The sequence below is a fragment of the Planomonospora sp. ID82291 genome, from assembly GCF_015711645.1.
Classification (GTDB): Bacteria; Actinomycetota; Actinomycetes; order Streptosporangiales; family Streptosporangiaceae; genus Planomonospora.
Genome location: NZ_JABTEX010000001.1, coordinates 113,838 through 1,036,583 on the forward strand (window position 1 = coordinate 113,838; position 922,746 = coordinate 1,036,583).

Consider the following 922,746-nt stretch of genomic DNA (forward strand, 5'->3'; position numbering starts at 1 on the left):
ATCGCGGTCCTCACCGCCGGCGGTCTCGCGGCGGCCGCGCAGCTGCGCCCGGGTGACCGGGTCCGCTTCCGCCTCTGACGGCTCCGCCGTTCCTCTCCCCCGGTTCCGTTATGTCCGGAAACCCTTTATCGTCATAGTGACGATTAAGGAGACGGCATGACGCTCGCAGAATTCCTCGACCCCCTCCTCCAACCGGTGTTCACCATCGCCGGAGCCCCGACCAGCGGGGCCGAACTCCTGGGCTTCGCCACCGGGATCCTCACGGTCTGGCTGGTGGCCCGCCAGAACATCTGGAACTGGCCGATCGGCGTCGTCAACGTGATCCTGCTCGGGCTGGTCTTCCTCGCCGTCGGCCTGTACGCCGACGCCGCCCTGCAGGTCGTCTACGTCGCGCTCGGCCTGTACGGCTGGTGGCAGTGGCGGTACGGCGGGGTGGGTCGGACCGCACTGGCGGTCCGCACGACCGGGCGCGCCGAATGGGCGGCGCTGACCGGCTGCGGCGTCGCCCTCGCCGCGGCGCTCACCTTCGTCCTCACCGCCTGGACCGACTCGACGGTGCCCTTCTGGGACGCCCTGACCACCGCGCTGTCCCTGATGGCCACCTACGGGCAGACCCGCAAGCTGGTGGAGTCGTGGTGGCTGTGGATCGCGGCCGATCTGGTCTACATCCCGCTCTACGCCTACAAGGGCCTCTACCTCACCAGCGCCCTCTACGTGGTCTTCCTCGCCCTCTGCGTCTCGGGCCTGCTGGCCTGGCGCAGGGCCCTGCCGGTCCGGCCCGTCCCGGTGACGGCATGACCGCGGACCTCCCCCGTTTCGCCCACGGCCTGGTGATCGGCAAGTTCTACCCTCCCCACGCGGGCCACCACCACCTGATCGACACCGCGGCTGAGCGGTGCGCCCGGCTGAGCGTGGTGGTCGCCGCCTCGACCGCGGAAAGCGTCCCGCTGGCGCTGCGCGTGGCCTGGCTGCGCGAGGCGCACCCGCAGCCCGGGGTGACGATCGCCCCCGTGGTCGACGACATCGAGATCGACTACGACGATCCGGAGGTCTGGTCGGCGCACGTCGAGGTGTTCCGGCACGCGCTCGCCCTGGCGCACGGAGAGGTTCCGGCCGTCGACGCGGTCTTCTCTTCCGAGGAGTACGGCCCGGAGCTGGCCCGCCGGCTCGGCGCCGTCCACGTCGGCGTCGACCCCGGCCGGGAGCGCTTCCCGGTGAGCGGGACGGCGGTCCGCTCCGACCCCGTCCCGTACTGGCGGTGGCTCTCCCCCGCGGTCCGCGGCCACCTGGCCCGCCGCGTGGTGGTCGTCGGCGCGGAGTCCAGCGGGACCACCACCCTCGCCAGGGAGCTGGCCGCCCACTACGCCGCCCGGGGAGGCCCGTGGGCGGGGACCCGGTGGGTGCCCGAGTACGGCAGGACGTACTGCGAGGAGAAGCTCGCCCTGGCACGGCGCCGGGCCAAGGCCGCCGGGCTGCCCGAGCCGTGGCTCGACGACCTGGAGTGGGAGTCCGCGGAGTTCGCGCTGATCGCCGAGCGGCAGTTGCTCTGGGAGGACGCCGCCGCCCGCGCCGGGTCCCCGCTGCTGGTGTGCGACACCGACGCGTTCGCCACCGCGTTGTGGCACGAGCGCTACCTGGGGTCCCCCGGCGCCGTGTCCCCGCGCGCCCGGCACGACCTGTGGATCCACACCTCGGTGGAGGGCGTGCCGTTCGAGCAGGACGGGTGGCGGGACGGCGAGGCGGTCCGGTACCGGATGGACGCGCGTTTCCGCGAGGAGCTGGCCGCGCGCGGACTGCCGCACCTGGTGATCTCCGGACCGCCGCGCACGCGGCTGGAGCAGGCCGTCGAGGCGGTCGACGGGCTGCTCGCACAGGGATGGGCCTTCGCTCCGCCGCTGTGAGAGCCGCTGTGAGAGCCGCTGAGAGAGCCGCGGTGAGGGACCCCTGCGAGGAGCCGCGGTGAGGGACCGGTCCCGGCCGGTCGGACCGGGTACCGGCGGAACCGGACGCCCGCGGGGCGGATGCGTCGGACGCTATCGGTTCAGCAGGGTCTTCACCCGCTCGATCTCGGCGGCCAGTGCGGCCGCCGGGACGTCCGCGAACAGCTCCGCGGCGATCTCGCCGTGCTTCGCCTCCCAGACGCCGGCCACCCGGCCCCGGTGGACCACCACCGGGGAGATCCAGCCGGCCGCGCGGCTGACTCTGGCCCTGATCTCCCGGGGCAGGAGCGGTTCGAGATCGCGGGGGGCGCCGAGGATGTACTGGTCGAAGCCGGGAAGCAGGTGCACGCCGCCGGCGGGCGGCGTCGCGGCCAGCTCGTCGAGGTGCTCGGCGAGCAGGACCATGGGGCGGCCTTCGACCTCCACCTCGGCCAGCTCCGGGGCGAGGTCGCGGAACCAGCCGCGCAGGGCCGCCTTGCGGGCTCCGCCCCGGTAGAGCCAGGTGTCGAAGGTCTCCGGAGTGCCCGGGCCGTGGGCGCCGAGGAAGGAGCGGACCAGGACCGCGCCGCCCTCCTCCGGGGAGGGGAGCGCGGCGGGCCAGCCGGGCACGTGGTCGCGGGGGGAGGCGAAGGTCACCCTGCCCTCCCGGGGCGGCCCGTAGCAGAGCTCGCCGAGGAAGCTGAGCGGCTTGAGCAGCGCGCCCCACCCCGAGGTGAGCGCCTCCGCCAGGTGGCCGTCCCCGGTGAGCCCGATGACGGCCTCGACCAGTTCCTCCCGGGTGAGGGTCCGGCCGTCGAGTGCTCTGGGGACCGCGTCGAGGATCGCGGCCGTCTCCGCCGCGGTGACCCCATGGCCGCGCTGCCAGGATCCCTTGTCCCAGTGGCGGAACGAGCCGAGGACCGCGGCGTGGGCGGGCAGTTCGTCGGCGGCGACCAGGTGGAGCGTGCCGCGCGCCGTCCAGGTCTTGACCAGCGTGCGGTCGCGCCACAGGGCCTCGTCGATCTCGCCGCGCCGCGGGTCCGCCCGCCGTACGGCGACGGCGAGCTCCGCCGAGGAGGCCACCTGGGCCTGCACCCCGCTCAGCCGCCGGACCACCGACACCGCGTCCGGCGCGTCCGCCGGGTCGACGAACTGCCGTCTCAACCGCCACGCGAGCACCTGGGGCCAGGTCACCTGGAGAGTCATAGATCATTTCTACACCCGGGCACCGGCGGCGCCGGAGCGCCCGGGTCACCCGGTGAAGCCGATGTCCTGGTAGCGCAGGTCGTAGAAGCCGCGGGCGCCGAGGTTGGCGATGGTCTCCTTGGCCGCGACGTTCTGCGGGCGCTGGTAGAGCGGGAGCACGTTGACCGCCTGCCAGATCAGTTTGTCGGCGGCGTTGGCCTTGGCGACGGCCTGGGCCGGGTCCAGCTCGGCGGTGGCGGCGTTCATCGCGGCGTCGATCTCCTTGGAGCCGATGCGGCCGAGGTTGGCGTTCCACTGCAGCTCGCCCTTGGAGTCCTTGGTGGCGTCGGCGTACTGGCCGTAGCCGCTGGAGACCGGGAAGGGCGTGCCGACGTAGGAGAACGCGGTGATGTCGTAGTTGCCGGGGATGATGTACTTGGTGAAGTAGTCGTCGCTGGGCACCGACTGGAGGGTGACCTTGACGCCGATCTGGGCCAGCATGTTCTGCGTCAGCTCGGCCTCGGACTTGGTGAGCTGCAGGCCGGACGGAGCGACGAAGCGCAGGTTCAGCTCCTTGCCGTCCTTCTTGCGGACCTGACCGGAGAGCTTCCAGCCGGCCGCGTCGAGCAGCTGCTTGGCCTTCTCGGGGTTGTAGACCCCGATCTGCCCGGCGTTGTCCTGGTAGCCGCCCTGGGTGTTCATGAAGAAGTGGTTGTTGAGCAGGACGATCGGCCAGTCCAGGCCCTGCAGGTCGGACTGGGCGATGACCTGGCGGTTGACGCCCATCGCCACGGCCTGGCGGACCTTCACGTCGGAGAGCGCCGCGCTCTCGCCGTTCATCGTCAGGTGCCGGAAGTCGGGACCGGCCGCCTGCCGGACGACCGCGTTCGCGGTGCCCTTGGCCCGCGCGTAGTCCGGCGCGGAGGGCCCGACGTCGAAGGTGTCCAGCTCGCCGTTGCTGAAGGCGCCGACCAGCGCGTCGCTCTCCAGCGCCCGGAAGACGATCTGGTCCAGCTTGGCCCTGTCCCCCCACCAGGCGTCGTCCCGCTTGATCGTGATGGTCTTGGCCGTCTGGTCGAACGCCTCGAACGTGAACGGGCCCGCGGTCACCGGCATCTTGTTCACCCAGGCGTTGTTGAAGGCCTCAGGGCTGCCGTTGGTGCTCCTGGGGTAGAGCGGGATGAACAGCGACTGCCAGTCGCCGAAGGGCTTGGCGAAGGTGATGACGGCCTCCTGGTCGTTCCGGCCCTTCTTCACGCTCTCGATGTCCTGGTAGCCGGTGGTGGTGGCGACGCGGTAGTCGGCGTTCCCGCCGTTCATCGCCTTCCACTGGGCCTCGTAGTCCTGCCAGGTGACGGCCTTGCCGTCGGACCACTTGGCCTTCGGGTTGAGCGTCAGCGTGACGACCTGCTTGGGGGCGGTCGCCGTGACCTTCGCGGCGGTGACGTAGTCGGGATTGACCGAGATCTGGCCCTTCTCGTTCGAGCGGAAGGCCGAGGGCATGAGCGCGTCGGTGACCTTCTTGACCATCGCGAGGTTGCCGTCGACGTGGTTGAGGTTCCAGTTGGTCGGATACTCGTTGAGCCCCCAGCGGAGCAATCCGCCGTCCTTGACCTGGTCGCGCGCGACCGGGTTGATGTCGTATGCCTTGACCGAGGACGCCGGGGCGCCCGGTGACCCCCCGCTCTGCCCTCCCCCGCCGGGCCCGGTCTGCCCGCAGCCGGCCAGAGCCGGTGAGCACGCCACGGTCAGGACGGCGGCGAGCACGCCCATGCGCCGGACAATCATCACGGTTCCTCCTGGTTCATACGACTTTGATCTTCTCGGCGTAGTGGCACGCGGCGCCCTGGTCCTCGTCCAGCACCCGGACCGCGGGCTCCTCGTCCACGCACCGCTCCCGCTCTCCGTCGGACAGGACGTCGCGGAACTTCGGGCAGCGGGTGCGGAACCGGCAGCCCGAGGGCGGGGCGGCCGGGCTGGGCAGGTCGCCTTCGAGCAGGATCCGGACCCTGGAACGTTCCTTCTCGGGGTCGGGCAGCGGGATCGCCGAGAGCAGCGCCTGGGTGTAGGGGTGCATGGGGGTGTCGTAGACCCGGTCCACCTGGCCGATCTCGGCGATCCTGCCGAGGTACATGACCGCGATCCGGTCGGCGATGTGCCGGACCACCGACAGGTCGTGCGCGACGAACAGGTAGGACAGGCCGAGCCGGTCCTTGAGGTCCTCCAGCAGGTTGATCACGCCCGCCTGGATGGAGACGTCCAGCGCCGAGACCGGCTCGTCCAGCACGATCAGCCTCGGCTCCAGCGCCAGCGCGCGGGCGATGCCGATGCGCTGGCGCTGACCGCCGGAGAAGTCCTGCGGGTAGCGGGCCGCGTGCTGCCGGTCCAGTCCGACCAGCGTCAGCAGTTCCCGCACGCGCGGACCCGGATCCCTGACCCCGTGCGTGCGCAGCGGCTCGGCGAGGATGTCGTGGACGGTCATCCTGGGGTCCAGCGAGGCCAGCGGGTCCTGGAAGACCACCTGCATGTCCCGGCGGACGGCCAGCCGCTCGCGGGAGGTCATCGCGGCGGTGTCGCGCCCCAGCACCGTGACGGTGCCGCGCTGCGGCCTGGCCAGCTCCAGGATCTCCATCAGCGTCGTCGTCTTGCCGCAGCCCGACTCGCCCACCAGCCCGAGCGTCTCGCCCTCGCGGATGTCGAAGCCGATGCCGTCCACGGCGTACACCGTGCCGACCCGGCGCTTGAAGACCGCCCCCTTCATCAGGGGGTAGTGCCGGATGAGGCCGTCCACCTCCAGCACCACCCCGCGCTCGCCGCGCGGCACCGGCGGGCGCCGCTCACCGGCGCCGGCCCCCGGCGCGGCGGGACGGCCCGCCCGCCCGGCCCCGCTCCGGGCGTAGACCTCGCCGGGCGGTATCCGCCCCTCCTCGATCTCCCCGGCGCGGATGCACGCGGCCCGCCGGTCGCCGGGGCCCACCGGCTCCAGCGGCGGCTCGGCCGCGTCGCACGCGGGGACCACCAGCGGGCAGCGCGGCGCGAACGGGCAGCCCGGGGGGAGCGCGTCCGGCGACGGCGGGTTGCCCTCGATCGGGACCAGGCGCCGCCGTCCCCCCAGGTCCAGCCGCGGGACCGAGCCGAGCAGGCCGATGGTGTACGGCATGCGCGGGCGGTAGTAGACGTCGTCGACCGACCCGGTCTCGACGGGCCGTCCGGCGTACATGACCAGGACCCGGTCGACGAACCCGGCCACCACGCCCAGGTCGTGCGTGATCATCACGATCGCCGCGCCGGTCTCCCGCTGCGCGGTCTTGAGCACCTCCAGCACCTGCGCCTGGATGGTGACGTCGAGCGCGGTGGTCGGCTCGTCGCAGATGATCACGTCGGGATCGTTGGCGATCGCCATCGCGATCACCGCCCGCTGGCGCATGCCGCCGGAGAACTCGTGCGGGAACGCCCTGGCCCGCTGGGCCGGGTTGGGGATGCCGACCAGGTCGAGGAGTTCGACGGCCCGCCGGTCCGCGGCCTGCCCGCTGACGTCCTGGTGGATCCGGACGGCCTCGGCGATCTGGTCGCCGACCCGGTAGACCGGGGTGAGCGCGGAGAGCGGGTCCTGGAAGACCATCGAGATCGTCTTCCCGCGGAAGGCGGTGAGCCGCTTCTCGCTCGCGCCCAGGATCTCCTGGCCCTTCAGCCGCACCGAACCGGTGACCCGGGCATGCGGGGGCAGCAGCCCCATCACGGCCAGCGAGGTCACCGACTTGCCCGAGCCGGACTCGCCCACGATGCCGAGCACCTCGCCGGGGCGGAGCGCGTAGCCGACCCCCCGCACCGCGTGCACCGCGCCGGGACCGGAGCCGAAGGTGACGTCGAGGCCGGTGACCTCCAGGACGGGATCGCTCATCGGTTCCTCCTCGCGGTGGGGTCGAAGGCGTCGCGCAGGGAGTCTCCGACCAGGTTCACCGCGAGCACGGTGACGATCAGGAGCCCGGCGCAGAACCAGAACGTCCAGGGAGCGTAGACCGCCGTCTTGGCGCCGTCGGCGATGAGGCTGCCCATGGAGACGTCCGGCGGCTGGATGCCGAAGCCGAAGTAGGACAGGGAGGTCTCGGTCAGGATGGCCGCGCTCACGTTCAGCGTGGCGTCCACGATCAGCAGGGACGACAGGTTGGGGATGACGTGCCGGAAGATGATCTTCATCGGGTGCACGCCCATGAACCGGGCGGCGTGGATGAACTCGCGCTCCTTGAGCGAGATGGTCATGCTCCGCACGATCTTCGAGGTGACCATCCACAGGAACAGCGCCAGCATCAGCACGAACAGCAGCCACTGGCCCTCGGCGAAGAGCGGCGACATGATCGCCAGGATGAGGAAGGCCGGGAGCACGAGCAGCAGGTCGGTGACCCACATCAGCGTGCGGTCGGTCCAGCCGAGGAAGTATCCCGCGAAGGCGCCCACCACCGCCGCCAGCCCGGTGCCGACCACCGCGGCGAGCAGTCCGACGATCAGCGACTTCTGCATGCCGCGCAGCGTGACCGCGTACACGTCGGCGCCGGTCTGCAGGGTGCCCCACCAGTGCTCGGCCGAGGGCGGCGCCAGGAACGCCGAGAAGTCCTTGTCGGTGTAGGACCACTTGTTCAGGTGCGGCCCCGCGAACGCGAGCAGGAACATCGCCACCAGCAGCGCGAACCCGATCCGCCCCTGCCCCGAGCGGAAGAACCGCCCCGCGACCACCTTCAGGCGCGACGGGGTCCCGATCTTCTCGACGCCCGCCAGTTCTTCGGCGTGCTCCTCGTCGGCGATGCTCATCTACCCCACCCGGACCCGCGGGTCGAGGACGGCGTGCAGCACGTCGGAGGCGAGCGAGGCCACCAGCACCGCGAAGGCCGCGAAGCAGCTGATCGCCGCGACGCTGTTCACGTCGTTGGTGTAGATCGAGTTGACCAGCTGCTCCCCCATGCCGTGCCAACCGAAGATCTTCTCGGTGAAGGTCGTGCCGACCAGCAGCGCGCCGAAGGTGAACGCGAAGTAGGTGACCGCCGGGATCAGCGCGGTGCGCAGCGCGTGCTTGATCAGCGCGGTACGGCGGCGCAGGCCCTTGGCCATCGCGGTGCGGATGAAGTCCGCGCCGAGCACGTCCAGCATCATGTTGCGCTGGTAGCGGCTGTAGACGGCGATCAGGCCCAGCGACAGCGAGATCGTCGGCAGGATCAGGTGCTGGACCCGGTCGACCGCCTGGGCCCAGAACCCGCCCGTCGACCCGGCGGAGAACTCGCCGCTGACGTACACGATCGGCTGGGGCAGCAGTCCGTTGACCCAGACCGCGGCGATGATCAGCATGTTGGCGAGCACGACCGTGGGGATCGCGAGCACGAAGAAGGAGGCCCCGGTCGACACCCGGTCGAACGCGCCGTACTGCCTGACCGCGGCGTAGGCGCCGACCAGCACCCCGGTGACGCTGCCGAGGACCAGCCCGATCGTGATCAGGCGGAGGGTGACGCCGAGGCGGCGGGCCAGGTCCTCGTTGACCGGGCCGCCGGTCACCATCGTGCCGAAGTCGCCGTGGGCGACGCCCCCCGCCCAGGTCAGGTAGCGCTCGAAGAGCGGGGTCTTGTCGTTGAGGTTGAGCTCGGTGAGCCGGGCGTCGACGACCGCCGGGGGGATCGGCGGGTTGCGCCCCTCGTAGTTGGCCCGCGGGTTGAGCGCTCCGGCCGCCAGCATGTAGGCGAGGCTGGTGGCCACGACGATCAGCACGACATAGTTGAGCAACCTGCGGAAAAGGAATCCCGCCATCGCCCTCCCTCCGGAGCACTCTGCTGTCTGTGGCCATACTGCTACATGATGTAACCACCAGAACGCATAGAGTCCCCAATCGGGGTCCGATCCCGGCCGGATGCCGTATTGATGGCGACGCTGCGCGCCGCGGCTCAGGGGCCGGTAACCGCCGTCTTCCCTCGTCACGTGCTCGCTCCGCTGCGCGCGCTCCTCAGTCCAGACGACGGAGCCCCCTCGCGGGTTTCACGGCGACGCTGCGCGCCGCGGCGCAGGGGTGGCGGGGCAGACCCGGGTCAGCGACCGGCGAGTTCGTCGACGGCGGCGCGCACGTCGACGCTGGTGATCGTGGTGAGGTCCGCGGCGCTGGTGGTCCCGCCGAGGGCGGCCAGGCGCACGTCGCGACGGAGCGCGGCGCGCTCGTACAGCGAGCGGGCGAAACGGCCGTTGCCCAGGCCGTCGATCAGCCCGTCCTCGCAGACCCAGGTGAAGACGTCGACCAGGTCGTGGCGGGCGGGGGCGTCGAACCGGTCGCCCGACCGCTCGGCGAGCAGCTCGGCGATCCCGGTGAGCTCGACCGGCGTGTAGGAGGGGAACCGCACCCGCTGGTTGAACCGGCTGGACAGGCCCGGGTTGGTCGCCAGGAAGGCGTCCATCTCCCGTTCGTATCCGGCCAGGATGACCACCAACCGGTCGCGGTCGTCCTCGGCCCGTTTGAGCAGCGTCTGCACCGCCTCCGCGCCGAAGGCGTCGCCGCCGGCGTAACCGCCGTTCACCAGGCTGTAGGCCTCGTCGACGAAGAGCACCCCGCCGAGCGCCCGGTCCACCAGCTCGTTGGTCTTGATCGCGGTGGCGCCCAGGTGCTGGCCGACCAGGTCGGCCCGCTGCGCCTCCACCACGTCCGGGCGCACCAGCAGGCCCAGCGCGGCGAAGACCCGGCCGAGGACGCGGGCCACGGTGGTCTTGCCGGTGCCCGGCGGCCCGGTGAAGACGAAATGCCGCATCTGCGGCGGAGTGGGCAGGCCGCGCTCCTGGCGCATCCTCGCCATCCGGAGCTGGGCGGCGATCGCGTGCACCTGCCGCTTGACCGGTTCCAGACCGGCCATGCCGTCCAGCTCGCCGAGGGCCTCCTCCAGGGTCGGAACGGCCTGGTAGTCCTGGTAGCGGGCGGTGAGCCCGTCGAAGGCCTTGGCGATGTCCGGCCCGGTGACGGTCACCAGGTCCTCGGGGGTGGGCGAGCCGCCGGCGCCGACCACCCGTACGTCGCGCGCCTGCGCCGCCGCCTCCACCAGGCTCCGCACGAACCGGGCGTTGCCCAGCTCGTCGACGATGCCCCGGCGGTGGAGGTCCTCGAACCTGGCCAGCAGGACGGGCCGCGCCTCCTCGGCCATCCGGTCGCCCCGGCGCGCCTGCAGCAGCCCGGTGATCTCGGCCAGTTCCCCCGCCGAGTAGCCGGGGAAGCGGACCCGGGTCGCGAACCTGCTGGACAGACCGGGGTTGGAGGACAGGAAGGCGCCCATCTCCTTCTCGTAGCCGGCCAGGATGACGATCAGCCGGTCGCGGTCGTCCTCGGCCCGTTTGAGCAGCGTCTGCACCGCCTCGGAGCCGAACCGGTCGGGCTGGCCGTCACCCGAGTTGATCAGGCTGTAGGCCTCGTCGACGAAGAGCACCCCGCCGAGCGCCCGGTCGATCAGCTCATTCGTCTTGATCGCCGTCGCCCCGAGGAACTCCCCCACCAGGTCGGCCCGCTGGGCCTCCACCACATAGGGCGTCTCCAGCAGGCCGAAGGCGTAGAAGATCTTCGCGACGGTCCTGGCCACGCTGGTCTTCCCGGTGCCGGGCGGGCCGACGAAGACGAAGTGGCGCATCGGCGGGTCGGTCGCGTAGCCGACCTCCCTGCGCAGGCGGGAGGCCTCGATCGAGGCGGCGATGGAGCGGACCTGCTCCTTCACCGGAGCCAGGCCGACCATGCCGTCCAGCTCGCCGAGCGCCTCCTCCACCGAGACGGGCGGCGGCTCGGCCCGCTCGGCGGACCGCTGCGGCGGCGGTCCGCCGTCCCTGAGCCTGACCCGGACCGGCTGCTCCGCGGCCGTCGCCCTGGCCCTGGCCTGGCGGGCCTGGACCAGGCGGTAGACCAGCACGGCGGCGGCCGTGCCGTACGCGGCCCACAGGACGACGGTGGACGGGAACCCGGCGAGGACGAGGACGAGGGCGATCACTCCCGCGCCGGTCAGCGCCGCCAGCGTGGTCAGCCACGGCGGGACCCAGCTGATCAGGTGCGCGGCCCCCGCCGCCGGCAGGGCCAGGAGCATCAGCCCCAGCGGGATCCACGACTGCGGGAAGCGGCTGTCGAGCAGGCTCGTCATCGTCAGCCAGGGCGCCGCCACCGCCACCGTGGCGGCGGCCCGCGGGAAGCGCAGGGCGAGCGTGACGAAGCCGAGCAGGGCGAGCGTGAGGAGGAAGGCGGCGACCGGCTGCCAGCCCAGGCCCAGTGCCGTCCCGACCGCCCCGGTCAGCACGGCGAGGTGGATCAGCCTGCGCTTCCCCGGTGAAAGCTGGAAATAGCGCAGTCGCACCTGTTCGAACAGGTCCCGCGCCGCAGCCCGCCCCGCCGGCCTGGCCCTGTCGGAGTCCCGCATCACGCCTCCCCGGTCTGCCCCCGGTTATACCGCACCGGGACGGGATTTGGGCGTGTCCGAGCACCGCGCGCCGGACGGGCCCGCGCCGCCCCGGTCCCGGCCCCGGTCCCGGCCCCGGCCCCGCCACCGGTCGCCGCCGCCGGTCGCCGCCGCCGGTCGCCGTGCGGATTCCCATGCGGATTCCGCCGGGCCGTTCACCCGTCGCGGAGGCGGTCCGGGTGGCGACCGGGGTACCGCCCGACCACGACGTGCTCGGGCGTGACCCGGAGCGTCTCGGCCTCGGCGTCACCGGTCGCGATGCCGCGCACCTCGGCCCAGAATCCGCGTTCCGACGGGTCGGTGACGAACACCGCCACCCTCGGATCGCGTTCGGCCGCGTCCCACGCGTCACCGGCGGCGACCAGGCGCAGCTCCCCGGCCGGGCCGACCGAGCCGACCGCGCCGACGGCCAGCGCGCGCGACCCCGTCCGGCCCGCGAAGGCGAGGATCACCCCGCGCGCGGAGGTGAAGGCGTGCCGCACCTCCCCGCTCAGGCGCACCGGAGGCCGCGCGTCGCCGGCCGGGTGGCGGCCGCGGCCGTCGCTCATGACCAGCGAGGCCCGCCGTGGTCCGGGCGTGCCCCTCCACCATGCCCGGACCGACCTGACGGCGTAGGCGGCCACCGCCGCCGCCAGCGCCCCGGCCGCCGCCTGCCACATCAGGCGGACCGGCCGGTCGGGGAACCCGAGGAGCGCCGCGGCGGCCGCTCCGCCGAGCGCGAGCGAGGCCGCCGCGAGGAGCGCCAGCGCCCCGGCGAGGCAGCGGTCCGCGGCCAGGATCCCGCGCAGGTGCGGGGCCAGGCCGCCGTCCCGGCGGGCCAGGGCCAGAGCGAGCGGTACGGCCGGCGCCCCGAGGCCCCAGCGGGGATCGTCCAGGACCTCGGCGGCCGCGGCGACTCCGGCCAGGACCGACCACGCGCGCCCCGCCACGAGCCAGAGCGTCACCCCGGTGTCGCGCCCGGCCGCGCGGTCCCCGCCCGCCGCGGAGAACTCGGCGAGCGCCCGCACCGGCCGGCCCCGCCACGCCTCGGCCAGCGTCCGGGCGACGAGCAGCGCGACGCCGTTGAGGAGCACCACGCCCGCCGGAGCCGTCCACGGGCCCGCCGCGGACCCGGACGCCACCGCGGCGCCCGCCGGGACGCCCACCGGGATGCCCGCCGGCAGGCCCGGCAGCGTGCCCGGGAGGGTGGCGACCGCCGCGACGTAGGCGGCGACCGCCACCGGCGCGGCCGCGACGGTCAGACCGAGCCACACGTCGCGGGCGAGCATCGCGGGGACGTAGGCCCAGAGCCCGATCCTGCGGGCCTGCCGGAGGGTGATCGCCAGGACCGCGGCGGGCGCCGCCGCGGCGGCGCAGATCCTCGCCCCGGAGGTGAGGCCGGGACCGAGGGCGACCGCGACGGCCGCGAGGAGGGCCGCGGCGAGCAGGATCCGGGTCTGCCGCGACCACGTCTCCAGGGCCCGCCGGGTCCGGCCGGTCTCCCGGGGGTCGACCGGCCAGGCGGGGTCGTGGTGGTTGCGGTGCCGCTCCCAGCGCAGGAACGCCAGACCGAGGTTGACCCTCGCGGCGGGGTGGTCGCCCGCCCTGCGCAGCGCGGCCCGGTAGGCGGCCCGGGCCCGGCGGTGCTCACCGCGCAGGAGCGCGAGGTCGCCCGCGAGCACGTGCGGGTCGGGCTCGTCGGGGGCGTAGCGCACCGCCCGGGCGGCCTGCGCCCACGCCTGCGCCCACCGCCCCGGGATCCGGCGGAGGGCCGAGCCGAGGCGCAGCCGCGCCGCCCAGGATCCCGGAGCCAGCCGTACGGCCTCCTCGGCGGCGGCCACGGCCTCCGCATCGCGGCCGAGCCGTTCGAAGGCGAGACTGGCCAGACGGTAGCCCCAGCCGGCGGCGGGCCCGTCCGGGGTGTCGTGCTCCACCGCCCGGCGCGCGGCCTCCAGCGCCGCCTCCGGCCGGCCCCGCTCCAGCCGCTCCAGGGCGGCGGCGCACCACCGGTGCGGATCGTCCGGGTCCGGCGGGGCCGGGGCCTCGACGAGGTCCCGGCCACCGGAACCGCTCACCACGACGGCTCTCGCACCTGGCGCTGACTCCCCACGACCGCCATGGTGCGGGGAGGACCACCGTTTGCCTAGACGCCGGATAGAGGGGTCTATCTCTCTAGAGAGGTCGCGGCTTCCCCAGGAGGAGTGGCCTATTTCATCCTGAATCAATCATTCAACGCGACCCGTCCACGCCGGCCGATGGCCTAAGCTGCCACGCATGTTCGCCCGGGCAGGCACCCCCGCCAGCCGCGCATGAGCGCCATGGGGGTCGCCGCCGTCACCAGGCGCGCCGGGACCGGCACGCGCTCATCCGGGACCGGCCGCTGGTCGGTCCTCGCCCTGCTCTGCCTGAGTCTGCTGCTCATCGCGGTGGACGCCACCGTGCTGCACGTCGCGGGCCCGGCCCTGACCGCGGCGCTCGACCCGGACTCCGTGCAGATGCTGTGGATCGTCGACGGCTACTCCCTGGTGGTCGCACCGCTGCTGCTCACCTTCGGCACGCTCGGCGACCGCCACGGGCGCAGACGCCTGGTGCTGGCCGGCTACGTGGTGTTCGGGGTGGCCTCGGCCGCCGCCGCGTTCGCCCCCACGGCCTCCGCGCTCATCGCCGCGCGGATGCTCCTCGGCGTCGGCGGAGCCATGATCATGCCGGCCACGCTCTCCATCATCCGGCAGGTCTTCACCGACCGCCGCGAGCGGGCGATCGCCCTGGGGGTGTGGAGCGCGGTCGCGGCGGCCGGAGCGGCGACCGGGCCGCTGCTCGGCGGGCTGCTCGTCGAGCACTTCTGGTGGGGCGCCGTCTTCCTGATCAACGTGCCGATCCTGCTGGCCCTGCTGCCCGCCGCGGCGCGCATCCTGCCGGACTGCCGGACCCGCGCCGGGCAGCCGTGGGACGCGCCGAGCGCGCTGCTGTCGGTCCTGGGCATCCTCGCGTTCGCGTTCGGCCTGAAGGAGGCGGGCGCCGGCCACCCGGAGGGGGCGGCGGTCTTCCTGGGCGGCGTCGCGCTGCTGACCTGGTTCGTGCGCCGGCAGCGGCGGCTGGCCGTCCCCCTGGTGGACCTGAGCCTGTTTGCGCGGCGGTCCTTCTCCGTCGGGGTGGCCGCGGTGCTGCTGACCGTCTTCTCCCTGGTCGGCCTCCAGCTGATGCTCGCCCAGTACCTCCAGCTCGTGCTCGGCGACAGCCCGCCCGGAGCCGCGGTCCGGATGCTGCCGCTGATGGCCGCCTCGGTGGCCGGCGGCCTCGCCGGCGCGCACCTGCTGCGGCGGCTCGGACTGCGCCTCACGATGGGCGGCGGCCTGGCGCTGACCGCGCTGTCGCTGGCCCCCACCCTGGCGTGGGGGACCGAGGAGCACCCGCTGGCGCTCGCGCTCTGCTTCGTCGGCATCGGCTTCGGCATCCAGGTGGCGCTGCTGGCCGCCTCCGACACGATCATGTCCTCGGTCCCCGAGTCCCAGGCGGGCGGTGCCGCCGCGATCGAGGAGACCGCCTACGAACTCGGCGCCGGACTGGGCGTCGCGGTGCTCGGCACGGTCACCACCGCCGTCTACGCCCCTTCGCTGCCCCCCGTCGAGGGCGTCTCCGCCGGGCTGATGGAGCGGGCCCGCCAGTCCCTGGCCGCCGCCGGAGCCGTGGCCCAGGAACTCGGCGGTCCGCACGGGGCCGCCCTGCTGGCCCGGGCCCGGGTCGCCTTCGTCGCCGGGCTGCACTCCACGATCGTCGTCAGCGTGCTGCTGCTCGGCGTCACCGCCGCCGCGGTGGCGTTCCTGGTGCGTGGGTCCGACGACCCCGGCCCGGACTGACCGGGTCCGGATGATTGCCGGTCGCGGCTATGGGCAAGAGCCGCGGACCGGACCAGAATGAGGAGCCGTGCGACAAACCCTCCATGACATCGCCGCTCTGGCCGCCAGGCTGGGCGTCGGCGGGATCTTCTTCGCCAACGGCTGGGACAAGCTGGAGGCGGGCCTGACCGCGACCGGCCTGCAGTTCGCCACGCTGGGCGCCCCGGCCCCGGGGGTCTGGGCCGCGACGACCATGCTGACGGAGCTCATCGGCGGGGCCCTGCTGGTGGCCGGCCTGGCCGTACCCGTCTGCGGGCTGCTGCTGTTCGCCGAGGCCGTCGCGGTGTTCGTGATCGCCAACGGCGACCAGGGGCTCCCGCTGACCGGCGGCGAGGTGAACCTGATCGTCGCGCTCGGCGCGGCCTCGGTGCTGCTGGCCGTCAACGGGGCCGGGCGTCTGTCGGTCGACCACATGGTGGTGATCAAGAGGCGTGAGGCCGAGGCCGCGGAGGACTTCGCCGCCGACTCCGAGGCCGACGACGTGCTCGCCTCGCTGCGCGAGCCGGAGGCGTCCGCCCCGGGCGCGGCTCCCGCTCCGGCTCCGGGCGCGGCCCCGGGTGCGGCGGTACGGCGGCCCGGCCCGGGCAGATCCCGCGCCTCGGAGGCGCCGGACGTCCGGGGGACCGCGGGCGACGGCGCCGGCGAGACCGCCGGGCCCGCCCGGCCGCGGGGCCGCCGCCGGGACGGCGGCGACGGCAGGAGCAGAGGCGGCGGAAGCGGCGACGGCGGCGAGGACGCAGGCACCACCGAGCGGCCCGCGCCCGGCAAGCGGGGGGACGTCCTGGTGGCCAAGGAGGAGGACGCCTCGGCGGACGGTTGACCCGGCACCGGCCCGGCGGGGAGGCGGCGCCGGACCTCTCGCCCGTCCTCCGCCCGGCCGCGGGGCGGCGGTCCGTCATCTCACATCATGATCCGTCCGGTGCGCGATCGCTGATCTTGCCGCCACAATGTCCGACATGCGACTACCCGGCTGGTTCGCCGAGCGGGCGGAGCCCGCTCCCTCCGAGGGCGAACTGCGCGTCTCCACGATCGAACTCTTCTTCGACCTGGTCTTCGTCTTCACCGTCACCCAGCTCACCGGGCTCGTGGCCGACGGCATCCAGGAGGGCCGGCCTTTCGAGGGCGCCCTCCGGGTGCTGCTGGTCTTCGGCGTCCTGTGGTGGATGTACGCGGGCTACGCCTGGCTCACCAACGCGGTCCCCCCGGTCCGGCCGGCCCGACGGGTGCTGATCCTGCTCGGCATGGCCGGCTTCCTGATCACGGCACTGGCGATCCCGTCTGCCTTCGACGGCGACGGCCCGGCGTTCGCGGTCGGCTACCTGCTGCTGATCCTCGTGCACGCGGGGCTGTACCTCCAGTCGACCGCGGCCATCTCCCGGGTGATCCCGTTCAACCTCGGCGGGGTCGCGCTGATCGGCCTGGCCGGCCTGGTCGGCAGGCCGTACGACCACCTGCTCTGGGGCGCGGCGGTGCTGCTGCTGTGGGCAAGCCCCTACTTCATCGGGCAGAAGGGCTTCGAGCTGCGGGCCGGGCACATCGTCGAGCGGCACGGGCTGCTGGTGATCGTGGTGCTCGGCGAGTCGATCGTGGCGCTGGGCATCGGCGCCGAGGGGCTCCACGTCGGTCCCGCCCTCGGCGTGACCGCGGCGCTCGGCCTCGCGCTGGCCGCCTGCCTGTGGTGGGTCTACTTCGGCGGAGACGACGAGACGCGCGCCGAGCACGTCCTCGCCGAGGCCGAGCCGGTACGGCGCACCCGCCTGGTCCTCGGCGCCTACTTCTACGCGCACATCCCGATGCTGCTGGGCGTCGTCGCGGTCGCGGCCGGGGTCAAGAAGGCGATCGGCCATCCGATCGACCCGCTCAAACCCGCGGCCGCCGCCACCCTGGCCGTCGGCGTCACGCTCTTCCTGGCGGGCAGCGCCTGGTTCCGCCGGGTGCTGGGAATCGGCGGCAACCACCTGCGGATCGCCGGGGCGCTGGCCGCCCCGGTGAGCGTGGTCCTCGGTCTCTGGTCGGCCGTGGCCCAGCTGATCGGCCTGGTCGCCCTGGTGGCTGCGGCGGTCGTCCGCGAAAGGCGCCCGGCCGCGGTCTCCCCGCCCGTCCGCTGACGCCGGGACTCCCGCGTCCCGGAACCCACCACGACCGCGCCTTCACAACCGCGCCCGGAGGCGGCGCCGCCGACGTCCCCGAGACGGCGTCGCCGGCGGGCCTACCGCCGGGCGGTCTTCGCCACCCCCTGCCGCAGGCCCTGCTGCACCGGGATGTCGGCCCGGTCGACGATCGTGCTCTCCCCCTCGCTGCGGGCGCAGTGCGCGCAGCAGTACCAGCGCCGGTCGGCCTCGACCCCGTGTCCGACGATCCGGACCCCGCAGTGCTCGCAGATCGGCGCCATCATCTGGATCGCGCACTCGAAGCAGTCGAAGGTGTGCACCGCCCCCTGGGCGTGCACCTCGAAACTCATGTCGTAGTCGTTCCCGCAGACTTCGCACTGTGCCATGTTTCCCCCCGAAAACTCGTGGCGTTTCCCGGAGGGGTCTACCCAGAACCGCACATCCGACGCGCCGGTCCGCCGTCACGGGGAGTGAGAACGGAAAGTCCCGGAGTCACGAAACCCATTGAACCCGGACGCGTCACACCTATAGGTTTGCCGCCGTGGACGCCACGGAAGCCGCCAGGCAAGCGGTTGCCAATCGCACGTCAAGCGGGAGCGGCCATAGTCGAGGGCGAGGAAAGGGGCCGATCATGCGACGCATCAGGATCACCCGGCCGCGCGGCCGCCGCCGCCCCACCCGGACGTCCGACCTGGACCTCAGGTCGCCGTCGGGGCGACGGCTCCCCTACTGACAAGATCTTTACGGTCGTCTTATACGATTAAGTGCATAGTGCGCATAACGGAACAATCACGCCGGGGGGCTCAATGAAGAGGCTTGTGGCCGTGCCGCCGTACGTCACGCGACTCAAGATCCGGGACATCCGTTCCGGAACGCGCCGCAGGACGAGCGGTGATGCCAAGGTCGTCGATCTGCGCGCCTACACGGGCCGGAACGTCGTCCGTCTCCCTCTCGCGAGCGGGCCCACTCCCGCGGCCTGAAGCGGATCGCGCCACGACCCGAGCAATCCGGAAAAGACCCGCCTCGTGCGGGTCTTTCCGCATTTCCAGGGCTTTCGGAGATCACCGGTCCCGGCCGGACGCCCCCTGGCCGCCGCCGTGCCGGTCGTCCATCGCCTCCCGCAGCAGCGCCACGGCCCGGTCGAGCGTCCCGGCCGGGACCGTGTACGGCAGCCGCACCCGGTCGACCGGCGTCCCATCGACCGAGAAGGCCGAACCGGCGAGGAGGCCGAGCCCGAGGGACGCGGCCCGGCGGACGAGCGCGTCGCCCGACGTCCCGGTCAGCCGGAGCCAGAGGGCCAGACCGCCCTGAGGAACCGTGAAGGTCCACGCGTCGTCGCCGTCCAGCAGCCGCACCAGGTGGTCGCGCTGCTCCCGGAGCTCGGCCCTGCGGCGCGCGAGCACCGGCTCGATCCGCGGCAGCAGCTCGCAGGCCACCAGCTGCTCCATGGGCGCGGGCGTGCACGGGCCGCACAGGGGGTCGAGCAGCAGTTCCCGGACGAGCCCGGCGGAACCGCGGATCCACCCGATCCGCAGCCCGCCCCACACGGTCTTGCTCAGCGAGCCGACGCAGACGGCTCGCCGGATGCGCGGCTCCGGCCGCGGGTCGTCGCGCAGGTCCATGTCCCGCATGGTCTCGTCCGCGATCACGGTCACCCGGTGCCGGGCCGCGAGCTCGGCGACCTCCCGGCGGGTCCCGGCGTCCATCAGGGCTCCGGTCGGGTTCTGGAAGTCGGGGACCAGCAGCGCGAGCCCGCCCGCGGCCTCGCGGAAGGCCGCCGCCAGCTGGCCGGGGTCCCAGCCCTCGGTGGTGACCCGCAACGGGGCGATCCGTACTCCGGACCTGCGCAGGACGGCGAGCGTGTCGGCGTACGCCGGGTTCTCCACCGCGGCGACCCGGCCGCGGCCGAGGCTCCCGGCCAGCAGCGCCAGCGCGGCTCGGGCCCCGGAGGTGACCAGGATCTGGTCGGGCAGCGTCGCCAGTCCCTGCCCGGTGTACCGCCGGGCGATCGCCTCCCGCAGCTCGGGCAGTCCCTGCCCCGGCTCCCCGCCCTCCAGGAAGATCCGTGCCGACCGGTCCAGCGCACGCCGCACCGCGTCGGCGTAGACCTCGCCCGGTGCGGCGGGAACCGCCCGGCGCAGGTCGAGGGGCGCCCCCGGCCGGTCCGCCGAGAGCGGCGCGAAGCGCTCCCCCACGTCCGGGGGCAACCGCATCGTGCTCGCGCTGCCGTGCCGGGTGGCCAGCCAGCCCGCCGCGCGCAGACGGGCCAGCGCCGCGGTGACGGTCCCCCGGCTGACTCCCAGCTCGGCGGCCATCCGCCGCTCGGCCGGGAGCCGGTCGCCGACCCGGATCCGCCCGTCGAGCACCGCCTCGCGCAGGGCCTCGGCCAGGGAGTCGGCCAGGGAGGACCCGGGTCGGCGCCACCCGGCCGGCAGGATGCTGGACACCGGTCCAGTCTGTCGTGATTGGACCAGGACCGGGCGCGTGCGCCTCCCCTACGGTTCTGCCATGCACCCACGACTCGGCGACGATCTCGCCCGCCTGCCCGCCCTGCTCGACGAGACGCGGGCCCGCGCCGTACGACTCCTCACGGGACTGGACGACCGCCCGGTCGCCGTGGCCGCCGCGCCTCCCGCGCCCGAGCCCTTGCCGGCGGCCGGGACCGGCGCGGCGGGGGCGATGGAGGCCTTCGCCCGGCGCTGGGAGCCGGGTTTCGCCGCCAGCGCCGGCCCCCGCTACCTGGGCTTCGTCACCGGCGGCGCCACCCCCGCCTCGCTGGCCGGCGACTGGCTCACCGGCGCGCTGGACCAGAACCCCACCTCCGGCATCGACTCCAGCGCCCCGGACCTGGAGCGGGAGACCGTGGCCTGGCTGCGCGAGTTGTTCGGCCTGCCCCCACAGCACGCCGGGGCCTTCGTCAGCGGCGCCACGATGTCCAACTTCACCGGCCTGGCCATCGCCCGGGAGTGGGTGGGCGAACGGCGCGGCGTCCGCGTGTCCGAGCAGGGGGCGGCGGCCCTCGGTCCCGTCCCCGTGCTCTCGGCGAGCCCGCACTCCAGCGTCGGCAAGGCCCTGTCCATGCTCGGGCTGGGGCGCTCCGCGCTGCGGAGGGTCGACGCGCTGCCCGGACGGGAGGCCGTCGACCCGGCCCGGCTGGAGGAGGCGCTGGAGTCCCTCGGCGGCGCGCCCGCGATCGTGGTCGCCAACGCGGGGACGGTCGACACCGTCGACTTCGACGACCTGCGGGCGATCGTCGCCCTGCGCGAGCGGTACCCCTTCTGGCTGCACGTGGACGCGGCCTTCGGCGCCTTCGCCGCGCTCTCGCCGGACCACGCCGGCCTGGTCGACGGGCTCGGCGAGGCCGACTCGGTCTGCGTGGACCTGCACAAGTGGCTGAACGTCCCCTACGACAGCGCGGTCCAGTTCACCCGCCGCCGCGACCTGCAGGCCCGGGTCTTCGCCAACTCCGCCGCCTACCTCGGGCCGCTCGGCGACGACCTGGACCGGGTGGACCTGGTCCACCTGACCCCGGAGAACTCCCGGCGGCTGCGCGCCCTGCCCGCCTGGTTCACGCTCGCCGCCTACGGCCGCGAGGGCCACGCCGAGATCGTCCGGCGCGACATCGCGCTGGCCGGACTGCTCGGCGAGCGCGTCGCCGCGCTGCCCGGTTACCGCCTGCTGGCCCCCGTCCGGCTCAACGTGGTCTGCTTCACACCGGCCCACTCCCCGGAGCGCGCCGGGGAGCTGGTGTCGGCGATCATCGAGTCCGGCGAGGCCTTCCTCACGCCCACGGTCTACGGCGGGGTGCCGGCACTGCGCGCCGCGTTCAGCAACTGGCGCACCACCGAGGCCGACGTCGAGCGCGTCGCGAAGGTCCTGGAACGGCTCGCGCCGTGACCGCCCGGCCGGCCGCCGGGCCCGGCGCCTCGTGAACGGGGGCGGCGATCGGCTCGCCGCCTCCCGCGTCGACCGCCGTCACCGGTGCACGGGGCCGCCACGACCGCCCCCGTGCGGCCGCACATCGCAGGAGGCGATCGGCAACCCGTCTCCGGCCCCGTGAAGTCCCCCGGCTCACTACTCTGTGGTACCGTTTAGTAGTACTCGGTATCACATAGTACCGAGAGGCCGAAGAGGACCCACGATGGACGACCTGACGGAGATGCTGAAGGGCACGCTCGAAGGCTGCGTGCTTGAGATCATCGGCAGTGAGGAGACCTACGGATACGCGATCACGCGCCGGTTGAACGAGCTCGGCTTCGCCGACGTCGTCGAGGGGACGGTTTACACCATCCTGCTGCGACTGGAGAAGAACGGGCTCGTCCAGGTGACGAAACGACCGTCCGGGCTGGGCCCGCCGCGCAAGTTCTACGCGCTCAACGACGCGGGGCGCGACAGACTCGCGACGTTCTGGGCGAAATGGGAGTACATCACCTCGCGGATCGACAGGCTCAAGGAGGGCGGGAGATGAGCTTCGGGGAGACCGTCACCGGCAGCGATCTCACCGGGGAGTGGAAGGCGCTCGAAGAGTCCGCCGGGGGAAGGCCCGACGCTCCATGACCGCCGCCCCTCCGGGCCGCCTGCGTGGCGGCCCGGAGGGGCGGCGGTCGGCGGGGCCGTCCGCGGTCCGTCCCGTGGGGCGGTGCGCCTGGCGCGGCCCCGCCGGTTCTCAGCTGCAGCCGCTGGTGGAGCCGCAGCCCTCGCAGACGTAGCAGCTGCCCGCGGGGCGCATCTTCGTGCCGCAGGTCATGCAGAGCGGCGCGTCGGCGGTGCGGCCCTGGTGGGACTCCAGGGAACCGCCCTCGCCGGACTCCCGCCGGGCCACGGCCGGGGTCGCGGTCACCGCCTCGGCGCGCTGCTGGGGCTGCTCGATCGGGGCCGAGGTGGCCAGCTCGGCGATGACCTGCTCGGACTGGACGGCGGCCGGGTCCTCACCGCGCTGCTGGGCGGCCCGCTCGGCGGCGGAGAAGACGCCGAGGGCGGCGCGCTCCTCGTAGGGCAGGTGGTCCAGGGCCAGCCGGCGGAAGATGTAGTCCACCACCGAGGCGGCCATGCGGATGTCGGGGTCGTCGGTCATGCCCGCCGGGTCGAACCGCATGTTGACGAACTTGCTGACGTAGGTCTCCAGCGGCACGCCGTACTGCAGGCCGATCGAGATGGCCACGGAGAAGGCGTCCATGACGCCCGCCAGGGTCGAGCCCTGCTTGGACATCTTCAGGAAGACCTCGCCGAGGCCGTCGTCGGGGTAGCACGAGGCGGTCATGTAGCCCTTGGCCCCGGCCACGGTGAAGCGGGTCGTGGTGCTGGGCCGCTGGTTGGGCAGCCGGCGGCGGGTCGGGCGGCTGATCTCCACCACCTTGACCTGCGGCTCGGCGGAGGTCTCGGCCTTGTCCACCTTGTCCGCCTTGTCCGCCTCGGTCTTCTTGCCCGAGGCGGAGAGCGGCTGGCCGACCTTGCAGTTGTCGCGGTAGACGGCCAGGGCCTTCAGGCCGAGCTTCCAGCCCTCCAGGTAGACCTGCTCGATGTCCTCGACGGTCGCGGACTCGGGCAGGTTGACGGTCTTGCTGATCGCCCCGGACAGGAACGGCTGGGTGGCGGCCATCATCCGGACGTGGCCCATCGGGGCGATGGCCCGCTCGCCCATGGCGCAGTCGAACACCTCGTAGTGCTCGGGCCGCAGCCCCGGCGCGTCGACGACGTGGCCGTGCTCGGCGATGAACTCGACGATCGCCTCGACCTGCTCGCCGGGGTAGCCGAGCTTCGCCAGCGCCCGCGGGATCGTCTGGTTGACGATCTGCATGGAGCCGCCGCCGACGAGCTTCTTGAACTTGACCAGCGCCAGGTCCGGCTCGATGCCGGTGGTGTCGCAGTCCATCATCAGGCCGATGGTGCCGGTGGGCGCCAGCAGGGAGGCCTGGGCGTTGCGGTAGCCGTTGCGCTCGCCGAGCTTGAGGCACTCGGCCCACTGCCGGGTGGCCTCGGCGTGGATGGCGCCGTCCACGGCGTCCAGCGTGCGCAGCTCGTCGTTGGCGGCGGAGTGCTTGCCCATGACGCGCTTGTGCGCGTCGGCGTTGCGGGCGTAGCCGTCGTACGGTCCCACGACCGCGGCCAGCTCGGCGCTGCGGCGGTAGGAGGCGCCGGTCATCAGGGAGGTGATGGCGGCGGCGACGGCGCGACCGCCGTCGGAGTCGTAGGCGTGGCCGGTGGCCATGAGCAGCGCGCCCAGGTTGGCGTAGCCGATGCCGAGCTGGCGGTAGGCGCGGGTGGTCTCGCCGATCTTCTCGGTCGGGAAGTCGGCGAAGCAGATGGAGACGTCCATCGCGGTGATGATCAGCTCGGTGATCTTCACGAAGTTCTGGATGTCGAAGGAGCCGTCGTCGGCGAGGAACTTCAGCAGGTTGATGCTGGCCAGGTTGCAGGAGGAGTTGTCCAGGTGGACGTACTCCGAGCACGGGTTCGAGGCGGTGATGCGGCCCGTCTCCGGGCAGGTGTGCCAGTCGTTGATCGTGTCGTCGTACTGCACGCCGGGGTCGGCGCACTCCCAGGCGGCGGTCGCCATCTTGCGGAACAGGTCGCGGGCGTCGACCTGCTCGATGACCTCCCCGGTGAGGCGGGCGCGCAGGCCGAACCGCTCGCCCTTCTCCACCGCGCGCATGAACTCGTCGGAGACGCGCACGGAGTTGTTGGCGTTCTGGTACTGGACGGAGACGATGTCCTTGCCGCCCAGGTCCATGTCGTACCCGGCGTCGCGCAGCGCGCGGATCTTGTCCTCCTCGCGCGCCTTGGTCTCGATGAACTCCTCGATGTCGGGGTGGTCGACGTCGAGGACGACCATCTTGGCCGCCCGGCGGGTCGCACCGCCCGACTTGATGGTGCCGGCGGAGGCGTCCGCGCCGCGCATGAAGGAGACCGGGCCGCTGGCGGTGCCGCCGCTGGAGAGCAGCTCCTTGGAGGAACGGATCCGGGAGAGGTTCACGCCGGAGCCCGAACCGCCCTTGAAGATCACGCCCTCTTCCTTGTACCAGTCGAGGATGGACTCCATCTGGTCGTCCACGGCCAGGATGAAGCAGGCGCTGACCTGCTGCGGCGAGGCCGTGCCGACGTTGAACCAGACCGGCGAGTTGAAGCTGAAGACCTGGTTGACCAGGGCGTGCTTGAGCTCGTGGTCGAAGATCTCGGCGTCCTCGTCGGTGGCGAAGTAGCCCTCCTCGACGCCGGTCCGGGTGTAGACGCCCACCACGCGGTCGACGAGCTGCTTGAGGCTCCACTCGCGCTGCGGGGTGCCGACGGCGCCCCGGAAGTACTTGGTGGTGACGATGTTGGCCGCGTTGACCGACCAGGAGGCGGGGAACTCCACGCCGCGCTGCTCGAAGTTGACCGAGCCGTCGCGCCAGTTGGTCATGACGACGTCACGGCGCTCCCAGGCCACCTCGTCGTACGGGTGCACGCCGGGGGTGGTGAAGATGCGCTTCATCTTCAGCCCCTTGCGCGGGCGCCTGCCCCCGCGCGCCGCCGTACCGCTGACCGTCTCCGTCATGACTTCCCCCTTCCGGACTCCGAACGGAGCCCGCGAGTCGGACCAATCAACGCGCCGCCTCATGTCCCCCGGCGCCCGGGGATCGACTTCCTCAGTCCTGCGGGGCGGAACGGTCCGCCCGCAGTTGCTCGATCTCGGCCTCGAAGTCGGCCAGCGTCTCGAACCCCCGGTAGACGGAGGCGAAGCGGAGGTAGGCGACCTCGTCCAGCTCGCGGAGCGGACCCAGGATCGCCAGCCCGACCTCGTGGGCGGGGATCTCGGCGGCTCCGGTCGCCCGGATGCTCTCCTCGACCCGCTGGCCCAGCTGCGCCAGGGAGTCCTCGCTGACGGGCCGTCCCTGGCACGCCCGCCGGACCCCGGCGATCACCTTGTCCCGGAAGAACGGCTCCGTCACCCCGCTGCGCTTGCTCACCATCAGCAGGACCGTCTCCTGCGTGGTGAACCTGCGCCCGCACTGCGGGCACGTGCGCCTGCGGCGGATGGCCCCGCCGTCCTCCGTGGACCGGCTGTCGATGACCCGCGTGTCAGGATGACGACAGAACGGACAGTGCACGTGCGTCGCCTCCCTGACCGGTTCACCTGCCCCACGCGCCGCCGTGCCATGCCATGCGGAAATGCCCGCACTCCTTCACCAGCGGAGGTGAAGTGCGGTAACAGAAACACAACTTATGGTGAAACGGGGCGGGTGGTGCCACTAGATGTTGTGGTGCAACCGTAGAAGTGCGCGCCGATGAACGCAAGTTGATCGGCGGGTCCCGAGTGAAGGCGCTGATCAGGGGGGCCACTCGGGCGTGTCGCCGGCCTCCCGCCCCACGCCCCTCCCGCGCCTCGCCCTAGGCGGGCAGCAGGCGTGCGATCACCCAGAGGACGACGAGACCGGCCGCGAGCAGCACGATCACCGCCGCACCCCTGCCCCGGCGGGTGAGCCGGAGGGGCGGAGCGGCGGGGCGGCGGCCCCCTCTCCGCGCCCCGGCCCCCCGCCCGGTCGCCGGCCTCCGGCGCGCCCGCCCGCCCGCTCCCGGATGCGGCCGCCTCCCGCCCGACCCGCCCGGCCGGCCTTCGCCCGCGCCTCCGGAGCGCCCCTCCCCCGTCGCCCGCGACCGGCCCCCGCCCGGCCCCGGGCGGCCGCCGTCCGCCGCCCGGAGGTGCGCCCTTCCGCCCTCGATCAGCCGCAGGTGCGGCCGGGACCGCCCGGACGCCCGCCCCCGTCGGGATCGCCCTGTCCGCGTGGTCGCCTCCATGGCCCTCCCATCGCCCCGGCCTGGCCGAACACAGGTCGAAGAAAGATCGGTGAATCGAACACGGTGTCGATCGAACTCCCGTACGATGTTGTACACCACGCCGTCGCCGATTTCGAGGAAGACTCGAACAATTGTTTGAAGATGATCTTCGACGGCGGTACGGTCGCTGTGTGCGACATGAGGAATACAGACCGGGAGGCGAGGAGATCGCATGAGCGAGCACAAAGAGAACGGTGCGGCCGTCAGTGACCTGGCGGTGCGCAGGCGTGACTCCCTCGGCCTCACCCCCAGGCAGCGCAAGATCCTCGAGGTGATCCGCGATTCGGTGCAGCAGCGGGGCTACCCCCCGTCGATGCGCGAGATCGGCGAGGCGGTGCAGCTCACCAGCACCTCCAGTGTCTCCCACCAGTTGACGGCGTTGCAGCGCAAGGGCTATCTGCGGCGTGACCCGCATCGTCCCCGTGCGCTGGAGGTCCGCCTGCCCGGCGAGCCCGTGCTCTGGGTGGATCCCGACGCGAGCACCGACGAGGCGCCCGTCAGCCGCCCGACGGCCTCCTACGTGCCCCTGGTCGGCCGGATCGCCGCCGGTGGCCCCATCCTCGCCGAGGAGAGCATCGAAGACGTCTTCGCCCTGCCCAAGCAACTCGTCGGCGAGGGCACGCTCTTCCTGCTCCAGGTGACCGGTGACTCGATGATCGAGGCGGCCATCGCCGACGGCGACTGGGTGGTCGTGCGCCAGCAGCCGGTCGCCGACAGCGGCGACATCGTCGCGGCGATGATCGACGGCGAGGCCACGGTCAAGACCTTCAAGCGCAGGGACGGTCACATCTGGCTGGTCCCGCACAACTCCAACTACGACCCGATCCCGGGTGACGAGGCGACCGTCCTCGGCAAGGTCGTGGCGGTCCTCCGCAAGCTCTGAGTCGCAGCCCCCGCGACCGGCGCCGGCCGCGGGGTCGGACCGGCCTGAGCCTCCGGCCGCCCCCGGTTCGCACGCGCTCCGCGGGCGGCAGCACGGCCCGGGCCTCCGGACCCGTCCGGTTCGCACCCGTCCCGGACCGCGGCCTCCGCATGCTCGCCGCCCCCGCCTAGGCTGGGGCGGTGAGCGACACATCCGATCTGAACGATCTGACGCTGGAGAGCCTGACCGCCCGGGACGGGGCGAAGTGGTCCCTCGCCGACCCCGGGGTGATCCCCGCGTGGATCGCGGACATGGACTTCCCGGTCGCCTCCGCCGTACGGGAGGCCCTGGCCCGCCGGGTCCGCGGCGACCTCGGATACCCCGCCTGGCTCGACCGGCTCGGGGACGGTCCGCTGGCGGAGGCCTTCGCCGCGCGGATGGAGCGGCGGCACGGCTGGCGCGCCGACCCGGCCCACGTGCGCTCCTTCACCGACATCAACCAGGCCCTCCAGGTCGTCCTGCACGTCGCCACCCGGCCCGGCGACCAGGTGGCGCTGCACGTCCCCACCTATCCGCCCTTCCTGGAGACGCTCGCCGACATGGACCGGCCGCCGCTTCCGATCCCGATGGAGCCCGCGGACGGATCCTGGAGCTTCGACGCCGACGCCCTGGCCGCCCGGCTCGCCGAGGGCCGCTGCCGGGTGCTGCTGCTGGTCAACCCGCAGAACCCGACCGGGCGCTCGTTCACCCGCGAGGAGCTGACAACCCTCGCCGAGCTCGCCGAACGCCACGACCTGCTGGTCGTCTCCGACGAGATCCACGCCGACCTGACCCACGCCCCGTCCGTGCACGTCCCCTTCGCCACGCTGCTGCCGGAGCGGACCGTCACGCTGACCTCCGCCACCAAGGCCTTCAATCTGGGCGGCATCCGCTGCTCGGTGGCGCACTTCGGCCCGCCCGCGCTGCGTGCCGCCATGACCGCCCAGCCCAGGCACCTGTACGGCGCGGCCCACGTGTTCGGGGTCGACGCGACCGTCGCGGCCTGGACGCACGGGGACGGCTGGCTGGAGGAGGTCAGGACGGCGCTCGACCGCAACCGGATCCTGGTCGCCGGAGCGCTCCCCGCAGGCGTGCGCTACCGGGTCCCCGAAGCCACCTACCTGGCCTGGCTGGACTTCACGGACCTGGCTCTGGGCGAGGACCCCGCCGGGTTCCTGAAGCGCGAGGCGCGGGTGATGCTCAGCCCGGGACCGCCGTTCGGCCCCGGCGGAGAGGGCTTCGCCCGGCTGAACTTCGCCACCTCGGGCCCGATCCTCTCGGAGATCCTGGACCGGATCGCCCAGGCCGTGAAATCCCGGTCGTGACGCGCCGGTCGTGACGCCCCGGTCATGACGGACCGGGCCCGCACCGGGGCCTCGACGGCGCGCGTCGCGGCGGCGCGGAGCACCGTGGGGGCGGGCTCCCTCGGGAACCCGCCCCCTTCCCGTCGCCTCAGGGGACGATGTTGACCAGCTTCGGCGCGCGGACGATGACCTTGCGCGGAGTACCGGACAGGAAGCCCTGGACCTTGTCCGAGGCCAGTGCCAGGGCCCGCAGGTCGTCCTCGGAGATCTCCGGGGAGACCTCCAGCCGGTCGCGGACCTTCCCGGCGACCTGCACGACGCAGGTGACGGACTCCTCGACCAGCAGGGCGGCCTCGGCGACCGGCCAGCCCGCCCGGGCGACCGAGGCCGGGTGGCCCAGGCGCTCCCAGCCCTCCTCGGCCGTGTACGGCGCGACCAGCGACAGCATGACGGCCAGCGCCTCGGCGGCCTCCCGGACCGCCGGGTCGGCGGCGCCGGGACCGGAGTCGATGGCCTTGCGGGCCGCGCTCGTCAGCTCCATCATGCGGGCCACCGCCACGTTGAAGCGGTGGGTCTCGACCAGCTTGGTGACCTCGTCGACGGTCCGGTGCACGACCCTGCGCAGTCCCAGGTCACCGGTGGCGAAGTCGACGCCCGGGGCGGAGGCCTCGCCGGCGTCGGTCATCACCCGGAAGGCGCGGGCCAGGAACTTCTGCGACGCGGCGGGCGAGACGTCGGCCCAGTCGATGTCGTCCTCGGGCGGACCGGCGAAGATCATGGTCAGCCGGACGGCGTCCACGCCGAAGGCGTCGATCTGCCGGCCCAGGTCCACGCCGTTGCCCAGCGACTTGGACATCGCCTTGCCCTGGTTGATCACCTGGCCCTGGTTGAGCAGGCGGGTGAAGGGCTCGGTGAAGTCGACCATGCCCATGTCGTGCAGGACCTTGGTGAAGAACCGGGAGTACAGCAGGTGCAGGATCGCGTGCTCCACTCCGCCGACGTACTGGTCGATCGGGCCCCACTGGCGGACCTTCTCCACGTCGAACGGGCCGCCGGTGTAGTCCGGGTCCACGTAGCGCAGGTAGTACCACGAGGAGTCGACGAAGGTGTCCATCGTGTCGGTGTCCCGCCGGGCGGCGCCGCCGCACTTCGGACAGGCCGTCTCGACCCAGTCGGCGGCCGAGGCCAGCGGGGAGGCCCCCTTGGGCGCCAGGGCCTCGCCGCGCAGGTCGGGCAGGGTGACCGGGAGCTGCTCGTCCGGGACGGGCACCTCGCCGCAGTCGGCGCAGTGGACGATCGGGATCGGGCAGCCCCAGAAGCGCTGGCGCGACAGCAGCCAGTCGCGCAGCCGGAAGTTGACCGTGGCCCTGCCCGTGCCCCGCTCGCTCAGGATCTCGATGATCCTGCGGATCGCGGAGGTCTTGTCCAGGCCGTCCAGGGGGCCGGAGTTGACCATCTCCCCGTCACCGGAGGTCGCCACGCCCGTCTCGCCCGGGTCGGCCATGCCCGTGTGGACCACGACCCGGACCGGCAGGTCGAAGGCGCGGGCGAAGTCCAGGTCGCGCTGGTCGTGCGCGGGCACGGCCATGATGGCGCCGTGGCCGTAGTCGGACAGCACGTAGTCGGCCGCCCAGACCGGCATGCGCTCGCCGTTGACCGGGTTGATCGCGTAGCGGCCCAGGAAGACGCCCGTCTTCTCCTTGTCGGTGGAGAGCCGGTCGATGTCGCTCAGCTTGGCCACCTCGGCCCGGTAGGCCTCGAAGGCCGCCCGCTGCCCGTCGGAGACGATCTCCTCGGCCAGCGGGGCGTCCGGGGCGACCACGAAGAAGGTCGCGCCGTACAGGGTGTCGGGGCGGGTGGTGTAGACCGTGACCGGCTCGTCGCGGCCCTCGATCGCGAACTCGACGTCGGCGCCCTCGGAGCGGCCGATCCAGTTGCGCTGCATGCTCAGCACGCGCTCGGGCCAGCCGCCCTCCAGCTGCGTCATGTCCTCCAGCAGCCGGTCGGCGTATTCGGTGATCTTGAAGTACCACTGGGTCAGCTCGCGGCGGACCACCTCGGCGCCGCAGCGCTCGCACCGGCCGCCGACGACCTGCTCGTTGGCCAGCACGGTCTGGTCGTTCGGGCACCAGTTGACCAGGCCGCCCTTGCGGTAGGCCAGGCCGCGCTCGAAGAAGCGCAGGAACAGCCACTGGGTCCACCGGTAGTAGGCGGCGTCGCTGGTGTGCAGGCGGGTCGACCAGTCGAAGGAGACCCCGTAGCGCTTGAAGGAGGCGGCCTGGGTCTCGATGTTGGCGTAGGTCCACTCGGCGGGGTGGGCGTTGCGCTTGATCGCGGCGTTCTCCGCGGGCAGGCCGAAGGAGTCCCAGCCGACGGGGTGCAGGACGTTGTAGCCCTTCTGCACCCAGTAGCGCGCGACGACGTCGCCGATGCCGAACGCCTCGGCGTGACCCATGTGCAGGTCGCCGGAGGGGTAGGAGAACATGTCGAGCACGTAGCGCTTCTCGCGGGTGTCCGCGGGGTCGTCGGAGGCCCGGAAGGGGTCCAGCTCCTCCCACCGCTGTCCCCACTTGACCTGCAGTGCCTGCGGGTCGTAGTGCTGCTCTTCGCGTCGCATGTCGGCTCGCTCGCTCACGTTTCTTCCCTCGGTGTACGTCTGCGCAGATGATCTGGACCCATCCGGCCCCAATAGAAAAACCCTCCGCTCACGCGAAGGGCAGCCGCATCGGTGAGGCGTGGAGCGCACCCCGTCGATCCTGCGCCTGTCGCGGCGGGCCGTACGGCCTCGCGCGGCGGGATCCGCGGGGCGCCCCCTAACGCCGGGAGAGCCGATGCGGCCTGGTAAGCAGCAGGGCCGCGGCACGCATAGTGCAAGCCTATCGCAGTTCGCAATCCTCCTTCGTGACCGGGAAGAACGCACCCGATCACGGCAAAACCGAGACACCGGAACCGCCAGGTCAGCACAATGGGGACGACCACGCATCCGGGATGATCGAGACGCGATGGGGATGGATCCGTTGTGACCTCGCCTGTCCCGGACGTTTACCCTTTTCACCGTGGCGCACTCAGCAGAGCCGGGGCAGGGCCCGGATCCCATGGAGGCGGGCCTGCCCCTGCAGGACCCTCCGACCGATCCCACCGGCCTTCAGTTCAGGGAAGCGTTCCTCCGTTTCCCTGCGAATCACCCCGCCTCACATGAGAGCATGCCCAATACCCATAATTCGGGCACCCATGCGGGAGGTAAGGAATCCATGGCCTCGGATCATTCCAGCCGGCCCCAGCAGCCTCCGGCATGGCAGGAAGCACCCGAGACCCCGCCGGCGCGGACGGGCGACCCGCTCGGCACCGCTCCCCGCCTCCCTCAGGACGGGCCGCCCGGGGGCGATGCCACCCGGCCGGCCTCGGTCCCCGGCAACCGCTCGTGGCAGCAGATGTTCGGTGCGGACGCCTCCGGCGCCCAGGGCGGTGGCGGCGCCCGGCGACCCGCGCCGTCCCACGAGAACACCGCCGCGCGCCCGTCCGCCCCGCCCCCCGCGGAGAACGGCGGGTGGGACGCCCCCTCCTCCGGGACGCCGGCCTCCGCCTTCGCACCGGCCTGGGTCGATTCCCGGCCTGGCTGGACGCCTCCGCCCGGCACGGACTCGCGGCCCGACTGGACGCCTGCGCCCACCGGTGACTCCCGGCCCGGGTGGAACCCCCCCGCCGCGGACTCCTCGCCTGATCTGACGCCGCCCCACGGCACGGACTCGCGCCCGGGCTGGAATCCCCCCGCCGCGGACTCCCGGCCCGGGTGGAACCCCCCCGCCGCGGACCCCCGGCCCGACTGGACGCCTCCGCCCGGCACGGGTCCCGGCCCCTCCGCCTCCGCGGACCCCTTCGCCAAACCCGACCCGTTCGCCTCCGCGGACCCCTTCGCCAAACCCGACCCGTTCGCCTCCGCGGACCCCTTCGCCCGGACCGCCGCCTTCGGCGCGCCGGCCGGTGGCTCCGCTCCCGTGGGCGACCCGGCCCGGACCGGACCGGGCGGGCACCCGGGCCCGGGACGGCCCGGCGACCCGGGGCAGGTCACGCAGCCCGGACGGCTCCCGCACCCGGGAGGACCAGGGCCGCAGCCGGGCCACCCGGGGCAGGGACCCGCGCAGGACCGGGCGGGCGGCCACCTGAGCCGGGACCCCTCCGATCCGAACCGGCCGTTCGTCACCGCCGGCCAGATCAGCGGGCCGAAGACCCCGCCTCCGGAGCGTCAGCAGGAGCTGTGGAACACCGTCTTCGGCGACAACTACCAGGCCATGGGCGAGGAGGAGGACCTCGCCGGGCAGGGCAGGCCCGTGTGGGTCTTCGCGCTCGCCGGGTCCGCGGCGATCGCGCTGGTCGGCGCGGCGCTCTGGGCGTTCCTGGCCGGCCCGCTGGCCGCCACCGACGACGGCAGCGCGGCCGCCGCGACCCGGCCCTCCGCCACCCCCAAGCCGAGCACGGCGCCGAAGAAGGTCCCCCGCCTGCCGAGGTTCCAGGGCGAGCCGTCACCCGTGGCCGGCACCCTCACCGACACCAGGGCCGCGCTGACCCTCCCCCGGCTCGGCGCGCCGTGGCGGCTGGACAGCCGCCCGACCGTGCCCACGACGTACGGTTTCAGCACCCGGCAGTACGTCCCGGCCGGGCAGGACTCCGCGGGCAGGCCCCAGTCCGCGCAGGTGATGTCGGGCCCGCTCTCGCCCCGGTTGAAGAGCCGCTACACCTCGCCGGAGAACCTCGCCCCGGTGATCAACGCGGTCACCCTCGCCGCGCGCAAGAAGTTCTTCCCCGAGGGCAACAGCGCCCGCAAGACCGCCCAGCAGACCCTGTCGGTCGGCGGTCTGCCCGCCCAGCTGGCCGCCTACGAGATCACCTCGGACGGGTCCGTGACCACCGTGGTCGTGGCGGCCGTGAGCACCGGGGCCGACCTGCCCTCGATCGTCTACATGTCGGTGCCGGACACCAAGAAGGAGCTGCTGCCCGACGTCAACACCGTCTTCAAGGCGGTCAGGACGACCGCGGGCTAGCCCCTCCGTCCGGTCGGGACGACCGCGGACCAGCCGTTCCGCCCGGCCAGGACGCGGCGGGCGGCCGTTCGGCGCGGCGCGACCGGGTCAGAAGTCGCACGGCATGTGCTTGATGCCGTTGATGAAGCTGGAGTGGAGCCGCTGGGGGCTGCCGCCCTCGATGTGCGGGACCCGGCGGAGGAGTTCGCGGAACATCGCCGTGATCTCCCGGCGGGCGAGGTGGGCGCCCAGGCAGAAGTGCGGCCCCGGCCCGCCGAAGCCCACGTGCGGCCCCTCGGTCCGCAGGATGTCGAACCGGAGCGGATCGGTGAAGACCGCCTCGTCCCGGTTGGCCGACCAGTAGTAGAGGACGACCTTCTCCCCCTTGCGGTAGAGGGTGCCGTTCATCTCGTGGTCGCGGGTGACCTTGCGGCGCATGAAGTTCACCGGGGAGGCCAGCCGGACGATCTCCTCCACCGCGCCGGGGGCGTGGCCGTCGATGTCGGTCAGCCAGAGTGCGCGCTGGTCGGGATTGCGGGTGAGCAGGCGCAGGCCGTAGGAGATGGCGTTGCGGGTGGTCTCGTTGCCCGCGACCACCAGCAGGATGAAGAACGAGCCCAGCTCCTGGCCGGTGAGCCGCTCCCCGTCGATGTTCGCGTTGACCAGGGCGGAGGTGAGGTCTCCCGTGGGATGCGCGGTCCGGTGCGCGGCGAGGTCCTGCACCAGCCGGTCGAGCTCCATGCCCGCGGTGAGCAGGTGCTCGGCGACGGTGGCCGGGTCGCCTCCGCCGTACTCGGGGTCGAACCCGCCGAGGATCCGGTTGGAGCGGTCGAAGACGAAGCCGTGGTCCCGCTCCGGGATGCCCATCATGTCGCAGATGATCTTCAGGGGCAGCCGGGCGGCCACCTCGGTGACGAAGTCGCAGCCCGGCCCCCTGTCCAGCAGGTCGTCGACGATCTTCGTGGCCGCCGCCTCGACGTCGGCCTCGAACTTTTTGATCATCTTCGGGGTGAAGGCCCGGGACACGATGCGCCGCAGCCGCGCGTGCCGGGGGTCGTCCATGTTGATCATCGAACCGAAGTACTCGGCGAACTCCGGCGGCATGTCCGGGATGTTGGTGGCGCCGCCGTCCCCCGAGCAGAACACCTCGGGGGTACGGCTCGCCTCCAGGATGTCGGCGTGCCTGGCCAGCGCGTGGTAGCCGGGGCCCCGGGGCGCGAAGGAGACCTCCGGCTCGGCGTAGAAGGCGGGGTGCGGCAGGGCGCGCAGCAGCTCGAAGGCCCGCTCCCGCTCGCTCATCGGCCTGGCCCAGAAGGCGTAGTCGGACAGGTCGACGTCGGCGGCCGAGGTGATCGGCCCGTGCTCGCCCGGCATCGCGCTCATACCGCCCATCATCGGCAGGCGTGCTCGCTCAGGTCAATGGAGCCCGGCCGGGACGTCCCCGCCCGTCGGAATCAGAAGCCGGGCCGCCCCGCTCAGAAATCACACCGCAGGTGCTTGATGCCGTTGATGAAGCTGGAGCGGAGGCGGTCGGGCTCGCCGACCGAGCGGATCTGCGGGATCCGGGTGAACAGTTCGCGGAACATCACCGTGATCTCCCGGCGGGCGAGGTGGGCACCCAGGCAGAAGTGCGGCCCCGGCCCGCCGAAGCCCACGTGCGGCCCCTCGGTCCGCAGGATGTCGAACCGGTGGGGGTCGGTGAAGACCTCCTCGTCCCGGTTGGCGGCCCAGTAGTAGAGCAGCACCTTGTCGCCCTTGCGGTACGGGTGGCCGTTCATCTCGTGGTCGCGGGTGACGGTGCGGCGCATCCAGGTGACCGGGGAGGCCAGCCGGACGATCTCCTCGACCGCGCCGGCGATGCGCCCGTCGAAGTCGGCCAGGAGCAGTTCCCGCTGGCCGGGGTTCTCGGTGAACAGGTGCAGGCCGTGCGAGATGGCGTTGCGGGTGGTCTCGTTGCCCGCCACCACCAGCAGGATGAAGAACGAGCCCAGCTCCTGCATCGTCAGCTTCTCGCCGTCGATGTTGGCGCTGGTCAGCGAGGTGATGAGGGTGTCCCCTCCGGTGCCGGCGAGGGAGACGACCAGGTCCTGCAGGCGCTGCCCCGCACCGAGGAGCAGCTCGGCCGCGCGGTCGGGGTCGTCCATGAACTCGGGGTCCCCGCCGGACAGGATGATGTTCGACGCCTCGAAGACCGTCCCGTAGTGCTCCTCGGGGATGCCCATCATGTCGCAGATGATCTTCAGGGGCAGCCGTGCGGCCACCTCGGTGACGAAGTCGCCGCCGGGCCCCCCGGCGATGAGGGCGTCGACGATCCGGGTGGCCTCGGCCTGGACGTCGGCCTCGAACTGGCCGATCATCTTCGGGGTGAAGGCCCGGGACACGATGCGCCGCAGCCGCGCGTGCCGGGGGTCGTCCATGTTGATCATCGAGCCGAAGTACTCGTTGAACTCCGCCGGCAGGTCCTGGATGCTCGTCGAGCTCCGGCCCGAGCAGAAGACCTCCGCGTTGCGGCTGGCGTCCACCACGTCGGCATGCCTGACCAGCGCGTAGTACCCCGGTCCCGGCGGAGCGAAGGGGATCTGCGGCTCGGGGAAGAGGACCGGGCCGGGCTGGGCGCGGAGCACGGCGAAGGCCGCCTCGCGCTCGGCCGTCGGCCGCTCCCAGAACGCCAGATCGGACAGGTCGATCTCGCCCAGCGAAACCGTCACGCGAGCCTCCACTAGAACAGCATTCGGTTTCACCGATCCTCCCACACGTCCCCTCCCCTCTCCAAGACTTCAAGGCCGGCAGAGCCTGGAGAGCGGACCCGCACAAGGGCCGTTCGAACCGAGGACTCACTCCGATTTCCACCTTCGAGCCCCGCGAGCCAGAGGCAACCACACCAAACGAATCAGCGGACTTCTCAACTACATATGACTACGATGTAATCATGATGTCACCCTCCCCGCGCTCCGTCCGATTCGAGGATGCGGTCCTGGACAAACTCGCCAAGTTCGTCATGGAGCATCCAGGGTTGTCGGTCTCCGCCGCGGTCAACCTGCTCATCACCGAGGCCCTCCGCATGGAAGAACACCCCGGCGTGCTGTTCCGCACCGGACCGACAGGAAGACGCGCCGTGGTCGTCGGCGGTCCGGACGTATGGGAGATCGTCCGAGCGGTGAAGGCGACGCGAGCCTCCGACCCTGATGCCTCTCCGGAAGAGATCGTCGCCATGGTCGCCGAATATTCGGGGTTGCCCGTCCACCAGGTGAGAACCGCGACCCGCTACTGGTCCGCCCATCCGGACGAGGTGGACGCGCAGATCGAGGGAGCCGACACCGCGGCAAGAGAGGCCGAAGCCCGATGGAGGCGCGAGCGGGACCTACTCGCGTCGTGAGCGGCCGACTACTGCTCGACGAGATGTTCCCGCCTCTATTGGCCGAGGCTCTCCGCGAACGGGGATACGACGTCATCGCGATAGCGGAGCGAGCGGAGGGCAGAGGGCTTCCCGATCCCCAGGTTCTGGAACTGGCGGTCGAGGAGCAGCGCTGCCTGCTCACCGAGAACATCGGCGATTTCGAGACCCTCCGCGCCGGGCGGCTGCATGATGGGCGACCGTGCCCCGGGCTGCTGTACAGCAGCCCGTATCGGTTCCCTCGGACCAAGACCGCGATCGGCAGGTTGATATCCGCGATCGAGGAGCTGCTCGTCGACGACCGCTTGCCTCCACCCGGCCAGGTGGACTGGCTCTCCGGCTAGACCGGGCCGCATCGAGACCGGGCCGGACGCGTCAGGCGGTGTACGGCAGGTGCTTGATGCCGTTGATGAAGTTGGACAGCAGGTAGGAGGGCTCCGCGCTGGAGCGGATCTCCGGCAGCCGGGTGAACAGCTCGCGGTACATCACCGTGATCTCCCGGCGGGCCAGGTGGGCGCCCAGGCAGTAGTGGGGCCCGGGACCGCCGAACCCCACGTGCGGGTTGGGCTGGCGGGTGATGTCGAAGGCGTCGGGGTCGGCGAAGACGGACTCGTCGCGGTTGGCGGAGTTGTAGAAGAGGAGCACCTTGTCGCCCCGCCGGTAGTCCATGCCGTTCATCGAGTGGTCGCGGGTGAGCGTCCGGCGGAACTGGATCACCGGGGTGGAGTAGCGGACGATCTCCTCCACCGCTCCGGCGATGCGGCCCTCGAAGTCCTCCGTCAGCAGCGCGCGCTGCTCGGGGTGGTCGGTGAGCAGCTTCAGGCCGTGGGAGATCGCGTTGCGGGTGGTCTCGCTCCCGGCGACCACGAGCAGGATGAAGAACGAGCCGAGCTCCTGCGGGGTGAGGGACTCCTCCCCGTTGACCAGCAGGCTCGTCAGGTCGCCGGTGGAGCGGCCCCGGCGCTCGCGGCCGAGCCGGGCGGCCAGGTGGTTGAGCTCGCGGCCGGCGCCCATCAGCTTGACCAGGCCGCGCGCGACGTTCCAGCGCTTGAGCTCGGGCTGGATGCCGGTGTACTCCGGGTCGGAGTTGCCCAGGATGATGTTGGTGGCGCGCAGCACCCGCTCGTGGGCCCGGGGCGGGATGCCCATCATGTCGCAGATGACCTGGACCGGCAGCCGGGCGGCGATCTGGGTGACGAAGTCGCCGGGGCCCTCCGCGATCGCCTCGTCCACGATCCGGGTGGCCGCCCGCTGCAGGTCCTCCTCCATCTTGGCCAGGATCCGTGGGGTGAACGCCCGCGACACGATGCGCCGCAGCCGCGCGTGCCGGGGGTCGTCCATGTTGATCATCGAGCCGAAGTAGACCGCCAGCCACCGGGGCAGGTCGACGATGCTGTTGGCCGTCGGCTCGCTGCTGAAGACCCCGGCGTTCCTGCTGGCCTCGGAGACGTCCGCGTGCCGGACCAGGGCGTAGTAGCCGGGCCCGTGGCCGACGAAGGGGACCTTGTTCTCCCTGACGAACACGGGCCGGTCCCGCTCGCGCAGGCGCTTGAAGGCCGCCATCCGCTCGGTCTGCGGAAGGGCCCAGAACGGGATCTCTGACAGGTCGATGTCCGCCGTGTTCACCGTCATTGCCTCAGAGTTCGGCAAGTACTCACTTACGTCAAGTGTGAGTCGCGCCACACCCGCTCACCCGGACGCCGCCCGGCCCTCATGCGTGCGCCGTCCGCCCCTCACCGGCTCGGCGCAGCGCTCCTCACCCGGTCGGCGCAGCGCCGTCCACCCGGCCGGTCACCCGATCCGCCGCGACCAGTTCGGCGGCCCTCTCGGCGATCATGACCGTGGGGGCGTGGGTGTGGCCCCGGTTGATGACCGGCATGACCGAGGCGTCGGCGACGCGCAGCCCGGCGATCCCCCGGACCCGCAGCGACGGGTCGACGACCGACTCCTCGTCCGCACCCATCCGGCAGGTGCCGACCGGGTGGTAGAGGGTCTCGCTGCGCTCCCGGATCCAGCGGACGAGCTCCTCGTCGGTCTCCGGCCCCCAGTACGGGGCCATCGGCGGTCCCGCGAACGGCGCGAGGGCCGCGGTGGCGAACAGCTCCTTGGCCCGGCGCAGCCCGGCCACCTGCCGCCGGACGTCGGCCTCGGCCGTCAGGTAGCCGGGGTCGATCACCACGTCGCGGCCGCTCAGCGCGATCCGGCCGCGGCTCTCCGGCTGGAGCAGGATCGAGGCGATGGTCAGGCCGTGCCCGGACGGCGGCGTCAGGCCGTGGTCGACGAACGGGCCGGGAGCGAAGATCAGCTCGATGTCGGGGGCCGGCTCGGCGGGATCGGTGCGGATGAAGGCCACCGCCTCGCCGACGTTGGAGGTGAGCATGCCGCTCCGGCCGACCAGGAAGCGGAGCAGGTTCGGCAGCGACTCGGCCCCGGCGAGCGTGACCGGCCGGGGGCACTGCAGGAAGACCCCCGAGGCCAGGTGGTCCTGGAGGTTGGCGCCCACCTGCGGCAGGTCGCGGAGCGGCTCGACGCCCTCCGCGCGCAGTTCCTCCGCCGGGCCGATGCCGGACAGCATCAGCAGGTGGGGAGAGCCGATCGCACCGGCCGACAGGATGACCTCCCGCCGCGCGCGCACCACCGTTCCGCCGGAACCGCCGGAACCGCCGAGGGCACCGGCGCCGTCGGGGGCGCCGGGGCCGTACTCCACGCCCGTCGCGCGGCCGTTCTCGACGAGCACCCGGCGCGCGTGCGCGTCGGTGACCACGGTGAGGTTGGGCCGCCGGAGGGCGGGCCTGAGATAGGCGTCGGCGGCGCTCCAGCGGCGACCGCGGTTCTGGGTGACGGGGGTCGGGCAGTATCCCTCGTTGGACGGGCCGTTCAGCTCCTCCAGCCGGGTGAGCCCGATCTCCCCGCAGGCCGCCAGGAACGCGGCGGTGGTGACGTTGGGGCTGCGCAGCTCGGAGATGTGGATCGGGCCGTCACCGCCGTACACCCCGCCGCGGTTGCTGCCGACACGCCGCTCGGCCCGCCGGAAGTACGGCAGGACCTCGTCGTAGGACCAGCCCGGCACGTTCCAGCCGTCGTAGTCGGCCCGGTGCCCGCGGACCCACATCTGGGCGTTGAGCGAGGAGGAGCCGCCGAGCATCCGGCCGCGCGGCCAGTAGAGCTCCCGGTCGGACAGCCCGGCCTGCTTGGCGGTGGTGAAGTTCCAGTCGCAGGGCGTCTTGAAGAGCTTGGCGAACCCGGCGGGCATGCGGACCTCGAGCCTGGCGTCGGAGCCGCCCGCCTCCAGCAGGGCGACGCTCACCGACGGGTCCGCCGAGAGCCGGTTCGCCAGGACGCAGCCCGCCGAGCCGGCCCCCACGATCACGTAGTCGTACTCCATGCGCGCTGCCCCTTCTTCCTCCGGACGGACGGCTCGCCTCCCCGTAAGCGGGCTCTTACCTGCATACGCTCCGGATCTTCACCCGTCAATTCGTAACCTCCCTTACCTACCGGTAGGTATGCTCTGCCTGCCAGGATGAACGGGCCAGAGCTTGTCCGGAGGAGGATCCCACCCATGCTCAACCTGTCGATCGTGCTGGAGGACAGCGCCCGGGAGTGCCCCGACCGCACCGCCGTGGTCTACGGAGACCTGCGGCTGCCGTACTCCCTGGTCAACACCGTCGCGAACCAGGTTGCCAACCTGCTCGTCTCGCGCGGGATCGGCAAGGGCGACAAGGTCGCACTCGCCTGCCCGAACCTGCCCTACTTCCCGTTCGTGTACTTCGGGATCCTCAAGGCCGGGGCGACCGTCGTGCCGCTCAACGTCCTGCTGCAGGCCCCGGAGATCACCTACCACCTGCAGGACTCCGAGGCCAAGGCGCTCTTCTGCTTCGAGGGGCTGCCGGACCTGCCGCTGGGCGAGCGCGGCCGGCAGGGCTTCGAGGGCGCGGAGGGCACCGAGCACTTCTTCGTGCTGCCCGCCACCGCCTTCGCCACCGAGTCGGCGCACGGCGAGACGATCTGGGCGGCGCTGGAGGGCGTCTCCGGCGAGTTCGAGACGGCGCAGACCGCGCCCGACGACACCGCCGTCATCCTCTACACCAGCGGGACCACCGGCCGCCCCAAGGGCGCCGAGCTGACCCACATGAACATGCTGATGAACGCCATGGTCTCGGACGAGATGTACCCGCGCGCCGAGGGCGGCGACGCTTACCTCGCGGTGCTGCCGCTCTTCCACTCCTTCGGCCAGACCGTCGTCATGAACGCCGGGTTCCGCCGCCGCGCCACCCTCGTCCTCCTGCCGCGCTTCGAGCCCGGCGCCGCGCTGGAGCTGATGCGCAAGGAGAACGTCACCCTGTTCGCGGGTGTGCCGACCATGTACTGGGGCATGCTGACGAAGATCCACGCCGACGGCGACGAGGTGCCCGCCTCCCTCACCACCGCCGTGGCGGGCGGCGCGTCCTCTCCCGTGGAGGTCCTCAAGGACTTCGAGGCCACCTTCGGCATCGGCATCCTGGAGGGCTACGGCCTGTCGGAGACCTCCCCGGTGGCCAGCTTCAACCAGCTCGGCAGGCCCACCAAGCCCGGCACCATCGGCACCCCGATCTGGGGCGTGGAGATGAAGCTGGTCGACAGCCAGTGGAACACGGTCGAGGGCGAGGGCCCGGGTGAGATCGCGATCCGCGGCCACAACGTGATGAAGGGCTACTACAACCGGCCCGAGGCGACCGCCGAGGTCATGAAGGACGGCTGGTTCCGCACCGGCGACATCGCCACCCGGGACGCCGACGGCTACTACACGATCGTCGACCGGGCCAAGGACATGATCATCCGGGGCGGCTTCAACGTCTACCCGCGCGAGATCGAAGAGGTCCTGATGACCCACCCCGAGGTCTCCCTGGCCGCGGTGGTCGGCGTCCCGCACGACTCGCACGGCGAGGAGGTCAAGGCGTACGTCATCCGCACGCCCGGCGCCGGTCTCACCGAGGAGCGGCTCATCTCCTGGTGCAAGGAGACCATGGCGGCCTACAAGTACCCGCGCGTCGTCGAGTTCCGCGACGCGCTGCCGATGACCGCCACCGGCAAGATCCTCAAGCGCGAACTCCGCTAGCCCGCGCTCCGCGGAGCCCCCGGATCCCCGTCGGGATGCGGGGGCTCCGCACGTCCGGGGACGGTTCCCGCCCCGACCCGGCGGATCCCGGGCGGAGGGTGTTCCCGGACGTGCGGGCCGGAATCCCTCAGGTCCCGGCCCGCCGTGCCGACAGGACGGATATGACGGTCGGGAAGACAGGCCTTTTCCTCATGGCGGCGGTCGCCGCCTCGGCGGTGACCGCCGCCACCTACGCGTCGACGGTGGGTCAAATCCTCTACTTCGCCGTGTACGGCGTGGTCTGCGTCCTGGCCTGGTGGGCGGCGCTGCGCTCCGGGACGGGCGCCGCCCGGCGGCCGTGGCTGCTCGTCGCGCTCGCCCAGACGCTCTGGCTGACCGGTGACGTGATCGAGCTGGTGTTCTTCCTCACGGGGGAGGTGCCCGCGGTCGGGGTCAGCGACGTCCTGTGGCTCGGCGGCTACCCCCTCATCGCCGCGGCCCTGATCGTGATGGCCCGTCACCGGGCGCCCGGCAGGCTCCGCGCCGGCGCGCTCGACGCGCTGACCCTCACCACCGTGGCGGCCCTGGCCTCCTGGCAGTTCCTGATCGAGCCCCTCTTCGGCGGCGGGTACAGCCCCGCCGAGACGATCGTGCCCGCCCTCTACCCGGTCGGCGACATCGTGCTGCTGGCGGCCGCCCTGTTCCTCGTCCTGTCCCCGGGCGAGCGCGGCACCCCGACCTACCTGCTGCTCGCCGCCGTCTTCACCTACCTGGCCGTCGACCTCGGCTACAACCTGCTGCCCTACGTGCTCGACTACTCCTACGTGGAGCGGCTCGGGGCCGGGCTGCTGCTCGGCCACGCGGTGCTCGTCGCGGCCATGCTGCATCCCGCCCACGCCGAGCTGACCCGTCCCGGCTCCCGTATGGGCACCCTGCACCCGGCGCGGGTCCTCTTCCTGGGTCTGGCGCTGCTGGGCACGCCCGCCCTGGCCCTGCGGCACTCCGGCTTCAGCGGCGAGGAGGTGGCGCTCATCCTGGCCGGCGCGGGCTGCGCGGCCTTCGTGCTGACCCGGTTCACCGTGGCGGTCCGCGAGCAGGAGCGGCTGCAGGCCCAGATGGCCTACCAGGCGCACCACGACCCGCTGACCGGGCTGGCCAACCGGACCGTGCTGCACGACACCCTGGAACGGGTCGTACGGACGCCCGGCGCCGGCGTGGCGGTGCTCTACGTCGACCTCGACGGGTTCAAGGCCGTCAACGACGCCCACGGTCACGAGGCGGGCGACGCCGTGCTCGGCGCGGTCGCCGAGCGCCTGTCCGCCTCGGTGCGCAGCGGCGACCTGGTCGCCCGGCTCGGCGGCGACGAGTTCGTCCTGCTCTGTCCGGGGGCCTCGCACGACGACGCCGTGCACCTGGCCGAACGCATCCTGCACGAGGTCTCCGCACCGGTGCCGTTCCGGGGACGCGAGCTCTCCGTCGGAGCCAGCGTCGGCATCGCCGCCTCCACGGGCGAGGACTCCGGGAACGCCGCGGTGGGGATCCTGCGCGCGGCCGACACCGCGATGTACTCGGCCAAGCGCCTCGGCAGGGGCCGCTGGGTCACGGCCGGCTCCACCGATCCGCTCATGACCGCCTGACGTCCGGAGCATCCTCGCCCGCGACCGGCCGAACGGCGGGCCCGTCGCCCCGCTCTGCGCCGCGGGGAACACGGCCATCCCGCTCTGCGCCGCGGGGAACGCGGCCGTCCCGTCCGGACGCGCCGCGCTCCCCGCGCCCGGTCAGGGCCAGTCGCGCGCCGGGCGGAGCGGCATGCGGGCGCTGCCCGCGGAGTCGAGCCGGGTGGCCAGCACCTGGTGGAGCTGGATCTTGTTGCGCTCGAAGCCGACCACGCAGCCGGCCATGTAGAGCCGCCAGACCCGGGCCCTGCCCCGCCCCACCTCCCGGACGGCCTCGGTCCAGTGGTCGTCGAGGTTGGCGGACCAGTGGCGGAGCGTCCGGGCGTAGTGCTCGCGCAGGTTCTCCTCGTGCCGGATCTCGAAGCCGACGTCCTCCATCTCCCGGATCAGGGTCCCCACCGACTCCAGTTCCCCGTCGGGGAAGACGTAGCGGTTGATGAACCCGCCGGCGTTGATCGTCTTCTCCCTGCCCGTGGGCCGGGTGATGCAGTGGTTGAGCAGGCGCCCGCCCGGCAGGAGCCTGCCGTACAGGAACCGGAAGTAGAACGGCAGCTGGTCCCTGCCGATGTGCTCGGTCAGGCCGATCGAGCTGACCGCGTCGAACCCGGTCTCCCTGACGTCGCGGTAGTCGCAGTGCCGGATCTCGACCAGGTCGCCGAGCCCGGCCTCGGCGACGGCCTTCTGGCCCCACTCGGCCTGCTGCCGGGAGAGGGTGACGGCCAGCACCTTGACGCCGTACTCGCGGGCGGCGTGCATGGCCATGCCGCCCCAGCCGCAGCCCACGTCCAGCAACCGCATCCCGGGCGCCAGGCCCAGCTTCCTGGCGACCAGGTCGAACTTGGCGGACTGCGCCTCCTCCAGGGAGGCCTCCGCGGCGGGGAAGACCGCGCAGGTGTAGGCCATGGAGGGGCCGAGCACCCACTCGTAGAAGGTGTTGGACACGTCGTAGTGGTGGTGGATCACCTCGGCGTCCCGCCGCCTGGCGTGCCGGCTGCCGAGCCTGGCCATCATGCTGCGCCGTACCTCCTGGGCGGGGGGCGGCAGCCACATCGTCAGGGGCCTGACGCCCAGGGCCCGGATGGCGGCGAGCTTCTCGGCGACCGTGAGGTCGTCGACGGTCAGCGACCACATCCGCGACAGCAGGGTGTACATGTCCCCGTGCACGTCGAGGTGGCCCGACACGTACGCCCGGGCGAGGCCGAGCTCACCGGGCGCCTGTGCCAGGTAGGCCACCGCGATGGGGGATTTCACCTCCAGCGTGACGTCCGCGTCGGAGGGACCGGCCTTGCTGCCGTCGTAGGCGGCGAAACCGATGCCCGCCTCGGGGCCGACGACCTTCTCGAAGATCTCCGCGAGCCTCACAGAAGCAAACCTCCCTAGCGCCCCCGTACGCACTTGTCGTAGAGATCGAGCAACCGGCCGCCCGGGTCGTACGCCCGTTTGACCGGCCAGTAGGCGTCCCCGTTGTAGAGGCGCCAGAATTCGTCCCGGGGGTAGAACGACGTGGAGTACAGGGACTTGTGACCTTCGAGCGCGTGCACCTCGTGCTCGATCAGCCGGTTGTGGTAGCCGTCGAACCGCCCCCGGGGCAGCGGGACGACCCCCCAGAAACCGAAGTTCACGTACAGCCGTCCGGGCTCCAGCGGATAGAGCGGCCACTCCTGCGCCGACCTGAGCGGGCACATCCAGACCGGTGCCATGCCGACCTTGTCGTGGAAGAACTCCAGGAAGTCGGCGCCGCGCTCGACGGGCACCTCGATGTCCTGGATGACCGACTCCTGCGCGGGCCGGCCCCGCCAGCGGTCCAGCCGGGCGGTCACGCCGTACCTGCGGTCGAGGCCGACGAGCCTGCGGTAGACGTCGGACCGCATCCACCGGCGCGGCATCAGCGAGCGCACCCGCGGATCCTGCACCCCGAAGGCCCGCGAGCACCAGAACCAGTCGGTGTCCCAGCGCCACAGGTAGTCGCGGACGGTCAGCCAGTCGCGGGTCCTGGTCCTGATCGACCGGTAGTAGATCCGCATGCCGGTGTAGTCGGAGACGTACGGCGCGCGCTCGGCGAACCGGCCGAGGGTGATGTAGAGCTCGTCGGGGGCGAAGGAGGTGCCGTCCACGAAGTCGACCGGCTCGCCGTCGTACTCGCCCCGCTCGCAGATCTCGTTCATGGCGAGCATGCACTTGTGCGCGTCGGTGAACTCCAGGTGCGTCAGCCGGACGTACGGCCGGACCGGCTTGAGCCGGATCCGGATCCGCAGCGCGTAGCCGAGCGTGCCGTAGGAGTTGGGGAACGCGCGGAACAGTTCGCGGTGCTCGTTGTCGGCGCGGGCGACGACGACGCGCCCGTCACCGGTGAGGATCTCCAGCTCCTCGACCGACTCGTGCGGCAGGCCGTCCCGGAAGCTGGTGGACTCGATGCCGAGGCCGGTCACCGCGCCGCCGAGCGTGATGGTCTTGAGCTGGGGCACGACGTACGGCATGAGCCCGTGCGGGAGCGTGGCGTCGACGAGGTGCTCGTAGGTCGTCATCCCCTGGACCTCGGCGGTCATCGCGACCGGGTCGACCTCGATGACCCGGTCCAGGTCCCTGGCGGAGAGCCGGGCCGCGCGGGCGCCGTCGCGGAACCGGAAGAGGTTCGTGGTGGCCTTGGCCAGCCGGGGCGCGGTCCCGGAGGGGATCGCCGCGTAGGACTCCCTGATCTGCTCGACCGCCCGCCGGTGCGCCGACATAGGTGTCGTGGGCGTCACGGGACATCACCCCCAGGCTCTCGACAGGAAAGATCGCCTCTAGAACGTTATCTCGCCGATGCCCGCGCGGCCAGGAGTGCCGCGTTAAACGCGCGTTAACGTCGCACCCCAAGCGGCTGGCGCAAGCTTCTGACCAGCAAAAAGACGGGCGAACGTCCAAGATTTCCGTTGCACAGGGCCAACCGAGAAGATAATCGCACTCCCGGTGGTCGAACCAGAGATGCCGTGAGATCTCGAGCGGTGGCGCCGCCCCGGGCACAGCCGTGGTCCACGAACCTCGCGGTATCGAAAGCCGACGCCGTGGCAAGGTCACACCGACTCATGAGACCGGCCGGCCTGCGAGGATGTCGTTGCCGGCCGCGCGCATGCTCGCCTCGAACAACGCCGCCAGTCGGGTCCAGGCAGGTTTCTGCTCTTGCCCGTGCTGGCTGAGCAGGCTGTACCGAATCGCGGCGTCGGTGCGGGCCCGGAGCCCGGCCGGAACGGGCAGCAGTTCGGGGTGGGCGAGACAGTGGTCGGCCAAGGCCGTGGCGAGCTCGCCGATCCGGGGATCGTCCGGTTCCCACTCGGCGGCACGCCACATGCGCCTGATCAAGGAGGCGTACCGAGGGTCGTCGAGGCCGCGCTCGACCCGGGAGATGTAGTCGTCGAAGCCCTCCGGCACCAGGGCCCTGATCAGCACGAGGCCCTCCCGGGCCATGGTCACGTCGTCCGGGGTGAATCCGAATTCGGCGGCCACCCTGTCCAGCTTCGCCAGAACGCGGTCGGGCAGCAGGGCCCGGTCGCCGCCGGCGAGCCGCTGCAGCATGTCACGCCGGGCGATCAGATCGTCGATCCGATCATCGAGACGCCGTCCGACGTCGACGAGCGCGGCGGCGAACCGGTCAGGATCGGCGTCGAGTATCGGCCCGATCTCGGCCAGCGGTACGCCGGCGGCGGCCAGCGTCCGGATCCGGACCAGCCGCAGCAGGTCGGCCGATCCGTAGCGGCGGTAGCCGGAGCCGTCGCGCCGGGGTTCGTCGATCAGCCCGTGCTTGTGGTAGTGCCGCACGGTCTTCACCGTGACGCCGGCGAAGGCCGCCGCCCGACCGATCGTGACACCGTCCGTCATCTGCTCTGCCGGCCTCGTGGTCGCGGGGTGCCGGCCAGCTCACGAACCGCGTCGGCGACGGCGCGGAAGTCCTTGCGCAGCACGTTGCCGTGGTTGCCGGCGACCTTCGCGCTCACCTTGATGTTCGGGTTGCGGGCGAGCACCGGGTCGAGGCTGGCGCGCATGCGTTCCATCTCATCACGGCCGCCTCCCAGGTTAGCGCCGGTGGCGACCACGTACCGGACCGGGCAGGTCACGCTGTCGAGGACCGGGTCGAGGGCGGCGTAGACCTCGTTGAGTTCGATGTTGCTCTGGGCATGCTGCTCGGCGGACATCCTCCCGGCCATGCCCATCGTGGAGAGCACCGGCAGCAGCCAGCGCGATCGGCGCCACAGCAGCCGGATCCGCTCTTCGGCGTAGGAGAAGTCGAACGGGTACGCACCGTCCACGGACACGACCCCCAGGACGCGGTCCGGATTCCGGCCGGCCCAGTGCAGCGCGACCGGCGCGCCGTAGGACCAGCCGACGAGAAGCGGCCGGTCCACGCCCCTGGCCGCGAGGACGGCGCCGACGTCCCGGACGTGCGCCTCGAACGAAGCGGCTGCGGCCGAACGCCTCGATCGGCCGCGGGCCCGCATGTCGTAGGTGATGTGCCGGTGGTCGCCGCCGAGTTCGGCGATGACGCGCCGCCAGTACCGCTGACTGGCGAACTGGCCGTTGAGATAGACCACAGGACGGCCGGGCCCGCCGGTGTCGGTCACGGCCAGCGCGGTGTCGTCGACCGGCACCATGCCGATCCAGGGGGAGGTGAAGTCGGTCACCCGTTCAGCGTGCACCCTGACCTAAGGTCAAGGTCAACCCAGGGCGATGCCCACGCCCATCGGCGAAGCCCGGTCGGACGGGCCGCCCGCCCGAGGCATCGCGTCAGCCCTTTCCCTCCAGGCGGAAGCTGTCGAGCACCCGGCGCATCAAGGCCTGGTGCCCGCTCCACCGGGACTTCGCGGTGGTCCAGGTGAGCACGATGGCGGTGTCCCCGAGCTCGACGAAGCGCCGCACCTCGCGGTAGTCCGTGCCGGGAGAGGCCCACTCCGCCCCGCCTCCGTCCTTCATCACCCAGCCGAACCGCCAGTCGAGCGCCCGGCCGTACCGGGTGGGGACCTCGGCGGTCTCCTCGGCGGAGATCTCGCTCCACCGGCCGATCTCCTCCCGCAGCGTCTCCTGGGCCGTCTCCAGCCCGTAGACGGGGCGCAGCACCTCCACCGACAGGTGCGCGTCGCCGCCGGGGCTGGTCCAGTGGGTGTAGCCGGTCTCGGCGATGTAGTCCGGCTTCCAGGCGGCCGGGTACTGGATGGACCACCGCTCCGGGGCCCGGCCGTTCCACTGCTTCGTCCCGGCGTCGGCGGCGGCCACCCGGTGGCTCCGGACGGGTTCGGGAGTCGGGGTGGGCGACTCCTCGGGCGTCTCGGACCGGGTCTTCTCCTCCGGCGCCGGCAGGGTCCCGGCCCCGTCCGGGTCGGTCCGGTCCGGGCCGGCCGAGGAGGCGGAGGTCTCCCCCATCCCGGACATGACCCATCCGGCGGCGCCGGCGCCGGTCAGGAGCACCGCCAGCGCCGCGGCCACCGCGGCCGGGGCCCGCACGCCGCGGGCCCGCGGCGGGTGCGGGACGGCGGAGGCCGTACGGCCGCCTCCGCGGCCGGCACCGCGATCGCCTCCGTGATCGGCGCCGTGATCGGCGCCGTGATCGGCGCCGTACCGTCCCGCGGGCTCCTCGGCGCGGTCCCGCACGGTACGGCCCCGCGGACCAGGGTCCTGCGGGGAGCGGTCCCGGCCTGTGCGGCCGTGGGGCGGACGGCCCTGACCCGTGTGCCCCTGGCCCGGACGGCCGTCGGGCGGCAGGTCCCGGACCGGACGGCCCTGCCCCGTCCGGGCGGGGTGGTCCGGCATGGTGCGGCCGGGGACCATGCGGTTCTCGGCGGTGCGGCCGAGCGGCCCGGGCTGCTCTCCGCTCACCGCGGCGAGCAGTGCGTCCGCCTGTCCGGCGGTGAGGCGGTGCGCCGGGTCACGCCGGAGCAGCCCGGACAGGACCTCGCGCATCGCCGGGTGCACCCGGCCGAAGTCGGGCTCCTCGGTGAGGAGCGCCCCCAGCGTGGCCATGGCGTCGCGGCGTTCGAACGGCCCCCTGCCGTCCGCCAGCATCGCGTACAGCGTGGCGCCGAGCGACCACAGGTCCGACCAGGGACCGGCGGGCGTGCCCACGGCGCGCTCCGGTGGCAGGAAGCTGGGCGATCCGGTGACCATGCCGGTCTGGGTGAGCGAGGCGTCGCCCTCCACGGTGGCGATACCGAAGTCGGTGAGCACGGCCCGGCCGTCGGGGGTGAGCAGGACGTTGCTCGGCTTGACGTCGCGGTGCAGGATCCCCGCCCGGTGGGCGGTGTGCAGCGCCGAGAGCACCTGGCGGCCGATCGCGGCCACCTGGGGCACCGGCAGCGTGCCGACCTCGTCCAGGCCCCGCGCCCTGACCAGTTCCATGATGATCCAGGGGCGGCCGTCCTCCTCGGCCACGTCGTAGACCGCGACGATGCCGTGGTGGTTGAGCCGGGCCGCGGTCCGGGCCTCGCGCGAGGTGCGGACCAGCTGGCGCTCCTGCTCCGCCGGGGGCAGGTGCGGCGGGAGCAGCACCTCCTTGACCGCGACCGGGCGGTCGAGGAGCGTGTCGTGCCCCTCCCACACCACGCCCATCCCGCCGCGGCCGAGCTCGCGCATCAGCCGGTAGCGTCCGGCGATCATCCGTTCCCCGTGCGGATATGCCATCACGACTCTCCCCGTTGCCAAACCGACGGCCGCAAGTTTCCCACAGGTGGGGGTCGGCGGGTGGGGCGTCTTGCCAGGGCGATCCGAATGTTGTTCTACTTGCCCGGAGGGCGGCCTGGCGTCACCGGGCGACCGCCTGCCACCACCGCGCCCGGCCGTGTTCCGGGAACGCACCGAGGAGTCACCGATGGATCACACGACCAGGAGGGGCCCGCTGGCCGGGGTCCGCGTGCTGGAGCTGGCGGGGCTGGCCCCGGGGCCGTTCGCCGGGATGATGCTGGCCGACCACGGCGCCGAGGTGCTGCGGGTCGAGCGGGTCGCCGCCGTGGCCGCCGCCGGGGACCGGCCGCGCCGCGACGTGATGGACCGGGGCAAGCGGACCGTCGGCCTGGACCTGAAGGCCCCCGAGGGGGTCGCCGCCTTCAAGGAGCTCGCCGCGCACGCCGACGTCGTCATCGAGGTCTTCCGCCCCGGAGTCGCCGAGCGGCTGGGCATCGGCCCGGACGACCTGCACGCCGTCAACCCGCGCCTGGTCTACGGCCGGATGACCGGCTGGGGCCAGGACGGCCCGCTGGCGCCGACCGCCGGGCACGACATCGACTACATCGCGGTCTCCGGCGTCCTGTCCATGCTCGGCCGCGCGGGCGGGAAGCCCACACCGCCGATCAACATCCTCGGCGACTTCGCCGGCGGCGGCCTGATGCTGGCGTACGGCGTGCTGCTCGCCCTGATCGAGCGGGAGCGCACCGGCGAGGGCCGGGTGGTCGACGCCGCCATGGTCGACGGGGCCGCCACGCTGTTCGCGATGTTCTACCACGGCGTGCAGTCCGGCTTCTGGGGCCCGCGCGGCACCAACCTGCTCGACACCGGCTCGCCGGTGTACGACACCTACGAGACGGCCGACGGGAAGTACCTGGCGGTGGGCGCCCTGGAGCCGCAGTTCTGGGCGCAGCTCGTCTCGCTCATGGGCCTGACCGACCTGCCCGACCGCGAGGACCGGGCCAACTGGCCCGCCCTGCGCGAGCGGCTGACCGAGGCGTTCCGGTCGAGGACCCGCGCCGAGTGGGAGGCCGTCTTCGACGGCACGGACGCGTGCGTCTCCCCCGTGCTGGACATGTCCGAAGCCGCCGACCACCCGCACAACCGGGCGCGCGGCACGTTCGTGGAGGTGGACGGGGTCCGGCAGCCCGCCCCCGCGCCCCGGTTGCTCGGCGTGCCCGGGCCGGACCTCTCCCCCGCCACCCGGCTGGCGGACCTGTCCTCCTGGGGCCTGCCGGACGAGACCGCCGCGAAGCTGCGCGAGACCGGGGTGCTGGCCTGACCGCCGGCCGGGACCCTCCACCGGCCGCCACCGATCGCCACCGCACGCCGCCGACCGGCGCTTCTCCGCCGGGGCCCCGGCCCGTGCGCCTCTCCGAGGGCGGTACACCTGAACGCAGGTGTGCCGCCCTTCGTCATAGAACTTGCGCGGTATGTAGTACTCCTACTACATTCATCCGCATGAGTGCTGCAGTGAGTGTGCGCGGCCTGCGGATGACGTACGGCACCGCCGAGGTGTTGCGGGGGGTCGACCTGGAGATCCGGCGCGGGGAGATCTTCACCCTGCTCGGGCCCAACGGCGCCGGGAAGACCACCACGATCGAGATCCTGGAGGGGTTCAGGAACCGCTCGGCCGGCGAGGTGAGCGTGCTCGGCTCCGACCCCGAGAAGGGCTCCGACGCCTGGCGGGCCCGGCTGGGGATCGTCCTGCAGAACTGGCGCGACCACAACAAGTGGGGCGTCCGGGAGATCGTCGCCCACCTGGGCGAGTTCTACGACGACGCGCGCGACCCGGACGACCTGCTGGCCGCCGTCGGCCTGACCGGGCAGGCCGGGCAGCAGGTGGGCCGCCTGTCCGGCGGGCAGCGCCGCCGACTGGACGTGGCGCTGGGCATCGTGGGCCGGCCCGAGCTGCTCTTCCTCGACGAGCCGACCACCGGCTTCGACCCGGAGGCGCGGCAGGAGTTCCACCTGCTGCTCAACAGGCTCGCCTCCGACGACGGCATGACGGTGCTGCTCACCACGCACGATCTGGTCGAGGCCGAGAAGCTGGCGCACCGCACCGCCATCCTGGCCGGCGGCCGCATCACCGCCTGCGGGACCCCCGCCGAGCTGGCGCGGGCCGTGCAGGCGCCGTCGCGGGTGCGGTGGCTGGAGGACGGCCGCGAGCAGGCCGTGACCACCGACGACCCCTCGCGGGCGGCCTGGGAGCTGCACGAGCGGTTCGGCGGGCCGGTCCCCGGCCTGGAGATCCGGCGGCCGTCGCTGGAGGAGAGCTACCTGGAACTGATCGGGAGGGCCGCATGAACGGCAGGGCACTGCGCATCGGGATCAAGCGGGGCTGGGCGGAGCACCTGCAGCTGCTGCGCAACCGCAGGGAGCTGATCACCACCCTGATCGGCACGGCGGGCCTGTTCGCCCTGCTGCTGCTCTGGATCGGCGACGAGCAGGTCAAGGGGACCACCGTGTCCTCGGGCATGTTCATGACCACGGGGTTCCTCGCCTTCACCGTCTTCTCCAACGCCCTGATGACCCTGCCGATGGCGCTGGCCGCCGACCGGGAGGAGGGGACGCTGCTGCGGCTGCGGACCGTCCCCGGCGGGATACCCGCCTACCTCGTCGGACGGGCGGTCACCCTGCTCTGCCAGATCGCCGTGCAGAGCGCGCTGATCCTGGCCACCGGCGTCGCCGTGGGCGGCGCCCCGCTACCGCACGACTGGCCGGCGCTGCTCTGGGTGCTGCTGCTGGGCACCGTGGCCGTCGTCCCGCTGGGCGCGGCGATCGGCTGCCTGCTGCCCGGCCCGAAGACGGCGGGCGCGGTCCTGGGCCTGCCGATGATGGGCCTGATGGTCACCTCCGGGGTCATGCTCCCGGTCACCTACATGCCGGAGGCCGTGCAGTGGATCGCCCAGGCGTTCCCGCTCTACTGGCAGGGACTCGGCCTGCGCGCGGCGTTCCTGCCCGACGCGATGCTCGCCGCGGAGATCGGCGGGAGCTGGCGCCTGCCGTACGTGGCGGCGGCGCTGGCCGCCTGGGCGGTGATCGGCATGCTGCTCGCCCCCGTGCTGGTCCGCCGGGTCACCCGGCGGGAGTCCGGCTCGCGGCTCGCCGAACGGCAGCTCACCGCCCAGGCGTCATGACCCGCAGGAGGCGGAGATGAGCGCGGAGGAAGTCCACAACCGCATCCCGATGCTCCGGGCCGAGCGCGGCGTCTCGCGCAAGGAGCTCGCGACGGCGCTCGGGGTGCACTACCAGACGATCGGCTACCTGGAGCGGGGCGAGTACAGCCCGAGCCTGTACCTCGCCCTGCGCATCGCCGAGTACTTCGAGGTCCCGATGGAAGTCGTTTTCTCGTTGAAGCCGTTCCCCCGGCTGGGAAGTGAGTCACAGTGACGGACAAGGCGGACAGGACGCTGCGCAGAGCCGAGCGGGACCGGATTCGGGTCGAGAAGGCGGAGGAGTGGCTCCGCGGCTCCCGGTACCGGACCCGCCGGGCGCGCCGGAGACTGACCGTCGTGGGCGGCGGAGCGGTCTCCCTGGTCTGGGGCAGCGCGGTCGTCTGCTGGTTCCTCGCGCCCAGCACCACCGCGATGTGGACGACCTTCGCGCTCGGAGCCACGGCGCTCGTGGTCTACGGCTGGGCCGCCTCGGTGCTCGTCGTAGCCGCCCAGGGAGTGATCGGGGCCGGTAACGCGCACCTCGACGAGCGCCAGCAGGCCGAGCGCAACCGCATCTACGCCCTGGCCCACCGCGGCACCTTCTGGATGCTCCTCGCCACGGCGGCGGGGATGACGCTCGTGCGGCCCGGCGACGACCTCGTCATCGAGATCCCGAGCGCGGCGGCGCTCATGCTCGCGGTCGCCGTCCTGGTGACGCACCTGACCCTGCCTCACCTCATCGCCGGGTGGCGGGCGGCCGACCCGGTCCTCGGCGACGAGGACTGATCCCGGCACCGTACCGGCGGCCCGGAGTCGCCGCCGGTAGGCGGGTCCGCGCGGTCAGTGCATCGGCGGGAAGACCGCGACGTAGAGGTCCACGCCCTCGCGGTGGTGGACCTCCAGATCGGTGCTGAAGGCCCGCGGCGGGGTGCCGCCGGACTCGGTGTGCTTCCACAGGCGCCGCCACGACTCCACCAGCGCGCCCGGCATCGACCCCCGCGCCTCCACCTTCAGCGCCGGGACGCCCGGCACCCGGACCGCGACCATGCCCTCGGGCAGGGCGGCGGCGGTGCGCACGGCCACCCCGACGACCTGGGTGTAGAACCCGTGGTGGTCGCTCTCGTAGTCGGTCAGCACCGCGTACAGGTTCTCGTCCACCCGCCCGGGGACGTGCGCGAAGGCCCCGGGGACGCCCGCCCGCTGCCAGAGCCCGGGCAGCTTCGCCCGCCCCGGGTCCGCCTCGTCGGCGTTGGACGTCCGTACGGCGTGGCCCACGACGAGCATCTCCGGCCGATCAACGACGTTCACAGCGCCTCCTCATAGACCACCCCGACAAACACGCAAACCGGATCTTAGTGCTCATCGTGACCGTTCAGCTCCCATGGCCGTCCGGAAAACGGGGAAGGAACACCGCTGACCGCTCCCACATAAGGTAGTGCCAGTGAAATTCCTCAATGAGACGATTCCGGGCCACGACCTGACCTACAGCGACGTGTTCATGGTCCCGGCGCGTTCCTCGGTCGGCTCGCGGCTCGCCGTCGACCTGTCCACCTCCGACGGGACCGGCACCACGATCCCCGTCGTCGTCGCCAACATGACGGCGGTCGCCGGGCGCCGCATGGCCGAGACCGTCGCCCGGCGCGGCGGCATCGCGGTGATCCCGCAGGACATCCCGATCGACGTGGTCGCCGACGTCGTCGACTGGGTCAAGCGGCGCGACCTGGTCCACGACACCCCCCTGACCCTCACCCCGCACGACACCGTCGGCGCGGCGCTCAGCCTGCTGCCCAAGCGCGCCCACGGCGCGGTCGTCATCGTCGACGACGCCGGCCGCCCGGTCGGCGTGGTCACCGAGGCCGACTGCCAGGGCGTCGACATGTACGCCCAGCTCTCCCAGGTCATGTCCGACCACCTGCTCGCCCTGCCCGCCGGGCTCGACCCGCGCGAGGCGTTCGACCGGCTCCACGACGGCCGCCACCGGCTCGCCCCGGTCGTCGACGGCGACGGCCGCCTGGTCGGCATCCTGACCAGGACCGGCGCGCTGCGCGCCACCCTCTACCGGCCCGCCGTCGACGCCTCGGGCCGGCTGCGGATCGCCGCCGCCGTGGGGGTCAACGGGGACGTGGCCGCCAAGGCGAAGGAACTGCTGGAGGCGGGGGTCGACTGCCTGGTGGTGGACACCGCGCACGGCCACCAGGAGAAGATGATCGGCGCGCTCCGGTCGGTCCGCGCGCTCGGGCCCGGCGTGCCGGTCGTCGCGGGCAACGTCGTCACCGCCGCCGGCGTGCGCGACCTGGTCGAGGCCGGTGCGGACATCGTCAAGGTCGGCGTCGGGCCGGGCGCCATGTGCACCACCCGGATGATGACCGGTGTCGGCCGCCCGCAGTTCTCCGCCGTCCTGGGGTGCGCCGCCGAGGCCCGCCGCCTGGGCCGTCACGTCTGGGCCGACGGCGGGGTCCGCCACCCCCGCGACGTCGCCCTGGCCCTGGCGGCCGGGGCGGCCAACGTGATGATCGGCTCCTGGTTCGCCGGCACCTACGAGTCGCCCGGGGACGCCCGCACCGACGCCGACGGCCGCCGGTACAAGGAGAACTACGGCATGGCCTCGGCCCGCGCCGTGAAGCTCCGCACCGCCGAGGACTCCCCCTTCGACCGGGCCCGCAAGGCGCTGTTCGAGGAGGGCATCTCCACCTCCCGGATGTACCTCGACCCGCTCCGGCCCAGCGTCGAGGACCAGATCGACGCCATCGTGGCGGGCCTGCGCTCCTCCTGCACCTACGCCGGGGCCTCCAGCCTGGAGGAGTTCCACGAGCGCGCGGTGGTCGGCGTGCAGAGCTCGTCCGGGTACAGCGAGGGGATGCCGCTCCACCAGAGCTGGTGAGCCCCCGTCCCGGGCGGATTCCGCCTGGGACGCGCATTCCCCGGCCCGTCATGGGTAGCCGCGTCCTGCGAACCGCACCCACCCGGAAAGGCGACAGGACCATGACACAGTTGCACATGGGCGTCGAGGCGCCGGTCGTCGTCGACCGCAGGACGCTGGTCGGCTACGACAACTACGCGGCCGCGCAGCGGACCGTGGACGCGCTCTCGGACGCCGGGTTCCCCGTGGAGAACGTCGCGATCGTCGGCAGCGACCTGCGCATGGAGGAGACCGTCACCGGCCGGATGACCAACGGCCGGGCCGCGCTCGCCGGCGCGGGCAGCGGCCTGGTCTTCGGACTCGTGGTCGGGGCGTTCCTCGGCCTGTTCACCTCGACCACGCTCTCCTTCTTCGTGCTGGTGCTCTGGGCGGGCCTGTGGGGCGCCCTGACCGGGGCCGCGTTCGGTTTCCTCAACCACGTCTTCACCGGCGGCAGGCGCGACTTCGCCTCGCGCAGCGCCATCGTCGCCGGGCGCTACGACGTGCTGGTCGCGGCCTCGCACGTCGACCACGCCCGCGCCGTCCTGGACGGCGGCCCGCACCCGGCCGACACCGTGGTGGTCGAGCCCCCGGCCTCCGCGGGCGTCTACGACCCCGCGGCCCAGCGGCCGATCGCCCCGGAGCAGCGCCGGCCCTGAGCGCACGGGTGCCGACCGGCGCCCCGCCGCGGAGCCGCGGCGCTCCGGAACCCCGGTCCGCCCACCATGCGAAGAGCCACCCGCCACCCCGCACTCCGTGCCGGGTGGCTTTTTCTTCCACCCGGTACGGCTCCCGCCGCCCCGGCCCCGACCACGTGTAGCGATCACCGTTGCGCTGTGCGTAGTCTTCTCCCTGCGGGCACGTGTCTCCCTCAACCGTGTCGTCCCCTACGCGCTTTCCGTTCTTCTTTTCCTGTACCAACGGCGAGGAGCTGTCGTGACCGACACGACGTCAGAGATCCGCATGCGTGCCCTGGAGCTCGGAGTGGCCGAGCTCCGTGTGGAGGCCCACGAGCACCGGGCGACCACCGCGGCGATCTTCGAGGTCCTCAAGGACCTCCGCACGATCACAGGTGAGCTCAAGACCACCACGGACGAGCTCAAGACCACGACCGACGGCCTCAAGGTCACCGTGGACGGCCTCAAGGCCACCACGGACGAACTCAAGGTCACCACGGACGAGCTCAAGGTCACCACGGACGAGCTCAAGGTCACCACGGACGAACTCCGCAAGGGCCAGGACGAGCTCCGCGCCACCACCGACGAACTCCGCAAGGGCCAGGACGAGCTCCGCGCCACCACCGACGAGCTCCGCAAGGGCCAGGACGAGCTCCGCCAGGAGATGAGGGCCGGGTACGCCGAGCTCCGCGAGGAGATCGTCACGGTCAAGCGCTCCGTCGGCAACCTGGAGCTCTCGATGAAGCGCGTCGAGGGCGATGTGGCCGAGCTCAAGGCCGGTCACATGGAACTGCGGAACCTGTTCGCCGACATGGTCAGGTAGGCCGCCCGGCACCGTCCGCGAGCGGCCGTCAGGCCGCCGGGGCCCTGCGTCGCAGACGGCGGCCTGCCGTCGTCTGCGACGCAGGGCCCCGCGTTCCCCCGGCGAGGGCCGGCGGGCCCGGACCCGGTCAGGCCGACTCGCGGACGACCAGGTCGGTCGGGAGGACGATCGGGTCCGCGGGGCCGCCGGAGGCCAGACCGAGCAGGAGGCGGACCATCGCGGTGGCCTGCTCGACGACGGGCTGGCGGACCGTCGTCAGGGGCGGCTCGGTGTAGCGGGCCGCCTCGATGTCGTCGAAGCCCACCACCGCGACGTCGTCCGGCACCCGGCGGCCGGCCTGGCGCAGCGCCTGCAGCGCACCGATCGCCATCAGGTCGTTGGCGACGAAGACCGCGTCGAGCGCCGGGTCGTCCTCCAGGAGCTGGCGCATCGCCACCGCGCCGGACTCGCGGGTGAAGTCGCCGACCGCCACGATCGAGCGGCGGTCGGAGCCGCGCATGACGTTCCGATAGCCGGCCAGGCGGTCCTGACCACCGATCATGTCCTGGGGACCGGCGACCGTGGCGATCCGGCGGCGGCCGCTCTCGATCAGGTGGCGCACGGCCGTCTCCGCGCCGCCCACGTTGTCGTTGTCGACGTACGGCAGGTCCACGGGCACGGCGGGCCGGCCGTACGAGACGACGGGCACGCGCATGCGGGTGATCGCGGCGGGCAGCGGGTCGGCGCCGTGCATCGAGATGATCATCACGCCGTCCACGTGGCCGCCGGCGATGTACCGCTCCACCCGGGCGTGGCTGCGGGCCGATCCCGTCAGCATGAGGACGACCTGCTTGTCGGCCGCCTCCAGTTCCGCGCTGGCCGTGCGGATCACGGTGGAGAACATCGGGTCGTCGGAGAAGACCCGGGTGGGCGACTCGGAGACGACCAGGGCGATGGAGTCGGTGCGCTGGTTGACGAGGGTGCGCGCCGCCGCGTTGGGGACGTAGCCGAGCTCCTCGACGGCCCGCATCACCACGTCGCGGATGCCCGGGGCGACGGTGGGCTGGCCGTTGACCACGCGGGAGACCGTGGCCCGCGACACTCCCGCGCGGGCGGCGACCGCCTCCAGGGTGGGGCGCTTCATCTGGGCCTCCGGTTGGGCCTCCGGATCGGATCTTCGGTCGCCACGACGATAACCCATCGAGGAGCCGCCGGGACCGGGACGCCGGACCTGCATGCGGCCCCGGCGTCCCGGTCCCGGTTCATCCCTTGACGCCGCCCGCGAGCAGGCCGCGGACGAAGTAGCGCTGCATGGACAGGAAGACGGCGAGCGGGATGACGAGCGAGACGAAGGCCCCGGCCGTCAGCCGCTGCCACTCGTTGCCGCGGGTCCCGGCCATCTGCGCCAGCCGCACGGTCATCGGGGCGCTCTCGGAGGTGCCTCCCGCGAAGATCAGCGCCACCAGCAGGTCGTTCCAGACCCACAGGAACTGGAAGATGCCGAAGGTGGCCAGCGCCGGCGCGATCAGCGGGAGGACCACCCGCCGGAAGATCACACCGTGGCCGGCGCCGTCCACCCGCGCCGCCTCGATCAGCTCGCCCGGCAGCTCCGACATGAAGTTGTGCAGCAGGAAGACGCCGAACGGCAGGGCGAAGCAGGTGTGCGCGAACCACACCTGCGCGAAGCGCGCGGGTCCCTCCAGTTCCCAGGCCGGCATGAGCTGCAGGCCGAAGACCGAGACGCCCTCGGAGAAGAACGACAGCAGCGGGACCAGGGCCATCTGCAGCGGGACGACCTGCAGCGCGAAGACGCCGATGTAGATCCCGTTCCGCCCGCGGAACGGCACCCAGGCCAGTGCGTACGCCGCGAAGGCGGCGAAGGCCAGCGGGAAGAGCACCGACGGGATCGTGATGACGATCGAGTTGATCAGGAAGCCGGCCATCTTCCCGGAGGACGAGGAGGTGCCGAACAGCACCTCCCGGTAGTTCTCCAGGGTCAGCTGCGGGTCGGAGAAGAACGACCACCAGCCGGTGGTCTTGATCTGGTCCTCCGGTCGCAGCGACGACAGGAACAGACCGAAGGTGGGGGTGGTCCACAGCACCGCGATGACGATCGCCACGGCGCTGGCGGCCCTGCCGCTCAGCCGCTTCCCGACCCGTCGGGCGGCCTGCCGGGCACCGGGCCGTACCGCCGCGGCGGCGGGTGGGACGGATGTCATCGGACGGCCTCCCGGCGCTGGCGGATCTGGTAGACGACGATGGGGGTGACCAGGGCGAACAGGAAGACGGCCAGTGCCGCGCCCCTGCCCGTCTCGCCGTACCGGAACGCCTGGTTGTACATCTCGTTGGCGATGACGCTGGTGTCGAACTGGCCGCCGGTCATGGTCCGGACGATGTCGAAGAGCTTGAGCGTGCCGATCGACTGGGTGACCAGCACCACGAGCACGGCCGGACGGATGCTCGGCAGCGTCACCCGGAAGAACATCTGGACCGGTGAGGCGCCGTCGAGCCTGGCCGCCTCGACAATCTCGGCGGGGATGCCCTTGATGGCCGCGGAGAGCACCACGGTGGCGAACCCGGCCTGGATCCACACCATGACCACGATGAGGAAGAGGGTGTTGAGCGGCGGTTCCAGCAGCCACTGCCGGGGGGTGCCGCCGAGGGCCACCACGACCTGGTTGAGCAGGCCGATCTGCTCGCTCTCCTCCGGCCGGTAGGCGTAGACGAACTTCCAGATGATGCCGGCGCCGACGAAGGAGACGGCCATCGGGAGGAAGACGAGCGATTTGGCGGCGGACTCGAAGCGGCTCCCGTCGACCAGGACCGCGTAGAGCAGCCCGACCGCCGTCACCAGGAGGGGGACGAGGGCGACCCAGATGAGCGTGGTGCGGAGCACCGTGACCGCTTCGGGCCGGGTGAACATCCAGACGTAGTTGTCGAGCCCCACCCAGGAGGCGCCGTCGCCGCTCATGAACGACAGCAGGGTGGTGCGGACCGCGGGCACGATCAGGCCGATCGCGAGCAGCAGGAGCGCGGGGGCGAGCAGGACGGCGGCGTGCAGCCGCGCCCGCTGCCGCATGGGCGCGCGGTCGAGCAGGAGCAGCAGGAGCGCGACCACCGCGCAGAACGCGACCACGCCGTACAGCAGCTGCAGGAGCTTCGGCTGCTCCGCGGCGAAGTCGAAGTCCAGGTTCATCGAGGAGGCTCCCGGAGGGATCGGGCCGGTGCGGGGGCGTCCGGCTCCGGCGGGGTCGTCGGACCCCGGCGGGAGCCGGACGCCGCTGGAAGCCGGGGACTGCCGGGGACTAGGACGCGGGCCAGGAGGCCTCGATGAAGTCGAGGACCGTCGTGGTGTCCTTGCCGTTGATCCAGTCGGTCATGCCCTTCCAGAAGGTGCCCGCGCCGACAGCGGCCGGCATGAGGTCGGAGCCGTCGAACCGGAAGACCGTGTCCGGGTCGTGGAGCATCTCGATGGAGAGCCTGTCGATCGGGTTCTGCGCGTTGGCGATGTCGACGCCCTTGTTGGCCGAGACGTACGTGCCCAGCTTCATGCGGGCGTTGGCGTGGTCCCCGGTGGCCAGGTAGGCCTGGACGGCCTGGACCTCGGGCCGGTCGGTGAAGGCGCCGACGAACTCGCCCGCGCCGAGTACCGGCTTCTCGGCCGGGTCGTTGCCGGGCAGGTAGAAGGCGAAGACGTCGCCGTCCTCGGCCACCGTGGTGCCCTCGGGCCAGAAGTTGGCGTAGAAGGAGGCCTGGCGGTGCAGTGCGCACCTGCCCTCGGTGATGGGCACGCCGCCCTCCTGGAAGGCGGTGCCGGCGATGCTCTTGACCGGGCCGTAGCCGCCGTTGACGAACCTCTCGTTCTTCAGGATCGCGCCGACCTTGTCGACCGCGGCGACGACCTCGGGGGCGTTGAAGGGGATCTTGTGGGCGACCCAGTCGTCGTAGCCCTCGGGACCGAGCTCGCGCAGGAGGACGTCCTCGATCCAGTCGGTGGCCGGCCAGCCGGTGGCCTCGCCGGACTCGATGCCCGCGCACCACGGCTTGACCCCGGTGCCCGCGATCGTGTCGGTGAGGGTCATGAGCTCGTCCCAGGTCTTCGGGACCGCCCAGCCCTTCTCCTTGAACATGCCCGGCGAGTACCACACGAAGGACTTCACGCTGGCGCCCAGCGGGGCGGCGTAGAAGGTGCCGTCGACCGTGCCGTACTTCGCCCAGTCGGGCGACCAGTTCTGCTCGGCCAGCCTCTTCACCTCGGCCGGGGCCGGCTTGAGCCTGCCCGCCGCGACGAAGCGCTGCAGCAGGCCCGGCTGCGGGAAGAAGGCCAGGTCCGGCGGGTTGCCGCCGTCGGAGCGGACCTGGATCTGCGCCTCGAACTCGCCGGCGCCCTCATAGGTGATCTTCATCCCGGTGCACTTCTCGAACGGCATCCAGGTCTGCTGGAACAGGTCCGCCTCGGTGTCGCGGATCGAGGAGTAGACCGAGACCTTCTTGCCGTCGTGCTTTCCGAACTTCTCGAACGGGGCGCACGCGGCGGACGTGCCGCCGCCCGCCGCCGGGGCCGAGGGCTCGGACGAGCCGCAACCGGCGGCGACCAGCGCCAGGCCCGCCGTGCCCGCGACCAGGGCGGTGCGTGCAGGCCGAGAGAGGAGCGACATGGACCCTTCCTCCGTTACTTTGCCGGGCGTTACCTTGCCGGGCCGGCCCCGGCCGGCGGGACAGGCCGGGGCCGGCCCGCGACGGGCACGTGGAGTCACCGCGTCACCGGTGTCCGCCGTGGTGGCCGGATGGCTCGAACCGATCTGAGAGCGCTCTCTGACGAGCTGCCGGCCGATGGCGCGATGCCGACCACCGCGATACCGAAGTTATAAATTTAAGAAATATGGGTATTATCTTAGACATTTCGGTTACACTTTCGCTGCGAGAGCGCTCTCTTGCAGCGGGAGGGCACGGCCGTCCGGTCCCGCCCTCCGCCGTCCGCCCCCACCGGGCGTACGGCGCGCCGCAGGGAGGCGGCCCGGATGCGCCCGCCGACCCCACCCGCGGGGAAGACGGACCCACCGAGACCGGCTGACTCCGCGGACCGGCCTCTGCTGAAGGGTACGCACACCGGAAGAGTGCCCGTCACCTTCCAGGTCGTGGCCATGATCGACCACCCGCCGCGGCGGCCGTCCCCACCGCCGGGACGGACGGCGCGGACCGCGGCCGGTGCGGCGGCGGCCGCGCCGGGACGGCCACCGCGACGCCCCCCGGGGCGGAGGGAAGGGCGGTCCGCGACACCTCCCCGGCCATCGGGCCGCCGGCCCCGCGGGACGGGGCGCCGAGGCGGACATACAAGAGAGCGCTCTCCATGTTTGGACCGTGGTCCGACGCGAACGCCGCGTCGACGGCTCCTCACCCTCTCGCCCCTCACGGGGCGACTCGTCTTGACAGGCCCGACACCTACCCGTGATGCTGTCTGAGAGCGCTCTCTGCCGTTCGGGGCGAGGCGGGGTTGACGGCGAGGCGAAAGGGGCGGTGAGACATGACCCTGTCCATGGGGTCCATGGGGTCCATGGGGATGTCGGCGGAGGCCACGGCGGAGGCCGCAGCGGAGACCGGGAGGACCGGGGGGCTGACCTTCCCGCAGGGTTTCCTCTGGGGGACGGCGACCGCCTCCTACCAGATCGAGGGCGCCGCGAACGAGGACGGCCGCGGGCCGTCCATCTGGGACACCTTCTCCCGGACGCCCGGCAAGGTCGTCGGCGGCCACACCGGCGACATCGCGTGCGACCACTACCACCGCTACCGCGACGACGTGGCGATGATGGCCGACCTCGGGGTCCAGGCCTACCGCTTCTCGATCGCCTGGCCCCGGATCCAGCCGGACGGCTCCGGCCCGGTCAACCCCCGCGGCCTGGACTTCTACGAGCGGCTGGTCGACGAGCTGCACGGTCGCGGCATCACGCCCATCGTGACGCTCTACCACTGGGACCTGCCGCAGAGCCTGGAGGACCGGGGCGGCTGGACCGACCGGGAGACCTCCGAGCGCTTCGCCGAGTACGCCGCCGTCGTGCACGGCAGGCTCGGCGACCGGGTCGGCACCTGGACCACGCTCAACGAGCCGTGGTGCTCCGCCTTCCTCGGCTACGGCGCGGGCGTCCACGCCCCCGGCCGCACGGACCCGGCCGACGCCTACGCCGCCGTCCACCACCTGCTGCTGGGCCACGGGCTGGCGGCGGCCCGACTGCGCGCCGCCGGGGCCAGGCAGATCGGCATCACCCTCAACCTCGCGCCGATCGGCGGCGGCGACCCCGAGGCCGTCGCGCACGTCGACGGCCTGCAGAACCGGATCTTCCTCGACCCGGTGCTGCGCGGGGAGTACCCCGCCGACGTCGTGGAGCGCGCCCGCCGGTTCACCGACTGGTCCTTCGTCCGCGACGGCGACCTGGACGTCATCGGCGCACCGATCGACCTGCTGGGCGTCAACTACTACAGCCCCACCACCGTCGAGCTGCGCGCCGGCCAGGAGGCCAACCCGGTCCACCCGGGCAGCGAGGGCATCGCGTTCGTCCAGGGCGACGAGGAGAAGACGGCGATGGGCTGGTCGGTCAAGCCGTCCGCCCTGACCGAACTGCTGCTCCGGCTCACCCGCGACTACCCGGGCACACCGCTGATCATCACCGAGAACGGCGCCGCCTTCGACGACGTGCTCGACGGCGGCCGGGTCGCCGACGAGCGGCGGATCGCCTTCCTCGACGGCCACTTCCGCGCCGCGCACGCCGCGATCGAGGCCGGGGCCGACCTGCGCGGCTACCTGGTCTGGTCGCTGATGGACAACTTCGAGTGGGCCGAGGGCTACGCCAAGCGCTTCGGGCTGGTCCACGTCGACTACGCCTCGCAGCGCCGGGTGCCCAAGGACAGCGCGCTGTGGTACCGCGAGGTCATCCGGCGCAACGGGGTCCAGGCGTGAGCCGGTGACCGCCCGGCCGACGCTGGAGAAGGTGGCGGAGCGGGCGGGGGTCTCCCGCGCCACCGTCTCCCGCGTGGTCAACGGCTCGGCGCACGTCACCCCGGAGATCCGCGCGGCGGTGCTGCGCGCCGTGGAGGAGCTGGGCTACGTCCCCAACCTCGCGGCGCGCAGCCTGGCGACCCGGCGGGCCGACTCCGTCGCGCTGGTCTTCTCCGAGCCGCCCACCCGGGTCTTCTCCGACGACCCCATGTTCCCCAGCCTCATCCGCGGCGTCAGCCGGGAGACGGAGGCCGCGGACAAGCACCTGGTGCTCATGCTCGCCGGCTCGCCCCGCGGCCAGGAGCGGGTCGAGCGCTACGCCACGGCCGGGCACCTCGACGGCGTGATCGTCGCCTCGATGCACGGCGCCGATCCGCTGCCGGCCGTACTGGCCCGCCGGGGCGTGCCCGTGGTGTGCAGCGGGCGGTCCCTGACGGCCGGGGCGCGGGGCGCGCCGCCCTGTGTGGACGTGGAGAACGTCCGCGGCGCCGAGCGCGCCGTGGAGCACCTGGTGACGGCGGGCCGCCGCAGGATCGCCACGATCGCCGGACCGCAGGACATGGTCGCCGGGATCGACCGGCTCACCGGCTACCGCAACGTGCTGCGCGGCTCCGACCGGCGCTCCATCGTCGCGGTGGGCGACTTCACCCGGGAGTCGGGCATCGCGGCCATGCGCCAGCTGCTGCGGGACGATCCCGGGCTCGACGCGGTGTTCGCCGCCAGCGACATGATGGCGCTCGGCGCCCTGCAGGTGCTGCGGCAGGCCGGGCGGCGCGTGCCGCACGACGTGGCCGTGGTCGGCTTCGACGACGTGCCCGCCGCCTCCTACGCCGAGCCGCCGCTCACCACGGTCCGCCAGCCCCTCCACCGGATGGGCCGGGAGCTGGCCAGGCTCGTCCTCACGCTCGCCTCGGGCCAGGATCCGGGCGCCCCGGTGATCCTGCCCACGGAGCTGGTCGTCCGCGACTCCGCCTGACGGCCCCTCCGCAGCCCGGCCCGGCACCCGCCCGGCGGGCACCGCACGGGTTCCGTCCGACGGTCCGTACGGCGGGCACCGCACGGCGGTCCGCACGGCGGGCACGGGGCCGCGGGAAGGCCCCTCTCCGGCGGCCACCCGTGCCCTTCGCCCCCCGGCGGGCCCCGGACCCCGTAGAGTCGTCCGGCCGGTCGGGCATCGGCCGGCACGCACCAGATCAAGGAGAAACCACGTGGCACTGGAGAAGCCGGAGATCGACTTCCCCGAGGGCGAGGCGCCCAAGGAACTGCAGATCGTCGACGTCGTCGAGGGAGACGGACCGGAGGCCAAGCCGGGCCACCAGGTCAGCGTGCACTACGTCGGTGTCGCCTTCTCCACCGGCGAGGAGTTCGACGCCTCCTGGAACCGGGGGGAGACCTTCGAGTTCTCGCTCGGCGCGGGCCAGGTCATCGCGGGCTGGGACCAGGGCGTCGCGGGCATGAAGGTCGGCGGTCGCCGCCGTCTCACCATCCCGCCGCACCTGGGCTACGGCAACCGCGGTGCGGGCAGCCGCATCAAGCCCGGTGAGACCCTCATCTTCGTCGTGGACCTGCTCGGGGTCCGCTGAGGTGACCGGCGGGGCGCCCCCCGGGGGGGGGGGCCCCCCCCGCGGCTCCGGCCGGACCGCGGCACGCACTGTGGCACGAACCGCGGCACGGAGCAGGCTCCCCGCCCCGCCGGAATGTCACCGCGGCCTCGTAGGCTTGTCGGCGTGCTGTTGATCGATCTCGCGCGCACCTCCGCGGCCGTGGCCGCCGACTCCGCCCGGCTGGCGAAGATCCGCCATCTCGCGGAGCTGCTCGGCCGGGTCGGCCCGGACGAGGCGGAGATCGCCATCGCCTACCTCTCCGGCGAGCTGCCCCAGCGGCAGCTCGGCGTCGGCCTGGCGGGCCTGCGCGACCTCCCCGAACCCCGGCTCGCCGCCACCGCGACCCTGCTGCAGGTCGACGCCCTCCTCACCCGCGTCAAGGCGCGGACCGGTCCCGGTTCCCAGGCCGCGCGCAAGACGCTGCTGGCCGAGCTGTTCGCCGCGCTCACCGGTCCCGAGCAGACCTTCCTGTCCCGGCTCATCCGCGGCGAGCTCCGTCAGGGCGCGCTCGACGGAGTGATGATCGAGGCCGTCGCCACGGCCTCGGGGGCACCGGCCGCCGAGGTCCGGCGCGCGCTGACGCTGCGCGGCTGGCTGCCGGCCGTGGGCGCGGCGGCGCTGTCCGGCGGAGTCGAGGCGCTGCGCTCCTTCACGCTGGAGGTGGGCCGTCCGGTCGCGCCGATGCTCGCGCAGAGCGCCGCCTCGGTGACCGCGGCGCTGGAACGGGTGGGCGGGCGGGCCGCGATCGAGTGGAAGCTCGACGGCGTGCGGGTCCAGGCCCACCGGTCCGGCGAGGCCGTGTCCGTCTTCACCCGGGCCCTGGACGACATCACCGCCCAGGTTCCCGAGCTGGTCGAGGCGGTCGGCGCGCTGCCCGCCACCGACCTCGTCCTGGACGGCGAGGTCATCGCCCTGCGGCCGGACGGCCGGCCGGAGCCCTTCCAGGTCACCTCCGGCCGGGTGGCCAGCCGGGCCGACGTGGCCGGGGCCCGCCGGTCGACCCCGCTCAGCGTGTTCTTCTTCGACGCGCTGCGGGCAGGAGGGGCCGACCTCCTCGACCTTCCTGACGAGGCGCGCCACACGGAGCTCGTCCGGGCCGTGCCCGCGGAGCTGATCACGCCCCGGCTGGTCACCGACGACGCCGCCGAGGGCGAGGCGTTCTTCAAGGAGGCGCTCAGGCGGGGGCACGAGGGCGTGGTGGTGAAGTCACCGCAGAGTCCCTACGCCGCCGGCCGCCGCGGAGCGGGCTGGGTCAAGGTGAAGCCCCGCCACACACTGGACCTGGTCGTCCTGGCCGCCGAGTGGGGCAGCGGCCGCCGGGAGGGGCGGCTCTCCAACCTCCATCTGGGCGCCCGCGATCCGGTCGGCGGCGGTTTCGTCATGCTCGGCAAGACCTTCAAGGGCCTGACCGACGAGCTGCTCGCCTGGCAGACCGAGCGCTTCCTGGCGCTCGCCGCCGGACCGGTCGACGGCTGGACGGTCACCGTCCGGCCCGAGCTCGTCGTCGAGATCGCCTTCGACGGGGTCCAGCGCTCCAGCCGCTATCCCGGCGGCATGGCCCTGCGCTTCGCCCGGGTCATCCGCTACCGCCCCGACAAGACCCCGGAGCAGGCCGACACCGTGGACGCGGTCCGCGCGCTGATGCTCTGAGGCCCGTCCGCACGCCGGAGGAGCGTCGGCGTGCCGCTCACTTCACCGGGCGCAGCGTGAACGGGTAGCGGAAGTCCCTGTCGCCCAGCGCCGCCAGCCCGCCGACGACCGACAGCACCACTCCGCCGACCCAGATCAGCGGCACCAGCACGGCGCCCACGAACGTGATCGCCAGCACGATGGTGGCGCCGATCAGGGTCAGGTGGAAGTTCAGCGCCTCCACGGCGTGCCTGCGGATGTAGGGGGAGGTCCCGCCCGCCGCGAGCAGCATGACGAGCGGTCCCAGCACGAACAGGCCCGCCAGCGGGAGCAGGTGCGCCGCGGCCGCGCCCACCCGGTCGCCGCCCGTCTCCGCCTGCGGCCGCCCGTGGCACGTCCGGCCCGGTGCCGGGCGCATCTGCGGCGGGTAGGGCGCGGGCAGGGGCGGGCGGGAGCCGTACAGCTCCTGCATGATGGGGACGAGGTCGCCGTGGACCCGGGCGGTCATCGCCCGCTCCAGCCGGTCGTCGAACTCGATCTTGTCGAGCCGCCCCTCCGCGTAGGCGGCCTTGACGTGCTCGACCACCTGCTCCCGGTCCTGGTTGCTCACCCGGAGGCCGGCGTGACCGGTCCCGGGCCCCGCCGCCGGCACGCCCCCGTGCCGCGGATTCACCGGTGGTGTCGCTGTGCCCGCCATGGAACCGACCATCCCTTCGTCGCGCTTGTGACCTCCATGTTCGTCGGGAGCCGCCGTCCCGCGCATCGGGGTTCCCCCTGACGCCGCCCCTGGAGTTCCCCTGGCCCTCACCATGGAAGGGTCGGGGGAGGTATAACAAGGGGCATGAGATGGCGGGATCGCTATGGTTTGAGGCGTCTGCGCGGGCCGAAGATCGCGAAGTTCGATCGGGCGGCGAACGACGCCGACATCGAGGCGCTCATCGCCTTCGCGAAGTCGCGCCCCGGCGTGGAGTTCTACGTCGAACCCGAGACCTTCGCGACCGACACCACCGCCGTGGCCGTGGCCGACGACGGTGAGTGGACCCGGCGCCGGGTCGGCGCCCCCGCGGTGATCCGCAAGGTCGCCCGCGATCTCGCCCTGCCCGTCTACGACGTTCAGCTCACCGGTTATCCGCCCCGTATGCGGGCCTACAACGAGCGCCGCAAGCGCGAAGAGGGCTGAGGCCTCATCCCGCCAGGCCGACCGGGTCCGCCGACGGCTCCTCCAGCAGGACGACCATGGGCAGCAGCCAGGAGGTCCGGGGCGCGCCCATCTGCAGGTCCAGCTCCTCGGGGCTGGGCATCCTGTCCTTGAGGGCGTGCGGCGGGAGCAGGCAGCGCAGCGCGTCGGTGAGCAGGTTGGCCATGGAGTAACCGGGATCGGCCTCGTGCGCGCGGGCCAGGGCGACGCCCGCCAGGGCGGAGTCGCCGTCGCGCCAGGCCACCATGGCGAGCAGCGACGCCGCCGGCGGCACGAACCTCGGCTCCAGCCTGCGGGTGAGGTCCTGCCAGAGCCTGCGGTGGGCGTCGCGGGCGTCGTCGGTGATCAGCGCCCACGCCTCGTCCCGGATCCGGATCACGGCCAGGTCGAACCCGAGCCGCGCCGCCTGCTCGTCGTCGAGCCGCCCGCCCGCGGCGTAGACCCCGATCGCCGCGCGCACCCGGGCCGTCCCGTCGGCGACGAACTCCGCCGCGAACCCGTCGGGATCGGCGCAGCCGGCGATGCGCCGGCGCAGTTCCCGCGCGACGCGGCCGGTGACCCCGCGCATCGCCGCCCGGGCCGCTCCGGCGGCGGGCGCGAGCGAGCGTTCCAGGGTCTCGCGGTCGGGCAGCGCCACCAGCCCGTGCGCGACGGCCCGGACCGCGACCGCACCGGCCTCGCGGTCGTACGGCACGCCGGAGGGCGGGCAGCAGTCGGTGCGCGGGCAGACGTAGGACCAGTAGCGGCCCTCCTCCACCCGGAGCGCGTCGAGCAGCCTGATCCCGCCCTCCCGGAACAGGGCGACGGCCGCGTCCGCCGCGGGGGTCACCAGCGGGCCGGAACCGTATCCGGCGACGATGACCTGGGTGACCTCCTCCTTGCGGAGCAGCGGGAGGATCCGCCCGAGATCGTGATCGGCCAGCGGCAGGTCCCACCGGACGGTGAGGTGCACGCGGCCCTTGGGCGGAGAGCCGCGCAGGCCGATCACGACGAGGCTCTCGGCGGGGTGGAAGCCCAGCAGGTAGGGCACCGCGCCGAGGACGTCCTCGGTGGAGCCGAGCAGCAGGTCGGGCAGCCCGGCCGGGAGGTCCGGCGAGGCCGGGGTGTCGGTTGTCATGGCCGACAGCATCGCCGGATCCGGGCCGGTGCTCCCCGCCCGGATCCGGCCCTGTGGACGAGCCGGCGGCGGGTCAGCGCGCCTGTGGACGAGGTCCCGGCGGGAAGGGCCCGGCAGGGGGGTTTCCGGCGGGCGGCCCGCCGGGGGCCAGCCGGGTGCGGACCATGATGGCCGCACCCGCGACGGCGGCGGGCATGGCGACCACCGCGCCCAGCGGGACGAGGAAGAGCAGGAACAGCAGCACCCCGAAGCCGAGGGCGAGCGCCTTGTCGCCGCGGAGCAGCGCGAACCGGCTCCTGCGGACCAGGCCTCTGCGCTCCATGGCCAGGGCGGTGAGCTCGACCGTGAGGAAGAAGCCCGAGACCATGGCGCCCAGCACCGGGACCACGGTCTGCCCGATCACCGGCACGAAGCCCAGGAAGAACAGCGGGACCGTGAACAGCAGCACGTATCCGAGGGTGACCAGGCTGTCCTTGATCGACCGCGGGATCGACCTCCACAGCGGCACCTCGTGTCCGGTGGGCACCTCCCCGTAGGTCCGCTCGACCTGCTCCGAGAGCTTCTCGTAGAACGGCTCGCCGACGACCAGGGTCACCGCGGCGAAGGTCACCGCGGCCAGCACGAGCCCCGCCCCGAAGACCACCACGCCGACCAGGATCCGGAAGGTGTCCCGGAGTCCCGCGCTCCAGCCGTCGGCGAACGGCGTCAACCACTCGGCCAGGTCACCGGCGCCCGTTCCCAGGAAGTAGAGCCCCACGGCGTAGAGCACGAACACGATCAGCGCCGGGACCAGGCCGAACAGCCACCACCCCGGGTTGCGCGCGACCCAGCGCAGTCCCTGGAGGAAGAATCCCATACCGCCGGTGAAGGACCGGATTACACCCATGCCGCGAAGATTATCGGGATCCGCCGCCCGGCGGAGGATCAGGAGCGCCGCCACAGGTCGGGGACGGAGACCCCCAGGGCGGAGAGGAGGCGGCGCAGCAGCGGCAGGGAGATGCCCAGCACGTTGCCGTGGTCGCCGTCGATGCCCTCGACGAACCAGCCGCCCGGACCGTCCAGGGTGAAGGCGCCCGCGACGCGCAGGGGTTCGCCGGTGGCCACGTAGGCGTCGATCTCGGCGTCGCTGGGGGTGCCGAAGCGGACCGTCGTGGCGCCGACCTCGGCGGCCTCCCGGCCGGCGGCGGTGTCGATCACGCAGTGCCCGGTGAGCAGGCGACCGCTCCGGCCGCGCATGTGCCGCCAGCGGGCCGCGGCGTCCTCGGGCGAGGACGGCTTGCCGTACGCCCTGCCCTCCAGCTCCAGCACCGAGTCGCAGCCGATCACCAGGGGGCCGGCCAGGTCCCGCGCCACCGCCGCGGCCTTCGTCCTGGCCAGGGTGAGGCAGAGCCCGGCGGGGGTGTCCGCGGTGACGGCGTCCTCGTCCACGCCGCTGACGATCACCTTGGGATCGAGCCCGGCGCTGCGGAGCAGGGCGAGGCGGGCGGGCGAGGCCGAGGCGAGCACGAGCGGGGTCACGGCGCCACCCTATCGGCGCCCGGTCACCTGCCGCTCCCCCGGTCGGCAGGACGACGGACCGGCACGTGGCCGGACGGGTCGTGGGCCGCGCGCGGGCCGATCGGGGCGCGGGCCGAGCGGGGCGGTCCCTTACAGGTGCCTGATGGAGGAGACCGCGGTGGTGATGTCGCGCCAGCGCTTGCGCTGGGCGTCGGGGATCGTCACGAAGACCAGGGCGGGCTTGGCCCGGTCGGTCTCGGTCAGGGCCACCGCGGCCATGGAGGAGCGGCTCTTGCCCTTCACCTTGTACGTCACCCGGTAGGCGAGCAGCCAGCCGTCCTTGATCGGCTGGGAGGCGCTCCAGCGGATCCTGCTCCCCTTCGGGTGGTGGTTGAGCGTCCAGCGTGCGGCCAGGATCGCGGTGTCCTTCACGGCCGCCTGCGCCTCGATCGGCACCGGGCAGCTGACCAGCATCGCCCGGTGCCCCGCGCCCTTCACCGGCGGCAGCACCTGCTTGGTCGAGAACGGCGAGGCGCCGTAGGTCTTCCACGGCTTGCCCAGCCGGACCAGCGACACGCCGGACCGCTCGTCCTCGACGCGGCGCTTGGACGACGGCAGCGCCTTGCCGGGGAACCGGGCGAGCTTCCTGTCGCGCGGCCGCTCGGGCACGCGGGGGTCGGCCAGGGCGGCGGTCACGGCGCTGCCGTCCGGCGTCGGGCGGGGGGAGGCGGTCGCCGCCAGGGGCGAGGGGGTCGCCGCCGAGGAGGGCGGCGGCGAAGCGGGGCCGGGCGAGGGCGCCGCGGCGGATGGCGCGGCGACCCGCCCCGGCGCCTCCTCACCCGGCCGGTCGGCGGAGTCGGAGGAGGTGAATCCGACCAGGGCGGCGACCGCGGCCACCACCACCGCGGCCACCCCCGCCAGGACGCGGTAGATCACGCGCATCGGCAGGTCGCCGATGCGGGAGCGCTTCACCGGTGATGCCGGGCGGACGGGCGGCGTCCCATCGACGATCTTGGGCAGCTCGGACGTCTCCGCCTCGGCAGCCACGTATGTGGGGGTCACACCCGTCTCCCGGGCCCCCGGAGTACCACCCAACCCATCGAGCACGATCGGGAGCGTACGACAAATCCTCTTTTCTCGTCCGCGATACCCATCACACTTCGGGAACGAGTAGGTTCCGCTTGCCTTCCGATTCCGGCGCGGGAGCCGCCTCCGCCCCGCCCTCCTCCCGTCCCGGCCGTCCGGGGGCCGCGCCCCGTCCGGTCGGGCGGGAGCCTCCGGAGCGCAGCCACGGGGCGTCCGCGACCACGGTGCACGAGCCGGGCTCGATCTCGGTGAAGCCCGCGTCCCGGACCACCGGAAGACCCCCGCCGGACAGGACCGCCCAGTCCGCCGGGTCGGCCGTCCGCACGGCGAGCGCGAACCCCCGCTCCCGCCACTCCCGCCGCGCCTCCTCGCCGGCCCCCCACCAGGCGAACTGGGCGGCGTGCCCGGCCTGGGCCATGGCCTTGCCCGCCGACATCCCGAGCCTCGGATTGATCCAGAGCACCGCCTCCTCCCCCGGCGGTCCGGGTTCGGCGGAGTCGGCCAGTTCGGTGCCGGAGACCTGGAGCCGCGCCAGCTCCCGGGGCCAGGCGTCCAGCGGGACCGGCGGGTGGACCCGGACCTCGGCGGTGCCGTGCGCGACGGTCAGGCCCGGCAGTCCGAGCACGCGCCGCCACTCGGCTCCGCGGGCCCGCCGTACGACCTTCCTGATCCTGCCGCGCTCCCAGCTCCGCACCGCCTCGGCCCATTCGCCGCCCTCGGCCGCCCGGACGTCGCCGAGCAGGGCGAGGACGGCCAGCGCGGCGGCCTCCAGCGCGTCGGTCCGCTCGGGCGGGGCGGCTCTCTCGATCCGCACCACCAGGGGAAGGACCCTCTGCTCCACCGCGTCGCGTTCGCTCACGCCTCCAAGGATGCCCTCCCGGAAGCACCGCATCGCGTCCGCTCCCGCCGCGGACCTCCCCCGGGGACCTCCCCCGGGGATCGGCCTCCGGGGACCGGCGCGGGACCGGGTGGCGGGGCCCCGCTCCTCCCGGTGCGGACATCGCCGGGGCACGGCTCCGCATCCGCGGCGTCCGCTCCGGGCCGGGCTCTTTTCGGGCGGGAAGAACGAGGAGACCCTTCCCCCTGGCCGACCACTCCCTGTGGTAAAAAATCCCGCCTAACGGGTCTTTGGCCGAAAAATATACTATTCTCCGACGCCTCTCCCGTCCAGGGTGGCCACCGGCTACTACCCTCCGTCATCCCATATACTGGGATTATTCGGGCAAAGGCTACGTTCCTCCTGAAAGTCACTTATTTCAGGGTTTTGTGCCCCACGCCCGGCTTTGTTACAGGTTGGGGCGGTAGCGGTCTCAGGTCTGCAACACACCCCGAGTCCCACTTGTCCGAGTGCGAGTCCTGGTGGTCAGCTGTTGGTCAATCATGCTGGCGGCTGTTCTCACATCGAATCCCTAAGGAGTGCTGCCGTGTTCCATACGCGGACATCTGGCAAGTTTCTAGCTGCAGTGGCGGGAGGTGCACTCCTGCTGAGCGCCTGCGCGGGCGAGAACTCGGCGACCGCGCCCACTGCCTCGGGTTCGGGCGCGGCCTCGGCTCCCGCGGCGGCGCAGACCATCACCTACGCCTTCGACCAGGAGTTCAGCTCCTACAACGGCAACACCGGCGCGGAGAACGCCTCCCGCAACAACGGGCCCCTGCAGCGTGTGCTGTCCGGTTTCTGGTACTACGGCGGCGACGGCGCGGTCACCCCGGACACGAACTTCGGCACCTACGAGAAGATCTCCGACGACCCCCTGAAGGTCAAGTACACGATCAACGCCGCCGCCGTCTGGTCGGACGGCACGCCGATCGACTGCGACGACCTGATGCTGTCCTGGGCCGCGAACTCGGGCAAGGTCAAGGGCTTCTCCACCGCCGGCACCACCGGCTGGGAGCTGACCGACACGCCCAACTGCGAGAAGGGCGGCAAGGAGATCACGCACACCTACTCCGAGCCGTTCGCCGACTGGCACGGCGCCCTGTACTCCGTGGGCCAGATCATGCCCGCCCACGTCGTGGAGAAGAAGGGCAACGTCTCGGAGGACGACTTCATCGCCGCGGTCAAGGCCGCCGACGACAAGAAGATCGCCGAGGCGATCAAGTTCTACAACGAGGGCTGGGTCATGAAGGGCGGGCTCCTCAGCGAGGACCTGATCCCCTCCTCCGGCCCGTACAAGCTCGCCAAGTGGGACGTCGGCCAGTCGCTCACCTTCGCCGCCAACGACAAGTACTGGGGCCCCAAGCCGAAGACCCCGACGGTCGTCGAGCGCTTCATCGCCCTGGACCAGCAGGCGCAGGCGCTGCAGAACGGCGAGGTGAACATCGTCTACCCGCAGCCGGGCCCGGACGTCCTCAACCAGCTCAACGCGCTTGAGGGCGTGACGGTCAAGACGGGCGACCAGTTCTTCTACGACCACCTCGACTTCAACCTCGACTCCAGCCCCTTCAAGGACCGCACCCTGCGCGAGGCCTTCGCCAAGTGCGTGCCCCGGCAGCTGATCGTGGACAACCTGATCAAGCCGGTGAACCCGAACGCGAAGATCCTGCAGGCCCGCATCACCGCCAGCACCCAGGCCAGCTACCCCGAGATCGTGGCCGGCCTCGGGGGCGAGGAGAAGAAGTACGACCAGGTCGACATCGAGGGCGCCAAGGCGCTGCTGGAGAAGGCGGGCAAGACCGGCCTCGAGGTCAAGATCGGCTACCAGAGCCCGAACCCCCGCCGCACCTCCGTCGTCCAGCTGATCGCCGACTCCTGCAACAAGGCCGGCTTCAAGATCAAGGACAACGGCGCCGAGGACTTCTTCGGCAACGGCCTGACCAACAACACCTACGACGTCGCCCTCTTCGGCTGGATCGGCTCCGACCTGGTCAGCAACAGCACCTCGGCCTACGTCACGCCCAAGAAGTGCGACAGCGAGAACAAGGGCAACAACAACGGCTGCTACTCCAACAAGAAGGTGGACGAGCTGCTGAAGAAGGTCAACGCCACGACCGACAAGGCCGCCCAGACCCCGCTGCTGGCCGAGGCCGAGAAGATCATGTGGCAGGACCTGGCCACCATCCCGCTCTACGAGAACCCGAACCTGACCGCGTGGTCCGAGGGCGTCACCGGTGTCGTCCCGAACCCGACCCAGGCCGGCATCGCCTGGAACATGGACCAGTGGGCGATGAGCTAGCCGCTCTCCCCCCGCCCCGCCGGCCGGCGCCGTCCGGCCGGCGGGACGCCGTCCCACGCAGGGCCGGAACCGGGAGGCCACGAGCCGTCTCGGTCCCGGCCCTGAGCCACGCAGTCTCCTCTTTCACGAACGGGAGGTGACGAAGTGATCGTCTTCATCATGCGGAGACTGGTCATCTCGTTCTTCGTCCTCCTGGCGGCCACCTTCATCATCTACGGCCTCACCGCGCTCGCCGGCGACCCGCTAGAGGACCTCCGTCAGGACAACAGCCCCAACAAGGCGCAGAAGATCGCGGAGCGGAGCGAGCGCATGCAGCTCGACCTCCCGATCCCCCTGCGCTACCTGAACTGGCTCGGCAACCTCGGCCGCGGCTACCTCGGTGTGAACCGCGACGGCCAGGACGTCGCCACGATGCTGGCCGACGCGCTCTCCGCGACGCTCCAGCTCGTCCTCGCCGCGACCGTGCTGGCGATCACCGTCGGCATCGTGATCGGCATCACTTCCGCGCTCCGGCAGTACAGCGGTTTCGACTACACCGTCACCTTCGCAGCCTTCGTCTGCTTCTCGCTACCGCTTTTCTGGGTCGCCGTCATGCTCAAGCAGTACATGGCGATCGAGTTCAACAACTGGCTGAAGGACCCGGTCATCCCGCCCACCGTCATCGGCGTGCTGGCCCTCCTGGGCGGCCTGGTCTTCGGCGCGCTCGCCGTGGGAGAGCGCAGGCGGCGGCTGGCCGCCTTCGGCATCGGCCTCCTGGTCAGCGGGACGCTGTTCACGGTCCTGTCGGCGACCCGCTGGTTCGCCGCCCCCGGCCTCGGTCTGCCGCTGATCCTCGCCTTCGGCCTGGCCGCCGCCGTCGGCTTCACCGCGCTGGCCGCCGGCCTGCAGTACCGGGGCCCGCTGTACGCGGCCCTCGGCGCGGCGGTGATCGGAGCCCTGTCCTCGCAGGTGCTGAAGCCGCTGCTGGTCGATCCGACCTGGCTGGAGATCGGCGGTCTGCTGCTGCTGACCGTCGCGGTCTGCGCCGGTCTGGGCCACGCCCTCGGCGGGCTGCAGCGCCGCCAGGCGATCACCGCCACCGTGCTGACCGGCGTGTTCACCGGCGGGATGGTCTTCCTGGACCGCATGCTCCAGGCCTTCCCCGCCTACAGCGCCTCGGTCCGGGGCCGCCCGATCTCCACCATCGGCGCGCGCACCCCCAACTACGTCGGCGACTTCTGGCAGACGAACCTCGACTCGGCCGGCCACCTGCTGCTGCCGAGCCTGGCGCTCATCCTGATCTCGCTGGCGACCTACACCCGCTACAGCCGGGCGAGCATGCTGGAGGTCATGAACCAGGACTACGTCCGCACCGCCCGCGCCAAGGGGCTGCCCGAGCGCACCGTCGTGGTCAAGCACGCCTTCCGCAACGGGCTCATCCCGATCACCACGCTGATGGCCTTCGACTTCGCGGGAGTGATCGGCGGCGCCGTGGTCACCGAGACCGTGTTCGGCTGGCGCGGCATGGGCTTCCTGTTCACCAAGGGGCTCAACGAGGTCGACCCCGGACCCGTGATGGCGTTCTTCCTCGTCACCGGGACCGCGATCGTCGTCTGCAACATGATCGCGGACATCCTCTACGCCTACCTCGACCCGCGCATCCGGCTGTCGTGAAAGCATCGGAGAACCACCCATGACACTCAGCGCGCAGGCACCCGGGCCGGACACCGGAGCGGCCCAGGGGATGACCATCGTCGCCCGTACCCAGGCGCAGATGGTCCGCCGCCGCTTCTTCCGGCACCGCGCCGCCCTGGCCGGGATGATCATCTTCGGCTTCGTGCTGCTCCTGTCGTTCAGCTCCATCGGCTTTCTGGGCATCCCCGGCTGGTGGGACAAGAGCTACCTGGCCACCGGAGCGCTGGTGAACCAGGGCAAGCCGACGCTCAGCGTGGTCCCCGAGTTCCTCGGCGGCTCGGGCATCGGCCTCGGCGAGCACCCGTTCGGCCAGGACGACATCGGCGTCGACTACTTCGCCAAGACCATGCGCGGAGCCCAGCAGTCGATCATCGTCGCCTTCCTGGTCGCCATCGTCGCCACCTCGGTCGGCACGCTCATCGGCGCCGTGGCCGGCTACTACCGGGGCAAGACCGAGTCCGTCCTCATGCGCTTCACCGACGTGATGATCACCATCCCCGTCCTGGTGATCGCGGCCGTCATCGGCCGCCGCTTCGGCGACAGCGGCGTCGTGCTCCTGGGCACCTTCATCGGCCTGGTCATCTGGCCGAGCATGGCCCGGCTGCTCCGCGGCGAGTTCCTCTCGCTGCGCGAGAAGGAGTTCGTGGAGGCGGCCCGCGCGCTCGGCACCCCCGCCCGCCGGATCATCTTCCGGCACATCCTGCCGAACACCGTCGGCGTGATCATCGTCGCCGCGACGCTGTCGGTCGCGAACGCGGTGCTGCTGGAGTCCGCCCTGTCCTTCCTCGGCCTGGGCGTCCAGGCTCCGGACACCTCGCTCGGGCAGTTGATCAACGAGTACCGCACCGCGATGGTGACCCGTCCCTGGCTGTTCTGGTGGCCGGGTATCTTCATCATCGCCATCGCGCTCTCCATCAACTTCATCGGCGACGGCCTGCGCGACGCCTTCGACCCCCGACAGACCCGGGTGCGTGCCTAATGACGACTCCTCCGAACGTGCCGCTCGAACCCCACGCGGTCGACCCGCACGCCTTCGACAACCCCGTCACCGGGGCCTCCCAGCTGCTCGACTCGGCCGAGGAGGTGCACGTCGGCCTGACCCTGGACGCCGTGCGCCCGCCCTCGGAGGAGGAGATCCTCACGGTCGAGAACCTCACCGTGGAGTTCCCCACCGAGGACGGCCTCGTGCACGCGGTCCGCGGCGTCTCCTACACCCTGCGCGAGCGCGAGGTGCTGGGCATCGTCGGCGAGTCCGGCTCCGGCAAGTCCGTCTCCTCCCTGGCCGTCATGGGCCTGCTGCCCAAGAGCGCCCGGGTCAAGGGGCGGATCCTCTTCCGCGGCGACGACATGCTGAAGATGTCCGCCCGCAGGCAGCGCGGCCTGCGCGGCCGGAAGATCGCCATGGTCTTCCAGGACCCGATGACGGCGCTGAACCCGGTGCACACCATCGGCGACCAGCTGGCCGAGGCGGTGCTCGCCCACGAGCTCATGCCGCGCAAGACCGCCCTGGCCCGGGCCAAGGAGATGCTCGACCTGGTCGGCATCCCGCAGGCCGAGGCGCGGCTGCGCAGCTACCCGCACGAGTTCTCCGGCGGCATGCGGCAGCGCGCGATGATCGCCATGGCGGTCATCAACAACCCGGACGTGATCATCGCCGACGAGCCGACCACGGCCCTCGACGTGACCGTCCAGGCGCAGATCCTGGAGAAGCTCCTGGAGGTCAAGGACGCGGTCAACGCCGCCATCGTGCTGATCACGCACGACCTGGGCGTCATCGCGGGCATGGCCCACCGGGTCCTGGTCATGTACGCCGGGCGGCCCGTCGAGCTCGGCGACACCGACTCGGTCTTCGAAGAGCCCCGCATGCCGTACACCGCGGGCCTGCTCGGTTCGATCCCCTCGCTGGACAAGGGCAGCGGCTCGGCCCGGCTCCGCCCGATCAAGGGCACCCCGCCGTCGCTGATCAACCTGCCGACCGGCTGCCCCTTCTCCCCGCGCTGCCCGCTCGCCACGGACGTCTGCCGGACCGAGGAGCCGCCGCTGGCCGAGACCGACGGCGGCGGGCACTACGCGGCCTGCCACCACTGGGACAGGCTGGCCGCGGCCGAGGACCCGACCGAGTTCTTCCGCACCGAGAGCGAGACCGTGGCATGAGCGTGAAGACCCACGAGACGCCCGCGCCCCAGCGCGAGCCGGACGCCGGCGACCACCTGCTCGAGGTCAGGGACCTGGTGATGAACTTCCCGGTCCGCGGCGGCGGTTTCCTGCGCCGGGTGGTGGCCCAGGTCCAGGCCGTCAGCGGGGTCTCCCTGCACGTGGACGAGGGCGAGACCCTCGGCGTGGTGGGCGAGTCCGGCTGCGGCAAGTCCACGACGGGCCGCGCGATCCTCCAGCTGCACACGCCCACCTCCGGCTCGGTCCGCTTCCAGGGCCGGGAGTTGGTCGGCCTGTCGGCCAAGCAGCTGCAGCCGGTGCGTCGGGACATGCAGATCGTCTTCCAGGACCCCTACGCCTCGCTCAACCCGAAGCTGCCGGTCAACGACATCGTCGCCGAGCCGCTGAAGGTCCACGGGCGCTGGAAGGACGGCGGCCCGGAGCAGGTGGCGGAGCTGCTGCGCCTGGTCGGGCTCAGCCCCGAGCACGGCAACCGCTACCCGCACGAGTTCTCCGGCGGCCAGCGCCAGCGCGTCGGCATCGCCCGCGCCCTGGCGCTGGAGCCGAAGCTGCTGGTGCTGGACGAGCCGGTCTCGGCGCTGGACGTGTCGGTCCAGGCGGGCGTGGTGAACCTGCTGGAGGACCTGCAGGAGCGGCTCGGCCTGGCCTACATCTTCATCGCGCACGACCTGTCGGTGGTCCGCCACATCTCCGACCGGGTCGCGGTGATGTACCTGGGCAAGGTCATCGAGACCGGCCCCCGCGACGACCTCTACGACCGCCCCGCGCACCCCTACACCCAGGCGCTGCTCTCGGCCGCCCCCATGGCCAACCCGAAGGAGGAGCGCGCCCGCGAGCGCGTCATCCTCACCGGCGACGTGCCCAGCCCCCTCAACCCGCCCAGCGGCTGCCGGTTCCGCACGCGCTGCTGGAAGGCCCAGGAGATCTGCTCGGTCGAGGAGCCCGCCCTCGTCGACCGGGGCAACGGCCACCCGGTGGCCTGCCACTTCGCGGAGGTCACCGCCCGCTGACCGCGCCGTCGCGGAGGCCCGCGGGTCTCCGCAGGTCGTCACGCGGGCGCGCCGGATCGAGCCGTACGGGAGCCTTCCGTACGGCTCGCCCGCGTTCCGGGCCGCTTCCCGGAGTCGCCGGATCCCCCGCGTCCTGGGACAATCCCCACCATGCGGTTCGGTGTCCTGGGGGCTCTGGAGGTCCGGCGCGGCGACGGGCGGACGGTCGCCGTCGGCGGGCCCCGGCTGCGGGCGCTGCTGGCCCTGCTGCTGCTCGACGCGGGCCGGGTCGTCACCGTCGAGCGGCTTCTCGACGGCCTCTACGGCGACGGCCGGGCCCCCGGCGACTCCGTGGGCGCCCTCCAGGCGCAGGTCTCCCGGCTGCGCGCCCTCCTCGGCGACCGGGGCGACGGCGCCGGCGCCGGCGGTGACCTGATCGTCCGCCGGCCGGCGGGATACCTGATCGCCGTCGATCCCGCGACCGTGGACGCGTGCCGGTTCGAGCGGCTGGCCGCCGAAGGCCGCCGGGCGCTCTCCGCCGGTGCCCCGGAGCGTGCCTCGGCGCTGCTGGAGGAGGCGCTCGGCCTCTGGCGCGGGCCCGCGCTGGCCGACGTGGGCGACGCGCCGTTCGCCGCGGCGCAGGCCGTACGGCTGGAGGAGGCGCGGCTGGCCGCCGCCGAGGACCGCGCGGAGGCCGAGCTGGCGGTCGGCCGCCCCCGGGAGGCGGCGGCGGCGCTGCAGGAGCTGGTCGCCGCGCACCCCCTGCGGGAGCGGCCCGCCGGGCAGCTCATGCGGGCGCTGTACGCGTGCGGCCGGCAGGCCGACGCGCTGGCCGTGTTCGAGGGGATCCGGCGGCGGCTCGCCGAGGAACTCGGCGCCGACCCGTCCGCCGTGCTGGCCGCGACCCACCTCGCGGTCCTGCGGGGCGATCCCTCCCTCGTCCCCGCCGCGGCCACCGGCGCCGTGAGCGCCGCGGGTCCTGCCGAGCGCTCCGCGCGCGGGCTGCCCGCCCACCTCACCCCGCTGATCGGCCGCGCGGACGAACTGGAGCGGATCCGGGCCCTGCTCGGCGGCGGCCGCCTGGTCACGCTCACCGGACCCGGGGGGACCGGCAAGACCAGGCTCGCCACCGAGGCCGCCGGACGCCTGGACGGCGAGGTCCGCTTCGTGGAGCTGGGACCGCTCGGCGACGGCGCGAAGGTGCCGCAGGCGGTGCTCAGCGCGCTCGGACTGCGCGAGACCGTCCTGCTCTCGGCCCCGAACCGGCAGCAGTCCGCACCCGACCCGACCGGCAGGCTGGTCACGGCGCTCGCCGGCCGCGACGTCCTGCTGGTCCTCGACAACTGCGAGCACGTGGTGGACGACGCCGCCCGGCTCGCCGACCGGCTGCTCAGCGCCTGCCCGGGGGTGCGGGTGCTGGCCACCAGCCGCGAGGCGCTCGGCATCACGGGTGAGGTGCTCTGCCCCGTCCCGCCCCTGGAACTCCCCGGGCCGGGTGACCACCCCGGACGGGCGGCCGCGGTCCGGCTGTTCGCGGAGCGGGCCGCGGCCGTGCGGCCGGACTTCACCCTGGACTTCGGGGCGGACCCCCGCGGGGATCCCGGCGGAGAGTCCGGTGCGCACGGCGCCACCGCCCGCGCCGTCGTGCAGATCTGCCGGTCCCTCGACGGTCTGCCCCTGGCGATCGAGCTGGCCGCGGCCCGGCTGCGCTCGCTCACCGCAGTGGAGATCGCCGCCAGGCTCGACGACCGCTTCCGGCTGCTGTCACGCGGCAGCCGTACGGCGCAGCCCCGCCACCGGACGCTGCACGCGGTCGTGGGGTGGAGCTGGGACCTGCTGGACGAGGACGAGAGGACGATGGCCCGGCGGCTGACCGTCTTCGCGGGCGGGGCCACCCTCGAAGCCGCCGAGCGGGTCTGCGGGGTGGACGACGCCGACGGCGTCCTCGCCTCCCTGGTGGACAAGTCCTTCGTCGAGGTGGTCGGCGGCCGCTACCGGATGCTGGAGACGATCCGCGCCTTCTGCGCCGAACGGCTCGCCGAGGCGGGCGAGGAGGAGCGGCTGCGCCGGGCCCACCTGGACCACTTCCTCCTCCTCGCCGAGACGGCCGACCCCTACCTGCGCCGCGACGAGCAACTGGAGTGGCTGCAGCGGCTGGACCACGAGCACGACAACCTGCACGCCGCGCTGCACCGGGCGGTCAAGGCCGGGGACCTCGGACCGGCCCTGCGGCTGCTGTCCGCCCTGACGTGCTACTGGTGGCTGCGCGCCCTGCGCAGCGAGGCGGCCTCGCTCGCCCGCGACCTGCTGGACCGGCTCGACGCCGATCCCCCGGAAGGGCTCGCCGACGAGTACGCGGTCTGCGTGATGACGGCCGTCGTGAGCGGCGGCGCGGGCCCCCGGGTGGAGGCCCGTCTGGAGACCGTTCGCACGATCATGACCGAGCGGGAGGACATGCCCCGGCATCCGTTCGCCAACGTCCTGTGGGCGATGGTCGCCGGCCCGCCGGAGCCGGAGGTCGCCCAGGAGATGATGCGCCGCTGGGAGCGGATCGGCGCGGACGACCCGTGGCTGTCGGCGGTCTCCCACTTCGGGTGGGCGTACTTCCGGCTGTTCGACGGGGATCTGGAGGAGGCCGGGCAGGAGTTCTCCCTCGCGCTCGCGGGTTTCCGGTCCGTCGGCGACCGGTGGGGCATGACGCAGGCGATCTCCGGCATGGCCGACATCGCCGGCCGGCGCGGGGAGCGGGCGAGGGCCTCCTCGCTGACGGACCGGGCACTGGCCCTCGCCGAGGAGCTGGGCGCCACCCTCGACGTGGCGGAGCTGCTGCACCGCCGCGCCGACGGGCGGCTCCGCGACGGGGACACCACGGGGGCGCGCGCCGACTACGAGAGGGCGGCCGGGCTCGGACGGCGGGCGGGCGCCTGGGAGGTGCTGGCCGCCGCGCACCTCGGGCTGGGCGAGATCGCCCGGTTCCGGGGCGACCTGGACGAGGCGCGCCGCAGGTGCGAGGCGGCGCTCGCCGCGTGCTCGACGGGATGGTTCGACGTCGAGGAGACCCGGACCCGGGTGTGCGTCGCGCTGGGGTGGGTCGCCGAGACGAAGGGCGACGCGGCCGAGGCCCTGGCCTGGTACCGGCGGGCGTTCACGGGTTCCGGGTTCGGGCGCGGGACCCGCGACCTGTCCCTGGCGGCCCGCGTCGCCGAGGGCCTCGCCGGGGTGGCGCTGCTGGAGGGGGACGGCGAGCGGGCCGCCCTGCTGCTGGGCGCGGGCGCCGCGCTGCGCGGCCTCCCGCCGGTGGAGGATCCCGACGCCGCCCGGGTCGCCGCCCGGTGCCGCGACCTGATCGGCGCCGCCGCCTACGAGGCGGCCCGCGCGCGGGGCGTCGAGGCGGCCCGCGCCCGCAGGCCCGTCCCCGGCGCCGCACCGCGGCCGACGCCGCTCGCCGTCATCGGCGAGCACCTGTCAGCGCTCGGTCGGTGATCCGTCCCACCGCCTGTCAGCGCTCGGTCGGTGATCCGTCAGCGCCGTCGCCGACGCTGACGGCATGAGAAACGACTCCCGCAAGTGGGGCACGCTGGTGATCGCGTGCCTGGCCATGCTGATGCTCTCCGTCGACCTGACCGTGCTCCACCTCGCCGTGCCAAAGCTGGTCGAGGACCTGGCCCCGTCGGCGACCCAGCAGCTCTGGATCGCCGACGTGTACGGCTTCGCCCTGGCCGGGCTGCTGGTCACCATGGGCAACCTGGGCGACCGGATCGGGCGCAGGCGGCTGCTGCTGATCGGCACGGCCGCGTTCGGCGCCGCCTCCCTGCTGACCGCCTACGCCTCCAGCCCCGAACTGCTCATCGCCGCCCGGACGCTGCTGGGCGTCGCGGGGGCCACCATCATGCCCTCGACGCTCTCGCTGATCCGCAACGTCTTCACCGACGCCGCGGAGCGGACCACCGCGGTGGGCGTCTGGAGCAGCATCGGCGCGGCCGGGTTCGCCCTCGGCCCGCTGGTGGGCGGTGCCCTGCTGAACGAGTTCTTCTGGGGCTCGGTCTTCCTGATCAACCTGCCGGTGGTCGCGGTGATCCTCATCGCGGGGCCGGCCGTGCTGCCCGAGTCGCGCAACCCGCGTCCCGGCCGGATCGACCCGGTGAGCGTGCCGCTGTCCTTCGCCGGGATCGTCGCGGTCGTCTACGCGCTGAAGGAGGCCGCGCACGGGGGCGCCGGCCAGACCTCGGTGACCGTGGCGGCCGTGGTCGGCGCCGTCGCGCTGGCGGTGTTCGTCCGCAGGCAGGCCCGGCTGACCGAACCGCTCATCGACGTGCGGCTCTTCCGCAACCGCGCCTTCTCCGCCGCGGCGGGCGCCACGCTCGTCGCCATGTTCGCCATGATCGCCATGTCCCTGCTCTTCGCCCAGTACTTCCAGCTCGTCCTGGGCTGGTCGCCGCTGGCGGCGGGCCTGGCGGGCCTTCCCGGCGGGGTGGGGGCCGCGATCGGCGGCTCGGCCGCGGGCGCGCTGATCACCCGGATGGGACGCGCCCGGACCGTCGCGCTGGGCATGGCGCTGGCCGCCGCCGGGTTCGCCCTCTACAGCCAGGTGGGCCTGGAGCTCCACTACCCCTACCTCGCCGCCACGATGATCCTCACCAGCAGCGGCATCGGGCTGACCTTCGCCGTCGTCAACGACACCGTCATCGCCTCGGCGCCCCGGGAGCGCGCCGGAGCCGCCGCGGCGATCTCCGAGACCGCCGGCGAGATGGGCGGCGCCCTGGGCATCGCCGTCCTCGGCACCGTGCTGAGCAGCGCCTACCGCGGCGGGCTGGAGCTGCCCGCCGGACTCCCCGCCGGAGCCGCGGAGCAGATCCGCGACACGCTGGGCGGCGCGCTCGCCACCGCCGCGACCCTGCCCGGGGAACTCGCCGGAACCGTCACCGGGGCCGCGCGGCAGGCGTTCGTCGACGCCCTGCAGACGACCGTGCTCACCGGGGCGGGCATCCTCGCCGTCCTCGCCGTGGCGTCCCTGTTCGCGCTGCGGGGCGTGCCCAAGGTCCTCGACGAGGCCCCCGAGCCCAGCTCCGTGTGAATCCGGGTGGCGGAGAAGGGCGGCTCGTCATGCCGGGCTCTCTTCCGGGAGGAGGATCGTTTTCCCGGGGAGCCGCCCGGCCTCGGCGTCGCGGTGCACCGAGGCGGGCTCGGCGAGTGGACGGGACGCCTCCACGCCGACACGCACCACGTCGAGGTCGAGGTCGAGGTCGAGGTCGAGGTCGACCAGCTTCACCAGGGCGGCGATATGATCGGTGCCGTTGCGGGCCACGAAGCGCACCGCTTTGAGCAGCGGTTCCGCGAGGTGCGCGACCTCGGTCCGTGGCTGACACCAGCACACCGCCCGGCCGGACCGGGGGCGCCGGCTCCGCGACCTCGGAGGAGCCGACCGCGGTGAAGTTGGGCAGCGCATCGACCGATTCGTCCATGGCCTCGGTGACAGCGGTGGTGTAGGCGATGATCCGGTCCGGCTCCCAGCAGCCGGACCGTCTCGGCGCTGCGGAGGCCGGCGGTGGAGACGACCTGTTCCGGCAGGTCCGCCGGGAGGACGACGAGATCCCGGTCGAGCTGATCGAGATCTCGTCAACCATCCACGGGCCGACCCGGCGGGCGGTGCCCGCTACCAGGATGAACTCGCCCTCGCTGCTTGATCAGCACAGTCCTTGAGAAAGAGCTGCACCCAGAGGCGACCAGCCGCCCTGCACCGCCGGCTCAAGGCCCTGCCACGGCGTGATGCCTTCCTCGGCGATCGCGCCGACGAGCGAGGACACGGCCACCGCGAGATCCGCCGTATGAAGATCTGCGCCGCCCGGCCCCTATCCCTCTCCCGCGCGGTCCAGGCCATCCAGATCAAACACCGCCGCACCGACCACCGCACCGGCAAGACCAGGCATCGTCACCGTCTACCCGCCATGGCTTGGACCGCCTGCTCGGCTGGACCGCCATCACCGCTGCCGCCGATCACTACCGCGGCCATCCCGAGGATGGTCTTCAGCCGCCCGGTCTCAACGAGTGAGAACGCTCCGGCCCTGCACTCTGAGCTGCGGATTCAGAGCGAAAAAGCTCTATCACATTCAGCCCGCACAATATCACTTTCTGCGATAACGGGAGGCAGATAGGCGAATTCACACACCGCGACAAGAGGGCAATGTTTAACGGACCACGGAACATTGACATTTGACATGCATGCATGTTCCAATCTGACAAAACCCCCAGAGACGGAGGCGAGGCATGATGACACCGACTGCGATCACGCCACCCCCTGACGCGCATGCGACACATGATCCGCAGATCGCGAGGGACGTGAACAGCGCCCTTCACGGCATCGACGGCTTCTCTGAGTTCACCGCAGCCGCCAACGGATTCATCAAGGGCGAGGTTGACATCGAGAAGGCCCTTGAGCTCATGCTCCCGTTCCTTCAGGGAGACATCTGCCAGGACGAGGAGGAGCGCAAGCGGATAATTCAGCTGGGCCAGACGATCGAGGCGAAGTGCGGCTGGGTGTCGATCGGCGCGACCATCACCGCATGCACGGCCGCCTTCAGCTGCTCCATCGCATGCTGCTAGGAATGACCAACAGCTCGCCCAGCGCTTCCGCCGTACAACCCTAACGGCGCACCGGGATCCGCCCGAGAGTACTTCCGGGCGGATCCCCGGCATTGTCCACGTCATTCCAAGGGGCGCTTTCTGTGACTTTCAAGAATCCCGTACCGGAAGGCTATGACGCATTAGAGCAGATCAAGCTGGAGATGGAAACCATCGACGGCATGAATGAGTTCACCGCAGCAGCAAGAGGCTTCATCCGCGGCGACTCGGAACTGGACGACACAACTGCGGTGATGATGCGTTTCCTTCAGGGCGACGGTTACGGAAACGCGGACGAGCGGAAGCGGATCATCGAACTCGCACAGACGGTGGAGGCCCGGTGCGGATGGCTCGCAGTCACCGTCAGCATCGCCGCGTGCACGGCTGCCTTCAGCTGCTCCATGGCGTGCTGCTGAACTGTGCCATGGGGGACGGACGCCGCACCGGCAGCCCCCGAGCCGTCGTCCAGCGACCGAATCGGGTTCTGGCCGCTTCTAACGGAGATCAGCGTGGAAATCACCACCCAGCCCATCCACCCCACCCCGGAGAAGGCCACCTTCACCGCTGACCGGCCGGCGCTCGACGAGATCTCCGCAGTCCGGCAGCTCATCACCTGCGGAGCACTGAGCCCGGAGCAGGCAATCGACTCGCGGCTGACGATTATGGACGAGTCACGTCGGTGTCGGTGTCTGATCGTCAGGTTTGAATCCGGGGGATGGGCTGTCAAGCAAGGCACGACGGCCGAGACGGGGGAGTCGATCCGACAGGAGGCCATGGTTTACCAAGCGCTCAAGCCCACGACGTTCGCCCACCATCTCCCGGAATTCCTGTCATACGACGAAGACCGAGGCCTGTTGGTCATCGAGTACGTCGTGGGTGAGTCACCGCGAGAGGCGTACACGGCGGAACGGGAACGACGTGCTGCCATCGCAGTCTCCATCGGTGCCGCCCTAGCCCGGCTGCACCGGATAGACGGGGATCTCGGCCTCATGCCAAAGCCGGCTCCCCCGATATTGCGTTGCGGTTATCCAACGCCGGCTTCGGTCGAGTTCCATAGCCGGGCATCTCTGCAGATCATCCAGGCGATCCAGTCGAACGAAGCACTGATGTCAGTACTCAACTCGGTCCGTGCGCAGTGGACACCCGAGGTGATCACGCACAACGACCTGCGCGGCGACAACATAATCATCCGAGAATCCGGAGAGCCAGTCTTCATCGATTGGGAGATGGGTGGACCAGGTGACCGCCGATGGGATATCGCAGGCCTACTCGCCGAACGTCTGGTCTGGTGGCTGACCGATCCCGACTTCTGGGTTCCGAATAATCCCAGCGAGACGGCCAACGAGGCCGCCGCGATCGGAATGAAAGAGATACGGGAGTTCTCGCACTCCTTCCTCGGCAGTTATCTCACAAATTTCTCCGGCACTCTCGACCTCGGCCGCGCCGGCCTTTCCGGCCTAATGACATGGTGTGCAGCCAGGCTAGTGCAGTTTGCTATCGAGAACACACACCAAAGAAGCGTCCCACTTGCAACATCACGGCAATTACTACAGATAGCGGCGAACATCAGACTGAATCCCGATGTTGCCGCCAGAACCTTTTTCGGATTGGCGCTGAATGATGTCAATGACTGATTTCCATCGGCTCGCCGGCGCCGCCCTCAGTGCCGTATCGGTATCCAATGGATACGAACTTTCATGGTTCGGCGAGGTTGTGGACGAGATTCGTCCGCTGCCAGACGAGGGGATGATGCGAGAGGCGACGGCGTCATTCATCGGCCGACTGCTCTACAGAGGTTTCTATCTATTCGGATGGCCACAACGAGATCTGTCGGCATTCCGTGAATCCATGCTGGAGGGCTCGCCCTCGACCCGGTCAGCACGGTTCATCAACGCGGCTGTCTACACCGCTCGTCACATCGCTTCCTCCACCGTGCGACGTCCACTCGAGAAATTCTACGGTGAGCCCGCAATCGAACTGGACGGAGCAAAGGTCCAGATCGCCCTGCCTCAGCCTCAGGATCGCTCTCGCCCGGATTGGATCGAGGTGCAGATCCCTGGTATCTCACTCACCAGGTCTCCGGGCTTCGTTCTGTTCCGGAGCCCGCATGGGCAGCCGGGCTCCGACGGTCAGCGGCTCGTCCGTCTCTACTGGAATGTGACCGCCGTCGGTGCGCTTGAACTGATCACGCTTCTCACCCGCGAACTCGACGGGCGGGGCATGCGTTACCAGTTCAAAGTCGTGCACTCCGATACGGACTGGCCTGAACGCGCTGACACCGGCGTCCTCTACATCGGTCACCGTGATCTCCTGAGCGCATGGACGGGTCTAGGGGAGGTGCACGACCGGCTTCTGCCAAGAATGCGGCCGTACATCCCCGCGTTGACGTGTCGTATTGGTTTGGGCCTCGGCCTAGCGGAAGATCCAGGAAACGGAGACAGTTACGGCATGTTCGTGTGTGACACGCTCGCCGACGGGCTGATGCGCGCACACGCCGACGGGTCAGTCGACCTTGAACGACGATTGATGCACGTTACGGACGTGTTTACGCGCAAGGGGAGGTCACTCGGCCGGCCGTATGCCGGAGAAGAGGTGGCGCGCACCGTCGTAGACCCTCTGCTCGGTATCGATTTCTCCCTGACATCCCGGCGGGCGACACCGCCCACATCTACGGTCCGGCCAAAAGCGCCGACCGACGACATGCTGATCGAACACGCCGACCGACTTGCCCAGCGGATCGCCCATGACGCCTTGTGGCACAGCGGTCGATGCAATTGGCTCAAGCCTCGTCCTGACTCGCAAGGGCGCGACGGCTGGGTTCCCATGGCGGCAGATCTCTACGGCGGCACCGCTGGAATAGCCTTGTTCTTCGCGTACCTCGCCGCCGCCACCGGTGATCGTTCGTACACCGATCTCGCCGCAGCCGCGTCCCGCCAAGCACTCGCCACTGCCACGTCTCTCTCTGGCGTCGGCCTGTACAGTGGCATGTCAGGGGTCGGCCTCACGGCCGCCCTGGTGGGACACGTGGTGGGCGAACCGGCACTTCTCGCGGACGGGTTCGAACTGGTCAGCCGATCCGCGAAACGAGCACTCGAAGCTGACGGTCCAATGCCTTTCGACGTGGTCGACGGGTTGGCCGGCGCCCTGATTGCCCTGGTCGGAGCACACGCGCTCGGAAGCCCCGACAGCATCGAACTGGCCGGCCCGATGGGCACGTTGCTGATGAGCCTGAGCGTCACAGACCGGTCGGGTGGCCTGTACTGGCTCGACTCGGCCCGTGGTGACACCATGGGATTCATCGGATTCGCTCACGGCGCATCCGGCTGTGCGCTCGCCCTGGCGGAGCTGGGACACGCAATCTGTGATCCGACCTTCCTCGAAGCTGCGGAACGGGCATGCCAGTACGAACGCTCCTGGTATGACGAGGTGGCGGGAAACTGGCGGGACGTCCGATCCATCCAGGAACGCGGCGCGGTGGAGAACCCCATACTGGGACCCGACGTCCACCGGTACGACTGGTGCTACGGCGCGCCTGGCATCGCCCTCAGCCGTACCGGATTGCTCTTGGACAGCGACCGGGTATCCACCGAGGTGGCCGACGACGCTCATATTGGCTTCACCAAGGCGAAGTCCGCCGGCGAATCCTTTCCCCGACTGGTGCACGACGTATGCGTCTGCCATGGCGCTGCCGGTATCGCGGAGATCCTGTCCTTCGCCCCCGAGGATCCCGCCGTCAGCGACCATCCACGGACAGCGCGCACCCTCACCCACCATGCGCTGCTCTCCCATCATGATGACCTGACGTGGCCGGGCGGGTATGGCCTGATGCTCGGTGCGGCCGGAGTCGGCATGGCCGCCCTCCGCCGAGTCGACCCCACAATCGTCTCGCCCCTGCTTCTCCTCCCACATCGATACAGCCAGACGAAGCCAGGAGAGCACGGCATCAGAGTTCTTCCCCCGAGGAGGTAGTCCGTGGAAAATGAGAGAGATGAGCAGCGCTTCGACCTGCCCGCCCTCATGGCTCAGCTTGAGCGCTCCATGTCCGGCGTGCGAGGGATAGATGAGTTCGTAGGGGCCGGTGCGGCATTCGTGAAGGGCGAAGAACAGGACATCGAAACGACCGTCGAACGGATGATGTCTTTCTTCGACGGGGAGGTCGGCGGATACTCAACTGAGCGCCAGCGGCTGGTTCTGCTCGCGCAGACCATGCGGAAGCGCGCTGGCGGCGTCCCGATCTTCATGTTGACGTTTACGACCTGCAGCGAGGTACTGTCCTGCTCGTATGCGTGCTGTTGAAGCACCTCCCTGATCTCGAACGGCATTTCTCCACGGACCCTACCTCCGCGGCGCTCCGACGCTGAGCAGAGACGGCAGAGGTCACCGCCGCCTCCGATGGTGACCAGTGAACCGGTCGGCGATGCGTGACCGGCAGTACGTTGAACGGATCCCTTACCGGAACGCGGGCGAGAACTCCGATCAAGGTCCCCGACTCCGCACCGCTTCCGATGGACCTTGAATAGACTCAGTAGGCGTCCCCCGTCCTTTCCGCTCACGACGATAGCTGAATACGACACCGCAATGGACACATCGACAACACCAGACCTACTGCACATATCGGGCATCAGCAAGTTCTATTCCAATTCCCCCATCCTGAAAAACATCAGCTTCTCCCTGCTCCCCGGCGAGGCCCTGGCGGTCATTGGACCCAACGGTTCCGGGAAGACGACGCTGCTGAAATGCGTTGCGGGGATAGAGGGCATCGACGAAGGCGTGATCACGCTGAGCGGCAAAGAAGTCCGCGAATCGGATCCGGCCGTTCGCGCCGCGATGGCCTGCCTGCTCGACGACGCCGACTATTTCCCAGATCTCTCGGTGATCGACCACCTCACGCTCTATGCCTGGGCGCACGGCGCGGCGGATCCCGATGGAGTGGTCGAGTCCGTCATGCACGAACTGGATCTCCGCACGGCGGCGGATCAGCTTCCGATCACCCTGTCCAGCGGACAGCGCCATCGGCTCGGCCTCGCGTCCTGCCTCGTGCGTCCACGCCGTGTCCTTCTTCTCGATGAGCCGGAGCAGCGACTGGATGCCAAGGGACGGGCCTGGCTGACCTCACGATTTCAAGCAGAGAAGGCCGCCGGTGTCGGCATACTTTTCTCCTCCCATGACCCCGAATTGATCGATGCGACGGCTGACCGGATCATCGAGGTGCCGGCGTGACGATCGCCAGTGTCCGGCAGGCCGTTCCGCGGTCCGGTGAACTTCGCAAAAAGATACGATCCAAAAAACCGAGGCGCTCCGCGGGTTACATTCTGTCCGCGCTGATCGAACGTGGACTCTACGTCACGATTCTGGGGGGTCTGGTCCTGGAGATCGTTCGCGCAGGGCTCGGGCGAGCCGATCATGGTGCCACGGCGTTTGATGCCTCCAGGATGCCTCTGGTACAGCTGACGGCCGCCGTGGTCTCGATTTTGTGCCTGGTATTCTTCGCCAAGACATTGCTGGCGTTCGGCCCCCTGTACGTCGGAGCTCCGGCACGCGTCTGGATACTCAGCACTCCGGTCGACAGAGCTGGCCTACTCGTCGGCCGCCTCGCCGCCGCCGTGTCGATCGGTGCGGTCACATCCGCCGCACTCGGCATCGCCTTTCTCGCGATGACTCGCCTTGCGGTTCCTCTCGCAGCATGGCTCGCGATGTGGGCAGCGCTCGGCGTTACTGGAACGTGCGTCTGTGTCCTGGTTCAGGCGGCGGGGTACCGATCGGTGTACGCCGTCCAGCGCGGACTCAACACGGCGGTGTACACGCTCGTTGGCGTTGCGTCGGCGATCTTGATTCTGCGGTCCGGATACCTGTTGTCGAGTCTGGAGCGGGCCGGAACGGTCACGTATACGGTTTGGACGGTCGTGTCCCTGACCGCAGCCTCAATCGCATTCCGCTGCGCGTACCGTGGTCTGAGCACCCTGACGCGGGGAGCGGTGTCCTCCGGAAGCGATCTCGCGACAGCGACCCAGGTGTCCGTCCTGTCGCTGGACAGCACCTTCATCTCGTCCATCATCCTGGAACGGCGCATGCGGGCAGTGGCGCGAGTCCGGCCCGCTCCCATCAGCGGAAACCGCTTCGTCGCCTTGGTGAAGACCGATCTGGCCCGTGTGCTGCGCATGCCGACCGGCCTCTTCACCTGGGCCGCGCTGATCTCCGTGCCCTACGCCGCGCACGCCACCGGTCTGACCGCTTTCCTGCCGGCCGTGCATACGGTAGCCGGGTTCGTGGCCGTGGACAGATTGTCCGGCGGGCTCCGTATCATCGCTCGCTCATCCGCGATCCGGCGGGCCTTAGGCGGTTCGAATCACCTGCTCACTCTCGCGCATCTGGTGATACCTGCGGCGGGCGCGGCGATCTGGTCGGCGGCGACGGCGGCATTGATCTCCGATATCTCCGTCCTGACCGCCACGGTGTCGGCCGTCGGTGCGGTTCTCGTGGCGTACCGGGTGGCAACGAGACCACCGATCGACTACAGCAGTTCTCTGATCGATTTTGGCCTGTTCGGGCCGACACCGGTCGGTCTGATCTTGCAGCTTCTCCGCGGACCCGCCCTGTTGGTCGGGCTGTCTCTCGCGCAGACGGCACTGGCGGGATGACACTGACCTCTCTGTCACCTCGACCTGACCGGCGCGATCAGCACGGCTGGCGCCTTGAGCCGGAGTAACCTCCGGATTTCTCCTTCAATACAGTTCGAGCACCATTCGAGTAGGGGCACGATCCACCCGTGCGACGCTCAACCCTGCTTCGGCAGCCAATATCGAGATGTCCTCGACAGTTCTATCCGGATTTTCCATGGCAGCCTCCAGCCAGAGCGCCATCGCGGTGTCTGCTCGTTGGAGGTGTTCCGTCAAACAGACCTCGGAAACCAGGATTCTTCCGTCTTTCCCGGCGGCGTCGGCACAATTTCGCAGCAACCGGACCGCGCTGGCATCGTCCCAGTCGGCGAGAACACTCGAGAGCACATAGACATCGGCACCTTCAGGAAGCAGGTCGAAGAAGCTCCGGCCGATAACGGTCGCTCTGTCAGACATTCCAGAGTCAGCAAAACGCTGCCGCGCCACATGAGCAAAGGCAGGAAGGTCCAAAAGAGTTGCGCACAGATCCGGATATCTGGCGAGCAGCGCCTCGACTAAAGCGCCGGTGTTGCCACCCACGTCCACGACTGTACTGGCCGTACGCCAGCACGGGTGGTCCATCAGTAGATCGACGTCGAAAGCAAGTTCCGGTTGAGATTGCGAGGACAGCGCATCATCCGCATCCTCGAGTCCGTTGATATAGGACCATAGATCGGTACCATACATTCCATGATAAACTGATTCTCCCGTCCTCAGCGTGTGCATAAGACGGATCACGGAAAGCTCTGTCCTGCCGATGACTCCATCGATGTCCAGCTGCTCGAACGGCCATGGTGAAGTACCTTCCCGACGCAGCACGGATCCCATATCAGTGAGATGGTAACGACCGTCTTTGAAGTCCAGGATGTTCAGGCTCACCATGTGATCCATGAGTTTCCCTAGCGGCCGGGGACGGGCGCCGGTGCATCGGGCGAGTTCCACAAGAGACTGCCCGCCCTCTCCTATATGATCGGCGATGCGGAGAGTGGCTGCCGCCCGCACGGCCATAGGAGTGACCAGATCCGCCAATGCAATAATTCGCCGGTAGAGTTCGGCGTTCACCGTCACGGAGCCTCCCGTACCGTAAGCGCTCGACTGTGTGATGAATGTTCGGCCGGACATAAGATACCTGGACATCAACAGCCATGCCAGGTCGAAAACCGGCGCATTCACGGCAGATCAGACACGGCGACCGTAATTCGTGATCCGTTGCGTGTTTCCGCTGGTCGCAGTGCTGAGGTGCGAGCAGCAGGAAGCCGCCGCGATCATGCCGAGGTGTGAGACAAGGCCAGAACGCGGCGGCCCTGGCCGTCAACCTCGATGACTCACGGGATAGCCGCCCACACACGCTCGAAAAAGCCTGCCAGCGGTCACATCATCCGGGGAAATGACGAGGTCCCGCCCGATCTGAATGATCGGATGGGATCCCGTCGACGTGCTTCAGGCCGTCTCAAGAACGGCTCATGAGGTGGAGCTATGGGGATTCGAACCCCAGACCTCCTCCATGCCATGGAGGCGCGCTACCAGCTGCGCCATAGCCCCTCGGTGCGCACTCGGGGCGTTCACCCCGGCGGCACCACGCCAGTGTATAGGACAACCGCCCGCACCCCGTAACCGCCGGATGCGCCGGGGCGCCGGGGCGCGCGACCCGAGCGGGCGCGGACCGCGTCCGAGGCGCGATCAGGCCTTCCAGCCGGGATCCCGCCCGCTGATCCCGAGGGCCCGCTCGAACGGCGGGGCACCTTCGGGCACGGCGACCTCGTCGCCGAAGACCCCGTTCTGCCGCGCCATCGGCGCCATCCCGTCGACGTAGACGAACATGGCCTCGCCCGTCTCGACGTCCGGCTCGTAGTCCTGCCCGGTGGCCCGCGCCAGGTCCCAGCCGTGGAACACCAGGTCGCCCAGGGCCATCTGGAACACCACGGTCATGGGCAGCCCCATCAGCGGGCTCTCCCCCTCGAACGCCGACGGCTCGGCCCAGGCCGCGACCATGTCGCGGACGCGCTCCTCCAGCGCGGCGGGCTCGTCGTCCTGGGGCGGCACCGGTTCCTTGCGGGCCAGCGCGGCCATCATCGCCGCCACCCACGACAGGTGGCCGAGCAGGGCCCGGACGTCGTACTCCGCGCAGGGCGTGGGCAGGCCGAGCTGGTCATCGCGGATTCCGTGCACCACGTTCATCGTGCGGTCGGCGGCACGCGAAAGCATCTCGTTCATGACCTCCATCGTTCCCCACCGACCCTGGGTTGTCATGAAAAAACACGACATATGATCCAGGACCATGCGCGTGTATCTCGGCCTGGCGGCCAAGGACCCCAAGGCGGGCATCCCCGAGGCGGTGCTGCACACCGTCAGGGGCGCGATCGACGCCGCGTTCCCGGTCCCCCCGGAGGTCATCAGGGCCCGCGAGTGGCACCGCCCCGGCGTCTCCCTGTTCGCCTGGACCAACGAGCCCGACGACTCCCGCCGGCCCGAGCTGCTGTTCACCGAGCCCGACCGGGTGACCGGGGTCAACGGCCACCTGGCCGAGCCGCGGGAGGTCGAGCGGCTCGCGCACGCCCCCGAGCTGCGCACCGAGGACGTCGGCGGCTGCTTCTCGGTGTTCCGCGCCTCCCCCGGCGAACTCTGCGCGGCCACCGCGATCAACCGGGTCTGCCCGGTCTTCCACGCCGAGACCCCCGACCTGCACGTGATCGGCAGCCGCGCGCTCCTGGTCCACCTGGCCTGCGGCGGCGACCGGGTCTCCTGGGACGTGCCGGCGCTGCAGACGATGATCCGCCAGGGGTTCTTCCTCTCCGACGAGACGCCCTACGCGGGCGTCTCCGCGCTGCCGCCGTCGTCGACGATCACCGTCCGGGACGGCCGCCGCGCGGTCACCGCGGTCCCGCTCCCGGCGGCCGGACCCGCGCCCGCCTCGGGTCGGCGGCGCAGGGCCCTCGTCGGGGAGCTGGCCGAGGCGCTGCTGGCGACCGTGGCGCCGCTGCGCGACGCCGGCGAGCCGGTGAACCTGGCGCTGACCGGCGGCCGGGACACCCGCGTGCTGGCGGCCCTGCTGCACGCCGCGAAGGTGCCGTTCCGGGCCACGACGAACGGGCTCGACGACCACCCGGACGTGGTCCTCGCCCGGCGGATCGCCCACGAGCTCGGGGTCGGGCACACCGTGATCCCGCCGGCCCGCGCCGAGAAGAAGGACGCGGTCCTGGTGGAGCACCCGCTGGCGCGCACCTACGAGACGCTGCGCACCTGCGAGGGCATGACCTCGGCTTACGAGTCGATCGTGACCTACCTGCCCTACAGTGCCAAGCCGACCATGTCCGGGCAGAGCGGCGAGACCCTGCGCGCCGGGAGCCTGCTGCTGCTGCAGAGCGACCTGAGCGACAAGGCCCTGCGCAAGCGGATCGACACCACCTTCTTCGCCAAGGACGTGGCGCTCTTCACCGACGAGGCCAACGAGCACGCGCGCGGGCTCGCCGCGCCCTGGCAGGAGCGGCCGGACGCCATGGAGGCGCTCGACCACATGTACGTCTGGTACAAGATCGGCCGCTGGCAGGCCAGCGCCCGGGCGGGCTCGCTGCGCCGGGGCGACCCGGTGCGGCCGTTCCTGGACAACCGGGTGGTCCGGGCGGCACTCGCCCTGGACCAGTCGTGGCGGCTCTCGGAGGAGGTCATCCACGAGCTGATCGTGACGTTCGCGCCCCGGCTGCGGAACGTGCCGATCGAGGGCAAGCCGTGGCGTTTCACCGCGGACCGAAAGTACTACCCGTGGCAGCGCCGACCCGGGTTCCTGACCGCGCCGAAGACCGCGGGCGGCTGGAGCTGGCGGACCAGCCCGGGTGAGGCGCTCAGCGCCGTGCTCCGCGACCACGTCCTGGCCCACCTCGACCTGCTGTCCCCCATCGTCAGGCCCGACGAGGTCCGCAGGCTCTTCGCCGGCCCGGTCGTGAAGAAGCCGGGTACGGCCTGGCACCTCTATACGGTCGCCACCATGCTGAGCGGCGCCTACCCGGGCAAGGAGCCCGAGGGGCTGGAGCCGATCCGCGTCCCGATCCCGTCCTGAGCGCGGGCCCGCCGCCCTCTCCCGGGCACGGCGGGCCCGGCCCCGGCGGAGACGGCGGGCCCTGCCGTACCCGGCACGGCGGGCCGGGGCGCCGGCGCACGCGGGCGACGCCGGAGACCGGGACCGCCAACAGGCGTCAGCAGGCGCAGGCGACCGGGGCCGCCAGCAGGCGTCAGCAGGCGCAGGCGACCCCGGAGACCGGGGCGGTCAGGGGATCGGCCGGGCGGCGGGAGACCCCGTCGGCGGTCTCGACCGGGAAGCCCTCCCGGGCCCAGTACTCGAAGCCGCCCAGCATCTCCTTGACCGGGTGGCCGAGCCGGGCGAACTCCAGGGCGGCGCGGGTGGCGCCGTTGCACCCGGGGCCCCAGCAGTAGGTGACCACGGTCGCCCCGGCGGGCACCACCTCGGCGGCGCGGACGGCGATCTCCGCGGTGGGCAGGTGGACGGCCCCCGCGATGTGGCCCTGGTTCCAGCTCTCCAGGCTGCGGGAGTCGACCACGACGACGCCCGGCACTCCGGCGGCCAGGTCGGCGGCGACGTCGGAGGCGTCGGTCTCGAAGGTCAGGCGGGCGGCGAAGTGGGCGAGGGCCGCGGCGTTCGCGGCGGCGGGAACCGCGGTGACCGCGGACACGGTGGTTACGGACATGGGGAAATGCTGGCGCGTCCCGCACGGCGCCGCCAGTGGCGTGAACGACGTCCATCGCTAAGATCTCGCCATGGAGCTCCCCCTGCCCTCCCCGGTCCCGCGCGACGCGCGCCGTACCGTCTCCGTGCTGGCCTTCGACGGCATGGCCCCCTTCGAGCTGGGGTGCGTGGTGGAGATCTTCGGGCTGCCCCGGCCCGAGCTGGACCTGCCCTGGTACGAGCTCGCGGTCTGCGCGGAGAGCCCCGCGGACCTGCGGGTCGCGGGCGGGCTCACCATGCGGGCCCCGTACGGGCTGGAGGCGTTCGCCGCGGCGGACACGGTGATCGTCCCGGGGGTGCCGGACGTGCGGGACGAGGTCTCCCCCGGCGTGGTGGCGGCCCTGCGGACGGCGCACGGCCGGGGCGCTCGGGTCGTCTCGATCTGCTCCGGGGCGTTCGCGCTGGCCGCCGCCGGCCTGCTGGACGGGCGGGAGGCGACGACCCACTGGAGGTACGCCGAGCTGCTCCAGCGGAGGTTCCCCTCGGTCCGGGTCAACCCGGACGTGCTCTACGTGGACGGCGGCGACGTGCTGACCAGCGCGGGCAGCGCGGCCGGGCTGGACCTGCTGATCCACCTCGTGCGCGGGGACCACGGCGCGGGCGTGGCCAACACGGTCGCGCGCCGGCTGGTCATCCCGCCGCACCGCGACGGCGGGCAGGCTCAGTTCGTGCAGGCGGCGGTCGTCCCCGTCGAGGACGACGACGCGGTGGCCCGCGCCATGGACTGGGCCCTGAACCACCTCGCCGAGCCCATCACGGTCGCGGGCCTGGCCGGGGTCGCGCGCATGTCGCCGCGCACCTTCATCCGGCGCTTCGGCCGGCAGACCGGGACCAGCCCGCTGCGCTGGGTCGTCTCCCAGCGGATCGCGGCCAGCCTGCCCCTGCTGGAGTCCACCGCCGTCCCGGTCGAGGAGGTCGCCGCCGCGGTCGGCTTCGACAGCCCGGCGACCTTCCGCCACCACTTCACCCGGGCGATGCGCACCTCGCCGTCGGCCTACCGCCGCGCCTTCGGCGCCTGAGGACTCCGCCCGCCCCGGCCCATGAACCGCTCCTGAACCGCTCCGGTGTCCGGGACGTCTGTGAAGGCATGTACCGTCGACTGTTCAGTGCGCTGCTGGCCGTCGCCGCCCTCGCGGCCTGCGGCCCGACCGGGTCCCGCCCGGTCACCGCCGAGGGGGTGCGGCGCAACCTCTACGCCGGGCCGGGGCCGGGCCCGCCGGTGGCGAACCTGCGGCCCGGCCTGGCGGCGTTCGGCCACGCCCTGTTCACCGCCGTCGCCGATCCCGGCGTCAACACGGTGCTGTCCCCGCTGAGCATCGCCCACGCGTACGGCATGGCGCGGGCGGGCGCGGATCCCGCGACCGGGGGCGAGCTGGACGCGGTCTTCGGGTTCCCCCCGGAGGGACCCCACGCGGCGTTCAACACGCTGTCCCGGGTCATCACCACGACCGACGGCGCCCCTCCCGTGCCCGATCCGGGCGCCCGTCGCGACGCGCAGGAGTCCGCGGCCTCACCGCCGGTCGTCAGGCTCGCCTCCGGGATCTTCGTCCAGGACGGCCTCGCCGTCGGCCCGGAGTTCCTGCGCGTCCTCGCCGCCGAGTACGGCACCGGCGCACGCCAGGTGGACTTCGCCGCGGACGCCGCCGGGGCGATCGACGCCTGGGCCGAGGAGCAGACCGCCGGTCGGGTCAAGAAGGTGTTCGACGGGCTGGGCCCCGGCACCCGGCTGGTGATCGCGAACGCGCTCTGCCTGAAGGCCGACTGGGCCGTCCCGTTCACCGACCCGCCCGAGGAGGCCGCCGCCTTCACCCGCGCCGACGGCCGGGTGGTGCGCACGGACCTGGTGCGGGTGGCGGGGGAGTTCCCCTACGCGAGCGGACCGGGCTGGCAGGCCGTCGAGCTCGCCTATGCCGGGAGCGAGCTGGCCATGTGGGTCGTCCTGCCGGACGCGGGCGGTTCCGTCGGCGACCGGCTCGCCCCCGGGGCGCTCACCCGGCTGGCCGGGCGGCTGGAGCGGACCCGGGTCGAGGTCGTGCTGCCCCGGTGGGACTTCTCCACCGGCCTGGACCTGAAGGAGCCGCTGGAGCGGCTCGGCCTGAGGAGCTCCGGTTACCCCGGCATCGCCGACGGCCTCTTCCTGGACCGGGCGGTGCACAAGGCGACCGTCACCGTGGACGAGTGGGGCACCGAGGCCGCCGCCGTGACCGGCCTGGCCTTCCCCGCCGCCGCCCCCGCGCCCGCGGAAGCCGTGTTCCGCGCCGACCGGCCGTTCGCCTTCGCGATCGTCCACCGGCCGACGCTGGTCCCGCTCTTCCTCGGCCAGGTCGCCGACCCCACCGCGACCGGCTGACCGGCTGACCGACTCGGACGGGACAGGCCGGGCCCACCGCGCCCGGCGGGCACCACGGACCCGGCGGGCCGCGTCAGCCGCCGATGTTGAGCAGGCCCGCGTCGACCACCCGGCGGCCGAAGGGCCGGGCCAGCTCGGCCAGGCGGGCGAGCTCGTCGTCGGAGAGCGCCGCGTAGGCGGGCAGGGCCAGCTCGTCGGTACGGTCCTCGACCCGCTGCCGCAGGGCCCTCCCCTCCCGGGTGAGCTCGTCCCCGGCCAGCAGCCCGCGCCCGCGCAGCGACTCCTCCGCCGCCGCCCACTCCTCCGCGGGCCAGGCCCGGCTGACCTTCAGGAAGATCGTCGGGGTGGTCCCGGTGGCGCCGTGCAGGACCAGGGCCTCCAGCGGGCCGATCCCCTCGGCGAGCAGGGCCGCGACGTGCCCGTCGCCGCGGAACTCGCGCAGCAGGGTCTGGGCGTGCCACAGCTCCAGCAGCGGGTCGGACGGCCACGGCAGCGTGGCGTGCGCGGCGAACAGCGCCCGGCCCTGGAGGTGCTCGCAGGCGCGCTCGGCGGCCCGCCGGGCCAGCGCGGTCGTCTCGGCGAGGCCGGGGACCTCGTGGATCCCGCCCCGGCGCAGCGCGGCGCCCGCGGCCTCGTAGCGCGCCCCGATCATCTGGGCCGGGGTCACGACGTCCCAGGCGGCCGGGAGCGCCTTGCGCACCAGCGCGGGGCAGAAGTTGTAGAAGGTCGCGATGACCAGCTCCGGCGAGGCGGCGCCGAACGCCGCCGCGCGGGAGGCGAAGTAGCCCGCCTGGGCGTCGAGTCCCAGGGCGGCGTAGCGCTCGGCGGCCTCGGGGACGAAGTAGATCATCCCGTGGACGGGCTCCAGGCGGCGCCAGGACTGCCGGGCGAGCTGGGCGTCGGTCATCGTGCCTCCAGGAGTCGGCGGAGCAGGCCGTTCCGGCCGGGGTCCGCGGAGCCGCCCTTGGACCGACCGGCCGGTATGCAGAACCTATTCCTACTCTCCGGTAACCGTCAACGGCGGCGCAGCACGAAGACGCCCCAGCCCAGGTACCGCCTGCCGTACGCGACATGGGAGCGGCGGGCCCGCTCCAGGAACCCGCGCATCTCCGCGGCGTCGGGGTCCCCGGGGTTGGCGCGCAGCCAGTCGCTCACCGTCCACCACTGGCTCGCCGCGTAGCGGTCCCAGCTGTCGCCGTCGGCCAGGACCATCTCCAGCACCTCCGTCCCGGCCGCCTCGAACCGGTCGAACGTCCCGGCCAGCGAGGTGAAATCGTCCGGCCCGAAGCCGAACGCCTCGTACGCCCCGGCGGGCGGCTCGTCGACCCAGTACGGCTCGCCGACCAGGAGGATCCCGTCCTCGCCGAGCGCGGGGAGCATGAGCCTGACCGTGCCCTCCACGCCTCCCCCGATCCAGGTCGCCCCCAGGCACGACACGACGTCGTAGGAGCCCGGCTCGGCCCGGTAGGCCCCGGCGTCCCCCTTCTCGAACCGCAGCCGGCCGGCCACCCCGAGCTCCACCGCCCGTTCGTGCGCCGCGTCCAGGAAGACCTCGCTGATGTCGACGCCCGTGCCCTCGATCCCGTGCTCCAGGGCCCAGGTGCAGAGCATCTCGCCCTTTCCGCAGCACAGGTCGAGCACGCGCGTGCCGTGCCGGAGCCGGGCGACCTTCCCGAGCAGCGCCAGCTTCTCCTCGGTGAACGGGTTCAGGATGCGGTGACCGCTCTCGGCGATCTCGTGGAAACGCAGTGACATGCCCGCCATGCTGCCTGCTCGCGGTCCCGGGTCCAACCGGTTATCCGCCGCCCGGCACGCCCCCGGCCGGTGCGGCCGGGCACGGCGGTCACTCCGGCAGGGCGGTCACTCCGACGCGCCGTCCTTCGCGTCCCCGTCCTTCGCGTCCCCGTCCTTCGCGTCGGGCTCGTCGGGCTCGTCGGGCTCGTCGGACTCCGGGACCCGCAGGGTGAGCCCGCCGGGCACGACCTCGGCCCTGAGCTCGGTGACGGTCCCCTTGGCGCCGCCGTCCAGCTCGTAGGTCATCGGGGCGCCGAGCTTGACGGTGATCTCGCGGGCCCGGGTCATCCGGACGAACGGCGAGGAGTCGGAGCGGCTCACGCTCATCCGGCCGAGCGTGCGGGCCCACTGGAGGGGCCCCTTGGCGGTGGTCACGCCGACCTCCAGCCAGCCGTCGTCCGGCCGCGCGTCGTCGAAGGCCTCGATGCCGCCGGTGATCGTGCCGACGTTGCCGAACAGCACGCAGCTCGCCTCGCCCTCGAACCACTTCGTCCCGTCGACCTTGATCTTCACCGGGACGAGCTCCCCCCGGACGTGCCGCAGGCCGGTCCAGAAGTAGGCCACCCGGCCCATCCGGTCCTTCAGCCCCCGGTCGGCGTCTTTGATCATCTCCGCGTCGAAGCCGACGCCGGCCATCACCGCGAAGTGCTCGCCGTTGACCTTGCCCAGGTCCAGCTTCCGGTCCCGGCCGTGGAAGGCGATCCGCACCGCCTCCGGCAGGTCCTCCGGGATGCCGAGGTTCCCGGCGAACATGTTGGCCGTACCGGCCGGGATGATGCCGACGGTCACCTTCGATCCCGCGGCGGCGTCCACGCACCGCTGCACCATGCCGTCACCGCCCCACACGAGCAGCAGCCGAGCGCCCTCCTTGAGCGCCTTCTTCACCTTCTTCGGCGCCTTCTTGCTCTTGGGCACCTCGTACCAGAGGAGTTCCTCCACACCCTCGTCGGCCAGGAGCCTGCGCAGCTCGTCCAGTCCTCCGCCGAGCGACTTCTTCCGGTGGGCGACCACCGCGACCGTGCCGACCTGGGGCCGCTTGCGCAGCATGGCCGCCTCCTGTGCGTAACCGTCATCGGGACAGCCGACGGCTGCCCGGATCCGGAAGATCCAAACATCGCCCGTGCGACCCGGGTGGCAGACCGCCGGCCCGGTACGACCAGGGGGGTAGACGGTTCCGGCCCCTCGGCCGATGCACCGACGCCGCCCTCGGCCCGACGATGGCCCGATGACCGAGATCATCGCGGGACCCGGCATGTCCCTCCTGGAGATCCTGGCCGTGCTGGCCGCCGTGGCCCTGGTGGCGGCCCGCTGGTCGCCGGCCGGCGCCCGCCGGCCGGTCGCGCTCGCCGCCGCAGTGATCGTCGTGCCGGTCGGAGCGGTGCTGGCCGTGCTCGGGCTGCGCTGGCAGCTGCTTCCGGTGCTCGCGGGCGCCGCGCTCGCACTCCCGTCCGCCGTTCCCCTGCTGCGGCGACGTACCGGGCGGGCCCAGCAGCGGGCCCGGCAGCGGGTTCCGCGGCGGGCCCCGTGGTGGCCGGCCCTACCGGGATCGGTGGCGTGCCTCGCTCTGGTGGCCGCGGGCGCGGGGGCGGCGTGGGCGTTGCCGGTCCCGGCCTTCCCCGACCCGCCGGGCCCGCACGCGGTCGGCACCGCCGTCCTGCAGTGGACCGACCCGGACCGCCCGGAGACCGCCACCCCCGACCCCGCCGACCGGCGCACGGTCGTGGTCCAGCTCTGGTACCCCGCGCGGAGGACGCCCGCGGACACCGGGAGCGCCCGGAAGGCGCAGTACCTCGGGCGCACCCCGCAGGAGGCGCGCGTCGTCGCCCACGGCCTGGCCGACTATCTCGGCATGCCGGACCTCCTGGTCGACGGGCTTCCGCGCGCCCGCACGAACGCGGTGCCCGACGCGGCGGCGGCCGAGGGGGACGGGCGGTTCCCCCTCGTGCTGTTCTCCCCCGGGCTCGGCGGGGTGCGCACCCAGAACACCGCCTGGGCGGAGGACCTGGCCGGCCGCGGCTACGTCGTCGCGGCCCTCGACCACCCCTACGACTCCGCCACCGTCGTCCTCTCCGACGGCCGTACGGTCCGCACCCGGATCGCGGCCACCGGCGACCAGGCGGAGGACAGGAGGCGCGCGGCCGACTGGACCGCGGTCCGGGCCGCCGACCTCGGCTTCGTCCTCACCCAGCTCGGCCGGGTCGACCGCGGCGAGATCCCCGGCCCGCTGACCGGTCGCCTCGACACCGGCCGAGCCGCGGCGACCGGGCATTCACTGGGCGGGGCCGCCGCCCTGCAGGCCGCCTCCCGGGATCCGCGCTTCGCGGCCGTCATCGACCTGGACGGCTACCCCCACGGGCCCGTCCCGCGACCGTTCCGCCAGCCGGTGCTCGCCCTCACCCACCCCGTCGGCCCGGACGAGAACCCTGACTACATCCCCCACCTCACCCGGGTCCTCACGCTCAGCACCGCGGCGGGCTACCGGGTCACCGTCCCCGGCACCGCGCATCTCACCTTCACCGACGCGCCGCTCTACCTGCCGCCCGTGCCCTCACTGGTCGGCTCCCTGGACCGCGCCTCGGGACCGCGGATCACCGCCGCGGCCAGCGCCGCGTTCCTGGACGTCACGCTCCGCGGCGGCTCCGGCGACCTGGCGGGGCTCCTGTCGGCGTACGGCGAGCTCACGGTCCACCGCCCGGACGAGGGCGGCCGCCTCGGCGGCCCCGGGACCGGCACGGCCCCATCCGGCGGGCCGACGAGCGGGATCAGCCGGCCGGCGTCGAGGTAGCCGGCTGCGGCCGACGGCCCATCGGGCAGCGGGCGGGTCGGCGAGGGATCCGACCGAGAACCCACCGCCCGGTTCGGGCCCGCCCGACGACCGCGCCGACCCGGAAAACGACGAGATCCCGCCCGATCGAGGTGATCGGGCGGGATCTCGTCGACTTCTTCTCTCAGGCCGTCTCGAGAACGGCCCAGAGTGGAGCTATGGGGATTCGAACCCCAGACCTCCTCCATGCCATGGAGGCGCGCTACCAGCTGCGCCATAGCCCCTTGCGACGCAGAGAAATACTAGCCCACTCCGGACCCTCCACGCGCCACGGTCCCCCGCGGGTGAACGACGGGAGGGTCCCCGCGTCACGCGCGGAGGACCGTGATACGGCTGTGTGTCCGTGACCGTCGAACGCTTCGACGGTCACCGCGGCTGCCGGCCGGGGTCGCCCACCGGGCCCTGGACATCGTCGCGGACACCGAGGACACCGATCCGGGTCGGCGCCGTCCGATCGGCGGGCGGCCCCGGTCCTCATCCCGTGGCGGTGTGCATGACCAGCTCGGAGCCGTCGGCGGACAGTTCCAGGGCGACGGTGACCGCGCCCAGTTCGGAGGTGCGCGACAGGTGCGTGCCGCCGCACGGGATGGTCGCCTCGCCGCCGGGCAGCGCGCAGTGCCAGGTACGGCGCGCGGTCAGCTCCGGGCCGGGACCGTCGATCCAGACCGGGGCGTCGGCGGCGGCCCACCGCTCCAGCAGGGCGCCGGCCCGGGCCGCGATCTCCGGCAGTTCCTCGGCCAGCCCGTCGACGGTGAACCCCTTGCGGCGCAGGGACTTGCCCAGCCGGTAGACGTCGCGACTCCCTCCGGGCAGGATCCGCGAGGCCGCGATGGCCGCCTGGTCGAAGTCCGGGCTGCCCAGCGCGTCGGCGGGAACCTCCTTGCGCCAGCGGCCGGACAGCGCGGAGTTGAGCGCGAGGGCCGCCAGGTGGCAGGCGGTGTGCCCGGCCGACAGGGCCCGGCGGCGCTCGGCGTCCACCACCAGTTCGACCTCGCCGGTCGGCGCCTCTCCGGTGACGTGCACCACCAGCCAGTGCCAGCCGGCGGTGCCCCGGCGCACGGGGATGTCCTCACCCGTGTAGACCGTCGTCCCGCCGTGCTCCACGGCCCCGGTGACGCAGTCGGCCACCGCCAGCCCGCCGATCGTGCCGGTGTCGGCGGGCTGGTCCGGCCAGGTGTGGTCCAGCGGGTGGAAGGGCGTCTCGGCGACGATCACGCCGTGCCGGTCCCCGACCGGAACGACCGCCACGACCTCCGAGCGGCCCCGCGTCCGCCCCGCCGGATAGGTGACCCGTGTCGAGGCCGCGATGCCCGGGCCGTGCGTGTGATCCGTACCGTCCATGCCGTCCATGCCCTCCATGCTCCCGCGCCGCCCGTACCGGCCGCACCTCGGGACCGCCCCGGGACCGCCGGACGAGGCCGGCCGTGGCCTGCGCCGCCCCCGAGGAGGCGCAGCCCGCGGCCGGCGGGGTCAGCGGACCGGCTCCCCCTCGTCCTCCAGGTAGCGGGCGCGGCCGGCGTACCAGCCGGCGGCCGACTGCACGGCGACCACCGCGAACAGGAGCAGGAAGGGGAGCGTCCAGCCTCCGGTCGCCTCGTGCATCACGCCGACGACCAGGGGCCCCGCGCCCGCGATGAGGTAGCCGGCGCTCTGCCCGAAGGCCGACAGCGCGGCGGTGGCCTCGGGGGTGCGGGTACGCAGGGCCAGGATGGTCAGCGCGAGCGGGAAGGAGCCCATCCCGATGCCGACCAGGACGGCGAAGAGCCAGGCCAGGGCGGCGGGGGCCAGCCACAGGCCGAGGAAGCCGACCACGTAGAAGGCGATGAACACCGCCACCGCCGGCCGCTGGTCGGCGAACCGGGAGGCCACCGAGGGGGTGATCGTCGAGACCGGGATGCCGATCGCGGTGAAGACGCCCAGCACCAGTCCGGCCTGCCCCGAGGTGTAGCCGCCGTCGACGAGGATCTGGGGCAGGAAGCCGAACATGATGTAGGCCACCATGCTCTGGGTGCCGAAGTAGACGGCGACGGACCAGGCCAGCCTGCTGCGCAGCAGCGTCCCCAGGCCCAGGCGGCCGGTGCCCGCGTCCTTGGCCGGTTCGCTGCGCAGCAGGACGAGCCACGGGAGGGCGGCGACGGCGGCCAGCGCGCCCCACACCCCGAGCGCGAGGTGCCAGTTGCCGTCGGCGGCCCGCTCGATCGGCACGGTCGCCGCGGCGGCGAGCATGGTGCCGACCGCGAGCGCGGTGGTGTAGACCGTGGTCATCGTCCCGGCCCTGCCGGGGAAATGACGCTTGATCAGCGTGGGGATGAGCACGTTGCCCACCGCGCCGCCGGACAGCGCCAGCGCGCTGCTGAACAGGAAGAGCTCGGCCGAGCCCGCCATCGCGCGGATCACCAGGCCGGTTCCGAGGGCGAGGAGCGCGAGCAGCAGCAGCCGGTGCTCCCCGGTCCTGCGGGCCAGAGCCGGGGTCGCCGCGCCGACGGTGGCGAAGATGAGCACCGGAAGGGTGGTGAGCAGACCGATCCCGGCGCCGGACATGCCGAGACCGGCCGAGATCTCGTCCAGGACCGGCCCGACACTGGTGACCGCGGTGCGCAGGTTCAGCGCCGCCAGGACGATCCCCAGCACGAGCAGCCAGGTCAGGGACCTCGTGGCGCTCCCGGTGCGGCCCCGGGTCTCCTGGGTGAGCACGCTCATGCGGGTGCGGTCCTCCCGATTCGAATCAGAAATTCATAGGATGATTGGCTGACTCCGACTGTAACAGGACTGAAATCCGCATTTGTTCCTGACATCACCGATCCCTGACAACGTGGAAGCCCGGGCCCCCCTCCGGTGACAGAGAGGAACCCGGGCTCCTTCGCTCGGCCCGGCGACCCGCGGAGAGCCGCCGGAGGCCTCAGGGCCTCAGAGGCCCTGGCCCGGCGTGGTCGGGGGCAGGCCCCCGCCGAGCAGCGGGTCGGCGCCGCGGGCCTGCGGTCCCGGGACGTCTCCGCGCCACGCGCCGGTCTCGGCGCCGCGCGACTCGATGAACGCCTTGAAGCGTTCCAGGTCGCCCTTGACCCGGATCCGGACGATCTGGAGCCAGTCGCCGACCGTCTCGACGAAGCCCTCCGGGTCGTACTCCATCTGCAGCGTGACCCGGGTGGTGTCCGGGGTCAGGTGGTGGAAGGTCACCACGCCCGCCTGGTGCGGCCGGTCGACGGACTTCCAGGCCACCCGCTCGTCGGGGTGCTGCTCGGTGATCTCCGCCTCGAACTCCCGGCGGACGCCGGCGATCTCCACGATCCAGGCCGTCCGGGTGTCGTTCAGCTGCTTGACCGACTCGACGCCCTCCATGAACTCAGGAAAGCTCTCGAACTGCGTCCACTGGTTGTACGCCGTACGGATCGGCACGTTCACATCGATGGACTGCTCGATCGTGCTCACGGTCTGCCTCCCTTGTTTGCGGTTGGGAGGCTGGACTGCCCAGCCGCGCTCCGGGCTAACTACCTCCGGCGGGAAAGCCAATAAAGACCCAGAACAGGAAGGACCAACGGGATGAAGACGTAACCGCTTCCGAAACCAGACCAGACCGTTGCCTTCGGGAACGCCTCCGGGTCCACCAGGCTCAGCGTGCCCACGATCAATACCCCGGCCAGCTCGATGCCGCACGCCACCAGCGCCAGACGGCGCATCCCCCGGCCCAGCGCCACGGCCAGCAGGAGGTAGACCGCCGCGGCGAAGGCCGAGAGCGTGTAGGCCAGCGGGGCCTCGTCGAACTGCCGCGCGATCTGCACCGCCGCCCGCGCTCCGGCGGCCAGCGCGAAGACCCCGTAGACCGCGACCAGGACCCGGCCCGGCCCGCCGCCCGTCCCGTGCCCGCCGCCGGCCGTCCGGCCCTCCCCTGCCGTCGGGCCCTCCGCCGTCCGGCCCTCCTGCGCGCGCTCGCTCATCCCATCCCCTGCCAGATCTGCAGCATCCGTCCGACCATGCCGGGGATCGCGAAACCCGCCACCGCGATCACGGCGGGACCCCAGCGGGACCGCTCGCCCACGCCCCAGAAGGCGGCGACCGGGGGGATCACCACGGTGCCCGCCGTGTAACCGATCAGCGTGGCCGTGTCGGTCGGCCCCTCTCCTGCGGCCAGCGCGGCGACCACGAATCCCGCCTGGACGAGCAGGCCGATCTCCAGCACGCCCAGCGCGACGAGGAGCACGGTGCCCATCGACTTGTTCAGCGCGGTCGTCAGCAGGCTCGCCAGCGCGATGACCAGCGCGAACACGATCAGACCGGTGGCGAGCGGCCCGATCATCGGGACACCCTGAGGTTTGCGGACATGGCAGACAGGGTACTGCCCGCTCTCCTCGCCCCCCGATCCGAGGCGCGTACCCTGGGGGCGTGGAGATGATCCTGGTCAGTGCCTGCCTGATGGGGCGGAAGGTCCGCTACGACGGGGCCGCCAAGACGAGCGGCGACGCCGCGCTGGCCCGCTGGCGGCAGGAGGGACGGCTCGTCCCGTTCTGCCCCGAGGTCTCCGGCGGCCTGCCCGTCCCCCGCCCGGCCGCGGAGATCTCCGGCGGCGGCGGGGAGGCCGTGCTCGCGGGCACCGCCCGGGTGCTGGCCGCCGACGGGACCGACGTCACCGAGGAGTTCCTCACGGGAGCCCGGGCCGCGCTGGCCGCCGCGCGGTCGGCGGGCGCCCGGATCGCGATCCTCAAGGAGGGCAGCCCCTCCTGCGGGAGTCTGGCCGTCTACGACGGCGCCTTCCGCGGCCGACTGGTGCCGGGCCGGGGCGTCACCACCGCGCTGCTGGAGGAGCACGGCGTGGCGGTCTTCGGCGAGGACCGGATCGCCGACGCCGCCGTACGGCTCCGCGCCCTCGAACGGCCGTGACCTCCGGACGGCGACCCTCCGCCCGTACCCCGTATCCCGTATCCCGTATCCCGTGACCCCGTACCCCGTATCCCGTGACCCCGTACCCCGTGACCCCGGTCCGGGGGTTCCGGTCCCCGGCCCGCCGTCCGGCGGCGGCCCACGCGGCGCTCCCGGCGTCCGCGGGTCAGAACTCCCAGGCGTCGGTGCGGTTCTCGTGCCCGATGCAGAAGGCCGACGAGCCGTGCGCGCCCTGGATCAGGTCCACCCGGATCCACCCGTCGGCCTGGGAGACCTTCGTCTCGTAGCCCGCGTTGGGCGCGGCGGAGACCAGCCGGCAGGCCCCGTTCTCGATGACGAACGACACCGAGCCGCCCTTCACGTTCACCACCCGCACGTTCGCGTCCGCGGCCGCCCCCGCCTCGGGGGCCCTGGACGCCGGAGCCCTGGACGCCGGAGCCTTGGACGCCGGAGCCTTCGGCGCGGACGAGGTCCGGGTGGCCGTGGGCTCGGGTGCCGACGGGCCGCCGGAGGTCTTCGGCCTGCTCGGCGGACGCGTCACCGGCGGGGCGGAGCCGGTGGACCGGCTCACCGGCGCGGCGGTGCCCGTCGGCCCGGGGGTGGCCGGGGGCCGGGTCCGTTCGCGCTGCTCCGGCTCGCGGGAGCGCGCGGTCGCGATCGGCGTGCCCACGCCCGCGGTCGACGTGTCGGGCGCCCCGACGGGGAGCGCCGCCGCCCCGGTCCGCCCGTTCACGGCGCTGAGCGGCTCGATCCTCAGGTCGTCGACGACCTCGCTGCGCAGCACGTCCCGGACCCCGAACCAGGCGACCCACGTCGCCAGCACGGTGGCGCCGAGCCACACCGCGATGAACCCCACCCTCTGCCGCATGCGGTGAATTATTACCCTAGATGCCCGTTTGTTCACTACGGTTACGCTCCATGGCGACCGTTCTCGTGGTGGAAGACGACGAGTACGTACGCTCCGCGATCATCCAGGAACTGAGCAGGCGCCGGCACGCCGTGCGCAGCGCGGGGCGTGCGCTCGACGCGTTGCGGGAGATCACCCAGCATCCCCCGGACGCGGTGATCCTCGACCTCGGCCTGCCGGACCTCGACGGGTCGGAGGCGCTGAAGATGGTGCGCAGCGTCTCCAGCGTCCCGGTGATCGTGGCCACCGCCCGGGACGAGGAGGCGGAGATCGTCCGCCTGCTGCAGGCCGGGGCGGACGACTACCTGGTCAAGCCGTTCTCCGGGGACCACCTGAACGCCCGGCTGGAGGCGGTCCTGCGGCGGGCTCGGCCCGCCGGGCCATCGAAGGTGGTCCGCGCGGGAGGGCTCGCCGTGGACCTGGACCGGCGGGAGGCCGTCGTGGACGGCGTGCCGCTCACGCTGACCCGCCGGGAGTTCGACCTGCTGGCCTACCTCGCGGCCCGGGCCGACCGGGTCGTCTCCCGCAAGGAGCTGCTCGCCGAGGTGTGGCAGCAGTCCTACGGCGACGACCAGACCATCGACGTCCACCTGTCGTGGCTGCGCCGCAAACTCGGCGAGAGCGCCTCCGCGCCCCGCTACCTGCACACCGTGCGCGGTGTCGGCGTCATGCTGATCACTCCGCGATGAGGCGGACCCTCGCCCTGCTCGCCCTCGCCGGCGCGTCGATGATCGCCCTGGCCTTCCTCGTCCCCCTGGGGATCATCGTCAAGGAGATCGCCCACACCAGGGCCATCTCCGAGGCCGAGCGGCGGGCCTCGGCGCTCGTCCCGGTGCTGGCGATCACCACCGACCCGGACCGGCTCCCCCACGCGCTGGCCAGCAGCGGGGCCAGAGACCGCATCGCCGTGCACCTGCCGGGCGGCGGCGCGGTCGGCGCCGTCCGCGCACCCGCCGCGACCGTGGCCGCGGTCTCCCGGTTGACGCGGGCCGCCACCGTCGAGACCGGCGCCGGTTACCTCCTGCTGCGCCCGGTCGCCCTGGACGGCGGGCGGACCGTGGTCATCGAGGTCTTCGTGCCCGCCGAGGAGCTGACCCGGGGCGTCGCCCAGTCGTGGGCGGTGCTCGCCGGGCTCGCCGTGGTGCTGGCCGCGGGCTCGGTGCTGGTCGCCGACCGGCTGGGCGTGCGCATGGTGCGGGCGGCCCGGCGGCTCGGCCGGGCCGCGGGCTCCCTGGGCGCCGGGGACCTCAGCGTCCGCATCCGGCCCGAGGGACCGCCCGAGCTCGTCACCGCGGCGGAGGCCTTCAACAGCATGGCCGACCGGGTCGTGCAGCTGCTCGCCGCCGAACGCGAGATGGCCGCCGACCTGTCGCACCGGCTCCGCACCCCGCTGACCGCCCTGCGGCTCAGCCTCGACCACCTGGGCCCGGAGGCGGAGCCGAGCCGCCACTCCCTCAGCCGGCTGGAGTCCGAGGTCGACCAGATCATCGCGGCGGCCCGCGCCCCCTCCCGCGCTCCGGAGGCCGTCTCCTGCGACGCGGCCGAGGTGCTGCGCGAGCGGCTCACCTTCTGGTCCGCGCTCGCCGAGGACCAGCAGCGGCCGTGGGAGCTGATCGGCGCCGACGCCCCCGTCCGCGTCCCGGTCCCGGCGGCCGAGCTCAGCGCCGTCGTGGACGCGCTGCTCGGCAACGTCTTCCGGCACACCCCGCAGGGCGCCGCCTTCACCGTGACCCTGCACCAGGGGTCCGGCACGGTGGGCCTGCTCATCGCCGACGCGGGACCGGGCATCCCCGACCCGGCGGCGGCGCTGCGGCGCGGGGCCAGCGGCGCGGGCTCCACCGGCCTCGGCCTGGACATCGCCCGCCGGCTCGCGGAGTCCTCGGGGGGCGATCTGCGGATCGACGCCTCCGCCTCCGGCGGCGCCCGGGTCCAGCTCTGGTTCCGCACCGACGCCCGCGACCGCACGCCGCGCACCGCGCGCCGCCTGGTCGGCAGCCGCTGGCCCCGCCGGGAGGCGGACGCCTGAGGGGTCCCCGCCGAAGCGATCGAGGCGGGACGCGCTCTGGCGCCGGGACGGACCGGTACCGATCTCACGCGGCCGGAGCAACCCGCCGGCGACACCGCGGCCGGAAACGGCGGAATCCCGCCCGATCGAGCGATCGGACGGGATCCCGTCACCGTGCTTCGGGCCGTTTCGACGACGGCCCCCAGGTGGAGCTATGGGGATTCGAACCCCAGACCTCCTCCATGCCATGGAGGCGCGCTACCAGCTGCGCCATAGCCCCTGGTCACCGCTCCGAGTGCTCTCGTCGCGGCGCTCCGGAAGCATATAGGGACATCGTCCCGTTCACCTAATCGACGCCCGTACGGCTCGCGCCCGTCACCGGGGACGAGCCGTACGGCCGTGCGGTCAGGTCCGCGTGGCCTCGGGGCTGTCGTCGCTCTGGACCGGCTCGGGCAGGGTCCCGGCGTTGTGCTCCATCAGCCGCCAGCCCTTGCGCCCCTCCTCCAGCACCGACCACGAGCAGTTGCCCAGCCCGCCCAGCGCAGGCCAGTGCTCCTGGGGCAGGCCCATCAGCCTGGCGACGCCGAGCCGGATCGCGGCGCCGTGGGAGACCACGACCAGCAGGCCGTCGGGCTCCAGCCGGGCGGCCCAGCGGCGGACCGCCGCCGACACCCGTTCGGCGACGTCGGCGACGTCCTCTCCGCCCGGGGCCTCCCAGTCGGCGAACTCGCGGGGCCAGCCGGTGGAGATCTGCTCCCGGGTGAGCCCCTCCCACTCGCCGCCGCCGCGCTCGCGCAGGTCCTTGTCCACGGCCACGTCCAGGCCGGTGACCCCGCCCAGCGCCCTGGCGGTGTGCAGGGCGCGCTGGAGGTCGGAGGAGACGATCATGTCGGGACGCAGGTAGGCGAGCAGCCCGGCGGCGCGGGCGGCCTGGGCCGCACCGGTCTCGTCCAGCGGGATGTCGGTGTGCCCCTGGAACCGCCGCTCGACGTTCCACAGCGTCTGACCGTGCCTCAGGCACACGACACGGCGGCTCATGCAGCCCCCTGCCGGGAGAGGTGAGCCGCCGTACGGCCGTGCCCGGCGGCGCTCGTGCGCCCCGGTCTCACCGGGCGTCCTCCGGCGCCGCCGGCCGGGCGCGCTGCGCGGCGACCTGCGTCACGCTGTCCGGCAGGGCGATGGCGGGGCAGTCCTTCCAGAGGCGCTCCAGCGCGTAGAAGGTGCGGTCCTCCTCGTGCTGGACGTGCACGACGATGTCGATGAAGTCGAGCAGGACCCAGCGGCCCTCGCGCTCGCCCTCGCGACGGACCGGCTTGACATCGGCCTCGACGCGCAACCGCTCCTCGATCTCGTCGACGATGGCGCGGACCTGGCGGTCGTTGGTGGCGGAGCAGAGCAGGAACGCGTCGGTGATGACGAGCTGGTCGCTCACGTCATAGGCGAGGATGTCGTCGGCCAGCTTGTCGGCCGCCGCCTCGGCGGCGATCCTGACGAGCTCGACGGATCTGTCGGTTGCGGTCACGGTGTGGGTCAGTCCTCCGGTAGTCGGCGCTGTCACCCCTAAGGATGCCCGGCACGGCCCGCGGCGAAAGCGGGCAGTCAGTACAACGCCTATCGTGTGCCACCCGATTCCACACCGCAAACCGATTGCCGGACCGGCCGGAGCGCGGACCGCGTCAGCGGGAGGCCTCCGAAGCGGCGGCGGTCTCCGGCGACCGCGGTCCCCGGCGACGGCGGTCCCCCACGGCGGCGGCCCCCGGCGGCGGGGACGCTCAGTTCCGGTCGTTCAGGGCCGCCAGGTCGAGGACGTTGCAGACCTCCGCCGTCCTCCACTGGAGGTATCCGGCGTGGGAGATGCCCACCTCCTCCGCCGCCCTCCCCGGGAGGCGCACCGCCGTACGCGTCCGTGCGTCGAGGAGCCAGCCGGTCCCGCCCTCGCGCCACGCCGCGAAGCGCCCGTGCCGCGAGACGGCGACGCCCCTGGCCCGCGGGCCGATGCCGGCGACGGTGCCGTCGCCGTACTCCAGGAGGTCCCGGTCCTCGTCCACCCGGGCGATGTACGAGGCCGGATCGGGAACGCCGAGCCGGGTGCCGTCCGGGCCGTAGCGGGCCGGCGAGCCGGTGAAATCACCCGGATCAGCCGAATCCGGCGCCAGGACGGGGGATTTCGCGAGGAAGGCGTCGCCCTCCCAGGCGATGTCGTACAGTCCCCTCCGCCACGGCCGGGGGACCTGGTCGCCGGGACCCATGCGGTAGACGCCCACGTCTCCCGGGTCGCCGGAGACGCACGCGGAGAAGTAGAGCTCTCCTCGATGGAAACCGAGGTCGACGGGGTATTGCCAGCCCATCCCGCAGTACCCCGCGGGACCGCTCCAGGTGTTCATGACCTCTCGGGTCAGGCCGCTGCGGAGGTCGGTGGCCTCGAGGATCCACCCGCCCGGCTCGTCGTTCCCGAGAAGCTTCACCACGCGCGTGCCGTGCGCCGCCGCGGCGACGGTGTACGACTCGCGCTCCGTGCGCTGCAGCGGCGCGCTGCGGCCGGTGACGGGGTCGAAGAGGTCGAGGTGGTCGAGGTAGGGAAGCTGCCGGGAGTGCTTGCGGACGATGAGCCGCCCGTCGGGCAGAGTGCCCACGACGTCACGGGACATCGCGTCTCCGGCGGGGATCCGCAGGATCCTGGCCCGGGGATGGGCCCGGGCGAAAGACGTCTCGGCCCTCCGGACGGAAGACGGAGTGGGTGAAGGCGTCTCCGGAGGGACGCGGTACTCCGGCAGATCGGCTTCGAAGGGGGAGGGCGACGGCGGTGCGGAGGACCCGCAGGCGCAGACTCCCATGATCAGAACGGCCGCCGTCGTCACCGTCGTCACCGTCCTCATGCGGAAACGGCGCTCCACCCTCGTCCGTGCCGGGACGGGAGGCTTCCGATCGCGGATGCCCAGGACGCGGCCGGCGGCGTCCGTGCCCTCGGCACCGTGCCCGGTCTGCCGTCCAGGAGCCACCTGGGCACCCCCGATCGCACTGTTCCGGAGTACCACCGTAAACGATCGCCACCGGCCGGATGAGACGGATGTCGCTCCTGACCGGCTTCTCCGGTTTCTTCGGATACCCGCGGTTCACGGCCGCGGGGATCGCCTCCGGGTCCGCGCCGCTCGCGATGCTCGGCGATCCCCTGGTCAGTCCTCACCCGACCGGTACAGCCCGCGCTTGTTGATGTACTGCACGATGCCGTCGGGCACCAGATACCAGATGGGCTCCCCCGAGGCGACCCGCTGCCGGCACTCCGACGACGAGATGGCCAGCGCCGGGATCTCCAGCAGGCTGACCCGCCCCTCCGGCAGGCCGGGGTCGTGCAGGTGGTGGCCGGGCCGGGTCGCCCCGACGAAGTGCGCGATGGTGAACAGCTCGTCCACGTCGCGCCAGCTCAGGATCTGGGCGAGGGCGTCGGCCCCGGTGATGAAGTACAGCTCCGTGTCCGGGCCATGGGCGGCGGAGATGTCCCGCAGGGTGTCGATGGTGAAGGTGGGGCCCGGCCGGTCGACGTCCACCCGGCTCACCGAGAAGCGCGGGTTGGAGGCGGTCGCGATGACGGTCATCAGGTAGCGGTCCTCCGGGGCCGAGACCGCCTGGTCCGCCTTCTGCCACGGCCGGCCGGTCGGCACGAAGACGACCTCGTCGAGGTCGAAGTGGTGGGCGACCTCGCTGGCGGCCACCAGGTGCCCGTGGTGGATCGGGTCGAAGGTCCCGCCCATGACGCCCAGACGGCGCTTTCCGTAGCCGGTGGGAGCGTTCATCATGAAATGGACCATACGCGTGAACCGCACGGAGCTTTTAACCAGCCCCCGCGCATGCCGCGCAGGGCCGACGTAGCATGCCGGACATGACCACCACCCCGGATCGCAACCGCGTGCAGCTCCCCGGCATCAGCTCCCGCGCCTACGAACATCCCGCCGACCGGTCCGCGCTGGTCGCCCTCCGGTCGCTCAGCGGGTTCGACACGGTCCTCAAGCAGATGTCCGGGCTGATCAGCGAGCGCCGCCTGCGCCTGATCTACCTCGCCTCCGCGGTGCGCACGAGCGACACCCAGTTCCGCGCCCTGCACGACATGGGCCGCGACGCCGCCTACGTGCTCGACCTCCCCCGCATCCCGGAGATCTACGTCCAGCAGAACCCGCGGGTCCAGGCGATGGCCATCGGCTTCGACGACCCGTTCATCGTCGTCAGCACGGGCCTGCTCGACCTGATGGACTCCGAGGAGCAGCGCTTCGTCATCGGCCACGAGACCGCGCACATCCTCTCCGGCCACGCGGTCTACCGCACGATGCTGGACATCCTCACCCGGCTGGCCACCCGCGTGGCCTGGATCCCGCTCGGCTACATCGGCCTGCGCGCGATCGTGGCGGGGCTGGAGGAGTGGCACCGCAAGTCCGAGCTCTCCGCCGACCGCGGCGGCCTCCTCGTCGGCCAGGACGCCGACGCCGCCCTGCGGGCGCTGATGAAGCTCGCCGGCGGCTCACGCCTGCACGAGATGAACATCGAGGCCTTCCTCGACCAGGCCCGCGAGTACGACACGGCCGGCGACGTCCGCGACGGCCTGCTGAAGGTCCTGAACCTGCTCGGCACGACCCACCCGTTCGCGGTCTCCCGCGTCGCCGAACTCGACAAGTGGCGCCGCGGCGGCGAGTACGAAACGATCCTCGGCGGCGCCTACCCCCGCCGCGCCGACGACGCCGGCGCCAAGGTCTCCGAGGAGGTCAAGGCCGCCGCCCGGTCCTACCGCGAGTCGTGGTCGCAGTCCCAGGACCCGTTCATCGGCGTCCTGCGCGACGTGGCCGAGGGCGCGGTCAACGCCGGCGAGCGCATCTTCAACCGCTTCGCCCGCCGTGACGGCAACTGACCGCCTCGTTTCCTCATCGTTCATAAAAGGTCCAGGAGGTCATCTCCTGGACCTTTTGTGCATGAAAACGGATTTGCGAGCAAAACGCGGCTACTCTACTGTTCCGCCTCATGAGAATCCGCATGATCGCCGCCCTGACCGGGACGGCGGGTCTTCTCCTGACGGGTACGGCGCACGCCTACCCCGTCAAGGACAAGACGCTGACGCAGAACGCCCTCTACAGCACCGGCGCGCTCACCGAGACGGAATGCGCCGAGAAGTCCGTCAAGGACGGTGACCCCGCTTCGGCCAGGAAGTATCTGACCGCCGTGCTGAACTGCCTGAACGTCTCGTGGAAGACGCATCTCGAAGCGGCGGGCCTGCGGTTCACCAAGCCCATCGTCAAGATCTACACCAAGGCTCCCGCCCGTTTCTGCGGTCACAAGTTCGGTGATTCGGAGGCGTGGCACTGCGCGCAGTCGAGAACGATCGCCATCCGTCTCCACAAGGACCTGCTCGACGAGACGGGCGACCTTTACCTGTTCCATCTCATGAGCCAGATGTACGCCTACCACGTCCAGAACCTCGTCGGCATCGACGATGCCTACCAGAACATTCCCTACAAGAACACCTCCGAGCTGAACGAGCAGATCCGCCGGGACTCTCTGCAGAGCGACTGCCTGGCCGGGGTGTTCATCAAGAGCGTGTGGCCCTCGCTGGAACGGCCGGTCTCCAACTGGAATCACCTGATGGGCCTGGTCAAGGACGAAGGCGATACGAAGGGGGAGCCCCGCGTCTACGGCAAGGGAGCCAACCGCGTCTACTGGTCCAAGCGGGGCTACACCACCGGTGACCCGGCCTCCTGCAACACCTGGTCCGCGTCTCCGGCGACGGTGAGCTGACCGGGACCCGGAAAAGGCCGGCCCTCCAAGCCCGCCCTCGCATCCGACCCTCAGAGCACCAGCGCGACCACGCGCACGGCCGTCGTGCACACGGCGGCGAAACCGCCCAGCACGACCATCGCGCGCAGCCCCTCCCTGCGGAGCTCCGGGAGCCGGGCACCGGCCCGCTCCACCTCCCGGCCGGTGATCCATCCGCAGACCACGCCGAACACCACACCGGCGACGGCGACGGGAGCCGGGGCGGGTTGCAGCCACCATTCCGGGGGCAGCGACCCGCCCATGGTCACCCAGAGGGTGAGGGCGGCCAGCCCGCCGGCCGGGACGCCCGGCCAGACCGCGGCGCTCAGCAGCGATCCGGCGAGGGCCAGCGGGAAGCCGAGCACGCGCAGGGCTCCCCGGACCCTGGCCGACCGGCGCTTCCTGACCAGCCAGTGCCCCGTCCAGACGGCACGGGTCAGAACGACGAACAGGCCGGTGACCGCGAAGGTGGCCAGCGGCCAGATCACCGAGGTCACGACGCAGGGCACCGCCAGCACCGCGAGGACGAGCAGGGTCAGGTTCCCCGCGGGCAGCGGCCCCGCGGGAATCCCCGCCGCGGCCTCCGCCGCCGGAGAGCCGTCCGCCTGCCGTCCCCGGCCCGTTCCGGGGACCACCCGTTCCGCCGTGGGGAGCCGTCGGCCCGGCTTCGCGTTCTCCCCCGTGGTCGCAGGACGCACGCCGCGCGCCGTCCTGCCGCTCTTCAGCGCGGTCCTCATCCGGGGCTCGGAGCCCGCCGGAGCGGAGCCGGGTCGCTCCGCGCCCGCCCGCTCCTGACCGGCCCTCTCCTGACCGGCCCGCTGCGCACCCGGCTGCTGCGCGCCCGCCCGGCGCGGACCGGTCCGGATCGCGGACGGCTCCGGCGCCTCCGCGGGCGCCGCCTCGGCGGAGGAGGCGCGCACCAGCCGGGACAGCCTGCCCGCCAGGAGGGCCGCCGTGGGCCGCTTGGCGGCCTCGCGGTGCAGAGCCGCGCGGATCAGCGGGAGGAGGACCGCCGGAACACCGCCCAGATCCGCCTGCCCGTTGAGGATGGCGTACATCTGCGCCTCGACCGTGCCCCGTCCGAAGGTGGGGCGGCCGGTCGCGGCGAAGGCGACCGTCGCCGCCCAGGCGTGGACGTCGGCGGGCTCCCCGACCGGCTCGTCCGCGAACAGTTCGGGGGCGGCGTAGGCCGGGGTGCCCAGGAAGGTGCCGGTCATGGTGAGCCGGGTGGCGTCCAGGACCTGGGCGATGCCGAAGTCGATGAGCACGGGCCCGCCCGACGGACCCAGCAGGACGTTGGCAGGCTTGAGGTCGCGGTGGACGACCCCCGCCGCGTGGATGATCGCCAGCGCCGTGGCCAGGCCGTGGGCCAGGCCGACCAGGTCGGCACCCTCCAGGGGGCCGTCGCGCCGTACCCGGTCCAGGAGGGTGTCGCCCTCGATGTACTCCATGACCAGGTAGGGCCGGTCGCCCTCCAGGTCGGCGTCGAGCACCCGGGCGACGTAGGGGCTCTCCACCCGGCGGAGCGCGCGGACCTCGCGCTCCAACCGTATGCCGGCCTCCGAGTCGGGGTCGACCGCGTCATGGAGCATCTTGAGCGCGACCTTCTCCCCACGCCGGGCCGTGGCGAGGTAGACCTCGCCCATGCCGCCCCTGCCGAGGCGATCCACCAGCGTGTACGGGCCGACGCGCCCGAGCCTGCCCACCCGCCCTCCACCCATAGGAGACCACACCATAGCGGGCGGGCACGACGATTCCCCGGCGACTCGCCGGACCGGAAGGATCGACGCGGCGGGAAACCGCGCAGGAGCACCGCTCCGGGAGGCGGCGGATTCAACGCGGTGGGAGATACCGAACGATCAGTACGGCGGGGACCCGCGAAGGAAGGAGGCGCGGCTCACGACCGGCCGGCGTACTGGCGCCGGTCGGCGGAGCCGTGCCGTTCGGCGGGCTCCCGGTGGTCCCGGCGGTCACCGTGCTCCGCCCCGGACTCCCCGCCGTCCTCGTCGCCCCGGTCGGGGACGAGCAGGCTCTCCAGCTCGGCCACGGGCTCGGCCGACAGGTCCAGGCGGCCCTTCCGCCGCCAGTTCACGTGCCCCCGGCTCTCCAGGAACAGCATCAGACGATCGACGCCGAACAGCACGACGCCCACGAAGAGAATCCCGATCACGGTCTGCATGGGGGCCAATCCAACCACCCCTGCCCACTGCGGAGCGCATCGACACGTTCACATACCGCGACTTTCGATGTCCTTCACCGGACCGTGAACGAACCCGCGGAGCCCGCCCGGGGCCCCGCGGCCCGTCCGCCCCGCCGGAACCACCGACGGGAGAGACCCGGCCCCGCCGGAACCCACCCGGGCAGCAGGCGCCCGATCCCTACCGGGACTCGCCCGGGCAGGAGGCGACGACCGTGCCGGAGGAGGTGCGCAGGTGGCCCTCGCCGGTGTAGACCCACTTGGTGGAGGTCAGCTCCGGCAGCCCCATCGGGCCGCGGGCGTGCAGCTTCTGGGTGGAGATGCCGATCTCCGCGCCGAAGCCGAACTCGCCGCCGTCGGTGAACCGGGTCGAGGCGTTGACCGCCACGGCCGCGGAGTCGACGAGGGCGACGAACCGGCGGGAGGCGGTGACCGACCGGGTGACGATCGCCTCGGTGTGGGCCGAGCCGTACCTCCTGATGTGCGCGACCGCGTCCTCCAGCGAGTCGACCACGGCGGCGGCGATGTCCAGCGAGAGGTACTCGGCGCGGAAGTCCTCCTCGTCGGCCGGGACCACGCCCTCGCCGTAGGCGGCGATCCGCGCGTCGCCGTGGACCGTCACCCCGGCCTCGGCCAGCGCCGCCAGGGCGCGCGGCACGAAGGCGTCGGCGACGGCCGCGTGCACGAGGAACGTCTCGGCCGCGTTGCAGACCGACGGCCGCTGCGCCTTGGCGTTGAGCAGGATCTCCACCGCCAGGTCGAGGTCGGCGTCGGCGTCGACGTAGACGTGGCAGTTGCCCGTGCCGGTCTCGATGACCGGGACCGTCGACTCCTGCACCACCGAGTTGATCAGCGAGGCGCCGCCGCGCGGGATCAGCACGTCGACCAGCCCGCGGGCCTTCATCAGCGCCTTGACCGAGTCGCGGGTCACCCCCGGCACCAGCTGCACGGCTCCCGCCGGGACCTCCGTACCCGCCAGCGCCTCCTGCATGACCCGCACCAGCACCGTGTTGGACGCGTACGCGCTGGAGGAGCCGCGCAGCAGCGTGGCGTTCCCGCTCTTGAGGCAGAGCGCGGCCGCGTCGACCGTGACGTTGGGGCGGCCCTCGTAGACGATGCCGACCACGCCGAGCGGCACCCGCAGCTGGCGCAGCTCCAGCCCGTTGGGCAGCGTGCTCCCCCGGACGACCTCGCCGACCGGGTCGGGCAGGTCGGCGACCTGCCGCACGGCGTCGGCGACGGTCTCGATCCGCGCGGCGTCCAGGCCGAGCCGGTCGATCATGTACGCGGAGGTGCCGTTCTCCCGGGCCCTGGCCACGTCGGTCGCGTTGGCCTCGATGATCTCGGCGGAGCGGGCCACCAGCGCGTCGGCGATCGCCCGCAGCGCCGCGTCCTTCGGCGCCCGCGGCAGCGGGGCCAGCTCGGTGGCGGCCTCCTTCGCCGCCAGGGCCACCTTCAGGAAATCTTCGGAGACCTCGGAAGCGGTCGTGAGGTCTCCCGACGACGCAGACATGTCGCACTCCATGGGGACTAGTGGGTGGGCTCCAGTATGACGATGTCGTCACGGTGGATCAGCTCGCGTTCATATTCCGGACCGAGGCTGCTCGCCAGCTCCCGGGTGGAGCGGCCGAGCAGGTCCGGGATCTCCGCGGCGTCGAAGTTGACCAGGCCCCGGGCGACGACCCCGCCGAGCGGTCCGCACAGGTCCACCGGGTCGCCCGCGGCGAAGTCGCCCTCGACCCCGGTGACCCCGGCGGGCAGCAGCGACTTGCGGCGGCCGACGACCGCCTCGACCGCTCCCGGGTCCAGGTGGAGGCGGCCGCGGCCGGTGGCGGCGTGGGCCAGCCAGAGCAGCCGGGTGCCCGGGTGGCGTCCGGCCGGGTGGAAGTAGGTGCCGATGTCGGCCCCGGCCAGGGCCTGGGCGGCGTGCGCGGCGGCGGTGAGCACCACGGGCACGCCGGCGCCGGTGGCGATCCTGGCCGCCTGCACCTTGGTGACCATCCCGCCGGTGCCGACCGCGCCGCCCCCGCCGAGCTCGACCCCGTCCAGGTCCTCGGGGCCGCGCACGTCGGTCAGCCGCCGCGAACCCGCCCTGCGGGGGTCGCCGTCGTAGAGCGCGTCCACGTCCGACAGCAGCACGAGGGCGTCGGCGCGGGTCAGGTGGGCCACCAGCGCGGCGAGGCGGTCGTTGTCGCCGAAGCGGATCTCGTCGGTGGCGACGGTGTCGTTCTCGTTGACGATCGGGACGATGTCCAGCTCCAGCAGGCGGCCGAGCGTGCGCTGGGCGTTGGCGTGGTGCGCACGGCGCATCATGTCGTCGGCCGTCAGCAGCACCTGGCCGACGCGCAGGCCGTACCGGGCGAAGGACGAGGTGTAGCGGGCCACCAGCACGCCCTGGCCGACCGAGGCGGCGGCCTGCTGGGTGGCCAGGTCGCGGGGGCGCGCCGGCAGGCCCAGCGGGCCGAGCCCGGCCGCGATGGCGCCGGAGGAGACCAGCACGATCTGGGTGCCGGCCCTGCGCCGGGCGGCGAGCACGTCGACCAGGGCGTCCACCCGGTCGACGTCGATCATCCCCTGCGGGGTGGTGAGCGAGGACGAACCCACTTTCACGACGAGGCGTGCTGCCGTACGGATCCGATCGCGCGCAGGGGTCACGACGCGTGCCTTTCTTCAGAGCCGATGCGAGGAGCCGGTGCGAGGAACCGGTGCGAGAGGCCGGTGGGCGGAGGAGCGGGTCAGCCGAGCCGGTTGTCGGTGCCGCGCGGGCCCTGGTGCACCGCCTCGGCGTTGAGGGTGGGCTGCCAGTCGAAGATGTAGCCGTTCTCCATGGAGCCGATGACGACCTCGGCGCCCGCCTTGGCCCCGGCCTTGAGGAGCTCCTCCTCGACGCCGAGCCGCTCCAGCCGGTCGGCGAGGTAGCCGACGGCCTCGTCGTTGGTGAAGTCCGTCTGGCGGATCCACCGCTCCGGCTTGGCCCCGGTGACCTGGAAGGTGTTCTCGTCGACCCGGCGCACCGCGAACCCCGCGTCGCCGAGCTGGCGGGGCTTGATGACCAGGCGGGTCGGCTCGGTCACCGGGACGGCCGCGCGGGCGGCGGCGACCATCTCGCCCATGGCGAAGGTCAGCTCGCGCAGCCCCTCGTGGGTGGCGGCGGAGATCGGGAAGACCCGCATGCCGCGCTCCTCCAGCATCGGCCGGACCATCTCGACCAGCTCGCGTGCGTCGGGCACGTCGGTCTTGTTGAGCACGGCCAGGCGCGGGCGGTCCTCCAGTTTGCCGTACGCGGCCAGCTCGGCCTCGATCGCCTCGTAGTCGCTGATCGGGTCCCGGCCCGGCTCCATGGTCGCGCAGTCGATCACGTGCACGAGCGTGCTGCACCGCTCGACGTGGCGCAGGAACTCGTGGCCGAGGCCCTTGCCCTCGGAGGCGCCCGGGATCAGGCCGGGCACGTCGGCGACGGTGAAGACCGTGTCCCCGGCGGTGACCACGCCGAGGTTGGGCACCAGCGTGGTGAACGGGTAGTCGGCGATCTTCGGCCGGGCCGCGCTCAGCGCCGCGATGAGGGAGGACTTGCCCGCGCTGGGGAAGCCGACCAGCGCCACGTCCGCGACGCTCTTCATCTCCAGCATCACGTCGATCTCGTCGCCGGGCTCGCCCAGCAGCGCGAAACCGGGGGCCTTGCGCTTGGCCGAGGCCAGCGCCGCGTTGCCCAGGCCGCCGTGGCCGCCCTCGGCCACGACGTAGCGGGTGCCCGCGCCGACCAGGTCGACGAGCACCTCGCCGGTGGCGGCGTGCTTCACCACGGTCCCGGACGGGACCGGCAGGACGACGTCGGCCCCGTTGGCGCCGTCGCGGTTGGAGCCCGAGCCCTGCTTGCCGTTGTCGGCCTTGCGGTGCGGGCGGCGGTGGTAGTCCAGCAGGGTGGCGGTGTTCGCGTCCACCTCCAGGATCACGTCACCGCCGCGGCCCCCGTTGCCGCCGTCGGGGCCGCCCAGCGGCTTGAACTTCTCCCGATGCACAGAGGCGCAGCCATGTCCCCCGTCACCGGCCTTGATGTGCAGGACCACCTGGTCCACAAAGTCCGGCATGTCTGCTCTCCTACCCCCATCTTCGGGACCCGCTGTCGGGGATGCCCCGTTTCACAACACGAACAGGGGTGGACCGCTGGACGCGATCCACCCCTGCCGTAACGCCTGTCGGTGCGGATCTACTCCGCGACCGGGACGATGTTCACCGCGCGGCGACCGCGCTTGAAGCCGAACTGCACGTGGCCCGCGGCCAGCGCGAACAGCGTGTCGTCGCCACCGCGGCCGACGTTGTCGCCCGGGTGGAAGTGGGTGCCGCGCTGGCGGACGATGATCTCACCGGCGTTGACCAGCTGGCCGCCGAAGCGCTTCACACCGAGCCGCTGGGCGTTCGAGTCACGGCCGTTCCGAGTGGACGACGCGCCCTTCTTGTGTGCCATCTCGCAAAACTCCCGAAACTCAGGCCTGGTCGATGCCAGTGATCTTCACCTGGGTGTACCGCTGGCGGTGACCCTGGCGCTTCTTGTAGCCGGTCTTGTTCTTGTACTTCAGAATCCGGATCTTCGGACCCTTGGTCTCGCCGAGGATCTCGGCGGCGACCGTGAACCTGCCCGCCTCGGTGGTCACGTCGCCGTCGTTGACGACGAGCACCGTCGGCAGCGTGACCGTGGAACCGACCTCGCCGGCGACCTTGTCCACCTCGAGGACGTCACCGACGGAGACCTTCTGCTGCCTGCCGCCGCAACGAACGATCGCGTACACCGCGGAACCCTTCTTCTGCCTACTTGCTCGCTGGATGCTGCGCCCCGCATCCGGCTGTGGTCACCGAAACTGGACCGACGAACCGGGTGGGCGCGCGAACAGGGCGCGCCACTAGCGCACCGATTCACCAGGGTACCGGACTGCGGTTCCCTGGTCGAACCGGGCGGAACGTCGGGTTGCCGGCGCGGCATGGCGCGCCGGCGGTCGCCGGACCGATGGGCCCTCGCCTGGAACGGGCGGGACCTAGTCGGCCGGCTTGGCCTTGCGGGAGCGTCGCCGCCCCCTCCCGGCAGCCTGTACGGCCTGCGTGCCCTCATCCGGGGCATCGTCAAGCGCATCGGTCACCGTATCACGTCCGGACTGCTCGCTGGCCGCGACCGCGCTTCCGGCGTCCTTGGCCAGCTTCTCCGCGACGGCCTTCTCCACGGCCATCTTGCCCTGGGTGCCGCGCGGCTCGGGCCTGCCCTCGACCGGCTCGGACGAGATGTGCAGACCCCGGCCGTTGCAGCACTCGCAGACGGTGGAGAACGCCTCCAGCAGACCCTGCCCGACGCGCTTGCGCGTCATCTGGACCAGTCCCAGGGACGTCACCTCGGCGACCTGGTGCTTGGTCCGGTCGCGGGCCAGGCACTCCAGCAGCCTCCGCAGCACCAGGTCGCGGTTGCTCTCCAGCACCATGTCGATGAAGTCGATGACGATGATGCCGCCGATGTCCCGGAGCCTGAGCTGGCGGACGATCTCCTCGGCCGCCTCCAGGTTGTTGCGGGTGACGGTCTCCTCGAGGTTCCCGCCCTGCCCGGTGAACTTGCCGGTGTTGACGTCGACGACGGTCATCGCCTCGGTCCGGTCGATCACCAGCGAACCGCCGCTGGGCAGCCAGACCTTGCGCTCCATCGCCTTGGCGATCTGCTCGTCGATCCGGTAGGCCGCGAAGACGTCGCCGGTCTCGTCCCACTTCGTCAGCCGGTCGGCCAGGTGCGGGGCCACGTAGCGGACGTACTCGTCCACCGTGTCCCACACCTCGCCCGCGACGACCAGCGAGGTGAAGTCCTCGTTGAACACGTCCCGGACCACCCGGACGGTCAGGTCCGGCTCCGAGGAGAGCAGCTCCGGCGCACTGGCCGACTTGGCCTTGCGCTGGATGTTCTCCCACTGGGCCGAGAGCCTGGCCACGTCGCGGCCGAGCTCCTCCTCCGAGGCGCCCTCGGCGGCGGTGCGGACGATCACACCGGCGTTCTCCGGCATGACCTTCTTCAGGATGGACTTGAGCCGGGTGCGCTCCTTGTCGGGGAGCTTGCGGCTGATGCCGGTCATCGAGCCGTCGGGCACGTAGACCAGGTAGCGGCCGGGCAGGCTGATCTGCGACGTCAGGCGGGCGCCCTTGTGGCCCATCGGGTCCTTGGTGACCTGCACCAGCACGGGCTGACCCGACTTGAGCGCCACCTCGATGCGCTTGGGCTGGCCCTCCAGCCCGGCGGTGTCGAAGTTGACCTCGCCGGCGTACAGCACCGCGTTGCGGCCCTTGCCGATGTCGATGAAGGCCGCCTCCATGCTCGGCAGCACGTTCTGCACCTTGCCGAGGTAGACGTTGCCCACGTAGGACTGGCCCGCCTCGCGGTTGACGTAGTGCTCGACGAGGACGTCGTCCTCCAGCACCGCGATCTGGGTCCGGTCGCCGGTCCGGCGGACCACCATCACCCGCTCCACGGACTCCCGGCGGGCCAGGAACTCCGACTCGGTGATGATCGGCGGACGCCTGCGGCCGAGCTCGCGCCCCTCCCGGCGGCGCTGCTTCTTGGCCTCCAGGCGGGTCGAGCCGCGCACGCTCTGCACCTCGTCCATGGCGCTGCCGCGTCCGGCGCGGGGCGCGCGAATGCGCACCACCGTGTTCGGCGGGACCTCCTGGACGTCCTCCTCCTCCTCCGAGCCCCTGCGGCGGCGACGGCGGCGACGGCGCGAGGTGCCGCCCTCCTCGGTCTCGGCCTCCTCCTGCTCACCCCCGGCCTGCCCGGCGGGGGCCTCGGCCGCGTCCTGCTCGGAGCCGCCGTTCTCGGCCTCCTCCTGCTCGCGCGTCTTGCCGCGCCCGCGCCCGCCCCTGCGGCGGCGGCGGCGGCGGCCCGCGGCCTCGTCGTCGCCCTCGCCCTCGTCCTCCTCCGGCTCCTCGCCCTCGTCCTCCTCGGGCTCCTCCTCGATCCCGGCGGGTTCGAACGGCTGCGCCGGAGCGGGACGGGCGGGAGGCTGCTGGACCGCCAGGGAGGGGTCGGGAGCCTGGAACAGCGGCTGGAACACCGCGGCGGGGGCCTGGAAGGTCACCGAGGGCACCTCGGCGCGCTCGGCGACGGTCAGCCCGAACGGGTCGGTGAACAGGCCGGGCCGGTCCCCGGCGGGCTCCTCCTCCGCCGCCGGTTCCCCCGCGGGCACCGAGAGCAGCAGCGACGCCGCGACCTCCGCGGCCTCGGCCGTGGTCAGGTCGACGGGCGGCTCCGGCTCTGTCGCCGCGGCCCCCACGACGGCCTCAGCGACGGCCTCGGCGGCGGGTTCGACCGCGGCCTCAGCGGCCTTCTTGCGGGTGCGGGTCCGCTTGACCGGGGCGGCGGCGACCTCCTGCGCGGCGACCTCCTGCGCGGCGGGCTCGGCCGCGGCCTTGCGGGTACGGCTGCGCCGCGCGGGCGGCGCGCCCTCCTCGTCGGCGGCGGCCGTCCTGCGCCGGGTGGCGCGCTTCGGCGGGGCCTCCTCCTGAGGCGTCGGCGGAGCCTCCTGCCGAACGGCAGGAGCGGGAGCATCCTCCCCGACCGGGGCCGCCACGGCCTCCGGGACCGCCACGACCGCGGCGGCCGGTTCCGCGGCGGGCTCCAGGTCCTCCGGCTCCGGCGGCGGGCCCGCGGGCCTGCTGGCGGCCCGCCGGCGGCGCGGCTGAGCTGTCGTTTCCGTTATGTCCCCGGCAGGGCCGTTGGCCCCGACGTTGGGCTCGTTGTCGAGCATGCGGGCGTTCTCCCGTCAGCTCCCGGGCGCGTCTCCGCGCCGCGCGGGAGCTCTCGTCTCTCGCTGTCCGCCGGGCCGAGGCCCGGCGCCAAGTCCTATAGGTCGCCGCCGACGTGCTCGCTCACCGGTTCCGTTTCGCCGCCGCGCGAATTGTCGCGGTCCAGGTCGAACGGATCGGCGGGCGCACCGGTGCGCACGTCCAGCGGCCCCTGCGCCAGCCTGGTCACCTCGGGAGGGACCGGCGGCGCGAAGTCGGCCACGAGACGCAATCCAGTGAGAACGTCGTCGGGTCGAACGGCAGGAGTTTCGTGCCGTACAACCATGCGAAGTATGACACATGACTGACTGGACGCTTGACCTGCTGTTGTCTCCGCCCCCTCCGCGGCCTCCGCGGCCTCGAGGCTCACCACCGCCTCGCGGGCGTCGAAGCGGCGCATCCCCTTCTTCGTCAGGCGCTCCACCTCGATCCGCTCGGCGGCGTTGAACCGCTCCACCGCCGCCCGGGCCAGGGCCGGGTCCGCGCCGGGCAGCCGGATCCGCCATGCCGAGCACTCCAGCCGGTCGGCCAGGCTCCCGGCGCCGGCCTCGACGACGTCGAGCACGTCGAGACCCGGCGGGAGGGACGCGTCCAGGGCGGTCCGCAGACCGCCGGGGTCGCACCGCCGCGTCACGCTGATCTCGAGGTACTCGGCCTCGCTGGCGACCCCGGTCGGGGCGGCCGCCCCGACGTAGGAGATCTTCGGATGGGGCGAGAAGCCCGCGCTGAACGCCACGGGGACGTCCGCGCGCCGGATCGCGCGCTCCAGGGCCCGGGAGATGTCGCGGTGGCTGGTGAAACGCAGGCGTCCGCGCTTGGCGTAGCGCACGCGCAGGCGCTGTGCCACGGGTGCGGGCGGAGGCCCGTCGGGAACGGGTTTCAGAGTGCTGTCATCCTTTCTGGTCGCGGTCGTCCCGCCTGGCGGCGGGCGGACCGTGCCCGGCACGGTCCCCCTCGGACAACCTCCGATGAGGCGGACTTCTTCCCCGGGTGGACGCGCGGCGCCGCGGCGCCGCGCGTCACACGACGGTCAGCGGCAGGAGCTTCCTGCCCGTCGGGCCGATCTGGATCTCGGTGCCCATCGTCGGGCAGACGCCGCAGTCGTAGCACGGCGTCCAGCGGCAGTCCTCGACCTCGACGTCGTTCACGGCGTCCTGCCAGTCCTGCCAGAGCCACTCGCGGTCGAGACCCGCGTCGAGGTGGTCCCAGGGCAGGACCTCGTTCTCCTCGCGCTCGCGCGTGGTGTACCAGTCGACGTCGACCCCGGCCTCGGCCGCGGCGTCCATCCAGCGCTGGTAGGAGAAGTGCTCGCTCCAGCCGTCGAACCGGCCGCCGTCCTGCCACACCGCCCGGATGACGGCGCCCACCCGGCGGTCGCCCCGGGAGAGCAGTCCCTCCACGATCGAGGGCTTGCCGTCGTGGTAGCGCAGGCCGATCGCGCGGCCGTACTCCTTGTCGCCGCGCAGGGCGTCCTTGAGCGCCTTCAGGCGGCGGTCGACCGTCTCGTGGTCGGCCTGGGCCGCCCACTGGAACGGCGTGTGCGGCTTGGGCACGAATCCGCCGATGGAGACCGTGCAGCGCACGTCCCGGGACCCGGTGGCCTCCCGGCCCGCCCTGATGACCTTCTTGGCCAGGTCGGCGATGCCCAGGACGTCGGCGTCCTCCTCGGTGGGCAGGCCGCACATGAAGTAGAGCTTCACCTGCCGCCAGCCCTGACTGTAGGCCGTGGTGACGGTCCGGATCAGGTCCTCCTCGGTGACCATCTTGTTGATCACCTTGCGCATCCGCTCGGAGCCGCCCTCGGGGGCGAACGTCAGACCGGACCTGCGGCCGTTGCGGGAGAACTCGTTGGCCAGGTCGATGTTGAAGGCGTCGACCCGGGTCGAGGGCAGCGAGAGCGAGGTGTTGGTGCCCTCGTAGCGGTCGGCCAGCCCCTTGGCGACGTCGCCGATCTCGGAGTGGTCGGCGCTGGAGAGGCTGAGCAGCCCGACCTCGTTGAACCCGGAGGCCCTGACGCCCGCGTCGACCATGGCGCCGATCGTGGTGATGGACCGCTCCCGCACCGGACGGGTGATCATGCCCGCCTGGCAGAAGCGGCAGCCCCGGGTGCAGCCGCGGAAGATCTCCACGCTGAACCGCTCGTGCACGGTCTCGGCCAGCGGGACCAGCGGCTTCTTCGGGTACGGCCACTCGTCCAGGTCCATGACGGTGTGCTTGTGCACCCGCCACGGCACGCCCGGCCGGTTCGGCGCGACCCGGCGGATCCGGCCGTCGGGGTGGTAGTCGACGTCGTAGAACCGCGGCACGTAGACCCCGCCGGACTCGGCCAGCCGCATCAGCAGCTCGTCGCGCCCGCCGGGCGAGCCCTCGCCCTTCCACTCGCGGATCACCTCGGTGATCGCGATGGCGATCTGCTCGCCGTCGCCCAGCACCGCGGCGTCGAGGAAGTCGGCGACCGGCTCGGGGTTGAAGGCGGCGTGGCCGCCCGCGAGCACGATCGGGTCGTCGTCGCCGCGGTCGGCGGCCAGCAGCGGGATCCCCGCCAGGTCCAGCGCGGTCAGCATGTTGGTGTAGCCGAGCTCGGTGGAGAAGGAGAGCCCGAGCACGTCGAACGCCCGCACCGGCCGGTGCGCGTCGACGGTGAACTGCGGGACGCCCTCGGCGCGCATCAGCGCCTCCAGGTCCGGCCAGACCGCGTAGGTCCGCTCGGCGAGCGTCTCCGGCAGCTCGTTGAGGATCTCGTACAGGATCTGGACACCCTGGTTGGGCAGGCCCACCTCGTAGGCGTCGGGGTACATCAGAGCCCAACGGACTCCCGCGGAGTCCCAGTCCTTGACGGTCGAGTTGAGCTCACCCCCGACGTACTGGATCGGCTTCTGCACCTTGGGCAGGAGCGCTTCCAGACGGGGAAACAGTGACTCGACAGGCATGTCTCAAGGGTATCGGCCTAGAAAGGGTGCCACGGGCGGTCGTCGCCCGCTCGCAGCGAGTCGAGACGGTGCCGCAGCTCCTCCCGGGCCCGCCGGTCGCGGTGGCCGTTGCGCAGCACGGCGGTGAGGGTCTGCAGCTCGCGCATGTCGCGCATCACCGGATAGCCCTCCCACGCCGTCAGATCGCAGCCGTAGGCCCGGCTGAAGTCCGCGCGCTGGCGCCCGGTCAGCCCGAACCGCACGCCCTGCAGCGTCGGGATCAGGTCGGTCTCCCGCGGCCCCGCGCACACCGAGTCCCAGTCGCACAGCAGCAGGCCCCGCGCGCCGCGGATCAGGTTGCCCCGGTGCGCGTCGCCGTGGACGAGCCCGTACGGCAGCGCGAACCTCACCCGCTCGTAGTAGGCCTCCGCCAGGTCCTCGCAGCGGCGCAGCAGCCAGTCCCGGTCGTCGTCGCCGAGCACGAGGCTGGCGCCGATCGCCCGGCGCACCGGCCCGAACGGGTCGTGCACGGGCAGCTCGAACGGGGGCGGCGGCAGTTCGTGCAGCCGCCGCAGCAGCGCCCCGAGATCGCCCGGCTCCGGTCGCGGGCCGACGTGCGCCTCGTAGCGCCAGAAGGTCGCCAGGTACCCCTCCGCCGCCACCGGCTGGCGCACCTCCAGCGGCCGGACCGTCGCAAAGCCCTGGTCCGCCAGCCAGCGGGTGACCCGGACGGAGACGGCCAGCCGGTCGAGGCGGCCCGGCGACGCCTGCGCCAGCCGGACCACCGCGCCCTCGGCGGGCAGGTGGTAGACGGCGTTGGCGAAGTCGCGCAGCAGGGTGACCCCCCGGGTGCTCAGACCGGCTCGCGCGCACGTCAGGGCGAGCGCGGCGGCGTCGGCCCGGCCGAGGGTCCCGTCCTCGGCGGTGATCGTCATCATCGGTTCCTCTCGGAGATCGCGTGCCGGGCCTGCTGCGGCAGACCCGCGGCGCAGAAGCCCTCGATCCGGCGGGCCATCCGCTCGCCGTCCGGCCGGGCCTCGACGAGGGCGCGACCGGTGCGCAGGGTGGTGCCCAGACTGCCGATCCGCCGGTCGGGCGGGAGGGCCAGGACCGGCGCCATCGCCTCCTCCGCACCCGCGGCGTCCCCCTCCATCAGGTGGGCGACCACCAGGTGGGCGCTCGCCATCGACTCGCAGCCGTAGGAGCGGTTCTCCGGCTCCCCCGCCGCGTACAGCCGCAGCGACTCCCGCGCCGAGGAGACGGCCAGGGCCGTGTCCCCCAGGTGCAGGTGGGTGACCGCCGCGTAGTAGCGCTCCTTGGCGGGCTGGAAGGCGAACTCCCCGGCGATCTCGTCGTGCAGCTCGTCGATCCCGCCCGCGCGGGCGTCCGCGGCCCGGGCCAGCGCCTCGGTCGCGTCCGCGGCGCGGCCCTGCATCGCGTAGGCCCGGGCCCGCAGCATGTGCAGCCGGGTCGCGCCGGAACCCGCGCGCAGGTGGGTCAGGCCCTCCTCGGCGTACCTGGCCGCGTCGCCGTAGCGCCGGTCCCACAGCGCCACCGACGACTGCATGCCGCGCGCCCAGCCCATCAGCGCCGTGTGCCCCGCCACCTTGCCGTAGGTCCAGGCGGCGCGGGCCAGGGTGTCGGCGGGGATCCGGCGGTCCATGTCCATGCTGACGTTCGCCATCAGGCCGCACAGCGCGCCGGTGAGGAAGTACAGCTCCCGGGCCTGGCCCGGGTGGATGCGCTTCTCCAGCGCCCGGCGGGTGCGCTCCTGCAGCTCGCGCATCTCCACGAACAGGGGCAGCGGCGCCTCGGAGACGTAGCGCTTGCCCACCCAGATCACCTGCGTGCGCAGCCGTTCCAGCGCGCCCGCGCCCAGCTCGCTGGCCTCGGCCAGCTCCGCGTGGCTGCCCGCCTCGTCCGCGGCGGCGGCGATCAGGTCCAGCGCCGGCGGAGCCGTCGCGGCGCGCGCCCCCTCCGGCGTGTAGTCCTGGGCGAACCCCAGCTGGACCGGCCCGGTCTCGAAGAGCCGGCAGAGCAGGTCGGTGTAGTCGCGGTCGGGCCGCGCCCCCGCCTCCCACTCCCGCCAGGAGCGCTCGCTGAGCCCGCGCCGCTTGACGCCGTGCCGGTCGCACATGGCGTGGAAGTGCTCGATGGCCTCCTCCACGGTCCAGCCGTGCGCCAGCCGCCAGCACTTGAACCGGGTCTGCTGCGGGGCGCAGACGTGGATCTCGTCCACCATCCGCTGGACGTCGGCCGCCGTCGGCGGGCCGGGCAGCGCGGCCAGCGTCCGGTTCCGGATGATGGTCGCGTAGGCCAGGGAGGCGCGGTCCCCGCCCCGCGGGCCCGGGGTCATCGGCCGAACGGCACGACCGTGCCGCCGCTGCGCAACTGGGCCTGGAAGAGCTGACCGCACAGGCTGCTCGCGGTCGCGGCGAACCAGACCCCCGGAGGGCTGCCCGCCGAGACCGCGGCCCATCGGCCCCTGCTGAACACGATCCGGTAGTCGGGGAACGCGGTGCGCAGCAACTCCAGCGCGCGCTCCCGCTCGGCGAGCTCCGATGTCACGACCCCTCCGTCATCGCGGGTTCCGGCGTCGTTCCCAGAATGTTCGCTTGACGCGGGAAACGCCAGTGAGAGCCGGATTCCGCACACATGCGGGAGCCTCTCATGTAACGCCCCCGCGGTCGTCCGGCCAGGTCAGAACGTCCGCGATCGCAGATGGATCGCCTGGAGCAGCCCGATCGCGAGCATGTTGGCGAAGGTCGCGGTGCCGCCGTAGGAGACGAACGGCAGCGGCAGCCCGGTGATCGGCATGATCCCGATCGTCATGCCGACGTTGACGATGGTCTGGAAGGCCAGCCAGCACACGATCGAGCCGGCCGCCAGCGTGCCGAACCGGTCGCCGCACCGCCGCGCGATCCGCACCCCGCGCAGCAGGACCACCCCGAGCAGCATCACCACCGTGACCGAGCCGAGGAAGCCGAACTCCTCCCCCACCACCGTGAAGACGAAGTCGGTGTGCTGCTCGGGCACGAACCTGCCCATGGTCTGGCCGCCGCCGAACAGCCCCTTGCCGAACAGCCGCCCCGACCCGACCGCGTTCAGCGACTGGGTGCTGTTGTAGCCGACGCCGCGCGGGTCGGTGGACGGGTCGAGGAAGGCGGTGAACCGGGCCACCTGGTACGGCTCCAGCACGTCGAGCCGCCAGACGGCCGCGCCCGCCGCCGCCACCGCGAGCACCAGCAGCACGAGCCAGCGTTTGCGGATCCCGCTGAGGACGAGCGCCGCCCCCGTGATCACGCCCAGCACCATGGTGGTGCCGAAGTCGGGCTGGAGCATGACCAGGCCCATGGTGACGGCCGCGACCACCAGCGCCACCACCACGTCCGGCCCGCGCGGCCGGTCGCCGCCCTCCGCGGGCTGGGCCAGCAGCATGGCCAGCATCAGCACCAGGCCGAGTTTGGCGAACTCCGACGGCTGGAAGGCGAATCCGCCGCCCAGCATGATCCAGGAATGGGCGCCGTTGACCTCCGCGCCGACCGGCGTGATCACCAGGATCAGGCCGAGCAGGGCCGCGGCGTAGACCAGCGGCGCGTACGCCCGCACCGTCCGGTGGTCCACCGCCGTCACCGCCACCGCCAGCGCGGCGCCGACCCCTAGGTTGAGCACGTGCTTCTTGACCAGCCCGGTGCTGCCCGGCGCCCAGGTCCTGGTGGACGACCACACCATGAGCACGCTGATCACCGCGAGCGCCGCCACCGCGACCGCCAGCACCCCGTCCACCCGCCACACCGGCGAGGCCGCTCCCACCGCCCTGCGGGCGAAGGATCGGTCCGCCGCGGCGATCACCCGGTTCACCATGCGAGGGTTCCGTCCTGCTTGATCATCGGTGGTCTGGCCGCGGGCACCCGGTCCGGCAGCGCCGCGGGCGCGGGCTTGCCCTTGGGGGTGAACCCGTAGATGCCCTCGTAGATCTTCCGTACGGCGGGCGCCGCGGCCGCGCTGCCCAGACCTCCCTGGGAGACCATGGCGACGACCACGAACCGGGGGTCGTCCACCGGGGCGAATGAGGCGAACCACGAGGTGTCCGCCTTGCCGTACACCTCGGCGGTACCGGTCTTGCCGCCGATCCGCACCTTCTTCATCGGGAACCCGGTGAACGCCCCGGCCGCCGTGCCGTCGGAGGCCACCTGGCTCAGCGCCCGCGTGATGTAGGCCCGCTCGGCCGCGGAGACCGGCAGCGTGCCCCGCACCGGCACCGTGATCTCCCTGACCCTGGTGCCGTCCGGCCGGACCAGCATCCAGCCCAGCCGGGGGCTGCGCAGCCTGCCGTCGGTGACCAGCGCCGCGTAGGCCGACGCCAGCTGCAGCGGCGTCACCAGCACGTCGCCCTGCCCGATGGAGAAGTTGGCCGCGTCGCCCGGCCGCAGCCGGTACCCCTCCAGGCAGTTCTCGTGCGCCAGCCGGGTCAGGAACGCGGCCCGCCCGGCGTCGGTCTTCGCGACGTCCCGGTAGCCCTCCTTGGCCCGCCTGCAGTTCACGTCCTTGGTCGCGGCCCACGTCCGCTTCTTCCAGGCCCGGTCGGGGATCCGCCCCGGCGACTCCCCCGGCAGGTCGACGCCGGTGGGGCGGCCGAACCCGAAGGCCCGCGCCGTCTTCGCCATCACCTCGCGCGGCCTGCCCTTCGGCTCCAGCCCGCCGTCCTTGAGCCACTGCTCGTAGGCCGCCTTGTAGAAGATCGTGTCGCACGACTTCACCAGCGCCGTGTGCAGCGTCATGGAACCCAGCGACCGGCCGCGGAAGTTGCGGAACGCACGGCTGCCCACCATGAACGAGCCCGGGCAGTTGTAGTGGCCGTTCATCGGGTAGCCCGCCTTGAACATCGCGGCCACCGACGACATCTTGAACGTCGATCCGGGTGCGAACTCCCCCTTGATCGCCCGCGAGACCAGCGGCTGGCCGGACCTGCCGGACAGCAGCCGCCCGTACTCCTCCTCCCCGATGCCGCCGGCCCAGACCGCCGGATCGTAGGAGGGCGCGCTGGCGAGCGCGAGGACCCGGCTGGTCCGGGCGTCCAGCACCACCGCCGCCGCGCCGTCGGCCTTGGGCGCGGCCTTCATCGCCTCGGCGATGGCCCTCTCGGCCACGGCCTGGACCTTGGCGTCGATGCTGGTGATGAGCGTGTGCCCGGCCGTGCCCCGCACCTCGTGCTCGACCCCGAGCACCCGGCCGAGCCGGTCCACCTGGACCCGCCGCCACCCCGGCGTGCCGCGCAGCTCCTGGTCGTACACCGACTCCAGGCCGTCCCGGCCCGCCATGTCCACTCCGGAGAACTCCGCCTTGAGCCCCTGGCGCCGCTCCAGCTCCTCCTTCGTGACCGGCTGCAGGTAGCCGAGCGCCTGCACGGCCGCCCCGCCGACCGGATGGTCCCGTACGGCCTGCACCTCGGCCGTGACCCCGGGGAACATCTCCTGCCGCTCCAGGATCTGCAGGGCCTCCGGCGTGTCGACGTCGGCGTCGACCGGGATCGGCTGGTGCGGCGAGCCCGCCCAGCACGGGCGGGAGACCCGGGCGTCGCACGGGCGGAGCCGCAGCGCGAGGTCCTTCGGATCGCGGCCCAGCACCGATGCCAGCCGCGCCATCACGGCCGCGCCCCGGTCCTTCATCCGGCCCAGCTTCGTCCGGTCCACCGAGACCACCAGCGTGGTCCGGTTGCGGACCAGCGGCCGCCCCGCCGAGTCGAGGATCTGCCCCCGCACGGCGGGCACCACCACGTCACGGGTGCGCGTCTCGGTCGCCGCCGCCGCGTACTGCGCGCCGCGCACCACCTGCACCTGCCAGAGCCGCGCGGTGACCACCGCCAGCAGCACCGCCAGCAGGACCTGCACCACGGCCAGTCTCCGCCGCATATGGATCATGGACGGCCTCCCGCCAGACGTCCCGCGCGCCGTGCGCCGCGTTCCCGGATCCGGACCCGGGAGCGGTCCCGGCCCCGGACGACCCTCCGCACCGCCGCCATCATGGGCGGCGCGGCCAGCACGTTGTAGAGCATCACCGGCAGCAGCCCGCCCGTGAGCGCGACCACCCCCGCCTCGGCGCCGCCGAGGACCACGCCGACCACCACCGCGGCCACCGGGCCCAGCGCCGCACAGCCCAGCGCCACCGCAGGCCCGGCCTCCGGGCGGCTCTCCGCCCAGCGCCCGGACACGAACCCGACCAGGCAGAGCACCAGCGCGTACTGCCCCACCTCGTGGGCGGCCGGCGGCAGGACGTCGCCGAGCAGGCCCGCGGCGAATCCCATCACCGCCCCGGCCCGGGCCCCGCGGACCAGCGCGTACCCCACCACCGCGAGCAGCACCAGGTCGGGCGCGGCGTCGCCGGGCAGCGGCAGCCGGTTGACGAACGTCACCTGGACGACCGTCAGCAGCAGGATCAGGGCCGCGGAGAGCGCGTCGCGGTTCACCGTCCGGCCCCGCTCTGCCCGGCGGGCGGCAGCACCGCATCACGCGGGTCGCGCGCCGGCGGCCGCACCACCACCCCCACCACGTTCAGCGCGGTCAGATCCGCGTACGGCCGCGCGTACGCGACCCTGGTCAACTCGCCCGGAGTCGCCTCCACCCGTTCGACCACCCCGATCGGCACCCCCGCCACGTACGGCACGCCGCGCTGCGAGCCGAAGCTCACGATCCGCTGGCCGCGGACGACCGGCGTGGCCGAGTCGAGCAGCCGGAAGTGCAGCAGGCGCCCGTTCTCCCCGGCGCCCCGTACCACGCCGATCTCACCGCTGCCCTCCAGCCGGGCGCCCACGGAGGAGGCGGGGGCGCTGATCAGCGCGGCGGTCGAGGTGGACGGTCCCACCTGGACCACCCTTCCGACCAGGCCGTCGCCGTTCAGCACCGTCATCTCCGGCCGCACCCCGTCGGCGCTGCCGACGTCGAGCTCCACGGCCTCCTCGAAACCGGGCACGTTCCTGCGGGCGATCACCTGCGCGGGCACGACCGCGTAGCCGCCGAGCCCCGCCGTGCCCAGCAGGCGGTGCAGTTCCGCCGCACGCCGGTGGTCCAGCGCCTGCGCGGCCAGAGCGTATTTGAGCTGCTCGTTCTCCCCGCGCAGCGCCTCGATCCTGCGCTGCGCCTCGGGCGCGGCCGCGACCGCCTCGAAGAAGCGGACCACCGGCCGCGCCACACTCGCGCCCGCCTGTTCGACGGCGCCGAACACCGCCGTGCCGGCGCCCCTGAGCGGTCCGAGGGGAGAGTCCTCCCCCGACCGGTGGTCGACCGTCATGAGCACCAGCGCCGAGGCCAGCAGCAGCCCCACCGTCGCCCGTGCCTGCCGTGTGTCCTTCATCAGCGTCGCGGCTCCGGAACGAGGACCTGGTGCAGTGCCTCGAAGTCCTCGACGCACTTGCCCGTACCCAGCACGACCGAGTCGAGCGCGTTGTCCACCAGGTGGATCGGCATCCCCGTCTCGTCCCTCAGCCGCTCGTCCAGGCCCCGCAGGAGCGAACCGCCCCCGGTGAGCACGATCCCCCGGTCCATCAGGTCTCCGGAGAGCTCCGGCGGGCACTTGTCCAGCGTGGTCTTGACCGCGTCCACGATCGAGTTCAGCGGCTCCTCGATGGCCGCGCGGATCTCCCCCGCCGACACGACGATCATCTTCGGCAGGCCGCTGACCAGGTCACGACCGCGGATCTCGGCGTGGCCCTCCTCCGGCATGGCGCAGGCCGAACCTATCGAGATCTTGATCTCCTCGGCGGTGCGCTCGCCGAGCATGAGCGAATGCTCCTTCTTGGCGAAGTTGATGATCGCCTGGTCCAGCTCGTCCCCGCCCACCCGGATCGACTGGCTGGTCACCATGCCGCCCATCGAGATGATGGCCACCTCGGTGGTCCCCCCGCCGATGTCGACGACCATGTTGCCGGTCGGCTCGTGCACCGGGAGACCGGCGCCGATCGCCGCCGCCATCGGCTCCTCCACGATGTAGACCCGCCGCGCGCCGGCCTGGTAGCCCGCCTCCTTCACCGCGCGCTGCTCGATGGCGGTGATCCCGCTCGGCACCGCGACGATGACGCGCGGCTTGGCCCAGGGACGGCGGACGTGCACCCGCTGGATGAAGTAACGGAGCATGCGCTCGGCGACCTCGAAGTCGGTGATGACCCCGCTCTTGAGCGGCCGGACGGCCGTCACGTTGCCGGGGGTCCGGCCGATCATCCGCTTGGCCTCGATGCCGATCGCCACGATCTTGCCGGTGACCGTGTTGATCGCCACGACAGAGGGCTCATTGAGGATGATGCCGCGCCCTCGCACGTAGACGAGGGTGTTGGCGGTGCCAAGGTCGACCGCCATGTCGCGGCCGAGGAATGCGAGCCTGCTGCCCATGGGGAAGCCGCCTTCCTTCCGTCGGTCATCGGCGAGAACTACGGAGTGAACTCGCTTTGTGACCGTATGTACCCATCTCTATCCACAATGAGCCATCCTGTCCCCGAAAAATCTCACGTTCCGTCACATGCGTAAGGCCCCGCCGTCCCAACAGGACGGCGGGGCCTTACGGGGTCTGCGGAGCCTGGAGCCTAGAAGCGGTCCGGGAAGAAGATCTTGATCTCGCGGGCGGCGGACTCGGGCGAGTCCGAGCCGTGGACCACGTTCTCGCCGATCTCCAGGGCGTGGTCGCCGCGGATGGTGCCGGGCGCGGACTTCACCGGGTCGGTCAGACCAGCCAGCGCACGGAACGCCTCGACCGCGCGGGGGCCCTCCAGCACCATCGCGACGAGCGGCCCGGAGGTGATGAACTCGACCAGCTCGCCGAAGAACGGCCGCTCCGCGTGCTCCGCGTAGTGGACCTTGGCGGTCTCGGCGTCCAGGGTGCGCAGGTCCATCGCGACGACCTTCAGGCCCTTGCGCTCGACACGGGCGATCACGTCGCCGATGAGACCGCGCGCGACGCCGTCGGGCTTGATCAGGACAAGAGTCCGCTCGGACACTGAAGTTCTCCTTTGAACGGGATGGACCGCGGACGTGCGGTGAACGGGCGCAGTTTACCGAAGGTCCGCGGCAGACCTCGACCGTCGGCGACCATCAGCCCGGGGAGGAAGGCCCGTCCCCGGCGGAGTCCTCCGGCGAGGGCATGGGCGAGGGGACGACCGGCCCCGTGCCGGGTCCCTCCGGCGCGTCCGGCGTCGCCGGAGAGCGGCGCGCCTCCTGCTGCACCGCCGGTCCGGCGTCCGGCCTCTCCCCGCTGTCCGCGCCCGGCCGGACCGCCGCCGACCGGCGCGCCAGAAGCGCGCAGAGCACGATCACGACGACCACCAGGCCCCCGCCGATCAGCGCCCACAGGTGCAGGGCGCCCACGAACGCGTCGACCAGCGCCTGCGAGGAAGCGCCCTCCCTCGATCGCACGACCGCCTCCTTCAGGCGGGCGACCTGTATCCCGCTGCCCAGCAGGAAGCCCACGAGCACTCCCGGGAAGAACAGCGACAGCGCGAAGAGCGAGGCGCCCACGCCGGCCAGGCGCAGAGCGGAGGTCAGGGCCACCGCCGATCCTGCCGCCAGCAGGACGAACGGGGCGATCAGCACCGGCCCCTCGACGGCCGGGAGCAGGAACCTCACCGTGCACAGACCGGCCACCACGACCACCAGGCCACCTGCCGTGATCATGGACATGGCCGCGTCGTCCAGACGGTTCACCAGCACGGCGGCGGCCACCGCCGCCACCCCGGCGAGCACGAAGGCGGGCCAGAGCGCGGCCAGACCAGGACCTCCCAGCCCGCGGAGCTCGACGTAGGTGACCTGGGCCGCCATCGACAGGACCACGATCCCGACCGTCGGCATCGCGTAGGCGAGGATGCGCCCGTCCGCCCCTTCGAAGGATCCCGCGGCGGCGAACCCCGCCAGCACGACGGTGGCCAGCAGCGCCGTGAGGACCACCAGCCCCGGCGACCAGTCGAAGGTCGTGCCGAACGCCAGGAACGCGATGCCCACGCAGGGCACCAGCGCCAGCAGCAACCGCCGCCGCTCCGCCGGACCCGGTCCGGGCGGCGCCGCGGCGCCGTGGCCGCTCCTCAGCCACAGCACCAGGTGGACGGCCGCGAGCGTGAGGGCGATGCCGGTCAGCAGCGGGTACGGCTGGAGCGTGACCCGCCACGAGGTGGCCTCGTCCAGCGGCCACAGGGCCAGCGCCTGCGCCGCCAGGAGGCTCGTCGCGAGCATGCCCGCCCACACGGCCCGGAGCGTGCGCGACCGCTCCCACACCGCCACCAGCGTGGCCGGGACGAGCAGGCCCGCGCCGATCCCGTGCACTCCGCGCAGGACGCCCACCATCAGCGCCGAGTCGGCGAAGCCGCCCGCCGCATCGGCGGCCGCGAGCAGCGTCAGCCCGGCCATCAGGACCGGGGCGGCCCGCAGCCGGCGCACGATCAGGGCGGCCAGCGGAACGGTCATCACCATCGAGGGCAGCGCCAGCCCGTGCGCCCGGATCAGCTCGATCTGCGAGACGCCGGGCGGCAGGAGGGCGGCCACCACCGAGACGGTGTTCGGAATGGCGACGATCGCCAGCGGAAGCGCCACCGCGACGAGCAGTCCGAGGACGACGTCGAGCAGCACGGAGGAACGGGGCGCACGTGTCGGGACCGCAGGCTCGGCGGCCACCGTCCGCGTCGGCTGAGTTGGGGGGACGGCCATGCTGGCCGACTTTAGCGGGAAGTCACGCCCTCGACACGGTGAGCGACGAATATCGCTGTAATCCACAGGGCCGCGAAGATCGATCCGAGGAAGAACATCATGGGGACCAGCAGCCCGGCGAGGATCGCCAGCACCTGGACGACGCTCCCCGCGACGTAGGCGGAGGAATGCTTGAGCAACCCGGTGACGACGACGCACAGCACCGCCAGCCCGATGCCCACGGCCACCGCCACCGCGGGGGCGACCCCCTGGACGTTGATCGCCACGGGGGTGAGCAGCCCCAGGACGATCGCCTCCATCCCGAGCACACTGGCGCAGAGCCGGCGCGTGCCCGGCGTGACCCTGATCATCCTTCGCTCTCCCCCCTCGGCCGGGCTCATCCGGCCTCGCCCGCCTTGAGCAGCAGCCGCGCGTCTCCGGCGGTGACCACCGACCCGGTGATCAGAACCCCCGCTCCCGCGAACTCCCCCGCCTCGTCCGCCAGGCCGATGCCGAGATCGATGGCGTCGTCGAGGCGTTCGGTCCGGCGGACCCGCTCGGGGCCGAAGACGTCTGCGGTGAGCGCCGCGAGCTCGTCGACGTCCATCGACCGGGGCGAGGAGTTCCTGGTCACCACGATCTCGTCGACCATGGGCTCCAGCAGCTCCAGCATGCCCCGTACGTCCTTGTCCTCGAAGACCGCCACCACCGCGATGAGCGTGGCGAAGTCGAAGGACTCCTGCACGGCCTCCAGGGTCGCCTGGACGCCGCCCGGATTGTGCGCCGCGTCCACGAGCACCGTGGGGCCCCGCCGTACGACCTCGAGTCTGCCGGGCGACCGCACCTGCAGGAACGCCTGCCGGACCAGCTCGGGATCGAGTGTCTCGTCACCGGCGGTCAGCGCCTCGACCGCCGCCAGCGCGCAGGCGGCGTTGCCCGCCTGGTGCGCGCCGTACAGCGGGAGCATGACCTCCGGGTAGTCCCCCTTGAGGCCTCTGAGGTGGAGCAGCTGCCCACCGATCGCCAGTTCCCTGGAGACGACCCCGAACTCCAGCCCTTCGCGCGCCACGACGGCCCCGGTCTCCGCGGCCCTGCGCATCAGCACCTCGGCCGCGGGAAGCTCCTGCTGGGCCAGTACGGCGGTCGCAGCCGGCTTGACGATGCCGGCCTTCTCCCCCGCGATGGTCGCCACGTCCGGTCCGAGGTAGTCGACGTGGTCGAGGGAGATCGGCGTGATCACGGCGACCGTGCCGTCCGCGACGTTGGTGGCGTCGAAGCTGCCGCCCATGCCCGTCTCGATGACCGCGACGTCCACCGGGGCGTCGGCGAAGGCGGCGAACGCCATCGCGGTGAGGGTCTCGAAGAAGGAGAGCCTCCTGCCCCGGGCGTCGATCATCTCCAGGTAGGGTGCGACGTCCTGGTAGACCTCCGTGAAGCGCTCCTCTTCCAGCGGCACCCCGTCGATGCAGATGCGCTCGCGCATGGAGATCAGGTGAGGACTGGTGAACCTGCCGACGCGCAGGTTCCTCTCCCGCAGGAGGGTCTCGATCATCCGCGTCGTGCTCGACTTGCCGTTCGTGCCGGCGACGTGAACGACCGGATAGGCGCGTTGCGGTGAACCGAGCACGTCCATGAGGGCGGAGATCCTGTCCAGAGTGGGTTCGAACTTCCACTCGACGCCGCGTTCCATGATTGCTCGTTCAACCGCTCGGTAGTCCACGTCCCCAGCCTACTGACTCGGGCCGCGGGCCCCCGACCGCCCGGGCGGCCCGGATGCCCTTCGGACGCGGCCGGCACGGCACCCCGGACCAGCAGACCCCGCACACCCCACGACACCCCGGGAAAACGGATGACACCCCGAACCCCCGGGAAACCCCCCCGAAAACACAGAAAGGGCCGCCCCACAGGGACGGCCCTCTCCACAAAAAATGTCCGGCGGCGACCTACTCTCCCACACCCTCCCGAGTGCAGTACCATCGGCGCTGAAGAGCTTAACTTCCGGGTTCGGAATGTAACCGGGTGTTTCCCCTTCGCCATAACCGCCGTAACCCCATGAAACACACAAGCAGATGCCTGTTGTCTCAGAATTGCCTAGTGGACGCGAGCAAGAACCTCGGTTTCGCGCTGCTCCGGACCCGGCGAAGGATACAGAGCGCTGCAGAAACCAAGCATGAACTTTGAGGTCAAGTCCTCGGCCTATTAGTACCGGTCAGCTCCACACATTACTGCGCTTCCACCTCCGGCCTATCAACCCGGTCGTCTACCGGGAGCCTTACCCCCTCACAGGGTGGGAGACCTCATCTCAAGGCGAGCTTCCCGCTTAGATGCTTTCAGCGGTTATCCCTTCCGAACGTAGCCAACCAGCCGTGCTCCTGGCGGAACAACTGGCACACCAGAGGTTCGTCCGTCCCGGTCCTCTCGTACTAGGGACAGCCCCTTTCAAGTCTCCTGCGCGCGCAGCGGATAGGGACCGAACTGTCTCGCGACGTTCTAAACCCAGCTCGCGTACCGCTTTAATGGGCGAACAGCCCAACCCTTGGGACCTACTCCAGCCCCAGGATGCGACGAGCCGACATCGAGGTGCCAAACCATCCCGTCGATATGGACTCTTGGGGAAGATCAGCCTGTTATCCCCGGGGTACCTTTTAGCCGTTGAGCGACGGCGCTTCCACATGCCACCGCCGGATCACTAGTCCCAGCTTTCGCTCCTGCTCGACCCGTCGGTCTCACAGTCAAGCTCCCTTGTGCACTTACACTCGACACCTGATTGCCAACCAGGCTGAGGGAACCTTTGGGCGCCTCCGTTACCCTTTAGGAGGCAACCGCCCCAGTTAAACTACCCACCAGACACTGTCCCTGATCCGGATCACGGACCGAAGTTAGACGTTCAAAACGACCAGAGTGGTATTTCACCAATGACTCCACCCGAACTAGCGTCCGAGCTCCACCGCCTCCCACCTATCCTACACAAGACGCTCCAAACGCCAATGTCAAGCTGTAGTGAAGGTCCCGGGGTCTTTCCGTCCTGCTGCGCGTAACGAGCATCTTTACTCGTAGTGCAATTTCGCCGGGTCTGCGGTTGAGACAGCGGGGAAGTCGTTACGCCATTCGTGCAGGTCGGAACTTACCCGACAAGGAATTTCGCTACCTTAGGATGGTTATAGTTACCACCGCCGTTTACTGGCGCTTAAGTTCTCAGCGTCGCAGGCTTGCACCCGCTAACCGGTCCCCTTAACGTTCCAGCACCGGGCAGGCGTCAGTCCGTATACATCGTCTTACGACTTCGCACGGACCTGTGTTTTTAGTAAACAGTCGCTTCCCCCTGGCCACTGCGGCCCCCACCAGCTCAGAGCGCAAGACTCGTCACCAGCGAAGGCCCCCCTTCTCCCGAAGTTACGGGGGCAATTTGCCGAGTTCCTTAACCACAGTTCACCCGATCGCCTTGGTATTCTCTACCTGACCACCTGAGTCGGTTTCGGGTACGGGCCGCAACGATGCTCGCTAGAGGCTTTTCTCGGCAGCATAGGATCACCCACTTCGCCACAATCGGCTCGGCATCACGTCTCAAGATACATGAGAGGCGGATTTGCCTACCTCTCTCCCTACACGCTTACCCCAGGACTACCATCGCCTGGGATGGGCTACCTTCCTGCGTCACCCCATCGCTTACCTACTACCAGATCAGGCCAGGCGTTCAGCCTCACCCCCACCCCGAAGGGCAGAAGGGCTTAAGGACCCTTAGTATCACTGGATTCGATATGGGCGCATCACCACGGGTACGGGAATATCAACCCGTTGTCCATCGACTACGCCTGTCGGCCTCGCCTTAGGTCCCGACTTACCCTGGGCGGATTAGCCTGGCCCAGGAACCCTTGGTCATCCGGCGCAGAAGTTTCTCACTTCTGATTCGCTACTCATGCCTGCATTCTCACTCGCACGGCCTCCACAACTCGATCACTCGGCTGCTTCGCCGGCCGCACGACGCTCCCCTACCCATCCACACACCCAGACAGCTCGCGCTGCCAGGCTCAACATGTGAATGCCACGACTTCGGCGGTGCACTTGAGCCCCGCTACATTGTCGGCGCGGAATCACTTGACCAGTGAGCTATTACGCACTCTTTCAAGGATGGCTGCTTCTAAGCCAACCTCCTGGTTGTCACTGCGACTCCACATCCTTTCCCACTTAGCACACGCTTAGGGGCCTTAGTCGGTGGTCTGGGCTGTTTCCCTCTCGACTACGGAGCTTATCCCCCGCAGTCTCACTGCCACGCTCTCACTTACCGGCATTCGGAGTTTGGCTGACGTCAGTAACCTTGTCGGGCCCATCGGCCATCCAGTGCTCTACCTCCGGCAAGAAACACGCAACGCTGCACCTAAATGCATTTCGGGGAGAACCAGCTATCACGGAGTTTGATTGGCCTTTCACCCCTAAACACAGGTCATCCCCCAGGTTTTCAACCCTGGTGGGTTCGGTCCTCCACGCAGTCTTACCCACGCTTCAACCTGCCCATGCCTAGATCACTCCGCTTCGGGTCTACAGCATGCGACTCAAACGCCCTCTTCAGACTCGGTTTCCCTACGGCTCCCCCACACGGGTTAACCTCGCCACACACCATAACTCGCAGGCTCATTCTTCAAAAGGCACGCAGTCACATCACAGCCGCCCGAAGACGGCTACGCTCCTACGGCTTGTAGGCACACGGTTTCAGGTACTATTTCACGACCCCTCACCGGGGTGCTTTTCACCTTTCCCTCACGGTACTAGTGCACTATCGGTCATCAGGGAGTATTTAGGCTTACCAGGTGGTCCTGGCAGATTCACACAGGATTTCTCGGGCCCCGTGCTACTTGGGATCCCCTCCAGCAGTCCAACAGGTTTCGCCTACCCGGCTCTCACGGTCTACGGCGTCCCTTCCCAGAGACTTCGACTACCCACTGGATTTCTCACTGCTCGCGGTCTCGGCAGAAACCGCCAGAAGGTCCCACGACCCCGCACACGCAACGCCTGCCGGCTATCACACGCATACGGTTTAGCCTCATCCGCTTTCGCTCACCACTACTCACGGAATCACATGTTGTTTTCTCTTCCTACGGGTACTGAGATGTTTCACTTCCCCGCGTTACCACCAACCGCCCTATACATTCAGGCGGAGGCAACACCCCATGACGGGTGCTAGGTTTCCCCATTCGGACATCCCCGGATCAACGTCTGGTTGGCGACTCCCCGAGGCTTAACGCAGCCTCCCACGTCCTTCATCGGCTCCTGATGCCAAGGCATCCACCGTGTGCCCTAAAAAACTTGGCCACAAAGATGCTCGCGTCCACTATGCAAATCTCAAACAACAAACAGCCACCGACCCCACCCGCCACCAGACACCCGCACCGGCGAAGACTTCACAAGCCTCCACCCGGCGAACCGGTATGACAGAAGATCGGCCCCGTCCGAGGAACACCACGAACCCTCCCACCCCGACCACGTCGAGGCGAGCCGGAACGCGACCTACCCGCCATCGGCGGGAGCCGCGCCCCACATGGTCCGTTCCCTCAGGACCCAACAGTGTGCCCGGAACCGCACGCCCCCCGGACCGCCGTTCCCACTCCTGAACGCTCTTCCGAAGGAGACGACCAGGCGGTACTAGCCGGCCGGCGACCACGCCGAACCGAATAACCAGTGCTCCACTAATGAGCGCGCCGCGCACCGGACACTCGCCGATGACCGCGACATGGACCAGAACCGCTCACGCGGACCCTGGCCGGTGCTCCTTAGAAAGGAGGTGATCCAGCCGCACCTTCCGGTACGGCTACCTTGTTACGACTTCGTCCCAATCGCCAGCCCCACCTTCGACCGCTCCCCCCCACAAGTGGGTTGGGCCACGGGCTTCGGGTGTTGCCGACTTTCGTGACGTGACGGGCGGTGTGTACAAGGCCCGGGAACGTATTCACCGCAGCGTTGCTGATCTGCGATTACTAGCGACTCCGACTTCATGGGGTCGAGTTGCAGACCCCAATCCGAACTGAGACCGGCTTTTAGGGATTCGCTCCACCTCACGGTATCGCAACCCTCTGTACCGGCCATTGTAGCATGTTTGCAGCCCAAGACATAAGGGGCATGATGACTTGACGTCATCCCCACCTTCCTCCGAGTTGACCCCGGCAGTCTCCCATGAGTCCCCGGCCGCCCCGAAGGACGCCGCTGGCAACATGGAACAAGGGTTGCGCTCGTTGCGGGACTTAACCCAACATCTCACGACACGAGCTGACGACAGCCATGCACCACCTGTCACCCAGTCCGAAGAGGCCCCCATCTCTGAGGGTTTCCGGGCGATGTCAAGCCTTGGTAAGGTTCTTCGCGTTGCGTCGAATTAAGCAACATGCTCCGCCGCTTGTGCGGGCCCCCGTCAATTCCTTTGAGTTTTAGCCTTGCGGCCGTACTCCCCAGGCGGGGCGCTTAATGCGTTAGCTACGGCGCGGAAACCGTGGAAGGCCCCCACACCTAGCGCCCAACGTTTACAGCGTGGACTACCAGGGTATCTAATCCTGTTCGCTCCCCACGCTTTCGCTCCTCAGCGTCAGGTAAGGCCCAGCAAGCCGCCTTCGCCACCGGTGTTCCTCCTGATATCTGCGCATTTCACCGCTACACCAGGAATTCCGCTTGCCCCTACCTACCTCTAGCCAGCCCGTATCGAATGCAGACCTGGAGTTAAGCCCCAAGCTTTCACATCCGACGCGACAAGCCACCTACGAGCTCTTTACGCCCAATAATTCCGGACAACGCTTGCGCCCTACGTATTACCGCGGCTGCTGGCACGTAGTTAGCCGGCGCTTCTTCTGCAGGTACACGTCACCTTCGTCCCTGCTGAAAGAGGTTTACAACCCGAAGGCCGTCATCCCCCACGCGGCGTCGCTGCGTCAGGCTTCCGCCCATTGCGCAATATTCCCCACTGCTGCCTCCCGTAGGAGTCTGGGCCGTGTCTCAGTCCCAGTGTGGCCGGTCGCCCTCTCAGGCCGGCTACCCGTCGTCGCCTTGGTGAGCCACTACCTCACCAACAAGCTGATAGGCCGCGAGTCCATCCCCGACCGAAAAAACTTTCCACCCGCAGGCCATGCGACCGCGGGTCGTATCCGGTATTAGACCCAGTTTCCCGGGCTTATCCCAGAGTCAGGGGCAGGTTACTCACGTGTTACTCACCCGTTCGCCGCTCGAGTACCCCGAAGGGCCTTTCCGCTCGACTTGCATGTGTTAAGCACGCCGCCAGCGTTCGTCCTGAGCCAGGATCAAACTCTCCAAACAATGTCTGAACAGTTGCATCCCGGCTGAAAGCATCCATGATGGATGATCCAACCAAAGGAATCCGTCCTCCCTGCCGCGACGGCGGGGTGGGACGGGGTTGTGCATCATGCACTGGCTTTTAGCACACTGTTGAGTTCTCAAGAAACGGACGCGTTCACCGTCCGACGGGCCCGGAGGCCGCATCTCGCGGGGCGTTCCACTTCGTTGCGTTCCTATCTTACCGTATCGTCCGTTTCGTGTCAATCCGACCCGATTCGTCCGATCCCGGTTCGACCGGAACCGCCCCGTCTCCGGGGCAACCCCTCTAACTTACCTCCACATCCCGTTCGTGTCGAACCGGATTCCGCCGGGACGCACGCGTCCCACCGGAAGAAGCTGATCAGAGGGGGTTCCCGAGGTCCTCGGCGATCTCCGCCGCCCCTCGGGCTTGTGAACTATATGTACGGCCGACACCCCCGTCAAATCAGCTGCACCCCCGTCGGGGACGTGTTCTCCGTCCTCTGGGTAGGTACCGGACGTGACAGATCAACGAGTGCTCCCCCGGCCACTGATCTTGCTGCTCTGCACGGCGGGCGCCGTGGTCACGCTGGCCGGCGTCAAGGCGGTCGGCTCCATCCTCGGCCCGGTGCTCCTCGCGCTGGTGCTCGTCATGGCGGTCTCCCCCGTCAGAACCCGGCTCGACGCGCGCGGCGCCCCCGGATGGCTGCAGGTCGCCATCCCACTGGCCATCGTGCTGGCCCTGCTGCTCGGCATGATGGCCGTCCTGACCCTCTCCGTCGCGCAGCTGGCCGGCCTGGCCCCCACCTACGGCGACCAGTTCGGCGAGATCGTCGCCCAGCTGCGGGGGTTCGCCGCCCGGCTGGGGATCGGCGGCCCGCAGATCGACCAGGCGATCAGATCGTTCGACCCGGGCAAGGTCTTCACCTTCGTGCAGGGATTCGCCTCCGGACTGCTCGGCGCCTTCTCCGGCCTGGTCCTCATCGTGGTGCTGCTGCTGGCCATGTGCCTGGACGCGCGGTCCTTCGCCACGGTCCTCGCCCACGGCGCGGCCTCCCGGCCGAAACTCGTCGCCGCGCTCGACGACTTCGCCCACAAGACCCGCCGCTACCTGGTCGTCTCCACGGTCTTCGGCCTCGTCTGCGCCGCGCTGGACGCCGCCGCGCTCTGGGCGCTGGGCGTTCCGCTCCCCCTCCTGTGGGGCGTCCTCGCCCTGATCACCAACTACATCCCGAACATCGGCTTCGTCATCGGGCTCGTCCCCCCTGCCCTGCTCGGCCTGCTGGAGGGCGGGTTCGAGACCATGCTCCTGGTGATCGCCGCCTACATCGCGATCAACTTCGTGGTCCAGTCGCTCATCCAGCCCAAGTTCCTCGGCGACGCGGTCGGCCTGTCCACGACCGTGACGTTCCTGTCCCTCATCGTCTGGGCGTTCGTGCTCGGTCCCCTGGGCGCCCTGCTGGCCATCCCGCTCAGCCTGCTGGTCCGCGCCCTGCTGATCGACAGCGATCCGCGCGGCGGGTGGGCCGCGGCGCTCGTCTCCGGAGAACCCCCCCAGGGAGAACCCGGTCGCGAGCCCCCCGACCAGGAGGATCGCGGGGATCGCGAGCCGGCCCCGCCCGCGGCCCCGGGGACCGCGCCCCCTTCCGGGGCCTCCGCCGTACCCTGATCCCATGTACCGCGAGTGGGCTCCCGATCCGGCCCTCGCCCACCGGCTCGCCTGCGTCTGGACGCGCGTCACGACGTCCGCCGGCACCGGGCTGGTCGTGCCCGACGGATGCGTCGACCTGGTCTGGGGCCCCCGCGGGCCGCATGTGGCCGGGCCCGACACCGGGCCGATGCCGGTCGCCATGTCCCCCGGTGACCGCTACACGGGGATCCGGTTCCGGCCGGGGGCGGTGGGCGAGGCGCTCGGCGTGCCGGTCGAGGCCCTGCGGGACCAGCGGGTGCCGCTGGCCGACCTCGGCGGACTGCCGGAACTGGACGCCGAAGCCGTGGCGGCCGCGATCACGGCCGCCGGGACCGCCGGCGGCGGCGACGGTGGGAGCGGGAGCGGGGGCGTCCGGAAGGTCCTCGGGACCGTCCAGGAGGCGCTGGCCGTACGGCTGCGCGCGACGCCGGGACCGGACCCCGCCGTGCCGGTGGTCGCGGCGGCGCTGCGGACCGCGCGGAGCGTCGGGGAGGTCGCCCGGGACCTCGGGATGAGCGAGCGGCAACTGCACCGGCGGTGTGTGCGGGCGTTCGGGTACGGTCCCAAGACGCTGCAGCGGGTCGTCCGGTTCCAGCGGGCGATCCGGCTGGCCGGGCGCGGCACCGCACTGGCCGAGGTGGCGCTGGCCAGCGGCTACGCCGACCAGTCGCACCTGTCCAACGAGGTGCGGCGGCTGGCCGGCGTGTCCCTGCGTCAGCTCGTCAGCCGGCCGTAGGCCTTGAGGGTCCTCAGCCGCGCCACGGTGAGGAAGCCGCCCCACTCGTGGGCGACGATCGGCGTCCACATCGGGAAGTTCGGCGCCCAGCCGCCGTCCCCGCCCTGCTGGTCGATCAGCGCGTCCAGGTGCGTCTCCAGAACCTCCTCGCCGAAGAGCGGCAGGGCGCCGGGCTCGGGGACGAAGTCCAGCGGGAAGTGGGCCTCGCCCTCCGCGGCCGGGTCGAGGGAGACGGTGGCCAGGATCGCCTCGCGGAGCCGCGCGAACTCGTCGTGGGCGCGGTCGCGGTCCGGGGCGTGCTCCAGGAAGTGCAGGATCGCGCGGGCGGTGTAGGGCTCGATCTCGCTCGTCCCCTCTATGGCGGCCCAGGTGAACGCGGTGGCCGGGCCGAGCCACGGGTGGTCGATCTTGTGCTTGTGCAGCAGGCCCGCGATGGAGGCGGTCGGCACCAGGGAGCCGGGCGGGTCGTCAGGGGTCTCCCACCAGGGCGCACGGGGTGAGGTGCGCACACTCGGCAGCACGAACGGCACTCCCCCGTCGGGCGCGGTGACCGTCAGCAGGTGGTCGCAGGCGCGGGTCACCATCGGATCGTCGAACGCGTCCAGCTCGTCGAGGATCCAGAACGCCACCTCGACGGGCTCGGGCTGGCTCTCCGGCCCCCGCAGGTCCGGCTCCAGGGCGTTGCCGAATCCGCCGTCGGCGTTCTGGTAGCCCCGCAGCACGGTCAGCACCCGGTCCGCCGGTCCGCCGTCGAGCAGCCGCTCTCCCCTCAGCCGGTCGATCAGCCGGGCGTTGAGCAGCAGGTGGCGCCTGGCCGCGGCCAGGGCGTCGTTCGTCAGCGTCTTCATGCCTCCGACCGTACGCCCGGCCGCCGGCGGCGTCTTGCAGGAATCGGACGCGCGCCGCGGCGCCCGCCCTCCATGTGATCAGGGATCCGGGAGGCCGGGGCCGCACGGTCGGAGCCCGTACGGAGCCCGTACGGAGCCCGTACGGACTTCGCATGGAGTCCGGGAGGGTTCGGGAGGTCAGGGGGTCGGCATCGCGACGGCCCCGCCGCTCACCCGGGTGCGGCCGTCGGGCTCGGCGATCGAGACCTTCAGCTCGCTCGGCCGTCCCATGTCCACCCCCTGGATGACCGTGAACTCCCTCACCGCGTCCTCCAGGACCCTGAGGTACCCGCCGAACGCGGCCGCCGCGGCCCCGGTCGCCGGGTCCTCGACCACACCGCCCACCGGGAACGGGTCGCGCGCGTGGTAGCGCCGGTCGTTCTCCCGCCAGAAGAGGTTCACGGTCGTCCAGCCGTGGCGGGTCATGACCGACCGCAGCGCCTCGAAGTCGTAGTGCAGGTCCGCCAGCCGCTCGCGGGAGGCCGCGGCGAGCATGAGGTGGTGGACCCCGCCGAAGGCGACGTGCGGCGGGAACGCCGTGTCCAGGTCGTCGCGGGACCAGCGCAGCGCGGTGAGCGCCTCGTCCAGCGCGTCCTCGGCCACCGGCGCCGAGCGGGTGGGCACGCTGGTGAGGGTCGCGAGCAGCGTCTCTCCCTCGACACCGGTCTCCACGGCGATCTCCCCCGCGTTGGTGCGGAAGGTCAGCGGACCGGTCCCGAGCCGTTCGGCCAGGGCCACCGCGGTGGCGATCGTCGCGTGCCCGCAGAAGTCGACCTCGGCCGAGGGCGCGAAGTAGCGGACCCGGAAGACGCGCCTGTCGTCGTCGCGCGCGGTCAGGAAGGCGGTCTCGGAGTAGCCCACCTCGGCGGCGACGGCGCGCATCTCCTCGGCCGTCATCTCCGCGGCGTCCAGGATGATCCCGGCGGGGTTGCCGCCCGCGGGATCGTGGGTGAAGGCGGTGTAGCGCAGGACTTCCACATTGTTCCTCACACTTCCGGGAACCTAGCAGCCGCCGTTTCACGGACCGGGTCCCGGACCGTGCTCCGCTCGGCCGGTCGGGCGGGGGCCTTTTCCGGGGCCCGCCCGCAGGCGATCGAGATCCGCCGGTCCCAGGGCATGGCGTAGACCAGGATCGGGAGCAGCGCCACCGAGGCCTGGGCCCACGCCGCGTGCTGGGTCGACCAGATCTCCCAGGACTGGGTCATGGGGAGGTAGCCGTACCCGGCCCACAGGCAGACGCCGATGATCGCGGGCCAGGCGAAGCGGGCAGGGGTGGGGCGCGCGACGAGGAACGGCATGAACCACAGCAGGTACTGCGCGCCGAGGCGCGGGGTGACGACCATGAAGGCGAGCAGCACGGCGGTGGTCAGGTCCACCGGATCGGCGCGGCGCCACAGGAAGGCCGTCACCAGCACCGTGACGTAGATCAGCCGGGTGCCGAAGGTGGCGATCCCGGAGTCGAGCGTCCAGTCGCCTCCGACGAGGATCGCGCTGTAGCCCCACTCGCCGACGATCGGGCGGATGTCCCCGATCGTGCGTAGGGCCTGGACGATCTCGTCCAGGGAGGCGTTCAGGAGGAGGGGCTCGGTGACGATGAAGAAGACCGGCATGATGCCGGTCGCCACGAACGCGACGGCGCGGGCCCGGACGGTGGGCAGCAGCAGGAGCATGCCGGGGATCAGCCAGATCGGCCAGCTCTTGGCGCACAGGGCCAGGCCCATCAGCAGCCCGGCGTACAGGGCGCGGCGCAGCGCCGCCCGGTCGCCCTCGCGCGGGGCGAGCCCCCGGGCCGTCCCCTGCCGCAGCGCGCGGCCGATCCCGTACTCCCTCGCCCGCCGTACGGCGCCGCCGAGCCCGTGGACGGCGACGGCCCGCCGGACGTAGGCGACCGGGTCGTGGCGCAGGCCCGGACGGTCGGGGTCGCCGGGGCCGCGGGCCACGACGAAGGCGGCGACGCCGAAGACCAGCGCGACCGGCTCGACCTGGCCGTGCACGGAGGCGATGAGGATGGCCAGGGGGTTGCAGGCGTACTGGAAGGCCCGCAGGGAGGCCGCGGGTCCGCCGGCGAGCCTGCCGACCAGGGGGATGAGGATGATGTCGGCCACCACGGTGACCAGGCGGCCACCCCACTCCCACGGGATGCCCAGCCAGAGCAGCAGGCCGTACGCGTACGGGATGGTCGGCAGGAAGTGCCAGCCGCCCTCGCTTCCCAGGACCGGGTCCTGTCCGTTCAGCACCGCCTCGCCGGCGGGTTTGAAGCTGTTGACGAAGTCGACCGGCTGCCACGCGCTGGTGGCCGCGACGGCCATGATGAGCAGCCGGAAGCCGACCCCGACGGCGAGCACGACGGGCAGCGACGGGCGCCATCCCCTCCACTGCGCGACGACGGCGAGCACGACACCTGTGACGAGGACGATCCCCGTGAGAATTGCGTTGTCCATGGCGGCCCCTAGCCTGCCGGATCCGGGGAGCGGACGACCACCCGCACGGGGAAACGGGACCTCCTCTTCCGGACTCGCGCCTCCCGTGCGGTCAGCTCCGCGCGCCGGGCCGCCCGGCGGCGGGGAACGCCCTGCGGGTGTAGAGCAGGGCGGCCAGCGCGGTCGCGGCGAGCAGGACGTAGCCCACCGTGTAGGCCCCGAAGGCGGAGTAGACCACGCCCATGACCAGCGGCGGGAAGTAGCCGCCGAGCCCTCCGGCGGCGCCGACCAGGCCGGTCACCGTACCCACCCGCGACGGTTCGACGAGCTTGGCGACCAGGGCGAACACCCCGCCGGTGCCGAAGCCGAGGAAGAACGCCATCACCACGAAGGTCAACCCGGCGGGGATCTCCGGGGGCGGTTCCAGCACCAGGACGAGCGCCATCACCACGGCGCCGGCGAAGGAGGCGGTCAGCACCCTGACCGGGCCGATCCGGTCGGACAGGATCCCGCCGACCGGCCGGGCGATCACCGCGGCGATGGAGAACCCCGCGGTGCGCAGTCCGGCCTCGGTCTGCGTGAACGCGTAGACGTTCTGCAGCAGGGTGGGCAGGTAGGTGGAGAAGGCGACGAAGCCGCCGAAGGCGACGGCGTACAGGAACGCGCACTGCCAGGTCGCCCTGATCCTCATCGCGTCGCGCATGCGGGGCAGCGCCGGCTCCGTGGACGGCTTCCAGGCGGGCGAGTTCCTGCTGAGGAGCAGCATCACGACGCCGGTGACCGCGAGGGCCGCGGCCATCAGCAGGTGCGTCTGGGCCCGGCCGACCGCCTCGACCAGGCGCGGGGTGAGGAAGGCCGACAGCGCGGTGCCGCCCATCCCTGCGCCGAAGACGCCGGTGGCGAAACCCCTGCGGGCCGGTTCGTACCAGGCGTTGACGAAGGGGACGCCCACCGCGAAGGACGTGCCGGCGACGCCGAGCAGGAAGCCCCAGAACAGCAGCGCGCCGTACGAGCCGGACCAGCCGACGCCGAGCACCGGGATGATCGAGACGAAGCAGATGACGGCGAACATCAGGCGTCCGCCGAGCCGGTCGGCGAGCATGCCCACCGGGATGCGGCCGAGCGAGCCGACCAGGACGGGGATCGCGACCAGCATGGAGGTCTGGGTCGGCGACAGGTCGAGCTGCTTGCTGTAGGTCCTGGCCAGGGGGCCGATCAGGTTCCAGGCCCAGAAGGTGACCGCGAACGCGGTCGTGGCGAGGATCAGGTTCGGCGTCTGGCCGCTGCGAGGTTCGTCCGGCATGCGGCCCTACTACCCGCGATTTCCTGACTTCATGTGGCCGGAGGGACGGATGGGGCGCGCGCGGCGTGTGCGGAGGGCCTCGCCGCCGGGGATCCGTCTTCCCCGGCGGCGAGGGGCTCATCGGGCGGACGGCGGGCGGGGCCGCCCTCCGGCCCGCGGCCCGCGGGACGCGGGACACGGGACACGGGACACGGGGCCGCGGGGCCGCGGCCCGCGCTCCCGGACGCGGGGCCGCACCCGGGGTGCGGCCCCGCGTCCGCTAGAAGCCGGCGGTGATCCGGGTGAACTCCCAGTCGGCCTGGGAGATGCCGCTGCAGTTGGAGGTCACGCCGCCGCCGGGGCAGCCGCGGTCGCGGTTGACCGACCAGTAGGCCAGCCGGGTGAGGCCCTTGGACTTCGCCCAGTCGGTGATCTGCCGCCAGGTGGCGGGGGTGGTCAGCTCCTGCTGGTCGGACAGGCCGTTCATGCCGGAGATGCCCATGCGGGCGTAGGCCTGCGCGTCGCTCCAGCCGTGGGCGGCCTTGAGCGCGTTCTTCAGGCCCTCGGCCGCGTTGACGGTGTCGCGGTAGATGTCGGAGGCGCCGAAGTCGAACGGCATGATCGTGTAGTTGTCGATCGGCACGTTCAGCGCCCTGGCCTGGTTGATCAGGCGCAGGCCGTGCGTGTTCGGGCCGGTGGTGGTGGTGCCGAAGGTCACCACGACCTTGACGTTCGGGTTGTTCTGCTTGACGATCTTCAGGCCGTTGAGGATGCGGTCCTGGACGGTGTGGTTCTCGAACTCGTCGGTGTTCTCGATGTCGAAGTCGACCACGGCCGGGCCGACGGCGTCGATGACCTGCTGCACGGCGCCGGCGAAGGCCTGCGGGGTGGCGCAGTTCGGGCCGAGCTTGTTGCCCTGCCAGCCGCCGAAGGAGATCTGCACGCTGCCGCCCGCGGCCTTGATCTGCGAGATCGCCTGCGCGTCGGCGCCGCCGGTCAGCGGCCGGTTGCCGTCCCAGGCGGGGGTGCAGCCGCCGCTGGACAGGATGAACGCCATGGTGAAGGACGTGACGCCGGTGGCGCTCATCACCGCGGCGGGGCTGGGCGGGTTGCCCCAGCCCATGTAGAGGTACGGCGCGCCGGGCATCCTCCCGCCGGGCTGCGGGTCGACGCAGCCGTCGGTGGTGACGGTGACCGGACCGCTCGCGGCCGACTCGCCCTGGGCGTTGTAGGCCTTGACCGTGTAGGTGTGCGTGGTGCACGCGCCCAGGCCGGAGACCGTGGCGCCGGTCCCGGCGGTCTGGGCGCGCTGGGCGCCGCCCTCGTAGACCCGGTAGCCGGACACGGTGCCGGACGAGGCGTTCCACGCCAGGGAGATCGAGTTCCCGGTCTTCCCGGTCGAGTGGAGGTTCGCGGGGGCGCCGGGCACGCCGGGCTGCGGGGTGGGGTCGCCGCCGGTGACGCGCCTCCACAGCGCGGGGACGTTCGGCGGCTCCCAGCCGGGCTGGGAGGTGTGGCCCTGGACCGCCTCGTAGTCGGCGCCGCCGTAGGTCACCCGGGCGCCGGTGGCGTAGGCCGTCCACGCCTGCCACGGAGCGGCGGCGGACACGGCGCTCCTTCGGAGGGCGGTGTCCGCCGGGACGGCGGCGGTGGCGGAGTTCGCGGTGGCGGCGCCGGCGGTGAGCGCGGCGGAGGCCGTCGCCACGGCGGCGAGCAGGACCAGGGGGGTGCGTCGTCGTCTCATGGGCCTTCCTGGGGGAGGGTCGCGGGATGCGGCTTGACGGTCGTGGAGAGGTTCCCGTCGTCCGAGGCGTTCCGGTTGCCCGGCCCGGCGGGAGGCGACCGTACGGCTTGCGCCCCGCCGGGGATCCCCGGTCGGGGGTCGGGGAGGGCGGGGCGCGAGCCGTACGGCGGGGAGGGCCCGCGCCCGCGGATGCAGGAGGGCGGGGTGCGGGCCGTGGTTCCGGGTGACGGTGCGGCTGGGTCCGCGCCGACGCGGACCCCGGTCGGCGCGGACCCGGCCGGCGCGGACCCGGTCGGCGTCGGCGGCGGCCGGGGAGGTTTTCCCGCTTGTCAGGTCGTGTCAGGGGCAGGGGTGCGCCGCGGTCGCCCCCACCGCGGCCAGGCCGGGGCGATGCGGCGGATCGACCTGGCGGGCAGACGGGGACCGCGACTCCGGAGACCGGATTTACGCAGGTGGACGAGGGTCAAGGGGGGTGCGAACGGGTCACGGCCACTCCCATTCGATTCTTCTTTTAGGAAAGTTTCCTAAGAGTTGTGGTGATCGTAGCCTTGACAACGGGCCTCCACAAGACCCAAAGAAAGCGGTTTTCCCGTGCCGGACCGCTCGCGCCGGCGACCCCTCCCGCGCCCCGCGCACGGGGCCCGCGGGCAGGGCATCGGACCGGTGAGCGGCCTGGTGGGAGTACGGTGATGAGGCCTTCCGCTTCACCCCAGGAGCACCGCATATGTTCTTCGGCATCACCGACCTGTGGACCTACGTCGCCGGTGCGTTCTTCATCGTCCTGCTGCCCGGCCCGAACTCCCTGTACGTCCTGGCCACCGCCGCCCGGCACGGGGTGGCGCGCGGCTACCGGGGCGCGGCCGGGGTGTTCGTGGGCGACACGGTCCTGATGGCCCTCGCCGCGGCCGGGGCCGCCTCGGTGCTGACGACGACGCCGCTGCTGTTCACCGCCGTCAAGTACGCGGGCGCGGCCTACCTGGCGTGGATGGGCCTGCAGATGCTGCGCGGCGCCTGGCGGTCGCGGCGGGCCCCGCAGGACGTGCGGGCCGAGGAGGCCGCGCGGGCGGTGGCGGAGACGGGCAGGGAGACGGGGAGGGAGACCGACCCGTTCCGCAGGGCGCTCCTGGTCAGCCTGCTCAACCCGAAGGCGATCCTCTTCTTCATCTCCTTCTTCATCCAGTTCGTGGACCCCGCCTACTCCCGTCCCGCCCTGTCGTTCCTGATCCTCGGCGCCATCCTGCAGATCTTCAGCATGCTCTACCTGACCGCGCTGATCTTCGGCGGCACCTACCTCGCCGCGCAGTTCCGGCGGCGCCGCCGGCTGGCCGCGCTCCTCACCGCCACCGCGGGCATCCTGTTCGTCGGCTTCGGCGCGAGGCTGGCCACCGCGTCGCTCGGCTGACCCGCGCCGCCCGGCCGACCCGCGCCGCCCGGCCGACCCGCGTCGCTCGGCTGACCCGCGCCGCCCGGCCGACCCGCGCCGGTCCCCGGTCCCGCGGCCGGGTGCGGGCGGAGACCTCCCTCCTCCGGAAAAGCGCCCGTCCCGGAACCGTCACCCATCGGGCATGGTTGCCTCATTGCCTCCTTTGCACTCGCGGCCGTCGGGTAGCGTGAGTCGCCGATCCACACGGAAGTGACCCTTCCGTAAGCCCATGTGACATTCCCGGCATGTCTGGCAGTCAGGTGCCGGGGTAGGCACCGGTCCTGCCGGTGTCGTCATTCCGCCTTTCCGTGGAGTGTGATGAACCACTCACCCGTCACCCTGCCCCGCCTCACCGCGCTGCTGCGGCAGGCGGTGCCGCGCCTGCTGGAGGGCGTCGTCGCCCCCCTCGCCGTCTTCTACACCGCCTTCGCCCTGCTCGGCGAGGTCGGCGGGATGGCGGCGGCGATGACCTGGGTGTACGCGGGGGTGGGCTGGCGGCTGGTGCGACGGGTCCCGGTGCCCGCGACGATGTACCTCGCCTCCCTGGCGATCACCCTGCGCGTGTTGGTCAGCCTCTGGTTCGGCGGGGCGCAGTTCTACTTCCTCCAGCCCGAACTGGGCACGATCTGCCTCAGCATGGTCTTCCTCGCCTCGGTGCGGCTCCGCCGGCCGCTGGCGCAGAAGCTCACGCTCGACTACGTCCACCTGCCCGCGGTGGTGCTGAAACACGAGCGGGTCCGCCGGTTCTTCGCCCGGATCACCCTGCTGTGGGCCTTCGTCCTGCTGGCCAACTCCACGGTGAGCATCTGGCTGCTGATCCAGCAGTCGGTCGGCAGCCAGCTGCTGGTCGGCCCCTACCTGCTGATCCGCACCACGGCGGTCGCCGTGATCACCGGCCTGGCCGCGGTCGTCTCCGTCTGCGCCTTCCGCCGGGTGCTGCGCCGCCTCCACCACGACCCGGTCCTCGCCGCCTGACGCGTCCGGTCAGCCGCTCATCTCCGGGTCGAGCAGTCCCGCCTCGTAGGCCCGGATCGCCGCCTGGACCCGGTTCCGGGCGCCCAGCCGGGTGAGGATCGCGCTCACGTGGGCCTTCACCGTCCCCTCCACCAGGTGGAGCCGACGGGCGATCTGCGCGTTGGACAGGCCCGCACCGAGCAGCGTCAGCACCTCCCGCTCGCGGGGGGTGAGCCCGTCGATCCGGTCACGGGCCGCCGCCGCCCGGGCCAGCCGGCCGCCGGCGAGCTCGGCGATGACCCGGCGGGCGATCCGCGGCGAGAGGTAGGCCGCGCCCTCCGCGGCGGCGCGGATCCCGGCCAGCAGCTCGCGCGGGTCCCCCGCCTTGAGCAGGAACCCCGCGGCGCCCCCGCTCAGCGCCCGGGCGATGTACTCGTCCTCGCCGAACGTGGTCAGCATCAGCACGGCCGTCTCCGGCGCGACCCGGCGCAGCTCCTCGGCGGCCGCCAGCCCGTCCAGGCGGGGCATCCGGATGTCGAGCAGGGCGACGTCGGGGCGGTGCGCGAGCACCAGGTCGACCGCCGCCCTCCCGTCGCCCGCCTCGGCGACCACCTCGATCTCCGGGTCGGCGGTCAGGATGGCCCGCACCCCCGCCCGGATCATGGCCTCGTCGTCGGCCAGCACCACCTTGATCATCGTGCTCGGTTCTCCTCTCGGGCGCTCTTCTCACGGCTGCTCTGCTCGCCGAGGTCCGTTCCGTGGAGATCCGTCCCCGCGCTCCCCTCCGGAGGGCATGCCGCGGCGGCGTCCTCCCCGGGGAATCGCGCGGCGATCCGGAAGCCGCCCGCATGCGGGGCCGCCTCGAACGTGCCGCCCGCGAGCCGTACGCGCTCGCGCAGCCCCATCAGGCCCAGCCCGCCGCCGGACGGGCGTGCGGCCGGGGCCGTCGCGCCGCCGGGCGCGGGGTTGGTCACGGTCAGCTCGATCCCGCCGGGCCCGGCGGCCGCCTCGACCGCCACCGGGGCGCCGGGCGCGTGCTTGGCGACGTTGGTCAGCGCCTCCTGGACGATCCGGCAGGCCGTGCGGTCGCGGAGCCCGCCGTCACCGCGCAGTTCCACTCGCATGCCCGAATCCCGCGCCCGGTCCACGATCCCGGCGACGCTCTCGGCGGCCGGGGCCAGCGGCGCCTCGCCCTCCTCGCGCAGGACGCCGATGACCCGGCGGAGGCGCTCGGTGGTGTCGGCGGCGGCGGCCCGCAGCTCCCCCGCCGCCCGGCGGTGCCGTTCGTCCAGGTCGGGCGCCATCTCCAGGGCGGCGGCCCGCAGGGCGATCAGCGCCAGGTCGTGGCCGATCGAATCGTGCATGTCCTGGGCGATCCGGTTGCGCTCGCGGAGCCGGACCTGGCCGGCCACCAGGCGCCGTTCCCGGTCGTGCGCCTCGGCGCGCTGGCGCAGCAGCAGGCCGGCCGACCAGGGCAGGACCGCGCTGAACAGCACGCCGGACAGGGCGGGGAGCCAGAATCCGGAGACCGAGGGGTCGGGCTCCGGCCCGCAGGAGACGGCCAGGGCGCACAGGGCTCCCGTGCCCAGGATCGCGGAGTAGGCCAGCGCGGCGGGGCGGGCGCGGGCCGTCCGGCGGCCGACCCGGAAGCTGAAGGCCGCGATCGCGAGGGTGAACCCGTTCAGCGGGCCCAGCCTCACCGTCTCGCCGATCCACGAGAGCCGCGCGGTGGCCACCCCGTACCCGAGGTCCAGCGAGCCCGCGGCCAGAACCGCCAGCGCCGCGGCGAGCGGGGCCCGGCGGCGGGCGAGCACCGCGACCGCCAGGATCACCGCGCCCGCCGAGACCCCCCGCGCCCAGCCGTCCGAGGCCTCCCACCAGGCGATGAACGGCGGGGACGCGAGCAGCGGAGCGCACAGGACCGCCCAGAGCGGCAGGTCCCGCCGGACCCGTGGGGGGATCGTCACCCTGCGACGGTACAGGCGCGCCGATCGCGCCTGTACCCCCGGAGGTGCCGGGCCTCCCCTGACGAAGGTCGGGGGTGCCGGGGGGCCGTTCGTGCGATGCCGCCGAGCCGGAGGAACCGGCAGAATCCATACCGTCGCCACGACGGACCCCTGAGGGATCTCAGGGGCGCCGCGCCGCCGGTTCAGGGATCGCCCCGGTTGCCTGCGGGGCCGCGGGCCGTCAGTGTGCCCTGGCAGATCCCCCGACCCATGGAGCTTCGTCGTGACCCAAGCCATCCTCGACGCGGTCCAGCAGGCGATGGCCTCGCCCTGGATCTATCTGGTGCTGTTCGCGCTGGCGGTGCTCGACGGGTTCTTCCCGATCGTGCCCGCCGAGACGTCCCTCATCACGGCGGGCGTGTTCGCCGCCTCGACCGGCGCGCCCGACCTGGCCCCGGTGATCGCGGTGGGGGCGCTGGGCGCCTTCGTCGGCGACCACGTCTCCTACGTCATCGGCCGGACCGCCAACGGCCGCCTGCGCGGCGGCAGGCGGACGGGCAAGGCCTTCGCCTGGGCGGAGCGGGCGCTGGCCGAGCGGGGCGGACTCGTCCTGGTGGTCGCCCGCTACATCCCCGGCGGCCGGACGGCCTGCACCCTGACCATGGGCGCGGTGGCCTACCCCCGCCGCTCCTTCGCGCTCTTCGACGCGGTCGCCGCCGTCTCCTGGGCCGTCTACTCCGGCCTGATCGGCTACGTGGGCGGCGCCGCCTTCGAACACGACCCGCTCAGGGGCCTGCTGCTCGGTCTCGGCATCGCCGTGACGATCACCGTGGTCGTCGAGGCGGTCCGGTACCTGCGGCACCGCCGGGCCGGCTCCCGGAAGGAGGCCCACCGGTCCGAACCGGCCCTCGCCGCCTCCGACTGACCCGCCTCCGACCGACCGGCCTCCGCCGGGCCGCGTGACGGCCCGGCGGTCCCGTGACGGCCCGGCGGTCCCTCGTCCCCTTCGGGGCGGATCTCAGGGATCTCCCGTGGAACTCAGGGAGATCCCCCATGGTGCCGGCGTCCCCGGCCGCGGGACGCTGCCAGTGGTTCACCGGAAGACCTCGTCCGGACGCCTCCACGAGACGTCACGGTCATCTCGCCATGTCTTGATCTGCTCTGGGAGGAGTGCGCATGACTGTGCTCGCAGCCGGACTGGCACTGGCGGGATCGCTGTTCTTCGCGCTGGGCGCGGCGCTGCAGCAGTTCGAGGCGGCCCGCGCGTCCGGTCCCGCGCTCCGCCGCCTGCTGCGCCGTCCCCGGTGGCTGCTCGGCGGTCTCGCGATCGGCGCGGGTACGGCCCTGCACATCGTCGCACTGAAGTACGGCCCGCTCACGGTGGTCCAGCCGATGGGCGTGGCCAGCCTCCTGTTCGCCCTGCCCTGCGCCGCCGCGCTGCGGCACCGCAGGCCCCGGCCCGCCGAGCTGGCCTCCGCAGCGGTGATCGCGATCGGGCTGATGGGCCTGGTCCTGGTGGTGCCCGAGCACGCCGGCTCGCCGTACCTCGGCACCGGGGAGGCGGCGGTCCTGCTCGGGGGCGCGGCCGCCGTCTCGCTGGTGCTGTGGGCCGCCGGCCGGCGGTCCTCCCCCGCCGCGCGGGCCGCGCTGTTCGCCACCGGGGCGGGCGTGCTGTACGGCGCGACCGCCACGCTCGCCCGGGTCCTGGTCGACGGCAACTGGGAGCCGTGGTTCCTGGCGGCCGTCCCGGTGCCCGCCCTGCTCGCCCTCGTCCTGCTGCAGCGCGCCTACGCCGTCGGCCACTTCGGCGTCGCGTTCGCCGCGCTGCAGGTGACCGACCCGCTCACCGCCGTCGCCTTCGGTGCCCTCCTGCTGGGCGAGCCCCTGCCCACCGGGGCGGCGAGCACGCTCGTCGCCCTGGCGGCCGGGGCGCTCGCCGCCGCCGGGACCGTCGCCCTGGCCCGGACCACGCCGATGTCCCCCGCGCCCGATCTGACGGCCCGATGACCTCCGCCGGACCGAATGCACCCGCAAGCCCGACCGAATCATCGCGAACCCCTCCTCGACAGGCCCGATCCGCCTGAACCCCGATGAACGGAGTCTCCCCCCATGGTCATGTCCCCCTCCAGGCCCTCTCCCTCCGCGCCCGCCGCCGGATCCGCCGCCGAATCCGCCGCAGTGCCCGTTGCCGTGCCCGCCGCCGGACCCGCCGCGGCGCCCGGGTCCCCCGGCGCCCGGCCGTGCCGGGTCCTCATCGGCACCGACACCTATCCGCCCGACGTGAACGGCGCCGCCTACTTCACCCACCGGCTGGCCCGGGGTCTGGCCCGGCGGGGCAACGACGTGCACGTGGTCTGCGCCTCGGAGACCGGCACGGCCCGGACCGAGCACGTCGACGGGGTCACCGTGCACCGGCTGCGCTCGGCGCCGGTGCTCGTCCACCCGACCATGCGGATCTCGGTGCCGGCCAGGCTCGACCCGCTGGTCGCCGCGATCGCCCCCGACGTGGTCCACGTCCAGGGGCACTTCGTGGTCGGCCGCGCGGCGATCTCGGCCGCCCGCCGGGCGGGCGTGCCCGTGGTCGCCACCAACCACTTCATGCCCGACAACCTCTTCCAGTTCGCGCACGTCCCCGGCCCGCTCCGGGAGCGGGCGGGCGCCCTCGCCTGGCGCGACTTCAACCGGGTCTTCTCCCGGGCGGACCGGATCACCACCCCGACCCGCATCGCGGCCGGGCTGCTCGCCGGCAAGGGCTTCGCCCATCCCGTGGAGCCGGTCTCCTGCGGCATCGACCTCAGCCGGTTCCGGCCCCGCGCCGAGCCCCGCGCCTGGGCGCGCAAGGCCCTGGACCTGCCCGACCGCCGGACCGTGCTCTTCGTCGGGAGGCTGGACGAGGAGAAGCGGCTGGAGGAGCTCATCCGCGCGCTGCCGTACGTCCTCAACGGGACCGACGCGCAGGTCGCGCTGGCCGGCACCGGTGGGCGGCGGGCCTCGCTGGAGCGGCTGGCACGGCGCATCGGCGTCGGCGACCACGTCATCTTCCTGGGGTTCGTCCCCGACGACATGCTGCCCGACGCCTACGCCGCCGCCGACGTGTTCGCCATGCCGGGCACGGCCGAACTGCAGAGCATCGCCACGCTGGAGGCGATGGCCGCCGGGCTGCCGGTGGTCGCCGCCGACGCGATGGCCCTGCCGCACCTGGTGCGCCCCGGGGAGAACGGCCACCTGTACCGCCCCGGCGACGTCCGCGGGCTGGCCCGCCACCTGACCGCGCTGCTGGAGTCCCCGGACCTGTGCGCCGCCATGGGGACGGCGAGCCGCGCGATCGCCCTGACCCACGACCACGAGGCCTCGCTGGCCCGGTTCGAGGAGATCTACCGGGAGGTGGCGCGGTGAGCGGTCAGGAGGCACGGCGCCGGTCCGGCGCGGGACCGGGCGGGCAGGAGGGCTCCGGCGGGGGCGTTCCGGGCGGACGCCCCGGCGGCGGGAGCCTCGGCAGGGGCGGGGCCGTGCTCGCGGCGGCGGCGCTGGGCTACGCGCACCTGGCCGGCGCCGGCGCCGTGGACCCCATGAGCGACCTGGTCAGCGACTACGCGCTGCACGACGCCACCGCCTGGGCGCTGGTCGCCGGCACGCTCGCCCTGGCCTCGGCCTGCCTGTGGACCGCGTACGGCCTGGCCCGGACCGATCCGGCGCGCAGCGCGGCGGCCCGGGTGCTGCTCGTCGCCGGAGCGCTCGGCCTGCTGCTGACCGCGGTGTTCCCCACCGACGCCGCGCCGGGGGTCACCTCGATCGCAGGGGAGATCCACCGCTGGTCGGCGGCCGTGGTGTTCACCGCGCTGCCGTGCGCGGGCCGGCTGCTCGGCCGCAGGTCCGGCGGGCTCGCCCTGCCCGCGGTGAGCGCCGCCTGCGTGGCGCTGCTGGCCGCGTTCCTGGCCGCGCACCCGGGCTCCCCGGTCGCGGAACTCGTCGGCGGCCCGGACTACTACGGCCTGATCGAGCGCCTGCTGCTGCTGGCCGAGATCACCCTGGTCCTCCTGGCCGCGGGGCACGCCTCCGGCCGGAGACCGCCGGAGGCCGCCGGACGCCCGCCGGGACGTCAAGGCGTCGCCGGGCGCGGGCCCGGAGCGGCGGTCCTCCAACACAAGTAGGAAAACCACAAACCATCGGTCAATAAATAGGGTCGTTCACACTAACCGGGCGCACTTTTACCTACGCTAACGTAGGTTACGGTTCCGTAATCTGCGAGGGAGAAGCCCCATGCGAGAGTTCAGTCAGACCGAGCTGCTGCTTGAGCTTGAGCCCGTCGTCGCCGGCGAGCTGGACCGGCACCTCAAGGTCGCCAAGGAGTGGTTCCCGCACGAGTACATCCCGTGGTCCGAGGGCAGGGACTACGACGGTGTGTTCGGCGGCGAGCCCTGGTCGCCGACCGACTCGGCGATCCCCGAGGAGGCCCGCATCTCCCTCATCGTGAACCTGCTGACCGAGGACAACCTCCCCAGCTACCACCACGAGATCGCCACGACCTTCGGCCGCGACGCCGCCTGGGGCACCTGGGTCCACCGCTGGACCGCCGAGGAGGGCCGCCACGGCACCGCGATCCGCGACTACCTGACGGTCACCCGCGCCGTGGACCCGGTCGCCCTGGAGCGGGCCCGGATGACGCACATGGGCGAGGGCTTCACCAACGCCTACGAGGGGGTGCTGCACTCCCTGGCCTACGTCTCCTTCCAGGAGCTGGCCACCCGCATCTCCCACCGCAACACCGGCAAGGCGTCGCAGGACCCGAACTGCGAGCGCCTGCTCGCCAAGATCGCGGCTGACGAGAACCTGCACATGCTCTTCTACCGCAACCTGCTCAACGCGGCCTTCCAGCTCACCCCGAGCCAGACCATGCGCGCCGTCACCGACGTGGTCACCACCTTCCAGATGCCCGGCACCGGTATCGAGGGCTTCACCCGCAAGGCCCTCGTCATCGCCAATGCCGGCATCTACGATCTGCGCCTGCACCTCGACGACGTGCTCATGCCGGTCCTGCGCCAGTGGGCCGTCTTCGACATGGGAGGGCTCGACGCCGAGGGGGAGAAGGCCCGCGAGGAGCTCGCCGACTTCCTGGCCCGGACCGAGGTCACCGCCTCGCGCTTCGTCGAGCGCCGCGAGGCCCGCCGCGCCGCCCAGACCGCCCGCGCCTGACGCACGCCCCGCTCCCGGGCCGCCCGACGGACGCCGCACCACCCGCGCCCGACCGCGCCCGACGGACGCCGGGCGGACGCCGGGCGGACGCGACCGGCGGTCCCGCGCCGACCGGCCTCAGGAGGCCGCGACCAGTTCCCTGGCCGGGGCGGCGCCGCCCGCAGGGGCCAGACGCGGCAGGAAGGCCAGGAGCAGCAGGGCGGTCAGGCCGGTGGTGACCGGCGGGACCAGGAAGGCGAAGCCGGTGCCGAAGCGGTCCACGAGCTGGCCCGCCACGGCCGCGCCGGTGGCGATGCCCAGGCCGATCGCGCCGTTGAGCCAGGTGAACGCCTCGGTCCTGACCTCGGCGGGGACCAGCTGCTCCACCAGGGTGTAGCCGGTGATCACCGCGGGGGCGATGACGAACCCGGCCAGGGCCGCCGCGCCGTACAGCACCGGGACGGATCCGGCGAAGGTCAGCGCGATCGTCGCCGCGGAGAGCAGGCCGACGGCCGCCGCCAGCCGGTGCGCGGCCCCGCCCTTCCAGCGGATGAGCCCGTAGAGGATGCCGCCGACCATGCTGGCGGCGGAGAACGTGCCGTAGACGGGTCCCGCGGCACCGGCCTGGCCGAGGGCGGCGGTCGTCGAGGTGATGCCGACCTGGAGGCTGCCGAAGACCGTGCCGAGCGCGACGAACGCGGTCGCGAGCACGGCCACGCCGCGCAGCCGGAGCACCCCGTGCCGGGAGCGGACCCGGACCGGCATCGGCTCGGGGGCTCCCCTGCGGACCGCGGCGAACGCCAGGGTGCCGGCCACGACCATGACCAGCGCCGCCAGCAGCGCCCAGACGGGCGAGAAGCCGGTCGACAGGGCCACCAGCAGCACCGGGGCGACGGTGAAGGTCAGCTCGTCGGTGATCGACTCCAGCGCGAAGGCCGTGCCCAGCTTCGCCGACCCCTCCGAACCGCCGAGCACGTGGGCCCAGCGGGTCCGGACCATGGAGCCGACCTGCGGCATCGAGCCGCCGGCCAGGGCCGCGACGGCCACCAGCAGGGCGCCCGGCGCGTGCGCGGCGGCGAGCGCCAGCAGACCGCCCAGCGCGGCGGCGTGCGCCAGCACCTGGGGGACGAGCACCCGCGCCTGGCCGTACCGGTCGGCGAGGCGGCCGGTCTGCGGGCCGATCAGCGCCTGCGCCACGGCGGCGGCGGCGGAGGCGATGCCCGCCGCGCCGTAGGAGCCGGTGGACCATTCCACGAGCAGCAGGATGCCGAGCTGCAGCATGGCGTACGGCAGGCGGGCGACGAGCGCGGGGGCGAGGAACCGCCAGGCTCCCGGAGTGCCGAGCACCGCGAGGTAGGACTTCACTGAGACGTCTCCGTCGAGATTCCAGACGGAGGACGCGGCCCGGGCTCGGGAGCGCACCGTCATGGTGGGCTTCGACCGAGGTAGATACCGCCCCTTTCAGGTGGCGGCCGCCGGGCGGTCATTACGTGGATGCGTTCACGACGCATCAGAGGTCATTTTATGCCATGAAACGGATCCTGTGCTCATCGCCCGCGACCGTCGGCCGCGTGCCGGACCGCTCCTGAACGGCTTCCCGGACCGCTCCCGGACCGCTCCTGAACGGCGGCGGACGCCTTCGGCGCGTGCTCCCCGCCGGGCACCGGCCCCCGGCCGGTCCGCGCCGACCTGCGACTTCCGCGAAAAGAGCATATTTCATCACTTGTTGATTTATTGTGCCGGGCAGGCTTACCGTTGCTCCCAGGAGGCGTGCCATGGAGATTCCGCTGGTTCTGAAGTTCGAGGAGATCGACGCCGGGATGCTGCCGCTCGTCGGCGGCAAGGCGGCCAACCTCGGCGTGCTCACCACCGCCGGGTTCCCCGTCCCGTCCGGCGTGTGCCTGACCACCGAGGCCTACCGCCGGGTCACCGAGCGGTCCGGGTCGCTGGAGGCCGTGGTCGACGCCCTGGAGGTGACCTCCCCCACCGACACCCGGGCCCTGGCGGAGCTGGCCGGCACCGCCCGCGCGACCGTGCTCTCGGCCCCGGTCCCCGAGGAGGTGGCCGACGCCGTACGGCGCAGCGCGCACGGCCCCGTCGCGGTCCGCTCCTCCGCCACCGCCGAGGACCTCCCGGACGCCAGCTTCGCCGGGCAGCAGGACACCTACCTGAACGTGGTCGGGCCGGAGGCCGTGCTGGACGCGGTCCGGCGCTGCTGGGCCTCGCTCTGGACCGACCGGGCCGTCGCCTACCGGGCGGCGAACGGCATCGCCCACCGGAGCGTGCGGCTGGCCGTCGTGATCCAGGAGATGGTGCAGGCCGAGGTCGCCGGGGTGATGTTCACCGCCGACCCGGTCACGGGGCGGCGGCGCACGGCGGTGATCGACGCCGCTCCCGGGCTCGGCGAGGCGGTCGTCTCCGGCGCGGTCAACCCCGACCGCTTCACGGTGGACGTCGCGACCGGGCGGATCACCGACCGGCGGGCGGGCGACAAGCGGCTGGCCGTGCGGTCGCTGGCGGGCGGCGGCGTCGAACGCGTCGAGACCGCGGCGCCCGCGACCATCGGGACCACCGGGACGACCGGCGCGACGGAAGGGACCTCCGACCGGACGGATCACCGACCGGCGGCCGGAGCGGCCGGCGGGAGCGCGGACGGAAGCAGGACCGCGAACGGGAGCAGGACCGCGAACGCGTTCTGCCTCACCGACGAGCAGGTCCGGGCCCTGGCCGAGCTGGGCGGCCGGGTCGAGGACCACTACGGGGCGCCGCAGGACACCGAGTGGGCCGTCGACTCGGGCGGCGCCCTCTGGCTGACCCAGTCGCGCCCGGTCACCACCCTCTACCCCATCCCCCGGCACACCGGTCCGGACGAGGCGGCGGACGCCTCCCCCGAACCGGACGGGCTCCGGATCCACGTCTGCCTCAGCCTCGCCCAGGGCCTCCACCAGCCGATCACCCCGATGGGCATGGCGGCGTTCCGGCTGATGTCGTCGGCCGCCCTCGGCGTGCTGGGCCACCCGGTGGCCGACCCGCGGGCCGGGGCGCCGCGGTTCGCCGAGGCGGGCGGGCGGCTCTTCCTGGACGTCACCGGCATCGTGCGCAGCCGCGTGGGCCGGGCCCTGTTCCCCCGGGTGCTCGACGTGATGGAGGCCCGGTCGGCGGTGGTCCTGCGGGCGCTGGCCCGCGACCCCCGGTTCACCGTGACCCGGCGGTCCGCGCGCCCCGCCCTCCGCCGGGTCCTGCGGGTCGCGGGCCGCCACCGGGTCCTGCCGCGCGCCGTGCGGGCGCTGCTGCGGCCCGAAAGCGCGCACCGGCGGGCGCGGGCGACCGAGTCGGCCCTGCGCGCGGCGCTCGCCTCCCCGCCGGACGCCACCGCGCTCCAGCGCCTCGACCGGGCCGAGTCGATCCTGAGCCGCTGGACGTTCCGGCTCGTCCCGGAGGTGGCTCCGGGCCCGCTGGCCGGGTTCGCCATGTTCGGCCTGGCCGTACGGCTGCTGGGTGAGCGCGCCCGCCCCGGTGAGCTCCCGACCGTGCTGCGCGGCCTGCCGCGCAACGTGACCACCGAGATGGACCTGGCCCTGTGGCGCCTGGCGGCCCGGATCCGCCAGGACGCCCCGGCGGCCGCCCTGCTCCTGGGCACCCCCGCCGCCGAGCTCGCCGCGCGCTTCCACGCGGGGGCGCTGCCCGCCTCGGTGGACGGGGGCCTGCGGGAGTTCCTGCGCGCGTACGGCGTGCGCGCGGTCGCCGAGATCGACCTCGGGGTGCCGCGCTGGTCGGAGGATCCGGCGCACGTCATCGGCGTGCTGGCCAACTACCTGCGGCTGGACGACCCGGACCTGGCCCCCGACGTACAGTTCGCCCGGGGCGCGGCCGAGGCCGCCGCGACGGTGGAGCGCCTGGCGGTCCGGGTCGGGGGGCTGCGCGGCCGGGTGGTGCGCTTCGCCCTCGGCCGCGCCCGCGCCCTGGGCGGGCTGCGCGAGTTCCCCAAGTTCCTGGTGGTCACGTCCCTGGCCGCGGCCCGCACGGAGCTGGCCGCCGTCGGCGCCGAACTGGCCGGGCGCGGCCTGCTGGGTTCCCCGGACGACGTCTTCTTCTTGACCCTGCGGGAGGCCCGCGCCGCCCTGACCGGATCCGCCGCCCCGACCGGATCCGCCGCCCCGACCGGGCCCGCGCCGTCCGCCGGACCGGAGGCGCTGCGCGCGCTCGTCGCCGGGCGGCGCGAGGAGGCCGCCCGCGAGCGCCGCCGCCGGCACGTGCCGCGCGTGCTGCTCTCCGACGGGACCGAGCCGGAGGCGGTCGCCGGCGTCGCCGCGGACGGCGCGCTGACCGGGACCCCGGCCTCGGCGGGCGACGTCACCGGCCTCGCCCGGGTGGTCCTCGATCCGGTGGGCGCGCACCTGGAGCCCGGCGAGATCCTCGTCTGCCCGTCCACCGACCCCGGCTGGACCCCGCTGTTCCTGACCGCGGGCGGCCTGGTGATGGAGATGGGCGGGGCCAACTCGCACGGCGCGGTGGTCGCCCGCGAGTACGGCATCCCGGCGGTCGTGGGCGTGGCCCGCGCGACCGAGCGGGTCGTCACCGGCCAGGAGATCACCGTGGACGGCACCTCCGGCACGGTCGCCGTCTCCGTCCCGCCCGCCGCGTCCTGAGCGGGCGGAGGCCGTACGGCTCCGCGCCGACCGTCTTCGAGGCGGCGCGGAGCCGTACGGGGAACGGGCGCCCGGAGCCGGTGGGTCAGCTGCCGGCCGGGGACCCGTCCTTGCCGGACGCGCCCTCGCCCGGCAGGAGGCGGAGGAAGCGCCGCCCGTTCGCGGTCCGGGTCTTCAGCGGACGGCCCGCTCGCGCTCCGGACCGTGCTCCTCACGCGCCGGTTCGCGCCGGGACCGCTGCGGGGCCTGGTAGGCCCACTGCCAGACCAGCTCCAGCGGTCCCCGGTCGAAGCGGCGCAGCCAGAGCGAGGCCAGGACGGTGAAGAGCGCGCAGACGCCCGCCCAGGCCGCCACCGGCCACCACGGCCCCTGGTCGGCCAGGTGCGCGGCCAGGCCGAGTCCCCAGCCGTAGCAGAGCGCCGACGCCACCAGGTTCTGCAGCACGTAGCAGCTGAGCGCGGTCCGGCCGACGGCGGTCAGGCCGCGCCGCATCGGACCCGGGGCCCCGGACAGGCGGTGCGCGACGGTCGTGACCAGGGCGAGCAGGCCCAGAGCCACCAGCGGCGGCAGCAGGTAGCGGTCCACCAGGAACCATTCCTCGCCGGCGAAGGAGGTGAGCAGGTTCAGCGGCGCGCCGACGCCGAACCCGGCGAGCATGAGCCTGCGGCGGAGCGCGGCGCCCCGGTCCGAGCCCTCGAAGACCCCGGCGCGCATCAGCCGTGAGCCGAGCAGGAACAGCACGATGCCCATCGGGACGATGAACACCGCCTCCAGCCGGTAGACCGCGAAGGAGTCGATCCGGGCGGCGACCTGGTCGGCGTAGCTCCCCTCGGCGAACAGCGCGTCCGCCCCGCCCGCGCCGGCCGCTCCGTCCGCGCGCGGCTCCGGCGCGGCCAGCAGGGCGGCGGTGAGCAGGCCGATCACCGCGGTGAGCACCGATCCCACCCCGATGATCCACCACCGGACGGCGCGGTCGCTCCGGCCGACCAGGTAGGCGACGATCACCGAGGTCACGGCGTAGCCCATCAGCACGTCGAACTCGAAGATCAGCAGGTAGTGGATCAGCCCCTCGGCGAACAGCAGCGCCGCCCGCCACAGGTACCAGCCGGGCCAGGGCGTGCCCCGCCGCCGCGCCGAGCGGTACTGCAGCTCCAGGCCGACCCCGAACAGCAGGGTCAGCAGGGCCAGGAACTTGCCGTTGGTCAGGAAGCGCAGGAAGGTCTCCGGGGCGCCCGTCGTCCCCAGCGCGTCCATGACCCCCGCCGGTCCTGCGGGGCTGGTGAAGATCCAGATGTTGGTGCCCAGCGTGCCCATGATCGCGATGCCGCGGAGCACGTCGAGGGCGTCGATGCGCTGACTCGTCCTCGTCATGCCTTCCACGATTCCGGCCGCGGCGGCGGCGGGCATCGTCGCGCGGACCCATCCGGGCCGTACACCGATGGATGTACGACCCCCCTGCCTTCGGCGGTCCGTTCCGCGCGGCCCCCGGCCCCGCGGACGGACTCCCGCCGGAGCCCCGCGGGCGGCTAGAGGTGGTCGGCGAGGAAGGAGGTCACCGCCTCGACGGCCCGGGTGACGTACGGCTCGGCGTCGTAGAGGTCGATGTGCACGCGGGTGTCCAGCCAGACGAGCTGCTTGGGGCCCTCCATCCGCTTGTAGGCCTCCTCGGCCCCCTCCGGCGGGCAGAACCGGTCGACGACGCCGTGCACGATGAGCCCGGGCCGGGGCCCCAGGAAGTCGGCGCCGGTCATGTTGTCCATGGTGATCAGCTCGCGGACCGACGCCCGGGTGACCTCGTTGCGCCAGTGCGGCGAGGCGCCGCGGGAGGTGCCGTAGTAGGCGAACGGCTCGTCGCCCGGCATCGCCGCCTCGCCCTCCTCCGCGACGGCCGGGAGGTACTCCACCGGGCCGCCGCGGTCCTGGCGCTCCTGGACGGCGGTGAAGGAGGCCAGCGCCTCCTGGTATCCGGCGGGCGACATCCCGGCGAGCATCGTGTAGGGGTTGTTGTAGGCCCCGGCGATCCCGGCGAAGACCCGCACCCGGGGGTCGAAGGCGGCGAACCTCAGCGCGTAGCCCGCGCCCAGGCAGATCCCGACCGCGCCGATCCTGCCGCCGTCCACCTCGGGCCGGGCCCGCAGCAGCGAGACGGCGGCCCGCAGGTCGCGCAGCTTGCCCTGCGGGTCCTCGTCGCAGCGGGGCGACCCGCCGGACTCGCCCCAGGTGCGGTGGTCGAAGGCCAGCGTGACGTATCCCGCCGCGGCCAGCCGGGCGGCGTACCGGCCGGCGACCTGGTCGCGGGTGCCGGTGAACGGCCCGGTGAGGACCAGCGCCGGATGCGGCCCCGGCCCTCCCGGGCCCCGCAGGTCGCCGACGAGCGTGACGCCGTCGGCGGTGAACTCCACCCTCTCGGTCATCCCCCGAGTCTGCCCGGCCCGCGCTCCCGGCGCGAGCCGGGAGCGCGGGCCGGGCGCGACCCGGCGGGACGGGGCTCAGGAGTCGAAGCCCAGGCCCATCCGGTCCAGCGTCCGCAGCCAGAGGTTGCGGCGGCCCTGGTTGAGGTCCGCCCGGGCGATCGACCAGCGGGTCATCTGGATCCCGGCCGAGCGGACCGGCTCGGGCGGGAACGGGATCGGCTTCTCCCGGACCATCCGCAACCGCGTCCGCTCGGTCTGCCGGCCGGACAGCAGGTCGAGCATGACGTTGGCGCCGAAGCGGGTCGCCCCGACGCCCATGCCGGTGTAGCCGACGGCGTAGGCGACGCGCCCGCCGTGCGAGCGCCCGTAGAAGGCGCTGAACCGGCTGCAGGTGTCGATGACCCCGCCCCACCGGTGGGTGAAGCGCAGCCCCGACAGCTGGGGGAAGGTCGTGAAGAAGTGCGCGGCGAGCGTGGTGAAGGTCGCGTCGCGCTGCTCGTACTCCGCCCTCATCCTGCCGCCGTTGTAGTAGACCGCGTCGTAGCCGCCCCACAGGATGCGGTCGTCGGCGGTCAGCCGGTAGTAGTGGAACTGGTTGGCCGAGTCGCCGACGCCCTGCCGGTTGCGCCAGCCGACCGAGGCCAGCTGCTCGGCCGAGAGCGGCTCGGTGACCAGCGCGTAGTCGTAGACCGGGACGAGGAAGTGCCTCAGCCGCCGCAGCAGCGGCGGGAAGACGCCGGTGCCCAGGGCGACCGCGCGCGCCCTGACGGTGCCGTGCAGGGTGAGCAGCTCCATGCCGGAGGGGGTCTCCCGCATGTGGCGGACCGGGGTGCGCTCGTGGATGCGCACCCCCTTGTCCAGACAGGCCCGCCGCAGCCCCCACGCCAGGGCCGCGGGGTCGAGCATCGCGCAGCCGTCGCGCTCCCACATGCCGCCGACGTAGGTGGGCGAATCCACCTCCGCCCTGACCTGCCCGGCGTCCATCACGTCGAACCGCACGCCCATCGCGCGGGCGGTCTCGGCGGTGCGGTGCATCTCCTCCAGCTGCCAGGGCGCGGTCGCCACGTGCAGCTCACCGGTGCGCTCGTAGCCGCAGTCGATGCCGTACCGTTCGACGGTCTCGCCGATCTCGTCGAGGTTGCGCAGGCCCAGGTGCTCCAGCGTCCGGACCTCCTCGGGCCAGCGTTCCAGCCCGTTGGCGATGCCGTGGGTGAGGGTCGCCATCGCGAAGCCGCCGTTGCGGCCGGTGGCCGCCCAGCCGATCCTGCGCCCTTCGAGCAGGACCACGTCGAGCGACGGGTCGCGTTCCTTGGCCATCAGGGCCGTCCACAGCCCCGAGAAGCCGCCTCCGACCACCGCGAGATCGGCGGTGGTGTCCTCGGTGAGCCGCGGTCGCGGCTCGGGTTTCGCCGGACTGTCGAGCCAGTACGGCGTGCGCTCCGCGTCAGCAAGAGCCTTCAGCGGATCCACAGATCTCACTTCCCTACGTGAGTCAGGTCGTTCTCGTATGTGGTGTCGTGTGATCCGGGGGGATCACACGCGGGTTCCCCCCGCCTGGTTCCGATCTCGCCTCCCTGTTCCGTGCCGGGGCCCTGTCGTGGGCGCGGATGCGCCGGGGCCCCGCGTCCCGCTCCCTTCCGGAAGGGAGCGGGACGCGGGGCCCCGGGGTGGTCAGGTGCCGCGCCGGCGCGCGGTCACCGCGTTGAGCACGGCGACCGCGACGCCCACCGCGAAGATGAGCGTGCCGATGATGTTGACCTGCGGCGGCATGCCGATCCGGGTGGCGCCCCAGATCCACAGCGGGAACGTCTGGGTGGCGCCGCTGGTGAACTGGGTGATGACGAAGTCGTCGATGGAGAGCGCGAAGGCGAGCAGCGCGCCGGCGACGACGCCCGGCAGGATCATCGGGAAGGTGACCCGCCAGAACGTCGTCCAGGGAGTGGCGCCCAGATCGCGGGCGGCCTCCTCGATCGAGGCGTCCATGCCGACCACCCGCGCCCGGACCGTGATCGCCACGAACGAGAGCGAGAAGAGCACGTGCGCGATCACCACGGTCGCGAAGCCGGTCTCCACGCCGGCGCTGATGAACAGCGAGAGCAGCGAGGCGCCCATCACCAGCTCGGGCGAGGAGATCGCGGCGAACATCGCCAGGTTGGTGGCGCCCTGCCCGCGGAAGCGGTGGCGCCCCAGGGCCAGGCCCATGAGCGTGCCGAGCACCGTGGTGACGGCCACGCTGACCAGGGCGATCAGCAGCGAGTTGCGCACCGCGACGACCAGGTCCGGGTACTCGTCCAGCCGGCCCCACCACTTGAGGGTGAAGCCCTGCCAGCTGACGTTGGACTTGCTCTGCGTGTCGTTGAAGCCGAACACGATCATCACCGCGATCGGCAGGAAGAGCCAGGCCAGGACCAGCCAGACGTAGATCCGCAGGAGCCGGTCCGTCCACCGCCCCCGGGGCCTGGTCCGGCCCGCGCTCCGAGGTCCGCTCGCGCTCATCGGGCCGCCGCCTCCAGCACGTTCTCCGTGCCGAGCGCCCGGGCGTAGGCGAAGATGCCGACCAGCATCGCCGCCATCAGCGTGAAGGAGAGCGCGGCCGCGGTCGGGTAGTCGTTGTTGACGAGGTACTCGGTCTGGATGATGTTGCCGATCATCGTGTTCTCCGGGCCGCCGAGGATGGCGGCGTTGACGTAGTCCGCCGTCATCGGGACGAACGTCATCAGCACCCCGGCGAAGACCCCGGGCAGCGAGAGCGGCAGCACGATCCTCGTGAACGCCCCGCGCCGGGAGGCGTACAGGTCCCGCGCCGCCTCCACGGTCCGGGGGTCGACCCGCTCCAGCGCCACGTAGATCGGCAGGATCATGAACGGCAGGTAGTTGTAGACCAGGCCGCCGATCACCGCGGCGGTCGTCTGCAGGACGTGGAAGTCGCCGGGGAGCAGGCCCGCCGACTTCAGCGGCGCCAGCAGCAGGCCGTCGTCGGCGAGCAGGAACTTCCACGACACCGTGCGCAGCACGAACGAGACGAAGAACGGCAGCAGCACCAGCAGCAGGTAGGTCGACTTGCGGGCGCCGCCCCGGAAGGCGATCCAGTAGGCCACCGGGTAGGCCAGCAGGAGGGAGACGGCCGTGGCGGCCAGGCCGTAGGAGGCCGAGCGCAGAAACTGCGTGCCGTACTGGCCCAGCACCTCGCCGTAGACGCCGACGTTGAACGTCTGGGCGAAGCCGTTGACCACGTCGCCCTCCTGGGTGGAGACCGAGGCCATGAAGACCATCGGCACCACCATGAAGATCGCCAGCCAGAGGCCGCCCGGCAGCACGAGCAGGTAGGGGGTGAGGCGTTTCATCCGGCTCTCAGCCCTGGGTGATGGGCTGGAAGATGCCCTCGAAGACCTTCTCCTGCGCCGTGCTCAGCACCGTGTACGAGCGCAGCTTCGCCATGTCGGCGTCGGAGGGGTAGATCATCGGGCTGGTGGCCACCTGCTCCAGGAACTCCTTGTCCTCGCCCTTCTCCCCGGCGGCCTTGGCCGCCAGGATGTCCTTGGTGGCGGGCACCGGGGCGATGTAGTTGATGTACTCCACCAGCATGGCGGCGATCTTCGGCTGGTAGACGTAGTCCATCAGCGTCAGCGCGTCCACCGGGTTCTGCGCGGTCTTGGGGATGCACAGGTTGTCGGTCCAGATCGTGCCGCCCTCGGCGGGCACCACGAACCTCAGGTCCTTGCCCTCGGCGACCTGCTGGAAGACGTCGCCCGACCAGGCCATCGTGATCCACACGTCACCGCGGACCAGCGCCTCGATGTAGTCGTTCTCGTAGTACTTGCGCACCAGGCCCGCGTCGCGCTGCCGCCGGAGCCTGTCCCCCGCCCTGCGCCAGTCGGCCTCGGTGGAGGTGTCGGGGTCGACGCCCAGGGCGAACATGCCGAAGTTCGCGACCTCCTGGGTGTCGCTCATCATGCCGACCTTCCCCTTGTACTTGGGGTTCCACAGGTCCTCGATGCTGGTGACCTCGTCGACGTACTCGGGGTTGTAGGCGATGCCGGTGATGCCGCCCGCCCACGGGACCGTGTAGGCGTTGCCCGGGTCCCAGACGGGGTTCTTGAAGCGCGCGCCGGCGTTGGCCGCGAAGTTCGGCAGCCGCGAGTGGTCGAGCGGGACCAGGTAGCCGAGCTGGATGGCCCGGTTGAGCTGGATGCTGTTGGTCATCACCATCAGGTCGTGGCCGATGTCGTTGCCGGCGGCCAGCTGCGGCTGGATCTTGCCGAAGAAGACGGGCATCTCCTGGATCGCCTCGGCGTAGGTCACCTTGATGCCGGTGTCGGCGGTGAACAGCTCCAGCGACGGGTACTTCTTGCCGTCCTTGTCGATGTAGAGCGGCCAGTTGGCGAAGCGCAGCGTGCCGTTCTTCTGCTTCGACGCCCAGTAGTCGGCGACGGCGTCCTTCTTGGGCGGCGCGGCCTTCCTGCCCTGCACGCCGCAGGCCGACAGGGCCAGGCCCGCGGCCGACAGCCCGGCCAGGCGGAAGGCGTCCCGGCGGGTCACGGAGCGGCTCTGCGTCATGCCGCGCAGGAAGGCGGGGGTGGTGCGGGGGTCCATGTGGGGGCTCAACTTCCGATCGCGTACGAGTGCTGCGGCTGCCACGACAGCCACACGGCGTCGCCACGCTCCGCCGTACTCGTGCTGTCCAGCGCGTTCTGTTGGAACACGGTGACCTCGGCGCCGTCGGCGAGGCTGACCGCATAACTGTTGTACAGGCCCAGGTACACCACCTCGGACACGGTCCCGCGCACGGCGCTGAGGCCTCCGGCGGGCTCCTCGGTGGAGATCGTGATCTTCTCGGGGCGCACGGTGACCGCGATCGCCTCTCCGGCCCGGTGCGCGCCCTCCGCGGCCAGGACCCGCCCCTCCGCGCCCACCCGCAGGACCGCGCAGCCGGACTCGACCCGGTCCACGGTGCCGCGCAGCAGGTTGGAGGTGCCGATGAACCCGGCCACGAAGGCGGTGGCGGGACGCTCGTAGATCTCCCGGGGCCCGGCGAGCTGCTCGATCCGACCGTCGTTCATCACGGCGATGCGGTCGCTCATGGTGAGCGCCTCGCTCTGGTCGTGCGTGACGTAGACGAAGGTGATGCCGACCTCGCGCTGGATGCGCTTGAGCTCGATCTGCATGGCCTGGCGGAGCTTGAGGTCCAGGGCGCCGAGCGGCTCGTCGAGCAGGAGCGCGCGGGGCCGGTTGACCAACGCGCGGGCCAGCGCCACCCGCTGCTGCTGGCCGCCGGACATCTCCCGGGGGCGGCGCTTCTCGCGGCCCGTCAGCGCGACGATCTCCAGCATCTCGCCGACCCGCCGGGCGATCTCCCCCGAGGGGACCTTCCTGCGCTTCAGGCCGAAGGCGACGTTCTCCCAGACGTTCATGTGCGGGAACAGCGCGTAGGACTGGAAGACCATGTTCACGTCGCGCCTGTCGGGCGGGACGTCCGTCACGTCCCGGCCGTGCAGCCGCACCGTGCCGCGGGTCGGCTCCTCGAAGCCGGCGACCATGCGCATCGTGGTGGTCTTGCCGCAGCCGGAGGGGCCGAGGAGCGAGAAGAACTCGCCCTCGGCGATCGTCAGGGTGACCCCCTTGACCGCCTGGACGACCTCACCGTGGGCGAGGTACTCCTTGACGACTCCGTCGAGCTCGATGGCGGGCACCGGGGGCGCGCCGGGGGCGTCCGCGGCCGCCCCCGCGCCCTCCTGGGTTTCGGTCATACCAGGCCGTCCCTCTGTCTCGCGGCTATTCGCCGATGTAGTGCATGACGTGCTTGACCCGGAGGTAGTCGTGCAGACCGAAGACCGACAGGTCCTTGCCGTAGCCCGAGTGCTTGAAACCTCCGTGGGGCATCTCGGAGACGAACGGGATGTGCGTGTTGACCCACACGACCCCGAAGTCGAGCCGCTTCGACATCCGCATCGCCCGGCCGTGATCGGAGGTCCACACCGAACCAGACAATCCGTACTTTACGCCGTTCGCCTTGGCCACCGCGTCGGCTTCGTCGGTGAAGGCCTGGATGGTGATCACCGGGCCGAAGACCTCGTTCTGCACCATCTCGTCGTCCTGCCGCAGGCCGTCGACGACGGTGGGGGCGAAGAAGTAGCCGCGGTCGCCGATCCGGTGGCCGCCGGTCAGGACCTTGGCGTGGCCGGGCAGCCGGTCGAAGAAGCCCGCGACGCGCTCCAGCTGGACGGCGTTGTTGAGCGGGCCGTACAGGGCCTCGGCGTCGGCCAGGTCGCCGGTCCGGGTGCCGGCGGCGGCCTCGGCGAGCGCGGCGGCGAACGCGTCGTGGACGTCCTCGTGGACCAGCACCCGGCAGGCGGCGGTGCAGTCCTGCCCGGCGTTGTAGAACCCGGCCGCGGCGATGGACTCCGCGGCGGCCTTCAGGTCCTTGACGTCGTCGAAGACGACGACCGGGGCCTTGCCGCCGAGCTCCAGGTGGACCCGCTTGAGGTCCTCGGCGGCGGTCTTGGCCACCGCCATGCCCGCGCCGACCGAGCCGGTGATCGCGACCATCTGCGCGGCCGGGTGGCCGACGACCAGGGCGCCGGTCTCGCGGTCGCCGACGACCACGTTGAAGACGCCCTTCGGCAGGACCTCGCCGATGATCTCGGCCAGCTTGACCGTGGAGACCGGGGTGGTGTCGGACGGCTTGAGCACCACGGTGTTGCCGGCGGCGAGCGCGGGGGCGATCTTCCACACGGCCATCATCATCGGGTAGTTCCAGGGCGTGACCTGGCCCACGACGCCGATCGGCTCGTGCCGGACGACGGAGGTGTGGTCGGCGAGGAACTCGCCGGACGTCGGCCCCTCCAGCGTGCGCGCGGCGCCGGCGAAGAAGCGGAAGTGGTCGGCGGCCACCGGGGTCTCGTCCTCGGCCATCCGCGCCCGGGGCTTGCCGGTGTTGCGGCACTCGGCCTCGTTCAGCTCCCCGGCCCGCGCCTCGATCGCGTCGGCGACCTTGAGCAGCAGGTTCGCGCGCTCGCCCGGCGTGGTCTGGCTCCACGATTCGAACGCGGCGGCCGCGGCGGCGTAGGCTTGGTCGACGTCCTCCGCCCCGGAGACCGGCGCCTGGAGGTAGGCCTCCCCGGTGCACGGGTCGATGACGTCGGAGAACCGGCCGCTCTTGGCGTCCACGAACTCACCGTTGACGTAGTTCTGCAGACGGGTGGTCACCGTCGACCTCCTGTGAGGGGGGCTGAGTTGTCGCGACTCTTACAGAGCAGGGATATCACGACAAGCGATTTCGTTGCGAAGATACCAAATTGCTACGAAATCGCTTGACAGAAAGCCGATAGCTGACACCATGGCGCATCAAAGCCGCAACCTGACGGCGACAGCCCCGCAATCCGGACGCGAGGGAGCGCGCATGACGACGCCACCGAAGGCCCGTCGCGACCACGACGGCAGGCCCGGCCCGGTCGTGCTCGACGACATCTCCAAGCAGATCATCGAGCAGCTGCAGGGCGACGGGCGCAAGCCGTACGCCGCGATCGGCAAGGCGGTGGGCCTGTCGGAGGCCGCGGTCCGCCAGCGGGTCCAGCGCCTGCTCGACGCGGGCGTCATGCAGATCGTCGCGGTGACCGACCCGCTGACCCTCGGCTTCCCCCGCCAGGCCATGATCGGCATCAAGTGCGAGGGCGACCTGGAGACGGTGGCCGACGAGCTCTCCGCCATCAAGGAGATCGACTACGTCGTGCTGACCGCCGGGTCCGTCGACGTCATGGTCGAGGTGGTCTGCGAGGGCGACCAGCACCTCCTGGAGATCCTCGGCAAGATCCGCGCCATCCCGGCCGTCCGCGCGACCGAGACCTTCGTCTACCTCAAGCTCCACAAGCAGACCTACTCCTGGGGCACCCGCTGACGGTCCCGTCCGCCGCTCAGCGGCCGTGGTGGCGCTCCACGACCTCGACGAGGTCGTGCAGGAAGTCGTCCACCTGGCGCACCGCGTACCCCGGCCGGAAGACGACGGTGCTGAACCTGGCCTCGCGCACGTCGTCGGGGGTGACCGGCCGGTCGGTGGTCCCGCGCAGCGTGGCCACGACCCGGTCGAGGAAGAGGTCCACCTCCTCCTCGTCGTAGCCCATGCCCAGCCGTCCGGCGCGGAAGGCGACCCGCTCGATCCTGGCGGCCTCCTCCTCGGCCTCCCCGGCCTGCGCCCCGGACGGAACGGCGGGCACCCCGCCCTCCCCGGCCTGCGCCCCGGACGGAACGGCGGGCACGGCCCGCACTACGGGCACGGGCCCTCTCGCGGAAGGAACGGACGCGGCGGGCGGTCCGGCAGGCACGTCCTCCGCCACGGATCCGCCCTCCGCGGCCGACGCGGTGTCCGCAGCCGGCGGGGCTCCGGACACGGCCTCGGCCGCGGGCGGAACAGAGGCGGCGTCCCGGGCGGGTGCCGCGGCTTGAACAGACGAGACGTCGGGCGCGACGTCCCGGACGGGCGGAGCGTCCCGGACGGGCGGGGCGGCGGTCTCCGGGACGTCCGGCGGCTCGGTCGCCGCCCCGGTCCGCGGGGCGCCCTTCGCCCCCTCCAGAACCGTGGCCCGCCCGCGGCCGGCCGCGGGCGCCTGCACCGCGCGTCCCGCGGCCGTGAGCGTCTCCACCGCCACGATGAAGGCGTCCAGCGCGTAGTCCACCGCGGTCTCGTTGTAGCCGCCGAGCTTCGCGCGGAAGCGGGCGTCCCGGATCTCGTCGGCGGTGATCGGGGCGTCGGTCGGCGCGCCTCTCCCGAGGGTGCTCTCGATCCGGCGGACCAGCGCGTCCACCTGGTCCGGGTCATAGCCCTGACGCACGCCCAGCACCCGTGGAAAGCGGTTCAACCCCGCGTCCTTTCCATCCCTGTATACGGCGTTCTCGTATAGTCCCCCATTCTGGCGGGACAAGGGCCCGCAAGGCGAGGCCCGGCGGTAGGGTGACGGGCCTATGCGGCTTTCCGACGTGTCCTTCCGCTACGCCCGCCGGGGCCCCTGGATCCTGCGGGAGGTCGAGCTCTCCCTCCGCCCCGGATCCGTCGTCGAGGTCACCGGACGCAACGGGGCGGGGAAGTCGACGCTCCTGCGCCTGCTCGCCGGGATCCTCCCGCCCTCCCGGGGCTCGATCGCCGAACGGCCCGCCGTCGTCGGATACGCCCCCGACGTGTTCCCGGTGGACCAGCCGTTCACCGTCGCGGCCTACCTCGCCCACCTCGCCGGGATCCGGCGTATCCCCCCCGCCTCCGGTACGGCGCTCGCCGAGCGGCTCAACGCGACGCACCTGCTCGACCGGCCGCTCGGCGACCTGTCCAAGGGCAGCGCGCAGAAGGTCGGCCTGATCCAGTCGCTGCTGGCCCCGCCCGGCCTGCTCATCCTGGACGAGCCCTTCGCCGGTCTCGACGAGCAGACCCGCAACGAGCTCCCTGTGATCATCGGCGAGGTCGCCGCCGACGGCGGCGCGGTCGTGGTCAGCGACCACCAGAACCAGCTGCGGGACTTCCCCGGTGCCGGCCACTGGCTGGTCGCCGACGGCGCGGTCACCGCCGGGGACGGGCGGCGACCGCGCCGGGCGGTCATCGAGGTGACCGTGGACGCCGCCGATGCCGACGAGGTCGAGCAGAAACTCCGTGCCGACGGCCACGCCACCAGGCGGATCTCCTGAACGCCCGCAGCCCCCACGACCGCCCGCACCCCTCGGAGCGCCCGGTGACCCTCGCCCTCACCCGGTTCAAGCTGGCCGCCTACGCCAGGTCCCACCGGCTGCTGCAGCCGGTGTTCGCGCTGTTCACGATGATGCTGATCTTCTACTCGACGACCGTTCCCGACGGCAGGCAGCTGACCTCCTACGCCGACTCGGCCGGACTGCTGATCGTCGTCTTCGCCTGGGCCGCCCGAGGGCTGCTCGACACCGAGCCCGCCGCCCAGCGGGTGGTCTCGATGACGGCGGCCGGAGGGCCCGGCCGGGAGGTCCGCGCCGGGCTGCTCGCGGCGCTGGCCGTCAACCTCGGCCTGGCCGCGATCGCGGTCGCGCTGCCGCTCCTCGCCGGCTTCGCGGTCCTCCCCTCCTCCGGGGACCTGGCCAGAGGCGCCGGGCTGCACCTGCTCGGGCTGAGCGCCGGGACCGCCCTGGGCGCGCTGACCAGCAGGCCGATCCTGTCCTCCCCGGCGGCCTCGATGCTGGTGCTGTTCGGCGGCTACCTCGGACTGCTGCTGCTCAGTCTCACCCCGGCCGGCGGGTTCACGGTGCCGATCATGCCGTGGATGCGCGCCGCCAGCGCCGGGACCCTCGACGCGGTCCTGCTCCCGGTCACGGCCGCGACCCTCTTCTGGTCCGCCGCCGGCGCCCTCGCCTACGTACGGCTCCGCCGTACCCGGCCCTGACCGCCGCCGTCCGCCGTACCCGGCCCTGACCGCCCACGCCCGCCATCCGCCGTCAGGCGGAGCGCAGTCCGCCGACGTCGTACAGCAGCACGTCGTTGCCCGTGGCCACCGCCAGGACGAGCCCGTCGCCGCTGAAGGCCACCGCGTGGACCTGGCCGGTCGGCAGGGCCTGCAGGGGCGGCCGCAGGCTCCGGCGGGTGGCGACGTCCCACAGCCAGACGCCGTGCTCGTTGGTCCCGGCGGCGAGGACGGTCCCGTCGGGACTGCAGGCCAGGCTGTTGACCGTCGAACCGGATCCGGTGAACGCCGGCCCCTTCGGTTTGCGGGAGGACACGTCCCAGACCCGGACGACCTTGTCGTAGCCCGCGCTCGCCAGGGTGCGGTCGTCGAGGAACACGACGGCGTTGACCTGGTCCTTGTGGCCGTTCAGCACGCCGGCGGCCGTACCCGAGGTGCGCCACAGCCGTACCGCGCGGTCCCACCCGGCGGTGGCCAGCAGTCGCCCGTCGGGGCTGAACGCCCCACCGGCGACCAACTGGGTGTGGCGCATGGAGGCGCCCTCCTGCCGGCGGTCGGAGGTCCGCCAGAGCCGGACCCACTCGAACCCGCTGCCGGTGACGAACCGCTTCCCGTCGGAGCTGAACTCCACGAAGACCGCGCCGACCACGGACTTCGAGATGCGCCGCCGGGAGGCCACGTCCCACACGTGCGCCTCGGTGTCGCGCACCCCGCCGACGCCGACCAGTGTCCGGCCGTCCGGACTCAGCGCCACGCCCTGGACGTAGAACTCGCGGTCGTCCAGTTCGGCGGTCACCTCGCCGGCCGGGACCTCCCACAGCCGGATCGTGCCGTCCCAGCACCCGGCGGCCACCGTACGGCCGTCGGCGGAGATCGCGAGTCCCTGCACCAGCTGGCCGTTCCGCAGCACCAGCGGTTCGCCCGGACCCGCCGTGATCAGCCGGGACGGGCTCGGGGTGGCGGTGGCGGCGGACGCCGTCGGCCCGGCCGAGCCCGTGGGCGTCGCCGGGGACGGCGGCGGGGTGCTCGCGGTCCCCGGGTCCGGCCCGGGCGAGGAGGTGACCGTGCCGCCCTCCTCCCTCAGGTACCGGGGCAGCAGGATCGCCGCCGCCGTCACTGCACCGGTGACCAGCGCGCTCCCTCCGCCGATCAGCAGGCTCCGGCGGGAGAGCCCGCCCGCAGACGGGTCCTGCCCTCCCCGGGCGGGACCGGTGGGCGGCGCCGCGGGCAACACGCCACCCGGCGGCGGGACCGTCCGAGAAGGACCGGTGGGCGGCTCCGCGGGGAACGCACCACCCGGCGGCGCGGTCGGGACCACCCCGCCCGGCGGCGGGACCGTCCGGGAGGGACCCGGGGGCGGCGCCGCCCCGGGCCGTCCCCGGCCGGACGCCTCCTGCGGAGAGGGCGGCCCGACCGGCAACGGCGGGCCTCCTGGCGGCGGACCTCCCGGCGGCGGACCTCCCTGCGCGGGCGGCCCGGCCTGCGGAGACGGCTGTCCCATCCGCCCCATGGCCGTGGTCAGCAGGTCCCCGCCGGGCATCGCCGCACCGGGCCGCACCGCCCCGTTGCCGGTGATCAGCGCCAGCAGGACCTCCTCGGCCGTGGGCCGGTGCTCGGGCGCCTTGGCCAGGCACCGGCCGACGACCGGCCGCAGGCCGTCCGGGAGACCGGTGAGATCGCACTCCTGGTGGAGGATCCGGTAGATCAGCGTCGCCAGGGCGACGTCCCGGCCGAACGGGGTCCTGCCCGTCCCGGCGAACAGGATGGTCCCGGCCCAGCTGAACAGGTCGGAGGGCGGGCCGATCCGCCCTCCGGAGAGCTGCTCGGGCGACATGTACGGCGGGGTGCCCATCACGCTGACGGACGTGGTGGCCAGGTCCGTGCCGCGCGCGATGCCGAAGTCGACCACCCGCGGCCCGTCGGGGCCGAGCAGGACGTTGGCGGGTTTGAAGTCGCGGTGGACGATCCCGGCGCGGTGGATCGCCGCCAGGGCGGTGGCCGTGCCGATCGCGAGCCGTTCGAGGTCGCGCGGGTCCAGCGGCCCGCGCGAGCGGATCCGCTGCTCCAGCGACTCCCCGTCGATGAACTCGCTCACCACGTACGGCTGGTCGCCGGCCGTGCCGACGTCCAGGACGCGCGCCGTGCAGAACGGGGGCACCCGGCGGGCCGCCTCCACCTCGCGCAGGAACCTCCTGCGGACGTCGGGGTCACCCGCGACGTGAGCGTGCAGGACCTTGATCGCGACCCGCGTCCCCGACGGCGCCTCCCCCAGGTGCACGACCCCCTGACCGCCCTCGCCCAGGCGGCCGAGCAGGCGGTACTCCCCCAACTGGACCGGGTCGTCCGGACGCGGCGGTCGCGGTCCCGGCATGTGCGTCTCCCGGCGTCGTGCGGTCGTGGGTCGGTACGGCGGGCGGGCTGACGGACACATCCACCCGTAGCCCCCCAGACCGATCATGCCTCAGGACGGTCCGCCCCGCAGACGATCCGGCGGCGCGGGGGCTACTCGGCGGCGGCGAGCTGGCCGCAGGCGCCGTCGATCTCGCGGCCCCGGGTGTCGCGGACGGTCACCGGGACGCCGTGGTACTCCAGGCGGCGGACGAAGGCCCGCTCGTCCTCGGGGCGCGAGGCCGTCCACTTGGAGCCGGGGGTGGGGTTGAGCGGGATCAGGTTGACGTGCACGAGCTTGTTCCTGATCAGCTTGCCGAGCAGGTCGGCCCGCCACTCCTGGTCGTTGATGTCCTTGATCAGGGCGTACTCGATGGAGACGCGGCGCTTGGTCCTCGCGGCGTAGTCCCAGGCCGCGTCGAGCACCTCGGCGACCTTCCACCGCGTGTTGATCGGCACCAGGGTGTCGCGCAGCTCGTCGTCGGGGGCGTGCAGGGAGACCGCGAGCGTCACCGGCAGCCCCTCGGCGGCGAGCTTGCCGATGGCGGGGACCAGGCCGACGGTGGAGACCGTGACGCCGCGGGCGGAGATGCCCAGCCCTTCGGGGGCGGGCTCGACCAGCCGGCGGACGGCGCCGATGACGGCCTTGTAGTTGGCCAGCGGCTCACCCATCCCCATGAAGACCACGTTGCTCACCCGGCCGGGACCGCCGGGGACCTCGCCGCCGGCCAGCTCGCGCGCCCCGGCGACGACCTGCTCGACGATCTCCGCGGTGGACATGTTCCGGGTCAGGCCGGCCTGGCCGGTGGCACAGAACGGGCAGTTCATGCCACAGCCCGCCTGCGAGGAGACGCACATCGTGGTGCGGTCGCTGTAGCGCATGAGCACGGACTCGACCAGGGCGCCGTCGAACAGCCGCCACAGCGTCTTGCGGGTGGTGCCGCCGTCGCAGGTGATCTCCCGGACCGGCGTCAGCAGCTGCGGGAACAGGGCCGCGCCGAGCTTCTCGCGCGCCGCGGCGGGCAGGTCGGTCATCGTGGCCGGGTCGCCGTTGAGCCGGTCGAAGTAGTGCCGCGAGAGCTGGTCGGCGCGGAACGGCTTCTCGCCCAGCTCGGCGACCGCGGCCCGGCGCTCGGCCATGGTCAGGTCGGCCAGGTGGCGCGCGGGCTTGGCCCGGCGGGGCGCCACGAAGGTGAGCTGGCCGGGGGCGGGAGTCCCGGTCGGGCTGGTGGTCGACACGTCCAATGCCTTCTCTCGACGGTTGCGCGAATACTCGAAGCGATGCCCGGCCCTGATCTAGAGTCCGGAGGTATGGCGACATTCCGCCCCTCGGAGGCGAGGGGAGACGGCGTCGAGGTCGTGCTCACCGATGTCAATCCCTACGGGAGCCGGACCCTGGTGGTCGAGCGCGACGAGATGTCCTCGGTAGCTTACCTGTGCGCGTCCGGCGGCGCCGTGCACGGAGCGGTCTGGCTGGCCAACCACGTGCCCGCCCCGCCCGCGGCCGACCCGGTCCGCCTGGAGGCCGGGCTGCCTCCCGTGGTGCCCCGGGCGGACACCCGGCACCCCTCGGGCAGACCGCCGCTGGAAACCCTCCGACCGCTCTGGTTCGAGGAGGGCGACGGCGTCGCCCTCTACGAGAACGACGAGCTCCTCGCGGTCATTCCGGGCTGGGCGGACATCGGCAGGGGCATGCCGGGATACGCGCGCGACATGATCGGGGAGACGCCGTTCGCCTGGTCACTGGCGGACGCCCGCGACGAACTGGCGCCGCGCCTGGCGGCGGCCCGATCCTACTGGCAGTGGCGGGCGGGCGACGGCGCGTGGGCCTCGTTCCAGCAGTTCGTGATGGGCCACCTGGACCGGGCCGTCGGATCCGCGGGCCGGTTCTGGGACGCGGGCGGCGGGCGGCTGCCCACCGTGGGCATCACCGAGCGCCCGCCGGAACGGGGCCGGGGGCACACGATCCTGTCCACCGTCGGCATGAGCTGCCAGCGCATGCCCGCGGTCGAGCGGTACCTCGACCGGCCGGACGCCCACGCCAGGATCGAACTCGCCACCGCCACCCGCGGGGATCCCCGGGAGGCCGCCCGGCTGCTGGTCTGGCTCGGCCAGTATCCCTGGCACTCGGTCACCTGGCTCGGAGACGGGCACACCGCCCACTGGTACCACCGGCCGGAGACGTTCCCGCTGGGTCCGGACTACAGCGGCGTCGTCCTGCTCTCCCGGCTGCCCGGCCTGCCCGACCTGTCGGGTTTCACCTTCGGCGGGGACGCGGTGCGCTGGCTCTGGCTGCTCCCGGTCACCGCGGGCGAGCTCAGTCTGACGGCATCGGACGGCTACCGGGCGCTGGCGCCCCGGCTCTCGGCCGACCGGCTCCTGCGGACGGGCTAGGATCGGCCGCCGCCGGGCCGGGCGCCTTCGGGCGGGCGGGCGCCCGGCGCGCCCGGACCGGCAGGACGCACGGACCGGCACCGACATCCAGGTGGACACGGACACCCGGTCGGACACGGACGCTCAGACCGAGCACGGACGCTCCGACCGAGCACGGACGCTCCGACCGAGCACGGACGCTCAGACCAGCAGGGTGAGCAGCGCCCAGACCGGGATGAGCGCGACGACGAGGGAGTCGAGGCGGTCCATCATCCCTCCGTGGCCGGGCAGCACGCTGCTCATGTCCTTGATCCCCAGATCCCGTTTGATCACCGACTCGACCAGGTCGCCGAGCGTGGCGGCGACCACGACGACCGCGCCGATCAGCACGCCCTTCCAGACGTCGACCCCCAGCAGCCACGCCGTCAGCCAGCCGCCGACGGCCATGCAGGCCAGCGCCGATCCCGCGAAGCCCTCCCAGGTCTTCTTCGGGCTGATCACCGGGGACATCTTGTGCCGGCCGAACAGGACCCCGGCGAAGTAGCCGCCGATGTCGCTGGCGACGGTGGTGGCGATGAAGACCACCACCCGGTCCGGCCCCTGGTCCTGGGCGAGCAGCAGCGCCACGAACCCGGCGAGCAGCCCAGGGTAGGCGGTGACCAGGACCGTCGCGGCGGTGTCGCGGACGTAGCCCTCGGTTCCGGCGAACATCCGCCCGATCATCAGGATCGGCAGGGCCATCGCGAAGACGCCGACGAGCCAGACCGGCCCGCCCCAGTAGCCCCCGGCGAGCATCGCGGCCAGCACGGCCAGCACCGGGACCGCCGGGACGCGGATGTCCCGGGTCGCGAACGACCGGACCAGCTCCACCACCCCGGCGCCCACGGCCACGAGCACCACGGCGAGGAAGAGCTCCTCGACGTAGTAGAGGGAGAGGATGACGGCCGCTCCCAGACCGACCCCGACCGCGACCGCGGCGGGGAGATTCCGGCCGGTACGGCTACCGCCCGCCGCAGATTCCAAGGGGTCCCACTCTCATACACACGATCCTTGTCCCGCGCGGAGCGCCCGCGCAGGACAAGGATCGGGCTCAGACTTCGAGCAGCTCGGCTTCCTTGTGCTTGAGCAGCTCATCGATCTTGGCGACATGCTTCTGGGTCAGGTCGTCGAGCTCCTTCTCGGCGCGACGCACCTCGTCCTCGCCGGCCTCGCCGTCCTTGACGAGCTTGTCGAGGGCCTCCTTGGCGTGGCGGCGGATGTTGCGCACCGAGACCTTGGACTGCTCGGCCTTGGTCCGGGCGACCTTGATGTACTCCTTGCGGCGCTCCTCCGACAGCTCGGGGAAGGCCACCCGGATGACGTTGCCGTCGTTGCCCGGGTTGACGCCCAGGTCGGAGTCCCGGATGGCGCGCTCGATCGCGGCCATCGAACCCTTGTCGTAGGGCTGGATGATGACCATGCGAGCCTCGGGGACGTGGAACGAGGCCAGCTGCTGAATGGGAGTGATCGTCCCGTAGTACTCAGCGCTGATCTTGTTGAACATCGACGGGGTGACGCGGCCCGTCCGGATGCCCGCGAAGTCGTCCTTCGCCACCCCAATGGCCTTGTCCATCTTCTCCTCGGCTTCGAGGAGGGTTTCGTCGATCACAGCGGCTCCCTAGTCTTCTGGGTCACTCGCCATCCCTCACGCACTTCGCGGGCCGCCGCCCGCCGAGGTCGCCCCCGGCGGGCCCCTGCCGCGTCCCGCTCCGCTCGCTCCGTCGGGCGCGCTCCCTGTCTCCTGGTCACTCGCCCTCCTCACGCGCTTCGCGGGCCGCCGTCATGCCGCGTCCCGCTCCGCCCGCCCGTCGGGCGCGCTCCCTATTTCCCTGCCGGACTCACCAGCGTGCCGATCTTCTCACCGTGCACCGCCCGCAGGATGTTGCCCTCGCCCATGAGGTCGAAGACGACGATCGGCAGACCGTTGTCCATGCAGAGGCTGATGGCGGTGGCGTCCATGACCCCGAGACCCCGGGTCAGCACCTCACCGTATTCGAGGTGGTCGAACCGGACGGCGTCGGGGTTCTTGCGGGGGTCGGCGTCGTAGACGCCGTCCACCTGGGTGCCCTTGAGCAGCGCCTGGGCGCCGATCTCCAGCGCGCGCTGGGCCGCGCAGGTGTCGGTAGAGAAGAACGGCGAGCCCAGCCCCGCACCGAAGATCACCACTCGCCCCTTCTCCAGATGGCGGATGGCGCGGCGGGGCAGGAAGGGCTCGGCCACCTGCTGCATGGTGATGGCCGTCTGGACGCGGGTCTCGATGCCCCGCTTCTCCAGGAAGTCCTGGAGCGCCAGGCAGTTGATGACGGTGCTGAGCATGCCCATGTAGTCGGCCCGGGCGCGGTCCATGCCGCCCGCGGACAGGGCCGCGCCGCGGAACATGTTGCCCCCGCCGACCACGACCGCGACCTGCACTCCTCCGCGGACCGCCTCCGCGATCGAGTCGGCCAGATGGCCGACCACGACCGGGTCGATGCCCATGGGCTCGCTGCCGGCGAAGGCCTCGCCGGACAGCTTCAGCATGACGCGCTTCCAGCGAAGCGTGCCCGCATACGACGAAACCGCCGACGCAGCGGGTTCTGGATTCTCCTGCACGACGGCGGCCTCCTCGTAGGGGTGTTCTGCTGAGAGAAGCTGGCTTAAGCCTAAGCCTGGCCGACCTTGAAGCGGACGAAGGCCTCGACCTTGACGCCGTTCTCCTCGGCGAACTTCTGGATGGACTTCTTGTTGTCCTTCACGAACGCCTGCTGGAGCAGGGTGAAGTCCTTGTACCAGCCGTTGACGCGACCGTCGACGATCTTGCCGATGGCGGCCTCGGGCTTGCCCTCCTCGCGGGTCATCTCCTCGAAGAGCGCGCGCTCCTTCTCGATGACGTCCGCGGGGACCTGCTCGGGGCTGAGGTACTTCGGAGCCATCGCGGCGGCGTGCTGCGCGATGTCCTTGGCGACCTGGGCGTTGGCGGTGTCGAGCTGCACCAGGACGCCGACCGCCGGCGGGAGCTGCGGGTCGGTCCGATGCATGTAGGCGCCGACGTAGCCGCCCTCGAGGACCGCGAAGCGCCGGACCTCGATCTTCTCGCCGAGCGCGGCGTTGGTCTCGTCGAGCAGCTCCTTGACGGTCTTGCCGTTGAGCTGCGACTCGAGCAGGGTCGGGACGTCGGCCGGCCGGGTCGCCAGGATGTGCTCGACGACCTGGGCCGCGACCTCCTGGAAGCGCTCGCCCTTGGCCACGAAGTCGGTCTCGCAGTTGAGCTCCAGCAGCGCGGCGACGGAGTCGCCGCCCTGCTTCAGGGCGACCAGGCCGTTGGAGGCGGTGCGCGCCTCGCGCTTGCCGACGTCCTTGGCGCCCTTGAGGCGCAGGAGCTCGACGGCGCGGTCGAAGTCGCCCTCGGACTCCTCCAGAGCCTTCTTGCAGTCCATCATGCCGGCCGCGGTCAGCTCACGAAGCCGCTTGACGTCGGCCATGTTCACGGAAGCCATTGTCTTTTCCTCGTGGGAGTCGGCACTGATCTCAGTGAGTCGGCATGAGATCAGGCTGGGTGGATCGGGTGGGCGCCCCCATGACCGGCGCGCCCACCCGGAAAGAGCCTTGCGAGTCGTACGGCTGCGCCGTACGAGGAGGAACTAGGCCTGCTCGGCGTCGGCGGCCGGAGCGGCGTCGGCCTCAGCGGCCTCCGCCTCGGCGGCGGGGGCGGCGGCCTCCGCCTCGGCGTCGTTCTCGGCGGCCGGGGCGGCCTCGGCCTCGGGGGCGCCCGCGAGCAGCTCCTGCTCCCACTCGGCCAGCGGCTCGGCGCCGCCGGCGACGGCCGGCTTGTCCTCGCCGCCGCGGACCGCACCGGCGCGGGCCATCAGGCCGGCGGCGACGGCGTCGGCGACGACGCGGGTCAGCAGGCCGACGGCGCGGATGGCGTCGTCGTTACCCGGGATCGGGTAGTCGACCTCGTCCGGGTCGCAGTTGGTGTCGAGGATCGCGACGACCGGGATGTTGAGCTTGCGGGCCTCGCTGATCCCGATGTGCTCCTTCTTGGTGTCGACGACCCACACCGCGCTGGGCACGCGGGACATGTCGCGGATGCCGCCGAGGGTGCGCTCCAGCTTCTCCTTCTCACGGCGGCGCATGAGGAGCTCCTTCTTGGTGAGCCCCGACGCGGCGACGTTGTCGAAGTCGAGCTCCTCGAGCTCCTTGAGGCGCTGGAGCCTCTTGTGCACGGTGGAGAAGTTGGTGAGCATGCCGCCCAGCCAGCGCTGGTTGACGTACGGCATGCCGACGCGGGCGGCCTGCTCGGCGATGGCCTCCTGCGCCTGCTTCTTCGTGCCGATGAACATGATCGTGCCGCCGTGCGCGACGGTCTCCTTGACGAAGTCGTAGGCCCGGTCGATGAAGGCCAGCGACTTCTGCAGGTCGATGATGTAGATGCCGTTGCGCTCGGTGAAGATGAAGCGCTTCATCTTCGGGTTCCAGCGCCGGGTCTGGTGGCCGAAGTGCACGCCGCTCTCGAGCAGCTGTCGCATGGTGACGACGGGGGTGGACATGTGATTGTCCTCCAGGTCGGGGCGCCCATCGCTGGGCGCTGTTCTCGGTTGACGCGGCGGCCTTCGGCCACCGCCCTGATGCCCCCGGACCGCTCCAGCCGGGCTCTCGCCCGGACCGAGGGAAACGGCCCCGGATGGGGCATGCGAAGTCAGCCCGTGAGTTACAGGCCACCGGAAAGTGTACCCGCCGCGGCACCGCACCTTGACCTTTCAGGGTCAAACCACGCCCGACCACCGCGTCCACAGCGCCGCCGGTCCGTCCACAGAATCCCGTTCGCCGCACCGCGGGCAGGCCCCCGCCGTCCATCCTTGCGCCTGTGACATCCCGCACTCTCCCCGCCCTGGCCCTTCTCCCGGCCCTTCTGTCTCCGGCTCCGCAGCCCTCGGCCACCGTCGCACCGCCCACCGTTCCGGAGCCCCCTCCCCCGGTACCACCCCGGACCGCGCCGGAGCCGCCGCTCCGGGGCGCATCCCAGACCCCACTCCAGGACACTCCCCAGACCTCGCCTCAGAGCCCGCCTCACAGCCCGCCTCACAGCCCGCCCCGGGCCGCGCCGGCGCCACCGCTCTGGACATGGCCGGTCTCCGGACACCCCCGGATCCTGCGGGTCTTCGCGCCTCCTCCCCAGCCCTGGCTGCCCGGTCACCGCGGCGTCGACCTCGCCGCGTCCCCCGGCGCCCCGGTCCGCGCGGCGGGCCCGGGAACGATCGGCTACGCCGGCCCCCTCGCCGGGCGCGGTGTCGTCACCGTGCTCCACCCCGGAGGCCTGCGCACCACCTACCTCCCGGTCCGCGCATCGGTACGGCGCGGCCAGGCGGTCGAGCGGGGCGAGGCCATCGGCACGGTCGAGGAGGCACCCGGGCACTGCCCGACCGATTGCCTGCACTGGGGCCTGCTCCGTGATCGGCGCTATCTCGACCCGCTGCTCCTCCTGGGGCGCGGCCAGGTCCGGCTCCTGCCGCTCTGGACCGGCGGAGCCTCCTGACGGGGCCCGGCGAAACCTCCTGACCGCCGAAACCTCCTGGCCGCGGGGGAGCCTCCTGACACGGCGGAACCTCCTGACCGCCGCGGAGCCTCCGGCCCGCTGTCCGGCAGGCGGCTCCGCCGGGTCCGCTACCCGGCGACCGGCCTCTCGGGGCGCAGACGCCAGCCCCGGGAGACCTTCTCGACGTGCCCGGCGGCGGCCAGGCCGCCCAGGCAGGCGAGCACGGTCTCCAGATCGACGCCCGCCTCCACCGCGATCGTCGCCGGGCCCGCGCCGTTCCGCGCGGGCACCGCCTCCAGGACACGGCGGACCTCGGCGGGGAGCCCGTCGCGCGGAAGCACCGGGCCTCTCGGCTCAGGGGCCAGATCGCACCCGATGGCTCCGACCAGTTCGGCCGCCTCCGCCGGGGTGGTGACGCAGACCGCCGCGCCCTGGCGGATCAGCCGGTGGCACCCGGCCGAGGCGTCGGAGGTCACCGGCCCGGGCACGGCGGCCAGGATCCGGTTCAGCGCGACCGCGTGACCGGCCGTGTTGAGCGCCCCGCTGCGCACGGCCGCCTCGATGACCACCGTCCCCCGGGCCAGTGCGGCGATGAGCCGGTTCCGGACGAGGAACCGCGGCCGGGTGGGCCGCACCCCCAGGGGACTCTCGCTCACCAGCAGGCCCTGGGTCCGCACGACGGCGAACAGGTCGTGGTGCGCGCTGGGATAGGAGACGTCGACGCCGCAGGCGAGCACGGCGACGGTCGGCGCGTCCCCCGCCAGAGCTCCGCGGTGCGCCGCGCCGTCGATGCCGTACGCCCCGCCGGAGACCACCCCGTATCCCCGTTCGCTCAGCCCCGCGCCGAACTCCGCCGCGACGTGCACTCCATAGGGGGTGGCGGCCCGGGAGCCGACGACCGCGACCGACCGGATGCAGGCGAAGCGCAGGTTCGCCTGCCCGTGCAGCCACAGGGCGTGGGGCCGGGAGTCCCGCAGGTCGTCCAGCTGGGTGGGCCACTCCGACTCCCCGGGCGTGATCAGGCGGGCCCCCGCCCGTTCGCCCTCGGCCAGGTCCCCGGCGGGGTCCGCCGCCTCCAGCCGGGCCGTCCAGGCGGCGAGGACCCGGTCGAGCCGCGCATCCGCCTCCTCTGCGGAGCCCGCTGCGCGCCCGCGGCGGGCGTCTGCGAACCACCGGACGAACTCCGGGTCCAGAACCCCCCGGCGGACCTGCTCCACGGCCGCCTCCGGACCGCAGGAGGCCACGAGCCTGCCCATCACCGCGTCACCGGGCTCGGCCAGCCGCATCAGCATGACCCGTGCGAGCCGTTCCCTCACCGCTCCTCCCCCAGCCACAGCCCGAGCGCCGCGTTGACCTCCGCGGCCCCGGGCCCGCCCCCGTCCTTCAGATCCGCCAGCGTCCAGGCGACCCTGAGCACCCGGTCCAGCCCCCGGGCGCTCAGCACGCCGTTGTCCAGACAGCCCAGCAGCGGCGCCATCACCTTCGCCGGCAACCGGTAGTCGGTGTGCAGGGCGCCCGTGGGCACCTCCGCGTTGCGTCTCCAGGGCCTGCCCGCGAACCGCTTCGCGGCCCGTTCCCTGGCCAGGAGGACCCGCTCGGCCACCGTCCGGCTCGGCTCGACGAACCGGCGGTCGGCGAGCAGTTCCCGCCGGGTCGCCCGCATCAGCGTCACCTTGACGTCGACCCGGTCCAGCAGCGGGCCGGAGAGCCGGGCCAGGTAGCGGCGGCGGGCACTGGGGGAGCACCGGCAGGGCTCCTCCGGCCGGGACGGCCGCGCACACGGGCACGGGTTGGCCGCCAGCACGAGCATGAACCTGGCCGGGAACGTGACCGAGCCCATCGACCTGGACACCGTCACCCTGCCGGACTCCAGGGGCTGACGGAGCGCGTCGAGGACGCTCATCGTGAACTCGGGGGCCTCGTCCATGAACAGGACCCCTCCGTGGGCCAGCGAGACCGCACCCGGCCGGATCGTCCCGCTGCCGCCGCCGATGACGGACGCGATGGTCGCCGTGTGATGGGGCGCCATGAAGGGCGGCCGGGTCAGCAGCGGACGGTCGGCCGGGAGCGTCCCGGCGACCGAGTGGATCGCCGTCGCCTCCAGCGCCTGGTCGCGCTCCAGAGCCGGCAGGAGGGTCGGGAGCCGCTCGGCGAGCATGGTCTTGCCGGTCCCCGGCGCCCCCAGCATCCAGAGGTTGTGGCCTCCGGCGGCGCAGATCTCCAGGGCGCGGCGGGCGAAGGGCTGACCGGCCACGTCGCCCAGATCGGGGACGGCGGCGGGGCCCTCCTCGCCGGACGGGCCCGCACCGGCCCGGTCCTCCGGCGGCTCCGGGCCGTCCGGGGCGCCGCCGCTCCCCTGCCCCGGCCCGGCCCTCCCGTCCTGCGGGGCGCCCGACGCGGGCGCACCGCGGTGGGCGGGGACGCCGTGGCCGCTCCCGCGCAGCCAGCCCACCAGGTCGCCCAGAGCCCGGACCGGGATCACCGTCACGTCCGGCACCAGACCCGCTTCGGCCGCGTTGCCCACCGGGACGACGACCGTGCGGGCACCGGCGGCGACCGCGGCCAGCACGGCGGGGAGCACACCCCGCACCGGTCTGACCGACCCGTCGAGGCCGAGCTCGCCGAGGAAGAACAGCGGGGCGACCCGCTGCCTGGGCACGGCCCCCGCCGCGGCGAGCAGCGCCACCGCGATCGCCAGGTCGAACATGCTGCCGCGCTTGGGCAGGCTCGCGGGGAAGAGACTGACGGTGATGCGCGCGTCCGGCCAGGCGTGGCGGCTGTTGACCACCGCCGAGCGGACCCGGTCGCGCGCCTCGCTCAGCGCGGTGTCGAGCATGCCGATCAGGTGCGTGCCGGCCACACCGCTGCCGACGTCGGCCTCGACGTCGACCACGTGCCCGGTGACCCCGATCAGGCAGACGCAGCGCGTGCGTGCGACGGTCACCCGCACCACCCCCGGAGCGGGGCGGGCGATCCATGGCGGCCCGGGACTCCCGGCCGCCCGGAAGACGGCCCGGAAGACGGCCCGGAGGACGCCCGGGAGGACAGGGGGCAGGACACGGAGGGCATCAGCACACCCCCTGCTCGTGACGGATCACGAACTCCCCGGCGAAGCGCTCCAGCGCCACCACGTCGACCCGGACGGAGTCGAACCGCTCGCACCGCCCGTCCAGCCACTGAGCGGCCAGTCCGCGCAGCCGGGCCAGCTTCGCCCCGGTCACCGCCTCGAAGGCGGTGCCGTGGGTCCGCCCGGAACGGGTCTTCACCTCCACCACGACGAGTGCCCGCCCGTCCCGGGCGACCACGTCGATCTCACCGGCCCGGCACCGCCAGTTGCGATCCAGGATCTGCATGCCGTGCGCCCGCAGGTAATCGGCGGCGAGCTGCTCACCGCGCCTGCCGAGCTCGTCCTTCGCGGCCATGGGACCACCTCCGGTCCCGACCTTCGCTCAGCCCGCAGCCTCGCAGCGGACTCGAACCCGGTTCTGTGGACACCGGGCCGGGGAGGGGAACGCCTGTGGAGGAGTCGTCAGCCGGAGAAGCCCTCCTTCGGCATCTCCAGATCGGACTTGGCCAGCTCCTCGACGTTGACGTCCTTGAAGGTGACCACGCGGACGTTCTTGACGAACCTGGCCGGCCGGTACATGTCCCAGACCCAGGCGTCCTGCATCTTCACGTCGAAGAACACGTCGCCGTTCTCGGCCGTGCGGACGTCCAGGTCGACGGAGTTGGTGAGGTAGAAGCGCCGCTCGGTCTCCACGACGTAGGTGAACAGGCCGACCACGTCGCGGTACTCACGGTAAAGCTGCAGCTCCATCTCGGTCTCATACTTCTCGAGATCCTCTGCGCTCATACCGGTCCTCCTGTCACACGCCTTTCCGGCCCGCCCGATCAGGCGGCGCCGGCCCCCACTTCATTCTCGCCCATCGGCCCCGTCCGGCCAGACCTCACCGCCCTCTCCGGCGGAAACGGGCTATCCGCCTTCGGTGAACGTCCGGGCGAACGTCTCCGGCGTCGAGAGGATCGCCGCCCGTGAGAACGGCCAGTAGATCGCGAAGGCCCGGCCGACCACGTCGTCCTCCGAGATCGTGCCGTCACCCGTCTGCTCCTCCCAGCTCCGGGCGTCGCGGGACTGCGAACGGTGGTCGCCCATCACCCACAGGCGCCCCTTCGGGATCACCTTCTCGAACGCGTCCCCCGAGGGGAGGTCGTCGGGATGGAGGTAGGCCTTCTCCTCGATCGGCACGCCGTTCACGGTGATCCGCTTCCGGGCGTCGCAGCACTTGACGGTGTCGCCGCCGACCGCGATGACCCGCTTGATGGTGTCCTCGCCGTCCCAGCCCTTGAAGACCACCACGTCGCCGCGCTCGGTCGCGCCGTGCAGCTTGTTGACCACCACCCGGTCGCCCTCGACCAGGGTGTTCTCCATCGACTCCGAGGGGATCCAGAAGGACTGGAAGACGAAGGCCTGGAGCAGCAGCGCCACCACGACGCCGGAGGTCAGCAGCACCAGCGTCTCCCGCAGGCTGCTCTTGCGGGAGGACCGGCTCCGGCCGCCGCCGGACCTCTCGTCCCGCCCGTCGCCGGCCCCGGGTCCGCCCTCGTCCTCGGGCACCTCGTTCTGCTTGTCGTCGGGTTCGACTGTCATGGGTACGGCTACCGCCTCGCGCGTCGGCGACGACGCCACAGCACCAGCGGCACGGCCCCCGCGAATCCGGCGAGGAGCGGGGTCGCCCCTCCGACGGCCGCGGCGGCGTTCAACGCCGGCTGACTGAACGTGTCGGGGATGGGGAGAGTCGTGGCCCGGGAGAAGGGCCAGACGATGACGAACGCCCGGCCGATCACCTGGTCGATCGGGATCGTCCCGCCGCCGGGGTCGCCCTTGTGCGCCCGGGAGTCGAGGGAGACCGCCCGGTGGTCGCCCATGACCCACAACCGGCCCTGCGGAACCTTGATCTCGAAGGGCTCCTTCGAGGGCTGGTCGTTCGGGTAGAGGTACTCGCTCTCGTCGATGGCCACCCCGTTGACCGTGACGCGGTCCCGCCCGTCGCAGCACTTCACGACGTCCCCGGGGACGCCGATGACCCGCTTGATGTAGTCCTTCTCGCCGGGCACCAGGCCGAAGGCGGTGCCGATCCAGCGGAAGAAGGCCGTGAAGGCGTTGGACGGCTCCTCGATCTGCACCTCGCCGTCCCAGGAGTCCACGCCGGAGAAGACCACCACGTCGCCGCGCTCGATGTCGCGGACGTGGTAGACGAGCTTGTTGACCAGGACCCGGTCGTTCTTCAGGAGGGTGTTCTCCATCGACTCCGACGGGATGTAGAAGGCCTGGACGATGAAGGTCTTGATGATGAGCGCGAGCACCAGCGCGACGACCACCAAGACGGGAAGCTCCTTCCAGAAGGAGCCCTTCTTCTTGTCCTTGCCGCCCTTGGCGGTCTTCTTGGTGTCTTCCGCGACCACGTCCACCTCGTCCTCGACAGACCGGGGCGATTCCCCGCCGCTTGCCTGGCCCTCGTTAGTCATCGCTGACGAGCCTAGATGATGGCGAAGGCGCGATGGTCGAGGCCGCAGGTTAAGGGCTGTCCCTGATTGCATCAGCGTTGACCCGGCTCCCCGCGCTCCCCCCGCCCCCGGCGGTAGGGTCGCCCGCCCTCTCTCCGGCGGCGGATCCCGTCCTTCCCCGCTCCGGCGGGAGGACCCCCTGCCCGGCGGTACGGTCGCCCGCGCGGGCCCTGCGCCCGCACATGCGACCGGCCCGCCCCCGAGGGGGCGGGCCGGGACGGCGGTCCGGATGCGACTAGCGGGCTTCGCGCTTCTCGCGGATGCGGGCGGCCTTGCCGCGCAGGTCACGCATGTAGTAGAGCTTGGCGCGACGCACGTCACCGCGCGTCACGACGTTGATCTTCTCGATGACCGGGCTGTGCACCGGGAAGGTCCGCTCGACGCCGACGCTGTAGCTGATCTTGCGGACGGTGAAGGTCTCACGGGCGCCACCGCCCTGCCGGCGCAGCACGAAGCCCTTGAAGATCTGGACACGGGAGCGGTTGCCCTCGATGACCCGGACGTGGACCTCGAGCGTGTCGCCGGGCCGGAAGTCCGGGACGTCGCTGCGGAGCGTGGCCTTCTCGAGCTCGGTGATCAGCGTGTGCATGACAGTGGTACCTCATTTACGCGAGCACGCGGAGGTCCATCCGGCCGCGGCGGGGCGGCGTCGTGATGGACGCACATGCTGGACTGATGTGTCGGTCGTGAAGCCGGGAACTGCGGCCCGGCGGCGCGCGCCGGCCAGTAGGCAGTCGGCGGCAACGATTCAGTGTGCCATATTCTCGCGGTCCACCGGAAATCCGAGCTCCTCCAGGAGCCTCCGGTCATGCTTGTCCGTGCTCCCCGGATCGAGCGCGGCCAGCAGCTCGGGCCGGTTCGCGGCGGTACGGCGCAGCGCCTCGTCCCGCCGCCACCGGGCGATCCTCCCGTGGTGGCCGGAGAGCAGGACCTCGGGGATCCCCCGCCCCCGCCACTCGGGCGGCTTGGTGTAGACCGGCCCCTCCAGCAGGTTCTCCATGGACCCGGGCGCGAACGAGTCGTCCACCGCGGAGCGGGCGTTGCCCAGCACGCCGGGGAGCAGCCTTCCGACGGCCTCGACCATCACCAGCACCGCGGCCTCGCCTCCGGCGAGCACGTAGTCGCCGATGCTGACCTCGTCCACCCGCAGGCGGGAGCCGTACTCGGCCATGACCCGCGAGTCGATGCCCTCGTAACGCGCGGGGGTGAACAGCAGCCACGGCTCCGCGGCGTACTCCACGGCGAGCCGCTGGGTGAAGGGCACGCCGCTCGGCGTCGGCACGACGATCCGCGGCCGGGAGCGCGGGTCGTCGGCGAGCACGTCGTCGATGGCCTCGCCCCACGGGCCGGGCTTCATGACCATGCCGGGGCCGCCGCCGTAGGGCGTGTCGTCCACGGTGCGGTGCACGTCGTGCGCCCAGTCGCGGAGCTGGTGCAGGCGGACGTCGAGGATGCCGCGCTCCCTGGCCTTGCCGATGAGGGAGACGTCGAGCGGGGCGAAGTACTCGGGGAAGATCGAGATGATGTCGATGCGCATGGTCAGGCCATCTGGTCGGGGTCCAGCAGTCCGGGCGGCCCGTCCACGAGCAGCGTCCCCGCCTCGAGGTCGATCTCCGGGACCAGGGCCTTGACGAACGGCACATAGACGTCCGCGCCGCCGCGCCGTACGACCAGCAGGTCCTGGCCGTGGTGGAGCACGTCGACGACCTCGCCGGCCCGCTCCCCTGCGGGGGTGACGACGGCCAGGCCGATGAGCTGGTGGTCGTGGAACTCGTCGGGGTCGTCGGAGGGCGGGATGTCCGCCGAGTCGACGACGAGCACGGTGCCGCGGAGCGCCTCGGCCCGGTCGCGGTCGGCCACGCCCTCGAAGCGGACCAGCAGGGTCCCGGAGTGCCAGCGCCGGGAGGCGACGACGAGGGGGCCGGCGGACGCGGGCTCGGTGGCGAGCACCGCGCCGGACGCGAAGCGGCTCTCCGGGTCGTCGGTGCGGACCTCGACGGTCACGTCGCCGCGGAGCCCGTGCGGGCGGCCGATCCGGCCTACGACAAGCTGCACGCCCGTCTCCTGAATGTCGTGTCGAAAGAAAGCAGACGGGCCACCCACACCGGTGGGTGACCCGTCCGCTCGATGGATCTCGTGTCGGCCGGGGCCTAGCGGGCCTCGTCCAGGTCGAGCAGGTCGACCCGGATGTACTTGCCGTCGCCGAGGGCGTTGACGACCGTGCGCAGCGCCTTCGCCGTACGGCCACCGCGGCCGATGACCTTGCCCAGGTCCTCGGGGTGGACCCGGACCTCAAGCACACGTCCGCTGCGGATGCGGCGGGCGTGAACCTGGATGTCGTCGGGATGCTCGACGATGCCCTTCACCAGGTGCTCGAGGGCCTCCTCGAGCACCTCAGGCCTCGCCTTCCGGCTTCTCCTCGGCGGCGGCCGGCTCGACCGGGGCTTCGGCGGCGGCCTCTTCGGCCTTCGGAGCGGCCTTCTTGGCCGACTTCTTCGGCGTGGTGGCGGCGTCCAGGGACAGCGCCTCCTTGGCCGCGGACTCGTAGGCGGCGTGGCGGTCGGCCTTGGGCTCGGCGACCAGGAGCGGGGCCGGAGCGGGCTCGCCCTTGAACTTCTGCCAGTCACCGGTGAGCTTGAGGAGCTTCAGCACCGGCCCGGTCGGCTGCGCGCCGACACCCAGCCAGTAGGCCGCCCGCTCGGCGTCGATCTCGATGCGCGAGGGGTTCTCCTTCGGGTGGTACAGGCCGATCTCCTCGATCGCCCGGCCGTCACGCTTGGTGCGGCTGTCGGCGACGACGACGCGGTACTGCGGGTTGCGGATCATGCCGAGCCGCTTGAGCTTGATCTTGACTGCCACTGGTGTGGTCTCTCCTGCATTAGAGCGTGGGTCAGCGGCGTCTCGTCGAGTGGGGCGCGATGAGCCGGCCGCTGCAGGGACAGGCGCGACCGGCGGGGGTTAGAGGGCGCCCGCATGGTCACGATGTTCCAACATGCAATTGTGCCAGACGTCTGGGGGTGCCCGGCCAACCGATCCCCGTCCTCCGTGTCCGGAAAGGGGAAAATCCCCGTGCGGGGGACACCGCGGACCCGCCCGGACGCCGTCCGAGACCGTCCTGACGGCGTCCGGGCACCGTCCGAGGCCGTCCGGGCACCGTCCGAGGCCGTCCGGGCACCGCCCGATCGCCGGCCGGGCGTCACTTGGGCCGGACGCCCAGGAGTTCCAGCGCCACGACGGCGATGAAACCCACCATGATGACCAGCCAGATCAGGCGGGCGCGCCCGTGGAACCTCTCGTCGCCGTCGTCGTCGCCCATCACTGCCCCGGAAGCTTGAACCTGGAGGGGTCGAAGCCCGGCGGAAGCTCCAGGCCGGGAGGGAGCTGGCCGGCGCCCAGGTTGCCGAGGGCCCCGCCCGTGTCAGGGGTCTTGGCGCCCGTGCCGGACGCGCCCTTGCCGAGCGCGGCCTTGCGCGGGTCGCCGCTGACGCGGCGGCCCTTGGCGGCCTTCTTCTGCGCCGCCTTGGCGGCCTTGCGCCCGCCGGGCATCCCGGGGATGCCCATGCCGCCGGCCATCCGCTTCATCATCTTCTGGGCCTCGAAGAACCGCACGACCAGGTTGTTCACCTCGGTCACCGTGACGCCGGACCCCTTGGCGATGCGCTCGCGGCGCGACCCCTTGATGATCTTCGGGTCCTGCCGCTCGCCCGGGGTCATCGAGCGGATGATCGCGGCGATGCGGTCCAGGTCGCGGTCGTCGACCTGGTTGATCTGGTCGCGCATCTGCCCCATGCCGGGCATCATGCCGAGGAGGTTCTTGATGGGCCCCATCTTGCGGACCATCATCATCTGCTCGAGGAAGTCCTCCAGCGTGAAGCCCTCGCCCGAGGTGAGCTTGCCCGCCATCTTGGCGGCCTGCTCCTCGTCGAAGGTCTTCTGCGCCTGCTCGATCAGGGTGAGGATGTCGCCCATGTCGAGGATGCGGGAGGCCATCCGGTCCGGGTGGAAGGCGTCGAAGTCCTCGAGCTTCTCACCGGTGGACGCGAACATGATCGGCTTGCCGGTGATGTGCCGGACCGACAGGGCGGCACCGCCGCGCGCGTCGCCGTCGAGCTTGGTGAGCACCACGCCGTCGAAGCCGACGCCGTCCATGAACGCCTGCGCCGTGGAGACGGCGTCCTGGCCGATCATGGCGTCGACGACGAACAGGACCTCGTCGGGCGTGACCGCGTCGCGGATGTCGGCGGCCTGCTTCATCAGCTCCTGGTCGATGCCCAGGCGGCCGGCGGTGTCGATGATGACGACGTCGTGCTGCTGCCGGCGGGCGTGGTCGATCGACCGGCGGGCCACGGCGATCGGGTCGCCGACCCCGTTGCCCGGCTCGGGGGCGTAGACCGCCACGCCCGCCCGCTCGGCCACGACCGACAGCTGCTGGACCGCGTTGGGCCGCTGCAGGTCGGCGGCGACCAGCAGCGGGGTGTGGTCCTGCTCCCGCAGCCAGCGGGCGAGCTTGCCCGCCAGCGTGGTCTTACCGGCTCCCTGGAGGCCGGCGAGCATGATGACGGTCGGCGGGTTCTTCGCGTAGCGGAGCCGCCGGGTCTCGCCGCCGAGGATCTCGATCAGCTCGTCATTGACGATCTTGACGACCTGCTGGGCCGGGTTCAGCGCCTGGGAGACCTCGGCTCCGCGGGCGCGTTCCTTGACCTGGGCGACGAACGTCTTGACCACGGGCAGCGCGACGTCGGCCTCGAGCAGCGCGATGCGGATCTCGCGGCACGTCGCGTCGATGTCGGCGTCGGAGAGCCGACCCTTGGATCGGAGGGAGGAGAAGACCGATGTGAGCCGGTCGGAAAGCGTCTCGAACACGTGTTGGCCAGCCTCTGCGCTACAGGTCTGCGACTCGACCTCCCAGCCTATCCGCTGACGGCCGCGCCCGGCGCCCCGGTGAGGCGCCGCCGGGCCGGGCGGCGGGGGCGGGGGCCGATGGGGGCGGGGCCCCGCCTCCCTAGCGGCCCCAGCCCGGAACGGCCATCCGCATCGTCAGCGCGTGCTCGACCAGCGTGATGAGCGTGCTCTTCACCGCGTCGCGGGAGCGCGCGTCGGTCCGCGAGATCGGGATGTCCGGGGCGAGCGTCAGCGCCTCCCGCACCTCCTCCTCGCCGTGCGCGTGGGCGCCGTCCCAGCCGTTGAGCGCGACCACGAAGGGGAGCCTGGCCTCCTCGAAGTAGTCGATCGCCGGGAAGCTGTCGGCCAGGCGGCGGGTGTCGACCAGCACGACCGCGCCGATGGCGCCGCGGACCAGGTCGTCCCACATGAACCAGAACCGGTGCTGTCCGGGCGTGCCGAACAGGTACAGGATCAGGTCGCGGTCCAGGGAGACCCGGCCGAAGTCCATGGCGACCGTGGTCGTGGTCTTGTTGGGGGTGAGGCCGACGTCGTCGATGCCGGCGCTGGCGTCGGTCATCACCGCCTCCGTGGTCAGCGGGAGGATCTCCGACACCGCACCCACGAACGTGGTCTTTCCCACGCCGAAGCCACCGGCGACGACGATCTTCGTCGAGGTGAGGCCACCACCCCGGCTAGAGCCTGCGAAGTCCACTGAGCACCCTTTCCAGCAGGTTGAGATCCGGCTTGCCCGCGTTCAGCTGCGGCTGATGCAACTGGACCAGCCCCTCTGCCGCCATGTCCGCGACGAGGATCCGGGTGACGCCGAGGGGGATGCGGAGCATCGCGGAGATCTCAGCGACCGAACGCACTTGCCGGCACAGGGCGCTGATCGCCTGATACTCCGGAGTGCGGGTGGATAGATCATGGTGAATCGAGGTCGCCGAGGAGACCAGGGCCTCCATGGCGAGCTGGGTCCGGGGGGCGGTGCGCCCCCCGGTCACGGCGTAGGGGCGGACCAGGGAGCTCTGCTCCGCCGGCGCCGGCTGCAGGTGGTGCGGCGGGCCGCCCTGCGCTCCGGGACGGCCCGGGCCCCCCGGCGGCTGCCCGTGCTGCGGGTACATGCCCGGCTGCCCGGGATAGCCGGGACCGCCCGGCTGCATGCGGGCGTCGTCCATCGATCGGTGGGGCGGCCCGCCTAACGGGTCGCCCTCACCTGGCCATCCGTGGCCTGCCACGGCGTCCTCCTGGGGCGGTGTCCGCCGCGGCGCCGACGCGCCGCGGCCCGGATGCTGACCGATCTCTTCCCTCGTCTCTCACGCGCGGGCTCCTCCGGCTCCGAAAGGGAAGTGCCCCGGTGCGTCCCTTCCGGGTCGTCACCGGGGGTGGGCGGCCTGGAGTTCGGCGCGGACGGCCGGTGTCAGCACCTGCCCGGCCCGCTCGACGAGCAGGGTCATCTGGTAGGCCACCAGGCCCATGTCGCAGTCGGGCGAGGCGAGCACCGCGAGGCAGGAGCCGTCGCTGATCGACATGATGAGCAGCAGCCCCCGCTGCATCTCCACCACGGTCTGGGTGACCGCGCCGCCCTCGAAGACCCGGGAGGCGCCCTGGGTCAGGCTGAGCAGCCCGGCCGCGACCGCGGCCAGCTGGTCGGCCCGATCGCGGGGGAAGCCGTCCGAGTACGCCAGCGGCAGGCCGTCCGTCGAGACCACGACCGTGTGCGCAACGCCGGGGACGTTGTTCACGAAGTCGGTGATCAGCCAGTTGACCCCCCGAGCGGCCTGGCTCAGTTCGCGCACCGGTCGTCCTCCTCGGTCATCGTCATGGGCTCGCTCACCGCTCCTCCCTGCTTCCTTCACCGTCCCGGCCGAAGCCGGGATACGCCTGCTCCTCGGAGGCCTCTCCGCGCGCGGCCGCCCGGCCCTGCCGTACTCCCTTCTGGAAGCTCGCCAGCCGGTTGCGCACCGCCTCCGGGGAGACGGCCGGCCGCGGGGCCGGCGCCGGTGGAGCACCGGCCGCGTCCGGGGCGACCGCGCCGGGCACGAGGTTGGCCTTGGGCACCCGCTTGGGCAGACCCGCGCCGGTGACCCCGCCGAGCGCCGGCTCGCTGGCCGCCCGGGCCGCCTGCCAGCCGGCGTCCGCCGGCGAGGACCAGGCCGACCCGGCCTCCGGTGCGGGGGCCGCGGAGGACACCGGGGACGGGAGCGCGGCCGTCTCCCGCAGGTCCGCGCCCGGGCCGGACGGGGAGTCCGCCCGGGGAGCGGCCGGTTCGGCCTTCCTGAACCAGTCGGACTCCACCGCCGCGAAGATCGGCAGGAACTCCTCCCGCCCCTCCTCCAGCGCGGAGGGCTCCCGCACCATCGGCAGGGGACCCGTCCTGTCCGCCTCGGTGTCGAACGTGCGGGGCGCCTGCGCTCCCTGCCGCGTCTCGCGGTGCGGGTCCGGCCACACGCCGGTGTCCCCGCGCGGGGGCGCGCTCGGCCAGGATCCCGGGTCCTCCTGGGAGGTCCCCGGCCAGGCCGGGCCGGCGCCCGGCGCCGGGACGTGCCCGGGCCACGGCGTGTCGACCGGCGCCCGGCCGAGGTGGCTCTCCGCCGTGGAGGAGCGGCCGTCCCCGCCGAAGGAGGAGAAGGACCGCCCCGCGTCGAACGAGGACTGCCCCGTCTCGAACGGCGAGCGCCCCTCCCCTCCGAACGAGGACTGCGAGGCGTCGAAGGAGCCGAAGGACTGCTGGGCCGCCTCGAAGGAGGCGAACGCGGGCCGGGTCGAGTCCAGTGAGACCGGGCTGGCCATCACCGGGGGCCGCTCCGCCGAGGGCGCCTGCGCGCCCCAGCCGCCGCCGTGCATCGCGGGCGGCGCTCCCGGCGTCTGCCCGGTGGGGGCGAGCAGGCTCTCCGGGAGGAGCACCATCGCCGTCAGGCCGCCGCTGTCCTGCTGGCGGAGCTGTACCCGGATGCCGTGGCGCAGGGCCAGGCGGCCGACCACGAACAGGCCCATCCGGCGGGAGACGGAGACGTCCACCACGGGCGGGTTGGCCAGCCGCCAGTTCGCCTGCGCGAGCTCCTCGGCGGTCATGCCGATGCCGAGGTCGGTGACGGAGACCATCACGCCGCCGCCGTCGATGCGGTTGCTCGACACGATGACCTTCGTCTCCCTCGGGGAGAAGGAGATCGCGTTCTCGACGAGCTCGGCGACCAGGTGGACGACGTCGTTGACGGACGTGCCCGCCACGGAGACGCCGCCGGACAGGCGCAGGTCCACCCGCTCGTAGTTCTCGACCTCCGACAGCGAGGCGCGGACCACGTCGATCAGCGGGACCGGCTGGCTCCACCGGCGCGCGGGCTCCTGCCCGGCGAGGACCAGGAGGTTCTCGCTGTTGCGGCGCATGCGGGTGGCCAGGTGGTCCAGCCGGAACAGGCTGCCCAGGCGGCCCTCGTCCTGCTCGCCGTGCTCCAGGCTCTCGATGAGCGCCAGCTGGCGTTCGACCAGGGTCTGGCTGCGCCGGGAGAGGTTGACGAACATGGCGTTGACGTTGCTGCGCAGCGTCGCCTCCTCGCCCGCCAGCCGTACGGCCTCGCGGTGGACCTCGTCGAAGGCGCGCGCGACCTCGCCGATCTCGTCGGACGAGACCACGCCGATCGGCTGGACCTCCACGGCGGTGACCTCGCCCCGCTCGCGCATGCCCTGCACGGTCTCCGGCAGGCGCTCTCCCGCGATGGACAGCGCCTCGGTGCGCAGCCGGCGCAGCGGCTTGACCAGGGACCGGGCCATGATCGCGGTGACGATCAGGACCATGAGGAGCAGCAGTCCGGTGAGGCCCGCGGTGATCAGCGCGCCGCGCTGCTCCGCCTCCTGCAGGGCGCGGCTCTGCGCGATGACGGTGTCGGCGATCCGCTTCTCGACCTCGCGCATGCGGTCGACCGTGTCGGAGGCGGCGTCGAACCAGCTCGCCTGGTCGCCGGCCCCGGACCGGGACACGTCGACGCGCACGAGCGGGGCCTGCTCGCTCGCCAGGACCAGGGCGCGCAGCCGCATCGACTCCGCGCGGTCCTTCTTCTGGCTGCTGACGGTGTCGTCGAACAGCTGCCGCTGTGCGACCGACGCCTCGGACCGGAAGGCCGCGAGCTCGCTGTCCCGTCCGGCCCGGGCGGCGACGAAGGCGTCCAGTCCCTCGGAGGTGAACCGCCGCTCGGCGAGGGCCACGGCGAGGATCGCCCGTTCCGCGGAGGCCTTCTCCTTGGCCCGGGCCAGTGCGCCGAACGCGTTCGCGCCGGCGGCCAGCCCCTGGTCGGTGACGCCCTGCACGATCTCGTCGTGCAGGGCCAGCAGGTTGTCCAGCGTCCGGGAGTACATGGCGATCGTCGGCTCGGCGGGGAGCCGGGTCTTCGTCGTGGTCGCGCGCATGCTCTTGAGCTCGTCGATCCGGTTGCGGATCTGCGCGAGCTCGTCCCTGCCGCGGTCGCCGAAGTCGTCGGCCTGCTCGCCGCCGAGGATGAGGTCGATGCGGTCACCGACGTCACCGGCCATCCGGTCGACGTCGGCGTACTGCTCCTCCAGCTTCGCCAGGGCGGCGGCGCCGCGTCCCTGCGCCACGAAGCGGGCGGACAGGTCGCGCTCCTCCTCCAGTTCGTGCGCGAGCCCGCTGATCTCGGCGGTCAGCTCGGCGCCGGTGCGCACGCGCTCGTACTCGGCGGCGCTGCTGAGCGAGGTGACCGTCCGCAGGCCGCCCAGGACGATCGCCGCCACGGTCGGGATGGCGATGAGCGCGATCAGCCGCGACCGCACCCGCCAGTTGCGGAGGGCCAGTCTCCCGCCTCTCCTCGCGGTGCCGCCGATCTCGGTGCCGGGCATCCGGCCGCCCTGCGGCGATTCCCCCGGAGCGGCGGCGCCCGATCTCGGTTCGCGTTCGCTGGGGGTTGACGCTGTCCTCACTGGCCTCCGCTGCCTCTCCTCGGATCGTCTGCTTAGAGGGGGGATCGCGTCACAACGGCTGATACGCATGTGACGCCGACGCATCCATGGGGTAGGGGTTATTGGAGCACAGCCGGATGAGTTCGGCCAACGGCACATAAGTCGCGGATTACCCCTAATCGGTACATGTCATCAGTAATCGGGCAATAACTCTCCGCCTTCCTCGACGGAGTTCGGCGCGACCGGGAATTGCCTCCCGACCCGGCATCCCATTCGCCTTCACTGGACCGCAACAAGCGCCCACAAGACCAAAAAAAGTACATGCATGCCGATTTGCCCATATGGACCGATATTTGTTATTTGGTCCACCCGCTCCGCTACTCTGATCCGCGATCGACATCCCCCTTGATCACCTGCCTCCCGGGACCGCCCCCGCGCCGCCCGCTGTTTCGGCGGGCCCCGCCAGGGCGGATCAATGCAGTGAATGGAGACCTCATGAGGTTCAGACTTGCCGGACGGGCCGCCGCGGCGGGACTCGTCGCCGTCCTGGCGCTCACCGCCTGCGGATCGGACCCCGAGACCACGTCCGCCACGGCGGCCGGCGGATCCGGCGGCCCGGAGAAGTCCAAGATCAGCATCGGCGCCCTGCCCATCCCCGACTCCGCCGCGCTCTACATCGCCAACAAGCGGGGCTTCTTCGCCGAAGAGGGCCTCACCGTGGACATCCAGCCGGTCCAGGGCGGCGCGCAGGCGCAGCAGAGCCTGCTCGGCGGCTCCCTGGACGCGACGCAGACCAACTACGTCTCGACCTTCCTCGCCGTCTCGGCCGGCAACAAGATGAAGATCATCTCCGACCTCTACCAGGCGACGCCGAACTCCTTCAACCTGATGGTCGCCAAGGACTCCCCCATCAAGACCCCGGCCGACCTCAAGGGCAAGAAGGTCGCGGTCAACAGCCTCAAGAACATCGGCACGCTGGCCGTCACCTCGGTGCTGAAGGCGCACGGCCTCACCGCCGAGGACGTGCAGTTCCTGGAGTTCCCCTTCCCCGACATGGCGGGCCAGCTGGAGAAGGGCGTCGTCGACGCGGCCTGGATGACCGAGCCGCACCTGACCGCCGCCGCGACGAGGATCGGCGCCAAGAAGCTGGCCGACACCATGACCGGCCCGACCGCGGACTTCCCCATCGCCGGCGTGATCGTCACCGAGAAGTTCGTCAACGACAACCCCAAGACCGTCGCCGCCTTCCAGCGCGCGCTCGGCAAGGCCCAGCAGATCGCCGCCTCCGACCGCAAGGCCGTCGAGGAGATCCTGCCGACCTACACCAAGATCGACGCGGCCACCGCGGCCGTCATCACCCTGGGCACCTTCCCCACCAGCCTCGACGAGACCCGGCTGCAGCGGGTGGCCGACCTGATGGTGGAGCAGGGCTACCTCAAGAGCCCGATCGATGCCGAGTCCATCCTCCCGGGCACCGACGGCTGATGACCGGGCGCTCCCTGCTCGACAACAGACCGCTCTGCGGCGCCGTCGGCGTCGCAGGGCTGTTCTGCCTCGTGGAGCTCGCCGGGCGGACCGGGTTCATCGACCCGATCGTGTTCCCGCTGGCCTCCACGATCGTCGGCCGCGCGGCGGCGCTCGCCGCGGACGGGGACTTCCTCGCCGACGTCGTCTCGACCCTGGGCGCCTGGGCCGCCGGCCTCCTGCTCACCGTACTGGTCGCCGTCCCCGCCGGATTCGTGCTCGGCACGCTGCCCCGGGTGGAGACGGCCTTCCGGCCGATCCTGGAGTTCCTGCGGCCCATCCCCTCCGTGGCCCTGATCCCGCTGGCCCTGCTGCTGTTCTCCGACCGGTTCGACATGAAGGTCGCGGTGATCGTCTACGCCGCCTCCTGGCCGGTCCTGATCAACACGATGTACGGCCTCAAGGACGTCGACCCGCTGGCCAAGGAGACCCTGCGCGGCTTCGGCTTCGGGCCGCTGGCGGTGCTGTGGCGGGTCTCGCTGCCCAGCACGGCGCCGTTCATCGCCACCGGCGTACGGCTGGCCGCCTCGATCGCGCTCATCCTGGCGATCAGCGCCGAGCTGCTCGCGGGCGGCGCCAGCGGCATCGGCACGTTCATCATCGAGGCGGGGAGCAGCCCCGACGCCCTGGAGTACATCGTCGCCGCCACCATCTGGGCCGGGGTGATCGGGATCGCCTCCAACGCCCTGTTCACCCTGGCGGAGCGGCGGCTCTTCCACTGGCACCTCGCCCGGACGGAGGGCGCCCGGTGATGCGCGTCCTGCGCGGCCTCGGCCGCCTGTGGCTGGTCCCCGTCGTGCTGGCGGCTTGGGAGGCCGCCACCCGCGCCGCCGAGGACAACTTCTTCCCCCCGCCCACCGCGATCGCGGTCCGCATGCACGAGATGTGGCTGTCGGGCCCGCCCGAGCGGCTCTGGCTCACCGACGCGGCGGTGGAGAACATCCCGACGAGCGTGGGCAGGCTCTTCGCCGGCTGGCTGCTCGCCGGCGCGATCGGGATCGCCCTGGGCCTCATGCTGGGGCGCTCGGCGCCGCTGGCCCGGTTCGTGGGCCCGCTCATCGAGTTCGGCAGGGCCATCCCGCCTCCCGCGCTGCTCCCCTTCTTCCTCGCCCTGTTCGCCGCCGGCGCGCAGATGCAGATCGCCACGATCGTGTTCGGCATCATCTGGCCGATCCTGCTCAACACCGGCGACGGAGCCCGCCACGTCGACCCGCAGCACCTGGAGACGTCCCGCGTCTTCGGGTTGTCCCGGAGCCGGCGGCTGCTCCGCGTCATCCTGCCCTCCGCGATGCCCAAGATCTTCGCCGGTCTGCGGCTCAGCCTCTCCCTGGCGCTGATCCTGATGGTCATCTCCGAGCTGATGGGCAGCACCAACGGAATCGGCTTCCAGCTCCTCGACGCCCAGAGGTCGTTCGACCTGCCCGGCGTATGGGGGACCATCGTGGTCCTCGGTGTCCTCGGATACGTGCTCAACTCGGCCTTCCTGGCGGTCGAGCGACGCCTGCTGTCCTGGCACCGGGCCGCCAAGCAGACGATATGAGGACCCGCCGTGCTTGAGATCTCCAACCTGACCCACACCTACGGCAGCGGACCGGGCGCCCACCACGCCCTCGGCGGCGTCGACCTGAAGGTCGCCGAGGGCGAACTGGTGTGCATCGTCGGCCCCTCGGGGTGCGGCAAGTCCACCCTGCTGCGCTCCATCGCGGGGCTCCTGCGGCCCACCGGCGGGAAGGTGGTGCTGGCCGGCACCGCCGTCGACCGGACCCCCGACGACCTGGCCGTGGTCTTCCAGGACTACAGCCGCTCCCTCTTCCCCTGGATGTCGGTGGCCGACAACGTGTCCCTGCCGCTGCGGCGCAAGGACATGGACAAGAGGCAGCGCAGGGGCGCCGCCATGGAGGCCCTGGAGCAGGTGGGGCTGGAGGGCGCCGCCGCCAAGTATCCGTGGCAGCTCTCCGGCGGCATGCAGCAGCGGGTGTCCATCGCCCGCGCGCTGGCCTACCGCCCCTCCCTGCTGCTGATGGACGAGCCCTTCGGCTCGGTCGACGCGCAGACCCGCGAGGACCTGGAGGACCTCACCCTGCGCGTGCGCGCCCACCACAACATGACCATCCTGCTCATCACCCACGACATCGACGAGAGCGTCTACGTGGGCGACCGGGTCGTGGTCCTGTCCAAGGCCCCCGCCCGGGTCGTCGGGGACCTGCGGGTGGAGCTGCCCGGACCGCGCGACCAGATCACCACCCGGGAGCACCCCGACTTCGTGCACCTGCGCGCCGAGGTCGGACGGCTGGTTCGCGGCATGCGGAGCCCGTCCGCCTCCGCCTCCTGAAACCGCTTCCCCGCGCGGCTTCCGCGCTCTTCGAAAGAGAGGACCGTCAATGAACGACCCACAGGCGCCGGTCTGGGACGTGATCGGCGGGGTGTCCCGCTTCGCCGCCCTGGCCACCATGGCCGAGCTGGGCTGCGCCGACCACCTGCGGGAGGGCCCGCTGAGCGCGGGCGAGCTGGCGGCCCGCTGCGGTGCGGACCCGTCCGCCCTCGGCCGGGTGCTCCGCCAGCTCGCCTCGATGGGGTTCGTCTCGGCGACGGCCCCGGGCGTGTACGGGCTGACCGCCGCCGGAGCCGTCCTGCGCAGCGACGTCCCCGACTCGCTGCGGGCCGCCGTCCGGATGGTCGGCGAGCAGGGCTTCTGGTACGCCCTGGGCGCGCTGCCGGAGACCGTGCGCACCGGCGCGTCCGCCTTCGTCGAGCGGCACGGCCCGCTCTACGGCTACCTCAGGGAGAACCCGGCCGCCGGCCGGCTGTTCGACGCGTACATGGTGGCCCGGGCCTGGCCGTTCGCGGAGGCCGTGGCCTCCCGCTACGACTTCTCCGGCGTGCACACCCTCGTCGACGTGGCCGGCGGCAAGGGGCACATCCTCGCCGCCGTCCTGAAGGCGCATTCAAACGTGCGCGGCGTCCTGTTCGACCAGGAGGCCGTGGTCCCGGGCGCCCGGGAGTTCTTCGCCGCGGCCGGTCTTGAAGACCGCTGCGAATGCGTCGCGGGCGACTTCTTCGTCTCCGTGCCCTCCGGTGCGGACGCCTACCTGCTGGGCAGCGTGATCCACAACTGGTCCGACGAGGACGCGGTGCGGATCCTGCGCAACGTCAGGAGCGCGATGGCCGACGACGGCCGGGTGCTGCTGGTGGAGCTGGTCGTGCCGGACGACGACAGGCCGCACATCAGCAAGGACGTGGACATGCGGATGCTCGCCCTGTTCGGCGAGGGGGTGGAGCGCAGCACGTCCGAGTACACCGAGCTGCTGGGCAAGGCCGCCCTCCGGTTCGAGCGGCAGATCGAGCTGCCCGGCGGGGCCTCCGTCATCGAGGCCCTGCCCGGGTGAGGACGGGCCGTCGAGGCCCTCGGGGGTCCGCGGCCCCCGCCCGGACCTCCGCCCTGAAGCCCCGTTCACGCCCGCCCGGCGGACCGCGCGGAGGCGAACGGGGAGATCACGGCTCCGCGGACGCCCTTCCCGCCGCCGGATCTGAATCCGCCGCGAATTACCGGGACGCTCCCCGCGGCGGCGTTCCCATGAAGTGTTCCGAGCATCTCCTCTTATTTTTGACACGTCATTATCCGGATAAAGTAGCCCTCTCGCCTTAACGATCACGTATCCGCTAGGCTGACGCGCCGTCGCGCCGCAGCCTCCTCCGCCCATCCGAATCCGGTGCGGGCGGAGACCGGCCCCTCGATCAAAAGGAGGTTCCATGAGGAACAGACGTGCAATCCGCAATTCCCTCATCGGACTCGCCACCGCCTTGGCTCTCACCGCGTGCAGCGCCTCCGGCACCTCAGCGGAAAAGCCGGACGGATCCAGCGGACTGGAGAAGACCGAACTCACCATCGGCGTCGTTCCGGTCCCCTCCTCCGCTCCGCTTTTCATCGCGCAGGAACGGGGATTCTTCAAAGAAGAAGGGCTGACCATCAAGACGGAGACCATCCAGGCTCCCCAGGCGGTCATGCCGAAGATCCTCAACGGCCAGATCGACGCCTTCCTGACCAGCTACGTCTCCTTGATCTCCATCAGCGACTCCGGTGCGGCCAAGCTGAAGATGCTCGCGGAGTCCCAGCAGGGCGCCCCCGGCGTCAACGGGGTCGTCGTCGTCAAGGACTCCCCGATCAAGGATCCGAAGCAGCTCAAGGGCAAGACCATCGCGGTGAACGTGGTCAAGGCCCTCGGCGAGGTCACCGTCAGCGCCCAGCTGAAGGTCCACGGCATCTCGCCGACCGACGTCAAGTTCGTGCCGGTGCCCTTCGCCGACCAGCTCGCCCAGCTCAAGGCGGGCACCATCGACGCGGCGTGGACCACCGAGCCCTACATCTCCGCCGCGCAGAAGGACCTCGGCGCCAACCTGCTGATCGACACCCTGTCCGGCCCGACGGAGAGCCTGCCGCTCGACGGCTGGGCCGCCACGGACGACTGGATCACCAAGTACCCCAAGACCGCCGCCGCCTTCCAGCGCGCGATCGGCAAGGCGCAGCAGATCGCGGCGTCCGACCGGCAGGCCCTCAACAAGGTCATCCCGACCTTCACGCAGATCCCCGCCGACGTGGCCGCGACCATGGCGATGGGCACCTTCTCCACCTCGTTGAACCCCACGCGGGTCCAGCGCGTGGCCGACCTGCTCTCCGAGTTCTCGATCATCAAGAACAAGGTGGACGCCGCCTCCCTGCTGGCCTCGCCCCCGCAATGAACACCGGTACGGCACTCCGCGGTGCGCTGGGCATCGCGGGGTTCCTCCTCGTCTCCGAGGCTCTGGGCAGGACGGGGGTCATCGACCCCTACGCCGTCCCGCCGGCCTCCTCCGTGCTCGCCGGCGCGTTCGGGCTCCTGACGGACGCGGAGTTCCTCTCCGGGATCGGGAGCACCCTCGCCTCGGCCGCGGCCGGACTGCTGCTGGCCACCGCGGCGGCCGTGCCGTCCGGGCTGCTGCTGGGCACCTTCCCCGGGGCCGAGCGCGCCGTACGGCCGCTGGTGGAGTTCCTGCGCCCCATCCCCTCGGTGGCGCTGCTGCCCCTGGCGCTCTTCGCCCTGGCGGACCAGGGCAAGACCGCGCTGATCGTGTACACCTCCTACTGGTCGATACTGATCAACACGCTGTACGGCCTGCGCGACGTGGACCCCCTCGCCAAGGAGACGCTGCAGAGCTTCGGCTTCGGCCCCTACGCCGTCATCCGCCGGGTCTCCCTGCCGAGCGCCGCGCCCTTCATCGCCACGGGTGTGCGGATCTCCGCCTCGGTCGCCCTCGTCGTCGCGGTGAGCGTGGAACTCGTGGCGGGGGGCGAGGGCATCGGCACGTTCGTCGGCGAAGCGGCGGCGGGCAACCGCAGGGACCTGATGATCGCGGCCACCGCCTGGACGGGAGTCATCGGCCTGCTGGTCAACTCCGCGCTCACCGGGGCGGAGCGGCGGGCCTTCCGCTGGCACCGGGCCCACGCCGGGGAGGGAGCCGCATGACCGCCGTCGGAGCGGGGAACCGGGTGATCGCGGCGGTGACGCCGATCACCCGCCTGTGGATCGTGCCCGTCGCCTTCCTCGGGTGGGAGGCGGCCGCCCGGCTCGCCGGCGCGGTCTACTTCCCGCCGCCCTCCGCGATCCTGGCCCGCCTGCACGAGCTGTGGTTCTCCGGGCCGCCGGGCGGCCTCTTCCTCACCCAGGAGTCGATCGACCACCTGCTGCCCAGCCTGGGCCGCCTCTTCCTGGGCTGGGCCGCGGCCTGCTCGGTCGCCGTCGCCGCCGGGGTCGCGCTCGGCCGCTCCCCCGCGGCCTACGACTGCGTGAACCCGCTGATCCACTTCTTCCGGTCGATCCCGTCGCCGATGCTGATCCCGATCGCCATGACCCTGACCGGGGTGGGCACGCCCCTCCAGCTCGCCGCCATCGTCTTCGGCGTGGTCTGGCCCGTGCTCATCAACACCCTGGACGGCGCCCGCCAGGTGGACCGGATGTACCTGGAGACGTGCGAGGTGTTCGGCGTGTCCCGGACCGTCCGGCTGGTCCGGATCATCCTCCCCGCGATGGCCCCCAAGGTCTTCGCCGGTCTGCGCATCAGCGTGGCGCTGGCCCTGATCATGATGATCATCTCGGAGTACATCGGCAGCACGGAGGGGATCGGCTACCGCATGCTGGTGGCGCAGAGCCAGGTGGACATCCTGTCCATGTGGACCGCCATCGTGCTCCTGGGGATCCTGGGGTTCCTGCTCAACACCGCCTTCCTCCGGGTCGAGCGGCACCTGCTCACCTGGCACAGGAAAGCCCGCCGGACCGGTTGACGCGGCGCGGGCCGGGGCGGTGCTCCGGCGGCGCTCCGGCCGAGGACCCGCGGCGCTCCGCCGGCGCCCGGAGGCCCGGTGCCGGAACGCCGCCCGGCCTCCGGGAACGGATCCGTTCCCGGAGGCCGGGCCGCCCGCCGCTGCCGGGGGTCCTCAGACCCGGAGGGTCAGCACGTGCTCGACCAGGGTGATCAGGGTCGACTTCACCGCCTCGCGGGACCGGGCGTCGGTCCTGACGATCGGGACGTGCGGAGAGATCGTCAGCGCCTCCCGGACCTCCTCCTCGCCGTGGAGGTGGTCGCCGCCGAAGCCGTTCAGGGCGACCACGAACGGCAGACCGGCCTCCTCGAAGTAGTCGATCGCCGGGAAGCTGTCGGCCAGCCTCCGGGTGTCCACCAGGACGATCGCGCCGATCGCGCCCTTGACGAGGTCGTCCCACATGAACCAGAACCGGTGCTGACCCGGGGTACCGAACAGGTACAGGATCAGGTCCCGGTCCAGGGAGACCCGGCCGAAGTCCATGGCCACGGTGGTGGTCCGCTTCGTCGGGATGTGCGAGAGGTCGTCCACCCCCGCACTCGCCTCCGTCATGACCGCTTCCGTGGTCAGCGGCATGATCTCGGAGACCGCGCCGACGAAGGTCGTCTTGCCGACACCGAAGCCGCCGGCGACGACGATCTTCGTCGACGTCATCCCGGCGTCAGAGCCTGCGAAGCCCACTGAGCACCCTTTCAAGCAAGTTGAGATCCGGCTTTCCGGCATTCAGCGACGGCTGGTGGATCTGCACCAGGCCCTCGGCCGACATGTCCGCGATCAACACCCGAGTCACGCCCAGCGGCATACGCAGCAGAGCCGAGATCTCGGCGACCGAACGCACCTGGCGGCACATCGAGATGATCGCCTGACACTCTGTGGAGAGCATGGAGGGATCCACACTCGGAGTGGTCGCCGAGGAGACCAGCGCCTCGAGCGCGAGCTGCGTCCGAGGAGCGGTCCTTCCCCCGGTCACAGCGTACGGACGGATCAGACGATCTCGCCCGCTCTTGGCCTGAGGCGGCGGCTCGTTCATCGGATGCTATCCCTCCTTATCGGTTATTGTCCTGCTGTTGCGCGAGTGACGGCCGCCTACCGCTGAGATGCCTGGAGCTCCGCCCGCAGAGCCGGGGTCAGCGTCTGCCCCGCACGCTCCGCCAGGAGCGTCATCTGGTAGGCCACCAGGCCCATGTCGCAGTCCGGCGAGGCCAGGACGGCCAGCGCCGAGCCGTCGCTGATCGACATGGTCAGCAGGAGGCCCCGCTGCATCTCGATCACGGTCTGCACCACCGGCCCTCCCTCGAAGACCCGGGCGGCCCCCTGCGTCAGGCTGATCAGACCCGCCGTGATCGCGGCGAGCTGGTCGGCGCGGTCCTTCGGGAAACCCTGCGAGTAGGCGAGCGGGAGACCGTCCGTGGAGACGATCACCGCGTGGGCCACACCGGGCATCTCCTTGACGAACTCGGTGATCAGCCAATTGAAGCCGCGGGCGGCCTGACTGAGTTGGTGGTTCACTGCATCTCTCCCTCGGCGGCGTTGGGCCGCTGGTTCATCTCGGCGCGGCCCTGCCGGACACCTTGCTGGAAACTGGACAGACGACTGCGCACCCGCTCGGCCGAGATCGGGGGCATCGGGGAGACCGGCGCCGCGGGCGCGGAGGGAGCCGACCCGGGGACCAGGTTGGCCTTGGGCACCCGCTTGGGCAGCCCCGCACCGGTCAGGCCGCCCTCGGCGGGCTTCCTGACCGCCTCGGCCGCGGCCCACCCCTGGTCGGCGGGGGTGCTGCTCCAGGGCTGCCGTTCGGCCGCCGCCGGCCGGTGCTCCGCCGCGGAGTCCCCGGAGGACCCCGGGCTCCCGGCCGGTCCGGACCCGGCGGACCGCTCCGGCTCATCCGCCCTCTCGGCGGCCCTGTCGGCGGGCTTGTCGACGGGGACGCTGCTGCGGAACCAGTCGGAGCCCACCGCCGCGAAGATGGGCAGGAACTCCTCCGGCTCCGGCTCGGTCGCCGACACCCCGACCGCGGGCAGCATCTGGGTGTTCTCCCCGGGGTCGAGCCGGTGCGGTGACCACGGGTCCGCCGCCGACGCCTCCTGCCACGACGACTGCTCCTGCCAGGACGGCTGGGGCGGCGCAGGCGGCTGGGCCGACCGGTCCTGCCAGGACGGCGGGGCCACCGGGGCCTCAGGTGCCTCGGGGGCCGCCGACGCCTCCTGCCACGACGACCGCTCCTGCCAGGACGGCTGGGGCGGCGCAGGCGGCTGGGCCGGGCGCCCGGACGGCGGCGGCGGGGTCGGGGTCAGCGGCGAGGACCACAGGCTCTCCACGTCCGAGGCCGAGACCACCGGCTTGGACCACAGGTCCGCGACGCTGGGCGACGGCCCGGCGGGAGCCTCCGGAGCCGGACCGGCCCCGGCCGAGCGCGCCCCGGGCGGGGTGCCGAACGGCGTGTCGTCCATCGGGGGCATCCCGAAGGGGGGCCGCTCGCCCGGGCGGCGCACCGGGGGCGACGGCGGTACGGCGGGCGGGGCCTCCACCGGGCCGGGCGCCGCGAGCGGAGCCTCGGCCGACTGGAACGCCCCGAAGGAGGACATCTCGAACGACGGGTGCCCCGGTCCGAACGCGCCGGCCCCCGCCCCGGCTCCGACGCCGGCGGGCGCCGAGCCGAACGGGTCGTGCCGCAGCCCCGCGGCGAACGGGTCCGCCTCCGGCGCGGCCCCCCGGCCCGTGGCCGCGGAGGCGGCCAGGGCCGCCGGGTCGGGCCGCATGGACTGGGCCACCACCTGGGGCGGGAGCAGGACGACGGCGCTGAGACCGCCGGCCTCGGGACGGCGGAGCTGGACGCGGATACCGTGGCGCAGGGCCAGGCGGCCGACCACGAACAGGCCCATCCGGCGGGAGACCGACAGGTCCACCGCCGGCGGTTCGGCCAGCCGCCGGTTGGCCTCGGCCAGCTCCTCGTCGCTCATGCCGATGCCGGAGTCGGTGACCGCCAGCACGACGCTGCCCATCTCGTTGCCGTTGCTGGTCACCGTGATCTTGGTGTCCTGCGGCGAGAAGAAGATCGCGTTCTCCACGAGCTCCGCGATCAGGTGGACGATGTCGTTGACGGCCTGGCCGATGATCAGCGTGCCGGACTCGACCCGCAGGGTGACCCGCTCGTAGTTCTCGACCTCCGACAGCGAGGCGCGCACGACGTCGCCGAGCGGGACCGGCTCGCTCCACCGGCGGCTCTGCTCCTGGCCCGCGAGGACCAGGAGGTTCTCGGAGTTGCGGCGCATGCGGGTGGCCAGGTGGTCGAGCTTGAAGAGGCTGGCCAGCCGGTCGTCGTCCTGCTCGCCCTGCTCCAGGTCGTCGATGAGGTCGATCTGGCGCTCCACCAGCGACTGGGTGCGCCGGGAGAGGTTGACGAACATCGCGTTGACGTTGGCCCGCAGCCGGGCCTCGTCGCCCGCCAGCCGGATGGCCTCGCGGTGGACCTCGTCGAAGGCCCGGGCCACTTCCCCGATCTCGTCGCGGGTGAGCACGCCGATGGAGGGCACCTCGATGTTCGGGGCCAGGTCCGCGGACTCGCGCAGCACGCGGACGGTCTCGGGCAGCTTGGTGCCGGCCACCTCCAGGGCCTCGCTGCGCAGCTTGCGCAGCGGGCTGACCAGCGAGGCGGCGACCCAGGCGGTGATGAGCAGGATCAGCACCAGCAGGACCAGGATCGCGCCACCGGAGATCATGGCGCTGCGCCGCTCGGCGGCCTCCAGGTCCTGGCTGCGCTGGACCGCCGCGGCGGCCATCTCGCGTTCGAGCGTCCGCATGCCGTCCACGACGGCGCTGGAGGAGTCGAACCAGCTGCGGATGCCCACGGTGCCCAGGGTCCGGTTCTCCCGCATGCGGGACATGACCAGGGCGCGGGTGGCGTCGGCCCGGTCGACCTCGGGACCGCTGACCAGCTCGCGGAAGCGCCTGTTCTGCGCCGCGCTCGCGGTCGCCTGGAAGGCGGCCACCTCGCTCACCTGGCTGCGGTAGGCGCCCAGGAAGTCGGCGGGGTCGTCGAAGTCGAAGCCGCCTTCGAGGCGGGCGACCAGCAGGATGCCCCGCTGCCTGGCCACCTGCTCCTTGGCCCGGGACAGCGCGCCGAGCGTCAGCGCGTCACCGGTCAGGCGCTCGTCGCCGCCGCTGCGGCCGAGGTCGTCGTGGAGGGTGACGAAGTCGGCGATCATCCGCGAGTACATGCCGAGGGCGGCACGCGGGAGCACGCTGCCCTCGGTGATGAGCCGGCGGAGGCCGGGCAGTCCGTGCAGCCAGCGGCGGATCTGGGAGGCCTCGGCCCGGACGCGGGCGGCGTGCTCGCCGCCGATGGCCGCCACCGCCTTCAGCGTCTCGGTGGCGCTCCGGTCCACGGCCTCGCGCTGCTCCCTGACCTTGACCAGGCGGGCGGGCCGGCGCTGGTCGGCGATGTACCAGGCGGTGAGGTCGCGCTCGGCGGCCATCTCGTGGGAGAGGACGCCGAGCCGCTCGATGAGCGAGGCGACCTCGGCCGTCCGCCGGTACTCCGTCGCGGTGGACAGCGCGGTGGTCAGCTGGAGCCCGGTCAGCAGTACGGCCGCCACGGTCGGGAGCAGGATCAGTGCGACCAGACGGGGGCGCACGCGCCAGTTCGCGGGCAGGAGGCTGCCGAACACTCCCACCGCCCGGTGGCTCCGGCGGTCTTGTGTCTTCACTGGCCTAGGTAACCCCTCGCCGAGTAGGGAAGCGGCGGAAGCAATTTGAGCACATCCTTTATGGTCACTACGAATGGAGTAACTATCGATAAATCCCTATAAATGGGATATGAGGGCACTAACTACCCATCATTTTCAAGCAGGCCGGAAGGAATCCCTCACCTCCGGCGCCTGGTGCTTGATCATGAGGTGGCGCGTCACGGAGTACTCCTGGACCGCCTCCTGGCTCATGTCCTTGCCGAAGCCGCTGCCCTTGACCCCGCCGTGCGGCGCCTCCGAGGCGATCGGCAGGTGGTCGTTGACCCAGGTCACCCCCACGTCGAGGCGGTGCGCGACGCGCAGCGCCCGGGCCACGTCGGCCGACCAGACCGAGGAGGCCAGGCCGTAGGGGGTGTCGTTGGCCAGCCGCACCGCCTCGTCCTCGCCGTCGAACGGCAGGGCGACCAGGACCGGCCCGAAGAGCTCCCCCTGGACGATCTCGCTGTCCTGGCGGGCTCCGGCGATCAGTGTCGGCGGGTAGTGGAAGCCGGGCCCCTCGGCCGGGGCGCCCCCGCAGAGCACCGAGGCGCCCTCGGCCGCCGCGCGCTCGACGAAGCCGTGCACCCGGTCCCGGTGCGCGGCGGAGATCAGCGGGCCGATGTCGGTCGCCGGGTCCCAGGGGTCACCCGGCCTGATCCGCTCCAGCGTCGCGCGAAGCGCTTCGACGGCCTCGCCGTAGACCTCCCGGGAGATGTAGACGCGGGTGGCCGCCGTGCAGTCCTGCCCGGTGTTGTAGGTCGCGCCCATCGCCACGCCCCGGGCCATCTCGGCCAGGTCCGCGTCGCCGAAGACCAGGGCCGGGGCCTTGCCGCCGAGCTCCAGGTGGACCCGCTTGAGCGAGGCGGCCGCCCCGCGCATGACGGCGCGGCCGGTCGCGGTGGAACCGGTGACGCTCACCATGTCCACGCCCGGGTCGTCCACCAGCGCCCCGCCGGCCTCGGCGTCGCCGAGGACCACCTGCAGCAGCCCGTCGGGCGCGCCGGCCGCCGCGAACAGCTCGGCCAGGCGCAGCGTGCTGCCCGGCGTCGCCGGCGCGGGCTTGATCACCACCGCGTTGCCCGCCGCGAGCGCGGGCCCGGCCTTCCAGACCGCCATCACCAGGGGGAAGTTCCAGGGCGCGATCGAGGCCACGACGCCGACCGGGCGGCGGACCAGCACCGAGGTGTAGCCGGCGCTGAACACCCCCGCCCCGGTGCCGTCCAGCGAGCGGGCGGCCCCGGCGAAGAAGCGGAGGTTGTCGACCGCGAAGGGCAGCTCGCCGTCGCGGAAGACCGCCGCGGGCTTGCCCGTCTCGGCGACCTCCCGCCGGGTCAGCTCCTCGGCGTCGGCCTCGACGAGGTCGGCGAAGCGCAGCAGCACCCGCGCCCGCTCGGCCGGGGTCGCCGCACCCCACTCCGCGAAGGCCGCCCGCGCCCGCCGTACGGCCGCCGCCACCTGCTCGACCGGGGTGTCGGCCGTCTCGTACAGCGGCTCGCCCGTCGCCGGGTTGATCAGAATGCCCATGGAACGTCCCTGGTAGGTGTGTGGTCGGGCCGTCAGGCCCCGGTGCCGACCTGCTCGATCAGGTCGGCGGCGCGGCGCAGGCCGCCGCGCCGGCGGATCTCCTCGCCGGCGGCGGCCAGCTTCTCGCGCAGGGCGGTGTCGCCCAGCAGCCGCTCCACCGCGCCGGTCAGCTCGGCGTCGGCGAAGCCGTAGGTGGACAGGCGCACGCCGTAGCCGAGCTCGTGGACGCGCTGGGCGTTGTCGTACTGGTCCCAGAACAGCGGCAGCAGGATCATCGGCTTGCCGAAGTGCAGCGCCTCGGTGACGGTGTTGTTGCCGCCGTGCGTGATGACCAGGTCCACCAGCGGCAGGATCGTGGTCTGCGGCAGGAACTCCGCGCCCCACATGTTGCCGGCGAGCTTGATCTCCTCGTGCAGCGGGCCCTTGGAGACGATGTAGCGGTGCGGGGTGGTGCCCAGCACGTCGATCACCCGCTGCATGAGCTCCACGTCGGCCGAGCCGAGCGAGCCGAGCGAGAAGTAGACCAGCGACCCCTCGCCCTCCTTGAGGGCCTCCGGCAGCTCGAAGGCGTCGTCGGTCTCGCGGACCGAGGAGTCCAGCCGGTGCCAGCTCGGCCCCAGCGGCCGGGCGTCGGTGTAGTCGGCGATCTCCGGGAAGACGTAGAGGTTCAGGTCGCCCTCGTGGACGAAGTCCAGGTCCGGCAGGGCCGGGGCGCCCTGCTCGACGACCCAGGCGTTGAAGGCGCTCCAGATCTCGCGGTGGGTCCGGTCGTACTCGGCGCGGAAGGCGTCCCACTCGGAGCGGTCGTCCGCGGGCAGGCCGGAGAAGACCGGCGCCACGTCCTGGCCGCGGACCTCCAGCGGGTTGCAGGAGACGATGCGGACGAACGGCTTGCCCGCGGTCACCAGGGCCGGGAAGGCGATGACGTTGTCCTCGACGATGACGTCCGGCCGCACCCGCTCGATGATCGCCTTGAGCTGCGGCTCGCAGTACTTGGCGCCGTCGATGAGCGCCTCCCAGATCGGCTTGGTCACCGTCTCCAGCTGCTCGGCGGTGGACTTGCGGTACTCGGGCGCGGTGTCGCGGATGAAGTCCTTCCAGAACTGCCCCGGGTCCTGCTCCTCGTCCGACGGCGGGGCGAGGTCGACCAGGTCCTCCTCGAAGCCGAGCGCCGTGAGTTTCCCCTTCCACGAGGCTTCGGCAGCGAAGACGACCCGGTGGCCGCGCTTGCGAAGAATGTCGCCGATGCCGATGCAGTTGTTCGTCGGGCCGTAGGCGCTCTCCGGCATGAACAGGATCGTAAGAGCCATCGTGTCCTCCGAGATCAGGGGGTTGGAAATCTAGTGAATACTGGTTTAAATCTTGATCTAGCGGAAATGCCGGACAGCAGCCACTATGGACCCCGGCATAAATCATGGGTGACGAACGGGGAAATATGGCGCGCAAGAGCCGGTCGGACCGACGGGTGGATCTCATCGACGCGGCGCGCCGGGCGATCATCCGGCACGGCACCGACGGCGTCGGCCTCAACCACGTCGCCGAGGAGGCGGGGCTGACCTCCGGGGCGGTGCTCTACCACTACCCCAACCTCGGCGAACTGCTGGTGGACGCCCACCACGCCGGGATGGAGCGCTTCTACGAGCTGCGCCTCAAGCGGATCAGCGGCATGCGCGACCCGGCCGAGAAGCTCGTCGTGACCATCCGCTCGGGCCTGCCCCACGGCCCCGACGACCCGGACGTGCGCCTGCTCAACGAGCTCGGCGGCGCCGCCGCCCGCAACCGGATGTACGCGCTGCTGCTCACCACGCTCTACGACCGGCAGGTCGCGATGTACCAGAGCATCCTGGAGACCGGCAGCGCCCTGGGGACCTTCACGCTGGCCGGCGACTCCCTGGCCATCGCGCGCAACCTCGTCGCGCTGGAGGACGCGTACGGCTACCGCATAACGGCCCGCCACCCGGTGATCGGCCCGGAGGAGGCGGCGGAGCTGATCCTGGCCTACGCCCGGACGGTCACGGGCAACCCGCTGAAGACGTCTCACTGAGGCACCAGGACCCCGTCCTGGGGCGCCCACGACAGCGCCACCCGCGTCCCCGGGCGGGCCCGGGTGGCGCCCTGGAGGGCCACCAGGACCGGCTGCCCGAAGCCGGGCACGGTGACGGAGACGTGCGAGACGCCGCCGTAGAAGCTCACGTCCGCCACCTCGCCCCGCAGCACGCCGGCGGCGTCCGCGGTCTCGGGCGCCAGCCGCACCCGCTCCGGCCGGACGGCCAGCAGCGCCGAGGTCCCATCGGGCAGGTCGGAGGAGCCGGGCAGCACGCCGAGGCCGTCGGCGGCCAGGCCGACCGCGCACGCCCGCCCCGGGAAGAGGTTGCCCGCGCCCACGAACCCGGCGACGAACGGGGTGCGCGGCCGCTCGTAGAGCGCGACCGGCTCGTCCACCTGCTCCACCCGGCCCGCGTTGAAGACCGCGATCCGGTCGGCCAGCGACATGGCCTCCTCCTGGTCGTGGGTGACCACGACGAAGGTGATGCCGACCTCGTGCTGGAGGCGCTTGAGCTCCAGCTGCATCTCCGCCCGCACCTTCTTGTCCAGCGCGGACAGCGGCTCGTCGAGCAGGAGCAGCCGCGGCCGCTTGACGATCGCGCGGGCCAGCGCGACCCGCTGCCGCTGGCCGCCGGAGAGCTGCTGCGGCCTGCGCCCGGCCGCCTCGGCCAGGCCCACCTTCTCCAGCACCTCGCCGACCCGGGTGCGGACCTCCGCCTTCGGCAGCCGCTCGCGCTCCAGGCCGTAGGCGACGTTCCCGGCCACGGTCATGTGCGGGAACAGCGCGTAGGACTGGAACATCAGGTTGACCGGGCGGCGGTGCGCGGGCCTGCCCAGCAGGTCGGCGCCGTCCAGGGTGACCGCGCCGGCGTCCGGCGACTCGAACCCGGCCAGGATCCGCAGGAGCGTGGTCTTGCCGCAGCCGCTCGGGCCGAGCAGGGCGAAGAACTCGCCCTGGCGGATCTCCAGGGAGACGTCCGACAGCGCCGTGACGTCTCCGAAGCGGCGGCTGACACCGGTGATCTGCAGCATCAGGAAAGGGACTCCGTCAGTCGGGTCATCCGCTGGGCCGCGATCACCACGGTGAAGCTCACCGCGAGCAGCACGGTGGCCAGCGCGTTGATCTCCGGGGTGACCCCGAAGCGGACCATTGAGTAGATGACGATGGGCAGGGTCGGCTCGGTCGGCGCCGAGGTGAAGAACGCGATGACGAACTCGTCGACGGAGAGCGTGAACGCCAGCAGCGCGCCCGCGGCGATGCCCGGCGCGAGCTGGGGCAGGGTGATCCGGAAGAACGTGGTCACCGGGGTCGCGCCCAGGTCGCGCGAGGCCTCCTCCAGCGAGGTGTCGGCGTGCGCGAGCCGGGTGCGGACCACCGCGGCCACGAACGCCATGCCGAACACCGCGTGCGCCAGCAGCACCGAGCGCAGGCCCAGCTCCATCTTCACCCAGACGTAGAACATCAGCAGGCCGATGCCGAGCACCAGGTCCGGCAGCACGGCCGGCAGCACGCCGATCGCGTCCAGGGCCTTGGACCTGCTGTGGCGGGCCATGCCCACCGCCAGCAGCGTGCCGAGCACCGTCGACAGGACCGTGGCCCCCACGGCCACGATCAGGGTGTTGACCAGCCCCTGGCGGATGTCGGCGTTGCCGGCCAGCTCGCCGTACCACTTGAGGCTGAAGCCGTCGAAGGAGTACGGCGAGCCGCCGGAGTTGAACGACATGCCGACCAGCACCACGATCGGCGCGTACAGGAACAGGTAGGTCGCCCAGAAGGGCACGTACAGCAGTCGGGGCTTACGCACGGCGGGCACTCCAGGCCTGCAGCAGCAGCAGGACGATCAGCACGGCCAGCAGCGCCAGCGCGAGCGTGGAACCGAACGGCCAGTCGCGGGCCTTGAGGAACTGGTCCCTGATCAGGTTGCCGACCATGATCGAACGTCCGCCGCCGAGCAGCTCGGGGACGATGAAGTTGCCGAAACTCGGCACGAAGACGAACAGGCACCCGGTGACCACTCCGGACCTGGTCAGCGGCAGCGTCACCGAGAAGAAGGTGCGCACCGGCGAGGCGCCGAGGTTGGCCGAGGCCTCGCGGAGCTGCGGGTCGAGCTTCTCGATCGCGGCGTAGAGCGGGAGCACCATCAGCGGCAGGTAGGAGTAGACCAGGCCGGTGACGATCGCGCCCTGGCCGTACAGCAGCTCGTACGGACCCAGGCCGATCTTCCCCAGTGCGCCGTTGAGCAGGCCGGGACCGCTCAGCAGCACGATCCAGGCGTAGACGCGCACCAGGAAGTTCGTCCAGAACGGCAGCACGATCGCGACCAGCGCGACCGTCTTCCACCGGCGGGGCAGCCGGGCGATCAGGTACGCCGTCGGATACCCGGCGAGCAGCGCGATCACCGTGGCGATCGTGGCCAGCTTCAGCGAACCGAGCACGACGTCGAGGTAGAGCGGGTCCAGCAGCCGGGTGAAGTTCTCCCCCGTCACCTCGTAGACGACGCCGCCGAAGCGGCCCCGGCGGAACACCGTGTAGCTGAGCAGCAGCGCCAGCGGGATCAGCAGGAACGCGACCAGGTAGGCCAGGCCCGGCCCCAGGAAGACCAGCCGCGCCGACGCGCGCGACCGGCGCGACCGCGTTTTCGCGGCCGCGCCGGAGACGACGGCAGAACGGGTCGAGCGGGTCACTGCTTCGCCGCGACCTCGGTCGCCAGGCGGGTGAACTTGGTCGAGTCCTCGCCCAGGTCGATGATCGACTCACCCTGCAGCAGGTCCGCCGGGCTCATCTGCAGCGGCGTGTTCTGCGCCTTCAGGTCGGCGTCGACGATGTCCATCGCGGCCTTGTTCGGCACCTTGTACAGGATGTTCGAGGCGGCCCAGCCGTGCACCTTCGGGTCCAGGATGTGGTTGATGAACGCGTGCGCGGCCTCCTTGTTCTTGGAGGACTTGAGGATGACCATCGTGTCCACCCACAGGTCGCTGCCCTCCTTGGGGACCACGAACTTGATGTTCTTCTCGGAGGTCGGGCACCAGCCGTCCCACGCCTCGACCATGACGGCCTCGCCGCTCTTCAGGCGGTCGCCGAAGGTCGTGTCGTCGTAGGCGAGCAGGTTCGGCTTGGCCGCGAGCAGCTTCTCCTTGACCTTGGCCAGCTCCTCGTCGCTGCGGGTGTTGACCGAGTAGCCGAGCGCCTTGATGGCGGGCAGGGCCAGCCAGCGCTCGGTGGTCATCATGGTGACCTTCTTCTTGGCCTCGGCGGGCGGGTCGAGGATGTCGTTCCAGCTGGTCGGCGCCGGCTTCACCAGGTCTTCCCGGTAGCAGATGCCGGTGGTGCCCCAGGTGTAGGGCACCGAGAAGGTGTTGCCCTTGTCGTAGGCCAGCTCCTTGGCCTCGGGGTAGAGGTTGGCCAGGTTCGGGATCAGCTCGGGGTGGAGCGGCTCCAGCAGGCCGGCCTCGTTGAGCGCCTGGGCGTACTGGCCGGAGACGAAGGCCACGTCGATGCCGGTGTCGGCGCCCGAGGTCAGCTTCGCCATCGCGACCTCGTTGGTGTCGTGCAGCGTGACCTTCAGGTCGAACTTGAGTTTGCTCTTGATCTCCTGGGGAAGTTCCTTCGGCGTGTACCCGTCCCAGACGGTCACCGTGAGGCTCTGCTTCGACAGGTCGGCGTTGGGGTCGAGCTGGGCGACGGCGGCACTGGCTGCGGGGGACGCGGCGGTGTCGGCGGCCTCCCCGCCGCACGCCGAGACTGCGAGCGCGAGACCGGCGGCCACTGCGGCGGCCGGAAGACGACGGGTGTACCGGGAACGGGACACAGCCGCTACTCCTTCATAATTCAGATGTATGAGGGTGGTCCGGTCGTTTCGGACGTGACAGACCAAAGCAGGAGTGTTGCAGGCAACATCAACTTGAGCAACACTGATCGGGACATCGCCGCCCGGAAGTCCGATCCACTTGCTGAACGATCATTCAATATGGGGACGCCTCGGCACCGTCCCCCGCGCGGGCGACGGCCGGACCGCCGAGCTGCTGTCCGCCCTGGCATCGCACGTTCCCGCACCGTACGACGTCCTCCGCTTCGGCGCGCTCCCCGCTCCGCCGCCCGGAGCGGCTGAACGGGGGTTCGACGTCGACCAGACCAACCACTCGGTGGTCGTCGGCGAGACCGTCGTAGTGAAATGGCTCACACTTCCCGCGCCGCTCCCCCAGCCGGCCCCCGAGATGTTCGCCCACCTGTCGGCGGTCGGCTTCACCGCCACGGCCGCGCCCTACGCGGCGCTCACCCGCGACGGCGCGCTCCTGGCCCTGGTCACGGCCTACCTGCCGGACGCCAGGGACGGCTGGGAGTGGTGCGTGGACGAGGCCGCCGCGGGCCGCACGGACTTCGCCGCCGACCTCGGCGTGCTCGCCGCCGACCTGCATGTCGCCCTGGCCACCCCGTCCGCGGCCTTCCCCGACCCGGTACGGCTCGCGCCCGCCCGCCGCTCCGACGGCCCCGGACGGCCGGCCGCCCACGACCCGGAGAGCGGCGGGCGCGGCCGGCGCGGCGGTCCGGGGCCGAGCCCGTGGGCCGTCCGCGCCGAGGCGGCGCTGCGCGAGGCGCTGGAGCTGACCGGCGGCGAGGACGGCATGTGGCTGGCCGCCCGCGCGGACCTCCTGGCGGAGCGGTTCCGCCCGCTGGCCGACCACGACGCGACCCCGCTGATCCGCATCCACGGCGACCTGCACGTCGGCCAGGTCCTGCGCTGGTCCGGCGGCTACGCCGTGGTCGACTTCGACGGCAACCCGACGGTCTCCGACACCGACCTCCACCAGCCCGCCGCCCGCGACCTCGCCCAGCTGTCCACCAGCCTGGAGCACGCCGGGCAGGTCGCGATCCGGCGGCGGGGCGCCGATCCCGCCGCGACCGGGCGCTGGGCCGTACGGGCGGTCCGCTCCCTCCAGGACGCCTACACCGGGCGGCTGCGCGAACGCGGGCACCGCCACCTGCTCCACGACGGGCTGCTGCCCGCCTTCGCCCTCGAACAGGAGTGCCGCGAGCTCGTCTACGCCGCCCGCCACCTGCCCCGCTGGCGCTACGCCCCCATGGGCGTCCTGCGCTCCTGGTTCGACTGATCAAGGAGAGACGTGAACCCCGAGCTGTACCTCGCCGACCTGGAGGCCAAGCCCGCCGCGCTGACCGGCCTGGCCGACGCCCTGGAGGCCGACGACCCGTTCGGGGCGCTCCTGCCGGAGGGGATCCGGCGGGTCCTCCTCCTCGGCATGGGCAGCTCCCGCTACGCCGCCGGGGTGGCCGCGCTCCGGCTGCGCGCCGCCGGGATCGACGCCGCCGCCGAGTACGCCTCGGCCTCGCTCTCCTACCCGGCCGACCCGAAGACCCTCGTCGTGGCCGTCTCCGCCACCGGCGGGAGCCGCGAGACCCTGGACGCGGTCGCCCGGCACCGGGGCCGGTCCTTCGTGGCCGCGATGACCGAGCGGCCGGACTCGCCGATCACCGAGGGCGCCGACCTGGTCGTGCCGATGCTCGCGGGCGAGGAGCGGGGCGGCGTCGCCTGCCGGACCTTCCAGCACACGCTCGCCCTGCTGCTGGCCCTGAACCGCCGCCTCACCGGCGCGGGCCCGGACGTGCCCGCGCTGCTGCGCCGGAGCGCGGAGGCCACCGCCGACCTGCTGGACCGGCGCGGCGAGTGGCTGGAGCCGGCCATGGCCCTGCTGGACGGCCCGGCCGGCGTCTACACGATCGCCCCGGCCGAGCGCCTGTCGTCCGCCGAGCAGTCCGCCCTGATGTTCCGCGAGGGCCCCCGCCGGCCCGCCGACGCCTGCGAGACCGGCGACTGGGCCCACGTCGACGTCTACCTCACCAAGACCCTCGACTACCGGGCCGTGCTGTTCCCCGGCTCCCGCTACGACGGGCAGGCCATGGAGTGGATCCGCGAACGCGGCTCCACCGTCCTGTCCGTCGGCGGCGGCTCCGCCGTCCCCGGCGCCGCCGCCGCCGTCCGCTACCGCCACGACGACGACCCGGACGTGGCCCTGCTGACCGAGACCCTCGTCTGCGAACTCGTCGCCGCCCACTGGTGGCGCTCCTGACCGCACGGCCCTGATCCGGCCCCTTGGGGCGGGCACGGCCGAATCGACCACCCGCTGTGTGCGCGGGGACCGTTCTTCGTCGATTCGGCCGCAACCCGCCAGCCGGACTCGGCGGCTACTCCGCGTAGGGCTGGTCCTGGCCCTGAGCGCTGTAGCCGAGGCTCCAGATGTAGCCGTCCGGGTCGGCGAAGGAGCCGCCGTACCCGCCCCACGGCAGGGCGCCCGCGGGCTTGAGGATCGTGGCCCCGGCCTTCTCGGCCTGCGCGATGATCTCGTCGACCCGCGCCTCGCTGCGCACGACGTAGGTGAGGACCAGACCGCTGAAGCCGCCGCCCTCAGGACTCGCGCCCACCTGGTCGGCCAGGCCTTCGCGATCGTAGAAGCCGACGGGTGAGGCTCCGTCCGATTCGAAGAACACCGAGATGCCGTAGTCGTCCTTGACCTTCCAGCCGAGCCCCTCCGTGTAGAACCGCTTCGACGCCTCCATGTCGCGGACGCCGAGGAGGATCGAGCTCACGTGTGCCTTCATGCCTTGTCTCCTTCGTGCTTGACGTGCATGCGCCGCCTGAACCGGCAGGCCCGGCATCCGGGCCGGGCTCGCATGTCACATCGTCATGGATTCACCGGTCGACTGGTATGACCGGCGAGACGGAGGAATGTGACCGATGGTCGAACAAGATTGGGTCAGCGAGCGGTTCGCCGAGCACCGGAGCCGCTTGCACGCGGTGGCCTACCGGATGCTCGGCTCAGCCGGCGAGGCCGAGGATGCGGTGCAGGAGGCGTGGCTGCGGGTCAGCCGCGCCGACACCGGCCGGGTGGAGAATCCGGCGGGGTGGCTGACCACGGTCGTCGCCCGCGTCTGCCTCAACATGCTCGAGGCACGCCGGACCCGGCGTGAGGACTCGGCCGGGGCGCTGCCGCCCGAGCCGGACGCGCGCATCCGCCCCGCCGTTCGGGCCGGTCCCGAGGACGAGGCGCTGCTGGCCGATTCGGTCGGGGTCGCGCTGACGGTGGTGCTGGACACGCTGTCTCCCGCCGAGCGGCTCGCGTTCGTCCTGCACGATGTCTTCGGCGTGTCCTTCGGTGAGATCGGCACCGTCATCGACCGCTCTCCGGCGGCGGCCCGGCAGCTCGCCAGCCGGGCCCGGCGCCGGGTGCGAGGAGCGGCCACGGAATCCGATGCCGCGCGATCGGCCGAGCGGGAGATCGTCGAGGCCTTCCTCACCGCCTCCCGCGGCGGGGATTTCACCGCCCTGCTCGAGTTACTCGATCCGGACGCCGTGGTCGGCGAGATCCGCGGCGGCCACGCGGCGGCGTCCTTCTTCACCGGACGGGCTCAGGCCGCCCGGCTCGCTCTGGTCGACGGCGTACCGGCGGCCGTCTGGTCGCACCTCGGCCGGCCGAAGGCCGTCCTCACATTCACCATCGACGACGAGAAGATCACCCGCATCGATATCGACACCGACCCCGACCGCCTCCGCGCCCTCGACATCGTCGTTCTTTCCGAAGGCGGCAAGGAACGGCGTTGACCCGCGCGGATCTCAATCCCTCGTCGTGCACCCCGCTGTCCCCTCGGCCGCCACCGGATGCCTCCGTTGAACGGGAGCTCGGGCCACGTCACCGGGCGGTCCGGCTTCAGGGCCGGCAGCGGGACACCGCTGCCGGCCCCGTGGGGCGACTACCGCTGGGCCGTCGGTGCCGTGCTCGACACCAACCGGGCGGTGCCCTGTTCGGTGTCGGTGTGCGACCGCTGGAAGCCGGCCTTCTCCAGGACCCGGATCGAGGCGGGGTTCGACAGTTCCACGTTGGCGTAGACCGTGTGGACGCCCGGTGCGGTGAAGGCGAACGCGGTCAGCGCGCGCGTGGCCTCGGACGCGTAGCCGCGGCCTCGGCGGGAGGGCACGATGCCGTACCCGATCTCCAGGGCGCCGTCGCCGGGCGGCCAGAACAGGCCGATCGACCCGACCACCAGGCCGCCGTCGCGCTCGGTGATCTGGCGGTGGCCGTACTCGCCCAGCCACGTGGGGTGCTCAGCGAGCAGGTCGGCGATGACCTGGTCACCCTCGGCGGGGAAGTCGGGAGCCCAGTGCGGCGGCCGGGCGCCGTCCAGGACGGCGGTGATCTCGCCGGGGTGCCACGACCGCAGGATGAGGCGGTCGGTGGTCAGACCGGCATCGGTCAGGGAAAAGAAGGAAGACACCGGAGTCTCCTGATCGTCGGTGACGGACCGGTCCGCGCTCTAGGCGTGCGCGAGCCGGATGAGGACATGCTGATGACGGCTGCTGGCAGCCATATTCATCGACCTCCTCGTCACTCATGATCAGATGGTGCCCGTCAGGGTAGCGGCTCCTCCGATCGGAGTAAACCGTCCGGCGTACCCCGGGCGTGATCCGGCTCAAGACGCGCCGTCAGGGTGTCACGGCCGCATCGGCGGTGCCGCCGCCTCTGAACCGACCGCGGTCAGCCGGTCGGTTCAGAGGCGGCGGAGGCCGCCGAGGACGCGTTCGAGGAGGTCGCGGCCGGGGCCGCTCTCCTGCACCTGGGGGTGGTAGACCCGGACCAGGCCCTCGGACTCCATGTCGGCGATGAGCACCCGGGCGACGCCGAGGGGGATGCCCAGGAGCGCGGAGACCTCCGCGACCGAGCGGACGTTCCGGCACAGCTCGCTGATCGCGCGGTACTCCCGGGTGAAGGAGAGTCCCAGCCGGCCGGAGGTCGCCGAGGAGACCAGCGCCTCCATGGCGAGCCGGGTGCGGGGAGCGGTCCGCCCCCCGGTGACGGCGTACATGCGGACCAGCGAGCTCTCCTCTTCCTCCCGCGGCGGGCCGTATCCCGCGCCGGAGTGCGGGCCGTGCCCCTCGCCTCCGCCGTGCCCCTCGCCTCCGCCGTGCCCCGGCCCGGAGTGCGGGCCGGGGTGCCCCTCGCCGCGACCGGGGCCGCGGGGGTCGTTCCCGTGCGGATCCATGGCTCAGCGCTCCCGGTTCGGGAGCTCGTTGCGGGCCCGGCGCACGCCCTGCTGGAAGCTCGCCATCCGGTCGCGCACCCGCTCGGCGGACGGGGGCGCCGCGGGCGGCGGGACGGGCGTCTGCGGCCGGGGCCCGGAGGCGCCCGGCGGGTGCTGCGGACGCGGTCCGGCCGGGGCACGGGCCGGGGAGGCGGGCAGCGGGGCCGGCAGGGGGGAGGGCGTCCGGTGGCGGGCCGGGCCCTGCCCCCGAGCCCGTGGCGTTCCACCGCCACCCGGGCTGAGGCACCGAAGAGCCGGCGGCTCGCTGGAACGCCGAAGAGCCGGTACGGCTCCCGCGGGAGCCGTACCGGCACGGGGTCCGGGCGTCAGACCGACATGCCGTAGGCGGCGCGCACCCGCAGGACGTGCTCGACCAGGGTGATGAGCGTGCTCTTCACCGAGTCGCGGGAGCGGGCGTCGGTGCGCACGATGGGGACGTGCGGGGCGAGCGCCAGGGCTTCGCGCACCTCCTCCTCCGAGTGCGGGAACTGCCCGTCCCAGCCGTTGATGCCGACCACGAAGGGGAGCTTGGCCTCCTCGAAGTAGTCGATCGCCGGGAAGCCGTCGGCCAGGCGGCGGGTGTCGATCAGGACCACCGCGCCGATGGCGCCTCGGACCAGGTCGTCCCACATGAACCAGAACCGGTGCTGCCCGGGCGTGCCGAACAGGTACAGGATCAGGTCCTGGTCCAGGGACAGACGGCCGAAGTCCATGGCGACCGTGGTCGTGGCCTTGTTCGGCGTGAGGCCCAGGTCGTCCACGCCCGAGCTGGCCTCCGTCATGACCGCTTCCGTGGTCAGCGGGAGGATCTCCGAGACGGCGCCCACGAACGTGGTCTTGCCGACGCCGAACCCGCCCGCTACGACGATCTTCGTCGATGTCAGGCCGCCGCGGTTAGAGCCTGCGAAGTCCACTGAGCACCCTTTCGAGCATGTTGAGATCCGGTTGTCCCTGGTCGAGACGTGGCTGGTGGATGCGGACGAGACCTTCGTCCACCATGTCCGCCACCAGTACGCGGGCCACTCCGAGCGGGACCCGGAGCAGCGCCGAGATCTCGGCGACCGACCGGAACGAACGGCAGAGCCTGATGATGGCGTCCTGCTCGGGGGTGAGCAGGGCCAGCTCCTCGTCCATGATGGGGGAGGAGGAGACCAGGGTCTCCATCGCCATGTGATAGCGCGGCTCGGCGCGACCGCCGGTCACCGCGTACGGACGGAACAGGGGCTCCTCGTCCCCGGTTCCGTCAACGCCCAGCACAGGCCTCTCCAGGGGCGGACGCCGGGGAGGACGGACCGGGGGTCCGCGCGGTCCCGGCTCGCCGGATGTGTGCCGACCCGGTCATCAGCGCCCCCGCGAGGACTGCAGCTCGGCCCGGATCGCCGGCGTGAGGACCTGCCCGGCCCGGTCGACGAGCAGGGTCATCTGGTAGGCCACCAGACCCATGTCGCACTCGGGCGAGGCCAGCACCGCGAGCACGGAACCGTCGCTGATCGCCATGACCAGCAGCAGACCGCGCTCCATCTCCACCACCGTCTGGGTGACGGCGCCGCCCTCGAACACGCGGGACGCGCCCACGGTCAGGCTGAGCAGCCCGGCGGCCACGGCGGCGAGCTGGTCGGCCCGGTCGTCGGGGAACCCCTCGGAGCTGGCGATCCGCAGACCGTCGGCCGACACGACCACCGCGTGCGCGACACCTGGGGTGCCCCGGACGAACTCGGTGATCAGCCAGTCGAACCTGCGGGCCTCATGGCTCAGAGTAGTCACTGGCCCTCCTCCTTTTCCGCCCCGTTCTGGGCGGTGTCCTCATATAGTTCCGCACGGCCCCGCCGCACGCCCTGCTGGAAGCTCGACAGCCGGTTGCGCACCCGCTCGGGCGAGATGGGCGGCATCGGCGTCGACGGTGCGCTGGCGGCGGCGCCCGGCACCAGGTTGGCCTTGGGGGTCCGCTTGGGCAGGCCCGCGGCGGTGATCCCGCCGAGGCTGGGGTCGCTGGCCGCCTGGGCGGCCTGCCAGCCCGCGTCCGCCGGGGTCTGCCAGTTCTCCGGCTGGCGCGCCGGGATCGTCCGCCGGAGCGGAGCGGTGGCCGGGCCCTGGACCGACGCGGGGACCGCCTCCCTGACCGGTGCGGGCACCGGTTCGGGAGCCGGTTCGGGCGCGCGCTCCCTGACGGGCGGGACGGCCTCGACCGGCTCCGCCGCGTCCGGATACCCGGCGTCCCCGGCGTCCCCGGGCTCCTCGGCGGTCTCGGTTTCCGCGGGGCCGTCGACCCTGCGGAACCAGGCCGACTCGACCGAGGCGAAGATCGGCAGGAACTCCTCCTGCTCGGGTTCGAGCGGGGAGACGCCGACCGCCGGCATCGAGGCGGTCACGGGGTCGTCGTGGGACGCCTGTCCCCACGCGGAGAACGCGCTCGCGGCGCCGTCCCCGCCGCCCGCCGAGGCTCCGTTGCCGTTCGACGCGCCGACCTGGCGCTTGGGCAGGGGCGCCTCGGCGCTCTGCGGCGGGGCGCCGAACGGGGCGGCCTGCGCCGGTCGCCGCTCCGGGAGCGGCTGGTCGGCGGAGCCGAACGACGGCGCCTGCGGCGCGGCGGGCCGGCCGAACGACCCCTGGTCCAGGGAGGTCTGACCGAACGAGCCCTGACCGAACGGGCCCCGGTCCGCCGGCGGGTCCGCCGGCCCCTGGCCGAAGGAGCCCCCCGCCGACCGGTCCATGGAGGCCTGGCCGTACGAGCCCTGGCCGGGGATCTGGCCGAACGGGTTCCGGCCCGCGGGCGCCTGGCCCCGGTCCGCCGACTGGTCCATCGACGCCTGACCGAACGAGCCCTGGCTCAGCGCCGCCTGACTGAACGGGTTGGCGGTCAGCGACGCCTGCCCGAACGAGCTCTGCGAGGTGAGCGACTCCGACCCCCAGGAGGAGCCGGGGACCGGGCTCGTCGCCTCGACGACCAGCTCCGGCGGGAAGAGGACCATGGCGATGAGACCACCGGTCTCCTGAGGGCGGAGCTGGACCCGGATGCCGTGGCGCAGGGCCAGGCGGCCGACCACGAACAGGCCCATCCGCCGCGACACCGACACGTCCACGACGGGCGGGTCGGCCAGGCGCCGGTTGGTCTCGACGAGCTCGTCGGCGGTCATGCCGATGCCCGCGTCGCTGACCGCGAGCAGCGCGCCGCCGCCCTCGATCATGCTGCTGGAGACGACGACCTGGCTGGCCCGGGGGGAGAACTGGATGGCGTTCTCCACCAGCTCGGCCACCAGGTGGACGATGTCGTTGGCGGCGCTTCCGGCGACCGAGATCGCGCGGTGCACCTTGATCTGGACCCGCTCGTAGTCCTCGACCTCCGACAGGGAGGCGCGGACGACGTCGACGAGCTTGGCCGGCTGGCTGCGCCGTCGGGTCGGCTCGTGGCCGGCGAGGACCAGGAGGTTCTCGGAGTTGCGGCGCATGCGGGTGGCCAGGTGGTCGAGCTTGAACAGGTCGCCCAGCCGACCGCCGTCCTGCTCGCCCTTCTCCAGGCCGTCGATGAGCGAGATCTGCCGCTCCACCAGGGTCTGGGTCCGCCGCGAGAGGTTGACGAACATCGCGCTGATGTTGGACCGGAGCTCGGACTCCTCCGCCGCGAGCCGTACGGCCTGGCGGTGGACCTCGTCGAAGGCCTTGGCGACCTCGCCGATCTCGTCCCTGCTGTCGACCGAGATGGGCTCGACCTCGGGGGTCTGGGTCTCCCCGGAGATCCGGAGCCTGCGCACGACGTCGGGGAGCCGGTGGCCCGCGACGTCCAGCGCCTCGACCCGCAGGCGGCGCAGCGGAAGGACCATCGAGCGCGCGATCAGGACGGTCAGGCCGAGGACCAGCAGGAGCAGGGTCAGGATCAGACCGGCCGCGATGATCGCGGCGCGCTGCTCGGCGTCCTCCAGCTCCCGGGCCCGGGTGATCACGTCACCGGCGACCTTGGTCTCGACCTTCCTGATCCGGTTGAGGACCTCGGTGTTGTCCCCGAACCACTGCTTGACCTCGGTCAGGTCGCGCAGCAGGCGCCCGGAGGCGTCCGGCTTGCCCGCCAGCGCGATCGCCTTGGACTTCGTCAGCTCGGCGCGGTGCACCCGCTCGTCGACCAGCTGGGTGCTGAGCAGCTGGCCGTTCTCGGCGCCCGCCTCGATGGCGAACTCGGCCTTGCGCTCCTCCAGCCGCGACCGCGAGGCGATGAACTCCTCGACCTGCTGGGCGTTGATCAGCGCGGGCGCGTAGTAGCCGGCCAGCAGGCGGGCCCGCTGCCGGGAGACCTCCTCCTTGGCGTAGGCCAGCGCGCTGAGTCCCCGGGTGTTGCCGATGATCTCCGGGTCCTCGCTGACCAGCGTGAGCTCCTCGTGCAACTGGAGCAGCGGGTTGATCAGGAAGACGTAGCGCTCGGCCCGGGCCGTGCCGGGCAGGTCGCGCGTCTTGCCCAGGCTCTCGAACTGGTACATGGCGTCGCGTGCGGCCTTGACCGCTCGCGGTCCGTAGGAGTCGTCGATCGCCCGCAGGTCCGCCCGGACCTGCTGCAGCAGCTCGTCGACGCCCCTCTTCTGCGAGGTGAAGCTGCTCTCCAGTCCCTTGTTCGCGGGCTGGAACGCCGCCCACGCGCCCCGGTCACGTTCCAAACCGAGAGCCTGCGCGAGATCGCGCAGGCGGCCGGAGTACTCCGCGGCGGACGCCGTGCGCTGCTGCACGGCCACCCCCTCGACGGAGGCGGCCACGCGTGCTCCGGCGAGCAGCACGCCCACCGCGGTCGGCACCAGGATCAGCGCCGTGAGACGCGTCCGCACGCGCCAGTTCCGCAGACCGAATCGGGCGGCAGGCCGCTTGCCGCGGTCGCGCACCGATGCGGTCTCGCTATCGGTAGGTCCCGTCGTCACCGCTCTAGCTACCCTTCACCATCACGACACAAGTGGCCATCATCAGACCATAGACCCGCGGGACAGAAGCGACATATCCGACAAAACGGACGTAATCGTTACAGATGTGACGGAAGACTGATTTCCGATGGTTATCTCAGGGCGCTGAGGACCTGATCCCGCACCTGCGCGCGCTGGACCCGGTCCACCAGGGGACGTCCCGCCCTGTCGACCACGTAGAAGACGTCCACCGCCTCTGCGCCGAGAGTCTCCACACGCGCAGCGCGCACGTCAAGACCACACTCACCAAATGCTCTACCAATCCGCCACAATAGCCCCGGACGGTCGTGAGCGCGTACTTCCACGACGGTCGCCGTGGTGGACGCGTCGTCCACGAGGGTGACGCGGGGCGGCGCGACCGGCACCCGGGCCGGTCGCAGCGAGCGGGTACGGCGGGCCAGGCGCTCCTCGATGTCGAGCCGGCCGGCCAGGACGAGCCGCAGGTCGGCCTCCAGCGTCGCGGGGTCGGGCGGCGAGCCGTACTCCGGGACGACCGAGAACTCGATCACGGCGGTGGACCCCGCCGAGGCCGCCGAGGCGGCGCGGACCACCATCCGGTGCGCGGCGAGCACCCCGGCCGCGCGCCAGAGCAGTCCCGACCGGTCGGGGGCGACCACGGTGACCGCCCCGCCGTTGACCCGGATCGCCCCCCCGCCGTGCCGGGCCAGGGAGGCCTGCTCGGCGGAGAGGGAGGGCGCGGGCCGCGGCGGGGTCCCGGACAGCACCGAGCGCACCCGGCGCACCAGGTCCGCGACCAGCGAGGCCTTCCAGGAGTTCCACGCGGCGGGCCCGGTGGCGTTGCCGTCGGCCACCGCCAGGGCCGCGAGCAGCTCCAGCACCTCGCGCGAGCCGACCGCCTCGGCCACCCGGGAGATCGTCACCGGGTCGTCCAGGTCACGCCGGGTGGCGGTCTCGGGCAGCAGCAGGTGGTGGCGGACCACGGTCTGGACGATCTCCACGTCCGCGGGGGGCAGCCCCATCCGGGCGCCGATGTCGCGGGCGACGATCGCGCCGGTGTCGGAGTGGTCGCCGGGATAGCCCTTGCCGATGTCGTGCAGGAGCGCGCAGATGAGCAGCAGGTCGGGCCGGGAGACCTCCCGGGTGGACGCGGCGGCCCCGGCCGCGGTCTCGATCAGGTGGCGGTCGACCGTGTAGCGGTGCACGGGGTTGCGCTGCGGGCGGTGCCGCACCCGCTCCCAGTCGGGCAGCAGCCGGACCAGCACGCCGGCCTGGTCCAGCTCCTCCCAGACCGGTACGGCCGCGCGCCCGGCGCCGAGCAGCGCCACCAGCGCGTCGCGGGCCTCGTCCGGCCAGGGCACCGGGAGCGGCGGGGACTGGGCGGCCAGCGCGGTCACGGTGGCCGGGGCCAGCGGCAGCCCCGCCTCGGCGGCGGCGGCGGCCGCGCGGAGCACGAGCACGGGGTCCTTGCGCGGATCGGCCCCGCGGGCGAGGACGACCTCCCCGCCGTGCTCGACGACGCCGTCGGCGAGCGGCCGGCGGCCCCGCGGCGCGGGCCCCGACAGCAGCCGGTCCACGGTGCGCCAGGTGCCGTCGAAGGCGTGCGCGATCGTCCGGCCCGCCTCGGCGAGCCTGCGCATGAGCGCCTCGGCGTCGAGCAGTCCCAGGATCCCGGCGACCGCGTCCTGCTCCTGCAGCACGAGCCGGTCGGCGCCGCGCGCCGTCACCAGGTGCAGGCCGTGCCGGATGTCGAGCAGGAGCTCGTAGGCCTCGCGGACCCGGGGTCCGGGGGCCGAGGCGACCCAGGCGGCGGCCACGGCCTGCATCGCCTGGACGTCGCGGAGCCCGCCGTGCGCGTCGCGCAGGTCGGGTTCGAGCAGGAAGGCGAGCTCTCCGCTGGTCTGCGCCCGCCGGTCCGCGGCCTCGCGCAGCTCGCCCAGGCGGCGCCGGGAGTCGGCCCGCCACTCGGCGAGCACCGTCTCGCGCGCCGCGCGGGTCAGCTCGGGGTCCCCCGCCACGTGCCGGGCCTGGATCAGCCCGAGCACCGCCTTGAGGTCCTCCCGGGCGACCCCGGCCGCCTCCTCCACCGTCCGGACCGAGTGGTCGAGGCGGATCCCGGAGTCCCAGACGGGGTACCAGACGCGGTCGGCGACGCGGCCGATGTCCTCACGTCCGTCGTGCAGCAGGACCAGGTCGAGGTCGCTGCCCGGGGCCGGCTCCGAGCGGCCCAGGCTCCCGACCGCGACGAGCGCGACGCCGCCGAAGGCGCCGCGCTCGTCGCCGTTCCTGCCGTCCCGGAGGTCCGGCCCCTTCCCGGGCCGCCCGTACGGCGTGCCGCAGGCGGTGCGGAGCAGGTCCGTCAGCCAGCGGTCGACGTCCGCGGCCCGCTCCCTGCGGGCCGCGGCGTACGAGCGAGTCTCGCCTCTCACCGGTCAGAGCGCCTCGGGGCCGCGCTCGCCGGTGCGGACCCGGATGACGGTGTCGACCGGGACGGACCAGACCTTGCCGTCACCGATCTTGCCGGTCTGCGCCGCCTTGACGATGACGTCGATCACGTCCTCGGCGTCCTCCTCCTCGGCGAGCACCTCCAGCCGGACCTTGGGCACCAGGTCCACCTGGTACTCGGCGCCCCGGTAGACCTCGGTGTGCCCGCGCTGGCGGCCGTAGCCGCTGGCCTCGCTGACCGTCATGCCCTTGACGCCGAACTGCTCCAGGGCCGCCTTCACGTCGTCGAGCTTGAAGGGCTTGATGACCGCGGTGATGAGTCTCATGCCTCTACCTTCTTCGCGGCCGGAACGACGGCCGGGCCGTTGGGGGACGCCACTCCGGAGGAGTGGACGGTGCCGAGGTCGTAGCCGGTCTCGGCGTGGGTGGTGATGTCGATGCCCGCGACCTCGTCCTCGGCGGAGATCCGGAAGCCCATCGTCTTGTCGATCACCTTGGCGAGGATCCACGAGACGACGAAGGAGTAGGCGCCGACCGCGACGGGGCCGAGCACCTGCACCCCGAGCTGGGAGATCGGGCCGCCGTAGAGCAGGCCCTTCTCCTGGCCGTCGGCGAACGGGTAGGCGGCGACGAAGCCCAGCGCCACCGCGCCGACGACGCCGCCGACCATGTGCACGCCGACCACGTCGAGCGAGTCGTCGTAGCCGAGCCGGTACTTCAGGCCGACGCCGTAGGCGCAGGCGACGCCGGCGAGCAGGCCGATCACGACCGCCGCCCAGGGGTCGACGAAGCCGCAGGCCGGGGTGATCGCGACCAGGCCGGCCACCGCGCCGGAGGCGACGCCGAGGGTGGTGGAGTGGCCGTCGCGGAGCTTCTCCACGATGAGCCAGGAGCCGGCCGCCACCGCGGTGGCGATCTGGGTGTTCATGAACGCCAGGCCGGTGGTGCCGTCCACGGCGAGCTCGGAGCCGGCGTTGAAGCCGAACCAGCCGAACCAGAGCAGGCCCGCGCCGAGCAGGACGAGCGTGAGGTTGTGCGGGCGCATCGGGTCCTTGCGCCAGCCGACGCGCTTGCCGATGACCAGAGCGACCGCCAGGGCCGCGGCGCCGGCGTTGATGTGCACGACCGTGCCGCCGGCGAAGTCCTCGATGCCGAGGTTGCTCAGCCACCCGCCGCCCCAGACCCAGTGGGCCACGGGGAAGTAGACGAGGGTCGCCCAGACGAGCGCGAAGACCACCCAGGCGCCGAACTTGACCCGGTCGGCGAGCGCGCCGCTGATCAGTGCGACGGTGATGATCGCGAAGGTCATCTGGAAGGCGGAGAAGACGAGGCTGGGCATGCCCGTGCCGTCGTCCTTGGTGGCGGTGTCGACGAGCCCGCTCAGCCCGAGGTTGTCGAGACCGCCGACGATCTTGTTGATGACGCCGCTTCCGTCGCCGGCCGCGTCGAAGGCCAGCGAGTGTCCGTACAGGACCCAGGCGACCGTCACCACGATGATGCTCACCCAGGACATCATCATCATGTTGAGGACGCTCTTGGCCCTGGTCATGCCTCCGTAGAAGAACGCGAGGCCCGGTGTCATGAGCAGGACGAGCGCGGTGCTCATGAGCATCCAGGCAGTGGAGCCGCCATCGATCTTCATCTGATGCGACCCTCCTTCCGATTGGCGTGTGGCCGGTTGTGCAGTCGCAGTGGGCGCTTCCAGGGCTTCGTCGACCGGCCGCGCACTGACGTGCCTGACGGACGGGGTCCGCCTCGCCCCGCGGGCCCCGGTCCGCATCACGCGTCCCGACCGGTTCCGCCAAGGTTTTCCCTTCCGTGCGCCACAGCGTCTTCGCCCGCCGTTTCGGGGCACGACCGCGCATGTTTCACATCTGTGAAACCCGCCGGGATGATGTTTCGACCTCGTTTCGGACGGCTCACACCCCAAAGGACGACCACCCGTAACCGCATTCGCACGGCGGCTGAGCCTGCATGACCGGTTCACATCCTGCGGCGTTCGGCCACCGGTTTCCAGGCCGTCGCAAGGAACCGACACTTCCTCCCCGCCGAGTACGTGACGTACTCTGAGTACGTGACGTACTCCTGTGCCGGAGAATGCGGCCGACGGATCCGGAAGAAGGCGGCATGAGCTCTCTCCACTACGACAGCTACACCGAGGCGCGAGCGCATCTGAAAGATCTCCTGGACGCGGCGGCGCTCGGCCGGACCGCCACCGTCCGGCGTGAGGAGACGCGGGCGGTCGTGGTGGACGCGGAACGGCTGAAGCACTTCCTGGCCGCCGTCACCCCCTCGCGCGCCGAGGTGGTCGCCGAGGACGGCGGCTGGTCGGTGTTCATCCCCGGCCTCCCGGTCGCCGCGGACGGATCCACCTTCGAAGAGGCGATCGGCGAGATGGTCGACGCCCTGCGCGAATACGCCGAGGACTGGCAGGACCACCTGCTCAACGCCCCCAACCACCGGGAGAACTGGGGCCTGGTCCAGCTGATCGCCCTCAGCGACGACGAGGAGCTCCGCCGCTGGCTCACCGGGCAGGCCGCATGACCTGGCCCCAGGCCACCAGAGCAGAGCACGAGCGGTTCTGCCCGGTGGAGGGATGGACCCCGGTCAGAGACGCCCGGGGCCGCTCGGGCACCCACCACGTCACCTACGAGCTGCGCCTTCCCGACGGCCGTGTCCTGCGCACCAGGATCTCCCATCCCCCCGACCGCACCTCCTACGGCCGCGGCCTCTGGAGCCACATCCTCCGCGACCAGCTCGCCGTCACCGAGGAGGAGTTCTGGACGTGCGTGAAGGAAGGCGGCAAACCGGGCCGCGGAGTCCCGGTCGTTCCCGCCGAGACGCTTCCCGCCGACCTCGTCCACCTGCTCATCACCAAGGTCGGCCTGGCCGAAGCCGAGATCGCGCGGATGACCAGGGAAGCCGCCATCGCCAGACTCCGGCTCTTCTGGACCGACGGCGCATGACCTGACCGGACCGCCCGTACCGCTCCCTGCGGCGCCCGGCTCTGAGCTCCTTCCTGGCAGGGCGGCCACAACGGCTCCCGGCCGGACCACCGTACGAGAACGGGATCCCGGCCGGGAGCCGGCGGAAGGTCAGGCGGCGGTGGCCATCTTGCGGAGGCGGGCCAGCGCGTCGCGCTCGATGCGGATCGTGGTCGTTCGCTCTCCGGTCGCCCAGCGATTCCCTTGCAGGGACGGCGGGCTGCGGCTTGCCCACAACTTAATACTGGAGTTAAGTTGGATGCATGGCGAGCTGGGAAGTCGTCCTCGTGGTCGAGGTGAGGCAGTGGTTCGACCGGCTGTGCGAGGAGGACTGGGAAAGCGCAGAGCAGGTGGAAGACGCGATCGACATGCTCGCCCGGGTAGGGCCGACCTTGGGTCGCCCGCTGGTCGACCGCCTCAAAGGCTCGGACAACCACCATCTCAAAGAACTACGGCCAGGGTCGTCGGGATCCAGCGAGATCAGAATAATCTTCGCTTTCGACCCGGTACGACGCGCCGTCCTGCTGGTCGCAGGCGACAAATCGGGAAACTGGACTCGTTGGTACGACGAGAACATCGTGATCGCGGAGAAACGCTACGCACAGCACGTCACCGAGCTGAGCACCAGGGAGTACGAATGAGCACCGTGGGATGGGACGAGGTCAAGCGGCAGGCGCACGAGCGCCGTCGGGCGGCCGGGTTGCCGGTGCGCTCAGAAGCCGAGAAGAGCGCGATGATGGAGCGGCTCGCCGCGGAGGTGCGGGCGCACAAGCTGGCCGATATCCGCAGGGAGCAGGAGCTGACCCAACGCGACGTGGCCGCCGCGATGGGAGTGTCCGGACCGCGCGTGTCGGCGATCGAGCACGGAGAGCTGGACCGCGTCGAGGTGTCCACTCTGCGCGCTTATGTGGAGGCGCTGGGCGGAAAGATGCGTGTGGTCGCGGACTTCGGCGACACGGAATACAAGATCGCCTGACCCTGTTCCGCCTCCGTGCGCACCGAGCCCGACCGGACCACCGCACAGACGGGACCCGGCCGGGAACAACGGGAGCCGGCGGAAGGTCAGGCGGCGGTGGCCATCTTGCGGAGGCGGGCCAGCGCGTCGCGCTCGATGCGGCGGGCGCGGTCGCGGCCGATGCCGTAGCGCTCGCCGACCTCGGTGAGCGTGTGCTCGCGCCCGTCGATCAGGCCGTAGCGCCAGCGGAGCATCTCGCGCGTCTGCCCCTCCAGCCCGGTCAGCCACTGCTCCAGGCGCTCGCGCTCCAGGATGTCCATGGCCTGCTGCTCGGGATCGGCCCACGTCTCGTCGGCGATCATGTCGCCGAGCTCCGTCTCGTCCTCGTCCCCCACCCCGAGCTGGAGCGAGACCGGGTCGGAGGCCCACCGGCGCAGCTCGCGGACCCGCTCGATCGGCAGCTCCAGCACCGCCGCCAGGTCGGCGTCCGTCGGCTCGGCGTCGAACTCGGCCAGCATGTCGCGGCGGACCCGCATCAGCCGGGTCATCTGCTCCCCGGCGTGGGTGGGCAGCCGGACCGGCCGGGCCTGCTCGTGGATCGCGCGGCCCACGGACTGGCGGATCCACCAGGTGGCGTAGGTCGAGAACTTGTACCCGCGCCGGTAGTCGAATTTCTCCACCGCGCGGACCAGTCCGAGGTTCCCCTCCTGAACCAGATCGATCAACGGCATTCCGCGCCCGGAGTATTTGCGCGCGACCGCCACCACAAGACGTAGATTGGCCTGGATGAATTCGTCTTTGGCCCGCTGTCCCGAAACGGCCAGCCGTTCGAGCTCCTCGTCGGCGGCGTCGCCGATCCTCGGCTCCGCCCCCCCGCCGTCCAGCAGCTGCTCCGCGAAGAGGCCCGCCTCGATCCGCTTGGCGAGCTCGACCTCCTCCTCCGCGGTCAGCAGCGGGACCCGTCCGATCTCCGCCAGGTAGGTCCCGAGCAGGTCCCGATCCGAGACGTGCTGGTCCTGCGTCCGATTCCCCGTCGGCCTTGCCATTCGATGGCACCTCGCTCCGCCTGCTTATGGCGTGCCCGCCCGCTCGCTTCAGATCGCCCCGCGCGCACGGACACGTCGCTTGCCCAATCAACGTGTGGATCAGGGCAAAGATTCCCTAAAGAACTACGCCCGGAGAACGGTTTCGGTTTCCTCCTCAAGGAGGATGCCTCCGGCCGTCATGACACGAGCAGTGCGGATTACCCGGGACGGCGCCCGTCAAACGACCCGGCGGCCCCCTTTCCAGACCTGCAGCACCAGAGGTACCCCCGGGCGGTACGCCAGGTGCACGTAGGAGGGCGCGTCCAGGACCACCAGGTCTCCGCGGGCCCCCGCGGTGAGCGCGCCGACGTCGGTGCGGCGCAGCGCCGCCGCCCCGCCGCCCGTGGCGGCCCGGACCGCCTCCAGCGGCGTCATCCCCATCTCCCGCACGGCCAGCGCCACGCAGAACGGCATGGACGAGGTGAAGGAGGAGCCCGGGTTGCAGTCGGTGGCCAGCGCCACGGTGGCCCCGGCCGCCAGCAGGCGGCGGGCGTCCGGGTACGGCGAGCGGGTGGAGAACTCCGCCCCGGGCAGCAGGGTGGCCACCACCCCGGCGGAGGCGAGCGCCTCGACGTCGGCGTCGGTCAGGTGGGTGCAGTGGTCGGCGGAGGCGGCGCCCAGCTCCGCCGCGAGCAGCGCGCCCGGCCCCTCCCCGAGCTGGCCGGCGTGCACGCGCGGCAGCAGCCCGGCCTCGATCCCGGCGGTGAGGACCTGCCTGCTCTGGTCGGCGTCGAACGCGCCGCGCTCGCAGAAGACGTCCACCCAGCGCGCGTACGGCGCGCAGGCCGTGAGCATCTCCCCGGTCACCGTGCGCACGTAGTCGTCCGCGGAGGCGGCGTCGGGGGGCACGACGTGCGCGCCCAGGTACGTCGTCTCCTCGGTGAAGCCCCCGGCGATCTCCAGGGAGCGCCGCTCGTCCTCGACGGTGAGCCCGTAGCCGCTCTTGATCTCGACGGTGGTCGTGCCCTGGGCGAGCATCTCGGCCACCAGCGCGGCGGTCCCGGCCGCGAGCTCGGGCGCGGTGGCCGCGCGGGTGGCCTCGACCGTGGTGCGGATGCCCCCGGCGGTGTAGCGCTCCCCCGACATGCGGGCGGTGAACTCGGCGGTGCGGTCGCCGGCGAAGACCAGGTGGGCGTGGCTGTCGACGAACCCGGGCAGCACGCAGCGGCCGTCGACGTCCACCCGCTCGTCCGCGCCCGGGTCGTCCCCCGCCCGGCCGGTCCACACCACCCGGCCGTCCTCGACGACCAGCGCGGCGCCGGCGATCTCCTCCCGTTCGGGGTCGCCGGTGTACAGCAGGCCGATCCGGTCGAAGACCGTGCTCGTCACACGCCCACCCCTCGCGCCGCGCCGATCGCGGTCTCCAGCAGCGTGCCCACGTCCCCCAGGACGTGCCGCCCCTCGGCGACGACCTGGCGGCCCCCGGAGACCACCGCGTGCACGTCGGCGGCCGTGGCGGCGAACACCACGGCCTCGGCCGCGCCCAGGCCCCCGGCGGACGCGCCGCTGCCCGCCGTACGGACCGAGTCGAGCCGGACGGAGACCAGGTCGGCCCAGGCCCCCGGGCAGAGCGTGCCCGCGTCGGGGAAGCCCAGCGAGGCGTGCCCGGCGGCGGTGGCGGCCGTCAGCAGCTCGGCGGCCCGCCAGTGGCCGCGCCGCTCGGTGGCCAGCCGCTCGTCCAGCTCGACCGCGCGGGCCTCCTCGAACAGGTCGACGACCGCGTGGCTGTCGGAGCCGAGCGTGATCGGCGAGCCCGCCTCGAACATCGCCCGCGCCGGGCCGATGCCGTCGGCCAGGTCCCGCTCGGTCGTCGGGCACATGCACACGTACGTGGCGGACTGCCCCAGCAGCGAGACGTCCGCCTCGGAGACGTGCGTGGCGTGCACGGCGGTCGTGCGCGGGCCGAGCACGCCGTGCTCGTGCAGCACCTGGACGGGCGTGGCGGAGTACATCTCGACGCAGGCGGTGTTCTCGGCCCGCTGCTCGGAGACGTGGACGTGCAGCGGGACCCCGTGGTGGTGGGAGAAGGCCGCGACCGTGCGCAGGTGCTCGGGCGGGACCGCGCGGACCGAGTGCACGGCCGCGCCGATCTCCACGTCCGGCGCGCCGTCGTAGGCGGCGCACAGGGCCTCGGCGCGTACGGCCCACCGCTCGGCGTCGCCGTCGGTGAACCGGTGCTGCACGCCGTCCAGCGCGACGCCCATCCCGCCGCTCAGGTAGCAGGCGTCCAGCAGGGCGATCCGCAGCCCCGCCTCGCGCGCCGCCGCCACGAGCGCGTGCCCCATCGCGTTGGGGTCGTCGTACGGCGTGCCGTCCGGCCCGTGGTGCAGGTAGTGGAACTCCCCGACGCAGGTGATCCCGGCCAGCGCCATCTCGGCGAACGCCGCCCGGGCCAGCTGCAGGTAGGAGTCGGGGTCCAGGCCGCGGGCCACGCCGTACATCTGCTCGCGCCAGGTCCAGAAGCTGCCCTTCTCCGCCTGGGTCACCCCGCGCAGGGCCCGGTGGAAGGCGTGGGAGTGGGCGTTGGCGAGACCGGGGAGGGTCAGGCCGCGCAGGCGGACGGCCCCGGCCGGCGGTTCGGCCACGCCCGGCGTGACCGCCGTGATCCGGGAGCCCCCGACCGTGACGACGACGCCCGCGGCGACCTCGCCCGGCGGCAGCCAGGCCAGTTCGCACCAGTAGGTCAGCTCCGACACAGCTCCTCCAAGGTGGCGGCCAGGGCGGCGACGCCCAGGTGGCAGTCGGACGCCTCCGCGTGTTCTTCCGGAGAGTGTGAGATGCCCGTTGGATTGCGGACGAACACCATCGCGCTGGGAACCCCGGCGGCGGCGAGGATCCCGGCGTCGTGCCCGGCCCCGGTGGGCAGCACCGGCACGGGCCCGGCGGGCGGCTCCGGAGCGGACCCGTCCTCCGGACCGTGCCCGGCGGACGGACGCCGCCCGGCGGACCGGGCCGCGGCGACGACGGCCCCCGCGGCCGACGCCAGGCGGTCCCGCAGGGCGGCGTCGAAGTCGACGGCCGGGGTCCACGACTCCTCGCCCACCTCGGCCCCGGACGACTCGGCCAGCTCGGCGACCAGGGCCCGGACCGCGGCGGCGTCCCCGCCGCGGGCGTCCAGCCAGGCGCTGACCAGGCCGGGGATGGCGTTGGCGCTGCCGGGTGAGACGCGCAGTCTGCCGAAGGTGGCGACCACGCCGCGGCGCCGGGCGGACTCTCGGGCCCGCAGCACGGTCCGGGCGAAGGGCAGCATGGGGTCGTCGCGGTCCTCCAGCCGGGTGGTGCCCGCGTGGTCGGCCCGGCCGCGGAAGTCGAACCGCCAGCGCCCGTGCGGCCAGATCGCGCTCGCGACGCCGACCGGGGCGCCGGCGTGGACCAGCCCCCGGCCCTGCTCGACGTGGAGCTCGACGAAGGCGCCGACGTGCCCGAGGGTCTCGTCGTCCCGGCCGAGCGCGCCGGGGTCCCGTCCGGCCCGGCGGAGCACGTCGGCCAGGCGGGAGCCGTCGTCGTCGGTCAGGCCGCGGGCCCGGTCGGGGTCGAGGACGCCGGTGAGCAGCCGGGAGCCGGTGCACGGGACGCCGAACCGGGCGCCCTCCTCGTCGGTGAAGCAGGCGATCCCCAGCGGCCGGTCCGGCGCGAAGCCCCGGGCGTCGAGCAGGTCGAGGGCGGCGAAGGCCGAGACGATCCCGAGGGGGCCGTCGAAGGCGCCGCCCTGCCGTACCGAGTCGAGGTGGCTGCCGGTGACCACCCCGGGGCGCCGCGAGGGGTCGCCCCGCCAGGCCCAGAGGTTGCCGTTGCGGTCCTCGCGCAGGTCCAGGCCGCGCCGGGCGGCCTCCTGCCGGAACCACTCCCGCAGCTCCAGGTCGGCGGGCGACCACGCGTCACGCAGGTAGCCGCCGGTCCGGCCGTCGCGTCCGAGGTGCTCGATGGCACCCCACATCTCGTCGAACACCTCCCCATTATGTGAATGAATCCATTCATTGGCGATACGGCGGACCGATAGGGAGACCGAAAGGATCACTTAAGGCGCCGTTAAGCCGACATCTGCCAGCATTCCGGGCACACGGGCCTCCCCTCTCCGGCCCGTCCGGCGGAAGCCACGGTGCGGCGCGCGCGGGCGGGCCGGTCCACCATCGTCGATCGCGCGCGGCCGCGGGCCGCGCCAAGGAGTTGATCAGGTGTCGAGACAGCGCATCATGTCGTCCCTCGCCGTCGCGGCGACCGCCGCGGGCGCGCTCACGGTCGCCGGACCGGCGTCCCCCGCCTCCGCCGCCGACTGCGCGGCCGCGTGGAACGCCGCGACGGCCTACACGGGTGGTGCGAACGTCTCCTACAGGGGGCGCAACTGGTCGGCCAAGTGGTGGACCCGGAACGAGGCCCCCGGCGCCTCCTCCTCCGGCGTCTGGGCGGACAAGGGCGCGTGCGGCGGCGGCTCCTCCACCCCCGCGCAGCCGCCCGCGTCCGGGACGTGCGGCCACCCCGCCTGGAGGGCCGGCACGTGGTACGCCGCCGGTTCGATCGTCCGGTACACCGACGGGAGGTACTACCGGGCCGAGCACGACAACCCGGGCTACGACCCGGTCATCAGCACGTGGTACTGGGAGCCGCACGCCTGCGGCGGCGCGAACCCCGGCCCCTCGACCCCGCCCCCGTCGAACCCGTCGAACCCGTCGGGCTTCGTCGTCAGCGAGGCGCAGTTCGACCAGATGTTCCCGGGCCGGAACCCCTTCTACACCTACAAGGGTCTGACCGCGGCGCTCAGCGCCTACCCGGGCTTCACGAAGACGGGAAGCGACACGGTGCGGAGGCAGGAGGCGGCGGCCTTCCTGGCCAACGTCCACCACGAGACCGGCGGCCTGGTCCACGTGGTGGAGCAGAACACCGCGAACTACTCGCACTACTGCGACCGGAGCCAGTCCTACGGCTGCCCCGCCGGCCAGTCGGCGTACCACGGCCGCGGCCCGGTCCAGCTGAGCTGGAACTTCAACTACAAGGCGGCGGGCGACGCGCTCGGCGTCAACCTGCTGGCCAACCCGAACCTGGTGCAGACCGACGCGGCGATCGCCTGGAAGACCGCCCTGTGGTACTGGAACACCCAGAGCGGCCCCGGCACGATGACCCCGCACAACGCGATGGTGGGCGGCCTCGGCTTCGGTGAGACGATCCGCAGCATCAACGGCGGCCTGGAGTGCGGCGGGCGCAACCCCGCGCAGGTGCAGAGCCGGATCGCCTCCTACGAGAGGTTCACCCGGATCCTGGGCGTCGCCCCGGGCGGCGGCCTGAGCTGCTGACGCGGCCTGAGCTGCTGACGCGGCCTGAGCTGCTGACGCGGACAGGACCGCGGCGCGGAGGAGGGGGGCACGGCCGGGCGGGCCGCGCCCCTCTCCGCGCCGCGGGTCGAGGGCCGTCTACGGCGTCAAGGGCCGTGTCCGGGTCGAGGGCCGTGTGCGGGCTCGCCGGCGGGCGGCCCGGACGCCCGCCGGCGGCCGGCGCCCCGGCCCCGCCGGAGGTCAGTTCGCCGGCCCCGCCGACGGCCGGACGGTGATCTCGGTGATGTGGGCGTCCGGGGAGGCCGTCACCGCCGCCAGCACGGCCCGCGCCACCGAGTCCGCCCGCAGGTACTTGTCCGGCTCGTAGGCGCCGTTCTCCTGCTCGCGCACCCCGCGCTGCATGTCGGTGTCCACCCGCCCCGGGTAGACCGTGGTCACCCGCAGCCCCGGCTCCTCCAGCCGGAGCGCGTCGGCGAAGGCCCGCAGCGCGAACTTGCTCGCGGCGTAGGAGCCCCAGGTCGGGTTGGCCCGCCGCCCGGCACCGGAGTTGACCAGCACGACGTGCCCGCCGGCGGCGCGCAGGGCCGGCAGCAGCAGCCGCGTCAGCTCGGCCACCGCGACCACGTTGACCTCCATCGTGCGCCGCCACACCTCGGCCGGGGCCTCCTCGATCCGCCCCAGCGTCGCCACGCCCGCGCTGTGGACCAGCACGCCGAGCCGGTCGATCCCGGCGACGTCGGCCGCGGTGACGGCGGTCAGCTCCACCGGCCAGGGCCGCGCGCCGGGCAGTTCGGCGGCCACGCCGTCCAGCGCGTCGCGGTCGCGCCCGCCGAGCAGCAGGTCGTGGGTGGGGGCCAGGGCACGGGCCACGGCGGCCCCCACCCCTCGGGAGGCTCCGGTGACCAGTGCGGTCGGGCGTGCTGACATGCGGCCCACCCTAACCCCGGTGACATCGCGGGATCACGGCGGGGATCCGCGCCGGGGACGGCGGCGGTCACGTCAGCGGTCACGCCGACGGGCGACGACCTGACGGCGGCGGCGCCACCGCTTCGCGGGGACCCCACCGGTTCGACCGGGCGGCGAAAGGCGAGAAGCGAGGAGAGCCCTCCTCGCCACTCTCAACGTACAGCGCGCCGGGGGGCTTGCCGCAAGACCCGGGTCACCGCGCAGAATCGTCAGCCGATGCCGCAACCTGCGGCGACTCGGAGGTGTCGCAATGATCGAGCGGTACGTGGTGGGTCTCCACGAGGTCGACGAGACGCAGGTCGCGCTCGTCGGCGGCAAGGGCGCGCACCTGGGCGGGCTGTCGCGGATCGACGGCGTCCGCGTGCCGGACGGCTTCTGCGTGACGACGGACGCCTTCCGGCGGATCATGGCGGAAGCGCCGCCGGTCGACGACCTGCTCGACCGGCTGTCGCGCCTGGACCCGGACGACCGGGAGGCGGTCCGCACGCTCAGCGCGCAGATCCGCGGCACCATCGAAGGGACCGCGATCCCGGGCGACCTCGCGGCGGCGATCACCCGGGCGCTCGCCCGGCTCGGCGGGCGGGCGGCCTGCGCCGTCCGGTCCAGCGCGACGGCGGAGGACCTGCCGACGGCCTCCTTCGCCGGCCAGCACGACACGTACCTGAACGTCGTGGGAGCGGCGGCGGTCCTCCGGCACGTCCGCCGGTGCTGGGCCTCGCTGTTCACCGAGCGGGCCGTGACCTACCGCCGGCGCAACGGCGTCGACCACCGTGCGGTCCGCATGGCCGTGGTCGTGCAGCGGATGGTCCTCCCCCGCGCGTCCGGCGTCCTGTTCACGGCCGACCCCGTCACGGGCGACCGGAGGACCGCCACCGTGGAGGCCTGCTTCGGCCTCGGCGAGGCCCTGGTCTCCGGCCTGGTGGACCCGGACGTCTTCACGGTGCGGGACGGCGAGGTCGTCGCCAGGGCGCCCGCCGCCGAACGGCGTGCCGTTCCCACCCCGCCGACCGGCGGGGCGCGGGAAGCGGTGACCGGCCCGCGGCGGGAGCGGCCGGCGCTGACGGATGCGCAGGCCGTACGGCTCGTGCGGCTCGGGCGGCGGATCGAAGCGCGCTTCGGCCGTCCGCAGGACATCGAATGGTGCCTGGCCGACGACGGCCTCCACATCGTCCAGAGCCGGCCGGTCACGACGCTGTTCCCCGTCCCCGTCCCCGAGGCCGGTGACCGGGAGAACCGCGTCTACGTCTCCGTCGGTCATCAGCAGATGATGACCGACCCCATGAAGCCCCTGGGGCTCTCCATGTGGCGGCTGACGGCCATGGCGCCGATGCACGAGGCCGGCGGGAGGCTGTTCGTCGACGTCACCGCGCGCCTGGCCTCGCCCGCGGGCCGCGCCGGCCTCCTGGACCTCGTCGGGAGAGGCGATCCGCTGACCAGGGACGCGCTGGAGACCGTCCTCGACCGCGGCTTCGTCCCGTCGCTCCCGGACACGGGTCCCGACGGACCGCCGGACGGCGGCCCGCCCGCCCCGATCGAGACCGATCCGGCCGTCGTCACCGGGCTGATGGAGCGCAGCCGGGCCTCCGTCGCCGCCCTGGAGCGCGCCATCCGGACGAAGACCGGGCCGGCGCTGTTCGACTTCCTGCTGACGGCCTTCGACGAGCACAAGCGGATCCTCGGCGATCCGCTGAGCATGCAGGTGATCAGGGCGGGGATGGAGGCCACGTGGTGGCTCAACGACAGGCTGCACGCGTGGCTGGGCGAGAGGAACGCGGCCGACACCCTCACGCTGTCCGCCCCCGGCAACGTCACCTCGGAGATGGGACTGGCGCTGCTCGACCTCGCCGACGTGATCCGCCCGCATCCGCAGGTGGTGGCGTTCCTGCGGGGCGTCGAGGACGACGGCTTCCTGGACGGGCTGGCGGAGCTGCCGGGCGGGGCCGAGGCGCGCGACGCCATCGAGGCCTACCTCGACCGGTACGGCATGCGCTGCGTCGGTGAGATCGACATCACCAGGCCGCGCTGGCGCGAGCGCCCCGCCACGCTCGTGCCCGTGCTCCTCGACCACGTCAGGAACGTCGAGCCGGGCGCCGCCGCACGGCGCTTCGAGCAGGGGCGGCGGAAGGCTCTGGAGAAGGAGCGGGACGTGCTGTCACGCCTGCGTGCCCTGCCGGACGGGGACCGGAAGGCCGGCGAGACCGAGCGGATGATCGACCGGGTCCGGACCTTCATCGGGTACCGGGAGTACCCGAAGTACGACATCGTCAGCCGCTACTCCGTCTACAGGCAGGCCCTGATGGGGGAGGCCGGGCGCCTCGTGCGGGCCGGCGTGCTCGCCGAGGAGGAGGACGTCTTCTTCCTCACGTTCCAGGAGTTCCGCGACGTCGTGCGCACCGGCCGGGCGGATGAGCGGCTCATCCGGCGGCGCAAGGACGCGTTCCGGTCCTACCGCGCGCTCACCCCGCCCCGGGTGCTCACCTCGGACGGCGAGGCCCTCAGCGGGGCGTACCGGCGCGACGACGCGCCGGCCGGCGCACTGGTCGGCCTGCCGGTGTCCGCCGGGACCGTCGAGGGAAGGGCCCGCGTCGTCCTCGACCTGGCGGAGGCCGCGCTCGAAGCGGGCGACATCCTGGTCACGGCCTTCACGGACCCCGGCTGGTCGCCGCTGTTCGTCGGGATCGCGGGCCTGGTGACGGAGGTGGGCGGTCTGATGACCCACGGCGCGGTGATCGCCCGGGAGTACGGCCTGCCGACCGTCGTGGGCGTGGAGCAGGCCACCCGGCGGATCCGGGACGGGCAGCGGATCCGCGTGCACGGAACCGACGGGTACGTCGAGCTCCTGGGCTGACAGTGAGGATGCGGGGGAACGCCGCCCGTGGAGGGCCGCTCTCCTTGCCCTCCGCTTGACAGATACACAAATTTGAATAAAAACTTGAGTATGTCCTCCACTCGTGTTCTCCTTCTCGGTGTGCTCCTCGACGGACCCCTGCACGGCTACGAGGTACGGCGCCGCCTGGAGATGTGGGGCGCCGACGCCTGGGCCAACGTGGCCTACGGCTCGATCTACCACGGCCTCGGCAAGATGGCGGACGAAGGCCTCCTGCACCGCGTGGAGGAGGGGAAGGGCGGCAGGACGCTCTACGAGATCACCGAGGCGGGCCGGGCGGAGTTCCTGGCGCGGCTGATGAGCCACTGGTGGGAGATCAAGCCCATCGTGGACCCCTTCCAGGTCGCGCTGACCTTCATGGACCGCCTCTCCCCCGCCGACCTGACCGCCGCGATGAAGGCGAGGGCGGTGCAGCTGCGGGCCGCGATCGAGATGCTCGGGCGGGCGATCGAGGCCAAGCGCGGCCACGGGGCGCCCCGGCACATCGACGAGACCCTCCGCCTCAACGCGGCCCAGCTCCAGGCCCAGCTGACCTGGATCGAGGACGCCGTCGGCAGGGTCGGCCGCGGCGAACTCCCCTGAGGGCCCGCGGGAGCAGACGGGGAGCCCTCCGGGGTCGCCCCTTCCGTACGGCCCCGCCCGGCGCGTCCGGAGCACACCTGAGAAAACCGGTTGCCCCTCCCCCCGTGAGAGGCACCATGCTCGGCATCCCACCGTGAACGGAGACCAGATGATCATCGAAGCGCACGACCTGCGCAAGACCTTCGTCGCCAGACGCGGGCGCGGCAGGACGGAGGAGGTCGAGGCCGTGCGCGGCATCGACCTGTCCGTCGGCGAAGGCGAGATCTTCGCCTGCCTCGGTCCCAACGGCGCGGGCAAGACCACCACGGTCCGCATGCTCGCCACCTTCACCGTGCCCACCTCGGGCACCGCGCGGGTGGCCGGGTTCGACGTGGTGAAGGAGGCCGCCAAGGTCCGGGAGAAGATCGGCTACGTCGGCCAGGCCGGCGGGATCGACGACAACGCCCCCGGCCGCGCGAGCCTCGTCATGGCCGCGCGGATCGCCGGGCTCTCCCGCGCGCAGGCCCTGGCCCGCGCCGACGAGCTGATGGCCGCCTTCAGCCTGGCCGAGATCGCCGACCGGCCGGTCAAGACCCTCTCCGGCGGACAGAAGCGGCGCTTCAGCCTGGCCATCGGGCTGGTCAACCGGCCGCCGCTGGTCTTCCTGGACGAGCCCACCACCGGCCTCGACCCGCAGAACCGCGCCAACCTCTGGGACGAGATCCGCGCGCTGCGCGACCAGGGCACCAGCGTCCTGCTGACCACCCACTACCTGGACGAGGCCGACGCGCTCTGCGACCGCCTGGTCATCGTCGACCACGGCCGGATCGTCGCCGAGGGCACCGCGGCCGAGCTCAAGAAGGAGGTCGCCGGCGACGTCGTCACCCTCCGGCTCGACGACCTGGCCGCGGCCCGCGCCCTGCTGGACGCCGAGCCGTACATCAAGGAGACCCAGGAGGAGGGCGGGTCCCTGCGGGCCTACCTCGACGACGGCGAGCACAACCTGCCGGCGCTGCTGCGCGCCCTGGAGGCCGGCGGTCTGGCCATCCGGTCCATCGCCCTCGACCGGGCCACGCTCGACGACGTCTTCCTGAAGCACACCGGCCGCTCCCTGCGCGACGCCGCCTGACCCCGAGAGGAACGACCCCCCGATGTTCCGCCACACCATGCTGTTCCTGGGCCACGAGCTCGGGACCCTCCGCCGCAACCCGGCCTGGCCCATCCTCGGCATCATGCAGCCCGTCCTGTACCTGCTGCTGTTCGCCCCGCTGCTGACCAGCATCACCCCGAACGGCACGCTGGAGGAGGCGCTGGTCGTGTTCACCCCGGCCGCGCTGATGATGATCGCCCTGTTCGGGTCGATGTTCGCCGGGTTCGGCATGATCAACGAGACCCGCAACGGGGTGCTGGAGCGGCTCGCCGTCAGCCAGGCCTGGCGGCCCGCGATCATCCTCGGCCGGGTGGCCAAGGACATGATCATGCTGGTCCTGCAGTCACTGGTCATCCTGGGCGTGGCCGCGCTGATGGGCCTGCGGATCGGCCTGCCCGCGATCGGCCTCATGCTGCTGCTCATGGCGGTGACCGGCCTGTTCGCCGCCAACCTGTCGTACGGCCTGGCGCTCGCGGTGCGCGACGAGAACGGTATGTCGCAGATCGTGCAGTTCTTCCTGCTCCCGCTGATGCTGCTGTCCGGCCTGATGCTGCCGATGTCGGTCGCCCCCGACTGGATGCAGACCGCGGCGCGGTTCAACCCGCTCTACCACGCGGTCGAGGCCGGCCGTGCCATGTTCGCCGGGGACTACTCCGACACCACCATCCCGATCGCCTTCGGCCTCTTCCTGGTCCTGGGCGTGCTCACCCTGACCTGGTCGGTCCGCTCCCTGCGGAAGCTGGCCGGCTGACCCCCCTCCCGGCGGCCTGACCCGGCCGGTCCGCCCCGCTCCCGACGGTCGTTCCGAGGGCGGCGGGGCGGACACCCGGCCGCCGCCCGGGAACCGGACGCGCCCGCCCGGGGGTCAGCAGACGAAGACCCCCGCCTGGTCGGTCATGCGCTCGTACTCCTCCAGCCGGGCCTGGGTGCGCAGCGGCGCCGCGTCCGCCATGGCCTCCACCAGCACCATGGCCAGGGCGAGCGGCGCCGCGTGCGAGTCGAACACCAGCCGCTCGCCCACCGGCGCGGCCAGGACCACGTCCGCCTCGAACGGCGCGTCCGGCCGGTCGGTGATCACGGCCGTCCGCAGGCCGAGCCCGCGGGCGTCCGCCAGCGCCCGCACGGCCTCGGCCGGGTAGCGCGGCAGCACCACCGCGAGCAGCCAGGCCGCCCCCGCCCGGCGGGCGGCGTGCAGCCCGTCGGCCAGCTCCGACCCGCCGTGGACCAGCAGCCGCACGTCCGGGTGGATCCGGCGGGCGTAGTAGGCGAACGTGGTGGCCAGGCCGCTGGAGACGCGCAGCCCCAGCACCGGCAGCGGCTCGCACCCGGCCAGCACGGCGCCCAGCTCCGTGACGGCCGACGGGTCGGCCAGCCCCTCCCGGATCGCCCGGAGGTTGCCGACCTCCGCGTCGATCGCGGCCTGCAGGCCGTTGCGCGGGGCGCCCCCGGCCCGGCTCCCTCCGCCGCCGGAGGAGACCCCGGAGGAGTCCCCGGAGGGGGCGCCGTCGGGGGAAGCGGAGCCCGGGAGGGGTCCGCCCGTGCCGTTCCCGCCGACGACGAGGGGGCGCAGCGCCTGCCGGAGCTCGGGGTAGCCGGCGAAGCCGAGCGCGGCGGCGAACCTGGTCACCGACGGCTGGCTCACCCCGGCCCGGTCCGCCAGCTCCACACTCGACAGGAAGATCGCCTCCGCGAGGTGGCCGTCCAGGTAGCGTGCGATCCGCCGCTGCGCCGGCGAGAGCCTCCGGCCCTCCAGAAGTCGATCGAGTCCGTCGCCCACGCCCCCTCCAACCGGCCGGATCCCGCGGCCATTCCCCGGGTTCCCCGTGTCCCCTCGGCGCCGCCGTCAGTCCCGGGCCGACGACGGCTCGCGCATCGGCACCCGGACGCCGCGCTCGTCCGCGACCGCGGCGGCCTCCTCGTAACCGGCGTCGACGTGGCGGATCACGCCCGTGCCCGGGTCGTTGACCAGGACCCGGCGGAGCTTCTCCGCGCCGAGCGCCGTGCCGTCGGCGACGGTGACCTGGCCGGCGTGGACCGACCGGCCGATGCCGACGCCGCCGCCGTGGTGGATGGAGACCCAGGCGGCCCCCGAGGCCACGTTGAGCATGGCGTTCAGCAGCGGCCAGTCGGCGATCGCGTCGGAGCCGTCGAGCATCGCCTCGGTCTCGCGGTACGGGCTCGCCACGGAGCCGCAGTCCAGGTGGTCGCGGCCGATCACCAGCGGGGCCTCGATCTCGCCGGAGGCCACCATGTCGTTGAACCGCTCCCCGGCCAGGTGGCGCTCGCCGTACCCGAGCCAGCAGATGCGGGCGGGCAGCCCCTGGAAGCGCACCCGCTCCCCGGCCATCCGGATCCAGCGGGCCAGCGGCTCGTTGTCGGGGAACAGCTCCAGGATCGCCCGGTCGGTCCTGGCGATGTCCGCCGGGTTCCCCGACAGCGCGGCCCAGCGGAACGGGCCCTTGCCCTCGCAGAACAGCGGCCGGATGTAGGCCGGCACGAAGCCGGGGAAATCGAACGCGCGGCCGTACCCCGCCAGCTTCGCCTCGCCGCGGATCGAGTTGCCGTAGTCGAAGACCTCGGCGCCCGCGTCGGCGAAGCCGACCATGGCCTCCACGTGCCGGGCCATCGACTCGCGCGCCCGCGCGGTGAAGGCGGCCGGGTCCTTGTCCCGCTCGGCGGCCATGTCGGCGAAGGCCACGCCGAGCGGCAGGTACATCAGCGGGTCGTGGGCCGACGTCTGGTCGGTGACGACGTCGATCTCGGCGCCCCGGCGGAGCAGCTCGGGCACGGCCTCGGCGGCGTTGGCCTCGGCGCCGATGCTGAGCGGGCGCCGCTGGTCGCGGGCCTCGTAGGCGAGCCGGAGCGCCTCGTCGAGGTCGGCGGCGCGCACGTCGAGGTAGCGGTGCTCGATCCGCCGCTCGATGCTGCGCGGGTCGCAGTCGACGCAGATCGCCACGCCGCCGTTCATGGTGACGGCCAGCGGCTGGGCGCCGCCCATGCCGCCGAGCCCGGCGGTCAGCGTGATCGTCCCGGTCAGGGAACCGCCGAACCGCTTGGCGGCCACGGCGGCGAAGGTCTCGTAGGTGCCCTGCAGGATGCCCTGGGTGCCGATGTAGATCCATGACCCGGCGGTCATCTGCCCGTACATGGTCAGGCCCGCGGCCTCCAGGCGGCGGAACTCCTCCCAGTTCGCCCAGTCGGGCACCAGGTTGGAGTTGGCGATGAGCACCCGGGGCGCCCACTCGTGGGTGCGGAAGACGCCGACCGGGCGGCCGGACTGCACCAGCAGCGTCTCGTCGCCCTCCAGGGTGGTGAGCGTGCGGGCGATCGCGTCGAAAGAGCGCCAGTCGCGGGCCGCCCTGCCCGAGCCGCCGTAGACGACGAGCTGCTCCGGATGCTCGGCCACCTCGGGGTCCAGGTTGTTCTGGAGCATGCGCAGCGCCGCCTCCTGCGGCCACCCCCTGGCGGTGAGCGTGGTGCCGCGCGGCGCGCGGACGGTCCGGCTGCCGGTCATGGCCGAGCCTCCCTCATGGCATGAATGAACGCATTCATATTTGTCACTCACCGGCCACGGGTCAACCCGGGGGCCGCGGGTCGACCGGCCGCGGATCGACCCGGGAAAGGAAGCACCCCGGGGAGGGACTCCCCGGGGTGCCTTCTCACTGCCGGCCACCGTCCCGGACCCGCCCCGCACGGACGGGCCCGGGGGATCGGCGCGGCGGGCGCCCGCGGGCGCCCTGAACGGAGGAGAGACTCCGTAGGAGGCGGGATGCCCGACCTCACCCGAAAAAACCGACTTTTAGCACTATTTTCCCAAGTCAGGCCCCATCAGGGCCGAGGCTTTGTCAGGAGTCTACGGAGACGGCCTCCTTGCCGCCCTCCCCGCCGGGTACGGCCGCGCCCTCCACGGCGACGTCTCCAGCGGCGGACACGGCCGCGCCCTCGGTGACGTCCTCGGTGACGTCCTCGGTGACGTCCTGGGTGACGTCCTCGGTGAGGTCCTCGGCGGCGACCAGGAACTGGGTCGCCGCGAGCTCCCGGTACAGGGCGTCCCCGGCGAGCAGTTCCTCGTGCGTGCCGGCGGCCCTGACCCGGCCCGCCTCCATCACCACGATCCGCTCGGCGCGGGTCACCGTCGACAGCCGGTGCGCGATCACCAGCACGGTCGTCTCCCGCGCGACCTCGGCGATCACCTCCCGCAGGCGCAGCTCGTTGACCGCGTCGAGCTGGGAGGTGGCCTCGTCCAGCAGGAGCAGCCGGGGGCGGCGCAGCAGCGCCCGCGCGATGGCCACCCGCTGGCGCTCCCCTCCGGAGAGCATGACGCCGCGGTGGCCCACCCTGGTCTCCAGCCCCTCGGGGAACCGGGCGACCAGGTCCTCCAGGCGGGTCAGCCCGAGCACCCGGCGCAGCTCCGCCTCCGTCACGTCCGGGGCGGCGAAGACGAGGTTCTCCCGGAGCGTGCCGTCCAGCACCGGCGCGTCCTGCTCCACATAGCCCAGCGCGGCCCGCAGTTCGGCCAGCGGCCACTGCCGGACGTCGCGGCCGTCGACGGCGATCGTCCCGGCCCGGTGGTCGTAGAACCGCTCCAGCAGGGCGAACACGGTGGACTTGCCCGCCCCCGACGGACCGACCAGCGCGGTCATCCCGCCCGCCGGGACCTCGAAGGACACGTCGTGGTGGACCACCGGGCGGTCGTCGCCGTAGCGGAAGGCCACGTTCTCGAACACCACCCCGGCGGGCGCCGTCCGCCCGCCCGGCTCTGCGGCGGACCCGGCGGCGGACCCGGCCGCGGGGCGGGCCGCTCCTGCGGGAGCCGCACCGGTCCCCGGGCCCGCGCCCGCCTCCGCGTCCCGGGGCTCCCGGGGCGCGGCCGGCTCCTCGACGGGGAGCTCCTCGACCTCCCGGATCCGGCGCACCGCCGCCAGGCCGCCCTGCACCTGGGTGGCCCCCTGGACGAGCTGGCCGACCGGCGCGACCAGGTAGAACAGGTAGAGCAGGAAGGCGATCAGCGACGACACCTCCAGCGCGCCGGAGGCGACCCGCGCCCCGCCGATGCCGAGCACCGCGACGAAGGCCAGCTGCGCGGCGACCCACGCGGAGATGCCCGCCATCGAGGTCCACCAGGCGACCGCGACGCCCCGGTCCCGGGCCTCGCGGGCCGCCTCCCCCACCGCCGCGATCTCCCGGTCCTCGGCGCCGCTGGCCTTGACCGTGCGGAACGCCTGCAGCACCCGGTCGAGCACCGCGCCCATCTCCCCCACCGAGGCCTGCGCCTCGACCGAGGCCCGCTGGATGCGCGGCATGACCAGTCCCACCAGCCCGCCCACCAGGACCAGGATCACCAGCGTGACCAGCAGCAGGAACCCGTCCATCAGCGCCATCATCACGATCGCGCCCACCAGCATGAACACCGCGCTGACCGACTCGACGATCCCGTCGGTGAACACCGCGCGCAGCAGGGTGGTGTCGGAGGTGACCCGGGAGAGCAGGTCGCCCGGCTTGAGCCGGTCCACCTCGGAGACCCGCAGCCGGAGCATCCGGTCCACCAGGTTGCGCCGGGCGGAGAAGACGATGCCCTCGCCCATGCGCTCCAGCACGTACCTGCCGAACGCGCCGATGACCGCGCCCAGCAGCACCGCGGCCGTCAGCCCGACCACCGGCCCGGCCAGGGACCTCTGCTCGCCGAACGCGTCGATCACCGTCTTGGCCAGCAGCGGCATCGCCAGCCCGGCCAGCGAGCTGACCAGGCTGAGCACCCCGCCGAACGCGAGCACCCCCCGGTACGGCCGGACGTAGCCCAGCAGCAGCCGCCACGACCCGGTCCGCCCGGCCCCGCCGACCGGCACGGCCTTCCCTCCTGCTCCGGGCTCCCCGGTCCTCTTGGTCTCCTCGGTCTCGGCCACCCTCATCCCTTCCGCACCGGCGTGGCCGGCCTCCGGCCGCCGCCCTTCCTGTCTACCGCGCATGCCGTCTCCCCGAGCGTTCCGCCCGTTTCCATAGACCAAAGTCGCCCTTCGCCAGCCAAAGGCGACACGGTCAACATAGGTTGACGGCACGAGCGGCGTCAACAGAGGTTGACGTGAATGGCAGACTCAGATCATGTCGAACGCCGCACCGGACACCGCACCGGACAGCCCGCCGGACTCCGCACCGGACACCGGGCCCATCATCGAGCCCATCACCGGACCGACCACCGGGCCGGACGCCGAAGCCCGCCTGGCGGCCCGGTTCGGGCCCGGAGTGCGCGGCTGGCTGGCCGCCCTGCCCGCGCTCGTCGAGCGGCTCGCCGCGCGGTGGGACCTGGAGGTCACCGGGGCCGTCCCGCACGGGAGCACCTCGCGCACCTTCCGGGTACGGCGGGCGGACGGCTCGGCCGCCTTCCTCAAGCTGACCCCGGAACCGGAGATCTGCACCGCCGAGGCCCTCGCCCTGCGGGCCTGGGCGGGCAGAGCATGCGTCGTCCGGCTGATCGACGCCGACGAAGGGGCCGGAGCGCTGGCGGGGAGCGCGGCCTGGTCGTCATCGACCCCCGCCCCAGCGTGGGCGATCCGGCCTTCGACGCCGTCGACTGGGTCCTCGGCGGCGGCGCGGCGCGCGCGCAGGAGACCGCCGCCCGGCTCGGCCTGGACACCGGCCGCGTCCTGGCCTGGTGCAGGGCGCTGGCGGTCGCCGTCGCGGCGTCCCGGCTGGCCCGCGGCCGTCACGACACCGAGACCGCGCTCCTCCTGGACCTGGCCCAGGGCCGTTGAAAGCCGTGCGGCGTCAGTGGGCGCGGCGGGCGGCGTGCTCGCGGCGCGCCTCGGCCACGGTCTCCAGGATCTCCTCCTGGGTCCGCAGCAGCTTCGCCTCGGCCTCCTCGGTCCGCCCCTCGGCGGCCAGCCGGCGGTTCCCGGTGCTCCTGCCCAGCAGGCGCTTGGTGCGGGCCTTCAGTTCACGCAGACCGAACTTCTCCACGAGGCTCACTCCTTCGTCAGACTGGGCGACCGCCTACCCGGGACCCGCTCGACCATGCGCTCTCGAGCGGGTTCCGGGCAGCGCTCATGCCCCTGCCGCTCTCCCCGGCGTGAGCGGCGAGAACGCCGATCGTCTGCCACCGGCTCACATGGATCGCTAATGCGATCGGTAGGCATCCGCCCGGTGCTGGATGGTGACCACTTGGACCACGATTCGATCGTCGTCGATCAGATACAGCACGCGATACTCCCCGCGTCGTGCGGACCACTGCGGGGCGAGGGGCTCGTCCAGCGGCTTACCCACCCGGCGAGGATTGTCCAGCAGCGGCCCGGTGATGAACTCCCAGACGGCGGGCACCACCTTGGCCGGTAGCCGTTCGGCGAGGTCCTGCCTGGCTCTGCGGGTGAGGTGAAGTTCGTATCGCTCACTCACAACCGGCCGGCCCGACGGAGCTCAGCCTCTACCTCGGCCTGGGAGTGGGTGCGTCCGGCCTCCAGGTCGGCGAGCCCTTCACGGATCGCCGCCACGGTCTCGGAGGAGGCGAGGATTTCGATCATTTCACGCATCGTCTCGTAGTCGTCGGCCGCCATCAGTACCGCAGCGGGCACCCCGTTACGTGTGATTTCGAATCTCTCGTGCGTGCTCACGGCGGACTCGACGATGCCTGACAACCGGGCTCGGGCGTCAGCCAAAGGAAGAACGGTCATGTACATAATTATAGACAACTCGGTCCGGTGGAGACGGACTTTCAGGATCCCGTTCGTCCCCGCCCTCCATCAGTCGATGTCAGGAACGTCGAAGTCGTAGTCGGCATCACCTTCCTCGGCCCGGCGGAGCTTGATGTCCTCCACCCAGGCCGTGGCGAACAGCCGGATCTCCCTGATCCGGCCGGTGTCCGCCCCGCACACCTCGAAGTCCTCGTCGGCGATCAGATCGACGAATTCCAACCGCATCATCAGCTCGGCCGGCGAGAAATCACCGGTGTGGAGCCGGCCGAGGCGCTCCAGCTCGCGGAATCCGTACGACTCCGCGACGCCCGCGACGGCGGCGACGTCGCGGGCGAGGCCGCGCTCGTGCAGGGCGCGCATCATCGACCCGACGGCCTCGTCCGGAGCCTCGCCCGCCGCTTCGTCCCGGACCTCGTCCGGAGCCGGGCCGGATGTGCCGGGTGTGAACGCGTTCATGACTCCAGCATGCCCACCGGACCGGGGATTCAGCGCCGGGTGCGCAGCCGGGTGGAGGGCAGGTCGTGGCGGCCGGAGACGAACTCCTGAAAGGCGATCTTGGCCTGGATGACCGGACGGCGCCAGCGCTTCTCCCGCCGCACCGCGCGGGACATCAGTCCGGGCCGGGGACGGCGCGCGGCGGAGGCGTAGAACCAGTGGGCCCAGGGCGAGCCGGGGCGGGCCAGCCGCAGGGCGCCGACGATCAGCAGGACCGGGACGAACAGGCCGACCAGGCCGGTCCAGATCTTGCCCTTGAGCAGGGTGACGACCGCGAGCAGGAGGTTGGCGACGATGAGGCCGACCGCCGTCCAGGGGCCCTGCGGGGTCTGGCCGGAGTCCTCCCAGCCCAGCGGGCGCAGGCCGAGCAGGAGCAGGCCGGTGACCGCCACCGCGACGAACACGGCGTCGACGGAGGTGCGGCCCTCCTCCTCCCAGTAGACGTCGTGCAGGTGCAGGATCAGCGCGAACTCGTCCAGGATCAGGGCCGCGCCGACGCCGAAGAGCGCGGCCGTCACGGCGTACCAGGTGTCGGAGACGCCCGACACGAGCAGCCCCGCCACTCCGCTCAGCAGGGTGAGCACCACGCCGAACACCACGTGGTGGATGTGCATCTCCCCGACGCTGACGTTGCGGAACCAGCCGACCCGTGCCCGGATGAGCCGGACGTTGACGCGGGTGAACACGAAGGCGACGATCAGCGCGACGAAGAAGCAGAACAGCGGCAGCCGTCCTGTCTCGATGATCCGTTGATGGAACCACTCCCCCACAGTCCGTCCAGGTTATGCCAGGAACCCCCGCAGGAGCGCCGCCGTGCCCTCCAGGTGCTCGGTCACGGCGCGGCGGGCGGCCTCGGGGTCACCCGCCAGGATCGCCGCGACGATCGCCTCGTGCTGGACGGCGGCGTGCGCGATGTTGCGCTGGAGCACCGGGATCGCGTTGAGCAGGTCGGCGACCCGCAGCCGCGCGTCGGCGCAGGCCGCGGCGAGCAGCGGGGAGCCGGTCAGCTCGGCGATCGACAGGTGGAAGGCGGTGTCCAGCCGGCGGTAGTCACCGGGTCCGGCGGAGCCGACCTCCGCCAGGCGCCTGCGGAGCGTCTCGCGCCACGGCCCGGCCGGATCGGCGGTGGCCAGCACCTGGGCGGCGCCGCACTCGACGGCCGTCCGGAAGGTGAGCGCGTCGGCCAGGTGGCCGGGGCCCATGTCGGCCACGGCCCGGCGCAGGTCCTCCTGCCGGGGCGCAGGCGGGGCGTAGGTGACGAACGCGCCGCCGTACCGGCCCCGGCGCACCTCCAGGTAGCCCGCCTCGGCGAGCGCGCGGATGGCCTCGCGCAGCGTGACCCGGCTGATCCCCAGCCGGGCGGCGAGCTCCCGCTCGGGCGGGAGCTTGTCCACGACGAGCCCGAGCTTGACGGCCTGGAGCAGCCGCTCCACCGTCTCCTCGAAGGCGTTGCCCGACCGCACCGGCCGCAGCACCGTCGTCAGTCGCGACTCGTCCAAACATCACCTCCGGCTCTTGACAACCCCATCCTCGGTGCACATCAATGGTCTGACACTAGCCCAATGAAACTCCGGCGAGGAGGGCGCGTGGACCTCAGCGAGCTGCGCGGCGAGGTGGCGGCCGGGCGGATCGACACGGTGCTGCTCGCGGTCACCGACATGCAGGGCCGCCTGCAGGGCAAGCGGCTGTCGGCGCGCTACTTCCTGGAGGAGGTCGCCGAGCACGCCGCCGAGGGCTGCAGCTACCTGCTGGCGGTGGACGTCGACATGAACACCGTGGACGGCTACGCCATGTCGTCGTGGGACAGCGGGTACGGGGACTTCGTGATGCGACCCGACCTGTCCACCCTGCGCCGCGTGCCCTGGCAGGAGGGCACCGCCCTGCTCCTGGCCGACCTGGTCTGGGAGGACGGCTCCGACGTCGCCGCCTCGCCCCGGCAGATCCTGCGCCGCCAGCTCGCCCGGCTGGCCGAGCGCGGCTGGGGCGCGTTCGCCGGCACCGAGCTGGAGTTCGTCGTCTACCGCGACACCTACGAGGACGCCTGGCGCCGCGGCTACCGCGACCTGACCCCGGCCAACCTCTACAACGTCGACTACTCCCTGCTGGGCACCGCCCGGATCGAGCCGCTGCTGCGCCGGATCCGGCTCGGCATGGAGGGCGCCGGGATGTACGTCGAGTCGGCCAAGGGCGAGTGCAACCTCGGCCAGCACGAGATCGCCTTCCGCTACACCGACGCCCTGACCACCTGCGACCACCACGCGGTCTACAAGAACGGGGCCAAGGAGATCGCCGCCCAGGAGGGCGTGTCGCTGACCTTCATGGCCAAGCCGAACGCGCGCGAGGGCAACTCCTGCCACATCCACCTGTCGCTGCGCTCCGAGGACGGCGAGCCGGTCATGGCCGGGCCGGGGCCGTACGGGCTGTCGGAGACCGGGCGGCGCTTCATCGCCGGACAGCTCGCCTGCCTGCGGGAGTTCACCCTGCTCTACGCGCCGAACGTCAACTCCTACAAGCGGTACGCGCCGGGCAGCTTCGCCCCCACCGCCGTGCGGTGGGGCGTGGACAACCGGACCTGCGCGCTGCGCCTGGTCGGCGGGCACGGGACGGCGCTGCGGATCGAGAACCGGGTGCCCGGCGGTGACGTCAACCCCTACCTGGCGGTCGCCGCGATGGTCGCGGCCGGGCTGCACGGCGTCGACGAGGGGCTGGAGCCGGGCGAGCCGTTCACGGGCAACGCCTACGCCGCGGAGTCCGCGACGGTGCCGGGCACGCTGCGCGACGCCCTGGCCCTGTGGGAGGGCTCCGCGCTCGCCCGCGGCGCCTTCGGCGAGGAGGTCGTGGCGCACTACGCCAACGCCGCCCGGGTCGAGCTGGCCGCCTTCGACGCGGCCGTCACCGACTGGGAGCTGAGGCGCGGATTCGAACGGATGTGAGCATGGAGATCGTCAATCCGGCGACCGAGGAGGTCATCGCCGAGGTCGGGTCCGCCGACGCCGCCGAGGTGGACCGGGCGGTGGAGCGCGCCAGGGCCGCCTTCCCCTCGTGGCGGCGGGTCACGCCCGGCGACCGCGCCCGGCTGCTGCGCCGGTTCGCGGCGCTGGTCGACTCCCACACGGCCGAGCTGGCCGCCCTGGAGACCGCCAACGCCGGGCACCCCGCCGGCAACGCCCGCTGGGAGGCGGAAAACGTCCGCGACGTGCTGGACTTCTACGCCGGCGCGCCCGAGCGCGAGCACGGCCGGCAGATCCCGGTGCCCGGCGGCTGGGACGTCACCTTCGCCGAGCCCCTGGGCGTCGTCGGGGTGATCGTGCCGTGGAACTTCCCCATGGTCGTCATGACCTGGGGCGCCGCCCCGGCGCTGGCGGCGGGCAACACGGTGATCGTCAAACCCGCCGAGCAGACGCCGCTGACCGCGCTGCGCCTGGCCGAGCTGGCGCTGGACGCCGGCCTGCCCGAGGGCGTGCTCCAGGTCGTGCCCGGCGAGGGGGAGACCGCCGGCGCCCGGCTGGTCGAGCACCCGGACGTCGCGAAGATCGTGTTCACCGGCTCGACCGAGGTCGGCAAGGAGATCGCCGCCGTGTGCGCCCGGCGGGTCAAACGGCTCACCCTGGAGCTGGGCGGCAAGAGCGCCAACATCGTCTTCGCCGACGCCGACCTGGCCAGAGCCGCCGCCACCGCGCCGTACGCGGTCTTCGACAACGCCGGCCAGGACTGCTGCGCCCGCTCCCGCATCCTGGTGGAGCGCTCCGTCCACGACGAGTTCCTCGGCCTGCTGGCGGAGGCGGTGCTCGCGGTCAAGGTCGGCGACCCGCGCGCCGCCGACACCGAGATGGGGCCGCTGATCAGCGCCGCCCACCGGGAGAAGGTCGCCTCCTTCGTCACCGGCGCTCCCTACCTGCAGGGCTCCTGCCCGTCCGGGCCCGGCTTCTGGTTCCCGCCCACGGTCCTGACGCCCGAGGTCACCGACCCGGCGTTCACCGAGGAGATCTTCGGCCCGGTGGTGGCGGTCGTCCCGTTCGACGACGAGGCCGACGCCGTACGGATCGCCAACGACACCCGCTACGGCCTCAGCGGCTCGATCTGGACCCGCGACGTGGGGCGGGCGCTGCGCACGGCCCGCGCCGTCGAGGCCGGCAACCTCTCCGTCAACTCCCACGCGTCGGTGCGCTACTGGACGCCGTTCGGCGGGTTCAAGCAGTCCGGGCTCGGCCGCGAGCTGGGGGCCGACGCCCTGTCCGCCTTCACCGAGACCAAGAACGTCTTCATTTCGGAGGATTGATGCAGGGAGGACCGATGCAGCGCCTGCGGGACCGGGTGGCCGTCATCACCGGGGCGGGGAGCGGGATCGGGCTGGCCACCGCGCGCCGGTTCGCCCAGGAGGGCGCGAAGGTGGTCTGCGCCGACGTCGACGAGAGCGCCGGCGCGCAGGCCGCCGCCGAGGTGGGCGGCCTGTTCGTGCGCGCCGACGTCGCCGACGAGGGCGACGTGATCCGGATGTACCAGGAGGCGGCCGACGCCTACGGCGGCGTGGACATCGCCTTCAACAACGCCGGCATCTCCCCGCCCGACGACGACTCCATCCTGGACACCGGCCTGGACGCCTGGCGCCGGGTCCAGGAGGTCAACCTCACCGGCGTCTACCTGTGCTGCAAGCACGTCATCCCGCACATGCGGCGGCGGGGCAAGGGATCGATCGTCAACACCGCGTCGTTCGTCGCGGTGATGGGCTCGGCCACCAGTCAGATCTCCTACACCGCGTCCAAGGGCGGCGTGCTGGCGATGTCGCGGGAGCTGGGCGTGCAGTTCGCCCGCGAGGGCATCCGGGTCAACGCCCTGTGCCCGGGGCCGGTGAACACGCCGCTGCTGCAGGAATTGTTCGCCAAGGACCCCGAGCGGGCGCAGCGCCGCCTGGTGCACATCCCGCTCGGCCGGTTCGCCGAGGCCACCGAGATCGCCGCCGCGGTGGCGTTCCTGGCCTCCGACGACGCGAGCTTCGTCACCGCCTCGCAGTTCCTGGTCGACGGCGGCATCTCCGGCGCCTACGTCACCCCGCTGTAGCCGTGTCCCGCCCCGTCATCGGCGTCACCTGCTACATCGAGCCGGCGCGCTTCACCGTCTGGGAGACGGCCGCGGCGCTGCTGCCGTACGGCTACGTCGACCACGTGGTCCGGGCGGGCGGCCAGCCGGTGATCCTGCCCCCGGCGGGCGACCCCGCCGGGCTGCTCGGCCGCCTGGACGGGCTGGTCCTGGCCGGGGGCGGCGACGTCGACCCGGCCCGGTACGGCCAGGCGCCCCACGAGCGGACCGGAGGCGTCCACAGGGCCCGCGACGACTTCGAGCTGCGGCTGGCCGCCGCCGCCCTCGGAAGGGGATTGCCCCTGCTGGGGATCTGCCGGGGCCTGCAGGTCCTCAACACGGTCCTGGGCGGCACCCTCCACCAGCACCTGCCCGACGTGGTCGGCCACTCCGGCCACTCCCCGGCCCCCGGCCGCTTCGGCCGCATGCCGGTACGGCTCACGCCCGGCAGCCGCGCCGCGGCGATCCTCGGCGCCGCGACCGCCGCGACCGCCGGAACCGCCGGGACCGTGGAGACCACCGCAACCGCCGGGACCGTGGAGACCGCCGCGACCGTCGACGTGGCCCACTACCACCACCAGGCCGCCGACCGTCTGGGCGACGGCCTGGCCGTGACCGCGCGGAGCGAGGACGGCACCGTCGAGGCCGTGGAGCTGGCGGGCCACCCCTTCGCCCTGGCGGTCCAGTGGCACCCCGAGGCCGACGACGAGTGCGCCCTCCTCGCCGCCCTCGTCGACCGCGCCCGCCGGTGAACCCGCCGATGAGCCCGCCGATGAGCCCGCCGGTGGACCCTCGATGATCCCGCGGCCGATCCCGCCCGGGGATTTCGCTCGGCGGTCCCGGGCCGTTAGGCTGGCCGCGACACCGATGTGAACCCCGTGCGGGAGAGCGTCCTGACACCCAGGCCAGGACCCCTGAAGGAGCAAGCCCTCCCCGCGAACCTCTCAAGGCAAAGGACCGTGCGGGTAGGTGCCCTCTGGAAAGCAGGCCCCGAGGCCTCGCCGAAGGTGAAAGTCCGGTAAAAACCGGGCGAAACTCTCAGGCACCCATGACAGAGGGGGAGGATGCTCTCATCCGACCCATGCCTGAGGTGCGACCATGCCCCGACCCACGCCACTGCGCGGCGTCCACACGTCTCTCGGCGCGACCCTGACCGACTTCGCGGGCTGGCTCATGCCGCTGCGCTACGGCAGCGAGTCCGCCGAGCACAACGCGGTCCGCCGGGCCGCGGGCCTGTTCGACCTGTCCCACATGGGCGAGATCTTCGTGACCGGCCCCCAGGCCGGCCACGCCCTCGACTACGCGCTCGTCGGCCACCTGTCCGTACTGGAGCCCGGCCGCGCCCGCTACACCATGATCGTCAACTCCCGCGGCGGCGTGCTGGACGACCTGATCGTCTACCGCCTCGCGCCCGAGGAGTTCATGGTCGTCGCCAACGCCTCCAACTACCCCGCCGTCGCCGCCAGGCTCACCGAGCGGGCCAAGGGCTTCGACGCCGTCGTCGAGGACCGCTCCGAGCAGTACGCGCTCGTCGCCGTCCAGGGCCCCCGGTCCCAGGAGATCCTGGCCGCGCTCACCGACGCCGACCTCGACGGCCTGAAGTACTACGCCGGACTGCCCGCCACCGTCGCCGGCCGCCGGGCGCTCATCGCCCGCACCGGCTACACCGGCGAGGACGGGTTCGAGCTGTTCGTCGCAGGCGACGACGCCGAACCGCTGTGGACCGCGCTCACCGAGGCCGGCGCACCGCACGGCCTGTGCCCCGCCGGCCTGTCCGCCCGCGACACCCTCCGCCTGGAGGCGGGCATGCCGCTGTACGGCAACGAGCTGTCCACCGCCGTCACCCCGTTCGACGCCGGCCTCGGCCGTGTGGTGAAGTTTGACAAACCGGGCGACTTCGTCGGCCGGGCGGCCCTCGAACCCCTCAAGGACGTCTCCCCGGCCCGCCGCCTGACGGGCCTGGTCGCGGCTGGGCGTCGCGTGCCCCGCCGCGGCTATCCGGTGGTCCTGACCGGCGGCGGGAGCACGGTCGTCGGCGAGGTCACCAGCGGGGCCCCCTCGCAGTCGCTCGGCCGGCCCATCGCCATGGCCTACGTGGACACCGCCGCGACGGGGCAGGAGCTGGCGGTGGACATCCGGGGCCGCCACGAGCCGGTCGAGGTCGTCGACCTGCCTTTCTACAGGAGGAACAAGTGAGCAGCATTCCCACCGAACTGCACTACACCAAGGAGCACGAGTGGGTCGCGGGCGTCGACGACGGCCTGACCCTCACCGTGGGCATCACCGCCTACGCCTCCGAGTCCCTCGGTGACGTGGTCTACGTGCAGGTCCCCGAGGTCGGCGTGACCGTCGCCGCCGGCGACGCGGTCGGCGAGGTCGAGTCGACCAAGTCGGTCAGCGACATCTACGCCCCCGTCGGCGGCGAGGTCGTCGAGGTCAACGCCGCCGTCGTCGACGACCCCTCCCTGATCAACAGCGACCCCTACGGCGAGGGCTGGCTGTTCCGCGTCCGCCTCGACGGCGAGGCCGCCGACCTGCTCTCCGCCGAGGAGTACACCGCCCTCACCTCCGGCGAATCCTGACATCTCTCTTGTGCCGTGATCGCGCGCGCCGCCCGATGCGCGCGATCACGGTGACGTAAGGACCGATCAGTGGCGATCAGCGTCTTCGACCTCTTCAAAATCGGCATCGGCCCCTCCAGCTCCCACACCGGCGGGCCGATGGCCGCCGCGCACCGTTTCGCCCGCGGCCTCGACCGCGACGGCCTGCTGGACAAGACCGCCCGCGTCCGGGCCGTGCTGTACGGCTCCCTCGGCCTGACCGGAAAGGGCCACGGCAGCGACAAGGCCGTCCTGCTCGGCCTGTCCGGGGAGAAACCCGAGCTCGTCGACGTCGACACCGTCGACGAACGGCTGGCCGCCATGAGGTCCTCCGGGACCATCCGGCTGTACGGCTCCCGCGAGATCCCCTTCGCCGTCGGCGAGGACCTCGTCTTCGAACGGAAGATCTCCCTGCCCGGCCACCCCAACGGCATGCGCTTCACCGCCTTCGACGAGAGCGGCGAGACGCTCCGCGAGAAGGTCTACTACTCCGTCGGCGGCGGCTTCGTCGTCGACGAGAACGCCACCGGCGCCGACCGCATCAAGGCCGACGACACCGAACTGCCGCACCCCTTCACCACCGCCGCCGAACTGCTCGCCCGGTGCCGCGAGACGGGCCTGTCCATCTCCGGCCTGATGCTGGAGAACGAGAAGGCCTTCGGCCGCACCGAGGACGAGATCCGCACCCGCCTGCTCGACCTGTGGCGCGTCATGTCCGAGTGCGTACGGCGCGGCATCGCCAAGGAGGGCATGCTCCCCGGCGGCCTCAAGGTCCGCAGGCGCGCCCACCAGCTCCACCGGCAGCTGCAGGCCGAGGACCCCGGTGGCGACCCCCTGCAGACGATGGACTGGGTCTCCCTGTTCGCCCTCGCCGTCAACGAGGAGAACGCCGCCGGCGGGCGCATCGTCACCGCTCCCACCAACGGCGCCGCCGGCATCGTCCCCGCCGTCCTCACCTACTACGACCGCTTCGTCCGCAGGGCCGACGGGGCGGACGGCCGGCCGGACGGCAGAGCAGGCAGCGGGTCCGGCGGCGGGTCCGGTGGCTGGTCCGGTGGCTGGTCCGGTGGCTGGTCCGGCGGCGGGGCGGACGACGACGGCGTCGTCCGCTTCCTGCTCACCGCCGGAGCCATCGGCGTGCTGTTCAAGGAGAACGCCTCCATCTCCGGCGCCGAGGTCGGCTGCCAGGGCGAGGTCGGCTCGGCCTGCTCGATGGCCGCCGCCGGGCTCACCGAGGTGCTCGGCGGCACCCCCGAGCAGGTGGAGAACGCCGCCGAGATCGGCATCGAGCACAACCTCGGCCTGACCTGCGACCCCATCGGCGGCCTGGTCCAGATCCCGTGCATCGAGCGCAACGCCGTCGCCTCCATCAAGGCCATCACCGCCGCCCGCATCGCGCTGCGCGGCGACGGTCGGCACTTCGTCGCCCTCGACAAGGCCATCAAGACCATGCGCGACACCGGCCGCGACATGCTCGACAAGTACAAGGAGACCAGCCGCGGCGGCCTGGCCGTCAATGTCATCGAGTGCTGACGCCGTCCGGGCGCCCGGACGCGCAGACGGGCACCCGGACGCGCAGACGGGCACCCGGACGCGCAGGCAGGCCTCCGGGCTCCGGGCTCCGGGCGGACACTCGGGCACACCGATGGATGCCGGGGAAGACAAGATCAAATACCGAGGCGAACAGCTGGATCATGAACATATGCGGGCGGATACCGCGACCACCCCCGAGCACTGTGAAGTTCGTCATCGCGGACGAGACCGCCCCGTCCGGGGACTATCGTGGTCATCCTGGTCGTGAGGGCCAGGAAAGGCCGGGGAGGTCGTGTGACGACGGAAGCCCGACCGGCGGGCCGCTTCCTGCGCACCCACGGGCCGTTCCTGACCGCGCTGTCGGCGGCCGTCGGCCTGCGGGTCCTGACCGTGCTCGGTCACCGCCCCGCCCTGTGGTCCTGGCCCGGTTCCTTCGCCCACCTCGACGCCGCCCTCACCTCCCGCGCGCAGCACCCCGCCGGCTACCCCCTCTTCCTGCGGCTGCTGAGCCCGCTGCAGAGCGTGCAGACCGTGGTCGTCGCCCAGCACCTGCTCGGCCTCGCCACCGCCTGCTGCGTCTACCTCCTCCTGCACCGCCTGGCCCGGCTCCCCGGCTGGGGCGCCGCCCTCGCCGCGCTGCCCGCCCTGCTCGACGCCCACCAGATCCGGTTCGAGCACCTCGTCGCGCCGGACGCGCTCTTCCAGTTCCTCGTCGTGCTCGCCCTCACCCTGCTGCTGTGGAACCGCCGCCCGTCCGTCCGGGCCGCCCTGCTCGCCGGGGCCCTCCTGGCCGCGGCCGTCGCCACCCGCGCCGTCGCCCTGCCGCTGATCGCCCTCGCCCTCGTCTGCCCGGCCCTCCGCCGCGCCGGGTGGAGAGCCGTCACCGCCACCGCCGCGGCCGCCGCCCTCACCCTCGGCGCGTACGCCGCCTGGCTCATGACCGGGTCCGGCGACCACGGCCTGACCCGCGGCGCCGCCCACCTCTGGGCCCGCACGACGACCTTCGCCGACTGCGCCCTGATCAGGCCCGCCGGCCCCGAGGCCGCCCTCTGCCCCGCCGAACCGCTCGGCCGGCGCAGACCGCCCTCCGCCTACCTCACGGACGGCGACTCACCGCTGAACACCCTCCAGGCCGCCCCCGCTGAACGCGACGCCCTCGCCGGCGCCTTCGCCCTGCAGGCCGTCAGGGCCCAGCCCGCCGACTTCCTGCGCACCGGGCTCACCGACCTCGCCCATGTCTTCGACTGGGACCGGCACGCCCGGCCCGGCGAGCCGGACCAGAGCGCCCACGCCTTCCCCGACGCCGCCGCCTCCCTGCCCGACGCCCCCGCCTCCGGCGGCCGCACCGCCGCCGACCTCGCCGCCGCCTACCAGGGCGACCCCGGCGAGCTCCGCCTCGTCGACCCCCACGCGAGCCGGCTGCGCGCCTACCAGGAGCACGGCTTCCTGCGCGGGCCCTTCCTCGGGGTCGTCCTCGCCATCGGCCTGATCGGCGTCCTGACCCGCCGCCGACACCTCGGCGGCACCCTGCTCCTGCCCTGGGCCGCGGCCGTCACCCTGATCGCGCTGCCGCAGTTCACCGCGGCCTTCGACCACCGCCACACGGTGCCCGCCGTGCCCCTGGCCTGTCTGGCCGCCGGGCTGGCCTTCGGCCGACGCGACCCCGCGACCGCCCGACCCGACGTCCCCGGCGCCCCCTTCGCGGAGCCCGGAGATCCCGCGGAGTCTCCGGCCGGGGCCGTCCGGCGGGCCTCAGCGACGGCGGACGTGCACCCGGACGGAGACCCCCAGCGCGTCGTCCCCTACCGCCCGCCGCACCCGGTCGACGGCGTCCTCGTTCACCCGCGCCACGAGCTCGCCGACATCGGTCGCGGGCCCGCAGCACACCCCGATGCGGATCCGGTCCCCCTCCACCGTCCTGACGCGGACCCGGCTCAGCCCTTCGACTTCTTTAAGCGCGACGCCCAGCATCGCGATCCCGGTCTCGCTGCGCCGGCCCCGCCGTCCCCAGCCCAGGGACCGCAGCAGCCAGCGGACCGCGACAAGCCCCAGTACTACAAGTACTAGCGCCGCCAGCCATCCCGCCCCGGGGTCCTCCGCCAGCCGCGCCGGAAGCCCCGGGTCCAGCACCGGCGCCTCCGCCGCGTGCCCCGGGACCCGCCCCAGCCCGCGCAGCGCGCCGTACGCCCCCGCCCCCGCCAGCACCAGCCCGGTGACGGTCAGACCGATGCGATTGCCCAGATACGCCCTCACCGGGTCCCCCTCTTCCGCAGCCCGCCCGGGACGCCTCCGCCGGGTCCCCCGCCCGTACCCGCCGGGGACGGCCTCACCGGGTCCCCCGCCCGCGCAACCGCACCACGACCTCGTCGCCGCACACCGCGCCCAGACCGGCCAGCCGGTCCCCGACCACCGCGCCCACCCGGCGCAGCAGCCGCCCGGTCCCGTCCGTCTCCGCGGCCACCAGGATCTCCACCCCGCCGCGTCCCAGCCGCACCCGGGCCCGGGCCACCCCGTCCACCGACTCCGCCGCCGCCCGCAGCGTACGGCGCAGCCCCGACCGGGTCAGGCCCATCACCGCCAGCGGGTCACCCGTCTCCAACGGCACCAGCCGCGGGCGGCCCGGCACCACCGCGACCGCCACCAGCGCCGCGCCCACCGCCACCATGCCCAGCGCCGCTCCCAGCACCACCGGATCCGACCAGGCCGACGCGCCCGGTCCCGCCGCGAGCCCGCCGTACACCGCCACCGCCGCGGGCGACCCGGACAGCAGCGCCACCGTGCCCGCCGCCAGCGCCGGCAGCACCACCGATGCCGCCAGCGCGACCACCGCGCCCGCCGGACCCCGGCTCGGCCGCAGCAGCCGCGCCGCCCTGCGTCCGCCCGCCTGCGGACGCGGCGCCTCGGGCGTCTCCGGCGTGCCCCCCGGGCCCGCCAGGATCTCCTGGAGAGTAGTCATCACCCGGCCAGGTCTACGACGCCCGCCCCCGCCCCGGTACGGCACGACGCACCGGCCCACGCGATTCCAGGCCGGATCCGGAGGAAGAATTTACCTGCGGCCGGTTAACATGAGACCTACTCACGTATGATCGGGCGGAGTTATCCTGCCCTCATGGACGACCGTCAGCGCTACGACCGGGCCACCGCGCACCTCGAACCCCCGTTCGCCGTCCTCGACCTCGCCGCGCTGCGCGCCAACGCCGCCGACATGACCCGGCGCGCCCGCGGCAAACCCATCCGCGTCGCCAGCAAGTCCGTCCGCTGCCGCCCCGTCCTCCACCGCATCCTCGCCATGGACGGCTACGCCGGCGTCATGGCCTACACCCTGCCCGAAGCCCTCTGGCTCGCCTCCACCGGCCTGCGCGACCTCCTCGTCGCCTACCCCACCGCCGACCGCGCCGCCGTCGCCCGCCTCGCCGCCGACCCCCGAGCCGCCCGCGAGATCACCCTCATGGTCGACCGCACCGAGCACCTCGACCTCATCGAGACCGCCACCGCCGGCCTGCGCGACCGCCACGAGATCCGCCTCTGCCTCGACGTCGACGCCGGCTACACCGCCCTCGGCGGCCGCCTGCGCGCCGGAGCCCTCCGCTCGCCCGTCCGCGACACCGACCAGGCCGCCGACCTCGCCGCCGACATCGCCAAACGCCCCGGCCTCCGCCTCACCGGCCTCATGGCCTACGAGGCCCAGATCGCCGGGGTCGGCGACGCCCCGCCCGGCCACCCCCTCACCGGCCGCGCCATCCGCTGGATGCAGGCCCGCTCCCGCCGCGAGCTCATCCTCCGCAGAGGCCGCGTCGTCCAGGCCGTCCGCCAGCTCGCCGACCTCGAATTCGTCAACGGCGGCGGCACCGGCAGCCTCGCCACCACCGCCCGCGAGAAGGCCGTCACCGAACTCACCGCCGGGTCCGGCTTCTACCATCCGCGCCTGTTCGACTTCTACCGCGGCTTCACCGGCCGCCCCGCCGCCCTCTTCGCCCTGCCCGTCGTCCGCCGCCCCGCCCCCGGCGTCGTCACCGTCCTCGGCGGCGGCTACGCCGCCTCCGGCGCGCCCGGACCCGACCGGCTCCCCCAGCCCTACCTGCCCTGCGGCCTGCGCTACGACTCCCGTGAAGGCGCCGGCGAAGTCCAGACCCCGCTCATCGGCCAGCCCGCCGAAGACCTCCGCCTCGGCGACCGCGTCTGGTTCCGCCACGCCAAGGCCGGCGAGCTGTGCGAACGCTTCGCCACCCTCCACCTCATCGACGGCGACGAGGTCGTCGACGAGGTCCCCACCTACCGGGGCGAGGGCCGCACCTTCCTGTGACCCGCGCCCCGGACCACCGGGGCGGGGGCCACGGCCCCCGTGCCCCCGGCCGGCCGCGTCACCTCCGGCGGCGCCGCCGCACCAGCAGGACCGCCGCCCCGACCACCAGGACCGCCCCCACGCCGATCAGCACCGGCGCCAGACCCGGCGGCTCCTCCGCCCACAGATCGTCCCCGGGCTCGCCCGCCGGCGTGACCGGACGCGGCGGGACCCCCACCGCGTCACCGATCCTGTCCCCGACGGACGCGACGAACCGCTTCGCGTTCGCCTCCACCTTGGCCACCGTCCGCCGCGCGACGTTCTTCGGACGCACCCGGTCGGCGATGGCGTCGACCGTCTCGGCCAACTCCGCCCGCGTGCGCTCGATCCGCCGCTCCAGCTCAGCCGGATCGGTCTCCGCCATGGCTCTCCTCTCGTCGCCCTCGACGACGATCAGTCTCTCAGGTCCGGCGCTCCCCTGACACTTCGGGCAGGCCGGTAAGTTGACCAGGGAGAACCATTCCTCGGAGGAAACGTGACGAAACTCGAACCAGGCGACGCCGCCCCGGAGTTCGCCCTCCCGGCCGCCGACGGCACCACCGTCTCCCTGGCCGCCCACCGCGGCGGGCGCGTCATCCTGTACTTCTACCCCGCCGCCATGACCCCCGGCTGCACCAAGCAGGCCTGCGACTTCCGCGACAGCCTCGACTCCCTGGCCGCCGCGGGCTTCGCCGTACTCGGCGTCTCCAAGGACACCCCCGCCAAGCTCGCGAAGTTCGCCGAGCACGACGCCCTGACCTTCCCCCTGCTGTCCGACCCCGGACTGGACGTGCACAAGGCCTACGGCGCCCACGGCGAGAAGACGATGTACGGCAGGACCACCGTGGGCGTCATCCGCTCCACCTTCGTCATCGACGCCGACGGGAAGGTGGAGAAGGCCCTCTACAACGTGAAGGCCACCGGCCACGTGGCCCGCCTCCGCCGCGAACTCGGCCTCGACTGAATAGCATTAATTGTCATTTAGTGCGATTTGCCCATGCCCCAAGAATTGTCGGCTCATTACCTATACTTGGGGCATGGCTACCAAGTACAAGTACACCCCCGAAATGCTGGCCGAGGCCGCAGCCAACTCCGTCAGCATCGCCGACGTCCTCCGCCACCTGGGCGTCAAATGGACGGGCGGCTCCCATGCCCACATCAGCCGCCGCCTGAAGCACTTCGGGATCGACACCTCCCACTTCCTCGGCCAGGCCCACAGTCGAGGGCAGGCCTCTCCCCGGCGTCGCCACCCTGATCAGATCCTCGTCATCCTTCCCGAAGGAAGCCCTCGACCCAATCCCAGGCAGCTCAGGCGAAGCCTGATCACCATCGGGGTGCCACATCGCTGCGCGGGATGTAAGATCGGGGCCGTCTGGCGGGGTCAGCCACTGACTCTGCACGTTGATCACATCAGCGGCGACTGGCTGGACAACCGGAAAGAAAATCTGCGCTTTCTCTGCCCCAACTGTCATTCACAGACGGAAAATTTTGCAGGGAAAGGCAAGGGGTCGTAGTCCAAAGGCAGAGACACACGGTTTAGGTCCGTGCCAGTGCGGGTTCGAATCCCGCCGACCCTACACAGGAAGAATAGCTCCGCCAATTCAAAGCCGATGAGAATAATGCAATCTTCGCCTCGGTCTGCATATCTATGCAGGGAAGCCAGCCGAGGCGAATTAATTAATGACTCGCAGCCCATGAGTCGCCGTCGCCGACCAATCGTGACCGTTCCGAGGAACGTCGCAACGCGGGACGGCTCGTATTACCGGTTCATCGGTCGGGGTGTTCCCGGGTTGACCGCAGGTCAGGGCGTGAAGGGCGTCGGGGTGGGGGCGGTGCAGCGGAAGCCCTCCTGGGTGGACTCGCACTGGTCGGGCGTCCGGAAGCCGTCGCCGGGGTTCCACTCGTCGCTTCCGCCCCGAAAGATGCGCGTTTCGCCGTTCCCGGGTTCGCCGGCTCCGTACCCTTCGGCTTCCCGTCTTTCGAGCAGGCGGCCGGAGCCCTCGCCGGGCCGGGTGCCGTGGTCGTCCACGCGGCTGAAGGCGTGTCCGGCGCGGTGGCGGTCGCCGACGGTGTCGACGACGGCGACGGCTCCGCCGCCGAGGACGGCGCCGATGACGGCCGCGGCGGCGACCTGGAAGGGCTTGCCGCGGGTGGCGCGGGCGAGCTTGGCGTAGCGGCCGGGCCGGGGCCGTTCGGCGGTGGGGGCGGTCCAGCCGGGCGCGTTCCAGCCGGTGCCGCCGGGGCCGTAGGGCCCGTAGGCGGCGGGCGCGCCGTACGCGCCGGAGGGCGCGTCGTCCTGCGCCGGGAGGTTCCGGGTGTCTCCGTCCCGGACCTCCGGGCCGCGCGGCGTGTTCTCGTCGCCGCGCGACCCGGGGTTGTTGCGATCCGCCGTCACAGGCAATCTCTCCCTTTACTCACCCCCGAGGGGGTGCTCCCGGAAACCATGGTGCCGCAAAAGGCGTAAGTGGGATGTAAGGGACCGCGCGGGCGGCGGCAGGGGTGCGACCTGAGTCGTAGACGGGTCTCCCCCTTTCGGGGGAAGGGCGCTGAGCTGGGAATACATAGGGTGGTGTCATGTTCGGCAGACTTCACGCCTGGAGCGAGCGCCATCCGAGGGTCGCGGACGCCTTGTGGCTGGCGCCGTTCCTGCTGTTCTGCGCGTCCAACTTCGCGGCCCTGGTGACGGATCCGGCTTTCATCCCGGGTGGCCCTCCGCTGGTGGTGCACGGGGTGCTGGCCGGGGTGCTGGTGGTGCCGCTGTTCTGGCGGCGGCGGTGGCCGGTGGGCGTGTTCGCGGTCGTCGCGCTGGCCAGTTTCGTGCAGTGGACGGCCGGCGTGGAGCCGCTGCCGGTCAACCTGGCGGTGCTGATCGCGATGTACGCGGTGGCGTCGTACCGTCCGTTGCGCTGGGCGGTGGCGGCGGGGCTGGTGGCGGAGCTGGGACTGGCGCTCTCGTACGGGCGGATCACGGAGCGGCCCGATCCGAAGACGTGGGCGAGCACGTCGGTGTTCGTGGTGGCGGTCTGGATCGCGGGGATCTACGCCAACACGCGGCGCCGCTATCTGGAGAGCCTGGAGGAGCGGGCCGAACGGGCCGAGCGGGAGCGTGACCAGCGGGCGCGGCTGGCGGCCGCGGCGGAGCGGGCGCGGATCGCGCGGGAGCTGCACGACGTGGTGGCGCACAACGTGAGCGTGATGATCGTCCAGGCGGACGGCGCGGGGTACGCGATCGACGGCGATCCGGAGCAGGCGCGGCAGGCGGTGCAGGCGATCTCCGCGACGGGGCGGCGGGCGCTGGCGGAGATGCGCCGGATGGTGGGGGTGCTGCGGGCGGACACGGGGGCGGAGGACGGGGAGGACCGGGGGGATTACACTCCGCAGCCGGGCCTGTCGCAACTGGACGAGCTGGTGGAGCAGGTGCGGTCGTCGGGGTTGCCGGTGGAGGTCCGGGTCTCGGGGGCGGTGCGGGAACTTCCGGAGGGCGGGCAGCTAACGGTGTACCGGATCGTCCAGGAGGCGTTGACCAATACGCTCAAGCACGGCGGTCCGGTGAGCGGGGCCGAGGTGGCGATGGAGTACGGCGTGCGGGAGCTGGTGGTCCGGGTGGCCGATGACGGCCGGGGCGTCGTGGCGCCGGAACGGCCGGGCGGTCACGGACTGGTGGGGATGCGGGAGCGGGTGGCGATGTTCGGCGGGAGCGTGGAGGCCGGGCCGAGGCCGGGAGGCGGGTTCCAGGTGGTGGTGCGGCTGCCGTTCGGCGAGGTGGGCGGGAGCCGGGCGGCGTGATCCGGGTGATGCTGGTCGACGACCAGGAGCTGCTGCGGACGGGGTTCCGGATGGTGCTGGGGGCGCAGCCGGACATCGAGGTGGTGGCGGAGGCGGCCGACGGGCGGGCCGCGGTGGAGGTGCTGCGCGGGGTCGAGGTGGACGTGGTGCTGATGGACGTGCGGATGCCGGTGATGGACGGGGTGGAGGCGACCCGGTCGATCCGTGCGGCGGAGGATGGTCCGCGGGTGCTGATCCTGACCACGTTCGACCTGGACGAGTACGTGTTCGCGGCGTTGAAGGCGGGGGCGTCGGGGTTCATGCTGAAGGATGTGCCGCCGATGGACCTGGTCAGTGCGATCCGCGCGGTGCACGGCGGGGACGCGGTGGTGGCGCCGAGTGCGACGCGGCGGCTGCTGGAGCGGTTCGCGGTGCATCTCCCGTCACCGGGCGGGGCGGAGCCGGCGGCGGTGTCGGGGCTGACGGCGCGGGAGCGCGAGGTGCTGGTGCTGGTGGCGCGGGGGCTGTCGAACGCGGAGATCGCGGGGCGGTTGAAGCTGGCGGAGGCGACGGTGAAGACGCATCTGGGGCGGGTGCTGGCGAAGCTGGGGTTGCGGGACCGGTCGCAGGTGGTGGTGTTCGCCTACGAGGCGGGGCTGGTCGTTCCGCATTCGGCGGGGTAGTCCGGCGGCGTGATTCATCGGCCGAATGGTCGAGGGGGTCCTCCCCCGGGAGTCGCACGGGCGCCGTTCCGGGATCTCCCGGGTGGAGGGGAAGTCCGGCCGCTCGTCCGATGGATCCCGGCTTTCCCGGCAATAGCGTTCTGCCCGTCATAACGCATCTATGCCGAGGAGGGGTCGACGTGACCGTCACCGGAGAGGTCGGCGCGTGGAGCGCGCGGGAGAGCGGGGCACCGGCCGTGGTGGCCGAGGGCCTGACCAAGGTGTACGGGCAGGGGGACACGGCCGTGCACGCTCTGCGCGGAGTGGACGTCTCCTTCGCGACGGGCGCCTTCACCGCGATCATGGGTCCTTCGGGGTCCGGCAAGTCCACGCTGATGCACTGCCTGGCGGGGTTGGACACGGTCAGCGGCGGGCGGGTCCGCATCGGGGACGTGGAGCTGACCGGGCTGGGCGACAAGCAGCTGACGCTGTTGCGGCGGGAGCGGATCGGGTTCATCTTCCAGGCGTTCAATCTGCTGCCGACGCTGACGGCCGAGCAGAACATCCTGCTCCCGCTGGAGATCGCCGGTCGGCAGGCGGACCGGGTGCTGTTCGACCGGGTGGTGGAGACGGTGGGGCTGCGTGATCGGCTGGGGCACAAGCCGACCGAGTTGTCGGGCGGTCAGCAGCAGCGGGTGGCGGTGGCCCGGGCGCTGATCAGCAAGCCGCAGGTCATCTTCGCCGACGAGCCGACCGGGAACCTGGATTCGCGCAGCGGCGCCGAGGTGCTGTCGTTCCTGCGGTCGTCGGTGCGGGAGCTGGGGCAGACGATCGTGATGGTCACGCATGATCCGGTCGCGGCGTCGTACGCCGACCGGGTGGTCTTCCTGCGGGACGGCGGGCTGGTCAGCGAGCTGGAGCGGCCGACGCCGCAGGCGGTGCTGGACACGCTGATGAAGCTGGAGGCGTGACGGTGCTCAGGACGACGCTGGCCGGGTTGCGGGCGCACAAGCTGCGGTTGCTGCTCACGTCTCTGGCGATCGCGCTGGGGGTGGGTTTCATCGCGGGCACGTTCGTGCTCACCGACACCATCCAGGCGGGGTTCACGCAGAAGTTCGCGGCGGCGGGCGACAGGATCGACGTCGCGGTGTTCCCGAAGGCCGGGGAGCGGGGCGGGAAGGAGCCGTCCCTGTCCGCCGCCGTGCTGGATAAGGTGCGGGGGGTGGACGGCCTCGCCGACGCCCAGGGGCTGGTACGCGGCACGGCGGCGCTGCTCGGCAAGGACGGGAAGGCCGCCGGGGACCGGCCGACGAGCGGCGTCTCGATCCCCGAGGGCCGGTTGAACCGTACGGTGATCGCCAGTGGTGCGGCGCCGCGGAACGGCGGGGAGGCGGTGCTGGACGAGGGCACCGCCGAGCGGCACGGCTTCAGGGTGGGCGACACCATCGCGGTGCTGGACGCCGAGGAGGTCCGGCACGAGTTCAGGCTCGTCGGCCTGATCGATCTCAGTCTGGACCAGAACCTGGTCTACACCGGCGCGGTCGGTTTCACCACCGAGACGGCCCGGTCGATGACCGGGGTGGAGGGTTTCCACGAGATCGACGCGCTGGCCGCCGAGGGGGTGGGCCAGGAGGAGTTGCGGGCCTCGGTCGCGGCGGCGCTCGGGAGCGGTGTCACGGTCAAGACCGGTGAGGCCTACGCCGCGGACATGGCGCGGGCCAACGGCGCCGACGACGACGTGATCACGATGGGCCTGCTGATGTTCGGCCTGGTGGCGATGTTCGTGGCCGCGTTGGTGATCTACAACACCTTCACCATCCTGGTGGCCCAGCGGACGCGGGAGATGGCGCTGCTGCGCTGCATCGGCGCGACCCGGGGGCAGGTGTTCGGTTCGATCGTGCTGGAGTCGGCCGTGGTGGGCCTGCTCTCCTCGGGGCTGGGTCTGCTGCTCGGTTACGGACTGGGCGCCGGGGCGCTGGCGGTGTTGTCGTCGCTGGACGTGCCGCTGCCGGCGGTGACGCCGTCGCTGGCGCCGCGCACGATCGCGCTGGGTCTGGTCATCGGGCTCGCGGTGACGGTGGGGGCGGCGCTGCTGCCGGCGCGGTCGGCGACGCGGGTGGCGCCGATCGCGGCGCTGCGCACGCAGGTCGAGGAGCGGGTCTTCCGGACCGGGGCGGTGCGGGTGGCGGCGGCCGCGGTGTTCCTGCTGGCGGGTGCGGGCGCCACGGTGGCGGCGTTGAGCATGCCGGTGGGCCAGGCGGCGCTGGTGGTGATGATGGCCGGTGGCTCGTTGGTCTTCTTCGCGCTGCTGATCCTGGGGCCGGTGCTGGTCAGGCCGCTCTCGGCGTTCGTGGGCTGGGTCCCGAGGAGGCTGTTCGGGGTGCCGGGCAGGCTGGCCACGGACAACTCGCGCCGCAATCCGAAGCGGTCGGCGACCACCACGGTGGCGCTGACGGTGGGGGTGACGCTGATGACGCTGATCGCGGTGCTGACGGGCACGCTGCGGGTGACGTACTCGGCGAAGCTGGACGAGCAGTTCCCGGTCGACTACATGGTCCAGCCGCAGGACCGGGGGTCGGAGCTGTCGCGAGCGCTGGCGGAGGATCTGCGGTCCCGGCCGGAGCTGACGTCGGTGGTCGCGCTGCGCGGGGCGGTCGCCGAGGTCGGGGGGAAGGGCGCGGAGTACGAGGTGGGGACCTTCACCGCGTCGCGGGACTTCCGGCCGAGTCTGGAGTCGGGGTCGATCGACCTGCTCAGGCCGGGTACGGCGGTCGTGGCGAACTACGTGGCGGAGGACCTGGGGGTCAGGGTCGGGGACCGGGTGCCGGTGAAGACGGCCGAGGCCGGCACGGTGGAGCTCACGGTCGTGGCGCTGTTCGATCCGCAGCGGGCGAGCCTGTCGGGGGTGACGGTGCCGGAGGCGGAGTTCGACCGCTACTTCGGGCAGGTCGGCGATTCGTCGATCATGGTCAATGCCCGGGACGGGGTCGCTTTCGACCGGGCTCGGGCGGCCGTGGACGCGGCGGCGGATCCGTACCCGACGGCGAAGGTCGCCAGCTCGACGGAGGTCCGGAGCGAGTTCGACGAGTCGCTCGACATGATGTTGATGATCATCACGGGTCTGCTGGGGTTGTCGGTCCTCATCTCGCTGCTGGGCATCGCGAACACGTTGTCGCTCTCGGTCCACGAGCGGACCCGGGAGTCGGCGCTGCTGCGGGCGCTGGGGCTGACCCGACCCCAGTTGCGGCGGATGCTCTCGGTGGAGGCGTTGATCCTGGGGCTCATCGGTGCTCTGGTGGGCGTCGTCCTGGGGGTGGTCTACGCCTGGGCGGCGGCCCGGACGATGACGACGGACGTCTCCTTCCAGGTGCCGGTGCTGCAGATCCTGGCGTTCGTGGCGCTGTCCGGCCTGGCCGGGGTGCTCGCCGCGGTGCTGCCCGCGCGCAGGGCGGCGCGGGCGTCCATCGTCGGTTCGCTGGCGAGCGGCTGACCGGGACGCGGGCCGTGCCGGGGACCGGGGCGCCTCCGATGGGGGGCGGCGCCCCGGTCCCCGGACACGGCCCGATCTCCTCCGGTGAGTCGAACACCTGCGGTGGCCGAACCGCCGCGATCACAGCGGCAGGCCCCTCCCACTGCCGGCTTGCACCAGTTCCTCGGCATCAGGGATTCGGTGTATCGCGGGCGTATCGGAAATCACATACGCCGCCGCAACGGTCCTCCGTCTTGGATGAAGGCATGGATCACAGCGCATCGCTGTCATCGCCAGCTCGCCGATCATGAAAAGGAGAAGTCCGTGGCCAATGACGGACAATGGGACCGGCACCCTCGACTTCACCGACATGAACCTCTACGTCACCCGCGGACAGGCCGCCCCGGATGACGGGGCGTCCGGTGGCGGCGCTTCGTCCGGTGGCTAGGGCGGTCGTCCTCAGCAGACGGGACGCGGTGACCGGGCATCCGCCATCCAGGCGGCTCGGCGGCACCCGGTAACGGAATTCCCGACTCGGAAGGCTAGCGGGGACGGCGCCCCGGCCACTGCTCGGCCACGGTCTCGGGGTTGAGGAGCGGGCGGATGGAGACCTCGCCGGTGGCCGTGTCGATCACGATGCATCCGGCGCCGACGGTCTCGGGCAGCGCGGCCGGGTCGTCCTCGCCGGGCTCCCTGGCCCAGGCGACGTAGCCCTCCTTGAAGGCGTGGAGCCTGACCTCCAGGGCGGCGTCGAGGGGGCGGACGCCGTTGAAGTACTCCTCCGCCACCGCCCGCGCCTGGTCGAGGTTCACAGCGGCCGTCCTTCGCGGTCGATCGCCACGCAGAAGACGCCGGTCACCGCGTCGTACGGCGGTTCGACCGCCATGTGGCCCCGTTGGGCGTCGATCCAGATCACCTCTCCTGCGGAGTTGACGGCGTTCCACGCGTGGCTGCCGCCGGTGGGCCAGCGGGTGACCAGGAGCGCGGCGGAGCCGGGTCCCCCGGTCAGCAGCCGCTGGGCGATGAGGGCGTAGGCGCCGCGGCCCTGTCCGACGAGCTGGAAGCGGTGGCCCAGCCAGCGCTCGGCGCGGGCCGGTCCCGCGGTCTCACCGGTGAGCACGGGCTTGCCGATCCGGTCGTACTCGGCGTGCCGGGGGGCGGCGACGGTCGGTGCGCCGTACCAGGTGGCGAGGACCGCCATCGCGCAGTCCATCGCGTTGGTGGCGCGGAACGGGTCGTCGGCCGGGCCGGTGGCGTTGATCAGCCGGATCCACATGCCCCGGGGGTCGGGGAAGCGCCGCGGCGCGCCCCGCTCGTCGGCCGGGACGGCCTGCTCGATGTCGGCCTGGGCCTGCGGCTCCGGTCTCGACAGCCCGCCCGCCGCGCCGTACGGCCTGCACCGGTCCAGCCGGGGCGGCCTCCAGGGTTCGCGTTCGGGTTCCCGGGGCGCGGCCACGACGACCGAGACGGCCCCGTCCAGCTCGAAGTCGCGCCACCGCTTCCCGTCGGCGGTCACGACCGGGTTGTAGACACCCGCGGGCACGGACCATCGCGTCACATGAATCCCCCCTCGCTCCACGTTTCGCAGCCCCGATCGTAGGGCGGTCGCCGCGGCGGCGCGGGGGACTTGGCCAGATCCGGGCCGCGGGCTTCCGCCACGGAACCGCTCCGCGCCCGCGGGGAGGACCGCGACGGCTCCCGGCCGGACAGGGCCGGCAGGGCCGGGTGGGCCGGGCCGGGTCGGGCAGGGCCGGGTGGGATGGGTCAGGGCGGGGCGGGGCGGGTTCAGGCGACCGTGACGGTGACCGCGTGCAGGCCGGTGGCGCCGTCCGGGGCCACCGGGGCCCGCTCGGCGGTCTGCGTGCGGCCGGCGGCGTCGGTGGCCCGCACCTCGATGGTGTGCTCGCCCGCCGTGGCGTCCCAGTCGTCGAGGACCCACTGGCGCCAGGTGTCGGCCGTGGGCGCCTCGGCCAGCCGGGCCCGCCGCCACGGCCCGCCGTCGACGCGCACCTCGACCGCGTCCACCCCTGTGTGCTGCGCCCACGCCACCCCGGCGACCACGGTGCGGCCCGGAGGGAGGCTCGCACCCGGCTTGGGGAGGTCGATGCGCGACTGCGTCTTGATCGGGCCCTTCGCCGACCAGCCCCGCGGCGTCCAGTAGGCCTCGTCCCGGTCGAACCGGGTGACCTTGATCTCCGTCACCCACTTGGTCGCGGAGACGTAGCCGTACAGGCCCGGGACGACCAGCCGGGCGGGGAAGCCGTGGTCGACGGGGAGCGTCTCGCCGTTCATCGCGACGGCCAGCAGCGCCTGCCGGCCGTCGAGGACGACGTCGGCAGGGGTGCCGCAGGTCCAGCCGTCGGTGGAGGTGCTGAGCAGCATGTCGGCGCCGGCCTGCACGCCGGCCTCGCGCAGGACGTCGGCCAGGCGGACGCCGAGCCAGCGGGCGTTGCCGATGTAGGGCCCGCCGACCTCGTTGGAGACGCAGCAGAGCGTGACGTCGGCCTCCGCCAGGGGCCGCCCCATCAGGTCGGCGAAGGTCAGCTCGACCGGACGGTCGACCATGCCGGTGATCGTGAGGGTCCAGTCGCGCGGGTCGACCTTGGGGACGAGCAGCGCGGTGTCCACCCGGTAGAAGTCGCGGTTGGGGGTGAAGAACGGCGAGAGCCCGCTGATCTTGAGGTCGCTTCCGGCGGGGACCCGGCGGGCGGGGACCGCGGGGCGCGGGAGCGCCACCCCGACCCGGGCCGCGTCCACCTCGGCCCCTCCGGACAGCAGCCGCCCGGCCGCCCCGCCGATCCCGGCCACGGCGACCCCGCCGAGCGCCGCGGTCAGCAGTCCCCGCCGGTCGAAGGAGCGCAGGTCCTCCCCCGCGCGCATGACCGCCGGGCCCGGGGTGCCGTGCCGTTCCACCGTGTCCGGACCCGCCCCGGTCTCCGGACGCGGTCCGCCCGCCCCGTGGACCGCGGGACGGGCCGCAGGGCGGGGCGGGGCGAGAGAGTCGGGGCGGGGCGGGGCGGGGACGAGGGCGCGGCGCAGCAGGCGGGACAGGGCGGACATCCCGGCGGCGGCTCCCAGCAGCGTGGGGACGGCGTCGCCGGGACCCGCACCGGGACGGGTGAGGACCGCCAGGAGGCCGACGGCGCCGAACGCGGCCAGGCAGGCCAGGCCGTACCGGAGGCGACGGACCGCCAGGGCTCCCGTGACGGCGGCGCCGGCGGCCAGGACGACGAGGACGCCGGCGAGCAGGACGGTCTTGTCGCTCTCGCCGAAGGCGCGGATCGCCCACTCCTTCAGCCACGCGGGGGCCAGGTCCACGGCGGCGTCGCCGACCGCGACGACGGGGAAGGCCGAGGGCTTGACCAGCGCGGCGACCGGCAGGGACACCCCGACCGCCACCGCGCCCGCGACCAGCCCGATCAGTGCCGCGGCCCATGCGGGCGCGCGCCCGTTGCTCTCCATGGCTCGACGCTACGCCCGGCGGGGACCCGGAGTTCTTACCCGCCGCTTACGCCCGGTGGTCCGGCCCCGGCCGACCCGGCCGGACGGCGTCGTCCGGGGGTGAGGACCCCGGACGGAGGCCTCACTCCGGGACGAGCGCCTCGGCCAGGATGGGGACCAGCGCACGGAAGGCCCTGCCCCGGTGGCTGATCGCGTCCTTCTCCTGCGGGGTCAGCTCGGCGGTCGTGCGGGTCTCGCCCTCCGGCACGAAGACCGGGTCGTAGCCGAACCCCCCGGTCCCGCGGGGGGCGCGGATGATCGAGCCGTGCAGCGCGCCCTCGGCCACCCGCTCCTGTCCCGTCGGCAGGGCCAGGGCCGCGGCGCACGCGAAATGCGCTCCCCTGCGGCCGTCCGGCACGTCGGACACCTGGGCGAGCAGCAGGTCCAGGTTGGCGCGATCGTCGCCGTGCGTCCCGGACCAGCGGGCGGAGAAGATGCCGGGCATGCCGTTGAGCGCGTCCACGCACAGGCCGGAGTCGTCGGCGACGGCCGGCAGCCCGGACCGCTGCGCGACGGCGTGGGCCTTGAGCAGGGCGTTCTCCGCGAAGGTCAGACCCGTCTCGGCGACGTCGCCGATCTGCGGGAACTCCTCCAGGCCGACGATCTCGACCGGCAGCGCGGCGTCGGCGAGGATGCGGCGGAGTTCGGCGACCTTCCCGGTGTTGCGCGTCGCCAGGACGACCCGTCTCACGCCAGTGCCTCCTTCTGCAGGCGGGTGAGCTCGGCGCAGCCGGCGACGCCCAGGTCGAGCAGCCGGTCGAGCGCGGCCCGGTCGAACGGCCTGCCCTCGGCGGTGCCCTGGACCTCGACGAACTCGCCGGCGCCGGTCATGACGACGTTCATGTCGGTCTCGGCGGCGACGTCCTCGGTGTAGCAGAGGTCGAGCAGCGGGGTGGACTTCACGACGCCGACCGAGACGGCCGCGACCGAGTCGACCAGGGGGTCGCCCTTGCACATCTTGCGCTCGCGCATCCAGCGCACCGCGTCGGCCAGTGCGACGTAGGCGCCGGTGATGGCGGCGGTGCGGGTGCCGCCGTCGGCCTGGAGCACGTCGCAGTCGAGCACGACGGAGTTCTCGCCGAGGATCTTGTAGTCGACGCAGGCGCGCAGGGAGCGGCCGATCAGGCGCGAGATCTCGTGCGTCCGGCCGCCGATCCTGCCGCGCACCGACTCGCGGTCGTTGCGGGTGTTCGTGGCGCGGGGCAGCATGGAGTACTCGGCGGTGACCCAGCCCTGGCCGCTCCCCTTGCGCCAGCGCGGCACGCCTTCCTGCACGGAGGCGGCGCACAGCACCTTGGTGCCGCCGAACTCGACGAGCACCGAGCCCTCTGCGTGGGCGAGCCAGCCGCGGGTGATGGTCACCGGGCGGAGTTGATCGGGATTGCGTCCGTCTGCACGAGCCATGGACATCACCCTAGGTCATACACGGCCCCGCTCCGCGCGAGCTCCATCCGCCCGCCGAAGCCGCCGCGGGAGGCGTCCCGGAGGATGTCCGCGGGGTCGTACCAGGGGACGAGGTGGGTCAGCACCAGGGCGCCCGCTCCGGCCTTGGCCGCGTGCTCGGCGGCCTGGCGGCCGGACAGGTGCAGGCCGGCGGGGAGGCCGGGCCGGTCCGGGAACGACGCCTCGCACAGCAGCAGGTCGGCCTCGGCGGCCAGCGTGACCAGCTCGGCGGACTCGCCGGTGTCGGCGGAGTAGGCGATCGAGCGCCCGCCGTACGAGACGCGGAAGCCGAAGGTCTCGATCGGGTGGTTCATGCGCGCGGCGGTCACCTCGAACGGCCCGGCCTCGAAGGTGCCGGGGGTCAGGGCGGTGAAGTCGAAGGCGGTCTCCAGGCCGGGTTCGTCGGGCATGCCGTAGGCGGCGGCCAGGCGGGCGGGCGCGCCGGCGGGGGCGTGGACCGGGATCCTCGGCTGCGGACCGTCCGGGGAGTAGGTGCGCACCACGTGGTAGGGGCACAGGTCCAGGCAGTGGTCGGCGTGCAGGTGGGACAGGCAGATCGCGTCCACGTCGTACAGGCCGATGTGCCGCTGGAGGGCGCCCAGGGCGCCGTTGCCGAAGTCCAGCAGCATCCGGTAGCCCTCCGCCTCCAGCAGGTAGCAGGACGAAGGGCTGTCCGGCCCGGGGAAGCTTCCCGAGCATCCGACGATCGTCAGTTTCAACGCGGCCTCCTGTTTCATCGGTCTCATCGACTGCCTCCGGCACGGGATCCGGCGTTCAGGCCGGGGTCCCCGACCGCGTGGTCATCGCGACGCCGGCGTCGCGGACGGGCGTTCCTGCGGGTGCGCTGACGGGTTCCCCGACGGGCGCGGCCTCGACCGCCTCGATCTCCGGGCCGAGGAACCGCCGGCCCAGCCTGGCGAACAGGCCGGTCTCTCCGGTGGCGCGGAACCGGTGGCGGGGCAGCGTGCCGGGGAGGGCGGCCAGGCCCTGGTCGTGCAGGATCCTGAAGACGTCCTTGGCCGTCTCGTCGGCGCTGGACACCAGCGTGACGCCGTCCCCGGCGACGTAGGAGATCGCGCCGGTCAGCAGCGGGTAGTGGGTGCACCCGAGGATGAGCGTGTCGCAGCCGTCGTCCAGGACGGGCGCCAGGTAGCCGCGGATGACCTCGATGAGCTCCTCGCTCATCGTCTCGCCGCGCTCCACGAACTCCACCAGCCGGGGTGCGGCCACGCCGGTCAGCCGGACGTCGGGAGCGGCGGCGAACGCGTCGTGGTAGGCCATCGACTGGATGGTGGCGCGGGTGGCGATGACCCCGACCCTGCCGTTGCGGGTGGCCCGCACGGCCCGCCGGGTGGCCGGCTGGATCACCTCCACGACGGGCACGTCGTAGCGTTCGCGGGCGTCGCGCAGCACCGCCGCGCTGGCGCTGTTGCACGCGATCACCAGCATCTTGACCTCGTGCTCGACGAGGTGGTCCATCACCTCCAGCGCGTAGGACCGGACCTGGGCGATCGGCAGGGGTCCGTACGGCTGCCGCGCGGTGTCGGCCACGTAGAGGACCGATTCACCGGGCAGCTGATCGATGATCGCCCTGGCCACCGTGAGGCCGCCGACACCGCTGTCGAAGATTCCAATGCTCGCTTGCGACACGGTTCCCAAGGTTAGGCGACCTGGGACGACCGCTCACGGTAAGAATCCTCACAACGATCGCGCGCCGCGCCGCCGGGTGCGGGCCGTGCGGGGGCGGGCCCGCGGTCAGCCGCGGCCGACGCGGGCGAGCTGGCGGGACTGGGCGACGAGCCGCCCGGCGGAGTCCCAGACCTCGACGTCCTCGTCGAACCAGCCGTCGCCGATCATCCGGCCGCTGCCGAGCACGGTGAGCCAGCCGGGGGCGGGCAGCGCACGCAGGTGCCAGGTGAGGTCCACGGTCGGCGCCCAGCCCCGGGCCCCGGCGGAGAAGACCACCGGGGGGAGGGCGTCCACGGCGAAGGCCAGGACGAAGGGGTCGGGGTCCTGCGGTTCGGCCATCCGGAAGTAGGCGCGCGACTCCGGCCGGCCGGTGGGGGTGCCGTCGAGCCAGCCGACGGTGGGCGGGTCGAAGACCATGTCCACCTGGGCGTTGAGCGTCATGTTCGACTCGGGCCGGGGGTCGGGCAGCTTGACGCACCGCTCGACGGGCGGCATGGCGGCCGACGGGCCGTCCGTCCAGTCGGGGACCGCGCCGGCGGTGAGGGTGGCGGTGGTGACGAGGGTCTCGATGAACGCCTGGCCGTCCTGGACCAGGGTGGCGCGGGTCATCTCCGCGGTGCGGCCGGTCTTGATCCGCTCCAGCCGTACCCGGGCGGGGCCGGGGCGGGCGGCGCGCAGGAACTGGGCGCTGGTGGTCACCGGGTGCTCGTGCGCGGAGGCGTCGACGACCGCGCGCAGGATCACCGCCATCAGGTAGCCGCCGTTGAGGGGTCCGCCGATCGAGTACCCGGGGTCCAGGCACACGTCGTAGGTGGTCTCGTCCACCCGGATGGCCTGCGTCGCCTCGTCGAACTTCGTCATCTGTGTCCACTACCTCGCTTCACCCGGCGGCTCGGGCGTCCGCGGCCGGCGCCGGGCCGCCCGCGTCGCCTCGTTCCCGACGTCCGGTCCGGCGGCCCGGCGCCGGACCGACCTCCCGAACCTTGTTCTAGTAGGCTCACTCTACTATCCCGTAGGGCCTCCGCCCCTTCCGCGGTCCCGTCCGACCGGCCGGAAAGCACCCGGCACGGCGCCCGGGGCGGCGACCGGCGCGGCGACCGGCGGGACTTCATCGGACCGGCTCCCGGGAGATCGTTCTTGGGCCCGCCGTTCCCTTGCCGTCTGGATGGACGATTTCCACGCCCCTCGACGGCGGATGCCCGGCAGAAGGACCGCGACGCCGGTCGGAAGCACTGCGCACGGCCATTCATCCTTAGATGCAGCAAAGACGCAGTTAGTTCAATGCAAGCGGTTCGCTAGGAAGATGCACTAACTTCTACATATCCCCGAAGTCCACCTTGTGAGTGAGCATGTCTGCCAACACCCCTCCCGGACAGTTCCCTGATCCGAATCAGAATCCGGACCAGACCATCGCATACCGCCCCCAGCAGAACGATCAGCCCCACACCGCGGCCTATCCCCAGCCAGGCGGGTACCCCCAGCCGGGCGGCGCCTACCCGCAGCAGGGTCAGCCCGGCCAGCCCCCGCAGAGCGGCGGATACCCCCAGAACCCGGGCGGGTACCAGCAGGCTCCTCCCCCCTACCCGCAGCAGGCGGCCCCCCAGCAGCCGTACGGCCAGCAGGCCTACGGTCAGCAGCAGGCCTACGGTCAGCAGCCGTACGGCCAGCAGCAGGCGTACGGCCAGCCCGGCTGGCAGCAGCAGGGCCCCGAGTTCCTGAGCGCCGGGCAGCAGCCCGTCCCGCCGGCCCGCAAGGGCGGCAAGGGCTGGCTGATCGCGCTGATCTCCGCGCTGGTCGTGGCCCTCCTCGGCGGCGGCGGATACGCCGCGGTCAGCCTGCTCAGCGGCGGCGGCACCCAGCCGTACGAGGTGCTGCCCGGCAACGCCCTCGGCTACGCCCGCGTCGACCTCGACCCGGCCGCCAACCAGAAGCTCGCGCTGTTCGACATCGCCAAGAAGTTCACCGTCACCAAGGACTCCTTCACCGGTGACGACCCGCGCAAGTCCCTCTTCGACATGATCAAGAAGGACGACCAGAGCCTGAGCACGCTGGACTACGCCGCCGACGTCGAGCCCTGGCTCGGCTCGCGCGTCGGCGTGGCCGTCCTGCCCCCCGCCCAGGGCGGCGAGGAGCCCGGCATCGTGGTCGCCGTCCAGGTCACCGACCAGGACAAGGCCAAGGCCGGCATCGCCAAGCTGGCCGGCGGCGAGGGCAAGTTCGGCATCGCGTTCCGCGAGGACTACGCGCTGATCGCCGAGAAGCAGGAGCAGGCCGACCAGGCCGCCGCCGCGGCCCCGCTGTCGCAGAACGCCGACTTCTCCGCCGACCAGGGCGACCTCGGCGAGACCGGTGTCATGTCCTTCTGGATGAACGCCGGGAAGATCGCGGAGCTCGCTCCGGAACTGGCCACCCAGGACCCCGCCACCCTCGCGCAGCTCAAGAACGCCCGGGTGGCCGGCGCGCTCCGCTTCGACAGCGGCTACGTCGAGCTGGCCGCCATCGTCCGCGGCGCCAAGGACGTGGGCATGGGCGAGGCCGAGCCCTCCCAGATCGGCAAGCTCCCCGCCTCCACCGCCGCCGCGATCTCGGTCTCCGGTCTCGGCGACGCGATCGGCAAGCAGTGGACCGAGCTCATGAAGGCGGCCGACCAGGCCGGCGGCGGCCAGTCCTTCCAGCAGTTCGTCGACCAGGCCCAGCAGAAGTACGGGCTGGCGCTCCCCGCCGACGTGGTGACGCTGCTCGGCACGAACCTCACCGTCGCCCTGGACGAGAACGGCCTGGACGGCAGCACGCCCAAGGTCGGCGCCCGGATCACCACCGACCCGGCCAAGGCCCAGGAGGTCGTCGGCAAGCTGGAGCGGTTCCTCGCCGACTCCGGCGCCGCCGCCCCGCAGATCGCCAAGGTCCCCGGTGACGGCTTCATCGTCCTGGCCAGCGCCCAGGACTACGCGGCCGAGCTCGCCAAGGACGGCGCCCTGGCCGACAGCGAGAGCTTCCAGCTCGCCATCCCGAACGCCGGCGACGCGACCTTCGCCGCCTACGTCGACCTCGACAGGCTCGAGAAGCTCTACCTGCAGAACCTGCAGGGCGACGAGCAGGCCAACCTCAAGGTCCTGCGCGCGGTCGGCATCAGCGGCACGCAGTCCGGCGGCGACGCGGACCTCTCCCTGAGGGTCCTGTTCAACTGATCCTCCGCGGGCCGGGCCGCGAGCCGGCCGGAGAGCACGACAAGAGGGGCGGGCGTCCTGGACAGGACGCCCGCCCCTCCCCGTGTCCTCCGGTGTTCTCCACGTTCCGGGTCCGTCCCCGCGTTCCGGGTCCGTCCCCGCGTCCGGCCGCTCGACGGCCCGCCGGAACCGGTCAGGCCCAGAGCTGGCCCTCCAGGCGCTCCTCGGCCGCGTCCAGGGTGCCCTCGTAGGCCCCGGTGGACAGGTACTTCCAGCCGCCGTCCGCCACCACGAACACGATGTCCGCGCGCTCGGCGGCTCTGACCGCCTTGGCGGCCATGCCCAGGGCCGCGTGCAGGGCGGCGCCGGTCGAGACCCCGGCGAAGATGCCCTCGGCGGCCAGCAGCTCCCGGGTCCGGCGCAGGGCGTCGCCGGAGGAGACGGAGAAGCGGGTGGTCAGCACCTCGGGGTCGTAGAGCTCGGGGATGAAGCCCTCGTCCACGTTGCGCAGGCCGTACACCAGCTCGCCGTAGCGCGGCTCGGCGGCGACGATCCGCACGCCGGGCACGTGCTCGCGCAGGAACCGGCCCACGCCCATGAGCGTGCCCGTGGTGCCCAGGCCGGCGACGAAGTGGGTGACGGACGGCAGGTCCTGGAGGATCTCCGGGCCGGTCGTCTCGTAGTGGGAGCGCCAGTTGGCGGGGTTGCCGTACTGGTAGAGCATCACCCAGGAGGGGTTCTCGGCCGCCAGTCCCTTGGCGACCCGGACCGCCTCGTTGGAGCCGCCCGCCGCCGGGGAGGAGATGATCTCCGCTCCCCACATGCGCAGCAGCTGGCGGCGCTCCTCGGAGGTGTTCTCCGGCATCACGCAGATCAGCCTGTAGCCCTTGAGCCGGGCGGACATGGCGAGCGAGATGCCGGTGTTGCCGCTGGTGGGCTCCAGGATCGTGCAGCCGGGCGTGAGCAGCCCGTCCTTCTCGGCCTGCTCGATCATCCACAGCGCCGGCCGGTCCTTGATCGAACCCGTGGGGTTGCGGTCCTCGAGCTTGGCCCAGATCCGCACGTCCCCCGACGGCGACAGGCGGGGCAGCCCGACCAGGGGGGTACGGCCGACCGAGTCGATCAGCGAGTCAAAACGCATGAGTGCGGGTTTCCGCTCCGTGTCGGTGGACGAGAGGCGTCGGGCGTGCCGCCGGGGCCGCGGACGGCGGTCCCGGCGGCACGGCGCGGGTCAGCGGGAGCCGCCGGCCACGGCGGGCAGGACGGTGACGGTGTCGCCATCGGCCACCGGCGTCTCCAGGCCGCCGAGGAAGCGGACGTCCTCGTCGTTCAGGTAGACGTTGACGAAGCGGCGCAGCGCGCCCTGGTCGACCAGGCGGGCCTGCAGGCCCGGATGCCGGGACTCCAGGTCGCCGATCAGCTCCTCGAGGGTGGCGCCCTTGGCGTCCACGGCCTTGGCGCCGTCGGTGTACGTGCGCAGGATGGTGGGGATGCGGACCTCGATGGCCATCGTGAATCAGTCTCCTCGTGTCGTCATGGGAACGCCCACCGGATGAGAACACCGGTGGGGCTGGGGGGATTTCCGGCGGGACCGGTCAGCGACAGTCGTAGACGACGGAGAAGGGCGTGTGCCCGAAGAGGAAGTTCTGCACGGGCGCGAGGCCCGCGTGCCGCACGCGGACGCCGGGACGCGAGCGCACGACGTCCTCGGGGTTCGGAGCGGCGGTCGGCATACCGCCCAGTTTACCCAGAAGGGACGTCCGGCCCCACGACCGTGTCACGGAGTGGACGTCGCCACGGAGTGGACGTCGCCACCGAGTCGACGTCGCCACCGAATCGACGTCGCGACGGCGGATGAGGGGCGGGACCGCTCACGACGGCAGGACGACGACCTCTTCCTCGGTCACCACGCCCTCGACGATGCGGTAGGAGCGCACCTCCGCCTCCTCCCCCAGCTCCTCACGGGTGGAGACCAGCACGTAGTGGGCGTTCGGCTCGGAGGCGTAGGAGACGTCGGTGCGCGAGGGGTAGGCCTCGGTCGAGGTGTGGGAGTGGTAGATGACCACCGGCTCCTCGTCGCGGTCGTCCATCTCGCGCCAGACCCGCAGCTGCTCCATGGAGTCGAACCGGTAGAACGTCGGCGACCGCTCGGCGTTCTCCATCGGGACGAAGCGCACCGGGGTGTCGGAGCCCTCGGGGCCCGCGATCACGCCGCAGGCCTCGTCCGGGTGGTCGGCCCGGGCGTGCGCGATCATCTTGTCGACCAGTTCCTGGGAGATCGTGAGCATGCCTGGAAGTTACCAAAGGGCGCGGACCAGGCTGTCCTGGAGGTAGGTCAGCCAGTCGTAGGTCACGTACGCCGGGTAGCGCGGGTCGTCCTCGCCCATCCCGGCGATCTCGTCGTGCACCTCCTCGGTCACCTCCAGCCGGGTGCCGAGCGCCAGCCGCACGTCGTTCAGCGCCCGCATCCACGCCTGCGCCTGCTCGGCGGTGAGCTCCACCCGGCCGGGCGCGGCGGTCTCCAGCATGGTCTGCGCGTCGGAGCGCTTGCCGTCCCGCAGGGTCGCCTCGGTGTAGCGGCGGAACTCCGCCGACAGCTCGTCGTCGGCGTAGGCCGCGGGGAACAGCCGGGCCAGCACCGGGTCGGTGGGCCGCTCGGGCGAGCCGATCCCCAGGGCACGCTCCAGCGGATCGTCCCCCGTCGCGCCGGGCTCGACCAGGTCCAGGATCTGGGAGACCAGCGACCGCAGGACCGTGATCTCCGCGGCGTCGAAGCGGGCGGTCACGCCGCCGCCGCGCCCCGCGGCGAACCCACTGCTCATGCGTCCTGCTGCACGGTCGCCCACAGGCCGTAGGAGTGCATGATCTGCACGTCGCGCTCCATCTCCTCGCGGGTGCCGCTGGAGACCACCGCCCTGCCCTTGTGGTGCACGTCCAGCATCAGTTTCTCCGCCTTCTCCCGCGAGTAGCCGAAGACGGACTGGAAGACGTACGTGACGTACGACATCAGGTTGACCGGGTCGTTCCAGACGATCGTCAGCCAGGGCAGATCCGGCCGGCTGTCGATCGACGGACGTTCGACCTCCATCGGAGCTGTGGTACCCACGTTCCCCAGTCTGCCCTATCCCGGGCTTAGTCTTCGACTCGTGACGATGAGCATGAGCGGGGCGTTGCTGACGGATCACTACGAGCTGACGATGCTGCAGGCGGCCCTGCGCAGCGGCGCGGCCTCCCGGCGCGCCGTGTTCGAGGTGTTCGCCCGGCAGCTGCCGGGCGGGCGGCGCTACGGGGTGGTCGCCGGGACCGGCCGGGTGCTCGACGCGCTGGAGCACTTCCGGTTCGGCGAGGACGAGCTCGCGTTCCTGGCCGGCGACCGGGTGGTGGACGACGCCACCCTCGACTTCCTGGCGGGCTACCGCTTCCGCGGCGACGTGCACGGCTACCGCGAGGGCGAGTGCTACTTCCCCGGCTCCCCGATCATGACCGTGGAGGGCACGTTCGCCGAGGCCGTGCTGCTGGAGACGCTGATCCTGTCCGTTCTCAACCACGACTGCGCGATCGCCACCGCCGCCTCCCGGATGGTCTGCGCCGCCGGTTCGCGGCCGATCATCGAAATGGGCTCGCGGCGCACCCACGAGATGTCCGCCGTGGCGGCGGCCCGCGCCGCCTACCTGTGCGGGTTCGCCGCCACCTCCAACCTCATGGCCGGCCGGGTGTACGGCGTGCCGACCGCCGGGACCGCCGCCCACGCCTTCACGCTGCTGCACGACTCCGAGGAGCAGGCGTTCGCCGCCCAGCTCGCCTCCCTCGGCACGGGCACCACGCTGCTGGTGGACACCTACGACGTGGCGCGGGCCGTACGGACCGCGGTCGAGCTCGCCGGGCCGGGGCTGGGCGCGGTCCGCCTCGACTCCGGCGACCTGACCGAGGCCGCCCGCGAGGTCCGCGCGCAGCTCGACGCCCTGGGCGCGCACGGCACCCGGATCCTCGTCACCAGCGACCTCGACGAGTACGCCATCGCGGCGCTGGCCGCCGCCCCGGTGGACGGCTACGGCGTCGGGACCTCCCTGGTCACCGGTTCCGGCTCGCCCACCGCCGCCCTGGTCTACAAGCTCGTCGCCCGGGAGAACGCCGCGGGCGTCCTCGAACCGGTGGCCAAGAGATCCGTCGGCAAGCCCAGCCGGGGCGGGCGCAAGGAGGCCTTCCGGCGGCTCGACGCGTCGGGCACGGCGGTCGCCGAACTGGTCACGACCGCCGGGCGGCGTCCGCCCGGCACCCGTCCGCTGCAGGCTCCGCTGGTCAGGGGCGGCGAGGTCCTCGTGCGGGAGAAGCTGGAGGAGGCCCGCGCCCGGCACCGGGAGTCCTTCGCCGAACTCCCCGTCACCGCCCACCAGCTCTCCCGGGGCGACACCGCGCTTCCCACCGTGTTTGACTAGATGCCATGGCAACCGCGCTGATCATCGTCGACGTCCAGAACGACTTCTGCGAGGGCGGCAGCCTCGCCGTGGACGGCGGCGCCGAGGTCGCCGCCGCCATCTCCCGGCACGCGGCCTCGCACGGCTACGACCACGTCGTGGCCACCCGCGACTTCCACGTCGATCCCGGCGGCCACTTCGCCGCGGAGCCCGACTTCGTGACCTCGTGGCCGGCGCACTGCGTGGCCGGGACCCCCGGCGCGGGCTTCCACCCCGCCCTCGACACCGGGCGGGTGGAGGAGGTCTTCAGCAAAGGCGCCCATTCCGCCGCCTACAGCGGTTTCGAGGGGACGTCGGCCGACGGCACCCGGCTGGCCGACTGGCTCGCCGAGCGCCACGTCCACGCCGTGGACGTCGTGGGCATCGCCACCGACCACTGCGTGCGCGCCACGGCGCTGGACGCCGTCGAGAACGGCCTGGCCGTGCACGTGCCGCTCGACCTCACCGCCGGGGTCGCCCGCCAGACCACCGAGGCCGCCCTGGCCGAGCTCGACTCGGCCGGAGTGATCCTCACCGGCGCCCCGGTGGTCCGCGCGCCCTGAGCCCGGCCTCAGGCCGCCGGCATCCCCAGGAAGTCGATGATCCGGTCGATCTTCCCGTCCATGCGGCGGAAGTCGCCCTTGAGCCCGGCCACGTCCGTCTTGAGCCCCGCGACGTCGTGCTTGAGCCCGGAGACGTCGTGCTTGAGTCCCGCGACGTCGTGTTTGAGGTCGGCCACGTCGGTCTTCAGGACCGCCACGTCGGTCTTCAGGACCGCCACGTCCTGCTTGACCTCGGCCAGGTCCTCCTTGGTCGCGAACCGCTCCAGGTCCTCCTTGGTCGCGAACCGCTCCAGGTCCTTCTTCGTGGCGAAGTCGTCCATCCTCACCATGAGCTGCTCGAACATGGGCGCCGTGTACTCCCTGATCTCGGTACGGAGGGCTTTCTGCAGCTGCAGCATGTACGTGTTTCCTTCTGGGAGAGCGTAATGGCCACCGAGGGAGGGGGTGTGGCGACAGGGACGAGGACACGCTATCGGACTCCTCACGCTTCGGATGCGGACGATCACCGATCGGCAAGGAAGCGGTAAACACCTTCATCACCCGGTGCGACAGGAGTATGACGGAGAGTTGAAGTCCTCATACCTCGCGGTGGTGACCACATGCTCGTGCTCGGTGTCTCGTGGCTGCTCCTGGCCCCTGTGTGCCTATGGCTGCTGCTCCGCGGCCGAGCCCGGGCCCGGGTGATCGCCGTTCTGGCACTCACCGCGCTGGAGGCGGCCACCGTCTGGCTCGACTCCGGGATCCCGCCCCAGGCGCCGGCCGCCCGGCCCTCGGCTCTGCGGCCCGCGGCGCCCGAGGTCTCCCGGCCCTCCTCAGCGTCCCCAGCGTCCCCAGCGTCCTCCGTGCCCCCTCGGCCCTCGGCGACCGCGTCTCCCCGGCCCATGGCGCCCGCCCCCACCCGGCCGGGAAACGTGATCGCGCACCCGGCGGCCTGCTCCGCCTCCCCCCTGGCGCCCGAAGAGGCCCGGCTGATCACGCGCCGGGGCGCGCTCCGCGCGGTGGCGCTCTCCTGGACGGCCACGGCGGACGGATGCGACACCGCGACCGTCGTCGTGCGCCGCCGCGGCGGCACGCTCCGGGTGTGGCTGCACGGGGGCGCAGAGGTGCCGGACCGTCCCGCCGGCGCCCGCACACTCCCGGTGCGCGTCACCGGCGGTACGGCCTCCATGCAGGTCCGCCTCGTCCCGCCGCTGCCCGGCGGGCCGGATCTCACCGCGGTCGACGGCCGCACCGGCCGGCCGATCGCCCTGCGCTGACCGGCGCGGCTTCCGGACGGTCGCGCCGTACCGGCCGGAATCGCGGGTCTCGGACGGCCGCCCCGTGCGCCGGACGGTCGCCGGCGCGGCCTAACGCGACCGCTGGGTGGCCCACTGGCGGATCTTGTCGATCCGCGCCTGGACCTGTTCGGCGGTCGCCTGGGCGATGGCGGGGCCGCCGCAGGCGCGCCGGAGCTCGGCGTGGATGACCCCGTGAGGCTGCCCGGTGCGGTGGTTCCACGCACCGACCAGGCCGTTGAGCTCCTTACGCAGGTTGGCGATCAGCTCGTGCGGGGCGAGCTGCGGCTCCTTCGGCTCGGGCCTGCTCCGGCCGCCCTTGAGCTGCTCCGACTGGCGCTTGCTGAGCAGGGTCCGGACCTGGTCGGGCTCCAGCAGGCCGGGCAGCCCGAGGAAGTCCTCCTCCTCGGGAGAGCCGGGTTCGGCGGCGGTGCCGAACTCGCCTCCGTCGAAGAGCACCCGGTCGAAGGTGGCGACCGCCTCCAGGGTCTCGAACGGCAGCTCGTCGCCCAGGACGTCGGGGTTGTCCTTCTTGCGGTTGGCGTCCTCGACGAGGAAGTCGTCGAGCCCCTCCTCCGGCGGCTTGCGGTCGAGCACGTGGTCGCGCTCGGCCTCCATCTCCCCGGCCAGCCCCATGAGGGTCGGCACCGAGGGGAGGAACACCGAGGCCGTCTCACCGCGTTTGCGGGCCCGGACGAAGCGGCCGACCGCCTGGGCGAAGAACAGCGGCGTCGAGGTGCTGGTCGCGTAGACGCCCACGGCCAGGCGCGGGATGTCGACGCCCTCGGAGACCATCCGGACCGCCACCAGCCAGCGGTCCTTCGACGCCGAGAACTGCTTGATCTTCTTGGACGCCTCGGGGTCGTCGGAGAGCACGACCGTGGCGCCCTCACCGGTGATGGCGCGGATGTGCCGGGCGTAGGCGCGGGCCGTCTCGTGGTCGGTGGCGATCACCAGGCCGCCCGCGTCCGGCACGCCCCGGCGGACCTCGGTCAGCCGCCGGTCGGCGGCCTGGAGCACCTGCCGGATCCAGTCGCCCTTCGGGTCGAGCGCGGCCTTCCACGCCTGGCCGAGCTGGTCCTTGGTGAGGGGGGTGCCGAGCGTCGCGGCGATCTCGTCGCCCGCACGGGTCCGCCAGCGCATCTCACCGGCGTAGGCGAGGAAGATGACCGGCCGGACGACACCGTCGGCGAGCGCCGGGCCGTACCCGTAGGAGTAGTCGGAGACGCTCCGCCGCACGCCCTCGCCGTCCTCGGCGTAGGTGACGAACGGGATCGGGTTCACGTCGGAGCGGAAGGGGGTGCCGGTCAGGGCCAGCCGCCGGGCGGCGGGCTCGAACGCCTCCCGCACGCCGTCACCCCAGGACTTGGCGTCGCCCGCGTGGTGGATCTCGTCGAAGATGACGAGCGTCTTGCGCGCCTCGGTGCGGGCGCGGTGCAACGCCGGGTGCATGGAGATCTGGGCGTAGGTGACGGCCACCCCGGTGTAGTCGCGGGAGGTCGCGCCCTGGCTGTTCTTGAACTCGGGGTCGATCGCGATGCCGACCCGGCCGGCGGCGTCGGCCCACTGCTGCTTGAGGTGCTCGGTGGGGGTGACGATCGTCACCGCCCGGACGATCCCTCGCGACAGCAGGTCGCTGGCGATGCGCAGCGCGAAGGTCGTCTTGCCCGCGCCCGGGGTGGCGACCGCGAGGAAGTCGCGCGGCTCGCGCCTGAGGTAGAGGTCGAAGGCCTCCTGCTGCCAGGCGCGGAGCTTCGGCGCGGTGCCCCAGGCGGCTCTCTCGGGGTAGGAGGGGGACAGGTGGGAGGCGGCGAACGTGCTCATGCGCTCCTCCTCGCCTGACGGCCGGTCGGGGCGTCGACGGGCCTGCCGTGTCTGATGGTCCGCTCGCTTGGCTCACTCACAATCTCAACAGACTAATCGGCGTCACCGGCCGGGCGCGCCGATCGGCCGCGATCGCCGCGCGGACGTGCGGGCTCAGCGGATCCCGGCGAGCACGGCGTCGATCGCGGCGCGCGTCCGGGCGTCGTCCGGTTTGGCGACCGCCAGCACGACCACGGGGGGCCGGCCCCCGCTCGCGGCGAGGAACACCACCCGCAGGGAGGCGGGGCGGTTCACCACGTCGCGGTACTCCGCCCGGAGGGTCCGGCTGTGCCCGGCCCGCCCGCCCACGGTGACCGCCCGGTCGTCCTCGACCCGCACCTCGTCGCCGTGGAGCAGGAGCCTGCCGTACAGGTCGGCGAGGGTGACGGCGGCCTTGCGCGCGTCGGTCACCCGGCCGCCCGGCCTGACCAGCACCGTCGCGGTCCGGCCGTCTCCGGCCGCCGAGGTGAACCCGGTGACCGGGGGCGCCGTTCCGGCCCGCCACCCGTCGGGCAGCGGGTAGCCGACGCCCGCGACCCGGTCCGTCACGCGGGCGGGCGCCGGGGAGGGCAGCGCCCGGAGCACCGCGGCCACGACGCCGGCGGTGATCACCGCACAGGCCGCCAGCGCGAGGAGGCCGGGCAGGAAGCGCCGCAGGCGGTGCGGGATCCGGGGACCGGACGGCGTCGCGGGCATGCCGTACCGGCGGGCCGAGGGCGGCAGGTCCTCCTCCTGTCCGTCCGCGCCGGCCGGTCCCGCGCCACCGGGCCGGCCGGGGCTCCACCCGCTCCGCCGGGGCGGCCAGACCTGACCGGGCCGCAGGGCGTCCGGCTCGGGCGGTCCGGGTGGCGCCGGGGATGCGGGGGCCGCGGGCGGCGCCGGAGACGCCGCCCTGTCCACCGGGGCCCCGTACGGCCGCGCCCGGCGGGGGTCGCGGGCCCGCCGCGGGGGCTCCTCCGGCGGCCACGCCCGGTGGGGTGGTTCGCCCACGCCGCCTCCTCCTGGTGGTCCCGGCCTTCCGTCCTACCATGCCTCGACCGCGGCGGTCCGGCCATAGGCGATCTCCGGTATGGGACGGGAGGGCCGGGTCAGGGGAGGTCGCGCATGCGGCCGGCGACGGTCATCCCGAGCACGCCGATGGCCGCCGTCATGGCGATGATCGCGGTGTAGCCGGCGGCGATGTCGTCGTGGCCGATCAGGTTCACCAGCACACCGCCGAACCCGATGGTGAGCGCGCCGCCCAGGGTGTCGACGACCTGGAGCGCGGCGGAGTTGGCGCCCTGCTCGTCGTCGGGCGACTGACGCATGGTGGTGATGCTCACGCTGGTGGTGCCGATGCCCATGCCGAACCCGGCGACCATCCAGGCGGGCGCCATGATCCATCCGGTCATGCCGGGAACGAGGGCGAGCAGCGTCAGCAGGATGCCGGCGGTGACCGCCGTGGCGCCGATCCGCACCAGGGTGGGGCGGTCGAACTCACGCCGGGTCTGCAGGTAGGAGCCGCCGCTCCAGCCCAGGGCGCCGATGGTGAGCGCGACCCCGGCCTGGGTGGTGCTGAAGCCGAACTCCTCCTTGAGCACCAGCGGGATGAAGGCGTTGACCCCGAAGAAGGCCGAGGCGAGGACGCCGCGCATCATGACCGTGGTGGGCAGCCCCCGGCCGAAGCGCAGGGCCTTGGCGGGCAGCAGCCGGGGCAGCCCCGCGGCGAGCAGGGCCAGTCCCGCGGCGGTGACGACCCCGCCGGGCAGCGGGTCGGTGTCCAGCCGCTCCACCCCGTAGAGCAGCGTGCCGCCGCCGACGGCCGTCATCAGCGCCGCCACGGTCATCCGCACCGGCCGGGAGCGGGGGCCGGTGCCGGGCTCCGGAACGTCGCCGTCGCCGCCGCGCAGCGCGGGCAGCAGCATCACCAGGGCGGGGACCACCAGCGGGACGATCCCGTAGAAGACCCAGCGCCAGCCCGCGGTGTCGGCGATGAGCCCGCCGAGGCCGGGGCCGACCAGCGCGGGCAGCACCCAGGCCGACGAGAGCCCGGCGAAGACCCGGGGCCGGGCCTCCGGCGGGTAGACCCGCACGATCATGACGTAGATCGCGACGATGACCGCGCCGCCGCCCAGCCCCTGGACCGCGCGGGCCGCGATGAAGACCTCCTTCGACCCGGCGGCGCCCGCCATCACCATGCCGGCCACGAACAGCGCCACGCCGAGCAGGAACGGGACGGCGTGGCCGCGCCGGTCGGACCAGAGTCCGGCGGCCACGTTGGCGAACAGGCCGGCGATGAGGAACGCCGAGAAGCTCATGCCGTACAGGTCGAGCGCGTCGAGGTCCTCGGAGACGTCCGGCATGATCGCACCGATCGACATGCCCTCGAAGGCGATCAGGGTGACGACGAGCAGGATGCCGAGGGTCGCGGTCCGGTAGCGCGGGCCGAAGATCCGGGGAGGGGCGTACGGAGCGTCGAGAGTCTTCGGTGCTGTCACCTGTCAAGGGTAATGTCCGGACCCGCGTCCCGGTACAGCCTCCACGCCTCCTTCATCCTGGCCCCCTGCCCCGCGGTGAACTGCGACATGCAGGTGTCGTAGGAGTAGTCCATGAAGTTGTGGACCGCGTCGGGCCCGTCCCCGGGGCAGCTGTCCTTGCCCGCCGGGCAGCCCTCGGTCGCCGTCGCCTGCGGCGGGGTGTCGGCCACTCCGTCGCCCGGGGCCTGGCAGCCGTTCTCGAAGGTGTGCAGCAGCCCGAGCCAGTGGCCGATCTCGTGGACCGTGGTGAACCCGCGGTCGAAGTTGCGCAGCGTCCCTCCGGGCAGGCTGCGCCAGTCGACCACGACGCCGTCCGCGGCGGGCTCGTTCATGTACCAGTAGGGGTAGGTGGAGTAGCCGAGCACCAGCCGGCTGAGCTGCGCGACGTAGAGGTTGAGGGTCTCCGCGCCGCCTCGGCGCAGCCGCTTCACCGAGTCCTCGTGGGCGATGGGGTTGGTGAACCAGGCCGGGTTGTTCGTCCTGGTGATCCCGGCGAGCCGGAACCGGATGCCGGTGTCGGCTCCGCCGAGCCGGCCGCCGTAGGCGGCGTTCAGCGTGGCGATCTGGCTGCGCACCGCGCTGTCGGACGCGCCCGACCGGCCGCTGGTGACCACGTGCACCCAGACCGGGACCGTGATCGTCTCCGCGGACGCACGGCGCGGCGCCGACCGGCGCCGGTCGAGGTCGGCGATCATCTCGGCGACCTGCTCCGGGCCGGGCGCGTGCGGCTCGATCCCCCGGCCGGGGGCGTCGGGAGCCTCGGGGACCACGGCGTCCTCCGGGACCACGGCGTCCTCCGGAGCCGCCCGGGCCGCCGGGTGCGCGATCCGCGTCCCGGCCGCGCATCCGTCCGGGACCGCCGCGGGCGCGACGCGCGCCGGCGGAGGGGCGGAGGCCGGAACGGTGTTCGCCGTCAACAGGCATGCCGAAACGACGGCGATCGCACGCGCAACCATGCACTCCCCCGATGAGTGGTCTGACCTGGCCGGATGGTCTCCAGCGCCATCCTGACCGTAACCTCATCGGGGGCGATCACCCGGGAGTGACACTCACTCCTTGCCGCCGTCGTCCTCGCCCTTCGGCAGCCCTTCGTAGATCTCCTTGCACTCGGGACAGACCGGGAACTTCTGGGGATCCCGGTTCGGCACCCAGACCTTGCCGCAGAGCGCGCGCACCGGGGTCCCGGTGACCGCGCTCTCCATGATCTTGTTCTTCTCGACGTAGTGGGCGAACCGCTCGTGGTCGCCGTCGCCGTGCGACAGGTTCGGCCGGACGTCGCTCTCAGGAAGGATCTTCGTGCTCACCCTGTCGATTTTATGTCCCCGGCCCGGCGGGTCCCGCGCCGATGCCGGTTCCGCACCCCGTCCGCCGCCTCCGCGGGCCGTCCGCCGCCTCCGCGGGCCGATCCGGCCCTCGCCCCGGGACGCATCCGAGGGCCGGAGCCGTACGGCGGGCGGGCCCGGTCGCCGGGACGGGCCGCCCCGCGCGGATCAGTTCATCGAGGGATCGTCGGGGCAGGTCGCCACGTAGGCCAGCTCGCCGCGCTGGCGGCGCAGGACCGCGCGCCACAGTGTCTCGGGGGCCGCGTGGAAGGTGTCGCCGGGCTCCGCGTCCACGACGTACCACGCGCCCTCGCCGATCTCGGCCTCCAGTTGCCCGCCGGTCCACCCGGCGTAACCGGCGAAGATCCGCATCTGGGCGATCTCCCCCGCGAGGATCTCCGGCGGGGCGTCGAGGTCGACGGTCCCCAGCCGGGACACCGCGGCGGCCCCTGTGTGCAGCCTCCGCCAGCCCAGGGGCTCCTGCCCGCTCGGGACCGCGGCCAGCGCCAGCGCGCTGTCGGTCTGCACCGGCCCGCCCTGGAACAGCACCGGCGGACCGGTGACCAGCGCGTCCCAGCTGGGCAGCACCTGCGTCACCGAGACGTCGCTCGGGCGGTTGAGCACCACCCCGAGCGTGCCTCCGTCGATGTCGTGCTCCAGGATCAGGACCACGGAACGCCGGAAGTTGGGGTCCTCCAGCTGGGGTGTCGCCACCAGCAGCCCGCCGACATAGATCGCCTCCGCCATGTACCCATCATGATGGCTGAACGCGGATCGCGCCGCCTTACCCTCCGCCTGGCCCGTCGCGGTCCGGAATCGGTCCCGGTCACGCCCGCCGTACGGCCCGGCCGGCGCGCCCGGTACGGCCCAGCCGACGCGCCCGGCGCGGTCCGGCCGGTGCGCCCGGTGCGCCCGGTGCGGTCCGCCGGGGACCCGGTGCGGTCCGCCGGGGGCTACGCCTCGGTCATGCCCGTGCGCGCCCGTCCTCCGGCCGACTCGCGCACGGCCGCGGCGACCGCGCCCGCCACGTCCGGGTGGAAGACGCTGGGGACGATGTAGTTGGGGCCGAGCTCCTCGTCGGTGACCACCGCGGCCAGCGCACGGGCGGCGGCCAGCAGCATCTCCTCGTTCACCACGCTGGCCTGCGCGTCGAGCAGGCCGCGGAAGACGCCGGGGAAGGCCAGCACGTTGTTGATCTGGTTCGGGTAGTCCGACCGGCCCGTGGCGACCACGGCGGCGTGCTCGCGGGCGTCGTCGGGCGAGACCTCCGGCTCGGGGTTGGCCAGGGCGAAGACCACGGCGTCCTCGGCCATCGTGGCGATGTCGTCGCCGCCGAGGATGCCGGGGGCCGACACGCCGACGAACACGTCCGCGCCCTTGACCGCGCCGCGCAGGTCGCCGGAGTAGCCCTCGGCGTTGGTGTGCTCGGCGATCCAGCGGAGCGAGTCGTCCAGGTCGTCGCGTCCCAGGTGCACGGCGCCGAGGTAGTCGCAGACGACCACGTCGCGGGCCCCGGCCGCGAGCAGCAGGCGCAGCACGGCCGTGCCGGCGGCTCCGGCGCCGGCGAGGGTGATGCGGACCCCGCTCAGCTCCTTGCCGACCACCCGCAGCGCGTTGGTCAGCGCGGCCAGCACGCAGATCGCGGTGCCGTGCTGGTCGTCGTGGAAGACCGGGATGTCCAGCAGTTCGCGCAGCCGCCGCTCCACCTCGAAGCAGCGCGGCGCCGAGATGTCCTCCAGGTTGATGCCGCCGAAGCCGGGGGCGATGCACCGGACGATCTCGACGATCTTGTCCACGTCCTGGGTGTCCAGGCAGATCGGCCAGGCGTCGATGCCCGCGAACCGCTTGAACAGCGCGGCCTTGCCCTCCATGACGGGGAGCGCGGCGGCCGGGCCGATGTTGCCCAGGCCGAGCACGGCCGAGCCGTCGGTGACCACCGCGACGCTGTTGCGCTTGATGGTCAGGCGGCGGGCGTCCTCGGGGTTGCGGGCGATCGCCATGGAGACCCGCGCGACGCCGGGTGTGTAGGCCATGGAGAGCTCGTCGCGGGTGCGCAGCGGCACCTTGGACTGCATCTCGATCTTGCCGCCGAGGTGCATCAGGAAGGTCCGGTCGGAGACCTTGTGCAGGACGACGCCCTCGACGGCGTCGAGCCCGTCCACGATCGCCTGGGCGTGGTCGGTGTCGCGGGCGGCGCAGGTGACGTCGATGCGCAGGGTCTCGTGCCCGGCGGTGGTCACGTCGAGCGCGGTGACCACGCCTCCGGCGGACTCTACGGCGTGGGTGAGCTGGCTGACGGCCTTGCCGCCGGCGGGCACCTCCAGGCGCACGGTGATGGAGTACGACACACTCGGCACGGTGGCCACGGTCAATCCGCTCCTTCGCGACAAGCCCGGTTCGGGACGCCTCCATCGTGCCACCAACGCACGGGTGTCCGTGCCGCGGACCGCCTGACGGGGTCCGCGGGCACGGTCACGATCGGGTGTACGCGAGCCCGGAGCGCGGACTCCGAACACGGGCTCCGGGCACGGGCTCCGCGCGGGGGTTCAGAACAGCGCCGAGGCTCAGAACAGCGCGGAGGTTCAGAACAGCGCGGAGGCGAGGTTCCTGCGGGCCTTGACCACGGACGGGTCGTCGGCGGGGAGCGTGTCGAACAGGCCGAGCAGGTGCATCCTGGCCGTGTCGCGGTCGTCGCCGGAGGTCCGGCGGACGACCCCGACGAGACGGTCGAAGGCGGCGTCCACCTCACCGGAGAGCATCTCGAAGTCGGCGGCCAGCAGCTGGGCCGCGACGTCGGCGGGATCGGCCAGGCGGCGCTCCACGTCGGCCGGGTCGACGCCGGTGGTGCGGCGGATCAGGCCCAGCCCGGCCAGTCCCAGCTTGGCGTCCTCGTTGTTCGGGGAGCGGGCCAGGAGCCGCTCGTAGGCCGCCGTCGCCCCGTCGAGGTCGCCGGCGTCGATGGCCTGCTCCGCCGCGAGGACGTCCGGGTCCACCGGGGGCTCCTGGGAGGCGGGTTCGCCTTCCTGCCCTTCGGCGGGCGGCGGGAGGTACTGCGCGAGGGCCTCCATGAGCTGGGTGAGCCAGTCGCGCAGCTGCGGCTCGGTGGCGATGCCCGGGACGACGGCCACCGGCTGCCCCTGGAAGATGGCGTACAGGGCCGGCACGTTCTGCACCCGGAGCGCCTGGGCGATCTGCCTGCTGATCTCGACGTCCACCCGGGCCAGCACCCACCGGCCCGCGTTCTCCGCGGCCAGCTTCTCCAGCAGGAGGCTGTAGTCCCTGGCCTGCTCGGCCCGGGTGACGGTGAGCTCCAGCAGCACCAGGCTGTTCATGGAGCGTTCGACGACCTCCGTCGCGAAGCTGGCGTCGTCGACATCGATGACCTGCGCCGGGACGCCTCCGGTCTGCTGCGCGGTGGTCTCCCTGCGCGCCTGCGCCTCCAGCGCCTGCTTGCGCGCGCCGAGGTCGACGGCACCGTAGAGCGATCCGGGTCGAGGAGTGAAATCCGCTGGGCTCATGCCTCCAATCCTGCCGCATGAGGAGGGCCCGGTCGTACTTCCGCGCGCCCGGGAGCCCGCGGGGACGGCCGGCAGCGGCCCGGGAGCCCGCGGGGAGCGGCCGGAGCGCCAGTGGGAGGCCGGTGGGCGGCCCGGCCGGTGGGCGGCCGGGGCGCCGTCAGAAGCGTGCGGGCTCGGTGTAGACCCCCCACACCCCGCGCAGGGCGTCGCAGATCTCGCCCAGGGTGGCCTCGGCGCGGACCGCGTCGAGCATGGCCGGGATCATGTTGCCCTCACCTCGTGCGACCCGGATCATCGCGGCCAGCGCGGCGTCGACGGCGCCCTGGTCGCGGGCGGCGCGGCGGGCGGCCAGGATCCGGTTCTGCTCCCGCTCGACCTCGTGGCCGACCCGCAGGATCTCCAGGGGCTCCTCGGCGGAGGCCGTGTGGCAGTTCACCCCGACGATCCGCTTCTCGCCCTTCTCCAGCTTGCGCTGGTAGTCGAAGGCGGCCTCGGCGATCTCCGACATGAACCAGCCGTCCTCGATGCCGCGCAGGATCCCCGCGGTCATCGAGCCGTCGGAGCCCATGTCCCGGATCTTCGCGAAGATCGCCTCGGCCTCGGCCTCGATCCGGTCGGTGAGCGCCTCGACGTACCAGGATCCGCCGAGCGGGTCGGCGACGTTGACGACCTCGGTCTCCTCCATGATCACCTGCTGGGTGCGCAGCGCGATCTCGGCGGCCTTCTGCGTCGGCAGCGCCAGCACCTCGTCCAGCGCGTTGGTGTGCAGCGAGTTGGTCCCGCCGAGCACGGCCGCGAGCGCCTCGACCGCGGTGCGGACCACGTTGTTGTACGGCTGCTGCGCGGTCAGCGAGACCCCGGCCGTCTGGGTGTGGAAGCGCAGCCACTGGGCCTTGTCGGTCCTGGCCCCGTAGACGTCGCGCAGCCAGCGGGCCCAGATGCGGCGGGCCGCTCGGAACTTGGCGATCTCCTCGAAGAAGTCGATGTGCGCGTCGAAGAAGAACGACAGCCCGGGGGCGAAGACGTCGACGTCGAGGCCGCGGGACAGGCCGAGCTCCACGTAGCCGAACCCGTCGGCCAGGGTGAACGCCAGCTCCTGCGCGGCCGTGGAGCCTGCCTCCCTGATGTGGTAGCCGGAGACGCTGAGCGGCTTGTAGGCCGGGATCTCCGCGGCGCAGAACTCCATCAGGTCGCCGATCAGCCGCAGGTGCGGCCCGGGGGCGAACAGCCACTCCTTCTGCGCGATGTACTCCTTGAAGATGTCGGTCTGCAGCGTGCCGTTGAGCCGGCCGGCCGGCACGCCCTGCCGCTCGGCCGCGACGACGTACATGCAGAAGATCGGCACGGCGGGACCGCTGATCGTCATGGAGGTCGTGATGTCGCCCAGCGGGATGCCGTCGAACAGCAGGTCCATGTCCTGGGCGGAGTCGATCGCCACGCCGCAGTGGCCGACCTCGCCGAGCGAGCGCGGGTCGTCGGAGTCGCGGCCCATGAGCGTCGGCATGTCGAAGGCCACGCTCAGCCCGCCGCCGCCGGCTCCCAGGATCATCTTGTAGCGCTCGTTGGTCTGCCGGGCGTTGCCGAACCCGGCGAACTGCCGGATGGTCCACGTCTTGCCGCGGTAGCCGGTGACGTGCAGGCCCCGGGTGAAGGGGAACTCCCCGGGCCAGCCGATGCGCTCGAAGCGCGGGTCGTCCCCGGGCGGGCCGTAGACCGGCTCCACCTCCATGCCGGAGAGCGTCCGGAACTCCGACCCGCGCTTGGCGGCCCGGTCGAACCGCTCCTGCCAGCGCGCCCTGCCCGCCTCGATCTCCCCGGCGTTCATGCCCCACCTCTTCCGTCCGGCTCGTGGCCCCGGCCCCTCCCTCGCGGCCCGCGCCCGCCGGTGGGCGGGGGCGGGGCCGGGGAGAGGACCCACGGAAAATACTAGGACGTCCTAGTATTTGTTGGCCAGACCGGGAGCGGTGCGCCCGGCCCCGCGCTCGGCGTCGTGCTCGGCCGCGAAGTCCCCCGCGGCCACCCTGAGGGTCCGGAGCAGGCCGAACAGCTGCTCCAGCTCCGCCTCGCCGTACATCGGCAGCGCGAAGTCGGCGCCCATCAGCGCCTCGGTGGCCTGGGCCACGACCTCGCGGCCCCGGTCGGTGATCTCCGCCAGCACCCCGCGGCCGTCCCGGGGGTTGCGTCGGCGCCGGACCAGCCCGGCCCGCTCCAGCCGGCCCACGGTGTTGGTGACGCTCGTCGGGTGCACCATCAGCCGCTCGCCGATCCGCGACAGCGGCAGCGCCCCGGCCCTGCTGAAGGTGAGCAAAACCAGGGCCTCGTACCTGGCAAAGGTCAAGTCATACGGCTTGAGCAGCGTGTCCAGTTGCGACAGCAGGATCTGGTGCGCTCTCATGATCGAGGTAACCGCGGCCATCGCCGACGACGGCCCGAAGCGAGCGCGCCACGTCTGCGCGGCACGCTCGATGGGGTCGAACGGCAGGTTCAGCTGGTCGGTAGCCACGCAGGCTACGGTAGCGCGACCTCGTCCCGGTTCGCCCATATACGTAGAGTGATCAGACTGGCGGCTTGGCCAAGAACCCGGGCGTGAAACGTCACACTCAGTTATGGTTCCCACATCGAATGGTGAGGCCGCAGCCAAGTGGCGACGGGGACTCAAGTCCAGCCCGCGGGGGAAGCGGGCGGGACCGGACGCCGAGGGGACCGGCTCCGCACATTCACCGCACGGGGGGTGCTTGATGGACGACGATTCGAAGGCGTTCGCACGCCATGCCGACTCCGGCCCGGACTCCGGTCCGGGCTCCGGCGCGGTGGGTGCGGCGGTGGATGCGGCGCGGGCCCGGCCCGCGCCCTCCCGTGCGTGAGCACAGGGGCGTTTCACGCGAGGAACTCCAGCAGAGCGCGTTGGTGGCGGTCGCCGTCCTGCTCGTGCTCGGTGTGGTCGCGGCGTGGAGCGTCCTCATTCCCGGTGTCAGCGCCTGGGAGAACATCATCGTCGCGCTCATCGGCTCCCTGCGCATCACCGGGCCGGTCGCCGCCGCGTTCGCCGCCTGGGTGGCGGTGCGCCGGCGGCGCGCGACCGGCGGCAGGGCCCTGACCACGTGGCAGGCGGTGCGCGCGCCGCTGGCGATCCTGGTGGTCGTCATGGGCTCCTACACCGCCACGGTGCTGGTCCTGGCGGTCAAGACCATGCTCAGCGAGCAGGCCGGACGGCTGCTGCCCAGTGGACTGATCATGGGCGTGTCCGGGCTGGCCCTGTACGTCACCATCGGCTGGGTGACCGGATGGCTGCTGCCCTGGACCATCACCCCGGCGCTCGCCGGCATCGGCTGCTACGCCCTGTTCAGCTGGCTGGCCGACGGCTCGACCTGGGCCGACCGGCTCGCCCCCGCCACGCGGGAGCCGTACGACCTCTTCCAGGGGCTGAGCGCGGCGGCCTTCACCGACCAGACGCTCTGGCTGCTGGGCGTCAGCTCCGCGCTCCTGCTGGGCTGGGCCGCCATCGTGACCCGCCAGGCGCTCGTGCTGGCCGCCGCGCTGCTCGCGGTGCTGGCCGCCGGCACCGGCGTCGCCCGGCTGCTCTCCGAGCCGAAGCCGATCGCGATCCAGCGGGTGGTCTACAGCTGCCAGGAGTGGCCGATCATGGTCTGCGTGCACCCGGGGATGCGCACCGGACTGGACGAGCTGGGCTCGGCGTTCGTCAAGATCGCCTCCCGGCTGGCGGGCACGCCCGGCGAGTTCTCCCGGGTCGAGCAGCGTCCCCGGCGCGACGACGCCGTCCTGCCCCCGGGCGTGGTCCCCGTCCACGTCGACGACCTGTCGGCCGGATTCGCCGACCGGGCGTCCGACGAGTTCGTGGAGAGCCTGGCGGAGGAGTGCGAGGGCACGGTGGCCGACGGGTACCGCGACATCGTGACGGCCTGGCTGCGCGGCGAACCGCTGCCCGGCGGGCCGCTGCCCGAACACCAGTACGCCGCCGCCTGGTTCTCCGGCCTGACCGAGGCCCAGCGGCGCGGCTGGCTGCGGCTCTACTACTCCGACTTCACCGGCTGCCGGCTGCAGAGCACCCACTTCGGCGCCCAGACGGCCCAGAGCGGGCAGACGCGCCGGTCGCGGGCGGAGACTCCGGAGCCCCGGGAGAGCCGGGCGGCCTCCGGCACGCGCAGGACCGGTGAGCCGAAGGGGAGCGGGGAGTCCCGGCGCGAGCGGGCCGGCGGGCGGACCACCGGCCTCGGGCGGACGGGCCTGGCGGAGGGGACGCCCCGCGCCGGCCAGCTCTACCAGGCGCCCGAGGACGTGCTGTTCGCCCGCCCGGCCGTCTCCCCCGCCCCGGGAGCGCCCGCCCCGCCGCGCGGACGGCCCGGCCCGGCCGCGGAGGGCGGTTCCCTCCCCCGCCACGACGGCCCCCGGGGCGGGGAGCCGCGCGGCCAGGGGGACGGCGGGCCGAGGGAGCACCACGGCGGTGGACCGAGGGAGCACCACGGCGGTGAACCGGGCCGGCGGGCGGACGGCACGCCGCTCGGGGACATCCGCGACGCGCTCCGGCGGCACCTGCAGGACGTGACCTCCGCGGGCCTTCCGCGGCGATGACGGGATCCGCGTAGGGTCCAGGTGAGAAAGCGGCCCCCGCGGGAAGGACACGGCTGTGAACGCTCCCCCGGAAGCACCCCCCGAGGTCTCCCCCCCGGCGCCGCGCCGGCGCCGCCTGCGCTTCCTGGCCGGGCTCCTCGTCGCCGCGGCCCTCCTGGCCGTGGGGGCCAGGGTCGCCTGGTCGTGGCTGGACCCCTTCGGCGAGACCACGGTCGACCGCAGCCAGCCGGCCCTGCTGCAGTCCATCCACGATCTCAGCCGCTTCGAGGCGGCCACCGGCAACTTCCAGGTCATCGTGGACCTGGAGAAGGACGCCGACTTCCTGCCCGACGCCCTCAAGGGCACCCGGACCCTCTTCGTCGGAGCGGGCGGCGTCGACGCCTACGTGGACTTCGGCGGCCTGGCCAAGGACGCGCTGACCGTCTCCCCCGACCGCACCGAGGTCACCGTACGGCTTCCGCGCGCCCAGTTGGAGAAGCCCAACCTCGACAACCGGCGCTCCTACGTCTACGACCAGCAGCGCGGCCTGTTCGACCGGGTCGGGGAGTTCCTGTCCTCCTCCCCGTCCGACCAGCAGGAGCTCTACGTGCTGGCCGAGAAGAAGATCGCCGAGGCGGCCCTCGCCAGTGACCTGCGCAACCGCGCCGACCAGAACACCAAGGCGATGCTGCAGGGCATGCTGGGCGGCCTCGGCTTCACGAAGGTGACGGTGAAGTTCTCCGACGAGCCCTGACCCGGTGCGCGCTCCGGGCCGGCGGGACCCGCCAGCCGGGCGGGCGAGCGGCTCGTCCCACCCGGCCGAGCCCGTCAGCCGAGTGAGGCGAGCAGTTCGTCCGCCGCCGTGTAGGGGTCGAGCTCGGCGTCCAGGACTCGCGCGGCGAGCGCGTCCAGCCGCCGGTCCCCGTGCAGGTGGGCGAAGCGCGAGCGGAGCGCGGCCAGGGCGACGGCCTCGATCTCGTCCCGCGCCCTGGCGCGGCGGCGGCGCTCCAGTCCCCCCGACTCCTCCAGGTGCGCCAGGTGCGCGTCCAGGGCGTCGGCCACGTCCCCGCCGCCCTCGCCCCGGTAGGCCACCGTCGGCACGATCGGCGGTCGCCAGGCCCGCTCGACCAGGGCGAGCATGTTGCGCAGCTCGCGGACCGTCGCCTGGGCGCCGTCGCGGTCGGCCTTGTTGACCACGAACACGTCCGCGATCTCCAGGATGCCCGCCTTGGCGGCCTGGACGCCGTCGCCCATGCCCGGGGCGAGCAGCACGACGGTGCTGTCGGCCAGGGAGGCGATGTCCACCTCGGCCTGGCCGACCCCGACCGTCTCGACGAGGATGACCTCGCACCCGGCGGCCTCCAGCACGCGCAGCGCCTGCGGCGCGGCCCAGGACAGCCCGCCCAGGTGGCCGCGGCTGGCCATGGACCGGATGAACACGCCGGGGTCGGTGGCGTGGTCCTGCATCCGCACCCGGTCGCCCAGCAGCGCCCCGCCGGTGAACGGCGAGGACGGGTCGACCGCCAGCACGCCGACCGTCCTGCCGCGCTCGCGGAACGTCCGGACCAGCATCGCGGTGGAGGTGGACTTGCCCACGCCGGGCGAGCCCGTGAGCCCGATGATCCGGGCCCGCCGCGGCCGGGCGGCGCAGAGCCGCACCAGCTCCGCGGAGATCTCCCGCAGCAGCGGCGAGCCGTTCTCCACCAGGGTGATCAGCCGGGCCACCGCCCGGGGCCGCCCCCGGCGGACGCCCTCGACCAGGACGTCCAGATCCATGCCGTCTCCGTCCCGCCGGTCGCGCTGCCCCGGCGCCGCCGATGCGGCCTCCCGGTCGTGCTGCCCTGAGACCGCCGATGCGGCCTCCCGGTCGTCCATCCCCGCCCTCAGACCGAGGGGACGCGGATGATCAGGGCGTCGCCCTGGCCGCCGCCGCCGCACAGGCCCGCCGCGCCGAGCCCCCCGCCCCGGCGCCGGAGCTCGTGGGCGAGAGCCAGGACGATGCGGGCGCCGGAGGCCCCGATCGGGTGGCCGAGGGCGATGCCGCCGCCGTTGACGTTGACCTTGTCGAGGGGGACGCCCAGTTCCTTGGCGGACTGCAGGACGACCTGGGCGAACGCCTCGTTGATCTCCAGCAGGTCGAGGTCGTCCACCGTGAGCCCCTGCTTGCCGAGGGCGTGCCTGATCGCGTTGGCCGGCTGCGACTGCAGCGAGTTGTCCGGCCCGGCCACGTTGCCGTGGGCGCCGATCTCGGCCAGCCACTCCAGGCCCAGTTCCTCCGCCTTCGCCTTCGACATCACCACCACCGCGCAGGCGCCGTCGGAGATCTGCGAGGCGGAGCCCGCGGTGATCGTGCCGTCCGCGGCGAAGGCGGGGCGCAGCCGGCTCAGGGTCTCGGCGGTGGTGTCGCCGCGCACGCCCTCGTCGGCGGAGAAGACGACCGGCTCGCCCTTGCGCTGCGGGACGGGGACCGGGACGATCTCGTCGTCGAACGCGCCCTTCTCGATCGCGGCGGCGGCGAGCCGGTGGGAGCGGGCGGAGAACGCGTCCTGCTCCTCGCGGGTCAGGCCCAGGCGGGCGTTGTGCCGCTCGGTGGACTCGCCCATGGACACCTGGTCGTAGGCGTCGGTCAGACCGTCGTACGCCATCGAGTCCACGATGGCGGCGTCGCCGTACTTCACCCCCCGGCGCAGGCCGGGCAGCAGGTGCGGGGCGTTGGACATGGACTCCATGCCGCCGGCGACCACGACGTCGAACTCGCCGGCCCGGATGAGCTGGTCGGCCAGGGCGATGGCGTCCATCCCGGACAGGCAGACCTTGTTGATCGTCAGCGACGGCACGGACATCGGGATCCCGGCCTTCACCGCCGCCTGCCGGGAGGGGATCTGCCCCGCCCCGGCCTGGAGCACCTGGCCCATGATCACGTACTGCACGGCCTCGGGGGCGATGCCGGAGCGCTCCAGCGCGGCCTTGATCGCGATGCCTCCGAGCTCCGCGGCCGACAGGCCGGACAGGGAGCCGAGAAGGCGGCCGATGGGGGTACGAGCTCCGGCGACGATGACGGAACCAGGCATGGGAGGGGCCTTCCTGTGTCGATGGCGGCACTGCGCGTCACGGCTCGGACGGAAGATGCCGGATCGCTGCCCTCGGCCCCGCGGAGGTCTCCGCCCCTCGGTCCCGCTCACCGGCGCGTCCTCGCGGAGGACGTGACGCGTTTGCCACGATACCCATGAGCACCCGGACGCCCGCCATGGAGGATGGCCCTATGTTCATGCGCATCGATCACGTGGGAATCGCCTGCCACGACCTGGAGGAGAAGATCGCTTTCTTCGAGCGGACCTTCGAGCTCACGGTGGTGGCCAGGGAGGTCAACGAGGAGCAGGGGGTCAAGGAGGCGATGCTGCACATCGCCGACGGCGAGGGAGGCGGCTCCTACCTCCAGCTCCTCGAACCGCTCGGCCCCGACACCCCCGTGGGCAGGTTCCTGGCCAGGCGCGGGGAGGGGGTGCACCACGTCGCGTTCGGCGTGCCGGACGTCGAGGCGGCCCTGGGCGAGATCGGCGGCCGGGGGGTCCGCCTGCTGGACGCGGAGCCGCGCCACGGCTCCATGGGCTCCTCCATCGCCTTCCTGCACCCCAAGGACGTGGGCGGGATGCTCACCGAGCTCGTCCAGGCCCCGCCGCGGCGGCCCTGACCGCGCCGCCGCGCCGGCCCCGGCGCGGCGGCCCCGGCCGGCCGCGACGACCATGACCACGCGGAACACGGGGGCGGAACGCAAGAAAGGCTCATACGTAACAAGTCACGCAGATAGTCGGAGGAGGAGGCCAACGCGGCAGCGGCGGAGTACGCTGGCGTACCACCGGACGTGGATCCCGCCCCGGCTCCCGCCTCGGATGTCCGAAACCCCCCGTCCGGCCCGTGTAGCCGTCTCGACAACCCAGGATCGAGCCTCCATGCAGTCCGACATCGACGCCCAGCTCAACAACTTCTTTGAAGACGCCCCCGCTCGGGAATTCGACGTGGTGCTCCGTGGCTATGACCGGCACCAGGTCCACGACCACCTGAAGCAGATCGACGGGGAGTTGCGTCAGGCCCGGGAGCAGGTCCAGGGCCTGCAGCGGGATCTGGCCGACTCCCAGCGCCAGCTTCAGGAGCAGGAGCGCCCGACCTACTCCGGACTCGGCGCCCGGATCGAGCAGCTGCTCCGCCTCGCCGAGGAGCAGGCCACGGAGCTCGTCCAGGCCGCCCGCGCCGAGGCCAACGAGATCAAGGCCGCGGCCAAGGTGGAGGCCGCCGACATGCGCGCCGCCGCCGAGAACGAGGCGGCCGAGAAGCGCGCCCTGGCCACCCGCGAGGCCGACGACATGCGCAGCACCGCCGAGCGCGAGGCCGAGGAGATCCGCTCGACCGCCCGCCGCGAGGCCGACGAGCTGACCTCCACCACCGAGCGCGAGGTCGCCAAGCTCCGGGCCACCGCCGACCACGAGGTCGCCGAGAAGCGCGCCGACGCCGAGCGTGAGATCGCCAAGCTGCGCACCACCACCGAGCGCGAGGTCGCCCAGCTGCGCGCCTCCACCAAGCGCGAGCGCGACGAGATCCTCACCACCGCCAAGCGCCAGGCCGACGAGATGCGGGCCCAGGCCCAGCGGGTGCTGGAGGAGTCCGAGGCCAAGCGGGCCCAGGACGAGGCCGAGTTCGAGATCCAGCTCGCCTCCCGCCGCGAGGAGGCCGAGCGCCAGGAGGCCGAGCGCCACGCCACCGCGCAGGCCGCCACCCAGAAGCTGGTCGCCGAGGCCGAGCAGCGGGCGGCCACGGCCGAGCAGCGGGCCACCAAGGCCACCCAGCAGGCCGAGCAGACCCGCCGCGAGGCCGACACCCACGCCAAGCAGCTGCTGGCCAACGCCCGCAAGAACGCCGACCAGGTCGTCTCCGAGGCCAAGGCCAGCGCCGAGTCGATCGTCTCCGAGGCCAAGGCCGAGGCCGAGCGGAGCCGCTCGGTCGCCCAGCGCCAGGTCGACGAGCTGACCCGTCAGCGCGACAGCATCACCAGCCACCTGGCGCAGCTCCGCCAGCTCCTCGGCGGCGCGCCGCTCCCGGCCGTGGAGCCGGAGCCCGCGGTCACCGCGGCCCCGGCCAAGCCCGCCATCGCCGCCTCGCCCAACGGCAGCGCCGACAAGCCGGTCCCCGCTCCCGCCAAGGCCGACAAGGCCGAGGACGACGCGGAGTGGTGGCAGGAGTAGCGCCACCCCCGGCTACGGGGCACCGACGACGGCTACGGGAGAGCCTGGCGACCTTCGCGGTCGCCGGGCTCTCCTTCTGTTCCCCGGCCGCCCCGCACGGCACCCACGCGTCCCCCGGGTCTCACACGGCCCCGACCGCCCCGCACGGCTCCCACGCGTCCTCGGCGGCCCGGCCGCCGGTTCCGCCTCCGGTGCTCCCGCGCGACCGGGCCGCTCAGCGGATCCGCTCCTCCAGGAAGGCCGCCACCGCGCGGTTGAACGCCTCGGGCTGCTCGATCGCGCTGAGGTGGCCGGCCTTCTCGATCACCGTCAGACGGCCGTCCGGCACCGCCTCCGCCATCGCCTCGGCGTCGGACGGCGGGGACAGCTCGTCCTCCTCCCCCACGATCACCAGCGCCGGAACCCGGAGCGCGCGCAGGGTGTCGAAGGAGTCGGGGCGGACGGCCATGGCCCGCTGGGCCCAGGCCGCGGCGGCGGGCGGCGCCGACTGGACCAGGCCCCGGACCCGGCCGAAGACCATCGCCCGGCGCTGCCGGGTGGTGGGTCCGACCAGTCCCGGGAGCACCTCGTCCACCAGGACCGAGGCGCCCCGCTCCAGGACGGCCGCGGCGATGCGCTCCCGGCCGGCCCGGGCGGGCTCGGGGTCGGCGGTCGCCTTGGTGTCGGCGAGGACCACCCCCAGGACCCGGTCGGGGTGCCGGCGGCACAGGGCCATGGTGACGTAGCCGCCCATGGACTGGCCGCCGACGACCGCGCGGTCGACCCCCTCCTCGTCGAGGAGGCGCACGACGTCGTCGGCCATCACGTCGAGTGAGGGCTCGTCTTCGCCGAGCGGTGAGCCGCCGAAGCCGCGCAGGTCCGGAGTGATCACCTTGCAGGTGGCGGCGAGGCCCTCACGCTGGGCCAGCCACATCGTCGAGGACATCGGGAACGCGTGGAGAAGGACGACCGGGAGTCCCTCGCCCGCCGACCGGGTGTACAGGCGCACGCCGTCCACCGTAATCCGGTACTCCCTTCCTGGCACCCCCCGACGCGTGACGGGTTGCGCGTCCGCCTCCGGAGTCACGCCCCGGCGACCTCCGTGGGCAGGGGATGGGCGGCGGGGTTGACCCGGCGGACGATCTCGTCGAGCACGATCCGCACGTACGGCTCGCCGACCCACAGGTGCTTGGCGCCGTCCACCCCGACGACCTCGGCCTGCGGGACCCGGGCGAAGCGCCGGCGCGCCTCCTCCGGCCGGAGGTAGTCGTCGAGCTCCGGCACCAGGACGGTGAGCGGCCGGCCGAACGCCGCCCACGCGTCGAGGTCGGCGTCGGTGGCCCGGTGCAGCGGCGGCGAGAGCAGGATCGCCCCCTGTACCACCGGGTCGTGCCCCCATTTGAGCGTCAGCTCGGTGCCGAAGGACCAGCCGACCAGCCACGGCCGGGGCAGGTCGTGGAACTCGGCGTACTCCAGCGCGGCGGCGACGTCGAACCGCTCGCCCTCCCCGCCGGCGAAGGCGCCCTCGGAGGTGCCCCGCTCGGAGGAGGTGCCGCGGGTGTTGAAGCGCAGCACCGCCAGATCCGCCAGGGCGGGCAGCCGGTTGGCGGCCTTCTTGTAGAGGTGGCTGTCCATCATGCCGCCGTGCGTGGGCAGCGGGTGCAGGCAGACGAGCGTGGCCACCGGGGGGCGCTCCGGCGGCAGGGCCAGCTCGCCGACGAGGGTCAGCCCGTCACCGGTGTGCAGCTCGATCGGCTCGCGCCGCGCGGGCAGGACCGTAGAGGCCCGGATCTCCATGGTTCTCCTTCTTCACGGCCGGTGGGCGCAGGACTCCGCGGCCACCGGACACGGGACTCCGCGGCCACCGGACACGGGACTCCGCGGCCGGTGGACACGGGACGCGGCCGGCGCCCACCGATCCTCTTCAGTATCGACTCCGGCCGGGGCCGCGCCTGGTCCGGTTGCGCCAGCAGGCGGTGTGCCAGTGCCTGCGCTCGTCCTCCCCGCCCGCCCAGGCGGGCCAGCTCACCAGGTGCGGCAGGCCCGCGCGGATCTCCTGGTCGCATCCGGGGCACCGGTAGACCTTGCCGGCCGCCGCCCCGGTCACCCGGCGCACGTGCCAGTCGCCGTCCGGCCACTCCTCGACCTGGTCGACCCCGGGCACCGACCCTCCGACGGGGCGGGCTCCGCCCCGGTTCCCACCGCGGTCGAAGGGGTCCATCCGCCGTGCCTTGCGCGGACTCATGACGACAGGTCGCGGATGCTCCGCACACCGGCCGTGACGAGCCGGTCGAGGAGCGGCGCGGGGGTGAAGGAGGGGTCGCGGTACTCGGCGTAGAGAGCGCGCAGGCCGTCGCGGACGGCCTCCAGGCCCAGCCGGTCGAGCATCTCGAACGGTCCGGCCGGGTAGCCGCAGCCCAGCCGCATCGCCGTGTCGATGTCCTCCATCGAGGCGTAGCCCGATTCGTACATCCGCACGGCGTCGTTCAGGTGGGGGTGGAGCAGCGCCCCGACCACGAACCCGGCCCGGTCCCGGCAGGACACCGGCGTCCGGCCCAGGATGCGCAGCAGGCCCCGGGCCACCTGCGCGGCGCCCGGCGAGGTGAGCACGGTGGAGGCGACCTCCGCGACCTGGTCGCCGACCAGGTTGAGGCCGACCAGGCGCTCCGGGTGCGGGAGCCGTACGGCCTGCTCGATCACCGGGGTGCGGGAGACGGCGACGACCAGGTCGGCGTCCTCGACCGGGGCGGTCTTGAAACCCGCCGCCGACAGCCGCGCGGCGAACGCCTCGGCGGCGCCCTCCGCCGCGCCCGTCCCGTTCCCGGCCGTCCCGCCGAGGACCGCGACGGTGCTCGCCGACGGCTTCTCCTCGGAGGAGGGGTTCGCGGGCGGCTCCTCGCCGTGGAAGAAGCCGCGCCCGGACTTGCGGCCGAGCAGCCCGGCGGTGACGAGCTCGCGCAGGACCGGGGCCGGGGCGTGGCGGCGCTCGCGGCTCTCCTGGAACAGCGCCTCGCAGATCTCGTGGGAGGTGTCCAGCCCGATCAGGTCGAGCAGGGCGAAGGGCCCCATCGGGAAGCCCGCCCCGAGCCGCATCGCGGTGTCGATGTCGTCGCGGGTGGACAGGCCGTGCTCCAGCAGCACGGCCGCGTGGTTGAGGTAGGGCAGCAGGAGCCGGTTCACCACGAAGCCGGCGCGGTCGGCGACGGTCACCGGCGTCTTGCCGAGGCGGCGCGCGAGCCCGGCCACCTCGTCGGCCAGGCCGTCCTCGGTGGTCACCGTGCGGACCACCTCGACCAGCCGCATGACCGGGGCCGGGTTGAAGAAGTGCATGCCCACCACCCGGCCGGGCCGGGTGGTGGTGGCCGCGATCGCGGTGACCGAGAGCGAGGAGGTGTTGGTGGCGAGCACCGCGGACGGCTTGCAGACGCGGTCGAGGTCGGTGAACAGGGCCCGCTTGAAGTCCATCACCTCGGGGACGGCCTCGACGACCAGGTCGCAGTCCGCCAGGTCCTCCAGGGAGGTGGTGAAGGCCACCCGGCCGAGGATCGCCGCCTGCTCGGCCTCGGTCAGCCTGCCGCGCGACAGCGCCCTGCCCGTGGAGCCCTCCAGGTGACCCCGGCCGCGCTCCAGCGCCCCGGGATCGGTCTCCACGCCGACGACCGCGATCCCGGCGCGGGCGAACACCTCGGCGATCCCCGCCCCCATCGTGCCGAGGCCGACCACGCCGACCGTCTCAAAGGTATTCGCCATCCCTCTCCCCATCACGCCCGCGGACCGGTGCCGGCGGAGAGCCGGCGCTTCCCTCCCCGAGTCTCCCAGAGACGCCCCGTACTCCCTGCAACCGGCACTGGAAAATACTTGAACAGAAGTTGAGTATCAACTAGCGTTTAATGACATGAACGAAGGAGGAGCATTGGAGGGCAAGTTCACTCCGGAAGAAGCGCTGCAGCAGATCGGCGCCGTCGACCGACGGGTCCGGCGGTCGGTGGAGACGGCCGGACTGGTCTACCTCCTCGCCGGGACCGTGACGACCGTCTACTGGACGACCATCCTGCTGGGCCCGCGCTGGCTCCAGATCTCGGCGGCGATCCTGGCATCGGTCCTGGTCGGGACGTTCGCCCGCTACCACGAGAAACTCGGCGTGCGGGACCGCGCCATCGTCCGGGCCAGCAGAACCGGCGGCGCCGTGCACCTCGCCTATGGCGCCATGACCGTGGCCACGCTGATCGCCGCGTTCTTCCTCCGGCCCGGAGACCCCGGCGGCGGCTGGACCGCCTTGGCGGTCACGCTGGCGGTGGCCACCGGCCTCCCCCTGCTCTATGCGGGAGGGCGGATCCTGAGGGCGCCGCGATGAGCGGCTCGCACCCCCGCCACGGGCTGGACGACGTCATCCACGCCCCGGTCCGGCTCTCGATCATGGCCGCGCTGTCCGCCGCCGAGAAGGCGGAGTTCCGCTTCCTGCGCGACACGATCGAGGTGAGCGACTCCCTGCTCTCCAAGCACATCCTCACCCTGGAGGAGGCCGGCTACGTCCAGGTGGAGAAGGTCTTCGTGGGCAAGCGCCCGCGTACCTGGCTCTCCCTCACCGACGACGGGCGGCGCGCCTTCCTGGATTATGTCTCCGTGCTGAAACGACTGACGGAAGGGCTTTCCGAATGATCGAAATTGATGACCTGCACAAACGCTACGGGGACAAGACCGCGCTGACCGGCGTGTCCTTCGCCGTGAAGCCGGGCGAGATGTTCGGCTTCGTGGGCGCCAACGGCGCGGGCAAGACCACCACGATGCGCATCCTCATGGGCGTGCTGTCCGCCGACTCCGGCCAGGTGCGGTGGAACGGCGCACCGCTGGCCTTCGCCGACCGGCGCAGGTTCGGCTACATGCCGGAGGAGCGCGGGCTGTACCAGAAGATGAAGGTCGCCGAGCAGGTGGAGTACTTCGGCCGCCTCAACGGCCTGGCCCCGGCCGCGGCCCGGCAGGCGACCGCGGACCTGCTGGAGCGGCTCTCGCTCACCGAGCGGGCCGGCGACGAGGTGGGCGCGCTCTCCCTGGGCAACCAGCAGCGGGTCCAGCTCGCCGTCGCGCTGGTGCACGAGCCCCAGGCGCTCGTCCTGGACGAGCCCTTCTCCGGTCTCGACCCCATCGCCGTCGACGCGCTCGCCGAGGTGCTCGTCGAGCGGCGCCGCGCCGGTGCCCCGGTGCTGTTCTCCAGTCACCAGCTGGACCTGGTCGAGCGGTTGTGCGACGCGGTCGGCATCATCTCGGCCGGGCGCATGGTGGCCAGCGGCACGGTCGCGGAGCTGCGGGCCAAGGAGGGCCGCGGCGTGCTGAAGGTGGTCGTCCGGGAGGCGGCCCCCGGCTGGACGGCCGGCCTGCCCGGCGACCTCACCACCGACGGTGACGAGGTGCGCTTCACCGGCGTGGACGGCGACGGCCAGGAGATCCTGCGGGCCGCCACCGCGGCGGGCAGGGTCGAGCACTTCGGCTGGGAGCGGCCCTCGCTCACCGAGATCTTCCGGGAGGCCGTCGCATGAGCCTCTCCTCCGACGACTTGAGGACGGTGCAGCGGTGAGCGGACTGTGGCTGGTCGCACGGCGGGAGATCGTCACGCGCGGCCGTACGAAGGGGTTCGTCATCGGGCTGGTGGTGAGCGCGCTGCTGGTCGGCGCGTTCGCCTTCCTGCCCAAGGTCTTCGACGGGCCCGACTCCTACACCGTGGGCGTCGTCGGCTCCCCCGCGGTGCAGCGCGAGCTCGTCGAGGCGTCCGCCGGATCGTCCCGGGAGACCAAGGTCACCACCAGGCCGTTCGCCGACGAGGCCGCCGCGCGCAAGGCGGTCCTCGACGGCGACGTGGACGCGGCCGTGGTGGACGAGCACCGGGTGCTCGCCGACGGCGAGGTCGACCGGGAGCTCGGCGCGCTGCTGGAGGGCGCGCATCAGACCGCGCAGATGCAGAAGCAGCTCACCGACGCGCGCCTCGACCCGGCCACGGTCGCCCGGGCGATCCAGGTCGCCCCCCTGGAGCAGGTCTCCGTCGGCGCCGACACCCGCTACGCGGCCGCGCGCACCGGCATCGCGACCATCGTGGTCATCGTGCTGTTCTTCCTGATCTTCCAGTCGGCCATGTTCGTCGCCATGGGCGTGGTCGAGGAGAAGGGCAGCCGCATCGTGGAGATCCTGCTGACCTCCATCCGCCCCTGGCAGCTGCTCGGCGGCAAGGTCCTGGGCCTGGGCGTGCTCGCGCTGGTCAACCTCATCGTGGTGATGGCCGTCGGTCTCGGCACCGCCGCCGCGACCGGCTTCACCGTCGACCTGCCCCCGGGGATGACCGGCATCGTGCTGGGCACCCTGTTCTGGTTCCTGCTCGGTTACGCCTTCTTCTCCGTGCTGGCGGCGGCGCTGAGCTCCCTGGTCTCCCGGCAGGAGGAGGTGAGCAGCGTCCTGACCCCGCTGCAGATGTTGATCATGGTCTCCTACTTCGCGGCCTTCTTCACCACCATGGAGCCCGGCACCACGCTGGCCCGGGTCATGTCGCTCATCCCGCCGTTCTCCTCCATGGTCATGCCGGTCCGCACGGCGGGCGGTGAGGTGCCCCTCTGGGAGATCGGGCTGGCGGCGGCGCTGATGCTCGCCGCGACGGCGGGCATGCTCGCCGTCGGCGCCCGGATCTACGAGCGCGCGGTCCTGCGCACGGGCGCCCGGGTCAAGCTCACCGAGGTCGTGCGCTGACCGGCGCACCGTGAGAAGGCGCCGCCGTACGGCCCGGCGGGACTCCCGGCGGAGCCGTACGACGGCGCTCCGGACCACCGGGGCCCCCGGCCGAGCCGTACGGCGATGCCCCGGACCACCGGGGCCCCCGGCGGTCGCCCCGCTTCGCCGGGCGGACGCCGGTGTCCGGCCGGTAGGGTGGGGGCCCATGCGGCTGGTCATCGCGCGTTGCAGCGTGGATTACGTGGGAAAGCTGACGGCCCATCTCCCGATGGCGCCCCGGTTGATCTTGATCAAGGCGGACAGCAGCGTGTCCGTTCATGCCGACGACCGCGCCTTCAAACCGCTCAACTGGATGAACCCGCCGTGCAAACTCCGCGAGGAGGACGGCACCTGGACGGTCACCCACGGCAAGACCGGGGAGAAGCTCGTCCTGACGATGGAGGAGATCCTCCACGACTCCAGCCACGAGCTGGGCGTGGACCCCGGCCTGATCAAGGACGGCGTCGAGGCGCACCTGCAGGAGCTGCTGGCCGAGCACATCACCACGCTGGGCGCGGGCTACACGCTGATCCGCCGGGAGTACATGACGGCGATCGGCCCGGTGGACATCCTCTGCCGCGACGCGGGCGGGGCCACCGTCGCCGTCGAGATCAAGCGACGGGGCGAGATCGACGGAGTCGAGCAGCTCACCCGCTACCTGGAGCTGCTCAACCGCGACCCGCTGCTGGCGCCGGTGCGGGGGGTCTTCGCCGCCCAGGAGATCAAGCCGCAGGCCCGTGTGCTGGCCGCCGACCGCGGTATCGACTGCGTCACCCTCGACTACGCCGCGCTGCGCGGCATCGAGCCGGAGAACCCCACGCTGTTCTAGCCGGTGCGGCCCCGCTCGCGGGTTCCTCCGGCATGCTCCCCGCCTGCCCGGTTCCGGGGAACCGTCCGCCGCCTGCCCGGTTCCGGGAACCGTGCGCCGCTCCGGACCGGCGGCCCTGTCCTCCGAACGGAGGACAGGGGGTTCCACCGGCCGTCGGTACCGGCGGCGGCCCGCCCGCACGAGGCTGGGGGCATGACGACGACAGCGGTGAAGGTGCGCGGCCTGGCCAAGCGGTACGGCGACGTACAGGCGGTCGGGGGCATCGACCTCGACATCGAGCCGGGCGAGGTCTTCGCGATCCTCGGCCCCAACGGGGCCGGGAAGTCCACCACGGTGGAGATCCTGGAGGGCTACCGGCGGCGGGACGCCGGCGAGGTCAGCGTCCTGGGGGTGGATCCGGGCCGGCCCACCCGCGCGTGGCGCTCCCGGGTCGGGGTGGTGCTGCAGACCGCCAACGACATGACCGAGGCGACGGTGCGGGAGACCGTCCGGCACTTCGCCGGCTACTACCCGAACGCCGAGGACCCCGACGAGGTGATCGAGAAGGTCGGCCTGACGGAGAAGGCCGGCAAGCGGGTCCGGGAGCTCTCCGGCGGCCAGCGGCGCCGGGTGGACGTGGCGCTCGGCGTGATCGGCCGCCCCGAGCTGCTCTTCCTGGACGAGCCGACCACCGGGTTCGACCCCGAGGCGCGGCGGCGGTTCTGGGAGCTGATCCAGGGGCTGGCCCACCGGGGCACCACGATCGTGCTGACCACCCACTACCTGGACGAGGCCGAGGCGCTCGCCGACCGGGTGGCGGTGATCGCCGGGGGCCGGATCGTGGCCGAGGGCGAGCCCGCGACCCTGGGCGGCAGGGCCACCGCCAAGGCCACGGTCCGCTGGGCGGGCGGATCGCTGGAGACCGACACCCCCACGCGGACCGTACGGGAGCTGAGCGAGCGGTTCGACGGCGAGATCCCGGAGCTGACCGTGTCCCGGCCGTCCCTGGAGGAGGTCTACCTCCGCCTGATCGGAGGATGACCTCCGGCTCCTCCCGGGAGAGCGCCCTGACGACTCCCCGGGAGAGCGCCCTGACGACTCCCCGAGAGAGCGCCCTGACGACTCCCCGGGAGAGCGCCCTGACGACTCCCCGCCGGACGCATCCGGCGATCCCCGTATCCAGACGATGGAGACCCGATTCCCATGAGCGAGACCCTCGCCCCCTCCTCCGCCGCACCCGTGCCCGCGCCCGCCGGACCGCCCTCCACGATCAGGGTGGGGCTGTCCCGGGCGGCCTTCGAGACCCGGATGTTCTTCCGGGAGAAGGATGCGGTGATCTTCACCTTCTCCTTCCCGATCGTCCTGCTGGTGATCTTCGGATCGATCTTCGCGCAGGAACTGGAGGGCACCGGCCTGAACGTCTCCCAGCTGTACGTGGCCGGTCTGATCGGCTCGGCGGCCATGACCGGCTTCCAGAACCTCGGCATCGGCATCGCGGGGGACCGCGACGACGGCACGCTGAAGCGGCTGGCCGGCACGCCGATGCCGCCCGCCGCCTACTTCATCGGCAAGGCGCTCAACACACTGCTCGTCTCCGCGGTCCAGGTGGCGATCCTGCTGGCCATCGGGGTGGCGCTGTTCGAGCTGGAGCCGCCCTCGGCGCCCTCCGACTGGCTGACCTTCGCCTGGGTGTTCGTGCTCGGCGTGCTCGGGTCGTCCCTGCTCGGCATCGCGGCCAGCGGCCTGCCCCGGTCGGCCAAGAGCGCGAGCGCGGTGATCGCGATGCCGTTCGTGGTCCTGCAGTTCATCTCCGGGGTGTTCATCCCGATCAGCCAGCTTCCCGAGTGGGTGATCCGGGTCGCCTCGTTCTTCCCGCTCAAGTGGATGTGCCAGGGCTTCCGGTCGGTGTTCCTGGGCGACGGAGGTGCCACACTCGAACTGGCGAAATCATACGAACTCGGCCGAGTCGCTCTGATTCTGGGCGCCTGGGTCATCGGAGGACTCCTGCTGTGCCTGACGACCTTCCGCTGGAAGAGCCGCCGCGACGGATAGCCGTGCGGCGGAGGGACCCCGCCGGGGACCGTCCGCCGGTACGGGCCTCCGGATCGCGGGGGCAGGCCCGGGGCGCCGGAGCCGCGGACGGCCCGCACGTGTGGGAGTCGCTGCGCGGCTGGGAGGTGCTGCTCGTCACGGCGGTCCTGTTCCCGGCGGGGGCGATCGCGCTGGGCGGCCTGCCGCCGTGGCAGCGGGCACTCGCCTCCGCGCTGCTGATCGCGATCGTGCCGCTGTACCTCCTGCTCGGCCGGCCCGCGATCCTGGCCGACGACCGGCGCCGGGGCGCCCTGTACATCGTCCTGATGACCGCGCTGTTCGCGCCGGCCGCGCTCACCGACACGACGGCGACGTTCGCGCTCTTCGGCCTGTGCCCGCAGTGCTTCATGGTCTTCCCCGCCAAGAAGGCGGTCGGCTGCGTGGTGGTGCTGAACCTGGCCCCGGCGGTGCGTTTCCTCACCTTCGACGAGGACGGGGTGGAGACGTTCAACTTCCTGACCGTCACCGTGATCGTCGTCTTCTTCTCCGCGGCCTTCGGGATCTGGATGGAGCGGATCATGCAGCAGAGCGACGAGCGGGCCCGGCTCATCGAGGAACTGGAGGCCCAGCGGGCCGAGGTGGCCCGGCTCTCGGCCGAGCGCGGCGCGCTGGCCGAGCGCGAGCGCCTGGCCGGGGAGATCCACGACACCCTGGCCCAGGGCTTCACCAGCATCATCATGCTGCTCCAGGCGGCCGAGGCGCAGCCGGATCCGGCCCGGCACCTGGCGCTGGCCGTACGGACCGCGCGGGAGAACCTGGCCGAGGCCCGCGCGCTGATCGCCGCCCTGGCCCCCGCCCCGCTGGACGGCTCGACGCTGGACGAGGCCCTGCACCGGCTCACCGCGCGGCTGGGCGAGGAGACGGGGATCGAGGCCGCCGCGGTCGTCCGCGGGCGGTCGCGCCCCCTGCCGCCGCCCGTCGAGGTGGTCCTGATCCGCGCCGCGCAGGAGGCGCTGGCGAACGTGCGGCGGCACGCGGGGGCGGGCAGGGTGGACGTCCGGGCGGTCTACGGGCCGGGGACCGTCACACTGGAGGTCCGCGACGACGGGATCGGCCTCGATCCGGCGGCCGGCGGCGGGTACGGCCTGCGCGGGATGCGCGCCCGGGCCGAGCAGGTCGGCGGGACGCTCACCGTGACCGGTGCGCCCGGTGCGGGGACCGTCCTCGCCGTGACCGTCCCCACCGGCGCGGAGGCCTTGTCGGGGGATCCGGGCCGGGCGGCCACCGCGACCGCGGCCCCCGAGACCGCGGACCCCGGGACCGCGGACCCCGGGACCGCGGACCCCGGGACCGCGGACCCCGGGACCGCGGACCCCGGGACCGCGGACCCCGGGACCGCTTCTCCGGGGACCTCCGTCCCCGCCGAGCAGGGAGGATGACCGCATGCTGCGCCTGATGATCGTCGACGACCACCCGGTGGTGCGGGAGGGGTTGCGCGGGATGCTGGAGTCCGATCCGCGGGTCACCGTGGTCGGCGAGGCGGCCTCCGGGGACGAGGCCGTCGTGCGGGCCCGCGCGCTCGCGCCGGACGTGATCCTGATGGACCTGCGGATGCCCGGCGGCGACGGGGTGTCCGCGATCCCCCGCATCCTGGCGGACCGGCCGGAGAGCCGGGTCATCGTGCTGACCACCTACGAGACGGACCAGGACATCGTGCGCGCCGTCGAGGCGGGGGCCGCGGGCTACCTGCTCAAGGACACCTCCCGGGCCGACCTGCTGGCCGCGGTCGTCTCGGCCTCCCGGGGGGAGACGGTGCTCTCGCCGTCGGTGGCGACCCGGCTGGTCTCGCGCATGCGGGCCCCCGCGGCCGAGTCGCTCTCCCCGCGCGAGACCGAGGTGCTCTCCCTGGTCGCGCGGGGGCTGACCAACGCCGAGATCGGCCGGGCGCTGTTCATCGGCGAGACCACCGTCAAGACGCACCTGTTGCGGATCTTCGGCAAGCTCGGCGTCTCCGACCGCACCGCCGCCGTCACCACGGCCATGGACCTGGGACTCCTCATCCGATAAGACTGGTAAGTGATGGTTTACCTCATGGGCGGGCCCGGTCTATCGTGGGCCCACCGTGCCCGTTCGGCCGGCCGCGCCCCTCGGGAGCGCGCCGCCGCCGGGTGTTCGCTCCGCACGCGAGGAGATCCGTGATGTCCACGGCGACCGAACAGCGCACCTTCGACTCCCTCGACCCCGCGACCGGAACCGTCGTCGGGACCCATCCGATCCAGGACGCCGCGGCCGTACGCGCGGCCGTGGCCGAGGCGGCGCACGCCGCGCGGTGGTGGGGCGGACTGGGCTGGACCGAGCGCAGGCGGCGGCTGCTCGACTACAAGGCGGTCGTCACCCGCGACCTCGCCCGGATCGCCGAGGCGGTCCACCGGGAGACGGGCAAGCCGGAGGCCGACGCCGCGCTGGAGGTGATCCTGACCATCACCCACCTCGACTGGGCGGCCCGCAACGCGCGCCGGGTCCTCGGTCCGCGCCGGGTCTTCCCCGGCCTGGTCGGCGCCAACCTCGCGACCACGCTGGAGTACCAGCCGCTGGGGGTCGTGGGGGTCATCGGGCCGTGGAACTACCCGGTGTTCACCCCGATGGGCTCGATCGCCTACGCGCTGGCGGCGGGCAACGCGGTGGTGTTCAAGCCGAGCGAGCTGACGCCGGGGGTGGGGGTGCTGCTGGCCGAGCTGTTCGCCGAGTCCGTGCCCGAGCAGCCGGTGTTCCGCACGGTGACCGGCCTGGGCGAGACGGGCGCCGCCCTGGCGGGCGACCCGGGGGTGCAGAAGATCGCCTTCACCGGCTCCACCGCCACCGCCAAACGGGTGATGGCCGCGTGCGCGGCGAACCTGACGCCGCTGGTCGCCGAGTGCGGCGGCAAGGACGCCCTGATCGTGGACGCCGACGCGGACGTGCGGGCGGCGGCGGACGCGGCGCTGTGGGGCGCGATGTCCAACGCCGGGCAGACCTGCGTCGGGGTGGAGCGGGTCTACGTGGTGGACGCGGTCTACGACGCGTTCATGCGGGAGCTGACCGGGCGGGCCGCCGCGCTCAAAGCGGGCGAGCACTACGGCCCGATCACCATGCCCGCGCAGCTGGACGTCATCCGGCGGCACATCGACGACGCCGTCGCGCGCGGAAGGGCCGTGGTGGGCGGGCCGGAGTCGGTGCGCGCGCCGTACGTGGACCCGGTGATCGTGGAGGACGTGCCGGAGGACTCCCCGGCGGTCCGCGAGGAGACGTTCGGCCCGACGGTGACGGTCAAGCGCGTCGCCGACGCGGAGGAGGCGCTGGAGAAGGCCAACGCCACCGCGTACGGCCTGGCCGGGACGATCTTCTCCGGCGACGCGCGGCGCGCGGTGGCGCTCGCGCGCCGGATGCGCAGCGGGATGACCGCGATCAACTCGGTCATCTCCTTCGCCTCGGTGCCGTCCCTGCCCTTCGGCGGTCTCGGCGACTCCGGTTTCGGCCGGATCCACGGCGCGGACGGCCTGCGCGAGTTCGCCCGGCCCAAGGGGATCTCCCGGCAGCGCTTCACCCTGCCCGGAATGAACCTCACGTCGTTCACCCGCGGGCAGAAGGAACTTGACCAAGTGGTGAAGCTTGTGACTTTCTTGCACGGTCGCCGGAAGCGATAACGGCCGACCCCTTCCCCAAAAAGGATCTTGCACCCATAATAGTTGGTTCGGGGAGCGAAGATCATGAGGTGGAAGCGAATATGCATGGACTTGTCAAGCCCTCCCCCGCAGCGAGGGCTTGCATGAATGGCCGATCCTATAGGGGAATGACAGCGGAGGAACGGTTGGCGGAACGCCGGGAGCGCCTGATCTCGGCGGCCTACGTCCTGTACGCCGAGCTCGGCTTCCCCGACACCACGATCGAGAAGCTCTGCACCGTCGCGCGCATCTCCAACCGCGCGTTCTACGAGTGCTTCGAGAGCCGCGACGAGCTGATGCTGGTGGTGTACGACCGGTGCGTGCGGGAGACCCTGGAGACGGTGGCGCACGCCGTCGAACGGGCTCCCGACACGCTGCCCGGCCGGATCGAGGCGGGCATCTCGGAGTACATCCGGTTCATCACCGAGGACAGGCGCCGTGCCCGGATCATGTATCTGGAGGTGCGGCGGGCCGACCACGGCTTCACCGCGTCCCGGCAGCAGACCTCGGCGGCCTTCTGCCGGATCCTGGAGACCAGCCTCTTCGAGCTGCCGGAGACGGGCGGGGTGGAACCGCGCCTGGTCGTGCTCGGCCTGCTCGGCGTGGTCCAGGAGCTGCTCATCGAGTGGACGCTGTCCGCCGACCCGCCGCCGGTGGACCGCCTGATCGGCACGGCCGTGCACATCTTCCGCCGGTCGCTGGTCGGCTGAGCCGGAGCCCGCCGGTCGACCGTGCACATCTTCCGCCGGTCGCCGGCCGGCCGAGCCGGAGCCCGCCGGTCAGAGCCAGCCCTTCTCCTGGGCGGCCCGGATGGCCGTGATCCGGTTGGCGGCGCCCAGCTTGGTGATCGCGCTGGACAGGTAGTTGCGGACGGTGCCCTCGGTGAGGTGGAGCGCGGCCGCGATCTCCCCGACCGAGGCGCCCCGCGCCGCCTGCGCCAGCGCCTCCCGCTCCCGGTCGGTCAGCGGGCTCTCCCCCGCCATCATCGCCGAGGCCGCCATCTCCGGGTCGAGGTAGCGCCCTCCCCCGTGGACCTTGCGGATCGCCGCCGCCAGCTCGTCGGAGGAGGCGTCCTTGGGCACGAAGCCGCGCACCCCCGCCGCCAGCGCCCGCCGCAGGTAGCCCGGCCGGCCGAAGCTGGTCAGCATCAGCACGGCGTGCCCCGGCAGCGTCTCGGCCACGCTCAGTCCGTCCATGCCCGGCATCTCGATGTCCAGCACGATCACGTCGGGACCGTGCTCCCGTACGGCCTGCGCCACGTGGTCGCCCCTGCCCACCTGGGCCACGACCTCGATGTCCGGCTCCAGCCCGAGCAGCGTGGCGATCGCCTCGCGGATCAGGTGCTCGTCGTCGGCCAGCAGGACCCGGATCATCGTGCTCCCTCCAGCGGGACCGTCGCCCGCAACCTGAACTCCCCCGGTCTCCCGGATCCGGCGGTGACCGTGCCGCCCGAGGGGGCCAGCCGCTCCGACAGGCCGATCAGGCCCGTGCCCCCGCGGGCCGCCGCCCCCGTCACGCCGTCGTTGACCATCTCCAGCACCGCCGTGCCGTCGCGCACCGCCACGGAGATCCGGCAGCGGGTCGCCGCGCTGTGCCGCAGCACGTTGGTGGTGCCCTCGCGGGCCACCCAGGCCAGCAGGCCGGCGCCCTCCTCCGGCACGCCCTCCGGCGGCGTCTCCAGGGTGCAGCGGATGCCGCCCGCCTCCAGCACCGCGACCATGCTGCGCAACTCCGCACCGAGGTCGACCGTCCGGTAGCCGCGCACCGCCGTACGGATCTCCTTCAGCGCCTCCCGGGCCAGCCCGCGCACCGCGTCCATCTCGGCCGCGGCACGGGTGGTGTCGCGGCCGGCCAGCTTGGCCGCGACCTCGCTCTTGACCGCGATCGCGGAGAGGCTGTGCCCGACCAGGTCGTGCAGGTCACGGGCGAAGCGGAGCCGCTCCTCGGTCACGGCCAGCTGCGCCTGCGCCGCCTTGCCGGCCTCCGCGGCCCGGACCACCTCCCAGAACCAGAGCTGGAACCGGTTCATCCACGGCACGGTCAGGGACGCCGCCACGTAGCCGCCGATCGCGCCGCCGAACGCCTCCCGGTCCGGGTAGAAGGCCGTCCAGGTGTCCGGCCACAGGAAGAACACCCCGGCCGCCGTCGCCGCGACGGTGGCCGCGAACGTGGCGGACCGGTTCAGCAGCAGCGCCGCGCCCGCCGCCCAGGCCGGGGCGATCAGCCCCCAGGCCAGCAGGTGCCCGTCCTGGGTCAGCAGCACGGCCAGCGCCACCGCGCCCGAGGCGGCCACCTCCCGGTGGGCCGCGGCTCCGTCCAGGGCCGCTCTGATCATCCGTGTCTGGAGCGCGGTGAAGGCCGCCAGCCCCAGCAGCCCGAGCGCCAGGGAGGAGACCGGGACCGGCCGGGTGCCGCCGGTGAACCAGCCGAGCGGGCCGATCCAGGCCAGGAAGATCCCGATGCCCAGCATCCAGGCGGTCAGCCGGCGGAGCCGTTCGACCTGGGAGCGCGCGCGGCGCCGCGGGCGCGCCGCGGGGACGAGGCGCCGCAGGCGCCCCGCCCCCCGTTCGTCCGTCTTCGTCGTCATCCGGCGACCAACGTTAGCCGTGCCGGGGTTCCCACCGGAACAGCCACCTGGCCAGCAGCCCGGTCACCCCGATCCAGACGGCCATGATCCCGATCGAGGGCAGCGCGGCCACCCACTGCCCGGCCGTGCTCAGCGCCTCGCCGCCGCTGGAGAAGTGGTCGGCGCCCAGGAAGCCGGTGCGCATCATCTCCACCACCGGGGTCACCGGGAGCAGGCCGGAGACCGTGCCCAGCGGGCCGGGCAGCACATCGAGGGGGAAGGCGATCGGCGCCCCCAGCAGCATGACCATCAGCACCGGCAGCACGGTGATCTGGGCCATCTCCGCGTTCGGCGTCAGGCCGGAGAAGGCCGCGGCGAGCAGGGCGAACACGATGACGCCCAGGACCGCGGCGAGCAGGATCAGCGGCACGTTGGCCGGCAGGACCCCCTCGGTCCGGTGCAGCCAGATCCCCAGCAGCGCCATCTGGCCGAGCAGGAGCGCCAGCGCGCCGAGCCCGCTGCCGGCCATGACCGCCAGCGCGGACGGCTGGCCCCCGCGCAACCGCTTGAGCACCAGTTCCTCCCTGCGCGCGGTGAAGGAGTTCACCAGGTTGATGAAGACCGCGAAGCCCAGCATCAGGCCGGGCACTCCGGTCAGGACGAAGGCCCCGCCCGGCACCCCCGCGACCTCCGCTCCGCCCTGCGCCCCGGTGAACATCCAGGCCATCAGGAGCGGGAGCAGCAGCACGTTGAACAGGACGGTGGTGTTGCGGGCCACCAGGGTCAGGTCGAGCCTCGCCAGCCGTACGGCGTGCAGCACATCGGTCTTCATGGTCACTTCCCGCTTCCCGTCGATCCGTGGGTGATTCGTTCCCGGCACGCCGCTCTCACCGCTGCTCCCCGACCACCCGCATGAACACGTCCTCCAGCGTCCCCCGGCGCACGGCCAGCCGCTCCAGGGCCGCGCCCCGGCCGTCGGCCCAGGCCATCAGCGGGCGGAGCGCGGCGTGCGCGCGGGTCTCGGTGTCGGCGCCGGTCAAGGTGTAGACCACCTCGGTGAAAGGCGCGGTGGAGGGCGCGGCGGGGGAGCCGGCGGCCGGCCGGGCGGCCGTCCCGTCGCCTCCGCCGGCGTAGGTGAGCACCGGGGCGACGCCGTCCAGCACCGGCAGGTCGCCGAAGGTCCAGGAGGTGCCGGGGAGCCGGAAGGCGATGCGGTCGCCGGAGGCGGCCACCACCTCCTCGACCGTGCCGTGGGTGTGGATCCGGCCCTCGTGCATGATCGCGAGCCGGGTGGCGAGGCGCTCGGCCTCCTCCAGGTAGTGCGTGGTCAGCAGCACCGACGTGCCCGCGTCCCGCAGGTCCTCGATCACCTTCCAGGTCGTCCGGCGCGCCTCGGGGTCCATCCCGGTGGTCGGCTCGTCCAGGAAGAGCACCTCGGGCGCCGAGAGCACCGCGAGCGCGAGGTCGAGCCGGCGCTTCTGGCCGCCGGAGAGCTGCTTGACCTTGACCCGGGCCTTGCTCTCCAGGCCCACCAGCTCCAGCGCGCCCATGGTGGCCCGGTCCACCCCGCGCACCCGGCCCATGAGGGTGAGGCGTCCGGGCAGCTCGGCGCCGCCGGACAGGGTGACCGGGCGGCCGGCGTCCTCGCTCAGCCCCTTCCACAGGTCCACCGTCTCGGCGACGGTGAGGTCGCCGAGGAAGCCGCCCTCCTGCAGCATGATGCCCACCCGGGGGCGCAGCTCGCGCTGCTGCCGCACCGGGTCGAGGCCGAGGACCCGCACGGTGCCGTCGGTGGCGGGCCGGAAACCCTCCAGGACCTCCATCGTGGTGGTCTTCCCCGCGCCGTTGGTGCCGAGCAGGGCGAAGACCTCTCCCCGGGGGACGGTGAAGGAGATCCCGCGCACGGCCTCGAAGTCGCCGTAGCGCTGCCGCAGTCCGCCGACCTCGATCACGTCGTCCAGACCGCCGGAGGCGGCGCCGACCCTGTCCGCAAGCTGTGGTGTCCTCATGGGGAAAATCCTCTTCCAGCGGCGTATCCCCAGGTAGTCATCGATATCACCGGAGGGACATGGATCTTGCGGATGATCCGTATGACAGATGTCATGTCCGGCGGCGGAGGGCCGCCGGACACCGCCGGGGCGGTCCCTACGGCCGGGGCGGCAGGGCGGGGCGGCGGCGCGAGGGACGTGCCGCGACGTCGGGCGGGGTCGCCGCGGGACGCTCGGCCAGGGCGGCCAGCGCCAGCCGTACGGCCTCCTCGATCTGCGGGTCCCGCCCGGCGGCCCAGTCGTCCGGGGTGATGTCCACCTCGACGTCCGGGTCGACGCCGTGGTTCTCCACGCCCCAGCCGAGCCCCTCGAACCAGAACGCGTACCGGGGCACCGTGACGGAGGTCCCGTCGACCAGGCGGTGGTCGTCCTCGATCCCGATGACGCCGCCCCAGGTGCGGGTGCCGACCACCGGGCCGAGCTTGTGGATCGTGAAGGCGGCGGTGACGATGTCCCCGTCGGAGCCGGCGTTGTGGTCGGTGACCGCGACGAGCGGCCCGCGCGGGGCCTCCTCGGGGTAGGTGATCGGCGCGAGGCCGCGGGGCATGTCCCAGCCGATCACCCGGCGCAGCAGCTTCTCGATGACCAGCTCGGAGGTGTGGCCGCCCCGGTTGCCCCGCACGTCCACCACGAGCCCCTCGAAGGCCATCTCCCGGCGCAGGTCCCGGTGGAACTGCGCCCAGCCCTCGGCGACCATGTCCGGGATGTGCAGGTAGCCCAGGCGTCCGCCGCCCAGCTCGCGCACGTGCGCCCGCCGCGCGGCCACCCAGTCCTGGTAGCGCAGCCGCCGGTCGTCGCGGAGCGGGGTGACGGCCACCCGCCGTCCGCCGCCCAGCGTCAGCTCGACCGGCTTGTCCGCGGCGCCCACCAGGAGCCGCGCCGGACCCTCCGGCGGCACCGGACGGCCGTCGACCGCCAGCAGCGTCTCCCCCGGCTGCACGCCCACGCCCGGCGCGGCCAGCGGCGAGCGGGCGTGCACGTCCGACGACTCGCCCGGCAGCACCCGGTCGATCTGCCAGCGCCCCTCGGCGTTCCTGGACAGGTCCGCGCCGAGCAGGCCGACCGGTCCGGCCGCCGGGACGCCCCAGGGGGCGGGCATGACGTACGCGTGCGAGCTGCCGAGCTCCCCGACGACCTCCCAGAGCAGGTCGGCGAAGTCGTCGTCGGTGGAGACCCGCTCCACCAGCGGCCGGTACTCCTCCAGCACGCCCTCCCAGTCGACGTCCGCCATGTCCTCCACCCAGAAGTCCGCCCGCATCCGGCGGCCCAGCTGGGTGTAGGCGTGCCGGCGGTAGGCCACCGGGTCGACCGTGATCCGGATCCGCGACAGGTCCACGGTCACGCCGTCGCCCTTGCCGTCGACCGGGCGGACCGTGAGCTCGCCCTTGTCGGAGACGACGAGGCGGGTCCCGTCACCGCTCACCCGGTACCAGTCGAGCCTGTCGACGATCTCCTCGCATGTGCGCTTGGCCAGGTCGTAGCGGTCCAGCGCGGGCCGGGGGGACTCGCCGTCGAGGTCACCCCGGTCCTCGCCGAGCTCCCCGGCCAGCGGCTCGCGCAGCCAGACGAACCCGCCCTTGACCGCGCGCAGCTCCGAGTAGCGCCCCTCGGGCACCGGCACCTGGACCACCCGGGCGGCGATCCCCTCGACGTCCACGGTGACGACCGTCTCGTCCTTCTTGTCCTTCTTGTCGTCGTCCTCCGGCTCGGCCACCGGCCGCCCGTCCACGCTGGGCGCGAACGGCGACGGGGTGGAGGCCGCCAGCGGCACCAGATAGGGGCGGTAGCCGTACGGGAAGGACATGTCGAAGGAGTGCGCGTCGTAGACCGGGTCGAACCCCCGGCGCGACAGGAACGCCAGGTGGTCGCCGGTGAAGGCGGGCGAGACGTCCACGAAGCGGCCGTCGGTCACGTCGTGCACGACCCGGTCCACCACCCGGGCCAGCCGGATCCGGCGCAGCGGCGTGGCCTCGGGGTGCGACCAGGCGAGCCAGGCCGAGTCCGGCGACCAGGCCATGCCGTCGATCTCGCCGTTGGCCCGGGCCAGCTCGACGACCTCGCCGGAGGCCACGTCGACCAGGAGCAGCCGGCCGTCCCGGGCCGCCGCCGCGACCGTGCGGCCGTCCGGCGCGACGGCCAGGTCGCCGACCTCGCCCAGCTTGCCGGCGGCGATCCTGCGGCTCTCCCCGCCGCCGGCCGGGCCGATCTCCAGGCCCTGCGTCTCACCGTCGTCGAAGACCCACACCACCTGGCCGGCGCCCAGGATCCGGGGCCGGCCCGCCGCGAGCGCGGAGCTGAGCTGCCGGGCCGGACCGTCCCGGTGGGTCAGCCAGTGCACCGTGCCCCGGATCTCCACCGCGCCGGCCCGCCCGGTCGCGTCCACGGCCAGGTCCTGCAGCCACCGGGCGCTCACCGTCCGCGGCTGCCGCCCGCGCACCGGGGAGGCGAGCCGGACGTCGAGCCTGCGGGTCTCGGCGTCCAGGCCGTCGAGGACGTAGAGGTCCCCGGCGTTCTGGTAGACGATCCGGGTCCCGTCGGTGGTGGCGTGCCGGGCGTAGAAGACGTCGTGGTCGGTGTGCCGGCGCAGGCCGGTGCCGTCGGCCGCCACCGAGTAGAGGTTGCCCACGCCCTCGTGGTCGGAGAGGAAGACCAGCCGCCCGCCGACGAGCATCGGGCTGGCGAAGTGGCCGTCCACGTCGGCCAGCAGCCGGGTGAAGCCGCCACCCCCCGACCGGATCCACAGGCGGCCCGCCGTGCCGCCGCGGTAGCGCTTCCAGGTCCCCGGGTCGCGGGCCAGCGCCGCGGTGAGCAGCGCCACCGCGCTCCCGCCCTCGTCGCTTCCGCCGTCTCCGGAGCCGCCGGGGTCCCCGGTGACCGCCAGGTCGGCGACCGGACCGTACGGCAGGCGCTCGGCCCGCCCGCCGTCCAGCGTGTAGGCCCAGGTCTGCGAGGCGAACGGCTGGCCGGCCGAACTGATCGCCAGGACCCGGCCGTCCGGGGTCCAGCCGCGGGTGCGGGTCCGGACGTCGCCCCAGTAGGTCAGCCGCTCGGCGGAGCCGGTCTCCAGATCGGCCAGGAACACCTCCGGATCCCCGTCGCGGACGCTCGTCCAGGCGACCTTCGTGGCGTCGGGCGAGAGGCGGGGGTGCCCCGCCGGGGCCCGGTCGGAGGACAGGCGCCACGCCCGGCCGCCGTCCGCGGGGGCCGCCCAGACGTCGTCGTCGGCGACGAACGTCAGCAGTTCGCCGGAAAGATGGGGAAATCGCAGGTAAGAACCAGAAGACATCACTAAATCATATTGTCCGCTATGCGAATGACCATGTGATTTTTCTGCCCGATACGCTGATGTTCATGACGCGAGCCGACAGAGACAACCCCGTGGTGCTGTCCAAGATCTACACCCGTACCGGAGACGACGGCACCACCGCGCTCGGCGACATGAGCCGCACCCGCAAGACCGACCCCCGCCTGGCCGCCTACGCGGACGTGGAGGAGGCCAACGCGGCGCTGGGCGTGGCCCTGTCCCACGGGACGCTCGACGACGACGTCGCCGCGGTCCTCACCCGGATCCAGAACGAGCTGTTCGACGTCGGAGCCGATCTGTGCACCCCGGTCACGGAGGACCCCGAGTTCCCCCCACTGCGCGTCGAGGAGTCCTACGTCGCGTGGCTGGAGGCCCGCTGCGACGAGTTCAACGAGCGCCTGACGCCGCTGCGCAGCTTCATCCTCCCCGGCGGCCCCCCGGCCGTCGCCCAGCTGCACGTCGCCCGCACCGTCGTCCGGCGGGCCGAGCGCACGGTCTGGTCGGCCTTGGAGGCCCACGAGGACGTCAACCCGCTCACCGCGACGTACCTCAACCGGCTCAGCGACCTGATGTTCATCCTCTGCCGCGTCGCGGCGGGCGGCGACGAGATCCTCTGGAAGCCCGGCGGCACCCGCTGACCTCCCGGGTCGGGTCCGCTGCGGCCCCCGCCGTACCGGGGCCGCAGCGGGCCGGAACGCCCCCGCGGCCGCGCTCGGGCGGTCAGGCCACGTCGAGGTGGGCGCCGGGCGGAGCGGACTCCAGCCAGGCGACGAACCCGGTCAGCGCCCGGTAGCCCATGGCCAGCTCGAAGCTGAACGCGCCGCTGCGGCACTCCAGCGCCGTCACGCCCTCCAGGAACCCGAAGAACTCACCGGAGCCGATCCGCCGGCGCCCGGAAACCACGAGGCCGCGCCTCACGATCACGTGGCGCGGCCTCGGCAGCAGACCTACGAGCGGAATCCACTTGAGGCGGCCTTCCGCGTAACGGGCGACTCCCACCCGCCAGCCCCGCTCCCCCGGCGTCGGGCGCAGGCAGCACAGCACCGAGCCCCGGGAGCGGATCAGGACCAGGGTCCGGACGAGCAGGAGGGCGACGAGCAGCGCCGCCACGATGAGTACGTCACGCGCCATCATGTCCGCCGCCCCCAGAACCAGCACCGCTCAGAAGCAGAACTTATCCGACTTCCTCGCCTGCCGCGCGCAACCGGGCCCGGGCGCGCTTCAGCGCGGCGGCGTCCGCCGCCTCCATGTTGGCCTCGACGGAGGCCTGGGCGCGGTCCAGGGCGTTCTTGGCCCTGGCGACGTCGACCTCGGAACCGAGCTCGGCCACCTCGGCCAGGATCGAGACCTCGTCGTCCGCCACCGAGAGGAAGCCTCCGTGGACCGCGGCGACGAGGTCGGGCTCGCCACCGCCGCGCTTCACCGTCAGCACGCCGCCCTCGACGAGGACGCCGAGCATCGGCGTGTGCCTGGGCATGATGCCGATCTCGCCGTCGACGGTCTTGGCGATCACCATGTCGGCCTCGCCGGACCAGATCTCCCGCTCCGGTGAGACGACGCCTACTCGCAGCTTCGCCACTTTCTCCTCAGTTCCTTTCGAACCAGACGCCGGTACGGCGCGCAGCCGTACCGGCGCCTAAGGCGACTAGCGGGCGAGTTCCTTGGCCTTGGCGATGGCCTGCTCGATGCCGCCCACCATGAAGAACGCCTGCTCGGGCAGGTGGTCGTACTCGCCGGCGCACAGGCCCTTGAAGGACGCGATGGTCTCGTCCAGCGGCACGAACTCACCCGGCTGGCCGGTGAACGCCTCGGCGGCGTACATCGGGTGGGAGAGGAAGCGCTCGATGCGGCGGGCCCGGTTGACCGTGACCTTGTCCTCCTCGGAGAGCTCGTCGATGCCGAGGATCGCGATGATGTCCTGCAGTTCCTTGTACTTCTGCAGGATCCGCTTGGTCTCCTGGGCCACCCGGTAGTGCTCCTCGCCGATGATCTGCGGGTCGAGGATCCGGGAGCTGGAGTCGAGCGGGTCCACCGCGGGGTAGATGCCCTTCTCCGAGATCGGCCGCGAGAGCACGGTCTGCGCGTCGAGGTGCGCGAACGCGTTGTGCGGGGCCGGGTCGGTGATGTCGTCCGCGGGGACGTAGATCGCCTGCATGGAGGTGATCGAGTGACCGCGGGTCGAGGTGATGCGCTCCTGCAGCACGCCCATCTCGTCGGCCAGGGTCGGCTGGTAGCCCACCGCGGACGGCATGCGGCCGAGCAGGGTGGACACCTCGGAGCCGGCCTGGGTGAACCGGAAGATGTTGTCGATGAACAGGAGCACGTCCTGCTTCTGCACGTCCCGGAAGTACTCCGCCATGGTGAGGGCGGACAGGGCGACGCGCAGACGGGTGCCCGGCGGCTCGTCCATCTGGCCGAAGACGAGGGCGGTGTCCTTCAGGACGCCGGCCTCCTCCATCTCCAGCCAGAGGTCGTTGCCCTCACGGGTGCGCTCGCCGACGCCCGCGAAGCACGAGGTTCCGGAGAACTTCAGCGCGACGCGGCGGATCATCTCCTGGATCAGAACGGTCTTGCCGACGCCCGCGCCGCCGAACAGGCCGATCTTGCCGCCCTTGACGTACGGGGTGAGCAGGTCGATGACCTTGATGCCGGTGGGCAGCATCTCGGTGCGCGACTCGAGGGTGTCGAAGGCCGGGGAGGGACGGTGGATGCCCCACTTCTCGGTGACCTTCAGGGAGGCGGTCGGCACGTCCAGGGACTCGCCGAGCGCGTTCCACACGTGGCCCTTGACGACGTCGCCGACCGGCACCGAGATCGGCGCGCCGGAGTCGGAGACCGCCGCGCCGCGGACCAGGCCGTCGGTGGGCTGCATCGAGATGGCCCGGACCAGGTTGTCGCCCAGGTGCTGGGCGACCTCCATGGTCAGGGTCTTGGTCTCGCCGCCGACGGTGACGTCGACGTTCAGGGCGTTGTAGATGTCGGGCATCGCCTCGACGGGGAACTCCACGTCGACGACGGGACCGGTGACTCGGGCGACACGGCCCACGCCGGTCGCGACGTTCTCCACAGTCTCTGCAGTCATTTCACTCTTTCCCCGCTGCGGCGTCAGCCAGCGCGTTGGCGCCACCGACGATCTCGCTGATTTCCTGGGTGATCTCGGCCTGGCGAGCCTGGTTCATCTGCATGGTGAACACGCGGATGAGCTCGTTGGCGTTGTCGGTCGCCGACTTCATGGCCCGGCGGCGGGCGGCGTGCTCGGAGGCCGCGGACTGGAGCAGCGTGCTGAAGATGCGCGACTCCACGTACCGGGGGAGCAGCGAGTCGAGCACCTCGGCCGCGGTGGGCTCGAACTCGAAGTACGGCAGCGGCGTCTCCGGCTTCTCGGCGGTCTCCACGACCGCCAGCGGCAGGATCCGCTTGACCGCGACCTCCTGCGTCAGCATGGAGACGAACTCGGTCGAGACGATGTGGATCTCGTCGATCCCGTCGTCGGCCGAGAACGCCGCGATGAGCGCGTCGGCGATCTCCTTGGCGTCGCCGTAGGAGGGGTTGTCGGAGAACCCGCCCCACTGCCCGCCCATCTCCCGGCCGCGGAAGCTGTGCCAGGTGATGCCCTTGCGCCCCACCACGTACGGCACGGGCTCGATGCCCCTGCTTCGCAGCAGGCCGCCGAGGGCCTCGGCCTCGCGCAGGATGTTGGCGTTGAAACCGCCGCAGAACCCGCGGTCGCTGGTCACGATGAGCACGGCCGCCCGGCGCGGCTGCTCCTTCGCCGTGGTCAGCGGGTGGTCGGCGCTGGCGGTGTTGCTGACGACGCCCGAGACGGCGCGGGTGATCTCGCGCTCGTACGGCACGGCCGCCTGCATCCGCTGCTGCGCCTTCACGATGCGCGACGAAGCGATGAGCTCCTGGGCACGCGTGATCTTGGCGGTGGACTTTACCGACTTGATCCGCCGCCGCAGCAGTCTTAGCTGGGCACCCATCGGCTACTTCTTCTCGTCGTTGACGTGCTTGACGATCTTCTCCTGGCCGACCTTCTCGGCGCCGAGCGCCGCGACCGGCTCCTCGTTGACCAGCAGCTCGCCCGCGGAGGTCTCGAAACCCTTCTTGAACTGGGTGATCGCGTCCTTGAGGGTCGTGACCGTGTCGTCCGACAGGTCCTTGGTCTCGCGGATCGCGTCGAAGACGCCCTTGTGCTCGCGGCCCAGGTAGTCCAGGAAGTCCGCCTCGAAGCGGCGGATGTCCTCGACCGGGACGTCGTCCAGCTCACCGGTGGTGCCGGCCCACACGGAGACGACCTGCTTCTCCACCGGGAACGGGCTGTACTGGGACTGCTTGAGCAGCTCGACCAGGCGCTGGCCGCGCTCCAACTGGGCGCGGGAGGCCGCGTCCAGGTCGGAGGCGAAGGAGGCGAAGGCCTCCAGGTCGCGGTACTGCGAGAGCGACAGGCGCAGCGTGCCGGCGACCTTCCGCATCGCCTTGACCTGGGCCGAGCCGCCGACGCGGGAGACCGAGACACCGACGTTGATCGCCGGGCGCACGCCCGAGTTGAACAGGTCGGTCTCGAGGAAGCACTGGCCGTCGGTGATGGAGATGACGTTGGTCGGGATGAACGCCGAGACGTCGTTGCCCTTGGTCTCGATGATCGGCAGACCGGTCATCGAGCCGCCGCCCATGTCGGCGGAGAGCTTGGCGCAGCGCTCCAGCAGGCGCGAGTGCAAGTAGAAGACGTCGCCGGGGAACGCCTCGCGGCCCGGCGGGCGGCGCAGCAGCAGCGAGACGGCGCGGTAGGCGTCGGCCTGCTTGGTCAGGTCGTCGAAGATGATGAGGACGTGCTTGCCCTGGTACATCCAGTGCTGGCCGATGGCCGAACCGGTGTAGGGCGCGAGGTACTTGAAGCCGGCCGGGTCGGACGCCGGGGCGGCGACGATGGTGGTGTACTCCATCGCGCCCGCCTCCTCGAGGCGGCCCTTGACCTGGGCGATCGTCGAGCCCTTCTGGCCGACGGCGACGTAGACGCAGCGGACCTGCTTGTCCGGGTCACCGGAGAGCCAGTTCTCCCGCTGGTTGAGGATGGTGTCCACGGCGATGGCCGTCTTGCCCGTGCCGCGGTCGCCGATGATCAGCTGGCGCTGTCCGCGGCCGATCGGCGTCATGGCGTCGACCGCCTTGAGACCGGTCTGCAGCGGCTCCTTGACCGGCTGGCGCTGGACGACCGAGGGGGCCTGGAGCTCGAGGGCGCGCAGGCCCTCGGACTCGATGGCGCCCTTGCCGTCCAGCGGGTTGCCCAGCGGGTCGACCACGCGGCCGAGGAAGGCGTCGCCGACCGGCACGGACAGGACCTCGCCCGTCCGGCGGACCGACTGGCCCTCCTCGATGTTGCTGAAGTCGCCCAGGATAACGGCACCGATCTCCCGGACGTCCAGGTTCAGTGCCAGACCACGCGTGCCGTCCTCGAACTCGAGCAGCTCGTTCGCCATCGCCGAGGGAAGGCCGGAGACATGGGCGATGCCGTCGCCGCAGTCGACGACGGTCCCGATCTCCTCACGCGCGGCGCCTTCCGGCTCGTACGCCTGGACGAAGCGCTCAAGCGCGTCCCGGATCTCGTCCGGCCGGATCGTAAGCTCCGCCATCTCTCTTCAGTCTCCCTATTCGCCTAGCCGGCCAACCGGCGGCGGACTTCTTCGATTCGTCCCGCGATGGTGGTGTCGATGAGGTCGTCCCCGATGCGGACGGAGAACCCACCGAGCACTCGCGGATCCACCTCGACGTTCAGGTGAACGTCGTGGCCGTAGGAGGTGCGCAGCCATGTGGCCAGCCGCTGCTTCTGCTCCTCGGAGAGCGCGACGGCGCTGCGCACCACCGCGACGAGACGCTGCCGCTGCGCGGAGACCAGGTGACCGAACTCCTCCAGCCCACCGTCCAGGCTACGTCCTCGCGGATGCACCGCGAGTTGGGTCACCAGGCGGACGGTGGTGGGGGTGGCCCTGCCGCCGAGGAGCGAGCCGAGCAGTTCGCGCTTGCCCTGCGCGGGCGCGGCCGGGTCGGCCAGCGTCCGGTGCAGCTCCGGGTTCGAGGCGACGATGCGCCCGAACCGGAACAGCTCGTCCTCGACGTCGTCGAGCCTGCCCTGCGCCTCGGCCTCGGCCGCGGCGGCGACGACGCCGAGCCGCTCCAGCGCGTCGGCCAGGTCGCCGGCGCGCGCCCACCGGGCGGAGACGGCCGCGACGGCCGTCTCCAGCGCGGCGGCGCCGACCTTGCCCTCCAGCAGGACCTGGAGGATCTGGGCCTTCTGCGCCGCCGGGCGGGCGACGTCGGACATGCTCCGGCGGAGCCCGTGCTCGCGGTCGAACAGGTCGGCGATCGCGAAGAGCTCATCGGCCAGCGTGCCGAGGTCCGCGCTTCCCGCCACGGCGTTGAAGCGCTCCTCGACCTCGGCCAGCGAGGCCCTGCTCAGCCCTCTCATCGGTCGCTCACCCCTCCTCGTTCGCTGCGCGGCCCGCTCGTACCTCGCGAGCCGCTCCGCTCACTGCGTCGGGTTCGCTCCGTCATCAGCGGACCGCCGCGTTGCTCGACTCGAGCTCCTCCAGGAACCGGTCGACGGTGCGGCGCTGGCGCGCCTCGTCCTCGAGGGACTCACCGACGATGCGGCCCGCCAGGTCGATCGACAGGCGACCGAGCTCGGCGCGGAGCTGGGCGAACGCCTGCTGGCGGTCGGCCTCGATCTGGGCGTGCGCGGCCTCGATGAGGCGGCGGGCCTCGGCCTGCGCCTCCTCGCGGAGCTCGGCCTTGATCTGGGCGCCCTGCTCGCGGGCCTCTTCGCGCAGGCGGGACGCCTCGTGCCGCGCCTCGGCGAGCTGCTCCTTGTACTGCGCGAGCAGCGCCTTGGCCTCGGCCTGGGCGTCCTGAGCCTTCTGGATCCCGCCTTCGATCGCCTCGGTCCGCTCGTTCAGCGTCTGCTGGATGCGCGGGGTGAGGATCTTACCGACGACGAGGACGACGAAGAGGAACGCGAAGCCGCCGACGACCAGCTCGTACATGTGCGGGAGGAGAGGGCTGCTCTCCTCCGCCGCCAGGAGATTAGCTGCGATTGTCATCGATGCAGCCTTCCGTCAGGGTGTGTCTGCGATCAGGAGGCCGGGTAGATGAACGGCGCGACCAGGCCGATCAGGGCGAGCGCCTCGACGAGGACGAAGCCGAGGAGCATGTTCTGGCGGATCAGGCCGTAGGCCTCGGGCTGGCGGGCGATGGCCTGCAGGCCGTTGCCGAAGATGAGGCCGACGCCGATGCCGGGGCCGAGGGTGGCCAGGCCGTAGCCGATCGAGCCGATGTTGCCGGTGACCTCAGCGAGGAACTGGGCGCTCATGTCATTTCCTTTTCGGGACGGCCGGTGGACTGGGATCCCACCGGTCTGGACTCAGGGGGGAAGGGTCTTTGGTGCGGTTCGTCAGTGCTCGGCGTGCAGGGAGCCGCCGATGTACATCGCCGCGAGCATCGCGAACAGGAAGGCCTGCAGGAACTGGATGAACAGCTCCAGCCCGGTCATCGCGATCGTCATGACGACGCTGATGACGCCGACGGGCGCGCCGAGCGGGCTGAGCTGCTCGAAGAGGAACCAGAAGCCGACCGCGCTGAAGAAGGCGAGGATGAGGTGGCCGGCGAACATGTTGGCGAAGAGTCGCACCGCGTGGGTGAAGGGCGCCACGACCAGGTTGGAGAGCAGTTCCAGCGGCGCCATCAGGATGTAGACCGGCTTGGGCAGTCCCGGCGGGAACATCATGTTCTTGAAGTAGCCGATCGGCCCCTGGTGCTTCATGCCCAGGTAGATCTTGAGCAGGTAGATCGTGCCCGCGAGCACGATCGGGAAGGCGATGTGCGAGGCCACCGGGAACTGCAGGAAGGGCACGACGCCCATCAGGTTCCAGACCCAGACCAGGAAGAAGATGCTGAGCAGCAGGCCCATCCAGCGGTCGGCGTCCTTGCCCAGGAAGGGCCGGGCGACCTGGTCGCGGACGAACATGTAGCCGTACTCGGCGACGTTCTGGACGCCCCGGGGCACGAGCTTCGGCTTGGAGAAGGCCGACCAGCAGAAGACCACGACCACGAGCGAGCTCAGCAGCGCGAGCAGGACCGGCTTGGTGAGCCAGGCCACGCCGGAGACGACCGGCGGGATATCGAACAGTTCGGGGCCCGGAGCCTTGAACTCCTCGGGGGCGGCGAGGACCGTCAGCGCCTTCACGCGGCGTTCCCTTCAACGTGGTAATGGATCAAGACTGCTTCCTCCGCGAGGCGATCACCGCGTGAGGTCAACGACCGTACTTCCGGTAGACCAGGTAGATCGCGAGAACGACACCGATGATCACTCCGATCGGGGTGAACACCGCCACGCCGGTCCACCGGGTCAGCAACCAGCCCGCACCGCCGTACAGGATGATCCCGGAGAGGATGTAGCTGGGGATTGACCAGGCGGCGTCGGCGAAGTCGCGGCCGTCGTCCTCCGGCCTGCGTTCTTGTTCGCTCATCGCGGGCATGACAATAGCAGTCGGGATGTTGACTAGTCATATCGGGCCCGGCCGGGGCCATCATACGCCGCACCGAGATCATCCCGCCCGGGAACCCGGGGAACCGGGGTCGACGTAGAGCATCTTCGTCTTCACGAAGCCGCGCATCTCCCCGGCGGTCCAGACGACGGTGCAGACGATCGCCGACCAGCCGAAGGCCGCCGGCTCGAACGCCGTGGCGCTCTCGAACGTCTTCAGCAGCGCCATGATGACCAGGACCTTCACCGCGTAGGTGGTGACCGCGGCGACCATCATCACGGCCGGGGAGACCCGGCTGGCGTAGGAGACCGCGACCAGGCCGACCGTGAAGAAGACCGCGACGGTCGCCAGGCCGATCACGGCGCCCAGGACCCCCGCGCCGCCGGCGAGCAGGGCGGCGGCGCCGATGACCACCGCGCCCACGACCGCGGTGGGTATCGCGGCCCCTTTCAGGACGCGCACGTCATTGGCCTGCATCGGCACTCCAGATGGCTGTTGTCAAGCGAGCGATTGCTACCTGGCAGGCTCGAGCTGTCGAACGCCTGCTAGTGAAAGCTATCACAAGCTCTTGAAGAGCGCCTTTACCTGCCGTTTCAAGTAAACGATCTACAGGTTGCCGGTCGGTGCCGGACGGGTCGTCTCACGGGCTGGGAAACCCCGCCGCCGAACCGCGGGCGGCGGGCCGCGACGGCGCCGGCAGGCGGGGGACGGCCGACAGCACCGCCGTGTCGTCGCCCGGACCGGCCGCGGGAGGGACCGCCGGACCGGCCGGAGGCCATGAAGGCTGCGCCGCGGACGCCGGACCGGCCGGAGGGGCGTCCGCGTCCCCGGGGAAGGCCGCGGAGTGCACCGGCGCGGTCAGGGGCTGCGGGAAGGCCGCGGGCGCCGGGGGCCACGCCTCCCGCGCGGCGGGCGGAACCGGGACGGCCTGGGCGGTCTGCTCGGCGGACGCCTCGTCCGGGCGGGCGTGGCGCCCGGCGGCGTGCGCCCCCTTCCCGCCCCCGTTCCGGCGCGAACGCCAGCGCGGCAGCGCCACCAGCACCAGGCCTCCGACGGCCAGCAGCACGGCGAACAGGAACAGCAGGAGCGGGACGCCGACGACGGACATCGCCACGACCGCGAAGGCGAACAGGACCGTCCAGGCGTACATGATCAGAACGCTGCTGCGGTGCGAGTGGCCGATGTCCAGCAGCCGGTGGTGCAGATGGCCCCGGTCGGGGGCGAACGGCGAGAGCCCGTTGGAGGTGCGCCGGATCACCGCCATGATCAGGTCGAGCAGCGGCAGCACCAGGATCGCGATCGGGATCAGCAGCGGCAGCACGACCGGGAAGTCGTTGATGGCGCTGGAGTCCAGCGGCGTGATCGTGATCATGGTGGAGGCCAGGACCAGGCCGATCAGCATGGCCCCGGTGTCGCCCATGAAGATCTTCGCGGGGTGGAAGTTGTGCGGCAGGAAGCCCAGGCACACGCCGATGAGCACCGAGGCGACCGCCGCGGTGACGTTGATGGTGGTGTCCCCGTTGTCGCTGGACAGGACGATGGAGTAAGTCCACGTCGCCATCGCCGCGATGCCGACGATCCCGGCGGCCAGCCCGTCCAGCCCGTCGACGAAGTTGACCGCGTTGATCATGACCACCACGATCATGATCGTGATCACCGGGCCCAGCGTCGAGTCGAGGACGTAGGCTCCGCCCAGGTCGCTGGGGAGCGGCAGCCAGGGCAGGCTCACCCCGAAGGCGACCAGGACGCCCGCCGCCCCGATCTGCCCGGCCAGCTTGATGAAGGCGTCCATGCCCCACCAGTCGTCCAGGAAGCCCGTCAGCGTGATCAGGCCGCCCGCCAGGATCAGCGCCACGACCACGTTCCCGTCGGCCACCTCCGCGTCCGCCAGCAGCCCCCCGGCGTACGGCAGGCTCCGGGCGACCAGCAGGCCCGCCACCAGCCCGCCGTACATGGCCAGGCCGCCCAGCCGCGGGGTCGGGGTGGTGTGCACGTCCCGGTCGCGGACCTCGGGCATCGCGCCGATGCGAATGGCGAAGATCCGGACCCCCGGGACCAGCAGGTAGGTCACCGCGGCCGCCACCAACGCCATCAACAGATATTCGCGCACGGACCTAGTTTCGCGGATCGCCCGGCCGTTTGTGACCGGAAAACGGCACAGAGCAACTCATAATTCGCTGGGATATGCCGGATGTGCGCTCGTCAGCTCGCGGACGCGCGCCCTGACCTCCCCGGCGGCGTCGGGACTGCGGACGGCCTCCGCCACCAGCGAGGCCACCTCCTTCATCTCCTCGGTCCCCATCCCCTGCGTGGTCACGCAGGGGGTCCCCACCCTGATGCCGGACGTCACGGTGGGCGGCTCGGAGTCGTAGGGGATCGCGTTCCGGTTCAGCGTGATGCCGGCGTCGGCGCAGCGCTGCTCGGCCACCGCGCCCGAGGCCGCGAACCCGCGCAGGTCGACCAGGGCCAGGTGGCTGTCCGTGCCCCCGGAGACCGGCCGCATGCCCTCCGCCGCCAGCCCCTCCGCCAGCACCCGCGCGTTCTCCACGACGCGCCGCGCGTAGTCGGCGAACTCCGGCCGGAGCGCCTCGCCGAAGGCCACCGCCTTGGCCGCCACCGCGTGCATGAGCGGACCGCCCTGGGTGAACGGGAAGACCGCCCGGTCGATCCGCGTCGCCAGCTCGGCCGTGCACATGATCCCCCCGCCCCGCGGCCCGCGCAGCGCCTTGTGCGTGGTGAAGGTGACCACGTCGGCGTACGGCACCGCGGACGGCAGGGCCCCTCCCGCCATCAGCCCGACGGTGTGCGCCACGTCGGCGAGCAGCCACGCGCCGGCCTCGTCGGCGATCCCCCGGAAGGCCGCGAAGTCGATCTTCCGGGGGTAGGCGGTGGCACCGCAGATGATCACCTTCGGCCGGTGCCGCAGGGCCAGCTCCCTGACCTCGTCGTAGTCGATCAGCTCGGTGTCGCGCCGCACGCCGTACTCCGTGACGTCGAACCACCGCCCGGAGAAGTTGACCTTCGATCCGTGGGTGAGGTGCCCCCCGTGCGGCAGCGCCATCGCCAGCACGGCGTCGCCCGGCTGGAGCAGCGCCGCGTACGCCGCGAGGTTGGCCGCGCTGCCCGAGTGCGGCTGCACGTTGACGTGGTCGGCCCCGAACAGCCGCCTGGCCCGGTCGATCGCGAGCTCCTCGGCCCGGTCGACGACCTCGCACCCGCCGTAGTAGCGCCGTCCGGGGTACCCCTCGGCGTACTTGTTGGTGAGGGTGGAGCCGAGGGCGGCCAGGACCGCGGGCGAGGCGAGGTTCTCGCTGGCGATCAGCTGGAGGCCGTCGCGCAGCCGCCCCAGCTCGTCGAGGAGGACCTCCGCCATCTCGGGATCTCGCCGGAGCAGGAGACCGTAGTCGGGGCCGTAGTAGGGCGCAGAGTTCATCGACTCACTCCGTTCAGCGGCTCGGGCGCTGATGACCGGCGGTTCTCCTCGTGCAGGCCGCGGCGGCGCGCGCCGCTGCCCGGTCACCGTGCTTCCCCTTCCCGGAGAAGCCCGCCCTGAAGCGTCCTCCCCCGCCTCGACCTGCCCGAAGGCCGGCGGCGGCCCGTCGGTCCCGTCAGGAGAACGCGTGCGGGGCGCCGGTGTCGACCGGGATCCAGCGGGGCGTGTCGGCGGCCTGGTCGCTGATGGAGGTGAGGATCGCCTGGCGGTACTGGCCGAGGCGGGCCTTCCACTCCGTCAGGTCCTTCACATAGCGCTCCCCCACCGGGGCGTCCCAGACGTCGCGGCTCCGGCCCATGCGGTGCGCCTTGTCGAGCGAGGCGTCCAGCGTGTCCAGCAGGGGCACGACCTGCCCCCACAGCACGATCAGGCGCTGGTAGTCGGGGTTGAACTCCCAGGCCGTGGCGGCGCCCGGCACCGGCACGCCGGAGGTCCCCCCTGACGGCGGGGTCTCCCCCGGCTGGAGCGGCTGCGGGGCGGGCGGGTCTGCGTACATTCCGAGGGCTCCTTACACCGACTGTCCGTCCGACGGACCGCCGCCGGGCGGCGGGACGGGCCTGCGCGGATCCTCCGGGCCCACCTCGCCCGCGGGACCGTCCGGCCCGATCTCCCTGGCCTCCCAGGGCCCTTCGCCCCACGTCTCGCCGTCGGGGACCTGCACTCCGGGCATCTCCAGCGGCTCGATCGTCCGCGCGTTCTCGGCGAGCGTCCTGATCGCGTCCAGGCTGGGCAGGTCGACCCGGACGGAGACCACGTCGCCGCCGTCGGCCGTCCACCGGGGTGCGCCCTCCCCGGTCCCTCCCGGGGAGGAGCCACCGGGCGTCCCGGCGTCTCCCGTCCTGCCGGAACCACCCGCCGCGCCCGCGTCTCCGGACGCACCCGCTCCTCCCGAGCCGCCGGACGCCGCCGAATCTCCCGAGCCGCCGGACGCCGCCGAATCTCCCGAGCCGCCGGACGCACCCGAATCTCCCGAGCCGCCGGACGCACCCGAATCTCCCGAGCCGCCGGACGCACCCGAATCTCCCGAGCCGCCGGTCGCACCCGAGCCGTCCGGCGCCCCCGCCGCACCCGTCGGCCGCTCGCTCGTCTCCCCGCCCGTGCCCGGCGGCTGGACGGTCTGCCCCTCGGCGGGTCCGACGGTGTCGAGCAGCGGGACGTCGGGCTTCGCGGAGGGGAGGGGCTCGCCGGGCTCGACCTGGCCGGGCCGCGTGTCGGCGTGCTGCGAGACCCCCTCGACCGACGGCATGTCCATGGGGGCGATGTCCTCGATGTGCTCCAGCAGCGTCTCCACCTGCTCGGCCGAGGGCGGATCGAGCGGAATCTGCAGCACCTTCACCCCGTCCACCTCGATGACCTGCGGCTTGAGCGCCCCGTTCCGGTCGATGTCGTCGGGGTGGTCCTTCTGCCTCGTGTCCGGGACGGTGTCCGATCCGGTGCCGGTGTCCGTACCGGTGCCGGGGTCCGATCCGGTGCCGGTGTCCGTACCGGTGCCGGTGTCCGATCCGGTGCCGGGGTCCGTACCGGTGCCGGTGTCCGATCCGGTGCCGGGGTCCGGGATGCGGGTCTCAGGCGCACCGCCGTCGTCTCTGGGCGAACGCTCGTCCCCCTTCGAACCGGCGCCGTCCGGCTTCGCGTCCTGGACGCCGTCCCCGCCCGGCGCACCGGGCGCGGGGTCCCCGTCCCGCGGCGACCTGTCGTCGCCCTTGGCGTCGGCCTCGGGCTTGAGGTCGGGTGAGGAGTCCGGCTGCGTCCGGGGCGCGTCGCGGGCGGGATCCTCGATCCGGATCGACCTGTCACCGCCCGGTGAGCCGCTTTCCTCCCTGGAGCCGTTCCCGCCCGGGGAACCGGTCTCGGGCCCGGTCCCGGCCTCCGTCCGCGGCACCTCCGCCTTCGGCTGCTCACCCGTCGGGGAACCCTCCGCCCGGGGGTTCCCCTCGGCCTGGGGCACGGCGGGCTTCAGGTCCTCGGCCCTCGGCGTCTGCGGAGCCGGCGTCTCCGTCCGCGGCGTCCCCGCCCGGGGCTCGTCCTGCTTCGGCGTCTCCGGGGCGGACGTGCCCGTCTTCGGCTCGTCCTGCTTCGGCGTCCCCGCCCGGGGCTCGTCCTGCTTCGGCGTCTCCGGGGCGGACGTGCCCGTCTTCGGCTCGTCCTGCTTCGGCGTCTCCGGGGCCGGGGTGTCCGCCTTGGGCGCTTCGCTCCTGGGCGTCCCGGACTCCGGGACGGCGGTCTTCGGACCGGGTGCGGGGGCCGCGTCCTGCTTGACCTTCTTCTCCAGCAGGGCGACACGGGCCGAGACGTCCCGGACCATCGTGTCGCACTCGTCGGCGACCTGGACCGGACGGTGGGCGGACTGCGAGGACAGGCCGGCCCCACTCATCAGGCGGGTCACCCGGCTCTCGACCGTCCGCATCTGCTCGGCGGCCCGCTTCACCTCCGCGAGCAGGTCACGGACCAGCGCGGGGTCCATTCCGTCGAACTTGCCCATGGGCGTCTCCCGGGGAGTTGGCGGCCGAATTCACGGTACCGGCAGGACGCTCCCGCGTCACGGTGATAATCAGCCGGCATGAATCATGGGCGCGGGCCACCGGCCGGGCTCATCCGCCCCCGGTGGTGCCGGACGGCGCCGCCCGGCCGTAAGGTGTCGGCAGGTTGCACGGTATCCACGCGCATACCGGGATCCACCGGACTCGATAGGGGTCAGCTCGATGCGTCGCGCCCGCCGGCTGCTACTGGTCATCGGCGCCGCCGTGGCCCTCATGGGCCTCTGCGGTGCCGGTGCGCTCTACATGTTCCAGGCGAGCCTCGACGGCGACATCACCCGCCTGCCCGGCGCGCTGCCCACCGACGAGTCCGAACGGCCGCCCCCCGAGCCCGGCGTCGGGGAGAACTGGCTGCTGGTCGGGACCGACACCCGCTCCGAGGAGACGACGACCGGCGAGGACGCGCGGGCGGAGCTCTGGCGACCGGGCCGGCAGCGCACCGACACGATCATGCTGATCCACCTCTCCGAGGGCCGCAACCTCGTCTCCGTGGTCTCCATCCCCCGGGACTCGTGGGTCACCGTCCCGGGGAAGGGCAAGGCGAAGATCAACGCAGCCTTCTCCTGGGGCGGGCCCGCCCTGCTGATCAGGACGGTCGAGAAGCTCACCGGCGTCCGGGTCGACCACTACGCCGCGATCGACTTCCAGGGGTTCGCCGCGGCCGTCGACGCGATCGGCGGGGTCGACGTCGACATCGCCGAGACGGTCCACGACCCCTACCGCAAGATCACCTGGAAGGCCGGAACCCAGCACCTCAACGGGGAGAAGGCCCTGCTCTTCGTCCGCCAGCGCGCCAACCTCCCGGGCGGCGACCTCGACCGGATCAAGCGTCAGCAGGCGCTGCTGAGCTCCGTCGCCGACAAGGTCCTCAGCGCCGAGACGCTCACCAACCCGGTCAAGGTCAACGACCTGCTGCGCGCCCTGACCAAGGCGTTCAGCGTCGACGCCGGGGTCACCACGGGCATGCTCAGGTCCCGGATCCTCGACCTGGCCGGTCTCGACTCCCTCGACTACGTCACGATGCCGGTGGAGGGCACCGGCACGAGGAGCCGCCAGAGCGTCGTCCTGCTGGACATGCCCGAGGTCCGCGCGCTCAGCGCGGCGATCAAGGACGACCGCATCGACGACTACGTCCGAGAACACGACAGCGGCAACGCGGTGGACACGGTGCGCTGACCGGGCCGTGCCCCGCACGGCCTCCCGGCCCGCGAACCGGCCGGACCCAGCCGAACGGACCCGAACCGGCCGGACCCGGCCGAACGGACCCGGGCCGAACGGACCCCGAACCGGCCGGACCCGGGCCCTCAGGGCACGGCCCCGGTCAGACCCCGGAGTCCGGGTCCGCGTCGGTCGCCACGTAGCCGATCACCTCGCGCAGCTTCTCCACCGGTACGGCCCCGCGGCGCAGCAGCCTGGGCACGGCCGTGGTCAGGTCGAGGATCGTGGAGGGGACCGCGTCCGCGCAGGCCCCCCCGTCGAGGTAGACCGAGACCGCGTCGCCGAGCTGCCTTTCGGCCTCTTCGGCCGTGGTCGCGGCGGGGACGCCGGAGCGGTTGGCGCTGGATACGGCCATCGGACCGGTCTCCTTGAGCAGGTCCAGGGCGACCGCGTGCAGCGGCATCCGGAGCGCGACGGTGCCCTTGGTCTCGCCCAGGTCCCACGAGAGCGACCGGTTCACCCGGCAGATCAGCGTGAGCGGACCGGGCCAGAAGGAGTCGGCGAGGTCCTGGCCGTAGGGTCCCAGGTTCTCCACCAGCGCGTTCGCCGCGCGTACGGTGCCGACGAGGACGGGCACCGGCATGTCCCGGCCGCGCCCCTTGGCCTCCAGCAGGAGGCTCACCGCGGACGGGGTGAAGGCGTCGGCGCCGATGCCGTAGACGGTGTCGGTCGGGAGCACCACCAGTTCGCCGCGCCGTACGGCCGACGCCGCGTCGGTCAGGCCCGCCTCCCTCTGCTCGGCGTCGGCGCAGTCGTAGCGTCTGCTCACGGCGTTCCTTCCTGTCCCCGGCCGGAAACCCTATTCCCGGCCGAAACGAGCGGTGACGAAGCGGTCCCTGCGGGTGAGGTCCTGGCGGCTGCGCACGTCGCGCCAGCCGTTCTCCTCGGAGAAGATCAGATAGACCGGGGTGCCCTGCTCGTCGGCGTGCTCCACGGCGACGAACCCGCCCGGCCGGAGCAGCCGCCGCGCGGTCCGCTCCACCGCCCTGACCTCGTCGAGGCCGTCGCGGCCGGAGCCGAACAGCGCGCGGTGCGGGTCGTAGTCGCGGACCTCGGGATCGCGCGGGACCGCGCCCGGCGGGATGTAGGGCGGGTTGGACACCACCAGGTCCACCTGGCCGTCGAGCTCGGGCAGCGCGTCGGCGAGGTCCTCGGGGTGCAGGTGCACCCGGCCCTGGCCCTGCTCCAGGATGTTGCGCTTGGCCCACCGGTAGGCGTCCGGGTCGACCTCGACCGCGTGCACGGTGGCCAGGGCCACCTCCTGGGCGATCGACAGCGCGATCGCGCCGGAGCCGGTGCCGAGGTCCACCACGACCGGGGCGGCGACGTCCATCTCCTGCAGCCGCTCGATGGCCCAGCCCGTCATCACCTCGGTCTCCGGGCGCGGCACGAAGACGCCGGGCCCGACCTCCAGGGACAGGTAGCGGAAGTACGCCCGCCCGGTGATGTGCTGGAGCGGTTCGCGGGCCTCGCGCCGGGCGACGCCCTCCCAGAACAGCGCGTCGAAGTCCGCGTCCGCCACGGTGTGCAGCTCGCTGCGCCGTACGCCGTGGACATAGGCGGCGATCTCCTCGGCGTCGGTGCGCGGCGACGGCACACCTGCCTCGGCGAGCCGGGCGGTGGCGAGGGCGATCTCGTCCAGCAGAAAGGTCATGGCGGGGGTTCTAGGCGTGGGCGGCGAGCTTCTCCGCCATCTCGGCGTCGAGCAGGGACTGGATGACGGCCGACAGGTCCCCGTCCAGCACCTGGTCGAGGTTGTAGGCCTTGAAGCCGGTGCGGTGGTCGGAGATGCGGTTCTCGGGGAAGTTGTAGGTGCGGATGCGCTCGGAGCGGTCGACCGTGCGGATCTGCGACTTGCGCTCGGCCATCGCGGCGGCGTTGGCCTCCTCCTCGGCGATGGCCTGCAGGCGGGCCCGGAGGATGCGCATGGCCGACTCCTTGTTCTGGAGCTGGCTCTTCTCGTTCTGGCAGGAGGCCACCACCCCGGTCGGGAGGTGCGTGATGCGCACCGCCGAGTCGGTGGTGTTGACGCTCTGGCCGCCGGGGCCGCTGGAGCGGTAGACGTCGATGCGCAGGTCGTTCGGGTCGATCTGGACGTCGACCTCCTCGGCCTCCGGGTAGACCAGGACGCCCGCCGCGCTGGTGTGGATGCGGCCCTGGGACTCGGTGACCGGCACGCGCTGCACGCGGTGCACGCCGCCCTCGAACTTCAGCCGGGACCAGACGCCCTCGTCGCCCCTGGCCTTCACCGCGACCGTGACGTCCTTGTAGCCGCCCAGGTCGGAGTGGGTCATGTCGATGATCTCGGTCTTCCAGCCGACCCGCTCGGCGTAGCGGAGGTACATCCGCAGGAGGTCGCCGGCGAACAGCGCCGACTCCTCGCCGCCCTCGCCCGCCTTGATCTCCATGATGATGTCCTTGTCATCGTTGGGATCGCGCGGGACGAGCAGGTGGCGGAGCCGCTCCTCCAGCTCGGGGATCCTCGCCTCGAGCTCCTTGGCCTCCTCGGCGAAGGACTCGTCCTCGGAGGCCAGCTCCTTGGCGGTGGCCAGGTCGCTGCGGACGCCCTCGAGCTCCCGGTGGGTGGTGATGACCGGGGTCAGCTCGGCGTAGCGCCTGCCGAACGTGCGCGCCTGCGTCGGGTGCGCGTGCACGGTGGGATCGCCGAGCTTGAGTTCCAGCTCCGCGTACTCACTGAGCAGCTCGTCGAGGTTCACCGCACGTCCTTCTTCCTTCTGGAAAGCCCTCGGCCGCCACGGGCCCCGGGGAAAGCCCGCCTCTTCACCACGAACGCCGACCCGGGCGCACCCTCCGCGAACGGTGGGCGGTTCCGAGCCGGCGTCGGGAGCGGGGCTACTTGCCCGTGGTCTTCTTGCCGAAGCGCTTCTCGAAGCGGGCGACCCGGCCGCCGGTGTCCAGGATCTTCTGCTTGCCCGTGTAGAACGGGTGGCAGGCCGAGCACACGTCGGCGTGGATCGCGCCGTTCTTGGCGGTGCTGCGGGTGGTGAAGGTGTTGCCGCAGGTGCAGGTCACCTGGGTGGTGACGTACTCCGGGTGAATGTCGGGCTTCATGACTGTCGTCCTCTCCAAGGCGCGGTCGCCGGGTCGCCAGGGTCCACCCCCGCGGAGGCGGGGAGAACACACTGAGGTGCGAGTGGGCGGGAACCGGAACCGCTGCGGTTCGGCTACCAGTGTGCCAGATCCTTCAACCATCCCAGGCCACGAGACATTCCTTCGTCGGCCCCGCACCGGCCCCGCACCGGCCCCGCAGCGGTCCCGCCGCAGGAGGAGGAGGCCGCTCCGGGAGCGGGGAAGACCGGGAGAAGGGGCGGAGACGGGCGGAGACGGCCCTGCGACGCCGGACGCCCCGGGTCCCCGCCGTGCGGAGATCCGGCGCGTCCGCCGTACGGCGTGCGCGGTCAGTCGCGGTCGGAGCTGACCGTCGTCTTCTGCACCTGGAGCAGGAACTCCGCGTTGGACTTGGTCTCCTTCATCTTCTCCAGGAGGAGCTCCAGCGCCTGCTGCATGTCCAGCGCGTGCAGCACCCGCCGCAGCTTCCAGACGATCTGCAGCTCGTCCTTGCCCATGAGGATCTCCTCCTTGCGGGTGCCGGACGCGTCGACGTCCACCGCGGGGAAGATCCGCTTGTCCGCGAGGGCGCGGTTGAGCTTGAGCTCGGCGTTGCCGGTGCCCTTGAACTCCTCGAAGATGACCTCGTCCATCTTGGAGCCGGTCTCGACCAGCGCCGTGGCCAGGATCGTCAGCGAGCCGCCGTTCTCGATGTTGCGGGCGGCGCCGAAGAAGCGCTTCGGCGGGTAGAGCGCCGTGGAGTCGACACCACCGGACAGGATCCGGCCCGAGGCCGGGGCCGCGAGGTTGTAGGCCCGACCCAGACGGGTGATCGAGTCGAGCAGCACGACGACGTCGTGGCCCAGCTCCACCAGGCGCTTGGCGCGCTCGATGGCGAGCTCGGCGACCGTGGTGTGGTCCTCGGCGGGACGGTCGAAGGTCGAGTGGATGACCTCGCCCTTCACCGACCGCTGCATGTCGGTGACCTCTTCCGGACGCTCGTCGACGAGGACGACCATCAGGTGGCACTCGGGGTTGTTCCGGGTGATCGCGTTGGCGATCGACTGGAGCACCATCGTCTTGCCCGCCTTGGGCGGGGAGACGATGAGGCCGCGCTGGCCCTTGCCGATCGGGGCCACCATGTCGATGATCCGGGTCGTCAGGATGTTCGGCTCGGTCTCCAGCCGCAGGCGCTCCTGCGGGTAGAGCGGCGTGAGCTTGTTGAAGTCGGGCCGCTGGCGGGCCTGCTCCGGGTCCATGCCGTTGACCGTGTCGAGGCGGACGAGCGCGTTGAACTTCTCCCGGCGCTCGCCGTCGCGCGGCTGGCGGACGGCGCCGGTGACGACGTCGCCCTTGCGCAGGCCGTTGCGGCGGATCTGGGCCAGCGACACGTAGACGTCGTTGGAGCCGGGCAGGTAGCCGCTGGTCCGGACGAACGCGTAGTTGTCGAGGATGTCCAGGATGCCGGCGATCGGGATGAGGACGTCGTCCTCGCCGACCACGGGCTCGCCGCCGCCCTCGAAGCGGTCGCGACCGCGGCGGTTGCGCTCCCGGAACCGGCCGCGGCGCCCGCGGCGGTCGTCGTCCTCGGCGATGCCGTGCTGGTCGGCGCGGCCCTGCGGGCCGCGGTTCTGGTCACCGCCGCGCTGCTCGCGGTCCCCCCGCTCGCCACGGCTCTGCCCCGCGTCGGCGGCGCGCTGGTCACCGCGCTCGCCGCGCTGGTCACCGCGGCCCTCGCCGCGCTGGTCGCCGCGCTGGTCACCGCGGCCCTCGCCGCGCTCGCCGCGCTCACGACCGCGGCCCTCGCCGCGCTCTCCGCGCTCACGACCGCGGCGCTCGCCCCGCTCACGGCGGCTCTCGCCGCGCTCGGCGCGGCCCTCGGACGGGCCGGCCTCGGCCGGCGCCTCCACGGCGGGGGCGGCGGCCACGGGCTCGGGCGCGGTGACGACCGTCTGCTCGGCCGCGGGCTCGGCCGGGGCGGCGGCCCGGGAACGTTCCCTGCGGCTGCGCGCGGGGCGCTCGGCGGCCGGCTCCACGACGGAGGGAGCCGGGGCGGCGGGCGCGGCGGCGCTCTCCGCCGTCACGCCCTGCTTCTCCTGAATGGCCGCGATCAGCTGGCTCTTGCGCATCCGCCCGGTCCCGCTGATGCCGAGGCCGGAGGCCATGGCCTGAAGCTCGGGCAGCACCATGGCGGACAGGCCGGTGCCGGAGCGACGACGCGGCGACTTCGCCGCGGCGCGGGTGGGGGTGTCGCCGGCCGCGGGCTGTGCGCCGTTCGCGTCGGAGAGGAGTTCGGTGGTGTCGCTCACTAATGGGTCCTTCCCAGGGGTCGGGCGTGGCCATGATCAGCCAATCGTCCCGGTGGTGCGATCGATCCGGTGGGACAGACCGGGTCAGGTTGCACGTTGTGGTCCTGTCGCGATCCTGTTGCGATCCTGTTGCGATCCTCGACGGCCCGGGAGGGCCGTCGCCACTGTCGGAGAAGGGCACATCCACGCCGCCGCCATCGAGACCCGCCGACGGTGAGGCGCGGAGGACACCCCCCGGATTGCTACCGGCAACCAGATGTCGAGGTGATTCGAACGCGCATGTCCCCTAAAACGCCGCCTCTCCTTGCCCCGCTCGAATGTGGACCATTCGGAGGCGGCGGATTCGGGGAAGCCACTGCGGCGTTCACGCCTCGTGGAACGGGACGTGAGGCAACGATGTGTGGCTGACAAGCACGCACCCAGCACGGGGGCATCTGGTGCGGCTACCAGCCTAACATCACCAGCGCACACAGCTATTCCCTGAAGGCCGAAGAGGCATCAACGTGTCTCGGGAGAAACAACGCACGCACCGCGGGTTTCGACATCCAGTGGCCGGATGTGCCAGTCATTACCCACTTCTGGTGCGATCAAATCCTGCTTATCCCGTGCGGAAAACGCAAGGACCGTGGGCCCCGCGCCCGAGACGACCGCGGGAATCCCGAGCGCGCGCAGGCGCGCCACCAGTTCCGCCGTCCGCGGCATCGCGGGAGCGCGATACCCCTGGTGCAGCCGGTCCTCCGTCCCGGCCAGCAGCAGTTCCCGCTCCGGCCGCCCGGTCAGCGCCGCGACCAGCAGCGCGGCCCGCCCGGCGTTCGCCGCGGCGTCGGCGTGCGGCACGCTCGCGGGCAGCAGCCCCCTGGCCGTCTCCGTGGCCAGGCGCTGCCCCGGGACCAGGACCACGGGCCGCACGTCGGCGTGCGGGAGCAGTTTCGCCATCCGCGGAACACCCGGCGACTCCGTCCAGGAGACCGTGAGCCCGCCGGCCAGGCAGGGCGCCACGTTGTCGGGGTGGCCCTCGATCTCGGTGGCGAGGGCGAACACGTCGTCGTCGGTGAACTCCGGCGGGTCCTCCGGCGGCACCGGCGCCCCTCCGAGACGCGGCGCGGCGTACGGCGCGGCGGCGTACGGCGCGGCGGCCAGGGCCCGGGCCGCGAGGATCCCCGCGCAGATCGCCGCCGAGGACGAGCCCAGCCCGCGCGCGTGCGGGATCCGGTTGACGCAGCGCAGCCGGATCCCGGCGGGGCGGGGCAGCCCCATCCTGTCGAAGGTCCTCCTCATCGTCGCGACGATGAGGTGGCCGCCGTCGAGGGGGACCTCCCCCGCGCCCTCCCCCTCGACGGAGACCTCGGCGGTCTCCGCCGCACCGCCGGGGGGGTCGTAGAGGGTCGCCTCCACCTCGTCGTGGAGGGCCAGGGCCAGCCCCAGCGTGTCGAATCCGGGGCCGAGGTTGGCCGAGGTCGCCGGAACCCGGACGACCACCGTGCTGTCGGTCATGCGTTCCCTAGGGAGAGGAGCCGATGGGGTCAGGCGAGTTCGAGTGCGCTCGCGGCGGCGTGGGCGTCGATCGGGATCGTGGTCGGGGTGGGCGCGCCGGAGATGGCCCAGTCGGGGTCCTTGAGCCCGTTGCCCGTCACCGTGCAGACGATGCGCAGGCCCGGCTCGACCAGCCCCTGCCCGTGGGCCTGGAGCAGGCCCGCCACGCTGGCCGCGGAGGCGAGTTCGACGAACACGCCCTCCTCCTGCGCCAGCAGCTTGTAGGCGGCGGCGATCTGGCGGTCCGTGACGGCCTGGATGACGCCCCCGGACTCGTCGCGGGCGGCTTCGGCGAGCTTCCAGGAGGCGGGGTTGCCGATGCGGATCGCGGTGGCGATCGTGTGCGGGTGGGTCACCGGGGCGCCGTCGACGATCGGTGCGGAGCCGCTGGCCTGGAAGCCGAACATCCGGGGCGTCCGGGTCGCGACGCCGTCGGCGGCGTACTCGGTGTAGCCCATCCAGTAGGCGGAGATGTTGCCGGCGTTGCCGACCGGGATGCAGTGGACGTCGGGCGCGTCGCCGAGGGCGTCCACGATCTCGAAGGCCGCGGTCTTCTGGCCCTGCAGCCGGAACGGGTTCACCGAGTTGACCAGCGCGATCGGATAGCTCTCCGAGAGCTTCCTGGTCATCTCCAGGCAGTCGTCGAAGGAACCCTCGACCTGCAGCAGCCGGGCTCCGTGGACCAGCGCCTGCGCCAGCTTGCCCATGGCGATCTTGCCCCGGGGTACGAGCACCGCGCAGGTCAGGCCCGCGCGGACGGCGTAGGCCGCGGCGGAGGCGCTGGTGTTGCCGGTGGAGGCGCAGATGACGGCCTTGGCGCCGTCCTCGACGGCCTTGCTGATGGCCATGGTCATGCCGCGGTCCTTGAAGCTGCCCGTCGGGTTCAGCCCCTCGACCTTCAGGTAGACCTCGCAGCCGGTCAGCGCCGAGACCCGGTGCGCCGGGACGAGCGGCGTGCCGCCCTCCAGGAGCGTCACGACGGGCGTCTCCCCGGTGACCGGCAGACGGTCACGGTATTCCTCGATGAGGCCACGCCATGCCCTGGTCATGATTGCTCCTCCCGCGCGCGGTCCCACCGCGCGCGCCCTACCTGCGGTGTCGGGCAACGAGTCTACGGCCAACCGCCCGGCCGCCGGGATGCGGCGTCCACCAAGCGGACGGCCGCCCCCTCCGCCGGGACGCCTCCCCAGGAAACGCTGAGGAACGGCGGGTAGGGTCGACAGGGCTTGACAGACGGAACCCGACGATCTGACAAGGAGCGCAGCTGTCATGACGGGCGGAGCGGCGATCGGCCTGCCCCCGATTCGGCACAACGACTACTCGCCCCTGAAACCCCCCGGCCTCGGCGGCTGGGAGCCGTCCCTGCCGGTGAGCGTGGTCATCCCGGCGCGGGGCGGGCAGCACCGGCTCGATCTGGTCCTCGCGGCGCTGGCGGCGCAGAGCTACCCCGGCCACCTCATGGAGGTGATCGTCGTCGACGACGGCAGCGAGCCGCCGCTGCGGCTGCCGGAGATCGCCCCGGCGGACACCCGGATCGTGCCGGCGGACCCCGGGCGGTGGGGCATCGCGCACGCGGTCAACTCCGGGGCGGCCCGGGCGGACGGGCGCGTGCTGCAGCGGCTGGACTCCGACATGGTCGTCTGCCGCGAGCACATCGAGGCACTGGCCCGCTGGCACCACCTGAGCGACCACGTGGTCGCCATCGGCGCGAAGACGTTCATCGAGGAGCCTCCGGCGACCCCGGCGCGGGTCCACGAGGCGGTGCGCACGGGCTCCCTGGAGGACGTCTTCGACCTGTCCGCGGCGCTGCCCAGCTCCACCGAGAAGACCATCGCCCGTCTCGACGGCCTGCGCGCCAGCCGCAACCCGTACCACGTGTGCACCGGCCCGACGGTGTCGATGCGGCGAGAGGTCTTCCAGGCCGTGGGCGGGCTCGACCCCGCCGTGCCGCGGGGGGAGGACACCGAGTTCGCCTACCGGCTGGCCCAGCACGGCGTGGTCTTCGTCCCCGACATGGCCGCCCGGGCGGTGCATCTGGGCCTGCCCGCGCAGCGCCTCGACCGGGACCGGGCCGTGCGCCTGGTCGCCCCCTACCTCGCCCACCGGATCCCGCTCCGCCGGGATCTGCGCGGGGACCGGGGGCGGCGCTGGCTGGTGCCGTACGTCGAGGTGGTGCTGCACGTGGACGGCGCCGCCGAGGAGCGGGTGCGCGAGGCGGTGGGCGCGGCGCTGTCCGGGTCGGTCGGCGACGTGGCGGTCGCCCTGGTCGCGCCGTGGCCGGAGCCGGACGGGGGGCGCCGCCCGGAGCCCGACGACCCGGACGCCGACCTGCGGCTGATGCGCGAGCACTTCGCCCACGACGAACGGGTGCGGACGGTCACCGGGGTCTCCCCCACCCCGGCGCCGGTCCCGTTCCGCTACACGGGCCCGGTCGCGGTCCCGCCGGGCCCCCGGACCCTGGAGAAGATGATCGACGCGCTCCAGCGCGACCGGCTGGGGATGCTCACCGTCGACCTGGGCGCCGACGGCACGGCGGTCCTGGAGCGGACCGAGGCGCTGGGCCGGGCCCTGCTGCTCGGGGCCCGCGACCCGGACGCCGTGGCCGCCTCGGTCCGGGCGACCCACGGCGTCCGGCGGGGCGGGCGCGCCGAGTTCTGGCCGGCCGCGCGGACGGACCCGGCCGGGACCGGGTCCCCGGCGAGGGCGCCGGAATCGGCCCCGCCCTCGGCGGAGACCCGGGCCGAGCCGGCCCGGGTCCGGAACGGGGCGCCCGGAACGGACCCGGGCGGCCGGAGGCCCGGACCGGCCGGCCGCGCCTCCACGGACCCGCCCGCACGCAGGCCGCAGGGGCTGTTCTCCCGCCTGCGCGCGGCGATCGGCCAGGACTAGCGACCGGGCGGGACCCCGCCGCAGGCCGGGCGCGCGGGCTCCGTGGCCCGGGTCCGTCGCGCCCGACCGGGGCCGCCGGCCGCGGCGGTCCCGTCACCGGCGGCGGATCGCCCGCTTCACCGAGGCCAGCAGGTTGTACTGGACGACCTTCCGGGAGGCCGCCAGTTCCTTGCGGAGCGCGCCGACCTCGCGTCTCAGCTCCACCGCGCTCCTGCGCCAGCGGCCGGCCTCCTCCCGCCACTCGGCCGCCTTGGCGCGGAGCCGTTCGGCCTGCCGGGCCTGCTTCTCCGCCTCGGCCCTGGCACGGTAGGCGCTCCGGCGGCCCGTCGGCGGCCGTGCCCCGGACGTGAACCCGCGGCTCTCGCCGTCCGTCCAGAGCGTGCCGAAGGTGTCCTCCACCGCGTCGTCGAGGTCCTCCCCCGCCGCGCGGACGATCTCCGCGCGGGCGAACGCCGCGGTGCGCTCCAGCCGGGCCGCGACGATCCCGCCGGGATCCTGCGGGCTCCCGGCGCCCTCCGCCAGGAGCACCGAGACCAGGCCGTACCCCCCCTCCTCGGCCAGGTCGATCAGTCCGGCCAGGGCGTCCTCCTCCGGCGCCCAGCCCGCGGGCAGCCGGAGCCGGTACGGCACCGCGCCCCACGAGGCGGGCGCCGTGCGCACCCGGGGCTCGTGGGCGTAGTGCCCGCGGATCAGCACCAGGTCGAGGTCGGGGTTGGTGAGCGGGGCCCGCCCCTCGTCCCGGACGCGGTCCCAGGGACCCTCGATCGTCACCGCGACGTCGGGGACGGTGCCCGCGAGCACGGCGTCCACCGTGGCGCGGACGTCGTCGTAGGAGAGGGTCCCCTCCCCCGCCTTCGGGGGCTCGACGACCACCTCGACGTAGGGGACCTTCCACTGGCGGGCCGGATGGGAGCGGAGCCAGCGGTAGGTGGGGATGCGGTCGGCGACGAACGCGTGGCTGACCCGGTCGATCGGGGCCTTGTCCCGCATCCGCATGGTCGGCCCCAGGTGGAAGGCCCGGGCCCGGGGCTCGGGGACGAAGACCGCGCCCGCCTGCGCCAGCCGGTAGCCCATCTCGGTGTCCTGGCCGAGGATCAGGTCGGTGTCCATCGGCCCGGCGCGGTCCAGCAGCGCGGCGGAGACCGAGGTGGCGCCGCCCACGTGCAGGCTGAACGCGCGGCCCGGCCGGTCGGTGAGACCGTCGGTGGACTCGATGAGCTCCACCAGCCAGCCGTGCGGCTCGGCCGGCTCGAAGAGCGCGGCCAGGTCGGCGGCCGAGGCGATCTCCTCGGGGGTGGGCCGCGGGGCCGGGCTGAAGCGGATGTAGCCGGTCACGGAGAGGTACGGCGCCGCGTGGTGCCAGCGCATGTGCGCCTCGACGGAGCACCGGTCCAGGACCACGTCGGAGTCCAGCCAGTGGATCACGTCTCCGCCCGCCTCGCGGAGCCCGGCGTTGCGGGCGTGGGCCCGGCCCGGGGTGGGGCAGACCACCAGCCGGGTGTTCTCCGGCCGCAGGGCGGGCAGGCGCAGGGCCGGCTCGCTGCCGTTGTCCACCACGACGACCTCGGTGAGGGCGGCGGGGTAGGTCTGCCCGGCCAGCCCGGCGAGCGTCAGATCGAGTGTGTCCTGGCTCCCGTAGGCGGGGACGACGACGCTGACCCGCAGGGACGGCGTCCAGGCCCCGGGCTCGGGCAGGACGAGGCCGCGGTAGTCGTTTCCCCTGATCCGGGGGACCGCCCGGGGGGTCACGGCGCCAGGATCCGGCTGGGGCGGAAGCCGCGCCACTGGTTCGACGCGACCCGCAGGAAGTGGGCGAGGGGCAGCTGCCAGGTGTGCCGGGCGCTCACCCCGCGGCGCAGCATGTAGCCCAGGCCGTGGGTCCGGTAGATGCGCGCCCCGGCGGCGTGCGCGGCCTTCAGGAAGGCCGCGTCCACCCCGCGGGGCAGGCCCGGGAACCCGCCGGTCTCCCGGAAGCGGTCGCGGTCCAGCAGGATCGTGCCGCCGGCCACGTGGTCGGACCAGACCTCGCTGGTGTAGTCGGTGCGCCGGATCGTCACGTTCAGAGGCTCCAGGTAGAAGAACTCGGCCGCCGTCCCCACGATCTCCGCCCCGGAGTGGGCGCGGGCCAGGAGGAGGTCGGCCAGGTGGTCGGGGCCGTACCAGTCGTCGTCGTCCCACTTGGCGACGTGGTCGCCGCCCGCCGCCGCCGCCGCCAGGTTGAGCACGTCCCCGAACGGCGTCGCGGCGTCGGCCTCGACCACCGTGACGGGCAGCGGGCAGGCTCCGACCGCCCGCCGCACCGCCTCGTGGTCCGCGGCGAAGCCGTGCAGTCCGAGCAGGACCTCGGCCCGTACCCCGCGCTGCCGGGCGATCTGGCCGAGGGCGGACTCCAGCAGGTGGGGGCGCATGCTGGCCATGACGACGCTGACCGCCGGCGTCCCGTGCGGGACCGCTCCCCGGCGGTGGGCCTGGCCGTGGCGGCGCAGCCGTACGCTGTGCTCCTCGCGGCGCAGGGCCGCCGTGCAGTGCGGCGTGTCCCGCGCGGGTTCGGCGAGCCAGTCTTCCTCGGTGAGGAGGTCCGCGAGCACGGGATCGGCCCGGACCGCCCAGGCGGGGACCTTGTCGGCGTGGAGCGGGACTCCTGCGGCGGCGAGGTCCAGCAGCGGGGCCAGCACCGGGTGGGGGTCTCGGGAGGCCGCGACGGGGCCCCCCGGGGCGGCATCCACGGCGGGGTCCGGGGCGGGGTCCGGGGCGTGATCGGCGGCACGGTCCGGCCAGTGCACGCGCAGGCCCCGCAGCGCGTGCGGGTCGCCCTCGGGAACCGTCCACCGGCCGTGCTCCCAGCGCAGCGGGACCACCTCGCCCGGCGGGTTCCGCACGAAGCCCGCCGGGGTCGGGCCCGTCCCGCGCGCGTCGAGACCGACGACAGCTGTCATGAGGGATTCCTGACTCGTTCGGATATGCGCCGATCCACCACCCTACGGATGCCAATACTAGGCAAACCGGATGAGGACTCCGCTGACAGCCGCCACACATACGATCTTCGCATGACGGTGGCGCCCGGGGCGGTTCGGAGCGCCTCGCGGCGCGGGCGGGCGGCCCCGCCGCGCAGCCGGGCCGTGGAGGCGCCGAGCCTCTCGTGCGCGGTCGCGCCCTCCCGCGCACGGTGCGCCGTCCGGTGGGGGCGGGCCCGTACGGGCCCGTACGGGCCTGCACGGAGGCCCGCCGACGGGTCCGCGGCGGGTCCCGCGCGAAGGCCTGTCGACGGACCCGCGACGGGTCCGCGAAGGCCCGTTGACGGACCCGCGGCGAGTCCGCGCGAAGGCCCGTCGACGGACCCGCGACGGGTCCATCTGAGGTCCCATTAGTCGTGAACGGGCATGTAAGTTGCCTACTTCCCCTAAAATCACCCTCACCTGCAGACGACACCCATCTCGGGCGATCCAGCACATCGCCGCCGCCAGTCGTGAAAGGCCCGTTCATGCGTTCTATGACGCCGCGCCGCCTCGCCGTGGTGGCCGCGACCGCGGGGACCGCCGGAACCCTGGGGCTGCTCGTACTGGTCCTGCTCGGCACCGTGGACGCCGTGTCCGCCCTCCAGCTCGCCCTCTCCCTGGCCGCCCTCGCGGCGCTAGGCCTGGCCCTGCTCTCCGTACGGCGCGCCGACGGCAAGGTCCTGCGGCTGGACCGCAAGGTCGCGACCCTGCAGGAGCGGCTGGAACCGCTGCCGGACCGGTTCGGCGAGCTCAAGGAGATCCGGGCCGGCCTGACCCGGCTCACCGCGGCGATCGAGCGCCTGGACGCCTCCGTGCGCGGTTTGGAGGACCGGAGCACCGCCGGGACGGCCGACGTCCTGGCCGCGCTCGGTGAGGACAGGGTCGAGGCGGCGGTCCGCACCTCGGCCCACACCGGCCTGCTCCTGGAGATCGGTTCCGAGCTCCGCGAACGGATCGTCCCGGAGCTCCACCGCCTCTCCGACGGTCTCGCCCCGGTCTTCGATCCGGTCTTCGATCCGGCCTCCGATCCGGGCCTCGGACGCGATCCGCGGCCGGGCACCGCAGGCCACGAGGCGCCCAGCGAACGGCACGGCGAACGGCACGGCGAACGGCACAGTGGACGGCACAGTGGATGACACCGTGGGTGCCCTCGCACGGAGCACCGCGGCGGAGCGGCTGCCGGCCGGGACGGAAGCCCTGCTGAGCGCGCTCCTCACCGGATCCGGTGAGCTGCTCCTGTGCTCGACCGGATTCGACGGGGACCTCGGCGAACGGGTCACGCGTCCGGACACCGCCGTGGCCGACCTCGACGCCGTCCCGACCGGCGCGGTCCTGGGCGGGGGCCCGGTCGCCCGGGTGGTCGTGCTCGCCCGCACGGTCACCGACCTGCGCCGGGCCGTGACCCTGCACACCCTGCTGCCGAAGGCCGCACGGGTCACCGTGGCGGTGGCCGACACCCCGCCGCTGCGGCACGCGCCGCTCGCCTCCCCCTCCCCGCACGCCAACTGGCGCACCCTCCAGGACTGGCGGATCGGCCGGGTCGGCGACCGCTCCTGGACGGTGGAGGCCCGGTTCACCGCCCCCATGCAGGCCGGCCAGGTCCTGATCGCCGCGGCCCGCGCCTTCACCCCCGGCCGCCCCGACACGATGCCCCAGCCGGTCGCCGCCCTCGCCGGAGCGGGGGCCGCGCACTGGCGCCCGGCCGACCCCAACGCCACGCTGGCCGACGTGGACGGGCCGGTGCCCCCCCGGCACGCCGCCCCCGGCTGCGACCTCGCGCTGCGGACCGTGGACGCCGGGTCGCGGGAGTGGACCGACCCCGACGTCCCGGCCATCGAGCGCCCCGGGCCCGCGGCGACCTCCTGGACCCGCCTCGGCCGACCGGGCGGCCACCGGCTGAGCGCGGATCTCGACCTGTCCGGTCCCTCGGCGGTCCCCCCGGTGGACGAGCGCTCGGTGAACCCCACGGGCTTCGCCGCGGCGCCGGAGCTCGGTGTCGCCCGGCTCACCCAGCGGGAGGGCCGCTGGCAGGTCGTGCTCGACGGCGTCGGCATGGTGGCCTTCGCCGCCTCCGGCTGCGTCACCGACGCCGACGTCGCCCGGCTGCGACCACTGCGCGGGATCACCGTGGAGTGGCGGCCCGCCCACACCGGCCCGGTCGCCGCCGCCCGGGTCGTCACCGGGCTGGCCGCCGCCGGCGTCCCGCTGTCCGGTCCGGCCGTTCCCGTCTGGGCCGCCCCGCTGCTCGGCGAGCGCCTCACCGGCCTGGTCCAGGACGTCCGCCCCGAGGACCTGGCCGACGACTTCCGGCGCCAGGAGCACAGCATCGCGCTCCGCCGCTGCGCGCTGCGCGTCCACGGCAACCGCGCCCGCTGGGCGGAGTTCGCCCTCCGGGCCGGGCTCCCCGCCGCCGCCCCGCCCCGGGTGTCGGTGCTGCTGGCCACCCGCAGGCCCCACATGGTGGGCTTCGCCCTGTCGCAGGTCGCCCGCCAGCGCGGCGTCGACCTCGAACTCGTCCTGGCCCTGCACGGCGTCCCCGCGGACCTCCCCGAGGTCGCCGACGCGGTCGCCCGCTTCCCGCACCCCGTGACCGTGTACGAGGCCGATCCGGGCCTGCCGTTCGGCGCGGTGCTCAACGGGGCCGCCGCCCGCGCCTCCGGGGCGTTCCTCAGCAAGATGGACGACGACGACTGGTACGGCCCCGACCACCTGGCCGACCTGCACCTGGCGCACCTCTACACCGGGGCCGACCTGACCGGCGCCCCCGCCGAGATCGTCTACCTGGAGCAGATCGACACGACGGTGCAGCGCCGGTGGAACACCGAGACCTGGCAGGACTTCGTGGCGGGCGGCACCCTCTTCCTGCCCAGGAACGTCTTCGAGGGCGTCGGCGGTTTCCGGCCCGTCGGGCTCACCGAGGACGGCCAGCTGCTGGAGGCCGTCCGGCAGGCGGGCGGGCGGATCTACCAGGCCCACGGGTTCGGCTACATCCTGCGCCGGCAGACCTCCTCCGGGCACACCTGGAAGGCGCCCGTCACCACCTTCCTCGACCACCGGACGGTACGGCAGTGGCGGGGCTTCCACGCCGGCCGACTCATGGAACCGGGCACTGGACCGGGCACTGAACCGGGCACTGAACCGGGCGCTCCCCGATGAGCGCGGCGACCGCCGGCGGGCAGCCGCGCGTCCGGCTCAACGACCACGGTCCGCTCGTCCCCGCCGGACTCGGCGGCTGGACGCCGGTCAGAACGGTCAGCGTGGTCATCCCCGCCTATCGCTGCCAGGAGACGCTCGATCTGACGCTCGCGGCCCTCGCCGGGCAGAGCTACCCCGCGCACCTGACCGAGGTGATCGTGGTGGACGACGGCGGCGGGCCCGCCCTGCGGATCGGTGAGATCGCGCCGGAGCACACCCGGATCGTCCCCAGCCGCCCCGGAGGCTGGGGCCGCGCGTGGGCCTGCCAGACCGGGGCCGATGCGGCCGAGGGCGAGGTGATCCACTGGCTCGACGCCGACATGGTCCCCTTCCGCGAGCACGTGGAGGCCCAGCTCCGCTGGCACCACCTCGCCGACTACCTGGTGGTGCTCGGCTCCCTGCGGTTCACCGACGTGTCCGCGGGCCTGCCCTCGGCGGCCGAGGTCCACGACGCGGTCGCGGGCGGCCGGGTGGAGGAGCTCTTCCCGCCGGAGAGCACCGAGCCGCACGACTGGGTGGAGGAGTTCCTCGCCCGCACGGACGATCTGCGGGACTGCCCGATCGACGCCTACAACGTGCACTGCGGGGCCACCGCCTCGGTCTCCGCCCGGCTGCTGCGGGCGGCCGGGGGCATGGACACCTCCCTGGTGCTCGGCGAGGACACCGAACTCGGCTACCGGCTCGCCCAGCAGGGGGCGGTGTTCGTCCCCGAGCCCGAGGCCCGGAGCCGGCATCTCGGGCTGCACACCGTCGGCACGCGCGAGGCGGAGGTCAAGCGGCACAACTGGCCCCTGCTCGCCGAACGGGTGCCCGAGCTGCGCTGGCTGCGCACCCATCCCACCCGCCGCAGGCTGGTGCCGTACGTGGACGTGGTGGTGGACGTCACCGGTGCGCGCTACGAGGAGGTGCGCGCCACGGTCGACGGCGTGCTGGCCTCGACGCTGCCGGACCTCTCCGTGACGCTCGTCGGCCCGTGGAGCGCCCTGACCACCGATCGCCGCTCCCCGCTCGACGACCCGCTGCTGGACCTGCGGCTGGCCCGGGGCACCTACGAGCACGACGGCAGGGTCGCCTTCACCGAGGACCCGGGCGAGGACTCCGCTCCCGCGATGTTCCGCCTCCGCCTGCCCGCCGGGTGGGTGCCGGGCCCGGACGCACTGCGCAGCCTGACGGCCGACGCGGACACCGACTGCGCCGGGCTGGTCAGCGTCGTCCTGGACGGGCACGGCGACCTCGTGGTGGCCCGGCTGGAACGGACCGCCGCGACGACGCGCGCGCGGCTCCTCGCCTCGGCGGGCGAGGACCTCGACGACGTGGTCCACCAGACCTTCGGCACCCGGTGGACCAGCGGCGAGACGTGGGGGTTCCTCCCGGCGTCCTCGGCCGGCGCGCCGAGCAGCTCCCGCGCCAACGCCGAGCTCACCCGATTGCGGAACGAGGCCGGAAGGTGGAAGGCCGAGGCGACCCGGTGGAAGGGCGAGACCGCCCGCTGGAAGGCCGAGGCCGCGGAGCGCAAGAAGGACGCCGCGGAGTGGAAGGCCGAGGCGACCCGGTGGCGCAGGTCGGCCGTGCAGTGGCGGCGGGAGCTCTCCCAGCTGCGCAGGGCCCGCTACCGCTGGCGGCGCCGGCTCGCCGAGCGCGCCCCGTTCCTGCGCGCGGTCAGGAAGACGCTGAGCCGGCCCCAGGACTCCGATGATCGCTGAGATCCGCGCCACCATCGACGAGGTGCTCACCCCCGGACGCCTGTCGAGCGCGCTCGTCGCCTGTGCGGGCTTCCCGCGGCCCGCCGAGGCCGTCGGTCCGCAGCCCTCCGCCCGCGTGGTGGACCTCGACCGCCCGGAGGAGACCGCGTCGCCCTCGGCCTCCCCCGGCGTGGTGGAGGGGATCGCGCTGATCCTCAGGACCCCCGCGGACCTGCGCCGGATCGTGCGGTCGGCGCCCCGGCTGCCCTCGGTCCGGCGGCTGGTGGTGCACGTCGTGGAGGCCCCGGAATGGTGGCATCTGCCGGCCCCGGGTGAGAACGGCTTCGCCGTGCGGGCGCTGGACTCCCTCCGGCTCGCCAGGCACGGCGCGACCGGCTGGATCGCCGAGATGCACTTCCGCGCGGCGGTCCCGCCCGCCGGCCTGCTCTCCTCGATGGCGGGTTCCCTCCGCTCCGGGCCTGCCGGTCCGGGTGGCCCGGACGGGCGGACCGGTCCGGGTGGCCCGGACGGGCGGACCGGGGCGTCGCCCGCGCGGACGGGTGCGACGGCCGGGCGGGTGCGCGAGCGGCCGATCCGCCCCGTGGACGAGCTGTCGGTCAACCCCGTCGGCTTCCTGAGCGGCCCGGAGCTGGGCACCGCGGATCTCCTGCGGCGCGGCGACCGCTGGGAGGCCGTGCTCGACGGCGCCCCGGTGGTCGCGTTCCCGGAGCCCCCCTGCCGGGTCACCGGCGTGGAGGTGGCCCGGTTGCGTCCGCTGCGCGCGGTCCGCGTCGATTGGCCCGCGCTGAGCGGGCGGCCTCAGCGAAGAGCCGGACGGGAGCACGCCGGGCCGGGACCTGCGGACGGGCACGGCGGGCACGGGGAACACGACGGGCACGGCCTGGCGGACCTCGTCGTGGCCCTGGCCGCCGCCGGGGTGCCGCTGCTCGTCTCCCGGATCCCCGCCGGGGTCCGCCCCGTGCTCGGGGAGGGGCTGGCCCTCCTGCTGGAGGCCGCCACCCCGGAACTGCTCGCCGACGACCTGCGGCGCGAGGAGCACAGCATCGCGCTGCGCCGCCGGGCGCTGCTGACCCACGGCCGCCGCGCCCGGGCGTCCCGGCCGGGGATCTCGGTGCTGCTGGCGACCCGGCGACCGGAGATGGTGGGGTTCGCGCTCTCCCAGATCGCCCGCCAGCGCCTGGTCGACGCCGAGGTCGTGCTCGCCGCCCACGGCTTCTCCGCCGGCGAGGCGCTCCGCGGCGCGCCCGGGGCCGGGCCGTACCCGGTGACCGTCATCGAGGCGGACGCGGCGACGCCCTTCGGCGAGGTGCTCAACCGGGCGGCGGCCCGCGCGAGCGGCGACCACCTGGCCAAGTGGGACGACGACGACTGGTACGGCCCGCACCACCTGGCCGACATGCACCTGGCCCGCGTCTACACCGGCGCGGAGGTCACCGGCACGTCCGCCGAGCTGTTCTACCTGGAGGAGCTCGACACGACCGTCCGGCACCGCTGGGCCGTGGAGACCTGGCAGGACTTCGTCGCCGGCGGCACGATCTTCATGCCCCGGGACGCGTTCGAGGCGGTGGGGGGCTTCCGGCCCATCAGGCGGACGGTCGACGGGCAGCTCCTGGAGGCGGTGCGGCGGGCCGGCGGGCGGATCTACCAGACCCACGGCCTCGGCTTCCTGCTCCGGCGGAGCCGGCCCGACCGGCACACCTGGCAGGAGGGGACGGACTGGTTCCTGGAGCAGGCGGTCGAGCGGTGGGAGGGGTTCCGCCCGCCCGCCACCGTCACCGGCTGACCGGCCCCGGGACCGGGGGTCCGGGCCGCGCCGCGCGGTCCGTCCGGGTCCGCCGGGTCACTCGGCGGGCAGCGGCCGGGCCTCGCCGCCGATCGCCTGGTCCATGGTCCTGACCACGGTGCCGCGGCCCCTGCGCTTCTCCAGCCAGCCGAGGAACTCCTCCAGCCGCTCCGGCGAGGTCGAGTACGTGCCGCAGTCGTCGCAGACCATGTGGAAGATGAGCGGGACCAGGCCGCCGCCGGCCTTCTCCGCGTTGACCACCTGCTGCCGCATGTGCCGTACCGGCGTGTCGTCGCGGATCGAACCCGGCGCGCGGACCGCCCAGCGGTCGGCCGGGGGCAGGCTCTCCGCGCCGGGGCAGGAGGGGCAGCTCCACTGCTTGAGCCCGCTGACCGCCCTGGCCGCGTTGTACCCGCAGAGCCTGGCCGTCTTCTCGGCGTCGGCGTTCACCGCGCCGAAGGGGTAGGCGAGGGTGGTGACCCGGTGACCCAGCTTCATCAGGGCGCGGCGGTCGTCGCAGATCTGCACGCGCTGCTCGCCGGGCAGGAGCTCGTTGAGCCGGACGTGGGTCAGCGTGTGACCGCCGATCTCGTGGCCCGCCCGGGCGAGGGCGGCCAGCCGGCCTTCGGTGAGCTTGCCGTCGATGCCGATGGTCGCGCTGTTGACGTAGAACGTCCCCCGCATGCCGTGCTTCTCGAGCATGCGCGCCGCCGCCGCGTGGGTCGCGTCCCCGTCGTCGAAGGTGAGGGCCACGATCGTCTTCGGCTTCACCGGTTTCCGCGGGGCGGCGGCCGCCTGGGCGGAGGCGCCGGGGGAGGCGAGGAGGGCGAGCAGGGCCAGCGCGGTCAGCGTCCCTGCGAGGCGGCCGGGGGTCTTCACGAGGCGTCCTCGCCCTCGACCCGCATGACGCTCACCACGTCGCGGACGATGTCCAGCTCCCGCAGGCCCTCGATCGTCGCCGACAGGGCGGCGTCGCTGGCCCGGTGCGTGACCAGGACGAGCTGGGCGTCGGCGCCGAGCCCCTCCTGCCGGACGGTCTGGATGGAGACGTCCTGTTTGGCGAACATGTCGGCGACCCGGGCGAGCACGCCCGGTTTGTCGGCGACGTCCAGCGAGACGTGGTAGCGGGTGACGGTCTCGCCCATCGGGTGGACCGCCAGGTCGGCGTAGGTCGACTCCTCCGGGCCGCGCGTGCCGGCCAGCCGGTTGCGGCCCACCGCCACGATGTCGCCCAGCACCGCGCTGGCCGTAGGCGCGCCACCGGCGCCCGCGCCGTAGAACATGAGCTGCCCGGCGGACTCGGCCTCGACGAAGACCGCGTTGTAGGCCTCGCGGACCCCGGCCAGCGGGTGGGTCCTGGGGATCATCGCCGGGTGCACCCGGACGCCGAAGGAGCGGCCGTCCTCCGAGCGGGCGCAGATCGCCAGCAGCTTGATGACGTAGCCCATCTCCCGGGCGCTGGCCACGTCCGCCGCGCTGATCTCGGTGATGCCCTCGCGGTGCACGTCGGCGGCCGTCACCCGGCTGTGGAACGCGATCCCGGCCAGGATCGCGGCCTTGGCCGCGGCGTCGAAGCCCTCGACGTCGGCCGTGGGGTCGGCCTCGGCGTATCCCAGGGCCTGGGCCTCCTCCAGCGCGTCGGAGAACGAGGCGCCCGAGGAGTCCATCTTGTCGAGGATGTAGTTCGTGGTGCCGTTGACGATGCCGAGCACCCGGCGCACGTGGTCCCCGGCCAGTGACTCGCGCAGCGGCCGGATCAGCGGGATCGCGCCCGCCACGGCCGCCTCGAAGTACAGGTCGGCGCCGCCGGCCCGGGCCGCGGCGTGGACCGTCGCGCCGTCCTCGGCCAGCAGCGCCTTGTTCGCGGTGACGACCGACTTGCCGGCCCCCATCGCGGCCAGGAGGAGCGAGCGCGCCGGCTCGATGCCGCCGATCACCTCGACCACGATGTCGACGTCCTCGCGCGTCACCAGCGCCTCGGCGTCCGTGGTGATCAGCGCGGGGTCCACGTCGACGCCCCGCGCCCGGCCCGGCCGGCGTACGGCCACGCCCGCCAGCTCCAGCGGCGCGCCGATCCGGGCCGCGAGGTCGTCGGCCTGCTCCCGCATCAGCCGGATCACCTGGGAGCCGACGACGCCGCAGCCGAGCAGCGCGACCTTGAGCCTCTTCCCGGGAACCTGTTTCACAGCTGTCCTCTCAGCAAGTCGTCCTCGGTCTCCCGCCGGACGATCACACGGGACGCCCCGCCCCCGACCGCGACCACGGCCGGCTTGGGGAGGTAGTTGTAGTTGCTGGCCAGCGAGCGGCAGTAGGCGCCGGTCCCGGCCACGGCGATCAGGTCGCCGGGGGCGAGGTCCTGCGGCAGCCACAGGTCGCGGACGACCATGTCGCCGCTCTCGCAGTGCTTGCCGACCAGGCGCGAGAGCATCGGCGCCGCGTCGCTCGCCCGGGAGGCCAGGCGGGCGGTGTAGTCGGCGCCGTACAGGGCGGTGCGCACGTTGTCGCTCATGCCGCCGTCGACGCTGACGTAGGTGCGCAGGCCCTCGACGTCCTTGATCGTGCCGACCTCGTAGAGCGTCACGCCCGCGATCGCCGCGATGGACCGGCCGGGCTCGACCGTGAGCCGGGGGACCGGCAGGTGCGCGGCCTGCGCCACCCTGGTGACGATCTCGCGCAGGCTGTCGGCGATCTCCTTGACGTCGAGCGTCTCGTCGCCCTCGACGTAGGCGACGCCGTACCCGCCGCCGAGGTCGAGCTCGGGCAGGACGACGCCGTGCTCCTGCTGGATCTGCACCATGAGCTTGGCCAGGCGGGTGGCGGCCACCTCGAACCCGGCGGTGTCGGTGATCTGCGATCCGATGTGGGAGTGCAGGCCCACCAGCTCCAGCTGGGGCAGGGCGAGGATCCGGCGGGCGGCCTCGGCCGCCGCGCCGCTGTTCAGCGAGAGGCCGAACTTCTGGTCGTCGTGGGCGGTGGCGATGAACTCGTGGGTGTGCGCCTCCACGCCCACGGTGACCCGGATCAGGACCTTGGGCCGCACGCCGTGCCGGTCGGCGAGGAAGCCCAGCCGGGCGATCTCCTCGAAGGAGTCGACCACGATGTGCCCGATGCCGGCCTGGACGGCCCGCTCCAGCTCGGCGGGCGACTTGTTGTTGCCGTGCATCGTGATCCGCTCGGGCGGGAAGCCGACGCTCAGCGCGACGGCGAGCTCGCCCGCGCTGCACACGTCGAGGCCCAGGCCCTCCTGCATGATCCAGCGGGCGGCCTCGCGGCACAGGAACGCCTTGGCCGCGTAGTGGACCTCGCCGCCCTCGAACGCGGACCGGTAGTCGCGGCAGCGGGAGCGGAAGTCCTCCTCGTCCACCACGTAGAGCGGCGTGCCGTACTGCTCGGCCAGGTCCCGGACGTCCACGCCGCCGATCGTGATCGAGCCGTCGGCGCGGCTCGACGTTCGCGGCCAGATCGTCGGGTCGAGCGTGTTGAGGTCGGCGGGCGCCTGCGGCGGGCGGTCCTCGGGAAGGATCTCGGCGTGCCGGTCACCGGCGGGGTGGACGAATCGACTCACCCAAAAGAGGCTATCGGACCCGCTGATCCGGATGAGACGCCCGCTCACCTGTCGAGACGGAATCGCCCACGGACACGCGAACTTTTCGCGTTTTCGCCGGATCTCGCCATAGATTTTGGCGTTCCGCGCGGATCCGAACCCTCAGGAGACCTCGTCGGCCGGCGCCTTCCAGGTGTTGCACCCCGCGATCGTGCCCTTCTTCTGCCCGCGGAGCATCCACCGGGCACCGCTGGCGCCGGAGCCGTGCGACCGGCGGGCCGCGTCCGCGCCGGCGTCCGCCTCGTCCCGTCCCGCGGCCGCGCCGCGGCGCAGCTCGTTCAGCAGGTACGGGCGGACGGTGCGCAGCGACGCCGCGGCCAGGCAGTCGGCCTGCAGCTCGAAGCGGCGCGACCACGCCTCGTCGAAGACCTCCGAGCCCTCCCGGTCGGCGATCCCGGTGAGCTGCTGGACGTGGTGGGCGTACTCGTGGGCGAGGGTGAACATCATCCCGAAGGTGTCGCGCCGCTCCCCGCCGTCCTCGGTCAGGACGTTGACGATGCGCTCCCGCTCGCAGTAGATGCCGGCCCAGTCGAAGTCGTCGATCCCGCAGGCCGCCTCCTCGGGGGTGGCGATCAGCCGCGTCTCCTCCGGCGGCTCGTAGTCGACGCCCGCCGGCTTCAGCGTCGCGCGCCACATGCGGTCCAGGCAGCCCGCCAGGGTGGTCAGCGTCGCCTCCTGGTCGGCGTCGAGGTCCTCCGGCAGGCCGGGGCAGCGGCCGTCGACCGGGCCGGTCTTCTCGTAGACCAGGTGCGCGGCCACGGCCGTGCGGGGCGATCCCGGCGCGGTGCCGAGCAGTTCCCGCAGGTCGTCGCGGAGGTAGAACAGCGCGCCGAGCAGGAGGCCGAAGACGAGCAGCACGGGCAGCGTCCGCCGGATCACGCCGGGTCGCGACGCGCTCTGCGGGGACCAGTCCCGCGGACCGCTCACCCGTCCTCCTCAGTACGTTCCGGATGATTCATCACAATCTATCGGGTGGAACCACTCCCACCGCTCCCATCGCCTCCGCCAGCGTCTCCCGCACGGCTCCCGCCAGCCGCACCCGTGCCACGTGCAGCGCCGACGCCTCCTCGTCGCCCCGCGGCAGCGCCGGCGCCCGCTCGAACGCGTCGTGGTAGGCCAGGGCCAGCCGCTCGGCGTAGGCCGCCCACCCGGGGTCCCGGCTCGCCCTGCGGCCCGGCGCCTCCGCCAGCGACCTGAGCACCGCCCGGTCCCGCCGGTCCGTCAGGAGCTCCGGCCGGAACCCCCCCGCCACGCCCAGCTCCGCCGCCCAGCGCCGTACGGCGACCGCCCGCGCGTGCGCGTACCCGACGACGAACCCGGGGTTGTCCCAGGTGCCCGGGGACCACGGCGGGCCCGCCGGCGACGGCCCTGCCGGTCCCCCTGCCGGTCCCGGCCCGGACCGGCCCGCCGGCCAGGGCGACGGCCCTGCCGGTCCCGGCGCGGACCGGTCCCCCCGCCCCGCCCCGGACCAGCCCACCCGGGAAGGGGCGGCTCCGGAACGGGACGTCCCGGGAGGGGCCGCGCCGGCCTCCTCCACCAGCTCGCCGGGGACGGCCACCACGATCTCCAGGAACCCGCCGGGCCGCACCCGGACCTCCTCGATCCCCGGCAGCGCGCGCAGCCGCAGGGCCAGTTCCCCGGCCCGCTCCCCTGCCTGGTCCCCGGCCCGCTCCCCTGTCCGCTCCCCGTGGCGCAGCGCGGCCGTCGAGACGTACAGCGCCTCGTGCTCCCACGTCCCCCGCGGGACCGGCGGCGCCCCGAGCACCGCGGCGAGCCGGCCGGGCGTCACCGTCAGACCAGCGCGTGCGGCTCGGCGGGGCCGTACTCGACCAGCCGGGCCGAGCCGAGCAGGCCGGCGTCGTGGTCGCACAGGCGGACGTACCCGTAGCGGTCGGCGGAGAAGACCTTGACCCCGTCGGTGCGGCACTGCCGCATCAGGACCTCGTCCCAGCCCTCGGACAGGTCGGCGAAGCCCAGGGAGCGCAGCACGGCCCTGCGGCCCAGCAGGGTGGCCCCGGCCACCTCGGGCAGGTAGGAGTACTCGGCCTCGGGGCGGCGCAGCACGGTCGCGCCGACGTCGCGCAGGTGGGCGTGGTAGGCCGCCTTGCCCGCGATGTCGGCGGTGGTGAACGTGAAGACCCGGGCGAGGTCGGCCAGGTAGTGCTCGCCGTAGGCGTCCCGGGCGTCCATGACGGCCACCAGGTCGCCCTCGCACAGGTCCAGGGCCCGGTCGAGCAGGGCGCCGGTGGTGAGCCCCGGGTCGGCGCGGCGGACCACGACGCCCACGTGCCCGCCCAGCGCGGCGCGGGCCCGCCGCTCCGCCTCCTGCGCCGCCCCCTCGTCCTCGGACTGCGCGAGCAGCACCAGCTGGACGAGGCCCTGCTGCGGCGCGAGGAGGGCCAGCGCGCGTTCGGGGTCGCCCCGGTCGAGCATGATCACCGAGATGCCCAGCGTCGGCCGGGCGCTGGGCAGGCCGATCGCGTCGAGCAGGTCGTCGACCTTGTCGGTCATCGTGCCGGAGGCGTAGGCCTGCCGGAGCGCGGCGTGCGCCCGGCGCCCGTCGGGTTCGCCGCCCTCGGGCGCGCCGATCGGCGTGCCGCAGGCGGCCAGCTCGGCCAGCCGCCAGGCCGCGGTGCCCGGCGGGCAGTCCACGGCCTTCGGCCAGCGGTAGGAGGTGAGCACGTCCGGATAGGACAGGTGGCCGGGGAGCAGCTCCTGCAGGGAGAGCACCCGGTCGAACCGGCCGGAGGCCAGCGGCAGCGGGTTGTGCACCCGCGGCTGGACCGCGAAGGGCAGCAGGCCCAGGGAGGGCGCCCGGCGGCCGGGCTCCGGCCGCGCCGACGCCAGCACGGCGCCCCACGCCTGGACCGAGGCCGTCTGCGCGGTGACGATGTGCTCGAACAGCAGGGCGGCGGGGGCCAGGTCGGCGACCTCGCCCCCGGTGTGCCAGAAGACCGTGCGGATGCCCCGCTCGGCGCACCAGGCCAGCAGCGCGCGCAGGCCCTCACCGGGCACGCGCAGCTCCTCGGCCCAGGGCCCCTGCGCGACCGACTCCACCAGCAGCAGGTGCGGCACCTCGGCGGCCAGCACGCGGGCGAAGTCGCGGGGGGTGAACCCGGTGGTCTGCCGCCACTCGTAGCGCAGCAGCGCCTCGGCGTGCGGGTCGGCGACGACGGCCGCGGTCAGGTGCGGGCGGGTGTTCGGGCCGGTGGGGACGCGGAAGGGCTTGAGCCGGAACGACGCGCCGTCCAGCGTCCTGGTCGAGGTGGTGGCCTGGAAGGCCGCCCCGGGCACCGGCCTGGCCGGGTCGCGGGGCTCGGGGACCGGCTGCCGCTTGGGCGCGGCCGGGCGCTTGGCCGGCCTGGCGGCGCCGCGCAGGCCGCGGGCCAGCCGCACCGGGTTGCTCTTGCCGGTCTTGATCGCGTCGCCGATCCGGGACCAGCGCGCCACCTGCACCGACGAGAGCTTCCACCGGGCCACCTCGGTCTGGTAGCGCTGCTCGGCCAGTTCCCTGCGCAGGGCCGCCTCCGCGGCCCTGGCCTCGGCCAGCCGCTCCTCCGCCTCGGCCAGCCGCTCCCGGACGTCGCGCAGCTCCCCGACCGCGCGCTCGGCGTCGGCGATCCTCGCCTGGGCCGCATCCAGCAGGCGGGCCAGCTCCGCGGCCCGCTCCGCCTGGGCCATGGCCTCCCGCAACGCCTGCCGCGTGCTCTCGAGTCGCTCGCTCGCCACGTCGTCCTCCGATTCCTGAGCCGGGCGAAAGGATACCCTTTGGTCAATCCCGACACAGAGGAGTCAGCACGGTGCAGTGGCCGACGTTCAATGTGAGGCCGTACGTCTGCGGCGGCGTCGGCCGGCTCGACGAGGCCGCCCTGGCCGCCCTGCGCGAGGCCGGGCCGCGGGTACGGCCGGCGCTGCGGACCGCCGAGGCGGCGCTGTTCAGCTCCTCGCCGCTGCCGCCCTACCACCGGGGCCCCGAACCCGGGCTCGGGGGCACCGGGGACGCCGCGGGCGGGGAGCCGGCGCCCGGCGCGACCCGGCCGGACGCGGGCACCTGGGCGTTCGCCTGGGGGGAGCGCCGGCCGGCCGGGCCCGCGCCGTGGATCACCGTGGCCGAGACCTGCGAGACGCCCGGCCTGATCGACGACGGCGACCGGGTCACCCTGCACGCCGGCGGCCTGGGGTTGGTGGACGTCTACTACGTCTCCGTCGGCGGGGCCGTCTACTTCTCCTCGCTGCTGGAGCCGCTGCTGGCGCTGGTGCGCACGCCGTACGAGGTCGACTGGGACGCCTGGGCGGCGATCGTGCAGCTCACCTTCCCGCTCCGCGACGACACCCCGTACGCGCGGGTCAAGCGGCTGGCCGGGAGCAGCGCCCTGGTCCTCGGCAAGCGGTCGGGCCGGATCGCGGTCGAGCGGCGGCTGCCCCGCTGGCTGCGCGAGGAGCCGTTCGAGGCGGGGCGCAGCGCCGGGGAGCTCCTGGAGATCCTGCACGAGGTCTACAAGGAGTTCGACTCCCGTCCGCTGCTGGTGCCGGTCAGCGGCGGGTACGACTCGCGGCTGCTCTGCTCGGTGGCGGTGGCCCGGGGCGCGGACGTGGAGTCGTGGACGACCAGCCCGGACGACGGCACCGACACCGACATCGCCTTCGCCCGCGCGATCACCCGCGAGCTGGGCGTACCGCACCGGGTGATCCCCCAGGACCCCGCCGCCTACCCGGCCGACGCGCTGTCCGTGGCCCGCCGGCTGGAGTTCCTCACCCCGCACCACGCGTGGTACGCCCCCTTCGCCCGCGAGGTGCACCGCGCCGGGCGGACCCTGGTGGACGGCCTGGCCGGCGGGCCGCTGCTGAAGAACTTCATGGTCAGCGGGGCCGCGCTGGAGGCCTCCACGGAGGCGGAGCGCAAGGCCGCGCTGCTCGGCTCGCTCGCGCTGGGCGCGCCCTCGGCGCCCTTCCTGTCGGAGCGGGCGGCGCAGTGGATCGCCGACTCGGTCCGCACGGCGTTCGCCCGGTCGACCTCCATGCTCGACGGCCACCGGGCCGAGCTGCCGCTGTCGGTCCTGCACACCCGCACCGCCCGGGGCATCGCCCGCTCCCCCGTCAACCTGGTCGGCCCCGAGGTCTCGTTCGCCGCGCCCTTCATGCACCCGGACTTCTTCGACGCCGCGCTCTCGGTGGGCGTCGCCCGCAAGGACAGGGGCCGGTTCTACCGGGAGCTCCTGCACGCCGCCAACCCGCGGGTGGCCGCGCTGCCCTCGACCAACGTGGTCAAGCAGCCGCTCCAGCGGGTCCCGCTCCGCTCGGCCGCCGGACCGGCCCGCGCCTACGGCCACGCGATGCTGACCCGGGTGGCGCACGCGGTGCCGTCGCTGCTCTCGGAGCACCTGCACGCCGTGGTCGCCGAGGGCCCGGACGCGCTGGCCCGCTTCAACGGCTGGAACGACCGGTTCTGGGTGCGGAGCCTGGTCCTGTTCGGCGCCTGGCTCGACGACCGCGCCGACCGCGTCGGCGACCTCACCCCGCCCTGGGAGTGACCGTCCCCTCCCGGCCCTGACCGGCCCTCACCGGCCCTGACCGGTCCTCACCGGGCACCGCCTCGGGGCCGGCGTCGATGCTCCGATCGGCCCGCGCCCGGGAAGCCCTCCATCCGGAGGTGCCGGGTTCAGTCCCGGAGCGGGTTGCGGACCGTCAGTTCCGGAAAGCGGCTGAAGTCCCGGTCCATGCTCCACAGCTCACGGACCCCGTGCGCCGCGCAGAGTGCGGCGATCCGCGCGTCGTGGACCAGCGGGCCGGTCACCTTGCCCGCCTCAAGCGATGCGCGGAGCACCTGCCAGTGGTTCTCCGCCTCGCCGAGGAGCACGAGGGACGGCGATCCCAGCCACGCGTCGATCTGGGCGATCGCGTCCGCCGTGCTGCTGGGTGGCGCGTACACCCGCGGATGGGTCACGATCGAGAAGAACTCGTGGACGCACGGCCAGGGGACCGCCCATGCCGCCCGGCCCTCGGCCAGCGCCTTCACCTTCGACGCGGCGCGAGCGTGGAACTCGCTGTCCCCGCGATGGGCGTAGACCAGGATGTTCGTGTCGACCGCGATCACAGACGGTCACCGTAGGCCAGTGCCCGCACGTCCTCCCAGGAGGCGTCGCGGAGCCGCGGTTGCAGGCCCTGCCCGCCCACGGAGGCATCAGGCAAGGTGTACCCCTCCTTCTCCGCCCGGCGGGCGAGGACGGAGCGCAGTCCCTCCTCGACCAGAGCGCGCAACGTGGTCCCCTCGCTCCGGGCGAGCCGCCGGGCTTCACGCAGCAGCGCGTCGGAGATCTCGACGGTCGTCTTCATATGGCCAGCCGTACCCATGAAGCAATACTCCCATACTTTCTTACGTTATGAAGACGGAAGAACACGGAGAGCAATGAGCGCTTCCGGCGCGGAGACAGCGGAGCCGTGTCGGCGGGACAGGCTCCCCGCACCCGGAGGGAAGGGGGCGGACCCGCCGGGACCGGTCCACCTGCGACGTTTGACCGGTGAAAACACCAGGTGACAGGGCGATTACGTGGCTTCGGCACGGGTTCCGGGACGGCGGGCCGGGCGGAGATGCCGATCGGGCTTCCCGCGATCCACTCGGCTGGTAGTGTTCGCCGCAGAAAGCGCTAGAACGGCTGGCACCGAACCACGAATTCGGTCCGGCCGGGGGCAGGGAGCTCGTGGGGATGACGGCTCCCGCCGGCGCGGTCACCAAACATCATTCAGCCGGGGCACCCGGTGACTTCGTCCTGCCCTTCCTCATTGTGAGCGAGTACATGATGAACGCATCCCCCTGCCCGGATTCGGTCTCCGAGGACTTCGTGTCCGCCGATCCGCAGTGGTACAAGCGAGCCGTCTTCTACGAGGTGCTGGTCCGGGGGTTCAAGGACTCCAACGGCGACGGCACCGGAGACATCCGCGGCCTGATCGAGAAGCTGGACTACCTCCAGTGGCTCGGCGTGGACTGCCTGTGGCTGCTCCCGCTGTACGAGTCGCCGCTCCGCGACGGCGGCTACGACATCTCCGACTACATGAAGATCCTCCCCGACTTCGGCGACCTCGCCGACTTCGTGGAGCTGGTGGAGGAGGCCCACAAGCGGGGCCTGCGGGTCATCACCGACCTGGTGATGAACCACACCAGCGACCGGCACCCGTGGTTCCAGGCCTCCCGGCACGACCCCGAGGGCCCCTACGGCGACTTCTACGTCTGGTCCGACGACCCGACCGGGTACCCCGACGCGCCGATCATCTTCGTCGGGGCCGAGGAGTCCAACTGGACCTACGACCCGGTCCGCCGGCAGTACTACTGGCACCGCTTCTTCCACCACCAGCCGGACCTCAACTACGAGAACCCGGCGGTCCAGGAGGCCATGCTGGAGGTGCTCCGGTTCTGGCTGGACCTGGGCATCGACGGCTTCCGGCTGGACGCGGTGCCGTACCTGTTCGAGCGCGAGGGCACCGCCTGCTCCGGCCTGCCGGAGACCCACGCCTACCTGAAGAAGGTCCGCGCCGAGGTGGACCGCCTCTACCCGGACCGGGTGCTGCTGGCCGAGGCCAACGGCTGGCCGGAGGACGTGGTCGAGTACTTCGGCGACCCGGCCGCCGGCGGCGACGAGTGCCACATGGCGTTCCACTTCCCGCTGATGCCGCGCATCTTCATGGCGGTGCGGCGGGGCAGCCGCGAGCCGATCTCCGAGATCATGTCGCGGACGCCGAAGCTCCCGGACAGCGCCCAGTGGGGCATCTTCCTGCGCAACCACGACGAGCTGACCCTGGAGACGGTCACCGAGGAAGAGCGCGACTACATGCACGCCGAGTACGCCAAGGACCCGCGCATGCGGGCCTACCTCGGCATCCGGCGCCGCCTGGCCCCGCTGCTGGAGAACGAGCGCGACCAGATCGAGCTGTTCACCGCGCTGCTGCTCTCCCTGCCGGGCTCGCCGGTCATGTACTACGGCGACGAGATCGGCATGGGCGACAACATCTGGCTGGAGGACCGCGACGCGGTCCGCACCCCGATGCAGTGGAGCCCGGACCGCAACGCGGGCTTCTCCACCGCCGACCCGGGCCGGCTCTACCTCCCGGCCGTCATGGACCCGATCTACGGCTACCAGGCGGTCAACGTGGAGGCGCAGCAGAAGAGCGGTTCGTCGCTGCTGCACTTCACCCGCAGGATGCTGCAGATCCGCAGGCAGCACCCGGTCTTCGGCACCGGCGAGTACATCGAGCTGTGGTCGGACAACCCCGCGGTGCTGACCTTCCTGCGCGAGGACGCCGGCGACGTGATGCTCTGCGTCAACAACCTGTCGAAGTACCCGCAGCCGGTCCAGCTGGACCTGCGGCGCTTCGAGGGCATGACGCCGGTCGAAGCCCGCGGCGGGGTGCCCTTCCCCGTCATCGGCGAGCTGCCGTACCTGCTCACCCTGCCGGGCCACGGCTTCTACTGGTTCTCCATCGGCCGGCACTGAACCGGCCGTGAACCGCGGCCCGGCCCCGGGCGGCTCCCACGAGGCGCCGCCCGGGGACCGGCGTCCCCGCACCCCGGGCGGCGCCCGTCAGCGCACGTCCTTGCGGACCACCCGCGCCGCACCGGCCGCCATCGGGACGACGATCCAGACGAGCACCGACACCGCCAGCCGGACGGCGCCGTCCCCGGAGAGGCCGCCGGACATCAGGGGCCCGGTGGTGGTGTTCAGGTCGAGCCACTCCGCCAGGGTCGCACCCGTGGCGCCCAGCCTGCCGACCGCGGCCCACGCCATCGGGGAGGCCAGGCAGATCACGATCGCAGCCGGCGCGTTCAGCAGCAGCGCGCCCATGGCGAGCCCCTCCGCCACCAGGAGGACGTTCACGCCGGTCCAGCCCAGCAGGGCGGCGGGATCGACCTCCCAGACGGCCGGAACGCCCTGGGCGGCGGCGGCGACGGCGGTCGCCGGCACCGCGGCCAGTACGGCGAGCGGGCAGGCCGCCACGGCCGCGGCCAGCGCGGGCAGGCACTTGGCCGCCAGCACGCGCCCGCGCCGGGGTTCGAGCGTGAAGGTGGTCAGGGCGGTCCGGTGGCTCCACTCGCCGGTCATCGTCAGGATGCCGAGCACGGGGAGCAGGGTCCCGGATCCGATTCCGGCGGTGGTGATCAACCGCTGCAGTTCCGGGCCGGCGACGGCGCCGCGCACCGCGACGGCCGCGACGACCAGGACGACCAGGGCCAGGGCCAGGGCCGTGCCGCTGCGGGTGTCGACGAGCTTGCGGGCCTCGACGGCCAGCAGCCGCCGGAACGGGGTCGCGGTGCCGGTCATGCGGGGCTCCGATCGGTGGTCGCGGTGCCGGTCATGCGGGGCTCCGATCGGTGGTCGCGGTGCCGGTCATGCGGGGCTCCGATCGGTGGTCGCGGTCAGTTCGAGGAAGACCTGTTCGAGGCCGCGGCCCCGGCCGAGCTCGGCGACGGTGCCCTGGGCCAGGATCCGGCCGCGGCCGATCATCACGATGCGGTCGGCGACCTGCTCGACCTCGTGCAGCAGGTGCGAGCTGAGCAGGATCGCGCAGCCCTCCTCCGAGAGGCCGCGGAGCAGTCCGCGCATCCACCGGATGCCCTGCGGATCGAGGCCGTTGGCGGGCTCGTCCAGGACGAGCGCCCGGGGACGGCCGAGGAGCGCGTGCCCGACGCCGAGACGCTGCCTCATCCCCAGCGAGTAGCCGCCGACCCTGCGTCGGGCCTCCCGCGCGGTCAGCCCGACCAGGTCGAGGACCTCGTCGACCCGGGAACCCGGCAGGCCGAGCGTCATCGCGCCCAGGGTCAAGACCTCGCGCCCGGTGCGGCCGGGATGCCAGGCGCCGGCGTCGAGCAGCACGCCGACCCGGGCGCCCGGAGCGTCCAGCTCGGCGTACGGCCGGCCGAGCACGGTGGCCGAGCCCGACGTGGGGCGGCAGAGCCCCACCAGGATCCGCATCGCCGTGGACTTGCCGGCGCCGTTGGGCCCGAGGAAGCCGGTGACGCTCCCCGCCTCGACGGTGAAGGACACGTCGTCGAGTGCCCGCACGCCTCCGTAGGACTTGACGACGCGACTGAATTCGATCATGCGTCCAGTCCATCGGACGCGGCGCCGCCCGTCATCGGACCGGGGGCGCGGACCCGTGACCGCCGGGCCCGTTCCGGCGCTCCGATCGTCGACCTGCGGCCACCCGGTCGTCGACCCGGGTCGCTGAACGACCCGTCCGGCGGCTCCTAGGCTGGGGACATGCACGACCGTACGGAGGACCGGCCGCCCCTGGACCGGTCCGGAATCGCGCTGCGCTACCTGTGCGCCGTGCCGCCGATGCTGTTCCACGGCGTCGTCCTGGCCGTGGTCGCCCACCGGGAGCCCGGCCGGCTCGCGTCGGCGCTGACCGACGTGGGACTCGGCCTGGCCGGGCTGGTCCTGCTGCTGGGGCTGCGCCGCCACCCGTGGCGGACCGCTCTGGCCACCGCCCTGCTCACCGCCGTCTCCGCCACGGCGTCCGGTCCCGCCTACGTCGCGTACGTGTCCCTGTGCGCGCACCGCCGATGGCGCCGGATCGTCCCGGTCGCGGTCGTGTCCTGGGTGTGCCTGACCGTGTACGCCGCCCGGGGCGGCGTCGGCCAGACGACCGCCGTCTCCGTGACGACCGGGACCGTCGTCCTCGGCGCGCTGACCGTCTTCGGCCTGTACCTGCGCGGCCGCCGCGACCTGGCCGCCTCGCGGCGGGAGGCGGCGCTGGCCGCGCGGCGCGAGCAGGCGCAGCGGATCGAGCAGGCCCGGCTGGCGGAACGGATGAAGATCGCTCAGGAGATGCACGACGTCCTGGCCCACCGGATCTCCCTGCTGTCGATGCTGGCCGGGGGCCTGGCGTACCGCGAGGACCTCACCGCCGAGGAGACCCGCGAGGTCGCGCTGGCGATCCAGCAGAACGCCCACCAGTCGCTGAACGAGTTGCGCACCGTGCTGGGCGCGCTCCGCCGCGGCGGCGCCCCGGAGCCTCCGCAGCCCGGCCTGGACGATCTGGAATCCCTGTTCGACGAGGTGCGCACGGCCGGTCAGCGGGTCGAGGTGTCCGACACCGTGGACGGCCGGGACCTGCTGCCGGCGCAGACCGGCCGCCACGCGTACCGGATCGTGCAGGAGGCCCTGACCAACGCGCGCAAGCACGCTCCGGGCAGCCGGGTGACGGCCGAGATCGGCGGGCGGCCCGGGCACGGCCTGCGCATCCGGGTGAGCAATCCGGCGCCGCCCGGTGTGCCCGCGGGCCCCGGCGGGAGGCTCGGCCTGGTCGGCCTGGCCGAGCGGACCCGGATGGCCGGCGGCACCCTCCGGCACGCCGCCCGGGACGGGGCGTTCGTCCTCGACGTCCGGCTGCCGTGGGAGGCTTGACGCCGTGATCCGACTGGTGCTGGTGGACGACGACCCGATGGTGCGGACCGGGCTGCGCCTCATCCTCGGCGGCGAGCCCGACCTGGAGATCGTCGGCGAGGCCCGGGACGGTCTGCACGCCATGGAGGTGGTCCGCGACCTCGGACCCGACGTCGTGCTGATGGACATCCGGATGCCCGGGCAGGACGGGCTGACCACCACCGGGCTGCTGCTGTCGCGGCCGGACCCGCCGCGGATCCTCGTGCTCACCACCTTCGACGCCGACGACATGGTGCTGTCGGCGTTGCGGCTCGGCGCCGACGGTTTCGTGCTGAAGGACACGCCGCCGCCGAAGATGATCGAGGCGGTCCGCGCCGTGGCGAGGGGCGAGCCGGTGCTCTCGCCCAGCGTCGCACGGCAGGTGATCGCCGCGGCCGCGGGCGGGCACGGCGCGCGGGAGCCGGAGGCGCGGCGGGAGCTGGACCGGCTCACCGAGCGCGAGCGCGAGGTCGCGACCGAGCTCGCTCGGGGCAGCTCGAACGCCGAGATCGCCGGACGCCTCCACATGAGCGTCGCGACCGTGAAGGCGAACGTCACCCGGATCTTCGCCAAGCTGGGGACCGACAACCGCGTGCAGGTCGCCATGAAGGTGCGCGACGCCGGTCTCCTCTGAGCGCGGCGCGGCGGGCGCCCCGGACCACGCGGCACGGCGGACGGCGCGGTCGGCGCCCGGCACCGGCGCTCCCTACCGGACCGCGCCCGGCACCGGCGCTCCCTACCGGGCGGTGACCGGGACCTGCGCGCGGGCCGCCCGGCGGGCCGGGATCAGGGTCACCAGCAGGCCCGCGCCGATCGCCGCCAGCGCCGCGACCGCGAGGACCGAGGCCGGCGGGGTGCGGCCGATGCCCGCGCCGACACCGCTGGTGTGGCCCTGCAGGTCGATCAGGCCGCCGACCACCGAGGCCCCGGCGGCCGTGCCCGCCGCCACCCCCAGCACGACCAGCAGCCCGGTCCCGGTGACCAGCGTCGCGGCCACCTGCCGGGGGGTGAGGCCCATGGCCTTGAGCACCGCCAGGTCGGAGGCGTGGTCGCGCAGGCCCAGGGCCCCGGCGGTGAGCAGGTTGGCCAGGCCCAGCAGGGCCAGCACGGCGGTCAGCGCCACGATCACCACCCGGATGACCGCGAGCCGCTCGGCCGGGTTGACCGTCCGCCGCACCTCCAGGGCCTGTCCGGAGGCGGCCAGCAGCCGCGCCCGGACCGCCTCGGGGTCGGCCCCGTCGGTCAGCACCAGCCGGTGGAACTGGGGCGGCACCGCGTCCTTGGCGGCCAGCGTGTCCAGCCCGGTGGAGAGCACCTCGCCGTCCTGGTCGGGCTCCACCACCCGCCCGACGATCCGCACGATCAGCGGCGTGCCGCCGACGGTCATCCGGACCCGGTCGCCGATCCGCACGCCCAGCAGGTCGAGCAGGCCCTGCCCGGCGACCGCCTCGCCCCGCGCGGCGAACATCCGCCCCTCGGCGACCACGAGGGGGTACGGCGCCCCGGAGGTGCCGAGCGCGCGGACCAGCACGCTCCGGGTCTGCTCGGGCTCCAGCGCCGCGACCTCGCTGCCCGGGTGGACGGCCCGCACCTCCGGGTCGGCCCGCGCGATGCGGGCGGCCTCGTCGGCCGTGAGCCTGCCCGGATGGACGGTGAGCGCGGCGGCCTGGCCGACCCGCTCGGGGTGGCGCAGGAAGTCGTCGAGGGTGGCCCAGCAGCCGAGGCCGATGGTGATCATCATCATCGGCACGGCCAGGCCGACGATGCTCAGGAAGGCGGGGGTGCGGCGGGTGAAGGCGTCGCGGGTGCCCAGCACGAGCGCGGGCGGGAGCCGTACCAGCAGGGCGAGCTTGGCCAGCCGCGACAGGCGGCCCCGGAGCGGGGCGGCCGGGGCGGCGGGGATGGGCGGGGTGCGCCCGCCGCGCCAGGCGGGCAGCGCCGCCGCCACCAGGACCACCGCGGCGCTCCCGGCCGCGATGGCCAGCAGCGGCAGCGGCGAGAGCGGGGGGAACGGCAGGCCGTCCAGGGTGAGCGCCGCGGCGAGCTGCCCGCCGGCCAGCCCGAGGGCGATGCCGGCCAGCCCGAGCACCCCGTGCTCGGTCACCAGCAGGGCGACGACCTGGCCCCGGGTGTAGCCGAGGGACTTGAGCGTGGCGATGTCGCGCGTCTGGGCGAGCACCCGGCCGCCCGTCACGTTGGCGACGGCCAGCGCGGCGGCGACCAGCCCGGCCACCCCGAAGAGCGCCAGCAGCAGGCCGAGCAGCCGGTTGTCCAGCTCCATGGAGGCGCGGACCTCGCGCCAGGTGGACATGCGGCGGATCTGCTCGTCGAGCAGGGTGACGGCGCCGTGGACGGCCGGCAGCGTGTCCTCGCCGTCGGCGAGCCGCAGTCCGGTGACCACCTCCCGGCGGCCGGGAGCGGGCTCGATCCGGGTGAGGGTCTCCGGCAGGATCCAGGCCAGGCCGGGCGTCCACTCGGGGTAGAAGCCCTGGTCGGCGGTCTCGGCCAGGCCGACCACGACCAGGGGGTGGGAGGAGCCGCTGAGCGCGGTGACCGGGAAGGGGTCGCCGACCCGCAGGTCCAGCGCCTCGGCGAAGGAGCGCTCGACGACCGCTCCGGCGGCGTCGCCCGCGCGCAGCCACCGCCCCTGGCGGACCAGCGGCGCGGCCGTCTCCGGCGGATCGGCGGACGCCTCGCGCAGCGCCACCGGCGACTTCCGCCCGCCCAGGGTGAGCGTCACGGGCGCCGCCCGGTACGGCCCCGCCACCCGCGCCACGCCGGGCAGGTCCCGCAGGGCCGCCAGGTCCGGGGCCTCGCCGGTGTGGATCCACACGTGCGCGCCGCGGGTCCGCTCGAACAGCCCGCGCCAGGGGTTGGTGCCGTCCTCCAGCAGGGTCGCCGCGGCGACCAGCGCGGCGACGATCCCGGCCACCGACAGGACGGTCAGCAGCGCCTGCCCGCGGCGCGCCCGCAGGTCGGCCCGGATCCAGCGGGCCGACGCCCGCACGGTGTGCACGGCCGCTAGCCCCGCAGCTCCACCACGTCGCCGACGCCCCCGCGGGGGCGGCGCCGGGACGCCGGCAGGGCGCCGTCGTCGACGATCTGGCCGTCGAGGAGGGAGACGACCCGGTCGGCCAGCCCCGCCACCCGGGCGTCATGGGTGACCAGGACGATCGTCTGGCCGTCGCGGTGCACCTGGCCGAGCAGCTTCAGCACGTCGCGGGTGTTGCGGCTGTCCAGGTTGCCGGTGGGCTCGTCGGCCAGCAGCAGCCGGGGGCGGTTGGCCAGCGCGCGGGCCAGCGCCACGCGCTGCTGCTCGCCTCCGGCGAGCTGGGCGGGGGCGGCTCCGGCCCGGTCGGCCAGGCCGAGCGCGCCGAGGAGCTGCTCGCGGCGCTCGCGCGCCTCGCGGGGGGAGGCCCCGGCCAGCAGCGCCGGCAGCTCGACGTTGTCGGCCACGGTCATGTTGGCCACCAGGTTGAAGAACTGGAAGACGAAGCCGACCTTCCTGCGACGGAGCAGCGCCCAGGCGCTCTCGCCCAGCGTGTCGGCCCGCTCGCCGTCCAGCCAGATCTCGCCGCTGGTCCGGGTGTCCAGGCCGCCGAGCATGTGCACCAGCGTGGACTTGCCGGACCCCGAGGGGCCCATGATCGCGATGAACTCTCCCGGCTCCACCCGCAGGTCCACGCCCCGCACGGCGGGGACCGGCACGCCTCCGTCCTGGTAGATCTTGACGAGGTTGACGGTGCTGATCACAGGGGGGGTGTCCATCAACCGCTCCGGTTCAACTGAGGTCCTCCTGGCAGCGTTCGAGCCAGTCGAGGTCGGCCTGCAGGTGCAGCATGGCGCCCTCGATCAGCAGGAGCGCCACCTGGTTGTCCGGATCGGTCCGCTCGGCGAGCTCGTTCAGGTCGCGCATGAGCGAAAGGTAGTGGCGGCGCTGCCGGTTGATCAATGCCATCCGGTCGGCGATGCCGGTCATCGGGGCCAGGACGAGCTTCATGAAGAACTCGTCGCGGACCCGCGGTCCCTCGGTGGGCTCGTCCACCCAGTCGTCCAGGGCCTCCCGGCCGGCGGCCGTCAGGTAGTAGACCTTCTTGTTCGGCCGGTTGGACTGCTCGACGTCCACCGCCCGGACCAGGCCGTCCTTCTCCAGGCGGCCGAGCGTGACGTAGATCTGGCCGATGTTCGGCGACGGATAGGCGCTGCCGAAGGTCTGCTCCAGCGCCTGTTTGAGTTCGTAGCCGTGGGCAGGTTCCTTCGCCAGGAGCGCCAGCAGGAACGGCCGCACGCCCAACCTCCTCGTCATGCCCGCGTTATGCGAGCGTTACGGACTTATCCGTTGACGTTCACATTAGCGCTGTGCATAACATGAATGCATCTACCTAACACGTATGTAACCTCACCGACATCCGGAGGTCACAGGTGAACCGCCTGGTCCCGTTCGCCCTCGCCGCAGCGCTGCTGGCGGGGTGCACGGCGGGGTCGGGCGGGCAGGAGCCTCCCCGGCGGGAGGGCGGGACGGGCCCCTTCACCCTGGTGACGGGGCGCGACACCACCGGTTACCTGCGTCCCCTGCTCGACCGCTGGAACCGGTCCCACCCCGCCGAGCGGGTCACCCTGTTGGAGCTCCCCGAGGCGGCCGACGAGCAGCGCGCCCAGATGGTCGCCAACCTCCAGGCCAAGAGCGACCGCTACGACGTCCTCGGCCTCGACGTGGTCTGGACGGCGGAGTTCGCCGACGCCGGCTGGATCGTGCCGCTGGAGCGGAGCACGTTCCCGCTCGACCGGTTCCTCCCGCCGGTCGTCGACACCGCCGTCTACCGCGGCAAGCTCTGGGCGGTGCCGTACACCAGCAACGCCGGCCTGCTCTACTACCGCAAGGACCTCCTCGCGAAGGAGGGCCTGGCCCCGCCCACGACCTGGGCGGAGCTGCGCGAGCAGGCGCGGGCGCTGCACGAGGGGCACGGCGTCGGCGGCTACGCCGGGCAGTTCCTCGCCTACGAGGGGCTGACCGTCAACTTCACCGAAGCCGTGCAGTCGGCGGGCGGCGGGCCGATCCTCAGCCCGGACGGCACGCGGGTCACCATGGACGCCGCCGGGGCGAAGGCGGGGCTGGACTTCCTGGTCGGCGGGCTCCGGGAGGGATGGATCCCCAAGGAGTCGCTCTCCTACAAGGAGGAGGAGTCGCGGCTGGCCTTCCAGGAGGGCCGGCTGGCCTTCTCCCGCAACTGGCCGCACGCCTACGGCCCGGCCACCCAGTCGGAGATCGCGGGGAGGTTCGCGGTCACCCGGCTGCCGGGCCTGTCCGGGCCGGGCTCCAGCACGCTGGGCGGGATCAACCTCGCGCTCAGCGCCTTCTCCAAGCGGCAGAAGTCGGCGGTGGAGTTCATCCGCTACTTCACCGGGCTGGAGAACCAGCGGCGGGTGCTCACCGACGGCTCGTTCCCGCCCGTGTGGACCGAGCTGTACGACGACCCCGCCCTCATCAGGCGCTTCCCCTACCTGCCGGTCCTGAAGGAGAGCATCCTCTCCGCCCGGCCCCGGCCGGTCAGCGCCAACTACGACCAGGTGAGCCTGGCGATCGCCGGTGCGGTCTCAGGCGCACTCACCCCGCCCTTCGAGGAGTCGAGCGACGACGTCGTCGCCTCCCTGAAAGGCCAGTTGAACGAGATCATCAGGGCTCCCTGACCGGGGGCGATCCCCCCGGCGAGCCGTCATCCCCGTCTCGTCGTCATCTGAAGTCATCCGAACCTCGGGGGTTTGAGAAACAACAGGAGGTCTTCCCGTTATGCGCAAAACCATGATCACCGCGACGACCGCGGGGCTCGCCCTCGCACTCGCCGCGTGCGGCGGCGGATCCACCGGCACCACCGGCACCACCACCGCTCCCGCCGCGAGCGGCGGAGCCTCCTCCGCCCCCGCGGCGGCCAAGACCCTCGAAGGCGTGACCATCGAGGTCGCCGCCAAGTGGACCGGCCCGGAGCAGGAGAACTTCCAGAAGGTCCTGGACGCCTTCCAGGCCAAGACCGGCGCGAAGGTCACCTACTCCTCCACCGGCGAGGACACCGGCGCCTACCTCGGCCCGCGGATCCAGGGCGGCAGCCCGCCGGACGTCGCGATCCTGCCCCAGCCCGGCCTGGTCCAGCAGTACGCCGACGCCAAGTCGCTCAAGCCGCTCGCCCCTGAGGTGATCAAGCAGATCGACGAGAACTACACCCCGTACTGGAAGGAGCTCGGCTCGGCCGACGGCCAGGTGTACGGCGTGCTGGTCAAGGCCGCGCACAAGTCGCTGGTCTGGTACCGCGACCAGGCCTTCGCCGACGCCGGGGTGCAGCCCCCGGCCACCTGGGACGACCTGGTGAAGGCCGCCCAGACGGTCGCCGACTCCGGCACCCCGCCGCTCTCGCTGTGCGGGGCGTCCGGCTGGACCCTCACCGACCTGTTCGAGAACGTCTACCTGTCCACCGCGGGCCCGGAGAACTACACCAAGCTCTCCAAGCACGAGATCCCGTGGACCGACCCGAGCGTCACCACCGCGCTGGAGAAGATCGCCCAGCTCACCGGGAAGAAGGAGTACCTGCTCGGCGGCACCTCCGGCGCGCTGCAGACCGACTTCCCGACCTGCGTGACCCAGGTCTACGGCCAGGACAAGGCGGCGATGGTCATCGAGGCCGACTTCGTCGGCACCACGGCCGAGGAGTCGGGCGCCAAGCTCGGCGAGGAGGCCAAGTACTTCCCGTTCCCGAAGGCCGGTGAGACCGCGCCGGTCGTGCTGGGCGGCGACATCGCGGTGGCGCTGAAGGACTCCAAGGGCGCCATGGCGCTGCTGGAGTACCTCGCCTCCGCCGAGGGCGGCGAGGTCTGGGCCAAGCTCCCCGGCTACCTGTCCCCCAACCGCAACGTCTCCCCCGACAACTACCCGAGCGAGCTGACCAAGCAGCTGGCTCAGACGATCATCTCCGCGGGTGAGTCGGTCCGCTACGACATGTCCGACCTGGCGCCCAGCGCCTTCGGCGGCACCGACGGCAAGGGCGAGTGGAAGCTCCTGCAGGACTTCGTGCGCGACCCGTCGAAGATCAAGGAGATCCAGAAGAGCCTTGAGGCCGAGGCCGCCAAGGCCTGGAAGAAGTAGAAGGGACAGGCCGTGACCGAACGGTTGGACGGCCCGCAGGACCCCCGCGGCGACGACGGCGACGCCGTCGCCGCGGGGTCCTCCCCCGGACCACACCCCCCCTCCGCCGGATCCGCCGCGGACTCCCCCACCGGGACCGCCGCGGGTTCCCCCACCGGATCCACCGCGGAGTCCCCCGCCGGGACCGCCACCGGATCCGCCGCGGACTCCGCCACCGGATCCGCCGCCCCGTCCGCGGTCCCGTCCGTCGCCACCGCGGGACCGGCCGCGCCGGGTACGGCGAGCGCCCCGAAGCCCCCCCGGCTGGGGCCCTCGCCGGTCATGGCGGTCCTGTTCCTGCTGCCGGGCGTGGTGCTGCTCGGCGCGATGGTGATCTACCCGATCGTCTACTCCGCCTTCCGGAGCCTCTACGACGCCGGCGGCGAGACCTTCGTCGGCGTCGAGAACTACGCGACGATCTTCCAGGACGCCTCGACCCTGACCACCATCAGGAACAACCTGATCTGGGTCGTGGTCGCCCCGCTCCTGGTCACCACGCTGGGACTGATCTTCGCGGTGCTGACCGAGCGGATCCGCTGGGCGACCGCGTTCAAGCTGATCGTGTTCATGCCGATGGCCGTCTCCCTGATGGCCTCCGGCGTCATCTTCCGGCTGGTCTACGAGCAGGACCCGGACCGCGGCGTGGCCAACGCCGTCCTCAGCTCGGTCCGCGGCGTCTTCGGCTCCGGCGAGAGCTACCCCGACGCCCGGCCGCGGGAGAACGACCAGTCCCCGGTCACCGCCGCCCAGGGCGCCGTGGTGACCAAGGGGTCCGCCAAGCCCGGCCAGGCCGTGCTGCTGCCCCTGGTCGGCGTGAAGCCCGCCGACCTCGCCTCGGCCGCCGTCGCCCGCCCGGCGGGTTCGCCGGGGCCGGGCGAACTCGCCGGGACCGTGTGGTTCGACTTCACCCAGGGCGGGGGCGGGCGCCCCAACCAGGTGGACGGCTCCGAGAAGGCCCTGGCGGGCATGACCGTCGAGGCGGTCCGGGCGGGCGCCGGCGGCGAGGTCGCGGCCACGGCCGTCACCGAGGCCGACGGGACCTTCCGCCTCACCGGGCTGGCCCCGGGCGACTACACCGTGCGGCTCCCGCAGTCGAACTTCGAGGCCTCCTTCAACGGCCTGTCCTGGCTCGGCCCGACGCTGATCACCCCGGCGATCATCGGCGCGTTCGTCTGGGTCTGGGCCGGGTTCGCCATGGTGCTGATCGCGGCGGGCCTGTCCGCCATCCCGCGGGACGCGCTGGAGGCCGCCCGCATCGACGGGGCGACCGAGTGGCAGGTGTTCCGCAAGATCACCGTCCCGCTGCTCTCCCCGGTGCTGCTCGTCGTGTTCGTCACGATGATCATCAACACGCTGAAGGTCTTCGACCTGGTCTTCGTCATCGCGCCCGGATCGGTGCAACCGCAGGCCAACGTGATCGCGCTGGAGATGTGGCGGGTCTCGTTCGGCGGCGGCGGGAACCAGGGGCTGGGCAGCGCGCTGGCCATCTTCCTGCTGGTCCTCGTCCTGCCCTTCATGATCCTCAACATCCGGCGGTTCAGGAGGGACAACCAGTGACGACGACCTCCGCTCTCGGCGCGCCGCCCCGCGGCGTCCTGGGCCGGATCGCCGACCGGGTCGGCGGCGGCCTGGTCCAGGCGGTGCTGGTGGTGATCGGCGTGTTCTGGCTGGTCCCCACCCTGGGCCTGTTCGTGGTCTCGATCCGGCAGGAGACCGCCAACAACTCCAGCGGCTGGTGGACCGCGTTCACCAAGCCGGCCGAGTTCACCCTGCGCAGCTACACCGACCTGCTGGCCACCGGCTTCACCGCGTCGTTCTGGAACACCGTGGCCATCACGGTGCCCACCACGCTCCTGGTGATCGGCATCGCGGCCATGGCCGCCTACGCGTTCGCCTGGATGCGGTTCCCCGGCCGGGACGCGCTCTTCCTGGTGGTGGTCGGCCTGCTGGTCGTGCCGATCCAGATCGCGCTCATCCCGATCGCGAAGCTGTACGGCGCACTCGGCATCTTCGGCTCCATCCCCGGCGTGGTGCTCTTCCACGTCGCCTTCGGGCTCCCCTTCGCCATCTTCCTGCTCCGCAACTTCTTCGCGGGCATCCCCGGCTCGCTGCTGGAGGCGGCGCGGATGGACGGCGCGGGCGAGTGGAAGATCTTCTCGACCGTGGTGTTCCCGCTGGCCAAGCCCGCGGTCGCCTCGCTCGGCATCTTCCAGTTCCTCTGGGTCTGGAACGACCTGCTCGTCGCGCTGGTCTTCGCCAACACCGAGAACCAGCCGATGACCAAGGCCCTCCAGTCCCAGATGCGGCAGTTCGGGACCAACGTCGACATCCTGGCGCCGGGAGCCTTCCTCTCGCTGATCATCCCGCTGATCCTGTTCTTCGCCTTCCAGCGGTACTTCGTCCAGGGAATGATGGCGGGTTCCGTGAAGTAGGGAGGGCGTCCGAGGGGGGCAGGCCCGGTGCGGTCCGCGCAGGTCGCACGGACCGCACCGGGCCTCACGGCCCCGCGCCGGAGGAGCCGCACGCCTCCGGCGCGATCCCGCCCGTATTGTCGGTAGATCCCGATAGGGTGCCGCCCATGGCCGGACGTCCTTTGAACGAACTCGTGGAAGCCGGGTGGGCCGAGGCCCTCGCACCCGTCGCAGACAAGATCGCCGAAATGGGCGACTTCCTCCGCAAGGAGGTCGCCGAGGGCAGGCAGTACCTCCCGGCGGGGGAGCACGTCCTGCGCGCCTTCACACAGCCCTTCGACCAGGTCAAGGTGCTGATCGTCGGCCAGGACCCCTATCCGACGCCGGGCCACCCGATCGGCCTGAGCTTCTCGGTCGCGGCCGACGTGCGGCCCATCCCGGGCAGCCTGCGCAACATCTACAAGGAGCTCACCGAGGACCTCGGCCTCCCGATGCCGAGCAACGGCGACCTGACCCCCTGGGCCGAGCACGGCGTGCTCCTGCTCAACAGGGTGCTGACCGTCATGCCCGGCACGCCCGCCTCACACCGCGGCAAGGGCTGGGAGGAGGTCACCGAGCAGGCCATCAAGGCGCTGGTCGCGCGCGACCGGCCGATGGTGGCGATCCTGTGGGGCCGCGACGCCCGTTCGCTCGCGCCGATGCTCGGCGACGTGCCGCGCATCGAGTCGGCCCACCCGAGCCCCCTCTCGGCCCGCAGCGGCTTCTTCGGCTCCCGGCCGTTCAGCCGCGCCAACCAGCTGCTGGAGCAGCAGGGCGCGAGCCCGGTGGACTGGAAGCTCCCCTAGACTCCGGGCGGAGGGCTGCCGCGGGGCACTAGGATTCCTCATCATGAACGATGAATCCGGCACCGAGCGCTACCTGCGTCTGACGGTCGAGCTGACCGTGGAGGTGCTCGACATCGGAGCCCTCCAGACCGCCGCGCTGAAGGAGATCAACGACCCCGAGACCGATCTCGACGACGACGAGCGCAAGGAGCAGGCGGAGATGGTCTCCGCCGACGACAGCGGCGCCACGGCGCTGCAGTGGCTGATCGAGCCGGACCACGTCCTGGGGCTGATCGAGCACGTCGAGCAGATCGAGCCCCGCGAGGCCGTGCTGAGCGTCGAGCCCTCCGACGGCCCGTCCGACGAGGACGACGACGACCACGATCACGACGGTCACGGCCACGGTCACGGCCACTGAGATCTGAGACACCGCGAACCACGCAGGGGGCCGCACCCGTCCGGGTGCGGCCCCCTTCCCGTACGCGCGGGACACCGTACGCGCGGGACGCGGTACGCGCGGGACACCGTACGCGCGGGACGCGGTGCGCCCGCCGTACCGGTCAGTCCGCCAGCACGTCCTCGCGGCGGGCCTCCAGGGAGTCGCGCCGCCGGGCCAGCTCGCCGCAGCGGGCGGCCAGGCCGTCCACCGTGGCGCCCACCCACCGGGCCGTCTCGGCGACGGCCTCGCCGGTGCGGGCGATCCGCTGGTGCTTGAACGCGTCCATGACGATGTTGTCGAAGAACATGTCGGCGAACCAGCGGGTGTCCACCGCGGGCAGCGCCGGGGCGACGTGCACCCCGACGTCGGCGAGCTCGCGGGCGAAGGCGTCCAGCGCCTGCTGGGCGTGCCAGGCGGCCTCGTCGGCGTTGCGCAGGTGACCGTGCTCCACCATGTCGGCGAAGGTGCCGCCGCCCAGCATGTCCCAGGCGGAGGCGCCCCGCGCACCGCCGAGGCAGCGCAGGACCTGCCCGACCGCCTCGGCGGCGGCGGTGCCCGCCTGGCGCGCCTCCTCGTGCTCCCGCAGGTCGGCCGCGGTCTCGGCGAGCTCCCGGGCGAGCCGGGCGAGCTCGCCGCCGCGCGGGTCCCCGGCCTGCAGCAGCAGGCGCTCCTTGCGCTCCAGCAGCGCGGCGTACTCCTGCGGGGCCGAGCCGACCTCGGCCAGGCCGCTCTCCACCGCCGCCTGGTCCGACCGCAGCCAGCCGAGCCGGTTCCGCTGCCCCTCGATGCGCTGCCGTACGGCCTGCGCCTCGGCCCGCTCCCGGGCGAGCCGCTCCTCCCGGGAGCCGGTGAGCCCGGACAGGAACGCGGTGAACCCGCCCTCCAGCCGGGAGACGTCGTCCTCCTCCTCGGCGAGCTGGATCTCCAGGTCGCCGAGGAGCGCCTCGACCTCCTGGATCTGCGCGACCACGGCCCGGTGCTGCCCGGTCAGCCGTTCCAGTCGTCGCACGCGCTCGCGGGCGGTGCGCAGGTCATCGTCAAGGGCGTCGAAGGAGGTCACACCTGTAGGGACGTCCGAAAAGGGGAAATCGTTCCGCCCGCGCGGAACCGGGACCCCGGCGCGTCAGCGCTTGCGGCCGACCCCGCCCCAGCCGAGGATCGCCATGCGCTCCAGCACGTCGGGCGCGATGAAGGCGTCGTTGTCCAGGAGCTCGAAGTCGCCGAAGAAGCCCTTGATCTCCTCGACGGTCCGCGGGACCACGCCCGAGTTCGCCCGGGAGTAGACGTCCTTCATCCTGTCGGTGTCGTCGGCCCGGCGCTCGGTCATCGACAGGTGGGTGACCACCAGGAAGCTGCCGGGGGCCATCATCTCCCGCAGCTTGGCGACCTCGGCGTAGGGGTCGTCGAGGAAGTGCAGGATCGCCACCAGGAGCACGGCCACCGGCTCGTCGGGCTTGACCAGGCCGGTCGCCGCCGCCCGCTCCCAGATCTCCCCGGGGGAGCGCAGGTCGCCCTCGACCATGGCGACCGTGGGGGTGCTGGCGAGCAGCGCCCTGCCGTGCACGCAGACGACCGGGTCGTTGTCGACGTAGACGGTGCGCGCCTCGGAGGTGACCGCGTGCGCCACCTCGTGCACGTTCTTGCGGGTGGGCAGGCCGGCGCCGATGTCGACGAACTGGCGGACGCCCTCCTCGGCCGCCAGGTGGCGGACCACGGTGCCGAGGAACTCGCGGTTCATCCGGACGCCGTCGCGCGACTCGGGGAAGGCCTTGAGGATCTGCTCGGCCGCCGCGCGGTCGACGGCGAAGTTGTCCTTGCCGCCGAGCATGAAGTCATAGATCCGGGCGACGTTGGCCGTGCTCACGTCGATCCCGTGGGGGTTCCGATCGCTCATCACAGCCGCCTCACCCTGCTGTCCCACTCGCCGCGGACCGGCATTTCCGTAGATCGTAGCCGACACTCCACCACCTCGGAGGTCACTAACGACATTGCTCTCTTTTCTGTCTTAGGGCACAAAAGCCTCAGTCATTCCCGGCCCTCCCCTCCCCGGGACCGGCATCCCGCCGGCCGCCCGGTCCGAAGACACCTGTGGGGAACGGGCCCGGCCTCCACCTGGCAAGCTGGGCCGGGACTCCGCGAGGACGCCGCCGGGAGGCCGTGAGGAGAGGGGGACGGATGACCGCCGAGGACGGGCCGGACTACGGCATCGGAGCCGTCGCGCGCCGGCTCGGCGTGCCCGCCCCCACGCTGCGCACCTGGAACCTGCGGTACGGCGTCGGCCCCAGCCGCCGCAGTCCCGGCGGCCACCGGCGCTACGACACCGCGGACCTGCGGCGCCTGGAGGAGATGAACCGGCTGATCCGGTCCGGAGTCCCGGCCGCCGACGCCGCCCGGCACGTCCTGGCGGCCCGGCCCGTCCCGACGGCCGCCGCGAACGCGACGGACGCCACGGACACCGCGAACGCCACGGACACCGCAGGCGCGGACGCCACGGACGCCGCAGGCGCGGACGCCACGGACACCGCAGGCGCCACGGACGCCACGGACGCCACGGACACCGCGAACACCGCGAACGCCACGGACGCCGCGGACGCGACCGGCGGCGGGGTCCCGGCGCCGGAGGCCGGCCCGCAGGTCCCCACCCCGGCGATGCTGACCCGGGCCGCCGTCGCCCTGGACGGCGAGGTCGTGTCCGGCTGGATCGGCGCGGCCCTGGCCCGGCACGGCGTCCTGTGGACCTGGGAGCACCTGGTGCTGCCGGTGTTCGCGGCGATCTCCCGGCGCCAGCTGGAGACCGGGGCGGCCGTCGAGGTCGAGCACCTGTTCTCCGACCGGCTGGCCGCCGCGCTGGCCCCGCTGTCCAGGCGGCCCCGGACGCCGGTCAACGAGCGGCCGGTGCTGCTCGCCTGCGCCGAGGACGAGCAGCACAGCCTGCCGCTGCACGCCCTGGCCGCCGTGCTGGCGCTGGACCACGGGGTCGAGACGCGCGTGCTGGGCGCGCGCACGCCGTACTCCGCGCTGGCCGACGCGATGCGCCGCCTGGGACCGGCGGTGGTGTTCGTCTGGTCCCACCAGTCCTCCACCGGCGATCCCGCGCCGCTCGCCGCGCTCCCCGCCCTCCGGCCTCCGGCCCGCGTCCTGGCGGGCGGCCCGGGGTGGCGCGACGGGCTGCCGCCGTCCGTCCCGCACGTCACGTCCTTCCGCGACGCCCTCACCCGCGTCTCCGCCGCCCTGCACCGCTCCCCCACACCCCGCTGACCGCGGCCTGCGGTTGCGATCACCTCACTCGGAGGCGTATGAATAAGTTTTGAATAGGTTTTCTCGGAAAGAAGGCCGCCATGACGGCACAGATCGCTACAGAGATCACCACGGAGATCACCACGGGGATCACCACGGAGCCCGCCGCAGAGCCCGCCGCGGACGCCGCGGGCACGAGCCTCAACGCCCGGCTCGCCGCCGGCGACGAGGCGGCGCTGGAGGAGTGCCTGCGGGCGCACACCGCCCTCATCCGCTCATACCTGCGCAAGTACGTTCCGCCGCAGGAGGTGGAGGACGTGCAGCAGGTGGTCTTCGCCGAGGTGTGGCGCTCCCGGCACCGCTTCGACCCGCTCCGCAGCCTGCCCGCCTGGCTGCTCGGCATCGCGCACAAGCGGGCGGTGGACCACCTGCGGGTGCGTCGGCTGCACACCGTCCCGCTGGAGAGCGCCGCAGAGCCGTCCGGGCCCGCCCAGGCGGCCGACGGCGACGGCCTGGCCGACCGGGACGAGATGCGCCGGGCCCTGGCCGAGCTGCCCGCACCCCAGCGCGAGGCGATCGAGCTGGCCTACTACGGCGAGCTGACCCAGCGCGAGATCTCCGAGCGGCTGGGCGTCCCGCTGGGCACCGTCAAGGCCCGCACCGCCCGGGGCCTGCGCAGGCTCTCGGACATCCTCACCCCGGCCGCGGCATGAACCCCGGCCTCAGCGGCAGGAACCAGATATGGACATAAATCACACAACCGCCACGAATCACCATGGCGAGGACGCGGTCCGGCCGCGCGTCGCGGTCTCCAGCTGCCTGATCGGCGAGATGGTGCGCTTCAACGGCGGCCACAGCCGCGACCGGTTCCTCAGCGGAGAACTGGACCCCTACGTCGACTGGGTGCCGATCTGCCCGGAGATCGCGATCGGTCTGGGCGCCCCGCGCGAGACCCTCCGGCTGGAGCGCTCCCCCGACGGGCCGCACCTGGTGACCCGGCGGAGCGGGCGCGACCTCACCGCGAGCATGACGGACCTGGCGGCCGAGCGGGCGCGCACCCTCGACGTGGACGGCTACGTCTTCAAGTCCAAGAGCCCCAGTTGCGGGATCCACGGCATCCCCGTCTACGCGGGCGACGCGGCCGTGGACCGCAGGAGCCGCGGCGTGTTCGCCGGCCGGATCCTCGACGCCCACCCGCTGCTGCCGGTCGAGGACGAGGGGCGGCTGCACGACCCGCTGATCAGGGAGACCTTCGTCGAGCGGATCTTCGCCAACGCCCGGCTCCGGGCCCTGCTGCAGAGCGACTGGCACCCGCGCGACCTGATCGCCTTCCACTCCCGGCACAAGATGCAGATCCTCTCCCACGACCCGGAGGCCTACCGCGAGACCGGCCGGATCGTGGCCCACGCGGGCGTGCTCGGCCGCGTCGAGCTGGCCGCCCGCTACGCCGAGGCCTTCCGCAGGGCCTTCGCCCGCAAGCCCAGCGTCGGCCGCCACGTCAACGTGCTCCAGCACTGCGCCGGCATGATGAGCGACCTGCTGGACCCGGTCCGGCGGACCGACCTGGCCGAGGTCATCGCCTCCTACCAGGCCGGCCTGGTGGCGCTCAGCGTGCCGCTGGCCCTGATCCGGCACAACGCGCGCGGCTCGGCCGCCGCCTACGTCAGGGACCAGACGTACTTCGCACCGTTCCCCGAACGGCTCCGCCTGCGCAACCACGTTCCCGCGTGAGCCCGCGGTCCGGCCACCACATCCACCGGCCCACGTCCAGGGTCAGCGCGGTGAGCAGGACCGAGCGGACCACGAAGGTGTCGAGCAGGACGCCGAACGCGACGACGAAGCCCAGCTCGGCCAGGACGATCAGGGGCAGCACGCCCAGCACGGCGAAGGTGGCCGCGAGCACCACGCCCGCCGAGGTGATCACCCCTCCGGTGGCGGACAGGCCGACGAGAGCGGCCCGGCGGGTGCCGCGCACCGCCGCCTCCTCCCGGATCCGGGTGATCAGGAAGATGTTGTAGTCGACGCCGACCGCCACCAGGAAGACGAAGGCCAGCAGCGGCACCCCGGTGTCCACGGCGGCGAAGCCGAACAGCTCCGTGAAGACCAGGCCGCTCACCCCGAGCGCCGCCGCGAAGGACAGCACCACGGTGGCCATCAGCAGCAGCGGCGCGACCAGCGCACGCAGCAGGACCACCAGGATCACCAGGACGACCCCCAGGATCAGCGGGACGACCACCCGCAGGTCCCGCTCGGAGGAGAGCCTGCCGTCCAGGTCGACCGCCGCCGTGCCGCCGATCCGCGCGCCGGGGATCTCCCGGAGCCGCTCGACCGTCGCTGAGGCGGCGGCGCTGTCCGGCGCGTCCTTCAGCGTGCCGCGCAGCAGGACCTGCCCGTCCGCGCTCTCGGGGGCGGCGTCCGGGCGCTCCCCGCCGGTCTCCTCCCCGCCGTCCGGGCGACCGGCTCCCGCGCCCTGCTCCTCCGCCCGCTCCCCGATCCGCTCCACGCCCGGGTCGGCGGCCACCGCCGCGGCGATCCGCCCGGCCTCGCCGGAGGGGGCGAGCACCAGCAGCGACCCCTCCTGCCCGGTGCCGAAGCGCCGCTCCAGGACCTGGGCGCCGCGCACCGACTCCGGCGCCGTCCGGTAGGCGTCGGCCTCCGCCAGCGGGCCGACCGCCGTGAGCGGCAGCGTCAGCGCCATCGCGCCCAGGACCGCTGCGGTGCCGATCCAGACGACGCGAGGACGGCGGGCGATCACCCGGCCGACCCGGTCCCAGAGACCGGACCCGGTCTGCGCCGCCCCGCCGTACACGGGGATCTTCGGCCAGAACACGCCGCGGGGGAAGACCACGAGCAGCGCGGGCAGCAGGGTGAGCATGGCGGCGAGCGCGCAGGCCACGCCGACCGCGCAGACCGGGCCGAGCCCGCGGGTGGCGTTCTGGTCGGCCACCAGCAGGCAGCAGAGCCCGGCCGCCACGGTCGCGGCGCTGGCCGCGATCGCCGGGGTGGCCCGGCGCAGCGCCAGGGCCATCGCCTCGTGGCGGTCCTCGTGGACGGCGAGCTCCTCGCGGTAGCGGGCGACCAGCAGCAGCGCGTAGTCGGTGGCGATGCCGAACACCAGCACCAGCAGGATGCCGCCGCTCTGCCCGCTCACGGTCAGGCCGGCGTACTCGGCCAGCAGGTAGTTGCCCGCCCGGGAGCAGGCCAGTGCCACGCCCGCCGAGAAGAACGGGATCAGCCAGAGCAGCGGGCTGCGGTAGGTGACGAGCAGCACCAGGACGACCACGGCCGAGGTCGCCGCCAGCAGCGTCGCGTCGATCGACCCGAAGACCTCGATCGCGTCGGCGCTCTGCCCGGCCGGGCCGGTCACGTACGCCCGGTCGCCGGTGATCTCACGGATCCGGTCGACCGCCGCGGTGAGCACGTCGTAGTCGCTCCCGTCGAGCGGCACCACCACCTGCACGGCCCCGCCGCCGGGGGCCGGGACCGGCGGCGACACCCGCCCGGCGACCCCCTCCACCCCGGCGAACCGCTCCGCGTCGGCGGCGGCCTCCGCCACCGGCCGCCCCTCGTAGACCACGATCGCCGGGACCCGGTCGCCGGCCCCGGAGGCGCGCTGCGCGTTCTGCACCGCGGTGGACTCGGCCCCGGAGGGCAGGAACGACGCCGGGTCGTTGCGCTGCACCTCCTCCAGCCGGCCGCCGAGCACGCCCGCCCCGGCCGCGACGAGCAGCCAGATCACCAGGACCACCCACTTGCCCCTGCGCCCGCACACCGCCGCGCTCAGACCCCGCACCGCGCCCGCCCCCCGCACCGATCGTCACCGTTCACACGGGGTTCTTCGCCGCCGCGGCCCCCACGGTTGCAGCCCCGGAACGGACCGTCCCGGACGGCTCTCCCCTGCCAGGGATCGGTTACACCACGGGGACCGCCGGACGCCGGAACAGAGGCATGTGAGCAGCGTCCATGCGATACCTGCATAGTGCTATGCAGGTATCGCATGGACGGCGCCGCTTCTTGGGCCGGGGACCCGAAGCGGATACGCCGAGCCGAAGATGCGCCGCCTGTCGATCTTCGCTCAACAGGTTTCCGGCGTCTCCCAGAACGCCCGGTTCTCCAGCGCCTCCACGATGAGCAGGTTCATACATCCATCGATCGGCTAATTGAACTTATCAACTTCGCGCTCCGCCTCCGCTGTCTCTGCTCGCCGTCGCTGCTTGGTCGCGCGGTACGCCTCGACCGACTTGCGGGTCGACCTCCAGACACCGTCCGGGCCGTGTACCGCGTTGAGGCGGCCACGCTGAGCGGCCTGCCGGAGTGCGGCCAGAGAGAATTCCTCGTCCACCAGCGCCGCCAGCGGCACCAGGCGCGCCGGACCCGCGACGTTCGGGACAATGAACCGGTTGAGGTTCTCCTCCATCGCCCGGGCGATCAGCTCTCCCAGGGAGCCGCAGTCTCCCGCGTCGGCGCGGCGCAGCGCAGTGAGATAGGCGGCACGCTGCCGCTTCATGATGATGATCGGAGGGTAGCCGAGGCGCACCAGGACCAGATTCAGGACCAGACGCCCGGTACGGCCGTTGCCGTCGATGAACGGGTGGATCCGCTCGAACTCGGCGTGGATCCTCGCCAGTTCCTCCGGAAGAGGACGGCTCAGGGCTGCGCCGGATTCGATCTGCTTTCCCAATGCGCAGGCATCCGCGACCCACTGCCCCAGCAGGGAGGGGACCAGAGGCCAGTCCGGTGGAGTCATCCCTTCGGCGAAAGGTTCGATGTCGTGCTCGCGGAAGTTCCCCGGTCCTTCTCGCTCGGTCGCGTCGGGGTGAGGTGCCACATCCCACACGGGGGTCATCGCGGCGTGGTGGATCCTACGGACCTCATTGAGCGTGATCAGGTTTCCGTCGTGCCACACGTCTGGCTCCAGTGCCTGGCCGTACACCCACTGGGCCGCGTCACCGTAGCCTTGGACCTCGTTGTATTCGCGCAGCGACTTCGCTCCGACCGCCCGGCCCTGGTCGAGGAGGGCCCGGACCTCGCGGAGAACGAGGGTGTTACCCTCCAGCGCGGTGGAGTGATGAGCCTCCTGATGCCAGATGTCGTCCCAGATCTCCCGGGCCTCGTGCGGGCTGGGCAGGCCGCCGAGGCGTTGGTTGAGCTCGGCGAGCGCCCGGTCCAGCCTGCCGTAGACAGTGGCACGGCTCGGCCGCCCTCTCCCCGTCATGAACCGTCCCTCATGGAAGTTGATACACCTCACGGTCAGCCAATTGAACTTATCAAGTTCATGGAGACGGGATCACCTTTATGGAGGTGAAGGCCGATGCCGTACGGTCGAAGACGACCGATCGCAGGACTGTCGCGGTCCGGGACCCGGAACAGGAGCGGTCCCAGACTCGCCGTAGTGCGGCCTCCCGGCGGTATTCGCGGGAACGGTGCCGTCAGCTCTCGTCGAGGGCGACGAGGATGGCCGCCGCGGTCATCTCCAGCCAGGAGATCGTGTCCGCGACCTCCGCGGCCGTGATGCTCCGCCTGCCGGTCGGCGCGGCCGGGTCGCGATCGGACTCGTGGGCGATCCTGTTCCGGCGGGCGGTGATCGCCTTCAGCTTCCGCACCACCGTCTCACCGGTGATCTGCCGGCCGTCGGCCCGCTGCTCGGTCAGGACCTTCGCCACCTTCGGCCAGAGCTTGACCTTGCTGACGTGCGAGAACCCCTGCTGGATCCGGTCCGGGTTCTGGTAGGAGACGTAGCCGAGCGTCGCTTCGAGGTGCTCGCGGAACGCCTCCCCCAGCGACGCCTCGTGGTGGTGGATCCGCTCGAACAGCTCCATCGGGATCTGCAGCCGGTTGAACCGGTCCGGCCGCTCCACGCCGGGCTGCTGCGCCAGCCGTACGGCGCGGCTGTAGATCTCCTGGTGCACCCAGTGGTCGAGCGCCGCCACCGCCTGCACCCAGGCGGCCCGGTAGATGTCGCCGATGTCGAAGGCCCCGACCTTGAGCTGCTCCAGCCGGCGACCGCCGTTCACCAGGTCGCGGGCGTATTCGAGGTTGCGGTGGAACTCCTGGAAGGCTTCGGTGGGAGGCACGCGGGACTCCTCGGCTCGGGGACTCGGGAGGGGCACGCCGAGCCGAGGATACGCGGCCTATTGATCTTCACTCAACGGACTTCCCGAATCCCCCGGAGATGCCCGGTTCTGCAGCGCCTCCGCGATGGCGGCGAACTCGCCGAGGGCCGCCTCCAGATCCTCGACGATCTCCTGGGCGATGACCTCGGGCGGCTGGAGCGCGTCGGCGTCCTCCAGGCTCGGGTCCTTGAGCCAGAAGATGTCCAGGTTGCACTTGTCGCGCGCGACGAGCTCCTCGTAGGAGAACCGGCGGAACCGCTCGGTCTCGGCTCGCTCGCCGCGGTCCCCGCCCGGCAGGTAGCGGTCCACGAAGTCCTGCAGGTGCTCGCGGCGGAGCGGGTTCTGCTTGAGCGTGAAGTGCTGCCCGGTACGGAAGTCGTACACCCACAGGTGCTTCGTCCAGGGCTCCTCGCCGGCCGGTCTCCGGTCGAAGAAGAGCACGTTCGCCTTGACCCCGCCCGCGTAGAAGATCCCGGTGGGCAGCCGGAGCAGCGTGTGCACGTCGTACTCCTTCAGGAGCCTGCGGCGGATGCCCTCGCCCGCACCGCCCTCGAAGAGCACGTTGTCGGGGACGACCACGGCGGCCCGGCCCGACATCGCCATCAGCCGGGCGATGTGCTGCACGAAGTTGAGCTGCTTGTTGGTGGTGGTCTCCCAGAAGTCCTGCCGGTCGTAGGCGATGTCGTCCCGGGTCGCCTTGCCGTCCATGCCGATCACGGTGATCGCGGACTTCTTGCCGAACGGCGGGTTGGCCAGCACCAGGGAGGCGCGGACGGTCGGCGGGGCCGCCAGCCCGTCGCGCACCTCGATGGGGGATACGCCGTCCGCCCGGCACATGCCGTGCAGCAGCATGTTCATCGCGGCGAGCCGGGCCGTGCCGTCCACCAGCTCGACCCCGCGGAACGCCTCGCCGTGCGTCAGGCGCCGCCGCTGGCCGGGCGTCAGGCTCCCGTGGTGCCTGCGGATGTACTCGTTGGCGGCGAGCAGGAAGCCGCCGGTGCCGCAGGCCGGGTCGATGACCGTGTCGTCCGGGGTCGGCCGCACGCAGTCGACCATGGCGGTGATCAGCGACCGGGGCGTGAAGTACTGTCCGGCGCCGGACTTGACGTCGGTCGCGCTCCGGGCGAGGAGCTGCTCGTAGGCGTCGCCCTTGACGTCGGTGCCCTGCCGCCCCCAGGTCTCGCCGTCCATGAGGTCGACGATCAGCTTCTTGAGCAGCGCGGGGTCCTGCACCTTGTTCTGGGCCTTGCGGAAGACCACCCCGAGGGTGCCCTTCTGCTTCGCCAGCTCGGTGAGGAAGTGCCGGTAGGTGTTCTCCAGCGCGTCGCCGCTCTGCGCCTTCAGCGCGTCCCAGCCGATCCCCTCCGGGAGGATCCGCTCGCCGCCGAGGGCTGCGGGCAGCCGGGACCGCTCGTCGGCCATCTTGAGGAAGAGCAGGTAGGTGAGCTGCTCGACGTAGTCGATCGCCGAGACCCCGGCGTCGCGGAGCACGTCGCAGTAGCTCCACATCTTGTCCGCGAGCCGCCGCGCCTCCGCCTGCCGCGCCGCCTCGGCCGCCCGCTCGGCCGCATCGTTGTCGGGCACGGTCGTGGTCACAGCAGCTCTCCTTGCTCATATCCGGCCGGGGCGGGGGTGGCGACCGGCCATGCGGTACGGCCCGCGCCCGGCGGGGTGGCGGTGGTCCGAGGGACGGTACGGCCCGCGTCCGGAGCCGTGGAGGCCGTACGGCTCCCGCCCGGCGGGGTCGCGGCGGCTTCGGCCGCCTCGGGGTTCTTGGGGGCGGTACGGCGGGCACGCGCGGCCTTGGGTTGGACGGCGCGCTCGGCCCTGATCCGGGCCAGCAGCTCGGCGGCGGGCTCGTCGGTCGGATCCTGCGGAACCAATCTGCCTGCGAATGCTTCTCTCAACAGAGCCCGACGAAGCAGCTCCACTCGCCGGATCGCATTCACCACTTCACCCTTCAGCCGTGAAGCGTGATCGAGGCCTTCTTCAACCCTTGCCGCGATCAGTTGTTGCTCTTCCGTAGGGACGACAGGAACCCGAACCGAGAGAAGTGACCTCTGAGAAATATTTCTCATGGAGTCCTTCGTCCCCGTTGCCCGAGCCGATATCTGGTCCCGGACGAAAGGAGAGGACAGAAGCTGGATGAGCCACTCTCTAGACACGTCGGAGCGCACCCGCAGGCGGAGACTCTTGTCACTCAGGAGCAGGCGGGGACGGCACTCCTTCACGAGAACCGGAGCGCCCACATATTCCGCCGTGTTCGCCCTGCTCACTAAGATGTCGCCGGGAAAGATCTCGTAACGGGGATCAAACTCTTTCCCGGAGGGAACAGCCTTGTTCTCGCTCTGCCGGAACTCTCCCCAGGTCATCGCACTGACCTTGATCACACCCCACTCGTCATCAGCGGCAGGGCGCGGTTCGCACGCATAGGATTTTCCGGCTTCGATCCCCTCAAGAACATCCGCAAGCGTGCCCCAACGCCAGCTTGGTGGAAGCTCCACGCCTCCACCGCCACCATGCGACCCAAGGAGTTCTACCGACCGAATCTGCCTGATGAATTTAGCGACTCCGTTCAATGCCTCGTTCAAGTAATTACGAGCAGCATCCAATTTAGAGAGGTGGCCTTCGAGAGAGGCAACGATCCGCCCCTGCTCGGCTATCGGTGGAACCGGAATAATCACTCTTGAAATATCCGGGCCGGCTATGCTGGCCTGCCCGGCGGTCGTGCGGACCGACGCTCGAACAGAAGCACGAATATTTGGAGAAGCAAACGCATATGCCACAAATTTTGAAATGATCACATCCTTGCGGACAACGACCCTGATCTGCTTATCCGAATAAGCCACCGGCCCAGTGTCATGCGGCACAGCCGCACACACTCCGACATAGTCAGGATTCCCGTTGAGCCGCGAGAAAAGAAGGTCATCCGGTTTCAGCAAGGCACGACCGACCTTAGGCTCATCGGGAGAGAGCCCCGTGTAACGGATATCGCCCAGGTTGAGCGACATCGGCCGCAGCGCACTGACCCGAAGGATCGGTACCCCATTCGGCTCAATGCCGGGCCTGGAGACGAAAGCCCCATTGCCGATCTTGGTAATGAGCTCCCCGAAGGGGACTTCACTCCAGCCAGGGGGGAGGTCCGTCACGCGGTCAGCTCCTCGTTGAGTTCGTCAAGGATCGTCTCGGCCCGGGCGCCGAAGGCGTCGGCGAAGCCGTACACGCCGCCGCGCTGGTCGAACGGCATGCCGTGCAGGTCCTCGACGGTGACCTCGACGCTGGTGGCGATGACGTCCACGATGTTGTCGAGGTACCAGCGCTGCTCCGGGGTGAAGGTTACGCCAGCCTGCTCCTGCTTCGCACGCCAGCCCGCGTAGCGCTCCTCGATGATCGAGCGGAACGGCCGGATCTTCTGGTCGACGCCGAGCTCGCGGCGGAGCAGGGAGACCAGGTCCGTCACGGCGGCCTCGCCCTGCTCCAGGGACGGCGCCTCGCCGAGCTCCGCGTACGACCGCCACAGGAAGTCGACGTCGTAGACGTTCGGCAGCCGCTTGACCCGGTTGGCGAGGTCCTCCAGCTGCCCGTACGACAGTCGCGGGCCGCTGCCGTGGCGGAGCTGCTGGACGATCACCTCGTCCTGGTTCTCCTCGATGAACCGGCGGAACGACCGGACCGCCTCCTGCGCCCGGTCCACCCCCTCGGCGGAGACCAGCTCGTCGACCGAGACCTCGTCGATCACGGTGTCGTACTGGCGGCGGATGTCGAGGATGCGCTGCCGCAGCCCGGGGTTGCCGGCCAGCGGGGCGACGGCCTCCTTGAGCCGCTCCCTGACCGCCGCCTCACCTCCCGTGTCCTGGGCGCGGATCAGCTCGTCGGTGTCGACGGCGTTGACGAGCCGCCGGACGATCTCCCGCAGCGTGGTGCCCTCGCCGACCCGGGCGAGCTCGGTGCGGTCGTCGTCGCCGATCTGCTGGTCGAGGCGGGCGAGCCGGGAGGCGAGGGTGGCGGTCTCGTTCTCGTCGATGGAGAGGCTCGCGGCCTTCGCCAGCAGGTCCTTGAGGGTGATCGAGCGGACGCGCTCCAGCGGGCGGGCGTCGCAGAGCGGGCCGTCGGTGACGCCGACCGCGTCGACCAGCAGGAAGCGGTCCTTGCGCTTCGCCGCACGGTCCGGGTTGACCTGCTGGAACTCGGTCTCGTCGACGGTGCGGGCGCCCCGGCCCTTCATCTGCTCGAAGTAGACGGCGCTGTGCACCCCGCGCATGAAGAACACGATCTCCAGCGGGCGGACGTCCGTACCGGTGGCGATCATGTCGACGGTGACGGCGATCCGCAGGTCGGCGCTCGTGCGGAAGAGCTGGAGCAGCTTCTTGGGGTCGTTGCCGAGTTCCTTCGACCTGTAGGTGATCTTCGCGGCGAAGTCGTTGCCCTTGCCGAAGACCTCCCGGACGATCTGCACGATGTCGTCGGCGTGCTCGTCGCTCTTGGCGAAGATCAGCGTCTTGGGCACGGTGGTGCGCTCGCCGTACTGCTCGGGCAGGACCCGGTCCTTGAAGGTCCGCAGGATCAGCCGGATCTGGTCCTTGGCCAGCACCGAGCGGCCGATCTGCTCGCCGGTGTAGGTGAAGTCCTCCTGCAGTTCCTCGTAGCGCTGCATCCGCGTGCGGCGGTCGCGGACCGGCACGACCACGCGGGTGCCCTCCTCGTCGAGGGCCGGGATGCTGCTGCCGCTCTCGCTGATCCTCGTGCGGATCCGGTAGACGTCGTAGTCGACGTTGACCCGGTCGGCGACGGCCTGCTCGTAGGTGTACTCGGAGGCGAGGTTCCGGTCGAAGAAGCCGAGCGTCTGGGCGGTGGGGGTGGCGGTGAGGCCGACGATGGGCGCGTCGAAGTAGTCGAGCACCGCCCGCCACTTGCCGTAGATCGACCGGTGGCACTCGTCCACGATGATCAGGTCGAAGCTCTCGGGCGGCAGCCCCTGGTTGTACCGCGCGTCCACCGGCCGGTCGGGCACGTACTCGTCGACCTGCGGGTCGTCGTCCTCCGGCGGGACCGGCTCCCCGCGCAGGGCGAGGTCGAGCCGCTGGATGGTGGTGATCACGACGTTGGTCGAGGACAGCACGACGCCGCCGGCCAGCCGCTGGATGGTGTACAGCTCCGCGAGCTTGCGCCCGTCGTCCGGGGTGGTGTAGTTGCGGAACTCCGCCGCCGCCTGGTCACCCAGGTTGTTCCGGTCGACCAGGAACAGCACGCGCCGGGCTCCCGCGTGCTTGAGCAGCCGGTACGACTGGGTGACGGCGGCGAACGTCTTGCCCGCGCCCGTGGCCATCTGCACGAGGGTGCGCGGGCGGTCCGCGCGCAGGGACGCCTCGACCCCGTTGACCGCGTCGGCCTGGGCGGGGCGGAGGCCCGCCGCGGCGAGGGCGGGCATCCGCCGCACCCGGGCGCGGAAGGTCGGCGCGTCCGGGTTCTCGTCGGCCTCGTCCATCCAGGCGGCGACGGTCTCGGGCCGGTGGAAGGAGAAGACGGGACGGGAGCGGGGCTCGGGGTCCAGGCCGTTGGTGAACCGGGTCTCCACGCCCGTGCTCTCGTAGCGGAACGGCAGCGGCATGTCCCTGCGCCAGGCGGCCATGCCGTACTCCTTGGGGAGCGCGGCGGCGTAGCGGGCGCTCTGCCACTCCACGCCGGTGAGCGCGGTGCCCTCGCGCTTGGCCTCGATCACCCCGACGATCTTTCCGTCCACGTAGAGGGCGTAGTCGGACCTGCCCGTGCTGAAGGTGAACTCCCGTACGGCCACGCCCCTGCCGGCGAGCGGGTTGAGCCGGGCGAGGTCCTGCACGATCCACCCGGCCTCGCCGAGCATGCGGTCGATCTCCCGGCGCGCCTGCGCCTCGGTGAGGGGCTGCGGCGCCCGCGCCTGCTCGATGAACGACGTGCGCCGCTCGGCGGAGACGCGGGCCGGGGTGCGCCGCTCGAACTCCGCGCGGAGCTCCTCCACCGTGCCCTGCAGCACCTCCAGCTCCGCCGCCAGCCGGTCGCGCTCGCCCTGCGCCCGGGCGAGCTCGGCCTCGGCCCGCGCCCGGGCCTCGGACTGGGCCTCCAGCAGCGAACGCCCGCCGTCCAGGACGAGCCGGGCCTCGGCGAGCTCGCTCCGGTAGCGCTCCAGGTCCTCCCGGAGCCGCCCGGTGACGTCGGCCACCGGCTGGGGCGGGACGAAGGCGACGACCGTGCGGTCGCCGGTGACGGCCCGGTGCAGGAGCAGACCGAGCTGGAAGCACTTGTTCAGGCAGTCGAGCGCGGCCCTGCGGTCGGAGGCGTGGGCGTGGACGGCCCGGTTCCCGGTCCGCCGCACCTCGTGGAAGGCGTCCGCGACGGGGCGGGTGATGACGCCGTTGTCGGAGAGCGCGTGGATCCGGGTCTCCAGCCGGTTCTCCCCGGCGACCCGGATGCCGGTCCTGCGCACCATCTCCGTCGTCAGGACCTCGATGAACTGGCGGCATTTGACGAGGGCGGCATTGGGGTCGGTGAACACGGCCGCTTCGGCGCCCGCGCCGTACACCACGAGCAGCGGCTCGTGGGCGATCAGGAAACCGAAGTTCGCCGATCTGCCCGCCAGTTCCCGAACCCTGTCCCTCATGCAGCCTCGCAGCCTTCACCTCGGCATCAGGAATGCCGAATCCTATCCCGGACCAAAGGCCGCGGACGGGGAATTCCATCCTTTATGTACCGCAGAGCGAGCGGCGGCACGGCCGATAAGCGCATCGGCGCCCATCCTGGACACGTGAAAGCCCTTTGCCCGGAGCCGGAGGAAACATAGGCTGGCATTTCCCGCCTGTGTTCTCACCGACCGCGCTGGAGTCCGCCGCCTCATGGCCCACCCCTATCCGTCACCGTCGCCGGCCCCCTCCGGCACCGGCCCGACCGGCGGCCTCCAGGCACCGCCCGCCGACTCCGCCCCCGCGCCCCGGCCGTCCGGCTCCGACGGCCATGCGCCCGCGTCCCGATCACCCGGCCCCGACGGCCATGCGTCCGCCCCTTCGCCCTCTCCCGCCGCCGAGGGCCGCACGCCCAGCCCTTCCCCCGCGCCCGACTCCCGGTCGTCCCCGCCCCCGTCCGGCACCGCGTCCCCTCCGCCGCCCGCCGAGCCCGCCTCCGGTCCGCAGGGCCGTCCGTACCCGCCCGCGCCCACGGCTCCGGCCGCGCCGCAGGGGGTGGGCGACGGGTTCTCCGGCATCGACCCCGCCGCGATGGACGACTTCGAGCGCGGGCTCGGCCGGGCGGAGGACGCCCTCGGCCGCGGCGAGCCCCGCATCCGCGCGGCCCTGGAGAAGCTCGACCTGGACACCTCGGCACTGGGGGCGCTGCGCGAGGCGCGGGGCTGGATCGGCTCCAGCCGCCCCGACCTGCGGCGGCGCGGCGAGGCGATCCGCTCCGAGCGCACCGAGTGGGGCGCCTCCGGCCTGCCCGGCGGCCTGGCCGCCTTCGACGAGTCCCTGTACGGCAAGGCCGCCCGCGACCCCGACGTCTACGCCGCCGCGATCAAGCTGGCCGAGGCCGCCGAGAAGGGCGAGGTCGACGCCAGGACCGTGGCGGAGTTGGAGAAGCGCACAGGGAACGCGGCCTTCACCGCCGCCCTGCTGACCACCCTGGGCGCGGCGACGTTCCGCGAGGCGGTGGCGGAGGCGGCGGAGAACCGCGACAAGACGTCGCAGCGGTTGCAGACCGCCCTCGGCAAGGCGCTGGGCACGGCCAGCCCCAAGCTCGACAAGGCCTGGCGCGACGCCTTCACCGCGGAGTCGGGCGACCACTGGCAGCAGCGCCGCAACCACCAGGCGATCGGCCTCGCCCTCAGGCACGGCACCTTCGCCACCGCCTTCCTGGTCGACGTCGCCAGGAAGGTCGACGGGGCGAAGTACGTCAGGGCGATGGAACCGCAGGTCCTGGTGGACGCGATGAACGCGCTGGGCCGCCATCCCGAGGCGGCCCAGGACTTCTTCGTCGGCGACCCCACGGCGCTGAAGCGCCATCTGACCCAGGGGACGATGAGCGACGGCGGTGTGGCCCTGGGCAAGGCCCTGGAAGCCGCCATGCTCCGCTTCCGCGACCACTCCGGCACCCCGGACGAGCCCTCCCGCGGCTATTGGTCGGCGAAACTCGCCTCCGAGTTCATCCACCTCGAAGCCGATCGCATCAAGAACCGTCAGCCTCCGGACCCGGCCGTGCCGCCGTCCTTCACGGGGCTCGTGCTGTCCGAGTACATCCGGGACGTCAACCACGTCGCCGAAAGAAGTGGCGATGGTGTTGTTCCCGGGGTACGAAGCTCCGACAACTCCAACGCTCTTGGAGAGGATCCCTGGGGAGCGCAGTTCGACAAGACGGAGTTGCGCCGGGTGATGAAAGAGGCGTTCGCGGATCCCAAGGCGTTCTCGCTCGTGACCACCGCTCAGACGGCGTTCGCCGGATGGCTCCTCGACAACGCTGCCCAGATCACGGATACCGAGCGGAGAAACGATGCGATCCTCTCCGGCGCGAGACGGATCGGCGCAGGATTCGGCCTGATCACGGACGCGGCCGAACTGGTCAAGATCGAGGGTGGCAAGGAACTGGACGAAGCACAGAAGCGGAACACGAAGGCGCTCTTGGCTGCGCTCAACACCGGCCTCGCCTTTCCGCAGGCAGGGGCATGGCCCATCGTGTCCGGTGTCGTGGGGTCGTGGACGGGACTGGCCGAGGACATCGTCAAGGGAGAGGCCGAGAGCGACGCCCGAGAGGCCGCCAACACCACCGTCGACCGGACCCGAAACCTCGTGCACGACCTCACCGCTCAGGCCATGCTCAAGCACGGCCTGTTCGGTTCCGCCGAACCCGCCGCCTCGACGCATCCTTGGGCCTCTCTGGAAGACATGAAGAATGGAGACGACCCTCGCCACAACCCCAACAACTTCCTCAAGGAGGACGGCCGAACCCTTATGACCAGGGAAGAGATGATCGACGAGAAGGCTGCCAACGACATCGACAAGGACAGGAAGCTCGAGGCCTACCAGAGGTGGCTCAGCGGACCTGCGGGACAACGTTGGCGGGATGTCGAGAATCGCCTGGACCAAGGATTCTCCAACGGCTTCGCCCCCTACGAATCATGATGAACAGACCCTTCATTTCACTCGTGACGCTGATGTGCGTACTGGCCCTGTCCACCGCCTGCCAGAACGAAGAAGTCACCCCGATCGACCGCTCTCCATTGCCAGCTGTGGCCGCTCCACCGTACATCTGCGACCACGTTCCACTGAAGGCAGTGGAACTGATGACCGGTGTGCGTGACCCACTAGTCCACGGTCGCTTCAATCTCACCAGTGACGACGGCTCGGACATGGGAGTCTGTGTGGTTCGTCGGAGAAACGACCAGGAGAACATCCTGGTGATCGACCTATCACCTGGAAAAGACCGGGCGGCGATCGAGGAGTATCTCGATGACGGCGCCAAAGCTCTACCGGAGATCGTTCCCGGATCCATCGGTGCCTACTTCACGTCCCCGGGTGGTGAGAACCATGCCGCGTACGCTCACCTTCTCGGCAATGGATCATGGCTCTCCGTCCAACTGGAGATCGGTGTCGAAGGGCGGGACAACGCCGCCGACGTGGCGGCGATGATGAAGCTGATCGCGCCGAAGCTGATCACCGATGCCGGTGCCCCGGCGGCGAGCCCGTCCGCGGAGGCCGCCTCCCCCTCCCCTGCGAACTCCTCTGCGAAGGACTGACCGGACCATGGCCGAGATGGTGCCCAATCCGCTCCACGAGGCGCTGGGAGAAGCGCTCCGGATGGTCGAACCGCTGCTGGAGGAGGTCGAGAAGACCGTCGAGACGCCGTTCCAGGCCTTCCACTCCGGCAAGGTCTGGACCGGCCCGGCGGCCAAGCGCTTCGACGAGCGGCTCGCCCACCACCGCACGCGCATCCGCGCCTCGGGCGACACGATCGTCTCCGACCTCCGCCAGGCCCTCGCCCGGACCCCGAGCCAGGTGACCGAGGAGGAGGCCAGGGCCATCGGCGCCCGCTACGGCCTGCTCTGAGATCCGGCTCGTCCCGAGATCCGGCGCATCCTGACCGCCCCGGTCCGTCCTGAGATCCGGCGGAGCGCCCCGCCCTCGGTTCCGCGGACCCCACCGACCCGCGCCCACCCGGGGAGCGGCATCACATTCCCAGAAGATCCGCATAAAGATCAAAAAATCCTCGTACGTCATCTAGCATCACCAGCAGAGTGATCAAGCGTGGTCCGAGGAGAGCGGCATGGAAGACGAGCAGGCACCCGCCGGGATCGATCCGTCGATCCCCAGCGTGGCCCGGATGTACGACTACTACCTGGGCGGCAAGGACAACTTCGCCTCCGACCGCGAGGCCGCAGAGAAGATCATCCAGCTGATCCCGGAGTCACGGGCCAACGCCCGGTCCAACCGCGCCTTCCTCTCCCGCGCCGTGACCGAGATCGCCGGACGGGGCGTGCGCCAGTTCCTGGACATCGGCTCCGGCCTGCCCACCCAGGAGAACGTCCACCAGGTCGCCCACCGGATCATCCCCGACGCGAAGGTCGTCTACGTCGACAACGACCCCATCGTCCTGGCCCACGGCCGGGCCCTGCTGGAGGACAACCCGCACACCGTCGTCGTCCAGGCCGACATGCGCGAGCCCAAGGCCCTGCTCGACCACCCCGAGATCCGGTCGAGGATCGACTTCGACCAGCCGGTGGCCGTGATCCTGCTGTCCATGCTCCACTTCATCCCCGACGACGCCGACGCGGCGGCCATCGTCGCGGCGGTCCGCGAGGTCATGGTCCCCGGCAGCCATCTGGTGATCTCCCACGTCCACGCCGGAGACCGTCCGGTGGCGGCCCACGACCAGGCGAAGGCGGTCTACCGCACCACCACCGCCGGATCGGTCACCACGCGGGGCCCGGCCCACCTCGCCGCCTACACCGAGGGCCTGGAGGTGCTCGACCCCGGAATCGTCCCGGTCCAGGCGTGGCGCCCGGAGTTCGAGGAGGACACCGCCTACGACCTCGGCAAGCCCGGCCTCCTCGGCGTGGTCGCCAAGGTGCCGTGAGCGGGGAGGCGCGTGCGTTCATCGCGTCCCACGCTCCCGGTTGCCGAACAGGTATCCGTATGTTCCGAGGGTCCTACCGGTCAGCGTCCGGCCGCCGATTCCAGCGGCGCCGTTCGATGTCGTTCTCGATCTCTCCGAGGTCATCGAGCACATTCTCGTCCTGGCCGGCGAGGAGCTCGCGCAGCTCCTGCTCCGCCTCCTCCTCTGCGCGTGCGGCCTCCAGCGCCCGGCGCTGCGCGTCGAACCCCGCGAACCGTTCGTGGGCGATGCCCGCAGCCCGCTCGGCGGTGACCCGGCCAGGCCCTTTCAACACGTCCATCTCGTTGGCCGCGATGAACCGGTCCGTGGCCTCGGCCCACTCGGCCATGGTGATCTGCTGTCGACGTCGGGCCCGCAGCTCGGCGAAGTCCAGGAACTGCGTGGTCAGCATGTTCAGCGTGCTGATCTCGTCGGAGTCGAGGTAGTTCTTCGAGATCGCGACATCGCTCTTGCGGACCCGACCGCCCTGCCACGAGGTGAGCCCCATGTTGGGCTTACCGGGATCGGCGCGCTTGACGACCAGCTCGGCCGCGGTGCATCCGGTCACCGCGTAGACGAGCTTGTTCTGGATGGTCGCGAAGAAGGTCTCGGCGGCGTCGGACGTCTTCTCGTAGTCAACGCTCGTCTCCGCGAAGAGGTCGCGTATCTTCTGGTAGAAGCGCTTCTCGGAGGCCCGGATCTCCCGGATTCGCTCGAGCAGTTCGTCGAAGTAGTCGAACCCGCCGCCGGGCTCCTTGAGCCGCCGGTCGTTGAGGACGAATCCCTTCACGAGGTACTCCCGCAGGGTCGTGGTCGCCCACTGGCGGAACTGGATCCCTCTGGGGGAGCGCACCCGGTAACCGACCGCGAGAACCATGTCGAGGTTGTGGACCCGTACCTCACGACGGACCTGCCGCGAACCTTCCTGGCGAACCATCAACTCAGAGTTGATAGTTGCCTCGGTCAGCTCTCCGTCCTGGATGATCGCGGTGATGCGCTGGTTGATGTTCTGGAGACTCGTGTCGAAGAGCTCTGCCATCTCCGCCTGGGTCAGCCAGACGGTCCCCTCTGCGGCCCGCAACTGGATCTCCGCACGGCCGTCCTCCGTGCGGTAGAGGATGAGCTCACCGTTGTCGTGCGTCACGCCGTCAGCCTCCTGCTCGCTGGATAGGCCCTGATCGGAACCGGGATGGGAGTACTCAACCAGGGTTGTCAGCAGCCGGACCGGCATTTCCCGCTATCTGCTCTCGCACGCGTTCGGTGCAGGGCGATCGACCGGTCCGTCTCGAAGCATCGGCCCGCCGACGGTGATCGGAGACCTTCGGCACGCGGCGACAGGACCATCGCCTCCGACCACTCCCATCCGGCGGTGGTCGGCTGGAACCGTGAGTACCGCCCTCCGGTACGGCCACCACTACGGGAATCGGTGCTCATGCTTCTTGCGCGATCTCCCGGTTCGTTGGCTGCCGTCACGGTCCCCAGGTCGAGGCAGGAGGCGCGTCGGGGTCAGAGGTCGAACTCGCCGGCCTTGACGCCGCCGACGAAGGCCCGCCACTCGGCGGGGGTGAACAGCAGCTTGGGGCCGTCGGGGTCCTTGCTGTCGCGGACGGCGACCACACCGGACAGGTTGTCGGCGACCTCGACACACTGGCCGCCGTTCCCTGAAGATCGGGACGACTTCCGCCACGCGGCGGCGCTCAGGTCCATTCCCGCTTCACATCCTCGATCATCTTGAGGGATACGTGCTCAGGATAGGCCCACAGCCGTACGGCCTCATATCGGTTTTGGATAGCGGTCACGATATCGGGATCGGTCGAGACCTGCCCTTGGGCTGGTGAGTCCGCGTGGACGGTGATCGGATAACCGTTCGGCAACTCGGCGATCATGAAGGCTCCCGCCAATCCCGGAAGGCATTCCGGGTCGACCACCTGGATCGAGACGGCGGGCCGCCGCGCGACCTCCAGTAGGTGGCCGAGTTGCTCTCGCATGACTTCCTGGTCACCGACCCGACGACGCAGCACACCCGCATCGATGAGAACAAGGATCAGCGGAGGGGCGTCCCGGTCGAGGATCTGTTGCCGTCCCATACGTGCTGCAAGGCGCTCATCCACCTCCTCCGGGGTGATCCTGGGCTCTCGGCTGAACAGATGGCGCGCGTAGGCCTCCGTCTGCAGCAGGCCCGGGACGAGCAGCGGGTCCCAGGAGCGGAGGACGAGGGCGGTGGGTTCGATCTCCTCGGCCCAGCTGCGGAACCAGACCGGGCCGCCGGGGCGAGAGACGATGCGCTGGTAGAGGCCGGTGAAGGAGACGCCGTCGGCCTCGCCGAAGAGCCGGTCCAGCTTCTCCGCGTCCGACCGTGACGGGGTGCGGCTGGCCATCTCCAGGCGGCTCACCTGCGTCTGCGTGCACCCCAGGCGGGCGGCCACGGCGGCCTGCGAGAGCTGGGCGGTCTCGCGCAGGCGGCGCAGCTCCGCGCCGAACCGCACGCGCGGCGAGCCCGGGTCCAAAGACGACGCGACGCTCATCGCATTCCTCCTCAAATAGCAAAAAACGGTCTTTTCGATTAATCGACTGCACCGGCTCCACACCACACCACACCGACGGCCGTCATTATCGGGCGTCGCGTGGATTGCCGACCCCATTACCGATCAATCGACGGAAAGGCAGTCTAGACAGAGGACTTCTCCGCCGGACAGCGCGGAAAAGAAAGCAGTTCATCACCTCCGGCCGGATCGCGGAGGGCGGGATGCAGGGCGTGGGGGCGGAGTGCGGATCAGGTCGCGCGCCCGTCCGGCGGACCCCTCCTCTCCGCCGGAGGCGTCGGACGGGTGCGGAAGGGCGGAACCATGACGGCGGGCGAGCGGTACGAGAGGTTCATGCACCTGGTGCGGCTGGGCTGGGACCTGCACGGTCTCGGCGTGTGCGCCTCGCTGGTCCTCCCGGCCGGCGGGGAACCGGTCCTGGAGGTCCGTACGGCGGCCGGTGACCCGGTCCGCATCACCGTCATCCGGCGCTACTGCGGCTGGGTCTTCACCTGGCGGCCGTGGTGGGCGCGGCTGTGGCGGCGGGACAGATGGGTGGTGGCCGAGGCCGACAACGCCGCCGACATCATCATGGCCGAGGTGAACGCATGAGAATGCGCGGCCCGGTCCGCCATCGCGAATCCCCGGAGAATTCTCGGACACCGCCCGGAACATCCGGCAGCGGGAATTCCCGGGAAACGCGGCGTCCGTTTCCCGAGCCCGGGAATGGGCCAGGGACTCACTGTCCGGACATCTGTCCGCCCCGGCCCTCGACGACCTCCTGCTCCTGCTGAGCGAACCGGTCGCCAACGCGGTCGTGCACTCCGACTCCGGCCGTATCGAGGCCGTCGGGTTGACTCTCCCCCGGGGGAAGGGGCGACGGTGAACGGATCAGAGTGTGATTGGGGTTGACGATGGTTCAGCTGGTGCTGATCGGCACGTTCTCGGCCATGACCAGGCTGTCGGTCAAGGCGCTGCGCCGCTACGACGAGCTGGATCTGCTGCGGCCGGCGAAGGTCGACGCCTCCAACGGCTACCGCTACTACGCGCTCAGCCAGGCGGGCAGGGCGGAGACGATCCGCAGGCTGCGGGCGCTCGACATGCCGATCGAGGAGATCAGGCGGGTGCTGGCGGCCTCCCCGGCGGAGGTCTCCGGCCTGCTGACCGCGCACCGGCGGCGACTGCGGGCGGAGCGCGATCGCCACGATCACATGCTGGCCGTCGTCACCCGGTTGATCGACGGCGAGGAGAGCCTCATGGACTACACGATCACTGTCGAGACCCTGCCCGCGCAGACCGTGGCCTCGGTGCGCCGCCGTACCGATCTGGCCGGTGTCGGCGCGGCGGTCGCCGAGGGCTTCGGCACCGTCATCGGGGTCCTCACGCAGGCCGGCCGGCAACCGGCCGGCGCCCCCTTCCTGGTGTTCCACGATGTCATCGACACGGACAACGACGGCGACATCGACGTCTGCATACCGATCGCGTCACCCGTCGCCGCGCCCTCCTCCGTGCAGGTCGGCCGGACGGACGAGGTCACCGCCGCGGTCACCGTCCACCAGGGCCGCTACGACGAGGTCGCGCGCGCCTATCACGCCCTGACCTCCTGGATCGCCCGGCACGGTCACGAGATCGCCGGTCCGCCGCGGGAGACCTATCTCAACGACCCGGCCGTGACCGCCGAGACGGACCTGCTCACCCAGGTGGCCTGGCCGATCCGGCGGCCGACGGAGTGATCATGAGTTGACCGACCGCACTCCGCCCGGCGAGGGCGGCGGAGCCGTCAAGCGGTCAGTCTGAGGACCGCCAGGGAGCGGGCGGGCAGGGTGAGGTCGTCGCCGTCGAGGTGGGTGCCGGGGTCGGAGGCCAGGACGATCTCGGCGGGCCGGACCCGGAGCGCGACCGGGGACCGGCCGAGGTTGGCGGCCACCCGGAACGCGCCCCGGTGCACCACCAGCCAGGAGTCCTCGTGCTCCACCCGGACCCGGTCCAGGCGCGGGTCGGACAGGTCGGGGTGGGCCCGGCGGAGCGCGATGAGCGCCCGGTACCAGTCGAGGTGGGCGCGGTGCGCGTCCTGCTCCAGCTCGCTCCAGTCGAGCTTGGAGCGCAGGAACGTCAGCTCCTCCCCCGGGTCGGGCGCCTTGTCCGCCCAGTCGTCGTAGCCGAAGCCGACGAACTCCCGCCGCCGCCGGTCGGCCTCGCCCTCGCGCAGCTGCGGCTCGACGTGGTCGGTGAAGAACAGGAACGGCGTGCGCGTCCCCCACTCCTCCCCCATGAACAGCATCGGGGTGAAGGGCGAGGTCAGCAGGAGCCCGGCGGCCAGCCGGAGCGCCTCGGGGTCGACCCGGTCGCCCTCGGCCCGGTTGCCGATCTGGTCGTGGTTCTGCGCGCAGACGACGAACCGGTGGCCGGGGACGTGCCGGGCCGGGCGGCCGTGGCTGCGGCCCCGGAACGACGAGTAGGTCCCGTCGTGGTAGTAGGCCGAGGTCAGCACCTTGGCCAGGGCGGCGGCCGGGGACCCGGACGGCCCTCCGGCGAAGTCGTCATAGTAGCCGTGCCGCTCGCCGGTGACCGCCGTGTGCAGGGCGTGGTGCACGTCGTCGTTCCAGGCGGCGGCCAGGCCGTACCCGCCGGCCTCGCGCGGGGTCATCAGCCGGGGGTCGTTGAGGTCGGACTCGGCGATGAGCGTCAGCGGGCGGCCGACGGCGGCCGACAGGGCGTCCACCTCTCCTGCCAGCTCCTCCAGGAAGTGCACGGCCCGGTCGTCGTGCAGCGCGTGCACGGCGTCCAGCCGCAGGCCGTCGACGTGGTAGTCGCGCAGCCACTGCAGCGCGTTGCCGATGAAGTAGCGCCGCACCTCGTCGGAGCCGGGGCCGTCCAGGTTGACCGCCTGGCCCCAGAAGGAGGAGGCGGAGGAGTGGAAGTACGGGCCGAAGGGGGCCAGGAAGTTGCCGGACGGGCCGAGGTGGTTGTAGACGACGTCGAGGATCACGCCGAGCCCCTGGCGGTGGCAGGCGTCCACGAACCGCTTGAACCCGTCAGGACCCCCGTAGTTGTCGGTGACGGCCCACAGGTCCACCCCGTCGTAGCCCCAGTTGCGCCCGCCGGGGACCGGCGGCACCGGCATGACCTCGACGAAGTCGACGCCGAGGGCCACCAGGTGCTCCAGCCTGCCGATCGCCGCCTCGAACGTGCCCTCCGGGGTGAAGGTCCCGATGTGCAGCTCGTAGACGATCGAGCCGGGCAGGGCCCGGCCCGTCCACAGGTCGTCGCTCCAGGTGAACCGGTCGTGGTCGTAGACCCGGCTCGGCCCGAAGATCCCCTCGGGCTGCCACCGGGTCCGCGGGTCGGGCAGCGGGTCGCCGCCGTCCAGCCGGAACCGGTAGTCGGTGCCGTGCCCGGCCCCCGGCACCTCCGCCGACCACCAGCCGCCGTTCCCGCGCCGCATCGCGTGCCGGGTCCCGTCGATCTCCACCTCGACGGCGCCCGCCTGCGGCGCCCACACCTCGAACATCGATCAGTCCCTTTCCAGCAGTGCGACCGGGTGGCAGGAGAGCAGGTGGGCCATGGGGATGCGCCCGGTGTGCTCGGCGCCGGACAGCAGGTCCCGCCAGTGGCCGGGCGGGAGCGTGAGCGTCTCGCTCCCCCAGCCGCCGCGCCGCTCCAGGCCGACGGGGAGCCGGGTCGCCACGGCCACGGCCCGCTCGCCGCGGGCGAAGGCGACCGCGTGCTCCCCGGTCTCCAGCGGGACGTACGGCGCCGCGGGGTCGATCCGCCGCCGCAGGCCGAGCGCCTGCCGGGTGACCAGCAGCTTGGCGGCGTCCCAGCCGGACCACCCGGCCCCGGACGGCCCGACGGACCCGGACGATCCGGCGGCCCGGACGGCTCCGGCGGCCACGGAGTCCTCGGCGGCCCCGGCGGACCCGGCGGACCCGGGACCGCCGGGCGTCCCGTCCGCGGCGAGCATCCAGGCGCGCAGGCCGAAGTCGACCGGGCGGCGGTTGTCCGGGTCCACCAGGGAGAAGTCGGTGATCTCGTTGCCCCAGTACAGGTCGGGCACGCCCGGCATCATGAGCTGGACGAGCTTCTGGCCCAGCGAGTTGGACCGGGCGTAGGGCTCGATCCGGGCGGCGAACTCCCCGATCGAGGGGCCGCACTCGTCGATCGCCCGCTCCACGAAGGCCCGCAGGCCCTTCTCGTAGGACGGGTCGGGCGTGGCCCAGGAGATCGCGGTCTTGGCCTCGCGGGCCGCCTTGAACAGGTAGTCGAAGAACCGGTCCGGGCCGATCGGCCAGGCGGCCATCAGGTTCTGCCAGGCCAGGTAGTCCAGCGCCGGGTCGAAGGAGACCTTCGCGGCCCACCCCTCGACCGCCTCCGTCCACGCGCCGGGCAGCTCCGACAGCACGGCCAGCCGGGCCCGGACGTCCTCCGAGCGCTTGGTGTCGTGGGTGGACAGGGTCGTCATCGTGCCCGGGGCCATCCGGTGGCAGAACGCGTGGAACTCCTCCACCGGCGAGCCGAACCGGTCGGGCTCGCCGCCCACCTCGTTCAGGCAGGACAGCGGGTACCAGCGGTAGAGGGCGGTGTCCTCGACCCCCTTGGCCATCACCGGGCCGCAGGTCTGCTGGAACCGGACGACGGCCTCGGCCGGGCCGTACAGCACCTTCTCCACGGTCTCGGCGACGGGCGCGCCCTCGGGCAGCCGCGCGGCGGCCAGCTCGCCGGCCGCCTCCACGATCGCCGCCGAGGCCGCGGGCACCGCCTCCCCGGGGACCGCGTAGGCCCGGTAGACCGGCATGGCCGCCAGCAGTTCGGCGAGCGTGTCGCGGTCGGTGCCGACGACCGCGTGCAGCCGGTCGATCTCGGCGCCGAAGAACAGGTCGAGGACGTGCTTCTTGGCGGCGTAGACGACCTCGGCGTAGTCGCGCGGCATGCCGGTCCGCCGGACGAACTCCTCGACCAGCGGTTCCTTCCCTGCCGGGTCGACGAAGAGCCCGGTGATCCGGTTCAGCGCCTCGTAGCCGGTGGTCCCGTCGCACGCCCAGTCGTCCGGGAGCCGCTCGTCGCCGACGAGGATCTTCTCGGCGACCGTCCACACGCCCGACGCGGCGCGCAGCCGGGCCAGGTAGCCGCGCGGGTCGGCCAGGCCGTCGGGGTGGTCGACCCGCAGGCCGCCGATCACGCCCTCGGCGACCAGGTCCAGGATCACCCGGTGGGTGGCGTCGAAGACCTCCGGGTCCTCCACCCGCAGGCCGATCAGCGAGGACACGTCGAAGAAGCGCCGGTAGCCGGGACCGCGCCGCCAGTCGACCAGCCGGTAGTGCGTGTCCGGGTAGGGGAAGGCGTGGTCGTGGTAGCGCAGCACGTCGCCGTCCACCACGGGCGCGGTGTCGTCGCCGATCACCGGCATGTTCACCTTGCCGCCGGTCCACTCGATGTCGAACCACCGCGCGTACGGCGAGGCGGGCCCCTCGGCGAGCACCGACCACAGCGGCGCGTTGCCCGACTCGGGCACCGGGACCGTCATGTGGTTGGGCACGATGTCCACCACGATGCCGATCCCGTGCCCGGCCAGCGTCGCGGCCATCGCCCGCAGGCCGTCGATCCCGCCGAACTCCTCGCGGATCCGCGTGTGGTCGGTGACGTCGTAGCCGTGCCGCGACTCGGGCACGGCCTGCAGGACCGGGGAGAGGTAGACGTGGCTCACCCCGAGGTCGCGCAGGTAGGGGGCGAGCTCGGCGACCCGGTCGAAGCCGAAGTCGGGGGTCAGCTGGAGGCGGTAGGTTGACACCGGAGCCGCCCCGGCGGCGCCCCCGGCCCGGGCGGCGGACACGGACCCGGCCGCGGATCCGGAAGCGGGGCGGGTGCCGGACACGGACTCGGACGCGGGGCCGGACACGGGCTCAGACACGGCGCAGCACCCGCATCGAGCGGCCCGCCACGGGCACGCCCTCCCCCGCCCGGCAGAGCGGGGTGTCGACCGTGATCGGCATCGCCGTGTCGATCTCCGTCAGCCACATGTCGCCGTAATCCTCCGGGATCGTGAACTTGATGGTGTCGTGGTGGGCGTTGATCAGCAGCAGGAACGAGTCGTCGGTGATGCGCCGTCCCCGCCGGTCCGGCTCGGTGATGGCCTCGCCGTTCAGGAAGACGGCCAGCGACTTGGCGTACCCGACGTTCCAGTCGGCGTCGGTCATCCGCTTCCCGTGCGGGGTGAGCCAGGCGATGTCGCTCAGCTCGTCCTCCGACCCGCGCACCGGCCGGCCGTAGAAGAAGCGGCGCCGCCGGAAGACCGGGTGGTCGGCGCGGAGCTTGGCCAGTTTCCGGGTGAACTCCAGCAGCAGCCAGTTCTCCCTGACGTCGGACCAGTCGACCCAGCTGAGCTCGTTGTCCTGGCAGTAGACGTTGTTGTTGCCCTGCTGGGTGCGGCCGAGCTCGTCGCCGTGGGAGAGCATCGGCACGCCCTGCGACAGGAACAGCGTGGTCAGGAAGTTGCGCTTCTGCTGCTCGCGCAGCGACTCGATGGCCAGCGTCGCGGGCCCCTCGGCCCCGCAGTTCCAGGACCGGTTGTCGTCGGTGCCGTCGCGGTTGTCCTCGCCGTTGGCCTCGTTGTGCTTGTGGTTGTAGGAGACCAGGTCGGTGAGGGTGAAGCCGTCGTGGCAGGTGACGAAGTTGATGGAGGCGGCGGGACGGCGGCTGTCGTCCTGGTAGAGGTCGCTGGAGCCGGTCAGCCGGGAGGCGAACTCGGGCAGCGCGGCGGGCTCGCCCCGCCACAGGTCGCGGATCGTGTCGCGGTAGCGGCCGTTCCACTCGGTCCACCGGGCCGGGAAGTTGCCCACCTGGTAGCCGCCGGGGCCGACGTCCCACGGCTCGGCGATGAGCTTGACCCGCGACAGCACCGGGTCCTGCTGGACCAGGTCGAAGAAGGCGCTCAGCCGGTCCACCTCGTGCAGCTCGCGGGCGAGCGTGGCCGCCAGGTCGAACCGGAACCCGTCCACGTGCATCTCGGTGACCCAGTAGCGCAGCGAGTCCATGATCAGCTGCAGCACCTGCGGCGAGCGCATGAACATGCTGTTGCCGGTGCCGGTGGTGTCCATGTAGTAGCGCCGGTCGTCGTCGACGAGCCGGTAGTAGGCCGCGTTGTCGATGCCGCGCATGCTCAGCGTCGGGCCCAGGTGGTTGCCCTCGGCGGTGTGGTTGTAGACCACGTCGAGGATGACCTCGATGTTCGCCTCGTGCAGCGCCTTGACCATGGCCTTGAACTCCAGCACCTGGCCGCCGCGCTGACCGCTCGAGGAGTAGGTGTTCTGCGGGGCGAAGAAGCCGATGGTGTTGTAGCCCCAGTAGTTCGACAGCCCCTTGTCGACGAGCATGTGGTCGGTGACGAACTGGTGCACCGGCATGAGCTCGATCGCCGTCACGCCGAGCGCGGTCAGGTGGTCGATGATCTCCGGGTGTCCGATGGCGGCGTAGGTGCCGCGGATCCGCTCCGGGATCTTCGGGTGGTTGACCGTCAGGCCCTTGACGTGCGCCTCGTAGATCACCGTGTCGTGGTACGGCGTGGCGGGCGGCCGGTCGTGCCCCCATCCGAAGAACGGGTTGACCACCACGGAGAGCGGCATGAACGGCGCCGAGTCCGCGTCGTTGCGGCTGTCCGGCCGCCCGAAGCGGTAGCCGTACACCGCCTCGTCCCACGCCACGTCGCCCTCGATCGCCTTGGCGTAGGGGTCGAGGAGGAGCTTGGCGGGGTTGCAGCGCTGCCCCGAGCCCGGATCGTAGGGACCGTGCACGCGGTAGCCGTACCGCTGCCCCGGACCGACCCGGGGCAGGTAGCCGTGCCAGACGTGGCCCTCGACCTCGATGAGCGAGACCCTGGTCTCCTCGCCCTCGTCGTCGAACAGGCACAGCTCGACCTTCTCCGCGGCCTCGGAGAAGAGCGCGAAGTTGGTCCCCGCGCCGTCGTAGGTGGCCCCCAGAGGATAGGGGTCACCCGGCCAGATTTCGATCATTTCACCGCCCTTCAGCGGTGTGGAGACATGCCCAATGCTCCCCCGTACATGCATGTTCCGCCATCTCCGGCGCGCCGGATTTCCGCCCCCGCCGCCCGCCCGGTCCCGGGCTCAGCCGGAGAGCCGCGCCCGCAGCTCCCGCAGGGCGGGTCCGTGGACGCGGACCCCGGCGCGGCGCACGAACGCCTCGGCCGCCCGCAGGTGTTCCGCGGCCCGGTCCCGGTCGCCGGCCGACAGGGCCAGCCGGGCCAGGCACAGGTCGGTGACCGACCAGCCCAGCAGGCGTCCCGCGTGCGGGGCCAGGCGGTCCGCCAGGACCCGGCCGGCCTCCGCCTCCCCGAGCGCGGCGCACAGCTCGCCGGCCGCGTCCGCGACGAACCGGTAGCCCAGGTCGGGCAGGAGCTCCGCGCACCCGTCGCGGGCCAGGCCGGCGAAGTCCGCCCGCGCCTCCTCCGCCCGGCCCAGGTCGGCCAGGGCCAGGCAGCGCAGGAGCCGCCAGGGCCGCTGCCCGGGGCGCGCGCCGAGGGTCTCCTCGGCCAGCGCCAGCGCCTCGGCCGGACGCCCGTCCGCGCGCAGGGCCAGGAAGCGGAGCGTCTGACGGCGCAGGTGCGCGTCGTCGCGGCCGAGCGCCCCCTCCGGGTGGGCCGCCTCCGCCTCCTCGGCCGCCGCCAGCGCGTCATCGAACCGCCCGTCGAGATAGGCGTGGACCGCGCTCTGCCAGGCGGCCAGACCCGCCAGCGAGGGCAGCCGGAGCCGCTCGGCGTTCTCCCGCAGCCAGGCGAGGGCCTGCGCCGCGCCGTCGCGCTCGCCCCGGGCGGTCCGCTCGACGTGGTCGGTCTCCCGGCCGATCCACTCGGTCACTAGGTCGCCGGTGCGCACGCCCAGCTCCACGATCTCGTCGATGACCGCCCGCCGCAGGTCGTGGTCGTCGCCGGAGCGCAGCAGCAGCTCCCAGGCGATCAGCGTCCTGGACAGGGCCCGCTCGTCGCCGCCGCGGCGCGCCAGCCGTACGGCCTGCGCCGCCCGCTCCAGGCTCCGCGCGACGGGCCGGCCCGTGGAGCCGATGAACGCCGAGGCGGCCAGCAGCCGGGCGCGCCACGGCGAGCCCTCGGCCAGGTCCGAGGCGAGCGCCCGGTCGATGCGCCCGGCGAGCCGCTCGACGTCGGTCACCTCCTCGTACATGGCCGTGTAGATCTGGTCCGACAGGCCCAGCGCCGCCCGGGCCAGGCGGTTGTCGTCGCCGAGGTCCTCGGCGATCCGCGCGGCCTCCTCCAGCCGGGCATGGGCGGCCGTGCTCATGCCCGCCGCCGCCTGCGCCTCGGCCAGGTCGAGCAGGAGGTCGCAGCGGAGCGCGTCGTCGGACCGGGGCAGGGCGCCGGTCAGGGCGACCGCCCGCTCCAGGTGCTCCACCGCGTCCTCGTGCGCGAACTGGGCCGCGGCCTGCGCCGCCGCGCGCCGGGCGTAGCCGACGGCCTTGGCCGCCGTGCGCCCGCTCAGCACCCCCTCGCCGTAGTGGTGGGCGATCTCGACCAGCCGGGTGCCGCCCCGCTCCTCCAGCACCTCGGCGATCCGGTCGTGCAGGCGCCTGCGCCGCAGCGGCGGCAGCGCCTCGCGCAGCACGTCGCGGACGATGTCGTGGACGAACCGGCAGGCCGGCCCGTCCCCCTCGGTCAGCAGCCGGGCCCGGACCGCGGCGTCGAGGACGTCGAGCACCTCCTCCTCGGGCAGATCCACGACCCGGAGCAGGACGTCGGCGGGCGCGTCCCGGCCGAGCAGGGCGGCGGCGGCCAGCACCTCCTCCGTCCCGGGCGGCAGCCCCGCCAGCCGGCCGCGCACCACGTCCGACAGGCCGGCCGGCGCGACCGGGCCCGCCGGGACCGCCGGGACCGCGCCGGTCAGCGGGGACCCCGGGGTCCCCGAGGTCCCGGACCCCTCGGCCAGGTGCAGTACCTCGCCGAGGAAGAACGGGTTGCCCGCGGTGAGCCGGACCATCTCCGCGGCCCGGCCGGGGTCGGCCCCGGCCCGGCCGAGATACGCGCGGACGTCGTCCTCGGCCAGGCCCCGTACGGCGAGCCGCCGCACGTGCGCCAGCCGCGCCAGCGTGCCGAGGGCGTGCTCCAGCGCCCCGCCGGGCCGTACGTCGGTGTCCCGGTAGGCGGCCACCACGGTCAGCTCCGGGCAGAGCCGGGTCGAGGCGAGGAACTCCAGCAGCCGGATCGAGGAGGCGTCGGCCCACTGGAGGTCGTCCAGGACGATCAGGACCCTGCCGTACCCGTTCAGCCGCCGGGCGAAGGCCTCGTAGAACCGGAACCGCCCGCCCTCGCCCCGCCCTCCCGCTCCGCCGTACTCCCCCGGCCCCGCAGGACCCGCGCCCGGTCCCGCCTGACCCGGACCGGATCCGGCCGCGTCCACCGGCCCCGATCCCGCGTCCGCGCCCGCCCCTGGTTCCGCGCCCGGTCCCGCGTCCGCGCCCGACCCTGCGTCCGCGCCCGACCCCGCGTCCGCGCCCGGTCCCGCGTCCGCGCCCGACCCTGGTTCCGCGCCCGACCCTGGTTCCGCGCCCGGTCCCGCCAGCTCCGCGGCGGCCTGCGTCCACGGCCAGAAGGGCGGGGCGCCGCTCCCGTCCCAGCAGCGGCCCCACGCCACCCGCCGCCCGGCGGCCTCCGCGGTCGCGGCGGCGTGCTCGGCCAGGCTCGTCTTGCCGATGCCGGGCTCCCCGGCCAGCAGCACCACCCGGTGCCCGTCGCCGGTGACCGCCCGGTCGAGAACGGCGGTCTCCGCGCCCCTGCCGACCAGCCGGGGCGCCGAGACCACCGAAGCGGCCGACCCCGCCGACCCCGCCGACCCCGCCGACCCCGCCGACGGCAGGGTGCCCGTCCCGGACGCCCTGCGGACCTGGGTGCGAGGGGTGAGCGCCGGGTCCTGGGTGAGGATGCGCCGTTCCATCTCCCGTGCGGGCGGCCCCGGGTCCAGGCCGAGCTCGTCCGCCAGGAGCCTGCGACCCTCGGCGAGTACGGCCAGCGCGTCCGCCTGCCGCCCGGCCTGGTAGAGGGCGTGCGCGCCGAGCACGCGGAGCCGTTCCCGCAGCGGGTGGGCGGCCACCAGCCGGGCCAGCCCGCCGGTGAGCGCGTCGCCGCGGCCCAGCGCCAGGGCGGCCTCGGCCGCGTCCTCCTCCAGCGTCAGCCGGAACTCGGCCAGGTGGGCCCGCTCCTGCTCCGCCCAGGAGGCGCCGGTGAAGTCGGCCAGCGGCTCCCCCCGCCATTCCTCCAGCGCCCGCCGGAACTCCCGCTCCGCCCCCGCGTGCTCCCCGGCGGCGGCCAGCCGCCCGCCCTCGGCCGCGCACCCGCGCGCCCGCGCCAGGTCGAGGTCGGCCGCACCGATCGCGAGGGCGTAGCCGCCGGGGCGGCTGACCAGGACCGACGGGGGCGTGGTCCGCCGCCGGTCCGGCTCGAAGACGCGGCGGAGCTTGGAGACGTAGGCCTGGACGGTGTTGACCGCCCCCGGCGGCGGCCCGTCCTCCCAGAGCGCGTCGATGATCCGCGCCGGCGCGACCGGCCGGGGCGCGGCGAGCAGGCACAGGGCCAGCACCGCCCGCTGCTGGTGGGGACCGACGTCCAGCGGTTCCCCGCCGTCGCCGGCCACGCCGACCGGCCCCAGCACCCGAAAGTCCACCCCGGCCACCTCGCTCCCGAACTGCGCCGATGGTAGTCCTTCGCGGCCGGTGCCCGGTTCCGCTCCGCACGGGACGGCGTACGGCGGGGAAATCCTCGGCATCCGAGAGCGTCGTCCGTCCCTCCGGCACCGCTGTAGGACGATGGAGGGGTGAGCTTCAAACTGGCCGTCTGGTACGAGCCCGAGCCGATCACCAAGGAACACGCGGAGAACGTCTTCCAGGCGCTCCGCCGCGGGGAGCCCGACGCCGCCGCGGCGCACCCCGGGGTGGCGGCGTTCGCCGAGCGCCTGCCCGAGGCCCGGCAGGTCTCCCCGGAGTACGCCCTCGTCACCGTGGAGCGCGAACGGGCCGACGAGGTGTCGGGCGCCGCCTTCGAGGCGGCGCGGGAATGCGGGCTGGTCTGCTACGACCCGCAGCGCCGGCTCGTGCACAACCGCGAGCCGCTGGGCGCCTACCCCGGCATGCAGATGCACACGGGCGACGGGATGATCCTGATCGACCCCGACCTCCAGCTCGTCCACGACGCGCTGGCCACGATGGGCCCGCAGAACCCGTTCACCGCCCTGGTCGTCTTCGGCGAGCACTTCGTCCAGACCTCCCCGGAGCCCGGCGGCTACGAGCTGGAGTACAAGGACAGCGTCCGCAACGCCATGTACCGCACGCACGTCGCCGACCTGGAGACGGTCCAGGACGCCTTCGCCGAGTACGCCGTCGACAACCGCGCCTTCCTGGAACGCCACGACTGGGAACGGGTCTGAGAAGGCTCCGGGACACGGCGGCCTCTCCGGCTGACCGGCTGACCGCCGCGCCCCGCTCACGGCGATCAGCTGACCGCGGTGGAGCGGACCGCGTACCGGATCGTTCAGGAGTCGCTGACCAACGTCGCCCGGCACGCCGCCGCCACCACCGCGTCGGTCCGGATCGACCACCGTCCCGACGCCCTGGTCATCCAGGTCGACGACGACGGCGAGGCCGCACCGCACGCCGTACCCGCGCCCGGCGTCGGGCTGCTCGGCATGCGCGAACGCGTCACCGCCCTCGGCGGTCGCCTGCGGGCGGCGCCGCGCGGCGAGGGCGGCTTCACCGTCCACGCCGAACTCCCCTGGAGCGGACGCCGTGATCCGTGTCCTGCTGGTCGACGACCAGCCGCTCATCCGCAGCGGGTTCCGCGCGCTCCTCGACCTGGAGGACGACATCGAGGTGGTGGCCGAGACCGGGGACGGGCTGGAGGGCCTGGCACTGGCCAGGGAGCACCTGCCCGACATCGCGCTCGTCGACATCCGGATACCGATCGTCGACGGCGTCGAGGCGACCCGGCGCATCGCCGCGGACCCGGCCCTGGCCGGGGTGCACGTCGTCATCCTGACCGACTACGGCCTGGACGAGTACGTCTTCGACGCGCTGCGCGCCGGCGCGGCCGAATTCCTGGTCAAGGACGTCCAGCCGGAGGGCTTCCTGCACGCCGTACGCGTCGCCGCGCGCGGTGACGCCCTGCTCGCGCCGTCGATCACCCGCAGGCTGATCGACCGGTACGTCGCCCAGCTGCTCGGCACCGGCGCCCCGGCCGGGTTGGAGGAGCCGACCGCCCGGGAACGCGAGGCCGTCGCCCTGGTCGCGCGGGGCCTGTCCAACGACCAGATCGCCGACCGCATGGTGATCAGCCCGCTGACCGCGAAAACCCACGTCAACTGGGCCATGACCAAACTCCGCGCGCGCGACCACGATGAGGGCATCGGCGCGGTTCACAGCGCCGGGTGAAGCCTCGACGTCAGACCGCGAGCAGGGAGGCGGAAACGTAGACGATCAGGAGCAGCGCGACCGAGGAGGCGAGCAGCGGCCGGGGAGTGCGGGACATGGCCAGCAGGGACGCAGCCGGGTAGGCGATCACGCCGCTGAAGACGATGAGCATGAGGGAGAGGTCGATCAGCGAGTTCGGCAGCGCCTCGGCGAGCCTCCAGATCGTCACCAGGAAGAGGGCGGCCAGGACGGCGACGCGCCAGGACGGCCGTATCCGCAGCAGGTACAGCAAGGGCCAGGCGAGGACGATCGCGACCCACCGCCCGACCGTCCACGCTTGGACGAGGAAGCCGAGACAGCCGGTGTAGTGACCGCATTGCGGGGAATCGGGGAAAAGCCTGACCATCAGCCACGCCCATCCGAAGAGGCCGATGGGCAGCAGGATCCCGACCACCCCGGCCAGGACGAACCGCTTACCGGATCTCTCATTCACCGCGGACGGGCCCGGCCATGATTCGATCATGCGCGAATGGTGGCATACCGAACATTCCTTGACCAGGAGTGAAGGACAGGCGGCCATGGTCGCGTTCATGGACGTGGGACCGCTGGACCGGAGAAGAGGTTTCACGCCGAGTACGGCGGCAGCCGCCGAAAGGGCGGGATCGGCCCGCTCTGAGGACCGCCGAGGAATCGGGGCCGTCCGCTGTAGCGTGCGGGCATGACGAGATCACGATCCGGAGAACGGGAATCGGCGCGCCCTCGTCGGCGGTGGCCCGGCTACGCGGTCGCGGCCTGGGGGTTCGCGTTCGCCGTGCCGAGCTTCTACTGAGCGCTCGGCGGTACGGCGGGCGCGACCACGACGATCTCCCCCTCCCTGGTCCGGCTGATGGAGGAGCAGGTCACCTGGTTCGTGGTCACCCTGTGGGTCACCGGCCTCCTCAAGGTCGCCGGCGGACTGCTGGGCCTCACCCTCGCCCGCGGCGTCCGGGGCCGGGCGGTGAGCCCGCTCCTGCAGTTCGCCGCCTGGGGCGCGGGCGTGCTGCTGTTCTGGCACGGCACCCTCTTCGTGGTGCAGGGTTTCCTCGTCGAGACCGGCTCCGTCGTGCTCGCCCCGGACCTGCTCCCGGTGAGCCGTTGGTACACCTACCTGTGGGGGCCGTGGTTCATGACCGGCGGCATCCTGTTCGCCCTGGCGGCCCGCTTCGACCTCGGTCACGTGCCCGACCGCCGCCGCGGTGCGCTCGCCGGAGCCGTCGGCGGGATCGGCGCCCTGGGCCTTTCGGCGGCGATGCCGGCCGCGGGGGTCGCATAGCACCCCTGACCGCGCTCCTCGAAGCTCGGATCCGCATCCCGGGTCAGGTCACGGCGGAACCTCCTCCGCACTGCACACCTGGAGCTCCGGATAGCTCCGGTGACCTCCGGAACCATCCGGAGGTCAGAGCTACAGTGGACGGTATGAGTGCACTTCCCATCGACTCCTCCCCCGAGGAGCCCACCAGCACGGTCGGTGTCGCCGAAGCAGGCAAGACCCTCTCCCGGCTACTCGACCGGGTGGAGGCCGGAGAGCAGATCATCATCACCCGGGGCGGACGGCCCGCCGCAGTCCTGGGCCCCGCTCCCCGGCCGCCCTTCTCCGGCCAGGCCATAGGAGACCGCCTGGCTCGGTGGTTCGAGGAGTTCGGTCCCGACCCCGACTTCGCCGACGACATCGAGGCCGCCATACGGGACCGGCCTTGACCTCGCGTGTCGTGATCGACACCTGCGTCATGGCGGACATCGAGCGTGGAGTCCTCGATCCACGGCGCCTCGCTCCCTACGACCCGGCGATGTCCGTGCTGACCTTGGGAGCGCTGCTGACCGGGCTCGCGAAGGCGAAGACCAAGGCGGAGCGCGAGCAACGGACCCGGAGGATCAGTGGTCTGGTGCGCCTGGTTCCGGTGCTGGACTTCTCTCTCCGTACGGCCGTCGCCTACGCGATGCTCAACGCCGCAGCCCTGTCGAAAGGACGTGAAGGACAGCGGTCCGACATGCTCATCGCCGCCTCGGCGATGGAACACGGCGCCTTCTTGCTGACGAAGGACAAGGGGTTCGACCGGCTGCGCCATGTCAGCCGGATCAAAATCCTGCACCCGAGAGATCTCTGAGAAGCCCCCCAGCTCCTGACCCTCGTCCGGGCCGAGCCCGTCGCGGGCGCCGTGCCGGTTCGGCGCCCCTCCTCTCGCTCCCGTGAACGGGCAGGGGGTGCCCGACCGGGTCACTCGCCGGGGAAGCGCACTCCCGCCTGGGCGCGGACCTCGTCCAGGATGCCCATCACCTCGAGCGTCGACTCCCAGGGCACCAGCGGGCTCTCCAGCAGTCCCTCGCGCAGGCAGCGCATGGCCTCGACGGCCTCGTGGTTCATGCCGTTGCCGTCGAAGGGCACCTGGAAGGTCTCCGGCTCCCCGTCCGTCCGGTACAGCGTGAAGGCCTCCGGCCGGAAGAACAGGTGCGGCAGCTCGATCCGGCCGAGCGGCCCGGAGACCGAGGCCGTGACCGGGCTGTGCGTGGTGATGCCGCAGGAGAGCATCGCGACGGCGCCGTCCGCGTAGCCGAGGAGCATGCCGGTGTTCTCGTCCACACCCTCGGGGGTGAGCCGGGCCCAGGACTGCACCCTCTCGGGGGCGCCGAGCAGCAGGTGGGCGAAGGAGACCGGGTAGACGCCCAGGTCCAGCAGGGCGCCGCCGCCCAGCGCGGGGTCGCGGAGCCGGTGGTCGGGGCCGACGTCCACGGAGATGCCGAAGTCGGCGTGCACGGTGTTCACCGGGCCGAGCACGCCCTCCCGGACCAGCTCGACGAGCCTGCGGATGGCCGGGTTGCAGCGCATCCACATGGCCTCCATGAGGAACAGCCCGCGCTCGCGCGCCAGCTCCACCAGCTCGGCGGCCCGCGCCCGGTCAAGGGTGAACGGCTTCTCGCACAGGACGGCCTTGCCCGCGTTCAGGCAGGTCGTCACGGCGTCGTAGTGGGCGCTGTGCGGGGTGGCGACGTAGACGATGTCCACCTCGGGGTCGGCGGCCAGCTCGGCCCAGGTGCCGTGGGCACGGGGGATGCCGTAGCGGTCGGCGAAGGCCTGCGCGCTCGCGATCGACCGGGACCCGACGGCGACCACCTCGGCGTCCGGCAGCGGCTTCAGGTCCTCGGTGAAGGACGCGGCGATGCCGCCGGTCGCCAGGATGCCCCACTTAATCGTGCTCATAGCGCCCTATCCCATCATGCCTGGACAACTGGTGGAAACGCTCCCACCCCGGCGGGCCGGGCCGTCAGCCGCGGGTGTCGGCGAGCAGCGGCTGCAGCACCAGGTTCGGGTGGTCGCGCAGGACGCCGCGCATCCGCCACTCGTCGGTGAACAGCGCCAGCAGCGCCCCGTCGATGGTCCGGGTGAGGACCTCGACCCCGCGCTGGCGGGTCAGCACGGGCGCCGACTCGGCGTCGGTGAGGCGGGCCAGGCTGAAGTCGAGCCGGTCCAGGGCGATCTCGGTGGTGAACTCCCCGGCCAGCCGGTGCTTGACCACGTCGAACTGCATCGGGCCGACCGCCGCGAGCACCGGCGACTGGTCGCCGCGGATCTCGGAGCGGAGCACCTGGACGACGCCCTCGGCCTCCATCTGCTCGATGCCCTTGCGGAACTGCTTGGACCGGCTGGAGTCGCGGACCCGGGCGGTCCAGAAGTGCTCGGGCGCGAAGCTCGGGATCTTCGGGAACTCGACCGGCCGGCCGTCGTAGAGGGTGTCGCCGGGCCGGAGGGCGGTGGCGTTGACCAGGCCGATCACGTCGCCGGGGTAGGCCTCGTCGATCGTGGCGCGCTCCTGGCCGAAGACCGACTGGGCGTACTTGGTGGCGAAGGGGCGGCCGGTCGCCGCGTGGGTGAGCACCATGCCGCGCTCGAAGCGGCCCGAGCAGACCCGGACGAAGGCGATCCGGTCGCGGTGCGAGGGGTCCATGTTGGCCTGGACCTTGAAGACCAGCCCGGAGAACGGCTCCTCCAGCGGGCGCGGGTCGCCCTTGACGTCGGGGCGGGGCGCGGGCGCCGGGGCGATGTCCACCATGGCGTCGAGCAGGCGGCCGACGCCGAAGTTGGACAGCGCCGCGCCGAACAGCACCGGGGTCGTCTCGTGGGCCTCGAACGCCTTCTGGTCGTGGTCGGACCCGATCGCCGAGAGCAGGTCGGCCTCGTCCCTCGACCGCTCCCAGTCCTCGCCGATCTCGGCGACCGCCCGCTCGGGGGTGAGCTCGGTCTCGATGGCCTTGGTGGCGCCGCCGGGCGTGCGGGTGTAGCGGACGGCCCGGTCGGCGATCCGGTCGATCACCCCGTGGAAGAAGCCGCCGGTGCCGATCGGCCAGGTGATGGGGGTGGGCTTGAGCCCGGTCTTCTCCTGGATCTCGTCCAGCAGCTCCAGCGCCTCGCGGCCGGGCCGGTCCCACTTGTTGACGAACGTGATGACGGGGATGCGCCGGTGGCGGCAGACCTCGAAGAGCTTCAGGGTCTGCGGCTCCATGCCCTTGGCCGCGTCGAGCAGCATGACCGCGCAGTCGACGGCGGCCAGCACGCGGTAGGTGTCCTCGGAGAAGTCGGCGTGGCCGGGCGTGTCCACCAGGTTGAACATGTGCCCGCGGTACTCGAAGCGCAGGGCGGCCGAGGTGATGGAGATGCCGCGGGCCTTCTCCATGTCCATCCAGTCGGAGGTGACGCCGCGCCGCCCGGCCTTGCCGTGCACGGCGCCCGCCTCGGTGATCGCCGAGGCGTGCAGCGCCAGCGCCTCGGTCATCGTCGACTTTCCGGCGTCGGGGTGGCTGATCACCGCGAACGTGCGGCGCCGCGCCGCCTCCTGCGCGATCGCGGTGCTCATCGTCTTCTCCTCGCCGTGCGGTGGGGACTCGCGTCCGGGTACTGTCGTCCGTACCGTCATCCAGGGTGTCGGAACAGCTTACGCGCCGCCGCGCGCGCCGATTGATGTGACGACACTTCCCCGGGCCGCTTGCGCCAGTACGGGCGCACAGTGGATCGTTGGGAGATCTCGTGCCCGTACCGACCGTCCGAAAGCGATTCACTCGTGCGACTCGACGTTTCAGCAGTGATGTGCAGATGATCACGCTCCGCTATGCGGCGGGTTCCGACGTCGGCCGGGTCCGCCAGGGCAACGAGGACTCCGCCTACGCGGGCCCCCGGCTGCTGGCCGTCGCCGACGGGATGGGCGGCCACGTGGGCGGGGAGGTCGCCAGCGCGGCCGCGGTCGCCACGGTCGCGCCCCTGGACCACGAGTGCCCGCCCGACCTCGTCGCCGCCGCGGAGAACGGGGTCCACCGCGCCAACCGGCGGCTGCGCGAGATGGTCGAGCAGGACCCGAGCCTCACCGGGATGGGCACCACCCTGACCCTGATGCTCTGGGACGGCCCCCGGGTGGCCCTGGCCCACATCGGCGACTCCCGGGCCTACCTGCTCCGCGAGGGCGACCTCTACCAGATCACCTACGACCACACGCTCGTCCAGACCCTGATGGACGACGGCCGGATCACCGCCGAGGAGGCGGCCCGCCACCCGCACCGGTCGATCCTGCTGCAGGTCCTGGACGGCAGCGACACCATCGAGGTCGACCTGTCCCTGCGGGACGCCGAGGTCGGCGACCGCTACCTGCTCTGCTCCGACGGCCTGTCCGGGGTGGTCGACGCCGACCGGCTCCGGCACGTGCTCGCCACGATCGACGACCTCGACACCGTCACCCGCACGCTCATCGAGCTCGCCTGCGACGCCGGCGGCCCGGACAACATCACCTGCGTGGTGGCCGACGTGATCGACGAGCCGGGGCCCGCGCAGGACGCCCCGATGATCGTCGGCGCCGCCGCGCCGTAGCCCGCAGCGCCGCAGACCGCAGCTCCGCAGACCCCCACACCATGGCCCGCGGCACCGGCGGACCCACGCCGCCGAACTCACGCCGCCGGGCCGGTCCGGCCGTACGGCCCGCCGTGCCGCGGGGCCCTTGGCCGGTCCTCCGACGACCGATATCGTCGGTCTCCCGAGCCCGTCTCCGAACCACCGCCCCACGCGAAGGGACGTCGCCGTGTACAAGGAATTCGCCATCGAGGCCGTCGTCTGGCTCATCCCCGTCGTCATCCTCGTCGGTCTCGCCTACATGATCACGAGCGCTTAGGATCCGCCTGCCGTACCGGTCGCGCCCGGCGCCCGGGCACGGCTCGGCGCCCGCCGCCCGAGCGGCGGGGCGAGGCCGCCCGGGCGACCAGGGCGGAAGCCGGGGTCAGGGGGTCAGTCTCCGCTCGGTGACGGCGCCCACGACGAACCGCTCGGCGCCCGCCGGGTGGGGGCCGAACTCGGCGACGACGCAGGTGATGTTGTCGGGGCCGCCGCCCCGGTTGGCCAGGTCGATCAGGAGGCGGGCGGCCTCGTCGGGGTCGCCGACGTCGGTGAGGGTGTTGAACAGGGTCTCCGGGCCGACCACGGCGGTCAGGCCGTCGGAGCAGATGAGGTAGCGGTCGCCCGGCCGGGCCTCGCGCAGGGTCAGGTCCAGCTCGCCGTCGCCGGTGCCCTCCAGCACCCGCAGGACCATCGACCGGCGCGGGTGCTCGGCCGCCTGCTCGGGGGTGATCCGCCCGTCGTCCACCAGCGACTGGACGAGGGTGTGGTCGTGCGTGATCTGGAAGAGGGCGCCGTCGCGCAGCATGTAGGCACGGGAGTCGCCGACGTGGGCCAGGGCGAACGCGGCGCCGTCCCAGAGCATGGCGGTGAAGGTGGTGCCCATCCCGCGCAGCGCGGGCTCGCGGTCGGCCATCTCGCGCAGCGCGTGGTTGACGTCCCTGGCGGCGCCCCTGAGGGCGTCCCGCAGGTCGGCGCCCGTCGCCGGCAGGCTCTCGTCGAGCGCGGCCAGGACCGTGACGGCGAGCGCGCTCGCGACCTCCCCGCCCGCGTGGCCGCCCATCCCGTCGGCGACGGCCAGCAGGCGCGCGCTGGCGTAACCCGAGTCCTCGTTGGACTCGCGGCGGACCCCGACATCGGAGCGGGCGGCATAGCGCAGTGCCAGTCCTTCGTTTTGTGCCATGAGGGCAGTAAAGCACTGGTTGAAGCACTTCACAAGCAAAGATGTTGTAGACCGTTTCATCTCAGTCAACTACGCTGGCTGCCCATGGAGGAGAGCCGGGACATCACCGTCAACGCGGGCGACATCGCCCGGCTCGCCGACGTGGGACGGGCCGCCGTGAGCAACTGGCGCCGCCGCCACGAGGACTTCCCCCAGCCGGTCGGCGGCACCGCCTCCAGCCCGCTCTTCTCCCTGGCCGAGGTCGCCGCGTGGCTGCGCGGCAACGGCAAGTCCTTCGAGGTCTCCCTCGGCGACCTGGTCTGGCAGCGGATCCGGACCACCGCCGACGACCTGCGGCTGGGCGGCCTGGTGAGCCGGATCGGCGCCTTCCTGCTCTTCCTGCACCGCGAACCGGGCGCCTGGGACGGACACGGCCTGCGCGACGAGTATGGCCTGCACGACGAGTACGGCCTGCGCGACGGACACGGCCTGCGCGACGAGTACGGCCTGCGCGACGGACACGGCCTGCACGACGGGCACGGAGACGGACGGCGCGGCGGGAACGGCGGGCGGACCGTGCGCGGGCGGACCGTGCACGACGGAGGCGGCGGGAACGGCGGGCAGAGCGTGCGCGGCGGAAGCGGCGGGCGCTCCCTCGCCGAACGCGTCGCCGCCGCCACGGCCGACCTGCCCGGCTCCGCCGAGCCCCTGCCGGACGACCGCGCCCTGCTCCGGCTGGTCGCCCGGCTCGCCGCCGCCGACGGCCCGCCGGCGGCGTTCGAGTTCCTCTGCGAGCGCTACGCCGAGGCGCACTCCCGACAGCTCGCGGTGACCCGGCAGGACGTGGCCGCGCTGATGACCCGGCTGGTCGTCCCGGACGGCGGCACCGTGCTGGACCCGGCCTGCGGCATCGGCACCCTCCTGCTGCCCGCCGCCGCCGCGGTCGGCCAGGAGCTCGACGAGACGAACGCCCGGCTCGCCGCGGTCCGGCTGCTGCTGCGCGGCACGCCCGCGCGGATCACCGCCGGCGACGCGCTCCGCGAGGACCGCCTCGCCGGCGAGCTCGCCGACGCGGTGGTCTGCGACCCGCCGTTCAACGAGCGCGCCTGGGGCTACGAGGAGCTGACCGGCGACCCCCGCTGGGAGTACGGCCTGCCGCCCCGCGGCGAGTCCGAGCTCGCCTGGGTGCAGCACTGCCTGGCCCACGTGCGGCCGGGAGGGCTGGCGGCGGTCCTGATGCCCGCCGCCGCGGCCGGCCGCCGGCCGGGCAAGCGCATCCGGGGCAACCTGCTGCGGGCCGGGGCCCTGCGGGCCGTGGTCAGCCTCGCCCCGGGCGGGCCGGACCTGTGGCTGCTGCGCCGCCCCGACGGGGGGCGGCCCCCCTCCCACCTGCTGCTGGTGGACGCGGCCGAGGACCTGTCGACGGTGGAACCCGCCTGGCGCGCCTACCTGGAGGACCCGGAGGCCGAGCCGTCCGGCGCCGGCCGTACGGTCCGGATCATCGACCTGCTGGACGACGCGGTCGACCTCACCCCCGCCCGGCACCGCCCCCGGCGGGGCGCGCTGGACTTCGCCCGCGACTTCGGCGACGCGCTGGACCGGTTCCGGGCCGCGTCGGCCGCGCTGGCGGACACGGCTCCGGCCCTGGAGCCGCTGCCCGAGCGCCACGACCTGCCGGTCACCACGGTCGGCGAGCTGGCCAAGGCCGGGCTGGTCACCGTCCTGGCGGCCCCGCCCCGGATGACCGCCGACTCCGGGCCCGTCCCGGTCCTGACCGCCGAGGACGCCGCGGCGGGCGCGCCGCCCTCCGGGGGCACCGTGCTCGACCCCGCGCTGGTCCTGGTCAGGCCCGGCGACGTCGTGGCCACCGCGCTGGGCGCGGTCCGGGTGGTCGCCGAGCCGGGCGCGGCGCTGGGACCGCAGCTCACCCTCTACCGGGTGGACCCCGCCCGGCTCGACCCCGACTTCCTGGCCGGCTGCCTGCGCTCCGCCGGGCGGACCGTCCACCCCGTCTCCAGCCGGCTCGACGTGCGGCGGGCCCGGGTGCCGATGCTGCCGATCGCCGAGCAGCGCCGGTACGGCGCGGCCTTCCGCGAGCTGACCGCGCTGGAGGACGGGCTCCGCGAGACGGCGGCACGGGGAGAGACCTTGATCAGGCTAGGCTTTGACGGACTCGTCGACGGCCACCTGCGGCCGTGCGACCGGGGGGCGTGAGTCCCGGAAGTCCGTGGGGAGGGCCGCATGGTCATCGGCGACCGGTACGTTCTCGACGACCTCCCCCTGGGGCAGGGAGGCATGGGCGCGGTCTACGCCGGCCACGACAGGCACCTCGACCGCAGGGTGGCCGTCAAGTTCCTGCGCCTGCACACCGGCGCCGACGAGGAGCTGCAGCGCCGCTTCCTGCGCGAGGCCCGCATCCTGGCCCGGCTGGAGCACCCCGGCGCGCCCGTGCTGTACGACTTCGGCACCTTCGAGCAGCGGCTGTTCCAGGTGATGCAGTTCATCGAGGGCGTCACCGTGGCCGACCTGGTCAGCGAGCACGGCCCGCTCCCGGTCCCGTGGGCCGCCGCCATCGCCGCCCAGGCCTGCGCGGTGCTGTCGGCCGCGCACGCGCTCTCGATCTGCCACCGCGACCTCAAGCCGACGAACCTGATGCTCTGCCCCGACGGGAGCGTCAAGGTCCTGGACTTCGGCCTGGCGATGCTCCGCGAGACCGGCTCCACCCGGTTCACCCGGGTCGGCCAGCTGCTCGGCACCCCCGCCTACATGGCCCCCGAGCAGATCCAGCGCGGACTGACCGGCCCGCGCAGCGACCTGTACGCGCTGGGCTGCGTGATCCACGAGATGCTGACCGGCAGGCAGCTGTTCACCGGCCCCACCGAGTACGCCGTGTTCGAGCGGCAGGTCAACGAGCGCCCGCCGCCCGTCCCCGGCGTGCCCGGCGAGCTGGACCGCCTGATCGGGGAGCTGCTGGAGAAGGACCCCGACCGCCGCCCGGCCGACGCCGACGCGCTCTACGACCGCCTCCAGCGGTTCGCCGTGGACCTGCCCATGCTCCCCGGCTTCCTCAACCCGCCGTCGGCCCCCAGCCCGGTGCGGATGTACGCCCGCATGGTCGGCCGCGTGCTCTCCTGAGTCCCGGGCGCGCCGGTCAGCGCCGGGAAGACGCGTGCTCTCAGGCGCGGGCCTGCGCCGGATCGAGCTCACCGGGGAAGACCCGCAGCGGCATGTGGCCGACAGACCCGTGCGAGCCCGCAGGCCGTACGACGCGGGTCAGCGCCGCGGGACCGGCGCCAGGTGGGCGGTGAACCAGTCGCGGGCGAAGTCCGCGACGGTCTCCAGGGCGCCCGGCTCCTCGAACAGGTGGGTGGCGCCGGGCACGATCCGCAGGCCGTTCTCGCAGCGCAGCCGCCGCTGCGCCGCCCGGTTGAGCTCCAGCACCGCCTCGTCGTGCCCGCCGACGATCAGCAGGGTCGCGGCCCGTACGGCGGGCAGCCTGGGCTCGGCCAGGTCGGGCCGCCCGCCCCGGGAGACGACCGCGGCGATGTCGGCGTCCGATCCGGCGGCGGCCCAGAGCGCAGCGGCGGCCCCGGTGCTCGCCCCGAAGTAGGCGACCGGGAGTCCCCGGACCCCCCGGTGCCCGCGCAGCCAGCCGGTGACCCGGTCGAGCCGGCCGGCCAGCAGGGGCACGTCGAAGACGTTGCCGCGGTCGAGCTCCTCGTCCGGGGTGAGCAGGTCGAACAGGAGCACGGCCAGGCCGGCGCGGTAGAGCGCGGTCGCGACCCGGCGGTTGCGCGGGCTGTGCCGACCGCTCCCGCTGCCGTGCACGAAGACCACCGCCCCGGAAGCCCCGTCCGGTACGGCCAGCCGGCCGGGCAGCCGGACCTCCCCGGCGTCCGCCTCGACCTCCTCGGTGAAGCCCACGGCCCTCTCCCCGACCGCGCTCCCGTCGGTCGTGCCACCCGCCGCGCTCCCGTCGGTCGTGCCACCCGCCGCGGCCCCGTCGGTCGTGCCACCCGAGGCCGCGGCCCGCAGGGAGGCGGCCCGGTGGAGCAGGTCGACCACCTGGGCGTCGGAGGTCTGCTCGAAGTCGGCGTACCAGGCGCCGATGGCGAACAGGTCGGCGGGTGTCTGCAGGCAGACCACCTCGTCGGCGGCCTCGCGCAGGGCCTCGACCGCCTCCGGCGCCCCGACGGGGATCGCCAGCACCACCCGTGAGGCGCCGCGCGCGCGGGCGACCCGGCAGGCCGCGCGGGCGGTGCCCCCGGTCGCGATCCCGTCGTCCACCACGACCACGGTGCGCCCCGCCAGGTCCACCGCGGGGCGGTCGCCGCGGAACCTGCGGGCCCGGCGGTCCAGCTCGGCCCGCTCGCGCTCCTCGACTCCGGCCATCTCCTCGGGCGTGACCCGGGCCGCCCGGACCACCTCGTCGTTGACGACGCGCACTCCGCCCTCCCCGATCGCGCCGAACCCGAGCTCCGGCTGGGACGGCACGCCGAGCTTGCGCACCACGATCACGTCCAGCGGCGCACCGAGCACCCGCGCCACCTCGAAGGCCACCGGGACGCCGCCCCGCGGCAGCCCGACCACGACCGTGCCCGCACCGTCGAAACGCCCCCGCAACCGCTCGGCCAGGCGCGTTCCCGCGTCGTGACGATCGACGAACATCATGTCCACCCCCTGCCGGGCCCCTCCCCCGCAGGCGCCCGCGCACGTCACCGGAGCCCTACCCGGCTCCCGCCGTCACATTCACCCGGGCCGCCGTACGGCGGCGGGCGCGAGTCGCCGCGGAAGTCGCTCAGATGCCGCCCCACGCCGCCGATGTGGTGTCCGTAGCGGATGTTCCACGTCCGCCCACGGGTGGTTTTCGAGAGGTGACATGAACCAGATATTCTCACCGCTGCTCGACGCCTTGAAGCAGCAGGGGGTGAACCCGCAGGCCCTGCAGAAGGCGACCGAGGAGGCCGAGCGCACGGGGCGGTCCCTGCGCGCCGTGCTCATCAACGACCACGTGGTCACCGAGGTCCAGCTCACCGAGGCGTCCGCGGTCGCGTACGGCATCAAGAGCGTCGACCTGGTCGGCTTCCCCATCGACCCGCTCGCGGTGGCCAAGATCCCGCTCCCGCTGGTGCTCCGGCACCGCGTCCTGGGCCTCTCGCTGGACGACAACGAGATCACCGTCGGCATCACCGACCCCGGCGACATCGTGGCGCTCGACGACGTGCGCGCGGCGACCGGCCTGATGGTCCGCCCCGTCGTGGTGGCCCGCAGCGAGCTGCGCCGCGTCATCGACCGGCTCAAGCGCGAGGAGAACGACCTCGGCGACATCGCCGACACGCTCCGCGCCGAGCAGCAGCCGGAGACGGTCTCGAACCTCAACTCCGTCGAGGAGGACGCGCCGATCGTCCGGTACGTCAACTCGCTGCTCGACCAGGCCATCCAGAACCGGGCCTCGGACCTGCACCTGGAGCCGACCGAGCACGACATGCGGGTGCGCTACCGCATCGACGGCGTGCTGCACGAGATCGACACCGTGCCCAAGCACGTGCAGTCGGCCCTCACCTCCCGGCTGAAGATCATGTCGAACGTCGACATCACCGAGCGCCGGGTCCCGCAGAACGGCCGCATCACCGTCATGGTCAACGGCCGCAAGGTCGACCTGCGCACCGCCACCCTGCCGACGGTGTGGGGCGAGAAGATCGTGCTGCGGGTCCTGGACACCGGCAGCATCAACCTCAAGCTCGACAGCCTCGGCTTCACCGAGGACAACCACCGGCGCTTCGCCGGCTCGTTCGCCAAGCCGCACGGCATGGTGCTGGTGACGGGCCCGACCGGCTCCGGCAAGTCGACCACGCTCTACGCGACGCTCACCACGATCAGCAAGCCCACCGTCAACATCATCACCGTCGAGGACCCGGTCGAGTACCGGCTGCCCGGCATCAACCAGGTGCAGGTCGACACCAAGGCCGGGCTGACCTTCGCCGCCGTGCTCCCGGCGATCCTGCGCTCGGACCCCGACGTCGTGCTGATCGGTGAGATCCGGGACCGGACCACCGCCCAGTTCGCCGTCGAGGCCGCTCTCACCGGCCACCTCGTGCTGGCCACCCTGCACACCAACGACGCCCCCAGCGCGGTCGTGCGGCTGACCGAGATGGGCATCGAGCCCTTCCTCGTCGGCTCGTCCGTCGACTGCGTGCTGGCGCAGCGGCTCGCGCGGCGGCTGTGCGACTGGTGCAAGCAGGAGTACACGCCCGGCGAGACCGAGCTGCTCGCCGCCCGCTGGCCCCTCGACGGGCTCGCCCGGCCCGAGCGGCTCTGGAAGCCGACCGGCTGCCGCTCCTGCGCCAACACCGGCTACCGCGGCCGGATCGCGCTGCACGAGGTCATGCCGATGTCCCCGGAGATCGAGGGCCTCACCATCCAGCGCGCCTCCTCACACGACGTGCAGCGGGTCGCCGAGGCCCAGGGCATGCGCTCGCTGCGGCTGGACGGCCTGCTCAAGGCGGCCGACGGCCAGACCTCGATCCAGGAGGTCCTGCGGGTCGCCATCTGACCCGCGGCACGCCGCCGACCCGCACCCGCACCCGCACCCCGACCCGGACCGGAACCGGCCCGGGCCCCACCACCGACACAGCAAGGAGGCATCCGATGGAGCCACTGCACACCTTCGACCAGCTCGAGGAAGCACGTCTCGCGCGCAAGTCCCTCGACGCGATACTCGTCGCCCTCGTCCAGAACGGCGGCTCGGACCTGCACGTGACGGCGGGGGTCCCGCCCACGATCCGGGTGGACGGCCGGATGCAGCACCTGCCGGGGTACGACCGCCTCACCCCGGGCGACACCATGCGGCTGCTGCGCGCGGCGGTGATCGACGACCAGTGGCACCACTTCGAGCGCTGCCAGGAGCTCGACGTCGCCTACAGCATCGAGGGCGTCTCCCGGTTCCGCTGCAACCTCTACCGGCAGCGCGGCTCGTACGGCGCGGTCTTCCGCGCGGTCCCGCACACGATCAGGCCGCTGGACGAGCTGGGCGTGCCGGAGCAGGTGGGCAGGTTCGCCAATCTGCCCCGCGGGCTGGTCCTGGTGACGGGACCCACCGGCTCGGGCAAGACCTCCACCCTCGCCGCGATGATCGACCTGGCCAACAGCACCCGCTCGGGCCACATCATCACCATCGAGGACCCGATCGAGTACCTCCACCAGCACAAGCGCTGCATCGTCAACCAGCGGGAGGTCGGCGCGGACACCGAGTCGTTCTCCCAGGCGCTCAAGCACGCGCTGCGCCAGGACCCGGACATCATCCTCGTCGGCGAGCTGCGCGACCTGGAGACGACCTCCACCGCGCTGTCGGCCGCCGAGACCGGCCACCTGGTCTTCGCCACCCTGCACACGCAGAGCGCGGCGCAGACGATCGACCGCGTCATCGACATCTTCCCGCCGCACCAGCAGCAGCAGGTCCGCTCGCAGCTGTCCACGGCGCTGCAGGGCGTCGTCACGCAGGCCCTGGTCCCGCGGATGGACGGCTTCGGCCGTACGGTCGTCGCGGAGATCCTGGTGGCCACCCCGGCCATCCGCAACCTGGTCCGCGAGGGCAAGAGCCACCAGATCCCGTCCTTCATGCAGTCCGGGGCGGCCGACGGCATGCTCGCCTTCGACCGGCACCTGACCGAGCGGGTCCAGTCGGGGATCGTCAGCTTCGAGCAGGCGATGGACGTCTGCCACTCGCCCGACGAGTTCAGGCGCTTCGTCGGGAGGCCGTGAGCATGTCGGCGACCAAGACCTTCGAGTACCGGACCGTCGACCGCGCCGGCAAGCACAAGAAGGGCAAGATCGAGGCGGCCAACAAGGCCGCCGCGGTCCAGCAGCTCCGCCAGCAGGGCCTCGTCCCCGTGGCGGTCGTGGACGGCGACTCGAAGCTCCGCCAGGAGATCACGATCCCCGGCTTCGGCGGCCGGACCACCCTCAAGGACCTGGCGGTCTTCGCCCGCCAGTTCGCGACCATGACCGCTTCGGGCATGTCGCTGCTGCGCTCGCTCGCGGTGCTGGAGGACCAGGTCGAGAAGGCGCCGCTGAAGAAGGCGATCCACGAGGTGCGGCTGGACATCGAGGGCGGCGTGTCGCTCTCGGGCGCGCTGGCCAAGCATCCCAAGGTCTTCCCGGAGCTCATGGTCGCGATGGTGCGGGCCGGCGAGGCCGGCGGCTTCCTCGACGGGGCCATGGAGCGCATGGCGGTCAACTTCGAGAAGGACGCCGCCCTCCGCGGCAAGATCAAGGGCGCGATGACGTACCCGGTCATCGTCCTGATCTTCACCGCGGTGCTCGTCGGCGCGGTCCTCGCCTTCATCGTCCCGGTCTTCGAGAACATGTTCGCCCAGTTCGGCGGGGAGTTGCCGCTGCCGACGCAGATCCTCGTCACCGGCAGCCACAGCCTGGTCTGGTCGGGACCGCTCTTCATCGGGCTGATCATCGGCTCGGTCGTGCTCTTCCGCAGGCGACTGGAGCACAGTCCGTCGTTCCGCCTGGCCTACGACCGGTTCAAGCTGCGCATCCCGGTCTTCGGACCGCTGTTCACGAAGATCGCGATCAGCCGGTTCGCCCGCAACTTCGGCACCCTGCTCGGCGTGGGCGTGCCGGTGATGCAGGCACTCGACGTCGTGGGCGCCACGACCGGCAACCTGGTCATCACCCACGCCATGAAGGACCTGCAGACCGCCGTGCGCGACGGCCTGCCCATGTCCGCGCACCTCGGCAGGCACCCGGTCTTCCCCCGCATGGTCACGCAGATGATCGAGGTCGGTGAAGAATCCGGACAAATCAGTCAGATGCTCGACAAGGTTGCCGATTTCTATGACCGAGAGGTTGACACCGCGGCGGAGTCCCTGACCGCGGCGATCGAACCGCTCATGGTCATCGTCATGGGCGTCGCGGTCGGCGGCATGGTCCTCTGCCTCTACCTTCCGATGTTCACGATCTACGAGAACGTCCAGGGCTAGAGGCCGGACGGGACCCCACGGGGTCCGGCCGCGCCCCACCCCCTCAGAGCTTTCCGCGGACACCGCGGAAGAGAAGACCGGTCGCCCGACCGGCCCGGCACCGGCGACCGCCGGAAGCCATAACACCCCCGAAAGAGTCGCAGGAGGCTCAGCCATGAAGGAAACGCTCCGCCGCATGCAGGAGAAGCGCGCCAACGAGGACCGCGGCTTCACCCTCATCGAACTGCTGGTGGTCGTCGTGATCATCGGCGTCCTGGTGGCCATCGCCATCCCGGTCTACATGAACTACCAGAAGGGCGCGGCCGACAAGGCGGCCCAGTCCGACGTGCGCAACGCCATCACCGCCGTGGAGAACTTCTACACGACGAACGGCAACGCCTACCCGGCGAGCGCCGCTTTCGAGAACCAGAAGCTCACGCTCACCGGCGGCGGCTCCACCACGCAGGACCTCACCGCCTCCGAGGGCGTCACGATGAACTACGTCCTGGTGGAGGGGACGAACGCGCCCGACACCTACCGCCTCTGCGCCGTGAACGCCGAGGGCGGCTCCGGTGTGGAGTACCAGTACGACAGCGCCCTGGGTGGTTCGGTCGAGCAGAAGGACGTCGACATGACCACCTGCGCCCCGGCCGGCGCCGGCGCCGGAAACTGATCCCCGTCCGGTGGGGCGGCCGGCCCGCAGCACGCCGCCCCACCGGCCTTCCCTGCTCGAACCCCGGGAACGTGACCCTCGCCCCGGCCTCCGGGCCGGACGCGGGCCACGGACCCGAATCTCCGAAACCGGGTCGCACGACCCGAACCCCGTTGCGACACCCCCGTGGAAAGGAGCCGGTCGATGGACGCCCTCATGCCCGCCCTGGCGGGACTGCTCGGCCTCGTGATCGGCTCCTTCCTCAACGTGGTGATCCACCGGGTGCCGCGGGCCGAGTCGCTGGTGCGGCCCGGCTCGCACTGCCCGAACTGCCACATCGAGATCCGGCCCTGGCAGAACGTGCCGGTGCTGAGCTGGCTCGCGCTGCGCGGCCGGTGCGCCGGCTGCCGGGAGCCGATCAGCGTCCGCTACCCGCTGGTCGAGCTGGCCACCGCCGCGCTGTTCGCCGCGGTGACCGCCCGGTTCGGCCCGGTGCCGGAACTGCCGGCCTACCTGTACCTGACGGCGGTCGCGGTGGCCCTCACCATGATCGACATCGACGTGCAGCGGCTGCCCGACGCGATCGTCAAGCCGTCGTACGCGGTCGGCGCCCTGCTGCTGCTCCCCGCGGTCCTCACCGGAGCCGGCTGGACGCCCGCGCTGCGCGGCCTGGCCGCGATGGCCGCCCTGTACGCCTTCTACTTCGCACTCACCTGGATCCACCCGGGAGGGATGGGCCTCGGCGACGTGAAGCTCGCCGGGCTGCTCGGCCTCTACCTCGGCTGGCTGGGCTGGAGCGCGGTCATCGTCGGCACCTTCGCCGCCTTCCTGCTCGGCGGGCTCGCCGGCGGCGTGCTGCTGGCCACCGGGAAGGCCGGTCGCAAGACCGCCGTGCCGTTCGGGCCCGCCATGCTCGCCGGCGCCCTGCTCGCCCTGTTCACCGCCGGACCGGTGGCCGCCTGGTACACCGGCCTCCTGCTGCCCGCCTCCGCCTGACCACCTCCCTTTCCCCGACGAGGAGCGCCTGATGCCCGCCGTCAACCCCATCGGACTGGACATCGGTTCGACCTCGATCCGCGCGGTGGAGATCACCCGCGGCAAGGACGGCCCGGTCATCACGAACTTCGGGTTCGCGCTGCTGCCGCCGGACGCCGTCCGGGGCGGGGTCGTCCAGGACGCCAAGCTGGTCACCGCGGAGCTGAAGCGGCTCTGGTCGGAGCGGAAGTTCCGCACCCGCAGGGTCGTGCTCGGCGTCACCAACCCCCAGGTGGTCGTCCGCGAGATGACCGTCAACAACCTGCCGGCCAAGGAGATGCGCCACTCCCTGCCGTTCCAGGTGCGCGACGCGCTGCCGCTCCCGGTCGAGCGCTCGCTGCTCGACTTCTTCCCCCTGGAGGACCCCGGTGAGCAGGAGACGGTGCGCGGGCTGCTGATCGCCGCCCCGAAGGAGGCCGTCTCCACCGCCGTGCACGCCGCCGAGCACGCCAGGCTGCACGCCGTCCGGGTGGACCTGGCCTCGTTCGCGCTGCTGCGCGCCGCCTCGCGCCTGGACTCCCAGGTGGAGGCCGTCGTCGACATCGGCGCCCGCACGACGAGCGTCGTCGTGCACACCGACGGCGTGCCGCTGATCGTCCGGACCATCCCCCGCGGCGGAGCCGAGATCACCGAGACCGTCGCCACCCGCCTGTCCGTCGACGCGCACCGCGCCGAGGAGCTCAAGTGCACCGTCGGCCTCCAGACGGACCAGGACCCCGGCACCGCCGAGGTGGTCCGCGACGCCGCCCGGCCCCTGATCAACGAGATCCGCAACTCGTTCGCCTACCTCGGCTCCGGCGACCGGTCGGTCCGGGTCACCCGGATGGTCGTCTCCGGCGGCGGCGCCATGATGCCCGGCCTCGCCGAGTCCCTGAGCGCCCAGTTCGGCATCGACGTGACGCTCGCCGACCCCACCGTGCGGATCCGCCGGGACCGCGGCGGCGCCCCTGACAGCCTCAACCGGTTCCGCGCGTCCGCCGCGGTCGCGATCGGCCTCGCCCTGGGAGCGGCAGCCTGATGACCACCACCACGACCGCCGTCACACCGCCCGAGCCCGAGGCGCCGCTCCAGGACCCGTTCCGGATGCTCTCCATCGCGGCCGCCCTGCTGCCGCCGGAGATCGAGATCAGGCGGCGGGCCCAGCTGGTGCGCCGCATCGTGCTGGCCGCCCTGCTCCTGATCGGCCTGCTGATGGGCGCCTGGTACGGCCTGGCCACCCTGGAGACGACATCCGCCGAGGCGGACGTCGCCACGGCCGAGGCCGACCTGCGCCGCACGACCGCGCGCCAGAGCGAGTTCTCCGAGCTCGTCAAGGTCCGGGCGGACACCGAGGCGATCAGGACCCGGCTCACCACGCTGCTCGCCGACGACCTGCAGTGGTCCGGCGTCTTCTCCTCCACCCGGAAGGCGGCGCCGGAGAGCGTGACGATCAACGGCATCACCGGAAGGCTCGCCACCACGGGCAAAGAGCAGAACACCGATGACGCCGAGAGGACCGTCGGCGCCCTCATCGTCACCGGATCCGGTGCCGACAAGCAGGCCGTGACCGACTACATCACCGCGCTGCAGAAGGTGCGCGGCCTGGGCAACCCGCTGCTCCGCGACGCGCGTGAGCAGGAGGAGGGCGTGGAGTTCACCGTGAGCGTCGACATCACCGGGAGTGCCCTCGGCGGACGCTACTCCACCACCGCGAAGCCCACAGGGACGACCCCGTCCACGAAGACCGCCGCGACCGCGCGGCCTTCCGGCGCACAGCGCGTCGAGGGCTCGAAGAAGGAGGGGAACTGATGCTCTCCGGACGTACGGACCGACTCTGGATGATCGGCGGCGTCCTCGCCGCCGCCATCCTGCTCACCACCGGCTGGTTCGCCCTCCTCAGCCCGCAGCATGCCAAGACCGCCCTCCTGCGGGAGGAGGCCGAGAGCGTGCAGGTCCAGAGCATGACCCTGCGCAGCAGGCTCTCGGAGCTGCGCGCGCAGAACGCCGAGCTGCCCCGCTACCGGACCGAGCTGGCGGCGGTCCGCAAGGCACTGCCCACGACCGTACGCTCAGAGGAGTTCCTCAAGCAGTTGCAGCAGGTGGGAGACGCCGCGGACGTCTCCGTCACCGGCATCGGCATCGGCGCCGCCGCGGACGTCAATACCGGCAAGGCCAACGCAGCCGGCAAGGCCGACAAGAAGACTCCGCTGAAGGCGCTGCCCGTCTCCGTGACGGTCAACGGCCCCGACGTCCCCGAGTTGGAGGACTTCCTGCGCCGGCTGCTGCAGGTGCAGCCGCGGGCCGTTCTGGTCGACAGCGTGGTGCTCTCCGTGACCAGCGAGACGAGCGGGGGCGGCACCATCGGGGAAACCGGTAAAGCGCCCGGCGAGGCCGCCGATGAGGAGACCGACGGAACGGCCGCTGAGAACGCGGCGGCCGAGGACGCCGAGGAGAAGGCCGGCCTCATGCTCAACCTGAAGATCTTCGTCGCTCCGGAGACCGGGGAGTAGGCGGCGGTGGGGTCCCACGCCGTCGGCCGGGGCCGCGCCGCCGTACGCGGCGAGGCCGGCTTCACCATGATCGAGGTGCTGGTCGCCATCGCGCTGGTCGGCACCCTGATGGCCTCGCTCACGGTCTTCTTCGCCAACTCGCTGGCCTTCACCGGCCAGAAGCGCGGCGAGCAGATCGCGGCGCAGCTCGCCGACGACGCCGTCGAGCGGGTCCGCGCGGTCGACGGCTCGGCGCTGCTCGCCGGCCGCGGCCGGATCAGGTCGACGGAGCAGTGGACCACCGCGCACCCCGCGATCGCACCGCACCTGCAGACGATGGCCCTGGCATGGGACCCGCTGCTGGACGTCAACTCCGACTCCGGCGCGAACGCGCCGCTGCCGACCAGCCCCCGCACCGTCTCGGTCGGCGGGGTGGACTACGCCCAGCACTGGTACGTCGGCCGCTGCCGGCAGCAGGCGCTGGCGGACGTCTCCGCGGCCGAGCGCGCCTGCGACGACCCCACCACTCCCGACCCCGACACCACCAGCGCCGACGTGCCGTTCTTCCGCGTCGTGGCCGCGGTGACGTGGTCGGGCAAGAACTGCGCGGACACGCAGTGCGTCTACGTCACCACGACCCTCGTCAGCCCCGCCCTCGACGCGTTGTTCAACATCAACCGCCCGCCGCCCAACGCGATCACCCCGCCCGCCCGGTACGGCTACCGCGGCGTCGCGGCGAAGCTCCAGCTCACCGCGACCGGCGGCCGGCTCCCGCTGACCTGGTCGGCGACCGGGCTGCCCGCGGGGATGGGCATCACGCCCGGCGGCCTGATCAGCGGCACGCCGACGACGGCCGGGACGTACACGGTGACGGCCACCGTCACCGACCGCCAGGGCGACTCCGACAACGCCCGGTTCTCCTGGACCGTCTACAACCTCCCGCAGCTGACCGACCCCGGAGACCGGACCACCCGGGCCGACACGGCGGTCTCGCTGCCGCTGACCGCGACCGGCGGATGGCCCGCGCTGACCTGGTCGGCGACCGGGCTGCCCGACGGCCTGTCGATCAACACCTCGACCGGGGTCGTCTCCGGCACCCCGACGACCTACCAGACGGAGACCGTGACCGTGACCATCACCGACCAGGGCGGGATGACCGACTCGGAGACGTTCACCTGGACGATCCTCACCCTGGAGCTGGACGCCCCGCAGCCGCGGACGAACTACGTCGGCGACTCCGTGACCGGGTTCGACCTCGCCGCCAACGGCGGCGAGGAGCCGTACACGTGGAGCGCGCAGAACCTGCCCACCGGGCTGTCGATCAACACCTCGACCGGCGACATCTCCGGCACCCTGCAGCAGGCCGGCCAGTACAGCGTCACGGTCCGCGTGGCCGACAGCGCGGGCGACAGCGTCTCGCAGACGTTCACCTGGACCGTGCAGACCAAGACGGTGAGCACCCTGCGGATCACGAACCCGGTCCCCTCCGCGCCCAACCAGAGCACCCGCTACAACAAGAACACCTCGCTGACCCTCGGGGCGACGGGCGGGACCGGCGGCTACACCTGGCAGGCGAGCGGGCTGCCGCCGGGCCTCACCCTCTCCGGGTCGAAGATCAGCGGCAGGCCGTACCGGACGGGCGACTACGCCGTCACCCTGACGGTGCGGGACGGCTCCGGCGCCGTCAAGACGCTGAGCCTCAACTGGAACGTGCGATGGTGACGGACGCGCTCCGGTCCCGGCGGCCCGCCGGGACCGCCGGGACCCCCGGGACCGGGCGGGCCGTCCGGACCGGCGGGACCGCCGGGACCGGTGAGTCCCCCGGAACCGCCGGGACCGGTGGGGACGCCAGGGCCGCCCGGACCGGTGGGGACGCCGGGATCTCGCTGGTCGAGGTCCTGGTGAGCATGGCCGTCATGGGCGTGCTGATGGCCATGGTCACGGCCGGGATCCTCCAGGTCTACCGCGTCACCGGCGCCGTGGAGGCGGTCTCCACGGCCCAGTCCCAGCTCCACGTCGCCTTCCAGCGGCTGGACAAGGAGATCCGCTACGCGTCCTGGATCGGCGAGCCGGGCCGGGACGCCGGCGCCTGGTACGTCGAGTTCGCCGGGACGGACCCGCAGACCCGCGTGCCGGGGTGCCGGCAACTCCGGCTGGACACCGGCCGGGGCGTCCTGCAACTGCTGCACTGGACGCCCGGCTCGCCGCCCGCGGCGGGGACCGCCGGCCAGACGCTGACGTCGTACGTGGTGACGGACGGCCTGGCGCTGAACCCGCCCTTCCAGCGGCAGAAGGCCGGGTCCCTCACCTACGACGCCGCCGGCGCGAGCGCCGCCGGTCCCGGGTTCGTCCCCGACTACCAGCGGCTGCGGATCCGCCTGACCACCCGGGCGGGCACCGGGGACAGGTCCGGCACCGCGAACGCCGACATCGCGTTCACCGCCCTCAACACGTCCCGCAAGACCCCCTCCGACAACATCTGCAGCGAAGGACGGCCGTCACCATGACCTCCGCACCGGAACCACGGAAGCGGGGCCCGGTCTCCGCCGTCGCCCCGCACGGCGGAGACCGCGACCGGGGCTCGCTGCCGATGGCCCTGCTGATCACCCTGGTCGCCGTGTCGCTCAGCGCGCTGCTGGCCCCGGTGGTGCTCACCCAGATCAGCTCCACCCGCGCCACCATGGAGCGCACCCGCGCGCTGCACGCCGCCCAGGCCGGCATCGACACCGCGCTGGGGCAGATCCGGGCGGCCGCGGACGCCGCGGGCAACGGCCTGCTGGAGCAGCTGCCCGCCTGCACGATGACGGGGAGCCTCTCCCCGGACGGCTCGCTGCGCCCGTCGCGCTACCGGGTGGAGATCATCTACCAGAACGTCGACGGCAACCCCCTCGGCCCCCCCGGCGACTGCGTCCGGACGGACGTACCGGACAGCGCGCTGCTGATCTCCACCGGCATCGACGGCCCGGACGGCGCCTTCGACGCCGAGACCCCGGGCGCCAGGACCATCGAGGCCACCTACTCCTTCCAGACCACCAACGCCAACATCGTCGGCGGCCAGATCCGGCTCGCCCTGGCCAACGGCGCCGACCCGCTGTGCATGGACGCCGGCCCCGCCGAGCCGATCGTGGCCGGCACCCGGCTGCAGATGCAGACGTGCCAGCCCGGCGCCGGCCAGCAGCAGTTCGCCTACACCCAGGACCTCTCCCTCAAGCTGGTGGGCTCCGAGAGCTCGACCGCCTCGCTGGGCATGTGCCTGGACGCGGGGGCGACCCAGGTGACCAACGCCTACGTGGCCTTCCAGCCCTGCCGGCAGGAGCGCGTCCCGCGGCAGCAGTGGAGCCTCAACGACAACTCCAACTTCCAGGGCACCAGCAACGGCGCGACCCTGAACTCCTTCTGCTTCAACCTCACCAGCGCCGGCCTGCCGGGCAGCTACGTCGTCCTCGGCGCGTGCGGCACCACCGCCAACCGGCAGGTCTTCCGGCCCCAGACCGGCGTCGGCACCGGCATGGCGGGACCCGCCACCGGGCAGCTCGTCAACTACAAGCAGTTCAGCCGGTGCATCGACGTCACCGGTTTCCAGACCGACCCCGCCTATCTGATCGTCTGGTTCTGCAAGCACACGCCCGACGGCAACATCCGCTGGAACCAGAAGTGGTCGACGATCCCCCAGGCCACCGCCACCGGGACCCTGGGCCGCATCCGCACCGTCGCCGACAGCGGTACCGGGTACTGCCTGCGCAGTCCCGGATCCACCGCCGCGGGCCGGTACGTGCGGCTGACCTCCTGCCCCGCCACCGCCCCCGCCACCATCCCGATCGAGCTGCGCTGGACCGTGTTCGGCGACACCGGGGACTACGCCACCGCCTACCGCATCATGGACGGCTACGGCAACTGCCTGACCCCGACCGACCTCACGGTGCCGAACCCCGACACGCACGACGACGGCACCAGCAAGGTCAAGGTGGCCGCCTGCGACCGCTCCGAGCTGCAGAAGTGGAACGCCCCGGCCAACCTCGACCAGCCGCTGCCGCTGACGGAGGTCAACGAGGTCAAGGAGGTCATCGAGAGGTGACGCGCTCCCCGTCCGAGGCCGGAGCGCCGCGGACGGTTCCGGCGGCCGGTCCGCGCAGGCCTCATCCGGTCGCCGGCCCGCGCGGGTCTCGCCCGGGAACCGGTCCGCGCGGGCCCCGCCCGGAAGCCGCGTCGGGCAGAATGGCACGGTGACCGGCTCTTCGCAGGCGCCTCACCACGCCCCCCAGCCCTTCGCCCACCTGAACGCGCCGAACGCGCCCCTCTACCGCCAGGTGCTGCACGCGTTCGTCCGGGCGAAGGAGCGCTTCGTGGTGCACCTGCGGCCCGGGGACGTCGCGGCCGAGATCCGCCGGGACGACGACGAGCAGCTCGCGCACGCGTTGGACAAGCTCGTCGAGTGGGGCAACCTGCGCGCCGACACCGACACCGGCCGGGTCACCTCGGTCGAGGACTTCCACCGCAGGCGGTTCCTGTTCCAGCTCACCGCCGCCGGGCAGGCCGCCGAGCAGGCCATCGCCTTCTACGAGGAGGCGATCGGGCGGCGCGGCGCGCTCCAGTCGGTGGCGCTCGGCGACATCGCCGACCAGCTCCGGTCCCTGCTCGCGCTCGCCGGGCAGGCCGACCCCGATCCCGTCCGCGTCCACCTCCTGCTGCTCTCCCTGGCCGAGCGGTTCTCCTCCCTGGCCGACAACGCCCAGGCGTTCATGTCCTCGCTGCGGCGGGCGATCGACTTCTCCGACGGCGACGTCGAGGGGTTCGTCGCCTACAAGGAGCGGCTGATCGACTACATCAACCGCTTCATCGCCGACCTGGCCAACTCCGGGGCCCGGATCGCCGTGCTCCTCACCGAACTGGAGACCCTCGGCCACCGCAGGCTGCTCCGGCTGGCCGCCCGCCGCGAGGCCGCCGACGCCGTACCCGAGGGGGCCGACGAGGCCGAGGCGTACGGCAGGGCCGAGGCCGCGGCCCACGCCTCCTGGGAGAACCGCTGGCAGGGCCTCAAGGACTGGTTCGTCTCCCGGGACGCGGGCCGCCCCTCGCAGGCCCGCCTCCTGCGGCAGTCCGCGGTGACGGCCATCAAGCAGCTCATCGACGCCGTGGGGCTGCTCAACGAGCGGCGCTCCGGCCGGTCCGACCGCTCGGCCGACTTCCGCACCCTGGCCCGCTGGTTCGCCGAGGCCCCGGACGAGCAGGCGATGCACCGCCTCTGGCGGGCGGCCTTCGGCCTGTCGCCCGCCCGGCACCTCACCGTCACCGCCGAGACCGTGTCCGCCTGGCGGGAGGGCGACCTGGCCCCCGGCACTCCGTGGCGCGAGGCGCCGCCGGTCCGCATCTCGCCCCAGCTGCGCAGGACCGGCTCCTACGAACGCCGCGGCAGGCCGAACCGGATCCAGGACCGCTCGGCGGCCCGCGGGCTCCTGCGGGAGCAGGCCGAGCGGGAGGCCGCCGAGACGGCCGCCGCCCGGGCCCGGCTGCGCACCGGCGGCCCGACGCTCCTGTCCGGGCTGGACGTCCTCGACCCCCGGGCGTTCCGGCTCTTCCTCGCGCTGCTCGGCGACGCCCTGGCCGCCCGGCTGCCGGGGGAGAACGAGGTCAAGACGGTGACCGGCGACGGTTCGCTGGAGGTGCGGCTCTCGCTCGTCCCCGGCGGCGGGCAGGTCGAGATCCGCACCGCCGACGGGGTGCTCACCGGTCCCGAGCACCTCATCGAGATCACCGATCTGACGGGAGCGCCGTGACCCCCGCAGAAGAGCTCGCCCAGCGGCGGACCGCGCTCCGCGCCCTGCTGATGCGACCGCTGCTGAGCGCGGAGCACGACGCGGAGACGCTCGTGCTCGTCCGCCGGCACCTGACCGCGCTGCGCGCCTGGCTCACCCGGGAGACCGGCTGGCGGCTGCTGGCCGACGCCGAGAGCGCCCGGCTGTTCAAGACCGTCCCCGAGGCCGGTGACGCCACCCACCCGGCGCGGGGCCGGGCCAAGGAGCCGTTCGGCCGCCGCCGCTACGTCGTCCTCTGCCTGGCGCTGGCCGTTCTGGAGCGGGCGGACGCGCAGACCACGCTGGGCCGGCTCGCCGAGGCCGTGCTGAACGCGGCGGCCGAACCCGATCTGGACTTCGCGTTCACCCTGGACAGCCGGGCGGAGCGGGCCGACCTGGTGGCCGTGGTGCGCATGCTGCTCGACTGGGGGGTGCTGCGCCGGGTCGCCGGCGACGAGGACGCCTACCTGTCGGCCACCGGGGACGTCCTCTACGACGTGCGCCGACCCGTGCTGGCCGCCCTGCCGGCCCCGGCGCGCGGGCCGTCCACGATCGGGGCCGCCGCCTTCGAGGAGCGGCTGGCCCTGCTCACCGCCGAACCCGTCGCCGACACCGACGACCTGCGCAACCAGGCGATGCGCCGCCGGCTCACCCGCGCGCTCCTGGAGGATCCGGTCCTCTACTACGAGGACCTGGACCCCGCCGAGCGCGCCTACCTCGTCTCCCAGCGCCATGCGATCACCCGCAGGATCGAGGAGGCGACCGGGCTGGTCGCCGAGGTCCGCGCCGAGGGGATCGCGATGGTCGACCCCGACGACGAGCTGACCGACGTGCGCCTGCCCGAGCAGCGCACCGACGGGCACGTCACGCTGCTGGTGGCCGAGCACCTGGCCGGCCGCGGCGAGGCGACCGTGGACGAGCTGCGCGCCTTCGTCCGGCAGGCCGCCGCCGCGCACACCTCCTTCTGGCGCAAGGGCGTGACCGAGCCCGGCGCCGAGGACGGGCTGCTGTCCGCGGCACTGGAGAAACTGACCGCCCTGCGGCTGGCCGAGGTCCGCGGGGACCGCGTCCGCGGCCTGCCCGCCCTCGCCCGGTACGCACTCGACGCCCCCGTCATCCGAGGACAGTGATGCTGCCCGTTCCCACCTCCGAGCGCTGGAAGCCCCTGCGGGCCGGGCTCGTCGACCTGTTCTACTACGACGTCGAGGAGTTCCGCTTCCACGACGGGCGGCTGCTGCTGCGCGGCAACAACGGCACCGGCAAGTCCAAGGTGCTCGCCCTGACCCTGCCGTTCCTGCTCGACGGGGAGCTGGCCCCGCACCGGGTCGAACCCGACGGCGACCGCCAGAAGCGCATGGAGTGGAACCTGCTGCTCGGCGGGAGGCATCCGCACCCCGAGCGGCTCGGCTACACCTGGATGGAGTTCGGCCGCCGCACGGCCGCGGGCGACGCGGAGTTCCGGACCATCGGCTGCGGTCTGAAGGCGGTCTCCGGCCGGGGCATCGTCCGGCACTGGTTCTTCGTCACCGACCGGCGGGTCGGTGACGGCCTGGAGCTGGCGTCCCCCGCCGGGGTCGCGCTCACCCGCGAGAAGCTGCGGGAGGCCCTCGACGGGCACGGCATGGTCTACGACCGGGCCGCCGACTACCGCAGGGCCGTCGACGAGGCCCTGTTCGGCCTGGGCGAGCACCGCTACGAGGCGCTGGTCAACCTGCTCGTCCAGCTCCGCCAGCCGCAGCTGTCGAAGAGACCCGACGAGAAGATGCTCTCGCGCGCCCTCACCGAGGCGCTGCCGCCGATGAGCCCCGCCCTGGTCGCCACTGTGGCCGAGGCGTTCCGCGGGCTCGACGAGGAGCGGGACGCGCTGCGGGCGCTGGAGGAGACCCGCGAGGCGGCGACCGGGTTCCTCGGCCACTACCGCAGATACGCGCGGATCGCCGCCAGGCGCAAGGCCGCGGCGCCCCGCCTGGCCCAGAGCCGCTACGAGCATCTGGGCCGCGCCCTCACCGACGCCGAGGCCCGCCACGCCGAGGCGCAGGCCGGGCTGGAGGCCGCGCAGGGGCTGCTCGCCGAGCTGGCGGCGGCCCGCACCCGGCTGGAGGCCCGCGGGGAGGCGCTCCGGCAGAGCCCCGAGATGCGCGACGCCGAACGGCTCAAGCAGGCCGGGGAGGAGGCCGAACGGCAGGCCCGGCAGGCCCGCACCGCGGAGCGGGACCTGGCGGCCCTGGCCGCGGAGACCCACCGGCGGCGGGACCGGGCGGAGGCCGCCGGGTCCCGGGCCGAGGCGGCCTCCCGCGACCTGGACGCGGCGCGGGACCGGGCCGCCGACGCGGCCCACCGGGCCGGCTGCGCATCCGACCACCGCCGGATCGCCGCCCGGGGGGAGAGCGACCCGGCCGGAGCCCGCCGGGACGCCGAGGCCCTGGCCGGGCGGCGCGCGGCGGCGGTGGCCGAGCTCGACCGGCTGCTGGCGGTCGTGGACCGGGCGCAGGCCCGGTTCGAGGCCGCCCGCGCCGAGGCGGACCGCCTCACCGGCGAGGTCCAGGCCGCCGACGAGCGGATCGCCGGCGCCGAGACGGCCGTCCGGCGGCAGGCCGCCGACCTGACCGGCGCCTACCTCTCCTACCTCACCGGTCTGGCGGAGCTGCGGATCGGCGACCCGGACGCGCTCCTGGCCGCGTTGGAGGCCTGGGCCGAGACCGCCGAGGGGCAGAACCCCGCGGCCTCGGCCGTCGACGACGCGGCGCGGGAGGCCACCACCGGGCTCGGCCGCGCCGAGGCCGCGCTCGCCGCCGAGCTGCGCGACCGGCGGCGGGAGGCCGACGCCGTCGAGGAGGAGATGACGCGCCTGCGCGCGGGAGGCCACGACGCCCCGCCCGCCCCGCACACCCGTCCGCCCGGAGCCCGGGACGGCAGGCCGGGGGCGCCCCTGTGGAAGGTGGTCGACTTCGCCGGGCCCGTCCCCGGCGACCACCGGGCCGCGCTGGAGGCGGCCCTGGAGGCCGCGGGGATCCTGGACGCCTGGGTGACCCCCTCCGGCGCGCTGCTCGCGGTGGACGACACGGTCGTCCTCGCCGGCGGGCCCGTCGCCGGGCCGAGTCTGGCCGCCGTGCTGCGGCCCGCCGTCGACCGCGCGGACCCGCAGGCGGCCGTGGTGCCGGACTCCGCCGTGCAGGCCGTGCTCTCCGCCATCGGGCTGGGGCCCGGCGCGGCGACCTGGGTCGGCGTGGACGGACGCTGGGCCAACGGCGTGCTCGGCGGCTCGTGGCGCAAGCCGAGCGCCGCCCACATCGGGCAGGGCGCGCGGGAGGCCGCGCGCAGGGCCCGGCTCGCGGCGCTCGGCGAGGAGCTGACCCGGCTGCGCGGGCTCCTCGCGGAACTCGACGGCCGCCGGGAGGCGCTCGCCGTACGGCAGGACCGGCTCGCGGCCGAGCACCGGGCGCTGCCGTCCGACGCGCCGCTGCGCGAGGCGCAGGTCAGGCTGGCCGCCGAGCACGGGCGCCGGCGCGAGCTCGACGGCGCCCGCACCGCCGCCGCCGCGGCCGTGACCGCCCGGCACGACGAGGTCGCCGCGGCTCAGGGGCGGGCGGCCGAGTTCGCCGGAGACGTCGGCCTGCCGCCGGACAGGGCGGGACTGGCGGAGGTCAGGGACGGGGTGGCGGACTACCGGCTGGCGCTGGCCGGGTTCTGGCCCGCCGCCGAGGCGCTGCTCACCGCCCGCCGGGCGGCGCAGGAGGCGGCGGAGGAGCTCTCCCTGGCCCGGGAGCGGCACGCCGAGACCGCCGAGACCGCCGCGCGGGCGCGCGAGCAGGCGGAGGCGGCGGCGGAGACCTACCGGGCGCTGGCGGAGACCGCGGGGGCCGCCGTCGAGGAGCTCTACCGCCGCCTCGACGAGGTACGGCGGGCGCTGGCGGAGCGGGACGCCGCCGAACGCGCCGCCCGGGAGCGGGAGCGGAGCTCGCTGATCGAGCGCGGCAAGGCGGAGGGCGCACGCGAGACCCTCCGCCAGGAGATCGGGGAGGCCGAACGGCTCCGCGACGCGGCCGTCGCCGAGTTCCGCGCGTTCGCCGCCACCGGGCTGCTCGCCCTCGCCCTGCCCGCGCTGGAGGTCCCCGACCCGGCCGCCGCGTGGGCCGCCACCCCCGCCGTGCTCCTGGCCCGTGCCGTCAACGCCGGACTCGACGGCGTCGACGACTCCGACGGACCGTGGGACCGGGCGCAGAAGCGGGTCACCGAGGAGCACAAGACGCTGTCGGACGCCATGGCCCGGCACGGCCACTCGGTGGGGCTGACCCTGCGGGACGGCGTCATGGTGGTGGACGTGCTGTTCCAGGGCCGCAGCCGCGACATCCCCGGCCTGGCGGAGGCGCTCGCCGAGGAGACCGGGCACCGGGCGCGGCTGCTGTCGGCCCGGGAGCAGGAGATCCTGGAGAACCACCTGCTCAGCGAGGTGTCCGGCACCCTGCACGAGCTGATCGGCGCCGCCGAGGAGGAGGTGCGGGCGATGAACGCCGAGCTGGAGTCCCGCCCGACCTCCACCGGCATGCGGCTCCGGCTGCTCTGGAAGGTCGCCCGCAACGCGCCCGGCGGGCTGGACCGGGTGCGGGAGAAGCTGCGCCAGACCGTGGACGCCTGGTCGGCCGCCGACCGCGCGGCCGTGGGCGCGTTCCTGGCGGAGCAGATCGCCCGGGAGCACGCCGACAACCCCGCCGCCGGCTGGAACGAGCAGCTGACCCGGGCGCTGGACTACCGCACCTGGCACGAGTTCGCGATCCAGCGGCTCCAGGACGGCCAGTGGCGCTCGGCCACCGGGCCGGCCTCGGGCGGCGAACGGGTCCTGGCCGCGTCCGTGCCGCTGTTCGCCGCGGCCTCGGCCCACTACTCGTCCGCGGGCAATCCGTACGCGCCCCGCCTGGTCGCGCTGGACGAGGCCTTCGCCGGGGTCGACGACGACTCGCGGGCCAAGTGCCTCGGCCTGCTCGCCACGTTCGACATGGACGTCGTGATGACCAGCGAACGGGAGTGGGGCTGCTACCCGCAGGTGCCGGGGCTGGCGATCTGCCAGCTGTCCAGGCGCGACGGCGTCGACGCCGTGCTGGTCACCCCGTGGCGGTGGGACGGGCGCGAACGGGTCCGGGCCGACCGGTGAGCGGGCGCCTGGAGCGGCTGCTGGGCGGGCCGGAGACCGCGTGGCTCGTCGAGCGGGCACGGCGCCGCCTCGAACGGGGCAGGCCGCTGCACGGCCCGGTCACCCTGGACGCCGCCGCTCCGGAGCAGCGGCGCGCGATCGAGCGGCTGCTCGGCCGCAGGGCGGGCGCGGGCGCCTCCCTGTCGGTCTCGCTCGACGAGGTCGACCGGGTGCTCCGGTCCAGCGGCGCCTGCCCGGAGGGCCTGGCCGCCGCCGTCGTGCTGCTCCGGGGGCCCGTCAGGGACCTCGGCCGGGAGAGCGCCGAGCGGGAGGCCGCCTGGCGGGAGGCCTTCACCGAACTGGACGCGGTCCTCGCCGATCGTCCGGAGCTGTCCGGCTGGCGGTCCTGGCTGGAGACCACCGGCCTGGTACGGCGGAGCACCGATGACCCCCGGGAGGCCCGGGCCCTGCTCGGCACGGTGGCCGCGCTCCTGCTCCGGCTGCCGCATCCCGGCATCCCCATCGGCCGCCTGGCCGCCGAGGTGTGCGGGGACGCGCACGCCCTGGACGAGGGGAGGCCGTCGGCGGCGCTGGCGCTGTCGGCGGTCCGCGCCCTGGGCGGCCTGCCGCCGGGCGACGGCACCGCCGACGCCCGGCGGCGGGCGTGGGCCGCCGTCGGCGTCCACCTCGACGACCTCTCCTCGACCGTCCTCTGCCTCGGCCTGCCCGGCGACGACCGCACCCCCACCGGGCGCGTCCTCGCCGCCGCCGGGGCGGCCGGCGAGCCCTGCGTGCTCACCCTGCGCCAGCTCCGCCGCCACGACTCCCCCCTCCGCGCGGGGCCGGTGCGGATCTGCGAGAACCCCGTCGTGGTCGCCGCCGCCGCCGACGAGCTCGGGCCGCGCTGCCCTCCCCTGGTCTGCACGGGCGGCCGGCCGTCGGCGGCCGTCTGGCGGCTGCTCGACCTGCTGGCCGCCGGCGGTGCCGAGTTCGCCTACCACGGCGACTTCGACTGGGGCGGGGTGGGCATCGCCCACGCCGTCCGCGAACGGATCGGCTGGCGGCCCTGGCGCTACGACGCCGTCTCCTACGAGGCGGCGCTCCGTGCGGCCGGGACCGGGGCGGGCTCGGCGACCGCGTCCGCCGCCGGGGGCACGGCCCGGTCCGGGACGTCGGCCGGGCCGCGGACCGCCGTCCCCGCGCCGCCGCTGTCCGGCCGCCCGCGTGCGACACCGTGGGACCCCGGCCTGTCGGCGGCGATGGCGCGGCACGCCGTACGCGTCGAGGAGGAGACGGTCCTCGGCACGCTCCTCGCCGATCTGGCGGCGGAGCCGGGGGACGCCGCCCCGAGATGACCGGTGCCACGGAGGCCGTTTCACCGGTGACGGCCGTATCGTCCTCGCATGAGCCGTGAACACGACACCTGGGTGGTCGGCGACGCGTACGAGACGTACGTCGGCCGGTGGAGCCGTCGCATCGCCGGGCCGTTCCTCCGCTGGCTGGCCGTACCCCCGGGCCGGAGCTGGGCGGACGTGGGCTGCGGCACCGGGGCGCTCACGGCGTCCGTCCTGTCTGCGGCAGATCCCGCCCGGGTGCTGGGCGTGGACACCTCCACGGCGTTCCTGTCCCATGCCCGCGCCCGGGTCACCGGCCCGAAGTCGGCCTTCTGCGCCGGTGACGCCGCGGCGCTGCCGTTGCCGGGCCGCCGTTTCGACGCGGTGGTGAGCGGGCTGGCGCTCAACTTCGTCCCCGACCCGCACCGTGCCGCGGCCGAGTTCGCCCGCGTCGCCGCGCCGGGCGGGGTGGCCGCCGCCTACGTGTGGGACTACGCCGAGGGCATGGAGATGATGCGGTACTTCTGGGCCGCCGCCGCGACTCTCGATCCGGCCGTCGCCGAGCTGGACGAGGGCCTCCGCTTCCCCCTGTGCCGGCCGGAACCCCTCCGGCGCCTGTGGGCGGAGGCCGGTCTGCGCGCGGTGGAGGTGCGGGCGGTCGAGGTGCCGACGGTGTTCACCGGTTTCGACGACTACTGGACGCCGTTCCTCGGCGGCCAGGGCGCGGCCCCCGGATACGTCACGACCCTGACCGGGGAGCACCGCCGTACCCTCCGCGACCTGCTCCGCGCACGCCTCCCCCGCCGGCCCGACGGCTCCGTCGCGCTCACCGCCAGGGCATGGGCGGTGCGGGGGGAGGCCTGCGGGTGAGGCGCACCTCCCCCGGCCGGCACCGCGCCGGAGCCGGCCGGGGCCGCCGGGGTCACGGGCGGCCGGGGCCGCCGGGGCGCAGGCCGAACAGGAAGCGGGCCGGGGCGGTGCGGCGGACCAGGAGGTCGTACACCGCGAAGATCAGCAGTAGGGAGACCACGCCGATCACCGGGAACTTCACCGCGATCGGCGCCTCCCAGCCGATCACGACGAACGCGACCGCGACGACGACCGGCTGGTGCAGGACGTACAGCGGCAGCACGGCCTCGGACAGGTAGGCGTACCAGCGGCGGGGCGCGCGCTCCGGCAGGGCCTCCGCCGACCGGGCCTCCGCCGACCGGGCCTCCGCCGACCGGCCGCGGCGGTCCAGGAAGCCGAGTATCGCGGTCAGCCAGCACCATCCGGTCACGCCGAACAGGGCGCGGCCGGCCGTCGCCTGCGGGGTCAGGTCGGTGAAGGGGTCGCCGCCCGCGGTCATCAGCAGCGGTCCGCCGGACAGGAAGAGCACCACGCCGGAGATCGCGAGCAGGCGCAGGTCGCGGCGGAGCGCGGCCCTGAACCGCTCCTCACCGGCGAAGACGAACCCGGACAGGAAGAACAGCAGGTACGCCGCCCGGTGCCAGCCCGCGAACTGCTCCTCCAGCCCGGCCAGCGCGCACACCGCCGCCAGCGGCACGGCCGGCAGCAGGACGGCGCCCGGACGGCGCTCGGCGAAGGCCGCGGCGCGGTCGCCGAGCCGCGGCCCCCAGCCGCCGCCCCAGCGCACCAGCGGGACCAGGACGAGGCAGAACGTCAGCAGCAGCAGCAGGAACCACAGGTGGCCGAACTCGAAGTGCCGCCCTTCGAAGACGAAGGGGAAGTCGTGCCACTTGAACCCGTCCAGGTCGAAGAAGCGCGGCAGGAACTCCGGGTAGGACTCGTGGAAGGCGGGGTCGGCCCGCTGCCGCAGCCACTGCGGCAGGGGCACCAGCACGACGGTCCCGAACACCAGCGGCACCCCGAGGCGGCGCAGGCGCTCGGCGGCGTACCCTCCGGCGCCCCGGCGGCGCAGCGAGTGCCGCGCCCCCAGGCCCGCCAGGAAGAACAGCAGCGGCATCGCCCACAGCACGCCGAGGGCCGAGACGAGCAGCGTGACCGGGGTGGTCTCGGCGTTCTTCACGTAGAAGTCGTCCCGGGCGTCGAAGACCAGCGCCGTGTGGAAGAACACCAGCCCGACGACCACCAGGACCCGGACGGAGTCCAGCTCGGTGCGTCGCTCGGCCGTCACGGCGGGTGATGATGTCACGGATCAGGGTCCTTCCTCGGTCACGTCCCGTCTCCTCAGGATGACGCCCGCCGTCACGATCGCCAAGATGAGCGCGGGAGGGAGCATGCCCTTCGGCCAGAAGTCCGCGGGGCACGCGTCGGCCACGCTCACCGCCGCCCAGACCGCGACGTTGAGCGCGAAGACGGCCGCCCAGCCGGTCCACACGAGCCTCAGCCAGCGCGGGAGCCCGGCCGGGGACGGGCCCGGCGGGTTCCCGGGGCGCTCCTCGGGCAGGTCGGCGACCAGGTCGGCCAGCTCGCCCCGGGTCGCCGACCGGTAGGCCAGGCCCACCCGCTCGTCGAACTCCCCGAAGCCGAGGCGGCCCTCCTCCACGGCCAGCCGCAGGCGCTCGGCGGCGGCGTCGCGGTCGCGGTCGGATGCGCGTACGTCGCGGTTGTGCATGTCGGCCTCCCGGGCGACGGCGGGGCGGTCAGGGACGGGCGTGCTCGGCGAGGAAGTCCTCGATCCCGGCCTTCTCCGCGTCGGTGATGTTCCGGTCCGCACGCCGCCGGTCGGCCATGGCCCCCAGGTACGGCCGCGCCGCCGCCGCGTCGGCGTCCTCCAGGAACGCCGCCATCATGGCGGCCCGGTGCGCCTCCAGGGACGGATCGGCCGGCGTGGTGGCCAGGAGCAGCCACGTGCAGGCGACGTCGGCGTCCGCCGCGCCGCGGGCCGCGTCGGCCCAGTCGACGACCCTCGGGCCGTCCGCGCTCAGCAGCACGTTGGCCGGGTGGAGGTCCCGGTGGAGCAGGCGGTCGCCGGGACAGCCGGGGGCGGCCTGCAGCCAGCCGGGGGCGCGCACCCCGGCCAGGTCGCGCAGCAGGGCGGTCAGGACGCGGACCCGGCGGGGCGCGTCCCCGGGCGCGCGGACCATCTCCGCCAGCAGGCTCGGCCCGTCCACCCGCTCCATGAGGATGTCGGAGCCGTCGGCGTCGAAGACCTCCGGGGCGGGGAACCCGTGGCGGCGGGCGTGGCGCATGACGGCGGCCTCGCGTTCGAGGGTGCGGCCGTGGCGGGAGCGCCGGACGACCCGGCCGGGCCCGGCGTCGAGGATCTCGCAGTCGCGCCCGGCGGCTATCAACGATCCAACGTGCATACGGGTCAGGTTAGGCAGTAAAGCCCCGCGCGGACACGCCCGGCCGGTGGCGGGTTTTTCCGGCAACTACCTGCCACCCCGCGGCCCGTCGATTCCCGCCGCCGCCCGTTCAAGATGGCTTCGACCGCACCAGCCCGCTCACTCCGCGGCATCGGGCGGCATTGGGGAGGTGACACGTTGCTGGTGGCAACCGATCTCGTCAAGCGGTACGGCGACGTCCGGGCCCTCGACGGATTCACTCTGAGCGTGGCGGCCGGTGAGATCGTCGGGCTCCTGGGGCACAACGGCGCGGGGAAGACGACCTTCGTCGAGATCGTGTCCCACCTGGTCCGCCCCGACGGCGGGCGGGTGACCATCGACGGCAGGTCCCCGTCCGCCGCGCGCGGCGAGGTCGGCGTGGCGCCCCAGCACCTGGCGCTGTACCCCTCCGTCACCGTGCGGGAGCACCTGGAGCTGTACGGCAGGCTCGCCGGTCTGCGGCGGGCGGCGCTGCGCGAGGCCATCGAGGAACTGGCCGTCGTCCTGCGGCTCACCGAGATCATGGACAGGAGGACGGGCAGGCTCTCCGGCGGCCAGCAGCGGCGTACCCAGGCCGCCGGCGCCCTCGTCCACCGCCCCCGTCTCCTCCTGCTCGACGAGCCCACGGCCGGCGCCGACCTGGAGACCCGCCAGGCCATGCTGGACGTGGTCAGGCAGCGCGCGGGAGAGGGCGCGGCCGTCGTCTACACCACCCACTACCTGCCCGAGCTGACCGAGCTCCGGGCGACGATCGCGGTCGCGCGCAGCGGCCGGATCATCGTCAGGGGGGCCTGCGACGAGCTGCTGCGGGACCTGCCGGGCGAGGTGCGCGTCACGCTGGACGGCGAGGAGGAGATCACGGTCTCCACCGCCGACCCGGCGGCGGCCCTGATCGACCTGCTCGGCCGGGTGAGCCGTCCGGTCACCGCGGTCGACGTGCGCAACCCGTCCCTGGACGACCTCTACCGATCCCTGGCGGTCACCCATGCTGCTTGACACCGCCCCGCGCCGCTCCGGCGTGCTCGACGCGCTGCACCGGATCGGCGCGCTGGCCCGGCACAACCTGATCATCCGGTTGCGCGACCCCGGGCAGATGATCAGCTACGTCGCCATGCCCATGGTGCTCATGCTCGTGCTCAAGCCCCTGTACGTCCGGGCCCTCGACCAGGGCGCCGCCCAGGTGGCCACCGGGCTGATGGTGATGTTCTCGGTGTTCGCGATCTCCATGGCGGGCAACGCGATCCTGTCGGAGCGCACCTGGCGCACCTGGGACCGGCTCCGCGCGAGCAGGGCCCCGGCGTCCGAGCTGCTGATCGGCAAGACGCTGCCGCTGTTCGCGGTGATGATCGCGCAGCAGGTGATCCTGATCGTCTACGGCTGCCTGGCCATCGGGCTGCCGGTGCCGCCGTCGCCCCCGCTGGTGCTGCTGGCCATCGTGATCTGGGCGTTCGCCCTGCTCTCGCTCGGCGCGGCGCTGGCCACGCTGGTGCGCAGCCACGGCGAGCTCAGCGTGATCACCGACGTGGGCGCGCTCACCCTCAGCGCGCTGGGCGGGGCGCTGGTGCCGCTGAGCATCATGCCCGGCTGGGCGCAGACGGCCGCGCACGCCTCCCCCGGCTACTACGCGCTGGACATGATGCAGGCCGCGGTGCGCGGGGACGCGGCCGGCATCGCGCCGTCCGCGGCCGTCCTGCTGGCGCTGGGCCTGGCGGCGGGCGCGTTCGCCGCCCGCAGGCTGGCGCGCGGCTGGGGCCGGGGCGGGCTGCTGTGACAGGAACCTCAGCGAAGAAGGGCATCTGATGGATCAGCACCACTCACCCGGTGACGCCGACATCGCGGTCATCGGCATGGCCGGCCGGTTCCCGGGTGCGACCGACATCGAGACGTTCTGGCGCAACATCAGCACCGGCGTGGAGTCGTTCACCGAGTTCTCCGACGACGACCTGCTGGCCGCGGGCGTGTCGCCGGCGACGTTCCAGCAGCCGAACTACGTGCGGATGCGGCCGGTCCTGGACGACATCCGCGGCTTCGACGCCGCGTTCTTCGGCTACAACCCGCGCGAGGCCACGCTCGCCGACCCGCAGCAGCGCATCTTCCTGGAGTGCGTGTGGGAGGCCCTGGAGTCGTCCGGGTACGCCGCCGCCGAGGGCCGGGGCAGCGTGGGCGTGTTCGCCGGGATGAACATCAGCGGCTACCTGCTGACCCGCCTCATGGCGTTCCAGATGGGCATCGACACCAGCGCCCTGATGATCGGGAACGACAAGGACGCGCTGGCCACGAACGTCGCCTTCCGCTTCGACCTGGACGGTCCCGCGCTGTCGGTGCAGACGTTCTGCTCGACCTCGCTGGTGGCCGTCCACCTGGCCGGTGAGAGCCTGCGGCGCGGCGAGTGCCGGATGGCGCTGGCCGGCGGCGTGTCGGTGCGCGTCCCCGACCGCACCGGCTACCTGTGGGAGGAGGGCGGCCAGGAGTCGCCCGACGGCCACGTGCGCACGTTCGACGCCGAGGGCCGGGGCAGCATGTTCGGCGACGGCGCGGCGGTCGTGCTGCTCAAGCGGCTCGGCGACGCCGTGGCCGACCGGGACACCGTGCACGCGGTGATCCGCGCCTCGGCCGTCAACAACGACGGCGCGATGAAGTTCAGCTACCTGGCGCCGAGCATCGACGGGCAGCGCCGCTGCGTGTCGGCGGCCCTCGCCCGCGCCGGGGTCGATCCCGACGACATCTCCTACGTCGAGGCGCACGGCACCGCCACCGAGGTCGGCGACCCGATGGAGGTGGCCGCGCTGACCCGCGCGTTCGGCGCCACGGAGCGCAAGCGGTACTGCGTGCTCGGCTCGATCAAGCCGAACGTGGGCCACCTGGACCGGGCCTCCGGCGTCACCGGCCTGATCAAGGTCGTCCAGTCGCTGCGCAACGAGCTGATCCCCGGCACGCTGCACTACCGCTCCCCCAACCCCGAGATCGACTTCGACGACAGCCCCTTCCGCGTCACCGCCGAGCCCACCCCGTGGCCACGCACACCGGGCAGACCGCGCATCGCGGGCATCAGCTCGCTGGGCATGGGCGGCACCAACGCGCACGCCGTCGTCACCGAGGCGCCGCTCCCCGCGCCGCGCGGCGCCCGCGCGCGCCGCTGGCAGGTCCTGCCGGTCTCGGCCCGGTCGCAGGCCGCCGCCGAGCAGTCGTGCGCGCGGCTGGCCGCCCACCTGGCGACGTCGCCGGACGACCTGGGCGACGTGGCGTACACCTTGCAGGCCGGGCGGAAGCTGTACGGGCACCGCAGGGTCGTGATCGCCGACTCGCCGGAGTCGGCGGCGGCCCGGCTGGCCGACCCGGCGGCCGTGCTGGGGCGCGCGGACCCGACCGTCGGGCGCGGGGCCGGCTTCCTCATCGCGGGGGTCGGCGAGCAGTACCCCGGCATGGTGGCCGCCCTCTACGCCGGGGAGCCGGCGTTCCGCGCGGACGTGGACGAGTGCCTGGCCCTGCTCGGGCTGACCGCGCCGGACCGGCTGTCCGACGTCTTCGCCCCCGCCGGGCGGGCCGGGGACGACGCCGACGACCTGGCCCGGCTGCTCGGCCGGACCGAGGCGGGTGCGCCGCGCTCCGCCACCGAGCCGCACCTGGTCCAGCCCGCGGTGTTCGTGGCCGAGTATGCGCTGGCGCGGCAGCTCATCCGCTGGGGCGTCACGCCCGAGATCATGATCGGCTACAGCCTCGGCGAGTACGTGTGCGCCTGCCTGGCGGGCGTGCTGTCGCTGCCGGACGCGCTGCGGCTGGTGGCCTACCGGGCCGAGCTCATCACCTCGCAGCCCGCAGGCGCGATGCTGGCGGTCTCGGCCGACGAGCGCCGGCTGGCCGTCACCCTGGGCGAGGTGTTCACCGACGAGCTGGACGTGGCCGTCCGCACCGGCTCGCAGGTCGTGCTCGCCGGACCGGCCGAGGCGGTGGAGCGGGCCGCCGCGCTGCTGCTCGCATCCAGGATCGGGCACCGGCGGCTGGAGACCACGCACGCCTTCCACTCCCGGATGCTCGCCCCGCTGGCCGGCGAGCTGACGTCCTGGATCGCCGGCAACATCACGCTGAACGCGCCGCGGCTGCCGTACCTGAGCAACGTGACCGGCGAGCCGGCCACCGCCGAGGTGGTGACCGACCCCGGCTACTGGGCCCGCCACATGTGCGGGACCGTCGAGTTCGGCAAGGGGCTCGGCCACGTGCTCGGCCGGACCGGCCTGGCGCTCGTCGAGATCGGCCCCGGGCAGTCGCTCGGCGCGCTGACCCGCGGCCACCCGTCCTGCGACCGCGACCAGTGGCCGCTCATCATGACCACGCTCCCCGCCGCCGGCGACGCCCGGGACGCCGGCGCCGCCGTCGCGACCGCGGTCGGGAGGCTGTGGCTGACCGGGGTGCCGATCGACTGGGCCGCGCTGCACGAGGAGGACGACTGGGCGCCCGGCCGGGTGCCGCTGCCGACGTACCCGTTCGAGCGGCAGGACTACTGGCTGGAGATCGACCAGGACGCGTTCACCGGGGGCGGGGCCGCCGCCTACGACGAGAGCGACCCGACCAGCATCGCCAAGGCCTACCCGCGCCTGCCCGACACCCGCTGGATCCACGCGCCCGTCTGGAGGCAGACGACCCTCCGGCCCGCCCGTGCGCAGGAGGCCGACCGCTGGCTGGTCTACACCGACGAGGGCCGCGCCGACGACCTGGCCGCGCCGCTGCTCGCGCACCTCGCCGCGGCCGGCAAGGACGTGGTCCTGGTACGGCCCGGCGAGCGCTTCTCCAGCGGCGACGACGGCCTGCGGGTGCGCCCCGGTTCGGCCGAGGACGCGCTGGCGGCCCTGCGCGAGCTGGCCGGGCGCCGCTGGGAGCCCGAGCGCGTGGTGCACCTGTGGTCGGTGCGGGACGCCCCGATCGAGGAGACCCTGCAGCGCGGCCTGCACACGCTGGTCGGCCTGGCCCGCGCGGCCGGCGACATGGGCCTGGCCGGCTGGCAGCTCGACATCGTCACCTCCGGCGGCCAGCGGGTGCACCCGGACGACCGGGTCCACGCCGGGCTCGGCACCCTGCTCGGCCCGGCCCGGCTGATCCCCGTCGAGTACCCGAAGGTCAGGACCCGCGTCATCGACGTCGACGCCGGGGCGCAGGCGCTCCTGGCCGAGCTGCGCGCCGACCCGTCCGACCAGGTGGTCGGGCTGCGCGGCGGGCGGCGGTGGATCCCCGACTACGAGGTGCTGGACGCCTCCGTGATCGCCGCCGGGCCTCCGGCCGCCCGGATCGAGGAGGGCGGCGTCTACCTGGTCACCGGCGGCCTGGGCGGCATCGGCCTGGCCATGGCCGAGCGGCTGGCCGAGCACCACCGGGCGCGGCTGGTGCTGCTGGGGCGCACGCCGGTCCCGCCGCGCGAGCAGTGGCCCGCGATCCTGGCCTCCGACTCCACCGCCGCCGAGGTCCGCCGGCGCCTGGAGGGGCTGCGCCGCCTGGAGGCCGCCGGCGCGCAGGTCGTCACCGTCGCCGGGGACGTCTCCCGGCCCGAGGACGCCCGCCGCGCCGTGACCGCCGCGATCGAGCGCTTCGGCACGCTCAACGGCGTGCTGCACTGCGCCGGCGTGCCCGCGGTCGGGCTCATGCAGTTCAAGACCGTCGCCGACATGGAACGGGTGCTCGCGCCCAAGGTCATGGGCACGCTCGCGCTGGCCGAGGCGCTGCGCGGCACGCCGGTGGACTTCCTGGCGCTGTACTCCTCCACCACCTCGGCCACCGGCGGCGGCGCCGGCCAGGTGGACTACTGCGCCGCCAACGCCTTCCTCGACTCCTTCGCGCTCAGCGACGCCCTGCCCGGCGTGACGGTCGTCTCCATCGACTGGTGCGAGTGGACGTGGAACGGCTGGACCGAGGGCCTGGAGAACTACGACGAGGGCTCCAAGCAGTACTTCGCCTGGTACCGGGAGAACTTCGGCCTCACCTTCGACCAGGGCTGGGAGACCCTGCTGCGGGCCCTGGCCGGCGGCGAACGGCACGTCGTGGCCTCCACGCAGGACTTCGCGCCGCTGGTGGCGATGAGCCGCAGATCCTCGATCGAGAGCCACCAGGCGACGGTGAAGAAGCTCAGGGACGCGTTCGGGCGGCATCCGCGCCCCGACCTGTCCACCGCGTACGTCGAGCCGCAGACGCCCGCCGAGGAGGCCATCGCCGGGGTGTGGGCGGAGGCGCTCGGCCTGGAGCAGGTCGGCGTGCACGACAACTTCTTCGAGCTGGGCGGCAACTCGCTGCTCGGCATGGAGATCATCGCCGAGGTCAGGAAGGCGCTGGAGCTGTCCTACCTGCCGCCGCACATCCTCTACCAGGCGCCCACGGTCGCCTCGCTCGCCGAGTCGGCCCAGGCCGGCCAGGACGCGGGCGGGCCGCCGAGCGAGGCCAGGGACCGGCAGCGGTCCCGCATCGCCCAGCGGCGCACCATGCTCAGGAGCGGAAGGACGTCATGACCACCGGAACCGACTACGACTCCGCGGTCGCGTTGATCGGTATGTCCGGGCGCTTCCCCGGCGCCGGGAACGTGGCCGAGCTGTGGGGCAACCTGCTCGCGGGGATCAAGGGCCTGCGCGCCATCACCGAGGAGGAGCTGCGGGAGGCCGGCGTCGACCCGGGCGTCCTGGCCGACCCCCGGTACGTGCGCGTCGGCGGCCCCCTGCGCGACCTCGACCGTTTCGACGCCACCGTGTTCGGGATCAACCCGCGCGAGGCCGAGAGCATGGACCCGCAGCACCGGCTGTTCCTGGAGTGCTCGTGGGAGGCCCTCGAAGGCGCCGGATACTGCCCGACCGACGTGCCCGGCCAGGTCGCCGTCTTCGGCGGGTGCGGGTTCCCCGACTACATCGTGCAGAACCTCCAGCACCTCGGCGCGCAGCCGGGCGGGGCGCTGCTCATGGCCGTGGGCAACGAGCGCGACTCGCTGGCCTCGCTGGTCTCGTACAAGCTGGGGCTGCGCGGGCCCGCCGTGTCGGTGCAGACGTTCTGCTCGACGTCGCTGGTCGCGGTGCACCTGGCCTGCCAGAGCCTGCTCACCTACGAGTGCGACATCGCGGTGGCGGGCGGCGCGTTCACCCCGCTCCCCCAGCCGGCGGGCTACCTGTACGAGCAGGGCGGCATCATGTCTCCCGAGGGCCGGGTGCGCAGCTTCGACGCCGAGGCGGGCGGCACCGTGATGGGCAGCGGGGCGGGGGTCGTGGCGCTCAAGCGCATGACGGACGCGCTCGCCGACGGCGACGTCGTCCACGCGGTCATCCTGGGCTCGGCGGCCAACAACGACGGCCGCCTGCGGGCCGGGTACACCGCGCCCGGCGTGGACGGCCAGGCCGAGGTGATCGAGTCGGCGCTCGGCGTGGCCGGGGTCAAGCCCGACACCGTCGGGTACGTCGAGTGCCACGCCACCGGCACCATGCTGGGCGACTCGATCGAGCTGGCCGCCATGAACCGGGTCTTCTCCCCGCCGCGCGAGACGCCGTGCGTGCTGGGGTCGCTCAAGCCGAGCCTGGGCCACCTCGACCGGGCCTCCGGCGTGAGCGGGCTGATGCGGGCGGCCCTGGCGCTCAAGCACGGGCTGCTGCCGGGCACGCCCGGCTACGAGACCCCGAACCCCGCGCTGGCCGCCGCGCACGACCGGTTCACGGTGCTCACCGAGGACCGGCCGTGGGCGGCGGGGCCGCACCCCCGGCGGGCCGGGGTCAGCTCGTTCGGGCTGGGCGGCACCAACGCGCACGTGGTCATGGAGGAGGCGCCGGAGCGGCCCGCCCGCCCCGCCCGCCCCGGACCGCACCTGCTGGTGTTCTCGGCCGGCGACGACCAGGCGCTGCGCGAGGTGACCGGACGGCTGCGCCGCCACCTGGCCGGCGAGCACGGCGAGGACCTCGCCGACGTGGCCTTCACGCTCCAGGTCTCCCGCGGCGGCTTCGCCCTGCGCCGCGCCGTCGTCGTCCACGACCGCGACCACGCGGTGGCCGCCCTGGACGACCCGTCCCGCTGGATCGACGGCAGGACCCAGCGCCGCAACCCCAGGGTCCGCCTCACCGCCCTCCCGGAGGCCCCGGAGGCCTCGGAGGCGCCGGAGACCCCGGAGGCATGGTGGGACGAGCTGCGCTCCGCCGTCGGAACGGTGCTGCGGCACACCGCCGCGCCCTCCGGTCCGCCCCGCGAATCGGCGCTCGACGCGCTCGCCGGCGGGCTGGAGGCCCTCGGCGTCCGCGTGGTGCGGGACGACGACGAGCGGACCGGGCAGACCGAGCAGGCCGAGGAGGTCGTGGTCGCGCCCGGGGAGGGCGGCACCGCGGCCGAGTGGGTGCTGGGGGTCGTGGCGCGGCTGTGGATGGCCGGGAGCGCGATCGACTGGGCGGTGCTGCACGACGGGCGGGGGCGGCGGGTCGAGCTGCCCACGTACCCGTTCCAGCGGCGCAGGTACTGGGTGCAGGCCGGCCCCGCGCAGACGCAGGCGCCGGCCGGTCAGGGCAAGACGTTCGACCGGTCGCGCTGGACCCACCTGCCGGCGTGGAGGCGGCGCCCGCTGCCGGTGTCCGACCTGGACGAGCGGCTGCGCGAGGCCGGCCCGTGGCTGGTCTTCGCCGCCGACGACCGCGGCGAGGCCCTGGTCGACCGGCTCACCGGGATCGGCGCCGAGGTGACCGCCGTACGCGCCGGCGACCGGTTCGCGCAGGAGGACACCGGCGACTTCACCGTCCGCGCGCACCGGGCCGACGACGTGGCGGAGCTGATGTACTCGCTGGTGGCCATGCCGCGGGCGATCGTGCACGCGTTCAGCCTGGCCTCCCCCGAGCAGGACCCCGGCGCCGACCCCGTGGCGCACTTCACCGCCGAGCAGCACCGCGGCTTCTACTCGGCGCTGGCGCTCTCCCGCGAACTGGTCGACAACACCGGGTCCGCACCGCGCGCCGAGCTGGTGCTGCTCACCCCGCAGGCGGTCAGCGTGGCGGGCGACGACCTGCGGCACCCCGAGCACGCCGCGCTGGCCGCGCTCGCCCCCAGCCTCCAGCAGGAGAACCCGCGGCTGCGCTGCCGCCACATCGACGTGGACGCCGCCGGCGACGCCGCCGTCCTGGCCGAGCAGGTGCTGGCCGCCGCGGTCGCCGCGTACGAGGGCCCGACGGCGGTGCGCGCGGGCGAGACCTGGCTGCGCGTGTACGAGCCGTACCCGATCGAGGAGCCGGCCCCGGAGCGGCGGCCGGTGCGCGACGGCGACACCGTGCTCATCACCGGCGGCCTCGGCGACGTCGGACTGGTCCTGGCCCGGCGCTTCGCCGACGCCTACGGCTGCCGCCTGGTGCTCACCGCGCGCTCCCCGCTGCCGCCGCGCGAGGAGTGGGACGCCTACCTGGCCGCGCCCCCGCCCGGCGGCGAGCGCACGGCCCGGCACCTGCGCAGCGTCCGCGACCTGGAGAGCCGGGGCGCGACCGTGCTCGCCCTGTCGGCGGACGTGGCCGACGAGGAGCAGATGCGGGCCGTCGTCGACGCGGCGGTCGAGCGGTTCGGCGCGATCGACGTGGTGGTGCACGGCGCGGGCGTGCAGGACGGGGCCTACTTCGACTTCGCGCACCTGACGGACCGCCGGCAGTGCGAGGCGCACTTCGCGGCCAAGGTGACCGGGTTCCACGTGCTGCAGAAGGTGCTCGGCGAGCGGTGCCCGGACCGGCGGATCACCCTGTCGTCGATCGCGGCGGTGCTCGGCGGGATGACCCTCGGACCGTACGCGTCGGCCAACGCCGCCCTCGACGCCTACGCCCGCGCGGCGCGCACGGCCGGCCGGGGGCGCTGGATCACCGTGGACTGGGACACCTGGAACATCGACCCCGACCGGGTGGCCGGCCACAGCGAGGCCGTCGCCGAGTACACGATGACCCCGGCCGAGGGCGCGGACGTCCTGGAACGGGCGCTGTCGGCGGCCGACCGGGTCGGGCACCTGGTGATCTCCACCGGATCGCTGGACTCCCGGATCGCGCAGTGGGTCACCGGCGACATCCACGGCGGCGACGACTTCGACGACCGCGAACGGCACCCGCGCCCGGAGCTGAACACCCCGTACGCGGAGCCGCGCGAGGGCACCGAGGCCACGCTGGCCGACATCTGGTCGCGCGTGCTCGGCATCGAGCCCATCGGCGCCCTGGACAACTTCTTCGAGCTCGGCGGCCACTCGCTGCTGGCGATCGAGCTGACCGCCAGGATCCGCCGGACGCTCAACGCGTCGGTGCCGGTGACCGGCCTGCTGGAGTGCCCCACGGTCCGCCGGCTCGCCGAACTGCTCGACGCCCGCGACGAGGAGGCCTGAACCTCACATGAAGCAGCCCGAGTACCTGCGGACCGTGCAGGGCTTCGCCCGGCGCGAGCTGCTGGGCAAGGACGCGTACCTGGACTCGCTGGCCGAGGCCCCGCTCCCGCTCTACCGGCGCTTCGCCGCCACCGGCCTGGCGAACTGGTGGGTGTCCGAGGAGTCCGGCGGCCTGGGCCTGGGCCTGGAGGAGGGCGTCCGCATCGCGGCCGAGCTGGCGTATTCGGACGCCGGGGCCGCGTTCACGCTCTTCATCCCCGTGCTGACCACGAGCATGGTCCAGTGGTACGGCGGCGAGGAGCTCAGGGAGCGCCATCTCAAGCCGCTCGTGGCCGGCGGCGGGTTCGCCGCGACGCTGGGCAGCGAGCACGCCGCCGGCAGCGAACTGGCCAGGATCACCACGACCGCGCGCCGCGAGGGCGACGCGGTCGTGCTCGACGGCCGGAAGGCGTTCTCCACCAACACCGGCTTCGCCGACTTCCTCGTCGTGATCGCGCGGGCCCAGGACGACCCGTCGGGCTACCTGGCCGTCCTGGTGCCGCGCGACACACCGGGGATCACCGTGGACAAGCGGTGGGACGTGATCGGGTTGCGCTCGTCGGCCACGTACCAGGTGTCGCTGTCCGGGGTGCGGGTGCCCGCGGGGAACGTGCTGCGGGGCAACGGCCTGCGCCTGCTGGAGGTGGGGCTGAACGCCAGCCGCATCCTCATCGCCGCCACGGCCCTGGGCATCGCCCGGCGGGTGCGGGACGTGTGCATGGAGTACGCCAGGACCAAGTCGGTCAAGGGGGCGCCGCTGACCGCCAACGCCGTGTTCGCCGCGCGGCTGGGGCAGTTCGAGATGCAGATCGAGGTCATGGCCACCCAGTGCCTGGCGGCGGCGCGGGCGTACGACGAGATCGCGGCCCGGCCCGACGCGGGTGAGGAGTTCCTGCGCGCGGGCACGCTGAAGCAGGCGCTGACCACGAAGATGTTCTGCGGGCAGACGGGGTGGCAGATCGCCTCGACCGCCTCGGAGATGTTCGGCGGGCTCGGCTACACGCACGACGCGGTCATCGGCAAGCTGCTGCGGGACATGCGGTACGTGTCGATCGTCGAGGGCGGGGACGACGTGCTGCGGGACCTGGTGTTCAGCCGGTACGTGGTGCCGGTGTCGAAGCGATCGTGACCACCGCGGCGGCGTAGCCGTCGGCGACGTCGAGCCAGCGGACCGGACCGCGAAGGGAGCGCGACCGTTCACAGGTCGCGCTCCCTTCGCGTCCCTCGCCGCGCACGAGCACGTCGCCGAGCCGGGCCAGGCCGCCGCCGGTGGCCTTGACGAACGCCTCCTTGGCGGTCCACAGGCGGAAGTACCCGGCCAGGGCGGCGTCGGGGGCGGCGGCGCGCAGGCGGGCCGCCTCCTCCGGGCGGTAGAGGCGGTCGGCCATGGCCAGGGGGTCGAGGTCGCCGCGGACGCGTTCGACGTCCGCGCCCACGCGCCGCCCCTCGGGGGCGACGGCGATCAGGGCCCACCCGTCGGAGTGCGACAGGTTGAAGTCGAGCGCGGGCCGGTCCCCGCCGAGGTCGAGGTCGAGGCGGGGACGGCCCGCGGGGTCCGGGGAGAGGCCGACCCGGGCGGCGGGCACCCCGCAGACGCCGCCCAGCACGGAGCGCAGGGCGGCGTGCGCGACGACGTACCGGCGGCGGTCGACGGCGCGGGCGAAGGCGCGCGCCCTCTCCCGCTCGCCCTCCGACAGCCATCCCCACCATTCCGGACGCTCCGCCCGGTCCAGGCGCACCTTCCACACCCGCACCCCGGACGGCCACGCGCGGGCCCGCGCGTCGGGCCGCGCCGTCCCGGCCGGTGCGCCCGCGAACCGTGCGCCCGCGGACCGCGGCTCCACGGCCGCGACCGGCGTCACACCCACGGGCGCAGGGCCCGCGCGACGATCGCGTGGGTGCGGGGCGCCTGTTCGAAGACGGCGAAGTGGCCGCCGTCGAACGGGTGCGGGGCGAACCCGGCGCTGGTCAGCGCACGCCACCCCGACGCCTTCGCCGGGCAGACGCGCGGGTCCGCCGAGGCCGTCAGCAGCGAGATCGGCAGGTCCAGCGGCGGCTCGTCCCGGTAGACGTAGGTCTCCTTGACGGTGAAGTCGGCCTGCACCGCGGGAAGGATCATCGCCAGCGCCTCCGGGTCGGCCAGCAGCCACTCGGGGGTGCCGCCGAGCGCCCGCAGCAGCTCCGCCACCTCCTTCCGGCTCATCCCCCGCACCGGCGGCCCGCCCTCGCGGGTGAGGTGGGGGGCGTCGGAGCCGGAGACGAACAGGTGCACGGGCGCGGGCCCGCCCCGCCGCCGGATCTCGCGGGCCAGCTCGAACGCGACGATCGCACCGAGGCTGTGGCCGTACAGGGCGTAGCGGCGGCCGGCCGCGGACGCCTCCACGTCCGCGAGCACGGCGTCGGCCAGGTCGGAGACCAGCGGCTCCATGCGCTCGTAGGGCGGCTCCCGGTGCCGGGACTCGCGGCCGGGCGGCTGGACGGGCTGCACGGCGACGCCGGGCAGCCTGCGCTGCCACCCCCGGAACGCGGACGCGGCGCCGCCCGCGTGGGGCAGGCAGTACAGCGGCAGGGCGCCGGGCTCCGCGCCCGTGAGGGTGCGGAACGGCAGCCACCGCGACAGCACGTCCTCGGTGCTCGCGACGCTCATGCCCCGATCTCCAGACGGACGTACGGCGGCGGCGGCTGCACGGCGCCGAGGTCGGCCTCCAGCACCACGTGCGCCCCGTCCCGGGCGGCCTCGCGGAACCCGGCGAACGCGTACGTCACCTGCATCATCCGGTTGCGCCCGGTCTCCACGAAGTCGGCCCGCACCGCCGCCCCGGCCCCGGCGGCCAGCCGCAGGACGTGGTTGAGCAGCACCATGCCCACCCCCCGCGACATCACCCGGCACGACATCAGCATCATGCGCAGCCACCAGACGTCGTCCCCCTTCTCGACCAGGGCGAGCCCGATCTTGCCGTAGTCGCCGAACCTGTCGGTCAGCGACGCGACCAGGAGCAGGTGGTCGGGCGACTCCCGCAGGGCGTCCAGCTCGTCGTAGGAGTAGGTGCGTCCGGTGGAGTTGAGCTGGTTGGTGCGGACGGTCAGCTCCTCGGCCCGCTGCAGGTCCTCCCGGCGGGCCGGGGCGATGGCGAACGACATCCCCAGGCTCGCCAGGAACTCCTCGTCGGTGCCGACGAAGCCCTCCGCCAGCTCGTCCCTGACGAGCTGGCTGCGGTACATCTCGCGCCGCCGCGCCGACTCGTCGGTCACGAACCGGGGCCGGAACTCGGGCCTGGCCAGGGCCTCGTCCAGGTCGGCCACGTCCACGCAGACCACATCGGGCAGCGCGTGGGCCACCTCGGCGCGCTCGAACTCCTGGTCGTCCACGAACGCGAAGGCGTCGGTCCCGAGGTTGAGCGCCGTGGCGATGTTCCTGATCGAGTCGGACTTGGCGTTCCAGTTGATCTGCGGGTGGAGGAACAGCTCCGCCAGGCCCAGCTCGGTCAGTTTGGCCAGGGCGGCGTCCCGGTCGTTCTTGGAGGCGATCGAGTGCAGGACGCCCGTGCGGTCCAGCTCGCGGATGCGCTCGACGACGGCGGGGCGCACGGTGACGTCGCCGTCCTCCAGCAGCACGCCGTTCCACAGCGTGTCGTCCAGGTCCCACACGACGCACTTGACGCGGCCCCGCCGGGGCTTCTCCGGCTCGGCGGGGGCGCTGGAGTCCTGCCGTTCGGTGGTCACGCTCATCTGGTCGTCTCCCGCTCCGCCTGACCGGCGATGGTGATGCGCTGGATCTCGTTGCTGCCCTCGATGATCTCCATGACCTTGGCGTCCCGGTAGAACCGCGCCACCGGGTAGTCGGGGCTGCAGCCGTTGGCGCCGTGGATCTGCACGGCCTCGGCGGCGTGCCGGACCGCGGCGGTGGACGCGAAGTACTTCGCGATCCAGGTCGCCATGATCGTGCCGGCGTCTCCGGCGTCCTTCAGCCGGCCGGCCTCGGCCAGCAGCAGCCGGGCCGCGCGGGCGTCGGTGACCATGTCGGAGAGCTTGGCCTGGATCAGCGGCAGCTCCGCCAGGGGCCGCCCGCCCACCCGGCGGCAGGCGGCGTAGGCGGCCGACGCCTCCAGGCACGCCTGGACGATGCCGACGGACCCGGCCGCCACGCTGTAGCGGCCGAGGTCGAGCGTGCCGGTCAGCACCATGCCGGCCGTGAAGCCGCTGCTCGGTCCGAGCAGCGCGTCCGGGCCGAGCACGACGCCGTCGAAGGAGATCTCGGCCAGCATGGAGGCGCGGGTGCCGAGCATGTCCTCGATCGGCGTGACGCGCACGCCCGGCGCGCTCCTCGGCACGAGGAACGCGCCGATGCTGGCGGCGGTGCGGGCGAACACCAGGAACAGGTCCGCCCGCTGCCCGCCGGTCGTCCACTTCTTGACGCCGTCGAGCACCCAGCCGCCGCCGCCCTCGACGGCGGTGGTCGCGATGGCGGAGGTGTCGCTGCCGGCGCCCGGCTCGGACAGGCAGAACGCCCCCAGCGTCGTGCCGGCGGCCAGCCCGGGGGCCCACCGGGCGCGCTGCTCCGGCGTGCCCCAGCGCTGCACGGTCCACGCGACCATGGTGTGCACGGTCAGCAGGCTGCGCAGCGAGGAGCAGCCGCGGCCCACCTCCTCGTGCACCTCGCCGAGCGTGACCAGGTCCATCCCGGCCCCGCCCGACTCCGGCGGCAGGAACGGCGCCCACAGACCCGCCGCGGCGACGTGCCGCAGCAGGTCCTCGGGGACGCGGCCGATCCTGTCGTACGCATCCGCGTACGGCACCACGTGCGCGTCGACGAACGCCCGCGCCGAGCGCCGGTCGACGACCTGGACGGGTACCGGCGCGACGAGGGTCACGCGGCGGCCACGGTCGGCGAGAGGCGGGCCACGAGCCCGGCCATCGCGGTGGCGGTGCGGAAGTTGTCGATCCGCAGTTCCTCGTTGGGGATGGTGACGCCGAAGGTCTTCTCGACGTGCATCACCAGCTCCATCGCGAACAGCGAGTTGACGAAGCCGAGCGCGAAGATGTCCTGCGCGGCGTCGATCTCGGCCTGCGGGTACCGGCCGCGGACGAAGTCCAGGATCTGCTCCTGGGCGGTGGGGTGCGACATCGATGGCTCCATTCAGTTCGTTGCGTAGGTGTAGAAGCCGCGGCCGGACTTGCGTCCGTGCAGGCCGGCGTCCGTCATCTGCTTGAGCAGCGGGCAGGGGCGGTACTTGCTGTCGGCGTAGTGCTCGTAGAGCACCTCGACGCTGTAGAGGATCGTGTCCACGCCGATCAGGTCGGCGGTCTCCAGCGGCCCCATCGGGTGGCCGAAGCAGCTGCGGAAGACCTCGTCGACCGACTCGGCGTCGGCCACGCCCTCGTGGACGAGGTAGGCGGCCTCGTTGACGGTGAGCATCAGGACCCGGTTGGAGATGAACCCGCAGGAGTCCTTGACGTCCACGGACCTCTTGCCCATGGCGGTCAGCAGGTCGCGGGTGCGCCGTACCGTCTCCTCGGAGGTGTGCACGCCGGGGATGAGCTCCACGGCCGGCTTGGCGGGCACCGGGTTCATGAAGTGCACGCCGATCACCTTGTCGGGCCGCGCGGTGACGGAGCCGACCTTGGTGATGGGGATGGCGGAGGTGTTGACCACGAAGACGGTGTCGGGGCCGCAGGCGGCGTCGAGCGTCTCGTACACCTGCCGCTTGGTCTCCCAGTCCTCGGTGACGTTCTCGATGACGAGGTCGCACTTGGCCGCCCCCGCCGCGCCCACGGCGGTGGTGATCCTGGCCAGCACCTCATCGACGTCGAGGGCGGGGCCGCCCATCAGGCGGCTCATCCTGGTGTTGCGGGCGACGGCCGCCAGCGCGTCGCTCAGGGTCGTCTCGTCCTTGTCGACCAGCACCACGTCGTGGCCGGTCTGGGCGAGGTTCTGGGCGACGCCGACGCCCATGACACCGGCGCCGATCACTCCGATCAGGCTCATGTACGCTCCGTTCCGCTCATCGTGGGTCGTGCCTCTCCTGTGCGGGTCTCCTGGGGGTGGCGGGCGCGCCTCCGGGCGGCGGAGGCTTCGAGGCCCGAGCGGCGCAGCTGGGCGCGCACGTGACCGCCGCCGCCGTCGGCGTCGGCCTGCGCGGGCGCCGCGCCCGAGGCCCGCGCCTCGACGGCCCGGCTGAGCGCGGCCACGGTGGGGGCCTCGTAGAGGATGTGCGGGGGCAGCTCGTCCAGGCCGAAGGCCCGGCGTACGGTGGCCACGATGGCCACCCCGAGCAGCGAGTTGCCGCCGAGCTCGAAGAAGTTGTCCAGGGCGCCCACCCGGTCCAGCCGCAGCGACTCCCGCCAGATCGCGGCGACCTTCTCCTCGGTGGGGCCGGTCGGCTCCTGGTAGGGGGTGACCAGCTCGGGCCTGGGGTGCAGGTCGCCGCCGCCCAGGTCGGGCGAGGTGACGGCCTCCAGCGTGAGGCGGGAGCTGCCGCGCACCAGGGTGGGGTAGTCCTGGGTGGAGACCACGACGCGCGGCTCGCCGGAGGCCAGGGCGCGCCGGAGCGAGCGCCAGCCGTCCGCGAAGCCGATGCCGACCCTGGCCCGGTTCCGCCGGAAGAAGTCGCGCAGTCCCTCCTCGTATCCGGCCAGGCCCGCCTCCCAGGCGTTCCACGTCCACTCGCCCCAGTCGACGGCGACGACGCGGCGGCCGGTGGCGGCCAGCTTGCCGGCGTAGCCGTCGAGGAAGGCGTTGGCGGCGCAGTAGTCCACCTGGCCGGGACCGCCGCCGGTGGCGGAGGTGATGGAGGAGAACAGGACCAGGAAGTCCAGCGCGATCTCGTCCGGCTCGCCGATGCGCAGCGCCTCGGCGAGGGCCAGGGTTCCGGCGATCTTGGGGGCGAGGACGGCGTCCAGCTCCTCGGGCCGTTTGAACTGCATGAGGCCCATGCCGGGGACGCCCGCGGCGTGCAGGACGCCGTGGAGCGCGCCGAAGCGGGTCAGGGCCGCGTCCACGGCGCGGCGCGCGTCGGCGGCGTCCGCCACGTCGCCGACGACGATCTCCACCTCGGCGCCCAGGCCGGTCAGGGCGCGGACCTGGGCGGCGCGCCGTCGCGCGGTCTCGTCGTGGTCGCCGTCCGCCGCCGGCAGGCCGGTCCTGGCCAGGAGGACCAGCTTGGCGCGGTGCTCGCGGGCCAGGTGCTCGGCCAGGCCGAGCGCGATGCCGCCGAGGCCGCCCGTGATCAGGTAGACGCCCTCGTCGCGGAAGGGCGCGTCCCGCGGGTCGGCGGGCAGTTGCTCGTAGTCGGGGAGCCAGCGGCGGCCGTTCCGCAGCGCGACCGTGCGGTCGGACTGCGGGCGGGCCAGCTCGGCCGCCAGCGCGGCCAGGTCCCCGGGCGCGGGGGCGCCCGGCAGGTCGATCAGGCGGGTGGTCACCCCGGGGTACTCCAGGGGGATCACCAGGCAGGGACCGGTGAGGGTGGCGCCCTCGGGGTGGACCGCATCGTCCCCGAGGACCTGCTGGGTGCCGGAGACCGCGACGTCCAGGGACCAGGCGGCGATGCCCGCCTCCCCCGCGGCCCTGGCCAGGGCGACGAGGGTGTGCAGGCCGCGGGCCGCGGTGTCGCCGTCCGGCTCCAGGGCCCACAGGTGCAGGACGCGGTCCAGCGGACGGCCGGCGGTCCTGAGGTCGCGGAGCAGGGCGCGCAGGTCGGCGACCTCGCCCGGCCTGACGGTGTGGTCGCCGTCCGGGGTGACCGTGCGGGCGTCGCCGGGGCGGACCAGGGTGACGGCGGCGCCGGCGGCCCTGAGGTTCTCCGCGACGGTGTCGGCCAGGCCTTCGCGGGTGAAGACCAGCCAGGAGCCGGGGCCCTCCGCCGCGGGGGCGGGGGGCGCGGTCTGGCGCCAGACGGGGAGGTGGAGCCAGCGGTCCTCCGGGAGCCGGGGGAGGCTGGTGATGGCGTCGAAGAGGTCGTCCGGTTCGCCCCCCGTCCCGGCGCCGGTCGCCGCCCCGGCCGCCGGCCGGCGCGGGGCCGGGGGCTCGATCCAGTGGCGCTGCCGCTGGAAGGGGTAGGTGGGCAGCGGGATCCGGCCCGGGACGGCCTCCGCGCTCCAGGGCGCGCCCTCCCCCGCCCGGCCGGCGTCCTGAGCCCGGTCGGCGTCCCGCGCCCGGTCGTCCTGCCGGGGCCGGCCGTTCGCCGGTTCCCGGCCGTTCGCCGGTTCCCGGCCGTGGTAGGCGTCCCAGTCGACGGTGACGCCGCACAGCCACAGGCGGGCCAGGCAGTCGGCCAGCGCGAGGTCGCCCGGCCTGGCGTCGCTCGCGGCGGGCAGCGTGTGGGTGATCAGCGGCCAGTGCTCGGGCGGGCAGCCCGCGCCGCGGACCAGCGCGCCGAGCGACTGCCCCGGGCCGATCTCCACGACGGCCAGCCCGGGGTCGGCCAGCAGCCGGCCGACGCCGTCGGCGAACCGGACGGTCGCGCACATGTGCCGCGCCCAGTAGCCGGGGTCGCACACCAGCGCGGCGTCGGCGACCTCGCCGGTCACGTTCGAGATGTACGGCAGGCGCGGCGCGTTCAGCCGCACGTTGTCCGCCACCCACCGGGTCAGCTCGTCGCTCAGCGGCTCCAGCATCCGCGAGTGGAAGGCGTGGGAGGTCTCCAGCGGACGGCAGGGCACCTCGGCCGCGCGCAGGTCGGCGGCCAGCCGCGTGACCGCCTCGCCGGGCCCGGCGACCACCGTGACCTGCGGGCCGTTGACGGCGGCGACGTCCAGGCCGCGCCCGTCCAGCCGGAAGCGGCGGCGCAGCCGGTCGGCCGGGAGCGAGACGGCGAGCATGGCCCCCGCGGGCAGGCCGGCGATGAGCCCGGCCCGGTGGGCGACCAGGGCCAGGGCGTCCTTCGGCGACAGGACGCCCGCCAGGGTGGCGGCCACGTACTCGCCGAGGCTGTAGCCGAGCATGAGGCGCGGGGTGAGGCCCCACGAGACGAGGGTGCGGGCCAGCGCGTACTCCACGGCGAACAGCGCGGGCTGGGCGACCTCGGTGCGTCCGAGCGCGGCGGCCCGGTCGCCGGTCGTGCCGCCGCGCCGGTCGCCGGTCGTGCCGCCGCGGCCGAGCAGGGCGGCCGGGTCCGCGCCGCCGCCCCGGTCGCCCGTGAGCAGGTCCACCAGGTCCGGCAGGTCCGGCAGGTCGCCGAGCAGCGCCAGGCACTCGTCGAGGGCGGCGCGGAAGGCCGGTTCGTGGCGGTACAGGTCGCCGGCCAGGCCGGGGTACTGCTCGCCGACGCCGTCGAAGAGGAAGGCGACCTCGCGGCCCTGGACGGTCTCGACCCGGCCCAGCAGGCCCTCCCGGCCGCCGAGCGCCTTCGCCGCCGCCGCGACGTCGTCGGCGATCAGGGCCCGGCGGTGCTCGAACGTCCTGCGGCCGGCCTGCAGCGTGTACGCCACGTCGGCCAGCCGCACGCCCGGCTCGGCGGCCAGGTGCCGGCCGAGGCGGTCGCAGGCCTGCTCCACGGCCTCGCCGCTGCGTGCCGAGACGGGCAGGATGTGGTGGCGGTGCGCGGCCGGCGCCGCGTTCCGCCCGGTCGGGGGCTGTTCGACGACCATGTGGACGTTCGTGCCGCCCATGCCGAGCGAGTTGAGCCCGGCGATGCGGGGGCGGCCGTCACGGGTGCGCCAGGGGGACAGCTCGGTGGTGACGTAGAACGGGCCGTCCTCGAAGTCGATCTCCGGGTTGGGGGTCGTGTAGTGGAGGCTGGGCGGGATCACGCCCTCCCGCAGCGCCAGCGACGTCTTGATCAGGCCGCTGGCCCCCGCCGCCCGGTCCAGGTGCCCCACGTTGGTCTTCACCGAGCCGATCGGGCAGTAGCCCTTCTCGTCCGTGGCGCCGAAGGCGCGGGCCAGCGCGGCCACCTCGATCGGGTCGCCCAGCTCGGTCGCGGTCCCGTGCGCCTCGACGTAGCTGATGTCGTCCCCGGTGACGCCCGCGTCGGCCATCGCGTCGGCGATCACCCGGGCCTGGCCCACGACGCTGGGGGCGGTGTAGCCCACCTTGAGCGCGCCGTCGTTGTTCATGGCCGAGCCGCGGATGACGGCCCAGATGTGGTCGCCGTCGCGGATCGCGTCCGGCAGCCGCTTGAACAGCACCACGGCCGCGCCGTCGCCGAACATGCTGCCCTTCGCCTGCGCGTCGAACGTGCGGACGTGGCCGTCGGGCGACTCCTGGCCGCCGGGGCCGTACAGGTGGCCGATCCGGTCGGGGACGCGGATGGAGACGCCGCCCGCCAGGGCCAGCTCGCACTCGCCGTTGCGCAGGCTCTGCACGGCCAGGTGCGCGGCCACCAGCGACGTGGAGCAGAACGTCTGGACGGCGACGCTGGGGCCGTACAGGTCGAGCAGGTAGGAGACGGTGGTGGTCAGGGCGTCCTTGTCGTTGCCCATGATGACCTCGAAGTCGGTGAACTCCCGCCGGTCGCCCTCCAGGAGCCGGGCCGCCTGGCGGAGCAGGTAGGTGCTGATGTTGGCGCCGCCGAACACGCCGACCCGGCCGCGGTGCGCGGGGGCGGCGTACCCGGCCTGCTCCAGGGCCTCCCAGCACACCTCCAGGAAGGCCCGCTGCTGCGGGTCGGTGATCGCGGCCGTCCGGGGGCTCATGCCGAAGAACGCCGCGTCGAAGCCGGCCACGTCGTCGAGCACGGGGCGGGCGGGCACGTACGCCGGGTCCCTGACCAGGTCGGGGTCCGCCCCGGAGGCCAGCAGCTCCTCCTCGGTGAAGAAGCTGATGGACTCCACGCCGTCGCGCAGGTTCCGCCAGAACGCCTCCACGTCGGGGGCGCCGGGGAAGCGGCCCGCCATGCCGACGATCGCGATCCTGCGGTCCTCGTCCCCGGCGGCGGCCGGGGCCCGCTCCACGACCCGGACGGGGGCGGGCGCGGGCCCCGCGCGTTCGTCGAGGACGGCGGCCAGGGTGTGCACGGTGGGCGCCTCGAACAGCGTCACGGTGGGCACCGCGACGCCGAACCGCCGCTTCACCAGCGCCAGCATCTGGAGCGCCACCAGCGAGCTGCCGCCGAGGTCGAAGAAGTTGTCCCGGGTGCCGACCGGCTCCACGCCGAGCACCTCGGACCAGAGGCCGGCCAGGTCGCGTTCGGTCCGGGTGAGGGGCGGCGTGTACGGCTGGGGGAGTTCGGGGCGCGGGAACCGGTCCGTCCGGGCCGGGACCTCCGCGGTCGCCTTCCTCGGCAGCCGGTCGTCCAGGCCGCCCGCGGCCACCACCAGGGCGGGGCGCGGCGCGGCGAGCACCCGGTCGAACGCCGCCAGCGCCTCGGCGGCCGACATGGAGTGCGCGGCCATCGACGCGCCCAGGCCGCCGCCGACCTTGTCGAGCGTGACCGCCCAGGTGTCCCAGCTCGCGGCGACCCAGGCGGGGTTGCGGTGCGCGAGCGCCGTGAGGGCGGCGTTGGCGGCGGCGTACGAGCCGAACGTGATGCCGCCGAGCAGGGCCGACGTGGAGGAGAACAGGACGCAGAAACCGGGGGGCTCCGGCAGGTCGGCCAGCACCCGCTCCAGGACCAGGGCGCCGGTCACCTTGGCGGCGAAGTGCCTCTCCAGGGCGGCGGCGTCGAGGTCACGGAGCGGGCGGAAGGTGTCCGGTGAGGTCTCGGCGGCCAGGTGGACGACGCCGCCCAGGGGGTGGCGGCCGTTCCCGGTGGCGTCGGCGATCAGGGCGCGCATGGCGGCGGCGTCGGTCACGTCCGCCTGCGGGGTGAGCACCTCGGCGCCGAGGTCGCGCAGCCGGACGACCGCCCGGTGGCGGGGGTCGTCCGGGTCGTCGGGGAGACCGCGGCGGCCGGTGAGCACGACCCGGTCGGCTCCGGCCCCGACCAGGTGCTCCGCCACGAGCAGTCCGGCGTCGCCCAGGCCGCCGGTGACGAGGTACGTACGGCCCGCGGTGACGGCGCGGGCGCCCGCCACTCCGGACCCGGGAGCGGTGGGTGCCGCCGCGGACCCGGGAGCGGTGGGTGCCGCCGCGGGCTCGGGAGCGGTGTAGGCGCGGGTGAGGCGGGTGCCGCCGCGGTGGGCGACGAACGTGTCGGCGCCGCCGTGGTGGATCTCGGCGACGAGCGCCCGGGCCGCCTCCTCCGGGGTCGCGCCGGGGGCGAGGTCGAGGGCGGCGCAGTCGAGCGTGAGGTACTCCTGGTTGGCGACCATGGGCAGGGTGGCCGCGGCGGCCTGGGCGGGGTCCGGGACGTCGCCGTCGGCCACCGCCTGCCCGCCCCGGGTCGCGACCAGGACGCGGGTGGTGTCCCCGCCCTCCTCCCCCCAGGCGTGCAGCAACCGGGCCAGGGGGAGGACGGCGTCGCGCCCGTCCGCGCCCGGGTCGGCGGGCCCGCGGTCGAGCAGGCGCAGATCCACCACCACGGCGGCGTCCCGCAGCCGCCGCGCCAGCGCCAGGTGGTCCTCCGCCGACCCGGGGCCGAGGGTGTGGCCGCCGGCCGGCGCCCCGGTGCGGGATCCGCCCGCCAGTACGGTCACGACCTCGCTCCCGGCGGCCCGGAGCGCGCGCTCCACCGCCTCGGCGGTCTCACCCCGCTCGGCCACCAGCACGCACCGGCCGGCCGGGGCCGCGGCGGGCGACGCCCCGAGCGGCGCCGGCGTCCAGACGGGGACGAGGACGCGCACATGCCCGGAGGACTCCCCCGCGGCCGGCCCGGAAGGCCGCCCGGAGGACTGCCCCGCCGCGTCCGGGGGCCGGTCCTCCCCGCGGGCCGCGGACGCGGCGGACGCGGCCCGCGGGGAGGACGCGGCGGGCGCGGGGACGTCCACCCAGTAGCGGTCACGTTGGAAGGGGTAGGTGGGGAGGCCGACCTTGGCCACGGGGCGGTCCCCGCGGAAGCCGGGCCAGTCGATCGGGACGCCCGCCAGCCACAGCCGGCCCGCCGCCTCCGCGAGGACCTCCCCCGCCGGGCGCGGGTCGTCCGCGCCGGGGAGGGCGGACACGATGAGGGGCCAGCGGTCGGGGGCGCAGTCGCGGTGGCCGCGGGCCATCGCCCCCAGCGACCGCCCGGGCCCGATCTCCAGCAGCGCGGCGTCGGCGTCGTGGCCGAGCAGCGTCGCCAGCACCTCGTCGAACCGGACGGGCGCGCACATGTGCTCGGCCCAGTACGCCGGGTCCGTCACCTGCGCGGCCGTGACGAACTCCCCCGTGACGTCGGACACGTACGGCACCCGCGGCGCCCGGAGGGAGACGTTGGCCGCGATCCACGCGGTGAGCCGCTCCCGGATCGGCTCCATCATGCGCGAGTGGAACGCGTGCGTCGTGGCGAGGGGGCGGCACGGGACCCCGTCCGCCTCCAGCAGCTCGCGGGCGGCGCTCAGGGCCGCCGGCTCACCGGACAGCACGGTGAGCCGCGGCCCGCTGACCGCGCCCACGTCGGCCCCCGTGATCCCGGCCCGCCGCAGGCGGTCCACGAGGTCGGCGGCGGGCAGCGGGACCGCGCTCATCGCGCCCTCGGGCAGTCCGCCGATGAGGCGGGCCCGGTGGACGACGAGGGCGAGGGCGTCCGGAAGGGACAGCACGCCGGCCAGGGCGGCGGCCACGTACTCGCCGAGGCTGTACCCGGCCAGCGCCGCGGGCCGGACGCCCCACGAGAGCACGAGCCGGGCCAGGGCGTACTCGACCGCGAACAGCGCGGGCTGCAGCGCCTCGGTCGGGGTCGCGCCGCAGGAGGCGGAGGTGGAGGCGGAGGTGGAGGCGGAAGCGGAAGCGGAAGCGGAAGCGGAAGCGGAAGCGGAGGAGACGCGGCCGAGGAGGCGGCCGAGCGCGTCACCGTCACCGCCGCGGTCACGGCGCTCGCCGAGCATCTCGGCGAGCGGGTCGGCGCCGTCCATGAGCCCGTGCAGCACGGCCCGGCACTCGTCCAGCACGTCGCGGAAGACCGGCTCGGTGCGGTACAGGTCGGCCGCCATCCCCGGGTACTGCTCGCCGGTCCCGGCGATCAGGAAGGCCACGGGCCGGTCGTCGCGGCTCTCGGAGCGGCCCATGACGCCGGCCGGCTCGCGCAGCGCGGCAGCGGCCTCGTCCGTGGCGGAGGCGACGAGCATGCGGCGGTGGGCGAACGCCCGGCGGCCGGCCTGGAGGGTGTGGGCCACGTCGGCCAGCCGGTGCCCGCGGCCCTCCCCGGCCAGGCAGGCGGCCAGCCGGGCGGTCATGGCGTCGGCGGCCTCGGCCGTGCGGGCGGACCAGACCAGCGGCTCCGGGCGGGGCGGCTCCTCGGGCCGGGGCACCGGCGGCGCCTCCTCCAGCACGACGTGCGCGTTGGTGCCGCCGATGCCGAACGCGCTCACCCCGGCCCGGCGGGTCCGGCCGGCCTCGCGCGGCCAGGGGCGCAGGGCGGTGACCACCTCCAGCGCGGCCTCGCCGTCGGCGAGCTGCGGGTTCGGCTCGGCCAGGTTGAGCGTGGGCGGGATCTCGTCGTGGCGGAGCGCCAGCGCCGCCTTGATCAGGTTCGTGACCCCGGCGGCCCGGTCGAGGTGGCCCACGTTCGTCTTGACGGACCCGATCAGCAGCGACCGGCCGCGGAACACCTGCTGGAGCGCGGCCAGCTCGGCGGCGTCGCCGAGCGCGGTACCGGTGCCGTGCGCCTCCACGTAGTCGACGTCGGCGGGCGTGAGGCCGGCGGCGGCCAGCGCCTCGGCCATGACGGCGGCCTGGCCGTGCACGCCGGGCGCGGTGAACCCGACCTTGCGCCCGGCGTCGTTGTTGACCGCCCAGCCGCGGATGACGGCGTAGATCTGGTCGCCGTCGGCGAGCGCGTCCTCCAGCCGCCGCAGCGCGACCACGCCGACGCCGCTGCCCAGCGGCGCGCCGAGCCCGCCGGCGTCGAACGCGCGGCACTCGCCGTCGGGCGGCGCGATGCCCCCCTGCTGGTACAGGTAGCCCACCCGGTGCGGCACATTGACCGCGACGCCGCCGGCCAGCGCCAGGTCGCACTCGAACCCGGCCAGGCTGGTGGCCGCCGCGCACACCGCGACGAGCGAGGTCGAGCAGTAGCTCTGCACGCCGTACGCCGGCCCGGACAGGCCGAGCGCGTGGGCGACCCGCGTGGTGAGGGAGTCCTTGTCGTTGGCCAGGCCGAGCGCCAGGTCGCCGGTGACCGCGCCGACGCCGCCGGGGATCAGGGCGTTCTGCATGTACGAGCTGTGCGCGCATCCGCCGAACACCCCGATCGCGCCCTCGAACCTGCCGGGGTCGCAGCCCGCGTCCTCCAGCGCCGCCCAGCCGTGCTCCAGGAACAGCCGGTGCTGCGGGTCGAGGATCTGCGCCTCCTTGGGGCCGAACCCGAAGAACGCCGCGTCGAACAGCTCCACACCGTCGATGACCGGGGCGGCCTTGACGTACGCGGGGTCGGAGAGCACGTCCTCGGGCACCCCGGCGGCGCGCAGTTCGTCGTCGGTGAAACGGGTGATCCCGGACTCCCCGGCCCGGATGACCGACCAGAGCGCGGCGACGTCGGACGCGCCGGGGAAGCGGCCGGACATCCCGACGATCGCGATGTCGGTGCCCGGGCCTTCGATCTCGTCGTTCACGTCTCGCGTCCTCTTCTCCGTCGCTCGAACGGTGGTCATTTCCGGGGGCCGGGCCGCGCCCGGCGGCGCCGTCGCCCCCGTGCCGAACCGGTGGCCAGCGCCTCCCGGGCGGCGGTGCCGTCGTCGTGCAGGGCCGCGGCGAACGCGGCCACGGTCGGGTGCTCGAACAGCACCGCGGGCGGGACGGGGCGGCCGAGCCGCTTCTCGACGGCCATCACCATCGCCATGCCGAGCAGCGAGTTGCCGCCGAGGTCGAAGAACGGGTCGTGCACGCCGACCCGGTCGATGCCGAGGTAGGCGCCCCACAGCTCGGCGATCTCGGCCTCGGCGTCGGTCCTGGGCGGTGCGTAGTCGGTGCGGAGCCGCGGGCGCGGGAACCGTTCGCCCCGGGGCGCCGCGGCCGCGGCGTCGACCAGGCCGTCCAGGTCGAGCATGGACGTCCAGGCGCGCAGCACCGCGTGCAGCGGCTGCCGGACGGCCATGACACCGCCGTGTCCGCCGGCCAGGATGCGGTCCAGGAAGGCGCAGCCGGCCTCGTCGGAGAAGCCGTAGCGCGCGCGGTAGTCGGCCACCCGCTCGGCCAGGCCGCCGCCCGCCGCCGCCGTGAGGCCTTCCGACTGCCACACGTCGTGCCGCCAGGGTCCCCAGGCCACCGAGACGACGCGGGTGGAGGGGGCGGTGGCGGCCAGCGCCTGGCCGTACGCGTCGAGGACGGTGTTGGCGGCGCAGTAGTCGGCCTCGCCGACGCCGCCGAACGCGGTGACGGCCGAGGAGTAGAGCACCAGGACCTCGGGGCGGTCCTCGGCGGGGGTGCCGGGGCCGACGAGCTCGGCCAGCGGGCCCATGGCCAGCACCTTGGGGGCCAGCACGCGCCGCGCCTCGGCCGGAGTGCGGCGCCGCACCATCCCGCCCGACGGGAGCCCGGCGGCGTGGATCACGCCGTGCAGGCGGCCGAAGTGCTCGCGGGCGCGCCGCAGGACGTCCCGCAGTTGCCCGGGCACCCCCGCGTCGGCCGTGAGGAGCAGCACCTCGACGCCCAGCGCCTCCAGCTCGGCGACGTCCCGCAGCGTCCCGGCCGCCCTGTCCTGGCGGGGGGACGTCCCCGCCGCGCCGCCCCCGCCGTCCCGGAGCACGCCGTCCCGGAGCACGCCGTCCCGGAGCACGCCGCCGCGGGGCTCCGCCGACGCCTCCCCGTCGCCGGGCGGGGCGCCGGCGCGGGACAGCGGGGTCCGGCCGACCAGGGCCAGGCGGCGGACGCCCGCGCGGGCCAGGTGCCGGGCGAGGGCCATGCCGAGGCCGCGGGTGCCGCCGGTGATGAGGTACGCGCCGTCCGCGCGCCAGGGGTGCGACGGTTCCGGCCGGTCGGGGACCGGGACCCAGTGGCGGATCCAGCGGCGGCCGCGGCGCCGGCCTGCCAGGGGGTCGGCCGCCTCGGGGACGCCGTCCTCCCCCGGTGGCGTGAGGAGCTCGGCGGCGAGCTGGGCGGCCACGGCCGCGGCCGGGGAACCCTCCTCGGCGTCCAGGTCCACGCCGCTCCAGGTCAGGTCCGCGTACTCGTGGCGGGCGGCCCGGCCGAGCCCGTGGGCGAGCGACTGGTGGGGGGCCGGCACGTCGCCGCCGAGGATCTCGGCGGCGCCCCGGCTCACGGTGAGCAGGCGTCCCGGCCGGTCGCCCAGCGCGTGCAGCGCCAGCAGGAGGCTGTCGAAGCCGTGCCCGACGGCCTCCCGCAGCTCCTCGTCGCCGGCCGGTCCCGCGGCGGCGGCCAGGCTCCACAGGTGGGCCACGTGCACGGGACCGGCGGGGAGCCCGGCGAACGCCTCCGCGTACTGCCCGGGCTCGGCCGGGTCGATGGTGAGGCGGCGGCCCTCGCGGCGCGGCCCCGTCCCCGCCACCACCTCCACCACCGGGGTCCCGGAGGCGGCGGCCAGGTCGGCGAGCGCCGATCCGATGCCCTCGGGGTCGGCGAAGACGACGAGCGGGCCGGGGAGCGCGAGCGCGGTGGGGGGCGCGCCGGCGGCCGGGTCGCGCCGCCACGCGGGCACGAAGGCGTGGTCGCCGGCCTCGGCGTCCTCCGGCCGCCCCGCAGCGGAGGGCCGGGAGGTCGTCCGGGACCGCCCGGCGACGGGCTCCGGCCAGAAACGCGTGCGCTGGAACGGGTAGGTCGGCAGGCTCAGCACACGGCCGCCGCCCGGGTGGACCCGTTCCCAGCTCACCCCGGCGCCCAGCTCCCACAGCGCGCCGCAGGCGCTCAGCAGGTCGGCGTGGGCGTCCCGCGGCCCGGTGACGGTCCAGTACGGCGGCAGCGTCCCGAGCACGGCGGCCGCCGGACCGCCGGTCATGGTCTGGCGGACCAGACCGCCGAGGGTCTGGCCGGGGCCCAGCTCGACGAACGCGGTCACGTCCTGCTCCAGGCAGTGGCGCACGCCGTCGGCGAAGCGGACCGTGCCGACGAGCTGGTCCGCCCAGTAGGAGGTGCCGGTGGCCTGCTCGGCGGTGAGCGGGCGGCCGGTCAGGTTGGACACGACGGTGACGGCGGGGGCGTTCCGCCGGACCGTCTCCAGCACCGCGACCAGCTTCTCCCTGGCCGGTTGGAGCAGCGAGGAGTGGAAGGCGTGGGCCGAGCGCAGCGGACGGCAGGCCAGGCCCCGGCCGGTCAGCACGGCGGTCGCCCGCTCGATCTCCGCGGGCGGGCCGCTGAGCACGGTCATGGCCGGGCCGTTGAGCGCGGCCACGTCCACCTCCACCCCGGCGGCGGCCAGGGCGGCGCGGACGGGGGCCTCGGGGGCGGCCACCGCGACCATGCGGCCGGCGGGGGCCGCGCCGATGAGGTGGGCCCGTTCGATCACGACGTGCAGGGCGTCCTCCAGGGAGAACACCCCGGCCAGGCAGGCGGCGACGTACTCGCCGAGGCTGTAGCCGACGAGCAGATCGGGGGTGACGCCCCAGTGGCGGAGCAGGCGGGCCAGCGCGTACTCGACCGTGAAGAGGAAGGGGTGCGCCACCGGAGCGTGGCCGAGCGGGTCGTCGGCGCGGTCGTGGCCGTCGTCCCTGCCCAGCATGGCGGCCAGGTCGACGGACGGGCCGGCGGACGGGGCCGCCGGTCGGCCGGCCGTGAAGTACGGGCGCAGGTCCACGCCCGAGTGGCGTTCCACCAGGCCGACGCACTCGTCCACGGCGGCGGCGTAGACGGGCTCCCGGACGTACAGCTCGCGGCCGAGGCCGGCGTAGTGGTCGCCCACCCCGGGGAGCAGGAAGGCCAGGCGGGCGGGGCCGGTGATCCGGTGGCCGCCGCCACCCTCGGCGGCATCGGCGTCGGCGACGGCGCGGAGCCTGCGTACGGCGTCGCCGAGGTCGGTGCAGACGAGGGCGCGGCGGTGGTCGAGCTCGGCGCGGCCGGTCCGCAGCGTGTGGGCGACGTCGCCGAGCTCCGTGCCGGGCCGCTCCTCCAGCCAGTCGGCCAGCCGGCCCGCCTGCTCCCGCAGCCCCGCCGCACCGCCCGCCGAGACCGGCACCACCCACGACCGCTCCCCCGCGGAACCGGGAAGGGGCGCGACGGGCGCGCTCCCCGCCCCCTCCCGGCGGGAGGCGGACGGCGCCGGCGCACGGCCCTCCCCCGCCGCGTCCGGGGCCGGCGGGTCAGGCCGGGCGGGCGGGGCGGGCGGGGCGGGCGGGGCCTCCAGGACGACATGGGCGTTGGTGCCGGAGAGGCCGAAGGAGCTGACGCCGGCCAGGGCGGGGGTGTCGCGGCGGGGGAGCGCGGTGGCGGCCGTCACCGGCCGGACGGTGCCGTCACCGGGGAGCGCGGCGGCCGGGGTGGTGAGGTTGAGGCTGGGCGGGATCAGGCCGTTCTCCAGCATCAGGACCGTCTTGATGACGCCCGCGACCCCGGCGCCCGCCTGGGTGTGGCCGATGTTGGTCTTGACGGCGCCCACGTGCAGCGGGCGGTCCGGGTCGCGCCTGCCGAACACGTCGTGCAGGGCGGACAGCTCGATGGCGTCCCCCAGGTGGGTGCCGGAGCCGTGCGCCTCCACGTAGTCGACGTCGTCGGGGTTCACCCGGGCCGCCGCCAGGGCGCGGGTGATGACGTCGGCCTGGGCGCGCCGGCTGGGCGCGGTGAGGCCGTTGCTGCGGCCGTCCTGGTTGACCGCCGACCCGCGCAGGACGGCCCGGATCCGCCGCCCGTTGGCGATCGCCTTCGACAGCGGTTCGAGGACGACCATGCCGCCGCCCTCGCCCATGACGTATCCGTCGGCCCGCTCGTCGAAGGTCTTGCACCGCCCGTCGGAGCACATCATCAGCCCGGCGCACGCCTGGAGGTACAGCGTGGGGTGCAGGGTGAGCGAGGCGCCCCCGGCGAGGGCCAGGTCGCACTCGCCCCGGCGCAGGCTCTCGGCGGCCAGGTGGACGGCGATCAGCGAGGACGAGCAGGCGGTGTCCACGGTGAGGGTGGGGCCCGTCAGGTCGAGGTGGTACGCGATGCGCCCGGCCGCCACACTGGCCACCGCCCCCTGCCCCAGGTACGGGTCGGAGACGACCTCGTCGCCCTGGAGTTCGAGCTGGAGCCTGCCGTACTGGAGCGTGTCCATGAAGCCGACCATCACGGCGGTGCGGCTGCCGGCCAGGCGGGACGGCGCGAGCCCGGCGTTCTCCAGACCCTCCCAGGCCAGTTCGAGCAGCAGGCGCTGGTGCGGGTCCATGCGCAGCGCCTCGCGCGGGGACAGGCCGAAGAACTCGGCGTCCCAGCCGGTCACGTCGTCCAGGAACGCGCCGTACCGGGTGTACATGGCGCCGGGCACGCCCGGTGCCGGGTCGTAGTACGCGTCGACGTCCCAGCGCGAGGGCGGGACCTCGCGCACCGCGTCGCCGCCGCGCCGCAGCAGGTCCCAGAAGTCCTCCACGGTGGCGCCGCCGGGGTAGCGGCAGGCCATGCCGACGACGGCGACGGGCTCGTGGCGGCGTTCCTCCAGCTCGGTGAGGCGCCGGCGGGTCTGGGCCAGGTCGACGGTCACCCGCTTGAGGTAGGCGCGGAGCTTTTCCTCGGTCCCCATCGCAAGAGCCTTTCCGGTCGCGGTCGCGGTCGTCGTGGTCACAGGTCGTTGTCGATGAGGGCGAAGATCTCCTCGTCGGAGGCCGAGTCGATCGTGTCCATCACGCCGCCGTGGGCGGCCGGGGCCGAGCCGAGCTTGGCCAGCGCGCTCTGCAGGATCGGCACGAGGCGTCCGCGGACGGCCTCGGCCTCCCCGTTGGCGTCCGCGAGCGCCCGGTCGATCCTGGCGAGGGCGTCGCGGAGCGCGTCCTCCGGCGCGGCCTCGGGCGGGGCCAGGACGGTGGACAGGTGCCGGGCGAGCGACGTGACGGTGGGGTGGTCGAAGACGAGCGTGGCGGGCAGTCTCAGCCCGGTGTCGGTGCTGAGCCGGTTGCGCAGCTCGACGGCGGTCAGCGAGTCGAAGCCGAGCTCGTTGAAGGGGCGGTTCACGTCGACGCTGCCGGCGCTGCCGTGCGCGAGCACCGCGGCGACGTGGCCCTGCACGGTGTCGACGAGCAGGCGCAGCGCGTCGGGCCGGGGCAGGGCGGCCAGGCGGTCGGCGAGGGCGGCGGCGCCTGCGGGCCCCGTCGAGGACGCCGCCGAGGACGCCGTCTGCCGGGGCGTGCGGACCAGGCCCCGCAACACCGACGGCAGATCACCCCGCTCCGCCCTCGCCCGCAACCCCGCCCCATCCCACCGAGCCGCCACCACCACCCCCCCACCACCCGCCAACGCCGCATCCAACAACCCCAACCCCTCACCCACCCCGAGCGCCCCCACCCCCGACCGCGCCAACCGCGCCACATCCACCCGACCCAACCCCCCCGCCATCCCCGAACCCGCCACATCCCACAACCCCCACACCACCGACACCCCCGCCAACCCCAACCCCCGACGATGCACCGCCAACCCATCCAGAAAAGCGTTCGCCGCCGCATACCCCCCCTGACCCGCATTCCCCAACACCCCCGCCAACGACGAGAACAACACGAACACCGACACCGGATGACCAACCGTCAACTCATGCAGATGCCACGCCGCATCCGCCTTCGCCCCCAACACCCCCGCCAACCGACCCGGCGTCAGATCCTGCACCAACCCGTCATCCAGCACCCCCGCCGCATGCACCACACCCCCCAACCGCACCCCCGCCACCACCCCCGCCAACGCCACCCGATCCGACACATCACACGCCACCACCGCCACCCGCGCCCCCGCCCCCTCCAACTCCGCCACCAACACCGCCGCACCCGGAGCATCCGGACCCCGCCGCGACACCAGCAACAGATCCCGCACCCCGTACCGATCCACCAGATGCCGCGCCACCAACGCCCCCAGACCCCCCGTCCCCCCCGTCACCAACACCGTCCCCGCAATCACCGCAGGCCCCGCCGACCCCGCAACCGGCCCCCCGGCCACCACCGGCCCCGCGCCGACCCCGCCACCGGCCCCACCGACCCCGCCACCGGCCCCGCAACCGACCCCCCGGCCACCACCGACCCCGCCACCGGCCCCGCCGACACCTCACGACGCACCAGACGCGGCACCAGGACCCGGCCGTCCACCACACGCACCTGCGACTCACCGACCGCCACCAGCCCGACCCAGTCCGCGTACCCCTCAGGCACCTCGGCCAGCACGAACCGACCCGGCTGCTCCGACTGCGCCGACCGCACCAACCCCCACACCGCCGCACCCGCCACATCACCCGGCCGGGTCACGAACATCAGCGGAGCACCCTCCTCCGGATGAGCCGCGATGGCCCCCAGCACCCGGGCGGTCAGATCCCTGACCGCGGCGGGCACCTCCGCCTCCCCGCTCACGCAGGAGACCACGACCGGTTCGGGGGTTCCGACCGCCGCGACCACCGCGGGCACCGCGTCCACCCAGTCCACGCCGTACAGGGTCAGGGCGGCGGAGGCCGCGGCGCGGGGCGCGGCGGCCCTCGTGCGCAGGGCGTCGATCGAGAGCACCGGGGCTCCGGCGGCATCGGCGGCCTGCACGACGACGTCCTCACCGGTCACGGCCAGCCGTACCCGGAGGACCCGGGCCTGGGCGGCGTGCAGGCGTACGCCCCGGAAGGCGAACGGCAGGCGCAGTTCCTCGTGGTCACCGGCCAGCAGCAGCGGGTGGAAGGCGGCGTCGAGGAGGGCGGGGTGGATGCCGAACCCGGCCACGTCCACGTCGTCGGGCGCGACGACCTCCGCGTAGAGCTCGTCGCCCGCCCGCCACATCGCGCGCACGCCGCGGAAGGCGGGGCCGTACTCGTACCCCTGCTCGGCCAGGCGCTCGTAACCGCCCTCGACGTCGACGGGGACGGCGGCGGGCGGCGGCCAGGCGGCGGCCCGGTCGTGGCCGGCGGCGGGCGCGGGCGCCTCGGCGACGGCCCCCGAGGCGTGCCGCCGCCAGGTGTCGGCGTCCGCCTCGCGGGAGAACACGGCGACGGCGCGGCGCCCCTCGGCGTCCGGCGGGTCGAGGGTGACCTGCACGGTGACCGCGCCCGTCCCGGGCAGGTACAGCGGGGTCTCGATGACCAGTTCGTCGATGCGGTCGCCGCCCGCGTGGGCGGCGGCCTCCAGCGCCAGGTCGGCGAAGGCGGCCCCGGGCAGCAGGACGCCGCCCTCCACCGCGTGGTCGGCCAGCCAGGGCACCGTCCGGAGGGAGAGCCGGCCGGTGAGGACGTACCGGTCGTCGGCCACGGACACGACGGCGCCGAGCAGCGGGTGCCGCGAGTCGTCGACGCCCGCGCCGACCGCACCGCCCGGTGCCAGGCCGTCGCCGAGCCAGTAGCGGCTCCGCTGGAAGGCATAGGTGGGCGGCCCCACCGCGGGACGCGGACCGGAACCCAGGACCGCCGGCCAGGACACCTCCGCCCCCAGCGCCCACGCCTGGGCCAGGGACAGCAGCATCCGCCGCGCACCGCCCTCGTCCCGGCGCAGCGACCCGCACACCCCCGCCCCGACCCCGGCCGCCTCACAACTGTCGGCCACGTCACCGAGCAGCACCGGATGCGGACTGACCTCGATGAACACCGGGCTGCCACCGTCACCGGCCGCCTGGACCGCCTCGTCGAACAGCACCGGCCGGCACAGGTTGTCGATCCAGTACGGCCCCGCCAGGCGCGTCCCCTCGACGAACGCCGCCTCGACCGAGGAGCAGAAGCGGACGCCGCCCTCGACCGGCCGCACGTCGGCCAGCGCCGTCCGCAGCTCTTCGGTGAGGCGGCGCATGTGGGGGGTGTGGCTGGCGTAGTCCACCGCGATCCGGCGGACCCTGACGCCTTCGAGCTCACCGCGTTCGGCGAGCTCGGCGAGCTCGTCCAGGGCGTCCAGGTCACCGGCGACCACGCAGCTCGCCGGACCCGAGTGGACCGCCACCCACAGGCGGTCCGGCCACCGCGACCCGATCAGCTCCCGGGCCCCGGCCGCGGGAAGATCGATCGCGGCCATGCCGCCGGTGCCCGACATCCGGGTCAGGGCCCTGCTGCGCAGCACGACCACGCGCGCCGCGTCGTCCAGGGACAGGATCCCGGCGGCGCACGCCGCGGCGATCTCGCCCTGCGACTGCCCCACCACGGCCTGCGGCTCCACCCCCGCCCGCCGCCACACCGCCGCCAACCCCACCATCACCGCCCACAACACCGGCTGGATCACCTGCGACCCCACCAACCCCGGCGCCCCCACCTCCCGACGCAACACCCCCGACACACTCCACCCCGTCAACGGCTCCACCACCGCATCACACCGCTCCACCGCGGCACGGAAAACCCCACTCACCCCCAACAACCCCACCGCCATCCCCACCCACTGCGACCCCTGCCCCGGAAACACGAACACCGGCCGCACCACCCCCGACGCCACCCCCACCACCACCGACCCGTCCACCACCGACCCACCCGCCACCCCCGACGCCACCGCCCCCAACCCCGCCACCAACTCCCCCCGATCAGCCGCCACCACCACCGCACGATGCGCGAACCCCGACCGCCCCGCCAACACCCGACCCACCCCCGCCAGATCCCCCTCCGCCACCCCCGACGCGAACCCCGCCAACCGCCCCGCCTGCGCCCGCAACGCCCCCGCACTCTTGCCCGACACCACCCACACCAGCAGCCCACCCCCCACCACCGGACCCGACCCCCCGACCGGACCCGACACCGACTCCACCGCCCGACCCGGCTCCACCACCGGCACCGGACCCGCCCCCGGCACCGGCTCCCCGACCGGACCCGACGCCGCACCCGGCTCCCCGACCGCACCCGACCCCCCGACCGGCGGACCCTCCACGATCACGTGCGCGTTCGTCCCCGAGACACCGAAACCCGACACCCCCGCCCGCACCGGACCCGACCCCGGCAACCCCACCGACTCCGTCAGCAACCGCACCCCACCCGCCGACCAGTCCACATGCGGCGTCGGCTCCGTCACGTGCAACGTCGGCGGCAGCACCCGCCGCCGCAACGCCTCCACCATCTTGATCACACCCGCCACCCCCGCCGCGGCCTGCGCATGACCGATGTTCGACTTGACCGACCCGAGCCACACGGGCCGGTCTGCCGGACGCGTCCGGCCGTACGTGGCGAGGACGGCCTGGGCCTCGATGGGGTCGCCCAGCCTGGTGCCGGTGCCGTGGGCCTCGACCACGTCGATGTCGCGGGTGTCGAGCCGGGCGTCGGCGAGCGCCTGCCGGATCACGCGCTCCTGGGCGGGGCCGCTGGGCGCGGTGAGGCCGTTGCTGGCGCCGTCCTGGTTGACGGCCGTGCCGCGGATCACGGCGAGGACGGGGTGGCCGTTGCGGCGCGCCGCCGACAGCGGCTCCAGGGCCAGCACCCCGACGCCCTCGGCCCAGGCGGCGCCGTCGGCCGAGGCCGAGAACGACTTGCACCGGCCGTCGGGGGAGAGCGCGCGCTGCCGGCAGAACTCGACGAACGCCACCGGCGTGGACATGATCGCCACGCCGCCGGCCAGCGCCAGCGAGCACTCCCCGCGCCGCAGCGCCCGCACCGCGAGGTGGATCGCGACCAGCGAGGACGAGCAGGCGGTGTCCACCGTCAGCGCCGGGCCCTCCAGGCCCAGGGTGTAGGAGACGCGGCCGGCGATGACGCTGGGCGCGCTGGAGGTGAACAGGGTGCCCTCGACGGTCTCGGGCACACCGTGGAGGAAGCGCGCCGAGTAGTAGTCGTACATGTTGCCGACGTAGACGCCGGTCCTGGAACCGCGCAGGCCGTCCGGCTCGATCTCGGCCCGCTCCAGCGCCTCCCAGCAGGTCTCCAGGAACAGCCGGTGCTGCGGGTCGGTGGCCAGCGCGCTGCGCGGGCTGAGGCCGAAGAACGCCGCGTCGAAGTCGGCCGCGTCGTACAGGAAGCCGCCGTGCCGGGTGTAGGTCCGGCCCGCCGCCTCGGGGTCGGGGTCGTACAGGCCGTCCACGTCCCAGCCGCGGTCGGCGGGGAACTCCCCGATCGCGTCCCGGCCCCCGGCCACCAGCTCCCACAGGTCCTCCGGGCCCCGCACCCCGCCGGGGTAGCGGCACGCCATCCCGACGATCGCCACCGGCTCGTGGCGGCGCTCCTCGTCCTCGGCCAGCCGCCGGCGGGCCTCCGCCAGTTCGACGGTGGCGCGCCTCAGGTAGTCGCGGAGCCTGTCCTCTGTTCCCATCGATCGGCCTTTCCCGTCACAGTTCGTTGTCGATGAGCGCGAAGATCTCTTCGTCCGAGGCGGAGTCGATCTTCTCCATCACGGTGTGGGCGTCGCCCGCGGGCTGCGCGCCGAACATGGCCAGCCCGCCCTGCAGCACGGCGACGAGCCGGCTGCGGATCGCCTCGCCGTCGCCCCCTGCGCCGGCGATCATGGATCCCACCCGTTCGAGCGCGCCGCGCAGGATCTCCTCCGGCGAGGGCGCGGCGGGGGCGAGCGTGTCGAACAGGTACCCGGCCAGGGAGCCGACCGTGGGGTGGTCGAACACGAGCGTGGCGGGCAGTCTCAGCCCGGTGTCGGCGTTGAGCCGGTTGCGCAGCTCGACGGCGGTCAGCGAGTCGAAGCCGAGCTGGGTGAACGCCCGGTCGACACCGATCTTCTCGGCGCTGCCGTGCGCGAGGACGGCGGCGACGTGGCCGCGGACCCGGTCGGTGAGCACGCGCAGGCCCTCTTCCCTGGTCAGCTCGGCCAGGCGGGGCAGGAGCGCGGCGAGGCTCGTGCCCTGCCCGCCGCCCACGGTCCGGCGCGGTGTGCGGACCAGGCCCCGCAACACCGACGGCAGATCACCCCGCTCCGCCCTCGCCCGCAACCCCGCCCCATCCCACCGAGCCGCCACCACCACCCCCCCACCACCCGCCAACGCCGCATCCAACAACCCCAACCCCTCACCCACCCCGAGCGCCCCCACCCCCGACCGCGCCAACCGCGCCACATCCACCCGACCCAACCCCCCCGCCATCCCCGAACCCGCCACATCCCACAACCCCCACACCACCGACACCCCCGCCAACCCCAACCCCCGACGATGCACCGCCAACCCATCCAGAAAAGCGTTCGCCGCCGCATACCCCCCCTGACCCGCATTCCCCAACACCCCCGCCAACGACGAGAACAACACGAACACCGACACCGGATGACCAACCGTCAACTCATGCAGATGCCACGCCGCATCCGCCTTCGCCCCCAACACCCCCGCCAACCGACCCGGCGTCAGATCCTGCACCAACCCGTCATCCAGCACCCCCGCCGCATGCACCACACCCCCCAACCGCACCCCCGCCACCACCCCCGCCAACGCCACCCGATCCGACACATCACACGCCACCACCGCCACCCGCGCCCCCGCCCCCTCCAACTCCGCCACCAACACCGCCACACCCGGAGCATCCGGACCCCGCCGCGACACCAGCAACAGATCCCGCACCCCGTACCGATCCACCAGATGCCGCGCCACCAACGCCCCCAGACCCCCCGTCCCCCCCGTCACCAACACCGTCCCCGCAATCACCACAGGCCCCGCCGAAACCGGCCCCCCGACCACCGCAGACCCCCCGGCAAGCCCTCCCGCCACCACCGGCCCCGCCACCGGCCCCGCCGACCCCGCCACCGGCCCCGCAACCGACCCCCCGGCCACCGCCGGCCCCGCCACCGGCCCCGCCGACACCTCACGACGCACCAGACGCGGCACCAGGACCCGGCCGTCCACCACACGCACCTGCGACTCACCGACCGCCACCAGCCCGACCCAGTCCGCGTACCCCTCAGGCACCTCGGCCAGCACGAACCGACCCGGCTGCTCCGACTGCGCCGACCGCACCAGCCCCCACACCGCCGCACCCGCCACATCACCCGGCCGGGTCACGAACATCAACGGAGCACCCTCCTCCGGATGAGCCGCGATGGCCCCCAGCACCCGGGCCGTCAGATCCCTGACCGCGGCGGGCACCTCCGCCTCCCCGCTCACGCAGAAGACCACGACCGGTTCGGGGGTTCCGACCGCCGCGACCACCGCGGGCACCGCCTCCACCCAGTCCACGCCGTACAGGGTCAGGGCGGCGGAGGCCGCGGCGCGGGGCGCGGGCCGCGTGCGGACCGAGGCCAGCGCGGCCACCGGCCGTCCCGCGTCGTCGGCGGCCTCGATCGCGCAGCCGTCCTCGCCGGTCCTGGCCAGCCGCACCCGCAGGGACCTGGCCCCGGTGGCGAGCAGCCGTACCCCGCGCAGCTCGAACGGCACCCGCAGCCCTCCGTCACCGCCGCCGGCGACCAGCAGCGCGTGGAACACGGAGTCCAGCAGGGCCGGGTGGACGCCGAACCCGGCCACGTCCACGTGCTCGGGCGCCGCCACGTCGGCGTACAGCTCCTCGCCGTGCCGCCAGGCGGCCCGCAGTCCCCGGAAGGCGGGGCCGTACTCGTACCCCTGCTCGGCCAGGCGCTCGTAACCGCCCTCGACGTCGACGGGGACGGCTCCGGCGGGCGGCCACACGGCGGCCCACCCCGGGTGGGCCGCCGCGTCCCGGTCCTCGGCGACGGCGCCGGACAGGTGGCGGGTCCACCCGGCCTCGTGGTCGTCGGCGGGGCGGGAGTGCACGCGTACGGGGCGGGCGCCGGAGCCGTCCGGAGGCTCGACGACGACCTGCACCGCCACGCCGCCGTCCGCGGGCAGGACCAGCGGCGCCTCGAACATCAGCTCCTCGACCAGGCCGAGCCCGACCCGTGAGCCCGCTTCCAGCACCAGGTCCGCCAGCGCGGCCCCCGGCAGGACGACGGCCCCGCCCACGACGTGGTCGGCCAGCCAGGGCGCGTCGGCGACGGACAGCACACCGGTGAGCACGGTCGGACCGTCGTCGGCCAGCTCGACGGCCGCGCCCAGCAGCGGGTGGCCGGTGGCGCTCAGCCCGGTGGCGGACAGGTCGGCGCCCCGGGCGGGCGGGCCGAGCCAGTAGCGTTCGCGGTCGAACGGGTACGGCGGCAGGTCGACCGGGCGGCCGTGGGGGGACAGCGCGGCCCAGTCCACGCCCGCTCCCGCCGTCCACGCCGCCGCCAGGCCGGCGACCAGCCCGTCGGCCTCGCCGCGGTCGCGCCGGTGCAGGGCGACGATCGTCGTGTCGTCCCCGGTCACGCAGTCGTGCGCCATGCCGGAGAGCACGGCCTGCGGACCCACCTCCACCAGGACGCGGGCGCCGGACTCCTCCAGCGTGCCGATCGCCGCGTGGAACAGCACGGGCCGCCTGATCTGCTCCAGCCAGTAGCCGGGGTCGGTCCAGTCGCCGGGAGTGCCGGCGACGAAGGGCACATCCCGTGTCCCGAACGGCACCGCCTCCAGTTCGGCGGCGAACGCGGCCAGCATCGGCTCCATGAGCGGCGAATGGAAGGCGCGGCCGACCGGCAGCCTGCGGGTCCGCCGTCCCTGCGCCCTCCAGTGCGCGGCCACGGCCAGGCAGGGCTCCTCCGCTCCCGAGATCACCACGCCGGCGGGGCCGTTGACGGCGGCGACGCCGACCCGGTCCTCCAGCCCGGCCAGGGTGACGGCGACCTCGTCGGCGGAGGCGTTCACGGCGACCATCGCGCCCGGCTCGCACAGCTCGCGCATCAGCCGGCCTCGGGCGGTGATCAGGCGGGCGGCGTCCGGCAGGGTCCAGATCCCGGCGACGTGAGCCGCGGCGTACTCGCCGACCGAGTGCCCGGCCACCACCGAGGGCGTCAGGCCGAGCGACTCCAGCAGCCGGTACGCGGCCACCTCGAAGGCGAACAGCGCGGGCTGGGTGTAGGCGGTGTCGTCGAGCAGCCCGGACTCGGGAGTGCCGGGCCCGGCCCACATCACGTCGCGGACCGGCCGGTCGAGGTGGGGGTCGAGGGCCGCGCAGACCTCGTCGAGCGCGGCGGCGAACACCGGCGATCCGGCGGCCAGCTCGCGTCCCATGCCGGGCCGCTGTCCGCCCTGCCCGGTGAACAGGAACGCCACGCGGGGCCGCTCGCCCGCGACGCCCTCGATCACCCCGGCGGTCTCACCCCGCGCGTAGCGGGCCAGCGCGTCGGCCAGGGCCGCGCGGTCGCGGCCGAGCGCGACGGCGCGGTACGGCAGGAGCGGCTGCCCGGCCAGCGTGCGTGCCACGTCGGCCGGTTCCTTCCGCAGCCCGGCCAGTTGCCCGGCCCTGGCCGCCAGCGACCGCGGGCTGTGGGCGCCGACCGGCCAGGCGATCGGGCCGGTGAGGACGGCGGCGACCGGCCGCTCGGAACCGGAAGCGGAACCGGAACCGGAAGCGGAACCGGAAGGGGAAGGGGAAGGGGAGTCAGAACCGGAGTCAGAACCACGACCGGGACCGGGCTCAGGACCGGGCTCGGGCTCGGAGGCGTACTCCTCGATGATCGCGTGCGCGTTGGTGCCGCTGATGCCGAAGGAGGAGACGCCGGCCCGGCGCGGCCGCTCGCCGCGCGGCCACCCGACCTCCTCGGTCAGCAGCCGCACCTCGCCCATCGACCAGTCGACGTGCGGATTGGGCTCGGTGACGTGCAGGGTGCGCGGCAGCACGCCGTGCCGCATGGCCATGACCATCTTGATCACGCCCGCTACCCCGGCGGCGGCCTGCGTGTGGCCGATGTTCGACTTGATCGAACCGAGCCAGGCGGGCCGGTCGGCCGGGCGCGTCCGGCCGTACGCGGCGAGGACGGCCTGGGCCTCGATGGGGTCGCCCAACGTGGTGCCGGTGCCGTGGGCCTCGATGACGTCCACGTCGTGCGCGTCGAGCCGGGCGTCGGCGAGCGCCTGCCGGATCACGCGCTCCTGGGCGGGGCCGCTGGGCGCGGTCATGCCGTTGCTGGCGCCGTCCTGGTTGATCGCCGTACCCCGGACGACGGCCAGGATGCGCCGCCCGTTGCGGCGCGCCGCCGACAGCGGCTCCAGGGCCAGCACCCCGACGCCCTCGGCCCAGGCGGCGCCGTCGGCCGAGGCCGAGAACGACTTGCACCGGCCGTCGGGGGAGAGCGCGCGCTGCCGGCAGAACTCGACGAACGAGTCCGGCGCGGCCAGCACGGTGACGCCGCCCGCCAGCGCGAGCGAGCACTCGCCCTGGCGCAGCGCCCGCACCGCGAGATGCAACGTGACCAGCGAGGACGAGCAGGCCGTGTCCACCGTCAGCGACGGGCCCTCCAGCCCGAAGGTGTAGGAGACGCGACCGGAGAGCACGCTCGGCGTGCTGGAGGACAGCAGCGTCCCCTCCATCGCCGGAGGCACCGCGCCGTGCATGAACCGGGAGGAGTAGTCGTTGAACATGCTGCCCGCGTAGATCCCGGTGCGGGTGCCGTGCAGGGTCGCCGGGTCGATCCCGGCGTGCGCGAGCGCCTCCCAGCAGGTCTCCAGGAACAGCCGGTGCTGCGGGTCGGTGCCCAGCGCGCTGCGCGGGCTGAGGCCGAAGAACGCCGCGTCGAAGTCGGCCGCGTCGTACAGGAAGCCGCCGTGCCGGGTGTAGGTCCGGCCCGCCGCCTCGGGGTCGGGGTCGTACAGGCCGTCCACGTCCCAGCCGCGGTCGGCGGGGAACTCCCCGATCGCGTCCCGGCCCCCGGCCACCAGCTCCCACAGGTCCTCCGGGCCCCGCACCCCGCCGGGGTAGCGGCACGCCATCCCGACGATCGCCACCGGCTCGTGGCGGCGCTCCTCGTCCTCGGCCAGCCGCCGGCGGGCCTCCGCCAGGTCGACGGTCACCCGTTTCAGGTACGCGCGCAGCTCGGCCTCATTCGCCATGGTCGGGCCCTTCCACGGAGGTTCTCGCGGGTGATGTCACGGCTCGGTTGTCGATCAAGGCGAAGATCTCCTCGTCCGAGGCGGAAACGATCTCTTCCGCGGCCCCGCCCGCACCGATCCCCACGGTGACCGCGGCGGCGGCCCCGGTGTCGCCGATCCTGGACAGGGCGCTCTGCAGGATGGCGACGAGCCGGCGGCGCACGGCGCCCCCCTCGCCCTCGGCGGCCGGCAGCGCCGCCTCGGCCTGGTCCACCGCCGCGCGCAGCGCGTCCTCCGGCGAGGGGCCGTCCGGGGCCAGGGCGGTGAACAGGTACGCCGCGAGCGACGTGACGGTGGGATGGTCGAACACGACCGTGGCGGGCAGCCTCAGCCCGGTGTCGGCGCTGAGCCGGTTGCGCAGCTCGACGGCGGTCAGCGAGTCGAAGCCGAGCTCGTTGAAAGCCCGGTCCACGTCCACGGCGTCGGATCCCGGGTGGGCGAGCACGGTCGCCACGTGGGCCCGCACGAGGCGGGTGAGGTGGGCCCGCGCGTCGGCCTCGCCCATGAGCGCCAGCCGCTCCCCCGGTTCCGGGCCGCCCGCGGCGGCCGGTGTCGCGGTACCCGCGGCGGTCCGGCGCGGTGTGCGGACCAGGCCCCGCAACACCGACGGCAGATCACCCCGCTCCGCCCTCGCCCGCAACCCCGCCCCATCCCACCGAGCCGCCACCACCACCCCCCCACCACCCGCCAACGCCGCATCCAACAACCCCAACCCCTCACCCACCCCGAGCGCCCCCACCCCCGACCGCGCCAACCGCGCCACATCCACCCGACCCAACCCCCCCGCCATCCCCGAACCCGCCACATCCCACAACCCCCACACCACCGACACCCCCGCCAACCCCAACCCCCGACGATGCACCGCCAACCCATCCAGAAAAGCGTTCGCCGCCGCATACCCCCCCTGACCCGCATTCCCCAACACCCCCGCCAACGACGAGAACAACACGAACACCGACACCGGATGACCAACCGTCAACTCATGCAGATGCCACGCCGCATCCGCCTTCGCCCCCAACACCCCCGCCAACCGACCCGGCGTCAGATCCTGCACCAACCCGTCATCCAGCACCCCCGCCGCATGCACCACACCCCCCAACCGCACCCCCGCCACCACCCCCGCCAACGCCACCCGATCCGACACATCACACGCCACCACCGCCACCCGCGCCCCCGCCCCCTCCAACTCCGCCACCAACACCGCCGCACCCGGAGCATCCGGACCCCGCCGCGACACCAGCAACAGATCCCGCACCCCGTACCGATCCACCAGATGCCGCGCCACCAACGCCCCCAGACCCCCCGTCCCCCCCGTCACCAACACCGTCCCCGCAATCACCACAGGCCCCGCCGAAACCGGCCCCCCGACCACCCCAGACCCCCCGGCAAGCCCTCCCGCCACCGCCGACCCCGCCACCGACCCCGCCGAGACCGCCACCGGCCCCGCCGACACCTCACGACGGACCAGACGGGGTGTCAGCAGGGCGTCGTCCGTGACCGCGAACTGGGTCTCGCCCGCCGCGACGGCCGCGGCCACCCGCCCCCAGGCGCGGAAGCCCGCCGGCACCTCGGCCAGCACGAACCGGCCCGGCTGCTCCGACTGCGCCGACCGCACCAGCCCCCACACCGCCGCACCCGCCACATCACCGGGCCGGGTGACGAAGACGAGCCGCGAACTCGCGAACCGCTCGTCGCCGAGCCAGCCCTGTACGAGGTCGAGCACATGGCTCAGCCGGTCGTGGACCGAGTACGGCAGGTCATCGGCGTCCCCCCGGCAGGGGGCCAGCACCAGGCCGGGCACCTCGCCCGCGCTCATCTCGGCGAGCGAGAACAGGTCGTAGTGGCGCGACGCGGGCGTCCCGGCCGCCGCCAGACCGGCCTCGATCTCGTCGGTGAACGCGTCGGCCCCGACCACCGCCCACCGCGGCTCCTCCGCGCCGCCGGACACGGCGGTCACGGCGGTCTCAACCCATTCGAGCGCGTGAGGCGCGATCCCGGTGGAGGGGCGGGCGACGTTCCTCGGGGTCTCGCGGAGCGCCAGGGTCTCGACGCCGGCGATCCACTCGCCCGCGCCGTCGAAGAGCGCCAGCGCGATCCGGCCGGAGCCCTTCTCCGTGATCCGCACGCGGAGGGCGTCCGCACCGCGGGCGGCCACGCGGATGCCGCTCCAGGAGAACGGCAGCAGCAGGGTGTCCCCGTCGAGGCCCGATTCGTGGACGGCCAGGTGCAGGGCGGCGTCCAGGAGGGCGGGGTGGACGGTGAAGCGGTCGGCGTCCCCGCGGACCGGGTCGGGCAGGGCGACCTCGGCATAGACGTGGCCGTCCGCGTGCCAGGCGGCGCGCAGGCCCCGGAAGGCGGGGCCGTAGTCGTAGCCGCGTCCGGCGAGCCGGTCGTACACGCCGGTCAGGTCGACCGCGGTCCCCTCCGGCGGCCAGGACGCCAACCGCTCGGGGGCGGTCGCCGGGGCCGTGCCGAGCAGGCCGCCCGCGTGCGCCGTCCAGGGGTCGTCGTCGGACCGCCGGGCGTGCACGCCGACCGTGCGGCGGCCCCGCTCGTCCGGTCCGCCCACGGCCACCTGCACCTGGACGGATCCGGACTCGGGCAGGAACAGCGGCGCGTCCAGCGTCAGGTCCTCCACCAGGTCGCAGCCGGCGTGGGCGGCGGCCTCCAGCGCCAGTTCGGCGAAGGCCGTGCCGGGCAGCAGCGCCGCGCCGTCCACGGCGTGGTCGGCCAGCCACGGGGTCGTGGCCGGGGACAGCCGTCCGGCCAGCAGGAAGCCGTCGGTGGCGGCGAGCGGGACGACCCGGTCGAGCAGCGGATGCGGGGAGGAGCCGGCGGTCGCCGCCAGGCCGTCGCCGAGCCAGTAGCGGCTCCGCTGGAAGGCATAGGTGGGCGGCCCCACCGCGGGACGCGGACCGGAACCCAGGACCGCCGGCCAGGACACCTCCGCCCCCAGCGCCCACGCCTGGGCCAGGGACAGCAGCATCCGCCGCGCACCGCCCTCGTCCCGGCGCAGCGACCCGCACACCCCCGCCCCGACCCCGGCCGCCTCACAACTGTCGGCCACGTCACCGAGCAGCACCGGATGCGGACTGACCTCGATGAACACCGGCGGGCCCGGCTCGGCCGCGGCCCTGATCGTCTCGTCGAACAGCACCGGCCGGCACAGGTTGTCGATCCAGTACGGCGCCGCCAGACGCGTCCCCTCGACGAACGCCGCCTCGACCGAGGAGCAGAAGCGGACGCCGCCCTCGACCGGCCGCACGTCGGCCAGCGCCTTCTCCAGTTCGGGGACAAGGGGGCGCATGTGGGGGGTGTGGCTGGCGTAGTCGATGCCGACCCGGCGCGCTCTGACGCCCGGGTGCTCGGCGAGCTCGTCCAGGGCGTCCAGGTCACCGGCGACCACGCAGCTCGCCGGACCCGAGTGGACCGCCACCCACAGGCGGTCCGGCCACCGCGACCCGATCAGCTCCCGGGCCCCCGCCGCGGGAAGATCGATCGCGGCCATGCCGCCCGTTCCGTCCACCTGAGTGATGATCCGGCTGCGCAGGACCATGATCCGGGCGGCCTCCTCCAGGGACAACGCCCCGGCGACGCAGGCGGCCGTGATCTCGCCCTGCGAGTGCCCCACCACGGCCTGCGGCTCCACCCCCGCCCGCCGCCACACCGCCGCCAACCCCACCATCACCGCCCACAACACCGGCTGGATCACCTGCGACCCCACCAACCCCGGCGCCCCCACCTCCCGACGCAACACCCCCGACACACTCCACCCCGTCAACGGCTCCACCACCGCATCACACCGCTCCACCGCGGCACGGAAAACCCCACTCACCCCCAACAACCCCACCGCCATCCCCACCCACTGCGACCCCTGCCCCGGAAACACGAACACCGGCCGCACCACTCCCGACGCCACCCCCACCACCACCGACCCGTCCACCACCGACCCACCCGCCACCCCCGACGCCACCGCCCCCAACCCCGCCACCAACTCCCCCCGATCAGCCGCCACCACCACCGCACGATGCGCGAACCCCGACCGCCCCGCCAACACCCGACCCACCCCCGCCAGATCCCCCTCCGCCACCCCCGACGCGAACCCCGCCAACCGCCCCGCCTGCGCCCGCAACGCCCCCGCACTCTTGCCCGACACCACCCACACCAGCAGCCCACCCCCCACCACCGGACCCGACCCCCCGACCGGACCCGACACCGACTCCACCGCCCGACCCGGCTCCACCACCGGCACCGGACCCGCCCCCGGCACCGGCTCCCCGACCGGACCCGACGCCGCACCCGGCTCCCCGACCGCACCCGCCCCCGGCACCGACCCCCCGACCGGCGGACCCTCCACGATCACGTGCGCGTTCGTCCCCGAGACACCGAAACCCGACACCCCCGCCCGCACCGGACCCGACCCCGGCAACCCCACCGACTCCGTCAGCAACCGCACCCCACCCGCCGACCAGTCCACATGCGGCGTCGGCTCCGTCACGTGCAACGTCGGCGGCAGCACCCGCCGCCGCAACGCCTCCACCATCTTGATCACACCCGCCACCCCCGCCGCGGCCTGCGCATGACCGATGTTCGACTTGACCGACCCGAGCCACACGGGCCGGTCGGCCGGACGACGGGTTCCGTAGGCGGCCATCAGGGCTTCGGCCTCGATGGGGTCGCCCAGCCTGGTGCCGGTGCCGTGGGCCTCGACCACGTCCACGTCCCCGGGGGTGAGTCCGGCGTCGGCGAGCGCCTGCCGGATGACGTCCTGCTGGGCCTGACCGCTGGGCGCGGTGAGGCCGTTGCTGGCGCCGTCCTGGTTGACGGCTCCGCCGCGGATCACGGCGAGGACGGGGTGGCCGTTGCGGCGCGCCGCCGAGAGGCGTTCGAGCACCACCACGCCCGCGCCCTCGGCCCAGCCGGTCCCGTCGGCCGTGGCGGCGAACGCCTTGCACCGGCCGTCGGGGGACAGTCCGCCCTGCCGGCTGAACTCGACGAACATGCCGGGGCTCGACATCACGGTGACGCCGCCGGCCAGCGCCAGCGAGCACTCCCCGCGCCGCAGCGCCTGCGTGGCGAGCACGATCGCGACCAGCGAGGACGAGCAGGCCGTGTCGGTGGTGATCGCCGGCCCCCGCAGCCCCAGGGTGTAGGCGACGCGGCCGGACACGACGCTGAGCGCGGTGCCGGTGAGCAGGTGGCCGTCCGCGGTGCCCGCGGACTGGTGCAGCCGGGGGCCGTAGTCGGGGGCCATGGCGCCGACGAACACGCCGGTGGGCGAGCCACGCAGCCCGGCCGGGTCGATCCCGGCCGCTTCCAGGGCCTCCCAACAGATCTCCAGCAGCAGCCGCTGCTGCGGGTCCATCGCCGTGGCCTCGCGCGGGCTGATCCCGAAGAACGCGGCGTCGAACAGGTCGGCGTCGTAGACGAAACCACCGTGCCGGGTGTCGCTGGTGCCCGAGCGGTCCGGTCCGGTGGCGAACAGCGTGTCGAGGTCCCAGCCGCGGTTGCCGGGGAACTCGCCGATCGCGTCGGCGCCGCCGGCGACCAGCCGCCACAGGTCCTCGGGGGAGGCGATCCCGCCGGGGTAGCGGCAGCCCATGCCGACCACCGCGATCGGGTCGTCGCCGCCGCCGGCGCGGGTCCCGGCCGCCGGCTCGGCCGCGCCGCCGGTCAGCAGCGCGTGGAGGCGGGCGGCGAGGCGCTCCGGGGTCGGGTGGTCGTACAGCAGGCCGGTCGGGAGCCGCAGGCCGGTCGCGGTGCGCAGTCGGTCGCGCAGCTCGACGGCCGCCGCCGACTCCAGCCCCAGGTCCTTGAACGTGCGGCCGGGCTCCATCTCGGCCGCGCCGGCGTAGCCGAGCAGGCGCGCGGTCGTGGACAGCACCAGGTCGCGCAGCGCGCGCTCGGAGCGGGCGGGCCCGGTCGGCTCGGACCCGATCGGCTCGGACCCGGCCTGCTCGGACGCGGCCTGCTCGGACGCGGCCTGCTCGGACGCGGCCTCCGCGGCGGGCGGGGTCCAGGCCGCTGCGCGGCGCGCGGCGCGGGCAGGGGTGGGGGTGCGGCGCTGGAAGGGGTAGGACGGCAGGTCGACGAGCCGGGCCTCGCCGCACGATCCGGACCAGTCCACGGGGGCGCCGCACGCGTACGCCTGCGCGAGCGAGCGCAGCAGGCGATCGCGCCCGCCCTCGCCGCGGCGCAGCGTGCCGACCGCGACCGCCTCCCGCCCCGCCGCCTCCGCGGTCTCCTCCACGGCGGTCACCAGGACGGGGTGCGGACTGCACTCGACGAACACCGCGCAGCCCGGCCCGTCCAGCGCCGCGCCCACCGCCTCGGCGAAGCGGACGGGCCGGCGCAGGCTGCGGTACCAGTAACCGGCGTCCAGGCCTGCGGTGTCCATCGGCCGGCCGGTGAGCGTCGAGACGAACACGGTGGTGCTGCTCCGCGGGCGGATGGGGGCGAGCTCCCGCAGGATCTCCTCCCGTACCTGCTCGACCTCCGGGGAGTGGGACGCGTACGTGACCGGGATGACCTTGGTGGAGACGTCGGCGAGGCGTCCGGCGAGAGCGGACAGCGCCGCGCGGGGGCCGGAGACGACGACCGAGCGCGGGCCGTTGACGGCGGCCACGGTGACGGGCGCGGGCACGGCGGCGGGCATGGCGGCGGACGCGGTCAGGTCCGCGACCGCCCGCTCCACCACGTCGGGACCGGCGGCCACGGACATCATGCCTCCGGAGCCCTCGATGCCCGCGATGGCCCGGCTGCGCAGCGCGACGACCCGGGCCGCGTCGTCCAGGGTCAGCGCGCCGATGACAGTGGCGGCGGCGATCTCCCCCTGGGAGTGGCCGATCACCACGTCGGGCTCGACCCCGCAGGACCTCCACACCTCGGCCAGGCTCACCATGACCGCCCAGAGCGCGGGCTGCACCACGTCCACCCGGTCCAGGCCGGGCGCGCCGGGGCGCTCGCGGAGGACGTCCAGCAGGTCGAAGCCGGTGAACGGGGCCAGCGCGTCCGCGCACTCGGCCAGCCGCCGGGCGAACACGGGCGAGTCCGCCGTCAGCTCGCGCGCCATGGCGGGCCACTGCGAGCCCTGCCCGGGGAAGACGAAAGCACGTGCGCCGGCGGTCTCCGTACCGGTCACGAGGGCGTCGTGCGGTTCCCCGGCGGCCAGGGCCCGGAGCGCGGACAGACGGGTCCCGCGGTCGGGGGCGAGGACCACGGCGCGGCGTTCGAAGGCGGCGCGGGTGCGGACGAGGCTCAGCGCCACGTCCGCCGGTTCGGCTCCGGAGTCCGCGGCCGGCTCCGTGAGGCGCGCGGCCCACTCCCGCAGCGCCCCCTCCGTCCGCGCCGACAGCGCCCAGGGCGCGTCCTCGGCGCGGGAGGCGGGAACGGAGGGGAGCGCGGAGGCCGCGGAGAGCGCGGGGCCGGAGGAGGAGCCGGGAACGGGAACGGAGGAGGAGCCGGGAACGGAGGAGGGCGCCGGCGCGGGAGGCGAGGCGAGGACCAGGTGGCAGTTGGTGCCGCCCATGCCGAAGGAGCTGACGGCGGCGATCGCGGGGCCGGGCAGGGGCCGGGTCGCGGTGACGACGCGGAGGCGCAGGTCGTCGAGGGGGATCCCCGGGGGCGCGGACTCGAAGTGGAGGCTGGGGGGCAGCTCGCCGTGCTTCAGCGAGAGCACGACCTTGAGCAGCCCGGCGACGCCGGCCGCGCCTTCCAGGTGGCCGATGTTGGTCTTGACCGAGCCCACGAGCAGGGGATCGCCCGCCGGTCGGGCGGCCCCGTACGCGGACCCGAGCGCCGCGGCCTCCACGGGGTCGCCGACCGCGGTGCCGGTGCCGTGCAGCTCCACGTACCGGACCTGGGCGGGCCGCACTCCGGCGCGGTCGCAGGCCAGCGCGATGACGTCCCGCTGGGCACGGCGGCTGGGCACGGTGAGGCCCTCGCCGCCGCCGTCGTTGTTGACCGCGCCGCCCAGGATCACCGCGTGCACGGCGTCGCCGGCGGCGAGCGCGTCGGGGAGGCGCTTGAGCACGACCAGCGCGCCGCCCTCGCCGCGCACGTACCCGTTGGCGCGGTGGTCGAAGACGTGGCAGCGGCCGTCGGGCGACAGCGCGCCGAAGGCGCCGATGGCGTCGGTGGTCTCCGGCAGCAGGTTCAGGTTCGCGCCGCCGGCCAGCGCCGTGTCGCTCTCGCCGCGGCGCAGGCTCTCGGCGGCCATCCAGACGGCCACCAGCGACGACGACTGGCCGGTGTCGAGGGTGAGCGAGGGGCCGCGCAGGCCGAGTACGTACGACACCCGGTTGGCGATCATGGCGCGGTTGGCGCCGGTGTAGGCGTGGCGGCCGGTGCCGCCGAGCCGGTCCTGCAGGGCCGCCCAGTCGTTGGAGATGGCGCCCAGGAACACTCCGGTGGCGCTGCCGCGCAGCGAGGCCGGCACGGCGCGGGCGTTCTCCATCGCCTCCCAGGCGAGTTCGAGCACCAGGCGCTGGTGCGGGTCCATCGCCGCGGCCTCGTTGGGCGAGATGCCGAAGAAGGCGGCGTCGAAGCCGTCCACGTCCTCCAGGAACCCGCCGCGCCGGTAGGTGCTCCCCGCCGCCGCCCGTCCCTCGGGCGCCTCGGTGACGGCGTCCGCGCCCTCGCGCAGCAACCGCCAGAACCGCCCGGGATCGGCGGCCCCGGGAAGCCTGCACGCCATGCCGACGACGGCGACGGCGACCGGCCCGTCGTCCACGGCCCGCTGTGTCGACTCACCAGCCATCAATGCGCCACCTCAAGCCTCACGCCTCGGGAACGTCACACGTCGACGCCTTGTCGGGAACGGCTCTGAAGAATCATCCGAAGAATCAGCCGGCAGCCGGGCCGGGATACGGCGGCGGCTCAGCCAATTGCGACTTTAAGGTTGCGTTCCGTTCCGGCACACGCCCATTGCGCCGACATGTAGTTGCCATCGTTTCTGGCCACCGCAGGCCACCGGCCCCGCTCTTGACCCCGCTCCTCCGCGTCCGCGAAGAATGGCGGACGGAGAAAGCTGCGGAGGGGATCACATGTCCGTCGAGGCGCCTCTCAGTCACGGCCAGCTCTTCAGCTGGCGGGAGATAGAGCGGTATCCGCAGGGCTGGCTGGCGGAGGCCAACCTGCCGACCACCTGGGATCTGCGCGGTCTCTCCGGCGCGCGGGTGGACGAGGCGCTGCGGCGGCTGGTGGACCGGCACGAGGTGCTGCGCACCACCTACCGGGACCGGGACGGCCGGCCGGTGCAGCACGTCCACGAGGGCGTCGAGCCGCCGATCGAGCGGATCGACCGGATCGTCACCGACCCCGCCGAGCACGAGCGGACGAAGGCCGAGCTGGTGACGGTGCCGTTCGCGATGAGCGACGCGCTGAACTGGCGCGGCCGGCTGATCAGCTCGCGGGGGGCGCCGGTGTACCTGTGCCTGTCGTTCTCCCACCTGATCGTGGACCTGTGGTCGATCCACCACCTGCAGGACCAGTTCAAGGCGCTGGCGGCCGACCCGCGGGCGACCGCGCCGGTCGGGTCCCCGCCGCGCGAGCTGGCGCGGCGGCAGCGGGAGGAGGCCTGGCGGCCCCGGCAGGAGGGCTCCGAGCGGTACTGGCGGGGCGTGCTGGACGACGGCCTGATGGACGCCCTGCCCACGCTGCCCGCCGGGGTCGAGCGCAACCGGCTGGAGCTGACGCTGCGGTCGCGCAGCCTGGGCGGGCTGGCGGCGGAGGCCGGCAGGCGGCACGGCGTGACCGCCCCGGCCGTGGTGATGGCGTTCGTGGCCGCGGGCCTGGCCCGCCACCTGGGCGTGGACCGGGTGACGATGAGCCTGATGTCCTCCAACCGGTTCGCGCCGGAGGACCAGCACAACGTGGGCACGATGAACCAGCTCATCCCGTTCGTCACGGCCGTGGACCCGCGGTCCACGATCGCCGAGCACGTCAGGCGGCTGCACTGGGCGAGCGCGAGGGCCTACCGGCACTCCTGCTACGACCTCGACCGGATCGCCGAGGCTGCGGCCGGGCACGGCGAGCGGCCGGAGCACGGCTGCTGGGTCAACCACCTGTTCCGCGCCTGGTTCAACTACATCCAGGTGGACCGCCGTCCCAGCGACCCGCACGACCCGGCCCCGGCCGAGCTGGCCTGGACACCGCTCGCCCAGCGGTACGGACAGGCGTTCCGGGTGCGGGTGGAGGTGCGCGGCGGACGGACCAGCGTGCTGATGCTGGCCGACCCCGACGTGCTGCCGGCCGGGGCGATGACCGACATCATGCGGACGGTCGCCGCCGGCGTGCGGCTGGCCGCGACCGATCCGGGACGCGCGCTGAAGGACCTGTGGGACGCGCGCGGCGGCCTGCCGCCGTCGCTGTTCCCGCACGAGCCGCCAGAGCCGCCCCGCTGAGTTCCGGAGAGGCCCGTGGAACGCACCCTTCACCAGTGGTTCGCCGACTCCGCCGCCCGCCACGGCGAGCGGGTCGCGTTGGAGGTGGGCGGCGGCCGCCACACCTACGCCGAGCTGGAGGCGCTGTCCCGGCGGCTGGCCGCCGAGATCGCCGCGGCCTGCGGCGGGCCTCCCGCCCGAGTCGGCCTGTACGCGGCCCGCAGCCTCCTGGCCTACGCCGGCTACCTGGCGATCCAGCGGCTCGGCGCCGCCGCGGTGCCGCTCAACCCGTCCGCGCCCGCCGCGCGCAACCGCGCCGTGGCGGCGGCGGCCGGGCTCGACCTCGTGCTCGCCGACGCCGCCCTCCGGCCGCCCGTGCCGCCCGCCGCCACGCTGGCGGTGCGCCTGGACCGGCTGGACGCCCCGCCGCGCACCGTGCCCGACGCCCTCCCGGCCGGCCCGGACGACCTGGCGTACGTGCTGTTCACGTCGGGGTCGACCGGCGCGCCGAAAGGCGTGCCGGTGCGCCACCGCAGCGTGGACGCGTACCTGTCGCACGTGGTCCCCCGCTACGGCCTGGGGCCGGGCTGCCGGCTGTCGCAGATGTTCGACCTGACCTTCGACCTGTCGGTGTTCGACATGTTCGCCGCCTGGGGCAGCGGGGCGACGCTGGTCGTGCCGGCCCCGTACGACCTGCTCAAACCCGTCGCCTTCGCGGCCCGCGAGGAGCTGACGCACTGGTTCAGCGTGCCGTCGGTGGTCTCGCTGGCCATGCGGCTGCGGCGGCTGGCGCCGGGCGCGATGCCGTCACTGCGGTGGAGCCTGTTCTGCGGCGAGCCGCTGACGCTGCGCCAGGCCGGGGCGTGGCGGTCGGCCGCCCCGGGGAGCGTCCTGGAGAACCTGTACGGTCCGACGGAGCTGACCGTCAGCTGCACCCAGTACCGCCTCCCGGCCGACCCGGAGCGCTGGCCGGAGACCGCCAACGGGACGGTGCCGATCGGGACGCCGTACCCGCGGGCCGAGCACCTGGTGGTGGACGGCGCGGGCCGGCCGGCCGCCGAGGGCGAGCTGCTGCTGCGCGGCGTGCAGCGCTTCCCCGGGTACGCCGACCCCGGCGTGAACCCGGGCCGGTTCGCCCGTTTCGACGGCGGGGCGGCGCACGACGCGGCGACGGCGGGCGAGACGGTCGCGCCGGACCTGTGGTACCGGACCGGCGACCGGGTGGCCTGGCACGACGGCGTGCTGGTGCACCTGGGGCGGCTGGACCAGCAGGTCAAGATCTCCGGCCACCGGGTGGAGCCGGGCGAGGTCGAGGCCGCGCTGCGGGGCCGGCCGGGCGTGGTGGAGGCGGTCGTGCTGGCGGTGCACGGGCCGGACGGCGAACCGTGCCTGGCGGCGGCCTGCACGGGGACGGGGCTGGACCCGGTGGCGCTGGTCAGGGGGGTGGCGGAGGTGCTGCCCGGCTACATGGTGCCGCGCTCGGTCACGGTCCTGGACGAGCTGCCGCTGAACGCCAACGGCAAGATCGACCGCCGCGCCACCGCCGCCGTCCTGGACGCCTGAGACGACCGTCCCGAGCGCCTGAGACGCCTCCCGAACGCCGGGGACGTCCGTCCCGGCGGGGCGGTGGCGTGGCAGGGCAGGGCGGAGCGGTGGCGTGGCAGGGCGGGGCGGGGCCGCGGGCGGGACGGACCTCAGCGGAGGAGCGGGGGGCCCAGGCGGGACGAGAGGGTGTCCCACAGGGAGCCGACCGTGCTGAACGTCGCCTCGTTCAGCAGTTCGTCGGGCAGCTCCACCCCGTAGGCGTTCTCCACGTCCACGAGCAGCCGCACCACGCCCATCGAGTCGAGGCCGAGCGCGCCCAGTTCGTCCTGCGGGGCCAGCCGCCCCGCGTCCGCGTACGGCAGGTGCACCCTCAGCAGGCGCTGAAACCCCTCGGGTATCTCCAGCACGGCGATGTGCCCCCTCTCGCGGAATCATCCCCTGGAAAAGAGGCTTCCGGGAAACGGGGACACCGGTCAAGCGACCCCTGCTGGCAGGTTGTTCACCGCCGAAGCGGCCATTGTGCGGCCATTGCCGGGCACCCGGGAAAAGCCAATCCTCAAGGAGTCCGGTTTCATGGAATCCGCCGAGGTGAACGTCTCATGAAATCCGCGGGCCTGTACTGGGGGCAGCGCTACATGTGGTTGCGCCTCCACCAGCTTCCTCCGGAGCATCAGCACGAAACGCATGTGGTGCTGCGTTTCGCGGTGCCCGCGGGGATCACCGTCGTCCAGGCGAAGGCCATCCTCACCCATCTGACCCGGCGTCACGAGATCCTGCGGACCACGTACCGGCTCGGTCCCGAGCCCGCGCAGCACGTGGACCCGCCGCGCCCGCTGCCGGTCCGGGTCGTCACCACGGAGCGCGACGGCACCCCCGGGCCCGCCGAGACGGTCGAGGAGCTGACCCGCAGGCCGTTCGACCTGGCCGGGGAGTGGCCGATCCGGGCCTGCCTGATCACCACCGGGGGCGTGCCGAAGGCGTGCGTGCTGGTCTTCAACCACCTGGCCGTGGACGTCTGGACGCTGGGGGAGATCAAGCGGGAGCTGCGCACCCAGGCCGCCGGGATGGCCGCGCGCCGCCCGGCCGCGCTGTCCCCCGTCCGGCACCGGCCGGCCGAGCTGACCCGCCACGAGGCGTCGGCGGACGCGGCGATCACGGCCGCGCGGGCGATGGCGTACTGGCAGGAGGAGGTGGCCCGCCTCCCCCGCGACCCCTTCGCCCGCCGCCGGGCGGAACGCGGCGCCCCCTCGGCCCGGCACGCGACGCTGGTCTCGCCCGCGCTGCCGGAGGCCGCGCGGGAGGCGGCGGGCCGGTACGGGGTGTGGCCGTCGCTGGTGCACGTCACCGCGTACGCGGCCATGGCCGCGGTGTACACCGGCGGCGACGCGGTGGGGTTCCTGTCGTTCGTCAGCAACCGCGAGGCGCATCCCTTCCCCGACGTGATGGCCTGCATGTTCTCTCCGACGCTCGTCCGGGTGGACTGCGCGGGCGACCCGTCCTTCGGTGAGCTGCTCGGCCGCGTGGCGGGGGGTTTCGAGCGGGCGCGCGAGCACGCCTACCTCCCCTACGACGAGGTCGTCGAGATGGTCTCGCGGGAGGGCTCGCGGCGCGGCGGCCCGGTGCGGCTGGGGTCGGAGGTCAACTTCATCAAGCAGCGCACCGAGGAGTACGGCGGCCGGCGCACCGCCTTCACCTGGAACCCGGTCCCGGAGTCGTGGGCGCGCTGCGGGCTGGACACCTACCTGCGGATCGACGAGTGGCGCGACGCGGTCGCGCTCTCCCTGCACGCCATGGCGTCGGTCATGGACGCCGACGCCGTCGAGCGGTTCCTGCGCGGCATGGAGCACCTGGTGCTGGCGGCCGGCGACGACCCGCGGCTCACCGACCTGGCGGCCTTCGCGTCCTTCGCGCCCGCCGTACCCGACGTACCCGGCGGGCTCACCGCACCCGACGCCCCCGCGCCCGACGTACCCGGCGGGCTCACCGCACCCGACGCCCCCGACGGGTCCGGCGCTTCCACCGGGCTCCCCGGGGAGGCGCACCGGGCCGGGGCGGACCGCGCGGCCGTGCAGGCGCTGCTGGCGGCCGTGCGGGACGCGCACGGGCTCGCCCACGTCGACCCGTCCGACAGCTACACGCTGGCCGGAGGCCGGGCCCTGCGCATCCCGCGGGTGCTGGCGGAGCTGAGCGGGCGCGGCTGGCGGGGGCTCACCCTCCAGCAGCTCGCCGGTCCCGCGCCGCTGGGCGCGCTGGCCGCCCGCCTGACCCCCGTTCCACGGACCCCCACCCCCCGGACCCCCAGCGACAGGGAGTGCACGCCATGACTCGGACCCTCAACGGCCAGGTGGTCAGGAGCCGCCGCCTGGTCGCCTCGGAGCAGGAGCTGCGCGAGGCCGTCGACCGCGAGCTGCCCGCCGCCGGCCTCGGCGACCTGGTCGTCATGGGCGGCCACTTCATGCTCTTCGAGGACCCGCGGACGGGCCGGCTGACGCCCGGCGTCGTCGAGGAGCAGAGCGACGAGACCATGCGCCGCCGCATCGCCGGCCGCGTGGGCGTCTTCCCCGGCTACACCTGGCGGATGTCGGTCGAGCTGCTCCAGGGCTACGCCGCGGCGGGCGTCGACGCGCGGCTCCTGCTGCTGATCAACGACTGGCAGTACGTGCCCGCCGCCGGCCGCCCGGCGGGCGAGCTGCGCGCGGAGTTCTTCGCCGGGATGTCCGCGCTGCCGTCCTCGTACGACAAGGCGCTGCGCGACGCCGGGCTCACCGAGGACGTCGTGCTGCCCAGCCGCAAGCACCCCCTGGCCTTCCCCGAGACCTGGCTCAAGTACCGCTTCCAGAAGGCCGCCGACCGCCTCGTCAAGGCGGGCCGCCTGGAGAAGCGCTACCTCGACGCCGACCGGCGCGACACCGAGGTGGCCTTCCTGGACGCCGACGGCAACCACCGGACGCTGATCAGCTGCGGCGTCACCGGCTGCGCGGGCGAGATCACCGAGATGGTCGCGGAGGTGTACCGGGCCGGGTACCGCAACCTGCTGATCTTCGCGCCGGGCGAGTGCCTGCGCCCGGTGGAGACCGGCGTGGACATCGCGCTCGGCCTCTACGACCTGCCCGGCATGCGCGTGGTCGTGGCGGACCCGGGCGGCAGCGGCGAGATGACCCGCGACGAGATCTACGACAAGCTCGTCACCGTCAGCGCCTTCCGGGCGGACCCGCGGTGAAGACCATCTACCTGGACGGCTGCGCCACCACCCGCGTCGACGACGAGGTGCTGGAGGCCATGCTGCCGTACCTGCGGGAGGAGTACGGCAACCCCTCGTCCCCGCACGTCCTGGGCAAGCGGGCGCGGCGCGCGGTGGACGCCGCCGCCGAGTCCGTGGCCCGGCTGATCGGCGCCGACCCCGGCGAGATCGTGTTCACCTCGGGCGCGACCGAGAGCAACAACATCGCCCTGCTCGGCGTGTTCGCCCACGGCGACGCCGCCCCGGTCGGCGGCGTGTTCTGCCCCACCGACCACAAGTCGTCGCTGGCCGTCGGCCAGGCGCTGGCCGCCCGCGGCGTCCGGACCAGGACCATGCGGGTGCGCCCGGACGGCCGGGTCGACCTCGGCCATCTGGCCGGGCTGCTGGACCTCGACACCCGCGTGGCCACGGCCGCCTGGGTCAACAGCGAGATCGGCGCCGTGCAGCCGGTGCGGGCCATGGCCGCGCTCTGCCACGAGGCGGGCGCGCTGCTGCACGTGGACGGCGCGCAGGCGGTCGGCCGCGTCCCCGTGGACGTCCGCGACGCGGGGCCGGACACCCTCTCCCTGTCCGCCCACAAGATCCGCGGCCCGAAGGGCGTCGGCGCGCTGTACGTGCGGCCGGAGATCCGCCACCGGCTGCGCCCGATCATGTACGGCGGCGGCCAGCACGCGCTCCGCAGCGGCACCGTCCCCACCCACCTGGTCGTCGGCCTCGGCAGGGCGTGCGAGCTGGCCGCCGGGCGCCGGGACGCCGAGTGGCGGCGGGCGCTCGGACTGCGCGCCGCGGCCCTGGACGTGCTGACGGCCGGGTTCCCCGGCGTGCGCGTCAACGGCGACCCGGACGTGAGCGTGCCGCACGTGCTGAACGTGGTGCTGCCCGGCGTCCGCGGCGAGAGCCTCGTCTCCGGCCTGCGGTCGGTGGCGCTGTCCACCGGCTCGGCGTGCAACTCCGGCTCCCAGGAGCCCTCGTACGTCCTGACCGCCATCGGCCTGACCGCCGAGGACGCCAACAGCTCGGTCCGGCTGTGCCTGGACCCGCGGATGCCGTTCGCGGACCTGGTGTCCGGCGTCGCGGCGGTCATGGAGCGGGCCCGCGCACTGGCCGGCGTGGCCCTGCCGGCCGGCGTCGGACCGGCCGGCGTCGGACCGGCCGGCGTCGGACCGGTCGGCGTCGAGGAGGTCACCCCGCGGTGAGGTACTTCCGGGCGGCCTGCACGCCGGCCTGGAAGCGGCTGGTGGCGTCGAGGTCGCGCATCATGGTGGCGATGTGCCGACGGCAGCTCCGCACCGACATGCCGAGCTTCCTGGCCACCACCTCGTCGGTGTAGCCCTTGGCCATCAGCACGGCGATCGACTGCTGGAGGTCGTCGGCCACGCCCGAGTAGCCGAAGTCGATGCCCTCCAGCGGCGTGGCCATCTCCCACAGGTGGTTGAACAGGTCGAGGAAGAACTGGACGATGCCCTGGTTGCGCACGCGGGCGACGTTGGCCTCGACGTCGTCCGCGCCGAACAGCACGACCAGCGAGTGGTCGAAGACGATGGCCGACCGCGGCACGTGGCTGACGGTGTAGACGGAGGCGCCCGCGTCGGTGAGCCGCTTCATCCGCGTCCGGATGCCGACGTCGGCCCGGTTGCGGTGCTGGCAGATGATGCGGACGGTCACCCCCCTGGCCACCAGGGCCAGGTAGGTCTCCGACAGGTCCTCGACCACGCCGCCTCCCTGGAGCACCAGGACCTCGTCGCGGCAGGCGTCGCCGGCCGTCTTGAGGAAGCCGCGCACCTCCATGGTCCCCGCCAGGTAGTCCACGGTGCCGTGGGAGGCGCCCGGCGGCGGCTCCACCAGGCCGATGCGCTCCTTGATCTGGTCGATCAGCTCCCGCCGCCGGTAGATCTCCCGCTCCACCGTGGACACCAGCGAGGCGGCGGCCAGCTCCAGGTCGACCGGCGCGTACCGCTCGCCGGTGCCGCCGTCCGGCCGCAGCAGGCGGCTGTCCACCAGGTGCCGCACCGCCTCCCGCATCTCCCCCACGCCGAGGCCGAGGTCGGCCGCCGCCGTGTCGATGGCCTCGATCACGCCGTTGCGCTCGGCGTAGCGGTACACGTCCATCACGTGGTCCCGGGTGAACGACATCAACGTCATGATCTTTCCTCCTGCTGTGTGTTCCCGAACCGATCGGCCACCGCGATCACGTACTGGCCGTAGGCGGAGGCGCCGAGGGCGGCGCCGAGCCGACGGCAGTCGTCGGCGCCGATGTAGCCCATGCGCAGGGCGATCTCCTCCAGGCAGGCGATCCGCACGCCCTGCCGCCGTTCGAGGAGCCGAACGTACTGCGAGGCCTGGAGCAGGGACTCCGGCGTGCCCGCGTCCAGCCAGGCGAAGCCGCGGCCCAGGCCGACCAGCTTCGCCTTGCCGCGTTCCAGGTAGGCGCGGTTGACGTCGGTGATCTCCAGTTCGCCCCGGGCGGACGGGACGAGGTTCTTGGCGATGTCCACGGCGTCGCCGTCGTAGAGGTAGAGGCCGACGACCGCCTGGTCGGAGCGGGGACGGGCGGGTTTCTCCTCGATGGACAGCAGGCGGCCGTCGTGTCCGGCCTCGGCGATGCCGTACCGGTGGGGGTCGCGGACGGGGTGGCCGAACAGCACGCAGCCGTCCACCTGGCGGCACTCCCGGCGGAGGAGCCCCTGGAGGTCGTGGCCGTGGAAGACGTTGTCGCCGAGGACGAGCGCGACCGGGCCGCCGCCGACGTGCCCGGCGCCGATGATCAGTGCCTCCGCGATGCCGTTCGGCTCGGGCTGCTCGGCGTAGGTGATGCGCAGGCCGAGGTGGGAGCCGTCGCCGAGCAGCCTTGCGAGCTGCGGCAGGTCCGCGGGCGCGGTGATGACCAGGATGTCCCGGACGCCGGCCAGCATGAGCACCGACAGCGGGAAGTACACCAGCGGCTTGTCGTTGACCGGGAGCAGTTGCTTGGAGACGGCGAGCGTGACGGGCAGCAACCGGGTGCCCCTCCCTCCGGCGAGCAGGATGCCCTTCATCGCGTGCGCTCCTCGTCTCGTCTCAGCCGACGGTCAGCGCGCGGCGGCGGAACAGGGCCAGGGCGGCGCCCAGCAGCAGGGCGGCCATCCCGGCGAGCACGGCGAGCTGGGGCAGCACCGCCGTCAGGCCCGTGCCCGGCCGGGCGAGCGTGAGCAGCGCGTCCATCCCCCAGGCGTGCGGGAACAGGCGGCCGACGGCGTTGATCACCTCGCCGGACGCCTCGCGCGGCCACAGGCAGCCGCCGAGCATGCCCAGCACCACGCCGAGCGGCGGCCCGATGGCGGGGGCCTGGTCGGGCGCGTTCAGCAGGGTGCCGACCAGGAGCGCCGCACCGGTCGCGACCAGCGCGAACACCCCCACGACCGCCGCCACGCCGAGCGGGTCGCCCCACGTCACGCCGAACGCCGACGCGCTCACCACGACGATCAGCCCGGCCTGGGCGAGCGCCACGAGGAAACGGCTCAGCGCCTCGCCGAGCAGCACCGACGTCCTCCGGACGGGGGCGGTCAGCGCCCGCTGGAGCATGCCGAGCCGACGGCTCTCCACCAGGGCGGCGGCCACGGCCATGGAGTTGATGAAGGTGAACAGCAGCAGGTTGGCCGGGGCGGTGTAGGCGAAGCCGCGCGGGTCGGCGGCGTCCGCGGACCCGCCGGTGACCGCCACGCGGCCGGACTCCTCCTGGGCCTGCCGGACGTACGCGGCGGCCTGGGCGGGCGTGGCGCCCGCGGCGACGGCGGCCCGGGTGGCCTCCTGCACGGCGGCCACCCGGCCGACGGCCACGTCGACGGCGCTGCGGGCGGCCAGGCCGCTGCCGTTGGCCTGGGTGGCGACGAGCCGGAGGTGGGCGGGGTCGTCCGGGATGATCAGCCCGGCGGCCAGCGCGCCGGACCGCACGCCGGAGCGCAGGTCGTCGGCCGAGCCCACGCGGGTGACCTCCAGGTCGGGGCGGCGGCCCAGCTCGTCCAGGAGGGCGGCGACGACGGGACCGGAGCCGTGCGCGACCACGCCGACGGGCAGGCGCCCGCCGCCGTCGCCGATGGCCATGCCGACGAACACGATGGACACGAACGGCATGATCACCATGAAGAACAGGCCGACCCGGTCGCGGGCGTGCCGTCGCAGGTTGGCGGCCACCAGGGCCAGGACGGGGCGGGGGCTCACAGCAGCGTTCCCTTCTTCATCCCGAGTACGGCCAGGCCGCCGGCGACCAGCGCGATCGCGCCGAGCACGGCGACGGGTCCGGCGACGGCGCCGACCGAGCCGGCCGGACCCGCGCCGGAGCCGGCCAGCCCGGTCAGCGCCGTGGAGGTCCAGCCGTTGGGGGTGAGCAGCGCCGCCGCCTGGAGCACGCCGGGCAGACTGTGCATCGGCACGAGGCTGCCGCCCAGGAAGGCCATGACGAACGACACCACCATGATCACGCCGTCCGCCTGGGCGTCGGTCCGCACCCGGCTCGTCACCAGCATCGTGATCGCCGCGGCGGCCAGCACGTGCGCCAGCAGCACCGCGAACACCGCCGGCGGATCCCCCCAGGTCGCCCCGGACACCAGCACGGACGCCGCCCAGGTGACGCACACGCTGACCAGCGCCAGCGCGAACCCCACCGCGGCCTTGCCCGCGAACGGCACCCACGCCGCCAGCGGCCCGGCGCGCATCCGGTCGAGCGTGCCGAGCTTGCGCTCGGTGAGCAGGCCGCGGAAGGAGGCCCCGGCCACGAAGAACGCGAACAGCGCCGCCATGCCGGAGCCGTAGTGGACCGACAGGTCCACCTTGCCGCCGGACAGCGGATCGTCCTCCAGCGCCGGCACCGGTCCCGCCGCGCCGTTGCGCTCCACCAGCTCCTTGACCTCGTCGCCGGGCACCCCGGCCTTCAGCACGGCCCGCACCGCCAGCGTCCTGGCGTCCACCAGCGCCGAGATCCGGTCCACGACCGCCCGCGCCACCACCCCGGCCAGCGGGGACTCCGGCGAGGTCAGGACGGCCACGTCCCCGCCGCGCCCCTCCCCGACGCTGCGGCTGAACCCGGCGGGGAAGACGATCGCCGCGCCGATCCCGCCGTCGTCCAGAGCCCGCCGCGCCTCCTCCCGGCCCGGCAGGTCGCGCAGCGTCACGCTGCCCTTCAGCTCCTCCGAGCCCGCCACCTCGCGGCGCACGCTCGCGGGGAACTCACCGCGGTCCAGGTCCACGAACCCCACCGTGGCCCGCAGCGGCGGGTCGTCGCCGCCGAGCGCCACGCTGAACAGCGTGGCCAGGGTGACCGGGACGATCAGCGCGATCACCAGGGCGGTGCCGTCGCGCAGCCGGGTCCGCAGTTCCAGCGCGCCCACCGCGGCGAGTGCTCTCCACATGGTCAGTCCCTCAGGGTGGAGCCGGTCAGGTGCAGGAACGTGGCCTCCAGGTCGGGCTCGATGACCTGGGTGGCCGTCACGGCGGCGCAGCCGTCCACGGCGGTGATGAGCGCGGGCAGCAGGTACCGCCCGCCCTCGGTGAGCAGCCGGATCGAGGCGGCGCCGGTCATCGCCGCCTCGATCACGCCCTCGACCGCGCGCAGCTTGGCCAGCGCCGTCTCCAGATCGCCGTCCAGGGACAGCTCCACCTTGTCGGCGCCGCCGACCAGCGCGATCAGCTCGCGGCGGGTGCCCTCGGCGATGATCCGTCCGTGGTCGATGATCGCCACCCGGTCGCAGACGCGCTCCACCTCCTCCATGTAGTGGGAGGTGTAGAGCAGCGACATGCCCTCCCCGACCAGGCGTTCGACGCCGTCCAGGATCGCCTTGCGGCTCTGCGGGTCCACGCCCACGGTGGGCTCGTCCAGGATCAGCACGTCGGGCCGGTGCAGGAGCGCGGTGCCGATGTTGATGCGCCGCTTCATGCCGCCCGAGTACGTCTTGAGCCTGCTGTCGGCGCGGCCGGTCAGCCCCACCAGGTCGAGCACCTCGTCGATGCGCCCGGCCAGCGCGCGGCGGGGCAGGCCGAACAGGCGGCCGAAGAAGCGCAGGTTCTCGCGGCCGGTCAGCTCCGGATAGAGGGCGATCTCCTGCGGGACGTACCCGATCCTGGCCTTGGCGCGCATCGGGTCGGCGGCCAGGTCCACGCCGCACACGCGCACGTGGCCGCCGCCGGGGCGGATCAGGCCCACGAGCATGGAGATCGTGGTGGTCTTGCCCGCGCCGTTGGGCCCGAGCAGTCCGTACGCCTCGCCGGGCGCGATGTCGAAACCGACGTCCCGGACGGCGTGGACGTCGCCGTAGCGCTTGCTCAGGCCGCGGCAGGAAAGGGCCGGCGGGGAGGGCGCGGACTCCGGCACGGGCGGGGTGGACGGCACGGGCGGGGTGGACGGCGTGGTCATCGGGTCGGATGCGGTCATCGGGTCCACCCCCGTGCGTCGGCCGGGTCTCCCCTGTCGGCGGTGTTGGCGGCGAACACCTGGCGGTCCGGGTCCACGCCGAGCCGGTGGTCCAGCGGGGTGTTGCCGTGCACGCGGTTCCACAGCACCTGCGTGTCCAGCACGTCGTCGCCGCCCCAGTCCTTGGAGGAGCCCATGACGAAGGCCGCGTCCATGACCGACTCGCCGCTCGGATGGTTGTCGTGGACGTGGTTGTCCACGACGCTGACCCGCCGGACGCCGATCAGCGCGAGGCCGACGCCGGACATCGGCGGACCGGCCGCGCCCAGACCGTCCGGCCCGGCGCCGGCGGCCAGGCCGTTGCCGTACAGGTCGTTGCCCGCCACCAGGCAGTCGGTGACGCCGCCCGGCGGTTCGCCCTCGTAGACCTGGTTGAGCAGGAGCATGCCGACCGCGTTGCCGTGGCAGGAGTTGCGCAGCGCCCTGACGCCCGAGGAGTTGTCGACGAACACCCCGAACGCGTTGGCGTGGCACTCGTTGTCCGCCACCAGGTGGTCGGACCGGGGGCAGAAGCTGAGCGCGGCGCCCGCGTACCGGCTGCCGGAGGCGCGGCAGTCCACGATCCGGCACCCGGTGGATTCGCGCAGGTAGACGCCCCAGACGGTGTTGTCCACCACCTCGACGCGGCGCACGGTCACACCGGCGGCGGAGTGCGCGTACACGCCCGCCCCGGAGAACCCGCGCACCGTCAGCCCCTCGATCCGCACCTCCGCCGGGCCGTCGCCGTAGACGGTGATCCCGCTGACGGCGTCCTCGGCGTCGGCGGCGTCGGCGGCGGTCTCGGCGGCCTCGTGCAGCCGCGGCACCCCGGACGGCGTGACCGCGCCGGGCTCCAGCGTCGTCCTGCCGGGGCCCGCTCCGCTGAGGGTCACGCCGGAGTGCCGGATCCACACGTTCTCGGCGAAGACGCCCTCCGCCAGGGCGACGTGCGCTCCGGGACCCGCCTCGTCCAGCGCCCGCTGGATCGACTCTCCCGGCCGGACGGTCCTCAAGACGGCACCTCTTCCTCTTCGACGTGGACGATCGCCAACGCCACGAACACCCCCCGGCTCTCCCCCCACCGGGCGGCCCCCCGAGGCGTGCCGGCCCCGAGGCGGGCGAGAGCGGCCCGGGCGCTGGCGCCGCGGACGGCGTAGGCGGCGCCGCCGGTCAGGGCCACGCCCGTGGAGTCCGCCAGTTCGTCCGCCGCCTCCTCCAGCAGGGCCGCGGCCCAGGCGGGCACCGGGTCGGCCAGGGCCTCGAAGTCATGCCAGGTGAAGCCCTCCGGGCGGACGCCGACGGCCTTGATCAGGCTCTCCTTGACGGAGAACGCCGCCACGCCGGGCCCCAGCTCCCGCTCGGCCGGCGTGGTGATGTGCCGGGTGAACACCTCGCCGCCGCGGGCCGCCGCCCGCGCCAGCCGATCGCACTCCACGATGTCCACCCCCACCAGCACGGCCGGATCCCCCGGACGCGCGGCGGAGACGGAGGCGGAGGCGGAGACGTCCGCGGAGGCGGGGGCGGGGGCGGAGGCGGAGGCGGGGGCGGGGGCGGAGGCGGAGGCGGGGGTGGGGGTGGGGGCGGGGGCCGTCATGCGAGGGCTCCGGCGCAGCGGGTGACGAAGCGTTCCAGGGCCGCGGTGTACCCCTCGGCGCACTCGACCATGGGGATGTGGCCGCTGTCCTCGATGACCAGGACCTCCGCGTCCGGACGGCCGGCCAGCACCTCCAGCCAGGGCGCGACCGGGGTCATCCGGTCGTGGCGGCCCCAGGCGTACAGGGAGGGGCAGCGGACGCGCTCCAGCGCGGGCCCGACCTGGTACCTGCGGGTGGCCTTGATGCTGCGCGCCATGCTCACCATCGACTCCGGCCGTTCCAGCAGAGCGCCCGCCTCGGCCATGCGCTCGGGGGCGAAACGGCTGTGCCCGCTGTGGAACAGCGCGGCCACCATGCGCTCGCCGAATTCGTCCCCGAAGGGCCGCACGCTGCCGCGCCGGTCGAAGCTCAGCCCCACGTCGGGGTCGGGGGTGAGCCCGGGGGCGCCGCTCACGACGATCCCCCGCACCCGGTCGGGGCGGCGTCCCGCCAGGTCGATGGCCACCAGCCCGCCCAGCGAGTTGGCGCACACCACGGCGTCCTCGACCCCGGCGTCGTCGCAGGCCCGCACCAGCGCGTCCCCGAGCCGCTCGATCGACCCGGCGATCCGGCGGTCGAGCGCGCAGATCGCCTCGTTCGTCCGCAGCACCGGCCACCCGCCCGCCGACAGCCGCCGGAACGGGTGGTCCCAGATCCAGCCGCCGGCGAACAGGGCGGACATGAACACCACGGCCGTCCTGCCGTCGCCGGGCCGGTGCTCGGCGGTGAATTCCAACATCGAGGTCTCCAGATCGCTCGGCGGGTCTCACAGGGTCGGGGCGTCACCGGGTGTCCAGCCGCACGGGCAGGCCGCGTCCGCGCCGGTCACGACGGCCGCCGCGCAGTCCGGGCAGCGGGCGTAGTCGCGGGCGCGGACCGGCCGCCACACGCTGGTGTGGACGCGGGTGCACAGGCCGCTCTTGAAGAAGCGGCGTACGGCGCGCTGGTGGGGGCGGGCGTGGACGGCGCGGACGGACTCGGGCCGGTCGAAGGCGCTCAGCGTGTACTTGCGGTCGCCGATGTCGAACGTGGTCACGCCGAGGAAGCCGCGGGCCGCGCGCAGGGACTTGACGATCTCCACGCTGAGCAGGTCCACGTCGGCGGCCTCGGCGTCGTCGCGCACCTCCAGCCAGGTCAGGACGAGCGCGCCGGGGCGCTCGGTGCGGCCGGTGGCGGCGCGGGCGCTCACGCCGAACTCGCGCGTCCCGTCGGACTCGGGTACGAACCGCGCGCCGTATCCGAGCGCCCCGGCCAGCGCCAGCCGGTCGAAGTCGCGCCGCACGTGCGCGCCGTCCGCGTGCACGGTCACCAGGTCGGTGCCGCGGACGGTGACGGCGCCGCCCGTGGCGGGGATGCCCAGGTAGGCGTCCCGGTGGTCGGCCGTGAGCGTCCAGGAGGCGACGGCCGCGCCGGCGTCCCCGATCACGCGGTCGACCTCGAAGCGCGGGTTGCGGAAGCGTCCCCGCACGGCGGCGGCGTACGCGGCCAGCGCCGCGCCGGCCACCGGCCCGCCGGAGTCGGGGTCGGAGAAGGAGGCGGCCGTGGCGGCGACGGCCTCGGGCGCGCCGTCGCACCAGGCCCGCAGGTGCTCCTCCGCGATCGTCCTGGCGTCGGTCACCGGTCCTCCTCGTTGTGGAGAGAGCGGGCGGCGGAGCCGGTCGCGTCCGCGGGGAGGCGGGCGGCGGAACGGCCCGCCTCCCCGGGGAGGCGGGCGGCGCGCAGGGCGACGGCGAGGGCGTACCGGGCGGTGTGGCTGAGCGAGACGCGGATGCGGCCCCCGGGACCGTCGAGCCCGGCCAGCCGGCCGGTGAGGCGGACCGCCGGAGGGTGCCCGTCGAGGCAGGCGGCGTCGCCCCGGCAGGCCGGGGTGGGCTCGGGCAGCACCTCCACCTGGCCCAGGCGCCCGGCCGTGGGCGGCACGCCGAGCAGGCGCAGCACCGCGCGCTTGGCGGCCAGCCGCCCCGCCCAGTGCTGGAGGGTGCGGCCGTCGGCGGACCTGACCCGCTCGGCGGGCGTGAAGACCTCCTCCAGCGGCATCGCGCCGACCAGGTCCTGCGGCCGGGCGAGCCCCGCGTACCCGACGACGGCGCTCCCCCAGCGGTCCGGCCCGCCGCCGCCCCCGCCACCTGCCCGGCCACCGGGCGCACCACCGCTCACCCCACCTGCCCGGCCACCGGGCGCACCACCGCTCACCCCGCCTGCCCGGACGCCGGGCGCACCACCGCTCACACCGCCGCCCGCGCTCACGCCGCCACCGTCTTGGCGAGGCGGCGGAGGGCGCCCGGGTCGGCCATGCTGAGGCAGCGGGCCTCGGCGCGGCGGGACAGGCCGGCGAGCACCTTGCTGTCGCCGACCTCCACGCCGGGCGCGACGGCGTCGATCGCGGCGACCGTGCGCGTCCACCGCACCCGGCCGGTGAGCTGGGCGACCAGGGCCTCCCGCAGCACGCCGAGGTCGGTGGTCGGCTCGCCGGTGACGTTCGGCACGACGGGCACGCGCGGCTCCCGCATCGGCACCCCCCGTACGGCCTCGGCCCACCCCGGCACGGCGTCCGCCATCAGCGGCGAGTGGAAGGCGTTCCCCACCCGCAGCGTCACGATCTTGGTGGCGGCGGTGGCGAGCGCGGTCAGCCGGTCGAGGGCGGGCAGCGCCCCCGAGACCACCACGTGCCCCGGCGCGTTCTCCAGCCCCACCACGACCGGCTCCGCCGGCGCGGAGGCGGACGCGGCCAGGTCCTCCACCTGCTCGACCGGGAGCCCCATCACCGCCCGCATGCCGCCGGACGTCCCCACCCCGGCCATGAGCCGCGCGCGGACCTCGACCAGCCGCACGGTGTCGTCGAAGGTCAGCACCCCGGCCGCATGCAGGGCGCTCAGCTCGCCGACGCTGTGCCCGGCCACGACGGCGGGCTCGTACCCCTCCTCCCCCAGGACGGCCAGCGCGGCCAGGTTGCAGGCCGTCACCGCCACCTGCGCGTGCTCGGTGGCGACCAGCCGCTCCAGGGGCCCGCGGGCGCACAGCGGCGCGATCGGCCGCGCCAGCAGCGCGTCGAACCGGTCCAGCCGCTCCCGTGCGGCGGGACGGCGGCGCAGCCACCCGCCCATGCCGACGCGGACGGTCCCCTGACCGGGAAAGAGATAACCGAGCATGCGATGAACACCTTTCAGAGGCGGCGGCGCGGACGCCGTTCCTGGTGCGCGGGCCGCTCGGTGCCGAGGAAGCCGAGCAGCAGCTTGTTGACCTCTCCGGGGGCGTCGAGCGGCAGCCAGTGGCCGGCGTCCTCGATGCGCTCGTACCGCCAGGGGCCCTTGACGAACTTGCCGGAGGCGGCCATGCCCTCCTCCAGCAGCGCCTTGTCCCCCGCCCCCCAGATGCCGAGCGTCGGCGCGAGCACGGGCGGGAAGGGCCGGGCGGGGCGCAGCTCGGCGGCGGGCGAGCGGTTGGCGCGGTACCAGTTGAGCCCGGCCGTCAGCGCGCCGGGCCTGGCCAGGTCGCGCAGGTAGCGGTCGTAGTCGCCGTCCCGGCCCATGATCTCCTTGAACAGCCGCCACCCGTTGCGCCGCAGCAGCTCCTCGCTCACGCCGGGGAACTGGTAGAAGAGCATGTACCAGGAGGCCGCGCGCTGCTCCAGCGACGGGTTGGCGAACACGCCGGGGTGCCCGACCGACAGCACCGCCAGGTGGTCGACGCGCCGCGGCATGAGGAAGGCGTACATCCAGGCGATGGCCGCTCCCCAGTCGTGGCCCACCAGGTGGGGCCGTCTGACGCCGAGCTCCATGGTCAGGGCGACGACGTCGTTGACGATGGTCTGCATGCCGTACGCCTCGACCTCCTGCGGCTTGCCGGAGTCGCCGAAGCCGCGCAGGTCGGGTGCGATCACCCGGAACCCGCCCTCGACCAGGGCGGGGATCTGGTGCCGCCACAGGTGGGAGGAGTCGGGGAAGCCGTGCAGCAGGACGACGGCGTCGCCCTCGCCCTCGTCCACGTAGGCCAGCTCCACGCCGTTGACGCGGACGGACTTCTTCTCGGTCATGCCGTCTCCCTGAACAGCCGCTCAGCGAAGAACTCGCTGAAACCGAACTCCGGTACGTCCTCGGGGGCGACCATGTTGAGCAGCCCGGTCACCTGTGCGGCGAAGTTCTCCGCCATGAGCCTGCGCACCCGCCGCCGCCGCTCGACGGCCGCCGGGCCGAACTCGACGTGCAGCCTGCTGACGATGGAGGCGCCGAAGTCCAGCCGCTCCAGGCGGAAGTTCCGCTCCTCCAGGTACGGGGCGAACACCCCGGGCGACCAGTCGCCGGAGGCCAGCAGGATGTCGCAGACGGTGCGGGCGTCGCGCATCGCGCAGGACAGGCCGGTGCCGAGCACGGTGTCGGCGTTGCCCGCCTCGTCGCCGATCAGCACCACGCCCTCGGCCACGGGCGGTCCCTCGGGGACGCTGGACACCGACGGCCACACCGACAGCGGCCCGGCCGGCGCGGCTTCGGTGACCGCCTTGCCCCGGTCGGGCAGGCAGTCGAGCTCGAACGCGGCCAGGAACCGCTCCACCCCGCCCGGCCCCCGGTAGCGGTGCTTGTTCGCGGTGGGGAAGTTCAGGTACAGGCGGGCGCGGCCGTACCCCTGGGGGAAGACCATGAACATCACGTCGCCCTCGGTGCCCATGGCCTGCACGTCCGCCGGCCAGGCGTCCAGGCCCTCGACCATCATGCCGCCGCCCCAGTGGTGCATGGAGTTGCGCATGGTGACGCCGATCTGGCGTCCGACGGTGTTGCCGCGCCCGGTCGCGCCGAGCACGAGGCGGGGCCGCAGCTCGTGCGCGCCCTCGGGCGTCCGGTACGTCACCACCGGCCGCGCCCCGGCGGTGACGCCGATCCTGGCGGCGTCCATGACCAGGCGGGCGCCGCAGGCCACGGCCTGCTCGGCCATCAGCTCGCACACGCTGTGGTGCGGGAAGGACAGCGGGCCGCCGATGCCCGGGATGAACCGGGTCATGTCCACCGCCTCGACCTCGTCCTCCGTGACGGCCTCGTCCCAGGTCATCCACTCGCGGATCTCCCAGCCGCCGCCGGCGGAGAAGCAGTCGTACACGCCGAGCCGCTGGGCCTCCCTGATGCCCCACGGCGCCAGCCACTCGCCGCGCACCAGGTCGCGGTAGGCGTCCTGCTTCTCCAGCAGCACCACCGACAACCCGCCCGCGGCCAGTCTGCAGGCCGCTGACGCGCCGGAGATGCCGCCGCCGACGATCACGACGTCGGGCTGTTCCGGTCCTCGGGTCACGTCCCCCACCTCTCCCAGTACGTGCGTTCCTTGGCGCCGTGGCGGTCGGCGGGGCGGAAGTCGGTGCCGACCGTGTAGGCGACCGGGATCATGCACACCTGCGTGACCCCGGAGGGGATGCCGAGCAACCGCCCCACGGCGCGTTCGTGCGGGACGTGCAGGCAGGTCATCGTGCTGCCCAGGCCCCGGCTGCGCAGGGCGAGCTGGAAGGACCAGATCGCCGGGAAGATCGATCCGTAGAAGATGCTGGCCCGCGTCTCGCCGTGCCGGACCTGGTGGCCGGGGTCCTCGGAGACCTTGTCCGCCATGCGCTCGCGCCAGGCGGCGTTGATGGCCGCGGCGTCCGGCGGGCGGCCGAGCACGCACGGGATGACCAGCAGGGGCACCCGGGCGATCGTCTCGGTGAGGGCCTGCGCCGAGTCGTGGTTGCGGCGGGCCTGCCGGTGGTGGCGGCGGCGGCCGGCCCTCGTCCAGATGTCGTTGAGGTGGAACTGCCACGACGAGCGGACCATCTCGGCCAGCCGCTCCTTGGCGGCGGGCTCGGTGACGACCAGCCAGCGCCAGTTCTGGTGGTTGTTGGCGGTGGGCGCCTGGACGGCGACCTCCAGGCACTCCTCGACGACCTGGCGGGGGACGGGCCGCTCCAGGTCGAGGCGGCGGCGTACGGACCGGGTGGTGGTCAGCAGCCGGTCCGTCTCGGCCACGTCGAACGGCGGCGCGCTCATACGGCCTCCAGCAGCACCGCACCGCGTACCGAGCCGTGGGCGGCGGTCAACGCCAGCGCGCGGCGGACGGGGGCGGGCAGGTCCGGTCCGGTCACGTACGAGTCGAGGGTCCCGGCGCGCGGGGCGGTCAGCCCGGTCAGCGCGGGCGCGATCTGCTCGCGCAGCGCCAGGGCGGCCAGGACGAGGTTCAGCGCGCCGGTGGCCGCCTGGCAGTCGCCGGTCAGCCCGGCCGAGGCGGTCAGCAGCGCGCCCGGTGCGCAGCCGAGCACCGCGGCGGCCTCCTCCCCGTCCTCCGGCCTCCCGGTCGCGGCCCCGAGCACCAGCTCCACCGCCCCGGCCCCGGCCACCGACTCCCCGGTCGCGGCTGCGGTCCCCGCCCCGGTCGCGGCCCCGGTCGCGGCCCCGGTCGCGGCTGCGGCCACCGGCTCCTCCGGCAGCCCGCGCAGCACCGCCTCGGTCCCGGTGCCGGTGGTGTGCGCGGTGCCGGCCACCGCCGCGTACGCCCGTCCTCCCCGGCCCGCGCAGTGCTCGGCGGACTCGACCACGAAGGCCACGGCCGCCGACCCGGGCACGGGCGCGACCGCCCCCCGCCCGTACGGGACCGGCGGGTCCGGCGGGTCCGGCGGGTCCGGCGGCGGGGCGGGGGCGGTCGTCTCGTCGGCGGCGACGACCAGGACCACCTCGGCCTTGCCCGCCCGGATCATCTCCAGCGCGCAGTCGAGGGCGATCGAGGCCGACGCGCCGCCGTTGCAGATCGTCGTCGTGGGCCCGCGCAGGCCGAGCGTCTGGCAGACCGCTCCCCCGGTGGCGTTCAGCACGACGTTGGAGAAGCTCAGCACGGCGGGCTTGTTCGGGTTGAGCACGATGCTCTCGTCGAACCCGCCGGTGCTCTCCGCCGACCCCGCCGCGGTGGCGAACACGAGCCCCACCTCCTCCAGCGCCTTCCTGGGGAGCTTCAGCCCGGCGTCCTCCCAGGCCAGGCGGGAGGCGGCGATGGCCATGCGGGACAGGTGGTTCATGTGCCGCCACAGCGAGCGCGGGGCGTACGTGCGCCCGTCCAGCGACGGCGGCCTCCCGGGTTCCCCGCGGCCCGCGACGACGGCGCCGGCGACCTCGGCGATCCCGGCGCCGACCCCGGTCACCGGCCCGAGACCGGTGATCACGGCCGGGCGGCGCGGCAGCGCGTCGTACGGCCGCGGCCCGCGGGGCCGGGTCAGCACGAGCGAGACGTTGTTGCCGCCGAAGGCGTAGTTGTTGGAGACGATCGTGTCGATCGCCATCGGCCGCGCCGCGTTGGGCACGAAGTCCAGGTCGGTCGCGGCCGGTTCGTCCTCGAAGCCGATCGTGGGCGGGGCGACGCCGTGCTGGAGCGCCAGCACGCTCGCCACCGCCTCCACCGCGCCCGCCGCGCCCAGCGTGTGGCCGACGAACGACTTGATGCTGCTGGTGGGCACCCGCCCGGCGCGCTCGCCGAAGACCAGGCGCATGACCTTGGCCTCCATGGTGTCGTTGGCGGGGGTGCCGGTGCCGTGGCCGCTGACGTAGTGGACGTCGGCGGGGGTGAGACCGGCGTCGGCCAGGGCGCGCCGCACCGCGCTGGCCCCGCCCCGGCCGGTGGGGTCGGGGGCGGTGGCGTGGTAGGCGTCGGCGGACAGGCCGTAGCCGGCCACCTCGGCCAGCGGGGTCGCGCCCCTGGCCAGGGCCAGGTCCAGCGGTTCCAGCAGCAGGAACGCCGCGCCCTCGCCCAGGTTGAGCCCGTCGGAGCGGCTGTACGGGCGGCAGGGGCCGGTGCTCAGCGCCTGCAGCCCGGCGAAGCCCGCGTACGTGCCGAACAGCAGCGGGTCGACGCCGCCCGCCAGCACCGCGTCCGCCTCGCCGGTGAGGATCTTGTCCCTGGCCAGGCCGACCGCGTTGCCCCCGGCCGCGCAGGCGGTGGAGACCAGGATGCGCGGCCCGCGCGCCCCCAGCCGCTCGGCCACCACGTCGGCCGTGCGGTGCATGGGCTGGTAGCGGCCCGCCGCGTCGGGCGTCGCCTGGCACTTGCCGAGGATGATCCCGAACCGCTCGGGATCGGGGCCGCCCGCCCGGCCCGGCCCGGTACCGCGGGCGGCCGGACCGGCCTGTTCGACGGCCTGGCGGGCGGCGACGAGCGCGAGCCGGACGGTGCGGTCGCAGCCGCGGTCCTCCTGCGGGAGCCGGTCGTCGATCCACGCGTCCGGCACCCGGCCCGCGTACCGGGCCGTGAACACGGCGAACGCCTCGTCCTCGATGGGGGTGAGCCCGCCCTGGCCGGCGGTGAGCCGCCGCCAGAACTCGGCGGGGTCGCGGCCGGCCGCGCAGACGATGCCCAGGCCGGTGACCACGACGGGCCGCAGCGCCATACTCGTTCTCCTTCACTCGGCGCCGGCCCGATCAGATGATCGGGATGCTCCAGCTCTTGGGCACGATGTAGGGGCTGGTCAACGTGGTCACGGGCAGGCCCCCGACACTGAGCTCCAGCCCCGCGGCGGCCAGGTCCCCCGTCACGCGGGCCAGGCCGAGCGTGGCGTCGAGGCCGACGCTGTGCACGGCGTACACCACCTCGCCGACGTCCTGGCCGGCCGCCTGCACGCGGGTGCCCCGGGCGGGGACGCCGGAGCCGCCGGTGAAGCCGATCGTGCGCCGCCCGCCGCCGGCCTCGAACGCCTCGACGACCGCGTCCTTGCCGACGAAGTCGTCCTTGGTGATGTCGACCAGCCAGTTGGCGCCGATCTCGATGACCGAGGCGCCGGGGGTGACCTCGTGCCGCGGGACGGGCTGCCGCACCTCCAGCATGGCCAGCTCCAGCGCCTCCGTCCCCGCCGCCTGCGCGTGCTCCAGCGACCTGCGCCACAGGGCGGCGGCGGACTCGACGGGGACGATCATCTGGTAGCCGTACTCGCCGGTCAGGCCGGTGCGGGCGAAGACGATCTCCACGTCGTCCCAGGCGGTGTCCACCACCGACTCGAACGGCAGCGAGGCCAGCTCCGCGTCGATCAGCCGCCCCACCACGCCCCACGCGTAGGGGCCCTCCAGCCCGATGACGGTCAGGTCGCCGGAGCGGTCGGTGATCTCGACGTCGTCGTCCGCCACCCGGGCCAGCAGGTGGTCGAGGAGCCGGGCGCCCGCGCCGCAGGAGCTCTCCAGCAGCAGCCCGTCCTCCCGGCCGAAGGCGAGGACCTGGTCCACGACCTGCCCGGACTCGTCCAGGACGAGGCTCATCATGCAGCGGTCGGAGGTGAGGTACTCCACGTCGCGGGCCAGCACGCGCTGCGCGAAGTCCACGCCGCCGGATCCGGTGATCTGGATGAGGCCGTGCCCTCCGAGGTCCAGGACCGCGGCGCGGTCTCTGAGCACGCGGTACTCCTCCGCGAGTGAGGAGAAGCGCAGCGGCACGGTGGCGTCGCCCACCTCGCCGTACGCCGTGTCCTGCGGATGCTCGGTCGCGAGGACGCTTGCCATGGTCACACCTTTCGCGCGGTACGTTGGGACGCCGGATCGGCGATCGTGAGGTTTCCTTCGGCGGCGACCTGGCCGTCCACCCGCGCCGACACGCGGAACTCGGCGAACCCGCCGCCGCCCGCGGTCCGCTCGGCGGTCAGGGTGACCTGATCGCCCGGGACGATCGGGCGGCGGAACCGCATCGACCTGACCCCCGCCAGGTAGCTGATCTCACTGGCCCCGGCCAGGGCGAAGACCACCCCGCTGAGCTGCGCCATGGCCTCGACGATCACGACGCCGGGCAGCACCGCCTCGGCGGGGAAGTGCCCCTGGAACCACAGCTCGGTCCCGGCCACGTTCTTGGTGGCCGTGCCCTTGACGCCGGGCACCACGGGGCCGACCCGGTCGAGCAGCAGCATCGGCCACCGGTGCGGCAGCACCTGCCGTACCTGGTCGTGGGAGAGCTGCACGGCGGCCGGCGCCCTCCCCTGCGGCGCCTGACCCGCGTCCGGCGGGGCCTGACCCGATGGGGCCCGGTCCGTACCCGGCGGGGCCTGGCCCGGCGGGGCCTGGTCCGTGGCCGTCATGCGGAGACCGCCCGCAGCGCCGGGTCGACCTCTTCGGCCAGCCGCGACACCGAACCGAACACCGCCATGTCGCTGTCGTAGAGCGCCACGCCGAACTCGGCCTCGATGGCCACGTACAGTTCGAGCACGTCGAGGCTGTCCAGTTCGAGCCCGCGGCCGAACAGCGGCTGGTCGTCGGTGATCCAGTCGGGGTCGATCTCCAGGTCGAGCCGGGAGACGATCATCTTCTTGATCTGCGAGCACGTCTGCTGCCGAGCCGCGGCCCTGGCGCGGAGTTCGTCCATGGTCATGGTTGTTCCTTGTCTTGCTCAGCCGAGGCCGCCGCCGTGCGCGACCACCACGGATCCGGACATGTACGACGCCTTGGCCGAGGCCAGGAAGCTCACGATGGACGCGATCTCCTCGGGACGGCCCATGCGGCCCAGGCGGATGCGGGACTCGTACTGCTTCTTGAGGTCCGCGGGGACCCTGCGCGTCATGTCGGTGGCCACGAACCCGGGGCACACGACATTGGCCCGCACGCCGTGGGGGGCCGCCTCGTTCGACAGCGCGTGGGTGAAGGCGATGATCGCCCCCTTGGACGCCACGTAGTTGGTCTGGCCGGGGAAGCCCCCGTCGAGCCCGCTGGAGGACGACAGCGTCACGATCGCGCCGCTGCGCTGGTGCTGCATCAGCCGGAGCGCCTCCCGGCAGGCCAGGAAGGTGCCGACCAGGTTGGTCTCGACCGGCGCGCGGAACTGCTCCAGCCCCATCGTCACCAGGTAGCGGTCGGAGGTGATGCCCGCGCTGGTCACCAGCACGTCGAGGCGCCCGTGGCCGGCGCGTACGGCGCGGAACATGGCGCGTACGGCCTCCTCGTCGGTGACGTCGGCCTGGACGGCCGTCGCCCGGCCGCCCTCCTCCTCGATCCGCGCGACGACCTCCTTGGCGTCGTGCTCGGAGCGGGCGTAGTTGACGATGACGGTGGCGCCCTCGCGGGCCAGGTCGAGCGCGACGGCCCGGCCGATTCCGCGCGACCCGCCGGTCACCAGCGCCACGGCGCCCTGCGCAAACAGCATCACGGTCTCCAGGAATTCGACAATCACCGGATCGACTTATCTGGATCTTTCGTGAATAAAGCTATCGACGCGCTGTATCACGCCTGTATCACGCGGCCATCCCCGCATTGACCGGACAATGGAGCTGCGTAACGCTGGCCGTCATGAAAGAGCTCGATGTCGGAGTCCTCGTGGTCGGCGGCGGCCCGGTGGGGCTCTGCGCCGCCGTCGAGCTCTCCCGCCACGGAGTCTCCACCCTGCTCGTGGAGCGCCGTTCCGGCACGTCGGTCTTCCCCAAGGCGCGGCTCGTCACCACCAGGACCATGGAGCTCTTTCGCGCGTGGGGCCTCCAGGACGAGGTGGAGAGCGCGGGGATGCCGCGCGAGGAGTACCTCGCGGTGGGCGTGGGCAGCTCGCTCACCGCCGGCGACTTCGTCCGCGCCTCGGCCGAGCTGGACCGCGACGCGCCGCAGAGCCCGACGTACACGTACCTGTGCGCGCAGGACGTGCTGGAGGTGATCCTGCGCCGGCGTGCCGAATCGTCGGCCGACGTGCGCTTCGGCACCGCCCTGACCCGCATGGCGGTGACGGGGTCCGGCGTCGAGGCGCTGGTCGAGGGCCCGGAGCCGGCGCTGGTGCGCTGCCGCTACCTGGTGGCCGCCGACGGCGTCCGCAGCGGGGTCCGCGCGTCGCTGGGCATCACCACCGAGGGGCCTCCCCCGCTCGGCCACATGATCAGCATCATGTTCGAGGCCGACCTCGGCTTCCTGCCCGCCGACCGCCGGGCCGCCCTGTCGTTCCTGACCGACCCGCCGTGCGCCGTGGAGGCCGTGGACCACCGGCTGCGCTGGATGGTGCAGACGGGGTACGACCCGGCGCAGGGCGGCAGCCCCGAGGACTTCACCGAGGAGGCGTGCCTGCGCGCCGTACGGGCCGCCGTGGGGGTGCCCGACCTGCCGGTCAGGCTCCTGGGCGTCATGCCGTGGCTGCAGCAGGCCAACGTCGCCACCGCCTTCCGCGCGGGCCCGGTCTTCCTGGCCGGCGACGCCGCCCACGTCGCGACCCCGCAGGGCGGTTTCGGCATGAACTGCGGCATCCAGGACGCCCACAACCTGGCCTGGAAGCTGGCCGCCGTCCTGCACGGGCGGGCGGGCGAGGGGCTGCTGGACACCTACGAGGCCGAACGCCGCCCGATCGCCGTCCGCACGGTGGACGAGAGCCTGACCAACGCCTGGATCACCCGGCAGATGATGGAGGGCCGCCTGCCCATGGCCGAGGCCCTCCGGCGGCAGGCGGACCGGCGCAGCTCGGAGGGCCTGGTCCTGGGCCACCACTACGACTCCGGCGCCGTCGTCCCCGACGGCACCCCGCCCCCTACGGTGGAGGACCCCTACCGCGACCACGTCCCCACGGCCCGGCCCGGCCACCGCGCCCCCCACGTGTGGCTGGCCGGCGGGGACGGCCGGGTCTCCACGCTCGACCTCCTCGGCCCGCACTTCGCGCTGCTGACACCGGCGGGCAGCGGCTGGCTCCAGGCCTCGGCCGGCCTCCCGGTCCGCGCGGTGGAGATCGGCGGGACGGACGGGGCCGCCGCCCTCGCCTCCCCCACCTGGGCGGAGCAGTACGGGCTCGGCCCGCGCGGCGCCGTCCTCGTCCGCCCCGACGGCCACACGGCCTGGCGCGTCCGCGACGGCGCCCCCTCCCCCCGCGCCCTGGAGACGGCCCTCGCCACCGTCCTGGCGAAGCACCGCTGACGCCCTGGCGAAGCACCGCTGACGCCCTGGCGGAACACCGCTGACGCCCTGGCGGAACACCGCTGACGCCCTGGCGGAACACCGCTGAGAAGGAGCACCTCCGGCGGGTCACGCGGCGGGCTGCCCCGCCTTCCCCTGCCGCCCCTCCTGGGCCGGGACCATGTCACGGGCGTCACGGGCGTCACGGGAGCCGCGGGAGTCGTGGGAGCGGAGGCGGGCGGCCGCCAGCCGCAGCGAGAGGGGGTCGCCGCAGGAGGTGGCCACCAGCTCGCGCACCTCCTGCACGGGCGCGGCCCCGACCAGCAGGCCGACGAGCTCCCACGCCGCGTCCTCGGGCAGCGGCCGCAGGAACACGCGGTGCGCGCCCTGCCGGGCCACCAGGTCGTCCAGGGGGTCCCCGGCGGTGACCAGCACGCGGCAGTGCGCGCCGCCCGGCAGCAGGGCGCGCACCTGGTCGCCGTCACGGGCGTTGTCCAGCACCACCAGCACCCTCCGCCGGGCGGTGCAGCTCCGGTAGAGCGCGAGCTTCTCGTCGGGGTCGCCGGGAAGGTCCCGGGCCGGCACGCCCAGCGCGCGCAGGAACCGGTCGAGCACGGCGTCCGGATCGGCGCCGGTCAGGTCGGCGTAGAGCTGCCCGTCGGGGAAGGCGTCCAGCCGGGCGTGGGCCCAGCGCACCGCCAGCGCGGTCGTCCCCACGCCGCCGCGGCCGCTGATGACCGCGGTGGCCGGCGCGGCGTCCCCGAGCAGGGCGGCGTCCAGCGCGGCCAGCTCCTCCTGCCGCCCCACGAACGGCAGGACCTGCGGCGGCAGCTGGCAGGGCAGCACGGCGACGGGCCGGGAGGCGGCGGCACGGGGCCGCATCAGCGCGACCTCGTCCCTGAGGATCTGTTCGTGCAGCCGCCGCAGCGCCGGCCCCGGTTCGAGGCCGATCTGCTCCAGCAGGTGGCGGCGCGTCTCCTGGTAGGTGCGCAGCGCCTCGGCCCGCCGCCCCGCGCGGTACTGGGCCAGCATGAGCTGGGCCCGCACCCGCTCGCGGAACGGCGACTCGGCCGCCAGCGCCACGAGCTCGGGGATCACCTGGTGGTGGCGCCCCAGCTCGATCTCCAGCTCCAGGCAGGTCTCCAGCGCCTCCAGCCGCGACTCCTCCATCCGCGCCACGTCGTACCGCAGCCCCCGGATGTCCTCGAACGGCCTGCCCCGCCACAGCGCCAGCGCCTCCCGCAGCAGCCGGACGGCCGCCTCCGCCGCGCCCAGGCCGACCAGCTCGCGCGACCTGTCGACCATGGCGGTGAACCGGAGCCAGTCGATGCGGTCGGGCACGGCCCGCAGCAGGTAGCCGGGGCTGGAGGTCTCGATGGTCCCGGCCCCCAGCGTCCGGCGCAGCCGCGACACGCAGATGGCCACCTGCCGCCACGCGCTGGACGGCGCGGACCCGCCCCACACGGCCTCGATCAGCCGTTCCACGCTCATCACCCGGTCGGCGTTGAGCAGCAGGCAGGCCAGGATCACCAGCTCCCGGTTGGCGCTCATGGACAGCTCGGCGCCGTCCCTGATCACCTTGACCGGGCCGAGCACGCGGAACTCCAACGCGGGGGCCCCCATCACACCGCCTCCCGCACCAGGAGGCGTTCGAGCACGTCGGCGGCCCGGGACGCGCCGCCCGAGGCGTGGATCTCGGCGCGCACGGCGCCGACGGCCCGGCCCACGCCGGGGTCGCCCGCGACGGCGAGCACCTGCTCGGCCACCAGCGCGGGGGTCAGCCGCCCGGGGTCCAGGACGGCGCCCAGGCCGAGCTCCCCGATCCGCCGCGCGGGCGGCCCGTCCATGGCGGTGGCCGGCACCACGACCAGCGGGCAGCCCTGGGACAGCGCCTCCATGGAGGTGCCCACGCCGCCGTGGGTGACCGCCGCGGACGCGTGCCGCAGCACGCTCAGGTGCGACACCCGGCGGCGCGGCTCGACGGTGGGCGGCAGCGGCCCGAGATCGGCCGGATCGAGGCCGTCGGCCAGCGTGACCACGGTGCGCCAGGGCAGCTCGGCGAGCCCCTGCGCGCAGGCGCGGAGCAGTTCGGGCCGGGTGGTGGCCACGCTCCCGAACGACAGCAGCGCCACCGGCAGCCCGTCGCCCGGCGGCTCCCACTCGGCCAGGAACGGCCGCTCCCCCAGGCAGGGCCCGACGAAGGCGAACCGGTCGTCGAAGGTCTCCCCCGCGAACTGGAACGATCGCGGCAGCGTCACCACGTTGCAGTCCTGGACCTCCCACCACAATGCGGCGGGGTCGTCGCGGACGCCGTACCGGCGGGCCAGCGCGCCGACGCGGTCGAGCACGCCGTCGACCCAGCCGGGCAGTCCGCGGCCGGACCGGTCGCCGTCCTCGCCTTCGTACATGGAGGCCAGGGCGGAGTAGTGGGCGTTGGAGGCGAAGATCGGGATGAACTGGGCGGCGGGGATCCTCCCGCGCCGGGCCAGGACGCGGCCGGCGTGCAGGACGGAGACGTCGTACGCGATCGCGTCGGGCCGTTCCGGCAGGCGGTCGAGCGCGCCGAGCATGGCCTCGCTCTCCTCCAGCAGGAGCGAGAGCAGGCGCAGGGGGTCGTCCTCCCGCTCGCGCGAGCCGATCCGCGCGTACGGAGAGTCGTAGGCGACGACCTCCGCCCCCGCCTGGGCCACGAGGGCGGCGGTGCGCTCCGCCGTGAGATAGGTGACGCGATGACCTCGTCGCGTCAATTCGGCGACCACGGCCAGGGTGGGAATGACGTGGCCGTGGTCGGGATGACACATAAAAAGGCAGTGCCCCGTCATGTGAACGTCTTTCGGTTCATTAGCGCTGTCATTCACCGCCCACCGTAGGGAGGCCGGGCATCGACCGTCAGCCCCTACCCGTCCCCTCAACCGCGCCGCCTTTTCTAGGGGTTCCACCGCCGCGGGAGGCCGCGTTTTACTCGGGGCCATGCCCACCCACGTCTGGGACTACCTTCCCGAGTACGCGGCCGAACGCGCCGACATCATGGACGCCGTGGAGACCGTGTTCCGCTCCGGCCGGCTCATCCTCGGCCGGAGCGTGCGCTCCTTCGAGGAGGAGTTCGCCGCCTACCACGGCGTGCGCCACTGCACGGGCGTGGACAACGGCACCAACGCCGTCAAGCTCGCCCTGCAGGCCCTGGGCGTCGGGCCCGGCGACGAGGTGATCACCGTGTCGAACACGGCCGCGCCGACGGTCGTGGCCATCGACGCCGTGGGCGCCACGGCGGTCTTCACCGACGTGCACCCCGACACGTACCTGATGGACGTCTCGCAGGTCGAGGCCGCGATCACCCCCCGGACCCGCTGCCTGCTCCCGGTCCACCTGTACGGCCAGTGCGTGGACATGGCCCCCCTGGAGCGGCTGGCCGCCGCGCACGATCTGGTGATCCTGGAGGACTGCGCACAGGCCCACGGCGCCCGCCGCCACGGCCGGATCGCCGGATCGACGGGCCACGCGGCGGCCTTCTCGTTCTACCCGACCAAGGTGCTGGGCGCGTACGGCGACGGCGGCGCGGTGCTCACCTCCGACGACGGGGTGGACCGGGCGCTGCGGCGGCTGCGCTACTACGGCATGGAGGACGCGTACCACGTCGTGCGGACGCCGGGGCACAACGCGCGTCTGGACGAGGTGCAGGCGGAGATCCTGCGCCGCAAGCTCACCCGCCTCGACCGGTACGTCGCCGACCGCCGCGCCGTGGCCGCCCGCTACACCGAGGCCCTGGCCGGCACCGGGCTCGTGCTCCCCGCGACCGCGGACGGCAACGAACACGTCTACTACCTGTACGTGGTCCGCCACCCCCGGCGGGACGCGATCATCGAGGCGCTGCGCGCCCACGACATCCATCTCACCGTCAGCTATCCGTGGCCGGTGCACACCATGTCCGGCTTCGCCCACCTGGGCCCGGGCCCGGGCGGCCTGCCGGTGACCGAGGCCCTGGCCCGGGAGATCTTCTCGCTGCCGATGTACCCGTCGCTCCCCGCCGAGCTCCAGGAGAAGATCATCACCGCGCTGCGCGGCGCCCTGTGAATCAGTAGCGGGGCAGCAGGTCGCGGGCCGCCGCCTCGGCCAGCGTGGGCGCCCGCCGGTCGCGCTCCGACAGCAGCGGGGACGCGACCGGCAGGGGCAGCCCCAGCTCGCGGTCGAAGTACGACAGCGCGAGCTCGTGCTCCCTGCGGTACTCCTGCGACAGCAGGTAGCACATCACCGTGCCGTCCTCCAGCGCGGCGAACGCGTGCCCGACCCCGGGCGGCAGGTAGACCGCCTCCCCGCCGTCGCCGCTCAGCTCCACCGCCTCCCACCGCCCGAACGTGGGCGAGCCCACCCGCAGGTCCACGGCGACGTCCACCGCCCGCCCCGCGGCGCAGTAGACGTACTTGGCGGTGCCGGGCGGTGTCAGCGTGTAGTGGACGCCGCGCACCACGCCGCGCCGGGACACGCTCCTGCTGGCCTGCGACACGGGGAACGGCGGCCGTCCCACCGCCGCGGTGAACACGCCCTCCTGGTACGGGGAGGCGAAGTCGCCGCGGGCGTCGGGGAAGACCTGGGGGACGAACGCGTACGCGCCCGTCACGGCCAGCTCGCGGTACTCCATCTCCGGCGCGTCAGGCGTGTCGGGCATGTCAGGCCCGCACCAGGTGCACCTCGGGCACGTACAGGATCCACGTGCCGCCCGCCCGGCCGAAGCCGGCCTCCTTGGCCATGATCTCCTCGGCGTGGTTCCACGCGAGCAGCAGGGCGTAGTCGGGGTACGGATCGGCGAACGCCTCGGGGCCGCGTACGGGGATGTGCGAGCCGGGCGTGAGCCTGCCCTGCTTGGCGGGGGTGGTGTCGGTGACGAGGGAGACCAGCTCGGGGCCGATGCCGCAGTAGGTGAGCACGGTGGCGCTCTTGGCGGTGGCGCCGTAGCCGTACACGCGGGCGCCCTCCTCGCGCAGCGCGCCGAGGAGCGTCACCAGGCGGTCGCGGTTGTGCGCCACGCGGGCCGCGAAGCCGCGCAGCGTCGCCGGATCGCAGAGCGCCGCGGCCTCCTCGGCGGCCAGCAGCCCGGCCACGGCGGGTGCCGGCGTGCGGGCGCCGCGCCGCGCCAGCGTGTAGCGGACCTCGCCGCCGTGCACGGGCAGCCGCTCCACGTCCACCAGCTCGAAGCCGTGCCGCCGCGCCATGGCGCGGACGGAGGTGGCGGTGAAGAAGTAGAAGTGCTCGTCGTAGATCTGGTCGAAGGAGGCGCGCTCGACGATGTCGCCGAGGTAGGGGTCCTCGAAGACGAACACGCCGCCGGGCCGCAGCAGCGCGTCCACGCCCGCCATGATCGAGTCCAGGTAGGGGATGTGGCACAGTGTGTTGGCCGCGTAGACCACGTCGGCGGGCCCGTCCTCGGCCAGGACGGCGGCGGCCGTGTCGGCCTCGAAGAAGTCCTTGCGCACGCGCACGCCCCTGGCCGCGGCCAGATCGGCGACCCCGCCGGACGGCTCCACGCCCAGGTGCCGCACGCCCGCGCCGGCGACGACCGACAGCATGGCGCCGTCGTTGCACCCCAGCTCCACCACGAACGGGTCGGGACCGGCCAGCTCGGTGGCCAGCAGCCGCTCGGCCAGGTTCCCGAAGTGCTCGCGCATCACCGACGAGCCGGACGACAGGTACGGGTAGCCCGCGTGGAACATGCGCTCGCGCGGCACCTCCTCCAGCAGCTGCGCCATCGAGCAGTTCTCGCAGACGCCGGCGGCCAGGTGGAAGGAGAACTCCTCGCCCGGATCACCCGGCGCGACGAAGGCGTCGGAGAGCGGCTGCCTGCCGAAGTCGGCGAACGGATGGAGACGACCCGAACAGATCCGGCACGCCATTGCGATCCTCCTCAGGTTGCGGCCCGGCGGTACCTCACCCACACGTCGCCCGTCTGCACGCGGCCGGTCAGGCGCACGGTGACGCCGTCGGGCGCGGGCGGCTCGGGCGGGCGGTTGTGGACGGCGCCCAGCCGGTGGCGTACGACCTCGTCGTCGCGGACCCGCCACCCCCGGGGGACCAGCACGGTGATGTCGCCGAACCACGAGGTGACCTCGACGTCGAGCACGACCTCGCGGTGCGGGCAGTCCGCGCGGGTGAAGTCGATCCGCACCTTGCCCCACCGGCCCGCCCTGGCGCTCATGACCTGCGGCACGCGCCACCGCCCCACCTGCTCGACGCGCCCGCTGCCGGTGTGCAGTTCGAGCCCGGCCGCGCCGGACGACGGGATGGACGGGATGGGCTCGTCGAAGCCCGGCAGGTCGACGACCACGTCGTCCAGCTCGCCCAGCGTCCGGGCCGTGTAGGCGCGGTCGACCCGCTCCTCCAGCTCCTCCAGGGTGATGCGGCCCTCGGCGACCGCGATGCGGAGCACCTCGGCCACCCGCTCCCGGTCGTGGTCACTCGCCCGCACGTGCCGATGATCGGTCATGGCGTCCACAGTAGAAGGCTATGAACGGCCGCCCAAGCGCAGAACCCCTAAGCAGGTGACAGGGGACGGAGCCGTTCCGGCTAGGGGTTGAGCGCGCGCCCGGCCCGTGGCAGGTTCGGCGGCGTCGGACCGCCCGTGACCGACGGATCGGAGCGCCGCATGGATTCCGCCGCCGACGTCCACGACTGGCTGGACGAACTCGCCGGGCGCGCGTTCATGCGGACGACCCGGCTGCCGCTGGAGGAGTTGTCCGGCTGGCGTGAGGATCCGGCCACGGGCAACCTGCACCACGCCCGCGGCGGGTTCTTCACGGTCGAGGGGCTGGAGGTGAGCCGGCCGGGCTGGGCGGTGCCGGCCTGGAGCCAGCCGATCATCAACCAGCCGGAGACGGGCGTCCTCGGCATCCTGCTGCGCCGTGTGGGCGGCGTCCCGTACCTGCTCATGCAGGCCAAGAACGAGCCGGGCAACCCCGGGGGGCCGCAGCTCTCCCCGACCGTGCAGGCCACCAGGAGCAACTACACGCGGGTGCACCGCGGGCGGGCGGTGCCGTACCTGGAGCACTTCCGCGCGCCGCGGGGGCGGGTGCTGGCCGACGCGCGGCAGTCGGAGCAGGGCGCGTGGTTCTACCGCAAGCGCAACAGGAACATGATCGTTGAGGTGGACGGGGAGGTCGAGGCGGTCGCGGGGTTCCAATGGCTGCCGCTGCGCCGCGTGCGCGAGCTGCTGGCCGTGCCGGACGCGGTCAACATGGACGCCCGTACGGTGCTGGCCTGCCTGCCCGTCCAGGAGGGCGCCGACGAGGGCTCCGACGAGGGCGAGGGCGCGTTCGGGGCGGCGGTGGCGCGCTCGCGCGACCGCCGCCGCGGGTCGCTGCACGGCACGCCGGAGATCCTGAGCTGGCTCAGCGGCGTCCGGTCCACGACCGACGTGCACGCCCGGCCGGTGCCGTTGAACCGGGTGAGCCGGTGGCTGCGGGCCGGAGGCCGCATCTCGCACGAGACGGGCCGCTTCTTCGACGTGATCGGCGTGGGTGTGGAGGCCGGCGGTCGCGAGGTGGACGCCTGGAGCCAGCCGATGATCGCGCCCGTCGGGACGGGGGTGGCGGCGTTCCTGGTGCGCCGCGCCGGGGGCGTGGTGCACGTGCTGGCGCACGCCCGCGTCGAGCCCGGCTGCACCGACGTGGTCGAGCTGGCCCCGACGGTGCAGTGCACGCCGGGCAACTACGACCACCTGCCGCCGGGGGCCCGGCCGCCGCTGCTGGCCGAGGTGCTGGGCGTCCCGCCGGAGCGGGTGCTGTTCGACACCGTGCTGTCGGAGGAGGGCGGCCGTTTCCACCACGCCCGCACCCGCTACCTGCTGGCCGAGGTGGACGAGGACCCGCTGCCCGGCCACCCGGCCTTCCGCTGGCTCGCCCTGCACCAGCTCGACGAGCTGCTGCGGCACAGCTACTACCTGAACGTGCAGGCCCGCACGCTGACCGCCTGCCTGCACGGGCTCACCCGCTGACCGCCTGCCTGCACGGGCTCACCCGCTGACCGCCTGCCCGCACGGGCCCGCGCCGCACCGCCGCGGCCGGTCACCGGAGGCGCTCGATGACCTTCCCGAAGTCCTCCATCGCCGAGTCCGGCACCGTGACGTACGAGAACCCGAAGCGCTCCTCGTTCCGGCGGACCTGCTCGGCGATCTGCGCGGGCGTGCCGACGAAGAGGGCCGGCGCCTCCAGCAGCTCCTCGGTGGTCAGATCGGGGGCGTAACGCCGCAGGCCCTCCACTCCGGCGCGCCGGTCCCGGGTCAGCACCGTGGCCTTGGAGAGCACGTTCAGCTCCGGCCTCCGCTCTCCCGCCGCGCTCCTCACGTACTCCACGCGGCGCAGCAGCTCGTCCGCGGTGACGAGCGCGGTCCTGCCGTACTCGGGCCGGAACGGAGCACCGGTGAAGCTGACGACGTCGGCGCGGCGGGCGGCCAGCCGCAGCACCCGGTCCCCGTGGCCGCCGACCATGAGGGGCGGGCCCCCGTCGCCCAGGCGCGCCTTCAGCCCGTCGACCAGCTCCTCCAGCCGCGCGGCGCGGACGGCCGGATCGAAGGGCAGCCCGGCCGCGGCGAACTCGGCCGCCACGTAGCCGGCGCCGAGCCCCAGCTCCAGGCGGTCGCCGATGAGCGCGACGGTGGTCCTGACCTCCCTGGCCAGCAGGGCGTGGCGGTGGAAGCTGGCGTTCAGCACGTACGTGCCGATCGTGACGCGCTCGGTGGCCTCGGCCGCCAGCAGCGCCGCGGGGAAGGGCGCGAGCAGGTTGAGGTGGTCGGGCACCGCGATGACGTCGTAGCCGAGCGCCTCGGCACGGCGGCAACGGGCCGCCCACGCCTCCCCGGAGGCCTCCTCGGCGATGAGGACCACCCCGAACCTGGTCATGGCTCCGTCCCCTCCGCCGGTCCCCCGGCTCGGCCGGCGGTCACGGCGATCGCGGTGAGCACCAGCCCGTCGCCGGACGTCCAGCGCCCCGCGAACCCGCTCAGCGGCCTGCCCTGCCAGCGCAGCCCGGCGACCAGCAGCCGGGCCTCGAACGTGCCCCGCAGCGGGTCCAGGACGATCACCGCGTCCTGGAAGTCCAGCCAGCGCCGGGCCAGCGGGTACCACGCCTTGTAGACCGACTCCTTGGCGCTGAACAGGAGGCGGTCCCAGCTCGTGCCCGGATGGTCGGCGGCCAGCCGGCGCAGCATCTGGCGCTCCCGGGGGAGCGAGACGGCCTCCAGCACCCCGGGCGGCAGCGGCCCGTCGGGCTCGGCGTCGATGCCGATGGCGGCGGGCGCCGCGCCGACCGCGGCGGCGCGGTAGCCGGCGCAGTGGGTGATGCTGCCGGCCACGCCGGGGGGCCAGACCGGCTCACCGCGGGCGTCGGCCAGCACGGGGGCGGGGGGCACGCCCAGCAGTTCCAGGGCGCGGTGCACGCAGTGACGGGCGGTGGCGAACTCCCTGCGCCGTTTCTCCACCGCGTTCCGGACCAGGTCGGCCTCCTCGGGGAAGATCACGACACCGGGCGGGTCGGTGAAGGCGTGGCAGGACACGACGGCGCCGGGCAGGATCTCCTCGATCACCTCGCGCCTCCTCGCCTCCGCCCTCCGTCGCACAGTAGCCAGGCGCGGCATTTCCCGAGAAGGGCCGCGCGGGGTATCAGTGGCGGCGGCACGGAGAATAGGGGTGCGGTTAGGGGGCCAATGCGTCCGCCCGTCCCCTTGAGCGGCCGTTCGCACGCCTACCATCGCCCCAGGGGAGAAGTGATATCCGCGCGCCGTACAGGACATACGGGTTGACAATGAAAAAATCCATCTCTTGACTTGCCTTGTCGAGAACGGCGGTCGTTATGCGAAGGGGATTTCGTGCGTTACACCACGTTGGGTCCGGCGGGTCCGGTCGTCTCCGCCGTCGGGCTCGGCACGCTCGCCCTGAGCGGCGCGTACGGGCCGGTCGAGCCCCGCGAGGCCGGCCGCCTGGTGCACAGGGCGCTCGACGCCGGGGTGACGCTGCTCGATACGGCGGGCTTCTACGCGGGCGGGCGGGTGGAGAGCCTGATCGGGCGGGTGCTCGCCGGGCGGGCCGAGGAGGTGGTGGTGTGCACCCGCGGCGGGGTGCGCGTGGGCGGGCCCGGCGACCCGGTCGTGTTCGACGGCCGCCCGCACGAGCTGGAGCGTTCCCTGCACGCCTCGCTCAAGCGTCTGCGCGCCGACTGCGTCGACCTGTTCTCCCTCCACTGCCAGGACACCCGGGTGCCCGTGGAGAAGAGCGTGGCGGGGCTGGCCGAGCTGGTGCGCGCGGGCAAGATCCGCCGCCTGGGGCTGTCCGGCGGCACCGCCGAGCAGGTGCGCCGCGCGCACGCCGTCCACGCGGTCAGCGCGGTCGGCGTCGAGTACTCCCTGTGGGGGCCGCCCCCCTCCCCCGAGCTGCTGGCCGCCGTCCGCGAGCTGGGCATCGCCGTGATCGCCGCCCGCCCGCTCGGCCGCGGCTTCCTCACCGGCCGGGTCCGGCCGCAGTCCTGGTTCGAGCCGGGCGACTGGCGGCGCGCCGACCCCCGCTTCCGGCCCGGCCACCGGCGCGGCGGATGCTCCCGGCTCCGGGAGCTCGAGTCGGCGGCGGCCCGGCTCGACCTGGGGGCCGGGCGGGTCGCGCTGAGCTGGCTGTCCGCGCAGGGCGAGCACGTCATCCCGGTGCCGAGCACCCGTGACCCGGTGCACCTGGAGATGAACCTGGCCGCCTCCTCGGTCGAGCTGCCCGCCGAGACCCTCGACAGGCTGGACGGCCTGTTCCCCGCCGCCCGCTGCGCCCGGCCGTCGTCACCGCTGCTGTGAGCGGCCGCCGCCCGGGGTCAGTCGGCCTCGCCCCTGGCCGGGGGCGAGATCAGGGACGTGGCCAGCGCCTTGTTCACCGCGTCGATCCGCGAGACGGCGTTGAGCTTGACGAAGATGTTGCGCATGTGCCGCTTCACGGTGGCCTCGGCCAGCCCCAGCCGCCGCGCGATCTGCACGTTGCTCAGCGCCTGCGCGGCCAGTTGCAGCACCTCCAGCTCCTTCTCCGACAGCGTCCCGGCGCCCGGCGACTCCACCCGGGCCAGGCTGTGGCGCGAGACGGCCAGCACGACCCGGGAGGCGTCCTCGTGCACGCTGTGCACCGCCGCGATCAGCTCGTGCCGGTGCACGCTCTTGAGCAGGTAGCCGCGGATGCCGGCGGACAGCAGCCGGGTGAGGAGCTGCGGGCCGTCGTACATGCTGAGGATGATGATCCGGGTGTCGGGCGACAGCCTCCTGATGGTGGCGACGGTCTCGATGACCTCGCCGCCGGGGATCTCGACGTCGAGCAGCACCACGTCGGGGCGGGCCCTCGTGACCACGGCCACGGCCGTCCCGGAGTCGCCGGCCTCGCCGACGATACGGATTCCGCCGTCGCATTCGAGGATCTCGCGCAGTCCCTCGCGGAACAGCGCGTGGTCGTCGACCAGCACCACCGAGATGGCGTCGCTAGGCGTCTGCGCGACCACGGGACTTCCTCTTCAGCGGGATGAACAGCTCGACGAGGCAGCCCTGCCCCACCGCGCCGGCGATGACGACCCGGCCGTCGAGCAGTTCGGCGCGCTCGCGCATCGACGTCATGCCGACCCCGTGGCCGCGCACGGCCCCCGGGTCGAAACCGCGCCCGTTGTCCAGCACCGACGCCGACAGCTCGTGGGGGGCGATGTTCACCCGCACCAGGACCCTGGGCGGGTCCCCGTGCGCGAGCGCGTTGCGCACGGCCTCGCGCACGATGAGGAACGCCTCGCCGCGCACCCGCGGCTCGGCCCACGACTCGTCGCCGCTGACGTCGAGCACGACGGAGACGTCGTCGCGCTCCACCTCCTCCAGGAAGCCGAGCAGCGACTTCTCCAGGCTCCTGACCGGCGTCCGCGGGTGCAGCTCGGAGGTGAGCTGCCGCAGGTTCTCCATGGTCTCCTGGATGGCCTGCTGCACCACGCCGATCTTGGCGGAGGCGCGGGCCGCGTCGGACGCGCGGTAGGCCTCCGACAGCGCCAGCTGCTGGTGGGCCACGCTGAGGCCGTGGCCGATGCGGTCGTGCAGCTCGCGGGCGACGCGGCGGCGTTCCTCCTCCTGCGCCTCGTGCACCAGGTTGAGCAGGAAGCCGTGGTAGCCGTCGGCGGACTCGCGCACCCGCCGGGACAGGCTCTCCTCCAGACCGGCGACCGCCAGCGTGATCAGCTCCGCGGCCGCGCCGCGGTCCTCCTCCGCGACGATTCCCCTGACCAGGTGATGCAACGCCGCGCGGAAAAAAAGCGAGCTCGCCTCAAGTGAGGTCTTCGGGTGGACGCCCGCGGCCGCCCGCGCGCTTCCGACTTCCCAGGCGTGGAATTTGTACAGTTCACTTATCTGTATCTTTCCAGCGCGTAGCGTAGCCGCCACGTCGTCCAGGACGTGGCGGGCGGTCGAGAGAGCCTGGTCACGGGCGCGCGCGTCCGCGAAGACCATGCTCCCGGCGGTCCGCAAGGCCGCCTCGAACTCGGCGAGTATTTCATTGCGACACGTTTCGACTAATCTCGCCGGATCCCCCGACAGCCCGTGCACCTCCAATGTCCCTCCTCCGCCGCGGGACCAGTGTTCGAGCGCTCCCTAACTATCCCTTGCCGCAGACAACAATGCAACATTTCCGGTCATATCCATATAGCGCAGACAACAGCGGTCAGGTGAACGACATGCTGCGTTCCCATAAACACCCCGTACGGACGGCGCAGCGATCTGCGGCCCTTCTCCGTCCGCCGGCGGGCCGTGGCGACGACGCCGGCGCTCCCCGCGGCCATGGCCACGAAGACGCCCAGCAAGGGCACCCCGAACCACCAGACGGCCGCGCCGAGCGCGGCGCACAGGGCCGGGGAGGCCGCCGTCATCGCCAGCCGCGCCCCGCGCTCCCCGACGAGCACGCCGAACGTGCGCCGCCCGGCGGCGGCGTCGCCCTCGATGTCCGACAGGTCTTTCGCGGGCACGCCGACCAGCACCATCCACCCGATCGCCGCCGCGGCGAAGACCGCCAGGCCCGGCGGCACCGGGACGTCCGCGCCGCCGGCCGTCGCCACGACGAACCCGCCCAGGTACGACAGCAGCCCCGACAGGCACAGCACGGCCACCGTGCCGCCCGCGCTGCCCTTGAGCCGCAGCGGCGGCCCCGAGTACAGGTGGCCCAGCACCAGGTTGCCCATGACGATCCAGGTCATCGGCCCCGGAAGCCCCACCGCGGCCAGCACCGCCAGACCGGCGCCCGCGGCGGCGACCGCGGCGGCGGTGCGCGGGTCCAGGTCGCCGCGGGCGATCGGCCGGCCGGAACCGTTGATCCGGTCCTCGGTGACGTCGGTGACGCCGTTGAACAGGTAGACCGCGAAGACGGACGCGACCCAGGCGGCCGCCCCCCGCAGGACCGTCGGCGGGTCGGGCGACGCCGCCACCGGCAGGGCCAGGGCGACGCCGGACAGGAAGCGCAGGAGCGAGACCCCCAGGACGAGCGGGCGGGCCTCGGCGAGGCACAGGGCGAGGGTGCGGGGAAGGGCCGGCACGGCCCGGAGTCCGAGAGCGATAGCCGCCATGGCTGGAGTGTTCACCGCCGTCCCGGCGCCGGTAAGCGGCGTGATCCGAAAGCGGCAGGGGGTGTACACCTTTCGATACCCCTGGAATGCTCCCGCCGGATACCGGGGGCGAACTCCTGGCCCCCCTGTCTTGTAGGCGGCCCGCACCCCCTATAGCTTCGAGCACACCCAGTCAAGATCTTCACATGGCCGGAGCGGATTCGCGGAGGAAAAGCGAGGAATTCCGTTTCCCGCACGCCGCGCGTCGTGCTCGCTGAAACCGCGGCTTCAACGGGAATTCAGCGTACCGCCGCGACCCATCCGATTCAGGGAAAGGAATCCGAGGATGCCGGGCGCCGAACGCTACCGAGAATTCCGGCCGATCGACCTGACGGACCGCACGTGGCCCGGCAGGCGCCTCCGCACGGCCCCCCGCTGGCTCTCCACCGACCTGCGCGACGGCAACCAGTCGCTGGCCCGCCCGATGTCCCCCGAGCGCAAGCTGATGATGTTCGAACTGCTCGTGCGCATGGGATACCGGGAGATCGAGGTCGGATTCCCCGTCGCCAGCCAGGACGACCGCGACTTCCTGCGGCTGCTCATCGAGCAGGACCGCATCCCCGACGACGTCCGCATCACCGTGCTGACCCAGGCCCGCGACGAGCTGATCAGGGAGACCCTCGACCTGCTCAAGGGGGCCCCGCGCGCACTCGTCCACATCTACAACGCCACGTCTCCGCTCTTCCGCCGGCTGGTCTTCGGCATCGACCGGGACGGCTGCCGCGACCTGGCCGTGCGCGCCACGCGGGTCATGACGGACCACGCCGAACGCGTGCTCGGCGACTGCGACCTCGCCTACCAGTACTCCCCCGAGCTGTTCAACGAGACCGAGCTCGACTTCTCACTGGAGGTCTGCGAGGCCGTCATGGACGTCTGGCAGCCGGAGGCGGGCCGCGGCATCATCCTGAACTTCCCCACGACCGTCGAGCGCTCGCTGCCGAACGTCTTCGCCGACCAGATCGAGTGGCTCGACCGCAACCTGTCCCGCCGCGAGCACGTCTGCCTGTCGGTCCACCCGCACAACGACCGCGGCACCGGCGTGGCCTCCGCCGAGCTGGCGCTGCTGGCGGGGGCCGAGCGGATCGAGGGCTGCCTGTTCGGCAACGGCGAGCGCGCGGGCAACGTCTGCCTGGTGACCCTGGGCATGAACCTCTACGTCCAGGGCGTCGACCCGGGCATCGACTTCTCCGACCTCACCGCCGTGCGCCGCACCGTCGAGCTGTGCAACCAGCTCCCGGTCCACCCGCGCCACCCCTACGGCGGCGACCTGGTCTACACCGCCTTCTCCGGTTCCCACCAGGACGCCATCAAGAAGGGCTTCGACGAGCGCGAACGGCGCTCGGCCGCGACCGGGACGCCGGTGGACGAGCTGCCGTGGGAGATGCCGTACCTGCCGGTCGATCCCAGGGACGTGGGCCGCACCTACGAGGCGGTGGTCCGGGTCAACAGCCAGTCCGGCAAGGGCGGCGCGGCGTACGTGATGAGCGCCTGGCACGGGCTCGACCTGCCGCGCGGCCTCCAGGCGGACCTGGCCGCCCGGGTGCAGGCGCAGGCCGACGCCACCGGCGGCGAGCTCTCCCCCGAGCGCATCGGCGCGCTGTTCCGCGAGGAGTACCTCTACCACGGCGACCCCTCCCGCCCGCTGCCGCTGGGCCGGGAGCCGGTCGAGGTCGTGCTCCACGTCGACGCGGGCACGGACGCCGCCGGGCCGGAGGCCGGGGAGCTGGCCGCGGTGCTCGGTCCCTGGGGGATCCGGGTCCTCGCGGTCCACGCCACCGAGCCGCCGCTGCACGACACGCACCTGGAGCGCAGGCCGCCCGGCGGGCGCGCCCCCGGACAGGTCGTGATCTACGCGGAGTGCGCGGTGGACGGGGGCACGTCCTGGGGCGCGGGCATGCACGCCGACGTGGCCGTCTCCGTCTTCTCGGCCGTCCGCGCGGCGCTGCGGGCCCGCCCGGCGGCGCGTCCCGAGCCGTCCCACCGCCCCCTGCCCCGGCCCCGGCCCCTCGCCACCGCGGGCTGACGGGCGCGCCGCCCGCCGTACCAGCACGATCGAGGAGGGCCGTCATGGCCGAGCACGACCAGGTACAGGGGATGGCCCTCCTGCGGGGCCTGCTGGACGAGGCGGTGGCCGGACGGGGCCGCATCGCGGTGGTGACGGGCCCCATCGCCGCCGGCAAGAGCCGGTTGCTGGACGGCCTCACCGAGCACGCGTTCGACCACGGCGCCCTGCCGCTCACCGCGACCGGCTCGCGGGCCGAACGGGACCTGCCGCTCGGCGTGCTGTCGCAGCTCGTGCGCAACACGCCGATGCCGGAGGAGCACCGCGCGACGACGCTGAGCCTCCTGCGGGAGGGCGCCCGCGCCCGGCTCGCGGGCGAGACCCCCGACCACGTGGACGTGCAGATCGTGGACGCGCTCTGCACGGTCCTGCTGGAGCTGTCGGAGCGCTGCCCGCTGCTGATCGTGGTGGACGACGCCCACCACGCCGACCACGGCTCCCAGCTCTGCCTGTCCTACCTGGCCCACCGGGTCAGGTACGCCAAGATCATGCTGGTCGTCGGCGGCACCGACCAGCACGTGCGCCAGCCGTTCCTGCTCCACGCCGGACTGCTGCGCCTGCCCCACTGCCGCCGGGTCGGACTCGCCCACCTGTCGCCGGAGCAGGTGGCCGCGCGGATGGCCGAGCGGGCGGACCGGGAGACGGCCGAGCGCTACGCGGCGCGCTGCCACGAGCTGAGCGGCGGCAACCGCCTCCTGGTGGACGCGCTCGCCGAGGACTTCCAGGAGACGGGCGCCCCCGGCGACCGGTACGGCGAGGCCGTGCTGGCCTGCCTGCACGGCGCCGACCCCGAGCTGCTGCGGGTGGCCCGCGCGCTGGCCGTCCTGGGCGAGCCGGGGCCCGCCGACCGCCTGCTGGGCGAGAGCGGGACCGGCACCGCCCAGGCGGTCCGAACGCTGACCCGCGCCGGGCTGCTGGCCGGGGGCCGCTTCCGGCACGACGCCGCCCGGTCGGCGGTGCTGGCCGCGATCGGCGCCGCCGACCGCACCGGCCTGCACCACCGCGCCGCCGCGCTGACCTACCAGGACGGCGCGGCGGCCACGGTGGTGGCCGACCACCTGCTGCTGGCCGGCCGCGCCGACGAGCCGTGGAACGTGTCGGTGCTGGAGGAGGCCGCGGGCCACGCGCTGCGCGACGGCCGCGTGGAACCGGCCATCGAGTACCTGAAGCTGGCCTGGCGGGGCTGCACCGACCAGCGGTGGCGGGCCAGGATCGCCACCAAGCTCGTCCGGGCCAAGTGGCGCATCAATCCCAGCACCCCGGCCGGGCAGCTGGCCGAGCTGACCGACGCCCTGCACCAGGGCCATCTGGGCGGCGGCGACGCCGTGGTGCTCGCCAAGGCGCTGCTGTGGCACGGCCACGCGGCCGACACCAAGGACGTCCTGAGCCACCTCGGCAACCTGGACGAGCTCGACCGGGAGGGCATGACGGAGCTGGCCGTGGCCCGCGCCTGGTTCCGCGGCGCCTGCCCGCCGTTCCTGTCCCACCTGCCCGAGCCGGACGCCCGCGAGGCCGCCTGCGCCGCGCACTCGCTCACCGCGGCCCGCCGCATCGAGTCGGCGAACATGCTGGTCAAGGCCCTGTCGGAGGGCCCGAGCGCGGAGACCGCGGTGACCGCCGAGCACGTCCTGCGCGGCTCGCACCTGGACGAGATGTCCATGGACACGGTCGAGAGCGCACTGCTGACCCTCACGTACGTGGGCCGCGCCGACCGGGCCGCGCCGTGGTGCGACGCCTTCATCGAGGAGGCCGTACGCCGCCGGGCCCCCAGCAGGCAGGCCCGGCTGTCGGCCATCCGCGCCGAGATCGGGCTGCGCCGCGGCGACCTCGCCGCGGCCTCCCGCGACGCCCGCCGCGCCCTGGAGATCATCCCTCCGGGCAGCTGGGGCGTGGCCGTCGGCGCCCCGCTGGGCGCGCTGCTGTGGGCCGGCGCGGCCATGTCCCGCCACGAGGCGTGCCTGCCGTACGCCGCCCAGCCCGTGCCGGAGGCCATGCTGGACACCCGCTTCGGCCTCCTCTACCTGTACGGCAAGGCCCGCTTCACGCTCATGGCGGGGCAGCCCGGGCAGGCGCTGCGGGACCTGCGGCTGTGCGGCGAGCTGACGGGCCGGTGGGGGCTGGACGGCCCGGGGTTCCTCCCCTGGCGGGTGGACGCCGCCGAGTGCCTGGTCCGCCTCGGGGACCCCGACGAGGGGCGGCGCCTGGTCGAGGAGGAACTGCACCGCGGCCGGGGGCGCTCCACGCGGGTGCACGGGATGGCGATGCGGGTGCTGGCCGCCGCCGGGGAGGCCCGGCACCGGGTGAACCTGCTGCGCCGCGCGGCCGACCTGCTCCAGGCGGGCGGCGACAGGTACGAGCTGGCCAGGGCGCTGTTCGACCTCGTGGAGGCGTACCACGCCATCGGCGAGTACCGGCGCGGCGGGATGCTGGTGCAGCGGGCGAGGGCGCTGGCGCAGGAGTGCCACGCCGACGGGCTGAGCCGGGCGCTGTCCCCGGGAGGCCACGACGGCGGGGCGCCGGGCGTGCAGCCGATCCTCAGCGACGCCGAGCGGCGGGTGGCCGCGCTGGCCGCCGACGGTTACTCCAACCGGGACATCTCCGCCAAGCTGCACATCACGATCAGCACCGTGGAGCAGCACCTGACCCGGGTCTACCGCAAGCTCAACGTGTCCCGCCGCGCCGACCTGCCGTCCCGGCTGGTCGGTGAGCACCGGTGAGCCCCGGTGAGGCCCGGTCAGCCCCGGTCAGCCCCGGTCACGGTCAGCCCCGGTGAGGCTCGCTGAGCACCGGTGAGGCGCTCCGCCACGGCGGGACGGCGCGCCTTCACCGCTCCTCACGGGGATGTTCACAAGGGGATGTTGGAGTGACGGCCACGGGCGCGCGGGGCGCGGGCGAGGGCCTCGGCGATCCGCAGGCGGGTGGTCTCGGGCGCGATCACCTCGTCCACGACGCCGAGGGCCACGGCCCGCTCCACGCCGCCCGAGATCCGGCGGTGCTCCTCGGCCAGCCGGGCGCGCAGCCCCTCGCGCTCCTCCGCGGGGGCCGCCGCGAGGGCCTTGCGGTGCAGCACGCCGACGGCCGACTCCGCGCCCATGACCGCGACCTCGGCGCCGGGCCAGGCGAACGTGGTGCTCGCGCCGAGCGAACGGGAGTTCATCGCGATGTACGCCCCGCCGTACGCCTTGCGGGTGATCAGCGTGACCCGCGGGACGACGCACTCGGCGAAGGCGTGCAGCAGCTTGGCGCCCCGGCGCACCACGCCGTCCCATTCCTGGCCGACGCCCGGCAGGTAGCCGGGCACGTCCACCAGCACGACGAGCGGCACCCCGTGGGCGTCGCACATCCGGACGAACCGAGCGGCCTTCTCCGCCGACAGCGCGTCGAGGCAGCCGCCCTTGTGCCGGGGGTTGTTGGCCAGCACGCCGACCGACCGGCCGCCGAGCCGGCCGAGGCCGACCAGGATGTTGGCCGCCCACCGGGGCTGCAGCTCCTCGAAGCCGCCGTCGGCGTCCAGCAGCCCGCGCACCAGCGGGCGCACGTCGTAGGCGCGGCGCGGCGACTCGGGCAGCAGCGCGCGCAGGTCGCGGGGCTCGCGCAGCGCCACCGGGTCGAACGCGCCCCGGCGGGCGAAGAAGCCGGTCAGCAGGCGGGCGCGGCGGACCGCGTCCTGCTCGTCGGCGGCCACCACGTGGGTCACGCCGGACCTGCGGGCGTGCGCGTCGGGGCCGCCGAGCCCGTCCATGTCGATGACCTCGCCGGTCACGCTGCGGACGATGTCGGGGCCGGTCACGAAGACCCGCGCGGCGGGCGCCATGACGACCAGGTCGGTGAGCGCGGGCCCGTACGCCGCCGCGCCCGCCGCGGGCCCGAGGATGACCGAGATCTGCGGCACCGCGCCCGAGGCCCGGGTCATGGCGGCGAACATGCGGCCCACACCGTCCATGGACTCCACGCCGTCGGCCAGCCGGGCGCCGCCGGAGTGCCACAGGCCGATCACCGGGCAGCCCCGGCGGACGGCGGCCTCGACGGCCTCCACGACGCGCGCGGCCCCGGCCGCGCCCAGCGCGCCGCCCATCGTGCGGGCGTCGGTGCAGTAGGCGACGACGGGGGCGCCGCCGACCAGCCCGTGGACGGCCGTCACGCCGCTCTCGTCCGCGCCGCTCCCGCACGTTCCCCGCTCGCCCGTTCCCTGCTCGCCCGCGCCGCCGAGCGGTACGGCCGAGTCCGGGTCGAGGAGCAGGGCGAGCCGGACCGCGGGATCACGGGGATCACGGGGATCGGCGGCGGGCTCTGCTGGGCTTGCGGCGGAAACCGTGGACACGACCGTCATCGCTGCTTTCCTCACGCCGGCTCGACACACAGGTACCTGCGAATGTGGCGACCGGCTCCCGCGTCCGTCGACCCCTACCCCCGGCGGCAGGTTGTGACCGCCCCTTCTGTCCGTTGACCCCCACCGGCGGCACGAGGTGCGGTGATGAAGATCTCATCCTTGGAGGACTGCCGTGTCTCAATGGTCCCTGCCGATGGTCGCCGTCCTCGTCGCGGCCGTCCTGATACCGCCCGGCTCGGCCGCGCCCGCCTCCGACGCGGCGCTCGAACGCGATCCCGCCTCCCTGGTCAACGTCTTCCACGGGACCAAGGAGGCGGCGTCCGACTTCGGCCACGGCGGAGGCGGGGGCATGACGTTCCCCGGCGCCGTGCTGCCGTTCGGCATGATGCAGTGGAGCCCCGACACGGTGGCCAACGCGGGCGGCGGCTACCGGTGGGAGGACGACCGGCTGCGCGGGTTCTCGATGACGCACATCTCGGGACCGGGCTGCACGGGCGCGCAGGACTTCCCGGTGCTGCCCTTCTCCGGACCGGTCGGCCGCTCGCCCGCCACCCACGGCGAGGACTACGTGCAGACCTTCAAGCACGAGAACGAGACGGCCTCCCCCGGCTTCTACAGCAACGTCCTGGACACCGGGATCAAGACGGAGCTCTCGGTGACCACGCGGGCCGGCGCGGCCCGCTTCACGTTCCCGCAGGGCAGGCCCGGGACGATCCTGCTGAACACCAGCGGCTCGGTCAACGGCGTGGACGACGGCGAGACCCGGATCAGCGGCACCACGGTCCAGGGGTGGGTCCAGACCGGCGGCTTCTGCGGCCCGCCGATGCGCTACAAGGTGTACTTCCACGCCGAGTTCGACCGTCCGGTCATCGGCCACGGCACCTGGAAGGACGACGAGGTGCGCCCCGGCGCGACCACGGTGGACAACGCCGGCGCGGCCAAGGCCAGGGGCGACCTGGTGGTGCCGGGCGACGTCACGGTGAACGGTCCCGGATCGGGGGCCTACCTGCAGTTCGACCCGTCCCAGCCGGTCCAGATGCGGGTCGGCCTGTCGTACGTCGGCATCGAGGGCGCCAAGCGGAACCTGGCGGCGGAGATCGGCGGCAAGGGCCTCGACCAGGTGAAGCGGGAGGCCGGCGCCGTGTGGAACGACCGCCTGCGCACGGTCGCCGTCGGCGGCGGCACCCCGGAGCGGCGCCGGACGTTCTACAGCAACCTCTACCACGCCCTCCTCCAGCCGTACGTCTTCGACGACGTGGACGGCTCCTACACCGGCATGGACGGCGAGGTCCGCACGGTCCGCCCCGGCCACCACCACTACGCGACCTTCTCCGGCTGGGACATCTACCGCAGCGAGGTGCAGCTCCTGGCCCTCCTCGCGCCCGACGTGGCCGCCGACATCGCCCAGTCCATGTACGCCAACGCCCGGTCCCTCGGCAACGTCTGGGACCGCTGGTCCCACCAGAACGCGGTCACCGGCGTCATGGTCGGCGACCCGTTCCACGTGATCTTGTCCACCGTGTACGCCTTCGGCGCCCGCGACTTCGAGTACGCCGCCGCGCTGCGGGCCATGGCGGAGGCGGCCCGCCGCACCGGCCCCATGGACGTCGGCCACCCGCAGCTCGGCTACGACGAGCGCCCCGGCAACGCCGCCTTCATGACGCAGGGCTACGTCCCGAACGACCCCTCCTCCACCCTCGAGTACGGCCTGGCCGACTTCGGGATCGCCCAGCTCGCCGCCCGCCTCGGCGACCGGGCCACGTCCGCCGAGTTCATGGGGCGGGCGCAGGCGTGGCAGAACCTCTTCAATGCCGGCAACGGCTGGATCCAGCCCCGCATGGGCGAGGGCTCGTTCACGTCGCCGTTCGACCCCGGCGCCCCCGACGTCTACATGGAGGGCAACGGCGCCCAGTACCACTGGCTCGTGCCGCACAACGTGCAGGGGCTGTTCACCGCGATGGGCGGGCGCGAGAAGGCCGTGGCCCGCCTGGACGAGTACTTCACCGAGCTCAACGCCGGCCCGGCACGGCCCTACGCCTACCTCGGGAACGAGCCCGCGCTGCCCGCGCCGTGGCTGTACGCGTGGGCCGGGCAGGCGTACAAGACGCAGGCGCTGGTGCGCCGGGTGCAGAAGGAGCTGTTCGGCCCCGGGCCCGACGGACTGGTCGGCAACGACGACCTGGGCACCATGGGGGCCTGGTACGTCTGGTCGGCGCTCGGCCTGTACCCCGCCATCCCCGGCCGCGCCGAACTGCTGGTCAACACGCCGCTGTTCGACCGCGTGGTGGTCGACCGGCCCGCGGGCGACATCGTGATCAACGCACCCGGCGCCGCCGCGCCGTACATCCGGGGACTGAAGGTCGACGGCACGGCGACGAGCCGGGCGTGGCTGCCGGAGTCGTTCGCCACGGGCGGCGGGCGGCTGGACTTCACCCTCGGCTCCACCCCGAACCCGGGGTTCGGCGGCGACCCGCGCGACGTCCCGCCCTCCTTCGGCCAGGGCTCGAAGCCCTACCTGGCGGGCCCGACCCGCGGCAGCGGCCCGGTGGAGCCGGGCGGCGTCTTCGAGACGGACCTGGTCGTCCGCTCCCTGGGCCGGCCGGCGGCCCTCGCCTGGCGGGCGCAGCCGCCCGCGGGCGTCACGGTGACGCCGTCCAGCGGCACGCTGTCCGTACCGGCGTCGGGGAAGGCGCAGGTCAGTCTCAAGATCTCGGTGTCGGCGGACACGGCGCACGGCTTCCGCACCGTGCCGATCGCGGTGGGCGGCGCGACCGTCGGCGTCCGGCTCAACGTCGCCGGGCGCGGCACCCCCGCATGGCACCGCGACAACGCCGGTATCGGCGACATCACCGCGCCCGGCGAGTCCAACCTCGACGGCCCCGGCTTCAGCTACTCCGCCCAGGCTCTGGCCGAGGCGGGCCTGCGCCCCGGCGAGCCGGTGACCTGGGAGGGGTTCCGCTTCACCTGGCCCGACACGAAGAAGGGCGAGTGGGACAACCTCCGCGTCGGCGCCGCCCCCGTCGACGTGGCGGCCCCGGCCGGCGCGAGCAGGCTCTCCTTCCTCGGCGCCGGCACCCACGGCCACCCCCAGAGCACCGTGACGCTCACCTACGCCGACGGGACCACGAGCACGGCCCGGCTGGGCTTCAGCGACTGGATCCTGGACTTCGGCAACGACACCCCCCGGTACGGCAACGCGATCGTGGCCACCGCCCCCTACCGGCAGTTCTGGGGCTCCTGGCTGCTCCAGCCCATCAGCACCCACGTGTACGCCTCCCAGCCCATCTCCCTGGATCCGGGGAAGACGCTCACGTCCCTGAGTTTCTCGCCGGTGGACGAGGGCCGGATGCACATCTTCACCTGGTCCTTCGCCTGACCGCCCGCCGTCCGGCCCGCGTCCTGCCCGCAGAGCCCGCCGCCGGGCGTCGAACCGCGTCGCAGGACGGCGGGGCCAGGCCGGTGCCGGAAAAACAAAGACCAGCTCACACGATGTGTGAGCTGGTCCGCGTCGGTGCCCCCTGCAAGATTCGAACTTGCGCTCCCGGCTCCGGAGGCCGGTGCTCTATCCCCTGAGCTAAGGGGGCCAACGAGTCATTAGGTTACCAGCATCCGGAGGCTGCTCGACACTCGTTAGGCGAAGCGGATGATCTCAGGGGGCGGAAAGGTCAGCGGACGGAGGGCCGGACGGCTCCGCGATAGCGGGCGCGGTAGTAGGGGGAGTCGGCGAAGTCCACGGTTCTGACGACGTCACCGGTCTTGGGCGCGTGGACCATGGTGCCGTCCTTCAGGTAGACGCCGACGTGGGTCGGGTCGCCGGAGCCGCCTCCGAAGAAGACCAGGTCGCCCGCCCGGAGCCGGGAGAACGGCACGCGGCGGCCCTGGCGGAACTGGCTGCCGGTGTAGTGGGCGAGCCGGACGCCGGCCTTGGACCAGGCGTGCAGGGCGAGCCCGGAGCAGTCGAAGCCGCCGCGCGTCGGGCCGCCGCCGGATCCGCCGCCCCATGCGTACGGCGTGCCGAGCCGGCGCAGGGCGGCGGCCGCCGCCGTCCGGCCCGGGGAGAGGCGGCGCTGGATCCCGAGCGGCCTCGCCGGGGATCCGGACTTCCGGCTCTGCGGAGATCCGGGGTCCCGCCGCCGGGGCGCGGACGGCCGCTCGACCGGCGCGGGCTCCTGCGGCACGGGCGGCCTCTCCACCAGTGCGGGCTCCTGCGGCTCCGATGCGGGCGGCCTCTCCACCGGCGCGGGCTCTCTCGGCTCCGGCACGGGGAGAGACCCCGGCCGAGGCACGGGCCGGGGCCCGGAGTCCCAGGCGGGCCCGGAGTCCCAGGCAGGCCCGGAGTCCCAGGTCGGCCCGGTCTTCCAGGTCGGCCCGGTCCTCCAGGCGGGTGCGGGCTCCCGTCCGGGCGAGGGGTACCGCCACCCCGGAAGACCGGCGCTCCGCCCGTCCTCGCAGGCCGCGGCCATCAGGGCCCACACCTCATCGGGGATCCAGTGCCGGACGTGGTCCGCGAGCCCGTGGAGCGGAGCCGGGCACGACGGCCGCGCCGGGACGGCTACGGGACCGCCTGCGGGGGCTGCGGTGAGGGCGGCGGCGACGGTGAGAGCGGCGATCATGTGCGGACCTCCTGGGCTCGTTGGACGACCGAGCCCAGGATCCGCAGAACGGGCTGATCGCCAACGGGCCGAACCAGGTTCTGTGGACGACCCGCCAGGCGGCCCTTCACCTGTGGAGGACCCACCCGACGACCTGCCCGGCACACCTCCGGACGACCTGCCGGACGCTCCTTCGACGCACCGGCGGACGACCCACCGGACCATCCACCGGACGACCCACTGGCGGGCGCCCGGACGACCCACCGGACGGCCCACCGGGCGGGCGCCCGGATGAAAGCGCACTCCTTATCCGGAAAGCCGCGCATGATCGTTCCCAAGGGGTTAGCTTGGCGGCCGTGGACGAGGTTCTGGGCAAGGTACTGGTCGTGGACGACGACGAGGTCATCCGGCAGCTCATCGCGGTCAACCTGACGTTGGAGGGTTTCCAGGTGGAGACCGCCGTCGACGGACAGGACTGCCTGGACCGGGTGCGGGACGCACGACCCGATGTGATCACGCTGGACGTCATGATGCCGAGGCTGGACGGCTGGACGACCGCCGCCCGGTTGCGCGGCGGCGACGGCACCGGTCACATCAAGATCGTCCTGATCACCGCGAGGGCTCAGGAGGAGGACAAGCGGCGGGGCATGGAGGTCGGGGCGGACGCCTATCTCACCAAGCCGTTCGATCCGGCCGAGCTCATCCAGGTCGTCCGCGACCTGGCTCTCCACGACGACTGAGCCGAAGCCGGTCGTCCCCGCCGCGTCCCTCCCGGGCGGGGTCCCCATTCCGTCGGCGACCGCCGAGGGCTAGTGAGCTGGTCCGGAGATCCTGTCGCAGTAGCGGCAGATCCTGTTGAGGATCTGGTCGGCGCTCTTGGTCCATCGGAAGGGCCGGGCCTTGTCGTTCCAGACCTTGATCCAGTGCTCCAGAGCGGTGGTGAGTGCGTCCAGTGAACAGAACACCCCGCGGTGCAGACAGCACCGCTCCAACTCGGCGAACCAGCGCTCGACCTGGTTGATCCAGGAGGCGTAGGTCGGGGTGAAGTGCAAGGCGAAACGCGGGTGCGCCAGCAGCCAGTGATGCACCGCCGGAGCCTTATGCGCCGAAAGGTTGTCACAGATCACATGAACCGCCAGGCCGGTCTCGGTCTGGCGGTCGATCTGGTCCAGGAAGTCCCGGAAATCGACGGCCCGGTGCCGGGCCGACAGCCGGCCGATCACTGTGCCGGTCGCGGTGTTCAGCGCCGCGAACAGGTCCACGGTGCCGTGCCGGACGTAGTCGAAACTGCGCCGCTCGGGGACTCCCGGCAGCATCGGCAGCACCGGTGCGGTACGCCCCACCGCCTGGATGTGGGGTTTCTCGTCCACCGCGAACACGACCGCGTCCGTCGGCGGGGCCAGATACAGCCCGACCACGTCACGGATCTTGTCGATCAGCAGCGGGTCCGGAGAGATCACGAAATCCTGGGTCCGCCAGGGCTGCAGGCCGAAGGCTCGCCAGATCCGCAGCACGCTGGTGGGCGAGATGCCCACCTGTTGGGCCAGTTCCCGTTTCGACCAGTGTGTCGTGCCCTGGGGCACCTCCTCCAGAGTGCGAACCACCACCTCCTCCACCTGGGCGTCGGTAATGGTCCGTGGGACCCCGGGGCGAGGCTCGTCGCTCAGGCCGTTCAGGCGGCGGGCCAGGAACCGGCTGCGCCAGCGGGCCACGGTCTTGCGGTCGACCCGTAGCCGTCCGGCCACCGCCATGTTGCTGCCTCCATCGGCGCAGGCCAGCACAATCCGGGCGCGCAGGGCCAGTCCTTGCGCGGTGGTGCGGCGTTGGGCCCATCCCTGCAGTGTCAGCCGCTCGGCCGGGGACAGAACCAGCGGCTGGAGTCTGGTGTCTCCCATTCCTCCAGCACATCGCATGGCCTGATGCCGTCGCATCCCGTCCTCGGTTTGAGGCGGGATGCGACTCATGTGGCGACCTCGGAACTCAGGACCAGCTCACTAGCTCGGATACGCCTTCGACGTGTTCTTCCCGCCACCCGCCCGACCTCACTCCGCTCCTGCGAGCCGGGGCGAGCACGGTCGTGCCCGCGGAGCCGTCCCGGGCGGAGCCGGACCCGTGCGGCGCGTTCCGGCATTCCGGTTCGGGTCCCGGGGGCGTTAACTTTGTCGCAATGTTTGACTCATCATATTGATACAAAGTTTGCGACAAAAGGAGGCGTCATGACCAGCCGACCCCTACCGGACCCCGGCCCGCCGCCGCGCACGACCGAGCTGCGGATGGCGGGCGCGTGGCTGGCCGTGCACGGCCTGGCCGACGCCCGCCCGACCCCGCTGCTGGCCAGCCGGCTGACGGTCCGCAGACGCGCCCGCGTCGCCTCTTACCTCATCCTGGCCGTGCTGATCATCGCGAGCGCACTCACCGCGATCTCCGCCTTCAGCGGTCGCCCGCTGCCGCTGCTGCCCCTGACCGCGCTGCTGGCCGGGCTGCTGCTGGCGCAGTCGCTGCTCGACCGGTGGGTGCGGCGCGTCGACCAGCGGGCGGGTGCGACGCTGTCGCGCAGGGCCGCCCATCTGGTCCAACCCGGCTGGCGAGCCGTGCTCGGCCGACCGTACGCCGTCTTCGCACTCGCCACGTTCGGCGGCGCGATGGCGCTGACCGCGGGCGCCCTGGCCGTCGCCGACCCCACCGTGCGGCAGCTGGCCGTCATCGTGCTGATCGGTCTGCTCGGCGCGACGGCCATCACCGCCATGCAGCTGCGCCACCTGATCAGGTGCCCGGTCGTGGCGGAGGACGAGGAGTCGCTGACCGCCGACGTCATCATGCGCGTCGAGGACGCCCGCGAGCTCGTCACGCCGAACGTGCAGTGGTCGCTGCCCATGGTGCTGCTGTTCGGCACCGCGCCCGGCTGGTGGGGCGTCGCCGCGATCGCCTACCTGTTCCTGGGCATGGCCGCGCTCATCGTGCTCCGCATGAGGACGCCGTCGAGCGCGACGGTGGCCCGGCGGGTCGTGAGCGTCCGATGATCGTCATCGATGCGGCCTCACCGGTACCGCCGTTCGAGCAGCTGCGGGCCCAGCTCGCCCGGCAGATCCAGGACCGCACGCTGGCCGTGGGCGCCCGGCTGCCGACCATCCGCCACCTCGCGGCCGACCTCGGCCTGGCCGTCAACACGGTCGGCCGGGCCTACCGCGAGCTGGAGGAGGCGGGACTGATCGAGACGCGCGGGCGGGCGGGCTCGTTCGTGTCGGCCGCCGGCGAGGAGGGCCGGGAGCGGGCCCGCCGGGCCGCCGCCGAGTACGCGGCCGTGATCGCCAGCATCGGCCTCGACGCGGGCGAGGCGGTCCGCATCGTCCAGGCGGCTCTGCAGGCCCCTGGCACGGCGGCACCGGCGTAGGGGCAGGCCGGTCCGCCCCTGGGCCGGCCTCCTCACCGGCCTCCACCACACACGACCCCGGTACGCCGTCGTCCGCCACGCACGGCCTCCACCACGCACGGCCTCCGCCACGCACGGCCTCCGCCACGCACGATCCCCGGCGGCGGATCGAGGCCTTCAGAGGAGGCCTGCCCGGCGGGCCGCGGCGACGGCCTGGGTGCGGGAGGCGACGCCGAGTTTGCCCAGGATGTTCGAGACGTGCACGCTCACCGTCTTCGGGGCGATGAACAGCCGTTCGCCGATCTCCCGGTTGGGCAGCCCCTCGGCCACCAGTTCGAGCACCTCCCGCTCGCGGCCCGTCAGCGCCGCCGTCCGGTCCGGTCCGGCCGGCTCCGGTCCGGGCCGCCGGACCGGGCCGAATCGCGCCCGCCGTCCCAGCGCGGCGAGGGAGACGGCCAGCGGCCGGGCGTCGAGGGACTCGGCGGTCTTGACCGCCCGCTCCCACTCCTCCATCGCGGCGGCGCGGTCGCCGGCGGCCAGCAGCGCCTCGGCCAGCCGCCACCGCGAGCGGGCGACCTCGTAGACGAACCCGTAGTCGAACGCCTCCACCACCGCACGCCAGGCGCCGGCGTCGAACCGGCCGTGGACACGGTGCCACTCGGCCTCGGCCCGCAGGAGCCAGGCCGTGCCCTCGCGCCCCATGCCCCTGCGCACCGCGCCCCGCGCCCGGTCGAGCAGCCCGTCCGCCCCGTCGGTGCGGCCCAGTTCGGCCAGCGCCCAGAGGCCGACCGCGGCGATGCGGATGCTGCCGGTGTCGGAGGGCTCCACGACGTCGAGCACCGCGGTGACGTGGTCCAGCGCCCGCTCCGGCTCCCCCCGCCAGAGGGCGTGCTCGGCGACCAGGCCCCGGGACATGTAGGCCACCAGGGAGTCCCGCCAGAACGGCCGGAGCCAGGCCAGCCGCTCGTCGACCTCCGGCAGGCCCATGGCGACCTCGACGAAGAGCGCGAACGAGGAGAGGATCGCCTCGGGGATCGTGCCGACCCGGCGGCCGAAGCCCGCGGCGCGGGCCTGCTCCCACTCCCCGGCCGTGTAGTGGATCATGAAGCGGAGGAACCGCAGGTCGGTGCCGTAGGTGCTCCACGACAGGCCGGTCTCGGCCGCCAGCCGGATGCCGCGGTCGGCGGTCGCCGCGGCCTCCGCCATGGCGCCCCGCTCGAACTGGATCCGGGTGTAGTGGAACAGCCCCCGCAGGTCCATCGCGAGGTCGCCGGACTCCTCGGCCGCGACCTGGGCGAACAGCTTCTCGGCCCGGTCCCGGTCGCCGCCGAACTCCACGCAGGAGGCCAGCATGATCAACGCGCTCTTCTCCGCGTCCCGGGCCCCGGTGGCGCGGGCCACCTGCAGGGCCCGTTCGGCCAGCGGCTCGGCTTCGGCGTGACGGGCGGTCCAGAAGACGGTCCGGGCGAAGGTCGCCAGGGCCCGGCCCAGCAGCGGTCCTGCGGAGGCCGCCTCGACGGCGGCCTGGGCGATCTCCAGCGCCTCCGTCTCCTGACCGGCGTCGTAGAGGTAGTAGGCCAGCCGTTCGCAGACCTCGGCCGACGGCGGCAGCGCCCGCACGTGCGCGACCGCCCGCTGGTTGTCGCCCATGTCGGCCGCGGCGGCGGCGGTGCGCAGCGCGAGGCAGAGGTGGTCGGTCCCGGTGAGGCGTTCGGCGTCGGCGACCCGGTCCCAGAGGCCGAGTGCCCGCTCGAAGTGGCGGTGCGCCTCCGCGGGGGCGCCGAGCCGCTCGGCCCGGCGCCCCGCCTCGACCGAGGCGGCCAGCGCCCCGGGCAGGTCGTGGGCGGCCAGGTAGTGGTGGGCGAGTTCGGCGGCGCTGGCGTTCCGCGCGGTCAGCAGCCGGGCGAACTCGGCGTGCAGGCGGGTGCGCTCACCGGGCAGCAGGTCGGTGTAGACGGCCTCCTGGAGCAGGGCGTGCCGGAAGGTGTAGCCGTACTCTCCGGAGGGGCGGATGAGCCCCCGCGAGACGATCTCCCGCATGGCCTCCTCGAAGGCCAGGTCGTCGAGGCCGGAGGCCTCCCGGAGCAGGTCGTGGTCGGCCTTGCGCCCGGCGACCGCCGCGCCGCGCAGCACCTGCTGGGCGGACTCGGAGAGCAGCTCGGAGCGGGACAGCAGCAGGCTGGCCAGGCCGTCGGTCATCGAGCAGCCCTCGGTGGCCGCCTCCAGGAGCTCCTCGGCGTAGAACGGGTTGCCCTCCGCCCGGTCGACGACCTCGTCGATCATCCGGGCGTCGGTGCCGCCGAGCAGGGCGACGTAGTCGGCCATCTCCCCGCGGTCCAGCGGGCTCAGCTCGACGGACGTCACCGAGGGGAGGCGCGTGAGCTCGGCCAGGACCCGGCGGAGCGGATGGCGGCGGTGGATGTCGTCGGTGCGGTAGGTGCCGACCAGGCAGACCCGCTCGCCCTGGAGCATCCGGCTGAGGAAGACCACCAGGTCGCGGGTGGACTGGTCGGCCCAGTGCAGGTCCTCCAGGATCAGCAGCACGGGCTGGGCGGCCAGGAAGCCGAGCACCGAGCCGAACAGCTGCTGCTGGGTGAGGGCCGAGGCGCTCTCCGGCCCGGTGTCGGTGCCGCCGGGCAGCAGCCGGCCGAGGACGGGCCGCGCGTCGAGCGCGGCGCGCAGTTCTCCGCGCACGCCGCGCAGCGCGTCGGCCAGCGGGAGGTACGGCAGGGCGTCGCCGAGCTCGGCGCACTGCCCGACGAGTACGGCGAAGCCCTCCGCCCGCGCCCGTCCGGCCAGTTCCGCGACGAGCCGCGTCTTGCCGATGCCCGCGTCCCCGCCGACCAGGGCGACCCCGGCCGTCCCCCCGGCGGCGGCGCGCAGCACGGCGAGCAGGCGGCCGAGCTCCCCCAATCGCCCTACCAGCGTGCTTTGCACCTTTTGCGGCTCCACGTCGGCGAGTATCCCACGGACCATCGAGGACCGGGGGCCCTCCGCACGGACCCGGATCGATCATCCGCACACCCCCCGGATCGGTCCGCCGCGACCGCCCGTGTCCGCCCCGCACACCCCCGGATCGGTCCGCCGCGACCGCCCGTGTCCGCCCCGCACACCCGGATTGGTCCGCCGCGACCGCCCCGGATTGGCCTTCCTCCCGGCGGGCGCCCCGCGTCTATGGTCGGAGCATGATCTCGTTCTCCACGTTCCTGCTGTTCTCGGCGGCGTCCCTGGCGCTGGTCCTCGTCCCCGGGCCGAACCACCTCTACATCGTCGCCCGCGGCGTCGCCCAGGGCCGGGCGGCCGGGATGGCCAGCGCGTTCGGCGTGGAGGTCGGCACCCTGGTGCACATCGCCGCGGCGGCGGCCGGGCTCTCCTATGTGATCGCCCGGTCGGCGCCCCTGTTCGCCGCGGTCAAGTGGGCCGGGGTGGCCTACCTGCTCTACCTGGGGGTGCGGGCGCTGACGAGCCGGCCGGAGGCGGAGATCCGGGAGACCGCCCCGCAGCCGCTGCGCGCGGTCTTCCTCGAAGGGGTGGTCGTCAACGTCCTCAACCCCAAGGTGATCCTGTTCTTCCTGGCGTTCCTGCCGCAGTTCGTGGACCCGGCGGCGGGCGCGGTCCCGCTGCAGATCGCCGTCCTGGGCGGGACGCTGCTGCTTCTGGGCCTGGTCTCCGACATGGTCTACGCCGCGGGGGCGGGTGCGCTCGGGCGGCGGCTGCGGAGCCGGGCGAGGCTGCTCGGCCGCGTCAGCGGGGTCGTCTACCTGGGACTCGGTGTCGCGACCGCGTTCTCCGGCCGCGCGACCTGACCTCCCCGGCGTGCGGGCCGTACGGACCTCAGCCCGTGAGCGCGCCCGGGATCCGGTCCAGGATCGGGTACGGCAGGAGCCCGTAGGCGAAGAAGTCGACCGCGCCGGCCCCGGCGGCCCGGACGGCCCGGACCTTCGCGGCGAGGCGGTCGGCCGAGTCGGTGTCGGGCGGGCCGGGCCGGAGCACCACCCGCAGCTCGCGGTCCTTGCCGGTCGAGCGCCGGTAGGCCCCCACGTCGTCGGCGACCCGCGCCGCGTCGCGGGCGTAGGCCAGGACGCCGAGCGAGGGCACCAGGTCGCCCAGCGCCACCAGGTCCACGCCGAGCTGCCAGGAGTCGTGCGCGGCGAGGCCGGAGGAGGGCAGCCCGTCGGCGTAGCCCTTCACCGACCCGGTGCCGTCCAGGAAGACCAGCCGGGAGCCCTCGGCCGAGACCGCCGCCGAGACCTCGGAGACCAGCGAGGTCACCGTCTCGGAGCGGGCCCGCGCGTAGGCCACCGCCTCCGGCCCGGCGTAGGCGGTCAGCGCCGCCCGGGTCACCTCGCCCTGGGCGGGCGCGTCCCCGCCGAGCACGCCGTCCACGATCCGGGCGCACTCCCGGCGCGCGGCCCCGGCGTCGACGCCCAGGTCCGCGGCGCGGCGCAGGCAGAACTCGCAGAAGCAGAGCCCGAACAGGAAGGCGTCCATCGGCCCGAGCGGGACGGCGCTCCGGTCGTGCCGGCATCCCTGCCCGTAGGGCGCGAAGTGCAGGGCCTCGGCCACCACGCTGTCGACGCCCTGGCGCGCCACCGCCCGGCCCAGCGCGACCGCGTAGCGGCGCACGTCGGGGTGGGACGGGCACAGGTCCTCGGTCGAGGCGACGTCCCCGAAGCAGTTGCGCACGGTCACGTCGGGGCAGGCCTCGCCCAGGGGGGCGCTGCGCAGGAAGGCGGCCCAGCCGTGCAGCAGGAGCCCCCGCTCGGCGGCGGCGCGCCGCAGGACCGCCAGCGGCTCCTCCTCCGCCCCGGCCTGGACGGGCGGGACCAGGCGCAGGCCGCCGAACAGGTCCTCGGGCGGGGCGAAGTGCACGCCGTCGCCGCGGACCGTCACCCGGGACGAGCCGTGCGGGGTGACGTCGCGGGTCCGCCGGCAGGCCGCGCCCACGGTCACGCCGGTCACGCCGTACCCGGCGATCCGGTCGAGGAGCGGCTCCGGCCCCTCCCCCCGCGCGTCCTCCACGTGGACGTACACCGAGCTGTCCAAGCCGCCTCCCCGCGCGCAGTCGCTCAGACTCTAACGCCCCTTGTAGGCCACGAAGTCGATCTCCACGAGGATGTCCATCAGCTCGGAGCCGACGGTCGTGCGGACCGGGTAGGGCCTGGTGAAGTAGGACTTGTAGACCTCGTTGTAGGCGCCGAAGTCGCGCTTGAGGTGCTGCAGGTGGACCGTGGACTTCACCACGTCGTCGAAGCCCAGGCCGTGCGCGGCCAGGACCGCGCCGAGGTTGCGCATCACCTGGTGGGTCTGCGTCTCCACGTCGGCGCCGACGACCTCGCCGGTCGCCGGGTCCAGCGGCCCCATGCCCGAGGTGTAGACGAAGTCGCCGACCACGAGGCCCTGCGAGTAGGCCCCGACCGGCGCGGCGCCCTCGTCGGTCCGCAGTTCGAGCTTCTCGCTCATGTCACCCGTCCTCATATGCGGAGTCCCGGAAGGTCCGGAAGGCTCTGAAGGTTGCGAAGGGTCAGAAGTAGGTGTGGATCAGGTCGACGACCACGTGGTCGTCGTCCACCACCGGGATGATCCGCCACTTGTCGAAGGCGGTGCACGGGTGGGAGATCCCGAACGGCACCAGGTCCCCCGGCCTCGCCGGCGAGTCCGGGGCGGTCCGCAGGACCGCGTGCTGATCGTAGAGCCTGGTCACCTCCGCACCCGACAGGACCCCCCGGGGGATCGGCATGCCCTCGTCGAACGGGGCGTCCCGCTTGCCCAGCCCGACCACGGCCAGGCCGGGCTCGGGCACGGAGAGCACGTGCGCCCAGACCTCCAGAGCCGGGCGCAGCTCGCCCTCGATCCGGTTGTACGGCGTGTGCTCGCGGTAGTGGCCGTCGTCGTGGGAGACGTAGGCGCCGCTGCGGAGCATGACGGTCGCCTGGCAGGCGGCGAGTTCGCGGCTGACCACGTCGAACCACTGGCTGCCGCCCACCGACAGGATCGGGCGGCGGACCCGCAGGTGCTCCAGCGCCTCCAGCAGCCGGCCCAGGAAGGTCCGCACCTCGGCGGCCGAGGCCAGCGTGCCCTCGTACCCGGCGACGCCCGCGAGCTCCACCCCGGGGGCCGCCTGGGCCGCCGCGACGACCTCCAGCAGCCCTTCCAGGGTCCGGCACCCCGCCCGTCCGCCCTCGTGGCCGAGTTCGGCCAGCACCCGGAACGGCCGGGGCCCGGCGTGCCGCGACAGCGCCTCGACCCCCGCCACCGAGTCGGCGAAGCAGAGCAGCTCGAACGCCGGGTCCCCGGCGAGGTGCGCCGCGAGGGCGTCGAGCCCGGCCGGGTCGAAGACCTGGTTGGCGATCATGATCCGGGAGACGCCGAAGCCCCGCAGGATGAGCGCCTGGCTGGGGGTGGCGACGGTGAGCCCCCAGGCGCCGGCCTCCAGCTGGGCCGCCACCAGCTCGGGCGACATGGTCGTCTTGGCGTGCGGGACGAGGAGCATCCCGTGCCCGCTCGCGAAGGCCGCCAGCGTCTCGATGTTGTGCCGCAGCGCACTGCGGCGGGCGACCATCACCGGGAAGGTGAACGCCCCGCCGAACAGCGACGACCCCACGGCCGCGTCGAGATCCACGATCCCCTTCATCCGGCTCCCCACCGTGCGTGCGATGCTCCGTGCTCCGCTTTCCCGAGGACCCTATCCGCCGCCGGAAGCCGTCCGCGTCCGGTACCGGCGGGAATTCGGGTCCCCCGCCCCCCTTGACCGCCGCGGGTCAGGAATGGTGCCATCGTCCCTTAATTAGTAATCTTTCCTAACTAGCCGTTCCGGGCTAGCCGACGACAGAGAGGGCTCCCATGCACGCGAGACCGCGCCCGCGGCGCCTCCGCCACCCCTCGCCCCTCCTGGCCCTGGCCCTGATCGCGCCGGCGCTCGTGCTGACCGCGGCCCCGGGCCACGCCGCCGACTCCCTCCTCTCCCAGGGCCGCCCGGCCGCCTCCTCCTCCGACGAGGACGCCGCGTTCCCGCCCGCCAAGGCCTTCGACGGGAACGCCTCCACCCGCTGGGCCTCGGCCGAGGGCGTCGACCCCCAGTGGCTCCGCGTCGACCTCGGCCGCTCCGCCGCCGTCTCCCGGGTCCGGCTGACCTGGGAGGCCGCCTACGCCAGGGCGTACCGGATCCAGGTCTCGCCCGACGGCTCGTCCTGGACCGACGTCCACTCCACCTCCTCGGGCGACGGCGCCGTGGACGACCTCGCCGTCTCCGGCACCGGCCGCTACGTCCGGATGTACGGGACCGGCCGGGGCACCCCGTACGGCTACTCGCTGTACGAGATGGAGGTGTACGGCTCCGCCGGCGGCTCCACGCCGGGCCCGACCTCCGGCCCGACCCCGGGCCCGACGCCCACGGCCGCCGGACCGCGTGTGCCGTTCGGCGGCCACACGATCCCCTACGCCCCCGGGATGCTGCGCCCCACCGGCGGCCAGGCCGCCCTCGACCGGAAGGTCGTCGACCACTACCGGAAGTGGAAGGCCGCGTTCGTCCGGCAGAACTGCGGCAACGGCTGGTACCAGGTCATCTCCCCCGACGCCGACCATCCCTACGTCGCCGAGGCGCAGGGTTACGGCATGGTCGTCGCCGCGACCATGGCCGGGGCCGACCCCGACGCCAAGAAGATCTTCGACGGCCTGCTGAAGTACGTCCTCGCCCACCCCTCCTCGATCACCCCCGGGCTGCTCGCCGCCGAGCAGGACGCCTCCTGCAAGAGCGTCAACGGCGGCGACTCGGCCACCGACGGCGACCTGGACGTCGCCTACGGCCTGCTCCTGGCCGACCGGCAGTGGGGCAGCTCCGGCACGTACGACTACAGGCGGCTCGCGATCAAGCACATCAACGCGATCAAGGCCGGTGAGCTCAACCCGACGACCAAGCTGATGAAACTGGGCGACTGGAGCGACTCCGGCGGCGAGCACTACTGGATCAGCCGGCCCTCCGACTGGATGATCGACCACTTCCGGGCGTTCCGGAAGGCGACCGGGGACGCGACCTGGGACACCGTCCGGGCCAACCACCAGAACCTGATCGCCTCCATGCAGGCGAAGTACGCCCCGGGCACCGGCCTGCTGCCCGACTTCGTGGTCGACACCAACGGCACCGCCCGGCCGGCGCCCGGCGAGGTGCTGGAGAGCGCCCACGACGGCGACTTCTGGTGGAACGCCTGCCGGGTCCCGTGGCGGATCGCCGACGACGCGGTGACCAGCGGGGACGCCAGATCCCTGGCCGCGGCGCGCAAGCTGAACGCCTGGATCAAGGGCAGGACGGGCGGCGACCCGGGCCGGATCGTGACCGGCTACCGGCTCGACGGCGGCGCGCTGTCCGGCGACGCCTCCCCCGCCTTCTTCGCCCCGTTCGCGGTGGCGGCGATGACCGACCCCGGCAGCCAGGCCTGGCTGGACGCCCTGTGGAACCGGATGCTCGCCACCCCGGTCTCCACCGACGGCTACTACGCCGCCAGCATCCAGCTCCAGGCCATGATCACCGTGACCGGCAACCACTGGGTGCCCTGACCCGCGCACCCGGCCGTGGCCCTCTCTCCGGGGCGGACCACGGCCGGGCCCGCCGAGCCCGTCAGCCCGGACCCGTCCGCCCGAACCCGTCCGCCCGGACCCGTCCCTGCCGGTCGGGGCCCCTGCCGGCCCTGATCGGCCCCGGCAGGTCCCGCCCCGTCCCCGATCAGTCCTGGTCGGGGACGAGCCTGGACGACGAGTAGCCGTCCAGGCACAGGACCGGCCCCGGCTGGACCGGCCGCTCGGCGAGCGCCTCCCTGGCCCGGTCCCGTGCCAGGTTCCAGCCGTTCCACGGGTCCGGCCGGTCGAGCCGGTTGGCCCGGATCACGTCCATCAGCACGCAGCTGCGCAGCGGCTCCGGCAGCCGGTCCAGCGCGGGCACGGCCTCCGCCCCCAGGTCGCCCAGGTAGCGCTGGTCGAGCCGCTCCACGCCCCGCACGGCCAGCTGGGTCTCCGCGACCCGCAGGTCCGGGTTCCACACCGCGAAGGCCAGCAGCCCCGCGCCCGTCATCAGGACCGTCGTCCGGGGCAGCCATCCGGCCGGGCCGCGCCGCAGCAGCCGCGCCCCGCCCGCGGCGAGGACCAGCAGGAAGACGCCGCCGAGCCACCAGATGGCCGCCTGCACGGAGGCGCGCAGCCGGGTCAGGCCGTAGGCGTCGACGTACAGGTCCAGCCGGTACATCGCGGAGGCCAGGATCACCATGGTCAGCGCGCACAGCACGCCGAGCAGCCCGGCCATCAGCCAGCGCTCGCGCCCCTCCGTCTCGACCGCCCCCCAGGCGATCGCCACGACCGCCAGCACCAGGACGCTGACCACGACCAACTGGAAGAACCCGGAGCGGGCGTACTCGGCGTAGGTGAGGTCGGTGGTGGCCACCACCCAGCCGGCGTCGCCGAACAGCGCCGTCAGCTGCATGGCCACGAACGCGCCGAACAGCAGGTCGAGCGCCGCCAGCGGGGTCACCCACAGGCCTCGGCCGACGCGCAGGCGCAGGCCCGGCGCCTGCGGCTCGGCGACCGGCCGCAGGCCCGCCAGCACGGCCGCGGCGACCACGACCGCGAAGACCGCGAAGACCAGGACGCGCAGCGGCAGCGTCTCCACCCAGTCCTGCGCGAACAGCAGCCGCTCCACCGTGCGGGCGAAGACCGCGTCCGCCGAGGCGAACAGCGCGCCGAAGATCCCGAGCAGCACCGCGGTCAGGCCGAGCCCGGCCAGCGTGGGCAGCACCCGGCGGGTCGCCACCCCCTTCGCCGGTCCTCTCAGCGTCGCGGCCAGGAACCACGGCATCGGCAGCAGCCCCAGCACCACCGAGGCCCCTCCCCTGGCCACCCCGAGCCAGCCGCGCCCGGCCCCCGACAGAGCGAGCGCGGCCATCCCGAACCCGGCCGGCAGGAGCAGCCCGACGAGCCAGTCGGCGTCCCGGAAGAGCGCCACCGAGACCAGTCCGTAGGCGACCAGCCCCATCGCCGCCGACCAGGGGGTGATCCGCTTGCGGACGGCCGGCAGCACCGCCGCCCCCATGGCCGCCGCCACCAGCACGAGCCCCAGCCCCACCGAGCTGTACGGCAGGGCGACCGCGGCGAGCAGTCCCACGGCGGCGCAGGCGGCGAGCAGCCACCGCGGCGCGTCCGGCAGCTCGGGCCGCGGGAACACCGGCGGCGCCACGTACCCGCCGGGCGGCCCGCCGGCCGTCCTCCCCGCGGAGGCGACCGCCGTCCCCCCCGCGGAGGCGACCGCCGTCCCCCCGACCGTCCCCCCGGCCGTCCTCCCCGCGGAGGCGACCGCCGTCCCCCCGGCCGTCCCCCCGGCCGTCCTCCCGGCCGGTCCCGCTGCGGCGGACCCCGCCGGGGGACCGCTCGGCACCGTGGTGGCGCCGATCACCGTGCCGACGAACGCCGCGACCAGCGGGACGCCGATCCCCACCAGGATGCCCAGCGAGGAGGAGACGGCCCCGAGCCCGAAGCCGAGGAGCAGTCCCGCGAGAACGCCGAGGAAACCGCCGAGCAGAACCCCGGCGACCGCTCCCGCCCAGTTCCGGACCGGGACGGAGACCGGCCCGAGATGTCCAGGCCCGAGATGTCCAGGCCCGAGATGTCCAGGCCCGGGATGGGGGGCCGGGACCCCGGGGTCCCCTTCCGTACGGCCCTCCGTCCCCCCACGGTCCTCGGGCGGACCGGGGGAGGCCGGGAGCCCGGCGGGGGCGGGGGTCTCCGGGACGCCGGGTCCGCCGGGTCCGCCGGGTCCGCCGGGTCCGCCGGAGAGGCAGTCCTCCGCGGAGACGTCTCCGGAGGCGGGGGAGGTGGTCATCGGAATCCTTCCGGGAAGGTCGACCGCCATCCGGCAGCCGACGCCGTCTTCGACGCGGACGGAGCCGCCGTGGAGCTCGACGATCTCCTTGGCGATGGCCAGGCCCAGCCCGGCGCCGCCCTGGTCCGTCGCCCGTCCCGCGTCCAGCCGGGAGAACCGCTCGAACACCCGGGTCCGGTCCTCCTCACGGATGCCCGGTCCCTGGTCGGCCACCAGCAGCCGCACGCCGGAGCCCTCGGGCCGGGCGGACAGGACCACGACGCCGCCCTCGGGGCTGTGCCGTACCGCGTTGTCGAGCAGGTTCGCCAGCACCTGCGCCAGCAGGTCGGCGTCGGCCCGGACGCTCAGCCCGGCGGGCACCGCGCACCGGGCCGCCACCCCGTCCCGCGCCAGTACGGCCTCGCGCAGCGCCTGCTCGCAGAGCGGACCGAGCTCGACCTCGTCCCGCTCGATCAGCCGCGTCCCGGACTCCAGCCGGGACAGGTCCAGCAGCTGGGCGACCAGCCGCCCGAGCCGCTCCGTCTGGGCCAGCGCCGTGCCGAGCGTCACCGGGTCGGGCTCCGAGACCCCGTCCACCACGTTCTCCAGCACGGCGCGCAGGGCGGTGATCGGGGTGCGCAGCTCGTGGCTGACGTTGGCGACCAGCTCCCGCCGCTGCCGGTCGACCTCGCCCAGGTCCGCCGCCATCGCGTTGAAGGCGCGGGCCAGCTCGCCGACCTCGTCGCGGGAGGTGGCCGTGACCCGCAGGCCGTACCGGCCCTTGGCGACGGTCTGCGCGGCGGCGGCCATCTCCCGCAGCGGCCGGGTCATCCCCCGGGCCAGCACCTGCACCATGAGGAGCGCGAACAGCACCGCCACCGCGATCCGGGTGTTGCGTGAGTATCCGGCGTTGATGCCGACCTCGTTGACGACGAACGCCGCCGCCACGGCCAGCAGGATCACCACGCCGAGCTTCACCTTGATCCGGCCGAGGAAGTCCAGGGGCCGCAGCCACCGCCTCCCCCCGCGGACGGGCCGGGCGGTCTCCTCATCGGATCTCATGGTTCTTCCCATTCCGGGGCGTTCGAGTGGCGGTGTTCGAGTGGCGGTGTTCCGAGGTGTTCGAGTGACGGGCGGAGGGATCGGTTCGCCGTGGCGCCGCCGGGACCGCCGGTCCGCGGGACGGTCAGGGCCGGACGAGGGCGTAGCCGACGCCGTGGACGGTCCTGACGACTCCGGGGCCGAGCTTGCGGCGCAGGGCCCGCACGTGGCTGTCCACCGTCCGGGTGGCCGCGGCCTCGGAGAAGCCCCAGATGTCGGCGAGCAGCCGCTCCCGCTCGAACACCTGCCCCGGCCGCTCCGCCAGCCGGTGGAGCAGGTCGAACTCGGTCCGGGTCAGCCGTACCTCCGCGCCCGCCACGTAGACCCGGCGTTCGGCGGTGTCGACCTCGACGTCGCCGACGCGGACGACCGAGTCGTCCACGGCCAGCTGGGAGGCGCGCTCCACCCGGCGCAGCAGCGCGTGCACCCGCGCGACCAGCTCGCGCATGCTGAAGGGCTTGGTCATGTAGTCGTCGGCCCCGACCCCGAGCCCCACCAGCAGGTCGGTCTCCTCCCCCAGCGCGGTGAGCATGAGCACCGGGACCGGCCGGGCCGCCTGCATCCGGCGGCAGACCTCCAGCCCGTCGAGACCGGGGAGCAGCCGGTCCAGGATCACCACGTCGGGCTCGGCCTTCGCGTAGGCCGCCAGCGCGCCCTCCCCGTCCCCTGCGGTCCGCACGTCGAAGCCCTCCGCCGCGAGGCGGTGCCGTACGGCCCGCGCGATCGTCTCGTCGTCCTCCACCACGAGGACACGTCGTTGCTGGGGAAATGCCATACGAGGAGCGTAGAGGGGCCTCGTGCAGATGCCTTGGGGTGAATTGTGAAGATTCCGCGCACATCGGAGAGCACCCCGTACGGACCACGGCGGCGGAGACGGCCTCACGGTGGGCGACCACGGTCGCGACGGAAAGAGGATCTCGTCCTCATTGGTCCCCATCCCGCTGAATGGCTATCTTTTGAGCGCGACAAGCTGTCCGATACGGGCCAGTGGACCTTCTGAACGCGACAGCCGGTGAACGGGGTGAACAGGATCGACACACGAGTGCTGGCGGGCCGTTACCGCCTCCTCCGCCCCCTCTCCGAGAGCGGCGGCATCGTGTGGCTCGCCGCCGACGAGGTGCTCCACCGCGACGTGGCGGTCAGGGAGGTGCGGATCCCGTCCGGCCTCGGCCCCGTCGCGCGGCAGGCGTTCCACGCCGCCGCGCTGCGCGAGACCAACCTGGCCGTCCGGATCAAGCATCCCTCCATCGTCGCCGTCCACGACGTGGTCGTCGACGGCGGCCCGTGGATCGTCATGGAGCTGCTGCACGGGGCGTCCCTGGAGGAGACCGTCCGGGAGCGGGGGCCGCTCCCACCCCACCAGGCGCTCCGGGTCGGCGCGGGCGTCCTCGGCGCGCTCGCCGCGGTGCACGCCGCCGGAGTGCTGCACCGGGGGCTCGCGCCGGGCAACGTCTTCCTCACCGAGGACGGCAGGGCCCTCCTCACCGATTTCGGCATCGTCCTCACCGAGACCGAGGGCGACGCCCCGAGCACCGGCCGCCCGATCGGCGCCCCCGGCTACACCGCCCCGGAACGGTTGCGCGGCGCGCTCGGCGACGCGCGCTCCGACCTGTGGTCGCTCGGCGCCACCCTCTACTTCGCCGTCGAGGGCACGCCCCCGCACCCCGCGGACACCCCCGCCGACACGATCCGGCGGACGCTCGCCGAACCGCCCCGGCGACCCGAGCAGGCGGGCGCGCTGGGTCCGCTGCTGATGCGCATGCTGGCCCCGTCCCCCGCGGCCCGACCGTCCGCCGAGACCGTCGCCCGGATGCTGGACGACGTCGCCCAGGGCCGCTCCACCGCCGCCCTCCCCCCGGCATCCGCCCCGGCCGCCTCCGCAACGCTCCCCGCCTCGTCCGTCTCCGCGGCGCTCCCCGCCTCGTCCGTCTCCGCGGCGCTCCCCGCCTCGTCCGTCTCCGCGGCGCTCCCCACCCCGGCCGTCTCCGCGGCGTTCCCCACCCCGGCCCTGCGCGAGACGCCCTTCCCGGGACCCGCCACCTCCGTCCCCGCCGTCCCCGGACCGTCCTCCGCGACGTCCCTCCCCGCCCCCGTCCCTGCCCCTGCCCCTGCCTCTCCCGCCCCCGCCTCCCCCGGGAACGGCCTTCCCGGACCCGCCTTCCCCGCGACGTCCCTCCCCGGGCCGGGCCCCGACCGGGCCGACGACGGCCTCGGACCGGTCCCACCGGAGCACGCGCTCCCCCTGCCGCCCGTCCCCGTCCGGACCGACGGCCTCCAGCCCGACGGCCTCCAACCCGACGGCCTCCAGCCCGACGGCCTCCGGTCCGGTGGGACCGGCTCTCGTCGGGACCCGGCCGCGGGGACCTCCGGGGTCTCCCCGGAGCCGTCCTCCGGAACGGCCCGCACCGCCCGGACGCCGTTCGCCGCCCGGCTCACCCGCAAGGACGGCTCCCCGGCACGGTGGCTGCGCACGGCTGGTCCCCTGGTCTGGGCCGCGGCCGAGATCACCGCCCTGGCGGTGCTCACCGGGGTCGCGATGGGCGTGACCGGGCTCGTCTCCTCCGGCACGGCGCCGACCCCCGCCGCGGAGCTCAGCGAGCGGCCCGGCGCCTTCACCTCCCCGGTGGACGTGTGCGGCCTGATCCCCGCAGACCGGGTCAGGCAGCTGCTCCCGGCCCTGGCGGGCGAGGGGGAGCCGACCGATGAGGGCGGCTGCACCTGGACGAGTCCCGGCACGGGCCTGACGGTCGCCCCGGCCGGACCGGCCGCGCAGTGGGGCAGGAGCCCGCGGCAGGCCCACGAGCTCTTCGTCAACCGGCGCAACGGCACCATCCCCGACGGCAGGCTCGTCTGGAGCCGATCGAGCGTCTCCGCCGGGGTCCGCTCCGCCAGGACCACCGGTCCGCTGCCGGTGAAGCCCGTCGGGGACGAGGCGTTCGGCCACGACGTGTACGAGAACCGCACGACCGGCAGGCTGGAGCGGAGCCACGTGACGTTCCGCGTGGACAACCTGGTCGTCGAGGTCGAGTACACCGTGGTGGACGGCAGCAAGGACGGCCCCGCGATCCAGAGGGGGGCCCACACCGCAGCGACCTGGATCGCGGACGCGTTGAGACAGCAGAAGGCGGCAGCCGGATGAACCAGGCAGACACCCCCAGGCCGTACGGCAGGCACGCCGGAACCGGACCGGGCTCCGGCGTCTCCGGCGCCGATCCCCTCGGTCTCGGGATCCCCGCGCAGACCTCCCTGGAGCTCGTCATCGGACGCCACGGCCCGGTGGCGCCGGCTCAGGCCGCCCGAATCGGCCTGGCCGTGCTGGACCAGCTCATGAGCGTGCACCGGCACGGGATGGCCCACGGCGACGTACGGCCGGGCTCGGTCCTGATGGGGCCGCAGGATCGGGTGGTCCTGGCCGGGCCGTCCCTCCGCTCCCCGGTCTTCACCGCTCCCGAAGGCGTCACCGGCCCCGTCGCGGACCTGTGGTCCCTGGGCGCGACCCTGTTCACCGCCGTCGAAGGCAGGCCGCCGGCTCCCGGCGCCTCGCTGCAGAACGCCGGCCCGCTCGCTCCGATCCTGGTCGGCCTCCTCGCGGGCGACCCCGCCCTCCGCCCCGACCCGGGCGTGCTCCGCGACGGCCTGCTGGCGGTCTCCCAGGATCGCCCCCCGTCGTTTCCCGCCCTCCCCGCCCCGCCGTCGCCCTCCGGCCCGCCGTCGCCCTCCGTTCCGGGCAGCGCGTCCCCGCTCCCGCCGTCGGACTCCGAGCCGGGCCGCGCGCTCCCCGGCCCACCGACTCCGGTGCCGCAGTCGCCCCGGGCCGCCGCCCCGCTTCAGGCCCCGCCGTTCACCTCCCAGGACCCGGGCACGGCACCGCCGTTCCCGCCCGGAGCGGCCGGGGCCGCGCAGCCGTTCACCTCCCAGGACCCGGGCACGGCACCGCCGTTCCCGCCCGGAGCGGCCGGGGCCGCGCAGCCCGGCTCACCCGAGCCGACCGTGCCGTTCCGGGTTCAGCCCTCGATCGCCACGGCACCCGGTGCCTCACCTCCCCCCTCCGGCCCGACCGCTTCCGGCCCGACGGCTTCCGGCCGGACTGCGCCGTCCGCTCCGATGGCGCCGCCCGCCCTGCCGCCCGCCCTGCCGTCCGCGATCCCCTCCGCCCCCGCGGACACCGCCGCCCCGGCGGGTCCCGTCCCCCCCGCCCCTGCGGATTCCGCGCCGCCCGGCCCACCGGACGGCGCGCCTCCGGCCCGCCGGGACCTCTCCTCCACCGAGGACTCCGGTCCCGCCCCCGCCGTACCCTCCACCGCGGGCCGGCCGGGCGGCGTCCTCGTGCCCCGCTCGATCGTGGCGCTGACCGGCGTGCTGATGGCGGGCATGGCGGTCACCATCGGGATCCTGCTCGTCCCGGTGCTGAGCGGCTCCGCCGAGGACGAGAGCACGGACCCCGGCGCCAGGGGCCGCTTCACCGCCGCCCCGAGGGCCTGCGGCCTGCTCACCGACGCGCAGGCCGGGGAACTGGTCCCCGGCTTCCGGAGCTCGGAGGTCGAGCCCGCCGAGTGCAACTGGCTCAACAGCGCCGACTGGCGCAAGCCCGGCACGGAGAAGTTCGACCTGCGGGTGCGCCTGGTCGCCCAGAAGCAGGACGGTTCGGAGGTACGGCGGGCGCAGGAGTACCTCGCGGGCAGAAAGCAGGACACCCGCGACCAGAGCGAGCGCGCCACCCCCGCCCCCCTCCCGCCCCAGGACCTCAAGGGCCTCGGGGAGGAGGCCTTCATCACCGGCGGCTACGGGCCGAGCAAGCTCTACGGCGGCTCCTACAAGGTGACCGTGGTCTTCCGCGTCAGCAACCTCGTCGCCGAGGTCGAGTACGAGCGGGGCGGCGTCAAGGAGGACGCCGACGGCCGGGTCGCGGAGAACGGTGCGAAGGTGGCCCGCTGGATCGCCGAGGCGCTCAGGGCCCGCGGCTGACCCGGCGAGGACGGCTCCGTGCTCCCTCGGGGGAGGAGCCCTTCGGGCCGGAAGGGCGGCCCAGGCGGGCACAGGGCATCCGCCCTCTTCATGAGACGCCGCCGCCCCAGCATCTCCACGGCGACTCGCACGAAAATCGCGATACATCTCAAATGGAACCGGGGCGGGATCCCGTCCGTTGGACGGGCGACGCAGAATGTCACCAGGCGGGGCGTGCGCTCCGCGTTCGGAGGATGTTGAGGATGTCGCCCATCCAGAAGTACGCGATCGGCGCCGGAGCAGCCGTGCTGCTCTCATGGATCTTCCTGCCGGGTTGGCTGGCCCTGCTGGTCGTCCTCGGCGTCGTCGCCGCCCCGGTCGTCGGCTACATGATGCTCGACCCCTCCCAGCGGGAGCGGCTCAAGCGCGCCCGCAGGCGGGGCATCGGCCGCTGACCCGGCGCGGAGACCCGCTCCGGCGGGTCTCCGCGCCACGGTGCCGCTCACGGAGTGGAGTGCCGTCTCGCGGGGGTCCCCGGGCGGGCCCCCTCCCGGCGCGGGGTCAGGCCACGGCCGCGGTGGCGGTCTCCGCCTCCACGCGCCGGGTCACCTTGCGCTCGAAGACGAACGAGAGCAGCGGCACGGTGCCCGCGAGCATCACGCCCAGGATGTACTGCCACGACCAGCGGGCCTTCATGCCCAGGTTCATCGCGGCCACCAGGTACAGCATGTAGAGGAAGCCGTGGATCGGGGAGACGAGCTTCGACGGGCCCTCGACGCCGAAGCCGTACCTGAGCACGATGCACCCGGTCAGGACGAGCAGCATCACGCCGACGACGTACGCCAGGACTCGGAAGGGCTTGAGGGCGGATTCCACGGTCATCTACCTCGGGTCGGGGATCGGGGACGTTCAACGATATGCGGGAGCGGGCGGAGACGTGCGCGGGGTCAGACGGCGGCCGGCCGGGACTCCGGCTCGGCCCCGGAGCCCGCACCGGCGGCGGGCTCGCGTCCGGGATCCGGCTCCGCGCCGGGATCCGGACCGGTTCCGGGCTCCGCACCGGTTCCGGGCTCCGGCGCGGCCCGCCCGCCCCGGAGGGCGTCGCGCACGAAGTGCCACCACATGAAGACGGCGAACAGGCCGAAGATCCACCATTGGGCGGCGTAGGCGAGGTTGCGCCAGGTGAGCACGCCCTCCTGGGTCGGCGCGGGGGCGTGGACCGGCCGGACGGCGGCGGGCGGGGCCGGGGACTGGGCGGTGGCGATCACGAAGCCGTCGCGCAGCCGCACGCCCCGCCACAGGTTGACCAGCTCCGCCGACGACACCGTCAGCACCTGCCCCCGCGGCAGCTGCCGGGTCCTGCGCTGCACGCTGTCGGTCGGCTCCGACCCCTGCAACCGCCCGGTCACGGTCACCTTCCCCTGCGGCACGGCCGCCGCCGGGTCTCCGGCGGCGGGCACCCAGCCGCGCACGACGGGGATCGCCGTTCCGTCGCCCAGGTCGAGCGGGGTCAGGATCCACAGGCCCTCGTCCCGCTGCGCCACCAGGAGCTGCCGGGAGGCGTCGTAGGCCCCCTCCGCCGTCACCCGGCGGCCGATCGCGTCGGCGGACAGGTGGCGGCCGGCCGCGGTGAGCGTGCCCACCGCCACCGGCGCGGGGTCCCGCGTGGACTGGGGCCTGCCGGAGTCCTCGAAGACTCCGAGCTGCCAGCGGCCGAGCAGCCCGCACACGACGAGCGCCCCGACCGCGAGGAGGTGGAGCACCACCACGCGCGGAGAGAACAGGATCCGGAGCATGGCACCACGCTATCCGCCCGCACCCGCGGTCCCGCCCCCAGGACCGCGCCACCCCCGCACCGGTCCGCCGTCCGCCCGGCCGGCCGGAACCCGGGAACCGGCCGGACACCGGGGAGGAGCGACGATGGGCGGACCGGAGAACACAGGTTGAAAAGTCGCGATGTGTCGCTAAAGTCGACCCATGTCTGACCATCAGATCGACCCGGCAGGGAACACCCAGCAGTTCCGAGCGTTCGCCCAGCGGAAGGACCCGGAGGCCGCCCCGCAGCAGCGGTCGCCGATCGTCCCCATCGCGGTGGGCGTGGTGGTGGTGCTGGTCATCGCCGCCATCGCCGCCTACCTGATCCTCTAGCCGCCCTCGCCGGCCGCACGGCAGGGCGGCGACCGCCCCGCCGTACGACCCGGCACACGTCCGCCCGCGCCGACGGCCTCGCCCTCGGCGCTTTTCGCGTGCCCGGTCGCCCCGCCATACCGACCAGTCGGTTTCCGACGGTCCGGCGGCGGCCGGGATGGACGACGCACGGGCCGCCCATTACATTGGACAGGTAGTCCAATAAGGAGATGGGATGAGAACCTCCCCCGGGATGACCATCATCGGCTCGGGCTTCGCCGGGCTGTGCATGGCGATCAAGCTGAAGGAGGCCGGCTACCACGACTTCGTGATCCTGGAGAAGGCCGCCGAGCTCGGCGGCACCTGGCGGGACAACACCTACCCCGGCTGCGCCTGCGACGTCCCCTCGCACATGTACTCCTTCTCCTTCGAGCTCAACCCCGGCTGGTCGCGGATGTTCTCCCCGCAGGAGGAGATCCGGGACTACCTGCGCGCCTGCGCGGAGAAGTACGGCCTCGGCCCGCACCTACGGTTCGGCACGGAGGTCGTCTCGCTGGAGTACGACGACGCGGCCCGCGCCTGGCGGGTCGGCACCGCCGACGGGGAGGCGTTCACCACCAACGCGGTGGTCTCGGGCGCCGGCGCGCTGCACCTCCCGTCGTTCCCGGAGATCGCGGGTCGCGAGCGCTTCCGCGGACCGGCCTTCCACTCGGCCGGGTGGGACCACTCGGTGGACCTGACCGGCAAGCGGGTCGCGGTGATCGGCACCGGCGCCTCCGCGGTCCAGTTCGTCCCCGAGATCGCCCGGCGGGCCGCGCACCTGACCGTCTACCAGCGCACCGCCCCCTGGATCCAGCCCAAACCCGACTTCGCCTTCCCGGAGCGGGCCAGGCGGCTGCTGGCCCTGCCCGGCGCCGCCCGGACGCTGCGCAACGCGATCTACTGGACCCTGGAGACCCGCGCGCTCGGCTTCACCGTCGATCCGCGCCTGATGAAGGCGCACGAGGCGCTGGCCCTGCGCCACCTGGAGCGGCAGGTCCCCGACCCGGGGCTGCGGGCCAGGCTGACCCCGGACTACACCATCGGCTGCAAGCGCATCCTGCTGTCCGACGACTACTACCCCGCGCTCACCCGGGAGAACGTCGAGGTCGTGACCGACGCGATCACCGAGATCCGGGAGGGCTCGATCGTCGACGCCGCCGGCAGGGAGACCGCGGCCGACGTGATCGTCTACGGCACCGGCTTCAAGGTCGTGGACGCGCTGAACGACCAGCGGATCACCGGCCGGAACGGCCGGAAGATCCAGGACGCCTGGCAGGACGGCGTCGAGGCCTACCACGGCGTCACCGTCGCGGGCTTCCCGAACCTGTTCTTCCTCCTCGGGCCGAACACCGGCCTGGGCCACAACTCGGTCGTGTTCATGATCGAGTCCCAGGTCCGGTACGTGATCGGATGCCTGCGGCTGCTCTCCCGCACCGGGGCCAGGGCGCTGGACGTCCGCCCCGAGGCCCAGCGCGCCTTCAACGACCGCCTCCAGCGGCGCCTTTCCGCCCTGGTCTGGAACGAGGGCGGCTGCCGGAGCTGGTACCTCGACTCCCGCGGCGTCAACCGCACCGTCTGGCCGGGTTTCACCTTCGAGTACTGGGCCCGGACCCGGAAGGTCGACCCCGGCGCCTACCGGCTCATCCGCTGACCGCCGCCGCCCGGCCCCCGGCCCACCGGCGGGCCGGGCGGCGGGTGGGCCGGGAGCCGGGCGGCGGGTGGGCCGGGCGGCGGGTGGGCCGGGAGCCGGGCGGCGGAAGCCGGGCGGCGGCGGTCAGCGACGGCCCGGAGAGACGACCGGCGCGATCAGCCACGGCCCGGCGGGACGACCGGAATGGTCACCTGCGGCCCGGCGAGACGACCAGGGCGCTGCCGCCGCCCCGGCGGGACGGCTCGGCGACCGCCTGCAGCCGTCCGCGGCCGAGGAACTCCACGGCGGTGGCCGCGCCGATCTCCGGATTGAGGACCAGGCTGTGGCCGAGCCCGGTCAGCTCGGCACCGTACCGGTCGATGAACCCCTGCTCCGCCTGGGTCTGGGCGGTGTTGCGCTGGGTCGCCCGGGGCGCGGCCAGCGCCTCGGGCAGGGACATGCCGAGCTCCCAGCGGCCGACGAGGATCTGCAGCACGGTCGTGATGATCGTGGACCCGCCGGGCGAGCCCAGGGCCAGCAGCGGCTCGCCGTCGGCCAGGACGATCGTCGGAGCCATGGACGAGCGGGGCCGCTTGCCGGGGCCGGGCAGGTTCGGGTCGCCCGGGGCCGGGCCGAAGGTGAAGTCGGTCAGCTCGTTGTTGAGCAGGAAGCCCCGGCCGGGGACGACGATGCCGTTGCCGCCGGTCGACTCGATGGTGATGTTGTAGGCGACCACGTTCCCCCACCGGTCCGCCACCACCAGGTGGGTGGTCTCCGGCCCCTCCGGGGCGGCCGTGCCGGTCCCTGGCGACGCGGAGGGGACCGGGGAGTCCGCCGGGCACGGCCCGTAGGTCCCGTCGGGCTCACCGGCCGGGGCCGGGTGCGCCATCGCCCGCCCGGTGACCAGGCAGGCGCGCTCCTTGGCGAACCCGTCGGAGAGCAGCTCCGCCAGCGGCACGCCGGGGACGTCCCCGACGTACCTCCCCCGGTCGGCGAAGGCCAGCCGGGACGCCTCCAGGTACTCGTGCGGCCCGACCTCCGGCAGCGCCTCCAGGATGTTCAGCGCCTCGCCGACGGTGGAGCCGCCCGAGGACGGAGGCGCCATGCCGTACACGTCCATGCCCTTGTAGGCGACCTTCGTCGGCGGCCGCTCCAGCGCGCGGTAGGCCCGCAGGTCCGGCAGCTCCATCAGGCCCGGCCGGACGGTGCGGGCGGAGCCGGGCGTGACCGGCGGGCGCTTCACGGTCGCCACGACCTCCTCGCCGAGCCGCCCGCCGTACAGCCAGCCGGGGCCCTTCCTGCCGAGCGTGCGGTAGGTCTCGGCCAGCTCGGGGTTGCGGAACGTGGAGCCGACCTCCGGCGGCGCGCCGCCGGGCAGGAAGAGCTTCGCGGTGGAGGCGATGTCCGCGAACCGGGCCGCGTTGGCGGCGGTCTGGTCGTGGAACGTCCGGTCGACGGTGAAGCCCCGCTCGGCCACCTCGATCGCGGGCCGCAGCGCCTCGCGGAGCGAGAGGGTGCCGAACCGGCGCAGCGCCAGCTCCCACTGGGCGACGCTGCCGGGCACCCCGGCCGAGAGCCCGCTGGTGACGGCCTCCTCGAACGGGATCCCCTCCAGCGAGGTCGCCGTCATCGCCTTCGGGGCCGTCTCGCGGCCGTCGATCGTGTGGACCCTCCCGCGCCGCGCGTCGTAGTGGAGGAGGAACCCGCCTCCGGCCAGTCCGGCCGAGTAGGGCTCGGTCACCCCCAGCACGGCCGCCGCCGCGACCGCCGCGTCGACGGCGTTGCCGCCGCGCTTGAGGACCTTCAGCGCCGCCCGGCTCGCGTCCGGGTCGACGGTCGAGACCGCGCCGCCGTACCCTTCGGCGACGGGGGTCTTCCCGGTCAGGCCTCCGGCGGGCCCCCCGGCCGACGCCGGGGCCGGCGGGGCCTCCGATACGGCCGGCCGCGCGGTCTGCGGGGCGGTCTGCGGGGCGGTCTGCGAAGTCGGTGGGGTCGGTGGGGTGGCCGCGGCCGGCCGGGTGAGCACGGCGGAGCCCGCCACCAGGATCACCGCGAGCGGTACGGCGGAGCGATGAGTGATCATATGTCCTCCCGCGCACAGCTTTACCCACCTTGACGGAGTTGTCAGCCTGACGTACCACCGCGGATGTAGCGGATCCCGAGCCTCCGGGCGGACGTGCAGGCCAGGCGGGCGGGCGTAGGGTGCTGGCGTGCGCACCCGACCCCGCTGGACCGACCGGATGCTCCCGCTGGTCGTGGGGGCCGTCCAGGTCGCGACCAACTACGGAGCGCAGGACAACCAGCCCGAGCGGCTCCCGGTGGACCCGCTCGGCGTCGCCCTGCTGCTCGCCGGGCCGCTCGCCCTGTTCTGGCGGCGGCGCCACCCGGTGCTCACCCTGGCCGTCACCCTCGTCACGATGATCGTCTTCGTCTCCCTGGGCTACGCCTACGGCCCGATCTTCTTCAGCCCGGCCATCGCGCTCTACCGCGCCCTCGTCCTCGGCCACCGGCGGACCGCCTGGACGGCCGCGGCGGCGACCTACGCGTTCTTCCTCGTCCACACCACCTGGCTGGCGCCCGTCCCCAGCCCGGGTCTGTGGCACTCCCTGGCGATGGCCGCCGTCATGGGGGTGCTGCTGGCCGCGGGCGAGTTCGCGCGGGCCAGGCGGGAGCGCAGGACCGAGCGGGAGCGGACGGCGCGGGAGGAGACGCGGCGGCAGGTCAGCGAGGAGCGGCTGACCATGGCCCAGGAGCTGCACGACGTGCTCGCGCACAACATCTCGCTCATCCACGTCCAGGCCTCCACCGCGCTGCACCTGATCGACGACCACCCCGAGCAGGCCCGCACCGCGCTCGCCACGATCAAGCAGGCCTCCAAGGACGTGCTGACCGAGATGCGCTCGGTGATCGGTGTCCTGCGCGACGACGCCCCGCGCTCCCCCACCGCCGGGCTGGACCGGCTGGGCGAGCTGGTCGGGCGGAGCGGCCTCGACGTCACCGTGGAGACCGCCGGAGGCGTCCGGCCGCTCCCCCCGGGCGTCGAGCGGGCCGGGTACCGCATCGTGCAGGAGGCCCTCACCAACGCGCGCCGCCACGCCCCCGGCTCCTCCGTCGCGGTCCTGCTGGAGTACGGCGCCCGCGAGCTGCTGATCCGGGTCACCGACTCCGGCGCTCCCCGGATCCCTCCTGCGGGTCCGGACGGCCGCCCGGCCGGTGTCCCCGGCGGGGATTCAGGCGGGGACGCCGGAGGAAGACCCGGCGGGGACGCCGGAGAGCGACTGGGCGGCGGGAACGGCATCCCCGGCATGCGCGAGCGTGCCGCCGCGCTCGGCGGCGCCCTGACCGCGGGCCCCTTCGGACCGGGCTTCCGCGTCGAGGCGCGGCTGCCCATCCCTGAGCCGGTGCGCGACGGCCGCACCGGGCAGGACGCCGCCGCGTCCGTCCCGGCCAGGGCGCCGGGCAGGACACCGGAGCAGATGCAGGGGACATCGGGCAGGACGCCGGGGAGGACACCGTGACGCCCGCGCCCGACCAGAGCCGTGACGACGCCCCCGCCCGAGGAGACGACGTGATCAGGATCGTCCTCGCCGACGACCAGGCCCTGGTCCGGGCCGGGTTCCGGGCGCTGCTCGACGCCCAGCCCGGGATGGCCGTGGTGGCCGAGGCCGCCGACGGGGCCGAGGCCCTCGCCCTGGCGGAGGAGCACCGGCCGGACGTGGTCCTGATGGACGTCCGGATGCCCGGCATGGACGGGCTCACCGCCACCCGGCGCATGCCCCCCGGGCCGAGGGTCATCATCCTGACCACGTTCGAGCTCGACGAGTACGTCTTCGAGGCCCTCCGGGGCGGCGCCAGCGGCTTCCTGGTCAAGGACACCGAGCCCGCCGAGCTGATCCAGGCCGTCCGCGTCGTCGCCGCCGGGGACGCCCTGCTCTCCCCCGGGGTGACCCGGCGGCTGATCGCCGAGTACGCCGGCCGCGCCAAGGAGCCCGTCGCCGGGACGGACCTGTCCGCGCTCACCGACCGGGAGCGCGAGGTCCTCGCCCTGGTGGGCACCGGGATGACGAACGACGAGATCGCCCGCGAGCTCTTCATGAGCCCCGCGACGGCCAAGACCCACGTCAGCCGCACCATGACCAAGCTGCACGCCCGCGACCGCGCCCAGCTCGTCGTCATCGCCTACGAGTCCGGCCTGGTCCGCCCCGGCTGGGCCTGAACTCCTCGCGATCCGATCAGACGTTTGCGATACTGACCGTGTTCACGGGAACACGAAGGGACACGCGATCATGGTCATGACGTCACGGCGGCAGCCCGCCGACCTGCGCCCCACCCCCGAGACGGCGTCCCGGCCCCTGCCCAGCACCGCGCGCGAGCTGTTCGACGCGCTCCCGCAGCTCCCCGGGCTGCGGACCGAAGTCATCGACGGGAGTCTGATAGTGAGTCCGGTAGGCACCCCCGAGCATGCCAGGATCGCAATGCGCCTCTATTCCGCATTGCTGCCGATCATCGAGGAGAGAGGCTGGGATGGTTTCAGCGGCAACGTCGACGTCTCCATCGACGGCCCCCGCGACCCGGTCGAGCCGGACTTCGTGCTGGCCCCCGCCGACTGCCCCCGCTGGGGCACGCGCGAACTGCTCTCCTCCGGCCTGTTCATGGTCGCCGAGATCGTCTCTCCCGGCAGCGTCATCGACGACCGCGACCGCAAGCCCGATCTCTACGCCATGGGCCTGGTCCCCGTGATGCTCCTCATCGACCCCGTCGCCGCCCCCGCCACCGTGACCGTCTTCAGCGACCCCAAGGGGGGCGAGTACCAGACCGTCTCCCGCGTCGCCGTGGGCAGCCCCCTCCACCTCCCCGCGCCCGTCGACTTCACCCTGGACACCTCGATCTTCGCCGACGCCCTCGGATAGTCCGGGTCGCCCCGCCCTCGCTCCTCCGTCGTGGCCGCGGGTGAGCGAAGTGTCACTGTTCGCTCACGCCGGGGGCGGTTAGCGTTCGGGGCGTGGAGACCCGGGCGGGGGGCGGTCGTTGAGCGCCGAGGTGATCACGTTGTTCACCGGCGGTCTGGCCGCCGGGCTGGCGGCGGGCACCGCCTCGTGCACGGCGGCGCAGGGCGGGTTGCTGGCCGGGCTGGCCTCCGGAGCCCGCCGGTCCCCTCGAGGCCGTGGAACACCCGGCGAGCCGTCCGGGAGCGGCGGTGCGCCCGGCGGGACGTCCCGGAGCCGCGCCGCGCCCGACGGGACGCCCGGAGGTCCGAACCCTCCCGCAGGCGGCGGGCCGTCCGGGACCGCCGGCGGGGTGTGCCGGACGCCCGCCGGACAGTCGGGCCCGAAGGCCGTCGCCCTCTTCCTCGCCGGACGGCTCGCCTCCCACGTGGCGGCCGGGGTCCTGCTCGGCCTGGTGGGCTCCGCCGTACGGCTCGGCCCTCCGGTCCGGGCGGCGCTGCTCGTCGCGGCCGGGATCGCGGTCGCCGTCTTCGGGCTCCAGTCGCTCGTCCGCGGCTCCGCTCCGTGCCCGCCGGTCGTGTCCGCGCTCCGCGCCGGTCCCGCGCCCTCCGCCCGGCGGGCCGTGCTGCTGGGGGCGGCGACGGTCCTGGTGCCCTGCGGGGTCACGCTCAGCACGGAGGCGGTGGCGGTCTCCAGCGGCTCGGCGGCGGGCGGGGCGGCCGTCATGGCCGGGTTCGCGGCGGGCACCGCGCCCGCGTTCGCGCTGCTGGGGCTGGTGCTGCGGCGGGTGGCCGCGACCCGGCTGGCGGCACTGGCCGGGGTGGCCGCGCTGGTCGCGGGCCTGTGGACCGCCGGCTCCGGGCTCCGGCTGGGCGGTTGGCTCCCCTCCCCCGGCGGCGCGGTGGGTGCGGCGGCCGCCGCGTCACCGGTGCGGCCGGTCGGCGCCGACGGCGTGCAGCGGATCGACGTGTGGGCGACGGACCGCGGCTACCGGCCCGGGATCGCGACCGCCCGCGCGGGGGTTCCCACCGAGATCTCCTTCCACCTCGCTGGGACACCGGGCTGCACCCGGTCGCTCACCGTCGACGGCCGCGACGTGGCGCTGCCCGCCGTGGTACGGCTCGCCCCGCGCCGTCCGGGGTCACTGCGTTACGTCTGCTCGATGGGGATGTACGTCGGCTTCATCACCTTCATCTGAGCTTGTCTTTTAACCGCTGACCTTCGCATATGCCGTGAATGGCTGGTTGGGGACACGGCCGCCTGTAGCGGGCTGTATCCATTCAGACTACGAACACGATCCGGCCAGCTCCGAGTCACGGGTGTACTGGGCGATGACCGATGTGATGTCCCGCCGGCTGACCGGCCCTTCCGCTCCTGTCCCGCGCGGCACGTGAGCGCCCCGGACCCCGGCGCGTGGCTGCTGGACCGGATCGACGCCCGCGAGAAGGCGCTGACCGGCCACATCGAACAGATCCAAGCCCAGATCGAGGAGTTGACCGTCCGCCTGCGGGATCTCGACCAGGACCTCGATCATCTGCGGATCACCCGCAAGACCTTGCTCGTCCTGGCCGACGAGCCCGATGCGCCATCCCCGCCGCCATCGGCTCCCGCAGTGCCCGACCATCCCGCCTACCAGCAGATTCTCGCCCTCATGGCCGACATCGGCCGGCCCTCACGAGCGCGGGACCTCTGCTTGGCCCTGGACCTGCCCCTGGCGCGTAAGAACATCGAGAACACCCGCGCCAAGCTCAAGCGCCTGGTAGGCCTGGGCATTCTCGTGGAGATCGAGCCGGGGTTGTTCGCTCAGCCGCGTCCATGGCCCGGCAACGAGCCCGCGACCAGCCTTCCTCATGCAGCACAAGCGACCAAAAGGACATCAACGGCGGCGGTGTGACATTCCTTCCTTACGCGGTCACCGCGACCCACTGGGCGGGCGGCGCGGACACCCGGTGCCCACCGTGCCGCCATTCACCCTCCCCGATCATGAAGTGGCCGCTAACGTGTTCGAGTCCGCACACGGCAGGCGGGCGGTCGATGAGGCGGGGGGTGTTTCGCATGCTGACCGGACGCAGATACCGGCTGGAGTTCGACGACGGGCAGAGACTGACCGCCGAGCGGATCACCGCCGTGTGCCGGTCGGTGTGGAACACCGCCCTGGAGCAGCGCCGCGCCTACCGCAGGCGGGGCGCGTTCATCGGCTACGCCGAGCAGTGCAGGCAACTCGCCGACGCCAAGACCGACTTCCCCTGGCCGGCCACCGCTCCCGCGCAGGCTTTGCAGCAGACGCTCAAGGACCTGGATACGGCGTGCCGGCGGCACGGCACCTGGAAGGTCCGCTGGAAGGCCCGGGCCCGGTGGCGGCCGTCGTTCCGGTTCCCCACCCCCAAGCACATCCCGGTCCAGACGGTCAACCGCCGGTGGGCGCGGGTGTTCCTACCCAAGCTCGGCTGGGTGCGCTTCCGGCTGTCGCGGCCGCTGGGCGGGGCGGTGCGCTCGGCGACCGTCTCCCGCGACGGCGCCCACTGGTTCATCTCCTTCCTCATCGAGGACGGGCAGTCCACCCCGCAGGTCCATGCCCGCCCCGAGGCGACGGTCGGGGTGGACCGGGGCGTGGTGAGCGCCGCGGTCACCTCCGAGGGGGAGTTCTTCGACCGCCGCCACGCCACCGCCACCGGCGTGTCCGCACTGGTGCCGCCGACGGCGGGGAAAACCGGGCGGGTGGCCGATCAGGGTTATCTGTCGGCCGGTGAGGCGCAGCGGTATGTGCGCCTGCAGCGCCGTCTGGCGCGGGCGCGCAGGGGCTCGGCCCGCCGCAAGCAGGTGGTGCGTGCCCTGGGGGTGATCATGGGGCGGGTGCGGCGGCGGCGGGCGGACTTCACCGCCCAGGCCGAGCACCGGCTGACCCGCGACTACGCGCACATCGTGCTGGAGGACCTGCACGTGCGCGTGATGACCGCCTCGGCGTCCGGCACGGCCGCGGCGCCGGGTGCGCGGGTGGCGCAGAAGTCCGGCCTGAACAAGGCGATCCTGGACAAAGGCTGGTACGGACTGGAGGTCGCGGTCCGCTCGGCGGCTCGCTACACCGGCAGCCTCGTCAGTACGGTTCCGGCCGCGTACACGTCCCAGACGTGCTCGGTGCCGGCCTGCGGGCGGGTGGATGCGAAGAGCCGCGAGAGCCAAGCGCTCTTCCGCTGCACCGCCTGCGGGCACACCGAGCACGCCGACGTGAACGCGGCGAAATGCATCAGAATCAAAGGACAGGCGGCCGGGCCGGTCGTCTCAGGGCGTGGAGACTGCGGGGATGCCCGGGTCGGTGAAGCGCCAAGCACCCGTTCCACAGCGCGCCGCGGGCTGCCGCGTGAGCGGCACGGGAATCCCCGTCCCCTCAGGGCGGGGAGCAGGTCAAGCTCCGCTGCCGATCGGTCGCGTGCGAACCTGTGGTTTGGCTGCGAGGAGGAGAGACATGGGGTGGTGGCCGGAGGATCCGGAGACGACCATGGCGGCTCTGGTGCCCGCTCCCCGGAGCACCGGGCAGGACGCCCCGGGCGCCACGGGCGACACCGGTGAGGTGGACCGCGCGGACCGTACGGACGGCACCGGTGAGGCGAACGGCGCGGACCGCGCAGGCCACACGGACCGCGCGGACGGTGCGGACCGCGCGGACGGTGCGGACGGTGCGGTCGACGAGACGGCTCTGCTGCGGGCCGCCGAGGGCGGCGACGCGCACGCCGCGCACCTGCTCGGCCGCCGCCACGCGCAGCGGGGCGACCGGTCGACGGCGCGGCACTGGTGGGAGCGGGCCGCGGCCGCGGGCAACCTGGACAGCGCCTACAACCTCGGCGTGTGGCACGAGAAGCACGGCAGTCTCGACGAGGCCGTGCGCTGGTACGAACGGGCCGCGGACGGCGGCGACGTCGAGGCCGCGCTCAACCTGGCCACGCTCCTGATGGAGCAGCACGGCGACCTGCCTGCGGCCCGGCGGTGGTTCGAGGCCGCGGCCCGGGCGGGCTCCCGGCCCGCGGCCCGGAGGCTGGCCCTGATCTGCGAGGACGCCGGCGAACCGAACGAGGCCGGGGAGTGGCACCGCAGGGCCGCCCTGGACGGCGACCCGCTCTCGGCGCACGATCTCGGCTTCCTCGCCTACTCCTCCGGCGCCGAGGACGAGGCGCTGCGCTGGTGGGAACTGGCCGCCCGCAACGGCCACGCGGACGCGGCCTACCACCTCGGCCTGCTCATGGCCGCCCACCGCGACCCGGAGGGCGCCGAGGCGTGCTACCGGATGGCCGCCCGGAACGAGCATCCGGGCGCCGCCTCGCGGCTCGGCGGGATCGCGCTGGCCCGCGGCGACCTGCGCACCGCCCGCGCCTGGTTCGAGCAGGCCGCGCAGGCGGGCCGGATCGACGACCAGCGGACGGCCGGTTTCGTCTGCGTGGAGCTGAAGGACCCCCACGCGGCCAGCCACTGGTTCGGCCGGGCGGCGGCCTGCGGCGACGCGGAGTCCGCCTTCAACTTCGGGCTGCTGCTCATCGCGGAGCTGAACGACCTGAAGGGCGGGCAGCACTGGTTCCGCCAGGCGGCGCTCGCGGGTCACCGCCAGGCGGCGGCCGAACTGGCGGCGCTGCTCTCGATGACCGGTGCGGCTCCGGAACTGACCGAGCTCTACCGGAGCGAGCCGTGGCCGCCCTCTCCGCCGTCGTCGCCGTGGGACCGTACGGCCGAGCCCGAGCTGGTCGCCCGCGCCGAGCTGACGGCCGCCGCCGTGGCCCGCCGGGGCGGCGCCGCGCTCGCCCCCGGCGACCTGACCGAGATCCTCGGCACCTGGGACCTGGTCACCCGGCCGCTGCTCGACCACACCGGCGTCGTGGACTGGCTGGCCGAGCGGAGCGGGCTGCACCGGGGGGCGGTCGAGCACCTGAGCGCGGTCAGGGCCACGCTGCTCCGGCCGGGCAGCGCACCCTGGCCGACCCCGGCCGAGATCGAGCACGTCCTGGTGACCGCCCGCGAGCTGCGGAGCCGCCTGGAGACACGCTGACGCCGCCCGGCCGTACCCGCCGCCGACGGGCGGCGGGGCACGTCGCGCCCGCCGCCGGTGGGCGGGCGGCGGGCGTCACGACCCGGACGGCCGGGCGTCACGTCACGCCGGGCGTCACGTCACGACCGGGCGAGCACCTCGGAGACCGGGGTGAACGGCAGGCCGAGGGCGGCGGCCACCGGCTCGTTGGTCAGCAGGCCCGCGTGGGTGTTGAGGCCCGGGGCGAGGGTCGCGTCCTGCCGCAGGGCCTCCCGCCAGCCCAGGTCGGCGAGCCTGACCGCGTACGGCAGGGTCGCGTTGGTCAGCGCGCGGGTGGAGGTGTTGGCCACCGAGCCCGGCATGTTGGCCACGCAGTAGAAGATCGAGTCGTGCACCCGGTAGGTCGGCTCGGCGTGCGTGGTCGGGCGGGAGTCCTCGAAGCAGCCGCCCTGGTCGATCGCGATGTCGACGAGCACGGAGCCCGGCTTCATCCGGGAGACCAGGTCGGTGGAGACGAGGGTCGGGGCCTTGGCGCCCGGGATCAGCACCGCGCCGATGACCAGGTCGGCCTCCAGGACCTCCTGCTCGATCGCGTAGGAGGTCGAGACCAGGGTCGTCATCCGCCCCCGGTAGACGGCGTCGATGAAGCGCAGGCGGTCGACGTCGAGGTCGAGGACCGTGACGTCCGCGCCCATGCCGACCGCGATCTGGGCCGCGTTGAGGCCGGAGACGCCGGCGCCGATGACGACGACCTTGGCCGGCGCCACGCCGGGCACGCCGCCGGGGAGCAGGCCCCGGCCGCCGTTGGAGCGCATCAGGTGGTAGGCGCCGACCTGCGGGGCCAGCCGGCCGGCGACCTCCGACATCGGGGCGAGCAGCGGCAGGGCGCTCCCGGACTGGACGGTCTCGTAGGCGATGCCGGTGACCCCCCGCTCCAGGAGGGCGTCGGCGCACGCGCGGCCGGCCGCCAGGTGCAGGTAGGTGAAGAGCACCTGGCCGGGGCGCATGCGGGGGTACTCCTCCGCGATCGGCTCCTTGACCTTGAGGACCAGGTCGGCCTCCTGCCACACCGCGTCCGCGGAGTCGGCGATCTTGGCGCCGGCCGCCAGGTAGTCCTCGTCGGGGAAGTGCGAGCCGAGGCCCGCGCCGCGCTGCACGGACACCTCGTGGCCGTGGCGGACGAGTTCGTGCACGCCGGCCGGGGTGGCGGCGACGCGGTACTCGTGGTTCTTGACCTCGGCGGGCACACCGATCTTCATGGGGGGTTTCCTTTCCGGAGCTCCGGCGGGACGGAGGGGGTCAGAGCCGGTTCCACGCCTCGGTCAGCACGGAGCGCAGGATCGACTCCATCTCGTCGAACTCCTTCGGGCCGCAGATGAGCGGCGGGGCGAGCTGGATCACGGGGTCTCCGCGATCGTCGGCACGGCAGTACAGGCCCGCGTCGTAGAGGGCCTTGGAGAGGAACCCGCGGAGCATCCGTTCGGACTCGTCCGCGGTGAAGGTCTCCTTGGTCGCCTTGTCCTTGACGAGCTCGATGCCCCAGAAGAATCCGGAGCCGCGCACGTCGCCGACGATCGGCAGGTCGAGGAGACGCTCCAGGGTCGCGCGGAAGACCGGCTCGTTACGGGTCACGTGACCGAGCAGGTCCTCGCGCTCGAAGAGGTCGAGGTTGGCCAGCGCCACCGCTGCGGAGACGGGGTGGCCGCCGAAGGTGTAGCCGTGGGCGAACATCTCGGTGCCGTTCTTGAACGGCTCGAAGAGGCGCTCGGAGGCGATCATGGCGCCGATCGGCGAGTAGCCGCTCGTCATGCCCTTGGCGCAGGTGATGATGTCGGGGACGTAGTCGAACTTCTGCCCGCCGAACATGGTGCCCAGCCGGCCGAAGGCGCAGATGACCTCGTCGGAGACGAGCAGCACGTCGTAGGCGTCGCAGATCTCGCGCAGCCGCCGGAAGTAGCCGGGCGGCGGCGGGAAGCAGCCGCCGGCGTTCTGCACCGGCTCGACGAAGACGGCGGCCACGGTCTCCGGGCCCTCCATCTCGATGGCGCGGGCGACCCGCTCGGCGGCCCAGTGGCCGTACTGCTCGGGGGTCATGCCGGGGACGCCGGTGATCTCGTCGGCGCGGTAGTGGTTGGTGTTCGGCACCCGGACCGAGCCCGGCACCAGCGGTTCGAACATCACCTTGAAGGCGGGCACGCCGGTGATCGACAGGGCGCCCTGGGTGGTGCCGTGGTAGGCGATCTGGCGGCTGATCACCTTGTGCTTGAGCGGCTTACCGGTGATCTTGAAGTACTGCTTGGCGAGCTTCCAGGCGGTCTCGACGGCCTCGCCGCCGCCGGTGGTGAAGAAGACCCGGTTCAGGTCGCCGGGGGTCTGCGCGGCCAGGCGCTGGGCCAGCTCGGCGGCCTTGGGGTGCGCGTAGGACCACAGGGGGAAGAAGGCCAGCTCCTGGGCCTGCTTGGCGGCGGCCTCGGCCAGCTCGCTGCGCCCGTGCCCGGCCTGCACGACGAACAGCCCGGCCAGGCCATCGAGGTAGCGCTTGCCGTCGACGTCGTAGACGTAGGCGCCCTCGCCCCGCGTGATCATCGGCACGTCGGCGCCGGCGTAGGAGCCGTGCCGGGTGAAGTGCATCCACAGGTTGTCCTGCGCGGCCTTCATGACCGACGTCGCGTCGGTGTTCTCGGGGTGCGTCATCGCCATCTTCCCTCGGTGAGCTGGGCTCCCCACAGTGTGCACACCACGCCGGAGTCTTGACAAGTGAAAGCGTTGGACCATGTGGTGACAACGCCGGAATCCGCGCCCGATTCGCCGGAAGGCAACGAAATCAGCGATGCCCCCCCTCTCTGGCGGCCCCGGAACCGCACCGGAACCGCACCGGAGCCACCCGGGAGCCAGCCGGGAGCCACCCCGGGCCGGGCACGGTGGAGCGGGGCGCCGGGCGCGGCGGAGCGGGGCGCCGGCCTGCCGCGGAGGGGGTGCGGCGCCGGGATGCGGCCGTACGGCACCCGGGCACGGCCGTACGGCGGCTGTGCTCAAATAGGGGGAGGACCAGCTGTCGAGATGCGAGGGAAAGTGTTGACTCCTGACGAGATCGAGGGCGCCGTCGCCGCGGACCTGCCCCGGGCGATCGAAGAGCTCAAGCGGCTCGTCTCCATCCCCTCGGTGGCCTTCCCCGGCCATCCGGAGGAGCCGGTGCGCGCGGCCGCCGCATTGACCGAGGAACTGCTGCGCGGCGCGGGCCTGCCGAACGTCCGGCAGATCCCGGTGGAGGGCAGCTTCCCCGCCGTCTACGCCGAGGCCCCCGCCCCGCCGGGCGCGCCGACCGTGCTGCTCTACGCCCACTACGACGTCCAGCCCGCGGGCGACCCGGCCCTGTGGCGCACCCCGGCCTTCGAGCCGACGGAGATCGACGGGGCGATCCACGGCCGCGGCGCCGCCGACGACAAGTCCGGCATCATCTCCCACGTCGCCGCGCTCCGCGTCTTCCAGGGCCGCTTCCCGGTGGGCGTCCGCGTCCTCATCGAGGGCCAGGAGGAGTACGCCGGGGAGCGCCTGGAGGCGTTCGTCGAGCGCAACCCCGAGCTGGTCCGGGCCGACACGATGATCATCGCCGACACCGGCAACCCCCGGGTGGGCGACCCGTCGGTGACCACCTCGCTGCGCGGCATGGGGGCGTTCACCATCGAGGTGCGCACCCTGGAGGAGCCGCTGCACAGCGGCTCGTTCGGCGGCGCGGCCCCGGACGCCCTGGCCGCGCTCATCCGGATGCTCGCCGCCCTGCACGACGACCACGGCGACATCCGCGTCCCCGGCCTGCCGCGCGGCACCTTCCTGGGGGTCGGGCCGTCGGAGGAGGAGTTCCGCGAGACCGCCGGCGTGCTGGACGGGGTCTCGCTGGTCGGCTCCGGCTCGCTCGCCGACCGCCTGTGGGCCTCCTACGCCATCACCGTCACCGGCCTGGACGTGCCGACCGTCTCCGGCGCGATCAACGCGGTCCAGCCCGCGGCCAGGGCCCGCGTCACCGTGCGCGTCCCCCCGGCGGGCGATCCCAAGACGACGATCGAGGCCGTGGTCGACTTCCTCCAGCAGGTCGCGCCCTGGGGCGTCCGCGTGGACGTCACCGACTACACGATGGGCTCGGGCTTCCTCGCCGACACGGCGGGCCCGGCCCGCTCCGCGCTCAACCGGGCCATGGAGCGCGCCTACGGCCGCCCGCCGCGCGACGTCGGCGCGGGCGGCTCGATCCCGCTGGTCTCCACCCTGGTCAGGCAGTTCCCCGCGGCCGAGGTCCTGCTCTTCGGGGCCGAGGACGACGGCGCCTCGATCCACGCGCCCAACGAGCGGCTCGTCGTCGAGGAGCTCCGCCGCACGATCGTCTCCGAGGCGCTCTTCCTGCAGGAGTACGGCTCCACCGGCGCGGCCTGATCCGCCGGACGGCCCCGCCCGCGCAGGGCGGGGCTTTTTCCTGTGCTATTTTTTGTACTGACCAGTCAGTTCATAAAGGAGGGCGCCGGTGTCCGGAGGGGTGGCCGTGCACGCGGCCGGGTTGTCCCTGGAGGGCCGGCACGGGCCGGTCTACCGCGGCATCGACCTGGACGCCCCGGCGGGCAGCCTCACCGCCCTCGCCGGGCGGACGGGCAGCGGCCGGAGCAGCCTGCTGCTCACCCTGGCCGGGCGGATGCGCCCCACCGCGGGGGTGCTCTCCGTCGCCGGGCACACCCGGCCGCGGGCGATCCGGCGGGTCGCCGCGCTGGGCCTGGTCGACGGGGTCAACGACCTGGAGAGGTCGCTGACCGTCCGCGAGCACGTGCACGAGCGCTCCCGGGGCCTGTTCTGGAACGCCCGGAGCGCGGGCCTGGCCGCGGCCGCGCTGGAGCGGGCCGGACTGGACCTCTCCCCCGACGACCGCACCCTGGTCCGCGAGCTCGACCGCGAGCAGCGGGTACGGCTCGGCGTCGCGCTCGCCCTGCTCGACGAGCCGGGGCTGCTCGCACTCGACAACGTCGACGCCGGCCTCCCCGGCGACCGGCGCGCCGCGCTCTGGACGACCCTGGAGGACCTGGCCGCGCAGGGACTGACCATCGTCGCCTCCTGCACCGAGAGCCCCCTGCCGCGGACGCCGCCCCGGCCCCTCGACCGACCCCTCGACCGACCCCGGCCCCTCGACCGGCCCCTCGACCGGCCCCTGCCCGGGACCCTCCATCAGACCCTGCACCTGCACCCGCCCGGCCCACCGGAGGCCGGGGGCGCATCCGACGAAGAGGAGCAGCGATGAGACCGGTCCGGCTGGGACGGCTGGAACTGCGGCGCTTCACCCGCTCGCGGCTCACCCGGGCCGCGCTGGCGGGCGTGGTGATGCTGCCGCTGCTCTACGCCGGGCTGTACCTGTGGTCTTTCTGGGACCCGCAGGGGAACCTGGAGAACATCCCGGTGGCGCTCGTCATGGAGGACCGCCCGGCCGAGGCCGGCGGCGAGACCGTCGACGCGGGCCGGGAGCTGGCCGACGAGCTCGTCGAGCGCGAGGTCTTCGCCTGGCGCCGGGTGAACGCCCGCCAGGCCGCCGACGGCGTCGCCGACGGCTCCTTCTACCTCTCCCTGACGATCCCCGCCGACTTCAGCGCCCGGCTCGCCTCCCCCTCCGGCGACGGCACGCCGACCCCGGCGGAGCTGGGCGTCACGGTGGACACCGGCCGCAGCTACATCATGGGCACCATCTCCGACGCGGTGTTCGCCGAGGTCAAGGACGCCGCGAGCCGTACGGCGCTCAAGGACTACTGGGACGGCGTCTTCGTCTCCTTCGGCGAGCTGCACGACGCGACCGCCAAGGCCGCCGACGGCGCGGACAGGCTCCACGACGGCAGCCGCAAGGCCCTGGACGGCACCGGCGCGCTCGGCCGGGGAGCCGGTGAGCTGAGCGACGGGCTCGGCCGGCTCAGGACCGGCACCCGGCGGCTCTCCACCGGCCTGGGCACCGCCGCCACCGCCACGGGGAAGCTCACCGCCGGAGCGGCGAAGCTGACCGCGGGCCTGACCGAGGCCGCGGACGGCTCCCGGAAGCTGGGCCGCGGCCTCGGCGAGCTCACCGACGGCGCCCGGCAGGTCGCCGACGGCAACGCGGAGGCCTACCGGCAGGTCCACGCCCAGGTGCCCAAGGCCGACCGGGCGGCGGACGCCGTCGTGCCCGTCCTGAAGGAGGGGAGCGCCCGGCTGCGCGCCCTCGCCCGCGCCCTGGAGCAGGACGCCGAGACGGCGGCCGCCGCCGACGGCGCGCAGGGGGCGCCCGCCCAGGTGCGGCAGGAGGCCGGGCAGGCCCGGGAGCAGGCCGAACTGCTGCTGGGCCTGCTGGAGAGCGACCCCGGAGCCGATCCGGAACTGCGGGCCGCCGCCCGCCGGCTCGCGCAGTCCACCGGCCAGGTCGCGAGCGGCCTCGCCGACGGAGCGGCGGACGCCCCCGCGGACGGCGCCGGCGAGGCCCTCGCCCGGCTCCGGCGGAGCGCCCCCCGCGTGGCGGAGGCCGCCCGGTACGCCGACCACCTGGCCGACCGCGCATCCGGTGCGGCGCGCACGATCGACGAGGCCCGGGACGCGGTGCACCGGCTCGACGAAGGGCTCGGCACGCTCGCCGACGGCTCGGCGAAGGTCCACCGGGGTCTCCAGGACGCCTCGGCCGCCAACGGAAAGATCACCTCCGGCGTGGTGAGGCTCGGCGACGGGGCGGGCGAGCTCTCCGGCGGGCTCACCGAGCTCGGCGGCGGCGTGGCCAGGCTCCGCGACGGGGCCGCTCAGGCGGACGCCGGGACCGGAGCCCTGCAGGACGGGACGGGCCGGCTCGCCGGCGGCATCGACCGGCTCGCCGGCGGGCTCGGCGAGCTGGCCGACGGCTCGCGCGAGCTGAGCCGCAGGCTCGGCGACGGGGCCGGGGAGATCCCCGACTACGACGCCGCCGAGCGCGCCGGCCGTACCGAGATGATGAGCGAGCCCGTCACTCTGGCCAGCTCCGTCCTCAACGAGGTGCCCGACTACGGCACCGGCTTCGCGCCGTTCTTCGTCCCGCTGGCGCTCTGGGTCGGCGCGATGGTCGCCTACATGGTGCTCCGTCCGCTCAACCCGCGCCTCCTGGCCGGTACGGCCCCCGCCTGGCGGATCGCCGTGGGCGGCTGGGTGCCCGGACTGGCGCTGGGCGCGGCGCAGGTCGGCGTGCTGGCGGCGGTGCTCCGGTTCGCCCTCGGCCTCCAGGCCGCGCACTGGGCCGGGACGATCGGGATCCTGCTGCTCACCACGGCCGCGTTCCTGGCGATCGTGCAGGCGGTCAACGCCCTGCTGGGCGCGCCCGGCCGCGTCGCGGTGCTGGCGCTGCTCATGCTCCAGCTCACCTCCGCCGCCGGGACCTATCCGATCGAGACCTCGCCCGGCTTCTTCCAGACGATCTCGCCGTGGCTGCCCATGAGCTGGGTGGTCAGCGCGCTGCGGCGGCTGATCAGCGGCGGCGACCCGACCGTGGTCTGGCAGGCCTGCGGGGTGCTGGTCCTGTGGACCGCCCTGGGGCTGGCGCTGAGCGTCTGCGCCGTGCACCGGGGACGGACCTGGTCGATGCGCCGCCTCCACCCCGAGCTGGCGCTGTGACTACCGTGGTGCCCATGACAGCGAGCGGCCGACGGGCCGAGACGAGGCTGCGGCTGTTCGGCGCGGCGGTGGAGCTGATCGCGGAGCAGGGCTACACCGCGACCACCGTGGACGCGATCGCCGAGCGGGCCGGGGTGGCCAAGGGCACGGTGTTCTACAATTTCGGCACCAAGGAGGCCCTGTTCTCCGGCCTGCTCGACCACGGGGTGGGGCTGCTGTCCGCCGCCCTGTCCGGGGCCGCCGCCGGGGAGACCGCGCTCGAGGCCCTGGACGCGGTGGTCATGGCGCAGCTGCGGTTCTTCGAGGAGTACGGCGCGTTCGCCCGGGTACTGCTGGCCGAGATGTGGCGCACCGCCTGGCGGGACGCGGTGGCCGGGCTCCGCCGGGACGCGCTCGGCGTCTACGCCGGCGTGCTGCGCCGGGCCGTGGCCGAGGGCGCGGTCCGCGACGACCTGGACGTCGAGACCGCGGCGACCGCCGTGTTCGGGATGGTGCTGACCGTCGCGATCGAGCGTAAGGCCCTCCACCCCGACCGCCCGATCGAGCGGCTCCACGCCACCCTGATGGACCTCCTGCGCGGCCGGGCCACCGGGTAGGCGCCCCGGGGCCGCCCGGCTCAGCGCACGGGCAGGTCGTAGGTGCGGCGCACGCTCGTGGGCTCGACGCCCAGGTCGGCTCCGTAGACGTGCAGCGAGATCGCGGTGACGTCGCCGACGTTGTGCACCTTGTGGATGTCGCCGGGCGGGGCGAAGCCGCTGACGTCGCCGGTGCGGTTGGCGGTGCGGCCGATCTCGGTCAGGTGGTCGCCCTCGTCGCGGTAGAGCGTCTCGTACTCCACGCCCTGGAGGACGCCGAAGGCGCACCAGGCGATGTGGTCGTGCGGCCGGGTGCCCTGGCCGGGGCGCCACACCACCGCGACGACCGAGAAGCCGGGCTCGGTGTGCAGGGTGTGCCGGACGTAGCTCTCCGGGCCGCCGGCCCGCTCCTCCTCGGTGAGGACCTCCGGGGCGGGCAGCCGCCCGCGGAGCAGCTCCGCGACGGCGAAGGCCGTGGCGCGGGGCGCGGCCGGCCTCCTCACCACTTCCCGGATCCCTCCGACCAGCTCGGTGAGTCCGGGGCGCGCGAGCGTCATCATTCCCGTGGCTCCAGCGTGTCGCCTCACCCACATATGACGTCTAATACCCATCTTTCTGCTGATTCATCGATGACGTCGGCAGATGTTCGGCCCCGTACGGCTCCGCGCGCCCGCCGCCGTCGCCCGGACGAGCTCGGTGACGGGGGCCGCCCGGGAACCGCACCGCTCCCAGCCCCGGTCGGCCGCCGCCTCGCCAGGCTGGAGGCCCCGACCTCGGCGGTCCGGGGCCGCCCCGGAAAAACCAGAGGTGATCAGGGGACGGCCGGGCCTACGATCCGGGCATGCCGGATCTCGCGACCCTCGCCCTGTTCGCCGCCGCCACCCTCGCCCTGCTGCTCGTGCCGGGTCCGGCGGTGACCTACATCGTCACCCGCAGCATCGCCCAGGGCCGCAGCGCCGGGCTGGTCTCCGTTCTCGGCATCCACGCCGGCTCGGTGGTCCACGTGGCCGCCGCCGCGCTCGGCGTCAGCGCCGTGCTCGCCGCCTCGGCCACCGCGTTCACGATCGTGAAGTACCTCGGCGCGGCCTACCTGGTCTGGCTCGGCCTGCGCAGGCTCCTGGCGCGCGCGGACGACGGCGGGGCTGCCGAGCCGCCGGCCGCGAGCAGGCGTCGGATGTTCTGGGAGGGTTTCGCGGTCAACGTGCTCAACCCGAAGACCGCGATCTTCTTCCTCGCCTTCCTCCCCCAGTTCGCCGACCCGGCCGCGGGCCCGATCGCCCCGCAGATCGTGCTCCTGGGCGTGATCTGGACCGTCCTGGGCGTCGCCAGCGACGGCGCCTTCGCCCTGCTCGCCTCCGCGCTGGCCGGCCGCCTGCGCCGCTCGGCCCGCGCCCGCCGCCGTCTCGACGTCGCCGGCGGCCTCGTCTACCTCGGCCTGGGCGCCGCCACCGCGCTCTCCGGCGAGACCGCCGCCGCCAGGGCCTGACCCCGGTCCCTGCCCCTGCCGCTCCCTCCGGCGGTACGGCCGGCGGCGGATCACGCGATGCCCTTCACCTCCGGACGGACCGCGCCCATAATGGGTGATCCACGGCGCCTCCCCCGAGAACGGGACATCCCCATGTCACGTGCCGCACCACTGACCCCGTCCGACCCCCGGGAGCTGGCGGGATACCGGATCACCGGCAGGCTCGACGACGCCCGCCCGCAGGACGCCTACCTCGCCGAGGACCCCTCCGGCTCCCGGGCGGTGATCCGGCTGCTGCCCCCGGGCGCCGATCCCGAGCGGTTCCTGCGGACCGTGGAGCCGCTGCGCGGGATGTCGGCGTTCGGCGTGGCGCAGGTGCTCGGCGGCGGCTTCCACGACGACCGGCCCTACATCGTGAGCGAGCACGTCGAGGGCGCCACGCTGGCCGAGGCGGTCGCCGCGGACGGGACACTGCGCGGCGCGGCCCTGGACCGGCTGGCCATCGGCACGATGGCCGCGCTGGCCGCCGTCCACCGGTCCGGCGCCGTGCACGGCGACATCCGGCCGGAGACGGTCGTCCTGGGGTCCGACGGCCCCGTGGTCGTGGACTTCGGCCTCGCCGGGGCGCTGGCGGCGGTGGAGGGCGCGCCGACCAGGTCCGTCGGACTGCCCGCCTACCAGGCGCCCGAGCGGTTGGACGGCGCCGCACCGGCCCCGCCCGCCGACGTGTTCGCCTGGGCCGCGACGGTGGCGTTCGCCGCGACCGGCGCCGCCCCCTTCGGCGGCGGCACGGTGGCCGCGACGATCAACCGGATCCTGCACGACGAGCCGGACCTGTCCGCCGTTCCCGGGGAACTGGGCGACCTGCTGGCCGAGTGCCTGGCCAAGGACCCGGCGGACCGGCCCGCCGCCGGCGCGGCGCTGCTCCGGCTGGTCGGCGAGGAGTCCCTCCTGGAGACCGCCACGGCCATCGCCACCGGGCGGGTCGCCGAGCAGCCGCCCGTCCGGCCGCCGGGAGGCCGCCTCCGGCGCGCCCTGCTCCTGGGCGGGGCCTTCCTCGCGGTGGCGGCCGTGTCCGGTGCGGCGGTGTACCTGGCGGCGCCGCCGAGGCCGGCGGAGGTCCGGCGGGCCGCCGCGACGGCCTCCCCCGGCGGGTCCCTGGCCCCGGCGCCCACCGCGGCCCCGGTCCCGGCCACGACGGCGCAGCCGACCTCCGCGGCGTGGGAGAAGGTCGAGGAACCGAGCGCGGAGGTGCGGCTCGACGGCACCTCGGCCGTCGTCCACGAGCACCCGTCCGACCCCGTCAGGCTCAGCGCCTACCTGCTGACCGCGCAGCCGTTCACGTCCTACCTGCGGGAGCGCTCCGGGAGCTTCCGCGAGGTCGGCGCGGCGGAGGAGGCCGTGCCGTCCCCGGACGGCAGGTGGGTGGCGCTGAACCCGTGGCTGAAGTTCACCGACTCCGACCAGGACCGGGTACGGCTGAGCGCCCCGGCCGCCGGGGAGCGGTTCGCGGTCGACACGGTCAAGCAGCCGCTGCGGACGATGTTCCCGGTCTGGTCGCGCGACGGCTCCCGGCTGCTGCTGTCGATCCTCGACCCGGGCAAGGACCTCATCACCGGTTTCGTGCTCGTCGATCCGGCCGCCCGCACCGCCGCCGCCGTGCAGACCGAGTACTTCGACAACGCGGCGCGGCCGTTCACCTTCATGCCCGACGGCCGGATCGCCCGCGCGTTCTCGGACGGCGAGCGGATCGGGATCAACGTCTACGGCGCGGACGGGCGGGTGACCAGGTCGCTGCCCTGGGTGGGGGCTCCGCAGGGCACCTCCTGGTTCTCCCCCTCGGGCGCCCTCTTCGCCACCTACTGCCCCAGGGGCGACGGGACCGCCTGCGTCTGGAGCGCCGAACCGGGGAACCGGCGGGCGACCGTCGCGCTGCCGCCGAAGGCGGAGCTGGCCGGCTGGTTCAACGAGCAGCACCTCATCGTGCGGGTCCCGCACAAGAAGGGCACCCGCCTGCAGCTCGTCGACCTCACCGGCGCCGTCGCGCGGGTGCTGGTCGACATGCCGAAGAAGAACGAGGCCTTCCTCAGATTCGATCCGGTCGCGCCCCGCTGATGCCTCCCGCCGCGCCCCGCCTCACCGAGGATCCCGAGCCGCCGGCGGGCTACCGCCTGCTCGGCAGGCTCGGCGCGGGCGGCCAGGGCGTGGTGTACCTCGCGGAGTCGGCCGAGGGCGGGCGCGTCGCGGTCAAGGTGCTCCATGGAAGCCCGGCCGGCGACCCGGGCCCGTTCCTCGCCGAGGCCGGGCTGATCCGCCGGGTCCGGGCGTTCTGCACCGCCCAGGTGGTGGACTCGGGGGTGGCCGGCGGGCGGCCGTACCTCGTCACCGAGTACGTCGACGGGCCGAGTCTGGCCCAGGTGATCGAGGAGCGCGGCGCGCTGCGCGGGGCCGAGCTGGTCCGGCTGGTCTTCGGCACGCTCACCGCGCTGACCGCCGTCCACCAGGCCGGGGTGGTGCACCGGGACTTCAAACCGGCCAACGTGCTGCTGGGCCGGGACGGCCCGCGAGTGATCGACTTCGGGATCGCCCGGGTGCTGGAGGCCGCCTCCGGCGCCGACGAGCTGGTCGGCACCCCGCCCTACATGGCCCCGGAGCAGTTCGACGGATCGGGCGCCGGAGCACCCGCGGACATGTTCGCCTGGGCCTCCACCGTCGTCTGCGCCGCCACCGGCGGCCCGCCGTTCGGGACGGGGCCGACGCCCGCGGTGATCAACCGGATCCTCCACGGACCTCCGGACCTGGGCACGACGGCGGAGCTGGACGGCGAGCTGCGCGAGCTGGTGAGCGCCTGCCTGGACAAGGACCCCGCCCGGCGGCCCACCGCCGCGGGCGCGCTGATGCGCCTGCTGGGCGAGCGGGTGCCCGCCCGGCAGGCCCTCTCCGAAGGACATCGCCGGGCCGCGCCGGAGGTCCCGCACGACGTGGCCGCCCCCGCGCGGCCGACCGTCCCGGAAAGGTCGCGGCGGCCGAGGCGGCCGGCGGCGGTGGCCGTACCGGCGGTCGCCGGACTGCTCGCGGGCGGCCTGCTGGCCGCCCGGCTGCTGGCCTCCGGCGACGCGCCCGCCTCCTCCCCGCCCCCGCCCCCGTCCCCGTCCCCGTCCGCTCCGTCCGCCCCCGCCGCCCGGCCGACCATGGCGGCCGCCTCGACGACGCGGACCCGCGTCCCCGGCTCCGGGATCGTCCTGCACGAGAACCCGGCCGACGGGATCCGGGTCTCCTTCTACCAGGACTGGCGGCGGAACCCGGGGACGCCGGGCGCGCCCGGGTTCCTGCGGGACCCCCGCTCGGGCGCCTTCCGGCCCGCCGGGAACCTGTCGCAGGCGACGGTGGCCGCGCCGGGCGGACGCCTGGTCGCGTCGCTCTCGTTCACCCGCGTGTACACGCTCGACTACGACCGCGTCCAGATCACCGACCGCGCCTCCGGCGCCTCCTACGAGGTCCGCACCGTGGACCGGCCGCTGTTCACCGGCGACCTCTCCTGGAGCGACGACGCCGCCCGGATCCTGCTCACCGTCTACGCCGAGGCCTCGGCCGACGCGCCGAGCGTCGGTTTCACGGTGGTGGACCCGGCCGCGCGGACCGCGCGCGTCACCCGGCTGCCCTCGGCCGGACGGCACCCCTACGTCTGGGGGCCCGAGCCCGGCACCGTCATGCACCGGGGCTCCGGCGGGGAGGTCCGGGTGTACGGGCTGGACGGCCGGCTGCGGCGGGCCCTGCCCGGTGTGGGCGAGTTGCACCCGGCGGGCGCCGTCGCCGCCCCCGGGGGCGGTCTGTTCCTGACCTCCTGCCCGGACGCGCCCGCCGACACGTGCGTGTGGAACCACCCCTCCGGCACCGGGAAGGCCCGGATCCGGGCCGACGGGCGGACCGCGGTCCGGGGCTGGCTGGGCGCGGATCACCTGCTGGCGGTCCGCCGGGGGGAGAAGACCTCCGAGGTCGTGATGCTCGACCTGTCGGGCAGGACCGTCCGGGTGCTCGCCGACGGGCCCGCCCGGGACATCGACAAGATCACACTCTGGTACACGACCCGGTAGCGGGATCCGCGGGCCGGCCGAACCGGTGGCGGGCGGCGGCGTCCGCGGGTCAGCCGAACCGGTAGACCGTGCCGGAGGTGAACTCCTCGCCGGGGCGCAGCACCGTGGAGGGGAACTCCGGCCGGTTCGGGGAGTCGGGGAAGTGCTGGGTCTCCAGGCACAGGCCCGCGTGCCTGCCGTAGTCCGTCTCCACGCCGTCGAGCATGTTGCCGGAGTAGAACTGCACGCCCGGCTCGGTGGTGGTGACCCGCATGACACGGCCGCTGACGGGCTCGCGGACCTCGATCTCGCCGCGCAGCACGTAGCAGTGGTCGTAGCCGCCGTCCAGCGCCGGGTCGTCGATCCGCTCGCCGATCGCGCGCGGCGCCGTGAAGTCGAACGGGGTGCCCGCCACCGGGGCGAGCTCGCCGGTCGGGATCTTGGTGGAGTCGACGGGCAGGTAGTGGTCGGCGTCCATCCGGACGACGTGCCCGAGCACGTCGCCGGAACCGGCGCCCGCGAGGTTGAAGTAGGAGTGGTTGGTCAGGTTGAGCACGGTCGGCGCGTCGGTGGTCGCGCGGTAGTCCAGCACCAGGGCGTCGTCGGTCAGCGTGTAGGTGACGCTCGCGGTCAGCGTGCCCGGGTAGCCCTCCTCGCCGTCCGGGCTCACGTACTCCAGCGTGATGGCCGACCGCGAGACGTCGGCGACCCGCCAGACCCGCGAGGAGAACCCGCCCGGCCCGCCGTGCAGGCTGTTGGGCCCGTTGTTGAGCGGCAGCTCGTAGGCGGCCCCGTCCAGGGTGAACCGCCCGCCCGCGATGCGGTTGCCGTACCGCCCGACGACCGCGCCGAAGTAGCGGCTGCGCGTCAGGTAGTCGTCCAGGGTGTCGCAGCCGAGCACCACGTCGACCCCGGAGACCTCCAGGGACTGCACGACCGCGCCGTAGCTGAGCACCGCGGCGCGCAGCCGGCCGCTGGACAGGACGTGCCGCTCGACGGGCTCTCCCGACGGCATGGTTCCGAAGTTCACACGTGCGCCTTTCCTCAGGAGCCGGCCGGTTCCGGAACCGGTCCGGTGGACTCCCGGACGACCAGACCGGTCGCCAGGGTGGCCAGGGTGGCGGTGCCGCCCTCGGCCACCGACTGGAGCAGCAGGTCCACGGCCATCCGCCCGGCGGCGGCCGTGGGCATGGCCACGGTGGTGAGCCTGGGCCGGTTCAGCCGGCCGGAGACGATGTCGTCCACCCCGATGACACTGACGTCGCCGGGGACCCGCAGGCCCCGCTCGTGGAGCCCTTCGATCAGCCCCATGGCGACCAGGTCATTGTAGGCGAGCACGCCGGTCGCCCCGGAGGCGGTCACCTCCGGGGCGACCGCGAGACCGCCCTGCTCGGTGGGGACGTTGGGACCGAGGTAGACCAGGTCGACCCCGTCCACCGCCGCGGCGGCCTCCCGCATCCGCTTGCTCGTCCACGACCCGCTCGGCCCGGAGACGAGGGCGACCCTGCGGTGACCCAGCCCGGCCAGGTGCTCGATCGCCAGCCGGGCGCCCTGGCCGATGTCCATGAGCACCGTCGGCATGCCCTTGACCTCGCGGTTCACCACGACGAACGGCACGTCGGCGTGGAGCCGCTCGATGGCCCGGTTCGACAGCCGCGGGCTGCACAGCAGCACCCCGTCGACCTGCTTGGCGAGGGCCTTGATCAGCTCCTCCTCCACCTGCGGGTCCTCGTCGGTGTCGGCCACGAAGACGTGGTAGTCGCGCGTCCTGGCGTGCGCCTGGGCCGCCTTGATCAGCGGCGGGAAGAACGGGTTGGAGATGTCGGCGACGATCAGCCCGAGGTTGTGCGTCCGGCCGGTGGTCAGCGCGCGGGCCGCCCGGTTCGGGCGGTAGCCGAGGTCCTCGGCGACGGCGAGCACGCGGTTGCGCGTCTCGGCGTTGACCAGATGGGGCGCGGAGAAGGTCCGGGAGACCGTGGAGACGTGCACGCCCGACGCCTGCGCCACGTCCCTGATCGTCGCTGCCACGCTGCTCCTTAGCCGGGCTCCTCGGCCGGGGGCCACCGGGCTTGGCAGCAGGGTAGTACAAACGGTTGCATCGCTGTCAACGCCGCGCATCAGGGCCTTCGGCGGGATGGGAACGGTTGCCCTCTCCGCGGCCCGCGCAGCCCTGTCGAGCCCCAGGCCAGAGGAGGTTTATCAAATTGCTCTCTTGACGTCGCGCACCGATGCCCGCAATGTTTCACGCAACCGGTTGCATGTCCTCGGCGTCGAGCGGAAGGAGCCGGCCCGCCGATGGCGGCCGATACGGCGGATCTCAGGATACGCCGCCGTCGGAGTCGCGCGGCCCGGACGCCCCGCCCGCCGATCTCCCGCCCGCCGACCGCACCGGCCGTCGTCGCGTCGGGACGTATCCTTCGCCGAGAGGTACGTCGGGTTGAGAGGTTCGAGAGCAATGACCACACGCTCCAGGCGCCTGGCGGTCCTCGCCACCGCGCTCGTGCTCGGGGCCGGCACCGCCGCCTGCGGGGCCGGGGATTCCGGCGTCGGCCCCGACGGCAAGACCGTCATCACCTTCTGGGACGACAACGGCGGTCCCGCCCGCACCCCGGTGTGGCAGCGCGTCATCGCCGAGTTCCAGCGGGCCAACCCGGCCATCGAGGTCAGGTACGTCGGCATCCCGATCTCCCAGGCGCAGCAGAAGTACGACGCCGCGATCGCCGGCGGCGAGCTGCCCGACGTGGGCGGCGTCACCAGCGCGATGCTCTCCCACCTGGTCGCGCAGGAGGCGCTGGAGCCGGTCGACGACCGCATCGCGGACGGCGCGCTGAACGGCAGGCTGAACGAGCAGGTGCTCAACACGGTGAAGTCGACCGTGGCGGACGGCAGGGTCTACATGGTGCCGATGTCCACCAACATGGGCGTGCTGTGGTACCGGAAGGACTGGTTCTCCACGGCGGGCCTGCAGGTCCCGCAGAACTGGGACGACTTCTACACCGCGGCCGAGACGCTGACCCGCGCGGACAAGAAGCGCTACGGCTACACCATCCGGGGCGGCGCGGGCTCCATCGCGCAGCTGCTGGAGGTGCTGTACGCCCAGTCCGGCATCACCCAGGTCTTCGACGCCGCGGGCCGGGCCACCGTCAACGACCCGCGGAACGTGACGGCGCTGGAGAAGTACGCCGCCCTCTACAACAACGCCACCCCCGAGGACGACTACGACAACGACTACGTGAAGATGGTCGCCCAGTTCGACGGCGGCACCATCGGGATGATGCAGCACAACCTGGGCTCCTACAACGACCACGTCAAGACGCTCGGCGAGGACAGGGTCGCGGCCATGGCCATGCCGAAGTCCGGGAACGGCGTGCGCACGATCCTGTCGAACCCGGTCTACGGCATCGGCCTGTTCGCCGGCGGCGAGAAGCAGGACGCCGCCTTCGCCTTCGCCGAGTTCGTCGCCTCCAAGGCGATGAACAGCCACTGGGCGGAGAAGACCGGCGTGCTGCCGGCCAACACCGAGGTCAACGGCGAGCGCTGGATCAAGAAGCTGCAGCACGTCGACATGGCGGTCAAGGTGCTCAACGACCCGGCGACCAAGGTCGTGCAGATGCCGTACCACCTGCCGGAGTTCAACACGATCACCAAGACCGACGCGGAGCCGCAGTTCCAGAAGGTCCTGCTCGGCGAGCTGTCCGCCAAGGAGTTCCTGGACGAGATGGCGGCCAAGCTGACCGCGGCCCAGGCCGCCTACACACAGCGCAACGGCGGCTGACCCGCCCGCCGGGTCCCTCACACGGACCCGGCCGCTCGTCCCCCGGGCCCCGCGCACGGACCCGGCCGCTCGTGCCCCCGCGCCGCGACCGGCCGGGGGCGGGAGCCGTACGGCGCCGGCGCCTCGGTTCGAACCTTTCGTCAGGATCGGCACACCTCAGCGTCACCGATCGATTACGGTTCGACCGTCCCGCCGTACCCGACCTCTCCCCGGAGGAGCCCCGTGCCCGCACCGACGATCGAGCAGGAGGCCGCCGTCGCCGCCTTCCGCGGCGGCGAGAACCTCACGCTGCAGGCCGGAGCGGGGACGGGCAAGACCACCACGCTCACGATGCTCGCCGCCGCCACCCCGCGGCGCGGGCTGTACCTGGCCTTCAACAAGGGCATCGCCGTGGCCGCCGCCCGGGTCTTCCCGCCGACCGTGCAGTGCCGGACCACGCACTCGCTCGCCTACCGGGCCGTGGGCCACCGCTACCGGGAGCGGATGGCGAACGCCGTCCGGGTCCCGAGCTGGCAGGTGGGCGCCCGTCTCGGCATCGCCCCGAACCTGGCGGTGCGCATCGGCGAACGCACGATCACCGGCAGGACCGCGTCCATGGCCGCCCTGCAGGCGGTCAGCCGGTTCTGCCACTCCGCGGCCCCGGAGATCACCGCCGGTCACGTCCCCCGGCTGCGCGGCCTGGAGGCCGACCCCCTGCACGCCGAACTGGCCGAGCTCGTCCTGCCCTACGCCCGCAGGGCCTGGGCCGACCTGCAGAACCCGTACGAGGGCGCCGTGCGTTTCGCCCACGACCACTACCTGAAGATGTGGGCGCTGACCGAGCCCCGGATCGAGGCCGACTTCCTCCTGCTCGACGAGGCCCAGGACACCAACCCCGCGGTCGAGCGGCTCTTCACCCGCCAGCGGGGGCACGCCCAGCTCGTCATGGTCGGCGACTCCGCCCAGGCGATCTACGGCTGGCGGGGCGCCCGCGACGTCATGGCCGGTTTCGACGGCGCCCGGCTGACCCTCTCGCGGTCCTTCCGGTTCGGCCCGGCGCTGGCCGGGGAGGCCAACCGCTGGCTGGCCCTGGTCGACGCCCCCATCCGGTTGAGCGGGACCCCGGAGGTCCCCACCGAGGTGGCCGCGGTGGAGCGCCCGGACGCGGTCCTGTGCCGGACCAACCTGGGCGCGATGACCGAGGTCATGGCCCTGCTGCGGACGGGCCGGCGGGTCGGCCTGGTCGGCGGCGGGGAGAGCCTGGCCTCGCTGGCCAGGGCCGCCCGCGACCTCAGGGCCGGCCGGCGCACCTGGCACCCGGAGCTGACCCTCTTCGAGACCTGGGGCGAGCTGCAGGACTACGCGCAGTGCGACCCGGCCGGCCGCGACCTGCGGCCCCTGGTCGACCTGGTCGACGAGCACGGCCCCGACGTCATCCTGGACGCGCTCGCCCGGCTGTCCGGCGAGGCCGAGGCCGAGGTCGTCGTCTCCACCGCGCACAAGGCCAAGGGCCGCGAGTGGGCGCGGGTGCGCGTCAGCGGGGACTTCCGGGCCGTCGAGCCCGAGATCGCGGAGGGCGACGACGGCGAGCGCCGCCAGGGCCGGGTCGACGGCGACGAGGCGCGGCTGGCCTACGTCGCGGTGACCCGTGCCCGCCACCGCCTGGACCTCGGCGGCCTGTCCTGGATCGACCGGTACGCCCCGACCTCCTGACCGGGGCACCCACCGGCCGTCCACGTCACCGACCAGGATCATCCGCCGGATCACCCGTGCCCCCGACCGGGCGCAGGCCCCGCCGCCCGGTCCGCGGCGGACGGTCAGTCCTCCCAGCGGCGCAGGCTCGGCCAGGCCAGCAGACTGACCAGCAGGCGCAGCGCGGCGCAGACGATCCAGGGGGCGACCAGCCCGAAGGCGTCGGCGACCAGGCCGCCGCAGACCGCGCCGAGCGGGATGGCGCCGAAGGAGATCATGCGGCCCGCTCCGCCGACCCGGCCCAGCAGCTCGGCCGGGATCAGGCGCTGGCGCAGGGAGGAGGCCATGACGTTCCACAGCGCCACGGACAGCGAGAAGACCGTGAAGAGCGCCACCACCGTGACCGCGCTCCTGCCGACCAGGGCGATGCCCAGCCAGCTCAGCGGGATCACCAGCTGGACGCCGAGCGCGATCGGCCGCCCGCCGAACCGCAGCACGACGCGCCCGGCCACCAGGCTGCCGGCCACGCCGCCGACCGCCATGGCGGCCACCAGCAGGCCGTACCCTCCGGCTCCGACCCCCAGCACGTCGCGGGCGAACAGCACCAGCGTGGACATGGCCATGGTCTCGCAGAAGTTGCCGGCCCCGGCGATCAGCGTGAGGGTGCGGGGCAGCCGGTTGCGGGCCAGCCAGCGCAGCCCCTCCCCGATCTCGGCGAGCATGCGCCCGCGCGGCCGGGAGCGCTCGACCGCGCCGCCCGCGCGGATCCGGGTGATCAGCGCGAGCGCCAGCAGGAACATCGCGGCGTCCAGCCAGAACGGCAGCGGCATCGCCAGGGCGAACAGCGCCGAACCGAGGGGCGGTCCGCCGAACTCCCCCAGCACCGACTCGGTGGCGACCCTGCGCCCGTTGGCGGTCTCCAGCGCCGCCTTCGGCACGACGGAGACGATCAGCGCCTCCCCGGCCCCGGTGACCAGCAGACCGGCCGCGCCGACGCCGAAGGCCAGGACGAACAGCATCCAGATCCGGGCCGCGCCGAACGTCACCAGCAGCGCCAGCACGGCGATCAGGAACACGTGCGCGCCCTGGGCGGCCATCATCAGGCGCCGCCGGTCGAACCGGTCGACCCAGGCCCCCATCGGCAGGCTGAGCAGCAGCCACGGCAGGGTGGCCGCGGCGGTGACGCCGGAGACCAGCACGGGGTCGTCGGTGGTCGCGGCGGCGAGCAGCGGCATGGCGGCCAGCAGCGCGCCGTCGCCCAGCGTGGACAGGGCCCCGGCGCCCCACAGGTGACGCCAGTCCCTGCCCAGGCCCCTCGCGGGGGCCGGGGTGTCAGCAATGGTCATGCCGGACAGCGTGCGCCGCATCGGGCGGGCGGCGTTATCGTTTAGCCGGTTCTACAACATCGGAGGCTCGGATGGCGGTCACGATCACGCTGTCCCGGACGGAGACGGCCCGCGTCCGGTTCGCCTACTCGCCTCTCGCCGAGACCGTCTTCGCCGTCAAGCTCCTGTTCCGCGGCGGCGCGAACGCGGTGCACCACCGCTGGGCGCGGCAGGCCGCCACGGCGGTGGCCGGGGATCCCGACCTGCCGCTCCTGGCCGACCTGACGTCCGAGTGCGTGCCGGCCTTCCTGCTGCCGCCGCCCCCCGGCCCGGAACCCGTCTTCGCCGACGAGCTGGACCGGGTGCGGCGCACCCCGCACGACCGCTTCCGCGCCGAGCTCGACCGGGTCGTCGGCCCGGACGGGCGTCCGGAGCTGCGCGCCGATCCGGAGGCGGCCCTGGAGCGGCTGGCCGGCGCGCTGCGGCGCCACCACGACCGGCTGATCGCCCCGCACTGGGGGCGGATGCGGGCGATCCTGCTCGCCGACGTCGAGCACCGGGCGCGGACGCTGGCCGCCCGCGGCGTGGAGGGCCTCTTCGCCGCCCTGCACGAGAACATCACCTGGCGGGAGGGGGACCTCGTGGTGAGCGGGCGGCGCACGCCCGGGTCCTTCACCGTCGACCTGGGCGGCCACGGGCTCGTGCTCTTCCCGACGATCTTCTGCTGGCCGTACATCTGCATCGACATGGAGCCCTGGGCCGCCGGGTCCCTGCGCTACCCGGCACGCGGGCTCGGCACGCTCTGGGAGCCGGCGGGACCGGTGCCCGAAGGGCTGGCGGCGGTGCTGGGCCGGACGAAGGCGGCGCTGCTGGAGGCCCTCGGCGAGCCGCGCCCCACCGGGGAGCTGGCCCGGCGCCTGGGCATCACGGCCAGCGCGGTCTCCCAGCACGTGGGCGCGCTCCGGGAGGCGGGCCTGGTGACCACCCGCCGCGACGGCCGTACGGCCCTGCACCTGCGCACCGAGCGCGGGACCCGCCTCACCCAGGCCTGAGCACCGGCGCCTCTCCGGCGGCGCGTGGTCCTCTCCGGCACGGAGGAGGGCAGGCCCGCCTCACCGACGTGCTGCGAGCGGACCGGGCGGCGGCACCGGGGCCGGTTCCCGGTGCCGCCGGCCGGGGATCAGAGGGTGAGCGTCCCGTCGACGCGGCGGGGGACGCCGAGCGGGTTGTCGTCGCGCAGCTCCGGCGGGAGCAGCTCGGCGGGCCAGTCCTGGTAGGAGGTGGGCACCAGCCAGCGGCGGATGGCCGCGGCGCCGACCGAGGTGTGCGCGGGGGCGGTGCTGGAGGGCCACGGGCCGCCGTGGTGCATGGCCCAGCGCACGGCGACGCCGGTCGGCCAGCCGTTCCAGATCACCCGGCCCGCCTTGCGGGTCAGCACCTCGGCGACCTCCTCCGCCTCGGCCGGGTCGGTCGCGTGCACGGTCGCGGTGAGCGAGCCGTCCAGCCGCTCCAGTACGGCGGGCAGCGCGGCCGGGTCGCGGTAGGTGACCACGACCCCCGCCGGGCCGAAGCACTCCTCGGCCACCCGCGGCAGGGCCGCGGCGAACGCCTCCAGGCCGATGGTGAAGAGCTGGGGGGTCACCGCGTAGGCGCCCTCGCCGGGCCGGCCCTCGGCCAGCCGGTCGAGCGCCGACAGCCGCTCCAGCTCGTGCAGGAAGCCCTCGCGCATGCGCGCGGTCAGCATCGGCCCGCCGGTGGTGGCGGCGACCGCCTCGGCCAGGGAGACGAGCAGCCCGGCGTCCTCGGGCACGAACAGCAGGCCCGGGTTGGTGCAGAACTGGCCGACGCCCAGGGTGAGCGAGGCCGCGAACCCCTCGGCGAGGCCCTCGCGGCGGGCCGAGGGGAGCACGACCACCGGGTTGACGCTGCCCAGCTCGCCGTAGAACGGGATGGGGTCGGGCCGTTCGTCGATCATGGCCTGGATGGCCTTGCCGCCCGGGATGGACCCGGTGAAGCCCACGCCCACCACGTCGGGGTGGCGGACCAGGCACCCGCCGGCCTCGCGGCCCCAGACCAGGCCGAGCAGGGCCTCGTCCGGCAGGGCGGCCCGGATGACCTCCGCGCAGAGCGCCGAGGTGCGGGGGTGGCCGTCGTGGCCCTTGACCACCACGGCGCACCCGGCGGCCAGCGCCGAGGCGGTGTCGCCGCCGGCCACGGAGAAGGCGAAGGGGAAGTTGCTCGCCGCGTAGACGCCGACCACGCCGGGCAGCGGGCGGTTCATCCGGCGCAGGTCCGGCACCGGGGGCTGGGCGGTGGCGTGGTCGATGACGGCCTCGACGTGGCCGCCGTCCCGCAGCACGGCGGCGAAGAGCCTGAACTGCCCGGCGGCGCGGGCCACCTCGCCGCGCAGCCGTACCTCGCCCAGTGCGGTCTCGGCGTCGGCGACCCGCCAGAGCTCCTCGACGTTCTTGTCCAGCGCGTCGGCCACCGCCTCCAGTACCCGGGCGCGGCTCGGCCCGTCGCCTCCGGGGCGCTCGGCGCCGGGCGTCGCCCGCCAGGCGCGGCCGGCCGCGTGGGCGGCGCGGACGATCGCGTCCGCCTCGGCCGCGGTGGTCGGGGGGATGGGGTCGCCGACGGTCTCGCCGGTCCTGGGGTCGTATGAGCGGATCATGGGAAAGCCTTTCGTCACCGGGGGCGGCCACGCCGGCTCGGGGCATCGGCCGCTCCTAGGGTAAGCGCTTTCCGTACCATGTGCCATCCCGCCGCCCCGGCCGTCGACCGGGACGGCGGGGCAGGGCTCCGGGACAGGGCTCCGGGGCAGGGCTCAGGGGCAGGGCTCCGGGGCAGGGCTCCGGGACAGGGCTCAGGGGCAGGGCTCAGGGGGCCGACGCGGCCTCGGCGGTCTCGCGGGCCCAGCGGTAGTCGGCCTTGCCCGCCGGAGAGCGGAGCACCTCCTCGACGAAGGCGAAGGTCCGGGGGACCTTGTAGCCGGACAGCCGCCTCCGGCAGTGCGCGTCGAGCTCCGCGGCCGTCGGAGCCGTGCCGGGGCGGGGCTCGACCACGGCGGCGACCCTGCTGCCCCAGCGCTCGTCCGGCACCCCGGTGACGACCGCGTCGAAGACCGCCGGATGTCCCTTGAGCACCGCCTCGACCTCCTCCGGGAAGACCTTCTCCCCGCCGGTGTTGATGCAGCCCGACCCCCGGCCGAGGAACGCGAGCGTGCCGTCCGCCTCGACCGTGGCCAGGTCCCCGGTGAGCAGCCAGCGCACCCCCGCCGCGTCGGTGACGAAGGTCCGGCGGGTCTTCTCCTCGTCCCCGTGGTAGCCGAGCGGGATGCGGCCGCTCCTGGCGACCGTGCCCACCTCTCCGGAGCCGGGCTCGACCGGCTGCAGGGACGCGTCGAGCACGGCCAGGCCGGCGGCGGTGTTCGGCTGGAAGCGCAGTCCGCTCTCCGGGGAGGAGCCGGGGGCCGCCGAGGCGGTGTAGCCGGACTCGGTGGAGCCGAAGCTGTCGATGATCGCCACGTGCGGGAGCAGCTCCTGGAGCCGGTCGCGGACCGCGCCGGTCAGGATGGCCCCGGTGGAGCTGAGCACGCCCAGCGACGACAGGTCGTAGGAGCCCGCGGCGAGCTCCTCGGCGAGCGGCCGGGCCATCGCGTCGCCGGTGATGCTGAGCGTGAAGACCCGCTCCCGCGCGATCGCGCGCAGCACCGCGGCGGGGTCGAACCGGCGGACGTAGACCATGGTGCCGCCCATCCACCAGGTGATGAAGGTGGCCATCTGGGCGGCGCCGTGCATCAGCGGCGCCGCCGCCAGCATGACCAGCGGCCCGGAGGCGCGCGCCTGCTCCACCACGGCCTGCGGGCTGCGCAGCGGCTCGCCGTACGGGTTCCCGCCGCCGAAGGCGAAGAACAGGTCCTCGGTCCGCCACAGCACGCCCTTGGGCATGCCGGTCGTGCCGCCGGTGTAGACGATGTAGAGGTCGTCTCCGGACCGGGCGGGGAAGCCGCGCGTCTCCGGCGTCCCCGCCAGCGCCGCCTCGTACGGCACCGCCCCGGCGGCCTTCGACGGACCGCCCACCGCGACCAGGTGGGCCAGCGTGGGCACCTGGGGCGCGACGGCCGCCACCCGGTCGTCGAACTCCGTGTCGAACAGCAGCGCCGCCAGCTCCGCGTCCCGGTAGAGGTAGAGCAGCTCCTCCTCGACGTAGCGGTAGTTGACGTTGACCGGCACCGCCCGCAGCTTCAGCGCCGCCAGCATCCCGGCGACGTACTCGACGCCGTTGTAGAGGTGGAGGCCGACGTGCCGCCCGGCCCCGACGCCGTGCGCGGCCAGGTGGTGCGCGAGCCGGTTGGCATGCGCGTCCAGCTCCGCGTAGGTCAGGCGGCGCCCGTCGCACACGACGGCGACGCGCTCCCCGATCGCGTCCGCGAGCCCTTCGAACAGATCTGCGTGGTTGAACTCCATCGGGGGCGCTCCTTCGACCGCTTCTGCGGGCCCGGCCCTGCGCTGAGGGCTCTAGGGTCTGTCCGTGCCGACCATCCACATCGCGAAGAACTGCGCGCCTCCCCCGTAGGCGTGCCCGAGGGCCCGGCGGGCCCCGTCCACCTGGTGCTCGCCCGCCATCCCGCGGACCTGCAGCGCCGCCTCGGCGAACCGGATCAGCCCGGAGGCGCCGATCGGGTTGCTCGACAGCACCCCGCCGGAGGGGTTCCACGGGATGTCGCCGTCCAGGGCGGTGGCCCCCGACTCGGTGAGCTTCCAGCCCTCCCCCTCGGCGGCGAAGCCGAGGTTCTCCAGCCACATCGGCTCGTACCAGGAGAAGGGCACGTACACCTCCGCCACGTCGATCTCCCGGCGCGGGTCGGTGACCCCGGCCTGGCGGTACACGTCGGCGGCGCAGTCCCGGCCCGCCCGCGGGTCCACGGTGTCGCGGCCGGCCCGGAAGATCGGCTCGGAGCGCATCGCCGTGCCCTGCACCCAGGCGGGGGTGCCGGTGACGGCCTTCTCCGAGGCCAGGACCAGGGCGCACGCGCCGTCGCTGGACGGGCAGGTCTCCAGGTAGCGGATCGGCTCCCAGAGCATCGGCGTCGACTCGACCATGGCCCGGTCGATGCCGGGGATCTTCAGGTGGGCGTAGGGGTTCTTCAGCGCGTTGCGCCGGTCCTTGACCGCGACCAGCGTGCCGATGTGGCCGGGCGCCCCGGACCTGCGCATGTACTCGCGGATGTGCGGGGCGAAGTAGCCGCCGGCGCCGACCACCAGCGAGGCGTTGAACGGCGGGTGGGTGGACAGGGCCCAGGTGGCGTTGGACTCCGACTGCTTCTCGAAGGCCACCACCAGCACCCGGTCGTGCACCCCGCCCTGGACGAGGGACGCGCCGACCAGTGCGGTGGAGCCGCCGACCGAGCCCGCGGTGTGCACGCGCATGATCGGCTTTCCGGCCGCGCCGAGCGCGTCGGCGAGGTACGCCTCGGGCATCATCACGCCCTCGAACAGGTCGGGGGCCTTGCCCAGGACGACGGCGTCGATGTCCCGCCAGGTCAGCTCCGCGTCGGCGAGCGCGCGGGCGGCGGCCTCGCGGACCAGCCCGGCGATCGAGACGTCCCGTCTCTTGGTGCGGTACTCGGTCTGCCCCACCCCGATGACCGCGCAGCGGTTACCACTCATGGCCGTTCCACCGTTCCTCGTTCGCCGCGTCGGGTTCGCTCCGGGTCATCGGCCGCGCACCGCTCCTCGTTCACCGCGCGGGCCGCCCGTACCTCGCGGACCGCTCCGCTCACCGCGTCGGGTTCGCTCCGCACGGCGTCAGCCCTCCATCACGGTGACGAGGTTGTGCTGCAGGCAGGGGCCGCTCGCGGCGTGTCCCAGGGCGCGGCCCGCGGCGCCGTCGATGATGCGCCGGGCCGCCTCGCCGATCCGGATCAGTCCGGTGGCCATGACGGGGTCGGCGGCCAGCGGGCCGCCGCTGGGGTTGATCTCGGTGGCCGCGGCGGAGGCCCCGTCGAGACCGAGGGCCTCGCGGAGGATGGGCTCCTCGTGGCTGAAGCGGACGTGCAGCTCGGCCACGTCGACCTGAGCCTTGCCGGCCCCCGCCGCGCGTGCGGCTTCGGCGGCGGAGGCCGACCGGGCGAGGTCTCTCATTCCCAGGTAATGGGAATCCATGCAATGGGCGATGCCCCTGATCCAGGCGGGACGCTCGCACACGCTCCGGGCCAGGTCCCCGGCCGCCAGCACCACCGCGGCGGCGCCGTCGGCGGGCGGCGCGACGTCGTACGGCCGCAGCGGCGCGACCGCGAAGGCGTCCCCTTCCGGGTCGGGCAGGTCGAGGGCGTAGGGGTTGGCCCGCCCCGCGGCGCGGCTGCGCCGTACGATCTCGTCGAGCTCGGCCCGGTCCGCCCCGCGCGCCGAGGCCTGCAGGGCGGCGTAGGAGACGTGGTCCAGGCCGAGCGGGGCCAGGTAGTACGGGTCGAGCTGGAGGGTCATGATCTGGCGCAGGTCGCCCTGGGAGGGCTTGCCGAAGCCGTAGACCAGCGCCGAGTCGACGTCGCCGTGCTGGAGGCGGACCCACGCCTCGTACAGCGCCCAGGCCGCGTCCATCTCCACGTGGCTCTCGGAGATCGGCGGCCAGGCGCCGACCGCGTCGAGCGCGGAGACGAACGAGAACGGCGCGCCCGCGAGGTAGTCGCAGCTTCCCGAGCAGGTGAAGCCGAACGTCCGCAGGCCCGACGCGCGCCGCACCTCCTCGATCACCGGCAGGATCAGCTCCGGTTCGCTCAGCCCCTCGTCGACCGCGCTGTGCCGGGTCTGGGCGAACGCCACGACCGCCACTTCACGCATCCGCGTCCCCCTACAGCTCGGCGTCGGGTTCGCCGGTGGGGGCGAACCACGTGATGTTCGACATCGACAGCGGGGCCGGCGCCCACTCCTGTCGCGGGGCCCAGACCGCCCGCACCCGCATGCCCTGCCGCACCTCGTGCGCCGGGACGTCGCCGACCAGCGCGATCAGCGGCACGTCCGCGCCGTCGAGCAGGATGTAGGCCGAGACGAACGGGACCTGGGGGGCGCGGGGGTCGGGCAGGTTGTTGATCGCGAAGGTGGTGACCGTGCCGGTGTCCGGCAGCTCGCGCTCCTCGGTGATCGCCACACCGCACTCGGGGCAGGACAGGCGGTAGGGCACGTAGACCTTGCCGCAGGAGTCGCACCGGCAGCCCAGGAGCACGCCCCGGGCCACGCCCTCCAGGAAGCGGGTCAGCGCCCGGCCGGGCCGCAGGCGGTACTCCGTGCGGACCGGGGAGGTGATCCTCGTGACCTCGGGCACGAAGCTCTCGATGTCGGTGATGTGCCCGGTGCGCTCGGCCCGCCAGCGCGGGCGGACCCGCAGGCCGGGGCGCATGGCGCGGGCGTCGCCGGCGTCCACCGCGTGCACCAGCGCCGTGTCGGCGCCGTCGAGGCGGACCAGCGCCCAGGCGAACGGGCGGTCCAGCGGGTGCTCCGGGCGGGGGTCGCCCACCCAGGCCCAGCTCTGCACGGTCCCGGCCGGGCCGACCTCGGCGAACTCCCCGGTGACGTCCTCGCCGGTGGCGGGGTCGTACTCCAGCGGCGGCACCAGGACCCGGCCGTCGGCGGTGCGGACCCCGACGATCCGCGCGTCCCTCAGCTCGGTGAGGAAGCGCCCGATCACCGGCCCGGTCGTGCGCGTGTAGCCGCCGGGGAACTCCAGGACATGGTCGACGGCATGGTCGGCGACGTGCCCGGGGACGTGCTCGGCCGCGGGGTCCCCCGGCGGTGCGGTCACCTCGGACGGCGCCTCGGGCGGCGTCTCGGGCGGCGCCTCAGATGGCACGGTCATGTCCCTCCCAGTAGGGGTCGCGCAGTCGGCGTTTGAGGAGCTTGCCGTTGGGCTCGCGCGGCATCTCCTCGATGAAGTCGACGCTCTTGGGCCACTTCATCCGAGCCAGGCGCCCCTCCAGCGAGGAGAGGATCTCCGCGGCGAGCTCCGGAGAGGGCTCCGCACCGGGCACGGGCTCGATCACGGCCTTGATCTGCTCGCCCCACTCCTCGTCGGGGACGCCGAACACGGCCACGTCGGCGACCTTGGGGTGCACGGTCAGCTCGTTCTCGATCTCCGCCGGGTAGATGTTGGCCCCGCCGGAGATGATCAGGTCGGCCTTGCGGTCGCAGAGGAAGAGGAAGCCCTCCTCGTTCAGGTAGCCGATGTCGCCGACGGTGAAGAAGTCGCGCAGGCGGCCGGCCTCCGTCTTGGCCGGGTCGCCCTTGTACTCGAAGGAGGCGCCCATCATCTTCATGTAGACGGTGCCGGGGGTGCCGGCGGGGACCGGCTCCAGGTTCTCGTCCACGACGAGCAGCTCGCTGATCGGCCAGGCGGTGCCGACGGTGCCGGGGTGCTTGCGCCAGCCCTCGGGGGTGGCGATCGTGCCGCCGCCCTCGGTCGCCGCGTAGTACTCGTAGACGCAGTCCCCCCACCATTCGAGCATCGCCCGTTTGACCGGGACGGGACAGGGGGCGGCGGCGTGGATCATCCACCGGAGCGAGGACAGGTCGTAGGCCCGCCGGGTCTCCTCGGGCAGCGCGAGCAGGCGCTTGAAGTGGGTGGGGACCAGGTGCGAGTTGGTGACGCGGTACCGCTCGCAGAGCCGGAGCATCTCCTCGGCGTCCCACCGGTCCATGTAGACGAGCGTGTGGCCCATGTGCAGGGCCGTGCCGCCGAACTGGGTGACGGCGGTGTGGTAGCCCGGCGAGGTGACCAGGTGGACGTTCTCCTCGCCGGGGGTGATGCCGAACATGGCCAGCAGGAAGGTCATCAGCTCGGCCGAGTCGTCCGGGTCCAGGCCGGTGAGCGGGCGGCGCACGCCCTTGGGCCGGCCCGTGGTGCCGGAGGTGTAGTGCATGGTGGCGCCCGCCGTACGGTCGGCGGGGGCGGTGTCCGGGCGGCCGTCGGTCAGGTCCGCCGCGGGCCGGGCCCCGTCCACCCGGCCGAAGGCGAAGACGCGGTCGGCGGGCAGGCCGGATCCCGCCGCGGCGCGCATGCCCTCGGCCGCGTGGCGCTCGTGCACGAAGAAGGCCTTCGCCTCGCTGTCGTCGAGGATGTAGGCGATCTCGGGACCGGTGAGGTGCCAGTTGACCGGCGTGTAGTACCACCCGGCCTGCAGCGCGGCCAGGTAGAGCACCAGGCCGTCGGCGCCGTTGGGGACCAGGCCGCAGATCCCGTCGCCGGGCCGCAGCCCCAGCTCCCGCAGGCCGTGCACGAGGCGGTTCGACCGGGCCAGCAGGTCTCCCGCGCGGTGTTCGGTGCCGTCCGGGTCCACGGCCGCGACCCGGTCCGGATCCGCCTGCGCCAGTCTCCAGAAGCCGAGCGTGCCCATCGCGGGTTCCCCTCTGGTCGGAAGGCACCCGGGCCGCCGGAGCGGTGCGCGTCCCCGGATCGCGGCACGGCGCTGGCGGCGCGGGAGGTCTCGAACGAGAACGTGTTCTTGTTCGCAGGGGCAGACTAACCCGGCCGCGCCCGCCTAACAAGCGTTTGATTTAAGGGCGGACCCCGGCGCGCCCTTGACCTTTCCCTCACCAACGGCACCGCCGCCGTCACGCATAGCTCATGAAAGGTAAGAAGAAAGTCAAGTTCATGGATGAAACTGCTCATTTGTCCCTTATGGGAAATTTGCTCAGTCAGTATGGCTAGGCGAGAGGCGGCGTCCCCGAGCTGGGCTCATGTTGACCACCCGCCGTCTCCGCGATGGGGAGATCATGCGTTTCACCAAGTCCCTGGCAGCCGCCGGTGCCCTCGGCCTCGCCGTACTGACCGCTTCCCCGGCGCTCGCCGACGACCTCGACGGCGTGCCCGCCGATTCCGCTGTCAGCCTGACCGGGGCGCAGGACGACCTCAGCGCCACCGCCTCCGAGGGGGTGACCCCCGAGAGCGCGCCCGCCGCCGTGCCCGCCGCCGCCCCGGAGGCCGCCGCCCCGGAGGCGGTGGCCGAGGCGCCCGAGGCGCCCGAGGCGGAGCCCGCCCCCGCGGTCGAGGCCGATCCCGTCCCTGCCGAGAAGCCCGCGGAGAAGCCCGCCGACCCCGCCCCCGCCCCCGCGCAGGATCCCGTCCCCGCGCCGCCGGCGGCGGAGGAGCCCGGTCCCGCGTCGGGGCCGGCCCCCCGGCCCGGTGACGTCGTGGAGGTCAAGCGGCCGGTCATCGACTCGGCCGTCGTCACCCCCGGCACCGTCGTGCGCGGCGGCGCCTACAGCGTCACCGTCCGCACCCTGGAGGTGCCGAACGGCGCCCGCGTCTTCGTCCGGGGCATCGGCGGCAGGAGCGCCGCGGGCATCATCCGCTCGGGCCGGGCCGTCATCGGGATGACCGTCCCTGCCGACGCCCGCCTCGGCGAGCACACCCTGCGCGTCAGCGTCACCCGCGCCGAGCCGGTCGAGACCTGGGCGGTCGTCAAGGCCGCGCCGGTCGCCTCGCTGGACCTGCGCACCAGCCCCGGCAGCGTCCGCGCCGGGCAGACCTACCAGGCCGTCATCAGCACGAAGCGGGCCAAGCCCGGCACCGTGGTCACCGTCAAGGACCTGGCCGGCCGCCTCCACCGGGTCAGGCTCGACGCGCGCGGCTGCGCACGGATCACCCTGACCGTGCCCAAGGGCACCCGGCCCGGCCGCTACGCGGTCTCGGCCTCGCTGCCGGACGGCGCCCGCGACGCCGCCGCCCTGACCGTCGTCAGGACGCCGCTGCCCGCGGGCCGGATCGCCCTGGACCTGACCCCGGACACGGTCACGGCGGGCGGGAGGTTCACCGCGCTGATCGCGACCACGTACGTGGCCCCCGGCACCCGGGTCACCCTCGTCGACCCGGCCGGCCGCAGGTTCAGCCTCAAGCTCGACCGCAACGGCTCCGCCATCAAGCGGTTCCACGTCCCGTCCAGCACCGACGCGGGCTCCTACTGGTTCACCGCCAAGCTGCCCACCGGCCAGAAGTCCTCGGCCCGGCTGACGGTCAAGGGCTGGAAGGCGTCCGCCGGCACGCACACGCACGTCCACACGCACGTCCACACGCGGACGAACGTCTACACGAAGGTCTACACGTCCGCCTACACCCCCCGGGGCGGCGCGCAGACCGGCGGTGGCCGCATCGAGCAGAACCTCGCGGCGAGCACCTCCGGCACCGGCTCCTCGCCCTTCGCCGCACTGGCGCTCGGCGGCACGCTGATCGCCGGCGGCTCCGGCGCGGCCCTGTTCGGCCGCTTCGGCCGCTTCGGCCGCCAGGGCTGAGGCTCCACCGGGGCTGAGGCTCCACGGAGCCGACGCTCCACGGAGCCGACGCTCTACGGAGTCGGCGCTTCACGGAGCCGACGCTCCACGGAGTCGGCGCTTCACGGAGCCGACGCTTCATCGAAGGCGCGGACCCGATCCCCGGGTCCGCGCCCCGCCCCGATCAGACCGTCCCGATCCGACCATCCCGATCTGAGGCAGGTGTCCCGGCCATGTCCGGCCCCACTTCGTCCAAGCGCCGCATCGCCGTCACCACGGGAGCGGCCCTGGCGATCTTCTGCGGCGTGCTCGTCACCGGAGCCGCCCTGGCCGACGACCCGCCCTCCGCCCTCCCGGTGCCGGGTGCGGTCCAGGAGGACTCCGCCGGAGCCGGGGCCCCGGAGTCCTCGGACTCCGGGGACTCCGCCGGGTCCTCCGCCGGGTCCTCGAAGGCGGACGGGTCCAAGAAGTCCGCCAAGAAGTCCGGCGCCGCGGGCGAGCCGGCGTTCGGCACCGCCGAGGCGATGAGCGGGTCCGAGCCGGTCAGCCTGGACATCCCCGCGATCGGGGTGAAGGGCGCGCCGATCGATCCGGTCGGCCTGAACGCCGACCAGACCGTCGAGGTCCCCGCGCTGGACCGCCCGGAGCTCGTCGGCTGGTACAGGCACCGCCCGACGCCCGGCGAGGCGGGCCCCGCCGTACTGCTCGGGCACGTGGACGCCTACGGCAGGCCCGCGGTCTTCGCCAGGACGCACACCCTCAAGCCCGGCGACACCGTCAAGGTCGCGCGCGCCGACGGCACGACCGCCGTCTTCACCGTGGACGAGCTGGAGCGGGTGGACAAGGACGCCTTCCCCACCGACCGGGTGTACGGCGAGACCGCCGCGCCCGAGCTCCGGCTGATCACCTGCGGCGGCGCCTTCGACGCGGCCACCGGGCACTACGAGGACAACATCATCGTCTACGCCCACCTGAAGGCGTGACCTCCGCACCCTCCGCACCCTCCGCGTCCCCGCCACCCGCCGGGACTCCCGCCCTCCGCGCCTCCTCGGCCCGAGGCTCCCCGCCCTCCGCGCCTCCTCGGCCCGAGGCTCCCCGCCCTCCGCGTCCCAGGGTCCCCGCGATCCCCGGATCCCGCCCGGCCGTCTGGCGGCACGGGCGGGACCCGATCTAGGATCACCTAACAAGCGCTTGGGGCAACAACGGAGGTCGTCCGTGGAACCGCTGCCGATCAGCACGCCGCACTGCCGGGTCGAGCGCGACGGCCACGTCGTCGTCGTGACCATGGACCGGCCCGAGGCGAAGAACGCCCTCTCCACGGACATGCTGGTCGGCCTGGCCGACGCCTGGGCCTACGTCTCCGACGAGCCGGAGGTCCGCGTCGCCGTGCTGACCGGCGCGAACGGCACCTTCTGCGCGGGCGCCGACCTCAAGGCCATGGGCCGGCCGTCGTCCGATCCGCGCGTCGCCGAGCGGGCCGCGCAGATCCCCGACTACCACTGGAAGGGCCTGCTCCGCGATTCCGGCGCGCTGCCCACCAAGCCCGTCGTCTGCGCGGTCGAGGGCCACGCCGTGGCCGGGGGCACCGAGCTGCTCGTCGGCACCGACCTGCGCGTGGTCGCCGAGTCGGCCGTCCTCGGCCTGTTCGAGGCCCGCCGCGCGCTCTTCCCGATGGGCGGCTCCGCGGTCCGGCTGCCCCGGCAGATCCCCTACGCCTTCGCCATGGACATCCTGCTGACCGGCCGGGCCGTCACCGCCCGGGAGGCGCTGGCCATGGGCCTGGTCAACCGGGTCGTCCCGGACGGCACCGCGTTGGAGTCCGCCCTGGAGACCGCCGCGCAGATCGCCGCCTGCGGGCCGCTGGCCGTCCAGGCCATCCTGCGCGCCTGCCGCGAGACCGAGGGCCTGCCCGAGCCCGAGGCCCTGAAGGTCTCCGACGCCCTCGGCTGGCCGGTGATCGGCTCCGAGGACGCCAAGGAGGGTTCCCTGGCCTTCCGCGAGAAGCGCCCGCCCGTCTACCGGGGGAAGTGAAGCGCCCGGCACGCTCCAGTCGAGAACAAAACGCCCCTTGAGACGGCGTGGTTGTGGACGACCAGGCGGTCGTCCACAACCACGCCATCGGGAAATCAGGCGCGTGCTGCTGTGCTCGGTCCGATCGGTGAGGCCATGAGAGCCGCCTGTAGTTCGGGATCAGTGAAACTGAGAGCGGCGTCGAAGCGGTATTGGAGGTTGCTGACCAGGCGGGCGATAGTGTTGCCGCAGCCGCCGCTGTTCAGGTAGACACGCATCCACTGTTCGCCGATGTCGAAGGAGAGCTGTTCGCCCACGTGGAGGTCGACGGCTTCGACCTCGGCGATGTCGGAGGATGCGGACAGTCGAGGTGTGCCCCACAGCCGGAACGGGTCGCGGGAGGAGAACAGCTCCTCGACGAAGGCTTCAAGGTCTGGGATGGACCTCGAGAAACGGATACCGATGGGGCCTCCCTTCAGCTGCGCTCCGATGTCGTTCCCCGGTCCGTCGAGAGGAGTCCATGAGATGGATTTCCGCTCGCACAGGAGCACGAGGCTCCGATAGCGGTCCACGATGTTCTGAACGAACTGGAAGTGGAGCTCAGGCGAGGTTCCCGACACGGCGAATCGCCCCTTCCGGTTCACACCTTCTCGGACGGTCCCGAACTCATCATCTGCCACGACCACTTCGACGGCGTCGTACGCGGCGGCAGACCGCAGGCCCTTGGCATGGAGGTACTCGTCGAGTAGCGCGGCACCGCCACCGGAAGCCTGAAGCTTGAGGTCGTCCATCTCGGAGGAGGAATCGCGCAGAAGCTTGCTGCCATCGAACCTGACGCGGGTCTTGCGTCGTTGCGCGCCGGGCCAGGGCTCGCGTAGGTGTTCTGATGGGAGCCACAACCAGTCGAGGTCTCTCCTGGCGCTGACCTGCTTGTTGAGGTAGGCGGCGGCAACGCCGGTGGGCATGTCGGTGTGGAAGCTCCAGAACCGGCCATCGAGCTGATCCACCCAGAAGTCCCCATCGGCGGTCTGGAGCCTGAAGAGATAGGCGTCGTCCGTTGCGACCAGACGGCCTTGCTCCATGAAGGATTCGAGGAACGCGACGGGGTCGCCTTGGGGGTGCACCTCAAGTACGAACGTCTTCGTAGGCGAGCTCGGACTCATGGAGAGATGCTCGGCCATCTGTGCACGGCTGCTCATGGCGTCCCCTCGGGCTGCTCGTTCTTGCTGTCGTCCGTCCCCTCGTCTGCTTTGTCCAGCTCATCGAGAAGGTCTGTCTGACCAGGTATAATAACCGACCCTCTGCGCCTGCGCCTAGATTGACTTGACCGTGCGAGCGCCTGATACGCCTGGGTCCGTCCTCTCGGGTCATTCGACTCAGGGGTCTTGAGCAGGGAGACCCAGCCATCCCGGTTGGGCGGAGGTCCGTGAAACCTGAAAGTCTGCGGGTTGTCATCGGCGATATGGCGGGCTGCTTCGCCCACCTTCTGCTTCAAGGCGGTCTGGGCTCTCCGACCGAACAGGGCGAAATGCCTGACCGACTGCTCGGTCAGAGCAGCCAGCGTGATTTCGGGAATGCTCCGGGTGAGCGCTGCGACGAGCGCTCCGAGGACGTGGGGTTCGACGACGCTCACGTCCGAGTCCATGTCGAAGGGGATGAGCCGTGAGGGTGGAGCCACCAACTGGACGGGTGTCGTGAAGATCCTCTGAAGCCGTTCGCTGGGGATGTCGGTCTCCAGCGTGATCTTCTGATCGTATACCGCGAGGATCGGGAAAGTGACGCCTGCCGTGGAGAGGCCCAGCCGTACCCGGCCCACGTGGTCGCCGAGGCAGGCGTAGACGACGTCCAGTGAGGGGGTGACCCGCTGGAACAGATCGATGCGGGCCTGGCGTATCACGGTGGCGGCGTCCAGCACGGCATATCTGGCGCACTGCGGTTCTTCGATGTTCCCGCCGCACTTGGACTCGATGGCCAGGATGTGGCCGGTGTTCCCGTTGGCGAGGATGACGTCGATGACCACGTTTCCCGCCGGTGTGGTGACCGGGGCCTCGAGTCCGGCCACTCGGTACCCGTGTTCCGCGAGCACGGCGGGATTGATGCCGTCGGGAGTGGCGAGATCGATCATCGCGTTGATCGGTATGAGGCGCCTCTCCAACTACTCTCCCCTACAGTCTCGACGTGCCGGTGACATTACGCCCTGATCGCTACCGCTGCCCGCGATATCGATCAGAATGTGACTGTCGGTAGGAGATCCGCTGCGCGCTGCGCTCGCAGGAGCGCCATCGAACAGGGAAGAGCATCCGGTCTATCCTGCGCACATGGTGATCACCGATGAGGAGTTGGCTCTGACGGCGGCGCAGGCGGGAGCCACCGTCGTGCAGGCCATGTACGGCGCGCCGCTGACGCGTCTGGGGAAGTCTGCGGGTGACTTCGCCACGTCCGCGGACATCGAGGCGGAGAAGGCCATCCTCGACGTCATCCGCACGGCTCGACCGGACGATGCCGTGACGGCCGAGGAGAGCGGAAGCACCGGCCCGGACGGCGCGGCGTCACCGACGGCCACCTACGGGACAGTGTGCACTTCGCCGCCGGGATCGCACTGTGCCTGGCCGCCGGATGCCTGGTAACCGGTATCGACGGTCAACCGTTGCACACCGGTGCGGGCGGACTCGTCGTGGCGGCCGACCGGGAGACGCACACCGCGTTGCTGGATCTCATCGACGACCGGTTCCCCCGCTTCGCCCACTGATCCACCGGCGCGGCCGCTCTCATGAGCCGCCCGGCACCGCCCTCACAGGACCGTCACATGCCGGACCTGCGGCGGCCGACGACGAGCAGCCCGGCGCCTCCGGCGAGACCGGCGACCGCACCGGCGGCCAGGAACTGCGCGCCCTGCGTCTGGGAGTCGTGCTCCTCCTGGTCGAGCTCGGCGAACTGCGCGCGCCGCCCGGCCTCACCCGTCAGCTGCTCGTGGCGGGCCGGGTCGCTCTCCTTGACGGACTCGGCCTCGCGGAGCAGGTCCTCCGCCGCCTGGAGGCTCGCATCGATCCGCGCCGCGGTCTCACCGGCCCGGGAGAACGCGAACGCGCTCAACCCCGCGGCGACCAGGCCGACCACCAGCAGCCCGGCCCCGAGCCACGACATCCACTTCACCGTGTTCTCCTCCGCACTCGCTCACCTGCGGCCCCGGTGCCTCCGGGCCGCGCGCAGGCAACGGTAGTGCCGCGTTCCGCCTGGTCACGCCCGCCGTACGGATGACCCGGCCTCCCCCGCCCGGGTGACCTGCCGGGACACCGCCAAGCCCGTGTACAGCCGGTCCGGGCCGCATCCGCCGTCCGGGCCGGCTCGGAGGTCGTGCGACGGCCACCGGTCCACACGTCCCGGTTGTCGCCTCACCCTTGAGAACGTACAATTTTCTGTACATGCCTGGAGGTGGATCGCATGAAGATCATGACCTACTCCGAATCCCGCGCGAAGTACGCCGAGACCCTCAACTCCGTCGTCGACGACCGCGAAGAGGTGGTCATCACGCGTGCCGGCCACGACCCGGTGGTCATCGTCGCGCTCGACGACTACGAGTCGCTGAAGGAGACCGCCTACCTGCTCCGGAGCCCGGAGAACGCCCGCCGCCTGCTGGCCTCCATCGACCGGCTCGAGCACGGCGGCGGAACGGAACGGCCCCTCGCGGAATGAAGATCATGTGGGACGAGGGCGCCTGGGACGACTACGTCTGGTGGCAGACCGAGGACCGCAAGATCCTCAAGCGGATCAACACCCTCATCAGGGACATCCAGCGCAACGGCAACGAAGGGATCGGCAAGCCCGAGCCGCTGAAGCACGGGTTCCACGGCTACTGGTCGCGCCGGATCACCGATGAGCACCGGCTCGTCTACAAGGTGGTCGAGGGCGAGGTCCGCATCGCCGCCTGTCGATACCACTACAGCCCTTGACGGACGTCCCGGAGTCGCGACCCCGAGGACCGGACCTGCTCGAAGGCCGGGGCGTGAGGTCGCGGTCCCGCTGACGCCTCGAACCCGTGCCGACCGGCCCCGATGGAACGCGACCGGGGGCCGCCTCCGCGGTCCCCGGCCGCGTACGGCCCGCCGCGTCGGCGGTCAGTCGCGCGTCAGGCGCTCCAGGCGGTCCATGGCCTCGACGTACTGCTCCACCATGCCGAAGACCACGTCGCGCGCGGACTTCACCTGGTTCATGGCCCCGATGATCTGACCGGCCGGGAAGGTGGCCAGCTCCGCGGCGTCGGAGCGGCCGATCCGGCGCAGCGCGTCGGAGACCAGCATGAACTGGAGCGGCATCGGGAGCGTGCCCGGCGACTCGGCCGACTCCCAGGCGTCGGTCCACTCGTTCCTCAGCAGCCGGGCGGGCTTGCCGGTCCAGGAGCGGGAGCGGACCGTGTCGCGGGAGGTGGCCTCCAGGATGCGCCGCCGGGCCAGCTCGGGGGTGTCGGCCTCCTCCACGGTCAGCCAGACGGACCCGGTCCACACCCCCTCCGCGCCGAGGGCCATGCCCGCCGCCATCTGGCGGCCGTCGCCGATGCCGCCGGCGGCCAGCACGGGCACGTCCACGGCGTCCACGACCTGCGGGACGAGCACCATCGTGGAGATCTCACCGGTGTGCCCTCCGGCCTCGGTGCCCTGGGCGACGACGATGTCCACGCCGACCTCGACCTGCTTGACCGCGTGCCGGGGGGTGGAGGCGAGCGCCGCCACCTTGACCCCCTGCGCGTGGGCGAGCTCGACGATGTCGGCGGGGGGCGGGCCGAGCGCGTTGGCCAGCAGCGCGATGGGGTGCCGGAGCGCCACCTCGACCTGCGGCCGGGCGGTGGCGTCGGTCCAGCCGAGCAGCACCCGGCCCGCGTCGCTCCCCTCCGCCAGCGGCGGCACGTCGTGCGCGGCCAGCAGGTCGTCGACGAACCTGCGGTGGCCTTCGGGGATCATCCCGGCCAGGCGCCCCACCAGGTCCTCGGGGGAGTCGACGCCGAGGTCGGCCCCCGCGTAGGAGGCGGGCATGACCACGTCGACGCCGTACGGCCTGCCGTCGACGTGGTCGTCGATCCACTTGAGCTCCATCTCGAGCTCTTCCGGGGTGAAGTAGAGGGCGCCGAGCACGCCCATCCCGCCGGCGCGGCTGACCGCCGCGACGACGTCCCGGCAGTGGCTGAACGCGAAGATCGGAAACTCGATTCCGAGCATGTCCGTGACACGTGTCCGCATGCGCCCACGGTACGGCCGGCGAACCGGTAACTGCAACGCGTTCTAGTACAGAATCTTCCGATGAAAATTTCCGCCGCACTGACTGGAAATAGCGGCCGGAAACAGGTTTCAGCGCGGCATTCTGCGCCAGACCGCCCGGGGCAGCACCCGCATCACCGCGAACATCGGCCGCAGCGCGCCCGGCACCCACACGGTCTCGGCCCCCGACCGCAGCCCCGCCACCACCGCGTCGGCGACCTGGCCCGGAGTGGAGGACAGCGGCGCGGGGGTCATGCCCTCGGTCATCCGCCCCACCACGAAGCCCGGCCGCACCACCATCACCCGGGCCCCCGACCCGTGCAGCGCGTCGCCGAGCCCCTGCGCGAACCCGTCCAGGCCCGCCTTGGCAGAGCCGTACACGAAGTTGGCCCGGCGCACCCGGACCCCGGCCACCGAGGAGAGCACCACGAGCGTCCCGTGGCCCTGCTCGCGCAGCCGCCGGGCGGCGTGCAGCCCGGCCGAGACGTGCCCGCCGTAGTTGACCGCGACCGCCTCGGCGGCGGCCACCGGGTCGGCGTCGTAGTCCGCCTGCCGGCCCAGCACGCCGAACGCGGGGATCACCACGTCCAGGTCGCCGACCAGCTTCGCCGCGGCCTCGATCACCTCGCCGTGCGTCTCGGGGCGGGAGGCGTCGAAGTCCAGCAGGTGGACCTCCGCCTCCCCGATCACCGGCGGCTCGCCGCCGGCCGCGTCCCGCGCGGCGAGCACGACCCGGCGGGCGCCGCCCGAGACCAGCCGCTCGACGATCGCCAGTCCGATCTCGCTCCGGCCGCCCAGCAGCAGCACCGTGTCCACCGAACCCAGCGCGTTCCTCACGGGACCGCTCTCCTCTCCACTCCCGGCCGCCGGCGGCCGGGGTCCGCGCCCGGCCTCACCACCCGAGCCTCCCGACCGGACCGCCCGGCCTCACCACCCGAGCCTCCCGACCGGACCGCCCGGCCTCACAGTCCGAGCCTCCTGGCCAGATCGGTGCGGAACACCCCGTCGGGGTCCGCCTCGTCGCGGACCTTACGCCACTCGGCGAGCCGGGGGTACGTCGCGGCCATCGTCGCGGCCGTCATCCGGGAGTCCTTCGCCAGGTAGAGCCGCCCGCCGGCCTCGGCCACCCGCTCGTCGAACGCGCGCAGCAGCCCGGCCAGGCCGCGCTGCCCGGCGGGGATGTCCAGCGCCAGCGTCCAGCCGGGCATCGGGAACGAGAGCATCCCCGGCGTGCCGGGGCCGAAGCGCTTGAGCACCGTCAGGAACGAGACCACGCCCTCGGCCGAGAGCCGCGCGACGATCCGCCGCAGCGTCGCCTCCTGCCCGAACGGCACGACGAACTGGTACTGCACGAACCCGCGCGAGCCGTACACGCGGTTCCAGCCGTCCACGAAGTCCAGCGGGTGGAAGAACGGCGCCAGGCCCTGCACGGAGGTCCCGGGCCGGGACTTCAGGTACCAGGCCTCGTTGAAGGCCCGCACGGTCAGCGGGTTGAGCAGGCCGTTCGGCGCCCACGGCGGGGCCGCGAGCAGGGAGCGGGGGCTGAACTCCAGCGGGTCGGCGCCGCGCGGCAGCTCCTCGCGCGCGGCGTGGTCGCCGCGGGTGAGCACGCTGCGGCCCATCCGGCCGCCCCGGGCGAGCAGGTCGATCCAGGCGACCGTGTAGCGGTACCGGTCGTCGGTGGCGGCCATCGTCTCCAGCGTGTGGTCCAGGTCCCGGGTCCGCTCGGTGTCCACCCGGACCCGGGAGGTCGCGATCGGCACGCACCGGAAGACCGCCTCGACGATCACCCCGGTCAGCCCCATGCCGCCGACCGTGGCCCAGAACAGGTCGTCGGCCGGGGTCAGCGTCCGGACCTCGCCGCCGGCGGTGACCAGGGTCAGCGCGCGCAGGTGCGCGCCGAAGGAGGAGTCCACGTGGTGGTTCTTGCCGTGCACGTCGGCGGCGACGGCCCCGCCGACCGTCACGTGCCGGGTGCCGGGGGTCACCGGGACGAACCAGCCGCGGGGCACCAGGGCCGCCATCAGGTCGTGCAGGCTCAGCCCGGCGCCGGCGGTGACCAGGCCGGTGGTCTCGTCCAGGGACCAGGAGGTCAGCGCGGTGCAGTCGACGACCAGCCCGCCGGCGTTCTGGGCGGCGTCGCCGTACGCGCGGCCGAGCCCCCGGGCGGCCACGCCGCGCTCCGGCGCCCGGCGCACGGTCGCGGCGACCTGCTCGGCCGTGGCGGGCCGGACCAGCCGGGCGGGCGTCGGCGCGGTGCGGCCCCAGCCGGTCAGGAAGGTCGTCCCGGGCGGCGCGGCGGAGCTCATGGCAGGTAGATCCCGATCGTCAGAAGGGCCACGAGGGCCGCGATGAACAACTGGACGGGCCGGTCGCGCAGGGCGAGCTCCTCGGGCTCCTCCCCGATGCCCCGGTCCACCAGGAGATTGTGCCGCAGCACGATGAGGATGAAGGGCACGATGCTCATCGCGTGGAACGGCCCGCCGGGGTGGTCGTTCAGCGCCCACAGGCAGTAGGTCACGATCATCGCCCCCGACGCCATGGTGCGGACCTGCGCGAGGTAGGCGGGGGTGTAGGCGGCGAGGATGGCCCGGGTGGCGTTGCCGGTGGCGTTCTGCGCCGCGGCGCGCACCTCGGCCTCGCGCTTGCCCGCCACCAGCTGCAGCGAGCCGAGCGAGACCACCACCAGGAACCAGCTCGTCACCGGCACGTCCACCGCGATCGCCCCGGCGTAGGCCCGGATGACGTGGCAGCCCGCGACCGCGACCAGGTCGACCACGGGCTGGTGCTTGAGCCAGAAGGTGTAGGAGAACGTCAGCGCCAGGTAGCCGGCCACGACCGCCGGCAGCCGCCAGTCGCCGGGCAGCGCGGCCACGGCCGGGGCCAGGAGCACCAGCAGGATCCCGGCGGTCCGGGCGAGCGCGACCGGGACCAGGCCCGCGGCGACCGGGCGGAAGCGCTTGCGGGGGTGCCGCCGGTCGGCCTCGACGTCGGCGACGTCGTTGAGGAGGTAGGTGCCGGCGGCGGCCAGGCAGAAGGCGGCGAAGGCGACCAGCGCGCCCCGCAGCCCCGCCGCGGTGCCCAGCAGCCCGGCCGCCGCGGGGGCGGCGAAGACCAGGGCGTTCTTCAGCCACTGGCGCGGGCGGCAGGCCCGCAGCAGCGCGACCGGGGAGAACCGCCGGTGCGCGCGTACGGCCGCCGGCGGATCCGCCGGCGGCCGCAGGACCGTCCTCTCCTCGCCGGTCACGCCTTGCCGTCGGCGCGGCGCGCCACGAAGAAGCCGGTGACCAGCAGGACCAGGCCCAGCAGGAGCAGGATCAGCGGGATGGTCACCTTGATCATGGAGATCTGGTTCTTGCTCTCGGTGGCGTTGGACACCAGGTCGTTGACCGTCTCCGGGGTCATCCTGATCGTGGCCGCCAGGGCGGTGACGCTGTGGGCGCCGTCCTGGGTGCGCAGGACCTCATCGCGCCGCTGCTCCTGCTTGACCGGCGAGCCGGTGGTCGGCTCGATCCAGAACGTGTTCCGGCCCTTGTAGATCCGGTCCACCTGGACGTCGCCGGTGACGTCGGTGACGCCCATGACGGAGGCGGGCACGCTGCGCGTCTCGGTCTTGGTCTCCGGCACGTCCTGCTCGAACTTGTAGGCGGTCAGGCCGTTGACCTGCTCCTCGCCGGCGAACCTGGCGTCGAACGCCTTGCCCGCGACGGAGTTGAAGACCTTGTAGGTCTTCTTCTCCACGTCGAAGGGCCACTTGTAGATCTGGCCCTCCATCGTGACCGGCCGATCGTCGATGTTCACCGAGCAGCAGGTGACGCCCTCGCCGGTGTACTTGTTGAAGGCGCTGCGCCGCTCGGTGAGCGTGATGTTGGGGTTGTTGTTCGTCACGTCGTTGACCGTGGTGAACTCGTCCCAGACGACCGTGTCGTCCTTGGCCTGGCTCACGTCGCCGCGGGTGGTGACCGTGACGCCGAGCTGGGCGGTCATGACCTTGAGGTCCCTGGCGCTGAAGTACTGGGCGCCCTCGGCCTCCAGCTTGCTGATCCCGTACTGCGCGGCGGGCGCGGCGATCAGCCGGCCGGCCACCTGGAACCGCACCAGCGGCGCCAGGACGAGAAGAAAGGCTCCCAGGGCTAAGAGAACGATCCCGACTATTCGGCGCATTGATCCTCCTGGGGGGTCCCCGGCTGGGCAGGTGGTCATGGGGGGTGAAATGTACTTAAATCCTGAGCTACTGGCCAGTATGTTAGTGACGCCGATCACCCACGTCACCAGGGATGCGGAAAAGTGACCGAAACAAGTTCTAGGTCGGTGCCCGCCGTCCGCCCCGCCGTCGACCCCGCCGCCCGCCCTGCCGTCCAGCAGGAGGCGGCCGGCGCCGACGGCCATCTGGACGCCCTCGACGGGGTGCGCGCGGTGGCCTCCTTCACCGTGCTCGTCTACCACGTGGCGAACGAGACCGGCGTCGCGCTGCGGGAGGGGTTCGCCGGCGCGCTGCTGTCCCGCGGCGACGTGGCCGTGCCGATCTTCTTCGCGCTCTCCGGCCTGCTGCTCTACCGCCCCTTCGCCGCGGCGGCCCTCACCGGCACCCCGGCGCCCCGGGCCGGGGCGTACCTGTGGCGCCGGGCCGTCCGCATCCTGCCCGGCTACTGGCTGGTGGTCGCCGTCGCCCTGTTCCTCTGGTCGCGCGAGCACCTGTCCGACGTCTGGAACTGGATCGTCCTGCTCACGCTGAACCAGAACTACGCGGTCGAGTCGTGGTGGCACGGCCTCGGGCCCAAGGGCCTGGCCCAGATGTGGAGCCTGTCGGTGGAGGCGGCGTTCTACCTCGTCCTCCCCCCGCTCGCGGCCGGGATGGCCGCGTTCGCCCGGCGCGGCGGCGCCGGCGTCGACCTGCGGGCCCGGCGGCTGCTGGCCTGCCTGGGCGCGCTGGCGGCGGGCTCCTTCGCCTGGACGCTGCTGGTCTACTACCCGGACTACCGCCCCCACCTGAACCTCTGGCCGCCCCGCTCGGCGGTCTTCTTCGCCGCCGGGATGGCCCTCGCCGTCGTCATGGCCTGGGCGCGGGCCCGGCCGGACGGCCCCGCCGCGCGCTTCGGCCGGGCGGCCGCCGCCTCCCCCGGCTCGTGGTGGCTGGTCGCCGCCCTCGCCTACGCCGTGGCGGCCTCCCCGGTGACCGGCACCCGCTTCCTGGGCATCGACGGCGTCTGGTCGGGCCTGTCCGAGCTGCTCCTCTACACCGTCGTCGCCTTCTGCCTGCTCGTCCCGGCCGCGCTGCTCCGCCCCGGCGGCTCCCCGGTCCGGAGCCTGCTGGGCAACCGGTTCACAGGCTTCCTCGGCCGCATCTCCTACGGCGTCTTCCTCTGGCAGTTCGTGGCGATCTACGTGTGGTACGGGTTCACCGGGCAGCAGCCGTTCACCGGCGACCTCCTCGCCAACCTGGTGCCCATCACCGCGCTCACCGTGGGCCTGGCCACGGCGACCCACCTGCTCGTGGAGCGCCCCTTCCAGCGGCTGAACGCCCTGGTGAGGCGCTGAGCGCGGCCTACTCGCCCTCGGCCTTCGGCACCCCCAGCGCCACACCGGTCACGCAGACCCGCGCGGCCGGATCGTCCATCACCACCCGCATGCCCCGGCCCTGACCGCTCACCGGGAAGTGGACGCGGTCGCCCGGCGTCCGCCGGAGGTTGAGGGCGATCCGCTCCCCGCCGATCTCGACGGTCGCCGAGAGCGGCCGGTCGGCCGCGTAGGACAGCGCCCCCGCGAAGCCCCGCCGCTCCTCGGCGACCGCCTCGGGCAGGGCCACCACGCCGTTCTCCGCGCGCAGGCAGCCCTCCCCCGGCGCCGGGGTCCGGAAGAAGCCGAAGATGCTCATCCGCACCAGCCGCCCGTCCCTGCCGAAGACCAGGGCCTCGTGGCTGGGCTCGGGATGGGCCATCCTGATCCGGATGCCGGGGCGGGCCAGGGGGGCGAGCAGGCGGTCGCTGAGCCGGCGGTCCCCGTTCAGCGGCAGCACGATGTCGTCCGGCACCGGCGCCGGGTAGATCACGACGTCGTCCGGCACCCGGGCGAGCTCCGCGGCGGCGGTCTCCAGGTAGGCCCGGACCCGGTCGCCGCTGAGCGTCGCCCGGTACGCCTCGGTCGAGACCACCGAGGCCGCCAGGTAGGCCCCGGTGGCCAGCCCCGCCGTCAGGAGCAGGGCGGACCTGCCGGGCGGCGGGCGGCGGTACGCGCCCTCCTCCCCCCGCAGCGGCAGCAGCGCCAGTCCCAGGCCGACCGCGAGCACGACCACGGCGTCCGCCACGTAGCGGGCCTCCGCGCCGACCAGCGCCACATGGGAGCCCCGGGCGATGACCGTGGGGACCGCGTCGGCGAAGACCAGGTAGCCCGCCAGGATCACCCACGCCCGCAGCGCCCGCCGCCGGTGGACGACCGTGACCGCCACCAGGACGGCCAGCACCAGCCAGGAGAGCGCGACCACGGCGTCCGACGGGCCGGCCATCCCCCCGACCGGGGTGACCGGGCTCCAGGTGAACGGGCCGCCGACCGCCCCGGTGGGGAAGGTACGGCCCAGCAGGAGCCCGACCAGGTCCACCGCGACGTCCGCCCGGGGCATCGCCGCGCCCTCTCCCGGTGCGGTGTCCCGGCGGACGAGGTAGAGCGCGGTGTAGGCGGCCAGCAGCAGCGCGTACGCGCCCCACAGCCGCCGGTTCCGCCCGAGTTCGGCGGCCATGGACCGGATCCAGCCGGTCTCCCGGTCGCGCAGGAACGCGGTGGTCACGGCGAAGAGCAGGAAGGCGACGAAGACGCCCTTGGTGCTGAAGGCCATGCCGACCGCCGTCCAGGCCAGCGCGTGCCGGCCGTACCGGTCCCCCTCGCCCCGGGTGAACCGCACCTGCGCGGTCAGCGCGAGCACCATCGCGAGCTGGAGCGGGACCGCGTTGAGCGCGGACGCCCACCAGCCGAGCGGCGGGACCGTCAGCGGGCAGAACAGCAGCACCGCCAGCGGCGGCAGGATCGCCGGACGGGTGCCGAACAGCGACCGCAGCAACCGCAGCGCCAGCACGCCGAGCGCACCCTGGGCGAGGAGGGTGACGGTGGCCACCAGCAGCCAGTCGTACGGCGCGATCCGCGAGAGCACCCAGGTCAGCGCGAGCGCGCCGGGCATGAAGTGGCCCTTGTGGACGCGCGTCACGAATTCGGGGGTCAGGCCGCTCTCGTAGGCGTTGCCCACGAAGAGCAGGTCGTCCTCGACGAAGTAGGAGTCCTTCAGGATCAGCGCGCGCAGCGCCAGGCAGACCGCGATGAGCGACGCCGCCCCCAGCAGCACCGGTTCGCGCAGCCACGCGGCCCAGCCGGGCAGGGTGATCCGCAGCGTCGGCGGCTGCGGTCGCTCGGTCTGTGTGACCCCCACCGGCGTCCTCCTTCGTCCCACGGCGCGCAAGCACCCTACGGGGCTGCCAGGACACCGGCAATACATGCTGTTATGCTCCGGCGCACCTGATCTGTCCATCATGGTGAGGAGCGGCATTGCAGACTCCGCAGGCGCCGTTCCGGGCCACCCTCGGCCGGTCGGTCCGGCTGCTCCGCGCCTTCCGCAAGGAGCAGAGCGACCCGGACTTCTTCTACGGCATGCTCGCCCGGGACACCGTCGCCCAGCTGGGGGCGTACGCCGAGCTGGACGGTGCGCTCGTCGCGGACATCGGCGGCGGTCCCGGGTACTTCACCGACGTGCTGCGGTCCGCGGGCGCCCGGCCCGTGTGCGTGGACTGCGACGCCGGGGAGATGATGGCCCGCCAGGGCGCGGCCCCGGAGGGCGCGGTGCTCGGCAGCGCCCTGGACCTCCCGCTCGCGACGGGCGCGGTGGACGTCTGCTTCTCCTCCAACGTGCTGGAGCACGTGCCGGACCCGTGGCGGATGGCCGACGAGATGGTCCGCGTCACCCGGCCGGGCGGGGTGATCTACCTGTCCTTCACCAACTGGCTCTCCCCGTGGGGCGGCCACGAGACCTCCCCCTGGCACTACCTGGGCGGCCACCGGGCCGCCGCCCGGTACACCCGCCGGTACGGCCGGCCCCCCAAGAACGTGTACGGCGCCGGCCTCTACCCCGTCTCGGTGGGCGCCGCCCTGCGCTGGGCCCGGCGGCACCCGGACGTCCGGGTCCTGGACGCCCTGCCGCGCTACCACCCCCGGTGGGCCGTGCCGGTCGTCCGCGTGCCGGGGCTGCGCGAGATCGTGAGCTGGAACCTCCTGCTCATCCTGCGCCGCCGCTGACCTCCTCCGGAAGCGCCGCCCCGACCGCGACGGCCCGCAGGCACGGCGCCGCCGCCCCCGGGTCCACCGCGATCCGCAGGTCCCCCCGGTGGACGGGGAGGGGGAGGAACACCTGCCGGTGCTCGGGGACCAGCAGGAGCCGGACGGCCGCCGCGCCCGCGTGCACCGTGACGCCGACGGGCCCGCGGACCTCGTAGTCGATCCTCGCGATGTGCCCCGGGTGCTCGGCGCGCAGGCCGACGGTGAGCGTGCGACCGCCTTCCAGCGGGAAGCAGCGGCGCCTCACCCCGTTCCGCTCCTCGGGCAGGGCGACCCCGCCGAAGATCCGGACCGGGCGGAGCCGCCCCCGCTCGTCGAAGGTGACGGCCCGGTGGGCCGGGCCGGGCCTGCGGACCCGGTCCCGGTCCGGCTCCGCCAGCGCGGGCGCCACCAGGAAGGAGCTGAGCCGCCGGTCCGCGCCGTGCCAGGGGAACAGGACGTTCTCCGGGACCAGGGTCGGGGAGATCTGGACGCCGTCCTCCAGCCGCGCCGTCTCCGCGCGGGCGTTGGCGAAGTAGCCGCGGGGGATCTCGTCCCGGACCAGGCCGACGAAGCCGGCCGCCGACACGGCGCCGGAGACCGCGTAGCAGAGCGCGGCGACCGCGGCCACGGTCTGGTGCCCGGCGAGCGGCGGGCGCCGCCACGGCCGGTCCTCCCCCCGCAGCGGGATGAGGGCCAGCGCCAGGCACAGGGCCGTGACCGGGACCGAGTCGGCGATGTACCGGCTCTCGAAGGCGTGCTCGGGGTAGAACCTGGCCCGCGCCAGCAGGGTGACCAGTCCGTCGGCGACCACCACGAACCCGGCGGCGAGCACCCAGGCCCGCCAGGCCCGCCGCCGGTGGCGGACCGTCACCGCGACCACCGCGGCGAGGATCGCCCAGGCCAGGAGCACCGTGACGAGCGACGGCTCCACGACGGGGCCGATCGGCTCACCGGCGGCCCAGCCGACCGGGGCTCCGGTGACCAGGAGCGGGGCGGTCTGGACGAGGAACCACAGCGCGTAGTCGGCCGCCACCGACGGCTCGGGCAGCCCCAGGCCGGTCGACCCCGACCCCGCCGACAGCGACAGGTAGAGCGCGGCGTAGCCGCCGAGCAGGGCCAGGTGCCCCGCCCAGAGCAGGCGGAAGCGGCGCAGCGCCTCCCCCACGCCCGCCGCCGGGCCGCCGTCGACCAGGAACCAGGCCGTCACCGCGAAGAGCACGACCGGGATGACCACGGCCTTCTCGAAGAAGACCAGGCCCGCCAGGGTCCAGGCGAGGGTCGCCGCCCCGTGCCGGGCGCCCCCGCCGCGCGCCAGCCGCACCATGGAGCACAGGGCCAGGCACAGGGCGATCTGCAGCGGGACGATGTTGACCGCCGCCGCCGTCCAGGTGACCGTCTGGACCGCCGCCGGAGCCGCGAGCACCGCGAGCAGCGGGACGAGCACCATCCAGCGGCGGCCGAACAGCAGCAGCAGCAACCGGAGGAACGCCAGTCCCGCGCCCGCGTGCAGCGCCAGGATCAGGACCGACGCCAGGGTCCAGTCGTGGGCGTGGATCCTCGTGATCACCCACACCAGGGCGTACCCGCCCGGCATCAGGTGCCCGATGTGCACGCGGGTGAGGAAGTCCCAGTCCAGCGGCGCCTCCGCCGCGAAGGCGATGAAGACCAGGTCGTCCTCGAAGAAGTAGGAGCCGCCCAGGGCGACGGCCTTCAGGGCCGTGGCCAGGACCGTCAGCAGCACCCCCGCGGCGGGCACGGCGTGCCGCCCGACCACCGGGTGCCCGGCCCACCGGGGCAGCCGTACCTCGAACGCGACCGGTGCGCCCGTCCCACCGCTCACCCGGTCTCCGTCTCGGTTCTCGACGTCTCCCCCGCCTCCCGCGCGGCGGGCGGCCTCGGCCGGCGCAGCCGCAGCGCGAGCAGTCCCAGCGCGGCGCCCAGGACGAGGAGCCCGCCCGGCATCACCTCCCGCAGGAGCAGGATCCGGCGGGCGAAGGCCCGCGCCTCCTCGACCTGGGCCGCGACGTCCTCGGGGACCATCGTCAGGCGGGCCTGGAGGATCAGCTTGCGCTCGACCCCGTCGATCGTGCGCAGGGCCTGCCGGTGGCGCTCCTCGACCTTCACCGTCAGACCGCTCTCCGGCTCGACCCAGAGCGTCCTGGTCACCTCGGCGTAGCGGGAGACCCCGACCACGCGCCGGTCCGGCAGGCCCATGGCCCGGCCGGGGTACTCACCGGACCTCGCCTCGACCTCGACCGGTCCCGCCGTGTAGCCGTAGCGGTGCGTCCGCAGCCCTCGGACGTCCTCCTCCCGCTCGAAGCGCAGGGTGACCGCCCGGCGCAGCACCGTGTCGTACATCGGGTAGGAGCGCGGCTCCGCTCCGGGGGGGAGCCGGAACGCCAGCCCCGACTGCCGCGTCTCGGCGTCGGAGTCGACGTACCCCCCGCAGCAGTCGACCGCCGCCGCCGTCCTGCGGTCGAAGGCGGACCGGCGCTCGTGGTAGCCGATCCGCCGGCCCTGGCCGGTCTCGATCGAGGTGAACTCCGTCCACACGCCGGTCCGCTCGTCCCCCGCGGTGGTGTCGCCCCTCAGCGTGACCTTGGCCACGAGCGTGGCCCCCGTCCGGGAGACGAGCGTCCCGGGGTCGAAGTAGGCGCCGTCCGCCGTGGCCAGGCGGTAGGTCCTGTCCTGCTCCCGCGGCAGGAGCAGGACGCTCTCCTGGACCGGGAAGCGCATCAGCGCCGCGAGGGTGAGGAAGAACGCGCCGGCGGCCAGCACCGCCGTCCAGGGGACCGGCCGCGGGGTCACGCGTCCACCGCCTGCTTCTCCGGCCGGCGCACGACGGCGGGCGGTCCCGGGTCCGGCGTCTGCCGCCGCGCGCTCCCGCGGACGGGGACCGCCGCCATCAGCAGGGCGACCGTGACCAGGCAGAGCGCCTGCGCGGCGGTCTCGGCCCCCGCGCCGGCGCCGGACGCCCGGCCGGCGGCGAGCGCCGCCCCGGCCAGGCCGAGCGGGACCGCGGCCGCCCACGGCTCCGTCACCGCGCCCGCGACGCCGGGCAGCGGTCCGCCGCGCGCGTGCCGGGCCTCGGCCACCGTCCCCAGCCAGGTGTACAGGACCAGCGTCCCGCACACGACGGCGGCGCCGGCGAACCCGCCGGCCCACAGCCCGGCGAGGGGGGCCAGCGGCCAGACCCAGGCCGCGCGGACCGCGGCGGGCGCCGTGCCCGCCGGGTGCCGCGCCGTACGGCGGGCGGGCACGCAGGCCGCCGCGACCACCAGGAGCACCAGGGCCAGCCCGCCGAACAGCGTCGCCCGGTAGATCGCGTCGGGCCCGTAGCGCATGGTCACGATCCCCGCTCCGGCGGGCACCTCCCAGGCCTGCCGCCAGCCGTCCAGCCGGACCGGGGTGAGCGGTTCGCCGTCCAGGTGGGCCTGCCACCCCCGGTTGAAGTTCTCGTTGACCACCAGGTAGGAGGGTTCGGCGGCCGAGACGCGCACGCGCCGCTCCGCCGGCCCCCAGATCTCGGTGCTGACCGGGACCGCGTCCGTCCCGGCGGTCTTCTCCGCCCCGGCGGTCTTCTCCGCCCCGGCGGCGGACGGGCGCAGGAGCATCGACTCGATCCGGAAGGCGTCGAGGGGGGTGGCGGAGACCCGCACCGGTCCGGCCGCCAGCTCGACCGGCACGCAGGAGCGGTACCCGAGCGGGCGGCCGTTCAGCACGTCGCCCAGGGTCCCCTCCACGATCCGGGTGGCCACCGGGTTGCCGTTCACGGTGAGCGCCGGACCGCCGCCGCAGGGCAGCCGGAGGGGGAGGGAGTCCAGCGATCCCAGGGGCGCGACCCCCGGGACGGCGATCTCCGCCACCTCGATCGGCCGGGCGGCGGAGGCCGAGAACCGGATCACCAGCCGGTCCGTGCGCAGCGGGGCGAAGGTGACCAGGTCGTCGGCGTCGATCCAGCCCTGCACGGTCCGCCCGCCGCCCTGCACGGTCACCTTGACCGGCGGCCGCCCCAGGTAGGAGTCCGGCAGGAGAACCCGCAGCCGCGAGACCGTCGTCTCCCTGCCGAGTTCGACGGTCAGGGACGGCTCGCGGTCGGCGCCGTGGGCGTACCAGAGGGTGCCCAGGTCGCCGTCCATGGCCGCGCGGCCGAGCACCGCCGGGTGGTCGGTGACCGTGGAGGAGGCGGTCACCTTCGGGAAGACCCCGGGCAGGCCGGTGAGCCGCCCGGCCGTGACGGGGTCGGTCAGCACGGTCCGCCCGGTGACGACCCGCGACCCGCCCGACCGGACGGTGAACCCGCGGTCGAACCCGAAGCCGTCCTCGCCCAGGATCTCCAGATGCGGCGAGCAGGTCCACGTGCTGGAACCCCGCATGCAGGCCGGAGCGTCGCCCTGCCGGGTGAGCAGGACCGCACCCGGGTCCCGCCCGGTCGCCGGCGGGACCACGACCCTGCGGCCCGCCTCCACCCCGGGGACGGCCACCTCGGCGATCCCGACCCGGTTGCCGAAGGCCGCCTCCGGTTCGTGCGCCAGCCGGGTCACCCGGATCCTCAGCCAGGAGCTCCGGCCGGGCGGCGGCGTGACGGCCTGGGGGCCGGCCGTCCGGAGCACCGGGACCCGGCGGGTCCCGGCGGCCGTCTCCAGGGAGATCTCCGCCACCGGCGGCCCGACCGACCGCTCGAACGCCACCGTGATGCGCGGGATCTCCATGCTCTCGACGAGCCGCAGCTCCAGCCACTGCCCGACCGCGCCGGCCCATCCGTCGGAACGCCAGCTCGTCCGCAGGTCGCCGTCGACCGCCGCGTACGGCTGCCGCCCCGGGTCGCGCCGCTCCCCCACGGCGGTGACGTCCGACTCCGAGGAGGAGGCGAGCACGTCCGCGATGCCGGAGTAGCGGGCCGACGCGGTGGCGCTCCGCCACGCCGGATCCGTCAGGTCGGAGACCGTCTTCCGGCGCAGGGGCTGCTCCTCGGTGAGCGTGGCCGTGCCGATCCGGCGCACGTCGCCGAAGACGATCTCACGGCGGCGCAGCGTGTCGGTCGCCACCGTGTCGCCCGGCGGCACGGCGCCCGCTCCCGGCTCGTCGCCCAGCAGCAGGGGCCGGTCGTCGTCGAGCAGCCCCTCCTCCGCCAGGGCGAGCGCGGCCTCCGGCGCTCCGGTCGCCCGCAGCGCGCCCCGGCGGGGCACGGTGGCGGCCCGCGGCGCCGGGTCGGGGACCGCGTAGACCTCCAGGGCGGGATACGGCTGGTCGAACCAGCCGGAGGCGGTGGAACCGGAGACGCTGCCGATCTCCGGGCCGAAGGCGGCGACCCGTTCCAGGCCGCCGGACTCGGCGATGGTCTCGTGGACCCGGGCGGGCCAGGCGGTGCCGAGCGTCTCCCGGGCGAGGTCGTTGCGGACGAGCAGGTAGGTGACGCCGATCCGGCGCAGCGCGGAGGTCAGGCCGGGCGAGCCCTCACCGGTGGCGAAGCGCTCGTCGACCGCCTGGAGCAGCCGGGCCAGGCCGGGCGATCCCCAGGGCACGTTGGTGTGGGTGGCCCAGCGCACGGTCAGCAGCGACTGCGCGGGCTCGTCCATCGGGCGCCCCCACACGTACTCGCCCCGGCGCGAGCCGGGCGCGGCGAGCACCATCCCGTCCCCGGTGTGCTCGTTGAGCCAGGCGGCGGCGTCCCGCCAGTAGGCGGGGACCTCGCTGAACCCCCCGGCTGGGGTCACGCCCGCGAAGGCGACGGGGGCGACGGTCAGGGCGACCGTCCCCGAGGCGACGAGGAGGGCGGGGTCGCGCAGCCGGGCGGGGACGGCCGCCGGGAGCGCGGCCAGGCCGAGCGCGAGCGGGAGCCGGACGAGGGCGTCGAACTTGTGCAGGTTGCGGAAGGGCGCGAGCGGGCCGTCCAGCAGCGCCCGCACCTGCTCGGTCCAGGGGTGGACGAACGCGTCCGCGTGGCCGAAGGAGAGGATCACGATCCCCGCCAGCGCGGTGACGGCGAGGAACGACCGCTCCGGAGTGCCCCGGGCGGCGATCCCGGCGACGCCGAGCCCGGCGACCAGCGCGGTCGCCGCGATCAGCCAGGGGGTGGTGGCCTGCTCGAACGCGGCGGGCAGCCAGGCGTTGCCGTCCACCGCCAGGAACGAGATCCAGCCGGAGGTGCCGCGCAGGATGTTGAGCAGCGAGGTGACGCTGGTGGTCGCGGACGCCGTCTCGATGAAGGGCAGGAAGGAGAAGATGTACCGCCCCATCACCAGCAGCGGGACCAGCCACCACATCGACACCGCGCCGACGCACGCGAGCCACCAGGCCAGCAGCCTCCGCCTGCGCGGGCCCCTGCGGCGGGTGAGCAGGTACAGCAGCGGGACGGCCAGCACGGCGAGCTCGGCCACCGCGTTGATCCCGCCGGCGAACAGGAAGGCCAGCGCCGACAGGGCCGCCGCCCGGCGCGGGCTCACGTCCCCGGAGGCGGCGCGCACCAGCGGCAGCAGGATCCACGGCAGCACCGCGCTCGGCTGGAACTCCGAGGAGTTGATCCCGATCAGCGTGATCGCGTGCGGGGCCAGCGCGTAGGCGAGACCGGCCAGGATCCGGGTCGCCGGCGTGCCGGTGCCCATCGCGCGGGCCAGCCGCTCCACCCCCAGGAAGGCCGCGCACAGCACCGCGGTCATCCACAGCCGCTGGATGTTCCACGGCGGCATGTCCAGCGCCTCGAAGAGGGCGTAGAACGGGCCCATCGGGAAGAGGTAGCCGTGCGCCTGGTTCTGCAGGTGGCCGAAGAAGGCCCCGTCCCACAGGTGCACCGCCCGCGACAGGAAGCCCAGCGGGTTGAGCGCCATGTCGAGCTTGGTCTCGGAGATGATCCGGCCGGGCGAGGTGTTGAACGCGACGGCGCCCAGCAGCAGGCAGCCCGCCAGCAGGCGCAGCCGGTGCCGCATCCGGACGGAGGCCGCGGCCGTGCTGTCAGGGGTCATCGGGAGGTCACCGCGGGGCTCACGCAGGGTCGGTCTCACGCAGGGTCGGTCTCGCTTACGGCGAGACGGAGGTCGGAGGCTCCGGCCAGGGGGCGGCCTGCGCCCGCGGACCGGCGTCGACGGTCGGATACGGAGTCGGATATGGAGAGGTCTGTGGCGATAAGCCTGGTTATCGTAGCGCCGGTTCGCCCCCAGGTGAACTCCCCCGCCCAGGCCCGGCACGCCTGCTGGATCTCCGCCCGCCGCGCCGGGTCGGACAGTTCCCCGAGCGCCCGCTCGACCGCGGCGGCGAGCGTCTCCCCGTCCCGGACCAGCCAGCCGGTCACGCCGTCGCGGACCGAGTCGCGCAGTCCCGCCACGTCGTAGGCGACCGTGGGCACGCCGAAGGCCGCCGCCTCGATCACCGTCAGGCCCCAGCCCTCGAACTCCGAGGCCGTCACGTTCAGCAGGGCCGCGCTCAGCACGGCGTTCTTGTCCGGCTCGGCGAGGAAGCCGTGCAGGTGGACGCGGTCGGCGACGCCCCGCTCGGCGGCGAACGCGGCCAGGGCGCCGGACTCCGGCCCGCGCCCGACGACGTGCACGTGCAGACCGGGACGGCTCCGCCCGAGGTCGGCGGCGAGGCCGACCACGCGCTCGACGCGCTTGTGGCCGACCAGCCGGCCCAGGTAGACCACGGCCGGATCGCCCGGCACGGTCAGCCGCGCGACGGGCCGGACCGCCGGGCCCCCGTTGGGCACGACCTGGATCGGGGCCGTCCAGCGCAGCCGGGCGCGCAGGTCGTCCCGGGAGGACTCCGAGACGGTGACCGTCAGGCGGCGCCGGTAGAGCAGGCGGGCCACCGGCCCCTCGATGAAGCAGCCGATCCTGGCCAGCCAGGCGGGGAAGAACGCGTAGAACTGCCGGTCGTGGACGTGGTGCACCAGGCAGATGACCGAGGTGCGGCGGCGCACGACGAGCGGGGAGAAGAACGGGATGCCGTTCATCGAGTCGATGACGACGTCGAAGGAGCGGCGGCGCAGCAGCAGCCAGAGCGGGACGAGCAGGTAGACCAGGTAGCGGTTGCCCATCCGGTGCAGCGTGATGCCGTCGAGGTGCTCGCTCCCGGCCTGGCCGGGCTCCCGGCTGGTGGCGAAGTGCACCGTCGCGCCCTGGGCGGCCAGGTGGCGGCCGACCTGCCAGGCGTACTCCTCCGCGCCGCCCGCCACCGACTGCTGCGGCTCCCGGAAGTTCAGCACCGCCACCCTGACGCCGTCCAGCGGGGCCCCGGCGGGCTCCTCCCGCGCGTCCCCGCCCTGCCGCCCTCCGGTCTCCAGACTCAGCCGGGGCCGCGGTGCGGCCGGCGGATGCGGCGCGGCGGCCGCCTTCCCACGGGATAGGACCACGATCTCTCCTCCACTCCGTGCTCCGCGCACGGCCGGACCAGGGCACGGCGGAGCCGGGCCCCGAGCTGGTCAGGGCATGACGACGTCAGACCCCTGGCCGATCACCCGGCCGATCACTGATGTCCGGCCCCGCCTGGCCGGTGAAGAGGTGTGCTCGGGGGCCGCCGGGCGGCCCCCGCGATCACTTGTCGCCGTAGTTGTACAGCGGCCTGTTGGGCGGCTCCGGCGTGGGCGCGGCGACGTTGACTACTGCCACAGAGGCACCGACCGCAAGGACCGCTCCGACGGCCAGTGCTGCGAGCACGCGTATCACTGAGCTCTCCCTCACAGATTCGGACAGTGTGCCGAGAGTAGAACGTGATTCATCTCATAATCTATAGGCTTAGTAAAACCGTGACAAAGTAAGTTACCCTCCGGTACGCCTGCGGATCTTCTGTCGTCGCAGGTCAGAAGGGGGAATCGAGGCGCAGGAGGACGAGCTCCCGACCCCGGAAAACCGGCACGCCGCCCTGGAACACGTTATCGGAAGCGTGTTCGAGAACGTAGCGCACCCCGAGCCCGGCCAGGGCCGCGGCCCGCCGCCGCGGATCTCCGCGCAGCACCGCGGCGACCCGCCCGGCCAGCAGGTCCTCCGCCGCCACCCGGATCCGGCCGCCGCCGGGCAGTCCCACCAGCAGCTCGTCGTTCCAGACCACCCGCCGCGCGAACAGCTTGGTCGCCGGGTCCAGGACCACCCGCCCGCCGTTCCAGGCGAAGGCCCGGTGCGCCCCCCACGGCAGCGAGAGCAGCGCCCCCGGAGCCGGGTCGGCGTTCACCACCGCCTGGACCCGCCGCCACTCGTCCGGGTAACCGACGGCCTCCAGCCGGCCGAACGCCCCCAGCGCGAAGGTGGGCAGCACCAGCACCGGCACCGCGACCGCGACGGCGGCGGCGGCCCGGGAGGCGAGCAGCCGTACGGCCGACGCCAGGCCGAGGGCCTGCAGCAGGACGAACGGCGCCAGGTAGAGCTGGCCGTCGCGGAGCGGCCCGAACCCCGGCCACCAGCCGATCAGCGCCTTCAGCACCCCGGGCGCGAAGGCCCCCAGGCAGGCGACGCCCACCCCGGCCGCCGCCGCCCCGGCCAGCCCCGCCCGGTACGGCGGAGCCCCGGCCGGCCCCGCCCGGTACGGCGGAGCCCCGGCCGGCCCCGCCCGGTACGGCGGAGCCCCGGACCCCGGAGGTCCGGACCCGGATGCCCGAGGCCGGAAGCCCGGCGGCCTGGACACGGACGCTCCGGCGGCGGAACCCGGCGGCCCGTCGCCGCGGAGCCGTACGAAGCCCCCGACGGCGACCCCGGCCAGCAGCAGCCGCACGCCCGCCGACCACCAGGACTCCTGACCGGGCACCACCGCGTGCGCGTTCCAGATCCCGCCCAGGCCGAGCAGGCTGCCGACCACCCCGAAGGGGCCGTCCGCGCGGGCCGCGAACGCGTCCACCCCGGCGGGGTCGGTCGTGGCCCCGCTGAGCAGCGCGGGCACCAGCCACGGCAGGCTCAGCCCGCCCAGGACGAGCGCCGCCGCCCCCGCCCTGCGGACCCGCGCCGCCGCGCCGGACGACCGCCGCGCCGGGCCGCCCTCCGCCGCGCCCGCACCGCCCGGGGAGCCCGCACCACCGGACGGCCTCACGGCGGCGGGCAGTGTCACGGCGGTGGCGAGAACGGTCAGGGCCGAGACCAGCATGGCCTGGAACCCGCCGACGGCCGCCGGGAGCAGGGCGACCGCGAGCCGCAGCCGCCCGCCGAGCACCACCGCCCGCACCGCCCAGGGCAGCCCGGCCACACCCAGCAGCAGCGCCCACTGCCCGAGCAGGAGCCGCTGGGCGAGGTAGGCGTTCCAGGCGTAGAAGGCCGCGGCGGCCAGGCGCGGCCCGAGCCGTTCGGAGGGCACCAGCGCCGCCGCCCCCGACGCGGCCAGCACGAAGATCCCGAGCAGGAGCGCCTTCTGCACCGCCTCCTCGGGCAGCACCGCCGAGAGCAGCGCGACGACCAGGTCGCTGGGCACGGCCCGGGGGAAGCCCTGCCCCGGCAGGACGGGCGGCGGATCCGGGACGAACACCATGTCGTAGCGGAGCACGAACCCCGGGCCGAGGGCGGGTCCGAGCGCCAGCAGCCCGAGCAGCAGCCCGAGCAGCGCGGGCGCTGCCGCTCTGACCCGATCCGTCCGCATAGCGCCAGACCCTACGGCAGCCCCGGGACCACCCGGAGCCGCCGTGCCGCCGTCACCGCCGTCACCGGCGCTGGCTGCGGCTGCGGCTGCGTCCCCGCCGTCATCGGCGAGGACGGCGGGGACGGCGGGGACGGCGGCGGCGCCGGACCTACTTGCCCGGCTCCGGGTCGCGGGGCAGGCCGAGCATGCGCTCGGCGATGATGTTCAGCTGCACCTCCGTGGTGCCGCCGTAGATCGTCATGGCGCGGGTCGCGAGCACGGCCCGGTTCCAGAGGCCCGGGTCGCCGAGCTTGACGTCGGCCGCCAGCACCGCCGAGGCGCCCAGCAGCCCCACCGCGCACTCCGAGACGTGCTGCGCGTGCGAGGTGGACAGCAGTTTGCGCACCGAGGCGTCGGCGCCCGGCTCCGCCCCGGCGAGCTGCTTCATCGTCACCCGCAGGCTGAGGGCGTTGATCGAGTGCCCCTCGCAGACCACCCGGGCCAGCTCCTGGCGCTCGGCCGGGGTCGGCTCCCGGCCCAGCCGCCCGGCCAGGCCGAGCAGGTCGGGGACGGAGGCTCCGGTGCCGCCCGAGCCCGACGAGAGCGAGACCCGCTCGTTGGACAGGGTGTTGCGGGCCACCTTCCAGCCCTCGCCGACCTCGCCGACGACCAGGTCGTCCGGGACGAAGACGTCGTCGAGGAAGACCTCGTTGAACAGGTTCTCGCCGGTCATCTCGGTCAGCGGCCGGACGGTGACGCCGGGCGCCTTCATGTCGACCAGGAAGTAGGTGATGCCCTCGTGCTTGGAGCCCTCGGCGGAGTTGCGGGCGATGCAGATGCCCCACTCGGCGAAGTGCGCCACCGAGGTCCAGATCTTCTGGCCGTTGAGCCTCCAGCCGCCCTCGACCCGCTCCGCCTTCATCTGCAGCGCGGCGAGGTCGGACCCGGCGCCCGGCTCGGAGAAGAGCTGGCACCAGATCATCTCACCGGCGAGCGTCTTGGGCAGGAAGCGCTCCTGCTGCTCGGGCGTGCCGTACGCGGCGATCGACGGCACCACCCAGGCACCGATGATCATCTGCGGGAGCTTGACCCTGGCGGCCTTGAGCTCCTGGAAGATCAGCACCTGCTCCAGCGGGCTCGCGCCGCGACCCCACGGCCGGGGCAGGTGCGGCATGACGAACCCGGCGCCGGCCAGCGCCCGCTTCTGCTCCTGGCCCTCCAGCCGCGCGATCGCGGCGATCTCGGCGCGGATCGACTCGCGCAGCGCGGCCGCGTCCTCGGGGAGCTCGATCTCCATCTCACGGGAGACGCCGTTCAGCGCGAGCTCGGCGACCGCCTCGGCCCACTCGGCGCTCGGGCCGAGCAGGGCGCGCAGGGTGAGCGCGCGGCGGTAGTAGAGGTGGACGTCGTGCTCGTAGGTGTAGCCGATGCCACCGAAGATCTGCACGGCGTCCTTGGCGCAGTGCACGGCGGCGTCGGGAGCGGTCACCCCCGCGATCGCGGCGGCGTAGGCGGGCTCGTCGCCCGCGCCCGCGCCCGTGGTCGCGCCCGCTCCGCTCGCTGCGTCCGCTCGCCGCTCCGCGGCGCGCGCGGCGTCCCAGACGGTGGCGCGGGCCTGCTCCAGCGCGACGAGCATCCGGGAGGCCTTGTGCTTGACGCCCTGGAACTGGCCGATCGGGCGGCCGAACTGCACGCGCACCTTGGCGTACTCGGCGGCGGAGGCCACGCACCACGACGCGACGCCCGCGGCCTCGGCGCCCAGCAGGATCGCGGCCAGGTTCAGCACGGCCGAGCCCGTCAGCCCGTCCAGCACCCGGCCGGCGGGCACGGCGACGTCGTCGAGCTCGACCGTGGCCACGCCGCGGGTGAGGTCCAGGGCCTTGACCGGTGTCACGGTCGCCGCGGAGGCGTCCACCGCCACCCACACCTCGCCCCGGCCGGTGTCCACCGGGAGCACCAGGACGTCGGCGAGCGCCCCGCCGAGGACGAACTCGGCGGTGCCGCCGACGGTCAGCGCGCCGTCCCCGCCCTGCCGGCCGGAGATCGAGCCCCGCAGCGCGACCGCGCCGGTCAGCGTGCCGTCGGCCAGGCCGGGCAGCAGCTCGGCGCAGGCCTTGCCCTCGGCGGCGAGGATCGCGGCGCTGGCGAGCACCGTCGGGACGTAGGGGCCGGGGGCGACCCGCTCGCCCAGCGCCTCGACGGCCACGGCCGTCTCCAGCAGGCCGTACCCGCTGCCGCCGTGCTCCTCGGGGACGTGCAGCCCCAGCAGCCCCTGGTCGGCCAGGCCGGACCAGAAGGCGGGACGCGTCTCGCTCTCGGCCGCGATGGCGGCCCGTACGACCTCGGACGGGATGTTCCGCTCGGCCCAGCCCCGCACCGACGCGTGGAGCGCCTCGTGCTCCTCGCTCAACCCGATCGCCATGACAGCCTCCAGAAACGATTCAGTAGCAGAATCATATTCTAGAAGGTGCTTCCATCACAACGCGCGGACGCTCGCCACCAGAGGCGCGAGATCCGCCCAGAGCCGCCTGCGTCCGTCCGGTACGGTCGCCAGGAACACGGCCGGCTCGGCCCGGCGGGTCTCCAGCACCGCGAGCACCGCCTGCGAACCGCGCCGGACGCCGCCGATTCGGTAGTCGACGCGGTAGCCCAGCACCCAGCCCCGGCCGGCGGCGGGCCGCTGCGAGGCGGTCCACACGACCCGGGCGCCCGGCGGATAGCAGGTGCGCAGCGCCCACCGCACCGCGCCCACCGCCGCGGCGCGGAAACCGGCGTCGGTCCGCGGCCCGGTCCACGGCGCCCTGCCGGGCAGCGGGAGCGAGCCGACCGTCGTGCACGGCAGGCGCGCCCCGCCCACCCGCTGGCCCGCGGCGAACCGGGGCACCGGCCCGTCCGTCCACGGCCCGCCCAGCCTGACGTAGGTGATCCCGCTCTCCCGGTCGACGACCGCGCCGACCACCGGGCTCGGCCTGCCGGGCAGCGCCGGCAGCGGCCTGGACCTCGGCGGTTTCGGGAGCCGCGGCGGGACCGCCGCCGTGGGGGACGCGCTCGGCGGGGCGGACGCCGCCGTGGGCGCGGCGCCCGGGACCGGCCGGCGCAGCGGCACCGGATCGGCGGGCTCGTCACCGGAGAACAGGGCGAAGACCGAGAAGATCGCCAGGACCGTCACCACGGCGGCCCCGGCGCTGTAGACCAGCCGGACCGGGATGTCGGCGATCCGCGCCGCCACCCCGCGCGGCAGGTCCCGCCCGGCGGGCGGAGCGGGCGGCGCCCCGAGACGGAACGGCCGGGCGGCCTCACCGGGGGCGCCGACGGGAGTGCCGACGGGAGTGCCGACGGAGGCGCCACCGCCGGGCGCGTCTCCCGCGACTCCAGCGGCTCCGTCACGTCCGTCAGGTCCGGCGGATCCGGCAGCTCCGTCAGGTCCGGCGGGCCCGTCAGGTCCGGCGGAATCCGGCACCGCCCGGCCGGGGCCGGACACCTGGACGTCCTCCCGCTTCCGGGGCCGCCGGGGCACGCGCGGAGTGACGAGCGGGTCCTCCTCCGGGCGGACGACGGGCAGGGGCGTGGTGGGCGCCTCGGAGGACGGGACCCGCCTGTCCCGGGAGCGTCCAGAGGAGGTGCCGTCAGCGTCCGCCATGGCCGCCAGGTTACGTCGCCTAGGTGCCCGACACACCGTTTCCCGCGACGCTTGTGCCGCGAGCACACGGCTCACCGCAGGCGGCCACCCCCCTTCCGCCGACAGAATCTAGTTCTGTATGGTCGCGCTCATGAGGGGCTTCTACGAGATCGCCGCCGCCGACCCCGCCCGCGCCGCCGTCCTGGGAGGCACCGCTCCCGGCCACGACGCCGCCCCGGTGACGTACGGCGACCTGCACGACCGGGTCAACCGCGTCTCCCACGGGCTGCTCGCCCGCGGCGTCACGCCCGGCGACGCCGTGGTGACGGTCCTGCCCAACGGCGTCGACGCGATCACGATGATGCTCGCCACCTACCAGATCGGCGCCTACCTCGTCCCGGTGAACTGGCACTACACCGCCGAGGAGATCGGCTACATCATCGCCGACTGCGCGGCCCGCGCGGTGGTCGGCTGCGAGCGGTACGCCGACGCCGTACCGGGCGGCTACGAGGAGGTCGCCGCGCTCGCCGCCGACCGGCCCGCCACCCCGCCCGCCGAGCGCCGGGCCGGGTCGATGATGCTCTACACCTCGGGCACCACCGGCAAGCCCAAGGGCGTGCGCAGGCGGCTGATCGAGGTCACCCCCGAAGAGCTCTTCCCCATCCTGCTCCGCAAGAGCTGGCGCCACTTCCGGCTGCCGTCCGACGGCGTCCACCTGGTGCTGTCGCAGCTCTACCACTCCGCCCCGTACGGCCAGGCCATGATGGCGCTGCAGTACGGCCACGCGCTCGTGCTGACCGAGCGGTTCGACGCCGAGGAGACCCTGGAGCTGGTCGAGCGGCACCGGGTGACGAACACGTTCATGGTGCCGACCATGTTCCACCGGCTCCTGGCCCTGCCCGCCGAGGTCAGGGCCGGGTACGACCTGTCGTCGCTGACGCACCTCTACCACGGGGCGGCCCCCTGCCCGCCCGCCACCAAGCAGGCGATGATCGACTGGCTCGGCCCGGTGCTGTGGGAGTACTACGGCTCGACCGAGGCCGCCGCGGTCACCATGGTCTCCTCCGCGGAGTGGCTGGCCCGGCCGGGCACGGTCGGCCGGGCGGTCGAGGGCATGCGGCTCGTCGTCGTCGGCGAGGACGGCGAGGAGGCGCCCCCCGGAGAGCCCGGCCTCGTCTACATCGGCGGCATCAACCGGTTCGAGTACCACCGGGACCCGTCCAAGACCTCCTCGTCGATGCGCGGGCGCCTCTACACCGCCGGCGACATCGGCTACCTCGACTCCGACGGCTACCTGTTCCTCTGCGACCGGCGGACCGATCTCATCATCTCGGGCGGGGTGAACATCTACCCCGCCGAGGTGGAGGCGGTGCTCCTGGAGCACCCCGCGGTGGCGGACGTGGCCGTGATCGGCGTGCCGGACCCGGAGTGGGGGCACAAGGTCGTCGCCCTCGTCCAGCCCGCGCCGGGCTCCGAACCCGGCCCGGACCTGACCGCCGGCCTGCTGGCCCACTGCGCCGGACGGCTCGCCCGGCTCAAGCACCCGCGGTTGATCGAGTACCGCGAGCGGCTCCCCCGCACGCCCACCGGCAAGCTCAGCCGCACCGGCGTGCGCGAGGCGTACCTGTCGTCCTGACCGGCCCGCCCGGTTCGCCCGGCCCTCCCGGCCCCCGGTCCGGCGGGTGACGGCGGCCCCGGTCCGGCAGGCGACGGCGACGTAACCGTAATTTTTCCCCATGGGCCGGGAAGGTAAGCCCGCATGGAGAGACCACGCGCGCATCTCGCACTGCTCACCGCCGTCGCGGTGGCACTCACCGGCTGCAGCGCGGACCTCGGCACCCGGTCCGCCTCAGGTCCCGCGACCCCCGCCGCCACCGCCTCCCCCACCTCCCCCGCAGGCGGGCCCGCCGCGCTGGAGGCCGCCTACGAGCGGGTCATCGGCGAGGTTCTCCCGTCCATCGTGCAGATCAACACGAGGACCGGGCTGGGTTCGGGCGTCGTCTACGACAGCGCGGGCCACATCGTCACCAACGCCCACGTGATCGGCGAGGCGCGGGAGTTCGAGGTCACCCTGGCCAGCGGCGGCGCCCCCCGGCCCGCCCGGCTGGTCGAGTCCTTCACGCTCGGCGACCTGGCCGTGATCAAGGTGGACGACCCCACCGGTCTCGCTCCGGCGACGTTCGGCGACTCCGGGAGGCTCCGGGTCGGCCAGATCGTGCTGGCGATGGGCAACCCGCTCGGCCTGTCCGGCAGCGTGACCAACGGCATCGTCTCCGCGCTGGGCCGTACGGTCAGCGAACCCCAGACGCAGGGCTCGCCCGGCGCCACGATCACCAACGCCATCCAGACCTCCGCCGCGATCAACCCGGGCAACAGCGGCGGCGCCCTGGTCAACCTGGCGGGCGAGGTCATCGGCATCCCCACCCTCGCCGCCACCAACCCCGAACTCGGCGGTGGCGCGGCCCCGGGCATCGGCTTCGCGATCCCGTCCGACACCGTGACGGACATCGCCGACCAGATCATCAAGGGCGGCAAGGTGACCAACACCCGCCGGGCCGCGCTCGGCGTGGCCGTGCAGACCGTGGTCGGCGCCCAGGGGCGGCCGGTGGGCGTCGGCGTCATGCGGGTCACCCCGGGCGGCGGCGCCGAGCGGGCGGGCATCGAGCCCGGCGACGTGATCGTCTCCGTCGGCGGCACCGAGACCCCGACCACGCAGGCGCTCTCCGAGGTGCTCGCCACCCTCACGCCGGGGAAGGAGGCCGAGGTGGGCCTCCTGCGCCCCGACGGCTCCACCTCGACGGTCACCGTCACCCTGGGCGAGCTCTCCGGCGAGTGACGCGCTCACCCGTCCCGGCGGGCCAGGAGGGCGTTGAGCTCGCCGAACCCGACCCCTCCGGCCAGCGCCGTGTAGGTGCCCGACTCGTACAGCTCCCGCGCCGCCCGCCGGGCGACGGCGTAGGCCGCCGCGGCGATGTCCGAACCCGCGCTGACCCGCGCGACGCCGAGGGCGGCCAGCTCGCCGACGGACGGCGCCCCCGGCCCGCCCAGGACGTTCAGCGGCAGATCCGTCCCCTTGACCAGCGCGGCGATCGTGTCGGGGTCGGTGGGCCCGACGACGAAGATCCCGCTGGCCCCGGCGTCCCGGTAGGCGGCGGCGCGTTCCAGCGCCGCCGCCAGACGGGCCTCCGGGTCTCCGGTGCCGCGCAGGTAGACGTCCACCCGGGCGTTGATGTACAGGGGCACGCCCGCGGCGTCGGCCGCCGCGCGGGCCGCGGCGATCCGGGCGGCCTGCTCCCCGACCGGGCGCAGCCCCGGGGTCCCGTTCCCGTCCCGGACCGTGTCCTCGATGTTCACCCCCACCGCACCCGCCTCGATCACGGCGCGGACGGTCTCGGCGAGCGCTTCGGGCGTCTCACCGAATCCGCTCTCGATGTCGGCGGTGACGGGCACCCGCACCGCGGCGGCGATCCGCGCGACGAGGTCGAGGGCGCGGTCCCGGTCGAGCCGGTCGCCGTCGGGGGCGCCGAGGCTCCACGCCACCCCGGCGCTGGTGGTGGCGACCGCCTCCGCTCCGGCCTCCTCCACCAGCAGGGCGCTGGCGACGTCCCAGGCGTTGGCCAGGACCAGCGCCCGGCCGTCCCGGGTGTGCAGGGAGTGGAAGAGAGCGGCCTTCTCACCGAGATTCATCATGCTGATCATTAAATCAGCGTGCTCCGGCGGCGGACCGGCGGTTTCCGGACGCGACCGGCGGCGCCCCGCGGCTCCGGCGCTCCGCGGGGCGTCTCTGCACCGGCCCTCCCGCGCCTCCCCACCGCCGGGCCTGGGGAAGACCGCCTCAGAGGTCCCCGAGGAGGTGCCGCTCCAGGAAGCCGCCGGCGAACTTCCCGGCCGGGTCGTACCCGCGCACCAGGTCCAGGAAGTCCGGCAGCCGCTCGTAGCGGGACCGCAGGACGGCGGGCGGGGTGGCGAAGAGCTTCCCCCAGTGGGGCCTGGCCTCGAAGGGCTCCAGGACCTCCTCCAGCAGCCCGATCACCGGGAGCACCGCCGGGGTGTCCTTGACCCAGGTGAAGTGCACCGCGACGGTGTCGCGCCGGTAGGACGGGCTCATCCACAGCTCGTCGGCGGCGACGGTGCGCACCTCCGAGACCTGCAGGACGGGGGCGATCCGGTCACGGACCCGGTCCAGCGCGTGCAGCGCCGCGACGGCGTGCCGCCGGGGCAGCAGGTACTCCGACTGCAGCTCCTCCCCGCTGCTCGGGGTGAAGTCCGGCCGGAAGTGCGGCAGGCGCTCGAACCACGGCCCCGGCACGCCCAGTTGCTCGGTGCAGTGCACGGCGGAGACTCCGGGCACGGGGTGGCGCGGGCCGTCCGCCGGCCGCGCGCCGTACAGGTCCGCCGGCCGCCCGCCGTACAGGTCCGCCGGCCGCGCGCCGTGCGGGTCCGGCTCCGGTTCCGGACCGCCGTCCATCCCGGTACGGCCCACCGCCGGACGTCCACCGCCCGCACCGTCCGCGGCGCCTGCTCCGGCAGGGCCGTCCGCGCCTTCCGGATCGATCCGGTGCTTGACCCACACCTGGTCGACCAGCGGGCCGCTCCAGCGGGTGAACAGGCTCACGCTGTACGCGCCGGAGACGATCGCGTCGAAGTGGTCGTCCAGCGCCTCGAACGGCAGCCCCTCGTAGACGTACTGCCGCACGCCGAACGCCGGCACGACGTCCAGCGTCATGGAGACGACCACGCCCAGGGCTCCGAGGCCCACGACCGCCCCGCGGAACCGGTCGCCGTCCGCGTCCCGGGAGAGGGTCACGAGATCGCCGTCCGCGGTGACCAGTTCCAGCGCGGAGACCGCCGTGGCGAGGTTGCCGTTGGCGTCGCCGGAGCCGTGGGTCGCCGTGGCGCAGGAGCCGGCGACGGAGATGTGCGGCAGGGAGGCGAGGTTGGGCAGGGCGTATCCCGCGTGGTGCAGGCGGCGGCCCAGCTCGGCGTAGCGCACGCTCGCGGAGATCCGCACCGTCCCGGTCCCGGCGTCCGTCTCCATCTCGGGCGGGAGACCGGCGAGCGAGACCAGGTCGCCGGGCGAGTCGGCGATGTCGTTGAACGAGTGCCCCGTGCCGAGGGCCCGGATCCGCGGGCTCCGCGCGACCAGGGCCCGCAGTTCCGGGACGGAGGACGGGCGGTGGACCCGTCCGGCGCGGAAGGCGATGTTTCCCGCCCAGTTCGTCTCCGTCGTGGTCATCCTGCGGCCCCTCCCAGGTTCGGCGGGAACGGCGTGTCCCTGCCTTCCGCCTCGCACCCTAGGGCCGGTGCGTCCCCGGCCGGGCGCCGCCCCCGCACCTCCGGCATCCGCTGAGCGCCCGGCTCCGGTTCGCCTGCCTCCGACGATTCGCCGCTCGACGGTCCGGTCCGGTCCGGCCCGGTCCGGGAAGCGAACGGTCACGCGAACGCGACGACGGCGGAGCTCTCCGCCGGGGTACTGGTAGCCGACGGTCCGCAGGAACTCGCCCAGCGAATGAAGATCCTGCAAGGCGCCGAAGCCGAGTTCGATCCTCTGCCGTTCGACGATACCGCCGCCCGCGAGTACGGCCAGCTCTGGATCTCCGTCGTCGCCTCAGGCCGCAGACCTCGCCCCCGGACCGCGGACCTGATGATCGCCTGCGTCGCCATCGCGAACCGGTTGCCGCTCTACACCTGCAATCCCGGAGATTTCAAAGGCCTCGACCATCTCCTCACCGTGGTTCCCGTGACCCGCCCGAGGCGTGGCCCCACGTGATGGGACGCCGCACGCACCACCTTCGGCGGACGGGCGGGACCCGGCCAGGTGTGCGGTCGGCCGTACCCGCGTCCGGGAAAGCCGAAGGGCGGCCGGCCGGCGAGGTCGCCGGCCGACCGCCCTTCGGCGATCTGCTCCGCATGGTCCGCATGCGGAGCGGGGGTGGAGGTGGCGGGAATCGAACCCGCGTCCTTCAACTCCAAGACAGGGCTTCTCCGGGTGCAGCCTGCTGTGCTTTTCTCAGCCCCGGCGATCACGCAGGCAAGACGCCGACGGGCTCAGCCACTGTCAGATTTCCCGCTCGACCCCGTGGCCGGGTCTCGCGGTTGAGCCTCCTAGCGATGCCGGATCCGGGCCGGAGGCGCTCCCGGGCCGGCAGAAGCCACTCGCTGCTTAGGCGGCGAGGGCCAGGCTGCCCTGGCTCTTGACTTCGGAGTGCGTCTTATTGGCACTTATTGGTCGCGGTCACAGTGTTAACGAGGTTATGTCCGCAGTCCTCGACCCGCTTCTCCTGACTTGCAAAGCCAAAGTCGAAACCAGTCACCCCCCTGTTGAGTTGTCAACCCGCTCCCCACGAGGAGGGGCGGACCCTCTGACGATACCGGTTACAACGCCTCCGGCGCCAACCGGATTCCCATCGCCCCGTCGGACGGGAGAACGGCGAAGCCCCGGGGCCGCGGCGTCTCGCACGCGCCCCCGGGGCCGACCGGCAGGGTCGAGCCGGTCGATGAGGGCAGGGCCTCCCCCGAGACGAAGCCCTGGTCTCATCACGGCGACCGGGTCCGCAACCCCCCGAGCGGTGCCCAGTCATGGGGAAGGACGCACGCGGAGCCCCGGATGGTTGCTCCGGGTGACGAAGTCCTCCCCCGTCTCCCGGGACCCGCCTGCCGGCCGGGGTCCTCCCCCGTCTCCCGGGACCCGCCTGCCGGCCGGGGTCCTCCCCCGGCCCGCGTCCCGACCCGCAGGCTCGCCTCCCGGCGCGCAGGTTCACGTCCCGGCGCGCGTCCCGGCGCGCAGGTTCACATCCCGGCGCGCAGGTTCTGGAAGAACCGGCCCGCGACGGTCGCCCCGGCCGTGGGGCTCGGGTTCTCCAGGAGCACCGCCACGGCCACGTCCCCCTGCCAGCCGACGAACCAGGACATCGGCCTGCCGTCGGCGGAGGCGGCGGCGGTGACGCCGTGGACCGGATCCCCCGGCGCCGCCGCCGCGCGGGCGGACCCCGAGGTCACACCGGCGCGCATGAGGGCGCGGAGGGTCTCGGCCGTCTTCTCGTCGAGCTCGATCGGGGCGACCGGCCGGGGCGGCTCGGCCTCGTCGGACGGATCCTGCGTCGCCGGCTCCTTGACCAGGACCGGCGGATGCCAGGTGCCGGAGGCCATCGCCCCCGCGACCAGCGCCATCGACAGCGGGCTGACCGAGACGTTCTGCCCGGCCAGGGCCCGGGCCGTGGCCGCGTCGTTCTTCAGGGGCTCGACCTTCCCGCTGAAGGACTGCAGCGGGAGCGTCCACGGCACGCCGATGCCGAACTTCGCGGCGGCGGCCGTCAGCGCGGTGCCGTCCACCCGGCGGGCGAGCGAGGCCAGGGCCGTGACGCACCCCCCGGCGAAGCTGGCCTGGATCGTCGGGGTGCCGCCGGCGGGCGCTCCCGCCTGCCGGAACCGGATGCCGCCCACGGTCCGCTCGGCGGGGCAGTCGAGTTTCTGCTCCAGGTCCACCTGGGACTTGAGCAGCCCTTCCACGGCCATGACGGAGAACGCGGTCCCCGCCGGGAACTCCCCCGCGAAGGCCGGGGAGCTTCCGTTCTTCTCCTGGTGGTACTCCTTGGTGCCGCCCACGGCCAGCACCTCGCCGGTCGACCCCTGGACCGCGACCAGCATGCCGGGGCCGCCCGCGGCCAGCGCGGCGTCGGCGGCGGCCTGGGTCTTGCGGTCGAGCGTGGTGCGCACCGGCGAGGCCGTACGGCCGGGCCGCCACTTGGCGAGCTCCGCGACGGGTTCCAGCGTCTTGAGGTCCACGATGATGACGCTGGTCTCGGTCGAGCCGGTCAGGTGCTCCTGGTAGGCCTTCTGCAGCCCGCTCCTGCCGACGGTGTCCCCGGCGCGCTGCGGGCCGCCGAGCTGCTGCTCGGTCTCCGGCGTGACCGCGGTGACGGTGCCGACGATCTGCGTGGGCGCGTCGGGCGCGACGGAGGCCTCGCGCACGGAGAACGTCAGGCCCTCGATGGCCTCCAGCTCCGGGCGGAGCTGGGCGAAGCGGAGCCGGCCGAAGGTCACCAGCGGCAGCTCCTCGCTCGGAGGGGCCGAGCGGATCCGGCTGAGCAGCCGGTCCTGGGGGAAGCCGGTCACCTTGGCCAGCCGCTCGCAGAGCCCGGCCGCGTCCTGCAGCCTGGCCGGGGTGACGCTGGCCACGTGCAGGTTGGCGGGCCGCTGCAGCGGATCGTTGTTGCGGTCCACGATCGGCTGGCGGTCCTCCGGATCGATGTCCACCGCGAAGCGCTGGCCCTCGCGCAGTTCGGGGTGGAGCACGGCGGGCGACCAGCGCACCTTCCACCGGCCGTCCACCAGGTGGAGCGGGAGCCTGCCGTCGTACTCCCACAGGGGGTTGTTCTCCCCCAGGTCCACCTCGGCCTCGAAGGTCGCCTCGGCCTCGTCCCCGGTCCGGCTGACCCCCTTGAGGCCGAAGCGGAAGGAGGCCGCGTCGAGCTGGATCCGGACGTCCTCCAGCGCCCGGCGCACCTTCTGCTCGTCGCCGTCGGTGCGGCGGGCGGCCATGGCGTAGTCGCCGGTCTGCCAGCCGACCAGGAAGTCGCGGACCGCGTCGTGGGCCGACGGCTCCGCGAAGCACCCGGACAGCACGGGGGCCGTCACCGCCAGCGCGAGCGCCGCCGTCGCGGCCCTGCGAGCCCTCCCCGTCACGGTCACCGGTTCCGGTGCCTGACCGCGCGGGCCATCTCCCGCTTGGCCTGCTTCTCGGCCAGCGTCTGCCGCTTGTCCCAGTCCTTCTTGCCGCGCGCCAGGCCCAGTTCGACCTTGGCCCGGCCGTCCTTGAAGTAGAGGGAGAGCGGCACCAGGGTCAGGCCGCCCTCCTTCGTCTTGGCGACCAGCTTGTCGATCTCCTTGCGGTGCAGCAGCAGCTTGCGGGTGCGCCGCGCCGCGTGGTTGGTCCACGTCCCCATGGTGTACTCCGGGATGTGGATGTTGATCAGCCACGCCTCGCCGTCCTTGACGGTGGCGTATCCGTCCAGGAGGGAGGCGCGGCCCAGGCGCAGCGACTTCACTTCGGTGCCCTGCAGCACGAGGCCGGCCTCGTAGGTGTCCTCGATGTGGTAGTCGTGCCGGGCACGCTTGTTCTGGGCGATGACCTTCCGCCCGGTCTCACGTGGCATGCCTGGAGCCTACCGGGATGCCTTACACACGGAGGTAACGGCGGAGCGTGACGAAGGAGGCGAAGACACAGATGAGCACGCCGAAGACCATCGTGACGCTGATCGACGAGGCGACCGTCTCCCAGGAGAGCTGGGCGGTGCCGCCGAGGTAGAGCTGCACGCTGTCGAAGAGGAACACCTTGCTGACGATCAGCAGGACCGCCGCGATCACGCCGCCGATCAGGCCCGCGATCACGCCCTCCATCACGAACGGGAGCTGTATGTAGAGGTTCGAGGCGCCGACCAGCCGCATGATGCCCGTCTCGCGGCGGCGGTTGTAGGCCGACAGCCGGACGGTGTTGCCGATCAGCAGGGTGGCCGCGAAGACCAGGGTGATCGCGATCGTCAGCGCCGCCCAGCGGAGCTTCTCCAGCAGGCCGAAGAACTTCTCCAGGAGCTCCTTCTGGTTGATCACGTTGGAGACCCCGGGGGCGCCCTGCAGCCCTTCGATCACCGCGCCGTAGGTGTCGGGGTCCTTGAGCTTGACCCGGAAGGACTCGGGCATGTCCTCGACCTGGATCGCCGTGATCATCACGGGGTTGTCGGCGTACTGCGCCTTGAAGTTCTCATAGGCCTTGGCGGCGTCCTCGAACTCGACGCGCTCGACCTGCGGCATGGCCTCGATCGTCGCCTTCAGCGCCGCCTGCTCCTGCGCGTCGACGCCGCCGCTGCCCTTGCACTGGGGGAAGGGGTCGTTCTTCTTGCACAGGAAGACCGAGACCTCGACCTTGTCGTACCAGGAGTCCTTCATGCCGGAGACCAGGGAGTTGATCATCAGACCGACGCCCAGCAGCGCCATGCCGATCGCCACGGTCACGATGACCGCGATGGTCATCGTGAGGTTGCGGCGGAGGCCGATCCAGACCTCGGAGAAGATGAAGTTTGCCCGCATGCTCTTCCTGTCGCTGTCGCTTTCCGGGTCCTGGGACGTCCCGGGACGTCCTGGGGCTCAGTACGCCTGGCCGTACACGCCACGCGACTGGTCACGGACGATCTTGCCGTCCTCCAGTTCCACCACGCGTTTGCGCATGGAGTCGACGATGGCCGCGTCGTGCGTGGCCATGACGACCGTGGTGCCCGTCCGGTTGATCCGGTCGAGGACCTTCATGATGCCGATGCTCGTCGCCGGGTCGATGTTCCCGGTCGGCTCGTCGGCCAGGAGGATCATCGGCCGGTTGACGAACGCGCGGGCCATCGCGACCCGCTGCTGCTCACCGCCGGACAGCTCGTCGGGCATCCGGTGGGCCTTGCCCTCCAGGCCGACGAGCTCGACGACCTCGGGCACGACCTTGCGGATGAACCGCCGCGGCTTGCCGATGACCTCCAGCGCGAACGCGACGTTCTCGTACACGTTCTTGTTCGGCAGGAGCCGGAAGTCCTGGAAGACGCAGCCGATCCGGCGGCGCAGGTGCGGGACCTTGAAGTTCGACAGCCGGGCAAGATCCTTGCCGGCGACGTGGATCGCCCCGGAGTTGGGGCGCTCCTCCTTCAGGATCAGTCGGAGGAAAGTCGACTTCCCGGACCCCGAGGGGCCGACGAGGAACACGAACTCACCCTTGTCGACGTCGACGCTGACGTGGTCCAACGCGGGGCGGTTCTGGTTCGCGTAGACCTTGGTGACATTATCAAAATGGATCACGGGCGCATCACGGCATGCCAGTCTAGGGGTTAGGACGGTCACGGTAGTGGCAGAGGTCCACTTTCCGCCTCTCGCCGGCCGGGGGGCGCCGATCTTTACCTGGATCGACGTTCCGGTTGGCCGGAGCCCAGTCTAGGGGGAAGACCGGCATGGAAGGTCCATAACGGAAACAAAACGATTCGGCGCCCGGTAACGACCGCATAAAGTGGTTCCGACTCCGAAGGGGAGGATCCCATGAGCTGTGACGATCTGGTCTGCGCGCGGTGCGCCCATCCCGTCGCCGAGGGCCGCTGCCCCCTGTGCCGGGCCAACCGCGACCGCATGCACCAGGCGGGCCTGGGCGGGATGACTCCGGCGCTGGTCTCGCTGGCGCTGATCGTCCTGTTCTTCCTGACCCTGGCGCTGGAGCATCTCGCGAAGGGCTGACCGGCCCCTCGCGGACCGGCCCCTCCCGGAGTCCGGGAGGGCGTCCCCCCGCCCGGCCCCTCGGCCCCGGGGGACCCCGCGGAGCCCTCCGGGGCCGCCGCGGCCCGGTCTAGGCGTCCGTGCCCGCCTCCTGGCGGCGCAGCCAGCGGATCTCCGCCTCGATGAACCCGTCGAGGTCGCCGTCGAGCACCGAGCCCGGGTTGCCCGCCTCGGTGCCGGTCCGCAGGTCCTTCACGATCTGGTACGGGTGCAGCACGTAGTTGCGGATCTGGGTGCCCCACGAGGTGGTGGACTCGCCCCGGATCTCGTTGAGCGCCGCGGCCTCCTCCTGGCGCTTGCGCTCCAGCAGCTTGGACTGCAGGACGGCCATCGCGGTCGCCTTGTTCTGCAGCTGGGAGCGCTCGTTCTGGCAGGAGACCACGATGCCGGTGGGCAGGTGGGTCAGGCGCACCGCGGAGTCGGTGGTGTTGACGCCCTGCCCGCCGGGGCCGGAGGACCGGTAGACGTCGACCCGCAGGTCGTCCTCGTTGATGTCGATGTGGTCGGTCGTCTCGACGACGGGGACCACGTCCACCCCGGCGAAGGAGGTCTGCCGCCGCCCCTGGTTGTCGAACGGGCTGATCCGGACCAGCCGGTGGGTGCCGTGCTCGCCGCGGAGCGTGCCGTAGGCGTAGGGCGCCTTGACCGTGAAGGTCGTCGACTTGATCCCGGCCTCCTCGGCGTAGGAGGTCTCGTAGACCTCCGTCGGGTAGCCCTTGCGCTCGGCCCAGCGCAGGTACATCCGCTGGAGCATCTGCGCCCAGTCGGCGGCGTCCACCCCGCCCGCCTGGGACTGGATCGTGACGACCGCCTCGCGCGCGTCGTACTCGCCCGAGAGCAGGGTGCGGATCTCCAGGGCGCCGACGTCGCGCCGGAGGGACTCCAGCTCGCGGCCGGCCTCCTCCAGGGTGTCGGCGTCGTCCTCGGCCGCGGCGAGCTCGTAGAGCACCACCAGGTCCTCCAGGCGCTGCCCCAGGGACTCGATCCTGTTGACCTCGCCCTGCATGTAGGACAGCCTGCTGGTGACCTTCTGGGCCCGCTCCTGGTCGTTCCACAGGTCGGGCGCGGCGGCCTGCTCCTCCAGCTCCTCGATCTGCTTGCGCATCGCGTCGAGGTCCAGCACGTCCTGGATGCTGCTCAGCGTGCCGGTAAGCTCGTTGATCTCTTCTGCCGGATCGATGACTGCCACGTCTGTAAAGGGTACGCGACCACCGCACCCCGTTGTGTACGGCACGACCCCTCACGACCGGACAGGCCATAGCATGGGCGCCGCGGCGGGGACCATCAGGAGGTTGGCGTGCGGAGACACGGGCGACGAGGGCTGCTCGTGCTGGCCCTGGTCCTGGCCGTGGCGTCCGGGGCCTGCTCCGGGTCCGGCGGCGCCGCCCCCTCCCCGGTCGCGCGGACCGGCGGCACGACCCCCGCGCCGACGCCTTCCGCGCGCCCGCAGGTCACGCTGGAGGAGGCGGGCCGGGCGCTGCGGGCCGTCCTGGCCGCCGACGAGGTCCTGGGCTCGGCCGCGCCGCGCCTGCTGGCCGACCGGCACCACCTGCTCAAGCAGGCGCGCGACGGACACCTGGCGCTCGCCCAGGCCGCCTACGACAGCGCGGAGGCCGAGGGCGGGGACCCGCCCCGCTACACCTGGGGCGCGCCGCGGCTGCTGGTCCCCCGATCGGCGCGGGGGCCCGTATGGTTCGCCGCCGTGGTGGACCGCCGGGACGCCGCCGGGCGGGCCCGCCCCGCCGTGCTGACGCTGGTGCGGCAGGGCGCGGACGACTGGCAGGTCAGCTCCCTGTCGCTGCTGGACGACGCGCTCCCCGAGATCGCCCTGGACGCCGAGGGGTACGCCGCCGGCCTGGCCGAGGACGACATGACCGTGGCGATCAGTCCCCGGCTGATGGCGCCGCTGCACGCGACCACGGCGGAGGAGGGGGCGGCGGGATTCTCCGCCGGGCTGATCGCCGAGGGCCCGCACACCACCGCCCACGCGGCCGAGATCGCGGCCACGCGCACGGCGGAGAAGCGGACCGGCTGCCTCAACTACGACTCGATCTTCGCCGCGGCCGGGTACCCGGTCCACGCGCTGCGCACCGTGGACGGCGGGGCGCTGGTGATGTACTCCCTGGTCAGGACGACGACCCGGACGATCAAGATCGATCCCTGCGCGCCGTACATCCCGATCCCCCGGCCGGCGCGGGGGCTGACCACGATGCCCTACGCCCGCAAGGAGCTGCGCACCGTGGAGACGCAGCAGTACGTGAGCGTGGTCCCGGCGAAGGAGAGCGGCGAGCCGGCCAGGGTCATCGGCTATCTCGGCGGCATCACCAAGGTCTTCGTGTCCTGACCCGCTCCCGTCCGGGTCTCCGCGGGGACGCCGGCGGTCCCGCGGAGACCCGGCCCGGACGGGGACGGACCGGGGCGCCCGGCCCTCCGCGTACGGCGGACCGGGCGCTCAGCCCCCCGCGTACGGCGGACCGGACGCTCAGCCCTCCATGTACGGCAGGCCGGTGGAGGCCACCAGCGTCCGCACCGCGCGCAGCGCCACCGAGAGCGTCGCCAGGTCGAAGTCGTCGCTCTCCCAGATCTCCGAGAGCGTCTGCCGGGCCCGGGCGACCGCCGCCGCGTTCACCTCGCTCCAGCGGGCGAGCCGCTCCTCGGGCGAGAGCCCGGACTCGCTGCCCATCAGCACGCCCCGGGTGAGCGCGGCGTGCGCGGCGTACAGGTCGTCGCGGAGCGCGGCCCGCGCCATGGAGTTCCACCGGTCGTCCCGGGGCAGTGCGATGACGCGCTCCCGGAGCCCGGCCAGCCGGAGCCGGTCGGCGAGGTCGAAGTAGACCTCGGCGGCCTCGTCCACCGGGCGGCCGGTGCTCGCGGCGATCTCCACCAGGTCGAAGGTGGAGTAGGCCGGGACCATCGCGGCGACCCGCTCGGCGAGGTCGTCGGGGACCCCGCGGGCGATGAAGGAGTCCCTGCGGTCCTCGAACGCCGCCAGGTCGGACCCGGTCAGCAGCTTGGGCAGGTGCGGGAGCAGGCCGTTCATGCCCTTGGTGAAGAAGCCCACCGTGGAGGCCAGGTCCAGCGGCGGCCGGCGGTTGCCCAGCAGCCAGCGGGTGCCGCGCTCGCACAGCTTGCGCGCCTCCAGCTCCATCGCGAGCTGGGTGGAGACGTCCACCTTGTTCTCCAGCTCCTCGACCGCCCGCCAGAAGCTCGGCAGGTCGAAGACCTCCCGGGTGGCCAGATAGGCGCGGGCGATGTCCGGGGCGGACGCGCCGCTCTCCTCGCCCACCCGGAACATGAAGGTGGTGCCGCTGGAGTTGACCAGGTCGTTCACCACGCAGGTGGTGATGATCTCCCGCCGGAGCGGGTGGTCGTCCATGAAGGGGCGGAACCGCTCGCGCAGCGCCGAGGGGAAGTAGGAGACCAGCCAGGACGCCAGGTAGGGGTCGTCGGGCAGGTCGGAGCCGAGGATCTGGGCGTCCACCACCAGCTTGGTGTAGGCCAGCAGCACGGAGAACTCCGGCGCGGTCAGGCCGAGCCCGGCCTGGCGCCGCTCGGCGAGCGCCTTGTCCGACGGCAGGAACTCCAGCCCCCGGTCGACCAGCCCGTCCCGCTCCAGCCGGCGCAGGTAGCGCGCGTGGATGTGCAGCATCTCCGGCGCCTGCGCGCGGGCCGCGGCCAGCACCACGTTCTGGTCGTAGTTGTCGCGCAGGACCAGTCCGGCGACCTCGTCGGTCATGTCGAGGAAGAGCTGGTTGCGCTGCTTGTCGGTGAGCTCGCCGTCGCGGACCACCCGGTCCAGCAGGATCTTGATGTTCACCTCGTGGTCGGAGGTGTCCACGCCCGCGGAGTTGTCGATGAAGTCGGTGTTGACCAGCCCGCCGCCCAGGGCGTACTCGATCCGGGCGAGCTGGGTCAGGCCCAGGTTGCCGCCCTCCCCGACCACCTTGCAGCGCAGCTCGGCCGCGTCGACCCGCAGGCCGTCGTTGGCCTTGTCGCCGACGTCGGCGTGCGACTCCGACGACGCCTTGACGTAGGTCCCGATGCCGCCGTTCCACAGCAGGTCCACCGGGGCCCTGAGGATCGCGCCGATCAGGTCGTTGGGGGCCATGGCGGCGATCCCGTCGGGGATGCCGAGCGCGGCGCGCGCCTGCGGCGAGATCGGGATCGACTTGGCCGTGCGCGGCCAGACGCCGCCGCCCGCGGAGATCAGTTCGGGCGCGTAGTCCTCCCACGAGCTGCGCGGCAGCGCGAACAGCCGGGCGCGCTCGGCGAAGCCGCGGGCGGCGTCGGGGTGCGGGTCGATGAACACGTGCCGGTGGTCGAAGGCGGCGACCAGCCGGATGTGCGGGGAGAGCAGCATGCCGTTGCCGAACACGTCACCCGACATGTCGCCGATGCCGACGACGGTGAAGTCGGTGGTCTGCACGTCCACGCCGAGGCTGCGGAAGTGGTACTTGACCGACTCCCAGGCGCCGCGGGCGGTGATGCCCATGCCCTTGTGGTCGTAGCCGACCGAGCCGCCGGAGGCGAAGGCGTCGCCCAGCCAGAAGCCGTACTCCTTGGCGACCCCGTTGGCGATGTCGGAGAAGGTCGCGGTGCCCTTGTCGGCGGCCACCACCAGGTAGGTGTCGTCCTCGTCGTGCCGGACCACGTCGGCGGGCGGGACCACGCGGCCGTCGACGAGGTTGTCGGTGAGGTCGAGCAGGCCGGAGATGAACATCCGGTAGCAGGCGACGCCCTCGGCGAAGAGGTCCTCCCTCCTGCCTGTCTTCGGGGGGTTCTTGACCACGAAGCCGCCCTTGGAGCCGGTGGGCACGATCACGGTGTTCTTCACCATCTGCGCCTTGACCAGGCCCAGCACCTCGGTGCGGAAGTCCTCCATCCGGTCCGACCAGCGCAGGCCGCCGCGGGCGACCTTCCCGAAGCGCAGGTGCACGCCCTCGACCCGGGGCGAGTAGACGAAGACCTCGATCTTCGGCCGGGGCAGCGGCAGCACGCCGATCGAGGGCGAGTCGAGCTTCACCGCGATGTACGGCTTGCGCTCGCCGTCGACCCGCTGGAAGTAGTTGGTCCGCAGCGTGGCCTGGATCATCTCCAGGTAGGCCCGCAGGATCCGGTCCTCGTCCAGGGAGGCGACGTCGTCCAGCGCGCCGAGGATCTCCTCGTGCAGCGCGGCGGCCAGGTCCCGGCGGGTCTCCTCGGGGCGGGCGGGGTCGAGCCGGGCCTCGAACAGGCCGACCAGCAGCCGGGCGAGCCGGACGTTGCCCTGCAGCACGCGCTCGATGTAGTCCTGGCTGAAGGCGGTCCCGGCCTGGCGCAGGTATTTGGCGTAGACCCGCAGGATCTCGGCCTGCTCCCAGGTGAGGCCCGCGGCCAGGACGAGCGCGTTGAAGCCGTCGCTCTCCACCCGGCCCCGCCACAGCGCGTCGAACGCGTCCTGGAAGAGCCGCTTGAAGACGTCCCGGTCCACCTCCGGCGAGGGGGTGTAGCGCAGGCCGAAGTCGTAGATCCAGGCGTCCTTCGTCGCCGGGTCGTTGTCGAGGTCGATCTCGTAGGGCCGCTCGTCGACCACCTCGACGCCCATGCGCTGCAGCAGCGGGAGCACCTGCGACAGGGAGATCGGCCGGCCGATCCGGTAGAGCTTGAACCGGCGCTCGCCCTCGGGGGCGTCGTACGGCTCGTAGAGGTTCATCCCGATCGCGTCGGACGGCTCCGGCGCGTCCGAGGTCCCGGGGGACGTCGGGGACGCCGGGGACGCCGGGGACGCCGGGGACGCTGAGGACGCCGGGGACGCTGAGGACGCCGGGGACGCTGAGGACGCGGCCGCGGAGGAGGACACGACCGGGGGGGAGGACGCCGGCGACGCGGCCAGGGCCTCCAGCCGGCGCAGGTCGGCGACCGCCATCCGGGGCGGGAAGTCCGCCTTGTAGCCCTCGGGGAAGGCCGCGGCGTAGCGGCGGACGAGGCGGGGCGCCTCGGCCTCCGAGCTCAGCTCGGTGATGGCCGCGGCCAGGTCGTCCTCCCAGGAGCGGGTGGCGGCGGCCAGCACGGCCTCCAGCTCGCCCACGTCGACGGAGCCGGCCTCCAGCTGCCTGCCCCGCTCCCCGCGGACGACGACGTGCAGCCGGGCCAGGGCCGACTCGCCGACCATCGCGCTGTAGTCGAGGGAGGCGCCGCCGAGCGCCTTGAGGAGGATCTCCTGCATCCTGATGCGGATCTTGGTGGTGTAGCGGTCGCGCGGCAGGTAGATCAGGCAGGAGACGTAGCGGCCGTAGTCGTCCGGGCGCAGGAAGACCTTGACCTGCTTGCGCTCGCGGAGCCGGAGCACGCCGAGCGCGATCGGCAGGAGCTGCTCCACCGAGGTCTGGAAGAGCTCGTCGCGGGGGTAGGTCTCCAGGATCTCGATGAGGTCCTTGCCGTCGTGGCTCTCCGCGGAGAACCCGGCCATGCCGAGGATCTCGGACAGCTTGCGGCGGAGCACCGGGATGCGGGCGATCGACTCGTTGTAGGCCGCGTGGGTGAACAGGCCGAGGAAGCGGCGCTCGCCGACGACCTCGCCCGCCTCGTCGAAGAGCTTGACGCCGACGTAGTCCAGGTAGGCCGGGCGGTGCACGGTGGCGCGGCTGTTGGCCTTGGTGACGATCAGCATGTGCTGCTTCTCGCGGGCCTTGGCCCTCAGCTCGGGCGGGAGCGCGGCGAAGCTGCCCGAACCCGCCTTGTCGTGCCGGAGGATGCCCAGCCCGGTCCCGGGCACCGCGCGCAGCTCGTCGCCCTGCTCGCCGTGCTCCAGGCGGTACTCGCGGTAGCCGAGGAAGGTGAAGTGCCCGTCCGCGAGCCAGCGCATCAGCTCCAGGCTGTCCTCGACCCCGGCGAGGTCGAGCGGCGGCGGGTTCACCGAGACGTCCTCGGCGGTCCGTACGGCCAGCGCCCGCATCTTGGGGAAGTCCTCGACGGCGTAGCGCACGTCCGACAGGACCCGCCGCAGGTCCTCCTCGAGCCGCCGGAGCACGGCGGGCTCGCTCTGCCGGTCGATCTCGAAGTGCATCCAGGACTCGACGAGCAGCTGCCCGGTGACGTCCTCCTCGTCGGGGCCGAGGAGCCTGCCGGTCATGTCCCGGCGCACCCGCATCTGCGGGTGGATGATCAGATGGGTGCCGATGTCGTGGCGGTTGAGCTCCATCGTCACCGAGTCGACCAGGAAGGACATGTCGTCGGTGACCACCTCGACGACCGAGCGGCCGGGGTCCCAGCCGTGCTCCTCCAGATTCGGCGTGTAGGCCCGCACCAGGGCCCGGCCCTGGGGGCGCCGCTCGGCGAGCTGGCGGTGGGCGGTCGCGGGGCCGTACACGTTGACCGGGTCGCGGTCCAGCAGGTCCTCCGGCGCGACGTGCCGGTAGTAGAGCCGCAGGAAGGCGAGCGCCTCCTCGGCGCTCCCGCAGTCGCCGCCGGGGGTGTGCGCGCAGCTCGCGGCGGCACTCCTCAGCAGCTCGTCTTTGGCCTCTTCGAGCGGCATGTCGCTCTCACTCCTTTGTGAGGGGTATTGCTCATCTTTGACCGGATCTACACCAGATCCGGGCACCTCCAGGTGCCCGTACAAGGGGAAATGATGCTCGGTCCGCGGGTGCGGCGGTGACCATCCGCGCCGATCGCCGTCGATCGGCGCGGGCCACCGTTCCTGATACCACCTGAAAAGTGGCGAAACGTCAACGTGGCGACCGGTCACCGTCACCCGTTCGCCACCGTGCCGCCGGCCCGCCGGGCGCTCCGCGGCGGGGCGGGGCGGAATAAAGGGTGCGGACCACCCGGCGCGTTCTCCGCCCCCGGGCCGCCGATATGCCGTCCCCGCCATCCGATATGTCGGCGCGAAAACCAGGCCATGGGAAACTTGCCGCAGCCGACCGGCAAACGCGTGGTCAGATGCGAGATCGGCGCCGCTTCCGTCAGTAGCATCGAGAAGCTCGCAGGGGCCGAGGTTCTCGCATTCCGAGAAGGCCTGTATCGATTGCGGTCGAGGCATTCCGGAAAACACCGGCCGGCCTTCCGCGCGATCGGCGCGATATTCACGGTGTCAAATGGAACCGCCGATTTGGGGGAAGCTTGACTGAATTCAGGTCGGTCGCGGAAAGAGAATCCGAATACGGAGGCGGCGATGTCCGCGACGACCAGGGATGAGCACCTGTCCGGCAACGCGACCGGGACCGGCGGGGGCGGGGTCGCCTTCCCGGCCGGACCGGCCGTACGGCCGCCCGCCGGCCCGGCGGGCGGGACCGGCGTCCCGGAGGGCGCGCGGTACCGGCTCCCCACCCGGCGGGGCCGGCGGTCGCGCCGCGGTGCGCGACCCACGATCATGCTCGGCACCGGGCGGCACGCCCGGCGGCTCGCGTCGGTCCTGCTCGACCACCCGGAGCACGGGCTGGCGCCCATCGGCTTCGTCGACGACGGGCCCCCGGCGGAGCACACGACGGGGCCCGCATCGGGACGGTCACCGGGACGGGCGCCGGGACGACCCGCCGGACGGGCGCCGGAGCGGATGTCCGACCGGCCGGAGCGGTTCGCCGCGGCCCTGCGGGAGCACCGCGTCCGCGCGGTGGTCGTCGCCTCGGCCCCCGTTCCCGGGACGGACGCCCCCGTCCTGGCCCGCATCGCCAGGGACCTCGGCTGCGAGGTCTTCCTCGCGCCCGAGCCGGGGGGCCTGCTCGCCGACTTCCTTCCCCCGCACGACCACGTCCGGGGCTTCCCGCTGCTGCGGATGCGTCCCGTCCCGCAGGCGCGGCCCTCCTGGCGGCTGAAGCGGCTCCTCGACATCGCCGTGGCCCTCATCGGCCTGCTGGTCACCGCCCCGCTGCTCGCCCTGTGCGCTCTGGCGGTGCGCTGCGAGGGCGGACCCGGCGTGCTGTTCCGGCAGAGCCGGGTGGGGCTCGGCGGCCGCCGCTTCCAGATGCTCAAGCTGCGCACGCTCCACCCCTCCGACCCCCGCGAGTCCGAGACGCGCTGGAGCATCGCCGGCGACGAGCGCGTCGGGCGGGTCGGCCGGCTGCTGCGCAGGACCTCGCTCGACGAGCTGCCCCAGCTCTGGAACGTGCTGCGGGGCGACATGAGCATCGTCGGCCCCCGCCCCGAGCGCCCCTTCTTCGTCGACCAGTTCTCCCGCTCCCTGCCGCACTACGCGAGCCGCCACCGCGTCCCCGCCGGGATCACCGGCTGGGCGCAGGTTCACGGCCTGCGGGGGGACACCTCCATCGAGGACCGTGCCCGCCTTGACAACCACTACATCGACGGCTGGACCCTCCGGTCCGACCTCAAGATCATCGCCCGCACCGTCGGATCCGTGCTCCGGCCCAGTGGAGGCTGAGGACGCGGGCCCGCACGGCGTCCCGGGCCCGGGCCCCACCGCAGGCCCGGTGGCGGACGGGGCCGCGGCGGGCGCGGTACGGCGTGCCGCCGGGATCGCGGCGCGGCGCGGGCCCGGCGTCCTCGCCGCGGCGGTGGTGCTCTGCGTCTGCGTGCCCGTCCGGCGCGACGACCCGGCCTCCGCCTTCCACGCGACGCCGGCCGACCTCGCGTCGGTCGCCCTGGTCGCGGCGGCCGCGGTGAGCCTCCTGGCCGGCGGACGGCGGCTGCCCGTGCGCGTCCTGGTGCTCGTCCCGCCGGTCGTCGCCGCCTGCGCGGCCACCATGGCCTCGCACGACGTCATGGCGAGCCTGCCGGGCCTGGTCCGGTACCTGCAGGTGTTCGTGCTGGTCCCGCTGGCCGTCGCCGTGGCCCTGCGGGACCGGGCGGCCCTCCGGCTGACCGGCGGGGCCGTCGTCGGCGCCGCCCTGCTCCAGGGAGCGGTCGGCTGCCTGCAGGCCCTCACCGGCACCGGCGCCTCGTACGCGGGCGAGAACGTCCGAGCGGTCGGCACCTTCGGCGCCCAGGACGTGATGGGCATGGCGACGGTCGTCAGCCACGGGCTGGTCGTCCTGCTCGGGCTCGGCCTGGCCCTGCGCGGGCGGGGCCGGGCGGCGGCCCTCCTGGGGGCCGCGCTGCTGCTGCCCCCGCTGGTCCTGTCGCTGAGCCGGGGCGCGTGGCTGGCGACCGCGTGCGCCGCGGCGGTCATGGCGGCGCTGTCCGGGCGCCGGACCGCGGCGGGCGCCGGCCTGCTCGCCGTGACCGCCGCCGCCCTCCTCGCCGCCGGATCGGCGGCGGGACCGGCGGGGCCGACGGGCGCGCAGACGGTCGGGCGGCGGCTGGCCTCGATCGGCGCATCGGTCACGGAGCCGGACCGGTCGGTGAGCGACCGCTACGACCTGTGGCGGACCGCGGCGGGGATCTGGCGCGACCATCCCCTCACGGGGACGGGGCCGCGGGGGTTCCCGGCCTTCCGCGACGCCCACGCGCCCCTCCGCCTGTCGTCGGGCAGCGACACCGCCGACCCGGTGAGCGGTTTCCGGCGGCAGCCGCTGCTGTCCCCGCACAACATGTACCTCCTGGTGCTGAGCGAGCAGGGACTGGCCGGGATCGCGGCCTTCTGCCTGCTGCCGGGGTCCCTGGCGCTCTGGTCGGTCCGGCGGCTGCGCCGGATCCCCCGGGCCCGTCCTGCCCGTCTTGCCCATCGGGCCCGTCCTGCCCGTCCTGCCCGTCTTGTCCATCGGATCCGCCCGGTCCGCCTCGGGGTCCGCCCGGTCCGCCTCGGGGTCCGCCCGCCGTACCCGCGCTCCGGGCCGTTCCCCCCGGACCGCGCCCTGGGGCTGGTCGCGACGGGCTTCCTGACCTGGCAGCTCGTCGACTTCGCCTACTCCGACATCGGCGGCGCGCCGACGCTGGTCATGTCGGTGATGCTGGGCGCCGCCCTGCGCTGGGCCTCGGCGGGCGCGCCCGCGGGCTCCCTCCCTGCGGCCCCCGGGCGGCGCCGATGATCCGGACCACGGCACCGGCGCCCCGGACCGCCCCGACCGCCCCGACCGCCCCGACCGCCCCGACCACTCCGACCACTCCGGCGCGTCGCGCGCCCGGCCGGAGGCCCGGCCGCTTCCCGCTCCTGCGCGCCGCCTCCGTCACGGCGGTGCTCGTCGTGCTCGGCTCCCTCCTCGGGTTCACCCGCGACCTCCTCCTCGCCCGGTTCTTCGGCGCCACGCACCGCACGGACGCCTTCCTGCTGGCGTGGACCGTGCCGGAGACGGCGGCGCCGCTGCTCATCGAGGGCGCGATGGCGTTCCTGCTGGTCCCGCTCTTCAGCCGGGCGGTGGAGCGGCGCGACGACATCCGGCGGGTGGTCTCCGCCACGCTGCCGCACGTCCTGGCCGCCCTCGTCCCGGTGACCGCGGCCGTCTTCCTCGGAGCGCCGCTGCTCGTCGCGGCGCTGGCCCCCGGTCTCACCGACCCGCACCTGGCCGTACGGTGCACGCGGATCACCTCGGTCACGGTGCTGCTGTTCGGGCTGGCGGGGTACCTGAGCGCGGCCCTGCGGGCGCACCAGGTCTTCGGCCCGCCGGCGGCGATCTACGTCGCCTACAACGTGGGCGTCATCGCCTGCGTCGCCGCCTTCCACGAGCGGCTGGGGGTGACCGGTGCGGCGCTCGGCGTGGCCTTCGGCGGCCTGCTCATGGTGGCCGTGCAGGCACCCGGCTTCCTGCGGCACATCGGGCCGCCCCGCGGGCCCTCGGCCGCGGCGCTGGTCTCGCTGGGGGCGTTCGCACCGATCGCCGCCTTCACCCTCCTGCGCCAGGGCCAGGTCTACGTGGAGCGGTTCCTCGCCTCCTCGCTGCCGCCCGGCTCCATCTCGCACCTGAACTACGCGCAGAAGATCGCCCAGGTGCCGATGGTGCTCTCGCTCGTCGTCGTCACGGTCTCGTTCCCCGCGCTGGTGCGCTCCATCACCGCCGGGGACCTGCCCGCGGCCCGCCGCCGGATCACCGGCGACCTCGGGACGTCCGGCACGATCGTGCTGGCCGCCTCCGCCGTCCTCGTCGCGTTCGCGCCGGAGATCGTCGCGCTGCTGCTGGAGCAGGGTGCGTTCACCGGCGCGGACACGGAGGCGACCGCGCAGATCATGCGCGTCTACGCGCTGGGGCTGCTCGGGCAGACGGTCGTCGGGGCCGCCTCCCGGGTGTTCTTCTGCTCCGGGCGACCGCCCTGGTATCCCGCGGCCGCCATGGCCGCGGGCCTGGCCGCCACGGCGGTCCTGGCCGCCCTCGCCGTCGCCGCCGCCCGGGGGACCGCGGGGATCGCCGCGGCCAACGCGGCGGGCATCACGCTCACCGCGGCGGCGCTCCTGTGGGGCCTGCGCGACTCGGAGCCGGCCCTGCCGGTGCGGGCCGTCGCGGCGGTCCTCGGCCGGCCCGTCCTCGCCGCCGCGGCGGCGGGCGCCGCCGGACTGCTCCTGCGCCCCCTCCTCGGCGGCCTGCCCGCCCCCGCCGCCCTGGCCCTCGGCACGGCCGCGGTGGCGGTCGTGTTCACCGTCGTAGCAGCACTCACCGGATCCAAGGAGATCACGCGAATGATCGGCTCCATGCCAGGAACGAGGCGGAAGTGACCGGCAGACCGGCCATGCCGTACATCCTGATGTACCACTCGGTGGACAGGCGCGACAGCGACCCGCTGCTCGTCACCGTCTCCCCGCGGCGGTTCGCCGGCCAGATGGACTGGCTCCGGCGGCGCGGCCTGCGCGGGGTCGCGGTGCGGGAGCTGCTGATCGCCGAGGCGTCCGGCCAGGCCGGCCGGATGGTCGGGCTCACCTTCGACGACGGGTACGCCGACTTCGCCGCCGAGGCGGTCCCCGTCCTGCTGCGGCACGGCTTCACCGCGACCGTGTTCGCGGTCGCCGGGCTGCTCGGCGGGCACAACGCGTGGGACCGGGAAGGTCCGCGCAAGGCGCTGATGACGGCGGCGGACCTGCGCCGGGTGGCCGGCGCGGGCATGGAGGTCGCCTCGCACTCCGTCCACCACGTGTCCCTGACCGACGCCTCCGACGCCGAACTGGAGATGGAGCTCAAGGAGAGCCGGGCGGTCCTGGAGGAGGTGCTCGACCGCGAGATCGCCGGGTTCGCCTACCCGTACGGCCACGCGGGCGTCCGGGAGGTGGACGCGGTCCGCTCGGCCGGCTACTCCTACGCCTGCGCCGTCCGGCCGTCCGAGTTCAGCGGGCGGCACGCGCTCGCGCGGACCTACGCCGGCGACCGCGACGGGCCGCTGCGGCTGCGCGCCAAGCGGCTCCGCCACGGCCTGCGCTGGGGGTGGAACCGATGAGCGGACGGCAGCGGACGAGGGTCCTGCACGTCATCACCGGCCTGGCCACCGGAGGAGCCGAGCAGCAGCTGCGGACCCTGCTGCCGCACCTGGACGCCGAGTGCGAGGTCGTCGCGCTGACCAACCCCGGGGCGGTCGCCGAGGCCATCGCCGCCACCGGCGTGCCCGTGCACTGCCTGGGCATGCGGGGCAACCGCGACCTGCGCGCCGTACGGCGGCTGGCCCGGCTGATGCGCGCCGGGCGCTACGACGTGGTGCACACCCACCTGTACCGGGCCTGCGTCTACGGGCGGCTGGCGGCGCGCCTGGCGGACGTGCCCGCGATCGTCTCGACCGAGCACTCCCTGGGAGAGGAGCGGGTCGAGGGGCGCCGCGCGACCCGGGGGGTCCGCGCGCTGTACCGGATCAGCGAGGCGCTGGGCGACGTGACCGTCGCCGTCTCCGAGACCGTCGCCGACCGGCTCGCCCGGTGGGGCGTGCCGCGCTCCCGGATCGAGGTGATCCCCAACGGGATCGACGGCCAGGCCTTCCACTACGACCCCTACCTCCGGCACGAGGCGCGGGCCCGCCTGGGCATCCCGCCGGACGCGCACGTCGTGGGCGGCGTGGGGCGGCTGGAACCCGGCAAGCGCTTCGACGTCCTGCTGGAGGCCGTGGCGGGCCTGGACGACGGCGTCCTGCTGCTGGTCGGCGAGGGGCCCGCCCGCGGCGCGCTCACCGAGCGCGCCCACGCGCTCGGGATCGGGGAGCGGGTGGTGTTCACCGGCGAGTCGACCGAGGTGCCCGCGCTGCTGTCGGCCATGGACGTGCTCGCCGCCCCGTCGGTGGAGGAGACGTTCGGGCTGGCCGCCGTCGAGGGCCTGGCGGCGGGGCTGCCCGTCCTCTACTCCGTCTGCCCCGCCCTGGAGGAGCTGCCGCCGGACGCCGCCCCCGGGGCGCGGCGCGTGCCCCCCGACCCCCGCCGCCTGCGCGCCAGGCTGCGCACGCTGGCCGCCGCCGGACCGGTACGGCTGCCGCCGCCGCGCGCCGTCTCCCACTACGACATCCGGCGGCACGCCGCCCGGACCGAGGCGCTGTACGAGCGCCTCCTCGAAGACGTCTCCCACTACGGCGCCCGGCGGCACGCCGCCCGGACCGAGGCGCTGTACGAGCGCCTCCTGGAGGACGTCCCCTCCGCCGTGCCGGTCGGAGCGCTTCCCGCCGCGCTGCACGACGCCCCGAAGGAGTACCGATGAGGGACCCGGCGCCGGCCCGGACCGGCCCGCTGCGACGCTGGTGGCCGCTGGGGGCGGCCGTGCTCGTGGGAACCGTGGCGGGCCTGGCCTTCTCCCTGGTCAGGGAGCCCGTCTACACCGCCGACGCGTACGTGGTCGCCGTCCCCGCCGACCGGAGCGACACCGCCCAGGCGGTGAACTTCGCACAGACCTACGCCCGCGTCGCCACCCAGCCGGAGATCCTCGCCCTCGCCCTGGACGGCGCCTCCCCGGAGGCCGCCGTCGCCGAGACCGGCCTCCTCCCGCGGGGGACCGCCCCGGGCACCGGCGTCCCGGTGGACTCCGGCGCCCTGGACGGCGCTCCGGGCGGCGCTCCGGGCGGCGCCGCGTTCCCGGAGTCCTCCGTGGAGCGGTTGCGGCGCGCGGTGCAGGCGTCGGCCTCGCCGGACGCCCCCCTGGTCGCGCTGAGCGCCTCCGCATCCGGTCCGCACCAGGCCGCGGACCGGGCCAACGCCGTGGCGACCGCCCTGATCTCCTACGCGAACTACCAGGCGGTCAACACCCGTGTCCGCCTGGTGCGCTTCACCAAGGCCCTTCCGCCCGCCTCGCCCGCCTCGCCGCCGCCCGCGGTCGGCGCCGCGCTCGGCGCGACCGGCGGTGTCCTGGTCGGCGCGCTCGTCTGCCTCACCCTCCCCGTCCGGCTCCCCGCCGCGTGCGACCGGCCCCGTACGGTCCCGGTCCGGCCCGTCACCCGGAAGGTGACCGTCCGGGTGCGGCCGGCCGAACGCGAGGCGGTCCCGGGGGAGGTCCGGGCATGACCGCCTCCCGACCGGGCCGGCCCGCGGCGCTGGCCCCCTCCGTGCTCCACGTCAGCCAGCCCGTGGACGGCGGCGTGGCGGGCTACGTCGCCGCCCTCGCCGCCGACCAGGCGCGGCGGGGCTGGAACGTGGCCGTCGCCTGCCCGGGTTCCGGCCGCCTGCCGGACGAGCTGGCCGCGCTCGGCGTGCAGTGGCTGCGCTGGGAGGCGTCCCGGGCGCCGGGGGCCGGTGTCCCCGGCGAGGCGCGGCGGCTCCGCCGGCTGATCGACGGGTTCGCCCCGTACGCCGTCCACCTGCACTCCGCCAAGGCCGGGCTGACCGGTCGCGCCGTGGTCCGCGGCCGGATCCCCACGCTGTTCCAGCCGCACGGCTGGTCGTGGCTGGCCGCCCGGGGCGCCGCGGCACGGGCGGCCCTGGCCTGGGAGCGGGCCGCCGCCCGCTGGGCGGGCCTGCTGGTGTGCGTGGGCGAGGGCGAGGCCGCGCTCGCCCGGGAGCGGGGCCTGCGGGGGAACTTCACCGTGGTCCGCAACGGGATCGACCTCGACCGCTTCCGTCCGGCCGGCCCCGGGGGCCGGACCGCGGCCCGGCGGCTGCTCGGCCTGCCCGAGCACGCGCCGCTGGCGGTCTGCGTCGGCCGGGTCACCCGCCAGAAGGGCCAGGACCTCCTGGTCGGCGCGTGGGAGCGGGTCACCCGGCTCTGCCCCGGCGCCCTCCTGGCGGTCGTCGGCGACGGCGACCTGCGGTCCGCGCTGCGGCCGGCGGCCGGGCCCGGCGTGCTGTTCCCCGGTGCCGTGGCCGACGTCCGCCCCTGGTACGCCGCGGCCGACGTGGTCGTCCTCCCCTCCCGCTGGGAGGGTCTGCCGCTGACCGCGCTGGAGGCGCTCGCCAGCGGCCGTCCGCTGGTCGCCGCCGGCGTCCCCGGCCTGTCCGAGGTGGTCACCCCCCGTGTCGGCGCCCTCGTCCCGCCCGGGGACGCCGGGGCCCTGGTCGAGGCGGTCGCCCTGCGGCTCCGCCACCCCGTGCTCGCCCACCAGGAGGGGGAGGCCGCCGTCTCCCGCGCCGCGGATTTCGGCGTCCGGCCCGTGCTGGACCGGTTGGCGGCGCTGACCTGGCGCGTCATCCGCGACGTCCGGGCGGATCCGGCCGGGAGCGCCGCCGGGGCTCCGGCGGGGGGCCTCCCGGCCTCCCGCTGGGACGAGGGCGCCGACGCCGACACCGACGGCGGAGGCGGGGACGGGGACGGAGGCGGGGACGGGGACAAGGGCGGAGACGACCGCGGAGACGGCGGGCGTCAGGGGGGTGCGGGAACCGCCGGGGCCGCGTTCCCCCCGTCCGGCCGGGGGCCGGTCGCGCCCATCGACGCGCGGAAGACCTGAGCCGAGCGGGGGTTGTCCCGGCACTGCCAGACCCCGTGCGGGCAGTAGTCGGAGATCGAGTGGTAGGCCACGTCGTGGGTGCGGATCCACTCCAGCATCCCCCGCACGTACGCGGGGCGGTCGCCCCGGCGGAACAGCCCCCACTCCGGGAACGAGATCGGCTTGCCGCGCGCCGCCGCGAACCGCGCGTGGTGGCGCATGCCGTACGGCTGGTCGAGGTAGTCGTCGAAGGTCCCGCCGGGGGGCTGGTCGTAGCTGTCCATGCCGATGACGTCGACCACGTCGTCACCGGGGTAGCACACCGTCCACGCGATGGCGTCCCGGCCCCGGCTGGGCGCGAAGTCGAACCGGAGGCCCTGGCCCGGCACCGCCCGCATCACCGTGACGATCCGCCGCCAGTAGGCCTTCCAGGCGGCGGGGTCGGGTGCGCAGCGGCTGGAGTAGGTCGTCCCGTTCATCTCCCAGCCCAGCACGACGATCGTGTCGGCCGCCCCCGCCGCGACCAGCCGGGTCGCCAGCCGCCGGAAGACGGGGTCGAAGGCCCCCTTCGCACCCGCCCGCAGGAGCCGGGCGACCTCGGCGTCGGGCAGCCGCCCCTCGTTGGGCGCGACCATGGGGACGTTGACCGCCAGCAGACGCCCCGGGGCGGCGGCGCGCCAGCGGGTCCAGGGGCCCAGGATGAAGTCCGGCCCCCGCAGGGCGGTCCAGTTCTCCCCCGGCAGGTACGTCCGGCCGACGGTCGCCCGCCGGCCGCCGAGCCAGGCCTCGAACCGCGGCAGCCGCTCGGTGCCGCGCGCGTCGGAGGCGAGGAACACCCCGAACGGGACCGCCGCCGCGGGCCGTACGGTCCATCCGCCGCCGACGCCGTCGGCGCTTCCGGCCGGGGGCCTCCCCTGCGGCGGTCCGGAGATCGCGAGCACGGTGAGCACCCCGCAGCCGAGCGCCTTCACCCGCCGGACGCTCCGCCGCCGGCCGGCGGGGACTCCGCACGGCCCCGCCGAGCGGATGCGCGCACCGTCCGGATTTTTCCGTGAAAGCCGCGCTCGAACCCGTTTTCCACAGGGATCGGATATTGGTCCCGCATAACGAGGAAACGCCCTCCGCGATTCACCGGTGTCCACGGGAAGCTTATATAGTGAGCGGCGGGCGTCGACGGCCCGAATTAATCAATTCTTATGGCGGGCGTATTCATGAGCGCGATCGAGCCGGTGGAGAGCGGCCTGCCGCGCGTCGACCGGCCGGACCACCCGATCCGGCTGGACCCGGCCGCCCCGGCCCTGGTGATCCGGCTGGACGACAACGTCCTGCACCACGGCACGCTGGCGGCCGTCCGCTCCCTGGGCCGCGCCGGGGTGGAGGTGCACGCGGTCCTCGAGGGACGGCACGCGCCGGCCTCCCGCTCGCGCCACCTGGCCCGGACGCACGTCTGGCCGGCCGGGCCGAGGACCCCGGAGGCGCTGACCCGCGCGCTGGAGGCGATCGCCGGGACCATCGGCCGCCGCGCGGTCCTCATCCCGATGGACGACGCGGGCGCCGTCTTCGCCGCCGAGCACGCCGCCGCCCTCGCCCCCTTCTTCCTGCTGCCCGGCCAGACCCCCGAACTGCCCCGGCGCCTGGCCGACAAGGCCGCCCTGGCCGCGCTCTGCGCGGGTCTGGGCGTCGCCCACCCGGAGACGCACGTGGTCGCGACCGCGGACGACGCGGCATCCGCCGTCCGCCGGCTGGGCCTGCCGCTGATGGCCAAGTGGGCCAGGCCCTGGCTGCTGCCCCCCGGTTCCGGGCTGCGCAGCACGACGCGCGTCCGCACCGCGCAGGAGGCCGCACGGCTGGCGGCGCGGACCGGCGGACCCGGCGGCGAGCTGCTCTTCCAGCGGTTCGTGCCCGGCACCGCGGGCTCCGACTGGTTCTTCCACGGCTACTTCGGCGCGGACTCCTCCTGCCTGTTCGGCGGCGCCGGCCGCAAGGAGCGGGCCTACCCGCCCCGCGCCGGCCTGACCACGCTCGGCCGGTGGCTGCCCAACCCCCGCGTCGAGACCGCGGCGCGCGCGCTCGCCTCCGGGCTGGGCTACCGGGGCGTCCTCGACCTCGACTTCCGCTACGACGCCGCCGCGGACGCCTACCACCTGCTGGACTTCAACCCCCGCCTGGGCGCGCAGTTCCGGCTGTTCACCGACGAGCGCGGCCTCGACCTCGTCCGCGTGCTCCACCTCGACCTCACCGGCACCCCCCCGCCCCCCGGCCGCCCCGCGCACGGCCGCACCTACCTGGTGGAGAACTACGACGCGGTCCCCGCCTTCCACGACCGGCGCGCACGAGAGCTGACCTGCGCCGCCTGGCTGCGGTCGCTGCGCGGGGCCGACGAGTTCGCCTGGTTCGCCGGCGACGACCCCTTTCCTTTCCTGACCATGGCGAGACAGACAATGAAACGAGGCTTTAAGCGCCTCGCCCGCCGCCGCCGGAGCCTTCCCGCGGCACCGCGTTAGAATTTTCGAAGCATTCGGATAACGAGGGGTCAACCGCGGGTCGATTCCTTTACGGGGGATTTCAAATGAGCAAGGAGAAAGCATGCGCACGCCGGTAATCGACGTCGCCGTCGTCGGTGCGGGTCCCTACGGGCTCTCCGTCGGCGCCCATGCCGTCGCGGCCGGGCTGGACGTGCGCGTCTACGGCCGCCCCATGGAGTCCTGGGAGCGGCACATGCCCCGGGGGATGCTGCTCAAGTCGGAGCCGGCCGCGTCGAACCTCGCCGATCCGCACCGGAGCTACGGCCTGGACGCCTACTGCCGCCCCCGGGGCCTGTCCTGCGCCTACGGCGAGCCCGTGCCGGTGGAGACGTTCGTCGACTACGGCAGGTGGTTCCGGGCCCGGACCGTCGGGGAGGCCCTCGACCCCTCCTCCGTGACCGAGATCCGCCCCCAGGGGAGGCTCTTCGCCGTCGAGCTGTCGACCGGGGAGACGGTCATGACGCGGACGGTGGTCCTGGCGCTGGGCTTCCTGCCCTTCGCCCACCGGCCCGCCGTGCTCTCCGGGCTGCCCGCCGAGGTCTGCACGCACAGCTCCGAGCACCACGACCTGTCGGTGTTCGCGGGCCGCGACGTCACGGTGGTCGGCGCCGGGCAGTCCGCTCTGGAGACCGCGACCCTGCTGCTGGAGGCCGGAGCCCGGCCCCGGGTGGTGGCCCGGGTGAACACCCTGCGCTGGAACAACGTGCCCGAGACCCGCGCCTCGACACCGCGGCGGCTGCTGTCCCCGGTCTCCGGCCTGGGCACCGGCTGGCGCTCGTGGATCTGGTCCGAACTGCCCGGCAGCGTGCGCCACCTCCCCGCCGCCACCCGCCACCGCATCGTCCGCACCACCCTGGGACCGGCCGGGGCGTGGTGGCTGCGCAAGCGGTTCGACGGGCACGTCCCGGTGGTGCTGGGGCAGACGCTCGCGGGCGCGGTCCACGGCGACGACGTGAGCCTGACGCTCCGCGACGAGAACGGGAGCGTCCGGACCGTCCGCACCGAGCACGTGATCGCCGCCACCGGCTACCTGGTGGACGTCGAGCGGATGGACGTCCTTGACGGCAACCTCCGCTACGCCATCCGGCGCACCGGGACCTCTCCCCTGCTGACGAAGGACTTCGAGACCTCGGTCAGCGGCCTGTTCGCCGTGGGGCTGGCCGCGGCCGGCACCTTCGGCCCGGTGATGAGGTTCGTGCACGGCACGCACTTCGCGGCCCGCCGGGTCACCCGCGGCCTGGTCGCCGCCGTGCGGGCGCGCTCGATGCTCTCCGGGCTCTCCGCCCAGCCGGTCCGGCCCCGCGAGTACATCGGCTGAGGCCCCGCGCCGGTCCCGTACGGGGCCGGCGCACCCGTACGGCCCCGCACGGGACCGCCGACCCCGTACGGCCCCGCGCACCCGCACCGGCCCGCTAGTAGGCGACGGTGACGCGGCGGCCGAGGGCCTGGGGGGTCTCCAGTTCGTCCACCAGGGCCACGGCGTAGTCCTCGGCGCTGATGAAGCTCCTGCCGTCGGCGTCGGCGAGCACCTGGTCGCCGCCCCGGCGGTAGGAGCCCGTGCGCTCGCCCGGCGTGATCTCGACCGCGGGCGAGACGTAAGTCCAGTCCAGGTCACCGGCCTGGGCGCGGACCAGCTCCAGCAGCTCGGCCTGGGCCAGCGCCTCGCCCTTGTAGAGGGCGGGGAACTCGGGGGTGTCGACGAGCCGGACGCCCGGAGCCGCCTCCAGGCTGCCCGCGCCCCCGACCACCACCAGACGGCGCACCCCGGCCGTGCGCAGCCCTTCCAGCACCGCGCGCCCGGCGGCGAGCAGCGGGGCCGACGGCTCCGAGCCGTCGCGCGGCGGGGCGATCGCCAGAACCACGGCGTCGTGGCCTGCGGCGAGTTCGGCGACGGCCGAGGGGTCGCCCGCGTCCGCGCTCCGGGTCCCCGCCGTGCCGCTCCGGGTCACCCCGGTGACCTCGTGCCCGCGGTCCCGGGCCTCGGCCGCGATCCGGCTCCCGACCATGCCGGTGGCGCCGATCAGCAGAATCCTCATGACACAACCTCCCGTGGAGTCATCGTGGAGTCGACGGTATCCATCGGATACTGGTTACTTCAACGTGCCCTTGGTACCCTCTGGAAACCATGATGAACGGCGACGCCTTCGACCCCGACTGCCCGACCCGCCTGATCCTCGACCGCATCGGCGACAAGTGGTCCGTGCTGGTCGTGCTGAGCCTGCGGAACGGCCCGCGGCGGTTCACCGAGCTGCGCGACGCGATCGGCGGCGTCACGCCCAAGGTGCTCACCCAGACCCTGCGCGCGATGGCCCGCGACGGCCTGCTGACCCGGCACGTCTTCGCCGAGGTCCCGCCGCGCGTGGAGTATGAGCTCACCCCGCTCGGACAGTCGCTGCACGCCCCCATCCAGGCCGTCGCCGACTGGGCCGAGCACCACGTGAACGAGGTCATGGCCGCCCGCGAGGCCGCCACCGGCTGACCCCGCCGCCGTCCACCGCCCCGCGCCGGATCAGCAGGCGTCGTAGACGTAGTTGCGCTGGCCGGCCTTGCGCAGCGGCACGTCGCGCAGCATCACCGACAGCCGTGAGCCGAACCGCTTGCAGGTCTTCGTGAAGTCCGCCCGCCGGTACTCGATGACGATCACGTTGGAGCCGTACGCGCCGACGTAGGTCCCGCACTCGTCGTAGCGGCCGCACTCCTCGGCCACCGCGAAGTCGAAGCCCGCCTTCCGGCCCGCCCCGGTGATCTCGGCCGAGTTCTTCTGCGCGATCGCCAGACCCTCGGCGTGAGCGGCCTCGATGAGCAGCCCGGCGAACGCCAGCGCGTGCTCCTGCTTCACCAGCCCGCCCGAGCGGGAGAAGGTGTCCAGGTTGTCGATCTCGACGGCGTCGTAGCCCTTGTCCGCGCAGCCGGCGATCCAGCCGCCGACGATCCCGGCGAGGGCGGCGCGCTTGGCCGGGGTCCGGACGTCGAGCAGCAGCTCGCCCCACTCCTCGTCCTCGACGTGGGCGCCGCCCGCGTCCTTGAGCAGGAGGTCGTCGTGGGTCCGCTTCCACCAGGCGGTCTCGTCCGGCTGGGTCTGGAAGCCGTTGACGTAGCAGATGTTGTAGAGACCGGCGGCCGGGGCCTCGGTCCGGTCGCGCGAGACGATCAGCGTCCCGGCGGGCGGGGTGTACCCGCCGCCGAGCTGGTAGTCGGCCTTGGCGTTCGCCGGCGGAAGGACGGGCGCGGGGGCCACAGCGAGGGTCACAGCGGCGCCCGCCGTACCGGTGGAGAGCGCGGCACCCAGGAGGGCTGCGGTCGCGGCCAGGAGCGCGGAGCTCCGGCGGAGGCGGTGCGTCGGACGCTTCGTCGCTCGGGGGAAGGGCACGAAGAGATTCTCCTGTACGGCTCGGCGCCCGCCCCGCGCCCCGCACGGCGGGCATGCCGGAGGGCCGGTGGCCGGACACGGACGGATCCACTCCGCTTCCGGCCGGGGACGCCGGCTGGAAGCGGCCATCAGGTGCGGCAGCACGCTAACAGACGGACGCCTTACCGGCCCGCCCGATTCACCACTTTTAAACGTCTCATAAGGATATACATATTGTAATTATCCGATAACATATCGCTGAATGTGCACATCCCGCCTTCTCGCAGCTGCCGCTCGGCTTGGCCTCAGCCGTACAGCACGGGCAGGTCCACGAGGAGCACGCGGTCGTCCCCTCGAGCGGCCGAAGTGAGGTCGGCGTCGAAGCCCGCACCGCTGTAGCAGGCCAGGACGGTGCGGGAGGTGTCGTAGCCCTTCGCGGCGAGCAGGTCCCGGACTCTCCGCAGGCGCTGCAGGTGCCTGACTCCCATGACCTTGTCCCACTTCGCCTCCCCCAGGGAACGCACCGCGCGGGCCTCGTTCGGGTAGGCGGGGCCGAGGACGGCGACGTCCACCTGGATCTGCTTCCTGGTGGCCGGGTCCACGACGGTGCCCGCCGCGACCTCGCCCACCCCGCCCTCGAAGACCTCGCGCGCGTGGCGGGTCGCGAACTCCCGGCAGAGGACCTCGAAGTGCGGCCCCATGACCTTGGAGAGGAAGCGCTGCCGGGACCGCTCCCACACCTCCTGTGCGTGGCCCAGCCCCAGGTCGGTCCATTCGGGGCGCATGACGGCCTGGTAGAAGGAGATCAGCGGTTCGGTGATCCTGTACTGCGAGGCGGACTTGAACGCGTCCTTCTCCTTCGCCAGGAGCCCGCAGTCCTCCAGCACGTTGATCGGGTGGGCGATGTCAGACGACTTGTAGCCGATGTGACCCGCGATCCCGCCCCACGTGCCGTTCCCCTCGGCGACCGCGGCCAGGACCGAGTGGTAGAGCGCCGGGTCCCGGATATCCGCCTCCTCGGCCAGCAGGTAGCGTCCCTCCCGGAAGAGGGAGGTGCGGCGGTTGAGGACCGTACGGACCACCCAGCCGTTGAAGTCCTCCAGCGAGGCGGGGAGGTCGCCGGCCGTGAACTCGTCTCGGTAAGCGGGGGTCCCGCCCACGATCGCGTGCACCAGCGCGGCCAGCCGGGGGTCGGAGATCCCCCAGAACTCCGCGGCCTCGCGGAAGCCCAGCGGCTGGACGAGCAGCTCCAGCCGGGCGCGTCCCCGCAGCGGAGCCTGACCTGACAGGATCCTCCCCATCACGGAGAGCGCGGAACCGCAGATCAGCACCCGGGCGAGGCTGCTCCCCCGGTGGGTCCGCCCGCGCAGGTCGATCTCCTGCTTGAGGATGGACGGCAGCGCGGGCTCGGCCTTCATCAGGTAGGGGAACTCGTCGATGATCAGCGGGAGCGGCCGGTCCTTCGGGAGCGAGAAGAAGAACGCCAGCGCGTCCCGCCAGTCCGCGAAGGGATAACCCACCGGCGATCCCGAGTATCCGGCCATGGCCATGCCGAAGAGCCTGAGCAGCTCGATGCTCGTCCCCTCGGTCGCCTCGAAGTAGAAGCCGCCCGTCTGCTCGGCGAGCGCCTTGAGCAGGAACGTCTTTCCCTGCCGACGCCGGCCGCTGACCACGCCGAACGCCACCTCGGCCTGCGTGCCCGCGGCGAAGGAGGCCAGGGACTCCCACTCCCACTCGCGACCGAAGACGTGGTCCGGCTTCTCGACCATGGATACCCCCGCACATCACTGAAGTACAGACCAGTGGACTGTACTTCAGTATTGTGCGGTCGTCTCAGGATTCGGGAGTGAAGGCGAAGAGCACCTCGGGATTGGCCACCGCGTCGAGGTTGGCGGCCTGCTCGGGCGGGACGCCGAGGAGGATCTTGCGGATCGGGACCTCCAGCTTCTTGCCGCTCAGCGTGCGCGGGATGCCGGGCACCTCGGTGATCTCGTCGGGGACGTGGCGCGGGGAGAGCTCGGTCCGCAGGGCCGTACGGAGGCGGGCCACCAGGTCACCGGTGAGCTGCGCACCCTCGGCCACGGTGACGTAGAGCAGCAGCCGCCCCTCCTGTCCGAGCCGGCCGGTGTCGATGACCAGGCTGTCGGCGATCTCCTCGAAGCGCTCCACCACCCGGTAGAACTCGCTGGTGCCCATCCGCACGCCGCCCCGGTTCAGGGTCGAGTCGGATCGGCCGTAGATGACGCAGCCGCCGTCAGGCAGGATCTTGATCCAGTCGCCGTGCCGCCAGACGTCGGGGTAGTCCTCGAAGTAGCTCTCCCGGTAGCGCGCGCCGTCGGGGTCGTTCCAGAACATGACCGGCATGGACGGCATCGGCGCGGTCAGCACCAGCTCGCCCACCTCGCCGACGACCGGCCGCCCCGACGGGTCGAACGACTCCACCTTCGCGCCCAGGCACCGGCACGGGATGACGCCCGCGCGGACTCCGAGCAGCGGGACCGCGCCGACGAAGCCGGTGCACACGTCGGTGCCGCCGGAGAACGAGCCGAGCTGGACCTCCGGGAGCGTCTCGTGCACCCAGGCGAAGCCCTCGGGCGGGAGCGGCGAGCCGGTCGAGCCCAGGCCGCGCAGCCGCTCCAGCCCGTCCGGCGCCAGCCCCGCCTTCATCGAGGCGACGATGTACGGCGCTCCGGTCCCGAAGTAGGTCACGCCCTCCTCGGCCGCCAGCCGCCACAGGGCGCCGGTCTCCGGGTGGGTCGCCGAGCCGTCGTAGAGCAGCACCGCCGAGCCGACCAGCAGGCCGCCGACGAGGTAGTTCCACATCATCCAGCCGGTCGTGGTGTACCAGAAGAAGACGTCGTCGGGGCCGAGGTCCTGGTGGAAGGAGAGCGCCTTGAGGTGCTCCAGGACCACGCCGCCGTGGCCGTGCACGATCGGTTTGGGCAGGCCGGTGGTGCCGGAGGAGTAGACGATCCAGAGCGGGTGGCCGAAGGGGACCCGCTCGAAGGCCAGGGGGCCGTCGGCCGACCGCAGCTCCTCCCAGGTCAGCACGGTCCCGGAACCGCCCCGGACGCCGTCCGCGCCGCCGTCCGTGTCCGCCGGGCCGCCCGAGGCCCGCCTGCCCGCGTCCGTGTCCGCCGGGCCGCCCGAGGTCCGCGTGCCCGCCGCATCCGAGCCCGTGCCCGTGCCCGCCGTACGGCCCGCGCCCGGCGCGGGCAGGCGGACCAGGGCGGCGAGCGTGGGGAGCCGCGCGGCGATGTCGCCGGCCACGCCGGACCGGTCGAAGTGCCTGCCGTTGTAGTCGTAGCCGTCCACCGCCAGGAGCACCTTGGGCTCGATCTGGGTGAAGCGGTCGATCACGCTGGACGCGCCGAAGTCCGGGGAGCAGGAGGACCAGATCGCCCCCAGCGAGGCGGTGGCGAGGAAGGCGACGAGCGTCTCGGGCGCGTTGGGGGCGTAGGCGGCGACCCGGTCGCCCCGGCCGACCCCCAGGGCCGCCAGCCCGGTGCGGACCCGGGCGACCTCGCCGGCCAGCTCGCCCAGCGTGAGCGTCCGCCGTCCGCCCGACTCGTCGCGGGAGACCACCGCGAGCCGGTCGGGCTCCGCCTCGGCGCGGCGCAGCGCGTTCTCCGCGTAGTTCAGCGCCGATCCGGTGAACCATTCGGCTTCGGGCATCGTCCCTGACAGGACGGGCCCGTCACCACGCTCCCCCACCACGCCGAAGTAGTCCCAGACCGACGTCCAGAACTCCTCCGGAGCCTCCACCGACCACTGCCAGAGCGCCTGGTAGTCGACCGGCCGGCCGAGCCACTCCATGTACGCGGTGACCTTGGCGTTCTTCGTGACGTCCGGGGTCGGTTCCCAGAGCAGCGTGCCTTCCTTGACCATGCTCCCATCCTTGCCGCACCCCGTCCGGATGTCATCCCCCGCTCCCGCGCAGCCGTTCCACCGCGATCCGGGCGGCGGTGCCGATCACCGCGTCGGCGCGCGGCTGGTTCTGCGCGGTGCCGTACGAGCGGGTGAAGACCGCCACCGCGTAGCGTCCGCCGTCGGGGTACTCCACCACCCCGGCCTCGTTGCGGAGCGTCGGCAGCGTACCGGTCTTCCCGCTGACGGCGACGTCGTCGTAGGGGAAGCCCGAGGCGAGCCGGTGCGGCCAGACCTGCAGGCCCAGCAGGCGGCGCATCCACGCGCAGGACTCCGGCGAGGCCGCCTCGTCCCGCCAGATCATGCCGAGCAGCCGGGTCGTCTCGCGCGGCGTGCCGCGGTTGGTGCGGGCCGGGTCGAGCACGCGGAGTCGGGCGACCACCGCCGGATCGGTCGGCATCTCCTCCTGCCCGGTGTCCTCCACGATGCTCGCGAGCAGTCCGGCGCAGTCGTGCTCCACCCGCGTCCGGGTCAGGCCGGAGGAGGCCAGCATGGTGTTGACCGCCGCCAGGCCGACCCTGCCGATCAGGGTGTCGGCGGCGGTGTTGTCGCTCACCGCGATCATCAGATAGGCCAGGTCGCGCAGGGAGAGCGTCACGTCGTCGGCCATCGCCGACACCCCGGTGGGCCCGGGGGTGCGGCGGTCCGCCATGACCGTGACCCGCTCGGCCGCGTCCAGCTCCCCCCGGTCCGCCTGCCGGAAGAACTCCACCAGTAGCGCCAGTTTGAACACCGACGCCAGGGCCACGGGCTCGTCCGCGCCGTGCCCGACCTCGGCCCCGGTGTCCAGGTCCACCGCGTGCAGGAACCCGGTGACGCCGGCCGCGCGGAACAGCCCGTCGAAGTCCGTCACGCCCGCACCCTCCGTGCCTGCGACCTCCCGCGCGTCCCGGGCGTCCTCCGCGCCCGGTCCGCCGGACGGACGCCCGTCATGCCAGGAACCCCGTGGCCGGGCGCGTCCGCACCCGCCGCACCGGCGCCGCGCCGTCGTCCGCCATCCCGGCATTCTCCTTCAGCACCCGTACGGCCACCGCGCCGAAGGCCTCGGCCGCCGGTCCCGGCTCCCCCCGCCAGGCGGTCGAGATCCGCCAGTTCAGGGGGTCGCCCAGGAGCGGGCGCCAGCGCAGGCCGGGCAGTTCCACGCGGGGTCCGAAGGCGATGGCCGTACCGGCCATCACCAGGCCGAGGGTCTGCGCCTCGTGCACCTCCTCCGGAACGAACCCGTGGCGGCGGCACTCGGTGAGCGTCTCCTCCCGCAGGCCCGGCTCCCCCGGGAAGAGCACGAGCCCGCGCCCGGCCAGGTCGGCCGGATGCACCGACGAGCCGGCCGCGAGCGGGTCCGACTCGGCCAGCACCACGCCCGGGCGCTGGACGAGCACCGGGCCGAAGCTGAGGCCCGGAACCGTGACCGGATGCCGGACCACCCCCACGTCGAGGGTGCCGGCGGCGAGCCCGGCCACCTGGTCGGTGCTCCACATCTCGGCGGGCGCGAGCCGTACCCCGCGGTCCGCCTCCCGGAAACCGTCGATCAGTGCGGCGATCACCGCCGAGCCGAGGTCGGGGGGGACCCCGACCCGCAGGACCTCGTCCGTTCCCCGCTCCGCGAGGGCGCGCAACCGCTCGACCCGCGCGACGATCTCCCGGGCCTCGGGCAGGAGCGCCTGCCCGGCCGCGGTCAGCCGCACCTGGCGGCGGGACCTGTCGAACAGCCGCACGTCCAGTTCCTCCTCCAACCGGCGGATGCGCTGGCTGAGCGGCGGCTGCGCCATGCCGAGGCGGACGGCGGCGTTGCCGAAGTGCAGTTCCTCGGCGACGACGGTGAAGTAGTACAGGTGCTTCACCAGGTCCATGACCAGCGATGATATCGCTTCCCGTATCGGCCGCCGACCCATATCGCGACCGCCCGCCGACCGCCGACCGCCGACCGCCGACCCGGCGGGCGGCGGGCGGCGGTTCCGGGGCGGCGGTTCCGGGGCGGCGGTTCCGGGGCGGCGGACCGTCAGCCGGCGCGGTGGGCGGAGGCGGTGAGCCGGGTCACGGCGGCGACGAGCGGCGCCGGATCCGACAGGTCGGGCAGGACCACGTCCGCGCCCGCCTCGTGCAGCTCGGCCGGGAGGGAGCGCCCGGTGGCGACCGCGATCATCGAGGCCCCGGCGATCCGGGCGGCCTGCACGTCCCGGACCGAGTCGCCGATCAGCACGGTGTTGCCCCCGTCGAAGACGGCGCCGTGCCTGCGTCCCGCGCGGCCCTGCGCCACCTGCAGCAGGCTGGCCTTGGGGTAGACCTCCTCGCCGTAGCCGCCGGCCTCGAAGTCGACGTAGCGGTCCAGGCCGAACGCGGTCAGCTTGTGCACGGCGTTGCTCCTGATCGTGCCGGTGAGCACCGACTGCACCGTGCCGTCGAGCCGGGCCAGGGCCTTCAGCGCCTCCTTGGCCCCGGGCATCGCCCTGCCCTCCTTGGCCAGCCGCCGGCGCCGGGCGCCGAAGGCGTCGGCCAGCGCGTCCAGGAACGTCGGGAGGTGCTCGTCGGAGGCGACGATCCCGTTGATGGCCAGGGTCTCGAAGACGATCTCGGAGTCCGGGCGGCCGTTGTGCTGGGTCAGCTTCACCAGCGGCCTCCCGGTGACCTGCCGGAAGGCGTCGGCGTAGGCGTCACGCGTGACGATGGACACGTCGACGAGGGTCAGATCGACGTTCCAGAGAACGAGGCGGTTGATCGTGGCCTCCGGAACCGGGGAACGGATGGGATGCCAGAGTACGGCCGCCGCCGTACTCCGGCCGCCCCGATGCCGAAACCATCCCGGTCCGGACGGACCAGGAGCAACCCGGCCCGGCCCCGCCCCCTCCGGGAATCCGGCTTTCGGGGACGGGACTCCGCTCAGGCGTGGTCGAGGGCATCGGCGAGGGTGTCCACCACCGGGACGCCCAGCGCCTGCAGGTCCCGGCGGCCGGTCATGCCGCCGGTGTAGAGCACCGCGCGGGCTCCGGCGTGCTGCGCGGCGTGGGCGTCGTCCACGCTGTCGCCGATCACCAGCACGTCGGCCGGGTCGACCCCCAGGGCCGCGAGGTGGGCCGCCATGGACTCGGCCTTGTGCCCGCCGGGCACGCTGTGCAGCAGCCCGTCGACGCGGGTGAAGTGCCGGTCGATGCCGTACTCGGCGACCTTGGCGACCAGGCGCTCGTGCCACCACATGGACAGCAGCGACTGGCTGCCGCCCGCCCGCTCCCACTCCTGCAGGGTGGAGAGCGCGTCGGCCGCCAGACCGCACTCCGGCATCAGCCGGTGGTAGTGGTCGTGGAAGCCCTGGTCCATCCGCTCCCACTCGCCGTCGGCCAGCGGGCGCCCGAGCATGCGCTCGTAGGCCGTCCAGATGGGGCGGGTGTAGACCGCGCGGAACCCCTCGGCGTCGTAGGCGCCCACGCCGTACGGCTCGAAGACCGCGTTGGTCGCACCGACCACGGCCTCGATGTCGTCGAAGAGGGTGCCGTTCCAGTCCCAAACGATGTGTCTCATAGCGCCGCCAAGCCTAGCCAGCGTCCCGTGTGCCCCGCACCGGAATAAAACCGGACGAGACCTCAGCCGACCAGGTCGGAGATCTCCTGGGTGGCGTACCACAGGAGCTCGTGGGCCTCGGCGCCGTCCACGGTGAAGCGCGCGTCGTCGTCGCCGGCGTCGGCCGCGGGCAGCGCGGCGGCGGCGGCCTCGACGTCGGCGGCGGCCGACTGCTCGTCCACGTGGACGGCGGCGATCTCCTCCAGCGCGACCGCCCGCGCGAGCCGGACCCGCGACCGCTCGGCGAGGTCGGCGCCCACGGTCACGGCCTCGTCCGGCACCTCGGCCGCGATCACCACCCGGCGCGCGGCGACCTGCACCCCGTCGGCGCGGTCGGCGGCCAGCATCCGCAGGGACGACCTGGCCGCGTCTGTCAGGGCGACGTACTCCAGCTCCTCGGTGTCGCCCGAGGCGTACCACTCGATCAGCGCGGGGGTCACCGCGTACCCGGTCAGCGGGGCCGGGCCGAACTCCTTCGCGGTGGCCACGCGGGCCAGAGCCGGGAGCGTGGCCGGCAGGTAGACGCGCATCCGTTCCTCGATCTGCTCATACGATCTCTGCTGCGGCGCGGCGGCGAGGGCCGGCGCCGGATGACACCCGAGTCTGCCAGCCCCCTCGGCCCGGCCGCGAGATCCGGCCCACGGCGGCGAGCCGGACTCCGGGCGGACGCCCGCGGGGTACGGCCCACGGAGTACGGCCCGCACGGTCCCGGCCCGCGGAGTACGGCCCGCACGGTCACGGCCCGCCGACGCGTCCGCCGTCAGCGCAGGGCGACGCCGAGGAGTCCCTCCAGCTCGGCGATGGTCGTCTCCGCGTCCCGGTGGTGCACTCCGGCGATCCCCAGGGCGCGGGCGGCCGCGATGTTGGCCTCGATGTCGTCGACGAACACGCACTCCGGACCGGACAGGCCCACCAGGTCCAGGGCGTGCCGGAAGATCCTCTCCTCCGGCTTGCGCATGCCGATCTCACCGGAGATGACGACGTGGTCGAAGAGGCCCTCCCACGCGTCGCGGGGATAGTCGTTGGCCCAGGAGTTGGAGAGCAGGCAGGTCCTCAGTCCGGCGGCGCGGGCGGCGGCCAGCATGTCGTACATCGGCTGGACCGGCTGGAAACCGGCGAACATCCGGGTCAGCAGCCCCTCCGCGACCGGCGGCACGCCGTCCAGGGTGAGCAGCCTCCTGGCGAGGTCCCGCTCGAAGTCCGATGCGGAGATCTCGCCGCGCTCCAGCGCGTGGATCGCGTTCTCGCCGTCCGCGGCGCCCTCGTAGGCGTGCATGATCAGCTCGCGCATCACGTCGCGGTAGCGGTCCGGGTCGATCCGCTCGGCGGCGATCCACCCGTCGATCGCCTCACGCAGCCCGGTGGTGAGGACGCCGCCCCAGTCGATCAGCACGCCTTTGAACATCCCGCCTCCTCATCTGGAACCGGTTACAGGTTAGGTGCAGCCGGTGGGGAGGCGGAACCGGGCGGGTGTCAGACTGGCGGGCATGGACTTCGCGCTCAGCCCGAAGGCGGAGAAGTATCTCGCCGATCTGACCGATTTCATGGTGTCTCACGTCTACCCGGCGGAGCCGGTCTACCACGCGTGGCGGCTCGCCCGGGGACACGACGACCACACCCTGCCCCCGGTGGTGGAGGAGCTCAAGGCCGAGGCCCGCTCCCGCGGTCTATGGAACCTGTTCCTGCCCGCCGAGTCCGGGATGTCCGTCCTCGACTACGCCACCCTGGCCGAGGTCACCGGCCGCTCCGTCGACCTGGCCCCCGAGGCGCTGAACTGCGCCGCCCCGGACACCGGGAACATGGAGGTCCTGCACATGTTCGGCTCGCCCGAGCAGCGGGCGCGCTGGCTCCGGCCGCTGCTCGACGGCGAGATCCGTTCGGCGTTCGCGATGACCGAGCCGGCGGTGGCCTCCAGCGACGCGACCAACATCGCCACCTCGATCACCCGGGACGGCGCCGAGTACGTGGTCAACGGCCGCAAGTGGTTCATCACCGGCGCGGCCGACCCCCGCTGCGAGATCATGATCGTGATGGGCAAGACCGACCCGGCCGCTCCCGCCTACCGCCAGCAGTCGATGGTCCTGGTCCCCATGGACGCCCCCGGGGTCGAGGTCGTCCGGCACCTGCCGCTCTTCGGCTACCAGGAGCAGCATGGCCACTCCGAGATCGTCCTCACCGACGTCCGGGTGCCCACGGAGAACCTGATCGGCGAGGAGGGCGACGGCTTCCGCATCGCCCAGGCCCGCCTCGGCCCCGGCCGCATCCACCACTGCATGCGCGCCATCGGCATGGCCGAGCGCGCGCTGGAGCTGATGTGCGCCCGCGCCGCGAGCCGGGTGGCCTTCGGCCGGACCCTCGCCCAGCAGGGCGTCGTCCAGCAGCAGATCGCCGAGTCCCGGCTGGCGATCGAGCAGGCCCGGCTGCTCACCCTGAAGGCCGCCTGGCTGATCGACACCGTGGGTGCGAAGGCCGCCGCCTCCGAGGTCTCCGCGATCAAGGTGGTCGCCCCCCGCATGGCCTGCGAGGTCATCGACCGCGCGATCCAGGTCCACGGCGGCATGGGCGTCAGCGACGACGTCCCGCTGGCGATGATGTACGCCCAGGCCAGGGCGATGCGCATCTTCGACGGCCCCGACGAGGTCCACCTGCGGACCGTCGCCCGCCGCGAGCTGAAGCCGTACCTGACCTAGGGCCGCCGGAGTCCTCGGTCGGACCGAGGACTCCGGCACAGGACCTAGCGGGCCCTGGAGGTGATCAGCGAGGCGATCTTGCGGTGCGCGGCCGAGCGCAGCACCCGCTCCGCCTCGGCCGCGTCGGCCGCCGGGGCCTTCGTCAGAAAACCCCGGGCGGCCTTCAGCTTCAGCAGCCGCCGCACGGACTCGTCGAGCCGCTCGCCGGAGATCCGGCCGGACCGCACCGCGGCCAGCACCGCGTCGTGCGCCTTCGGGTAGTCCGGCGGCATCAGCAGCAGGTCCGCCCCGGCCAGGACCGCCCGCACGGCCACCTCCCCGTCGCCGTACTTCTCGCGCACGCCCGCCATGTTCAGCGCGTCGGTGGAGACGACCCCGTCGAAGCCGAGCTTCTCGCGGAGCAGCCCGGTCAGGATCGGCTTGGAGAGCGTGGCCGGATCGCCCGACGGGTCGAGCTTCGGCATGACCACGTGGGCGCTCATGACCGCGTCGACGCCCGCCCCGATCGCGGCGGCGAACGGCGGCGCGTCCAGTTTCGACCACTGGGAGCGGGAATGCTTGATCACCGGGAGGCCGGTGTGGCTGTCGACGCTCGTGTCGCCGTGGCCGGGGAAGTGCTTGGCCGTGGCGGCCACCCCGGCGTCGTGGAAGCCCTTGACCGCGGCGGCGACCATCGGCGCGACCTTCTCGGGGTCCGAGCCGTAGGCGCGCGGGCCGATCACCGGGTTGCGGGGGTTGACGTTCACGTCGGCGACCGGGGCGAAGTCGAGGTTGACGCCCAGCGCCCGCAGCTCGGTCCCGGTCACCTCGGCGGCCCTGCGCGCCAGCGCGGGATCACCGGTGGAGCCGATCACCTTCGCCGCGGGCAACCCGGTGACCAGCGGCGCGAGCCGGGAGATCGGCCCGTTCTCCTGGTCGGCGCCGATGAGCAGCGGGACGCCGGGCGAGGCCTTCTGCATGCCGTTGGTCAGGGCGACGAGCTGCCGGACGTTCTTGACGTTGTCCGCCCAGGGGAACAGGATCACCCCGCCCGGCCGGTATTTGGCGATCACCTTGGCCGGCGTGGCCGCGCCGAAGCGGGCCTGGTTCTCCGAGGAGGAGGTGGTGGCCGCCGAGCCGTACAGGACGGGCATGAAGAGCTGGCCGACCTTCTCCTCGACGCTCATCCCGGCGAGCACGTCCTCGACCGAGGAGGACCGCGCCGTGCTCCGGGGGGTCGCCTCCGGCCGGGCGGCGGCCGTCTCCCGCGCCGCCGGGGCGGCCTCGTTCACCCTGCCCGCCGAAGGGCCGCCCGGGGAACCCCCGGAGGACGGCGAGGCCGCCCCCGAACCGGCGCACCCGGCCACCATCGTCACGATCACTGCCAGACCCGTCGTACGAATGCACCGAACCATGGCGACCACGCTATCCGCGCGGGCGACCGGACGGCCCGGATTCTCAGAGCCCCAGCTCGGACAGGCCCGGCAGGTGCGCGCGGGCGGCCTCCCGCGCCCGCGCGGGGGAGGCGGCCGCCCGCGCGGCCCGCGCGGCGAGCCGGCACTGCTCCCGGCCGTGCCGCGCCAGGGCCGCCCGTACGGCGGGCAGCGCGGGGGCGCTCATCGACAGCGAGGTCGCGCCGAGCCCCACCAGCACGCAGGCGAGGGCCGGGTCCCCGGCGGCCTCCCCGCACACCCCGCACGGCCGGTCCCGCCCCGCGGCCCCGGTCACGGCCGCGGCGACCAGGTCGAGCAGGGCGGGCTGCCAGGCGTCGTGCAGCGCGGCCAGCGCGGCCACCTGGCGGTCGGCGGCGAAGGCGTACTGCGCCAGGTCGTTGGTGCCGATCGAGAAGAAGTCGGCCTCGGCGGCCAGGTCGGCGGCGCGCAGGGCGGCCGAGGGCACCTCGATCATGACGCCCGCGGACGGCAGGCCCGCCGCCCGGCACGCGGCCGCGAACAGGGCCGCCTCCTGGGCGGTGGCCACCATCGGGGCCATCACCCGGAGCCCGGCCGTGCCGCGGGAGGCCGCCCGCGCCAGGGCGGCCAGCTGGGTCTCCAGCACCTCGGGGTGGAGCCGGAGGAGCCGGATCCCGCGCTCCCCCAGCGCCGGGTTCGGCTCCTCGCCCGGCGGCGGCAGGAACGCCAGCGGTTTGTCCGCCCCCGCGTCGAGCGTGCGCACGACGACCTGCCCGCCGGGGAACGCCTCCAGCGCCTCCCGGTAGGCCGCCTCCTGCTCCTCGGCGGACGGCGCCTCCTCCCGGCCCAGGAAGAGGAACTCGGTCCGGTAGAGCCCCACCCCCTCCGCGCCGTGTTCCAGCGCGTCCGCCAGGTCCTGCGGCCCGCCGATGTTGGCCAGCAGCGGCACGGCGTGCCCGTCCGCGGTCGCGCCGGGGCCGGTGGCCGTCGCGAGCGCGGCCCGGCGGACGTCCGCGGCCCGGCGGGCGGCGGCCACCTCCTCGCCGGAGGGCGCGAGCCGTACCAGGCCCGAGGAGCCGTCGGCGAGCACCGGCGTGCCCGGGGCGACGGCGGTCGCGCCGGGGCACGCCACCACGGCCGGCACGCCCATCGCCCGCGCGATGATCGAGGTGTGGCTGGTCGGCCCGCCCTCCTCGGTGACGAACGCGGCCACCTGGTCCGGGGAGAGCAGCGCGGTGTCCGCCGGGGCCAGGTCGCGGGCGACGAGCACGTACGGCTCCGCCCCGGCGGGCGGCGCGTCCGCCACCGGCCGGCCGTCGAGGACCGCGAGCGCCCGGTCCCGGACGTCGTCCAGGTCCGCGACGCGGGCGGCCAGGTACCCGCCGGCCTCGGCGAGCATGCTCCGGTAGCGGCCGAATCCCTCGTAGACCGCACGCGCGGCGTTCTTCCCGGCCCCGACCAGCCCGGCGACCTCGTCCGCCAGGCCGGGATCGCACGCCATCAGGGCCTGCGCCCGGAGGATCTCGCCGCCCTCGCCGCCGGCCCGCTCCCCCCGCTCCTGCAGGTCGGCGGCGACCCGCTCCAGCGCGCGGAACGCCCGGTCCCGCTCCGCCTCGGCGTCCCCGTCGTAGGGGACGTCGGCCGGCGGCGCCGGGACCGTCCCGGACATCACGTGGGCGGGCCCGAACCCGGCGCCGGGGCTCACGCCGGTCCCCTGGAGCGTCCCGCTCACGGCGCCGACGCGATCTCCGCCAGCCGGTCGAGGAGTTCTTCCGCCCCGTCGCCCTCCGCCCTGATCACCACGGTGTCGCCCTGGCGGACGTCGAGCGAGAGGACGCCGAGGATGCTCTTGGCGTTGACCGGCCTGCCGCCGGCCTTGGCGACCGTGACGTCCAGCGCGGCCTTGGCCGCGGTCTGCACGAACGTCGCGGCGGGACGGGCGTGCAGGCCGACCTCGGCCTTGACGATGACGTGGCGCTCGGGCACGGGCTTCCTCCTGAAAGATCCGGCCGGATGGTCTAGACCACCTGGCTCGTTGCCTGGTCGGGGGAGGCCGGTCGGCCCCGCCGGGTCACGACCGCGGGACGGCCCCGCGGTCCCCGGCGCTTCCGCCCCGTGCCCGGGGCCTCTCTTCAGCGAGACCCGGTCACGGGGCCTCATTCCCCCCGAGAATGCACATCGCACTCACGTCCCATTCTTCCTGAAGATCCACTTTTCGGCTCCCGCGCCGCCGCCGGTGCTCACGCCCAGCGGAAGAGCGCGTCCCCGGCGTCCACCGCCCCGTCGGCGATCTCCGTGACGGCCTCGGCGAACGCGTCCAGCGCCACCACCGGGCAGACCGGGGAACGCCCGCCCGCCTCGATCCCGGCGGGGTTCCAGGCCACCACGGGCTGACCCGCGCTCACCCGGTCGCCCTCGGCGGCCAGCAGCTCGAACCCCTCCCCCCGCAGTTGCACGGTGTCGATCCCCAGGTGGACCAGGATCCCCCGGCCGTCGTCCCCCACCACGACGAACGCGTGCGGGTGCAGCTTGTGGATCCGTCCCGCGATGGGCGCGACCACCCGGCCGGGCCGGCGCGCCGGATCGATCGCGGCTCCCGGCCCGACCAGTCCTTCGGAGAACACGGGGTCGGGAACCTCCACGAGGCCGACGGCCGTCCCCGCGACCGGGGCCAGAACTGCGGTCATCACCCTCCCTCGGGCGTGCGTGCCCGCGCCGGCGGGGACGATCCCCGCCCTGCCCGGCCCGACGGGCCCCGCCTGCGAGCCCGGCGGTCCGGGCGGTCCAGGCGAGCCCGGCGGTCCAGGCGGTCCCGGCGGTCCCGGCGGTTCCGGCGGTCCCGGCGGTCCGGGCAGGGCGGGCGCCCGCCGGACCCTCAGCCGATGATGTCCACGATGTCCCCGGCGATGGTGTCGGCCTGGGGCCCCACGACCACCTGGACGACGTTGCCCGCGGCCATGACCCCGTGGGCGCCGGCCGCACGCAGCGCGGCCCGGTCGACCTTGGAGGCGTCGTGCACCTCCGTCCGGAGCCGGGTGATGCACGGTTCGATGTCGATGATGTTCTCCGCGCCCCCGAGCCCCGCGATGATCGCACCGGCGTCCGCCGCCATGTCGCCCTCCTGCCTCGATGGTCCGACCAGCCTAGGTCCGGACGTCAGTCCGTCTGGGTCACCTTGTTGAGGCCGCGCGGCGCGTCGGGGTCGATCCCCAGCCGGCGCGAGAGGGCCTCGGTGAGCAGCTGACCGGGGACGATGAGGCCGAGCGGGGCGACCCACTCGGGCAGGTCGGGCCCGTTCAGCGCCGCCGTGCCGGCCGCCGCGAGCCGGGGGCCGCCGCCGACGGTGAAGGCCGCCGCCCCGGCGCCGGTGACCCGCTCGGCGAGCGCCACGGTGCCGTCCAGGGTCGGCCCGTCGCCGGCCGCGACCAGGACCGCCGGGGTGTCGGCGTCCACCACGGCGATCGGGCCGTGCAGCAGGTCGGCGTAGGACAGGCCCATGGCGTGCAGGTAGCAGGCCTCCTTCAGCTTGAGCGCCGTCTCCAGGGCGGTGGAGAAGGCCAGGCCGCGCCCGGAGACCACGACGCCCGGCTTGTCGGCCAGTCCGTCGACCACCTCGTCCAGGTCTCCGGGGTCGCCGATCAGCTTCTCCACGGCCTCGGGGACCCGCCGCAGATCTCCGGGGTCGACGTCGGCGCCCAGCCCGAGGCCGAGCACGGCCAGCGCGGCGAGCTGGGTGGTGTAGGTCTTGGTCGCCGGGACGGCCTCCTCCTCGCCCGCCAGGGTGCACAGGGCGAGGTCGGCGGCCTGCGCGAGCGGGCTCTCCTCGCCGCCGTTGGTGACCGCGACGGTCCTGGCGCCGCAGTCCCGGGCCCAGGCCAGGGTCTCCACGATCTCCTCGGTCCGGCCGGACTGGGACAGGCCGACGGCCAGCACGCCGTCGAGGTCGAGCCGGCGCCGGTAGGTGGTGGCGATCGAGGGGGCCCCGAGGGTGGACAGGCGGCCCGCGTGCGCCTCGGCGAGGTACCGGCCGTAGACTGCGGCGTTGTCGGAGGTGCCACGGGCGACGAACAGCAGCTGCCGGGTCTCCCGCGCCAGGCGCTCCACCTCCCCGACCCGGGGGAGAAGGGCGTCCAGCGTGGCCTGCAGCGCGGCGGGCTGCTCGGCGATCTCGCTGCGCATCTTGGTCGTCATGTCGCGCTCATCCTTCGGTCGGACAGGCGCGATCGGGCCGTTATCGATCCGTCGCCGGTCCGTACGTTGACACCCTTTTCCGGCCTGTGGTCTAGTCCGGACTAGACCAGTACGAACCATAACCCATCAGACATTCCATATCGAGAGGGGGCGGAATCCATGGCGCAGATCGATCCGGACAGCCCGATCCCGAAGTACTTCCAGCTCCGCGAGATCCTGCTCGACCTCATCGACAGCCACGAGCTGGCCATCGGCACGGCGATCCCGTCCGAGCGCGAGCTCTGCCAGCGCTTCGGGCTCTCCCGCATGACCGTGCGGCAGGCGGTCGACCACCTGGTCTCCGAGGGCAGACTGCAGCGCGTCGCGGGAAAGGGCACCTTCGTGGCCCGACCCAAGATCGAGATGCCGCTCCGGCTGACCTCGTTCAGCGACGAGATGCGCGCCCGCGGCATGGAGCCCGGCTCGCGCGACCTGGACCGCCGGGTGGTCCGGGCCAGCGCCCACCTCGCCAGGGAGCTGGGCATCCAGCCGGGTGAGGAGGTGCACTTCATCGAACGGCTGCGCACCGCGGCCGGTGAGCCCATGTGCATCGAGCGGGCCCACATCCCCGTCTCCCTCGCACCCGACCTGGCCGCCCACGACCTGACGGGCCGCTCCCTCTACGCACTGCTGGAAGCCCGCTACGGGCTGATGCTCGACGCGGGCGAGCTGACCATCGACGCGGGCATCGCCGACCCCGGCGACGCCGACCTGCTCAAGCTGCCGCGCGGCGGAGCCGTCCTGCTCCTCCAGCGGCGCTCGTTCGCGGGAGGCGTCTGCGCCGAGCTCGGCGTCTCCACCTACCGCGCCGACCGCTACCAGCTGCGCACGGTGCTGGAGACACCGGTGCGCCGCGCCTGACCCCGCCCCCTCCGGCCCCCTCACCCCCCACTCCCCCACCCCCCCTTCACCGGCCTCGGTCAGCCCTACCGGTCCCTCTCGGCCCTCGCGGCCCCTCTCGCCCACTGGAGAACGTCCGGTCACACGCTCCCGGCCCGAGGGCGGGGATCTCCACGCTGGAGGAATCGATGAGCTCCACCTCAGCGGGCGCGGCGGCGTCCGGATCGGGCTCCGGCTCCGCCGTGATGGGCGTGCTCCAGCGGCTGGGCCGCTCGCTCATGCTCCCGATCGCGGTCCTGCCCGCCGCCGGCCTGCTGCTCCGGCTGGGCCAGGACGACCTGCTGGGCCGTACGGACAACGCCTTCGCCGACGACGCGGCCCACGTGCTCGGCACCGCGGGCGGCACGCTCTTCGACAACCTGCCCATCCTGTTCGCGATCGGCGTGGCCATCGGCTTCGCCAGAAAGGCCGACGGCTCCACCGCGCTGGCCGGGCTCGTCGGCTACCTCGTCTTCCACGCCGTCAGCATGAACGTGTTCTTCACACTGTTCGACGAGGACCTGAAGAAGTCGATCACCACGCAGGTCTTCGACCCGGCCGCCCCGGGCGTGCCGAGGACCGTGCTCGACCTCGGCGCGCAGAACCCGACCGGGGTGCTCGGCGGCATCGCCATGGGCCTGGTCTCCGCGACCCTCTGGCAGCGCTTCCACCGGACGAGGCTCCCCACCGCGCTGGCGTTCTTCAGCGGCCGCCGCCTGGTGCCGATCCTCACCGCCTTCGCCGGACTGGTGATCGGGGTGGCCGTCGGCTTCGTCTGGCCGGTCCTCGGCGGCTGGGTCCGCGCCTTCGGGGTCTGGCTCGCCGAGAACAGCACGCTGGGCGCCGGCGTCTACGGCATGGTCAACCGCGCGCTGCTCCCCCTCGGCCTGCACCACATCGTCAACAACATCGTCTGGACCCAGGTGCCCGCCTGCGTGGCGGAGACCGGCAAGCGGCTCGCCGGCGACCTGGTCTGCTTCACCAACGGCGTCCAGGGCTACGGCGGCTTCGAGGCGGGGTTCTACCCGGTCCTGATGTTCGGCCTGCCCGCCGCGGCGATCGCCATCTGGCGGGCCGCCCCGCCGCACCGGCGCACCGCGGTCGGCTCCATCATGGTCTCGGCCGCGCTCACCGCGTTCCTCACCGGGATCACCGAGCCGATCGAGTTCGCCTTCATCTTCGTGGCCCCGGTCCTGTTCGTCGTGCACATCGTCCTGACCGGCGTCTCCCTCGCCGTCGCCTCGGCGCTGGGGGCCAAGCTCGCCTTCGGCTTCTCCTCCGGCCTGATCGACCTCGGCCTGTACGGCACCGCTCCCAACGCGCAGGGGGTGCCGGTCCTCATCGCCATGGGACTGGTCTACGCGGTGGTCTACTACGCCGTGTTCGGCTTCCTGATCCGGCGGCTGAACATCATGACGCCGGGCCGCGAGCCCGAGCCGGACATCGATTCCGGCGACACGTCACCGGAATCCATGCCCGGTCCCGCCTCCTCCTGACCCCGTCCTTCGAGCCCCGCCCTTTCCGAGACCTGCCCCTCCTCAGCCCCGCCCTTTCCGAGACCTGCCCCTCCTCAGCCCCGCCCTTTCCGAGACCTGCCCCTCCTCAGCCCCGCCCTTTCCGAGACCTGCCCCTCCTCAGCCCCGCCCTTTCCGAGACCTGCCCCTCCTCAGCCCCGCCCTTTCCGAGACCTGCCCCTCCTCAGCCCCGCCCCCGCTGTCACCACGACCGTCCGTTTCCCTGTCCGCCGTCACCGCGGCGTCCCGACCACCGCGTCCCGGCACCCCGGCCGCCTCCGCGAGGCAGGTTCCGGTCGTCCCTCGAAGGACGCGAACGTGTCCGGAACCTGTTTCCCGTGGGCGGAGGCCGCTCCAACTTCAGGTGATCTTCCCCGCACAACGGGCGGAACGGCCGCGGTTCTCCGGAAAGCTGGCGCGCGACGTATCCGGGCGGGGGACCGGAAACTCCTAGAGGTGTCCGTTCCGCACCGACCCCTCGAACCGGAGCCGCCATGTCTTCCGCACCGTCCCCGGCGCCCCTCCCCCGGATCACCCCGTCGCCGCTGGCCGAGCCGCCCGGCGACGACGAGCGGGCCGCCCGCGCGTCCGCGTCCGCCCCGCCGTACGTGCAGGGCGCCCTCGCCCTCGCCATGGATCCGGAACCCGCCGTCCCCGCGATCCGGCGACCGCTGGTCTGGGGGCCGCCCGGCGCGGTCCCGGACGCGCGCCGGCTGCGCGCCCTGGCGCAGGCCGTGGCCGAGATCCTGGCCGGACGGCGGCCTCCGGCCAGCGTCTCCCGCCACCTGACCCGCCGGGCCCACGCGGAGCTCATCCGCACGGGAAAGATCATCGACGGTGCGCTCCCCCCGCGCGCGGGCATGCCGCACGTCTCCCAGCCCCGGGACGGGGTGGTGGAGATGTGCGTGCTCGTCCGCTGCGGTGAGCGCTCCCGCGGGCTGGCCCTCAGACTGGAGCGCCGGGGCGTGCAGTGGTTGTGCACCGACGTCGAGACGACCCCCTGACCTCCGCCGTCCCGGCGGTCCGCACCGCGGGCGGCCCGGAGAACGCCGAGGGCCCGCACCGCGAACGGTGCGGGCCCTCAAGAGGGAACCGGCCCTGCCCGGTCCACCTCGGCCTCCCGGCCGCTCCCGGAGACCGGAGAGGCCGGAGAGGCCGGGGATGCCGCGGAGATTCAGGCCCCGGCGTGCTTCGGGTCTCCGTGGCAGCGCTTGTACTTCTTGCCGGAGCCGCAGGGGCAGGGGGCGTTGCGCTCGACGTCGCCGTAGGCGTCCCGCTCCTCCTTCGTGCTGACCCGCGTGTGCTCCACCTCTCCGGTCTCGCCGGGCGCGGTGTACTGCAGCTCGCTGGGCCGCTGCGGACCGCGCAGGCCCCGGGCGATGATGGAGCGCGCCTCCGCGACCGCCTCGTCCTCGTCGGCCGCCGCCTGCTCCTCGACGATCGGGCTGGTCTGCACCTCGACCTCGAGGTTGAACAGGTAGCCGACCGACTCCTCCTTGATGCCCTCGAGCATCTGGGAGAACATCTCGAAGCCCTCGCGCTGGTACTCGATCAGCGGGTCGCGCTGGGCCATCGCGCGCAGGCCGATGCCCTCCTGGAGGTAGTCCATCTCGTAGAGGTGCTCGCGCCACTTGCGGTCCAGGACCGACAGGATGACCCGGCGCTCCAGCTCGCGCATGGCCTCCGGCCCGAGCTCCTCCTCGCGGCGGTCGTAGGCGGCCAGGGCGTCGGCCTTGACCTTCTCCGCGAGGAACCCGGCGGACAGCTCCTCGCGGCTGCCGGCCTCCTCGACGACGCCGTCGACGGTGAGGCTGATCGGGTAGAGCTGCCCCAGCGCCTTCCACAGCTTGTCGAGGTCCCACTCCTCGGCGAAGCCCTCCGCGGTGGCGCCGGCGATGTAGTCGTCGACGACGTCGCCCACGAAGCCGCGGATCTGCTCGTGCAGGTCCGCGCCCTCCAGCACGCGGCGGCGCTCGGCGTAGATCACCTTGCGCTGCCGGTTCATGACCTCGTCGTACTTCAGGACGTTCTTGCGGATCTCGAAGTTCTGCTGCTCGACCTGGTGCTGGGCGGAGGCGATGGCCTTGGAGACGATGCCCGACTCGATCGGGACGTCGTCCGGGATGTTCAGCCGCGTCATGATCATCTCGACCCGGGCCGAGTTGAACAGGCGCATCAGGTCGTCCTCGAGCGAGAGGTAGAACCGCGACTCGCCCGGGTCTCCCTGGCGACCGGAACGGCCGCGGAGCTGGTTGTCGATGCGGCGCGACTCGTGCCGTTCGGTGCCCAGGACGTAGAGGCCGCCGAGCTCGGTGACCTCCTCGTGCTCGGTCTTGACGGCCTCCTTGGCCTTCTCCAGCGCCTCGGCCCAGGCCTTCTCGTACTCCTCCGGCGTCTCGACCGGGTCCAGGCCGCGGCCGCGCAGCTCCTGGTCGGCGCGGAACTCGGTGCTGCCGCCGAGCTTGATGTCGGTGCCGCGGCCGGCCATGTTGGTGGCGACGGTGACGGCGTGCTTGCGGCCCGCCTCCGCGATGATCGACGCCTCCCGCGCGTGGTTCTTGGCGTTGAGCACCTCGTGCTTGACGCCCCTGCGCTTGAGCTCCTTGGACAGCCGCTCGGACTTCTCCACGCTCGTGGTGCCGACCAGGACCGGCTGGCCCTTCTCGTAGCGCTCGGCGATGTCCTCGACGCAGGCCAGGAACTTGGCGTCCTCGGTCTTGTAGACCACGTCCGCCTGGTCCTTGCGGATCATCGGGCGGTTGGTCGGGATCGGGACGACGCCGAGCTTGTAGGTCTGGTGGAACTCGTTGGCCTCGGTGGCCGCGGTCCCGGTCATGCCGGACAGCGTGGTGTAGAGGCGGAAGTAGTTCTGCAGCGTGATCGTGGCGAGGGTCTGGTTCTCGTCCTTGATCTTGACGCCTTCCTTCGCCTCGATGGCCTGGTGCATGCCCTCGTTGTAGCGGCGGCCGTGCAGGACGCGACCGGTGAACTCGTCGACGATCAGGACCTCGCCGTCGACGACGATGTAGTCCTTGTCCTTCTTGTAGAGCTCCTTGGCCTTCAGCGCGTTGTTCAGGAAGCCGACCAGGTGGGTGTGCTCGGGCTTGTAGAGGTTGTCGATGCCGAGCCAGTCCTCGACCTTCTCCACCCCGGACTCGAAGATGCCGACCGTGCGCTTCTTCTCGTCGACGGCGTAGTCGCCGGTGCTCTCCTCGCCGTCCTTGCCCTCGGTGCCCCTGCGGAGCCGGGGAACGATCTTGGCGAACTCGGCGTACCACTTGCCGGACTGCTCGCCCGGACCGGAGATGATCAGCGGGGTCCGGGCCTCGTCGATGAGGATCGAGTCGACCTCGTCGACGATGGCGAAGTTGTGGCCGCGCTGGACGCACTCCTCCAGCGACCACGCCATGTTGTCGCGCAGGTAGTCGAAGCCGAACTCGTTGTTCGTGCCGTAGGTGATGTCCGCGTCGTACTGCTTGCGGCGCTCGTCCGGCGGCATGTTGGCCAGGATCACCCCGACCTTGAGGCCGAGGAAGCGGTGGACGCGGCCCATCTCCTCGGCGTCGCGCTTGGCCAGGTAGTCGTTGGTCGTGACGATGTGCACGCCCTTGCCGGACAGCGCGTTGAGGTAGGCCGGGAGCGTCGAGGTGAGGGTCTTGCCCTCACCGGTGCGCATCTCGGAGATGTTGCCCATGTGCAGGTTGGCCCCGCCCATGATCTGCACGTCGAAGTGGCGCATGCCCAGCACGCGCCGGGCCGCCTCGCGGACGGTGGCGAAGGCCTCGGGAAGCAGATCGTCGAGGGACTCTCCGTCGGCGTGGCGCTGCTTGTACTCCTCGGTGAGGGCGCGCAGCTCGGCGTCGGTGAGGCTCGTGAAGTCGTCCTCGATGGAATTGACCTGGTCGGCGATCCGCTTGAGCTTACGCAGAAGCTTGCCTTCGCCTGCGCGAAGAATCTTGTCGAGAAAGGCTGGCACTTTAGGTAAAGCTCCTCGCAGGTCTTCCGCGGCCGGGCAGGCCCGGATGAGGACGAGACATGGTTCTCCGCTGCCATCGTAGGCGGTTCCACCACCGGACACATCCACCATGGATGACGCGCCCCGCGGCCACGGTGTTCCCGGACCGTCCCAGGACCGCTCCCGGACCGCTCCCGGACCGCCCTCGGGCCTCCTTCGCGGGGAGTACGGCCCAGCGTGGAGGGGTAGGTCGCCTGCTGTCGTACATCGCACGAAAAAGACGGCGGACGCGCCACCATGCACGAGGAGACGTGGAACGTGACCGAGACCGCATCCGGCCCAGCGCCCGAGACCGGCCACGGGGGCGGCCACGGGGACGACGGCATCCCTGGCGACCGCGGGGACCGCGGCGGCGGGGGGCGCGAGGGCTCCGGCGACGGCGGCCACGGCGGCCACGGCGGCCGGGCCTCCTCCTGGCTGGCCGTGACCGTGAGCGTGCTGGGCTTCGCCATCGGGGGCGTCGGGCTGACCGCCGGCCCCGACTGGTTCGTCTTCTGGCTGGGCGCGGCGGTGTTCGCGCTGGGCGGCATCCTGCTGCTGGCCTTCGGCGCCTTCGGCGACGTCGTCGTCGACGCCCCCCGCACCCGCGCCGGGCACCGGGAGGGCGTCCTCGGCTGACGACCGGAACACCGGTGTGGCGTCCTCGGTGGTGTTCCCGGTGGCGTTCCCGTCGGTGCGGCGCGTTAGCCTCGCCCCATGCTGATGCGCTGCTCCCCCCTGGATCCCCCCGGGAGGCGGCCGTGACGGTCGCGCTCCCCGCCGACGAGGCCCGCCGGATCATCCTGCGCGCCCAGGGCTTCCTGGGCGCCGACGCCCGCCGCGGCGGCGCGTCCGCCGCCCTGCGCCGCCTGGGCGCCGTCCAGCTCGACACGATCTCCGTGCTGGCCCGCTCCCACGAGCTCGTCGCCTACGCGCGTCTCGGCGCGGTCGGCCGGCAGCAGGTCGAGCAGGCCTACTGGGACGCCCCGGCCCGCGCCTTCGAGTACTGGTGCCACGCCGCCTGCATCCTGCCCCTCGACGACTGGCCCCTCTACGCCTTCCGGCGGCGCGCGTTCCGGGAGCGCACGTACCGCTGGCACGAGGTCCCGCCGATCGTGGACAAGGTGCGGGAGCAGGTCCGCGCGAGCGGCCCCGTCACCACCACCGATCTCGGCGGCGCCAAGAACGGCGGCCCCTGGTGGGACTGGTCCGACACCAAGATCGCCATCGAGTGGCTGCTGGACACCGGGGAGGTCGTCTGCACCCGGCGCGTCGGCTGGCGCCGCGTCTACGACCTCGCCGAACGGGCCGTTCCCGCCGCCCTGCTGGCCGAGGACCTCACCGACGCCGAGTGCATCGCCCGCCTCGCCCGCACGGCCGGCCGCGCCCTCGGGGTCGCCACCCGGTCCGATCTCGTCGACTTCCTCCGGTTGACGGGCCCGCACGCCGCGCTGCTGGACGCGGCGCTGGCGGACGGCGCCGCGGGGCTGGCCGAGGTGCGGGTCGAGGGCTGGACCGGCCGCGCGGCGGTCACCTGGGCCGACCCGGCGGCGCTGGCCGCTCCGGCCCGGGGCCGCCACCGCACCACCCTGCTCTCGCCGTTCGACTCGCTGATCTGGGACCGCGCCCGCACCGCCCGCGTGTTCGGCTTCAACCACCGCCTGGAGGCGTACGTCCCCAAGGACAAGCGCGTCCACGGCTACTTCGCGATGCCCGTGCTGAGCGGGGGACGGCTGATCGGCCGGGTCGACCCGGCCCGCGAGGGCTCCACCCTGGTCGCCCGCCAGATCGGCGTCGAGCCGGGGGTCGACCCGCACCGGGCGGTCGAGCCGCTGGCCGAGGCGCTGCGCGAGGCCGCGGCCTGGGTCGGCTGCGACGCCGTACGCGTCGAGCGCGCCGAGCCCGCGCTGCACCGGGCCCTCACCGCGGCGCTCCCCTGACCGGCGGGGCGCCGCGGACCGCGCGGTGCCCCCCGCGGCCGGGGAGCGGCCACCGCGCGGTCAGGTGATCTCGAGCATCCGCTCCCGGACCGCGTAGACCACCGCCTCCATCCGCGAGTGCAGCTGGAGCTTGTCCAGGATGTTGCGGACGTGGTTCTTCACGGTGTTCTCGGAGATGAACAGCTGCTTGGCGATCTCGCGATTGTTCATCCCCTTGGCCACCAGGCGCAGCACCTCCATCTCCCGGTCGGTCAACCGGGGGGCGGGGAGCTGGGGAGGCCGCTCGGCCTCCTTCCTGCTCATGGTCGCGAACTCGTTGATGAGCTTCGTGGCCATCGCCGGGTTGATGAGCGACTGCCCTTCGTGGACGCCGCGCACCACCTCGGGGACCTCGTCGAGCTGGACGTTCTTCAGCAGGTAGCCGGTGGCCCCCGCCTTGATCGCCTCGAAGAGGTCCTCCTCCTCGTCGCTCACCGTCAGCATGATGATCCGGACGCTCGGCGCGGAGGCCTTGATCTCGCGGGTGGCCTCGATGCCGCTCCGCCGGGGCATCCGGACGTCCATGAGCACGACGTCCGGGGTGAGGCGGTCGGCGAGCTCGACCGCCTCCTGGCCGTCGCTCGCCTCGCCGACCACCTCGATGTCCGCCTCCGCGGCCAGCGCCATCTCCAGGCTGCGGCGGATCAGCGCGTGATCGTCGACGATCAGCACGCGGATCGGATCGCCGCGCTCGGCAGCACGGGCCGCCTCGTCGGGTTCCGTCACGCCTCCTCCTCGGGGGGCCAGAGCCGTTGGACCGCCATGATTACACGGGTTCAGGGTCCTCGGGTTGGTCGGAGAGGATCTTCGAACGCTGCGGTCAGGGCTCCACGAGCCGCAACACGCCGTAGTTGTAGCCCTGGCGCAGATAGACGACGCTGGGCAGACCGCTCTCCTTGTCGCGGAAGAGGTAGAAGTCGTGGCCCACCAGCTCCATCTCCAGCAGGGCCTGGTCGATGGTCATCGGGTCGGCCTTGTGGAACTTCTCCCGGACCACCAGGGGGCCGTCGCCCTCCATCTCGATCGGGACGATGGTCTTGTCCTCCAGGACCTCGCCGCCGGCCTCCGGCTCCTCCTCGGCCGTCTTCAGCCGGATCCCGGCGCCGTCGGCCTCGAAGGACTGGGCGACCGCCGAGGCGGTCAGCTCGGCGATCGACGGGGGGTTCTGGCTGCCGTGGTGCACCTTGCGCCGGTCGGCCAGGCGCCGGAGCCTGCCCTCCAGCTTGCCGAGGGCGATGTCGAGGGCGGAGAAGCGGTCCTCGGCCGAGGCCTCGGCCCGGACCGCGGGACCGCGGGAGTGGATGGTGAGCTCGACCCGCTCGCGCTGGTCGGCCATGCGCGGGTTGCGCTCCTTGGACACCTCCACGTCGACGCGGATGAGTTTTTGGTCCAGACGCTCGATCCTGGCCAGCTTGGTCGTCACATGGTCACGGAATCGGTCACTCACTCCGGTGTGCCGACCCTTGACGATGATGTCCATGCACAGCCCCCCTTCGGCTCTCGACTGCGGTGTTGCTGCGGCACCCGCCCGGCCGACCTGGTCTTCGTCCCCACATCCGCCTGCTGAGGGTCTCGCAGCTCTTTGCCACTACTGCCCTTCTCTTCTGGCGAGGAACATCTGGCTCCCCGGGAAGGCAGGACTTACCTCTAAGCCGCACCGTGATCGGTCGACAAAAAGTCGCCTTACGTGGACCGTTTCGCCTGCGGCTGGCATCGGCTAGCCGGACCGGCCCCCTTGCGGGGGTCGATCCGGTGCAACCACGGACCCGGGCGGGTGCCATGTCTCGACGCTATCCGTATCGCGACCGAATGTCAGCCTGGCGACCGGCGCGAGGATCACTTTGGGTGATTTCTTCGCGGGTGCGAGGTGCGGGAGATGACCGCTTCCCCGATCCGCCGTCCCTTATGTGAAGCCTTCTCATGTCCTCCGCGGGGGATCGGAGCCGCGATTGGGACACGGCGGGGAGGCCGGCGGGCGGGACCGATACTTGATCCGCCCTTTACCGTGCGTGATCGTCGCGCGGTCGCTCCCGTCGGCGTGTCGCCGCCACCGTGACGGCGAGCCGCGGCTCGGCGCCCGCCGCGCGGAGCACCCGTGCGGCCTCCGCGAGCGTCGCGCCGGTCGTGACGACGTCGTCGACGAGCACGACGACCCTCCCACCCCCCAGGAGGGCCGCCAGGGACCCGCTCGCCCCCGGCGTGAGGCGGAGCGCCGAGGAGAGGTTCTCGGCCCTCTGGAGCGCGTTCAGGCCCGCCTGGTCGGCGACCCGGCGGCGCTGGGCGAGCGCCTGCACCGCGGTCGCGGGCCAACCGGCGGCCCTGAGGTAGCCGGCCGCGAGGACGGCGAGCCTGCCCACCGGGTCGTGCCCGCGCCGCCGCAGGGCCGGGCGGGAGCTGGGCACCGGGACGAGCACCACGGGGTGCCCGCCCACGGCGGTGCCGGCCGTCAGCGCCAGGGCGCCGGCCAGCGGGTGGGCCAGGGCCGTACGGCCGTGCTCCTTGTAGGCGAGGATCGCCCGGCGCGCGGCTCCGGCGTAGACGGTGGCCGACCAGCACTCGGGCAGGCCGGGCGGGGAGGGGGCCGGCGTCCGGCGGGCGGGCTCACCGCGCAGCTCCGCCGTGCAGCGGGGGCAGACGAGGACGCCGGGCGCGTCGCACCCGGCGCAGCGCGGCGGCAGGACGAGATCGAGCAGAGCGGTCGTCACGCCCACCAAAATGCCAGGTCCCACCGACAGAACCCGGGTCCGGGGCGGGACCGCCGGCCCCGCCTGCCCGCCCGGGCGGGCAGGCGGATCCGTCCCGCCTACCCGAGCGGGAAGGCGGGGAAGGCGGGTCCGTCCCCGGTGACGACCGCGACGCCCTTGCCGTCCTTGACCTGCGGCTCCCAGGTGTCCCCGTCCCAGTAGAGGACCTGCATCTTGCCGTCGTCGTCCGCCACGCCGGCCAGCAGCGAGTTGTTCTTGTTCAGCGCGGCGATGCTCCGGATGCCGGGGGGCGAGGGGATGCTCTGCGACGGCTCGGCGATGAGCGAGGCCTCGAACAGCTCGGACTTGCCGGTCAGCACGTAGAGGGTCGTGCCGTCCTTCCAGGCGATGTCCTCGATGGTCTGCTTCTCGTCGCCGTCCATCACGGTCTGCAGGTTGCCGATGCGGCTGTCGGCGCGTTCTCCGACGACCGCGCCGATCATGACCTTCTCGCCCGTGCCGTCCTTGACCGCGACCGCGACCCGGACCCCGTCCCGGGCGACCTTGAGCGCGGTGACCTCGACCGTGTCCAGGTCGGGCGCGGCCACCCGGTACTGCCGCCTGTCGTCGGCGTACTGCCGCAGCACCACCGAGGTCTGCGGGCCGGTCCGGTCCACCGTCCACATCGAGTCGTAGCGGTCCCACGAGGGCGGGACGAGGTCGTTGCCGACGGCCCACTGCTCCCACTGCCCGTCCGGGGTGAGCGGGGCCACGGAGACCCGCCTGCCGTCCTTCGACACCGCCGCCACGTGCCGGGGGGCGGACCCGCTGACCGCCGGCGCGGCGGCGGGCGAGCCGGCGTACTCCCGCCCGGCGCCGCCCGGCACCGGGCCGCCGACGTTCTCCTTGCCCAGCACCCGCAGGCCGCCGTCCTGCAGGTAGTACGGGGCGGCGTCCACCGGCGCCATCCACCGGTCGAACCGCAGGTGCTCCTGGGCGTCGATGTGCAGCGGGGCGCCGGAGCGGTACGGCTCGCCGTTCACCCGCACCTCGAAGCTCGAACCGCCGGCGAGCTTGGAGAGCGTCCCCGCCAGCTGGGCGGACATCGCGGCGACCCGGTCGGCCGGCACCCCCTCGGTCAGGTCGACGACGACGCGGTTGTTCTCGGTCGTGACGTCGATGAGCCTGGTGTCCGAATCGAAGGCCGTCTCCACCGCGCCCCGCAGCGACCCGCTCGGCCCCTCGATCAGCCGCTCGACCGTCGTCTTGGCCAGGGTGGAGGCCGGGTCGACGGGCATCTGGATCCGGTCGATCACCAGGCCCTGCCGCTTGGCGTCCAGGAAGTACAGGTCCACCGGCTCGTAGGCCCGCTCGACGTCGGCCTGCGAGAGCAGCAGCCCGTCCGGGCCCGCGCTGATCCGCCAGCCCTTCGGCCCCTTGACGAGGGTGAAGAGCTCGTCCAGCGTGCCGCCCTTCGGCCGGTACTGGCCGTCCCGGTCGATGCTCGCCGTCACGGCGCCCTTGAGCGTGACTCTGGCCTCCGTGGCGCCCTCGGCCAGCGGCGCCGTCACGGACGGGGCCGGCTGGTAGACCGTCACCCCGGTCTCCGGCTTCCAGCGCGCGGCGAAGTCGTCGGTGAGGTACCGGCGGGCGGCCTCGTGCCGCTCCTCGCCGATGCTCGCCATCGCGGCGCGGAACCCCGTGACCACCTGCTCGGGCGTCCAGGAGGAGGCCGGCGCCATGGCGATCACCCGTGCGTACGGCGGGTCGAGGGGGTTGCCCTGGTCCCGGTCCTCCGCGACCGTGGACCGGCCGGTCGGCACGACCGAGCAGGCGGCCGCCGACCAGGACAGCGCGGCGGCCAGGAGCACGGCGCCGGCGCGCCGCGGCATCCGGCCGGCCCGGCCGGTCCGGCTAGTCCGCATCCCGTCCTCCGTCCGCCGACGCCGGGGAGAGCACCGGCGTCATGTGTCCCCGCCACGTCCGCCGCATCTCCACCTCCGGCGGGACCAGCGGCAGCGGCGATCCGCGCAGCGGCACCCCGGCCGTCCGGGGCAGGGAGAGCCGGAACTGCGACCCCTCCCCCGGCGCGCCCCACGCCTGGAGCCAGCCACCGTGCAGCATCGCGTCCTCGCGGGAGATGGCCAGGCCCAGGCCGGTGCCGCCGATGGTCCGCGCCCGGGACGGGTCGGCGCGCCAGAACCGGTCGAAGACCATGGTCTCCTCGCCCGGCTTCAGGCCCACCCCGTAGTCCCGCACCGCCACCGCGACCGCGTCCCGGTCGGCTCCGACCGAGACGACGACGTCCCTGCCCTCGCCGTGCTCGATCGCGTTGAACAGCAGGTTGCGCAGGATGCGCTCGACCCGGCGGCTGTCCATCTCGGCCATGCACGGCTCACCGGGCAGGCGCAGGTCGAAGCGGGTGGAGTGGCGCTCGGCCAGCGCCTCGGAGTCGGCGACGGCGCGCAGCACCACGTCGCGCACGTCGACCGAGTCCACGTCGAGCGTCGCGGCCCCCGCGTCGTAGCGGCTGATCTCCAGCAGGTCGGCCAGCATCGACTCGAACCGCTCCAGCTGGTTCTGCATCAGCTCCGCCGAGCGGGCGGCCATCGGGTCGAAGTCCTCGCGGGCGTCGTAGAGCAGGTCGGCGGCCATCCGCACGGTGGTGAGCGGGGTGCGCAGCTCGTGCGAGACGTCGGAGACGAACTGCCGCTGGACCTGCGAGAGCTCCTCCAGCTGATGGATCTTGAGCGCCAGGTTCGCCGCCATCTCGTTGAAGGAGGTGCCCAGGCGGGCGAGGTCGTCCTCGCCCCGCACCTTGAGCCGCTCGTCCAGCTTGCCGGCGGCCAGGCGCTCGGCGGCCTGCCGCGCGAGCCGTACCGGGATCACCACCTGCCGGGTGACCAGCGAGGCGATCGCGGCGAGCAGCAGCACCAGCCCGGATCCGACCACGATGAGCATCTGCTGGAGCGAGGCCAGCATCTTCTCCTCGCGGTCCAGCGGGACCAGGTGGTAGATCTCGTAGCCGCCGTCGAGCCGCGGCGCGCCGGTGGTGTCCAGGCGCGTGCCGATCACCACTCCGGGGACCGCGTCGCTCGTCCTGCCCTCGTAGTACAGCGGGAGGAACCAGGCGGCGTTGCGGCCCGGCTCGTTCTTCTCCACCTCGGCGCGGAGCCGGTCGGGCACGCTCTTCGGATCGATGTTGGTGGTCCCGAAGAACTCCCCCGGCAGGTTCTCGTTGCGGATGATCACCGAGTAGCGGCTCGCCGAGCCCGCCCGCTCGGCCAGCGCCTGGGTGGCCCGGCTGAGCGGGCTGTCCCCGCCGCCCTGCGACGCCTCCCCCTGGTCGGCGGGGCGCTCGGAGGTCTCGTGCTCCGGCTGGGTCAGAAAGCCGAGGACCGCGTTGCGGTCGGCCTGCGCCTCGCTGATCGCGGCCCGCACCCGCGACTCCAGGACCGACTGCTGGATCTGCTGCATGAGGAAGACGCCCAGCACCGCGACCACCACGATGGAGATGACCATGGTGCTGGTGACCACGCGCAGCTGCAGGGAGCGCCAGAAGACCCGGCGCAGCCGGCCGGCGGCGCGCCGGGTGCGCCGCCGGACCCCCCGCGCCAGCTGGCGCGGGGTGCGGCGGCGCTTCTTCGCGGGGACCATGTCGGATTCCGGGGGGCGGGAGGAGCCGGGCGGGCCCTAGGCGGGACCGGCCTTGTAGCCCACGCCGCGGACCGTGACCACGATCTCCGGGTGCTCCGGGTCCTTCTCGATCTTGGCGCGGAGCCGCTGGACGTGCACGTTGACCAGGCGGGTGTCGGCCGCGTGCCGGTAGCCCCAGACCTGCTCCAGCAGGACCTCCCGGGTGAAGACCTGGCGCGGCTTGCGGGCGAGCGCGACCAGCAGGTCGAACTCCAGCGGGGTGAGGTTGATGGTCTCCTCCTCCCGCTTGACGGAGTGCCCGGCCACGTCGATGGTGATGTCGCCGATCTGCAGGATCTCGGGCGTCGGCTCGTCCGTGCGGCGCAGCCGCGCGCGGACCCGGGCCACCAGTTCCTTCGGCTTGAACGGCTTGACGATGTAGTCGTCGGCGCCGGACTCCAGGCCGAGCACCACGTCGATGGTGTCGCTCTTGGCCGTCAGCATGACGATCGGGACGCCGGACTCCGCGCGGATCCTGCGGCACACGTCGATGCCGTCGGCGCCGGGCAGCATCAGGTCCAGCAGCACCAGGTCCGGGCGGGTGTCGCGGAACGCGTCGAGCGCCTTGTCCCCGTCGGAGACGAAGGAAGGTTCGAACCCCTCTCCGCGCAGCACGATGCCGAGCATCTCGGCGAGAGCGGCGTCGTCGTCGACGACCAGCACGCGTCCTTTCATGGCCCCTCATTCGTTTTACGCAGTCAGGGAGTTTCTATGGCAAACCACACGATCACCGAAGGTTACCCTTGTCCGGCCACCAGATGACACGATCCCCCATTCGGCCGTCCGGGTGCTGAATCTTAGGCGTACCGCCCCGTGGAACACGCGGCGATCCTCCACCCCGTCGGCCGCCTCCTCCCCGGCGACTGCGGGCGCCGGGGACGGGCGCGACCTTCTCCCCAGTCTGCGGCAGACGACCGCGTCTCTGCCATCCCTCCGGCATCTCCCGCCGGGTTCCTTCCCGGAAGAACACGGCGGGATCCCCCGAACGGCCCGATGTGGGATCCGACATGCCAGGATTGGGATATGTCAGACGGTCACGGCTCCAGTCCCGACACGCCATCCGGCTGGGCGTCCAACCAGCCGCCGCCGTACGGCGGGCAGGGCCCGGCGCCGTGGGCCGCACCCGGCGCCGGCGGAACGCCCCCTCCCCCCGGCTCCCCGCCCCCGCAGGGCCCCGGCGGCCCGTACGGCCGGCAGCCCCCGCCCCCGGGCGGCCAGCCGTACGGCCAGCAGCCCCCGGGGCAGAACCCCTACGGCGGCCAGCCGTACGGCGGACCGCCGTACGGGCAGCCGGACTACGGCCAGCAGGGCTACGGACAACAGGGCTACGGCAAGCAGACCTACGGCGCGCCCGGACCCTACGGCTACGGGGGTCCGCCCGCGCTCAAGCCCGGCGTCATCCCGCTGCGCCCGCTCACCCTCGGCGACATCTACAACGGCGCGGTCCAGTTCATCCGCGACAACCCCAAGGCGACCCTGGGCCTGTCCGCCGCGGTGGCCGTCGCCCTGCAGGTCATCTCCGTGATCATCACGGTGGTCATCCTGGGGTCCCTGGCGGCCTCGTTCAGCGACATGATCACCTCACCGAGCCGGCCGAGCGACTCCGGCGAGGTCCTCAGCATGGTGGGCGGCGCCATCGCGGGCGTGTTCGCCGGCGTCTTCGCCACCCTCGTCATCCAGATGATCGGGGTCGTGCTGCTGAGCGGCATGCTGACCAGCGTGCTGGGGCGCGCGGTGTTCGGCGAGCACATCTCGATCGGGGAGGCCTGGCGGCTCACCCGCGGCCGGGTGCTCCCCCTGCTGGGCCTGGCCGTCCTGTCGGCGGTCATGGTCTACGGCGCCTTCATCGCGATCTTCATCGTGGGCAACGTCCTGCTCGCGGTCATCATCGCGGCGAACGGGCCCGGCTGGCTCGCCGCCCTGCTCCTCATCGCCTGCCTCCTGAGCGCCGTCGTCGTGGCGGCGTTCCTCTACACCAAGCTCAGCCTGGCCGGACCGGTGATCGTGCTGGAGCGGGCCGGGGTGGGCACCGCGATCAGCCGCTCGTTCCGCCTCGTCAAGGGCGACTTCTGGCGGGTGTTCGGCATCCTCCTGCTGACCGCGATCGTCACCGGGCTGGTCAGCACGGTCATGGGCCTGCCGTTCACCTTCCTCAGCCAGACGGTCAGCCCTCCCGACCCCCTCACCGCGATCCAGACGGGCGTCGCCGGCCTCGCGCTGACCGGCCTGGGCGGCATCATCGCCTCGACCATCACCTATCCCTTCTCCGCCGCCGTCACCGCCCTGCTCTACGCCGACCGCAGGATGCGCGGCGAGGCGTTCGACCTGGTGCTGCAGACCGCCGCCGCGGAGCGCGGGCGGGGCCTCGGCGCGTCTCCCGAGGACCTGTGGCACCCCTCCCACGCCGCGGGCCACCACGGCTACGGCTCCCCGCAGGGCGGCTACGGCCCCCCGCCGGGTCACGGGGTCCCGCCCCAGGATCCCGGCCAGGCTTACGGCGGGCAGGGCTACGGCGGGCAGGGCTACGGCGGGCAGGGCTACGGCGGCCAGGGATACGGCGGCTCCGGCCAGGGATACGGCCCTCCGCAGCAGGACCCCGGGCAGGGCGGCCACGGCTCCCCTCCCCAGGACCCCGGAGCATGGCCCCGGTGACCGTCCCGCCGATCGCTCTGCCGACCGCCGGCGGCGTCCCGGTCGACATCGCCCGCGACGACGCCAGGAGCGCGGCCGTCCGCGAGCTGGCCAGGCCGATCTATCCGAAGGAGTCCTGGTGGGACCGGATCTCCGGTGCCGTCCGGGACTGGCTGGAGAACCTCCTGGACGCCGCCGCCGGGCTGCCCGGCGGATGGTTCTCGATCCTCCTGCTGGCCTTCGTCGTCCTGCTCGTCGCCCTCCCGGTCCTGTCGATGGCGCGCCGGGCGACCCGCGCCCGGACCGCCCGGCGGGGCGAGCTGTTCGAGGCCGCGGCCCGTCCGGCCGCCGAGCACCGGGCGGAGGCCGAGCGGCACGCGGCGGCGCAGCGGTGGGCGGAGGCCGTCAGGGAGCGCCTGCGGGCCATCGCCCGCGACCTGGAGGAGCGGGCCGTCGTCGAGGAGCTGCCCGGCCGCACCGCGGACGAGCTGGCCGCCGAGGCGGGCCGTGCGCTGCCCGGTTTCGCCGGGGAGCTGGCGGAGGCCGCCCGGCTCTTCGACGACGTCACCTACGGCGACCTGCCCGGCACCGCCGAGGGGTACGGCCGCCTGGCCGGACTCGACGACCGGCTCCGCGCCGCCAGGCCGGTGCTGTCGGGACTCCCGGGAGGGGCCGCGTGACCGCCGGCACCCCGGACGCCCCGCACGGCACCCCGGACGCCCCGCACGGCACCCCGGACGCCCCGCACGGCACCCCGCACGGCACTCCGGACGCCCCGCACGGCACCCCGGACGCCTCCGTGCGCGGGGCCGCCGGCGTACCCGCCTCCGCGCCCGGCGGTCCCGGGGCCGCCGGCGTGCTCGCCCCCCCGGTCCCGGCGCGGAGCACGCCCGTCTCCCCCCGGGTGCGCGACGCCTGGGCACGCTGGCGCGGGCCGCTGGGCGTGCTGGCGCTCCTGGCCGCGGTCGCCCTGGTGACCGCGCTGGTCACCCGGCCGGGCTCCGGCGGCTACCTCGGCGCCGAGTCGACCACCCCGCGGGGCGCGCACGCCCTCGTCCAGCTCCTGCGCGACCGGGGCGTCGACGTACGGCCCGCGGACACCGTCGAGGAGGCCCGCGAGCTGACCGGCCCCGACTCCCTGCTGGTGGTCGCGCAGACCCAGTTCCTCGCCGACGAGGCGCTGCTGCGCGACCTCGCCGCGCTCCCGGGCGACCGGCTGCTCGTCGAGCCGGTGACGCAGGCGCTGCAGGCCCTCGCCCCCGAGGTCGGCGCGGGCGCGCTGACGGACGTGGAGTCGCGGGCGCCCGGCTGCGAGCTGCCCGCCGCGGTGCGGGCGGGCACCGCCGTGACCGGCGGCGTCTCCTACGACCCGCCGCCCGGGGCGCGCAGCTGCTACGGCGGCGCCCTGGTGAGCTTCCCGTCCGGCGGCCGGACCGTCACCGTGGTCGGCTCCGGCGAGTTCATGACCAACGAGCGGCTGGCCGACGACGGCGACGCCGCCCTCGCGATGAACCTGGCCGGCGCCAGGTCCGCCGTGACCTGGCTGGCCCCCTCGCTGCCCCAGGCCGGAACGGCGGAGGGGAAGGCGTCCCTGCAGGACCTCGTCCCGCCCGGCGTCACGTGGGCCGCCCTCCAGCTCCTGGCCGCGATCGGGCTGCTCGCGGTCTGGCGGGCCCGCCGGCTCGGCCCGGTCGTCACCGAGCGGCTGCCGGTCGTGGTACGCGCCGCCGAGACCGTGGAAGGGCGGGGGCGCCTCTACCGGTCCCGCGGGGCGCGCGACCGGGCGGCGGCGGCGCTGCGGGCCGCGGCCCTGGACCGGCTCGTCCCCCGCCTCGGGCTGACGGCCGACGCCTCCCCCGCCGAGGTGGTGGCCGCCCTCGCCATCCGGACCGGGCAGAATGCCCAGCAGGCGGGCGCCGTCCTGTACGGCGCGCCGCCCGACGACGACGCCGGTCTCATGGCCCTGGCACGACACCTGGACATCCTGGAAAGGCAGGTATCGAACGCGTGAGCGAGCACAGCACCTCCGGGGAGGGGAACCCGTGACCACGCCCGACTCCCCGCACCAGCCGTCCGGTGAGCGGCCGGTCTGGCCCCCCGCGGACGCCGCGCGACCGACCGGCCCTCCGGCGGACGACGCCACGCAGCCCGTGGGTCCCCCGGCCGCGCCCCCGCCGGCGGATCCTCCGGGCTCCGCGCCTCCGTCGGCGGGCTTCCCCGGCTCCGCGCCCCCGCCCGTCGGCCCCCCGGTGGCCGGACCTCCCCCGATGGCCGGACCTCCTCCCGTGGCCGGACCTCCCCCGGTAACGGACCCGCGACCGGCCGCGCCCGCCGAGAGCGAGGAGAGCCGGGCCGCCCGCGCCTCGCTGGGCGCGCTGCGCGCCGAGGTCGCCAAGGCCGTCGTCGGCCAGGACGCGGTGGTCACCGGACTGGTGATCGCCCTGCTCTGCCGGGGCCACGTGCTGCTCGAAGGCGTCCCCGGCGTCGCCAAGACCCTGCTGGTGCGGACGATGGCCGCCGCGCTCTCCCTGGACTTCAAGCGCGTGCAGTTCACCCCCGACCTGATGCCGGGCGACGTGACGGGCTCGCTGGTCTACGACGCGAAGACCTCGGAGTTCGAGTTCCGCGAGGGTCCGGTCTTCACCCACCTGCTGCTCGCCGACGAGATCAACCGCACCCCGCCCAAGACCCAGGCCGCCCTGCTGGAGGCCATGGAGGAGCGGCAGGTGAGCGTCGAGGGCGAGGCCCGCAGGCTGCCCGACCCGTTCATCGTGGCCGCCACGCAGAACCCGATCGAGTACGAGGGCACCTACCAGCTGCCCGAGGCCCAGCTCGACCGGTTCCTGCTGAAGCTCACCGTCCCGCTCCCGGCGCGCGACCAGGAGATCGCGGTGCTGGAGCGGCACGCCCTCGGCTTCGACCCCCGGGACCTGTCCCACGTCAAGGCCGTCACCTCGGCCGAGGACCTGGCCGTGGGCCGGGCGGCGGTCGCCCGGGTGCACGTCGGCCCCGAGGTCCTCGGCTACGCGGTGGACGTCGCCCGCGCCACCCGGCGGTCGCCGGCCCTGCGCATGGGCGTCTCCCCGCGCGGGGCGACCGCGCTGCTGGGCGCGGCACGGGCGTGGGCGTGGCTCTCCGGCCGCGGCTACGTCACGCCGGACGACATCAAGGCCCTGGCCCTGCCCGCACTCCGGCACCGGATCCAGCTGCGACCCGAGGCCGAGCTCGAGGGCGCCACCCCCGACGGCGTGCTCGACGGCATCCTCGCCTCCGTCCCCGTGCCCCGCTGATGGCGCTCACCGGACGCACGGGGCTGCTCGCCGCCCTCAGCGCGATCGTGGTGCTGTTCGCCCCCCGGCCGGAGGCCGCCGCGGCCGGGCTGCTGCTGGTGCTGGCCGCGCTGGTCGCGGTGGACCTGCTGCTCGCCGGGAGCGTCCGCCCGCTGCGGCTGGAGCGCTCGGGGGAGCACCGGGTACGGCTCGGCGACTCCGCACGGGTGACCCTGACCGTGACCAACCCGGGCGACCGCCGGGTGCGCGGTCTCGTCCGGGACGCCTGGCCGCCCAGCGCCGGCGCCCGGCCGAGGGAGCAGCCCCTGGACGTCCCGGCCGGAGAGCGCCGCCGGGTGACCGTCACCCTGACGCCGCTGCGGCGGGGCGACCGCGACTCCGCCGCGGTCACCGTACGGTCGACCGGGCCGCTGGGACTGGCCGCCCGGCAGGGGTCGCACGCCGTGCCGTGGACGGTGCGGGTGCTGCCGCCCTTCCTCAGCCGCCGCCACCTGCCCGCCAAGCTCTCCCGCCTGCGCGAGCTCGAAGGCCGCAACCCCGTCGCGATCCGCGGGCAGGGCACCGAGTTCGACTCCCTGCGGGAGTACGTCCCGGGCGACGACGTGCGCTCCATCGACTGGCGGGCCACCGCCCGGCGCAGCGACGTCGTGGTGCGGACCTGGCGCCCCGAGCGGGACCGGCGGGTGCTGATCGTGCTCGACACCAGCCGCACCTCGGCCGGGCGCGTCGGCCTCGACCCGGCCTCCGGCGACCCCTCCGGCTGGCCCCGGCTCGACTGGTCGATGGACGCGGCGCTGCTGCTCGCCGCGCTCGCGGCCCGGGCGGGCGACCGGGTGGACTTCCTCGCCCACGACCGGACCGTCCGCGCCTGGGTGCCCGGCGCGTCCCGCACCGAGCTGATGTCGGTCCTGGTGAACGCCATGGCGCCGCTGGAGGCGGAACTGGTCGAGGCCGACGCCGAGGGCATGGTCGCGGCGGTGCTGGCCAGGGCCCGGCACCGCTGCCTGGTGGTGCTGCTCACCGACCTCAACCCGACCGCGCTGGAGGAGGGGCTGCTCCCGGTCCTGCCCCAGTTGGCCGCCCGCCACCAGGTCCTGCTCGCCGCGGTCTCCGACCCGCGGGTCGCCGCCATGGCCCGGGGCCGCGACACCCTGGAGCAGGTCTACGACGCCGCCGCGGCCGAGCACCTGCGGAACGGGCGGCGACGGATGACCGCGCGGCTCCGGGGCCACGGCGTCGAGGTCGTCGACGCCGTCCCCGACCACCTCGCCCCCGCCCTCGCCGACGCCTACCTGGCCCTGAAGGCCGCCGGACGGCTCTGAGCGGATGCCCGGTTCAGGCCGCTGAAGAGTGCCCGTCGCCGGATGCCTCGTCCGGATGCGGACGGTGATGCGGGGTGAAGACGAAGGTCGAGCCGTCGTCGTCCAGCCGGATGGTCAGGGAGGCGTCCAGCGCGCCGGCCAGGCGGGTCAGCAGGGTCAGGGTGGGTACGGCGTCGCCGCCTTCGATGGTGGAGATCTGCGGTCGGGTCATGTCCGCGCGGCGAGCCGGCTCGGTCTGGGAGAGACCGAGAGCGGTCCGGCGGTCGTGGACGGCCTGCCCGAGCGCCAGAGCGTGTCCGGCCTCCACGTAGGCGGGGGATTCCTCGGCCTCCTCCCCCAGAAGCCTCCTGGTCCGCCGGGTCTTCCACTGGGAATGGTTCATGGAGTGATCAGAGCGAGGCCGTGGTACGTCGCGAAATCCTCGAAGTCCTTGACGTTCAACGTGGCGAGTGGGACGTCATGGATCAAGCAGCAGGCGGCGATCCACATGTCATTCATCGGCCGGGGCCGACCTCGTAGCATCGCAGCGGCGGCCAATTCTCCCCAGGCGGTCGCGACATCTTCGTCCCCCAGCAGGACGGGGAGAGCGGACAGTCAGCGGGCGAACTCGCTACGGCTGCGGGCGCCCCATCTGCGTACTTCGGTCCACTTGGTGAGTTCCCCTAGAGTGACGAAGGTGATCAATGGGTAAGTGCCGATCAGCTTGGCTTCCAAGGTCGCTGGAACACGACGCTTATGCGTCAGAGATGCGACATCGGTATCCCAGATGACCAAACGAGCGGGCATGAGCCCTTACGCTAGCTCGCGCTGACGTTCAGCGTGGGTGAAGGCGATGAACTCGTCCAGCTCCTCGTCGCTTTCGAAGGTGTCGGCTGTGAATTCGTCCATCGACTCGATCGGGTGGGCGCGCTTGTCTCTGACCAGTTCCTCCAGCGAAGTCTTCCGGCGGGCCGGCAGATGATGGATCGGGCGATCAGGCCGACCTTCGCTCATGGTGGTCTCCTCGTCACTGGCCTGCTGTCCTTTCAGGGTACGGTGCGCCCTCCGCATGCGCAGCTCACACCTGCGTCCTTTTCCCTCAACCGGCCGTGCCGTCCCTGGACCACACGTCGGCGAAGTGCTCCATCTGCTGCAGGACCAGCTCGATGGCCTTGACCTCGTAGTCCGGCGGGTAGTTGTGGCGGGCCAGGAGGCGTTTGATCGTGGCGCGGAGGCGGGCGCGGACCGGTTCGCGGGAGATCCAGTCCTTCTTGAGGTTCTTCTGCACCTGGACGATCAGCTCGCGGGCGATGCCCGCGAGGACCTCGTCCCCCATCATCTCGCGCGCGGTGCCGTGGTCGGCGACCGCGTCGTAGAACGCGAGCTCCCGCCAGTCCAGGGGCGGGGTGAACTCCTCGCCGCGCCGGTGGTCGTCCGCGATCTCCTTGGCCAGCTCGACCAGCTTGGCGATGATCTCCGCGCTGGTGAGCTGCTCGCGCATGTACCTGATCATGAGGTCCTGGAGGCGCTCGGAGAACGTCGTCCGCCGCACGATGTTGTGCCGGGTGACCTCGCGCATCCTCCGCTCGATGAGCCGCCGCAGCGCCTCGGCGGCCAGGTGCGGCGTCTCGCTGTTCGCCAGCCTGGCGACGAGGGCCTCGTTGAGGTGCGTCAGGTCGGCGGTCTCCAAGCCGGCCTCGGCGAACAGGTCGGTGACCCCGTCCGTCTCCACGACCGTGGAGGTCAGCTGCGCGAGGTAGAGCTCGACGTCGCGGGCGACGGGCAGGCCCCTCGCCTCGCGGTCCATGGCGTCCAGCTTCGCCATGTAGGCGCGGACCTCGACGAAGAACTGGATGTCGCGCCGCCACGTCCCCTCGTGGTCGGGGAAGCGCGTCCCGAGGTCGGCGGAGGACGCGGTGAGCGCGTAGAAGCGCTCCAGCCGGTGCGCGTGGTCCCGGAAGCGGCGGCCGAGGGTCTGCCGGGGGTCGTCGAGCTTGTCGGGGTTGTTGCCGGGGGTCTTGACGTCCCGCAGGTGGTTCGCGGTGCGCAGCGCCGCGTCGATGAAGGAGGTACGGCCCGGCGTGGCCAGCAGGCCCCGCCAGTCGACGCCCCGCAGGATGCCGTCGATGATGTCGTACTCGTTGCGCAGCTCGTCCAGCGCCCGGTCGATGTCCTGGCCCAGCGTCCGGTCCTGCCGGTCGGCCGCGGAGTACTCCCTGATGGCTTCCTGGAGCTTCTCGGTGAGCGGGGCGTAGCCGACCAGCAGCCCGTCCTCCTTGCCGCGGAAGCGGCGGTTGACGCGGGCCAGCGCCTGCATGAGGTTGGCGCCCCGGAGCGGCCGGTCGAGGTACATCGTGTGGATCGGCGGCGCGTCGAAGCCGGTCAGCAGCATGTTGTTGACGATGAGCAGCTCCAGCTCGTCGTCGGGGTCCTTGGCCCGGTTGATGGCGGCCTTGCGCTGGGAGTCGCGCAGCGCGTGGGCCCGCAGGCGCTCCGGGTCCTTCCGGGAGTCCGACGAGAACACGATCTTCATCGCGCCCTTGGCGGGGTCGTCGCTGTGCCACTCCGGGCGCAGCTCGCGCAGCGCGTCGTAGACGCTGACGCAGATGTCGCGGGTCGCGCAGACGACCATCGCCTTACCGGTCGCGCCGCCGGTCTCCGAGACGCCGACGAACGGCTTCATCCGCTCGCGCCGGGACTCCCAGTGGGCGACCAGGTCGGCGGTCAGGTCGCGGATACGGGCGGGCGCGCCGTACATCGCGTTCATGGTGGCGACGGCCTGCTCGACCCGGCGGCGCTCGGTCTCGTCCAGCCCGTCGGTGATCCGGTCCGCCCGCTCATCGATCTCCGCAGTGTCGACGCCGGAGTCGAAGACGAGCTCGATGACGCGGCTCTCGTGGTAGACCTTCACCGTCGCGCCGTCGTCGGCGGCCCGCTTGAGGTCGTAGACGTCGATGTAGCCCGCGTAGGCGCCCCGGTCGCCGAAGACGTCCCGGGTGTTGCGGTCCGCTTCGGAGATCGGGGTGCCGGTGAAGGCGAGCAGGGTGGCGTGCGGCAGGGCGTCGCGCAGGTGGCGGGCGTAGCCGTCGAGGGTGTCGTAGTGGCTGCGGTGCGCCTCGTCGACCACCACGACGATGTTGCGCCGGTCGGACAGGAGCGGGTGGTCGATCCCCGACTCCTTCTCCTCCCTGGTCCGGCTGAACTTCTGCAGGGTGGTGAAGAGGATGCCGCCGGTCCGCTTGTCGGTCAGCTCCGCGCGCAGCTCGGCGCGGGTGAGGATCTGCCGGGGCCGCTCGGGCAGGATCTCGCTCTCGCAGAAGGTGGAGTAGAGCTGGTCGTCGAGGTCGTTGCGGTCGGTGATGACGAGGATCGTCGGGTTGAGCAGTGCAGGGTCGCGCATGACCAGGTTGCCGGTCAGCACCATCTCCTCGGACTTGCCCGAGCCCTGCGTGTGCCAGACCACGCCGGCCCTGCCGTCGGTCGCGGCGGCCTCCCGTACGGCCTGCGCGGCCCGGTTGACGGCGAAGTACTGGTGCGGCTTGGCGATCCGCTTCATCCTCTTCGACGGCACGAAGTTGATGAAGGAGGCGACCAGCGACAGGAACCGCTCGTGAGTGAACAGCCCGTGCAGGGCGAGGTTCTGCGCCGACTCCGACAGGCCCGCGCCGTCCAGCGACTCGACCTGGCCGCCGTCCTCGTCCACGTTCCACGGCGCGAAGTGCTCGAACGGGGTGAACGGCGTGCCGTACTTCGCGGTGACGCCGTCGGAGAGCAGCACGACCGCGTTGTAGCGGAAGGCCGTCGGGAACTCCTGGACGTACCATCCGATCTGCGCGTGCGCGTCCTCCAGCGTCGCGTGCTCGTCCCCGGCCCGCTTGATCTCCAGTACGGCCAGCGGCAGGCCGTTGACGTAGAGGACGAGGTCGAAGCGGCGGTTCCGCTCCCCCTGGATGACGGTGACCTGCCGGAGCGCCCGGTAGGTGTTCGCGGCCGGGTCGGCCAGATCGACCAGCCGGACGGTCGGGTTGTGCTCGGCGCCGAACTCGTCGGTGTAGGTCACCGAGCGGATGCCGCCGGTCAGGTGGCCGTGCGCGGCCCGGTTCTCCTCGTAGGCGTCGGCCGACCCGGTCCGGGTCGCCTCCTCCACCGCCCTGCGCACGGCGTCCGGCGGCAGGCCGGGGTTGAGCCGCTCAACCGCCTCGCGCAGGTCGGAGTAGAGGATGAGGTCGTTCCAGGCGGCCCGGTGCCCGGAACCGGGCGCGAACTCATTGCCGTGGGCGGGGAGCCAGTCCAGCTCGGCGAGCTCGTCAAGGGCGAGGTGCTCCCAGTCGATCTCCAGGGGGCGGAAGCGGAGGTCGGCGTCTTCGGGGGGAGGGGTCATGTCGCATCCTCGACGATCTTCTCGGCATCCCTGACGCGGAGCCGGCCGGACATGAGCTGGGGGAGGAGAGTGTCCCGGAGAGTGGCGAGAGTTTGGGATTCCGCACGAGCCATGGCCGCAGTACGGGCCAGATTCTGAATCCGCAACCTCACGTCGCCGAACTTGCGCGGGTCCACGACCTCAGAGGCAAGCACCTCAGCAGGACGGACTCGCTGGTGACTCTTCGAGGTTCCCGTCACCTTCGATGTGAGAGTGTCGAGGAAGTCTTGCTGCGCAGTGACCGCCCACAGCTCGTGGGGGGTGAGGTCTTCACTCGGCGCCAAGACCAGGAATTCCGTTGAAGCCAGCGCCGGGACCCCCGAGTACGGCTCCACATTCCAGACACGTGGGATGTCCGGATTCAGCTTTGAGAGCAGCACAGAGGGGGAGTCGATCAGGAACTTGTTGCTCTTGATGGATTCCGGTGGCACGCGCTCCGGACACTTCCCCGCATCGAACGCAGGCAGGCTGTAATGGTCGACCTGCGCATCCACCATTTCTACCGGAGAAACCTGCTCCTTTCGGAGAGTACAGATTTCGTCGAGGCGAACGCGAGAGGACCAGCGCTTTCCAGATGCCGTGACCAATACCAGATCTTCGGCCGTGGTCGCGATGCGCTCGTTGACGGCGATCTTGTCGTCCAGTGCCCCTAATACAGCACTGATCGCCTTCTGCTCTGCGAGATCGGGGTTCGGCACTTTAAGATTGCGAATTGAGGTAAGCGGAGTAGCGATTCCCGGAACTCCGACCGTAGAAGAGTGGACCAGGATCGAGTGCTGCCCAGCGGGGGACTGAAACCAGTAGTAGTAGAATTCGGGGAGCGCCTTGCTTTCGTCAAGCCGAGTCTTCACCTGACTTGACCCGATAACATACCGTTCAAACCGAGGCTCACGAGGAAGCATGGAGACCTGGCCGATCGTTCCCCGGTGAGTAAATATCAAGTCACCCGGCTCGATGTTGGCAGAGAAAATCTCATCCGCCTTTTCATCGGTAATATAGACGAATTCATCGTCCAAGAAGATCCCGTTCGCCAGATTGACTCCACGAATTACAGGAACGCCGGAGTTGACGTAATTTTCTTTGGTGATCTTCGATCCGAATGGCCCCATTGCGAAGGCTGCGCGATCGGATGAGGCCAGCGATCCATAGGTGACGAAATCCCACTCAGCCATGGATTCTCCCCAGCTGCTCACGGACTGCCTTGGCCAGCTCGTCCGACCTGTCGAAGAGTCCGTACAGATCCTCCGTCAGCGTCTCGATCTTCTCTGCGATCGCCTCCGGGGCCTCTTCCTCGGTCTCCACGGCCCCGACGTACCGTCCCGGCGTGAGCACGTATCCGTGCGAGCGGACCGTCTCCAGTTCAGCCGAGAAGCAGAACCCCGGCTCATCGGCATAGACCAGCCCGGCCTCGCGGGCCGAGACCGTGCCCCGCCAGGCGTGATACGCACCCGCGATCTTCGCGATGTCGGCTTCCGTCAGGACGCGCTCGGTCCGGTCGGCCATCTCGCCCATGCCGCGCGCGTCGATGAAGAGGATCTCGCCGCGCCGGTCGGCCAGCCGCCGGCCGCCCTGCGGCGTCTTGTCCTTCGCCAGGAACCACAGGCACGCCGGGATCTGCGTGGTCCGGAAGAGCTGGGACGGCAGTGCGACCATGCACGCCACCAGATCCCCATCGACCAGGGCCTTACGGATCCCCCCTTGACCACTCTGCTGGTCGCTGGTGGAGCCGTTGGCCAGGACCACGCCCGCCGTGCCGCGCTCGCCCAGCTTGCCGATGATGTGCTGGAGCCAGGCGTAGTTGGCGTTGTTCCGCGGCGGCACGCCGTACTTCCAGCGGGGGTCGTACTCGTTGCGCGCCCAGTCCTTGATGTTGAACGGCGGGTTGGCGAGGACGAAGTCGGCCTTGAGGTCGGGGTGCTTGTCGTCGGCGAAGGTGTCGCCCCAGCGGGCGGCGAGGTTGCCGTCGATGCCGTGGATGGCGAGGTTCATCTTGGCCAGCCGCCAGGTCCGCTCGTTGAGCTCCTGGCCGAAGACCGAGATGTCGGCCTTGTTGCCGGCGTGGGCCTCGACGAACTTGCCGGCCTGGACGAACATGCCGCCCGAGCCGCAGGCCGGGTCGTACACCCGCCCCTCGTACGGTTCCAGGATCTCGACCAGCAGCCGGACGACGCTGCCCGGGGTGTAGAACTCGCCGCCCTTCTTGCCCTCGGCGCGGGCGAAGTTGCCGAGGAAGTACTCGTAGGTCTCCCCCAGCACGTCCTGCGCGGGCCGGTCGCCGCGCCCGGAGAAGCGGGCGTCGCTGATGAGGTCGATCAGCCCGGTGAGGATCTTCTCGTCGACGCTGGAGCTGTTGTAGATCTTCGGCAGGACGCCGGTCAGCGCGGCGTTCTCCTTCATGATCTTGTCCATCGCGTCGTTCAGCAGCTCGCCCGGCTTCTGGCTCTTGGCGTGCGCCGCGATCCACGACCAGCGCGCCTCCTCGGGGACCCAGAAGACGTTGTGGCCGGTGTACTCGTCCTTGTCCTCCAGGAACTCCTCCAGCCGCTCCTCAGCGATGCCGTCCTCGGCCAGCTCCTTGGCCAGGTCGGTGCGGCGCTCCTCGAAGGCGTCGGAGACGTACTTGAGGAAGATCAGGCCGAGGACGAACTCCTTGTACTGCGCGGCGTCCAGGGAACCGCGGAGCTTGTCGGCCGTCTTCCAGAGGAGGTCGCGGATCTCCTTGGGGGTGGAGGCGCTGAACAACTCCGCCTGTGCGTCGGCGGCTCTCTTCGCAGGGGGCATCGGGGGACGTTCTCCTTCGGGTCGCGGTTCGGGCGGCGGTTCGGGTCGCGGGTCAGGTGGCGGTGGGCGCGGGCAGCAAGGTGAGCGTGCCGTCGGTGAGACCGGCGGCGGTGAGACGGGCCAGATCGTCCAGCGCGGCGGTCTGCGCCCGCAGGAGCGCGCTCCGCCGGTCGATCTCCGCGAGAAGAGTGTCGTACCTCTCCGCCTCCTCGGGGGCGAGATCGGGAATGCTCAGGTCTTCGAGGCGCCGGGAGGCGCGCACGGCCCCGCTGACGCGCCGGTGCTCGGCGGCGGCGGCCCGCAGCAGCGCGGCCAACACCCGGGGGCGCACCGGACGTTCGGCGTCGGGCCGGACCCGCAGGACGCGAGCCGGGTAGGCGACCACGCGGAGCCCCTCCTCGTCCACGTACGCGCCGAACTCGGGGCTGGTGGTGACGACGACATCACCGGGCCGGGTGAAGCCCGCGTGCTCGTACTCGGCGATGAACACCAGGCGGTCGATCCGGTGCCTCCCGGCGGGCTCGGCGCCCACGACCTCGGCGGTGGTGAGAACCGTGTAGTCGCCGTCGGAGCCGAGGTGCTCGGGTGCGATCCGGTGACCGGGCAGCCGCCGAAGGCGGCGTTCCTGCAGCATCCGCCCGACCGTCGTGCGCCGTACGGACCGGTCCTCGGGCCGCAGGGCGGCGTGCGTGCGCAGCTCGGCGCGCCCGTCGAGGGCCACGCGGGCCCGCTCCACCAGCTCTCCCAGGTGGATCTCCAGCTGGGAGATACGCACGGGGCGTTCCACGACCGCGCGGGTGTAGCGGCTCTCGTGCGGCCGGTGCTGCGGGGTGAAGGCGGCGCCGGGCCGGTCGTCGAGGACCTTGGCCGGCAGGACCACCCCGTGCCGGGGCGCGTGCCGTACATCCGCCCGCCAGCCCGCCGCGCGGAAGATCTGCACGTCCTCCACGAGCGCGTCGAGGGTCCGCCCGTCGAGCGGCCGGGCGGACAGGTCCGTGAGCAGGACCAGTCCGCGCTGCTCCGCCTCCGGAGTGCGGGAGAGGACCCACACGGCGGTGCGGTGGCCGGGCCGGTAGGGGAACGCCCCGTCGGGGAGGCCGATCGCGGCCTTGAGCAGGCCGCCGGTGAGGAACGACCGGCGCAGGCGGTCGGCGTCGCCCTGCGCGGGGAGGGGGTGGACCAACGCGTCGGCCGGGCCGAGGACGACCGCGGTGCGCCCCGCGCCGAGCAGGTCGGTGAGCGCCTGGACCCGCTCCAGCGCGGCCGACGCCTCGCGCTGCTCGGCGGGCTCGTACGGCAGTGCGCAGAGCACGATGTCGGGGTCGCCCCAGTCGTCGAGCGGGAGCTCCGTGCCCTCGGCCACGTCGAGCTGGAACTCGTACACCCCGCGCACGAGCATCCGGCGGCGCACCAGGCGGGCGAAGGCCGGGTCGGGGTCGGCGGCGAGGTAGGTGTGGCCGGCGTCCGAAGCGGCCTGCGCGTGCAGCGCGGCCGGCAGATCGCCGCTGCGGGCGTACGGCGTGGCGACGGTCCCCCCGTCCTCCAGCTCGCCGATCCCGCAGAGCCGGGCGAGCGCACCGGCGAGCACGGGCGCGGGTTCGTCGGCGACCAGCTCGTGCGAACCGAGGCGGCGGCGGGCGTCCAGCACCCAGTCGAAGGCTTCGGCGGGCGTGTAGGCGGCCTCGACCAGCTCGTCGGCGAGCTCCGCGAGAGCCGTTCCGACGCCTTCCGTCATCGGAACCGCGTGCAGTTCGGCGAGGAGGAACAGGTCCTCGGAGTCGAGGCGGGCGGCCTGCTTCAGGACGGCGTCCCAGCCGGAGCCGGAGAGCGGGGCGTCCTGCTGCCGCCGCAGGCAGATGAGCGCGGTGAGCGCGCCGACCAGGACATGGGCGGGCAGCCGGTCCCGCCAGCCCGTCAGGGTGTGCAGCGCCAGCTCCGCGCGGAGCGTCCGGGGCTCCGCGTTGCCGCGCCCGGTGTCCAGCAGCCAGGCGACCACCTTCCGCCCGTCGAAGAAGGGACGGCCGCCCTCGTGCGCCACCGGCTCGGGGAAGTCGCCGTGCCGGCGGGCCCAGTTGGTGGGCACGGGCCTGCGGACCCCGGCCAACGCCGCGATCTCGGCCAAGGAGACCCGCCAGGGGAAACCCTCGTACACCGTCCGCACCTCCTTCCGCTCCATCGGCCGTCCGCGCCTCGACATGAACCGATCCGGCGCTCCACCGACGCGATCAGCACCTTACCGCCGACGGAGTCGTTATTTTCAGAAAGCGGTGATAACGGGGGTTACCAGAGAATTCAGATCGCCATCACTTCTGGTTCTGGCACAGTCCTCCATGAGCTTCCGAGCTCGTCCAGTCCCGAGAAGTCGGCATCCGCTGGCATCCCCACTGCGAGAGGACCACGGCCATGTCCCACCCCGACCCGAATGCCCCGTTCGGCCCGCAGCCCGCCCCGCCGTACCAGCCGCACCCCGGCATGCACCCGGGCGCCCAGGTCCCAGGCGGATGGCCTCTCCCGCCGACGAACGTCCCTCAGCCCCAGCGCCGTGGAAAGCACTGGCTGGCGTACAGCGCGACGGCGCTCCTCTCACTGTTCATCGGGGTCGGCATCGGTTCCGGCGGCGAGGCGGGGAGCGTCGCCGCCGCACCGCAGCCCACCGTCACGGTGACCGAGGCGGCGGAGCCCGCACCCACGGTCACGGAGACGGTCACCGCCGAGCCCGAGCCGTCTCCGGAGCCGGAGGAGACCGGCCCCGCGACCGGCATGGGGGGAGACGGTCAGTACCTCGTCGGCGAGGACATCAAGCCCGGCACCTACAAGACGGCGGGCGCGGCCGAGGATTCCGGCTGCTACTGGGCCCGGCTCAAGAACGCGTCGGGTGAGCTCAGCGGGATCATCGCCAACGACAACATCACCGGTCCGGCCCGCGTGACCCTCAAGAAGGGCGAGTACTTCGAGACCAACCGCTGCCAGGAGTGGAAGCTCGTCGGGTGATCCTCCCCCGACGATGATCCGGGCGGAACGCGGAGGCCGTTCACCGCCCGGCGGCGACGTGAGTCGCCGGACTCGATATGAGACCAAAGGTTTGACCAGGAGACACGGATGTATCTTGGAAAGATCACCGTCGACGGCTTCAGAGCCGCCGCGGGGAGTTCGATCGAATGTGAGATTCCGGGGCGGTTCGCCGCGCTCCTCGGCCCCAACGGGGGCGGGAAGACCACGGTCAGTGACGCGATCTATCTGGCGCACCCTGAGGTCTTCCCTTCGCTGTCCTGGTTCCCGGCCTCCACGCTGGGACCGGCTCGGCGCTCGGTCGAGGTGACGTACAGGCACTCGAAGAACGGCCCCGGCGTGCCCGGCACCCTCGACCACATGCTCTACGGCCAGGGCGTCTTCCACGACATCTCGTGGAAGCGCGAGCTCTACCCCCGGGTCGGGCGAGTCCGGACCAGGTCTCTGTTCGGCACGGTTCCGGCCGCCGACCGCATCCGGCTCATCTACCTCCCCGCCAACCGGAACCCCGTCGACGAGCTCGGCCGCCGCGAGGCCCGCTCACTCATCGACCTGCTCCGCGCGCAGCAGCAGCGGCTCACCGGCCGCCGGAGCCTGTACGACCTCCGGGACCACGCCGAGCAGCTGCTGGAACACCTGGCACGGCACGACCTGATCCAGGAAGTGGAGAGCCGTATCTCGGGCTATTTCTCCGACCTGTCGGACGGGGTCGACCAGCAGTTCCCCTACGTGCGGGGACAGCAGGTCGATGACGCCTACCTGGCACGCGTGCTGGAACTGCTCCTGTCCATGACGGACGACCGGGCCATGGCGCACCGCCTGGAGATCAGCAGCCTCGGGTACGTCAACCTGCTGCACATCGCCGTGACCCTGGCCGCGATCCCGGATCTCACCGCCAACCGGCAGGCGCGTACGGGTTCCGCGTGGGAAGGACTCGAGCCCGACGACCGGGCGCGCATCGCCGAGGAAGAGGCCGCGCTGGAGGAGGAGTCCTTCTTCCCCCGTGACTCCTTCCACGCGACGGTAGTGATCGAGGAACCGGAGGCACACCTGCACCCGCAGTTGCAGCACGGGCTGGTCCGCTACCTCCGGACGATGGTCCAGAAGCGGCCCGAACTCCAGGTGATCCTGAGCACCAACGCCACGGACGTCATCTCCGCCTGCGACCCGGCCGAACTGGTGGTTCTCCGCAAGCTCGCCGACGGGACGAGGGTCGCGCGAACCGTCACCAGAATGCCGATCGTGAATCGCGACGGAGTCCTCACCATGGCCCGCCTGCACATGGACGGCATGCGCTCCTCGGCTCTCTTCGCCGAGCGGCTCGCCGTGGTGGAGGGCGTGACCGACGTGATCGTCCTGCGTCAGTTCGGCCGGGTGTGGGCGGGATCCGACCGGCGGAAGCAGTCATTCGTCAACGCGCTGACCATCGTCCCCATGGGCGCCAAGGTGGGGTCCTGGATCGTGCGCCTGCTGGCCACCAAGGGGCACGAGATCTGCCGGCGACTGGCCGTCATGCGTGACTCCGACCAGCCCTTCGACCAGGTTCCCACGCCTCCGGCGTGGCTCGCCGACCATGACGATCAGGTGGTGGGTCACTTCCCCAGCCACCCGACGCTGGAACCTGCGATCACCGAGGGCAACGAGGCCCTCATCACGAGGGCCCTGAAGAGCCTCAGGGTGCAGCCCCCGGATGTGATCACTCCCGAAACGATCCACGGACTCTTCCGTAGTGCCTCGACCAAACGCGACGTCCCCCACCCCGCCGGTCCTGCGGCGAAGCACAAGGGCGAGTTCGCCCTGGTCATGGCGGCGCTGCTGGATGAGGTCGTCCACGCAGGGGCCGCCGGCTCCGTGCAGGTGCCCAAGCACATGGCGGACCTCTTCGACTTCCTCTACGACGCTGACGACGGGATGGTGGCGGCCGATGCCGAGTGACCTCACGCTGACCGGGGAGCAGCGCCGTGCGGCCTCGGCCCCGCAGAGGCGGGTCTACATGGAGTCGGCTCCCGGCTCCGGCAAGACGACGGTGGCCGCCGAGAGGTTCGGTTTCCTGCGGTACGGTTTCCCGCCCGACGGCCGCGCCGTACTCGGGCTCGCGTTCACCCGGTCGGCCGCCGCGGAACTGCGGACGAGAGTCCTGTCCCGGTGGGGCAGGGCTTCGCTGACCTGGCCGAACCGCATCGACACCCTTGACGCCTTCATCCGCGACATCCTCATGTTCCTGCTTCGGACGGGACGGCTGAGCTGGCCGGGCGGCCGGCGGGAACTCGTCGTCAGCGACACGTGGGAGGTCTGGGGTGTCTCCACCTGGCGGCGGGATGCGCCTCGCCTGGCCCCTCACCTGCGCATCGATCAGGGCGAGGTCATCTGCGAGGGGTCGTCCCGGTTCCTCGCTCCGCTGGCCGAAGGGCACTGCACCCACGCTGAGGTGCGTGCCGTGGTCGGGGCCGCCCTGAGTTGCCCGATCTTGAGGTCCGTGATCGGGGACTTCGTCCGGCGCTCCGTCAGCGCGGTCGTCATCGATGAGGCCTTCGATGCGAACGATCTCGACCTGCGGATTCTCACCCTGCTGTGCGAGGAGGATCTACCGATGACCCTGGTCGGTGATCCGTGGCAGGCGCTCTACGAGTTCCGCGGCGCTCGGCCGCTGCTCGTCGAGAGACTCCTGGCGGAGCAGGACTTCCACGAATCACCGTTGAGGCGGTCGTTCCGCTTCCGGAGCCCGGCGACGCAGAGCCTCGCCGACGGCCTACGTCTCGGGGTCCCCGTCGTCGTTCCCGTACGGGGGCCGGGCGGGAAAGTTGACGTGGCGCTCGCCGCCGGGTGGGCCGAGCTGTGGGACCTCGACCCGGAGATCCTGCCTCTGTCGTTCGGGCAACCCACAAGCGGCGGGAAGGCCCTGGCCACGCTTCTGTTGAACCGCTTCACGTCCACTGCACTGGGTAGCTCGGCCGTGTTCTTGAAGGATGCGCTGCACAAGTTGGATCTTCCGCACGACGTCGACCTCACGGAAGAACTGGACGGAGTTCTACACCTGCTCCGCGAAGGAGGGGCGGGCGCTTCGGACGCCGCCGGTGACCGATTGATCGGTGCAGTCCGAAAGCTCGGCATGACCAGGACGAGGCTGGTTCGGGGGGAGAATTTCAGGAAGAACCTGCAAGATCTCGGGCGTCGCGTCGCTTCGGACCCGGTCGGCTTCATCCCGGGCTTGACCGTCCACCAGGCGAAGGGACGGGAGTGGGACACTGTTGGTTTCCTGCCGAAAAGAAGCGATCTCGCAGCTCTGCGATCCGGCCTGAGCCATCATCGGATCGGTGATCGACTGATCTACGTCGCGCTCACTCGCGGCAGGCTCTCGACCACTCTCCTCGATTGCATCCATGGGAGCGGCGAGAGCTTCGACGCATGACGTACCCGGGATCGGCGGCGGGTTGCGCCTTCCACCGCCGATCCCGGGCAGGGGCCGGTGCCCGTGGGAAAGAGCCGAAGCTCGGACACGGCCCCTTGGGACGTCGGCTCCCGGGTACGGGGAAACCGGGGAGCCGACGGGTCAGGGAGGGGAAGGTCCACGAAGGCGGAACCACACGCGTTTCCCGCCCAGCAGCGGCTCGATCCTCAGATCTTCGGTGAGCACGGACAGCAGGAACAACCCTCGGCCGTTCTCCTCGCTCTCAGTCGACTCCTTAACCGCGGGAAGAACGCTGTCGAAGTCGGTGACCTCAACCGTGACCCCGTCCGCCGTCTCGCGTACCAGCAGTTCGCAGCTGCCGGGGGCGTGTTTGTGGACGTTGGTCAGCAACTCCGTGACTCCGAGCTCGGCCACGGGACTCAACTCACTCTTACGCCAGAACCGCAGGTGAGCCCGGACCATCTCGCGGGCGGGCCCCATCATCTCCGGGCACACCTCGGAAAGCACCATGGAGTACTGGCGGGTGGAAGCAGCCGTCGTAGCGGACATGTGACGTCTCCGTAGAGGTGAACGAGCAGGCACAGCGACTACATCTCACGGTGATCGTCCGGATACCGTCCGCTGCGATGCGTTGATGATGCAGCGGGGACTACCCCCCAAGCAAGTCATTCCTAAAAGAAAGTCTTTCCTAAGGGAGAGATAGCGTTTCTCCAGGATGGCTGGAGCAGTACGCTCCCCACGAGGAGAGAGGTGGTCATGCCCGTCGAACCCACTCCGCGTCGACGACGTCTGGGCGCGGAGCTGAGACGCATCCGTGAAGCTCTGGGATGGACCCAGGAGGAGGCGGCGAGCCGCCTCGGATACCAGTCCCTTTCAACGATCAGCAAGATCGAAAATGGACTGCAAGGACTCAGGATCCAACAGCTTCCGCACTTCTTCGAGGTCTACGACGTCACCGATGCCGCCCTGCGCGAGGAACTCCGCGATCTCGTGCGCCGCGCTGGCGAGGTCGATTGGTGGCAGCGCTATGAGGGTGTGGTCGATGATCCACTCGGGGACTACCTCTCCCAGGTGGAGAACGCCGGCGCCCTGTTCGTCTTCAACCCCCTCGCCGTCCACGGCCTACTCCAGACTCCGGAGTACGCCCGGGCGGTCACTGAGGGCAGCAGAGTCTGGAAGACCCCCGAGGACATCGACCGCTTCGTGGCGTTACGGCTGGAGCACCAGCGCGCCATGTCGGAGCGTCAGCCCCCGTTGAAGATCTGGACGGTGCTCCCCGAAGGCCTGCTGCGCCAGGAAGTGGGAGGACGGGCCTGCATGCGCGCTCAGATCGAGCATCTGATACATCTGGCCCGCACCAACCCTGCCGTCACCGTCCAGGTCCTTCCGTTCTCCGCCGGGGCGCACGCGGGAATGGACGGCCCCTTCATCCTCATGTCCTTCCCCGCAGGCCGTGACCTCGTGTGCGTCGAGTCCCTCCGGGCCTCCCTGCACCTGAACGAACCCGAGACCGTCGAGCTCTACCGGACCGCCAGCGACCTGCTGAAGTCCGACGCCCTGTCACCGAAGGCCTCCCTGCCGCTTCTCGCCACGATCGCCAAGGACCTCTCGTGAACAAGAACAGCCTCGACCCCGCCTGGATCGAGACCCAGCTCCAGGATGCACGCTGGCACACCAGCAGTCTCAGCAGCGGCGGCACCAACTGTGTCCAGATCGCCTTCCTGGACGGCGGCCTCGTGGCCCTACGGGACTCCAAGAACATTCAGAAGCCGCCGCACCTGTTCACCGACGCCGAGTACGACGCCTTCGTCGGAGGTATCGAGCGCGGCGAGCTCCGACGCTCCTGAACGGATGAACCCCTGTAGACGACGTTACGGAAGTGGCAAGGAAACCTGAAAACCACCGACTGACGCAGAGAGGGAGTTTTCCGGCAGATCAGCCAGACCTGGAAACTCCCTCTCAACCGGCTCCCAACCGGTCGGCCCGTTCCTGGGCCACACGTCGGCGAAATGTTCCGTCTGCTGCCGGACCAGCTCGACCAGGCCAGAGGCCACTCTCGTCAGCGGTCCGTTTCGTCGAGCTCACCGAACAGGTCCGGTGCGGCCTGGACGGTCACCGCGCGGGTGGCCCAGGACTCCAGCCGGGCGAGGTCGGTGCAGGCGGTGATCCGGGCGCGGACGTCGTCCGGCACCTGCAGGCCGCGGGCGGCCAGCACCAGCAGCACCAGCCGGGCCGCCTCCTCGGCCTTGCCTTCTTCCAGGCCGCGGCCGTAGTGCTCACGGGCGAAGGGGCTGTAGACCGGCCAGGTGGTGGACGTCATGATCTCCTCCAGAAGGCGCCGCACTTCGGGTGCGGACATGCTGTATGCGTGTTCATAGTACTTCGGAGCGTGATCGTCGGGCAGTTCCGCGAGCGCCGCGGCGAACGCCTCGACGACCTTGCGCTGGCGGCCGTGCACCATGACCGCCATCGCCGCCAGCTCCGGCCGGGCCGCGGCCTGCTGCGGGTCGGTGATGGCGGGGATGCCGTCCGGTCCCAGCACGCAGGCCTGCAGCCGGTAGCCGGTCAGGCCGGAGTCGATCGGCCGGGCGTAGTACTCGGCGGTCCTGGCGTCGGGGCAGACCACCAGGACCGTGACATCGCAGCCCAGCAGCAGCCAGAGCGCGGCGGCGTAGCGGGCGAGCTGCCGGGGATTCTTGGATTTGTCCTGCTGGATCTCGACGATGATCGCGTGCGCGGGGGCGGCCGGCGGCCCCAGGACGACGACCAGGTCGGCCTCGATGTCGTCGGAGGGCCGGGTGTTGAAGGTGGTGTTCTCCAACCTGACCAGCGGGGTGGCGGGCAGGTCCTGCCCCAGCAGGTCGCGCAGGATCTCCACGGCCAGCTCGGGGCGGTCGCGGAAGAGGTTGATCAGAGAGTCATGTCGGGGAGATGGCACGTCGCTCATTGTGACATGCCGATCACGTAAGGCGATCGAATTTTTGATCGATTGTCGCTCGCGGAGCCGTACCGCCGCAGTCTCCCGGTGATCGGGCGGCTTCTCGGCGCGGTTCCGGGGGGCCGCCGTACCGGACCGCCGTCATGTCAGCTCGCCGGGGCGACGTCCGGGGCGCGCTCGACGTCGCCGGTCTCGCCCTGCCGTACGGCCCGGCGGCCGAAATAGACCACGTAGCCGAGGAAGGCCGCCTCGGCGAGCGCGCCGATGCCGATCCGCGCCCAGGTCGGCAGCGGGGAGGGGGTGACCAGGGCCTCGATCAGGCCCGAGAGGAACAGCACGACGACCAGGCCGAGGGCGACGCTCACGATCGCGCGCCCCTGCTCGGCCAGTGCCTGGCCGCGCGGGCGGTGGCCGGGGTCGACCGCGGTCCAGCCGAGTTTCAGGCCCGCCCCCGCCGCCAGGAAGACCGCGGTGAGCTCCAGCAGCCCGTGCGGCGTGATCAGCCCGAAGAAGACGTCGCTCTTGCCCGCCGCCGCCATCAGGCCGCCCGTGACGCCGACGTTCAGCGCGTTCTGCAGCAGCACGTACAGGACCGGCAGGCCCAGCAGGACGGAGAACGCGATGCACTGCGCCGCCACCCAGGCGTTGTTCACCCACACCTGCGCGGCGAAGGACCCGGCGGGGTTGGCGCTGTAGTAGTCGGCGAAGTCGTGCTCGACGAGCTGCCGGATCTCCTCGGGGGTGCCGACGACCGCCTGCACCTCGGGGCTGCCCGCCACCCACGCCCCGGCGGCCACGGCGACCGCCGTCGAGGCGACCGCGGCCCCCAGCCACCAGCGCCAGGCCCGGTAGGCGACGACGGGGAAGGAGACCGTCCAGAACCTGGCGAACTCCCGCCAGAGAGGGGCGTGCGCCCCGGTGACGGCCGAGCGCGCCCGAGCCACCAGGGAGGAGAGCCGTCCGACCAGCAGCGGATCGCGCGAGGACGAGCACACGATGGACAGGTGGGTCGAGACGCGCTCGTAGAGCTCGACCAGCTCGTCGACCTCCTCCCCGCGCAGGGACCTGCGCCGCCGCACCAGCTGGTCCAGGCGGTCCCAGGTCGGCTGGTGCACGGTGACGAAGGCATCGATGTCCACGACGAAAGAGCCTATTCGCCGCGGCCGGGCCACCGCCACGGGGCGAACGCGGGGCGGGCAGGCGGCGGGGCCGCACGGGACGGCGGACGGTAGGGTCGGGAGCATGTCCGATCTGGTGACCGGTGACGCCGTCGTCCTCGACGTGTCGATCGCGCAGCTGCCGGTCCGGGCGGCCGCCTTCCTGATCGACCTCGCCGTGCAGGCCGCGACGGTGGTCTCGGTCCTCCTCCTCGTCGCCACCACCGCCGACGTCACCGACTCGGCGCTGTTCACGGCCTTCACCATCCTGTTCATCGTGCTGGTGTTCGTGGGCTACCCCGTGCTGGTGGAGACGCTGACCCGGGGCCGGAGCCTCGGCAAGCTCGCCCTCGGGCTGCGGGTGGTGAGCCAGGACGGCGGGCCCGAGCTGTTCCGCCAGGCGCTCTTCCGGGCGCTGGCCGGTTTCATCGAGCTCTACCTGCTCGCCGGCAGCGCGGCCGTCATCTGCTCGCTCCTCGATCCCCGGGGGAGGCGGCTCGGCGACATCTTCTCCGGAACGATGGTGATCTCCGAGCGCGGCCCGCGGAGCGCGGCCCCGCTTCCGCAGATGCCGCCCCAGCTGGCCGGGTGGGCGGCGACGGTGGAGCTGTCCCAGCTCCCGGACGATCTGATCCACACCGCCCGGCAGTACCTCGCGCGCCGGGAGGGCCTCTCCCCCGCCGTCCAGCAGGAGATGGGCGCGCGGATCGCGGCCCGGACGGCGGCCTTCGTCTCCCCGCCCCCGCCGCCCGGCGTGCCGCCGCACGTCTACGTCTCGGCGGTCCTGGCCGAACGGCGCCGCCGCCACCTGGAGCGGCTGACGCGGCGGGCGGCGGCCCGGCAGGCCGCGTCCGGGCAGGGGGTGCCGCGCTACGTCATGGCGTACGCCTCCGCGCCCGCGCCGTCCATCCCCGCTGCGCCGTCGCCCGCCGGCCGGCCCGCGTCCCCCGACGGCGGTTTCACCCTTCCCTCCTGAGGTCCGGAGCGCGCCGAAGGGGCGGCGGGAGAGTCCGCGCCGCCCCCTCGGGGTCGTCGGGTCCGTCAGGTCCGTCAGGTCCGTCAGGTCATGGTGATGCCCGCGGTCAGCTGCCCGTGATCAGTGGTGGCCGTGGCCCCGCGCGCGGTAGGACGCCTGGGTCTGGGTGTTGAGGATGTCGAACCTGACGCCCTGGGCCGACCTGGTGCGCGGGTCGTTGATCTTCAGGATGTCGAGTCCGAGGTTGAAGTCGCTGCCGTAGATGTAGCCGTTGTAGTAGTACGCCGACCAGAAGCCGCCGCTCAGCGCCGGAGCGGTGCTGTCGGGCCCGCGCTCGAAGAAGGCGATCTCCTGCGGGTTGGCCGAGTCGGTGAAGTCCACGACCGAGATGCCGCCCTGGTACCAGGCCTGGACCATGATGTCCTTGCCCTTGACCGGGATCAGCGAGCCGTTGTGGGCGACGCAGTTCTCGGTGTCCGCCTGGTGACGGGCGATCTTGAAGTAGCTCTTGAAGACGAGCTGCCCGCCGACGATGTCGAAGTAGGCGTTGGCTCCGCGGTTGGGGCCGATGGCCTCGTTGCAGGTGGCCTGGGTGCCGCCGCCCAGCTCGTCGGTGAAGACCACCTTGGTGCCCGCGTTGTTGAACGTCGCCGAGTGCCAGAAGGCGAAGTTCTCGTCGTCCCGGACGGTCGCGGTGACCTTGGGGCTGACCGGGTCGGAGATGTCCATCAGGATGCCCTCGCCCATGCAGGCTCCGGCGGCGATGTCCTTCTCCGGGTAGGCCGTGATGTCGTGGCAGCCGCTGGTGGCCGACGTGCGCTCGGGGTACTGCTTGTCCGGCTCACCGGGGTTGCCGCCGTCGGGGAACAGGTTCGGCGTGGCGACCACGGCCGCTTCCGTGGGGTTGCGCAGCGGCACCTTGATGATCGAGATCAGGTCGTGCGGCGGCTGGCAGTCGGGGAAGGTCGCCGACGGGTTGTAGGAGGAGACGTAGAGGTAGACGTTCCGCCGGTCGCGGCCCTTGCCCGGCACCAGGGTCAGGGTGTGCGAACCGCAGTTGGTCTCGACCGACTTGATGTACTTGGGGTTCTTCTTGTCGCTGATGTCGAAGATGCGGACGCCCTCCCAGGAGTCCTTGTTCGACGCGGGCTGCGCGGTGCTCTGGCAGGAGTCGTTGTTACGGGAGGAGTCGACCGCGCCGAAGAGCAGGTTCCCGTAGACCGAGACGTCCATCTGACCGCCGGGGCAGACGAGCGAGCTGACCGGGGTGGTCCTGCCGGGCCTGCGGATGTCGTAGATGGAGAAGCCGCTGTAGTTGCCGACGTAGGCGTAGTCGCCCTGGAAGGCCATGTCGGTGTGGATGTCCGTCAGTTCGGCGGGCCGGGGCACGTTGCGGACGTGCTCGATGTTGGCGCTCTTGACGATCTCGCCGGGCGCCGGGATGTCGGCCGCCTGGGCGGGAACCGTGGACAGCGCCGTCAGCGCCGCGACACCGGCGGCGACCAGGAGGCGCCTGGTGAGGCGTCTTCCTTGCGGGGTGAACACTCGCGAACCTCCTCGTCATGCGCCCACGTAAGAGGCGCATAAATGACTGAATCGTTCATCCCGAACAACCGGCAAGACAAGGTGTCACAGTGTCAGTAGATACTTCCGACTTGTCCTCTTTACTCCGCAGATAAAGGAGTAATAGTGTTTTCCGGCACGGTCCCTCCGCGAAAGGAGAACGGGTGCGCGCCGCCCTCCTCGTCCTGGCCGCCGCCCTCTCCCTCACCGCCTGCAGCGCCGAGCCGCCCCGGCGGGCCGCCCCCTCGTCGAACGCGCCGGTCATCGTGCCGGGCAGGCCCGGAGAGCCCGCCCGGACGGTCGGCCCCGCCGAGGCCGCCACCCTCGTGCCGACGCCCACCGCCAACGCCGCGGACGTGAAGTACGTCCAGGACATGATCGTCCACCATCGCCAGGCCCTCGACATGGCGCACCTGGCCCCCTCCCGCGCCCGCTCCGCCAGGCTGAAGGGCCTGGCCTCGCGCATCGCCGACTCCCAGGGACCGGAGATCCAGTTCATGACCTCCTGGCTCCAGCAGCAGGGCCAGCGGGTCCCCGGCCACCACGCCGGCCACGGTGACATGCCGGGCATGGCCGCCCCGGAGCAGATGGAGGCGCTGAAGGCCGCCTCCGGCGCGGACTTCGACCGGCTCTTCCTCGACCTGATGGTCGCCCACCACCGCGGCGCGATCACGATGTCCGAGCAGGTCCTGGGCGGCGGGTCGCACATCAAGATCGAAGAGCTCGCCAACGAGGTCTCCGTGACCCAGGGCGCGGAGATCCGCCGCATGCTGGAGATGCGGGCGGAGGCGGGCTGACCGGCGTCCCCGCCTCCGTCCCCGCCGGGGACGCCGGCCCGGACCGGGGAAACGACCCGGACCGGGGAAACGACCCGGTCTCAGGACGGCAGGCGGTGTGGCCGGAGGGCGGCGAACCGGAGTCTCGACAGCGCCGCCGCCCCCGCCGCCAGCAGGGCCGCCGCGCTCACCACCAGCAGCGCACCCGAGGTCGCGGTGAGGTCGATCGGCGCCAGCCCCTGCGCGGCCTGGACCACGCCGACCAGCACGAGCCCGCCGTACCCGCCGGTGGCCAGTGCGACCAGCCCGGTGCGGGCCCGCTCGGACCAGGCGGTCAGCGTCAGCAGCGCGGCCAGGATGGGCAGCACCTGAACGGCGTGCAGAGTGACCGCATGGGGCACCTTGAGCTGCCCGGCCGTGCCGAAGATCGACAGGTCGGTGGCCTCGGGAGGCAGTCCGATCACCCGGCCGTTGGCGATGAGCGCCGCGCCGGCGAACTGGCTGAGCACCAGTATCCCCATACCCGCCCGTACGGCCAGCCGCATGCTCGGCGGCCCGTCCAGCCTCCGGAAGGCGAGAACGGTGACGACGACGATGGACGGGATCAGGCCGAGGATCGCGAACCCGGCGAGGAGCGCCGACACGGCCGCGTCGACCGTCGTGCCGAAGTTCAGGTGCGAGGGCACGCCCCGCCACCTCTGGGCGGTGATCAGCCCCACCTCGGCCACGCTGGAGACGCCGAGCACGCCGACCAGCCACCGGGCCCGCGAGTCCGGCAGCTCCAGCCTGCCGATGACCCAGACGAGACTGGCCAACGTCACGCCGAAGGAGAAGCCGAACAGGATCGGCTTGCGCCACGACACGGGCCCGGCCCACCCGCCGCCGTCCACGGCGTAGACGGCCAGGTGGAACGCGGCGCTGGCCAGCAGCAGGGCTGCCACGCCGTAACCGAGCCTCTGATGATTCCGCACACGTCCGAATGTAGGAGACGGCCCGCCGTACTCAATCCTCCGCAGGGTGACGATCCGACTCCGTCGGGCGGAGTACGGGGCGCCGCCTGCCGTACGCTCGCGGGAACGGCCCGGAGACCTACGAACCGGTCCGCCAGGAGCGCAGGTAGCGTTCCTGGTCGGCGGTGAGCTCGTCCACCTCGATGCCCGCCGCGGCCAGCTTCAGGCGCGCCACCTCCACGTCGACCTCCTCCGGCACGTCGTAGACGCCGGGCGCCAGCAGCGCGTGCTCCCGGACCAGCCACGCGACCGCGAGCGCCTGCGCGGAGAAGGACATGTCCATGACCGCGGCCGGATGCCCCTCCGCGGCCGTCAGGTTGACCAGGCGCCCCTCGGCGAGCAGCAGCAGGCGGCGGCCGTCGGCCAGGACGTACTCGTCCGCGCCGGCCCGCACCCCCCGGTGGACGGCCTGCGCCAGGTCGTCCAGGGCCCGCACGTCGATCTCGACGTCGAAGTGGCCCGCGTTGGCCAGGATCGCGCCGTCCTTCATCACCGCCAGGTGCTCGCCCCTGATCACGTCGCGGTTCCCGGTGACCGTGACGAACACGTCCCCGTCCCGCGCGGCGGCGGCCATCGGCCGCACGTCGTAGCCCTGCAGCGAGGCGTCCAGCGCCTTGACCGGGTCGATCTCGGTGACCACCACCCGGGCGCCGAGGCCCCGGGCCCGCTCGGCCACACCCCGGCCGCAGTAGCCGAACCCGGCGACCACCACGGTCTTGCCCGCCAGCAGCGTGTTGGTGGCCCGCATGATGCCGTCCATCGTGGACTGGCCGGTGCCGTACCGGTTGTCGAACATCCGCTTGGTCCGGGTGTCGTTGACCGCGACCACGGGGAGGCGCAGGGCCTCCTCCGCGGCCATCTGCCGCAGGCGGATGACGCCGGTCGTGGTCTCCTCGCACCCGCCGCGGACCCCGCCGAGCAGTTCGGTCCGCTCGGTGTGCAGGATGTTCACCAGGTCGCAGCCGTCGTCGAGGACGAGGTCGGGAGCGATGTCGAGCGCCTGGTGGATGTGCCGGTAGTAGGCGTCCCGGTCGACCCCGGCGCGGGCGTGGACCGCGATCCCGTAGTCGCCGAGCGCCAGCGCGACGTCGTCCTGGGTGGAGAGCGGGTTGGAGGCGGCCAGCGCGATCTCGGCGCCGCCGGCCCGCAGCGCGCCCATGAGCACCGCGGTCTCGGCGGTGACGTGCAGGCACGCGGCGATCCGCCAGCCCTCCAGCGGGCGTTCGGCGGCGAACCTCTCGCCGAGCGCCGTGAGCACCGGCATCGCCCGCGCCGCCCAGCCGATCCGCCGTTCCCCGGCCTCCGCCAGCGCCCTGTCCACGTCTTCCCCCCTGATGGCCCGAGGGCCCCCGCAGGTCTGCGGGGGCCCCGGGTGAAGCCGTCCTCGGTCCTGGGGCCCGTGCGGGCCGGTCCGGGGGTCTTCTAGTAGCGGTAGTGGTCGGGCTTGTAAGGGCCCTCCACCGGCACGCCGATGTAGTCGGCCTGCGCCTTGGTCAGCTCGGTGAGCTTCACGCCCAGGGCGTCCAGGTGCAGGCGGGCGACCTTCTCGTCGAGGTGCTTGGGCAGCACGTAGACGCCGACCGGGTACTCCTCGGTCTTGGTGAAGAGCTCGATCTGGGCGATCACCTGGTTGGTGAACGAGTTGGACATGACGAACGAGGGGTGGCCGGTGGCGCAGCCCAGGTTCATCAGGCGGCCCTCGGCGAGCACGATGATCGAGTGGCCGTCCGGGAAGGTCCAGGTGTGGACCTGCGGCTTGACCTCCTCCTTCACGATGCCCTCGATCTTCGCCAGGCCCGCCATGTCGATCTCGTTGTCGAAGTGGCCGATGTTGGACACGATGGCGTTGTGCTTCATCCGCGCCATGTGGCCGGCGGTGATGATGTCGAAGTTGCCGGTCGTGGTCACGAAGATGTCGGCGATCTCGACGACGTCCTCCAGCGTGGTGACCTGGAAGCCGTCCATGGCCGCCTGGAGCGCGCAGATCGGGTCGATCTCGGTGACGATCACCCGGGCGCCCTGGCCGCGCAGCGCGTCGGCGCAGCCCTTGCCGACGTCGCCGTAACCGCACACGACCGCGACCTTGCCGCCGATCAGCACGTCGGTGGCGCGGTTGAGGCCGTCGATGACGGAGTGGCGGCAGCCGTACTTGTTGTCGAACTTCGACTTGGTCACCGAGTCGTTGACGTTGATCGCCGGGAAGAGCAGCGTGCCGGCCTTGAACATCTCGTAGAGGCGGTGGACGCCGGTGGTGGTCTCCTCGGTGACGCCCTTGATGCGCGAGGCGATCTGCGTCCACTTCCCGTCACCGGTGACGGTGCGGCGGAGCAGGTCGAGGATGACCTTCCACTCCTCCGGGTCGTCCTCGGCGGCGCTGGGGACGGCCCCGGCCTTCTCGTACTCGGCGCCCTTGTGGACGAGCAGCGTGGCGTCGCCGCCGTCGTCGAGGATCATGTTGGGGCCGTCACCGCCGGGCCACAGCAGGGCCTGCTCGGTGCACCACCAGTACTCCTCCAGGGTCTCGCCCTTCCAGGCGAAGACCGGCACGCCCTTGGGCTCCTCGACGGTGCCCTCCGGGCCCACGACGACGGCCGCCGCGGCGTGGTCCTGGGTGGAGAAGATGTTGCAGCTGACCCAGCGGACCTCGGCGCCGAGCGCGACCAGCGTCTCGATGAGCACGGCGGTCTGGATGGTCATGTGCAGCGAGCCCATGATCTTCGCACCGGCCAGCGGCTGCGCGGCGGCGTACTCCTTGCGGACGGCCATCAGACCGGGCATCTCGTGCTCGGCGAGCCGGATCTCCCGGCGCCCGAAGGCGGCCAGGGAAAGGTCGGCGACCTTGAAGTCCATGTGCTGTTACCCCTCTACCGGATGGTCGACGGGTGCGAGTCTAGACGCGCCCGGCCACCGCACGCACACCTGGGACCGCTAAACTGACATAAGATTGTCAGAATGCGAATCACGGAGGCCGCCAGGCGGCTGGGCATGTCCCCCCGGATGCTCCGCTACCGCGAGGCGCTGGGCCTGCTGCCCCCCGTCAGGGAGCAGGGCGCGCACCGGCGCTTCGGCCCCGAGGAGCTCGCGGCCGTCGCGCAGGGCGTGGAGCTGGAGAAGCGGTTCGACATCTCCCCCGGCGAGCTGGCCTTCGCCCTGCGGGTGCTGAGCGAGCCCGCGGTGGCGCAGGCCGTACGGGACCTGGGGCTGCGGATCGGCCGGCTGCAGGCCCCCCGCCGGGCCCTGGACTTCGAGAAGGAGAAGGCGCTGCGCCTGCTGGCGGGCCGCCCGTAGGGACGGGAGCCGGAGGGCCCCTCTCGGACGGCGGAGCGGGAAGGGTCACCGGCTGCCGCCCGGCTCACCTCCGGTCGTCGGGACCGGGCTCTATCCTCGGTCCATGCGCTGGCGAGATGTCGATCCCCTTCCGGAGCTCAACGGCGGTGTCGCGGCGATCCTCGCCTCGGCCGACGCGCTGAAAGGCGCATGGGAGGACTGGCTCACGCACTCCTCCGAAGAGGAGTTCCGCCAATCGCGTCGCCGGAGCCTGCGCAGGCACGCCATCGAGACCGGGATCATCGAGCGGCTCTACGACGTCGACTGGGGCGTGACGCTCGCCCTGGTCGCCGGAGGCCTCACTCAGGAGGTGGCCGCCAGGGAGGGCGGCATCAGCGACGACACCCTCGCCGTGATCCGCTCCCAGTACGACGCTCTGGAGTTCCTGGCGGACGCCGCCCGGGGCGGCAGGGACCTGAGCGTGCATTTCGTCAGAGAGCTCCACCAGGCGATCACCCGCTCCCAGCGGACCTATCCCGCCACCGACAGCCTGGGCCGCGCCTTCCACGCCCCCCTGCGCCACGGCGAATGGAAGACCCACGCCAACCACGTCGTCCGACCGGACGGCACTCTGCTGGAATACACTCCGCCGGAGCACGTGCAGGCCCAGATGGACCGCCTGATCGACCTCTACCGGGAGACGGAGTCCGCCCATCCCGTCGTCCGCGCCGCGTGGCTGCACCACAGGTTCATCTGCGTCCATCCCTTCGAGGACGGCAACGGCAGGGTCGCCCGCGCGCTGACACTGCTGGTCCTCCTCCGCGAGAACTACGCACCGCTCGTGGTGGACCGTTCACAGCGCACCCGCTACATCGACGCACTGGACCAGGCGAACGGCGGTGACCTCGCGCCGCTGGTACGGCTCTTCGCCCGCCTGGAGATCAGCGCCCTCAGGTTCGAACTGGAGGCTCCCGCCGTACTCCGCGAAGCCGCGAGCGGAGCCGCCGGAGTGGCCCGCGCACACGCCGACCGGCTCCGCGCGCGCCTGCGGGAGAAGACCTCGGACCGTACGGCTCCCGCCGTGCGGCTGGCCGACGTCCTCCAGGCCAGGATCCTCCGTTACCTGCGTCAGCAGGGAGACGCCCTGCGCGACGCCTTCACGTCCGTCGATCCGAAGACCCACGTGAACATCACCCACGCCCAGCCCCCGGATCCGCGCTCCCTGCTCTCCCGGGACCTCTTCCGGGGCATGGCCCAGAGTGCGGGCTTCCGGCCCAACCTGACCGAAGGCGTCTGGTGGGGACGGATCTACATCCAGGTCCTGGACTGCGCGCTGTACTTCGACACCGCCATCATCCGGGCGGGTTCCGGCGACACCGGCGCCCTGGTCTTCACCGTCTCGGCCTCCGTGTCCCCTCCGGGGGAACCCGAGAGCGACCAGCTTCCCGAGCCGGTCTGGGAGTGCGATCCGACTCCGGACGACAGTGTGACCCTCGTCTTCAGCGACGTTCCCGACACGCGCTGGCCCGAGATCACCGAAGTGATCGACCAGGTGCTGACCGCGGCCGTGGACCAACTGGGCCAGCAGCTCGGATGACCGGCGCGCCCCGGCGAGGGGCGACCCGGCACGGCGTCGCATGCTCGTGCCACCGCGACCGCCACCGCGACCGCCACCGCCACCGCCACCACGACCGCCACCGTGACCGCGACCGCCGACGCCGTACCGCCCGCCGCGGAGAGGACTCCGGCGACGGGCGGTACGGCGTTCACGCGCCCGGACGATCCGGGCGGGAAGGACGGGAAGGACGGTCAGGCGGAGGAGCCCGCGGCGGCGTCCGTGCGGTAGAGGTCGGGCTCCAGGTAGATGACGCGGGCCTCCGGAACGGCCTCGCGCACCCGCTTCTCGGCCTCGTCGATGCCCTTGGCGATCTCCGCGGCCGTGTCGTCGTTCTCCACCGCGATCTTGGCGGCGACCAGGATCTCCTCCGGGCCCAGGTGCAGGGTGCGCATGTGGATCACACGGCTCACCTCGGGGGTGCTCTCCAGGGCCGCGCTGATCCGGTTCTCGACCTCGGGGCCGGCGCCCTCGCCGATCAGCAGCGACTTGGTCTCGACCGCCAGGATCACCGCGATGACCGCGAGCAGGGCGCCGATCATCAGGGTGCCGATGCCGTCCCAGACGGGGTCGCCGGTCACCACGGCCATCGTCACGCCGAAGAGCGCGAAGATCAGGCCGAGCAGCGCCCCCAGGTCCTCCAGGACGATGACCGGCAGCTCCGGCGACTTCGACCGGCGGATGAACGCCACCCACGACTGGTCGCCGCGGACCAGGTTCGACTCCTTGATCGCGGTGCGGAAGGAGAACGCCTCGGCGACGATCGCGAAGATCAGCACGCCGAACGCCCACCCCGGCGTCCTCAGCTCCTCAGGATGGGAGATCTTGTGCCAGCCCTCGTAGAGGGAGAACAGCGCGCCGATGGTGAACAGCACGACCGCCACCACGAAGGCGTAGAAGTAGCGCTCCCGGCCGTAGCCGAAGGGGTGCTCCGGCGTGCGCGCCCGGGCCGCCCGCTTGCCGCCGATCAGCAGCAGCGCCTGGTTGCCCGAGTCGGCCACGGAGTGGATGCCCTCCGCCAGCATGGCCGACGAGCCGGTGAAGACGAACGCGACGAACTTGGCCGCCGCGATCGAGAGGTTGGCGGCCAACGCCGCGATGATCGCCTTTGTACCGCCGCCCGCGCTCACGGCAGCCTCCACTCATGTATCAGTAAAAACCGGGACACGATCCTATGGGGAAATTCTCGTCTTGAGTTCCGTGATCGCCCGCACCGGGGTCGGGTCGATGCCGTACCCCAGGGCGAGGTAGGTACTCGCGTAGTCTCCCAGCTCGATCAAGGTCGCCAGCCGCTCCAGCGGATGCGTCCCCTCGGCGCCGATCTCGGTGACCGGCACGTTCCGGTCGTGCGCCAGCCGTACGGACGCCTCGCACCGCCGGGCCGCCCGCGGGTGCTCCTCGGTGTCGCGCAGCACGAACAGCCGGAGCGACCGCCCGGCCTCGTCGGCGAAGACGTCCCGCTCGGCCAGCGGGCCGTCGAAGGTCACCACCTGGTTGTGACCGGTCTCCGGGATCTCGCCCCAGATCGCCGGGTACTTGCCGTTCTCGTTGAGCTGGCAGGCCCAGCGGTGGGCCGCGACCGCGGCCAGCGGCGACGACCCCCAGATCATCGGGATCGTCTCGGCCAGCTCCATCGCCAGCGACTTGCCCGGGTTGATGAACGACTCGCTCGCCGGGCGGCAGCGATTCGCGATCTCCTCCAGCCGCCCCGCCACCGTCTCGAACACCTCCTCGTCCACCCGGGCCAGGCCCAGGTCGGCGGCGGCGACCAGCAGCGGGACCGACAGCGCCCAGACCCCTGCGCGCGGCTGCCCGCCGGAGGTGACGGGCACGAACGGCGCCCCCGCCTGCCGGGCGATCGCCTCCAGCGCGGAGCCGGGACCGCCCACCGCCAGCAGGCGGCATCCGCGGCGCACGGCCTCGGTCGCCGCCGCGAGCGTCTCCTCGCTGGAGCCCGAGCACGACACCGCCATGACCAGGTCGGTCGCCCCGACCCAGCCGGGCAGCCGGTGGGAGCGCACGGTCACGATCGGCAGCGGCGCGCCGTGCCCGCACACCGCGGCCAGGACGTCGCCCGCGATGCCCGAGCCGCCCATCCCCGCGACCACGACGGCCCGGGGACGGCCGTCGCGGGCCAGCGACGACACGCCCGCCTCGCGGGCCGCCCGGGAGGCGGTCCGGATCTGGGCCGCGGAGGAGGCCACCGCCCGCAGCATGCCCGAGGGGTCGCCCTCCTCCAGCCACCGGGGGTCGTCGAGACGGTCGGCCTCCCAGTTCACGGCTTGCGCGCCTCGTCCACCAGCAGCACGGGGATGTCGTCGCGGACCGGGTAGACCAGCCCGCACTGCGCGGAGGTGCAGGACAGCTCGTCCGCCTCCGGCTCGGCGCGCAGGGGGGACTTGCAGCTCGGACAGGCCAGGATCTCCAGCAGCCAGTCGTCGATCTTCACTCGTTCAGCTCCTCACGACAGCCAGGACCTCGTCCCTGATCGCTGCCATCTGAATCTCGTCGGCCGCCTCGGCGTTCAGCCGGAGCAGCGGCTCGGTGTTGGACGGACGAAGATTGAACCACCATCCGGGGCCGGACACGGTCAGGCCGTCCAGCTCGTCGAAGGTGACGCCGTCGCGACCGGCGAAGGCCGCGCGGACGCGCTCGGTCGCGGCGGCCTGGTCGGCGACGGTGCTGTTGATCTCACCGGAGGCGGCGTAGCGGGCGTAGGCCGCCAGGACCTCCGACAGGGGGCGGTCCTGCTCTCCCAGCGCGGCCAGCACGTGCAGCGCGGCCAGCATGCCGGAGTCGGCGAACCAGAAGTCCCGGAAGTAGTAGTGGGCCGAGTGCTCCCCGCCGAAGACCGCGCCGGTCCTGGCCATCTCGGCCTTGATGAAGGAGTGGCCCACCCGGGTGCGGACCGGCTCGCCGCCGTGCTCGGCGACGATCTCGGGCACGCCCCGCGAGGTGATCAGGTTGTGGATGACCACCGAGCCGGGGTGCCGGGCCAGCTCGCGCGCGGCGACCAGCGCGGTGACCGTGGACGGCGAGACCGACGCGCCGCGCTCGTCGACCACCCAGCAGCGGTCGGCGTCGCCGTCGAAGGCCAGGCCGAGGTCGGCGCCCGTCTCGGTCACCGCCCGCTGCAGGTCGCGCAGGTTCTCCGGCTCGATCGGGTTGGCCTCGTGGTTGGGGAAGGACCCGTCCAGCTCGAAGTAGAGCGGGACCAGCTCGATCGGCGCCCCCGCCCGGCGGCCCAGCACCTCGGGGACGGTGTGCCCGGCCATGCCGTTGCCCGCGTCGACGACCACCTTCAGCGGGCGGACGCCGGACAGGTCGACCAGCGTCAGCAGGTGGTCGGCGTAACCCGTCAGCAGGTCGGTCCGGGTGACCCGCCCGGAGCCGCCGCCGCCGGGACCGCCGGCCGCCAGGATCTTCGCGGCCCGGTCGCGGATCTCGGTCAGGCCGGTGTCGCGGCCGATCGGCACCGCGCCCGCGCGGCACATCTTCATGCCGTTGTAGCGGGCCGGGTTGTGGCTGGCGGTGAACATGACGCCGGGCAGCTCCAGGTGACCGCTCGCGTAGTAGAGCAGGTCGGTGGAGCCGAGGCCCGCGTGGACCACGTCGGCGCCCCGCGCGACCGCGCCCCGGGCGAAGGCCGCGGCCAGCGGCTCGGACGAGGCGCGCATGTCGTGGGCGACCACGAGCCGGTCGGCCCCGGTCACCTCCACGAAGGCGGCGCCGACCGCCTCCGCGGTCTCCTCGTCGAACTCGTCCGGCACGACACCGCGAACGTCGTACGCCTTGAAGATCCTGGCCAGATCGCCCACTCCAGCTCCGCCCCCCTTGTGATGTCTGCTGGTCCCCAGCCTAGGGGGTGCCCGGCACCCGGGTCAGCGATCGCGCTGGGGCTGCGCCGAGCGGAGCACTCTCAGATGCCCGCGCCGCCCGACCTCGACCCCCTGGCCCACCGGCTCGGTGCCGCTCCCCGGCGCCGGACGGGCCGCCTCGCGCACGGCGTTGGCGAGGGCCTCCAGGTCGTCCGTACTGGGCGGGGCGCCGTCGGTGGGGAGACGGACGACCTCCCAGCCGCGGGGCGCGGTCAGGCGCTCGGCGTGCTCGGCGCACAGGTCGTAACAGTGCGGCTCGGCGTACGTAGCCAAGGGCCCGAGGACTGCGGTCGAATCGGCGTAGACGTACGTGAGCGTGAAAACGGCAGGCTGACTGCACGCGGTGCGGGAACAGCGGCGGACGGGGCTCACGGTGGGACCGTATCCGGTAAGCGTCCGGGGCGCCACTATCTGGGCGCTCTTAACGAGCGTGTCGCCACAATTCGGACACGTGTCGCGGCTTTTGCCCAGGTGCGCGGCCTCCCCGCCCAGCGGCCTCCCCGGACGGCGGGACCGCGCGTCCCGATCACCTCGGAGGACGGCGGGACCGCGCGTCCCGATCGCCCCGGAGGACGCCGGGACCGCGCGTCCCGGCCGCCCCGGCGGACGCGCCGGCCTCGGGAGCCTCCCCGCCCCGGCGGGCGCGTCCCGGCCGCCTCCACCCCTCGCGAGCCCTTCCCCGGCGCGTCTAAGCTTTACCGGTGAGTCCGGCACCTGGAAGACCCCGTCCACCGCGCAGGCGCGACCGGCACGGCCGCGGCATGCGCGGCCCGCTGGCGCCCTCGCACGTGCCGATCGCCAAGTCCCGCAGCGAGCGTTTCGACGACCTCGTCCTGGACGCCGTGGACCGGCTCAAGCCCCGGTGGGACAAGCAGCTGGCCGCCATGGAGTTCGCCGTCGAGGAGGTGCCGCCCGCCGACGACCTGGGCGACGGCCCCGAGCTGCGCACCGGCGAGCCGATCCCGTTCGGCCGGGCCGAACCCGCCGCGGCGGACCGCCCCGCCGTGGTGGTCGTCTACCGACGGCCCCTGGAGGCCAGGGCCCACGACCGCGACCAGCTCGGCGCGATGGTCCACGACACCGTGGTGGAGCAGGTCGCCGGGCTCCTCGGGCTCTCCCCCGAATCCGTCGACCCGGGCTACGACGAGCGCGGCTGACGCCTCCCGGAGGGGGAACGCCACCCGGGACGGGACCGCGACTCGGACCGGGACGGCGCAGCGCGCCGGGCCTTCGACCCGGGGACGGGACGACGCCCCGGGACGGGACCGCGGCTCGGACCGGGACTCGCGCCGGGCCTTCGGTCCGGGGACGGGACGCTCAGGGCAGGACCGCGGCGACCGACTCGGTGATCGGCGGGACCAGCGCCCACGTGCGGGCCGCGGCCAGCGGCTGGACGGTCAGCGCGAGCCCGTCCTTGATGCGCTCGTCCATCACCCGCGCGCCGTACACCGGGCCCGAGCCGGGCAGCGGGAGCACCACCACCGCGAAGGAGCCGTCCATCTCGGGCAGCTTGACCTCCTTGACGCGGGAGGCGGCGACGCCCAGCTCGAACGCCTCGGGCGCGTCGCCCGAGCGCGGCAGCACCTGGACGCTCACCTTGCCCTCCGCCTCCGGCGCGGCCAGCAGCAGCCGGGAGCCCCGCTTGCCGTCCGTGCGGTTGTCGGCCACCACGCTGCCCAGATCGATCGGGGCCGCCCCGGCGGTGAAGGCCACGTCGGGCTTCCTACCCGTCCCGGTGGCGGCCAGCCCGGCCACGATCGGCGTATCGGAGGTCAGCACGAGCGCGGCCGGCTGCCCTCCGATCCCGCCGGACAGGTCGACGGAGACGACGGACCCGGCGGGCACGTCGACCAGTTCCCGGCCCTTGAGCGCGTAGGTCCCGTCGGGGGTCAGCGCCTTGACCTCGACCAGCGTGTCGACCTCGGCCGGGGAGGCCACCAGCAGCTCCCGCTTCCCGCCGCCGCCCGGGACGCCCGGCACCACGACCCGGGTGGCCGGGGCCGCCGCCGCGGGCAGCCAGTCGACGCCCCGCCCGCCGTTCATGATCGCGCGGGCGGCGGCGGTGACCCGCCCGGCGGCGGTGCGCACCTCGACCGCCATGACGCGCGGCGACGGGGCCAGCTCCTTCAGGTCGACCGTACGGCTCTCGCCCGGCTTGAGGATGATCGTGCTCCCCGTGTCGCCCGCGACCGGGCCCTCGCCGGAGTAGACCAGGACCTCCACGACCGCCCGGGCGGGGTCGGGATTGGACAGGTACAGCCTGACGTCGGCCGCGGCCGGGCCCGGACCCACCAGCCAGGTGCTCGCGGTCGGCTCCACGCACCGCACCCCGGCCAGGCCCCGCTGCCCCCCGGAGGTCTCCCGGCGCGTCTGCGCCGCCTCCAGGCCCGCCGCGCTGCTCCCGGTGGCGGCGACCGTGACGGGACCGCTCCCGGCGGGGACCTCCTTCTGCCAGAGCCGCCCCGGGGCAGTGAGCGTGTCCAGGACCTTGTCCCCGGCGTCCCCGGCGTCCCCGGCGTCGCCCTCCCCGTCCCCGGTCCCCGTCCCCTCCGCGGTGATCGTGGCCGTCCCGGGGCCCCCGCCGCCGTCCGGCGGTGTGACGACGCCGACCCGGCTGTCCGCCGGGGCGGGGCAGACGGCCGTCACCGAGGAGATCGGCACCCTGCGGGGCTGCGCGGCGGCCCCCGCGGTCCTCTCGCCCGGCCGGTCCGGGCGGGTGGCCGCGGCCGTGCCGTACAGCGCCAGCAGCGCCACCAGCACCAGGACGAGGAGACCGAAGCGGTTCTCGATCAGGGACTTCACCGGGCCGCCAGCTCCCTCTCCGTCTCGGGGCGGTCCTGCACCGGCCCGTCCTCGTCGCGCGAGCCGGGCGCGGCCAGGACCGCCACCACGCACACCAGCAGCGCCTGCACCCAGAGCCAGCGGGCGTGCCAGGGGTCGCCCGGCGGGACCGGCGGCATCCCGACCGGCTGGGTCAGCCGCCACACGCCGAGTTCCCGCGACAGGCTCATCCGGGCCAGCGCCGGCTGGGAGTCCAGGGCGCGGCTGACCTCCGGGCCCACCGGGCTGGCCACCACCACGAACCGCACGCCGTGCGCGGCCAGCACCCGGGCGTCGTCGCCGCCCCGGCCGGAGACCAGCCCGGCCGCGGCGACGCCCACCAGCTCGCGCGGCCCGTCGGGCGAGGGGATGTCGGACTCGCCGATCAGCGGCATGCGGCCGCGCAGCACCGTGAAGGTCAGCGCGCCGCCGCGGGAGCGCAGCAGCAGGGTCCGCTCACCGCCGCCGGAGTTGGCCGCGACCAGCGCGGGCACCGCGTCGCGCGCGTTCCCGCTGATCGGGCCGGGGGTGCCCCGCACGATCCACATGCCCGCCGCGAGCAGCGGGGTGGAGAACGCGACCGCCACGACCAGCAGTGCGGCGAGCCGGCGCAGCCCTCCGGCGGCGCGGAACTCGGTGACCCGGCCCGCGGTGAGGGCGGCCACCACGAGCATGCCGAGGGCGGCGAAGGCCAGCGGCACCCCCGGCCAGGCGGGGGCCGCGGTGTCGCCGCCCGGCGAGGTGACGGTGATCCGGCCCGCCAGGACCGCCACCAGCACGCCGAAGAGGGCCACCCCCCAGCCGATCGCGATGACCATCCGGTTGCGGCGCATGAGCAGCGCCGCCAGGCACGCGGCGATCAGGCCCGCCGTCACCCAGAGCGGCGGCGTCCCCGGGCCGCCGGGGCTGAGCAGGAGCAGGGACTCGGCGGGCAGCGCGGGATCGACCAGTTCGGGCCGGTGGAGCCCGGCCTCCAGCAGGAACCGGCCGGGGTCGGCGACCAGCTGGACCAGCCAGGGCAGCAGCAGCACGGCCGGGACGCCGAACGCGATCGCCACCGAGACGCCGACGCCCCGGCGCGGGAAGGCCAGCGCGGCCAGCGCGCCCAGCAGCAGCGTGAGCGGATAGACCACCGGGGCGAAGGCCGTGCCGACCGCGAGCAGGAGCCCGAGCGCCCAGGCGGCGCGGCGGGCCCGGCGGCCCTCGCCGGAGAGCAGCGTGGTGGCCAGCGCCGCGTAGACGGGCAGCAGCACGAAGACCACGGCGGTGCCGAGCCGCCCGGCGGCGACCGCGCCGGTGGCCACGGGGAGCAGCGCGTAGGAGGAGGCCAGCCAGACGCGGGTCCACCGGCCCGAGACGATCCCGCGGGTCGCCGCGTAGGCGGAGAGCCCGGCCAGCGGGACGCAGCCGAGCAGCAGCACGGAGACCGCCAGCCAGGTCTTGCCGAGCAGCACCGACGAGAGCGCGGCCAGCACCGCGACGTACGGCGGGGCCCACGCGTCGCTGCCCAGCCCCGCCGGGTGGTACCCCTCGGTGTACAGCCGCCACAGGTCGGCGGCCCCTCCGGTCACCGGGACGAGCGCACCGCCGCCCAGCCGGGCCCCGCCGAGCAGGCCCCGCTCGGCGACCAGGGTGACCGCGAGCAGGGCCGCGAACAGCAGCACGCCCGGATCGCCGACGATCCGGCGGGTCGCCCCGGCGTCGTCGGTGAGCAGCTCCTCCCCGTCCTCCGGCGCCCGGACGACGGCGTGGTGGCGTCCCGCGGACTCCACCGGCCCGCCGGACAGGTAGGTCTGCACCCGGTCCACCAGCCGCCGGTACCCCGCGCCCGGCGGGGTGAGCAGGCGCTTGACCGCGTTGTAGCGCTGCTTCCTGCCCGCGGCGCGGGCCCGGCGCGCCCGGAGCAGGCGCCAGGGGTGGGCCAGCACCGAGCCGAACGCCACGACCTCGTCCAGCGCGTTGGCGGGCTGCTTGGCCAGCAGGAGGATGACGGCGCGGACGACCGATCCGGCCAGGTTGCGCAGCAGGGCCCGCAGCAGCGGCCCCGTCGGCAGGTTCGCCAGGACGACGAAGAGGGCGTTGCGGCGCTCCAGCCGCCGGGGGTGGGCGCCGCTGACGGTGATGCGGCGGCGCCGCCGGGAGGCGGCCTCGGCGTGCCAGGCGACCGCGCGGGTGACGTTCTGCACCCGGTGGCCGGCGTTCCTGACCCGCCAGCACAGGTCCAGGTCGTCGCGGAAGATCCGCAGGAAGGGGTCGAGCCCGCCCACCTCGTCCCAGACGTCGCGGCGGATGAGCATCCCGGCGGTGGAGACCGAGAGCACGTCCCGGACGCCGTCGTACTGCCCCTGGTCGAACTCCCTGGCCTCCAGGCCGGTGTCCCTGCGGCCCGTCCGGTCGACCGTGACCCCCACCTCCAGCAGGAGCCGCCGGTCCATCCAGTCGCGGAGCTTGGGGCCGAGCACCCCCGCCTTCGGGTCGGCGTCGGCCGCCCGGAGCAGGTGCTCCAGCGCCCGGGCGTCCGGGGCGCAGTCGTCGTGCAGCAGCCAGATCCACTCGTTCCCGCCGCCGGGCTCCAGCCGCTTCAGCACCTCGGCGACGGCCTCGCCGAAGCCGGTGGAGCGCGGCAGGGCCAGCACCGCGTCCGATCCGAGGGTCCGGGTCAGCAGGTCGGCGCCGCCGTCGCGGCTGCCGTTGTCCGCCGCGACGACCCGGTCGACCGGCCGGGTCTGCCGGAGCAGCCCGTCGAGGGTCTCCCCCAGCCAGCGGGCTCCGTCGTGGGACACGACGATCGCGGTGACGGTGTGGTGCGTGCGGCGGGAGTCGGTGATGGACATGCGTCCCGTGATCCAGGAGTGGGTGATCGGCGGCGACCACGATACGGCACCCTATGTCCGCATATACCGTCGGCACGAAAAAAGGTCACGCGGCTTGACAGCCGCGTGACCTCATCGAGATATCGTCGAGCGCCCGGAGGGCGCCGTGGATTTCTTCAACGCGTCGGACGTCGTCCCCTCAGACGGCCTGACGCTTCATCCGGCGACGCTCGCGCTCGGAAAGCCCGCCCCAGATGCCGAACCGTTCGTCGTGCTCGAGCGCGTACTCCAGACACTCCGCACGCACCTCACAGGACCGGCACACCTTCTTGGCCTCCCGAGTGGATCCCCCCTTCTCCGGGAAGAACGCCTCCGGGTCGGTCTGCGCGCACAGCGCGCGTTCCTGCCAACCAAGCTGCTCTTCAGCGCCGCCGTCCTGTGCGATGACCAGGTCGGCCACTGCACACCTCCTTGCCGCCCGCAATGGAGCCCCCTATGAACGCCTCCCCCTTACCCACCCGGAGGGAGACGTAACAACACGCCTGTAATTACACGCGCGTGGCTGGTGTGGCGTCAAGCGGCATGCCGCTATCCGGGGAAAGACCCGCTCTCCCCGGTTCTGAGGCGTGTGCCTGCGACGATGGCAATTGCACCCGGCGATCGTGAAGATCGCCTTGGGGCGTTCAGTGCTCTCGACGGTCGGAACCGTACCAGGACGTGTTCGGCTCCTGACCAGGTCCCGTCCTCTCCCTGTCGAGGTTTTCCTCTCCCGTTGCCTGGCCGGGGCGCTCCGGCGTGTAGATCGCGGTGGGGTCGATGGGCGGGGAGTCCCAGCCCCGGCCCGCCGTACCGGCCGGGGTCTCCGGGCCGGGGGCGTTGAGCGGGTCGCCGCGGTAGGCGCTCGGGTCGAACCGGAGCGTCGCCTCGGCGGGCGCGTCCCACGGCCGGCCTCCCGGCTGACCGGCCTGCTGGGCCGGGGGCGCCTGCGGGGTCTGCGGGTGCCCGAACGGGTCGTCGTACCCGCCGCCGGGCGGGGGGGCGTACTCCGGCACCCGCAGCTGCGGCTCGGTCCCGGAGGACTGCTGGTAGCTCTCCGCCTGCTGGTAGCTCTCCGCCTGCTGGTACGCCTGGGCGATCTGCTGGGAGCGGGGGTCGACCGGGTCGGGGTACGGCAGGCCCGGGTCGCTCTGGCGGGCGAACTCCGCTCCGGAGTAGCCGGTGAGCGGCTGGCCGTAGTTGTCCGGCGGCTGCGGGAAGGACGTCCCCTGCGGCTGCGCGTCGAAGGACAGGCGCGGCCGGCTGTCGGCCGGCGTGTACGGCGCGGGCTGCGCCGTGTCGGCCGGCGTGTACGGCGCCGCCGCGGGGAACGGGTCCTGCGGCGGGGAGGACTGCGGCTCCGCCTGCGACGGGGGATAGGGCTGCGAATCCGTCTGCTGCCCGTAGCCGGACAGCAGGGGATCCGTCGGCTGCGGCACGTAGTTCGACGGCGAGGAGTCGCCGTACCCCTGCGCGTCGCCGTACCCCTGGACGGCCCCCTGCGGCTGGGCGGCGTAGCCCTGGGCCGGGGCGGACGGCTCGTAGCCCTGGGCCGGGGACTGCGCGGCCGGGAACGGCTCGACGGGCGCGGCGTAGGACGCGGCGGGCGGCTCGTAGGAGCCCGCCGGAGGCTCGTACGGCGCCGGGGCCTGGGGCTTGACGTCCGCCGCGACGTACGGGCTCGGCGTGTAGGCCGGCGGATCCGCGTACGGGGCGGAGGCCTGGTCGTAGGCGGGAGGCGGAGATCCGTAGGGCCGGCCCTCGGCGGACGCGCCGTACGGGTTCTCCGCGGGCGCGCCGTACGGGTTCTCCGCGGGCGCCGCGTGGCGCGAGCCCTCGCTCTGCCCGCCGTACGGCCGGCCCTCGTTCTGGCCGCCGTAGGGCGAGCCCTCGGCCGCGGCCCCGTACGGCCGGCTCTCCGCGCCGTGGCCGGACGCCTGACCGGCGTGGCCGTCGTTGCCCTGCGACGGCGTGTAGAGGTTCTCCTGCGGCTGCGCGGCGGAGAAACCCTCCTGGGGCGCGTACCCGTTCTCCTGCTGACGGCCGTACCGGTCGGAGGGTGCGGGCGGGAGCGCCGGAGGGCCGTACTGCGCCTGGGCCTGCTGGGCCTGCTGGGTCTCGGGGAAGGGGTGGCCCTGGGCGGGGGCCTCGGCGAAACCGTTCGCCGGGACGGGGGCCTGAGGGCGGCCGTCGCCCTGGGCGGGGTTCTGAACGGGGCTCTGGCCCGGATTCTGGACCGGATTCTGGACCGGGCTCTGGCCGGGGCCGCCCTGCGGCTGGTGGAAGGGCGCCTGCGGCGCGGACTCGTGCGCCGGGGGGACGGCGCCGTACGCCGCGGGGGCCGCGCCGTACTCCGGCGCCCGCCCGCCGAAGCCGCCGTCGGGGCGGAACCCGGGGGCGTCCCAGGACGGCGCGGCGAACGCGCCGGCCGCCGGGGCCTCCGCCGCGGTCGCCTTCGGCAGCAGGAAGAGCGCGGCGAGCACGGCCAGCGCGAGCATGGGGACGTTCAGGAGGAGGAACTCCACCTTGTCCATGAAGCCCGTGCTACCGGTGAACACACCGCCCAGCAGCCCGATGACGCCGAACAGGACGGCGAGGCCGAGCGTGGCCACGGCCGCGTACACCATCGGCCTGAGCCGCGTGATCACCGGGCCGAGGTGGCTCGCCAGCAGGACCGCGCCGACGAGCAGGGCGACGGTCGTCGGCGTGACGAGCTGCTGCAGGAAGACGGCCGCGCGCAGCGCGAAGGACGACTCGCCGAACGACGAGCCGAACAGCAGCCGCTCGATGCCGACGAGCACGCTCCCGGACGCCGCGGCGACCATGAGCCACGCGGCAGGCTCCCGGAGCCGGCCCGCATCGACCTTGATCACAATTACCCCCATTAGGGTCCTTGGGTAAACCCGGGCCAAGTTTTACACATGGCCGACTTCATCGTCGGTGGACCCAGGAAGCTCATGAATCCCACAAGTGTCCCATTACTCGGTATCCACCGCGAATTAGGTCGCTCCGGGAGAGCCTCCCGCCGCCCCCGAACGGCTTCCGACGATCGCCGGAAGCCGTTCCCTTCCTGGTCGCGCCCCGGACGCGCACCTTCGGACCGGAGCGCCGCGGGCCGGTGGGAGACTGGACGACATGCGCATCGTCTCCCTCGCCGGCGGCATCGGCGGCGCCCGCTTCCTGCGGGGCCTGCTGGCCGCCGCCCCCGACGCCGAGATCACCGTCATCGGCAACACCGGTGACGACATCACCCTGTACGGCCTGCGGGTCTGCCCCGACCTCGACACGGTGATGTACACCCTGGGCGGCGGGATCGACGAGGAGCAGGGCTGGGGGCGGCGGGACGAGACGCACGTCGTCAAGGAGGAGCTCGCCGCCTACGGCGTCGAGCCGCAGTGGTTCGGCCTGGGCGACCGCGACTTCGCCACCCACATCGTGCGCACGCAGATGCTCGACGCCGGATATCCCCTCTCGGCGGTCACCGAGGCCCTGTGCGCCCGCTGGAACCCCGGCGTGCGGCTGATCCCGATGAGCGACGACCGCACCGAGACCCACGTCGTGATCGACGACGGGCGGGGCCGCCGGGCCGTGCACTTCCAGGAGTGGTGGGTGCGCCTGCGCGCCTCCGTCCCGGCCGAGCGCATCCTCCTGGTCGGCGCCGACGAGGCGGAGCCCGCGCCCGGGGTGCTCCAGGCCATCGAGGAGGCCGACGCGGTGATCCTGCCGCCGTCCAACCCGGTGGTCAGCATCGGCACGATCCTGCAGATCAAGGGCGTCCGCGAGGCCCTGGAGGGCAAGACCGTCGTCGGCGTCTCCCCCATCGTCGGTGGCGCCCCGGTCCGCGGCATGGCCGACGCCTGCCTGACCGCGATCGGCGTGGAGACGACCGCCCAGGCGGTCCTGGAGCTGTACGGCGCGGCGCTGATCGACGGCTGGCTGGTCGCCGAGGAGGACGCCGGGGTCCGCCTGGACGGGGTCCGGGTCGAGGCCCGGCCGCTGATCATGCACGACGCCGGATCGGCCGCCGCCATCGCCCGGGCCGCCCTCGACCTGGCCGTCGAGATCTCCGCCGCGCGGTCGCGACCGGACGGCGGCGGGACCGCCTCCGGCACCGGCACCCCCGCCACCGCTGACACCGGCACCGGCACCCCCGCCACCGCTGACACCGGCACCCCCGCCACCGCTGACACCGGCACCGGCACCCCCGCCGGCACCGGCACCGGCACCGGGGAGGAGACCCGATGAGCAGGATCCGGCGCTTCCGGCAGGACGAGGACGAACCCTCCGAGGTCCGGATCGAGGTCCTCGCGATCGACGGCATCCCCGAGGTGCGGGAGGGCGACGACATCGGCGCGCTGGTCGCCGCCGCCCACCCCGACCTGCACGACGGCGACATCCTCGTGGTCACCTCCAAGATCCTGAGCAAGGCGGAGGGCCGGGTCCGCCGGGACGCCACCCGCGCCGAGGCCGTCCGGGACGAGACCTCCCGGGTCGTGGCCCGCCGCGGCGAGACCGTGATCGCGCAGACCGCGCACGGCTTCGTCATGGCCGCCGCCGGCGTGGACGCCTCCAACACCGAGCCCGGCACCATCGTGCTGCTCCCCACCGATCCCGACGCCTCCGCCCGGGCCGTGCGCGCGAGCATCCGGGAGCGGCTCGGCGTCTCGGTCGGCGTGGTCGTCTCCGACACCTTCGGCCGCCCCTGGCGCAACGGCCAGACCGACCTGGCCGTCGGCGTCGCCGGGGTGCCGCCCATGCTCGACTACCGCGGGCTGTCCGACGACCACGGCAACGCGCTCGAGGTCACCGTGACCGCCATCGCCGACGAGTTCGCGGCCGCCGGCGACCTGGTGAAGGGCAAGCTCGCCCAGACCCCGGTGGCGATCGTGCGGGGCATGGCCGAGTACACCACCGCCGACGACGGCCCCGGCATCCGCGAGGTGGTCCGCCAGTCCGAGGAGGACATGTTCCGGTACGGCTCGCGCGACGTGGTCTTCGCCCGCCGTACGATCCGGGAGTTCTCCGCCGAGCCGGTCGACGGCGCCAAGGTGCGGCGGGCCGTGGAGGCGGCCATCGCCGCGCCCGCGCCGCACCACACCACGCCGTGGCGGTTCGTGCTGCTGGAGTCGGCGGGGATCCGGGAGAAGCTGCTCGACGCCATGCGCGAGGCGTGGATCGCCGACCTGCGCGGGGACGGCTTCTCCGCGGAGTCGATCGCCAAGCGGGTCCGCCGCGGCGACGTGCTGCGGAACGCCCCCTACCTGGCCGTGCCCTGCCTGGTGATGGACGGCTCGCACACCTACCGCGACGACCGCCGCAACGCGGCCGAGCGGGAGATGTTCGTCGTCGCGACGGGCGCCGGGGTGCAGAACTTCCTCGTCCAGCTCGCCGTGGAGGGCCTGGGCTCGGCCTGGGTGTCGTCCACCATGTTCTGCCGGGACGTGGTCCGCGAGGTGCTCGGCCTGCCCGCGGACTGGGATCCGATGGGCGCCGTCGCCATCGGCCGCCCGGCCGCCCCGCCCCGCGACCGCGCCCCCCGCGCCGCCGCCGACTTCACCGTCGTGCTGTAGGGCGGGCCCTCGGGCTCCGGGAGCCGACGAGCCGAGAAGTGTAAATCGACTTACGCTCGTTGACGTGAGCCGATCTACGCTCCTCCACGGGAGGTCGTCGTGTGATCGGCTACGGTGGCCGGTCATGAGGCTCCTCATCGTCGGCGGCAGCGGTCTCCTCGGCGGCGAACTCGTCCGGCGGTGCTCGGCGGCCGGGCACGAGGTGGCCGCGACCTACCTGACCCGGCCGGGAGAGACCGCGGGTGTCGAGTGGTCGCCGCTCGACGTGCACCGGCGGGAGGACGTCGACGCGCTGATCGGCGCGTTCCGCCCGGAGGCGGTCGTCAACGCCGCGTATCGGCAGGCGGACTGGACGACCACGGCCGTCGGAGCCGCGAACGTGGCTCTCGCCGTCTCCGCGGCGGGCGGGCGGCTGGTCCACGTCTCCAGCGACGCGGTCTTCTCCGGTGCCGCGATCCGCTACGACGAGACGTGCGCCCCCGACCCGATCACCCCGTACGGCGCGGCCAAGGCCGCCGCCGAGACGGCGGTGACCGCGATCGCGCCGACCTCGGTGATAGCCCGGACATCCCTGATCATCGGCGACGGCGGCTCCCCGCACGAGGCGCTGGTGCATTCCCTGGCCACCGGCCGGAGGCAGGGAGTGCTGTTCACCGACGACGTGCGGTGCCCCGTGCACGTCGCCGATCTCGCCGCGGCGCTCCTCGAACTCGCCGTGTCCGGGTATCACGGCGTCCACCACGTCGCCGGAGCCGACGCGGTGAGCCGGTACGAGCTGGGGTTGCTCATCGCCCGGCGCGACGGACTCGACCCGGACCGGCTGCCCTCAGGCCGGCGAGCGGACTCCGGCGTGCCCGGCCCGCTGGACGTGCGCCTGGAGTGCGGCACGACCCGGCGGCGACTCCGCACCAGGCTGCGCGGCGCGCGGCGGTTCCTGCGATGAGGCGTTCACCGGCGCCCCGGCCTCCGAACAGGTGGAGCAGGAGAGGCGACGGACCGCCCCGACATCGTGGCTTACCATCCGGTGGTCAACAGGCGAAGCGGCCCGCAGGCCTCCGACGATGATCACGCCCGGCCAACCGCATCATCGGATCTCAACGCAGGCTTCAGCTCTCGGGGTCTGCTCCGGCATCCGATGTCACAGCGAAGGCCACCGAGGTGAGAACCCGTCCGTCGACCTCGAGGCTCCACGTATAACGCCGGCCTGGCAGCAGAGGAAGCCGGGGAACCGTGACGGCGAAGCTGTTGTGGATGTCGACTGACCGGACGGCGTCATCGACCGTGGCCGCTGCGCCACTGAGTTCCATGGCTCCGCTGTACTCGACCGGCCGTTCCTTCCCCGGAGTTCCGGCAGTGACGGGCCTGCCATCGTCATCGAGCAGCCGAAGGGCGAAGGCCCGTCGTGTGGCCGCCTCCTCCCAGGACGCGCGGACGAAAACCGCCAGCGCACTCTGCGGCAGCTTCGTGTCGGTGGCCGACCAGTCGCCACCCAATATGTTGATCTTTCCACTGGAACCGTCATGCTGCGCCGCATCGCACAGCACAATGAATGCCTGCTTGACATCCTCCCGGGTCTGAAGGCCCGGGGCTCCTTCCCTCGCGGGTCGGTGTTCCTGTTTCATCGGGCCGCGCCTCCCCGGAGAACTCCGGGACCGGTCTTACCAGCCCTCCGCAGGCGTTTTACCTCTCCGCCAGCCCGGCGGCGAGGATGTTCTTCGCGGCGTTGACATCCCGGTCGTGGACGGTGCCGCACTGCGGGCACGTCCAGGCCCGGACGTTCAGCGGCATGGCGCCGTTGACATGACCGCATCCCCGCGTGGAACACAGCTTGGAGGAGGGGAACCAGCGGTCGACGACCAGCAGTTCCCGTCCGTACCAGGCGGTCTTGTACTCCAGCATCGTCCGCAGCTCTCGCCAGGAGGCGTCGGAGATGGCGCGCGCCAGCGAGTGGTTCTTGACCAGGTTGCGGACGGTCAGGTCCTCCACGGCGATCACTTGGTTCTCGCGAACAAGCCGTGTGGTGAGTTTGTGCAGGAAGTCGCGGCGGCGGTCGGTGATCCGGGCGTGGACGCGGGCGACCTTCATCCGCGCCTTGGCCCGGTTGCTCGAGCCCTTCGCCTTGCGGGCGAGGTTGCGCTGCGCCTTGGCCAGGCGCTCGCGGTCGGCCCGCTCGTGCTTCGGGTTGGTGATCTTCTCGCCGGTCGACAGCGTGAGCAGGGACGTGATCCCGGCGTCCACGCCCACCGACCGCTCTACGGGATCGAGCGGGCGGATCGCCTCCTCCACCAGCAGGGAGACGAACCAGCGCCCGGCCGCGTCACGCGACACCGTCACCGTGGACGGCTCCGCGCCCCGCGGAAGCGGACGCGACCAGACGATGTCCAAAGGCGCGTCCATCTTCGCCAGTTTCAGCGCGCCGTCCCGAAACGAAAAAGCGTTGTTCTGAAACGTCGCCGACGCCCGGGACTTCTTGCGGGACTTGAACCGCGGGTAGCGGGCGCGCCTGGCGAAGAAGCTGTTGAACGCCACCTGCTGAGCGCGAAGCACCTGCTGCAAGGGGACGTTCGAAACGTCCTTCAGGAACTCCAGGCCGGGCTCCTGCTTCCAGGCGGTGAGCCATTTGGCTGTTTCCACATACGAGGTGGAGACGCCCTCGTCCTTGTAGCGGCGGGTGCGTTCGGCCAGTGCCCTGTTCCAGACCAGCCGCACGCACCCGAACGTCCGCGTCAGCAGTGCGGCCTGCTCGGGAGTGGGATGGAAGCGGTACCTGTAGGCACGCTTCACGATCCGGGACATGGCTGACATGATACCGCTTGATCGTGTTAAGCGTACGGGTACGCATCGGCCTTATCCGGCTTCGAAGGACCGGGTTTGCGGCCTTCAACTTCCGATCAGACGCCCTCCTGCACGAACTCGATATTCAGGAGGGGGTGGTGGAAGTTCCGGTAGCCGACGCCGCCGAGGCCCCGCCTCCGCCTTGGAACGGAAGGAGCAGCGGAGGGGTCGTCCAGGTCTGAGAATCGCTCCGGACGACCCGGTCCACGATCGTCGCCTGAGGGTCGAGCCACCCTTCCAACGCCTCCCGAACCAGGCGCTTGGCATCGGCAAGCGTCCGACTCCGCACATCGAGATCGGGCAGATCCGGCGAGACCGCACGCCAGCCGTGACGCAGGCGCCGGTATTCGACCCGAACACTCCGCCGATCCCGTACGACCTCCACCGGCGTGGCATGTCGGACGATCTCTTCCACGTCATCCCACGAGAGACCGTCCTCGTCACCCCACAACCCAGGTTCTCCATTCACACACGTCATCATGCCCCCGTTCCCACGCCTACATCTCCCGCCGAATGGCTCAGCCGGAATCTGCCGGACCTCTCCGCCGAGAAGCGCCGCAGGTCCGGTCGTCCTGCCGGTGGACCGGCCCTTCGCCGGGTCCAGGCGGCCGGGCCGGGTACGGCCTCCCCCGGTGGCCATTCGCCGCTGCCGGATGCGGGCCGGGGAAGTCAGGCCTTGCGGCAGGTGGGGTGGCAGAGGCGGCGGGCCAGGGCGGAGAGGAAGACGTCGATGATCTCGCCGGGCTCCCGGGCGACGTGCAGGGAGCCGTTGGTGATCGAGGCGACCCGGTCGAGGGTGGCGCGGTCGAGGTCGTCGCCGAAGGCCAGCACGACGACCTGGACGGGGTACTGCGGGTCCCACTCCTCGCGCAGCTTCTCGGCCAGCTCCCCGCCGGAGATCCCCTTGCCGTCGTCCTTGCCCGCGGTGATGACCAGGAGCGTGTTGTTCATGCCCTCGTCGTAGGCCTCGGTCACCTCGCGGAACCCGGCCAGGATCGAGTCGTGCAGGGAACTGGCCCGCCCGGGGTCGGCGCGCAGGGTCCGGGTGAGCTCCTCCAGGCGGCTGCGCCGGATCACCCGCCCGTCCTCGGACTCGGTGATCGGGCCGAGCCCCACCCGCTCGCGGTGGTCGCCGCCCGCGCCCTTGGCGTCGGCGAACTCCCACATGCCCATGTGGGTCGAGTGCGGGAAGAGCTGCAGGCCCAGCCGGGCGGCGTCGAGGGCGACCGTCAGCTTGGTCCTCCCCTTCTCCCCCCTGATCGGCTCGGCCATGTGCCGGGAGGCGTCGGCCAGGACCAGGATGTTGGTCGGCGGGGCCAGCCGGCTCCACGCCTCCAGCGCCTCGTCGATCACCGCGGGCACGATGGCCGGGCGGGTGCGGGGCGCCGCGGTGGGGATCTCGGGACCGGGCGAGTAGGGGCCCAGGCTGCCGTCGGCCGAGCGGAAGCCCGCCCGCCGTACCGCGTCCTGGGTCTGCGCGGAGCGGAGCCAGGAGGCGAAGGCCCGGGAGCCGGCCGCCCTGTCCGGGTCGCCGGAGGTGACCACGTAGGGGTAGTCGAGGTTGATAGTGCCCTCGCGCGGGTGGAGCGCGACCAGCGGGTCGGCGGAGGGCCGCCGGTTGTGCTCCCACACCGACTGCTCGGGGACGATCACGACGGGCCGCTTCCAGAAGGAGCGCTCGTCGATCGCGTCGAGCATGCTGCGGTAGTCGGGCGCCGCCCCGGCCTGGGCCCACCGGACGAACGCGGTGAGCGCCCGGTCGGCCTCGGCGCCGCTGCCCACCACGTCCCTGGCCGCGGCCACGGTGGCGATGCCGGCCCCGGCGAGCGACGGGTCGGGGACGCGGACCACGTCGGGCTCGTTCTCGGTGGGCTGGACGCGGCCCCGGGTGGTCGGCGGGAAGACCATCCGCCAGTTCATCTCCGTCCTGCCGACCGCGAACCGCCTGGCCAGCGAGGTCCGGGTGGCGAAGACCAGGGGCGAGGTGGCCATCACGGTCTCGGTGCCCGCCAGGTCGGCCGCGCCCTGCTTGCGGGCCAGCCGGATCCAGGCGGAGGAGTCGGAGATCCAGCCGTCCGGCCGGGAGGCGAGCACGCCCGCGGTGTCCCCGATCAGGGTTCGCAGCACGGTGGCCGGGGGCTGCTCGGTGACCTGGACCAGCACGCACCGGCCGTCGACCTCGGTCCTGCCCGCGTTGAACCGCCCGGCCGCGTCCATCACGGTGGGGGCGATGTCCACCGCGGCGGCGACGTCCACCAGGACCGGCTCCCCGGAGCAGCCCGCACCGATCCGGTCGGTGACCACCACCACGATTCCGGCGGCGGCGACCGCCAGAGCCACCGCGGCGAGTGAAACACGTGTCAGTGCCTGGTGCCGGCGCCTCTCGGCGCCGGCGGCCACGCGATGTCGACCGGAAGAGGGCACGCTGGGACCTCTCGCTTCAGGGGAGTGATAATTCTCCCAATACTTCCCTTATGAAGCGCAAGTCACCAGAGAACTTGTTATAGACGATCAAGCGGCACGAAGTTACGCACGCTTTGACAAACCCCGTCGCTGGCCGCCGAGGCGGCCAGCCGCTCCGCGTCCGGCACGCCGTACGAGGTGGTCCGCTGCCGCACCGGCCGCCCGGTGGGGGCGACCATGGCGGCGAGCTCGGTGATCGTCTTGAACGAGCCGTTCTCCGACCCGGCCATCCGGCTGATCGTCTCCTCCATCAGCGTGCCGCCCAGGTCGTTGACCCCGCCGGAGAGCACCTGGCGGCACAGGTCGTCGCGGAGCTTCACCCAGGAGCACTGGATGTTGCCGATCGCGCCGTGCAGCAGGATCCGGGCCAGCGCGTGCACGGCCCGGTTCTCCCGCGCGGTCGGGCCGGGGCGGGCGATCCCGGCCAGGTAGATGGGCGCGCTGTGGTGCACGAACGGCAGCAGCACGAACTCGGAGAACCCGCCGGTCTCCTCCTGGATGCGGCGGATGAGGCGGATGTGCCGGACCCAGTGGGCGTGGGTGTCGACGTGGCCGTACATCATCGTGGAGGTCGTCGGGATGCCGAGCCGGTGGGCGGTGGTGATCACCTCCACCCACTCGGCGGCGGGCAGCTTGCCCTTGGTCAGCACCCAGCGCACGTCGTCGTCGAGGATCTCCGCCGCGGTGCCCGGCAGGGAGTCGACGCCGGCCTCCTTCGCCGCGGTCAGCCAGTCCGCGACCGACAGGTTCGTCCGGCCGGCGCCGTTGACGACCTCCATCGGGGAGAACGCGTGGACGTGCATCTCCGGCACCCGCGCCTTGACCGCCCGGGCGATGTCGAAGTAGGCGGTGCCCGGCAGGTCGGGGTGGATGCCGCCCTGCATGCACACCTCGGTCGCCCCGGCCCGCCAGCCTTCCTCGGCCCGGTCGGCGACCTGGTCGAGCGAGAGCGTGTAGGCGTCGGCGTCGGTACGGCGCTGCGCGAAGGCGCAGAACCGGCAGCCGGTGTAGCAGACGTTGGTGAAGTTGATGTTCCGGTTGACGACGTAGGTCACCTCGTCGCCCGCGGCCTCGCGGCGCAGGCCGTCCGCGATCCGGCAGAGCTCGTCCAGCCCCGCGTCGTCGGCCCCGGCCCCGTCGGGCCCCCCGGCGAGGCCGAGCAGGGTCAGCGCCTCGGCCTCGGTCAGCCCCGCGGGGTCGGCCTCCGCCCGGCGCAGCGCCCGCAGCACGTCCCCGGGGACGGCGCCGCCGCTTCCGGAGCCGCCCGGCGGCGCGGTCGGCGAGGCGGCGGGCAGGCGCTCCTTCAGCGCCTCCCAGTCCCCGTAGACGTGGTCGAAGTCGTCGCGGCGGTCGGCGGTGCGTCCCTCGGTGTCGACGGCCGTGTGCAGGTCGGTCCGGCCGGAGGAGGCGAAGCCGCCGTCGGGCTCCTGCCAGGGACGGCCGACGATCTCGGCGTCCTCCCTCGCCAGCCCGGTCGCCGGGTCGGCGAGGGCCGCGACGTGGACGGCCAGCCGCGGGTCGAGCCAGGGCTCGCCGGCGAGCACGTACTCCGGGTAGATCGTCAGCCGCTCGCGCAGGGTGAACCCGGCGGCGGCCGTGCGGGCGGCGAGCTCGTCGATCTGCGGCCAGGGGCGCTCGGGGTTGACGTGGTCGGGCGTCAGCGGCGAGACCCCGCCCCAGTCGTCGATCCCGGCCCGGATCATCAGGCCGTACTCGGCGTCGACCAGGTTCGGCGGGGCCTGCAGGCGCGTCCTCGGGCCCAGGACCAGGCGGGCCACCGCGATCGTGGCGGCCAGCTCCTGCAGGTCGGCGTCGGGCATGCCGCGCATCGCCGTGTCGGGCTTGGCGCGGAAGTTCTGGACGATGACCTCCTGGATCCCGCCGTACTCGCGGGCCGTCCTGCGCAGCGCGAACAGCGACTCGGCCCGGTCCTGCACCGTCTCGCCGATGCCGATCAGGATGCCGCTGGTGAAGGGCACGTTGGAGCGTCCGGCGTCCTCCAGCACGCGCAGCCGCACGGCGGGGTCCTTGTCGGGCGAGCCGTGGTGGGGCTGCCCCTTCTCCTCGAACAGGCGGCGCGAGGTGGTCTCCAGCATCATGCCCATCGAGGGCGCGACCGGCTTGAGCCGCTGCAGGTCGCGCCAGGTCAGCACGCCGGGGTTGAGGTGCGGGAGCAGCCCGGTCTCCTCCAGCACCCGGATCGCCATCGCCCGCACGTAGGAGAGCGTGTCGTCGTAGCCGTGCGCGTCCAGCCACTCGCGGGCCTGGTGCCAGCGGTCCTCGGGCCGGTCGCCCAGGGTGAACAGCGCCTCCTTGCAGCCCGCCGCCGCGCCCTGCCGGGCGATCTCCACGACCTCGTCGGGGCTCATGAACACGCTGTCGAGCTTGTGCGGGGCGGTGGCGAACGTGCAGTAGCCGCACCGGTCGCGGCACAGGCGGGTCAGCGGGATGAAGACCTTGCGGCTGTAGGTGATGATCCCCGCCCGGCCGACGGCCTCCAGCCCCGCGTCCCTGACCCGTCCGGCGTGGCCGAGCAGGGTCTCCAGATCGGCGTCCCTGGCGTGCAGCAGGACGGTGGCCTCGGACAGATCGAGGGCTTTGCCGTCGCGCGCCCGGGCCAGGGCCCGGCGCATCGCGGCATCGGTGGGAGTGGCGCTCATGTACGCACATTAGGTCAACGCTCCGGGACCGGCGTCCCTGGCCTCCGCCGGCCGGGCGGCGCGCCCGCCAGTCTAAAACTAATAAAAATTGACATAGAAGGCGCGAAGGTGGACCGTTGAACCCACCGCCCCGACGCCGACACGTCCGCGCGCCCGGGCGGATCGCGAGATCATTTGAATAATGCTAAACGGTTCACTCAAGCAAGTCTCGATAGACGTAAATGCTTGCGCTTGCATAAACTAGAGGCATCCCACCGGAACACCCCGCAAGGAGCAGGAAATGATCTGGTTCTTCGTCGCCCTCGCCGCCGTCGCCGTCCTCGCCCCGCTGATCGGAGCCGACACGCGCGACGGTCGTGACTGGAGACCGGCCGACCCGGAGCCCCACGGGTCCGGGACCGGCGGCTTTAGAACGACCGGTAGTCCCGTGCCGGCATCCGCGGCCCGCGAGCGGGCGGCCGCACCCCGCCCAGTCTCAGCAGCCGGCTGACCCGGTGGCGGTGCCCCCGGTAGGGGGCCAGCAGCCGGAGCATGCCCGCGTCGTCGACCTTCTCCCCCGCCAGCGACCAGCCCACCAGCGACGGCAGGTGGTAGTCGCCCACCGAGACCGCGTCGGGGTCGCCGTGCGAGCGCTGGCGCACCTCCGCCGACGTCCAGACCCCGATGCCGGGCAGGGCCCGCAGCAGCCGATCCAGCTCCGCGCTGTCCTGCGCCGCCTCCAGCTTCTCGGCGTGCCGCGCGGCGTTCGCGATCGTCCGGGCCCGTACGGCCTCCGTCCCGGCCCGGTGCCAGTCCCACGACGGGATCGACCGCCAGACCTCGGGCTCGGGGAAGACCCGCATGCCCTCGGGGGCGGGTCCCGGCGCGGGCCCGCCGTACCGCAGGAGCAGCCACCGCCACGCCCGCCGGGCCTCGGCCAGCACGACCTTCTGCTCCAGCACGGCGGGCACCAGGGCCTCCAGCACCCGGGAGGTCCGGCAGATCCGCAGACCGGGGTGGCGCCGGGCCGCCTCGCGCAGCACGCGGTGCCCCGGGACGAACCCCGACGGGTCGTCCCCGGCGCCGAGCAGCGCGGGCAGCGTCTCCAGCAGCCATTCGGCCCCCGGCCCCCAGGCGGTCCCCGTGACCTCCCCGCCGCGCCGGGCGACCCGGAGCGTGCCGGGACCGCCGGGAGTCCGGCAGGTCCGCCAGACCGCCCCGTCGGGCGTCCTCCGCCAGGTCGGGTCGCCGCTCCCGCGCCGGCACGGCTGCAGGACCAGCTCGACGTCGAGCGGCCCGTCCCACCGCAGGCACCGCTCCGGCACGGCGATCACCGGCGCCGCCGGAGGCACCGCGCCGCCCGCCCCGCGGTGCGCAGGCGCCGCCGGGACGGCGGCGACGCTCACCGGCGCCGTCCCCGACGCCGCCGGAGCGGTGCTGCCGTTCACCGGTGGCGCTCAGACGTCACTGGAGAAGCGGACCGCGCACTCGGGGAGCACCACGCCGGGCCAGACCCGGCTGCCCGCCAGGAGTTCGTTGCCGGCGCCGACCACGGCGCCGTCGCCGATGACCACGTCGCGCAGGACCGTCCCGGACGCGACGCGGGCCCCGGCGCCGACCACCGAGTCGACCACCTCCGCGTCGGCGTGCACCACGCAGCCGTCGCCGAGCACGCTCCCGGTGATCCGGGCGCCGGCCTCCACGACCGCGTGGGCGCCGACCACCGACCCGCCGGAGACCTTGGCCTCGGGCGAGACCGTCGCGCCGGGCAGGGCGAGGAGGTCGCCGGGCGGGCCGGGCAGCGCGGGCGAGGCCAGGCGGCCGAGGACCAGGTCGCGCGAGCCCTTGACGAAGGCGGCCGGGGTGCCCACGTCCAGCCAGTAGGAGGCGTCGGCGTAGCCGAGCACCAGGGCGCCGTCCTCGATCAGCCCGGGGAAGGTCTCCCGCTCGACCGAGACGACCCGGCCCTCCGGGATGGCGTCGATCACCGAGCGGGTGAAGACGTAGCAGCCCGCGTTGATCAGGTTCGTGACCGGGTTCGGGGTCTTCTCCAGGAAGGCGGTGACCCGGTCCTCCGCGTCGGTCGGCACGCAGCCGAAGCGCGAGGGGTCCTCGACCTCGGTCAGGTGCAGCGTGACGGCGGCCCCGCGGGACACGTGCCGGGCGACCTGGTCGCCGATGTCGTGCCCGGACAGGATGTCGCCGTTGAGCACCAGCACGGGCGCGTCCGGGCCGCAGGTCAGCGCCTCGGCCGCGTTGCGGATCGCGCCGCCGGTGCCGAGCGGGGTCTCCTCGGTCATGTACTCGATGGAGAGCCCGAACGCCGAGCCGTCCCCGAACGCCTCGGAGAACATCTCCGCCCGGTAGGACGTGGCGAACACGATGCGGCCCACCCCGAACGAGCGGGCCCGCGCGAGCTGGTGCGCCAGGAAGGGGACCCCCGCCGTGGGCAGCAGCGGCTTGGGGGTGCCCAGCGTCAGGGGACGCAGCCGCGTCCCCCGTCCTCCGACGAGGAGGATCGCCTCAAGATCCGACAAAGGGGTCTCCGCCATTCCGAGAGGTTAGCCCACTGTTCGACGGCCCGTTGATAGGGATCACTCCCCCGACCGGCCGCGTGGGACCCGACGTTCCCACGTCGCTTCACCATACGGGGAGAGCCGCCGCAAGCGTGGGATCAATCACCGGTCTTTTCGCTGGTCGCCATCGCGTCCGGGTGCTCCGTCCGCCGGGCCGTCCGTCGCGCCGCCAGCCGGGCCGCCAGTCCGGCCGCGCCCGCGCAGAGCAGGTCGCCGAGGACGATCACGATCCGGGAGCAGAGCGCCGCGGTGATGGCCGGTCCGCGGTCCAGCACGGGCGCCAGCACCGCGACCATCGCCACCTCGCGCACCCCGGCCCCGGCCGGGACCACGAACGTCATGATCCCCAGGCACCAGGACAGCGCGAACGCGCCGACGGAGAAGACCGCCACCGACGGGCCGGACGGGCCCAGCTCGTACAGGATCGCGGCCAGGTGCAGGCCGTAGGCGGTCCAGCCGAGCAGCGCCCAGCCCAGGGCGGTGAGCATCCCGCGCCGGGTAAGCGCGCGCTCCAGCGGCTCGCGCCCGAGCCTGCGCAGCCCGAACCCGATGACCGCGTTGACCACCCGCGGCTCCAGCGCCACCGCGAGCACGGGCACCAGCAGGAACGCCCACGCGTACGGCGCCGCGGAGCCCGGCAGGGCGGCGAGCAGCGTCACCGCCGACACCAGCAGCCCGCTGCCGAGCTGGACCGGCAGCGTCAGGAAGAACGCCGCGGCGCTGCGCGAGCGGGGCACGCCCAGCTCGCGGCCCATCTCCATCTGGGCGACGACCGGCCAGAGCGAGCCGGGGATGTACTTGCCGAGCTGGCCGACGAAGAAGACCTTCGCCGCGGGGCGCACCGGCAGCGGCGAGCCGAGGTCGGCCAGCAGCGCCCGCCACGTCAGCATCCCGCCGCCCAGCGCGGCGACCACCGCGACCAGCGAGAGCGCCGGCGCCGTCCACGACAGCCGGGCGAACCCGGCCCGCACGGCCTCCCACTGGCCCGCCACCGCCCACGTGCCGAAGCCCAGCGCGGCGAGCAGGAACGCGATCCGGACCAGCCGCTTCACCGCGGGACGACCGGGTCGGGGGGCTGCGGCAGGCGCGCCCCCGCCGGGCGGCGGGTGCTCTTGGTCGCCACCCACAGGTAGGTCGGCACCACCGGCAGCAGCGCGCGCAGCACGGCGCGGGGCAGCCGGGACAGCACCGCCTCGGCGGCGCGGCCCACGGCGCCGGGGAACAGCTCGGAGCCGGCGAAGGCCGCCGGGGTGGCCAGCACCGGGAAGGTGTAGTCCCAGACCCGCAGGCCGCGGACCATCCTGCGCAGGCCGCGCCGGGTCCGGTAGCGCTCGTAGTAGCTGTCGGCCCGGCCGGACAGGCGCACGTAGCGGTCGGCCAGCGCGGGCGGCAGGTAGGACAGGAACGGCAGCCTGTAGTGCGGCTCCATCACCCCGAGCCGGTTGCCCAGGCCCAGGTAGAGCACGCCCTCGTCGGACAGCACCCGGCGCATCTCCGCCATGATCGCGTCCGGGTCGACCACGTGCTCGTAGATGTGGTTGAAGACCAGCACGTCGATCGAGCCGTCGGGGAAGGGCAGCGCGGTGCCGTCCGCGCAGACGAACGCGACCCGGTCGCCGAAGCGCCCGGCCGCCCTGCGCAGGCCCGGCACGTCGATGTCCACGCCGAACGTCCGGGCCGCGCCCGCCTCCGCCAGCTCGTCGGCGATGAACCCGGCCGAGCAGCCGATGTCGGCGACGGTCAGCCCCTTCAGCACGTCGGTGTCCCGGCCGAGGAAGTGGCCGAGCACGGCCACGATCTTCGCGGCCTTCCTGCGGCGCTTCTCCTCGTCCAGCATCGCCGCCTGGAACTCGGAGTACTCCAGCTGCGCCTGCCGCTGCGCACCCGCCCTGCCCGTCGCCATCCGTCCCACCGTTCCTCGTCCGCCTGCTTGCGCGGTGCCCAAGGCTACCGGCGAGCCGCGACCCTACCGCCGGGTAACCCTCACGTCGTACCCTGAGCGGATGCTCAGCCGCCTGCCCGGCCGCCTGCCCGGCCGCCTGCTCAGCCGTCTGCGGTCCAGCCGCCTGCTCCGGGTCCTGCTGGCACTGGTCGCCCTGGCCTTCGCCGGGTACGGCCTGCACCGCAGCTGGGACGGGACCGTCTCGGCGCTCGCCCGGCTGTCGTGGTGGTCGCCGGCCGGGGCGTGCGCGGCGGTGACGACCGGGGCCGGCCTGATGATGGTCGCCTGGCGGCGGGTCGTCGCCGGGCTCGGCTCGGCGTTCCCGCTCGGGGTGGCCGCGCGGGTGCTCTTCGTCGGCCAGCTCGGCAAGTACGTCCCCGGCTCGGTCTGGGCCTACGCCGCGATGATGGAGCTGGGCCGCGACCACGGCTGCCCGCCCCGGCGCACCTTCAGCGCCACCTCGATCGCCCTGGTGGTCTCGCTCGGCTGCGCGGTCGCGCTGGCCGCCGCCACGCTGCCGTTCACCGCCCGGTCGGTGGCCGAGCAGGCGTGGTACCTCGCCCTGATCGTCCCGGTGATCGCCGTCTGCCTGCACCCGGGGGTCCTCACCTGGGGCCTGAACCTGGTCCTGCGCCTGGCCCGCAGGGACCCCCTCGACGAGGTGCTGCCCGGCCGCGCCCTGCTGGCCGCCGTGGCCTGGACGGTCTCCGGCTGGCTGGTCTACGGCCTGCACGCCTGGCTCGTCCTCGGCGACCTGACCGGCGACTTCTCCCTCTCCACCTATCTGCTCGGCGCCGGGGCCTACGCGTTCGCCTGGGCGAGCGGCCTGCTCGCCGCGTTCGTCCCGGCGGGCGTGGGCGTGCGCGAGGGCGCGATGGTCCTCGTGCTCGCGCCCTCGGTCGGCACGGGCAACGCCGTGGTCGTCGCCGTGCTCTCCCGCCTCGCCTTCACCCTCACCGACGTGGCCTGGGCCGGGATCGGCTTCCTGCTGGGCCGCCGGGCCGCTCAGCCGCCCGGGGAGGCCGCCGCGACCAGCGCCTCGACGTACGCCGCCCAGTAGGGCCCGGGGTCCACGGCCTTGACCCCCGCGCGCAGCCGCTCCGGCTCGCCGGGCGCGTAGAACCGCGCCAGCACCTCGCGCAGCGACTCCACCGAGCCCGGCTCGGCCAGCAGGCCGTCCACCCCGTCGGTGACGTGGTCGCCGAGCGTGCCCACCCGCGTCGCGATCACCGGCACGCCCTGCTCGTGGCCGAGCCACACCTGCTGGCTGGCCGTACCGCTGCGGTAGGGCAGGACCAGCGCGTCCACGTCCGCGAACAGGCCCGGCACGTCCTCGGCGGCCACGTAGCCCGGCCGCAGCTCCACCCGATCGGCCAGCCCGAGCTCGGCGACCAGCGCCTCCGTCTGCGCCTGCCCGCCCCAGAACTCCCCGGCCACCCGGAGCGCGACGCCCTCGGGCAGCGCCCGGATCAGCACGTCGAGCCCCTTGTACGGCCGGACCAGCCCGAAGAAGAGCAGCCGCCGGTGCACCCGCCGCTCCGGCCCCGGCTCGGCCCGCACCCGCTCCCCGGCCGGCAGGTGCGGCGCCATCTGCGCCGTCGTCACCGGCGCGGGCGCCAGGGCGCGGGCCAGCTCCGCCTGCGCCGGCGAGTGGACCAGCACCCCGTCCACCCGGCGCAGCAGCGCCCGCATCAGCGGCCTGTCGTACGGCTTGCGCTCGTGCGGCAGCACGTTGTGGCACAGCGCCACCACGCGGGGAGCCGCCGCCTTCGCCCGGCTGCGCAGGCCGTACAGGATGCCCAGGTAGGGCGGGACCTGCACCGGGCTGAGCACGGCCAGGACCACCAGGTCGGCCGAGCGCAGCCGCCGCCCGCAGGCGACCCAGCCGTCCGGGCGGCGCCAGTCGAGCACCCGGCGGACGTTCCCGAACGGCTCGCCGTCGGGGGTGTCGGCGGTCTGCCGCCCCGGGTAGAGGAACGCGGGGTACTGCGCCCGCCACGACTCGATCACCACGTCGTGCCCGGCGGCCCGCAGCCGGTGGGCGAGCTCGGTGGTGTGCGCGGCGCCGCCGCCCTTGTAGGGGTAGGTCGGCCCGACGATCGCGATCCGCACGCCCGCTCCCCTACTCGCTGCGGGAGCGGACGATGAGGTCGGCCAGCAGCGCCAGCGAGCCGATCAGCAGCCCCGTCACGAAGATGATGATGGTGTTGTTGGCCAGGTAGAACGGGGTCTTGACGTTGTCGTAGACGCCCTTGGCCAGGCCGATGGCGACCAGCCAGATCGCCGGCGGCATGAGGACCTTGAGCGGGTTGAAGTACATGACCATCCGCAGCACCTGCAGGATGTAGCGGTAGGCGTCGGAGACGAAGCTGAACTTCGACGTGCCCGCCCGCTTGCTGTACTCGATCGGCAGGTAGTACACGTCGTGCTGGTTCGACAGGAACGACAGCGTGATCGTCGTGACGCAGGAGAACCCGGGCGGCAGCAGCCGCAGGTACGGCCGGGCCACCGACTTGCGGAACGCCCGCAGGCCCGAGTTGAGGTCGGGGATCTTCTGCCCGGCCAGCCATTCGGCGATCTTGCGGATGACCCACTTCGCCGGGACCCGCAGGAACTTGTGCGAGCCCTCCTCGGTGGTGCGCGCGCCGACCACCTGGTCGATCCCGGGGTCCTTGTCCAGGAGCTGGACCAGCTCGGGGATGCGCTCGTTCGGGTAGGTCATGTCGGCGTCGGTCCACACGACGATCTCGCCGCGCGCCTCCTGCGTGCCGATCCGGCGGACCGTGCCCGAGCCGCCGTTGCGGTGGAACGCCCTGATCCGCATGTTCGGGAAGCGCGGCGCGGCCTCCTGCAGCCGGGCCAGGGTCGCGTCGGTGGAGCAGTCGTCCACGGCCACGAGCTCGTAGGTGTAGCCGCTGCCGTCCATGGCCCGGCAGATGCGCTCGACCTCGTCGATGACGTGGTCCTGCTCGTTGTAGCAGGGCAGGACGATCGTGACGTACGGCGTTGCGTCCACAGCTGGTCCACTCTCGGGGGTCTCGGGCGTGCTCACGGCAGGCGAGGATACTCTGCCCGGCCGGACCCCGGACCCACATCACCCGCTTCGGGCGGCTCGCACACGGTTCAGCCGGCGTCGACGATCTCGGTGCCCGCCACTCCCGGCACGGCTTCGACGTACCCGGCCACCGCCCGCGCGTTCTCCCGGTTCACGAGCCTGACGTAGTAGGACCCGGAGTGCGCTTCGGCCCTGGATTTCCTGCGCATGAGCCAGAAGTCGAAGACCCGGCCGGCGTGCGCGGCGTCCTCGACGTAGACCTGCTGGACCTCCCGCATACCGCTCAGGGCGGCCTCGACCGCGTCCCTCTCCCGTCTCGTGGCGGGGCCGCGCCCGGCGCAGGGATCGTCCGCCTCCGCGTCCGGGTCCCTCTTCCCGCACAGCGTGACCCTGACGTCCGCCTTGCCCTCCCAGAACCGACCGCCCAGGACCCAGACGCTGGAGACGCCCGCCGTCTTCTCCATCGCGGACTCGAACGACGCTCTGTCCGCCCGCCGGTGGAGCGTGCCCCGGAACGACTCCGGTATGTCCTCGGCGCTGATGGCCGAGATCAGAGCCTTTTCGTCGGCGTTGTGCTCCTTGAAGTTCTCGTAGGCCTCCCGGCGGGACTCGAACTCCACCTCGCCCACCTCCGGCATCGCCTCCAGCCTCGCCTGGAGCGCGCGCCGCTGCTTCGCCGTGAGCGCCCGCCCGCCGCAGTTCTCGAACGGGTCACCGGCCTTGCAGAGGAACACGCTGAAGGTCGCGCCCTGCGGCCAGGGTCCGTCCGGCGGCGGGGAGATCTTCTGCCCGCCCGCCCACGGCCCGTCCGGCGCCGGCGTCAGGGCCGCGGCACCCGCGGGGTGACGGCTCGCGGCTCCGGCCGCCCCGCCCGCCGCGGCGGTGGACGACACGGTGGCCGCGACGGCGAGGGCGGCGAGCAGGGCCCGGCGGACGCCGGTCCGGAGGGCGCCGGTCCGGAGGGCGCGGAGGGCTTCTGCCGCGGGCCCCGCCACGGGCGGCTTCTCGGACTTCACCCGCCCGACTATGTCGATCTTTCCCCCGCCGGGCAAGCCCCCGTCCCCGGACGGGGCGCGCCGCACCCGGAGACGGCCGTCCGGTCCGCCGCGAGCGGGTGTCCCTCGGGGTGCCCCCCGGCGCGGACCGGCGCCACCGACCGGACGCCCGGCAGGGACTTCAGCGCCGCGGCGGCGGCCGGGAGGTCGGCGGGGCCGGAGAAGCGGACGTAGAAGGTCTCGTAGGACCGGTCGGACCGGAACAGCGGGTCGCCGGCCGGGCGCTCGGGGTGGTAGTGCCGCAGCAGCCGGACCCGGTGGTCGCGGCTCTCCAGGTAGACGGTCCCGGCCCCGGGCAGGTCCCGGATCCGGTCGAGGACCGTCCGCTTCTCCACCGCGCTCGCCGACCCCGTGACCCCGGCGGGCCGGTGCTTCGGGCACGCGTACCGGGACCAGTCGTCCGTCCCGCACAGGTGCACGGCGAAATCGGCCCTGCCCGCCCAGAAGTCGGTGGGCACGCGCAGCACCCGGTTGACCCCGGGGAGCTCCTCGATCCGCTCGGCCACCGCCGTGAAGTCCTCACTCCGGCGGAGCGTCCCCTCGACCCGCGCGTGCAGGAACGCGAGCTCGATCTTCTCCGGCTCGCCCGCCTCGGTGTAGTAGGCCAGCGTCCGGCGGCGGTCCTCCTCCCTGCTCACGAAGGCCGCCCCGGCCAGCTCGGGCATCGCCCGCATCCGCTCCTCGACCGCCCGGCCGTCGGCCTCCGTCGCCTCGCGCCGCTCCTGGCACGCCCACGCCTCCGCGCCCAGGCCGCACAGGTGGGCCGCGATCCGCACCTGGACGGGGAACGGCGCGTCCGGCGGGGGCAGCGGCTCGCGGGACCGCTCGTACAGGTGGCGCCCCCCGGTCCCGGCCGCCACCAGCACCGCCGCCACCGTGAAGCAGACCGCCAGCAGCCGGGCATGCGCCCGCGTCCACGCCTGGAGCCACGGCTCCCGATCCGGATCGCCACCGCCGAAGGAGATCTCTTCATACCCGGACGACATTCAAGAAACTATGCCCAATCAGGGGAGAAATCACCATACGGTCGCCACCCGTCAGCGGAGCGGAGACGCCGGGCAGGAGGCGGGGGAATCCCGGCCCTTCAGGGCACGGTCATCCAGACGTCGACGGACAGCGACCAGGTGCCGTTCGGCGCCTCGGTGAGGGAGCGCTCGTCCTGGCGGGTGCGCAGCGCCATCACCCGGACCGGCGTGCCGTACGGCGCGAGCTGGCCCGCCTCGGCGGCCAGCAGGACCGGCGTACGGCCCGCCGCCCGGACGCGGCCGATCAGCCGGGTCACGTCGGCCGGGGGCGGCAGGTCGGTGCCGGGGACGACCGCGACCCGGGCCGCGGGCACGCCGCAGACCCCCCGGACGAGCTGGGTGAACCGGTCGGCGGTGACCCGCTCCACGATGAGCGCCGCGGCGTCCGACGGAAGGGACGCGCACATCGCCTCGACCGCCGCGCGCTCCCCCCGCCCGACCGGCGTGAACGCGGTCCCGATGGAGGTGACGGCGGCGGGCGCGACCAGCAGCGCCGCGCCGAGGACGGCGGCGCCCTTGCGCGCGCCGGGGCCGTGTCCCCGGTCCCGGACCGCCTCGGTGATCCGCCGCAGGCCCCAGACCGCGAGCAGGATCAGGCCGGGCAGCACGACGGGGACCAGCCGCCGGGCGGCCCACGGGTGGTCGGGGGTGATCGCCGGGCGGTAGAGCGTGGTGACCGTGGTCCAGCCGATCACCGCCAGCGGGAGCAGCCACGCGCGCGCCGCCCCCCGCACGAGCCTGCGGACCAGGACGGCGGCGGCCAGCGTGGCGAGCAGCACGGCCGGAACGCCGACGTACCAGGCCGCCCAGTGCAGCGCGTCCTCGTAGTAGAGCCGGGAGCCGTCGACGGCGAGCCCGTTGGCCGCCTGCGTCTTCTCGATGAACTCCGCGGTCGTCCGGTCCTCGTCGGTGACCGCCCGGCGGGTCACGGTCTGCAGCCAGGGCCGGAGGGCGAAGGCCGCCATGACCGCCGCCACCAGCCCGGCCGCGGCCTCCGGCAGCCACCGGACGCGGGCCGCCCGGCGGAGCGGGCCCGCCAGCCGGGGGGCGAGCGCGGCGGCGGCCAGGGTGCAGAGCAGGACGGCGCCGCAGACGGCCAGCAGGGGCCGCCACGACGCCGCGAGGTAGTCGAGGTACGGCTCGGCCAGCAGGAACGCGGCGGCGAAGCCGAGACCGGCCCCCGCCAGCAGCCCGCCGAGCAGCGGCAGGCCGAACCGCCCGTCCGGCGTGTCCTCGCCTTCCGCGGACGCGCCGCGCTCCGGCGTACCGGACCGCTCCCCCGCCCCGGAGCCGCCGGACGCACCTGCCCGGCGCAGCGCGATCAGCAGGCCCGCGTAGGCCAGCACCGGCAGCACGTCCCGCAGGCCGTCGATCCGGACGAGCACCGCCAGCCCGAAGACCAGCCCGGCCAGCGCGGCCCCGGTCCGGGAGCGGGCGTCCAGCAGCAGCGAGAGCCCGCCGAAGAGCAGGATCAGCGACGGGATCTCGCTGAAGGTGGTCCGCGAGGTGTAGAGGAGCGGCAGGCAGACCGCGAGGGCCAGCGCGGCGAGCGGCGCCCACCGGGCCCCGGCCAGCCGGGCGGCGGTCCCGGCGAACACCAGCACGGCCAGCGCCCCCAGCACCGGCGGGGTCAGCAGGAGGCCGTCCAGCCCGCCCAGCCAGTGGCCGATCGCGTAGACCGTCGGCGGCCCCGGCATGAACTGCGGCACCACCGCGCCGCCGTGGTCGAAGAAGCCCACGCTGTCGAAGCGGAGCGCCGGATCCGGCCCGCCGAAGGCCGCCTCGCCGTACGGGATCGGCGGCGAACCGCGCTCTGCCAGCCAGACGGCGTACTGCGCGTAGGTGGCGGGGTCGCGGCGGACGATCAGCTGCTCGCTGTGCAGCAGCGCGTTGAACAGTCCTGAACCCGCCGCGACGGCGAGCACCCCGGCCGCCTGCCACCGGGTCGCCCCCCCGATCCCGGCCGCCTGCCCCGGCCCGCTCTCCGGCACGGACCCGGATCCGGACCTGTCCTCCGGCACGGACCCGGACCCCGGCACGGACCCGCTCCCGGGCGGGCGGCGCAGGCCGTACCGGCACAGCAGCGCGGCGGCGGCCAGGCCCAGCGGGACGGCGGCGAGCGGCCGGAACCAGCCGAGCAGGAGCAGCGGGAGCCCGGCGAGCAGCCAGCCCGCCAGCACGAGCGCGGGCGCGGCCGAGGCCACGGCGAGCACCCGGCCCGCCGAGGGCCTGCGCACGCGTTCCGGCCAGGTGGTCCTCATGATCCTCATCGCAGAGTAGTCGCAACCCGCCGGTACGGCCCCGCCCGCCGGAGCCGATAGCGTACGCGCAACGCGCGAAGGGGGCGGCGGGTGGCCGGACGGGTACGGGGGCGTCGGTGGCTCGCGGGCGGGCGCACGGTCCGAAAGCGCGAGCCGGTCCCGGAGCACGAACCGGCCCCGGAGGCGCCGGAGCACGTCCGGCAGGACCGGCGGTTCCCGGGAGTGCCGGGCCTGGCGCGGGGGCACCGGTGGTTCCTCGGGGTGCCGGGCCTCGCGCGGGAGCACCGGTGGTTCCTCGGGGTGCTGGGCCTCGGCGCCGTCCTGCGGGCGGTGACCATGCTGGGCTACCGGCCCGCGATCTGGTTCCCCGACTCCTACACCTACGTCGTCACCGCGCTGAAGCCCCGCCCGGACCTGGTCCGCCCCGCGGGGTACTCCATGTTCCTGCGCCTGCTGGAGCCGCTGCACAGCTTCGCCCTCGTGGCCCTGGTCCAGCACCTGCTGGGGCTCGCGACGGGCGTCCTGCTCTACCTCGCCGCCCGGCGGCTGAGCGCCCCCGGCCGGGCGGCGGCGCTCGCCTCCGCGCCGGTGCTGCTGGACGCCTACCAGATCGAGCTGGAGCACCTGCTGGTCTCCGACGCGCTCTTCGCCGCGCTGGTCCTCGCCGCGGTCCTGCTCGCCCTGTCCCGCGAGGTGACGCGGCGTACGGCCTGCGGGATCGGCCTGCTGGTCGCGGCGGCGACGCTCACCAGGACGGTCGGCCTCCCGCTGGCCGCCCTCTTCGCGGGCTGGCTGCTGTACCGGGCGCGGGGCCGCGCGGTGGTCGCCGGGGTGATGCTGGTCGCGGCGGCGCTGCCGGTCCTGGGGTACGGGGCCTGGTTCCACGCCACCTACCAGCGGGTCGGCCTCGTCGGCGCGAACGGCGTCTTCCTCTACTCCAAGACGATGGCGTTCGCCGACTGCGCGGTGATGAGGCCGCCCGCGGACCTGGCGGTGCTCTGCGACCCCCGGCCCCCGGCCGAGCGGCCCCCCTCCCAGGAGTACATCTGGAGCCCCGACGCCCCGCTGGTCCGGCTGCCCGGCATCACCTTCAGCCGGGAGAACGACGCGCTGGCCGGGCGGTTCGCCGCGCTGGCCCTGCGCAGCCAGCCGCTCGACTACCTGGGTTCGGTCGCCGAGGAGCTGGCCCGCTCCTTCACCTGGGACCGCCCGGTCTACCCGGACGCGGAGATCTACGGCTACTACGAGTTCCCGGCCGAGCCGCCCCCGCCGCCGGGCCGCTACCCCGCCACGGTGGGTGCGGAGTTCGCGCAGCGCTACGAACGGGGGCCGATCGGCACCGCGGTCGCCGAGCCGTACGCCGGCTGGATGCGGGCCTACCAGGACGTCGCCCGGCTGCCCGGCACGGTGCTGCTGGTGATCCTGGCCGCCCCGCCGGTCCTGGCGGGCGTACGGCGGTGGCGGCGGCGCGGTCCCCGCCCCGGGTCCGGGCGGGCGGCGTGGGCGCTGCCGTGGGCGGTGGCGGTGCTGCTGCTGGTGATGCCCGCGGCGACGGCGGAGTTCGACCACCGGTACGTGCTCCCGGCCGTGCCGGTCGCGTGCCTGGCCCTGGTTCTCGCAGTCGGTAAACCTAATTTGCCAAACATTCCATGAAATGTCCGAATTTGAGTATGCTGGGCGACCGGATCATCACGGTGGCGAGCAAGAGGATGGGCATGACCAAGTTCAGCCCATCACAATCCCTCGTACCGGCCGCGTGGCCTACTCTTTGGGCGCGATGAGCGAGCAGAGGCAGCGCAGCGCGTTGCCGCCGAGCGAGGAGGGTGGATGAGCGACCACCGGCATGTCGCCGCGCAGGACCGGACGCCGCCGTCCGGCCCCGGTCCCCGCCGCTCCCGGCGCGGCGGCGACGGCATCCGCTCCGAGGAGACCCTGCCGAGCAACACCCCTCCCCGCGGCAAGAGCCGCTCCGCCCGGCGGATCGGCGCGGGCGGCTGGGCGGGCATCGGACTGACCGGCGTACTGGTGCTGGGCACCCTGGCCGGCTACAAGACCCTGTGGTTGGACACCGTCAACAGCTTCAAGACGGTCTCCATCAAAGACACCAAGGACCGCCCGGTGAACGCGACCGGCGCGCTCAACGTCCTGCTGGTCGGCTCCGACACCCGCGAGGGCGACAACCTCAAGTACGGCCAGAAGATGGCCGACGCGGGCAAGCGCACCGACACGATCATCCTCATGCACATCTCCCCCAACCGTGACAAGGCGACGCTCGTCAGCTTCCCCCGCGACTCCATGGTGGACATGCCCGCCTGCGAGGGCGAGAACGGCAACCAGGTCCCCGCGAGGCGCGAGATGATCAATGCCGCCTACAACGAGGGCGGCATCACCTGCACCATCACCACGATCGAGCACCTCACCGACATCCGCATCGACCACTTCGTCGAGGTGGACTTCACCGGGTTCAAGAGCATCGTGGACGCCCTCGGCGGCATCCGGATCTGCCTCAAGACTCCGGTGGACAGCAAGAAGGCCAAGCTCACGCTCGCCGCCGGCTGGCACAACCTCAAGGGCGAGGCGGCCCTCGGCTACGTGCGGCTGCGCGACTACGGCGACGGCAGCGACATCCAGCGGATCAAGCGCCAGCAGGTCTTCCTCACCAAGGTGGTGCAGAAGGCGACCAGCAGCGAGCTGCTCACCGACATCGGCAAACTCCGTGCCTTCATCGGCGAGGTCGCCAAGTCCGTCCGGATGGACGAGGAACTGGCCAGCGACCAGCAGGCCCTGATCGAGATCGCGATGAGCGCCAAGGCGCTGACCGCCAGCGGCGTCAAGTTCATCACCGTCCCGTGGGGCGCCGACCCCACCGACAAGAACCGGGTCGTCTGGCGGCAGCCGGCCGCCGGCGAGCTCTTCGAGTCGATCAAGAACGACACCGAGGTGACCCCGACCGCCTCGCCCACCGCCTCCGCCAAGCCCGCCGTCAAGCACGAGCAGGTCCGGGTCCAGGTCCTCAACGGCACCGACAAGCCGGGCCTGGCCTCGGAGGTGGCGGGCAAGCTCGCCGCCCAGGGTTTCGTGGTCACCCAGGTCGGCAACGCCCGCCCGGCGACCGGCAACGTGCCGGCCACCTCGGTGCGCTACGCCAAGAAGGACACCGCCGAGGGCCCCTCCTACGCCGACGCGCTCGCCGCCCGGCTCTCCGGCGAGAAGCTGACCCCCACCGTGGGCAAGGTCAAGCCCATCACCGCCGACAGGTACTCCCCGGCCACCGCGATCACCCAGTCGCCCACCGGCCCGGTCGTCCAGCTCGTCATCGGCGACGACTGGAAGGGCGTCCGGGTCCCCACCAAGATCCCCGACTCCCTCAAGGACCAGGTCGTCGACACCAAGACCGACCCCTGCCAGTGACCCGGGGAGGCGGAACCGCATCGGAGGGCGCGGGTTCCGCGGCCTCCGGAGAGTCACGATTTCCCGTGAACCCGGGGCAAGGTCGTTCCTCGTGCGACAGGCGGCACGCGGTCGGTTTATGGTGGGCAGGTCGGCGAGGCGAACCCACGGGGCCCACGCGGCCGCATCCTCCGGGGCGCCCCCGCCAGCGTGCCCGACCTCCCGTCTCCGACAGATAGCTGAGCGTTTCCCCCGTGAGCGACACCCGATCCTCCTTCCCGGTTCCGGCCTCCAGGGACGACGGCGCCCAGGGCGCCGCCCCCGCGGGGCCCGCCGACGGACGTGGCCGGACCCCCGCCCCGTGGCCGATGCCCGGACACGTGCAGCAGCCCGCGGCGCCCTTCCCGGAGTCCGACGCCTCCTGGCCGGACCCGCCGGACTCCGGGCGGCCCGCCCCCGGCTGGGGGAGCCGTCGCAGGTCCGTCGAGGAGGAGGCGCCCGGCGAGGTCACCGCGTGGGGCCATCCGCCGTACCGCGAGGCCCGGCCCCGGCCCGGCGAGCCCCAGCCGCCCGCGCCCCGCGCCCCGTCGGCCTGGGAGACCTCCCCCGGCCGGGAGGCGGGTCTCCCCTCCACCGGCGCCGCGGCGGAGGCGGGACGGCCCGCGGACGGGGAGGGCCTGCCCGCCGACGAGCCCGCGGCCCCTCCGGCGCGCAAGAAGCGCGAGCCGTACCTCGACAACGTGAAGTTCGTCCTGATCGCCATGGTCGTGGCCGGGCACTCGCTGGTCCCGACGATGGACGCGCACTCGGCCAAGTCCGCGTACATGTTCATCTACACGTTCCACATGCCGGCGTTCGTGCTGATCAGCGGCTATCTCGGCCGGAACTTCTGGAACTCCAACGCGAAGATCAACAAGCTCGTCGACACCATGCTGGTGCCGTACGTGGTCGTGGAGATCGGCTACGCGCTGCTCCGCTACGCGCTGGGCCAGAAGTGGACGCTGACGATCATCGACCCGGCCTGGCTGAACTGGTACCTCCTGGCCCTGGTGCTCTGGCGGATCTCCACGCCGATCTGGACCCGGATGCGGCAGCCGCTGCTGGTCGCGGTGGTCATCTACCTGGTCGCCGGGTTCTCCGAGATCTCCGGTGACTTCAGCATCGACCGCTTCTTCGGCCTGCTCCCGTTCTACGTGCTCGGCCTGATGCTCAAGCCCGAGCACTTCGACCTGCTCAAGCCGCTCTGGGTCAGGATCGTCGCCGGAGTCGTGGCCGCCGGCGGCGCCGGGGTCGCGATCGTCCTCGCCCCGCACGTCGGGCTCGACCCGGTCTACTTCCGCTACAGCTTCAAGTCGATGGACATGAGCTGGTGGGTGGGGCTCGGCGTGCGCGGGGCCATGCTGGTCGCCGCGCTGGCGCTGACGTTCGCGCTGCTGGCGCTGGTCCCCCGGCGCGAGACCTGGTTCTCCGACCTGGGCACCCGCACGCTCTACGCCTATCTCCTGCACGGCGTCGTGGTGCTCGTCGCCAAGGACCAGGGCTGGCTGGACGTCCCCTGGCTGCACGGCCCGCTGGGCGTGCTGGCCATCATGTCGAGCTCCGTGGCCCTGGCCATCGTCCTGTGCCTGCCGGAGACCCGTACGGCCTTCAAGTGGCTGCTGGAGCCGCGCCTGGTCTGGCTCTACCGGCGGCCCGCGGAGTCCCGGAGCACCGCCGGGGAGCCTCCCGCCCCCGGGGAGAGTTCAGCCCCGGTTCCCCGGTAGTTCACGCAACCCACCCGGTGACGACGGAACCACCGCTCAGCATCGGGATATGCGGGTATGTTTCGGGACGGTCGTCCATCACCCCGAAGACGCCCGGATCATGCATCGGCAGATCCGGGCGCTCCTCGACGCCGGGCACGAGATCACCTACGTCGCCCCCTTCACCGACTGCAACGTCACCCCCGACCCCCGGATCCGGGCGATCGACGTGCCCCGTGCGGCCGGACGCCGCCGCCGGCGCGCGCTCAGCGCCGCCCGCGCGGCGCTGAAGCGCGGGGTCGAGGGCGCCGACCTGCTGGTCGTGCACGACGTCGAGCTGCTGCTCCGGCTGCCCCGGCGCCGCCCCGCCACCGTCTGGGACGTGCGCGAGCACCCCGAGGACCTCGCCGCCGACCTGGCCGCCGACACCCGCCTCCCGGCGGGCCTGTTCCGGTCCCTGCCCGCCCTGGTGCGCCGGATCGAGTCCCGCGCCGAGCGCCGCCTCCACCTCGTCCTGGCCGAGGAGTCCCACCGGGAGCGCTTCACCGGCTCCCACCCGGTCGTCCCCGACACCGCCCGCGTGCCCCGGCGCCCCCCGCTGCCGCCCGGGCACCAGAGCCGGGTGGTCCACCTCGGGCGGATCTCGTACTCCCGGGGCGCGGCGGAACTCGTCGAGCTCGCCCGCCGCCTCGTCCCGCACGGCATCAGGCTGGACCTGATCGGCCCCGCCGACGGCGGGACCCGGCCGCTGCTGCGCGACGCCCAGCGCGAGGGCCTGCTCGACTGGTACGGCCACGTCCCCGACCGGCACGCCCTGCGGATGGCCGAGGGCGCGATCGCCGGGCTCTCCCTCCGGCACGACTCCCCCGGCCGGGAGCGCCCGGCGCCCACCAAGATCATCGAATACATGGCCCGGGGGATCCCGGTGGTCACCACCCCGGTCCCGGCCGCGGCCTCGATGGTCGACCGGGTCCGCTGCGGCGCGGTCGTGCCCTTCGGGGACGTCGGTGCCGCGGTCCGGGCCGTGCTGGCGCTGCGGGACGACCCCTCCGGCGCGGCGGCCATGGGCGCCCGCGGGCGCACCGAGGCGGCGCTGCACCACGACTGGTCCGGCCACGCGGGCGCCTTCGTCAACCTGCTGGAGGAATGGGCCGGGGAACCGGTGACGGCGGGCCGGGAGCTTGGTTCACTGGAACCATGGCACGCCATCTGATCCAGGGACGCGACGTGAGCATGCCGGTGCGCGTCCGGGACGCCGCGGTCTGCAGTGCCTCCTACCTGGTGCGGGCCGACGCGGCCCGGGCGGTGCTCGCCTACTCCGGGCTGGACGCCGCCGAGGTCCTGCCCGGCAGGGCCCTGTGCACGCTGGCGTTCGTCGACTACGCCGACGGCGACCTGGACGCCTACCACGAGTTCGGCGTCGCCTTCATGATCCGGCCGCCCGAGGCGGGCCCGCCGCCGCGCCGGGGGCTGCGCGCGAACCTGGCGGAGCTGCGCCGGTCCGGGGCCGGGTTCTTCGTCCACTGGCTCCCGGTGGACCAGGGCTTCACCCTGGAGGCGGGCCGGACGATCTGGGGGTTCCCCAAGGAGCCGGCGGACATCGACCTGCGGCTGGCCTCGCCGTACAAGCGGTGCGTCGTCCGCAAGGACGGCCGCCTGGTGGTCGACCTGCTGGTCAGACCCGGGTTCCGGGTGCCCGTCCCGGCGAGCGCGACGCCCTTCGACGCCTACAGCCACCTGGACGGCGTGACCCGGCGCATCCCCTGGTCGGTCTCCCCGAGTGGGGTGCGGACGCGCCCCGGCGGCGCGCTGATCCGGCTGGGCAACCACCCCGTCGCCAGGGAGCTGAGCGAGCTCGGACTGCCCAAGCGGGCCCTGATGACCCTCACCGTCGACCACACGGCCATGGCCTTCGGCGAGGCCAAGGCGCTCTGAAGACGCCCTGGAGACGCTCTGAGGCGCGCGGACGGACGGTCCGGGGCCCCAGGGCCCGGACCGGTCAGACGATCGGCGGGCGGCCCAGGCGGAGCATGCGCCAGGCGGTCTTCCAGCCCATGGGGCGGCGCTCGCCGGCGGGCTCCCGCAGGCCCTCGCGGAACCCCTGGAACCAGGCCTTCAGCGCCGGGCGGGACCGCTCGCGGACCAGCGTGAGGACGAGCCAGTTGAGCAGGTAGAAGAACGCCAGGGGCCAGGGGAGGTTGCGGCGGGCCAGCCAGACGCGGTTGCGCGCGTTGAGCCGGTAGAAGTCCGCGTGGCGGGTCGGCGGGACCTGCGGGTGGTACATGACGGTCTGCGCGTCGTACTCGATGCGGTAGCCCTCGCCGAGCAGCCGCCAGGCCAGGTCGGTCTCCTCGTGGGCGTAGAAGAACCGCTCCGGCAGGCCGCCGACCTGGAGGAACGCCGAGCGGCGGATCGCGCAGGCGCCCCCCAGGAAGGTGGTGACCGGCGAGGAGCGCTCGGGGTCGCCCGCCCGCAGGCGGGGGACGTGGCGGCGCTGCCCGGCGCCGCCGTCGGGGTCCATCACCCGGAAGGAGACGACCGCGAGGTCGTGTTCGGCGGAGAAGCGCTCCCGCAGGTGGGAGACGAGGGTCCGCTCGCCGTACCAGCCGTCGTCGTCGAGGAAGAGCACGACGTCGCCGGAGCACTCCTCCACGCCGCGGTTGCGTCCCGCCGGGATGCCCGCGTTGTGCGAGAGCCGGACCGTCTTGATCGACGCCGACGAGCCGGGGGGCACGCCGACCGAGAGCTCCGGGACGTCCGCGCCGTTGCCGACGATGACCACCTCGACGTCGCCGTCGTCCTGGTTCAGCGCGGACTCGACCGCCCGGCCCAGCTCGGGGATCCGGTTGCCCATGGTGAGGATGACGCACGAGATCTTCAACGGGTCATCGCCTTGACGCGTCGAGAGCACGTGCGGGACATACTTTCATGATCACCGAGTCTGCTGGGGCGGGTAATTCCGGCGGGGGTGCGGTCTGTCGATTCACCAGGGGACAAGCGTATCGGAAGCGTCGGCGAACACCCACCGAACGGCAAGGTGCCCGCATCTCCGACGCACCGGGCCGCCGTCCGGTTCCTCATGACAGCCGCCGGGACGCCAGGATGCTGACCAGGTGCAGGACCATCTGCAGGACGGCGACCGCCACGCAGGCCACCGCGAGCACCCGCGTCGCGGCCAGGCCGCCGCTCACCAGGTCCCAGACGGCGGCCACCACGACCAGCAGCGAGAGCTCGACCGCCTGGACGATGCGGTGGAACCTCAGCGCCGCCGCCGCCCTGCGGGCCAGGCCCAGGCCGCGCGACCGGAACTGCTCGGCCGAGGACTCCGTCGCCGCCACCAGACCCGAGCGGGCCCGCGCCACGTCGACCAGGTCGGTCTCCGCCTTGATCAGGATCGCGCCGAGCGCCGCGCCGAAGCCCGCCACGGTGTACCAGTCGGGGAGGGTCTCCGAGGCCCGGAAGCCCAGCCCGATCAGCAGGGCCGCCTCGGCGAAGTAGTGGCCGACCCGGTCGAGGTAGACCCCGGTGATGGAGGTCCGCCGCGTCCAGCGGGCCAGTTCGCCGTCGGAGCAGTCGAGCAGCAGGTAGACCTGGACCAGCAGGGCCGCGCCCACGGCCGCGCCGAGGCCGGGCAGCGCCAGGACGGCCCCCGCCGCCAGACCGCACAGGATCATCAGCCAGGTGGTCTGGTTGGGCGTGATCGGCGTCTTGGCCAGCACCCAGGTGACGTAGATCGACAGTTTGCGCATGTAGAGCACGCCGGCCCAGTGCTCGCCGCTGTTGCGCTCCATGGTCGAGTGCGGCTGGGCCACCGCGCGGAGCTCAGCGACCGACGGCCCGGACATAGTCCTCCACCCGATCCCTGATCTCCGACTCCGACAGGCGCAGGTGCTCCAGGATCGTGTAGCGCCCGGGGCGGGTCGCGGGCGCCAGCGCGACCGCCGCCGTGAACTGCTCGGCGCTCAGCCCCACGTCGCCGGGGGTGATCGGTAGGTCGTGCCCGCGCAGGCAGTCGACGACCTGGGTCAGCCGCGCGGGGTCCTCGCGCAGGAAGAAGCAGAAGGCCGCTCCGATCCCGGCGAGTTCGCCGTGATTGGAGGTGCCGGGATAGAGCTGGTCCACGGCATGAAGGATCTCATGGTCTCCGCCGCTCGAAGGACGGGACGACCCCGCGACGACCATCGACATCCCGGACAGGATGAGCGACTCGGCCAGCACGGTCAGGAACGCGTCCGACTCGATCGAGTCGCGGCGGCCGATGACGGCCTCCGCCGCGGTGCGGGCCATCGAGCAGGCCAGGCCGTCGATCGGCTCGCCCCGCTCGGCGCTGCCGAGCTGCCAGTCCTCGATCGCCGAGAGGTTGCTCACCACGTCGCCGACCCCGGAGCGGACCAGCGCCGGGGGCGCGTCGTGCACGAAGTCGAGGTCCACCATGATGGCCAGCGGCATGGGCACGCCGAAGGAGCCCTTGCCGCTGTCGTGGGTGAGCGAGGCCACCGGCGAGCAGATCCCGTCGTGCGACAGGTTGGTGGCCACCGCCACCATCGGGATGCCGGCGAGCGAGGCGGCGTACTTCGTCGCGTCGATCGTCTTGCCGCCGCCGATGCCGACGACCGCCTCGTAGGCGCCCTTGCGCAGGTCCGCGCCGAGCGTCACGGCGGCGTCGACCGAGCCGTCGGGCACCCGGAAGACCTGGGCCCGGCCCAGGGAGGGCGCGATCACCGAGGCGATCCGGTCCCCCTGGCCGGCGCCCACCGCCACCGCCACCCGCCCGGAGGTCGCCACCCGGCTGTCGGCCAGCAGCGAGCCGAGCTCCGCGATGGCGCCCCGCCGCACCTCCATGGTCAGCGGGGCGGGGAGCATCCTGGCTAGTATCGGCACGCGATCTCCCGCGCCTTCGCCAGGTCGTCGTGGTTGTCGACCTCGACCCACGGGACGTCGCCGATGGGGGCGACCGCGATCTTCTCGCCGCGGGCGACCAGCTCCTGGTAGCCGTCCTCGTAGTACAGCTGCGGGTCGCGCTCGAAGGTGGCCTGGAGCGCGTCGGCCAGGCGCGCGCCGGCGCCCGGGCGGATCAGGGTCGCGCCGATGTACTCGCCCGCGGCGGAGGCGGGGTCCATCAGCTTGGTGATCCGCCGCAGGTGGCCGGCGTCGTCGAGGACGACCTTCATCTCCTCGTCGGCCAGCTTCTTGACGTCGTCCACCGCGAGCAGGATGTCGCTCGTGGCCGGGGCCGACAGCAGCGTGTGCTCGACCGAGACCGGGTGCACGGTGTCGCCGTTGACCAGCAGCACGCCCTGGTCGAAGTGGTCGCGCGCGCACCACAGGGAGTAGGCGTTGTTCCACTCCTCGGCCTTGTCGTTGTGCACGAGGGTGAGCTTCACGCCGTGCCGCCGCTCCAGCTCGGCCTTGCGCTCGTGTACGGCCTGCGCCTGGTAGCCGACGATGACCACGACGTCACGGAGGTCGGCGGCCGCGAGGTTCCGCAGCGAGATGTCCATGATCGTGGTGTCACCGTCGACCGGCACGAGCGCCTTGGGCAGCGTGTCGGTGTACGGCCGCAGGCGTCGTCCGGCCCCGGCGGCCAGCACCATTCCCAGCAACGTGCACTCCTCATCCAAGTGAGACCCTCGGCGGGCTCTCCTGGCCCCAAAGGTTAGTTCCCTTTGACCCCTGATCGTGTAATCCGGGGTTCACCAGGCATTCTCCCGCCGGCGTTCAGCGCCCTGCGGCGCCCCCTCCGGGACGCGGGACGGCCGCCCAGTAGGTGAGGCTCTCCCAGCAGAACAGCCCCCACAGGAAGAGCGTGAGGAGCACCAGGAACGGCGTCGCCTGGCCGATGAGCCCGCCCAGGGCGACCAGCAGCATCCGCCCGTCCCAGCCGAGGCCCGCCGCGGCCAGCCAGGGCGGCGGCGGGGCGTTCTGGCGCATCCGGTTGACGACGTCGTAGTGGTGGAAGGCCACCGCGCCGAGCAGGGCGAAGACCAGCCACGGCGGGACGTCGTGGGCGAACCCCACCGCGGCGGTGAAGCCGTACTCGGTCAGGCGCAGGATCGGCGGGACCAGCCAGTCGAACCGCCCGTCGTGCCGGTGGGAGCTGCCCGGCCCGGTCAGCAGCAGCACCACGACGGGGGCGAACACCGACAGGTCGTCGCTCCCGGCCACGCCGATGCTCAGCAGCACGCCGGTCACGAACATCCCGACGAGCGCGGGCGGCAGCGGCGGGATCTGCCCGGACACCAGGGCACCCATCGCCCGGGACGGCACGCCGTCGTCGCGGTGGACCGCCACGGTGCCGCGCGGCGGGGCCGTGGGCGGGAGCGGTCCCGGAGGGGGCCCCGCGGAGGGAACGCTCATCACGCCATCGACCTGCCCATCCTGCCTCCGAGCATGTAGAGGGTGGCCGGGCCGCCCCAGGCGAGCAGGGCCAGGAAGGTCACCCGGGCGTCGAACACCGCCGCGGTCACCGCGATCAGCGCCATGCGCTCCCCGATCGGCAGGACGATCATCCTCTTCAGCCGGCGGGTGAAGGCGCCCCGCTCCAGGCGGCGCGAGAGCCCGGCGACGCCGCCCGCGGCCCGCCCGGCGTCCGGTCCCCCGCCCCGTCCCGCGCCCGTCTCCCCGTCCGCTCCCCCGTCCGTGCCTCCGCCCGTGTTCCCGCCCGCCTCGCCGGACGGGTCCGTCGGCGGGGCCTGCGCCGGGACCAGCGGCCGGTCCGCTCCCATGCGGGCCCCCCACCCGGTACGGCCGGCGGCCGCGCGGGCCGCCGCGTCGGCGCGGGCCCCGGAGTAGGCGGAGTCGGCCATGTGGCGCAGCACCTGCAGGATCAGCGCGGCCACGGCCAGCGCCCAGATCTCGCGCCCCGCGGCGGCCCGCGCGGCCTCGCCCGCGGCACCCCCCGCCGCGCTCCCCAGCACATCCCCCGGCGCGCCCCCCACCGCGCCCCCCAGCGCGCCCGCGGCGTACCCGGCGGCGAGTCCCGCGTAGACGGCGTACTCCTTGACCCGGTCGAAGGTGGCGTCCAGCCACGAACCGAGCGGGGAGAACGCGCGGGTGTAGCGGGCCAGCTGGCCGTCCACGCAGTCGAGCACGAACGACAGGTAGAGCAGGACCGCACCGGCGATCCGCGCCTCGCGCGTCCCCGCCGAGAACCAGACGGCCGCGAGCGCGGCCAGGCCGACGGAGAACCCGGTGACCGCGTTCGGTGTCAGCCGCAGTCCGGCGGCCAGCCGGACGAGGTGCGGCGACCAGGAGCTCACGGCGTAGGTGGTGAAGAAGCCGTCGTCGGACTTGACCGCCGCCTCCAGGCGGGCGCGGTCCTCGTCCACCTCGGTCAGGCGCCGCACGGCCGCCTCGGCGGCGATCCTCCCGGCCACCCGGTCGCAGTGCAGCCGCCCCGGCCCGGCCGCGCGCACGGCGGCGCCCGCGTGGACCAGACCGGCCAGGAGCAGCTCACCCGCCTCCGCGCCGGCGCCGGATCCGCCGGGCCCGCCGGCCCCTTCGCCCGCGGCCCGCGCCGCCAGCTCCTCCGCGACCTCGGCGAGGATCGCCAGGTCGCCGCCGCCGATCTGGAGCACGCCCCGGAAGGTGGCGTTGGCCCCGGCGACGCGCCGCCCGGCGACACCCACGGCGACCACCCGGCCGCCCTCGACCCGGACCGGCGGGTGCAGCGGGCCGGGCCCGTCGCCGTCCGCCTCCGCCGCCACCACCACCGCCCCGGTGTCGCGCGCGGGATGGTCCAGCAGGACGGCCAGCGCCTCCGTGTGGGCCACCACGTCCCCCGCCAGCACCGCCACGGGCCCCGCGGCCTCGCGCGCCACCCGGGCGATGCGGCGCAGGTCGTCGGCGGGCCCCGCGGAGCCGTGCGTCCCGATCAGGTGGGTGCCGTCGGCGGCGCGGACGACCGCGCCGGACCGGCCCACCACGTGCACCTCCCGGACCGGGAGCATGCCGAGCTGGGCGGTCAGCCGGTCGGCCAGGGTGTCGTCGTCCGGCCCGCCGCCGCAGCGCAGCGACGCCGCCGCGGTGGTGGCCAGGACGACGGCGGTCGTCGGAGAGGTGCCGGAGGGCGGGGGCGGGGACGGAGACGGGGGGACAGGGGTGGAGTCGCGCAAGCCGGGCTCCTTCGCATCCGACGGGATCACCGTGCGAATCGGGGAGAGCGCACCCAGCGTAGCGAGATCCTGACGGGATATCACGGGAGCGCGACCGGCGCGTCCAACCGCTAACCTCGCCCTACGCGCACCGTCCGGAGGATTTCCGCCTTGACCCTTCCCCAGCCACGCCGTCCCGCCGTCGGAGTCGTCCTCGCGGGCGGGGTCGGCCAGCGGGTCGGCCGGGACACCCCCAAGCAGCTCATCGAGATCGCCGGCAAGACGATCATCGAGCACACGATCGCCGTGTTCGACGCCGCTCCGGAGATCGACGAGGTCCTCGTGCTGATGACCCCCGGCTTCACCGGGGAGGTGGAGCGGCTCGTCGCCCGCAACGGCTTCGGGAAGGTCGGCCGGGTGCTGGAGGGCGGCGCGAGCCGTACCGAGACCACCTGGCGGGCGCTGGAGGCGCTGCGCGGCCGGGAGTGCGACGTGTTCCTGCACGACGCCGCGCGCCCGCTGCTGGAGCCGCGCATCATCACCGCGTGCGCGCAGGCCCTGAAGGTCCATCCGGCCGTGGAGGTGGCCGTCCCGAGCTCCGACACGATCGTGGTGACCGCGCCCGGGCCGCACGGCGCGGTCGTCGGCGACGTCCCCGACCGGTCGCGGCTGTGGCGGGCCCAGACCCCGCAGTGCTTCCGGCTGCCGGTGATCCGCGAGGCCTACGAGCGGGCGCTCGCCGACCCCGGCTTCGCGGACCGGCCGGCCACCGACGACTGCGGCGTGCTGCTGCGCTACCTGCCGGACGTGCCGATCCACATCGTGCCGGGCAGCGAGCTCAACATGAAGGTCACCCACCCGGTGGACGTGCTCGTCGCCGAGACGCTCCTGCGGTTCGCCGCGGAGACCCCGGACGGCTGAGGTCCGGGGTCCGGTCCGCGGATCAGCGCTCCGGCCTGGCCAGGCTCGCCGGACTGGTCAGGAAGCCCCAGCCCCATGAGAGGTGCATGGTGGCGTAGACGAGCGGGAGCCGCAGCAGCGCACCCGTCGGCAGGCCGCTGCCGGTCACCGCCGAGCCGGCCACGATCGCCGCGACGTAGCCGCCGGGGATCAGCAGGCCCGGCCAGAAGAACGGCGCGACCAGCAGACCGGCCAGCATGGCCAGCACCGCCGTCGGGGGCGCCAGGTAACGCAGGTTGATCGTGCCCTCGTGGGTGCGGGCGACCACCCGCCGCCAGCGGCCGTAGTGGAAGTACTGCCGGGCGAGGGCCTTGGTGTTCGGCCGCGGCCGGTAGGAGACGCGCATCCGGGGCTGGAACCAGACCAGGCCGCCGGTGGAGCGGATGCGGTGGTTCATCTCCCAGTCCTGGGCGCGCTGGAAGTGCTCGTCGTAGCCGCCGACCCGGTCCAGCGCCTCGCGCCGGAACACGCCGAGGTAGACCGTGTCGGCCGGGCCCGCGGTGCCGCCCGTGTGGAACCGGGCGCCGCCCACGCCGATCTTGGAGGTCATGGCCCGGGCCACGGCCTGCTCGAAGAGGGTGATCCCCTCGGCGGCCATCACCCCGCCCACGTTGTCGGCGCCGGTCTCCTCCAGCGTCTCCACCGCGACCTGGAGGTAGTCCTCCGGGAGCATGGCGTGGCCGTCCACCCGGGCGATGATCCCATTGCGGGACGCGGCGATGGCGGCGTTGAGCGCGTTGGGGGTGCGACCGGTCGGGTTGGGGACCACGGTCACCCGGGGGTCCTCGGCCGCGATCGCGTCGGCGACCTCCTGGGTGCGGTCCTGGGAGGGGCCGATCGCGAGGACGACCTCGATGGGTCCTCCGTACTTCTGCGAGAGGACCTGGTTCACCGCCTCCCGTAAGTGGCGCTCCTCGTTGAGCACCGGGATGACGACGGAGACGGGGGGCCAGACACGTGTCTCGGGAGACGACGCCGGCGCGGGCGAGTCGGGGAACTGCTTCATGGCGTCGCTCACGCTACTGTACGGACGGGCACCTCATCGACCCAGTCAGAGCTTAGGGGGGCTGATGCGCGACCCGGAGGACGAGGACTCGGGTGTGCACGTGGGCGGGGACGCCTACGGAGGCGTCCGGGTGGCTCCGAGGCGCGACCGCAGGTCCGCCCGGGGCGCTCGCTCCCGGCGGCGCAACCTGCTCGCGGCCGGCGCGCTCTCGGTCGTGGTCCTCGCCGGCTCCGGCGCCGCGTGGGCGCTGACGGACTTCACCACGAGGAAGATCGTCCCCGTCGACGCGGGCGTCCCGGGGGCGCGCTCCACCGGTGCGATGAACATCCTGCTCGTCGGCGTGGACCGGCGCGACGACCTCACCCGCAAGCAGCAGAACCAGCTCAAGCTGGGCCGCGAGTCCGGGCAGCGGACCGACACCATGATGGTGATCCACCTGTCGGAGGACCACCGCAGGGCCACCGTGGTCAGCCTCCCCCGCGACACCTGGACGACGGTCCCCGGCAAGGGCGAGCACAAGATCAACGCGGCCTACCAGCTCGGCGGCCCCAAGCTCACCGTGCGCACGGTGCAGAACGCCACCGGCCTGACGATCCACCACTACGTCGAGGTCAACGTGCTCGGCTTCGTCAACGTCGTCGACGCGCTCGGCGGCGTCTCGGTCTGCACCCCGGTCGCGATCAACGACCCGAAGACCGCCCTGGCGCTCCAGCCGGGCACCTACGAGCTCGACGGGGTCAAGGCCCTGGCCTACGCCCGCACCCGGGCCACCGCCCGCTCCGACCTCGACCGCATCGACCGCCAGCAGCAGGTCGTCTCCGCCCTGCTGAGCCAGGCGCTGAGCAGCGACACGCTGACCGACCCCGGCAGGCTCGCCGGCTTCCTGGACACCGTGCTCTCCACGATCCGCGTCGACGACGCCCTCCGCCAGGACCTGCTCGGTCTCGCCGAGCAGCTCAAGGACGTCTCCACCGACGACGTCGTCTTCGCCAAGGTCCCGATCGCCGACGCCGACCACACGACCCCGACCGGCGAGTCCGCCGTGCTCTGGGACGCCGCCGCCGCCCGCGCGCTCTTCCGCCGGATCGCCGCCGACGAGCCGCTCACCGAGCCGTCCAAGCCCGCCGCGCGCGCCACGGCGGCGACGCCGGAGCCCACCCCGGCCGCCACCCCCTCGGCCGGCGCGCTGACGGTGCCCCCCTCGCGGATCTCCCTCAAGGTGCTCAACGGCACGATGATCGACGGCCTGGGCTCGCGGGCCAGGGACGCCCTCCTCAAGGCCGGTTTCCTGGTCCCCCAGGCCGCCGGGAACACCCGGCGCAGGGACTACGACGCCCCGGTCGTCCGGTACGGCCCCGGCCGCGAGGACTCGGCCCGGACCGTGGCCGCCGCCCTCCCCGGCGCGGAGTCGCGTCTCGTCGAGGAGCTCGGCGACGGGATCGAGGTCATCCTCGGGCGGAAGTACTCGGGCGTCCAGGAGGTCACCGTCGCGGCCACCCCGTCCACCGCCGCTCCCACCACCGCTTCCACCGCGTCGCCCACCGCCTCCCCCACCGCCAGGACCGCCACGCAGAACATCTGCAAAAAGTGACATACGACGCATAGCGCCTCCGATCCCGGGCAGTGGGAATCCGGCGGAGGTGATGATCGTGATTCCTGCATTCGGCGTCCGGACCTGGCGCGACGGCCCCTGCACGGTGATCAAGGCGGAGGGTGAGCTCGACATGGCGTCCGCTCCCCGGTTCCGGGCCGCGATCGACGAGGTGTTCGACCACCCGGGCAGCCCCTGCCTGGTGATGGACCTGACCGGGGTGCCCTTCTGCGACTCGGTGGGGCTCGGCGTCCTGGTGGGCGCGTTCACCCGGGTCCGGGACTCACGGGGCCGCCTCGTCCTCGTCCTGGCCCCCGGGATGATCACCCACCTGCTGACGATCACCAATCTCGACCGCCACTTCGAAACGCGCGGCAGCCTGCACGAGGCCTTCGCGGCCTTCGACGCCGCGGCCTGAGCCCGTACGGTCCGCGTCCCCGCCGTCACCCGAGGCCGGCGCCATTTTGGTGGGAGTCGTAGCGGGGATAGAGGGGGCGAGGACTCGGGGAGGTGAACCGCGTGCAATCGGCTCAGGACCACGGCGACGACGGTGCGGTGCACCGCCGGGACACCGCGGGCCCCCGCGGCGCGCCGGGCGGCTGCGAGCGGGGCCGCCCCGGTGGTCCGGTCGAACGGCTGATCGCCCTGGCGCGCGCGGCCCTCGTCGCCCACCAGGAGGCGCTGCACGCGCGGGCGGTCGTGGAGGGGGCGCATGACGCGTTCGTCTCGCTGGACACGGCGGGCGTGGTGACGACCTGGAACGCCGCGGCCGAGCGCCTGTTCGGCTGGTCCGCCGCCGAGGCCGTGGGACGGCCGCTCACCGAGCTGATCATCCCTTCCCGGTTCCGGCGGGCGCACCGGGAGGGACTGGCCCGGGCGGGGGACCGCCGCACCCCGAGCGCGCGCCGGCTGGAGGTGAGCGCCGTCCACCGCGACGGGCGGGAGTTCCCGGTCGACCTGGCGATACAGACCACCATCGAGTACGGCGCCCCGGCCTTCCACGCCTTCCTGCACGACATCACCGACCGGTACGCGGACCGGAGCCGGCTGGAGCAGGAGCAGACGTTCCTGCGGACGCTGCTGGACAGCCTGGGCGTCGGCGTGCTGGCCTGCGACGCCGACGGCCGGGTGGCGGTGTTCAACCAGGCGCTGCGCCACAGCCGCCCGCACGTCCCGGACCTGCACGTACGCGATCTCGCCGCCGTCTACCGCCTGCACACCGCCGACGGGCGCACCCCGCTGGCGGCCGACCGGCTGCCGCTGGCGCGGGCCCTGGCCGGCGAGCACGTCGACGGCGAACACGTGGTGGCGCACATGCCCGGCCGGCTCCCGCGCCGGTTCTCCGTCACCGCCCGGCCGATCGACACCGCCGACGGACGCCGCCTGGGCGCGGTGGCGGTCCTGGACGACATCACCGACCGGCACAAGGCCGAGGTGCTGCGCACCGTCCAGCACGCCGTGTCCGAGATCCTGGCCCAGGCGTCCTCGGTCGAGGAGGCGGCCTCCGACGTGGTCGCCGCGATCGCCGAGGGCCTGGACTGGTGCGGCGGAGAGTACTGGCAGGTCACCTCCGACCGGAGCGCCATCGTCCGGGCGGGCCTGTGGACGGTGCCCGGCCGCGACCTGACCGCCTTCCTGCAGGGCCGACCGACGAGGCTCCTGCCCGGGCAGGGTTTCTGCGGGATGGTCTGGGCCGGCGGCGACACGATGTGGATCACCGATCTGGCCGGCGACCCGCGCGACTTCTCCCGCAAGGAGCAGGCGCTGCAGGCCGGGCTGCGCGCCGGCGTCGGCCTGCCGGTGCGCAGCGGCCGGCACATCCTGGGCGTCCTGCTGCTCGTCACCGACACCGTCCAGCAGCCCGACCGCGACCTGATCGCACTGCTGGACGGCGTCTGCGCGCACATCAGCCGGTGCACCGAACGCCAGCGGGCCGAGGAGCTCAGCGCGGCCCTGACCGTCAGCCGCCGTCAGTTCGAGCAGGTCGTCGCACACATCAACGACAACGTCTGGACCGCCGAGATCACCCCTGAGGGGGAGACCCGGTCGGTGTACCAGAGCCAGAACGCCACCGCGCTGTTCGGCCGCGCGATCTCCGACGACATCGACCTCGCCGACCTGATCGCCCGGCATGTGCATCCCGACGACCGCACCGCCTACGACGCCTTCGTCGCCCGGCTGCGGGCGGCGCAGCCCGCGGAGATCGAATGCCGCGTCGTCGGCGTGGACGACCGCACCCGGTGGATCTGGATCCGGGCCCTGCCGCGCCGCGAAGGCCGGCGGCTGTTCATCGACGGCATCTCCAGCGACGTGACCGAGCGCCGCCGCCTCGCCACCGAACGCGAACGCCTGCTGCTCCAGGAGCAGCGGCAGGTCAAGCGGTTGCGGCAGCTGGACGCGATGAAGGACGAGCTGATGGCCGTGGTCACCCACGAGCTGCGCAACCCCATCGGCGCCATCCGCGGCTACGCCGAACTGCTCGCCGACGACCCGGACCTGACCGACGCCCAGCGCACGTTCACCGACGTCATCGACCGCAAGAGCGCCCACCTGCAGTCCCTGGTCGACGACCTGCTCGACCTGGCCCGGCTCGACGCCGGACACGTGACCGTCGAACGCAGGCCGATCGACCTGGACCAGGTGGTGCGCCAGGCCGTCGACGAGCACCGCCCCGCGGCCGACGCCAAGCGCCTCGCCCTCGTCGCCGACCTGCCCGTCCGGTTGCCGATGCACGCCGACGCGCTGCGGATGCGCCAGGTTCTGGACAACCTGCTGTCGAACGCGCTCAAGTACACCCCCGACGGCGGCACCGTCACCGTCGCCGCCCGGCGTGACAGCGGGGACCGTCCCGCCGCCGCGCACCCTGCCGACCCCACGGCCGACCCCACGGCCGAGCACGGGGCTGCGCACCCTGCCGAGCACGGGGCCGACCACGGGACCGACCACGGGGCCGAGCACGGGGCCGTCGTCACCGTCGCCGACACCGGGATCGGCATCCCCGCCGAGGAGTACGGCCAGCTGTTCTCCCGGTTCTTCCGCGCCTCCACCGCCCAGGACGCCGGGATCAAGGGCACCGGGCTGGGGCTGGCCATCGCCCGCGCGATCGTCGAGGCGCACGACGGCACCCTCACCGCCGCGGCCCGAGCGGGCGGCGGCACCGTCTTCACCGTGCGCCTGCCCGCCGGTCCGCCCCCGCTCCGGGACGGAGGTCGCGGCGGTAGGGGACTTTAGCCTCCGGTCCGAGCGGAGCGGCACACCCCAGACTGGATGACAGCACCACCATCGAGCGCGGACAGGGCCATGCCCGAGTGCCGAGCGGGGAGGCGGACGATGCCGCGGCCATGGTGCTCGACCTTTCACCGACGGGGAGCACGGGAGACGAGACCATGAGTACGCAGGCACGGACCAGGACCCGCGAGCTACGCAACGCCAGGGCCGCCGCCGAGGAGCGCAGGAAGAAGCGGAACCGCCTGATCACCGCCGGCGGCGGAATGGTGATCGTGCTCCTCCTGGCCGCCATCGTGATCAGTCTCGTCAACGCCGCCGGGAACGCGGAGCCCCAGAACGACGCGGCCGCGCGGGGCGGAACGGCCGCGCAGGGCGCGGCCGCCGCTCCGGCGAACGCCACCGCCGGCGGGGCCCTGTCCGTCGGCAACGCCGCCGCGCCGGTGAAGCTGGAGGTCTACCTCGACTACATGTGCCCGTTCTGCGGGCGCTTCGAGCAGGCCAACAGCGCCGAGCTGGAGCGGCTGGTCGCCGACGGCACGGTACGCCTGGAGCTGTACCCGCTGTCGTTCCTGGACCGGATGTCCAGCGGTACGGAGTACTCGACGCGAGCCGCCAACGCGGTCGCCACGGTGGCCGACCAGGCACCCGGCAAGCTCCTGGCCTTCAACGCGGCGCTGTTCGCCGATCAGCCCGCCGAGGGCGGTCAGGGCCTGTCCGACGACGAGATCGCCGGCCTGGCCCGCGAGGCCGGGGTGCCGCAGGAGGTCGTCGACACCTTCACCCGCCGGACCTTCGAGTCGTGGGTCGCCTCCTCCACCACCGCGGTGTTCGCGACGGGGATCTCCGGCACGCCCACAGTGAAGATCAACGGTGTGACGTTCGAGGGCGACCTGTACACCGCCGGACCGCTGACGGCCGCCGTCACCGCGGTCAAGGGGTCGTGACGGCCGTCATGACGAGCACCGGGACGAGCGACGCGACGACCGCTGAGACGACCACCGTGACGACCACTGAGACGACCGGTGCGGCGAGCACCGTACTGGCCCGCCTGCACCGCCTCCGGCACAGCAACGCCTGGATCTTCGGAACCATGCTGCTGTCGGCCTGCGTGAGCCTGGCCGCGTCCTTCGTGCTCTCCATCGACGCGCTGCTGCTGGCGGCCGACCCCGGCGTGAACCTGTCGTGCAACATCAACGCCGTCATCAGCTGCGGCACCGTCGCCGAATCCTGGCAGGCGCAGCTGTTCGGCTTCCCCAACGCCTTCCTGGGGCTGGTGGCCGAACCGGTCGTGATCACCATCGCGGTGGCGAGCCTGGGCGGCACGCGCTTCCCCCGCTGGTTCATGTTCGCCGCCCAGATCGTCTACGCCCTCGGCGTCGTCTTCGCGTACTGGCTGTTCTACCAGTCGATGTTCGTGATCGGCGCGCTGTGCCCGTGGTGCCTGCTGGTGACCGTCTCCACGACGCTGGTGTTCGGCACGCTGACCCATGTCAACATCCGCGACGGCAACCTGCCGCTGCCGTCCCGCGCGCAGGCGGCGGCGCGCAGGTTCATCGACGCCGACTTCGACGCCATCGCCGCCGCCATCGTGATCCTGGTCCTGATCCTGGCGGTCGTCCTCAAGTACGGCTCCGCGCTGCTGGCGTGACGCCGGCCCCCGCGGACCCCGGACCTCCCCCGGCCCGCCCCCGCTCCGCGTCCCGCGGAGCGGGGGCGGAACGACGTTCCCGCGCAGGCCGCCCTGGGGCGTGGAGCCACGAGGGGTTCCCGGCCGCCTGCCCGCAGTGCGAGGCCACCGTCCCGTCCGGCACGTCTCCGACACCGCGCAGAACCGTCCTTCCCCGCGGTTCGGCGGCCACCGCTAGGCTCCGTCGAGGACATCGCCCCCTCGCGGCTCGTTGAGATCGTCGAAGACGGCGGCTTCTCTCGGCCTCGTGCCTACCGCAGACGCGAACTTGAGGCCCTGAACAGCCCCCTCCGCCTTCGTGACCGCCCTGAAGAAGTCCATGGAACCGGTTCTCCCGGCTCGCTTGTACTCGATGGCCAGCGCACGCGCCGCCTTGACGAGCTGAAGACCGTGCAGTCGAAGCTCTGCGGCTTGAGCGACCTTGCCCATCGCTCTCGCCCTCCAGTAGGCCGCCGCATCGCCACAGCGTTTGGCCTCCTCCGAGTCGCTCTCGCCCATGCCGGCAGCCTCGCACGCCAGCAGCACGGCCAGTTCGTAGGCGGCCCAGGGGTCGCCCTCCTGAGCCCGCTCGAGCCTTCGCCCACCCAGACGTCCCCGGCTTTCCGGCAGGAGGGGCACCGGCGGTGCGGTCCTCTGCACGGGCCTCTGCGCGGGGGCCTCCCCGGCGAGCGGAGCCAGGAGGTCGCCGGCGATCCCGTCGGCGGCGGCGTGGTCATCGGCGTCCAGGGGCGGCTCCACCGGGGAGTGGACCACCGGTACCGGGATGCCCTCGTTCTCCTTCGCGGCCCGCCACAGCTGGTTGAACTCCCTGAAGAGATCATCCAGCGGAGCTATCCCGAGATCGGACTTAACGGCAATACGGTGACACACGATCACAAGAGTCCGGACAAGCCACCAGTCAGGAACTTTTTTCCACTTTCCACTCAAAAGATCGTGAGCAGTGGTGCGCGGAAGAGGCTTCAGCCACTCACGCTCGGCGCCGGCCTCGGCGATGACACCCTCCGCCACCCGCGCGAGCAGCGGATAGGCCGGCTGGCCGGCTTCGACGGAGTACAGCTTCCACATCCGCGCGACAAGCGACGCAAGGGGGTCGCCACTTGGACCGACTTCACTCATGATCCAACCTGCCTGGGATCGCAAATGCCCTAAAAAAGGAAAAAGAGGACACGACTAGGCAGGAAAAGAATCCGTCCTGCCACTTGGCCCTCGGAAGTACCCATGGTCCCACAGGTCAGGCTCACGACGGTTCATTGCACCGAACACGACTTGTCGTACTTGAGGTCCTTGCCCAAATGCTTCCGGCTGCATCCGGATACGTCCGAAAGCGTCCGGAGAAGCGACCGTCTCATCCGAGGCCGGTCAACGGACGATTTCGGAGGTTTACTCCCTGCTACTCCTAGTGTCATGAACCTTCGTCCGACATCCGGATGGACCAGGCGAGCGCTCCCCCAGGAAGGCGAGACCGGCCCGTGAGCAAGACGAACCTCATTTGGTGGGCCATCGCCGGAGTCCTCCTCTCGCTTCTGGTCGGCGTCACAGGCGCCCTCCTCGCCCTTGGAGACGGCAGCTCGGTCGCCGGATCGGTCATGATCGGCGCCGGAGCCGCGGGGGGAGCGGCAGGGTTGTGGATCGCCGGCACGGCGGCGGTGCACTCGGCGCTCAAGCGAGACCGTGGCGGCAGACCAGAAGCATGACCCCGCCTCCGGCACGGCGGTGTCACCACCGGGGGCCCGACGCCCTCACCCGGGCCCCCCGGGGTCCTCGCCGACGGCGCCCCTCCGCGGCCGGCCCGCCGAGACGATGAACACGAGCCCGCTCCGTCCCTGCACCGTGCCCACGGGACAGGGACGGAGCGGCACCGTCCGGCGGTCATCCGGAAGTCGCGAAGACCGGCGGACGATTCCGGCGAGGACGGCGCCTCCCCCTGCCCGTCGGCCTACTTGAGGAGCTGCCGCGCCATGACCATGCGCTGGACCTGGTTGGTGCCCTCGTAGATCTGAGTGATCTTGGCGTCGCGCATCATCCGCTCGACCGGGAACTCCCGGGTGTAGCCGTACCCGCCGAGGAGCTGGACCGCGTCGGTGGTGATCTCCATGGCGGCGTCGGAGGCCGCGCACTTGGCCGCGCTGGAGAAGAAGGTGAGGTCGGCCTGGGGCTCGCCGTGCATGGCCAGCTCGGACTTGGCGGCGGCGGCGTAGGTGAGCTGGCGGGCGGCCTCCAGCTTCATCGCCATGTCGGCGAGCATGAACTGCACGCCCTGGAACTCCGCGACGGCCTTGCCGAACTGCTTGCGCTCCTTGACATAGCCCACCGCGTAGTCGAGCGCGCCCTGGGCGATGCCGAGCGCCTGGGCGGCGATCGTGATGCGGGTGTGGTCCAGGGTGGCCAGCGCGGTCTTGAACCCGGTGCCGGGGGCGCCGATCATGCGGGACGCCGGGATGCGGACGTCCTCCAGGATGACCTGGCGGGTCGGGGAGCCCTTGATGCCGAGCTTCTTCTCCTTCGGGCCGAAGCCGACGCCCTCGTCGGCCTTCTCCACGACGAACGCGGAGATGCCGCGCGCACCGGCGCCGGGCTCGGTCACGGCCATGACCGTGTAGTACTCCGACACCCCGGCGTTGGTGATCCACATCTTGGCGCCGTTGAGCACGTAGTGGTCGCCGTCGGCCACCGCGCGGGTCTTCATCGCGGCGGCGTCGCTGCCCGCCTCGGCCTCGGACAGGGCGTAGGAGAACATCGCCTCGCCCCGCGCGACCGGCGCGAGGTAGCGCTGCTTGAGCTCCTCGGAGGCCGACAGCAGCAGCGGCACGGTGCCGAGCTTGTTGACGGCGGGGATCAGCGAGGACGACGCGCAGGCGCGCGCCACCTCCTCGATGACGATCACGGTGGCGAGCGCGTCGGCGCCGGCGCCGCCGTACTCCTCGGGCACGTGCACGGCGTGCAGGTCGGCGGCGGTGAGCGCCTTGTAGGAGTCCCAGGGGAACTCGCCCGTCTCGTCGGCCTCTGCGGCCCGAGGGGCGATCTTCTCGTCGGCGAGGGCACGGACGGTCTCCCGGAGCATCTGGTGCTCCTCGGGCAGCGCGTAGAGAGGGAAGCTCATGGGAAAATACTAGGACGTCCAACAAAGTACGCACCGGTCGGCCGACTGTGATGTGCGCCGCTCCGTTCCGCAGGTCGGGCGGCAAAATTCCGGTCAAGGATGCCGATACCCTGTCGAGGTCGGATTGGGCAGAACCGAAAGGATCCACCGTGGCCTATCGCCTGACCGTGCTGGGGACCGGGTACCTGGGCGCCACGCACGCGGCGTGCATGGCCGAGCTCGGTTTCGAGGTGCTCGGCCTGGACGTCGACGCCGCCAAGGTCGCCAGCCTTCAGGCGGGGGAGCTGCCCATCCACGAACCCGGCCTGGAGGTCATCCTCCGCCGCAACCTGGCCAACGGCCGGCTCCGCTTCACCTCCTCCTACGCCGAGGCCGCCGACTTCGGCGACGTGCACTTCGTCTGCGTCGGCACCCCGCAGAAGAAGGGCGAGTACGCCGCCGACGTCTCCTACCTCGACGCCGTCATCGAGTCGCTCGCCCCGCACCTGCGGCGCGAGTGCCTGGTCGTGGGCAAGTCCACCGTGCCGGTCGGCACCGCCCAGCGCCTGGCGGACAAGCTGGCGCGGCTCGCCCCCGCGGGCGAGGCCGCCGAGCTGGCCTGGAACCCCGAGTTCCTGCGTGAGGGCTTCGCGGTGAAGGACACCCTGCACCCGGACCGGATCGTGCTCGGAGTGCGCTCGGAGAAGCCCGAGAAGATCATGCGCGAGGTGTACGCCTCCATGCTGGAGCACGGGACCCCGCTGGTGATCACCGACTATCCGACCGCGGAGCTGGTCAAGGTCGCCGCCAACGCCTTCCTGGCCACCAAGATCTCCTTCATCAACGCCATGGCCGAGGTGTGCGAGGCCGCGCACGCCGACGTCAAGCAGCTGTCGCTGGCGCTCTCCTACGACGAGCGCATCGGCGGCCGGTTCCTCAACCCGGGCCTGGGCTTCGGCGGCGGCTGCCTGCCCAAGGACATCCGCGCCTTCATGGCCCGCGCCGGAGAGCTGGGCGCCGACCAGGCGCTGACCTTCCTGCGCGAGGTGGACGCGATCAACATGCGCCGCCGGGCCCGCATGGTCGACCTGGCCCGCGAGCTGGCCGGAGGGTCCTTCCACGGCTGCACGATGACCGTGCTGGGCGCCGCGTTCAAACCCAACTCCGACGACATCCGGGACTCGCCCGCCCTCGACGTCGCGGTCAAGATCGCCCAGCAGGGCGGCCGGGTCACCGTCTACGACCCCGTCGCGCAGGACAACGCCCGCCGCGCCCACCCCCAGCTCTCCTACGGCGCCTCCGCCCTGGAGGCCGCGCGCGACGCCCACGTCGTGCTGCTGCTGACCGAGTGGCAGGAGTTCGTCGACCTCGACCCCGAGGAACTGGGCGCCGTCGTCGCCTCCCGGAAGATCGTGGACGGCCGCAACGCCCTGGACGCCGAGACCTGGCGCGCCGCCGGCTGGCACTACCGCGCCCTCGGCCGCCCCTGACGCGCCCTCCCCCTCCCCGCCTCTCACCCCCACGAGGGAGGATCCCCGCGTGTTCGTCCTGGAACTGACCTACCTCGTCCCCGCCGCGCAGGCCGACGCCCTGCTCGAGGCGCACGTCGCCTGGCTGGACCGGCAGTACGCGGCCGGGTTCTTCCTGGCCTCGGGCCGCAAGGTGCCGCGGGACGGCGGGATCATCCTCGCCACGGGCCTCGACCGGGACGGCGCGGAGGCGCTGGTCGCGTCGGACCCGTTCGTCGCGGCCCGGATCTGCGCCTACCGCGTCACCGAGTTCACCGCCTCCCGGACCGCCCCGGCCCTGGAGCCGTACCGGTTCCCGCCCGCCTGACGGCGACCGGACCGCGGCCCGTCCCGGTGGACACCGGGCACGATCCCGGCGAGGAGACAGGTGCCGTCCTATTTTCCCGTCCCGGGCCCGTACCACTGGAGCGCCTGGCCGGTGACCGCCGCGATGCAGTCGAAGTCGTGATCACGGTGCAGCAGGGTGAGCCCGCGCAGCTCGGCCGTCGCCGCCACCACCAGATCCACCGGTCCGGCACTGCGGTGTCGTCCCTGCGCCGTGAGCATGCCCTGGACCTGCCACGCACGGTCGTAGGCACGATCATCGACGGGCACCCATCCGAACGACTGCCGCATGTCCTCGATCCCGCGCTCGCGGTCCGTCTGCGATCGTGCGCTGTAGAAGAACTCGAGCTCCGTGATCGGGCACACGGCGACCAGCCCCGCCGCGACGGCCTGGTCCCAGCCGTAGGTCTCGGCGTCCTTCCGCATGAGCCCGGCCAGAGCGCTGGTGTCGATGAGGAACTGCTCGGGGCTCACCGCCGGTAGTTCCCCTTCTCCTCGAAGAGCTCCAGGTCGAAGCCGCCCTCGGCCGCGGCGCCGCGCAGCCGCGCCAGCGCCAGCGCGCGCCGCCGGTTCTCCAGCACCTCGCGCAGAGCGCTGTTGACCGTCTCCTTCTTCGTGCTGGTCCCCAGAGCCTTCGCCACCTCGGCCACCAGGTCATCATCAAGATCGATCATCGTCCGGCTCATGACACCCCTCAAGGCATATTGGAGTGTGTCCAATGTACATCGATATATGCCTGAGTGGCGCGGCCTTCCCCGAATCCCCGGTGTCCCGGCACGCAGGGTCCCTCGCATGCGACCCGTCCCGGCCGCAGAGGGGCTGTTCCGGGGTCAGCCGCCGAGCCGGGCGGCCTCCTCGCGGAGCCGGGCGCCCTTGGCGTGGGCCTGGTCCCGCAGGTCCGCCTGGAAGCGCTCCATCTTCGCCCGCAGCCCCGCGTCCGCCGCGGCGAGGATCCGTACGGCCAGCAGCCCCGCGTTGCGCGCGCCGCCGACGGCGACGGTGGCGACCGGGACGCCCGCGGGCATCTGGACGATCGAGAGCAGGGAGTCCATGCCGTCGAGGTACTTCAGCGGGACGGGGACGCCGATCACCGGGAGCGGCGTCACCGAGGCGAGCATGCCGGGCAGGTGGGCGGCCCCCCCGGCCCCGGCGATGATCACCTTCAGGCCGCGCTCCGCCGCCCGGGCGCCGTAGGCGATCATCTCGTCGGGCATGCGGTGCGCGGAGACCACGTCGGCCTCGAACGCCACCCCGAACTCGGCGAGCGCCTCGGCCGCGAGCCGCATCACCGGCCAGTCGGAGTCGCTGCCCATCACGACGCCGACGGCCGGAACGGCCGCGCCGTCCTGTGCGGTGCTCACGTGTAGGTCCCTTCGCAGAGGTGGACGGCGGCGTGCCGGGCGCGGGCGCGGACCTCGTCGAGGTCGGTGCCCAGGGCGGTGACGTGCCCGATCTTGCGGCCGGGCCGTACCTCCTTGCCGTAGAAGTGGACCTTGATCCCGGGGTCGTGGGCCATGACGTGCTCGTAGCGGGAGAAGACGTCCGGGTCCTGGCCGCCCAACAGGTTGGCCATCACCACGACCGGCGCGGTCGGCGCGGGCGAGCCGAGCGGGAGGTCGAGCACGGCGCGCAGGTGCTGCTCGAACTGGGAGGTGCGGGCCCCCTCGATGGTCCAGTGGCCGCTGTTGTGCGGGCGCATGGCCAGCTCGTTGACCACGAGCCCCGAGGCGGTGGCGAACATCTCCACGGCCAGCAGCCCGGTGACGCCGAGGTCCTTGGCGATCTCCAGGGCGATCCGCTGGGCCGCCGCGGCCGTCTCCGGGTCCAGGCCGGGCGCGGGCGCGAGCACCTCCACGCAGATGCCGTCGCGCTGCACGGTCTCCACCACCGGATAGCTGACCCCCTGCCCGTGCGGGGAGCGCGCGACCAGCACGGCCAGCTCCCGCTCGAACGGCACGAACGCCTCGGCCAGCAGCGCCACCCCGCTCGCCAGGGCCTCCGCGGCGTCGGCGGCCGACCGGCAGATCCAGACGCCGCGGCCGTCGTACCCTCCGCGCACCGCCTTGAGCACGACGGGCCAGCCGTGCTCCGCGGCGAACCCCTCCACCTCGGCGGCGGTGGCGACGCGCCGCCAGGCCGGGCACGGGGCGCCGATCGCGGTCAGCCGCTCGCGCATGACGGCCTTGTCCTGGGCGTGCACGAGCGCCTCCGCCCCGGGGCGCACGGCGAAGCCGTCCGCCACCAGCGCGCCGATGTGCTCGGTGGGCACGTGCTCGTGGTCGAAGGTGAGCGCGTCGCACCCCTTGGCGAAGTCACGCAGGTCGGACAGGTCGCGGTGGTCGCCGAGGCGCACGTCGGCGACCACCCGGGCCGCGCTCTCGTCCCGGGATCCGGCCAGCACCCGGAGCTCCACGCCCAGCGCGATGGCCGCCTGCTGGGTCATCCGGGCCAGCTGGCCCGCTCCGATCATGCCGACGACGGGCCCGTGGGGACCGGTCAGGGAAGGGCTGCTCACGTCCGCCGAGCTTACCGGCCCCCGGTACGGCGGCGGGCACGGGCCGCCCGCCGGGACCGGCCGGACGGGCGGAGCAAGGCCGGACGGGCGAGGGCGGGACGGCGGCCGGACGGGTCAGGGCGGCGGACGGGACCCCTGCGGTTCCCGGTAGCCTGAGGGGCGTGCCCGAGGTCTCGCCGTACGGCGGAGCCGCAGCCGACCCGAGAAAGGATCGTGCAGGAGACGTGCGGTTTCTTCGACAGGCCTACGAACGGTTCGCCGATCTGTTGCACGAGCTCGCGAAGTTCGGGACCGTGGGCGCCTTCGCCTTCGTCATCGACGTCGGCGGTTTCAACCTGCTCCAGTACGGCCTGCAGTGGGGCACCCTGACCTCCAAGGTCGTCGCCACCGCGGTCGCCACCACCTTCGCCTACGTCGGCAACCGCTTCTGGACCTACCGGCACCGGGAGCAGAGCGGGCTGACCCGCGAGTACTTCCTGTTCTTCCTGCTCAACGGCGTCGCCCTGCTGATCGGTCTGCTCGTCGTCGGCTTCACCCGCTACACCCTCGGGCTGACCGACCCGGTGAGCATCAACGTCGCCAACCTCTTCGGCATCGGCCTGGGCACGCTGTTCCGCTTCTTCTCCTACAAGAAGTGGGTCTTCCTGGCCGCCACCGAGGACCTCGACGTCCCGCGCGAGCTGCCCAAGACCGAGAACACCCGGCCCCGCCGGGTCACGCGGGGCCGCTGACCACCCGTTTCCTGCCGGGGTCGCCGACCGGGCGCAGGAAGATCGCGAAAGCCGCCGGGCGGGGCCGTACCAGCTCCAGGCGTCCGCCGTCGGCGGCGGCCAGCGCCCGGGCCAGGGTCAGTCCCAGACCGGTGCCCCCGGCCCCGCTCATGTTCCGCTCGAAGACGCGGGGCGCGAGGTCGTCGGTGATGCCGGGGCCCTCGTCCGCGACCTCGACCACGATGGACTTCCCGGTGTTGCTGGTGGTCACCGTCACCGGGCCGCCGCCGTGCCGCAGGGAGTTCTCCAGCAGCGTGGAGACCACCTGGCTGATGCCGCCGCCGGTGCCCAGGGCCCGCAGGCCGCGGGTGCCGGACAGCACCAGCCGGCGCCCGTCCCGGCGGAAGGCCGGACCCCACTCGATGAACTGCTGGTCCAGCAGGGCGTCGAGGTCGACCACCGCGGTCTGGGCGTGGCGCTGCCGCCGGGCGGCGGCGAGCAGCTCGTCGATGACCGCGGTGAGCCGCTCGGCCTGCACGATCGCCGCCTCGCCCTCCTCCTTGACCACGCTGGGGTCGTCCGCTGCCGCCACGATCTCCTCCAGCCGCATCGTCAGGCCGGTGAGCGGCGTCCGGAGCTGGTGGGAGGCGTCGGTCGCGAACTCCCGCTCCCGGGCCAGCAGGTCGGCGATGCGGGTCGCGCTGCGGTCCAGCACCTCGGCCACCCGGTCGAGCTCGCCGATGCCGTAGCGGTGCTTGCTCGGCCGGGCCTCGCCGGAGCCGAGCCGCTCGGCGATCATGGCCAGGTCGCGGAGCGGGAGCGTCATGCGGCGCGACTGCACCACCGCCAGTCCCACCGCCACCGCCATGGCCGCCGCCGCGAGCGCCAGGATGAGCAGGAGCCAGGCCCGGACCTGCTGCTCGACCTGGGTCTTGTCCCGGCTGACCGAGACGTAGACCCCGCTCTCCGACTGGGCGTCCGCGCTCATCTTGCGCTCCTCGGGAGGCTCCTCGCCCACCGTGGTCACCTGGGGAGGAGTCCCCCGGGCGTAGATCTGGACGTAGCGTTCGGGATACTTCCTCCCCAGCTGCTCGCGGGTGATGGGCTGCTCCTGGATCCGGGCGTACTCCACCTCGTTGAGCAGGCTCTTCGCCTCCCCCGACAGCTCCTGGATGGCCTCCTCCTGGATCAGGCGGTTGACCGCCACCCCCAGGGGGATCCCGAGCAGGAGCACCGCGATGACCGCGACGAGCAGGGTCGAGGAGAGCAGGCGGCGGCGCATTCCCTACTCGCGCTCGAACCGGAAGCCGACCCCTCGAACCGTCGTGATGTAGCGCGGCTTGGCGGCGTCGTCGCCGAGCTTGCGGCGCAGCCAGGAGATGTGCATGTCCAGGGTCTTGGTGGAGCCCCACCAGTTGGTGTCCCACACCTCGCGCATGATCTGCTCGCGGGTGACCACCTTGCCGGCGTCGCGGACCAGCACCCGCAGGAGGTCGAACTCCTTGGTCGTCAGGTGCAGCTCCTTGTCGCCCATCCACGCGCGGCGGGAGTCGGCGTCGATCCGCACGCCCTGGACCACGGGCGTCTCGGAGGTGCCGCGCCGCAGCAGGGCGCGGACCCTGGCCAGCAGTTCGGCGAGGCGGAACGGCTTGGTGACGTAGTCGTCGGCCCCGGCATCGAGGCCCACCACCGTGTCCACCTCGTCCACGCGGGCGGTGAGGATGAGCACGGGCGTGCCGTGCCCTTCGGCGCGGATGCGCCGGGCCACTTCGAGGCCGTCCATCTCGGGCAGGCCGAGGTCAAGAACGATCAGGTCGATGCCACCCGATAGAGCTCGCTCCAGGGCCTGCGGGCCGTCGGGGCTCACCTCCACCTGATAGCCCTCGCGGCGCAGCGCACGCGCCAGTGGCTCGGAGATCGAGGTGTCATCCTCGGCGAGAAGTACGCAGGTCATGTTGAGGATCGTAGGACCTTAGGCGATCGTTTCCCGGGCATAGCGCGCGGTTTGACTCGCCGTTGACCTATCTATTGACCTGGGCAAACACTGATAAATCCCGGACAGACGCCTGGCGGTACGGTGAAGCAGGGGGGTACGGCGCCGCCCGGGAGGCCCCCGGACCGGGACACGTCCCGGGGACGGCGCGCGAACCGGGGGGCGAAAGCGAACACGCCCGGCTTGAGTGACCTTGACGGGCGTGTTCCGGCGATTCGCCTCAGGACGCCGACGGCGGCTCCGCGTAGCGGGCCAGGTAGAGCTGCTCGCCGAGGCTGTCGATCAGCGACAGCTCGGTCTCCAGGTAGTCGATGTGGTGCTCCTCGTCCTGGAGGATCTCCTCGAAGAGCCGCGCGGAGGTGATGTCGCCCTTCTCCCGCATCAGGGCGATGCCCGGCTTGAGCCGCTGGACGACCGAGAGCTCGACGTCGAGGTCCGCGCGGAGCTGCTCGGCGACGGTCTGGCCGATGTGCAGGGTGCCCAGCCGCTGGTAGTTGGGCAGGCCTTCGAGGAAGAGGATCCGGTCGGTCAGCCTCTCCGCGTGGCGCATCTCGTCGATGGACTCTTCGCGGGTGTACTTCGCCAGCTTGGTGTAGCCCCAGTTCTCCTGCATCTTGGCGTGCAGGAAGTACTGGTTGATGGCGGTGAGCTCGGCCGTGAGCTGCTCGTTGAGAAGTTCGATTATCTGCTTGTCGCCCTGCATGGCGGGCTCCTCGTGCTATGCGGTCGGCATCAGGTCTTCAGACCGCTTCAGGATCGCACAGATCCTCCGGACGCAAGAAGCACAGTCCCCACCGGCCCCGGTGGTGTCGCGGATCTGCCTCGCGCTCTTCGCGCCGGCGGCGATGCAGTCGTGCACCTCGTTCTCCGTGACCGCGCGGCAGACGCATACGTACATGGCGGGCGAGGCACCTTTCACGAAGACGAGCGCATAGGTAAGGCATACCTAAGGTAGCTCACTTTGGTTAGGCTTGCCTACATAGCAGGAGACATATTTTCCTCCCTCTTCGTGCCAGAAGGGCGTGGATCATCCGATCCACGCCCTCCTGGGGCATGCCGTCCCTTTTTCGCGAGGGCCGGACGGCCCGCCGCCGCTCTCAGCGCCTGAGCCACTCCTCCAGGTGCGGGGCCTCCGCACCGATAGTCGTGGAGTCGCCGTGCCCGGTGTGGACCACGGTCGCGGCGGGCAGCGTCAGCAACCGGTCGCGGATCGAGTCGATGATCGTCTCGAACGAGGAGAAGGACCGCCCGGTCGCCCCGGGACCGCCCTGGAACAAGGTGTCCCCGGTGAAGACCGCGCCCGTGTCCGGCGCGTGCAGGCAGACCGCGCCCGGCGCGTGGCCCGGCGTGTGCAGCACGGTCAGCTCCACCCCGCCCGCCGTCAGCACCTGGCCGTCACGCAGCGGCGTGTACGGCGTGCCGGGATGGACCATCTCCCACAGGACCTGGTCGGCCGGGTGCAGCAGGATCGGCGCGTCCACCCGGGCGGCGAGCTCGACGGCGGCGTTGACGTGGTCGTTGTGCGCGTGGGTGCACACGATCGCCGCCACCGACCGGCCGCCGATCCGCTCGGCGATCGCGCCGGCGTCGTGGGCGGCGTCGATGACGACGACCTCCTCTGCGGAGCCGACCAGCCAGACGTTGTTGTCGACGTCCCAGGTGCCGCCGTCGAGGGTGAAGGTGCCGGAGGTGACGACCCTGTCGATCACAGGACCACCACCGAGCGCAGCACCTCGCCGCGGTGCATCTTGGCGAACGCGGCCTCCACGTCGCCCAGTCCGATCGTCTCGGTGACGAACCCGTCCAGGTTCAGCCGCCCCTGCAGGTACAGGTCGATCAGCATCGGGAAGTCGCGGCCGGGCAGGCAGTCGCCGTACCAGGAGGACTTCAGCGCGCCGCCGCGGCCGAACACGTCCAGCAGCGGCAGCTCCAGCGTCATCTCCGGCGTCGGCACCCCCACCAGGACCACCGTCCCGGCCAGGTCGCGGGCGTAGAACGCCTGCTTGTAGGTCTCCGGGCGGCCGACCGCCTCGATCACCACGTCCGCGCCGAACCCGCCGGTCAGCTCCCGGATCGCCTCCACCGCGTCGCTCTCGCGGGAGTTCACCGTGTGGGTGGCGCCGAAGCCCTTGGCCCACTCCAGCTTGCGGTCGTCGACGTCCACCGCGATGATCCTCGCCGCGCCGGCCAGGGACGCGCCCAGCACGGCCGCGCTCCCCACGCCGCCGCAGCCGATCACGGCCACGCTGTCGCCCCGGGTCACGCCGCCGGTGTTGATCGCCGCGCCGAGGCCGGCCATCACGCCGCAGCCGAGCAGGCCCGCCACCGCCGGGGCCGCCGCCGGGTCGACCTTGGTGCACTGCCCGGCCGCCACCAGCGTCTTCTCCGCGAACGCGCCGATGCCCAGGGCCGGGCTCAGCGCGGTGCCGTCGGCCAGCGTCATCTTCCGCGTCGCGTTGTGGGTGGCGAAGCAGTACCACGGCCGGCCGCGCAGACAGGCCCGGCACTGGCCGCAGACCGCCCGCCAGTTGAGGATCACGTAGTCGCCGGGCTCCAGGCCGGTCACCCCCGCGCCGACCGCCTCGACCACGCCCGCGGCCTCGTGCCCGAGCAGGAACGGGAACTCGTCGTTGATCCCGCCCTCCCGGTAGTGCAGGTCGGTGTGGCAGACCCCGCAGGCCTGCACGTTCACCACCGCCTCACCGGGTCCGGGGTCGGGCACCGTGACCGCCTCCAGTGAGACGTCCTGCCCCTTGCCACGCGCGACCACGCCCTGCACGGTGTACGGCATACGCACCTTGCCCTTCGAGTCCGACTACCGGCGACCAGCCTTTTTCACGGCCCGCCCCCGCGTCAATCCCTATCAGATCCGGCCCTGCGGGCTCCGGCGCCGGGCGCCGCTCCTCAGGCGCGCCGCAGGACGTACGGCTGCACCACGCCCAGCCCCCGGGCGGGCCTGCGCCGGATGCGGCGCACCTCGATCCCGTCGACCCCCTCGACCGCCCCGGCCAGGGCCTCGTCGACGACGACCGAGCCGGGGCGGGCGATGGCCGTCAGCCGGGCCGCCAGGTTGACCGTCGTCCCGAAGACGTCCCCCATCATGGGCAGCACCGGCCCGTAGGCCAGCCCCACCCGCAGGTCGGGCCCCTCCCGCCGGACCGCCTCGCCGAGCTCCAGCGCGATCGCGGCGGCCGTGGCCGGCTCCGCCGCGGTGAACAGCACCTCGTCCCCGAGGGTCTTGACCAGCCGCCCGCCGTGCGCGGCCACCACGTCGGCGGCCCGCGACTCGAACCCCTCGACCAGCTCGGCGAGGCCGTACTCGTCCAGGTCCCGGGAGACCCGGGTGAAGGAGACCAGGTCGGCGAAGCCCACCGCGAGCGTCAGCCGGGTCGGCGGGGCCGGTTCCTCGGCCAGGTCGGTGAGGGCGAGCAGCCGGGTGCCCGCGGCGGCCAGCTGGGCGCGCCAGACGTGGACCAGCACCCGCTCGAAGTCGGGCAGCAGCCGCCGGGCGAGCTCCATCACCGCCGCCAGGTCGTCGTCGCCGGGCGGCCGGTCGGAGTCGAGCATGGCGCCGATCACGATCTCGGCCTGCCACTGCGCGAGCCGGGCCGTGGTCTGGCCGAGCGCCCGGGTCATCCGGATGACCGTGGGCTCGTCCAGCAGGCCGCCCTCCATCATCGCCCGGACCCGCCTGAGGATCGCCACGTCGGCGTCGGTGAAGGCCACCGTGTCGTCGGAGAGCGTGGCGAACCCCAGCGCCCGCCAGATCCGCTCGGTGACCCGCTGGGGGACCCCGGAGATCTCGGCGACCTGGACCCGGGTGTAGCGGGGCGGCGGACCGACGAACAGCCGCTCGATCTGCTCGGCCGTCGGACGGTCCGTCACCTCCGCCGCACCTCCCCGCCCGGATCCGCCGGATCCGCCGGATCCACCGGATCGCCGTCGGCGGCGGCGTCCAGCGCCTGGAACAGCTCGGCCCGCACCTCCTGGATGCGCGGGATGTCGCGGAGCGTGACGCGGCCCTGCTCGCCCGCCGACTCGACGTAGAGGGTGCCGCAGCCGAAGAGCCGCTCCCAGAGGGTCTGGTCCGCGCTGACCGTGTTGACCTTGCTCATCGGGATGTCGTCGTGCGACGTGTTCAGCACGCCCGTGCTGATCGTGAGCCGGTGCGAGGTCAGCACGTACGCGGTGTTGCGCCACTGCAGGTACGGCACGAACGTCCACACCGTGAGCAGCCCGACGGAGACGACGGCCACGGCCACCCGCGCGTAGCCCTCGTACGCGAAGGAGGGCATGAAGTACATCGCGGCGCCGGAGGCGGCGGCGATGAGGAGCAACGCCAGGAAGGGGACGGCCAGGCGCTTCCAGTGAGGGCGGAACGACCGGATGCGCCGCTCCCCCTCCGTCAGGTGGTGATCGGGGAGACCCATGGGACGAATCGTGGCACGACCTGAGGCTCCGCGTCATGGGACGGCGGACACGGACGCAGGCACGGGACACGGACGCGGACACGGACGCGGATCGCGTGCGGTGGACGCCGACGGTCCGGCGGGGGCCGGCTCAGGACTCCCGGGGGCGGACGTGCACCACGTCGCCCGCGCTGAGCGTGTGCTCCCGCCCGTCCGACTCCACGATCAGGTGCCCGGCCCGGTCGACGCCGGTCGCCAGGCCGGCGAGCACCCGCTCGCCCGGCAGCTCCACCCTGACCTGCCTGCCCACCGTCGCGCCGGCGCCCAGGTAGGCGGCCCGCAGTCCGCACGCGTCGGCGTCGCCGTCCGCCTCGGACCACTCGCGGTAGTGCGTCTCGATCTCCCGCAGCACCGCCCGGACGAGCGGGTCGCGGTCGACGCAGGCGGCGTCCTCCAGCGCGAGCGAGGTGGCCGTCGGCACCGGGAGCTCGTCGGCGCGCAGGCTCACGTTGAGCCCGACGCCGACGATCACCGCGTCACCGACCCGCTCGGCGAGCACGCCGGCGAGCTTGCGCTCCCCGACCAGCAGGTCGTTGGGCCACTTCAGGCGGACGTCGACCTCCGCCACCCGGCGCACCGCCGACGCCGCGGCCAGGCCGACGAGCAGCGGGAGCCAGCCCTGGCGGGCCGGGGGCGGGTCGGGCCGCAGGAGCACGGAGAACGTCAGGCCCGCGCGCGGCGGAGCCGACCAGGCCCGGCCGAGCCTGCCGCGCCCGGCCGCCTGCGACTCCGCGATGACCACGGTTCCCTGCCGGGCGCCGTCGCGCGCGGCCTGCGCCAGATCGGCGTTGGTCGAACCGGTCCTGTCGACGACGGAGACGTCCGACCAGAGCCCGCCGGGCCGCACCAGCGCGCGGGTGAGCGCCGCCTGCGACAGGGGCGGGCGGTCGAGGTCGGTGAAGGGGGACGACGGAGACGACGGGGGCGCTGTCACCCTCCCATCTTCCCTCCCCGCGCGACCGCCCGGCGCCCTCCGGACCGTCCCCGGACCGTCCCCGGGTCATCGCCGAACCGTCCCCGGACCGTCCCCGGGGCGTCCCCGGGGCGTCCTTGGGGCGTCCTTGGGGGCGGTGGCCGAGGGCGGCGGCCGGCGGACGCCGCAGACGTATATTGAGCCGGTGGACGGGCTCCGGCCGTCCACCGGCCGGAAGAGGGCGACGAATGGACGCATGGGGGACGTGCGCATGAGCAGACGTCTCGACCCGCGCAACTGGGCGAGCTGGAAGCCCTTCGGGATCGGCGAGCGCAAGCCGAACAACTACCTGGAGCTGGTCAAGGCGTTCCGGTCGGTGAAGGGCAACCGCCGCTACGCCTGGCGGATCCTCACCCGCGGGACCTGCGACGGGTGCGCACTGGGGACCAAGGGCATGCGCGACTGGACCATGGACGAGGTCCACCTGTGCAACATCCGGCTCCGACTGCTCAAGCTGAACACCATGCCCGCGCTCGACGTCGCGCTGCTGGCCGACGTCTCCGGCCTGGAGCGGATGCGCGGCGCGGAGCTGCGCGACCTGGGGCGCCTGCCGTACCCGATGCTGCGGCGGGCGGGCGAGCCCGGCTTCACCCGGATCGGCTGGGACGAGGCGCTGGACCTGGCCGCGCCGCACCTGCGCGACGGCTCCCGGCTGGGGGTCTACCTGACCAGCCGGGGCGTGCCGAACGAGAACTACTTCGCCGCGCAGAAGGCGGTGCGGGCGCTGGGCTCGAACTCGGTGGACAACGCCGCCCGGATCTGCCACTCCCCCTCGACCGTGGCGCTGAAGCAGGCGATCGGCGCGGCGGCCACCACCTGCTCCTACACCGACTGGATCGGCTCGGACCTGATCGTCTTCATCGGCTCCAACCCGTCGAACAACCAGCCGGTCGCGATGAAGTACCTCTACCACGCCAAGAAGGCCGGGACGAAGGTCGCGATGGTCAACGCCTACCGCGAGCCCGGCATGGACCGGTACTGGGTGCCGTCCAACGCCGAGTCCGCGCTGTTCGGCACGAAGATCACCGACCACTTCTTCGGAGTGAACGTCGGCGGCGACATCGGGTTCCTCAACGGCGTGCTCAAGCACCTGATCGAGCGCGGCCTGGTGGACGAGGCCTGGGTGGCGGAGCACACCACCGGCTTCGATGAGGTGAGGCGGGCCGTCGCCGGGCAGTCCTGGGAGGAGCTGGAGGCTCTGTCGGGGGCGAGCCGGGAGCAGATGGGCGAGCTGGCCGGGCTGCTGGGCGCGGCGAGGTCGGCGGTGCTGGTCTGGTCCATGGGCGTCACCCAGCACGCCTACGGCGAGGACAACGTCCGGGCGATCGTGAACCTGGCGCTGGCCCGGGGCTTCGTCGGCCGCGACCACTGCGGTCTGATGCCGATCCGCGGCCACAGCGGCGTGCAGGGCGGCGCCGAGATGGGCGCCTACGCCACCGGTCTGCCCGGCGGCCTGCCGATCACCGAGGAGAACGCCCGGCGCTTCACCGACCTGTGGGGCTTCGAGGTGCCCGCCGCGCCCGGCCTGACCGCGACCGACATGATCGACGCGGCCCACGCCGGTGAGCTGGACGCCCTCGTCTCCAGCGGCGGCAACTTCCTGGAGGTGCTGCCCGACCCGGCCTACTGCCGCGAGGCCCTGTCGCGCCTGCGGCTGCGCGTGCACGTCGACATCGTGCTGTCGTCGCAGATGCTCGTCCCCGCCGACGACGGCGACGTGCTGCTGCTGCCCGCCCAGACCCGCTACGAGATGGCCGGCGGCGTCACCGAGACCTCCACCGAGCGGCGGATCATCTTCTCCCCCGAGGTCGCGGGCCCCCGGATCGGCGAGGCCCGGCCCGAGTGGCGGATCTTCACCGAGCTGGCCGCCCGCGCCCGGCCGGAGCTGGCCGACCGGCTCCGCTACTCCGGCACCGCGCAGATCCGCGCGGACATCGAGCGGGCCGTGCCGTTCTACGCGGGCATCGCCGGGCTGGCGGCGTTCGGGGACAGCGTCCAGTACGGCGGGCGGCACCTGTGCCCCGGCGGCCGGTTCCCCACCGCCGACGGCCGGGGGCGCTTCGCCCCCGTCGCCCTGCCCGCCCTGGAGCGCCCGGACGGGTCGTTCATGGTCGCCACCCGGCGCGGCAAGCAGTTCAACAGCATGGTCCACGAGCGGCGCGACGGCTTCAACGGCGCCACCCGCGAGGCCGTCCTGATCAGCGCCCACGACGCCGACCGGCTCGGCCTGGCCGACGGCGATCCGGTGGAGCTCCGCTCGGTCACCGGGGAGCGGGCGTTCCACGGCCGGGTGCTGCGGGCCCCGCTGATGCCCGGCAACCTGCAGATCCACTGGCCGGAGGGGAACGTCCTGCTGGACGCCTCCCACCGCTCCCCCGACGCCCGGATCCCCGACTACAACGCCCTGGCCACGATCACGAGGCTGCCCGCGTGACCGCCGGCGACGAAGCCGGGCCGCCGGGGCCGACCACCCGGGTGCGGATCCGCGAGTTCTCCGGCGGGGCCGTGCGGGACCGGCGCGACGACCTCGCCACCGAGGAGCCGCTGGAGATCCGCCTGGCGGCGGGCGGCGAGCGCCGTACCGTCGCCGTCACCATGCGCACCCCCGGCCACGACTTCGAGCTGGCCGCCGGGTTCCTGCACGGCGAGGGCGTCGTCCCCGCGGGCGGATCCGCCGGGGCCGCCGGGGAGCCCGGCGGCATCGCGTCGATCTCCTACTGCACCGACGCGGACGTGGCGCCCGGGGCGCGCCGCAACACGGTCACCGTACGGCTGCGCGGCGCGCGCCTGCCCGAGCTGCCGGCGCTGGAGCGGCACTTCACCACCTCCAGCGCCTGCGGCGTCTGCGGCGCCGCCGGCCTCGACGCCCTGCACTCCCGGCGTCTGGCCCCGGTGACGGAGCCCGGCCCGCTGCTGACCCCGCGGACCCTGTACGGCCTGCCGGACGCCCTCCGGCGGGCCCAGGGGGTGTTCGGCAAGACCGGCGGCCTGCACGCGGCGGGGCTGTTCACCCCGGACGGCGCCCTGGTGACGCTCCGCGAGGACGTGGGGCGGCACAACGCGGTGGACAAGCTGGTCGGCCGGGCCCTGCTGGACGGCCGGCTGCCGCTGGCCGGGCACGTGCTGATGGTGAGCGGCCGGACCAGCTACGAGATCCTGCAGAAGGCCCTGGCCGCGGGCGTGCCGGTGGTCTGCGCGGTCTCCGCGCCGTCCTCGCTGGCGGTGGACCTGGCCCGCGAGTTCGGCATCACGCTGGTCGGCTTCCTGCGCGGCGAGCGCTTCAACGTCTACTCCCGCCCGGACCGTCTAGGAGAAGTACGGTTCTGATAACTGCACTTCTCTCAGGATGGCCTCGGAAACCGCGACCAGGCATCGAGAGCCGGTGATCTCCGTTCACGCCGCTGAACCGGCCCTCGGGCGGCAGCTTCCGATCGGCTGCGAGGTCCTGCAGACGGCATGTCCAACCGGCGTCGTGCAAGCCGAAGACGCCACCGCTCCATGACATGCATGCAACTGTTCGGGAAACTCCCTTGTTCCGCTGTCAGCGGAGATAGGGTGTTTCCCGAACAGCAGGTGAGGAGGAAGGCATGGAGGAACCGTCGGAACTCCCGAAGGAAACGGATGTCCTACGGGCCGGGATGATCGTCCTGCACGACCGACTTCCGACTGGATGGTCTGCACGGCCGACTCAAGCCGGAGCGATCCCTGATCGACATGCCGATGCGTTCCTGACGGTGACGGCACCGGACGGCGAATCGGCCATTTTGGCCCTGGAGATCAAACATGTGACGGCGGTCCGGGACGTCACCATAGTGCAGGAGCAGCTGACGCAGCTCACACGGAAGGTTCCGGGAAGTCATGGCGTCGTCGTCTCCAGATACTTGGCCGGCCCGGTGCGGAAACGTCTTACCGACGCGGGCCTGTCATATATCGACGCGACAGGGAACATGCTTCTGAACGTTTCACGTCCTGGGCTGTACATCTCGACCCAGGGTGCGGAACGCGATCCATGGCGCGGCCCCGGCAGACCACGAGGAACCCTGAAGGGCACTCCGGCGGCGAAAGTCGTACGCGCACTGCTGGACCACAGCAGGTCATGGAAGATCCGCGAACTGATCAGCGTCTCCGGCACCTCCACAGGAGCGACCTATCGAGTGGTCGACTTCCTCGAACGCGAAGAACTGGCGACACGAGACAGTTCGGGCATGGTGACCGTAACCGACTGGGTCAAATTATTACGGCGCTGGAGCGGTGACTACGGATTCGTTCGAAACAACCGGATCACGAGATGGATAGCGCCGAGAGGCCTCCCGAACCTTGTAAAACGTATTGCCGACAGCTCCGCCCTGTACGCCATGACAGGAACCCTGGCCGCTGCCGAGTGGGCCGCCCACGCTCCGGCCCGCTCCGCGATGGTCTACACGGCAGATGCCGATCGAACCGCGCGCCTGTGGGACCTTCGCGCCGCCGATGCCGGGGCGAACGTGATGTTGGCCGAACCCGAAAGCGACCTCCCCTTCGCCCGGACCCTGACCAGCGCTTCCGGCCTGACGGTTGCAGCACCTGCACAGGTCGCCGTCGATCTGATGACAGGGCCCGGGCGTAGTCCATCCGAAGCCGAAGAACTCATCGAATGGATGGTCCGAAATGAATCCGCTTGGCGTGGATAGCAGCGATCTCCTCGTCCGGTCTCGTGCTGCGCTTCTCGACGCCTTGGAGGCTTTGGACGCCCACCGGGACGCAGTGATCGTGATCGGTGCACAAGCCGTCTACCTGCGTACTACAGGAACCCCCGTCGCGCTCGCCGAGATGACCAAGGACAGTGATCTCGCACTCGACCCGAGAAAACTCGATGACGACCCGCTCGTGGAGGACGCCATGAGCCGTGCGGGTTTCTACCGCGACCCTGCCGACGGACAACCCGGCGCATGGCTGAATTCCCAGAGAATCCCCGTGGATCTGATGGTTCCAGAGGCCCTCGCGGGTCCTGGGACGAAGAACACTCGTGGCGCACGCATCCCACCGCACGACCGTCGGGTTGCTCGCCGCGCTCGAGGCCTTGAGGCCGCCCTCGTGGACAACGCCGCCATGGAGGTCACCGCTCTCGATCCGGCCGACCCGCGCATATACCAGGTCAAGGTCGCAGGATCCGCAGCATTGCTGGTCGCAAAACTTCACAAGATCGCTGAGCGTGTCACCGTTCCACACCGATTGAACGATAAGGACGCACACGACATCTATCGGATCCTCATCAACATCGACACCGCCGAACTGGCTTCCGCCTTCGAAATGCTGCACCGTGATCCGATCAGCAGCGAGCCGACAGCACAATCCCTTGAGTACCTGGCCGATCTGTTCGCTTCCGGGCCGAACTCGCTTGGCGCGAGAATGGCTGGACGCGCCGAGGAAGGGCTCGGCGAACCCGAGACCGTTGCACTGTCGGCGTCCCTGCTGGCCGATGACCTCGTCCAAGCGCTAGGGATCTGATCGCCCGCACCGTACGGCCCTGCGGCGGGGCCGTACGGCGCGGCGCGGGTCAGCCGGTGTTCTGCAGGCCGGCGGCGACGCCGTTGACCGACAGGAGCAGCAGCACCGACAGGCGCTCGCGCTCCTCCTCCGGCAGGTCGTCGGCGCGCAGCCGGGACAGGGCGCGCAGCTGCAGGTGCGAGAGCGCGTCCACGTACGGGTCGCGGAGCTGGACCGCGCGCGACAGCACCCGGCGGTTCTCCAGCAGGCGGCGGTGGCCGGTGACCTCCAGGACCAGCCGGCGGGTCAGGTCGTACTCGGCCAGGACCTGCTCCAGGAAGTCCTCCCGGCCGCCGAGGGCGAGGTAGCGGGAGGCGATGTCCCGGTCGGTCTTGGCCAGGGACATCTCCGCGTTGTCCAGCAGGGAGGCGAACAGCGGCCACTCGCGGTAGGCCGCGCGCAGCTCCTCCATGCCGGTCTCGGAGGCGACCGCCGCCAGGCCGCTGCCCAGGCCGTACCAGCCGGGCAGGTTGACCCGGGTCTGCGCCCAGGCGAACACCCACGGGATGGCCCGCAGGTCGTCCAGCGACTTGGGGGCGCCCAGCCCGCGGCGGGCCGGGCGGGAGCCCAGGCGCAGCGAGCCGATCTCCTCCAGCGGGCTGACCAGCGAGAACCACTCGGGGAAGCCGGGCGCCTCGGTGAGCGAGCGGTAGGCCTTCTCCGAGGCGGAGGCGACCTGCTGGGCCAAGGTGCGGAACCGGCCGGCGGCCTGCGCCGTACGGGCCTCGACGGTCGGGGTGGAGGCCAGCAGCACCGCCGAGGTGACCTGCTCCAGGTGGCGGCGGGCGATGGCCTCGTGCCCGTACCGGGCGAAGATGACCTCGCCCTGCTCGGTGACCTTGAACCGGCCGCCGACCGAGCCGGGGGCCTGGGCGAGCACCGCCCGGTTGGCCGGGCCGCCGCCGCGGCCCAGGGCGCCGCCGCGGCCGTGGAAGAGCGTCAGCCGCACGTCGTGCTCGGCGGCCCAGGCGGCCAGCGCCTCCTGCGCCTCGTACAGCTTCAGGGTGGCGGCGGCCGGGCCGAGCTCCTTGGCGGAGTCGGAGTAGCCGAGCATGACCTCCAGCCGCCTGCCGCTCGCCGCGAGGCGGGCCTGGACGCCGGGGATCTCCAGCATCCCCGAGAGCACGGCGGGCGCGGCGGCCAGGTCGGCCCCGGACTCGAAGAGCGGGACCACGTCGAGCACCGGGGCGCGCTCGCCGAGGGCGTGGGCGGCCAGGTCGTAGACGGCGGCGACGTCGGCGGCCGAGCGGGTGAAGGAGACGACGTAGCGGGAGCAGGCGGTCACCCCGAAGCGCTCCTGGATCCAGCCGATCGTCCGGAACGTGGCCAGGACCTCCTCGGTGCGCTCGGAGGTCTCGCCCTCGGCGATCTCGGCCAGCGCGGCGGCGTGGACCTGGGAGTGCTGGCGCACCTCCAGCTCGGCCAGGTGGAAGCCGAAGGTCTCCGCCTGCCAGATCAGGTGCTGCAGCTCGCCGTAGGCCTGCCGTCTGGCCCCGGCGGCCACCAGGGAGTCCTGGGCCAGCCGCAGGTCGGTCAGGAACTCCTCCGGCGAGCGGTAGGCCAGGTCGAGGCCGCGCTGCCGGGTGGCGGCGATGCGGGCCGCGACGAACAGCAGCCACTGGCGGTGCGGCTCCCGCGCCGAGCGGGTGACCATCTCCGAGACCAGCTCGGGGTGGTCGTGCTCGGCCTGGGCCAGCGCGGCCCGCAGCTCCGGCGAGGCCGGGGTGTACTCGGCGGTCACGGTGAGGGCGCGGCCGATCCGCGAGGTGGCGTTCTCCAGCGCGATCAGCACGTGCTCGGACTGGATGAGCACGGCGTCGCGGGTGACCTTGGCGGTGACGTTGGGGTTGCCGTCGCGGTCGCCGCCGATCCAGCTTCCGTAGCGGATGAAGGGCCGGGTCAGCGGCTCACGGGCGCCCGCGCCCTCGCCGAGCGCGGCGTCCATCGTCCGGTAGACGTGCGGGACCATCCGGAACAGCGTCTCGTCGAAGGCCGCCATGGCGGTGCGGACCTCGTCCAGCGGGTCGGGCTTGGTCTGCCGGAGCTGGGCGGTCCGCCAGAGCAGGTCGATCTCCTCCAGCAGCCGCCGGTGGGTCTCGGCGCGCTCGGCCGCGCCCAGCTCGGGGCTGTTGTAGGCGGCGAGCTGGGCGCTGACCCGCTGGATCGCGGTGACCACCGCGCGCCGGCGCGCCTCGGTCGGGTGCGCGGTCAGCACCGGGTGCAGCCGCAGGTCGCCGACCAGCTCGGCGACGCGCTCGCCGCCGAGCTCCTGGACGGCCTGGGCCAGCGACTCGGGCAGCGGCTCCTCGCCGGTGTCGCGGACGCGGAGCGTGCGGATGCGGAAGTGCTCCTCGGCCAGGTTCGCCAGGTGGAAGTAGCAGGTGAAGGCGCGGGCGATCTTGACCGCCCGGCTGACCGGCCATCCGGCGACCATCGAGGTGATCTCGTCGACGGAGACCTCCCCGCGGCGGGCCGCGATGACGGCCTTGCGGAGGCGTTCGACATCGGCGAGCAGGTCGTCGCCGCCGTGCTCGGCGATGACCTGGCCCAGCAGCCCGCCGAGCAGCCGCACGTCCGCGCGGAGCTCGTCGGGCATCTCGGTGACAGCGGAGGATCGTTCTGCCTGGTTGGGCGCGCTGGCGGACATGCCTGCCAGGGTATCGAGTCCGTTTCCTCCTGTGGTCACCGGTCTCACCCATTGGACTAGACCAATCGGTGTCACTCAGGCGGGCTGCGAGATCGACGCCAGGAGCTCCGGATACCGGGCGAAGGCGAGGTTCCCGGCGATCCTGCGGCCGACCGCGGCGATCAGCACGCCGTACGGCAGGGCGAGCGCGCAGACCCAGGTGAGGCCGAGCAGCACGGGCAGCGCGACGGGCAGGGCGAGCACGGCGGTGCCGATCATCGTGCCGAACGACCCGGCGAAGGCGATGCCGCCCTGGCCCGGGGCCGCGCCGGTGAAGGCGTTGAGCCGCTCCGGCACGGTGTACGGCATCAGCACGCTGCTCAGCGCGCCCGCGCCCAGGCCCACCCCCAGCACGCCCCAGGCGGTGAGCGTCGCGGGCACCGCCCAGACCGGGTTCCCGGCCAGGAAGGCGGCGACCACGGCCAGCACGGCGAGCGCGGGAGCCGCGATCACCGCCACGGCCAGGTGCCGCCCGGCCAGGTCGGTCCGCCAGTCGCGGGCCGTGCCGTACACCATGGAGTTCATCCACAGCGAGCGGCCGTCGATGCCGAAGGAGTTGCACGACTGCAGGCCGATCATCAGCCCGCCCAGGCAGGCGGGGCCGATGGCGAGCACCGGGCCGGGGGTCCCGCCCTCGCCCCCGTTGAGGGAGAAGGCCATCACGCCGGTGATCGCCAGGGCGGCGAACCAGCCGACCCGGCCGCGGGGGTCGCGGCGGGCGTACCGGAGCTCCTTGGTGGCGACCGCGGCGAGCGGGCCGTCGGGCAGGAACCGGGCCAGCAGCCCGCGGGAGTTGCGCACGGAGGCCCCCTCGGTGGAGGCGTCCGCGGTGACCATGGCCCGGCGCAGGGCGGCGATCCACAGGAAGCCGAGTCCGGCGGCCAGGGCCGCCAGGAGGACCACCTCGGCCAGGGCCGCGAGCCCGCCGTCGGCGACGGCGTGCGCGGCCAGGCCCGGCGGGGTCCAGCGCAGCACCGCGGCGATCTCGCGCAGCATCGCCTGCGGATCGCCGGAGAAGCCGTGGTTGAGCAGGAGGTTGGGCAGCTGGGCGGCCAGGATGAAGAAGATCACCGAGACCGCGAGCACGTCCCTGCCGCGGCGGGTGCGCAGCACGCCGGAGAGCGAGGTGGTGACCAGCCGCGAGGTGACGATGCACAGGACGAACTGGAGCAGCACGGCCGCCGTGCCGAGCAGCACGCCGCCGGCGCCCGCCGCCAGGCCGGCGATCGCGCCGAACGTGACGAACAGCGTGGCGGCCGGCCAGACGCCGGTGACCGCGGCGGTGAACATGCCGGCCGCGAGCCGGCCCGTGCTCAGCGGGAACAGCGCGAGGCGGGACGGGTCGAGCGTGTCGTCCAGGCCGAAGGCGAGCAGCGGGACGACCACCCAGCCGACCAGGATCGCGGTGAACAGCAGGGTCACCGCGTCGGCGGCGACCTGCGGGGGCGCCGAGCGGAGCATGGCCATGGCGGAGAAGCCCAGGCCCGCGACGACGAGCGCGGCCAGCAGGGTGAAGACGAAGCCGAGCATCCGGGTGGTGTCGCCGCGCAGGTTCCCGGCGATCAGCCGGAGCTTGAGCCGGGCGAACACCGCGGGCCCCACGGCGACGGCGCCCGTGCCGGGGTGCGTGCCCGCCGCGCCCCGGCCGGGACCCGCGCCCGCACCCCCCGGGTCCGCGCCGGGACCCGCGCCCGTTCCGGGGTCCGCGGCGGACCCGGGGAAACCGCCGCCGCTCACGCCGAGGTCGCGCCCAGCCACGAGAGTCCCTCCCCTCCGCCCTCGTGCCCGGCGTGCGCGCCGACCAGGCCGAGGAACGCCTCGTTGAGGCTCCGCCCGCCGCGCACCTCGTCCAGCGGGCCCTGCGCGACGATCCGGCCGCGGCTCATCACCGAGACCCAGTCGCACAATCGCTCGACCAGCTCCATGACGTGGCTGGAGAAGACGACGGTGGAGCCGGAGGCGGTGTAGCGCCGGAGCACCTCGACCAGCGTGTTGGCGCTGACCGGGTCGACGCCCTCGAACGGCTCGTCGAGGAAGAGCACCCGGGGGTTGTGCAGCAGCGCGGCGGCCAGGCCGATCTTCTTGCGCATGCCGGTGGAGTAGTCGACGACCAGCTTGTCGGCCGACTCCGTCAGGTCCATGACCCGCAGCAGCTCCTCGGCGCGCCGCTGCACCTCGTCCTTGGGGATGCCCCGGAGCTGGCCGTTGTAGGACAGCAGCTCGCGGCCCGACAGGCGCTCGAACAGGCGCAGCCCCTCGGGCAGGACGCCGATGCGGGCCTTGACCGCGACCGGGTCGCGCCAGACGTCGGCGCCGTCGATCCACACGCCGCCGCCGTCCGGGCGGAGCAGGCCCGTGACCATGCTCAGCGTGGTCGTCTTGCCGGCGCCGTTGGGACCGACCAGCCCGGCGAAGCTGCCGTGCGGCACCACGAGGTCGACACCGCCCACGGCCACCTGCTGCCCGAACCTCTTCAGCAGCCCCTGTGTCCGCACCGCATCCGCAACGTCCATTACGGCCCCTATTTTGCCAAATTTACGGTTTGCCCAGCCTATCCCTACGCGGTGCGACGAACGCACGCCCCTGGTGGTTCCGGCTGTCAGCGAACGGTTACCCTGCTGGGATGGACCTCCGGAGATGCGAGCAGGAGCCGCCGAATGAGCGCTGAGCCGGTTTCCCCCGGGATCGACATCCACACCACGGCGGGCAAGATCGCCGACCTGGAGCGCCGACTGGACGAGGCCGCCCACGCCGGCTCCGCCCGCGCCGTGGAGAAGCAGCACGCCAAGGGCAAGATGACCGCCCGCGAGCGGGTCACCGCGCTGCTGGACCCGGGCAGCTTCGTGGAGTTCGACGAGCTGGCCCGGCACCGGTCCACGAGCTTCGGCCTGGAGCGCGAACGCCCCTACGGCGACGGGGTGGTGACCGGCCACGGCACGGTGGACGGCCGCCCGGTCGCGGTGTTCGCCCAGGACTTCACGGTGTTCGGCGGGTCGCTGGGCGAGGTCTTCGGCGAGAAGATCGTCAAGGTCATGGACCACGCGCTCAAGACCGGCTGCCCGGTGATCGGCATCAACGACTCCGGCGGGGCCCGCATCCAGGAGGGCGTCGTCTCCCTCGGCCTCTACGCCGAGATCTTCAAACGGAACGTGCACGCCTCCGGCGTGATCCCGCAGATCTCCCTGGTCATGGGCCCGTGCGCGGGCGGCGCGGTCTACTCGCCCGCCCTCACCGACTTCGTCCTGATGGTCGCGGAGAAGTCGCACATGTTCATCACCGGCCCGGACGTCATCAAGACGGTCACCGGCGAGGAGGTGACCTTCGAGGAGCTCGGCGGCGCGCACACGCACAACTCCCGCTCGGGCGTGGCGCACTACGAGGCCTCCGACGAGGCCGACTGCCTGGAGTTCGCCCGGGCGCTGCTGTCCTACCTGCCGTCCAACAACATGGACGAGGCCCCGGTGTTCGAGGCCGATCCGGCCATCGACGTCACCGAGGCCACCGAGGCCGACCGCGGGCTCGACACGCTGATCCCGGACTCCGCCAACCAGCCGTACGACATGCACACGGTGATCGAGTCCGTGCTGGACGACGGCGAGTTCCTGGAGCTGCACGCCCAGTTCGCGCCCAACATCCTGGTCGGCTTCGGCCGGGTCGAGGGGCGCTCGGTGGGCGTCGTCGCCAACCAGCCGATGAGCTTCGCCGGCACGCTCGACATCGCGGCCTCGGAGAAGGCCGCGCGGTTCGTGCGCACCTGCGACGCCTTCAACGTCCCCGTGCTGACGTTCGTCGACGTCCCCGGCTTCCTGCCCGGCACCGACCAGGAGTGGAACGGCATCATCCGCCGCGGCGCCAAGCTGCTGTACGCCTACGCCGAGGCGACCGTGCCGCTGGTCACGGTGATCACCCGCAAGGCGTACGGCGGCGCCTACGACGTCATGGGCTCCAAGCACCTGGGCGCCGACGTCAACCTGGCCTGGCCGACCGCGCAGATCGCGGTGATGGGGGCGCAGGGCGCGGTCAACATCCTCTACCGGCGCGAGCTCGCCTCCGCCGCCGATCCGGACGCCGAACGGGCCCGGCTCGTCACCGAATACGAGGACACCCTCGCCAACCCGTATCTCGCGGCCGAAAGAGGGTATGTGGACGCGGTGATCCGACCGTCCGACACCCGCGTCCAGATCGTCAGGGCGCTGCGCGCGCTGCGCAACAAGCGCGCGGTCCTGCCACCGAAGAAGCATGGGAACATCCCGCTATGACCCATTTGAAGATCGTCCGGGGCGACGCGACCGCCGAAGAGGTCGCCGCCCTGATCCTCGCCCTGGCCGCACGGAGCACTTCGCCCGTAAAAGTCACACAAAAATCAGAAAACTGGCGTAATCCAGCTCACCGAATGCGAAAGGCATTTCCTTTCGGACAAGGCGCGTGGAGATCGAGCGGGCTGCCAAGATAGATCCCCGGAACAGGGTGTCAAGTCGCGCGAGAGTTGGGACCATCTAAGAAATGGGCGCATATAGTCAGCCGATCAGCTAGCCACGAGGCCTGGAGGACGACATGGCCATCCTTGACCTCACCGCTCACCCCGTCGCCGCGAAGTACGCCGTGCTGGTCGACGTGGGCTACCTGTACGCCGCGGCGGGCGAGGTGCTGCTGGGCGCCAAGGAGCGCAAGGAGTACAAGGTCGCCGCGGACGAGCTGATCCAGTCGCTGCAGAAGCACGCCGAGGCGCGCATCCACGGCGAGCTGCTCCGCATCTACTGGTACGACGCCGCCCGCGACCGCGTGCCCACCGTCGACCAGCGCGTCATCGCCCAGCTGCCCTGGGTCAAGGTCCGCCTGGGCAACCTCAACGCCCGCGGCCAGCAGAAGGGCGTCGACGCGCAGATCAGGAGCGACCTGGAGGCGCTGGCCCGCCACCACGCCGTCAGCGACACGATCCTGCTCGCCGGGGACGAGGACATGGTCCCCGCGGTCGAAGCCGCCCAGGCCTACGGCGTGCGCATCCACCTGTGGGGCGTCGAGCCGCCGTACGGCACCAACCAGGCCGAGCGGCTCGTCTGGGAGGCCGACACGGTCGAGATCCTCAGCGCCGACTTCCTGCGCGACTTCTTCAGCCGCGCCCCCCAGCCCGTCCCGGTCCCGCCGGCCACGCCCTCGCCCGCGCAGGTCTTCGCCGCCCGCACCCCGGCCGCGATCAAGCCGAAGATCCCCGCCGGGCAGGTCACCAAGCTCGGCCCCAACCGCCCCCGGGTCGAGGAGGTCGGCGAGCACGTCGCCCAGAAGTGGATCCTCACCCGCGGCCGCGACAACATCCGCGACCTGCTCCCCGGCCCGCTCCTGCCCACGGTCATCGACACCGAGCTGCTGATCGAGGCGGAGAAGGAGCTCGGCCACTCCCTGCGGCCGTTCCCCGAGGCCCGCGTCTGGCTCCGCGACGGCTTCTGGGCGCGCGTCTACCGCGAGTTCGACCTGGGGGTCGGCATCTCCTCCAAGTGACCGCGACAGGCGCCTCCGGTCCGGACGCTCCAGATCCGGACGCTCCAGATCCGGACGCTCCAGATCCGGGCGGCTCCGGTCCAGGCCGGCGCGATCCGAGCGGCTCCGGTCCGGGCGGCTCCGGTCCAGGCCGGCGCGATCCGAGCGGCTCCGGTCCGGGCGGCTCCGGTCCGGGTCGGCGCGATCCGAGCGGCTCCCTCCGGCGGCGCGACCGCCCGGCGGGCGTTCCCCACGGCGGGCACGGTCATGTCCGATTCCCGCCGGTCGTACGGTCTGCGCTGCGGATAGCGTCGTAGACGTGTCCGTGAGAGAACTCGACTTCGACTCCTGTTACCGTGCCGTCGCCGCGCGGGACGCCCGCTTCGACGGGCGGTTCTACACGGCGGTCACCTCGACCCGGATCTACTGCCGCCCGATCTGCCCGGCCCGCACGCCCGCCTCCCGCAACGTGCGCTTCTACCGGCACGCCGCCTCCGCCGAGGCGGCCGGGTTCCGGCCCTGCCGGCGGTGCCGCCCCGAGCTCAGCCCCGGCGACCCCGGCTGGGACCACCGGGGCGACCTGATCGGCCGGGCGCTCCGGCTGATCGACGAGGGCGCGGCCGACGACGCCGGGGTGGCGGGACTGGCCGGACGGCTGCACGTCACCGAGCGGCACCTGCGCCGGCTGTTCGCCGCCGAGCTCGGCACCGGCCCGCTGGCCGTGGCCCGGACCAAGCGCCTGCTGCTGGCCAAGCAGCTGCTCACCGAGACCGGCCTGCCGATCACCGACGTGGCGTTCGCCTCGGGGTTCGGGAGCGTGCGGCAGTTCAACGCGACGATGAAGGAGACCTACGGCTTCACCCCCGGCGACCTGCGGGCCGCCGCGGGCCGGGGCTCCGCGGGCCGGGGCTCCGCAGGCCGGGGCTCCGCAGGCCGGGCGCCCGGAACGGGGAGCGGAGGCGAGGGCGGGGGCGGTGACGCTCTGACGCTCCGGCTGCACGTGCGGGAGCCGTACGACGCCGGGGCCCTGATGCGGTTCCTGGCCGGCCGGGCGGTCCCCGGGCTGGAACGGGTCCGCGGACCGGGCGGCGCGTACGGCGTCGACGCCTCCGGCGCGCACGACGTCTTCGGCCGGGACGGTGACGCCGGGCCGGGCGGGACGGGCGGGACGGGCGGGACGGGCGGCTGGAGTTACAGCCGGGCCGTCCCCGGCGGGGTGATCACCCTGACCCCCCTGCCCGGTCACGTGCGCCTCGACGCGCGCCTCGGCGACACCCGTCATCTGGCCCGCGTCGTCGCCCGCTGCCGCCGCCTCCTCGATCTCGACGCCGACCCCGGGGCCATCGCCTCCGCCCTCGGCGAGACCGCGCTGGGCCCGCTCGTGCGGGCCCGTCCGGGCCTGCGGGTGCCCGGCGCGTGGGACGGGTTCGAGGTCGCCGTCCGCGCGGTGGTCGGCCAGCAGATCTCCGTCGCCGGGGCCCGCACCATCCTCGGCCGCATCACGGCCCGGGCCGGGCGGCCCGCCGTACCCGGGGCGGAGGCCGGGCTCTCCGGAGCGGACGCGCCGGAGACCGGCCGCCTGTTCCCCACCGCCGACGAGCTCCTGGAAGCCGACCTGGACGGGCTCGGGCTGACCGGGCGGCGGATCGCCACCCTGCGGGCGCTCGCGGAGCGCGTCGCGGGCGGCGCGATCGACCTGGACGGCGCGCAGGAGCCCGGCGAGGCCGTGTCCGAGCTCCTCCGCGTGCCCGGGATCGGGCCCTGGACGGCCGGATACGTCGCGCTGCGGGCGCTGCGCGACCCGGACGCCTGGCCCGAGGGCGACCTGGTGCTGCGGCGGGCCATGGCGTGCCTCGGCATCCCCGACGACCACATCGAACGGTGGCGCCCCTGGCGGGCGTACGCCGCCCTGCACCTCTGGAGCTCCGCATGACCGCCTTCCCGACGACCGAGGAGTCACGATGATCGAGGCGCAGATCCTGCCCACCCCGACCGGGCCGCTGTCGCTGCTCTCCCACGAGGGGGTGCTCGTCGCGGCGGGGTTCACCGCCGACCCCGACGAGATGCTCGCCCGGCTCTCCCCCGCGCTCCGGGCCCTGGGCATGGCCCGGGTCGACGACCTCGGCCACGCGGCGCAGGCCGTACGCGACTATCTGGACGGCGACCTGAAGGCGCTCGACGGCGTGGCGGTGAGCCAGCCCGGCAGCGTCCGGCGGCAGCGGCTGCTCACGGCGCTGCGCGCGGTGCCGCCGGGCGCCACGGTCACCTACGCCGAGCTGGCCGAGCGCGCGGGCATGCCCCGCACGGCCGCCCGGGCCGCGGGCGGGGCCTGCGCGCAGAACCTGATCGCCCCGTTCGTGCCCTGCCACCGCGTCCTGCCGTCCACCGGCGGCTACGGCGGCTACTACTACGGCACGCCGGTCAAGCGGTGGCTGCTCGCCCACGAGGCCGGAACCCTCTGACCGCCCGCCGGAGCCTTCACCCCCGCGCTCCACGCCCGCGTCCGCCCGACCGGCTCGCCGTGCGGCCTCACGGTTCGACCAGTCCGGCCCGGATCGCGTACCTGGTCAGTTCCAGCCGGTCGCGCATGCCGAGTTTCTGCAGGATGTTCGCGCGGTGCCGGTCGACCGTCTTGGCGCTGATGACCAGCGTCTCGGCGATCTCCTTGGAGGAGTTCCCCTCGGCGATCAGCTTGACGATCTCCTCCTCCCGGGGGGTCAGGATGCTCTCGGGCAGGCGCCCGCCCTGCCGGTCGCGCTGCAGGTACTCGCGGATGAGCGCGGTGACGGCGCCCGGGTAGAGGAAGGGCTCGCCGCGTACGGCCGCCCGGCAGGCCTCCAGCAGGTCCCGGTCGGCGACCGACTTGAGCACGTAGCCCGAGGCGCCGGCCTTGAGCGACTCGAAGAAGTACTGCTCGTTGTCGTACATGGACAGCATCAGGATGCGGATGCCCGGAGCCCGCCGGGAGATCTCCCTGGCGGCCTGGATCCCGGTCATCCGGGGCATCGCGATGTCCAGGATCGCCAGGTCGACCTCCGCCTCCGAGGCGGCCTCGACCGCCTCGGCGCCGTCCGCGGCCTCCGCGACGACCGTCAGGTCCGGCTCTGCGTCGAGGATCAGCCGGAGCCCGCGCCGGACCAGGGCATGATCGTCCGCCAGCAGGATCCGCGTCGGGGAAGGGTTCACCGGGTTCATCTCCGATCCGCCGTCGCAGGCACGAAAGGGTTCACCGGCTTCATCTCCGATCCGCCGTCGCAGGCACGAAAGGGTTCACCGGGTTCATCCCCGGTCCGCCGTCGCAGGCATGAAAGGGTTCACCGGGTTCATCCCCGGTCCGCCGTCGCAGGCACGACCAGGCGCACCTCGGTGCCGCCGCCGGGGGCGGGGGCGAAGGTCAGGCGGGCGCCGATGAGGAGCGCGCGCTCCCGCATGCCGCGGATGCCCGCGCCCTCCCTGAGCTCCCCTCCCCGCCCGTCGTCCGTGATGCGCAGGACCACCGCGCCCTCCTCGGCGGTCAGCGAGAGCTCCGCCCGGGTGGCGCGGGCATGCCTGGCCACGTTCGTCAGACCCTCCTGCGCGATCCGGTAGAGGACGAGCTCCGCCGCGGGCCCCAGCCCGGGCAGGTCGGCGGCCAGCTTGCGGACCACCCGCACACCGCTGGTCTGGGAGAACTCCGCCGCCAGGCTGTTGAGCGCGCTGAGCAGCCCCAGGTCCTCCAGGACGCCGGGGCGGAGCCTGCGGGCGACCTGGCGCACCTCGTCCAGGCTGGCGCGGACCGTCTCCTGCACGGCGTGGAGCTCCTCCCGCAGGTCCTCCGGCGCGCGGTCCACCACCCGCTTCAGGCCGAGCAGCACCACGGTGAGGCTCTGGCCGATCTCGTCGTGCAGCTCCCGGGCGATGCGCTGCCGCTCGCCCTCCTGCGCGGCCAGCGCGTGCGCGCTGCTCGCGTTGCGCTCCGCCTCCAGCCGGTCGAGCATCGCGTTGAAGGCGTCGATCACGTACGTGAGGTCGCCGTTGCCGCTGTCGGTGAGCCGGTCGCTCGGCCTCAGCAGGTCCACCCGCTGCATGAGCGCGGTGAGCGCGCCGAGCGGGGCCAGGCTGGTGCGGAGCAGCAGCGCGTTGGCGGCGAGGATCAGCGCCAGCCCGACCGCCAGGACCGGCACCTCGGTGAGCAGGACCGGCGAGGAGACCGTGGCGGGCGAGATCGCCAGGACGAGCGTGCCGACCGTGAAGACCAGGCCGTTGATCGCGAACAGCCTGCGGAACAGCGCCTGCGCCGGTGTCCTCTGGGAATCGCCCATGTCTCCACCCTCATCGCGACCGGGCCCGTCCGTCCATGCGGGGCGCCCCCCACCGGGCCGCGTCTCCTCCCCTTCCCCCCTGGTCCTTCTACATATCGTCCCCCACCGGAGATGGGTGTCGGCCCCGATGGTCCCGCGAGAGGGTCAGGCAGACAATTGAAACAGGGCGATTCGCGCAAAATGTCCAAAAACGGGGCAGTCAGCTCAGGAGGGGGACGTCATGACCGTACTCGGGAACGATCCGCAGACGACACTCGCCGTCGAGGCACTGCCCGCCTGGATCGTCGCGGGCACCGTGGCGCTGGGCGCGCTCGCGGCCCTCGCCTCCTGCTCGGTCCGCCTCGTCCGCCCCGGCGAGCGCCTCGTCGTGTTCAGGCTCGGCCGTCCGGCCGGGGTGCGGGGTCCGGGGATCGTCCTCGTGCTGCCGCTCCTGGAGCGCGGCGTACGGGTCCCGCTCCATCCGGTCCGCATCGACCTGCTCTGGCTGGAGGCCACCACCCGCGACGGCGTGGCCGTGACGGTCAACGGCGCCGTGTTCGCGGCGGTGCGCGACCCGGTCCGCCACTGCCTGGCCGGGGAGTCTCCGCTCTCCGCAGTGACCGCCGCGGCGGAGGACGGGGTCCGCCGCCACGTCGCCGGACGCGACCTGGCGGAGCTGTACGCACCGCCCGGCGGTGAACTGCGCGAGCCGGCCTCCCGGATCACCGGCAGGACCCGGGAGCTGGGCGTCGAGGTCACCCGCGTCGAGCTCGGCCGCATCGAGGTCCCGCTCAGCACGGGTCTGATCCGCTGGGCGGAGGGCTTCAGCGCCCGCACCCGCCCGGCCGCCCGCAGCCGGCCGTCCCTCGCCCGCACCCGCCCGGCCGCCCGCAGCCGACCGGTCCGCACCCGGCAGGAGCGCTCCCGAGCGGACCGCGTCCTCCACCCGCGCCCCTGACCCGTCCTTCTCCACTCCGCCCACACGAACGGAGGAACAACATGGACATCACCCACACCACCGTCCCGGGCACCGGAACCGTGCACCACTTCGAGACCAGGGACGGACAGCGGTTCTGCGTGCTGGTGGACGAGAACGACCGCCTCTCCCTGATGATCTACGGCCCCGACGACCCCGACCTCGCGGTGGAGTGCGTCGTCATGGAGCGCGACGAGGCCGCTCAGGTCGCGGAGATCCTCCAGCCCCGGCCCATCGCCGACCGGATCGCCGACCTCGAACACCGGGTCGCCGCACTCACCGGAGGGCCGTCGTGACGAGAACGGGCAGGGAAGGCGTGCCTTTCCCGGGGATCCGGGAGAGGCACTTCCCGATCCCGGCGGCGCCCGCCCCCGACAGGAAACGCCACCGCCCGGAATCGGGCCGCACCCGGAGAGCCCGGAGGGACGGTGTCATGCAGGCACGCGATATCGCCGTGAAACTGCCCACGGTGACGGTCCAGGACCCGGTCACCCGAGCGGTGCGGGTGATGACGCTGGCCCGCCTGCCGGGACTGATCGTCGTCGACGACGACTCGCGACCCCGCATGGTGCTGCCCGGCACCCAGGTGCTGCGGATGACGGTCCCCGGCGCCTACCAGGAGGATCCGGCGCTCACCCGGACCGTCGACGAGGCCCGTGCCGACCTGTTCTGGCAGGAGCAGGGCGATCTGACGGTGGGCGACTGCCTGCCGCGCCAGCCCGTCAAGCCCGCCACGGTGGCCCTCGACGCGACGCTGCTGGAGGTGGCGGCCCTCATGGCACGGCTGCGCAGCCCGCTGGTGGCGGTGGTCGACCACACGGGGGTCCTGTTCGGCACGATCACCCTGGACCGCCTGCTCACCAGCCTGGCCCTCGCCGGCCCGGACGACTGACCCCGCCGGGGCGCTCCCGGACCGCTCCGCGCGGAGCGCCCCGGACGGTCTTCCAGGCCGGAGCCCCGCGGAGCGCCCCGGCCGGATCCTTCCCGCGCGCCGTACACCGCCCCGGTCCCGTTCCTCGCGCCGTACACCGCCCCGGTCCCTTCCCGCGCGCCCGGGATCCCGCACGTCGCGCGCGACCCCGCACGTCCCGCAGGACCCCGCACATCCCGCGCGACCCCGCACACGCACACGCCGTTCGGAGGCTTTCCCATGCACGACTTCCGGCGACGCCCTCTGGGCATGCCCCGGCTCTCGGCACCGTCCCGCCGGACCCGGCCCACCGCTCCGGCCGCGACCCGGACCGGACCGCCGGGGCGTGACCGATGAGCGCCCTCGCCGCACTCGCCGTCTTCGTGGTGGCGTTCTTCTTCATCGCCACGGAGAAGGCGGACAAGGTCAAGGTGGTGCTCATCGCCGCCGGGGTCATGGCGGTGCTCGGGCTGATCCCCGGCTCGGAGGTGTTCTTCTCCGAGCACGAGGGCGTCGACTGGAACGTGATCTTCCTGCTGCTGGGCATGATGATCATCGTGGGGATCCTCAAGCAGACGGGGGTCTTCGACTACCTCGCCATCTGGGCCGCCAAGAGGTCCCAGGGCAGGCCGTACCGGCTGATGGTGATGCTGATGATCATCACCGCCGTCGCCTCCCCGTTCCTGGACAACGTCACCACGGTCATGCTCGTCGCCCCGGTCACCGTCGTCGTCTGCAACCGGCTGGGCGTCCCCGCCCAGCCCTACCTCATCGCCGAGATCCTCGCCTCCAACATCGGCGGCGCCGCCACGCTCATCGGCGACCCGCCCAACATCATCATCGGCAGCCGGGCCGGGCTGACGTTCAACGACTTCCTCGTCCACATGGCGCCGATCGTCGTGGTGACCTTCACGGGGTTCGTGCTGCTGACCCGCGTGCTGTTCAGGAAGTCGTTCCGCTACCACCCCGACCGCGTGGCCGCCGTCATGGCGCTCCAGGAACGGCGCGCCATCACCGACCCGCGCCTGCTCGTGCGCTGCCTGGTCGTGCTCGGTCTCGTCATCGCCGGCTTCGGGCTGCACTCCGTCCTGCACGTCGAACCGTCGATCGTCGCACTGGTCGGCGCGGGGGTGATGGTCCTGGTGTCGGGCGCCGACGTCCCGGAGACCCTCCGCGAGGTCGAGTGGCCGACCCTGGTGTTCTTCACCGGCCTGTTCGTCATGGTCGCCGGGCTGGTGCACACCGGTGTCATCTCCGCCGTGGGCGGCTGGGCGATCGGCGTGGTGGGCGACGACTTCTTCGGCGCGGCGACCGCGCTGCTGTTCGGTTCCGCCACGCTGGGCGCCTTCTTCGACAACATCCCCTACGTCGCCACCATGGCGCCCGTCGTCGAGGGGCTCGTGGCCCAGGCGCCCGACCCGGCCACCGGGCAGGCGCTGTGGTGGGCCTTCGCGCTGGGCGCCGACTTCGGCGGGAACGGCACCGCGGTGGCCGCCAGCGCCAACGTCGTCGTCATCGGCATCGCCGCCCGCTCCGGCCACCCCATCTCCTTCTGGCGGTTCACCAGATACGGCATCCTCGTCACGGCTCTCAGCTCGCTGGCGGCCTGGGTCTATGTCTGGCTCCGCTACTTCGCCTGAGCCGGCCGGGGCGCCGTGGGGGCGCCGTCAGGGCGCCGTCAGGGCTCAGCCGCCCCGGACGACGCTCTGCACCTCGCCCACCGGGACGTCGCGGGTGGCGCCCACCTGGACGGGGTCGTAGGGGTCGAACGCGAACGGCGCCACGCCGCCCTGGCCCTGCCCCTGGGCCGTCACCTCCCACACCGAGGTCACCGTCAGCTCGTAGACCCCGCGCGGCCGGTCGACCGAGGCCCGCAGGTAGCGGACGCCGCAGGTGAACTCCCGGCCCCTGGCGTACGGCCTGCCGCGCGCGCCGCAGTCCTTCTTCACCTCGGCCCGGTCGGCGGTCGTGCCGGGATCGATCTCGATGTCGTCGAGCGTGGCGGTCACGGTCGCGCTCATGACGCCCGGGAGCGTGGCCGTCACCGACCGCGTGGTCTCCCCCGTCCCGTCCAGCCAGACCCAGGTCGGCAGGTTGACGTAGCTCCTGACGTCCGGGTTCAGCCTGATCCTCGGCTCGGGCACGGTCAGCGCGGCGCGGGCGATGTCGGCGAGCTCGGCCAGGGTGATCCCGCCGGGCGGGGGCGGGGAGCCCTGCGGCACCCACACGTAGGAGTCGAGCCCCTGCGCGCACGCCAGCCCGGCGGGGTCGCCCTCGTTGTGGGCGGGCAGCCACCAGCGGCCCTTCTCGCCGACCTTGTCCTTGAACTGCTCGACGAACTTCTGCTGCGCCTTCGCGTTCTCCCGGTCGCGCGACCACCACGCCTTGCCCCGCTGCTGCTGCGCCAGCATGCCGGAGCCGTCCAGGGACGGTTCGTACCAGCACGGGCGTCTGAGGCGGTAGCCGTCGCCCTTCCCGGCCCCGGCGCCGTTCCCGCTGATCACGATCCGGGAGTTCTTCAGCCAGACACCGGCCCGCCTGCCGTCCTGGGTCACCCCGCCCGACGGCGGCTCGTCCGCCGCCGCGCCCTGGGCGGCGGACGACGTCCCCGCCGTCGCCAGGACCAGCGCCACGATCGCCCCGGCGGCTCCTCTCACGGTCATCGCAGACACCTCTTCGCATCCTCGCTGGGGTACAGGGCGTGGTTGAAGGACTGGATCCGCAGGACGCCGCCGTCCTCGCGCATGTCGGCGACGTGCAGGAAGGGCTCGGCCATCCACGCGTCCCGTTGCGCGGCCTCCCTGCCCGTGCGCGTGTCGACCGTCCGCGTCCCGGCCATGTCCACGCACGCGCCGAGCCGTACGCCGCCCTGCGCGAGCGGCTCGGTCACGAACCCGTACAGCCGGACCGTCCCGTGCAGGGCGTGGTGGTCGCGCCAGTAGGAGGCCACCCAGTCGTAGTCCTGGCGCACCGCCTCCTCGCCGAGCAGGTCGAGGTAGGCGGTGTCGCTCGCGGCCGGATCCCGGTCGCCGAGGGAGACGATCCGCAGGGACCCGGCGTAGTAGGCGCGGAAGGCCGCGACCGCCCCGGCGGTGACCGCGTCGACCGCGGCCGGCGGCTCGACCACCAGCCGCATGTCCGGCCCGGCCTGCACCGCCTCGGCCCGCGGGCTCCGCCCGGCCTCCGGCGTGCCGTCCGCTCCCGGCGGCGGGCCGGAGGGCCCCGGCGCCGCGGTCGCGCCCGCCGTCCCGTCCAGCGGGACGAACGGCGCGGCGTCCGACGGAGCGCACCCCGCGAGCACGAACGCGAGCGGCGCCAGCACGGCCGCCGCGGCCGGCAGCCCGCGCCGGACGGCCAGGACCCCGCGCATGACCGCCGGGAGCCCGCGCCGGACGGCCGGGAGCCCGCGCATGACCGCCGGGAGCCCGCGCCGAGTCGTCCCCGGTGTTCCCCGCCGGCCCTTCCGCAGCCCTCTCCGCCAGGTCCTCCGCGAGGTCCTCCGCGGGCTCTCCACCGGAGCGCCCGTCTCCGCTGGGGTGTCCATACCTGCCTCCGTCCCGGTCCGCGCGCCGTTCATGCCGACGGCACTGAGCGCATCCGCCACGCGGGCAGCAGTTCGTCGATGAGGGCCTCGGTCTCCGGGGCCATCCCGCCCCCGTAGGGGTGGGACGCGGCCCGCCGGTGCAGGGCGTCGGCCACGGCCCGCAGCCGGGCGGGGTCGCCGGTCCGGTGGGTCGCCCGGAGCAGGTCCCGCCAGAGCCCCTCGTCGTCGGCGGCCAGCAGCAGCCCGGCCCGCACCGCGGCCACCGCCCGGCCGGGCTCGCCGGCGGCCAGCCACACCTCGCACGCCCGGTGCGCCGCGTCGGCGACGCCCGCCGCCACGTCGTACTCCAGGTCGTCGGCGGCCAGCCACGCGTAGCGGCCGCGCGGGCGGCCGTTCAGCAGCGGGCCGCGCACCAGGCCGAGCGCCTGCTCCAGCAGCACGGCACGGGCCGCGGCGTCGGCATGGGACCGGCGGACCAGGTCGCGGAAGAGCATCCAGTCGGTCCGCACCTCGGGGCCCAGGCGCAGCCGCCCGGACTCGTCGGCGTACAGGTTGGGCCTGCCCTCGGAGTCGGCGCCCAGCCAGGCGACGACGCGGGCGATGGTGGCGTCCCGGACCACGGCCTGCACGCCGCGCGGCCACAGCACCCCGCCGAGGACGACCGGGTGCACCCCGCCCGGGTGGGTCGCCAGGTAGACGACCATCTCGACGGCGAGCCCGGCCCGGCCCTCCTCCATCGGCGGCGGGCCCGTGATCTCGATCGGGCCGAGGATCCGCACCTCCACCGACGGGTTCGGGGTGACGGGCCCGATCTCGTCGTCCACCGGCTCGCCCTCCAGCCGCCGGGCGGTCAGGAACAGCTCGACCAGGGCGCGGTACTGGCGGCGGGGCAGCAGCTGCGCGGCCACCTCGAAGCCGAGCGCGTCCACCCGGACCCGGCCGTCCCCGTCGATCTCCCAGTTCCACGTCGCGTGCGGGACCTCACCGGCGACGACGTGACCGGTGGCCGTCCGGACGCCCGTACGGGCCAGCACCGCCAGTCTGTCGGCCTCCTCGGCGCTCGGCGGGATCGCCGAGAGCAGGTAGTGCGGCGACCAGACGGGGTCGCCGGCGCGGCCGTGGATCCGCCCGGTGAGCACCTCGGCGCCGTGCCCCCGGTCGGCCGCCGCCCGGGCCTCGGCCTCCAGCTCCGGCAGGACCTCCGCCAGGCCGCTCACCCACCTGATCCGCTCGGGCGCGATCACGGTCAGCTCCTCGCCGAAGCCGACGAGCGTGACGCGCATCCGGTCCGACCAGCGGTTGGTGGCCAGCTCCACGGCGAGCGCGGCCAGGGCCGCGGTGGTCTGCTCCCCCCGGACGGCGATCAGGCCGTGGGCGGCCTCCAGGTCGACGAGCACCCGACCCTCGCCGTCCCCGCCCAGGGAGACCAGCCCCGGGTACGGCGCGGGCGCGCCCGCCAGCGCCGCCTCGTCGAGCATCCGGCCCTCGTGGGCGGGCAGCCGCCAGACCTGGCCCCCGTCGTGGGCGGCCCACGGCGCGGGGGCGTCCGCGTCCGGCGGGTGGATCCACAGGTCGAGGTGGCGCGGGGACAGGTGCGCGGCGTAGACCGTCGGGGGGACCCGCCCGGCCGCCGCCAGGGACCGGCCGAGCAGCCGCAGTCCGATGTCCAGCATCCGGCTCCCGGGGGCGTCCGCGCCGAGCCGCAGCGCGAGCTCCGCCTGGGCCGCGTCCTGCCGGGGGCGGACGATCCGGCGGCCGAACGCCCGGTGCCAGAGCTGCTCCCTGCGCCTGCGCCCGAGCGCCGCCAGCAGGCCGGCCGCGGCCAGCGAGGCCCCGGCCAGGTAGTCGAGCATGCCCGGGCCGGAGTCCTCCGCCTCCGGGGCGGCGGGGTCACGGTCGGCCTCCGGGGCGGAGTCCCGCTCCGCCTGCGCGGGCTGCTCCCGGCCGGCCTGCGCGGGCGGATCGGCCCGCTCCGGGACCGGCTCGGGCCGTACGGCCGGCCGCTCCCGCGACTCGGCGGGGGGCTCCGCGGGCAGGTCGGCCCCGTCCGGGACGACGTACCGGGTCCGGCCGTCGAGCTCGGCGGGCTTCCCCGGATGGTCGTCGAGGGTGGCGGGGCGGGGCTGGGCGGCGGGCACGACGTGCACGTTGCGCGCGTCGTCCGGCATGTCGAGCACCCAGCCCGGCCTGATCAGGTCGGCGATGCGCAGCCGGCTCCCGTCGGGCTGCTCCTTGTGCTGGTTGAGCCGGTAGATCTCCGGGTAGCGGCGCCCGTCCCCGAGGCACTTCTCGGCGATCTCCCACAGGCTCTCGTGGTGCCGCCCGTGCGGCGGCTGGACCACGTAGACCTTCTTGGCCTTCTCCACCGGGACCAGCGGCGCCCGCTCCGCGGTGGCCGGCGCGGTCGCCGGGGACGTCCCGGCGGCGGCGACGGCGGCCGGGCGGTCGGCGGGCGGACCGGCCGGCCGCAGCAGCGGGACCGCCACGGCCGAGACCGTGAACAGCAGCAGGACCGCCGAGACCAGCCGGTTGGCCAGCGCCTGGGTGCCGCCGGCCAGCGGGACCCGGGCGGGCATGCCGACCCGGCGGATCCCGGCGTACAGCTCGACGAGCACGCACACGGCCAGCTGCAGCCAGGCGAGCCAGACCAGCAGCACCAGGATCGCCACGATCGTGCCGGTGCCCACCTGGCTGGTCAGCACGTCGAGGTCGAGCAGCTCCGGGGTGAGCGGCGGCCCGGCGAGCCGGAGCAGCGCGTACGGGACGCCGCCGAGCAGCGCGACCAGGACGGCCAGCGCGCCGAGCCCGGCGAGCAGGTCGCCGGTCGTGCGCCTCGGCCTGATCCGCATCGGCTGTCGCGTCGGCATGCGTCGTCCTCCGTGTTCCTCCGTGTTCAGATTCGTCGCCCTTCACCCGCCCGGCCAGTGGTTCGGCCCATTCGGTCTAGGTCTCGTCCCCGATGTCGGGGCCGGCGGTGACCGAGGCCTCCATCGCCGCGCCGGGGAAGCCGAGCGCGGCCAGGAAGAACGCCTCCCAGCGGACGGAGACGGTCACCTCCACCTGCTCGCCGCCGGGCTCGCACGCGACCAGCTCGACGTCGCCGCCGCCGTGCGCGGAGACGATCTCCCGGGCCTCACCGCAGACGACGTCGCCCTCCAGCAGCCGCGTCCGGCCGGTCTCCCGCAGATGCTCGACGTCGATCCGGTCGGCGGCGGCCCGGGCCGCCTGCTCGGCGACGTCGGCGGCCCGCAGCCGCGCGTTGATCGCGGCGCCGCCGTCCACCAGGAGTCCGGCCAGCAGGAGGACCGCGGCCGAGAAGAGCACCGTGAAGACCGCCATCGAGCCCCGGTCTCCGCGGTCCGGCCCTTCGGGAAGGCGGCTCACTCCTCGACCCTCCGGAAGCGCTCCAGCGGGACCACCGAGTCGCCCCGGATCTCCTTGGCCGCGCCGAAGCCGAGGAAGCCCAGGTCGAGGGAGCAGGTCACCTCGACCCGGACCTGACCGCCCTCCCTGTCGTCGTCCTCCCCCGCGGGCAGGGTCATGGTCGAGGTGACCTGCGGCTCGCACGCGCCCTCCAGCGAGGTCTCGGCGGCCTCGGCGGCGGCCGCCTCCGCCTCCGCGCCGGTCCGCTCGACCGACGCGGCGCGGGCGGCGTCCCTGGCCGCGCCGTTGACCTCGCCCTGGGCCTCCACGAGGCGTCCCGCGCCGACCAGGAAGAGCAGGAAGAGCAGGAAGACCGGGGCGAGCAGCACCGTCTCGGCCGAGAGCGACCCGCGCTCGCCCCCGTCCCGGCGGTGCACCGAGGCCCGGCGGCTCACTGGCATCCCGCACCGCCGTCGTCGGGGCGGAAGCACTCGACGGGGCCTCCGAAGCGCGCGGTGACGGTGAACGTGGTGGACGGCAGCAGCGGGACGACCTGGACGGCGGTGGCGGTGATCTCGACGCCGCGCCGGTCGCCCTCCTCCCACGCCGTGGCGGTGGCGCCGGAGAGCAGCTCCGGGCCGACCGCCCGGAGCACCTCCGCGGCCCGCGCCTCGGCGTCCTGCCGCCAGGAGTCGGTGTCCAGCCGGGCCAGCCGGGCCCCCTCCCGGGCGGCGGCGTCGGCCACCTGGCGCCCGTGGAACCAGAGGGCGAACTGCACCACGAGCAGGATGACGACCAGCACCACCGGCATGATCATCGCCAGCTCCACGGCGGTGGCGCCCCGTTCCGGGTCACGGCGTCCCCGGACGCCGTACGGCCGGACCCGGCGCGCGCGCAGGCCGTACGGCCGGACCTGGAGCGGGCGGGCGCCGTACGGCCGGTCACGGCTCGTCGTCGCCACCGCCGCCACCTCCGGTGTCAGCGCCACCGCCACCGCCACCGCCACCGCCGCCGAACTGGTCGGAGATCTCCGCCTGCTTGTCCTGGACCAGGGTCCTGATGAGCGTGGCGAGGCCGAGGGCGACCCCGGCGATGATGGCGGTGATGATGACCCACTCGACGGCCGAGGCGCCGCGGGTGGGGGCGTTGCGCGCCCGGTCGAGGCGCACGCTCAGCAGGGCGACCGTATAGACGATCCACGGATGGTTGATCATGGTCATGACCCCAACATCTTCATAGCGGCCGGGAAACTCAGGAAGATCACGAAGCCCGCGCAGAGCAGGAGCTGGGCGACGAGCATCGACTGGGACCGCTCCCCCGCCTGCCCCTCCACCTCGGCCAGCTCGCGCCGGCGCAGGGTGGCCGCGCGGGCGGTCAGGGAGGCGCGGACCTTGGCGCCGTCGTCGGCGACCAGGCCGAGCGCGGCGGACAGGTCGCGCAGCTCGTCCACGTTGATCTCGTCGCCGAGCTGGCCGAGCGCCTGCCACGGGGTGATGCCGACGATCCTGGCGTTGCCGAGCGCCTCGCGGATCCGGGCCATCGCCCAGTTCGCCCCCTCGCCGGAGTCCGCCGCGCCGCCCCCGCCTCCGGCGCCCCCGGCTCCGGGCGCGCCGGACGCCCCCGGCGTGCCGACGGAGACCGCCATCATCAGCGCCTCGGGCACGCCGCGCCCGCCGGCCAGGTTCATCGCCACCAGATCGAGGAAGGCGCCGACCACGTGCCGGAAGTCGCGGCGCATCCGGGCGGCGTCCCGCCGGATCTGCAGGTCGGGCAGGAAGAAGAAGACCACGGCCGCCGCGAGCGCGGCCCACAGCGGCACGGTCGGCGAGACGCCCCATCCCATCAGCGCCAGCCAGCCGGCCAGCAGCGGGAAGGCCAGCAGGCCGGAGGCGGCCAGCAGCGCCTTCGTCGCCAGGAACCCCTCGAAGGACTTGCCGAGCAGCGCCAGGTCGGCCCTGGCGGAGCGGACCTCCCAGCCCCGGGCCGCGTAGAAGCGGGCCAGCCGCAGCCCCAGGCCGCGCCGGAAGGCGCTGACCTCCTCGTCGGGCAGGACGAGCCGCATCCGCGGGGCGTCGGTGCCCTCCCGGGCCGCGTCCAGCGCCAGCAGCCGCGTCACCAGCCCCGGCCGCGCCGGGAACAGCGCCCGGGCCAGCAGGAACACCCCGAGGCCGAGCACCCCTCCGGCGAGCAGCGCCTCAGTCATCGCGGACCTCGCCTCCGGTGGACAGGCCCAGCAGGCGGGCGGGTTTGTCGAAGCGGGCCAGGCGGCGCATCCAGGCGAACCCGGCGCCGAAGAAGCCCGCGACCACGACCAGGACGGCCTGGCCGAGGGCGTCGTCGTACTCGGCGACGTAGTCGGGGTTGAACACCACCAGCATCGCCGCGAAGGCGACCGCCGTGCCGACCACGATCTGCACGCTGCGCCGGGTGGAGCGGCGCTCGGCCTCCACCCGGCGGCGCATGTCGAGCTCCTCGCGGGCCGAGACGGCGAGCGCGCCGAGCACGTCGCGCAGGCCGGGGCCGCGGAGCCGGGAGTTGAGGATCAGCGCGGCGATCACCAGGTCGGCGGAGGGGTCGTCCAGCTCGTCGGCGAACCGGCGGAGCGCGTCGGGCAGCGGCATCCGGGTGTGCAGGCGGTCCACCAGCCCGCGCAGGTGCGGGCGGAGCGTGGGGGACGCGGCCCGGATCGACGACGGGATCGCCTGCTCCAGTCCGGAGGCCCCGGCGATGGTGTCGCGCAGGGACTCGGTCCAGGCGGCCAGCCCCTCCAGCCGGTGCATCGCCGTGCGCTCCTCGGCCGCGCCGCCGGACAGGCCGCGCCAGCCCAGGGCGAGCAGGACGGCGCCGGCCGCCATCACCGGCCACCCGGTCACCAGGAGCACCGCCACTCCGGAGATCACCCCGGCCGCCGTCCGGGTGGACAGGGCCCGCAGGAACTCGCGCCGGGCGGCCTTCCTGCCGGGCGTGGCCGGCCGGGGGCGCACGCCGTACAGGGCGAGGCCGAGCAGGAACAGGCCGCCGCCGACCGCGGCCCCGGCCAGCAGCGCCAGCGGGTCGAACAGCCCCGGCGGGATCGGGATCACGCCCACTCCCCGGGGTCGTAGCCGTGCCGGGCCAGCTCCTCCAGGCAGGACAGCGGCGCGTGCGGCAGGACGCGGCCGTCCGGGGCGGCGGCGAAGACCTCCGAGGAGAGCACCCGGCCGTCGACCCCGGCCACCTCGCGCACGCTCGACACGAAGCGCCGCAGCGTCCCGCCCCTGGCGTACTCGTTGCGCTTCTCGATGAAGACCACGAAGTCGATCGCGCCCGCGATCAGCATGTGGGTCGCGTCGATCGGCAGGCGCTCGACGGCCTGGAGCGCGTAGGTCGCGATCCGGTTGAAGACCTCCATCGAGGAGTTGGCGTGGATGGTGGAGAGCGAGCCGTCGTTGCCCTGGGTCATCGCGTTGAGCATGGTGACGATCTCGTCTCCGAGGACCTCGCCGACGATCACCCGGGAGGGGTTCATCCGCAGGGAGCGGCGGACCAGCTCGGCCATGCTGATCTCGCCCTGGCCCTCGGAGTTGGGCAGCCTCTGCTCGAAGGCCACCACGTTGGGGTGGAGCTCGGGGAACTGGTCGAGGCCGAGCTCCAGCGCGCGCTCGACGGTGATCAGCCGCTCGTGCGGCGGGATCTCGTTGGCCAGCGCCCGCAGCAGGGTCGTCTTCCCGGCGTTCGTGGACCCGGCGATCATGATGTTCTTCCTGGCCGCCACGGCGGCCGACAGGAAGCGGCCCAGCTTCGGGGTGAGCGTGCCGTTGCCCACCAGGTCGCTGAGGAAGACCTTGCCGAGCCGGGCGCGGCGGATGGAGATCGAGGGGCGGACCGTCACGTCCATGACCGCCGAGAGCCGGGAGCCGTCCGGCAGCCGCAGGTCCAGCTGGGGGTTGGCGGTGTCGAACGGCCTGCTGGACAGGCCGCTGTAGGCGGCGAGGATCTGGATCAGCTCGACCAGCTCGTCGTCGGACTCGGCGACCGGCTCGCCCATGAGCTCCTGGCCGTCGGCGTAGCCGATGAAGACCCGGTCGCAGCCGTTGATGTCGATGTTCTCGACCTCGGGGTCGTCGAGCAGCGGCTGGAGCCGGCCCACGCCGAAGAGCGCCGCGTGGATGCCGGAGGCGAGCGCCTCCTCCTCCTCGGCGGTGGGCGGGGTGCGGCCGACGCCGATCTCGCCGCGGGCGTACTCCTCCAGCACCTGAGCGATCAGCGCGCGGGCGAACTGGCGCTCGTCCTCGCCGGTCATCGGGGTCAGGCCGCTCGCCTGGTCCAGCCGCCGCTGGTGGGCCAGCCGGTCGCCGACCTCCTGCCGGAACCGCTTCACCAGGGTGTGGTCGATGCTCATGCGTCCTCCTCCGCCGGCCGCACGGGCGATGCCGCTGCGCCCCTGGTTCGCCCGCTCCGCTCGCTCACGTGCCCTCCTCCCGCCATCCGGCCGGGGCCGGATACGGGGCCGGGGCGCCCTGCGGGGCGGGGGCCTCGCCGTACGGGCCGGGGGCGGTGCGGGACGTCCGGGCGCCCAGGCCGGTGCCCGGGAGGGCGCCCGGGACCGCGCCCCGGAGAGCGCCCGTACCGGGGTCCGCGCCGGGGGCGGTACGCGGTGGCGCGCCCGGGACCGTGGCCGGGACCGTTCCCGGGACCGGGGCTGAGGTCCGTCCCGGGGGTGAGGCCGGCCCCCGGGGCGAGGAGGCCGGTCCCGGGGCGATGGCGTCCCGGGCCTCGCGCGGGACCGCCTCGGCGGCCAGGCGGCCGGCGAGCTCGCGGGCGGTGCGGATCAGCAGCGAGCGGTCCAGCCGGCCGCCCCACTGGCCCCGCAGCAGTTCCGCGCCCTTGGGGTCGTGCGCCAGCCCCGCCACGAAGGCGACGTCCTTGCTGGTGGCGGCCACGATCCGGCGGACGTCCTCGATCGTGCCGCGGTACTGCCGGGGGTCGGCGATCACCACGACCCCGACCCGGGCGCCCCGGGGCATCACGTGCAGGCGCTCGCGCAGGTGCGCGACGTGGTCCAGGCTGCCCCGGGTGAACAGCACCACCAGCCCCGCCTCGGCGATCAGCTCCCCCAGCTCCGGGTGGCCGCCCAGGCGACCGCAGTCGGCCAGCACGTCGGCGCCGGGCAGCCCGGCCAGCGCCCGGCCGAGCGGCCCCCAGAGCCAGGTCAGCCCGGCCGCCTGCTCGCCGTGGGTGAGCCCGGCCAGCACGTCCAGCCCGCCGACGATCTTCTGGGTGTGCTCGTGGATCAGGGCGGTGGTCAGGCCGCGGCGGGCCGTCGCCCCCAGGGTGAGCAGCCCCCGGCCGGGGTTGAGCACGCCGCCGTCGGCGGCCGGCAGCCGGTAGGCGACGTCCCCTCCCGCGGGGTCGCACTCGGCCAGCAGCACCGGGCGCGGCCAGACCGCGCCGAGCGCCGTGGCCGCCGTGGTCACGCCGGGCGCGCCCTTGTCGGCGGCCAGCACGATGAGCGCCACGTCAGTGCGCTCCCGGCAGTTCGGCCAGGGCGATCTCGCCCCGGGAGGAGTAGGTCACGACCGTGGGCGAGACGGCGGCGTCCACGATGATCGTCACCTGCCCGCCGGAGCCGTTCCGGCCCGACGAGCCGACGCGGTGGACGAGCGCGCTCTGCGCGAGGACGCGCCCGGCCGCGGTGCCGGAGTCGCCGCCCCGGCCCGGCACGTGGACGACCTGGACCCGGTCGCCCGGCTGGAGCGTGGCGGGCAGCTGGCCGGGCTTGAGCGCCAGCCCCACCTGGGCCTTGCCCGGACCCAGCTCCGCGCTGGAGGAGACCACCATCTCCCGGGTCAGCAGGGTGCCCGGCAGGAGGGTGACCCGGGCGAAGTTCTCGGCGACGCGGGCGCGCTCGGCGTAGGCCACGTACCCGACGCCGGTGTCGGCGATCTGCACCTCCCGCATCGCGGTCTGGGCGATGGGCTGCCCGGCTCCGACCTGCTGGACGATCTGGATCGCGGCGACCCGGTCGCCGCTGCGCAGCACGAGCAGGGTGGTGGCGAGCGCGCCGCCCAGGATGAGCAGGACGGCGAGCGCCGCGAGCGCGGGTTTGCGCTCCCTCGGGGAGACGGGCAGTTTGCGTGACGCCGGTCCTGACAGGGTGCCCGCCGCGACAGGCCGGTCGGCGTTCACCGGGGTGCGGCTCGATGGCTTCTCGGTTGTCCTCACGGGCGGGGGCTCCCAGAGTGATCATTTTATGGGCTGCTGATCGGGTTTACGCCATTATGCGCACCGTGCCGACATTCTGAAGGCAAAAGCGAGGACCAATGCTCGTTCGGCAGGAACGGGTTTGTCAATGGAGATCCACTGAAACCTTACGCTTCTGACAGGTGACATCTGACTTATGCGGATGATAGGGACAGCAACAAATTCCAATAACAGCCGTCACAATGGTGCCACCCGTCATTCGGTTCACCAGATCCGACGGCTTCACCCGCCTGCCCTCCCGCCGTGCGCCGTTTTTCACCGCGATTCATCCTGAACCAGTTCAAAAAGTGGCACTCTTAAGGCATGGGAACGTGGTCCAGGCGGCTCCCGCCGAGTCCGGGACGGCTCCGCCTCATCGTCCGCGAGGTCGCCGCACGGCTGCGCCGCGGGCGCACCCCCGGGAAGGGCGAGCGGGAGGACGGCCGCGAGGACGGCCTCCCCGCACGCCGTGCCCTGGAGGCCTGCCCGCCGCCCGTCGTCCGGGTCACCGAGCGGACCGCCGTCCGCCTGCACCGGGCGGCGGCCGGGCTGGCCGAGGTCACCTCCGAGGTCAACGCCTACGCGGAGCTGCTGGAGGAGAAGGCCCACGAGCTGCGGACCCGGGCCCGCGACCGGGAGCGGGCCCCGGCTCCGCCCGCTTCCCCGGAGTTTTCCACCGGGTTTTCCACAGGCCGGTCCGGGCGGCCCCCAGAGGACGGGAAGCTCCCATCGCGGCGACTTCCCACATGAACCGGCATAACAAGTCGGCATCGACCGGCGGTTATCCACAGGTTGCCGCGTTTTCCACATGCTGTCCCCGAGCTTGCACTTCTGCCGCGAACCCCCCTTCCCCTGCCGTTCCCAGTCATTAGGTTGGGCGCAGGGCCGGACCGAGGAGAGCGGCGATGCGGATCATGCTCACCGTGCTCAGCGAGCACGCCGACCGGGACGTCCTGGTCGAGGGCGACGAGTCGACCACGGTCGCGCGGCTCGCCGAGGCGCTCGCCGGTCAGCCGCCGGGTGAGCGCTCCGGCAACGTGGTGCGGCTGACCCGCAGCCGGGCCCCCTACGGCCTGGGCCGCGCCGGCGCCGGGGCCGCACCCCCCGACCTGTGGCTGGACGGCCGGGTGCTGCCCGCGGACGCCCCCGTGCTCGGCCTCCTGCGCGACGGCGACCTGGTCACCCTGGACCGGCGCCTGGCCGTCTCCACCTTCGCCGAGGAGCCCGCCGGCATCGTGGAGGTCCGGGTCTGCGGCGGCCCCTCCGCCGGGTCCGTGCACCGCCTCGGCTTCGGCGTGCACGCCATCGGCTCCGACCCCGCCTGCACGGTGGCCCTGCGCGACCCGCTGCTGCCCGGCCGGGCCGCCGTGGTGCGGCTCACGCCGGACGCCGTCACGGTGGAGCCCGCCGTACCGGGCACCGCGGCGCCCGCCGTACCGGGGACGGAGAACGCCCGGCCGAGGGCGAAACGCACCGAGCGGGGAGCGGCGGAGGGCACCGGGCCGGAGGCGGGGAGCGCGGCGGCGCGCGGCGCGGTCTCCGCGCTGGACGGCGTGCCGGTGGAGGAGGCGGTGGACTGGCCCGAGCACGCGGTGCTCACCTGCGGCTCCTCGGTGCTGACGCTGACGGCCGTCGAGCCGCCCGACGCGCACCTGGACGTCCGGCCCGACGGCGGGCTCGCCTACAACCGGCCGCCCCGGATCCGTCCCCCGGAGCCCGCACGGCGGCTGGAGGTGCCGGTGGAGCCCCGGCGGGCCGAGGGGATGCGGCTGCAGCTGCTGACCGCGTTCCTGCCCCTGGTGCTGGGGGTGGGCATGGCCTGGGCGCTGCGCACCTGGTACTTCCTGCTGTTCGCGCTGCTCAGCCCGGCGATCATGATCGGGCAGTGGTGGAGCGACCGGCGGCACGGCCGCAAGCGGCACCGGCAGCAGATGAAGGACTACCGGGAGCGCCTGGCGGTCTTCGAGGCCGCCCTGGAGCGGGCCCGCGCCGCCGACGAGGCCGCCCGCCGCGCCGCCGCGCCCGACCCCGCCGAGGTGCTGCTCACCGCGACCGGCCCGCGCCGGAGGCTCTGGGAGCGCCGTGACCACGACCCCGACGCCCTGCGTCTGCGGGTCGGACTCGCCGACCTGCCCGCGGCCCTGGAGCTCGTGCCGGAGCGCGGCGCGCCGCCGGACTCCCCGCCGCCCGATCCGCCGGTCTGCCGGGCGGTGCCGGTGGCGCTGGCCATGCGGCGGCTGGGCGTGGCCGGTCTGACCGGCCCCCGGGAGACGGTCTCCGGCCTGGCGCGCTGGCTCGTCGGCCAGGCCGCCGCCCTGCACAGCCCGCGCGACCTGGCGATCGTGGTGCTGTCCGCGCACGGCGACGGCGAGCGGCGGTGGAACTGGGTGCGCTGGCTGCCGCACTGCGCCCCGCACGGCGGCGAGGACTGCCTGGCGCTGGTCGGCGCGGACCCCGAGGCCGCGGCCCGCCGGGTCGCGGAGCTGACCGCCCTGATCGACGAGCGCCTGGGCGAGGGCGACGGACCGCTCAGATCCGCCGCGCCGCGCGTCCCGTCCGGCTGGGGCGGTCTCGGAGGTGACCCGGCCGACCCGGCCGACCCGCCCCGCTACGACGAACGCCCCTACGACGTGCTGGTCCTGCTGGACGGCGCGCGGGTGCTGCGCGCGCTGCCCGGCATGCCGCAGGTGCTGCGCCAGGGGCCCCGCGCGGGCGTGCACACGCTGGCCCTGGACGACGAGCAGCGGCTGCTGCCCGAAGAGTGCGCCACCGTCGTCCAGGCGGGCGCGGACGGCCGGCTCCGGCTGCTCGGCGGCGGCCTGGAGAGCCTCGGCGAGATCCTGGCCGACCAGGTCCCGGTGTCCTGGTGCGACCGGCTCGCCCGCGCCCTGGCCCCGGTCCGCGACGTCAGCCGCGACGAGACGGGCACCGCGCCGCCCGGCTCCGCACGCCTGCTGGACCTGCTCGGGCTCTCGCCCGCGGGTCCCGCGGGCCCGCCGGACCCACTGGACGGCAAGGCCCTGGCCGGGCGGTGGGGCCGCTCCACCGAGGCGGTGATCGGCGCCGGGCCGGACGGCCCGTTCTCCGTCGACCTGAGCCGGGACGGGCCGCACGCGCTGATCGCGGGCACCACCGGCGCGGGCAAGTCGGAGCTGCTGCAGACCCTGATCTGCTCGCTCGCGACGGCCAACCGGCCGGACGAGATGACGTTCGTGCTGATCGACTACAAGGGCGGGGCGGCCTTCAAGGAGTGCGTGCGGCTCCCGCACACGGTCGGCATGGTCAGCGACCTGGACGGCCACCTGACCCAGCGGGCCCTGGCCTCCCTGGCCGCCGAGATCCGGCGCCGGGAGCGGCTGCTGCTGGCCGCCGGGGCCAAGGACATCGAGGACTACCACGCGCTGCGCGACGCCCAGACGGCCCGCGCCTCCCGGGACCTGCTGGTGGCGGGCGGGTCTTCTCCCCTCGGCGCCTCGACCGGGTCACCGGTCACCCCGCTGCGGGGGCGGGGCGGCGACCCCCTGGCGCCGCTGCCCCGGCTGGTGCTGGTGATCGACGAGTTCGCGGCGATGGTCAGCGAACTGCCCGACTTCATGACCGGCCTGGTGGACATCGCCCGGCGGGGCCGTTCCCTGGGCATCCACCTGATCCTCGCCACCCAGCGGCCCGGCGGCGTGGTGACCGCCGACATCCAGGCGAACACGTCGCTGCGGATCGCGCTGCGGGTCACCGAGGCGGCCGAGTCCAGTGACGTCATCGGCACCCCCGACGCCGCGCACATCTCCAAGTCCACACCCGGCCGGTGCTACGTGCGGTCGGGGACGGGCACGCCGGCGGCGGTGCAGACCGCGCGGATCGGCGGGCGGAGCCCGGCCGCGAGCGAGGCCAGGACGCGGGTGACGGAGGTCGGCTGGCGGGCGCTGGGGCATCCCCCCGCCATGCCGGAGGCGGGGCCGGAAGGCGCCGCCGCCACCGACCTGTCGCTGCTCGTCGACGCGCTGGTGGCCGCGGCCCGCGCCGCCGGGATCCCCGAGCAGCCCAGCCCCTGGCTGGAGCCGCTCCCCGGCCTCGTCGTCGCCCCCGGGCTCCCGGAGCTGCCGGAGCCGGTCCTTTCGGACGTCTCCCGTACCGGCGGGAAGCAGGAGGCGGGGCGGGCGTCCCGCGACCCGGCGGGCGGTGCCCGGGAGGCGAGCGGGGCGCGGGAGGCGAGCGGGGCGCGGGAGGCGAGCGGGGCGCGGGAGGCGGCCGGGGCGCGGGAGGCGGCCGGGGGCGCGCCGCCGTACCGGACGGGGCGCGAGGAGGTCCCGCCGCTGGTGTTCGGGGTGACCGACCTGCCGTGGGCCCAGGACCGGCGGGCGCTGACGCTGGACCTGCCGCACGGCGGGCACCTGCTCGTCGCCGGCACCGCGCGCAGCGGCCGGTCCACCGCGCTGCGCACACTGGCCGGGGCGATCGCGGCGGGCGCCTCCCCGCAGGACGTGCACGTCCACGCGATCGACTGCGGGTCGGGGGCGCTGCTGCCCCTGGTGGCGATGGCGCACTGCGGCGCCGTCGTGACCCGGGACCAGCTCGACCGGGTCGAACGCCTGCTGACCCGGTTGCGGGCCGAGGTCGGACGGCGACAGCAGCTGCTGGCGGAGGCCGGATACGCCTCCCTGACCGAGCTGCGGGCCGCCGGGGGGACTCCGCGGCTGCCCTGGATGGTGCTGCTGCTCGACCGCTGGGAGGGGTTCGTCGCCGCGTTCGAGGGCTACGACTACGGCCGGTTGATCGACGCGCTGCTGCAGCTGCTGCGGGAGGGGCCGGCGGTCGGGCTCCGGGCCGTGGTGACCGGCGACCGGTCCGCGCTGATCGGGCAGATCTCCACGGTCTTCGACGACCGGCTGGTGCTGCGCCTGGCCGATCCCGCCGACTACGGCCTGGCCGGGCTGCCCGTCAAGGACCTGCCCGCCGCCCTCGGTCCCGGCCGGGCGCTGTCCATGGGCGAGCACGGCCTGACCGAGAGCCAGATCGCCCTGCTCCACGACGACCCCTCCGGCCCCGCCCAGGTCGCCGTGGTGCAGGCGCTCGCCCGCACGGTGCCCGCCAGGTTCCCCGGCGCCGCCGGGGGCGGGCGGCCGGGCGACCTCGCGGGCGGGCGGCCGGGCGACCTCGCGGGCGGGGGCGCGGGGCGGTCCGCCGGGGAGGCCGGAGAGGCCGCGGGGAGACCCGGCGCGTGGATCTGGGACGGCGAGCCGCCGCTGCGGGTGGACCCGCTGCCGACGCGGATCACCGCGGCCCAGGCGATGGACCTGGCGCCGTCCTTCGCGCCGCCCTCCCCCCTGTGGGCGCTGCTCGGCGTCGGGGGCGACTCCCTGACGCCGCTCGGCGTCGACCTGCTCGCCCAGGGTCCCGGCGCGGTCATCGGGGGCCCGCCCCGGTCCGGTCGCTCCTCCGCGCTGCTGACGGCCGCCCGGTCCCTGCTCTCCCGGGGCACCCCGGTGGTGCTGGTCACCCCGCGGCGCAGCCCGCTGCGCGGCCTGGAGGGCGCCGAGGGGGTGCTGGCCGTGCTCGACGGCGGCGGCGACCTGGGCGGGGCGGTCGCCGGGCTGGAGCGCTACGTCGTGCTGGTCGACGACGCCGAGCTGGTCTCCGTCGACAGCCCGCTCGGCACGGCCCTGGAACAGGTGCTGCGCACCGGGCGGGACGGCGAGCACGGCCTGATCGTCGCCGGCGCCACCGGGGACCTGACCACGGCCTACCGGGGGTTCGCCGCCGAGGCCCGCAAGTCCCGCACCGGCCTGCTGCTCTCGGTCCAGAGCCCTTCCGACGGCGACCTGTTCACCGTACGGCTGCCGCGCGGCGCGGTCGGCGGCCCTCCGGGACGGGGGCTGCTCGTCACCTTGGGCGCGGTGACCCCGGTGCAGGCGGCGCTGCCGGGGTGAGGCTGCCGCAGACGGCGGAACGCCACGGCGCCGCCCCGGCGGTGTCTCAGTGCCGGGGCGGCGCCGTGGCGGATCGGGTCACTGTGTGGCGGACTCGATGTTGCGCTGGTACGAGTTAATGACCTGCGAGGCGTGGGCGAGCTCTCCTGCCATGCGCTCGAAGGCGACCCTGTACTCCTGCCATGCCTGGCCGAATCGTATGGCCCCCGGACCGGTCCAGGAGTTGCCGACCTTAGCCGCCTCGTTGTTCAGCGCCGCCACGATCTCTCGTACCTGATCAGCCCGCTGGTTGAACTGCGTGGCCATCTGCTGCATTTCCGCCGGGTTGCCGCCGAGCAGGTTACTCATGCCGTCTCCTTCGGAGGTCGGTGTCAGAGGGGTCACCAAACGGACTCACGATACGCGCACGAACTATTCGCTACCTGGGTTATACCTATCGGTTATGATCTCCGCCAGCTATTGTGACTGTTTTTATCGTCTTATCTACGCATGAGGGATTATCGGCAATGCGTGAGATCGTGGTGACCGGTGGAGGCACCGGGATCGGCTACGCCGTCGCAGCGGCCTTCCTCTCCCAGGGCGACCGGGTCACCGTCACCGGGCGGCGCGAGCACGTCCTCAAGGAGGCCGCCGACCGGCTGGACTCCGGCCGCACCGGCCTCGTCGCCGCCGTCGCCTTCAACGCGGCCAACCCGGTCGCCGTGGGCGAGGCGCTGGACAGGCTGCCCTCCCGGGTGGACGTGCTGGTCAACAACGCGGGCGGGAACACCGACCTGGACCGCCCGGCCGACGACGGCGACCTGATGGACGTGGCCGAGGGCTGGTGGGCCAACCTCAACGCCAACCTGATGTCGGCCGTACTGGTCACGAGCGCGCTGCTCCCCCGGCTCGCCGACGACGGCCGGATCGTCACCATCGGCTCGATCGCGGCCCGGGGCACCGGGTCCGGCTCGTACGGCGCGGCCAAGGCGGCCCTGGAGGCGTGGACCGCCGACCTGGCCGCCGAGCTCGGCCCGCGCGGCGTCACCGCGAACGTCGTCTCCCCCGGCCTGATCGTGGACACCGAGTTCTTCCGGGGGCGCCTCACCGAGGAGGGGGTCCGGCGCCGGGTGGAGAACACCCGGAACGGGCGCGCCGGCACGCCCGAGGACGTGGCGGAGACCGTGAGATTCCTGGCCTCCCCCCAGGCGCGCCACCTGACCGGACAGGTCGTCCACGTCAACGGCGGAGCTTATCTCGGCCGTTGAGCGTCCCCGACAAGACCTGGACATCAGGAGACGCTTACACTCCCTGAAGGCTCGCAGCCCCCTGCTCGCGTGTACGAAGGGAACGATCCGGTGCAGAAGGTCCTGATCGCCAACCGTGGTGAGATCGCCGTGCGAATCGCCCGTGCCTGCAAGGACGCCGGGCTCACCGGCGTCGCCGTCTATGCCGACCAGGACCGCGACGCCCTGCACGTGCGCGTCGCCGACGAGGCCTACGCACTGGAAGGGCAGAGCCCGGCCGAGACCTACCTCGACATCGCCAAGCTGCTGCGCGTCGCGGCAGCCACCGGCGCGGACGCCGTCCACCCGGGATACGGCTTCCTCGCCGAGAACGCCGCCTTCGCGCAGGCCGTCATCGACGCGGGCCTCACCTGGATCGGCCCGCCGCCCTCCGCGATCACCGCGCTCGGCGACAAGGTCCAGGCCCGGCACATCGCGCAGAAGGTCGGCGCGCCGCTGGTCGCGGGCACCGCCGACCCCGTCTCCGGAGCCGAGGAGGTCGTCGCCTTCGCCACCGAGCACGGCCTGCCGATCGCGATCAAGGCGGCGTACGGCGGCGGCGGGCGCGGACTCAAGGTCGCCCGCACCCTGGAGGAGATCCCCGAGCTCTACGAGTCGGCGGTGCGGGAGGCGGTCACCGCCTTCGGCCGGGGCGAGTGCTTCGTCGAGCGCTACCTGGACCGGCCCCGGCACGTGGAGACCCAGTGCCTGGCCGACAGATACGGAGCGGTCGCGGTGATCTCGACGCGCGACTGCTCGCTGCAGCGCCGCCACCAGAAACTGGTGGAGGAGGCCCCCGCGCCGTTCCTGTCCGACCGGCAGCTGGAACTGCTGTACGACAGCTCCAAGGCGATCCTGCGGGAGGCCGGATACGTCGGCGCGGGCACCTGCGAGTTCCTGGTCGGCCAGGACGGCACGATCTCGTTCCTGGAGGTCAACACCCGGCTGCAGGTCGAGCACCCGGTCACCGAGGAGGTCTCCGGGATCGACCTGGTCCGCGAGATGTTCCGGATCGCCGACGGCGAGGAGCTCGGCTACGGCGACCCGGAGCTGCGCGGGCACTCCGTCGAGTTCCGGATCAACGCCGAGGACGCCGGGCGCGGCTTCCTGCCCGCCCCCGGCACCATCACCCGCATGAACACGCCCTCGGGACCGGGGGTGCGGCTGGACTCCGGTTACGAGACCGGGATGACCGTGCCGCAGTCGTTCGACTCGCTGGTGGCCAAGCTGATCGTGACCGGCGCCACGCGCGGGCAGGCGCTGGAGCGCGCCCGGCGGGCGCTGGCCGAGTTCGAGATCGACGGCATGCCGACCGTGCTGCCCTTCCACCGGGCGGTCGTGACCGACCCGGCGTTCGCCCCGCCGGTCGAGGGCGAGCCGTTCTCCGTGCACACGCGGTGGATCGAGACCGAGTTCGACAACACGATCCCGCCGTACGCCGGGGAGACCGGTGATGAGTCCGGGCCCGAGCCCGCCGAGCGTGAGCGGATCACGGTCGAGGTGGGCGGCAAGCGGCTGGAGGTCGTGCTCCCGGCCGGGTTCGGCCTGGCCGGTCCGGGTGCGGGCCGCGCCCCGGGGACCTCCGGGTCGGCCGCGGCGCCGCGGCGGCGCGGGGGCGGCGGCGCGGCGAAGAAGGCCGCGAGCGGGGACGCGCTGGTCAGCCCGATGCAGGGCACGATCGTGAAGGTGGTCGCCACCGACGGGGACACGGTCGCCGCCGGGGACACGATCGTGGTGCTGGAGGCGATGAAGATGGAGCAGCCGCTGACCGCGCACAAGTCCGGCACCGTGACCGGGCTGAGCGCGGCGGTCGGGCAGACCGTGACCTCCGGCGCCGTGCTCTGCGACATCAAGGACGCCTGACTCCGGCCATCGCGCGGACGGGCCGCCCGAGCGGGTCGCCCCGGTCGGCGGCCCGTCCGCGCCACCGAACGGATCTCGGATTCGCGGATGCCCCGCACCGATGTCCCGCCGCCGCGCCCGATCCCGGGATGAAGGGGATACGGTCGGGTAGTAGGGAACTCCGATGTCCACTCATTCGTCCTTAAGGGACGAAGGAGGCAATCTGCCGTGACCACCACAAAGTTCGCGCCAGGTCGTCTCGGTGCCGCGATCGCCGCGATGTTCGCCGGGCTCCTGGCCATCCTCATGACCGCTCCGCCGGCCCACGCGGCGGCGCCCGACCCCGACACGATCATCTCGGCGTGGGCCAAGGACCCCCTCTATGTGGAGTCGGGCTCGACCTTGACCGGAGCCGAGCAGTCCGCCATCCGTGACTCCGTCACGGGGGCGAAACCCCCGATCTACGTGGTCGCGCTGCCGGACGGCACGGTGGCCACAGGATCGGCCACTCGTCAGTTCGTCACGACGCTCGGCCGGCAGTTGAAGGCGCAGGGCACGGACAAGGCGACCATCGCCCTCCTGGACGGCCCCACCCTGTTCGCCATGTCCAGCTCCCTCCGTGCGGGTGTCGCGGAGAACATCGCCAGGGCGACTCTCCGGAGCAACGACGACATCACCAGCGGGATGCAGGACTTCGTCAGGCGGGTGAAGCTCGCCGAGTCCGGTGACACCCGGGGCGCCCTGAGCGTGGACGGCGCCGGCGGGTCCGAGAGCTCCTCCTCCGGCGGAGGGGGCTCCGGCGCGGGTGTGCTGGTCGGCATCCTGGTGCTGGCCCTGGCGGGCGGTGGAGGGCTCTTCCTCTACTCCCGCAAGAAGAAGAAGGAGCGCGAGGTCCGCGAGGCCGCCGAACTGGCCGCCGTCAAGCAGACCGTGGACGAGGACGTCACCAAGTTCGGCGAGGAGATCACCGCGCTGGACATGGACGTCAAGATGCTCACCGACGGCGGCGACCACCAGGACGACTGGACGCGCGCGCTCGACTCCTACGAGCGGGCCAAGGTGGAGCTCGAAGCCGTCAAGCGCCCCGACGAGCTGCGCGGCGTGACCACCGCGCTGGAGGAGGGCCGCTACGCCCTCGCCTGCGTGAAGGCCCGCGTCAACCACCTTCCGCTCCCCGAGCGGCGCTCGCCGTGCTTCTTCAACCCGCAGCACGGCCCCTCGGTCCGCGACGTGCGCTGGGCCCCGCCCGGCGGCGCGCTGCGCGACGTCCCGGCCTGCGCGGCCGACGCCGAGGCCATCGAGCGCGGCTTCGAGCCGCAGACCCGCGAGGTCATGATCAACGGCCAGCGCCGCCCCTACTACGACGCGGGCCCGGCCTACCAGCCCTACGCCTACGGCTACTACGGCGGCTTCGGCGACGTGATGAGCGGCATGCTCGTCGGCACGATGCTCGGCAGCATGATGGGCGGCTGGGGCATGGGCGGCTACGGCATGGGCTACGGCGCCGGTTACCAGGAGGGCGTCTCCGACGCCGGCGGTGACTTCGGCGGCGGAGGCGACTTCGGCGGCGGAGGCGACTTCGGCGGCGGTGACTGGGGCGGAGGCGACTTCGGCGGCGGTGACTGGTAGTCGCGACGGTCACGGCTGAAACCCCGGAACGGGTGCTCCTTTGACGAGGAGCACCCGGCGGCCCGGAGCCGACCGTTCCGGGAGCCGGTCGTTTCGAGCGCGGTGAGGCCGCGCGGGCTCTTCCCTCACATCCGGACCCGCATCCGGGGTCCCGGGAAGGCCCGCGCGGCCTTTCGTCGATTACGGCCGCTTCATTAACAGTGGTGGCGGACAGCCGGGAATCCCCAGAAATTCCGCCGTCTCCGCTGGATATGGCGGGACGATGGACGGTTGTGACAGGGTGCTGATCAGACTCTTGTGACCATTGCCGTCCGCCGTGCCGGGTGTCAGCGAAGTCCGGCCCGTGCGGCGGGTGAGGAGGCTGACGGTGCCCGATCCCAACCGCCTGAGCGCGAGCGACCCGCAGCAGATGGGTGCATACCGTCTGGTGGGCGTGCTGGGCGAGGGCGGCCAGGGCACGGTCTACCTCGGCCAGGCCCCCTCGGGGCGGCGGGTCGCGGTCAAGGTGCTGCACACCCGCATGGCCGCCGAGGCCGCCGTCCGGGAGCGCTTCGAGCGGGAGGCCGCCCTCGCCCGCCGGGTCGCGGTGTTCTGCACCGCCCAGATCCTGGAGGCCGGCGTCAGCGAGGGACGGCCCTACCTGGTCAGCGAGTACGTCCCCGGACCGTCGCTGCAGCAGCTGGTCGCCGGTGAGGGCCCCCGCACCGGCAGCGGGCTGGAGCGCCTGGCCGTCGCCACGGCGACCGCGCTGGCCGCCATCCACCGGGTGGGGATCGTGCACCGGGACTTCAAACCGGCCAACGTGATCATGGGTCCGGAGGGGCCGGTGGTCATCGACTTCGGCATCGCCCGCATCCTGGAGGCCGGCGTCACCAGTTCCGCGCTGGTGGGCAGCCCCGGCTACATGGCCCCTGAGCAGCTCTCCGACCAGCCCGCCGGCCCGGCCGCCGACATGTTCGCCTGGGCCGCCACCATGGTCTACGCCGCGACCGGACATGCGGCCTTCACCGGACAGCACCCGGCGGCGGTGATGAACGCCGTCATGGGCGGCGAGCCGGACCTGAACGGGGTACCGCGCGGCCTGTGGTCGCTGCTCGCTGCCTGCCTGGCCAAGGAGCCCACCGCCCGGCCGACGGCCGACCAGGTGCTCACCACGCTGACCGGCCACGGAGCCTCTCCCGGGTCCAACGAAGGGAACGGTTCTCGGAGAGGGAATCACACCGCATCCGCGCCGTCTTCCGGGATGACGGCTGCGCGGAACACGTCCGGCCGTGATCGTGTCCCTGCCGACCGGAGACCCGGCGCACCGGTTCGCATCGATCCTGACGACGTGACCAGATACGGCACCCCCGGGGAGCACGGTGGTTCTCAGGGACCCCCATCATCAGGTCCATCCCGCGCCGGCGCCCACCCGTTTCCTCGGCAGCCGGATCAGGCAGCGGAACCGGATGCGAACCCGAGCAGCAAAGAGCTTCCGAGTCCTGATCGGCGCCGCCCTCCAGTCTCCGGCATCAGGCAGGGCGGACCGGTACCGACTGCGCCGTCCGGATGGTCAGCCGGGGCCCTGGCCCTGCCAACGGCATCCACACGCCGCCGGATCCCGGTCCTCGTAGCGGCCACGGCAGCAGCGGTCACCATCGGTGTCATCGCAGGAGTCGCCCTCTATTCACAGACAGCCCCCACCGATATGAGTTCCTCACCCGCAGGGACCGCCGCTGCATCAGCCACACCGTCCACCGCACCACCTGACCCAGCGCCTGCCTCTACCGAACTGACCGGTCCAGTTCTTCCGAAAGATGTGGTTCTTCCCAGCAAACCCTTGACCGGTCACATCGACTCCATCAACACAGTGGCAGTGGCGCAGTTAAATGGTTCGCCAATCATCGTCTCCGGCAGCGCCGACAACACCATCCGGATATGGAATCTCAGTACGGGGAAACAGATTGGCGAACCGCTCATAGGACACAGTCGGTCGATCTCCACCGTGGCGGTGACACAATTGAACGGCTTTCCCGCCATCATTTCCAGCAGTACCGACAACACCATTCGAATATGGGATCTCTCCACTGGAGAACAGCTTGACGAGCTGATAACAAAGCATACCTATGGAATCCATTCGATGGCAGTGTCCCGGCTGAACGGTCGCCCGGTCGCCGTCTCCGTCGGCTCTGAAGACGCGATGTATGTCTGGGACCTGACCACAGGAAAGCAGATTGGCGAACCGTACACCATCAACAGTTATGCCAGCAGTACTCGGGTGGTGGTGGGGCAAGTAAACGGGCGGCCGGTCGCCGTCTCCGGCGGTGGAGACGCGGTTCAAGTATGGGATCTGACTACAGGCAGACAGATGGGCCAAACATTCGAGAACATCCGCAGGGCCAAGTCCTTGGCAGTAATGCAGATTGATGATCGTCCGATCATCATCTCCGGTGACGACAAAACCGTGCGCCTGTGGGACCTTGCCTCGGGAAGACCGATCGGCCAACCTTTCACTGGCCATACGTTCGACATCATCGCAGTGGCCAGAGCGCAACTCGACGGTCGTCCGGTCATCCTCTCCGCCAGCTGGGACAGAACGGTTCGCGTCTGGGACCCGACCACCGGACAGCAGGTCGGCAAGTCCTTCACCCACCCGCACGAGGTCACCTCCATGGCGGTGGCCCAGCTCGGCGACCGGCCCATCGTCGTGTCCGGTGGCTACGACAAGGCCATCCGGGTCTGGGATCTGACGTCCCTCACCAAGGGCGGCTGATTCCCGCGCCGTGCCGTACCGGCCCGTCTCAGGTGCTGGCGCGGATCGTCAGGCGGGGCGCGAGCAGGGTGCCGTCCGGTACGGCGCGGCCCTCCAGTTTGTCCATCAGCAGCCGCACGGCCTCCCGGCCGACGTCCTCGGCCGGGATGAGCACCGAGGTCAGGGCCGGGCTGGAGCGTTCCGCGATGTCGTCGGGGCAGATGGCGACCACCGCGACGTCCTCGGGGACCCGCCGGCCGTGCTGGCGCAGCGCCCCGAGCACGTGGTTGACCGCGGCCTCGTTGTGCACCACCAGCCCGGTCAGGCCGGGCCGCGTCTCCAGCAGCCCGCCCACCGCGTCCGCGACCTCGTCGAAGGTCTCCTCGCAGGGCAGCGCGATCCCGGTCACGCCGTGCGCCTCGGCGGCCTCGGTGAAGCCCTCCCGCGTCCGGCAGGCGTATCCGGTGCCCCGGTCGTAGACCACGGCGGGCGCCCCGAGCAGCGCGACCTCCCGGTGGCCGCGCGCCGCCAGGTGCTGCACGCACAGCCCCCCGGCACGGGCGAAGTCGAGGTCCACGCAGGTCAGCCCGGCGGTGTCGGCGGGGAAGCCGATGAGCACGCTCGGCTCGGCCAGCTCGCGCAGGAGCGGCACCCTGATGTCGTGGAGCTCCACGTCCATGAGGACCAGCCCGTCCACCAGCGCGCTGGCGGCGGCCCGGCGCAGCCCGTCGGGTCCCTCGTCGGCGGTGAGCAGCAGCACGTCGTGGTCGTAGCGCCGGGCGGCGGTCACCACCGACGTGGCGAACTGCATCAGCACCGGGACGTGCATCCCGGCCCGGAGCGGCAGCACCAGCGCGATCACGTTCGCCCGCCTGCTGGCCAGCGCCCTGGCCCCGGCGTTGGGGTGGTAGCCGAGCGTCCGCACGCTGTCGAGCACGCGCCTGCGCGTGTCGGCGGAGATCGCGCGCTTCCCGCTGAGCACGTACGAGACCGTGCTCACCGCCACCCCGGCATGCCGGGCGACCTCCGTGATCGTCACCGCTCTGCCGCTCATCCGCTCCACGCCCCCTCACCCGGCGGCTCGGCGTCCGCACCCGTGAACATCCCGCGCCCGTCGGCCCGCCCGCCCCGCCCGCTCATCTGCTCTCGGCGGAACCGAAGGCCAGACGGGAGACGGTGATACCGGCATTCTCGAACACCACGTACAGGTCGTGCACACCCTGAGCCCCGTCGAGTCCGCCGACGAGCCGCGACAGCTCGTAGCGGCCGGCGCGCGGGACGGGCACGGCGCCGAGGGCGGAGCCGTACAGGGGGTCGCCGAGGCGGAGGGTGACCACGCCGCTCTCGGTGCTGGTGGCCTCGATCACGCAGGCGGCGGCCCCGGTCCCGAAGTCGACCCCGCGGAAGAGGATCCAGGCGCCCTCGGCCGTGGATCGCACGGCGTCGCCGGAGACCCGGGAGGCGTCGGTGAACGCCACCGCGTCGTACTCGTCGTGGTCGACCGCCCGGATCGGCGCGGCGAGCGCGTCGCGGGGCGGGATGTGCTCGCCGGCGACGTGGACCGTCGCGCACAGGCGGACGTCGCGGGCCGAGCGGCCCACCATGATCTTGTGGGACGCGTCCTCGACCGCGAACCGGTTCCGGGTGACGTCCCAGAAGGCCAGGTCGGCGACGTCGACGGTCCAGCGGACCTCGGTGCTCTCGCCGGGCTCCAGCCGGAGCTTGGTGAAGTCCCGCAGCCGGCGCAGCGGCTGCTTGACCCGGGAGCTCTGCTGGTGGGTGTAGAGCTGGACGACCTCCGTGCCGGGCCGGGAGCCGGTGTTGGCGACCGTCGCCGAGACCGTGACCCGTCCGTCCGCGACCTCGGCGGTCAGGTCGCGGTAGTCGAAGTCGGTGTAGGACAGGCCGTGGCCGAACGGGTAGAGCGGGGTGCCCCGGTAGTACTGGTAGGTGGCGTCGGCGGCGATGATGTCGTAGTCGAGCAGGTCGGGCAGCTCGCACGCCGAGCGGTACCACGTCTGGGTGAGGCGCCCCTCGGGGTCGGCGTCGCCGAAGAGCACCTCGGCCAGCGCGTGGCCGTACTCCTGGCCGCCGTGCGAGGACCACAGCACCGCGGGCAGGTTCCGCTCCGACCAGGTCATCGGGTAGCCGCTGCTGATCACCATGACGGTCCTCGGGTTGGCCGCGCGCACCGCCGCGACCACGGCCTCCTGCGCCGCCGGGAGCGCCAGGTCGAGGCGGTCCTCGGTCTCGCGCCCGTTGACCAGCGGGTGGTCGCCGACCACGACGACCGCGACGTCCGCGGAGGCGGCCAGCGCGGCGGCGCTCTCGGCTCCGCTCACGACCGTCTCCAGGGTCAGCCAGACGGCCGCGTCGGCGTCGTCGACCAGCCTCAGGACCGTGCCGTCCGGGACCGCGGAGGGCGCCGCGCCGTCCAAGGCCGCGGAGGGCGCCGCACCGTCCGGGGCCGCGCCCGGCCCGGCGGCCAGTCCGACGTAGCGGCCGGTGGAGATGTGCCGGAGCGCCAGCGTGCCGCGCGGCCGGTCCTCCAGCCGGAAGGTCTGGCGCACCTCCCAGCCGTTGGGCCCCGGCTGGTCGTTGACCAGCGTGCCGGAGTCGTCCACCGAGACGTACCGGCCGGTCGCCGCGGCGCGCAGGGCGTAGGACCCGCCGCCCCAGTCGAACAGGTCGAACAGGCCCTCGGCCGTGCCCGCCTCGGCGGCGAGCCCGAGCGGCCCGCCGCCGGGATCGGCGACGACGTGCCCGTTCTCGGCGGTCAGCGTGATCCGGTCCACCGCCTCGCAGAACACCGTCTCGCACCGCTCGGCGAGCCCGGCGCGGGCGGTGACGGCGTACGGCAGCGTGCCGGAGTACCAGTCCTCCATGAGGGTGTCGCCGAGCTGGCCGATGACGGCGATCTTCGTCACGCCGGCCAGCGGGAGGATGCCGTCGTTCTCCAGGAGCACGATCGAGCGGCGGGCGGCCTCGCGGGCCAGCGCCTGGTGCTCGGGGCAGTTGACGACGGCCTCGGTCACGTCGTCGTACGGCGTGGCGGGGTCGAACTCGCCGAGCCGGAACCGGATGGAGAGCGCGTGCCGGACGGCGGCGTCGACGTCCGCCTCGGTGAGCAGGCCCCGCTCCAGCGCCTCGCGGATGTGCCCGAGCGTCGCCTCGGTGCGGTCGTCGTCCTGGGTGAAGCTGTCGAGCCCGGCCTTGATCGCGTGCGCGTAGGCCTCGGCGGCGTCGTCGTAGTAGGCCTGCAGTCCGGTGAAGTTGCCGGGGGCGTAGGCGTCGCTGACCACCAGGACGTCGTCGGGGGCCCAGGTGCGCAGCACGTCGTTGATCAGCGGGCTCAGGTGCGCCGGGCGGCCGTTGACCAGGTTGTAGGAGGGCATCACGGCCACCGCCGCGCCGCTCTCCAGCGCGGGCCGGTAGGCGGGCAGCTCGTACTCGTGGAGCACCCGGGGCGGCAGGTCGCTGGAGGTGGTGCAGCGGTCGGTCTCGTTGTTGTAGCCGAGGAAGTGCTTGAGCGTCGGCGCGGTCTTCAGGACGGCGGGATCGCTCCCCCGGAGGCCGGAGGCGTAGGCCACCGCCATCACGCCGGTCAGCCACGGGTCCTCGGAGTAGCCCTCCTCGTTCCGTCCCCAGCGGGGGTCGCGCAGCGGGTTGACCACCGGCGCCCAGACGTTCCGCCCCGCCCCGGCCGGGTCCTTGTGGTGGAAGGCCAGGACCTCGTCGGACGTCGCCTCGCCGACCCGCCGGACCAGCTCGGGATCCCAGGTGCTGGCCAGTCCGACCGCCTGCGGGAAGACCGTGGCCGGGCCGAGCCAGGCCAGGCCGTGCAGGGCCTCGGTGCCGGTGCGGAAGGAGCCCACGCCCAGCCGCTCGACCGGGGCCTGGTACTGGTGCAGCAGGGCGACCTTCTCCGCCAGGCTCAGCCTGCCCTGCAGGTCGGCGATGCGGTCGGCGAGCGGGAGCCGGGGGTCGCGGAACGGTTCGGTCATCGGGGGACCATCCCTCTGGTGAGCGTCGAAGCGCTTCGACAACGGGGCGAGAAAAGGCGCCTCTGTCGAAGCGCTTCGATAGTCGGTCCAGGAAAACTCCGCTCGTTACACGGATGTTTCGAGCAGAGTTTCCCTGAAGGGTGCCTGGATGTGAGATCCAGGTCAAGACCTGCGGGGGAAAATCACAGATCATTCTTCGGTCGGCCCCCGGAGCGGCGTCCCCCGGCCCGAGCACGGCCTGGGCACGGCCTGGGCCATGCCCGGGAGGGCGGGGGCACGACCGGGAGGGCGAAGCCCGGAGACGCGGGGTCAGGAGACGCAGGGTCAGGAGACGCAGGGTCAGGAGATGCGGGGCAGCCGGCCGGAGTCCACCGAGTCGAGCACCCGGGCCGCGCCGCCCAGCGCCGCGGCGTCGTAGCCCAGGGTCGAGGCCACGACCCGGCAGCCCCCGCCCTCGGGCGCGATCGTCCGGCCGCGCGCCTCCTCCTCCACCGCGGGCAGCAGCCAGGGCGCCAGCGGCACGTAGTAGCCGCCCAGGATGACCACCTCGGGGTTGAGCAGGTTGGCCACCACCGCCACGCCCTTGCCGAGCTGCCGCCCGACCTCCGCCAGCAGGCCGAGGGTCCGGACGTCGCCGGCGCGGGCCAGCCGTACCACCTCGTCGAGCTCGATCTCGACCTCGGCGGGCGAGAGCGGGACGTGCCGGAGCACCGCGCCGATCCCGGCGACGGCCTCCAGGCAGCCGGTCCGCCCGCACCGGCACGCGGCGCCGAGCGGGTCGAGCTGGATGTGGCCGATCTCGCCGCCGTAGCCCCGGCCGCCGCGGCGGATCCGGCCGTCCAGGATGATCCCGGCGCCGACCCCGATCTCCCCGGTGAGGTAGACGAGGTTGGCGGTCCCCGCCTGCGAGCCGAAGCGGTGCTCGGCCAGGGCCGCCAGGTTGGCGTCGTTCTCGACCTGGACGGCGAAGCCGGGGTCGCGGAGCGCCTTGGCCAGGTCTCCGGCCAGGTCGGCGTCGCGCCAGCCGAGGTTGGGCGCGATGAGCACCGTGCCGTCCGTGCCGACCAGGCCGGGCACGCCCACGGTCAGGCCGAGGACCTGGCGCTCCTGCTTGGCCATCCGGCCCACCACCCGGCGGACGATCGCCGCGACGGCCGCCACGGCCTGGCCGGTCGAGCCGTCGGCGCCGGGGAGCGGGCCGGAGAAGGAGCGCCGCCACGACAGCAGCCGCTCCCCCGCCAGGTCCACCGCCACCGCGGTGACGTAGTCGACGTTGACCTCGATGCCGATCGCGGCGTACGGCGAGCCGTCGAGCACGAGCATGGTGGCCGGCCGCCCGACGCGGTTCTCGGTCAGCCCGGTCTCACGCACCAGGCGGCGGTCGATCAGGTCGGCGACCAGGCTCGACACGGTCGCCTTGTTCAGGCCCGTGGAGGCCGCGATGTCCGCCCGCGAGCAGGGCGCGTGCTCGCGCACGAACCGCAGCACCACGGCGAGGTTGGTGGCCCGGACGTCGGCGAAGTCGGCCGGCTGCGGATTCGTCGTAGATGTGATCAAGGTCCGTCCCGTCCCGATCGGCCCGGGACCCGCCTCGCGAGCGGCCCCCGGCTGGCCCCATCATGCCTCACCCGCCCCGAGGACCGCGATCGTCGGCCCCTTGTGGCGAGAGTGCCCCTCGACTAATTTGTTTGGTCAAAAGACGAACTAACTCTATCTCGGACCCCTCCTCTTACGACAACCCCCGCCTGTCCATGACAACGAAGGGAACGCGCCGTGAAAACTCCCCCCGAGGGCGCGACGACCAGCCGCCGGGGCTTCCTCGGCCTGGTGGGACTCAGCGCGGTCGCCGCCGCGAGCGGCGGCCTGCTCAGCGCCTGCTCCACGCCGAGCGGCCCGCGGCCCGGCTCCGGCGGCGCCACCGCGGCCGCTCTCGACAAGCTGACCGCGCAGGTGCCGACGCACATCCCCTACGCGGGCGTCACCCCCGACATCCCCGGGCAGAACGGCGCGCCCGGCGGCTTCACCACGTATCCCTCCCCCCTCGTCGACGCGATCACCGCCAAGCCCGGCAAGGGCGGCCACTACAAGGCCATGACCCCGCTGTGGGGCCCGCTCCCGCCGCCGCTGGGCGAGAACGCCTACTTCGACGCCGTCAACGCCGACCTCGGCGCGACCATCGAGTTCAACATCCTCGACGGCATGACGATCATCGAGAAGATGAACGCGATCATCGCCGGCGGCGACGTCGTCGACATCACGATGATCCCGAGCTGGACCGTCAACCAGATCCCGCAGTTCGGCGAGGCCGTCGGCCGGCTCTTCGAGGACCTCACGCCCTACCTGCAGGGCGACGCCGCCAAGAAGTACCCGCTGCTGGCCAACATCGCCACCGACGCCTGGAAGTGGGGGATCTTCAACGACAAGCTGACCGGCATCCCCGGCAGCTACACCTTCCCGATGGGCGTGGTGCTCCTCTACCGCAAGGACCTGTTCGACGAGAACGGCTGGACCGCCCCCAAGAGCGCCGACGAGATGCTCGCCCTGGGCAAGGAGGTCAACGACCCCAAGAAGAAGCGCTGGGCCTTCGGCGACATCAAGCTGATGGCCTACCAGATCTTCCGCGCCCCCAAGGAGTGGACGCTCAGCGGCGGCAAGCTGGTCCACCGGTACGAGACGCCGGAGTTCGAGGCGGCGGTCGAGTTCATGCGCAAGCTCTACGAGGGCAAGCTGATCCACCCCGACATCGTCAGCAGCAAGGGGGCCAACGGCAAGGAGCTGTTCAAGGCCGGCCAGGTCCTCATCACCCAGGACGGCTTCGGCGGGTGGAAGGAGATGCTGGAGCAGATGCTCCCCACCAAGCCCGACTTCTGGATCGAGGCGCTGCCGCACTTCGGCCACGACGGGGGCGCCCCCGGCTACCACAAGAACGAGGAGCCGGGGCAGTACACCTTCATCAAGAAGGGCCTGGCCAAGGAGAAGGTCGAGGAGATCCTCTCCCTGCTGAACCACCTGGCCGCGCCGTTCGGCACGCAGGAGCACATGCTGTCCGTCTACGGCGTCGAGGGCAAGCACTACACCAAGACCGAGGCCGGAGCCCCCAAGCGGACCGAGCTCGGTCTCAAGGAGGCCCCGCCGACCTACTTCTTCCTCAGCGGCCGGCCCGACGCGATCACCGAGAGCGAGCTGCCCCGGTACGTGGAGACCGCGGCCACCTGGTACAACGAGGCCGCCAAGCACTGGGCGCCCAACCCGCACGAGGGCATCCGGATCCAGCGGCCCGCGGAGTACGCCGCCCTGGAGCAGCCGACCGAGGACAAGATCCAGGACGTCGTCCGCGGCCGCCGCCCGCTCAGCGAGCTGTCGAAGGTCGTCGACGAGTGGCGCAAGGACGGCGGCGACAAGAGCCGCGAGTTCTACATGAAGGTGCTGCAGGACAACGGCCGTGCTTGACAACGCCGAAAGGTCCGGAAAGGACGCGAGCACCGGGCCGGCGGGTGACCTGACCTCACCCGCCGGCACCGGCGCTCCCGCAAAGCGGAGCAGGACCAGCGAGAAGCCTCCGCTGGGCAGCCGGCTGAGGCGCGACTGGCAGCTGCTGCTGATGACCGTGCCCGCGGTCGGGCTGCTGGCGGTGTTCCACTACATCCCGACGCTCGGCAACGTGATCGCCTTCCAGGACTACTCCCCCCACGTCGGGATCGCGGAGAGCCCCTGGATCGGCTTCGCCAACTTCCAGTGGCTGCTCACCGACCAGAGCTTCTGGGACGCCACGCTGAACACGCTCACCATCACGGCGTTCCAGCTGGTGTTCTACTTCCCGCTGCCGATCCTGCTGGCGATCCTGCTCGACAGCGTGATGAACCCCCGCATCCGGCTGTTCGTGCAGAGCATCGTCTACATGCCGCACTTCTTCTCCTGGGTGCTGGTCGTCACGCTGTTCCAGCAGATCCTGGGCGGCGCGGGGCTGATCTCCCAGCTGCTGCGCGCCAACGGCTACGACGGCGTCGACCTCATGACCGACCCGGACACCTTCCTGCTGCTGGTGACGGCGGAGTCGGTGTGGAAGGACGCCGGCTGGGGGACGATCATCTTCCTGGCGGCGCTGGCGGCCATCAACCCGCACCTGTACGAGGCGGCGGCGGTGGACGGCGCCGGCCGGTGGCGGCGGATCTGGCACATCACCCTGCCCGGCCTGCGCCCGGTCATCGTGCTGCTGCTCATCCTCCGCCTCGGCGACGCGCTCAACGTCGGCTTCGAGCAGTTCTTCCTCCAGCGCGACGCGGTGGGCCGGGAGGCCGCGGAGGTGCTGGACACCTTCGTCTACTGGCGCACGCTCGTCACCGGGGAGTGGAGCTACGGCGCCGCGGCCGGCCTGGTCAAGGGCGTGGTCGGCCTGGTCCTCATCCTCGTGGCCAACAAGGTCGCCCACCGGTTCGGCGAACAGGGAATCTACAAACGATCATGAGTACACGCCCCGCATGGGAGGAAGCGCCGAGTCTGCCGGGCAGGCTGGCCAAGGGCCTGACCCTGTCCTTCATCGCATTCGTCGTCCTCTTCCCGATCTACATCGTGGTGCTCACCAGCCTGTCCCCCGCCCACGCGGTGAACGAGGCCGGCGGCCTGGTCGTGGTGCCCAACGGGTTCTCCTTCGCCGCCTATCAGGAGCTGTTCTCCGGCGGCGTGGTCAGCCGGTCCGTGCTGGTGAGCCTCGGCATCACCGCGGTGGGCACGGCGGTGAGCCTGCTCTGCACGGTGCTCGCGGCCTACGGCCTGTCCCGGCCGGGCTCGCTGTTCCAGCGGCCGCTGCTGTTCATGATCCTGCTGACGTTCCTGTTCACGCCGGGCATGATCCCCAGCTACCTGATGGTCAAGTCGCTCGGCCTGATCGACAGCTACTGGTCGCTGATCCTGCCGGGTGCGATCAACGCGTTCAACCTCGTGGTGATGCGGGCCTTCTTCATGAACATCCCGGAGGACGTGCCCGACAGCGCGCGGATCGACGGGGCGAGCGAGTTCCGCATCCTGACCCGGATCATCCTGCCGATGTCCAAGGGCGTCACCGCGGTCATCGGCCTGTTCTACGCCGTGGGCTACTGGAACGCCTTCTTCAACGCGATCCTGTACATCAACGACAACACCAAATGGCCGCTCCAGCTGGTGATGCGCCAGTACGTCCAGCAGGGTCAGTCGCTCACCCTCGGCTCGGCGGTGGACACCTCCGTCGGCGGCGCGCTCCCGCCCAACCTGGCCATCCAGATGGCCATCGTCGTGCTCGCCCTGCTCCCGGTGCTGTTCGTCTACCCCTTCGTCCAGAAGCACTTCACCAAGGGCGTCATCATCGGCGCCGTCAAGGGCTGACCCTCCCCGGCCGCCCGGCGCCGCTCCCCTCGCGGCGCCGGGCCCCGCCGCACGCTCCGGTGCGCCGCCGTACGGCGTGCGGTTCCCGGAGAGCGGCCACGCCGCGTGGGGCACCTGGACCAAGAAGTACAGCGGTGCGCACTCGCCCTCCTCGGGCAGCCTCGCCTTCACCGGTCACCCTTCCTGTCGACGATGGCTATGTACAATATGTTTGTATGTGACCAACATCAGGAGGGAAAGCATGACCGTCACCCAGATCGACATCGACGACGAGGCCCTCGCCGAGGCCATGCGCATGCTCGGCACCACCACGAAGAAGGACACCGTGAACGCGGCCCTGCGGGAATACGTCGCCCGCGTCAAGCGCATCGAGGCGCTGGAGAAGCTCTCCGCCCGAGCGGCACGCGGGGAGTTCGACGAGGCCGTCGCCGCCCACGAGAAGGCCAAGCAGGCGCGGAAGGACGCCTTCTCTTGACGGGCTACCTCATCGACGCCTCCGCGCTGTGGCACCTGTTCCGCACACCGGAGACGCAGGAGGCATGGGCGGATCGGATCACTTCCAGAGCGCTGAGCATCTGTGAACCCACCCGGACCGAGTTCCTCTACTCGGCGACCGGCCCCGACCACCGGGACGAGCTGGAGACCGAACTCAACGACCTCTGCCGACTCGCCGCCGTTCCCAAGAACGCCTGGCGCTGGGTCGAGCAGGCACAGTACAAACTCACCCTGAAGGGGCAACATCGCTCAGCAGGAGCGATCGACCTCCTGCTCTGCGCCACCGCCGTCCACCACGGGCTCACCCTGCTGCACGTCGACAACGACTTCGTCACGGTCTCCGCGGTCATGACCGAGCTCCGGCAACGGGACATCCGTTTCCCCTGATCCTCCGCTCCCGTCACCCCGGATCGGGCCGGAACCCGCCCACCGGGTGGAGCCTCGCCGCCGGTTCCGGGCTCGACGGCGGGCCGTACGAGGTCCGGTCACCCCCACCCCGTACGGCCGTGCACCCGGCGTCACGAACCGGATCACCTATTGACCGTGACCTCCGGGTAGCGCGCGGAGGCCCGGTCGAGCAGCGGCCGCGACCGCCCGCGCAGGTGCAGGTCGAAGAAGGCCCCGACGTACTTCCGGGTGATCTCCAGCGAGCGGGCGCCGGGGAGCGTGCCGAACATCTCCTCGTCCTTGATCACGTCGGCCAGGAGCGGCGCGTAGTCGGTGAGGGCGTTGTGACCCATGCCCTTGACCGTCACCCAGCGCTTCCAGCCCGTCATGTTCCCCCAGTCCCGTCCCCAGGTCGGGTCGGCCCCGCCCTGCGCGTGGAGCTCGCCGGCCCCCAGCAGCATGAACGGCTTGCGGAGCCCCGTGCCGGGGATCGGGATCCAGAAGGTGCCGTCCATGTTGACCCCGGCGCGCACCCGGGGATCGGTGAGCATGGTGTGCGTGGCGCTGTTGCCGCCCAGGGAGTGGCCGGCCATGCCGATCCGGGACCGGTCGATCAGCCCGGCGTGCTCCCAGGCGGGCCTCTTCCCGGTCAGCCGGTCGAGCACGAAAGATACGTCCGCCGCCCGGACCCGGGTGCTCTTCTCACCGAACGCCGAGGTGCCCCCGGACGCACAGGTGGTGCACGGGACGGTGTGCCCGTCCGGGAAGGTGGTGGGGGACTCGTGCGTGTGGTCGATGCCCACCACCGCGTAGCCCCGGCTGGCCAGGTCCTCGGACAGGGCCGTCAGCGAGCTGCGGGGCATGCCGAAGCCGGGCGAGAGCACCACGAGGGGCAGGCCGCGCCGCCGTCCGAGCGGCGCCGCGCCGGTGACCGCGGTGGTCCGCGCCCCGGCCATCGCCGCCGCCACCTCGGGCCCGGCGCCCTGCTCCTTCAGCAGCAGCTCCGCCTCCTTCGCGGTCATGTACGGCGCCCGCGCCCCCTTGGCGGTCCTGGCCGGGTACCAGATGGAGACCATGAGCTCGCGGGGCTTCCCCGCCGCCCAGGGGTCGGTGCGCGAGCCGTCCACCAGGTGCAGCGTGGTCGTGCCCACCGCGTGCGGGCCGGTCGGCCGGGGCAGGGCGAGTCCCGGGGCCCGGTCCGGCGCCGCTGCCGGGGTCGGCGCTCCGGCCGCGGTCGGCGCTTCGGCCTGGTACGGCGCGGCGGCCTGGTACGGCGCGGCGGCCTGGTACGGCGCGGCGGCGGAGATCGGGGCCGGCGCTCCGGCCGGATACGGCGCGGCGGCGGAGATCGGGGCCGGCGCTCCGGCCGGATACGGCGCGGCGAGCGCGGCGGCGGGCGTGGCGAGAACGAGGAGCGCGGCGGCGGCGGCGAGCGCCCCGCGACGTGGTGATCGTGACATGGCACCACCTTCGCGGCACCCCGGCGGCCTGCGCTTCGACCGAAAAGGCACCCGGCCGGTACGACTTTCGAAGATCCCCCTCCGCCGAAGGTCGCAGCCGCGGTGCTCCGGTCACGCCTCCCCGGCCGCGTCCCCCCCGAGGGCGGCGCGCATCCGGGCGATCTCGGCCTGAAGGTCGCGGACCTGCTGCTGGAGGTCGAAGATGCGGCGGACGGCGGGCAGGGTCATGCCCTCGTCGATGAGGTGGATCGCGTCCTGCAGGCTGCCGATCTCGTGGCGGCTGTAGCGCCGCTGCCCTCCGGCCGACCGGGTGGGCCGGACCACCTCGTGCTCGTCGAGACGCCGCAGGAACGCCTGCTGCACCTGGAGCATGTCGGCCACCTGGCCGACGGAGTACAGCGGAGCGTGCTCGTCCTCGAACGGCAGGCGTGCCATCGTCGTCTCCTCGATCGGTGTCGCGGGATGAGCCGACGGGGCGGGCGCCGCCTTCGCGGCGCCCGCCCCGTCACGGCCGGCCTCGGGCGGGTCAGGCCTTGATGGACCTCTGGTCGGCCTGGTCGAGCTTCTGGATCTCGACCTTGCGCGGCCGGGCCCTCTCCAGGACCGGGATGCGCACGGCCAGGACGCCGTTGGAGTAGGCGGCGTCGATCTTCTCCCCGTCGAGGTGCTCGGAGAGGTAGACGCGGCGGGTGAAGGTGCCCATCGGGCGCTCGCGGACGAACAGGCGGTCGTCCTCGCCGTACTCCTCCTCGCGGCTCGCGCTCACGGTCAGCACGCCGCGGTCGACGGTGACCTCGATGGAGTCGGGGTCGACGCCCGGCAGGTCGAACGTGAGGAGCACGTCGTCCTTGCGGCGGACGCCGTCCAGCGGCATGGCCCCGCGCGCGGCGTTCTCGCCCCAGCCGAGCGTCTGGCGTGCGATCCGGTCGAACTGACGGTCGAACTCCTGAACGAACGGGTCGATCGACGTCAGCAGCATCGGTAACCACCTCCGTTGGGACTGGCAGGGTTCCTCAATTCCTGCTTCCTGGAAACCTCACACTTCATTTATAAATTACTCGCAAGCCGAGATGCAAGCAGGGCGGGGAGGTTTTACCGTCCGCCGCCGGAGCGGATCCGCCGCGCTCCGGACCGGCGGGAACCCGGCGGTTCTCCGGGCGGCTCGACGCCGCCCGGAGAACCGCCGAGGACTCCGCCGTCGCCTTCGGAGGCGACGGCGGAGTCCTCGGATCGGTTACCCGGTGCGTCCCGTCAGCGGGTCAGCACGACGTCCTTGAGCCGCAGGTCGCCCCGGGCGACCAGGTAGACGTCCTGTCGTCCCGAGGTCCGCGCGAGTGCCGCGGTGGCCGTCGACCACTGATAGACCCCGCCGGTGGCGGCCACCTGGACCGTGCCCAGCAGCCTGCCGGTCGGCGATCCCGTCCTGACCTCCACGGAGGCGGCCTCGGCCGCCGCGGCCCCCAGTGTCACACCGGTCGCGCCCCGGCCGAGGTCGGCGTCGGCGAAGGAGATCCACTCTCCGGAGGAGAGGGCGACCGCGTCACCGCTCGCCTTGGTCTCGTCCACCAGCTCCGCCCCCGCGTGGTCGTCGAAGTCCGCGGCCCGGACGGCCTTCGTCAGGTCGCGGGCGGGGATGCGCTCCCCGTCCACCCGCAGCGTGCCCCGCTGCCGGATCCGGTCCGAGGAGGAGCCGACGAGCACGTCGTGGGTGGACGGCTCCACCGCGAAGCGGCCCCGGGTCACGTCCCACAGCGCCAGGTCGGCGGTCTTCAGCGGGAACGTGACGGTCGTCGACGCGCCCGGCGCCAGGTGCACCCGCTCGAAGCCGCGCAGTTGCTTGACCGGCTGCTCCACCCGCGAGGAGCGCTGATGGGTGTAGAGCTGGACGACCTCGTCGCCGGCGCGCGATCCGGTGTTGGTCACCTTCACGCTCACCTCGAAGCCGTCGCCGCGCCGGACGGTCTTCAGCCCCTGGTAGCCGAAGGTGGTGTAGCTCAGGCCGTGCCCGAAGGCGTAGAGCGGCCTGTCCTTCGCGTACAGGTAGGTCGAGCCGGTCTTGACGATGTCGTAGTCGAGGAGGTCCGGCAGCTTCGCGTCCTCGCGCGGCCAGGTCTGGGTGAGCCGGCCGGCCGGGTTGGCGTCGCCGTACAGGATGTCGGCCAGGGCGTGGCCGGTCTCCGCGCCGGCGTGGGTGGTCCACAGGACGGCCGGGACCTTCTCCGCCAGGCGGTCGATGGTCGTCGGGTAGCTGTTCTCCAGGACGACCACGGTGTTCGGGTTGGCCGCGCGCACCGCCTCGACCAGCGCCTCCTGGCCCTCCGCCAGGCCCAGGCCGGTGCGGTCGTGGGCCTCGCGGCCGTTGATGAACGGCATGCTGCCGACCACGACCACCGCCGTGTCGGCGCTCTTCGCCGCCGCGACGGCCTCCTCGACCCCGCTGCGCACGGTCTCCTTGGTGAACCGGGTGGCGTTCTCCGCGGTGGTCAGCGAGAGCGCGCCGTCGGCGCCGGCCTGCACGTAGACGTTCGGGCCGAACCAGGACTCGGCGGTCTCGTAGCCGGCGTAGCGCAGCAGCACGGTCCCGTCGGCCTGCGCCTCCAGTTCGAACTGCTCCTGGACGAACCAGCCGGTGGGCTGCTCCTGGGTGTTGGCGAGGGTGGACCAGTTGGCGCGGCTGACGTACTTGCCGTTGGCGACGCTGCGCAGGGTCACGATCCCCTGGCCCCAGTCGACGACGTCGAACTGCTCGGCCTCTCCCGGAGTGGTCCCGGCGAGCCGCAGGTCGCCGCCCGCGCCGGTCGGGGCCGTGAGGTACCGGTCGCCGGCCTTGAGCGCGATCCGGTCGGCGCCCTCGGTCGCGCCGGTGACGGCGGCCCGTTCCCTGATCCCGTCCAGCGGGGTCACCTTGTACGGCAGGGCGCCGGAGTACCAGTCGGTGTAGAGGGTGTCGGCGAGCGGGCCGATGACCGCGACCTTCTTCGCCGGGTCGAGCGGGAGCAGCGCACCGGGCTTCCCGGAACCCTCGGCGGCCGAACCCTCAGGGCCGGAGTTCTTCAGCAGCACCGCCGCCTCGGTGGCGGTCCGCCGGTTCAGCCTCCGGTGCTCGGGGCTGTCGACCACCGCCTTCGTGATCTTCCCGTACGGCCCGCCGTCCGGGTCGAACTCGCCGAGCCGGAACCGCACGCCGAGGATGTTGCGCACGGTCCGGTCGATGTCGGCCTCGGTGAGCAGCCCCTGGGCGAGCGCGGCGTTCACCGAGGCGACCGTCGGGGCGCCCTTGGTGTCGTCCACGGTGAAGCTGTCCACGCCCGCCTTGATCATCGCCGCGGCGGCCTCGGGCTGGGTGGCGAAGTAGCGCTGCGAGCCCGTCAGGTTGTTCGGGCCGCCGGCGTCGGAGACGTTGAAGAGCGTCCGGTCGGTCCACCTCCGCACGCTCGCGTTGAGGTCGGTGACCGTGGCGGGGCGGCCGTTGACCAGGTTGTAGGAGGTCATCACGCCGGTGGCGGCGTCGCTCGCGAGGGCCGTCCGGAAGGCCGGGAGCTCGTACTCGTGCATGACCCGGGGCCGGATGCTGGAGTTGGTGGTGTCCCGGCGGACCTCGTTGTTGTTGGCCATGAAGTGCTTGAGCACCGGGGCGGCCCGCAGGTGGTCGGGGTCGTCGCCCTGGATGCCGCGGCCGTAGGCGGTGGAGATCGCACCCGTGAGCAGCGGGTCCTCGGAGTAGCCCTCCTCGTTGCGGCCCCAGCGGGGGTCCCGGAGCAGGTTGACCACCGGCGCCCAGAGCTGCAGGCCCCACACCCGCGGGTTCTCGGCGTGGTAGCCGCGGGCCTCGGTGCCGACGGCCTCGCCGACCTCCTTGACCAGGTCCGGGTTCCAGGTGCTGGCCAGGCCGACGGCCTGCGGGAAGACGGTCCCCCGGGCGGTGACGACGGCGCCGCCGTTGTCGATGTCGGTGGACCAGGCGACGCCGTGCAGCGCCTCGGTGCCGGTCTTGAACAGGCCGATGCCGAGCCGCTCCACCGCCGGCTGGTACTGGTGCAGCCAGGAGACCTTCTCGGCCAGGGTCAACCGGCCGAGCAGGTCGTCGACGCGCTGCTGGAGCGGGAGCGACGGGTCGCGGAAGGGGTGCTCGGGGGCCGCGTGCGCCGGGGCCGCGACCAGGCCGAGGGCCAGGGCGAGCGCGGCGCCGGCCGCCGCGGCGGACCTGCGTGACGGTGGGCGGGGGAACGCGCGGGAAGAGGTGCGGGAAGGTGCGCGGGAAGACGTGCGGAAGGACGTGCGGAAGGACACTGCGCCTCCAGGTCAGGTGGTCGAGCGCGGGCTTCACGGGGCGGTTCAGCGGGAACGTCCGCCCCCGAGCGGCGGACGGCGACCCCTGACGGCCGCTGGTCGGTCGTGGTCCGGTGTCCGTTCGCGGCCCCTACTTGATCGCGCCCACGGTCACGCCGCGGGTCAGGGTCCGCTGGAAGATCAGGAAGAAGACGACGGCCGGGAGGATGCCGAGCAGCGCCGAGGCGCTCGACATGGTGGCGTCCATCATCTTGTCCCCCTGGAGCACGCCCAGCGCGACCGGGACGGTCTGGTTCTCGTTGGAGATCAGGAAGACCAGGGGGAGGAAGAACTCGTTCCAGGTCCAGATGAAGAAGAAGATCAGCAGCACCGAGAGCGTGGGGCGGCTGATCGGGACCACGACCCGCCAGAGCGCCCGCCACTTGCCGGCCCCGTCGAGCGCGGCGGCCTCCAGGATCTCGTGCGGGAACCGGCCGAGCACCGAGGAGAGCAGGTAGGTGCCGAACGCGCTCTGGACGACCGTGAAGATGATGATCACCCCGAGCCGGGTGTCGTAGAGGCCGACCTCCTTGGACAGGTAGTACAGCGGGTAGACCAGCGCCTCCTGCGGCAGCGTGTTGGCGACCAGGAAGACGACCAGGATCCAGGTCCGGCCGCGGACCCGGCCGATGCCGAGCGCGTAGGCGTTGAACACCGAGAGCACGACGGCGAGCACCGCCACCGAGCCGCTGATCAGCAGGCTGTTCCACAGCTTCCCGCCGAAGTCGACCCGGTTCCAGAAGTCGATGATCCCGTCGAGGTAGAGGCCGTCGGGCAGGCTCAGCGGGCCGTTGGCGGAGTAGTCCGCCGGGGAGCGCACCGCGTTGAGCGTGACGATGGCGAACGGCACCAGCATCACGACGGCCAGCACGGCCAGCGAGACCAGGACCGAGTACTTCCGGATCATCGAACGCTCCTCGGGCGGGTCGGACACGGGCCGGACGGGCACCGACGGGATGGACACGGGCGGGGCCGGCTCAGGAGAGGCCGGCTCAGGAGAAGCGGGTGCGGGAGGGGCCGGCTCAGGAGAGGCGGGCTCGGGAGGGGCGGGTGCGGGAGGGAGGTCACGAGTCGCCGTCCTCGCCGTCCTGGACCCGCAGGAAGAGCACCGTGACCACGATGATCACGAGGGTGAGCACGGTGGCGATCGCGGCGCCGTACCCGACGTTGGCCTTCTCGAAGAAGTTCTGGTAGCTGAAGTAGGACGGCACGAGGGTGGCGCCGCCGGGGCCGCCCCGGGTGAGCACGAAGATCGGCCCGAAGACCTTGAGCGCGGCGATCGTGCAGGTGAGCAGGACGACGTAGATCTCGGGGCGGATCTGCGGGATGGTGATGTGCCAGAACCGCCGGGCCCACGAGGCCCCGTCCATCTCCGCGGCCTCGTACAGCGCCGGGTCCACGCGCTGCAGCCCGGCCATGAAGATGACCACCGGATAGCCGATCTGGAACCAGACCATGATCAGCATCACGCTCGGCAGCGCCCAGTCCGGGTCGCCCAGCCAGCCGCGCGGTTCCATGCCGAACAGCGCCAGGAACTCGTTGAGCACGCCGAACCGGGGGTGCATGATCCAGCCCCAGACGATGCCGGCGATCGCGACGGGCAGCACCTGCGGCAGGTAGTAGGCGGCCCGCAGCACGCTGGCCGTACGGGGGCCGAACTTCTTGCCCACGTAGTCGAAGAGGGTCGCCGCCAGGACGAGCCCGATGATCGTGGGGACGATCGCCATCGCCACGATCAGCGCCGCGTTGTTCCGGAACGACGTCCAGAACCGGGCGTCGGCGAAGAGCCGGGTGTAGTTGTCGAGCCCGAGCCACCGCGGGTCGCCGATCCCCTGCCATCGGGTGAAGGAGATCCCGACGTTCATCAGGAACGGCACCAGGATCACCGCCGCGAACAGCACCGCGCTGGGCAGCAGGAACACCCAGTACCCACCGGTGCGGCGGCGGGGGCGCGGCTCCGGCCTGCGGGCCGCCTTCGGCCGCGCGGCCGGAGCGTGCACTGCCATCAGTCCTTCTTTCGGGGTGTAGGCCGCCGGATCCGGCGGGTTCACCGGGTCCGGCGGGTCTCCGGCCGTCAGTTGCCGAGGTCGGCGAGGTTCTCCTCGTACGGCCCGGCGAGCTCGTCGAGCACCTCGGCGGGCTTCTTGGTGCCGTTGATCAGGTTCTGCACCCCGGCCACCAGCACGTCGTAGTAGCCCGGGGCGGGCCAGTCGGGGTAGAACGCCAGCCCGTCGGCGGTCGAGAGCTTCGTGAAGTTCTCGATCAGCTCCTTGCTCTTCGGGTCGGTGATCGCGGCGGGGTCGGCCGCCACCGGGATGCCGCCGGCGTTGCCGAGCAGGTTCTGGATCTCCTTCTTCATCGTGATGTCGATGAAGTCGTAGGCCAGGTCCTTGTTCTTGGCGTTCTCCGGGACCACCCAGATGTTCCCGCTGGAGCCGGCGTGCAGGGTGTTGCCCGGCCAGAGGAACGAGCCCCACTCGAAGTCCTTGACGTCGGTGACGAACCGGCCGTACCACCACGATCCGGTGACCACCATCGGGTACTTCCCGCCGATGAAGGACAGGCCCATGTCCTCGGCCTTCGTCCCGGCGGAGTCCTTGGCGATGTAGCCCTTCTTCACCCAGTCGGCCGTCGTCTCGGCCGCGTAGGTGAACTCGGGCCCGTGGAAGTCGACCTTGCCCTTGTAGAGCTGGAAGCCGTCCACCCACGGCCGCTGCGCCTTGCTCAGCGCGAGCTGGTAGAAGATCTGCTGCGCCGGGTACTCGGCGCCGCCGACCGCGAGCGGGGTCACCCCGGCCTTGGCGAACGTGTCCATGGCCGCGGTGAACTGCTCGAACGTCGTCGGCACCTCGACCTTGTGCTTTTCGAACAGGTCCTTGTTGTAGTAGACCATCACGTACTCGGCGTAGTTCGGGATGCCGAACCACTTGCCGGAGCCCATGACGCCCCGGTCGTCGTACTTCGCGGTGGTCTGCAGCGACGGGCTGAGCAGCTTGTCCCAGCCGCGCTTGGCGGCCTCCGCCGACAGGTCGGTCAGCAGGCCCTGCTTGGACAGCAGTCCGGCGGTGGCGTTGCCCTTGTTGTACTCCATGACGTCGGGCGCCTCGTCGGAGTTGAGGATCATGCCCGCCGACTGGCGGATCTGCTCGAACGCCTTCTCCTCGAACTGGACCTTGACGCCGGGGTGGGTGGCCTCGAACTGCTTGACCGCCTCGGCCCAGGCCTTGCCCATCGCCCCGTCGGCGCTCTCGTAGTGCCAGAGCTTGAGCGTCCGGGGACCGCTCGCCGCGGGCTCCGCGCCCGCGCCCTCCTGCCCGTCGCTCCCGCAGGCGGCCAGCGCCGCCAGCATGACCGTCGCGGCCAGCGCGGCCGCCCCGGTTCGCAGTGTGAACATGATCGTCTCCCATGGATGGTGGCGGCGGTCCGGCTCCGGACCGCCCGGCCGCGCGAGCGCGGCCGTCGTACTTCAGGCGGCCCCGAACCGCTCGAAACCCGTGGCCTTCACTCCGCCTCGAACCGCTCGAAACCCGTGGCCTTCACTCCGCCCCGAACCGCTCGAAACCCGTGACGCGCGCGGGACCGTCCACCCGGACCCCGTCCGCCGCCACGGTCGCCGTGGTGTCGCCGTCGACGTCGGAGATCACCGCGGTCCCGGCGTCCGTGCCGTAGCCGACCAGCGTGATCTCCCCGAACGGCCCGTCCCCGACGGCCTCGCCGGGCTCGGCCAGGACGGGGATGACCGCGCCGCGCCGGACGAACAGCGGGATGCGCTCCAGCGGCGCGGACACCGTGACGTACCGACCGCCCGCGAGCGCCTCCCCCGTCCAGTGGTCGATCCACTCGCCGGCCGGCAGGTAGACCCTCCGGACGCCGTCGGGCGAGGTCATCGGCGCCACCAGCAGGTCGCGGCCGAGCAGGTACTCCAGGTCGGCCTGCCAGGCCACCGGGTCGTCCGGGTGGTCGACGCACAGGGCCCGCATCATCGGCGCCCCGGTCCGCGCGGCCTCGACGGCGGCGGTGTAGAGGTACGGCATGAGCCGGTAGCGCAGCTTCAGCGCCGCCACGGCCTCGGCCTCGACCTCGGGGAACTCCCACGGCTCGCGGCTGGTGGTGCCGTGCAGCCGCAGCAGCGGGGAGAGGGCGCCGAACTGGGTCCAGCGGACGTACAGGTCGTCGGTGGGGCGGCCGGTGAAGCCGCCCGCGTCGTGGCTCCAGAACGGGATGCCGGACAGGCCGTGCGCCAGCCCGCCGCGCAGGGTGCTGCCCATCGCCGGGTAGCTGGTGTAGGTGTCGCCGCTCCACTGGGCGGCGTGCCGCTGCCCGCCGAGGAAGGACGAGCGCGCCCAGACCATGCCGTGCCCGGCGACCTCGCGGGTCACCTCCGAGACCACGTCGTTGAAGAGCAGCGTGTAGACGTTGTGCAGGTCGGTGCCGGTCATGCCGTTGGCGGCGACCGCGTCGTGCGGCACGCCCTCGGCGAAGTCGGTCTTGAAGACCTGCACGCCCTGCTCCAGCAGCGGCCGGAGCAGCCCCCGGAACCACTCGACGGCGGCGGGGTTCGTGAAGTCGACGATGCCGCAGGCCGGATAGGACCCGTGCCAGGAGTCGGCGACGTAGACCTCACCGTCCTTCTTCTTCAGGAAGTATCCGGCTTCGGCGGCGGCGGGGAAGGCCGGGCTCAGGTGGGAGATGTACGGGTTCATCCAGAGGCAGACCTTGAAGCCCATCTCCTTCAGCTCCGCCAGCATCCCGGCCGGGTCGGGGAAGTTGCCCTCGTCCCAGCGCAGGTCGGACCAGTGGCCGTCGGTCTGCCAGTAGGTGTCCAGGTGCAGCACGTCGCAGGGGATGCCGCGCTCGCGGATCGTCCGGGCGCGGTTCATCACCCGCTCCTGGGTGTCGACGAAGAAGCCCGAGGAGATCCAGGTGCCGAACGCCCACTTGGGCGGGAGCGCCGGGCGGCAGGTCAGCCGGTCGAAGCGGTCCAGGATCTGCGGCGGGGTCGGCCCGGCGATCACGTAGTAGTCGATCAGGTCGTCCGGGACGACGATCTGCACGCAGCTGTGCGTGGACTGGCAGACGTCGAACTCCACCGGGGCGCCGCTGTCGACCAGCACGCCGTAGCCCCGGCTGGACAGGTAGAACGGCACGTTCTTGTAGGCGCGCTGGGATTCGGCGCCGAAGGCGTCGAAGTTCCACATGACCGGCCGCTGGCCGCGCTTGTCCAGCGGGGTGAAGGACTCGCCGAAGCCGGTGAACGCCTCGTCGGCGGGGGCGGCGAAGCTCTCGTGGTAGCCGGCCACCTCGCCGTCGGCCACCGAGCGGCCGAACGGGAGCGTGCGCAGCCGGCCGCTGATGTCGACGTGGCCGGCGTCCTGCTCCAGCAGGGTCGCCCCGGCGGCGTCGGTGAAGCGCAGGTGCCAGGGGGACAGGGTGATCTCGGCGCGGAGCGGGCCGGCGTCGATCACGACCGTCCCGTCGCCCGTCTCCACCCGGGCCCCGGCGAACGCGCCCGGGGTGACCATGGCGATCGCCCGCGCCGACCGGGTGCGCGCGTCGGCGTCCTCGCCGAGCCGCACCCGGATCACCCCTTCGCCCGCCACGCCCACGCAGGCCACGAGCGTCTCCTCGGTCGAGGTCGTCGCCTTCAGGACCACTCCGGACTCGTCGGCCGCCACCAGCTCCGCCGCCGTCAGCGCCGAGAGCCCGCCCTCCCCGTGCGCGCGGACGGGCAGCTCCGGCGGATCGGCGACGAAGTACTCATGCGCGATCAGCGGGGGACGGTAGGGCATGGGGAACTCCAGCGCTTCAGGCTTCCAGTGGCGCAATTAGTTTTGCGTCTAAACGAACAAACGTCAATGGCAGAGCCTCCCCCGGCAGCACCCGGGCGCTCTGGATGCCGCAGGTGACCAGGAGCGGGGTCCAGGCCCGCACCACCGCCTCCACCCGGCCGGGCGTCCAGGACAGCCGCTCGACCGTGCCGCCCCGCACCACCAGCCCGCGCGCCTCGCCGGACGGCCAGGCCTCCGGGAGGGCGGGCAGCAGGTCCACCCGCCCGTAGCCGGTGCCGGGCAGCGAGGAGCGCACCAGCATGGCCGCCACCAGCGCGGGCAGCCCGCCGCAGACGTCCACGTTGAAGATCGCGTCCCGGTTGTGGGTGGAGACCAGGTTCTCCTCGCGCCAGTAGCGGGTGGCCAGCAGCGTGAGCGCCTCGTGCGCCTCGCCGGCCAGGCCCAGCGACGCCGCCGCGAGCCCCAGCTGGACCAGCCCGAAGGCCATCTCGTCGCTGCTTTCTCCACGCCACCACGCCAGCCGCCGCCGGACCGCGAGCGCCGCGGCCGCCGCCAGCCCGGGGTCGTCGAAGGCGGGGTCGCGCTCGTACCAGAGCGGGTAGAGGTGCGAGGCGTGCCGGTGCGCGTGGTTGTCCGCCGGGGCGTCCCCCGCGCCGATCCACTCGGCGAGTTCCCCGGTCGGCGCGATCCGGTACGCCGGGACGCGTTCCAGCAGCCGCCACCACCGGGCCGGGTCCAGGTCCAGCAGCTCGCACGCGCGGACGAGGTTGCGCAGCAGGTCCCGGACGACCGCGACGTCCATGGTCGCGTTGACGCACGCCTGCGCGTCGCCCCCCGCCGGGGTGTTCTCCGGCGAGTAGGACGGGACGAAGTCGCCGCCCCCGTCCAGGAAGTCCTCGTAGAACAGGGCCGCCTCGGTCATGAACGGCAGCGCCCGCTCGCGCAGGAAGGCCAGGTCGCCGGTGTGCGCGTAGTGGTCGTGGTAGAGCCGGGCCAGCCAGCCCGCGCCGGCCGTCCAGAAGGTCAGGCACCAGACCGGCCCGAAGTGGTTGTGCAGGCCGTGCGTGGACAGGTGCGCCGGGACCAGGATCCCCCGGCAGCCGTACAGCCGGCGCGCGTTCTGCCGGAAGTCGTCCATCATCGCCTCGGCCAGGTCGAAGACCGCGAGCATCAGCTCCGGGGTCCCGGTGCCCGCCAGGGCCGCGACCGCCGAGGCCAGGTTCCCGTCCATGGTGAAGCCGCTGCACCACGGCGGGTCGTACGTCCCGGTCCACACCCCCTGCAGGGTCGGCGGCAGCCCTCCCGCACTGGAGATCACCGCGTACCGCCCGGCGGTGAACAGCCGCTCGGCCCGCCGGTCGTCCGGCAGCCGGACCTCCGCCCGGCCCAGCAGCCCCCCATGCACGGCCGCGTGCTCGTCCAGCAGCCGCCCGAAGTCGGCGGGCAGCCCGTCCAGCGGGACCGGCCCGTCCAGCGGGACCGGTTCACTCCCGGCCGACCCGTCCAGCGGGACCGGTTCGCTCCCGGCCGGCCCGGCCCCGTGCACGGGGCCGTGCACGGTGGTGCGCACCAGCACGAGCACCTCGCCCCGGACCGCCAGCCCGTCGGGGAGCGCCTCCGCCTCCCCGGTGACCCGGCACTCGACGGTGTAGCCCGTCATCGCGCCGGGCCGGCATCCGGGCAGGTCCGCGTGGAGGACCAGCCGGCCCGGGGCGGTCACCGAGGTGAACCGGACCGGGACCGGCGGCTCCCCGTCGGGCGGCAGCAGCCGGAGCAGCCCCGCGGCCCCGGAGAGGCGGACCGCCACCACGTCGGCCGGACGGGAGGCGAACACCTCCTGCCGGGCGGCGCCGTGCTCCTGCGTCACCAGCCCGGTCGTGAAGTCGCAGGTCCGGCGGACCTCTCCGGGCGCCCGGGTGGAGAAGGCCAGGGTGGCGGCGGGGACCAGGGGGTCGATCCAACGGGTCTCCGCGTAGCCGGGATGCTCGGCGGCCGCGAGCCCGGCGACCCGCTCGGCCGCCTCGCGGGCGCGCCCGCCGTACAGCAGGGCGCGCAGCTCGGACAGGACGGCGGCGGTGTGCGGCGGCGGCAGGGGCTCGGTGACGGGCAGGAAGAGGCGTTCGTGGGAGAGGGTGATCCGGAACTCCCCCGGCTCCCCGTACACCAGGGCGCCCTGGCGGCCGTTGCCGGTGATCAGCGCCCGCTCCCAGTCTCCGGTCGCGGCACTTGAGACGACTCCATGATCCATGGATAATTAGTTTAGATACTGTCCTAACAAAGGATCCAGAGTGAACTGGCCGAAAGGGCTGGACGGCCTGTGCTACGGCGGGGACTACAACCCCGAGCAGTGGCCGGAGAAGGTCTGGGAAGAGGACGTCGCCCTGATGCGGCAGGCCGGGGTCAACCTGGTCAGCATCGGCGTGTTCTCCTGGGCGCGCCTCGAACCCGCCGAGGGGGTCCACGACTTCGGCTGGCTGGACCGGGTGCTCGACCTGCTCCACGGCGGCGGGATCCGGGTGAACCTGGCCACCCCCACCGCCTGCCCGCCGCCCTGGTTCTCGCTCGCCCACCCCGACGCGCTGACCGTCACCGCCGACGGCGTCCGGCTCACCCACGGCAGCCGCGACACCTACTGCGTGGCCGCCCCCGCCTACCGCGCGGCCTCGCTCCGGATCGTCCGCGCGCTCGCCGAGCGCTACGCCGACCACCCGGCGCTGGCCATGTGGCACGTGCACAACGAGTACGGCACCGGCTGCCACTGCGACCACGCCGCCGCCGCCTTCCGGACCTGGCTGCGCGAGCGGCACGGCACGCTGGAGGCGCTGAACGACGCCTGGACCACGTCGTTCTGGAGCCAGCACTACTCGGCGTGGGAGCAGGTCATGCCGCCCCGCGCCACCCAGTACCTGCCCAACCCCTCCCAGGTCCTCGACTTCCGCCGCTTCCTGTCCGACGAGATGCTCGCGCACTTCCGCGAGCAGAAGGCGGTCCTGCGCGAGCTCACCCCGGACGTCCCGGTCACCACGAACTTCGTCCTCGGCGACTGGGTCCCGGTGAACCAGTGGGACTGGGCCGAGGAGGTGGACCTGGTCGCGATCGACCACTACCCGGCGGAGAACCCCCCGGAGGAGACCGCGTTCGCCGCCGACCTGGCGCGCGGCTGGGCGGGCGGGCGGCCGTGGCTGCTGATGGAGCAGGCCGTGGTGACCTACACCGGCCCCCGGATGGTCGCCAAGCGCCCCGGCGAGATCACCCGGCTGAGCCTGTCGCACATCGCGCGCGGCTCGCGCGGGGCGATGTTCTTCCAGTGGCGGGCCTCGCGCGGCGGGGCCGAGCTCTGGCACGGCGGGATGGTCCCGCACTCCGGGCCGGACTCGCGGATCTTCCGCGAGATCCGCGACCTCGGCGCGCTCCTGCCCGCCCTGGCCGAGGCGTGCGAGGCGCCGGTCGAGGCCTCCGCCGCGATCCTGTGGGACCCCGAGTCGAACTGGGCGCTGCAGGCCCCCGCCTTCCCGTCCACCGAGACCGGCTACCTGGAGGCCGTACGGCAGGCGCACCGGGTGCTCTACCGGCACGGCGTCACCGCCGACTTCGTCCAGCCCTCGGCGGACCTGTCAGGTTACGAGCTGGTGATCGTCCCGAGCCTCTACCTGCTCTCCGACGACGACGCCGACAACCTGCGCCGGTACGCCGCCGGCGGCGGACGCCTGGTGGTCTCCTTCCTCAGCGGGATCGCCGACGAGCACGCCCGCGTCCGGACCGGCGGCTACCCCGGCGCCCTGCGCGACCTGCTCGGCGTCCGGGTCGAGGAGTTCCTGCCGATCGCGGACCCGGTGACGCTGGACGACGGCGCCACCGCGACCGCGTGGACCGAGCACGTCCACCTGGCCGGGGCCGAGGCCCTGGCCCGCTACCCGGACGGCACCCCCGCCGTCACCCGCCGCGGCCGGGCCGTCTACGTCTCCACCCGCCTGGACGACGCCGCCTACGCCCGCCTGCTCGACCTCGGCCCCGCCGTCCCCGTCGAGTCCGTACGGCGCGGCGACTGGGTGTTCTCCGTCAACCACGGCGACCGGGATCAGGCGGTTGCCGGTAACCTGCTGCTGCCCCCGGGAGGGTACGCGGTGGCCCGGGTGCCGCGCTGAGGCGCGGCGCGGTCACCGGGGATCAAGCGGGTGTCCAGCGGACTGCAATGAGCCGCCGACACACTCGGGGCCGCAGTCGAAGGAGGCTCCCGTGCGTCGTCCCATCTCCCTGGCGCTCACCGCCGCGATCGTCGCGGCGCCGGGGTTCGCAGCCCTGCCCGCCCACGCCGCGCCCGCCCACGCCGCGTCCGCCGCGCCGGTCCACGGCCAGGCCCGCGCCACGGCCCGGACCCCCGCAGGGCCGGCCTCGGCCGAGTCGGCCTCCGCCGGACGGGTCTCGGCCGGGTCGGTCTCGGCCGGGTCGGTCTCGGCCGGCCCGTGCCGTCCCGGTCAGCGCGCGAACCTGCGCGGCCGGGACTTCACCCGGGGCGCCCGGCTCCCCGACGACCTGCGCTGCGCCGACCTGACCGGCGCCACGCTGGACGGCCAGGAGCTGGTGCAGAAGGACCTGACCGGGGCGATCCTGCGCGACGCCTCGCTCAAGGAGGCCAACCTCACCCAGGTGACGCTGAAGTACGCCGACCTGCGCGGCGCGGACCTGACCGAGGCCGACCTGGGCCAGGTCAAGGGCGACCACGCCGACCTGCGGAACGCGATCCTCGTCGACGCCGAGGCGGGGCAGGCCGAGTTCCCCTATGCGGACCTGTCCGGAGCGAAGCTGACCCGGGCCGAGCTGACCCAGGTGGAGTTCACCAGCGCCAAGCTCGTCGGCGCCGACCTCACCGAGAGCACGCCCGGCCAGCTCAAGGCCCGCAAGGCCGACTTCACCCGGGCCAGCCTCCGCGAGGCCCCGCTCACCCAGGCCAACCTGCGCAACGCCGTCTTCGTCGACGCCGACCTGACCGAGGCGGAGTTCACCATGGCCGAGCTGGCCGGGGCGGACTTCACCGGGGCCACGGTCGAGAAGGCGTCCTTCACCATGGCCGACGACGCGGACCTCACGGGCGCCAAGGGCGCTCCCACGGGGGTCGAGGTGCCGACCCCCCCGCCCACCGAGCGCTCCTCGGGCGATGAGGCGTCGGAGGACGGGCCGTCCGCGGCCGGGACGCCGGAGGAGGGCGGCGGGGTCTCCGTGGGACTCGTCATGGTGGTGCTCAGCGCGGTGGGCCTGGCGGTCACCGTGGTGGCCTGGGGGGTCAGCGCGCAGCGGCGGACCCGGCGCAACGCCCGGTTCGCCCTCATGCGCCGGGGCGCGGAGGAGGACATCACCCGGCTCGGCGAGGAGGTCGACCGGCTCGACTACGAGTTCCAGATCAGCGGGCGCGGCGGGATGACGGCCGACCAGGACTGGCGACAGGCCCTGGACGCCTACGAGGCCGCCAAGAACGCCCTGGTCATGGCCAGGCGGGAGCAGGATCTGCACGTCGTGGCGCGGGCCGTGCAGGACGGCCGCAACGCCCTGGGACGGCTCCGCGGCCGCGTGCGCTGAGACGGGCCGGCGCATCTCGTAGGATCGCGTCGGTGCACAGGACATCGACACACGGAACGACACCCCGCGGAACGACACCGCACGGAACGACACCGCACGGAACGACACCGCACGGAACGACACCGCACGGAACGCAGGCCGGCCCGGCGGGCGCCGCGTGAGCGCCCGCCTCGCCCCGCTCCTGCCGGTCGCCGTCGAGGCCGCCGCGATCGCCGCCGGGATCGTGCGGACCATGGCCACCGGGACCGTCACCGCCAAGGGCGACCGCGACATGGCCACCGAGGTGGACTACGCCGTCGAGCACGCCGTTCGCGACTTCCTCGGCAGGGAGACCCCGGAGATCGGGTTCCTCGGCGAGGAGGAGGGCGCCGCGGCGGCGCCGGGCGGCGGCCTGACCTGGGTCCT

751 protein-coding genes, 5 tRNA genes, 3 rRNA genes, 1 other RNA gene, 6 pseudogenes and 2 riboswitches (2 of these 768 running past the window's edge) are annotated in these 922,746 nt (G+C 73.2%); of the genes and pseudogenes, 311 read left to right on the forward strand and 455 right to left on the reverse strand.

All coding sequences use genetic code 11. The features are described from left to right. The 3 genes from HS045_RS00535 to HS045_RS00545 form a co-directional block, all read left to right on the forward strand. A protein-coding gene (locus HS045_RS00535; RefSeq protein WP_196449214.1) for a biotin-dependent carboxyltransferase family protein crosses the window boundary here: on the forward strand, positions 1–78 show its end. Its footprint begins 768 nt before the window's first position; the window shows 78 of its 846 coding nt (coding positions 769–846); the start codon falls outside the window, past its left edge; the stop codon is at positions 76–78. Between the two features lie 78 nt (positions 79–156). Further along, positions 157–798 (forward strand): nicotinamide riboside transporter PnuC, encoded by a 642-nt coding sequence (pnuC, locus tag HS045_RS00540; RefSeq protein WP_196449215.1) that lies wholly within the window; start codon positions 157–159, stop codon positions 796–798. After that, entirely contained in the window at positions 795–1,901 is a 1,107-nt protein-coding gene (locus HS045_RS00545) for an AAA family ATPase (protein ID WP_196449216.1), read from the forward strand. The genes pnuC and HS045_RS00545 overlap by 4 nt, the downstream gene beginning before the upstream one ends. A 132-nt stretch (positions 1,902–2,033) precedes the next feature. Here the strand turns inward: HS045_RS00545 and HS045_RS00550 are convergent, their stop codons facing one another. The 7 genes from HS045_RS00550 to HS045_RS00580 form a co-directional block, all read right to left on the reverse strand. Further along, positions 2,034–3,125, reverse strand: a complete 1,092-nt coding sequence (locus tag HS045_RS00550; protein WP_196449217.1) for a winged helix DNA-binding domain-containing protein — start codon at positions 3,123–3,125, stop codon at positions 2,034–2,036. A gap of 45 nt (positions 3,126–3,170) precedes the next feature. Next, a complete protein-coding gene (locus tag HS045_RS00555; protein WP_230883558.1) occupies positions 3,171–4,892 on the reverse strand; it encodes an ABC transporter family substrate-binding protein in 1,722 nt (573 codons plus the stop codon). A 16-nt stretch (positions 4,893–4,908) separates the two neighbouring features. Beyond that, positions 4,909–7,005 (reverse strand): dipeptide ABC transporter ATP-binding protein, encoded by a 2,097-nt coding sequence (locus HS045_RS00560; protein WP_196449219.1) that lies wholly within the window; start codon positions 7,003–7,005, stop codon positions 4,909–4,911. Further along, positions 7,002–7,910, reverse strand: a complete 909-nt coding sequence (locus HS045_RS00565; RefSeq protein ID WP_196449220.1) for an ABC transporter permease — start codon at positions 7,908–7,910, stop codon at positions 7,002–7,004. The genes HS045_RS00560 and HS045_RS00565 overlap by 4 nt, the downstream gene beginning before the upstream one ends. Further along, complete coding sequence (locus HS045_RS00570) at positions 7,911–8,894, reverse strand: ABC transporter permease (RefSeq protein WP_196449221.1); 984 nt, start codon at positions 8,892–8,894, stop codon at positions 7,911–7,913. A gap of 275 nt (positions 8,895–9,169) precedes the next feature. Next, positions 9,170–11,512 (reverse strand): AAA family ATPase, encoded by a 2,343-nt coding sequence (locus HS045_RS00575; protein ID WP_196449222.1) that lies wholly within the window; start codon positions 11,510–11,512, stop codon positions 9,170–9,172. Between the two features lie 194 nt (positions 11,513–11,706). Then, positions 11,707–13,605, reverse strand: a complete 1,899-nt coding sequence (locus HS045_RS00580; protein ID WP_230883372.1) for a hypothetical protein — start codon at positions 13,603–13,605, stop codon at positions 11,707–11,709. Between the two features lie 234 nt (positions 13,606–13,839). Here HS045_RS00580 and HS045_RS00585 point away from each other — a divergent pair, with 234 nt between their 5' ends. The 3 genes from HS045_RS00585 (at position 13,840) to HS045_RS00595 (ending at position 17,534) form a co-directional block, all read left to right on the forward strand. Then, positions 13,840–15,387, forward strand: coding sequence for an MFS transporter (locus tag HS045_RS00585; RefSeq protein WP_230883373.1), 1,548 nt, complete (start codon positions 13,840–13,842; stop codon positions 15,385–15,387). A 67-nt stretch (positions 15,388–15,454) separates the two neighbouring features. Continuing rightward, a complete protein-coding gene (locus HS045_RS00590) occupies positions 15,455–16,246 on the forward strand; it encodes a DoxX family protein (RefSeq protein ID WP_196449224.1) in 792 nt (263 codons plus the stop codon). A 136-nt stretch (positions 16,247–16,382) separates the two neighbouring features. Then, on the forward strand, positions 16,383–17,534 hold the full coding sequence (locus HS045_RS00595; protein WP_196449225.1) for a low temperature requirement protein A: 1,152 nt from the start codon (positions 16,383–16,385) through the stop codon (positions 17,532–17,534). 101 nt (positions 17,535–17,635) lie between these two features. On the opposite strand, the gene HS045_RS00600 is transcribed toward HS045_RS00595, so the two are convergent. After that, positions 17,636–17,923: a hypothetical protein gene (locus tag HS045_RS00600; protein ID WP_196449226.1), complete on the reverse strand. Its 288-nt coding sequence runs from the start codon at positions 17,921–17,923 to the stop codon at positions 17,636–17,638. A gap of 675 nt (positions 17,924–18,598) precedes the next feature. Then, positions 18,599–19,984 carry a PLP-dependent aminotransferase family protein gene (locus tag HS045_RS00605; RefSeq protein ID WP_196449227.1) on the reverse strand — a complete coding sequence of 462 codons (1,386 nt, stop codon included), beginning with the start codon at positions 19,982–19,984 and terminating at the stop codon, positions 18,599–18,601. Between the two features lie 61 nt (positions 19,985–20,045). Here HS045_RS00605 and HS045_RS00610 point away from each other — a divergent pair, with 61 nt between their 5' ends. Both HS045_RS00610 and HS045_RS00615 read left to right on the forward strand, forming a co-directional pair. Then, a complete protein-coding gene (locus tag HS045_RS00610; RefSeq protein WP_196449228.1) occupies positions 20,046–21,434 on the forward strand; it encodes a pyridoxal-dependent decarboxylase in 1,389 nt (462 codons plus the stop codon). 244 nt (positions 21,435–21,678) lie between these two features. Then, positions 21,679–22,005, forward strand: coding sequence for a PadR family transcriptional regulator (locus HS045_RS00615; RefSeq protein WP_196449229.1), 327 nt, complete (start codon positions 21,679–21,681; stop codon positions 22,003–22,005). Between the two features lie 198 nt (positions 22,006–22,203). Here HS045_RS00615 and HS045_RS00620 read toward each other — a convergent pair whose 3' ends face one another. Further along, the gene (locus HS045_RS00620; RefSeq protein ID WP_196449230.1) at positions 22,204–25,071 is read right to left on the reverse strand and encodes a vitamin B12-dependent ribonucleotide reductase; all 2,868 of its coding nucleotides are present in this window, start codon (positions 25,069–25,071) and stop codon (positions 22,204–22,206) included. 91 nt (positions 25,072–25,162) lie between these two features. Then, positions 25,163–25,624, reverse strand: a complete 462-nt coding sequence (nrdR, locus tag HS045_RS00625) for a transcriptional regulator NrdR (RefSeq protein WP_196449231.1) — start codon at positions 25,622–25,624, stop codon at positions 25,163–25,165. 899 nt (positions 25,625–26,523) lie between these two features. Between nrdR and lexA the strand changes: the two genes are divergently transcribed. Then, entirely contained in the window at positions 26,524–27,234 is a 711-nt protein-coding gene (lexA, locus tag HS045_RS00630; RefSeq protein ID WP_230883374.1) for a transcriptional repressor LexA, read from the forward strand. Positions 27,235–27,413: 179 nt separating this feature from the next. Then, on the forward strand, positions 27,414–28,577 hold the full coding sequence (locus HS045_RS00635; protein ID WP_307827333.1) for an aminotransferase class I/II-fold pyridoxal phosphate-dependent enzyme: 1,164 nt from the start codon (positions 27,414–27,416) through the stop codon (positions 28,575–28,577). A 127-nt stretch (positions 28,578–28,704) separates the two neighbouring features. On the opposite strand, the gene leuS is transcribed toward HS045_RS00635, so the two are convergent. Next, positions 28,705–31,173: a leucine--tRNA ligase gene (leuS, locus tag HS045_RS00640; protein ID WP_196450974.1), complete on the reverse strand. Its 2,469-nt coding sequence runs from the start codon at positions 31,171–31,173 to the stop codon at positions 28,705–28,707. Positions 31,174–31,807: 634 nt separating this feature from the next. Here leuS and HS045_RS00645 point away from each other — a divergent pair. Beyond that, positions 31,808–33,595, forward strand: coding sequence for a hypothetical protein (locus HS045_RS00645; protein WP_196449232.1), 1,788 nt, complete (start codon positions 31,808–31,810; stop codon positions 33,593–33,595). Positions 33,596–33,682: 87 nt separating this feature from the next. On the opposite strand, the gene HS045_RS00650 is transcribed toward HS045_RS00645, so the two are convergent. Then, entirely contained in the window at positions 33,683–34,957 is a 1,275-nt protein-coding gene (locus HS045_RS00650; RefSeq protein ID WP_230883375.1) for a cytochrome P450, read from the reverse strand. A gap of 92 nt (positions 34,958–35,049) precedes the next feature. Further along, positions 35,050–36,282 carry a cytochrome P450 gene (locus HS045_RS00655; protein ID WP_196449234.1) on the reverse strand — a complete coding sequence of 411 codons (1,233 nt, stop codon included), beginning with the start codon at positions 36,280–36,282 and terminating at the stop codon, positions 35,050–35,052. A 221-nt stretch (positions 36,283–36,503) separates the two neighbouring features. On the opposite strand from HS045_RS00655, the gene HS045_RS00660 reads away from it, so the two are divergent. Further along, positions 36,504–36,950, forward strand: coding sequence for a hypothetical protein (locus HS045_RS00660; RefSeq protein ID WP_230883376.1), 447 nt, complete (start codon positions 36,504–36,506; stop codon positions 36,948–36,950). Next, on the forward strand, positions 36,947–37,312 hold the full coding sequence (locus HS045_RS00665) for a DUF5615 family PIN-like protein (RefSeq protein ID WP_196449235.1): 366 nt from the start codon (positions 36,947–36,949) through the stop codon (positions 37,310–37,312). Before HS045_RS00660 ends, HS045_RS00665 begins: the two co-directional genes overlap by 4 nt. A gap of 31 nt (positions 37,313–37,343) precedes the next feature. Here HS045_RS00665 and HS045_RS00670 read toward each other — a convergent pair whose 3' ends face one another. Continuing rightward, positions 37,344–38,600 carry a cytochrome P450 gene (locus HS045_RS00670; RefSeq protein WP_196449236.1) on the reverse strand — a complete coding sequence of 419 codons (1,257 nt, stop codon included), beginning with the start codon at positions 38,598–38,600 and terminating at the stop codon, positions 37,344–37,346. A gap of 124 nt (positions 38,601–38,724) precedes the next feature. Next, complete coding sequence (locus tag HS045_RS00675; protein ID WP_196449237.1) at positions 38,725–40,353, reverse strand: GMC family oxidoreductase; 1,629 nt, start codon at positions 40,351–40,353, stop codon at positions 38,725–38,727. Between the two features lie 174 nt (positions 40,354–40,527). On the opposite strand from HS045_RS00675, the gene HS045_RS00680 reads away from it, so the two are divergent. Both HS045_RS00680 and HS045_RS00685 read left to right on the forward strand, forming a co-directional pair. Further along, positions 40,528–42,063, forward strand: a complete 1,536-nt coding sequence (locus HS045_RS00680; protein WP_196449238.1) for a long-chain fatty acid--CoA ligase — start codon at positions 40,528–40,530, stop codon at positions 42,061–42,063. Positions 42,064–42,254: 191 nt separating this feature from the next. Beyond that, positions 42,255–43,679, forward strand: a complete 1,425-nt coding sequence (locus HS045_RS00685; protein ID WP_196449239.1) for a GGDEF domain-containing protein — start codon at positions 42,255–42,257, stop codon at positions 43,677–43,679. Between the two features lie 141 nt (positions 43,680–43,820). Here HS045_RS00685 and HS045_RS00690 read toward each other — a convergent pair whose 3' ends face one another. From HS045_RS00690 to HS045_RS00710, 5 genes are all read right to left on the reverse strand, one after another. Beyond that, the gene (locus tag HS045_RS00690; protein WP_196449240.1) at positions 43,821–45,080 is read right to left on the reverse strand and encodes a cyclopropane-fatty-acyl-phospholipid synthase family protein; all 1,260 of its coding nucleotides are present in this window, start codon (positions 45,078–45,080) and stop codon (positions 43,821–43,823) included. 14 nt (positions 45,081–45,094) lie between these two features. Next, complete coding sequence (locus tag HS045_RS00695) at positions 45,095–46,444, reverse strand: FAD-binding oxidoreductase (RefSeq protein WP_196450976.1); 1,350 nt, start codon at positions 46,442–46,444, stop codon at positions 45,095–45,097. Positions 46,445–46,781: 337 nt separating this feature from the next. Beyond that, a complete protein-coding gene (locus HS045_RS00700; RefSeq protein ID WP_196449241.1) occupies positions 46,782–47,573 on the reverse strand; it encodes a MerR family transcriptional regulator in 792 nt (263 codons plus the stop codon). After that, positions 47,570–48,373, reverse strand: coding sequence for an alpha/beta hydrolase (locus tag HS045_RS00705; RefSeq protein WP_307827334.1), 804 nt, complete (start codon positions 48,371–48,373; stop codon positions 47,570–47,572). Before HS045_RS00705 ends, HS045_RS00700 begins: the two co-directional genes overlap by 4 nt. Positions 48,374–48,476: 103 nt before the next feature. After that, positions 48,477–50,363: a serine/threonine-protein kinase gene (locus HS045_RS00710; protein WP_196449242.1), complete on the reverse strand. Its 1,887-nt coding sequence runs from the start codon at positions 50,361–50,363 to the stop codon at positions 48,477–48,479. Between the two features lie 187 nt (positions 50,364–50,550). Between HS045_RS00710 and HS045_RS00715 the strand changes: the two genes are divergently transcribed. From HS045_RS00715 to HS045_RS00735, 5 genes are all read left to right on the forward strand, one after another. Then, positions 50,551–51,684, forward strand: coding sequence for a CaiB/BaiF CoA-transferase family protein (locus HS045_RS00715; protein ID WP_196449243.1), 1,134 nt, complete (start codon positions 50,551–50,553; stop codon positions 51,682–51,684). Between the two features lie 179 nt (positions 51,685–51,863). Continuing rightward, entirely contained in the window at positions 51,864–52,709 is an 846-nt protein-coding gene (locus HS045_RS00720) for an ABC transporter ATP-binding protein (RefSeq protein WP_196449244.1), read from the forward strand. Further along, positions 52,706–53,542, forward strand: coding sequence for an ABC transporter permease (locus HS045_RS00725; protein ID WP_196449245.1), 837 nt, complete (start codon positions 52,706–52,708; stop codon positions 53,540–53,542). The genes HS045_RS00720 and HS045_RS00725 overlap by 4 nt, the downstream gene beginning before the upstream one ends. A 16-nt stretch (positions 53,543–53,558) precedes the next feature. Further along, positions 53,559–53,795 carry a helix-turn-helix transcriptional regulator gene (locus HS045_RS00730; protein WP_196449246.1) on the forward strand — a complete coding sequence of 79 codons (237 nt, stop codon included), beginning with the start codon at positions 53,559–53,561 and terminating at the stop codon, positions 53,793–53,795. Beyond that, positions 53,792–54,346 (forward strand): hypothetical protein, encoded by a 555-nt coding sequence (locus tag HS045_RS00735; RefSeq protein WP_196449247.1) that lies wholly within the window; start codon positions 53,792–53,794, stop codon positions 54,344–54,346. The genes HS045_RS00730 and HS045_RS00735 overlap by 4 nt, the downstream gene beginning before the upstream one ends. Before the next feature lie 54 nt (positions 54,347–54,400). On the opposite strand, the gene HS045_RS00740 is transcribed toward HS045_RS00735, so the two are convergent. Further along, positions 54,401–54,868 carry an effector binding domain-containing protein gene (locus tag HS045_RS00740; RefSeq protein WP_196449248.1) on the reverse strand — a complete coding sequence of 156 codons (468 nt, stop codon included), beginning with the start codon at positions 54,866–54,868 and terminating at the stop codon, positions 54,401–54,403. A 133-nt stretch (positions 54,869–55,001) separates the two neighbouring features. On the opposite strand from HS045_RS00740, the gene HS045_RS00745 reads away from it, so the two are divergent. The 3 genes from HS045_RS00745 to HS045_RS00755 all read left to right on the forward strand — a co-directional run bounded on the left by HS045_RS00745 (position 55,002) and on the right by HS045_RS00755 (position 57,959). Beyond that, positions 55,002–56,441, forward strand: coding sequence for a GuaB1 family IMP dehydrogenase-related protein (locus HS045_RS00745; RefSeq protein ID WP_196449249.1), 1,440 nt, complete (start codon positions 55,002–55,004; stop codon positions 56,439–56,441). 101 nt (positions 56,442–56,542) lie between these two features. After that, entirely contained in the window at positions 56,543–57,118 is a 576-nt protein-coding gene (locus HS045_RS00750; protein ID WP_196449250.1) for a general stress protein, read from the forward strand. Positions 57,119–57,395: 277 nt separating this feature from the next. Then, the gene (locus HS045_RS00755; RefSeq protein WP_196449251.1) at positions 57,396–57,959 is read left to right on the forward strand and encodes a hypothetical protein; all 564 of its coding nucleotides are present in this window, start codon (positions 57,396–57,398) and stop codon (positions 57,957–57,959) included. 127 nt (positions 57,960–58,086) lie between these two features. Here HS045_RS00755 and HS045_RS00760 read toward each other — a convergent pair whose 3' ends face one another. The 4 genes from HS045_RS00760 to HS045_RS00775 form a co-directional block, all read right to left on the reverse strand. Continuing rightward, the gene (locus HS045_RS00760) at positions 58,087–59,082 is read right to left on the reverse strand and encodes a LacI family DNA-binding transcriptional regulator (protein WP_196449252.1); all 996 of its coding nucleotides are present in this window, start codon (positions 59,080–59,082) and stop codon (positions 58,087–58,089) included. A 118-nt stretch (positions 59,083–59,200) separates the two neighbouring features. Continuing rightward, positions 59,201–60,157, reverse strand: a complete 957-nt coding sequence (locus HS045_RS00765) for a carbohydrate ABC transporter permease (RefSeq protein WP_196449253.1) — start codon at positions 60,155–60,157, stop codon at positions 59,201–59,203. Beyond that, on the reverse strand, positions 60,154–61,128 hold the full coding sequence (locus HS045_RS00770) for a carbohydrate ABC transporter permease (protein ID WP_196450978.1): 975 nt from the start codon (positions 61,126–61,128) through the stop codon (positions 60,154–60,156). Before HS045_RS00770 ends, HS045_RS00765 begins: the two co-directional genes overlap by 4 nt. Positions 61,129–61,243: 115 nt before the next feature. Next, positions 61,244–62,596, reverse strand: coding sequence for an ABC transporter substrate-binding protein (locus HS045_RS00775; RefSeq protein ID WP_196449254.1), 1,353 nt, complete (start codon positions 62,594–62,596; stop codon positions 61,244–61,246). A 902-nt stretch (positions 62,597–63,498) separates the two neighbouring features. Here HS045_RS00775 and HS045_RS00780 point away from each other — a divergent pair. From HS045_RS00780 to HS045_RS00795, 4 genes are all read left to right on the forward strand, one after another. Next, positions 63,499–64,890: a GH1 family beta-glucosidase gene (locus HS045_RS00780; RefSeq protein ID WP_196450979.1), complete on the forward strand. Its 1,392-nt coding sequence runs from the start codon at positions 63,499–63,501 to the stop codon at positions 64,888–64,890. Positions 64,891–64,894: 4 nt separating this feature from the next. Further along, positions 64,895–65,905 (forward strand): LacI family DNA-binding transcriptional regulator, encoded by a 1,011-nt coding sequence (locus tag HS045_RS00785; RefSeq protein ID WP_196449255.1) that lies wholly within the window; start codon positions 64,895–64,897, stop codon positions 65,903–65,905. Between the two features lie 232 nt (positions 65,906–66,137). After that, positions 66,138–66,512, forward strand: coding sequence for an FKBP-type peptidyl-prolyl cis-trans isomerase (locus HS045_RS00790; RefSeq protein ID WP_196449256.1), 375 nt, complete (start codon positions 66,138–66,140; stop codon positions 66,510–66,512). A gap of 144 nt (positions 66,513–66,656) precedes the next feature. Further along, positions 66,657–68,183: an ATP-dependent DNA ligase gene (locus HS045_RS00795; RefSeq protein WP_196449257.1), complete on the forward strand. Its 1,527-nt coding sequence runs from the start codon at positions 66,657–66,659 to the stop codon at positions 68,181–68,183. Between the two features lie 37 nt (positions 68,184–68,220). Here the strand turns inward: HS045_RS00795 and HS045_RS00800 are convergent, their stop codons facing one another. After that, positions 68,221–68,772: a DUF1707 and DUF4870 domain-containing protein gene (locus HS045_RS00800; protein ID WP_307827335.1), complete on the reverse strand. Its 552-nt coding sequence runs from the start codon at positions 68,770–68,772 to the stop codon at positions 68,221–68,223. A gap of 231 nt (positions 68,773–69,003) precedes the next feature. Here HS045_RS00800 and HS045_RS00805 point away from each other — a divergent pair, with 231 nt between their 5' ends. Then, on the forward strand, positions 69,004–69,342 hold the full coding sequence (locus HS045_RS00805; protein WP_196449258.1) for a hypothetical protein: 339 nt from the start codon (positions 69,004–69,006) through the stop codon (positions 69,340–69,342). A gap of 4 nt (positions 69,343–69,346) precedes the next feature. Here the strand turns inward: HS045_RS00805 and HS045_RS00810 are convergent, their stop codons facing one another. The 5 genes from HS045_RS00810 to HS045_RS00830 form a co-directional block, all read right to left on the reverse strand. After that, complete coding sequence (locus tag HS045_RS00810) at positions 69,347–70,477, reverse strand: DUF4192 domain-containing protein (RefSeq protein ID WP_196449259.1); 1,131 nt, start codon at positions 70,475–70,477, stop codon at positions 69,347–69,349. Between the two features lie 73 nt (positions 70,478–70,550). Beyond that, positions 70,551–71,363 (reverse strand): EI24 domain-containing protein, encoded by an 813-nt coding sequence (locus HS045_RS00815; protein WP_196449260.1) that lies wholly within the window; start codon positions 71,361–71,363, stop codon positions 70,551–70,553. A 38-nt stretch (positions 71,364–71,401) separates the two neighbouring features. Further along, complete coding sequence (locus HS045_RS00820) at positions 71,402–71,995, reverse strand: nucleoside triphosphate pyrophosphatase (protein ID WP_196449261.1); 594 nt, start codon at positions 71,993–71,995, stop codon at positions 71,402–71,404. Positions 71,996–72,124: 129 nt separating this feature from the next. Beyond that, positions 72,125–73,036 (reverse strand): hypothetical protein, encoded by a 912-nt coding sequence (locus HS045_RS00825; protein WP_196449262.1) that lies wholly within the window; start codon positions 73,034–73,036, stop codon positions 72,125–72,127. A gap of 91 nt (positions 73,037–73,127) precedes the next feature. Further along, complete coding sequence (locus HS045_RS00830) at positions 73,128–73,919, reverse strand: peptidyl-tRNA hydrolase (RefSeq protein ID WP_307827336.1); 792 nt, start codon at positions 73,917–73,919, stop codon at positions 73,128–73,130. Positions 73,920–74,523: 604 nt separating this feature from the next. On the opposite strand from HS045_RS00830, the gene HS045_RS00835 reads away from it, so the two are divergent. From HS045_RS00835 to HS045_RS00865, 7 genes are all read left to right on the forward strand, one after another. Continuing rightward, the gene (locus tag HS045_RS00835; protein WP_307827337.1) at positions 74,524–76,233 is read left to right on the forward strand and encodes an ABC transporter family substrate-binding protein; all 1,710 of its coding nucleotides are present in this window, start codon (positions 74,524–74,526) and stop codon (positions 76,231–76,233) included. A 144-nt stretch (positions 76,234–76,377) separates the two neighbouring features. Then, on the forward strand, positions 76,378–77,886 hold the full coding sequence (locus tag HS045_RS00840) for an ABC transporter permease (RefSeq protein ID WP_196449265.1): 1,509 nt from the start codon (positions 76,378–76,380) through the stop codon (positions 77,884–77,886). A 19-nt stretch (positions 77,887–77,905) separates the two neighbouring features. Further along, complete coding sequence (locus HS045_RS00845) at positions 77,906–78,886, forward strand: ABC transporter permease (RefSeq protein ID WP_196449266.1); 981 nt, start codon at positions 77,906–77,908, stop codon at positions 78,884–78,886. Continuing rightward, entirely contained in the window at positions 78,886–80,061 is a 1,176-nt protein-coding gene (locus tag HS045_RS35720) for an ABC transporter ATP-binding protein (RefSeq protein WP_196449267.1), read from the forward strand. The genes HS045_RS00845 and HS045_RS35720 overlap by 1 nt, the downstream gene beginning before the upstream one ends. After that, the gene (locus tag HS045_RS35725; RefSeq protein ID WP_196449268.1) at positions 80,058–81,092 is read left to right on the forward strand and encodes an ABC transporter ATP-binding protein; all 1,035 of its coding nucleotides are present in this window, start codon (positions 80,058–80,060) and stop codon (positions 81,090–81,092) included. Before HS045_RS35720 ends, HS045_RS35725 begins: the two co-directional genes overlap by 4 nt. 150 nt (positions 81,093–81,242) lie before the next feature. Beyond that, positions 81,243–84,554 carry a BTAD domain-containing putative transcriptional regulator gene (locus HS045_RS00860; protein WP_196449269.1) on the forward strand — a complete coding sequence of 1,104 codons (3,312 nt, stop codon included), beginning with the start codon at positions 81,243–81,245 and terminating at the stop codon, positions 84,552–84,554. Between the two features lie 64 nt (positions 84,555–84,618). Next, positions 84,619–86,145: an MFS transporter gene (locus HS045_RS00865; RefSeq protein ID WP_196449270.1), complete on the forward strand. Its 1,527-nt coding sequence runs from the start codon at positions 84,619–84,621 to the stop codon at positions 86,143–86,145. Between the two features lie 27 nt (positions 86,146–86,172). On the opposite strand, the gene HS045_RS00870 is transcribed toward HS045_RS00865, so the two are convergent. After that, positions 86,173–86,385 (reverse strand): hypothetical protein, encoded by a 213-nt coding sequence (locus tag HS045_RS00870; protein WP_196449271.1) that lies wholly within the window; start codon positions 86,383–86,385, stop codon positions 86,173–86,175. A 176-nt stretch (positions 86,386–86,561) separates the two neighbouring features. On the opposite strand from HS045_RS00870, the gene HS045_RS00875 reads away from it, so the two are divergent. The 8 genes from HS045_RS00875 to HS045_RS00910 all read left to right on the forward strand — a co-directional run bounded on the left by HS045_RS00875 (position 86,562) and on the right by HS045_RS00910 (position 94,327). Further along, positions 86,562–86,771 (forward strand): hypothetical protein, encoded by a 210-nt coding sequence (locus HS045_RS00875; protein WP_196449272.1) that lies wholly within the window; start codon positions 86,562–86,564, stop codon positions 86,769–86,771. A 564-nt stretch (positions 86,772–87,335) separates the two neighbouring features. Further along, positions 87,336–87,671 (forward strand): hypothetical protein, encoded by a 336-nt coding sequence (locus HS045_RS00880; protein WP_196449273.1) that lies wholly within the window; start codon positions 87,336–87,338, stop codon positions 87,669–87,671. Positions 87,672–87,793: 122 nt separating this feature from the next. After that, positions 87,794–88,105, forward strand: coding sequence for a hypothetical protein (locus tag HS045_RS00885; RefSeq protein ID WP_196449274.1), 312 nt, complete (start codon positions 87,794–87,796; stop codon positions 88,103–88,105). A 93-nt stretch (positions 88,106–88,198) separates the two neighbouring features. Further along, positions 88,199–89,323, forward strand: a complete 1,125-nt coding sequence (locus HS045_RS00890; protein WP_196449275.1) for a phosphotransferase family protein — start codon at positions 88,199–88,201, stop codon at positions 89,321–89,323. Further along, positions 89,316–91,658, forward strand: a complete 2,343-nt coding sequence (locus tag HS045_RS00895) for a lanthionine synthetase LanC family protein (RefSeq protein ID WP_196449276.1) — start codon at positions 89,316–89,318, stop codon at positions 91,656–91,658. Before HS045_RS00890 ends, HS045_RS00895 begins: the two co-directional genes overlap by 8 nt. Positions 91,659–91,661: 3 nt before the next feature. Next, positions 91,662–91,985 carry a hypothetical protein gene (locus tag HS045_RS00900; RefSeq protein WP_196449277.1) on the forward strand — a complete coding sequence of 108 codons (324 nt, stop codon included), beginning with the start codon at positions 91,662–91,664 and terminating at the stop codon, positions 91,983–91,985. A 282-nt stretch (positions 91,986–92,267) separates the two neighbouring features. Further along, positions 92,268–92,909 (forward strand): ABC transporter ATP-binding protein, encoded by a 642-nt coding sequence (locus HS045_RS00905; protein ID WP_196449278.1) that lies wholly within the window; start codon positions 92,268–92,270, stop codon positions 92,907–92,909. Next, on the forward strand, positions 92,906–94,327 hold the full coding sequence (locus HS045_RS00910) for a DUF6297 family protein (protein WP_196449279.1): 1,422 nt from the start codon (positions 92,906–92,908) through the stop codon (positions 94,325–94,327). Before HS045_RS00905 ends, HS045_RS00910 begins: the two co-directional genes overlap by 4 nt. 84 nt (positions 94,328–94,411) lie before the next feature. On the opposite strand, the gene HS045_RS34005 is transcribed toward HS045_RS00910, so the two are convergent. From HS045_RS34005 to HS045_RS00925, 3 genes are all read right to left on the reverse strand, one after another. Then, the gene (locus HS045_RS34005; RefSeq protein ID WP_196449280.1) at positions 94,412–95,413 is read right to left on the reverse strand and encodes a methyltransferase; all 1,002 of its coding nucleotides are present in this window, start codon (positions 95,411–95,413) and stop codon (positions 94,412–94,414) included. A gap of 401 nt (positions 95,414–95,814) precedes the next feature. Continuing rightward, positions 95,815–95,887: transfer RNA gene (locus HS045_RS00920), tRNA-Ala, on the reverse strand. Between the two features lie 138 nt (positions 95,888–96,025). After that, positions 96,026–96,559: a TIGR03086 family metal-binding protein gene (locus tag HS045_RS00925; RefSeq protein ID WP_196449281.1), complete on the reverse strand. Its 534-nt coding sequence runs from the start codon at positions 96,557–96,559 to the stop codon at positions 96,026–96,028. 64 nt (positions 96,560–96,623) lie between these two features. Here HS045_RS00925 and HS045_RS00930 point away from each other — a divergent pair, with 64 nt between their 5' ends. After that, positions 96,624–98,399: an asparagine synthase-related protein gene (locus HS045_RS00930; RefSeq protein WP_196449282.1), complete on the forward strand. Its 1,776-nt coding sequence runs from the start codon at positions 96,624–96,626 to the stop codon at positions 98,397–98,399. Between the two features lie 172 nt (positions 98,400–98,571). Here the strand turns inward: HS045_RS00930 and HS045_RS00935 are convergent, their stop codons facing one another. Further along, on the reverse strand, positions 98,572–99,045 hold the full coding sequence (locus tag HS045_RS00935) for a rhodanese-like domain-containing protein (RefSeq protein WP_196449283.1): 474 nt from the start codon (positions 99,043–99,045) through the stop codon (positions 98,572–98,574). A gap of 70 nt (positions 99,046–99,115) precedes the next feature. Between HS045_RS00935 and ftrA the strand changes: the two genes are divergently transcribed. Together ftrA and HS045_RS00945 are read left to right on the forward strand one after the other, a co-directional pair. Then, positions 99,116–100,102 carry a transcriptional regulator FtrA gene (gene ftrA / locus HS045_RS00940; protein WP_196449284.1) on the forward strand — a complete coding sequence of 329 codons (987 nt, stop codon included), beginning with the start codon at positions 99,116–99,118 and terminating at the stop codon, positions 100,100–100,102. Between the two features lie 68 nt (positions 100,103–100,170). Continuing rightward, on the forward strand, positions 100,171–101,433 hold the full coding sequence (locus HS045_RS00945) for a serpin family protein (RefSeq protein WP_196449285.1): 1,263 nt from the start codon (positions 100,171–100,173) through the stop codon (positions 101,431–101,433). 73 nt (positions 101,434–101,506) lie between these two features. On the opposite strand, the gene HS045_RS00950 is transcribed toward HS045_RS00945, so the two are convergent. The 3 genes from HS045_RS00950 to HS045_RS00960 all read right to left on the reverse strand — a co-directional run bounded on the left by HS045_RS00950 (position 101,507) and on the right by HS045_RS00960 (position 104,274). Further along, the gene (locus tag HS045_RS00950) at positions 101,507–102,340 is read right to left on the reverse strand and encodes a hypothetical protein (protein WP_196449286.1); all 834 of its coding nucleotides are present in this window, start codon (positions 102,338–102,340) and stop codon (positions 101,507–101,509) included. Positions 102,341–102,447: 107 nt separating this feature from the next. Then, positions 102,448–103,188: a cyclopropane-fatty-acyl-phospholipid synthase family protein gene (locus tag HS045_RS00955; protein ID WP_230883380.1), complete on the reverse strand. Its 741-nt coding sequence runs from the start codon at positions 103,186–103,188 to the stop codon at positions 102,448–102,450. A gap of 105 nt (positions 103,189–103,293) precedes the next feature. After that, positions 103,294–104,274 carry a diacylglycerol kinase family protein gene (locus HS045_RS00960; RefSeq protein ID WP_196449288.1) on the reverse strand — a complete coding sequence of 327 codons (981 nt, stop codon included), beginning with the start codon at positions 104,272–104,274 and terminating at the stop codon, positions 103,294–103,296. 178 nt (positions 104,275–104,452) lie between these two features. Here HS045_RS00960 and HS045_RS00965 point away from each other — a divergent pair, with 178 nt between their 5' ends. Further along, on the forward strand, positions 104,453–106,012 hold the full coding sequence (locus HS045_RS00965; protein ID WP_230883381.1) for a hypothetical protein: 1,560 nt from the start codon (positions 104,453–104,455) through the stop codon (positions 106,010–106,012). 190 nt (positions 106,013–106,202) lie between these two features. Here the strand turns inward: HS045_RS00965 and HS045_RS00970 are convergent. From HS045_RS00970 to HS045_RS00995, 6 genes are all read right to left on the reverse strand, one after another. Next, positions 106,203–106,275 (reverse strand) — tRNA-Ala (locus HS045_RS00970). A gap of 250 nt (positions 106,276–106,525) precedes the next feature. Next, the gene (locus HS045_RS00975; RefSeq protein ID WP_230883382.1) at positions 106,526–107,401 is read right to left on the reverse strand and encodes a metal-dependent hydrolase; all 876 of its coding nucleotides are present in this window, start codon (positions 107,399–107,401) and stop codon (positions 106,526–106,528) included. 120 nt (positions 107,402–107,521) lie between these two features. Then, positions 107,522–108,751, reverse strand: a complete 1,230-nt coding sequence (locus HS045_RS00980; RefSeq protein ID WP_196449289.1) for an MFS transporter — start codon at positions 108,749–108,751, stop codon at positions 107,522–107,524. Between the two features lie 207 nt (positions 108,752–108,958). Continuing rightward, a complete protein-coding gene (locus tag HS045_RS00985; protein WP_307827338.1) occupies positions 108,959–109,480 on the reverse strand; it encodes an SRPBCC family protein in 522 nt (173 codons plus the stop codon). Between the two features lie 59 nt (positions 109,481–109,539). Next, positions 109,540–109,986, reverse strand: a complete 447-nt coding sequence (locus HS045_RS00990; RefSeq protein ID WP_230883384.1) for a hypothetical protein — start codon at positions 109,984–109,986, stop codon at positions 109,540–109,542. Then, complete coding sequence (locus tag HS045_RS00995) at positions 109,983–110,345, reverse strand: hypothetical protein (protein ID WP_196449290.1); 363 nt, start codon at positions 110,343–110,345, stop codon at positions 109,983–109,985. The genes HS045_RS00990 and HS045_RS00995 overlap by 4 nt, the downstream gene beginning before the upstream one ends. Before the next feature lie 86 nt (positions 110,346–110,431). Here HS045_RS00995 and HS045_RS01000 point away from each other — a divergent pair, with 86 nt between their 5' ends. Then, positions 110,432–110,926 carry a DUF523 domain-containing protein gene (locus tag HS045_RS01000; RefSeq protein ID WP_196449291.1) on the forward strand — a complete coding sequence of 165 codons (495 nt, stop codon included), beginning with the start codon at positions 110,432–110,434 and terminating at the stop codon, positions 110,924–110,926. Between the two features lie 166 nt (positions 110,927–111,092). Here HS045_RS01000 and HS045_RS01005 read toward each other — a convergent pair whose 3' ends face one another. Then, a complete protein-coding gene (locus HS045_RS01005) occupies positions 111,093–111,272 on the reverse strand; it encodes a hypothetical protein (RefSeq protein ID WP_196449292.1) in 180 nt (59 codons plus the stop codon). On the opposite strand from HS045_RS01005, the gene HS045_RS01010 reads away from it, so the two are divergent. Genes HS045_RS01010 through HS045_RS01020 form a run of 3 tightly spaced genes read left to right on the forward strand, consistent with a single transcriptional unit; the run spans position 111,259 to position 113,859 of the window. Further along, positions 111,259–111,801, forward strand: coding sequence for a hypothetical protein (locus HS045_RS01010; RefSeq protein WP_196449293.1), 543 nt, complete (start codon positions 111,259–111,261; stop codon positions 111,799–111,801). The two genes, HS045_RS01005 and HS045_RS01010, sit on opposite strands and share 14 nt — an antisense overlap. 43 nt (positions 111,802–111,844) lie before the next feature. Then, the gene (locus tag HS045_RS01015) at positions 111,845–112,522 is read left to right on the forward strand and encodes a response regulator transcription factor (RefSeq protein WP_196449294.1); all 678 of its coding nucleotides are present in this window, start codon (positions 111,845–111,847) and stop codon (positions 112,520–112,522) included. Then, complete coding sequence (locus tag HS045_RS01020; RefSeq protein WP_196449295.1) at positions 112,519–113,859, forward strand: HAMP domain-containing sensor histidine kinase; 1,341 nt, start codon at positions 112,519–112,521, stop codon at positions 113,857–113,859. Before HS045_RS01015 ends, HS045_RS01020 begins: the two co-directional genes overlap by 4 nt. Before the next feature lie 186 nt (positions 113,860–114,045). On the opposite strand, the gene HS045_RS01025 is transcribed toward HS045_RS01020, so the two are convergent. The 5 genes from HS045_RS01025 to nadD form a co-directional block, all read right to left on the reverse strand. After that, positions 114,046–114,118 (reverse strand) — tRNA-Ala (locus HS045_RS01025). 125 nt (positions 114,119–114,243) lie between these two features. Further along, positions 114,244–114,876 carry a histidine phosphatase family protein gene (locus HS045_RS01030; protein WP_196449296.1) on the reverse strand — a complete coding sequence of 211 codons (633 nt, stop codon included), beginning with the start codon at positions 114,874–114,876 and terminating at the stop codon, positions 114,244–114,246. A 67-nt stretch (positions 114,877–114,943) separates the two neighbouring features. Next, positions 114,944–115,360 (reverse strand): ribosome silencing factor, encoded by a 417-nt coding sequence (gene rsfS / locus HS045_RS01035; RefSeq protein ID WP_196449297.1) that lies wholly within the window; start codon positions 115,358–115,360, stop codon positions 114,944–114,946. A 250-nt stretch (positions 115,361–115,610) separates the two neighbouring features. Next, positions 115,611–116,486 (reverse strand): hypothetical protein, encoded by an 876-nt coding sequence (locus tag HS045_RS01040; RefSeq protein WP_196449298.1) that lies wholly within the window; start codon positions 116,484–116,486, stop codon positions 115,611–115,613. 525 nt (positions 116,487–117,011) lie between these two features. Beyond that, positions 117,012–117,632: a nicotinate-nucleotide adenylyltransferase gene (gene nadD, locus HS045_RS01045; protein ID WP_196449299.1), complete on the reverse strand. Its 621-nt coding sequence runs from the start codon at positions 117,630–117,632 to the stop codon at positions 117,012–117,014. 74 nt (positions 117,633–117,706) lie between these two features. Here nadD and HS045_RS01050 point away from each other — a divergent pair, with 74 nt between their 5' ends. Next, positions 117,707–118,732, forward strand: a complete 1,026-nt coding sequence (locus HS045_RS01050) for a M48 family metallopeptidase (RefSeq protein ID WP_196449300.1) — start codon at positions 117,707–117,709, stop codon at positions 118,730–118,732. 110 nt (positions 118,733–118,842) lie between these two features. Continuing rightward, entirely contained in the window at positions 118,843–119,613 is a 771-nt protein-coding gene (locus HS045_RS01055) for a neutral zinc metallopeptidase (RefSeq protein ID WP_196449301.1), read from the forward strand. 50 nt (positions 119,614–119,663) lie between these two features. Here the strand turns inward: HS045_RS01055 and HS045_RS01060 are convergent, their stop codons facing one another. The 25 genes from HS045_RS01060 to HS045_RS01180 form a co-directional block, all read right to left on the reverse strand. Then, on the reverse strand, positions 119,664–121,337 hold the full coding sequence (locus HS045_RS01060; protein ID WP_196449302.1) for a serine/threonine-protein kinase: 1,674 nt from the start codon (positions 121,335–121,337) through the stop codon (positions 119,664–119,666). A gap of 191 nt (positions 121,338–121,528) precedes the next feature. Beyond that, complete coding sequence (locus HS045_RS01065; RefSeq protein ID WP_196449303.1) at positions 121,529–121,810, reverse strand: hypothetical protein; 282 nt, start codon at positions 121,808–121,810, stop codon at positions 121,529–121,531. A gap of 199 nt (positions 121,811–122,009) precedes the next feature. Further along, positions 122,010–123,341 carry a glutamate-5-semialdehyde dehydrogenase gene (locus HS045_RS01070; RefSeq protein WP_196449304.1) on the reverse strand — a complete coding sequence of 444 codons (1,332 nt, stop codon included), beginning with the start codon at positions 123,339–123,341 and terminating at the stop codon, positions 122,010–122,012. A gap of 17 nt (positions 123,342–123,358) precedes the next feature. After that, positions 123,359–124,483 carry a glutamate 5-kinase gene (gene proB, locus HS045_RS01075; protein WP_196449305.1) on the reverse strand — a complete coding sequence of 375 codons (1,125 nt, stop codon included), beginning with the start codon at positions 124,481–124,483 and terminating at the stop codon, positions 123,359–123,361. Positions 124,484–124,563: 80 nt separating this feature from the next. Further along, complete coding sequence (gene obgE / locus HS045_RS01080) at positions 124,564–125,916, reverse strand: GTPase ObgE (RefSeq protein WP_196449306.1); 1,353 nt, start codon at positions 125,914–125,916, stop codon at positions 124,564–124,566. Positions 125,917–126,035: 119 nt separating this feature from the next. Next, complete coding sequence (gene rpmA / locus HS045_RS01085) at positions 126,036–126,293, reverse strand: 50S ribosomal protein L27 (protein WP_068898892.1); 258 nt, start codon at positions 126,291–126,293, stop codon at positions 126,036–126,038. A 19-nt stretch (positions 126,294–126,312) separates the two neighbouring features. Beyond that, positions 126,313–126,615: a 50S ribosomal protein L21 gene (gene rplU / locus HS045_RS01090; RefSeq protein ID WP_068898894.1), complete on the reverse strand. Its 303-nt coding sequence runs from the start codon at positions 126,613–126,615 to the stop codon at positions 126,313–126,315. A 243-nt stretch (positions 126,616–126,858) separates the two neighbouring features. Continuing rightward, entirely contained in the window at positions 126,859–129,597 is a 2,739-nt protein-coding gene (locus tag HS045_RS01095; RefSeq protein ID WP_196449307.1) for an Rne/Rng family ribonuclease, read from the reverse strand. A gap of 95 nt (positions 129,598–129,692) precedes the next feature. Beyond that, entirely contained in the window at positions 129,693–130,481 is a 789-nt protein-coding gene (locus HS045_RS01100; protein WP_196449308.1) for a TIGR03936 family radical SAM-associated protein, read from the reverse strand. 172 nt (positions 130,482–130,653) lie between these two features. After that, a complete protein-coding gene (locus tag HS045_RS01105; RefSeq protein ID WP_196449309.1) occupies positions 130,654–132,564 on the reverse strand; it encodes a TIGR03960 family B12-binding radical SAM protein in 1,911 nt (636 codons plus the stop codon). A 17-nt stretch (positions 132,565–132,581) separates the two neighbouring features. Next, on the reverse strand, positions 132,582–133,478 hold the full coding sequence (locus HS045_RS01110) for an aminoglycoside phosphotransferase family protein (RefSeq protein WP_196449310.1): 897 nt from the start codon (positions 133,476–133,478) through the stop codon (positions 132,582–132,584). Beyond that, positions 133,478–134,899: a hypothetical protein gene (locus tag HS045_RS01115; protein WP_196449311.1), complete on the reverse strand. Its 1,422-nt coding sequence runs from the start codon at positions 134,897–134,899 to the stop codon at positions 133,478–133,480. Before HS045_RS01115 ends, HS045_RS01110 begins: the two co-directional genes overlap by 1 nt. After that, a complete protein-coding gene (locus tag HS045_RS01120; RefSeq protein ID WP_196449312.1) occupies positions 134,896–135,111 on the reverse strand; it encodes a hypothetical protein in 216 nt (71 codons plus the stop codon). The genes HS045_RS01115 and HS045_RS01120 overlap by 4 nt, the downstream gene beginning before the upstream one ends. 132 nt (positions 135,112–135,243) lie before the next feature. Further along, positions 135,244–136,407 (reverse strand): rod shape-determining protein RodA, encoded by a 1,164-nt coding sequence (gene rodA, locus HS045_RS01125; protein ID WP_230883385.1) that lies wholly within the window; start codon positions 136,405–136,407, stop codon positions 135,244–135,246. Further along, a complete protein-coding gene (mrdA, locus tag HS045_RS01130; RefSeq protein ID WP_196449313.1) occupies positions 136,401–138,464 on the reverse strand; it encodes a penicillin-binding protein 2 in 2,064 nt (687 codons plus the stop codon). The genes rodA and mrdA overlap by 7 nt, the downstream gene beginning before the upstream one ends. Continuing rightward, on the reverse strand, positions 138,461–139,009 hold the full coding sequence (gene mreD, locus HS045_RS01135) for a rod shape-determining protein MreD (RefSeq protein WP_196449314.1): 549 nt from the start codon (positions 139,007–139,009) through the stop codon (positions 138,461–138,463). The genes mrdA and mreD overlap by 4 nt, the downstream gene beginning before the upstream one ends. Next, a complete protein-coding gene (mreC, locus tag HS045_RS01140) occupies positions 139,006–139,893 on the reverse strand; it encodes a rod shape-determining protein MreC (RefSeq protein WP_196449315.1) in 888 nt (295 codons plus the stop codon). Before mreC ends, mreD begins: the two co-directional genes overlap by 4 nt. After that, positions 139,893–140,924, reverse strand: coding sequence for a rod shape-determining protein (locus HS045_RS01145; RefSeq protein ID WP_196449316.1), 1,032 nt, complete (start codon positions 140,922–140,924; stop codon positions 139,893–139,895). Before HS045_RS01145 ends, mreC begins: the two co-directional genes overlap by 1 nt. Before the next feature lie 191 nt (positions 140,925–141,115). Next, entirely contained in the window at positions 141,116–141,526 is a 411-nt protein-coding gene (gene ndk, locus HS045_RS01150; protein ID WP_196449317.1) for a nucleoside-diphosphate kinase, read from the reverse strand. 94 nt (positions 141,527–141,620) lie between these two features. Then, positions 141,621–143,222 (reverse strand): hypothetical protein, encoded by a 1,602-nt coding sequence (locus HS045_RS01155; RefSeq protein ID WP_196449318.1) that lies wholly within the window; start codon positions 143,220–143,222, stop codon positions 141,621–141,623. Between the two features lie 11 nt (positions 143,223–143,233). Continuing rightward, positions 143,234–143,572 (reverse strand): DUF4233 domain-containing protein, encoded by a 339-nt coding sequence (locus HS045_RS01160; protein ID WP_196449319.1) that lies wholly within the window; start codon positions 143,570–143,572, stop codon positions 143,234–143,236. 26 nt (positions 143,573–143,598) lie between these two features. Beyond that, positions 143,599–144,891, reverse strand: a complete 1,293-nt coding sequence (locus tag HS045_RS01165; protein ID WP_196449320.1) for a folylpolyglutamate synthase/dihydrofolate synthase family protein — start codon at positions 144,889–144,891, stop codon at positions 143,599–143,601. A gap of 240 nt (positions 144,892–145,131) precedes the next feature. Continuing rightward, positions 145,132–145,248 (reverse strand): 5S ribosomal RNA (gene rrf / locus HS045_RS01170). 132 nt (positions 145,249–145,380) lie between these two features. Then, positions 145,381–148,508, reverse strand: a 23S ribosomal RNA gene (locus tag HS045_RS01175). Positions 148,509–148,970: 462 nt separating this feature from the next. Further along, positions 148,971–150,494, reverse strand: a 16S ribosomal RNA gene (locus HS045_RS01180). Together the 16S, 23S and 5S rRNA genes form the textbook arrangement of a ribosomal RNA operon. A gap of 517 nt (positions 150,495–151,011) precedes the next feature. Between HS045_RS01180 and HS045_RS01185 the strand changes: the two genes are divergently transcribed. Both HS045_RS01185 and HS045_RS01190 read left to right on the forward strand, forming a co-directional pair. After that, positions 151,012–152,160 (forward strand): AI-2E family transporter, encoded by a 1,149-nt coding sequence (locus HS045_RS01185; RefSeq protein WP_196449321.1) that lies wholly within the window; start codon positions 151,012–151,014, stop codon positions 152,158–152,160. 4 nt (positions 152,161–152,164) lie between these two features. Beyond that, complete coding sequence (locus HS045_RS01190; protein ID WP_196449322.1) at positions 152,165–152,917, forward strand: AraC family transcriptional regulator; 753 nt, start codon at positions 152,165–152,167, stop codon at positions 152,915–152,917. Here the strand turns inward: HS045_RS01190 and HS045_RS01195 are convergent. The 5 genes from HS045_RS01195 to HS045_RS01215 all read right to left on the reverse strand — a co-directional run bounded on the left by HS045_RS01195 (position 152,896) and on the right by HS045_RS01215 (position 159,250). Then, entirely contained in the window at positions 152,896–153,765 is an 870-nt protein-coding gene (locus HS045_RS01195) for a hypothetical protein (protein WP_196449323.1), read from the reverse strand. The genes HS045_RS01190 and HS045_RS01195 overlap by 22 nt on opposite strands. A 177-nt stretch (positions 153,766–153,942) precedes the next feature. Next, a complete protein-coding gene (locus tag HS045_RS01200) occupies positions 153,943–154,794 on the reverse strand; it encodes a PhzF family phenazine biosynthesis protein (RefSeq protein ID WP_196449324.1) in 852 nt (283 codons plus the stop codon). After that, positions 154,791–156,245: a hypothetical protein gene (locus HS045_RS01205; protein ID WP_196449325.1), complete on the reverse strand. Its 1,455-nt coding sequence runs from the start codon at positions 156,243–156,245 to the stop codon at positions 154,791–154,793. The genes HS045_RS01200 and HS045_RS01205 overlap by 4 nt, the downstream gene beginning before the upstream one ends. 91 nt (positions 156,246–156,336) lie before the next feature. Then, positions 156,337–157,527: a nitrate/nitrite transporter gene (locus HS045_RS01210; RefSeq protein WP_196449326.1), complete on the reverse strand. Its 1,191-nt coding sequence runs from the start codon at positions 157,525–157,527 to the stop codon at positions 156,337–156,339. Positions 157,528–157,786: 259 nt separating this feature from the next. After that, the gene (locus tag HS045_RS01215; protein ID WP_196449327.1) at positions 157,787–159,250 is read right to left on the reverse strand and encodes a carbohydrate-binding protein; all 1,464 of its coding nucleotides are present in this window, start codon (positions 159,248–159,250) and stop codon (positions 157,787–157,789) included. Between the two features lie 724 nt (positions 159,251–159,974). Here HS045_RS01215 and leuE point away from each other — a divergent pair. Continuing rightward, positions 159,975–160,652, forward strand: coding sequence for a leucine efflux protein LeuE (leuE, locus tag HS045_RS01220; protein WP_196449328.1), 678 nt, complete (start codon positions 159,975–159,977; stop codon positions 160,650–160,652). A 339-nt stretch (positions 160,653–160,991) separates the two neighbouring features. Further along, positions 160,992–161,648 (forward strand): VC0807 family protein, encoded by a 657-nt coding sequence (locus tag HS045_RS01225; RefSeq protein WP_196449329.1) that lies wholly within the window; start codon positions 160,992–160,994, stop codon positions 161,646–161,648. 9 nt (positions 161,649–161,657) lie between these two features. On the opposite strand, the gene HS045_RS01230 is transcribed toward HS045_RS01225, so the two are convergent. Further along, positions 161,658–162,323, reverse strand: coding sequence for a response regulator transcription factor (locus HS045_RS01230; RefSeq protein WP_196449330.1), 666 nt, complete (start codon positions 162,321–162,323; stop codon positions 161,658–161,660). Continuing rightward, positions 162,320–163,594, reverse strand: a complete 1,275-nt coding sequence (locus HS045_RS35250) for a sensor histidine kinase (protein WP_196449331.1) — start codon at positions 163,592–163,594, stop codon at positions 162,320–162,322. Before HS045_RS35250 ends, HS045_RS01230 begins: the two co-directional genes overlap by 4 nt. A 262-nt stretch (positions 163,595–163,856) precedes the next feature. On the opposite strand from HS045_RS35250, the gene HS045_RS01240 reads away from it, so the two are divergent. From HS045_RS01240 to HS045_RS01260, 5 genes are all read left to right on the forward strand, one after another. Beyond that, complete coding sequence (locus tag HS045_RS01240; RefSeq protein WP_196449332.1) at positions 163,857–164,498, forward strand: DedA family protein; 642 nt, start codon at positions 163,857–163,859, stop codon at positions 164,496–164,498. Between the two features lie 251 nt (positions 164,499–164,749). Continuing rightward, positions 164,750–165,580, forward strand: coding sequence for a DMT family transporter (locus HS045_RS01245; protein ID WP_196449333.1), 831 nt, complete (start codon positions 164,750–164,752; stop codon positions 165,578–165,580). A 171-nt stretch (positions 165,581–165,751) separates the two neighbouring features. Next, entirely contained in the window at positions 165,752–166,969 is a 1,218-nt protein-coding gene (locus HS045_RS01250; protein ID WP_307827339.1) for a glycosyltransferase, read from the forward strand. Further along, a complete protein-coding gene (locus HS045_RS01255; RefSeq protein WP_196449334.1) occupies positions 166,966–167,724 on the forward strand; it encodes a DUF998 domain-containing protein in 759 nt (252 codons plus the stop codon). Before HS045_RS01250 ends, HS045_RS01255 begins: the two co-directional genes overlap by 4 nt. A gap of 109 nt (positions 167,725–167,833) precedes the next feature. Continuing rightward, complete coding sequence (locus tag HS045_RS01260; RefSeq protein ID WP_196449335.1) at positions 167,834–168,766, forward strand: acyl-ACP desaturase; 933 nt, start codon at positions 167,834–167,836, stop codon at positions 168,764–168,766. A 117-nt stretch (positions 168,767–168,883) separates the two neighbouring features. On the opposite strand, the gene HS045_RS01265 is transcribed toward HS045_RS01260, so the two are convergent. Further along, positions 168,884–170,110 carry an MFS transporter gene (locus HS045_RS01265; RefSeq protein ID WP_196449336.1) on the reverse strand — a complete coding sequence of 409 codons (1,227 nt, stop codon included), beginning with the start codon at positions 170,108–170,110 and terminating at the stop codon, positions 168,884–168,886. A 410-nt stretch (positions 170,111–170,520) separates the two neighbouring features. Here HS045_RS01265 and HS045_RS01270 point away from each other — a divergent pair, with 410 nt between their 5' ends. Continuing rightward, a complete protein-coding gene (locus HS045_RS01270) occupies positions 170,521–173,394 on the forward strand; it encodes a PEP/pyruvate-binding domain-containing protein (protein WP_196449337.1) in 2,874 nt (957 codons plus the stop codon). A gap of 174 nt (positions 173,395–173,568) precedes the next feature. On the opposite strand, the gene HS045_RS01275 is transcribed toward HS045_RS01270, so the two are convergent. The 8 genes from HS045_RS01275 to HS045_RS01310 all read right to left on the reverse strand — a co-directional run bounded on the left by HS045_RS01275 (position 173,569) and on the right by HS045_RS01310 (position 183,014). Continuing rightward, positions 173,569–174,765 (reverse strand): DUF418 domain-containing protein, encoded by a 1,197-nt coding sequence (locus tag HS045_RS01275; protein ID WP_196449338.1) that lies wholly within the window; start codon positions 174,763–174,765, stop codon positions 173,569–173,571. Positions 174,766–174,920: 155 nt separating this feature from the next. Further along, on the reverse strand, positions 174,921–175,808 hold the full coding sequence (locus HS045_RS01280) for an alpha/beta hydrolase (protein ID WP_196449339.1): 888 nt from the start codon (positions 175,806–175,808) through the stop codon (positions 174,921–174,923). Positions 175,809–175,883: 75 nt separating this feature from the next. Next, positions 175,884–177,278, reverse strand: coding sequence for an FAD-binding oxidoreductase (locus tag HS045_RS01285; RefSeq protein ID WP_196450986.1), 1,395 nt, complete (start codon positions 177,276–177,278; stop codon positions 175,884–175,886). A 201-nt stretch (positions 177,279–177,479) separates the two neighbouring features. Further along, the gene (locus tag HS045_RS01290; protein WP_196449340.1) at positions 177,480–178,304 is read right to left on the reverse strand and encodes an ABC transporter permease; all 825 of its coding nucleotides are present in this window, start codon (positions 178,302–178,304) and stop codon (positions 177,480–177,482) included. Continuing rightward, positions 178,301–179,152 carry an ABC transporter permease gene (locus HS045_RS01295; protein WP_196449341.1) on the reverse strand — a complete coding sequence of 284 codons (852 nt, stop codon included), beginning with the start codon at positions 179,150–179,152 and terminating at the stop codon, positions 178,301–178,303. The genes HS045_RS01290 and HS045_RS01295 overlap by 4 nt, the downstream gene beginning before the upstream one ends. Positions 179,153–179,159: 7 nt before the next feature. After that, positions 179,160–180,401: a spermidine/putrescine ABC transporter substrate-binding protein gene (locus HS045_RS01300; RefSeq protein WP_196449342.1), complete on the reverse strand. Its 1,242-nt coding sequence runs from the start codon at positions 180,399–180,401 to the stop codon at positions 179,160–179,162. An 8-nt stretch (positions 180,402–180,409) separates the two neighbouring features. Continuing rightward, positions 180,410–181,555 carry an ABC transporter ATP-binding protein gene (locus tag HS045_RS01305; protein ID WP_196449343.1) on the reverse strand — a complete coding sequence of 382 codons (1,146 nt, stop codon included), beginning with the start codon at positions 181,553–181,555 and terminating at the stop codon, positions 180,410–180,412. A 25-nt stretch (positions 181,556–181,580) separates the two neighbouring features. After that, positions 181,581–183,014, reverse strand: a complete 1,434-nt coding sequence (locus HS045_RS01310) for a gamma-aminobutyraldehyde dehydrogenase (RefSeq protein WP_196449344.1) — start codon at positions 183,012–183,014, stop codon at positions 181,581–181,583. A 193-nt stretch (positions 183,015–183,207) separates the two neighbouring features. Here HS045_RS01310 and HS045_RS01315 point away from each other — a divergent pair, with 193 nt between their 5' ends. Continuing rightward, on the forward strand, positions 183,208–183,702 hold the full coding sequence (locus HS045_RS01315; protein ID WP_196449345.1) for an Lrp/AsnC family transcriptional regulator: 495 nt from the start codon (positions 183,208–183,210) through the stop codon (positions 183,700–183,702). A gap of 16 nt (positions 183,703–183,718) precedes the next feature. Here HS045_RS01315 and HS045_RS01320 read toward each other — a convergent pair whose 3' ends face one another. Further along, a complete protein-coding gene (locus tag HS045_RS01320) occupies positions 183,719–184,660 on the reverse strand; it encodes a DivIVA domain-containing protein (RefSeq protein WP_196449346.1) in 942 nt (313 codons plus the stop codon). Positions 184,661–184,763: 103 nt separating this feature from the next. On the opposite strand from HS045_RS01320, the gene HS045_RS01325 reads away from it, so the two are divergent. After that, entirely contained in the window at positions 184,764–185,474 is a 711-nt protein-coding gene (locus HS045_RS01325; RefSeq protein ID WP_196449347.1) for an ABC transporter ATP-binding protein, read from the forward strand. Positions 185,475–185,518: 44 nt separating this feature from the next. Beyond that, entirely contained in the window at positions 185,519–186,193 is a 675-nt protein-coding gene (locus HS045_RS01330) for a hypothetical protein (RefSeq protein WP_196449348.1), read from the forward strand. 52 nt (positions 186,194–186,245) lie between these two features. Here HS045_RS01330 and HS045_RS01335 read toward each other — a convergent pair whose 3' ends face one another. After that, positions 186,246–188,582, reverse strand: coding sequence for a WD40 repeat domain-containing serine/threonine protein kinase (locus tag HS045_RS01335; RefSeq protein ID WP_196449349.1), 2,337 nt, complete (start codon positions 188,580–188,582; stop codon positions 186,246–186,248). Positions 188,583–188,713: 131 nt separating this feature from the next. Next, positions 188,714–189,838, reverse strand: coding sequence for a 23S rRNA (adenine(2503)-C(2))-methyltransferase RlmN (rlmN, locus tag HS045_RS01340; protein WP_196449350.1), 1,125 nt, complete (start codon positions 189,836–189,838; stop codon positions 188,714–188,716). 72 nt (positions 189,839–189,910) lie between these two features. Between rlmN and HS045_RS01345 the strand changes: the two genes are divergently transcribed. Continuing rightward, positions 189,911–190,993: a suppressor of fused domain protein gene (locus tag HS045_RS01345; RefSeq protein WP_196449351.1), complete on the forward strand. Its 1,083-nt coding sequence runs from the start codon at positions 189,911–189,913 to the stop codon at positions 190,991–190,993. A gap of 180 nt (positions 190,994–191,173) precedes the next feature. On the opposite strand, the gene HS045_RS01350 is transcribed toward HS045_RS01345, so the two are convergent. From HS045_RS01350 to rpsB, 5 genes are all read right to left on the reverse strand, one after another. Next, a complete protein-coding gene (locus HS045_RS01350; protein WP_196449352.1) occupies positions 191,174–191,995 on the reverse strand; it encodes a phosphatidate cytidylyltransferase in 822 nt (273 codons plus the stop codon). Positions 191,996–192,062: 67 nt separating this feature from the next. Beyond that, entirely contained in the window at positions 192,063–192,620 is a 558-nt protein-coding gene (gene frr, locus HS045_RS01355; RefSeq protein ID WP_084008056.1) for a ribosome recycling factor, read from the reverse strand. Positions 192,621–192,832: 212 nt separating this feature from the next. Next, positions 192,833–193,531, reverse strand: coding sequence for a UMP kinase (pyrH, locus tag HS045_RS01360; RefSeq protein WP_068895108.1), 699 nt, complete (start codon positions 193,529–193,531; stop codon positions 192,833–192,835). A 122-nt stretch (positions 193,532–193,653) separates the two neighbouring features. Continuing rightward, positions 193,654–194,487, reverse strand: a complete 834-nt coding sequence (gene tsf / locus HS045_RS01365) for a translation elongation factor Ts (RefSeq protein ID WP_196449353.1) — start codon at positions 194,485–194,487, stop codon at positions 193,654–193,656. Positions 194,488–194,631: 144 nt separating this feature from the next. Further along, positions 194,632–195,540, reverse strand: a complete 909-nt coding sequence (rpsB, locus tag HS045_RS01370) for a 30S ribosomal protein S2 (protein WP_196449354.1) — start codon at positions 195,538–195,540, stop codon at positions 194,632–194,634. 317 nt (positions 195,541–195,857) lie between these two features. Between rpsB and HS045_RS35985 the strand changes: the two genes are divergently transcribed. Beyond that, the gene (locus tag HS045_RS35985) at positions 195,858–196,526 is read left to right on the forward strand and encodes a M23 family metallopeptidase (protein ID WP_307827340.1); all 669 of its coding nucleotides are present in this window, start codon (positions 195,858–195,860) and stop codon (positions 196,524–196,526) included. Between the two features lie 128 nt (positions 196,527–196,654). Here HS045_RS35985 and dprA read toward each other — a convergent pair whose 3' ends face one another. From dprA to HS045_RS01455, 16 genes are all read right to left on the reverse strand, one after another. Further along, on the reverse strand, positions 196,655–197,842 hold the full coding sequence (gene dprA / locus HS045_RS01380) for a DNA-processing protein DprA (protein ID WP_307827341.1): 1,188 nt from the start codon (positions 197,840–197,842) through the stop codon (positions 196,655–196,657). Beyond that, positions 197,839–199,470, reverse strand: a complete 1,632-nt coding sequence (locus HS045_RS01385) for a YifB family Mg chelatase-like AAA ATPase (RefSeq protein WP_196449355.1) — start codon at positions 199,468–199,470, stop codon at positions 197,839–197,841. The genes dprA and HS045_RS01385 overlap by 4 nt, the downstream gene beginning before the upstream one ends. A 124-nt stretch (positions 199,471–199,594) precedes the next feature. Next, a complete protein-coding gene (locus HS045_RS01390) occupies positions 199,595–199,948 on the reverse strand; it encodes a YraN family protein (RefSeq protein ID WP_196449356.1) in 354 nt (117 codons plus the stop codon). A gap of 107 nt (positions 199,949–200,055) precedes the next feature. Beyond that, a complete protein-coding gene (locus HS045_RS01395) occupies positions 200,056–200,379 on the reverse strand; it encodes a DUF2469 domain-containing protein (RefSeq protein ID WP_068895098.1) in 324 nt (107 codons plus the stop codon). A gap of 120 nt (positions 200,380–200,499) precedes the next feature. Further along, positions 200,500–201,174 (reverse strand): signal peptidase I, encoded by a 675-nt coding sequence (gene lepB / locus HS045_RS01400; RefSeq protein WP_196449357.1) that lies wholly within the window; start codon positions 201,172–201,174, stop codon positions 200,500–200,502. Between the two features lie 8 nt (positions 201,175–201,182). Beyond that, the gene (lepB, locus tag HS045_RS01405) at positions 201,183–202,052 is read right to left on the reverse strand and encodes a signal peptidase I (protein ID WP_196449358.1); all 870 of its coding nucleotides are present in this window, start codon (positions 202,050–202,052) and stop codon (positions 201,183–201,185) included. 274 nt (positions 202,053–202,326) lie between these two features. Then, on the reverse strand, positions 202,327–202,680 hold the full coding sequence (rplS, locus tag HS045_RS01410; protein WP_068895094.1) for a 50S ribosomal protein L19: 354 nt from the start codon (positions 202,678–202,680) through the stop codon (positions 202,327–202,329). A gap of 159 nt (positions 202,681–202,839) precedes the next feature. Further along, the gene (trmD, locus tag HS045_RS01415) at positions 202,840–203,628 is read right to left on the reverse strand and encodes a tRNA (guanosine(37)-N1)-methyltransferase TrmD (protein ID WP_196449359.1); all 789 of its coding nucleotides are present in this window, start codon (positions 203,626–203,628) and stop codon (positions 202,840–202,842) included. Between the two features lie 2 nt (positions 203,629–203,630). Further along, positions 203,631–204,146, reverse strand: coding sequence for a ribosome maturation factor RimM (gene rimM / locus HS045_RS01420; protein WP_196449360.1), 516 nt, complete (start codon positions 204,144–204,146; stop codon positions 203,631–203,633). 95 nt (positions 204,147–204,241) lie between these two features. Continuing rightward, positions 204,242–204,484, reverse strand: coding sequence for an RNA-binding protein (locus HS045_RS01425; RefSeq protein WP_068895088.1), 243 nt, complete (start codon positions 204,482–204,484; stop codon positions 204,242–204,244). Between the two features lies 1 nt (position 204,485). Beyond that, the gene (gene rpsP, locus HS045_RS01430) at positions 204,486–204,950 is read right to left on the reverse strand and encodes a 30S ribosomal protein S16 (RefSeq protein WP_196449361.1); all 465 of its coding nucleotides are present in this window, start codon (positions 204,948–204,950) and stop codon (positions 204,486–204,488) included. A gap of 456 nt (positions 204,951–205,406) precedes the next feature. Further along, a complete protein-coding gene (gene ffh / locus HS045_RS01435; protein WP_196449362.1) occupies positions 205,407–206,954 on the reverse strand; it encodes a signal recognition particle protein in 1,548 nt (515 codons plus the stop codon). Positions 206,955–207,093: 139 nt separating this feature from the next. Further along, positions 207,094–207,687: an ATP/GTP-binding protein gene (locus HS045_RS01440; RefSeq protein ID WP_196449363.1), complete on the reverse strand. Its 594-nt coding sequence runs from the start codon at positions 207,685–207,687 to the stop codon at positions 207,094–207,096. After that, entirely contained in the window at positions 207,668–208,150 is a 483-nt protein-coding gene (locus tag HS045_RS01445) for a DUF742 domain-containing protein (RefSeq protein WP_230883386.1), read from the reverse strand. Before HS045_RS01445 ends, HS045_RS01440 begins: the two co-directional genes overlap by 20 nt. A gap of 198 nt (positions 208,151–208,348) precedes the next feature. Then, positions 208,349–208,762 (reverse strand): roadblock/LC7 domain-containing protein, encoded by a 414-nt coding sequence (locus HS045_RS01450; RefSeq protein WP_196450989.1) that lies wholly within the window; start codon positions 208,760–208,762, stop codon positions 208,349–208,351. A gap of 43 nt (positions 208,763–208,805) precedes the next feature. Next, a complete protein-coding gene (locus HS045_RS01455; RefSeq protein ID WP_196449365.1) occupies positions 208,806–211,823 on the reverse strand; it encodes a nitrate- and nitrite sensing domain-containing protein in 3,018 nt (1,005 codons plus the stop codon). A gap of 555 nt (positions 211,824–212,378) precedes the next feature. Here HS045_RS01455 and HS045_RS01460 point away from each other — a divergent pair. The 8 genes from HS045_RS01460 (at position 212,379) to HS045_RS01495 (ending at position 219,723) form a co-directional block, all read left to right on the forward strand. Further along, positions 212,379–213,368, forward strand: a complete 990-nt coding sequence (locus tag HS045_RS01460; protein ID WP_196449366.1) for an ABC transporter substrate-binding protein — start codon at positions 212,379–212,381, stop codon at positions 213,366–213,368. After that, the gene (locus tag HS045_RS01465) at positions 213,368–214,159 is read left to right on the forward strand and encodes an ABC transporter permease (RefSeq protein WP_196449367.1); all 792 of its coding nucleotides are present in this window, start codon (positions 213,368–213,370) and stop codon (positions 214,157–214,159) included. The genes HS045_RS01460 and HS045_RS01465 overlap by 1 nt, the downstream gene beginning before the upstream one ends. Beyond that, complete coding sequence (locus HS045_RS01470; protein WP_196449368.1) at positions 214,159–214,947, forward strand: ABC transporter permease; 789 nt, start codon at positions 214,159–214,161, stop codon at positions 214,945–214,947. Before HS045_RS01465 ends, HS045_RS01470 begins: the two co-directional genes overlap by 1 nt. A gap of 9 nt (positions 214,948–214,956) precedes the next feature. Continuing rightward, positions 214,957–215,739 (forward strand): ABC transporter ATP-binding protein, encoded by a 783-nt coding sequence (locus HS045_RS01475; RefSeq protein WP_196449369.1) that lies wholly within the window; start codon positions 214,957–214,959, stop codon positions 215,737–215,739. A gap of 49 nt (positions 215,740–215,788) precedes the next feature. Next, positions 215,789–216,793, forward strand: coding sequence for a methyltransferase (locus tag HS045_RS01480; RefSeq protein WP_196449370.1), 1,005 nt, complete (start codon positions 215,789–215,791; stop codon positions 216,791–216,793). A gap of 364 nt (positions 216,794–217,157) precedes the next feature. Then, entirely contained in the window at positions 217,158–218,144 is a 987-nt protein-coding gene (locus HS045_RS01485) for an ABC transporter substrate-binding protein (protein ID WP_196449371.1), read from the forward strand. Beyond that, the gene (locus HS045_RS01490) at positions 218,141–218,908 is read left to right on the forward strand and encodes an ABC transporter permease (protein WP_196449372.1); all 768 of its coding nucleotides are present in this window, start codon (positions 218,141–218,143) and stop codon (positions 218,906–218,908) included. Before HS045_RS01485 ends, HS045_RS01490 begins: the two co-directional genes overlap by 4 nt. After that, a complete protein-coding gene (locus HS045_RS01495; RefSeq protein ID WP_196449373.1) occupies positions 218,905–219,723 on the forward strand; it encodes an ABC transporter permease in 819 nt (272 codons plus the stop codon). The genes HS045_RS01490 and HS045_RS01495 overlap by 4 nt, the downstream gene beginning before the upstream one ends. Before the next feature lie 153 nt (positions 219,724–219,876). Here HS045_RS01495 and HS045_RS01500 read toward each other — a convergent pair whose 3' ends face one another. The 6 genes from HS045_RS01500 to HS045_RS01525 all read right to left on the reverse strand — a co-directional run bounded on the left by HS045_RS01500 (position 219,877) and on the right by HS045_RS01525 (position 227,320). Beyond that, positions 219,877–220,416 carry an ATP/GTP-binding protein gene (locus HS045_RS01500; RefSeq protein ID WP_196449374.1) on the reverse strand — a complete coding sequence of 180 codons (540 nt, stop codon included), beginning with the start codon at positions 220,414–220,416 and terminating at the stop codon, positions 219,877–219,879. Positions 220,417–220,423: 7 nt separating this feature from the next. After that, a complete protein-coding gene (locus HS045_RS01505; RefSeq protein ID WP_196449375.1) occupies positions 220,424–220,792 on the reverse strand; it encodes a DUF742 domain-containing protein in 369 nt (122 codons plus the stop codon). Between the two features lie 56 nt (positions 220,793–220,848). Continuing rightward, positions 220,849–221,271 carry a roadblock/LC7 domain-containing protein gene (locus HS045_RS01510; RefSeq protein ID WP_196449376.1) on the reverse strand — a complete coding sequence of 141 codons (423 nt, stop codon included), beginning with the start codon at positions 221,269–221,271 and terminating at the stop codon, positions 220,849–220,851. Continuing rightward, positions 221,268–224,468 carry a nitrate- and nitrite sensing domain-containing protein gene (locus HS045_RS01515; RefSeq protein ID WP_196449377.1) on the reverse strand — a complete coding sequence of 1,067 codons (3,201 nt, stop codon included), beginning with the start codon at positions 224,466–224,468 and terminating at the stop codon, positions 221,268–221,270. The genes HS045_RS01510 and HS045_RS01515 overlap by 4 nt, the downstream gene beginning before the upstream one ends. Before the next feature lie 135 nt (positions 224,469–224,603). After that, positions 224,604–226,010, reverse strand: a complete 1,407-nt coding sequence (locus HS045_RS01520) for an aminobutyraldehyde dehydrogenase (RefSeq protein WP_196449378.1) — start codon at positions 226,008–226,010, stop codon at positions 224,604–224,606. Positions 226,011–226,042: 32 nt separating this feature from the next. Beyond that, the gene (locus HS045_RS01525) at positions 226,043–227,320 is read right to left on the reverse strand and encodes a glycosyltransferase (RefSeq protein WP_196449379.1); all 1,278 of its coding nucleotides are present in this window, start codon (positions 227,318–227,320) and stop codon (positions 226,043–226,045) included. Positions 227,321–227,475: 155 nt separating this feature from the next. Here HS045_RS01525 and HS045_RS01530 point away from each other — a divergent pair, with 155 nt between their 5' ends. Then, positions 227,476–228,054 (forward strand): helix-turn-helix domain-containing protein, encoded by a 579-nt coding sequence (locus HS045_RS01530; protein WP_307827342.1) that lies wholly within the window; start codon positions 227,476–227,478, stop codon positions 228,052–228,054. Here HS045_RS01530 and HS045_RS01535 read toward each other — a convergent pair. From HS045_RS01535 to HS045_RS01550, 4 genes are read right to left on the reverse strand one after another with little or no spacing between them, the layout of a single operon-like run. Further along, a complete protein-coding gene (locus tag HS045_RS01535) occupies positions 228,048–229,088 on the reverse strand; it encodes an ABC transporter ATP-binding protein (protein WP_196449381.1) in 1,041 nt (346 codons plus the stop codon). The two genes, HS045_RS01530 and HS045_RS01535, sit on opposite strands and share 7 nt — an antisense overlap. Then, on the reverse strand, positions 229,088–229,861 hold the full coding sequence (locus HS045_RS01540; RefSeq protein ID WP_196449382.1) for an ABC transporter permease: 774 nt from the start codon (positions 229,859–229,861) through the stop codon (positions 229,088–229,090). Before HS045_RS01540 ends, HS045_RS01535 begins: the two co-directional genes overlap by 1 nt. Beyond that, the gene (locus HS045_RS01545; RefSeq protein WP_196449383.1) at positions 229,854–230,741 is read right to left on the reverse strand and encodes an ABC transporter permease; all 888 of its coding nucleotides are present in this window, start codon (positions 230,739–230,741) and stop codon (positions 229,854–229,856) included. The genes HS045_RS01540 and HS045_RS01545 overlap by 8 nt, the downstream gene beginning before the upstream one ends. Then, on the reverse strand, positions 230,738–231,865 hold the full coding sequence (locus HS045_RS01550) for a spermidine/putrescine ABC transporter substrate-binding protein (RefSeq protein ID WP_196449384.1): 1,128 nt from the start codon (positions 231,863–231,865) through the stop codon (positions 230,738–230,740). Before HS045_RS01550 ends, HS045_RS01545 begins: the two co-directional genes overlap by 4 nt. A 139-nt stretch (positions 231,866–232,004) precedes the next feature. Between HS045_RS01550 and HS045_RS01555 the strand changes: the two genes are divergently transcribed. Then, a complete protein-coding gene (locus tag HS045_RS01555; protein WP_196449385.1) occupies positions 232,005–233,165 on the forward strand; it encodes a hypothetical protein in 1,161 nt (386 codons plus the stop codon). A 12-nt stretch (positions 233,166–233,177) separates the two neighbouring features. Next, positions 233,178–234,140: an SIS domain-containing protein gene (locus tag HS045_RS01560; protein ID WP_196449386.1), complete on the forward strand. Its 963-nt coding sequence runs from the start codon at positions 233,178–233,180 to the stop codon at positions 234,138–234,140. Between the two features lie 115 nt (positions 234,141–234,255). On the opposite strand, the gene HS045_RS01565 is transcribed toward HS045_RS01560, so the two are convergent. Next, positions 234,256–234,669, reverse strand: coding sequence for a VOC family protein (locus tag HS045_RS01565; protein ID WP_230883387.1), 414 nt, complete (start codon positions 234,667–234,669; stop codon positions 234,256–234,258). A 136-nt stretch (positions 234,670–234,805) separates the two neighbouring features. Here HS045_RS01565 and HS045_RS01570 point away from each other — a divergent pair, with 136 nt between their 5' ends. Beyond that, the gene (locus HS045_RS01570; RefSeq protein WP_196449387.1) at positions 234,806–235,669 is read left to right on the forward strand and encodes a sigma-70 family RNA polymerase sigma factor; all 864 of its coding nucleotides are present in this window, start codon (positions 234,806–234,808) and stop codon (positions 235,667–235,669) included. Between the two features lie 149 nt (positions 235,670–235,818). On the opposite strand, the gene HS045_RS01575 is transcribed toward HS045_RS01570, so the two are convergent. From HS045_RS01575 to HS045_RS01615, 9 genes are all read right to left on the reverse strand, one after another. Beyond that, positions 235,819–236,340 carry a GNAT family N-acetyltransferase gene (locus HS045_RS01575; RefSeq protein WP_196449388.1) on the reverse strand — a complete coding sequence of 174 codons (522 nt, stop codon included), beginning with the start codon at positions 236,338–236,340 and terminating at the stop codon, positions 235,819–235,821. A gap of 273 nt (positions 236,341–236,613) precedes the next feature. After that, positions 236,614–237,105, reverse strand: a complete 492-nt coding sequence (locus tag HS045_RS35255) for a DUF742 domain-containing protein (protein WP_196449389.1) — start codon at positions 237,103–237,105, stop codon at positions 236,614–236,616. A gap of 365 nt (positions 237,106–237,470) precedes the next feature. After that, on the reverse strand, positions 237,471–238,058 hold the full coding sequence (locus HS045_RS01585; protein WP_307827343.1) for an ATP/GTP-binding protein: 588 nt from the start codon (positions 238,056–238,058) through the stop codon (positions 237,471–237,473). Continuing rightward, positions 238,039–238,401, reverse strand: coding sequence for a DUF742 domain-containing protein (locus HS045_RS01590; protein WP_196449390.1), 363 nt, complete (start codon positions 238,399–238,401; stop codon positions 238,039–238,041). The genes HS045_RS01585 and HS045_RS01590 overlap by 20 nt, the downstream gene beginning before the upstream one ends. Positions 238,402–238,485: 84 nt before the next feature. Then, entirely contained in the window at positions 238,486–238,908 is a 423-nt protein-coding gene (locus tag HS045_RS01595) for a roadblock/LC7 domain-containing protein (RefSeq protein WP_068895025.1), read from the reverse strand. Continuing rightward, positions 238,905–241,949 (reverse strand): nitrate- and nitrite sensing domain-containing protein, encoded by a 3,045-nt coding sequence (locus HS045_RS01600; protein ID WP_196449391.1) that lies wholly within the window; start codon positions 241,947–241,949, stop codon positions 238,905–238,907. The genes HS045_RS01595 and HS045_RS01600 overlap by 4 nt, the downstream gene beginning before the upstream one ends. Before the next feature lie 221 nt (positions 241,950–242,170). Continuing rightward, positions 242,171–244,465: a [protein-PII] uridylyltransferase gene (locus tag HS045_RS01605; protein ID WP_196449392.1), complete on the reverse strand. Its 2,295-nt coding sequence runs from the start codon at positions 244,463–244,465 to the stop codon at positions 242,171–242,173. A 3-nt stretch (positions 244,466–244,468) separates the two neighbouring features. Next, positions 244,469–244,807, reverse strand: a complete 339-nt coding sequence (locus tag HS045_RS01610) for a P-II family nitrogen regulator (protein ID WP_196449393.1) — start codon at positions 244,805–244,807, stop codon at positions 244,469–244,471. After that, positions 244,804–246,123, reverse strand: a complete 1,320-nt coding sequence (locus HS045_RS01615) for an ammonium transporter (RefSeq protein ID WP_196449394.1) — start codon at positions 246,121–246,123, stop codon at positions 244,804–244,806. The genes HS045_RS01610 and HS045_RS01615 overlap by 4 nt, the downstream gene beginning before the upstream one ends. 485 nt (positions 246,124–246,608) lie before the next feature. Here HS045_RS01615 and HS045_RS01620 point away from each other — a divergent pair, with 485 nt between their 5' ends. From HS045_RS01620 to HS045_RS01635, 4 genes are all read left to right on the forward strand, one after another. Continuing rightward, positions 246,609–247,025 carry a prevent-host-death protein gene (locus HS045_RS01620; protein ID WP_196449395.1) on the forward strand — a complete coding sequence of 139 codons (417 nt, stop codon included), beginning with the start codon at positions 246,609–246,611 and terminating at the stop codon, positions 247,023–247,025. After that, on the forward strand, positions 247,022–247,447 hold the full coding sequence (locus HS045_RS01625) for a cytotoxic translational repressor of toxin-antitoxin stability system (protein WP_196449396.1): 426 nt from the start codon (positions 247,022–247,024) through the stop codon (positions 247,445–247,447). The genes HS045_RS01620 and HS045_RS01625 overlap by 4 nt, the downstream gene beginning before the upstream one ends. A 281-nt stretch (positions 247,448–247,728) precedes the next feature. Further along, the gene (locus tag HS045_RS01630; protein WP_196449397.1) at positions 247,729–248,106 is read left to right on the forward strand and encodes a type II toxin-antitoxin system RelE/ParE family toxin; all 378 of its coding nucleotides are present in this window, start codon (positions 247,729–247,731) and stop codon (positions 248,104–248,106) included. Beyond that, complete coding sequence (locus tag HS045_RS01635; RefSeq protein WP_196449398.1) at positions 248,103–248,441, forward strand: XRE family transcriptional regulator; 339 nt, start codon at positions 248,103–248,105, stop codon at positions 248,439–248,441. The genes HS045_RS01630 and HS045_RS01635 overlap by 4 nt, the downstream gene beginning before the upstream one ends. An 86-nt stretch (positions 248,442–248,527) precedes the next feature. Here the strand turns inward: HS045_RS01635 and HS045_RS01640 are convergent, their stop codons facing one another. The 4 genes from HS045_RS01640 to HS045_RS01655 form a co-directional block, all read right to left on the reverse strand. Then, positions 248,528–249,466, reverse strand: coding sequence for an RNA polymerase sigma factor RpoD/SigA (locus tag HS045_RS01640; protein WP_196449399.1), 939 nt, complete (start codon positions 249,464–249,466; stop codon positions 248,528–248,530). A gap of 216 nt (positions 249,467–249,682) precedes the next feature. Then, a complete protein-coding gene (hutI, locus tag HS045_RS01645; protein WP_196449400.1) occupies positions 249,683–250,834 on the reverse strand; it encodes an imidazolonepropionase in 1,152 nt (383 codons plus the stop codon). Then, positions 250,831–252,201, reverse strand: coding sequence for a formimidoylglutamate deiminase (locus HS045_RS01650; RefSeq protein ID WP_196449401.1), 1,371 nt, complete (start codon positions 252,199–252,201; stop codon positions 250,831–250,833). The genes hutI and HS045_RS01650 overlap by 4 nt, the downstream gene beginning before the upstream one ends. Next, positions 252,189–253,442, reverse strand: coding sequence for an allantoate amidohydrolase (locus HS045_RS01655; protein WP_196450993.1), 1,254 nt, complete (start codon positions 253,440–253,442; stop codon positions 252,189–252,191). The genes HS045_RS01650 and HS045_RS01655 overlap by 13 nt, the downstream gene beginning before the upstream one ends. A gap of 238 nt (positions 253,443–253,680) precedes the next feature. Here HS045_RS01655 and HS045_RS01660 point away from each other — a divergent pair, with 238 nt between their 5' ends. Beyond that, entirely contained in the window at positions 253,681–254,793 is a 1,113-nt protein-coding gene (locus HS045_RS01660) for a glycoside hydrolase family 19 protein (RefSeq protein WP_307827344.1), read from the forward strand. Positions 254,794–255,012: 219 nt separating this feature from the next. Here the strand turns inward: HS045_RS01660 and HS045_RS01665 are convergent, their stop codons facing one another. After that, complete coding sequence (locus HS045_RS01665; RefSeq protein WP_196449402.1) at positions 255,013–255,699, reverse strand: SDR family oxidoreductase; 687 nt, start codon at positions 255,697–255,699, stop codon at positions 255,013–255,015. A 289-nt stretch (positions 255,700–255,988) separates the two neighbouring features. On the opposite strand from HS045_RS01665, the gene rph (HS045_RS01670) reads away from it, so the two are divergent. The 4 genes from rph (HS045_RS01670) to HS045_RS01685 all read left to right on the forward strand — a co-directional run bounded on the left by rph (HS045_RS01670) (position 255,989) and on the right by HS045_RS01685 (position 261,087). Further along, a complete protein-coding gene (rph, locus tag HS045_RS01670) occupies positions 255,989–258,586 on the forward strand; it encodes a rifamycin-inactivating phosphotransferase (protein ID WP_196449403.1) in 2,598 nt (865 codons plus the stop codon). Positions 258,587–258,676: 90 nt separating this feature from the next. After that, complete coding sequence (locus HS045_RS01675) at positions 258,677–259,207, forward strand: PadR family transcriptional regulator (RefSeq protein WP_196449404.1); 531 nt, start codon at positions 258,677–258,679, stop codon at positions 259,205–259,207. 148 nt (positions 259,208–259,355) lie between these two features. Next, positions 259,356–260,315 (forward strand): ATP-binding cassette domain-containing protein, encoded by a 960-nt coding sequence (locus HS045_RS01680; RefSeq protein WP_196449405.1) that lies wholly within the window; start codon positions 259,356–259,358, stop codon positions 260,313–260,315. Positions 260,316–260,337: 22 nt separating this feature from the next. After that, the gene (locus HS045_RS01685) at positions 260,338–261,087 is read left to right on the forward strand and encodes an ABC transporter permease (protein ID WP_196449406.1); all 750 of its coding nucleotides are present in this window, start codon (positions 260,338–260,340) and stop codon (positions 261,085–261,087) included. Between the two features lie 114 nt (positions 261,088–261,201). On the opposite strand, the gene HS045_RS01690 is transcribed toward HS045_RS01685, so the two are convergent. From HS045_RS01690 to HS045_RS34030, 4 genes are all read right to left on the reverse strand, one after another. Further along, entirely contained in the window at positions 261,202–262,113 is a 912-nt protein-coding gene (locus tag HS045_RS01690) for a MurR/RpiR family transcriptional regulator (RefSeq protein WP_307827345.1), read from the reverse strand. A 66-nt stretch (positions 262,114–262,179) separates the two neighbouring features. After that, positions 262,180–263,850 carry a urocanate hydratase gene (hutU, locus tag HS045_RS01695; protein WP_196449407.1) on the reverse strand — a complete coding sequence of 557 codons (1,671 nt, stop codon included), beginning with the start codon at positions 263,848–263,850 and terminating at the stop codon, positions 262,180–262,182. Positions 263,851–264,181: 331 nt separating this feature from the next. Continuing rightward, positions 264,182–266,302, reverse strand: coding sequence for an ABC transporter ATP-binding protein (locus HS045_RS35730; RefSeq protein ID WP_304609578.1), 2,121 nt, complete (start codon positions 266,300–266,302; stop codon positions 264,182–264,184). 126 nt (positions 266,303–266,428) lie between these two features. After that, complete coding sequence (locus tag HS045_RS34030; RefSeq protein WP_230883388.1) at positions 266,429–266,647, reverse strand: hypothetical protein; 219 nt, start codon at positions 266,645–266,647, stop codon at positions 266,429–266,431. A gap of 141 nt (positions 266,648–266,788) precedes the next feature. Between HS045_RS34030 and HS045_RS01710 the strand changes: the two genes are divergently transcribed. Next, the gene (locus tag HS045_RS01710; protein WP_196449408.1) at positions 266,789–267,085 is read left to right on the forward strand and encodes a hypothetical protein; all 297 of its coding nucleotides are present in this window, start codon (positions 266,789–266,791) and stop codon (positions 267,083–267,085) included. Between the two features lie 13 nt (positions 267,086–267,098). Here HS045_RS01710 and HS045_RS01715 read toward each other — a convergent pair whose 3' ends face one another. The 6 genes from HS045_RS01715 to HS045_RS01740 form a co-directional block, all read right to left on the reverse strand. Then, a complete protein-coding gene (locus HS045_RS01715; protein ID WP_191895903.1) occupies positions 267,099–267,290 on the reverse strand; it encodes a hypothetical protein in 192 nt (63 codons plus the stop codon). A gap of 156 nt (positions 267,291–267,446) precedes the next feature. Continuing rightward, on the reverse strand, positions 267,447–267,722 hold the full coding sequence (locus HS045_RS01720; protein ID WP_196449409.1) for a type II toxin-antitoxin system RelE/ParE family toxin: 276 nt from the start codon (positions 267,720–267,722) through the stop codon (positions 267,447–267,449). Further along, positions 267,719–267,997, reverse strand: a complete 279-nt coding sequence (locus HS045_RS01725; protein WP_230883389.1) for a type II toxin-antitoxin system Phd/YefM family antitoxin — start codon at positions 267,995–267,997, stop codon at positions 267,719–267,721. The genes HS045_RS01720 and HS045_RS01725 overlap by 4 nt, the downstream gene beginning before the upstream one ends. 69 nt (positions 267,998–268,066) lie before the next feature. Continuing rightward, entirely contained in the window at positions 268,067–268,474 is a 408-nt protein-coding gene (locus tag HS045_RS01730; RefSeq protein ID WP_196449411.1) for a hypothetical protein, read from the reverse strand. Between the two features lie 29 nt (positions 268,475–268,503). After that, positions 268,504–269,283: a hypothetical protein gene (locus HS045_RS01735; protein WP_196449412.1), complete on the reverse strand. Its 780-nt coding sequence runs from the start codon at positions 269,281–269,283 to the stop codon at positions 268,504–268,506. A 12-nt stretch (positions 269,284–269,295) separates the two neighbouring features. Next, on the reverse strand, positions 269,296–270,012 hold the full coding sequence (locus HS045_RS01740; protein WP_196449413.1) for a FadR/GntR family transcriptional regulator: 717 nt from the start codon (positions 270,010–270,012) through the stop codon (positions 269,296–269,298). 63 nt (positions 270,013–270,075) lie between these two features. Here HS045_RS01740 and HS045_RS01745 point away from each other — a divergent pair, with 63 nt between their 5' ends. The 8 genes from HS045_RS01745 (at position 270,076) to HS045_RS01780 (ending at position 279,789) form a co-directional block, all read left to right on the forward strand. Beyond that, entirely contained in the window at positions 270,076–271,446 is a 1,371-nt protein-coding gene (locus HS045_RS01745) for a glutamine synthetase family protein (protein WP_196449414.1), read from the forward strand. Between the two features lie 2 nt (positions 271,447–271,448). Beyond that, the gene (locus HS045_RS01750; RefSeq protein ID WP_196449415.1) at positions 271,449–272,792 is read left to right on the forward strand and encodes an aldehyde dehydrogenase; all 1,344 of its coding nucleotides are present in this window, start codon (positions 271,449–271,451) and stop codon (positions 272,790–272,792) included. A gap of 14 nt (positions 272,793–272,806) precedes the next feature. Continuing rightward, a complete protein-coding gene (locus tag HS045_RS01755; RefSeq protein WP_196449416.1) occupies positions 272,807–273,571 on the forward strand; it encodes a 3-oxoacyl-ACP reductase in 765 nt (254 codons plus the stop codon). Between the two features lie 2 nt (positions 273,572–273,573). Continuing rightward, positions 273,574–274,341 carry a gamma-glutamyl-gamma-aminobutyrate hydrolase family protein gene (locus tag HS045_RS01760; RefSeq protein ID WP_196449417.1) on the forward strand — a complete coding sequence of 256 codons (768 nt, stop codon included), beginning with the start codon at positions 273,574–273,576 and terminating at the stop codon, positions 274,339–274,341. 119 nt (positions 274,342–274,460) lie between these two features. After that, positions 274,461–274,559, forward strand: a riboswitch (glycine riboswitch). Continuing rightward, a riboswitch (glycine riboswitch) is annotated at positions 274,560–274,654 on the forward strand. It begins immediately after the preceding riboswitch. 33 nt (positions 274,655–274,687) lie between these two features. Then, positions 274,688–275,785 (forward strand): glycine cleavage system aminomethyltransferase GcvT, encoded by a 1,098-nt coding sequence (gene gcvT / locus HS045_RS01765; RefSeq protein ID WP_196449418.1) that lies wholly within the window; start codon positions 274,688–274,690, stop codon positions 275,783–275,785. Further along, positions 275,782–276,171: a glycine cleavage system protein GcvH gene (gene gcvH, locus HS045_RS01770; protein WP_196449419.1), complete on the forward strand. Its 390-nt coding sequence runs from the start codon at positions 275,782–275,784 to the stop codon at positions 276,169–276,171. The genes gcvT and gcvH overlap by 4 nt, the downstream gene beginning before the upstream one ends. 69 nt (positions 276,172–276,240) lie before the next feature. Further along, positions 276,241–277,722 carry an L-serine ammonia-lyase gene (locus HS045_RS01775; RefSeq protein ID WP_196449420.1) on the forward strand — a complete coding sequence of 494 codons (1,482 nt, stop codon included), beginning with the start codon at positions 276,241–276,243 and terminating at the stop codon, positions 277,720–277,722. 294 nt (positions 277,723–278,016) lie between these two features. Next, positions 278,017–279,789, forward strand: a complete 1,773-nt coding sequence (locus HS045_RS01780; RefSeq protein WP_196449421.1) for a hypothetical protein — start codon at positions 278,017–278,019, stop codon at positions 279,787–279,789. A gap of 259 nt (positions 279,790–280,048) precedes the next feature. On the opposite strand, the gene HS045_RS01785 is transcribed toward HS045_RS01780, so the two are convergent. After that, positions 280,049–280,678 carry a DUF6286 domain-containing protein gene (locus HS045_RS01785; RefSeq protein ID WP_196449422.1) on the reverse strand — a complete coding sequence of 210 codons (630 nt, stop codon included), beginning with the start codon at positions 280,676–280,678 and terminating at the stop codon, positions 280,049–280,051. A gap of 153 nt (positions 280,679–280,831) precedes the next feature. Between HS045_RS01785 and HS045_RS01790 the strand changes: the two genes are divergently transcribed. Further along, positions 280,832–282,025 (forward strand): amino acid deaminase/aldolase, encoded by a 1,194-nt coding sequence (locus HS045_RS01790; RefSeq protein WP_196449423.1) that lies wholly within the window; start codon positions 280,832–280,834, stop codon positions 282,023–282,025. Between the two features lie 58 nt (positions 282,026–282,083). Here HS045_RS01790 and HS045_RS01795 read toward each other — a convergent pair whose 3' ends face one another. After that, complete coding sequence (locus tag HS045_RS01795; RefSeq protein WP_196449424.1) at positions 282,084–282,428, reverse strand: DUF3618 domain-containing protein; 345 nt, start codon at positions 282,426–282,428, stop codon at positions 282,084–282,086. 111 nt (positions 282,429–282,539) lie between these two features. Here HS045_RS01795 and bcp point away from each other — a divergent pair, with 111 nt between their 5' ends. From bcp to HS045_RS01810, 3 genes are all read left to right on the forward strand, one after another. Further along, positions 282,540–283,007, forward strand: coding sequence for a thioredoxin-dependent thiol peroxidase (gene bcp / locus HS045_RS01800; RefSeq protein ID WP_196449425.1), 468 nt, complete (start codon positions 282,540–282,542; stop codon positions 283,005–283,007). A 73-nt stretch (positions 283,008–283,080) separates the two neighbouring features. Continuing rightward, on the forward strand, positions 283,081–283,557 hold the full coding sequence (locus HS045_RS01805; RefSeq protein WP_196449426.1) for an HNH endonuclease signature motif containing protein: 477 nt from the start codon (positions 283,081–283,083) through the stop codon (positions 283,555–283,557). Then, positions 283,548–283,620 (forward strand) — tRNA-Leu (locus HS045_RS01810). The genes HS045_RS01805 and HS045_RS01810 overlap by 10 nt, the downstream gene beginning before the upstream one ends. Before the next feature lie 224 nt (positions 283,621–283,844). Here HS045_RS01810 and HS045_RS01815 read toward each other — a convergent pair. Continuing rightward, positions 283,845–284,438, reverse strand: a complete 594-nt coding sequence (locus tag HS045_RS01815; protein WP_196449427.1) for a hypothetical protein — start codon at positions 284,436–284,438, stop codon at positions 283,845–283,847. Positions 284,439–284,617: 179 nt separating this feature from the next. Between HS045_RS01815 and HS045_RS01820 the strand changes: the two genes are divergently transcribed. The 4 genes from HS045_RS01820 to HS045_RS01835 all read left to right on the forward strand — a co-directional run bounded on the left by HS045_RS01820 (position 284,618) and on the right by HS045_RS01835 (position 289,960). Further along, the gene (locus HS045_RS01820) at positions 284,618–285,829 is read left to right on the forward strand and encodes a sensor histidine kinase (protein ID WP_196449428.1); all 1,212 of its coding nucleotides are present in this window, start codon (positions 284,618–284,620) and stop codon (positions 285,827–285,829) included. Continuing rightward, a complete protein-coding gene (locus tag HS045_RS01825) occupies positions 285,826–286,491 on the forward strand; it encodes a response regulator transcription factor (RefSeq protein WP_307827346.1) in 666 nt (221 codons plus the stop codon). The genes HS045_RS01820 and HS045_RS01825 overlap by 4 nt, the downstream gene beginning before the upstream one ends. Before the next feature lie 179 nt (positions 286,492–286,670). Next, positions 286,671–287,441, forward strand: coding sequence for an ABC transporter ATP-binding protein (locus HS045_RS01830; RefSeq protein ID WP_068894945.1), 771 nt, complete (start codon positions 286,671–286,673; stop codon positions 287,439–287,441). Continuing rightward, positions 287,438–289,960: an FtsX-like permease family protein gene (locus HS045_RS01835; protein WP_307827347.1), complete on the forward strand. Its 2,523-nt coding sequence runs from the start codon at positions 287,438–287,440 to the stop codon at positions 289,958–289,960. The genes HS045_RS01830 and HS045_RS01835 overlap by 4 nt, the downstream gene beginning before the upstream one ends. Before the next feature lie 521 nt (positions 289,961–290,481). On the opposite strand, the gene HS045_RS01840 is transcribed toward HS045_RS01835, so the two are convergent. The 8 genes from HS045_RS01840 to HS045_RS01875 form a co-directional block, all read right to left on the reverse strand. After that, positions 290,482–290,751 carry a hypothetical protein gene (locus HS045_RS01840; RefSeq protein WP_196449429.1) on the reverse strand — a complete coding sequence of 90 codons (270 nt, stop codon included), beginning with the start codon at positions 290,749–290,751 and terminating at the stop codon, positions 290,482–290,484. Continuing rightward, entirely contained in the window at positions 290,748–291,497 is a 750-nt protein-coding gene (locus tag HS045_RS35990) for a toxin glutamine deamidase domain-containing protein (RefSeq protein WP_307827348.1), read from the reverse strand. Before HS045_RS35990 ends, HS045_RS01840 begins: the two co-directional genes overlap by 4 nt. Before the next feature lie 227 nt (positions 291,498–291,724). Beyond that, positions 291,725–293,401 carry a molybdopterin-dependent oxidoreductase gene (locus HS045_RS01850; protein WP_196449430.1) on the reverse strand — a complete coding sequence of 559 codons (1,677 nt, stop codon included), beginning with the start codon at positions 293,399–293,401 and terminating at the stop codon, positions 291,725–291,727. A 121-nt stretch (positions 293,402–293,522) separates the two neighbouring features. Beyond that, positions 293,523–294,131, reverse strand: coding sequence for an RdgB/HAM1 family non-canonical purine NTP pyrophosphatase (gene rdgB / locus HS045_RS01855; RefSeq protein WP_196449431.1), 609 nt, complete (start codon positions 294,129–294,131; stop codon positions 293,523–293,525). Beyond that, positions 294,128–294,844: a ribonuclease PH gene (gene rph, locus HS045_RS01860; protein ID WP_196449432.1), complete on the reverse strand. Its 717-nt coding sequence runs from the start codon at positions 294,842–294,844 to the stop codon at positions 294,128–294,130. Before rph (HS045_RS01860) ends, rdgB begins: the two co-directional genes overlap by 4 nt. A gap of 5 nt (positions 294,845–294,849) precedes the next feature. Then, positions 294,850–295,602 carry an MBL fold metallo-hydrolase gene (locus HS045_RS01865; RefSeq protein WP_196451000.1) on the reverse strand — a complete coding sequence of 251 codons (753 nt, stop codon included), beginning with the start codon at positions 295,600–295,602 and terminating at the stop codon, positions 294,850–294,852. A gap of 55 nt (positions 295,603–295,657) precedes the next feature. Next, entirely contained in the window at positions 295,658–296,533 is an 876-nt protein-coding gene (gene murI, locus HS045_RS01870) for a glutamate racemase (protein ID WP_196449433.1), read from the reverse strand. A gap of 105 nt (positions 296,534–296,638) precedes the next feature. Next, complete coding sequence (locus HS045_RS01875; protein WP_196449434.1) at positions 296,639–297,433, reverse strand: thioesterase family protein; 795 nt, start codon at positions 297,431–297,433, stop codon at positions 296,639–296,641. Positions 297,434–297,921: 488 nt separating this feature from the next. Here HS045_RS01875 and HS045_RS01880 point away from each other — a divergent pair, with 488 nt between their 5' ends. Then, positions 297,922–299,760, forward strand: a complete 1,839-nt coding sequence (locus HS045_RS01880; RefSeq protein ID WP_196449435.1) for a DUF3352 domain-containing protein — start codon at positions 297,922–297,924, stop codon at positions 299,758–299,760. Between the two features lie 172 nt (positions 299,761–299,932). Here the strand turns inward: HS045_RS01880 and HS045_RS01885 are convergent, their stop codons facing one another. From HS045_RS01885 to clpS, 6 genes are all read right to left on the reverse strand, one after another. Further along, positions 299,933–300,880, reverse strand: coding sequence for a PLP-dependent cysteine synthase family protein (locus HS045_RS01885; RefSeq protein ID WP_196449436.1), 948 nt, complete (start codon positions 300,878–300,880; stop codon positions 299,933–299,935). 90 nt (positions 300,881–300,970) lie between these two features. Beyond that, positions 300,971–301,249: a MoaD/ThiS family protein gene (locus tag HS045_RS01890; protein WP_068894917.1), complete on the reverse strand. Its 279-nt coding sequence runs from the start codon at positions 301,247–301,249 to the stop codon at positions 300,971–300,973. Between the two features lie 85 nt (positions 301,250–301,334). Then, a complete protein-coding gene (locus HS045_RS01895) occupies positions 301,335–301,472 on the reverse strand; it encodes a hypothetical protein (RefSeq protein ID WP_196449437.1) in 138 nt (45 codons plus the stop codon). A 138-nt stretch (positions 301,473–301,610) separates the two neighbouring features. After that, the gene (locus tag HS045_RS01900; RefSeq protein WP_196449438.1) at positions 301,611–302,027 is read right to left on the reverse strand and encodes a Mov34/MPN/PAD-1 family protein; all 417 of its coding nucleotides are present in this window, start codon (positions 302,025–302,027) and stop codon (positions 301,611–301,613) included. Positions 302,028–302,036: 9 nt separating this feature from the next. Then, entirely contained in the window at positions 302,037–302,561 is a 525-nt protein-coding gene (locus HS045_RS01905) for a DUF2017 domain-containing protein (protein ID WP_196449439.1), read from the reverse strand. Then, positions 302,558–302,827, reverse strand: a complete 270-nt coding sequence (clpS, locus tag HS045_RS01910) for an ATP-dependent Clp protease adapter ClpS (RefSeq protein ID WP_230881406.1) — start codon at positions 302,825–302,827, stop codon at positions 302,558–302,560. Before clpS ends, HS045_RS01905 begins: the two co-directional genes overlap by 4 nt. A gap of 64 nt (positions 302,828–302,891) precedes the next feature. On the opposite strand from clpS, the gene HS045_RS01915 reads away from it, so the two are divergent. Then, entirely contained in the window at positions 302,892–304,175 is a 1,284-nt protein-coding gene (locus HS045_RS01915) for a nicotinate phosphoribosyltransferase (RefSeq protein ID WP_196451001.1), read from the forward strand. Between the two features lie 5 nt (positions 304,176–304,180). After that, entirely contained in the window at positions 304,181–304,756 is a 576-nt protein-coding gene (locus tag HS045_RS01920) for an isochorismatase family protein (RefSeq protein WP_196449440.1), read from the forward strand. A gap of 8 nt (positions 304,757–304,764) precedes the next feature. Here HS045_RS01920 and HS045_RS01925 read toward each other — a convergent pair whose 3' ends face one another. Beyond that, positions 304,765–305,154: a hypothetical protein gene (locus tag HS045_RS01925; RefSeq protein ID WP_196449441.1), complete on the reverse strand. Its 390-nt coding sequence runs from the start codon at positions 305,152–305,154 to the stop codon at positions 304,765–304,767. Between the two features lie 201 nt (positions 305,155–305,355). On the opposite strand from HS045_RS01925, the gene HS045_RS01930 reads away from it, so the two are divergent. After that, positions 305,356–306,012 (forward strand): hypothetical protein, encoded by a 657-nt coding sequence (locus tag HS045_RS01930; protein ID WP_196449442.1) that lies wholly within the window; start codon positions 305,356–305,358, stop codon positions 306,010–306,012. A gap of 90 nt (positions 306,013–306,102) precedes the next feature. Here the strand turns inward: HS045_RS01930 and HS045_RS01935 are convergent, their stop codons facing one another. The 10 genes from HS045_RS01935 to HS045_RS01980 all read right to left on the reverse strand — a co-directional run bounded on the left by HS045_RS01935 (position 306,103) and on the right by HS045_RS01980 (position 317,752). Beyond that, on the reverse strand, positions 306,103–307,854 hold the full coding sequence (locus HS045_RS01935) for a DEAD/DEAH box helicase (protein WP_196449443.1): 1,752 nt from the start codon (positions 307,852–307,854) through the stop codon (positions 306,103–306,105). Between the two features lie 153 nt (positions 307,855–308,007). Continuing rightward, a complete protein-coding gene (locus tag HS045_RS01940) occupies positions 308,008–308,883 on the reverse strand; it encodes a hypothetical protein (RefSeq protein ID WP_196449444.1) in 876 nt (291 codons plus the stop codon). 98 nt (positions 308,884–308,981) lie between these two features. Continuing rightward, entirely contained in the window at positions 308,982–310,370 is a 1,389-nt protein-coding gene (locus HS045_RS01945) for an MFS transporter (protein WP_196449445.1), read from the reverse strand. Next, positions 310,367–311,326 (reverse strand): zinc metalloprotease, encoded by a 960-nt coding sequence (locus HS045_RS01950; protein ID WP_196449446.1) that lies wholly within the window; start codon positions 311,324–311,326, stop codon positions 310,367–310,369. The genes HS045_RS01945 and HS045_RS01950 overlap by 4 nt, the downstream gene beginning before the upstream one ends. A 132-nt stretch (positions 311,327–311,458) precedes the next feature. Next, the gene (locus tag HS045_RS01955) at positions 311,459–311,713 is read right to left on the reverse strand and encodes a DUF3039 domain-containing protein (RefSeq protein WP_196449447.1); all 255 of its coding nucleotides are present in this window, start codon (positions 311,711–311,713) and stop codon (positions 311,459–311,461) included. A gap of 186 nt (positions 311,714–311,899) precedes the next feature. Beyond that, the gene (locus tag HS045_RS01960; protein ID WP_196449448.1) at positions 311,900–312,478 is read right to left on the reverse strand and encodes a YqgE/AlgH family protein; all 579 of its coding nucleotides are present in this window, start codon (positions 312,476–312,478) and stop codon (positions 311,900–311,902) included. 206 nt (positions 312,479–312,684) lie between these two features. Continuing rightward, a complete protein-coding gene (locus HS045_RS01965) occupies positions 312,685–314,097 on the reverse strand; it encodes an NAD-dependent malic enzyme (protein WP_196449449.1) in 1,413 nt (470 codons plus the stop codon). Positions 314,098–314,313: 216 nt separating this feature from the next. After that, positions 314,314–315,249 carry a co-chaperone YbbN gene (locus HS045_RS01970; RefSeq protein WP_196449450.1) on the reverse strand — a complete coding sequence of 312 codons (936 nt, stop codon included), beginning with the start codon at positions 315,247–315,249 and terminating at the stop codon, positions 314,314–314,316. A gap of 157 nt (positions 315,250–315,406) precedes the next feature. Continuing rightward, positions 315,407–317,074 (reverse strand): methylmalonyl-CoA mutase, encoded by a 1,668-nt coding sequence (locus tag HS045_RS01975; RefSeq protein WP_196449451.1) that lies wholly within the window; start codon positions 317,072–317,074, stop codon positions 315,407–315,409. 111 nt (positions 317,075–317,185) lie between these two features. Then, the gene (locus HS045_RS01980; protein ID WP_307827349.1) at positions 317,186–317,752 is read right to left on the reverse strand and encodes a MarR family transcriptional regulator; all 567 of its coding nucleotides are present in this window, start codon (positions 317,750–317,752) and stop codon (positions 317,186–317,188) included. 404 nt (positions 317,753–318,156) lie between these two features. On the opposite strand from HS045_RS01980, the gene HS045_RS01985 reads away from it, so the two are divergent. Both HS045_RS01985 and HS045_RS01990 read left to right on the forward strand, forming a co-directional pair. Continuing rightward, positions 318,157–319,839 carry a hypothetical protein gene (locus HS045_RS01985; RefSeq protein ID WP_196449453.1) on the forward strand — a complete coding sequence of 561 codons (1,683 nt, stop codon included), beginning with the start codon at positions 318,157–318,159 and terminating at the stop codon, positions 319,837–319,839. A 55-nt stretch (positions 319,840–319,894) separates the two neighbouring features. Beyond that, entirely contained in the window at positions 319,895–320,572 is a 678-nt protein-coding gene (locus HS045_RS01990) for a DUF4230 domain-containing protein (protein ID WP_196449454.1), read from the forward strand. A gap of 74 nt (positions 320,573–320,646) precedes the next feature. On the opposite strand, the gene meaB is transcribed toward HS045_RS01990, so the two are convergent. Continuing rightward, positions 320,647–321,594 (reverse strand): methylmalonyl Co-A mutase-associated GTPase MeaB, encoded by a 948-nt coding sequence (gene meaB, locus HS045_RS01995; protein ID WP_196449455.1) that lies wholly within the window; start codon positions 321,592–321,594, stop codon positions 320,647–320,649. A gap of 107 nt (positions 321,595–321,701) precedes the next feature. Continuing rightward, a complete protein-coding gene (locus HS045_RS02000; protein WP_196449456.1) occupies positions 321,702–322,889 on the reverse strand; it encodes an acetyl-CoA C-acetyltransferase in 1,188 nt (395 codons plus the stop codon). A gap of 191 nt (positions 322,890–323,080) precedes the next feature. On the opposite strand from HS045_RS02000, the gene mce reads away from it, so the two are divergent. Both mce and HS045_RS02010 read left to right on the forward strand, forming a co-directional pair. Then, the gene (gene mce, locus HS045_RS02005; protein ID WP_196449457.1) at positions 323,081–323,509 is read left to right on the forward strand and encodes a methylmalonyl-CoA epimerase; all 429 of its coding nucleotides are present in this window, start codon (positions 323,081–323,083) and stop codon (positions 323,507–323,509) included. Positions 323,510–323,768: 259 nt separating this feature from the next. After that, positions 323,769–325,055, forward strand: a complete 1,287-nt coding sequence (locus HS045_RS02010; protein WP_196449458.1) for a DivIVA domain-containing protein — start codon at positions 323,769–323,771, stop codon at positions 325,053–325,055. A 214-nt stretch (positions 325,056–325,269) separates the two neighbouring features. On the opposite strand, the gene HS045_RS02015 is transcribed toward HS045_RS02010, so the two are convergent. From HS045_RS02015 to HS045_RS02030, 4 genes are all read right to left on the reverse strand, one after another. Continuing rightward, positions 325,270–326,043, reverse strand: a complete 774-nt coding sequence (locus HS045_RS02015; RefSeq protein ID WP_196449459.1) for an alpha/beta fold hydrolase — start codon at positions 326,041–326,043, stop codon at positions 325,270–325,272. A gap of 74 nt (positions 326,044–326,117) precedes the next feature. Then, the gene (locus HS045_RS02020; protein ID WP_196449460.1) at positions 326,118–326,831 is read right to left on the reverse strand and encodes an alpha/beta hydrolase; all 714 of its coding nucleotides are present in this window, start codon (positions 326,829–326,831) and stop codon (positions 326,118–326,120) included. Positions 326,832–326,958: 127 nt separating this feature from the next. Continuing rightward, positions 326,959–327,198, reverse strand: a complete 240-nt coding sequence (locus tag HS045_RS02025; protein ID WP_307827350.1) for an ATP/GTP-binding protein — start codon at positions 327,196–327,198, stop codon at positions 326,959–326,961. Between the two features lie 77 nt (positions 327,199–327,275). After that, complete coding sequence (locus HS045_RS02030) at positions 327,276–328,784, reverse strand: 3-hydroxyacyl-CoA dehydrogenase family protein (RefSeq protein WP_196449462.1); 1,509 nt, start codon at positions 328,782–328,784, stop codon at positions 327,276–327,278. Positions 328,785–328,929: 145 nt separating this feature from the next. On the opposite strand from HS045_RS02030, the gene HS045_RS02035 reads away from it, so the two are divergent. The 11 genes from HS045_RS02035 to HS045_RS02085 all read left to right on the forward strand — a co-directional run bounded on the left by HS045_RS02035 (position 328,930) and on the right by HS045_RS02085 (position 339,034). Then, complete coding sequence (locus HS045_RS02035) at positions 328,930–329,388, forward strand: hypothetical protein (RefSeq protein ID WP_196449463.1); 459 nt, start codon at positions 328,930–328,932, stop codon at positions 329,386–329,388. After that, a complete protein-coding gene (locus HS045_RS02040) occupies positions 329,385–329,693 on the forward strand; it encodes a transcriptional regulator (protein ID WP_196449464.1) in 309 nt (102 codons plus the stop codon). The genes HS045_RS02035 and HS045_RS02040 overlap by 4 nt, the downstream gene beginning before the upstream one ends. Then, positions 329,690–330,568, forward strand: a complete 879-nt coding sequence (locus HS045_RS02045; RefSeq protein WP_196449465.1) for an ABC transporter ATP-binding protein — start codon at positions 329,690–329,692, stop codon at positions 330,566–330,568. The genes HS045_RS02040 and HS045_RS02045 overlap by 4 nt, the downstream gene beginning before the upstream one ends. Positions 330,569–330,602: 34 nt before the next feature. Then, positions 330,603–331,763, forward strand: coding sequence for an ABC transporter permease (locus HS045_RS02050; protein ID WP_196449466.1), 1,161 nt, complete (start codon positions 330,603–330,605; stop codon positions 331,761–331,763). Positions 331,764–331,950: 187 nt separating this feature from the next. Next, positions 331,951–332,613, forward strand: a complete 663-nt coding sequence (gene nucS / locus HS045_RS02055) for an endonuclease NucS (protein ID WP_196449467.1) — start codon at positions 331,951–331,953, stop codon at positions 332,611–332,613. 192 nt (positions 332,614–332,805) lie between these two features. Further along, a complete protein-coding gene (locus HS045_RS02060) occupies positions 332,806–333,633 on the forward strand; it encodes an ABC transporter ATP-binding protein (protein WP_196449468.1) in 828 nt (275 codons plus the stop codon). Between the two features lie 162 nt (positions 333,634–333,795). Next, the gene (locus tag HS045_RS02065) at positions 333,796–334,644 is read left to right on the forward strand and encodes an ABC transporter permease (protein WP_196449469.1); all 849 of its coding nucleotides are present in this window, start codon (positions 333,796–333,798) and stop codon (positions 334,642–334,644) included. After that, complete coding sequence (locus tag HS045_RS35995; protein ID WP_196449470.1) at positions 334,602–336,062, forward strand: sensor histidine kinase; 1,461 nt, start codon at positions 334,602–334,604, stop codon at positions 336,060–336,062. Before HS045_RS02065 ends, HS045_RS35995 begins: the two co-directional genes overlap by 43 nt. A 4-nt stretch (positions 336,063–336,066) precedes the next feature. Further along, a complete protein-coding gene (locus HS045_RS02075) occupies positions 336,067–336,690 on the forward strand; it encodes a response regulator transcription factor (protein ID WP_196449471.1) in 624 nt (207 codons plus the stop codon). 131 nt (positions 336,691–336,821) lie between these two features. Then, positions 336,822–338,306, forward strand: a complete 1,485-nt coding sequence (locus HS045_RS02080; protein ID WP_196449472.1) for an aldehyde dehydrogenase family protein — start codon at positions 336,822–336,824, stop codon at positions 338,304–338,306. Between the two features lie 146 nt (positions 338,307–338,452). Then, positions 338,453–339,034 carry a TetR/AcrR family transcriptional regulator gene (locus HS045_RS02085; RefSeq protein ID WP_230883391.1) on the forward strand — a complete coding sequence of 194 codons (582 nt, stop codon included), beginning with the start codon at positions 338,453–338,455 and terminating at the stop codon, positions 339,032–339,034. Positions 339,035–339,103: 69 nt separating this feature from the next. Here HS045_RS02085 and HS045_RS02090 read toward each other — a convergent pair whose 3' ends face one another. The 5 genes from HS045_RS02090 to HS045_RS02110 all read right to left on the reverse strand — a co-directional run bounded on the left by HS045_RS02090 (position 339,104) and on the right by HS045_RS02110 (position 346,224). Then, a complete protein-coding gene (locus HS045_RS02090; protein ID WP_196449474.1) occupies positions 339,104–339,697 on the reverse strand; it encodes a response regulator transcription factor in 594 nt (197 codons plus the stop codon). Continuing rightward, positions 339,694–340,911 carry a sensor histidine kinase gene (locus tag HS045_RS02095; RefSeq protein ID WP_196449475.1) on the reverse strand — a complete coding sequence of 406 codons (1,218 nt, stop codon included), beginning with the start codon at positions 340,909–340,911 and terminating at the stop codon, positions 339,694–339,696. Before HS045_RS02095 ends, HS045_RS02090 begins: the two co-directional genes overlap by 4 nt. A 13-nt stretch (positions 340,912–340,924) precedes the next feature. After that, positions 340,925–341,722: an ABC transporter permease gene (locus tag HS045_RS02100; protein ID WP_196449476.1), complete on the reverse strand. Its 798-nt coding sequence runs from the start codon at positions 341,720–341,722 to the stop codon at positions 340,925–340,927. A gap of 55 nt (positions 341,723–341,777) precedes the next feature. Continuing rightward, on the reverse strand, positions 341,778–342,899 hold the full coding sequence (locus HS045_RS02105; RefSeq protein ID WP_196449477.1) for an ABC transporter ATP-binding protein: 1,122 nt from the start codon (positions 342,897–342,899) through the stop codon (positions 341,778–341,780). Positions 342,900–343,035: 136 nt separating this feature from the next. Then, positions 343,036–346,224 carry a S41 family peptidase gene (locus HS045_RS02110; RefSeq protein ID WP_196449478.1) on the reverse strand — a complete coding sequence of 1,063 codons (3,189 nt, stop codon included), beginning with the start codon at positions 346,222–346,224 and terminating at the stop codon, positions 343,036–343,038. A 65-nt stretch (positions 346,225–346,289) separates the two neighbouring features. On the opposite strand from HS045_RS02110, the gene HS045_RS02115 reads away from it, so the two are divergent. Continuing rightward, positions 346,290–346,880, forward strand: coding sequence for a cob(I)yrinic acid a,c-diamide adenosyltransferase (locus HS045_RS02115; protein WP_196449479.1), 591 nt, complete (start codon positions 346,290–346,292; stop codon positions 346,878–346,880). 82 nt (positions 346,881–346,962) lie between these two features. On the opposite strand, the gene HS045_RS02120 is transcribed toward HS045_RS02115, so the two are convergent. The 15 genes from HS045_RS02120 to HS045_RS02190 form a co-directional block, all read right to left on the reverse strand. Beyond that, on the reverse strand, positions 346,963–347,400 hold the full coding sequence (locus tag HS045_RS02120) for a DUF2550 domain-containing protein (protein ID WP_307827351.1): 438 nt from the start codon (positions 347,398–347,400) through the stop codon (positions 346,963–346,965). Between the two features lie 16 nt (positions 347,401–347,416). Next, on the reverse strand, positions 347,417–347,821 hold the full coding sequence (locus tag HS045_RS02125) for a F0F1 ATP synthase subunit epsilon (RefSeq protein ID WP_196449480.1): 405 nt from the start codon (positions 347,819–347,821) through the stop codon (positions 347,417–347,419). A gap of 66 nt (positions 347,822–347,887) precedes the next feature. Beyond that, positions 347,888–349,324: a F0F1 ATP synthase subunit beta gene (atpD, locus tag HS045_RS02130; RefSeq protein WP_068894845.1), complete on the reverse strand. Its 1,437-nt coding sequence runs from the start codon at positions 349,322–349,324 to the stop codon at positions 347,888–347,890. A gap of 1 nt (position 349,325) precedes the next feature. Beyond that, the gene (locus HS045_RS02135; RefSeq protein WP_196449481.1) at positions 349,326–350,225 is read right to left on the reverse strand and encodes a F0F1 ATP synthase subunit gamma; all 900 of its coding nucleotides are present in this window, start codon (positions 350,223–350,225) and stop codon (positions 349,326–349,328) included. 3 nt (positions 350,226–350,228) lie between these two features. Continuing rightward, complete coding sequence (gene atpA / locus HS045_RS02140) at positions 350,229–351,875, reverse strand: F0F1 ATP synthase subunit alpha (RefSeq protein ID WP_196449482.1); 1,647 nt, start codon at positions 351,873–351,875, stop codon at positions 350,229–350,231. A 23-nt stretch (positions 351,876–351,898) separates the two neighbouring features. Further along, complete coding sequence (locus tag HS045_RS02145; protein WP_196449483.1) at positions 351,899–352,708, reverse strand: F0F1 ATP synthase subunit delta; 810 nt, start codon at positions 352,706–352,708, stop codon at positions 351,899–351,901. An 85-nt stretch (positions 352,709–352,793) separates the two neighbouring features. Further along, positions 352,794–353,339 carry a F0F1 ATP synthase subunit B gene (locus HS045_RS02150; RefSeq protein WP_196449484.1) on the reverse strand — a complete coding sequence of 182 codons (546 nt, stop codon included), beginning with the start codon at positions 353,337–353,339 and terminating at the stop codon, positions 352,794–352,796. 32 nt (positions 353,340–353,371) lie between these two features. Then, positions 353,372–353,608, reverse strand: a complete 237-nt coding sequence (gene atpE, locus HS045_RS02155) for an ATP synthase F0 subunit C (RefSeq protein ID WP_196449485.1) — start codon at positions 353,606–353,608, stop codon at positions 353,372–353,374. Positions 353,609–353,689: 81 nt separating this feature from the next. Further along, positions 353,690–354,481 (reverse strand): F0F1 ATP synthase subunit A, encoded by a 792-nt coding sequence (atpB, locus tag HS045_RS02160; protein WP_196449486.1) that lies wholly within the window; start codon positions 354,479–354,481, stop codon positions 353,690–353,692. Positions 354,482–354,548: 67 nt separating this feature from the next. Then, positions 354,549–354,764: an AtpZ/AtpI family protein gene (locus tag HS045_RS02165; RefSeq protein WP_230883392.1), complete on the reverse strand. Its 216-nt coding sequence runs from the start codon at positions 354,762–354,764 to the stop codon at positions 354,549–354,551. Between the two features lie 78 nt (positions 354,765–354,842). Further along, entirely contained in the window at positions 354,843–355,259 is a 417-nt protein-coding gene (locus tag HS045_RS02170; RefSeq protein ID WP_196449488.1) for a hypothetical protein, read from the reverse strand. Between the two features lie 163 nt (positions 355,260–355,422). Then, complete coding sequence (locus HS045_RS02175; RefSeq protein WP_196449489.1) at positions 355,423–356,892, reverse strand: MraY family glycosyltransferase; 1,470 nt, start codon at positions 356,890–356,892, stop codon at positions 355,423–355,425. A 57-nt stretch (positions 356,893–356,949) separates the two neighbouring features. Next, positions 356,950–358,215, reverse strand: coding sequence for a serine hydroxymethyltransferase (gene glyA, locus HS045_RS02180; protein WP_196449490.1), 1,266 nt, complete (start codon positions 358,213–358,215; stop codon positions 356,950–356,952). Positions 358,216–358,390: 175 nt separating this feature from the next. Next, the gene (locus HS045_RS02185) at positions 358,391–358,771 is read right to left on the reverse strand and encodes a hypothetical protein (RefSeq protein ID WP_196449491.1); all 381 of its coding nucleotides are present in this window, start codon (positions 358,769–358,771) and stop codon (positions 358,391–358,393) included. 12 nt (positions 358,772–358,783) lie between these two features. Beyond that, on the reverse strand, positions 358,784–360,757 hold the full coding sequence (locus tag HS045_RS02190; RefSeq protein WP_196449492.1) for a hypothetical protein: 1,974 nt from the start codon (positions 360,755–360,757) through the stop codon (positions 358,784–358,786). A gap of 220 nt (positions 360,758–360,977) precedes the next feature. Between HS045_RS02190 and HS045_RS02195 the strand changes: the two genes are divergently transcribed. Beyond that, positions 360,978–361,988 (forward strand): LCP family protein, encoded by a 1,011-nt coding sequence (locus HS045_RS02195; protein ID WP_196449493.1) that lies wholly within the window; start codon positions 360,978–360,980, stop codon positions 361,986–361,988. Between the two features lie 145 nt (positions 361,989–362,133). Here HS045_RS02195 and HS045_RS02200 read toward each other — a convergent pair whose 3' ends face one another. The 7 genes from HS045_RS02200 to thrC all read right to left on the reverse strand — a co-directional run bounded on the left by HS045_RS02200 (position 362,134) and on the right by thrC (position 369,990). Beyond that, positions 362,134–362,799, reverse strand: a complete 666-nt coding sequence (locus HS045_RS02200) for an L-threonylcarbamoyladenylate synthase (protein WP_196449494.1) — start codon at positions 362,797–362,799, stop codon at positions 362,134–362,136. 30 nt (positions 362,800–362,829) lie between these two features. Beyond that, a complete protein-coding gene (prmC, locus tag HS045_RS02205; protein WP_196449495.1) occupies positions 362,830–363,684 on the reverse strand; it encodes a peptide chain release factor N(5)-glutamine methyltransferase in 855 nt (284 codons plus the stop codon). A gap of 10 nt (positions 363,685–363,694) precedes the next feature. After that, positions 363,695–364,747, reverse strand: coding sequence for a peptide chain release factor 1 (prfA, locus tag HS045_RS02210; RefSeq protein WP_196449496.1), 1,053 nt, complete (start codon positions 364,745–364,747; stop codon positions 363,695–363,697). A 136-nt stretch (positions 364,748–364,883) separates the two neighbouring features. Beyond that, positions 364,884–365,102: a 50S ribosomal protein L31 gene (gene rpmE, locus HS045_RS02215; RefSeq protein ID WP_191895830.1), complete on the reverse strand. Its 219-nt coding sequence runs from the start codon at positions 365,100–365,102 to the stop codon at positions 364,884–364,886. Positions 365,103–365,449: 347 nt separating this feature from the next. Next, positions 365,450–367,408 carry a transcription termination factor Rho gene (rho, locus tag HS045_RS02220; protein WP_196449497.1) on the reverse strand — a complete coding sequence of 653 codons (1,959 nt, stop codon included), beginning with the start codon at positions 367,406–367,408 and terminating at the stop codon, positions 365,450–365,452. Between the two features lie 498 nt (positions 367,409–367,906). Further along, a complete protein-coding gene (locus tag HS045_RS02225; protein WP_196449498.1) occupies positions 367,907–368,902 on the reverse strand; it encodes a homoserine kinase in 996 nt (331 codons plus the stop codon). Positions 368,903–368,931: 29 nt separating this feature from the next. Beyond that, entirely contained in the window at positions 368,932–369,990 is a 1,059-nt protein-coding gene (thrC, locus tag HS045_RS02230; protein WP_196449499.1) for a threonine synthase, read from the reverse strand. 220 nt (positions 369,991–370,210) lie between these two features. Here thrC and HS045_RS02235 point away from each other — a divergent pair, with 220 nt between their 5' ends. Next, entirely contained in the window at positions 370,211–371,830 is a 1,620-nt protein-coding gene (locus tag HS045_RS02235) for a glycosyltransferase (RefSeq protein WP_196449500.1), read from the forward strand. A gap of 93 nt (positions 371,831–371,923) precedes the next feature. Here HS045_RS02235 and HS045_RS02240 read toward each other — a convergent pair whose 3' ends face one another. Beyond that, positions 371,924–373,579, reverse strand: a complete 1,656-nt coding sequence (locus tag HS045_RS02240; RefSeq protein ID WP_307827352.1) for a glycosyltransferase — start codon at positions 373,577–373,579, stop codon at positions 371,924–371,926. Beyond that, the gene (locus tag HS045_RS02245) at positions 373,576–374,766 is read right to left on the reverse strand and encodes a family 2 glycosyl transferase (RefSeq protein WP_196449501.1); all 1,191 of its coding nucleotides are present in this window, start codon (positions 374,764–374,766) and stop codon (positions 373,576–373,578) included. The genes HS045_RS02240 and HS045_RS02245 overlap by 4 nt, the downstream gene beginning before the upstream one ends. A 545-nt stretch (positions 374,767–375,311) precedes the next feature. Between HS045_RS02245 and HS045_RS02250 the strand changes: the two genes are divergently transcribed. The 4 genes from HS045_RS02250 to HS045_RS02265 are packed head-to-tail and all read left to right on the forward strand — an operon-like array spanning position 375,312 to position 381,507. Further along, positions 375,312–375,962: a hypothetical protein gene (locus tag HS045_RS02250; RefSeq protein ID WP_196449502.1), complete on the forward strand. Its 651-nt coding sequence runs from the start codon at positions 375,312–375,314 to the stop codon at positions 375,960–375,962. 4 nt (positions 375,963–375,966) lie between these two features. After that, on the forward strand, positions 375,967–377,982 hold the full coding sequence (locus HS045_RS02255; RefSeq protein WP_196449503.1) for a glycosyltransferase: 2,016 nt from the start codon (positions 375,967–375,969) through the stop codon (positions 377,980–377,982). Next, the gene (locus HS045_RS02260; RefSeq protein ID WP_196449504.1) at positions 377,979–379,724 is read left to right on the forward strand and encodes a glycosyltransferase family 2 protein; all 1,746 of its coding nucleotides are present in this window, start codon (positions 377,979–377,981) and stop codon (positions 379,722–379,724) included. Before HS045_RS02255 ends, HS045_RS02260 begins: the two co-directional genes overlap by 4 nt. Beyond that, positions 379,714–381,507 carry a glycosyltransferase family 2 protein gene (locus HS045_RS02265; protein WP_196449505.1) on the forward strand — a complete coding sequence of 598 codons (1,794 nt, stop codon included), beginning with the start codon at positions 379,714–379,716 and terminating at the stop codon, positions 381,505–381,507. Before HS045_RS02260 ends, HS045_RS02265 begins: the two co-directional genes overlap by 11 nt. A gap of 57 nt (positions 381,508–381,564) precedes the next feature. Here HS045_RS02265 and HS045_RS02270 read toward each other — a convergent pair whose 3' ends face one another. From HS045_RS02270 to HS045_RS02295, 6 genes are all read right to left on the reverse strand, one after another. Then, positions 381,565–382,386, reverse strand: coding sequence for a polysaccharide deacetylase family protein (locus HS045_RS02270; RefSeq protein WP_196449506.1), 822 nt, complete (start codon positions 382,384–382,386; stop codon positions 381,565–381,567). Continuing rightward, complete coding sequence (locus HS045_RS02275) at positions 382,383–383,693, reverse strand: homoserine dehydrogenase (RefSeq protein ID WP_196449507.1); 1,311 nt, start codon at positions 383,691–383,693, stop codon at positions 382,383–382,385. The genes HS045_RS02270 and HS045_RS02275 overlap by 4 nt, the downstream gene beginning before the upstream one ends. After that, complete coding sequence (gene lysA / locus HS045_RS02280; protein ID WP_196449508.1) at positions 383,690–385,072, reverse strand: diaminopimelate decarboxylase; 1,383 nt, start codon at positions 385,070–385,072, stop codon at positions 383,690–383,692. The genes HS045_RS02275 and lysA overlap by 4 nt, the downstream gene beginning before the upstream one ends. Before the next feature lie 141 nt (positions 385,073–385,213). Then, positions 385,214–386,038 carry a neutral zinc metallopeptidase gene (locus tag HS045_RS02285; protein ID WP_307827353.1) on the reverse strand — a complete coding sequence of 275 codons (825 nt, stop codon included), beginning with the start codon at positions 386,036–386,038 and terminating at the stop codon, positions 385,214–385,216. 31 nt (positions 386,039–386,069) lie between these two features. Beyond that, positions 386,070–386,900 carry a DALR anticodon-binding domain-containing protein gene (locus HS045_RS02290; protein ID WP_307827354.1) on the reverse strand — a complete coding sequence of 277 codons (831 nt, stop codon included), beginning with the start codon at positions 386,898–386,900 and terminating at the stop codon, positions 386,070–386,072. Between the two features lie 2 nt (positions 386,901–386,902). After that, a complete protein-coding gene (locus tag HS045_RS02295) occupies positions 386,903–388,840 on the reverse strand; it encodes a hypothetical protein (RefSeq protein ID WP_307827355.1) in 1,938 nt (645 codons plus the stop codon). 71 nt (positions 388,841–388,911) lie between these two features. Here HS045_RS02295 and HS045_RS02300 point away from each other — a divergent pair, with 71 nt between their 5' ends. Continuing rightward, positions 388,912–390,642 (forward strand): asparagine synthetase B family protein, encoded by a 1,731-nt coding sequence (locus HS045_RS02300; protein WP_196449509.1) that lies wholly within the window; start codon positions 388,912–388,914, stop codon positions 390,640–390,642. 128 nt (positions 390,643–390,770) lie between these two features. On the opposite strand, the gene HS045_RS02305 is transcribed toward HS045_RS02300, so the two are convergent. Together HS045_RS02305 and HS045_RS02310 are read right to left on the reverse strand one after the other, a co-directional pair. After that, on the reverse strand, positions 390,771–391,205 hold the full coding sequence (locus tag HS045_RS02305; protein ID WP_196449510.1) for a TA system VapC family ribonuclease toxin: 435 nt from the start codon (positions 391,203–391,205) through the stop codon (positions 390,771–390,773). Then, positions 391,202–391,444 (reverse strand): type II toxin-antitoxin system VapB family antitoxin, encoded by a 243-nt coding sequence (locus HS045_RS02310; protein ID WP_196449511.1) that lies wholly within the window; start codon positions 391,442–391,444, stop codon positions 391,202–391,204. The genes HS045_RS02305 and HS045_RS02310 overlap by 4 nt, the downstream gene beginning before the upstream one ends. 464 nt (positions 391,445–391,908) lie before the next feature. Between HS045_RS02310 and treS the strand changes: the two genes are divergently transcribed. Further along, on the forward strand, positions 391,909–393,597 hold the full coding sequence (gene treS, locus HS045_RS02315) for a maltose alpha-D-glucosyltransferase (protein WP_196451007.1): 1,689 nt from the start codon (positions 391,909–391,911) through the stop codon (positions 393,595–393,597). An 87-nt stretch (positions 393,598–393,684) separates the two neighbouring features. On the opposite strand, the gene HS045_RS02320 is transcribed toward treS, so the two are convergent. Both HS045_RS02320 and HS045_RS02325 read right to left on the reverse strand, forming a co-directional pair. After that, positions 393,685–394,422, reverse strand: coding sequence for an ABC transporter permease (locus HS045_RS02320; protein WP_196449512.1), 738 nt, complete (start codon positions 394,420–394,422; stop codon positions 393,685–393,687). A 66-nt stretch (positions 394,423–394,488) separates the two neighbouring features. Then, a complete protein-coding gene (locus HS045_RS02325; RefSeq protein WP_196449513.1) occupies positions 394,489–395,202 on the reverse strand; it encodes an ABC transporter ATP-binding protein in 714 nt (237 codons plus the stop codon). A 159-nt stretch (positions 395,203–395,361) separates the two neighbouring features. Between HS045_RS02325 and HS045_RS02330 the strand changes: the two genes are divergently transcribed. Together HS045_RS02330 and HS045_RS02335 are read left to right on the forward strand one after the other, a co-directional pair. Further along, the gene (locus tag HS045_RS02330; protein ID WP_196449514.1) at positions 395,362–396,510 is read left to right on the forward strand and encodes a sensor histidine kinase; all 1,149 of its coding nucleotides are present in this window, start codon (positions 395,362–395,364) and stop codon (positions 396,508–396,510) included. 4 nt (positions 396,511–396,514) lie between these two features. Continuing rightward, entirely contained in the window at positions 396,515–397,162 is a 648-nt protein-coding gene (locus HS045_RS02335; RefSeq protein WP_196449515.1) for a response regulator transcription factor, read from the forward strand. Between the two features lie 102 nt (positions 397,163–397,264). Here the strand turns inward: HS045_RS02335 and HS045_RS02340 are convergent, their stop codons facing one another. The 3 genes from HS045_RS02340 to HS045_RS02350 are packed head-to-tail and all read right to left on the reverse strand — an operon-like array spanning position 397,265 to position 400,834. After that, positions 397,265–399,544, reverse strand: coding sequence for an ABC transporter permease (locus HS045_RS02340; protein ID WP_196449516.1), 2,280 nt, complete (start codon positions 399,542–399,544; stop codon positions 397,265–397,267). Between the two features lie 5 nt (positions 399,545–399,549). Continuing rightward, entirely contained in the window at positions 399,550–400,296 is a 747-nt protein-coding gene (locus HS045_RS02345; protein WP_196449517.1) for an ABC transporter ATP-binding protein, read from the reverse strand. 13 nt (positions 400,297–400,309) lie between these two features. Continuing rightward, entirely contained in the window at positions 400,310–400,834 is a 525-nt protein-coding gene (locus HS045_RS02350) for a PadR family transcriptional regulator (RefSeq protein WP_230883393.1), read from the reverse strand. A gap of 116 nt (positions 400,835–400,950) precedes the next feature. On the opposite strand from HS045_RS02350, the gene HS045_RS02355 reads away from it, so the two are divergent. The 6 genes from HS045_RS02355 to HS045_RS02380 all read left to right on the forward strand — a co-directional run bounded on the left by HS045_RS02355 (position 400,951) and on the right by HS045_RS02380 (position 407,352). Continuing rightward, positions 400,951–402,216 carry an ABC transporter substrate-binding protein gene (locus HS045_RS02355; RefSeq protein WP_196449518.1) on the forward strand — a complete coding sequence of 422 codons (1,266 nt, stop codon included), beginning with the start codon at positions 400,951–400,953 and terminating at the stop codon, positions 402,214–402,216. Between the two features lie 100 nt (positions 402,217–402,316). Next, a complete protein-coding gene (locus HS045_RS02360; protein WP_196449519.1) occupies positions 402,317–403,660 on the forward strand; it encodes an ABC transporter substrate-binding protein in 1,344 nt (447 codons plus the stop codon). 12 nt (positions 403,661–403,672) lie between these two features. After that, the gene (locus HS045_RS02365) at positions 403,673–405,256 is read left to right on the forward strand and encodes an ABC transporter permease subunit (protein WP_307827356.1); all 1,584 of its coding nucleotides are present in this window, start codon (positions 403,673–403,675) and stop codon (positions 405,254–405,256) included. Then, the gene (locus HS045_RS02370; protein WP_196449520.1) at positions 405,253–406,131 is read left to right on the forward strand and encodes a carbohydrate ABC transporter permease; all 879 of its coding nucleotides are present in this window, start codon (positions 405,253–405,255) and stop codon (positions 406,129–406,131) included. Before HS045_RS02365 ends, HS045_RS02370 begins: the two co-directional genes overlap by 4 nt. Positions 406,132–406,277: 146 nt before the next feature. Continuing rightward, entirely contained in the window at positions 406,278–406,955 is a 678-nt protein-coding gene (locus HS045_RS02375; RefSeq protein ID WP_196449521.1) for a uracil-DNA glycosylase, read from the forward strand. A gap of 43 nt (positions 406,956–406,998) precedes the next feature. Next, positions 406,999–407,352 (forward strand): hypothetical protein, encoded by a 354-nt coding sequence (locus HS045_RS02380; RefSeq protein ID WP_196449522.1) that lies wholly within the window; start codon positions 406,999–407,001, stop codon positions 407,350–407,352. Between the two features lie 142 nt (positions 407,353–407,494). Here the strand turns inward: HS045_RS02380 and HS045_RS02385 are convergent, their stop codons facing one another. Next, entirely contained in the window at positions 407,495–408,433 is a 939-nt protein-coding gene (locus HS045_RS02385; protein WP_196449523.1) for a hypothetical protein, read from the reverse strand. Between the two features lie 63 nt (positions 408,434–408,496). Continuing rightward, the gene (locus tag HS045_RS02390; RefSeq protein ID WP_196449524.1) at positions 408,497–409,267 is read right to left on the reverse strand and encodes an SAM-dependent methyltransferase; all 771 of its coding nucleotides are present in this window, start codon (positions 409,265–409,267) and stop codon (positions 408,497–408,499) included. 281 nt (positions 409,268–409,548) lie between these two features. On the opposite strand from HS045_RS02390, the gene HS045_RS02395 reads away from it, so the two are divergent. The 3 genes from HS045_RS02395 (at position 409,549) to HS045_RS02405 (ending at position 412,341) form a co-directional block, all read left to right on the forward strand. Further along, positions 409,549–410,631, forward strand: a complete 1,083-nt coding sequence (locus tag HS045_RS02395; protein ID WP_196449525.1) for a MerR family transcriptional regulator — start codon at positions 409,549–409,551, stop codon at positions 410,629–410,631. A gap of 80 nt (positions 410,632–410,711) precedes the next feature. Continuing rightward, the gene (locus tag HS045_RS02400; protein ID WP_196449526.1) at positions 410,712–411,323 is read left to right on the forward strand and encodes an RNA polymerase sigma factor; all 612 of its coding nucleotides are present in this window, start codon (positions 410,712–410,714) and stop codon (positions 411,321–411,323) included. Positions 411,324–411,351: 28 nt separating this feature from the next. Then, entirely contained in the window at positions 411,352–412,341 is a 990-nt protein-coding gene (locus HS045_RS02405; RefSeq protein WP_196449527.1) for a DUF523 and DUF1722 domain-containing protein, read from the forward strand. On the opposite strand, the gene HS045_RS35735 is transcribed toward HS045_RS02405, so the two are convergent. The 6 genes from HS045_RS35735 to HS045_RS02435 all read right to left on the reverse strand — a co-directional run bounded on the left by HS045_RS35735 (position 412,274) and on the right by HS045_RS02435 (position 423,357). Next, a complete protein-coding gene (locus tag HS045_RS35735; protein ID WP_196449528.1) occupies positions 412,274–414,403 on the reverse strand; it encodes an MMPL family transporter in 2,130 nt (709 codons plus the stop codon). The genes HS045_RS02405 and HS045_RS35735 overlap by 68 nt on opposite strands. Before the next feature lie 363 nt (positions 414,404–414,766). Then, positions 414,767–415,825 (reverse strand): Fic family protein, encoded by a 1,059-nt coding sequence (locus HS045_RS02415; protein WP_196449529.1) that lies wholly within the window; start codon positions 415,823–415,825, stop codon positions 414,767–414,769. Positions 415,826–416,039: 214 nt separating this feature from the next. After that, positions 416,040–416,684 (reverse strand): hypothetical protein, encoded by a 645-nt coding sequence (locus HS045_RS02420; RefSeq protein ID WP_196449530.1) that lies wholly within the window; start codon positions 416,682–416,684, stop codon positions 416,040–416,042. A 57-nt stretch (positions 416,685–416,741) separates the two neighbouring features. Continuing rightward, positions 416,742–418,319: a class I SAM-dependent DNA methyltransferase gene (locus HS045_RS02425; RefSeq protein WP_196449531.1), complete on the reverse strand. Its 1,578-nt coding sequence runs from the start codon at positions 418,317–418,319 to the stop codon at positions 416,742–416,744. After that, on the reverse strand, positions 418,316–419,734 hold the full coding sequence (locus HS045_RS02430) for a hypothetical protein (protein ID WP_196449532.1): 1,419 nt from the start codon (positions 419,732–419,734) through the stop codon (positions 418,316–418,318). Before HS045_RS02430 ends, HS045_RS02425 begins: the two co-directional genes overlap by 4 nt. Before the next feature lie 134 nt (positions 419,735–419,868). Then, positions 419,869–423,357, reverse strand: a complete 3,489-nt coding sequence (locus tag HS045_RS02435) for a DEAD/DEAH box helicase family protein (RefSeq protein ID WP_196449533.1) — start codon at positions 423,355–423,357, stop codon at positions 419,869–419,871. 232 nt (positions 423,358–423,589) lie between these two features. Here HS045_RS02435 and HS045_RS02440 point away from each other — a divergent pair, with 232 nt between their 5' ends. The 4 genes from HS045_RS02440 (at position 423,590) to HS045_RS02455 (ending at position 427,811) form a co-directional block, all read left to right on the forward strand. Then, positions 423,590–425,860, forward strand: a complete 2,271-nt coding sequence (locus HS045_RS02440; RefSeq protein ID WP_196449534.1) for a hypothetical protein — start codon at positions 423,590–423,592, stop codon at positions 425,858–425,860. Next, positions 425,857–426,474, forward strand: a complete 618-nt coding sequence (locus tag HS045_RS02445; RefSeq protein ID WP_196449535.1) for a hypothetical protein — start codon at positions 425,857–425,859, stop codon at positions 426,472–426,474. The genes HS045_RS02440 and HS045_RS02445 overlap by 4 nt, the downstream gene beginning before the upstream one ends. Before the next feature lie 7 nt (positions 426,475–426,481). Next, entirely contained in the window at positions 426,482–426,784 is a 303-nt protein-coding gene (locus HS045_RS02450) for a hypothetical protein (protein ID WP_196449536.1), read from the forward strand. Positions 426,785–427,001: 217 nt separating this feature from the next. Next, entirely contained in the window at positions 427,002–427,811 is an 810-nt protein-coding gene (locus HS045_RS02455; RefSeq protein WP_196449537.1) for an SAM-dependent methyltransferase, read from the forward strand. Positions 427,812–427,884: 73 nt separating this feature from the next. Here the strand turns inward: HS045_RS02455 and HS045_RS02460 are convergent, their stop codons facing one another. The 3 genes from HS045_RS02460 to HS045_RS02470 all read right to left on the reverse strand — a co-directional run bounded on the left by HS045_RS02460 (position 427,885) and on the right by HS045_RS02470 (position 430,354). After that, a complete protein-coding gene (locus HS045_RS02460) occupies positions 427,885–428,973 on the reverse strand; it encodes a virulence RhuM family protein (protein WP_196449538.1) in 1,089 nt (362 codons plus the stop codon). A gap of 362 nt (positions 428,974–429,335) precedes the next feature. After that, positions 429,336–429,536: a DUF397 domain-containing protein gene (locus HS045_RS02465; protein ID WP_196449539.1), complete on the reverse strand. Its 201-nt coding sequence runs from the start codon at positions 429,534–429,536 to the stop codon at positions 429,336–429,338. Continuing rightward, complete coding sequence (locus HS045_RS02470; RefSeq protein WP_196449540.1) at positions 429,527–430,354, reverse strand: helix-turn-helix transcriptional regulator; 828 nt, start codon at positions 430,352–430,354, stop codon at positions 429,527–429,529. The genes HS045_RS02465 and HS045_RS02470 overlap by 10 nt, the downstream gene beginning before the upstream one ends. 321 nt (positions 430,355–430,675) lie before the next feature. Between HS045_RS02470 and HS045_RS02475 the strand changes: the two genes are divergently transcribed. Together HS045_RS02475 and HS045_RS02480 are read left to right on the forward strand one after the other, a co-directional pair. Beyond that, positions 430,676–430,963, forward strand: a complete 288-nt coding sequence (locus HS045_RS02475; protein ID WP_196449541.1) for a hypothetical protein — start codon at positions 430,676–430,678, stop codon at positions 430,961–430,963. Positions 430,964–431,265: 302 nt separating this feature from the next. Further along, entirely contained in the window at positions 431,266–432,084 is an 819-nt protein-coding gene (locus HS045_RS02480) for a GyrI-like domain-containing protein (RefSeq protein WP_230883646.1), read from the forward strand. A 47-nt stretch (positions 432,085–432,131) separates the two neighbouring features. Here the strand turns inward: HS045_RS02480 and treZ are convergent, their stop codons facing one another. The 4 genes from treZ to HS045_RS02500 all read right to left on the reverse strand — a co-directional run bounded on the left by treZ (position 432,132) and on the right by HS045_RS02500 (position 442,029). Next, on the reverse strand, positions 432,132–433,862 hold the full coding sequence (treZ, locus tag HS045_RS02485; protein ID WP_196449543.1) for a malto-oligosyltrehalose trehalohydrolase: 1,731 nt from the start codon (positions 433,860–433,862) through the stop codon (positions 432,132–432,134). A gap of 3 nt (positions 433,863–433,865) precedes the next feature. Continuing rightward, positions 433,866–436,139 (reverse strand): malto-oligosyltrehalose synthase, encoded by a 2,274-nt coding sequence (gene treY / locus HS045_RS02490; RefSeq protein WP_196449544.1) that lies wholly within the window; start codon positions 436,137–436,139, stop codon positions 433,866–433,868. 112 nt (positions 436,140–436,251) lie between these two features. Then, the gene (gene glgX / locus HS045_RS02495; protein ID WP_196449545.1) at positions 436,252–438,357 is read right to left on the reverse strand and encodes a glycogen debranching protein GlgX; all 2,106 of its coding nucleotides are present in this window, start codon (positions 438,355–438,357) and stop codon (positions 436,252–436,254) included. Between the two features lie 111 nt (positions 438,358–438,468). Then, positions 438,469–442,029 carry a BTAD domain-containing putative transcriptional regulator gene (locus HS045_RS02500; RefSeq protein WP_196449546.1) on the reverse strand — a complete coding sequence of 1,187 codons (3,561 nt, stop codon included), beginning with the start codon at positions 442,027–442,029 and terminating at the stop codon, positions 438,469–438,471. 150 nt (positions 442,030–442,179) lie between these two features. Between HS045_RS02500 and HS045_RS02505 the strand changes: the two genes are divergently transcribed. From HS045_RS02505 to HS045_RS02515, 3 genes and pseudogenes are all read left to right on the forward strand, one after another. Then, complete coding sequence (locus tag HS045_RS02505; protein WP_196449547.1) at positions 442,180–442,788, forward strand: hypothetical protein; 609 nt, start codon at positions 442,180–442,182, stop codon at positions 442,786–442,788. 78 nt (positions 442,789–442,866) lie between these two features. After that, positions 442,867–443,073: pseudogene (locus tag HS045_RS36360) on the forward strand (ATP-binding protein); the annotation flags it as partial. 73 nt (positions 443,074–443,146) lie between these two features. Beyond that, complete coding sequence (locus HS045_RS02515; protein WP_196449549.1) at positions 443,147–443,788, forward strand: response regulator transcription factor; 642 nt, start codon at positions 443,147–443,149, stop codon at positions 443,786–443,788. A gap of 10 nt (positions 443,789–443,798) precedes the next feature. Here the strand turns inward: HS045_RS02515 and HS045_RS02520 are convergent, their stop codons facing one another. After that, complete coding sequence (locus HS045_RS02520; protein ID WP_196449550.1) at positions 443,799–444,290, reverse strand: hypothetical protein; 492 nt, start codon at positions 444,288–444,290, stop codon at positions 443,799–443,801. 318 nt (positions 444,291–444,608) lie between these two features. Between HS045_RS02520 and HS045_RS02525 the strand changes: the two are divergent. The 3 genes and pseudogenes from HS045_RS02525 to HS045_RS02535 form a co-directional block, all read left to right on the forward strand. Further along, positions 444,609–445,079, forward strand: a pseudogene (locus HS045_RS02525) (DUF3995 domain-containing protein); the annotation flags it as partial. Positions 445,080–445,222: 143 nt separating this feature from the next. After that, positions 445,223–445,504, forward strand: coding sequence for a type II toxin-antitoxin system Phd/YefM family antitoxin (locus HS045_RS02530; RefSeq protein WP_196449551.1), 282 nt, complete (start codon positions 445,223–445,225; stop codon positions 445,502–445,504). A gap of 11 nt (positions 445,505–445,515) precedes the next feature. Further along, positions 445,516–445,911: a PIN domain-containing protein gene (locus tag HS045_RS02535; RefSeq protein ID WP_196449552.1), complete on the forward strand. Its 396-nt coding sequence runs from the start codon at positions 445,516–445,518 to the stop codon at positions 445,909–445,911. A gap of 110 nt (positions 445,912–446,021) precedes the next feature. Here HS045_RS02535 and HS045_RS02540 read toward each other — a convergent pair whose 3' ends face one another. Further along, a complete protein-coding gene (locus HS045_RS02540; RefSeq protein WP_196449553.1) occupies positions 446,022–447,002 on the reverse strand; it encodes a Gfo/Idh/MocA family protein in 981 nt (326 codons plus the stop codon). A 64-nt stretch (positions 447,003–447,066) separates the two neighbouring features. After that, positions 447,067–448,653, reverse strand: a complete 1,587-nt coding sequence (locus HS045_RS02545; protein ID WP_196449554.1) for a peptide chain release factor 3 — start codon at positions 448,651–448,653, stop codon at positions 447,067–447,069. A gap of 236 nt (positions 448,654–448,889) precedes the next feature. Between HS045_RS02545 and HS045_RS02550 the strand changes: the two genes are divergently transcribed. Then, positions 448,890–449,654 (forward strand): PP2C family serine/threonine-protein phosphatase, encoded by a 765-nt coding sequence (locus HS045_RS02550; RefSeq protein WP_196449555.1) that lies wholly within the window; start codon positions 448,890–448,892, stop codon positions 449,652–449,654. Between the two features lie 403 nt (positions 449,655–450,057). On the opposite strand, the gene HS045_RS02555 is transcribed toward HS045_RS02550, so the two are convergent. After that, positions 450,058–450,855 (reverse strand): PP2C family serine/threonine-protein phosphatase, encoded by a 798-nt coding sequence (locus HS045_RS02555; RefSeq protein WP_196449556.1) that lies wholly within the window; start codon positions 450,853–450,855, stop codon positions 450,058–450,060. Positions 450,856–450,939: 84 nt separating this feature from the next. On the opposite strand from HS045_RS02555, the gene HS045_RS02565 reads away from it, so the two are divergent. Then, a complete protein-coding gene (locus HS045_RS02565; RefSeq protein ID WP_230883396.1) occupies positions 450,940–453,048 on the forward strand; it encodes an N-6 DNA methylase in 2,109 nt (702 codons plus the stop codon). 27 nt (positions 453,049–453,075) lie between these two features. Continuing rightward, on the forward strand, positions 453,076–453,969 hold the full coding sequence (locus tag HS045_RS02570) for a serine/threonine-protein kinase (protein ID WP_196449557.1): 894 nt from the start codon (positions 453,076–453,078) through the stop codon (positions 453,967–453,969). Between the two features lie 138 nt (positions 453,970–454,107). Here the strand turns inward: HS045_RS02570 and HS045_RS02575 are convergent, their stop codons facing one another. Further along, a complete protein-coding gene (locus HS045_RS02575; RefSeq protein WP_196449558.1) occupies positions 454,108–455,505 on the reverse strand; it encodes a phosphoribosyltransferase family protein in 1,398 nt (465 codons plus the stop codon). A gap of 208 nt (positions 455,506–455,713) precedes the next feature. On the opposite strand from HS045_RS02575, the gene HS045_RS02580 reads away from it, so the two are divergent. The 16 genes from HS045_RS02580 to HS045_RS02655 all read left to right on the forward strand — a co-directional run bounded on the left by HS045_RS02580 (position 455,714) and on the right by HS045_RS02655 (position 477,085). Continuing rightward, the gene (locus tag HS045_RS02580) at positions 455,714–457,387 is read left to right on the forward strand and encodes a GspE/PulE family protein (RefSeq protein WP_196449559.1); all 1,674 of its coding nucleotides are present in this window, start codon (positions 455,714–455,716) and stop codon (positions 457,385–457,387) included. Between the two features lie 95 nt (positions 457,388–457,482). After that, positions 457,483–458,595: a type IV pilus twitching motility protein PilT gene (locus HS045_RS02585; protein ID WP_196449560.1), complete on the forward strand. Its 1,113-nt coding sequence runs from the start codon at positions 457,483–457,485 to the stop codon at positions 458,593–458,595. Positions 458,596–458,597: 2 nt separating this feature from the next. Next, complete coding sequence (locus HS045_RS02590) at positions 458,598–459,827, forward strand: type II secretion system F family protein (RefSeq protein WP_196449561.1); 1,230 nt, start codon at positions 458,598–458,600, stop codon at positions 459,825–459,827. A gap of 154 nt (positions 459,828–459,981) precedes the next feature. After that, positions 459,982–460,479 carry a prepilin-type N-terminal cleavage/methylation domain-containing protein gene (locus HS045_RS35740; RefSeq protein ID WP_304609579.1) on the forward strand — a complete coding sequence of 166 codons (498 nt, stop codon included), beginning with the start codon at positions 459,982–459,984 and terminating at the stop codon, positions 460,477–460,479. Positions 460,480–460,662: 183 nt separating this feature from the next. Continuing rightward, positions 460,663–461,454, forward strand: coding sequence for an A24 family peptidase (locus HS045_RS02600; protein WP_230883397.1), 792 nt, complete (start codon positions 460,663–460,665; stop codon positions 461,452–461,454). A 31-nt stretch (positions 461,455–461,485) separates the two neighbouring features. Further along, positions 461,486–462,511: a type IV pilus assembly protein PilM gene (gene pilM, locus HS045_RS02605; protein WP_196449562.1), complete on the forward strand. Its 1,026-nt coding sequence runs from the start codon at positions 461,486–461,488 to the stop codon at positions 462,509–462,511. Further along, the gene (locus HS045_RS02610; RefSeq protein WP_196449563.1) at positions 462,511–463,281 is read left to right on the forward strand and encodes a hypothetical protein; all 771 of its coding nucleotides are present in this window, start codon (positions 462,511–462,513) and stop codon (positions 463,279–463,281) included. The genes pilM and HS045_RS02610 overlap by 1 nt, the downstream gene beginning before the upstream one ends. After that, positions 463,281–463,982, forward strand: a complete 702-nt coding sequence (locus tag HS045_RS02615) for a hypothetical protein (protein ID WP_196449564.1) — start codon at positions 463,281–463,283, stop codon at positions 463,980–463,982. The genes HS045_RS02610 and HS045_RS02615 overlap by 1 nt, the downstream gene beginning before the upstream one ends. A 6-nt stretch (positions 463,983–463,988) precedes the next feature. After that, positions 463,989–465,683, forward strand: a complete 1,695-nt coding sequence (locus HS045_RS36000) for a putative Ig domain-containing protein (protein WP_196449565.1) — start codon at positions 463,989–463,991, stop codon at positions 465,681–465,683. Next, positions 465,680–466,468 carry a type II secretion system protein J gene (locus HS045_RS02625; RefSeq protein WP_196449566.1) on the forward strand — a complete coding sequence of 263 codons (789 nt, stop codon included), beginning with the start codon at positions 465,680–465,682 and terminating at the stop codon, positions 466,466–466,468. The genes HS045_RS36000 and HS045_RS02625 overlap by 4 nt, the downstream gene beginning before the upstream one ends. Beyond that, entirely contained in the window at positions 466,465–468,036 is a 1,572-nt protein-coding gene (locus HS045_RS02630) for a ricin-type beta-trefoil lectin domain protein (RefSeq protein ID WP_196449567.1), read from the forward strand. The genes HS045_RS02625 and HS045_RS02630 overlap by 4 nt, the downstream gene beginning before the upstream one ends. 148 nt (positions 468,037–468,184) lie before the next feature. Next, positions 468,185–469,735, forward strand: a complete 1,551-nt coding sequence (locus tag HS045_RS02635) for a TIGR02677 family protein (protein WP_196449568.1) — start codon at positions 468,185–468,187, stop codon at positions 469,733–469,735. Then, positions 469,732–470,883, forward strand: coding sequence for a TIGR02678 family protein (locus tag HS045_RS02640; RefSeq protein ID WP_196449569.1), 1,152 nt, complete (start codon positions 469,732–469,734; stop codon positions 470,881–470,883). Before HS045_RS02635 ends, HS045_RS02640 begins: the two co-directional genes overlap by 4 nt. Further along, entirely contained in the window at positions 470,883–474,902 is a 4,020-nt protein-coding gene (locus tag HS045_RS02645) for a TIGR02680 family protein (protein WP_196449570.1), read from the forward strand. Before HS045_RS02640 ends, HS045_RS02645 begins: the two co-directional genes overlap by 1 nt. Then, complete coding sequence (locus tag HS045_RS02650; RefSeq protein WP_196449571.1) at positions 474,899–476,236, forward strand: TIGR02679 family protein; 1,338 nt, start codon at positions 474,899–474,901, stop codon at positions 476,234–476,236. Before HS045_RS02645 ends, HS045_RS02650 begins: the two co-directional genes overlap by 4 nt. A gap of 48 nt (positions 476,237–476,284) precedes the next feature. After that, a complete protein-coding gene (locus tag HS045_RS02655; RefSeq protein ID WP_196449572.1) occupies positions 476,285–477,085 on the forward strand; it encodes a class I SAM-dependent methyltransferase in 801 nt (266 codons plus the stop codon). A 52-nt stretch (positions 477,086–477,137) separates the two neighbouring features. Here HS045_RS02655 and HS045_RS02660 read toward each other — a convergent pair whose 3' ends face one another. Genes HS045_RS02660 through HS045_RS02670 form a run of 3 tightly spaced genes read right to left on the reverse strand, consistent with a single transcriptional unit; the run spans position 477,138 to position 479,487 of the window. Then, on the reverse strand, positions 477,138–478,352 hold the full coding sequence (locus HS045_RS02660; RefSeq protein WP_196449573.1) for an acyltransferase family protein: 1,215 nt from the start codon (positions 478,350–478,352) through the stop codon (positions 477,138–477,140). Positions 478,353–478,373: 21 nt separating this feature from the next. Continuing rightward, positions 478,374–478,793 (reverse strand): DUF1707 domain-containing protein, encoded by a 420-nt coding sequence (locus tag HS045_RS02665; RefSeq protein WP_196449574.1) that lies wholly within the window; start codon positions 478,791–478,793, stop codon positions 478,374–478,376. Positions 478,794–478,821: 28 nt separating this feature from the next. After that, on the reverse strand, positions 478,822–479,487 hold the full coding sequence (locus HS045_RS02670; protein WP_196449575.1) for a phosphotransferase: 666 nt from the start codon (positions 479,485–479,487) through the stop codon (positions 478,822–478,824). A gap of 183 nt (positions 479,488–479,670) precedes the next feature. Here HS045_RS02670 and HS045_RS02675 point away from each other — a divergent pair, with 183 nt between their 5' ends. From HS045_RS02675 to HS045_RS02695, 5 genes are read left to right on the forward strand one after another with little or no spacing between them, the layout of a single operon-like run. After that, positions 479,671–480,501, forward strand: a complete 831-nt coding sequence (locus tag HS045_RS02675; RefSeq protein WP_307827357.1) for an ABC transporter ATP-binding protein — start codon at positions 479,671–479,673, stop codon at positions 480,499–480,501. Further along, positions 480,491–481,276: an ABC transporter permease gene (locus HS045_RS02680; protein WP_196449577.1), complete on the forward strand. Its 786-nt coding sequence runs from the start codon at positions 480,491–480,493 to the stop codon at positions 481,274–481,276. The genes HS045_RS02675 and HS045_RS02680 overlap by 11 nt, the downstream gene beginning before the upstream one ends. Positions 481,277–481,304: 28 nt before the next feature. Further along, a complete protein-coding gene (locus HS045_RS02685; RefSeq protein WP_196449578.1) occupies positions 481,305–485,993 on the forward strand; it encodes a type I polyketide synthase in 4,689 nt (1,562 codons plus the stop codon). After that, on the forward strand, positions 485,990–489,841 hold the full coding sequence (locus HS045_RS02690; RefSeq protein WP_196449579.1) for an SDR family NAD(P)-dependent oxidoreductase: 3,852 nt from the start codon (positions 485,990–485,992) through the stop codon (positions 489,839–489,841). Before HS045_RS02685 ends, HS045_RS02690 begins: the two co-directional genes overlap by 4 nt. A 7-nt stretch (positions 489,842–489,848) precedes the next feature. Continuing rightward, the gene (locus HS045_RS02695; protein ID WP_196449580.1) at positions 489,849–491,009 is read left to right on the forward strand and encodes an acyl-CoA dehydrogenase family protein; all 1,161 of its coding nucleotides are present in this window, start codon (positions 489,849–489,851) and stop codon (positions 491,007–491,009) included. On the opposite strand, the gene HS045_RS36005 is transcribed toward HS045_RS02695, so the two are convergent. From HS045_RS36005 to HS045_RS02755, 13 genes and pseudogenes are all read right to left on the reverse strand, one after another. Further along, on the reverse strand, positions 490,972–491,748 hold the full coding sequence (locus HS045_RS36005) for a 4'-phosphopantetheinyl transferase superfamily protein (protein ID WP_196449581.1): 777 nt from the start codon (positions 491,746–491,748) through the stop codon (positions 490,972–490,974). The two genes, HS045_RS02695 and HS045_RS36005, sit on opposite strands and share 38 nt — an antisense overlap. After that, a complete protein-coding gene (locus HS045_RS02705) occupies positions 491,739–492,527 on the reverse strand; it encodes a thioesterase II family protein (RefSeq protein WP_196449582.1) in 789 nt (262 codons plus the stop codon). The genes HS045_RS36005 and HS045_RS02705 overlap by 10 nt, the downstream gene beginning before the upstream one ends. Then, on the reverse strand, positions 492,524–493,609 hold the full coding sequence (locus HS045_RS02710; RefSeq protein ID WP_196449583.1) for an HAD family hydrolase: 1,086 nt from the start codon (positions 493,607–493,609) through the stop codon (positions 492,524–492,526). The genes HS045_RS02705 and HS045_RS02710 overlap by 4 nt, the downstream gene beginning before the upstream one ends. After that, positions 493,606–494,751, reverse strand: a complete 1,146-nt coding sequence (locus tag HS045_RS36010) for an acyl-CoA dehydrogenase family protein (RefSeq protein ID WP_196449584.1) — start codon at positions 494,749–494,751, stop codon at positions 493,606–493,608. Before HS045_RS36010 ends, HS045_RS02710 begins: the two co-directional genes overlap by 4 nt. After that, complete coding sequence (locus tag HS045_RS02720; protein ID WP_196449585.1) at positions 494,748–495,005, reverse strand: acyl carrier protein; 258 nt, start codon at positions 495,003–495,005, stop codon at positions 494,748–494,750. The genes HS045_RS36010 and HS045_RS02720 overlap by 4 nt, the downstream gene beginning before the upstream one ends. A gap of 12 nt (positions 495,006–495,017) precedes the next feature. After that, positions 495,018–495,866 carry a 3-hydroxyacyl-CoA dehydrogenase family protein gene (locus tag HS045_RS02725; protein ID WP_196449586.1) on the reverse strand — a complete coding sequence of 283 codons (849 nt, stop codon included), beginning with the start codon at positions 495,864–495,866 and terminating at the stop codon, positions 495,018–495,020. Next, on the reverse strand, positions 495,863–505,447 hold the full coding sequence (locus HS045_RS02730) for a type I polyketide synthase (RefSeq protein WP_196449587.1): 9,585 nt from the start codon (positions 505,445–505,447) through the stop codon (positions 495,863–495,865). Before HS045_RS02730 ends, HS045_RS02725 begins: the two co-directional genes overlap by 4 nt. A 35-nt stretch (positions 505,448–505,482) precedes the next feature. Beyond that, positions 505,483–510,495: a type I polyketide synthase gene (locus HS045_RS02735; RefSeq protein WP_196449588.1), complete on the reverse strand. Its 5,013-nt coding sequence runs from the start codon at positions 510,493–510,495 to the stop codon at positions 505,483–505,485. Positions 510,496–510,533: 38 nt separating this feature from the next. Further along, on the reverse strand, positions 510,534–511,154 hold the full coding sequence (locus tag HS045_RS34070; RefSeq protein WP_230883399.1) for an acyl carrier protein: 621 nt from the start codon (positions 511,152–511,154) through the stop codon (positions 510,534–510,536). A gap of 177 nt (positions 511,155–511,331) precedes the next feature. After that, positions 511,332–511,895: pseudogene (locus HS045_RS36365) on the reverse strand (SDR family NAD(P)-dependent oxidoreductase); the annotation flags it as partial. Continuing rightward, the gene (locus tag HS045_RS35745) at positions 511,850–516,127 is read right to left on the reverse strand and encodes a type I polyketide synthase (protein ID WP_196449590.1); all 4,278 of its coding nucleotides are present in this window, start codon (positions 516,125–516,127) and stop codon (positions 511,850–511,852) included. The pseudogene HS045_RS36365 and the gene HS045_RS35745, both read right to left, overlap by 46 nt. 16 nt (positions 516,128–516,143) lie before the next feature. Further along, entirely contained in the window at positions 516,144–521,684 is a 5,541-nt protein-coding gene (locus HS045_RS02750) for a type I polyketide synthase (RefSeq protein WP_196449591.1), read from the reverse strand. Beyond that, positions 521,674–530,481 (reverse strand): SDR family NAD(P)-dependent oxidoreductase, encoded by an 8,808-nt coding sequence (locus HS045_RS02755; RefSeq protein ID WP_196449592.1) that lies wholly within the window; start codon positions 530,479–530,481, stop codon positions 521,674–521,676. The genes HS045_RS02750 and HS045_RS02755 overlap by 11 nt, the downstream gene beginning before the upstream one ends. Positions 530,482–530,767: 286 nt before the next feature. Between HS045_RS02755 and HS045_RS02760 the strand changes: the two genes are divergently transcribed. Both HS045_RS02760 and HS045_RS02765 read left to right on the forward strand, forming a co-directional pair. Beyond that, complete coding sequence (locus HS045_RS02760) at positions 530,768–532,126, forward strand: condensation domain-containing protein (protein WP_196449593.1); 1,359 nt, start codon at positions 530,768–530,770, stop codon at positions 532,124–532,126. A 15-nt stretch (positions 532,127–532,141) separates the two neighbouring features. Further along, entirely contained in the window at positions 532,142–533,668 is a 1,527-nt protein-coding gene (locus HS045_RS02765; RefSeq protein ID WP_196449594.1) for an amino acid adenylation domain-containing protein, read from the forward strand. A gap of 131 nt (positions 533,669–533,799) precedes the next feature. Here the strand turns inward: HS045_RS02765 and HS045_RS02770 are convergent, their stop codons facing one another. Then, positions 533,800–534,057 carry a phosphopantetheine-binding protein gene (locus HS045_RS02770; RefSeq protein WP_196449595.1) on the reverse strand — a complete coding sequence of 86 codons (258 nt, stop codon included), beginning with the start codon at positions 534,055–534,057 and terminating at the stop codon, positions 533,800–533,802. 192 nt (positions 534,058–534,249) lie between these two features. On the opposite strand from HS045_RS02770, the gene HS045_RS02775 reads away from it, so the two are divergent. Genes HS045_RS02775 through HS045_RS02785 form a run of 3 tightly spaced genes read left to right on the forward strand, consistent with a single transcriptional unit; the run spans position 534,250 to position 538,087 of the window. After that, positions 534,250–535,974 (forward strand): condensation domain-containing protein, encoded by a 1,725-nt coding sequence (locus HS045_RS02775; protein WP_196449596.1) that lies wholly within the window; start codon positions 534,250–534,252, stop codon positions 535,972–535,974. Beyond that, positions 535,971–536,870 (forward strand): LPD16 domain-containing protein, encoded by a 900-nt coding sequence (locus HS045_RS02780; RefSeq protein ID WP_196449597.1) that lies wholly within the window; start codon positions 535,971–535,973, stop codon positions 536,868–536,870. Before HS045_RS02775 ends, HS045_RS02780 begins: the two co-directional genes overlap by 4 nt. Then, positions 536,867–538,087 (forward strand): cysteine desulfurase family protein, encoded by a 1,221-nt coding sequence (locus tag HS045_RS02785; protein WP_196449598.1) that lies wholly within the window; start codon positions 536,867–536,869, stop codon positions 538,085–538,087. The genes HS045_RS02780 and HS045_RS02785 overlap by 4 nt, the downstream gene beginning before the upstream one ends. Here HS045_RS02785 and HS045_RS02790 read toward each other — a convergent pair. The 19 genes from HS045_RS02790 to HS045_RS02880 all read right to left on the reverse strand — a co-directional run bounded on the left by HS045_RS02790 (position 538,074) and on the right by HS045_RS02880 (position 556,052). Then, positions 538,074–539,033, reverse strand: a complete 960-nt coding sequence (locus HS045_RS02790; protein ID WP_196449599.1) for a hypothetical protein — start codon at positions 539,031–539,033, stop codon at positions 538,074–538,076. The two genes, HS045_RS02785 and HS045_RS02790, sit on opposite strands and share 14 nt — an antisense overlap. After that, the gene (gene rfbA / locus HS045_RS02795; RefSeq protein WP_196449600.1) at positions 539,030–539,926 is read right to left on the reverse strand and encodes a glucose-1-phosphate thymidylyltransferase RfbA; all 897 of its coding nucleotides are present in this window, start codon (positions 539,924–539,926) and stop codon (positions 539,030–539,032) included. The genes HS045_RS02790 and rfbA overlap by 4 nt, the downstream gene beginning before the upstream one ends. A gap of 22 nt (positions 539,927–539,948) precedes the next feature. Further along, positions 539,949–541,088, reverse strand: a complete 1,140-nt coding sequence (locus HS045_RS02800) for an ABC transporter permease (protein ID WP_196449601.1) — start codon at positions 541,086–541,088, stop codon at positions 539,949–539,951. Next, on the reverse strand, positions 541,085–542,275 hold the full coding sequence (locus tag HS045_RS02805; protein WP_230883400.1) for an ABC transporter permease: 1,191 nt from the start codon (positions 542,273–542,275) through the stop codon (positions 541,085–541,087). The genes HS045_RS02800 and HS045_RS02805 overlap by 4 nt, the downstream gene beginning before the upstream one ends. A gap of 2 nt (positions 542,276–542,277) precedes the next feature. Next, positions 542,278–543,294, reverse strand: coding sequence for an ABC transporter ATP-binding protein (locus HS045_RS02810; protein WP_230883401.1), 1,017 nt, complete (start codon positions 543,292–543,294; stop codon positions 542,278–542,280). Beyond that, complete coding sequence (locus HS045_RS02815; protein ID WP_196449602.1) at positions 543,291–544,325, reverse strand: nitrous oxide reductase family maturation protein NosD; 1,035 nt, start codon at positions 544,323–544,325, stop codon at positions 543,291–543,293. Before HS045_RS02815 ends, HS045_RS02810 begins: the two co-directional genes overlap by 4 nt. After that, positions 544,322–544,906: a 4'-phosphopantetheinyl transferase superfamily protein gene (locus HS045_RS02820; protein WP_196449603.1), complete on the reverse strand. Its 585-nt coding sequence runs from the start codon at positions 544,904–544,906 to the stop codon at positions 544,322–544,324. Before HS045_RS02820 ends, HS045_RS02815 begins: the two co-directional genes overlap by 4 nt. Then, a complete protein-coding gene (locus tag HS045_RS02825; protein WP_196449604.1) occupies positions 544,903–545,685 on the reverse strand; it encodes an alpha/beta fold hydrolase in 783 nt (260 codons plus the stop codon). Before HS045_RS02825 ends, HS045_RS02820 begins: the two co-directional genes overlap by 4 nt. Before the next feature lie 27 nt (positions 545,686–545,712). Continuing rightward, the gene (locus HS045_RS02830) at positions 545,713–546,564 is read right to left on the reverse strand and encodes an ester cyclase (protein WP_196449605.1); all 852 of its coding nucleotides are present in this window, start codon (positions 546,562–546,564) and stop codon (positions 545,713–545,715) included. Continuing rightward, positions 546,561–547,103, reverse strand: a complete 543-nt coding sequence (locus HS045_RS02835; protein ID WP_196449606.1) for a phosphopantetheinyl transferase — start codon at positions 547,101–547,103, stop codon at positions 546,561–546,563. The genes HS045_RS02830 and HS045_RS02835 overlap by 4 nt, the downstream gene beginning before the upstream one ends. A gap of 86 nt (positions 547,104–547,189) precedes the next feature. Beyond that, positions 547,190–548,095 (reverse strand): ACP S-malonyltransferase, encoded by a 906-nt coding sequence (locus HS045_RS02840; protein ID WP_196449607.1) that lies wholly within the window; start codon positions 548,093–548,095, stop codon positions 547,190–547,192. Positions 548,096–548,109: 14 nt separating this feature from the next. Then, positions 548,110–548,979: an alpha/beta fold hydrolase gene (locus tag HS045_RS02845; RefSeq protein WP_196449608.1), complete on the reverse strand. Its 870-nt coding sequence runs from the start codon at positions 548,977–548,979 to the stop codon at positions 548,110–548,112. Continuing rightward, positions 548,976–550,223, reverse strand: a complete 1,248-nt coding sequence (locus tag HS045_RS02850) for an FAD-dependent oxidoreductase (protein WP_307827358.1) — start codon at positions 550,221–550,223, stop codon at positions 548,976–548,978. Before HS045_RS02850 ends, HS045_RS02845 begins: the two co-directional genes overlap by 4 nt. After that, positions 550,220–550,948, reverse strand: coding sequence for a nitroreductase family protein (locus tag HS045_RS02855; protein ID WP_196449610.1), 729 nt, complete (start codon positions 550,946–550,948; stop codon positions 550,220–550,222). The genes HS045_RS02850 and HS045_RS02855 overlap by 4 nt, the downstream gene beginning before the upstream one ends. Next, entirely contained in the window at positions 550,945–553,329 is a 2,385-nt protein-coding gene (locus HS045_RS02860; RefSeq protein ID WP_196449611.1) for a beta-ketoacyl-[acyl-carrier-protein] synthase family protein, read from the reverse strand. Before HS045_RS02860 ends, HS045_RS02855 begins: the two co-directional genes overlap by 4 nt. Before the next feature lie 31 nt (positions 553,330–553,360). Then, on the reverse strand, positions 553,361–554,428 hold the full coding sequence (locus HS045_RS02865; RefSeq protein ID WP_230883402.1) for an aminomethyl transferase family protein: 1,068 nt from the start codon (positions 554,426–554,428) through the stop codon (positions 553,361–553,363). A 2-nt stretch (positions 554,429–554,430) separates the two neighbouring features. Next, a complete protein-coding gene (gene fabZ, locus HS045_RS02870) occupies positions 554,431–554,877 on the reverse strand; it encodes a 3-hydroxyacyl-ACP dehydratase FabZ (RefSeq protein WP_196451015.1) in 447 nt (148 codons plus the stop codon). 113 nt (positions 554,878–554,990) lie between these two features. After that, entirely contained in the window at positions 554,991–555,284 is a 294-nt protein-coding gene (locus tag HS045_RS02875) for an acyl carrier protein (protein ID WP_184939121.1), read from the reverse strand. Positions 555,285–555,302: 18 nt separating this feature from the next. Then, positions 555,303–556,052, reverse strand: a complete 750-nt coding sequence (locus tag HS045_RS02880; RefSeq protein ID WP_196449613.1) for a 3-oxoacyl-ACP reductase family protein — start codon at positions 556,050–556,052, stop codon at positions 555,303–555,305. A 143-nt stretch (positions 556,053–556,195) separates the two neighbouring features. On the opposite strand from HS045_RS02880, the gene HS045_RS02885 reads away from it, so the two are divergent. Continuing rightward, entirely contained in the window at positions 556,196–557,785 is a 1,590-nt protein-coding gene (locus HS045_RS02885) for an FAD-dependent monooxygenase (RefSeq protein WP_196449614.1), read from the forward strand. 108 nt (positions 557,786–557,893) lie between these two features. On the opposite strand, the gene HS045_RS02890 is transcribed toward HS045_RS02885, so the two are convergent. Together HS045_RS02890 and HS045_RS02895 are read right to left on the reverse strand one after the other, a co-directional pair. Further along, positions 557,894–559,387, reverse strand: coding sequence for an AfsR/SARP family transcriptional regulator (locus HS045_RS02890; RefSeq protein ID WP_196449615.1), 1,494 nt, complete (start codon positions 559,385–559,387; stop codon positions 557,894–557,896). Then, complete coding sequence (locus HS045_RS02895) at positions 559,387–560,565, reverse strand: macrolide family glycosyltransferase (RefSeq protein ID WP_196449616.1); 1,179 nt, start codon at positions 560,563–560,565, stop codon at positions 559,387–559,389. Before HS045_RS02895 ends, HS045_RS02890 begins: the two co-directional genes overlap by 1 nt. Positions 560,566–560,734: 169 nt before the next feature. Here HS045_RS02895 and HS045_RS02900 point away from each other — a divergent pair, with 169 nt between their 5' ends. Beyond that, the gene (locus tag HS045_RS02900) at positions 560,735–561,835 is read left to right on the forward strand and encodes a DegT/DnrJ/EryC1/StrS aminotransferase family protein (protein ID WP_196449617.1); all 1,101 of its coding nucleotides are present in this window, start codon (positions 560,735–560,737) and stop codon (positions 561,833–561,835) included. Between the two features lies 1 nt (position 561,836). Here the strand turns inward: HS045_RS02900 and HS045_RS02905 are convergent, their stop codons facing one another. From HS045_RS02905 to HS045_RS02915, 3 genes are read right to left on the reverse strand one after another with little or no spacing between them, the layout of a single operon-like run. Further along, positions 561,837–562,427: a dTDP-4-dehydrorhamnose 3,5-epimerase family protein gene (locus HS045_RS02905; RefSeq protein WP_307827359.1), complete on the reverse strand. Its 591-nt coding sequence runs from the start codon at positions 562,425–562,427 to the stop codon at positions 561,837–561,839. A 1-nt stretch (position 562,428) separates the two neighbouring features. After that, the gene (locus HS045_RS02910) at positions 562,429–563,649 is read right to left on the reverse strand and encodes a class I SAM-dependent methyltransferase (RefSeq protein ID WP_196449618.1); all 1,221 of its coding nucleotides are present in this window, start codon (positions 563,647–563,649) and stop codon (positions 562,429–562,431) included. Between the two features lie 11 nt (positions 563,650–563,660). Then, positions 563,661–564,239 carry a DUF1707 domain-containing protein gene (locus tag HS045_RS02915; protein ID WP_196449619.1) on the reverse strand — a complete coding sequence of 193 codons (579 nt, stop codon included), beginning with the start codon at positions 564,237–564,239 and terminating at the stop codon, positions 563,661–563,663. Between the two features lie 159 nt (positions 564,240–564,398). On the opposite strand from HS045_RS02915, the gene HS045_RS02920 reads away from it, so the two are divergent. Then, positions 564,399–565,745 carry an NDP-hexose 2,3-dehydratase family protein gene (locus tag HS045_RS02920; RefSeq protein WP_196449620.1) on the forward strand — a complete coding sequence of 449 codons (1,347 nt, stop codon included), beginning with the start codon at positions 564,399–564,401 and terminating at the stop codon, positions 565,743–565,745. Between the two features lie 70 nt (positions 565,746–565,815). On the opposite strand, the gene HS045_RS02925 is transcribed toward HS045_RS02920, so the two are convergent. Beyond that, positions 565,816–566,649, reverse strand: a complete 834-nt coding sequence (locus HS045_RS02925; protein WP_196449621.1) for a TIGR03621 family F420-dependent LLM class oxidoreductase — start codon at positions 566,647–566,649, stop codon at positions 565,816–565,818. Continuing rightward, entirely contained in the window at positions 566,646–567,332 is a 687-nt protein-coding gene (locus tag HS045_RS02930) for a 4'-phosphopantetheinyl transferase superfamily protein (RefSeq protein WP_196449622.1), read from the reverse strand. Before HS045_RS02930 ends, HS045_RS02925 begins: the two co-directional genes overlap by 4 nt. Positions 567,333–567,614: 282 nt before the next feature. On the opposite strand from HS045_RS02930, the gene HS045_RS02935 reads away from it, so the two are divergent. Beyond that, complete coding sequence (locus tag HS045_RS02935; protein ID WP_196449623.1) at positions 567,615–568,580, forward strand: aldo/keto reductase; 966 nt, start codon at positions 567,615–567,617, stop codon at positions 568,578–568,580. 17 nt (positions 568,581–568,597) lie between these two features. On the opposite strand, the gene HS045_RS02940 is transcribed toward HS045_RS02935, so the two are convergent. The 3 genes from HS045_RS02940 to HS045_RS02950 all read right to left on the reverse strand — a co-directional run bounded on the left by HS045_RS02940 (position 568,598) and on the right by HS045_RS02950 (position 571,351). Then, positions 568,598–569,266 carry a response regulator transcription factor gene (locus HS045_RS02940; protein ID WP_196449624.1) on the reverse strand — a complete coding sequence of 223 codons (669 nt, stop codon included), beginning with the start codon at positions 569,264–569,266 and terminating at the stop codon, positions 568,598–568,600. Next, a complete protein-coding gene (locus HS045_RS02945) occupies positions 569,247–570,035 on the reverse strand; it encodes a sensor histidine kinase (protein ID WP_196449625.1) in 789 nt (262 codons plus the stop codon). Before HS045_RS02945 ends, HS045_RS02940 begins: the two co-directional genes overlap by 20 nt. Positions 570,036–570,427: 392 nt before the next feature. Then, a complete protein-coding gene (locus tag HS045_RS02950; RefSeq protein WP_196449626.1) occupies positions 570,428–571,351 on the reverse strand; it encodes a UbiA family prenyltransferase in 924 nt (307 codons plus the stop codon). 325 nt (positions 571,352–571,676) lie between these two features. Between HS045_RS02950 and HS045_RS02955 the strand changes: the two genes are divergently transcribed. Both HS045_RS02955 and HS045_RS02960 read left to right on the forward strand, forming a co-directional pair. Then, the gene (locus tag HS045_RS02955) at positions 571,677–573,413 is read left to right on the forward strand and encodes a 2-isopropylmalate synthase (RefSeq protein WP_196449627.1); all 1,737 of its coding nucleotides are present in this window, start codon (positions 571,677–571,679) and stop codon (positions 573,411–573,413) included. Positions 573,414–573,457: 44 nt separating this feature from the next. After that, positions 573,458–576,169: an AAA family ATPase gene (locus tag HS045_RS02960; protein ID WP_196449628.1), complete on the forward strand. Its 2,712-nt coding sequence runs from the start codon at positions 573,458–573,460 to the stop codon at positions 576,167–576,169. Between the two features lie 128 nt (positions 576,170–576,297). Here HS045_RS02960 and HS045_RS02965 read toward each other — a convergent pair whose 3' ends face one another. Beyond that, positions 576,298–577,782, reverse strand: a complete 1,485-nt coding sequence (locus tag HS045_RS02965; RefSeq protein ID WP_230883403.1) for an acyl-CoA carboxylase subunit beta — start codon at positions 577,780–577,782, stop codon at positions 576,298–576,300. Between the two features lie 172 nt (positions 577,783–577,954). On the opposite strand from HS045_RS02965, the gene HS045_RS02970 reads away from it, so the two are divergent. After that, positions 577,955–581,158: a GH92 family glycosyl hydrolase gene (locus HS045_RS02970; protein WP_307827360.1), complete on the forward strand. Its 3,204-nt coding sequence runs from the start codon at positions 577,955–577,957 to the stop codon at positions 581,156–581,158. Positions 581,159–581,294: 136 nt separating this feature from the next. Here HS045_RS02970 and HS045_RS02975 read toward each other — a convergent pair. Together HS045_RS02975 and HS045_RS02980 are read right to left on the reverse strand one after the other, a co-directional pair. After that, positions 581,295–581,366: transfer RNA gene (locus tag HS045_RS02975), tRNA-Arg, on the reverse strand. Between the two features lie 81 nt (positions 581,367–581,447). Then, the gene (locus HS045_RS02980; RefSeq protein ID WP_307827361.1) at positions 581,448–581,975 is read right to left on the reverse strand and encodes a C40 family peptidase; all 528 of its coding nucleotides are present in this window, start codon (positions 581,973–581,975) and stop codon (positions 581,448–581,450) included. Positions 581,976–582,730: 755 nt separating this feature from the next. Here HS045_RS02980 and HS045_RS02985 point away from each other — a divergent pair. Next, positions 582,731–583,114, forward strand: a complete 384-nt coding sequence (locus tag HS045_RS02985; protein WP_196449629.1) for a response regulator transcription factor — start codon at positions 582,731–582,733, stop codon at positions 583,112–583,114. Positions 583,115–583,183: 69 nt separating this feature from the next. Here the strand turns inward: HS045_RS02985 and HS045_RS02990 are convergent, their stop codons facing one another. Further along, entirely contained in the window at positions 583,184–584,269 is a 1,086-nt protein-coding gene (locus tag HS045_RS02990; RefSeq protein WP_196449630.1) for an IS630 family transposase, read from the reverse strand. Positions 584,270–584,590: 321 nt separating this feature from the next. On the opposite strand from HS045_RS02990, the gene HS045_RS02995 reads away from it, so the two are divergent. After that, the gene (locus HS045_RS02995) at positions 584,591–585,394 is read left to right on the forward strand and encodes a hypothetical protein (protein ID WP_196449631.1); all 804 of its coding nucleotides are present in this window, start codon (positions 584,591–584,593) and stop codon (positions 585,392–585,394) included. Then, entirely contained in the window at positions 585,391–585,765 is a 375-nt protein-coding gene (locus HS045_RS03000) for a GntR family transcriptional regulator (RefSeq protein WP_196449632.1), read from the forward strand. Before HS045_RS02995 ends, HS045_RS03000 begins: the two co-directional genes overlap by 4 nt. 156 nt (positions 585,766–585,921) lie before the next feature. Here HS045_RS03000 and HS045_RS35750 read toward each other — a convergent pair whose 3' ends face one another. Next, complete coding sequence (locus HS045_RS35750; RefSeq protein ID WP_307827362.1) at positions 585,922–588,696, reverse strand: AAA family ATPase; 2,775 nt, start codon at positions 588,694–588,696, stop codon at positions 585,922–585,924. Between the two features lie 233 nt (positions 588,697–588,929). Here HS045_RS35750 and HS045_RS03010 point away from each other — a divergent pair, with 233 nt between their 5' ends. Next, positions 588,930–589,550 carry a LysE family translocator gene (locus tag HS045_RS03010; protein ID WP_196449634.1) on the forward strand — a complete coding sequence of 207 codons (621 nt, stop codon included), beginning with the start codon at positions 588,930–588,932 and terminating at the stop codon, positions 589,548–589,550. A gap of 28 nt (positions 589,551–589,578) precedes the next feature. Here the strand turns inward: HS045_RS03010 and HS045_RS03015 are convergent, their stop codons facing one another. The 3 genes from HS045_RS03015 to HS045_RS03025 all read right to left on the reverse strand — a co-directional run bounded on the left by HS045_RS03015 (position 589,579) and on the right by HS045_RS03025 (position 592,366). Next, entirely contained in the window at positions 589,579–590,790 is a 1,212-nt protein-coding gene (locus tag HS045_RS03015) for a hypothetical protein (protein ID WP_196449635.1), read from the reverse strand. A 30-nt stretch (positions 590,791–590,820) separates the two neighbouring features. Next, positions 590,821–591,207, reverse strand: coding sequence for a Rid family detoxifying hydrolase (locus HS045_RS03020; protein WP_196449636.1), 387 nt, complete (start codon positions 591,205–591,207; stop codon positions 590,821–590,823). Between the two features lie 61 nt (positions 591,208–591,268). After that, complete coding sequence (locus HS045_RS03025) at positions 591,269–592,366, reverse strand: alanine racemase (RefSeq protein ID WP_307827363.1); 1,098 nt, start codon at positions 592,364–592,366, stop codon at positions 591,269–591,271. A 221-nt stretch (positions 592,367–592,587) separates the two neighbouring features. Between HS045_RS03025 and HS045_RS03030 the strand changes: the two genes are divergently transcribed. Continuing rightward, entirely contained in the window at positions 592,588–594,297 is a 1,710-nt protein-coding gene (locus HS045_RS03030; protein ID WP_196449638.1) for a glycosyl hydrolase family 8, read from the forward strand. Positions 594,298–594,463: 166 nt separating this feature from the next. On the opposite strand, the gene HS045_RS03035 is transcribed toward HS045_RS03030, so the two are convergent. Together HS045_RS03035 and HS045_RS03040 are read right to left on the reverse strand one after the other, a co-directional pair. Then, positions 594,464–597,646 (reverse strand): DUF4153 domain-containing protein, encoded by a 3,183-nt coding sequence (locus tag HS045_RS03035; protein WP_196449639.1) that lies wholly within the window; start codon positions 597,644–597,646, stop codon positions 594,464–594,466. 124 nt (positions 597,647–597,770) lie between these two features. Beyond that, entirely contained in the window at positions 597,771–598,460 is a 690-nt protein-coding gene (locus HS045_RS03040) for a response regulator transcription factor (RefSeq protein WP_196449640.1), read from the reverse strand. Between the two features lie 246 nt (positions 598,461–598,706). Here HS045_RS03040 and HS045_RS35285 point away from each other — a divergent pair, with 246 nt between their 5' ends. The 3 genes from HS045_RS35285 (at position 598,707) to HS045_RS03055 (ending at position 603,084) form a co-directional block, all read left to right on the forward strand. Beyond that, positions 598,707–600,824 carry a serine/threonine-protein kinase gene (locus HS045_RS35285; RefSeq protein WP_196449641.1) on the forward strand — a complete coding sequence of 706 codons (2,118 nt, stop codon included), beginning with the start codon at positions 598,707–598,709 and terminating at the stop codon, positions 600,822–600,824. After that, on the forward strand, positions 600,821–602,650 hold the full coding sequence (locus tag HS045_RS03050; RefSeq protein WP_196449642.1) for a hypothetical protein: 1,830 nt from the start codon (positions 600,821–600,823) through the stop codon (positions 602,648–602,650). The genes HS045_RS35285 and HS045_RS03050 overlap by 4 nt, the downstream gene beginning before the upstream one ends. A gap of 242 nt (positions 602,651–602,892) precedes the next feature. Further along, positions 602,893–603,084: a hypothetical protein gene (locus HS045_RS03055; protein ID WP_196449643.1), complete on the forward strand. Its 192-nt coding sequence runs from the start codon at positions 602,893–602,895 to the stop codon at positions 603,082–603,084. A gap of 106 nt (positions 603,085–603,190) precedes the next feature. Here the strand turns inward: HS045_RS03055 and HS045_RS03060 are convergent, their stop codons facing one another. After that, positions 603,191–603,511, reverse strand: coding sequence for a DUF3817 domain-containing protein (locus HS045_RS03060; protein WP_230883405.1), 321 nt, complete (start codon positions 603,509–603,511; stop codon positions 603,191–603,193). Between the two features lie 65 nt (positions 603,512–603,576). Then, positions 603,577–604,425 carry an SURF1 family cytochrome oxidase biogenesis protein gene (locus tag HS045_RS03065; RefSeq protein ID WP_196449644.1) on the reverse strand — a complete coding sequence of 283 codons (849 nt, stop codon included), beginning with the start codon at positions 604,423–604,425 and terminating at the stop codon, positions 603,577–603,579. Between the two features lie 181 nt (positions 604,426–604,606). Here HS045_RS03065 and HS045_RS03070 point away from each other — a divergent pair, with 181 nt between their 5' ends. Beyond that, a complete protein-coding gene (locus tag HS045_RS03070) occupies positions 604,607–604,777 on the forward strand; it encodes a hypothetical protein (protein WP_196449645.1) in 171 nt (56 codons plus the stop codon). A 214-nt stretch (positions 604,778–604,991) separates the two neighbouring features. Continuing rightward, entirely contained in the window at positions 604,992–606,449 is a 1,458-nt protein-coding gene (locus HS045_RS03075) for an NAD(P)/FAD-dependent oxidoreductase (protein ID WP_196449646.1), read from the forward strand. 187 nt (positions 606,450–606,636) lie between these two features. On the opposite strand, the gene HS045_RS03080 is transcribed toward HS045_RS03075, so the two are convergent. Then, positions 606,637–608,511, reverse strand: a complete 1,875-nt coding sequence (locus HS045_RS03080; protein WP_196449647.1) for a gamma-glutamyltransferase family protein — start codon at positions 608,509–608,511, stop codon at positions 606,637–606,639. Positions 608,512–608,638: 127 nt separating this feature from the next. Here HS045_RS03080 and HS045_RS03085 point away from each other — a divergent pair, with 127 nt between their 5' ends. The 7 genes from HS045_RS03085 to HS045_RS03115 all read left to right on the forward strand — a co-directional run bounded on the left by HS045_RS03085 (position 608,639) and on the right by HS045_RS03115 (position 616,406). Next, positions 608,639–609,946 carry a sensor histidine kinase gene (locus HS045_RS03085; protein WP_196449648.1) on the forward strand — a complete coding sequence of 436 codons (1,308 nt, stop codon included), beginning with the start codon at positions 608,639–608,641 and terminating at the stop codon, positions 609,944–609,946. Positions 609,947–609,996: 50 nt separating this feature from the next. Next, complete coding sequence (locus HS045_RS03090) at positions 609,997–610,644, forward strand: response regulator transcription factor (protein ID WP_196451021.1); 648 nt, start codon at positions 609,997–609,999, stop codon at positions 610,642–610,644. A 70-nt stretch (positions 610,645–610,714) separates the two neighbouring features. Further along, on the forward strand, positions 610,715–611,338 hold the full coding sequence (locus HS045_RS03095; protein ID WP_196449649.1) for a Uma2 family endonuclease: 624 nt from the start codon (positions 610,715–610,717) through the stop codon (positions 611,336–611,338). A gap of 118 nt (positions 611,339–611,456) precedes the next feature. Next, positions 611,457–612,572, forward strand: coding sequence for a sulfite exporter TauE/SafE family protein (locus HS045_RS03100; RefSeq protein WP_196449650.1), 1,116 nt, complete (start codon positions 611,457–611,459; stop codon positions 612,570–612,572). 192 nt (positions 612,573–612,764) lie between these two features. Next, a complete protein-coding gene (locus tag HS045_RS03105) occupies positions 612,765–613,268 on the forward strand; it encodes a hypothetical protein (RefSeq protein WP_196449651.1) in 504 nt (167 codons plus the stop codon). Between the two features lie 161 nt (positions 613,269–613,429). Then, positions 613,430–614,941: a transposase gene (locus tag HS045_RS03110; RefSeq protein WP_230883406.1), complete on the forward strand. Its 1,512-nt coding sequence runs from the start codon at positions 613,430–613,432 to the stop codon at positions 614,939–614,941. Beyond that, a complete protein-coding gene (locus HS045_RS03115; RefSeq protein WP_230883407.1) occupies positions 614,871–616,406 on the forward strand; it encodes a tetratricopeptide repeat protein in 1,536 nt (511 codons plus the stop codon). The genes HS045_RS03110 and HS045_RS03115 overlap by 71 nt, the downstream gene beginning before the upstream one ends. 119 nt (positions 616,407–616,525) lie before the next feature. Here HS045_RS03115 and ald read toward each other — a convergent pair whose 3' ends face one another. Both ald and HS045_RS03125 read right to left on the reverse strand, forming a co-directional pair. Next, positions 616,526–617,644, reverse strand: coding sequence for an alanine dehydrogenase (gene ald / locus HS045_RS03120; RefSeq protein WP_196449653.1), 1,119 nt, complete (start codon positions 617,642–617,644; stop codon positions 616,526–616,528). Between the two features lie 40 nt (positions 617,645–617,684). After that, complete coding sequence (locus HS045_RS03125; RefSeq protein WP_196449654.1) at positions 617,685–619,079, reverse strand: aspartate aminotransferase family protein; 1,395 nt, start codon at positions 619,077–619,079, stop codon at positions 617,685–617,687. Positions 619,080–619,457: 378 nt separating this feature from the next. Between HS045_RS03125 and HS045_RS03130 the strand changes: the two genes are divergently transcribed. From HS045_RS03130 to HS045_RS03145, 4 genes are all read left to right on the forward strand, one after another. Then, a complete protein-coding gene (locus HS045_RS03130; RefSeq protein ID WP_307827364.1) occupies positions 619,458–620,810 on the forward strand; it encodes a M20/M25/M40 family metallo-hydrolase in 1,353 nt (450 codons plus the stop codon). A gap of 88 nt (positions 620,811–620,898) precedes the next feature. Further along, a complete protein-coding gene (locus HS045_RS35755; RefSeq protein ID WP_196449656.1) occupies positions 620,899–621,660 on the forward strand; it encodes an ATP-binding cassette domain-containing protein in 762 nt (253 codons plus the stop codon). Next, on the forward strand, positions 621,657–624,008 hold the full coding sequence (locus HS045_RS03140) for a YhgE/Pip domain-containing protein (protein ID WP_196449657.1): 2,352 nt from the start codon (positions 621,657–621,659) through the stop codon (positions 624,006–624,008). Before HS045_RS35755 ends, HS045_RS03140 begins: the two co-directional genes overlap by 4 nt. A gap of 14 nt (positions 624,009–624,022) precedes the next feature. Next, positions 624,023–624,604 (forward strand): TetR/AcrR family transcriptional regulator, encoded by a 582-nt coding sequence (locus tag HS045_RS03145; RefSeq protein WP_196449658.1) that lies wholly within the window; start codon positions 624,023–624,025, stop codon positions 624,602–624,604. A gap of 20 nt (positions 624,605–624,624) precedes the next feature. Here the strand turns inward: HS045_RS03145 and HS045_RS03150 are convergent, their stop codons facing one another. After that, positions 624,625–625,143, reverse strand: coding sequence for a cysteine dioxygenase family protein (locus HS045_RS03150; protein WP_230883408.1), 519 nt, complete (start codon positions 625,141–625,143; stop codon positions 624,625–624,627). Between the two features lie 281 nt (positions 625,144–625,424). Between HS045_RS03150 and HS045_RS03155 the strand changes: the two genes are divergently transcribed. From HS045_RS03155 to HS045_RS35760, 3 genes are all read left to right on the forward strand, one after another. Then, positions 625,425–626,069 carry a LysE family translocator gene (locus tag HS045_RS03155; protein WP_196449659.1) on the forward strand — a complete coding sequence of 215 codons (645 nt, stop codon included), beginning with the start codon at positions 625,425–625,427 and terminating at the stop codon, positions 626,067–626,069. Positions 626,070–626,201: 132 nt separating this feature from the next. After that, a complete protein-coding gene (locus HS045_RS03160) occupies positions 626,202–628,163 on the forward strand; it encodes a serine/threonine-protein kinase (RefSeq protein ID WP_196449660.1) in 1,962 nt (653 codons plus the stop codon). Further along, positions 628,163–630,142 (forward strand): serine/threonine-protein kinase, encoded by a 1,980-nt coding sequence (locus tag HS045_RS35760; protein WP_196449661.1) that lies wholly within the window; start codon positions 628,163–628,165, stop codon positions 630,140–630,142. Before HS045_RS03160 ends, HS045_RS35760 begins: the two co-directional genes overlap by 1 nt. Positions 630,143–630,191: 49 nt before the next feature. Here HS045_RS35760 and HS045_RS03170 read toward each other — a convergent pair whose 3' ends face one another. Both HS045_RS03170 and HS045_RS03175 read right to left on the reverse strand, forming a co-directional pair. Then, positions 630,192–631,151 (reverse strand): aldose epimerase family protein, encoded by a 960-nt coding sequence (locus HS045_RS03170; protein ID WP_196449662.1) that lies wholly within the window; start codon positions 631,149–631,151, stop codon positions 630,192–630,194. A 14-nt stretch (positions 631,152–631,165) separates the two neighbouring features. Beyond that, complete coding sequence (locus HS045_RS03175) at positions 631,166–632,149, reverse strand: LacI family DNA-binding transcriptional regulator (protein ID WP_196449663.1); 984 nt, start codon at positions 632,147–632,149, stop codon at positions 631,166–631,168. 427 nt (positions 632,150–632,576) lie between these two features. On the opposite strand from HS045_RS03175, the gene HS045_RS03180 reads away from it, so the two are divergent. Continuing rightward, positions 632,577–633,896, forward strand: coding sequence for a sugar ABC transporter substrate-binding protein (locus HS045_RS03180; protein ID WP_196449664.1), 1,320 nt, complete (start codon positions 632,577–632,579; stop codon positions 633,894–633,896). Between the two features lie 222 nt (positions 633,897–634,118). Continuing rightward, positions 634,119–635,588, forward strand: coding sequence for a UvrD-helicase domain-containing protein (locus HS045_RS36015; protein ID WP_196449665.1), 1,470 nt, complete (start codon positions 634,119–634,121; stop codon positions 635,586–635,588). 104 nt (positions 635,589–635,692) lie between these two features. Here HS045_RS36015 and HS045_RS03190 read toward each other — a convergent pair whose 3' ends face one another. Further along, positions 635,693–636,913, reverse strand: a complete 1,221-nt coding sequence (locus HS045_RS03190; RefSeq protein WP_196449666.1) for an MFS transporter — start codon at positions 636,911–636,913, stop codon at positions 635,693–635,695. A 71-nt stretch (positions 636,914–636,984) separates the two neighbouring features. On the opposite strand from HS045_RS03190, the gene HS045_RS03195 reads away from it, so the two are divergent. Further along, positions 636,985–637,944, forward strand: coding sequence for a DUF5937 family protein (locus HS045_RS03195; RefSeq protein ID WP_196449667.1), 960 nt, complete (start codon positions 636,985–636,987; stop codon positions 637,942–637,944). Between the two features lie 128 nt (positions 637,945–638,072). On the opposite strand, the gene HS045_RS03200 is transcribed toward HS045_RS03195, so the two are convergent. The 6 genes from HS045_RS03200 to HS045_RS03225 all read right to left on the reverse strand — a co-directional run bounded on the left by HS045_RS03200 (position 638,073) and on the right by HS045_RS03225 (position 646,277). Then, entirely contained in the window at positions 638,073–639,563 is a 1,491-nt protein-coding gene (locus tag HS045_RS03200) for an aldehyde dehydrogenase (NADP(+)) (protein ID WP_196449668.1), read from the reverse strand. A 205-nt stretch (positions 639,564–639,768) separates the two neighbouring features. Continuing rightward, entirely contained in the window at positions 639,769–641,358 is a 1,590-nt protein-coding gene (locus HS045_RS03205; RefSeq protein WP_196449669.1) for an acyl-CoA synthetase, read from the reverse strand. A gap of 51 nt (positions 641,359–641,409) precedes the next feature. Then, entirely contained in the window at positions 641,410–642,561 is a 1,152-nt protein-coding gene (locus HS045_RS03210; RefSeq protein ID WP_196449670.1) for a thiolase domain-containing protein, read from the reverse strand. Positions 642,562–642,699: 138 nt separating this feature from the next. Beyond that, positions 642,700–643,731, reverse strand: coding sequence for a lipid-transfer protein (locus HS045_RS03215; protein ID WP_196449671.1), 1,032 nt, complete (start codon positions 643,729–643,731; stop codon positions 642,700–642,702). Positions 643,732–643,741: 10 nt separating this feature from the next. Further along, on the reverse strand, positions 643,742–644,743 hold the full coding sequence (locus HS045_RS03220; protein WP_196449672.1) for a Zn-ribbon domain-containing OB-fold protein: 1,002 nt from the start codon (positions 644,741–644,743) through the stop codon (positions 643,742–643,744). Beyond that, positions 644,727–646,277, reverse strand: coding sequence for an acyl-CoA synthetase (locus HS045_RS03225; protein ID WP_196449673.1), 1,551 nt, complete (start codon positions 646,275–646,277; stop codon positions 644,727–644,729). The genes HS045_RS03220 and HS045_RS03225 overlap by 17 nt, the downstream gene beginning before the upstream one ends. A 379-nt stretch (positions 646,278–646,656) precedes the next feature. Here HS045_RS03225 and HS045_RS03230 point away from each other — a divergent pair, with 379 nt between their 5' ends. From HS045_RS03230 to HS045_RS03240, 3 genes are all read left to right on the forward strand, one after another. Further along, a complete protein-coding gene (locus HS045_RS03230; protein ID WP_196449674.1) occupies positions 646,657–648,171 on the forward strand; it encodes a hypothetical protein in 1,515 nt (504 codons plus the stop codon). A 212-nt stretch (positions 648,172–648,383) separates the two neighbouring features. After that, the gene (locus HS045_RS03235; RefSeq protein WP_196449675.1) at positions 648,384–649,133 is read left to right on the forward strand and encodes a class F sortase; all 750 of its coding nucleotides are present in this window, start codon (positions 648,384–648,386) and stop codon (positions 649,131–649,133) included. Between the two features lie 232 nt (positions 649,134–649,365). Then, entirely contained in the window at positions 649,366–650,181 is an 816-nt protein-coding gene (locus HS045_RS03240) for a crotonase/enoyl-CoA hydratase family protein (RefSeq protein ID WP_196449676.1), read from the forward strand. Positions 650,182–650,276: 95 nt separating this feature from the next. On the opposite strand, the gene HS045_RS03245 is transcribed toward HS045_RS03240, so the two are convergent. Both HS045_RS03245 and HS045_RS03250 read right to left on the reverse strand, forming a co-directional pair. Beyond that, positions 650,277–651,359 carry a hypothetical protein gene (locus tag HS045_RS03245; protein WP_196449677.1) on the reverse strand — a complete coding sequence of 361 codons (1,083 nt, stop codon included), beginning with the start codon at positions 651,357–651,359 and terminating at the stop codon, positions 650,277–650,279. Next, the gene (locus HS045_RS03250) at positions 651,356–652,285 is read right to left on the reverse strand and encodes a hypothetical protein (protein ID WP_230883409.1); all 930 of its coding nucleotides are present in this window, start codon (positions 652,283–652,285) and stop codon (positions 651,356–651,358) included. Before HS045_RS03250 ends, HS045_RS03245 begins: the two co-directional genes overlap by 4 nt. Positions 652,286–652,478: 193 nt before the next feature. Between HS045_RS03250 and HS045_RS03255 the strand changes: the two genes are divergently transcribed. After that, positions 652,479–652,787: an inositol monophosphatase family protein gene (locus HS045_RS03255; RefSeq protein ID WP_196449679.1), complete on the forward strand. Its 309-nt coding sequence runs from the start codon at positions 652,479–652,481 to the stop codon at positions 652,785–652,787. Between the two features lie 175 nt (positions 652,788–652,962). Here HS045_RS03255 and HS045_RS03260 read toward each other — a convergent pair whose 3' ends face one another. Further along, a complete protein-coding gene (locus tag HS045_RS03260; protein WP_196449680.1) occupies positions 652,963–653,313 on the reverse strand; it encodes a hypothetical protein in 351 nt (116 codons plus the stop codon). Between the two features lie 288 nt (positions 653,314–653,601). On the opposite strand from HS045_RS03260, the gene HS045_RS03265 reads away from it, so the two are divergent. Further along, positions 653,602–653,853: a type II toxin-antitoxin system Phd/YefM family antitoxin gene (locus HS045_RS03265; RefSeq protein WP_196449681.1), complete on the forward strand. Its 252-nt coding sequence runs from the start codon at positions 653,602–653,604 to the stop codon at positions 653,851–653,853. Then, a complete protein-coding gene (locus tag HS045_RS03270) occupies positions 653,850–654,110 on the forward strand; it encodes a Txe/YoeB family addiction module toxin (protein WP_196449682.1) in 261 nt (86 codons plus the stop codon). The genes HS045_RS03265 and HS045_RS03270 overlap by 4 nt, the downstream gene beginning before the upstream one ends. Before the next feature lie 165 nt (positions 654,111–654,275). Here HS045_RS03270 and HS045_RS03275 read toward each other — a convergent pair whose 3' ends face one another. The 5 genes from HS045_RS03275 to HS045_RS03295 all read right to left on the reverse strand — a co-directional run bounded on the left by HS045_RS03275 (position 654,276) and on the right by HS045_RS03295 (position 659,573). Next, positions 654,276–655,391 carry a nitronate monooxygenase family protein gene (locus HS045_RS03275; RefSeq protein ID WP_196449683.1) on the reverse strand — a complete coding sequence of 372 codons (1,116 nt, stop codon included), beginning with the start codon at positions 655,389–655,391 and terminating at the stop codon, positions 654,276–654,278. 108 nt (positions 655,392–655,499) lie between these two features. Further along, positions 655,500–656,246: an SDR family NAD(P)-dependent oxidoreductase gene (locus tag HS045_RS03280; RefSeq protein ID WP_196449684.1), complete on the reverse strand. Its 747-nt coding sequence runs from the start codon at positions 656,244–656,246 to the stop codon at positions 655,500–655,502. Positions 656,247–656,371: 125 nt separating this feature from the next. Then, positions 656,372–657,718, reverse strand: coding sequence for an FAD-binding oxidoreductase (locus tag HS045_RS03285; protein WP_196449685.1), 1,347 nt, complete (start codon positions 657,716–657,718; stop codon positions 656,372–656,374). Beyond that, positions 657,715–658,656: a decaprenyl-phosphate phosphoribosyltransferase gene (locus HS045_RS03290; RefSeq protein ID WP_374191354.1), complete on the reverse strand. Its 942-nt coding sequence runs from the start codon at positions 658,654–658,656 to the stop codon at positions 657,715–657,717. Before HS045_RS03290 ends, HS045_RS03285 begins: the two co-directional genes overlap by 4 nt. Beyond that, positions 658,653–659,573 carry a DUF3068 domain-containing protein gene (locus HS045_RS03295; RefSeq protein WP_196449686.1) on the reverse strand — a complete coding sequence of 307 codons (921 nt, stop codon included), beginning with the start codon at positions 659,571–659,573 and terminating at the stop codon, positions 658,653–658,655. The genes HS045_RS03290 and HS045_RS03295 overlap by 4 nt, the downstream gene beginning before the upstream one ends. A 147-nt stretch (positions 659,574–659,720) precedes the next feature. Between HS045_RS03295 and HS045_RS03300 the strand changes: the two genes are divergently transcribed. Beyond that, a complete protein-coding gene (locus HS045_RS03300; protein WP_196449687.1) occupies positions 659,721–660,947 on the forward strand; it encodes an acyltransferase in 1,227 nt (408 codons plus the stop codon). Positions 660,948–660,954: 7 nt separating this feature from the next. Here the strand turns inward: HS045_RS03300 and HS045_RS03305 are convergent, their stop codons facing one another. After that, positions 660,955–662,823, reverse strand: coding sequence for a hypothetical protein (locus HS045_RS03305; RefSeq protein WP_196449688.1), 1,869 nt, complete (start codon positions 662,821–662,823; stop codon positions 660,955–660,957). A 116-nt stretch (positions 662,824–662,939) separates the two neighbouring features. On the opposite strand from HS045_RS03305, the gene HS045_RS03310 reads away from it, so the two are divergent. Beyond that, positions 662,940–663,683: a bifunctional 2-polyprenyl-6-hydroxyphenol methylase/3-demethylubiquinol 3-O-methyltransferase UbiG gene (locus HS045_RS03310; RefSeq protein WP_230883410.1), complete on the forward strand. Its 744-nt coding sequence runs from the start codon at positions 662,940–662,942 to the stop codon at positions 663,681–663,683. On the opposite strand, the gene HS045_RS03315 is transcribed toward HS045_RS03310, so the two are convergent. From HS045_RS03315 to HS045_RS34120, 7 genes are all read right to left on the reverse strand, one after another. Next, positions 663,664–665,544 carry a hypothetical protein gene (locus HS045_RS03315; RefSeq protein ID WP_196449689.1) on the reverse strand — a complete coding sequence of 627 codons (1,881 nt, stop codon included), beginning with the start codon at positions 665,542–665,544 and terminating at the stop codon, positions 663,664–663,666. The genes HS045_RS03310 and HS045_RS03315 overlap by 20 nt on opposite strands. Next, entirely contained in the window at positions 665,541–666,512 is a 972-nt protein-coding gene (locus HS045_RS03320) for a DUF3068 domain-containing protein (protein WP_196449690.1), read from the reverse strand. Before HS045_RS03320 ends, HS045_RS03315 begins: the two co-directional genes overlap by 4 nt. Further along, positions 666,509–670,666: an alpha-(1->3)-arabinofuranosyltransferase family protein gene (locus HS045_RS03325; RefSeq protein ID WP_196449691.1), complete on the reverse strand. Its 4,158-nt coding sequence runs from the start codon at positions 670,664–670,666 to the stop codon at positions 666,509–666,511. Before HS045_RS03325 ends, HS045_RS03320 begins: the two co-directional genes overlap by 4 nt. A 35-nt stretch (positions 670,667–670,701) precedes the next feature. Then, a complete protein-coding gene (locus tag HS045_RS03330; RefSeq protein ID WP_374191355.1) occupies positions 670,702–672,048 on the reverse strand; it encodes a glycosyltransferase family 4 protein in 1,347 nt (448 codons plus the stop codon). A 446-nt stretch (positions 672,049–672,494) separates the two neighbouring features. Further along, positions 672,495–674,252, reverse strand: a complete 1,758-nt coding sequence (locus HS045_RS35765) for a hypothetical protein (protein ID WP_196449692.1) — start codon at positions 674,250–674,252, stop codon at positions 672,495–672,497. A gap of 148 nt (positions 674,253–674,400) precedes the next feature. Then, a complete protein-coding gene (locus HS045_RS03340) occupies positions 674,401–676,653 on the reverse strand; it encodes an acyl-CoA dehydrogenase (RefSeq protein WP_196449693.1) in 2,253 nt (750 codons plus the stop codon). A 54-nt stretch (positions 676,654–676,707) separates the two neighbouring features. Beyond that, positions 676,708–677,871, reverse strand: a complete 1,164-nt coding sequence (locus tag HS045_RS34120; RefSeq protein WP_230883411.1) for a hypothetical protein — start codon at positions 677,869–677,871, stop codon at positions 676,708–676,710. A 130-nt stretch (positions 677,872–678,001) separates the two neighbouring features. On the opposite strand from HS045_RS34120, the gene HS045_RS03350 reads away from it, so the two are divergent. After that, positions 678,002–679,486 carry an AMP-binding protein gene (locus HS045_RS03350; RefSeq protein ID WP_196449695.1) on the forward strand — a complete coding sequence of 495 codons (1,485 nt, stop codon included), beginning with the start codon at positions 678,002–678,004 and terminating at the stop codon, positions 679,484–679,486. Positions 679,487–679,609: 123 nt separating this feature from the next. Then, the gene (locus HS045_RS03355) at positions 679,610–680,686 is read left to right on the forward strand and encodes a S1C family serine protease (RefSeq protein ID WP_196449696.1); all 1,077 of its coding nucleotides are present in this window, start codon (positions 679,610–679,612) and stop codon (positions 680,684–680,686) included. A gap of 5 nt (positions 680,687–680,691) precedes the next feature. Here the strand turns inward: HS045_RS03355 and HS045_RS03360 are convergent, their stop codons facing one another. Both HS045_RS03360 and HS045_RS03365 read right to left on the reverse strand, forming a co-directional pair. Beyond that, entirely contained in the window at positions 680,692–681,540 is an 849-nt protein-coding gene (locus HS045_RS03360) for an isocitrate lyase/phosphoenolpyruvate mutase family protein (RefSeq protein ID WP_196449697.1), read from the reverse strand. Between the two features lie 145 nt (positions 681,541–681,685). Further along, a complete protein-coding gene (locus HS045_RS03365) occupies positions 681,686–683,086 on the reverse strand; it encodes a D-arabinono-1,4-lactone oxidase (RefSeq protein WP_196449698.1) in 1,401 nt (466 codons plus the stop codon). Between the two features lie 273 nt (positions 683,087–683,359). On the opposite strand from HS045_RS03365, the gene HS045_RS03370 reads away from it, so the two are divergent. Continuing rightward, positions 683,360–683,620, forward strand: coding sequence for a hypothetical protein (locus HS045_RS03370; RefSeq protein ID WP_196449699.1), 261 nt, complete (start codon positions 683,360–683,362; stop codon positions 683,618–683,620). Between the two features lie 160 nt (positions 683,621–683,780). Here the strand turns inward: HS045_RS03370 and ssrA are convergent. The 5 genes from ssrA to ftsE form a co-directional block, all read right to left on the reverse strand. Then, positions 683,781–684,168, reverse strand: a transfer-messenger RNA (tmRNA) gene (ssrA, locus tag HS045_RS03375). Positions 684,169–684,639: 471 nt separating this feature from the next. Continuing rightward, the gene (locus HS045_RS03380) at positions 684,640–686,535 is read right to left on the reverse strand and encodes a penicillin-binding transpeptidase domain-containing protein (RefSeq protein WP_196449700.1); all 1,896 of its coding nucleotides are present in this window, start codon (positions 686,533–686,535) and stop codon (positions 684,640–684,642) included. Positions 686,536–686,537: 2 nt separating this feature from the next. After that, entirely contained in the window at positions 686,538–687,005 is a 468-nt protein-coding gene (smpB, locus tag HS045_RS03385; protein ID WP_196449701.1) for an SsrA-binding protein SmpB, read from the reverse strand. Positions 687,006–687,027: 22 nt separating this feature from the next. Then, positions 687,028–687,936, reverse strand: a complete 909-nt coding sequence (ftsX, locus tag HS045_RS03390; protein ID WP_196449702.1) for a permease-like cell division protein FtsX — start codon at positions 687,934–687,936, stop codon at positions 687,028–687,030. Between the two features lie 57 nt (positions 687,937–687,993). Continuing rightward, positions 687,994–688,683 carry a cell division ATP-binding protein FtsE gene (gene ftsE, locus HS045_RS03395; protein WP_043620538.1) on the reverse strand — a complete coding sequence of 230 codons (690 nt, stop codon included), beginning with the start codon at positions 688,681–688,683 and terminating at the stop codon, positions 687,994–687,996. A gap of 234 nt (positions 688,684–688,917) precedes the next feature. Here ftsE and HS045_RS03400 point away from each other — a divergent pair, with 234 nt between their 5' ends. Then, positions 688,918–689,109: a hypothetical protein gene (locus tag HS045_RS03400; protein WP_196449703.1), complete on the forward strand. Its 192-nt coding sequence runs from the start codon at positions 688,918–688,920 to the stop codon at positions 689,107–689,109. Positions 689,110–689,218: 109 nt separating this feature from the next. On the opposite strand, the gene prfB is transcribed toward HS045_RS03400, so the two are convergent. Continuing rightward, positions 689,219–690,337, reverse strand: a complete 1,119-nt coding sequence (prfB, locus tag HS045_RS03405; protein WP_196449704.1) for a peptide chain release factor 2 — start codon at positions 690,335–690,337, stop codon at positions 689,219–689,221. A 108-nt stretch (positions 690,338–690,445) separates the two neighbouring features. On the opposite strand from prfB, the gene HS045_RS03410 reads away from it, so the two are divergent. Beyond that, entirely contained in the window at positions 690,446–691,492 is a 1,047-nt protein-coding gene (locus HS045_RS03410) for a hypothetical protein (protein ID WP_196449705.1), read from the forward strand. Between the two features lie 138 nt (positions 691,493–691,630). On the opposite strand, the gene HS045_RS03415 is transcribed toward HS045_RS03410, so the two are convergent. Next, positions 691,631–696,661, reverse strand: a complete 5,031-nt coding sequence (locus HS045_RS03415; RefSeq protein ID WP_196449706.1) for an NAD-glutamate dehydrogenase — start codon at positions 696,659–696,661, stop codon at positions 691,631–691,633. A 636-nt stretch (positions 696,662–697,297) separates the two neighbouring features. On the opposite strand from HS045_RS03415, the gene HS045_RS03420 reads away from it, so the two are divergent. The 7 genes from HS045_RS03420 to HS045_RS03450 are packed head-to-tail and all read left to right on the forward strand — an operon-like array spanning position 697,298 to position 705,783. Then, positions 697,298–698,500 carry a sugar transferase gene (locus HS045_RS03420; RefSeq protein WP_196449707.1) on the forward strand — a complete coding sequence of 401 codons (1,203 nt, stop codon included), beginning with the start codon at positions 697,298–697,300 and terminating at the stop codon, positions 698,498–698,500. Continuing rightward, positions 698,490–700,046, forward strand: a complete 1,557-nt coding sequence (locus HS045_RS36020) for an O-antigen ligase family protein (RefSeq protein WP_307827365.1) — start codon at positions 698,490–698,492, stop codon at positions 700,044–700,046. The genes HS045_RS03420 and HS045_RS36020 overlap by 11 nt, the downstream gene beginning before the upstream one ends. After that, a complete protein-coding gene (locus HS045_RS03430) occupies positions 700,043–701,662 on the forward strand; it encodes a lipid II flippase MurJ (protein ID WP_196449709.1) in 1,620 nt (539 codons plus the stop codon). The genes HS045_RS36020 and HS045_RS03430 overlap by 4 nt, the downstream gene beginning before the upstream one ends. Continuing rightward, positions 701,659–702,375, forward strand: coding sequence for a polysaccharide deacetylase family protein (locus HS045_RS03435; RefSeq protein ID WP_307827366.1), 717 nt, complete (start codon positions 701,659–701,661; stop codon positions 702,373–702,375). The genes HS045_RS03430 and HS045_RS03435 overlap by 4 nt, the downstream gene beginning before the upstream one ends. Continuing rightward, on the forward strand, positions 702,372–703,610 hold the full coding sequence (locus HS045_RS03440; RefSeq protein WP_196449710.1) for a glycosyltransferase: 1,239 nt from the start codon (positions 702,372–702,374) through the stop codon (positions 703,608–703,610). The genes HS045_RS03435 and HS045_RS03440 overlap by 4 nt, the downstream gene beginning before the upstream one ends. Then, the gene (locus HS045_RS03445; RefSeq protein ID WP_196449711.1) at positions 703,607–704,407 is read left to right on the forward strand and encodes a hypothetical protein; all 801 of its coding nucleotides are present in this window, start codon (positions 703,607–703,609) and stop codon (positions 704,405–704,407) included. Before HS045_RS03440 ends, HS045_RS03445 begins: the two co-directional genes overlap by 4 nt. Continuing rightward, on the forward strand, positions 704,404–705,783 hold the full coding sequence (locus tag HS045_RS03450; protein WP_196449712.1) for a glycosyltransferase: 1,380 nt from the start codon (positions 704,404–704,406) through the stop codon (positions 705,781–705,783). The genes HS045_RS03445 and HS045_RS03450 overlap by 4 nt, the downstream gene beginning before the upstream one ends. Here HS045_RS03450 and HS045_RS36025 read toward each other — a convergent pair. After that, on the reverse strand, positions 705,699–706,733 hold the full coding sequence (locus tag HS045_RS36025; RefSeq protein WP_196449713.1) for a glycoside hydrolase family 26 protein: 1,035 nt from the start codon (positions 706,731–706,733) through the stop codon (positions 705,699–705,701). The two genes, HS045_RS03450 and HS045_RS36025, sit on opposite strands and share 85 nt — an antisense overlap. A 240-nt stretch (positions 706,734–706,973) precedes the next feature. Here HS045_RS36025 and HS045_RS03460 point away from each other — a divergent pair, with 240 nt between their 5' ends. Beyond that, the gene (locus tag HS045_RS03460) at positions 706,974–708,266 is read left to right on the forward strand and encodes an ATP-grasp domain-containing protein (RefSeq protein ID WP_196449714.1); all 1,293 of its coding nucleotides are present in this window, start codon (positions 706,974–706,976) and stop codon (positions 708,264–708,266) included. A gap of 82 nt (positions 708,267–708,348) precedes the next feature. Beyond that, positions 708,349–709,605 (forward strand): NAD(P)-binding domain-containing protein, encoded by a 1,257-nt coding sequence (locus HS045_RS03465; protein ID WP_196449715.1) that lies wholly within the window; start codon positions 708,349–708,351, stop codon positions 709,603–709,605. A gap of 94 nt (positions 709,606–709,699) precedes the next feature. Here HS045_RS03465 and HS045_RS03470 read toward each other — a convergent pair whose 3' ends face one another. Next, positions 709,700–710,323: an NAD(P)-dependent oxidoreductase gene (locus tag HS045_RS03470; RefSeq protein ID WP_196449716.1), complete on the reverse strand. Its 624-nt coding sequence runs from the start codon at positions 710,321–710,323 to the stop codon at positions 709,700–709,702. An 89-nt stretch (positions 710,324–710,412) separates the two neighbouring features. On the opposite strand from HS045_RS03470, the gene HS045_RS03475 reads away from it, so the two are divergent. Beyond that, positions 710,413–710,766: a helix-turn-helix domain-containing protein gene (locus tag HS045_RS03475; RefSeq protein WP_196449717.1), complete on the forward strand. Its 354-nt coding sequence runs from the start codon at positions 710,413–710,415 to the stop codon at positions 710,764–710,766. A 30-nt stretch (positions 710,767–710,796) separates the two neighbouring features. Here the strand turns inward: HS045_RS03475 and HS045_RS03480 are convergent, their stop codons facing one another. From HS045_RS03480 to HS045_RS03520, 9 genes are all read right to left on the reverse strand, one after another. Then, the gene (locus HS045_RS03480; RefSeq protein WP_307827367.1) at positions 710,797–711,657 is read right to left on the reverse strand and encodes an endo alpha-1,4 polygalactosaminidase; all 861 of its coding nucleotides are present in this window, start codon (positions 711,655–711,657) and stop codon (positions 710,797–710,799) included. Between the two features lie 284 nt (positions 711,658–711,941). Then, on the reverse strand, positions 711,942–713,405 hold the full coding sequence (locus tag HS045_RS03485) for an ATP-binding protein (RefSeq protein ID WP_196449718.1): 1,464 nt from the start codon (positions 713,403–713,405) through the stop codon (positions 711,942–711,944). A 64-nt stretch (positions 713,406–713,469) separates the two neighbouring features. Continuing rightward, the gene (locus tag HS045_RS03490; protein ID WP_196449719.1) at positions 713,470–715,524 is read right to left on the reverse strand and encodes an acetoacetate--CoA ligase; all 2,055 of its coding nucleotides are present in this window, start codon (positions 715,522–715,524) and stop codon (positions 713,470–713,472) included. A gap of 31 nt (positions 715,525–715,555) precedes the next feature. Then, positions 715,556–716,416, reverse strand: a complete 861-nt coding sequence (locus HS045_RS03495) for a serine hydrolase (protein ID WP_196449720.1) — start codon at positions 716,414–716,416, stop codon at positions 715,556–715,558. Positions 716,417–716,492: 76 nt separating this feature from the next. Continuing rightward, entirely contained in the window at positions 716,493–717,413 is a 921-nt protein-coding gene (locus tag HS045_RS03500; protein WP_196449721.1) for a LysR family transcriptional regulator, read from the reverse strand. Positions 717,414–717,562: 149 nt separating this feature from the next. Beyond that, positions 717,563–718,279: an HAD family hydrolase gene (locus tag HS045_RS03505; RefSeq protein WP_196451028.1), complete on the reverse strand. Its 717-nt coding sequence runs from the start codon at positions 718,277–718,279 to the stop codon at positions 717,563–717,565. Between the two features lie 161 nt (positions 718,280–718,440). Then, complete coding sequence (locus HS045_RS03510; RefSeq protein ID WP_196449722.1) at positions 718,441–719,076, reverse strand: HAD family hydrolase; 636 nt, start codon at positions 719,074–719,076, stop codon at positions 718,441–718,443. A gap of 62 nt (positions 719,077–719,138) precedes the next feature. After that, positions 719,139–719,645, reverse strand: a complete 507-nt coding sequence (locus tag HS045_RS03515) for a hypothetical protein (RefSeq protein ID WP_196449723.1) — start codon at positions 719,643–719,645, stop codon at positions 719,139–719,141. 230 nt (positions 719,646–719,875) lie between these two features. Beyond that, positions 719,876–720,520, reverse strand: a complete 645-nt coding sequence (locus HS045_RS03520; protein WP_196449724.1) for an HAD family phosphatase — start codon at positions 720,518–720,520, stop codon at positions 719,876–719,878. Between the two features lie 82 nt (positions 720,521–720,602). Between HS045_RS03520 and HS045_RS03525 the strand changes: the two genes are divergently transcribed. Beyond that, positions 720,603–721,805 carry an acyl-CoA dehydrogenase family protein gene (locus HS045_RS03525; protein ID WP_196449725.1) on the forward strand — a complete coding sequence of 401 codons (1,203 nt, stop codon included), beginning with the start codon at positions 720,603–720,605 and terminating at the stop codon, positions 721,803–721,805. Between the two features lie 44 nt (positions 721,806–721,849). Here the strand turns inward: HS045_RS03525 and HS045_RS03530 are convergent, their stop codons facing one another. The 6 genes from HS045_RS03530 to HS045_RS03555 form a co-directional block, all read right to left on the reverse strand. Then, the gene (locus HS045_RS03530) at positions 721,850–723,199 is read right to left on the reverse strand and encodes a glycoside hydrolase family 3 protein (protein WP_230883412.1); all 1,350 of its coding nucleotides are present in this window, start codon (positions 723,197–723,199) and stop codon (positions 721,850–721,852) included. Positions 723,200–723,242: 43 nt separating this feature from the next. Beyond that, positions 723,243–724,928 carry a phosphoenolpyruvate--protein phosphotransferase gene (gene ptsP / locus HS045_RS03535; RefSeq protein ID WP_196449726.1) on the reverse strand — a complete coding sequence of 562 codons (1,686 nt, stop codon included), beginning with the start codon at positions 724,926–724,928 and terminating at the stop codon, positions 723,243–723,245. Next, the gene (locus HS045_RS03540; RefSeq protein WP_196449727.1) at positions 724,925–725,182 is read right to left on the reverse strand and encodes an HPr family phosphocarrier protein; all 258 of its coding nucleotides are present in this window, start codon (positions 725,180–725,182) and stop codon (positions 724,925–724,927) included. The genes ptsP and HS045_RS03540 overlap by 4 nt, the downstream gene beginning before the upstream one ends. A gap of 254 nt (positions 725,183–725,436) precedes the next feature. Then, positions 725,437–725,883: a PTS glucose transporter subunit IIA gene (locus HS045_RS03545; protein WP_196449728.1), complete on the reverse strand. Its 447-nt coding sequence runs from the start codon at positions 725,881–725,883 to the stop codon at positions 725,437–725,439. 188 nt (positions 725,884–726,071) lie between these two features. Then, positions 726,072–726,308 carry a glucose PTS transporter subunit EIIB gene (locus HS045_RS03550; RefSeq protein ID WP_196449729.1) on the reverse strand — a complete coding sequence of 79 codons (237 nt, stop codon included), beginning with the start codon at positions 726,306–726,308 and terminating at the stop codon, positions 726,072–726,074. A gap of 44 nt (positions 726,309–726,352) precedes the next feature. Then, positions 726,353–727,387 carry an SIS domain-containing protein gene (locus tag HS045_RS03555; protein WP_196449730.1) on the reverse strand — a complete coding sequence of 345 codons (1,035 nt, stop codon included), beginning with the start codon at positions 727,385–727,387 and terminating at the stop codon, positions 726,353–726,355. 159 nt (positions 727,388–727,546) lie between these two features. Between HS045_RS03555 and HS045_RS03560 the strand changes: the two genes are divergently transcribed. The 3 genes from HS045_RS03560 to HS045_RS03570 all read left to right on the forward strand — a co-directional run bounded on the left by HS045_RS03560 (position 727,547) and on the right by HS045_RS03570 (position 730,823). Continuing rightward, the gene (locus HS045_RS03560; protein ID WP_196449731.1) at positions 727,547–728,287 is read left to right on the forward strand and encodes a GntR family transcriptional regulator; all 741 of its coding nucleotides are present in this window, start codon (positions 727,547–727,549) and stop codon (positions 728,285–728,287) included. A 167-nt stretch (positions 728,288–728,454) separates the two neighbouring features. Then, a complete protein-coding gene (locus tag HS045_RS03565) occupies positions 728,455–729,801 on the forward strand; it encodes a PTS transporter subunit EIIC (RefSeq protein WP_196449732.1) in 1,347 nt (448 codons plus the stop codon). 512 nt (positions 729,802–730,313) lie between these two features. Further along, entirely contained in the window at positions 730,314–730,823 is a 510-nt protein-coding gene (locus HS045_RS03570) for an Rv3235 family protein (RefSeq protein ID WP_196449733.1), read from the forward strand. A gap of 170 nt (positions 730,824–730,993) precedes the next feature. Here the strand turns inward: HS045_RS03570 and secA are convergent, their stop codons facing one another. Beyond that, complete coding sequence (gene secA, locus HS045_RS03575) at positions 730,994–733,795, reverse strand: preprotein translocase subunit SecA (RefSeq protein ID WP_196449734.1); 2,802 nt, start codon at positions 733,793–733,795, stop codon at positions 730,994–730,996. A gap of 297 nt (positions 733,796–734,092) precedes the next feature. On the opposite strand from secA, the gene HS045_RS34135 reads away from it, so the two are divergent. Both HS045_RS34135 and HS045_RS03585 read left to right on the forward strand, forming a co-directional pair. Next, positions 734,093–734,452: an HGxxPAAW family protein gene (locus HS045_RS34135; protein ID WP_230883413.1), complete on the forward strand. Its 360-nt coding sequence runs from the start codon at positions 734,093–734,095 to the stop codon at positions 734,450–734,452. A gap of 122 nt (positions 734,453–734,574) precedes the next feature. Further along, on the forward strand, positions 734,575–735,753 hold the full coding sequence (locus tag HS045_RS03585; RefSeq protein ID WP_196449735.1) for a winged helix-turn-helix domain-containing protein: 1,179 nt from the start codon (positions 734,575–734,577) through the stop codon (positions 735,751–735,753). Between the two features lie 60 nt (positions 735,754–735,813). Here HS045_RS03585 and HS045_RS03590 read toward each other — a convergent pair whose 3' ends face one another. The 6 genes from HS045_RS03590 to mtrA all read right to left on the reverse strand — a co-directional run bounded on the left by HS045_RS03590 (position 735,814) and on the right by mtrA (position 742,847). After that, entirely contained in the window at positions 735,814–736,518 is a 705-nt protein-coding gene (locus tag HS045_RS03590) for a response regulator transcription factor (RefSeq protein ID WP_196449736.1), read from the reverse strand. Positions 736,519–736,612: 94 nt separating this feature from the next. After that, on the reverse strand, positions 736,613–737,272 hold the full coding sequence (gene hpf / locus HS045_RS03595; RefSeq protein WP_196449737.1) for a ribosome hibernation-promoting factor, HPF/YfiA family: 660 nt from the start codon (positions 737,270–737,272) through the stop codon (positions 736,613–736,615). Positions 737,273–737,792: 520 nt separating this feature from the next. Then, the gene (locus tag HS045_RS03600; RefSeq protein WP_196449738.1) at positions 737,793–738,497 is read right to left on the reverse strand and encodes a ComF family protein; all 705 of its coding nucleotides are present in this window, start codon (positions 738,495–738,497) and stop codon (positions 737,793–737,795) included. Positions 738,498–738,595: 98 nt separating this feature from the next. Further along, positions 738,596–740,401, reverse strand: a complete 1,806-nt coding sequence (locus tag HS045_RS03605) for an LpqB family beta-propeller domain-containing protein (protein ID WP_196449739.1) — start codon at positions 740,399–740,401, stop codon at positions 738,596–738,598. Next, positions 740,391–742,133, reverse strand: coding sequence for an MtrAB system histidine kinase MtrB (gene mtrB / locus HS045_RS03610; RefSeq protein ID WP_196449740.1), 1,743 nt, complete (start codon positions 742,131–742,133; stop codon positions 740,391–740,393). Before mtrB ends, HS045_RS03605 begins: the two co-directional genes overlap by 11 nt. 36 nt (positions 742,134–742,169) lie before the next feature. After that, positions 742,170–742,847 carry an MtrAB system response regulator MtrA gene (mtrA, locus tag HS045_RS03615; RefSeq protein WP_030907316.1) on the reverse strand — a complete coding sequence of 226 codons (678 nt, stop codon included), beginning with the start codon at positions 742,845–742,847 and terminating at the stop codon, positions 742,170–742,172. A gap of 348 nt (positions 742,848–743,195) precedes the next feature. On the opposite strand from mtrA, the gene HS045_RS03620 reads away from it, so the two are divergent. The 5 genes from HS045_RS03620 (at position 743,196) to HS045_RS03640 (ending at position 749,415) form a co-directional block, all read left to right on the forward strand. Beyond that, positions 743,196–744,824, forward strand: a complete 1,629-nt coding sequence (locus tag HS045_RS03620) for a glycerophosphoryl diester phosphodiesterase membrane domain-containing protein (protein WP_196449741.1) — start codon at positions 743,196–743,198, stop codon at positions 744,822–744,824. After that, the gene (locus HS045_RS03625; protein ID WP_196449742.1) at positions 744,812–745,483 is read left to right on the forward strand and encodes a DUF4129 domain-containing protein; all 672 of its coding nucleotides are present in this window, start codon (positions 744,812–744,814) and stop codon (positions 745,481–745,483) included. Before HS045_RS03620 ends, HS045_RS03625 begins: the two co-directional genes overlap by 13 nt. After that, on the forward strand, positions 745,480–746,814 hold the full coding sequence (locus tag HS045_RS03630) for a DUF4350 domain-containing protein (RefSeq protein ID WP_307827368.1): 1,335 nt from the start codon (positions 745,480–745,482) through the stop codon (positions 746,812–746,814). Before HS045_RS03625 ends, HS045_RS03630 begins: the two co-directional genes overlap by 4 nt. A gap of 274 nt (positions 746,815–747,088) precedes the next feature. Next, a complete protein-coding gene (locus HS045_RS03635) occupies positions 747,089–748,093 on the forward strand; it encodes an AAA family ATPase (RefSeq protein ID WP_374191356.1) in 1,005 nt (334 codons plus the stop codon). Beyond that, the gene (locus HS045_RS03640) at positions 748,093–749,415 is read left to right on the forward strand and encodes a DUF58 domain-containing protein (RefSeq protein WP_196449744.1); all 1,323 of its coding nucleotides are present in this window, start codon (positions 748,093–748,095) and stop codon (positions 749,413–749,415) included. Before HS045_RS03635 ends, HS045_RS03640 begins: the two co-directional genes overlap by 1 nt. A 13-nt stretch (positions 749,416–749,428) precedes the next feature. Here HS045_RS03640 and HS045_RS03645 read toward each other — a convergent pair whose 3' ends face one another. The 6 genes from HS045_RS03645 to HS045_RS03670 form a co-directional block, all read right to left on the reverse strand. Beyond that, entirely contained in the window at positions 749,429–749,797 is a 369-nt protein-coding gene (locus tag HS045_RS03645) for a helix-turn-helix domain-containing protein (protein WP_196449745.1), read from the reverse strand. A gap of 410 nt (positions 749,798–750,207) precedes the next feature. Continuing rightward, entirely contained in the window at positions 750,208–750,408 is a 201-nt protein-coding gene (locus tag HS045_RS03650) for a hypothetical protein (protein ID WP_196449746.1), read from the reverse strand. A gap of 85 nt (positions 750,409–750,493) precedes the next feature. Then, positions 750,494–753,775 (reverse strand): type I restriction endonuclease subunit R, encoded by a 3,282-nt coding sequence (locus HS045_RS03655; protein ID WP_196449747.1) that lies wholly within the window; start codon positions 753,773–753,775, stop codon positions 750,494–750,496. Further along, entirely contained in the window at positions 753,772–754,986 is a 1,215-nt protein-coding gene (locus tag HS045_RS03660; protein WP_196449748.1) for a restriction endonuclease subunit S, read from the reverse strand. The genes HS045_RS03655 and HS045_RS03660 overlap by 4 nt, the downstream gene beginning before the upstream one ends. Next, complete coding sequence (locus HS045_RS03665) at positions 754,979–756,595, reverse strand: class I SAM-dependent DNA methyltransferase (protein WP_196449749.1); 1,617 nt, start codon at positions 756,593–756,595, stop codon at positions 754,979–754,981. Before HS045_RS03665 ends, HS045_RS03660 begins: the two co-directional genes overlap by 8 nt. A 52-nt stretch (positions 756,596–756,647) precedes the next feature. Continuing rightward, positions 756,648–758,747, reverse strand: coding sequence for a hypothetical protein (locus tag HS045_RS03670; protein WP_307827369.1), 2,100 nt, complete (start codon positions 758,745–758,747; stop codon positions 756,648–756,650). Between the two features lie 251 nt (positions 758,748–758,998). On the opposite strand from HS045_RS03670, the gene HS045_RS03675 reads away from it, so the two are divergent. From HS045_RS03675 to HS045_RS03685, 3 genes are all read left to right on the forward strand, one after another. Next, positions 758,999–759,586 carry a hypothetical protein gene (locus HS045_RS03675; RefSeq protein ID WP_196449750.1) on the forward strand — a complete coding sequence of 196 codons (588 nt, stop codon included), beginning with the start codon at positions 758,999–759,001 and terminating at the stop codon, positions 759,584–759,586. 108 nt (positions 759,587–759,694) lie between these two features. After that, positions 759,695–761,539, forward strand: coding sequence for an ATP-dependent endonuclease (locus tag HS045_RS03680; RefSeq protein ID WP_196449751.1), 1,845 nt, complete (start codon positions 759,695–759,697; stop codon positions 761,537–761,539). Then, positions 761,529–763,013 carry a UvrD-helicase domain-containing protein gene (locus HS045_RS03685; RefSeq protein ID WP_196449752.1) on the forward strand — a complete coding sequence of 495 codons (1,485 nt, stop codon included), beginning with the start codon at positions 761,529–761,531 and terminating at the stop codon, positions 763,011–763,013. The genes HS045_RS03680 and HS045_RS03685 overlap by 11 nt, the downstream gene beginning before the upstream one ends. A gap of 141 nt (positions 763,014–763,154) precedes the next feature. On the opposite strand, the gene HS045_RS03690 is transcribed toward HS045_RS03685, so the two are convergent. Continuing rightward, positions 763,155–763,562 carry an ATP-binding protein gene (locus HS045_RS03690; protein WP_196449753.1) on the reverse strand — a complete coding sequence of 136 codons (408 nt, stop codon included), beginning with the start codon at positions 763,560–763,562 and terminating at the stop codon, positions 763,155–763,157. 207 nt (positions 763,563–763,769) lie between these two features. Here HS045_RS03690 and HS045_RS03695 point away from each other — a divergent pair, with 207 nt between their 5' ends. Together HS045_RS03695 and HS045_RS34140 are read left to right on the forward strand one after the other, a co-directional pair. Next, positions 763,770–764,627 carry a helix-turn-helix transcriptional regulator gene (locus HS045_RS03695; RefSeq protein ID WP_196449754.1) on the forward strand — a complete coding sequence of 286 codons (858 nt, stop codon included), beginning with the start codon at positions 763,770–763,772 and terminating at the stop codon, positions 764,625–764,627. Beyond that, entirely contained in the window at positions 764,624–764,860 is a 237-nt protein-coding gene (locus HS045_RS34140; protein ID WP_196449755.1) for a DUF397 domain-containing protein, read from the forward strand. Before HS045_RS03695 ends, HS045_RS34140 begins: the two co-directional genes overlap by 4 nt. A 212-nt stretch (positions 764,861–765,072) precedes the next feature. Here HS045_RS34140 and HS045_RS03705 read toward each other — a convergent pair whose 3' ends face one another. Both HS045_RS03705 and HS045_RS03710 read right to left on the reverse strand, forming a co-directional pair. Beyond that, positions 765,073–765,951 (reverse strand): hypothetical protein, encoded by an 879-nt coding sequence (locus tag HS045_RS03705; protein ID WP_307827370.1) that lies wholly within the window; start codon positions 765,949–765,951, stop codon positions 765,073–765,075. Positions 765,952–766,097: 146 nt separating this feature from the next. Further along, positions 766,098–767,090: a stage II sporulation protein M gene (locus HS045_RS03710; RefSeq protein ID WP_196449756.1), complete on the reverse strand. Its 993-nt coding sequence runs from the start codon at positions 767,088–767,090 to the stop codon at positions 766,098–766,100. A gap of 103 nt (positions 767,091–767,193) precedes the next feature. Here HS045_RS03710 and HS045_RS03715 point away from each other — a divergent pair, with 103 nt between their 5' ends. After that, positions 767,194–768,084, forward strand: coding sequence for an RDD family protein (locus HS045_RS03715; RefSeq protein ID WP_196449757.1), 891 nt, complete (start codon positions 767,194–767,196; stop codon positions 768,082–768,084). A 120-nt stretch (positions 768,085–768,204) separates the two neighbouring features. Here the strand turns inward: HS045_RS03715 and HS045_RS03720 are convergent, their stop codons facing one another. Beyond that, positions 768,205–769,629, reverse strand: a complete 1,425-nt coding sequence (locus HS045_RS03720) for an LVIVD repeat-containing protein (RefSeq protein WP_196449758.1) — start codon at positions 769,627–769,629, stop codon at positions 768,205–768,207. A 182-nt stretch (positions 769,630–769,811) separates the two neighbouring features. Between HS045_RS03720 and HS045_RS03725 the strand changes: the two genes are divergently transcribed. Continuing rightward, on the forward strand, positions 769,812–770,444 hold the full coding sequence (locus HS045_RS03725; protein ID WP_196449759.1) for a DUF305 domain-containing protein: 633 nt from the start codon (positions 769,812–769,814) through the stop codon (positions 770,442–770,444). 80 nt (positions 770,445–770,524) lie between these two features. On the opposite strand, the gene HS045_RS03730 is transcribed toward HS045_RS03725, so the two are convergent. From HS045_RS03730 to ahcY, 3 genes are all read right to left on the reverse strand, one after another. Continuing rightward, positions 770,525–771,394 (reverse strand): hypothetical protein, encoded by an 870-nt coding sequence (locus tag HS045_RS03730; protein WP_196449760.1) that lies wholly within the window; start codon positions 771,392–771,394, stop codon positions 770,525–770,527. Positions 771,395–771,512: 118 nt separating this feature from the next. Then, complete coding sequence (locus HS045_RS03735) at positions 771,513–772,754, reverse strand: adenosylhomocysteinase (RefSeq protein ID WP_196449761.1); 1,242 nt, start codon at positions 772,752–772,754, stop codon at positions 771,513–771,515. Between the two features lie 101 nt (positions 772,755–772,855). Beyond that, a complete protein-coding gene (gene ahcY, locus HS045_RS03740; protein ID WP_196449762.1) occupies positions 772,856–774,283 on the reverse strand; it encodes an adenosylhomocysteinase in 1,428 nt (475 codons plus the stop codon). Positions 774,284–774,385: 102 nt separating this feature from the next. On the opposite strand from ahcY, the gene HS045_RS03745 reads away from it, so the two are divergent. Both HS045_RS03745 and HS045_RS03750 read left to right on the forward strand, forming a co-directional pair. Next, positions 774,386–774,721, forward strand: coding sequence for a MerR family DNA-binding transcriptional regulator (locus HS045_RS03745; protein ID WP_196449763.1), 336 nt, complete (start codon positions 774,386–774,388; stop codon positions 774,719–774,721). Between the two features lie 103 nt (positions 774,722–774,824). Further along, a complete protein-coding gene (locus tag HS045_RS03750) occupies positions 774,825–776,297 on the forward strand; it encodes a Fic family protein (RefSeq protein ID WP_196449764.1) in 1,473 nt (490 codons plus the stop codon). Positions 776,298–776,509: 212 nt separating this feature from the next. Here HS045_RS03750 and HS045_RS03755 read toward each other — a convergent pair whose 3' ends face one another. The 5 genes from HS045_RS03755 to HS045_RS03775 all read right to left on the reverse strand — a co-directional run bounded on the left by HS045_RS03755 (position 776,510) and on the right by HS045_RS03775 (position 780,565). Then, positions 776,510–777,445, reverse strand: a complete 936-nt coding sequence (locus tag HS045_RS03755) for a cation diffusion facilitator family transporter (protein ID WP_196449765.1) — start codon at positions 777,443–777,445, stop codon at positions 776,510–776,512. Positions 777,446–777,487: 42 nt separating this feature from the next. Beyond that, positions 777,488–778,594 (reverse strand): SIS domain-containing protein, encoded by a 1,107-nt coding sequence (locus tag HS045_RS03760; protein ID WP_196449766.1) that lies wholly within the window; start codon positions 778,592–778,594, stop codon positions 777,488–777,490. Beyond that, positions 778,591–778,764 (reverse strand): Trm112 family protein, encoded by a 174-nt coding sequence (locus HS045_RS03765; protein WP_196449767.1) that lies wholly within the window; start codon positions 778,762–778,764, stop codon positions 778,591–778,593. The genes HS045_RS03760 and HS045_RS03765 overlap by 4 nt, the downstream gene beginning before the upstream one ends. A 4-nt stretch (positions 778,765–778,768) precedes the next feature. After that, positions 778,769–780,133 carry a phosphomannomutase/phosphoglucomutase gene (locus tag HS045_RS03770; protein ID WP_196449768.1) on the reverse strand — a complete coding sequence of 455 codons (1,365 nt, stop codon included), beginning with the start codon at positions 780,131–780,133 and terminating at the stop codon, positions 778,769–778,771. 63 nt (positions 780,134–780,196) lie between these two features. After that, positions 780,197–780,565, reverse strand: a complete 369-nt coding sequence (locus tag HS045_RS03775) for a DUF3499 domain-containing protein (protein ID WP_068894558.1) — start codon at positions 780,563–780,565, stop codon at positions 780,197–780,199. Between the two features lie 389 nt (positions 780,566–780,954). On the opposite strand from HS045_RS03775, the gene HS045_RS03780 reads away from it, so the two are divergent. Next, positions 780,955–781,350, forward strand: a complete 396-nt coding sequence (locus HS045_RS03780; RefSeq protein WP_196449769.1) for a metallopeptidase family protein — start codon at positions 780,955–780,957, stop codon at positions 781,348–781,350. A gap of 160 nt (positions 781,351–781,510) precedes the next feature. Here the strand turns inward: HS045_RS03780 and HS045_RS03785 are convergent, their stop codons facing one another. The 4 genes from HS045_RS03785 to HS045_RS03800 form a co-directional block, all read right to left on the reverse strand. Beyond that, positions 781,511–782,995 (reverse strand): DUF5719 family protein, encoded by a 1,485-nt coding sequence (locus HS045_RS03785; protein ID WP_196449770.1) that lies wholly within the window; start codon positions 782,993–782,995, stop codon positions 781,511–781,513. Further along, positions 782,992–785,847: a glycosyltransferase family 2 protein gene (locus HS045_RS03790; RefSeq protein WP_196449771.1), complete on the reverse strand. Its 2,856-nt coding sequence runs from the start codon at positions 785,845–785,847 to the stop codon at positions 782,992–782,994. The genes HS045_RS03785 and HS045_RS03790 overlap by 4 nt, the downstream gene beginning before the upstream one ends. A gap of 178 nt (positions 785,848–786,025) precedes the next feature. Next, positions 786,026–786,286 carry a WhiB family transcriptional regulator gene (locus tag HS045_RS03795; protein WP_068894552.1) on the reverse strand — a complete coding sequence of 87 codons (261 nt, stop codon included), beginning with the start codon at positions 786,284–786,286 and terminating at the stop codon, positions 786,026–786,028. A 223-nt stretch (positions 786,287–786,509) separates the two neighbouring features. After that, positions 786,510–788,735, reverse strand: a complete 2,226-nt coding sequence (locus HS045_RS03800) for a hypothetical protein (RefSeq protein ID WP_230883415.1) — start codon at positions 788,733–788,735, stop codon at positions 786,510–786,512. A gap of 262 nt (positions 788,736–788,997) precedes the next feature. Between HS045_RS03800 and cofD the strand changes: the two are divergent. The 4 genes and pseudogenes from cofD to HS045_RS36370 all read left to right on the forward strand — a co-directional run. Next, positions 788,998–789,957 (forward strand): annotated as a pseudogene (cofD, locus tag HS045_RS03805) (2-phospho-L-lactate transferase); the annotation flags it as partial. Between the two features lie 146 nt (positions 789,958–790,103). Then, a complete protein-coding gene (locus HS045_RS03810) occupies positions 790,104–791,432 on the forward strand; it encodes a coenzyme F420-0:L-glutamate ligase (protein WP_196449773.1) in 1,329 nt (442 codons plus the stop codon). A 124-nt stretch (positions 791,433–791,556) separates the two neighbouring features. Then, positions 791,557–792,375, forward strand: coding sequence for a sugar nucleotide-binding protein (locus tag HS045_RS03815; protein WP_196449774.1), 819 nt, complete (start codon positions 791,557–791,559; stop codon positions 792,373–792,375). 118 nt (positions 792,376–792,493) lie between these two features. Further along, a pseudogene (locus HS045_RS36370) lies at positions 792,494–792,604 on the forward strand (CxxxxCH/CxxCH domain-containing protein); the annotation flags it as partial. Here the strand turns inward: HS045_RS36370 and HS045_RS34145 are convergent. The 8 genes and pseudogenes from HS045_RS34145 to HS045_RS03855 all read right to left on the reverse strand — a co-directional run. Next, positions 792,584–793,054, reverse strand: a pseudogene (locus HS045_RS34145) (hypothetical protein); the annotation flags it as partial. The pseudogenes HS045_RS36370 and HS045_RS34145 overlap by 21 nt on opposite strands. A 58-nt stretch (positions 793,055–793,112) precedes the next feature. Continuing rightward, a complete protein-coding gene (locus tag HS045_RS03825) occupies positions 793,113–794,228 on the reverse strand; it encodes an RNA-guided endonuclease TnpB family protein (RefSeq protein WP_196449776.1) in 1,116 nt (371 codons plus the stop codon). 708 nt (positions 794,229–794,936) lie between these two features. Then, a complete protein-coding gene (locus HS045_RS03830) occupies positions 794,937–796,607 on the reverse strand; it encodes a substrate-binding and VWA domain-containing protein (protein ID WP_307827371.1) in 1,671 nt (556 codons plus the stop codon). Between the two features lie 161 nt (positions 796,608–796,768). Continuing rightward, a complete protein-coding gene (locus HS045_RS03835; protein ID WP_230883711.1) occupies positions 796,769–799,363 on the reverse strand; it encodes a bifunctional FO biosynthesis protein CofGH in 2,595 nt (864 codons plus the stop codon). A 434-nt stretch (positions 799,364–799,797) separates the two neighbouring features. Further along, complete coding sequence (locus tag HS045_RS03840) at positions 799,798–800,703, reverse strand: DNA-3-methyladenine glycosylase 2 family protein (RefSeq protein WP_196451034.1); 906 nt, start codon at positions 800,701–800,703, stop codon at positions 799,798–799,800. Positions 800,704–800,826: 123 nt separating this feature from the next. Next, entirely contained in the window at positions 800,827–801,921 is a 1,095-nt protein-coding gene (locus HS045_RS03845; RefSeq protein ID WP_196449779.1) for an NDP-sugar synthase, read from the reverse strand. A gap of 122 nt (positions 801,922–802,043) precedes the next feature. Next, positions 802,044–802,997 (reverse strand): lysylphosphatidylglycerol synthase transmembrane domain-containing protein, encoded by a 954-nt coding sequence (locus HS045_RS03850; protein ID WP_196449780.1) that lies wholly within the window; start codon positions 802,995–802,997, stop codon positions 802,044–802,046. Beyond that, a complete protein-coding gene (locus HS045_RS03855) occupies positions 802,994–803,848 on the reverse strand; it encodes a class I SAM-dependent methyltransferase (RefSeq protein ID WP_196449781.1) in 855 nt (284 codons plus the stop codon). Before HS045_RS03855 ends, HS045_RS03850 begins: the two co-directional genes overlap by 4 nt. 100 nt (positions 803,849–803,948) lie before the next feature. Between HS045_RS03855 and HS045_RS03860 the strand changes: the two genes are divergently transcribed. Continuing rightward, positions 803,949–804,947 carry a lysylphosphatidylglycerol synthase domain-containing protein gene (locus HS045_RS03860; RefSeq protein WP_230883417.1) on the forward strand — a complete coding sequence of 333 codons (999 nt, stop codon included), beginning with the start codon at positions 803,949–803,951 and terminating at the stop codon, positions 804,945–804,947. Here HS045_RS03860 and HS045_RS03865 read toward each other — a convergent pair. The 5 genes from HS045_RS03865 to HS045_RS03885 form a co-directional block, all read right to left on the reverse strand. Beyond that, a complete protein-coding gene (locus HS045_RS03865; protein ID WP_196449782.1) occupies positions 804,893–805,999 on the reverse strand; it encodes a glycosyltransferase family 4 protein in 1,107 nt (368 codons plus the stop codon). The two genes, HS045_RS03860 and HS045_RS03865, sit on opposite strands and share 55 nt — an antisense overlap. A 10-nt stretch (positions 806,000–806,009) precedes the next feature. Then, positions 806,010–806,939 (reverse strand): glycosyltransferase family 2 protein, encoded by a 930-nt coding sequence (locus HS045_RS03870; RefSeq protein ID WP_196449783.1) that lies wholly within the window; start codon positions 806,937–806,939, stop codon positions 806,010–806,012. A 71-nt stretch (positions 806,940–807,010) separates the two neighbouring features. After that, the gene (locus tag HS045_RS03875) at positions 807,011–807,958 is read right to left on the reverse strand and encodes a permease-like cell division protein FtsX (protein WP_196449784.1); all 948 of its coding nucleotides are present in this window, start codon (positions 807,956–807,958) and stop codon (positions 807,011–807,013) included. Positions 807,959–807,966: 8 nt separating this feature from the next. After that, positions 807,967–808,983, reverse strand: coding sequence for a permease-like cell division protein FtsX (locus HS045_RS03880; RefSeq protein ID WP_196449785.1), 1,017 nt, complete (start codon positions 808,981–808,983; stop codon positions 807,967–807,969). 98 nt (positions 808,984–809,081) lie between these two features. Then, positions 809,082–811,283 (reverse strand): hypothetical protein, encoded by a 2,202-nt coding sequence (locus HS045_RS03885; protein ID WP_196449786.1) that lies wholly within the window; start codon positions 811,281–811,283, stop codon positions 809,082–809,084. 90 nt (positions 811,284–811,373) lie between these two features. Here HS045_RS03885 and HS045_RS03890 point away from each other — a divergent pair, with 90 nt between their 5' ends. The 5 genes from HS045_RS03890 to HS045_RS03910 all read left to right on the forward strand — a co-directional run bounded on the left by HS045_RS03890 (position 811,374) and on the right by HS045_RS03910 (position 818,350). Then, complete coding sequence (locus tag HS045_RS03890) at positions 811,374–812,936, forward strand: hypothetical protein (RefSeq protein ID WP_307827373.1); 1,563 nt, start codon at positions 811,374–811,376, stop codon at positions 812,934–812,936. A 174-nt stretch (positions 812,937–813,110) separates the two neighbouring features. Then, positions 813,111–814,694, forward strand: coding sequence for an LCP family protein (locus HS045_RS03895; protein WP_196449787.1), 1,584 nt, complete (start codon positions 813,111–813,113; stop codon positions 814,692–814,694). A gap of 233 nt (positions 814,695–814,927) precedes the next feature. Further along, positions 814,928–816,436 carry an acyltransferase family protein gene (locus HS045_RS03900; protein ID WP_196449788.1) on the forward strand — a complete coding sequence of 503 codons (1,509 nt, stop codon included), beginning with the start codon at positions 814,928–814,930 and terminating at the stop codon, positions 816,434–816,436. A gap of 100 nt (positions 816,437–816,536) precedes the next feature. Further along, a complete protein-coding gene (locus HS045_RS03905; RefSeq protein ID WP_230883419.1) occupies positions 816,537–817,628 on the forward strand; it encodes a glycosyltransferase family 4 protein in 1,092 nt (363 codons plus the stop codon). Next, a complete protein-coding gene (locus HS045_RS03910) occupies positions 817,613–818,350 on the forward strand; it encodes an acetoacetate decarboxylase family protein (RefSeq protein ID WP_196449790.1) in 738 nt (245 codons plus the stop codon). Before HS045_RS03905 ends, HS045_RS03910 begins: the two co-directional genes overlap by 16 nt. A 64-nt stretch (positions 818,351–818,414) precedes the next feature. Here HS045_RS03910 and HS045_RS03915 read toward each other — a convergent pair whose 3' ends face one another. The 6 genes from HS045_RS03915 to HS045_RS03940 all read right to left on the reverse strand — a co-directional run bounded on the left by HS045_RS03915 (position 818,415) and on the right by HS045_RS03940 (position 824,529). Next, on the reverse strand, positions 818,415–819,296 hold the full coding sequence (locus HS045_RS03915; RefSeq protein WP_196449791.1) for a glycosyltransferase family 2 protein: 882 nt from the start codon (positions 819,294–819,296) through the stop codon (positions 818,415–818,417). A 196-nt stretch (positions 819,297–819,492) separates the two neighbouring features. Continuing rightward, positions 819,493–820,260 (reverse strand): CDP-alcohol phosphatidyltransferase family protein, encoded by a 768-nt coding sequence (locus HS045_RS03920; RefSeq protein ID WP_196449792.1) that lies wholly within the window; start codon positions 820,258–820,260, stop codon positions 819,493–819,495. Next, the gene (locus tag HS045_RS03925; protein ID WP_196449793.1) at positions 820,238–821,278 is read right to left on the reverse strand and encodes an iron-containing alcohol dehydrogenase family protein; all 1,041 of its coding nucleotides are present in this window, start codon (positions 821,276–821,278) and stop codon (positions 820,238–820,240) included. The genes HS045_RS03920 and HS045_RS03925 overlap by 23 nt, the downstream gene beginning before the upstream one ends. Positions 821,279–821,283: 5 nt before the next feature. Next, entirely contained in the window at positions 821,284–822,018 is a 735-nt protein-coding gene (locus tag HS045_RS03930; RefSeq protein WP_196449794.1) for a sugar phosphate nucleotidyltransferase, read from the reverse strand. Between the two features lie 115 nt (positions 822,019–822,133). Beyond that, positions 822,134–822,772: a DUF5941 domain-containing protein gene (locus HS045_RS35300; protein WP_255531612.1), complete on the reverse strand. Its 639-nt coding sequence runs from the start codon at positions 822,770–822,772 to the stop codon at positions 822,134–822,136. Next, on the reverse strand, positions 822,772–824,529 hold the full coding sequence (locus HS045_RS03940) for a CDP-alcohol phosphatidyltransferase family protein (RefSeq protein ID WP_255531613.1): 1,758 nt from the start codon (positions 824,527–824,529) through the stop codon (positions 822,772–822,774). The genes HS045_RS35300 and HS045_RS03940 overlap by 1 nt, the downstream gene beginning before the upstream one ends. 150 nt (positions 824,530–824,679) lie before the next feature. On the opposite strand from HS045_RS03940, the gene HS045_RS03945 reads away from it, so the two are divergent. Next, a complete protein-coding gene (locus HS045_RS03945; RefSeq protein ID WP_196449795.1) occupies positions 824,680–825,429 on the forward strand; it encodes a 2-C-methyl-D-erythritol 4-phosphate cytidylyltransferase in 750 nt (249 codons plus the stop codon). A 22-nt stretch (positions 825,430–825,451) separates the two neighbouring features. Here HS045_RS03945 and HS045_RS03950 read toward each other — a convergent pair whose 3' ends face one another. Next, positions 825,452–826,474, reverse strand: a complete 1,023-nt coding sequence (locus HS045_RS03950; RefSeq protein WP_196451039.1) for a glycosyltransferase family 2 protein — start codon at positions 826,472–826,474, stop codon at positions 825,452–825,454. 64 nt (positions 826,475–826,538) lie between these two features. Here HS045_RS03950 and HS045_RS03955 point away from each other — a divergent pair, with 64 nt between their 5' ends. The 5 genes from HS045_RS03955 (at position 826,539) to HS045_RS03975 (ending at position 832,941) form a co-directional block, all read left to right on the forward strand. After that, on the forward strand, positions 826,539–828,065 hold the full coding sequence (locus tag HS045_RS03955) for an LCP family protein (RefSeq protein ID WP_196449796.1): 1,527 nt from the start codon (positions 826,539–826,541) through the stop codon (positions 828,063–828,065). A gap of 52 nt (positions 828,066–828,117) precedes the next feature. Next, positions 828,118–828,483, forward strand: a complete 366-nt coding sequence (locus HS045_RS03960) for an STAS domain-containing protein (protein WP_230883420.1) — start codon at positions 828,118–828,120, stop codon at positions 828,481–828,483. Positions 828,484–828,584: 101 nt separating this feature from the next. Next, positions 828,585–831,296, forward strand: a complete 2,712-nt coding sequence (locus HS045_RS03965) for a PAS domain S-box protein (RefSeq protein ID WP_196449798.1) — start codon at positions 828,585–828,587, stop codon at positions 831,294–831,296. A gap of 155 nt (positions 831,297–831,451) precedes the next feature. Further along, positions 831,452–832,237 carry a thioredoxin domain-containing protein gene (locus HS045_RS03970; RefSeq protein ID WP_196449799.1) on the forward strand — a complete coding sequence of 262 codons (786 nt, stop codon included), beginning with the start codon at positions 831,452–831,454 and terminating at the stop codon, positions 832,235–832,237. An 8-nt stretch (positions 832,238–832,245) separates the two neighbouring features. Beyond that, the gene (locus HS045_RS03975; RefSeq protein WP_196449800.1) at positions 832,246–832,941 is read left to right on the forward strand and encodes a vitamin K epoxide reductase family protein; all 696 of its coding nucleotides are present in this window, start codon (positions 832,246–832,248) and stop codon (positions 832,939–832,941) included. A 213-nt stretch (positions 832,942–833,154) separates the two neighbouring features. On the opposite strand, the gene HS045_RS03980 is transcribed toward HS045_RS03975, so the two are convergent. After that, complete coding sequence (locus HS045_RS03980) at positions 833,155–834,096, reverse strand: hypothetical protein (RefSeq protein ID WP_196449801.1); 942 nt, start codon at positions 834,094–834,096, stop codon at positions 833,155–833,157. Positions 834,097–834,449: 353 nt separating this feature from the next. On the opposite strand from HS045_RS03980, the gene HS045_RS03985 reads away from it, so the two are divergent. Beyond that, positions 834,450–834,674: a hypothetical protein gene (locus HS045_RS03985; RefSeq protein ID WP_196449802.1), complete on the forward strand. Its 225-nt coding sequence runs from the start codon at positions 834,450–834,452 to the stop codon at positions 834,672–834,674. 242 nt (positions 834,675–834,916) lie between these two features. On the opposite strand, the gene HS045_RS03990 is transcribed toward HS045_RS03985, so the two are convergent. Further along, positions 834,917–836,080: an acyl-CoA dehydrogenase family protein gene (locus HS045_RS03990; protein WP_196449803.1), complete on the reverse strand. Its 1,164-nt coding sequence runs from the start codon at positions 836,078–836,080 to the stop codon at positions 834,917–834,919. A 149-nt stretch (positions 836,081–836,229) separates the two neighbouring features. Between HS045_RS03990 and HS045_RS03995 the strand changes: the two genes are divergently transcribed. Together HS045_RS03995 and HS045_RS04000 are read left to right on the forward strand one after the other, a co-directional pair. After that, the gene (locus HS045_RS03995; protein WP_196449804.1) at positions 836,230–837,549 is read left to right on the forward strand and encodes a UDP-glucose/GDP-mannose dehydrogenase family protein; all 1,320 of its coding nucleotides are present in this window, start codon (positions 836,230–836,232) and stop codon (positions 837,547–837,549) included. 49 nt (positions 837,550–837,598) lie between these two features. Further along, positions 837,599–837,895 carry a YciI family protein gene (locus tag HS045_RS04000; RefSeq protein WP_196449805.1) on the forward strand — a complete coding sequence of 99 codons (297 nt, stop codon included), beginning with the start codon at positions 837,599–837,601 and terminating at the stop codon, positions 837,893–837,895. Positions 837,896–837,963: 68 nt separating this feature from the next. On the opposite strand, the gene HS045_RS04005 is transcribed toward HS045_RS04000, so the two are convergent. From HS045_RS04005 to HS045_RS04020, 4 genes are all read right to left on the reverse strand, one after another. Further along, positions 837,964–838,386 carry a PIN domain nuclease gene (locus tag HS045_RS04005; protein ID WP_196449806.1) on the reverse strand — a complete coding sequence of 141 codons (423 nt, stop codon included), beginning with the start codon at positions 838,384–838,386 and terminating at the stop codon, positions 837,964–837,966. Further along, a complete protein-coding gene (locus HS045_RS04010; protein ID WP_230883421.1) occupies positions 838,383–838,586 on the reverse strand; it encodes a type II toxin-antitoxin system VapB family antitoxin in 204 nt (67 codons plus the stop codon). The genes HS045_RS04005 and HS045_RS04010 overlap by 4 nt, the downstream gene beginning before the upstream one ends. 156 nt (positions 838,587–838,742) lie before the next feature. Continuing rightward, on the reverse strand, positions 838,743–839,225 hold the full coding sequence (purE, locus tag HS045_RS04015) for a 5-(carboxyamino)imidazole ribonucleotide mutase (RefSeq protein WP_196451040.1): 483 nt from the start codon (positions 839,223–839,225) through the stop codon (positions 838,743–838,745). 44 nt (positions 839,226–839,269) lie between these two features. Beyond that, positions 839,270–840,427: a 5-(carboxyamino)imidazole ribonucleotide synthase gene (locus HS045_RS04020; protein WP_307827375.1), complete on the reverse strand. Its 1,158-nt coding sequence runs from the start codon at positions 840,425–840,427 to the stop codon at positions 839,270–839,272. A gap of 224 nt (positions 840,428–840,651) precedes the next feature. Between HS045_RS04020 and HS045_RS04025 the strand changes: the two genes are divergently transcribed. Next, positions 840,652–841,158: a GtrA family protein gene (locus HS045_RS04025; protein WP_196449808.1), complete on the forward strand. Its 507-nt coding sequence runs from the start codon at positions 840,652–840,654 to the stop codon at positions 841,156–841,158. Here the strand turns inward: HS045_RS04025 and HS045_RS04030 are convergent. From HS045_RS04030 to HS045_RS04070, 9 genes are all read right to left on the reverse strand, one after another. Further along, positions 841,142–842,419: an ATP-binding protein gene (locus tag HS045_RS04030; protein WP_196449809.1), complete on the reverse strand. Its 1,278-nt coding sequence runs from the start codon at positions 842,417–842,419 to the stop codon at positions 841,142–841,144. The two genes, HS045_RS04025 and HS045_RS04030, sit on opposite strands and share 17 nt — an antisense overlap. A 3-nt stretch (positions 842,420–842,422) precedes the next feature. Continuing rightward, on the reverse strand, positions 842,423–843,091 hold the full coding sequence (locus tag HS045_RS04035; protein WP_012888073.1) for a response regulator transcription factor: 669 nt from the start codon (positions 843,089–843,091) through the stop codon (positions 842,423–842,425). Between the two features lie 259 nt (positions 843,092–843,350). After that, a complete protein-coding gene (gene bfr / locus HS045_RS04040; RefSeq protein WP_196449810.1) occupies positions 843,351–843,833 on the reverse strand; it encodes a bacterioferritin in 483 nt (160 codons plus the stop codon). Between the two features lie 15 nt (positions 843,834–843,848). After that, positions 843,849–844,028 (reverse strand): bacterioferritin-associated ferredoxin, encoded by a 180-nt coding sequence (locus tag HS045_RS04045; protein ID WP_196451042.1) that lies wholly within the window; start codon positions 844,026–844,028, stop codon positions 843,849–843,851. A 199-nt stretch (positions 844,029–844,227) separates the two neighbouring features. After that, the gene (locus HS045_RS04050; RefSeq protein WP_196449811.1) at positions 844,228–844,839 is read right to left on the reverse strand and encodes an MBL fold metallo-hydrolase; all 612 of its coding nucleotides are present in this window, start codon (positions 844,837–844,839) and stop codon (positions 844,228–844,230) included. Continuing rightward, positions 844,836–845,921 carry an S-(hydroxymethyl)mycothiol dehydrogenase gene (locus HS045_RS04055; RefSeq protein WP_196449812.1) on the reverse strand — a complete coding sequence of 362 codons (1,086 nt, stop codon included), beginning with the start codon at positions 845,919–845,921 and terminating at the stop codon, positions 844,836–844,838. Before HS045_RS04055 ends, HS045_RS04050 begins: the two co-directional genes overlap by 4 nt. Positions 845,922–846,034: 113 nt before the next feature. Continuing rightward, positions 846,035–847,015 carry an adenylate/guanylate cyclase domain-containing protein gene (locus tag HS045_RS04060; protein ID WP_196449813.1) on the reverse strand — a complete coding sequence of 327 codons (981 nt, stop codon included), beginning with the start codon at positions 847,013–847,015 and terminating at the stop codon, positions 846,035–846,037. After that, the gene (locus HS045_RS04065) at positions 847,012–847,560 is read right to left on the reverse strand and encodes a PH domain-containing protein (protein WP_196449814.1); all 549 of its coding nucleotides are present in this window, start codon (positions 847,558–847,560) and stop codon (positions 847,012–847,014) included. The genes HS045_RS04060 and HS045_RS04065 overlap by 4 nt, the downstream gene beginning before the upstream one ends. 130 nt (positions 847,561–847,690) lie before the next feature. After that, entirely contained in the window at positions 847,691–848,533 is an 843-nt protein-coding gene (locus HS045_RS04070; protein ID WP_196449815.1) for a biotin--[acetyl-CoA-carboxylase] ligase, read from the reverse strand. Between the two features lie 250 nt (positions 848,534–848,783). Here HS045_RS04070 and HS045_RS04075 point away from each other — a divergent pair, with 250 nt between their 5' ends. The 4 genes from HS045_RS04075 (at position 848,784) to HS045_RS04090 (ending at position 854,059) form a co-directional block, all read left to right on the forward strand. Then, positions 848,784–851,006: an FdhF/YdeP family oxidoreductase gene (locus HS045_RS04075; protein WP_196449816.1), complete on the forward strand. Its 2,223-nt coding sequence runs from the start codon at positions 848,784–848,786 to the stop codon at positions 851,004–851,006. Continuing rightward, positions 851,003–851,899, forward strand: coding sequence for a formate dehydrogenase accessory sulfurtransferase FdhD (gene fdhD / locus HS045_RS04080; RefSeq protein WP_374191357.1), 897 nt, complete (start codon positions 851,003–851,005; stop codon positions 851,897–851,899). Before HS045_RS04075 ends, fdhD begins: the two co-directional genes overlap by 4 nt. Before the next feature lie 260 nt (positions 851,900–852,159). Next, a complete protein-coding gene (locus HS045_RS04085; RefSeq protein ID WP_230883422.1) occupies positions 852,160–853,242 on the forward strand; it encodes a hypothetical protein in 1,083 nt (360 codons plus the stop codon). After that, positions 853,220–854,059, forward strand: a complete 840-nt coding sequence (locus HS045_RS04090; RefSeq protein WP_196449817.1) for a hypothetical protein — start codon at positions 853,220–853,222, stop codon at positions 854,057–854,059. The genes HS045_RS04085 and HS045_RS04090 overlap by 23 nt, the downstream gene beginning before the upstream one ends. Before the next feature lie 49 nt (positions 854,060–854,108). On the opposite strand, the gene HS045_RS04095 is transcribed toward HS045_RS04090, so the two are convergent. From HS045_RS04095 to HS045_RS04105, 3 genes are all read right to left on the reverse strand, one after another. Then, positions 854,109–856,745 (reverse strand): phosphoenolpyruvate carboxylase, encoded by a 2,637-nt coding sequence (locus tag HS045_RS04095; protein WP_196449818.1) that lies wholly within the window; start codon positions 856,743–856,745, stop codon positions 854,109–854,111. A gap of 75 nt (positions 856,746–856,820) precedes the next feature. Then, a complete protein-coding gene (locus HS045_RS04100) occupies positions 856,821–858,542 on the reverse strand; it encodes a hypothetical protein (RefSeq protein ID WP_307827376.1) in 1,722 nt (573 codons plus the stop codon). Continuing rightward, positions 858,518–859,297, reverse strand: coding sequence for an ABC transporter ATP-binding protein (locus HS045_RS04105; protein WP_196449819.1), 780 nt, complete (start codon positions 859,295–859,297; stop codon positions 858,518–858,520). Before HS045_RS04105 ends, HS045_RS04100 begins: the two co-directional genes overlap by 25 nt. A gap of 144 nt (positions 859,298–859,441) precedes the next feature. Between HS045_RS04105 and HS045_RS04110 the strand changes: the two genes are divergently transcribed. The 5 genes from HS045_RS04110 to HS045_RS04130 all read left to right on the forward strand — a co-directional run bounded on the left by HS045_RS04110 (position 859,442) and on the right by HS045_RS04130 (position 864,721). Beyond that, positions 859,442–861,043, forward strand: a complete 1,602-nt coding sequence (locus HS045_RS04110; protein WP_196449820.1) for an acyl-CoA carboxylase subunit beta — start codon at positions 859,442–859,444, stop codon at positions 861,041–861,043. Next, the gene (locus HS045_RS36375; protein ID WP_196449821.1) at positions 861,040–861,237 is read left to right on the forward strand and encodes an acyl-CoA carboxylase subunit epsilon; all 198 of its coding nucleotides are present in this window, start codon (positions 861,040–861,042) and stop codon (positions 861,235–861,237) included. The genes HS045_RS04110 and HS045_RS36375 overlap by 4 nt, the downstream gene beginning before the upstream one ends. A 101-nt stretch (positions 861,238–861,338) precedes the next feature. Continuing rightward, a complete protein-coding gene (locus HS045_RS04120) occupies positions 861,339–862,280 on the forward strand; it encodes an NYN domain-containing protein (RefSeq protein ID WP_196449822.1) in 942 nt (313 codons plus the stop codon). A 298-nt stretch (positions 862,281–862,578) separates the two neighbouring features. Further along, on the forward strand, positions 862,579–864,192 hold the full coding sequence (locus HS045_RS04125) for an Ada metal-binding domain-containing protein (RefSeq protein ID WP_196449823.1): 1,614 nt from the start codon (positions 862,579–862,581) through the stop codon (positions 864,190–864,192). A gap of 28 nt (positions 864,193–864,220) precedes the next feature. Next, a complete protein-coding gene (locus tag HS045_RS04130) occupies positions 864,221–864,721 on the forward strand; it encodes a methylated-DNA--[protein]-cysteine S-methyltransferase (protein ID WP_196449824.1) in 501 nt (166 codons plus the stop codon). A 67-nt stretch (positions 864,722–864,788) separates the two neighbouring features. Here HS045_RS04130 and HS045_RS04135 read toward each other — a convergent pair whose 3' ends face one another. Next, the gene (locus tag HS045_RS04135; RefSeq protein WP_307827377.1) at positions 864,789–865,445 is read right to left on the reverse strand and encodes a response regulator transcription factor; all 657 of its coding nucleotides are present in this window, start codon (positions 865,443–865,445) and stop codon (positions 864,789–864,791) included. Between the two features lie 137 nt (positions 865,446–865,582). Continuing rightward, positions 865,583–866,560: a HAMP domain-containing sensor histidine kinase gene (locus tag HS045_RS04140; protein WP_196449826.1), complete on the reverse strand. Its 978-nt coding sequence runs from the start codon at positions 866,558–866,560 to the stop codon at positions 865,583–865,585. 220 nt (positions 866,561–866,780) lie between these two features. Between HS045_RS04140 and HS045_RS04145 the strand changes: the two genes are divergently transcribed. From HS045_RS04145 to HS045_RS04160, 4 genes are all read left to right on the forward strand, one after another. After that, entirely contained in the window at positions 866,781–867,497 is a 717-nt protein-coding gene (locus tag HS045_RS04145; RefSeq protein WP_196449827.1) for an SPFH domain-containing protein, read from the forward strand. Positions 867,498–867,538: 41 nt separating this feature from the next. Next, on the forward strand, positions 867,539–867,811 hold the full coding sequence (locus tag HS045_RS04150; RefSeq protein ID WP_196449828.1) for a hypothetical protein: 273 nt from the start codon (positions 867,539–867,541) through the stop codon (positions 867,809–867,811). A 137-nt stretch (positions 867,812–867,948) separates the two neighbouring features. Then, complete coding sequence (locus tag HS045_RS04155) at positions 867,949–868,407, forward strand: CBS domain-containing protein (RefSeq protein ID WP_196449829.1); 459 nt, start codon at positions 867,949–867,951, stop codon at positions 868,405–868,407. 371 nt (positions 868,408–868,778) lie between these two features. Next, a complete protein-coding gene (locus tag HS045_RS04160) occupies positions 868,779–870,065 on the forward strand; it encodes an SLC13 family permease (RefSeq protein ID WP_196449830.1) in 1,287 nt (428 codons plus the stop codon). A gap of 45 nt (positions 870,066–870,110) precedes the next feature. Here HS045_RS04160 and HS045_RS04165 read toward each other — a convergent pair whose 3' ends face one another. The 12 genes from HS045_RS04165 to HS045_RS04220 all read right to left on the reverse strand — a co-directional run bounded on the left by HS045_RS04165 (position 870,111) and on the right by HS045_RS04220 (position 881,536). Further along, positions 870,111–871,088: a hypothetical protein gene (locus HS045_RS04165; protein WP_196449831.1), complete on the reverse strand. Its 978-nt coding sequence runs from the start codon at positions 871,086–871,088 to the stop codon at positions 870,111–870,113. Then, positions 871,085–871,837, reverse strand: a complete 753-nt coding sequence (locus tag HS045_RS04170; protein ID WP_196449832.1) for a hypothetical protein — start codon at positions 871,835–871,837, stop codon at positions 871,085–871,087. Before HS045_RS04170 ends, HS045_RS04165 begins: the two co-directional genes overlap by 4 nt. A gap of 161 nt (positions 871,838–871,998) precedes the next feature. Continuing rightward, positions 871,999–874,836, reverse strand: a complete 2,838-nt coding sequence (locus HS045_RS04175) for a hypothetical protein (protein ID WP_196449833.1) — start codon at positions 874,834–874,836, stop codon at positions 871,999–872,001. Between the two features lie 76 nt (positions 874,837–874,912). Beyond that, positions 874,913–875,353: a pilus assembly protein TadG-related protein gene (locus tag HS045_RS04180; RefSeq protein WP_307827378.1), complete on the reverse strand. Its 441-nt coding sequence runs from the start codon at positions 875,351–875,353 to the stop codon at positions 874,913–874,915. After that, complete coding sequence (locus HS045_RS04185; RefSeq protein ID WP_196449834.1) at positions 875,350–875,793, reverse strand: TadE/TadG family type IV pilus assembly protein; 444 nt, start codon at positions 875,791–875,793, stop codon at positions 875,350–875,352. The genes HS045_RS04180 and HS045_RS04185 overlap by 4 nt, the downstream gene beginning before the upstream one ends. Continuing rightward, complete coding sequence (locus tag HS045_RS04190; protein WP_307827379.1) at positions 875,784–876,293, reverse strand: TadE/TadG family type IV pilus assembly protein; 510 nt, start codon at positions 876,291–876,293, stop codon at positions 875,784–875,786. The genes HS045_RS04185 and HS045_RS04190 overlap by 10 nt, the downstream gene beginning before the upstream one ends. Continuing rightward, positions 876,274–876,552: a Flp family type IVb pilin gene (locus HS045_RS04195; protein ID WP_230883423.1), complete on the reverse strand. Its 279-nt coding sequence runs from the start codon at positions 876,550–876,552 to the stop codon at positions 876,274–876,276. The genes HS045_RS04190 and HS045_RS04195 overlap by 20 nt, the downstream gene beginning before the upstream one ends. Beyond that, positions 876,549–877,535, reverse strand: coding sequence for a type II secretion system protein (locus HS045_RS04200; protein ID WP_196449835.1), 987 nt, complete (start codon positions 877,533–877,535; stop codon positions 876,549–876,551). The genes HS045_RS04195 and HS045_RS04200 overlap by 4 nt, the downstream gene beginning before the upstream one ends. Next, positions 877,528–878,415 (reverse strand): type II secretion system F family protein, encoded by an 888-nt coding sequence (locus HS045_RS04205; protein ID WP_196449836.1) that lies wholly within the window; start codon positions 878,413–878,415, stop codon positions 877,528–877,530. Before HS045_RS04205 ends, HS045_RS04200 begins: the two co-directional genes overlap by 8 nt. Next, a complete protein-coding gene (locus tag HS045_RS04210; protein ID WP_196449837.1) occupies positions 878,412–879,713 on the reverse strand; it encodes a CpaF family protein in 1,302 nt (433 codons plus the stop codon). The genes HS045_RS04205 and HS045_RS04210 overlap by 4 nt, the downstream gene beginning before the upstream one ends. 64 nt (positions 879,714–879,777) lie before the next feature. Next, positions 879,778–880,830: a hypothetical protein gene (locus HS045_RS04215; RefSeq protein WP_307827380.1), complete on the reverse strand. Its 1,053-nt coding sequence runs from the start codon at positions 880,828–880,830 to the stop codon at positions 879,778–879,780. 1 nt (position 880,831) lies between these two features. Then, the gene (locus tag HS045_RS04220) at positions 880,832–881,536 is read right to left on the reverse strand and encodes a hypothetical protein (protein ID WP_196449838.1); all 705 of its coding nucleotides are present in this window, start codon (positions 881,534–881,536) and stop codon (positions 880,832–880,834) included. 342 nt (positions 881,537–881,878) lie between these two features. Here HS045_RS04220 and HS045_RS04225 point away from each other — a divergent pair, with 342 nt between their 5' ends. Both HS045_RS04225 and HS045_RS04230 read left to right on the forward strand, forming a co-directional pair. Further along, on the forward strand, positions 881,879–882,304 hold the full coding sequence (locus tag HS045_RS04225) for a hypothetical protein (protein WP_196449839.1): 426 nt from the start codon (positions 881,879–881,881) through the stop codon (positions 882,302–882,304). A 155-nt stretch (positions 882,305–882,459) separates the two neighbouring features. Then, complete coding sequence (locus HS045_RS04230; RefSeq protein ID WP_196449840.1) at positions 882,460–887,478, forward strand: FtsK/SpoIIIE domain-containing protein; 5,019 nt, start codon at positions 882,460–882,462, stop codon at positions 887,476–887,478. A gap of 78 nt (positions 887,479–887,556) precedes the next feature. Here HS045_RS04230 and HS045_RS04235 read toward each other — a convergent pair whose 3' ends face one another. Beyond that, the gene (locus HS045_RS04235; protein WP_196449841.1) at positions 887,557–887,826 is read right to left on the reverse strand and encodes a WXG100 family type VII secretion target; all 270 of its coding nucleotides are present in this window, start codon (positions 887,824–887,826) and stop codon (positions 887,557–887,559) included. A 158-nt stretch (positions 887,827–887,984) separates the two neighbouring features. Here HS045_RS04235 and HS045_RS04240 point away from each other — a divergent pair, with 158 nt between their 5' ends. From HS045_RS04240 to HS045_RS04255, 4 genes are all read left to right on the forward strand, one after another. Then, the gene (locus HS045_RS04240) at positions 887,985–888,725 is read left to right on the forward strand and encodes an SDR family NAD(P)-dependent oxidoreductase (protein ID WP_196449842.1); all 741 of its coding nucleotides are present in this window, start codon (positions 887,985–887,987) and stop codon (positions 888,723–888,725) included. Positions 888,726–888,815: 90 nt separating this feature from the next. Then, on the forward strand, positions 888,816–890,606 hold the full coding sequence (locus HS045_RS04245; RefSeq protein WP_196449843.1) for a biotin carboxylase N-terminal domain-containing protein: 1,791 nt from the start codon (positions 888,816–888,818) through the stop codon (positions 890,604–890,606). Positions 890,607–890,813: 207 nt separating this feature from the next. Continuing rightward, positions 890,814–892,214, forward strand: coding sequence for a hypothetical protein (locus HS045_RS04250; RefSeq protein WP_196449844.1), 1,401 nt, complete (start codon positions 890,814–890,816; stop codon positions 892,212–892,214). Positions 892,215–892,581: 367 nt separating this feature from the next. Continuing rightward, positions 892,582–894,966, forward strand: a complete 2,385-nt coding sequence (locus HS045_RS04255; RefSeq protein ID WP_196449845.1) for a serine/threonine-protein kinase — start codon at positions 892,582–892,584, stop codon at positions 894,964–894,966. Positions 894,967–894,994: 28 nt separating this feature from the next. On the opposite strand, the gene HS045_RS04260 is transcribed toward HS045_RS04255, so the two are convergent. The 3 genes from HS045_RS04260 to HS045_RS04270 form a co-directional block, all read right to left on the reverse strand. Further along, positions 894,995–895,999, reverse strand: coding sequence for a LacI family DNA-binding transcriptional regulator (locus tag HS045_RS04260; RefSeq protein ID WP_196449846.1), 1,005 nt, complete (start codon positions 895,997–895,999; stop codon positions 894,995–894,997). An 82-nt stretch (positions 896,000–896,081) separates the two neighbouring features. Beyond that, complete coding sequence (locus tag HS045_RS04265; protein ID WP_196449847.1) at positions 896,082–898,949, reverse strand: glycoside hydrolase family 3 protein; 2,868 nt, start codon at positions 898,947–898,949, stop codon at positions 896,082–896,084. A 339-nt stretch (positions 898,950–899,288) separates the two neighbouring features. Then, positions 899,289–900,506: an ROK family transcriptional regulator gene (locus HS045_RS04270; protein WP_196449848.1), complete on the reverse strand. Its 1,218-nt coding sequence runs from the start codon at positions 900,504–900,506 to the stop codon at positions 899,289–899,291. A gap of 216 nt (positions 900,507–900,722) precedes the next feature. Between HS045_RS04270 and HS045_RS04275 the strand changes: the two genes are divergently transcribed. The 5 genes from HS045_RS04275 (at position 900,723) to HS045_RS04295 (ending at position 905,189) form a co-directional block, all read left to right on the forward strand. Further along, on the forward strand, positions 900,723–902,399 hold the full coding sequence (locus tag HS045_RS04275; protein ID WP_196449849.1) for an extracellular solute-binding protein: 1,677 nt from the start codon (positions 900,723–900,725) through the stop codon (positions 902,397–902,399). After that, positions 902,392–903,414, forward strand: coding sequence for an ABC transporter permease (locus HS045_RS04280; protein ID WP_374191358.1), 1,023 nt, complete (start codon positions 902,392–902,394; stop codon positions 903,412–903,414). Before HS045_RS04275 ends, HS045_RS04280 begins: the two co-directional genes overlap by 8 nt. Next, positions 903,411–904,307, forward strand: coding sequence for a carbohydrate ABC transporter permease (locus HS045_RS04285; protein WP_196449850.1), 897 nt, complete (start codon positions 903,411–903,413; stop codon positions 904,305–904,307). The genes HS045_RS04280 and HS045_RS04285 overlap by 4 nt, the downstream gene beginning before the upstream one ends. A 241-nt stretch (positions 904,308–904,548) precedes the next feature. After that, entirely contained in the window at positions 904,549–904,782 is a 234-nt protein-coding gene (locus HS045_RS04290) for a type II toxin-antitoxin system VapB family antitoxin (protein WP_196449851.1), read from the forward strand. Then, positions 904,779–905,189, forward strand: a complete 411-nt coding sequence (locus tag HS045_RS04295) for a PIN domain nuclease (RefSeq protein ID WP_196449852.1) — start codon at positions 904,779–904,781, stop codon at positions 905,187–905,189. The genes HS045_RS04290 and HS045_RS04295 overlap by 4 nt, the downstream gene beginning before the upstream one ends. A gap of 143 nt (positions 905,190–905,332) precedes the next feature. Here the strand turns inward: HS045_RS04295 and HS045_RS04300 are convergent, their stop codons facing one another. The 9 genes from HS045_RS04300 to HS045_RS04340 form a co-directional block, all read right to left on the reverse strand. After that, on the reverse strand, positions 905,333–906,649 hold the full coding sequence (locus tag HS045_RS04300) for an alpha/beta hydrolase (protein WP_196449853.1): 1,317 nt from the start codon (positions 906,647–906,649) through the stop codon (positions 905,333–905,335). A gap of 111 nt (positions 906,650–906,760) precedes the next feature. Next, entirely contained in the window at positions 906,761–907,084 is a 324-nt protein-coding gene (locus HS045_RS04305; protein ID WP_196449854.1) for a MerR family transcriptional regulator, read from the reverse strand. Between the two features lie 91 nt (positions 907,085–907,175). Continuing rightward, entirely contained in the window at positions 907,176–907,628 is a 453-nt protein-coding gene (locus HS045_RS04310; protein ID WP_196449855.1) for an Hsp20/alpha crystallin family protein, read from the reverse strand. A gap of 272 nt (positions 907,629–907,900) precedes the next feature. Continuing rightward, the gene (locus HS045_RS04315; RefSeq protein WP_307827381.1) at positions 907,901–910,939 is read right to left on the reverse strand and encodes a glycoside hydrolase family 3 C-terminal domain-containing protein; all 3,039 of its coding nucleotides are present in this window, start codon (positions 910,937–910,939) and stop codon (positions 907,901–907,903) included. A 130-nt stretch (positions 910,940–911,069) separates the two neighbouring features. Further along, complete coding sequence (locus HS045_RS04320) at positions 911,070–911,885, reverse strand: carbohydrate ABC transporter permease (protein ID WP_196449856.1); 816 nt, start codon at positions 911,883–911,885, stop codon at positions 911,070–911,072. Between the two features lie 157 nt (positions 911,886–912,042). After that, entirely contained in the window at positions 912,043–912,984 is a 942-nt protein-coding gene (locus HS045_RS04325) for a carbohydrate ABC transporter permease (RefSeq protein WP_196449857.1), read from the reverse strand. A gap of 68 nt (positions 912,985–913,052) precedes the next feature. Beyond that, a complete protein-coding gene (locus tag HS045_RS04330) occupies positions 913,053–914,372 on the reverse strand; it encodes an ABC transporter substrate-binding protein (RefSeq protein WP_196449858.1) in 1,320 nt (439 codons plus the stop codon). A 142-nt stretch (positions 914,373–914,514) separates the two neighbouring features. After that, positions 914,515–916,767, reverse strand: coding sequence for a TIM-barrel domain-containing protein (locus tag HS045_RS04335; RefSeq protein ID WP_196449859.1), 2,253 nt, complete (start codon positions 916,765–916,767; stop codon positions 914,515–914,517). A 16-nt stretch (positions 916,768–916,783) separates the two neighbouring features. After that, positions 916,784–919,015, reverse strand: a complete 2,232-nt coding sequence (locus HS045_RS04340) for a glycoside hydrolase N-terminal domain-containing protein (protein ID WP_196449860.1) — start codon at positions 919,013–919,015, stop codon at positions 916,784–916,786. Positions 919,016–919,055: 40 nt separating this feature from the next. On the opposite strand from HS045_RS04340, the gene HS045_RS04345 reads away from it, so the two are divergent. The 3 genes from HS045_RS04345 to HS045_RS04355 form a co-directional block, all read left to right on the forward strand. Continuing rightward, positions 919,056–920,912 carry a beta-galactosidase gene (locus tag HS045_RS04345; protein WP_307827382.1) on the forward strand — a complete coding sequence of 619 codons (1,857 nt, stop codon included), beginning with the start codon at positions 919,056–919,058 and terminating at the stop codon, positions 920,910–920,912. 91 nt (positions 920,913–921,003) lie between these two features. Next, positions 921,004–922,341, forward strand: a complete 1,338-nt coding sequence (locus tag HS045_RS04350) for a pentapeptide repeat-containing protein (RefSeq protein ID WP_196449861.1) — start codon at positions 921,004–921,006, stop codon at positions 922,339–922,341. Between the two features lie 157 nt (positions 922,342–922,498). Beyond that, positions 922,499–922,746 carry the beginning of an inositol monophosphatase family protein gene (locus HS045_RS04355; protein ID WP_196449862.1) on the forward strand. Its footprint extends 550 nt past the window's final position, so the window shows 248 of its 798 coding nt (coding positions 1–248); its start codon is at positions 922,499–922,501; the stop codon falls past the right edge of the window.

Coding starts and splice junctions, on each gene's coding strand:
- pnuC (WP_196449215.1), top strand. CDS start 157: ATGACGCTCGCAGAATTCCTCGACCCCCTCCTCCAACCGGTGTTCACC.
- HS045_RS00545 (WP_196449216.1), top strand. CDS start 795: ATGACCGCGGACCTCCCCCGTTTCGCCCACGGCCTGGTGATCGGCAAG.
- HS045_RS00550 (WP_196449217.1), bottom strand. CDS start 3,125: ATGACTCTCCAGGTGACCTGGCCCCAGGTGCTCGCGTGGCGGTTGAGA.
- HS045_RS00555 (WP_230883558.1), bottom strand. CDS start 4,892: ATGATTGTCCGGCGCATGGGCGTGCTCGCCGCCGTCCTGACCGTGGCG.
- HS045_RS00560 (WP_196449219.1), bottom strand. CDS start 7,005: ATGAGCGATCCCGTCCTGGAGGTCACCGGCCTCGACGTCACCTTCGGC.
- HS045_RS00565 (WP_196449220.1), bottom strand. CDS start 7,910: ATGAGCATCGCCGACGAGGAGCACGCCGAAGAACTGGCGGGCGTCGAG.
- HS045_RS00570 (WP_196449221.1), bottom strand. CDS start 8,894: ATGGCGGGATTCCTTTTCCGCAGGTTGCTCAACTATGTCGTGCTGATC.
- HS045_RS00575 (WP_196449222.1), bottom strand. CDS start 11,512: ATGCGGGACTCCGACAGGGCCAGGCCGGCGGGGCGGGCTGCGGCGCGG.
- HS045_RS00585 (WP_230883373.1), top strand. CDS start 13,840: ATGAGCGCCATGGGGGTCGCCGCCGTCACCAGGCGCGCCGGGACCGGC.
- HS045_RS00595 (WP_196449225.1), top strand. CDS start 16,383: ATGCGACTACCCGGCTGGTTCGCCGAGCGGGCGGAGCCCGCTCCCTCC.
- HS045_RS00600 (WP_196449226.1), bottom strand. CDS start 17,923: ATGGCACAGTGCGAAGTCTGCGGGAACGACTACGACATGAGTTTCGAG.
- HS045_RS00610 (WP_196449228.1), top strand. CDS start 20,046: ATGCACCCACGACTCGGCGACGATCTCGCCCGCCTGCCCGCCCTGCTC.
- HS045_RS00615 (WP_196449229.1), top strand. CDS start 21,679: ATGGACGACCTGACGGAGATGCTGAAGGGCACGCTCGAAGGCTGCGTG.
- HS045_RS00620 (WP_196449230.1), bottom strand. CDS start 25,071: ATGACGGAGACGGTCAGCGGTACGGCGGCGCGCGGGGGCAGGCGCCCG.
- lexA (WP_230883374.1), top strand. CDS start 26,524: ATGAGCGAGCACAAAGAGAACGGTGCGGCCGTCAGTGACCTGGCGGTG.
- leuS (WP_196450974.1), bottom strand. CDS start 31,173: ATGCGACGCGAAGAGCAGCACTACGACCCGCAGGCACTGCAGGTCAAG.
- HS045_RS00645 (WP_196449232.1), top strand. CDS start 31,808: ATGGCCTCGGATCATTCCAGCCGGCCCCAGCAGCCTCCGGCATGGCAG.
- HS045_RS00650 (WP_230883375.1), bottom strand. CDS start 34,957: ATGAGCGCGATGCCGGGCGAGCACGGGCCGATCACCTCGGCCGCCGAC.
- HS045_RS00660 (WP_230883376.1), top strand. CDS start 36,504: ATGATGTCACCCTCCCCGCGCTCCGTCCGATTCGAGGATGCGGTCCTG.
- HS045_RS00670 (WP_196449236.1), bottom strand. CDS start 38,600: ATGACGGTGAACACGGCGGACATCGACCTGTCAGAGATCCCGTTCTGG.
- HS045_RS00675 (WP_196449237.1), bottom strand. CDS start 40,353: ATGGAGTACGACTACGTGATCGTGGGGGCCGGCTCGGCGGGCTGCGTC.
- HS045_RS00680 (WP_196449238.1), top strand. CDS start 40,528: ATGCTCAACCTGTCGATCGTGCTGGAGGACAGCGCCCGGGAGTGCCCC.
- HS045_RS00685 (WP_196449239.1), top strand. CDS start 42,255: ATGGCGGCGGTCGCCGCCTCGGCGGTGACCGCCGCCACCTACGCGTCG.
- HS045_RS00695 (WP_196450976.1), bottom strand. CDS start 46,444: ATGTCGGCGCACCGGCGGGCGGTCGAGCAGATCAGGGAGTCCTACGCG.
- HS045_RS00700 (WP_196449241.1), bottom strand. CDS start 47,573: ATGACGGACGGTGTCACGATCGGTCGGGCGGCGGCCTTCGCCGGCGTC.
- HS045_RS00710 (WP_196449242.1), bottom strand. CDS start 50,363: ATGGCATATCCGCACGGGGAACGGATGATCGCCGGACGCTACCGGCTG.
- HS045_RS00715 (WP_196449243.1), top strand. CDS start 50,551: ATGGATCACACGACCAGGAGGGGCCCGCTGGCCGGGGTCCGCGTGCTG.
- HS045_RS00720 (WP_196449244.1), top strand. CDS start 51,864: ATGAGTGCTGCAGTGAGTGTGCGCGGCCTGCGGATGACGTACGGCACC.
- HS045_RS00725 (WP_196449245.1), top strand. CDS start 52,706: ATGAACGGCAGGGCACTGCGCATCGGGATCAAGCGGGGCTGGGCGGAG.
- HS045_RS00730 (WP_196449246.1), top strand. CDS start 53,559: ATGAGCGCGGAGGAAGTCCACAACCGCATCCCGATGCTCCGGGCCGAG.
- HS045_RS00750 (WP_196449250.1), top strand. CDS start 56,543: ATGACACAGTTGCACATGGGCGTCGAGGCGCCGGTCGTCGTCGACCGC.
- HS045_RS00760 (WP_196449252.1), bottom strand. CDS start 59,082: ATGAAGCGCCCCACCCTGGAGGCGGTCGCCGCCCGCGCGGGAGTGTCG.
- HS045_RS00765 (WP_196449253.1), bottom strand. CDS start 60,157: ATGACATCCGTCCCACCCGCCGCCGCGGCGGTACGGCCCGGTGCCCGG.
- HS045_RS00775 (WP_196449254.1), bottom strand. CDS start 62,596: ATGTCGCTCCTCTCTCGGCCTGCACGCACCGCCCTGGTCGCGGGCACG.
- HS045_RS00780 (WP_196450979.1), top strand. CDS start 63,499: ATGTCGGCGGAGGCCACGGCGGAGGCCGCAGCGGAGACCGGGAGGACC.
- HS045_RS00805 (WP_196449258.1), top strand. CDS start 69,004: ATGAGATGGCGGGATCGCTATGGTTTGAGGCGTCTGCGCGGGCCGAAG.
- HS045_RS00810 (WP_196449259.1), bottom strand. CDS start 70,477: ATGACAACCGACACCCCGGCCTCGCCGGACCTCCCGGCCGGGCTGCCC.
- HS045_RS00815 (WP_196449260.1), bottom strand. CDS start 71,363: ATGGGTGTAATCCGGTCCTTCACCGGCGGTATGGGATTCTTCCTCCAG.
- HS045_RS00845 (WP_196449266.1), top strand. CDS start 77,906: ATGACACTCAGCGCGCAGGCACCCGGGCCGGACACCGGAGCGGCCCAG.
- HS045_RS35720 (WP_196449267.1), top strand. CDS start 78,886: ATGACGACTCCTCCGAACGTGCCGCTCGAACCCCACGCGGTCGACCCG.
- HS045_RS35725 (WP_196449268.1), top strand. CDS start 80,058: ATGAGCGTGAAGACCCACGAGACGCCCGCGCCCCAGCGCGAGCCGGAC.
- HS045_RS00860 (WP_196449269.1), top strand. CDS start 81,243: ATGCGGTTCGGTGTCCTGGGGGCTCTGGAGGTCCGGCGCGGCGACGGG.
- HS045_RS00865 (WP_196449270.1), top strand. CDS start 84,619: ATGAGAAACGACTCCCGCAAGTGGGGCACGCTGGTGATCGCGTGCCTG.
- HS045_RS00875 (WP_196449272.1), top strand. CDS start 86,562: ATGATCCGGTCCGGCTCCCAGCAGCCGGACCGTCTCGGCGCTGCGGAG.
- HS045_RS00880 (WP_196449273.1), top strand. CDS start 87,336: ATGATGACACCGACTGCGATCACGCCACCCCCTGACGCGCATGCGACA.
- HS045_RS00895 (WP_196449276.1), top strand. CDS start 89,316: ATGACTGATTTCCATCGGCTCGCCGGCGCCGCCCTCAGTGCCGTATCG.
- HS045_RS00905 (WP_196449278.1), top strand. CDS start 92,268: ATGGACACATCGACAACACCAGACCTACTGCACATATCGGGCATCAGC.
- HS045_RS00925 (WP_196449281.1), bottom strand. CDS start 96,559: ATGAACGAGATGCTTTCGCGTGCCGCCGACCGCACGATGAACGTGGTG.
- HS045_RS00930 (WP_196449282.1), top strand. CDS start 96,624: ATGCGCGTGTATCTCGGCCTGGCGGCCAAGGACCCCAAGGCGGGCATC.
- HS045_RS00935 (WP_196449283.1), bottom strand. CDS start 99,045: ATGTCCGTAACCACCGTGTCCGCGGTCACCGCGGTTCCCGCCGCCGCG.
- ftrA (WP_196449284.1), top strand. CDS start 99,116: ATGGAGCTCCCCCTGCCCTCCCCGGTCCCGCGCGACGCGCGCCGTACC.
- HS045_RS00945 (WP_196449285.1), top strand. CDS start 100,171: ATGTACCGTCGACTGTTCAGTGCGCTGCTGGCCGTCGCCGCCCTCGCG.
- HS045_RS00950 (WP_196449286.1), bottom strand. CDS start 102,340: ATGACCGACGCCCAGCTCGCCCGGCAGTCCTGGCGCCGCCTGGAGCCC.
- HS045_RS00955 (WP_230883380.1), bottom strand. CDS start 103,188: ATGTCACTGCGTTTCCACGAGATCGCCGAGAGCGGTCACCGCATCCTG.
- HS045_RS00960 (WP_196449288.1), bottom strand. CDS start 104,274: ATGCTGCGCAAGCGGCCCCAGGTCGGCACGGTCGCGGTGGTCGCCCAC.
- HS045_RS00965 (WP_230883381.1), top strand. CDS start 104,453: ATGACCGAGATCATCGCGGGACCCGGCATGTCCCTCCTGGAGATCCTG.
- HS045_RS00975 (WP_230883382.1), bottom strand. CDS start 107,401: ATGGACGGCATGGACGGTACGGATCACACGCACGGCCCGGGCATCGCG.
- HS045_RS00980 (WP_196449289.1), bottom strand. CDS start 108,751: ATGAGCGTGCTCACCCAGGAGACCCGGGGCCGCACCGGGAGCGCCACG.
- HS045_RS00990 (WP_230883384.1), bottom strand. CDS start 109,986: ATGAGCGAGCGCGCGCAGGAGGGCCGGACGGCGGAGGGCCCGACGGCA.
- HS045_RS00995 (WP_196449290.1), bottom strand. CDS start 110,345: ATGATCGGGCCGCTCGCCACCGGTCTGATCGTGTTCGCGCTGGTCATC.
- HS045_RS01010 (WP_196449293.1), top strand. CDS start 111,259: ATGACGAACGACACCGAGCCGCCCTTCACGTTCACCACCCGCACGTTC.
- HS045_RS01015 (WP_196449294.1), top strand. CDS start 111,845: ATGGCGACCGTTCTCGTGGTGGAAGACGACGAGTACGTACGCTCCGCG.
- HS045_RS01020 (WP_196449295.1), top strand. CDS start 112,519: ATGAGGCGGACCCTCGCCCTGCTCGCCCTCGCCGGCGCGTCGATGATC.
- HS045_RS01030 (WP_196449296.1), bottom strand. CDS start 114,876: ATGAGCCGCCGTGTCGTGTGCCTGAGGCACGGTCAGACGCTGTGGAAC.
- HS045_RS01040 (WP_196449298.1), bottom strand. CDS start 116,486: ATGTCCCGTGACGTCGTGGGCACTCTGCCCGACGGGCGGCTCATCGTC.
- nadD (WP_196449299.1), bottom strand. CDS start 117,632: ATGATGAACGCTCCCACCGGCTACGGAAAGCGCCGTCTGGGCGTCATG.
- HS045_RS01050 (WP_196449300.1), top strand. CDS start 117,707: ATGCCGGACATGACCACCACCCCGGATCGCAACCGCGTGCAGCTCCCC.
- HS045_RS01055 (WP_196449301.1), top strand. CDS start 118,843: ATGAGAATCCGCATGATCGCCGCCCTGACCGGGACGGCGGGTCTTCTC.
- HS045_RS01065 (WP_196449303.1), bottom strand. CDS start 121,810: ATGCAGACCGTGATCGGGATTCTCTTCGTGGGCGTCGTGCTGTTCGGC.
- HS045_RS01070 (WP_196449304.1), bottom strand. CDS start 123,341: ATGTCTGCGTCGTCGGGAGACCTCACGACCGCTTCCGAGGTCTCCGAA.
- obgE (WP_196449306.1), bottom strand. CDS start 125,916: ATGCCGGACTTTGTGGACCAGGTGGTCCTGCACATCAAGGCCGGTGAC.
- rpmA (WP_068898892.1), bottom strand. CDS start 126,293: ATGGCACACAAGAAGGGCGCGTCGTCCACTCGGAACGGCCGTGACTCG.
- HS045_RS01095 (WP_196449307.1), bottom strand. CDS start 129,597: ATGCTCGACAACGAGCCCAACGTCGGGGCCAACGGCCCTGCCGGGGAC.
- HS045_RS01105 (WP_196449309.1), bottom strand. CDS start 132,564: ATGCCTGTCGAGTCACTGTTTCCCCGTCTGGAAGCGCTCCTGCCCAAG.
- HS045_RS01110 (WP_196449310.1), bottom strand. CDS start 133,478: ATGACGATCACCGCCGAGGACGGGACCCTCGGCCGGGCCGACGCCGCC.
- HS045_RS01115 (WP_196449311.1), bottom strand. CDS start 134,899: ATGACCCCGGGCCCGCGGGGCGGGGACCGCGCCTCCCTGGCCTACGCG.
- rodA (WP_230883385.1), bottom strand. CDS start 136,407: ATGGTGAACCGGGTGATCGCCGCGGCGGACCGATCCTTCGCCCGCAGG.
- mrdA (WP_196449313.1), bottom strand. CDS start 138,464: ATGATCCATATGCGGCGGAGACTGGCCGTGGTGCAGGTCCTGCTGGCG.
- mreC (WP_196449315.1), bottom strand. CDS start 139,893: ATGAAGGACACACGGCAGGCACGGGCGACGGTGGGGCTGCTGCTGGCC.
- HS045_RS01145 (WP_196449316.1), bottom strand. CDS start 140,924: ATGGGCAGCAGGCTCGCATTCCTCGGCCGCGACATGGCGGTCGACCTT.
- HS045_RS01155 (WP_196449318.1), bottom strand. CDS start 143,222: ATGGCCGTCCCCCCAACTCAGCCGACGCGGACGGTGGCCGCCGAGCCT.
- HS045_RS01160 (WP_196449319.1), bottom strand. CDS start 143,572: ATGATCAGGGTCACGCCGGGCACGCGCCGGCTCTGCGCCAGTGTGCTC.
- HS045_RS01165 (WP_196449320.1), bottom strand. CDS start 144,891: ATGGAACGCGGCGTCGAGTGGAAGTTCGAACCCACTCTGGACAGGATC.
- HS045_RS01190 (WP_196449322.1), top strand. CDS start 152,165: ATGTACCGCGAGTGGGCTCCCGATCCGGCCCTCGCCCACCGGCTCGCC.
- HS045_RS01195 (WP_196449323.1), bottom strand. CDS start 153,765: ATGAAGACGCTGACGAACGACGCCCTGGCCGCGGCCAGGCGCCACCTG.
- HS045_RS01205 (WP_196449325.1), bottom strand. CDS start 156,245: ATGGACAACGCAATTCTCACGGGGATCGTCCTCGTCACAGGTGTCGTG.
- HS045_RS01210 (WP_196449326.1), bottom strand. CDS start 157,527: ATGCCGGACGAACCTCGCAGCGGCCAGACGCCGAACCTGATCCTCGCC.
- HS045_RS01215 (WP_196449327.1), bottom strand. CDS start 159,250: ATGAGACGACGACGCACCCCCCTGGTCCTGCTCGCCGCCGTGGCGACG.
- leuE (WP_196449328.1), top strand. CDS start 159,975: ATGTTCTTCGGCATCACCGACCTGTGGACCTACGTCGCCGGTGCGTTC.
- HS045_RS01225 (WP_196449329.1), top strand. CDS start 160,992: ATGAACCACTCACCCGTCACCCTGCCCCGCCTCACCGCGCTGCTGCGG.
- HS045_RS01230 (WP_196449330.1), bottom strand. CDS start 162,323: ATGATCAAGGTGGTGCTGGCCGACGACGAGGCCATGATCCGGGCGGGG.
- HS045_RS01245 (WP_196449333.1), top strand. CDS start 164,750: ATGACTGTGCTCGCAGCCGGACTGGCACTGGCGGGATCGCTGTTCTTC.
- HS045_RS01260 (WP_196449335.1), top strand. CDS start 167,834: ATGCGAGAGTTCAGTCAGACCGAGCTGCTGCTTGAGCTTGAGCCCGTC.
- HS045_RS01270 (WP_196449337.1), top strand. CDS start 170,521: ATGGAGATTCCGCTGGTTCTGAAGTTCGAGGAGATCGACGCCGGGATG.
- HS045_RS01275 (WP_196449338.1), bottom strand. CDS start 174,765: ATGACGAGGACGAGTCAGCGCATCGACGCCCTCGACGTGCTCCGCGGC.
- HS045_RS01280 (WP_196449339.1), bottom strand. CDS start 175,808: ATGACCGAGAGGGTGGAGTTCACCGCCGACGGCGTCACGCTCGTCGGC.
- HS045_RS01290 (WP_196449340.1), bottom strand. CDS start 178,304: ATGAGCGCGAGCGGACCTCGGAGCGCGGGCCGGACCAGGCCCCGGGGG.
- HS045_RS01295 (WP_196449341.1), bottom strand. CDS start 179,152: ATGAAACGCCTCACCCCCTACCTGCTCGTGCTGCCGGGCGGCCTCTGG.
- HS045_RS01300 (WP_196449342.1), bottom strand. CDS start 180,401: ATGGACCCCCGCACCACCCCCGCCTTCCTGCGCGGCATGACGCAGAGC.
- HS045_RS01305 (WP_196449343.1), bottom strand. CDS start 181,555: ATGACCGAAACCCAGGAGGGCGCGGGGGCGGCCGCGGACGCCCCCGGC.
- HS045_RS01315 (WP_196449345.1), top strand. CDS start 183,208: ATGACGACGCCACCGAAGGCCCGTCGCGACCACGACGGCAGGCCCGGC.
- HS045_RS01325 (WP_196449347.1), top strand. CDS start 184,764: ATGCGGCTTTCCGACGTGTCCTTCCGCTACGCCCGCCGGGGCCCCTGG.
- HS045_RS01335 (WP_196449349.1), bottom strand. CDS start 188,582: ATGCCGGGACCGCGACCGCCGCGTCCGGACGACCCGGTCCAGTTGGGG.
- HS045_RS01345 (WP_196449351.1), top strand. CDS start 189,911: ATGGCGACATTCCGCCCCTCGGAGGCGAGGGGAGACGGCGTCGAGGTC.
- pyrH (WP_068895108.1), bottom strand. CDS start 193,531: ATGCTGAAGCTGTCCGGCGAGGCCTTCGCCGGCAGCGAGCCCATGGGC.
- tsf (WP_196449353.1), bottom strand. CDS start 194,487: ATGGCTTCCGTGAACATGGCCGACGTCAAGCGGCTTCGTGAGCTGACC.
- rpsB (WP_196449354.1), bottom strand. CDS start 195,540: ATGTCCACCCCCGTCGTCACCATGCGACAGCTGCTCGAGAGCGGCGTG.
- HS045_RS01390 (WP_196449356.1), bottom strand. CDS start 199,948: ATGGCCGCGAAGGACGAGCTCGGCAGGCGCGGTGAGCAGCTCGCCGCC.
- HS045_RS01395 (WP_068895098.1), bottom strand. CDS start 200,379: ATGAGCGCAGAGGATCTCGAGAAGTATGAGACCGAGATGGAGCTGCAG.
- lepB (WP_196449357.1), bottom strand. CDS start 201,174: ATGACAGTCGAACCCGACGACAAGCAGAACGAGGTGCCCGAGGACGAG.
- lepB (WP_196449358.1), bottom strand. CDS start 202,052: ATGACTAACGAGGGCCAGGCAAGCGGCGGGGAATCGCCCCGGTCTGTC.
- rplS (WP_068895094.1), bottom strand. CDS start 202,680: ATGCACACGCTGATCACCGAGCTCGAGAAGGCCACGCTCCGCAGCGAC.
- trmD (WP_196449359.1), bottom strand. CDS start 203,628: ATGCGCATCGACATCATCTCGATCTTCCCCGAGTACTTCGCCCCGCTC.
- HS045_RS01445 (WP_230883386.1), bottom strand. CDS start 208,150: ATGGACGACGCCCGCATGCAGCCGGGCGGTCCCGGCTATCCCGGGCAG.
- HS045_RS01455 (WP_196449365.1), bottom strand. CDS start 211,823: ATGCCCGGCACCGAGATCGGCGGCACCGCGAGGAGAGGCGGGAGACTG.
- HS045_RS01460 (WP_196449366.1), top strand. CDS start 212,379: ATGAGGTTCAGACTTGCCGGACGGGCCGCCGCGGCGGGACTCGTCGCC.
- HS045_RS01465 (WP_196449367.1), top strand. CDS start 213,368: ATGACCGGGCGCTCCCTGCTCGACAACAGACCGCTCTGCGGCGCCGTC.
- HS045_RS01470 (WP_196449368.1), top strand. CDS start 214,159: ATGCGCGTCCTGCGCGGCCTCGGCCGCCTGTGGCTGGTCCCCGTCGTG.
- HS045_RS01480 (WP_196449370.1), top strand. CDS start 215,789: ATGAACGACCCACAGGCGCCGGTCTGGGACGTGATCGGCGGGGTGTCC.
- HS045_RS01485 (WP_196449371.1), top strand. CDS start 217,158: ATGAGGAACAGACGTGCAATCCGCAATTCCCTCATCGGACTCGCCACC.
- HS045_RS01490 (WP_196449372.1), top strand. CDS start 218,141: ATGAACACCGGTACGGCACTCCGCGGTGCGCTGGGCATCGCGGGGTTC.
- HS045_RS01495 (WP_196449373.1), top strand. CDS start 218,905: ATGACCGCCGTCGGAGCGGGGAACCGGGTGATCGCGGCGGTGACGCCG.
- HS045_RS01500 (WP_196449374.1), bottom strand. CDS start 220,416: ATGACGTCGACGAAGATCGTCGTCGCCGGCGGCTTCGGTGTCGGCAAG.
- HS045_RS01505 (WP_196449375.1), bottom strand. CDS start 220,792: ATGAACGAGCCGCCGCCTCAGGCCAAGAGCGGGCGAGATCGTCTGATC.
- HS045_RS01520 (WP_196449378.1), bottom strand. CDS start 226,010: ATGGGCATTCTGATCAACCCGGCGACGGGCGAGCCGCTGTACGAGACG.
- HS045_RS01525 (WP_196449379.1), bottom strand. CDS start 227,320: ATGGCTCTTACGATCCTGTTCATGCCGGAGAGCGCCTACGGCCCGACG.
- HS045_RS01535 (WP_196449381.1), bottom strand. CDS start 229,088: ATGCTGCAGATCACCGGTGTCAGCCGCCGCTTCGGAGACGTCACGGCG.
- HS045_RS01565 (WP_230883387.1), bottom strand. CDS start 234,669: ATGAAGGCACACGTGAGCTCGATCCTCCTCGGCGTCCGCGACATGGAG.
- HS045_RS01570 (WP_196449387.1), top strand. CDS start 234,806: ATGGTCGAACAAGATTGGGTCAGCGAGCGGTTCGCCGAGCACCGGAGC.
- HS045_RS35255 (WP_196449389.1), bottom strand. CDS start 237,105: ATGGATCCGCACGGGAACGACCCCCGCGGCCCCGGTCGCGGCGAGGGG.
- HS045_RS01610 (WP_196449393.1), bottom strand. CDS start 244,807: ATGAGACTCATCACCGCGGTCATCAAGCCCTTCAAGCTCGACGACGTG.
- HS045_RS01615 (WP_196449394.1), bottom strand. CDS start 246,123: ATGAAGATCGATGGCGGCTCCACTGCCTGGATGCTCATGAGCACCGCG.
- HS045_RS01620 (WP_196449395.1), top strand. CDS start 246,609: ATGAGCTCTCTCCACTACGACAGCTACACCGAGGCGCGAGCGCATCTG.
- HS045_RS01625 (WP_196449396.1), top strand. CDS start 247,022: ATGACCTGGCCCCAGGCCACCAGAGCAGAGCACGAGCGGTTCTGCCCG.
- HS045_RS01630 (WP_196449397.1), top strand. CDS start 247,729: ATGGCGAGCTGGGAAGTCGTCCTCGTGGTCGAGGTGAGGCAGTGGTTC.
- HS045_RS01635 (WP_196449398.1), top strand. CDS start 248,103: ATGAGCACCGTGGGATGGGACGAGGTCAAGCGGCAGGCGCACGAGCGC.
- HS045_RS01640 (WP_196449399.1), bottom strand. CDS start 249,466: ATGGCAAGGCCGACGGGGAATCGGACGCAGGACCAGCACGTCTCGGAT.
- HS045_RS01655 (WP_196450993.1), bottom strand. CDS start 253,442: ATGTGGGGTGCCATCGAGCACCTCGGACGCGACGGCCGGACCGGCGGC.
- HS045_RS01665 (WP_196449402.1), bottom strand. CDS start 255,699: ATGTCAGCACGCCCGACCGCACTGGTCACCGGAGCCTCCCGAGGGGTG.
- rph (WP_196449403.1), top strand. CDS start 255,989: ATGATCGAGCGGTACGTGGTGGGTCTCCACGAGGTCGACGAGACGCAG.
- HS045_RS01675 (WP_196449404.1), top strand. CDS start 258,677: ATGTCCTCCACTCGTGTTCTCCTTCTCGGTGTGCTCCTCGACGGACCC.
- HS045_RS01680 (WP_196449405.1), top strand. CDS start 259,356: ATGATCATCGAAGCGCACGACCTGCGCAAGACCTTCGTCGCCAGACGC.
- HS045_RS01685 (WP_196449406.1), top strand. CDS start 260,338: ATGTTCCGCCACACCATGCTGTTCCTGGGCCACGAGCTCGGGACCCTC.
- hutU (WP_196449407.1), bottom strand. CDS start 263,850: ATGACCGGCAGCCGGACCGTCCGCGCGCCGCGCGGCACCACGCTCACC.
- HS045_RS35730 (WP_304609578.1), bottom strand. CDS start 266,302: ATGCGCGGTAGACAGGAAGGGCGGCGGCCGGAGGCCGGCCACGCCGGT.
- HS045_RS01710 (WP_196449408.1), top strand. CDS start 266,789: ATGCGTCGTCCGGCTGATCGACGCCGACGAAGGGGCCGGAGCGCTGGC.
- HS045_RS01725 (WP_230883389.1), bottom strand. CDS start 267,997: ATGACCGTTCTTCCTTTGGCTGACGCCCGAGCCCGGTTGTCAGGCATC.
- HS045_RS01730 (WP_196449411.1), bottom strand. CDS start 268,474: ATGAACGCGTTCACACCCGGCACATCCGGCCCGGCTCCGGACGAGGTC.
- HS045_RS01745 (WP_196449414.1), top strand. CDS start 270,076: ATGAAACTCCGGCGAGGAGGGCGCGTGGACCTCAGCGAGCTGCGCGGC.
- HS045_RS01750 (WP_196449415.1), top strand. CDS start 271,449: ATGGAGATCGTCAATCCGGCGACCGAGGAGGTCATCGCCGAGGTCGGG.
- HS045_RS01755 (WP_196449416.1), top strand. CDS start 272,807: ATGCAGCGCCTGCGGGACCGGGTGGCCGTCATCACCGGGGCGGGGAGC.
- gcvT (WP_196449418.1), top strand. CDS start 274,688: ATGCCCCGACCCACGCCACTGCGCGGCGTCCACACGTCTCTCGGCGCG.
- HS045_RS01785 (WP_196449422.1), bottom strand. CDS start 280,678: ATGACTACTCTCCAGGAGATCCTGGCGGGCCCGGGGGGCACGCCGGAG.
- HS045_RS01790 (WP_196449423.1), top strand. CDS start 280,832: ATGGACGACCGTCAGCGCTACGACCGGGCCACCGCGCACCTCGAACCC.
- HS045_RS01795 (WP_196449424.1), bottom strand. CDS start 282,428: ATGGCGGAGACCGATCCGGCTGAGCTGGAGCGGCGGATCGAGCGCACG.
- HS045_RS01805 (WP_196449426.1), top strand. CDS start 283,081: ATGGCTACCAAGTACAAGTACACCCCCGAAATGCTGGCCGAGGCCGCA.
- HS045_RS01820 (WP_196449428.1), top strand. CDS start 284,618: ATGTTCGGCAGACTTCACGCCTGGAGCGAGCGCCATCCGAGGGTCGCG.
- HS045_RS01850 (WP_196449430.1), bottom strand. CDS start 293,401: ATGGAGAGCAACGGGCGCGCGCCCGCATGGGCCGCGGCACTGATCGGG.
- rph (WP_196449432.1), bottom strand. CDS start 294,844: ATGGCTCGTGCAGACGGACGCAATCCCGATCAACTCCGCCCGGTGACC.
- HS045_RS01875 (WP_196449434.1), bottom strand. CDS start 297,433: ATGACGAAGTTCGACGAGGCGACGCAGGCCATCCGGGTGGACGAGACC.
- HS045_RS01880 (WP_196449435.1), top strand. CDS start 297,922: ATGTCTGCCAACACCCCTCCCGGACAGTTCCCTGATCCGAATCAGAAT.
- HS045_RS01885 (WP_196449436.1), bottom strand. CDS start 300,880: ATGCGTTTTGACTCGCTGATCGACTCGGTCGGCCGTACCCCCCTGGTC.
- HS045_RS01890 (WP_068894917.1), bottom strand. CDS start 301,249: ATGGCCATCGAGGTCCGCATCCCCACCATCCTGCGCACGTACACCGAC.
- HS045_RS01895 (WP_196449437.1), bottom strand. CDS start 301,472: ATGCCGACCGCCGCTCCGAACCCCGAGGACGTCGTGCGCTCGCGTCCC.
- HS045_RS01900 (WP_196449438.1), bottom strand. CDS start 302,027: ATGCTCACGATCTCCCAGGAACTGGTCGACAAGATGATCGCGCACGCC.
- HS045_RS01905 (WP_196449439.1), bottom strand. CDS start 302,561: ATGAGCAGTGGGTTCGCCGCGGGGCGCGGCGGCGGCGTGACCGCCCGC.
- clpS (WP_230881406.1), bottom strand. CDS start 302,827: ATGGAGGTCGAACGTCCGTCGATCGACAGCCGGCCGGATCTGCCCTGG.
- HS045_RS01915 (WP_196451001.1), top strand. CDS start 302,892: ATGAGCATGAGCGGGGCGTTGCTGACGGATCACTACGAGCTGACGATG.
- HS045_RS01920 (WP_196449440.1), top strand. CDS start 304,181: ATGGCAACCGCGCTGATCATCGTCGACGTCCAGAACGACTTCTGCGAG.
- HS045_RS01925 (WP_196449441.1), bottom strand. CDS start 305,154: ATGCTGCAGCTGCAGAAAGCCCTCCGTACCGAGATCAGGGAGTACACG.
- HS045_RS01930 (WP_196449442.1), top strand. CDS start 305,356: ATGCTCGTGCTCGGTGTCTCGTGGCTGCTCCTGGCCCCTGTGTGCCTA.
- HS045_RS01935 (WP_196449443.1), bottom strand. CDS start 307,854: ATGAGCACGTTCGCCGCCTCCCACCTGTCCCCCTCCTACCCCGAGAGA.
- HS045_RS01960 (WP_196449448.1), bottom strand. CDS start 312,478: ATGGCGGAGGCGATCTATGTCGGCGGGCTGCTGGTGGCGACACCCCAG.
- HS045_RS01970 (WP_196449450.1), bottom strand. CDS start 315,249: ATGAGCCCAGCGGATTTCACTCCTCGACCCGGATCGCTCTACGGTGCC.
- HS045_RS01975 (WP_196449451.1), bottom strand. CDS start 317,074: ATGAACGCCGGGGAGATCGAGGCGGGCAGGGCGCGCTGGCAGGAGCGG.
- meaB (WP_196449455.1), bottom strand. CDS start 321,594: ATGGATCTGGACGTCCTGGTCGAGGGCGTCCGCCGGGGGCGGCCCCGG.
- HS045_RS02000 (WP_196449456.1), bottom strand. CDS start 322,889: ATGCCTGGTTCCGTCATCGTCGCCGGAGCTCGTACCCCCATCGGCCGC.
- mce (WP_196449457.1), top strand. CDS start 323,081: ATGTTCATGCGCATCGATCACGTGGGAATCGCCTGCCACGACCTGGAG.
- HS045_RS02010 (WP_196449458.1), top strand. CDS start 323,769: ATGCAGTCCGACATCGACGCCCAGCTCAACAACTTCTTTGAAGACGCC.
- HS045_RS02020 (WP_196449460.1), bottom strand. CDS start 326,831: ATGGAGATCCGGGCCTCTACGGTCCTGCCCGCGCGGCGCGAGCCGATC.
- HS045_RS02030 (WP_196449462.1), bottom strand. CDS start 328,784: ATGGCGAATACCTTTGAGACGGTCGGCGTGGTCGGCCTCGGCACGATG.
- HS045_RS02035 (WP_196449463.1), top strand. CDS start 328,930: ATGAACGAAGGAGGAGCATTGGAGGGCAAGTTCACTCCGGAAGAAGCG.
- HS045_RS02040 (WP_196449464.1), top strand. CDS start 329,385: ATGAGCGGCTCGCACCCCCGCCACGGGCTGGACGACGTCATCCACGCC.
- HS045_RS02045 (WP_196449465.1), top strand. CDS start 329,690: ATGATCGAAATTGATGACCTGCACAAACGCTACGGGGACAAGACCGCG.
- nucS (WP_196449467.1), top strand. CDS start 331,951: ATGCGGCTGGTCATCGCGCGTTGCAGCGTGGATTACGTGGGAAAGCTG.
- HS045_RS02060 (WP_196449468.1), top strand. CDS start 332,806: ATGACGACGACAGCGGTGAAGGTGCGCGGCCTGGCCAAGCGGTACGGC.
- HS045_RS02065 (WP_196449469.1), top strand. CDS start 333,796: ATGAGCGAGACCCTCGCCCCCTCCTCCGCCGCACCCGTGCCCGCGCCC.
- HS045_RS02075 (WP_196449471.1), top strand. CDS start 336,067: ATGCTGCGCCTGATGATCGTCGACGACCACCCGGTGGTGCGGGAGGGG.
- HS045_RS02080 (WP_196449472.1), top strand. CDS start 336,822: ATGTCCACGGCGACCGAACAGCGCACCTTCGACTCCCTCGACCCCGCG.
- HS045_RS02085 (WP_230883391.1), top strand. CDS start 338,453: ATGACAGCGGAGGAACGGTTGGCGGAACGCCGGGAGCGCCTGATCTCG.
- HS045_RS02090 (WP_196449474.1), bottom strand. CDS start 339,697: ATGATCCGGGTCCTGCTGGCCGACGACGAGCACCTGATCCGCGAGGCG.
- HS045_RS02095 (WP_196449475.1), bottom strand. CDS start 340,911: ATGACGACGAAGACGGACGAACGGGGGGCGGGGCGCCTGCGGCGCCTC.
- HS045_RS02100 (WP_196449476.1), bottom strand. CDS start 341,722: ATGAAGACCGATGTGCTGCACGCCGTACGGCTGGCGAGGCTCGACCTG.
- HS045_RS02105 (WP_196449477.1), bottom strand. CDS start 342,899: ATGAGGACACCACAGCTTGCGGACAGGGTCGGCGCCGCCTCCGGCGGT.
- HS045_RS02110 (WP_196449478.1), bottom strand. CDS start 346,224: ATGTCTTCTGGTTCTTACCTGCGATTTCCCCATCTTTCCGGCGAACTG.
- HS045_RS02115 (WP_196449479.1), top strand. CDS start 346,290: ATGACGCGAGCCGACAGAGACAACCCCGTGGTGCTGTCCAAGATCTAC.
- atpD (WP_068894845.1), bottom strand. CDS start 349,324: ATGACTGCAGAGACTGTGGAGAACGTCGCGACCGGCGTGGGCCGTGTC.
- HS045_RS02135 (WP_196449481.1), bottom strand. CDS start 350,225: ATGGGTGCCCAGCTAAGACTGCTGCGGCGGCGGATCAAGTCGGTAAAG.
- atpA (WP_196449482.1), bottom strand. CDS start 351,875: ATGGCGGAGCTTACGATCCGGCCGGACGAGATCCGGGACGCGCTTGAG.
- HS045_RS02145 (WP_196449483.1), bottom strand. CDS start 352,708: ATGAGAGGGCTGAGCAGGGCCTCGCTGGCCGAGGTCGAGGAGCGCTTC.
- HS045_RS02150 (WP_196449484.1), bottom strand. CDS start 353,339: ATGACAATCGCAGCTAATCTCCTGGCGGCGGAGGAGAGCAGCCCTCTC.
- atpE (WP_196449485.1), bottom strand. CDS start 353,608: ATGAGCGCCCAGTTCCTCGCTGAGGTCACCGGCAACATCGGCTCGATC.
- HS045_RS02165 (WP_230883392.1), bottom strand. CDS start 354,764: ATGAGCGAACAAGAACGCAGGCCGGAGGACGACGGCCGCGACTTCGCC.
- HS045_RS02170 (WP_196449488.1), bottom strand. CDS start 355,259: ATGCAGGCCAATGACGTGCGCGTCCTGAAAGGGGCCGCGATACCCACC.
- glyA (WP_196449490.1), bottom strand. CDS start 358,215: ATGAACTCTGCGCCCTACTACGGCCCCGACTACGGTCTCCTGCTCCGG.
- HS045_RS02185 (WP_196449491.1), bottom strand. CDS start 358,771: ATGTACGCAGACCCGCCCGCCCCGCAGCCGCTCCAGCCGGGGGAGACC.
- HS045_RS02190 (WP_196449492.1), bottom strand. CDS start 360,757: ATGGGCAAGTTCGACGGAATGGACCCCGCGCTGGTCCGTGACCTGCTC.
- HS045_RS02195 (WP_196449493.1), top strand. CDS start 360,978: ATGCGTCGCGCCCGCCGGCTGCTACTGGTCATCGGCGCCGCCGTGGCC.
- prmC (WP_196449495.1), bottom strand. CDS start 363,684: ATGACCTTTCTGCTGGACGAGATCGCCCTCGCCACCGCCCGGCTCGCC.
- rpmE (WP_191895830.1), bottom strand. CDS start 365,102: ATGAAGCCCGACATTCACCCGGAGTACGTCACCACCCAGGTGACCTGC.
- HS045_RS02225 (WP_196449498.1), bottom strand. CDS start 368,902: ATGACCGACAGCACGGTGGTCGTCCGGGTTCCGGCGACCTCGGCCAAC.
- thrC (WP_196449499.1), bottom strand. CDS start 369,990: ATGACCAGGGCATGGCGTGGCCTCATCGAGGAATACCGTGACCGTCTG.
- HS045_RS02235 (WP_196449500.1), top strand. CDS start 370,211: ATGACGGGCGGAGCGGCGATCGGCCTGCCCCCGATTCGGCACAACGAC.
- HS045_RS02245 (WP_196449501.1), bottom strand. CDS start 374,766: ATGACAGCTGTCGTCGGTCTCGACGCGCGCGGGACGGGCCCGACCCCG.
- HS045_RS02250 (WP_196449502.1), top strand. CDS start 375,312: ATGCGTTCTATGACGCCGCGCCGCCTCGCCGTGGTGGCCGCGACCGCG.
- HS045_RS02260 (WP_196449504.1), top strand. CDS start 377,979: ATGAGCGCGGCGACCGCCGGCGGGCAGCCGCGCGTCCGGCTCAACGAC.
- HS045_RS02265 (WP_196449505.1), top strand. CDS start 379,714: ATGATCGCTGAGATCCGCGCCACCATCGACGAGGTGCTCACCCCCGGA.
- HS045_RS02310 (WP_196449511.1), bottom strand. CDS start 391,444: ATGAAGACGACCGTCGAGATCTCCGACGCGCTGCTGCGTGAAGCCCGG.
- treS (WP_196451007.1), top strand. CDS start 391,909: ATGAACGCATCCCCCTGCCCGGATTCGGTCTCCGAGGACTTCGTGTCC.
- HS045_RS02320 (WP_196449512.1), bottom strand. CDS start 394,422: ATGACCGGCACCGCGACCCCGTTCCGGCGGCTGCTGGCCGTCGAGGCC.
- HS045_RS02325 (WP_196449513.1), bottom strand. CDS start 395,202: ATGATCGAATTCAGTCGCGTCGTCAAGTCCTACGGAGGCGTGCGGGCA.
- HS045_RS02330 (WP_196449514.1), top strand. CDS start 395,362: ATGCACGACCGTACGGAGGACCGGCCGCCCCTGGACCGGTCCGGAATC.
- HS045_RS02345 (WP_196449517.1), bottom strand. CDS start 400,296: ATGGACACCCCCCCTGTGATCAGCACCGTCAACCTCGTCAAGATCTAC.
- HS045_RS02350 (WP_230883393.1), bottom strand. CDS start 400,834: ATGACGAGGAGGTTGGGCGTGCGGCCGTTCCTGCTGGCGCTCCTGGCG.
- HS045_RS02360 (WP_196449519.1), top strand. CDS start 402,317: ATGCGCAAAACCATGATCACCGCGACGACCGCGGGGCTCGCCCTCGCA.
- HS045_RS02375 (WP_196449521.1), top strand. CDS start 406,278: ATGGCCGGACGTCCTTTGAACGAACTCGTGGAAGCCGGGTGGGCCGAG.
- HS045_RS02380 (WP_196449522.1), top strand. CDS start 406,999: ATGAACGATGAATCCGGCACCGAGCGCTACCTGCGTCTGACGGTCGAG.
- HS045_RS02390 (WP_196449524.1), bottom strand. CDS start 409,267: ATGAGCGATCGGAACCCCCACGGGATCGACGTGAGCACGGCCAACGTC.
- HS045_RS02395 (WP_196449525.1), top strand. CDS start 409,549: ATGACCGCCGAGGACGGGCCGGACTACGGCATCGGAGCCGTCGCGCGC.
- HS045_RS02400 (WP_196449526.1), top strand. CDS start 410,712: ATGACGGCACAGATCGCTACAGAGATCACCACGGAGATCACCACGGGG.
- HS045_RS02405 (WP_196449527.1), top strand. CDS start 411,352: ATGGACATAAATCACACAACCGCCACGAATCACCATGGCGAGGACGCG.
- HS045_RS02415 (WP_196449529.1), bottom strand. CDS start 415,825: ATGACGGGGAGAGGGCGGCCGAGCCGTGCCACTGTCTACGGCAGGCTG.
- HS045_RS02430 (WP_196449532.1), bottom strand. CDS start 419,734: ATGTCGCTCAACCTGGGCGATATCCGTTACACGGGGCTCTCTCCCGAT.
- HS045_RS02435 (WP_196449533.1), bottom strand. CDS start 423,357: ATGAGGGACAGGGTTCGGGAACTGGCGGGCAGATCGGCGAACTTCGGT.
- HS045_RS02440 (WP_196449534.1), top strand. CDS start 423,590: ATGGCCCACCCCTATCCGTCACCGTCGCCGGCCCCCTCCGGCACCGGC.
- HS045_RS02445 (WP_196449535.1), top strand. CDS start 425,857: ATGATGAACAGACCCTTCATTTCACTCGTGACGCTGATGTGCGTACTG.
- HS045_RS02450 (WP_196449536.1), top strand. CDS start 426,482: ATGGCCGAGATGGTGCCCAATCCGCTCCACGAGGCGCTGGGAGAAGCG.
- HS045_RS02455 (WP_196449537.1), top strand. CDS start 427,002: ATGGAAGACGAGCAGGCACCCGCCGGGATCGATCCGTCGATCCCCAGC.
- HS045_RS02465 (WP_196449539.1), bottom strand. CDS start 429,536: ATGGACCTGAGCGCCGCCGCGTGGCGGAAGTCGTCCCGATCTTCAGGG.
- HS045_RS02470 (WP_196449540.1), bottom strand. CDS start 430,354: ATGAGCGTCGCGTCGTCTTTGGACCCGGGCTCGCCGCGCGTGCGGTTC.
- HS045_RS02475 (WP_196449541.1), top strand. CDS start 430,676: ATGACGGCGGGCGAGCGGTACGAGAGGTTCATGCACCTGGTGCGGCTG.
- HS045_RS02480 (WP_230883646.1), top strand. CDS start 431,266: ATGGTTCAGCTGGTGCTGATCGGCACGTTCTCGGCCATGACCAGGCTG.
- treZ (WP_196449543.1), bottom strand. CDS start 433,862: ATGTTCGAGGTGTGGGCGCCGCAGGCGGGCGCCGTCGAGGTGGAGATC.
- glgX (WP_196449545.1), bottom strand. CDS start 438,357: ATGATCGAAATCTGGCCGGGTGACCCCTATCCTCTGGGGGCCACCTAC.
- HS045_RS02520 (WP_196449550.1), bottom strand. CDS start 444,290: ATGATCGAATCATGGCCGGGCCCGTCCGCGGTGAATGAGAGATCCGGT.
- HS045_RS02530 (WP_196449551.1), top strand. CDS start 445,223: ATGAGTGCACTTCCCATCGACTCCTCCCCCGAGGAGCCCACCAGCACG.
- HS045_RS02540 (WP_196449553.1), bottom strand. CDS start 447,002: ATGAGCACGATTAAGTGGGGCATCCTGGCGACCGGCGGCATCGCCGCG.
- HS045_RS02545 (WP_196449554.1), bottom strand. CDS start 448,653: ATGAGCACCGCGATCGCGCAGGAGGCGGCGCGGCGCCGCACGTTCGCG.
- HS045_RS02550 (WP_196449555.1), top strand. CDS start 448,890: ATGATCACGCTCCGCTATGCGGCGGGTTCCGACGTCGGCCGGGTCCGC.
- HS045_RS02555 (WP_196449556.1), bottom strand. CDS start 450,855: ATGGCACAAAACGAAGGACTGGCACTGCGCTATGCCGCCCGCTCCGAT.
- HS045_RS02565 (WP_230883396.1), top strand. CDS start 450,940: ATGGAGGAGAGCCGGGACATCACCGTCAACGCGGGCGACATCGCCCGG.
- HS045_RS02570 (WP_196449557.1), top strand. CDS start 453,076: ATGGTCATCGGCGACCGGTACGTTCTCGACGACCTCCCCCTGGGGCAG.
- HS045_RS02575 (WP_196449558.1), bottom strand. CDS start 455,505: ATGATGTTCGTCGATCGTCACGACGCGGGAACGCGCCTGGCCGAGCGG.
- HS045_RS02580 (WP_196449559.1), top strand. CDS start 455,714: ATGAACCAGATATTCTCACCGCTGCTCGACGCCTTGAAGCAGCAGGGG.
- HS045_RS02585 (WP_196449560.1), top strand. CDS start 457,483: ATGGAGCCACTGCACACCTTCGACCAGCTCGAGGAAGCACGTCTCGCG.
- HS045_RS02590 (WP_196449561.1), top strand. CDS start 458,598: ATGTCGGCGACCAAGACCTTCGAGTACCGGACCGTCGACCGCGCCGGC.
- HS045_RS35740 (WP_304609579.1), top strand. CDS start 459,982: ATGAAGGAAACGCTCCGCCGCATGCAGGAGAAGCGCGCCAACGAGGAC.
- HS045_RS02600 (WP_230883397.1), top strand. CDS start 460,663: ATGGACGCCCTCATGCCCGCCCTGGCGGGACTGCTCGGCCTCGTGATC.
- pilM (WP_196449562.1), top strand. CDS start 461,486: ATGCCCGCCGTCAACCCCATCGGACTGGACATCGGTTCGACCTCGATC.
- HS045_RS02610 (WP_196449563.1), top strand. CDS start 462,511: ATGACCACCACCACGACCGCCGTCACACCGCCCGAGCCCGAGGCGCCG.
- HS045_RS02615 (WP_196449564.1), top strand. CDS start 463,281: ATGCTCTCCGGACGTACGGACCGACTCTGGATGATCGGCGGCGTCCTC.
- HS045_RS02630 (WP_196449567.1), top strand. CDS start 466,465: ATGACCTCCGCACCGGAACCACGGAAGCGGGGCCCGGTCTCCGCCGTC.
- HS045_RS02645 (WP_196449570.1), top strand. CDS start 470,883: ATGCTGCCCGTTCCCACCTCCGAGCGCTGGAAGCCCCTGCGGGCCGGG.
- HS045_RS02655 (WP_196449572.1), top strand. CDS start 476,285: ATGAGCCGTGAACACGACACCTGGGTGGTCGGCGACGCGTACGAGACG.
- HS045_RS02665 (WP_196449574.1), bottom strand. CDS start 478,793: ATGCACAACCGCGACGTACGCGCATCCGACCGCGACCGCGACGCCGCC.
- HS045_RS02670 (WP_196449575.1), bottom strand. CDS start 479,487: ATGCACGTTGGATCGTTGATAGCCGCCGGGCGCGACTGCGAGATCCTC.
- HS045_RS02680 (WP_196449577.1), top strand. CDS start 480,491: ATGCTGCTTGACACCGCCCCGCGCCGCTCCGGCGTGCTCGACGCGCTG.
- HS045_RS02685 (WP_196449578.1), top strand. CDS start 481,305: ATGGATCAGCACCACTCACCCGGTGACGCCGACATCGCGGTCATCGGC.
- HS045_RS02690 (WP_196449579.1), top strand. CDS start 485,990: ATGACCACCGGAACCGACTACGACTCCGCGGTCGCGTTGATCGGTATG.
- HS045_RS02695 (WP_196449580.1), top strand. CDS start 489,849: ATGAAGCAGCCCGAGTACCTGCGGACCGTGCAGGGCTTCGCCCGGCGC.
- HS045_RS02705 (WP_196449582.1), bottom strand. CDS start 492,527: ATGAGCGTCGCGAGCACCGAGGACGTGCTGTCGCGGTGGCTGCCGTTC.
- HS045_RS02710 (WP_196449583.1), bottom strand. CDS start 493,609: ATGAGCGTGACCACCGAACGGCAGGACTCCAGCGCCCCCGCCGAGCCG.
- HS045_RS02720 (WP_196449585.1), bottom strand. CDS start 495,005: ATGTCGCACCCCACCGCCCAGGAGCAGATCCTGGACTTCGTCCGCGGC.
- HS045_RS02725 (WP_196449586.1), bottom strand. CDS start 495,866: ATGAGCCTGATCGGAGTGATCGGCGCCGGTGTCATGGGCGTCGGCGTC.
- HS045_RS02735 (WP_196449588.1), bottom strand. CDS start 510,495: ATGGGGACCGAGGAAAAGCTCCGCGCCTACCTCAAGCGGGTGACCGTC.
- HS045_RS35745 (WP_196449590.1), bottom strand. CDS start 516,127: ATGGGAACAGAGGACAGGCTCCGCGACTACCTGAGGCGCGCCACCGTC.
- HS045_RS02750 (WP_196449591.1), bottom strand. CDS start 521,684: ATGGCGAATGAGGCCGAGCTGCGCGCGTACCTGAAACGGGTGACCGTC.
- HS045_RS02755 (WP_196449592.1), bottom strand. CDS start 530,481: ATGGCTGGTGAGTCGACACAGCGGGCCGTGGACGACGGGCCGGTCGCC.
- HS045_RS02760 (WP_196449593.1), top strand. CDS start 530,768: ATGTCCGTCGAGGCGCCTCTCAGTCACGGCCAGCTCTTCAGCTGGCGG.
- HS045_RS02775 (WP_196449596.1), top strand. CDS start 534,250: ATGAAATCCGCGGGCCTGTACTGGGGGCAGCGCTACATGTGGTTGCGC.
- HS045_RS02780 (WP_196449597.1), top strand. CDS start 535,971: ATGACTCGGACCCTCAACGGCCAGGTGGTCAGGAGCCGCCGCCTGGTC.
- HS045_RS02790 (WP_196449599.1), bottom strand. CDS start 539,033: ATGACGTTGATGTCGTTCACCCGGGACCACGTGATGGACGTGTACCGC.
- rfbA (WP_196449600.1), bottom strand. CDS start 539,926: ATGAAGGGCATCCTGCTCGCCGGAGGGAGGGGCACCCGGTTGCTGCCC.
- HS045_RS02805 (WP_230883400.1), bottom strand. CDS start 542,275: ATGTGGAGAGCACTCGCCGCGGTGGGCGCGCTGGAACTGCGGACCCGG.
- HS045_RS02810 (WP_230883401.1), bottom strand. CDS start 543,294: ATGACCGCATCCGACCCGATGACCACGCCGTCCACCCCGCCCGTGCCG.
- HS045_RS02820 (WP_196449603.1), bottom strand. CDS start 544,906: ATGACGGCCCCCGCCCCCACCCCCACCCCCGCCTCCGCCTCCGCCCCC.
- HS045_RS02825 (WP_196449604.1), bottom strand. CDS start 545,685: ATGTTGGAATTCACCGCCGAGCACCGGCCCGGCGACGGCAGGACGGCC.
- HS045_RS02840 (WP_196449607.1), bottom strand. CDS start 548,095: ATGCTCGGTTATCTCTTTCCCGGTCAGGGGACCGTCCGCGTCGGCATG.
- HS045_RS02845 (WP_196449608.1), bottom strand. CDS start 548,979: ATGACCGAGAAGAAGTCCGTCCGCGTCAACGGCGTGGAGCTGGCCTAC.
- HS045_RS02855 (WP_196449610.1), bottom strand. CDS start 550,948: ATGAGCGCGCCGCCGTTCGACGTGGCCGAGACGGACCGGCTGCTGACC.
- HS045_RS02860 (WP_196449611.1), bottom strand. CDS start 553,329: ATGGCGCTGCGGCCCGTCGTGGTCACCGGCCTGGGCATCGTCTGCGCG.
- HS045_RS02865 (WP_230883402.1), bottom strand. CDS start 554,428: ATGGCAAGCGTCCTCGCGACCGAGCATCCGCAGGACACGGCGTACGGC.
- HS045_RS02875 (WP_184939121.1), bottom strand. CDS start 555,284: ATGACCATGGACGAACTCCGCGCCAGGGCCGCGGCTCGGCAGCAGACG.
- HS045_RS02880 (WP_196449613.1), bottom strand. CDS start 556,052: ATGCTGTTTGCGCAGGGCGCCGTGGCGCTGGTGACCGGCGGGTCGCGC.
- HS045_RS02885 (WP_196449614.1), top strand. CDS start 556,196: ATGAAAGAGCTCGATGTCGGAGTCCTCGTGGTCGGCGGCGGCCCGGTG.
- HS045_RS02890 (WP_196449615.1), bottom strand. CDS start 559,387: ATGGGGGCCCCCGCGTTGGAGTTCCGCGTGCTCGGCCCGGTCAAGGTG.
- HS045_RS02895 (WP_196449616.1), bottom strand. CDS start 560,565: ATGTGTCATCCCGACCACGGCCACGTCATTCCCACCCTGGCCGTGGTC.
- HS045_RS02900 (WP_196449617.1), top strand. CDS start 560,735: ATGCCCACCCACGTCTGGGACTACCTTCCCGAGTACGCGGCCGAACGC.
- HS045_RS02905 (WP_307827359.1), bottom strand. CDS start 562,427: ATGCCCGACACGCCTGACGCGCCGGAGATGGAGTACCGCGAGCTGGCC.
- HS045_RS02910 (WP_196449618.1), bottom strand. CDS start 563,649: ATGGCGTGCCGGATCTGTTCGGGTCGTCTCCATCCGTTCGCCGACTTC.
- HS045_RS02915 (WP_196449619.1), bottom strand. CDS start 564,239: ATGACCGATCATCGGCACGTGCGGGCGAGTGACCACGACCGGGAGCGG.
- HS045_RS02920 (WP_196449620.1), top strand. CDS start 564,399: ATGGATTCCGCCGCCGACGTCCACGACTGGCTGGACGAACTCGCCGGG.
- HS045_RS02925 (WP_196449621.1), bottom strand. CDS start 566,649: ATGACCAGGTTCGGGGTGGTCCTCATCGCCGAGGAGGCCTCCGGGGAG.
- HS045_RS02950 (WP_196449626.1), bottom strand. CDS start 571,351: ATGGCGGCTATCGCTCTCGGACTCCGGGCCGTGCCGGCCCTTCCCCGC.
- HS045_RS02955 (WP_196449627.1), top strand. CDS start 571,677: ATGCCGGGCGCCGAACGCTACCGAGAATTCCGGCCGATCGACCTGACG.
- HS045_RS02960 (WP_196449628.1), top strand. CDS start 573,458: ATGGCCGAGCACGACCAGGTACAGGGGATGGCCCTCCTGCGGGGCCTG.
- HS045_RS02965 (WP_230883403.1), bottom strand. CDS start 577,782: ATGACGGTCGTGTCCACGGTTTCCGCCGCAAGCCCAGCAGAGCCCGCC.
- HS045_RS02990 (WP_196449630.1), bottom strand. CDS start 584,269: ATGGGAGACACCAGACTCCAGCCGCTGGTTCTGTCCCCGGCCGAGCGG.
- HS045_RS02995 (WP_196449631.1), top strand. CDS start 584,591: ATGACCAGCCGACCCCTACCGGACCCCGGCCCGCCGCCGCGCACGACC.
- HS045_RS03000 (WP_196449632.1), top strand. CDS start 585,391: ATGATCGTCATCGATGCGGCCTCACCGGTACCGCCGTTCGAGCAGCTG.
- HS045_RS03010 (WP_196449634.1), top strand. CDS start 588,930: ATGATCTCGTTCTCCACGTTCCTGCTGTTCTCGGCGGCGTCCCTGGCG.
- HS045_RS03020 (WP_196449636.1), bottom strand. CDS start 591,207: ATGAGCGAGAAGCTCGAACTGCGGACCGACGAGGGCGCCGCGCCGGTC.
- HS045_RS03030 (WP_196449638.1), top strand. CDS start 592,588: ATGCACGCGAGACCGCGCCCGCGGCGCCTCCGCCACCCCTCGCCCCTC.
- HS045_RS03035 (WP_196449639.1), bottom strand. CDS start 597,646: ATGAGATCCGATGAGGAGACCGCCCGGCCCGTCCGCGGGGGGAGGCGG.
- HS045_RS03040 (WP_196449640.1), bottom strand. CDS start 598,460: ATGGCATTTCCCCAGCAACGACGTGTCCTCGTGGTGGAGGACGACGAG.
- HS045_RS03050 (WP_196449642.1), top strand. CDS start 600,821: ATGAACCAGGCAGACACCCCCAGGCCGTACGGCAGGCACGCCGGAACC.
- HS045_RS03055 (WP_196449643.1), top strand. CDS start 602,893: ATGTCGCCCATCCAGAAGTACGCGATCGGCGCCGGAGCAGCCGTGCTG.
- HS045_RS03060 (WP_230883405.1), bottom strand. CDS start 603,511: ATGACCGTGGAATCCGCCCTCAAGCCCTTCCGAGTCCTGGCGTACGTC.
- HS045_RS03065 (WP_196449644.1), bottom strand. CDS start 604,425: ATGCTCCGGATCCTGTTCTCTCCGCGCGTGGTGGTGCTCCACCTCCTC.
- HS045_RS03070 (WP_196449645.1), top strand. CDS start 604,607: ATGTCTGACCATCAGATCGACCCGGCAGGGAACACCCAGCAGTTCCGA.
- HS045_RS03075 (WP_196449646.1), top strand. CDS start 604,992: ATGAGAACCTCCCCCGGGATGACCATCATCGGCTCGGGCTTCGCCGGG.
- HS045_RS03080 (WP_196449647.1), bottom strand. CDS start 608,511: ATGATCACTCATCGCTCCGCCGTACCGCTCGCGGTGATCCTGGTGGCG.
- HS045_RS03095 (WP_196449649.1), top strand. CDS start 610,715: ATGGTCATGACGTCACGGCGGCAGCCCGCCGACCTGCGCCCCACCCCC.
- HS045_RS03110 (WP_230883406.1), top strand. CDS start 613,430: ATGCTGACCGGACGCAGATACCGGCTGGAGTTCGACGACGGGCAGAGA.
- HS045_RS03115 (WP_230883407.1), top strand. CDS start 614,871: ATGGCGGCTCTGGTGCCCGCTCCCCGGAGCACCGGGCAGGACGCCCCG.
- ald (WP_196449653.1), bottom strand. CDS start 617,644: ATGAAGATCGGTGTGCCCGCCGAGGTCAAGAACCACGAGTACCGCGTC.
- HS045_RS03125 (WP_196449654.1), bottom strand. CDS start 619,079: ATGACGCACCCCGAGAACACCGACGCGACGTCGGTCATGAAGGCCGCG.
- HS045_RS03140 (WP_196449657.1), top strand. CDS start 621,657: ATGAGACCGGTCCGGCTGGGACGGCTGGAACTGCGGCGCTTCACCCGC.
- HS045_RS03145 (WP_196449658.1), top strand. CDS start 624,023: ATGACAGCGAGCGGCCGACGGGCCGAGACGAGGCTGCGGCTGTTCGGC.
- HS045_RS03150 (WP_230883408.1), bottom strand. CDS start 625,143: ATGATGACGCTCGCGCGCCCCGGACTCACCGAGCTGGTCGGAGGGATC.
- HS045_RS03155 (WP_196449659.1), top strand. CDS start 625,425: ATGCCGGATCTCGCGACCCTCGCCCTGTTCGCCGCCGCCACCCTCGCC.
- HS045_RS03160 (WP_196449660.1), top strand. CDS start 626,202: ATGTCACGTGCCGCACCACTGACCCCGTCCGACCCCCGGGAGCTGGCG.
- HS045_RS35760 (WP_196449661.1), top strand. CDS start 628,163: ATGCCTCCCGCCGCGCCCCGCCTCACCGAGGATCCCGAGCCGCCGGCG.
- HS045_RS03180 (WP_196449664.1), top strand. CDS start 632,577: ATGACCACACGCTCCAGGCGCCTGGCGGTCCTCGCCACCGCGCTCGTG.
- HS045_RS03190 (WP_196449666.1), bottom strand. CDS start 636,913: ATGACCATTGCTGACACCCCGGCCCCCGCGAGGGGCCTGGGCAGGGAC.
- HS045_RS03195 (WP_196449667.1), top strand. CDS start 636,985: ATGGCGGTCACGATCACGCTGTCCCGGACGGAGACGGCCCGCGTCCGG.
- HS045_RS03200 (WP_196449668.1), bottom strand. CDS start 639,563: ATGATCCGCTCATACGACCCCAGGACCGGCGAGACCGTCGGCGACCCC.
- HS045_RS03205 (WP_196449669.1), bottom strand. CDS start 641,358: ATGGAGTTCAACCACGCAGATCTGTTCGAAGGGCTCGCGGACGCGATC.
- HS045_RS03210 (WP_196449670.1), bottom strand. CDS start 642,561: ATGAGTGGTAACCGCTGCGCGGTCATCGGGGTGGGGCAGACCGAGTAC.
- HS045_RS03215 (WP_196449671.1), bottom strand. CDS start 643,731: ATGCGTGAAGTGGCGGTCGTGGCGTTCGCCCAGACCCGGCACAGCGCG.
- HS045_RS03220 (WP_196449672.1), bottom strand. CDS start 644,743: ATGACCGTGCCATCTGAGGCGCCGCCCGAGACGCCGCCCGAGGCGCCG.
- HS045_RS03225 (WP_196449673.1), bottom strand. CDS start 646,277: ATGGGCACGCTCGGCTTCTGGAGACTGGCGCAGGCGGATCCGGACCGG.
- HS045_RS03230 (WP_196449674.1), top strand. CDS start 646,657: ATGCGTTTCACCAAGTCCCTGGCAGCCGCCGGTGCCCTCGGCCTCGCC.
- HS045_RS03235 (WP_196449675.1), top strand. CDS start 648,384: ATGTCCGGCCCCACTTCGTCCAAGCGCCGCATCGCCGTCACCACGGGA.
- HS045_RS03245 (WP_196449677.1), bottom strand. CDS start 651,359: ATGAGCAGCCGTGCACAGATGGCCGAGCATCTCTCCATGAGTCCGAGC.
- HS045_RS03250 (WP_230883409.1), bottom strand. CDS start 652,285: ATGATCGATCTCGCCACTCCCGACGGCATCAATCCCGCCGTGCTCGCG.
- HS045_RS03255 (WP_196449679.1), top strand. CDS start 652,479: ATGGTGATCACCGATGAGGAGTTGGCTCTGACGGCGGCGCAGGCGGGA.
- HS045_RS03265 (WP_196449681.1), top strand. CDS start 653,602: ATGAAGATCATGACCTACTCCGAATCCCGCGCGAAGTACGCCGAGACC.
- HS045_RS03270 (WP_196449682.1), top strand. CDS start 653,850: ATGAAGATCATGTGGGACGAGGGCGCCTGGGACGACTACGTCTGGTGG.
- HS045_RS03275 (WP_196449683.1), bottom strand. CDS start 655,391: ATGCGGACACGTGTCACGGACATGCTCGGAATCGAGTTTCCGATCTTC.
- HS045_RS03285 (WP_196449685.1), bottom strand. CDS start 657,718: ATGAGCTCCGCCGCGCCGCCCGGGACGACCTTCCTGACCGGCTGGGGC.
- HS045_RS03295 (WP_196449686.1), bottom strand. CDS start 659,573: ATGCGCCGAATAGTCGGGATCGTTCTCTTAGCCCTGGGAGCCTTTCTT.
- HS045_RS03325 (WP_196449691.1), bottom strand. CDS start 670,666: ATGACCCCTGACAGCACGGCCGCGGCCTCCGTCCGGATGCGGCACCGG.
- HS045_RS35765 (WP_196449692.1), bottom strand. CDS start 674,252: ATGCGGACGGATCGGGTCAGAGCGGCAGCGCCCGCGCTGCTCGGGCTG.
- HS045_RS03340 (WP_196449693.1), bottom strand. CDS start 676,653: ATGGCGATCGGGTTGAGCGAGGAGCACGAGGCGCTCCACGCGTCGGTG.
- HS045_RS34120 (WP_230883411.1), bottom strand. CDS start 677,871: ATGGCGGACGCTGACGGCACCTCCTCTGGACGCTCCCGGGACAGGCGG.
- HS045_RS03350 (WP_196449695.1), top strand. CDS start 678,002: ATGAGGGGCTTCTACGAGATCGCCGCCGCCGACCCCGCCCGCGCCGCC.
- HS045_RS03355 (WP_196449696.1), top strand. CDS start 679,610: ATGGAGAGACCACGCGCGCATCTCGCACTGCTCACCGCCGTCGCGGTG.
- HS045_RS03360 (WP_196449697.1), bottom strand. CDS start 681,540: ATGATGAATCTCGGTGAGAAGGCCGCTCTCTTCCACTCCCTGCACACC.
- HS045_RS03365 (WP_196449698.1), bottom strand. CDS start 683,086: ATGACCACGACGGAGACGAACTGGGCGGGAAACATCGCCTTCCGCGCC.
- HS045_RS03370 (WP_196449699.1), top strand. CDS start 683,360: ATGAAGATCCTGCAAGGCGCCGAAGCCGAGTTCGATCCTCTGCCGTTC.
- smpB (WP_196449701.1), bottom strand. CDS start 687,005: ATGCCACGTGAGACCGGGCGGAAGGTCATCGCCCAGAACAAGCGTGCC.
- ftsX (WP_196449702.1), bottom strand. CDS start 687,936: ATGCGGGCAAACTTCATCTTCTCCGAGGTCTGGATCGGCCTCCGCCGC.
- HS045_RS03400 (WP_196449703.1), top strand. CDS start 688,918: ATGAGCTGTGACGATCTGGTCTGCGCGCGGTGCGCCCATCCCGTCGCC.
- HS045_RS03415 (WP_196449706.1), bottom strand. CDS start 696,661: ATGCCGCTCGAAGAGGCCAAAGACGAGCTGCTGAGGAGTGCCGCCGCG.
- HS045_RS03420 (WP_196449707.1), top strand. CDS start 697,298: ATGTCCGCGACGACCAGGGATGAGCACCTGTCCGGCAACGCGACCGGG.
- HS045_RS03430 (WP_196449709.1), top strand. CDS start 700,043: ATGATCCGGACCACGGCACCGGCGCCCCGGACCGCCCCGACCGCCCCG.
- HS045_RS03440 (WP_196449710.1), top strand. CDS start 702,372: ATGAGCGGACGGCAGCGGACGAGGGTCCTGCACGTCATCACCGGCCTG.
- HS045_RS03445 (WP_196449711.1), top strand. CDS start 703,607: ATGAGGGACCCGGCGCCGGCCCGGACCGGCCCGCTGCGACGCTGGTGG.
- HS045_RS03450 (WP_196449712.1), top strand. CDS start 704,404: ATGACCGCCTCCCGACCGGGCCGGCCCGCGGCGCTGGCCCCCTCCGTG.
- HS045_RS03460 (WP_196449714.1), top strand. CDS start 706,974: ATGAGCGCGATCGAGCCGGTGGAGAGCGGCCTGCCGCGCGTCGACCGG.
- HS045_RS03465 (WP_196449715.1), top strand. CDS start 708,349: ATGCGCACGCCGGTAATCGACGTCGCCGTCGTCGGTGCGGGTCCCTAC.
- HS045_RS03470 (WP_196449716.1), bottom strand. CDS start 710,323: ATGAGGATTCTGCTGATCGGCGCCACCGGCATGGTCGGGAGCCGGATC.
- HS045_RS03475 (WP_196449717.1), top strand. CDS start 710,413: ATGATGAACGGCGACGCCTTCGACCCCGACTGCCCGACCCGCCTGATC.
- HS045_RS03485 (WP_196449718.1), bottom strand. CDS start 713,405: ATGGTCGAGAAGCCGGACCACGTCTTCGGTCGCGAGTGGGAGTGGGAG.
- HS045_RS03490 (WP_196449719.1), bottom strand. CDS start 715,524: ATGGTCAAGGAAGGCACGCTGCTCTGGGAACCGACCCCGGACGTCACG.
- HS045_RS03500 (WP_196449721.1), bottom strand. CDS start 717,413: ATGGACCTGGTGAAGCACCTGTACTACTTCACCGTCGTCGCCGAGGAA.
- HS045_RS03510 (WP_196449722.1), bottom strand. CDS start 719,076: ATGAGACACATCGTTTGGGACTGGAACGGCACCCTCTTCGACGACATC.
- HS045_RS03515 (WP_196449723.1), bottom strand. CDS start 719,645: ATGCGCGTCTACCTGCCGGCCACGCTCCCGGCTCTGGCCCGCGTGGCC.
- HS045_RS03520 (WP_196449724.1), bottom strand. CDS start 720,520: ATGTTCAAAGGCGTGCTGATCGACTGGGGCGGCGTCCTCACCACCGGG.
- HS045_RS03525 (WP_196449725.1), top strand. CDS start 720,603: ATGGACTTCGCGCTCAGCCCGAAGGCGGAGAAGTATCTCGCCGATCTG.
- HS045_RS03530 (WP_230883412.1), bottom strand. CDS start 723,199: ATGGTTCGGTGCATTCGTACGACGGGTCTGGCAGTGATCGTGACGATG.
- HS045_RS03545 (WP_196449728.1), bottom strand. CDS start 725,883: ATGACCGCAGTTCTGGCCCCGGTCGCGGGGACGGCCGTCGGCCTCGTG.
- HS045_RS03550 (WP_196449729.1), bottom strand. CDS start 726,308: ATGGCGGCGGACGCCGGTGCGATCATCGCGGGGCTCGGGGGCGCGGAG.
- HS045_RS03555 (WP_196449730.1), bottom strand. CDS start 727,387: ATGACGACCAAGATGCGCAGCGAGATCGCCGAGCAGCCCGCCGCGCTG.
- HS045_RS03560 (WP_196449731.1), top strand. CDS start 727,547: ATGGCGCAGATCGATCCGGACAGCCCGATCCCGAAGTACTTCCAGCTC.
- HS045_RS03565 (WP_196449732.1), top strand. CDS start 728,455: ATGAGCTCCACCTCAGCGGGCGCGGCGGCGTCCGGATCGGGCTCCGGC.
- HS045_RS03570 (WP_196449733.1), top strand. CDS start 730,314: ATGTCTTCCGCACCGTCCCCGGCGCCCCTCCCCCGGATCACCCCGTCG.
- hpf (WP_196449737.1), bottom strand. CDS start 737,272: ATGGACATCATCGTCAAGGGTCGGCACACCGGAGTGAGTGACCGATTC.
- HS045_RS03605 (WP_196449739.1), bottom strand. CDS start 740,401: ATGCGGACTAGCCGGACCGGCCGGGCCGGCCGGATGCCGCGGCGCGCC.
- mtrB (WP_196449740.1), bottom strand. CDS start 742,133: ATGGTCCCCGCGAAGAAGCGCCGCCGCACCCCGCGCCAGCTGGCGCGG.
- mtrA (WP_030907316.1), bottom strand. CDS start 742,847: ATGAAAGGACGCGTGCTGGTCGTCGACGACGACGCCGCTCTCGCCGAG.
- HS045_RS03620 (WP_196449741.1), top strand. CDS start 743,196: ATGTCAGACGGTCACGGCTCCAGTCCCGACACGCCATCCGGCTGGGCG.
- HS045_RS03625 (WP_196449742.1), top strand. CDS start 744,812: ATGGCCCCGGTGACCGTCCCGCCGATCGCTCTGCCGACCGCCGGCGGC.
- HS045_RS03640 (WP_196449744.1), top strand. CDS start 748,093: ATGGCGCTCACCGGACGCACGGGGCTGCTCGCCGCCCTCAGCGCGATC.
- HS045_RS03645 (WP_196449745.1), bottom strand. CDS start 749,797: ATGAACCATTCCCAGTGGAAGACCCGGCGGACCAGGAGGCTTCTGGGG.
- HS045_RS03650 (WP_196449746.1), bottom strand. CDS start 750,408: ATGAGCGAAGGTCGGCCTGATCGCCCGATCCATCATCTGCCGGCCCGC.
- HS045_RS03655 (WP_196449747.1), bottom strand. CDS start 753,775: ATGACCCCTCCCCCCGAAGACGCCGACCTCCGCTTCCGCCCCCTGGAG.
- HS045_RS03660 (WP_196449748.1), bottom strand. CDS start 754,986: ATGGCTGAGTGGGATTTCGTCACCTATGGATCGCTGGCCTCATCCGAT.
- HS045_RS03665 (WP_196449749.1), bottom strand. CDS start 756,595: ATGCCCCCTGCGAAGAGAGCCGCCGACGCACAGGCGGAGTTGTTCAGC.
- HS045_RS03675 (WP_196449750.1), top strand. CDS start 758,999: ATGTCCCACCCCGACCCGAATGCCCCGTTCGGCCCGCAGCCCGCCCCG.
- HS045_RS03680 (WP_196449751.1), top strand. CDS start 759,695: ATGTATCTTGGAAAGATCACCGTCGACGGCTTCAGAGCCGCCGCGGGG.
- HS045_RS03685 (WP_196449752.1), top strand. CDS start 761,529: ATGCCGAGTGACCTCACGCTGACCGGGGAGCAGCGCCGTGCGGCCTCG.
- HS045_RS03690 (WP_196449753.1), bottom strand. CDS start 763,562: ATGTCCGCTACGACGGCTGCTTCCACCCGCCAGTACTCCATGGTGCTT.
- HS045_RS03695 (WP_196449754.1), top strand. CDS start 763,770: ATGCCCGTCGAACCCACTCCGCGTCGACGACGTCTGGGCGCGGAGCTG.
- HS045_RS03715 (WP_196449757.1), top strand. CDS start 767,194: ATGTCCGATCTGGTGACCGGTGACGCCGTCGTCCTCGACGTGTCGATC.
- ahcY (WP_196449762.1), bottom strand. CDS start 774,283: ATGGACTTCAAGGTCGCCGACCTTTCCCTGGCCGCCTTCGGGCGCCGG.
- HS045_RS03745 (WP_196449763.1), top strand. CDS start 774,386: ATGCGAATCACGGAGGCCGCCAGGCGGCTGGGCATGTCCCCCCGGATG.
- HS045_RS03750 (WP_196449764.1), top strand. CDS start 774,825: ATGCGCTGGCGAGATGTCGATCCCCTTCCGGAGCTCAACGGCGGTGTC.
- HS045_RS03780 (WP_196449769.1), top strand. CDS start 780,955: ATGCGCGGCCCGCTGGCGCCCTCGCACGTGCCGATCGCCAAGTCCCGC.
- HS045_RS03790 (WP_196449771.1), bottom strand. CDS start 785,847: ATGTCCATCACCGACTCCCGCCGCACGCACCACACCGTCACCGCGATC.
- HS045_RS03810 (WP_196449773.1), top strand. CDS start 790,104: ATGAGCAGGATCCGGCGCTTCCGGCAGGACGAGGACGAACCCTCCGAG.
- HS045_RS03815 (WP_196449774.1), top strand. CDS start 791,557: ATGAGGCTCCTCATCGTCGGCGGCAGCGGTCTCCTCGGCGGCGAACTC.
- HS045_RS03825 (WP_196449776.1), bottom strand. CDS start 794,228: ATGTCCCGGATCGTGAAGCGTGCCTACAGGTACCGCTTCCATCCCACT.
- HS045_RS03835 (WP_230883711.1), bottom strand. CDS start 799,363: ATGCGCCGGGCCCTGGCCCGGGCGCGCGACGGCAAAGCCCTCGATCTG.
- HS045_RS03845 (WP_196449779.1), bottom strand. CDS start 801,921: ATGGCGGAGACCCCTTTGTCGGATCTTGAGGCGATCCTCCTCGTCGGA.
- HS045_RS03855 (WP_196449781.1), bottom strand. CDS start 803,848: ATGGCGACGGGCAGGGCGGGTGCGCAGCGGCAGGCGCAGCTGGAGTAC.
- HS045_RS03860 (WP_230883417.1), top strand. CDS start 803,949: ATGCTCAGCCGCCTGCCCGGCCGCCTGCCCGGCCGCCTGCTCAGCCGT.
- HS045_RS03880 (WP_196449785.1), bottom strand. CDS start 808,983: ATGTCGTCCGGGTATGAAGAGATCTCCTTCGGCGGTGGCGATCCGGAT.
- HS045_RS03885 (WP_196449786.1), bottom strand. CDS start 811,283: ATGAGGACCACCTGGCCGGAACGCGTGCGCAGGCCCTCGGCGGGCCGG.
- HS045_RS03895 (WP_196449787.1), top strand. CDS start 813,111: ATGAGCGACCACCGGCATGTCGCCGCGCAGGACCGGACGCCGCCGTCC.
- HS045_RS03905 (WP_230883419.1), top strand. CDS start 816,537: ATGCATCGGCAGATCCGGGCGCTCCTCGACGCCGGGCACGAGATCACC.
- HS045_RS03910 (WP_196449790.1), top strand. CDS start 817,613: ATGGCACGCCATCTGATCCAGGGACGCGACGTGAGCATGCCGGTGCGC.
- HS045_RS03920 (WP_196449792.1), bottom strand. CDS start 820,260: ATGTCCGGGCCGTCGGTCGCTGAGCTCCGCGCGGTGGCCCAGCCGCAC.
- HS045_RS03925 (WP_196449793.1), bottom strand. CDS start 821,278: ATGCTCCCCGCCCCGCTGACCATGGAGGTGCGGCGGGGCGCCATCGCG.
- HS045_RS35300 (WP_255531612.1), bottom strand. CDS start 822,772: ATGAGCGTTCCCTCCGCGGGGCCCCCTCCGGGACCGCTCCCGCCCACG.
- HS045_RS03950 (WP_196451039.1), bottom strand. CDS start 826,474: ATGAAGCAGTTCCCCGACTCGCCCGCGCCGGCGTCGTCTCCCGAGACA.
- HS045_RS03955 (WP_196449796.1), top strand. CDS start 826,539: ATGCGCGACCCGGAGGACGAGGACTCGGGTGTGCACGTGGGCGGGGAC.
- HS045_RS03960 (WP_230883420.1), top strand. CDS start 828,118: ATGATCGTGATTCCTGCATTCGGCGTCCGGACCTGGCGCGACGGCCCC.
- HS045_RS03970 (WP_196449799.1), top strand. CDS start 831,452: ATGAGTACGCAGGCACGGACCAGGACCCGCGAGCTACGCAACGCCAGG.
- HS045_RS03975 (WP_196449800.1), top strand. CDS start 832,246: ATGACGAGCACCGGGACGAGCGACGCGACGACCGCTGAGACGACCACC.
- HS045_RS03980 (WP_196449801.1), bottom strand. CDS start 834,096: ATGAGTGAAGTCGGTCCAAGTGGCGACCCCCTTGCGTCGCTTGTCGCG.
- HS045_RS03990 (WP_196449803.1), bottom strand. CDS start 836,080: ATGAGCTTCCCTCTCTACGCGCTGCCCGAGGAGCACCAGATGCTCCGG.
- HS045_RS04010 (WP_230883421.1), bottom strand. CDS start 838,586: ATGATCGATCTTGATGATGACCTGGTGGCCGAGGTGGCGAAGGCTCTG.
- purE (WP_196451040.1), bottom strand. CDS start 839,225: ATGGGCAGCGACTCCGACTGGCCGGTGATGCGGCTCGCGGCCGAGGCG.
- HS045_RS04030 (WP_196449809.1), bottom strand. CDS start 842,419: ATGCGCCGCCGCCTGCTCTCCTCGACCCTGCTCGTCGCGGTCATCGCG.
- HS045_RS04035 (WP_012888073.1), bottom strand. CDS start 843,091: ATGACCTGCGTACTTCTCGCCGAGGATGACACCTCGATCTCCGAGCCA.
- bfr (WP_196449810.1), bottom strand. CDS start 843,833: ATGCAGGGCGACAAGCAGATAATCGAACTTCTCAACGAGCAGCTCACG.
- HS045_RS04045 (WP_196451042.1), bottom strand. CDS start 844,028: ATGTACGTATGCGTCTGCCGCGCGGTCACGGAGAACGAGGTGCACGAC.
- HS045_RS04055 (WP_196449812.1), bottom strand. CDS start 845,921: ATGCCGTACACCGTGCAGGGCGTGGTCGCGCGTGGCAAGGGGCAGGAC.
- HS045_RS04065 (WP_196449814.1), bottom strand. CDS start 847,560: ATGGGTCTCCCCGATCACCACCTGACGGAGGGGGAGCGGCGCATCCGG.
- HS045_RS04075 (WP_196449816.1), top strand. CDS start 848,784: ATGAGCAGACGTCTCGACCCGCGCAACTGGGCGAGCTGGAAGCCCTTC.
- HS045_RS04085 (WP_230883422.1), top strand. CDS start 852,160: ATGGAGGAACCGTCGGAACTCCCGAAGGAAACGGATGTCCTACGGGCC.
- HS045_RS04090 (WP_196449817.1), top strand. CDS start 853,220: ATGAATCCGCTTGGCGTGGATAGCAGCGATCTCCTCGTCCGGTCTCGT.
- HS045_RS04095 (WP_196449818.1), bottom strand. CDS start 856,745: ATGTCCGCCAGCGCGCCCAACCAGGCAGAACGATCCTCCGCTGTCACC.
- HS045_RS04105 (WP_196449819.1), bottom strand. CDS start 859,297: ATGGACGTTGCGGATGCGGTGCGGACACAGGGGCTGCTGAAGAGGTTC.
- HS045_RS04110 (WP_196449820.1), top strand. CDS start 859,442: ATGAGCGCTGAGCCGGTTTCCCCCGGGATCGACATCCACACCACGGCG.
- HS045_RS36375 (WP_196449821.1), top strand. CDS start 861,040: ATGACCCATTTGAAGATCGTCCGGGGCGACGCGACCGCCGAAGAGGTC.
- HS045_RS04120 (WP_196449822.1), top strand. CDS start 861,339: ATGGCCATCCTTGACCTCACCGCTCACCCCGTCGCCGCGAAGTACGCC.
- HS045_RS04130 (WP_196449824.1), top strand. CDS start 864,221: ATGATCGAGGCGCAGATCCTGCCCACCCCGACCGGGCCGCTGTCGCTG.
- HS045_RS04140 (WP_196449826.1), bottom strand. CDS start 866,560: ATGGGCGATTCCCAGAGGACACCGGCGCAGGCGCTGTTCCGCAGGCTG.
- HS045_RS04145 (WP_196449827.1), top strand. CDS start 866,781: ATGACCGTACTCGGGAACGATCCGCAGACGACACTCGCCGTCGAGGCA.
- HS045_RS04150 (WP_196449828.1), top strand. CDS start 867,539: ATGGACATCACCCACACCACCGTCCCGGGCACCGGAACCGTGCACCAC.
- HS045_RS04155 (WP_196449829.1), top strand. CDS start 867,949: ATGCAGGCACGCGATATCGCCGTGAAACTGCCCACGGTGACGGTCCAG.
- HS045_RS04160 (WP_196449830.1), top strand. CDS start 868,779: ATGAGCGCCCTCGCCGCACTCGCCGTCTTCGTGGTGGCGTTCTTCTTC.
- HS045_RS04165 (WP_196449831.1), bottom strand. CDS start 871,088: ATGACCGTGAGAGGAGCCGCCGGGGCGATCGTGGCGCTGGTCCTGGCG.
- HS045_RS04170 (WP_196449832.1), bottom strand. CDS start 871,837: ATGCGCGGGCTCCCGGCCGTCCGGCGCGGGCTCCCGGCGGTCATGCGC.
- HS045_RS04175 (WP_196449833.1), bottom strand. CDS start 874,836: ATGCCGACGCGACAGCCGATGCGGATCAGGCCGAGGCGCACGACCGGC.
- HS045_RS04185 (WP_196449834.1), bottom strand. CDS start 875,793: ATGCCAGTGAGCCGCCGGGCCTCGGTGCACCGCCGGGACGGGGGCGAG.
- HS045_RS04195 (WP_230883423.1), bottom strand. CDS start 876,552: ATGACCATGATCAACCATCCGTGGATCGTCTATACGGTCGCCCTGCTG.
- HS045_RS04200 (WP_196449835.1), bottom strand. CDS start 877,535: ATGACTGAGGCGCTGCTCGCCGGAGGGGTGCTCGGCCTCGGGGTGTTC.
- HS045_RS04210 (WP_196449837.1), bottom strand. CDS start 879,713: ATGAGCATCGACCACACCCTGGTGAAGCGGTTCCGGCAGGAGGTCGGC.
- HS045_RS04225 (WP_196449839.1), top strand. CDS start 881,879: ATGGGAACGTGGTCCAGGCGGCTCCCGCCGAGTCCGGGACGGCTCCGC.
- HS045_RS04230 (WP_196449840.1), top strand. CDS start 882,460: ATGCGGATCATGCTCACCGTGCTCAGCGAGCACGCCGACCGGGACGTC.
- HS045_RS04235 (WP_196449841.1), bottom strand. CDS start 887,826: ATGAGTAACCTGCTCGGCGGCAACCCGGCGGAAATGCAGCAGATGGCC.
- HS045_RS04240 (WP_196449842.1), top strand. CDS start 887,985: ATGCGTGAGATCGTGGTGACCGGTGGAGGCACCGGGATCGGCTACGCC.
- HS045_RS04260 (WP_196449846.1), bottom strand. CDS start 895,999: ATGAGCGGCAGAGCGGTGACGATCACGGAGGTCGCCCGGCATGCCGGG.
- HS045_RS04265 (WP_196449847.1), bottom strand. CDS start 898,949: ATGACCGAACCGTTCCGCGACCCCCGGCTCCCGCTCGCCGACCGCATC.
- HS045_RS04285 (WP_196449850.1), top strand. CDS start 903,411: ATGAGTACACGCCCCGCATGGGAGGAAGCGCCGAGTCTGCCGGGCAGG.
- HS045_RS04290 (WP_196449851.1), top strand. CDS start 904,549: ATGACCGTCACCCAGATCGACATCGACGACGAGGCCCTCGCCGAGGCC.
- HS045_RS04300 (WP_196449853.1), bottom strand. CDS start 906,649: ATGTCACGATCACCACGTCGCGGGGCGCTCGCCGCCGCCGCCGCGCTC.
- HS045_RS04305 (WP_196449854.1), bottom strand. CDS start 907,084: ATGGCACGCCTGCCGTTCGAGGACGAGCACGCTCCGCTGTACTCCGTC.
- HS045_RS04310 (WP_196449855.1), bottom strand. CDS start 907,628: ATGCTGCTGACGTCGATCGACCCGTTCGTTCAGGAGTTCGACCGTCAG.
- HS045_RS04320 (WP_196449856.1), bottom strand. CDS start 911,885: ATGATCCGGAAGTACTCGGTCCTGGTCTCGCTGGCCGTGCTGGCCGTC.
- HS045_RS04325 (WP_196449857.1), bottom strand. CDS start 912,984: ATGGCAGTGCACGCTCCGGCCGCGCGGCCGAAGGCGGCCCGCAGGCCG.
- HS045_RS04330 (WP_196449858.1), bottom strand. CDS start 914,372: ATGTTCACACTGCGAACCGGGGCGGCCGCGCTGGCCGCGACGGTCATG.
- HS045_RS04335 (WP_196449859.1), bottom strand. CDS start 916,767: ATGCCCTACCGTCCCCCGCTGATCGCGCATGAGTACTTCGTCGCCGAT.
- HS045_RS04340 (WP_196449860.1), bottom strand. CDS start 919,015: ATGGATCATGGAGTCGTCTCAAGTGCCGCGACCGGAGACTGGGAGCGG.